This window comes from Acidithiobacillus sp. 'AMD consortium', from assembly GCF_008926505.1.
GTDB classification, from domain to species: domain Bacteria; phylum Pseudomonadota; class Gammaproteobacteria; order Acidithiobacillales; family Acidithiobacillaceae; genus Acidithiobacillus; species Acidithiobacillus ferridurans.
In genome coordinates, this window is sequence record NZ_CP044411.1 from 746,740 (window position 1) to 1,666,075 (window position 919,336).

A 919,336-nucleotide genomic window follows, 5' to 3' on the forward strand; every position below is an offset into this window, starting at 1 on the left:
TACCCAGCGGGAGACGGCCCGCTTCCTCGTCGAAGACAAAAAAGCTGATTATCTCTATCCGGGATGATTACGCCTTCGGACCCACCAGCCTGACCCCAGATCGTGCCACTCCCAAAAATCTGTTGGGCTTGGTCCGTGGCCATTGGGAAATTGAAAACCGAAACCATCATGTCCGCGACGCCACTTTCCACGAGGACCTCTCCCAAGTTCGCACCCAGAACGGACCCTGTAGGATGGCGATCTTGCGCGAACTGGCCATGAGCATCCTGCGCCTCACCGGCGTCAAGAACATCGCCAAAGCGTGTCGGGATTTCGCCGCCAGCGCATCTAACACTCTCCGTCGACTCGGATACTGAGCCGCCACCACGGGGTTTACCTATCCGGAAATGCCTCCGGAGGGCAAGCCGCGTCCGCCAGCCACCCCATCCACGATTCCGCACCAAAAACAGCCTGAAAATGCCGCATTTCCACCAACACAGTTCCTCAAGCCACCACTAAAATCAGCGGCAGCAAGCCTCTGCTACTATATCTGGCGAGCTTGACGGAGCCCTGTGTGCGAGCTATAAACTGCATAACGGTATTTCGTGTGGATGAATACGATTTCACCCTTGAATTAAGGATGCTGTGTAATAGCGCCGATAAAAGGAGGTGTCAATATGAATTCACAAGCATCAATCCATCCAGCCCGCCTGACCCTGTTCTCCTGGCCTTTACTCGCCTCTCGGGGTGTTGCCGCATTATTGTTTGTAATTGCATCACTGATTGCTTTTGGCGAAACCATTACTTTGCTGGTTTGGTTTTTTGCCATTTACGTGTTTTTTGATAGCGGTTATTCCGCAATGCGTCTTGCCCAGAAAGGGAGTGGCGCCTGTCCAAAAGTTTTGATTGCCATTAAAGCCGTCATCGGGATCGCGGCTGGTATCGCGGTCATTGTTCTTTCACAGGGTGTCAGTATGTTGCCTACATTACTGACCATTTTTGCCTGGGTGGCGATTGTTGGTGTGATTGAAGGCATTTGGGTGCTGCGTAATGTGCGCAATAAAGAAGCGGTGTTGATTATTGGTTCTACTGCTTATCTGGCCCTGGCTGTTGCCCTGCAATTCATCTTTGCTTTGGCGCCGGATGCCGGTCCTTCCGTATATAACTGGATCATTATCGGCTTTTCTGCCGCATTTGCTGCAGCTATGTTCGGTATGGTCTGGGCCATGCGTCGTAACCTTCTAAAGATGGATGATGGTACATCGGCCTCCGCCCAGGCACATTCTGCCTGAATTAACCAACACTGTGCAGGAAGCAATCGGTTATTTCTGCAGTGGTCTGATGATCATCATTATCAGGAGTTGCACGGTAAGGAGTGTGGCTCTTGTTATATGTAAAAAATAGGGGAAGACCCATGGTATTGAGCAAAGCCACCAAACAAGCCCTGCGCGGCCTGATATATATTGTCGCATAGCAGCGCGGCGAGCCGGTACTTAGTCGTGAAATTGCCGATTATCTCGGGGTTCCCGTTCAGTGTATCACCAAAATTATGCGGAGGCTCGCCAAGTGTGGATTTCTTGAGGCCGCTTTGAATATCGCAAAATCATCGTTGCTACCTGGGCAACCGGCATCCATTTTCCGCATGTCGGACAAGCTTTCCTGATCCAACGGTCCACCGTAAACAGCAAAGATGGCCTCATCCGGGATGATTACGCCTTCGGACCCACCAGCCTGACCCCAGATCGTGCCACTCCCAAAAATCTGTTGGGCTTGGTCCGTGGCCATTGGGAAATTGAAAACCGAAACCATCATGTCCGCGACGCCACTTTCCACGAGGACCTCTCCCAAGTTCGCACCCAGAACGGACCCTGTAGGATGGCGATCTTGCGCGAACTGGCCATGAGCATCCTGCGCCTCACCGGCGTCAAGAACATCGCCAAAGCGTGTCGGGATTTCGCCGCCAGCGCATCTAACACTCTCCGTCGACTCGGATACTGAGCCGCCACCACGGGGTTTACCTATCCGGAAATGCCTCCGGAGGGCAAGCCGCGTCCGCCAGCCACCCCATCCACGATTCCGCACCAAAAACAGCCTGAAAATGCCGCATTTCCACCAACACAGTTCCTCAAGCCACCACTAAAATCAGCGGCAGCAAGCCTCTGCTACTATATCTGGCGAGCTTGACAGAGCCCTGCTATCCGTACGGTGCCTGGTCATCATCGGATTTTCGATTGCAGGAGGCCGGGGTGGATATTTTCGGGGAAACAAACGCCGTTCTTGCAGACATCTGAAACATGGTTTTTTACGTTAAAAATACCCACAGATGGTTTTATATTTTTTAAAAATCAGCCAGGGAAACTTCCTTGTGAGCTTCCAGGCATGAACATTAAATTATGCTAATAATCAAATATACAGTTTGTGGTGGTGTTATATTTCATGAGTGAATATTAACCAACTGTCTGTTCCACCGGATAGTTTACAGTTGCACATCTATAAGATAACGGTAATATTATGATTTATCTTTTGGGCGCGCGCGTATCACTAATACTATTTACATAAGCCCAAAAATATTTGAGGCAAATCTCTATTGCTTTGCGCCCCCGCCTGCACTAGTTTTACTGCCAGGTAATCAATAGGCAGTAATAGTATAAATTTATATGATTTATGGAAGTGGTGAAAACTGGTGCCAATGGCGGCCTGCCGCGGAATCGCCGGAGCCCGGGCGCCGTGGTTCGGTGGCCGCTGTGCCGTGGAAGCCCATGGAAATCCTGATCTGCATGCAGTGTCGGAAAAGGTAATCGGATAGTGATCGCTATCCTGTCATATCGCGGATGGTCTGAAATCCGTCAGGGAGAAATGTCAATGCAAGTGAAGTGGAGGAATAACCTTAAAAACGGGTGCCGCCATGCCGCCCTCGCGCCGATTCTGTTGCTCAGTGGCTGCGCGGGTAGTCCCTTTTGGATATTCGATCCCAAAGGGTTGATGGCTGATACCAACCTGTTTTATCTGCTGGTGGATGTCGGGATCATGGCCAGCATCGTCGGCGTGACGGCGCTCCTGGTGATCTGGTTCATGTGGCGCTACCAGAAGGGCAAAAACCGGGGGAAATATGACCCCACCTGGTCCCATTCCAACACCATTGAAGTGGTTGTCTGGGGGATCCCCATCATTGCTGTCGGCTTTTTGTCCTATTTTGCGGTAACCGGCACTTTCGAGATAAATCCATATAATCCGACGGTGATTACCAACCATCTGAAACCCGTCAGTGATCCGGTCGAGGTGGATGTCATCGCGACCGACTGGCAGTGGCTTTTTGTATACCCGCAGTATCATATGGCCGTGGCCAACGAACTGGTGCTGCCGGCGCATACCCCGGTATTTTTCCGTCTGACCTCCTCTGCGGTGACCACGACATTCTTCATTCCACAACTGGTGGGCATGATCGACGTAATGCCCGGCATGCGTACGAAAAACGCCCTGGAAAGCAACCATGTCGGGGAATACCAGGGCATCGCTTCGGACTATGCCGGCGCGGGCACCTCCTGGATGACCTTCAAGACCAGAATAGTGAAGTCGGCCGACTTCCGCGAGTGGGTGCGGAAGGTGCAGCAATCTCCGACATCCATGACCTACGCCAGCTTCAATGACTACGCCGACCCTTATATCAATGTGCATCATAAGGTGGCCTATTTCTCGTCGGTGCCGGACGGTTTGTTCGACCATGTCGTCGACGAGGTCATGAAGGGTAAAACCTGGCCCATCCCGCCGATGATGACGGAAAACATGGTGGCGTATATGCAGAAGCAGAACGCCGAACACCGCGACTAACAACAGGAGAATTGACAGATGCTCGTAGATTTAGCCGGGGGCTGGAACCCCATGCTGGGGCGCCTTGCCTGGTCTCAGATTCCTTACGACAACCCCATCCTGGCGCCGCTGTTTGTCGCGGTGGTCATCGGGGCCGTTCTGGTGCTGGGCCTGATCACGTACTACGGGAAATGGACCTACCTGTGGAAGGAATGGCTGACCACCGTGGATCACAAAAAACTGGGGGTGATGTACATCCTCATTGGTCTGGTGATGCTGTTCCGGGGTTTCATCGATGGTCTGATGATCCGGACGCAGCAGGCCTGGGCGGTAGGCCCGCATTCCTCGGGAGTGTTCGGTGCGACGCACGGTTACCTGACTCCGTTCCATTTCGGGCAGGTCTACAGTGCCCATGGGGTGATCATGATCCTGCTGGCAGCCACGCCGTTGCTCGTCGGCTTCATGAACATCATCGTGCCCATTCAGATCGGTGCCCGGGACATGGCCTACCCCTACCTGAATGCGTTGGGGCTATGGCTCACCGCCGCGGGCGGGGCGTTGATCATGATTTCCCTGTTCGTGGGCGATTTCGCGCACAACGGCTGGTTTGGTTATGCGCCGATCTTCGAGCTGCAATACAGCCCGGGCGTGGGCGTTGATTACTGGATATGGACCATGGAGTTGTTGGCGCTGGGGACCACCTTGGGCGGCATCAACATTCTGGCGACCATCGTCAAGATGCGCGCGCCGGGCATGACCTGGGGTCGTTTGCCGATCTTTGTCTGGGCTTCGCTTGCGTCGAACGTGATTGCCCTGACTTCTTTCCCGGCACTGCAGGTGGCACTTGCATTGGTTGCTGCAGACCGGTATCTGGGCGCGCATTTCTTCACGGCTGGTCTGGGTGGCAATCTGATGCTCTATACCAATCTATTCTGGATATGGGGCCACCCGGAAGTCTATTTCGTGATTCTTCCGGCCTTCGGCATGATGTCGGAAATCTTTCCGACCTTTTCCGAAAAACCATTGTTTGGCTACATGACCATGGTGCTCGCCAGTATGGCCATTGCCGGCTTGTCCTGGATGGTCTGGCTGCATCACTTCTTCACCATGGGCGCCGGACCCTACGTCAACAGCGCCTTCAGTGTGGCCACCATGCTGGTCGGCATTCCTACGGGTGTGAAGGTGTTCAACTGGGCATTCACCATGTATCGCGGGCGCCTGACTTTCACCGCCGCCATGCTGTGGGCCATCGGCGCGCTTTTCCTGCTGCTGGTAGGCGGATTGACGGGTATGATGCTGGCGGTTCCGGCCATCAATTACATGGTCCACAACAGCGTTTTTGTGGTCGCGCATTTCCATTCCATGCTGCTGACGATTGTGTACGCCATTTTTGCTTCGGTGATCTACTGGTTTCCCAAGGTCTTTGGCTTCAAGCTGAATGAGTTCTGGGCAAAGACCATGTTCTGGCTCTTTTCTGCCGGTACGGCGCTGGTGTTCGTGCCAATGTACATGCTCGGTTTCATGGGGATGACCCGGCGTCTGGATTATGTGTTCAACACCGCTTGGCATCCTTATCTGCTGGTGATGGAATTCGGCATCGTGGTGTATACGCTTTCCGTCCTCGCATTTTTTGCGCTGCTTTATGTCAGTGTCCGCGATCATGCGAGCAACCAGGTTGGCGCGGATGCCTGGGGTACCTCCCGCTCGCTGGAATGGCTTACCCATTCTCCTGTGCCATTTTATAACTTTGCCGTACTGCCGCACATCAATGCGCGTGACGAAGTGGCCTGGCGGCGTGACAACGGCATCGACCATGTCCAGCCCGATCACTATGAGGATATCCATATGCCCAATAATACCGGTGTGGCCATTGCCCTCGGCGGCCTGACCTTTGTACTGGGTTTCGCCCTGGTATGGCGTATCTGGTGGCTTTGTGCCTTCTCCCTGCTGGCAATCGTTGCACTCGTAATCTACCGCTCCTTCAAGGGCGATCCGGGTTACATCATTACCGCGGCGGAACTGGAACAGATGGAAAAAGCAGCCATGCGCCGTGAAGCACGGATAGGTAAACAGCGGCATCAGGTAGGCGGCGGCGTATTGGGTGAGGCTATAGCCTATGAGCGTTCTGACCTGCCGCCGCTGGCTTCGCAGCCGAGCTCATCCGTGGGGCTGGATCATCATCGCAGTTGATGGCCCTGACAGGTGGTAGCCGAGGTATCGGCTACCCGTTAATGAACGGTAGATTGAGGAGTTTTTATGAGTTCTCATTCCAGTAATGTAGATCCGAAAGCAGCAGAATTATGGGATAAAAGTCACTATCAGCATGATGTGATCTCCACCCGCACCTTTGGTTATTTCATGTATCTCCTGAGCGACGGCATGCTGTTTGCGACACTTTTTGCCGCTTATGGCGTGCTGAGTTACCAGCACAGTTATTTTGGTGGCCCTACCCCGGCCGACTTTGTAAAGCCCTGGTATACTTTTGCTCAGACTATGGCGCTGTTTGTCAGCGTGCTGGCTTATGGTTTTGGCATGAATGCACTCAAGCACAAAAACAAAAGCGGGTTGATCAATGGTTTGCTCGCGGCTTTCGTGTTTGGTGTATTGTTTCTGGCACTGGACATTCATGACATGACGCATCTGGCGTCATTGGGTATCACGGTTGCAACCAGTGGCGGGATATCTGCGTTTATTATCCTGACCCAGGTACATGCCGCCCATATTTTCTTTGGGTTGATCTGGATTCTGGTGATGATGGCCCAGGTGCTGACCAAGGGCTTTACCACTGAGGTGGTGGGCCGGTTGTTGACACTGCGTATGTTTTGGCATTTGCAGGCGATTATTTGGGTGTTTGTGTTTGTGTTCGTTTATTTATGGGGATATATGTCATGAGTCACGGTCACGATGATCCGACATTGCATCCGGAAGTACAGATGTCCACTTCCCGGGGATATTTTGCAGGGTTCGCGGTTTCCAGCATCCTGATGTTCGTCGCTACCTTATTGGTGGCATCGCGTGCCGTGCCGCCATTCGGTTTGCTGATGGTCATCTCGGTCTGCGCGGGCATAGCGATTATTGCGCAGATCTACTTCCTGCTGCATATCGATGTTTCCGAACACAACATCTGGAATACTGTGGCGCTGGTGATGTTCATGCCGCTTTTTCTGGTTACCATCGGGCTGACCTGGTGGATGTTCTCGCAATTGTATCTGCGCACGATGATTATGCCTGGCATGATGCACTGACCGCACGAATTCCGGAGGTCCTAACGTCATGTTAAAAGAAGGAGTCCACAGCGGCGGCATTGGCGATCTTTCTGGTCCCCGGGTTCGGCCGTCTTTTGTTCGCGATCTCTGGGTGTTGGCCAAGGCGCGGGTGGTATCGCTGCTGGTATTTACCGCCGCAGTGGGCGAGATCCTCGCCCCCGACGCCGGGTTGCACTGGGAGTCGGGGCTGGCGGGTTTGGCGGGTATTGCGCTGGCCGGAGGGGCAGGAGGGGTACTCAACCAGATTGTCGAGCCCGGCCTTGACCAGCACATGCGACGCACCCTCCACCGGCCGCTGGCCGAAGGACGCATCAGCCGTGGTGGTGCCATTGCCTATGCCATGACACTGATGTGCGCCGCCATTGCCGTACTGGCCTGGGGCACCAACCCGCTGACCCTGGTACTGACCCTGGTAGGCACCGTCGGCTACGGTGTCGTCTACACCCTCTACCTCAAACCCAGCACGCCCTGGAACATCGTCTGGGGCGGTCTTGCCGGAGCCCTGCCGCCACTGATCGGCTGGACCGCCATCACCGGCAGTCTCGCCGCGCTGCCGCTGGTGCTGGTCCTGCTGGTATTCGTCTGGACCCCGGCGCACTTCTGGCCCCTGGCCATCTGTTGTCGGGAAGACTACGCCAAGGCCTGCATTCCCATGCTGCCGGTGACCCATGGCGTCGATCGCACGCGCCGGGAAGTGCGGAACTACGCCCTGCTCACCTGGATCGTCAGCATGGTGCCAGCGCTACTCACCGGTGACTGGTTATATGGTGCCATCGCCGGGCTCTCCGGCGCATGGTTCGTGGGCATGGCCCTGCGTCTCAAAGGCCTGCCCGAAGGCCCGGAGATGAACCGCTACGCGCGGCGGATGTTCGCCTACTCCATCTCCTACCTGTTTTTACTCTTTACCGCCCTGATCCTGGGCAAACTGGTGATGGGCTATGGCTTCTTCTGAGGCCGCCAAAGGCCCGCCCATGAGCCCGTTTGAAAAGCGGGCGGTAGCGGGACTGAGCTTCATCTATGTCGCGCGCATGCTCGGTCTGTTCATGCTCATGCCGGTACTGGCCCTGGACAACGACCAGCTTCGTGGCAGCACCCCGGTGCTGTTGGGCCTGGCCATTGGTATTTACGGACTGGCCCAGGCCGCCCTGCAGTTTCCCTTCGGGGTGGCCTCCGACCGTTTCGGGCGCAAGCGGGTACTGGTCTTTGGTCTGCTGATCTTCGTCCTGGGCTCCCTGCTAGGGGCGGTCAGCCATAACATCTGGGGCATCATTCTCGCCCGTCTGCTGCAGGGTGCGGGCGCCGTCTCCTCGGTGCTGCTGGCCACCGCCGGGGATCTCACCGGGGAACAGCACCGCACCAAGGCCATGGCCGCCATCGGCGGCAGCATCGCCATCGCCTATGTGCTGGGGATGGCGCTGGGACCCGTTTTTTACGGTCTCTCCGGGCTGACCGGGGTATTTCTAGTGGCCGCCGCACTCGGTGTCCTCGCGCTGTTACCGCTGTGGAAAGGGATTCCCCCCATCCCCCACAATCTACAGCAACGCATGGGGACCTGGCGTGACGCCCTGAGGATATTCCGATACCCCCCGGTTCTGACCGCCAGTGTCGGCATCTTCATCCTGCAGATGGTGCTGGGGGCCAGTTTCGTGGTGCTCTCCCCGGAACTGGTCAAGGCCATGCACATTCCGGGCAGTGCCGTCTGGGAAGTGTATCTGCCGGTGATGCTGCTCTCGGTGGCGGGCATGCTCTACCCGGTGATCCACGCCGAAAGGCACAAACAGCACGGACAGATGCTGGTCTTCAGTGGTCTTGCCATCGCTGCGGGGGCGCTGTGCATGGGTTTGCTCGCGGGTCACTTCTGGCCGGTGGCGGTGGGAGCGGTGATTTTCTTCACGGGTTACAACGTGGCCTCGGCGATTCTGCCCTCGATGATGAGTCGCAGCACCACCCAGGCACAGCGGGGAGCGGCCAGTGGTGTGTACTCGCTGATGCAGTTTCTGGGGATATTCGCAGGCGGTGTGGTTGGTGGCTGGGGGCTGGGCATGGCCGGCGAGCAGGGTGTTTTTTATCTCCTTGCCGCCGTCGGATTGCTCCTCGCCCTGCAAAGCTGGAACGGAAAACGCGTGGCACTATTGCTGGAACCCGACGCCCGGGAAGCAGGGGACGGTCAGTAGCCGCCGATAATCAGTGCCAGCGCACCAAAGGCGATGCAATAAATGCCAAAGGGCCGCAGCGCCTTGATCTCATGCTTGTGAAAATAGTGCATCAGAAACCAGACGGATGCCCAAGCGCAGATTCCGGAGAGAAGCCCCGCAAGAAAGATGGTGCCGAGCAACCCGGACGGCATCTGTGCGTGAAAGAGCTTGGGCACTTCCAGTATGCCGGCCGCCGCGATGATCGGCGTGGCGAGCAGAAAGGAAAATTTTGCGGAATTTTCATAGTCCAGCCCTACACCGATACCCGCCACCAGGGTCGCGCCGGAACGGGAAAATCCGGGAATCAACGCAAGGGACTGGGCAAACCCTATACCGATGGCACGCGGCCAACTCAGATTGTCCAGCGAATGGCTAGGTTGCCGCGCGCGCAGGCGATCCCCCAGGATGAGCATGGCGCCGTTGATCATCAGCGCCACTGCGGCAAAGGTGAAGCCGCCAAATAGGGCCTTGATCTTGTGGGCAAGGGCCAGGCCCAGCAAACCGGCGGGAATGGACGCAATGAAGAGAATCCATAATAGCCGGGAGTCGGGATTGTCGGGGCGTCCCCGTGCCCGAATGAAACCGCCGAGCAGCGCCGCCCAGTCGCGCCAGAAGAACAGGAGTAACGCCGTGGCCGTGGCAAGGTGGAGCACGACCACAAAGGGCAGAAACCACCCTGCGTCCCGGTTGATGGGCCAATGCAGGAGCGCTGGCACCAAAATGATATGCCCCAGGCTGGAGATGGGAAACAACTCCGTAACGCCCTGAAGTACGGCCAGGAACAGCAGGTAAATATGCTGTGTCATGCGATCATGACCTATATGTAACGCACGGCAAGAATGGTGTATTCCCGTGTCCCGCCGGGGGCGCGCACTTCAACAGGATCACCTTCGTGTTTACCGATGAGCGCGCGGGCAATGGGGGAACTGATGGATATCTTGTTTTCCTTGAGGTCGGCTTCGGCATCACCCACGATCTGGTAGGTCACCTCGTTGCCTTCCGCATCTTCCAGCTCCACAGTGGCCGCAAAAACGATTTTACCGCCGGTATTCAGTTGCTTGGGGTCAATGACCTGGGCACGGGCCAGATAATCCTCCACCTCACGGATACGTCCCTCGATAAAAGCCTGCTGCTCCTTGGCGGCGTCATATTCGGCATTTTCCGACAGGTCACCCTTGGCGCGCGCCTCGGCAATGGCTTCAATCACGGTAGGGCGGTCAACGGTTTTGAGGCGATGCAACTCGTCGCGCAGCCGCTGGGCACCAACAACAGTCATGGGAATTTTATCATTCATATCTGCCTCGTGCTGGTATTTTTCTGGTTCAGATCCTGGAGCCGGAGTACGCTGCATTCTTCCGTCATCAGAGCGTGAATGGCAGCGGCGCCCGCGGTGGCGCCAGCCAGGGTAGTGTAATAGGTCAATCCCATCTGCAGAGCAGCGCGGCGGATACTGAAAGAATCCCGCACCGACTGGCGTTCGTCCACGGTGTTGATGATGATCTGCACCTTGCCGTTCTTGATGGCATCGACGATATGGGGACGGCCTTCGGTCACCTTGTTAACCGGGGCGACTTCCAGACCTTCCTTCCGCAGGAAGGCGGCGGTGCCCCCGGTGGCGATCAGTTTGAACCCGAGTTCGGACAGGATCCGAGCGGTCGGAGTGAGTCCCTTTTTATCGGCATCGCGAACACTGAGGAAAACCGTGCCGGAGCTCGGAAAGTGCTCGCCAGCACCAACCTGCGCCTTTAGAAAAGCCTCACCAAAACTGGCGCCTATACCCATCACTTCGCCCGTAGACTTCATTTCCGGCCCCAGCAGTATATCCACGCCGGGAAATTTGATAAAGGGGAAGACCGCTTCCTTGACGCTGAAATGGGGCGGGTTGGGAATCTGTGGAATGCCCTGCGCGGCCAGAGACTTTCCGGTCATGCAGCGGGAGGCGATTTTGGCCAGGGGCCATCCCGTAGCCTTGGAGACGAAAGGTACCGTCCGTGAGGCGCGCGGGTTGACCTCCAGCACATAGATGCGCTCGTTCTGGACGGCGAACTGACAGTTCATCAGGCCCACCACCCCGAGCGCCAGGGCCAGTTCCACCGTCTGCCGCCGGATTTCATCTTGAATAGCCGGGGACAGAGAGTAGGGCGGCAGACAGCAGGCCGAGTCGCCGCTGTGGACTCCCGCCTGCTCGATGTGCTCCATGATCCCGGCCACGATCACCTGTTGCCCGCTGTCGGCGACGGCATCGACGTCCACTTCCAGTGCGTCGTTCAGGAAACGGTCCAGGAGGATGGGCTGGTCATTGGAGATGCGCACCGCTTCCACCATGTAGCGTTGCAGGTCGTCTTCCCCATAGACGATGCGCATGGCGCGACCGCCCAGCACATAAGAGGGGCGTACCACCAGCGGGTAGCCCAGCGCTCGCGCCTTGCTCAGGGCTTCCGGAGCGCTCCGGGCAATGGCGTTTTCTGGTTGCCGCAGGTCGAGGCGTTGCAAAAGCTGCTGGAAGCGCTCGCGATCCTCCGCCAGATCGATGGAATCCGGCGTGGTGCCGATGATGGGCACACCGGCGGCCTCCAGATCATTGGCGAGCTTCAGCGGTGTCTGGCCGCCAAACTGGACGATCACGCCATGCGGCTTTTCGACGGCGACGATTTCCAGGACGTCTTCCAGGGTGAGCGGCTCAAAATACAGGCGATCGGAAGTGTCATAGTCGGTGGAAACCGTTTCCGGGTTGCAGTTGACCATGATGGTCTCAAAGCCGTCCTCATGCAGGGCCATGGCCGCATGTACGCAACAGTAGTCAAACTCGATGCCCTGTCCGATCCGGTTGGGACCGCCGCCCAGGATCATGATCTTGGGTTTATCACTCGGGTCCGCCTCGCACTCCGTCTCATAGGTGGAGTAGAGATACGGAGTCGGTGAGCGGAACTCGGCGGCACAGGTGTCCACCCGTTTATAGACGGGGCGGACACCCAGCTTCTGGCGCTGTTCACGCAACTGCTGCTCGTGGCAACCCAACAGGCGGGACAGCCGCCGGTCCGAGAAACCCATGCCTTTGAGGGTGCGGAGCCGGGTACCATCGAGGCCCGCCAGGGAGAGACCGCGCAGGCTTTCCTCGGTCTGAATGATTTCGAAAATCTGCTCCAGAAACCAGGGGTCGATGCGGGTGATGCGTTGCAGGCTGTCCTGATCCCAGCCGCGCCGTATGGCGTCCGCCAGGTACCAGAGGCGATCGGCACCGGGAACCCGTAACTCCTGTTCCAGTTTTTGCAGGGTGTCCGGATCATTACCGATGAGTTTCTCATCCAGGCCATCCACACCCGTCTCCAGGCCACGCAGCGCCTTTTGCAGTGACTCCTGGAAGCTGCGGCCAATCGCCATCACTTCACCCACCGACTTCATCTGGGTAGTCAGGTGGGCATCGGCCTCGGGAAATTTCTCGAAGGCGAAGCGGGGGATTTTGGTGACCACATAATCGATGGTCGGCTCGAAACTCGCCGGTGTCGCCTGGGTGATGTCATTGCGCAGCTCATCCAGGGTGTAGCCCAGCGCGAGCTTGGCGGCAATTTTGGCGATGGGAAAGCCTGTGGCCTTGGAGGCCAGCGCCGAAGAACGCGACACCCGCGGGTTCATCTCGATGACGATCAGTCGCCCATCTTCGGGATTGACCGCGAACTGTACATTGGAGCCGCCGGTATCCACCCCGATACGCCGCAACACGGCGATGGACGCATCCCGCATGCGCTGGTATTCACGATCGGTAAGGGTCTGGGCGGGGGCCACGGTGATGGAGTCCCCGGTATGGATGCCCATGGGATCGAAGTTCTCGATAGAGCAAACGATGATACAGTTATCCGCCCGGTCGCGGACCACTTCCATCTCGAATTCCTTCCAGCCGATGATGGACTCTTCGATGAGGATTTCGTGGGTAGGACTGGCCTCCAGGCCGCGCGCCGCGATGTCCTCAAATTCCTCACGGTTGTAGGCAATGCCGCCGCCGGTGCCGCCCAGGGTGAAGGACGGCCGGACGATGACCGGAAAACCGATATCCTCCGCGATCTGGCGCGCGCCTCCCATGTCATGGCCGAAAGCAGAACGGGCCACTTCCAGGCCGATTTCTTCCATGGCCTTTTTGAAGAGACCGCGATCTTCGGCCTCACGGATGGCTTCCACGGAGGCGCCGATCAGTTTGACACCGTACTGCTCCAACACCCCCTCCCGGTGTAGGTCCAGGGCACAGTTCAGTGCGGTCTGACCGCCCATGGTGGGGAGAATGGCATCGGGGCGTTCCATGGCGATGATGCGCGCCACGGTTTGCCACTCGACGGGTTCGATATAGGTGGCGTCCGCAGTCTGCGCATCGGTCATGATGGTGGCAGGGTTGGAGTTGACCAGAATGACCCGGCAACCCTCTTCCCGCAGCGCCTTGCAGGCCTGTACGCCGGAATAATCGAATTCACAGGCCTGGCCGATGATGATGGGTCCGGCGCCGATGAGGAGGACGCTTTTGATGTCCTGATGTTTAGGCATGGTGACGGCCTCCGTACTGGTTCATGGCGTGAACGAAGTCGTCAAAAATTACACGGGCGTCATGGGGCCCGGGTCCGGCCTCAGGGTGGCCCTGAAAGGAAAATACGGGCAGCTCCCGATGCGCCATGCCCTGCAGGCTGCCGTCGAACAGTGAGGCATGGGTCGCCACCAGGCACTCTGGCAGGGTGTCCGCGTCCACCGCGAAACCGTGGTTCTGACTGGTGACCAACACCCGACCGCTGCGCAGATCTTTGACCGGATGGTTGGCACCGTGGTGTCCGAACTTCATCTTGACGGTTTTGGCGCCCAGGGCCAGTCCCAGCAACTGATGCCCCAGACAGAGTCCGAAGGTGGGAATACCCGTGGCGATGATCTGGCGCATGGCCTCTTCCGCATAGCCAAGGGCCGCCGGGTCACCGGGACCATTGGAGAAGAGTACGCCGTCCGGGCGCAGGGCGATCACCTCGGCGGCCGCGGTGCGGGCCGGCACCACCGTGATTCGACAGGCCCGATCCGCCAGCAGGCGCAGGATATTCCGTTTGGTGCCAAAGTCGTAAACCACCACATGGCGCTGTGTCCGGGTGACGGCCTGTGCGTGATAGCCCTGTTCGGGGGTGCCGCTGGCGAGATCCCAGGTGTATGCCTCCCGGCAGCCCACATCCTGCACCAGATCACGGCCGATGAGGCCTGGGAAAGCGCGCGCCGCGGCCAGGGCCTTCTCCTCGCTGGCGGTTTCTCCGACGAGGACGGCAGCGTTCTGAGCGCCGTTATCCCGCAGTCTGCGGGTGAGAGCGCGGGTGTCGATTCCCGCGATGCCCGGAATTCGATGGGTCTGCAGGAAGGCGGACAGGTCCTGGGTGCTGCGCCAACTGCTGGGTTGCCGTGGCAGATTGCGCACGACGAGAGCGGAGCAGAATACCCGGGTACCCTCCATGTCCTCCGGGTTGACTCCGGTATTGCCGATATGGGGGTAAGTGAGCGTAACGATCTGCCCCTGATACGAGGGATCGGAGAGGATCTCCTGGTAACCACTCATGGCGGTGTTAAAACAGATTTCGCCTGCTGCCAATCCGGTGGCACCAAAGCCTATACCGCGATAGATGCTGCCGTCTGCCAATGCCAAGACCGCCTGCATGCCCCACCTCGCCAACAAGAGGATGCAAAAAAAGGGAGGGGGTCCCCTCCCACGTAGATATCGCCTATTCTAAGGACCGGAACGGGTATGGTCAACGCACGGCGGCCAGACCGAGCGTGGTGGCGGCCTTCCGACGCGGGTTTCCGGGGGCATGCCATGATTAGGCTCTTGAGCAGGCATGTCCTGATGTTAGACTCGAACGCTACTTTATGATTTGACGAAGAGGTGCTTTATGGGTTGGATGCAATGGTCCGTGCTCGCCATGGGTGGCATGCTGGTACTGGCGGGGTGTGCGACGACTACGACAAACGGGATGGCGCCGCAGTCGCAAGGCATGGTGGGTAACTATCCGGCCCTTGCCGCAGCTCCATTGCCGCCTGCCCGCGTCACATCGGCACCGGTGCGCAGTGCGCCGGCCGTTGTTCCCCGCCCGGCCGCGCCTTCCGTAACACCACCCCCGGTTCGTTATTCGTCCGCAGCGCTGCCCTTGACCACCACAGCGCCAGCCCTTCCCGCCGCACCGGCTATTCCGGCAGCGCCCTCCGCGGCGCAGACCCTGAGCGGCGCCGGCACATCCTTTTCCGCTGCGTGGCAGGGGGATATGACCAAAGCACGTCAGGACAGTGCCCGGTGTGCGGCGATGTCGTCCGTCGCGCGGACGTCGTGCTGGCAGGACGTCTCCGCTTGGGCGGAGAAGCGCGCGGCACATTATCAGGCACTCAGCACCCGGGCCACAGGCGCTCAGTCCCAGCAAATGCAATCCGCAGCAAAGTTTTTCGGGGTAACCGGGGAGTGGGCCAGTGCCTGCGGTTCGATTACTTCACAGCAATGCGCCGAATCGCCACTCATCGGCAAGATGCAGCAATGGAAGGCCTCTGTAGGGCTACCGGGGGCGGCGGTGACTATACCTACGCCCTGAACACGGGGTTATTTTGTCATTGCCGCGATCGTTCGGAATATCTGCGCCACCTGGGCGGGCGCATTCGCTTGACGCTCTTCCGGTGAGGTTCTAGCATCGCTATCATGCAGATTCTGGTGAATGGTGTGGCCCGCGAGGTGCCTGAGCAGATGACGGTGCGGGCGCTGCTGGCCGAGCTGGGCTGGGCGGAGCGCCGTGTGGCCGTTGAATGCAATGGTGAAATCGTACCGCGCAGTACCCACGCCACGGCGACGCTGGCGGCCGGTGACCGCCTGGAGATCATCCAGGCGGTAGGCGGCGGCTGAGTACTCCGCACTAAATCCCTTTTTTGAGGCGAAAGACAAACACAATGCGTAAGGATCCTTTGGTGATTGCAGGGCGGGAGTACCAGTCCCGTCTGCTGGTGGGTACGGGAAAATATAAGGATTTTGCCGAGACCAGGGCGGCCATCGACGCGGCTGGCGCGGAGATCGTCACCGTGGCACTGCGCCGGATGAATCTGGGGCAGAGTAAAGACGCACCTAATCTGTTGGAGTTTCTCCCGGCGGACCGCTTTACCATCCTGCCGAACACGGCAGGATGCTACACGGCGGAGGATGCGGTGCGCACCTGCCGTTTGGCTCGGGAGCTGGGTGACTGGAAACTGGTCAAGCTGGAAGTCATCGGTGACCCTCAGACTCTATACCCGGATATGCGACAGACCTACGATGCGGCCAAAATCCTCATCGCCGAGGGCTTCGAGGTGATGGTCTACAGTGTGGATGATCCGGTGGCCTGCAAGACCTTTGCGGAGATGGGCTGTGTGGCGGTGATGCCGCTGGCGGCACCCATCGGTTCCGGTCTGGGCATTCGTAATCCTTACAATCTGCGCATCATTCTGGAGCAGGCGACAGTACCGATTCTGGTGGATGCGGGCGTGGGCACGGCGTCTGACGTGGCGGTGGCGCTGGAGCTGGGTTGTGATGGCGTTTTATTGAACACCGCCATTGCCGCAGCCAAAGACCCCATTCTCATGGCCGAGGCGATGCGGCAGGGAGTGGAGGCCGGGCGTAAGGCCTTTTTGGCGGGGCGCATGCCACGCAAGCTGTATGCCAGCGCCAGCAGCCCTGTGGATGGCCTCTTTTTTGAGTAGCAATGATGCCTTGGAATACGCGCGTACCGCCCCCCTTGACGAGGAATTTGTCGAGGCAGTGGAGCGCCTGGTCATGGGCGCAGTGCCCGGTGGCGCAGTGCCAGACTATGCGGAAGACTGGGACGAGGCGGAGCGGCTGATTGCCCGGCTGGGCGATCAGGGGGTGGGCGTACGCTTCGAATTCGTGGCGGATGAGAACGGCCAGCGCTGGCACAGCTATCTGGATTGGCAGGAGCCGGTCAGCCACGAATGGCAGTTGACCGAGGCGGAGGAGATGACGGCGGCGCAGGCGGTGACGCGGGCGGCTCTGGTCTGGTATTACCAGCAGGAGATCGCGGCGGCCAGCGCCCAGCCACCGGACGGCTGGGCCTATTTTGAGGTGGTGGAACGTCTGGGTATGGCCCGGGATATGCTGGCGCGCTCCCTGGACGATCATCCGGTGCTGGTGGAAGAGGCGGAGATGATGGCCCGTTATCAGGAGCTTCTGGAAAAATTCAACGCGCTCTATGAACTCGCCAATCAGGCGCTGGATCAACGCCTCGGCGCACCGGCGCGCAGTACCATGCACTAGGCCCGCCCTACCATGCATATCCACGTCCTCGGCGTCTGCGGGACTTTCATGGGAGGTATCGCGTTGCTGGCGCGGGCGGCGGGGCACCAAGTAACGGGTTCGGATGCACACACCTATCCCCCCATGAGTGATCTGCTGGCCCGTGAAGGGGTTATGGTCCATGAAGGCTATGATCCCGCTCAACTGGATCCTGTCCCCGACCTGGTGCTCATCGGCAACGCCCTGTCGCGAGGCAACCTCTGTGTGGAGGCCGTTCTGGACCGGCAGATACCCTATGATTCCGGTCCCGCCTGGCTGTCCCGGGAGATACTGCAAAGCCGCTGGGTACTGGCCGTGGCGGGTACCCACGGCAAGACCACGACGACCTCCATCCTGACCTGGATATTGCAGGAGGCAGGACTCGATCCGGGGTTTCTCATCGGTGGGGAGGCGCGCAATTTCGGTGTGTCGGCGCGGCTGACGGATAGCCCTTTTTTTGTGATCGAGGCGGATGAGTATGACACCGCCTTTTTCGATAAACGTTCCAAGTTCGTGCACTATCACCCGCGGACGCTGATACTCAACAATCTGGAATACGACCATGCCGATATATTTCCGGATGTAGAGGCGATCATCACCGAGTTTCACCACCTGCTGCGCACCGTACCCGGCGCGGGCGCGGTTATCGTGAATGATGGAGTACCAGCGCTGAAACGGGTGCTGGAGCGCGGTTGTTGGACGCCACTGCAACGCTTTGCCGGTACGGGTGAGTGGCAGGTGCGGCTGGACGCTGTGGATGGCAGCCGTTTTACCGTGCTGGAGCAGGACGTCGAGCGCGGGCAAGTCAGTTGGGAGATGGCCGGGTCCTTCAACGCCGATAATGCATTAGCGGCCTTGCTGGCGGCGCGGCATGCCGGGGTACCGCTAGCGGTCGGATGTGTGGCATTGCGCAACTTTCAGGGGGTGCGGCGGCGCCTGGAGCTGTGTGGACGGGCTGGTGGCGTGGCGGTGTATGACGACTTTGCCCACCACCCCACGGCCATCGCTGCCACCATCACGGCCCTGCGCGGGCGGATGGCGGGGACGGGGCGTCTGATTGCCGTGCTGGAACCACGCTCCAATACCATGAAGATGGGGGTGCACCGGCAGACGCTGGGACCAAGTTTGCAAGGCGCGGATCGAGCGTTTGTCTATGCTCCGGCAGATCTGGGTTGGGATGTGGCGGCAGCCCTGGATTCCGCCGCGCAAGTTTATGTCGATATGGACGCGCTCTTGCGGGCGCTGGACGCAGAATTGCGCCCGGGGGATCACATACTCATCATGAGCAACGGTGCCTTCGGCGGGATTCACGGACGCCTGCTCGAACGTCTCGCCCGCCGGGATGTACCGGCAGGGTCGTAATCCCGGGTTCCATCCGGGTCAAGGAGCGCTAATGGAAGATCGGCGACGGCAGGATCGGGTTTGTGTGGCGATAAGCGGCGCTTCCGGTGCCGCTTATGGATTGCGGCTGGTGGAGGTGCTCCTGACCGCCGGGGTGCGGGTCTATCTGCTGATATCGGACGCGGCGCGGGTGGTTTGCCGTGAGGAGTTGAGTCTGGATCTCCCGGATACGGCTGAGGCGGTGACCCGTTTCCTCAATGAACGGTTCGGCGCCGACCCGGACCTGTTATCGGTTTATGCCCAGGATGACTGGCTGTCTCCCGTGGCCTCCGGCTCCAATGCGGCTCAGGCCATGGTGGTCTGTCCCTGTTCCGGGGGGACACTGGCCGCCATTGCCCACGGGCTGTCCGAGAATCTGATCGAGCGCGCCGCCGATGTGATGCTGAAAGAAGGCCTGAAACTCATTCTGGTGCCCCGCGAAAGCCCCGTCTCGACGATCCATCTGGAAAATATGCTGAAGCTGGCACAGATGGGGGTATGCATTCTGCCGGCGAGCCCCGGTTTTTACCACCACCCCCAAAAAATCGAAGATTTGGTGGATTTCATCGTGGCGCGGATTCTGGACCAACTGGGGTTGCCGAACCGGATTGTGCGGCGCTGGGGAGAGTAGGGCGTTTTTCTGCGGCGCGGAGGCTGGTCAGCAGGCGTTCGCCACGTTCCCCATGGAAGAACGCACGGATGTAGGGGGAATGCACCTGTTGAACCTCTATCAGTGAACCGACCGTCAGCACCTTGCCGTCGGCCAGCACGGCGACACGATCAGCGATGGCGGCGAGGCTGTCCAGGTCGTGACTGACCATGACCACGGTAAAGCCGATATCGCCGTGGATCTGCCGGAGCAGGGCGTCAAATTCCGCGGCCGCGATAGGGTCGAGTCCGGAAGTGGGTTCGTCGAGAAAGAGAATCTCCGCTTCCATGGCCAGGGCGCGGGCGAGGGCAACCCGTTTGACCATTCCTCCCGACAACTCCGCCGGCAGTTTCCAGGCGTCGCTGGGCTTCAGGCCTACCATTTGCAACTTCAGAGCCACCAGATCGCTGATTTCGGAACGGCTGAGATATCCCCACTCCAGTAGCGGAAAGGCGATATTTTCATAAACCGTCAGGGCGCTGAACAGGGCTCCCTGTTGAAAGAGCACTCCCCAGCGCTGGCGCAGGGCAATTAGTTCGCGCAGATTGAGCGCTTGCGGATTTTCGCCAAGGATGGTCATCCGTCCTTCAGCGATGGGGACGAGGCCCATCATGGCGCGCAGCAGCGTGGTCTTACCGGTGCCACTGCCGCCGACGATGGCGAGTATCTCTCCGCAGCGAACGGTCAGATCGAGGTGCCGCTGAATCCAGTGAGTTCCGAACCGGGTGGCGATATCGGTCAGGACGATGGCGTCGGGGCGGCCCATCAGTTGGCGATTCCCGTATTGGCAAAAACCAGGGCAAGAATGGCATCGATAAGGATCACCACGGTGATGGACATGACTACGGAGTTGGTGGTTTCCCGGCTCAGGCTGGTGGTATTGGGCTTCACCTTGAGGCCATGAAAGCCCGCGATCCATGCAATGAGGACGCCGAAGAGGGCTCCTTTGACAACGCCCAGCCACAAATTGAAGCTGGGAACTACGGCGGGCATTTGTTCGATAAAGAAACGGTTGCTGATGCCGAGATCCACTTTGGCCACGAGCATGGCTCCATACAGGCCGACCATGTCGGTCCAGAGAACGAGTAGTGGCATTACCAGCGCCAGACCAATGACCTTGGGCAGAATCAGACGGCGGATCGGGGGAATACCGAAAGTGCGCAGGGCGTCCAGTTCTTCGGTTACGCACATGCCGCCGATTTGCGCGGTGAACGCCGAGCCGGAACGCCCCGAGAGAATGATCGCGGTGATCAGCGGGCCAAACTCACGCAGTATGCTCAGGCCGGCAATATTGATGATGTAAATGTTAGCGCCATATTGGGCAAGCGTCGAGGCCGACTGAAAGGAAATCACCACGCCGATGAGGAAGCCGATCAGGGTGAGGATGGGCAATGAGTTCGGCCCGGTATTGACGATGGTGGCGGAGATTTCGCGCCAGGGAAAACTTCGGGGGTGGCGCAGGCCACGCCCGAACTCCAGCAGCAGAGCGCCCATGAGCAGAAAAAGTCCCCAGAGGTCGCGTCCGGTTTCGATCAGGAAGGCGCCGAGCTGGTCGAGAAAATGCCAGGGATGCCGGGGCCGTGCCGTGATGGGCTGGATGTCCGCCAGACGGGCGAAGATGTTGTGATGCTGGTCGGCCATCCGGATGTTTTTGGGCAGATGATTGCCCCATGCCTGCCAAAGCAGGAGGGCCCCGGCGCTGTCGAGGACCTCGACCGCCGAGAGATCCCAGCATATTTCCGGGGCGATGTTCCGCAGCGCCGCTTCCTGTGCCGCGAATCTCCCGCCGAGGCGCCGCAATGTCCAGCGCCCGCTGAGGCGCAGCGTTCGATCATCGCACTCCCATCGCGGTTGGTGCGCGCTGATTTTAGCGGTGTGTGGGTCTGGGCTTTTCTCGGTCATTCCCTGGGTTATACTCGACGACTGACGTTTGCAGGAGTGCTCGGATGGCCATTGTCGCACGAAGTTCCCGCATCACCCAACGGTTTCGCTGCTGGGCCGCACTGCTGGTCGCGCTGCCGCTCAGCGCCTGCGGTGCCTTCCCTGCCTACCAGCCGGAGGTGCAGTTGCTGAGTATTCAGCCCGAAACGGTAGGTCTGGTCGCGCAGACTTTTATGCTGTCGCTCAAGGTCAGCAACCCCAATGACAGTGCGCTCCGTGCCAAGGCGGGAGAGGCGCGTCTGTATGTGCAGGATCGGCAGGTGGCTTACGGATTGCTGGACAAGCCGATCGTTGTACCCGCCTATGGTAGCGCCACGGTGAGTATCCCGGTCACAGGCAATTTTCTGCCATTGCTGGGGGATCTCGGCAGTGTCAGCGCCGGGGCGGGACTCCCCTATACCGTCAAAGGTTATCTGGTGACCGGCATGTTCGATATGCGGGTACCTTTTACCGTCACTGGTGCTTTGCATCTGCCGCTGTCGCCGAGCCCCAGCGCAGTTTTGCCTTGAGGGGGAGGTGATCGGAGAGCGGTTCGGTGACGGTTTCAATCATCGTGAATTCCAGGTCAGGGCTACAGAGGATGTGATCGAAGGAAAAGCGCGGTGACCAGCTGGGAAAGGTAGGTGGGCTCCAGGGCGGCGCCTGCAGGCCACTTTCATTGAGGAGTATGCGCATTTCCGGGGAACGCGCCGTGCAGTTCAGGTCGCCCATGAGAATGAGATTTGGGCGTCCGCGCAGGCGTTGGGCGAGATCGCGTATCTGACCGAGGCGCGCATGACGGCTGAGGCCGAGGTGGGTGATGATCACTGTCAGGGATCTTCCACCGGCGTTGATCCGGTTTTCCAGCATGCCGCGCCCTTTCATGAAGCTGGGCAGGGAATGCGCGATGGTCTCTTCGATCGGCCAGCGGGAGAGAATGCCGTTGCTATGCTGGGCAAAGTCGCCAAAGTCGCGGGTACGTTGTTGCGCCCAGTAAGGGAAATGGGCTCGGTCAGCGAGAAAACCCGCCTGATTGACATACTGGCTGCGAAAAGAGCCGGCATCGACCTCGTTGAGTCCGGCGATGTCGGTTCCCTCCAGAACCGCGGCGATCCGCTCCAGGTTGCGCAGACTCTGGCCATGCGGCATCACGTACTTCCAGCCGTGCAGAAACATGTGCCGGGCGCGGTGGGAGCCGATACCCACCTGGATGTTGAAGGACGTCACAGAAAACTCTGAGGTCTCAGTCATGGTCGAGTTCGATATCGAGTTCCTGCCAGGGGGCGCCATCCCCCGTGCGGGTGAAGGCGCGCAGGAGGATCACCCCTTTGGTATCCGCTGCGAGTAATATCTGATAGGGCGTGTCGATGGGGACGATATCCGCGATCGGCGCGGCGGCATGGGCGTAATGTGCGAAAGATGTTTCGCCACGGGACTGGATCAACGCGGACGCTGCGGCAAAGTCCGCCGGTGGGCAGGGATAGACGGAGACGGGCATGTCGGCGGTAGCGCCGATAAGTCCTTCGCCAACACCGGATTGCAGGTCGGCGAGCAAGGCGTTGGCCAGGGTGCGTGGCAGTTTCAGGCGCCTCATGCGCAGACGCCGCAGGCCGGGTCGCGGCGCAGGGCGATCTGCCGCCACTGCCAGCTTTGCGCATCCACCAGCAGGAGTTGTCCGGCCAGCGGGGAATGGCCGGTGCATAGCAGGCGGATGGCTTCTGCCGCCTGCATGCTGCCAAGTACCCCGAGGAGTGGGCCAAGGACGCCGCTGCGTGAGCAGGTATCTTCGGTATCCTCTACGCCGTCCGGGTAGAGACAGGCATAGCAGGCGCTTTCCGATACACGAAAATCAAAGACGGCGAGTTGCCCTTCCCAACGGATGGCCGCGGCACTGACCAAAGGTTTACCAGCATTACGGCAGGCGCGGTTGATGGCGTGCCTGCTGCCGAAGTTGTCGGTGCAATCCAGTACCACATCGTGGGTGTCCAGTGCCGCGGCAAGAGACTCGGGTTGCGCTGATTCCACCCAGGCGCTGACCCGAATCTGCTGGTTCATGGCGCGCAGTCGATCGCGTGCGGCCAACGCTTTGAGGCGTCCCAGGTCGGCCTCGCCATAGAGAATCTGGCGTTGCAGATTGCTGAGATCGACCTGATCTCCATCGCAGAGGGTCAGGTTGCCGACGCCCGCGGCCGCGAGATACTGGGCGGCCGGGCAGCCCAGGCCGCCCATGCCGATGATCAGCACCCGGCTGGCCGCCAGCGCCTGTTGTCCGGCAATGTCGATTTCCGGCAAAAGAATCTGGCGCGCATAACGCAGCAGTGCAGCGTCGTCGAGGGTATCAGTCATGGTTCGGGATGATGCGCATCCAGTGTGGCGCTCCGGAAACGGTTGTTGCGGCGGCAGGGCGCTTTCATTGAGCATGCATTCAGTGTAGCAACGCGGAAGAATTTGCTCCAGTTACGCAATGCTTCGCCGATGGCCTCATTGACCCAGCGCCAGACGGCCGCCATAGCCGGTGAGTTCCAGATATCCCCTCCCTACGGTCTGTCGGCCGGTCACGGCGCGCACGGCCCCTTCCCAGTAGACGGTGCCGCTGCTGCGGCTGGCGTCGAATTCCTGATTGTCCATGAGCGGGACGATAGCGAAATGCAGGTTTCCCACCTGCATCTGCCAGCGCACGGGGTAGCGTATACCGGTTTGCGGCGACCGCCACCAATCGGAGGGCTGCATGCGGATGTCTTTGGCCGGAATGTAGTGTACCTGGCCCTGCGCATTGCGCTCTGTACCTGCCAGCCAGAAGGGCGCACCGTCGGCGCGGCGCATCATGAAGACCATGAGGGCACCGCCATTCTTCAGATTGACCCCCAGCCAATCCCAACCGACAGCCTGTTTGGGCAGGTACGCCGCCGACCATTCGTGATCCAGCCACGCCTCCCCGCTGACGGGCTCACGCCGTCCTTTAATGTCCACCGTCCCGCTGACCTTCAGATGTGGAAGACTGTAGTAGTAGCTGGCATTCTTCGGGTCTGGACCCTTCCGGCTGATGCCCTGGAGACCTTCGAGCAGCACGGGTTGGGTTGGCGTGAATCGCAGTCGATAACGGATTTTTCTGCCGTTGATATGTGTTTCGTAAGCCTGCCCCTGCTGGCGCAGATACCAATGGCGAATCCAGACATCGGTATGGTCTCGATCCGCCCCTGCCAACCCGAGACCCGCGCGCGCCGTCCGTTGCGCGGTGAGCAGATGCCCGATGCGCGGATCGCTCAGCGCCGCTTCGGCAAAAAGCAGTTCACCGGGATTGAAGGCGCTGGGGTTCGCCCAGACTTCAGCGGGCCGGACCCGGAAAAAGGTGATCTGAAATCCCAGCTGTTTTCCCGATGCGTTATGCAGCCAGCCCGTTACATACCACCATTCAATGGGGAAATTCGGGTGACTGCCCAGGGCGTTGGGGAATTGCATGGGGTACTGCGGGGTGACCTTCACATCCGGGGTGGGCTGTAAAGGCAGGGGTGTCCCCGGCAGACCGGATTCGGCCTGCACTGGTCCACAGAGCCCGCAGCACAGTACCAGAAGACCAGAATATATCCCTTTACGCGGTAATCCAGACCAGAAATGACTAATCATCGCGCAGCACTGCGGAGGTATGCCGGACCGCCCGCCGTCCAGCCAGCACCATGGTGGCCGTGCTCGCCAGCCAGAGGATAGCGCTCAGGGTCAGTAATAGGCGCCAGGATGGATGAAAGCCCATGTGCCAATGGAAAGACTGGGGATTGACTACCTCGATCAGGATGATGCTGATGGCCATCCCCAGTGCGCCGCCGATGAATATTCCGAGTAGCGAAAGGACGCTGCCCTCGGCAAAAAGCAAGGTGAGCAGGTCCCGCCGCCGCAGACCCAGATGCCGGAGCATGGCAAATTCGCTGCGGCGCATGAGCGTCTGCGCCCCGAAGCCGCTGCTCACCCCCAGTAGCCCAATCACCATGGCGACAGCCTCCAGTGCATAGGTGGCGATAAAGCTCTGGTTGAATATCTGTAGGCTCTTGCTGCGAATTTCTTTGGGAGTCGCGATCAGTAATTGACCACCATCGGGCAATGTCTGCCGCAACTTGCGGATGGCAGCCGGTATCGCAGTGCCGGGACGCAGCCAAAGGGCGACGCCATTGACCGCATCGTCTCCGGACCATGTACGGTATTGCTGAATGGGTATAGACACTGAACCCTCCTGATAGGCGTAATCCCGATAGATGCCGGCGATGATCACCGTCCGCTCCTGCCCACCCAGCGGCAGATGGATCACCTGTCCTGTCCGCCAGCCACTGATACCTGCCAGAATCTCCGAAATCCACACCGGCGGTGGCTGTTGTGGCCCGACCTTGATCGCATGGAGCATCTGCAATTCCCGCTCCGGATCGCTGATGTTCATGCCCCGCGCGAGAAGCGTCACCGGCGGGTGCCCCGGCAACAAATTCAGAGTGACCCGCCGCAGAGGCGAGCAGGCGCGGACGTCGGGCAGTGCGCAAAGCTGGTGCGCCGCGCCATGGGGGAGGAGTGAGTCTCTATTCATCCCGGCCTGCACATAGAGATCCGCGCGTAAAATGTCGGTCAACCAGTTGGCGACGGAGTCACGGAATGAACCTACCATCACCGCCATGGCCACGACCAGACTAAAGGCCACTACCACTGCAGCCAGGCTTTGCGCCGCCCGCCCCGGTGCGCCCCGCAGTTGTGCCAGGGCCAGACGCCAGACCGGTGCATGGGGCAGGGGAAAGAGCCTGGTCAGTGCGCGCAGGAGCGGTGCCAGTAAAAAGAGCAGGGCAAAGAGCAGGCAGGCTACCGCGCCGTAAGCTAGATAGGGAATGCCGTGGATGGCCGGCGCCAACGACCCGGCCAAGGCCAGTCCCAAGAGCAGCAGACCTACCCAGGGATGCTGGTGCTGCTGATGGGCCTGCTCTTCAGAGCCGGCTCGCAACGCCAGGGCGGGGATCGCCCGGCTGGTTTCCCAAGCCGGTAATAAGGCGCCGGTCAGCGCCGCTCCCAGGCCCGCCACGAAAAAGATCAGCAGGAGTCCCGGATGCCATTGCAAGTGCAAAGCCGTGGCACGGAAATATCCTGCTCCGAGGTCGCCACCCATGTGTGCCAGGGCCAGCCAAGCCGCCAGCACGCCCAGCGGCAGACCCAGCAGCGCGCCCGGCAGACCCAACGTCGCACCCTGCAACAATACGGCCAGTACGACTTCCCGACGGCGCAGGCCCAGGACCCGCAACAGGGCCAGTTGCTGCCGTTGCCGCACTACCCCCATGGCCAGGGTGGAATAGACGAGAAAAGCTCCGGTAAACAGCGCTACCAGCGATAGTACCAGCAGGTTCACGCGATAGGCGCGCGAAGCATCCGCAGCCACGTGTCCCTGCTGCTCCGGGCTTTGTAACACAGCGCCGACCGGCAAATGCCCCTGCCATCGCGCGAGAAAATGCGCGACGGGTATTCCGGGGTCCAGACGCAGGTCGACCTGATTGAGGGTGCCGATCCTTCCCCACAGCCACTGTACTGCCGCAATATCCATGACGCCGAATGCTTCGCTGCTGCCCACACCCGGCAGTTCGCCGATGATTCGCAGTGTGCGTGGCTGTCCGTCCGCGTCGAGCGTCAGCGTATCCCCTACCCGCAGGCCGAGATTCGTCAGTGCCGCCGGGCTCAGGGCAATGTGGTCGGGGGTCAGCAGGGCAAGCGGGCTATGCAGATGGAAAGGTAGCAGCGGTTGTCCCATGCGCGCCGCCTGGAAGGCGTCAATGCCGAGAATGGGGAGCATGCCCTTCCGGGCAGGATGCAGTACCTGCGCCTGCAAGCGGATTTCCGGAGTAGCCACGGCTACATCTCTGGCCATACTCAGGCGCACATACCATTGTTCGGAAAAACCCTGTCCCGGCGCCGTCAGGGTCAGATCGGCCTGCCCCGACAGACGTCGCAGCCCGGCAGAAAAATCGCTTACGGCCTGGATGTTGATGAGGGCAATGGCCAGTCCCAGCGCGACCCCCAGCGCAATGCCGATGATCGCCAGCACGCTCGCCCCCGGCCTCTGGCGGAGGGGGCGCCATACGGCCGCTTGCCATGGAATCCGGGTGATCACAGGGGATGGAAGCCCTGCGCGTCGAAACGCAGTCGGCGTTGCGCCCAGTCTGCCGCAGTCGCCGAATGGGTCACCAGCACAATAGCCGCCGCCTCTGCTTCTCCCACCTCACGCAGGAGGCTGAGCACGGTTTCCGCAGATTCGGCATCGAGGCTCCCCGTCGGTTCGTCCGCCAGGATCAGCGACGGGCGATGTACTACCGCACGCGCTACCGCAACCCGCTGCATCTCGCCGCCAGAAAGCTCCCGTGGCCAGGCATTCAGGTGACTGCCGATGCCGAGCCGTTCTACCAGAGTTTTAACCCGCCGATTCATGTCGCGCCGGGGCAGGCCGTTCAGTCGCCAGGGCAGGGCGATGTTTTCCTCTACGGTCAATTGCGGGATCAGATGGAAGGCCTGAAACACAAAACCCATGTACCGCCGCCGCAGGAGCGTACGTGCATCGTCATCCAGGGTGTCGAGCGATTGCCCCTTGAAAGTCATGTGTCCCGCATCGGGGCGATCCAGGCCGGCAATAATATGGAGCAGGGTGCTTTTGCCAACGCCGCTTTCCCCCATGACGGCTACAAAGTCTGCTGGTGCTAGGTGGAGGCTCGCATTGCGGAATAACCAGCGCTGCGGGTCTCCGGGAAGTCGTTTTGCCAGATTGTTCAGAACCAGAAGTGCCGTCACGCCATCCTTTCCAAGTTTTGCCCAACGCAGATGGTTTACCATACGCCAAGCCCGCAACGGCGACTATACCGGTCTTCAGGACAAGGGCGGTGCATCGGGTTTTGACCTGAGCCCGCGCGACAGGTTAGAATCCCACTACCGGAGAGATGGCCGAGCGGCTGAAGGCGCTCCCCTGCTAAGGGAGTATGGGGCTAAACACTCCATCGAGGGTTCGAATCCCTCTCTCTCCGCCACCCTTACTGGCTTAAATCCTAACGAAAGTGACCATCCATCGCTCTTGCATCCCTGTTGTATCGTGCTATCCTTCAATCATCTTATGGACTGAAAGAAGTACTTATCTGCGGGCGCCATCCGGCGCATGTGGTCTCGGGTTAAATCCCTCGAATGATAAAAATCTCATGAATATCCACCGAAGCGCTGTACCCAACTGACTGAGGAGCTCTCTCCAATGAGTGACGCCATTCTTTATGTGTCTGATGACAGCTTTGAAACGGATGTATTGAAGTCCCCCAAACCGGTATTGGTCGATTTCTGGGCCGAATGGTGCGGACCTTGCAAAATGATTGCCCCCATTCTGGAAGAGGTCGCTGATGAATATGCCGACCGCCTGCAGGTTGCCAAATTCAATATCGACGAAAATCCCAATACCCCCCCTCAGTACGGTATTCGCGGTATTCCCACACTGCTCCTTTTCAAGGCTGGCAAGCTTGAAGCGACCAAAGTGGGTGCCCTGAGCAAAGCCCAACTGACCACATTCCTGGATAGCCAACTTTGAATATGCCACGTCCCCGCCGTAAACCTCCCCGGACGCCCAAGTCCTTTCCCAACGAAGATATTCTGGTAGACGACGAAGACGAGAACGCGCTTTGTCCGCCACCTGGCGCTGCGGCGATGAATCTGACCGACCTCAAACGCAAAACGGCCGCTGATCTGGCGGTGATCTGCCAGGACATGGGGTTGGAGGGTACCGCCCGTCAGAAGAAACAGGAAATCATTTTCAATATCCTCAAGGCGCACGCCCGCAATGGCGACGCCATTTACGGCGAGGGTGTGCTGGAAATTCTGCAGGATGGTTTTGGCTTTCTGCGTGCCGCTTCCGGGTCTTATATGGCGGGGCCGGATGACATCTATGTCTCGCCCTCGCAGGTACGGCGCTTTCACCTGCAGACCGGAGACACGGTTTCCGGCCAGATTCGCCCTCCCAAAGAGGGTGAACGCTATTTCGCGCTGCTCAAGGTGGAGAGCATCAATTTCGAAGCGCCGGAAGCAACCCGCAACAAAGTCAATTTTGACGATTTGACGCCTTTGTTCCCGGACGAGCGTTTGCGCCTGGAATACGACGCGGTACCTTACGGCGAAATGGCACCGCGGATCATCGATCTGGTCTCGCCCATCGGCAAGGGCCAGCGCGGTCTGATCGTCGCTCCGCCCAAAACCGGCAAGACGGTGTTGTTGCAGCAGATTGCCCACGCCATCACCGCCAACCATCCGGAATGCTATCTGATCGTGCTGCTGATCGACGAGCGTCCAGAAGAAGTGACAGAGATGCAGCGCTCGGTGAAGGGAGAGGTGGTCTCTTCCACCTTTGACGAACCGGCGACGCGCCACACTCAGGTTGCGGAAATCGTCCTGGAAAAGGCCAAACGCCTGGTGGAGCACAAGCACGATGTGGTCATCCTGCTCGACTCCATCACCCGCCTGGCGCGCGCCTTCAACACTGTAGTGCCGTCTTCCGGCAAGGTGCTGACCGGCGGTGTGGATGCCAATGCGCTGCAGAAGCCCAAGCGCTTCTTTGGCGCCGCACGCAACATCGAAGAGGGTGGCAGCCTCACCATCATCGCCACGGCGCTGGTGGAAACCGGTTCCAAGATGGACGAAGTCATCTTCGAGGAGTTCAAGGGCACGGGCAATATGGAAGTACATCTCGACCGGCGTCTAGCCGAGAAACGTACTTACCCGGCCATCAACCTGAACAAATCCGGCACCCGTCGTGAAGAACTGCTGGTCCCTGCCGAGATGCTCAGCAAAATGTGGGTATTGCGCAAATTGCTCGCGCCCATGGACCCGGTGGAATCCATGGAGTTTCTGCTCGACAAGGTGCGCAGCACCAAAAATAACGCAGAGTTCTTTGACTCCATGAACCGTTGAGCGGGCCTGCTGGACGCCCGCCCCCTCCATCCCTATAATTCGCCTCTTTGTATCAAGGCCCGAGAGTAGCTAACATGAAAAGCAATATTCACCCCAAGTACGAAGAGATCACCGTCACCTGTAGTTGCGGCAACGTTTTCAAGACGCGCTCGACGGCGAACCGCGACCTGCATATTGATCTCTGCTCCGAATGCCATCCTTTTTACACGGGTAAACAGCGTGCGGTTTCCGCTGCGGGCCAGGTAGAGAAATTCCGCAAGCGTTACGGCGGCGGGCAGTAAATCGGGATGGTGGAGGCCGATCCTCAGGCGGATTTGCGGCGCCGGTCGCTGGACTATCACGCCCGTATGCCGGCAGGTAAGCTTTCCGTCGAGCCAAGCAAACCCTGCGCCAGTCCCGAAGACCTGTCTCTGGCGTACACGCCAGGAGTGGCGGCCCCGGTGCGGGAGATCGTCGCCGACCCGGATAAGGCTTACGACTATACGGCCAAGGGTAACCTGGTGGCCGTTATCAGCAACGGTACGGCAGTGCTCGGCCTGGGTAATGTCGGGCCGTTGGCGGGTAAGCCCGTCATGGAAGGCAAGGCGCTGCTTTTCAAGCGCTTCGCGGATATTGACGCGTTTGATATCGAAGTGCAGGCGCGCGACGCCGAACATCTCATCGACGTGGTGGCGGCCATCGCCCCAGGTTTTGGGGGTATCAACCTGGAGGATATCGGTGCGCCCGTATGTTTTCAGGTGGAAGAAGCCTTGCAGGCCATGCTGGATATTCCCGTATTTCACGATGATCAGCATGGTACGGCAGTGATCGTGGCTGCGGCGTTGCAAAATGCACTGGAATTGCAGGGTAAGGAGTTGGGTCGCGCCAAGGTCGCTATTGTGGGTGCTGGTGCCGCCGGAATTGCCATTGCGCATATGTTGCGGGCACTGGGGGTGGCGGATATCTTCCTGAGCGATTTGCATGGAGTGCTGCACAGCAAACGTACGGATCTCACCCAATGGCATAAACCTTTTGCTGTGGCACCCCAGGACTGGGATCTGGTGGCGATGTTGCGTGGCGCCGATGTAGTCATCGGCGTCTCTGCGCGCGGCGCCATTCCGGAAGCCGCGTTGCTAGCGCTGGCGCCCAAGCCGGTAATTTTTGCGCTCGCCAATCCCGATCCTGAGGTGGACCCCGCCCTGGCGCGGCGCCTGCGTCCCGACGCCATCATCGCCACGGGTCGATCGGATATGCCCAATCAGGTCAACAACGTGTTGGGCTTTCCCTTCCTCTTCCGCGGCGCACTGGATTGCCGGGCTCGGCAGATCAACCAGCCCATGTTGCTGGCGGCCGTGGATGCTTTGGCGAAGCTAGCGCGGGAGCCGGTGCCGGACGCTGTGCAGGCCGTTTACGGGCTGACTGCACCGCAAGGTCTGACCTTTGGTCCCGAGTACATTATCCCTAAAGCTCTGGACCCCCGCCTACGGCCGTGGGTCTCTGGCGCGGTAACCACTGCCGCCCGGGAAAGCGGCGTCGCGCGGCGCTGAGTCACGATGCGTCTCGCGGATCTGACGGTTCGCGATCTGCGATTCGCCTTCGGCCAACTGCTTGCCGCCATTTTGTTTTTTGCCCTTGTCTGGAAAATTCTTTCTCCCTTTTTGCCAGCCCTGGGCTGGGCCGCCATTCTTGTTTATGCGACCTGGCCGCTGGCTGGTCCCATGCGCCGACATTGGCCGCCCGTGCCGGCAGCAGTAGGCGCCACGCTCCTGTTGGCGCTGATTTTTATTCTTCCCGTAATTTTCCTGAGCATCAGCCTGGGGGCGGAGTTGCACCATGTACTGACCGATCTCGGTAGAGTGGATGCACACACGACCCTGGAATCAAGTCTGAATCGAATACCCTGGCTGCATGATCTGTTCGCGCAGATTCCTGCAGCCTGGAAGACGAAACTGATGCCCGGTGCCCTGACCCCCGACCTTTCCGCCTGGGCGGGGCGGCTGGGCAGCGTTGCGGGTGGGATCGGTCGTTTCGGTACTTTGCTTATACTTGTTCTCATCACCGCCTTTTTCTTCTACCGGCATGGTGAAGTGCTGGTGGACCAGTTGCGCCGTTTTGTCGGTCAGGTGCTGGGACAGCGGGGCGATGCTTATCTGCGGACGGTGGCCAGCACCATCCGTGCGGTGATTTATGGCATTCTGGCGACTGCAGTGGCGCAGGGGACGCTGTCGGGATTGGGTTACTGGGTGGCGGGGCTGCCCGCACCCGTACTGCTGGCTGCCGTCACCCTGCTGTTTTCCTTTATCCCCTTCGGTACCCCGCTGGTCTGGGGGGCTGCGAGCATCTGGTTGCTATCTCAGGGCGAGATTTGGGCGGGAGTGGGCCTGGCCCTGTGGGGTGCGCTGGTGGTGAGCTGGATCGATAACCTGATCCGCCCGCTGGTGATTTCCAACGCGGTACGGATTCCATTTCTGCTGGTTCTATTCGGGGTGCTGGGCGGCATTCTCGCCTTCGGCTTCCTCGGTCTGTTTCTGGGGCCGGTGCTGCTGGCCGTGCTGTTGGCGATCTGGAATGAGTGGTTGCGGCCAGCGCCTGCTGCGCCACAAGGTTGAATGTCCGCTCCATGCAGGCAGGCAGTTGTCAGCACAGATAAATGTATATGAGCATGTGTCCCAAAGCCCTTTGATCTGTCCTCAGAGGAAATACTCAGCGGATTTGCAGCCCGGCGAGCGTCTACTTCTTGGCCTGTCTCACGCCAGGCCCTATACTGCGGATACTAACCAGACGGTCAGTGTGCTTTTACTCGGCACCCTGCCATCCACGCCGCCATCGGGGTGGCATCCACGCGATGCATCCCGTTGCTGAACTTGCCACGAGGACCTCATGCGCTCCGATATGATCAAAAAAGGTTTTGAACACACTCCTCACCGCGCCCTGCTCAAGGCCTGCGGTGTCACCGACCAGGATATGGATAAGCCCTTCATCGGAGTGGCCAACTCGTTCATCGACATTATTCCCGGCCACGTGCATTTGCAGGAGTTCGGACGCATCGTCAAGGAGAACATCCGTGCGGCGGGGGGCGTGCCCTTCGAGTTCAATACCATCGGTGTGGATGACGGCATCATCATGGGTCACGACGGTATGCGTTACTCGCTCCCGAGCCGTGAGCTGATTGCGGACTCCATCGAGACGGTGGTGCAGGCCCATCATCTGGACGCGCTCATCTGTATCCCCAACTGCGATAAGATCGTGCCCGGTATGATCATGGGTGCGCTGCGCTGTGACGTCCCCACGGTATTCGTCTCCGGCGGCCCTATGGAGGCCGGTCATCTGTCTGACGGAACGGCGGTCGATCTGGTAACGGCGTTTGAGGCGGTCGGTCAGTTCAAGCGCGGGCAGATCACCCAAATCCGTCTCAAAGAGATCGAGGACAAGGCCTGTCCGACTTGCGGCTCCTGCTCCGGCATGTTCACGGCCAACAGCATGAACTGCCTGATGGAGGTTCTCGGTATCGCGCTGCCCGGCAACGGCACCATTCTGGCGACGGCGGCGGCGCGCCGCGACCTGGTGCGGCAGGCTGCGGATCGTGTGGTGGCGCTGGCCATGGCGGGCGGGCCGACCATGCGGCAACTGGTGGATTTCGATGCCATCGATAACGCATTTATACTGGACATGGCCATGGGCGGTTCCACCAACACGGTATTGCACACCCTGGCCATCGCCCGGGAGGCCGGTCTGGATTATCCCCTGGCGCGGCTGAACGATCTGGCGCAGAAGGTGGCCTACCTTGCCAAGATATCGCCCGCCCTGTCTACGGTGCATGTCGAGGACATCGGCCGCGCCGGTGGTATCCCAGCCATCCTCCATGAAGTCCACAAGCGCACTCCCGATGTGCTGCATCTGGATAAGCCGACAGTGAGCGGCCAAAGCCTGCGCGAGATCGTCTTGGCGGCGGCGGTCAAGGACAGCAAAATCATCCATTTGGCCAGCGATCCCATTTCCCCCACTGGCGGCTTGCGGGTGGTCTTTGGCAATCTCGCGCCGGAAGGCGGTATCGTCAAAATCGGTGCGGTATTGCCCGCGATGCGCAAGTTCTCTGGACCTGCGAAGATTTTTGAGAGTATGGAAACGGCGGCGGACGGTATTCTTGCCGGTGAAGTCGAGGCCGGTAATGTGGTGGTGATCCGTTATGAAGGCCCGAAGGGCGGCCCCGGAATGCCGGAGATGCTGACGCCTACCGCCAACATCATGGGTATGGGTCTGGGCGAAAGTGTGGCATTGATTACCGACGGCCGTTTCAGTGGAGCAACCCGCGGGGCCTGTATCGGCCACATCTCCCCGGAGGCGGCGGAGGGAGGCCCCATCGGTCTGTTGAAAGATGGGGACATGATTTCTCTTGACCTCGACAATGGCAAAATCCATGTCGACCTGAGTGACGAGGAATTGGCCGAACGCCGCAAACATTGGGCGCCGATAGAAAAGCCCCTGAAGTCACCGTGGTTGCGCCGGTATCGTAAGCTGGTGACTAACGCCGCCAACGGCGCGGTCCTGGAGTCCTGAGCATTCATGAGTAATGGTGAGCTGCATATCGGTGTCTATGTGGATGCCGAAAATATTCGTTATAACGGTGGTTATGCCATGCGTTATGATGTGCTGCGTCGCTTCGCCGGGCGGGAAGCGGAAGCGCGATTACTGCGCCTGAATACCTATATGGCGGTGGATGGCGAGCGCATGAAGCGTGATCGTGAGTACCGGGAACGGATTCGCGGTTATCAGCAGGCGGTGCGCGATCTTGGTTGGAAGATCATCGAAAAGCCGGTGCGCTGGTTCGTGGACGAAGAAGGCAACAGCATGTCCAAAGCCAATGCCGATCTGGATCTGGCGGTGGATGTGATGCTGCAATCCGAGCGCCTGGATCAGGTGCTGCTGGTCACGGGTGACGGGGATTTCCTGCAGGTGGTCCGCGCGTTGCAGAATAAGGGATGTCGGGTCGAGGTGCTGGCGTTCAGGAATGTCTCCAGAGAGTTGCAGTATGAAGCGGACGCTTTCTACCCCGGTTATCTGGTGCCCGGGCTGATTCCCACCCGTGGCGACGTGCGGGTGCCGTGGGGGGAAATAGGCTCACGCATTCGCGGTATCTGCATCCGCTGGGAGGCCGATCGCGGCTTCGGCTTCATCCGTTTTTTGACCGGTATTTCCGCCCGTTTGTGGGTGACCGATACCCGGCAGGAGGATTCTCCTTACGAGTCGGCCTTTGTCCACATTTCTGACCTGCCGCGCGAATTGGATATGGATGACCTCCCGAGTCGGGATATCATTCTGGAGTTTGATCTCGAGTCCAGTGAGACGGAAAAGGGCGGTTTCGTCGCCCGCCGCTGCACCGTGGTCAATCGCTATGATGGCCGCACCGGGGGCTTGTTGAAGCAGCCCGAGCGCATCTCCAGCACGGAACGGGGGGAGGATGCGGGGTTCGCCCGGCAGGACGAAGCCGAGGAGCATGAGGCGGTCGCCGAACCCTCCTGACGCCGCTTCGGTCTCTACAGGTTGCGAAAAAATACCTGACTGCGGCGCTGGAAGTTATAGAGCTGCTGCCGCGGCACCGGTAAATCCTCCAGGGCGCCGTGGTGGAAATTGCGTTCCAGAAACCAGTGGGTCGTCTGGGTGCTGAGCACGAAGATCCGTTCCAGTTTCTGCTCCCGCGCGCGTTCCTGACAGTAGTCGAGCAGCCGCTCACCGCGCCCCTGGCGACGATAGCGGCTGTCCACGGCGAGGCAGGCGACTTCGGCCATTCCCTGTTCAGGGAAGGGATACATGGCCGCGCAGCCGATGATCTTGCCGTCCCGTTCCATGACCACGAAGTGACCCGCTTCCATTTCGAGGCGTTCCCGGCTGCGCCGCACCAGCACCCCGCGCTCTTCCATGGGGCGAATCAGATCGAGGATGCCGGGGATATCGGCGACGGTGGCGGTCCGCAGATGCTCGAAAGGGTCCCGGGAAATGAGGGTACCGAGGCCATCGCGGGTGAAGAGTTCGCGCAGCAGGGCGCCATCCACATGCCGGGATATGAGATGGACACGATCCACCGTTCCGGCGCAGGCAATCGCGGCGCTGTGCAGATGCTCGCGCAGGCCGCCCTGAATATCATCCCGCTCCAGTAATTGCGGTAGTTCGGAAAGGGTGATCTGGCGTATCAGTTGCCCCTGTGCATCGGTCACACCATCCTCATCCATGAAAAATACCAGCTTGGCGGCGTGCAAGGCCAAGGCCGCCGCTACCGCCACTTCCTCTGCGCGGATGTTGAACAGGGTACCCGTCGGCGAGACGCCAATGGGGGAGAGCAGGATGATTTCGTCGGCGGCAAGATGGCGTTGGATGGCCTCTGTCGCTACCCTGCGTACCTGTCCGGTATACTGGTAATCCACCCCCTCCAGCACCCCAAGGGGCTGGGCGATGATGAAGTTGCCGCTGACCACCTGCAATCCCGCATGGGCCATGGGCGAGCCCATTTGTCCTTCAGACAATGCCGACTCCACCACCAGACGGGCACCGCCCACCGCTTCACGGAGTACCTGCATGGCCGCCAGGTCGGTGATGCGCTTGCCGTTGACCCGTTCGGTGCGGAGTTGGTGGGCCAGCAGTGCCGCGTCGATCTGCGGCCCGGCCCCGTGTACCAGGACGACATTGATGCCCAGACTGTTGAGCAGGGCGATGTCATGAGCGAGGCTGCGGATGCTGCCATCCGCCAGCGCGTCGCCACCGAAATTGATGACGAAAGTCTGTCCGCGAAAGCGATGAATGTAAGGCGAAGACTCGCGGAAACTGCGGACGAAGCTATCGGCTGGCATCTGAGCACGCCACCCCTAAAGGACATTCAGGGCGATGGCTGGGCGCTGTGTTTTGGGCTGGGTTTGAGCGGAAAACTCCTCCGGGCTATAGGCCTTGATCGACAGCGCGTGTATCTCCTGACGCACCGGGTCGGTGGCCGTATTGACCAGACGGTGACGTGCCAATGGGGGCAAGCCCGCGAACCGACCGCTGACAATGCGCACCTCGTAATGCCCGCCACCGCCGGACGACGCATGACCGCTGTGGGATTCCGTCCGGTCATTGATTTCCAGGAATTCCGGATTCAGGGCGTCACGCAATAAATTGCCGAGGATTTCTTTATTCATGGCAAAAATACTCCTTTATAAGGGCGAACACTGACATCTGTGTAAACACCGGCACTGAGATAAGGTTCGGCGGCAGCCCAGGCATGGGCATCTTCCAGCGAGTCAAAACGGGCAATGATCAGGCTGCCGGTAAACCCTGCTTCGCCCGGTTCTTCACTGTCTATGGCGGGGAATGGCCCCGCAGTCAGTAAGCGCCCCTCAGATTGCAACTGATGCAGGCGCGCCAGATGATCGCCCCGCGCCGTCTGGCGTTTGCCTAGGGAGTCGGCATTGTCCGTGCCAATGATGCAGTAATACATGAACCTTTTCCTGTTGGTGAGATGCATGCCCTAAAGCTGCCCCATTTGCGGCAAGTTGGCAACTGTCTCCGCTGATCAGAGGCTATGCCGACGAATCGCCATCCTTGGCCTCTTGCGGCAAAGCACGTGAGATCACCACCGCTTGAAAGAGTACGAAAATGACGGTGATGGCGAGCATGCCGAAAAGCTTGAAATCCACCCAGATACCCGTTGAAAACGCATAGGCCACGATCAGGTTCAGGACAGCACCGAAGAGAAAGAAGGCAATCCAGTAGCCATTGAGGCGCCGCCAGAAAGACAGGGGCAGCGCGGCTGGCAGTTGTCCGCCCATCAAGCGTTGGAGGAGCGGTTCCTCCCGCCAGTGGGTAAAGAGCAGTGCCGCCGCGAACAGCATATAGAGGATGCTGGGTTTGATCTTGATGAAGGTGTCGTTATGAAAATACAGGGTCAGGCCACCGAAGGCCAGGATCAGCAGGGTGGAGACCCAGGTCATGGTCTCCACCCGGCCCCGCCGCCACCACTGCCAGGCCATCAGTAGGATAGCGGCAACGATGAGCACTTCGGTGGCCATGTAGATCCCGTGAATCCGGTAGGCCACGAAAAAGAGGATAATGGGGAGGAAATCGGTAAGCAGTTTCATGACGCGCCACGGTAAATGGGGTTAAGCTTGCTCTATCTAATCACAGAAAGGAGTTCGTGGACAGTGGAACGTCAACAGGTGATTCAGGGTTTGGCCGCGCTTTTGGGGGATAACAGCAGTCATCCTCTGCCCGATTTTGCTGGGGTAAAGGCGGCGCGCTGGCGCCATCTGCCCCTCGGTGGCCGTCTGGAAGGGGTGGCGCGCGTGGATTTGCCGGAGATGGACGAACTGCTCGGTATCGAAGACACCAAGGCCGCACTGGACCTGAACACCCGCCAGTTTGTCGCCGGTTTGCCCGCCAATGACGCCTTGCTCTGGGGCGGGCGGGGCACAGGCAAGTCTTCGCTGGTCAAGGCGCTCTTGCGTCGCTATGCGGATCAGGGGCTGCGGGTGATTGAAATCGACCAGGACGGCATCCTCGACCTGCCGGAGATACTGGCGGCGCTGCAGGCGGCCGATCCGCGGCAGGCGTATCACTTTGTGCTTTTCTGCGATGACCTGTCTTTTGGTGCCGATGACCCCGGCTACAAGGCCCTCAAGTCGCTGCTCGACGGCGGTGTGGAGGCGCGTCCGGACAACGTGCTGCTCTACGCCACCAGCAACCGGCGGCATTTGATGCCGCGCCATTTCGCCGACAACGAGGAATATCACCGCCACGGGGAGGAAATCATTCCCGGCGAGACGGCGGAAGAAAAAATCAGCCTCTCCGAGCGCTTCGGCTTATGGCTGGGCTTTTATCCCTTCGATCAGGCTATGTATCTGGATATTTGCATTATCCATCTGCAGCGTCTGGGGGTGCAGACGCCGCAGGCGGAATGGCGGGAGGAAGCCCTGCGCTGGGCCTTGCAGCGCGGCTCGCGCAGTGGCCGGGTGGCACGGCAGTTCGCCCGTCACTGGGCCGGATCCAGGGCGCTGGCGGCACGATAGTGGTTCATCCTTCCGAACGTGGGCCTGGTTCACATAGAGCCCGGCCATAACGGAACTCCTCGTTTCAACGGGCGGATTGCGGCTGGTTGATCTCCTGGCTGATGATATGCAGCATCTGGGCATGAATCCGCAGGTTGCCGGCAACGATATCGCCGTTTTGCAGATAACCCTGATCACCCTGGAAGTCGGTGGCGACGCCGCCCGCCTCCTGCACCAGTAGCGCGCCGGCAGCGAGATCCCAGGGCTTGAGGTTGAACTCCCAGAAGCCGTCATAGCGGCCCGCCGCGACATAGGCCAGGTCCAGTGCCGCGGAGCCGGGCCGGCGGACACCCGCAGTCTTCAGCATGAAAGCCTTGAGGGTGGCGAGGTAGGTGTCCAGGTGGGAAAAGTCGCGGAAGGGAAAGCCGGTGCCGAGCAGGGCACCGTCCAGATCCTTGCGCTGGGCAATGCGCAGGCGGCGATCGTTGAGGTGTGCGCCACTGCCGCGGCTGGCGGTAAACAGCTCGTTATGCACCGGATCATAGATGACTGCATGCTCCAGGCGGTCAAAGTGGCGAACGGCGATGGAGACGCCGACCTGCGGCATGCCGTGGATGAAGTTGGTGGTGCCATCGAGGGGGTCAATGATCCACTCGAAGTCTTTATCGGAGATGCGGCTGCCTTCTTCGGCGAGGATGCCGTGCTCGGGGTAGGCGCGGCGGATAATCTCCACGATGGCGGCCTCGGCGCGCTGATCGACGTCCGTGACAAAGTCATTGTGCGCCTTGCTGGTGATGCTGATTTCATTGACCCGGTCGAAGCTGCGGTTGATGATATCGCCAGCTTTGCGGGCCGCACGAATGGCGGTAACGAGAATAGGATGCTGCATGGGAACCTTGTGCGAGGATGAGTCGGAATTGGGGGAGTATAAAGGAGAATGGCGGTGGCCGCACGGGCGAGGGCTGCGGGCATGATCGGGACTTCTTTGCACGGTTTGCGTATTGTCCTTGTTGAACCCAGTCACCCCGGCAATATCGGGGCGGCGGCACGGGCCATGAAGGTGATGGGGTTGCGCCATCTGGTGCTGGTCAATCCGCGCTTTTTCCCCGATCCGGAGGCCACGGCTCTTGCCTCCGGTGCCGAAGATATTCTGGAATCGGCGCAGGTCTGTACCAATCTGGACACGGCCCTGCAGGGTTGCCACAAAGTCTATGGCACCAGTGCCCGCGATCGTCGTATCCAGTGGCCCGTCGGCAATGCCCGGGAGGCGGCGGGAGAGATTCTCACGGATCTGATCACGGGGGATTGTGCTCTGCTCTTTGGCCGGGAGCGGACGGGGCTGACCAATGCGGAGATGGATCGTTGTCAGGTGTTGGTGCATATCCCCACGGCGGATGAATACCACTCCCTGAATCTGGGGCAGGCGGTGCAGGTGCTCGCCTATGAGCTCCACATGGCCGCCCTGATGGCCCTACCAGCGCAGGACGTACCCACAGAAGCAGTGCTGGAGCCGCCCGCCCCCATCGAGGATATGGAAGGCTTTTATGGGCACTTGCAGCATGTGCTGCGCTGTAGTGGTTTTCTGCAGGAGATTCGCGCTACCCGCATGATGCGTCGCTTGCGCCGTCTTTTTGACCGCGCCAGGCCGAGCCAGAACGAGGTGAACATCCTGCGCGGTATCCTTACCGAAATCGAGCGCTGGGCGTCTAAAGTGGACAGAAAGGATCAGGATAGTCTTTAATGCGGGGCTTGGTAGTGTGGCCGAGGCAAATACGGGGGAGTGTGGCTATGGGTGGACGCTGGCGGAGTGACCTCGACGCGGTTTTTGCGCGCGATCCCGCGGCGCGGACCCGTCTGGAAGTGTTGCTCACCTATCCCGGCGTTCACGCCCTGTTCCTGCATCGGATCGCTCATGCCCTGTGGCGTCACCGCTGGCGCCTGTCGGCGCGCAGTCTGGCGGCCTTTTCGCGTTTCTGGACCGGTATCGAGATTCATCCGGGGGCGCAGATCGGTAAGGGTTTCTTCATCGATCATGGAATGGGGGTGGTGATCGGTGAGACGGCGGAGATCGGCGACGATTGTACCCTCTATCACGGCGTGACCCTGGGCGGAACCTCCTGGACGCCGGGTAAACGCCATCCGACTCTGGGGCGTGGCGTCATCGTCGGCGCTGGTGCCAAGGTGCTGGGACCGGTCATTATCGGAGATGATGCGCGGATCGGCTCCAATGCGGTGGTGGTCAAGTCGGTGCCGGAGGGTGCCACCGTGGTGGGTATCCCTGGGCGGGTGATCAGCAAAGGGGAGCATACGGATAACTTCGAGGCCTATGGCCTGACCGGACAGATGCCCGATCCGGTGGCGCGGGCCGTGGAATGCATGCTGGAGCACATGCATCGCCAGGATGCGGAAATTGCGCAACTGCGGGATGGCTTGCAGCACCTGCAGCCGCAGGAGGGCATGATGCCTGTGGAGGAGATCGTCTGCGCCATCGAGGACGACGATGACGTGCCGGAAAACAAGGGAACGCGCGCGGGTAATACTTGACTAATTTGGTATAGATAGTAGGATGTCGTACAGGAGGGCACTGGACATGAAACTGACGACAAAAGGACGCTACGCGGTGACCGCCATGCTGGATCTGGCGCTCAATCAGCGTGGTGGCGTGGTGACCGTGGCCGATATCTCGCAGCGTCAGCGGATTTCTGTGGCCTATTTGGAGCAGCTCTTTGGGCGGCTGCGTCGTTATGGTCTGGTGGAAAGTGTACGTGGTCCGGGTGGTGGTTACCGGCTGGCCATGCCGGACGCGGAGATTTCGTTGACGCAGATTGTGGAGGCCGTCAATGAGTCCATCAGCACGACCCAGTGCGGTGGTGATCCGCAGCAGGGTTGTAAGGGGGACGGGCAGCAGTGCCTTACTCACGACCTGTGGGAAGAATTGGGAGATCGTATCGCCGAGTTTCTCGGGGGGATTACCCTTGGTCAACTAGTACAGAAGCAGCTGACCAAGGAGTTGATGCAGGCAGCTCCGATCGCGATGAGGGATAAAACACCACTGCGCCAGACGCATAACACCGCTTAAAACCGAGAGGTACAGGAAATGAACCAACCCAAAATCATTGAACTGAATATCGAGCAGCCTTTGCGGATCGATCCCAATCGTCCCATTTACCTGGACTATCAGGCGACGACCCCCGTCGATCCGATCGTTCTGGAACAGATGCTGCCCTTTCTGACCCATGACTTTGGTAATGCGGCCAGCCGTTCCCATCCCTACGGCTGGACGGCGGAGAAGGCGGTGGAGAAGGCGCGTCAGCAGGTTGCCGATGCCGTCCACGCCGACCCCCGTGAAATCGTCTGGACGTCGGGCGCGACGGAAGCGACCAATCTGGCTCTCAAGGGCGCGGCGCATTTCTACTCCGGCAAAGGCAGGCATCTCGTCACCCTGCGTACCGAGCACAAGGCGACTCTGGACACTTGTCGCCAACTGGAGCGCGAAGGCTTTGAAGTTACCTATCTGGAAGTACAGGAAGACGGTCTGGTCGACCTCCAGGCCTTTGAAGCGGCCCTCCGTCCAGATACCATCATGGCTTCCGTGCTGTATGTGAACAACGAAATCGGCGTCATCCAGCCCATGGAAGAAATCGGCAGGATACTGCGCGCCCACAAAATATTGTTCCATGTGGATGCGGTGCAGGCTCTGGGCAAGATCCCGGTGGATGTGGAGGCCGTCCAGGCGGACATGATGAGCCTATCCGGGCATAAGATTTACGGACCCAAGGGCATTGGTGCCCTCTATGTGCGGCGTAAGCCCCGGGTGCGGGTGGAGGCACAGGTGCATGGTGGAGGCCACGAGCGCGGCATGCGTTCCGGGACTTTGCCTACGCACCAGATCGTCGGTATGGGCGCGGCAGCCGAACTGGCCGTGCAGTCGATGGAGAGCGATGGCAAGCGTATCCGCCAGTTGCGTGACCGTCTGCTCAAGGGCATTCAGGAACGGGTGGAAGAAACCTATATCAATGGCAACATGGAACACCGGGTGCCGCACAACCTCAATATCAGCTTTGCCTTTGTGGAAGGCGAGTCGCTGATCATGGCGCTGAAGGAAATCGCCGTATCCAGCGGATCGGCCTGTACCTCGGCCAGCCTGGAGCCTTCTTATGTGCTCCGCGCCTTGGGCAAGTCCGATGAACTGGCGCACAGTTCCATCCGCTTTGGCATTGGTCGCTACACGACGGAAGAGGAAATTGACGCTACTATCGGACTGATTGCTGCGAAGGTGGACAAGTTACGGGAGTTGTCTCCCCTCTGGGAGATGCATCAGGAAGGCATTGATATCCACAGCATTCAGTGGGCCGCGCACTAAGGTCCTTACAAGAGGAGAACCATCATGGCATACAGTGAAAAGGTGATCGATCATTATGAACATCCCCGCAATGTGGGGGCACTGGACAAGGATGACAGCGGCGTCGGCACCGGTATGGTGGGTGCACCGGCCTGCGGCGACGTGATGCGTTTGCAGATCAGGGTGAACGGGCAGGGCATTATCGAAGACGCCAAGTTCAAGACCTATGGCTGCGGTTCGGCCATTGCGTCCAGCTCGCTGGTGACGGAGTGGGTCAAGGGCAAAACCCTCGATGAAGCGATGGCCATCAAGAACAGCCAGATCGCCGAAGAGCTGGAGCTGCCTCCGGTCAAGATTCACTGCTCCGTGCTGGCCGAAGACGCCATCAAGGCGGCGGTGGAGGATTACCGCAAAAAGCAGGGTGGCGCGCCGGTGGCTGCGCAACCGGAAATGGCCGGTGCCCAGGCGGCACACTAGGATACCGTCATGGCTTTGACCTTATCGGAAAGTGCGGCGCGGCAGGTACGCAAGAGTATTGCCAAACGCGGCAAGGGTGTGGGTATCCGCATCGGTGTGAAAACCAGCGGCTGCTCGGGGTTGTCGTATGTCATGGAGTTTGTGGATGTCCCCAACCCGGAAGATCTGGTGTTTCCCCATGATGACGTGAGTCTTTTCGTGGACCCCAAAAGTCTCATTTATCTGGATGGCACCGAACTGGACTTCACCCGCGAAGGCTTGAACGAGGGATTCCGTTTTAATAATCCCAACGTGAAAGATGCCTGCGGCTGCGGTGAGAGCTTTACGACCTGATGGTGGACTCCTGTTTCCGGTGCGGGGCGGAGTTGGGTGCTCCGCCCGCGCTTTGCGCTTCTTGCGGGGCGGTGCAGCCCTTCCGCGCGGACCTGTCCTTGTATGCGGTGGCGGGCTTGCCCGAAACGTATGACCTGGACGTGCAGACGCTGCGCACGCAAGTGTTGGCGCTGCAAAAAGGCCTGCATCCGGACCGCTTCGCCAATGCGGAACCGGCGGCAAGACGCTATTCCCTGGAGTGGAGTACCCGCCTTAATGAGGCCTTGGCCATATTGCGGGACCCCCTGCGGCGTGCCGATTATCTCCTGCAACGGCAAGGCGTGGACGCGTTGGGTGAGCAGGTGAAGGTCGCTGACCCGGAACTGCTGATGACCCAGATGATCTATCGCGAACGTCTGGAAGATCTGGTGGCGGCACGCGACCTGTCGGGCATGGAGGCTTTGCGTCAGGAAGTGGATACGGCAGCGACCGGGGTGGTGCAACGTCTCCGGAGATTATTGGGTGTTTTACCCTGTGTTGAGCCGGAAGCGGCGGGCGCGGCGCTGCGCGAGTTACAATTTCTCGATAAGCTTCTCGGCGAGATAGACCGCCGCGAAGAGCATTTGCAGAATGCCTGAGCGGCGGAACCTCCACAATCAGGGCGATATATCATGGCGTTAATGCAAATTGCAGAACCGGGCACGGCCGCTGATCCCCATCGGCGGCGGCTGGCTATCGGTATCGACCTGGGAACCACCCATTCGCTGGTGGCCTCCGTATTGTCGGCGGTGCCCACCGTCATGCGCGATCATGACGGTAAATATCTGCTGCCTTCGGTGGTGCGTTACCTCGGTGGCGGCGGTATTCACGTCGGCTATCCCGCGGTCGCCGCCGCCGGGCAGGACCCGCACAATACCATCGCCTCGGTGAAACGCCTGATGGGGCGCGGCCACGGCGATGTGCAGACTCTTGCCGGGCACTTACCTTACGACCTTGTTCCTGGAGAGGGTATGGTGCGCCTGCGCACGGTGGCGGGTGAAAAATCCCCCGTAGAGGTGTCTGCCGAAATATTGCGGGTACTCAAAGAGCGGGCAGTGGAAACCCTGGGTGGCGAACCGGAGGGCGCGGTGATCACGGTGCCCGCTTATTTCGACGAGGCCCAGCGTCAGGCCACCAAAGATGCGGCCCGTCTGGCGGGGCTGAACGTGCTGCGCCTGCTGGCCGAGCCGACCGCGGCGGCGGTGGCCTATGGCTTGGACAAGGGCAGTGAAGGCATTTTTGCCATCTACGATCTGGGCGGCGGAACCTTCGATATTTCCATATTGCGCCTACAGGCCGGAGTCTTTGAGGTGCTGGCGACCGCCGGTGATTCCGCACTTGGCGGTGACGATATGGATCATGCGGTGGCCGAATGGCTGATGCAGGAGGAGGGCGGTGATGCGTCCGATCCCCTCTGGCGGCGGCAGGTGCTGCAGCAGGCGCGTACCGCCAAAGAGGCGCTCAGTGCCGTAGACGAAACGATGATAGCGCTGACGCCTTCCGGTCGCGCGGCCCGCGAGATAAAGCTGTCGCGTGGCCAGTTGGAATCACTGATTCAGCCGGTGATCCAACGGTCCCTCCCGGCTTGTCGGCGGGCGCTGCGGGATGCCGGGTTAAAACTGACTGATATTGACGGTGTGGTGCTGGTGGGCGGCGCCACCCGTGTCCCCGCCGTGCGCGCGATGGTGGAGGCGTTCTTTCAGCAGAAGCCGCTGACGGACATCGACCCCGATCAGGTGGTGGCCCTGGGTGCCGCCATTCAGGCCGATGCCCTGATAGGCAATCAGCGTGAAGATTTGTTGCTCATGGACGTGCTGCCACTGTCCCTTGGTCTGGAGACCATGGGCGGACTGGTGGAGAAAATCATTCCCCGCAACACCCCCATTCCGGTGGCACGGGCGCAGGAGTTCACCACCTTCAAGGATGGTCAGACGGCCATGAGCGTCCACGTCGTGCAGGGGGAACGCGATCTGGTGCAGGACTGTCGTTCGCTGGCGCGCTTCAGTCTGCGCGGCATTCCCCCCATGGTGGCCGGTGCCGCAAGGATTCGCGTGACTTTTCAGGTGGACGCCGATGGCCTGCTGGCGGTGCGTGCAGAGGAAACCAGTACGGGGGTGCGTTCGGAAGTTGTCGTCAAACCGTCTTATGGTCTGAATGATGAAGAAATCGCCAGGATGTTGCAGGACTCGTTCACCCATGGCGCCGAAGATGTGGTCAGACGACGCCTGTCAGAAGCCAAAGTGGAGGGTGAGCGCGTGCGCGAAGCCTTGCGTACGGCTTTGGCCGCCGATGCCGACCTGCTGGATCCGGCGGAGCGGGAAGCCCTGGACAAGGCCAGTGCCGCGTTGATCAATGCCTTGTCGGGTGACGACGCCGGCGTGATCACCGCCGCCGCGGAGGCGGTGGAAACCGCCGCGGAACCGCTGGTGCAGCGGCGTATGGACAGTGCCCTGCGCCGCGCCATCACCGGCCGTTCCATTGACGATCTGGGAGATTGAATGACAAAAATACGCGTCCTGCCGAACCCGGAAGTCTGTCCCGAGGGGGCGGAGTTCGACGCTGAGCCGGGGGAGACCATCATCACCGCGGCGCTGCGCAATGATATTCACATTGAGCATGCCTGCGAGATGTCCTGCGCCTGCACTACCTGTCATGTGATTCTGCGCGCGGGTTTTGACAGTCTCGTCCCTGCGGAAGAAAAAGAAGAGGATTTGCTCGATAAGGCCTGGGGCCTGGAGCCGACCTCCCGCCTCAGTTGCCAGGCGAAAGTGACGGATACCGAACTGGTCATCGAAATCCCCAAATACACCATCAATCTGGAAAAGGAGCGGCACTGATGCGCTGGACCGACACCTCGGAGCTTGCCATTGCCCTGGATGAAGCCCACCCGGACGCCGATGTGGCCCATCTGCGTTTCACCGACCTGCACCGCTGGATATTGGAACTCCCTGATTTTGAAGGCGAGCCCGAAAAGTCCAGCGAAGGCATCCTCGAAGCCATCCAGATGGCCTGGTTGGCGGAGAAGGACTGAGTCAGGCCGCACACTATGGCCGAAAAAAAAGCCCTCATCGCCCTCTCGGGAGGAGTGGATTCTGCCGTAGCGGCCCTGCTTATGCAGGAGCAGGGCTACGAACTCACCGGTGTGACCATGCGCCTGTGGCCCAGGAGCCGCTGCTGCGATGAAAAAGATATCGAAGACGCCGCCGAGATCTGCGCCCGTCTAGGGATTCCCTACACGGTGCTGGATTATCGCGAGGCGTTCCGGCGTCAGGTGGTCGACGTGTTTGTCGCCGAATATCAGGCGGGGCGCACGCCCAATCCTTGTGCGCGCTGCAATCAGTTCCTCAAGTTCGATGCCCTGCTGGCGGAGGGCGAAAAGTTGGGCGCCACGATGCTGGCGACGGGCCATTATGCGCGGCTGGCGGAAACCTCCTCGGGTACTGCTCTGCTGCGTGGCCGTGACGATGCCAAAGATCAATCCTATTTTCTTTTCGCCATTGCTGCGGGGATATTGCCCCGCCTGCGCTTTCCCGTGGGTGGCATGAACAAGGACGAGGTGCGCGCCGTGGCCCGAAAGCATGGCCTGCCCGTGGCCGCCAAGCAGGACTCACAGGATATCTGCTTTGTCCCGGACGGCGACTACCGCCGCTTTCTGGAGGATTACGCCGGGCTGGACATGGCGCAGGAAGGAGAGATGGTTGACAGCAGCGGGCAGGTGCTGGGCCAGCATCCGGGTACGCTCAACTTCACCGTAGGGCAGCGCAAAGGACTGGGTGGCGGCAGTGACCAGCCGCGCTATGTCCTTGCGCTGGACTCAACCAGGAACCGGGTAATCGTCGGCAGAGAGGATGAGCTCTACCGCAATGTGGTCAGCCTGGCCGAGTGCAACTGGCTGGCGGATTTATCCCCCAACGAAACCCATGCCGTGACCGCAAAACTGCGTTACCGCTCCCGCGCCGAGTCGGCCACGCTGCACCTGCTCTCCGATGCCCGGGCCGAACTCCGCTTTCCCGAGCCGCAACGCGCCGTTACCCCCGGTCAGGCTGCCGTCTGCTACCTAGGTGAGCGCCTGCTGGGCGGAGGCTGGATTCAGGGCACGGAATAGTCCGCTGGCGCGCCGGGGTCAGGATATACCCAACAGGTGCTGTATTTCCGGTAACATGCTCTGTACGCATTTTTTCCCCTCCGTGATGGCTTCGCCGGCGCGATAAAACTCCAGTAAGCCAATGTGGGACAGCTTCGGAGAAAGCAGGATATCCGGAGGATCTCCGGCCATGCGGCTTCTGGTGATTCTGTCCTGCATGATATTCACCGAGCCGGCGATGGCATCAAAGAGGCTGGGTGGTTGCTCCTCATCGCCTGTCGCCGGAAATATCGAGGCTGTATATGCAGTGATCAGGTCTGATATTTTTCCGGTAACGCCGGTATCCTGTGTTTTTATGACTTTGTTATTTTGAAGGTGTTTTCCAACGATATCATCGTTCAACGTTACGGCAATAACGACATCGGCGCCAAGAGCCCGACAGACCGAAACGGGGACGGGATTCACCAATCCGCCATCTATGAGCCACCTGCCGTTGTTCTTGACTGCCGGAAAGAGGCCGGGCATGGATATGGACGAAAAGACGGCATCCAAAATGGAACCATCCGTCAACCAGATCTCGCTTCCGGTTTGCAATTCGGTTGCTACCGATGCATATTTTTTGTTAACTATGTCCTCTATTTTTGAGTCATCATCTGCCACATATTTATTGAGGAAATAATGTAGCCGCTCTTTATTGACAAAACCATTCAACGACATGTTGATGGCAAAAAATTTGGCTGTTTCAAGCTTGGTCAGTGAACAAACCCATTTCTCCAGCTTCTCAAGATTGTTGGAAACATAGGATGCGCCGACCAGCGCGCCTATGGACGTACCACAAACGATATCCGGTACGATTCCTTGATCACTCAGCGCGCTTATCACCCCTATATGCGCCCACCCGCGGGCCGCGCCGCTGCCAAGAGCCAGGCCAATAGTCATGCTGATCTTCACCTCCCATGCGTTTTTGACGCCACAACGTAAGCGGTAACTGAGCGGCGTATCTTGCGGCTTAGTACGAGATATTATAGAGATGTAACAGATGCCTCCCTCTACAGGACCGGCTGCGGGGCGCTCCAGAAGGGAGTCCCCGCTTGAACCGGACGGCATCAAGGTGCCAAGGTGGAAATTTATCCACGATAAGGACAAGGAGGACTCGACATGCAGGTTACAACTTATGGACTGGTTTGGCAAAAAAGGTCATGCAACTGCATTGGGTAGACATGGAGACGGGTGAGATTCACCGCAAACGAGGGTGTTCTGAATTTTGTGTAAACGGCGTTTTCATTTAACGTTGTGGCATCCCCCCGGTGTCAGCCTAGTTGTCGCCTTCCTGAAATGGCGTATCACGAAATGAGGGGGGCCGAGATTTGGGGCAACAGTTTAAGCGTGTTTTCTTGGTAAGGAGGAGGCGAAGAGCGCAAAATTGGAAGTTTCGTGAGGACTACACCAGACAGAACGCCTCCTTCTGTCTGGTGAGCGCCGTGCCCTGAGCTGCGGACGGCCCGGTTTTGCGGGGTTCATGGTCCACCTGCTTGGTGTCATTATAAGACAAAACGGTGAGGTTGCTTATTCAGGCCACCAGTCAGCCAAAATCTGAGCGTTTATATTCCAAGGGCAAGTGTCAGGGAACGTCGACAATGGAAGTCCTGTCTCTTCCGCTGCTTCGTCTGTCGCGCTTGTCCATGTTTCGGGTAATGAGTAGCGCAGAAAGTTATCGAGACTTGGAGAGTCCTTGAGGATGAGGGCTATCTGCTTTCGTTGCTCTTTGATGGTCTGGGACCAGCTCTGCGAGCGTTTTTCCGGCTGCCATTGCCATTTGGCGATGTGCACAAGCAGTTTCTCCAGGCGACTGATGATTTCGCGGCGATCCCTCTTACCCATGGATTCCAATTCCTCTGCGACGTTGTTCCAGTCCATCCAGTCCGGCTTGCGACGGCGCAAAAGGTCTGCCTGCTCCATAGTCCATACATAGAAGTCCTGATCGTACAGATTGACGGGCGTTTCGAGCTTTATTGCTGTTCCCATGGTCACGCCTCCTGTTGGGCATGCTTGATGCTGTAAAGCATCAAGCATGGCTCCAGCGTCTGTCAAGGTAGATACCGACTTGGTCCCGGCCCAGTCCTCTGATATTGACGGCGCCAACCATACGCATTTAGACTGGTCTAAGACTGGTTGAAAGATGAAGTGTCTGATATGTCCGAGATTGGCGCCTATGAGGCGAAGACGCATTTGTCCGAGATTTTAGAGCGGGTGCGCAAAGGGGAATGTTTCACCATCACCAAGCATGGGCAGGCGGTGGCCGAGTTGCGGCCGCCCATGGGCCAGGGATTGGAGGAACGGCGGGCCGCCGTGGCGCGCATGAAGGTGTTCCAGGCCAGCCATGACTTGGGGGGTGTTTCGTTGCGCGAGTTGATCGATGCGGGACGCAAATACTGATGGCTTTTGTCGCGGATGCTTCCATGACCCTCGCTTGGTATCTTCGGGATGAAAATGCCGAAGTCGCCAACCGGGTGCGGGAGCGGCTGTTGGGGGAGGGCATTTGCGTTCCCGCGCATTGGGCGTTGGAAATCTGCAATGCACTGTTGGCCGCCGCGCGGCGCGGTCGCATCACCATGCAGGAGCTGCGCGAACTGGTGCCCGACCTGCGCCTGCTGCCGGAGACCATTGACCATCAGACGGATGCCGCGGCGTGGTCTGCCACCTTGGATCTCGCCGAGGAGCACCGCCTGACGATCTACGACGCCGCTTATCTGGAACTGGCCTTACGGCGGAAGCTGCCACTTGCGACACTGGATAAGCAGCTTCATGGAGCTGCTCTCGCCCTGGGCATTGCGCTCGTGCCAGAGATAAAAAATGGCGACCGCTAGACCGGGAAAACCATGAACACCGCCACCATCGTCCAGAAACTCTGGAACTACTGCAATATCCTGTGGCACCAGCGGCTTTCTGTCGGCGGCGCACGATCGACTACGAAGATCTGGTCAGCCGCGACAAGGCGAGCCTGGACATTGTCTGGCTCAGGGACGAATCCCTGGAGGATGCAGAGAATCTGCCTGCCCCCGTACTGATCCTGCAGGAAATCATGGAGGATCTGGAAGGGGCCTTGGCGCAGTTGCAGGAAATGGCGGGAGATTTGGGGGCCACTTCAGGCACTACCCGTTTTCACGGAGCAGGTCGTAGATTGCTGCGGCATTCCCGCGAAAGCGCTCGCCGTGGGCGTAGATGGTCAGGCGCTGATCCCGCGCGTAACCGACAAGGGTAAGATTGTGGGTCTGTGCAATCTGGATCGCCAGACTGCTGACTCCGGAGATCGCCGCTACGATGGGAATCTGAAAGCTCAAGGCCTTGAGGGCAATCTCAAAAGTCAGCCGCGAAGACACGCCCAGCAGGATATTTCCGGAAGGCGGCCATCCCTGCCGGAGCGCCGCGCCGATGGTCTTGTCTACGGCGTTGTGGCGGCCGATGTCTTCCCGCACCAGGGTCATGCCGTTGGTGGCGGCCAGGACGGCGGCGTGAGCGGTCCCGGTATGCCGGTTCAATCGCTGATGAGCGCGCATCTCCTGGAGCAGGTCGTGCACCAGTGCGGGTTCCACACAGACATCGTGGTCTATGGGTGCGAAGGGGACGAGGTCCTCGAAGTTCGGGGTGCCACAGAGACCGCAGGCGCTGCCGCCGATCACCAGACGCCTTTTTCGGGCGGCTCTGGCTTCGGCCTCCGCCGAAACCTGCAGGTAGAGGGTCAACCCTTCCGGAATACAGACAGACTCCCAGGTGATGATATCGGCGATCGACCGGATCACCCCCTCACCGTAAAGGAACCCCATAAAGAAATCTTCCAGATGATCGGGGGTGATCATCATCACCGCATAGGGCTTGCCATTGAGGATCAACGAAACCGCCATTTCCTCCAGGATGGCTTCCTCGCATTTCACTGAACGGTACGCGCCGTCCATGCGCCTGGCCGGAGACCATACTATTCCGTTGCCGCCTGCATCTGTGCGCACAGGGTCCTCCCTTCTGGTGTCAGCGTGATGACGGTTCTGCCCCGTTGTTCTTCCGGGCGAACATAATGGAGCCCACCCCATTGTTCCGAGTTTCCCAAGAGCAGAAGCAGGCGCTCCATCTGGCTGCGGGGAAGGCCGAAAGACTTGCAGGCTCTGGCCACCGATACCGGCCCTTCCGTGCAAAGCATCCGGAGCAAGGCAATGGCCAAATCCTCCGGAGCGGCTTCTGGTGTATGCCGGTCGTTCCCCGCCTTGCGGTCAGGCGACATGGTGTTGGTCTCCCTTTGCCCGTGCCAGGGTCACCGGGATCGATTTGGATGTCGGCGTGCGGGCGCGATCGGCGTAACTGGACAGGGGCACCAATATGTTCAATTCCGGGTAATAGCCCGCAAGCATTCCTTTGGGAATATCGAACGCAACCAGCAGGAAGTCCCGCGCCACACGTTCACCGTCTGTCCAGTGCGAGGTGATGTCCACCCGGTCGTCGGCCTGAAAACCCATGTCCCGAATATCCTCCGGATGCATGAAACACACGTTGCGCAGGCCGGATACGCCGCGATAGCGGTCATCGTAACCGTAGATCGTGGTGTTGTACTGATCGTGGCTGCGAATCGTCATCAGGGTGAAGAGCTTTTCGGAGGTCTGCGGCACAAAATGGTCATCGGCGATGGTGGACAGCGCCTTGGCCAGAAAATTCGCCTTGCCGCTGGCAGTGGGCCATACCCGTGAACGGGGAGGCAGATCCAAATGAAATCCCCGTGGTTTATGGACTCGGGCGTTGAAATCCTCGAAACCCGGCACTACGCGCGAAATGCGGTCGCGAATGAGGTCATAGTCTCCCATGAGTTGCAGCCACGGGGTGGGGCTGAGCGGCAGGGTCGCCCGCGCCAGACGCGCCACGATGGCACATTCCGACAGCAGGGAAGGGGAGGCCGGTTCGTTCATCCCCTGGGAGATGTGCACCATGCAGAAGGTGTCCTCCACGGTTACCCCTTGGGGACCGGTTTTCTGGATGTCGATCTCCGTGCGTCCCAGGCAGGGTAAAATCAAGGCCTGTTCGCCGTGGACGATGTGGGACCGGTTGAGTTTGGTGGTCACATGCACCGTCATCGCGCAGCGCCGGAGCGCGGCGTGGGCGCGCGCCGTGTCGGGTGTAGCATTGGCAAAATTGCCACCCAGCCCGAAAAAGAACCTGGCTCGCCCATCCTCCATCGCTTCGATGCTGGCTACCGTATCGTAGCCGTGCTCCTGCGGCGGCGTAAAATGGAACTCCGCCCCGAGGCGTTGCAGAAACGCCGGGGAAGGTTTCTCATATATCCCCATGGTCCGGTCACCCTGCACATTGCTGTGACCGCGAATCGGCGAGGGGCCGGCGCCCGGTTTGCCGATGTTGCCCTTGAGCAGCAGCACGTTCAGGAACATCTGGATGGTGGCCACCGCATGCTTTTGCTGGGTAACGCCCATTCCCCACGTAAATATGGCGGCCTGTCCCTGATCATAGATGTGCCCGATCTCCTCCAGATCGTGGCGGCTGAGGCCGCTCTGTTCCTCGATCTCTGTCCAGGGCGTGTTCATGACCAGATCGCGGAAATCGTCAAACCCCTGGGTATGCTCTTCGATAAACGCCTGATCCGGGTTCCCGGACTCCAGGACGGTGCGGGCGATTCCCATGGCAAGGGCGTAGTCACCGCCGCTTCGGGGCTGATAGTAGTGGCTGGCGATGGGGGTGGCGTGATTGGTGAGCATCTCTACCGGATGCTGGGGATGCAGAAATCGCTCCAATCCGCGTTCATGCAAGGGGTTGAAGACCAGGATCTGCGCACCCCGCTTGGATGCCTCACTCAGCGTAGCCAACATACGTGGCGCACAGGTCCCGGGATTATGACCGAACATCAGTATGGTATCGGTCAGTTCAAAATCATCCAGGGTTACCATGGCCTTGCCCACTCCGATGGATTCGGGCATGGCCAGGCTGGTGGGCTCATGGCACATGTTGGAACAGTCGGGGAGATTATTGGTACCGAATTCCCGCACAAAGAGCTGATATAAAAATGCCGCTTCATTGGAGGTGCGCCCAGACGTGTAAAATATGGCCTCGTCAGGGGATGCCAGGGCATTGAGTTGCGCGGCGATCCGCGCAAAAGCGGTATCCCAGCTAACGGGCACGTAGCGGTCACTCTGCGGATCGTAAGCCATGGGCTCGGTCAGACGCCCCTGCTCTTCCAGAAAATAGTCCGTTTGCTCCGCCAGCCAGGACAGGGTGTGCGCTGCAAAAAAATCTGCGGTCACCCGTTTTCCGGTAGCTTCGGCGGCGACGGCCTTGACCCCGTTCTCACAGAACTCGAAGCTGGAATGCGCCTCGGGATCTCCCCAGGCGCAACCCGGACAATCAAAACCTTCCGCCTGATTCATTTTGAGGAGCAGGGCGGCACCATCCGCCAGCGCGTGTTCCTGACGCAAGCTGCGCAGCGAGGCACGCAGGGATCCCCAGCCTCCCGCCGGTTGTTGGTAATGGGTGATCTTGAACGAAGACATAATCCCTCCCGAATGATCGAAATATACAGGACAGCACCACCGTCCATTGCGACTCATGGTATAATGACAATCCACTAGCAGTTTCCGCGCCAGGGCTGCACGATCTGGTTGATTGTTATATCTCCAAACACTTATTTGACTCGGTATTCCCCCAGAACCAGACTGTTGGTAAACCGGATGAAGGTGGATAGACGATAATGTCTCATTATGATACGGATCCATCAATGGATAATGACTATATAACCCATGCCTGGGATCGTTGCACCGGACAATATCGGTTGGACGCGCATGATGCCCCAGAACTGCAAAGACTGGATGCGGGCAACCTCGGGCGACTTCTTGAGGAACAGCATCTTTTTGTAGAGATCGGATCTGCGGAAATGGCCCGTCTGATTCAGCAGATGTTGCGATTTTCCGAGGATGCCCTGCTACCGTCACCAGACTGTACATTGCTGTTGCTGGATGCCGGCGGCATCGCGCTGCATGCTGTCGGGACGGAAATCGGGGGCGGATGTGATGCCCGCTATTCGGGTATGGACGCCGGATTCATATGGCGGGAAGAGTATGTCGGGGTAACCGGACCGAGCCTTTGTCTGCATGACATGAAGCCCCGCATGGTCCACCGGGAAGAGCATTTATTCAAGAACTTTGTGGAGATGGCGTGCTGCGCGATGCCCATTTGGGCGCCATCTGGCGCACTGCTGGGGGTGATCGATTCAACCTATTCCCGCAGCGGTTATGTGAAGTCGGCGTATGTCTCGGTCATGCCGCTGTTGGCACAACTGGCACGGCGGATCGAAATGAAATATTTCGCCCGGAGTTATCAGGACCATATCATACTGTCGGTGAGCAGGATGAACGATTATACCGACCATGATGACGAAGCATTGTTTGCAATTAACGAGAATGGCGTCATTATCGCGGCGGAATTCGCGCTGACAAAAGGCACCATCGCTGACGCCAATGGCCGTCTTGTCGGTGCGAACGTGCGGGATGTGTTCGATGTCTCGCTGGACAAGATGCTGGACGATCACCATCGTGCGGAAAAGTCGCTCTTCAGACCCCAGCTTCGAAATGCCGGAGGGGGTGATAGTCTGCGGGTATTTTCGCTGCCGGACAAAGTGCCGTTCAGGGCTGTCGTGAACGGCATTCTCGGAAATGCACCGCATTCCAGGGACGCAGCATCGGTTCAGGTGCACGATTCCCTGCGGGCGTTATCGAGTGGCGATGCCGTGGTATCGGAAAATATTGGTCGTATCCAAAAGGTATTGAACAAAAATATCAGCATTCTGCTGCTGGGCGAAACCGGTACTGGCAAAGATACGTTTGCGCGCGCCATACACTGCGCCAGCGATAGAAGAGATAAACCTTTTGTGGCGATCAATTGCGCAGCCATACCCGAATCGCTCATTGAGAGCGAACTATTCGGGTATGAGCCCGGCTCCTTTACCGGGGCGAGCCGGGTGGGCAAGCAGGGTAAGGTGATGGCCGCCAATGGTGGCACGTTGTTCCTCGATGAAATCGGAGACATGCCCGCCGCGCTTCAGGGACGCCTGCTGCGAGTTCTCGAAGAACGGGAGGTCACCCCTCTTGGGACCACCAAAGCCAGCCCCGTGGATATTCGGGTGATCAGTGCAACCAATAAGTCGATCGATGGTCTGGTGCAGCAGGGAAGCTTTCGGACGGACCTGCTTTATCGGATCAACGATGTCGTGCTAAGCCTGCCGCCACTGCGGGAGCGGAGCGATAAAATCCGGCTTATGGAAACCATTTACCAACAGGAATGTGGCGTATCTGAAATGGAGATATCAGCGGAAGCACGGAATATTTTTCTGGGTTATTCCTGGCCGGGTAACATCCGCGAACTTCGCAGTGTGATGCGTACTGCCCTGGCACTGAGTGATGGCAAGCTCATCCGGTGTGAAGACCTGCCAGACCGGTTGGTGACCGGCGAATGGGCCGCTGGCCGCGTAACGACACCGGCGAACACACCACTATGGAGTGATTGCGATGCGCTGGAGCGAAACCGAATTCTCGCGGAGCTGGAGCGTCACCACTGGCGCGTGATCGATACCGCGAAATTCCTCAAGGTCAGTCGTAATACCTTGTACCGTAAAATGCGCCGGTATGGCATTATGGACGCTAACGCATAAAATTGGTGTCCATTGCATCCATGCGGTCTTATGGAAGGTGCGCCAAGCAGGACAGCCTGCTTTTCCATGCGTCATTTCATCGGAACATTCTTGCATCGTTTTTCCCTGGTGCCGGTTATGATGTAACTGCGGCAGAGCCGGGCCAGATGCGCGGCCCGTGTGACATTATGTCATCTTCATATGAACATTATGTGCAGCATCGGGCCGGATAACAGGATCATGGCGACATGATGGACCATGCCTCTTCCCCCTAAAACCACATGTAAATCCGTTGGTACATAATGGCACAATAATTGCTAATAATTTGTGGATCCGGATTCCATGTCTTGAAAAGTTTTTTGCCACACCATGGTCCTTGGGCGTCGGTTGGTGCTCAAGCATATAACCGTTGAATTCTGCTTAGGAGGTATTGGATATGCCAAGCTCGGTTACCATTCATCCGTCTGTTGATCATGGGGTCACGGCGGGATCGTCCCATTTTCATGGCGGTACCTTACGTTGCCATTGCACCCATAACCCGGTGCTGGTGGAGGTGAAGTCGCAACTGGCCCACAATCATGCATGTGGCTGCACCAAATGCTGGAAGCCCAAAGGCGCCAAGTTTTCGGTGGTTGGGGTCGTGCCCAGGGATTCGGTCACGGTGCTGGAGAACGGCGATAAACTCCATGTGGTCGATCCGAGTGCGGTGATTCAGCGCCACGCGTGCAAGGCCTGCGGCGTTCACCTGTTTGGCCGCATTGAAAATAAAGACCACGCGTTTTATGGTCTGGACTTCGTTCACTCCGAACTGTCGCCGGAGAAGGGCTGGGCGGCCCCCGAATTCGCGGCTTTCGTCTCGTCGGTCATTGAAGGCGGTATGGCGGCACCGTCGGAAATGGCGGGAATCCGCGCGCGGCTGACGGAACTGGGACTGGCGCCCTATGACTGCCTGTCGCCACCGCTGATGGATGCGTTGGCTACCCACGCCGCCAAGCAAAAAGGTGTGCTCAAGGAAGCCTGATGATATCGCGGATCCGCCCCATGGTGCGCCCGACCGAAAATGCGGTGGCACCGAAGGCGGGGTTTCAGCAAAAATTCTTACCAGGAGTCTACAGTCATGGATGTTCGCGCAGCAGTCGCCTTTGAGGTGGGTAAACCACTGGTCATCGAAACCGTGCAACTGGACGGTCCCAAGGAGGGTGAGGTACTGGTGGAGCTCAAGGCCACCGGCATCTGTCACACCGACCATTTCACCCTTTCCGGTGCAGATCCCGAGGGTCTGTTCCCGTGTATCCTCGGTCATGAAGGCGCCGGGATCGTCGTCGACGTTGGCCCGGGCGTGAAGAGCGTCAAAAAGGGCGACCACGTCATTCCCTTGTATACCCCGGAATGTCGCGAATGCGAGTATTGTCTCTCGCGGAAGACCAATCTCTGTCAGAAGATTCGGACGACCCAGGGGAAGGGCCTGATGCCCGACGGGACCACGCGCTTTTCATTCAAAGGCAGGCCGTTGTTCCATTACATGGGTTGTTCGACCTTCGCCAATTATACCGTGATGCCGGAAATCGCCCTGGCCAAAATCCGGGAGGATGCCCCCTTTGACACCAGCTGCTATATCGGCTGCGGGGTAACCACGGGCATTGGTGCCGTGGTGTTTACGGCGAAGGTGGAACCGGGTGCCAATGTAGTGGTTTTTGGGCTGGGCGGCATCGGCCTGAATGTGATTCAGGGCGCCAAACTGGTGGGCGCCAACATGATCATCGGGGTGGATATCAATCCGGCCCGGGAGGCCATAGCTCGGAAGTTCGGCATGACGCATTTCGTCAATCCGAAGGAGGTGGAAGGCGACCTCGTATCGCATCTGGTCGAACTGACCCATGGCGGTGCGGATTACAGCTTCGAATGCATCGGCAACGTAAAAGTCATGCGCCAGGCGCTGGAGTGCTGTCATAAAGGCTGGGGTGTTTCCTGTATCATCGGTGTTGCCGGCGCTGGCCAGGAGATATCGACGCGCCCCTTCCAGTTGGTTACCGGGAGGCGGTGGATCGGCAGTGCGTTCGGCGGCGCCCGGGGGCGTACCGACGTTCCGAAAATTGTCGACTGGTACATGGAGAAGAAGATCAATATCGACGACCTGATCACCCATCGTCTCAAACTGGAAGATATCAACGAAGGGTTCCATCTTCTGGAAACGGGGCAATCCATTCGCAGCGTGGTGGTGTATTGATGGCTCCGCTAGAAATACGGGAAGAGCATCGCTGCTTTGGTGGACGCATGGGTTATTATACCCATGCGTCCAGTGCCACGGGGGTATCCATGAATTTCGCGGTGTACCAGCCGCCCCAGGCGTTGGGCGGTGTCCTGGTCCCGGCCCTGTATTACCTGGCGGGGTTAACCTGCACCGAAGAAACGTTCATGATAAAGGCTGGCGCGCCGCGCTTGGCCGCTGATCTGGGGTTGATGCTGGTCGCCTGCGATACCAGTCCCCGCGGACTGAACATCCCCGGCGATTCTGATACCTGGGACTTCGGCGTGGGGGCAGGGTTTTATCTCAACGCAAGAATGCTGCCCTGGACGCGGAATTACCGGATGGGCAGTTATGTCGATCATGAGCTGCCAACCTTCATCGAAGAACATTTCCCGGCCTCTCCGGAACGCCGGGGCATTTTCGGGCACTCCATGGGCGGTCACGGGGCGCTGGTGCTCGCTTTGCGCAATCCGCAACACTGGCACTCGGTATCGGCATTCTCGCCCGTCTGTCACCCCAGCACGGTGCCCTGGGGAGAAAAAGCCTTTGGGAATTATCTGGGACCTGATCGTGAGCAATGGCGGGAATGGGATGCCAGCATGCTGATGCGCCAGCGTCCCTATCCTGGCGAGATACTGGTGGACCAGGGGGAAGCGGATCCTTTTCTTGCGGCGCAATTGATACCGGAGGCCCTGGAGGCCGCCGCGGAGGCCTCCGGGCAACGACTCCGTCTGCGACGGCATCCGGGCTATGATCATTCCTACTGGTTCATCCAGACCTTTGTGGAGGATCACCTCCGGCACCACGCCCTGCAACTGGGCCGTGTCGCCTGAGATTTCTGTCTTGCGGAGTTCGGGGTTGAATCACGAACCGGAGGGTAACGGCAATAACGCCCTGGAAGCCATTGTGGAATCCAGAGCCTGATCCACCGTGTTGCGATCGAGGTGTGGCGCGTATAACGCTATGAAGGTGTATAGATACCCGCGTAAATAGGTTCCCTGCCTCAAGGCCAGGTAGGTGGTGCTGGGATCGAACAGGTGACTCGCATCGATCACCTCCAGTTTTTTGTCCCGTATGGGGTCATACGCCATTTGGGCGACGATGCCTATCCCTAACCCCAGTTCCACATACGCCTTGATGACATCGGAGTCTATGGCGGAGAGTACGATGTTGGGGGACAGGCTGTGATTGGCGAAAGTCCTGTCGATCAGGGAGCGCCCGGCAAAGGCCTGGTCGTAGGTTACTATGGGATAGGCGGCAACTGCTTCCAGCGTCAGTGGCTGGCTTTGCAGCAGCGGATGGCCGGTGGGGGTGATCACGACGCGATTCCACTGATAGCAGGGCAGGGCGACAAGGCCCGCGTAGGAATTCAACGACTCCGTTGCGATCGCCACGTCTGCCTCCCCCGCCGCAAGCATCTCCGCGACCTGGGTAGGGTTGCCCTGGCGCAGGCGCAACTGAACCCCTGGGTAGCGTTCCATAAAGGTCTTTATCGCCTTGGGCAAGCTGTATCGGGCTTGGGTATGGGTGGTGGCGATCACCAATTCCCCACGATCGCCCTGAGAAAACTCCTGACCTACTTTTCGGATATTCTCGATGTCGCCGACTACCCGTTGTGCAAAAGTGAATATCTGCTCACCCGCCGGGGTCATGCCGATGATGCGCTTCCCTTTGCGCACGAAAAGCGCCACATGGATCTCCTCTTCCAGGAGCTGGATCTGTTTGCTTACCCCCGGTTGTGAGGTATACAGGCTGTCGGCGGCGGCCGATGCATTGAAGTTCTGGCGTACCACCGCGCAGATGAAACGAAGCTGTTGCAGGTTCATGGTCTGCTGCTCACCCAAGCCGGTTGGCCTGCACTGCGATAGGTCGGCAGTTGCATCAGGCGATCTCTATATCAATGGCGTAGCGCTTGATTTTGTTGGCCAGGCCTACCCGGGAAAGGCCGAGCGCCTCGGCGGCACGACTTTGATTGCCGTGGAAACGTTTCAGCGCGGAGATGACCATGCTACGTTCCAGACTTTCTGTATGTTCCTTTAATGTGCCGCCTTCCGTTGCCGATATGAATTGTTCCGGCTCTTTCCTCCGGTAGTTGATGATCGTATCGGAAAGGCGATCCGCGGTGATCGGTTGCCCGGATGGGGCGAGCGCTACGGTCCGGCGAATTTCATTTTCCAGCTCTCGCACGTTTCCCGGGAATGGATACTGGCGCAATATGTTCAATGCCTCGTGATCGATACCGGCATAGGATTTACCCAGACTCATGGAGAATTGTCTGGCAAAATGTTCCGCAAGCAACCGAATGTCCTCCGGTCGTTCACGCAGTGGCGGAATGCTGATTTCGAGGCCCTTCAAACGATAATACAAATCCTGCCGAAAGTTGCCCTGCTCCACCAGTTGGTCGAGCGGTACGTTGGTGACGGCGATGATCCGTACATCGGAATAATGCGTTTTATCGCTGCCGAGCGGTTTTACTTCGCCGGATTGCAGAAAGCGGAGCAAATTGGCCTGTAAGGGAGCGGACATATCTTCTATTTCGTCCAGCAAGACCGTGCCGCCATCCGCCGCGGAGAACAGGCCGAGACGATCACTCAGCGCCCCGGTATAGGCGCCGCGGCGATGTCCAAACAATTCCGACTGGAGCAATTCTGCAGGCACGCCGCCGCAGTTTTGCGCGAGAAATATCTGTTCACGGCGATGACTGTGGTAATGGATGCCGCGCGCCAGTAATTCTTTCCCGGTGCCCGTCTCACCATAGATCAGTATGGGTAAATCCGTGGTTGCGGCATGTTTCGCCAGATTGCATATTTTGTTCATGGCCTGACTACAGAAGAATAATTCGTCGAACTGGTGCGGTGATTGATTTGGATTCGCGTCGGCGGCTGCCGCCTTGGATTTTATCTGTCTGGATAAATCATGGGTGAGTTGGCGATGTTCGCGGGAAATTTCACGGTATTCCAGAGCCCGCTTCAAGCTCAGGGACACCAGTTCCGGGAACAGGGGCTTGCGCAGGTATTCGTAAACAGCGGCCACATGCAGGGCGTCGGCAAACTCGCTGGAATCCGTACCCGGGCCACACAGAAATCTTATCGCCGTCGGTTGCCGGGTGCGGAAGTCGAAGAGACACTGGGTGCCCGACATATCCTCCAGTTTTGCGTCGCAGATGATGGCATCCACAGGATGTGCGCCAGCGAGGTCCAGCGCCGCGGCGCCGCTGGAGACGATGATGCATTCATAGTGCGTGGACAGTGCCCAGCTCAGGTTGCGGGCTTCCTGCTCGTCCGTCAGGACCAACAAAATGACTGGAACCGCACGCGGGCTTGCTTCCATCGGTACCTCTGCATGAAAAGGAAGTATGCACATAGTATATTAACTTTCTTTGCAATGACGCAAGCCGTTCCGGCGGTTTTTATATATCAACTTGTTTAATAACAATATTATTTGTTGGCATCCATTCTGCTTAATGACTCATGTGGTACCCATATGACCATTTCAGAGGAGGTTACGACGATGGCGAACGTGCTTTGGCTCCAAGGAGGAGCCTGTTCTGGAAATACTATGTCTTTTCTTAATGCGGAGGAGCCGAGTGCTTGCGATCTGGTGACGGATTTTGGCATCAAGGTGCTCTGGCAGCCCTCTCTCGGAGTGGAACTGGGGGACAATGTTCAGAAGTTGCTTCGGGATTGTGTGTCTGGGGCAATTCCCCTGGATATATTCGTTTTCGAGGGTACCGTGGTTAACGCCCCCAATGGTACGGGGACCTGGAATCGCTTTGCCGGTCGTCCGATGAAAGACTGGGTGAAGGAGTTAACAGGTGCTGCCCAGTACGTGGTGGCGTTGGGAGATTGTGCGACATGGGGGGGTATCCCGGCGACCGCCCCGAACCCCAGTGATTCTCAGGGACTTCAGTTCCTCAAAAAGCAACATGGCGGTTTCCTGGGAGCGGGCTTCAAAAGCAAAGCTGGGCTTCCTGTCATCAATATCCCCGGTTGTCCTGCCCATCCGGATTGGATCACCCAGGTACTGGTGGCAGTGGCGACAGGACGCGCCGGAGAACTGGAACTGGATGATCTGCAGCGTCCAAAGACGTTTTTCAAGAGCTTCACCCAGACGGGATGTACCCGCAACATGCACTTTGCTTACAAGGTTTCCGCCACGGAATTTGGGCAGAGAAAAGGCTGTCTCTTTTATGACCTGGGCTGCCGTGGCCCGATGACGCATTCACCCTGTAACCGCATTCTGTGGAACCGGCAGTCCTCGAAAACTCGTGCGGGGATGCCCTGTTTGGGTTGTACCGAGCCGGAGTTCCCTTTCTTCGATCTGGCACCAGGCAGTGTATTCAAAACCCAGACTGTGATGGGGGTGCCGAAAGACCTGCCAGAGGGTGTGGACAAGTCCGCTTATATCAAACTGACGTCAGCCGCCAAGAGTGCTTCGCCGGCCTGGGCCGAAAAAGACATCTTTGTGGTCTGAGGCGCTGAGCGACCCATTTCTGTTTATTGCATATTCGAGGAGATATTGACATGGCAACAGCCGTACAGACACTGGATATCAGCCCGGTTGGCCGGGTGGAGGGGGATCTGGATGTACGCGTGGACATTCGGGACGGCGTTGTGGTCGAGGCCTACACGCAAGCTGAATTGTTCCGTGGCTTCGAGGTCATCTTAAGAGACAAGGACCCGCAGGCGGGGCTGGTGGTGACGCCGCGTGCCTGTGGTATTTGCGGCGCTTCGCACCTGACCTGTGCCGCCTGGGCGCTGGATACGGCATGGCAGACGGAAGTCCCGCGCAACGCCATCCTGGCCAGAAATATCGGTCAGCTTGCGGAAAGTCTGCAAAGCTTGCCGCGTCATCATTATGGATTGTTCATGATCGATATGGTGAATGAGAACTACCGGCATGGTAAGTTCTACGATGAGGCGGTCAGGCGGTACGCTCCGTTTACGGGTACCAATTACGAAATCGGCGTGACGATTTCCGGCAAGCCTGTGGAAATCTATGCGCTCTTCGGTGGGCAGTGGCCGCATTCCAGCTACATGGTTCCCGGCGGCGTTATGTGCGCACCCACCTTGGCCGATGTTACCCGTTCCTGGTCCATACTGGAGTATTACCGTACCAACTGGCTGGAACCGGTATGGTTGGGGTGTTCAATGGAGCGTTATGAGCAGATCAAGTCCTATGATGATTTCATGGCGTGGCTGGACGAGCGCCCGGAACACGCTAATTCCGACCTGGGAATGTATTATCGGATCGGCGAGGATATTGGGCTGATGAAGTTTGGTGAGGGGTTGGGCAAGTACGTTTCGTGGGGCTATCTTCCCCATGAGGACCGTTACCAGCATCCGACCATTGACACACGGCAACAGTCAGTCTTCATGAAGGGCGGGGTTTACGATGCGAGGGCCGACAAGTTTCATCCCATGGATCAGTCCTTCACCCGAGAATCGACGACCCACGGCTGGTATGACGAAGGAAACAGTCCTGTCCATCCCTTCAACCGGAACACGAGGCCGATGCAGTCCAACGATCGGGACTTCAATGGGGCCTATACCTGGTGTACCGAAGTTGCCCATGAGCAGTTAGGGCGCATGGAAGCCGGTCCCCTATCCCGGCAATTGATCGCCGGCGGCAATCATGGCGAATCCTGGCAGCATTCTGACCCCTTCATTCTGGATGTCTACAAGAAAATGGGCCCCAGTCTGTGGTTGCGGCATTTTGCGCGGATGCATGAGGCGGTGAAGCTATATCGCCAGGCCGAACATTGTCTGCGTGAGTTCCGCCTGAACGAGCCATTCTATATCAAGCCCCGCGAACGGGATGGGCAAGGATGGGGTGCCACGGAGGCCATACGTGGCGCACTGGCACACTGGATTGAAGTAAAGGGTGGCAAGATCAGTAATTACCAGATCATTGCACCTACCACCTGGAATGTGGGTCCCCACGATGCGCAGGGTGGTCGTGGTCCCATCGAAGAGGCTTTGATTGGAACGCCTATCGCGAATCCAGCGGACCCGGTGGAGGTCGGGCATGTGGCCCGTTCGTTCGATTCCTGCCTGGTTTGTACGGTGCATGCCCATGATGCCAAGTCCGGAAAGGAGCTCGCCCGTTTCCGCACTGCCTGAGTCGTATAATCTAAAAAATGGGGTCGGATACCGGAGTGCAGGGTCCGGCCCCAAAAATTCAGCCACTTGAATCCAGAAAGGCAGGGGCATTATGAATCACATGGCACATGAAGAGGACGCATTAAGGGCGCAAATTGCCAGCATGCTTAAAGCAGGACTGAAGACAGAGATCACCCCATTTCCCGAAGACAGCAATGCTTTCGCGCAACTACTGCAGCGTATCCGCGAAGAGGCGGGGTCGGATCTGGAGAAGAAACTGGTGATCGGCGGTTTTACGGATTACCCCATGGGGGAAGATCAGCAGCGCTGTCAGGAGTGCATGTATTATCTCAACCACCGCCGCTGGTGCGACCTGCCGGAACTGGACGTTCCGGTAGAGCCGGACTGGTGGTGCCGCCTGTGGCGTATCTAGGCAAGGAGGTATCTGGACATGCAGACCATGGAAGAATTCCCGGAGGACGCGCCGATACGTGCGCGGCTGGAAAAATTGCTGCTCGCTGGCCTGCCTACCGAAGCGGAACCGCGTGCGTACGACCTGGAAATGCAACAGTCGGTGCTGACGCGTTTGCAAAAGATACCGGCGGAAGATATCGCAGAACGTATCGCGATAGCCGGGTTCACGCTGCATCCTTATGCATCTGAGGGGATTGAGGAAGCGTGCGAAACGTGCATGTATTTTCTATCGCACCGGCAGTTCTGTGCGCTTCCTGAATTAATGTTACCGGTCAGGCCCGAATGGTCCTGTCGGTTGTGGAGAATTTAGTCATGCGTGTGGTGCTGGGATGCGGTAACTTGTACCGACGCGATGACGGAGTGGGTATCACGGTTATTCAGCGACTGCGGGGCGCGCTGGATCCCCTGCCCGCAGATATCGCCCTCCATGATGCGGGCACTTCCGGCATGGACGTGATTTTTAAGGCCCGCGATTGTCGGCAACTTATCATTGTGGATGCGTGCCGGACGGGCAGCGATCCGGGAGCGGTGTTCAGGTTGCCTGGCAGCGAGCTGGAATTGCCTCATACCCCGACCCTCACATTGCACGACTTTCGCTGGGAACATGCGCTTTATGCCGGAAAGCGCATGTTTGGGGAGCGATTTCCCGAGCGAGTAACCGTCTTTTTGGTAGAGGGTACTGATTTCGGTTTTGGCGACGGGCTCACACCACCCGTGGAGAGAGCGATCCCCGCAGTGTTAGCCCAGGTGAAAGCAGCGCTGGTCGAGCTGGAAACAGTCTCATGACTGAGAATGTTGTCAATCTTCTGTTGAAGGATGGGTACCTTTTTATTCCCGCGCCCGTTTATCGCGATGCCATGGCTGATCTCCGGGCGGTTGCCGTGCTCTGGCGATCGGCATGTTTGCATTTGATCCCCTTACATCCTGGTAGTGTCGGTGGCTTTTTGTTGAAACGTCGCAATCTTGCCGGCGATCGGGTGGTCGATCTTCGCCTCTTCCTGCGGGAGCATGAACTGCAGGAGAACTACGAGGGGGTTCTCTCCTTTCTGTGGATGCCGGAACAGGGAGCGTGGCAGACGATGCAGCTGTGTCCAGAGTTGTCTTGATAAGTAACTTATCATATATGTAATTGTGCTTGACAGCTCTGCTTTCTACGCTATACTACGGTTGTAAATAAACATTACAGTGTGCGTTCCATTCGGAGGTCTTTCATGTCCAGTACTTTGGCAGAAACGGAATATCAGGTCGCCTTGAGAACCGCTCGGGATGACAACATTCCGGCTGGAGAACGTGCGGAAATGCTCATGGAAATCGCGCTGGGTCTGCAGCGGCACCCGCGCCGACCGGAGGATCTCGAGCAGGTCAACGATCTATACAAAGAAGGTTTACAGGTTTGCCCGGATGGGGACGCCTTGCTACGGGCACGGCTATTGGCCGGACAGGCAACTGCCTTGCTGGCAACGCCCGGCGATACCCGGGTGCTTGAAGAAGCTGTCGCTTGTCTGCGCAGTGCGTTACCAGTACTGCAGACCTTGGGGAACGCCGAGGAGGTTGCCGAAACCGAGATGAACGAGGGACTGGCCCTACAAGGACTCGCTGTGGCGGGGAAGGTCCCGTTTCCAGATGCCGTAACGAAGTATCACAGCGCCTTACGCGTTTTTACTGCGGATAAATTCCCGCGCGAATATGCGATCATCCATAACAATCTGGCTACCGCCTATCTGTCCATGACTATGGGTGATGAGGCTTCCAAAATGCGTGAGGCACTGGCCGTCCAATCCTATGAGTCTGCGTTGCGTGCTGTCACCCTTGACGCTCATCCGACGGAATACGCCATGCTGCAAAACAACCTCGGTAATGCGCTGCAGTACAGCAGCAGTGCGCATCCGGTCGAAAATAATCTGCGTGCCCTGGAAGCCTATCGGGAGGCCTTGCGGGTACGGACCCCCAAAGAGCGACCGGAGGAATATGCAAACACCATCAGCAATATGGCCAATGCGCTGAGGAACCTGCCCGACGACCCAGAGCACCCGGAGCTCGGCAAGATTCGTAATCTGGGTGAGGCGGTCAGGTTATATGAGACCGCAGAAAAGATCTTCATGGAAATGGGGGAAATGGATAAGTCAAGGTTAGTCCGTGTGGCTCTGGACGAAACCCTGGCACTGGTACGCGAACATGGATCTGTACATTAACTGGGAAAATATCGGAGAGCACCTATGTCGGCACTGAACGCGTTCGACGGTCAACAGGTACAGGCGATCGTCATTCTATGGATTTTGCTGGGTGGATTGGTCGGAGTGTTGGCGGGGGCTGTGTCGGGGATGCTGATCGGCGGCAAAAAGCTGGGCGATTACAAATTGGCGGCAATGATGGGGGGCATGTATGCGGTGATGCCCGTCATTCCCGGCGTGGTCTTGGGTACGATTATCCTTGTACTGATCTGAAGTCGGGGGAGACCCAAAGGAGGAGGACATTATGTGGGACATGATATGGAACTCGGCAGGATTGTTCCTGCGCGGAAAGCTGTTCAAAGATACCCGGCTGGTTCTGATGCTGCTGGCGGCCAACATCATCTTGGCTGCTGTGGTCGTCGTTGCCGGACATTTAGCCGGCATTCCGTATCTGGTGGATTGTCTGGTTGCTGGCCTCCTGTGTGGCGCCCTGCAACCCATCCTTTTTTTGAATTTGAAGTACGCATGACATGGCGACGTCACCCGTGCCTGAGGACATTGAAAGCAGGGAAGCAGATACCCTGACGGAAGATATCGCCCGATTGGGCAGCCTCGAAAAAATCATACAGGGATGGGATGAAACACAGCAAAGAACGGTGCTGGCACTGCGCAATGGCTGGGAGGCGATTTACAGGGAATGTTTGCGGCGTCTTATTCGTACCGTGCAGAATGCCCCACAGGGGGCCACCGGCTTGCGGGAAGCTGCAGCAGATCCGTATGTCTATGCGGTGCTGCGGACCCTGAGTCTGGTTCGGCCCTCCCTGCAGGAACGCATCGAAGCGGCGCTGGATAGTGTGCGGCCAGGTCTGGAAGGCCATGGCGGCAATGTCGAACTGGTCGAACTGCGTCCGCCCGATACTGTAGTTTTGCGCTTGCTGGGGTCTTGTCACGGTTGCCCATCTTCCTCACTGACCCTGTCGGAAGGGGTGGAGAAAGCAATCCGCGAGGCCTGCCCGGAAATATGTCATATTGAAACGGTAGGTCGTCAACATGCCGCCACCGCGCCGATCGGCGAAGGAACTGAACAGCGTATCAGCCCCTTCGCCATTGGCGGGCGTCATCCCTGGCTGCCGGCCCTGCGGCTGGAGGACCTGCCGCGAAATAGCCTGCTCGCTCGGGAGGTCCTTTCCGACGCCCTGCTGTTCTGGCGCGATCCCGAAGGAGATGTGCACTGTTACCGCAATGCCTGCGCCCATCTGGGTATGCCTCTTGATGAGGGAGAGATAGATCCAGTCGGTGTTCTGACTTGTCCGCATCACGGATTCCAGTTTGCGTTGGAGAGCGGAGAATGTCTGACGATACCCGAAATCCAGTTGGAGCCCTGGGCGGTGCGGATGGTCGATGGTGAGATCCAGGTGAGGAGGAATCATGACTGAATATACCCTACCCCTGAGTGCCGCTATCCGGAACCGGCCAACCGCCATCTCTTCGGAGCAGTTGCTGGTGGGGGCGGGGGCGAGGGTCATCCTGGGGGAGCAGGTACAGCCCAGGGGGGTCGTCGTTCCTGTCGTTCCTTCCGCGCGGACGCTTTTCGGCCCGCGCGGTGCCAGCCTCATGGCTGACGGATCTCTTTGGGTGGCTGATACCGGCCATCATCGCTTGCTGGGGTGGCCCACGCTACCCGCAGCCGATGGCCAACCTGCCACTTGGCTCATTGGTCAGCCAGACTTTGAACGGGACGGGGGGCGCAACGCCCACGGTCCCGTCGGCGCGGCATCGCTGAATGTTCCCACCGGGATCTGTCCGGTTGGCAACGGGATGGCGGTGGCGGACGTCTGGAACCATCGGGTGCTGATCTGGAATGAAGTGCCTCATGAAAGCCATGCTCCGGCGGATCTGGTTCTCGGCCAAAGCGATTTTGTGTCGGCGGAAATCAATCGCGGTGCGCCCCAACCATCCGCGTCTAGCTTATACTGGCCCTATGGGGTCTTTTGGGATGGTGCTAGGCTTTATGTCGCGGATTCTGGTAACCGCCGCGTCCTCTGGTGGGAGGGCATTCCCACGGAAAAAGGACAACCCGCGGACGGTGTCCTGGGCCAGGCGGATTTTCATTGCCGGGACGAGAACGGAGGTCACGAAGCGGACGCCATGAGCATGCGCTGGCCCCATGCGGTAACCCATTTCGGGGATTGGCTGGCCATGGGGGATGCGGGGAACAACCGGGTGCTGCTCTGGCGTGGGGCACCACAGCGCAATGGCCAGGTGGCCGATATGGTCCTCGGTCAGCCTGACTTTGCTCAGAACGCCCACAATCGCGGTAATTACTTCCCCAATGCGGCCTGTTTCAATATGCCCTATGGCGTGACCGCCACGGGAAACTGGCTGATCGTGGCGGATACGGCCAACAGCCGACTGCTGGGCTGGCAGGCGGACGATCTGGTGACGGGCGCTCCGGCACGTACCCTCGCCGGTCAGGATGATTTCCAGCACAAGGGGGACAACCGCTGGGGTGTGGTGGGGCGCAATACGCTATGCTGGCCTTATGGGATTTCTGCTGCGGGAAGGAGTGTGATCATCGCCGATTCGGGTAACAACCGCGTACTGCTTTGGGACAGGCGGTCATGAATTCCCCCGCGGACCGGGTCGCAACCCTGGGTGAGGAAGTCCGAGTGCGCGGACTGGTTCAGGGCGTTGGGTTCCGTCCTGCGGTTTGGCGCATTGCCCGCGACTGCGGGTTGTCGGGCGATGTGTGCAACGATGGGGAAGGGGTGCTGATCCGGATCTGGGGGCCGGCAACCGAGCGGGATCGATTTCTGACCCGCCTGCGCGACGAACACCCACCCCTCGCGCGCATTGACGAGGTGGTCCGCGGATATTTGCGCGAAGATCCTCCTGAGGGGCCTTTCGGGATCAGCACCAGCCGCTCTGGGCACGTACATACGGGAGCGGTGCCGGATGCCGCTACCTGTCCCGCCTGCCTGGGGGAGATATTCGACCCCTTCCATCGGCGTTATCGTTACCCTTTCACCAATTGCACGCACTGTGGTCCGCGTTTTTCGATCCTCGAAGACATCCCCTATGACCGTGCCCATACCTCCATGGGCGTCTTTCCGCTCTGCAGGGATTGCCGTGCGGAATACGAAAATCCGGAAGACCGGCGCTTCCACGCGCAACCGGTGGCCTGCCATGCCTGCGGCCCGAAGGCCCGGCTCGTCCGGCTCGATGGCCACGCGGTCAGTGCCGACCGGTATACCCAACTGGACGCGGTGGACGCGGCGACCAACCTCCTCAAGCGCGGGGAAATCGTGCTCATCAAAGGGCTTGGCGGTTTTCATCTCGCCTGCGATGCCACGAATGACCGTGCGGTGTCCACCTTGCGCCTGCGCAAACACCGTCCCCATAAACCCCTGGCGTTGATGGCCAGGGATCTGGAGGTCGTGCGCCGCTATGCGCACGTGAGCCGCGCAGAGGAGAAGTTGCTGCGGTCTCATCAGGCGCCCATCGTGCTGCTGAACCGTCTGGACAACGACTCCCTGGCGCCTGGCATTGCGCCGGGGATGCGGCGGCTCGGATTTATGCTGCCTTATACCCCCCTGCACCATCTCCTGATGCGCCGGATGGACCGCCCGATCGTCCTGACGAGCGGCAATCTCTCGGATGCTCCGCAGGTTATTGACGACGCGACTGCCGTCCGGGCGCTGCGGGGGGTGACCGACTGGATGCTGACCCATGACCGGGCGATCATCAACCGCGTCGATGATTCTGTGGTGCAGATGGCGGGAGACGACACCATGATCCTGCGCCGGGGGCGTGGCTATGCGCCGGAGTCGTTGCCGCTGCCCGAGGGTTTCAGGGCAGCGCCGGACCTGCTGGCGCTGGGTGGGGAGCTCAAGAACACTTTCTGCCTGATCAAGGACGGACAAGCCATCCTTTCCCAGCACATGGGCGATCTCGAACAGGCAGCGGTCTGGGACGACACTGTCCGGAATCTCGCCCTCTACGCCCGGCTCTTCCAGCATGTGCCCAAGGCCGTCGTGGTGGACCGTCACCCCGAATATCTGTCGCACAAGTGGGGGGTGGAGATGGCGGAGGAGGGCGATCTCCCCCTGATTTCCGTGCAACACCATCACGCCCATATTGCCGCGGTCCTGGTAGAACACGGCCTGCCGCTGGAGCATCCGCCGGTCATCGCCCTGGCTCTGGACGGTATGGGTCTGGGCGAGGGGGGCGCTTTGTGGGGTTGTGAGTGTTTGCAGGTGAGTTACCGCGAAATCCGTCACCTGGGCGGGTTGCGGCCTTCCGCCCTGCCGGGGGGTAGTCGCGCGATGCGTGAACCGTGGCGCAACGCCTTCGTGCAGCTTGCGGACGCCTTCGGCTGGTCCGTGGCGGGGCAACGATTCGCCGATCTGGCCATCATGCAGTACCTGTCCGAAAAGCCGGTGGCGCAGTTGTTGCACATGCTGGACAGGAACGTCGGCACGCCGCTCTGCAGTTCCGCCGGGCGGCTGTTTGACGCCGTCAGCGCGGTCTGTGGCCTGTGCACGGACCGGGTGAGTTATGAAGGGCAGGCGGCCATGCTGCTGGAGGCCTGTGTCGATCCGTCTATCATGGGGGATGCCTCAGAGCCGGGCTATCCTTTCGGCATCGTCGAAAGCGAAAAGAACTTCATTCAGATGGATCCGCGGACCCTGTGGCCGCCGCTGCTGGGCGATCTCCAGGGTGGGGTTCCGCTGGCGGCGATTGCTGCGCGCTTCCACAAAGGCTTCGCCGCCGGCCTGGCGCAATTGCTCAGCCGGGCACTGGGCGCCACACCCTGGACTTCCACCGTCGCCTTGTCCGGGGGTGTTTTTCAGAATCTGACCCTGCTGCGGGCAACCCGGGAGGCTCTGGAATCCCAGGGGCTGGAGGTTCTGGTTCCGCATCTGATCCCCGCCAATGACGGCGGCCTGGCTTTTGGGCAGGCGGTGGTGGCGGCCGCGCAAATCGTCGCTGGTCAACATCCTATTGCAGGAGGGCATGAGCCATGTGTCTAGGTATTCCGGGTCAGATCACGAGAATCATCAATGCGCGTGAACGACGGGCGGAGGTGGCAATCAACGGGGTACGGCGGGAGGTCAATATCGCCTGCATTGCCGATGTGGAGCACCCCGCGGAGTCCTGTGTCGGTGACTGGGTGCTGGTGCATGTGGGTTTTGCCATGAGCCGCATCAGCGCGGAGGAGGCAGCCCTGACGCTGGATGTGCTGACGCAACTGGGCGAAGCTCAACTGGAAATGGATCGTATGCGCGAGTCCGCGCCAACAGGTCCCATGGCGTAATCGCCAGGAGGTGCAATGATGGATCCTCTGCAGGATCTTTATCCTTTTCTGCACGGTCAGGCCAAAAATCCGCAGCGGGAAAAGACGGCGCTGCTGGAGTCCGTGCGGCAGAAATCTGCCGAAAGCCGGAATGTCAAGGCGCAGTTTTTTGCGGCGCACGCGGAGGCGCTGGTTTCCATGGCGGCGGCCCTGGCGGCGGTTTATCAGAGCGGCGGTATGCTCTATACCATGGGTAACGGCGGCTCCTCCTGTGATGCGGACCACTTGGCGGTGGAGTTCATGCACCCCGTTACCACGGGCCGTCCGGCTCTGGCGGCGCACAGTCTGGTGAGTGACCGGGCCATGCTGACCGCCGTCGGTAATGACGTGGGTTATCAGCATGTGTTTTTACGGCAACTGACGGCCTTGGCAAGACCGGGGGATGCGCTGTTCGGCTTTTCGACCAGTGGCAACTCCGCCAATCTCATGGCCGCCTACCGCAAGGCCCGGGAAACCGGCATGGTGACCTTCGGCCTTGCCGGCATGGAGGGGGGTGAGATGCAGGCAAGCGGCCTGGTGGACCACCTCTTGGTGGTGGCGACGGACAGCATTCACCGTATCCAGGAATGCCACGTCACGACCTTTCACATACTCTGGGACCTGGTGCATACCATCCTGGCAGACCGGCGCGGAGACTTGCGGGCGGAGGTAACCGAAGATGCGTTACGTGGATGAGTTCCGGGATCCCGAAAAGGCCCGCTATCTGGTCAAGGATATTCAAAGGCTGGCGGCGCTGATCCCGGCCACCGCGAACCGGCCGTTACAACTCATGGAGTTTTGCGGTGGCCACACCCATACCATTTTCAAATACGGTATCGAGCAGATGCTGCCGCCCTCGGTGGAATTGGTGCATGGGCCGGGTTGCCCGGTCTGCGTGCTGCCCATGGGCCGGGTGGATGATTGCGTGACCATTGCCGAGTGTCCGGAGGTGATATTCACCACGTTCGGTGACGCCATGCGGGTTCCCGGCTCGCGCAAGAGCCTGCTGCAGGCCAAGGCCACGGGCGCTGATGTGCGGATGGTCTATTCGCCGCTGGATGCGCTGGCCATCGCCAGAGATAACCCGGACCGGGAAGTGGTGTTTTTCGGTCTTGGTTTTGAAACGACCATGCCGGCGACGGCGCTGACCATTCTCGCCGCAGAACGCCAGCGGGTGGCCAATTTTTCCGTATTCTGCAATCACATCACGACGCTGCCCACCATCAAGGCCATTCTCGACTCCTCCGATATGGAGCTGGACGGTTTCCTGGGCCCCGGCCATGTCAGCATGGTGATCGGTACCCATCCCTATCACTTTATCGCCGGGCATTACCACAAACCCGTGGTGATCGCGGGGTTCGAGCCTCTGGATATCCTGCAGTCCCTGTGGATGCTGCTGAAACAACTGGTCGAGCGTCGCTGTGCGGTGGAAAACCAGTACGCGCGGGTGGTTCCCGAAGAGGGCAATATTCAAGCGCTGGAAGCCATCCAGCAAGTGTTCGAGATTCGCGAGTACTTCGAGTGGCGGGGGCTCGGCTCCATCGACCACTCCGGGGTCGGGATCCGCAATCGCTTTGCAGCCTTCGACGCCGAGCGCCGCTTTACCATACCCAATCTGTCCATTGCCGACCCCAAGGCGTGTCAGTGCGGAGAGGTGCTCAAAGGGGTCATAAAGCCTTGGGAATGCAAGGTCTTTGGTATGGCATGCACCCCGGAAACGCCGCTGGGCTCCTTGATGGTTTCTTCGGAAGGGGCATGTGCCGCCTACTTCAATTATGGAAAGATGCCGGGAGAGGTTCCCGCTACGGCAGAGGAGGTGTCCTGATGGCTGCAAATCCGCAACCGCGTGTCAAAAGACCCCATGGTGATGTGGTCAATCTTTCCCATGGCAGTGGTGGCAAGGCCATGCGGGATCTGATCGAAGGATTGATTCTGCCCGCCCTGGGCGCCTCCAGTGCCACGCCGCTGGAGGATCAGGCCCGCATCGATGTACCGGAAATCCTTGGGAACGGTGACCGGATCGCCTTTACTACGGATTCCTACGTCGTCGACCCCCTCAGCTTTCCGGGCGGCGACATCGGCACGCTGGCCATCAACGGTACCGTAAACGATCTGGCGGTGGGCGGCGCACGGCCCATCGTGCTGAGTTGCTCCCTGATCCTCGAAGAGGGCCTGCCCTTCACCATTCTGGAGAAGATGATGTGCAGCATGGCGCGGGCGGCACAGGCGGCGCGGGTCAGGATCGTCACGGGGGATACCAAAGTGGTGCCCCGGGGCAGCGCGGACAAGCTGTTCATCAACACCGCCGGCATCGGAATCATCCCGAAGGGCGTCCATCTGGAGATCGCCCGGATCCGACCGGGTGACCAACTGCTGTTGAATGGCTACCTGGGGGATCATGGCGCCGCCATTTTGAAGGCGCGCGGCGATCTGGCCCTGGACGCCGATGTGGAGAGCGATTGCCAGCCTCTGCACGGGATTATCGCCGCCCTGCTGGCGGCGGCGCCGGGCACCCGATGCATCCGCGACGTGACCCGCGGCGGGCTGGCCACGGTGCTCAACGAATTTGCCGGGGGGGCTGGCGTGGGTATGCGCATCGTGGAGGATAGCATTCCCGTCCGCCCCGTGGTCAGAGGCATCTGCGAAGTGCTCGGCCTGGATCCCCTCTATCTGGCCAACGAAGGCAAACTCCTTGCAGTGGTGCCAAAGGAAGAGGCTGGGGCTGCGCTGGATGCGCTACGTTCCTGCCCGGAAGGCACCTACGCCGGGGTGATCGGCGAGGTGCTCGCGGGGCCTCCCGGAAGGGTCGTGCTGAGCAGCCATTTCGGCGGAGAACGCATCGTCGACATGCTGGTGGGCGAACAGTTGCCGCGAATCTGTTAGACGGGGAACGGCGATGCACGAACTCGGGATCACCCGCAACATTGTCTCCATCTGCAGCGAGCAGGCCCGTGGTCGCAAGGTGACCCGGGTGCGGCTGGAAGTGGGGTTGTTATCGGGGGTGGTGCCGGACTCCATTCGCTTTTGCTTCGACGTGTGCAGTCAGGGCACGCCGCTGGAGGGCGCGGAACTGGAAGTGCTGGAGATTCCCGGTGAGGGCGAATGCCGGTCCTGTGGCAAACGTATCCCTCTCCGGCAGGTATTCGGGCATTGTCCGTGTGGTGCGGGCGACCTGATCTGTGTGGCCGGTAAGGAACTCAACATCAAGGATATGGAGGTGCAGTGATGTGTAAAACCTGTGGATGTTCCGATGGGGCACAAACGCGGATAACGCACCTGGGTATTGCGCGGGGTGATGCTCCGGATACCCTGGAATCATCGGGCGATGTGCCCGGACATGCCCATGAGCACCGGCATGGCGATGCAGCGGTGCATAACCATGGCCTGCATTCGCATGCCCACGGTGGTGCGAGCTCCCATCTCCATCCCCACCCCCATGTACCGGCGGACGGGAATGCCCACCTGGTGTCTTTGGAGGCGCGGATTCTGGACAAAAATGATCGCCTCGCGGAACGCAATCGCGGCTGGCTGGCGGGACGGGGCGTGTTTTCCCTGAATCTTATGAGTTCACCGGGAGCCGGGAAGACGACCCTGCTGGAAAAAACCCTGGCAGAACTGGCGGGCGAGTTCCCCCTGGCGGTAGTGGAGGGCGATCAGGAAACCACCCACGATGCGGAACGCATACGCCAGGCGGGTTGCAACGTGGTGCAGATCAATACCGGCCAGGGCTGTCATCTGGAGGCGGATATGGTGGCGCAGGGACTGCAGGAGATCGACCCGGCCGCCGGTTCCGTCGTCTTCATCGAGAACGTGGGAAACCTGGTATGCCCGGCCCTCTTTGATCTCGGTGAAGCGGCGCGGGTGGTCATCCTGGCGGTCACCGAGGGCGAAGACAAGCCGGCAAAGTACCCCCACATGTTTCACGGCGCGGACCTGATTCTGATCAACAAGATCGATCTGCTGCCCTACCTCTCCTTCGACCTGGAACGTTGCCTCGGTTACTTGCACGAAGTCGCGCATCATGCCGAGGTGCTGCAGATCTCCGCCGCCACGGGAGCGGGTCTGGAGCCGTGGTTTGCCTGGTTGCGCGAGCATCGAAACAAGGCGTTGTCGGAGGCCGGAAAAGTGTTGGCCGGTTCCTGAGCTTCCTCGTGCCCAGGAGGCGGTCATGCCCACGGACGCCCATCAGACGCTGCACAAGACATTTCAGCTCGTTGATTTGTCCAGTCTGTCCATCTCCAGCGTGGGTCCCATCTTCAGCGTGGCGGCGGCAGGGTCGGCCATGGTCCAGGCAGCAGGAGCAGAGGTGCCCCTGGCGATCGTACTGATTGCCATTCCCTTCATTCTGTGTTCCTGGATATTTCTGTCGCTGAATCAGTATTTTCCCAACGCCGGTGCCTCCTATCACTGGTCCCGGCGGATCATGGGCATCGATTACTCGAATTTTCAGGCATGGATCGTGATCATGGCCTATTTCTGGTCGATCCCGCCGATCCTGATCCCGGCGGCGCGGTTCACTCTAGAGGCGCTGGGAGTACCGCACCCCGGCGCCGGATTGCAGATCGTGGTGGCCACGTTCTGGGCACTGTTCGCGGCGGGTGTTTTGTTGTTCGGGGCGCGTATCACCGCCAGGGTCACCCAGATATTTCTACTCATCGAGATGGTATCCGTCGCCTTCATGGCCATCGTCGGCTATTCCCATTGGGGGCCGCCGGCGGTGGGGGCGGGGTCCTTCTCCCTCAGCCATATTCACTGGGCCGGCGTCATCGTCTGCATGGTGGTGGGCGCCACCATCGTGGACGGCTGGGAAATCGACTCCTACGCCTCGGAAGAATCCAGAAAACCGCGCATCACCCCGGGATGGGGAGGAATCATCGGGGCTGTGAGCGTGGTGCTCTACTACCTGCTGATCTGGCCCCTGCTTCTGCATCAGGTACCCCTCGACCAGTTGCAAAACACCAATGATACCCTGAGTCTCTGGGCGGCAACGGTATCCCCGCAATTACTCCCGTGGATGCGCATAGCGATTATCGCGTCGACCGCCGGTGGTCTCTGGCTCACCACCTTCATCCTGTCCCGCGCCCTTTTCGCCATGTCCCGGGATAGGGTGATGCCGGGGTGGCTGGGCCGACTGAATGGCGAACACGTGCCGTACTGGTCCGTCATCCTGCCCATCCTGCTGGCCATGGCGGTTGTCCTCATGCAGGTTTTCTTCCACAGTATGCGGGACCTCTTCAACCTGGTGCTGAGCGCGGCGGGGTTCTTTCTGGTGGCGGAGTTTTTATTGGATGGGGTCAACATGATGCGTTTTTTATTGCTTCAGCACCGCTCCGTCCGGCACCATTTCAGTGCGCATCATCACGCCGGTCTCCTGCTCGGATCGCTGGTCGTGATCATCAGCCTTTCCGCCGTGGAGGTGCTGTTCCTCATCTATGGCCCGCAATATATTGCGGCCGGCATCGATCAGACCGTTGGGGTGTTTTTGCTGTTGGGCATCTTTTATGTGCTCTGGCTGCGCCGGCGGAAGGCGGGGCAAGACATTTACGTCTTCGATGAGCTGGAGTTGCAGGAAGATTGACCAGGACTGCGGCCTCTGCTATATCGGGCGGACGCTAACCTTCTCAACTTTCCCCGGGGTTTTTATGGCAGTACATGGTGAAGTGGTGGTTCTGGGAGCAGGCATCGTCGGGGTTTCCATTGCCCTGCAGTTGCAGTTACGGGGCCGTCCCACCATTCTTCTGGACCAGCAAGGGGCCGGAGAGGGGACGTCCTTCGGCAATGCCGGCCTGATTCAGCGCGAGGCGGTCATGCCGCACCCCTTCCCCCGTGCCCTGGTGACGCTGCTCAGCTACGCCCGCAATCAGTCGACCGAGGCCTACTACCGGGGGACGATGCTGCCGCGTCTGGCCATTCCCTTCCTGCGGTACTGGTATAACTCCCGTGAAGACCGTCACCGGATGATTGCCCGGCATTATGCGGCATTGATCGCGCACTGCCTGGATGATCATCTGGCTCTGGCCGGTGCGGCGGGGGCGATCGACCTGCTCCGTCCCGGTGGCTGGTTGCAGGTACACCAAAATCCCGAGTCTCTGGACCATGCCCTGAAAGAGGCGGCGTATAACGCCGGGAATTTCGAGGTGGCTTACGACGCACTTGATAGCGCGCAGGTGGCGGCGATGGAGTGCAGTCTGCGTCCCGGACTGGCCGGCGGTATCCACTGGACCCAGCCCCTGGCCGTTGTCGATCCCCACGCGCTCACTCTCGCGTACCTGAACTATTTTACCCGGATGGGCGGCGAGTTTCGCACCAGCGCCGTGCGGAGCATAGAGCGTGGTTCGACGGGGTGGCGCATCGCTACGGTGCATGAGCCGGTGGAGGCCGCCGAGGTAGTGGTGGCTTTGGGCGCCTGGTCGCCGGATGTGACTGGACCTCTGGGTTACCACCCGCCGCTTTTCGTGAAAAGGGGCTATCACATGCACTACGCCCAACCGGACGCCACACCACTCGGTCACCCGGTGCTCGATGCCGATCAGGGTTATATGCTGGTGCCCATGCAGCGTGGTATCCGGCTGACGACCGGTGCGGAGTTTGCGCATCGGGACGCCCCTCCTTCCGCTATTCCGCTTGCTCGGGCGGAAGCGCAGGCACGGCGGTTATTGCCTGCCCTCGGCGGGCGTCTGGACGCCGACCCCTGGATGGGGGTGCGCCCCTGCACCCCCGACATGCTGCCGATCATTGGTCGGGCGCCGGGGCATCCGGGTGTGTGGTATGCCTTCGGCCATTGTCACCAGGGTCTGACCTTGGGGCCGACCACCGGGCGTTTGCTGGCCGAGATGATGTTGGGTGAAACGCCGTTTACGGACCCTGCTCCCTACCGACCGGAGCGGTTCTGAACGTGGGATTTTTGGATATTGAAACGCAGTCTGCGAACGCCTGGAGCCAATCATGGAACAGGTAAGCCCTCCCAAACGCCGTCTCGAACCCCTGTGCGAAAAGATTACGCTGCCAGTGATCCGTGCCGTGGTGGATGATTTCTACAATCGTATCCAGCATCACCCGACCCTGGCGGAGCCTTTCTCCGTCGTTCAGGACTGGGAGTTGCACAAGGATCGTCTCGTTCACTACTGGTGGACCGTGTCTGGCGGACTTCCCTACAAAGATTACCGCTATGCGCTGGGCGACAAGCATGCTCCGGTCGGAATAACCCATCCGCTGGTGGATGACTGGCTCGCGCTTTTTCACGAAACCATGCTGGACCACATGGATGCGGATATGGCCCGTCGCTGGCATGGTATGGCCACCGGCATTGGCGAGTCTCTGCGCCTGATGTTCGCCCCGCGCGGGGATTAAGCAAAGGGTCGGTGCTGACCCTGATCCAAAAAAAACCGGTAGGCGGGGTTGGCGGTTTCCGCCACATGCGGGTAGTCGAGTCCGGCAAGCAGTGACTCGAATCGTGCCATCTCGCTGTCCGGCACCTCAAAGCCCGCCAGCACCCGGCCCAGGTCGACGCCATTATTGCGATAGTGGAAGAGGCTGATATTCCAGTGCCCGCCCAGTTTGTCGAGAAACTCCATCAGTGCCCCCGGCCGTTCGGGAAACTCAAAACGGTAAATCCGCTCATTCTGTGCGGCCGCCGCATGCCCGCCCACCATATGGCGGATGTGCAGTTTGGCCATTTCGTCGTCACTCAGGTCCAGCGCTTCGTGACCCGTGACTCGTAAGCTCTCCAGCAATGCATTGGCGTCTTCCCGGTCGCGGATGGCCACTCCGACGAAAATATGCGCCCGATCCCGGTGGTGCAGGCGGTAATTGAATTCCGTCACGACTCGTTGACCAATCGCCGCGCAGAAGGCGCGAAAGGCTCCCGGTCGCTCCGGGATGGTGACCGCAAACAGCGCCTCGCGTGCCTCGCCCAGTTCCGCCCGCTCGGCGATGAAGCGCAGGCGGTCAAAGTTCATATTGGCGCCGGAGAGGAGGGCGACCCAGGCCCCGCCCCGACCGGGGTCGGTTGCCGCCATCCGCTTGAGACCCGCCAAGGCCAGCGCACCGGCCGGCTCCATGACGGAACGGGTTTCGTCAAATACATCCTTGATGGCCGCACAGATCTCATCATTGGTCACCCGCACGATTTCATCCACATATTTGCGGCAGAGGGCAAAGGTGTGTTCTCCCACCTGGCGCACAGCCACGCCATCGGCGAAAATACCGACCTGGGGCAGAGTAATGCGTTCCCCCGCCTGCAAAGACCGATACATGGCGTCGGCCTCAAAGGGCTCTACGCCGATGATGCGAATCTCGGGCACGATGGATTTCAGGTAAGCCGCCACCCCGGCAATGAGGCCACCGCCGCCCACCGGAACAAAAATCGCTTCCAGGCCGGCGCCCCGCTGACGGAGTATCTCTGCGCCTATGGTCCCCTGTCCCGCAATCACCAGCGGATCGTCAAAGGGCGGAATGAAGACCATGCCCGATTCGGCGATCAGGGCGTCGCAATGCGCCTGCGCGTCGGAGTAGCTGTCACCATGAAGAATGACCTCCGCACCTCGCGCCCGTACCGCGTTGACCTTGATTTCCGGAGTGGTGCCGGGCATGACGATCACCGCACGGATACCCAGCTTCTGGGCAGCATAGGCGACGCCCTGCGCATGATTGCCGGCGCTGGCGGTGATGACGCCGCGTGCCTTTTCCGTATCCGAAAGCTGGGCGATCTTGTTGTAGGCGCCGCGCAGTTTGAAGCTGAACACCGGTTGCAGGTCTTCACGCTTGAACAGCACCTCGCGCTGCAGGCGTGCGCTCAATTTGGGCGCGGCTTCCAGGGGCGTTTCCCGAGCCACATCGTAGACCCTGCTGCATAGCACTTCGCGCAGAAGATTTTTCACGAAGCGTTTTCTTCCGGTTTGTGGAGCTGCATGAGTTTGCGGAATTCAGCGATATCAGGCGCCAGGGTCAGGTTTGCCTTGGCTTCCATGGCCTCGTAACGGGTGAGTATTTCTTCGCCCATTTCGGTCAGATGCGCACCGCCGCCGTGGCTGCCCCCGGTGGCGGTGCTCACCACCGGTGCCAGAAAACAGTGATTCATGGTGTCCACCAGCAACCAGGCGCGCCGGTAACTCATATTCATCGCCCGCGCCGCCGCAGAGATGGAGCCTTCTTCGCGAATATGGCGAAGCAGTTCGGCCTTGCCAGGGCCGATGGCGATGGCTTCCGCCAGCAAGACGCGAAGACGGGGTTGCAGGTGGTCTGTCATGGGATCCTCCTCTCAAAATAGTCGAGCAGCGTGTTTGGCAACCAACGCAGATGACCCGGAAAGGCGCCATCGATAAAGCCAACATGACCGCCTTGCTCGGTGATGCAACGTGTCACGGTCAGGCTTATCTGAACATTGCGCAGGCTGTCGACGGGTACGATAGGGTCATCCGCGCTGTTCAGAAGCAAAGTGGGTACCTGTATCCACGGCAACAACGGCGCCGCCGAGCCCTCTTCCCAGAGCTGCCGGGCGCCCGAGAAACCATGTACTGGCGCCGTAAAATATTCATCGAAATCATACACGCTTTTTGCCGAAAAGACCCGTGACCAGTCCGCCATGTCCGGGTATTTGGCTTCGTAACGGCGGACAGAAGCCTTCATTTTCTGGAGAAAATACCGGTTGTAGAAGCGAAGATGACTGGATTGCAGATACTCTGCCGTCGCGACCAGATCAACCGGGGCGCAGACCGCAGCCGCAGATTCCAGGTTTTTATGCGCCTCGTCTCCTGCCTCGCCCAGATATTTGAGCAAGGCGTTGCCGCCGAGGGAAACGCCGACGGCGTAGCGAGGGCGACATGGAAGCAGTGCCGTCGCGCGCTCCAGCATCCAGCGAATCTCGGCACTATCCCCCGCGTGGTAGCTACGGGGCAGTAAGTTGTCCATTCCTCCGCAGCCGCGGAAATTGATAAAACAGCCTGCCCAGCCCCTCCGCCGCAGGCCTGCCGCGAGGGCGCGGGCATAATGTCCCTGTGAACTACTTGCCAGGCCATGAAAGAGCATGACCACCGGCGCAGCGGCTGACGCGTCCACCCAGTCTACGGCGACCCGGTCGCCATCGGGGGTTTCCCAGATTTCCCGGCGAAAATCGACAGGATCCGAGCGCGCAAAAAAGGGCGCCCAGATGGTCTGAAAGTCACCACCCCGCGACCACCAGGGCGGATGAAAAGCGCAGAAAGGATTCAATCCTCTAGGTAGGCGTCATGGCTGCGCAAGTAGGCTTCGAGATCGCCGATGCAACTGCCGCAACCAGCGCCACAGCCGGCGTGGACCATCAACAGCTCCATAAAGGGCAGGGGGTTGGCGCGCTGGCGCTCAAGAATTTCCTGAAAAGTGGCGGCCGAACAGCAGCAATAGGGGCTGTCATCGACTTCCTCGGGGACGGCGGACATGGCGGAACTTTCACCTCTGATACAGCGCAAAAAGCAAAGCCATACAGTAGCCATTGAGGGCGTGCGGTGCAAGAGGGAGGCTACCACGATCCGTTCTGAAAACACCGTGGCCGAAGGCACGGGGCTGCTATTATCCTGGTCATGATATAAAATGTCTGTATCGGCGTTGGCGCCCGATGCAACCGCCCGATGCAACGGCCACCACAGAGAAGCCAACGCCCTTTTTGGGAAGAGGTTCCCATGTCTGTGAGCGTCAGCAGGTCATTGTCACAAAAAGTTCATCACAGTGCCGCACTATTGTCATATTTATGAGTCATAATGGGTGGAGATTTGCTATCGTTTTTGCACGGAGAACTCTGCATGCTCAGCACTCAGTCTCACGGCAGTACCAGTCACGCCGCCACCAGGAAAGAGCGCTCATTGCGCCTCTATCTGGCGCGTCACCAGGATGACGTAGAAGCAGCGCAGCGCCTGCGCTATGACGTGTTCAGCGCCGAGTACGGCGCGCAGCTCAGCGGTCGCCCCGGGCTGGATCAGGATGAATACGATCCATTTTGTGAGCATCTGATCGTCGAAGATGAGGTCCGTCAGGAGGTGGTCGGTACCTATCGGCTCTTTCTTCCAGAGAAGGTCGCCCGGGTGGGTCGCTATTATGCCGAGACCGAGTTTGACCTCTCCCGTCTGCTGACCATGAATGCGCGGATTATGGAGTTGGGACGATCCTGCGTACATCCCGAATACCGTCAGGGCGCGGTGATCGCGCTGCTCTGGTCGGGGCTCGCCGAGGCAATGACGATGTGGCAGATCGATTACCTCATGGGATGCGCCAGTGTCCACAGTACGGATGGTCAGGCGGTCGGCGCCCTGTATCAGAGTCTTGGCACCCATCTTACGCCGCTGGAACAACGTGTATTCCCCTTGCGGGCCCTGCCCCATTTTGACGCGCAGGCGCAGGTCGAACCGGCGCCACTGCCGAGCTTGCTCAAGGGGTATTTGCGGGCCGGGGTGCGCCTCGGCGGTGAGCCCTTCTGGGATCCGCAATTCCATTGCGCGGATTTTTTCGTCTGGTGCGAATCGACGTTGATCTCCCCACGCTACCAGCAGCGCTTCCTGGAACCGGCGGATGCGCGTAAATGATGCGTCGTAGAAAGCCCGCCCCGGTATTGGTGCCATACCCGGGGCGGCGCTGGCGCCGTTCGCGGCCCAAGGCTGTGCGGCGCATCTGGCGGCTGCCGGTGCTGGTATTTTATCTGCTTCTGGCCTTTCCGTTAGCGGTGTGGACCTGCGCCCGAAAGCCCGCACCGGACGCCGGTAGCTATCGGGCTTTTGCCTGGTGGAGTCGGCAGGCCCTGCGCATTTTTGGGATTCATCTGCGCGTGGATGGGGTCATCCCGGAAGCGCCGGTGCTGGTCGCCGCCAACCACGTTTCCTACCTCGACATTCTTGCGTTGGCGACCTTGATTCCCAGCCGTTTCGTAGCGAAGAAGGAAATGCGCGCATGGCCCTTTTTCGGGATTATGGGTGCGTGGTTGGGCACGCTTTTTATCGATCGCAGCGATGCCCGCGCCAGCCAGCGCATCCTGCGTCAGGCCGGTGAGATTCTGGCAGCCGGTACCAGCGTAACCGTCTTTCCGGAGGGGACTACCAGCGACGGCAGGGAAGTCGGCGATTTTTTTGCAGCGCCTTTTGAGGCCGCCTGCTGGGCAGGGACGCCCACCATACCAGTTGCACTGCGTTATGAAGACGTGCTCCGTCCCGGCCAGCCCGACGCACTTTGCCCCTTTGTCGGTGACGACAGCCTATTCGGCCATCTCTGGCGACTGGCGGCGGCCGCACCCCTGACGCTGCGGCTGGAATTCCTGCCCGCACTGGCCCCCGGATTGGGACGCCGCGAGTTGGCGACGGCCGCCCGGCAGGCCATCACCGAGGCCCTGCAGCGGATGGAACAGGGGGCGTCTGTCACCTATCTGCGCGACCCTCGCCGTCACTCCCTACGGGATGCCTGGGTGGCGTGGCGGCGGGGACATGGCGGCTGAGGAGGTATCCACAGGAGAACTAGGCGGTCTTCGGTCGCCAGCTCTGCACGCTTTCGACAAGAATGGCAACATGTTCAACGGGGGTCTGCGGGGTGATGCCGTGGCCGAGGTTGAAGATATGACCGGTCCCCGACCCGTGACTTTCCAGAATGCGCGTCGCTTCCCTGACAATCCCTTCGGGGCTGCCGTAGAGGGCGATGGGGTCCATATTACCCTGTAGCGCAACGCTGTTACCCAGACGCTGGCGGGCGACGCCCAGTTCCGTCGTCCAATCGAGGCTCAGTGCATCGGCGCCGCTCGCGGCCATGGCCTCGAGCCAGTTGCCTCCGCCCTTGGTAAAGAGTATGACCGGCACTCGGCGGCCTTCGGCTTCGCGCCGCAAAGCGGCGACGATCTCGCTCATATAGGCGAGGGAGAACTCCGCATACGCAGGAGTACTGAGGCTGCCGCCCCAGGTATCAAAAATCATGACCGCCTGGGCACCCGCGGCAATCTGAGCGTTGAGGTAGCTGGCCACCGACTGCGCCAGGTGGCGCAGCAGCCGATGCAGCAGCGCCGGATCGCTGTACAGCAGCCCTTTGATGTGGGTGAAATCGCGGCTGCCACGCCCTTCGATCATATAGCAGGCGAGGGTCCACGGACTGCCTGCAAAACCGATGAGGGGCACACGTCCGTCGATCTCACGGCGGATGAGCCGCACGGCGTCCATCACAAAGCGCAACTCCGTTTCCGGGTCGGGCTGGCGGAGTGCGGAGATATCGGCAGCGCTGCGCAAGGGGCGTGCAAAAACCGGACCTTCTCCTTCCTGAAATTCCAGCCCGAGTCCCATGACATAGGGGATGGTCAGGATATCCGAAAAAAGGATGGCGGCATCCAGGGGGAAGCGGTTGATGGGCTGTAAAGTGACCTCGCAGGCCAGTTCCGGCGTGGTGCAGAGGCTGAGAAAATCGCCGGCCCGGGCGCGGGTGGCGCGGTACTCAGGCAGGTACCGCCCGGCCTGACGCATCAGCCAGACGGGTACGTGATCCACCGGCTGACGCAGGCAGGCGCGCAGGAAATTATCGTTCTGCAATGTGGGTTTCACCGTCTATACCCCCAGATAGTCGAGGATACCCTGCGCCGCGCGGCGCCCTTCGTCCACCGCAGTGACCACCAGGTCGGAGCCTCGTCGCATGTCTCCCCCGGCAAAAATGCGCGGGTTGCTGGTCTGGAACTGCGCGTTGGTGCTGATCCGCCCCCGGCTGTCCGTAGTGATGTGGTGTTCCGCAAACCAGGGAGCAGGGGAGGGATCAAAACCAAAAGCGATGATCACGACATCGGCATCCAGCACTTGTTCCGAGCCGGGAATGATTTCCGGGTGACGCCGGCCCCTGGCATCGGGCTCGCCCAGACGGGTCTCCACCAGACGCACGCCCTGGGCTCCCGATGCAGCATCTCCGACCACTTCGACGGGCTGACGATGGAAAAGAAAGTGGACGCCTTCCTCGCGGGCATTGGCGACTTCCCGGCGTGAGCCGGGCATGTTCTCTTCATCGCGGCGATAGACACAGGTCACCTGGCGGGCACCCTGGCGGATGGCCGTACGCAGACAGTCCATGGCGGTATCACCGCCACCCAGCACCACAACCCGCTTGCCGGAAAGGCTGATATAGGGGAGTGTCGGGTCCGGCAACTGCATCAGGTGACGGGTGTTCGCGATCAGGTAGGACAGCGCCTTGAGGACGCCTGGCAGTTTCTCGCCGGGGAAGTCGCCGGTCTTGGCGGTATAGGTGCCCATCCCCAGGAACACGGCGTCAAAATCTTCCAGGAGCTTACCCAGGGAAATATCTCTGCCAACCTCCGTGTCGAGCTGAAAACGGATACCCATTTCCTGGAGCAGGTTGGCGCGGCGTGCAACCACTGCCTTCTCCAGTTTGAAGGACGGGATGCCGAAGGTGAGCAGACCACCAACCGCCGGATAGCGGTCAAAGACGACCACTTCGGTGCCTGCGCGGTTGAGGATGTCCGCACAGCCGAGGCCTGCCGGACCGGCACCCACTACGGCGACCCGTTTGCCATTGGGGAGGATGTCGGGCATCCGCGGCTGCCAGCCACGGGCCAGCGCTTCTTCGGTGACGAACCTTTCCAGATTGCCGATGGTGACGGCGCCGAAGCCGTCATTGAGGGTACAGGCACCTTCACACAGGCGATCCTGAGGGCAGATGCGGCCGCAGATTTCCGGCAGGGTATTGGTCTGATGGGACAGCGTGGCCGCTTCTTCCAGACGATTCTCGACAATGAGTTGCAGCCAGTTGGGAATATAGTTGTGCACCGGGCACTTCCATTCACAATACGGGTTGCCGCAATGCAGGCAGCGGTCGGCCTGAAGCTGGGCACTGCCCAGGTCAAAGCTCTGGTAGATTTCCCTAAAGGCTTCGCGGCGTTCTTCTACGTCCAGCTTTTTGGGGTCCTGCCGCGGGTCTTCGATGAATGAAAAATGACTCATGGTTTTTCCTCAGGGTGACGCGGTCAGCTCGCTTCTTCGAGCAGGACATCCAGTTTGGCGGCCTTGGGCACCACCAGCCAGACATCGCGGATAAAGTGGGTCCAGTCCTTGAGTAGCCCCGCGGCATAATCGCTGCCGGTGGCGGCCACATGGGCCTCGATATGGCGCCGCAGGAGGGCCTCGTAGCCGCGCATGGATTCGGTTTCGATCCCGTGGTAATTCACCAGCTCACCATTCACTTGATCAGGGAACTGGCGGGCCTGATCGCGGACGAAGGCGAGGCCGCCGGTCATGCCCGCCCCGAAATTCACGCCGACCGGGCCGAGGATGACGATCTGGCCCCCGGTCATGTATTCGCAGGCGTGATCTCCGGCGCCTTCGATCACGGCGATGGCTCCTGAATTGCGCACTGCAAAGCGCTCACCGGCGCGTCCCGCGGCGTAGAGGTGTCCCCCGGTGGCTCCGTACAGGCAGGTGTTGCCGACGATGGCCGAGTCCCAACTCGCATAAGTGACACCTGCCGGCGGCGCGATGATGATCGTACCGCCATTCATGGCTTTGCCCACATAATCGTTGGCATCGCCATGCAGATGCAGGGTCATCCCCTGTACGCAGAAGGCACCAAAGGATTGGCCCGCGGTGCCCTGTAAGTCGACTTGTACCGCATCTTCCCGCAACCCGGAATTCCCATAGCGGCGGGCGATCTCTCCGGCAAGGCGGGCGCCGATGGAGCGGTTCACGTTACGGATCGGGTAGTGCAGGCGGGTGGGGATTTGTTCTTCCAGCGCGGGCCGGGCGTCCTTCACCATGGTTTCCGCCAGATCACCCTTGTCGAAAGGCGGGTTGCGGTCCTGGGTCTGAATGTTGGTGCCGGCATGGTGCAGGTCGGTATTGCCCAGCAGCGGACGCAGATCCAGATGTGCCTGTTTTTCCGTCTGCGCCCCACCGATTTCCAGCATCTGGCTGGCGCCGACGAGGTCATCGAAGCGACGGATACCGAGTTGCGCCATGATTTCGCGGGCTTCCTCGGCGACGAAACGGAAGTAGTTGATGACCATTTCCGGCAGGCCGGTGAAATGTTTGCGCAGGGTCTCATCCTGGGTGGCGATGCCCGTGGCGCAGTTGTTGAGATGACAGATGCGCAGATATTTGCAGCCCAGCGCGATCATCGGCGCGGTACCAAAACCGAAGCTCTCCGCACCCAGCAGAGCGCCTTTGATCACGTCCAGCCCGGTTTTGAAGCCGCCGTCGGCCTGCAAACGCACCCGATGCCGCAAGTGGTTGCGGCGTAGGGTGACCTGGGTTTCTGCCAGCCCCAGTTCCCACGGCGAGCCGGCATATTTGACCGAACTCAGCGGACTGGCGCCGGTGCCACCGTCGTAACCGGCGATGGTGATACGGTCGGCATAGGCCTTGGCCACGCCGGCGGCGATGGTGCCGACACCAGCTTCCGAGACCAGCTTCACGGAGACGTAGGCCTGTGGATTGACCTGCTTCAGGTCAAAAATGAGCTGTGCCAGATCCTCGATGGAATAGATGTCATGGTGCGGCGGCGGGCTGATGAGGGCGACGCCTTCCTTGGCGTAGCGCAGGCGGGCAATGATGCCGCTGACCTTGTGCCCCGGCAACTGACCGCCCTCTCCAGGCTTGGCGCCCTGTGCCACCTTGATCTGCAACTCTTCGGCGTTGACCGCATACTCCGGCGTCACACCAAAACGACCTGAGGCGATCTGCTTGATCTTGCTGACTTTATTGTTGTGGTAACGGGCCGGATCCTCACCGCCTTCGCCGGAGTTGGAACGCCCGCCTATGGTATTCATGGCGATGGCCAGGGCCTCGTGGGCTTCCGGCGACAGGGCACCCAAAGACATGGCCGCCGTGTCGAAACGGCGGGTAATCGCCTCGATGGGCTCCACTTCGCTGAGTGGGATGGGCTGTGCGGCCGGGCGCAACTGCAGCAGATCGCGCAGGTTGGTGACCGGGCGATCGTTCACCAGCCCGGCAAAAACCCGGTAGTCGGCGTAGCGCCCTGAACGGACCGCCGTTTGCAGGCTCTGGACGACATCCGGGTGGTAGGCGTGATATTCACCGCCGTTGACATATTTGAGCAGACCGCCCAGTGACAGCGCCTTTCGGGGCATGTACGCATCGCGAACTTGCTGGCGGATATCGTTTTCGAGATGGCTGAACGACGCCCCGCCGATGCGGTTGACCGTCCCCTTGAAACAGCGCTCCACCACCATCTGATCCAGGCCGAGTGCCTCGAAGAGCTGGGTGCTGCGGTACGATGCCAGGGTGGAAATCCCCATTTTTGAGAGGATCTTATAGAGGCCTTTGTCGATGCCCTTGCGATAATTTTCCAGTGCCTTGAGAACCGTCACCGGCTGGCTGAAGGCGTGCCGTTCGGCCAGGCTGCGGATGATGGCATAGCTCAGGTAGGGGTAGACGGCAGTGGCGCCATAACCGATCAGGGTGGCGAACTGGTGGGAATCGCGGGCATGGGCCGTGGCTGCCACGATGTTACAGCGGGTGCGCAGGCCGGCATCGATGAGGGCATGGTGGACGGCACCTACCGCCATCAGCGCCGGGATGTAGAGCCGGTCACGCTCCAGGGCGTGATCCGAGAGCACCAGGATGACGGCCCCGTGCCGCACCGCCTCGATGACCGCCTCGCAGAGGGCCTCGATGGCCCCTCCCAGATTATTGTCCGCAGCGGAATAGCAGAGATCGAAGGTCTGGCTGCGGAAGGCGGGTTCCGTGTGGCTGGTGAGGGCGCTGAAAATGGCATCGGAGAGCACCGGGGAGTGCACCTCGATGCGCCGGGCATACTGGGGTCGCTCGGCAAACAGATTGCTTTCGCTGCCGATGACCGTGTTGAGGGACATTACCAGCGCTTCGCGCAGGGGGTCTATGGGGGGGTTGGTGACCTGGGCGAACTGCTGTCGGAAATAATCGGCGATGTGCCGGGTCTGCCGCGACAGGACCGCCATGGGGGTATCGTCACCCATGGAACCGACGGCTTCCTGGGCACCTTCGGCGAGGACGCGGATCACCTGGTCTTCTTCCTCAAAGCTGACGCCAAAGGCCTTTTCACTGACCAGCAGGTCGTTCACCGGTAACGCGGGGGTGGCAGTCCGGTCGTCGCTGTCGAGATGTTCGGCATACAGATCCAGCCATTCCCGGTAGGGGTGGCTGTTCTGGATTTGCGCGTCGATGTCCGCCGACTCCAGAAATTTTCCCGTGGCCATATCCACCGCCACCAGTTGTCCCGGCCCGACTCGGCCCTGCACGACGATGTCGCGGTGATCGTAGTCGAAGACGCCCACTTCGGAGGAGATGTTGATGATCCGGTCTTTGGTGATGACATAGCGGGCCGGACGCAGACCGTTGCGATCCAGTGCGCAGGCCGCGATGCGTCCGGTGTTGAGCACCAGTCCGGCGGGGCCGTCCCAGGCCTCCATGCGCATGGAGTGATATTCGTAGAAGGCACGCAGGGCGGGTTCAATGCGCGGGACGTTATGCCAGGCGGGCGGCACCAGCAGACGGATGGCCTTGAAAAAGTCCATGCCGCCCTGCACCAGCAGTTCCAGCATGTTGTCGAGACTAAAGGAATCACTGCCGCCGCCCACCGCCGGAAGCACTTCCGCCATGGGTAACAGCTCGCATTGGAGCTGCGCCTCGCGGGCCTTGGCCCACAGACGGTTGCCCTGCACGGTATTCAACTCGCCATTGTGGGCGAGGATGCGGAAGGGCTGGCACAGCCGCCATTCCGGCCAGGTATTGGTGGAAAAACGCTGGTGGTAGGTGACGAGGGCGGAGGCGAAGCGCGGGTCGCGGAGGTCGGGGTAAAAAACCGGGAGATTTTCCGGCAATACCATGCCTTTGTAGCCGATGACCTGAGAGGAGCAGGTCACCGCAAAAAAACTGCCCTCGTCGGCAAAGCGTTTCTCTACCCGCCGCCGCATGCGGTAGAGAAGGCGCTCCCGGTTGTCCGTATCCATACCGTCGGGGAGGCCCACAAAAGCCTGCCAGATTCCCGGCAGACTCTGCAGGGCTTCTTCACCACAGGCGCCAAGGTCGGCAGGTACCTCGCGCCAACCCAGGCAGCGCAGTCCGAGATCTTCCGCTTCAGCACCCAGCGCTGTTCGAATAGTCGTTGCAACCGTTTCGTCCCGAGGCAGGAAAAACTGACCGATACCAAAGTGCGTACCGAGAGTGATGCCCTGTTCGGCAGCGATGGCGCGGAAAAAGGCCTCCGGCATCTGCAACAGCAGGCCGCAACCGTCGCCGCTTTTGCCGTCGGCGGCTATGGCGCCGCGGTGGGTGAGCCGCGCCAATGAGACGATGGCCGTCGCGACGATGGCGTGACTGGCCTGGTTGTCCATCTGGGCAATCAGCCCGAAGCCACAGGAGTCCCGTTCAAAATCGGAGGAGTATAAGCTTTGCGTCATATCGTCACCTGGTCGTCACATCACCCTGTCGCCGGACTGCAAAGCAGGGCCGGGCATTATAACGCGCTCATGGGTACCATCCAAGGGTGCGAATGGATCATTCCCGGAATAACGGGGCAGGATGGGCAAGAGAAGGTTCAGGCCTCGCCGTGCGGGTCAAACAGACGGTCATACTCGGCGATGGCAAAGCGGTCGGTCATGCCCGCCACATAGTCGGCAACGACACGCGCCCGACGCTTTGCTGCACCGTCACACTCGTTGATGCGCACCTGGTATTTCAGTGGCAGCAGCCGCGGATCTTCGAGCAGGGTATGGAACAGCTTGCGTACCAGGCGCTTGGCTTTTTCCGCCTGACGGTGCACCCGGGGGTGGCGGTACATGCGCTGAAAGAGAAAGCGTTTGAGGGTGGCGACTTCGTGGGCGATGGCCGGACTGTGGGCGGCGAGCGGCTGCGACGCGGCCCGCACTTCCGCTATGGTGGTGACGCCTTCGGCCGCGATGCGGCGCCGGGTCTCACGGACCAGATCGTGGATGAGCAGATTGATGAGGCGGCGGCCCGTCTCGTGACGCAATATGGTCGCGGAAGCGTCGGGAAAGCGTTGCTGCACCTCGGCGAAAATCGTCCCGTATAAAGTATTGGCGCAGAGTTCTTCGCGGCTCAGCAGGCCGGCGCGCAGACCGTCATCGATATCATGGTTGTTATAGGCGATCTCGTCGGCGAGATTGGTGATCTGCGCCTCCAGGCTGGGCTGGGAGCCCCGCAGAAAGCGTTCACCCACGTCGCCTAGGTCGGGGGCTTTATTTTTGGCGCAATGCTTGAGAATACCCTCGCGGGTTTCGAAGGTCAGGTTCAGGCCTGGAAAGTCGCCGTAGCGCTTTTCCAGATGGTCCACGATTCGCAGGGACTGGATGTTGTGCTCGAAACCGCCGAGGTCGGCCATGCATTCCTGCAGGGCATCCTGTCCGGCATGGCCGAAAGGGGTATGACCCAGATCGTGGGCCAGGGCGATGGCTTCGACCAGATCCTCGTTCAAGGCCAACTGGCGGGCGATGGCGCGCCCCACCTGTCCGACTTCCAGGCTGTGGGTGAGGCGAGTGCGGTAGAGATCCCCCTCGTGATTCACGAAGACCTGGGTCTTGTATTCCAGACGGCGGAACGCGCCGGAGTGAATGACCCGGTCGCGGTCGCGCTGAAAGGCGCTGCGACCGGCGGGCGGCTCCTCTGCGTGTTTGCGGCCACGGCTCTGCGCGGGGTCGGCGGCGTATGGCGCCAAGCCCCCGGGCTGTCCCGGAGAGGCCAGGTCAGGCATGCCCGGACGATTCCTGCAGTGTGGCACCGGCGGCCGCGGATTCGTCCAGCACCCGCTGCATGGTTTCGGCGAGTAGCGGCAGGCGGGCGGCGAACAGCGCGAAGGCCGCATCGGCATACTCGCGAATTTCATACTGGGCGTCCTGCTTGCGCCGTAGTTTGAAAAAATTCATCAAACTGCGGAAGTTGACCGTCCAGTAGACGTCCGAGTAGGTCGCGACCGGCATCACATTGCGCAGCAGTTCGCGGACCCGGCCACGGTAAGGGTCGCGCCCACCTTCTTTGGGAGCCAGTTCACCGCGTTCGCGCGCACCGTCAATGCGGCTGCATGCCGCGCTATATTGTTTCTCATACCAGGCGAAGAGTTGCGCCATCAGCGCTTCATATTCGTCTATGGCGGCCTCATCCAAAACCGCAAAGCCATCCACCGTGCGCGCGGCGACATCGGGCACATAGGCGACGGAGATGGGCTTGCGATAGCGCATGGAAAACTCGTTCCAACTGGAAACGCGGTGTTTGACCCACTGGCGCAGCACGAAAATCGGCGCGATGAAGCGGAAACGAAAATAGACGGTCTCGAAGGGGGTGCCATGCTGATCGCGCAGCAACTGGTAAAGCAGGGCGCGGTCGCGATCCGTAAATTCGTGCCCGTTGGCGAGGCGCTGGTTGGTGGTGCTGATGCGCGCGGTGTTGATGATGGTGGCCTCATCACCCCAGGTTTCCTCCAGTTCGATGAAACCGAAGTTGCCAATGCGGCGGGTACCGCCGGGATTGAGTGCGCTACGCCGCGCCATTTCCTCCCGCAATTCCGCGGTCGCCTTGTTGATCTCATGCATGTCCGTGCTCCATGAACGCCTGAAGGGTTTGAGTGATGGCGGCCGGGGGAACTTCTCCGGTGATGACCGCACTCCCGATGCCGCGCAGCAGGATGAAGCGCACCCGCCCCCCCTCCGCTTTCTTGTCGACGCGCATGAAGCCGAAATAGTCGGCGACGGGGAGGGCCGGGGCCAGGGTGGGCAATCCGGTGGCTTCGATCAGGGCGTAGATGCGATCCTGCTCACTTTCCCGGATCAGATCCAGGCGACGCGACAGATCCGCCGCCATGACCATGCCGATGGCCACCGCCTCACCGTGCAGGTACTGGCCGTAGCCCGTCGCCGCCTCGATGGCATGACCAAAGGTGTGTCCAAGGTTGAGAATGGCCCGCAGCCCGCCTTCCAGCTCGTCGCGCGCCACGATATCCGCCTTGTCCTTGCAGGAGTGCCGGATCACTTTGGTCAGTGCGTCCGGCTCCCGGGCCAGTACGGCATCCATGTGATCTTCGAGCCAGGAGAAAAAGCCCTGATCGTTGATGAGACCATATTTGATCACTTCTGCCAGGCCCGAACGGAATTCCCGTTCGGGCAGGCTGTCCAGGGTGTCGGTGTCGGCGATCACTGCCTGCGGTTGGTAAAAAGCGCCGATCATGTTCTTGCCGAGCGGGTGGTTGACCCCGGTCTTGCCGCCAACCGAGGAGTCCACCATCGCGAGCAGGGTGGTCGGCACCTGAATGTAGGCCACCCCCCGCTGATAGACCGCCGCGGCAAAACCGGTGATGTCCCCCACGACCCCGCCGCCGAGGGCGCACAGGGTACAGTCGCGGCCGTACCCTGCGCTCAACAGGCGCCCGGCGATTTCCTGAATGTTGTCCAGGGATTTGCTCTCTTCGCCGGCGGGCAGGATGATGCTCAGCGACGGCTTGTCCAGGGCCTTGAGGGTGTTTTGCAGGGTCTCCAGATAGAGGGGCGCGACATTGCTGTCCGTGACGACCGCCACAGGACCTTTGCTCAGAGCAGGCGCAAAGAGCGCGGAGTCGGCGAGAATGCCTGTGCCGGTGTGAATAGGGTAACTGCGCTGACCCAGATCGACGCAAAGACTACGCATGGTATGTTTTCTCTTATGGACCGGTTATGCCCCATTGTTGTGGTTCTTTTGCGTTGAGGCAAGTGCGCCGCGCCATTGTGGTCGTTTGGCGCCGGTTTGACCCCTCTATCTCCGGCCGGGGGCGTGCCCTGCGCGCTGCTGGAGGTGGCGCAGTATTCGGCGCAGAACCTGATCCGAGCGCAGGCCGTCTCCCACCACCCGCCAGTGTGCAGCCTCCCGGTACAGGGTGTTGCGTTGCTCCGCCAGTGTTTTCAGACGGCAACCGAGGTCCGTATTTTGCAGCAGTGGGCGGTTGCGGTCATGGCGAATACGTCTGAGTTGCTCGTCGACGCTGATATCCAGATGAATGACCTGGCCCATCTGCCGCAGATGATGTCGATTGGCCGGGTCGAGTATGGCACCGCCGCCGGTGGCGAGTACCATCGGTTCGCTCCGGGTGGAGAGGTCGGCGATGATTTTGCGTTCCCGTTCGCGGAAGCCCGATTCCCCCTCGATCTCAAAAATAGTGGGAATATCCACCCCCGTATGATGGACGATGAGCGCGTCGCTATCCACATAAGGAAGACGCAAGCGGGCGGCCAGAAGCCGCCCGATGGTCGATTTGCCCGATCCCATGGGACCGATGAGGATGATGCTGCCGGTCATGTTCCCGGATTGCTGCCGGCGGAAGCGACGCCGAGTCCCCCTGGAGACTCGCCACCGACGACCTTGGGGGTCAGGAAGACCAGCAGTTCGGTCTTGGCCACACTGTTGATGTGGCTTTTGAAGAGCCAGCCCAGCACGGGAATATCCCGGAGCAGCGGAACGCCGGTTTCATTCCGGGTGGTCGAATCGGTGTAAATGCCGCCAATCACCACGGTCTGGCCATTATTGACCAGCAGCTTGGTTTTGACCTGTTGGGTATTGATGGGGATACCGGAAGGCATGGCCTGAGCATAGTTGGGTTGGTCGTTGCGCGCATCCACATCCAGGGTGATCTTGCCGTTGGGCGAGATGTGCGGGGTGACGTCCAGGCTCAGCACCGCTTTTTTGAAAGACACGGCCGTCGCACCACTGCTGGTGGCCTGCTGATAGGGGATTTCCTGGCCCTGTTCGATAACCGCTTTTTCGTTGTCCTGAGTGAGGACTTTGGGGCTGGAGATGATCTTGGCGCGGTTATCGGCCTGCAGAGCCTGTAGCTGCAGATTCAGGATCCGATTGCCGGCGGCGGTGCCCAGGGCAAAACCCAGCGATGCCGGATTCATGCTGGCGAGGGCGGTGCCGGCAGTGGAGGGTACCAGATTTACCAGTGCCGGGGTGGTGAAGCCGGTTCCGGTGGTAGTGGTTGTTCCAGACATCGGGTAGGCGCCGCCCTGTGTCGAGGTAACCCCCGTAGCACCGGTGCCCGATAGGTTGACGACGCCACCGCCACCGCCGCTGGTATAGGTGCCGCCCCAGTTTACGCCCAGGGACTGGGCCGCACTGGTGGTGACCTGCACGATGCGCGCTTCGATCAATACCTGGGGGACCGGGCGATCGATCTTGGCGATCAGGTGCTTGATGTTGGCGATATCCTGGGGGGTGTCCCGGACCAGCAAACTGTTGGTGCGAGTCACTACCGCCACGGAGCCGCGTGGGCCGAGCAGGGAATTACCGATGAGGCTGGAGTTGGGAATGCCCAGCGCACTGGCCAGTGCGGCATTCTGCGCCGGATTCATTTCGTTGCCGGTATCTCCGCCGCCGGGTTCCTTGTTCTGGTCGAAACCCTGCAACAGCGAGGCGATCTCTGAGGCTTTGGCATATCTGATCCGGATCAATTCCGTCTCCAGCGGTTCCAGCTTGCGCTTGCTGGCGTCGGCCTTCAGTTGTGCCTCTTCCTGGCTGGTGATCTGGTTGGCGGGTGCCACCCAGAGAATGTTGCCGATGTGTTTTACCGCCAGCCCCTGAGATTGCAGGATCACCTGGAAGGCCTGTTCCCACGGTTCATTCTTGAGGCGGATGGAAAGGCTGCCGGTCACATTGTTGGAGACGACGATGTTCTGATGGGTGAAGTCGGCGATGACCTGCAGGGCATCGCGCACGCTGATATTCTGGAAATCCATGCTCAGGCGCGCGCCGGCGTTGGCATTGTCGCCCGCCTCAGCGGCTTTGGGATGTACATCGATCAAGGTGCGCTGCCCCAGTTGATAAGCCGAATACTCGTAAGGACCATGAATGGCGAATACCAGGCGGGTACTTCGCCCCAGGGGATAGCTATCCACATACTGAACCGGGGTGCCGAACTGACTGACGCCGAAGCGGTGAGTATAGCTGGACGGAATGCCCGTGTCTTTGAGCTGGACGACGAGAGCGCCGTCCTCGCGGGTGACGTTCATCTGCGGTTGTGGACCGGAGATGGAAAGATCGAGAATGCCGCCGCCGTTTTTGCCACGCTTGAAACTCAGGCCGTTGATTTGGGTGCCTGAAGCGATGGCCGGTGCGGGAGCCGGCGGCGCCGAGTCTGCCGGTGCGGGGGCCGCGCTGCCGGTGGCGGGTACCGCCGAAGTACCCGCTGCGGAAGTCGCCGCGTTACCTTTGTCGGCGACGAGCGCGAGCCGATAACCCTCGGGGGCGGGCTCCATCATGATCGCTTGCGGAGACTTCAGCAGCAGATCAAGGCGGGCGTGATGACCGGATATTCTCCGTGAGTACATTTTGCACCGCGCCGCTGCCCGCGACGGTGCCCACGGAGTTCAGGAAGTGGGCATCACTGAAATCGATGCGTACGCGGTAGCCACCGTTGAGCGTATTCACATCATAGGCGGGGCGACTGTCACTACGGATGAGAAAGGCTGTGCCATGCTGATCCTGTACCGGCGTAATGCTGCTGATGAGGCTCTCCGCCCACGCCGCACCGGAACTCAGGCAGAGGGTCGCCGCCAGAATGGCAAGGTGTGCAGGCCTTGGCAGCGGAAGCCGTGGGTGCGAACTTGCGCTGACACGGCGGGTGTGGCGGGAGGTACTGGATGCAGTGCTCATCTTTTCGCTATCCTCTGTATTCTTTGGGGTTAGGCAAGTCGTGTTCAGTGGCTGTTCTGCATCTGCAGGACAGTCTGCTCTTTTTGGAATCCACCGAAGGCGTTGGGCATGAATTGTTCGACGGTAACCGACCGCTTCGTCATGCCGTCGTCAATATGGACGATGCGACCGTCATGGGTACCGATGTAACTGCCGACCGTAGCGCGATACACCTTATGATCCGGCGTGAGGAACACGGCCCAGAGCTTGCCCTGGCTGTCGCGAACGATGCCGGTCACGCTCAGGCTGGAAAGCGCGTACTTCTCCAGGGGTTGGAGTGGTCCATGACTGGCGGGACGTGGACCCGTGCTGGCGGCGGCGGCCTCCTTGCGAAGCAGCAGTTCCGAAAAGCTCGTGAAGGGGTCGCGATTTGTCGGATTTTCATAAGCCTTCGGCTGGTAAGCAGGGGTCTTGGGCAGCGGCGTGACATGCGCGCTGATTTTCGGTCCGTTGGCCACAAAAGCCTGAAGATGACTGAGGTTGTCGCTCTCCGAGCAGCCGCCCAGCAACGCCATGCCGGTAAGCACCATCATGAACCGGAAAGAACGCTTCATGACTTGCCCCCATTCTTGTTCCGGCCACCGGCATTGTCCCGGCTATCCAGGTAACGATAGGTGGTTGCCGTGCATTGCATGACCAGTTTCTGGGAGGCCTGCGCCTTGGCGAGGCTGGTCGCACCCGCATCAGGCATCCGCGCAATGTCGATATCGTTGATGGTGACGATACGGGGCATGGCGGCCACCGCAGCGGCGAAGCGACCGATATCATTGTAGGTACCGACCACTTTGAGCTTTACCGGAATTTTCGCGTAGAAATTTTTGTTGACCTCGCTGGTCGGCTGGAAAAGTTCGAAATCCAGCCCACGGCTGCGTCCCGCCAGGGTTACGTCATCCAGCAAGGATGGGATCTGGGTGCGGTTGGGCAACTGCTGCAGAAAGTCCTGAAAACGCCGGTTCATTTCTTTGATCTGGGCTTGGTAGGCGGGCAGGGAGGCGGCCAGCAACTGTTTTTGACGCACCTGGGTCTTCAGGCTGTCCTCCTGGGTTTTTAGCTGATGGTATTGGTTGTTCTCGGGTGAGATGAACTCCAACCAGGCCACGATACCGAGTATGAGGACGATGATAACGATGGCGACGAGTTTGGTTTTGGCGGGCCAGCGGACGATGTCGTCGATTTGCAGATTGCGGAGTTCGTCAAAGGTCATGGCCGGATCTCCTTATTCTGCGCAGGCGCGCCACTTTTATCCGCGGCAGTTGGCGTGCGGATGCTCATCTGCAGCGTGAATTGCCCTACTTCTTCATTACCCAGTTTGGATTTACTGATGATGTTGAGTTCCGGCTTCGCAAAAATCCTGGAGGCCTCGATGTTGCGCATGAATGCCGCGACCTGATCGTTTGCCTGGGAATAGCCGTCGACGGTAATGCTGTCGCCTACCTGCTTGAGGTGGGTCAGAAATACGCCATCGGGTGTAACCCTGGCGAGGGTATTGAAGAGACGCACCACCATATCCCGCTGGTCCTGCAGGTCAGTGATGATGCTCTCGCGGGCGAGCAGTTGGTCGCGTTTCTTGCGCAGGTCGGCAACGGACGCGATTTTTTGATCCAGTTGGGTGGTGACGTTTTGCAGATACTGCACTTTTTGCTGTTCGGCGGAAACGCGTGCGCTGAAAATGCTGTAGATGCCGTAGTAGAAAAGCGCGGTGAGCAGCAGGATACCGACGAGAGCTAGCGCCAAAAGCTGGCTGCGCTGAACCCGCCGGGCCTCCCGATAAGGCAGCAGATTGATGCGGATCATGCAGAAATCCTCCTTAACGCCAACCCGCAGGCCACCGCCAGGGATGACCGGTCTGCATCCATGAAACGACGACTGATCTGAGGGGCCATTTCCATGCCCGCAAAAGGATCTGGCACGTGGACCGGAAAGTTCACGAGCTGGCGCAGTTGTTCGGCAAGTTGCGGAATCCGGGCTCCGACACCAAAGAGATGCACCGATCCCGCCGGAATATCCGGCATACTGGCCTGAAAGAAATCCAGAGAGCGAAATAGTTCCTGGGCCGTGCTCCGGGTAAAGGGGCCGAGCACATCACGCCCGTAGTCCGGTGGTAGACCGCCGAAGCGCTCCATGCGTTGCGCATCGTTGAGGGCGAGGTCGTAGCGGCGCTGGATTTCTTCGATCAGACGACTGAGACCGAAATGATGTTCTCGGGAGTAAACCGGGTGGCCTCCCTGAAAAGCGTAAATGGTGGTGGTGATGCTACCCATCTCCACCAGAATGACTGCGCTGCCCGGAATACTGCGCTGGGGTGGGGACAGACTGGCAAGGTGCTCATACAACAACCAGAGCGCAAAGGGCTTGACGTCGACAATTCTGGGCTTGAGGCCGGCCTCTTCCAGCACCGCCGCGCGGTCTTCGACGGCTTCTTTTTTGCACGCCACCAATAATATATGGTTATACCCTTTTCTGTCGGCGTCTGGTCCGAGCACCGCGAAATCGAAATGGACGGCATCCATGCTATAGGGAATGTACTGGCCACCATCGAAGCGGATCTGCTCCTCCATACCCACCTCATCGAGGCCTTCCGGAAGTGCTATGACCTTGACGATGGCGGCATTGGCGGGCAGAGCGGTCGCCACGGCCTTGGTGCGGATGCGGGATCGTTCCAGAATGGCGCGCAGCGCGCGCCTGACCGCCTCGGTGTCGAGGATGTCGCGATCATTGACGGCGCCTGGCGGAAGCGCTTCGGAGTCGGCGTGTTCGACGCGAATTCCCCCCCGGGACTTCGAGAGTTCCACGAGTTTTACCGCGTCCGGACTGATATCCAGGCCGAGCAAAGGAGGACTTGGTAGACGCAGCACGTTTACTCCCTTTTTATAGTCTGACAGATACTACAACCAATGCGATTTGCAAAAAGCCAACAACGCTTGCGCAAGTTGTGAGGCTTTTGCGCAACTGGTAGAGGAGATTAGCCGCATTCCCGATTCTGTCAAGGCGGGCGGCGGCGGAAATTGTTACCATGCACCCAAACACCGGCGGTGCTGCGTGGCCGTCCGGTCTTCAGTGACGTGATCTGAGGAGTTTCATGATGGTAACGGACGAAGACTCCGATTCCCGGGATGCCGCGTGGATGGCGCTGGCGCTGGACTATGCAGCGCGTGCGGCAGGGCAGGGTGAGGTGCCCGTGGGCGCCGTCCTGGTGGATGTCGGCGGGCATCTGCTGGCGGCCGCGCACAATACGCCGGTGCGGGACCACGACCCCAGCGCCCACGCGGAAATGCGCGTACTGCGCCAGGCGGCACGGTCCCGGCAAAACTATCGGTTGACCGGCACCACCCTCTACGTCACTCTGGAGCCGTGTGTGATGTGTGTGGGGGCGCTGCTGCACGCGCGGGTCGCGCGTCTCGTCTATGGCGCGCCAGACCCCAAAGCCGGTGCAGTGGAAAGTCTCTACCAACTGTTGAAAGATGACCGCTTTAATCACCGCGTCATGGCGCAGGGTGGCTTGTTGGCGGAGCCATCCGCAACTCTGCTGAGGGATTTTTTCCAGGCGCGGCGCCGTGGCAAGCGATCCGGGATTGCAGGCATTGCCGGGGCTGAGGAGCGGGGGGAAGAGGAATGAAGCAGCACAGTAGTGTATGGCAGATGGACAATGGTGGTCGCGGACTCTACGATCTCACCCCGAAATTGCAGGAGTGGTTGGAGGAGGTGTGTGCTGGAGAGGGGTGGGTGAACCTCTTCGTCCCCCACACGTCGGCCAGTCTGTTGTTGCAGGAAAACGCTGATCCGGATGTGCAAAGGGATATCCTTGATTATTTTGCACGCATGGTCCCGGATGGTGATCCCGGCTTTCGTCATCGCAATGAAGGGCCGGATGATATGTCGGCACATCTGCGCAGCGCGCTGACCCAGAATAGTCTGATCATTCCGGTGCGGGAGGGGCGGGCGGGGCTGGGGGTCTGGCAGGGGGTTTTTCTGTTTGAACACCGGGTGCGACCAGTCAGCCGCCGGGTGCTGGTCAGCTTCCAGGGTGTTGTAAAGGAGGTGTAATGTCTGAGTTCATGAAATTATACAATGGCATGCTACGCGGCATCCGGGACTGGGCGCGCTGGGATACATTTCAGAAAACGCTGGTGGAACAGGCGGATGGCGGATGGTATGTGTATTTCGTCGGGGTGGATTTTCCGCAGGCGCCGCTGGACGCGGTGACCTTCTGCAAGGCGCTGGGTGCGATCGATATATTGTTGCATCACGACCACAAAGAAAGATATCTCGGCATCGTCTATGTGGATGATTTTGAACATCCGCAACTGGTCAAGATTTATGATCCCAACAATCTGGGTGCGTCCTGTGGCAGCAGCGGCAAAGTGGTTCCGGCCGGCTGGATACTCTCCCGGGTTCCTCCCGAGCCTTTGGGGGAGTTCGTGGTGCCCGAAGGACGCAAGCGCTGGTGGCGGGAGATTTTTCAGGACTGAGCGGGTTGGCATTGCCGCCCCGCCTTTTGCCCCCTTTTTGTCAACCAATCGCCAGGAGTACACATGGAAGCTGACCTCAAGCCCCTGGAATTCGAGGGTATCCGCCGGCTGCTCGAAAGGCTCTGCGCAACGCCTTTCGGGGCCGAAGCCGCGCGCAATATTGCCCCCGCCCCAACGCTGACGGCCGCTCGCCAGTTGCAGGCGGCCATCACCGCCGCCCGCCTGGGCCTGGAATCCGGTGAAGGCCCAGTCCTCCCGGAGCTGCCGGATGTACGGGCTGCCATCCGCCAGGTGGCCTCGCCCGGGGCGGCGCTGGCCGGCACCGCCTTTCGCAAGCTCGCACTGTTGTTGCGCGTCGGCGTGCAGTTGCGGCCTTATGTGGAAAACCGGCCGGCGCTTCTGCCTGCCGGACCCGAGCGCCTGGATGCGGCGGCGGACCTGTTGCCCCGGATGGACGCCGTACTCCTGCCCAACGGCAACGTACGCGAGGATGGTAATGAGGCGCTGCGCCGACTGCATGGTGAACTGAGGACGGAGCGCGAACAGATTCAGAAAACCCTGCAGGGGCACCTGCGGGTAGCGGGAGCGAAGATCCACTGGGCCGGTCAACGTGCTTGCGTGCATTTGCCCGATGGGGCGGCGGACAATATTCGTGGTGTGCGGCGCGGCACAGGTCCGGGCGGGCATGGTATCCTGATAGAGCCGATGGAGATGGTGGCGGGCAACAACCGGCTGGAGAAGCTCGCCGGCCATATCGAGCAGGAAAACCAGGCTATCCTCCGTGCCCTTAGTGACGCGGCACGTGACCGTCTGAGCGGCCTGCAGCACTTGGTGGAGTCACTCACCTGGCTGGATCTCGCCATCGCCGGCGCGCAACTGTCCATCCATCTCCATGGCAAAGCGGCGGAGATGGTGGATGAGCCGGTGCTGGTGCTGGAAGGGGCTTATCATCCACAACTGATCCTCGCCTATGCGGAGAAGCGTGGCCCCCAGCCCCGGCCGCTATCGGTGCATATCGATGCGGAGTGTCCGATTCTGGTGGTGACCGGACCCAATACGGGCGGCAAGAGCGTTTCGCTGAAGACGGTCGGATTGCTCACGGTGATGGCCCACTGCGGTTTGCACGTTCCGGTAAGCGGGCGCGCTGTGGTCGGAAATTTCACCCGCATTTTTGTGGATATGGGCGATCCGCAGAGCGTCGCTTTTGCGTTGTCTACTTATTCCGGCCATGTAGAAGTTCTCAAGAGACTGCTGGCGGATGCGAATGACCATACCCTTATCCTGCTCGACGAACTGGGCACTGGTACGGACCCGGAGGAGGGGGCCGCACTGGCGATGGCGGTGCTCGACGACCTGGCGGGACGCGGAGTGCGCGGAATGGTGACGACCCATCTCACGCCACTCAAGGCCTTTGCCGATGGCCACTCTTGTCTGCGTAACGCCTCCATGCGCTTTGATCAGGAGCGCCTGGAGCCCACCTATGATCTGCAGATCGGCGTGCCGGGGTCTTCCATGGGGCTGGCCATCGCGGCTCGGCGCGGGCTACCTGAGGCGTTGGTCAGCAAGGCACGCGCTTATCTGGAGTCTCTGCACCACCGGTAAAACAAAGCACTGACGACGGGCTATGATGCCATAACTGGCAAGCCGAGGGTGTAAAGGCTTTTTTATTTGACCTCACCGCAAAAAATGTCTAGCTTTTGCTGACACTTTGTTCCCAGAGGAGTATGACGATGACGTCCCCGACGACCACGCAGGAACGCCCCGGTCCCGGACAGCAGACAGAAGAGCTGACGGGAGCGGAGATTGTGGTCCGTGCCTTGCGTGACGAAGGCGTGGAATATGTTTTCGGCTATCCGGGCGGCGCCGTGCTGTATATCTATGACAAACTGGCCCAGGAAGATGCCGTCAAGCATGTTCTGGTGCGCCACGAGCAGGCGGCGGTACATGCGGCGGATGCGTATTCCCGGGTGACCGGCAAGGTTGGCGTGGTGCTGGTCACCAGCGGCCCGGGTGCCACCAATGCGGTTACCGGCATTGCCACGGCGTATATGGATTCCGTGCCCCTGGTGGTGATCACCGGGCAGGTGCCCGTTGCGCTCATCGGTAATGACGCCTTCCAGGAAGTGGATACGGTGGGTATCACGCGGCCCTGCACCAAGCATAATTTTTTGGTGAAGGACGTTCGTGATCTGGCGAGCACCCTGAAGACCGCGTTTTATCTGGCGGCGACGGGACGACCTGGGCCAGTGCTGGTGGACATCCCCAAAGATGTCACCAGCCATAAGGCCGCCTATCACTATCCCGAAAAAATCACTCTGCGTTCCTACAAACCGACGGTGAAAGGTCACTCGGGGCAGGTGCGTAAGGCGTTGCAGACCATTACCAGCGCGCAGCGGCCGATGTTCTATACCGGCGGTGGCATTATCCTTGGTAACGCCTCTGAGGCGCTTCGCAAGCTGGTCCGTACCCTGGGCGCACCCATTACCCATACCCTCATGGGGTTGGGCGCTTATCCGGCGTCAGATCGCCAGTTCCTCGGGATGCTGGGCATGCATGGCACCTATGAGGCCAACATGGCGGTGCAGCATTGCGATGTGCTGGTGGCCCTGGGTGCGCGTTTTGATGACCGTGTCACGGGTAACCTCGCCAAATTCGCGCCGCACGCACGGATTGTACATGTGGATGTCGACCCTTCCTCCATCTCCAAGAATGTACGGGTGGATGTGCCCGTCGTCGGCGATTTGCAGCAGGTGCTGCTGGAGATGAATCATATGCTGGAGGAGAACGATCAACGCAACGACCCCCAAGCCATGCAGGCCTGGTGGGCACAGATCGAGGAGTGGAGGGGGCGTGACTGTCTGCACTATAACCAGGATGATCGCGTCATCAAACCGCAGTTTGTGGTGCAGAAACTCTTTGAACTGACGGAAGGTAACGCCATCATCACCTCGGATGTGGGGCAGCACCAGATGTGGGCGGCACAGTTTTATGGTTTTGACCGGCCACGGCGCTGGGTCAACAGTGGCGGGCTGGGCACCATGGGCTTCGGGCTTCCGGCGGCCATGGGCGCACAGGTTGCCGAGCCGGATTCGACGGTGGTCTGCATTACGGGTGACGGCAGTATCCAGATGAATATTCAGGAGTTGTCCACCTGTCTACAACATCGTTTGCCCGTCAAGGTGGCGTGTCTCAACAATCATTATCTGGGGATGGTGCGCCAGTGGCAGGAGTTCTTCTATGAGAACCGTTATGCGATGAGTTATGTGGATGCCTTACCGGATTTCGTCAAGTTGGCCGAAGCCTATGGGCACGTCGGTCTGCGCGCCCACACGCCTGCCGATGTGGAACCGGTGATCCGCGAGGCACTGCGTCTGAAAGACCGGATGGTGTTCATGGACTTCCAGGTGGACCCGACCGAGAACGTCTACCCCATGGTGCCTGCGGGTGCAGCCCTCTCCGAAATGATTCTGGTATAACCATGCGCCATATCATTTCCATTTTACTGGAAAACGAGGCGGGGGCCCTGTCGCGGGTGGCGGGGCTGTTCTCGGCGCGTGGCTATAACATCGAGGCGATGACGGTCGCGCCGACCCATGACCCGAGTATCTCGCGGATGACCGTGGCTACCCGCGGCTCCGACGAGATCATGGAACAGGTCCTCAAGCAGTTGAACAAGCTGGTGGAAGTGGTCCGCGTCCATGACCTGACCGAAGGACCGCATATCGAGCGTGAGTTGATGCTCGTCAAGGTCCATGCCATGGGGCCGGATCGCGAGGAAGTCAAAAGGCTGTCGGATATTTTCCGGGGGCGCATCATCGACGTGACGGATCGTTCCTATACCATGGAGCTGACTGGTACCGGCGAGAAGCTGGACGCCTTTATTCAGTCTCTTGATCCCGGCATGGTCATCGAGGTGGTGCGCAGCGGGGCCAGTGCCATCAGTCGCGGTGCCAAGGCCATATAGGATCGGAACAAATCCGTTTATCATCCCTTAACCGATATTTAAGAGGCTCAACATGAAGGTTTTTTACGATAACGATGCCGATCTCGCCCTGATCCAGAAGAAAAAAGTGGCTATCATCGGCTATGGTTCCCAGGGCCATGCCCATGCGTTGAATCTCAAGGATTCCGGCGTGAGCGTAGTGGTCGGCCTGCGCAAGGACTCTTCCTCCTGGGAGAAGGCCAGCAAGGCGGGGCTGGAAGTCAAGGAAGTGGCTGCAGCCGTGGCCGCAGCCGATGTGGTGATGATCCTGACCCCCGATGAAGGCCAGGGCGCACTGTACCGCGATGAGATCGCACCGAATATCCGGCAGGGCGCGGCACTGGTATTCGCCCACGGCTTCAACATCCATTTTGGCCAGATTCATCCTCGTGCCGATCTGGACTGCTTCCTGGTGGCGCCCAAGGGTCCGGGGCATCTGGTGCGTTCCACCTACACCCAGGGCGGCGGTGTACCCAGTCTGATCGCGGTGCATCAGGATGCCAGCGGCAATGCCACCAATATCGCCCTGTCTTACGCCAAGGCCAACGGCGGCACCCGTGCCGGCGTGATCGAGACCAGTTTCCGGGAAGAGACCGAAACTGACCTCTTTGGCGAACAGGCGGTGCTTTGCGGTGGTGCCACGGCGCTGGTGCAGGCGGGTTTTGAAACGCTGGTGGAAGCCGGCTATGCGCCGGAAATGGCCTACTTCGAGTGTATGCATGAGTTGAAACTGATTGTCGACCTCATGTACGAAGGCGGCATCAGCAACATGCGCTACTCCATTTCCAACACCGCCGAATACGGCGACCTGACCCGCGGCCCGCGCGTCGTCAATGCGGATACCAAGGCGGAAATGAAGAAGATTCTCACAGAAATTCAGAATGGCCAGTTCGCCAGGGAATTTATCCTGGAGAATCAGTCTGGTAGGCCGACCATGCAGGCCATGCGCCGGATAGGTGCCGAGCATCCCATCGAGGTGGTGGGCAGCAAGTTGCGTTCCATGATGACCTGGATTGGTCAGAGCCGGATCGTGGACCGCTCGCGTAACTGAGTTCGCAACCAGGATCGGCGGCGATCTGCACGGGGTGAAATAGCTGTGGGCAAAAACGCAATTTGCCTGTGGTGATTCCGCCCTTTTATCGTTGCCCGGCTCCTGATACGCTCCGCGCATGAAAACAGACTATCCATATCCGTTGCTGGCGCGCGAGGGTTGGCCTTTTATCGCACTCTTTCTGGGTGTGGCCATCGTGCTCCAGGTGCTCACCAACAGTTGGTGGGCATTGCCCTTCTATCTGCTTTTTCTCTTCAGTCTTCAGTTTTTCCGCGACCCGCGGCGACCGTTGCCCACTTTGTCGGAGCGATCAGTGCTGTGTCCGGCAGACGGCAAGGTAATCGCCATCGAGCAGGTCGAAGACCCCTATCTTTCCCGTCCCGCGCTCAAGATCAGCATTTTTATGAACGTGTTCGATGTGCACGTCAATCGCATGCCGGTCAGCGGACAGGTGCAGAAAGTCTGGTATTTCCCCGGTAAGTTCTTCAATGCTGCCCTTGACAAGGCATCTCTGGAGAATGAACGCAACGCCCTCTGGGTCAGGACGGGCGACGGCAGCGATGTGACCGTCGTGCAGGTGGCAGGCCTGGTCGCACGACGTATCGTCTGTTATATCGGTGCCGATGCGGCAGTGGTGTCGGGGCAGCGCTTCGGCTTTATCCGCTTCGGTTCGCGGGTGGACACCTACTTGCCGCTGGGTGCCCAGCCTTTGGTGGCCATAGGGGAGCGGGTGCGTTCCGGCGCCCAGTGTATTGCGACCTTGGGTGTGCGGCAGGCATGAATCCCAGATATCCGCGCCGTGGCGTTTATGTCCTGCCCAATCTCTTTACCACGGCCAGCCTTTTTGCGGGTTTCTACTCCATCATCGCTTCCATCAATGGCCACTACCGAGTGGCGGCCATGGTCATCTTCATCGCGATGATGCTCGATGGGCTGGACGGGCGTGTGGCACGGATGACCCATACGGAAAGCGCATTCGGCGCGGAATATGATTCATTGGCGGATGTGATCGCTTTTGGTATGGCACCGGCCATTCTGGTTTTTCTGTGGGGGCTGCGGGATTTCGGCAATTTTGGCTGGCTGGGGGCCTTTGTTTATACGGCCTGTGGCGCCCTGCGCCTGGCTCGCTTCAATACCCAGATACATAGCGCATCCAAGCGCTACTTCCAGGGTTTGCCCATACCTACGGCAGCGGCCGTGCTGGCCAGTCTGGTTTGGGTGGCGGTAGGGGAGGGATACCCCTGGCTGACGCAGATCAGCGAATATCTGGCGCTGGGACTGGTCTACGCGCTGGGTTTGCTGATGGTCAGCAATGTTCGCTTCCGCAGTTTCAAGGATTTCGACCTGCACGGGCGGGTGCCCTTTGCGTTGGCGATTCTGGTGGTGCTGGCGGTCGCCCTGGTGGCCGTGCATCCGCCGCTGGTCCTGTTTATCGCCGTGATTTCCTATGTAGCGATAGGTCTGTTGCAGACCCTGTGGCAAATTCGCAGCCGCCGTATTCAGCGTCAGCGCGGTGGTTCCGGCCACTGATCCGGCGGTTCTTCCGTCGCGCCCCAGTGCAGGGCACGTAACTGGCTGAATTTTTTGTGTTGGTGTGCCTGCATACGGGTGAGAATGTCGTTCAGGGTATGCACCGCCTCCACGGCGTACGGGCCTTTGTTGAGCATCACGCACTCGGCGCGTACCCCCATGGCCGCGTCAGTGAATTCGGGCCGGGAGATGACGCCTTTTTTGGTGAGTTGTTCCAACACCTGAGTGGCCCAGATGACGGGCAGATGTGCCGCCTCCGCCAGCCAGAGTATCTCTTCCTGGACTTCTGCCAGCCGTTCCGGACCCACTTCGACAGCCAGATCACCGCGCGCGATCATTACGCCCATCGGTTGGCGCCCGAGCGCGGCAAGCAGGATCTCCGGCAAGTGGTGAAAGGCGCTGGCCGTTTCTATTTTCGCGATGACACCCAAGTGTTCGCCTTGCCGCTGACGCAGGGCCTCCAGCATGCTGCGCATGTTCCCGGCGTTCTCCACAAAAGAAAAACCGACGAGATCCGCCAGGGGAATAATCGTGCCCAGATCGTCCAGGTCTTTGGCGCTAAGAGCCGGAAGTTCCAGGGCGAGGCCGGGAAAATTGAGACCCCGGTCCGGCAGCAGGCGGGCGCCTCCTGGTTTGGTTTTGGTGATGCGCAGTAGCGCTCCTTCGGAGGTCTGTTCCAAGACTACGGCGGCGATCTTGCCATCGTCCACCCACACCTGCTGACCGATGGGCAACTGGGGAATGACCTCGGGGACGGTGCAGGAAATCCTGGCCGGCCGCCCGTTCAGGGCGGGTCCGCCGGGTCCGCCCTGACTTTGCAGCAGGAGCGAATCGCCGATTTCCAGATGCAGGGGGACGACGCTTTGGGGAATGCCGGCGAAGTATCCCTGCACATGGCGGCGGCGCCGGCTCTGGCAACGGTTCCCGGCAGTGAAATAACAGCCTTGCGTGGCTTGCAGCGTGATCACCTCGTTTTCAACCCGTTCCACCACCAGCACACGCTCCTTGCCGCGGGCGTCGTGGCAGAGCAGGTCTTCGCCCTGCTGGGGCATCGCGCTGCCGGATACCAGGAGGAGCAGGCAGTCCACTCCCGAGGGCAGCGAGGATGACGCCTGATGGCAGGCCATCGCGGTCATGCGCGCCGGTTCCAGCAGACGGCCGAGGCGGTCCCGTTCGGGACGCAGATGGATCACTCCCGGTGCATCGGGAAGGGGGCCGGTGCGGATCTTATGCCCGGCGAGGTCGGCGAGAATTCGGCAGGGCTGGCCCGTATCCCGACTCGCGGTACGAACCTGTTCAGCGAGCCTCCGCCATATGCCTGGGCTATCATGGGCGCAGTTGATCCGCGCGATGTTCATGCCGGCAGTGAAGAGTCTGCGGAAAAAATCGGCATCGTCGGCGCGATCGCCGGACAGGGTCACCATGATGTGGGTGCTGCGCTGGTGCGGCGGACTGCCGAGTAGGGCCAGGGTGTTGTCCGTAAGAGCCCGCTGACCCTGCTCCCGAGTGATGGCCGTGGCGTCGCTGAAATCGGCGGGTGGCATTTGCAGGGCAGCATACAATATCTGCAGGGTACACTGCACGCTGTCGAGCACGTGACTTTCGGCGCGGCCGAGGGAAGAGAGTCCAGCGTCTGACAGGGCCCCCTGCAGGGGGCGCAAATCGACGCTGCGCAGAGCCAGGTAGTGCAGCATGTTACGGATGCCGGGATGCCACGGCAGGCTGGGGTCCTGCTGCTCCAAAAGAGGAAGTTGGGCCGCTTCACTCTGGACAATCCGCGTGCGAAGCCCTTCAAGGGCTTCCCGAAGGTCCTGCCATGCCTTGTTCAAGCGTTTCGGCCGCTGCGTCATAGCCGAAGTATATCCGATGAATATTGCAGTATGATGACAGTATGGCTTCGTCTGGAAAGAGGATATGCTGAACCCTCCATAGGGGGGCAGTCCTACCTGGCGGGTGCCAGTGATCGCGGTTGATCGTGAACCCGTGGGGGCCGAAGGAGAAGGGAGGTTTGGCAGATGTTTAACCAGATATTACTGGCGGCAGACGGGAGCGATGCCTCCGCAGCCGCAGTGGCGACCGCCATTGGACTGGCGCGGGAGCAGCGGGCCCAGTTGCTGGTCGTGCATGTCGTCGATGTCTACGCCATGTATTTCGCAACGCCTGAGTCCATCGACTTTCTGGTGGCTGCCGGCGAAGGCATCCTCAAGGCGGTACAGGACCAGGCGCTCCAGTCGGGCGTGGTGGCCCACACCAAACTGCTGCAGTCGGATGTGGGCGGGCGTCATATCAGCGAATTGATCATCGATGAAAGTAACGCCTGGCCGGCCGACCTGGTTATCATCGGCAGTCATGGCCGACGCGGCCTGAACCATTTTTTGCTCGGGAGTGTTGCGGAGGGGGTTTGTCAGCGCGCCAGGACGCCGGTGCTTTTGTCGCGATAGCGAAGCCCTGCGCGGCGGTAGTCCGGTAGGAAGGGTTTTTTCCGTTGGCGGCATTTATTGGGACAGCGGGCAGCGCATGGGCGGCGCGTCAGTGACCCGGCTGGTGTTGTGCCCAGCGCACGGTTGGTAATTGACTGAGTATGTCGGGATTCTGCCAGCCGGGCTGACGATGTTCGATGAGCACATCGGTGGTGATGCCGCCGCGCACATACCAGCGTCCCAGCAGGCGCAGATAGCGCGGGTTGATCAAGCAGATCAGATCGTCGGCGATACGGTTGGTCATCGCTTCGTGAAAGGCGCCCTCGTCGCGGAAGCTCCAGAGGTAGAGCTTGAGGGATTTCAGTTCGACATTGTGCTGATCCGGGATAAAATCCAGCATGAAATGCGCAAAGTCGGGTTGTCCCGTTAGCGGGCAGAGGCAGGTAAATTCGGGCAGATCCATGTGTACCACATAGTCCCGCTCGGGGTGGGGATTGGGGAAACGCTCTAATTCCCTGCTGGGTTGACTGGGCATTCGCAACTCCTCATCATCGGTGCTTCATCCATTCGGCACACTATAGCAAAACACCCTTTCATGCGCCTCTCGGCCATCATCCTTCAGGGCTTTAAATCTTTTCGCGAAAGTACGCGCATCCAGTTCGACGCCAATCCGGTGGTGATCATCGGCCCCAATGGCTGCGGCAAATCCAATACCGTTGATGCGGTGCGCTGGGTACTCGGTGAATCCTCGGCACGCCAACTGCGCGGTGGCTCCCTCAGTGACGTGATCTCCAATGGCGGCGGCAGTCGGCCGGCCGCATCGGTGGCGACAGTCGAACTGCGCTTCGATAACAGTGACGGGGCGGCACCGGGTGCCTTTGCCGGAGCGGCTGAAATCAGCGTCCGGCGCAGTCTGGACCGCAAGGGCGATGGCCATTACCGGATCAACGGCGCCCGCTGCCGGCGACGCGATGTGGGGGATCTGTTTCTCGGTACGGGACTCGGCGGCAATGCCTACGCCATCGTTGAGCAGGGGACCGTCGGGCGCATCGTCGATGCGCGGCCGGACGATCTGCGCGCCATTCTCGAAGAGGCGGGGGGCATCAGCCGATATAAGGAGCGTCGGCGGGAGACCACACAACGCATCGCCGAAACGCGGGAGCACCTTCAGCGCTTGTATGATATCCACGGCGAGATGGACGGCCAGTGGCAGCGCCTGCAGCGGCAGGCCGAGTCTGCGCAAAGGTTGCGCGCCCTGCGGATGGAGGAGCGTCAATGGCAGTGGTGGGGTCTGACCCTGCGCGTGGATGCCCTGGAAGCAGAGCGTCGGCAGAGCCTGGAGCAGCGCTCCCGGCTGCAGGCGAAATACCGAAGGGAGGAGCACCTTCTTGACGCGGTGACCCAGTCCCTGGACCAACTCCGTGCGGAGGACCGGCGCATGCAGGAAAACATCGCCGCGGCGCAGGGCGAACTGTATGCGGTGCAAGCCCAGCAGAGCGATATGGAACATCAGCTGCGAGAGCACCAAGCTGCCCTTCAGCGCGTGCAGACCAGTCTGGACCAGGGCCAGGCACAGCAGCAGAAAGTCCGGTCTGAGCAGACATGCCAGGCGGAAGACGAAAACCAGCGGCAGCGGCGTTTGCAGGATTTGGCTGCGCGACGGCAGGCACTGAGCGGCGAGGAGGACAGTGCCCGACGCCTGCGGCGGGAAGCGGAGCGGGAACTCGAAAAACAGGATGAGGAACGTCAGAACCAACAACAGGCTCTGGCCGAAATGCGTCGCAAACGGGATGTGACGACGGCGCAAATCCGCGAACTGGAGCCTCGCCTGGAGGATATCGAACGCCGCCTGCAGCAGCAGTCCGCGAACATACCCTCGGAACGCGCCGCCATGGAAGCCCTGGCAGCGCTTTGCGATGCCGCAGAAACCGTGTTGGCGGAAGCCGCATCGGACCTTCGGACACATCGGGAAGCGCTGGAAACCCTCCAGACCCGGATCGTCGTTTTGCGAAATGCCCGCGATGACACTCTGGCCAAGGCGCAGGAATATGGTGCCCGGCAGAAGGCGCTGGAGGGCCTGCTGCAGCGGCTGCAAAAACCGCAGGCGCGAAATGACCCCGCTGGCTCGCGGCTGGTGGACCAGATGCGCGTGCAGCCCCGCTGGGAGCGTGCGCTGGAGGAGGTCTTGGGCGATCGCCTGAACGCTCTGGTGATGGAGGGCAACAACATGGTCACCCAGGGCAGCATGTTGTGGGTGAGCACGGTCATGCCGGTCGATCTGCCGCCGGATGCGTTGCTGCAGGTCTTGGAAATGCCTGAGACTTTAACTTTGGGATTGAGTGACTGGCTGTGGGGGCTGCGCATGGCGCCGGACTTGGCCTCCGCCCTTGATCAACGTCACCAGCTACGGGCGGGAGAGGCCTGGATTACGCCGCAGGGGGTGCTGGTGCATCGTTCCGGGGTCGCGTATCCGGAGCATGAAGACGGCGCCAGCCTGCTCCAGTGCCGCCGTGAATTGGCGGAAAATGGGGAGTGTTTCCAGCGGGCGCAGGCGGATGCAGCCGCCGCCCATGCCGCGTTGATCGCGGCGGAACAACAGGCGCGCACCCTGCAGGAGCAGGTCAGAAGGGCAGATGCCCGCTGGCAGGAGATGGGCCGGCAAAGCGCCCGGGAGCGGGAGTCTCTGGTTCGTCTGCGCAGCCGGGTAGAGACAGAAGAACGGCAGCGTGCGGAAAGGGCGGCCGAGTCCCAGCGCCTCGACGTCGAACGCAACGCCTTGGAAACTCGTTTGTATGGACTTCGTCAGGAACTGGCGGCTGACGACCGCGGATGGCAGGACCTCGAGCAGGCGGTGCTGGACTCTCGACGGATGACGGATACGTTGCGTCGCCGGGTGGACGAACTGCGCGGAATTCATGGACGCGTGCGGGGGGAATATCAGGCGCTGGAACTCCGGCAGCAGCGCCTGCAGGCCGAATCGGAAGCCGCCATCGCCCGCGCCAAAGACCTGCAACAGCAGTGGGACCAGCTTGCTGCCACTGTCGCCGAGAATGAAGGGGAACTGCTTCGGCTACAGGCTGCCCTTCCGGAAATGCTCGAGGCACGAGATGCGGTGGGAGCATTGCGGGCGGATCGTAGTGTGCATCTGGAGGCCTTGCAGTCAGCGGCACAGACTGCAGAGCAGCAGATTCGCGAACAGGAAAGCCATCTCCATGCCCTGGACAATGGGTTGCGCGCCTTGCAGAAGTCCGAGGCTGCCGTCGATCAGCAACTCGCGGGCCTACAGGCGCGTCTGGATGAACTGCAGCAGCGTGCCGCAGTGCTTGCGCAGGATTTAGGCGACGATCCGGGGCCTTGCCCGGATGCGACACGCTGCGAAGAGAGTCTTACCCGAATCGGCGCGGCCATCGCCAGCCTCGGCAACGTGAATCTAGCCGCGGAAGACGAGTTGCGGGAACTGGAAGGGCGCCGCGATAACCTGCAGGCTCAGGTGGAAGATGTGGAATCTGCTCTGCACGGCCTGGCGGAGGCTATGGCGGCCATGGATCTGGAGACGACGGTTCGCTTTCGAGACACCCTGGATAAGGTCAATCAGGCCTTGCAGGAACTCTTTGCCGTTCTTTTTGGCGGCGGACAGGCGCAACTCAGTCTGGTGGGCGAGGATGTGCTGGACGCGGGACTGGTGCTGCGCGCCCAGCCTCCGGGCAAGCGTAACGCCACTCTGCAGCAGCTTTCCGGTGGCGAAAAGGCCCTCACCGCCATCGCGCTGGTGTTTGCGCTGTTCCACCTGAACCCCGCGCCCTTCTGCATATTGGATGAAGTGGATGCGCCACTGGACGACGCAAATGTGGGGCGATTCTGTCATCTGGTGCAGAAAATGGCGGCGCAGACCCAGTTTTTGATTGTGACCCACCGCAGCCTGACCATGCAGGTCGCAGAGCAACTGGTGGGTGTTACCATGACCGAACCGGGTGTCTCCCGCGTCGTACGGGTGGATGTGGCGGATACCCTGGCGCAGACAGCCTCCCGTGAGGGAACTGCGCCCTAGTGCGGATTCCGGCTGGAATCGATGTTTCCGGATATTAGTACAACGCCATATCAACATGTTATAGTATCGCTTCTATGTTCCCCGGACGCCAAGCAAAAATGTCGAGCGCAAAATTTACCGTATCTCGATGTAGATGTTCCGGTTCGCGGCGTGGAGCAGGTACGGCAGATCAAGGTGTTTCGTGTTTCACATGGGCGAACGATATCTTATTTATATGTTGGCATGATATACATATACTGCCACAGTATGGAGCGTGATATGGATACGGATTTGCTACCATATGCTGCATATAATAATCGGGCTATAGAGTTGTTGTCCCGTATGCAGGCCATAATCTCTGAACAAGCGAACGATGCTGTCGAGTCGTTTTATCGTTCTTTAAATGATATTCCCGAAGCGCAAAGCATCATATCCATACTCTCGGAAGATGATTTTTATTTTCTCAAACGTAAACAGGTTCAGCATCTTTTGCTGTTGTTGTCGCCTGGCACCGCAATGACGGATCAGGCTCTTTTATCGCGGTCAGCGGGATATAGGCATGCATCCATAGGCGTTGATCAGATCGTTTTAAAGAAGGCAAGCGAGCACTATTTGAAGTACTTGTTGAATTCTATAGAGAGACGTGATTTTTCTATGTTCTATCAATTGGTAACCATGCGTCTCGCATTTGATATCAAATCTCAAATAGATGGATACAAGGATTATGAGTTGTATTATATAAATGCTATAGATGGACTTGGTGTTGATTCAGAATGTATCGGTCCTGCCGCAGACGTTAATTCTTGCGCACGTAATATGGCAAGAAAAATAATGCAGATTCAGTTTGTTGAAGGAGTTGTAATCGGTAATGTCGATGGTGAGGTTGTGGATGTATTTTACCGCCTAGGGATAACCCCAGGAGTTGATCGCCATACAAGAAGAATGCGTCTGGAATTGTTAAAAATTGTTACCTCTGTTTGGGAGGACAGGAATCCTGTATATATTCAAAATGTAGAGAATTGTCCATTATTGGAGGGGCATGATATGCGTCGGTGTTTATCCGCCGGCATCCGGTCAATCGGGGTCTGGCCGTGTCAGGGGGCGGGTGGGCACGTTGAAGGTTATTTGATGATATTTTTTAAGTACCCAGGTGCCATGCATGGCGAGCAGAACATTATGTACTGGTCTACCATTTCCCAAAAAGTTGGTTCGGCGTTGGAGGCTGTAATGGCCAGGCGTATCACCTGACAGGTTCACAAAGCCAACTTCGCAGACGCCGGACGCAGAGAGAGAATCGGCCAGCCCCGCTCTTCGGCCAAGGTGCGCAGACGCGGATCAGGATCCACGGCTACTGGCCGGGTGACATATTCGAGCAGGGGCAGATCGTTATATGAGTCGCTGTAAAAGCTGCTGTCCCCGATGCTTTGATTCCAGTCCAGGCCCTGTGTCTCCAGCCAGTCGCGCAGACGTTGCACCTTGCCGGCCTGGAAACAGGGAAGGCCGATACTGCGGCCGGTAAAGTCTCCGGAGGCCGTTTCCTCAGCCTCTGTCGCCAGCAGGTGGGCGATGCCCAGTTCCCGGGCGATGGGTGCCGTCACAAAGCGATTGGTCGCAGTGATGATGACCAGGGTGTCGCCCTGCCGGCGATGATCCTCGATCAGGGCGCGGGCTTGGTCGGAGATCATGGGCAGCACCCGCTCCTGCAGATATTCCCGGTGCCAGGCATCGAGCAGCGCTCGGGGATGCGCCGCCAGAGGGGCCAACTGAAACTCCAGGAAGGCGTGAATATCCAATTCGCCCGCCAGGTATTCTGCATAGAACTGATCATTCATGCGGTGGAAGCGCTCTGTATCGACAATGCCGCGACTGGCGAGAAACTCCATCCAGGCATGGTCGGAGTCGCCGGAAAGCAGGGTGTTGTCGAGATCAAAAAGGGTGAGGGCCATGGGTTCTTCGTCCAGTCGAGGGGGCCGTAGCGAATACTCGCGAATTATACCAGAAAGTGTATTTGCGATATGCTGGCGCAGCAAATATTTCCAGTTTTTTACAGAAGGAGCCGGCGGTGGAGCGGGTCAACCATACTGACTTCGAGCGTATTCAGCAATTGCGTGCGGAATTGGTGGCGGCCAATAACGCCTACTATCGGGAAGATTCGCCGACCCTGAGTGATGCCGAGTACGATGCGCGCCTGCGCGAACTGCGCTCCCTGGAAGACCGTAACCCCCAATGGCAAAGCGCCGACTCTCCGACCCGTAGGGTCGGGGCGGCTCCGGTGGAGGTCTTTGGGGAAGTGCATTATGCCATACCCCTGACCTCTCTCGACAATGTTTTCGATCAAGACGGTTTTGGCGACTGGCTGGCGCGCGTGCAGAAGGGGCTCGGCCGCGAGGATGTTCCGCTCAGTGCTGAACCCAAGTTTGATGGCCTCTCGGTCAACATTCGTTACATCGGCGGTAAGCTGGTACAGGCTGGTACCCGCGGAGATGGCCAGACCGGTGAAGATGTCACCGCCAACGTCCGCACCATTCGCAACGTCCCCCTGCAACTGACCGGCAAGGATTGGCCGGAACTGCTGGAAGTCCGTGGAGAAGTGGTCATCCCCGTGGCCGCTTTCCGGCGTCTGAATGGCGAGCGCCTGCGCGCCGGGGATAACCCCTTCGCCAACCCCCGCAATGCGGCGGCAGGCAGTCTGCGACAACTGGATTCCAGGGTAACGGCAAAGCGCCCCCTCGCATACTTCCCCTGGGGATGGGGAGAAAGCAGCGTGCCACTGGGGACAAGCCACATCGCGGTTATGGAACGCCTTTCCGCCTGGGGCTTCGAGGTGACCTCCTACCTGCGCGGTGTTCACGAACTTACGGAATGCCAACGCTATTTCAGCGAGATGCAGAAAATACGCGAAGGCATGCCTTTTGAAATAGACGGCCTCGTGTTCAAAGTTGACGATCTGCCCGCCCGGGAACAGTTGGGCTTCACCGCCCGCGCACCGCGTTGGGCCATTGCCTATAAATTTCCGGCGCACGAAGAGCGTACCGTGGTCGAAGATATCCTGGCTTCCGTAGGGCGCACGGGCGTGATTACTCCTGTGGCTGTCTTGAAGTCCGTGCAGGTGGGCGGCGTGACCGTGAGCCGCGCCAGTTTGCATAATCAGGATGAAGTGGATCGTAAAGATATTCGCGTGGGCGACACGGTGCTGGTACGCCGCGCCGGCGACGTAATCCCGGAAGTGGTCATGGTGATCAAGGAGGAACGGCCGCCTGCGACACCACCCTGGCACATGCCGCAGCGTTGTCCGGTCTGCGACTCGGAGGTCTTGCGCCTGGCCAATGAATCGGCGCATCGTTGCATGGGCGGGCTATATTGTCCGGCACAGCGGATGGGCGCCATCCGGCACTTTGCGTCGCGTCGGGCCATGGACATCCGGGGGCTGGGCGAAAAGCTCGTACAGCAACTGGTCGGGCATGGTCTGGTGCACACCGTGGCCGATATCTACCATCTGGATGAAGCGGCTCTGTGCGGCTTGGAGCGCATGGCCAGCCGTTCGGCGCAAAAGCTCCTCGCCGAAATCGATCGCTCCCGCCATACCGCCTTGCCCCGTTTTCTCTACGCCCTGGGTATCCGTCAGGTTGGGGAGGGTACGGCCAAATCCCTGGCCATCTATTTCGGGGATCTGGACCCCCTGATGGCCGCAACGCCGGAGCTTTTGCAGAACATTCCCGATGTAGGGCCTATCGTGGCGGAATCCGTTGCCCATTTTTTCGCCCAGCCCCATAACCGCGACGTCATTGCTGCCCTGCGCACCGCGGGAGTACAGTGGGCTGTGGTCCAGCCGCAAAAAGGCGGGCGTTTTCAGGGTATGACCCTTGTGCTCACTGGAACCCTGGACAGCATGACCCGGGAAGAGGCCAAAATCGCCATAGAAAATGCGGGCGGGAAAGTCAGCAGTTCCGTGTCGGCCAAAACAAGCTATGTGGTAGTCGGCAAGGACCCAGGCAGTAAGGCCGAAAAAGCCACAAAGCTGGGTGTGAAACAGCTTACCGAGGCGCAATTTTTGGCGATGTTTTCAGAAAAGGAATGACCATGCAGCAGAACAGAACATTCCGCTTGAATGTTGTCGATGTCCATGGAGAAGTCTACACCGGTATGGCGCGTTTTGTGGCGGTACCGGCGGAACTGGGTGAGATCGGTATTCTGCCGGGGCATGCGCCCCTGCTGTCCGGGCTGCGGCCCGGCGAGTTACGCATTACCCAGCCAGACGGCCAGACGCAGATTCTTTTTCTGGAGGGTGGAATGCTGGAGATTCAACCCGATATCGTAACCATCCTCGCCGATGCCAGCCTGCGGATTGCGGATATCGATATTCACGAAAGCAGGGAACGCATCAAGGACGCACAAAGTACGCTGGCGAAACGTGCGGTTCCGGCGATGGATTTTGCCCGCGCCGAACTGGAATTGCAGCGGGAAGTGGCAAAATTGCATGCGTACCAGCGCTACCAGATACAGGAGCAACGGGGTGGCGGTACGGGCAATTATCATTGGGAGCGCCCGGCTTTGCAGAATGTGCCGAAGGTGAACGTGCAGGAACTGGAGGATTGACGGCTCCGGGCCGGGTATGGGGCCGATGGACGCCGCCGCCTATGACGCCTGGTATGATACCCCTCGCGGGCGCTGGATCGGCATGGCGGAGTTCCGCCTGCTTTCCAGGCTCCTGCAGACGCAGCCGGGGAACACACTTCTGGACGTGGGGTGTGGTACCGGCTGGTTCACCCGCCGCTTTGCCGAAGAGGGCCTCCTCGTCACTGGCCTGGATCCCAACCCGGACTGGCTTGCCTTCGCCCGCGCCAAGGGCCCCCCTGAGATCCGCTGGATAGCCGGAGATGCTCGCGCACTGTCTTTTCCCGACCGCAGTTTCGACCAGGTGGTTTCGGTTGCGGCACTGTGTTTTGTGGAAGATGAGCGGCGGGCCGTGGCCGAGATCGTGCGGGTGGCGCGCCGGCGTTTCGTCATCGGCTGGCTCAACCGGGCAAGCCTGCTTTATCGACAGAAAGGGCAGGGCGGCGGGAGCGGGGCCTACCATGGGGCGCACTGGCATCGTCCCAACGAGTTGCTCGACTTTTTCTCCGGTTTGCCGGTACGCCGACTGGCGGTGCATTCCGCCATATTTCTTCCTGCCGGGGACGGGATGGCGCGAACGCTGGAACATCTGCTGCCCCACACGCTGCCCTGGGGCGGCCTGGTAGTCATTTCGGGGGAGGCGGAATAGCCACGCCATGGGAATGGTGGCCATCGATTGGATCGCCGGCGTCTACGGGGCCGTCTGGGGGCTCTCACAACCCAGGACCGGCTATCTGACCGATCGTATCGGGCGCAAGATCCCCATTTGTCAGCGGCATTTTCCTTATGCGTCATTTCAGCCGCCCAATGGTTCAGGGGTTGTCAACGGTACGCCTTTTTTCAGAACCGCCCGCACGGCCCGCCAATCCGGCATTACCTGATCCAGAATGCGCTTGAAGCGGTCATTGTGCAGGCGCTCCAGCAGGTGCGCCATTTCGTGGACTACCAGGTATTCCAGGCATTCCTCGTCGTAATGCACCAGTTCCAGATTCAGCCAGATTCGGCGTGCCCGGATATTGCAGGTGCCCCAACGGGTTCGCATGCGCTTGATACCCCACTCAGCGACTCTGACACCCATGATGGGCTCATAATGGGCAATGAGCGCCGGGATGCGCTCTTTCAGCGTCTGCCGGTGCCAGGCTTCGATAACCCGTGCCTTGTGGTCGCGGCTCGCCCCTTCCCGCACATGGAGATCCAGGTAATGGGCCTGCTGGCAGGCGACATGGGCGGCCTGCGTCGTAGGATATACCCGCAACCGGTAACATCTGCCCAGATAATAATGGCTTTCTCCGGAGACATACTCCCGGGGCGAGAGCCGGTCCTGCTGGGCGAAGTTCTGCTGATGTTTTTTAATCCACTGCAAGCGAATCAGTACGGCGGCACGGATGGCTTCTTCACTGAGATGCCAAGGCGCCGTTACCCGGACTCTGCCCTCCGGCGGATACACCCCCAGATGCAGATTTTTGATTCGTTTCCGGACCACCTGCACGGTCAGGTCGCTGACTTCCAGCGTGTAGGCCTCAGGAATCACGCTGTTCCTTGACCAAGGCGATATTGAATCTGTAGGTATGAATACCACCCCCGAAGATCAGTAGTCATGTCGTGGCGTGTTCACCTAGTGTGCCTGAACTCATCCTGGTGATTGAGGGCTACATCCCCCATCACCATACCAACGTGCTAACGGCCATTTAAGCAGCAAACAGAATTCAACGCTACACTAGCACCATATTATTCCATGATATTCATATTATTTAGCTCCTCGGCTAGGTAATTGGAAAAACGGGCGGCAGAGACCGAAATCCCTCGGTTTTTGAGTTGCGCACATACTAATGGTACGGGGCGTATGTCCACGGCAGAAAACGGTCGATACACGATATTTTCGTTAATGCGATTTTTGGGTATCCCCGTTGAAATGACAAAGCCAATATTTTGCGTGCCGTACAGCAGGCCACGCATCACCTCATAGGAGTTGCTCTCGGCGGCGATATGAGTTTCTGATCGTCGACCGTGGAGCACGGACTCCAGCATTTCGCGTGAGGTAAGCCCCGGTGTCGGCAACACCAAAGGATACTGGATGCAATCACTCAAGCGAAGTGTACCTTGACTGGCAAGAGGGTGTGCGCGATCCATCGCCGCTACCAGAGGCTGCTCGGATATAGCAAGGTCGATGACGTCTGGGTGTCTGGGCGGTGCCACGATGACCACCAGATCGGCTTCAAATGCTAACAACGCACGAATCGCATCGCTATGTTTCGCTACGGTCACCGAGAAGGAAACCCCAGGATACTGCTCTCTGAATGTATTAATAATTCGTGGGATGAAATCGGCCGCCAATGCGGGGCTGACGGCGAGGGCAACATGGCCGCGGCGAAGTCCCTTGAGGCTATCAATTTCTGAGCGTAGGCGCTGCATGTCGGAAAGGTGCTGGCGTATATAACCCAGAAAAACTTCGCCTGCGGCCGAGAGACGCATCCCGCGCGGGTGCCGCTCGAAAATGCCAGTACCCAGTTCTTCTTCCAGATCCTGAACGCGGCGATCCAGTGCCGATGCCGTGATATGCAGCTTTTCGGCAGCGCGGCGAACCGAGCCTTCCCTGACAATCATGTCAATGTAGTTAAACAAGCGCAGGTGTTTCATGGCCAACCCCTCAAAGCGTTGCGTTTTATGTAACGCATTCACAACAAAATAACACTTTAATCATACATTGTATATGGTCAGTATGTCTTAACAGACAAGATGCACAGAATCATAAGGCGATAGCTGGTGCATCGTTTTTGGGCAGAGAATATCGGTATGCACCATTATGGTGCGGATAGAGAAAGGATACCTTACGTATCGTATAAATATACTGGTAGATCGGCATGGTATGGATATTGCGTATCTGGTAAGCAGTATAACCTCTGGAGTCTACAATGAAGAAATCAAATAAACACCCTTTAAGGCAGAGCCTATTGGTAGCAACAGGACTACTGGGCAGCTCACTTCTACCGGTCTATGCAGAAGTGGCCACCCCTACATCGCCTCCGGCCAAAAAAGTATATAAAATTAAGTCGGTTTCTAAGAATTTGTTGAGAATCGTCGAGAAGGCGGCGCTTACCCAGGTCAAACCAGTCTATGGTGCAGAAACTGCACTCATCCCCCAAAAGTTTTTGGAGGGCCAGGAGTCTACGCAGAATGCCTCGACCATTCTGAGTTTTGTGCCTGGGGTCAATGCCACCAGCACGAACCCCATTGGCGTCAAGACCCATATTTCTGTACGTGGTTTCTCTCAGACACAAGTAGGCTACACCTTTGATAATTTGCCCATAGCTGATTTGTTCAATGGCGGTTTATCCGGAGGTAATAACAATTATGCGGATTTGACGAATCTCATCCCGGTTACGCTGGGCGAAACCTCCGGCATCCGGGTGACCTATGGCACACCATCGCCAGATATCAACGCTGTCGGCGCTATTGGTGGGAATATTGATTATCTGCCAAAGATTCCGTCGGCAAAACGTTACGAGTCAGTATTTGCCGGTTATGGTTCTTTCGACACACGCAGCTATGGTGCCGAGATCAATACCGGCGCAAACCCTGGTTATGGCAACCTCCTGTTGAGATTCTCTTCGCGCCAGACTGCAGGCTACCTGGACCACAGCCCTGATCGCGAATATTCCTACTATGCGGCCTATGATTTACCGCAGATATCGCCGACCTCCAAGTGGTCAGTCATATTTTTGCTGAACAAAAACAAGGGCGCGACCGCGGCGCGAATGCCGGTTGCGCTGTTGCAGCAATATGGACCCTATTACCAGTGGCCGCTGTCCGTCACTTATGCGAATGGCACGGCGGAACATATGATGGCTATTGTGCAAAATAAAACGCTTATCTCATCTCACGCCGTTTTTGGTTTCAAGGGATTTTATGCCTTTACCAACTCCAATCGTTTGGAGTATGTGAATCCCAGTGTCAATATGCCTTATAACAGCTTTGTTACTTTTTATCTCAATCCGGCACAAACTGTCTGTCAGTATTCTGGAAATGATTTTGCAGGTAATAATTCTGCGGCATGTCAGGCGCAAACAATTAACGGGGATAATTATCACAGTTACAGCTATACCACAAATACTTTCGGGTTTAATCCTTCTGTCGAGTGGCTCAGTCATTATGTGGACTTAAAAGCCGGAGGATTAGGCGCGTTCTCTCTGTATCATTCGCGGGACTATGTTTACGGAACCCCGAATGTTCCCGAAGTGGCTGGTTACAATAACCTCTGGGATGAGCACGCATGGCGTCTGTACGGTAAGCTCTATGCGCAAGCAAAAATCAAGCTGGCGCACTCTTTGGCGATTACCCCTGGTCTGAAATATGAGACGGTGAGCACGCATATCAATGATGTGCCGGGGTACTACTACACCGTAGGTGCGAGCAGTGGCCGCTCTTACAGTGAGGTGAGTCCATACGCTGGTATCCAGTATAAGCCGATAAAAGCGGTAACTCTGTATGCCAACTATGCGGTTGGCTACAAGTATCCGAATATCACCGCATTCTATGCGGCTGACAGCAATGCTACATCGACATCGCCATCGACGCCAGTGACGATAAAACCGGAGCAAGTCAACACCTACCAGTTTGGGGCGGCTTACAAGCATGATGGCCTTGATGCGAGTATTTCTTTCTATCGCTCAGACTTCACACATACGTTCAGCTCTTACTATGATACAACAACAGGGTTGACTTATGAGTACAATATCGGTTCTTCATCGTATCAAGGTATAAACATTGCCACTGCTTACGCATTAGATAATTATATATCGATTTATGGTAACTACTCACTTCAGTCGGCACATTACACCTCAAACTCGTCAAGCGCTTATGGAGTTGCCACCAGCATTGGAGAGCCGCGGGCCAATACCCCGACTTATCTTGCGGGTGTGGGGATAGAAGGGCATTACATGGGTACGCGCGCCCGATTGTACGGCAATCTGGTCGGCCCGCAATATATTGAGGCCAGTACGGGTGCACCAACTTCTATCAGTATGCCCGCCTATGCGACCATGAACTTCAACCTTGCGCATACCTTTCGAATACATCAGTACGGGTTTAAAAATGTGACGTTCAGCTTGAGCGGGGTGAATCTCCTGAACTCCGAAGCCTCGGTGCTGGAAAAGCAGTTTCCTTATATCAATCAGCCCGGCAATTATTTAGAAGCGGAGCCGATGATGCCGCGCTCCTTCTTTGGGACGGTGAAATTAGTATTTTAAACCATGCCACCACCGGTCTATGGCTGATCCCGTGAATAGCGGCGCCGCGTTGGAGATTCACCATCTGGAAACCTTCTGGGTAGCGCCAGTCCCCGACCGGGATCGGTGCATGCATCCCGGTATGCCCTTCGTGATCTGGGTGTTGGGATCCCGCCTTGGCAGCGACGCCCGTGATCGGTGTGCCCCTTTATGGGATGGGATTGTGGAATTTTACCCTGTTCGTGTGTCGTCGGGCACGCTGATCTAGCTAGCTCCAGCCATGCTGCTATCGCTCATGGTCCGCCAGGTGCCATCATCTTCCTGGGATAGCGCGATGTACTTTAGGAAGTTAAATAACTATGGGTACGAGCATGAACATCGTCTGGCTTTATGCGTTTTCTGGGGCGATCGCGGGCATAATTTCAGGAATGCTAGGAGTTGGCGGCGGGATCGTCCTGGTCCCTATCCTGATTTTTATCTTTGGTGTTCTCGCCATACCCGAAGGCATAGCAGCGCATATGGCAATCGGAACGTCCCTGGCAACAATTATATTTACCTCAATGTCGGCAATATATGCTCAGCACAGGCGAAAAGCAATTGACTGGAATCTGGTCAGAAAGCTTGCTCCGGCGACCATTCTTGGAAGCCTCATCAGCGGTTATCTGGCAGGGCTGATTCCCGGGCTGGCATTGAAAGCAATATTTGGCGTATTTTTAGTGGCGGCGGCGGTGCAAATGTTTTTTGAATGGCGACCGGCACCTCATCGTACCCTGCCAAGCCCCTTAGCCCTTTTGGGCATCGGTACGGGTATTGGCGCGCTCTCCGCAATGTTGGGGATTGGCGGTGGCACGCTCACGGTTCCATTCTTCAATTGGTGTAATGTGGATTTGCGTCGGGCCATAGCTACATCAACGACTTTGGGGTTTGGACTGGCGATCTTTGGCACCATTGGTTTCATTGCATCCGGATTTCAACGGCCCGGGTTGCCGTCGGCCAGTTTTGGTTATGTTTCCTTGCCAGCTATGCTAGGAATAGCAAGTACTGCAGTGCTATTCGCGCCGTTTGGCGTTCATTTATCATATCGTCTTCCCGTGCGCCGACTCAAACGTATATTCGCTTTACTCCTCCTCTGCCTTGCGTTTAATATACTCCTGAATTTCATATAACTATGGCATATATGATTTGCCCATCAGCCGGAAGTAGCCTTCCCTACCACCTGAATTGTGATCTGGTAACCTGGTGGCCACTAAAGTCGACCAGGAAGAACTTACGGGTTACCTTAAACATGCTGACTAATGCGGAGAAATCCGTCTACAAGCAGATGGTGTATGACTCCGTCACGAACTGTACGCCAAACTCCCCAGCTGGTTCAAGGTACTTGCGTCCCTAGCAGCAATACTGTTTAGTTGGAAACAATCCCGGGGCATCGGTCACACGTCAATCGCAATGGATTGCCCCTATCCCTGATTAGGTATGCGCTCATTTCTCCGCGTACGCCGAGTGGCTTACGTTTGTCACGACCGGTAACGGCCGACCGGAAGCGATTGACGAGCGATCAATAGTGAACCCAACAGGTCTTTAACAGCGGCAAACCGTTGCGTTTTTTGAATACGTATCGCACCAAAAAAGAACTTTACCGAATCCAAAAATATGTCCATCATCATTATGAAAGAATTTTTTGGATGGAGGCGAAGCCTGCACTATTGTAGTGCAGTACAGCATTTCCTGCACCAAAAAAGAAGTTGCCAACTTGTGTTAGTGCGGTAACTATATGATCGTACGTGTGATATAGTCAATTGGTGCAAATGGCATGTTCTATGCTTAGTCTATGCCGGAGAGTTTTATCAATCACCTTGTGATGGAGTTTATATGACCTCGTTCAGTTATCTCGTACACCTTGCCAATTACTCAGATGGTGTTCTGTACCTGTTGATGATTCTTTTCGTGGTTGAGCTTGCCGTGATTTTCGATCGGGGCTGGTATCTTCGTAACGCCATCAGCAAAGGTAAGAAAATTCTTTGGGGAATATCCGTCCGCGGCAAGTTGAGGCGCCCCGACCTGGAAGATCTGGTGGCTTTGTCCAAGGGTCTTCCCGAAGAATCTCTGCTGGGCGTGGCGCTCCGGCATTTCAATTTGATTCATCATTACGGTAGCGCGCGTGGAGAAGCCTTCGCGAATCGTTTGGATGAAGCTATTTTTCTAATGACGCCCAATCTGGATAAGCGCCTTTGGATTTTGGACACCATCGTCACTCTGGCGCCCCTGCTGGGCCTGTTCGGAACCATACTGGGTATGTTCCACGCGTTCTCCATTCTTGCGGTGCCTGGTCATAATCCCACTTCTGTTACTGGCGGTGTTGCGGATGCGCTGATTGCCACCGCGTCTGGACTCTTTATTGCCATGATCGGCTTACTGAGTTTTAACGCATTCAACAATGCTATCGAGAAAACCATTTTCCAGCTTGAGTCGCTGAAAGTGGTGCTCATGAATCGCTTGGATGGGGCGCCCGTGGTGCTAGAGGAGACAGCAGTCAACGCCACGTCATCAATTACCGCATCTGAAATGGCCGTATGACGTTTCGGAAGATCTTTTTACTTTGGCAGGCAACGCAAGGAGTAAAGCATGTTACCCCAACGCCGGCCCCGCAAAAAAGGGCGTGTAGAAATCATCCCGATGATTGACGTTATGCTGTTTCTGTTGGTTTTTTTCATCATGATTACTTTGCAGATGATTACGGATAAGGGGTTAAAGCTAGACTTGCCCACATCCAGTGATACAAAAGTACTGCCGCATCCGCATTTCGTGCTCAATATACTGAAGGATGGCGGTGTTGTGGCGAAGGGCAAAAAAATGAGTCTGGATCAACTGCAGAGTTTCCTCGCTGGCGATGGCGATGCTAAACACACACAGGTGACGATTGCTGCCGATAAAATGGTGCCCTTCAAGGATTTTGTGCAGGTGATGGATGCATGTCAAAAAGCGGGTGTAACCAACATTGGTATTGCGGCGAAGCCAGCATGAGTATCCGTGTCTGTGCTCTGGGTGACGTGAGCGGATACCAAACGTACAGTTGGCGAGTGAGACAGTATTTGAAGATTGGGAATAGATTTGTATGACTACCACGATGCCTAGGATTGCGAATAATGCACTCATGCCGGAGCCGAAGGAACGCCATTTCAAGTATGCCGTGGGCGGTGCAGTGGTGGTTGAGGCTCTGCTCGTGCTCGGCTTGATCTGGTATGGACACAGCACGCCTCCGGTAAAGGCCGTTAAGCCCAAGGAGCACGTCATTGCGGTACAAATGGTGACTTTGCCGCAACCATCGCCGAAGGTGGTACCCAAGCCTTTACCGAAACCGGTTCCACCCAAACCAGTGGTGCATCATGTGCCTCCGCCACCGCCCCGTCCGCACCCGAAGGTGGTGATTCCGCCGAAACAACCGGCGCCAACGCCACCCGCGCCGCCGGTAAAACAGGTTACTCCTCCGAAGCCGGTGCCAATGCCGGCCCCTAAGCCGGTGGTGACTCCGCCGCCTGCGCCACCACCGATGTCAGCTCAGCAGACGGCGTCAATGATGGGGCGTTATGTTGGTATGGTACGGCCGATAATTCAGCAGAGCCTGCGTGTTCCCGCTGAGTTGCGGGCGATGGGGCTGAGTGGCAAAGCTACTGTGGAGTTCGAAATTTCTCCATCGGGTCAATTGCTTTGGGCGAAAATTATCAAGCCGAGTCCGTTAGGCGCGGTAAATCGTGCGGCACTTGCCGCGATTCAAAAGGGTGGCTTTCCACCATTTTTGAAAAAGATGCCTAAGCAGAATACGGTTTTTCAAATTGATGTAAAAGTAGGTGCTGGATCAAATTAGCGCTCTTACGAGTTAGTAGTGCTTCGGTCCAACGGGTTGTAACACTGAGGGAGAAGGGTGATGGGTGACAGACATTCAATAAGCGCCACGACAGAGGCAGAACGTACCAGCTCGGCGCCTCATGTCGCTCTGATCTGGCTCGCCGCGACCATGACCGCCTCCAGCCTGCCGGTCGGCGTCCTCATCGCCCAGTTGTTTCCTTTGGCGCCATTTCTGTGGGTTGTGCTGCTGGCGTCCACACTATTTGCCGCCGTGGGCATCCTCAGCATCCCGGGATTCCTGTATGGGATTCCGACCATGGCGGTTTCCGCACGCGTTTTTGGAAAGCCAGTCAATAAGCTGATTTCTCTAAGTAACTGGTTGTCTCAGTTGGGTTGGCAGGCCGTGGTGTTGGTACTTGTGGTGTATATCCTCCGCAGTGTTTTTGACAGCTATGGATTAGCACCTGCGAATAGCAGTATTTATTATGCCTTGGTATTGGCTATACTGGGCAATTTTGTGGTGCCCATTATCGGATATAAGGCCATCGTGACGGCGCAGACGGTGGGGGCGCTATTCCTCGCCCTGTTTGCGATAGCCATACTGGTATATCTGCATGGTGGACAGGCGCTTCCGATGCTGTCTGCCGTAGGCAACATTGACGGAATTCAAACCCTGGGTGGAATTTCATTGGCGCTCATGGGCGGCGCGTTCTCATGGACGATGTTTGCTTCGGATTATTCGCGGTATGTGCGGTGTGACACGAGCCTGGCTAAAATGGCGCTATGGCCGAGCCTCGGCGGATTTGCGGGGGGTAGCCTCATCCTCGCATTAGCCATCACGCTGTATGTGCATGGCGGTATCCAGGTAGGACCTGCAGGAATAAGTCTCACGGCGGCCGGACTGGGCACTTCGGTACTGTATTTAGGTTTTTGCACTTTTGCGATATTGGGATTGTTGGCATCCAATTTCCTGAACTCTTACAGTTCCGCTTTCAGCCTCGCGGTGGTAGTGGGTAAAGATTTGGATCGCAAGAAAGTTACGGTACTGGATGCCCTGCTGGCAACATTGGTCGGTATCTATATGCTTTTTGTAGCGCCGTCATTCTGGGAATCTTTTCAAACTTTCCTGGATTTGCTGATTATTGTTGCGGCACCGTGGACCGGTGTGATGATCATCTACGTGCTGTGGGACGTGCTCCCGGAAGCACGCGGAGGGTGGAGCAGAATGCTATATAGGCCTGCCAATGTCTGGGTGCTCGCTATAGGGATCGCAGTTACCATATTGTTCTCCAATAATCCGATTTGGGAGGGATACGGAGCGCATCTATTGCATGGTACAGATATATCTCCATTGGCGGGTGTCGCGACGACAATTGTGGCATCAATACTCTATCGGATTTTGTTTTGTCACCATACGGCTACTGACGAGATGTGGCAGGTGAGAACGTTATCCAAACCGATTGTCAGTGAGATTACCGATGAAGGCGCCAACGGGTAAAGATGATGGAAAAAATATTTAGGGCGTCGATACTTAATCCGATAGATGCCAATACCTGGAGATTTTTCCAGGATGGTGCTTTAGGTGTCGATCAGGGCATCATTATGCGTATGGGTGATTTCACTACGATGCTGAGTCAGATCGACGCTGATACGGAAGTAGAAGATCTGGATGGGGTTATCGTTCCAGGCTTTGTCGATGTCCATTTGCATTGGGTGCAACATCGTGTCAGGGGACGTTTCTCTGGCGAACTCCTGACCTGGCTGCGAGAGTATATCTGGCCAGAAGAGGCGCGCTATGTGGATACCGATTTCGCCAGGGCTGCGGCGGCGCAATTCTATGGCGATGTATTGCGTGCGGGGACCGTGATGGGCATGAGCTATTCCAGCCCGCATGCCGAGGCCACGCAGATTGCACTGACGTCGATGCGTGGCGATTGGGTCATTGGTAACGTCCTGATGGCGATTAATGCGCCCCGTACATTGACTGACTACAGCCTGCATGATCCTGACGCGTTGCGTGCGTTTATGCGCCAAACGGATATTACACACTATGCACTGACACCCCGTTTTGCACCCAATCTGACGGCAGCATCGCTGAAGGCATTGGGACAGATCGCCGCCGAGAGTCCATGTTTAATCCAGACGCATCTCGCGGAATCGGTCGCGGAGCTGCAATGGGTTAAAGAGCTGTTTCCCGACGCTGCTCACTATACTGAGGTGTATGACCGCGCGGGTCTTCTGACGCCCCGAACGATATTGGGCCACTGTATTGAGATGCGTGACGAGGAATGGCGCTGTCTTCGGGCACGCGGCTCCTGGGTGGCGCATTGTCCTACCAGTAATGAGGCGCTGGGAAACCGACGCATGCCCTTGGAGCAAGTACGTGCTTACAACATCCCCTTTGCGCTGGCGAGTGACATAGGCGGTGGTCCCAGCCATAGCATGCTACATGTTATGCAGCGATTTCTGGGCGTACATCGGGAAGCTGGCGTTTCTGTTGTGCCGCAGGAGGCCTTGTATCGTTCTACCAAGGCGGGGGCCGAATGTATGGGCAGAGGATCCATCGGCGGTGATTTGACGGTGGGGAAACGTGCCGATTTTGTGCTCCTGCCGCAAAAGCCCGCAGTGGATTCTATAGAGCACTGGTTTGAGGAATGCTTAAGTGGTAACCCCACTGATCTGGAACAGCGTCCGCTGGGGACCTGGCTCAGCGGTGCACGGGTGGCCTAGGAGATGTATATGCATAGCCTTATAAAACATACGGAGCAACACCTTTTATGGAAGCTATAACAAACACTAAGGAAATACTGACAGATTTTGTGGGGAATCTGCCCAAGATAGAGCTGCATTTGCATATTGAGGGCACTCTGGAGCCTGAATTACTTATTGCGCTGGCTCAGCGTAACGGCGTGGATATTCCCTATAAGACGATAGAGGCGGCACGGGCCGCGTATCAATTTGAGGATCTGCAAAGTTTTCTGAATATCTATTATCTGGGGGCGTCAGTATTGCGGGAAGAGCGGGACTTTTATGAACTGACCCTGGCCTATATGTCCCGCTGTAAAGCCCAGCAAATTCGTCATGTGGAACTGTTTTTTGATCCGCAGACGCATCTTGCCAATGGTGTGGCATTGGCGGCGGTGATGGGTGGCATCACCGCCGCCTTACGAGACGCCGAGCGTGACTGGCATATATCCAGCGCATTGATTCTTTGCTTTGAGCGGGATCGCGATCCGCAACCCGCGGTGGCGCTGTTGGAGCGTGCTTGTGCTTTGGGGCGCATCGCCGGCATCGGTCTCGACTCCGCTGAGTTGGGCAATCCCCCAGAAAAGTTTCAGGAAGTGTTTAAGGTGGCCAAGTCCATGGGTCTGCATCGTGTTGCCCATGCGGGGGAGGAAGGGCCGCCCTCCTATATCTGGCAGGCACTGGATGTGCTCGATGTCGAGCGCATAGATCACGGGGTTCGCTGTTTGGAGGATCCGGCACTGGTGCGTCGCTTGGTGGATGACCGAATCCCGTTGACGGTCTGTCCATTCTCCAATGTCGCGCTTAAAGTGTTTAGCCGGTTATCTGAACATAATCTGGGCCGAATGTTGAAAGCAGGTTTGTTGGCGACGATTCATTCGGACGACCCGGCGTACTTCGGCGGTTACCTAAGCGAGAACATCATCGGGACACTTTCCGATCTGGATTTAACTGCGAAAGACGCATTACTTCTTGAGCGTAACGCCGTTGAAGCGGCTTTTTGTACGGACCAACGAAAGCAATCCCTGTTCATGGATCTAGATCAGTACAGAGCATCATATCAGAACCTATTATGAAAAACTCATCAGGGAGAAATCTTGTGAAGAAATACACGGTTTGGAAGCATATAATGTTGTGTGGTGCAGCCGGCTTCTCATTGACGGTGCCGCTGGCATACGCTCAGGCTATACCGGCGGCTGCAAAAATGCGTCCGCAAGTGATCGTGCTGACAGCATTCCCGCCCGAATGGCAAGCATGGACGGTGCAAAAATCTTTTCAGCATCAAGTGTTGCATGTGCCAGGTCTCATCACGCCCTTGATTTGCGATAGTAAAGGCGTCTGTGTTACGGAAACCGGGGAAGGGGAAATCAATGCCGCAGTCACCGTCACCAGTCTGGTGAAAGACACGGCTCTGGATGTGAAGAAGACCATTTTTATTCGTAGCGGCATTGCCGGAGGTGTGGACGAAGAAAACTCTGCATTGGGCAGTGTGTACATCAATAATTGGATAATTTCTTGGGCTTTTGGACATCATTACCTGAGTGATAAAAAGCAGTTGGCATGGTCCCCTCCGGGCTGCACAGATTATGCCGTGCCAGGCCACTGCGAGAATTATACTCGGAATATCATGGAAAATCTAGCATATAAAATAAATCCGGCACTGCTGAACATGGCGGTAAATGCCTCTGCCCATGTCGCGTTGGATAACTCAGTAGAAGCCAAGAAACTGGATAAAATATTTGGTATCTCTGCGGCGCCGAAAGTGATGGTGGGAGCCACTATCACGGGCAATGATTTTTGGATAGGCAAAGAGAATCAGGCTATAGCCGAGCAAATTGTGCATCTCTATACCCATGGAAAGACGACGTATACCAATACCGCCATGGAGGATCTTGGGGATGTGGCGGCGCTCTCGCGTTTCGGTTTGGCGGATCATTATCTGTCCATACGAGGGATCTCTGACGTGGATGTCCCGCCCCCCGGTAAGACCGAAGAGGAAATTTGGAAAACAGGCGATTTATATGCCAGCGCTCTCGCCGAGCGTAATGCGGTGATCGTCACCGAGGCCGTTATCGCGCGCGTGTTACAGGATGCTGCATGAACATACGGGTCACCGAAATATCCGTTGGTGCGTTTCTGGCCCCGGAGCAAGGAGTGTCACCGTGTCTTTGACCTTGATGAAGCAGCGACCTGACCAGCAGGCGGCGACCCCCAGCCGTGTCGACGGTGTTGCCAAAGTCAGGGGAGTGGCTCTCTATGTCGATGATCTGCCCTGCGCAGATGTGATCTATGGAGCGACGGTGCGCACTACTGAGGCTGGTGGAACGCTGCAGGAGGTGGCTTTTGATCCCGCCATAGACTGGTCGGAATTTGTGGTGGTGACGGCGCGGGATATTCCGGGTAGGAATGCCGTAAGGCTCCTGGAGGATGACCAGGTAGTGCTTGTTGACCACGCGTTTCGGCACGCTGGGGAGGCCGTGGTATTACTGGCTCACGCAGACCAGGAAAAACTCAGAAAAGCGCTGAAAGGTGTTTCTCTGGTGGAATTACCCAACCCATCTCCGATTTTTGACATCGATGCGGCACTCGCTGCGCAGCAAGAAATCATACCCGGCAATATTTATACGGATTATCTTCTGGATCGGGGTAATGTTGCGGAGGGAGAGCATCTTGCCGGTGTCGTCATCGAAGAGCGCTTTCTCACCCCATCCCAGGAGCAACTCTATATTGAGCCGCAAGGTATGCTGGCGCATTTGCAGAAAGACGGCAGCATTCTGGTAGAAGGTTCCATGCAGTGTCCCTACTACGTGTTGGACGCATTGGTTCAGTGTCTGGGGATGGATAAGGATCATCTGCGGGTGGTGCAAAGTACCACCGGTGGGGCCTTTGGCGGCAAGGAAGATTATCCCTCGGTGATTGCCTGTCATGCGGCGTTACTGGCGCTCAAAGCGGGTGGCCGTCCGGTAAAACTCGTTTATGAGCGGGGTGAGGATTTGCGGGTAACGCCTAAGCGTCATCCTTCCCGCACCCTGATTCGTTTGGGGGCCAATAAGGCCGGAGAATTGCAGTTTATCGATATGGATTTCGCCATTGATGGCGGGGCTTATCGTACCCTCAGTCCGGTAGTGCTCTCCCGTGGTGTTATTCATGCACCGGGACCATATAAGTGCCCCCATATCCGGGTCAGGGGGCGCGCCGTGGCGACCAACCATCCGCCCTTTGGCGCATTTCGCGGATTTGGTGCGCCGCAAAGTATTTTTGCCATGGAAGTGGCCATGGACCGGCTGGCGGGAAAACTGGCTATGGACCCTGCCGAATTGCGCCGGATAAATTTGTTGCGTACCGGCGATGTGAATCCCACGGGTGATGTGATGGGAGCTGACTGCTTTGCCCATGCCGCGCTCGATGCGGCATTGGAGCACACGCATTACTACCATCGGCTGGCGGAGTATAGGGCCTGGAATGCGGCCGGACACCAGACCCGCAAAGGTATTGGCCTGGCGACTTTTGCCCATGGCGCTGGTTTTACCGGCAATGGCGAATTGTATCTGGCGTCCCGGGTTTCTCTGCAAGCTCTGGCCAATGGCCATGTCGAAATTCTCTGTTCCAACACTGAAATGGGGCAGGGCGCGGCGACCACGCTGGTCCAAATTGCGGCTGACGCGCTGGGCCTGCCCATGGATTGCGTACATCTGGCGCAGGCGGATACCTCCAGGGTGCCAAATTCCGGACCGACGGTCGCCTCCCGCACCTGTATGGTGGTCGGGGATCTCATCCAGAAGGCGGCGGGACAATTATTGCAACGGCTGCGGGAAACGGCGGCGTTAGCGGCGTCCCATGACGCACAAAGTTTTGCCGCAGCCTGTGCCCGGCTTTGCGCAGCCGCCGGGGATACGCTGGTGACCGCACAATACCAACCGCCGGCGGACATGCGTTGGGATGAGCAGGCCTTTTTGGGGCGGGCTTACGCCAGTTATGCCTGGGCGGCTTACATTGCCGAAGTGGAAGTGGATGTGTTGACGCTCGCAACGCGGGTGCGTGATTTTACTGCGGTACAGGAAATCGGCAATGCGGTGCATCCGGTGATTGTGCAGGGCCAGATTGAGGGGGGCGTCGCCCAGGGTATTGGTTATGCCCTCTATGAGGATGTGCTCTGGAATGAGCGCGGGGTCATGGCCAATGACCGTCTGACCAATTACATCATCCCCACTAGCGCGGATTTAGGATTTATTCACGTGGTGTTGCTGGAAGGCGGGTTGGGAGCTGGTCCCAAAGGAGCAAAGGGCGTCGGTGAATTGCCCATGGATGGTCCGGCGCCCGCTATCGTCAACGCGATTCAGCAGGCCTTGGATATCGATATTCGCCAGATCCCGGTCAGGCCTGAAATGCTGCTGGAGCTGACGGTGAGCGGAGGGAATTGATCATGACGACGATGCGCATCAACGGTAGGGCATTTCAGAGCAGCTCAGCGCCGAACACCCGTTTACTGGATGTATTGCGTAATGAATGCGACCTCAAGGGGGCCAAAGAAGGCTGCGGTGAAGGAGAGTGTGGCGCCTGCGCGGTACTGGTGAATGGCAAGCTGGTGAATAGCTGTCTGGTTCCTCTCGGGCAGATGGAGCAGGCGGAGATTACCACGGTGGAGGGCCTTCCCGAAGATAGTGCCCTGGCACGGGCCTTTGTTCACTGCGGCGCCACCCAATGCGGGATTTGTACGCCGGGTATGATGCTCGCGGCGACCGCCCTGTTGGCGGAGCATGCGAATCCGACACTGGAGGAGATTCGCTGGGGCCTGAGCGGCAATCTCTGTCGCTGTACCGGGTATGGGCGCATTTATGCGGCCATCGCCCAGGCCGCCGGAGGGGTCTGCTGATGTCTGATTGGATAAGGCCGCGACATTTGCCGGAAGCCCTGGAGCTATTGGCGGCAGCCCCCCGCCCATATCGGGTGATTTCGGGCGGAACCGATCTTATGGTGGAGAGTCACCTCGCCCCGGAACGGCGCCCGGAGTCCTGGCTGGACATCAGCGGACTGCAGGAGTTGCAGGGGCTGCAGATTACGGAAGATGGTATCCGGATTGGCGCGGCTACTTCCCTGGAAGCGATTCGCCGGCATGCGGAAGTGGTCGCCCACTGGCCGATGCTGGCAGCCTCGGCGGCGGTGACCGGGGCGCCGCCCATTCAAAATCGCGCCACGCTGGGTGGCAACGTTTGCAATGCCTCACCTGCGGCGGATAACGCGCCGGTATTGCTGGCTTATGGCGCACGTCTGGAGATCGCCCATCATCACGGTTCGCGCTGGTTGCCTTATGGAGATTTCCATCAGGGGTATCGTAAGACGGCCTTGCAAGCTGGAGAGTTACTCAGCGCTCTGTGGATTCCTTACCCCCCCAAACACAGTCGCAGCTATTTTCGGAAAGTCGGAACACGGGCAGCGCAAGCTATTGCCAAGGTGAGTATCGCGGCGCTCATCGAAGAAGATAGTGATGGAATTATTCGGAGCGCGCGTTTTGGCATGGCGAGTGTGGCGGCGACTCCCTGTACCTTGCCATCCGTGAGCCACTATCTGCTGGGACGTGCGTTGCGTGATATTTCCGAAACTGATGTGCGCCATGGGGTAAGGCAGGATATTGCACCGATTCAGGATATTCGCTCGACGGCAGAATACCGTTTGGAGATAGTCTCCCGGTTGGTACTGGAGGCCATACATAGACGTAGTAAATCGAAAAAGGAGGATTAGAATATGGGTACCTATGCAAAGCAGACAGAGGCGGTTTATGTAGATGTTCCATTGCTGGATGCGACCCCGGAGAATCTCGCGGAATACGGTGTGATGATTGGCGAGGCGGTACACCGGCCTGGACTTTCGATTCCCTTTTATAAGGGGAGTGTGGAAGAGGGGCAAAATCTCGATTTTGAATATACCGGTCGCGCGGTGGTCCGCACGGCGCGGATATCCCACCGCAACCCCGAGATTACCTGGCTGGAACGGCACCTCAATATGACGCAGATTTTTGTCGGGCTGGGCAGCATTCCCTTCGCCATGGTGTTGGGTAAACCCAATCAGGGCAGCGGGGAAAATGTCCCCCGCCTGGACGACGTCCGCGCTTTTCGCATTCCAGCGGGGCAGGGGGTGATGATTTATGCGGGTACCTGGCACGATTTCCCCATGTCCATTGGCGATCCGGTGACGGTGATGACCATGAATTCTGACGAGGTGGTCACTGCTTTGGCGAACGCTCAGGCAGCAGATGAGATGGATGACGGTGATGTGTACAAGATCGACATCCAACGTCGCACCGGGCGGGTACTCCGGGTTCCCTTTTAGTCGCAGAAGGCGAAGACCATGCGTACCTCCGTCTACCGGTTTTTTACGACAGACCCTGCCGACGTTTCCGGGCTGGCCCGGGCGATTGCCGAGGGGATGATAGATCCCCAGAGCATCGTCGCGATTATTGGCAAAACCGAGGGTAACGGCGGCATAAACGACTTTACCCGGACTTTGGCGATGATGGCTGTGAGCCAAGTGCTGGCAACGCATTTGGATTGCAGTCCAGAGTTGGTGGAAGAACGCGTGGTGTTGTCCTTTTCGGGAGGTAGTGAAGGGGTTGCGGCGCCGCATATTCTGGTGTTTACGGTATCAGGCCGGGCGGCGGAGCAAGCCTATCCGATAAAACGTCTGGCGCTTGCATCCGCCCATACCCGCCCTTTCAGCGCGCAGGAAGTGGGGCGGATGGTGATGGTGCGGGAGACCGCCCGCGCGGTGACCCGGCTCATGCATACCTTGCAGGTCGAGCCTGCGGATGTGCATCTGGTACAGATCAAAGGGGCGATTCCAGCGCTGGACTCTACAACGACCGGAAATGTCCGTGGCGAGCACCTGCGCTGTGACATGGCCTGGTCGCGCGGCGCTTCTGCCTTGGGGGTGGCCCTCGCTCTGGGTGAGGTCACCGAATCCGAACTGTCGGATGACGTCATCAACCAGGATTGGTCTTTGTACTCCAGTCGGGCCAGCGTTTCTGCCAAACCCTTATTGCGGCGCTCCGAAATAGTGCTCTTCGCCAATTCGTGCTGGTGGGAGGGTGATCTGGTCATCGCCCATGAGGTGATGCGGGACATCATCGATGTGGCGGCGATTCATGCCGTGCTGAATCAGCTGGGACTGCAGCCCGTCAACGGGCAGTTGGCGGCGGTCGATGCGGAGAAGGTGCTGGCGGTCTTTGCCAAATCCGATGCCGACCCGCGGGGCCATATCCGCCATCGTCGTCATACCATGTGGACAGACGCGGATATCTCCGATATGCGCTATTCCCGCTGTGTAGTCTCAGCCTTGTTGGCCGGAATCACCGGGGAAACCGGCGTTTATGTCTCGACGCGCGCGGAGCATCAGGGTCCCCAGGGGGGCGGGCCGGTGGCCGTGATCGGGTACGCATCATGAATGCCCTCGCCAGTCGTCAGCGGCCCTTGCTTCCGGTCCGGGAAGCCGTCGTGACCAGGGTGCAGGGGTCTGCGCCCACGGTGATCGGGGCCAGCATGTGTCTCTTGGCAGACGGCTCGCTGCTGGGCACGGTAGGTGGTGGCCGTATGGAATATCAGATCTGTCAGGTGTTGCGCTCTCCCCGTTCTGAAGCACCCCCGGCATTGCTGACTTTTACCCTGGGCACGGCGGATGATCAGTGCTGCGGTGGGCAGGTGGAAATCTGTGTGTTGGATGTGCCCCTATTTTTTTCCGAGCTGTACCAGTCCGGCGCCTCCCGTCTCTATCAAAGGGATTCGGCAGGCCGGTTGCAGCTCGTGGCCGGGATTACCCGTCTGGGACGGCAAATCGGTTCCTTTGATGCCTTGACTGTGCTTTTGCGCGCTGACGCTCCGGGTATGGATGTCGAGGAGCGGCACTTCGCGCTGCCTGCTCCCCATCATCAGCCGCTATGGATTTTTGGTGCGGGGCATGTGGGGCGGGCGGTTGCCAGGATGGCGCACGAATTGGATTTTGCTTTATCGGTATTTGATGAGCGGGTCGAATGGGCCGATCCTGCGGCCTTCCCGCCAGAGGTCGCCGTGGTAGACCAATGGTCCTGGGTGGACCTGCAGGCCCCGGCAATCGATGCCGTAGTGCTCATCATGACCTACAGCCACGCTATGGATTACGCGTTGCTGGAGCATTTTATCGGGGAACCATTGGCTTATCTCGGAGTAATTGCCAGCCGGTCTAAAGCGGCGCGTTTCAGTCACGCTCTGGCCCGCTCCGGACATGATATTCCGGACTATTTGCACATGCCTATGGGTTTACCAGGACTGGGTAAAAAGCCCCCAGAAATCGCGATCAGCGTGTTGGCGGAGTTATTGCGATTACGGCAGCAAAAAACCCGATTTTTAATAAAAGGAAAAGCAGAATGAATCCACCCGGAACAGATGCCGAAACGCCCGAGGATACGTATATGAACTATCTCTTCGATTCTTTGGGGCTCAGTGTGCGCGAAGAATGGCGTGCAGACGTGAAGCATTATTTCATGCTGAGTACCCGGATGGCCAAGGTGCTGGAAGCGCATCCGCTGGACATGACGGAAGATTTGGCCCCGGTATTCCGCTCATGAAGCCAGAGGACGACTCATTTCCGCAGGCGCAGGAAATTGCGCAGCGGGTCCGTAGCGGCGAGTGGCGCGCAACGGAGGTGGTGCAGGATACGCTCCGGCATATCCACGCCAGGAACGGCGAGATCAATGCCTTCACCAGCGTCACGGAAGCGCGTGCGCTACGGGAAGCGGAGGCAGTGGACCAGAAGGTGGCGCGGGGCGAAGACCCTGGGCCTCTGGCGGGGGTGCCCTTTGCGGTCAAAAATCTTTTTGATTTGCAGGGCGAGATTACCCTCGCCGGTTCCAAGATCAATCGAAAAGATGCCCCCGCCGTAGCGGACGCCACCGCCGTAAGGCGGCTCACGGCAGCGGGCGCCGTCATGGTGGGCGCTCTCAATATGGGCGAGTACGCCTATGATTTTACAGGAGAAAACATTCACTATGGGCCTTCCCGCAATCCCCATGACCGTTTGCGGATGACAGGCGGGTCCAGTGGTGGCAGTGGTGGCGCCGTAGCGGCAGGCATGGTGCCCATCGCCCTGGGTTCTGACACCAACGGTTCCATTCGGGTGCCGTCTTCCCTCTGTGGTATTTTTGGACTGAAGCCGACCTATGGCCGCTTGTCCCGGGCTGGAGCCTTCCCTTTCTGTCCCAGTCTCGATCATATCGGTCCACTGGCACGCAGCGTGGTGGATCTCGCTCTCGCCTATGATGCCATGCAAGGGGCGGATGCTGCGGACCCCGTTTGTGCGGATAGGGCGATTGAGCCGGTCAGTGGAAGTCTGGCAGACGGTGTCGCCGGCCTGAAAATCGCCATTGCCGCCGGCTATTTCATGCAACAGGCGACGTCAGCAGCGGAGCAGGCGCTGGCGCGGGTCGCGGCGGCGCTGAATGTGACGGATCTCGTCGAAATTCCCGGCACCGCGCAGGCGCGTGCCGCCGCCTATCTCATCACCAATGCCGAAAGCAGCAATCTGCATCTGGATCGTTTGCGTCATCACGCCGCCGACTATGACCCGGATGTGCGGGATCGCATGCTGGCCGGTACGCTATTGCCCGCGTCCTGGAATATTCAGGCTCAGCGTTTCCGGCGCTGGTATCGGGCGGAAGTACTCAAGGTTTTCGCGCGCTATGACCTGTTGCTGGCACCGGCTACCCCCATGTCGGCGCCCGCCATCGGGCAGCGATATATGGAACTGGATGGGGAGCAAATGATGGTGCGACCGCATTTGGGGTTGTACACCCAACCCCTCTCTTTCATTGGCCTCCCGGTGGTGGTGGTGCCCGTAGCCAGCGCAGGGGAGATGCCTATCGGGGTCCAGATTATCGCCGCACCCTGGCAGGAGGCGCGAATATTTAAAGTCGCAAGAGAGCTTGAGTTGCACGGATTTACCAGTCCAATCCCCGCTCGCTAAGAGGAAAAATCCCATGGTTCACACCGAAATCAATGCGCCCGAAGTCTTACAAGAAATGCAGGCAGCTTTTTTTCGTTATGAAAAAGCATTGGTGGAAAACGACGTTCATGTATTGGACGAGTTATTTTGGAATAGTGTATACACGTTGCGCTATGGAGTGGCAGAAAATCTCTATGGCTATGCGGCCATTGCCGAGTTCCGGGCATCCCGTCCAGCCCCGGCGCTAAATCGGGAGTTGGTCAATACGACGATCACCACCTATGGACAGAGTTTTGCGACTGCCAACACGGAGTTCCGGCGCGAACAGGTGCATGGGCGACAAAGTCAGACCTGGATACGCACGCCAGATGGTTGGCGTATCGTCGCGGCGCATGTGAGCCTGATGCCGATGGCAACTTAGGCCGTAGCATGGATGCAGCCATCATTCTGGCGGGTGGCCGGTCCCGGCGCTCGGGGCGACAGCACAAAGCGTGCAGGCGTGTGCCCGGTGATGGCCGGAACTGGGTTGATCGGCAGGTGGATATCCTGCGGCAGGCGGGGTTCGCGCCGGTGTATCTGGTGACAGGGTACCGGCCACGGCGGATTTTGGCTTGCCTGCATCGTCGTGCCATGAAACGGCATAACTTTCGGGCAAGGCGTGGGCCTTTCTCGACGCTTCAGATGGGGCTGCATAAACTATCCGGCTCTGCGTTGGTGGTGCAGGTAGATACGACTTTGCCGCCCGTACCATGGCTCAGGCGGCTGCGGCGCATCGCACATGCTCGGAATATTGCGGCGGTAAGTCCGATAGATCGATGGTGTAGCGGCGGGCATCCGCTGATGGTGTCGCAGGGTTGGCTACAGTCGCTCTGCGCAGTACCTGTGGATGCAGCCGATGCAAGGTTAGATCGACAACTGGGTTATTTGTCGGCGGCAGAGCATATTCGCTTGCCGTGGAATCATTTTTTACGTTATTCCCGGCTGAACACCCGCCGGGAATGGTGTTCAGCGCGTCGCAAACTGAGGTCCATTCTGTGAAACGCGGTCAAGTCTCCTTGTCGGCGAGCTCGGAGGGGGGTGCCGTGAGTGCTCCGCACGCGCTGGCGGCCGAGGCCGGGGCCGCTATTTTGCGCAGCGGTGGTAATGCCATAGAGGCGGGTATCGCGGTGGCATCGACCCTCTCCGTGGTCTATCCCCACATGAACGGGCTGGGGGGCGATGGGTTCTGGCTGATCTCGGACGGCGATGCGCATACGGTACGCGGACTGGCCGCCGCGGGTCCATCAGGACGACACTATTCGGCAGCGCTGTTTCATGAACGTGGGCTGCGCGAGATTCCGTTCCGTGGCGGCTTGTCCGCTTTGACAGTGCCGGGTGCGGTGGGCGGCTGGGGAGCAGCATTTGGGTTCTCCAAGGATCGCTGGCGGGGCTGTAAATCCTGGTCCGATTTGCTGGAGAGCGCCTACTGCTACGCCGCCACCGGTTTTCGGCTCAGCCCTAACCAGAGCCATACCCTCACCAGATTTGGCAATGAACTCCGTCAGCAGCCGGGTTTCGCGGCACAATATATGCCGGGGGGGGAGATAATGCCAACCGGGCGACTGTGGAGTCAACGGGCGCTGGCACAAACGCTCGGGACTCTGGCGGAGAATGGTGCAGAGGCTTTTTATCACGGTCCGCTAGCCTGGCAAATGGCGAAGGGTCTCAAAGCCGCCGGCAGTCTGCTGACAGAAGCGGATTTGCGGGCCTTCGAGCCCCGCTGGGTGGAGCCGGTGCGCACCGCCTTCGGCATCGGCGAGGCTATCAATATGCCGCCGCCCACCCAAGGGGTAGCCTCGCTCATGATCCTCGCCCTGCTCAATCGTGTTGGACTCAACAGCGGGGACCATCTGGGCGCGGAACTGATTCATAACACGGTAGAAATTACCAAACTGGCCTTCAAGTATCGGGACCAGCTAATAGCTGATCCTGACTTTGGCGATGTGGATATTGCGTCATTGCTGAATCCGGATTTTCTGGATGACTGCGCCAGAGAGATACATCCCCTTATGGCGATGCCATTGCCACCCATTGGACTCGCCAAAGGCGATACGGTCTGGTTCGGGGTGGTGGATGGGCAAGGGCGAATGGTGAGTGTGATTCAGAGTCTCTACCATGAGTTTGGTACTGGCGTGGTGGCCGGTAATACTGGGGTACTGTGGAACAATCGCGGCTGTGCTTTTTCTCTGGAGCCGGGGCATATCAATATGCTGGAGCCCGGAAAACGCCCTTTTCATACTCTGAATCCCGCGCTTTATGCCGAGCAGGGGCGGGTGCAACTCGCCTACGGCAGTATGGGGGGGGATGGCCAGCCCCAAACCCAGGCGGCACTACTCATGCGCGTCAAGCACTATGGGCTTTCCCTCGCCGAGTCAGTAGCCAGTCCGCGCTGGCTGTATGGGCGGACCTGGGGAGAGATCTCTGCTGGGTTGCGTCTGGAGCAGCGCTATTCCAGGACTGTTTTTGAGGATTTGCAGCGCTGGGGGCATCAAGTGTCATGGGTTCCTGGTTACAGTGATTTTATGGGTCATGCTGGCATGGTCGCGCGTGACCTGGAGGGTCGATTCGCCGGTGCTGCTGATCCCCGCAGTGATGGGAGCGTGGCAATGCCGTAAGATGCCTATTTAAATAGTAGCTATTCACCAATGGCGCAGCCACCCCATGGCGGGCTGCGGGGTTATGCCGATCAGACTAGAGCGGGATTTTTCCAGTTCCACGGCAAGAGGTTGTGGAGAGGCTTATTGGGCAGGGGGGAGCTTTTCGAGCACATCGCAGAGTTTAGCGAAGGGCTCAATGCCGTTGAGGTTGCAGTTTCGATGATGCTGTAGAAGGACGCGGCCCGTTCACCACCCGCGTCATTGCCCACGAAGAGGTAATTTCCCCGGCCAATGACTACACCTCGCAGCGCCCGTTCTACCGGATTACCGATGCTGAGTTGTCCTGCTTCGAGGTAGAGGGTGAGTGCCTTCCAGTGCTTCAGGGCGTACCTACGTCTGGCAGGGCGGTGGCTATGGCGCCTGTTCCAGTCCGGGCCCCTTACGGAGATTGTCCGGTCCAATCGGGGTGATGGAATCACCCTTTAAGAGATAGGCGCCCCCGAAGCCCGCGATATAACGCCCGGATAAGGGATTCAGGCCGAACAGGCGAAAGTCCGGTAATTGGAATAACAGTTCCATGATGCCGCCGAACTTGGCCTTGAACTGCTCGTAGAGTATATGGCAAAGTTCGGTTTCCCTGAAGATTTCATGGACGTCACAGGTATAGCTCACGCGCTTTCTGGCAAGCACCTGAGGGGCACCCTGTTCATCCGTGATGATCATTATCCCGACGGGTTTTTTGGCCGCCAGATAGGCCGTATGGGGGGAAAGTCCACTCACGGCAGTATAAAATTGGTGGGTTGCCGCATCATGAATAAATGGTGCCATAGACGCCTCTGGGACACCTGCTGAATCGAGTGTGGCCAGAGTCATGGTTTGTGCATTGGCTATCAGATAGTTTATTTCAGCGGCTACGATCTCTATTTTTTCCATCATATGTTCACCTCGTTCGGCGGATTGTTCAGCGAAATCAGTACGCGGCGAAATGGATTATCACTGCCGCATCTTCACGGTTGGCGTGGTTCTGTCCGAAACCGATCTGTGTCTCGCTATGGGCAAACGAATCCTGTCTGTCCGAAGTCCCTGCATCATATCTTGTTTGAGGGCATGGGTTTTGTCGCGACAGGATTCGGGGGCGGTGATTTCGGCGTTCATGTTTGTCCGACACGTATTTGACGAAGATCAGAGCCGGCAGGTAGTCCCTGTACTGGGAGGCGTCCAGGTCTCCGCAGGGTTCATCACAGCTTTTCCAGAGGGAGGCGTAGAGTTCGGACTTCTTGAGGGGCATGGGATGGAGGCTTACCTAAGGTGATGGGTTGATGTACGGCATTCTATAACAAATACATAAAAGATGAAGCGCCCCCGGAACTTGCGCCCCTCCCTGTGCCACCAGTAGTCCGGTGGGTGTATATGCGTTCCGACTTGCTGGGCGGCATCTATCATGCCACACTTTGCACTAATCGGCAGCGGACCGATCGGGTACCACATCGAACACGCCAACAGCAGCGAAACGATATACCTTTGGAGGTTGTTTCTGTGGAGTATGGTCTGCCCGAGATGGCTTGAAACCGGAGGGTTCTGGAAATATGCTGCTGACGCCGACGTTATGGGTCTTGGCTGGTGCAGGAGCCTTGGGAAATGCCGTGTTGGGATCTCTGGTCATGTGTCCACGCTGCAAAATAATCAGCACCAACCTGGTACGCCTGCCAAAAGCGGCCATAGGGCGCGGTGAGATAGCATTAACTTTTGATGACGGGCCGGATGCTCACGTAACCCCCCTGGTGCTGGATCAACTGGATCTCTATGGCGCGAAAGCCAGCTTCTTTTGTATTGGCGAGAAGGTGGCCGCACAGCCAGATTTGGTTGCGGAAATCGTGCGGCGCGGACATAGCATAGAAAACCATAGCTATAATCACAGAAATCTATTTGCATTCAGTGGGATAAGGAAACTAAAAATGGAAGTCGTTGCCACGCAACAGGCCATCCATTCCGCGAATAACGGCATCAGTTCCAGGTTTTTTCGTGCCCCGTTTGGCTTTCGCAGTCCATGGTTGGGTGGTGTCTTGCGCCAGACCCATATGCAGCATGTGGCCTGGACCCGGCGCGGCTATGACGCTGTTTGTCGTAATCCCGATGTGGTGCTCCGTCGCCTCGTCCACAATCTTTCTGCCGGTGATATTTTGTTGATGCACGACGGAGGATCGGCACGTACACCTAATGGCCAGCCGGTTGTACTGGAGGTGCTGCCCAGGCTATTGGAACGGTGCGTGAGCCACGGACTGCGCAGTGTATCTTTGCCAATGGCGCTCAGTAATGCGCAATTATAAAAATCCGGTTCTTGCTTGCCGATAGGGTTGTCGATGCACACGCCATGGGCGCAAATGTTTTTGTGAAAAAATTAAAATGGAGCAGATCCTGATGGGAAAAGATGAAATGTCCACTTTGGCTCCGGCAACGCAAATCTGTGACGTCCTGGTGATCGGCGGAGGGCCAGCGGGCTCCACGATCAGTGCGCTACTGGCAGGCCGGGGCTACCAGGTGACCGTTCTGGAAAAGGCGCGTCACCCCCGCTTCCATATCGGCGAATCGCTACTTCCGGCCAACTTACCCTTATTGCAGGAATTGGGTGTTGCAGAGGAAATCCGGCGCATCGGCATGGCGAAGTGGGGCGCAGAGTTCAACTCGCATTACCATGTAGAGAAGAAACAGACCTTCTTCTTCGCCGACGCATGGGATAAATCCATGCCCATGGCCTATCAGGTGCGGCGTTCCGAATTCGACGAGATCCTCATTCGCAATGCCGAGCGAAAGGGCGCCAAGGTCACGGAAGGCTGTCGCGCGAACGCTGTGGAGTTTCTGCGCGATAACGCCGGGGTGCTGGTCCATGCGCAGCACGGGGATGGCCGCCAGGAAACCTGGCAGGCCCGTTTCCTGGTGGATGCATCCGGCCGCGATACCTTCCTGGGTAATCGTCTCAAATCCAAACGCCGCAACCCCAAGCATAACGGCTCCGCCCTCTATGCGCATTTTCGCGGTGCCCAGCGCCTTGACGGCAGGGAAGAAGGGAATATTTCGTTATTCTGGTTTGAGCACGGGTGGTTCTGGTTCATTCCCCTCGCGGACGGGACGACCAGCGTAGGGGCGGTGGTGTGGCCGCACTACCTCAAATCCAGAAGCAAACCCGTAAACGAGTTTTTTCAGGAAACCATCGACATGTGCCCCGCCCTCGCGGCACGGCTGGTGAATGCCCAGCGCACTACCGATGTCGAGGCTACCGGCAACTACTCCTACGCTTGCGATCAAACCCATGGGCCCAACTATCTTTTGTTGGGTGACGCATTCGCTTTCATCGACCCGGTTTTTTCTTCGGGGGTCATGCTGGCCATGCAAAGCGCATTCATCGGCGCCGAGACCATCGACACGTGCCTGCGGGAGCCGCAGCGCGCCGCAGGGGCGCTCAGGGATTTCGACCGCCGGGTGCGCCACGGCGGTAAGGTCTTTTCCTGGTATATTTATCACATCAGCCAACCCGCCATGCGCGATATGTTTATGCGCTCGAGCAACGTGCTGAGGGCCAGAGAGGCGGTACTCTCGGTCCTTGCCGGAGATATTTTCCGGAAGACGCCGATTTGGCCCTCTCTTGCCGTCTTTAAGGGTATTTATTACTTGTCTTCCCTGCGTCATGCACGTCGTTCATGGGCAGCCTGGAAGCAGCGTAAAGAAGATATACGAGTATAGGATGACGCCAAGAGCGAACGCCTTGCTGACTGATGCGGGAGAGCTTTTTTTTTCTTATGCCCGTCCTGCCGATGACGCGTTGTCGTCACTATCCAGGCAGGAAGGTTTGCTGGGAATCATCACATTCCAAACCGGTTTTTTTGGAGAAGGGGATGGTGCCAAGCCCGAGGGAATATTGCAGATACCGTTATCCGGCCGGGGAGATGATCGATGTGAAATATGGAAGACCACGCAACCGGTGCATGCCGGGACGTTTGGTGATATTACCTACCGCTGCAGCCGCGACTTTTTGTTTGGCAGCATCGCCCTGGCCGTAGCCGACCTTCCAGCCGGCAATCATGGCCTGATTCACCTCCCTTTACAGAACGCGGCCGAACTCGCGTATCAGCAGATATTCAGCCTGCTGGATCGCCACGGGTACCCGGGCCTGCTGCGTATTTGGAATTTTGTGCCGGACATCAATGGTGTTAGCCATGGTCTTGAACACTATCGCCAATTCAATATAGGTCGCCAGGATGCGTTCCTTGCCCACAGTCGCCTCCCGTCGAGGCAAAACATCCCCGCAGCCAGCGCACTGGGCTCCGTAGATGGACCGCTGGTCGTATACTTTCTTGCGGCACGGCGTAACTCGGTAGCCGTTGAAAATCCCAGACAGATCAGCGCCTACCATTACCCGCAAGAATACGGGCCAAGCAGCCCGACCTTTTCCCGTGCCGGCTGGGTTGATCTAGGGCAACAAAAAATTCTCTTTATTTCCGGAACGGCCAGCATCATCGGGCATCAAACCCGGCATGAGGGGGATGTCGCGGCGCAAACACGCGAAAGCATGGCGAATATCGCCGCCGTCGTCGCAGAGACAAATCGCGTCGCGGCTGGACCCCCATATGACCTCAACGACCTTTCCTACAAGGTTTATTTGCGGCGGTTCACGGATCTGCCGATCATTCGGGCCGAACTGGATCGTCTTGTTACACCAAAGGCTCCGGTATTTTATCTTCAGGCCGATATCTGCCGAGCAGATCTTCTGGTAGAAATTGAGGCAACCGCAGGTGTACTCCATGGCGGTATGGCATGAGTCAAGCCCAGGGATCGGGCATTCCTGCTATGTTACGTACGCTGCGGGAATATCTCGCCTTCTATTGCGGATTGGGACTGTTGGCGAGCGCCAGTCTCCTGTGGTCCGTGCTGGCCCTGCCATTGAGCCTCGTACTGCCCAGGAAATGGAAAAAACGAACGGGACGACTGGTTATTACCACGGGGTTCAGAATGTACCTGCGGGCCTTGTCCATTATGGGGGCCTGCCGTTTTGACCTGAAGGCGCTGGATACGCTCCAGGGCGAATCGCCCATGATCATCGCGCCCAATCACCCTTCGCTGCTGGATGCGCTGATGGTGATTTCCCGCATGCCCAACCTGGCGTGCATCATGAAGGCAGAGTTGGTGGATAACGTATTTTTTGGCGCAGGCGCCCGTTTGGCTGGTTATATCCGCAATGATTCGTTACGCGGCATGATCTACCTTGCCGTGGAAGACCTACGCAGCGGCAGTCATTTGCTGCTCTTCCCGGAAGGCACCCGGAGCAACCGTCTCCCCATCGGAACCGTACGCGGTAGCATTGCCCTGATTGCCAAGGAGGCGGGGGTGCCCGTCCAAACCGTTTTGATCGAAACCGACTCGGCGTTCCTAGCCAAGGGCTGGCCTTTTTTCCGCAAACCGGCCATGCCTATTCACTATCGAATACATCTCGGCCAACGCTTTGACCCGCCGACCGATGTGCGCGGCTTTACCGCGGAGTTGGAAAGCTACTTCCAATCGGCATTGGTGGATGCCAAATTGCCGCACCTTCCCGCAACAACGGATGTCCATTCTTCATGAGCGAGGCGTCGGCTACTCATCTATTGCTGATCCCTAGCTATAATCCCGGTCCAAGAGTATATGAAACCGTGGCATTGGCGCGGCGGCAATGGAATCCCGTATGGGTAGTGGTGGATGGCAGCACCGACGGAACGGCTGCGGGGCTGGAGGCGCTGGCTGCCAAAGACAGCGGGTTACACATTTTTCAATGCACCAGCAATCAGGGTAAGGGCGCGGCCGTGCTTTTCGGTCTGGATCAGGCCGCCTCGCAGGGTTACACCCATGTGCTGACGATGGATTCCGACGGGCAGCACCCCATGGATGCCATTCGCTCGTTTATGGCAGCATCCCGGCAAAATCCGGACGCGATGATCCTCGGCGTCCCGGTCTTCGATGCCAGCGCCCCGGTCCTACGGGTAAAAGGCCGCAGGGTGTCCAACTGGTGGGCCAACCTGGAGACGCTGGGAGGGGGCATTGGTGATTCCCTGTTTGGTTTTCGCGTCTATCCCATCGCGCCGTTGCGGCAACTGATGCACGCACAACGCTGGATGCGACGCTTCGATTTCGATCCGGAGGCGGCGGTGCGTATGTCCTGGCGTGGTGTCAGAATTATCAACATGCCAGCAACGGTCCGCTATTTCCGCGCCGATGAGGGGGGAGTATCCCATTTCCGCTATCTGCGGGACAACGTGTTGCTTACCTGGATGCACACTCGCCTGTTCTTCGGTTTTCTGGTTCGTTTGCCCGTATTGTTGTTGCGTTACTGGTCTGGGCGGTAATCTGTGGTCAAACGGTTTTGCGATCGCTCGGGCATGGGAGCGGGGGCGGTCAGTTGTACCCCGGCCCGGGGTAACCATGCACGGAGAAAAGGTGTCGTGATGATGGTGCTGAAGATGGCCATGATCACCAGCATGGTGAAAACCTGCTGAGATATGGCACCCAGATCGTATCCTACATTGATGACGATCAACTCCATTAATGCGCGGGTATTCATCATGATGCCCATAACCTTGGCCTGGTGGTGGTTCAAGCCGGCGATCCGTGCCGCCCCATACGCACCGCCGAACTTGCCCACCGTCGCAAGAAGTAAGATCAGTCCGCACCAACCCCAGAGTGACGCGCTATCCAATCCGCCAATATTGGTACGCAGGCCCGTATAAGTGAAAAAAATCGGGAGAAAGAAGACCAGCACAAAGGGGGAGACCCGCTCATTCCACGCCTCCACGAATTCATTCGCGTCATGGAGGATGACACCCATGATGAAGCCGCCAAAGATCGTAAAAATGCCCAACGAAGAGGTGATCAATCCGGAAACGAATATGCTGATCAGGATGATACCCAATAAATGTGGGGTGAGTTTTCCTCCCGCGCTGAAACGACGGATCACCCATTTCATCAGCGGCCGAATGCCAAATATCCAGATGATGATGAAAGCGAATACTAAAAAAACCTTGATGGCGAAGGCAATCGCCTCAAAATGGGACAGCGCCAGAGTCGTCACCAGCGCGAGCAACAACCAGCCGACGACGTCGTTGATCGCCGCAGCACTGATGGCGATGACTCCGAGTCGGGATCTGGTCATGCCGAATTCCATCATGATACGGCCGAGGATAGGTACGGCTGTAATGGAAAACGCGGTAGCGATAAATAGTGCCGATGCCCACGGTTCGGCTTGGGGAGAGAGTAGGGGCGCGCTGACCATGGCGAACCCCAGACCAAGAACGAAGGGTACCAGCATACTGGCTGCGGCCACCCATAACACCGCATTCCGGTTTGCTTTTTCTTCCAGGTGGGAAAAATCGAATTCCAGACCGATCTGAAACATCAACAGGATAAGACCCAGTTGGGAAAGGGCATCCAGGGGGCCAGCGGGGATCGAATGAAAAATGTAGTGGAAGGTGCCCGGCATCAGCAGGCCGAACAGCGACGGACCCAGCACGATTCCGGCGATGATTTCGCCAACCACCGCCGCCTGGCCGATCCTGGTGGCGATTTCTCCACCCATGCGCGCGGCGAGTATGATGATGCTGAGTTGCAGCAATGTGAAAAAGATCAGCAGTTCGGATTTCTGCGCGGGCAGATCAAAAACATGACTAAGCGTGCTCATGGAAAGCTCCAGGGTTCATGCCATGGCGCCATTGATGGAAATGATCTGTCCACTGATGTAGGCCGCTTGTTCCGAGGCAAGAAACCCAACCAGATCGGCCACTTCCTCGGGGCGCCCGGCACGCTTCATCGGCACCATTTGCGCGATGGCGTCAATAGGGAAGGCATTCGCGCTCATTTCAGTCGCGATGATGCCAGGCGCCACGGCGTTGACCGTAATCCCGCGGCTGGCGACCTCCAGCGCCAGGGATCTGGTGGCCGCATGCAGCGCACCTTTGGCCGCCGAATAGTTGACCTGGCCGCGATTGCCCGTTAGTGCGGCCACCGAGGTGATATTGATGATGCGCCCCCAACGCGTGCGGATCATGGGCATGAGTACGGCCTGCGTTACATGGAAGAAACCATTCAGTGATACGTCTATCACGCCCTGCCACTGCCGCGCGCTGAGGGCCGGGAAGACCGCATCGTCATGAATGCCGGCATTGTTGACCAGGACCTGGATGGGCCCGGCTTCGAGTTCATCCCGCAAGGCGGCAGCGGTGGCCTGTGCATCGGTGACGTCGAAAGCCAATACCGCCGCATCGCCACCCGCAGCGATGATGGAATCTGCGAGAGCCTGGGCTTTCTCTGGGTTGCGATGGGTATGGATAATGACCTGGAGACCATCTGCGGCGAGTTTTTTGCAGATGGCAGCACCAATGCCGCCGCTACCCCCAGTGACCAGGGCCCGCTTAGGCATGCGGCTCCCCCCGGATCTCCGCAAGGGCGACAGGGGTATACATCGCTGCAGACGAATTGGTGTCTAATAAAAGTGCTGCGCGGCCATCCAGCAGTACGCGGCCCTGGCCTAGAACAGCGAAGCGGTATAATAGATTGTGCTGGCCGGCCAGCTTTTCTGCCGTAATCGTGAGGTCGCCGTCGATATCATCAAGGCGCGATACGCGCAGGACAACATCGCGCACGCTGATGAGATAGCCTACCTTAGCTGCGTCCCCCCTTTCCGTTGCGGGACACAATAATGCGCCATGTACGGCCATGGCCTGTGCCGCATATTCAATACCGCAGGCGGCACCGAGCCGCCCGTGGGCGCGTAGCGGCAATGTTTCCCATCGGTGGCTGGTGGCCGTGCAGGTAATGGTGCTTTCATCCCATCGCTCTACAGCATCGAGCAAATGCATGCTTCCCTGGTGCGGTATTTGTCCGGCAATCCACTGGCGGTCTAGCTGCATGGTGCTACATCCACTGCCAAATGCGGAGGATTCACGTAATCCAAGACGATGCGCCTGGCCTCGCTTCTCGCTATGGCCTGAAGCAGAGGGAGGCAGCGTGCGGCAGGAATGGATTGGCGCAAGGCTTCCAGGGCGATGTCATCCATGGCTTGCACTGCAGAGTCCGTAAATAAGTCATCTCCGCAAAAACGGAGTTGCGCGATCGTTTTCCCGGGATGAGGGGTAGCCGTCAGTAACAGCGCCACGGCAAAAGTATCCGGAACGGGGCGGGCGTCGTACAGAGGTTGGGGATAGTCGCTATCGCAGGCGATCAATAAGACGGGACGCTGCTCGCTCACCAGCAGCGTCATCGCTTCCAATAACCCGGCGGAGAAGCTCCCATCATAGGCGCTGACCACGGAGGAGGGCGTCATGGCGCCTGCCGCAATGCCCCAATACCCGGAAATGGCGTTGTGTACGGAATTATGAAACTGAGTGGGAGAAATCATGGTATCTCCTGACGCCAGTGCCGAACAGATGGCGTGGCAGATGCGGCCATCCCCTCCCGAGGAGGCAAATACCGATGCCGGATCTGCGGGGTGAACACCGGCCATGGCGCAGGCTTCAAGGCCCACCTGAAGGGCCGCCATGACTCCCGGACTGGCACGGCGCCGCTCCGCGGGTGGCAACGACGCAGGCGGCGATAATACGGTTTTCTGCTGTTGGTAGGGTGCTTGCCCGGCAAGTATGGCTAAGCCTTGCGGCCAGTTGGTGACGCCAGGGCCGAGCAGCCCCACACCTTCAAGGTATGCATTTAGCAAAGTCATGGCCTCGATTCGCTAGGTGGAACGGCCAAAGACCAGACTGCAGTTGCTGCCACCAAAGCCGAAGGAATTGCTTAATATATGGGAAACCCTTTGCCGTTGGTTTGACATGAGATATTGAATGCCAGTCGTGGTATCTCTCTGGCCGGCTTCCGGACCTGCCGGCATCAGGTCATGTTGGATGGCGATGGCACAAATGACGGCCTCCAGCGCTCCGGCGGCACCCAAGGTGTGGCCGGTAGCACCTTTGGTAGAGCTGCACGGTGTTGTGGCACCGAAGACTCCGACTACTGCTTTGGCCTCGGACGAATCATTGTTGAGAGTGGCGGTGCCGTGCAGATTGATATAGTCAATACTTGCAGGGCTCAACCCGGCCGAGGACAGCGCCTGCTCCATGGCTATACGCGCTCCCAGTCCCTCGGGATGGGGCGATGACATATGATAGGCATCGCTGGATTCACCCACACCCAACAAAAGCACCGCATCGCCGTCGGGACTGTCCGGCATGCGCTCTAGCAGCAGATAGGCGGCGGCCTCACCGAGGGAGATACCCTTACGATCGTCGCTGAACGGTCGACAGGGGCCGTCGGCCAGCAGCCCCAGCGAATGAAAACCGTAGAGGGTGGTAGCGCATAAGGAATCTACCCCACCGACCACAGCGGCATCAATCAGCCCGGCGTCCAGCATACGTTTTGCCGAAGCGAGGGCCTTGGCGCTGGAGGAGCAGGCGGAAGACACCGACATGGCGGGACCTTCGAGCCGCAATTTGCGGCGGATGAAGTCGCTTAGAGAGTATGGACTATGGGTTGCGGCATAGACAAAATCCGCTGGCAGGCATCCACTAACGGGGTCGCGGCGCCGAAACGCCCACTCGGTCTGCAGAATGCCCGCGGTGCTGGTCCCCAGAAAAACGCCGATCCGCTTCCGGCCCCATCTGCTGGCGGCAGCATCCACTGCCTCGGCAAATCCGTCCTGGCGCAGGGCTAACTGCGCCAACCTATTGTTACGACAGTTGAAATCTTGCAGACCCGGTTCCATTTCCTCATCGTCAACCGCATCCACTTCGCCGACCCAGGTGTTGATGTCGATTCCCTGGAAGGCGCACTGCTTCAGCCCGCTTTGGCGATCAAGCAGTGCAGCAAAGGTTTGGTCCAGACCGCGTCCGATACAGCTTGTCGCGGTGAAACGTGATACGAGCACCGGTGGCATGTGTCTTATAAATCATAATAATAGATGATATGAACATTGTGATTGGGCGACCGATGAATGTCAAACCGAGCTCAACGGCTGCCTATAGGGATGGTAGGGAGGCACAGCAGCGCGGATGGATGGGCTGCCTCGCTTGGGGGCAGTATCCACCGATTGTGAACCAAGTAGCAATCTGGGGTAGAATTATAAATAAAAGTGGAACCGAGCGGGCACCTCTGTCCTCCTGCCGGAGGCGCTGGATCGTATCGCCCGGGGCGTATCGTTACCTGGTGCGCTGTTAAACATAACGCAATGGAGACTATCAAATATGTACAGCCTTACTCCCCAGGAACTGGAATTAAGTGCTTTAATAATAGCGGCACTGAATCTTCCCGTGGATCCGCAGGACATTGATCCTGAAGCGCCATTATATGGTGGAGCATTGGGGCTTGATTCCATTGATATTCTGGAGATATCCATGGTCATAGGAAAAAAATACGGATTAATGATATCAAGCGACAACGACAACAAGGTGGAAATATTTAGTTGTTTGCGCAACCTCTGCACTTATGTGCAGGCGCATAGGTCCAACTAGAAAATCCTTTCCGCGCCCGCCGTAAGCGGGGAGCATCTGGCGTTTGGTCCGGAGCGCTTTGGGAAGCTAGGGATCAAACGGTCGTGTGTTGGGAAAAACTGGCAGAGAATAACAACGCTAGAACGACACCGGGTGCAACGGTGGCACCGATGGCCTGTAGTACAGGAACCCCGGAAAAAGCGAGCGGCCCAAATCCCATGACGGTGGCAATATTGGCGATGACCAGGGAGGCCAGCGTACGCGGGGCGATCTCCCCATGGACCTGCCTGTCACCTTGATCAAAAAAGAGTGCATAGTTTGATCCGACAGCGACGATCAGCATAAGCCCAATCAGGTTCATAATATTTAGCTCATATCCAAGCAAGACAAGCCCGGCGGCCACCGTCAGGACGGCTGCAATTAAAGGTAGCAGTATCCTCGTGACCCGCATCGGGGAGCGCAATACGAGCAATAATAGTAAGGCAATGGAAACGACTCCCGCCAATGATAGCTTAATCCCATTTATCAGATAACTTTTATACAATTGATTCGATGCGCCGGACAAGTCGACGAGCATGGCACCTGTGATATGGTGCCGGGCAAGGCTGGCACGCACGCGCTGCGCGTCCACTATGCCCGAAGCGGGTGCTTTGAGTGGTAGAATGGCGTCCCACCCGTGGCCGTGGCGGATAAGCATGCTGTTTACCACCATCCCGATACTGGTGCCGCGCAGGTCGGCAAGGGTTAGGGGCGTGAGTGTGCGCTGCACCTCGGATTCCTTGATGAACGGCGTGAACAGCGAAGCTTTTACTGGTAGACCAAGCAGGGCTTTACGCAAACGCCTTTCCAGCACGTCTTTTGGTGGGATCGCCGCTTGCCGCTCCTGTTGCAATGTGACGCTCGGCAGGTACCGGGCGGGACTCTCATAGCCGGCAATGACGTGATTTTCTACCAACCCCTGTAGCGCATTGCCGGTCTTTTCGGCCACAGCCAGCGTAGCGTTGACGGTGGGTGCAGAAACGACGACCAGATAACCGCCCTCGGATACGCCCAGGTCAGCGCGCATTTGCGTATAGAGTCGTTGCGCTGCCGCCGGGACGGGGCTCAGCGCAGACAGGTTGTAGTTCCAAATCTTGTCGCGATGGCTGACGAGGACAGCGCTCGCCGCGATCAGTAGCAACACGACGCCAGACCGCAGGGTGAAAAGGGTTCGTGTCAAGCGCAGCAGATGTTCGCCAATACTGCTTAAATCCCGTGATTTAAAATTGCCGGGTAGCAGAGTTGGTAGTACCAGCCGGGTAACAATTGCCGCAGTGAGAAGCCCGGCAATTGCGTAAAGGCCGAGTTGTGCCAGTCCCGGTAAATTTGAAAACAGCAGACTGGCAAATCCGATGATCGAGGTAAGTACCCCTAATCTGATGGTCGGCCAGTACTTGCGTATCCATTCGTCATTTCCTGTTGCAGATTGTCCGGACTGCACAAAAAAATAAATGGAATAATCTACCGCTTCGCCAATTAACGCCGTTCCAAAACCCAGAGTGATATCGTAGACAACAGAGAAACCAAGCGCTACTGCGGAAATTCCGACGATTATTCCGGAAAATACTGGTAAGAGACCCAGAATAAGCACTATTCCGGAGCGGTATACGAGCAATAGCAGTATAATTATAAGCGTTATACTGATGGTGGACATCCACTCGGCTGCATGGACGATGGCGTCGCGAGAGGCTACCGAAATCACCCCGACGCCGGTCATCATCAAGGTGGTGTTCGCGGCTACGGACCCCGCTTCCGACTTCGCGACGGCGAATGCCGTCTGTATGTCGTTGATTGCTGCCTGCTGGGCATTCATAGCGGAACCGGAAGCTCGGGTTTGTGCCAATATCAAGACACTTTTGCCGGAACGCGAGGACCACACTCCGTCGCGGGTCACTGGTCTCACCCCGCTTCCCATGGACCGGATCATCTGCACAGTGGCCCCGGTAGGATCACTAGGGAGCAACGACTGAACCATCTCTCCGCCTGGAGTGGCCAACATGTCAATGGAATCGGCAATGGCATTGTGTAGTCCGGCAACTGTAAAAAGTGTCGGGTTGACGGTGGGGCTCAACAAGTAACGATGAGAAAAAATATAATGAAATATTTTGGTATCACCATTGCTGCTGCCGTTGTTGAGGGACAAAAAGGCGGTGTTACCCTGAAGCTTCCGGACCATCTCATTGGAGAGCTTGGCGCGTATGGCAGCATCACCGCCATCAATGCGGATCATGATTTGGCGTGATAGGATGCCCTGACGTAATTGTTCGTTCAGGACCGCTTGCTGCGTGGTGGGCGACCGAGGCAGAAATTCCGAAAGATTTGCTGTGAATTTGGTGGTGCTGATCAATAAGCCACCGGCAAGCAAAATAGCCAGCCATGTTGCAATGATGAAAACGCGGTTTTTCCTCACGGCGAAGGTGACTTGGTGATGGTGATCAGGGAACGATCGCGATTCGTTTTCAATGTTTCGATGCTGGTTACCGAATTGTTGCTACCGTTGACCTGAATATATTGAACCAGATCCGCCAACTTTTTTTGTCTGGGCAGCATCGTCAGAGTCCAGTTTCCCTCGCTGCCGCTCAAAGAAAGACGAAAGAATTGCTTCAGCATCTGCTGGTTCCCGGTCAACGTGCCACGTATGCTATCGATAAATGCCAATAATTCCGGATGATCCTGCAGATGGATATCCTGGTGGTCGATGGTGAGCACGTCGCCTTGTATGAGCATAAGCTCATTTTTTGGCTTGAGGGTGTGCATCTCCAAGCTGTCCGGGGCTATGAAACGTAGCCTACCAGATGATTCTATGGGTTTCTCCAGCATGGTCAGGAATTTTTTCTCGACGAATGTGGCGCGGCCGGGTTTGGTATGTGCCAAGGACTGCATCAGATGATCGATATTCCATTCCGATGCCTGAGCTGCAGCCGTCGTCAGCATCGTACTTAGGCCCAGGAGCATCAGCAGGGTCACCGCCCCGAAATGGAAGGAGGTCCGGCCAGAAGCTGCCGCGAGTGGGGGTGTACTGCGTAACGTCTCCTGGTCCTTGAGAACGCCCTTTCCCAGGTGCGCCACGAGTATTCCTAGCCGGGTGTCCGGCAGTTGCCGGAGCACTTTAGATATGGCCATCAGACTGCTCCCTAATCTTATTGCCAGAAGTCAAAAAAATTAAACCAGTTATAAGGTGCCATATGACAGTACTTCTCCAACAGGCTGACGTACTTTTCCATCGCGCGATGCACGACTGCTTCCCGTTCGTCTCGTTCGACCTCAGTGAAATCAGCCAATTGTTCAAGAAAAATTTCATATTTCCCCGGTCCGGTATGCAGCCCGACCATAAAGAAAATCGGTCTGCGCAAGATCACCGCCATCCGGAAGGGCCCGCTGGGCCAAAGGGCGGGCTTGCCCAGGAAGGTGATGGACTGCACCTTCTCCTTACCAAAAGAGCGATCACCCAGCAGACCAACCAATGCGCCGTTTTCCAGTTCTTCTTGAACGCGGATCATCGAATCCATACGGCCAGGGGGTATGATATTTTGTTCGGCCATCGGATTGATGGCTGAAAGCATCGCATTTAAACGCTGGGCGTTTTGCTCATACATCACCATGACCACGCGGGGACCAGGAGGGTGCCGCTGGCCAACCCCCCTTAGCACCTCAAAACTGCCGAGATGTGCCCCAAGAAGCAATACCCCTTGTCCGGCGGCAACGGCCGTGTCGATAGCCTCTAGCTGATGTACATGTATGTCAAAGAGATCGAAACGATTGTTGAGCAAATCAACGCGATCATGGATCGTTGCAGAGAATGTTAGAAAATGGCGATATATTTGCCAGATATGTGCGGGTCGGCCGAGCACCCGCGTGAGGTACGCTCGAGATGATCGCCTGGCCGTTGGCGCAAACAAGAGAAAGTATCCGGCGATCAGATGCAATATGACGCGGGCCTGGCGGCGGCCCAGCTTCATGGAAATCCAGGTGATTACCCGTAACATGGCCGTGCTTCCGCGCTCCGGATACTGTGCCCAGGATGGCTGGTTCGGGGGTATGGACGCCTGGTCTGTGGGGAGCATCAGCAGGTTGAGGTCTTTGCGGCAGGAGATAGATCACCAGCGGCTATCCTGCGGTTGTTCGCGCGGATCTCAAAGGCGATGGACGCATCTGCTCCCGTATCGAAACATAGTGTCAGCACCTCCCCGGGAGATGCAGGGCTGTAAAATTTGGCCATGGTAATATGGCCCCCTGTCATCATCGCTTGCCCAGTCGTAGACTCCACCGTATGAATGACCTCGTCAATAAGCATTACGCCGGGAACGATGGGATGCCCCGGGAAATGACCAGCAAAGACCGGATGTTGCGCGGGGATGCTGAATAAAACTTCATGGTGTGCCAGGATTGTTCTCCTCTTTATGATGGAGCGCAGTGACCAGCAACTGAAGCGCTTCGTGCGGTAATTTTCCGGTATTGTTACGCGGTAGCGCATCTACAATCTGTAGTGGCCGGGGAAGAAATGCCGGATCGATGCGCTCACGCAGCCTGGCGTAAATCGAATGAGCATCTACTCCCGGTGCCACAACAAATGCAATCAAGCGCTTTACGCTGCCCGCAGCGCCGTCGTCGGGCATAAAAAATACACCATCTTGCACCTCTGGGATGGAATTAAGCTGATGGTTTAGATAAGCCAGAGAGCTGCGTTTGCCCGCTATATTGACAAGGTCAGCGGTTCGACCATGAAGAAGAAAACGCTCATCGTTAATAATCTCCAGTCTGTCGCTGAGTTCCGTTGCTTGTTCCACATGCCCACCGCTTGCCCACACGCGCCCAAGTTGCGACGTCAAGCGCAGTTCTGGCAATAACGACCATTCATCGGTTTCCGCACTGCGCCGGGTGGCAATCTGGCCCGTTTCAGTGGATCCGTAGATTTCCTGCAGAGGGGCATCGAAGCGGGTTTCCGCCTCTCTGGCCAGGTCTTGAGTCAATGGAGCCGTAGCGGAAATCAGCAAGTCGGCAGGTGGCAAAGGAGAATCCATACCCAATAAAGCGCGGAGGTGAATTGGTGTGCTCACCAGTAATCGTGGTCGTGGCAGCAATGAAAGTTCAGCGCAAATATCCGCAGGGTAAAAATATTGCGGCGCACTGAGCGCACCTCCGCATTGTAAAACGATCAGTATGGTTGATTCGAAGCCGTACATATGTTGTGGTGGAACGGTACCAAGCACCGCATGTGTACGGCCATCAAGTAAGCCCAGACGCTGGGCTTCGGCGCGGACGCTTCCTACCAGTGCGCCCCAGGTTTTCAGATGGGGAACCGGGCTTCCGGTGGATCCGGAAGTGAATACATAACTTACCGGTAGGGTTTCCGGAAGGAGGGGGATCGGCAGATTGTGATTTGCCGCCGATACGGGCGGGTCTTCAGGTAAGGAAAGTTGAGGTAGATCTATATCGTTATCACCATCGCTGAGGCAAAACACATCCGGAGCGAAGCGGACCATCTGACGGATGGTTTCGTCTGTATATGTAGACGGCAACAGGCTTATTTTGTTGGCAGTCATGGCCGCAGCAAGACCTACCATGAAGCGGTAACGGTCACGGCAAACGTTAAGAACATGTTTCCCCGGAAGAAGTATGGCACGAAGCTGTGCTACGTCCGCTAAGAATTGATGTACGGTAATTGCTTCGCCATGACGAAATGCTACGACATCGCTCGCGGATTGATGGGTCATCAAGGGGAGGCGGTTCATGGCCGGAGGTTGCCCATTGACTGAATATTACCGTAGTGGACTGGGTTTGTTATTGCGCGATTGCTGTTTGCTCATCGCGCTCTTGCTGGAATAATGGAAATAGGCACGAAGTCCTTCCACCATTCCGGAACGCTCCCCTGCAGGGATGGTGCAACAGCGAACGATGTACTCAACCAACAACATGGATACCACCAGCGTCAGGGAAATGGTATTAGTCAATATGAATAATAATTGATGTGGCGAAAATATAAAAATAATCGGGGGCAGGGCTGTCATCGTGGCGAAGAGAAATGTCCAGGCCATGGTCACATGTCGAGTATAGCGCGCCACCTGTTCACTCAGGGGTCCATGAACCAGGTCGGCAATTCGCGATATCATGGGGGTGCGCCCGGGAAGCAAAGTGACACCGAATACCATAGCGAATAGTGCGAAAATGCCACTCCTTTGAATCAGGTACGTCCAGTTTAAGTAGTGCACAAGAATGGTTTGGTAATGCCACAATGCCATACATCCAGCAATGACAGAGATGAGGCCGATAACTCTGTAACGCATGCGCCACGATATAAATAAAAAAACAATAATGACGGGTGCGAAGGTGGACACCACTACCAATCCACCCGGGTGGGCCGAAGAGATCCCCCGGTAAGTGAGTATTTGGTAGCCGACAAAAACAAATAAGGAGAGCGCTACGCTCCCGTACTTTGCCAACCTGCTGGTTGTCAAATTCCGACAAAATAGTTTAACGGTTTGGTTGCGCAGAGGTTTCACCTATCTTGATTTCTCGATCGTAAAAATAAATGTCCGCTACCAGAATCTACCGTTATTGGTTTTTTGAATTTGGTTGTTGGCTGCTCAATGGATGTATCCCCAGGGAAATGGATGAAGCGCAACCCGGAGCCGGATCTATCTTGAAGCTGTTATTTTTGACTCTGTGTACTTCCTGTAACGGATGGCTTACCCCCCTTGGCTGCTTCCCAAAATCCGATGGCTCCTGCCTTCACCGCGTGACCGATATCAACCGCCTCATGGGCGATGCCAAGCCCCACCGCCTTTCCCGCCTGGCCGATCTTGTGGACGGTTGAACCAACTGTCTGGCCCGCCTGCTCAGCTCCTTGTTTGAGACCTGTATTTTCTGCATATGCTGTGTCCGGCGCCAGGAGCGAAACCAGAAATACGCAGGCGTACGCCGGAATCACTGCGTTTACCATCTTTGCCTTGAGGCTGTTGTCCGTCACCTTGTGTCCATGCATCGCATGCACCTCCTTACCACCCCCGTAATCCTACCCTAGAATTAGAGTCGCTTCCAACCGAAGTGGTTCAGAAACTTACCAGCTTAACGGCCAGCTATTCACAGGAAATTACGAATACCTCCAAAATCACTCCTTCTGGGCTGCCAACGCATGGCGTTTCAAATCCGCAAGCGCCTGGTCATTGATCACCCGCGGCACCTTGTTCTGATCGCCCAGTCTGCCGCGGGTGCGCAGCCAATTCGCAAAGGTCCCAGGGTCGACGAGGATGATCCGTGGGGCATCCAGTTGCACATCGTTTCGCCGATGTTCCCGGTAGTCGGCATTCCGTCCCCATGCTGAAATCGGTGACCTGCATTTTCAGGTTCCATGCCGCTTCAGCGACCGCTCCCTCGATTTCCTCGCCGATCAGATGTTCGTCAAAGGCGGACATCATGTTGGAAAGACGCCCGGTGATCAGGAGGCGGGGCGAAGGCCATCCCGCCGTGAGCGGGTTTTATGGGGGTTTCCCGGGAACCGTCCGCGGGGAATCAGGCCAAGCGGAAGGCCTTGCCCAGAAAGGAAGTCCCCCCAGCCAATGAGCCGCACCCAGGCGGTGCATATCACCCCAGACCGCATAACGCCCCGCCCGTCTTGCCGTTTTACGCAACACCTGGCGGAAAAGCCTTGCCCGCCGCGTCGGCGACAACGCCTCCAGATCAGGGATCAGGTATTTCGTGAGGAAACCCCACTGACCGAGCAGGGCGCTCGCCTGCCGCCGTTCGTCGGTGTATAGGGCAGGGACGAGATAATACAGCAGGATCTCGAAGGTGGCCGCGGCAGCGGAATCCGGCCGGTAGTCATCGTCCCAGGTGTCGAGGCGTCCGGATGATCCCCATCCAGTGGGTGCGCGGGTCCGCGGGATCGCGCAGTTGGTCGTGATAGCTCGTCTCCTCCCGCGCCGGGATGGCCGTAGCGAGAATCTGGAGGATGTCCCCCGGCTACCGGCGCAGAGCAGATTTTGCCCGGGAACGCCGAATTCGGTGAAACTCGCGCGGAATTCTCCGTAATGGCGGGCGCGGGCCGCCGCCAAAAGGGCGCTGATTTCGTCGCTGGGATGATGCCCTACCGCAGGAGAGGGAATTAGACGAGCCAATTCACGTCGGCCCCCATGAGGCGGCGATGGTGAGCACGTCCGCCACCGTCCAGGATTCATGCCGCAGCCCGTTTGGGTCTGCTATCGGCCATTTCATTATCCTTGGTATTCATGGGTAAGATTGTAAGCGAAATGCCACTTGACCCAGATCGCCGAATAGCTCAATAATCGACCTATTTGCGAGATCTTCAGTCCTATTGGCTGCTAGGAAACTGCTGGGATTTCGTAGCACCAGCAGGAGTGGTGACCCCGCTAACCGTAGGGAATCGGCAACGGAACTGCCCGCTGCGGCATTTGGTTCCACGATTCAACCAGACAGCTTCCGCCATTGATTGAGGAACCCATGGCATTTTTATCCAAGAATTTTTTTGTGTGCAGCATTCTGGCGGCTTTTTTCGGAGTTTCTTTGTCTGCCATGGCGGATGAGCCCAATATTGCTCCTGCGGTGATCTCGCTGGATAAGTTCGCTAAAAAACCCGAATGGTCGGGGACCGTCGGATTGGGTTTCAGCAGCAGTACCGGCACCAGTCAGGCGCTGAACCTCAATACCGATGATACCTTGCTTTGGCATCGTGGACCCTGGTTGAATCAAAGCCTGTTACTATACAACTATGCGACATCTCAGGGTACAGTCAATGCGGATCGCCTGGATGTCAGTAATCAAACCCGTTACGATATTGCCATTCAGCAATATCTATTTGGCCATTTGAGTTATCATCGCAATCACTTTGACGGCTACTATTTTCGTGCGGACGAAACTGTAGGTTATGGCCATTATTTTAATCTGAGCCGAGCTTCATTGCTGACCTTGGAAGCCGGTGTCGGTGCGCGGCAATCTCATCCGATTGGCGGTGACTATTCCACCCGTCCTATTGCTCGTCTTTATGGAAAGTACCTCTGGAAATTTTCTCCACATGCGCATTTGTCGGAAGCAATAGCGGCTATCCTCGCGAATAATGGGGCCAACACCTACAACTCAATTCTTTCTGTGGTAAGTCCATTATATGGTGCATTCAACTTGCATCTTGCCTTTATCGCCACCTATAATACGAAAGTTCAGTACGGTTATCAGCCATTGAATACATTAACTACGATCAATCTGGATTACGACTTTTAGATCATCACGCGGGAAAAGTGGTATGTAAATTCCATGATTGAAAAGAGCTTCCGCTTCCCGGACGCGGTTGGCGACGCGGATCAGACCAGCGCCCACAACTTATATGGAAATCAGCCTTCTTTAGCCTTTTTAAGGACGGTGATAACTACTCCGCCAACAATAATCTTCACAAAGAGAATCAATATCAACAAATATATAATGTATTTAAAAGCGATATCTATCCCAAAAAATTTAAATGAAAAGTATACGAGTATTCCGACTGCTGGCGTGATGCTAAAAAATAAAAAATACTTTATTGCCTTTATCATGGATTTTGACATTTTCAAGTTTCCCCCAATTATCTGCTGAGTGACAACGCTCATATGGTCATTGGTGGCACTCATTTAACGACCGCAACAAAACTTCTAATGTCTATCATCTGGGTGACCTGATTGCTCCAAAAAAATCGGGCGACAGCCAGGATCACCTCGTACCTGATGTAGGATGGCAGCTGAAACGTGAGTGACCAATCCAATAAACCCATGCTCCGTCTTTCGTTATTCGTCTCATCTATGTTTGGCTTGCATATCCAATAATGGATCGCACCCGCTCGTCATCGTATATTTTGCTCTCTACCTTGCAATACACTGCATTCTCATCCGGAAAAATCGCCACTTCCACCACTCCAGGCAATTGCAGAAGTTGCCGGGTGAGTTGACTGTTGTCCTGGCTATCGGCAGGAAGAGGAAATATCCTGGTGGCGACATAGCGTGGCTGCTGCATCGTGAGTGCCACTATCAACCAGACCAAATAGATGGCCGCTACGGCCCAAAAGACATCACTGTAGTTGTGTTGACCGGGCAGATAAAGTAATCCTCCCAACAAACCGCCACTAAATGCCCCTAGAAACTCCGCCGTGGTATATACGCCAGTGGCCGTTCCCTTGGCGCCAGGATGGCAGAACTTGGCCACCAGAGAAGGTAAGCTTGCCTCCAGCACGTTGAAACCCACAAAAAACAGAAACAGCGCGATGGCAATGGACCAGATGCTGTGATTGGAGAGCGCCATCCAGACGACAGCAGCCAACAGAATCGCGATCGCCAGCACAAAGACTTCTCGGAGGCGATGCTTGGCCTCACCGACGATGATAAAGGGGATCATTGCCACGAAAGAAAGCAGCATGACGGGGAGGTACAACATCCACTGATCCGCCTCAGAGAGGAGCGGATGCTGCGGATCAATAAGTACCAAGGGTAGCACTACGAAGAGCGCCGTTAGCCCTGTATGGAGTGAAAATATACCAAAGTCCAAACGGAGCAGGTTGGGATTCCTCAGTACGTCCTTCAGCGCCGCAGGATTCATTTCGGCATCGCGATGAAAGCGTGCTGGGACCGCCGGGATCACCTTGTAGAGCACGCCGATGGCGAGGATGGACAGCGCCGCCGTCAACCAAAAGATCCCTTGCACCCCGATCCATTGTGCTAACGGCGCGGATAACACCAGCGACACGCTAAAGCTGATGCCAATGGTAATGCCAATAGTGGCCATAGCCTTGGTCCAGCGTTCTTCGCGCACCAGATCCGCGGTGAGCGCGATAATGGCGGCGGCCACGGCACCTGCACCTTGTATGATTCGCCCTACCAGCAACCATTCGATGCTGGTGGCCTGTGCGGCGATAACGCTGCCAATGGCAAAAATGAGGAGCCCCACCGCAATGACGGGTTTCCTGCCCCACTTATCTGACAGTCTGCCGAAGGGGATTTGAAAAATGGCCTGAGTCAGACCGTAAGCACCCAGAGCAATGCCAATGAGTACTGGATGGCGCATTGCCCCATGCAATCCGTGGGCATAGACGGAAAACACCGGTAATACCAGAAACAACCCGAGCAGGCGTAAACCAAATATTCCGGCCAAGGCAATAATGGATCGGCGTTCGCGTCCGTCCAGGGCGTTTTGTGAGGTAGTCATACTCATCCTTATCTAGGGTTATTTAGGCCATTATTAATAAATTATCGGTTACTTATTGATTGAATTTAAAACATTATCATGGTTCCCATCCCAATCTATGGACAAGATATGAGGTTGTTGGTTCCATTGTCATCTCAATGCGGTAATTTATTTCACCAAATGAAGCTTGGATGTATGGGATGTGCGGATTATTTGTCATCCATTTTCTCTTCGACGATATAATGGTTCTCAGGAACGGGAAGCCCCTCGCGATGCAATGGCAGGGTATAAATGCTGTCCTGCAAAAACACACGGCGTACGGCAAAAGCAGTCAGGGCCGTCACCATGGCCGGCAGCAGAACATGGTAGTTTCCAGTTAACTCCACCACCATCACGGGCGCACTGAGCAAAGCCCCGGTGGTGGCCGCCACCATGCCGGCCATTCCACACAGGGCGAACAAGGCCGCCAGATGCGGAACACCGATAACAGGTTCCAGAAGCATTCCTAAACAACTGCCAAGTGCGGCCCCCATAAACAGGGAAGGCGAGAAAATCCCCCCGGAACCACCGGTACCGATCGTCAAACTGGTAGCCACCGCCTTCAGGACCAGCAAAATCAGCAGAAGCAGTGGCCATTGAATCTGCTGGACCAGCACATCGGATATCCCCGCATAACTGCCGCCGATCAAATAGTAATGACCCGTAAGACGATCGGTCAGATAAATCAGAATACCGACCAGCAGCATGCCGGACATGTGCCGTGTGTAAGGATTTTGCAGTAGTTGCCGACTATAGGCGTCAACACCATCCATCAGCCGGATAAAACCGATACTCATCAGCGCCATGAAGCTGCCCAGCACGGCGAAGGTCGGCAACATGAGGCTGCCATTCCAATGGCTGATGTCGGCGTGGGCAAAGAGATGACCGTTCCCGAACACCTCCTGTGTCACCCAACTGGCAGAGGCTGTTGCCACGAGTGTGGATAGAACGGTCCAGGGCCGCCAGTCGGGCACGATCACTTCCATAGCCAGAAACCATCCACCCAGAGGTGCATTGAAGACGGCAGCGATACCGGCACCGACACCACAACCCAACAAATGGATGCGCCGGTGATCCGGCACCCGAAAAAGATGCCCTACCATGGCACCGATAGCGGCACCGAACTGCATGGCCGGGCCCTCGCGGCCAGCAGAACCGCCCGTGCCAATGGTGATGGCTGTCGCCACCGGCCGCATGATCGCAATCACCGGCCGCATCTGGCCCCGATCGGCATGCACCGCACGTAGTACCTGGCTGACACCGGCACCCTGTGCTTCCGGTGCGAAGTTGCGCACCAGCACCGTTACCAGCAGGGCGCCGACCACCGGCACAAGAATAATCCATGCGCCCCACGGGGAGACGGGAGTATGTTCCCGTGCGTTTTGCACGATACCGTAACTGCCTAAAATCGCTGCATTATGAATGCCCGCAATTAAATAATGGAAAAGTACGGCACCCAGCCCGGCCAATAAACCCACTCCGGCGCCCAGCAAAATCAAACCAGGACCTTCGTGATGCGGCCCAAAACTGCGATGAAACCATGCGGAAGGTTTCAATCAACACGCTCCATCATTGCGCCGCATGAGGGCGTAGCAAGCGCATGGGCAGGGAGGTGTAGGCCAGCACATCCTCAATCGTCACAATAGCGATAACATCTTCGTGATGTAGCGGGGGATCGATCCGGCAGAGTAGCGCACATTCCTGATGGGTGGCACGGAATCTGGCGACCAAGTCATATATTTGGCAATCCACAGGAACACTAAACCAATCCTCGCTGGCAAAATTCTCTATGGGGGTGGAGGTTTGTCGGTGTCGCAGCAGCTCACGCACGCGCGGGGCGGTCAGTACCGCACGGGGTTGTGTCCCTTCGAGGACCAGGATATGTGGTATTTCACGGCCGCGATGGAGCAGTACCGCGATATCTGCCAGCGTTCGGTTACCTTTTACCCGGATCAGCGGAGTCTCCATAAACTCTCCGGCCGGACGCATCAGGTAGAGGTTGCTGTGCCGCGCCTCAGGGATAAAATGACCGCGGCGGATCAGTTTGCGCGTGTAAATCGTCTCCCTGGTGATCAATCGACGGACTCCAAAGGCCAGAGAGGCAACGATAATCAAGGGGATGATAATGTGGTAGTCGCTGGTCATTTCAAAAATCATCACGGCACCAGTGACGGCGGCACCGGTAGATGCGGCGACCATCCCGGCCATCCCCAAGGCGGCCGCGATGGTCATGCTGATCCCGATTCCCGGCAGTAAATGATTGGCGATGACGGCATATAGCCCGCCCAGGACTGCCCCGACATACAGTGAGGGAGAGAATACACCACCCGACCCTCCGGAACCCAGTGTAACGGAAAAAGTCAGGATCTTCAGTAAAAGCAGGAGCAGGAGAAAACCGGGCTGTGTAATGACGCCGTCGAGAATATCCTGAACCGTCGCATAACCCACGCCTTCAACGTAGTAATGACCGGTAAAGGTGATCATGAAATAAATGACCAGGCCTACGCCCAGCATGCCCGCGGCGTGTCGTGCGTAGGGATTTTTGATCCAGCGCTCGAAGCGAGCCTCCGTCCAATATAGACTGCTTGTAAACAGCAAACCGGCCCCGCCCGCCAAAAGACCGAGCAGAACATAGGCGGCATAGGCACCGGCGCTTTGGTGCATGGTCCGGTTGATGATGTGCTGAGAGATGATAAACGACGGATAATCACCCAGAAACAGGCGTGATACGAAGGCGGCGGTGCCTGTGGCGATCATGACCGGAACAAGGGTTCGCGCACTGACTTCCACCAGCATGAGCTCGATCGCAAACAATATGCCGCCCACCGGTGTGTTGAACGTCGCGGCAATACCGGCGCCCGCTCCCGCCGCAATCAGCCCCAGTCTCTGCCATTCTTGCAACCGCAGCCACTGGGCCAGGCTGGAGCCGAAGGCGGCTCCAATCTGAATAATCGGCCCCTCCCGTCCTACCGATCCGCCACTGCCGATACTGATGGAAGACGCGAGCGCCTTCACCAGAACCACCACGGGCCGAATAACGCCGCTCCCATAATAAATGGCATCCATAACTTCGGGTACGCCGTGCCCTTTGGCTTCTGGCGCAAAAGTCCGGACGAGCCAGACCACCACCAGTCCGCCGAGAACAGGGACCAGCACTACCCCTAAACCCCAGAAGCTGGCTGCGGAATGCTGCAAGTCATCAAAGCTTGAGGAAATCTGACCGAAGAAGAAGGCATTATGCATCAGACCGATCAGGCGCCGGAAAGCGACCGCACCCAAGCCCGCGACAATCCCCACAAAGAACGCCAGCACCAGATGAAAGGCCGGGTTCGTCCGAAACACCCCCTGCCATCCCTGGACGTTGCGTTCCATAACGAGGGTATCCATGTTGGCAGGCAGGGAAGCATCGTTGACCATCACTACACTCCGGGGACTCTTTTTTTGAAACTATGCTATTCTTGTTGCCAAAGCAAATCGAGTTAATCGAAAACAATATCGGAGGACCCGATGAAGATAGATGCCGAGCAGTTGCTCACCCTCCTCGCGGTTGCAGAAACAGGCAGTGTCAGCGAAGCCGCACTATGAACCGCCGTTTTGGTATGGTGCGCCCGGCAGGGCGCACGCAACCGCAAAGAGCCGGGCGTGGCGAAGGACTCGGACGTCGAGACATTCTGCGCCTTGCGGCTGTTCATCGACTCGTGGCGCTGGCAAGGGGTGCCGTGGTACCTGCGTTCCGGCAAATGTCTGGCAGCAACAGCGGCGGAGGTTCTGGTGGAACTGAAACCGCCACCGCAAAGACTGTTCGACGATTCGGCGCCGGTGGACGGCCGGGCCAATTATCTGCGCTTCCGGCTCTCTCCTAACTCAGCCGTTGCCCTCGCCGTGCGCGTCAAGCGCGCAGGCAAGGAGTTCGTCGGCGAGCAGCGCGAACTCTACCTACTGAATGAACAGCCAGGAGAGGAAGCCCCCTATGAGCGACTGTTGAGTGACGCCATGGCAGGCAATGGAGCACTGTTCACCAGTGAGGAGGCGGTTGAGGCCGCTTGGGTGGTGGTCGATCCTGTGCCCGGCTAGTCCGGGAGGAAGCGACCTAAGCACAAAAAATCGCTCTTGACATTACCCTTGGCTTCAATGTTTATCATGGACATATGGTCGGTTATAGCTAGGCTGTCAGCAGCCTCCGTAAACGTGACCTATAGCTGGCTGTGCCGCGAAGAGGTGCATTTAATGGACGACAAAACCGGTGGACACCTAGAGATTGGCATAGACGGGATGACCTGCGCCTCTTGTAGCACGCGGGTGGAGCGGGCGCTGGGCAAACTGCCCGGCGTGACCTCGGCCAATGTGAACCTGGCGACCGAGCGCGCCGAGGTGCTTTTCGACCCACAGCAACTCGATGCCGCACGCATCGCCGAGGCGATCCGCGAGTCTGGCTACACACCGGCCGAGGTGCTGCCCCAGGATAAGGCGAAAGTCGTCACCCAATTGCAGGAACAGTGCCGCCGGGTCGCCTTCATCGGCGATGGCATCAATGACGCTCCAGCGCTCGCACAGGCTAATGTCGGCATTGCACTCGCTTCAGGCACGGACATCGTCATCGAAGCAGCAGAGGTGACCCTCTCACGCAGACAACTCGGCGAGGTGGTCACGGCACTGACGGCGGCACGGCGCACCCTGAGCAATATCCGCGGCAATCTGTTCTGGGCCTTTTTCTACAATATTCTACTGATCCCTGTTGCGGCTGGCGTGGCCGCGCCTATCGGCATCCATCTGAATCCGATGGTGGCTGGCGTAGCCATGGGGCTGTCCTCCGTCTTCGTGCTCAGCAACAGTTTGCCCCTTAAACGGCTCAAGGCTTATGTACCAACGGTAACGCCGGGTGCTGTACAGAATACCGCACTCGAACCTGCTCATTCCTGAGCGATCGTTCAAACGAGGAGAATCCTAATGAGTCAGTTCGTTTTCAGCGTACCCGCCAAGGGCGATTTTGAAACCACCGTGGCGCAGGTCACTGCGGCCCTCAAGGTGGAAGGCTTCGGTGTGCTCACCACGATTGACGTGGCCGCGACGCTCAAGGCCAAACTGGGCATTGAGGGACAGCCCTATGTCATTCTCGGGGCTTGCAACCCGCACTACGCTCATCAGGCGTTGGAGGCCGATCCCGACATCGGTGCCTTGCTGCCCTGCAACGTGGTGGTGCGCACCGAGGCCGATGGCAGCGTGAGCGTGGTGTTCATGGATCCCGCAGCTGTACTCGGCATGGTGGACAGGCCGCAAATTACCGCCCTCGGCATCGAGGTGCGCGACAAACTCCAGCGTGTGGCTGATGCCGTGCGCGGTTGAATAATACCTATACGAGCGTATTGAATATCCCTTTTACTTCATTCCCAACAGGAGAAAACCCATGAGCGAGACCCATCTGAAGATCACCGGCATGACCTGTGGGCATTGCGTGCGGGCCGTGACGAAGGCGCTGGAAGGCGTATCTTGCGTTGAAAAGGCCGATGTCGCCCTCACGCCAGGAGAAGCTGTAGTGCATGGTCAGGCGAGCGCTGCCGCATTGATCGCAGCGGTCAAGGAAGAAGGCTACGACGCGGCTGTGCAGGACTGAAGCCATGGCGAAGGTGCTACTCTACACCAGTCCCGGCTGTCCGGACTGCGCCGCTGTCAAGCGCTACCTCGAAATGCACGGTGTCGCTTTTGACGAACGCGACGTCACCGCGCCGGGCGTGGCCGAAGAAGCGAAATCCCGCTACGGCGTGCGCGTCGCGCCGATCACCGTGATCGACGGCGGGGCGCTGTACGGTACTTTTGCCGAACAGAAATCGCGGCTCGATGCTGCATTCGGTGGTTGAATGCAGTGTATCAGGAGGCTTGAAATGGACCGGAAAACCATCAGGCGTTTGGGTCTTGCCGCAGCGTGCGCGGCATTTATTGTTTCGCCCGCCTTCGCACAGGGCATGATGGGCGGCCCCGGCATGATGCCACACATGCCGATGGTGGCGGTTCAGCATAGTCTTCCACGCCAAGCACCCGCAGCGATTTCCCGCTACGGCTGCATGAGTTGTCATGCGGTGGGGCATGGTGTCGTCGGACCTGCCTTCGAATGGGTGGCCTGGAAATATCAAAAGCAGCCCGATGCCCTGGCGCGGGTTTCCTCCTTCATAGAGCACGGCGGAACATCCACATGGGGCGGCATGATGCCTGATCTAAACGTACCCGATGCAACCGCCCGGGATATTGCGCAATGGATCCTTAAACTCAAACCCGTACAGCCGCCGCAGACGCAGGGAGAGCACTGAACTGGGTTGACGTGAAGGTTCGCATGTATTTTTCGGCGCCTTGGGTTGGTGGCCAGCCGTGGTATTCCTGGTTATGCTGGCGGTGCTGCCCGCCGTGACACGCTCGGCCTGGGGATAACGCACCATGCAACCTCCGGGGCGGGCTCAGTAATGGGGCGGTTAGAATTCTCGAAAACCATTCTCAAAGACTAACGGTTTACAGCCATAATAACGAATTTCGAGGACATGGTGGCCAAACTGCCGAACGGTCGCTTACGCTGTCCTGCCGCTGTTTGAGCCCAGATGGCTGGTAGCAGTAGAGGATTGTTTGATGCCTGACTGTGCCCTGGTATGCAACTGCCGACGTGCTCCGTTCCGGGCGATTGCCGCTTCAGCCCTGAAAACCCGATTTTAACTCCAGGAAAAACCATGGGGCTCCCACCAACAGATACCAGTAATAGGTAAAAAAACGCCAGCCCAAGAGGCTGAATCCCACGTCGCCCCTTGCCATGGTGCTGCCAAACAAAAGTGCGTAAGCTGCGCCTACAGTTCCGGCACCGCCCGGCAGGATGCTAAGTTGTACGGTTAGGTTGAGCAGGGTTTGGCTTACAATCAGGTAAGGGACGCTCACTACGACACCGGCGTAGGCCATGAGTATCCATAAGATCAGATACCGGGGGAGCCAATAGCCTGCGGTGCTGCCAAAGATCAACCAGCGGTGGCGCCAATTCATGGTTTTGATCAGCCCCGCCGCTCGGGCGAAACGATGAACGGAACGTGCAACGGAAAACCGGTGACGACGATACCAGCGTACCTGCCGCAGCAGATAGTCGATCCATAACAATAAGCGCCGATGCTCGATGTGCCAGGCCAAGATCGCGATGATGAAAGTAGATAATACCGTAATAAGCAGCGTGACAAAGGCGCTCAGATTGGGAACATGGCGTGACGCAGAAACCATGATGAGGGTGGCGCCGGAGAATAATAGGATAATGAACAATAGGTCGAAAATGATGATGAGCACCAACAATCCGCCGGAATGGCCTATATCCACTCCCCGGCGGCGCAAAAACAGGATATAGGCGACGCCCATACCGGATGCCGCCGGTGTGGCCGCTCCGGCAAATTCCGCAGCCATGACGATACCCATGGACCTGTGCAAGGCCAGACCGATATGTAAAAGGCTGCAGAGAATGCGCAGTCGCGCTCCCTCAAAAATCCAGCTGATCAACATCAGTGTCACCATTACTAACAAAATCAGTGGTGGAATATTCAACAAGAGCTGCAGGGTCTGTCTGTTGATGAAGAGGAACAAGGGTATCAGAGATACCCCAAGCGCAATGACGAGAATTATCCAGAATTACCGGTGCATGGAGGTAGGTCCTGTTGGTGAGGTGCTTGGGGGCTGCGCTATGCAATCAACACTCTCTATTTCAATCATCGGTTCGGCAGTGGGCGATTTCGGTCAACGGAGATCCTTGGCGACGCAGATATTGAATACCTCTTCGCTAACGCTACCTGCAAATATCGTTGTCTTTATCCGATCATGGACCCCCAGACCGTAGCGTTGGTATGCGTGTTCCGGATGATGGTTTTTGCAGGAGAACAATTTGCCATAATAGCGCGGATGATCTGTTTTTCTCAGGCGCTCTTCGAAAGCCCGCCACAGGCAGCGGACAAGGCCATAACCGCGAAACCCGGGTAATACATTAAAATGCTGTCACGGATCGGCAATATGGAGCCAAACCGTAGTCGGCGTAATGGCGCCACCTTGGGATCGGCGTAATGGCGCCACTTCCGGATCGGCATAAAGGAGCCAGTTCGGAGTCGGCGTAATGGCGCCACCCACATAGTGCTTCAGTAGGGTCTTGAACTTCCCTTGGATCGGTTACCCTCCCAGCTTTTGGGGGGTGACCATGAGTAATCGGAGGTTTGAGATGTTTACGATTCGCCAAATCCTGGTGCGGATGCGCCAAGGGGATCGGGACCGAGAGATCGCCCGTTCCGGACTCATGGGGCGCAAGAAACTGGGTGCCCTACGTAATCAGGCTGCGCAGCACGGCTGGCTCGATCCCCAGCAGCCTTTACCCGACGACTGCGCGCTCGCCATCCTGCAGCAGCACCGCCAGCAGGCCGTGCCTGCCCAGTGTGTGTCCACCCTCAAAGACCATGAGGAGCAAATCGCCAAGTGGGCTGCTGAAGGCATACAGGGCACTACCATTCACGCTGCCCTGGTGCGCAATCACGGGTACACCGGAAGCTACTCTGCAGTGCGTCGCGTGCTGCTGCGTGTCGCACCGGTGAAGGTGCCCGATGCCACTATGCGCCTCATTTTTGCACCCGGCGAGGCCGCGCAGGTGGACTTCGGCGCTGGCCCCGCCATGATCGATCCGGTGACCGGAGAGATCCGCAAGACCTGGTTCTTCGTCATAACCCTCTGCTGGTCCCGGCATCAGTATGCCGAGATTGTCTGGAATCAGACGACGATGACCTGGCTGGCCTGTCACCGCCATGCCTTCCAATGGTTTGGTGGTGTTCCGGGTCGAATCATCATTGATAACGCCAAGTGCGCCATCACCAAGGCCTGCATCAACGACCCCACGGTCCAGCGTTCTTATGCTGAATGCGCCGAAGGATACCTGTTCAAGATCGATGCTTGCCCTCCACATGATCCTGCCAAAAAAGGAATCGTGGAGTCAGGGGTCAAATTTATCAAAAAAGCCTTCCTGCCCCTGCGCGATTTCCGTGACCGCGACGATGCCAATCGCCAGCTTCAGGAGTGGATCCGAACAGAGGCGGGCCATCGAATTCACGGCACTACCCGTCAGGCGCCTCTCACCCAGTTCGTCGAGGTGGAGAAACCCCTCTTGCAGCGCCTACCGGAGACGCCTCCCGAGATCTCCGAGTGGAAGCAACCCAAGGTGCACCGGGATGCTCACGTCCAATATGCCTATTGCTTCTACTCCGTTCCCTTCCGTCTGATAGGACAACAGCTCTGGTTGCGGGCTACCGATACCACCATCCGGATTTACCAGGAACATGAATTAGTCGCCACCCATCCCCGGCTGTTCCAGCACGGCACCGCCTCCACCGTGGCCGACCACATGCCGCCAGAAGCACAGGCCTGGCAGAGTCAGGATATCCAGTGGTGCCTGCGGATGGCGGAGGCTATCGGACCGCACTGTTACGGCGTCGTTCACCAGCTCTTTGCCGATCGCGTGCTGGTCAATCTGCGCACCGTACAGAACATCCTGCGACTCCGGGACAAGCACACCCCTCAACGGCTGGAGGCGGCCTGCGCACGGGCTTTGCGCTTCAGTAATCCGCGTTATGGGGCGATCGCTCAGATCCTCAAGAAAGGCTTGGATCAAGAGCCGTTGTCGCCCGTAACTCCCGAATCCGGAAGCACCTATACCAGTGGCGGTCGCTTTCTGCGCGACAGCGCTACGCTATTTCATTGAAAGGAATTCTGATGCAAACCCAAGAGTTGAGCAGTAATCTTCGCGCCCTGCGCCTGTCCGGTATCCTGGATTCCCTGGAAGCTCGTAATCGGCAAGCGGTGGATGGTCAAATGGCCTATACCGAGTTCCTCGCCATGCTCCTGCAGGATGAAGTGGCCCGCCGGGACCAACGGAAATTCGACACCCTCCTGCGTCAGGCCCACTTCCGGAATCACAAAACCCTGGAAGACTTCGCCTTTGACCGGTTACCGAACCTGAACCGCTCTCTGGTGCATGATCTGGCTACGGGTCGCTACCTGCAGGAGCAGGCACCTATCCTGATCGTCGGGCCCTGTGGCACCGGCAAGAGCCATCTCGCCCAGGCGCTGGGGCATTGTGCCATCCGCCAGGGGGTGGACGTGCTCTTTATCACCCAAGGTGATCTGGTGGGCTCCCTGCATGCGGCGCGGGCCACCGGTGGCTTTGACCGGCGCTTCCGCCAACTCGCCAAGGTAACCCTGCTTATCATCGATGACTTCGGACTCAAACCCATGCGCCCGCCCCATGATGAGGACTTCCACGACCTCATCGCCGAACGTTACGAACGGGTTTCTACCATGCTGACCAGTAATCTCGACTTCGCCGAGTGGGGGGACGTCTTCCCGGCCAACCGCATGCTCGGGGTAGCCACACTGGATCGGCTACGCCACGGCGCCTATCGACTGATCCTGGAAGGCGATAGTTTTCGCGCCCCACGACCGCTCCCGGAATCCCCCAAAAACACCATTGCGAAAGGAGCCAAAAACACCCATTCTTAACACCGTTCGAGACCCCATTTCAGGCACTTTGAAATGGCGCCATTACGCCGCACATCGGTGGCGCCATATTGCCGGTCAGTGACAAATGCATGTGGGCGGCCTGCCGGGGGCGGCGGGGCCGTTCGCGAAAGCTGTGGGTAAGTAGCCATTCCACGAATTGCGAACTGCGCGGGTGATGCGCATAGGCCCCGGATACGGATTTGAGCAGCATGCGCAATGTGGCTGCCGAACCCGCATAGACCAGATAGCGATCAAAAGAAGGCGGCGCTCCCAGCAAATAACCGACAACCCGGCCGTTATGCGTGGCCACATAGGCCCAATCCTCGGCATAATCCAGATAGGGATTGACCATAAGATCGGCGAAAAGCTCGCGATCGCAGAATATGGCATCTATTGGGTTGCCGAGGAATCCCGTTTCGCAACAGATATGTCTGATTTTCGCTCTGTCGGCATTCCGATAGGGGCGGATGCTGAACCCGGCAGATTTCCCTAACCAAAAGCCGTTCGTAATGATCGAATCTTCGGGCATGTCGGCATAAGCGGGGTGAGATCCTGCCATAATTGCTTTTTCCTCAGAGAATGCAGCGAATATCTCTCCCTGTCATCGGCTGGAAATCGGCCCCATCAGAGGTTGGTTTAGGCGATCCACGAAATCGCGATGTCTCGGTGTATCGAACTCCAAGTGCTTATAGACCCTGATCTTGGCCCAATCCTCAATGAATATCCAAAGAATGCAATAGATCCATACTGCACCGGCCTCCCCCCAGGTGATAGAGGGCACCAGCCCCATGGGATAGACTACAAACAATGTCGCCGCGGCTTTGGTCAGAATGGCAGACCAAAGGAGTATCGCTGAGGGATAGGGTTTCTTCAAAAAAGAGCTACGCGTCCGCGCAATGAACAACGTCAAATGCCCGGCAACGGCAAGCTTGAGGAAAATCAGGGTTTGCAGATGCGGGATGCCCATGTGAAAGTAATCTTTGGCGATGAGCAGCATGCCAAAGGTTTCCACGACGCCGATGAGCCCCAGTACGGTGGACACCGTTAGGACGCGGTGCATGTCCCAGCGCACTGGTTTGGGATCCAGCCAGGTGTTATCGGTGGCGATAGCCATGATCGGCACATCATTAAAGAACGCCAGCAGGATGATCATGATGGCGGTGATCGGATAAAAGTCGAAAATCAGCATGGCCAGCACGACGAAGACCATGATTCGGATGGTTTCTACGATACGGTAAATCGCGTAGCTGTTCATGCGCTCGAAGATGCGGCGAGCCTCCTCCACAGCCCTGATGATGACATTCAGGCCTGGTGCCATCAGTACCAGAGCGGCGGCAGCCCTGGCGGCATCCGTGGCACCGGACACTGCGATACCCACGTCCGCTTGCTTGAGTGCCGGGGCATCGTTGACGCCGTCTCCGGTCATGGCCACCAAATAACCGTCGCTTTGCAACGCCTTGACGATGTCATACTTGTGTTCCGGAAAGACCTGGGCAAAGCCATCGGCGTCGGCGATTCTCTGCCGCAGTTGCGGTGGAAGATGGCCCCCATCCATCCTTTTGCCAAAAACCTCGTCGGCCGGAAGGATGTTCGTACCTAACCCCAATTGTCCGGCGATCTCCTTGGCAATGGCTCCGTTATCACCGGTAACCATCTTGACGTGAATGCCGTGGGCCTCGGCTTGGGCGATGGTGTCCCGGGAGTCCTCCCGGGGTGGATCGAAGAGCGGAACGATACCGAGGAACTGCCAGTCCTCCGACCCTGATTTGCGGGCCACACCCAAGGTGCGGTAACCCTTCCCGGCCAGGGCCTGCACACGCCCTTGCGTTTGCTGGAGCAAAGGTTTGGACAGATGGCAGAGGCCTAGGATCACCTGGGGCGCCCCCTTGGTCACGGTCCACTCCTGGCCGGAGGAGTCCTTCACCTGAGCTTCGGTGCGTTTGCCTACTGGATCAAAGGGGGTGAAGTGCGTTTGTTCCCAGCCCGCGAGAAGTTGGGGATCCTGGACCGCGCCGAGCACCGCCAGATCGATAGTGTCCTGATCTTCCGCCTTGGAGGCCAGTGCCGCCGCGCGCAAGACGTCTTCTTCTCCAATACCGGCGGTCGGCTCCAGGGGGCCGAGGGTGAGTTTATTCTGTGTAAGGGTCCCGGTTTTGTCCGAGCATAGTATCTGCGCCCCGGCCATTTCCTCGATGGACTGTAGACGGGTGACGATGGCTTTCATGCGTGAGAGCCTTAAGGCGCCCAGGGCCATGGTCACGGACAGTACCGCAGGCATGGCCACCGGGATGGAGGCTACCGTCAAAATGAGGGCGAATTGCAGCAAGGTGAGGAAGGCTTGACCGCGGAACATCTCCACAGTAATGAGCACGGCTACCAAGCCCAGAGCGATATAAATAAGGTAATCGCCGATCCGCAAGACGGCCTTCTGGAAATGGGATACGGCGCCGGCTTTTTGGACAAGGCCCGCCGTCTTGCCAAAAAAGGTATTCATCCCGGTGGCGGTGATCACGGCCACCATCTCGCCTTGCTTGACGATGGTGCCGGAATACGCCACGTCGGCCACCTTCTTGCTCACTGGCAGGGATTCTCCGGTCAGCGCCGACTGGTCTGCGCTGAGATAATCTCCTTCCAGCAATTGTACATCCGCAGGGATGATGTCTCCCAGGCGGATACGGATGACGTCGCCAGGTACCAGATCCGCTGCCAGAATCTCTTGCCATTGGTTGTCCCGTAACACACGGGCTTTGAGGGCCAACTGACTCTTGAGCGCCTCCAGGGCGCTACTGGCCTTGTATTCCTGCCAAAAGCCAATGCCTGCGTTAAAGAGTAGCAGCAATGAAATAATAGTCAGGTCGGCCCAGTGGCCCACCGCGGCGGACAGAATGGCCGCCACCTCGATCATCCAGGGTATCGGGCCCCAGAAGTAATGCAGAAAGCGCATGAGAGGACTGACTTTCTTTTCCTGGAGGGCGTTTGGTCCGTATTGCTGCAAACGCTGTTGTGCTTCGTTGCTTGTCAGCCCGGCTGGACTGGCGTGCAAATCGGCCAGAGTCTTTTCGATAGGCGGGGTCTTATCCGGATCGGTCACGGCGTTCTCCTGTGAAGATGGTGCAGATACATTCGGCAAATTTTAAATTGTCCGAAAAATTTTCATCGTTCTGTGATGCCTCGGTTAGCCCATCGCGGCAATGACTTGGAAGGAGGCCACTGAGCCGTGTCGGGGAAAATGATCTCCTCGTATAGCACAAGGGAACCTTGGGGCGGATGCTTCCGCCACTGCGTCCCAGTCGACTAACGCTATGGAAATAATGGCCATTATGTGCCTTCCGGTCGATGGATATCGATGTTCTTCCCCTGGACGCGCGCCAGATCATCAGCTGATATGATGTGGTTGGCCAGTACAATAAAAAACTTGCGCAGGAACCGGATGGACATCGAATTAATTGCCCAGGCTGCAAACCAAGAAGGATTGTGTGGTCTGATCTGGTCCGGGTCTGGGGTCTGGGGTCTGGGCGATGAGAAAACTACGATTATCTAGAGCCTGCGAGGCACATGCCATGTAAGGGTTCGCAGAGTCCGGGGCCGGGTGATGTGCTAGTCTGTTTATGACAGACGCGTCGATGGTTTCCATAAAAATTCTCCCGGAGGATTTACTGCAACTCAGCATATTGGCGCAACAGCTCCAATGCCTCCTCCTGAAGCTGTCTGACCCGTTCGTGACTTACGCCCAACTCTTTGCTGATTGCGGATAATGTCTCCCCTTCTTCGCCGTCCATACCAAAACGGCGGATCAGGACGGTACGATGTCGCATGTCCAAACGCAGGAGGGCTCGCTGAATCTGTCTCTGGACGTCCTGTTCCTCCAGGGAGGTCTCCAGGCCCGACTGATCGGCATCCACCAATGTCTGAGCCAAAGATGGGCTACCCTCCCATCGGGAGGGCGCATCCAGACTGACCATATGGCGGTCCTGCTGGAGACAGTCTTTTACATGGGCGACGGACTTGCCCATGACCTGCGCCACTTCCTCTACGCGAGGTTCGCCCTGCATCGTTTGTGCGATTTGCCGGGAACTGCGCAGCACCGCGCTGAGATTTTTGATGATATGGATCGGCAAACGTACCACCCGCGACTGGTTCATGATGCCGCGCTCGATTCCCTCGCGAATCCACCAGGCGGCATAGGTGGAAAACCGAAATCCCCGCGCCGGATCAAATAATTCCGCAGCACGGATCAGTCCGAGATTCCCCTCTTCAATGAGATCGAGGAGCGGAAGGGTGTGCTGCCGTTGGTAGCGGCGCGCAATGCGGACGACGAGACGGAGGTTGCATTCCACCAGGCGATTGCGTGCCGCGAGATCGCCTTGTTGTATCTTGAGGCCCAGGGAGACCTCCTCCTCCGCCGTGAGCAGGGGGTTGTGGCCGATTTCCTGCAGATAGAGTCTTATGGCGTCAACATGATCGGGAGGTCCGGCTTCCCAGGCAAGGTCGGCTGTTGAGTCGAATTCCGGTGTTTCAGGCCTGAGGCAGGCTTCGCCCTGTCCAACCTCGGTTATTTCTTCTTCAAGAGTGTCCGGAATGTCCCAGTCGGTATCCCCTGTCAACATGGCCAATCCTTTGCGCTGGATTCAGGCCGTCGTTGAGGAAGACACCGTGATGCGCGCGATATTCGACCCGCGCTCCAGACCGAAGAGGAAATCTGACCGAAGAAGAAGGCATTATGCATCAGACCGATCAGGCGCCGGAAAGCGACCGCACCCAAGCCCGCGACAATCCCCACAAAGAACGCCAGCACCAGATGAAAGGCCGGGTTCGTCCGAAACACCCCCTGCCATCCCTGGACGTTGCGTTCCATAACGAGGGTATCCATGTTGGCAGGCAGGGAAGCATCGTTGACCATCACTACACTCCCGGGACTTGTTTTTTGAAACTATGCTATTCTTGTTGCCAAAGCAAATCGAGTTAATCGAAAACAATATCGGAGGACCCGATGAAGATAGATGCCGAGCAGTTGCTCACCCTCCTCGCGGTTGCAGAAACCGGCAGTGTCAGCGAAGCCGCGCTACGCCTGGAGCGAGGACAACCGGCCATCTCGGAACGCCTGCATAAACTGACGCGGGAAATTGGCGAGCCTTTATATGTCCGTGAGGGCGGTGGCATTCAGCTGACGCCCGTCGGCCAAGCATTGATTCCCGATATCCGGCAGTTGCGCGCCAAGTTACAAGATATTGAGAATCTGCTCCTGCGCCAAAAATCCTTGCAAGCGGGAGAACTTCACATCGCTTCTACCAGCCTGATTGCTAATTATTTACTACCGCAATATTTGCAAAGTTTTCAAAGCCAGAATCCAGGAGTCAATCTCTACATAAAGAGCGGCGTGACCTATTGGGGAGACATCAATCTTTCCAAACTGGACGTCTTCTTTTTTGAAGGAGAGATGGATATACCGCATCTACCCGATAGTTATGAAATACAACCGTGGTTGACCGGAGAAATCGTTGCGGTCATGCCCAAAACCCATCCGCTGGCGTCAGTGTCGGTGCTGAGCTTGGAAGACATACAACCTTTTCCTGTGGTATGGAGAGAACCTTCTTCCGGAGTTCGAAGGAGACTGGAGAAGGCGTTCAGACAAAAGAACATTGTGCCCGCGCACTTCATTGAGGTGGCCGATGTGGAATCCGTGGGGGCCATGGTAAAGGCTGGCTTGGGAATAGGCTTTATGACCCATACGGTTTTTGAACAGAGACCGGACTGGGATCTGCTGTATAAACCCCTCTCATCCTCCCAACTGATCTGGAGGAGTTTCATGGCTATTCCCAACCCGGCAAGGCGTTCCCGCGCCTTGTCGGTTTTTTTGGACCTTATGGGTTCTATACCGTTCTGATAAGCCTTAATACGGTAGACGCCGTGAGAACATGATGCATGTCCCAATGTACACAGTACAGGTTGGGGATCCAGCCAGGTGTTGTCGGTGGTGATGGTCATGATCGGCACATCATTGGCGCCGTCTCCGGTCATACTCAGCAGTTAGCCATCTGTTTCAATGTGTTGGCGACTTGCGATAGGCCTCCAGTGTCCGGTAAGCGATGATCTTGGCCCCGCTATTGACGAAGAACCATGCCAGGGAGTAGGCCCATACCAGCAGGGCATAGCCCCAGCCGATGGGGGGAATGAGCCAGCCGTAGACGGCGGCGAAGGTACCGATGATCTTCGTAGCAATCGTGACGTTGAAGAAACTCCAGCTCGGCCAGGGCCGCTGCCAGATGGCGCCGGTGTTGCGGGTCAGGAAGATGGTCAGGTGGCCGGCCACCAGCAGCTTCAGGAAAATCAGGGTGCGGATGACGCCCGCCGGTAAATGCAGGTAGGTTTCGGCAATCCAGAACAGGAAAAATGAGGCGACGACGCCCAGTACGCCGAGAAGGATGGAGATGATCAGCACCCGTGTCATATCCCAGCGTACCGGCTGGGGCGCCGTGGGGGCGTTGTCGTAAGCGATCATCATGATGGGAAAATCATTGAGCAGGGCGATCATGACGATCATCACGGCGGTGACTGGATAGAAGTCGAACACCAGGATCGACAGGGTCATGAAGAGCAGGACCCGGATCGTCTCGGCGATCCGGTAGATGGCGTAGCTGTTCATCCGGGCGAAGATCCGGCGCGCCTCCTGGACGGCGCCGACGATGACCGTCAGGCCGGGTGCGGTGAGCACCAGATCGGCCGCAGCGCGGGCGGCGTCGGTGGCGCCGCTGACGGCGATGCCGACATCGGCCTGCTTCAATGCGGGGGCGTCGTTGACGCCGTCTCCGGTCATGCCGACGATATGGCCCCTGGCCTGTAACGCCTTGACGATGGCGAACTTATGCTCCGGAAAGACCTGGGCGAAACCGTCGGCCTTTTCGGCCTGGACCTGTGCGGCGTTGGCATCCGTAGAGAGGGCTTCAGCCGGAACGATGCTTTGCCCCAGATGCAGCAGCATGGAGACCTGTTTGGCGATGGCCAGATGATCGCCGGTGACCATCTTGATTTCGATCCCCATCCGCTGGCCCGCGGCGATGGTTTGCGCCGAATCTTCCCGCGGTGGGTCGAACAAGGGCAAGAGGCCGAGGAAGCGCCAGGCACCATCCTCATCCTTTCGGGCCACTCCCAGGGTGCGGTAGCCCTTTCCCGCCAGGGCATCGATCTGGCGGGTGACTGTCTGCCTGATGCCGACATCCGGCTGCGCCAGATCCAGGATGACCTGCGGAGCGCCCTTGGCTACGCGAAAGCGCTCGACGCCTGCCGCCACCTCCGCCTCACTGCGCTTGCTTACCGGATCAAAGGGTTGATATTTCAGGACGGAATAGGAAGCCAACGGGGCGGAGACGGGCAAGCCGCCCAGCACAGCGGTGTCGATGGGGTCGCCGGTATCCCGCTCGGAGGCTAAAGCGGCGGCGAGGATCAGTTCCTCCGCATCGCGGGCCCCGATCACTACGGGTTCACCGAGGGTGAGGCGGTTCTGGGTGAGGGTGCCGGTCTTGTCGGCGCAGAGCACATCCATGCCGGCCATCTCCTCGATGGCCACCAGACGCGAGACGATGGCCTTCAGCCGCGCCAACCGCTCCGCCCCGACGGCCATGGTCACCGACAAGACGGCGGGAAGGGCGACGGGGATGGCGGCCACGGTCAGGACCAGGGCAAAGAGGATCGTCCGGATCATGGGTTCATGACGGATCGCCAGAGCCACGAAGAGGATCACCGCGATCAGAACCAGCGCCGAAACGATCAGGAAGTTTCCGATGGCGAGCACTGCCTTGCGGAAATGGGAGACGCTCTCCGCCCGCTCCACCAGTTGCGCGGTCTTGCCGAAAAAGGTCTGCAGACCCGTCGCGGTCACCAAGCCCTGCATCTCGCCCTTGCCGACGATGGAACCGGAATAGGCGCTATCTCCCCGGCCCTTGTCCACCGGCAGGGATTCCCCCGTCAGGACCGATTGATCGACACTGAGGTAATCGCCGCTCAGCAGCAGCACATCGGCCGGAACGATGTTTCCCAGCTTCAGCAGGATGATGTCGCCCGGCACCAGGTCCTGCGCGGCGATCTCCTGCCACAGGCCGTCGCGCAGGACCCGCGCCCGCAACGCCAGCTTCCGTTGGAGCATGGCGATGGCGTTGCCGGCCTTGTGTTCCTGCCAGAAGCCCACGCCAGCGTTTACCAGCAGGAGGGTCATGATGATGGCGAAGTCCGCCCAATGTGCCACCACGGCGGAAAGCACCGCGGCGATTTCGATCATCCAGGGAATGGGACCCCAGAAATAGCCCAGAAACTGGCAGATCGGGCTGAGGCGCTTTTCGGGGATGGCGTTTGCCCCATATTGGGCCAGGCGACGGGAGGCCTCCGCTGCTGACAAACCGCGCCGGGTATCGCTCTGCAATTGCCGGACGACCGCCGGAATGTCGGGAGCACTTGTCGGGTCAGGATTGATTGTCATAAGGACCGCCTCCTGGTCGGCTCTGGCATTTGCACCACCTTCCAGGTAGTCGTTGTGCCGCAAGTATTAAATATACGGCATGCCTGTCCTTAAGTATCTTTCGACGTCTCACGTGGTCGAGCCGCATCAAACGTATCATGGCGCCACCGTCACCGGCGTACCTCAATGATCTGATCCAAGTTTACTTTCTTCCATTACCCAGCGGTGCGAGAAGCCCTGCCTGAAATCCTGTTTGTTCACCTGAAATAGCTATTACAATGGACGCACTCATCAACCCAAGGCTGAGGGAGTTGGGCCAAGGCCATGCGCGTTGGCCTTTTCGTTTTCGGGCAGCTATAACTGTCTATCGTATTTTTGTGCGCTCGGGTTGTCGGTCAGGCGGCTTGCTCGGGCTTGTGAATGGCCGCCAGTTCTTCGGCCAACCGACGTTCCGCAATGGTCAAATCGTAAGCCTGTTGCATGCGTAGCCATATCCCCGGCCCGTTACCCAGATACTTGCCGATACGCAAGGCCATCTCTGGGGTAATGCCTTTGCGCTCGGACAGGATGCCGTGAACGGTCTGGCGCGAGACCCGCAGGCCACGGGCAAACTCTGCTACAGAGATATCCAGTGCAGGCAGTACCTCCTCCCGCAATATCTCGCCCGGATGCGTCGGTGTCCGGTCCACCTGCTCAACGGTCATTTCGTCCATCGGACACCCCCTGTCCTTAATGGTAATTCTCCAGATCAACGCGCCAGGCATCTCCTTCACGCCACTCGAAGGTGATGCAATAGGGTCCATTCACATAAACCGTGTACCGCTTCGGTTTCCCCTCCAAAGCATGGAAGTCGAAACCTGGCACGTTCAACTCCTCCGGGGATACTGCAGCGTTTATGGCATCGAGTCTGCGCTTGCAGCGGGTCACCAAATCCGCACCGACTTTCGCCGATTGACCCGTCTCGAAAACCTGCTTGAGGCCCTTATGCACAAAACTTCGTATCAAGTGGAACCCTCGGAGAGGTTGTTACCGCCCTGTTGAAAATTACACCGCAGTGTCATAGGTGTCAATCATCTGTTGACAGTCGCTGGCGCACGCCTTGCCCACAAACTTCATCGCCTTGGCTCAGCCAGGGGAAATGCGGGGAGTGAGGGAAGCGGAAGACGTCGGTCATGATGGTATGGAAACAGTGAATTTTATCCCTATTCCCGCGATTGGATGGGGACGAAAACAGTTGAAGGCCCCTATCTGTAAGGGTTTCCGTATAATGGTCTCGACGAAAAGACTCACCTACAGGGAGATTTACAGGAGGGCCGATGCAGAAAATGGCACGAACCGTGCTGCCTTTCCAGCTTGCCGCGACGGAAGAATCCATGACGGCATAATCGGGGCTGGTGTTATTGGGCGAGTTTGCCCAAGGTGCGGGTCTGCATCGCTGGCTGGAGCGGGAGATGCCCAAACCCGGCCTGAGTCTGATCATTGCCGCTGTTATTATTGGGTCATCCCTGAACATGGCCGTTCACTCCGGTCCCCATTATCTGGGGATTCCTCTTCAGGGGCTCATCGGCTACTCGGTGGCCAGCGCACTCGGCCTGTGGTGGGTGACAGCGATCCTACGTTCGGGAAGTTCTGAACAAGCGACATGCTGGCTGCTTGTCGATCCATGCGCTAGGTGGTGAGCCGAACCCTCTGGAGGAGCTTGGCGTTGATGGCGACGATCACGGTGGAAATGGACATCAGGGCCGCCCCCACCGCCGGGGAAAGCACCAGACCAACGCTGTAAGCCACCCCGGCAGCAAGGGGGATCGCCACGATGTTGTAGCCGGCACCCCACCACAGGTTCTGGATCATCTTGCGATAGGTCGCCCGGGAAAGTTCCAGGATAGCCGCCACATCCCGGGGATCGGAGCGGACCAGCACAATGTCCGCCGACTCGATGGCGACGTCCGTGCCCGCTCCGATGGCGATCCCGACATCCGCCTCCACCAGGGCAGGCGCATCGTTGACACCGTCGCCGACCATGGCCACGCGCAATCCCCGCGCCTTTACCTCCTTGATCTTCTCCGCCTTTTGTCCAGGGAGCACTTCGGCGAAATAGTCGTCCAGCCCCATTTCCTGGGCCACCCAACGGGCCACCGCTGCGGAGTCGCCGGTCAACATCATCACCTGTACGCCCATCCCCTTCAGCCGCGCGAGGGCTTCCCGCGACTCCGCTCGAATGATGTCGGCCAGCGCGACAGCCCCCTCCGGTTTCTCGTCGACGAGCAGGTATATCACCGTTTTGCCCTGGGATGCCAAGGCCGCGATCCGCTTATCGCTGACATCGAGACCGCTCTCCTTGAGATAGCCGGGGCTTACGACCTTCACATTGCGCCCATTTACAACGGCTTGCGCGCCCTTACCGGGGATGGCCTTGAATTCCTTGGGAGGCTCGAAGCCGATGCCCTTCGCTTTGGCATATGCCACGATGCCAGCGGCGATGGGGTGCTCCGACTGGCTTTCGAGGGCCGCGGCGAGCCGTACGACCTCATCTTCGGCGTATCCGCCGAGCACGACTACATCCGTGACGCCGAACCGTCCCTCCGTCAAGGTCCCGGTCTTGTCAAACACCACCGCCTGCAGTTGGCGCGCCCGCTCAAAAGCAGACCGGTCCCGGATAAGCAGCCCATGCTGCGCCGCCATGGCGGTGGACACGGCGACGACCAGTGGAATCGCCAGGCCTAGGGCATGGGGACAGGCAATCACCATGACGGTGACCATGCGGGCCAGGGCAAACTCGAAGTGCTGGCCAAGGACCAGCCAAATGGCAAGGGTAAGTCCGCCGACGCTCAACGCGGTAAGGGTCAGCACCAGGGCCGCGCGGTCGGCAAGATCCTGGGTCCGGGAGCGGGACTCCTGCGCCCGGCGCACCATCTCGATGACCTGTGAAAGATAGGTTTCACTGCCGGTCTTGTGGACCTCGACGGTGATACTCGACTCCCCGTTAACCGAACCACCGATCACTTCGTCGCCGTCCCCCTTCTCCACGGGCTGGCTTTCGCCAGTGAGCATGGCCTGGTTGATGGTGGTCTGTCCCTCGATGACACGTCCGTCCGTAGGGATTTTTTCGCCAGGCTTCACCAACACCCGGTCACCGCGCTGCAGATTGGCGACCGGCACGTCTTTCATGCCCTCCGGGGTTACGAGATGGGCCTCGGATGGCATCATTTGCACCAGTTTTTCCAGTGCGCCAGAAGCCCCCAGGACTGATTTCATCTCGATCCAGTGGCCGAGCAGCATCACATCGATCAGCGTGGCGAGCTCCCAGAAGAACACTTCCCCCTGCACCCCGAACACGACAGCGCTCGAGTAAAAATAGGCCACGCTGATGGCCAGAGCGATCAGCGTCATCATGGCTGGCTTGCGGGTCTCAAGCTCGGCAAACAATCCCTTCAGGAAGGGCCAGCCACCGTAGAAATACACTCCACTCGACAACGCGAAAAGCACATAGGATGACCCTGTGAAGGCGAGCGCCGCCTCCAGCCCCAGCAGCCGCTGGATAAGCGGCGACAAAAGGAGGATAGGGATCGTCAGGGCCAGCGAGACCCAAAACCGTCGCCGGAAATCGGCGATCATGGCACCATGGTTGTGACCGCCGTGCGCGCCGGGATGAGCGTTACCCATCCCATGTTCCTGATGTCCCGAATGGTCCATAGAATCCTCTCTATTTTACCGCAGCAGGAACCTCAGCGCCGGTTGCCGACATTGGCTCTTAACCAACGAGACCAGATGTCTACCACAGTTCCACCTGTTGGTGGCGCATCCGGACCCGCTTTGGTGGATGGAGACACGTTATTGTTCCAGGTCGCGACGTCTTTCCAGGTATTCATCCCTTCCTATTTCCCCGCGGGCATAGCGTTCATGGAGCACATCCAGCGCGGTGTTTTTCTTGCCACCCCGAATCCCGCGACCCGTGAAGGCCTGCATCAGCAACATGACGCCAGCAACGATGGCAAAAATCAGCAAAAGGCAAAGCAAACCCCAAAACAGGACCATGAATACCGACCCTGTCCAATCATAACCGTTGCCAAAACCACCCATCATGTAAGGCCACATTTTCTGTTCCTCGTCGTTCACTCGCTACGCCACGGACCCAGAACAAACGCTCGTTGATGACCATTCAACGCCACTTCAGTGTAGTAGGCGGTGTCCACTTGTTCCATCTTCTTTCAGACTATCCCATGGATGGGGACCACCTCAGCCATCAGTGTCCTGGCGACTGAGGATATGGTCCATGGTCCCCCCGTTGGCCAAAGCGGACAGCCACGATAAATCACCTAGCAAGTGGTGAAGAAGGGCTTCTCGCCCTCAGGGTAGGGGTTTCGCCAGCCGGAAAGTACTCACCCTCCCTGGAAGGATGGGTCGCAAAGACGGCGAAGCGTTTCTGGAATGTCCTCCGGACATTGCCCGCAGGCAAGATTGGCAGGGACGGCGTATGCCATCTTTTGCGGATGGGCCAGTTTCAGATCAGCCATGATGGCCTGGAACTCCGCCGAGCTTTTGCCGGCCAGGCGCGGGTTCCGCTCCTTTTCCTGGGCAATGGACGAGACATGCCGGTGCTGATAATCATGGGCCGGATAAACCAGTGTGGCGTCGGGCAGAACAAACAGCTTTTCCTGAACGGAGCGGTATAGGGTGGCGGCGTCGCCATTCTGGAAATCGGTGCGCCCGCAGCCATCAATGAGCAGGGCATCTCCGGTGAAGACCCGCCAAGTGTCGCCGTCCACCACCAGATAAGCGTGGTGGGTATCCGTATGTCCAGGGGTAAAAAGGGCTTGAAAATGGAGCGAACCCAGGCTCAGGGGCCGTTCTTCGGCCACCCCGAAATCGGTGCAGGGCAGATCGTCCATGGCCGGCCCTGCAATCCGGCTGCCGACGCGGGCCTTGAGCTTGCAGGCGCTACTCACATGGTCGGCATGGATATGCGTTTCCAGCGTATAGCTCAGGCGCAGCCCGAGATCATGCAGGACTTGCAGGTCCCGCTCCATGGTCTCCAGCACCGGATCGAGGAGCACTGCCTGCCCTGTCTGGGTACAGCCGAAGAGATAGGTATAGGTAGCGGATTCTGCTTCAAAGAGCTGACGGAAGATCATCGGATTGCACTCCTTCGTGATGGCAGGTGAATCGGCGGCGCACAGGCGATACTTCAGAAACAGACGACCTCATCCGCGGCGCTGATCCAGTCGGACAGGCCCTTCATGGAACTTTTTGTAACACCGTCTGGTAAAGACCCTGCCCATCCCTGGCTTTTGAGGGAAGTGCTACAACACTGCACGGTCAAACCCAGATCCAGCAGTTCCAGAAAGAGCGCATGGGTAGACTTCGCGAATTCCCTTGCGGGCGCCAGCAGCCCAATCCCCTGTCCAGCCAGAAAAAGGCGCACCTCCTTGCCCTCGGCCAGCATGGCGCCGGCAAGACGCACCGCCGTATCGGCGCGGGGATTATCCGCCTCGGGAGCGGCATGCAAAACAATCAACGCGATGGTCATACATTACCCTTTTTTTGAACAGGACGAGGATGGGTTTCTTTCACGGCCAGGGCCACCCACAGCCCCGACAGGGCGACAATACCGGCCGTAGCCCAGATGGCGGGGAGAATTTCGTTACTCCATTGCGCCACCAGGCCCAGCAGCAATCCGCCGATGGCATAACCCGTATCGCGCCAGTACCGATAGACACCGAGGATACGCCCTCGCTCCAGCGGTGGGGCCGTATCGGACATGGCGGCGACCAGGTTCGGGTACAGGAGCGCCATGCCCAGACCCATGATGAGCGCCGTCGACATCCACAAAACAAAGCCTTGCACCAAGGCAGTGGCCGCCAAGCCCGCAGACAACAGAAAAAAGCCGCTGACAATGGGGATCTTGCGGCCGATGCGATCGGCCAGATAGCCGGTCCAGAGTTGCGAAAGCCCCCAGACGGCACCGTAAACGCCGGTGATCCAACCGATAGCCACCACTCCCATGGCGTGCTCCAGGAAGTAGAGCGGAAAGAGCACCCAGACGAGGGTATCGGCCACCTTGTTGGCCACCCCCGCCTGGCAAAAGGCGCGGTAGCGCGGATTCTGGAAAGAGACTTCGAGAAAGCTCTGCATCCAGCTCCGCTTTGACGGGGGGGAGGATACGGGGTGGGCGCCATGCTCGGCGTGAACCCAGGCGATGGTATCGCGCACGCGTAACAGCAGCACCAGGGCCAGCAGGACTACCCCCAGGCCGAAGAGCAGCAACGTCCAACGGGGGCCATAGAGCACGGCCAGATAGCCCGTGGCCAGCCCCGCCACGCCCATGCCCAAATAACCCACCGCCTCATTGATCCCCACTGCCAGCCCGCGCTGTCGGCTGCCTGCCAGGTCGATCTGACTGGTCACCGTCATGGTCCAGGTGAAGGCCTGGTTGATGCCGAGAAAGACGTTGGCAGCGATGATCCACCACCAGTTGGGGGCAAAGAAAATCAGCAATGGAATGGGAATGCCGGCAATCCAGCCGATCAACAAGACCCGCTTACGCCCGACACGATCGGAAAGGGAGCCCGCCACCAGGTTGAGGGCCCCTTTCACCAGACCGAAGGAAATGACAAAGGAGGCTAGGAAGAGAAAAGCCCCCTTGGCCACCCCAAAGTCCTGGGCGAGGGATGGCAAGACCGTGCGCTCCATGCCGATGACCAAACCGACAAAAAAGACCTGCGAGGTTTGCAGCAGAAACTGGCCACTATTGCGGGCAATTCCCCGCTGATACGCCCCGGCGGCTGCCTGCACCGGGCTCATGAAGTCGTCTTGCGTAGCGGTACGACTTCCGCCAGTTGCTGACGGCAGGCGGTGGTGATATCCATCTGGTCAAGAATCAACTTCCGCACGATCTCGCAGGTCTCCAGCACCGCAGGGCTGGTGAGACGGTAATGGCAGAAGGTGCCGCACTTGTCGCAATGGACCAAGCCACGTGCCTTGAGCACGTTGAGGTGTTGCGAGACATTGGCCTTGGACAGTCCGGTCAGCTCAGTCAACTCCCCCGCCGTATGCTGCCGTTCTCCCAGGTAGTGGATCATCTCCAGGCGCTTGGGATGGGCCAGCGCCGCAAAGACCTCGGCGAAGAGGGCGAAGCGCACCGTCTCCGCGCTCATGCCGCCGCCCCCAGATTGGCCGCCACCATGCGCGCCATCTCCGCCGGCCGCTCCGGGATGTTGGCCGTGAGTTCGCGGATAAAGGCGTCCCGGTCGGTCATAGACAGATAGGGATCCCAGCGCTTCTCGAAGCCGATGGTGGAAGAGGGCTTGCCGGACAACCCCGCACCACAGACACTGCCCGCCGCATGGCCGGGGAAGATCTCAAGGTCGTCGGGCAGGGTGAGGAGTTTGGCGTGGATGCTGTCGAAGATCCGGCCCGCCATCTCCTCCGGAGTTCCCCCCAAATCGGGCCTGCCGACGCCGCTGACGAAGAGGGTGTCGCCAGTGAGCACGAACCAGGGATCGGCGCTGCGCCGCAGGTCGCTGACCAGGAGACAGATGCTGTCGGAGGTATGGCCGGGGGTATGCAGGACTTTGGTGGTGACATTACCCGTTTCCAGCACCTCGCCGTCCTGTAGGCCGCGGATCGGGAAATGCACCTTGCCCACATCGCTTTCGTGCAGGCAGTAGGGTGCATCCGCCAGCTCCGCCAGTTTCCGGCCGCCGGAAAAATGATCGGCATGGATGTGGGTGTCGATGACAAAGGCGATGCGCACCGCCGCCTTTTGCGCCTCCTCCACGAACCACGCTTCGTCGCCAGCCACGACATCCACTGCCACCGCCGAACCCTTGCTGCCGCATCCATAGAAGTAGGACAAGGTCCCGTCGGCGCTACTCCGTTGTTTGAAAAACATAGACCATCCCACTAATCGTTAGTTAAGAAATAAATTAACTATAAAATATCGGGACCTTTCCTGCTTGTCAATAAGATCCAATTGCTTTTCTCTCCAGGAGGGACGCATGGTCGATGCCTACCGAGGCTAGGCTGCCCCCTCCGCAACGAGCCGTAGGGCATCGCTTTCCCGGATGTCCGTGACACCCGGGGCAAGCTTCTGGTCGTGCTCGTGGGTCAGAAAAAGGCTGCGGCCATGGCGGCGCGGAATGGATCCGGGGAACGGCGATGGTCAAAACTGCGGGAATGGATGCAGTAGCTTGGGACGTGTGGGACCAACGGTCGCAGTATCTGGAAGCAGACGTAGGACTCGGATAAAACGGCTGGATTCGCATACGATCTAAAAGTTAAGAAATTCATTATGTTTCCTGATTTCTGGTCACAAATGGAAACTAATCAAAAACAATATTATGGATTATTTTGTCAGCACGAATGTGAGACATGCATGGTCTACTTTTTTGTCTTAACGACGCAACCCTAAAGGCATCGTTCTGGGACGCCCCACTCAATCTGATGACGAACCAAATTCCAAGCGAACCTTCTTGATGGCCGTCCTACGCGCAATCGTCTCCGCCAAACCTCCTATAATTCGTAACTCTCATATTTTATCCGATCAGACTATATCTGCGGAGTTTTTCGAGGAGAACTATTGTTTCATTAAAATTACAGTTTCTGTATAGTAATTGTTACACATTAGAAAATTATAAGCATATAAGTATATAAACATAATTTATGTTGCATTGGAAAACTATTTATAGGGTCAATAAAAATAATCTTGCTTGACAAGAAAGCAAGTTTTTAATTAACCTATGTTAGGTGCCAATTACATGGGAGCTAACCATAACATGGATACATCATACAATGATGTTGACACACATCTCTCCGCATTGTGACATTACCATGGATTTCACCACTACTTCGGGTAAACACCTGCGTATTCGTGTGCCCCTCACCCTCTTCGATGATCTAAGCCTGAAAATCGGTAACGGCTACAAGGCTGGTTGTTGGGTAGTGGCACGCTGCAACGAAGTAGAAAGGCTTTCGCACGAAACTATTGAGCAATATGTCAATATCATGGCGCGTCAGATATGCCAGCAGGTCACTATGCCACGCATTGAGGTACAAGCCGCCTAGCTGTAGCAGTTTTCGTTCAAAACGGCATGCTTATACTAACTGAGTCAGTGACTTGGTAACCGGGCGGCCACCAAATGGCCTGAGTGGGCCGTGAGGCCAAGGGAAGAGGTCATTCCGAGAAAGGAAAAGAAAGGACGAACTCCTTTGGTTATGATGTTGCGAGTATTTTGAGGAGGTTTTTTCATCGGGAAAACGATAGTCCGCCCCCCTCCGTGGCTGGGCTCTGGAAAAGGCGGGTGTGAGGAATCCATACCGGATTTCAGGGCGCCCACCCAGGCCGCATAGAGGTGTTGGAAAGGAGCAAAGGCCAGGGTATGAACCGGAAAAGACAGAATCTGCCGGCGGGCAAGATGTAGTCAGTGAGCCGCCAGGGTCATGATTTCCTGGATGACGGTTTTTACCCGGCGGCGCTTGGCGCTATGGCGCGGTGCGTATTGTCTCAATATCGGCCAGTTATGTTGTGATGTTGCGTTTCAATATTGAAACCCGCTGTAAATCTATGGTATTCCGTTTCAGCGCATTTCCGGCTGTTTCCGGACCTTTGATTGGGGCAACCGCCTTTCTGCACGATCCGATCCTGTTTGGAAACCCAGCGCAAGCAGGGCGTTGATCTGCTGCACGCCTTGGTTTAACCTGTTCAGGGAGAACCCCCACAACCCGCCATGGGATAACTTACCCTTGGTGAATAGTCACATGGACAAAGTTCTACCACGTATGGCTTACCTAATCCTGGGCAAGCTTAATCTCAGGCTACTTGTCTAAAATGACGCGGAACCTATATTCTAATCTGAAAAATTTATTTTTTACTGTTAGCTTGGATAACGCTTTATGATTACATTGACTTTTAGTCAAGATATCGATTGCATTCTGGCTGGTGTAATAGTAGGATTTTCCTTGGGACTGATTGGCGGCGGTGGCTCCATTCTTGCGGTTCCATTGTTGCTCTATTGGGTCGGCGTACACGATCCTCATCTGGTTATCGGCACGACAGCGCTAGCTGTGGGTATCAATGCTTTCATAAATCTGATTCCGCATGCGCGTGCCGGTAATGTACGCTGGGCAGTCGCTATACATTTTACTATCGCTGGTGTTATTGGAGCTTTTGCCGGTGCTGAGTTGGGGAAAGTGATCAATGGAAAATATCTACTCATTCTCTTTGCACTGCTCATGTTTTGGATTGCCGTAAGTATGTACCAGACACGAGAAAATCAGCCAGTTGTTCATAGAACATGCAAACGGCATGCTTGTGTATATTTTTATGGCGGCGGTACTGGTATTTTATCAGGATTTTTTGGCATTGGTGGTGGTTTCCTCATTGTTCCTGCACTGATGCGTTCTGGGCGGTTGCCTATTTTGAATGCCGTCGCTTCCTCATTATTAGCTGTGGGAGCCCTAGGCACAGCCACTGCCATCAGCTATTCACTGGAGGGCCTCGTAGACTGGCGTATTGCTGCAGAATACATAGCTGGTGGAATCTTGGGAGGATGGTTGGGGGCATTTAGTGCCAACAAACTGGGACAGCGCAAAGCGGCGTTGAATGATATCTTTATCGGCGTCATAGTTTTGGTCGCTATTTATATGTTATACAAAGAAATTGGATATTTTATATAGGGCAGTTCAAAAAATTAGCCATTTCCAGTAAAATGTAGCGGGCCGATTGGAAGGGAGAACGCTTCCGCCCCATTCTGGAAGGTGTGCAGAAGGCCAAGCCCAAAGGGCCGGGAGGGAGAAAGCCCTACCGTTTTTTGCAGGACCTGAAAGCAAAAGGAGATAGCCATGGACCAAGATCTTCAACATGCGCATTGCGTACCCTGTGAGGGTGGGGTTGCGCCCCTGGACGCGGAACGGGTAGGACTTCTATTACGCTCCCTACCCCAATGGCAAGTGGTCGGGCAGGCGATCCGCCGGGAGTTTCGTTTCAAAAACTTTTACGAGACTATGGCCTTTGTGAATGCCGTGGCATGGATCTCGCACCGGGAGGACCATCACCCGGACCTGGAGCTGGGTTATAACCGCTGTGTCGTCCATTACAGTACCCACGCCATTAGCGGCCTTTCAGAAAATGACTTCATCTGCGCCGCCCGGGTGGATGCGCTGCTGACATGACGGGGGCGGAAAAGCGCGTCCGTGCGGTGGGCTGGTTGCGGGATGACTTGATCGCCTGGATGGAAGCCCGTAAAAAATGACACTGCTGAATGATCCAGCGTCAGTCTTCTCGCCGGAGCGTGTCCCAACTGTCGATGGTGACCGCCTAGGGCTAGGAGATTGTAGGGTTCGCGCAATGGATACCATATGGATACCAGTCACCGAAAATGCGAGAATCGCCCACATGAAAATGTTATAACGCCATGTTTTATATGGTACGCCTGGAGGGACTCGAACCCCCGACCTACGGCTTAGAAGGCCGTTGCTCTATCCAGTTGAGCTACAGGCGCATAGGGATGATCGGACAATAAATCGATGGCGCCATTGTAGAGGACCTGTGGCGGTCAGGGAAGCAGGAGCGTGCCTCTTTTCGCTGATGGCTGCCAGCGTGTATGGTTGGTGGTATCAGCCGATCGGAGCAGGGCATGGACAAGCGCTTTATCCTGGAGAGCAGTTTTTCGCCGCAGGGCGACCAGCCGGAGGCTATTCGTCTGTTGGTGAACGGCCTTGCCGCTGGTGAATATTTCCAAACCCTGTTGGGGGTGACTGGTTCGGGCAAGACCTTCACCATGGCCAACGTCATCGCCATCACTCACCGTCCCGCCGTCATCATGGCGCCCAACAAGACCCTTGCAGCGCAACTCTATGCGGAAATGCGCGCGTTCTTTCCCCACAATGCCGTGGAGTATTTTGTCAGTTATTACGATTACTACCAGCCGGAGGCCTACGTTCCTTCCTCCGACACCTTCATCGAAAAAGACGCCGCCATCAATGACCACATCGAGCAGATGCGCCTCTCCGCTACCAAGGCCCTGCTGGAACGGCCGGATGTCATCATCGTGGCCACCGTTTCGGCTATCTACGGTCTGGGTGATCCGGCCTCCTACCATGGCATGATTCTGCATCTGCGCGAGTCCTCCACCATGGATCAGCGCGCCATCCTCAAGCGTCTGGCGGAGATGCAATACAGCCGCAATCCTTTGGAAATGAAGCGCGGCACCTTTCGCGTCAACGGCGATGTCATCGATATATGGCCCGCGGAAAGCGAAGACGAAGCCGTTCGGATCGAGCTTTTTGGCGACGAACTGGAGCGCATCTCGCTCTTCGATCCCCTGACCGGCAAGACCATCACCCGTTTACCGCGCTACACCATCTACCCCAAAAGCCACTATGTCACCCCGCGCGAGACCATTCTCGCGGCGCTGGATGCTATCAAAGATGAGCTTCGCTCGCGTCTGGAGGACCTGCGCCGCGCCAACAAGCTGGTCGAAGCGCAACGGTTGGAGCAACGCACCCGCTTTGATCTGGAGATGATGGCTGAGCTGGGGTACTGCTCTGGGATCGAGAACTACTCCCGCTACCTCTCGGGACGGGTGCCCGGTCAGGCACCGCCGACCCTGATGGACTACCTCCCCAAGGATGCCCTGCTATTCATGGACGAATCCCATGTAACGGTCCCGCAGTTCGGGGGGATGTACAAGGGCGACCGTTCGCGCAAGGAAACGCTGGTGGAATATGGTTTTCGTCTGCCCTCGGCGCTGGACAACCGGCCCCTGATGTTTCCCGAGTTCGAGTCACTGATGCCGCAGACCGTGTTTATTTCCGCCACGCCCGGTCCCTACGAACTGGAGCACTCCGGGCAGGTGGTGGAGCAGGTGGTACGGCCCACCGGCCTGGTCGATCCCGCTGTGGATATTCGTCCGGCGAAAGGGCAGGTCGACGATCTGATCAGCGAAATCAACATCGTTGTACGTAACGGTTGGCGCATTCTGGTGACGACGTTGACCAAGCGGATGGCCGAAGATCTGACCGATTATCTCCACGAACTGGGTATCAAATGCCGCTATCTCCATTCAGATATCGAGACGGTGGAGCGGGTGGAGATCATTCGCGATCTGCGCGCCGGGGTGTTCGACGTGCTGATCGGGATTAACCTGTTGCGGGAGGGCCTGGATATGCCGGAGGTGGCATTGGTCGCCATTCTGGATGCGGATAAGGAGGGCTTCCTGCGCTCGGAGCGGTCGCTGATTCAGACCATCGGGCGCGCGGCGCGCAACCTGCACGGGCGGGCCATTCTCTATGCCGACGGCATCACCAAATCCATGGCCCGCGCCATAGCCGAAACCGACCGCCGCCGGGAGAAGCAGTTGCAGTTCAACGCCCAGCATGGCGTCACCCCGCGCGGCATCGTCAAGCCGGTATCCGACATGATTGAGGGAGTCTATCGCCGCAATGCACAACCTGCCGCGCATGCTGCGGAAAAAAATGCGGATTATCGCGTGCTCAGTGATCCCCAAGCCGTTGCCAAGAAAATCAAGGAACTGGAGGAAGCCATGTACCGACACGCCCGCAACCTGGAGTTTGAGCAGGCAGCGGCGCTGCGGGACGATATCAAAAAACTGGAAAACCGCCTTCTGGGGACCGACCTGCCGGTATCTCTGGAGGAGGACTGAAGGGGCAATCCTTGGGAAGTTGCGGGCGGCGCCTTGACGCCAACTTGAGCATTGCCTATCCTGTAAACCAACCGGACGGTATGTAATGACAGGAGAACATGATGATCAAGGCTAAAGCCTATGCTGCGCAGACTGCCCGCAGCCCGTTGGCGCCCTACGAAGTACTGCGCCGCGAGCCGGGTCCCGATGATGTCCAGATAGATATACTCTTTTGCGGTGTCTGCCATTCCGATTTGCACACCGCCCGCAATGAGTGGAAAAACACGCTGTATCCCACTGTTCCTGGCCACGAAATCGTGGGTCGTGTCGTTGCCGTCGGTAAGGATGTCAAAAATTTTAATGTTGGTGATTTTGCCGGTGTCGGTTGCATGGTGGACAGTTGTGGGCACTGTCCGTCCTGTGATGAGGGTGAGGAGCAGTACTGCGATAACGGATTTACCGGAACCTACAACGGCCCGGTATTTGGCGGCGAAAATACCTACGGTGGCTATTCCCAGAGCGTGGTGGTCAAAGAATCCTTTGTGTTGAAGATTCGGCATGATGAAAAAGATCTGGCGAGTGTGGCGCCGCTGCTCTGCGCCGGTATCACCACGTACTCGCCCTTACGCCACTGGGGTGCCGGACCGGGTAAAAAGGTCGGCATTGTGGGTCTGGGCGGCCTTGGTCATATGGGCGTCAAATTGGCGCACGCCATGGGCGCCCATGTGGTGCTGTTCACCACCTCCCCCGGCAAAGTGGAGGATGGTAAGCGGCTGGGGGCGGATGAGGTCTGCATCTCCAGAGATGACGCGCAAATGGCCTCCCATGCCAACAGCTTCGATTTTATCCTCAATACGGTGGCCGCGTCCCATGATCTGGACGCCTTCCTGAATCTGCTCAAGCGGGACGGTACGATGACACTGGTGGGTGCGCCGGCTGAGCCCCATCCGTCACCAGAAGTCTTCAACCTGATTTTTAAGCGTCGGCAGCTCGCAGGCTCCCTTATCGGTGGTATTCGGGAAACGCAGGAGATGCTGGATTTCTGCGCACAGCGCGGGATCGGTTCGGATATCGAGATGATCCCCATGGACTACATCAATACCGCCTACGAAAGAATGCTGAAGAGCGATGTGAAGTATCGCTTTGTGATTGACATGGCGACACTGAAGTAGGCCCTCTGGGGCGGAGGTTTACAGCCCCCCACCCGCTCTTTGGTTTCAAGGCAAAATGTCAAGGCAGCAGGAAGCCCGTCCGGGCTGCCGCAGAAAGGTGATTTTGCGTTGTGCCGCACGTCTGAATTGGCTACCATGCGCAGGTTAAACGCGCGCTGCGAGTCCTATGAGCAAATACATTTTCGTAACAGGTGGGGTGGTTTCTTCTCTGGGCAAGGGCGCCGCTGGCGCAGCTCTTGGTGCACTGCTGGAGGCCCGTGGGCTGAAGGTCACCATGCTCAAGCTGGACCCCTATATCAACGTCGATCCGGGCACCATGAGCCCCTTTCAGCACGGTGAGGTTTTCGTCACCGCCGATGGCGCGGAAACGGATCTGGATTTGGGGCATTACGAACGATTCCTCGCGACGCGGATGGGTAAGCGTAACAATTTCACCACCGGCCTGGTTTATCAGACCGTTATTGAAAAAGAACGGCGCGGCGACTATCTGGGACGTACGGTGCAGGTCATTCCCCATGTCACCGATGAGATCAAGCGGCGCATCCGGTTGGGTGCGGCGGACGCGGATGTGGCGCTGGTGGAGATCGGTGGCACCGTCGGCGACATCGAATCGCAGCCCTTTCTGGAGGCGATCCGCCAGATGGCGGTAGAGGAGGAACGGGGTGACACCCTCTTCATGCATCTGACGCTGGTACCCTATCTGGCGTCCGCCGGGGAGATGAAGACCAAACCGACCCAGCACTCGGTGCGTGAACTGCGTGCCATCGGTATCCAGCCGGATGTGTTGCTTTGTCGTGCTGACCGGCCCATACCTGCCGACCACCGGGCCAAAATCGGGCTTTTTTCCAATCTGCCGGAAAAGGCGGTCATTTCGGCGATCGACACCGACAGTATCTATCGCATTCCGTTGCTGTTCCATGCTCAGGGTCTGGATGATCTGGTGGTGCAGAATCTCGGGCTACATCTGCCAGCCCCGGACCTTTCCGTTTGGAAGGGTATCATAAACGCCCTCGAACACCCGGAAGGCGAGGTGGTGGTTGCCTTGGTGGGCAAATATGTGGGGCTTACCGAATCTTACAAGTCTCTGGCGGAGGCATTGCTTCACGCGGGATTGCGGGCGCGACGGAGTGTGCGCTTCCTGTATGTGGATGCGGAAGAAGTCGAAACGCAGGGAACGGAGATACTCGCGGAAGCGGATGCCATTCTGGTACCGGGTGGTTTCGGCGGGCGGGGCACCGAGGGTAAAATTGCCAGCATCCGCCACGCACGGGAGCGGAAGGTGCCTTATCTCGGCATTTGCCTCGGCATGCAACTCGCGGTTGTCGAGTTTGCGCGGCATTGTGCTGGTCTGATGAACGCCAACAGTACCGAACTGGACCCTCAGACTCCGGCCCCAGTCATTACGCTGATGACCGAGTGGTCCGACCCGGAAGGCCACAAGGCGTACCGGGAGGAGGGGGGAAATCTCGGCGGTACCATGCGGCTGGGAGAGCAGGAATGTCGCCTTGAACCCGACAGTCTGGCAATGCAAGCTTACGGGCAGGAGCGGATTCACGAGCGCCATCGCCATCGCTTCGAGTTCAACAACCGTTACCGTGAACCGTTGGCTGTGGCAGGGTTGCGTTACACGGGGTTCTCCGCGGACAGTGAACTGGTGGAAGTGGTGGAGTTGCCGGACCATCCCTGGTTTCTGGGCTGCCAGTTTCACCCGGAGTTCACCAGTAACCCGCGTGAGGGGCATCCATTATTTGACGCCTTTATGCGCGCCGCCATCGCCCAGCGGGAACGGGACGGTTCGGCATGAAGCTCTGTGGCTTTGAAGCAGGTCTGCAGCATCCATTCTTTCTGATGGCAGGCCCCTGTGCGATCGAGAGTGAATCCCTGGCGTTGCGCACGGCGGAAGATCTGCGCGATATCTGCGCACGCCTCGGCATACCTTTTATTTATAAAAGTTCCTACGATAAAGCGAACCGTTCTTCGGGACAGAGTTTCCGTGGGCCGGGTATGGACGAGGGACTGCGTATTCTCGAAAAGGTCCGCCGGGAAGTCGGGGTGCCGATCATTACGGATGTTCATGAAAAAGAAGACGTGTCTGCCGTGGCGGAGGTGGTCGATGTGCTGCAGACGCCCGCCTTCCTCTGCCGACAGACCGATTTCATTCAGGCTGTCGCTGCTGCCGGAAAGCCGGTCAACATCAAAAAAGGCCAGTTTCTTGCGCCCTGGGATATGCTGCACGTCGCCAGCAAGGCCAAGGCTACCGGCAATGAGCAGATCATGGTCTGCGAGCGCGGCGCCTCCTTCGGATACAACAACCTGGTATCGGATATGCGCTCCCTTGCGGTGATGCGTCAGACAGGATGCCCGGTGGTCTTTGATGCGACCCATTCCGTACAGCTCCCCGGTGGTCAGGGCGACCGATCCGGAGGCCAGCGCGAATTTATCCCGGTGCTGGCGCGGGCCGCCGTGGCGGCGGGCGTGTCCGGGCTCTTCATGGAGACTCATCCGAATCCTGCGGATGCTTTGTCTGATGGTCCCAACGCCTGGCCGCTGGGACGTATGGAGAACCTGTTGCGCATTCTCCAGCATATTGATCATCTTGTAAAAAACCAGGATTTCCCTGAAAACCACCCTGAGGAGTTAGTATGAGTGCCATTGTCCGCATCCAAGCCCATGAAGTTCTCGATTCGCGTGGCAATCCCACCGTGGAGGCCGAGGTCTATCTGGATAACGGCGGCATGGGCCGTGCGATCGTCCCTAGTGGCGCTTCCACCGGAGAGCGCGAGGCCGTGGAGTTGCGCGATGGTGGCCAGCGCTACGGCGGCAAAGGAGTGCGCAAGGCCGTTGAACACGTCAACGGCGAGATTCAGGATGCGCTTCTTGGCATGGAGGCCGAAGAGCAGGAGCATATTGATGCGGCTCTTTGTGCCTTGGATGGCACCGAAAATAAGGCACGCCTCGGCGCCAACGCGATCCTGAGCGTCTCATTGGCGACGGCCCATGCGGCTGCCCACGCGGCTGGCCAGCCCTTGTACCGCTACATCGGAGGCTTGGGTCCGCTGCAGTTGCCCGTTCCCATGATGAATGTCATCAATGGCGGTGCCCATGCCGATAACGACGTGGACATGCAGGAATTCATGCTGATCCCGGCGGGCGCGGAGTCGTTTTCTGAGGCGTTGCAGATGGGGGTGGAGGTGTTCCACAGCCTGAAAGCCGTGCTGCAATCGCGCGGACTGGCAACGACAGTCGGCGACGAGGGCGGCTTCGCCCCGAATCTGCCCTCCAACGAGGCTGCCCTGGAGCTGCTCATGGACGCCATCAACAAGGCGGGTTATCAGCCGGGCAAAGATATCTGGCTGGGCATGGACGTCGCTTCCAGTGAATTTTATCGGGATGGACGTTATCACCTGGCGAGCGAAAGGCGTGAACTCGATAGTGCCCAGTTCGTGGATTATCTGGCGGCGCTGGCTGATCGTTATCCACTGATCAGCATTGAAGATGGCATGGATCAGAATGACTGGGAAGGCTGGATCACCCTCACCGACCGCCTTGGTGACCGTTTGCAGTTGGTGGGTGATGATATTTTCGTAACGAATACGACGATCCTGCGTGAGGGCATCGAGCGCGGTGTCGCCAATAGCATCCTTATTAAACTGAATCAGATCGGTACGTTATCCGAAACCCTGGCGGCCATCGAGATGGCAAAAGTCCATAGTTATACGGCTATCGTGTCGCACCGATCCGGAGAAACCGAGGATACCACACTGGCCGATGTAGCCGTGGCTACGGGTTGCGGCCAGATTAAAACAGGTTCTTTGTCGCGTACCGATCGGGTGGCGAAATACAACCGCCTATTGCGTATCGAGGAAGATTTGGGGGATGCTGCCCGTTATCCCGGCCTTGCAACTTTTTACAATCTCGACTAAAAAGATATTTAATGGAATATTTGCTGGGCCATTAAATTTTCGAGGATTTTGCGGCATGGGTTACCGGGCGCGCGTAAAAAACTGGATGGATACTGCCAAGGCAGAGATGCGCCTTGTGGATTTCATGCTTTTTGCCGTGTTATGTGCCCTGCAATATCCGCTTTGGTTCGGTGCGGGTAGCTGGTGGAATATGGCGAACCTGCACCGGAAACTGGAAGTCAAGCAGGTGATTTTGAAGCAATTGGAAGCCCGCAATGACCTTCTGGCAGCGCAGGTGACGAGCCTGCAAACGGGAAGCCGTGCCGTCGAAGAACTGGCCCGCCGTCATCTCGGAATGGTTAGCAAGGGAGAGGTGTTTGTCTGGGTGATACCCGCCAAAGGTGCCTTCGACGGCGCACGGACCAGCACTCAGGCGTCGTGAACTGCGCCGGGCGTCTTGCAGGTCGGTGGTATAGCCGTCCAGTTATGCTCCGTCAGGCGCGGTCAATGTAACTGCCATCCACCGTATTCACCCGAATTTTTTCACCCGCGTTCACAAACTGCGGCACCATAACCGTAATGCCGGTCTCCATCTGTGCGGATTTGTAGGAACCGGTAGCGGTTTGCCCCTTGATGGAAGGCTCGGCTTCACGCACCTCTAAAATAACCACAGGCGGCAATTCAACGCCGATAGGTCGTTCATTGTGGAGGTTGACCTGAATCTCAGTGTTGGGAAGGAGATAACCTGTCTGTCCTTCGAGCAGGTCCTCACTGAGGATGAGTTGCTCGAAGTTCTCATTGTCCATGAAGACATACCCGGTGGCATCGGTATAGAGATACTGCATGGTACGGGGTTCGACGACGGCTTTCTCCATGGTTTCTCCCGAGCGGAAGCGCGTATTGGACTTGGTGCCTGTCTCGATATTTTTCATCTCGACCTGCACGAAGGCGCCGCCTTTGCCAGGCTTGACGAAATCGGTTTTGAGTACGCGCCAGAGCCCCTTTTCATATTCGAGAATATTGCCGGGGCGGATATCAAAGGCGGAAATCTTCATACTATAGTCCTTCTGGGCATTCCCTTTAGAGGGCGTGGATTGTACCCTAGAGGCATATTTCTGACCAGCCCGGTCCCTTGAGAGGTAATCATGTCCGATCCCCGTACCCAGCCCCTGGAGATTCGCCCCCTCATGATCAGCCGCGTCATGGAAGTCGACTGGGCCGACGGACATACCAGCCGCCTGACCTTCGAACACCTGCGGGTAGAGTGTCCCTGCGCGGAGTGCAAAGGGCACACGCCCGATCAGGCGCAGATCATCACCGGCAAGGAGCATGTGAGTGTTGTGGAGGTGGTGCCGGTAGGCCATTACGCGGTGCAGTTGCATTTCAGTGATGGCCACAATACCGGGATTTTCACATGGGAGTATCTGCGCAGGCTGGACGCTGAATGAGTACCGCGGGGATTGAGCAGCCCTGAGATTTTATGGATTCTGAACAGGTAGAGCAATTTGAGAACACTGACGGTGCCGTGGACACACCCTTCGTTCCCGGAGAGTTTCTGCGGACGTTGACCAGCCAGCCCGGTATTTATCAGATGTTCGGCCAGGGCAGTCGCCTGCTCTATGTGGGTAAAGCCCGCAATCTCCGGCGCCGCGTGAGTTCCTATTTTCAGAAGCAGCGCCATACGCCAAAAACGCTGGCGATGTTGGCGCAGGTAACACGGGTGGAGGTGGTGGTCACCCACACAGAGACGGAAGCGCTGGTGCTGGAGGCCAATCTCATCAAGCGCCACCACCCGCCATACAATATCCTGCTGCGCGATGACAAGAGTTACCCCTATCTGTTCATAGAAACCGGTCACGACACGCCGCGCATGAGTTTGCACCGGGGTGCGCAGAAGGGCAAAGGGCACTACTTCGGTCCGTATCCGGCCGTTACTGCGTTACGTGAGAGTATGGTGCTGCTACAGAAAGCCTTTCGATTGCGGACCTGCGAGGATCATACTTTTCATCACCGCAGCCGGGCTTGTTTGCAGTACCAGATTCGTCGTTGCAGCGGCCCCTGTGTTGGGCATATCAGCGGCGAGGACTACGCGCGGGATGTGGCGGACACGATTCGCTTTCTGGAAGGAAAGAGCGACGAAGCGATTCGCAGTCTGGGGGCGCGTATGCAAGCGGCGGCTGAGCGACTGGATTTCGAGGAGGCAGCGCGACGCCGTGACCAGATCGCCGCGTTGTCCAAGATTCAGGAGCGTCAGTATGTGGCGCAGGCGGGTGGCGGCGATTTTGATGTGCTGGCGGCAGCACAAGAGAATGGGCAGTGGGTGGTGTACGTCAGTTTTATCCGCAATGGACGGCAGTTGGGCGGGCGCTCCGTTTTTCCGCGGCATACCGAAGAAGTGCGCGCGCCGGACGTACTCGCAGCCTTTCTCATGCAGTTCTACAGCGATAAAGAGGTGCCGGGGAATCTGCTGGTCAATGTGCTGCCGCGTTCACCAGCCTCCCTGGCGGAGGCGCTGGGCAGCGAAGCCGGGCACAGGGTCATGATCGATCAGCCCCAGCGCGGTCCACGCAAGCGCTGGATGGCGTTAGCGCTGACCAACGCCATGGGGGCGTTGCGCCAGAGGGCGCAGACGGCCAGCGCGGGACGGCGGCGCATGCTCCTGTTGCAGAAGCTCCTTGAACTCCCGGAGACGCCGCAGCGAGTAGAGTGTTTTGACATCAGTCATACCCGGGGCGAGGTGGCTGTGGCATCTTGTGTGGTTTTCGGTGAAGATGGGGCACTGAAGAACGAATATCGCCGCTTCAATATTCGCGATATCCGGGGCGGTGACGATTACGCGGCTATGGAGCAGGCCGTCCACCGCCGCTATGGGCGACTGCAGAAAGAGGGCCTGGTCTTGCCGGAGATCGTCTTCATTGACGGTGGTGCTGGACAGGTGGCTCGTGCGCAGGCGGCTCTGGACGCATTGGAGATCGGTTGCATCCAGTTGTGCGGGGTGGCGAAGGGGACGGCGCGGCGTCCAGGGCTGGAGATGCTGCATATCCCCGGATGGGCGGTCCCGCGACAATTGGACGATGATGATCCGGCACTGCTGGTCATTCAGGAAATCCGCGACGAAGCCCATCGTTTTGCTATTACTGGTCACCGCGCGCGCCGCGGCAAAGCACGGCAGGAATCCGATCTGGACGGCATCTCCGGGATCGGGCCGAAACGGCGGGTGGCGTTGTTACGCGCATTTGGCGGCTTACGCGGTATTCGTGACGCCGGTATGGAGGATTTGCAGCGCGTAGAGGGTATCCATCTGGAGCTCGCGCAGCGGATATATGATTTCTTTCACGTAGGACGTGCCTGATTGTGATAAAACGGCTGCCCAATTTCCTGACCATTCTGCGCATCGGGCTGGTGCCTATTTTCGTGGCGCTCTTCTACTGGGGGGGCGACATGCGCACTTTCGGTGCCACCGGAGTTTTTGCGGTGGCGGCGATTACCGATTGGGCCGATGGCTACCTCGCCCGGCGTTATCAGGGGGTATCGCCTTTCGGTACCTTTCTCGACCCGGTTGCAGATAAGGTCATGGTGGCTACCGCACTGGTGCTCATTGCCTCCTCCGGAGAGATACCGGCACTCCTGGCTGGTATCCTGATCAGCATCATCGTCGGCCGGGAAATTACCGTGTCAGCGTTGCGTGAGTGGATGGCCGAGGTGGGTGAGCGCAAAAAGGTGGCCGTCTCCTGGCTGGGTAAGGCGAAGGCAGCCACGCAGATGATTTCGATCCTGCTGCTGGTCTACGAGCGCCCGGTGCGGGGATTGTCCGCACGCACTCTGGGGACCGCTCTCCTGATCGTCGCGGCGGCGATGACACTCTGGAGTATGGTGGGCTACTTGCGCGCCGCCTGGCCCAGCCTACAGGGCAGTAGCGGGGCTCATCTTGACAGGGAGCGGTGACCCCGGTAACCTCTGTGGCCATGCGGGAATAGCTCAGTGGTAGAGCACAACCTTGCCAAGGTTGGGGTCGCGAGTTCGAGCCTCGTTTCCCGCTCCATAATCGAGGGAAAGCGTTCGGTCTTTCCCTTTTCTTTTAAGGCTGGGTGGCAGAATGGTCATGCAGCGGCCTGCAAAGCCGTGGAAGCCGGTTCGATTCCGGCCCCAGCCTCCAAACAAAAACAACAAACGGATTCGGCATTGAGCAGCAAGGAGGCATTGGATGCCGCCGCGCCTTGCAGTCCGAACATGAGCAGCACCGGAGCGATGACACCTCCGGCCAGTACGGAGGCCCCAAACCAGAGGGTGTCTGCACGCGATAAATGGGCGCGCGGACTGCGGCGCAGTAGTCGATATAAACTCAGTCACAGACCTGACCCCAAATAAAGAAGGGCCGCGAGCATCCAGGGACTGACTGAGGTTAGAAGAATTTTGACCAGAGGGGTGCTGGCACCAAAAAGGAGGCGGAGAAAATAGCTGCCGGGATTCCGGGACGCAGCAACTTTTGGAGAAAATTCATGGGATTATGCACGTGTCATGACCCAGTGTGAAATGAAAAGGAATCATAAAGAGCATTGTTATTGCAGGCAAGATCAATAATGCTGGCCAACTGTCTATTTGATCCTGAAAACGGCAGTCACTGTGGATGATTTGTCGTGATTAAGGGCGGATTGGGGTGAAATGTGATCCAGTGGATCTCTGCTAAGAGATCAAGAACTGCCTGCTTCGCCCACCGTAATTACCATTTCTGCAATTTCTCCTAGTTTTTTACCCTTGTCCATGGCGAGCCGCCGCATGCGCCGATAGGCTTCGGCTTCGTCAATCTGCAAGTCGCGCATGAGGATGCCCTTGGCTTTTTCAATTTGCTTGCGCTCGGCGAGGGCATTTTGGGTGTCTTTGAGTTCTTTGCGTAATTGCCGATATTCGGCATAGCGGAGCGCCGCCACCTTGAGAATAGGGGCAATATCCTGGGCGGAAATGCCGTGGGCAACATAGGCGGCAACACCAGCACGAATAGCCCGGCGCATGGTGTCTTCATCTTCAGGGGCGCCCAGCACGACGACCGGTAGTTCCAGGGTTTCGCTGAGGAACACGATGTGTTCGAGCACGTCTCGTTCGGGGCTGCCCGCTTCGGCGATGATGACATCGGGCTGCAGATTTTCCAGACGTTGCCAGGAAAGCGCTGACCAGCCAAAAATATCCACGACAATCTGCCCCTCACTGGCGAGGGCATCCCGGAGGATTTCTGCACGCTCCACATTATTGTCGATCAGGACGATGCGACGCATGGGCTCATTGTAGCGCTTGCAAGGCGGCCTGGATGATGATTTCTGATTCGCCGATGGGCCCCTCTACCTGGAAGAAGCAATTGGGTAAAACTTTCTGAACCTGTTCAATAAGTGTTGGTAGATCTTCCTGTAAATGACGACCGCTACTCCAGAACAAGGGGGAAATGCGAAAGTGGCGGAAGCCCAATACATAGGCCTCCCGTATGGCCTGATCCAGAGACGGTTCCCACATTTCCAGATAGCACAATACGATCCGTCGTTCTGGATGGGCGAGCTGTAGTCTTTCGGCGATCTGCTCAAAAGGTTTTCGCCACTGGGGATTACGGGAACCGTGTGCCAGCAGAAATTGCACGTCTGTCATGCGCGCTCCCTTAAGGTTGTTGCAGGCGCTGTGAGGATAAAGTCGGTTCTCCGGGAAACCACGCACAAATATCTGCTAATCCCACAACAGCGCCAATAATTAGAATTGCCGGGCTGCCCAGCTCCGCTGCCTGGATCGCTACACTGAATTGCTGCAAGGGCGCCTGTACCTGTTTTTGCGTGATGGTCGCCCATTGTACCGCAAGACAGGGGGTTTCGGCAGCCAAACCGCCCGCTATTAATCCCTGACAGATATCGGATATTCGTTCGATGCCCATGTAAATGACCAAGGTATCTGCCGCCCTGGCATAGCGTGACCAGTCTGGAGGGTGGCTGCCTCTAGCCTCGTGTCCCGTCAGGAAAATGACGGACTGACTACGATGGCGATGGGTGAGCGGTACGCCAGCATAAGCTGCTGCCGCCATTCCGCTGCTAATGCCGGGGATGATTTCGTAATCGATATGGGCGGCGCGCAGAGCCAGACATTCTTCACCTCCGCGCCCAAAGAGAAATGGATCTCCTCCCTTCAGACGGACAACCTTCAAGCCTTGTTGGGCAGAGCGGATCAAATGCTCATGAATACGCATCTGTGAGGTAGAGTCCTGCCCGCCCCGTTTACCCACTTCCACTTTTTTACACCCTGCTGACGCCATGTTGAGCAGACAGGGATTGGCGAGGGCATCATAAAAAATGATATCGGCAGCTGCAATGCGCCGTGCTGCTTTGAGGGTGAGGAGTTCCGGATCGCCGGGACCGGCACCCACGATGGAAACTGGGAATAGGGAGGTGATGAATGACATGGCAAGGCTCCGGCTCAGGCTGCGTAATGGGAAAAGTGGTGAGCAAGATGGTGATGGGCACTGTCCATATCTGTGCAGCGGCCACTAAGGCAAAGCAGGCACAATGCTTGATCGACCAAAGGAGAAGGAAGCGGCAATTGTCCGTCCAGTACGGCTTCCATATAGCGACAGGTAGACGAGATACCAGAGTTTTCGGGCAGCGCTGGAATTTGTTGCAAGGGCTGCGTGTCTTTTTCTATCCAGAGAACAGATTCGCCCTGCCGACAAACTTGCAAATCCGGGCGGCGCTTGGGATTGGCAAAACATTCCCCCTCGCTTCCCCGCAAAATGAGTGCCGTATTTTGTTCCTGCTGGAAGTATTCCTGCAGACGCAGCAGATAAGGCGGGTGGGTCACGCCGGCACAATGTACGGCGTGATCCTGGAAGGGGTTAAACAGCTTGACGATAGTGTGTACGCTGGATCGCACACCGAGCTGCTGTCGCAAGGCCAGCATCTTGCCCAGACCTGGATGGAGGGTGTCCACCGGCAGGTAACTGAGACCCTGAAGATGCAGAAGGCTGTTGGCCTGGTGGCTATTTTCCGCGCTGGCCAGTCCAAATTCACGGAGAATGTCGGCACTGTGTACTCGCCCGGATGGATCATGGTCAGTCCATGAGTACTTATTGGCATTATGGTCAACAGGGAACCCATGCATCAGTACCGGTACGCCGCAGCGGGTCAGGGTCATCGCCAGCAGCGGCAAGAGATTGGCCCCACGCAGGGTACCATTGTAACTGGGGAAAATGACCGGCTGGCAGTTGTGCTGGAAAGCGATGGGTTCAATATCTGCTTCCAGAGCATGTACAAAAGCGCGTAATTCTTCGACGCTCTCGCCCTTGATACGGTAGGCCGTCCATAGGGCGCCCATGGCCAGTTCCGGTAAGTCGCCGTGCAGCCAGTCCGTAAACAGGTTTTTGGCTTCTGCGTAGCTCAGGTCCTCCGCATGTTCACTCCCTCGGGCGACGCGGCCGATGATGCTGGTCATATTCAACTTCGCAGTCATGATGCCTCCTGATGGACCATGCGAATCATCGACATGATTTCCGGTTTGCAGGAACCACATTCACCGCCGGCGCCGCAATCCTGGGCGATCTGCTTCAAGGTGATATTGCCAGCCGCAATGCTTTGCCGCAGCTGTTCTTCATTCACCCCCGTGCAGGCGCAAATGCCGCGTGAACGCGACCAGGCCGCCACATCTGGGGGTACTTTGGGTGCCAAGAGGGCATGACGGAAAGCATCGACATTGGTACCACTGAGCAGCAGTTCGCGCAGCCAGTCGCGCGTGCCATCTTCACCAAAAAGACGTGCAGCCAGCAGTTGTTTGCCCTGCATACACAGGCGTTTGCGGACATGGCGACGGGCATCGTCATAATCCAGCACCTCCAGACCGTCCATTCCCAGGGCCCGGTCCCAGGCATGAATATCCCGAATGGCTGGAGCTTCTTCTCCGGCAAGGCGCAAAATGAAGCCTTCCCGTCGGTCCTGGCGTATTCGGCTAAGGCTAGCATAGGGAAAGTGTCTGGCAATACGCTGTGCGGCCTGGAAATGTGCTTCGTCGCTGTTTAGGCGCAGGAGCGTGCCCTGCCAGGGGAAAATTGCCGGTTCTATGCGAACCGCAGTGTGTTTGAACTCGGGCTCCCCGGAAACGGGATCAATGGCGGGCAAAGTGAGCTGGTTGCAAAGAGCAGCAGGCGCAAAGCGCCGACCAAAATGCATGGGGGCAAAAACCAGCCCTGGCTGCAGATTATGTTGAATACGGACCCGGAACACGTTATGACCACGCCGACTGATAACCCGGGCCAGATCCTCGTTTTTGAGTTGCAGCCGTTGCGCATCTTCCGGATGTATTTCCAGAAAAGCCTCCTCGTCACTGGCAAACAGTGCAGCAACCTTACCGGTACGACTCATGGAGTGCCATTGATCGCGCAAACGGCCGGTCGTGAGCCGGAGAGGGTAGCGGGCATCAATTTCTTCGGCAACTCCCTGAAACTCCGGAGCGTGAAAACGGGCGCGACCACTGGGAGTAGGAAAAATACCATCACTATAAAGGCGCTCTTGCCCACTCCTGGCCCCAGTCGGGAAGGGCCATTGCTGCGGCCCCTGGCTATCCAGAAGCGCAAAGTCCAGACCGCTGATGTCCAGATCCCGTCCTTGGGTACAGCGCTGATATTCGCGGAAAATACTGGCAGAGTCTGGAAAATCGAACAGACGCTGTGCCCGGTCATGCCAACTGCTATCCCGATGATCGGGGAGGGGATGCTGGAGTTGATCCAACGCTTCTCCCAGGGCAAAAGCGAAATCCCGATAAATCATCCAGTCGGGGCGCGCTTCTCCAGGAGCGGGTACGGCTGCGTGAAGATGACTGATGCGCCGTTCGGAATTGGTGATCAACGCTTCCCGTTCTCCCCAGCTGGCTGCGGGCAGGAGCAGATCACTATAGTCGGCGGTTTCGGTGCCCAGGTAACTATCTTGCAAAATGACTAGCCGGGCACGGTTCAGGGCCCTCTGAACTTGCTGTTGATCGGACATGGACAATACCGGATTGGTGCAACTGATCCAGATACTCTCAATTTCGCCCCGCTCCATAGCCTGAAACAGGGGGACTGCGGTGTAGCCTGGTTGGGGATGAATGCTGGAAATCTCCCAGAGGGCGGTCATTTCGGAACGGTGCTCGGGATTGGCAACTTCCCGATGACCGGGAAGCAGCGCGGGCATGCCGCCTGTTTCCCGGCCACCCATGGCATTGGGCTGTCCGGTGAGGCTGAAAGGCCCGGCTCCGGGACGACCAATTTGCCCGGTCGCCAGATGCAAATTGATGAGACTGACATTTTTGTCCGTACCATGACTGGATTGATTGAGTCCCTGACACCAAAGAGAGAGGACGCTGGAAGCTTTTCCAAAGGCCTGGGCAGCAGCGCGGAGCTCCGCTTCGGGAATATGGCAGGTTTCGGCGACCCGTTGCGGGGTATAATTCTGAACGCGGGCCTTGAGTTCTTCCCAGCCTTCGGTATGGGTTGTGATATAATCCCGGTCAATGTGATCCTCCCAAATCAGGATATGGAGCATGCCGTGGAACAGTGCGACATCCGTACCTGGTTGCAGGGGTAAAAAAATGTCAGCGATGGATGCCGTGGGGGTGCGACGTGGATCCGCGACGATAATTTTGAGTTCCGGGCGACGCAATTTGGCTGCTTCAATCCGCCGAAACAGAATGGGGTGAGCATAGGCTACATTGGCACCGACGATAAACAGACAATCGGTTTCCTCCAGATCTTCATAAGCACAGGGAACGGAATCCATCCCAAGGCTGAGTTTGTAACCTGTGACAGCGGAAGCCATACACAACCGGGAATTGGTATCAATATGATTGGTGCCAATAAATCCTTTGGCCAGTTTGTTGGCAACATAATAGTCTTCCGTGGGGAGTTGCCCCGAAACATAAAGGGCGACGGCCTGGGGTCCCTGCCGGTGAATGATTTCTGCCCAACTGCTCGCCATTTGTGCGAGCGCGTCCGACCAGGTAAGTGCTGTCCAGTCTCCGCTGAGACGGTCACGCCGAAGCGGCTCACCGGCTCGATCATTACCCTGACAGCTGAGATGCAGGGTGCTGCCCTTACTGCAGAGCTGGCCAAAATTGGCAGGATGATCGGGATCGCCGCGTACGCCGGTAATTTGCTGACCATCATGTTCTATGATGACGCCGCAGCCAGTCCCACAGTAAGGGCAAACAGATTTGCTTTCCAGGCGCTGCAGGGAGGTTGATTGTTGCGCGCGCAATAGGCTCATGGCGCTATTTCCTGCAAGCCCAGCCAAATCTGCTCGCCTTCCATCCGGATGGGAAATCTTTTGACGCAGCCGGAATCCGGTGCCACAGCTTCGCCTTTTTCCAGATCAATTTGCCAGTTGTGCAAGGGGCAAAAAACCAGTTTTCCAGATACGAAGCCTTCGGACAGAGGACCGCCGCGATGGGGACATTGGTTGCTGACCGCGAAAACTTCATCATTTTCATTGCGCAGAATCGCTATCTGACCTTCCGGGGTTTCTACATAACGACCACCCCAAGCGGGAATTTCTTCAAGAGTGCCTAATGCCATCCATTCCATGTTGTTCTCCTCAGGCCGGGATACGGCGCAGGGGTGCCGCGTGAATATCCAGACGACCGGATACGGCCTCTTTCCAGGGATCTTTTTCCTGAGACAGGGCAAAATCCATGCGTTCTGCCAGGGTTTTGCGGGCATGGGTGTCGTCGACTATCGTGGCTTTGATCTGCTCCAGTCCGACCCGTTCTACCCAGGGCGCGGTGCGTTCCAGGTATTGGGCATTCTCTCGATACATCTGCAAAAAAGCCTTGGCCATTTCCAGAACCTCCTCGTGGGTTTTTACCTTGCAGAGCAGATCAGCAGCGCGCACTTTCATGCCGCCATTCCCACCCACATAGATTTCCCAGCCCGAATCCACGCCGATGATCCCCATGTCCTTGATGGTACTTTCGGCGCAATTGCGTGGACAACCAGATGCTGCGAGCTTGACCTTGTGGGGTGCCCACATGCGTTCGAGATTTTTTTCCAGTTCAATGGCAAGGCGGGTACTATCCTGCACTCCAAAACGGCAAAACTCGCTGCCCACACAGGATTTGACGGTACGTAAAGTCTTACCGTAGGCATGGCCAGAAGGCATATCCAGATCGGCCCAGATTTTGGGCAGATCCTCTTTTTTTACCCCAAGCAGATCCAGACGCTGTCCGCCGGTAAATTTCACCATGGGGACGTGATGGCGCTCAGCAACTTCCGCAATACGTTTCAGTTCCGCAGGACTGGTGACTCCCCCGTAAATGCGCGGAATGACAGAATAGGTACCGTCTTTCTGAATATTGGCATGGGCCCGCTCATTGATGAAGCGGGATTGGGGATCGTCCAGACCATCCATGGGCCAGGCTGTCCGCACATAGTAATTGACGGCTGGACGGCAGGTGGCGCAGCCGGCAGGATGGCGCCATTCCAGATAATCAAAGACCTGGCGAACCGAGAGGAGCTTTTCCTTGATGATGGCGTCGCGCAGTTCCTGATGACTGAGTTCTGTACAGCCACACAGAGCCTTTTTCTTCGGGGTGCTGTCATAAAAACCGCCGAGGGTACTGGCTAGTAGCTGTTCCACAAGGCCAGTACATGAACCACAGGAAGCACTGGCCTTGGTGCATGTACGTACATCGTCGAGAGTAAATAAACCCTGTTCACGGATAGCTTTGACAATGCTGCTCTTGGCTACCCCATTACAGCCACAAATTTCGGCGGTGTCCGGCAGGCGTGTCGCCTGGTTTTCTCCGGCATGACCGGCATCCCCCAGATGGGTTTCACCAAAAACAATATTGTCCCGAAAGGCCGATACATCAGTGCCATCTCGCATGAGTTGAAACAGCCAGGGACCGATGCTGGTATCTCCGTAGAGCAAGCTACCAACCACCTTGTTTTCCTGGAGAATGACCTTTTTGTATACGCCCTGACTGCCATCCAGCAAGGTAACTTCTTCGCAATCTTCGCCGCCCATGAAATTCCCTGCGGAAAACAGTTCGATGCCGGTAACCTTGAGCTTGGTGCTGGTGACAGAGCCCTGATAACGCATCCGTCCGTACTCTGCCAAATGATTGGCCGCCACTTTGGCCTGTTCAAAAAGGGGGGCTACCAGTCCATAGGTCTGACCGCGATGCTGGACACATTCTCCCACCGCATAAATGCGTGGATCGTAGGTTTGCAGGGTGTCATTGACCAAAATGCCGGTTTCACACTGTAAGCCTGCAGCCTGGGCCAGTTCGATGCGCGGTTTGATGCCGATGGTCATGACCAGCACATCCGCCTGCATTTCCGAGCCATCGGTAAAACTCAGCCCTGTGACATGTGTCGATCCCAGAATTTCTGCCGTTTCCTTACCCAGTAAAAACTGGACGCCCCTGGCTTCCATGGCTTTTTGCAAAAGAACGCCACCCCGTTGATCCAGTTGTTTGTCCAAAGGCCAAGCCCGACGATGAATGACGGTGACTTCCATTCCCCTTGTCCGCAGACCATGGGCTACCTCCAGCCCCAACAGGCCGCCACCGATGACCACGGCCTGCCCGCCGAGCGCGCTGCTTTTCGTTAGTGCCTCCACATCGGCCATATCCCGATAACTCAGTACGCCCGGCAAATGATTTCCAGGTACGGGAGCCATGGCGGCGGCTGCACCGGTTGCCAGTAGCAAGCGGTCATAGGGCGTGGCTTTGCCGTCGGCGCTGATAACCAGACGTTTGACCCGATCAATGCTGGTCACCGGATTGCCAGTATGCAGCGAAATATGATGCTCGGCGTACCAGTCCAGAGGATTGAGAATGGTCTCTTCCAGGGCCATTTCCCCTGCCAGCACCGGAGTCAGGAGAATCCGGTTGTAGTTGGGATGGGGTTCGGCACCGAACACGCTGATGTCATAAAGATCAGGTGCCATTTTCAAGAGTTCTTCGACCGCACGGATGCCGGCCATGCCATTGCCAACAACGACCAGGCGAGGTTTCTGTGAAACTGTAGTCAGACTGTGCATTGCTGGGCTCCCAAAATAGAAAAAAGGCGTCAGTCAGCTGAATTGCTGACGACGCCTTTGCCGTTTTGCATGGTGACGACTCTCGCGAATCGTTTTGCAATCTGTTAAGCAATAGACATGCCTGGAATTGATCGTAATAAAAACAGTTTGTTAAGTTTTAGAACTTTAATCGGGTTGATAAATATCAGTGCAAGGTATGGTGCAGCTGCACCATATTGGTGCGGCGGATCGGGCTGCCCGACTAGAATTTCGCATCGACAAACACCCAGGCCCCTTCGGTATTGACCCCATAGGTACTCCGCCGATAGTCAGCATATTGCACCCCGGCACTCCAATGTCTGGAGAAGCCATGGGTTACGGATAGATCCAACTCATTTCCGTAATGGGCAGTACCATGATCGGCCTGAAAATCGTAATAGATGGCCATCAGTTGGGTTTTCATGATTTTTCCGGCGACGCTAAAGTAGAGGCTACGCAGCCCCTTTGGGGGAGTGGTAAGGAATACCTCTGCCCAACCATTGAAGGCGTGCTTGGTGGCCAATGGGGTCTGAAAGCCGTAGGTACCCTGAGGATTGGCGCCCATCACCATGTAATTGGCATGGACTGCAACTGATGGCAGGACCAATCCGGTACCCAGGTGATAGTAGGAGGCATGGACGTCGGCACTACCCCTATCATAGGGCAACTGGCGGGCATAGCTCAGATCGTAGGGAAGTTTTAAGCCATGGGCGAGAGGAATGGCGCCTTCGACCCGCAACCCCAGCGTTTGGCTGTTGCACACCTGAGCATTTCCAGACAAAAAACAGGCGGCGGCACCGGGTATGGCACTATGGGCCTGATTGCCATACCAATAGCCAAAAGCCTGTGTGTGAATCAACGAAGAGGGTGACCAGCTGATTTCGCTGAGCATGGTTTGTGATGGCACATTTTCATTCAGTATATTCTTGATGCGCCATATATAGGCGCCGTAAATCGCTAGGTCCTCCAAGGGTTTTCCAGAGATGGATACTGAATCAAAAGTTTGCGGAGTCTGGCGGAAACCCACAGCACCAACAAAACGTTCATCATCCAGATTGATTTCCTGCCGACCTGCACGCAGTTTCCATGCAGGAATACCGGCAAATTGCAGATAGGCCTGATTGATGTTGCTTTCACTCGGATCGGGAATGACAGAATACGCCGTTTTGTCATTGCGTAAGCTATTGTACTGATTGATGATGCCCGCTACGTTGATGAACTGCAAATCAGCACTGAAACCGGCAATGGGTTTGCTGCTGAGGCCCAGTAGCGTCTGTACGGTAAAGGCATTTGCATCTTTTTTCTCGGTTTGTGACATGAATTCATAACGAGGACGAAAATCCAGATGAACCTGACCTTGGGTAATGGCATCGCTCAGAGTGTCTGCGCCGGCCCAACTTCCTGCCAAAGTGATCAGTAGAGCGTTCATAACGGCGAGATGCACAGCAGTTTTTTTTAGAGAAGGCATGATCTGGTCTCCAGAATAAATTTAGCCATGAAATCATGGATAAAGAGCGCAGAACTCCCGATGCGTCAGCAAACGCATCTGGAAAAACCGCAAGTTGTGATGAGGGACTTTAGTGAAAACTCAGTCAGTAACGGCGTTAGCTTCGGATAAAGCTGAGGGCGTTTCCTCCATGGCTACAGCCATCGTTCCATGATGAGACCAGCTTAACCACTGCTGGCGCAGAACGAATACCAGCCCCAGTGCAATGCTCGTCAGCACGGCGAAGAAGGCAAAGCCCAGATGATAAGTGCCGGTTTCCTGCTTGGTGATACCCAGAATAACGGGCAGATAAAAGCCCCCCACTCCACCCGCAGCACCAATAATGCCGGTCATGATGCCCGTTTTTTCAGGCCAGCGCAGGGGAACCAGTTGAAACGTGGCACCATTTCCCAGACCGAAGCAGGCATATAGGATCAGTAAAAAAAAGATGGCCAGATTCAGAGGGGGTGTCCAGGTTGCAAACAGGATATCCATCAGGGCGATACCGCCTAAAAACCAGCGTAGCGCAGCTGCGCCCGAGATCCGGTCAGCAACCATGCCGCCCAGAGGCCGCAACATAGCTCCGGTAAAAGCAAATAATGCCATCAACATACCGGCATCAATTTTAGGCAAAAGGTAAAGAGCAACCAAAAGCAGGCTGACATAAGCAGACATACCGACAAATCCACCGAAGGTGATGGCGTATATGAGGATAATTACCCAGGTATCTCGTTCGCGGAGGGCCAGTCGATAGCGTCGCGGGAGAAAAATCCCCGTCAGCAGTACGCCATATACGGGTAGCATCAGGAGGGCGGATTTACCCTGCAATCCCAGCCATCCCATAGGTGTTGCTACGGCCAGAAGAGACAAGCCCGCTAGAGTAACCACAAAGCCCAACAATGCGGGTCCTGCCCGACCACTTTTGGCGGCGCTATCCTTACCCCAGAAAAACAGGCTCACACCGGCCAGAGCCAGCAAGGGCAGGGCAGCAGCCGTTGCGTGTGCCCAGCCAAAATGCGCGGCCAAAGGCGGAAACAGAAATCCATCCAGAACCGCTCCAATGTTTCCAGCAGCAGCTATGCCCAATACGGTTCCCTGCACTTTAGCGGGATAATTGCTTCCGGCCATGGGCAGGGCAACTGCAAAACTGGCTCCGCCGACGCCCAGTAATACACCAAGCACTATGAGCAACGAGTAGCTGGGTACTCCAGGATGGATCAGCAGGAAGAGAGGCGGAATAGCAGATAGCGCGACACCACCCATCGCCAGCCAGCGGCCATCCATACTTTGGTAAAGATTGCCCATACCCACCCGCAAAATCGCTGCAGAGAGGATGGGTACCGCGACTAAAAAGCCTTGTTCCGCATCGGTCAGATGCAAGGAATGAATCATGTAGGGGGCCAGTGGGCCATACAACAACCAGACGGTAAAACCCGTATCGAAATACAGAAAGCTGGCGACCAAGGCGCGCCAGTTTCCACTACGGAGCATAGTCAAAAGTTCTTTCATGGTGCATCCCTCGAGCGCTGATAAAATTCAAAGAAAAAGGCGCTCCCGGCTCATCTGAGCCAGGAACGCCTTCGTCCCAAAACGCTGTTCATCGGTGAACAGTGCTTAATTGTGTTCAGCATTTTTCATGCCAGAATTTATTGGCTACCATGAATCAGTATGTTAAGGTCTTGGACAGGGTCTTTTTGCAATGGTCCTGCTGGCAATGAATGGGCGAATCTGGTGCATATTCCCTGAAACGGGGCACAATGATGGTGCGCCCCAGCTCAGGGTGTGACGGTGCTCCCATCAAAAATCAGGTTGGGGCCCATGGTAATAGGATGCCCTTCCTCACTCTGGACCTGCCAGGATTTGGCGTGGTTTCCCCAGTCGATAAAATCCGTTTTTGGAACAGGAATCTGCAGCACTTTTGCTGCTTGCCGATAGATATCGCAACGATATACCTGTGGAATCAATGTCTCGCTATCCACACCTTGAGGCCATTGACCAGCCGTCTGCATTTGTCGAGCCAGCCACATCGCATGGGAATGCCAGGGAAAATTGGCCGAGTAACGCGCAAATACATGAAAATCCTCCTGCTGAGTCAGGCCTGGTACGTTACCACTTAATGCCATGGCCACAACTTCCCGAGGAACCCCAATGGCTGCGGCAACCCAGGGTACCGCTTCTAAACGGTGTTGAGGGTTATCCAGCCAATGACTGGCGGTCAGGATGGCTCGAATCATTGCCAGATATAAGTCGGGCTCGCGCTGTGACCAGTCATTCCGTACGGCTAATACCTTTTCCATCAGGTTATTCCAGAGTGCGTAACTGCTGACAATCGGAATACCCACGTTTTCTGCAGCTGCCAGACTTCCCCAAGGCTCCCCCACGCAATAACCATCTATTTCTCCAGCGCGCAACGCGGCGACCATATAGCGAGGCGGAACCACGGTGATTTGAATATCCTGGTCCGGATCGATACCAGCTGCACGTAGCCAGTGCCGCAGTTGATAATGATGGTTGGACACCGGAGAAACGACGGCAACACGCAATTTTTTCGCAGGCTCTGTCTGAATAATGCGGCGCAACGCCCGGGCAGCGGCGAGGACATGCTCCTCTCCCGTATATCCCGTATCGCGGAGCCGTTGGTGCAAAGCATGACTGACGGTAATGGCATTTCCATTCAGGGAGAGCGTCAGCGCCGTACTCACCGGTATTCTGGGGGAAGCAATTCCCAGCGTTGCCGCCATAGGCAATGGCGCCAGAGCGTGGGCAGCAACCAGATCTCCAAAGAGCAGATGGTCACGTAAACTGGCCCAGGAAGGCTCCTGTTGCAAACTCACTGCGAGTCCTTCAGCCGCAAAAAAACCCAACTCACGAGCCACAATCAAGGGTGCGCTATCCGTCAGTGCGACAAAACCTATGTTGAGATTCTCACCGCTCATTTTTCCTCCCAGTACCCGACGTTATTACAAAAAAACCTCGCGCCCCATAGTGGGTGCGCGAGGACTTCATTGTCCAGACTGCAGGGTTATGAAGCAATTCTTGGGCCAGCCTTGTTGAGGTCGGAAGTGCCTGATCGGTGATTCTTGCACTTGCGGTGCCGCCAAGTGATGACTATCCTGCATTTTTTCCGATGAGAACACATTTTGATGGAAGCAATCGCAGACAATGCATCATCACTCCTGCGTGAAACTTCGCTTTTTTCGGCCTGGCCCGAAGCGTTGCTGAATACCTTACTGACACAAAGCAAAAAGGTCACTTTGGGCTCGGGCGATATTCTCTTTGTCGAAAAGGCGACCGCAAACGCGTTTTATCTGGTCCTTTCTGGTCGTATCCACCTGATTGCCGCCGCCGCCACCGGACAGGAAAAAATCGTCGAAATCATTCAGATAAACGATCTGTTTGCCGAAGCAGTTGCTTTTCTAGGCGGGTGTTATCCGGTCACTGCTGCAGCAGATGGGCCGACGACAGTTCTGGAAATTCCGCTCGCATTGTTTCTAGAAATTCTGGAGCAAAAGCCCCAGTTGATGCGGCAGATGCTGGCGCGGCTCAGTATGCGCCTGCATTTTTTGGTCAAGGAGCTGCGTCATCTGAGTGTGGAGTCGGCAGAGCAGCGCTTGGCCAGCTATCTGCTGGAGTTGTGTCCGGTAGTCAATAACCCCGCGGTCATTGAACTCCCCGCCAAGAAAGCGGCGGTCGCGGCGCGTTTGGGCTTGACGCCGGAGACGCTGTCGCGGGTGTTGTCCCGAATGCGTAAGGCAGGACTCATAGAAGTGGAACAACGGACGATCAGCATTCCCGATCCTCTTGCCTTACGGCGCTGGGCCGGCGGGCACTGAGACGATGGCATTCGTGTCCTTTCACTGCCCAAGCCGCATCGGGGGCGATTTCACCAAAGACTGTAAAAAATCGCGGAGCACCAACGCGCCGTTGTGTTCCTGGTCGTGGGCTGCATACAGCAGAATCAGGGGCGAACCAGCGGCCTGAGTCAGGAGCGCGCGGGCAGTCTCCTGTTGTTCCGCCAGTTCCGCCAGATAACGTTTGCGGAACTCATCCCAGCGTACCGGATCATGGGCGAACCACTGACGCAGGGCGGTGCTGGGAGTGAGATCTTTGGGCCAGGCGTCCAGCGGGAGGTCGGCCTTGCGCAAGCCACGGGGCCAGAGGCGTTCCGCCAGGACGTGATAGCCTGCGGGGAGGGGATGCGCGTAAACGCGCCAGGTGGTGATGGCAATGCGCTGAGCGTGGTCCGGAGTCATTTTATGTCCCTGCCCGTTCATTCGGGCTGCCTTCCTTCTGCTTTCACCAGTCTCCTATTCGCCCGCGCAATTCCTGGAGATGCACCACGGCCTTTTGCGCGATCAAGCTGCGGGCTGTCTTTACCTGGTCCCAGACGTTCCAGAGGAGTATGCCGTGGATCTGGTCGTCCCGCAGATAATACACTACGGCCTTGTCTCTGCCCGGCGAAATATCCGTATAGCAGTCCATGTCACTGCGGCATTCCCCGACGGCCTCGAAGCCGAATTCATAGATATCGCTGTAGAACATGGATTGATGCTGAAAATGCACCTCTTTTCCGGCCATGCCAGAACCTGCGGCACGCCCGGTGGCTTCGGCATTATCCCAATGCTCCAGACGCAGAGGTGTGCCCCATACCGGATCGGGATAGGTGGCGAGGTCACCGGAAACCCATATCCGAGGGTCGCTGCTGCGCATCCCGTCGTCCACGCGGGCCCCGCCGGGCGCCATCACCAGACCGGCGGCCTCCGCCAGGGCGGTCAGGGATAGCATACCGATGCCATAGGCGATCCAGTCGCAGGGAATTTCCGCGCCGTCCGCGAAGCGGGCTATGAGCTTGTCGGATTCGCTACGCAAGTCCTTGAAATGATGCTCTACATGGAGATGGACGCCAGCCTCGCGATAGCGGGTGCTGACCTGCTCCACCAAAGGGGGTGGCAGGACGTGCGCCAACGGGCCTTTCCCGGACACGCAGTACTGTACCGCAAGTCCGGGCTGCGAAGAGAGCGCCACGGCCAGCTCCGCGCCGAGAAAACCACCGCCAATCACCAACACGGTTCCGCCCTCGTTCGCCCGAGCGCGCAAGCGCCGGTAATCCGCCAGTGAGCGTAAGGAAAACACCCTGTTTTCCAGGCCTGGCGGGGTGGGCAGCGGGCGGGGCTGCCCACCGGTGGCGAGCAGCAGTTTCTCATAGAAGAAGGTTTTCCCCGCCTTGGTTCCCACTACGCATCTCTCCGCATCGAGATCAATGACCGGATCTCCCAAAGCCAATGTGACACCCATGGTTTCCCAATCAGCCGGGCGCTTCAGGGGAATATCTTCCTCTTTGTCTTTACCTAGCCACAAACCCTTGGAGAGAGGGGGGCGCTGATAGGGCGGGTCGCTTTCTGCGCCCAGCATCAGCAGACTGCCCTGGGGGTCTTGCTTGCGGATGGCACTCGCCGCACTGGCGGCTGCGGCCCCCGCACCGACTATCAGGTAGTTATAACGTTTCATGCGACTCCCCTTGAGGTGGCTCAGAAGGATGCGTTACATGATTATAGCCGGTATGCTAAAAAGTTTTCTGTTTAGGGTCATCATCCATTAGGCGCAAAAGCATCGAAGTGAATATGGTCATGCCGCACGTCATGGGAGAGCAGCAGGTCGATGGCGGCTTCTATCATGCCGGGGCTACCGCACAGATACACTTCATGACCCTTCCAGTGGCCGCTGGCGGCAACCGTGGGCAGGAGGCGGTGGGCGCCGGTCCAAGAGGCATCCTGCATGTCGGAAAGCGTCAATGTGATGGTGATGTGCGGATACTGTTGTGACCATCTGGCCAGTTCTTCCAGATGATAAAAGTCGGCCTGTTTCCTGGCGCCGTAAAAAAGATGGATAGGCCGGGTCCGTCCCAAGGCGATACTTTCCTGAATCATCGCCTCGATGGGGGCCAGACCGGTTCCGGCGGCAATACAGAGCATATCACGGTCATTGTCCGGGCTTAGTGCGAATTCGCCCTGTGCAGCGCCCAGGATTAATGCATCGCCCCTTTGTGCGGTGTGAAAAAGCCACTGGCTGAATACGCCGCCGGGTAATTCACGGATATGAAAAACCAGTTCTCCGGTGGCACCCGGCGGCGTCGCCATGGAATAGGAACGCCACTGGTTCGGACGCCCCGGTATCGCGATGCGAGCGTATTGCCCGGTCCGGTAGGGATAAGGCCGTTCCGGCCGCAGCCGTAACTCCAGCACATTCCAGGCCAGTGGTGTGAGTTGGGTAATCTCGGTCGTCCAGGTGTCTTTCGGAACCACCTCGGCGCGCAAACGCAAGTCACTACGTGGATACAGTTTACAAAGAATGGCCATGCCGGCAGCACGTTCCGTGGGTAAGAGCAGCAGTGGCATAAAAGGCCCCTGTTCGCTGGCACCGGACATAATGGTGCCCTTGCAATCCCCGCAGGAACCACTGGCACAGCCATGTTTGATGGAAATTCCGTGTTGTTTCGCCGCTTCGACAATATTTTGGCGCTCATCCGCCATAAAACGAATGCCGGATGGCTCCAGACAGATTTCATATTCCATAATGGGCATACCCCAAAATAATGGCGTACCTGAACAACCGGTACGCCAATGGCAAGGTGCCAATCAGACGGCGGGAGGTACGTCGTCAATGGTCACCGGGACGAAGCGAGAAGGGGCCATGGCCTCGTAGGCTGCCTCGATGCAAACGGTGGAGGCCAGGTTATAAGCCTCGATCCAGGATTCCGCCATTTCCTGCGTCCAGGCCGCACCCAGGAAATGCTTCAGGGTGTTGAGCAGGCTTTTTCCGACGATGGGGTAATGTTCCGGACGGGTATCGTATTTGATGTGCCCGATACCGAGTTCTTTCAAATAAGGAACCAGCACTTCCATGGTGTCTATATTGGTGGCGATAAGAATGACGGAATTGAAGAGGCGCACCCGCTGCTCAGACATGTCCCCTGGAAACATTTTCCGCACTTCAGGGAAATGGGTGAACATATAGTTATAAAAATGCTCAGCAACCTGAACGCCTAAGTCCTTAACAGCGGCGCCGCTGGATTGGATGAGTTGGATATTGATAGCCATCTGTTGTTGCTCCTTCCGGTTGAACCATGGGTTTTAACTTCAGTAAAACGCCCTACGTTTTGCAGTTTATCGGGTTGCCGGTGGGCATTCCTTGATTTCGGTCAAGTTTGGCTGGGTCATGCCGCTCTACGCGTTATCGCGGATAATGGCGGCGGCTCGTTGCCGGGCATGTCGCAACTCTCCATGGTATATATGGGTTTGGTATCCTCGTATCGGTGTGGTAGTGAGAGCTTTGAGCACAGAATGCTTTTGTGAGCGCGTCCAGTGAATCTCTGCAACCATGGAGAGTCCGGGCCGCAGGGGATGCTGGGCGAGTTCTGCGGCGGGTAATGCGATACGTACCGGCACCCGTTCGACGATATGGATGTAATTTCCGGTGGCATTCTCCGGCGGCAGGATGCTGAAGGCACTGCCGGCACCCGGCAACAGTCCCAGAACTTTGCCATGATAATGAACATCGCCGCCATAGTAATAACTGGTCAACTGAACGTTTTGTCCGGGGCGGACATGCCGCATGGCGGTTTCTTTCACGTTGGCTACGACCCACAAATCATTGAGGGGCACCACGGAAAACAGGTGCTGATCGGGGTGCACCATCAGTCCGGGGTAGGCGGTGCGCTCCGCGACATAACCTGATACCGGTGCGCGGACAACTCGGCGTTGCCATTGAATATCGGCCTGTTCAAACTGTGCCGCGGCCTGGCGCACGAGGGGGTTCGTTTGCAGGGTGGTGCCCGCTATGATGGCTTGCGTGCCTTTTAGCGCCGCTTGGGCCGCCGCTACCTGTGCTGTCGCAGCAGCAATTTCGTTTTGTGTGTCTTCCAGGCGGATGGCGGAAACAGCGCCACTCGGCAGGGACTGCTTATAGCGGATAAAATCGGCGTTCAATTTGCGGAGTTCGGCGTTTTTGGCACTGACGGTCTGTTGCAGCGCGGTGACCTTGGCGAAATCCCTGCGTACCTGCCTGACCGTCGCCGCCAGATGTGCCGCGGCTTGCTGTAGTGCGATCCGCGAGCGATGGGCCTGAAGGGTAGCCATTACCTGTCCGGCGTGGACGAATTCGGTATTTTCTACGAGTACCCTGCTGATGGTGCCGGCCGTCTGGCTATCCACCGGCGTAATATTGCCGGAGACGTAGGCATCGTTGGTTTCTATCCAGTACTGCCCCCGCAAAAACCACCACGCGGCCCAGATCAATCCGGCAAGCACGAAAATAAGGGTAACGAGCACCAGCATCCGGGTGCGTTTTTCCGGCTGGATGGGAGCACTCGAATGTTCGGCCTTCTGCATGCTCATGCGGGATTCTTCCGCGGGGTATATCCGCCACCTAGCGCTGAATGCAGCAATACCCAGGATTGCGCATTTTGCATCTTTAAGGCCAGCAGTTGATTGTTTATTTCTGTTTCCTGAATCTGTGCGCTATAGACTTCCGCTTTGTCCGTAATTCCGGAATGAAAGGCAGATTCAGCCAGCGCCGTGGTATGCTCGGCGGCGAAAATCATCTGCCGTTGTGCGCGAAGTTTTTGGCGTATCTGTCGCCAGGTGGCCAGCCGACCGGCAATCTCGCGCACCGCGCCGAGGATGGTGGCGCGATAATGGTCTTCCGTGGCTAGATATAATGCATTTTTCTCTTTCAGTTGGGCGCGTAATCTCCCCCCTTCGAAAATCGGCAGAGATATGACCGGGCCAAGGGCATGTGCAAGATTGCCGGGGCTGAACAGATCTCCCAGATGAATACTATTCCATCCCGCAAACAGGGCGATATTCACGTCGGGATAAAAGGCCGCGCGTGCCGCGCCCACCTGTTGCGCCGCGACTTCTGTTTCCCAGCGCGCAGCGACTATATCCGGACGGTGAGCAATGAGGCGTAGGGGCAAATTCCGCGGCATGGTGATCGTGGATAGCGTGGGCAACGGCTCTACCGGAATATCCCGCCCCCAATCGGGTCCGTGTCCGACCAGTGCCGCCAATATGTAGCGCTGCTGAGCAATGGCTGCCTGCATGTCGGCTACCGACTGGCGTGCCCCTGCGCGCGCCTCTTCCTGAAGATAAACAGCGCGGGCATCGCTCAGGCCGTCGTGCCAGCGCTGTTGTTCCAGGCGGAGTAAGGAGGTGTGCAGAACTTCCGCGCGATCCAATTGCCGGAGGCGTTGTACATCACCTGCCAGCAAAAGGTAGTGCCACGCCAACTGGGTGGAAAGCAATATTTTTGCCTCGGCGTAATCCGCCTGGTGTACGCGTACTTCCCCCAGGGCGGCGCGTACGCGGTCGCTGTCCCGTCCCCACAAATCCAGGTGATAGCGCATTTCCAGAGGATTGAGAGCACCATAGGTGATGGTTTTGCCGTTCAACGGGGCGTGCAAGCCTTGCCGGGAAAAGTGCTCCTGAGTCACCGATGCACCCGCGGAAAAATGCGGGAGAAGGGCGGCATGCTGGTCTGCCGCAGCCGCTTTGGCTTGCAGAATGCGCGCACTGGCGACCTGCAGCGAAGGATTGTTGCGCAACGCTTCGCTAATCAACGTATTCAGCGCTGGTAGCTGTGCCGAAGTCCACCAGTTTGACACGGGCCAGGTACCCGTAAGCACACCATTATGGCCGTCAACGTATGCCAGGGTTCCGCTGAGTTGCGTATCCTGCGCCATTTTGCCGCCGGGGAGATGCGGCGGTAGGCGTGCGCAGGCGCCGAGCAACAACAACGGTAGGATAAGGGCGATGCGGCGTTTCATCAGGGTTCCACCAGTTCTTCCAGCGCCTGGCGCACCCGGACATCCGGTTCGGCGAAAACCACCCGTTTAGCCAACAATAACAGACTGGCCACGATCAGAAACCCCCATGCGGCGATGTAAAATATTTCATTGAAAGCGAGCATTGCAGCATGGTGGTTTATGTAGTCAGATGTCCTCGCACTTTTCACGGAGGCGTTGAACATGGATGTTATCGTGCCGCTATTTTCAGTGAGAAAATGCGCGTGAAGAATCGTCCTTCTGTCAAATAGAGTGGCTATTATCGGAATGCCCATGGCCTGTCCAGACACCCGCAGCAGATTTAAGAAGGCGGTGCCACGCATTTCGGCGGCTCCACGCAATCCGGAAAGCGCGATGGCGATCAATGGCGGGAATAGACCGCCCAGAAACATGCCCACAAGTATCTGCGGCCAGATCAGTTCATCAAATGAAGCCGTCCGATTGTAGGAGGAAACCCAGAAACTGCCTGCCGAAAATCCCAGCAGGGAAATCATCCCGAGTATGCGCGCATCAATGTGATTCAAAAAACGCTGGGTGAGCGTGGCACTAAGTTTTGAGAAAATAGCCATGGGCAATAATAAAAGGCCGACCATCCATGCGGAATAGCCCATGGTCAACTGAAACCCAACAATATAGAGAGCCATTGTGCCCTGAAAAAAGAGAGCAGTAAAAAATAGGCCGATTGCGCCGATCAGAAAATTACGGCGCCGCAGAAAGCGCAGTTCCAGCAAGGGGTGGATGCTGTGCCATTCCCAGAGCGCGAAGAAAACAAGCGCGGCAGCACCGATAATCGTCAGAAAAATGATGGTATTGGAACGCCACCAACTGATGATTTCTCCGGAATTGAGTGCAGACTCCAGCGCTGCCAAGGCAATCAGCAGGAAAATCAGCCCCGGCCAGTCTAATGGCGGATGGCGATGTTCCGCTTCACGCCCGACCAGAAGAATCGCGCTGATCAAGGCCACCGCGACGGCAATGGGCATGTTGAGGTAAAACAGCCAACGCCAACCCAGGGTGTCGGTGATCCAGCCCCCGATGGTCGGCCCCAAGGTGAACGGTGTAATGGCCGCAACACCCCAAAGAGTGAGGCCGATATTGCGCCGCTGCGGCGTGTAGTGACGCAGGATGACACCAAGTGAGATGGGAATGGTCAATCCGCCCGCATAACCCTGGACGATGCGCGCGGCCAAAAACCAGTGGTAATTGCTGGTCTGGGCGCATACGGCGGAAGCCAGGGCAAAGGCGAGGAAGGCGGCGACCAGGCTACGCATCTCCCCCCAGCGGTTCAGAAACCACGTCGCGGTGGGAAAAGCCAGTGCCATGGCCAGGAAAAAATTCGCCTGGGTCCAGTCTGCATAAGCGGGATTGACGCCCAGACTTCCGGCAACACGGGGGATCATGGGCAGATAGGCCCCGGTGTTGAAGAGTACGAGGAAGTGACCGAGCCCGATCACCAGGTTGAGGAGTACCACCATGGACGCGCTGAGCGTTGGTATCGGGGCGGCAACACGGAGGGAGGATGTCACGGGCGCGGCGTTTGCTATTTATCGGAAGACGCGGCGATAATGCGGCCCGTGTATATATAGGTCAAATTGGAAATTTATAACTAATATATAGGTGATGGCGATATATGGATACCGAGCTTTTGCTGACTTTTCTAACCGTGGCACGGTCCGGGGGCATCAGTGCGGCGGCCAGGATGCTGCACCGCAGTCAACCGGCGGTGACGGAGCGTTTGCAGAAACTCACCCAGCAAGTGGGAGAACCACTCACCATGCGCAGCGGCCGGGGTATTCGCCTCACGCCGGCCGGGGAGGCGCTGCTCTCCACCGCACAGCGGATGCGCGATGTGGTCGACGAATTTGACGACATCGTGTTGCGCCGGCAGCGCCTGCAAAACGGCGTGCTGCGCATCGCCGCGACCAATACGGTGGCCAATTATTTTCTGCCGCAACGTCTGGTGGCCTTTCGGCGCCAGTTCCCCGATGTGGAGCTCCAACTGCGTGGTGGCATCATCGACTGGTCGGACATCTCGTTGTCCGACTGGGATTTGTTCTTTCTGGAAGGCGGGCTGGACCTGGAAGGATTGCCTTCCTACTATACGGTAACGCCATGGTTACGCGATGAAATCATGACGATTTTCCCAGAGGGACACCCGCTGCTGGCGCAAGACGAGCTCACCCTGGAAAGCCTCATGTCCTACCCCATGATCTGGCGGGAACGCGCCTCGGGCATTCGCCGCTCCGTGGAGCAGGTGTTTCATAACGCGCACTTGACGCCCAAACCATCCATCGAAGTGACCGGTGTCGAGGCGGTGGGTGCCGCCGTGGATGCAGGACTGGGTATCGGATTTGTGACTGCCGCAGCCTTGCGCTTCCGAAAAGACTGGCGCGTCCATGTGCGCCGCTTACCGTCGCCTAACGGCATTCAATGGACCCTGTATATGGCCAGACCGCAGCCGATTTATCAGTCCCATACCATCCGGGCATTTCTGCAATTTCTGGATGCGGACGCGGTGCATGCTTCAGACACCGCAGCCGCATCGCCGCGTTAAGCGTCTTGCACTTCTGCCGACGCCATTACGGGGATCATGGACTCCGCCGCGTCGATCACCCCACGCTCGGCTTCCAATACATCCCCCTTGGCACGTTCCCGCTCCACCAGGCTGATGATCCGGGCCACCTGCGCGGGTTTTACCGCAAGGTACTCGGCTATCGCCTTGATGTCTTCCTTCAGTTGCGCCTGTATGGAGTTGATGCCCTCCCGGCGGTTGATGATGTCTTCTATGGCCTCGCGGGCCTTGTGATCCAGTTCCAAAGTAACTCCCTGATTTGCCATGTGTGGTCGGCTCTAAAGCCATTTTTGCCCGGCGCAGTTTATCACGGCCGCACGGTAAAAGGCTCCGTGGCGGGTTGGTCTTGTGCGGTGCTCTGGAAAGTGGCCGTATGCGTATGCTGAGTCCGCTGAAGAACCACAGACTCCATAGAGGACGTCGAACCGGGCTGATAATCTTTGTCCTGATGTCCCAGCCAGAGGCCAATCAGCGCGCCAAAGACCAGAATACTCGCCGTCTTGGGCCGGAACTGCGATGCGGAATGATGGGGTGCCATGTGATGCCTCCTTCGGTGGTAACTGTATAAAAGTACAGTACACGCTGAAGGGGCTCATGGCAAGTGCGATGGTGGTGGGTGTTACCGTTGGACAGCGGTTATCGGGGGAGTGGGAAAACCCTGTCCCAGCAATAAAGACTCCACCTCCGCAGCCCCCATCTCCCAGGGATGCCGTTTGCGGTGAAACAGCACGAACCGTTTGACCCAATAGGCATAAGCCTGCTCGGTACGCAGGCTGTAATGACGCAGTCGCAGCGCTTCCCGTACTTACTCCAGCAGCCGTGGTTGGCGAGTAGGGGTATTTGTGGTGCCCGTTGTAGCCATGTATGTTCCCTCATGTTAGTCTGCACTTATCAATGTTACACAGCACTATGGTGCAGCCCAATTTACGTTAGGCTCTTCAGGAGAAGATACTTTGATTACCTGCTATCTTCGCTATACTGTTGACCCCTTTAAACTCAAAGAATTTGAGGTTTACGGAAAAATGTGGATTCTACTTGTGGAGAAATTTGGCGGCAAACATCATGGTTACTTTATGCCTCACGAAGGCACAAACAATGTCGCGATTGCCTTGTTTTCGTTCCCTTCGCTTGCGGCCTACGAGATATACCGCACTAAAGCTGCCAGTGACCCAGAATGCCAAGCGGCTATGGGTTACTACGAAGAAACAAAGTGTTTTTTTAGTTATGAGCGTTCTTTTATGCGCCCAGTATTCGAATAGACATGTTTAGCCTAACATTACGCTCAAGTTGGCCTGAGCAGCTCACTTCGGTTGCTCCTTGTGTGTCACTGCTATCGGAGCGATGACAACGTCATTCGCATCATTTCCGCTCGCAAAGCCACGGCCAAGGAATCCAAGTTCTATCCGTAGAGGTGTCATATGCGCAATGAGTACGACTTCTCCGCTGCCAAGAAGAACCCTTACGCAGCACAGCTCAAGAAGCAAATCACGATTCGGCTCGACGAAGAGTCCATCATGTACTTCAAGGCAATCTCTGAAGACGTTGGAATTCCGTACCAGAGCCTCATCAACCTGTATTTGCGAGACTGCGCAGCTTCTCATCGAAAGCTCAATCTCAACTGGAAGTGAGTACCTCTGTTTTCCCGAGGGCTAACCCTTCCATCGAAGGGGCGTCCACAAGCGGGCTTCGCCCACTTGCGGCCGCCCCTCATGTCAAACGTGTGCGCCGGGCATGGCGCGTTACTTTATAGGTGAAAGTCCTATGGCTAGGTCTGCAGAGCCGAAGGCAAGGAGAAGGGCAAGGGCGTCGTCGCGAGGCGGGGTCTGAAGGAAGCGCAATCCGAAACGGCGGGGCGATGAACAAACAAAAACCGGATAGGAGGCGTGATGCATTCGGGACGAGCGAGCACGTGACCGCAAAGTCCACCATCTGCGATTGGGTGCATTTTGTAAATCCGGGATCCAGCAAGCCATTGCGCAAGTGCTGTCCGTGCAATGGGAATCCCACTTCCACCCGCACAGCTACGGCTTCCGCCCCAACCGCTCGGCGCACCAGGCGATCCGCCAAAAGATCTGGTGCGGGAACTGACCCGTCGTACAAGAGGCAAACACATGGGCGTCATCATCACCAAGCTGGGAGGTGTGGCCGCAAAAATACGCTACAATATTGGGACGTCATGGACGCCGATGAGGGGGAGTCGGGGATGCGCGATCTGGAAGATCTCATGTGGATGCAGGCCGTGGACATGCTGGAGCGTGCGGAACGCCTGCAGCGGCGTTTCTTTCAGCCGGCCCCGTCGGGTGGCCAGCCGGCTTGGCAGCCACCCGTGGATGTCTTTGAGACCACTGGGGGACTGCGGATTGTCGTGGCTTTGCCCGGCGTGAGCCCGGAGGCCGTACGGGTGGTCTTCAGCGGCAACGTCCTTGTGGTCAGCGGACAGCGTCGTCTCTCCCTGGAGGTGCAAAGCGGGCGTATCCATCGTCTGGAGATTCCCTACGGCGTTTTCGACCGGCGCCTGCAGATTCCCGATGGCTTGACCTTGCAGGGCTGGGAAATGCGCGATGGCTGTCTCCATTTGTCCTTTCGCCAGCAGAGGGGTATGAAATGAACGATACGCACACGGAGGCGAGCGAAAGCAGCAAGCTGGTATTACCGGAAGATGTTCTGCCGGTGCTGCCCATGCGCAATATTGTCCTCTTCCCAGGGGTGGTTCTGCCCCTCGGTATTGGTCGTGCGCAGTCGGTGGCGGCGGCCCAGGAGGCCATCCGCCAGGAGCGCCCCATTGCCTTGCTCTTGCAAAAGGATCCGGAAAATGATGCACCGGGTCCCGATGATCTTTACCCGGTGGGTACGGTGGCCACTGTCCTGCGCTATGTGACCACTGGGGATGGCGGCCACCACCTCATTGCCCAGGGGGAAGGACGTTTCCGGGTGCGCGAATTTTTGCCGGATTATCCCTTTCTGGCGGCCCGTATCGAACGTCTGGAGGAAAGCACTGCCACCGGTTCGGAGCTGGACGCCCGCGTCCTGCACCTGCGTCAGCAGGCCGCCGAAGCGCTGTCCCTCCTGCCGCAGGTACCCCAGGAACTGGCCCAGGCCATTGCCCATGTGGAGCAGCCCGGGGCACTGGCGGATCTGATTGCCAACTTTCTGGATCTCAAGGCCGATGAGCGCCAGCAAATCCTGGAAAACATCGACGTGCGCAGCCGCCTGGAGCAGGTCTCGCAGTTTTTGAGCTATCGCATCGAGGTCATGAAGCTCTCCCAGAAGATCGGCGAGCAGACCAAGGAGGTCATGGATCGCCGCCAACGTGAATACCTCCTGCGTGAGCAGCTCAAGGCCATCCAGCAGGAATTGGGGGAGGGGGAGGAGGGCAACGGCGAGCTGGAGGCCCTGGGCCATGCCATTGACGAGGCGCACCTGCCCGCCGAGGTGGAGGCGGTGGCCCGCAAGGAACTGCGTCGCCTGCAACGGATGCCTGAAGGGGCTGGCGAGTATGGCATGGTGCGTAGTTATATCGACGCCATCCTGGCCCTCCCTTGGGCCAAGGAAACCCCGGAGCGTGTCGACATCGGTGAAGCACGAAGCATTCTCGACGAGGATCACTACGACCTCGACAAGATCAAGCGGCGCATCCTGGAGCATCTGGCAGTACATCGCCTGAATCCCAACGGCAAAAGCCCCATTCTTTGCTTTGTCGGGCCACCGGGGGTGGGCAAAACCTCTCTGGGCCAGAGCATCGCCCGCGCCATGGGGCGCAAGTTTGTGCGCGTGAGCCTGGGCGGCGTCCATGACGAGGCGGAGATCCGCGGCCATCGACGCACCTATATCGGCGCCTTGCCCGGCAATATCCTCCAGGCTCTGGGCAAGGTGGAGGTGCGCAATCCGGTGATGCTCCTGGACGAGATCGACAAGCTCGGCGCCGGCGGTTTCCACGGCGATCCCGCCGCCGCCCTGCTGGAGGTGCTGGATCCGGAGCAGAATCGCACTTTTCGCGACACCTATCTGGCCATGCCCTTTGACCTCAGCCACGTCTTTTTCATCGCCACCGCCAATGTCCTGGATACCATCCCCGGCCCTCTGCGGGACCGTATGGAGATCATCCCGCTCTCGGGCTATACGGAGGAGGACAAGATGCATATCGCCAGTCGCTACCTCGTGCCCCGGCAGCGGGAGGCGGCGGGCCTGACGGCGGAGCAACTGGTCCTGGAAGAGGATACGCTGCTGGCCCTTATCCGCGGCTATACCCGCGAGGCCGGTTGCCGCAGTCTGGAGCGCGAACTGGGGGCCATCTGCCGCTGGGTGGCGGTGCGCATTGCCGAGGGCGGCAGCAGCGGGATGCAGATTCATCCCGACGATCTGGCGACGATCCTCGGTCCCCAACGCTTTGAAAACGAAGTCGCCTCGCGGGTGGCCCTGCCCGGCGTGGCCACCGGGCTGGCCTGGACGCCGGTGGGCGGGGATATCCTCTTCATCGAGGCCAGCAAGAGCCCCGGCAATGGTCGCCTCATCCTGACCGGGCAACTCGGTGATGTCATGAAGGAGAGCGCCCAGGCGGCGATGAGCCTGGTCAAGGCGCGGGCGGCGGACTGGCAGATCGCCCAGGAGAGCATCGACAAGAGCGATATTCATATCCACATCCCCGCGGGTGCCATCCCCAAGGACGGACCCAGCGCGGGGGTGACCCTTGCCGTGGCGTTGATCTCCTTGCTCACCGGCCGCAAGGTGCGGCCGGATGTGGCCATGACCGGCGAGATCAGTCTGCGCGGCCTGGTACTGCCCGTCGGGGGGATCAAGGAGAAGGTCCTGGCGGCCCTGCGTGCCGGTATCCACACGGTCCTATTGCCGGCGCGCAACCGCCGGGATTACGAAGACATCCCCGAGAACGCCCGTCAACAACTTACCTTCATCTGGATAGAACGGGTGGAAGATGCAGTGGCGCAGGCGCTGGAAATGGGTCAGGAAGGGTAAGATATCTGAGTCGTGTTACAGGTCTTGCCATCCGGATGCGGATGGCCCTGAAAGTCCGTCGGGCACAAATAAAGCACCTGGATGTTAAGCCAGGTGCTTGTTTTTAATGGTGCCGGCAAGAGGAGTCGAACCTCCGACCTACCGATTACGAATCGGTTGCTCTACCAACTGAGCTACGCCGGCGTGGGCGCGATTGTACCTGTCACCGGGCATGGCGACAAGAATCCACCGCGCTTGGTGATCAGGCGGTCTTTTCCGCCTCTTCGGGTAACTCTTCCCGACGGTGGATGAAGAAGCCCTTGAGGTAGTTGCTTTCCGGCACCGCCGGGTGAACGGGGTGATCCATATCCTGACTGCCTTCGCCGATGATCTGGTAGTCCCCACGCTGGGCGGCAAAAGCGATCTGGCTGAGCAGCGTTTCCCGGCTCAGGTGATGCGAGCAGGATGCCGAGAACAGGATGCCGCCGGGGGTCAGCAGGCGCATGGCCATGTCGTTGAAACGGCGATAGGCGATGCTGCCTTCCTTGAAATCCTTCTTCGATTTGATCAGGGCCGGGGGATCCAGGACGATGAGATCGAACTGCTCACCACGGTCGCGCAAATTATGCAGCGTCTCCATGGCATCGCCGTGAATGCTGCGCAAGCCCTCAACCTCGTTGCGTCGGGCGTTTTCTTCGAGGATCGCCAGGGCCGGTGCCGAACTGTCTACAGCGGTGACGGCACTTGCCCCGGCCTTGGCCAAGGGGATGGCAAAGCCGCCGAGATAGGCAAAGCAGTCCAGCACCCGGCGCCCCTGGGCAAAGTCCCGCAAGCGGCGTCGATTGGCGCGATGGTCATAAAACCAGCCGGTTTTTTGCCCGCCGCGCGGGTCAACCTGGAACAGGCAGTCGTTTTCCCAAACCTCCAGCCGCTCCGGGATATGCCCGAAAAGGACTTCGATGCGGTCTTCCAACCCTTCCAGTCGCCGCGCCGCGCCGCTGGCCTTCAGCAAAATGCCCGCCGGGCGCAGCAGACCCTGCAACGCCGCCGTGATCAAGGGCAAATCGCGATCCATGCCGAGACTACCCGCCTGCAGCACCAGATGGTCCTCATAGCGGTCGATAATCAGGCCCGGCAAACCATCGCCTTCACCATGCACCAGGCGGTAAAAAGGCGCAGTGAACAGACGCTCCCGCATCAGCAAAGCCTGCTGCAAGCGGGTGCGATAAAAGTCCTCGTCGATGCTGACATGCGGGTCACGGCTCAACAGGCGCGCACAGAGCAGGGTATGAGGATTGACGTGGGCGAGCCCCAGGGCCTTGCCCTGGGCGTCTTCCATCCGGCAGACGCTGCCTGGAGTGACGGCGGTGAGGGGAGTTTTCTGGACGTCGATTTCGTTGCTGTAGACCCATAGATGACCGGCGCGGAGGCGGCGATCCTCCTTGGCACGCAGGCGAAGAATGGGGTATGGGCTGGCAGAAGACATGAGTGGACCTGATGGTGAAAGCGGGAGTGCCCCGGAAGCATGGGGTCGGACGTTCCGGCGCATTTTACAGGCTTTTCAACTGCCCGTATATTGAGCACACCATACCGCGGTGTTCCGCTCCCGACTGACCTGGTATCTTGCCGAGGAGGATGTGTGTCCAGTGCCGACCAAATTCGTGCCATCCGTTGGGAGGAGGGTCAGCTCTGCCTTCTCGATCAAAGGCTGTTGCCGCAGCAGGAAACCTGGTTGAAGCTCAGTGATTATCGCGCGGTGGCGGTAGCGATTCGGCGGATGGTGGTGCGCGGCGCCCCGGCAATCGGCATTACCGCCGCTTATGCCATGGCGCTGGCCGTGCGCGAGGCGAGCACACATGCGGACTGGCAGGCACGCCTGCTGAGTGCCGCCGACGAGATCAAGGCGGCACGACCGACCGCGGTGAATCTCGCCTGGGCGACAGACCGACAACTGGCATTGGCGCAATCGGCGTCTACCGCGGGGCAGGCCGTTGCCGCGCTTTTACAGGCCGCTCATGACCTGCTCCGCGATGACATCGCCGATAACCAGCGTATGGGCCGTTATGGTGCGGAGCTCTTGCCGGCGGAGGGCGGTATCCTCACCCATTGCAATACGGGCAGTCTGGCGACCGGCGGATACGGCACGGCACTGGGCGTGATTCGTGCAGGGATTTCCGCGGGTAAGCAGCTCCATATCTATGCTGATGAGACCAGGCCCTGGCTGCAGGGCGCGCGCCTCACCGCCTGGGAGTTGCAGAAGGACGGTATTCCCTTCCATCTCCATGCCGACAGCGCCGCGGCCTATCTGATGCAGCAGGGTCTGATCCATGCGGTGATCGTTGGTGCCGACCGCATTGCCGCCAATGGCGACGCGGCAAACAAAATTGGCACCTACAGCCTCGCCGTACTGGCGCAATATCATCAGATTCCTTTTTATGTCGCGGCGCCTTTGAGTACGGTGGATTTCGCCATGCCCGATGGCGGCGGCATCGTCATCGAAGAGCGCCCCGCCGCCGAGGTACGGCAGTGTGCGGGCCATGCGGTGGCACCCGAAGGCGTCGAAGTGCGCAATCCGGCTTTTGATGTCACCCCCGCCAGCCTGATCACCGCCATTATCACCGAGCGCGGCGTGGCGCGCCCGGGGTTTCCGGTGGCGCTCCAGGCGCTGGCCGCTGGCCACATGCAGGCTTAGCCCCGCTGTGGCATAATGCCGTGTTGAAAAAATAATCAGGGGTACTCAGTCTCCACATGATCGAATTCGCCAAAGAAACCATTCCTGTCAGTCTCGAAAAGGAGATGCGCCAGTCCTACCTCGATTACGCCATGAGCGTGATCGTCGGTCGTGCCCTGCCGGACGCCCGCGACGGCCTCAAGCCAGTGCATCGTCGTGTGCTCTTCGCCATGCACGAGATGAGCAACGACTGGAACAAACCCTATAAGAAGTCGGCGCGTGTCGTCGGTGATGTCATCGGTAAATACCATCCCCACGGCGACACCGCCGTCTATGACACGATGGTGCGGATGGCGCAGGACTTTTCCATGCGCTACCCGCTCATCGACGGGCAGGGTAACTTTGGTTCGGTGGATGGCGACAGCCCCGCCGCCATGCGCTACACCGAAGTGCGCATGTCCCGCATTGCCCACGAGATGCTGGCGGATCTGGAAAAGGAGACCGTTGATTTCGGCCCCAACTACGATGAAAAGGAGATGGAACCGCTGGTCATGCCAGCGCGTATCCCCAATCTGCTGATCAATGGCTCGGCGGGCATCGCGGTCGGTATGGCGACCAATATCCCGCCCCACAATCTGACGGAAGTGATCAATGCCTGTCTGGCGCTGGTGGATGATCCAGAGACTCCGGATGAAGACCTGTTTACCTTGGTCCCGGCGCCGGATTTCCCGACGGCGGGCTTCATTCATGGCCGTGCCGGCAGTATCGAAGCCTACCGCACTGGTCGGGGCCGCGTGGTCATGCGCGCGCGCTGTGAGTTCGAGACGGACAAAAAATCCAACCGGCAGAGCATCATCGTCACCGAATTGCCCTATCAGGTGAACAAGGCCAAACTCATCGAGCGCATCGCCGAGATGGTCAAGGAAAAGCGTCTGGAAGGCATCAGTGACCTGCGCGACGAGTCCGACAAATCGGGTATGCGTATCGCCATTGAACTCAAGCGGGATGCCAATGCCGACGTGGTGCTGAATAATCTTTACCAGCACACGGTTATGCAGAGCGTGTTCAATATCAATATGGTGGCGCTGCTGGACGGGGCACCGCGGACCCTCGGTCTGCGCGATCTGCTGCAGGCCTTCATCCAGCATCGCCGCGAGGTGGTCACTCGGCGCACCGTCTTCGAGCTGAAGAAGGCACGCGATCGCGCCCATATCCTGGAAGGCTTGGCGGTGGCTCTGGTCAATCTGGACCCGCTCATCAGCCTGATCCGGGCGGCGGCCAGCCCGGCGGAAGCCAAGGCGCAGATGCTGGCGAAGTCCTGGGAGCCGGGCATGGTCGCGGCGCTGCTGGTCGAACGTGGCGAACCCTCGGAGGGGATGCACGCGGACGGATATCACCTGTCCGAATTGCAGGCCCAGGCCATTCTCGATTTGCGTTTGCACCGTCTGACGGGGCTGGAGCAGGACAAAATCCGCGATGAATATCTGGCCTTGCTAGATCGCATCCGCGAGCTGCTGGAGATTCTCGGCTCGAAGACCCGGCTCATGGAGGTCATCCGCGAAGAGCTGGTGGCCATCCGCGATCAGTACGGGGATGCCCGGCGCAGCGAGATCGTGGCGGATACCGGTGATATTTCGACGGAAGATCTGATTACCGAAGAGGAAATGGTGGTGACCTTCACCCACGCCGGTTATATCAAGGCGCAGCCGGTGACGGTCTTCAATGCCCAGAGACGGGGCGGCAAGGGCAAGATGGCCACTACCACCAAAGAAGAAGACTTTGTCGAACGTATGTTCTGCGCTTCGACCCATGCCTATTGTTTGTTCTTCAGCAATCTCGGTAAAGTCTTCTGGCAAAAGGTGTATCAGTTGCCGCAGGCAGGCCGTGGCGCCAAGGGCAAGCCCATCGTCAACCTGCTGTCGCTGGCGCCCACGGAGCGCATCACCGCCGTGTTGCCGGTGCGTGACTTTACCGAGGGCCAGTTTGTCTGCATGGTTACCTCCCTGGGTGTTGTCAAAAAGACACCGGTCATGGAGTATTCCCGCCCGCGCAGCCAGGGGATCAATGCCATCAACCTTGATCCCGGTGATCGTCTGGTCGCCGTTGGCCTCTCCGACGGGCAGCGCGAGTTCATGCTCTTTACTCGGCATGGCATGGCGGTGCGCTTCCCCGAGGCGAAGGTTCGGGCCATGGGTCGCAATGCCCGGGGCGTGCGCGGCATCAGTCTGGAAGAGAATGACCGGGTGATTTCGGCACAGTGGGTGGACTCCAGTCAGGTGATCCTTACCACTACGGCCAATGGTTACGGTAAATTGACGAAAGTGGACGAATACCGCCGCACCAACCGGGGCGGGAAGGGCGTCATTGCCATCCAGACCAACGAGCGTAATGGCGACGTGGTCGGCGCGCTGGCGGTAACGGAGCGGGATGAGTTGATGCTGGTCTCCGACCACGGCACCCTGATTCGTATCGCGGTGAACAGCATCCGCCGTACCGGCCGGAATGCGCAGGGGGTGCGTTTGATTAATCTGGGCGAGGGTGAACAACTCGCGGGACTGGCATTGATTGCCGATACGGACGAAGAGGAGGGGGAGCAGACCGATCTGCCCCAGTAAATGTACTATGAATCAAACCATTTTCAATTTTAGCGCTGGTCCCGCGGTTTTGCCCCACGTGGTTCTGGAACAGGTTCAGGCAGAGCTCCTGGATTGGCATGGCAGCGGCATGTCGGTCATGGAAATGAGCCATCGTGGTCCTGAATTCATGAAGATCGCCGCCGAGGCTGAGCAGGATCTTCGCGATCTCCTGGACATTCCGGCCAATTACAAGATTTTGTTTTTGCAGGGCGGAGCGACGCTGCAATTCGCCATGGTTCCGCTGAACCTGCTGCGCGGTCATGGCAAGGCCAGCTATGTACAGACGGGAATCTGGTCCAAGAAAGCGATTGCGGAAGCTCGGCGCTTTACTGCGGTGGAGATTGCCGCCAGCAACGAGGGTCGTCACGCCAGCTACGTGCCCATGCAGGCGGACTGGCAGGTCAGCCCGGATACTGCATATGTGCACATTACCGGGAATGAAACCATCGGCGGCGTGGAGTTCGACTTCATTCCGGATCTGGGCGATATCCCGCTGGTCAGCGATGCCTCTTCCCATATTCTTTCCAAGCCCATGGATGTCAGCCGTTTCGGTCTGATATACGCCGGCGCGCAGAAAAATATCGGCCCCGCCGGACTGACCCTGGTCATCGTCCGTGATGACCTCATCGGCCATGCACCGGCAAACACAGCCACCATGCTGGATTACGCCGTCTATGCCAAAGAGGAATCCATGCATAATACGCCGCCGACCTTCGCCATCTATGTCGCCGGTCTGGTTTTCAAGTGGCTCAAACAGCTCGGCGGCCTGGAAAAGATGGCGGAGATCAACGCGCGAAAGGCCCGGTTGCTCTATGACGCCATCGATGAATCCCGTGGGTTTTATGCCAACCCGGTGGAACCCCGCAATCGCTCACGCATGAATGTGCCTTTTACGCTGGCGGATGCGGCCATGGATGAAGCCTTTCTCAAGGGCGCCAGGAGTCATGGCTTGATCCAGCTCAAGGGACACCGCTCGGTGGGCGGTATGCGCGCCTCCATTTACAACGCGATGCCGGAGGCTGGCGTGCAGATCTTGGCGGACTACCTGCGGGACTTTGCCCGCCAGCACGGTTGAGGAGCGCCACCATGCCGACCGTTTTGATCGCCGATAAAATGTCAGCACGCGCGGTAGAAATATTTCACGAACGTGGTATCGCCGTGGAGGTGAAAACCGGACTGGGCAAAGAGGCACTTTGCGCGATCATCGGTCAGTACGATGGTCTGGCGATACGCTCGGCGACCAACGTGGATGCCGACGTGCTCGCCGCTGCCAGTCGCCTGAAGGTGGTGGGGCGGGCTGGTATCGGTGTGGACAATGTCGATATCCACGCGGCCAGCAAACGCGGCGTGATCGTCATGAATACCCCCTATGGCAACACGGTGACGACCGCAGAGCATGCCATCGCCTTGATGATGGCGGCGGCACGGATGATCCCCCAGGCCACCATGAGCCTGAAGGCGGGGCAGTGGGAAAAATCCCGTTTCCAGGGGGTCGAACTCTACCAGAAGACCCTGGGCGTCATTGGCACGGGTAATATCGGTTCGCTGGTGATTGCCCGTGCCCAAGGTCTGGGGATGCGGGTCATCGCCTACGATCCCTATCTCTCCAAAATCCGTGCGGCCGATCTCGGTGTGGAACTGGTGGAGATGGATACGCTGCTGGCCCGCGCCGATTTTTTAACGGTCCATACGCCGCTGACGGATGCTACCCGGAACCTTTTCCGTGCCGAGACCTTTGCCAAAATGAAGCCGGGCGCCATTCTGGTGAATGCCGCACGTGGCTGCATCGTGGATGAGGCAGCCCTATACGATGCCTTGAAATCCCGGCACTTGCGCGCCGCAGCTCTGGATGTTTTCTGTAAGGAGCCGGTGCATGGCGACAATCCTTTGCTGGAACTGGACAACTTCATCTGTACGCCGCACCTCGGGGCTTCCACTGAAGAGGCACAGGTCAATGTCGCCATCCAGGTAGCCGAGCAGATCAGTGCCTATCTGTTGCGCGGCGTGGTCCAGAATGCGGTCAATCTGCCGTCCGTCAGAGAGGAGGAATTGCCGCTGTTGCAGCCCTACCTCAATCTCGGAGAGCGGCTCGGACTGGTTCTGGGGCAACTGGCAGGGTCCGGGCTGCGCGAAGTGGTGATCGAATATGCCGGCGAAGTTGCCGAGCTCAATACGGCGGCCCTCACCACCGCCATTCTCAAGGGCATTCTGCAAAGTTCCCTGCCGGAAACCATCAACGCCGTCAACGCCCCGGTGCTCGCCAAGGAGCGCGGCATAGGCATCGAAACCCGCAAACGCGAATCAGCCGACGAACTGCGCGCCCGGATCGCGGTGACGCTGCGTATGGATCAGGGTGAGCGGGTGGCGGTGGGAACCCTGGTTCATGAGCATCAGGCCCGTCTGGTTCAACTGGATGGTATCGACGTGGAAATGCCTCTGGCGGGGGATCTGCTCTATATCCAGAATCGCGACGAGCCCGGTCTGATCGGGCGCATCGGTGGGTTGCTGGGCGCGGCGGGCATCAATATTGCGCAATTTCACTTGGGCCGCGAAAAACCGGCGGGGGCAGCGCTCTCCTTCATTGCCGTCGACCAGCCGCTGACGGCAGTGTTGCTGGAGCAGGTTGCCGCCCTCCCGGGAGTTTTGGCTGCGCGCATGTTGCGGTTATGAAAAACCCGGAACTGGCGGCCCTGCGTAAGGCCATCGATCAGGTCGATCAGCAGTTTCTGCAACTGCTCGGCGAGCGGGGCCGGCTTGCGCAGCAGGTCGGTGCTGTCAAACAGGCTGCGGGCGAAGTGAATTTTTACCATCCTGACCGTGAGTCGGAGATTCTCCGTCGGGTCATGGCCGACAACCCGGGGCCCTTTTCCAGTGAACAGGTTGCCATCATTTTTCGGGAGATCATCTCTGCAGGTCTGGCCCTGGAGCAACCCCTGCAAGTGGCCTATCTTGGACCCGCCGGCACGTTTTCGCAGATCGCGGCGCAGAAGCATTTCGGGCGCGCCGCCGTCCTGCAGCCCACCGCGGGGATCGCCGAAATTTTCCGCCTGGTGGACAGTGACCAGGCCCGGTTCGGTGTGGTGCCGGTGGAGAACAGCACTGAAGGTTCCGTCAATCTCAGTCTGGATCTGCTCCTGGACTACCCTTTGCAGATCTGCGGCGAGGTCCAGTTACGCATCGTCCATAATCTGGTGGCCAAGGTGCCCATCTCCACCGTTCGCCGTGTCTACGTTCATTATCAGACCAGGGCCCAGTGCCGTCAGTGGCTCGCGACCCACTTGCCGCAGGCGGAATTGGTGGATGTGGCCAGCAACGCGGTTGCCGCGGAACGGGCTGCGGCAGATGCCGATGGCAGCGCCATTTCCACGACCCTCGCCGCGGAAGCGTACGGCCTCGACATTCTGGTCGCGGGGATCGAAGACAACCCGGAGAACACCACCCGTTTTCTGATCATTGGCAAAATCCATACGCGACCTACGGGGAATGACAAGACCAGCCTGGTGGTAGCCGCCGCCAATCATCCGGGGAGTCTGCATGCGCTGCTGTCGCCGCTGGCCGACGCGGGCATCAGCCTGACGCGCATCGAGTCACGGCCGGCACGCTCGGCCATCTGGGAGTACGTCTTTTATCTCGACTTGCTGGGCCATTGTCAGGATGTCGCCATCGCGCCGGTGCTGGATGTTCTCGCGCAACAGGCGTCCTTTTGTCGTTGTCTCGGCAGTTATCCCCGGGCGGTATTTTGAAATGTGCAATAGCTATCTGGAATATGCGGCGGCGGGTGTATCCGACCTGCGTCCTTATCAGCCGGGCAAGCCCCTGGCGGAACTGGAACGGGAACTGGGTATCCGTGACGCCATCAAGCTGGCCTCCAATGAAAATCCGTTAGGTCCGAGCCCTCTGGCGCTGGCGGCCATCCGCGAGGTGTTGCCCGCCCTGGCGCAGTACCCCGAAGGGTCGGCTCCGGAGTTGCGCGCGTTGCTGGCCCGTCAGCTCGATCTGGACCCTGGGCAATTTATTTTCGGCAACGGTTCCGATCAGGTAATGGAGCTTGCGGTGCGTGCCTTTGCCGGGCCGGGTACGGAGGTGATTGTCTCCCAGTATGCCTTTGCCGCTTATGCCATTGCCGCGCAGGCCAGTGGTGCGACTGTACGGGTTGCCCCGGCGCGGGACTACGGTCATGACCTGGATGCCATGGCCAGCCTGATCAACGCCAATACCCGGCTGGTTTTTATCGCCAATCCCAATAATCCCACGGGTACGTATCTTACGGCGGAAGCCCTGGAGACCTTTATCGACAGCGTGCCTTCCCATGCGCTGGTGGTGCTGGACGAAGCCTATCTGGAACTGATGGACGCGGCGGACTATCCGGATGGCAGACGGTGGCTGCGGCGTTTCAGCAATCTGATGCTTACCCGTACTTTTTCCAAGGCCTATGGGCTGGCGGGTCTGCGTTGCGGTTACGGCATCGGCCACCCCGACCTGATGGCGGCACTGGAGCGGGTTCGTCAGCCCTTCAACGTCAATACGTTGGCGCAGGTGGCGGCGCATGCCGCGCTTACGGATCACGCCCATCTGCAGGCCACCCTGGCCAATAATCGTCAGGGAATCGTGGCCCTCCGCGATGGATTGTGCAATCTTGGATTGACAATCCTGCCGCCTGCAGGCAACTTTACCGCCTTTGCCGTGCCGGGAGGTGGACAGCGCGTCTATGAGGCCCTGCTGCTTCGGGGGGTGATCGTCCGGCCGCTTACCCCTTACGGCATGCCGGATCATCTGCGGGTCAGTGTCGGCCTGCCGGTGGAAAACCAACGTTTTCTTACAATGCTGGGCGAGGTCCTGTAACCCTATGATCGTTATTGTCAAACCGCAAGCCACTGCAGAGCAGATGGAGCATCTGCTGGAGCGTATCCGTCAGTACGGTCTGCAGCCCATGGTCAGTACCGGCTCTGAGCGCACCGTGGTGGGTCTGTTGGGAGACGAGCGCTTGCTGCCTGACGGCGCACTGGAATCCTTGCCCGCCGTGGAACAGGTCATGCCCATTCTCAAGCCCTACAAGCTCGTCAGCCGTGAGTTCAAATCCACCGATACGGTCATTGAGGTGCGGGGGATCCCCATCGGTGGCAGGCAGATTCAGGTGATCGCAGGCCCCTGCTCGGTTGAAACGCCAGAGCAGATGCGCAGTTCTGCAGAAGCGGTCAAGGCGGCGGGATGCCGTCTGATGCGCGGCGGGGCATTCAAACCCCGTACCAGTCCCTACACGTTTCAGGGCGTGGGCGACGAGGGCCTGGATTATTTCCGGACCGCCGCGGATGCAGTCGGTCTGCCCATCGTCACCGAATTGATGGATGTCCGCAAGATTGATCTATTTCTCGAAAAAGGAGTGGACGTCATCCAGATCGGTACGCGCAATATGCAGAATTTTGATCTCCTCAAGGAAGTCGGTCGCCTGGACGTGCCGGTCATCCTCAAGCGTGGCCTGAGCGCGACCATAAAGGAATGGCTCATGGCGGCAGAATATATCGCCGCCCACGGCAACCACAGGATTATTTTTGCCGAACGTGGCATCCGTACCTTTGAAACGGCCTATCGCAACGTCCTCGACGTCACGGCCATACCGGTTCTCAAGCGAGAGACCCACCTGCCGGTCATCGTCGATCCCAGTCACGCGGGTGGCAAGGCCTGGCTCGTGCCGCAATTATCCAAGGCAGCCATTGCGGCGGGTGCAGATGGTTTGCTGGTGGAGTCGCATCCCTGTCCCGAAGAAGCCTGGTGTGATGCCGATCAGGCTCTGAGTCCGGAGCAACTCACCACGCTGATGGGCGATCTGCGCAGGATTGCCGAGGCCATTGGCCGCGAACTCTAGCATGCCGGGCATCCCCTTCCAGCGAATCGTCATCGTCGGCCTGGGTCTGATGGGCGGCAGTATCGCCAAGGCCCTGCGCAGCGGGGGCTTCGCCGGATCGCTGGTGGGTGTGGTCGTCGATGCGCAAGCGGTTCGACGACTGCGTTCTGCTGCAAAGTATTGGCGGATCAGCCTGACCTGCGAACCGGAACCGGCGTTGCAAAATGCCGACCTGGTGCTGCTCGCCACCCCTCCGCAGATCGCCCTGCGGCAGTTGCCGGAACTGGCACGCTATATATCTGCTACGGGGATGGTCAGCGATGTCGCCAGCATCAAGGCGCCGGTGGCGCAACTGGGTCGTCAGTTGCTGGGGGATCGCTTTATCCCGGGGCACCCCGTGGTGGGTGGGGAAAAAACCGGATTTGCGGCAGCGCGGAAAAATCTTTATCAGGGCGCGCGCGTCATCCTGACGCCCCTGCCGGAACAGGCCCCCGCAGCGCTGGACGCAGTGCGCGGTTTCTGGCAATACCTCGGTGCGACCGTTTCGCAAATGACGCCGGAGGCGCATGACCAGGCTCTTGCCGCGACCAGCCATTTGCCTCATCTGCTGGCCTTTGCCTACATGGCGGGCCTGGCGGATCAGGTCCCCGCTCTGCGGGATCTCGCCGGCGGCGGTCTGCGTGATTTTTCTCGGATAGCGGCCTCTGACCCCGATCTCTGGACCGCCATTCTCGCGGAGAATCGATCGGCCGTCGTACAGCATCTGAAGGTGTTGCAGGAAAATCTCGACTCTGTCCGGCAGATGCTCGCAGGGGACGACACACGCACCCTGAAAGCTTTTCTGGAACAGGGCCGCGCCTGCCGCCAACAGTTTCAATTTCCTCCGCTAACCTACTAATCATGACTCGATACCTCATTCGTCCAGGCAGTCGGCTTGTCGGCCGTTTCCCGGTCCCGGGAGACAAGTCCATTTCCCACCGTGCGGTCATTCTTGGGGCGCTTGCTGAAGGTGTCACGGAAGTGGAGGGGCTGCTGGAGGGCGCCGATGTGCTGGCCACCATCGCCGCTTTTCGCAGCATGGGGGTGCAGATGGAAGGCCCGGATAAAGGGCATCTGCGCATTCATGGGGCTGGCCTGCAGGGGCTGCGCGCGCCGGTTGTTCCTCTGGATTGCGGGAATTCCGGTACCGCCATGCGTCTGTTGGCGGGAGTGCTGGCCGGACAGTCTTTTCCCAGCACTCTGGTTGGCGACGCCAGTTTGCAGAAGCGGCCCATGGGCCGCATTTTGAACCCGTTGCGTGCCATGGGCGCGGAAATCACCGCCCAGGAGGATGGCAGGGCACCTTTACATATTCATGGGCGACCCCTGCACGGCATCGACTATGCCCTGCCAGTGGCGAGCGCCCAGGTCAAATCCGCCGTGTTGTTGGCGGGACTGTATGCCGACGGACAAACCTGCGTGACCGAGCCCGCACCTACGCGCGATCACAGCGAGCGGATGTTGCAAGGTTTCGGCCAACCGGTGGAGCGTCAGGGCCCGCGCGCCTGCCTGCGCGGCGGTGGTCGGTTGCGCGGGCAGGCGCTGCAGGTGCCGGGCGATATTTCGTCGGCCGCGTTCTTCCTGCTCGGCGCCACCATCGCGCCGGGCTCCGATCTCACCCTGGAAGGAATTGGCATCAATCCGACCCGGACCGGTATCATCGAAATCCTCACCCGCATGGGTGCCCGGATCGATCTGACGGCCTTGCGTGAAGTGGGCGGTGAGCCCGTCGCTGATATCCGCGTTCGCCATGCACCATTGCAAGGCATCGCTATCCCGCCCCGTCTGGTACCCCTGGCGATTGATGAGTTCCCCGCGCTGTTCATAGCGGCGGCGTGTGCGAAGGGGCAGACGGTGATTACCGGTGCCGAGGAACTCCGTGTCAAGGAAAGTGACCGCATCGCGGTAATGGCTGGTGGGCTGCGCGCGCTGGGTGTTACGGTAGAAGAGCGTGTGGATGGCGCCATGATCAGCGGATCAGCGCTGCTGGGCGGTCGGGTGGACAGTCATGGGGATCATCGTATTGCGATGGCCTTTGCTATGGCCGCACTGGTGGCGCAGGGGGATGTGGAAATTCTGGACTGCGCCAATGTGGCGACGTCTTTTCCGAGTTTTCCCGCGCTGGCGCAGCAGGCGGGGCTGCTGCTGGAGGTGGTAAGCGCATGAACATCGTCCCCGTCATCACCCTGGATGGTCCCGGCGGGGTCGGTAAGGGCACGCTGGGTCGTCTCTTGGCCCATGATCTGGGTTGGCATCTGCTGGACAGCGGCGCTATATACCGCGCACTGGCGCTGGCGGCGCAACGTGCCGGACTGGATGCAGATAACGAAGCAGCCCTGTCCGGGCTGGCGCGCACCTTGCCGCTGGGTTTTCGGGGCGTCGCCGACGAAACCCATGTGCTACTCGGAGGGGAAGTTGTGGATGCGGAAATCCGCACCCCTGAAGTCAGCGCGCTGACCTCACGGATTGCGGCAATTCCTGCGGTTCGTGCGGCCTTGTTGCAACGCCAGCGGGATTTTCGCCGGGCACCGGGACTGGTGGCCGATGGCCGCGATATGGGGACGGTGGTTTTTCCGGACGCACCGCTCAAGGTGTTTCTTACCGCCAGCGCCGAAGAACGCGGTAAGCGCCGTCTGAATCAGTTGATGGAACAGGGTATTAGTGCTAGTCTCGCCACAGTTGTGGCGGAAATTGCGGAACGCGATGCCCGGGACCAGCAGCGCAGCGTGGCACCGCTCCGGCCCGCGCCCGATGCAAAGATCCTGGATACCAGCGAACAAAGCGTTTCCGACACATACAGGGTCCTGCAAAGCTGGGTTCGATCTGCTTTTCAGGAAAATTAAAACCGCCATTTATGGCATCGAGCAGTGATTCAAGGGGCGCCCATGGCGTGCCCGGTAAATGAGGCCTACTGAAATTTATGACCACCCCTAACGCTGAAACGCTTGTTGAACCCAGTTTTGCCGAAATGTTTGAAGAAAGCCAGAGCACCCAGGGCCTCAAGCCCGGCGAGTTGCTCACCGGCATCGTGACCCGCGTCGATAACGACTTTGTCGTCGTCGACGTGGGCCTCAAGTCGGAAGGACCGATTCCCGCCGAGCAGTTCCGCAATGCGGAAGGCGAAATAGAGGTGAAAGTCGGGGACTCCGTAGAGGTCTGTCTGGAGCTGGTGGAAGACGGTATGGGCGAAACCCGTCTCTCCCGTGAAAAAGCTCGCCGCGCCAAGACCTGGGTCGACCTGGAGAAGTCCTTCAACGACAACGCCGTGGTGCATGGCTTCCTCACCGGCAAGGTGAAAGGTGGTTTCACTGTCAGTATCGACGGTGTGCGTGCCTTCCTGCCCGGCTCTCTGGTCGACGTGCGCCCGGTACGGGATGTGGCGTATCTCGAAGGCAAAGACCTCGAGATGAAGATCATCAAGCTGGACCGCAAGCGTAACAATGTGGTGGTCTCCCGCCGTGCGGTGGTCGAGCAGGAACAGAGCGTGGAACGCGGCGCGCTGCTGGAAAGCATTCAGGAAGGCGCGATTCTCGAAGGCGTGGTCAAGAACCTCACCGATTACGGCGCGTTTATCGACCTCGGTGGTATCGACGGCCTGCTGCATATCACCGATATGGGCTGGCGCCGGGTCAAGCATCCCAGCGAAGTGGTCACCGTGGGCGGTGAAGTGCGTGTCCTGGTCCTGAAGTTCGACCGCGAGCGTGGCCGTATCTCTCTCGGTATGAAGCAGCTGGGTGAAGACCCCTGGCGTGATATTGCCCGCCGTTATCCGGAGGCCACCCGAATTTTCGGTAAGGTCACCAACGTTACGGATTACGGCGCGTTCGTCGAGATCGAGGAAGGCGTCGAAGGTTTGGTGCATGTCTCCGAAATCGACTGGACCAACAAGAACATCAATCCGGCCAAGGCCCTGCATGTCGGCCAGGAAGTCGAAGTGATGATCCTCGATATCGACGAAGAGCGTCGCCGCATTTCGCTGGGTATCAAGCAGTGCCTGCCCAATCCGTGGGACGACTTCGCGCAGAACTTCCAGAAGGGCGATCGTGTCTCCGGTCAGATCAAGAGTATTACCGACTTCGGTGTGTTCGTCGGTCTGGATGGTGGTATCGACGGCCTGATCCATCTTTCCGATCTTGCCTGGGATCGTGCCGGCGAAGAAGCGGTACGGGACTTCAAGAAGGGTGATACTCTGGATGCGGTGGTCCTCAGCATTGATCCGGAGCGGGAGCGTATCAGTCTCGGCGTCAAGCAGATGGAAACCGATCCGTTCATTCAGTTTGTGGTGGCCAATGAAAAGGGTGCCCTGGTGGAGGGTGAGGTGATTTCAGTGGACAGCCGTGGTGCCGAGATTCGGCTTGGCGAGGGCGTGGAAGGATTCCTGCCCCATCGTGAACTGGCGCGTGGCGTGACCTTGTCAGCCGGGGATAAGATCGAAGTCAGCATTGCAATGGTGGACCGCAAGAACCGTACTCTGACGCTCAGCACCAAGGCTCGGGAAGCCGCCGTTTCCCAGGAAGAGCAAACAGCAGCGGTACAGCAATATGCGCGTAGTGCGGCGACGGGCACCACCAGTCTGGGCGACCTGATCAAAGAACAGCTCAAGCGTAAGCAGGAAGAGGAAAGTTAAGCACAAATCTTCTCTTCCGATCATGTGCTGATCGGGAATATGGGGTAATTGAGGTGGCGTCAGGGAAAGGCTTTTCTGAAGCGTTAACCTGCCGCTTGCCTTTTTGATTTTATGATGTCCTGTCAATTCACCATTCTTTGTAAGAAGCTAATAAACCATGACTAAATCAGAATTGATCAAAAACATCAGCGCACAATATCCGCACTTGAGTGTTCGTGATATTGAAATGGCCACCCGCCAGATGCTCGATTATCTGAGTGATGCGCTGGCTGAAGGGGAACGTATTGAAATTCGTGGTTTTGGAAGTTTTTCCATGCATGTGCGCCCTGCCAAGCAGGGGCGTAATCCGAAAACGGGAGAGCCGGTTCTGGTGCCTGAAAAGCGGGTTCCGCATTTCAAACCTGGCAAGGAGCTCCGTGAGCAGGTTGATTACCCGGAAGCGGTTGCGGGTGGCAAGGCTTAATTGACGGTTCGGCGTGGTGGATACCATCGTCGTCCTCGTCCTGCTGTTGGCGATCGCGCTGGGCGTCTGGATCGGCCGGGTTACTTCTCCGCGAAAACCTGCGCCGGGTGTCCCCGACACGATTCCCGAAATTTATATTCAGGGACTCAACCATCTCCTCAGTGAGCGCAATGACGAGGCGGTGGAGGTTTTTTTGGATGCGCTGCGGCAACACCCCGAAAGCGTTGACATCCTACTCGCCTTGGGGCGACTCTTCCGGCGTCGCGGAGAGTTGGAGCGCGCCTTGCGGGTGCATCAGTACCTTCTGGATCAGCCGGCGCTGGCATCTGACTTGCGGCAGAGTGTGCTGTTCGAGATTGCACAGGATTACCTCAAGGCCGGGATTCTCGATCGGGCCGAGTCCATCCTCAAAGAACTACTGGATCGTCAACCTGATCATTTGGAGGGCCTTGCCACGCTTGCCGAGTTGTACGAACTGGGCAGCGAGTGGGCCAAGTCTATCGCCGTGCGTCAGCAGTTGCACAAAACGGGTACGCACGGTCAGCGTCCGGTGATTGCCATGCTCTACGGTGAGCTTGCCGAGCAGTCTTTGCTCGCGGGAGAAACGGAGCAGGCGGGGGTCTTTTTAGGGATGGCGCGCAAGGAGGACCCGGAGAATCCACGGGCGTTGGTGGTCGGCGGGCGTATCGCCTTTGACCGGCGGAACTGGGACGATGCCTTCGACCTCTGGAGAAAACTGCTGGATTCCCGGGTGGAGTCCGTAATCCTGCTGGTTCTGGAACCATTTTTGAGCGTTTTACCACATGTTGCGAATGGCGTGGATGCGCAAAAGGCACGGGAACGCCTGTTGGATATGTGTCGTTCGCCGCTGGCGGTAAAACTTCTGGCGCATGCCCTGCAGGGCGTTGAAGGAACCTTGGCGGCGACAACGTATTTAAGGCATCTGCTATTGCGGCAGCCGGACATGCGGGTGATGCAGGTTCTGTTGGAACTGGACCCCGAGGCGCCAGATCCAACATTGTATCCCGTTATGGCGATGACAGTCAGAGGGCTTTCGGTAGAACCGGTGGTTTTTCATTGTCAGACCTGTGGATATCAGAGTCCTCAGTATTATTGGCGTTGCCCTAGTTGCCGTCAGTGGGGCACTTTTTCCGGAGGGTGCAGCTTGTGATTTCGCCGCTCATCATTGCGTTGGATTATGCGGATGAACGCGATGCCCTGGCTTTGGCGGATCAACTTGATCCCGCCCAGTGCCGGGTCAAAGTAGGCAAGGAACTTTTCACTGCAAGTGGCCCCGTCATTGTGAAGCGTCTGCAGGACCGGGGTTTCGACGTATTCCTGGACCTCAAGTTTCACGATATCCCGCAGACTGTTGCCAAAGCCTGCAGGGCGGCATCCCGGCTCGGCGTATGGATGCTCAATGTTCACGCCAGCGGTGGTAGCGCCATGCTGCGCGCAGCGCGTGAAGCCGTGGAAGACGGCGCCGGAACCCGGCGCCCGCTTCTGATCGCGGTGACGGTGCTCACCAGTATGGATGATGACGCGCTGCACGAAGTAGGGGTGAACAGTTCGGTGGTGAAGCAGGTTGGGCGTCTGGCGACACTGGCTGCGGCATGTGCACTGGATGGCCTCGTCTGTTCTGCGCTGGAGGCGGGCCACCTGCGGGATGTATTACCTGAGCTTCTGCGGGTGACTCCGGGGATTCGACCCGCGCAGTACGCGGAGGACGATCAGCGACGTATCATGACGCCTGCGGCGGCACTGGCAGCGGGTTCGGACTTTCTGGTGGTAGGCCGGCCGGTCACGGCTGCGGTGGACCCGGCACGGGCTCTCGGCCAGATATTGAATGAGTTGGTGGCTAAACCCGGCGATGCGCGGGAGCCACGCTGATATGCCGGATTGCGGCGGTGCTGCGGCTGTCCCCCGCATCATACTAGACCATGGAGAAGAAATACTGTGACTGCAGACGAAGTGGTGGCGCTGTACAAAGAAGACGGGGCGCTGCTCCATGGACATTTTCTGTTATCCTCCGGGCGACATAGCGATACCTACCTGCAGTCGGCCAGGGTGCTGCAATATCCGGGGCACGCTGCGCGACTGTGTGCGGCGATGGTGGCGGGTATTCCTGATGATCTGCGGCGGCGCATCTCTTGTGTCGTGGGGCCAGCCATGGGTGCGGTTCTGGTATCCTACGAATGCGGGCGTGCGCTGGGAGTACGCAGCCTGTTTACCGAACGGGAGGCCGGGCAGATGGTGCTGCGCCGGGGCTTTGCGCTGGCGCCGGGTGAGGGCGTCCTGGTGGTCGAAGATATTACGACGACAGGGGGCTCGACACGGGAATGTATGGCGGCTGTTACCGCAGCCGGTGGGCAGGTATTGGCGGCGTCAGCGATCATTGACCGTAGTTCGGGATTCAGCGATTTTGACGGTGCACCATTTTTTCCCCTATTGAAGCTCCCCGTGCTTACCTGGGAAGCTGCCGCCTGCCCGCTCTGCGCGGCAGGTGGAACGCCCGTCAAACCAGGGAGCCGTGGTCTGTCCTGACCTTGAGGGGCGAGCGGCTTGTGTTTACTATCGACGTATAGGCTTAGACAAAATGCAAAAGAAGGATCAGTTCATGCAAATTTCGACACCGGAGGCTGCGCCTCTGGAAAGACACATCCATGTGACCATTCCCGCCAGTGAAGTGGAGAGTGGGGTTTCCCAGCGTCTGCGTAACAAGGCGCGCTCCGCACGTTTGCCGGGTTTCCGGCCCGGCAAGGCGCCCATGACACTCATCGAACGCCATTATGGTTCCGATGCCCTCATGGAGACCTTCGACCATCTTATCAACGAACGCTATTCTCAGGTGGTGCGTGACGAATCTTTACGTCCGGTTGGAAGACCGGAAGTGCAGGTTGAGAAAGGTGGCCGCGGCGAGGACCTCGTGTTTACGGCCGTGGTAGAGGTATACCCCGAATTTGATCCGCAGGTGCCGGACGCCACCGTTATCCGCAAGACGGCTGAAATGACGGATGCGGACGTGGATGCCACCATAGATATCATGCGTCAGCAGCGGCGTTTTTATGTGCCCGCTGAGCGTCCTGCCCAGAACGAAGACCGGGTCACCGTGGATTTTCAGGGAGAGATTGATGGTGTCCCCATGGCGGGTGGCGACGTGACCGATTATTCCGTGGTGCTGGGCTCCGGCCGCTTGCTGCCGGATATCGAACAGGGATTGCTGGGGATGTCCGCGGGAGAAGACCGGACTGTCGCGGTGCAGTTTCCGGCAGAATATCATGTGGCGGAGCTCGCCGGCCAAGCCGCCCAGTTCCATCTGCAGGTCCGGGAAGTGGCAGCGCCACAGTTGCCCGAAGTGGATGCGGCTTTTGCCTTGGCGCTGGGTATCGAGGATGGAGACGTTGCCGTATTGCGGCAGGAAGTGCGGGAAAATCTCGAACGCGAAGCGCAGCGGATCAGCCGGGGCCAGGTAAAAGCGCAGATGCTGGACTTGGTAGTGGCCAGCAACCATCCCGATTTGCCCAGGCAAATGATCGGGCAGGAGCTGGAGCGTTTGCAAAAAGACGCCAATGCAGCGGCTGGTAGCGATCTGGACGCGCTGGCCAGGCGCCGGGTGGTGCTCGGCCTGGTGTTGTCGGAAATCGTCCGGCGCGAAAAGCTGCGGGCATCCCCGGCGGAAGTCACTCAGGTTATCCGGGATATGTCCGAACAGTATGAAGACCCGGAACAGTTCATAAGCTGGTACCGTAGTAAACCCGAGCAGATGGAGCAGGCCGAGGCCCTGGTGCTGGAAGACAAAGTGGTGGCATGGCTTCTGGAGCGTGTTAAAGTGAGTGACGAGGCCGTTAGCTTTAACCAGCTCATCGGCCGGGCGCCGACAGGTGAAACAAACGCGGAATAACCGGTGTCCGACGCTGGCCCGTGTCAACAGACAGGAGCATGGATTATGTGGAAACAGACTGAAGGCCAGATGGCACCCGCCGTACAGGGGCTGGGGTATGTGCCCATGGTGGTCGAACAGACCGGACGCGGTGAGCGATCCTATGATATTTACTCCCGTCTGCTCAAGGAGCGGGTGATTTTTCTGGTGGGCCAGGTGGAAGACATGATGGCCAACCTGGTGGTCGCCCAGTTGCTTTTTCTGGAAGCGGAGAATGACAAGGACATCTCGCTGTATATCAATAGCCCGGGTGGGTCCGTCACTGCGGGCATGGCGATTTATGACACGATGCAGTTCATCCGTCCGAAGGTCAGTACACTCTGCATCGGGCAGGCGGCGAGCATGGGCGCGGTATTGCTGGCCGCCGGTGCCGAAGGCAAGCGTTTTGCGTTGCCCAATGCGCGGATCATGTTGCATCAACCCTCCGGTGGTTTTCAGGGACAGGCGCATGATATCGAGATTCATACCAAAGAAATCCTGCGTATCCGGGAGCGGCTCAATGATATCCTGGTCCATCATACCGGGCAGAGCCGGGAACGCATCGAGCAGGATCTCGACAGGGACTTTTTCATGTCGGCCGAAGAGGCCCAAACCTACCATCTTGTGGACGCCGTGATCAGTCATCGCGGTGAAAACGAGACCGCCTGAACAGGCAGGAGAACAGCTATGGCTGGAAAGCATGAGGGAAGCGGTGAAAAGACGCTGTATTGTTCGTTCTGTGGCAAGAGCCAGCACGAGGTCCGCAAGCTGATCGCCGGTCCTTCGGTGTTCATCTGCGACGAATGCATCGAGTTGTGCAATGACATCGTCAAGGACGAGGTGCTGGATGACCACAGTGAGGCTCAGGACAAGCTGCCCAAGCCCATGGAAATCCGCAAAACGCTGGATGATTACGTGATTGGTCAGGACGTTGCCAAAAAGGTCTTGTCCGTGGCGGTTTACAATCATTACAAGCGTCTGGAACATGGCGGCAAGGACAATGAGGTGGAGCTGGACAAGAGTAATATCCTGCTCATCGGCCCCACCGGTTCGGGCAAGACCCTGCTGGCGCAGACCATGGCTCGCCTCCTGAACGTGCCCTTTGCCATGGCCGATGCCACGACACTCACGGAGGCCGGCTATGTGGGTGAGGATGTCGAAAACATCATCCAGAAACTGCTGCAGAAGTGCGACTATGATGTGGAAAAGGCGCAGACCGGCATCGTCTATATCGATGAGATCGACAAGATCACCCGCAAGTCCGAGAACCCCTCCATCACCCGCGATGTTTCCGGCGAAGGCGTGCAGCAGGCTTTGCTCAAGCTGATTGAAGGGACGGTGGCCTCGGTTCCACCACAAGGCGGCCGCAAACATCCGCAGCAGGAGTTTTTGCAGGTGGACACGCGGCATATCCTCTTTATCTGTGGTGGTGCCTTTGCGGGCCTGGAGAAGTCAGTCTCCGCGCGTCTGGAGAAGGGCGGTATGGGCTTCAATGCGCCCCTCAAGCGCCGCGACAAGGAAGCGACCGCCGCCTTGCTGATGCAGAACCTAGAGCCGGAAGACCTGGTGCGTTATGGCCTGATTCCCGAGTTCGTCGGGCGTCTGCCCATTTTGGCGCTGCTGGAAGAGCTGGACGAAGAGGCGCTCATTTCCATCCTCACTGATCCGAAAAACGCTTTGGTGAAGCAGTATCAGAAGCTTTTTGCCCTGGAAGGCGTGACCCTGGAGTTCCGTACCGAGGCACTGCGGGCCATTGCCAAAAAGGCCCTGACCCGCAAGACCGGGGCACGTGGTCTGCGTTCCATTCTTGAGCAGATTCTGCTGGATACGATGTACGAATTGCCCTCTATGAGTGGCGTGAAAAAGGTGGTGGTGGATGCCGCTGTCGTGGAAAGCGGCACGAAGCCGCTGCTGGTTTACGATGATGCTGCCAAGGTGGATATGTCTCATCCGGCCTGAAGTCGGGCGGGGATCGTCCTTGAAAAGCTCCATCGACGACCCCATCTGCGTTGCTATTGGTAGTAATCACCTGCTTTTGGAGTAGACCGTGGCCAAAATCGATAGAAGTCTTCTGGTGGAAGAAGAAGCACAGATGGTGCCGGTGTTGCCTCTGCGCGATGTCGTGGTATTCCCGTTCATGGTAATCCCTCTTTTCGTGGGGCGGGCAAAGTCGATTCGCGCCCTGGAAGATGCAATGTCCGGCGAAAAGCAGATTCTGCTGGTATCGCAAAAAAATGCCGCGGACGATGATCCTCAACCGGAGAATATTTACCGGATCGGTACGCTGGCGACGATTCTGCAGTTGCTCAAGTTGCCCGATGGTACGGTCAAGGTGCTGGTCGAAGGAACAGACCGGGCTAAAATCGTATCTTTCCTGCCGGCGGAGGAATCCCTGCGCGCTCAGGTACAGATCGTGGTCAGTGGCGCGGCAAATGATCGTGAGCTGGAAGCGCTCATGCGTTCGGTCAGCGCCCAGTTCGAGGCCTACGTCAAGCTGAACAAAAAAATTCCCCCGGAGATACTATCCACTCTGGCGAGCATGGATGATCCCGCACGACTGGCCGACACCGTCGCGGCCCATCTCGGCCTCAAACTCGAAGAAAAGCAGGAAATTCTGGAGAAGGCGGACACCCGCGCCCGGCTGGAGCATCTGCTGGGCATGATGGAGTCTGAAATCGACCTGCTGCAGGTGGAAAAGCGCATCCGCGGCCGGGTCAAGCGGCAGATGGAAAAGAGCCAGCGCGAGTATTATCTGAATGAGCAGATGAAGGCTATTCAGAAAGAGCTGGGTGATCTGTCAGAAGAGGGCGGCGGTGAGCTGGATGAACTGGCACGTAAAATCGACAAGGCCGGGATGCCGAAGGATGTACGGACCAAGGCCGACGCCGAGTTGAAAAAACTGCGGATGATGAGCCCCATGTCGGCAGAGGCAACCGTGGTGCGCAACTATATCGACTGGCTGGTGGGGGTACCGTGGCGTAAACGCAGCAAAATCACCAAGGATCTCAAGCGGGCCAAGGCCATTCTCGATGCGGATCATTACGGCCTGGAAGACGTCAAGGAGCGCATTCTCGAATATCTTGCCGTACAGGAACGGGTCGGCAACAGCCGCGGTCCCATCCTGTGTCTGGTGGGCCCCCCCGGCGTGGGCAAGACCAGCCTGGGGCGCTCCATCGCTGCCGCGACTGGACGTAAGTTCGTGCGGATGTCCTTGGGTGGCGTGCGCGACGAAGCGGAAATCCGCGGACATCGGCGTACCTACATCGGGGCCCTGCCGGGTAAAATCGTCCAGAGCCTGGCCAAGATTGCTACGCGCAATCCGCTGATGTTGCTGGATGAAGTAGATAAGATGGCGATGGATTTCCGGGGTGATCCGGCCTCCGCGCTTCTGGAAGTGCTGGATCCCGAGCAGAACACGACGTTCAGCGACCATTACCTGGAAGTGGACTTCAATCTGTCCGAGGTGATGTTCGTTACCACGGCGAACACACTCAATATCCCGGCCCCATTGATGGATCGCATGGAGGTAATCCGGATCTCCGGATACACCGAAGACGAAAAGATCCACATCGCTACCAAGTATCTTCTGCCCAAGCAGATAGAAAAGGCGGGGCTGCTGGACGGGGAAATGCAGCTTTCCCAAACCGTCATCCGGGATATCATCCGTTACTACACGCGGGAAGCGGGTGTGCGTAATCTGGAACGGGAACTCGCACGTATTTGCCGGAAGGTGGTAAAGGAACTCCTGCTCGACAAAAAGCGCACGCGTGTGCAGGTTTCGGATCGCAATCTGGACAAGTATCTCGGGGTGCGCCGCTTCGACTTTGGCAAGGCGGAAAAGGAAAACCGTATCGGTGAAGTCACCGGTCTGGCCTGGACTGAGGTGGGTGGTGAGTTGCTGAGTATCGAGGCGGTGGTCGTGCCTGGTCGCGGCAAGCTGCTGATCACCGGTAAGCTGGGGGATGTCATGCAAGAATCCATCCAGGCGGCCATGAGTGTGGTTCGTGCGCGGTCGCGGGCGCTGGGCATTCCCGCAGATTTTTACCAGAACCATGACTTCCATATCCATGTGCCGGAAGGCGCCACGCCAAAAGACGGACCCAGCGCAGGCATCGGTATGGCCACTGCCTTGGTATCGGCGCTGACCAATATTCCGGTACATGCCACGGTCGCCATGACCGGGGAGATCACGCTGCGCGGCGAGGTCCTGCCCATTGGTGGGTTAAAGGAGAAGTTGCTGGCGGCACATCGCGGCGGCATCAGTACGGTCCTGATCCCAGCGGAGAATGAAAAAGATCTGCAGGAAATCCCCAAAAACGTGCGTGATGCGCTGACCATCAAGGTGGTCCGGTGGATTGACGAAGTGCTGGCGATCGCGCTGGAGTCTTCGCCGACACCTTTGCCGCCTGAAAGCGGGGGTGACGTGCTGGTTGGTGTGGTGCCCGGCAAAGGATCTTCCGAGGACAAGGCAATGGCACATTAGAGGCGGTATGAGGACTCATTCCCGCAATTTTAATAATGGAGAATGAGTCCAGAATGCGGCGATATCCAATGTTAATGTCCCTGATGGTGATGATTCCGGAGGGAAGGTCTGGCCGTCCTTTGTGACGTTAGGCATTTTATGCACTTTCTTGACAAGCCTTTTTTTACCCTGCTATAACGTTTTCTGGATAGAGTTGATGCGCAGTTATACCTAGTAACCGAGTCCATAACAGGAGAAAGAAATATGAACAAATCGGAGTTGATCGAGAAGATTGCAGAAGAAGCTGGCGTGACCCGTGCCGCCGCCGGCCATACTCTGGATGCGCTTGTCAAGGTGGTTACTGACGCGCTCAAGGCTGGTGATCAGGTAACTCTGGTCGGTTTCGGTTCATTTCTTGTTTCCAGCCGTGAGGCGCGCAAAGGCCGTAATCCCGCTACCGGCGCGGAAATCATGATCGCCGCAAGTCGCACGCCTAAATTTAAGGCTGGTAAAGCATTGCGTGATGCAGTAAACTAGCGCGTCTGGTTTGGGCGGTTAGCTCAGTTGGTAGAGCGTCGGCTTTACACGCCGAATGTCGGGGGTTCGAGCCCCTCACCGCCCACCACAAATTTTATTGGGGTGGTAGTTCAGTTGGTTAGAATGCCGGCCTGTCACGCCGGAGGTCGCGGGTTCGAGCCCCGTCCGCCCCGCCAATGCGAGTAAGGCGACCCTTTTGGGGCGCCTTTTTTTACGTCGGTATCGCGCGGTGGCGTGAATACCGATATCCGCTAGTAGAATTGTTCAGCGTTTTCTAAAATTGGTTATTGGAGCCGTCGTTAGCCTGTTTTTTTGGCGTTCCGGTTTTCGGGGGATATGTTTATGATGGAAACATTTCGGAATTTCGGCAGATCGTGGGTGGCAAAATCACTCATGGTTTTAATCGCGTTGTCTTTTGTGCTTTGGGGCGTAAGCGGGTATTTATTCTCCGGACACTCAGCCTCATCTGTCGTGGCGACGGTGGATGGCCAGAAGATCAGCGATGCCGCATTTCAGAAACGTATGAAAGATACCCTGGCGCGTTATAGCCATATTTTTGGCGCAACGACGGCGGCGAAGATGGCGGCGGATAGGAGTTTCGGTCTGGAGGTGCTTAATGGCTTGATTGACAACATGCTTTTGGGCAGGGAGGCGGGCCGCCTGAACTTGCAGGTGCCGGATGCTGCGTTGGCGAAAAAAATCGAATCCATTCCAGCCTTTCAGGAGAAGGGTGTTTTTTCCAAAAGCCTTTACCAGAAATTGCTGGCTGCCAATGGAATGACGCCGGCACAGTTTGAAGACATGCTGCGGGAGAGTATGCGTCTGGAGCAGTTGCAAGTCGTTCCTCAGGTTGTAGCCACGGCATCGAAGGTCGAGGCTACCCGGATTTGGGCTTGGTCACAGGAGTACCGTGATGTCAGCACCGTAGATGTCCGGGATAGCGACTTTGCTGCGGCAGCGGGGCCAACGGCTGCCGAGGTGGCCGATTACTACCACGCCCACATGGATCAATTCCAGTTGCCGGCGCAGGTGCAGGTACAGTATGTGGTACTGGGGCCGAAGGATTTTGTCGCCAAGAGTGGCACTCCGACCAGCCCGGCAGTCAGTTCTCCCCCTGTGGCGACCCCACATTCCGCTGTTGCCGTTAATAGCTCTGCCGAAAACGCCTTCCAGGCCCAAGTGGAGAATTTCAAGGATCGCCTGTTCAGCAGCCCCGATGGGTTGAACGCGGTTGCCAAAGCCTATGGCCTGACGGTTCAGGAAAGTGGCGTACTTACCGCTGGAAAGGTGCTTACCCAAGGACCTTTTTCGGACGCCAAAGCGCTTGATCTAGCGTTTAGCAAGGCGGTGCTCGCCGGAAAAAATAGCACCGCGCTTACCTTGGCGAACGGGGATTTGTTGGCGGTGCATCTGCTTCACTATACACCAGGTAGTGTCCAACCCCTGAGTGCCGTCGCAGGAACCATTACGGCAAAACTAACCACGGAAAAGGCGGAGCAACTGGCCCGGAAGAAAGCGCAGGCATTGCTGACGGCGGCGCGGCAGGCGAAGGATATGAATATGTTGACAGAGCATGGCGCCTATCCGCTGCATGCGTACCGCGATGTAACCAGACGTAATGCGCTGGGGTTGGATAAGGCGGTGTTGGAGGCGGCTTTCATGGCGCCCGCACCGGTTGGCGGTGTCCCCTCCATGGATATGGTGAAGACCGCGTCGGGCTACCGGATTTTTGCCGTTACACGCGTAACTGCCCCTGCGCCAGCGGCCATAAATCCCAAAGTGACGGCGCAAATTCGTGCCTCTCTGGAAGAGCAAAGGGGCCGTCTACTGGCGACTGCCTATCTGAAGGACTTGCGGGAACATGCCAAGGTGAAGATCAACAACGCGCAGTTGGCGCAGATTGCCCGTTGATCAATGACCTGTAGGAGGGGCGGTCAGCCGCTGTAGCAGAGCGGCCAGCGCCGCGCTGAAAATGCCGATCACGGCGCCGCCAAGCACATCGGCGGGGAAATGTGCACCGACCGCCATGCGTGACCATGCCACCAGCACGGCATACACCGCAGCGGGTATCCACAGGATTTTGGAGGCCTTCCCCAGGAGCAGGCTGCCGCCGAGCAGAAAGGCCATTGCCGCATGGCCGGAGGGAAAGCTGTGCCAATATTCCGGCCTTCCCAGCACATGTACCGACAGAGACCCAAGTGCAACTACCGGGCGGGGGTAAGCGAGCCCTGATTTGAGCGCCACGACGATCAGCCACACGGCCAACTCACCGACGGCAAAATTCCAGACAACAGCAAAGGGCAGCGTCAGGGGCCTTAGCCGGAAGGTCACCACGAGCAGGGCCATCCAGACAGGAAAATATGCCGGCTGGGCAACCCACGATACCGTCTCCATGACTGCGGAAAGCGTCGGCGTATCGCTCAGGTGATTCACCAGCAGAAAGATGCGGTCATTCCACCCGTACCATGTATACCATTCCGGCTGCGGGAGCATCGTGGACAATGTCAGCTCATACCCAGGGCGACAAGCCAAAGTCCGACCCCGCCCAGAGCACTGAGCATGGCCATGCCGAAAAGCCAGACCCTTCCAGTCAAGGCCGTGACAGAGGCCAGTGAGATGGCGATTTGTAAAAAGATCATCGCAATGGCCATGTCGTTATGCGGCCTGTTCAATTGCTCCGAACGCATATTGGCCGCTGTGGAAAGTTGTTCCAGTTGCCGGGCTTCGGCCTGAACGGTCTTTTTCTGGCTCGTATATTTGATGATTTCCTTCTGGTATGGCTCTGCCTGTTTCTGCGGAGTCAGATCCACAGCCAGTTGCATGAGATGCTCTTTGGTGCTGATGGCCTGGTAGTAGTTCCACTGATCCGTCGCCTTGGCTTTCTCCAGCACCGCCTCGTTCTTGGCCAGCAACACCTCGTTCATCAGATGAGTCCCCTGATAACTGACAACCGCGCCGATGGTGGCCAGCAGCGCGGTGAAAATAGCCACCCACTGACTGAGGGAATGCTTGTGGGCGGGAGATTCGGCAGCCAAATGAGCGGCTTCTTCGTGCGGGGCATGGGTGTGCAGGGATTCGCTCATGGATTTTGTCCTTTTTACTGGAATGGTTGGCGTAGGGAACCGGAAGGCCCTGCGGCGCCGCAATTATCCTCTATCGCCGCAATTCTGCCTAGCAGTCACACGGTTGGTCCATATCTTCAGGAAACCTGCTCAGATAACGGTGCGCCGCTTGACCTGACCGGTCGGCCAGCTTATAAAACGCCCACTCAGGAGGTGATCGATGTCAGTCATGCCAGAACTTCACGGAGCCTCCAGCGAGGCGGATGTGTTGCAGCAATTGCCCGAGGACGTGCGGGAGCGCATCAAGGATCGCTGGCGGATTTATCAACTCCGCCATCACCCCTCCTGGTGGCGGAGGCTGATGCTGTTTCTGAGCCTGATCGGGCCGGGTATCCTGGTGATGATCGCCGACAACGATGCCGGAGGCGTGATTACCTATGCCCAGACCGGGGCGATGTATGGTATCGGTTTCTTCGTTCCCTTCCTGCTGCTCATGATCCCGGTGGCCTATGTGGTGCAGGAGATGACCGTGCGTCTTGGCGCGGTGACTCACCGGGGACATGCCGAGATGATCTGGGGGCGTTATGGCGCTTTCTGGGGGGTGTTTTCGCTGCTGGATCTGACTGTGGCGAATATCCTGACCCTGGTGACGGAGTTTATCGGTATTCGGGTCGGCATGAGCGTGTTTTCTGTGCCGCCGGTTCTTTCGGTCGCTGTGGCCTGGATCTTTCTCGCCGGGACCATGATCTTTCTGCATTATAACACCTGGGAGCGGCTGGCATTGTGGATTGCCGCAGGCAATATCGTATTTGTGCCCCTGGCTATCGCGGCGCACCCGGACTGGGGCCAGGTTATTGCCGCCGTGGGCAACTGGCATATTCCGGTGGGGACTGCGGTAGGCGCCTTTACCTATGTCATACTCGCCAACCTCGGAACGACGATCGCGCCGTGGATGCTCTTTTTCCAGCAATCCTCGGTGGTCGACAAGGGCCTTACGGTCAATGACATCCCCAGTGGCCAGGCCGATACCGCCTTCGGAAGCCTTTCCATGGGTATCATCGCCATTGCCATCGTCATCCTGACGGGTACTCTGGCGTATGGGCATCTCAACGCCGCCCAGTTTGACATACAGGCGATCCTCCATCTGTTACGAGAGAGCAGCCTCGGTAGTGTCGGAACCGCACTGTTCGCTCTGGGCCTCGTCGAGTCGGGGCTGATTGCGGCCATTGCCATTACCGCAAGTACTTCCTGGGCGGTGGGCGAAGCCCTCAAGCTGCCCCGGAGTCTGAACCTTCGGCCGCAACGGGCCTTGCCCTTTTATCTGTCCGGTATCCTGAGCGCCGGAATGGCTGCTCTGGTGGTGTTGATCCCGCAAATCCCACTGGGTTTTCTGAACCTGACCGTACAGGTGATCGCTTCCATATTCATGCCTGCAGCGATGTTGTTTTTGCTCATGCTGCTGAATGATCGCGAGATCATGGGGAGCTATGTGAACCGGCGCTGGCAAAATTATTCCGCATTCACCATCGTTGGTTTCCTTATTCTGGCCAATGCCGTTTATGGCTATACCGTCGTCTTCCCGTCCGCCTGAGGAGTTTCGTATGCATTCCCAAGAAGACTTTCATTCCGCGGCGACACCGGAATTTCTGGCGTTTCTGGAAGATGAAGTCCATCAGGAACCCAAACCACTGACCCGTGCGCCGATCCAGGGATGGATACAGGTGGCCTTCTGGGGACTGCGTATTTACATCGCGGTCATGCTGATCATGGTGGCCATCGGTTTTGCGCGCGGTATACATTGATCGAGGAGGGCAGGACAGTGCGGAGCACGCAATGACATCTTCATCAACGCCCGTTTCCGCATCTACTTTTCGTCTGGACTGGTCCGCAAAAGTCATTTTATTTGCCATTCTGTCATCCATTTTTTTGGCGGCGATGGACCAGACCGTGGTCTCTACCGCCTTGCCGACCATCGCCCGCGATCTCCATGGTCTGGCCAAACTACCCTGGATTGTGACCGCTTATCTGCTGACCTCCACCGTCTGTTTGCCGGTATATGGTAAACTGGGGGATCTTCTGGGGCGCAAGTATCTCCTGCAATCGGCAGTGTTGCTGTTTTTGGCAGGATCGGTGTTGTCCGGTCAGGCGCAAACCATTGACGAGCTGATGGTGTTTCGGGCCTTGCAGGGTATTGGCGGTGGCGGCTTGCTGGTGACCGCCATCGCCTCCATCTCGGACTTCATTCCCATTACCCAGCGCAGCCGCTATCAGGGGCTGGTGGGCGCCGCCTTTGGTCTCGCGACCTTGGCCGGGCCCTTTCTCGGTGGCTTCATCGTGGAGACCATGGGGTGGCGTTGGATATTCTATATCAATGTGCCCATCGGCATATTTGCCTTTTTCATCATCGGCTTCGCCTTTCCCAAACCGAAAACGGCCGAAAAGGTGCGGATGGATGTGCCGGGAACGGTCCTGCTGACCACCAGCCTGAGCGCCCTGGTGTTATTCGCCAGCGTGTCCGGGACGGTGTTGCCCTGGGATTCGGCCGGACCATGGCTTCTTCTCGCCGCGGGGCTGAGCGCGTTCGGCGGATTTATACGGTCTGAGCGGCATCATCCGGAACCTCTGTTGCCGCTCGCTTTTTTTCGTTTCAGAACGTTTTCGCTGAGCGTAATCATCTCTTTTTTTGTCGGGGTGGCGATGCTCGGCTCCGTCAGCTTTCTGCCCATTTATTTGCAGGACGTGCGTGGTTTCTCGCCGACTGCCTCCGGTCTGGAACTGCTATTTTTGCTCCTGGGCATGCTGGCCATGTCGGTGCTGACCGGGCGCCGGATCAGCCGGACTCAGCGTTATCGGGAGTTTCCCATCGCCGGCGCCCTGCTCATCACCCTGGCGCTTGGGCTGCTTTCCATGCTCGGGCAGCATATGCCCATGTGGCGCATCGACGCGGTACTGGTGCTGCTGGGACTGGGGCTGGGCACGACCATGCAGGTGCTGGTGCTCTCCGCCCAGCTTGCGGTGCCGCATCGCCACCTGGGGGTGGCGACGTCCACCGTCACCTTGTTCCGTTCCATGGGCGGCACTCTGGGGGTTGCGGCTTTCGGCGCCGTGTTTTCTGCCTTTTTGGCGGGGGGATCTCACGGTGATGTCCAGGAGGGGGCGCCTGCCCTGATCGTCCAGACGCTGCATACGGACTTTTTGATCGCAGCGCTGTTCAGCTTTGCCGCATCGGTCTGTGCGTGGTTTTTGGAGGATATGCACGTGCTCGTCAAGCGCCGGGATGCCCTCGATCGAGGGTGATCACCGAGTAAGCTGAGGATGGGTGGCGAGTAATTCTTCCGCTTCCCGGCAGAGCGCGCGCCGCTCGAGGATGGTGGCGGGCAGACGGCCGCCCGCCTGCCGCCACAGGACGGCCGCACGGACGCCGCTGAGGAGGAGGGTACGGATGCGTGCGGCATCGTCCGGGTCGCTCAGGAAACGGCTCTCTCCGCTGACGATGATGCGCGGGCGGAGAATGCCGATGGCCTCGGTGTAAGTCTGGGCGAGCCCGGCAACGATGCTGCGTTGCATCGGATCAGCAAAGTGGGCGATCTGGCGTTGGGCCTGCTCGACGCCTTCCTGAACGCGCCGGGTGGCCGAGGCGTTTTTGAGCAGGTGCTTGCCGAGGGTGGTCAGCGCCATGCTGTAGCGCAGCAGTTCGGCCTCCCGGGCGTTGCCGGGACCGCGTTGCAGCAGCGGGCAGAGCAGCGCCAGAGAGTGACGCAGGCTGTCGACATCGCCCAGGGCGCGCAGGCTGTCCTTGCTGTCCAGCGTCAGAACGCTCCTGATGCAGGTCTGCAGGAGGTCTCCGGGTTGTGCGCCATTACGCGCGATGTCTTGCACCAGCAGGGCGCTGCGCAGGACACCGGCGAGGCCCAGGGCGCGGTCACGCCGCCGCCGGGCGTCAGGGAGAAGGAATGACCACATGGGTTTACGCCTGTCGTAGGAGAAGGGGGCAATTCATCGTTTAAGCGGGTTCACCATTCAAAATGTCGCCCAAGGCATGAATCAGCGCGCCGACCTGGGTTTCGGTCAGTTTGCGCCCCCGCTCGTTGAGAATGAAAAAGGTGTCTTCCACTCGCTCACCGAAGGTGGAGACTTTGGCGCCGTGGATATTGATGTGCAATGCGCGCAGCGTCTCGCCGACCTGATAGAGCAGGCCGAGGTGATCTGCAGCGCGGACTTCCAGCAGGGTATAGCGGGGCAGGACGCCATTGTCCACGCGGATCTCGGCGGGAACGTGTGCAAAAAAACGGTGGCGCGGATCGCAATGGCGCAACCCAAAACGGGGTTTGCGCACGGCTTTCCCTTCAAGAACAGCGCGGAGTTCGGCAGCCAGGTCGGCATGGGCCTGGGCGCTGTGGGCGAAAGCGTGGCTATTGTCGATGACCAGGAAGGTGTCGATGGCGCGACCATCCTCGCTGGTATCGATCCGGGCGTCGAGGATGTTCAGGGATTGCCGGTCGAGGGCACCGGTAATCTGCTGGAAAAGTCCCGGTCGGTCCGGGCCGTAAATCAGGACCTCACTGCCCTCGGGCGCGTGGGACCGCACCGCGACCAACGCTTTCCGGCTTTTGTGGGCAAGTATCTCCCGGCAATGCCAGAGTAGTTCGTCTTCTGTGTAACGCAGAAAATACGGGCCCGAAAGCTGCTGCCAGAGGGCGTGTACACGTGGATGGTCGGTACTGATGATTTTCTGCAGAACAGCCTGCTGCTTATCGGAGATGATCTGCGGAAGGTCCCGGGTCTGGCGGTCTTTCCGCTGAAGTTCCGTGGCCGTCGCCCGGTATAGTGTACTGAGCAGCAGTCCCTTCCAGTCATTCCAGAGTTCCGGGTTGGTGGCACGCATGTCGGCGACGGTGAGGAGCAGCAGATAGGCAAGATGGCGTTCATCCCGGACCAGTTGGGCAAAGTCGCCGATGACCTGAGGGTCTTCAAGGTCGCGGCGCTGGGAGACAGCGGACATTCGCAGATGTTGTTCCACCAGCCAGACGACCAGGTCTGTATCGCAGGGCGACAATCGCAGACGCCGGGCAAAACGCCGGGCTTCCTGAGCGCCGATTTTGGAGTGATCGCCGCCGCGGCCTTTGCCGATATCGTGGAAGAGACCGGCCAGCACCAATAACTCCGGTTTTTCCACCTGCCGCCGGGCGGCTTCGGCGACGGGCAGGAGTGGTGCCTCGCCAGTCCAGATCTGACCGAGGTTGCGGAGCAGAAAAAGGGTATGCTGGTCGACGGTATACGCATGGAAGAGATCGTGCTGAATACGTCCGGTGATACGTCCGAAGGCAGGGAGTATGCGTGCCAGCAGACCACATTGCTGCATCATGGCGAGGCTGCGATAGGCGCCGTCGGGCTGGGCGAGAATGGCGAGAAGTTGCTTCTGCGCGACGGGATCTTGGTCCAGATCCCGCGGGTGAATGGCGTTCCGCAAGGCGTACAGATGGCGTTGCGTCTGTGCGTCGAGGGTGCGCCACCGGGGGTCTTCCGCCAGGCTACGGAACAGGCTCAGAATATGCCGGAGCAATTGTACATCATTGCGATGCAACGTGGGCCGGGACAGGGCCACGCGCTGGTCGGTAACCTCCAGCGCTGGGGTGCGTGCGGCCAGATGCTGCGCGATGTTTTCCTGGGCAATGGCGGCGATACGCAGAATATCGGCGAAGGCGCGATAGAGTTTCTGCATCAATTGTTCGACGGCGGTACGTCCCGGCCGATCGGTGTAGCCTAGTTGCCGCGCCAGAGGTGCCTGTAGATCGAGGCGCAGACGGTCTTCGTGGCGTCCGGTGGCGTGGTGCAGGGCGATCCGCAGGCGGGAGAGCAGGGCCTGGGCGCGCAGGAGCTGACGATATTCCTCGCCGGTAATGATGTCCTCATCGCGCAGGCGACGCAGACTGCCCTCCCCGAAAACACTGGCCGCGAGCCATTGCAGATGATGGATATTGCGTAGCGCACCGGGACCTTCCTTGAGGTTGGGTTCGAGGTGAAAGGCCGTGTCGCTGCAGCGGGCGTGTCGGTTTTCTTGCTCCGCCAGTTTGGCAGCGAAAAAAAGCGAGGGAGGCCAGGGGGGATTTTCCCGTAACGCGTCGCTCAGTTGTTGCAATAATGGGTGCGATCCGGCCAGATAACGGGATTCCAGCAGGGTGGTGGCGATACCCAGATCCTGACGCGCCTCCTGCAGGCATTCGTCCACGCTGCGGACGCTGTGCCCCACCTGCATCTGCAGGTCCCAGAGGCAGGTCAGGAAGCCTTCGATGAAGCCCTTTTGTACCGTCGTGAGCGTCGGTGGGGTCAGAATCAGGAGATCGATGTCGGAGCGGGGGAAGAGGGTGCCGCGCCCGTAACCGCCTACGGCCGCCAGGGCGAGTTCTTGCGCCGTCGCCGCATCTGCACCCGATGTGCTCTGCCAGAGCCTGCGCAGGGTACTGTCCACCGCGCGGCAGCGCTGGTGGAGCAGAGCGCTGGCACTCTGCTGTGGCGAGGGGGCGGCTGGCGAAGACCGAACTTCGCCCAACGCAGCGGGCGTCCGGGACTGCGCGGGGTGGATCGTCATTGTCAGACGGGGTCGCCGGGCAGTTGGGTCAGTATTTCATAACCATCATCGGTGACCAGAATGGTATGCTCCCACTGGGCGGAGGCACTGTGATCCTTGGTAACGATGGTCCAGCCGTCGGGCAGGGCCTTGATGTAGCGTTTGCCGGCATTGACCATGGGTTCGATGGTAAAAGTCATGCCCGGCACCAATTCAATGCCTTCACCAGGATTGCCATAATGCAGCACCTGCGGCTCATCGTGGAATTTGCGGCCGATGCCGTGCCCGCAGAACTCCCGGACGATGGAACAGTGCTGCGCCTCGGCGTAGGACTGTATGGCATGACCGATATCGCCCAGGGTTGCGCCGGGTCGCACCTGCTGAATGCCACGCACCATGGCTTCATGAGCCACTTCCATCACCCGACGCGAACGCAACGGCACCTCACCGACGGTGAACATTTTGCTGCTGTCTCCGTGATAGCCATCCTTGATGACCGTGACGTCAATGTTGAGCATGTCGCCATCCCTGATGACGCGCTCGCCGGGAATACCGTGACAGATCACATGGTTGAGGGAGATGCAGACGGATTTGGGAAAGGGTGGATATTCCGGGCTGGGCTGATAGTGGAGCGGCGCGGGAATGCCCTGCAGATCGTTGACGATATAGTCGTGGCAGATGCGGTCCAGTTCATCGGTGGTAACGCCGGCTTTGACATGGGGGCCGATCATCTTCAGCACCATGGCCGTGAGCTGGCCCGCCACCCGCATTTTTTCCACTTCTTCTGCGGTCTTGATGCTGTCCTGGGGGGACGTTTTGCTGCGTTGTAACATGCTGTTCTCCTGAAGCGGCTAAAAGAGAAGCGGTTCCGCCACACTGAGGCTTATTTTATCAGGACTGAGGTGGGTCCGGTAGGCCAGAATTTCCACACCGTCGGTGCGTGCCCGGCGCAGTGCCTTCCCATAGGCCGGATCAATGGCGTCTGCGGGCGCAAAACCCCGACCGTCTTCCCGGCCGATCAGGAAAAGCATCACCGCCCGCCCGCCGCCGCGGACCACCTCCGTCAATGCCCCCAGGTGACGCAGGGCGCGGCTGCTGACGGCGTCGGGGAAGCGGATCACACCGTCTTCCTCCAGCAGGGTGCAGGATTTTACCTCTACGTAGCAGGGCGGCCGACCCTCGGAACTGAGCAGGACATCCACCCGTTCATGGCTGCCGTAAGGCACTTCGCGGCGCAGTTGTGCGTAGTTTCGCAAGGCGGGTATATCGCCCGCAGCGATAGCCTCGGCGACCACGGCATTGGGGCGCTGGGTGTTGATGCAGACCCAGCTGGCGCCGCTCCAGTAGAGTTCCCAGGTCCAGGGAAGTTTGCGTTTAGGGTTGCCGCTCAGGGAGATCAGGATGGGCTGGCCGGGTTCGGCGCAACTGCGCATGCTCCCGGAATTGGGGCAGTGCACAGTGATGATCTCGCCGCTGGCCAATGCGCAGTCGGCAAGAAAGCGCTTGTAGCGGCGGATCAGGGTGGCAGGGGTGAGGGACGGCAGATTCATGATGCTCAGCCTAGCGCTGTTCGACGGTGGGGGCCAGTGGGGTAATGCGATAAAGGAGTTGCCCCTCGGCCATCCGGCTGAGCGCCCAGTCGCGCCATTCTGCGGCAGGGCCGCCATGCAATCCGGCTGGCGTCATCCAGCCGAGCAGTCGCAAGGTCTCCTCCCAGGCCTGGCTGGGTTCGCCCGCCCAGGCGGGGCTGCCGAGGCTTTTGGACAGCTTGCGACCGTCGGCGTTACAGAGCAGGGGCAGGTGCCCATATTGCGGGGAGGGCAGGTCCAGCGCGCTTTGCAGATAACGTTGCGTACCAGTGAGGGCACGCAGATCGCCGCCGCGGATCACTTCGCTGATGCCCTGCTCTCCGTCGTCCACGACAGAGGCCAGGATATAGGCGAAGTAGCCGTCGGCACGCAGCAGGATGGGGTCACCCTGTGCTGCGGGCGTATCTTGCCAGCCGTGGAAACGATCCTCCCAGAGGGGCAAGGTGTCCGGCACCCGCAGACGCCAGGAGCGGGCCCGCCGTCCGGATGCCAGGCCTTGCCGGCAGACGCCCGGATAGCGCTCGCCGAAGCCTCGGATGTCCCGGCGGGTGCAGGCACAGGGGTAGGCCATGCCCTTGGATTGCAAAGCTGTCAGCGCTTGCTGATAGATCGCCTTGCGCGGAGACTGGGTCAGCACCGGTCCGTCCCAGTCCAGCGCCATGGCCTCCAGTTGCCGGAGAATGGCGTCGGCGGCACCCGCTCGCACGCGGCCCTCATCCACATCCTCCAGGCGTAGCCGCCAGCACCCGCCCTGACTACGGGCGCTGAGATAACTGCCGACGGCAGCAATGAGTGATCCCGCATGGAGCGGGCCGCTGGGGGAGGGCGCAAAGCGTCCGGTGACGGCGGGGGTACTGGGCATGGCTTCCTTCAGGTGGTGACCTTGCTATAGTAGCGCAAGCAGTGGCCAAGACGGAGTGAACATGGCGGGCGGAGAGTTTGCGTTCATCGAGCGGTTGCGGTGCCGACTGGGCAAGACGGCCAGTGGTGTGCGGCTAGGTATCGGTGATGACGCCGCCTGGTTGGACCCAGCGGGTCGCCAACTGGTGGCGACCATGGATACCCTGGTCGCCGGTCGTCACTTTTTCCCCGAGGTCAGCCCGGAAGACCTCGCCTGGAAAGCCCTTGCGGTGAATCTCAGTGACTTGGCCGCCATGGGTGCGGAAGCGCGTTGGTGTCTGCTCAGCCTGGCCCTGCCGCGGCGGGAGGAAGGCTATGGGGAGTGGTTGGAAGCATTCGCAACGGGTTGGAGCGCGCTCGCCGACCGGCATGACGTTACCCTGGTCGGCGGCGATACAGTGGCTACGGATGGGCCGCTGACCGTCTCCGTAACCGCATTGGGACTTTCCGGCCATGGGGTGATGCGCCGTGACGCGGCACGACCGGGAGACGTGATCTGGGTTACCGGCACTCTTGGCGATGCGGCCGCCGCCCTGGACCTGGCTTTGCTGGAACGTGACCAGGAGAGGCAGGCAGTTCCCTGCTCAGCACCACAGCGGGACGCATTGGAGGCACGACGGCTGCGTCCCACGCCCCGTCTCGAATTCGGCGCGGCGGCGCTGGCGGGTGGTGTACTTTGTGCCGTGGATTGTTCCGACGGCTTTCTGGCCGACCTTGGCCATATTCTGAAGGCTTCGGGTGTCCATGCGCAGGTCGCCCTGGATGCGCTACCCTTGAGCCCGGATCTCGCGGATCTGGCGCGGACCGACCCGGAACGCCTGCGACGCTGGCCCCTCACCGGTGGTGATGATTATGAACTGATCCTCTGTGCCGCTCCTGCCTTATCGACGGCAATGCAGGAGGCCGCCCGGTCGCTCTCCCTGCGCTTGACGGCGGTGGGCAGCATCCTGCCAGCGACCCCCGATGCCCGTGCCGCGGTCACCCTGACCTGGCGGGATGAACCGCTGTCGCTGCCCTTTTCCTGGGGGCATGTCCATGCACTCTAGGCCCTGGTATCACTGGCTGGCGTTGGGCGGCGGCAGCGGCCTGTCGCCCATTCTGCCCGGCACCATGGGTACCATCGCTGCCATTCCCTTGTATCTGCTGCTGGCCCTCGTGGTGCAGAACAATGTGGTTTATACGTTGGTGTTGGTGGCGATCATCGCCGTAGGACCATGGCTCTGCGGGCAAACCGCGCGGGAGATGCAAAATGGCGGCGGCATGCGGGCCCTGGACCCGCCGGCCATCGTCTGGGATGAATGGGCGGGCCTGTTGCTCACCCTCTGGCTGGTGCCTTTCAGCTGGTGGACGCTACTCGCCGGGTTCCTGCTCTTCCGCTTTTTTGACATGCTCAAACCTTGGCCGATTTCCTGGCTGGATAAACATATTCATGGAGGCACGGGAATCATGCTCGATGATTTGGCTGCGGCGATCCCGGCACTGATTCTTCTGCGACTCATGCTGTGGGGAGGCTGGTTATGACGGATGACCCTACGGACCGTCTGCGGATATTCTTGCCCATGCGCCCCGCGGCCTTGCCCGATGCCCAGCGTCTGGCGGCCTGGGCCACGCGGGCCGGGATGGAGGTTCGGGTGGAACTCGTCGCCACATTGCCCGATTGTTCCGCCACGGCGCTGGCCATTGGCGAGTTTGTGAACGCCGCGGACTGGATAACATCATCATCCCGCACCCATCTGCCGGCCGGCGACTGGGCCTCGTTGCGTGATTGGGCAAGCCCGTATCTGCCCGTTTGCGACGTGCCTTTTAGCCTTTTCAACGACAACGGCACCACGCCGGAAGTTTTGCCGGGCGAGTATTGGGTCGAGGCCGGAACACCGTGCGCCATGTCGCTGCACATGGCGCCGCCGGAATGGTCCTTACTCCAGCGCGCCAGTGCGCGGGACACCCGGCTCGCCCTGGCGGAGTCTTGTACCGGCGGCGATTTGGCCGCGCGGATCACCGCCCTGCCCGGCTCCTCGGCGCTGCTGCGCCACGGGTTTGTCACCTACAGTAATGAAGCGAAAATTCGGTTGCTGAAGGTGCAGGAAGCGACCCTCGCGCGGGTCGGGGCCGTAGCGGAGGAGACCGCCCTGGAAATGCTCGCCGGTGCATTGCGCGAAGCGGACATCGCCGCGGCGATCACCGGCATCGCCGGGCCGGGAGGCGCCGTGCCCGGCAAGCCGGTGGGTACCGTCTGTATTGCCTGGGGGGCACGGGGCATGGAACTGCAGGTGCGGACCGGTCACTTTCACGGAGACCGTTGGTCGGTGCAGTATGCGGCGGGTTCGGTAGCCCTGGGCGGATTGCTGGGGTTGTTGCGGTAACCATCGGCCGTTTGCCCCGCCCGCCCGCTCAGGTAGAATGCCGGGAAAGGTTGTTCCGATGACCCAGCAGTACCGGATCATCAGGCCCTGCCGCGCGCTACTACAATAAGGTGTTTTGCAAGGACGGGTTACCCCTTGATTCTGGAGAAGGAAAATATTATGGATGAACAGCGCAGCAAGGCCCTTTCGGCGGCCCTGTCACAGATTGATAAACAGTTTGGTAAAGGCGCCGTCATGCGTCTTGGTGATCATAATGCCATCAAGGACATCGAGGTCTACTCCACCGGTTCGCTGGGTCTGGATCTGGCGCTGGGTGTTGGCGGCCTGCCCCGAGGCCGGGTGGTAGAGATCTACGGGCCGGAATCTTCCGGTAAGACGACTCTCACCCTGCATGCCATAGCCAGTTGTCAGGCTGCAGGCGGCACCGCCGCCTTTATTGATGCCGAGCACGCGCTCGACCCGGGCTATGCCCACAAGCTCGGCGTCGATCTCGAAAACCTCCTGATCTCCCAGCCCGATACCGGCGAGCAGGCTCTGGAAATCGCTGACATGCTGGTGCGTTCCGGGGCGGTGGACCTCATCGTCATCGACTCCGTGGCCGCGCTGACCCCCAAAGCGGAAATCGAAGGCGACATGGGCGATTCCCACGTCGGTCTGCAGGCGCGTCTGATGAGTCAGGCGTTGCGCAAGCTCACCGCCAATATCTCCCGGACCAACACCCTGGTCATTTTCATCAACCAGATTCGCATGAAAATCGGGGTGATGTATGGCAGTCCGGAAACCACCACCGGTGGTAACGCCCTTAAATTCTACGCCTCCGTGCGTCTGGATATCCGCCGCATCGGCGCGATCAAGAAGAGCGACGAAGTGGTGGGTAACGATACCCGCGTCAAGGTGGTCAAGAATAAGGTCGCACCACCTTTCCGCGAAGCCGAATTTGCCATCTATTACGGTGAAGGCATCTCCCGACTGTCGGAACTGGTGGACCTCGGTGTGAAGTTCGACATCGTCGAAAAAAGCGGCGCCTGGTACAGTTACCAGGGCGAGCGTATTGGTCAGGGCAAGGACAATGCCCGCCAGTACCTCAAGGAGCATCCGGAACTGGCGGCCAATATCGAGCAGCGGATACGGGCAGCGGCAGCAGGACACCCTTTGGCCTTTGCCGAAGAGGTGGCAGAGCCCGCAGCGGTCGGCTAGTTGACGGCAGAACGCGGCGATCCCACCGCGCTGGCGCTACGGTTGCTGGCGCGCCGGGAGTATGGACGCCGGGAGTTGCGTGACAAACTGCTCCGTGCGGGATATGACGCGGGGGACGTGGCGCTGGCGCTGGAGGCGCTCGTCGCTGCCGGCTATCAGGATGATGCGCGTTATGCGGAAATGCTCACCCGTACCCGCGTGCGTCAGGGGCACGGGCCGTTGCGCTTGCGTCAGGACTTGCAGCGGGCAGGGGTGGAGGCTACCGCAGCCCTGGAGATTGACTGGCTGCAGCAAGCGCAAGCCGTCTGTCAGAAGCGTTTCGGCGACACGCCGCCGACGGACGCCAGAGATTATGCCCGGCGCGCTCGCTTTCTGGCGGGACGGGGATTTACCGGAGAGACGATTCGCCGAGTGCTGGGCGCCGGTAGAGAAAGGGATTTCTCTGCCGATTGACAGCGGGTGAGGGGCGGAGAAACCCCGCCCGGAGACAAAAACATTTTATCTTTACACAACGGAAGACCGATGCAAGCGCAAGCCATTCGCCAAGCTTTTCTGGAGTATTTTGTGGAACAGGGGCATCAGATCGTGCCCTCCAGTCCCCTGATTCCCCGTAACGATCCGACCCTGCTGTTTACCAATGCCGGTATGGTGCCCTTCAAGGACGTGTTTCTTGGCCTGGAAACCCGTCCCTACCGGCGCGCCGTTTCCTCGCAGCGTTGCATGCGTGCGGGTGGCAAGCACAATGATCTGGAAAATGTCGGTTACACGGCGCGGCACCATACCTTCTTCGAGATGCTGGGCAACTTCTCCTTTGGAGACTATTTCAAGCGTGAAGTGATCGGTTTCGCCTGGCGTTTCCTCACCGAACGTCTGGGCCTGCCGCCGGAAAAGCTCTGGATTACGGTATACGAAGAGGATGATGAGGCGGCCGACATCTGGCTGAACGAGATCGGTATCGATCCTGCGCGCCTCTCCCGCTGTGGCGAGAAGGACAACTTCTGGAGCATGGGCGACACCGGTCCCTGCGGCCCCTGTTCGGAGATTTTCTATGACCACGGCCCCCATATTCCCGGAGGCCCTCCGGGTAGTCCGGAGGAGGATGGCGATCGCTATATCGAAATCTGGAATCTGGTCTTCATGCAGTTTGACCGGGACAGCAGCGGCACCCTGACCCCGCTGCCAAAACCCTCCGTCGATACCGGCATGGGTCTGGAGCGTCTCGCGGCCGTGCTCCAGGGCGTACATAACAACTATGACACCGATCTCTTCAAGCCGCTGATTGCCGCAGCAGCCGCCATCAGCGGCAAAACGTATGGGAGCGATGCGGCGACGGACATCAGTTTGCGGGTGCTGGCGGATCACATCCGCGCCTGCAGTTTTCTTATCACCGATGGCGTCCTGCCCGCCAACGAGGGCCGCGGCTATGTGCTGCGCCGCATCATCCGCCGCGCCGTGCGTCATGGCCGCAAGCTGGGCATGGAGACGGTGTTTTTCCATCAACTGGTGGCGCCGCTGGTGGCGGAGATGGGCAGCGCTTTTCCTGAACTCACGCGGGCACAGCATGAAGTCGAGCGTGCTCTGGAGCGTGAGGAAACCCGATTCCGGGAAACGCTGGAGCGCGGACTCAGTCTGCTGGAGGAGGCTATTGCGGATCTTGCAGCGGGTGCCGCCATCCCCGGCGAGATCATTTTCCGGCTCGCGGATACCTTTGGCTTCCCTGTCGATCTAACCGCTGATATCGCCCGCGAGCGCGATCTGATCATGGATATGGCGGGCTACGAGGCGGCTATGGCGGAGCAGCGCAGCCGCTCCCGTGCCGCCTGGGCGGGCAGCGGTGAGGTCAAAACCGAGCGGGTGTACCACGATCTGGCCATGCGGCTGCCGGTTACCGAGTTCACCGGCTATTCGGCCTGTGCCGATGAGGGGAAGGTTGTGGCGCTGATCCGCGATGGTGAAGAGGTGGCCTTCCTCGAAGCGGGGGATATGGGTGTGGTTATTCTCGACCGGACGCCCTTTTATGGGGAGTCCGGTGGGCAGGCGGGAGACCGTGGCGAACTCCAGTCGAATGATGCCCTGTTCGCCGTGACTGACACCCAAAAGCCCATGGGTCACCTGCATGTGCATTTGGGGCGCGTGGAATCCGGGCGCCTGCAGATCGGCGATATGGTGGTTGCCAGCGTCGACGAAGTGGCCAGACGGGCGACGGCCGCACATCACTCCGCGACCCACCTGCTCCATGCCGCCCTGCGCAACATTCTTGGCAGCCATGTGCAGCAGAAGGGTTCGCTGGTCAACCCGGAGCGGCTGCGTTTCGACTTCAGTCAGCCGGAACCGGTGACGGCCGCACAGTTGCGGGAAATCGAGCGCGTGGTCAACGCCGCTATCCGTAATAATGTCGGCGCCGAAACCCGGATCCTGCCGGTCGCCGAGGCACAGGCCCTGGGTGCCATGGCCCTCTTTGGCGAGAAGTACGGAGACGAGGTGCGGGTGGTGCGCATGGGTGACTTCTCCATGGAACTCTGTGGTGGCACCCATGTGGAGGCGCTGGGCGATATCGGTGTTTTCAAGATCCTCAGCGAAAGCGGTGTGGCAGCGGGTATCCGGCGTATCGAAGCAGTCACCGGCGCGGTAGCGCTGGAGGCCATTCAGCGTGATGAAGAACGCCTGCAAGCGGCGGCGGGACTGTTGAAAGTTGCCCCTGCAGAACTGGACCAGCGTCTGGCGCAAACCCTGGAGCGCCTGCGCCAGTTAGAAAAAGAGCTGGAAAAGGTCAAGCGGGATGAAGCCGTCAGAGCGGGTGCCGGTCTTGCCGCAGAGGCCGAGGATGTGGGCGGAGTACCGGTATTGATCAGGCGCCTGGAGGGGATGGATGGCAAAGCCTTGCGCGATGCCCTGGATCGCCTGCGCAGTCAGTTACCGGATGGCGTCATCGTCCTTGCGGGTGTGGAAGGGGAGAAAGTGGCGTTGATTGCCGGAGTCGGCAAAGGATTGACTGGACGGGTTCACGCCGGAGAACTGGTAAATATGGTGGCACAACCGTTGGGCGGCAAAGGGGGTGGGCGTCCGGAACTGGCGCAGGCCGGGGCCGGCAATCCGGCGGCCTTGGATGCCGCCCTCAATGCCGCCCGCGACTGGGTCAGAGGCAAACTCGGCTAGTTTCGACCCTGCCACGATCCTTGTCAGTGAGGACCGTGGCCTTGGTCGTGACCGTTATGTCCCCGACCCGGTCCACCACGATCCTCCGGTCGCTGCGCAGGTCCGTGGCCTTCCGGTCCCCGAAAGGTGCCGGGTGGCCGCTGCTCCGGCCCACGATACTGTGGTTGCGGACGTTCCGCCGGACGGAAATGGCGCCACTGCGGGTCGCGATAATGGCGACGGGCATCGCGCTGGACGTTTTGCCAGTCGCGATAATTCCAGTGACGGAGCGCGGGTGGCGGCGCGGCGATGGGGCGCCATGGTCCGCGATAGCCCGGCCCGGCCCACCAGCGGTTACCGTAATAGTAATAGTAGCTTGAGCCCAGATAGAAAATGGGCTGAGGCACGCCATAGGCGGCATAAACTCCGAGGTTGCTCAACCAGATCATCAGGGGTGGCGTGGCGATCGCCATCGGCGGATAGCCCGGTGCCGCATAGATGGGTGGTGCCCCGACATTCAACTGTATGTCTACGGGGGATGCGCTGGCCCCGGTGACTGCCGTTCCGGCATACAGGATGGCGCCGGATACCAACCAGGCGATGTGACGCTGTTTCCCATTCATAAGGATGCTCCTCCAGACTTTTGTTTGGACCACATTGCTAAAGGTACCACCCCGGGTTCCTTCATGCACACCCGGATATCGTCGATGATCGTCGGCCAAAGAAGGGCCGCCAGTTCGCCGGGCGGCGGAAGGGAGGCTACATGGCCCGTTTCGATCCCGTAAATAAGCACCCGGGACGGCAGATCCTCCAGGGCGCGACCCAAGGCCAGGGCCTCGGCCACACCGAAGCCATGGCTCGACAGCAGCCCGGTGCTGTCGTCCAGTTCCAGCATATCCAGGCGCCGCACTGTGCCGGGCAGCGCGCCGCTGCGCATGGTGTCCAGGAGAATGGCCAGACGCGCGCCGCGCATGGCCGTGAGCAGGAGGCTGCCGGGGCGATCGCAGAGCGTGACGTGGACCACTCCCGCGGGGAAATGCCTGGGCAGGCCCGCCTGTTCCAGGGCCTCCGCGAGCCGCCAACCCAGATCGTCGCCCGCGACGGGCGAACCGATGCCGAGGATGCGGACCGGGTTCACCGCCGTTCCACCCGAACCTTCAGGAAATGGGTGGCGCAAGAGATGCAGGGATCGTAGTTGCGGATCACCATTTCGGCATGTTGGCGCAGGGTCTCGTCGTCCCGGTCCAGACCCAGGGTCTCCAGGGAGCGACGCAGGTCCGCCTCGATACGCGCCTGGTTCTGGCTGGTGGGCGGGACGATGCGGGCATGCAGCACCTGACCTGCGGCATCCAGATCGTAGCGGTGCCAGAGTAGACCGCGGGGGGCCTCCGTGCACCCGTACCCAATGCCGGAGCGCGGCACAGCGGGGACGAAGGGCGCCTCTGGCTCGGCGTAATCTTCCAGCAGGCGGCTGGCCTCCAGAAGGGCATAATGGATCTCTGCCGCCCGCGCGACAATGCTGTGGAACATGTTGCGGCTGGGAAAAGCGATGCCGGTACGCCCCAGGGCCTCCCGGACGGGTGTATGCAGGCGATCCAGATTGAGGTTGAGCCGCGCAAGGGGACCCACCAGGTAGGGGCGTCCGTCCAGCGCCGCATAGAGGGCGGTGGAGTGGGGTTCCTGATGCTCCCGGAAATGGCTTTCGTAGTCGGCGATGGGAATGTCCAGGCCGTCACTGGAGACGATGCGCCCCTCGTTCATGGGGTACTCATCCCGGTGGCGCAGGGCGACGCTGACAAAGTCCTGAGGGTCGTCGGGCAGGTTCAACGCGGCGGTCCAGGCCACCAGGGCCTCGGCCCCCGGCAGAGCGGCCCGCACCTGCTCCCGGAGTACCGCCACCTCCGCCCGGTTAGGCGCACGGTGAAAGCCCCCCACCCGGGCGCCCACGGGATGCACCGAGCGACCGCCGAAAAAGCGGATGATCTCATTGCCCAATGCCTGGAGGGCGAGCCCCCGGCGCACGACGTCGGGATACGCGCGCGCCATCTCGGAGACGCTGCTATAACCCAGGAAATCGGGCGCTGCCAGCAGATGGATGTGCAGGCTGTGGCTCTGTATCCACTCGCCGCAGTAGAACACCCGACGCATGGCCCGCACCCAGGGACCTGGTGCCAGGCCGAAGACGCCCTCGATGGCATGCACGGCGCTCATCTGATAGGCCACTGGGCAGATGCCGCAGATGCGTGCCACCATGTCCGGGATCTCCTGGTATTCCCGGTCTTCCAGGAACTTCTCGAAGAGTCGCGGCGGCTCGAAAATGCGCAGGCGCAGGGTTTGAATGCGCCCGTCATGCACTTCCAGGTCGAGGGCACCTTCCCCTTCCACCCGTGCCAGGACGGGCACGCAGAGGCTGATCTCACGGCTTTGAGTCATGGGCCTGCTCCCGCCAATGGCGGCCCGCCTCGGCAAAGGCCGGGGCGCCGCTGTTGATGAAGAGGAAACGCCGTGCGACGGCCTCCGGCACCAGGCCGAGTCCCTCCAACCGCCGCCCCAATGCCATGGCGTTGGGGTTTTCCGCCGGTCCATAGCAGGCGTAGCAATCGCGTCCGAAACGGGGGCACAGCGCCCCGCAGCCGGTGCGCGTCACCGGCCCCATGCACGGCAGTCCCTTGGCCACCAGTACGCAGACTGCCTGATGGCGTTTACACTCCAGGCAGACCTTGTCCTTTTCGAGCGCGGGTACGACCCCGAAAAGGAGGGCGCGCACCGCCCCCAGGACTTGGCGCCCGTTCACCGGGCAGCCCCACAGTTCCATATCCACCGGGACATGGGCGGCGATGGGGGTAGAGGTGGCCAGGCTATGGATGTGTTCGGGCTGGGCGTAGATCTCCGCAATCCAGCCGGGGCCGTCGGCCAGGTTGCGCAAGGCCTGGAGGCCGCCGGCGGTGGCGCAGGCGCCGATGGTGATGAGCCACCGGCTGTTTTTGCGGATTTTCTGGATGCGCTCCTCATCCTCGGACGTGGAGATGCTTCCCTCCACGAAGGCAATATCCACGACCGCATCCGGGTCCACGGGGCCGGCCTCGGCGAAGTGGACGATCTCCACCAGTTCGGCAAGCCGCAGCAGGTCTTCCCCCAGATTCAGGAAGGCCAACTGACAACCGTCGCAGGAACTGAACTTGTGCACCGCGAGGCGCGGTTTGCCAGTGGCCATGACGTCAAAACCCTCGCTCGCCCAGCAGGGCCTGGATCTCTGGGTAGGGGAAGACCGGGCCATCCCGGCAGACGAAGTTTCTCCCCATCTGACAATGGCCGCAATGACCGACGGCGCAGTGCATGCTGCGCTCCATGCTGAGCCACAAGTCCTCCCCCGCCACGCCGCGCCGCAGCAGCTCCTGCACGGCCGCCCGCATCATGGGTTCGGGGCCGCACATCATCACCAGTGCACCGGGATCGAACTGGGCGCGGTCGAAGAGAACCGTTACCGGCCCCACCTGTCCGAACCAGCCGGGGCTGCCCACGTCCGCCGCCAGTCCCACCTGGACATCGGGTAGCCGACTCCAGGCTTCGTACTGGTCGCGCCAGATGAGGTCGTCGGTATGCTTGACCCCTTGCAGGATGGTGAGGCGCCCAAAGCGTTCCCGCCGCCGCAGGATGTAGTGGATGACCGACACCACCGGCGCGCAGCCCAGCCCCCCGGTAAGGAGCACGATGTCCCTGCCTTCGGCCGGTTTCAGGGGCCAGCCCCGGCCGTAAGGCCCACGCAGGCCCAGGCGGGCGCCTTTCCCCAGGCGTGTCAGCCCTTGGGTGACCAGGCCTACGGCACGGATGGTATGGTCGATGAGGTGCCCATCTTCTGGATCGGAGACGATGGAAATGGGCACCTCGCCCACCCCGTACAGATAAACCATGTTGAACTGGCCCGGCTGAAAGCGATAGCTGGCCTGCATTTCCGGGTCGGTGAAGGCGAGGCGCAGGGTGAAGATGGTGGGGGATTCCTGAATGCGCTCCAGGATCTCGACCTCGTGGGGAAGGTAAGGATCAGGCATGATCCCCTCCACAGACGGCCGCCGCTTCCACGCTGATGTCGATGCCCGCCGGACACCAGGCGATGCAGCGTCCGCAGCCCACGCAGCCGGAGCGGCCATACTGGTCGTGCCAGCTCCCGAGCTTGTGGGTCAGCCACTGGCGGTAGCGCTGGCGGGTGTCGGCGCGGATGACGATGCCGTGGATAGCGCTGTGGCCTTCGGTGAAACAGGAGTCCCATTGCCGGGAATGGGTACTGCTCCGACCGTCCAGGGCAGGCTCCTCCGTCTCAGCGTGGCAGAAACAGGTGGGGCAGACGGAGCTGCAGTTGGTGCAGGACAGGCAGCGTTGGGCCACATCGTCCCAGCGGGGATGGTGCAGGTTGGCAAAGAGGTCATCCCGCAGATTGCGGGACGGCAGGGCGCGTTGCTGCGCCTGGGCGGCAGCAACGATCTCCCCGTCGGCGGCGGTCTGCTGGGCGGGATCCAGGGCCTGGAGGGGCAGTTGCCCGAGCAGTGCCTCGCCCTTGGGGCTTCCCGCCGTCGCAATGAAGCCCTCGTCGAGTTCCGCCAGGGCCAGGTCGAAACCCGACTCAGCCCGCGGCCCGTCGCCGGTGGATGCGCAGAAACAGGTGGCAGCGGGATGGGTGCAATGCACCGCCACCAGAAAAAGGTTCCTGCGCCGGGCTCCGTAATGGGGATCCGGGAAAGGCCCTTCCAGGAAGTGCCGGTCCTGCAGACGCAGGGCCGCGAGATCGCAGGCGCGCACCCCGATGACGGCGGTGGGCGGGGCTTCCGGTATCTCGGGGTGAAAGGTGATACATCCGTCACTCTCCGCAGCGCTGGTCCAGAGGACCTCGCGGGGGGCGAAAAGCAGCGGCTTGAGGGCCTGGGGACCGTTGGCCCAAGCGAAACAGCGTGGGTTCTCGTCGCGGTGGAGCCGATACGCACCCGGCTGCTGATGATCGTGGACCCCCCGCGGCAGATCGTCGATGCTGCCCAACTCTTCGTAGACAATGGCGCCGTCCCGCACCTTGGGACCCAGGCAGCGGTAGCCTGCCGCAGTCAAGGCAGCCAGCAGGTGCTGTAAGCGGGGGCGAGGAAGAAAACCGGGTGCGGCCATGGTGATGCAGACTCCCTGTCGCCGGTAGATGACAACATAGTATAGACGGAGTGCGCCGCATGAACCGCCAAGCAGATTACGGGTTGGTGCCGAGGCGCCACTCGGGCCATATGGTTTGCGGCTTGCGGTCGAGAATGGCGGCGTAGACAACCGTGTTGGTCAGTACGCTTTGCACATAGTGGCGGGTTTGCCGAAAGGGGATGTTCGCGGTGAAAATCGGACCCGCCCATGGGCCTGGTGGCGGTGTCCAGCGACCTAGCCAGCGTTGCGGTGCGCCGGGTCCGGCGTTGTAGGCCGCCGCAGCCAGCAGCTCGGAGCCACCAAAATGCTGTTGCTGAAGGCTCAGATAGTGCGAACCCAGGGTCAGGTTGCCGTCGATGCTGTGCAGATCGGCGGTGGCGGCGCCGGCGACATGGGTTTGCAGCCACCGGGCGGTGGCGGGCATCACCTGCATCAGGCCTTGCGCGCCGACGTCGGAGTGGATGCCGAACGCAAAACCCGATTCCTGTCGGATCAGGCCGGCAAGAAAGGCGCGGCGCAAGCCGGTTTGGGCTGCGGCGGCGCTGATTTCCTGTGCATAGGGAAGCACATAGCCTTGTCGCCAGTCTTTTCCACTGCGAATCAGGCTGCTGGCATGGATACCCAGCAGCCACGCCTCATGCTGAAAGGCCGTCCGGGCTGCGGCCTCGATTTCCGCTGGCCCGTTCAACCCCTTCAAAAACTGGTCCCATTCGGCAAGGGCGTCGAAATAGAGTCCGAGATGATAGAGTGTGATCGCGGTCCGCCCGGGAGCATTATTCACGGGAGTAACGCTCACTTCGATGGGTGCGGGCGGGTCGCCGGACTTCAGGATCAGTGGTTTGTTGAGCGTCGCCATGGCCAGTTGCCCGTAATAAGTCCACGGGGATTCCAGAGCCGCGAGCGCGGCATAGGCGGCTTGCGTCTGCCCATGCTGGAGTTGTGCGATCGCGGACCAGAATTGCCATTGCCGCTGCTGCCGTTGAACGGCACCCATCTGCCGGGTGGCCTGCTCCACCATGTTCCAGTCACCGTTGCGCAATGCTGTACGGACCATCCAGGCCAGCAGTCGGGGCCGGGGGTGGAACTGCGGATCGGCCGCGTAGGCCTGGGCATACCAGTGTCCGGATTCGGAACGAAAGGATAGCGTGGCATGATAGGCAGCGTTGTACAGCAGCAGAGATTTATCGGCAGAATCCAGGACATCCAGGGTTTGCACAAACCGTGCGGCGTCTGCGGGATGGATGGCAGCGAGGCGCAGGAGGGCGAGCACCAGTAAATGGGCCTGACCGGCTGGCCAGTTGCCGGTACCATATTGCTGAATCTGCTGAGAGATCCACGTAGCCGGTGTCGTTACCGTCTGCGCAAGCTGGCCGGATTGCGGCGGAGGCAAAAACGATGCAAAGCGCAGCGCGGCGCTGAAGGCCGAGGCCTCGTACATTTGCTGCAGGCGATGCCACAGCTCGGACGTCGTGATTTGCCCTTGTGCCAGATAGACACGCGCCATGGCGTTGCAGGCCTGATCGTTCGCCGGAGCACTGCTCCAGAGGAAATAGGGGGCAACTACCATGCTGGTGCGCAGCAGCGGGTCGCGCGCAGCATCGCAGCGCAAGGAGATCAAATCAGGAGGGCTGCCAGCCTGATACACTTGGGTGAAGTCCGGCCAGTCCTTGCGGCGCGCGAGTTCCAGCAGCCATTGCCGGCGCAGCAGATGGTGCGCCACCCCCCCCGGATAGTGCAGGGTATAGCGCTGGTATTGGCGCTGGGTCATGATGTTGAGGCGGGGTTGCAGAGCCCAGTACCCTACCCATGGTCCCATGTAGGTATTTTCCAATTCAGGCAGTGCATCGGCGGCAGGGCGGTAATCGCCCTGAGCGAAAGCGGTTGCTGCCGAGTTCAGGAGTTGTTCCTGAGCGGCACTGAGGATGCCCGCCGTCGCTACGGATGTTCCGCAACCCATCCACAGCACCAGCGACACCAGGACCGCCGCGGGACGGGAGGAGCGTACTCTCAGGGTCGCCTTAAACGCGGCCATCGGCGCTGCTGCCTGATGAACGTCGCAGGGCGGCACCCCCGACGATGAAATGGTGCCATCGGTCCGCTGTCTGTGCTGTCTGCATACGCCTTGACCCCCCGGAGCTTGCTGAAGAACATCATGCCACCAAGTGTGCCGTTCAGGAAGCACTGCGGCTTCTACCTCAGCGCAAGACTTCCGGTAGCGGCGCGAGCAGCGAAGCCAGATCGTCGGGGCCGAAACGGAGCTTTTCTTTTTGCGTTTTCTCCAGCACGCCGGCGGCGAGAATGGCCTTTTTCTCCTGCAGGGCCAGGATTTTTTCTTCAATGCTCCCGGCAACGATCAGCTTGTAAACAAAAACCTGACGTTTCTGGCCGATGCGGTGAGCGCGATCAGTGGCCTGATTTTCGGCGGCGGGGTTCCACCACGGGTCATAGTGAATCACGGTGTCCGCTGCCGTGAGGTTGAGACCGACGCCGCCCGCCTTGAGGCTGATCAGAAAGAGTGGCACTTCACCGCGCTGAAAGCGGTCGATGGGCGTCTTGCGATCCTGGGTGCTGCCAGTGAGCAGCACGTAAGGGATATGCATCTTGTCGAGGCCTGCACTGATCAGGGCGAGCATCTCGGTGAATTGCGAAAACAGCAGAATCTGGCGACCTTCCGCCAGCAACTCCGGAATCATCCCCATGAGCAGGGCGAGCTTGGCGCTGTCCTGTACCTTTCGCGCCTTTTCACTCTTGAGCAGGCGCGGGTCACAGCAGACTTGGCGGAGTTTGAGCATCGCGTCCAGGATGACGATCTGGCTGCGCTGAAAACCCTTGGCGGCGATTTCCTGGCGGATCCGTTCGTCCATGGCGCTGCGTACCGTCTCATAAAGATCGCGCTGCGCCCCTTCGATATCCATGGGGCGGATAATGATGGTCTTCTCGGGGAGTTCCTTGGCGACATCCTCCTTGCGCCGACGCAGAATGAAGGGGCGCACCCGACGGGCCAATAAATCCAGACGCTCAGCATCTCCGTGGCGCTCGATGGGGCCGCGCCAGACCCGTTGGAAACTGCGCCGGTCGCCGAGAAAGCCCGGCAGAAAGAAGTCGAATTGTGCCCAGAGTTCGCCGAGATGATTTTCAAGGGGGGTGCCAGTGAGGGCAAGCCGATGCCGGGTTGGAATCTCACGGATGGCTTCGGCGGCGCGGCCCTGCGCGTTCTTGACCATCTGTGCCTCATCGAGAATCAGCAAATGAAAGTGCTGATTTCTGAGCGTTTCGACGTCCCGCCAGATCAGCGGGTAGGTAGTGAGAATCAGGTCATTGTCAGGTATCTGGGCGAAACGGCTGCTGCGCTCTTTGCCGTGCAGGGAGAGCACTCGCAGGTCAGGAGTGAAGCGTGCCGCCTCTTCCCGCCAGTTGTGAATCAGTGAAGTGGGCATGACGATCAGGGCGGGATCCGTCAGGCGGCCACTTTCTTTTTCCAGCAGCAGATGGGCGAGGGTCTGGGCGGTTTTGCCGAGACCCATATCGTCCGCGAGAATGCCGCCCAAATGATGCTCGCGCAGGAATTGCAGCCAGGCAAGCCCGTCCTGTTGATAGGCGCGCAGGGGGAGGGCAAAACCTGTGGGCAGTGGGACGGGGGGGATCTCTCCGTTTTGGGGCAAAGATCTAGCCAGCGCACGCACGGCATCCATCCCCTCACTGCGCCACTGGCTGTCGTCCACCAACCGGGCGAGGCGGGGCGCGTCAAAGGCGGACATCCGCAAAGGCCCCCCGGCGTCCAGGCTGAACAGATCGATAAGGGTCCCGACCAGAGGTTTCAGGCGATCCGCCGTGGTCTGGATGGGCACGCCCGCCGGGGTGTGCAGATGGATATACTCATCATCGGGAATGGTACCCAGACCGCCTGGATTCAGCCAGCGCGAATCACGGGCGAAGAGGGTGCCGAGCAGGGGGGGCAGCGCCAGCCGCTTGCCGTCCACCACGATGCCGACATCGAGGCCCAGCCACCCTTCCTCGGCACCATCCACCTGTACATCCCATTCATCCACCTGCAGGAAGTAGTGACGGAAGCCATCGGGCCAGCGCACCTCCCAACCCTGCTCGCGGAGGGTCTCGACGCCCGTTGACATGAACCCGTTCCAGTCGGCTTCGCTGTCCAGCCCGTAGATGAGATGAGGCAGCGGCGACAGACTGTGGAAAAGGCCGGCACTGGCCGCTTTCAGGCCTGTTTTTCCGAGTGCCTGCAGTGCCTGTTTTTCGGCTGTCCTGTCGCGTTTTATCCGAACCATCTCACCATTGTCGAGGGTCTGGATGGCACTGTCGTCATCCACGGCAACGCGTGCGGGACCATACACCAATGTGGGCTGCGCATAATCAAAGCGGCAGGTAGGACTCCATTGGCCGGGATAGTTGCGGTGCGCCTGAATACCGAGGAGGGCCAGAGTGTCGCACCAAAGCAGCGCTTGCAGAGGCGCTTCGATCTCCCGTAAGCCCTGTCCGGGGTCGGCCACGGGCGCGGGGAGACCAGGCACCGCTTGCTCCAGCATCTCGCGCAAAAGAATGGCTTCTTGCGCATTGAGGGGCGGGGCTTGCAGCAGATCGCGCAGGACCGTGGTCGGCAGGTCCGTCTCGATCGGGCCGATGTCCCCCGTTTCCCCATCCAGGTACCAGGTCGCATCCAGGTGCAGGAAGCTGGTAGCGGGCGGGGTGGTTTCCAGTGTCGGATATTGTTCCCCGCCCCTGCTGATCTTCCAGACCAGCATGCCAGGCCGGTTATCACCGAGTCGCAGGGACGGATTGGCTGGCGAATTGGCGAAGAGGCGTCCGGTACCGGCGAGTATGGCGAGAGCTGCGGCACCGTGGCGGGGGCCGAGATCGAATTCGCCGGTCTGGCTGGCATAGGGGTCTTCCAACAGCAGACGGCGCAGGGCACGCTGGTCCGCCTCGTCGATGAAGCTCGGCGGGCGGCGCAGGGCGCCTTCGAAATTGTACCAGGGGGTGAGACCGGTACATTCTCCGTTTTTGTTCAGGCGGGCCTTACGACAACTGAGAACTGGACCGTGATGATGTCGGCTGTTCAGTTCCAGCAGCCAGTACAGGGTATGAGTGGTAGTCGGCGGCTTGGGTTTGGGCGGATCCAGATGCGAGCGCAGCTCGCTCAGCCATTGCATCACATGCGGACGCAAAGCCGGGGCCGGCGTCGGCGCCGTGTGGCTACGACCGGCCAGCAGCGCGAGGAGCACCGCGGTGACGTGTTTGCAGCGACTGCCTACCGGGCAGGTACACAGGGTTACCAGATGCCCTTGGCTGAGGTGGATGTCTACCCGGTATGGCGTACGTGCCGTGCCCTGCACCAGGGCACTGAGGTCGGTGCTGCCACGCTGCTCCAGATGGCTGATGGACTTCTGGTAAGGTTGGGCTTTGCGAATCTCCAGATCCCCCACCCATCTGCGGATATCTTCGTAACCGTACGTCCCCAGCGTGGGCATCGCACTGGCATCGCGGTGCCAGTTCATCCAGTCATTATTGGTAGGCATGGGTGTGCTCGGTGTTTTGATGATATCGGGAAATGCACCGGGGCGATGCCGCCGTGCAAACCGCCTATGGTACACAGTCGGGGGGTAGGAGGGGAAGCGGTTCGGGGTGGTCTACCGGTATCCTCGCCAGCGCCTTGCCGTTATCATGAGCGGAACGGCACACATGGAGAGGGCAGAAGATGGTGGCTTTTGGCACGAGTGGGTTGCGGGGTCTGGTGGTGGATCTGTCGGATAAGGTCGTTTATGTGCATACCCAGGCCTTTCTGCGCTATCTTGCGGAAATCGGCGAGTTTCACGCCGGGGATGCGGTGATACTGGGCGGCGACCTGCGACCCAGCACGCCGCGGATGCTGGCCGCGGCCTGGGCCGCGGTCCTCGCGGGGGGCGGGCAGCCCCGTTTCGCCGGATACCTTCCCTCGCCGGCGTTGGCGTTTGCGGGATTGGCGGTGGGAGTACCATCCCTGATGGTCACTGGCAGTCATATTCCGTTTGATCGCAATGGCATCAAATTCAACCGCCCCCATGGGGAATTGATGAAGGCCGATGAGGCCGGGATCCTGCGTCAGGATATGACGGTGGATACGGCCCTTTTCGACGCCGCGGACGCGCTGCGCAAGCCAGCCGTTTTGCCCGCCGCCGACCCGCACTGGCTGGCGCTCTATCAGCAGCGTTACCTGGACTTTTTCGGCACGGACAGTCTTGCCGGATGGCGACTGGGCGTCTACCAGCACTCCGGCGTCGCCCGTGACCTGCTGGTGACACTGCTGGAGTCGCTGGGTGCGGAGGTGCTGCCCCTGGGCCGCTCCGCGGATTTTGTGGCCCTGGATACCGAGGCCCTGCGCCCCGAAGACACGGTTCTGGCGCAGCGCGCAGTGGCTGAGTACCATCTCGATGCGCTCCTGACCACGGACGGCGACGCCGACCGTCCCATGATTGCTGATCATGAGGGCCGCTGGTGGCGTGGCGACGTGCTGGGGATACTAACTGCCCATGCCTTGGGCGCCCATACGGTAGTCACGCCGGTAAGTAGCAACACGGCGCTGGAGTTGTCCGGCTTTTTTCCGGAAATCCTGCGCACCAGGATCGGTTCCCCTTATGTCATCGAGGCGATGCAGGCCGCGTTGCAGGAGGGATTGATGCCCGTCTGCGGGTATGAGGCCAACGGCGGTTTTCTGCTGGGCAGCCCGCTTACCCGTGATGGCCGCACCCTGGCGCCCCTTCCCACCCGCGACGCCATCCTGCCCATGCTGACGGTGCTTGCGGCGGCGCAGGATCGTGGCGTCCCCCTGGCAGCCTTGCTGGCCGATCTGCCACCCCGTCATACCGCCAGTGACCGTTTGCAGAACTTTCCATCGGCGCTGAGCCGGCGCCACCTGGATACTTTTCGCGGTGACGACAAGGCGGCCAATCTCGTGGCCTTCAATACGGCCTTTGGAGAAATTGCGGGTGCCGCGCAGCACATGGATCTGACGGACGGCATCCGGGTGACCCTCGCGCCGGGCGGCATCATTCATCTGCGACCTTCCGGCAATGCGCCGGAACTGCGCTGCTATACGGAGGCCGATAGCCCGGAGCAAGCCGAGACCATGCTGCGGAAGGCCTTAGAGGTCATGAATGGCTGGCGGGCCTGAGCGGCGGATGCGGCGCATCTTTTTTCCGCGCATCTGGTGGGTGTACATCGGCACCGGGCTGCTTATTGCGGATCTGCTGCTGATGGTGCTGCGCTATCTGGGCGTGGTGTTCAAAACCAACGCCGTGGCGGAAATGGCGGTCCACCACGGCACCGATGCCCAGGCGCAAAGTCTGCTGCGTCTGGCAGACGTGCTGAATGCGGTTCACTGGAAATGGATCGGCGAAATTTTTCTGGTCGGAATTGTTTTGCTGCTTATCGGTATATGGAAACCCTTTTACCGGAAAAAATAAACCCGCCGATCTTCACCCCATGCCCTGGCTGCGCAGATAATCCTCATAGGTGCCCTTGAAGTCCTGAATGCCCCGCGGAGTGAATTCGATGATGCGGGTGGCCAGGGAAGACACAAACTCTCGGTCATGGCTGACAAAAAGTAAGGTTCCGTCGTATTTCTCCAGGGCCGAATTGAGAGACTCGATGGATTCCATATCCAGGTGGTTGGTCGGCTCATCGAGAATCAGCACATTGGGTTTCTGCAGGGTGAGTTTGCCGAAGAGCATTCGCCCCTTTTCGCCACCGGAGAGCACCTTGACCGAACGATTGACCTGGTCCTGCCCGAAGAGTAGGCGGCCCAGCACGCCGCGGATCACCTGGTCATCATCGCGCTCACCGCGCCACTGGCACATCCAGTCGAAAAGCGTCATATCCTCCGCAAATTCGGGGGCATAATCCTGGGCGAAGTAACCGATACGCGCATTCTCCGCCCATTTTATTTCGCCGGCATCGGTGGTCAATTCGCCCACCAGGCAACGCAACAAGGTGGTTTTGCCCAGACCATTGGAGCCGATAATCGCAACCCGTTCGCCCGCTTCGACATGCAAGCGCAGTTTATGAAACAGGCGCAGATCGCCAAAGGATTTGCTCAGGTCCTTCCCATCCAGGGCATTGCGATAGAGTTTGCGTTCCTGATGAAAGACCAGATAGGGATTTTGCCGACTGGAAGGCTTCACTTCTTCAAGCTGGATTTTCTCTAACTGACGGGCGCGGGAAGTCGCCTGCTTGGCCTTGGAGGCATTGGCGGAGAAGCGACTCACAAAGCCTTGCAACTCGGCCATCTTCTCCTTTTTCTTGTCATTGTCGGCGAGCAATTGATCCCGCACCAGGGTTGAAGCCTGCATATATTCATCATAATTGCCGGGATAAATGCGTAACTCGCCATAATCCAGGTCAGCCATGTGGGTACAGACGCTATTCAGAAAATGGCGGTCATGGGAGATGATGATGACGGTGCTGTTGATGTTGCTGATGAGTTCTTCCAGCCACTGGATGGTATGAATGTCGAGGTTATTGGTCGGCTCGTCCAGCAGCAGAATATCGGGGTCGGCGAAAAGCGCCTGCGCCAGCAATACTCGCAGTTTCCAGCCGGGGGATACCGCCGACATCAATCCGCTGTGCTGCGCCAGCGGAATACCCACACCACTCAGCAACTCCCCGGCCCGGGACTCGGCCGCGTAGCCGCCCAACTCGGCAAACTCCACCTCCACATGCGCCACCGCCATCCCTTCTTCGTCGGTCATCTCCGGCAGGGCATAGAGGCGATCGCGTTCCTGCTTGATGCGCCAGAGCTCGGCGTGACCCATGATCACCGTGTCCAGTACGGTACAGTCTTCAAAGGCAAACTGATCCTGCCGCAGTTTGCCGAGACGCTCGCCGCTGCTCAGGCTGACGTGTCCGGAGCTGGGCTCCAGATCGCCGCCGAGAATCTTCATCAGCGTCGTCTTGCCGCTGCCGTTGGCACCGATAAGGCCATAGCGGTTGCCATTGCCAAACTCGACGGAGACGTTTTCAAAGAGGGCCTTGGCCCCGAATTGCATGGTGAGGTTGGCGGTGCTGAGCAAGATTGACTCCGAAAGGGCGGCAAACGAGGGCTGATAACGGGCGCGATGATAGCACTGATTCGCTTGGCGCGTCCTACCCTTCGTGGCGTAAGGTGGTGGACTAACTTGACAGATTCACTCAGCTTCCCGTACCTTGCCCAGTGAATCGTTATAAACGCTAGGGGCGTCCACGTCGTGGGCTGAGAGGTACCCTTGGAACCTGATCCGGGTCATGCCGGCGTAGGGAAGCGCGACTGCAGCATGCCTGTCCGCATCTTCCGCCCGCATCCTGATTTTGTTCCGCAGCAATCGGATAAATTTTTAGGAGGAATGACTGATGGCTACCCGTCCCACGGATATGGTGAATACTATGCAGGACGCAGCGGTAACCTGCGGCCCGATTCCCGGCTCACACAAGCGTTACCTCGGTGGCGTGCGTTTCCCGGAATTGCGCATCCCCTTGCGGGAGATTCCGCAGAACGACTCCCGGAGGCGGGACGGCAGCCTCGAAGTCAATCCCGCCATCCCGGTCTATGATTGCAGCGGTCCCTACACCGACCCCGACGTGGTCATCGATATTCATGCGGGCCTGCCCGCGATGCGCTGGCAATGGTCGCCGACGGATACCGCCATAGAAAGCCGCCCCGAGCCCAGTTCCGCCTACGGTCGCGCCCGTCTGGCGGATGTCCGCACGGCGGATCTGCGTTTTCATCATCGCCGCGAGATTCGCCGGGCGGCCAACGGCGGCAACGTCTCCCAGATGCACTATGCGCGGCGCGGTATCATTACCCCTGAGATGGAGTTCGTCGCCATCCGTGAGAATCAGGGTTTGGAGCAACTGCGTGCCAGCCATCCGGCGCTGTTCCGCGCCCATCGCGGCGAGTCCTTCGGCGCGCAGATCCCCGATACCGTTACCCCGGAATTCGTGCGCGACGAAATCGCCCGGGGCCGCGCCATCATCCCCGCCAATATCAATCACCCGGAACTGGAGCCGATGATTATCGGCCGCAATTTCCTGGTGAAGATCAATGCCAATATCGGCAACTCCGCGGTCAGCTCGTCCATTGCCGAAGAAGTGGAAAAAATGGTCTGGTCGATTCGTTGGGGCGCCGACACGGTCATGGATTTATCCACCGGTAGGCACATTCACGAAACCCGCGAATGGATTATCCGCAATAGTCCGGTACCCATCGGGACCGTGCCGATTTATCAGGCCCTGGAAAAGGTCGATGGGAAGGCCGAAGACCTCACCTGGGATTTGTTCCGGGATACGCTTGTGGAGCAGGCGGAGCAGGGCGTCGATTATTTTACCATCCATGCCGGTGTGCTGCTGCGTTATGTCCCGCTGACGGCGAATCGTCTTACCGGCATCGTGTCGCGCGGCGGTTCCATCATGGCCAAATGGTGCCTCGCGCACCATCAGGAGAGCTTTCTCTATACCCATTTTGAAGAAATCTGCGAGATCATGAAGGCCTACGACGTGAGCTTCTCCCTCGGCGATGGCCTGCGTCCCGGCGCGCTGGCCGACGCCAATGACGAGGCACAGTTCGCCGAGCTGCACACCCTGGGTGAACTCACCAGGGTCGCCTGGAAGCACGATGTGCAGGCCATGATCGAAGGCCCCGGCCACGTCCCCATGCAACTCATCAAGGCCAATATGGAGGAGGAGCTACAGCACTGTTTCGAGGCCCCGTTCTACACTCTTGGACCGCTGACCACGGATATTGCCCCCGGCTATGACCACATTACCAGCGCCATCGGCGCCGCCCAGATCGGCTGGTACGGCACCGCCATGCTCTGCTACGTCACGCCCAAGGAGCATCTTGGCCTGCCGGATAAAAATGACGTGCGGGAAGGGGCCATCACTTACAAGATTGCCGCCCATGCCGCCGACCTGGCCAAGGGGCATCCCGGCGCACAAGTGCGGGATAACGCCCTGTCCAAGGCGCGTTTTGAGTTCCGCTGGGAAGACCAGTTTCACCTTGGACTGGACCCTGAAAAAGCGCGGGAATATCACGATGAGACCTTACCCCAGGAAGGCGCCAAGGCGGCGCACTTCTGTTCCATGTGCGGTCCCCATTTCTGCTCCATGAAAATCTCCCAGGATTTGCAGGAATACGCGCAAACCAAGGGTGAAGACATCGAGACGGCCCGACTGGAAGGTCTGCAGGAAAAGGCAGAGGATTTCAAGCGGCTGGGGAAGAATGTCTACCTCAGATAACCGTGTCGGGATCCAGGACTGTCAGCCAAATATTCCCCATACCCCCGCCAGGATGGCGGGGATGGCCAGCGCCAGATTGATACCAGAAATCAGCCTGATCTGTCCGGCGGCCCGGGCGGCCAACGGCCAGTCGCCAGCGGCGATGGCCCGCCCCATGCGCAGGAATGGCACGAAGAATACAAACAGGGCTAGTATCACCATCAGGGTGCCGAGTGTCACCATGATCCGCATCGCCGTAGGGAGCGCGGTAAATCCGCCGTATACATACACCATCCAGTAGCCGGTAATCACCAGTGCCGCACCAGCCACCCATACCCAGGCAAAGAAGGGGCGAAAAATCTGGTAGAGTAATTTGCTGCGTTCTGCCTCGCTGGCTATGTTACGGCGCAGAACCGGAACGATAAAAATATCGAGCAGAAAAATTCCGCCAATCCAGGAAACCACTGCGGTGATATGGAAAAACTGCAATACCGTAAGCACGCTCATTCATTCACCCAAGTAATATGCGGCCCAAATACTTCGCCAGGGATAATACCGTCAGCGTCGGGGGTAAACCCCAGGATTCGGGGATCACCGACGCATCACAGACATGGAGATTGAGGACGCGACAGGATAGCCGCTCATCCAGCAGTTCGCCCAGACGCACGCTGCCGCCGGGGTGCGCGGCCAGCCAGGGCGAGAAGAATACCCGTCTACCGCCCGCCGCCCGGAGGATATCGGCAGCCAGTCCCACGCCGTTGTGCATGCGATTTTTATCGGCTGCGGAAAAATGTCGCCAGACGCGCCCGTCGGCGTTGATTTCACCACTGATTTCATCGCGGATTTTGACCATGATCATCATACTATGCCGGTAATGCGCAAGCATGTCGACTCTGCCGGCTGCCCACGCAAAAGCGCGATAAAAATTGGGTGGAACGGTCATATCCGTCAGCATGTAACCGGCTTCCCGATCTACAAACCCCGCCGACATGGGGAGTTCTGTCTCCCGGTGCCCGTCTTCCTGGTTCAGCGCCACACCAATGCGCAAAGGATCGCAGAAAAATCCCCGCCCCGCCTCGCGGATCCCGCTGCGCTGCAAAATTACGGGGCTTGCCACACCACCCGCCGACAGAATGACCGTCCCCCCCATGAACCGGCGTAACTGCCCGTTCTGAAGGGCCTCCACGCCCACCGCGCGCCCACCCTGAAAAAGCACCCTGTTCACCTGGATACCGGTCTCCAGTTTGCCGCCCAGTTGCTTTGCCTGCGCCAGCAGCGACGCCGCAGACCAGAAAGCTGCTGGTGGGCAGCCCCCATGGCCGCAGAGTTCCTGATAAATCATTTTCGGCAGCGCCCGCCAGGGAAGTCTCAAAGCGCGTGCCGCGCTGGCGATGTGTTGTACTGCGGGACCCAGAAGCGGCGCCTCCAGGGGCTGGTGCGGTAGTTCTGCAAGGACAGCCGCCAAATCCTGCGCCATTTCCACGCCATAGCGGGAAAACATCTCCAGGGGAGGAGAGACGGCCGTGTGGTAGAAAACGGTGGAACCACCCCCAACCCGCATGCCACGGAGCAGGGCAACCCCCGGCGCGACATATAATGCCTCCTTGCGGCGCCAGAGCTTCCATAAATTCGGCGCTGACGCCGGGGTTTCTCCGCCCCGTTCCAGAATCCGCACGCTAGCCCCGGCGCGCGCCAGGTCTCTGGCCAGCATGGCGCCGGCAGGTCCGGAGCCGGCAATGATCACATCGGATGCGGACATTTTGGTGAGTATTCTCCGAAGATGAACGTTATCCCCAGCGTGACAGCCAGGCGATGAGCAACTGCGTCCAGCGTCCGTAAGGGGGGCGCACCCATTCGCAGGCGCTCAGACGATTCTGCCTGAAGACGCCCTGGTAGTGCGAGAGGCGTTGAAACCCATAAATACCACGATACTGGCCTATACCGCTCAGCCCGATACCGCCGAAAGGAATACCGGGTTGTGCGACATGGAAAATGGTGTCGTTGATGGTGAGGCCCCCTGCGGCAATTCCCTTGCAGTGCCGCAGGGCGCGCCGCTGATCTCGGTCGAAATAATACAGCGCCAGAGGGGCGGGGTGGTCCCGCACATAATCCAGCGCCTCCTGGATGTCATCGTAGGTCAGAATCACCAGGATCGGCCCGAAGGTTTCTTCTTCCAGGATTTTCATGCCGGGCCGCACATTCCAGAGCAGTGTGGGCGGGAAGGGCCGCTGTGCGCCATCGGGCCATGCGGGTGCTGGCGAGGGCTGCCATAGTAGCGCTCCTTTCCCCCGGGCATCCTGCAGCAGGCCATCCAGACGTTCCCACAGCCGCCCGTTGGGGATGCTGGTATAGTCCGGGTTGTCTGCCCAGTGGGGATAGAGCGATAAGGTGGCCGACTGCGCCCGCGCGATAAAAGCATCACACTGATCCGTCGCCACCAGGCAATAGTCGGGGGCGATGCAGGTTTGCCCGGCATTCACCAGCTTGCCCGCCATGATGGATCGGGCCGCGGCGGCCAGGGGATAGTCACGCTGGATAATGGCCGGACTCTTGCCGCTCATGGACAGTGTCACGGGCACCAGATTCCGCGCGGCGGCACGGGCGATCACCCGCCCGGTACGGGTGGCTCCCGAAAAAATCAGGTGATCGAAAGGCAGCCCGGGGAACGCGTGATCCACATCCGGTGATCCCTGGACCAGCGCAATGGTATCCTCAGAGGTCACATCGCGCAGGGTCTGTGCCAATAACGTCATAGCCTGAGGCGCCAGACGCGGCCCTTTGAGAATCGCCCGATTCCCTGCGGCGATAGCGGAGATCAACGGCAGCAGGGTCAGGAGCAAGGGATAATTCCAGGCGCCGATAATGCCGACGACACCCACGGGTTGCGGAATGATCAGGCTGCGGGCCGGCAGGAATGGCCAGCGGGTATGCACGGCGCGTGGACGCACCCAGTTCCTGAGATGCCCGAGCACGTAGGCGATCTCCGCCTGCAGGGGATAGATTTCATAGATTTCCGTTTCGCGGAGGTGGCGTCTGCCGAAATCCCGGGCGATGGCTTCGCTGAGCGCCGTGCCGTGTTGCCGCAGCATCTGCGCCAGGGCCCGCAGCAGCGCTTGGCGTTGCCGGTAGTTGAGGGCGCCATTTTCCCGAAGCGCCGATTTTTGCGCAGCCAGCAATTCGTCCACAGTGCGCAATGGAATTCCTTATGAATAAAAAGGGGCCCGAAGGCCCCCGTGACGATACCACGTTTAGCGGAACCGTTTTCTGGTGTAAAGGTAAGCAAAACCTGCCAGACTAAAGTAAACGAACGGCAGAAAGAAGATGAAATCTTCCAGATCTACATAATGCATAGACATCTCCTTGTTTCCTAATGAGTGGAACCCTGCTTTCGCTGCTGTTCTTCATCCTGTCTGTCAAACATGATAGCACCTGCAGCAGAGATAAGGACAATCATGGTGGTACCCACCAGCCAAGCAAAGTACCAGGGGCCGTAGTCACCGGTAATCACCGCCAGAAAAAGGGACAACACCATGACGGCCGCCAACCCGATAAATGTGAGCAAATTTTTCATGTTCGCCTCCTCTTAATAAGCGTGGTCGTCTTGCGTGTCGGGCGCCGCCACCTTACCGCGCATCACCCGGAAACACCAAGTGGTGTAACTGATGATGATGGGCAGGAAAATCAGGCCGAAGATGGTCATCCAGACCAGATTGTACTCGCTGCCGGTGCCGTTCCAGACCGTGAGGCTCTGGTCCGGGTTGTCCGTGGAAGGCATCAGGAAGGGGAACATGGAAGTGCCCACCGCACCGATCACGCCGATCCATGCCACTGCACCCATCCACCAGCCGAGAACGGGCTTGTTGGCGCGCAGTGCGAGCACACCCAGGACCATGCCAGCCAAACCCAGCAAGGGCACCAGCCAGAGAATGGGGTGGGCGGCATAGTTGGCCATCCACGCCCCGTTCGCGAGGGCGACCGTCTGGCCGCTGACCGGGTTCGCGGGCATGCCCGGATCACCGCTGATCAGTTGGAAGCCCTTCATGCCGGACACCATGAAGCCACCGATAACGAAGATCACCAGCGCCGCAATACCGCCGACGCTGGCGTAATTCCGTGCCCGGTCATACAGCGCACCGCTACCGCGTATCATGAGCATGGTGCCGCCCTGATAGATGGCCAGGCTCAGCGACAGCACGCCGCAGAGAATCGCAAAAGGATTCAGCAGATACCAGATGAAAGATTCGGTCTGGTAATACTGGCCGTCCCAGCCGAAGTGAAAGCCGACGCCTTCCAGAATATTCCCCATGGCAGCCCCGTAAACAATCATGGGCAGGGCACCGGAAATGAGAAAGACCCAGTCCCAGGAATCGCGCCAGCGATGACTGGGCACCTTGGAACGGTATTCAAAGGCGACGGGACGCATGATCATGCTGAACAGCAGGAGAATCATGACGATGTAGAAGACCGAAAAAGACGTCGCATAGAGGCTTGGAAAGGCCGCGAAAATCGCGCCACCGCCAAGAATGAACCACACCTGGTTACCATCCCAGTGCGGGCCAACGATGTTCAGCGCTTCGCGGCGTTCGCCGTCGGTTTTGCCGACAAAGCGCATCAGAGCGCCAACGCCCATATCCATACCGACCATGATAGCGAGGCCCATCAACAGGATTCCCAGAATCAGGAACCAGAATATCTTTAAATATACGTAAGCATCCATCTTGTGCTCTCCATTCAGTCGGGGGGTAAATCAACCCCCCTTGATTCATCACGCTGGCGTTACTTGCGATCCATGCTGGGTTTGGCAAACACCGGCTGACCCGCCATGCCGCCACCCGCAGGCGCAGAACCGTGATCATGATGATCATCCTGCGGACCCAGACGGGCGTATTTGAACATCAGGTAGAGCTCCGCCGCGATGAAAGAGCTATACAGCAGGGTGAACCCGATAAGCGAGAACACCATGTAGCCGACGCTGTGGGTGGAGGCGGAGACGAAGGTAGGTAGCCAGCCAAATACCGTCCATGGCTGACGACCATTTTCGGCGGTGATCCAACCGAACTCACAAGCTACCCAAGGCAAGGGAATACTCCACATCGCCAGTTTCAGCAGGGTGGGGTGTTTCTCGATTTCGTTCTTCAGGCTGAAATAAGCCGCGAAAGCGAAGAGCACCAGCATGAAGAAGCCTGCAGCGACCATCAGGCGGAAGGCCCAGAACTCCACCCAGACATTGGGGATGGTATCCTTCGCCGTCTTGTCCAGAACGCTGGGCAGATTGGTGGCGTTGATCTTCTTGAGGTCCTGATCAGGCGCAAACCGCATGGCCAGGAAACCATAACCCATGTCGTTTTCGTACTGCTTGAAGGTGGCCAGTGCCTGGGTATTGCTGTGATCCAGGTTGTACTCCTTCAGTGCGATCATCGCCTTGATGCCATTGGCAATTTTTGGCTTGGCTTCCTGCTCCAGCTGGATGATGCCGGGAATGACCGTCGTCTCGGAGTGGGTCAGCAGCGGCGTAAGGATATACGGGATGGAAACCTCGAAGAGATTCTTCTGTTCGCTACGGCTGGGGATGGCGATGAGGTTCCAGGACGCGGACACCGTGTTGTAATCCGTGTTCCAGATGGCTTCCATGGCCGCCAGCTTGGTGGGTTGTTTCTGGCCATCAAGGTAGCCCAGGGCGTCACCCAGGGTAATTACGCCGATACTGGAAACCACGCCGAAGAGGGTGGCGATCCGGAAGGAGCGCAACGCCAAATCTTTCCGCTTGTTGGTCAGCATGTAATAAGCGCTGACGCCCATGACGAACATGGAGCCGGTTACAAAACCCGCGATGGAGGTATGGACAAACTTGGCCTGCGCATCCGGATTGAAGATCAGGTCGATAAAGCTGGAAAATTGCATCCGCATGGTATTGGGATCAAAGGTGCCGCCCCGCGGGTCCTGCATAAAACCGTTGGCGATGAGAATCCACAATGCAGAAAGGTTGGATCCAAGAGCCACCAGATAGGTGACCACGAGGTGCGCCTTGCGGCTTATGCGCTCCCAGCCGAAGAACATCACACCGACAAAGGTGGATTCCATGAAGAAGGCCATCAGCCCCTCGATGGCCAGCGGGGTACCGAAAATATCGCCCACGAAGTGGGAGTACATGGACCAGTTGGTCCCGAATTCAAACTCCATGGTCAGGCCGGTAGCGACGCCCAGGGCAAAGTTGATGCCGAAGAGTTTGCCCCAGAACTGCGTCATTTCTTTATATATCTGTTTGCCGGTGATGACATACACCGTTTCCATGGTGGCCAGAATAAAGGTCATACCCAGGGTGAGTGGTACAAATAAGAAGTGGTAGAGGGCGGTCAGCGCGAACTGCAGGCGCGATAGCTCCACCACCGTGGGATTGATCAACATGTCCATGAATTACCTCCTACAAAGAAGCCGGAATATTCCGACCGGGCATGTAATGGTGCACATCTTCCTCCTGTGCCCCTATTTTGTTTACATCACTTTTACGGGTTACTTCTACTGAAGACTTCTCCGGCAGCAAGAGCGCACAACTGCGTAAGAACGCGCTCTTGCCCCGTTGATTGTTGAACCAGTTGTCCTTGCGGCGGAGTTCCTCGATGCTGGTGAGGCGCCGGCCTTTGCTTTCCAGACCGGGATAGATCAGGGTTTCCCCAGGGAAACTGAGTAAACTTTGGGTGATGCTGTGATAAAGGGTTTGCGGATCGCTCTGGCTGGTACAGGGTGCCGCGCCGGTGGCCAGCAGAGTCATCCCGGTGAACAGGCGATCTTCCCACCAATAGGTGACCGCGCAGGGGCTGAGCCCCGGCGTGTGCAGTACCCGCAGACTTTCTTCTCCGAAATAGAGGACATCACCATGCCGCAGGCGCAGGTCGATGTGCTCATCGGCGATGCTCTCGTGGGCGACGATCCGGGCGCCACTGTGTTCCTTCAATACGGTAGCCGCGGCGATATGGACGGGTTCATGGTGGGTCTGCAGTATATACCGTAGATCGAGGCCACGCTCGATCATGAACGCCTCCAGCGTGTCGACGTGTGCCGGCATGGGGTCGATGATGACGGTCTCGCGGGTAACGGGGTCGCCCAGCAGATAGCTCAGGTGGCCGCCCTTGGGGGTGCATAGTTGTCTGAAGATCATATCGCCCGTCCCTGTCGAGTATTTGGACATCAGAGTATCAGCAATCTCTGTGCCATTATTTGATAATAGTCTGTTATCATCGCATCCTTTGAAAGAATAAGGATAAACAGGCCGCTGTATTTTATTTATAGGGCTGTTCATGTGCTGCACCGTCGCTGTCGTGCCCTGAATCTCCGCGCAGGTGCCAAAAATGGCAGTTGCGGATTGGCAGGCGCTGTTATAATTGACATGCGCGTGGTGAGGAGTGAGGATGTGCCCGTTGCACCGATCGCGGGTCCGTGTGCGGGGCGTGTGGAGGAGGGATATGACGGATTTGCTCAGGCAGTTGCGGGCGGAAATGACATCGTTGCTGGATTGTTTCAGCGCTCCGGCTGTGCTGCTGTGTGCAGATTACTCCGTCCTCGCCGCCAACCAGGCTTATCGGCGGGTCTTCGGCGACGGCAAGCCCCTGCAGGGGCGGCGCTGTTACGAAATCATGGAGGACGCCGGCTACTCCTGTCGTCAGGGAGGCAATCATTGCCCCCTCGACGCCTGCCAAAGCTCCGGTACCGGCCAGCATGTGGTGCATAGCAATACCTCCGGAAACGCACAGATCGATCTCTACCCTATCCGTAATGATAGCGCTAAAGTCGTCTACTTTCTTGAACTGCTGACCCTCGTGCCGCAATCGACGGCGCTGCCTGCCCCCGCCATGGTCGGCAACTCTCCCGCCTGGCGGGACGTGGCCAGGCTTATCCGCCGGGCGGCGCCCAGTGATGCCGCCGTATTGCTGCTCGGCGAGTCCGGTACGGGTAAGGAACTGGCCGCTGCGGCCGTACATCAGGCTAGTCACTGTCGGAACGGGCCTTTCGTAGCGGTGGATTGTTCCGGCTTGTCCGAAACCCTTTTTGAGAGCGAGCTCTTCGGTCATGAAAAAGGGGCATTTACGGGCGCGCATTCGCGCAAAACCGGTCTGGTGGAGGCGGCCGATGGGGGCACTCTTTTTCTCGACGAAGTCGGTGATATTCCGCTCAGTCTACAGGTGAAACTCCTGCGCCTGCTGGAAACGGGACATTTCCGGCGGGTAGGGGGCGTGGAGCCGATTCGTTCGCAGTTCCGCCTGGTCTCGGCTACTCACCGCCCGCTTGAAAAAATGGTCGCGGAGGAGCGCTTCCGGCAGGATTTGTATTACCGTCTGAATACATTTCCTGTCACGCTGCCCGCGTTGCGGGAGCGCCTGGAGGATGTGCCCTTGCTGGCGGAAGTCATCCTGCAGCGGCTGCCGGTGGCCAGGGGGCTGCACCTTCACGCCGATACGCTGGAACTGCTGCGCCGTTATAACTACCCCGGCAACATTCGTGAACTGCGCAACATTCTCGAGCGTGCGGCGCTACTGGCCGACGATGTCTGGATTCTTCCGGAACACCTGCCTGCAAACCTTCAGCATCTGCCAGTGCAGGAATCCGGCCCGGCTCCGTCTTTGACGGGACGGCAGCCCATACCCGGTGTTGGCGAAATCATTCCATTGGCGGATCTGGAAGCACAATACCTGCGCTGGGCGCGGGGAAATTACGGTGGCGATCGCCGCGGCCTGGCGCAGCGCCTGGGGGTAAGCGAGCGAACCTTGTACCGCAAGCTGGACGCACTGAGGAGTAATACCGGGCATGCCATTGAGTCCTGACATCTGGCCGGAGGGTCTGTTGACCCGCCCCGGTTGCCAAGTGGGAGCGCCTTGCATTGTGCTCCTGCACGGTCTCGGTGCCTCCATGGAAGACCTCGCCGGGGTGGCGGATATGGTGGACCCGGAGAGTCGGTTCCGCTGGCTGTTTCCTAATGCGCCGGTGCGCCCGGTGCGCGTCAACGGGAACCGGCCGATGCGGGCCTGGTATGACGTTTATGGTTTCGGCGGGCAGTCTGCCGAAGACGCCGAGGGATTACAGGACATGGCGTCGCGGCTCGGCGCACTGCTGGATCACGAGGCTGGCAGCGCACCGTCCGTCATTCTGGGTGGATTCTCCCAGGGGGGCGCCATGTCGCTCTACACCGCGCTACATGCAGGCCATGCGGCCCGCGCGGTGCTGGCCCTCAGTGCCTACCTGCCGTTGCGTGCCCGCCTGCCGGCGGCTACGCCCGAGTCGCCACCGGTATTCTGGGCGCACGGGCAGCAAGATGGCGTCCTGCCTATTTCCTATATGGAGATCGCCCGGCAGCTACTGACCGCATCGGGCTATGCGGTCAGTACCCACCGCTACCCCATGGGCCACACCCTTTGTGAAGACGAACTGCTGGATTTGCGTAACTTTCTGTATACCCTCGATTAATCAGAGGGCCCAAAAATCTGTTCTTCGAGACCCCAACGCGCCGCCAGTGTTTCGGTGGCATTTACCAGTTCTTCTGCGCGGGAAGGGTGGTTGGTGCGAGTTTCGACGATCCTGCGCAGCATCCCGTCGTGGTCGCCGCCGTTGGCAAGCAAATGAATCAATTCGCCGGCATCCCGACCGACTATTTCACCGCCAAGCAGTTCGCCGCTATCCATATCAGCCAGAAGGCGGACAAAGCCAACGCTGTCGTCCTGCCCCAGTGCGCGCGGTGAAGTCTCAAAAGCCGCAAAACCGACCGCGGGTTCAAAACCTGCATCCTCGGCCGCTTCGTCATCCATACCGATACGCGCGAGCTCCACTGCGGAATATACCAGTTCCGGCACCCAGAGCGGGTCGCGTTCCTGCTTTTCGGCGCTGAGCAGGTTGTGGATGACTATCCGAGCGTCGTTGAGGGCCTGGTTGGCATTCATGATCGGTCCGACAGCGTCGCCAATGGCATAGATGCCAGCCTCTCCGGTCTCCAGGGTGGCGTCAGTCTGCACAAATCCATGATCGTCCAGGGTGATACGGGTGTTTTCCAGACCCAATCCTTCGGTGTAGGCATGACGTCCGGTGGCGAGCAGTACCCAATCGCCATGGACCGACTTCCCCTGGTCGTCGAAGACCGTTACGCCCTCGGTCGTCGTCTCCATGCGGTGGATCCTGAACCCGGACTGGGGATGGATACCGAGTCCGGCCAGCGCTGCATGGAGTGTATCCTTAGCCTGCGGCGAATACCGGGTATGGGCGAGAGGCGTGGCGTGCACCAGCCATTCCACCTGTTTGCCGAGCTGAGTAAAAATATACGCGAACTCGGTGCCGATAACCCCTCCACCCACCAGGATCACCCGGTCTCCGTGCGGGACGCCGTTGTCATAGAGCATGTCGCTGGTCAGTACTTTGCCGGCTGCCGGAACGATCCCCCGGGGCAAGGATGGCGTCGATCCGGTGGCGATGATGCTGGTTTCCGTATGGATTTCCACCACTCCGCCGACCCCTTCAACGGCGATGCGCCGGGCATCCAGGAAGCTGCCCGTGCCATCGTAAAGATGTATCCCGAGGCGCTTGAGGTAGTCCAGATAGCTGCCACGGACAGTCTCGACCACATCGTGCTGATGCTGCCAGGCTAGCGCCATATTTCCCCTCAGCGCCAGACCCACCACCCCCCGCTTTTGGAAATGCCGACTTTGCTCTATCCATTTTGCCGTTTCATGCCAGTCCTTTTTAGGAACACAGCCCCGATTGAGACAGGTTCCTCCCCAGGTCTTTCTCTCAATAATCGCGGTTCTTTTACCGCGCAGAGCCGCCAGAACTGCCGCACGATAACCGCCGGGGCCACTGCCGATAATGGTGACATCATAGTTGTCCATACTCATAACACTTTCCTAGTCAATGTAATAGAAGTCATTCGTAAAGTTATTGATCATGTTGACGGTCGCGCGCTATTGCGTCGGTTATTCAATTCCATGGCGGAGCGAGCGCAGGTTGATGAATTATTTTGTTGTTTATCAGCGACTGTTACCCCCTAGCTATTTTATGGTCGAAAGGCATCATTTATAGAACTCGTCTATGGGTGTCTGGCGATACTATAATACTTTCAGTGCGCTATGAAGTATGTCTTGAATCCGTGCGCGAGAGATGCGATACGGTGCGGTGGATTCTCTGGTCATCTTCCCGATGACGTCGGGCACAAGCGACAAAAACAAGCCCCAAGAAATAATTAAAGTTGAAAAATTAGTATGTTGCAACTGTGGCATAGGTATTGCTTCCTGTTCTGTCATGAATATTTATCATCGTCATCATCTGTCACTGAAGCCGCTTTCCGCCGTCCTGCTTGGGCTGGCCGGGTTGGCGGCAACGCTGCCCGCATACGCCGACGAGTTCGGCATGGCTACGGTGGAGGCCAAGGCCAAATTGCTGGTGGACCGCACCTACAACCCGAAGCCCTTGCCTATCCCGGCCTTTCTCAAAGATCTCACGCCCGACCAGTATGCCCAGATTCAGGATGTTTCACCGCTCTGGAGAGGCGACAACTTGCCGTACGAGGCACAGTTTTATCTGCCTGGCTCCTGGTTCCACCGCCCAGTGGTTATCCGCAGCGTTGTGGACGGTGCGGTGCGGCCAGTTCCCTTTAAGCTGGAGCACTTCAGTTTCGGCAAACTGAACGTACCCAAAGATATACCCGGCGCACTCGGCTATGCAGGTTTCCGTCTGCTCGCGCCGCTCGACAATCCACCGCATCACAACGAGTTCATCTCCTTTCTCGGTGCGACCTATTTCCGCGCTGTTGGCAAAGGTGCCATCTACGGGACCTCGGCCCGTGGGCTCGGGATCGACACGGCTCAGCCTTCCGGCGAAATCTTCCCCTACTTCAAGGAATTCTGGCTGGAGCGTCCCAAACCCGGTGCGACCACGATGGTGGTTTATGCGTTGATGGACAGCTCCGTCGCGACGGGGGCCTATCGCTTCACTATCCAGCAGGGTGACAGCACCACGGTCCATGTGGAGGCCACCATCTACCTACGCAAGCCGGTACAGGTACTGGAACTGGCGCCCCTGACCAGCATGTACTGGCACGGGCATGGACGCGGCGTCATCGCGGGTGACTGGCACCCGGCCCAGCACGATTCCAGCGACCTGGTGATGGCCAACGGTAATGGTGAATGGACGACCAGGCCCATCAACAACCCGCTATACGTACAGACCACGACCTACACGATGGATCATCCTGTCGGGTTCGGCCTGATTCAGCAGGATCGCCGGTTCTCCGCTTACCAGGGCATCGAAACCCAGTACCAACGGCGCCCCAGCGTCTGGGTGCAGCCCGATGGTGACTGGGGCAAGGGGCAGCTTCGTCTGGTGGAACTGCCCACCAACAATCGGGATATGGATAATATTGGCGCATTCTGGGTGCCGGAACATGAACCTGCACCCAAAACGCCCCTGCACTTCGCTTATACCCTGCGCTTTTTCCTCGATAATCACGGTCTGATCCCGCTACCCCATCCGGTGGGCACCTATCTGGGCGACGATCCAAAAGTGCCCGGCGCACGGACGGTGGTAATCGATTTCGGGGGCGGTGCGCTCACCAAACTGCAGGACAATGCGCCCGTGCAGGTCCATCTTGACGCTGCCGACGGTGCGAAAATTCTCAGCCAGAAACTGGAATGGGAAAAGGATGGCCATTTCTGGCGAGTGATCGCCGTCATTCAGCCGCAACCGGATTTACCCAGTAATGTACGGTGTTTTTTAACCCTGAACCATCAGGTGATGAGCAATACCTGGACCTATCTTTTACACGCGGCAAAGGAGCAGATGTAATGTTTAAGGATGAATCAAGCTACAGTGTCAATCCCGCGGGTGATCTGCTGGCGGGTTGGACAGCGGAGGCCATGGTCGTCGCAAACAATGCCCCGGTGCTGGCCCGCGTGGAGCAGTACATGGCCCGCCTGTCATTGACGGATGCCCAGCGGCTGTGGGTTCGCGGGCAGGTAGTGGCGCAACTGCGCGGCGCGGATATGGAAGGTGAGGCGCTTTATGCCCGGGCCTTCGCCGGCCTACAGTTGGCCCTGGCGACGCTGGGGGACGGCGACGAGCTGGATGTGCGACTGGATCTTTCCCTCCATCTGCCCGTGGGCGACGCCCATGATGGCAAGCCCTGCCGCTGGTTGCAGCGTCAGGTAGGCCCGGCCATCGTGCGTTCCAGCATGGCCTCGCGACCCTTGAACCGCTCCTGGGGCGCAGCCTTGATGCGCCTCGCCCGGTCCCTGCTCAACCACCACACGATCCGCGCGCATCCGCGCGTACTGCCTGGAGAAGCCTGAATATGGGTTTTGGCGGCGCCCGGCCATGGGAAGCCATCGGCCGGTACCGGCGCTACTGGCTCAGCACTTTCATCGTTCTTCCGGCGTGCGGCGCTGGCCTGACACTGGACCAGGTATTGACAGACCGCCTGCCCTTCTGGCTGGAACTGCCGACGTTGATCATCTTTGTATTACTGTTCGCCTGGATATCCGCAGGCTTCTGGACGGCGCTGGTAGGGTTCGTTCTGCTCATGCGTGGACGTGCTGATACCACACCCGGCAGCCCCGAACTGCACCTGGCCGAGCCGCGTCTGCAGAGCCGGGTGGCGGTACTCATGCCGATTTACAATGAAGAAGTGGAGCGGGTCGCCGCAGGTCTCCAGGCCACCTATAAATCCATACAGAAGACCGGTGCACTCGCCCATTTCGAATTTTTCCTGTTGAGCGATACTCGCGACCCTGCCATCTGGCTGCGAGAAGAGCTGGTGTGGTCGGCGCTTTGCGAGTCTTTGGACGCTTTTGGGCGCATCCATTACCGGCGGCGGCCCATCAATAACAAGGCCAAGAGCGGGAATGTGGCAGATTTTTGCCGCCGCTGGGGTAAGGGTTACGAATACATGGTGGTACTCGACGCCGACAGTGTGATGAACGGCGAGACGCTGTACCGGATGCTGGAGATGATGGAGGGTAATCCTCAGGTCGGCATCATTCAAACCCAGCCGGTGGCGGTCAATCGCGAAACCCTGTATGCGCGCCTGCAACAGTTCGCGCAGCATCTATATGGCCCGATTTTCAGCGTCGGCCTGCGCTTCTGGCAGTTGGGCGACGGCCATTATATCGGCCATAACGCCATGCTTCGAATCGCTCCCTTCTCCCAATATTGCGCCCTGCCGGTGTTGCCGGGGCGGGCCCCTCTCGGCGGCCCGCTACTGAGCCACGATTTTGTCGAGGCCGCGCTCATGGCCAAAAGCGGCTGGGAAGTCTGGTTTGTGCCCAGCCTGTCCGGGAGTTATGAAGAAGTACCTCCGACCCTGATCGATGATCTCAAACGCGACCGCCGCTGGGCGCAGGGTAATCTTCAACATCTGCGCCTGCTGGCAGGGGAGGGCCTGCGCCCGGCGCATCGCTTTCTTTTTGTCAACGGCGCCATGTCTTTTTTGGCGGCGCCCTTGTGGGGCCTGTTTTTGATCCTGGGTGCGCTGGGCTCGCTCCACTGGGCCAATACCGCCAGTGACGGCAGCGTCATCACCCCGCTCGACTGGGACTGGCTGGTCAGTCCCATGCCCTTCTGGCTGTTTGGGATGACGGCGATTTTACTGCTGTCGCCAAAATTCATGGCGGTGCTCTGGGCGTTGCGTCAGCGCGGCCGAAAAGAGCAATTCGGCGGCGCATTCCATCTGGTGATCGGCATGTTTTTGGAGAGTATATTTTCGATACTCATGGCGCCGATCCGTATGGCCTTTCACAGCCAGTTCGTGATTCAGACCCTGATGGGGCGCGGCGTGGGCTGGGGCGCGCAAGTCCGTGGCGATCAGGAGACGTCCTGGCGGGATGCGCTACGTTATTTTGGCTGGTGTTCGGCGCTGGGTTTGATTCTGGCAGGAATACTCTATCCCTTTCTGGGGGCGTGGCACTTCGCCTGGCTGGTACCCATACTCGGGGGGCTGGCGTCAGCGGTGCCCCTGGCGGCCTGGACGAGTCGTCCCGCGCTGGGGCGCTGGACCCAGCGGCATCATCTTTTTGTCATCCCCGAAGAAGTACATGTCCCGCCGGAATTACAATCGCTCAGCGCGGATAGGATGGCCTATATGCCCCACATAGAGGGGGACCCCTTTGTTCAGGTGGTGGTGGACCCCCGTTTCAACGCGATACATACCGCCTTGCAGCGTAACCGCACCGCCGCCTGGCCACGTGCGGCGAAACTCTGCCACAAGGCGCTGGAAGAGGGTCCGCAAGGGCTCAGCAACCGTGAGCGCAACATACTGCTGACCGATCGCAACTCCATGCTCGCGCTGCATCGTGCGGTCTGGTCCACGGCCGATCGGACGCGTCTGGCGGCCTGGGGGTTGCAGAGCGAGGCGCAGGTGTTGTCCGACGCGTGATCGCGATTCGGCCGAGGCTCAGGAACGCCGGTTGCGGATTTCCGCCAGACGCTCCGCGCGGGCACCTTTTCCGCCCAGGTAGCCGGGTACGATACTCTCGACCGTGGTGGCCTGTATCTGGAAACGGTCGGCCAGATCATTTCTGGTACAGACGCTGTCGACGGACAGGGAGAGCAGATTATCGCGGGTGAGTACCTTGCCCGGCAGCCTTTCCATGATGCTGGCCTGAAGATTGCCGGCGAAGTCACCGAGGGGCACGATGACGCGATGGGTGCCGATCAGACTCTGGGTATAGGCCACCAGTTCACCGAGGGTATAGACTTTCGGACCACAAAGATCATAGGCCTGACCGTAGGTTTTTTCGTCATCCATGGATTGCACGTAGGCGCTGACCACATCTTCAATCCAGACCGGCTGCATTCTGGCTTTCGACCGAGCCAGCGGAATGAAAAAGGGGATGCGGCGCAATAACCCGGCGAAGCGGTTGAAAAAGCTGTCACCTTCACCAAAAATCACCGCTGGGCGAAAAGAAGTGGTTTTTAGCCCATGGCTCCAGAGCGGCATGGGCTCTTCCAGATCATCAAAGTGTCCTGTTTCCGCCCTATTCCCGCCCGACTGACGGACGACTGCCTCACCAGCCCCCTTGGAGCGCAGGTAGGCGCTGGGTCCGGTGGGACTGGCTCCCAATGCACTCATGTGGAGCAGACGGGGGATGCCCAGATCATTGCAGGCGCCAACCACCAAGCGCGGGAGTTCGACGTGGTTCCTGTCGAAATCGCCTTGATGGCGTTCATTGAGGATGCCCACGAGATTGATGACGACATCTCGTCCTGCGAACTGTTTTTTTAACGCGACAGGGTCATGGACATCGGCCTCGATCAACTCCACACCGGGGAGCACCAGCAGATTTTCACGGTGGCGTTCGCGGTTGCGCGTCAGGATGCGCACGGCGTGCCCTTTCTGGCTCAACCGCTCTGCCAAGTGCCGCCCCACGAAGCCCGTGCCCCCCAGCAGACAAATTTTGTGAAGTGTCATGACTCCTCCAGACTGATACCTGCCAGCATAGCACAGGCTTATGAACGGCGGGGCGGATGGGCCATATTTGTTCGAGGCCCTCCACATAGGCTATAAACCGGAATGGTATTCGAGGGAGGAATGACATGACGGGATGTTCGGCAGGGCGGAAACGCGGGATGCGGGCAGGAGCGTATTTTGCCATGCTCGGGGCGCTGGTGATGGCCCTGGCGGTGATCGCCGGCGCGGCAGGAGATCATCTGGTGGCGGTGCGGGTAGGTGGCCGTGCGCTGCATATTTACGACATTGCGAATCGCTTTCAGATTTATCACGGGCTTGGGCTGCTGCTCATCGGCGTGTTGATCCGCCAGTACGGCAGGCGGCGCCTGCTCTGCGCGGCGGGACTGCTGATGGTCCTGGGCGTTCTGCTGTTTTGCGGCGGACTCTATCTGCTGGTGCTGACCGGCTATTCGTTCTGGGCATTTTTCGCCCCCATAGGCGGGACGGCGCTGATTTTTTCCTGGCTCCTACTGGCGCTAGGTGTCTGGCGGGCCTCCAAAACGCAGGGGAATGGTGATGCTGATTGCAACGGGTAACGCATACGGAAAATATCTGGATTTTGCCGATGCCGAAGTGGGGGACAGGTTCTGGGTTGTGGAGCATGTGCCTTATAGTGGGACGGTAAAATCCGTGCGGGCCTATAGTGTGACGGAGATCAACTCAAAAACCGTGCTGTGCCATGCCGAAGAAGGCAAGGCGCTCAAATTGAAACGCGCTTTGCCTCAGGAAAACTGCTACCTGGATACCGATCCATATTTCCAGAATATTGCCCGCACCATGCAGATATCTACGCAGGTACAGGAGGTGAAAAAACTGGTAAAAGAACATGAAATCATGGACTTTGACCAGGAAGTCATCGACGCGGTCATGGCGTGGCAGAAAAGGGTGTCGGCGCGGAAGGGCGCAGCACAAGGATAGCCGAGCTTATGCTGACATGGATGGAACAGTCTGGTCCATTTGCAATGGGGGTTGCGCCGTGCGGACCGGCGGGACTGGAACGAGGTATTTCAGGAGATGGGTGGCTGCCAGAGTTTATCCCAGCTTTGCTGGGCGGCGAGACCGAGGCGTTGGGGGAGGGTCTTTTGGCGCTGGTAATGGAGGGCGAGCACTTTGCCCTGTCGCACCGCTTCCAGGATGATCTCGTCGCTGGTGGCGAGATCATCCACCAGTCCGAGCTGGTGGGCCTTGTTGCCCAGCCAGGCTTCGCCGGTGGCGACTTGTTCCAAATCCAGTTGCGGACGGTATTGCCGGACGAAGTCGCGGAACTGGGCGTGGGTTTCTTCCAGTTCTTCGCGCAGCTTGGCGCGGCCGGTTTCGGTATTCTCTCCGAACAGGGTGACGGTGCGCTTGAATTTGCCGGCGGTGAATTGTTCCCAGTCGATGTTGCGATCCTGCAGCCAGCGGTGGAAGTTGGGGATTTGGGCGACGACGCCGATGGAGCCGATGAGGGCGAAGGGGCTGGCGACGATACGGTCAGCGGTGACCGCCATCATGTAGCCGCCGCTGGCGGCGACGGCGTCGACCAGCACCGTGAGATGAATCTTGGCGGCGCGCAGACGTAATAACTGGGCCGAGGCGAGACCATAGGTGTTGACCATGCCGCCGCCGCTTTCCAGGCGCAGCAGGACGGTGTCGCCGGGTTTGGCGGCCTGGATGATGGCGGAGATTTCTTCGCGCAGGGCACTGACGGCGGAGGCGCGGATGTCGCCCTTGAAGTCGAGCAGATAGGTGCAGCTTTCGGCAAGGGGGTCGTTGGCCCTGTCTTTGCGGTCTTTCTTGAGGGTCTTTCGATGGATTTTCAGGGCTTTTTTGTCCAACCGGTATTGCTGGACGTTTTCGCCCGATTGTTCTAATTGCTTGCGCAGGTCGGTGACCTGCACCTGCCCGGACGCGGGGCTTTTGCGTTTGTTTAGGGCGATGGCGGCGATGCCGCCCACGACGATGAGCAGCGCGACCACGATGGTGGCGGTGTCGGCGAGGAAGAGCAGGTAATGGCTGAAGAAGGTTTCCATGGCGCCAAGATAGGCGGAAAGGCGATAGCTGTAAAGATTTGGGGTATGGTTGAACCCTGGGTGCTGGGGGCGTTATCATTTTACCTCTTGCCGAGGTGCCTCCTTTCATGATCCATGTGAAGTTTTTTGCCAGCGTGCGCGAGCGTATCGGGATCGGGGAAATATCTCTGCCGATGCCTGAAGGTGGTGCCACCGTGGCGGATGTCCTGGCGCTGGCGGAGGATGAAGCCGGCGTGGTGCTGCAGGGCGCTCATCTGCTGGCGGCGGTCAACCTACGGCACGTGCCTTTCTCCGATGTGGTTCGCGATGGCGATGAGGTGGCGTTTTTTCCTCCAGTAACAGGTGGTTAGCTGTGCTCGTTAAAGTTCAGCAGGAAGACTTTGATCCAATGGCGGAGATGGCGGCCTTTCCGGCGGATGCCATCGCCGGAGCGGGCGGCTCGGTCACCTTTATCGGGACGGTGCGCGATTATAGCGAGGCGACGGATATCCTGGCCATGGAGATCGAGCACTATCCGGGGATGACGGAGCGCGAGCTGGAACGCATCAGCGCGGAGGCCGCGCGGCGCTACGATATCCTCGACAGCCTGATCATGCATCGTTACGGGCGTCTGGCGCCACAGGACAATATCGTGATGGTGGCGGTCTGGTCGCGGCACCGGGCGGCGGCCTTTGACGCCTGTCGCTTTCTGATCGATGTATTGAAAACCAGCGCACCCTTTTGGAAAAAAGAGATCACCCCGGAGGGAGCGCGCTGGGTGACCGATTGTCCCGGCTGCCGGGCCGGGAGCCGCGAGGGGCATACCCATGCGCCCCATGTTTCCCATTCCCATACACAGTTGAAGTGAGATTTTATGCCGAGTTTTGATGTGGTATCCGAAGTGGATATGCAGGAAGTGGATAATGCCCTGCATACAACGGTGAAGGAAATCACCACCCGTTATGACTTCAAGGGCAGCAAGGCGTCGATGGAGCGGAAAGAGAAGGAGATCATCCTCGTTGCCGAGGACGAGTATAAGCTGGGGCAGATGATCGACCTGCTCTCGGCGCGCCTGGTAAAGCGCGGGGTAGATTTGAAGGCCCTGGATGTGGGTAAGGTGGTCGCTGCGGCAGGCGGGATGGAGCGGCAGGTGCTGGGCCTGAAAGTGGGTCTGGAAACCGAAGTGTCCAAGCGCATGATCAAATTTCTGAAAGACGGGAAGTTCAAGGCCCAGGGCAGTATCCAGGGGGATCAGTTGCGGGTGTCGGGCAAGAGCCGGGACGAGTTGCAGGCGGCCATTGCCGCGCTGCGCGGTCACGATTTTGGTTTGCCGGTGCAGTTTACGAACTTTCGGGATTGAGGTTTGACGGGGGTAACATGGACAAGGTGGAATTGGCGGCACTGGTTGCCGGGATGGCAGGGGTAAGTGCGGCGGCGGTGATCAGCCGTGATGGGATTCCTTTACAGGTGGAAGGGATGTCCGAAGACGTGGCGGATACGTTGGCAGCGCTCGCTTCTGGCATGTGCGCACTGGCTAAACGCATGAACGAGGAGGGTAATGGTGTGCGTCATGTCCATGTGGTGCTGGCCGACCACGATATGGTGTTGCTGCCGACCATGTCAGGAGCCGTGCTGGTGGTGATGCGGCCGGGGCGGAACGACGAGTCGGGGTTTGATATATTGCGGACTGCGGCGGCGGCTTTATGACGAAGGTGTCGGCACAGCATACGGCACTTCACGACTGGCATGTGGCCCACGGCGCACGTATGGTGGATTTCGCTGGCTGGGAGATGCCTCTGAACTACGGCTCGCAACTGGCCGAGCATGAGGCGGTGCGGCGGGCGGCGGGACTGTTTGATGTCTCGCACATGCGGCCTCTGGATTTGAGCGGGCCAGATGCGCGGGTGCTGCTTCGATACGCGTTGGCCAACGATGTGGCAAAGCTGGACGCGGTGCCGGGCAAGGCGCTGTACAGCACGATGTTGCAGGGCGATGGTGGAATTATCGACGATCTGATCGTCTACCATCGTGGCGGAGGCCGGTATCGGATCGTGCTGAATGCGGGGGGGGCGGAGGCGGATACGGCGCACCTGCACGCCCTTGCGGATGCCCATGGCTGGCGCGTGACCCTGCAGAAGCGGCCAGATCTGGGGATTCTCGCGGTACAGGGCCCGACAGCGCGGGCGCTGGCGGCGACGGTGCTGGCGATTCCGGCGTTGGCGGATCTGGGCGTTTTTCACGCATTGGAACAGGGAGATTTTTTTGTCGGGCGAACCGGCTATACCGGCGAGGATGGCGTCGAAATCGTCGCCGCTAACGGGCTGTTAACGGACCTGGCAGACCGCTTGCTGGCGGCGGGTGTGTGCCCTGCGGGTCTGGCGGCGCGGGATAGTCTGCGTCTGGAGGCGGGGCTGGATCTGTACGGTCAAGATATGACGACGGCGGTTTCGCCTTATGCCAGTAATCTGGGCTGGACCGTGGACTTGCGGGCCGCAGACCGGGATTTTCTGGGCCGGGCGGCACTGGAGGCGGAGTTGGCGGCTGGTGACGGTGCCAGGCTCGTCGGTCTGGCGATGCGCGAGGGGATTCCCCGCCATGGCTATGTCGTCGAAAATGCCGCCGGACAGCCTTGCGGGGTGGTCACCAGCGGTATTTTTTCGCCCAGTTTGCAGTGTGGTATTGCCCTGGCCCGGGTGGATGCGGTGCTGGCGCCGGGGGCGCTATCTGCGGTGCTGGTGCGTGGGGTGCGGCGTCCGGCGCTGGTGATAAAACCGCCCTTCTGGCGCAACGGGGCGGCAACCTTTTCCTTTCCTGAGGAGCATGAAATATGAGCAAAATTCCGGAGACCTTGCGTTATAGCGATACCCATGAGTGGGTGGAAGACCTGGGAGGCAGACGCTACCGGGTGGGGATTACCGATCACGCCCAGGAATTGCTGGGGGATCTGGTGTTCGTAGAGGCCCCGGAGGTAGGTAAGGCGATTCGCGGTGGTGCAGTCTGCGGTGTGCTGGAGTCGGTCAAGGCGGCGGCGGATTTGTATGCGCCACTCGACGGCACGGTGGTGGAGCGTAACGACGGGCTGGGGGATAACCCGCAGTGGCTCAATGAAGATCCTTATGGCCAGGGCTGGATCATGGTGGTGGAAGCGGATGCATCCGCTGGTAACGGGCTGATGGATGCGGCGGCCTACGCCAAGATCGCGGAGGTCTGATCGTTATGCCCTATATTCCCCACGACGCAGCGGAGACGGCGGCGATGTTGGCCGCCGTCGGCGTTGAGCGTCTCGACCAGCTTTTCGATGAAATTCCCCCAGTCCTGCAAGCGCAGGATATGGCCTTGCCGGAAGGACTGTCGGAAATGGCGCTGCAGCGTGAACTGGAGGGAAGGGCGCTGGCCAACGCGCCACTGCGCTGCTTTGCGGGGGGCGGGGCTTATGCCCATCATATCCCGGCCGTCGTCTGGGAAATTGCCGGGCGCGGCGAGTTTTATTCCGCTTATACGCCGTATCAGGCGGAAGCCAGCCAAGGTACACTGCAGCTCATTTACGAGTATCAGAGCTTCATCACCCGGCTGACCGGGCTGGAGGTGAGTAATGCCTCCCTCTATGACGGAGCCTCGGGCTTGGCCGAGGCCTGCCTGATGGCGTTACGCATTCAGGGCGGCGACAAATCCATCCTGGTGCCGGAGAACCTGCTGCCGGGCTGGCGGCGGGTGCTGGACAGCGTGCTTGGCTTGCAGAACATCCGTTTGGTGAGCGTGCCTTATGACCGTGCTACGGGCACCCTGATATTACCCGCAGATGCGGGAGATGCTGCGGCGCTGATCATTCTCCAGAGCAACGCCCTGGGTCTGCTGGAGCCGGTGGATGCGTTGACCGACTGGGCCCATGCCCATGGCCTGCTCGCCATAGCCGTGGTCAATCCGCTGGCGCTGGCGTTGCTGAAGGCGCCGGGGGTTTGGGGCACACAGGGTGCGGATATGGCGGTGGGGGAAGGGCAGCCGCTGGGGATTCCCCTGAGCGGCGGCGGACCTTACTTTGGTTTTCTGGCCTGCCGCAAGGCCCAAGTGCGCCAGTTGCCGGGACGCCTGGTGGCGAAAACCGTGGATGGCCAAGGCCGCGAGGGTTTTTGTCTGACCCTGCAGGCGCGGGAGCAGCATATTCGCCGCGGCAAGGCGACGAGCAACATCTGCACCAATCAGGGCCTGATGGTGACGGCGGCGACCATTCACATGGCGGCGCTGGGCGGGCACGGCTTGCAGCAGACGGCAGTGCGGTGCCATGAGCGTGCCGTGCGACTGCGGGAACTGTTGACGGGGGTGCCGGGGGTGAGTCTGCCTTATGGCGGGGCCTTTTTCCATGAATTTGTCGTGCGCTTGCCTCATGCTGCCGTGGCGGTACGGGATGCGCTGCTGGGCTATGGTTTGCTGGCGGGACTCCCCCTCTCGGATTGGGGAATGGGCGAAGCGGGCGATCTGCTGGTATGCACCACGGAACTGCTGGAAGAGGCGGATCTGTTGGCGTATCGCGGTGCCCTGACCGCTGTGCTGGAGACTTTATGAGCGATTCCATTTTCGATCACGATCATCATGCTCCGGCGCTGGCGTTGCCCTCCGATATTCCGGCGGCGCTACTGCGGAAGACACCCCTGAATCTGCCCAATCCGGCCGAACTGGAGGTGCTGCGCCACTACACCCAGTTGTCCCAGAAGAATTTTTCCATTGATACCCAGTTTTATCCGCTGGGTTCCTGCACCATGAAATATAATCCGCGGATTGCCCATACCATGGCCGCGCTGCCGGGCTTCGCGCGCCTGCATCCGGATACGCCGGCGCAGGGTATGCAGGGATTGTTGCAGGTGCTCTGGGAGTTGCAGGAATGGCTGGCGGCGACGACGGGCATGGCCGCGGTGAGCCTGACCCCGGCGGCGGGCGCCCAAGGCGAACTGGCCGGTGTCGCCATGATCCGCGCCTATCATGCGGCGCACGGCGACCATGGACGGCGGAAGATGCTGATTCCCACGGCGGCGCACGGCACCAATCCGGCCAGCGCCCGGATGGCAGGTTTTGACGTGGTGGAAATCCCTAATCGGGCCGACGGTGACCTGGATATGGCCTTTTTGGATCAGCATCTGGGGCCGGATATCGCAGGGATCATGTTGACCAACCCCTCCACCCTGGGGGTGTTCGAGCGTCGGATTACCGAAATTGCGGCACGCGTTCACGAGGCAGGGGGGCTGCTCTATTATGATGGCGCCAATCTCAATGCCATTCTCGGGCGGGTGCGGCCGGGGCAGATGGGTTTTGATGCGATGCATCTGAACCTGCACAAGACTTTTGCCACGCCTCATGGCGGCGGCGGGCCGGGTGCGGGTGCAGTAGCGGTACAGGAACGCCTGCGGCCTTTTCTGCCCCTGCCAGTGGTCGCGCGGGAAGCGGCAGGCGCGCTGCGCTGGCTGGATGAAGGGGATTTGCCGCAGAGCATTGGCCGGCTCAGCGCCCATGGCGGAAATATCGGCGTACTGCTGCGCGCCCACGCTTACCTGCGGCGTCTGGGGCGGTCGGGGGTGGGCCGGGTATCGGCTTATGCCGCGCTCAATGCCAATTATCTGCTCAGGGAGCTGCAGCGGGTGGGCTATCAGGCGGCCTTCCCGGAGCGGCGGGCCAGTCACGAGTTCATCCTGAGCGTCAGCGATCTGCAGAAAGCGACAGGTATACGGGCGCTGGATGTGGCCAAGCGCCTGCTGGATTTCGGGATTCACGCGCCGACCGTTTACTTTCCCCAACTGGTGCCGGAGTGCCTGCTGATCGAACCTACGGAGACCGAAAGCAAGGCGACCCTGGATCGTTTCGTGACGGTGATGGCGCAGATTCGCCGAGAGGCCCTGGAGCAGCCGGAACTCTTGCGGGAAGCACCTCACCATCTGCCGGTGGGGCGTCTGGATGAAGCCCTGGCGGCGCGGCGTCTGGATGTCGCGGAGGCTTTGTGACCGTCTGAACCCCTATGCAGCCCCTTCCCCCTGCTCATCCGCCACGATCCGGCCGCGTTCGAGGCGGATGACCTGATCGGCGAGGCGGGTGGTGCGCGGGCGGTGTGCGATGATGATGATGGTTTTGCGGCCGTGGAGAGCGCTGAGGGTCTCTGCGATGTGTTCTTCACTTTCGCTGTCGAGGTTGCTGGTGGCCTCGTCGAGGACCAGTACGGGGCGATCCAGATAGAGCGCGCGGGCGATGGCAAGCCGCTGGCGTTGTCCCCCGGAAAGATTGCCGCCATTACCCTTGATCAGCGTGTCCAGCCCGCCGGTCTTGGCCAGAAAATCCCAGGTATGGGCCTGCCGTGCGGCGGCCTCGGCGCGTTCGCGATCCGGTTGCGCGTCGGCGTAGGCGATATTGCTAAGGGCGCTGCCGGTGAAAAGTACAGGCTCCTGGGCTACAAAGGCGAAATAGCTGCGGTAATCGCCGGAAGGAAGTTCGCGGATGGATTGCCCCGCCACGGTGATGTCTCCCCCACTGGGCGGCAGAAGGCCGAGCATCACCCGCGCCAGACTGGTTTTTCCACCACCGCTAGGACCGACTATGGCGGTCGTGCTCAACGGTGGTATGGTGAACTGCAGTCCGCGCAAAATCGCTTCACCACTCATCTGCAGTTGGAGGTCGTGGCACTGCCAGGTGCCCCAGGGGCGCGGGATGGCGGAACGGGTACCGGATTCTGCGGGCTGATCCAGCCAGGCGAAAAGGCGATCTGCGGCCGAGAATCCCTGCTGCAGTTGATTGTTGGCCGAGGAAAGCTGGCGCAGCGGCTCGTAGACCATCCCGAGCGCTGTCAGGAAACTGAAAAAGGCTCCGGTCGTCATGCCGCCGTTCACCACCTGACTGCCGCCCAGATAGATGATGGCCCCGATGCCCAGTGCGGCGATCATTTCCATGATAGGGACGGTCGCCTTCTGGATACGGGCGATCTGCATCATCAGGTCGAAATAGCGTCGCGCCTGAACACCGAACCGTTGCGCCTCGAAGGCTTCACTGCCCTGACTTTTGATGACCTCGGCGCCACGCAGGCTCTGGGAGAACTGATCCATGATCTGGCCCATCTGCTCCTGCTGGCGCTCGCCGCGCTGGCGCAATTTATGCCCGAAACGAATCAGGGGATAAAATGCGATGGGCAGGGTGACGAAGCTGATGAGCGCCAGCTTCCAGCTCATGTAAAACACCACCGCCATCAGCGCGATGATCTGGAAGGTGGATAGAAAGAAGCGCGCCAGCACCGACAACCCCTGCTGCAACAAGGTCAGGTCCAGACTCATCCGGGACAGGGTGCTGCCGTGACTGTTATCGATCAGGACGCCGAGGGGCAGACGCAGGGTGTGGGCGAACAGACGTTCGCGCAGGTGTCGCAAAATGTCTTCTTCCACCCGGGCGAGGGTGATGGCCTGCAGGTAGTCGGCGCTCCCCTTGACCGCGTAGATCGCGATGACACCCAAGGGCAGCCAGATAAGCATGTCGGCGTTGCGGTCGATGAATATCCGGTCGAGGACCGGCTTGATCATGTAGGCCACTCCGCCCGTGGCCGCGCCCGAAATCACCATGAACAGCATGGCGACGGCGACGCGTCCCCGGTACGCGCGAACCAGGCTGAGCAGGCGGTAAAAGCTGGGAGAACGGAGCGCGGCGCGCGCGCCGGCGTCACTCACTCTTCGAGCAGTCCCCGTTTATCCTTGACGTTCAGCCAGGCATCGGCATCTTCCGGCGCGGCCTTTTTCTGGATGATGGCCGGCCAGATCTTGGCAAGACGGGCGTTGATTTCTTCAAATACTTTCTGACCATCCGGCAAGTCGTCATCGCGGAAAATGGCGCCCGCGGGACATTCCGGTTCGCAGAGGGTGCAATCGATGCACTCGTCGGGGTCGATGACCAGGAAATTCGGCCCTTCGCGGAAACAGTCCACCGGGCAGACGTCCACACAGTCCGTATATTTGCACTTGATACAAGATTCAGTCACCACATAAGTCATGGGGGCGGAGCTCCTCACGGTTGAGTCTGATGAATTATAGCCGGGTGTGCCGGCGGGTTGCGGGTCTATTCTAGCCTAAGGCGGCAGTGCTGCCCACTAGTTAGGGGGCGGATTCGGGAAAGGCAGACTAGCAGGAATAGCTGCCCCGGAGGTGGGTTGGAAAATAGATAAAATTAGACTAATATTACATGGCGTCGCAAGCTAAGGGCGTTTGGCAGGGTGCGAAAAACTTCTGCTATAGTGAAAACCCAGACTTTGTCCCGTCGTTTCAACAGAGGAGAAACCCAATGGCCGTATTAGTAGGAAAAGCTGCCCCCGATTTTGTAGCCCCCGCAGTCATGCCAGATAACAGCATCAATGAAAAGTTTCAGTTTTCTCAGCATATTAAGGGAAAATATGCGGTTCTGTTCTTTTATCCCCTCGATTTTACCTTTGTCTGCCCCTCGGAAATTCTGGCGTTCAATCACCGCCTGAACGAGTTCAAATCCCGCAATACGGAGGTCATCGCCTGCAGCGTGGACTCCCATTTCACCCATCTGGCCTGGAAGAACACGCCGGAAGAGAAGGGCGGTATCGGCCATATCCAGTTGCCTATGGTCGCCGATCTCTCCAAGAGCATCGCCCGCAACTACGATGTCCTGATCAACGATGAAGTTGCCCTGCGCGGTTCCTTTTTGATCGACCGTGAAGGCATCGTGCGTCACGAGGTGGTCAATGACCTGCCCCTGGGCCGCAACATCGACGAAATGATCCGGATGGTGGACGCACTGCAATTCTCGGAAGAACACGGCGAAGTTTGCCCTGCCCAGTGGCAGAAGGGTAAAGCAGGCATGAAGCCGACCAGCGAAGGTGTCGCCGACTTTCTGGCGCATCACGGCAAAGAGCTCTGACTGCCGGTCACTGTTGAGGTCCCCGGTCTGGACGGACGCGGGGATGTGCCGAAGTGAGAAGAGCCCGGACGCCAGTCGTCCGGGCTTTTTTCCGGGTCTCAGTGCAGGCCGTGTCCGGCCCCTTCCGCCGCTTCCATCATCACCGCCCTTACCGCGTCGGGAAAATCCCCCTGTGCCATCTGCTGTGTTCCCTCCTGAAAGAAGCGGGGGGCATCGGCGGGCAAGTGGTGAATGATGGCCGCAAAAGCCTTGCGCATTTCCACAGGGTCATGGGCACGCGTCGCGGTAATCCCCCAGTTCAGCAGCAGGATGCGCCAGGGGCGGTGCGGGTCTGCGCCTTCCAGATCGGCAGCGTAGTCCGCTGCGGCGGCTTCTTTCACCTCGCCCGTCAAGCGAGCGAGGGGCCGCAGTTCGGCGGGCTCGGCGCGGCCGTTGGCCAGAATGGCCAGACCGTTGACCACCGGTTCCAAGGTATGGATGAGGCCGTGTTGATGGCATACCCACGCGGCGATACTGACGGTGATCATTTCCAGGGCGGTTTTCGCCGGGCGTTCACCCAGACGGTCGGCCCAGGTGGCGAGATCCATCAGCAAACCGATGGCAAGGTCACCGACGCGCTCCGCTTCGTCGTCGGGCAGGGTAGGATCCCAGGAGGCCACATCCGTCGTCAGCACCTTGAAAAGCTGGCGCAGGGCGTCCACGATGAGCGGCGGGGTGATCTGTTCTCCGGTGGCAATGCCGCTCGCCGCAAAGGCACCGAGAACGGGTTTGGCGTATTGTTCAAAGCGCTGTTGTGCGCCCGCTATGTCCAGAATGAGAGCCACTGCTGCCTCCGATATGCCCCGATGAAGTTGAGCATGTTATGCTAGCACGGAATGTCGCCAGGTTTTGCAAAGGGCGACTCCCCATTTTATCCAGGAACTTCCTCATGGCGCAGCAATATCCTGTTTCTCCGGTCGATTTGCATATGCACTCCATGGCCTCCGATGGCACCATGACGCCTGCTGGCTTGGTGCAGCGGGTGCATGGGGCGGGAGTGCGTGTCATGGCACTGACGGACCATGACAACACGGCGGGGTTGGAGGAGGCCGCGTTAGAGGCCGAGGCACTGGATATCCGACTCATCCCCGGCGTGGAAATCTCCAGCGAATGGGAAACCCAGGGCATCCATATCGTCGGTCTCTTCGTTGATCCGAAAAACAGCGTCTTACAGGAAGGACTGAGCCGGATCATGGCGTTCCGCGACTGGCGCGCCATGGAGATCGACCGCTTGCTGGCAAATGCCGGTATTCCCGGCGCAGAAGCCGGAGCGCGGGCGATGGCGGGCAGTCGGATGGTGGGGCGCAGCCACTTTGGGCGCTGGCTGGTGCGCGAGGGGCGTTGTGCAGACGCGAATGAGGCCTTTGGCAAATATTTGGGGCGTGGTTGCAAGGCCTATGTGCCCAGTGACTGGATTCCCATGACCGAGGTGGTCGGCTGGATCCATGCAGCGGGCGGATATGCCGTTCTCGCCCACCCCGGTCGCTATAAGCTCAGCGGAACCAGATTGCGCGCTCTGCTCAGCGCATTTCGGGACGCGGGCGGCGTCGGTCTCGAGGTCTGTACCGGCAGTCAGGCAGCCGGTGATCGTGAGCATCTCGGGCGCCTGGCACAACAGTTGGGCATGGCCGGTTCCGTGGGTTCCGACTTTCATGGTCCGGACGCCGGCCACGCGGCCATCGGCCATCTGCTACCCCTGCCCGACGGTGTGGAGCCAGTCTGGGAGCGCGCCGGTATTCACCTTTACTAAGCGGCCAATCCTGCAAGGGTTTTTGGGCGCTCCGCGCATTTTCAACGGCAGGGTACTGTGGTAGCTTTGCTCTCCATTGCGGATTCACATCAGGGGAAGATGGTGCAAAACAGTCAAAAGTCAACCAGCTACGCCAATTTGGGCACGTTCGTGTTGCTGCTGGTCTACGCTGGCGCCGCATACACCCTCAGCCCCTTCGCAGGTCCCCTGCTGATGGGGGCGGTGCTGACGACGGTGGGCTGGCCCTGGCAATTGCGTCTGGAGCGTGCCTTCCACATGCCGCGCTGGCTGGGTTCCCTGGTCCATGCCCTGGTGTGGGTGGCGATCATCATCATTCCGGCGGTCATTATTGTAGATTCGGTCCTGCCCCAGTTGGCACTGCTGATTTCCCGCTGGCAGTCGGGTGGTCCCCTTGTCGTCGTGCCGCCGGAGGTGATGAAAATTCCCTATGTGGGTCACTGGTTGCTCGGCCACCTGCGCGGGCTGAACGGTGCCTACCTCTCCGCGCTGGTGAGCACGCATTCCGGCATCATCACCGATTCTCTGAGCCAACTCTGGATATTCACCCTGCACACGTTTTTTGCCGCGCTGACGGTGTTTGCGCTGGCCCTCCACGGTGAACGTCTGACGGAGGCGTTGCGCCTTGGGGCCGGACAAATATGGGGCAGTGATCGCGGCAATCGTTTTTTGGCCGCCAGTCGGGATGCGGCGCGCTCGGTGCTGATCGGCCTCATCGGTGTAGGTGTGGTAGAGGGCATGTTTATCGGTATTGCCTACGCCGTTGCCGGACTGGGTATGTGGCCCCTCTGGCTGGTTGCCACGGCGCTGATATCCCCTATCCCTTTCGGGGCGACGGCGGTAGTCGGCGCTGCCACCCTGTGGCTCGCTTTTACGGGGCATTGGTTTGCCGGTCTGCTCGTCCTGATCTGGGGGCTGATCGTGATTACCGCAGCGGACCTGGTGGTTCGCCCGCTGCTCACCGGTTCGCAGACGCAAGCCCCTTTCTTTCTGGTGTTCTTCAGCATCCTTGGCGGCGCCGAGGCGTTCGGTCTGATTGGCCTGATTATCGGACCCATTCTGGTGCTGCTGGCGCGTGGCGTGTGGCGCGCATGGGAGCGGCGCGTTCGCCTTCAGGAGTAGCTGGCCAATCTGGGTGATTGGGGAACTGTACAGGCTTCCCGTCTATCCAACCAATGGGTATTATCTTTACGACGGCTATCACTGCAGTTACATCAGGAGCGAATCATGGACTACTCAATGTTGGATCAACAATACAATCAGTTGCAGCAACAGACCCAGAATAACCTACAGGCCTTGCAGCAGGTGGCCGGACGGGTGAACGCCATGGCGCCCGATAATATCACCGGGCGCGAGATCAGTATGGAATTGCGCGGCCTGGCCATGAATTTGCAGCAACAGCAACAGAATGTAGGGATGATGCTGCAGCAGATGGCGCAGCATATCCAGCAACTGGAAATGCAGATGCAGGCGATGGGACAGGGTGGAATGAACCCCAATATGGGACAGCAGCGTCCCTGGAATGCACCAATGCAGGGGCAGCCAGGTATGGGGAGCGGTTTCCTGGGTAATGTCATGACCGGTTTGGGGTTGGGTGCCGGCTTCGCGGTGGCGGACAATATCGTTGATGATATCTTCGACAGCTTCTAGGTCGAAATGTGGATTGCTCGTTTTGACGGTTTTCTGCAGATAGCGTCCTGCCCATGACGCTACCGTTGCCGGTCTATCTGGATCTGGAATCGCGGATTCTTGCCTGGGCCGCAGGGCAGGGGTGGAGGTTGCAGCGTACCGGCCCTTTGCGGCGGGATGAATGGCCGCTGCCGCGCCTGGAGTTTCTGCGCGAGGGGAGGTTGGCCTCGGACGAGTGGGACGTTGCGTTGGCTGCCTGTCCCCTGTTCGCAAGGGCTGCCTCCGGGCAACGGGAGGCATGGAGTCCTGAAGGCATCAGGATTAAATTTTATCAGGCCCCGACTGAGTTTCTGGGGTTTGCGCAGATCGCCCACACCGGACCGGCTGGGTTTGTCGCTGCCTGTCGCCAACTGCCCGGCTGGGATGAGGCACCGGCACCCGACGAGGTAACTGCATTTGCTCGCGTCGGACTGCCTTATATACCACCCTCCCGGCGTCCTCTGGAAGGGCTTGCGATGTTGGCTGGAGCTGCGTGTGAGTAAAGAATCCCTTTATGGAATCCATGCGGTCAGCGCGGCACTGGATGCGGAAGAGTTGCTGGAACTCTGGGTTGCCGTCGAGCGGCGGGCAGATGAGCGCATTGCACTTTTGGTGCAGAAGGCTGCAGAACAGTGTCTGCCGGTGCAGGAATGGCGGAGTTCGGCGCTAGGACGGAAACTGAACACCGGCCGGCACCAGGGCGTGGGCGGTTTGCTGCGCGACTTTCCCGGACAAGATTTGGAGACGATCCTCGCGCAACTGAACGACCGTGGTTTTTTGCTGGTGCTGGATGGTGTGCTCGATCCCCATAACCTTGGGGCATGCCTGCGCAGTGCGGAGGCAGCAGGGGTCGACGCGGTGATTCTGCCCGGGGATAACGCCTGCCCGGTCAATGCTACCGTACGCAAGGCGTCCGCCGGATCGGCGTCACGCGTTCCGGTCTGTACTGTGACTAATCTGTCGCGCACTCTGTCCTCGCTGCAGGAGGCGGGATTCTGGCTGGTCGGGATGGCAGGGGAGGGTTCCCGGAGTCTTTATGCGCTGGACCTCGATATGCCGCTGGTGATGGTGATGGGGGGTGAGGAGAAGGGCTTGCGCCGCCTTACCCGGGAACATTGCGATTACTTGGCGCATATTCCCATGATGGGAGCCATCGAAAGCCTGAACGTGTCCGTAGCTACCGGGATCTGCCTCTTCGAGGCGGCCCGGCAGAGGCGGAATCTGTCCCCCGCGCGGCCTGCCGGGCAGGAAAAATCCGCTTGAACCCGCTGGAAGGCCATTCCTATATGCTGGTAGATTCGCATTGTCATCTGGATTTCGAAGATTTTGACGCAGACCGATCTGAGATCCTGGCCCGTGCCCGGGCGGCGGGCGTGGGGGAAATGCTGATCGCTGCCGTCGTCGAGGCGCACTGGCCGCGGGTGCAGGCCCTTGCCGCCGGGCACGCCGGCGTATGGGCGGCAGTGGGAGTACACCCCAACGAACCGGTTGGGGCAGGGCCGGAATGGGAGCGTCTGCTGGTCGCGCTGGCCGCCGATAAGGTGGTCGCCGTCGGGGAGACCGGGCTGGATTATTACCGCAGTGAAGGGGACTTGTCCTGGCAACGGGAACGCTTTGCCCGGCATATAGCGGCGGCCAAGGCCACAGGAAAGCCGTTGATCGTGCACACCCGAGCGGCGGCGGCAGACACCCTTGCCATGCTGCGCAGTGAAGATGCGGCGGCCGCCGGCGGCGTCATCCATTGCTTTACCGAAAACCAAGATTTTGCGCGGGCGGCCCTGGATATGGGTTTTTATATCTCCTTTTCCGGCATCGTGACGTTCAGGAAGTCCGTCGAATTGCAGGCGGTGGCCAAGATGCTGCCGGCGGATCGCCTGCTGGTGGAGACGGATGCGCCTTATCTGGCTCCCGAGCCGCGGCGCGGCAGGCGCAACGAGCCGGCTTTCGTGGCCCATGTCGCGGCCTTTCTCGCAGCGTTGCGGGGCGAGGCGCCGGAGGCCGTCGCCACGCAGACCACCGCCAATTTCCACGCCCTGTTCAGACACGCGGTGGCGTCATGAAGGTGGTCTTCCTCGGTACGGGATCCAGTGCCGGAACCCCCGTAATTGCCTGCCACTGCCCGGTTTGTCGTAGCGACGACCCGCGCAATCACCGCCTGCGGGCCAGCATCCTGGTGCGGGATGAAGGCGTTGATCTGCTGGTGGATACCGGTCCTGACCTGCGTCAGCAGATGCTGCGTGCCGGCGTGCAGTCGCTGACGGCCGTGCTCTATACCCATTTTCACGCCGATCATATCAACGGGGTGGACGATCTGCGCGCCTTCAATTTTGCACAGGAGGTGGTGATCCCCTGCTATGCGGATCAGCGCACGGCAGCGGAGCTGGAGAGCCGTTTCCGCTACTGTTTTCTGCCGCCGGATCTGGCCTGGGCGAAACCTTCCCTGTCCATGCACCGGATCGTATCGCCGCAGACCTTTGGCGGGGTTCGAGTGACGCCCATACCCGTGTTGCACGGTGATCTACCCATACTCGGGTACCGTTTTAATGATGTGGCGTATCTGACGGATCTGAAAACGATTCCAGACGCCAGCCTGGATCTGCTGCGGGGTTTGAAAGTGTTGGTCCTGGATTGTCTTCGTTATGAATATCACCCCACCCATCTGCATGTCGAAGAGGCCCGGTACTGGGCGCGCCGGATCGGCGCGGAACGAACCATTCTTACCCACATGACCCATGACGTGGATTACGCGACATTGGCGACGGAGTTGCCGGAGGGCGTCATTCCCGCCAGTGATGGTATGGTCCTGGACCTTTAGCATCGGCATCTGCAGGACCGGCGCGTGCAAAGAGACACCCAGAAAAGGTTTGACATCATCCGCATGAATCCATATATTACGCCGCATCGGGGCCATAGCTCAGCTGGGAGAGCGCTTGAATGGCATTCAAGAGGTCGGCGGTTCGATCCCGCCTGGCTCCACCAAATCAAAAGGCTGACCAGCCTTTTTTTCTCCCCGAAACGCAAAGCATGCATCTCACCTGTTCCTGACAGGACGCAATTCTTACAGGTAAAACTGATGGCGATATGGTGGCTGATTCTTTTGCTGACGAGGTTTTCCCTTGCAAGATGATCGGCTTTTTCCCTATGGCCATGCCCGCGATGTAGATTGGCGCGAGGCATTGTTCCGCGCTGTGGAGATGGCTGGTCCGCGGGTGCGGGGCGGTACGCTGGGCTTTCTCTACGTCACCGATAGCTTTGAGTCCGATTTGCCGGATATCCTGAGCGCTGTGCGGGAGCAGACCGGGGTGCCCCACTGGACGGGATGCGTGGGGAGCGGCATCTGCGCGACCGCGCAGGAATACCTGGACGAACCGGCACTGGCTTTTATGGTGACGGATTTTCCCGAAACGGAATTTCACCTCTTTGCCGGTATGGACGCTTACCGGACCGGCAAGAGTTGGCCGACCGGACCGGGTCGTCCGCCCTACTTTGCTATTGTTCATGGTGACTCTCAGACACCGGATCTGCCGGATCTGGTCCGTGATTTTGCCGGGCAGATGGGCAGCGGTTTCATTACCGGGGGAATATGCAGCAGTCGCACCGACGGCGCGCAACTGGCGGATGAAGTCGTGCATGGCGGATTGAGCGGGGTGACGTTCAGCGAAAATATCGCTGTTGCTACCCGTCTGACCCAGGGCTGCAGTCCCATCGGTCCGACTCATCACATCAACGAAGCCCGCAACAATGTAATCTCCCGTCTGGATGACCGTCCGGCGCTGGATGTGTTTAACGACGAGACCGGCGACATCCTCTCCCGGGATTTGCAGCGGGCGGCGGGCTTCATTTTTGTTGCGATGCCGGTGAAGAATGATGACTGTGGCGACTACATGGTGCGTACCCTGGTGGGCATTGACATCGAGCGCAAGCTGCTGGCGATTGGCGAATATGCAGAGGCCGGTCAGTCCCTGATGTTCTGCAAGCGGGATAGCGGCACGGCGCGCGAGGATCTCGAACGTATGCTCTCGGACATCAGCCGCCTGGCGGGCGGAAGGAGGATCCGTGGGGGTCTGTATTTCAATTGTGTGTGGCGCGGTCAGAACCTGTTTGGCCCCGATTCTGCGGAATTGCGGATGATCCGGGCCGGTCTGGGTGACTTCCCGTTGGTGGGTTTTTTTGCCAATGCCGAGATTTCTCATGATAAAATATACGGTTATACAGGAGTACTCTAGTTTAGACATTCAGCCCGGCCCCGCCGGATTTTTTATTGCCACTTTCTCCGGAAAAAATGCTTGGCACTGTGACTGTGCCGTGCGGCCGACCCTTGAAAAAAAGGGTCGGCCAATGAGAAGCGTTTTAGGCTTCTCGGAATCACTGATGCGTGATCTGTAACCTTTACATTTTTATGATGCCCTGGGCAAATCGATAAGCGGCTGTCCGTAAGCCCGTCCAGATGCCTGAGCCACAGCCGCCACCTGTCGAGTTAAGGCATGGAGCTCTTGTGGCGTGAGCGCCTGCTCTCCATCGGACCATGCCTGTGCGGGGTTCGGATGGCACTCAATCATTAGCCCATCTGCGCCAGCAGCGATAGCTGCCAAACTCAGGGCCGGCACCATCCATGCCGCACCTCCCGCATGACTTGGATCCGCAATCACTGGCAGATGTGTTTCCCGTTTCAGGTAAGGAATAGCACTTACATCCAACATGTTACGATAAGCAGGTTCGAAGCTTCGAACCCCACGCTCGGCGAGAATAATATTCAAATTTCCTTGCGCAGCGATATATTCTGCCGCCATGAGCCATTCCTTGATAGTGGCAGAGAGTCCACGCTTCAAAATTACCGGGACCTGCAGTTGCCCAACTTCTTTCAAGAGCCGAAAGTTTTGCATGTTGCGGGTACCGATCTGGATTACGTCTACACCATATTTTAAAAAAAGATCAATATCGCGAGGATCCATAAGTTCCGTTACCACCGGCATGCCATAGGGACGGGCGGCATCTACCAAATATTTTAGGCCATTTTCTTCCATGCCTTGGAAAGAATATGGACTAGTACGCGGTTTGAATGCCCCTCCGCGCAATAGACTGGCACCAGCAGCCATTGCGCCAGCAGCAGCCGCAATCATCTGCTCTGGCGTTTCCACAGAGCAAGGTCCCGCGATGACCTGGATGGCATCACCACCGATAGGAATATGCCGCACCGATACCACACGATTGTCAGGATGAAATTCTCGCGATGCGAGCTTGTATGGTTTATGAATTGGTAGAACATGCTCTACGCCAGGTAACGACTCAATGAGTCCATTAGGGGCTACGTCCTGGTCGCCTATGGCTGCAATGGCTAGCTGCCTGCGGATCCGTGACTCTATCGCCCGCAGGCCGAGGTCTTCAACACAGGACTTGATAGCCGCAACTTGCGCCTCATCGACGTTGGGTTTAATCATAATCAGCATGGCATTTCCTCCTGACCTTAAATTTGCGAATCAATTGGCAACACGGTGATCGTGATCGCCGCAGTCGATACAAATAGCACCGAATTCCTGTCTAGCTTCAGTAAGGTGGTGAATAGCCGCCTCCTTATCTGTTCTCGGCGTCAGGAAATCCTCCATGGCATAATCTCCTCCGTAGCCAATTCCCTGTAGCAACGACACGAGTTCCCACCAATCCACCATACCTTGTGTCAACCCTGTCCATTCCCATGCCCAATCCTCCTTGGTTTGTTTCCATCTCATGTTTTTGACATGCACGTTAGCGAGATACGGGCGGATAAGATTGATGCCGAACTCCCAGTCCTCCTTTCCCTCAACCATCATATTGGCAGGATCGAAGGTGATGCCGATGGACTCTGGATCGAGATCTTGCACTAAAGCATAGGCACCACTAAAGCTGCTCATCACTGTACCCCAGTGCAGTTCTAACAGGAGTTGCACCCCTGCCCGAAAGGCCTTGCGCTCCAATATTCTCAGTTTCCGCCTTAATGCGCCCATCAGAGGTTGCGGATCCTGACTTGCGTCATACGACGGAATGATCTCATTTATATGCGCACGTTTGACTACTGCCGCATGACATCCGCGTGGTAGTACAATGCGCGCCTTAGGCACCTCCATGAGCTGTGCTACGCGTATAAGGCGATCTACGGATTCATCGTCTTCCATGGGAAGGTAGGATGTAAGGACCGGGACATCAAGCCCGATATGCTGAATCCGGCGCCGAAGAAATTGGCCGCTGGTGAGCAGATCGTCCAATGCTATATGATGATCATCATTGACACGCAACTCGATGCCTTTAAATCCGGACGTTGTGGCAATTTCTAAAACCTCATCAAAGCTAAATTGAGGCAAAATTGCCGTACAAAGATTCATGCCAGTCCACATGGGTTGTCTCCCTAACGTAGCGGTACCATAAGAAATTAAAGTTAGTTACATGTGATAATACGTGTCACGACTCTGTATCCATATCCACCTCCATAAATGGTGCCCGTCGAAACCGCTCCCGTAATGCAAACGGGACAGTACAGTCGAAAATGGTCTTACAAGAAATCCCGTCTTCCAGGATAGATGGGCTGAAATCTGGTGATTGCGAAGGATCCAGGGGATGGCATCGTACCCCTTGAATAAACACGGTGCTGACGTCGCCTTGGTAGCGCGTGGTCATAGCCCATAGAACATCATTACTGTTAAAAATGTCGACGTCTTCGTCGACCAGAATTACATGCTTGAGCTCCGAGAAGGCAGCGAATGCGGTGAGCGCGGCTTGGCGCTGGCGCCCTTCGTCACGGATGGAACCCTTTTTGAATTGCAAGATGGCTAGGTACTTTCCGCCCCCAGCAGAGTGAGCGTAAACATTTAGGAGGCGTCCTGGCATACTATTTTCCACCAAACGTAAAATACTTGCTTCCGTAGGGATCCCGGCGAGATTGACGTGCTCTTCCCCAGGGCCAACGATAGTTTGCAGAATGGGGTTAAATCGGTGGGTTACCGCCGTGACCCGAATCACCGGACAGGACTGGGCCTGGCCTAGATAACCAGGAAATTCAGGCATGGCGAAACCTGTTCCCGTATTGATGTCTTCCCGCATGCGCTCTCCTGGTAGAATCTCCCCTTCGATAACGATCTCTGCACGGGCAATGGCCTTGGCGGGCACCGATACGCAATCAACCAGCTCCACAGGCCTTTGTCGTAAGCCTCCGGCTATGGTTAATTCGTCAAAACCCAAGGGCGTAGTAGGTGGCTCGAAACAAGCAGCGAGATAAATGGCCGGATCGAGCCCCATACTAATGGAGACTGGCAACGGCTTTCCCTGTCGCTCAGCCTTAATGCGGAACTGGTCGATGTGGCGGCCGGGTACGAAGTAGACGGTGAGCCGGTCAGAGCCTTGTACACATAGCCGATGAATCGTGACGTCCGCCTCTCCAGTCTCCGGATCTTCCGCACGCAAAAGCCCAAGGTTGAAATACGGTCCAGCGTCAAACAAGGTGTTGGTTGGAGCCGGCAACAAGCTTCTGATATCCAGTGGCGCACGATGCACAACTTCCTGACAAGGCGCCCCTTCTGGGAAAGAAACAGTCATTGGGGCGATACGGCGGTCCAAGGCGCGAAGCAAGGTAAATGGAAGCTGTTCTACCGTGCTGCCTAACAATAAGGCAGTCCGTTCCCTGCTGGCCAACATTCCGACCAGCACCCGAACGTCAGGGTAGCCTTTGACATTTTCAAAGAGCATGGCGGGGCCGATTCTGGTCGGCGGCGCAACCGGGGTACCAGCCCCAATGCGTTTGTAGATCCCCGCCAATTCGGCATGGGCATCGACAGCTTTAGATGTAGTGCTGAGATGGCCCGGTAGTGTTGAGAGAAATGCCAAAGCATCTCGCAGATCCCGGATATTTTGGGCCGACGATACGGTTGTTGACGACAAAGTTCGGTGCATAATCTGTCTCCTGAGCTTACTGTTTATTTGATTATATTCATTTTCCCATGCGGGCTTACCCGGACAATTTCCGCCCATCAGCGAGCGACAGGAGATTTGGATAGGCCACATCGCGTCCAAAGGGATTCGGCCATGGTCCCCACTCGGATTGGGGGACATCCACCCCCAGTTCCACAATATGGTCATCGGGATCGACAAGGTAAAAAGCCCGCATGACTGTATGGTCCACGGGCTCTAATATTCGCGCCCCGGCGGCCCGGCAGCAGGCATAAATCGCGGCCAGACTTTGTTCGTCCTCCACGTCGAGACAAAAATGCGAGAAACCGGAGACCGGGAATAGCGCCCCAGTTTCCATCAAGGCCAAATCGTGGTGGTGCAAGCCCGCAGTGTAGAATTTCATGCCGGGCCGCTCGCCGACGGCGCGTAACCCCAGGATTCCGCGATAAAAGCGGTCAGAGACATCCAGACTGCGGACCGGCAGGGCTATGTGGTTGATGCCATGTAACATTACTTCACCTCGTTTTCCTGAAAACTATCCACTAATAACCGCCGCCACTCGCCATATAGGTCTGTAGAGCCATCCACCCGGCTACGGCCATGGGCAGGGAACTGATCAATCCTGGCGCAAGCACCGTCCAGTGACCGGAATGGCCTCGGTGCTGAAGAATGCTGGCAACACCTGCTCCCGCGGCAAGCGATACGAGTAGCCATACCATGACAACCATTGAAGCACCCGCGTAGAAGCGCAAATCCACCATTAGGGTACCCAGGATCAGCACTCCCACATCGGCACTCGGCGAATCCCAACGCGAACTGCGTACCAAGAGGGAAAAAAGAAGAGCCACGGCCAACACAACGGCCAGCGCTGCCCCAAACTGAGCCAGCAGGATACTGCCCAACAATGGCGCGACGAGAGCTAGCCCGACAGCCCCGACAAGCAGCGTGATTCCTGCGGGTTTTTGATCTCGGTGGTCAGGGGTGAGGGCAAACCACAGTACGGACCACAGCACCGCTACCGTCAGCCAAGCAACGAAGGCGGCGAGCACGGTTTCCTGGCGCAGGACTGGCCACAGCAAAATGAAAGCAGCGGCTCCTGCGATCAACCCCCTCGCCCCATAGCGCCACCATTGGTGTCTACGGTGATCGGCAATAGCCGCTACTGTCCCGCCCACGAGGGCTAGCCAGGGCAACCAGGACAACACGGTACGTGGCGGGAAGGAAAAATCGCGATAGGTCAGTGCATAGCCAACTAGAAAACCAGCCAGTATGGCCGCCGCCCAAAATGTAGAACGCCAGCCGGGATATTTGCAGGTTTTGTAATACGCAGCGACCACCATGAGCATGGTGACAGCAGCGGGAAACAGGGCACTATCCAAAATCAAGGACCGAACGAAACTGGATTGCCAGAGATTCCACATAAAGATTGCCTCCCAACGGGAAGGAGGCGCCGGCCTTGCTGGTCGGCACCCCAAAAGGCCGCTCAGCCAGCCGTGCGAACACCCTCGATGTTCACATGCAGGTGCACCCGGTTGGCGATCATGCCCGCATAGGCATCCATGCCGAAGTCGCTGCGCTGGATGGTGGTGGTGGCCTCATAGCCGGAGAGATAACCACCCCAGGGCTTGGGCAACGCCGGCACCGGCCCGGCACCGATTTCCCGCACCTGGAAGGTCACCGGCCGCGTCACGCCATGAATAGTCAGTTTCCCATACAGTTGTCCGCTCTCCTTACCCGTGGGTTGATAGCGTGTACTGACGAATGTGATGTTCGGAAACTCCCGGACATTGAAAAAGTCCGGACCCCGCAAGTCGTGATCCCTTAGGGCGAAATTGGTATTGATGCTGGCTGCGGGAATGCGGATATCCGCTTTGTCCCCTGCAGGACTTGCGGGATTGAAGGTATAGCTGCCGGACAGCTTGTCGAAACGGCCTACCACCACCGCCACCCCGGCATGGCCGATGGTGAACCACGCCAGAGAATGGTCCGGATCAATCCGGTACGAGCCAGCCGGGCTGGCGTCCAGTTGGTGGTATGTCGCTGCGTCAGCGAGTGACACCAATGATGTGGACAATGCGACGGAAAGGATGGCGGTCCTCAGTGCAATGGAAACTTTGTTCTGTAACATGGCAATGCTCCTCTATCAATTCGGGAGAAACGGTCACTCAGCCGCTAGGCTTTTATGAGTGCCGTCGCAGAAGGGGCGGTTGGCGGATTGGTGACAGGCACAAATGGCCACCGTTCGCGGCTCGGCGATATCCACGGCGAAGGGCTCCACGCCGCTACCCTGGTGCGTCCCATCGCAGAAAGGCAAGTTTGCGGAGCGCCCGCAGGCGCAGAAATAGTGGCTGCCTGGTTCCAGGCTCATCACGTAAGGTGTCGGGTTCATCATGACCTCCATAAAATTAAGCATCTCATCTGATACGCATCCATATAGTTACAATGCGTACTATATAGATAGCACAACAAATGTTCGTATGCAAACTATGTGGGATTTACTCCTGAAATCGGCTTCGCAGTGCGCGTAGGGTACGGCGCACCTGTTCCAAATCACCCGCATCCACATTCGCGAAGACCCGACTGAGATAGGCGATATGGGCTGGGAATACTCGGGAAAAAATGACTTCGCCTTCGGGGGTCAGAACGGCACGGAAACTGCGTCGATCACCCACCGGGACCTCCCTACGAACCAAGCCTTTTTCATCGAGGCGATCGATGATACCAGTCAGGGTTCCCTTGGTGATTAAGGTTTTTTGGGCAAGCTGGGTGAGGGGCATTCCCTGGGTGTTGCCTAATGTTGCGATGACGTCAAACTGCGCTGGCGTGAGGCCCAGTTGCCGGACGTGGGCGGCGGAGTAGGCGGAAAAGGCATGGTAGGCTTGGGCAAGCTCTCGCAGGACGGCGAGAAAAGGCTCCTGGGTTGTGGCCTTCGGCGTAGCCGTGTAAGAAAGCAACATCGTTGATTCCCCGGTCGTTCCGTCACGCATCCTTATCCTCACCATGATGTTTCCAGTTAGAAAGTCCTATATAGAACTATTTGGGACGGACGTCAAAGGGAGCCGTAGGAGAATGTTCGGTGTCAGCAGAGGTCGTTGTCACGACTGGCCCCACTCCAGGGAGTGCCACCAGGCGTGTGACCATCTCATCCTTGAGCATGTGCATAATCATATGGTCGTACTTTGCCAAACGGTCTTCTAATGCCAGCAAGTGTCCGCGCAATTCGGCCAAGACCTCCACTGCATCCAGGGGAAATTCTCTGCTTCCACAACCTCAAGGAATCTCTTGGAAAAAGTGGAAGCGCCTTTGGCTAGAATGATACCAAACTCTTGGAGTAGTCCACGAATTTGGTTGATTAATGCGGTGCGCTCTGTATTGATAGATGCCCGCACCCGATGAACCATTAATGCACTCTGCTGCGCTTCTGTTTTGACCGCTACAAAGCGCATGTGTGGGCGGCTGACCGCTTCGCAGATAGCCTCGGCATTGTTGAGATCGTTCTTGCCGCTCTTGCGATAAGGAGCCACGAAGTGTGGAGCCATAATGCGCACATCGTGGCCCAGCTTGATCATTTCGCGTGCCCAGTTATGAGCACAACCGCAGGCTTCCATGCCAATCAAGCAGGGTGGCAAATTCACCAATGCCTCCATCAATTTGCGCCGACTAACTGCCTTGCGCAGCACAGGTTTGCCAGCGGCGTCTACGCCATGAAGCTGAAAAATATTCTTGGCAAGGTCAATACCCAATATCTTGATCTCTTTCATGATGTAAATCTCCTTTGCAGAATGAATCCCTCAGAATGGCATTGGACCACGCCTTAGGGAAGGAGAGGTTCATCCCATTATTCGACCCGGCTCCGCCGGGTTTTTTGTCGCCTTTCTTCCGGCGAAAGTGCTTGACACGGTGATGGGGCCGTGCGGCCGACCCTTGTTAAAAAGGGTCGGCCAATGAGAAGCGTTTTAGGCTTCTCGGAATCACACCCATGCCCTTTCATCGTCTCGTTGCCCTCCGCCTCTCAGAGTGGATTTCCTACTTTCTGACGGTCGTGCCGCCCCGCTCGCGGCGCAGCTTCCTCGAACTGCTCTGTGGCTGCCTGGTCTCGCCCGAAGGCTGGGTCACCCGCGCCCTCAGCAGCATCTCCCTCCGCTGCCACTGGACCACCTATTACAAACTTCTGGAGCGCGAGTCATTGCGCACCCAGGCGTTGGCCATTGCCCAGGTACGATGGATCCTGCAGTCCTTGCCCAGGCTACTGATCGTCGAGATGGTCATTGACGATACGATGGTCCTGCGACACTCTACCAAGGCCCCCGGGGCGGCCATCCGCTTCGATCACAGCCATAAACACAATCGCCCCAGTTATGTCCTCGCCCAGAATTGGGTGGGCCTGGCGTTGACCCTGCGTACCCGATCCGGCAAAGCCATTTCCTTTCCCATCCGCTTGCGCTTGGTACCCAGCACCGGCAACATCCACAAGCTGAAAATCGCTGGGGCATTACTGCGGGCTTTTATACCCCACATTCCTGTACCCGTCCGTCTGCTGACGGATGCTTGGTTCATGCGGCGGCGCCTGCTCTTGCCCCTGTTGCGTCAGCACGGCCAGTTCATTGGCCAGGTGCGCAAAGATACCGTGCTGCTCCAGGACCCGCCGCCGAAAACATCCAAACGCGGACGTCCCCGGATATATGGAGATAAGTACACACCGGAAGAGATGGCCGCACTGCCCACCGAAACCGTCTCTCTGCATGTCTATGGGAAATGGCAAAAGGTCCGTCTCCAATCCATCATCGCCAATGCACGATTCATGAAAGGCCATCCGGTCCGGGCTGTCTGGAGTGCAATCTACGACGAAAAGCATCGTCGATGGTCTCCCACCCGCCTCTATCTCGCTTCCGAGACCCACTTGACCGCCAGCGAAATCGTCTCCCTCTACAGCAACCGCTGGCAGATCGAACCAATCTTCCATAACCTCAAACGCTGGTGGGGCATCAATAATCTCTGGCAGCAAAAACGCACGGTTTTGGAACGCTGGATGCAAATCCGCTGCATCGCCTGGTCCATGGTGCAGCTCCTCGCCGAAACCCTAGCTGAGGACTTCCCCATGGCCGCCATAGCGCCCTGGCGCATCGCCACCCCCGTCACCGCAGGTCTCATGGCCCAATGGCTCCATCTGCAATTTCTGCGGGTTCCCTTCTGGAAGGGTTTCGACCCGAAGTCCGGGAAATTCCAGTGCCCCACCCCCGCCTTTTGGGCCGACGCCGATGACCCGCCCTGCAAAAAGGCCGCCTGACTCACTTCTGACCCAAATTTACCAAGCCATAACGCCACCCAGAGGGGCTGGCGAGGAGGCTGTATGTCTAAACTTCAGCAGGAGTACTTACCCTGTTTCTGGATACACCCACTTCCTGAACCGTCAGTGGACTTTCCGCCATGGTGATCAGGCGCCCGCTCTGTGCTAGAGTACACCGCTTATATTAGAGGTTGATAATGGCACAGATACCGGCGCAGCGGATGGATCAGAGGTTGATGCAGGAAGGGCGGCGCACCCGGGGCACGCTCTATTTCGGCATCGGACTGGGGCTGGCGGCTGGCCTGCTAATCATTCTCCAGGCCTTTCTGTTGGCGCACATCGTCGATGATGTCTCTTTTCATGGCTGGAATCTGGCGGCCGTGATGCCGCTGCTCTGGGTCATGCTCGCTCTTTTCGTCGTGCGTGCGGGATTTTCCTGGGCGAGCGAACTGGTTGCCTTTCGCGCCAGCGCGCGTATCAAGACCTACCTGCGCGAGCGCCTGCTTTCCCACCTTCTGAACCTGGGACCGGTGGCCGTGGCGGGTGAGCGCAGCGCCGACATCGCCAGTACCATGATGGAAGGTGTTGAGGCGCTGGAGCCTTACTTTTCGCGTTACCTGCCGCAAATGGCCTTGGTCAGCCTCATACCGCTGGCCATCCTCGTGTTCGTTTTCCCCGCAGACTGGATCAGCGGCCTGATTCTCCTCGTCGCCGGGCCGCTCGTGCCTTTCTTCATGGTGCTGGTGGGTTACAAGGCGGAGGCCATCAACCAGCGTCAGTGGCGCAAGATGCTGTTGATGAGCGCCCATTTTCTGGATATGGTGCAGGGCTTGACCACGCTGAAAATCTTCGGCCGCGCCAAGGACGAGATCGAGATCGTCGCACGTATTTCGGATGACTACCGGCGCACCACCATGGCTGGGTTGCGGGTGGCCTTCCTGACGTCGGCGGTGCTGGAATTTTTTGCGAGCGTGTCCATCGCGCTGGTGGCGGTATCATTGGGTGCGCGTCTGCTGGAAATCCCTCCCCCGGTCACCTTTTATACTGCCTTCTTTGTCCTTTTACTGGCACCGGAGTATTTCAACCCTCTGCGTGGCCTCGCCACCCATTATCATGCGCGGATGAGCGCCATTGCCGCCGCCAGACGCATCTTCGACATCCTCGACATGCCGCTGCCGGCACAGGGTACGCAGATGATGGCGTACCCAGACACCCAGTCCGTCAGTCTCTCGGTGCGCGACCTGCATTTCTCCTATGAGGAGGGCCGGGTGGCGCTGGCGGGAATCAATGCCGAGTTCCCGGCGGGCAAGGTCACCGCGCTGGTGGGCGCCAGCGGGGCGGGCAAGAGCACCCTCGCCAGTGCGTTGCTCGGCTTTGTGCAACCGGATTCGGGAGAAATCCTGATCAATGGCCGGATCCCTTTGGCCGTCCTGGATCGGGAAAGCTGGTGGCGGCAACTGGCCTGGGTACCGCAGAATCCCCGCCTGTTTCACGGTACCATCGCCGAAAATATCCGCATCGGCCGCCCTGATGCGGATATGGCCGCCCTGCGGGAGGCCGCGAAAAATGCTCACGCGCTGGAATTTATCGACGCTTTGCCGCGGGGCTTCGATACCTCGGTGGGTGATCTGGGGCAGGGCCTTTCCGGCGGGCAGATTCAGCGTGTCGCCCTGGCCCGCGCCTTTATCAAAAACCCACCGCTCTTCATTCTGGATGAGGCTACGGCGAGTCTGGACATGGAGAATGAATCGCTGGTCCTGGACGCCATGCAGCGGCTGATCCAGGGACGAACGGCGATCGTTATTGCGCACCGCCTGGCGATGGCAGAGCGCGCCGATCACATCCTGGTCATGGACGCCGGGAAAGTGGTCGAAGCCGGCACCCATGATGCACTTTTGGCGGCCGGCGGTGTCTACGCAAGGCTGGCGGCCGCCTATCGGGGGGAGCATGCGTGATCTTTACCGGCTGCTGAAGCTGTTTGGGCCCTTTAAGTTCTGGATGCTGGGGGGCGCCTTTCTGGCGCTGCTGACCATTCTTTCCAATTTCGGTCTGCTGGCCCTTTCCGGCTGGTTCCTGGCGAGTGCGGCGCTGGCCGGACTGGGTGGTTACGCCACCATGAATTTGTATAACTTCTTCCTGCCGGCTGCCGGGGTGCGCGCTTTCGCGACGATTCGGGTCATCTCGCGTTGGCTGGAGCGCATTGTCACCCATGAGGCGACGTTCCGTCTGCTGGCCCAGTTGCGCACCTGGTTCTACACCCGCCTCGAGCCGCTCGCGCCCGCCGGGCTGCAAGATTATCGTTCCGGCGATATTCTTTCGCGCCTCGTCGCCGATATCGATACCCTGAATAACTTTTACCTGCGGGTGTTTACGCCGTTTCTGGTGGCCGGGGTGGCGACGCTCACAATGGCGGGCGTCTTCGCTTTTTTCTCCTGGCGGTTGGCCATTGCACTCTTTCTTTTCCTCGCAGTTACCGGTCTGCTTCTACCGTTCCTCACGGAGCGGCTAGGTGCGCGCAGTGGCGCCGAGATGACCGGCATCCAGTCGGACTACCGGGTACAGGTGGTGGACGGCATGCAGGGCATGGCGGAACTGTTGACCTACAATGCCGGACCAGAGATTCTGCGACGCACGGGTACACTCAACGATGCGCTGCTCCGGCGGCAGGCCCGCATGGCGCAGATCGCCGGTTTCGGCAGCGCCGGCATGGGATTCATGGGCAACTTGGCGATTTGGGTTGTCGTGGTGCTGGCCATTCCTCTGGTCCATGGCAAGGTCCTGGGCGATTCGGATCTGCCCCTCCTTGCCCTCGGCGTGATGGGTTCCTTCGAGGCCATCGCCGCCTTGCCGCTGGCCTTTCAGTTTCTGGGGCAAACCCGCGCGGCCGCGCGCCGTATTTTTGAGGTGGCGGATACGCCCTTGCCTTTTCCGGATGCACCGGGACCCGCACCGCAGGTGGGTCGGCCGGATCTGGAGCTCAAGGGTCTGCACCTGCGCTATCCCGGCGCTCAACGCGACGCCCTGGCAGGCGTGGACCTCAGCGTGTCGGCGGGCACACGGGTTGCGATCCTGGGGGCGACCGGGGCTGGCAAGAGCAGCCTCGCCAACCTGCTGCTGCGTTTCTATGACTATCAGTCGGGCCACGCGTGTCTGGGCGGCCATGAGTTGCGGGATTTCCCGGCAGACAATCTGCGCGCATATTTCGCTGTCGTATCTCAGCGCTCATATCTCTTTCACAGTACGATCCGCGACAACCTGCTGGTGGCCAAGGGCGAGGCGGAGGAGGATGAGCTCTGGGCGGCGCTGGCCACGGCACAGCTTGCGGAGTTCGTGCGCAGTCAGCCCCAGGGCCTGGATACCATTGTCGGCGAAGGCGGCGTGAAACTCTCCGGTGGTCAGGGCCGAAGAGTGGCCATTGCCCGGGCTATTCTCAAGGACGCTCCGTGGCTGATTCTGGATGAGCCGACCGAAGGGCTCGATCCGGTGACCGAGATGGAGTTCCTCAAAGATCTGCGCCAGATCATGGAAGGTCGCACCGTGCTCTATATTACCCACCGTCTGGTGGGTCTGGAGCACATGGACTGCGTTCATATTCTCGACGAGGGGCGGATCGTGGAGTCGGGAACCTATGGGGAGCTTTTACAGCGGGATGGACAACTCAGCCATTTCGCCACGTTCCGGCAGGCTATTCCGGAGGTTCACTAATTCTGGCGGCCGCCGCGGAAGCCGGAGAGCAGTTTCCGTTCCGTGGCCCCAGCTTGCCGCACGCTGGACTGGCAGGCTGCGCCGGAGGGATTTCGTATGCACTTCCACTCGTCATTCAGCACCGCGGTGCCCGCTTTTTGCAACTGTGCCTGGCTGCTGCGGCTCCGAGGGGTGCTGGTTATCCACGACACCCCGTAACCGAGCGCCGAAGAGAGCAGTGTAGCCACCAGAAACACCAGCATCATACGGGTGAAACCGCGTTCTAGCCCCTGCTCGTCAAGGTAACGCCTGCTGTACCAAGCGAATAGCGGATAACTGACAGTACCCGCGACCAGCCCCCACATAGGTCATTCCTCGCTGGCGATGTCCAGAGGCAGGGTGTAGGGAAGTCTCCTCAGAGTCAGAGGCGTGCCGCCCGGCGCCCCGGCCATCAACGACTCCCCGGCGTTGGCAGCACGTAAAACGGCCAAGGCGGCAAAACCGCCGAGGGGATCCTGTGCGGCGTTGATAACGATGCCGATGCTCTGTGCACCCATGCTGGTGCAAAAGATTTCTTCGCCCGCCCGCAGTGGCGCCGACGCCGCGACCCGGTAGGTCTGGTTCTTGAGTTTGCCGAGATAGTGGGAGCGGGCGACGATCTCCTGCCCAGGATAGCAGCCCTTCTTGAAATTGATGCCCCCCAGCACCTCCAGATTCAGTTCCTGGGGAATGACTTTTTCCGTGGTGGCGCGGCTGATCATGCCGACACCCGCCTGTATAGCCCACCGGCGCCAGTCCTCCGCGGCGTCAGCCCGCGCGCCCGCTGCCCCCAGCTTAGCGCTCAGGGCCTCCAAACGGGATGCGGGCAGAATGATCAGGAAGGCCTCCGCATCCGCCCAGGGCAGGCGGGTAATGATGCTGTCGTCATGAACCACCCCGCTGTTGCCACTTTTTCCCAATGCGACACCCAGGGCGCGGCCGAGCAGTTCCCCCGCACCGTTGCCATAGACGGCCAGCAATGTGAATTCCGGCTCCCCCCGTTTGATCTCCAGCTTGGCCATCATCCGGAACTTGCGCAGACGCTCGATGACCGTATCGGCCATATCGTCGGCCAGACTCAGCCAAAAGTCGTTGCCATCGCGTTGCACGTAAAAATTGGCGATCATACGTCCTTTGGCCGTGCTGTAGCTACTCCATTGTCCGTGACCACTGGCCAGGGTCCGCAGATCGTTGGAGAATTGCCCCTGTAAAAACTTTTCGGCATCCACGCCACTGGCGTGAATCAGGCCCAGTTCCGTATGCAGGGGGACAAAGGTAATGACGGCTGAAGACATGCGGATCGACTCCCGTTTGCAGAAACAGTATGGCCCCGATCATACCCGCATGGCCGACGGCGACAAAGTCCTGCCGGATCTATTCTTCGGCAGTGCCGGGCGACAACGCTGGTTGCAAAGTATTCCCTGCATCCTGGCTTTGCTTTGCGCGGGCTTGACGATGCCGCAGGACTGGCGCTGGGGCCTGGTGCTGCTCGTCGTGCTGCTGGCATGGCTGGTCTGGCGCTGCCCCTGGAGTCTGCGCACGAATCAGGACATGCCGAAGGCCTTGTTGTCCGGCAGGGACGGCGGTCTGCAGGTACGGATGGACAGCGGCAGCGTGCTACCCGTTCATCTGCGCGCCCGGCCATTTCTGCACCCGCGCCTCGGCATGATCCCCCTGCGGAGCGGCGATGGCCGTCGCGCGGTGCTGATTGGTCTGTTTGCTGCCGGGAACGATCCCTGGCGACGCTGGCGCCTCAGGCTGCGCCAGGAATGGGACGCAAAAACGGAGACTGCTGATCCCGCTGGCTGATACTGTCCGCCGCGACGGCACGGCGTTGCGGGTGATCACTGTTGAAATGACAGCCACGGGATTCTTCGCGCAGCAGCGCGGCACAGGTGAGGATTTCCGCACATTGGTAGAGGTTGCGTAGTTCCTGATACGGCTGCGGTCCACACCGGCTGTCGCTGATACGCGTGCTCCGTTCATCCCAATACGCGCAGGCGGCGCGCAAGCCCTCGTCGTTGCGGACGATGCCGGCCGCCTGCCACATATTTGCCTGCAGGTTCTGCCGCAGGGCGCTGATGTCCGTCTGGTGTGCGGCAGTGGTTGTGCACCCCGGCGATCGCCCCGGCATTTGCCGCGGTCTGTCGGGCAGGCGCCCTTGCCCTTCCAGGTCCGCAACAATGGCCGCCGCACCCACCACACATTCCAGCAGTGAGTTGCTGGCAAGACGATTAGCGCCGTGCAGTCCGGTAGAACTGACCTCGCCCGCTGCATAAAGGCCCGGAATGGTACTGCGCCCCGCCCCATCCACGACCACGCCACCACAGGTGTAATGGGCAGCAGGAACCACTGGAATTGATTCCCGTGTAAGATCATAGCCTTGTGCGCGGCAGTGTGCAAAGATGGCGGGGAAATGTCGGCGCACCAAGGTGGCCGGCTGTGCGCTGATATCCAGAGTGACATAGTCGAGTTGATGCTGCTTCATCTCCGCATCGATGGCGCGCGCGACGATATCCCGCGGCGCCAGCTCGGCACGCGGGTCGTAACGCTCCAGAAAAGTGCTGCCATCCGGTAGACGCAGGACGGCACCCTCGCCCCGTAAGGCTTCAGACAACAGGAAAGGTTGGCTACCCGGCTGGTAAAGCGTCGTGGGATGAAACTGGATAAATTCCAGATTGGCAATTTCCGCACCCGCCCGCCAGGCCAGCGCGATGCCGTCTCCGGTAGCCACCAGCGGATTGCTGGTGTGCAGATACAACTGTCCCGCCCCGCCGCTGGCGAGCACCACTGCCCGTGCCGTCCACAACTCGGGCTGGTCGCCCTTTGGGGGGAGCACCCAGGCGCCTTGGCAACGGTCCCCGGTGAGCCAGAGATCGCTGGCATAGTGTCCCTCGGCCATGTGGATGGCGGGCTCCGCCAGCACTCGGCACAGCAGGGTGCTCTCGATAACGTGGCCCGTGGTATCGGCGCTGTGCAGTACCCGACGGGCCTGGTGTCCACCTTCACGGGTGAGATGCCAGCTTCCATCCGGCTGGCGGTCAAAGGGTACCCCCCAGTCGATTAATTGGCGCACGGCGTCCGGACCCCGACCAATGATCTGCCGGACTGCCTGCGGGTGACACAGTCCCGCTCCGGCTCCCAGGGTATCTTCGACATGCAGGGCAATGCTGTCGTGGTCCATATCCATGACCGCGGCGATGCCGCCCTGCGCCCTGTCACTGGCGGAATCTTCCGCCCGCCCTTTGCTCACGAGGCCGACACGGCCGAGTCGGCTGAGCCCCAGAGCCGTGCTGAGTCCGGCGGTGCCGGAGCCGATAACCAGAAAGTCGAAAGAAGGCATTTAGGATCCTGAGAAGGTGTCGGGTGCGGGCGTTGCGAGAATTGGAATGGGTCATGATACGATGGTCGACGGATAAGGTGAATAACGGCACCCCAAGAAGAAAGGAAACGGCCGAATGGGTAAAATCATGGGACACAGCACGGCGGGTGGTCAGGAACATGGCGCACCCAGTGACCTGCTCCTCGTCCAGCGCGTACAAAAGGGAGAAAAGGGGGCATTTGATCTCCTGGTACGCAAATACCAGCACAAGGTGATTTCCCTGGTCGGGCGTTTTGTGCGCACGCCGGAGGAGGCCGAAGATGTGGCCCAGGAAGCCTTTGTCAAAGCCTACCGCGCGCTTGCCAATTTTCGCGGCGATAGCGCGTTTTACACCTGGCTGTATCGTATCGCCGTCAATACGGCAAAAAATCACCTCGTAGCCCAAGGCCGGCAGGTTCCCATTGTGGATGTGGAAACGGAAGATGCGGAACAATTTGCCAGTGGCGATGGACTAAGGGAGTACGATACTCCGGAAGGGTTGTTACTCAGTAGGGAGTTAGCGGAATATATCAACAAGGCATTGACGGCGTTGCCGGAAGATTTGCGCATGGCGGTCACCTTGCGGGAGTTTGAAGGCTTGAGTTACGACGAAATTGCCCAGGTCATGGAGTGCCCGGTGGGGACGGTGAGGTCCAGGATTTTTCGGGCGCGTGAAGCAATTGCCAGGGTTCTGGCCCCTTTGTTGGAGCAGGAAAAGTCATGAACGATGAAACGCAAAAAGAACTGATGGCGTTCATGGAGGGCGAGCTCAGTGGGCTGCGCGCCAGCCGTCTTGCCGCACGTATACAGCGTGAAAGCGGTTTGCGTGAGGCTTGGGAGTCTCAGTACCGCGTTTCTTTTCTTCTGCAAAATGATGGGAAAGGGGTTCGCCTGGCATCGGCTGGTTTCGCCGATCGGGTAGCCTGGGCGATCGTGAACGAACCCGGCATCCTCGCGCCGCAACGCCCGCTGCGGCAGGGTAGTTCAAGAAGTTTCTGGGTGAAGACCGGTTCTGTCGCTGCGGTGCTGGTGGTATCAGTGACCCTGGTAGGTCTCCTGCCCCATCAAGGAGTGGGGCCATCCGTTGCTGGCGGCGGATCTGGTCATTATGCGCAGACCGCCGTGCTGAGGGGGTTTTCAACCCGTGGCGAAGAATTTCATCTGAGCCCCGTAGCGGATTTTGCGTCGCCGCCTGTCGGCACAAACGTGGTTATCCAGAGAGATATTCAACGGTTGTGGGTGCCCGGTGGTGGTAACTACCTCGTTTCCTCGCGGATTCCTTCCGCCTACGCTTCGGGGCAGTCTGATCTGGAAAGTGCGGCCTATACGCCCGCGGCGGGGATCAGTGCGGCTTCCATGGCTTTTCCTGCAGGTTATCCCTAGAATCAGCATTGGTCAGAACGTGTGCCGATACGTATCGGCACGGTGGCGCGATGCCTGTTGCCAAGTGCTGCAGATACCGAGATGATAGATACGGTCTTGAATTGAGCAGCAAATCGGATGGTTGGGGAGGGGTCTTGAAAAATTGTGTGCTGGGTGGACAGCGCCTTGTGGTGGCGCTTTGTATGGGTTTGGGATGGAGTATCGGGGCGATGACGCCTGCTTGGGCGGATTCCGGTGCCAGCGGCCAGGCGCTGGTGGGGCTGCCTGATTTTACGCCCATCGTCAAACAGTATGGACCTGCAGTAGTGAACATCAGCACGACGGAGACCAGGGTGGCGCGTGGTACGGCCTCCCCCTTCCCGCCGAACTCTCCCCTGAATCAGTTTTTCGCCCCCTTCTTTGGCGCACCGGGGCAACCTGGAGCGCCTGGTGGCGGAGCCGGACAGAAATATCAGGTGCAATCCCTGGGGTCCGGTTTTGTCGTCAGCTCCGACGGCTATATCGTGACTGCGGCGCATGTAGTGAAAGGGGCGCAGAAGATCATCGTCAGTCTCACCAATCACCATCAATACGCGGCTCACCTGGTGGGCCTGTCGGCGCGTATGGATGTGGCGTTGCTCAAAATTGACGCGAAGAATCTGCCGGTGGTACAGATTGGTGACTCCAGCAAACTGGAAGTCGGACAGTGGGTGCTGGCGGTGGGTTCGCCCTTCGGCTTTGAGAACAGCGTCACCCAGGGTGTGATCAGTGCGACCTCGCGGCCTTTGCCGGATGATCCCTACATCCCGTTCGTTCAAACGGATGTGCCGATCAACCCTGGTAACTCCGGTGGCCCGCTATTCAATATGCGCGGCCAGGTCATTGGTATCAACGACCAGATCTATACCAATAGCGGTGGCTACATGGGCTTGTCTTTCTCCATCCCCATCAATGTCGCCATGGATGCGGTCAAACAGTTAAAACTGCATCAGAAAGTGCATTTTGGCTGGCTCGGGGTCATGATTCAGGATGTCAGTATGGATCTCGCCAAGTCCTTCCACATGAAAGAGCCGGTAGGCGCGCTGGTGTCACAGGTTGTGCCTGGCGGCCCGGCTGCCAAGGCAGGGTTGCGTCCGGGAGATGTCATCGTCTCCTTTGACGGTCAGGCCATCTATAACTCTGGCCAACTACCGCCGCTGGTAGGGGTATTGCCCGCCGGCTTCAAGGCGAAGCTGGGGGTTATCCGTGATGGCAAGCCCATGAGCCTCAACATCGTGGTGGAGAGCCTGCCCGGCAACCTGGAGAATACGGTGGAATCCGCCGCATCCAGCGGTCCGGCGCAGGAAGGTGAAGTCAAACGACTGAATGTGCAGGTGGGTCCGCTGACCGCGGAGGCACGTAAGCAACTGCACGTGAATACTGGTGTCCTGGTCCTCGGGGTTGGTGTGGGGTCGGCGGCGGAAGCCGGTATTCGTCCCGGTGATGTGATCTTGCAGGTGGCTCAACAGCAGATTACCAGTGCCGCCGACTTGCAGAAGCTGGTGGCTGCCTTGCCGGCGGGTCAGCCGATCCCGGTGCTGGTGCGACGTGGTGAGGGGAGTTTCTATCTGGTGCTTTCGCTGCCGCATTGAAGCAGGCGATCACCGCGAAGGGCTGGGCGCTTATACCAGCCCTTTTGGTATTGCATCCGGCGGGGTGGTAGTGTCCGCCCGGCGCCCAGGGATTGACAGGCCAGATGACTGAACAGCAGCATATTCGCAATTTTTCCATTATTGCCCATGTGGATCACGGAAAATCCACTCTGGCGGATCAGTTCATCCGTCTTTGCGGGGCGTTGACCGAGCGTGAAATGTCCAGTCAGGTGCTGGATACGATGGATATCGAACGCGAACGCGGCATTACCATCAAGGCACAGAGTGTGCGCCTGCAGTTTCGCGCCGCAGATGGGCAGGAGTACCAGTTCAACCTCATCGATACGCCGGGCCATGTGGATTTTTCTTACGAAGTGAGCCGTTCCCTGGCTGCCTGTGAAGGCGCGCTGCTGGTCGTGGATGCATCGCAGGGGGTGGAGGCGCAAAGCGTCGCCAACTGTTATACGGCGCTGGAACACAACCTGGAGATCCTGCCGGTCTTGAATAAAATCGATCTGCCGGCTGCCGATCCGGAGCGGGTGCGCAGGGAGATTGAAGCAATAGTCGGGCTGCCTGCTGACGATGCCGTAGAGGCCAGTGCCAAGGAAGGTACCGGTATCCGGGAGATTCTGGAACGGGTGGTGGAACGCATCCCGCCTCCCCAGGGCGACTCGGACGCTGCGCTGCAAGCCCTCATCATCGACTCCTGGTTCGACAATTATCTGGGGACGGTGGTATTGGTGCGGGTGATGAACGGTTCCATCCGTCCCGGTCAGCGCATCCTGACGATGGTGGGTCAGAAACCTTATGTGGTAGAAAAGGTTGGTGTTTTTACCCCAAAATCGCTGATGGTCCCCGCCCTGGAAACGGGGGCGGTGGGCTTTGTCATTGCGGGCGTGCGGACCATTGAAGGCGCCCGGGTGGGAGATACCCTGACCGAGCAGGACCGCCCCGCCAGTGCGCCTCTGCCCGGTTTTCGCGAGGTGCAGCCACAGGTATTCACCGGGCTCTATCCGGTGGACTCGGCGGATTACGAAAACTTTCGCGAGGCGCTGCAAAAGTTGCGCCTGAACGACGCGGCCCTGCAGTTCGAGCCGGAGACTTCACAAGCCCTGGGTTTTGGTTTCCGGTGCGGATTTTTGGGGCTTTTGCATATGGAAATCGTGCAGGAGCGTCTCGAACGCGAGTACCAACTGGAACTGATCAGTACGGCACCCACCGTGATCTATGAGGTGCTTACCACCGACGGCCAGGTGCTGAAGATTTCCAATCCCGCCGAATTGCCTCCGGCACAGAAGATTGCGGATATTCGCGAGCCGGTGATTACGGCGAACATTCTGGTGCCGGAAACGTATCTCGGCCCGGTAATCGCTCTTTGTGAAGAGCGGCGTGGACGACAGAAGAATATGCAGTTCACCGGTGGGCAGGTAATGTTGCGCTATGAGTTGCCGCACAATGAGGTGGTCCTGGATTTTTTTGATCGCCTCAAATCAGTGAGCCGGGGTTATGCCTCCATGGACTATGAATTTGCACGTTTTGAGAGTGGGCCGCTGGTGAAAATGGACATTCTCATCAACGGGGAAAAGCTGGATGCACTGTCCTGGATCGTGCATCGTGATGTGTCCGAACGGCGCGGTAGGGAACTGGTGGTTCGTTTGCGTGATCTGATTCCCCGACAGATGTTCGAGGTGGCTATCCAGGCGGCGATCGGCGCCAGAGTCATCGCCCGGGAGTCGGTCAAGGCCCTGCGCAAGAATGTGCTGGCCAAGTGTTATGGTGGCGATATTTCGCGCAAACGTAAATTGCTGGAGAAGCAGAAGGAAGGCAAAAAACGCATGAAGCAGGTTGGTCATGTGGAGATTCCCCAGGAAGCTTTTCTGGCGGTGCTGAAAAGTGACAAGAGGTAAAACGCGCACCGCGCAACTTGTGCGGAGGCTGATTTTGGGCGCATTCACAATGAAGGACAGGTACTGATGGATTTTACCTTGGGATTGTTTCTGGCGGTTGTGCTTTCCGGCCTGATCTGGCTGGGCGATCTGCTGTTTTTGCGAAGGAAACGGCCTGCGGGAGCCAGGGAATCCGTCGTTGTCGAGTATGCCCGGAGTTTTTTTCCGGTATTGCTGATTGTTTTTTTGATCCGTGCATTTCTGTTTGAACCCTTTCAGATACCGTCCGGATCCATGATACCAACCCTGCGGGTGGGCGATTTCGTGCTGGTCAATAAATTCCAGTGGGGATTGCGGCTACCGCTGATCCACACACCCATTACCCGTGGCAGTCCGGTGGAAGCGGGTGATGTCATGGTGTTCCGTTATCCCAAAAATCCGCGTGTGGACTACATCAAGCGGGTCATCGGCCTGCCCGGCGACACGATTGAGGTCAGGGGAGATGCGCTCTACATCAACAACAAGCTAGTGCCACAAAAATTTATCGGTACTTTTAATTACCGGCCGGAAGGACAGGGCGCCGAGGGTATGGTTATCCCTACCAAAGAGTATGAGCAGGAACTCGGTGGCCATAAATTCCATATTATTGAATTTGCCACGCCCGAAGCCCAGATGAATTTCGGTCCCTACAAGGTGCCGCCTCATTCTTATTTCATGATGGGGGATGACCGGGATAATAGTAATGACAGCCGTTTCTGGGGCGTGGTGCCGGAACGCAATATCGTTGGGAAGGCAATGTTCGTGTGGTTCTCCTGGGATGCCGAGAATTGGTCCATCCGTTGGAACCAGATCGGCCGCGCACTGGATGGGGCTTCCTGAGTCCGGAGGCTGCACTTGCAAAATCCCTGTTCAGGACTAAGTAGGGAAGAGGGATGAATGCAGAGATCCGGGAGGGTTCGAAATGGGTAACCCCATATCAGAGCAACAAGCCATAAGGACTTGTTCAGGCCAGCGTAGCGGGTGGGCGCGGTCCCTGATCACGCGGCGTCCGGATGAGGCAGGGCTTTCATTGGTGGGTGCGATCTTGTGGCTGTTGATCTTGGTCTTTGTCGTCGCCTTTGTCGTGAAGGTGATGCCGTCCTACTATGATTACTGGTCTCTGAAAAATATCGTCAACCAGCAGGAGCAGCAGTCCGTGCCGGGAGAGTCCGCTGCCCAGATTCGCCGCGACCTCAATGCCCGCCTGGAGGTGGCCATGATCCATATCCCGCAGAAAGGCATCCAGATCGAAAAAGCGGGTGCCGGACCGGTGCTGATCACCGTCAGTTATGACAAGATCGTGCCATTGGTTGGCAATGTCAGTTTGTTACTGCATTTTGACGCCGCAGGGCATTGAAAACCTTTTTGGTATACCATGCAGTTTTTTCCTGTTTTTAATGACTGAGTCGATGGGTTTATGGATGCTTTAGAATCTCTGCAACAATCGGTCGGCTATCATTTCCGTGAGCAGCCCCTGCTGTTGCAGGCGCTGACACATCGAAGTGCGGGCGCTCGACACAATGAACGGCTGGAGTTTCTTGGGGATGCGGCACTGAATTTTGTGGTAGCGGCAAAGCTCTTCGCCCGCTTTCCCAAGGTGAGTGAGGGGGATCTGTCGCGGATGCGGGCACGGCTGGTTCGGGAGGAAACCCTGGCGGAGATCGCCGGAAAAATCGCTTTGGCCGACTCCCTGATCCTCGGCCCCGGAGAAATACGCAGCGGCGGCGCCCGGCGGGACTCCATCCGCGCCGATGCCTTGGAGGCGGTGATTGGCGCGGCTTTCCTGGATGGCGGCTTTAGCGCGGCGGAGCGTATCGTGGCACAACTGGTCGAGCCCTTGATGACGGATGACCTGGGTGGCGAAGAGTTGCGCGATCCCAAAACGCGCCTGCAGGAATTCCTGCAGGGACAGGGACGTCCTGTTCCTGTCTATACGTTGGTGGCGGAAAAAGGACAGGCCCATGAGCGGCGTTTCGTGGCGCGTTGCAGTGTGCCTGGCGCCGAAGCTACCGAAGCGGAGGATGGCAGCCGGCGGAAAGCCGAACAGCAGGCGGCGGCGCTGATGCTGGTACAACTGCAGGTTGCCGTGCGTGGATGAGATCAAGAGTGGCGTTCCTGACGAAGGGTACCGCAGCGGATATGCGGCGCTGCTCGGGCGTCCTAATGTGGGTAAATCCACCCTGCTGAATCATCTGGTCGGGCAAAAAATCAGCATCACGGCGCCGCGTCCGCAGACTACCAGGGATCAGATTCTCGGGATATTGACCCGCCCCGACGGACAACTGCTCTTTCTGGATACGCCGGGTGTGCATGGCGGCTATCGCAGCCTGAACCGGCACTTGCTGCGGGCCACCCGAGGGGCGCTGGAATCTGCGGATCTGGGCGTGCTGGTGGTAGAGGCGCTGCTGTGGACCCATGACGACGCGGAGGCCCTGCGCTGGTTGCAGCGGGCCGGTATTCCGCTGGTGGCCGTGGTAAACAAGGTGGATCGGATTGCGAGCAAGGGGCGTCTGTTTCCCTATCTGCAGGCATTGGCGGAGCGTGGAGAATTCGCGGCGATCATACCACTCTCGGCGCGCAGGGCGGCGGACGTGGAGCGTCTGGCTGATGCCCTGGTGCCGCTATTGCCACCGGCTCCGGCGGCTTTCCCGGAGGATCAGGTCACCGATCGCAATCTGCGGTTTATGGCGGCAGAAATCATTCGCGAGCAGATATTCCGGCAACTCGGTGCGGAACTGCCCTACGACACGGCCGTTGCCATTGAAAGCTATCAGGTGGAAGGCGGCCAGCAGCGCATAGAGGCGACCATTTATTGCCGGAAGCCGGGGCAGAAAGCCATTATTCTGGGCGACGGTGGCAGCCGTCTGCGGGTGATCGGCAGCCGGGCGCGGGAGGCACTGCAGCAATTGACCGAAGAGCGGGTCTGGCTGGGATTATGGGTCAAGCAGAAGGAACAGTGGTCGGAAGACCATCATATCCTGCGCGAGTTGGGGTATGACGACTGAACCCGGTGATCGCGCCTGGGTGCTGCATCACTACCCTTACGGAGATACCAGCCTGATAGTGGAATTGTTTACCCGGACACAAGGCCGGCTGGGGGTGCTGGCCAAAGGTGCCCGACGCGCGCGTTCTGCGCTGGCGCGGATCGAGGCGGGACGCCCCCTGTGGGTGCGCTGGCTGGGACGGGGGGAATTACCGGTACTGGCGCAGGCGGAAGAACTGGGTCCGTTTCTGCCACTCAATCCCCTACAGAATCTCAGCCTTTTTTATGTCAACGAGCTGCTGTTGCGGCTGACGCAGCGTGGAGATCCCTTCCCCGATCTCTTTCAAGTCTATGAAGAAACCATCGACGCGTTGCGCAGTGAACCGGGAGAAGGCTGGTATCTGCGGCGTTTCGAACGGCGCCTGCTGGAAAATCTGGGTTGGGCACCTGATCTAGCGCGTTGCGCGGAGTGTGGCCGGTCTCCCGATGCGGCATCTTCAGAACACTGGTTATACCAGGCCGCACGCGGTGTATTCTGTCCGGCCCATGCGCCCGATGCTGCGGTGACCATCGAGGCGGCGGCCCTGGTCTGGTTACGGGGGGCGATGCAGACACGCCATATGCCAGTCTGGAATTCCTCCCTACGGCGTTGTCTGGAACAGGAGTTGCGGATCCATCTGGGCGGACGCCCACTGGAGAGTCGCCGCCTCCTTACGGCATACTTGCGCAGAACACCGCCTGCGATGACGATACAGAAAAGGGAGGAGCACAGCGAATGATTGCCTTGGGGGTGAATATCGATCACGTCGCGACGTTGCGGCAGGCGCGCGGCACCCGTTACCCGGACCCGGTGGAGGCGGCCTTCGTCGCCGAACGCGCTGGCGCCGACGCCATTACCGCGCATCTGCGCGAGGATCGACGGCACATCGTGGAGCGGGATGTGGAGATTCTCAGCCAGACCCTGCGTACCCGCCTCAATCTCGAAATGGCCGTTGAGGAAAGTGTCTTGCGTGTGGCGGAGCGCCTATCCCCTAGCGAATGCTGTCTGGTGCCGGAACGCCGTGCGGAGCTGACCACCGAGGGTGGACTGGATGTTGCCGGACAATTGTCTCGTATCAAAGAGGCCTGCCAGCGTCTGGCCGCCGCCAAGGTCAGAGTATCGCTGTTTGTCGACCCCGATCCTTTTCAGCTGGAGGCGGCGATGGAAACCGGAGCGCCCGTGGTCGAGCTGCATACGGGCCGTTATGCCAATGCCGTTGATACGGCGACGCGCGCTGAAGAACTGGGCCAGATCACCAGCGCGGTAAGCTTTGCCGATAGCCTTGGCCTGCGGGTGAATGCCGGGCATGGGCTCGATTACCACAACGTGCAGGCAGTGGCAGCGATCCCCCATATCCGGGAGTTGAATATCGGCCATGCCATCGTCGCCCATGCCGTATTTGTCGGTATGGCGACGGCGGTGGCGGATATGAAACGACTCATGCTCGAGGCGCGTGGATGATCGTGGGAATGGGGACGGATATCGTTGCCGTCGAGCGGATGGCCCGTCTCCATGCCCGCTTCGGGGAACGTCTGGCCGAGCGTCTGCTGGGGCCTTTGGAGGTGGCGGACATGCCGACGGAAGCCGCGGCCGGCGCCGCTTTTCTGGCGCGGCGTTTCGCGGCCAAGGAGGCCACATTCAAAGCCTTGGGTAGCGGCATGACCAATGGGGTGCGCTGGATGGACGTGCAGGTGGGCCACGATTCGGGCGGACGTCCGCAATTGGTGCTGGGCGGTCGCGCGCAACAGATCCTACAGGGGCTCGGGGATGGCGTGCGCAGTTGGTTGTCCATCAGCGATGAACGTCGCTATGCCATGGCGGTCGTGGTGCTGGAACGGGGAGGGTAGGCGATGAAGGTAACGGTGGTGGGAACCGGATACGTGGGGCTGGTCACTGGCGCCTGTCTGGCGCAGGTGGGTAATCAGGTGCTGTGCGTGGACGTGGACGCCGACAAGGTGGCGCGGTTGCAGACCGGAGATGTGCCCATTCACGAACCGGATTTGCCCGCCATGGTACAGGAAGGCATTGCCGGCGGGCGCTTGCGCTTCACTACGGAGGTTGCCGAGGGCGTAACCCATGGGGATTTCCTGTTCATCGCCGTGGGGACACCGCCCGATGAAGACGGTTCTGCCGACTTGCGTCATGTGTTGGCGGTGGCCGGCGACATCGGCCGACATTTGCAACGGCCGGTCACGGTGATCAATAAATCCACGGTACCGGTAGGCACTGCAGAAAAAGTCCGCGCCCGAATTGCTGCTGTTTTGCAGGACCGGGCGGCGGATATTGTCTTCGATGTGGTCTCCAATCCCGAGTTCCTGAAGGAAGGAGCGGCGGTGGCGGATTTCATGAAGCCGGACCGGATTATCATCGGTGTGGATAACGTGGCGGCAGCGGAGCGGATGCGCGTCCTCTATGCCCCGTTCAACCGCAATCATGACCGCCTGATCATCATGGACCCGCCTTCCGCGGAACTCACCAAATATGCCGCCAATGTCATGCTCGCCACCAAAATATCGCTGATGAATGAACTGGCGGGACTGGCGGAGCGGATGGGAGCGGACATCGAACAGGTACGGCGCGGAATTGGCGCCGATCCCCGCATCGGTTATGACTTCATATACCCGGGTTGCGGCTATGGCGGATCGTGTTTCCCCAAAGATGTGCGGGCATTGGAACACAGTGCGCGGCAGTATGATTTTGATGCGCCTCTCCTGGCTGCGGTGGAGAAGGTGAACGATCGTCAGAAGGGGCTTCTGGAGCAGAAAGTGGTGAGCGCTTTGGGCGAGGATCTTACGGGCAAAACCATTGCCGTGTGGGGACTGGCTTTCAAACCCAACACCGATGACATGCGCGAGGCCCCCAGCCGGGTACTCATGGAAGCCTTATGGCGGCGCGGTGCGCAGGTGCAGGCCTATGATCCGGTGGCCATGGAGGAAGCCCGACGGATCTATGGAGGAGAACACGCCTTGCGGCTCTGCTCGGACCCCTACATGGCCTGTGAAGGGGCCGAAGCGCTGGTGATCTGTACCGAGTGGCAGCAATTCCGCAGCCCCGACTTTGTACAGATGCACAGCCTGCTCCGTCGGTCTCTCATCGTCGATGGGCGCAATATTTACGATCCGGCGGTCGTGCGTGCCGAAGGGTTTGCTTATCATGCCATTGGACGCCCCTGATATGGCCGGGGATTTGCACAGTCTGGCGCGGGCGCAGGTGGCTATCGTCGGTGACGTGATGCTCGATCGTTACTGGTTTGGCAAAGTCGAACGTATCTCGCCCGAAGCGCCGGTGCCGGTGGTGCAGGTGCGGCGAGAAGAAGAACGTCCCGGCGGCGCCGCCAACGTCGCCCTGAATGTGCTGGCGCTGGGGGCGCAGGCACGCTTGCTGGCCCTGGTAGGGGATGACGGAGCGGGTGAGCGTTTGGGAACGCTGCTGACGGAAGCCGGGATCAAGACGTTGCTGATTCCTGACAAGGCCTGTCCAACGACGGTGAAGTTGCGCGTCATTGGTCACCAGCAGCAGCTCCTGCGCATGGATTTTGAAGCGCAGCCCAGCCAGGCCCACAGCGACGCCTTGCGTGAGCAGGCGCCGGCCTTACTGATCAACGCCAAGGCGTTGCTGCTGTCCGATTACGGCAAGGGCGCCTTGCGGGAAGTGGAATATCTGGTGGCACTGGGGCGCAGTCTGGGTATTCCAGTGCTGATCGACCCCAAGGGTAGGGATTATCGCCCGTACCAGGGGGCGACCATCATCACCCCCAATCTCGGCGAATTTCAGGCAGTGGCGGGCACCTGGGCGAATGAAGCGCAGTTCCGCGCGTTGGGTGAGCAGTGGCGGGTATCTCTGCAACTGGAAGCACTGCTGGTGACGCGCGGTGAAGAAGGAATGACCCTTTTTATGGAGAATGCCATCCATCACCATCCGGCTCAGGCCCGGGAGGTTTTTGATGTAACGGGTGCTGGAGACACGGTCATCGCAACTCTGGCGACGGCCCTCGCAGCGGGCTGGGCGATGGATCGTGCGGTGGAACTGGCCAACCGCGCAGCAGGAATCGTCGTTGGCAAGCTGGGGGCGGCCGTCGTGACGGTGGAAGAGTTGGCCGCGACGGAATCCATGCGTGAAGGCTGAGATGGTGACGACTCTGCCGCGGCTACCCGTACCGAAGCTTTTACAGCGCAGGACCGGCCGGGCGGTTGCCGATTTTCGCATGATTCAGCCGGGGGATCGCGTCCTGCTTGGTCTGTCCGGTGGCAAGGACTCCCTGACCCTGCTGCACCTGTTGCGGACCATGCAACGGCAATCCCCGGTGCCATTTGACTTGGGCGTGGCCACCGTCGACCCCATGAGTCCGGATTATGATCCACAACCGCTGGTACCTTACCTGCGGGAGCTGGGTATCCCGTATTTTCTGGAGCGACAGAATATTTATGAGCGTGCACAAAAGCACCTTCTACGGCCTTCTTATTGCAGTTTTTGTGCGCGCATGCGGCGAGGCGTTTTGTATCGCTGCGCGCGGCGCGAAGGCTATCAGGTCCTGGCGTTGGGGCAACATCTCGACGATTTCGCCGAAAGCTTCTTCATGTCCATGTTTTATAATGGCGAGTTGCGCACCATGAAGGCCCATTACCGAGTGCGGGAAGGCGACTTACGGGTGATTCGCCCGCTGGTGTACTGCCGGGAAAGACAAACGCGCCAGTTCGCCACGGAGCAAGCCCTGCCGGTGATTCATGAAAATTGTCCGGCCTGTTTCGGCAAACCGACGGAGCGCCAGCACATGAAAGAACTCCTTGCCACGCAGGAAGCATACGATCCCCGGCTGTTCAAACAACTCCAGCGTGCCTTGCTGCCGCTGATGGGGCAGGGACTGGAAGGTTTGGAATTTGAGGAAACACATGACTGATTTTTCGCAGAGTTTTTATTGGGAGACCTTGCCATTGCGAGGGGCGCGCTGTCGCCTGGATGATATTTACGCGCGGGTGCTACGGGATTTCTCCGGACCAGAAGGCGTGGCTAAGCTGCTGGGCGAGGTGTTGGTGGGTCTGGCGCTAATGGCTACCACCCAGAAAAACTATGAACGCTTGATCATGCAGACGCAGAGCAAGGGGCCGTTGAAACTGCTGGTGGCGGAGATGACGGCGGCGGGTGGCATGCGGGCTTATGGTCGCTGGGAGGAGGGCGCTACGGTGGATTTCTCGAACCTGCCCGATGCCCTGCTCGCCATCACTGTGGACATGGGAATGGATCGGTATCGCTATCAGGGTTTGGTGGCATTACGGGAAACACTGACGGCATCCCTGAACGCCTATTTTACAGAGTCGGTGCAGTCGCCCGCCTATTTCCGATTGGCGGTGGACGTGGCGGCGCAGCAGGCCGGAGGTTATTTCCTGCAACGGCTACCAGGTGTACTCCGTGTCGAGGATTGGCGGGTGGCTACCCAGTTTATCGCCATCGGATCGGACCAGTCTCTGCTGAAGGCGCAGCCTGAGCAGTTTCTTCCGGAGATTTTCCCGGAGGAATCGGTGCGTTTGCATACGGAGCAGCCTTTGACCTTTTCCTGTTCCTGTTCCCGTAAGCGGGTGGAGCGGATGCTGGTGTCGTTGGGGCAGGCGGAAGCGGAAGAAACGTTGGCCACAGAAGGTGCGGTCATCGTCACCTGTGAATACTGCCATGAGGTCTATCGTTTTGCGGATACGGATATCGCGCTGCTGTTTGCTGCGGGCAAACCGCTGCATTAGCACAGTTTGTAGCATAGTCAGGCGGATGGTTCTCCTGTAGTATCGGGGGCGGACGAGAGATTTGGCTTGCGCAACTTTTAGGTCGTATTCTTGTCCAACGAAGTGAATAGGGGGCGACCGGCTTCGACGCAGGTCGCGAAGCCTTCGGTGCATGCAGAGCTGCGGTTCGCTCTTAAAACTGGTCGCAGATTCATAATTGCCAACGACAGCAATTACGCTCTCGCTGCTTAAGCAGTGAGCCCTCTGCCCGGATTTGTCTGTGGATCCGGAGCTGAAAGGCGCGCGGAGGGTCATGAAACACGGAATCGTGCGCATTCTAGTCTGTGGGGTGCGTGCTAAATTAAAGCAGAATCGCCATGTCGTCATCCTGTCTGTCGGAGGGCGGTGCGGTTAAAGCCAAAAGACAAACTACGCATGTAGATCCGGTGGTCTAGGTACTGCGGACGCGGGTTCAATTCCCGCCGCCTCCACCAATCACGGTAAGTAAGCCCCTGATATTTAGGGGCTTTATTTTTTTACTCTTGGCCGCGTCTTACTTTTCGTCTTACCCTTGGTTCTCGGTAGGTATCACCCCCACCCAAAGAAAAACCCCTGCATCCGAAGATCCGGCATGACGCGGCACGGGGCGATATGGTCGGCGGTTTTCGGGTCCAGGTGTCACGGTGGCCGGAGATACGCGATATTCAGCGGCCAGCCCGTCAGCCCGTCAGCCCGTTTCGCGCCGCATTCCACTCTCTCCTGGCTATTTCTCGCTCCGACCTCGCTCCCTGGAACTGGCCCGAAGACCGCAAAGACCGCAACTCATCACCATACAGATCAATGGCTTACGAGCTTACGAATCAAGCGGTTGGATCGCAGCATCGGGTGGCAAAGGAAACGCCGTCGTTGCGTTTTGTCGGTAGTTATCGATCGCTACCGACAGATTGCAACACGGATGTATGTGCCTGGATGAGGACCAAGGGGAGAAACACCTTGTCGGGACAGTGTCCGGACGACTACAGTAAGGGCATCCAAGATCAGTCCGGAGGGGCACCGTGAGCACCCTGAATCTTTCCAAGACCGAACGCATTGACGTTCGTGCCAGCACGCCGGTCAAGCAATTGCTGCAAGAAGCCGCACGCGCCTGCCATAAGAACGTCAGCGAGTTCCTGCTCGACGCAGGCGTGACGGCGGCCGCGCAGACGCTGGCAGATCGTCGTCAATTCGTGCTGGACGACACGCGGTGGCAGGCGTTCCAGGAAGCGCTGGACCGTCCGGTGCAAAGCAAACCGCGCCTGAAAAAATTGCTGCGTGAGCCCGGGGTTCTGGATTGAGCGGTGTGAATGGGTGTAATTGGGCGTCTAAATGGATGCACCTCAGAAAATGGGTGTAAATGGGTGTGTTTTTGGTGTAAAGTGTGGTTCATGCTGAAAACCGTCACCCTCCAGATTACCCCCGAAATCCTCAGCCTCATCGCCAGGATCGACGAGTTCAAGGGCGCCTGGCGCGCCCTGGGCACGCTCGCGCCCGATCGACTGTCGGCCCTGCGCCGGGTGGCCACCATCGAGAGCATCGGCTCCTCCACCCGCATCGAAGGCAGCAGGCTGTCCGACCGGGAAGTGGAGCAGTTGCTGTCGAACCTGGAAATCAAGTCCTTCGCCACCCGCGACGAGCAGGAGGTAGCTGGTTATGCCGAGCTGATGGACTTGGTATTTTCGTCCTGGCAGGGCATCCCCTTCACCGAGAACCACATCAAGCAGTTGCACCAAATCCTGCTGCGCCACAGCGAGAAGGACGCCTGGCATCGCGGCAACTACAAGACCAACTCGAACAGTGTCGCCGCCTTCGACGAAACCGGCGCGCGGATCGGTATCGTGTTCCAGACAGCCTCGCCCTTCGATACGCCCCGCCTCATGACGGAGTTGGTGGCCTGGGTGAACCAGGAGCGCGAAACGGCCCGGCTACATCCCCTGTTGATCATCGCCCTGTGCGTCGTCGTGTTCCTGGAGATCCATCCCTTTCAGGACGGCAACGGACGGCTCTCCCGGGTGCTGACCACGCTCCTGCTCCTACAGACCGGGTACGCTTACGTGCCGTACAGCTCGCTGGAGAGCGTGGTCGAACAGAGCAAGGAAGCCTATTACTTGGCGCTGCGGCAGACGCAGGGCACGATCCGCACGGAGTCGCCGAACTGGCAGCCGTGGCTGGTTTTCTTCCTGCGCTCGCTGGCTGAACAGGTTCGGTGCCTGGAGAAGAAGGTCGAGCGCGAGAAGATCGTGCTGGCGGCCATGCCGGAACTGCAGCTACAGATCGTCGAGTTCGCCCGGGAGCACGGCCGCGTCACCATCGGCGAGGCCATCAAGCTGACTGGGGCTAGTCGCAACACGCTGAAGCAGCATTTCCGTGCGTTGGTCGAGCGCGGCACGATGAACCAGCGCGGCAGTGGCCGAGGGGTCTGGTACGCCCTGCGCTGACAGTAACGGACGCGGGTTCAATTGCGCGTTTGGAACTGAACCTGGATCGACGCTGAGCGCAGCAAGGCCTTCGATGCACTGGCGGTCAGCACCTTGGTCTATGCCCCCGCTAGCGCCTGACCCACCTGCCTGAGGTTACCCATATGGCCCCAACGGATCGCGTCCGGATCGTGGCCGATCAAGCTCGACCAAGCAATCGCGGGTATCTCAAGGTGGTCGCCAATACGGCCGTCTGGTAGACTGATAACGATTTAAAACGACTTTGAGATATCCTTGAACGTCAATGCCATGAGTACTGAACCTTGGGTTACCGCAATCGGTGTTGCTCGGTATTGGGAGGGCGGTAACTCATGACCAAATCCGAGGCGCAAACCCGGTCAGAGATCATTGACCAACAACTCTCACAAGCTGGCTGGAATGTCAAAGACCCCACGCAGGTCGTCGAGGAATTCGACATCCTCACCGCCTTGCCCGAAGGTGTTGCCGAAGCACGTACCCCCTATGAGGGCCACCAATTTAGCGACTATGTCCTGCTGGGCAAAGACCGCAAGCCACTGGCAGTGATCGAAGCCAAAAAAACCAGCCGCGATGCCGCCATCGGCCGCGAGCAAGCCAAGCAGTACTGCTACAACATCCAGAGGCAGTTGGGCGGTGAGTTGCCGTTCTGCTTCTACACCAATGGCCACGAAACCTATTTCTGGGATCTGGAGAATGCCCCGCCGCGCAAGGTCGTCGGCTTTCCCACTCGCGACGATCTGGAACGCTTCGCCTACATCCGTCGTAATCGCAAGCCACTGACGCAGGAGCTCATCAACACCTCGATTGCCGGCCGTGATTACCAGATCCGCGCCATTCGCTCGGTACTCGAAGGCATCGAACAGAAAAAGCGCGATTTCCTGCTGGTGATGGCCACCGGCACCGGTAAGACCCGCACCTGCATTGCCATGGTCGATGCACTGATGCGCGCAGGTCATGTCGAAAAGGTGCTGTTTCTGGTCGACCGCATTGCACTGCGCGAGCAGGCGCTGGCGGCCTTCAAGGAGCACATGCCCAACGAGCCGCGCTGGCCGAATGTGGGTGAAAAGCTGATTGCCACAGATCGCCGCATCTACGTTGCCACCTACCCGACGATGCTCAACATCATTCGGGACGAGGCGCAGAGCCTGTCCTCGCACTTCTTCGATTTCATCGTCGTCGATGAAAGCCACCGCTCCATCTACAACACCTTCGGCGAGGTGCTCGACTATTTCAAAACCATCACCCTGGGTTTGACGGCCACACCGACCGACATCATCGATCACAACACCTTCCGGCTTTTCCACTGTGAAGATGGCCTGCCGACCTTTGCCTACACCTATGAAGAAGCCGTGAACAACGTGCCGCCTTACCTCTGCAATTTCCAGGTCATGAAAATTCAGACCAAGTTTCAGATGGAAGGCATCAGCAAGCGCACCATTTCGCTGGAAGACCAGAAAAAGCTGATCCTGCAGGGTAAAGAAATCGAGGAGATCAACTTTGAGGGCACCCAGCTCGAAAAGCAGGTGATCAACAAGGGCACCAACACCCTGATCGTCCGCGAATTCATGGAAGAAGCCATCAAGGACGCCAACGGCGTGCTGCCGGGCAAGACCATTTTCTTCTGCGCCACAAAGGCCCACGCCAGGCGCATGGAAGAAATCTTCGACAAGCTCTACCCGCAATACCACGGCGAGCTGGCCAAGGTGCTGGTGTCCGACGATCCACGCGTCTACGGCAAAGGCGGCCTGCTCGATCAATTCACCAACAACGACCTGCCGCGCGTCGCCATCAGCGTGGACATGCTCGACACCGGCATCGACGTGCGCGAGATCGTCAACCTCGTGTTCGCCAAGCCAGTCTATTCCTATACCAAGTTCTGGCAGATGGTCGGACGCGGCACGCGTTTGCTGGAAGCCAGCAAACCCAAGCCCTGGTGCTTGGAAAAAGACGTGTTCCTGATCCTCGACTGCTGGGACAACTTCGAATACTTCAAGCTCAACCCCAAGGGCAAGGAACTCAAGCCACAGTTGCCGTTGCCGGTGCGGCTGGTGGGCCTGCGACTGGACAAGATCGAAAAGGCCAATGACAGCGGCCATGCCGAAGTCGCTGCGCGGGAAATTGCCAAGCTCCGCCAGCAGATTGCCGCACTACCGAAAGAATCGGTGGTGATCCAGGAAGCCGCCGCCGCGCTGGCGCGGCTGGACGATGACAACTTCTGGATCAGCCTCAGCCACGAACGGTTGGAGTTCCTGCGCGCTGAAATCAAGCCGCTGTTCCGTACTATGTCCGAGACCGACTTCAAGGCCATGCGTTTCGAGCGTGACCTGCTGGAATATTCGCTGGCCGTTCTGAATCAAGACATGGAACAAGCCGAAACTCTCAAGGAAGGCATCGTCGAACAGATCAGCGAACTGCCGCTTACGGTCAGTTTCGTGAAGCAGGAAGAAACCCTGATCCGCGCCGCTCAGAGCAACCACTACTGGGGTAAAACGGATACTGGCGAGATGGAAGATGCCCTTGACGAGCTGAACATGCGCCTTGGTCCGTTGATGAAATTCCGTGAGCAGCAGACCGGCCCCGGACCAACGCACCTCGACCTGAAAGATGAAATCCACCGCAAAGAAATGGTCGAGTTCGGCCCCCAGCACGAAGCGGTCAGCATCAGCCGCTACCGCGAGATGGTCGAAACCATGATCGCGGAACTGACCGCGCACAGTCCCATCCTGCAAAAGCTCAAGAATGGTCAGGATGTCTCGGCTGACGAGGCCCTTGAACTGGCTGAACTGCTCCATGCTGAACACCCCCACATCACCGAAGATCTGCTGCGCCAGGTCTACAAGAACCGCAAGGCCTGCTTCATCCAGTTCATCCTCCACATCCTCGGCATCAAGACCCTGAAGAGCTTCCCCGAAACGGTCAGCGAAGCCTTCGACCAGTTCATCGGGCAGCACACGCACCTTTCCAGCCGTCAACTGGAGTTCCTGAACCTGCTCAAAGGCTTCATCATCGAGCGCGAGAAGGTCGAGAAGAAAGACCTTATCAATGCGCCGTTCACGGTCATCCACCCACAGGGGATTCGTGGCGTCTTTAGCCCGGCCGAAATCAACGAAATCTTACAGCTTACGGAACAGTTGGCGGCTTGATGAATTGGCACCAAAACGAAACCGCAGATGGTCGCAGATTATATCCGTGTCGACTTCGAGACGGTTGAATGGAGAGGCCATGAAGCAGAACTCTAAAATATCGGTAAAAGGCACAGAGATAACGGTCTATTCGGATGGCGACCTTGATTTCATTTCCCTGACCGACATGCTCCGTGCCAAGGACGGAGATTTCTTTATCTCGGACTGGCTGCGGAACCGGAACACCGTCGAGTTCCTCGGAATTTGGGAACAGGTGCATAACCCTGCGTTTAATTATGGCGAATTCGCCACAATTAAAAGTCAATCCGGTCAGACCGCCATTCACCAGATGAAACTCCTGCTTGCCGATAGAAACGTCAAGCAGTTGGAGGAAAAATAACCATGCTACAGAACAACCCCGAACTCAAAAGCAAGATCGGCCAGCTCTGGGACAAATTCTGGAGTGGCGGCATCAGCAATCCGCTCACCGCCATCGAGCAGATCACCTACCTGTTGTTCATGAAGCGGCTCGACGAGCTGGACCAGAAGCGTCAGGCCGATGCCGACTGGACGGGCGAGAAGTACGTCTCCAAATTCGAAGGCAACTGGATTCCGCCCGAATACCGCAATCAGCCGGAGCCGGAAAAATTCGCTATCGACAAGCGCAGCCTGCGCTGGAGCGAATTCAAGCGCATGCAGGCCGAAGGGATGCTGCAGCACGTGCAGACCAAGGTCTTCCCCTTCCTCAAGGACCTGAACGGCACCGAATCCAATTTCACCCACCACATGAAGAACGCCGTGTTCATCATCCCCAAGCCGGCCCTGCTGGTGGAAGCGGTGAAAACCATCGACGACATCTTCGAGATCATGGAGAAGGACTCACAGGAAAAAGGCCAGGCTTTTCAGGACATCCAGGGCGATGTCTATGAGATGCTGCTGTCCGAGATCGCCACCGCCGGCAAGAACGGCCAGTTCCGCACCCCGCGCCACATCATCAAGCTGATGGCCGATCTGGTGCAGCCGCAAATGGGCCACCGCATTGCCGATCCGGCCTGCGGCTCTGGCGGCTTTTTGCTCGGTGCCTACCAGTACATCGTCACGCAACTGGCCATCAAGGCCGGTACCAAAGGCCTCACACCTGATGAAGACGGCTTCGTGCGCACTTCGGTCGCTGCCTCCCTGACCAAAAAAGCCCAGGCGATTCTATCCAGCTCACTCTGGGGCTACGACATCGACGCCACCATGGTGCGCCTGGGGCTGATGAATCTGATGATGCACGGCATTGACGAGCCGCACATCGACTACAAGGACACCCTCAGCAAGAGCTACACCGAGGAATCCGAATACGACATCGTAATGGCCAATCCGCCCTTTACCGGCAGCATCGACAAGGGCGACATCAACGAAAACCTGCGACTGGGCACCACCAAGACCGAACTGCTGTTCGTCGAGAACATCTACCGCCTGCTCAAAAAAGGCGGCACCGCCTGCGTGATCGTCCCGCAGGGTGTGCTGTTCGGTTCCGGCGGAGCGTTCAAAAGCCTGCGCCAGTTGCTGGTGGAACGTTGCGACCTCAAGGCCGTCATCACCCTGCCCAGCGGCGTGTTCAAGCCTTATGCCGGGGTCAGTACCGCCATCCTGCTGTTCACCAAGGTCTGGGGGCCAAAGGACAAAGTCACCCAACCCGCCACCGAACACGTCTGGTTTTATGAAATGGCCGCCGACGGCTATTCGCTGGACGACAAGCGCAGCAAGCAGGAAGGCTTTGGCGACCTGCAGGACATCATCGCCAGCTACCACGCCCGCAACCCCGCCACCGACACCGACCGCACGGCGAAATGCTTTATGGTGCCACGCGCCGAGATCGAGGCCGAGAGCTACGACCTTTCGCTCTCCCGCTACAAGGAAGACGTGTTCGAGGAGGTGCACTACGACGCGCCGGGCGTGATTCTGGAGCGACTGATTCAGGCGGAGGTGGGTGATGTGGACGAAGCGGAACTCGCCAAGGTGCAGAGCGGCATCGTGCGCGAGTTGCTGGAGTTGAAGAGGATGGTGGGATGACCCCAATGAAGCAAACCCCGCTGAGTCAACTTGCTATCGTTTCAGCAGGGCAGGCAGCACCTAAGGACGATGAATTTTCTGACCACGGAATACCGTTTGTTCGTGCCGGCAGCTTGGATAGCCTGCTATCGGGGAAAAGCGAGTCTGATCTTGAGCTTGTCAGCGACGAAACAGCAAAGCTGCGGAAGCTGAAAACTTACCCAAAGGGCACAATTCTGTTTGCAAAGAGTGGCATGTCTGCCACCAAGGACAGAATTTACGTACTTGATAATCCTGCTTATGTCGTCAGCCATTTGGCAACGCTGATCCCGAACGGTAGTGCTCACGCGGACTACCTTCGTTTGGCCCTAAAGCGCTTCCCGCCTTCGGTGCTGATTAAAGACCCTGCCTATCCGGCAATCAGTCTCGGTGACATTCAGAGCTACGAAATTCCTGTGCCTGAACAGCGCGACGACCAAATCCGCATTGCCCATCTGCTCGGCAAAGTGGAAGAACTGATCGCCCAGCGCAAACAATACCTGCAACAACTCGACAACCTGCTCAAGAGCGTGTTTCTGGAGATGTTTGGCGATCCAGTGCGGAATGAGAAGGGGTGGGATATTCATCCCTGCGAAAAAGCAGTTTTTGATATTTCTTCAGGTACGAGCTACGGGGGTGAAGACAGGGCCTTCGCGAGCCCTGACGAAGTCGGAGTGCTAAAAATTAGCGCAGTAACGAAGGGCACGTTTGATCCGACTGAGTTTAAAGTTGTTAATCCAGCACAGATAACGAAGGCAGTTCGGTTTGTTAAGCGTGGGGATTTCCTGTTTAGTCGCGCAAACACAGTCGAGCTGGTGGCTGCATGTTGCATTGTTCCTCATGATTACAACCAGCTATTCCTACCAGATAAGTTATGGGTTCTGACGCTCAATACAGAATTTATTAACGCACAGTTTTTCAATTACTTGCTGAAAAATGAGCGATATAGAGATGTGGTAAGAAGTCTGGCAAGTGGCGGACATGATTCGATGCTGAATATTTCTATGAAGAAGTTCATGACGATTGATGTGCCATGCCCGCCGGTTCGCATTCAGAAAAATTTCTCTGCCGTCGTCGAAAAAATCGACGGCATCAAATCCCGCTACCAGCAGAGCCTCACCGATCTCGAAGCCCTCTACGGCGCACTGAGCCAGCAGGCATTCAAGGGCGAGCTGGATCTGTCGCGCGTGCCCATGCCAGGCATACAAACTGAGGAAGAGAAAAGCGTGGCAGCAGAACCCTTACACACCCCCGCCGAACAGGGCCTGGCCATCAACTTGCCCGACACCGACAACTTGCTGGCGGTGCTGGAGAGCGCTGAGGCGCGCGAGGGTTTAATCTCGCAGTGGCTCGAGGCCTACTGCGGCCAACTGGGCAACGCACCGTTTTCGGTGCAGCACCTCATGGCGGCGGCGCAAACCCGGCTGGCGGAACTGCACCCGGATAACGATTTCGTACTGGGCGCCCACGACTACGAGCACATCAAGGCCTGGGTGTTCGAGGCACTTGCCGCTGGCACGCTGTCGCAGGCGTTTGATGACGCAGGCAACCGCATCCAGCTCAAGGCCGTGCAGGCATGAAACTGTTGCGCCTCAAGATCACCGACCCGGCGGGCTTTCGCAGCCTGCCCTGTGGTTTTGAGCATCACTTTCGCACTGAATGGAGCTTGCAGGACGAACTGGCCCAGCCCGACGGCTTTGCGCCCTTCGTCTGCGCCGGCCCCAATGGCAGCGGCAAGTCCAATCTACTCGAAGCGCTGGCGGCAATCTTCTTTCAGATAGAAATTCTGCGGGGGCGCCGCAGTTTTCTACCCGAGGAGTTGCAGAACGCCGATCAGGAGTTTTCGCCGGTGGCGTTTGAGCTGGATTACCTGATTCAGCTCCCCGCAGACTATGTGCAACCGGGCAGCCCCGACTGGGCCAAAGTGTGCCTGAGAAAGAAAACGGGTAAACGGTTCGCATTTTATTGGGAGGAGGGCTGGACCGATTTCAATACAGATATATACCGAGATCCAAGTGTTGATCCTCTTGCTCTCTTGACGCCCCAGTATGTGCTGGGTTATTCGTCGGGCGAGAACGAAATCCTCAGTTTGCCCTTCTTCAAGTTGCGTTTCGTGCAGTTCGACGAATACTGGAATGTGCTGACCCAGCAACTGCCGTACCCCGGCCACCCGGAAACACGGATGGCTTACCTCGACAATGGTTTCAGCCAAGCCATATTGCTGTGCAATCTGCTGTTTCAAGACGAGGCCACGCTTCAGCCCTTCCACGAGGATGTGGGCATCGAGGTATTGCGGGAGTTCCGCATCATCATCCGCCGCAGCGTTCTGCTTGCGCCCGAGCAATTGGCCGCCTTCGCCAGCGAGGACCAGAATCAGCGCCAGTCGCTTGATGACATCGTCAAGAGCAACCCCGCCTTGCGCGCAGAAACGGACGACGCAGGCAGCACCCGTTACCGCCTGAACCTGATGTATGTGCTGGAAGGCGACGAGAAATCCTCTCTGGTGGTGAGCGCCCTCAAGCGCTGCGCGAGCCTGCATTACCTTGATGAGGCCACGGATACGCTGGTGCTCGACTACTGGGTGAATGACGACACCCGGCAGGCGTTCCGCGAGAACTTCGATGGTTCGCCGCTGGCGCTGTTCCAGGCCTTTCAGGTGTTGTTGACACTCAATCTATATTCCGTGAGCGATGCGCTCAAGGCCGATCTGTATCAATCCACCAGCCACTACGTCAGCGAAACGGTGCCGACGCTGGCTTCCGATGAACGCATCATGTGTTTCGAGTTTGTGCGCTTCAGCAAGCAGGGTGTTGAGCAGTCGATGATGTTGAAAGATTTGTCAGACGGTGAGCACCAGTTGCTGCACAGCCTCGGCTTGTGCCTGCTGTTTCGAGAGACCAACAGCCTGTTCCTGCTCGACGAGCCAGAAACTCATTTCAATCCCGATTGGCGCTCCAATTTCATCACCCGCCTGCGCCAGTGCCTGCCTGGTACGGGCAATGTGGGGCAGGAAATGCTGATCACCACCCATTCGCCGTTCCTGATCTCCGACAGTAAGCCGGACAAGGTGCTGGTGTTTGCCAAGGACAAAACAAGCGGCGCGGTCAGCATCAGCCGCCCGGATTACAACACGCTGGGCGCCTCGATCAACAAGATCACCATGAACACCTTCGGCAAGCGCGAAACCATCGGTGGCCATGCGCAGATCGAGTTGGAGAAGTTCCGAGCCCGCTTTGAACAGGGCTCCGAAGACAAGGAAGCGTTGATCACGGCGATTCACCAGCAACTCGGCGACTCGGTGGAAAAAGTGCTGCTGATCAATACCATCCTTGGCAGCGATCAGTCGGGCACTGGGGAGGCGCAGGACTGATGCTGTTTCCGTACACCTATGTGCCACACAAAATGGAAAAGATGCAGGCGTTCATCGACTTCATCTTTTACGAGGTGTGGTGCAAGGCCCCGGCAAGGGTCCCCTTTGGCCTGCACCTGTTCGACGCCAACGCAGAGTTGCGCGAAGTGATGGAAGCGTTCTATTACTCCGACGCGCAAGGTGCCGATTTCTTTTATGGCCATGTGGAACGAATCTACGGTCTGTTTTCGGCACTGTCCCCCTCCCAGATCAACCAGTTTCAGCAGTGGTATCAGGGCAATAACGATCTAGAAAAAGTGTGCGCCAATGATCCGGCTACACACCTCGTCCGGTACGCCGACATCGCTGTTCCCCACAAAGACCTTGCCGAGCAACTTGCCGTCTTTTTCAAGGGCTTGTACTCACAGTCGCTGCTGGACCTCGCTGCACTGCGCGCCAAGATCGGTGACATTGACGATCACTATCAAACCTTTGTGTCCACCAATAAGGAAGGAAAATGCCCGTTTTGCGGCATCGGCGATATCAGAGGCACGCATCACAGCAAACGGGAGGCCTACGACCATTACTTGCCCAAGGCGCTGTACCCATTCAACTCGATCAACTTTCGCAATCTGGCCCCGGCCTGCCATGAATGCAACAGTACTTACAAGTTAAGCAAGGATCCCGCGCGCAACGATGCCGGGCGGCGCAAAGTCTTCTACCCGTACGCTGCTGCGGGCCAAGCCATTGATATCCAGGTGACCTTGCGGCACTCAGATATCGACAATCTGACGCCGGCGGACATCATGCTGCAATTCGGCCCTGCTGACATTAGTCAGGAAATCGACACCTGGAAGGACGTGTACGGCATTGACGAGCGCTACAAAGCCAAACTCTGCGGAGAAAATGACGGCAAGTACTGGCTGACCCAGGTGCTCGATGAATGCCAGGCTTACGATAAACAACCCGACGACATCTTGAACATGCGCGCCCAGCAGGCGCAAAGCCGACCGTACGCCGACTGCAATTTCCTTAGACAGCCTTTTCTCGAGGCGTGCCGGCAGATCGGCGTTCTTTGAGAATTTCTGCAGTAATCGGCACCAGTGCTCATAATCTCGGGAGGCCAGTTGGCACATGGTCAACGGTCCGCCACCAACGACATGGCGTAATAAAATGATATTTATGGACTTTATTTTTCGTCCCAGCCTTTGTCTATCTTCTGGTCTTACTCTGGGATTTTGCCAGTCTGGCTGGTGCAGCCTATCTCCAATCGGCCGGTGACAGGTGTAGGCGGTTCGTGAAAGTCGCGTTATTGACGTGGCGGGTCGGACAAGGTCATCGTCGCTCAGCACCGGATTTTTCAGATATCACGGGATGGCGGCGTTCGCCTCCAGCCTCGATGAGCTCGACAGCCTCACCGTGAGTTGGCGAAGTACGTCGTGTCACGTGATTACCTAACTGTGGCCGATGTGCTCCGGCTGGTTCCGAGACATATGGGTACCTCAATGCCGGGGGACCTGGGATTCCCCATCCCAATGCACCAGTTCCAGGCGCCCCGTTGCGTGTTCCACGAGCGCCGTGCAACTCTCCACCCAGTCGCCGTCGTTGTGATACAGGATGCCCTCGATTTCCTTGATCTCCGCATGATGAATATGGCCGCAGATGACCCCTTCGTAGCCCTCCCGGCGGCATGCCTGCGCCAAGACCTGTTCATAGTCGCCAATGAACTGCACCGCCTGTTTGACGCGGCGTTTGATGGTCGCGCTCAGGGACCAGCGGCTATGCAGACCGATGCGGCGTACTGCCCATTGATACCGGCGATTGATGAAAAGGAGCAGCGTATAGCCGTGATCCCCGAGCCGGGTAAGCCAGGGGGCGTACCGCATCGTCACATCGAATTGATCCCCATGGATCACCCATAGGCGGCGGCCGTCGACTGTCTCGTGAACGCATCTGTCCACGATCTGGATATCTCCCAGCAGGATACGCTCCCCCTCTACGGGGACGAGATCGGAAAGCATTTCAAAAACCGGGTCATGGTTGCCCCGTACATAGCGCACCTGCACCCCATGCCGGGCGAGACGAAGGATCTTTTGTACCACCGTATTGTGCGTGGGCGGCCAGTACCAGCGGCGCTTGAGTTGCCAGAGGTCGAGTATGTCTCCCACCAGATACAGGTATTCGCAGTGATAATGACGCAGAAAGGAGAGCAACGCCTCCGCCTGGCAGCCTCGAGTGCCCAAATGAACATCGGAAATAAAAATGGCGCGGCAGGAGACACCGAGCGGCTCCTCAGCATTCTTCGGCGGAGTGTGCGACGGCATGAGACCCCCTGGTCAGGTCGAGGTTGAGGATTTTTGCCCCGGTAGTATAGCCGCAAACCTGGGAAGAGATGCACTAGGTCGACATCAGACCGAGCGCAGGTCAGGTATTCCGCAGACGTTCACGAAACTGTCACATTCGCTCGGTATGATTCACGATGACACTTTGCTGTCGCCCATCTACGGATATTCAGGAGAATGCCATGACCTCCATGCACGAAACACCGGATAGCCATGAACAAGCCCCGTTCAGTCCCGTTCCGCTCCCCGAAACGCCTGCTTCCGTAGTCGCACCGATGGTGAGTGACCCCGAGCTTCGGCATCGCCGGATCGCCGAGGCCGCCTATTTTCTGGCGGAACAGCAAGGATTTCCGGCCGACCAGACGGAAGCCTGTTGGTTCGCCGCCGAACAGGACATAGACCGGGAAGGGCTTGCCGCTGGCCAGTAGGGTGGTGACGCTCAACAGCACCCGTCCGTGGGTAAGAAACCTTTCTCACAGTAGCTTGGAGGGCACGCCTTGCGCTGGTATGGGCAGGTACTGAATATGGCCGTAGCGCATGGAATGGCGGGAGCAGCTCTGATGGAGATGCTGGTATGCACGCCGATCACGGCTGTCCGGTTCTCGCCCGAGACCAGCGGCGCATGACGGAAACCGCGATGCGGATCACCCTGGTTACGGAGACCTACCCGCCCGAGATCAATGGGGTGGCCATTACCCTGGGGCGCGCCGTCGAGGCCTTGCAGGCCCGAGGTCATGAGGTCACCCTCATCCGTCCACGGCAGGCGGGGGAATCCCCGAGTCCGGGCCTCATGCCCGCGCTGCCCCTCTTTTTTTACCGCCAGGTGCGCATCGGGTGTGCCACCCCTATCATCCTGCAGCGCTGCTTGCGGGATTGGGGCAGCGAGATCGTCCATATTGCTACGGAAGGTCCTTTGGGCCTCGCCGCCCTCATCGCCGCACGGCGTCTGCACATTCCCGCGGTAACCAGCTTCCATACCAATTTTGATCAGTACGCCGCACATTACGGGTTATCCCTGCTGGGCCACGGGGCGAGAATTTATCTTCGCGCCTTTCATAATGCGGGCAAACTCACGCTGGTGCCCAGCCAGAGCACCTTGGATCGTCTGCAGGCCCAAGGATTTCAGCAAGTACGCCGTTGGGGTAGAGGCGTGGATACCGTGCGTTTTCATCCCCAATGGCGGGACGATGCGCTGCGGGAAAGCTTGGGCCTGGGGCCGGAGGGCCGACTCTTGCTGTATGTGGGGCGACTGGCTCCCGAAAAGAATCTCACGCCGCTCATCACCGCCTTTCGCACGCTGCGCAGGAACGGTCTTAGAGCGGTGCTCGTGCTGGTGGGCGACGGTCCCTTGCGCCCAGGGTTCAGCCGCCTCTCCGAGGAAGGCATTCTCTGTATCGGCATGCAGCGGGGCATGGATCTGGCGCGCTGGTATGCCAGCGCCGATCTGTTCTGCTTCCCCTCCTGCAGTGAAACCTTCGGGAATGTGGTGCTCGAAGCCGAAGCCAGCGGCTTGCCGATCCTCGCTTATGATTGCCCTGGGGTAAACGAACAGGTGAGTGATGCTGTTCATGGATTGCTCCTGCCCCCGGGCAGTGACTGGGCCCCCATGTTACAACTCCTCAGCAAAGATTCCGGTCTCCGCCAAAAGTTCGGTGCGGCCGGTCGTCTGCGGGCCGAATCCCAGAGCTGGATGCACAGTTTCGACGTGCTCGAAGCCGCCTATCGCGAACAACTAGGATCCGAACTCGCTCCGCCGTGATGACACTTGAATCACTTTCGCAAGGATACTCCGATGCGCATACTGATGCTCTCCGATACCTATATCCCCCGCATCAGCGGGGTCGCCACCTCGATTCGCAGCTTTCGTAGCGGGCTGCAGGGACTTGGACACACGGTGGATCTGCTGGTCCCCGATTATGGGTCTTCCGTGCCGAGCGATGATTCCGGCATCATGCGTGTGCCGGCTTGGAAAACGGGTTTTTATCCCGAAGAGCGATTGATGCGGCCTTGGGCACTCCTGCGCATGACCCGTGAGCTGGCATCCCGTGGCTATGACCTGCTGCATGTCCAAACCCCCTTTGCCGCCCATTATATGGGTACCCATCTGGCCCGTAGGCTGGAGATACCGGTCCTGAGCTCCTACCACACCTATTTTGAGGCCTACATCGGTCACTATTATGCAGGCATACCCAAAATCCTGCGTCTCGCCCTGGCCCGGATCCCCTCACGTCAGCAGTGCCAGGCGGTGGATGGTGTGATCGTGCCCTCCATGGCCATGGCGACTGTGCTCTGGGGCTACGGCGTCAATACCCCGATCCGGGTCATCCCCACCGGCATTGATCTGACTGCCCAGACAACGGGGGACCGGTCCGCCTTTCGCGATCGCCACGGCATCGCGGCAGACCGTTTGGTGCTGCTTTATGCCGGGCGGATCGCTCCCGAAAAGAACATCGCCCTGCTGGTGGAAGTGGTCGGGCACCTGCGCGCGATTTTTCCGGGTATCCTCTTGCTGCTGGCGGGCGACGGCCCTTTCAGGGAATCCCTGGAACAGCAGGTCGTCGAAAAGGATTTGACGGAGCAGGTTCGTTTTCTCGGCTATCTGGACCACGACACGGCCCTGCGGGATGCCTATGCCGCCGCCGATCTTCTGGTGTTCGCCTCGGAAACCGAGACGCAGGGCATGGTATTGCTTGAAGCCCTGGCGGCGGGGCTACCCCTCGTCGCCATTGCGGCCATGGGTGCTGCGGACTTTGTGACCAGTGGCCGCGGCACACGAGCCGCACCGGCCCAAGCGTCCGGTTTTGCCGAGGTCTGCGCCGGCATTTTGTCCAATGACGTGCTGCGCGCGCGGATGGCGCAGGAAGCCAGAGAACTGGCCACCCAATGGGCCGAGCCGGCCATGGCTGAACGCCTGCAGGCGTTTTACGCTGTTGCCGTCGCGGGCGGCAAGTCTGCTTCGAACCCCGCGGGTACATCATCCGTCCCTCATCGCACCAGCTCCAGATGATCATCCAGATATGCAACGGATACCGCGCGGTCCTCCTCCCGGTCCTCATGATTAGTTAGCGGTTTTTCGAGTTGGTGCCCAAGCACGAATCCCAATATTAAATGATGTGTCCATAGAATAATTTATTAATCATTTATCTAATTGATTATTATCCTATTTAATAGCATGGCGAATCTGTTGCGGATCAATCCTGTCGATTGGTTGACATTCGGCTGAAAAAGAATTACATCTGCAGCATACAAAACGATAAACGCATGTTAACATATTCGTTACATGCATCTGTTCGGCATCGAGTACTGATGGAGATGGGTTTTCCATACGCTCTGGTCCCAATCAGGCGGAGTGCCTGTGCGGTGGTCGCAGGACTGCGTATTGCGGTCAAAGGCGAGCAGCGCGATGGCCGTAGTTCTTTTGTGAATATGTATCAGTTAGTTACCATGTTTGTGAATGCTAACAAGGCAAGTCGCAGTTCGTAATATTTGGGATATTTCGATGTCGGGGGATTTATCTTTCGGCGCGAATTGCTAACGAAGTGGCAACAAAGGCAGAAACATCAAAAAGGGAGATCAAATATGAAAATTCAGTCGCGGAGCAGCATGCAGTGGAAGCACAAAATTCGTTGGGCTACATGCGCTACATTTATGGTTGGGGCGGCCGCATGTTCGGGCAATGCGCTGGCATTGCCGACATTCGCCCGTCAGACTGGCTGGTCGTGCGCAACGTGCCATACATCCTATCCTCAACTCACCCCCATGGGTCGTATGTTCAAGCTGCTGGGATATACCAGTAATAATGTTCAGCGGCAGCAGAAGCTGGAAGCAAAGTTTGGAAAAAGCACCGCACTTCTGCTGATGCGTGTGTCACAGTTTTCGATTTTTTTTCAGGCGAGCTATGCCAATGTGGCCGGGGGCCAGGAGGCCTTTAATGGGGCGGGGGTATCCAACCCGCCGGGTAACCAGAATGACATTCAATTTCCGCAACAGGTGAGTTTATTCTATGCGGGGGAAATCACCCCCCATATCGGTGCATTCCTGCATCTGACATACAGCGGCCGAGGCGGTTTCGGTATGGATGACAGCGACATCCGTTGGGCGCACCCATGGAACCTGGGTCCCGATCAACTGCTGATCACCGGTGTCGAAGTGAATAATACACCGACCGAGCCGGACATCTACAACACGGTACCAGACTGGTATGCGCCATTCTCGAGTTCCAAATATAGTGCCATCCGGCAGATACCCACCACCTTTATCGAAGGGGCGCATGGCGCCGGTTATCCTCTTGCGGGTATCGGCACTTACGAAGCCTATATTTTTGGGCAGGATAAGGCCAACTGGCTCTACTTCGAGGCGGACGGATACACCAACGCGGACGGTATTGGTGTACAGCCGAACTCCGGAGGAGCATTCGGATATGCTAATGACGGCAGAATGCAGGGTGTCGCCCCCTATGTTCGTCTGGCCTATCAGCGCGACTGGGGTAACTGGAACTGGGAAGTCGGTACCTATGGGATGTGGAGTCGCCTGTACGATAGTCCCAACACCAAAGGCGGTCCGGTAGACAGTTTCGATGATTATGATCTGGATAGCCAATTGCAATGGCTGGATACGGCGGACAACAGCAATGTCACGCTGCACGCGGACTGGATACACGAGGACCAGACATTTGGTCCAGGTACTACTCTTTCAAGTTCTACAACTGGAAATCTCAATTCCCTCAATATAAATGGTTCCTACTGGTACCATGATCATTATGGTGTATCTGGTGGATATCTGGACACCTGGGGTTCTGCCAACCCTGATCTCTGGGGAACGAGCTATTCCGATAACGGATCTCCGGATACCAACGGAGAATGGATCGAGGCGTCTTATTTGCCCTGGTGGAACACCAGATTCTCGTTGCGGTATACCATGTTTAACCAATTTCGCGGGCTGACGAACAGTACGGCCACGAGTTTCGGCGCTTCGGCATACAATACGCTTGAGCTGCTGACCTGGATATCATTTTAAGGAGGGGGTGGGCTATGTATCTTGTATTATCATCGAATCGTTTCGCTCCTTCCAAAAAGAAGGGTGTCATTCGCAGTGCCGCCGTAGCGTTGGCGATATGGAGCGCCGGTCCAGCACTGGCGCAGGTGCCACAATCTGTCCATCAGTCATGTATGATCTGCCACGGCCAGACCGGCGAAAATACCATCTATCCGATGGTTCCGCGCCTGAGTGGTCAGCAGGTGCAATATCTGGCATGGCAACTGAAGCAGTTCAAGGCGCATACCCGTGCGGATCAAAATGCGCAGATTTACATGTGGCCTGTCGCGCAGGCCATGAGTCAGAAGGAAATCCAGTCAGTTGCGAAGTATTATGCGGCGCAATCGCCCATGCACAGCGCATCCTCGCCACGTCCCGGAGTCTCCGCGGGTAAGCAGATATTCCTGCAGGGCATCGCTGCGCAGGGTGTTCCCGCGTGTATGGCCTGCCACGCCGTGAACGCGACAGGTCGAGGGATATTTCCGCGATTGGCCGGGCAGCGATACGCATATATCGTTCAGCAGCTAAGCTATCTGCATGATGGAAACCGGGTGAATCCCATCATGCAGCCAGTGGCAGAAAAGCTGACAAACCGGCAAATGCAGGATGTGGCGGCTTATCTGTCCGGTCTGCATTGAGATCAATGAGATGCGGTGGAGGCGCAGATTCTGGCACGCCCGGTGTGGGCCATGTCAGGTCTGCCGCCATCTTATACCAGATGCTCCCCGGCCAGCTTGCAGGGATGGCCCGGATCGCCTGTTTCCACTTGCAAGGTAGGATGGACGATCTGAAAATGCGCGCGCAATTCCTCACCGATTTCATGGAGCAGCGCATCGCCGGGATAGCAGTCGGGCATGACCAGATGCGCAGTCAGCGCAGTTTCGGTGGTGCTCATGGCCCAGATATGCAGGTCGTGCACGGCCGTGACGTTGGGTATCCCAAGCAAATAAACCCGTACTGCGTCGATGTCGATACCCGGGGGGACGCCGTGCAGCGCCAGATGGGCGGAGTCACGCAATAAACCCCAGGTAGCCATCACAATCAACGCGCTGATCAGCAGACTAGCTGCAGAGTCCAGCCAGAACCAGTGGGTGAACAGCATCACGATCCCCGCCACCACTACGCCCAAAGAGATCGCTGCGTCGCCTGCCATGTGCAAAAACGCCGCACGGATATTCAAGTCGCCTTTTCGTCCCGACATGAAGAGCAGGGCCGTCCCCGTGTTGATCACTACCCCGAAGGCCGCCACACCGATTACGACGACACTTGCTACGGAGGCCGGGTGCAGCAGCCGCTCAATGGCTTCCCAGGCGATGCCGCCGGTGACCACCAACAGAAAGACGGCGTTCGCCAGCGCCGCGAGAATGGACGAACTGCGTAGTCCATAGGTAAATCGCCCCGAAGGGGGGCGGTTGGCGAGGGCACTCGCTCCCCAGGCCATGAGCAGCCCCAGAACGTCACTGAGGTTATGGCCGGCATCTGCCAGCAGCGCGAGGGAATGCCCAAGCACCCCGAACACCGCCTCGGTCAATACGAAGCTCAGATTGAGTCCAATGCCGATCGCAAAAGCACGGCCATTCACGGGGGCATGACCATGTGCTCCATGGCGGTGCCCGTGATCATGAGGGGGCGCATGGGTATGCGGGGATTCTGCATGATCGGTGTGGTTGTGTGCCATATGGCATTCCTCCGCGTTTTGGTTGAATATGACTCATTAAAAGCCCTGGCGCCACTGCCGGGATCTGGATATGCCTCTGGCCGATAGTCAGCGCCTTTTGCATCTGCTGGATCATCCTATGGAGGGAGACGTATGAAAAAATCAGGTTTCGTGGTCATGGTCGGCTTGCTTCTCGGGGCGGGCGCGGGTTGCGCCGTATACCCCACCGGCTATGATTATTATGCTTATGGGGGCCAAGGGTATTACAGCGGTTACCCTGCGGTTGGCTACTGGTATCCACCTGGTGCTTACGCTCGGTACTACACCCCGCAATTATATTTTCAGACCCAACTGTGGAACTACTATCCACGGTCCTATTATTACCGTTATTTTGCGGCGCCGCCGCCCCTGCGCCGCGGCATACCGCTGCCGCCCAGACCGCCCGTGGGTGTACCTTTGCCGCCGCCACCGCGCGTACCCATGGGTGCGCCGGGGGGATTCGTTTCACCTCCTCCGCAGGCTTTCCCAGGGTACAGGGCGCCGGGCCCGGAAGGGCAGCGGCCACGCTTCGCGCCACCTCCACAGCGCCCCGGGCAGCATTCAGATCGGGGGCCTCCGGACAAGTCGCGGCGGCCACAAGGCGGTCCCTGATGTCCTTCTGGATAGCCCAGTGCTTTGTCTGGACATGGCCGTCACCATTTGTCACTCGTAATGGGTAATCTGTTCTGTTAGAGTGCGCTTGCCGTCATGCCTCAGTCTGCATGACGCGCGTCGCACTGGTCCCTACCTTTATGAAGCGTCTGCCATAGACTGGCGCCCTTGTGGCGAGGCCGGTGTTTTCGGAGTAAAACTTATGTCGTCTTTTGAATCTCTGGGTCTTTCTGAGCCTATCTGGCGTGCGGCTGCCGAACGTGGCTACACCAGTCCCACCCCTATTCAGGAACAGGCCATCCCGGTAGTCATGTCCGGTGTCGACCTGCTGGCGGGCGCACAGACGGGTACCGGCAAGACTGCCGCGTTTGCCATGCCCATCCTGCACAAACTGGCGGCTACTTCAGGTAGCGCGTCATGCGCTCCTTCCAGTGTGCGTGCGCTGATTCTGGTTCCCACCCGCGAACTGGCGGCGCAGGTGGAGGCGAGCGTGCAATTGTACGGGCGCTATCTTCCCCTGCGCTCCCTGGTGCTCATCGGTGGGGTCAAGATCAATCCCCAGATGCAGAAACTGCGCCGCAGCGTGGATGTCCTGGTAGCCACCCCCGGTCGCCTGCTGGATCATATCCAGCAGCGCAGTGTCGACCTCTCTCACGTCGAAATTCTGGTGCTTGACGAAGCCGATCGCATGCTCGACATGGGCTTTATTCGTGATATCCGGCGCATCCTTGCGGTATTGCCGAAAAAACGCCAGAACCTGCTGTTCTCGGCGACGTTCTCGCCGGAAATCCGTGGGCTGGCCGATGGCCTGCTGAACAACCCGACCAGTGTTGAGGTCGCGGCGCGCAATGCTACTGCCGATAATGTCGCCCAGCGGGTTTTTGCCGTCGATCAGGACCGCAAACGCGAGCTTCTTTCCCATCTGATCGAAGAACATCAATGGGGGCAGGTGCTGGTTTTCACTCGCACCAAGCATGGTGCCGACCGCCTTGCCAGGCACTTATCGCAGGATGGCATGCAGGCTATGGCAATCCATGGCGATAAGAGCCAGGGCGCCCGTACCCGCGCCCTGGCGGAGTTCAAGGAAGGCAAAGTGCAGGTCCTGGTGGCGACGGATATCGCTGCCCGCGGTATCGACATCAGCGAGCTGCCCCACGTGGTGAACTTTGAACTTCCCCATGTGCCGGAAGATTATGTCCATCGTATCGGGCGGACCGGTCGCGCCGGTAACAACGGCCAGGCCGTATCGCTGGTGAGCAGCGAGGAGCGTAAGCAGTTACAGGATGTGGAGAAGCTCCTGCGTCGCTCCTTTGACCGGGAGATCGTCGTCGGTTTCGAGCCGCGACAGTCTTTCTCCGGTCATGCACCGTCAGGGGTGCCGCGTCGTCCGGCTCAGGCCGCAGGGCGGGGTCGGCCCGGTTCAGGAGCGGTGCCTTCGGGTCGTGCCCGCCGCACCTGAGAACATGATTCTTCCCATCCTGTACTGACGGGGTTATTTTGGTGTGCAACGCCTTGGCATTCCGCCAGGGCTTGCGCCACAATAAGCGGACGATGGGCGTGTCCGGGCAAAAGGCAGGTATGGACGAAGACAAGGTATCCTCCCGTGTCCTGGTAGTGGAGGATGAGGAAGGCATTCAGGAACTTCTGCGCGTTACCTTGGAGCGTAATGGCTTTGACGTTCGCTGTGAGGGCAGCGTCGAATCGGCGGAAGCGGTACTCCAGACCTGGGGGCCGCAGTTGCTGGTGCTCGACTGGATGCTTCCCGGCAAAAATGGCTTGGTATGGTGCCGTATGCTGCGCCGTCGTGAAGAGACCCGGAAGCTGCCCATCATCCTCCTTACCGCACGCGGTGAAGAGGGTGACAGGGTGCATGGTCTGGAGTCAGGTGCGGATGATTATCTGGCCAAACCCTTTTCTCCGCGGGAACTGGTGGCGCGGGTCAATGCCCTGCTGCGGCGCAGTTACGGTGGCACGGCGGCGGGCCGGGTACGGCTTGGCGATCTGCAGGTGGATCTGCGCGCGCATCGGGTCTACGCCGGTGAGGTACAGGTTCATCTCGGGCCTACCGAGTTTCGTCTTTTGCGTCTTTTTGTGACCAACCCGGAACGGGTCTTTTCGCGGGATATGCTACTCGATCAGATCTGGGGGCGGCAGAGTTTTGTCGAAGAGCGTACGGTCGACGTCCACATTCGCCGCTTGCGTCGGGGGCTGGAGCACCACGGTTACGCCCAGATCATCGAAACTGTCAGGGGCGAAGGCTATCGCTGTAGCGCCTTGGGTTTTCAGCGAGAAGTGGTGGACGAGCGATGACTGGTGTGGCGGCTTTCGCGCATTCAGCAGGCCGCAGCACACCCCGGCATATCTTTCCGGCGTGAAGTACCTCCGTGCCTGGTTTTACCCCTTGGCGCTCTGGGCGTTGATTCCGATTTTTCTGGCCGCCGATGATCTGCACGCCTGGTCCTACCTCCCACTGGTGATCATCGCTTTCTTGCTAGCGCTCTGGGTCGGCTGGCATCGCCAGCAATCCCTGAATTTCAGCGCTTGGTTCCGTAACCCGTATACCTCGTTGCCACCGCTGGCGGGGGGGATATGGGAGGAGACCTTTGCCGAGGGCTACCACTGGCGGCGTGATCAGGAGGCGCAGCACCGCCAGCTCAGTGCCCAGATCGTACAGTTGCGTGACGCCTTGCAGGCGATGCCCGACGTTGTGGTATTGATGGACGAGCGTGGCCAATTGCTCTGGGTGAATCCTTCGGGTATCCGCTTGCTGCAACTGCAATGGCCCGATGACGCGGGTAAGCCGCTGGCTTTCTGGCTGCGAACTCCGCATCTGCGCGCCTTTCTCGCCGGCGAAGGGCCACCCAGCCTGCAGCTCCCGGCCCCGGCAGATGCACAACAGATTTTGGAGGGCATGCGCTATCCCCTCGCCGATGCGGGTGCTTTGGTTATCTTCCGGGATGTGACCCGTATCCGTCAGCTTGAACAGGTCCGTCAGGACTTCGTAGCCAATGTCTCCCATGAGTTGCGCAGCCCGCTGACGGTAGTGCGCGGTTTCCTGGAAAACATGCTGGACAGTCCTATCGCTGCCGACGATGAGGTGAGTAGTCAACTCCGTCTCATGGAACAGCAGACGCTGCGCATGCAGTCTTTGGTCGAAGACTTGCTGTCTCTGGCACGTATGGAGGCCGCCGAGGCGAATCCGGAACACTGCGAAACGCTCATGATCGCGACTATGATACACAACACGCTGGATACCCTGGCGCCCGCCATAGTGCAAAAACGGTTGCAGATCGACACGGCGCTGGATGGCGACTTGGGCATTTTCGCAGAAACCATCGATCTGACCAGTATCATCCGAAACTTGTTGGAAAACGCCATCAAATATACCCCGGCAGACCGCGCCGTCAACGTGCGCTGGGAGCGTCGCTCGGGCGATCTGCGTTTGGTGGTGCAGGATACCGGTGATGGTATCGCTGCCGAGCACTTGCAGCGTATCACCGAGCGTTTTTATCGGGTGGACAAAGGTCGCTCCCGACGCATGGGAGGTACGGGGCTGGGATTGGCCATTGTCCGTCACGCTGTCGAGCGTTATCAGGGGCATCTGGAAGTGACTAGTGAAGTGGGTAAGGGAACCACTTTTACTGCGCATTTTCCGCCCCATCTCGCCCGCAGTTTTCCCTCCGACTCCGCAGTGTCATAAAACGGTAATAAAACCTTGCTATAGTCCCTATGCAGCTTTTAACTAAACCTGTATAGGGGGCGTGATATGATGAAGACCAAGGGTGTGGCTTTTGTGTTGGGCGTGATGAGCCTGGGTGTAGCAGGGCTGGCGCAGGCGGAGACCATTTCCGCCGCAGGTGGCACGGCCATTTATCCCGTCCTGTCCAAATGGGCGGAAACTTACAAACAGAAAACCGGCATCATGGTGAATTATCAGGCCATCGGTTCTGGTGGCGGGATTGCCCAAATCAAGGCAAAAACCGTCGCTTTCGCCAACAGCGACATGCCTCTCCAGCCTGAATACCTCAACAAAGACCATCTCGTCCAGTTTCCGGCTGTGATTATTGGCATTACCCCCGTCGTGAATGTCCCCGGTATAAAGCCCGGTGAACTGACCTTCAACGGCACCGTGCTCACCGGTATTTACCTGGGCAAGATCAAGAAATGGAACGACGCAGCCATTGCCGACCTCAATAAGGGCGTTAAGCTGCCGGATATGAATATCACGGTGGTCCATCGTTCTGACGGTTCCGGCACCACCTTCAACTTTACCAATTATCTAGCCAAGGTCAGCCCGGAATGGAAGCAACGTGTAGGTGATAACACGGCTGTTTCCTGGCCCGTCGGTGTGGGTGGCAAGGGTAATGCGGGCGTCGCTGCATATGTACAACGGATTCCTGGTGCCATCGGCTACGTGGAATATGCCTACGCCAAGGAAAACCACCTGGCTTACGGCAAAATGATCAATGCCGCGGGCAAAGTGGTGGCCCCTGATCTGGCTACTTTCCAGGCCGCTGCGGCGAATGCGGACTTTACCAAGGTGGAGGATTTCTACATGATTCTCACCAACCAGGCGGGTGCCCAGAGTTGGCCCATTTCCGCTGCGACTTACATCCTGATGCGCCAGGATGCCGATAAGGCGGTCAATGCCGGAGTCCTGGCGTTTTCGCGCTGGTTCCTGACAGCCCCGCAGGCGCAAGCGGAAGCCAGGAGCCTGGATTATGTGCCATTACCAAAAACTACGGTGACGCAGATTGAGACGTACTGGAAAAGGAATCTGGGCCAGTGAGCTGAGATATGGAAGATACCCGCGACGCAGAGTTGGGAGTGCGGATGGTGGTGCCGTCCCCCGCTGTGCCACCTCGCCATAGTCCTGCGCGACCGCGACGCTTGCATGCCATGGATCGGAGCTTCCGCGGACTGACGGCCGGACTCGCCTTTTTGGTCCTGCTCCTGCTGGTCGGGGTGGCATTGTCCCTTTTTTTGCGCGGGTGGGAAGCTTTTCATCGGTTTGGCTTCGCTTTTTTCTGGAGTGACACCTGGGATCCGGTTACCGAGAACTTCGGCGCTCTGGTACCGATTTATGGAACTTTGGTCAGCTCCGTGATCGCCCTGCTGATCGCCGTGCCCATCAGTTTCGGCATCGCGTTATTTATCAGTGAACTCGCACCCGAATGGTTACGCCAACCGGTCGGCAGCGCCATTGAACTGCTGGCGGGTATCCCCAGTATCATCTTCGGCATGTGGGGTCTTTTCGTCTTTGCACCGGTTTTGGGCAGTGCAGAGCCTTGGCTCAATGACCATCTGGGTGCTCTGCCCGGTATCGGGACACTGTTTCGCGGTCCGCCGATGGGCATTGGTATGCTGACTGCCGGTATTATTCTGGCCATCATGGTGATCCCCTTTATTTCCGCGATCATGCGCGATGTTTTTCTGGTTGTGCCAGAGATGCTCAAAGAGTCGGCCTATGGCCTGGGTGCCACGACTTGGGAAGTGGCACGCCATGTGGTTCTCCCTTATACCCGTACGGCGGTAGTCGGCGGGGTGTTCCTTGGTCTGGGTCGTGCCCTTGGTGAAACTATGGCGGTAACCTTTGTGATCGGTAATGCCCACGACCTCCATATCTCTTTGCTCGACGCCGGAAACTCCATCGCCGCCGCGCTGGCAAACGAGTTTGCGGAGGCCTTTTCACCCATGTACAAGTCGGCGCTCATGGCCTTGGGTTTCATTCTCTTCATCATTACCTTCGTGGTGCTGGTGCTGGCCAAACTGATGCTCTGGCGTCTCGGTCGGGGACAAGGGAAGGTGGGTTTATGAATACGGCCAGGAGCGCCCATTATCTGCGCCGTCGCTTCTGGAATATCTTCAATCTGGGTATGGCCATGGCAACGACGCTGTTTGGCCTCTTCTGGCTGGTCTGGATTCTTTGGACCACTCTCGCTTATGGTGCTGGCGCCCTCAACCTGGAACTGTTTACAGGTGACACGCCGGCGCCTGGCAGTATCGGGGGCTTGCGCAATGCCTTCGTGGGCAGCCTGCTAATGATCGGCGTGGCGGTGATGATTGGCACCCCTGTGGGAATCCTGGCCGGCACCTATCTCGCGGAGTTTGCGCAAGGCAGCCGACTTGCGGCAGTCATCCGTTTTTTTAATGACATTCTGCTCAGTGCACCATCCATCGTGATCGGTCTGTTTATTTACGCAGTGGTGGTGGTGCCCATGGGGAGTTTCTCGGGTCTTGCCGGGGCCTTGTCGCTGGCTATTTTGCTTTTACCGGTCGTCCTGCGCACTACGGATGAGATGCTGGGCATGGTCCCCGGCACCATGCGCGAGGCGGCTCTGGCCCTGGGGGCGCCTCACTGGAAGATGATCGTTCAGGTGAGTTATCGGGCCGCACGTTCTGGTATACTCACCGGGGTTCTGCTGGCGGTGGCGAGAATCAGTGGCGAGACCGCACCACTGCTGTTCACGGCGCTTAGTAATCAGTTTTTCAGCACGAATCTGGACAAGCCGATCGCCAATGTCCCGGTAGTCATTTTTCAATTTGCCATGAGTCCCTATCCAGAATGGCAGCATCTGGCCTGGGCGGGCGCGTTGATAGCTGCCATGGCTGTGCTAGTCTTGAGCCTTGTGTCCCGCTTCCTTATCAAAGACAGGAGCCCGCGTTGATGTCGGAACCCCAGAAAACCAAAATATCCGTCCGCCACCTGGACTTTTTTTATGGGAGCAACAAGGCCCTCATAGATATCAATCTGGAAATACCCGAGAATCAGGTGACCGCGTTCATCGGGCCGTCGGGCTGCGGCAAGTCGACGCTTCTGCGGGTATTTAATCGCATGTATTCTCTATACCCTGGGCAACGGGCGACCGGCGAAGTACTGCTGGATGGTGAGAATATTCTCGCTCCCGGCATGGATGTGAACATGCTGCGCGCTAAAATCGGCATGGTATTTCAGAAACCAACGCCTTTCCCCATGTCCATCTATGACAATATCGCCTTTGGCATCAAACTTTATGAAAAATTACGCAAGGTGGAGATGGACGAGCGGGTGGAGCAGGCGTTGCGTCAGGCCGCTCTCTGGGAAGAGGTGAAGGACAAACTCAAGACGAGCGGGCTGGGGTTGTCCGGTGGGCAGCAGCAACGCCTGTGTATCGCGCGCGCGGTGGCGGTGAAACCGGAGGTGATCCTGCTCGATGAACCGACCTCCGCACTGGACCCCATCGCCACCCTCAAGATTGAAGAACTGGTGAGCGAACTGCAGAAACAGTTTACCATCCTGATCGTCACCCACAACATGCAACAGGCAGGGCGAGTATCTGATTATACAGCATTTATGTATATGGGCGAGATGGTGGAATTTGATTCCACCCATCAGTTATTCACTAATCCCGGCAAGAAGCAGACCGAAGACTACATCACGGGTCGCTACGGTTAAGGAGCGCAGCTATGGACAAAGAACCACATATTTCCCAGCGTTTTGAAGAAGAACTCCATGAGGTCCACGCCCTGGTGCTCGCCATGGGTGGGGTGGTGGAGGAGCAGATCACGAATGCCATCAAGGCACTGCAGGAGTCAGATGCCGAACTGGCCCGTGAAGTGATCGGGCGTGACCACGAGGTGAATGGTTACGAGGTGCGTATTGAAGAGGAGTGCATCAATATTCTGGCTACGCGTCAGCCTGCCGCCAGCGATCTGCGTCTGGTGATGACCCTGATCAAGACTATCGCGGATCTGGAGCGTATGGGCGACAAGGCCAGCAAGATTGCCGATATGGCCTTGGCTATGGGACATGGCGCGCGTAACGACAATCCGGCCTTTCTCAGAGACGTGGGCGTGATGGCCGACTATGCCTTGAATATGTTGCGCCGCGCCATGGATGCCCTGGCCCGTGCGGATGCGGAGGAAGCCATTGCCGTCGCCAAAGGCGATGAGGTGCTCAATCAGGAATACCGCTCTGCCTTGCGCCGTCTGATTACCTACATGATGGAAGATCCGCGCACCATCACCCCGGCCATCGATGCGCTCTTTATCGCCAAAGCCATCGAGCGTATTGGAGATCATGCTCGGAACATTTGCGAATACGTCATTTATCTTGCCAAAGGGAAAAGTGTCCGGCATCTTCCGTTGGACGAGGTAGAACAAAGCATCCAGGGGAAATAGCGGTGGCAGAATCCGCAGCCACAGCAGGGCTCGAAAATTTTCTGGCGGCGGTGGACCTGGGTTCCAACTCTTTTCATATGGTGGTAGCAGAAGAAGTCGGCTCTGATATCCGTCTGCATGATCGTTTGCGCGAAGGCGTTCGGCTGGCGGAGGGCTTACGCGACGACGGCAGTCTCGATCCGGAAGTCGAAAAACGCGCGCTGGATTGTCTGGCCCGCTTCGGGCAGCGTCTACGGGGCATTCGTCCGGAGCGGGTACGGGTAATCGGCACCAATACCCTGCGTCAGGCGAGCGCTACGGAAGGCTTCATCCGTGCTATTGAAAACACCCTCGGCTATCCGCTGGAAATCGTGGCCGGCCGTGAAGAAGCCCGTCTGGTCTATCTGGGCGTTGCGCACAGTCTTGCGGTGGACGCCCGTGAACGACGTCTGGTAGTGGATATTGGAGGGGGCAGCACCGAGTTGATCGCGGGCCAAGGGTTTATCCCTGACCTGCGGGAGAGTCTGCATTTCGGCTGCGTGGCCTCCACCCGAGCCTATTTCCCCGATGAGCAGATTACGGCGCCTGCCTGTGAGCGCCTGGAAAAGCGGGTACGCATGGCGGTGGAACCCATGCTGGAGGATTTTGCCAGCCACGGCTGGGATCAGGCGGTGGGTTCATCAGGCACGATCAAGTCGATTGGCCGTATCCTTGCCGAGGGCGGTCAGGGCCCGCGCATCACCCGCGCAGGCCTACATTGGCTGCGTGAACAGATGATGCGTCTTGGTTCGGTGCGTGCGCTGACCCGGTTGAAAGGCCTGAAGCCCGATCGTGCTGCAGTCTTCCCAGGCGGCTTCATCATCCTTTTTGCGCTCTTCGAGTCATTGGGCCTGCAGGAAATGCGCTTTTCCGAGGGGGCATTGCGCGAGGGGGCCATTTACGATCTGCTTGGCCGCATCCATCAGGAAGATACCCGAGAGATGAGCATCTGCAGCCTGCAGGAACGTTTTCACAGCCAGGTATTGCGTAATCAGAGCGTGGCGCGGTGGGCGGAACGCTTTTTTACCTCTGCGACCCGGACCTGGCCGCTCCACGGAGGGCATCAGCAATGGCTGCACTGGGCGGCCTTAACCCACGATATCGGTCTGGACATCGCCCATTCAGGATTTCACAAGCATGGTGAATATGTCTGGCGGAACGCGGATATCGCGGGTTTTTCGCGTCGTGAGCAGGGTGTCGTTGCGGCGTTGCTCCGTGCCCAGCGTAAACGCTTGCCTGGTCTTGCCCAGTTGCGTTCTTTGGGAGTCGCTGCCGAGGATGTGGCGCCTCTTCAGCAGTTAGCGATCCTGCTCCGCATGGCCATCCTTTTTCATCGGGGCGCGCTCCCGCTGGCGGTTCCGCCGGAGTTGACGGTGACTGGTCGGCATGTCGTTCTGCACCTGCCAGCGCGCTGGCTGACGGATATGCCGCTACTGGCCGCTGATCTCGAACAGGAGCAGGAATGGATCACGCCGGATTTCCACCTGCAGTGGTAACCGCTGGCGGCAAGTCCGACCTGGCGGCAATTGGCGAGTTTTTCGCTGGAGGCCATGGCCAGCACCTTGCCGGTACCGGCCTACGATACCGCTGGAGTCAATGAACATTCTAGCGGATGGCGACGCAGTCTTGATGGCGTTGATTGATCGGCCCCCGAACCAATTTGCGTCTGTCGGCACCTTTGTTATTGTTGCCCATGCCGGAGACGCTCCCGGCCGATCGGGGAGGATGCAACCATCGATGTGATCAACGAGATGCTGAGCTGGCTGCGTCTTCAACCCATTACCCTGGAGATGATCGTCACCTTTCTGCGCCAGTATGGTTACTGGATTCTCTTCATTGGTACGCTGCTCGAGGGGGAGGCGGTCGTGATTATCGCTGGTGCCCTGGCCCATGCCGGAGTGCTGGATCTCCCCCTGGTGATATTTGTCTCCTGGTTGGGCAGTACTCTCAATGATCAGGTGCTTTATCAGCTTGGTTACCGGTATGGCGGACGCCTGCTGAATATGTTGCCGCGCTTTCTGCGCCGCCACGTGGATCAGGCCGAGGGTTTGATCCGCCGCTTTGGTGACTGGGTGACGCTGTTTTTCCGTTTTATCTATGGCACCCGCACCATTACCCCCATCCTGCTGGGGGTGCATCGCTATCCAGCGCAGCGCTATCTGTGGATGAACCCGGCTGCCGCAGCGGTGTGGGCGGCCGCCATCGCCGGGATCGGGTATGCCCTTGGTGCCTCGCTGCGGAGTCTGCTGAAAAGTGTTCAACATGTGCAGATTGTGCTCCTGCTGCTGTTGATCGCGGTAGCGTTGGCGTACTGGTGGTGGCATCGGCGCCATGGTGAATGAAGCGCCGCGGTCGTACCAGCGGGGCAGGGCAGATGCTTGATTCGCATACCTCGGATGATTTGCCAGAGCCCCCGGTTTTATGCTAAAAAGCGCTGGGCTTAGGCCTAATACTCACACGTGCCAATACAGGGCAGCCGGGTGTCCGTAAGGATGGCTGCATGGGGCGCGTGGCGGATCATAACCCTGAATACTGGAGAAAACCTATGAGCAGCAATGTTACCATGCGCGCCCTGTTGGAAGCCGGCGTCCACTTTGGTCACCAATCCCGTTACTGGCACCCGAAAATGGCACCGTACCTTTTCGGTGAGCGTAATCGCATTCACATCATCAATCTCGAACACACTTTGCCCATGCTGCGCACGGCGCTCAGCTTTGTCGAACAGATTTCCCGCAAGCACGGCCGCATCCTTTTTGTCGGTACCAAACGCCAGGCGCGCGAGGCCGTCGAGCAGGAAGCTCGACGCAGCGGCGCCTTCTTTGTGAATCAGCGCTGGCTGGGTGGTACCCTGACCAATTTCAAGACCATCCGCCAGTCCATTCGCCGTCTTGATGAACTGGATCAGATGACGGCTGATGGCACTATGGAAAAACTCACCAAAAAAGAGGGGCTCACCCTGACCCGCGAGCGCGACAAGCTGGAGCGCAGCCTCGGTGGCATCAAGGATATGAATGGTCTGCCGGATGCCATCTTCGTCATCGATGTTGGTCATGAAAATATCGCAGTTCTGGAAGCTCGAAAGCTGGGTATCCCGGTGATCGGTGTGGTGGATAGCAACTGTGATCCGTTGCTCATCGACTTCCCCATCCCCGGTAATGATGATGCCACCCGCGCCATTCGCCTGTACGCCTCGCTGGTAGCCGATGCCATTCTCGATGGTCGTCAGGGTGGAGAGTCCGGGCTGCTTGACGAGTTTGTCGAGGTGGACGAAGAAACCATCGAAATCGACGCAGACTAACCCATTCATCATAACCAAGGAGCATTCATGGCTATCAGTGCACAACAAGTCAAGGAACTGCGTGAGCGCAGCGGCGCCGGCATGATGGAATGTAAAACGGTGCTGACCGAAGCCAATGGCGATATGGAGGTGGCTATCGACCTTTTGCGCGCACGCGGTCTGGCCAAGGCCGATAAAAAGGCGAACCGGGTGGCCGCAGAGGGCGTCATCGTCACCGCCCTCAGCGAGGATCAAAAGCGGGGTGTCGTTCTCGAGGTCAACTGCGAAACGGATTTTGTCGCCAAAAATGAAGATTTCCTGGCGCTGGCGAAGGACTGCGTCGGGCAGGCCTTGGCGCAGGGGCTCAAAGATGCCGAAGCCCTGCTCGCGGATGCCGGAGTGGAAGAGCGGCGTAAAAGTCTGGTCAGCAAACTGGGCGAGAATATCAGTCTGCGTCGCCTGCAGCACCTACAGGTCATGGATGGTGTGATCGGTGCCTATGTTCACGGCAGTCGCATCGGTGTGCTCGTGGCCCTGGAGGGCCGGGCGGCCACCAGTGAACTTGGCCGCGATGTGGCCATGCATGTGGCTGCGGCGCGCCCCGAAGTGATTCATCCCGGCGAAGTATCCCCGGAACGTCTGAATCGTGAAAAGGAAATTTTGATCACCCAGGCGGCAGCCAGCGGCAAGCCGGCAGACATCATTGAAAAGATGATCTCCGGACGTCTGAACAAACTGCTCAACGAAATCGCCCTTACCGGACAGCCGTTTGTCAAAGACCCTGACCGCAGTGTCGGCCAGTTGATACAGAGCTTTCCTGGCGTCGAGGTGCTGGAGTTCGTCCGCTTTGAAGTGGGGGAGGGGATAGAAAAGGCCCCCACCGCAGATTTTGCGACCGAGGTCATGGCGCAGGTCCGGGGGTCCTGAGTGGCGGCGCCCTTGTATTCCCGCATTCTCCTCAAGCTTAGCGGCGAGGCGCTCATGGGCGATGGTCAGTACGGTGTGGACCGTGAGGTCGTACAGCGCATAGCCAGGGAAGTCAAGGATGTCTCCGACACCGGAGTACAGATCGCCATCGTGATCGGTGGCGGTAATATTTTCCGGGGTATGGCCAAGGCGGCCGAAGGTATGGACCGCGCCACCGCCGACTACATGGGTATGCTGGCGACGGTCATGAATGCCCTCGCCGTGCAGGATGCCCTGGAGCACCTCGGTCTGCCGACCCGGGTGCTGTCGGCGCTGCATATCGAACAGGTCGCGGAGCCTTATATCCGGCGGCGTGCTATCCGCCATCTGGAAAAGGGACGGGTAGTCATCTTCGGCGCTGGTACCGGGAATCCCTTTTTTACCACCGATACGGCGGCCAGCCTGCGCGCGGTGGAAATCAATGCCGAACTAGTGCTCAAGGGGACCAAGGTAGACGGTGTTTACACCGACGATCCCGTCAGCCACCCCGAGGCCATGCGCTACCGGGAACTGTCCTATAGCCAGGTGTTGGAGCAAAACTTACAGGTTATGGATGCGACGGCTATCACCCTCTGCCGCGATAATGACATGCCGATCATCGTTTTTTCCATCAACAAATCCGGCGCATTGATGCGGGTGATGCTGGGTGAAGAGGAAGGCACTTCCGTGCGCAGAGAGATTGCATGACTATTCAAGGGATCAAGAAAGATTCAGAAGCCCGGATGAAGAAGAGCATTGAGTCGCTGAAGGGCGAGCTTACCCGGCTGCGTACTGGCCGGGCCAGTGCCGGTCTGCTGGATCACGTACAATTGGACTACTACGGGGCGCCGACGCCACTGGCGCAGGTCGCCTCGGTTTCGGTGGCGGATGCTCGTTCACTGCTGGTGACTCCGTGGGAAAAGAACCTGATTCCCAAAATTGACAAGGCCATTCGTGACGCCGGTCTGGGGCTCAATCCGGTGGCGGGTTCGGATAATGTTCGCGTGCCCTTGCCAGCGCTTTCAGAGGAACGTCGTAAGGAAATGGTAAAGGTGGTCCGGCAGGAAGGGGAGGGCGCACGCGTGGCGATTCGGAACATCCGTCGCGACAGCATTTCTCAGGTCAAGGAACTCCATAAGCAGAAGACCATCTCCGAAGATGAAGAGCGACGGGCTGAGGAAGAGTTTCAGAAGCTGACGGACCGTTATATTGACGAGGTGGATGCTGTGGTGGAGGCCAAGGAAGCTGACCTCATGGAGGTCTGAGCCATGCCTTCCGCCGACCTGACCCCGCCTGCCATGCCCCGCCACATTGCCGTCATCATGGATGGCAATGGTCGGTGGGCGTACCGTCGGCACTTGCCACGGGTGGCCGGTCATCGCCGCGGTGCCGAGGTGGTCCGGGAGATGGTGCAGTCCTGCGCGGATCTCGGTATTCCCTACCTGACGCTTTTCGCTTTCAGCACCGAGAACTGGCGACGTCCAGCCATTGAGGTTCGTTTGCTGATGAATCTGTTCCGTCTTTTGCTGCGGCGGGAAGCACGCAAGTTGCATGAGAATGGCGTTCGTCTGCATATCATCGGTGATCGCAGCGCACTGGATCCGGAGATATGCCAGCTCATCGATGAGGCGGAGACGCTCACCCGCAACAATCAGCGACTCCAGCTCAATCTGGCGGTGAATTATGGCGGACGTTGGGATATTGCACAGGCAGCACGAGCGGCGATGGCGGCGGTACAGGCGGGGGATCTCTCCCTTGAAGATTTCTCCGCCGCACATATTGCCCGGCATCTTTGTCTGGCAGACATCCCCGAGCCCGACCTGCTGATCCGTACCGGTGGCGAGGAGCGTATCAGTAACTTTCTGCTTTGGCAGTTGGCTTATACCGAGTTTTACTTCAGCGATACGCTGTGGCCGGATTTCAACCGCGCAGCTCTGGAGCATGCGCTGCATTCTTTCGCGCATCGGCAACGGCGCTTCGGACGGACGGGCGATCAGGTGCTGGAGGGCGATTGCTCCGTCAGCGACTGATTACCGCTTCTTTGTTATTCCTGCTGGTTCTTGTGCTGATCTTTTGGGCACCTTTCCTCGTTTTCCTCGTTTTCCTCATGTTGCTGGCGTTCCTGGCAGGACAGGAGTGGGGTCATCTCAGTCTGATAGCCTGGCCAAACGGGCTGGCGCTGGTATTGGCAGCACTGCCTGCGATGCTCATCTTCTCGCAGCATCTTCCCTGGTACACCCTGGCACAGGGCAGCGTGATCTGGTGGGTGTTACTCGCGGTGTTGCTGATGCTGATGCCGCCCTCTCTGTTACGCGGGGCCGCGGCCTGGCAGCGTCCGGTGAGCGCTATGGCGGTCTTTCCTGTGCTTTTGCCTGCTTTGTTATTCAGTCTGTCCTTGCAGCAGCGTGCTCCACAGTTTTTGTTATGGGTGATTCTGGTCATCAGTGCGGATGATGTAGGTGCGATGACATTTGGTAAAATCTGGGGGCGTCACCGATTAGTGCCACGTATCAGCCCTGGCAAGACTTGGGAGGGCTTACTGGGCGGCTTGCTTGGCAGCGCCATTATGGGCACACTGGGCGCGTGGATATGGGTAGGTGCGGCCACGCCGATACTCCTTTCCGGCACCTTCTTGGGTTTGATTACGGGTGCTTTCGCGATCTTGGGAGATCTTTCCGAGAGTTTTTTGAAACGCCGCGCCGATTGCAAGGATAGTGGCCAGTTGTTGCCGGGGCATGGCGGCCTGCTGGATCGCTTGGACAGCATGAGCGCAGGCATCCCGGTGTTTGTCGCCGGGCTTTATTATCTGGATTGGTGGAAATGACACGAGGCATCTGCATACTCGGGGCTACGGGCTCCATTGGCAAAAGCACCCTGGATGTGGTGTCGCGCCACCCGGACCAATTCCGGATCGTCGCGCTTACCGGCAATCACCGTGTGGCAGAGATGCAGTTGCTTTGTCAGCAACATCATCCCGAGTTGGTGGTTATGGCTGCCCCGGAAGCGGCGCAGCAGTTGCGGATGGGGCTAGGCGATGCTGGCCTCAAGAACATCCAGGTGGAGAGTGGCCCGGAGGCGCTTGCCGAAGCGGCGCGCATGTCCGGCGTCGATGAGGTGATGGCAGCCATTGTGGGCGCTGCCGGTCTGTTACCGACCCTGGCCGCCGTAGAAGCCGGGAAAAAGGTCTATTTGGCTAACAAGGAATGTCTGGTGATGGCGGGCAACCTCTTCATGGAGCGCGTGCGACAGCATCAGGTGACGTTGCTTCCCATCGATAGTGAGCATAATGCTGTATTCCAGTGCTTTGCAGATGGCAAAGGCGTGCGCCGTATTCTGCTGACGGCTTCCGGAGGACCGTTCAGGACCTGGTCGGCGGAGCATCTGGCGGTGGTGACGCCGGACCAGGCCTGTGCCCATCCCAACTGGGTCATGGGCCGAAAAATCTCCGTAGACTCTGCAACCATGATGAATAAGGGGCTGGAGGTCATCGAGGCGCATTGGCTCTTTGACCTCCCCGCCTCCCGGATCGACGTGCTGATTCATCCTCAGAGCATTATCCATTCCATGGTGGAATATGTGGATGGTTCCGTGCTGGCGCAATTGGGCAACCCCGATATGCGCACTCCCATTGCCCATGCTCTGGCTTTTCCAGAGCGCATGGAAAGTGGGGTTTCGTCTCTGGATCTGGCGCATGGGCCGGACCTTCAGTTCGAGACACCAGACTTACAGCGGTTCCCTTGCCTGGCCCTCGCCTTTGATGCCCTGCAGGCAGGGGGAGCCGCAGCGACGGTGCTGAACGCGGCGAATGAGATTGCCGTACACGCCTTTCTGGAAGGATACCTGCCGTTTCTGCGAATTGCGGCCGTCGTTGAAGATACCCTTGGTGAATTGCAGCCCGCCGCCCCGAACTGTCTGGACGATGTGCTGGCTATCGACCAACTGGCACGGGAGGTGGCGCTCCGCCACCTGGCCCGGCATGGATCGGGTATGCAGTGATTCCTCTGACCGCGCATGCAGATTCTTGAGACCATAGGGGCCTTTATTCTGGCTATCGGCACCCTTGTGCTGATTCATGAGTCGGGCCATTTCATCGTCGCCAAAACAATGGGCGTCAAGGTGCTCAGGTTCAGCATCGGTTTTGGACCGGCCCTGATTAGCCATCGCTGGGGAAGGGATCAGACGGAGTATGTGATTGCCGCGCTTCCCCTCGGTGGCTACGTCAAAATGCTCGGTGAGCAGGAGCAGGAAGGTGAACCGGTTTCGGCGGAGGACAGCAAACGGGCCTTTGTCAACCTTGCTCCCGGCAAACGTTTTCTGATTGCGCTGGCGGGACCGTTGGCCAATCTGCTTTTTGCCGTGGTTGCTTATGCGGGTGTGGCGTGGCTCGGCATTCCGGGTTTGGCGCCCATTGTCGGTCTGGTACAGGATCATTCTCCGGCGGCCCACGCGCAGTTGCAGCCCGGCGAACGCATCGCGACGCTCAACGGACAGGCCGTACATACCTGGGAGGATGTGCGTCTGGGACTGCTGTCTGCGGCTATTGCGCGTACCCCGGTGACCCTGCAGACGATAGGTGGCAACGGCGCCCGGCTCAACCATGTGCTGCGCCTGCAGACCCTTACCGCAGATAGTGTCGGACCGGATTTTGTCAGTAAAGTCATTGGCATGGAGCCATACCTGCCGGCCGTCATCGGCGCCGTGCAGCCCCATAGTCCGGCGCAGCAGGCCGGGTTGGCGGCGGGAGATCGCATCCTTGCGGTCGATGCGCAGGAGATTTTCAGTTGGGAGGGGTTGGCGCGGCAGGTCGAGTCCCATCCTGGCAAGGCCATCCAGTTGCGTTATCTGACCGCGCAGGGTCTCGCGAAAACGGTGCATCTCACTCCACAGATGTTTCTCGACAAGTCCGGAAAGCCCGTTGGTCGTATTGGTATCCTCATGGCGCCGTTGCCCGAAAACCTGATCGTTCTGCGGCAACGCGGCCCTCTGGAGGGGTTCATCTACGGGGCGCGAACGACCTGGCAAATGTCGCTGATGACTGTCGTGATGATCGTGCGAATGGTGCAGGGCTTTGTTTCTCCGTCCAATATCAGTGGACCCATCACCATCGCGGAGTATGCCGGGCAGTCGGCGCATGCCGGTCTCGCGCCGTTTTTATCCTTTCTCGGGTTGGTCAGTATCAGTCTGGGGGTGCTCAACCTTCTCCCTATTCCGATTCTGGATGGCGGGCATCTGATGTTTTACGCCGTGGAGATGGTGCGCGGCAAGGCGCTCCCTGCGGTAGTGGTGCAAAAAGCGCAGCAGATCGGTATAGTGCTGCTTCTGATGCTCATGTCCTTCGCCTTCTACAATGATATTATGAGATTGCTGACACCGTGAAAAAATTCAGCCTCAGCTCCGCCCCCGTCATCCTCCTTTCCGCCGGAGTGGCTTGTGTCACCGCCGCATGGGCAGCACCGGCCTGGGCATTTACGCCCTTTACGGTCAGGAATATAGAAATTCGTGGTCTGGAGCATATCGCACCGGGCACGGTCTACAACTACCTGCCCATTCACATCGGCGAGCAGGTGGATGATCAGAAGGCGCAGCAGGCCATCAAGGATCTCTATTCCACGGGATTCTTCAAGGATGTGACCATCGCCCGTTCTGACAACAATCTGCTGGTCATCGTGCAGGAGCGACCCATCATCTCCAGCATCAAGATGACGGGCATCAAGGCTTTTTCCAAAAGCGAAGTGAACGGCACGCTCAAGGGCGTCGGTCTGGTGGATAGACACATCTTCAATCATTCGATCCTGGATCAGGTGATTCATGGTCTGCAGGAACAATATGAGGGCATGGGCTATTACAACGCCCGGATTCATGCGCGGGTGGAAAAATTGCCGCGCAATCGGGTGGCCATCCATATCGACGCTAAGGAAGGCGAGCAGGCGACCATTAAGCAAGTGACCATTGTTGGTAATCATGCCTTCAGTGAAAGCCGTTTGCGTGGCCTTTTTAGTATCGGTGCGCCGGATGCTTTTTCCTTCTTCACCAAAAATGATCGTTATTCGCGTGAAAAACTCATGAAGGGTCTGGAGAAACTGCATAATTTTTATCTGGACCGGGGCTATCTCAACTTCGATGTTGAATCCACTCAGGTGCAGGTGACGCCGGATCGCCGCTTTGTGTATATCACCGTTAACGTGCATGAGGGTAGTCTCTATCATATCCAGTCGGTGGGCCTGACGGGTAACCTGATCGTGCCGAGGCCGGAACTGGAAAAACTGGTGGAGATCAAACCTGGCGAAGTGTTTTCCCGGGCTAAAATCAACGACACCAATAATGCCATTGCAGATAAGCTTGGAAACCTGGGTTACGCGTTCGCCAATACCACACCGGTGCCCAAGGTGAATGAAAAAACGCATGAGGTGGCGCTGAACTTCGAGGTGGATCCCGGTCGCAAGGTCTATATCCGCCGCATCGAGATCACCGGCAATGACAAAAGCCGGGACTATGTGGTCAGGCGCCAATTCCGGCAGATGGAGGGTGCGCTTTATGACGGCTCGCTGATCCGGCGTTCCAAGATGCGTCTGCAGCAGACGGGTTTTTACGACAAGATCGATACAAAAACCGTACCGGTCCCGGGGCATCCTGACCAACTGGACCTGGATGTTCACGTGAGCGAAAGGCCTACAGGCAGTTTCAGCATCGGTGTCGGCTATTCCAATGCCCAGGGTATCCTATTCAACGGCTCGATCAGCCAGAACAACTTTATGGGTACGGGTAACGCCCTGGCGTTCTCGGCTAACGTAGGCGGTCTGGGGACGGCGTATAACCTGTCTTTTACCGATCCGTATTTTACGCCGGACGGCATCAGTCTGGGCGTTAATCTGTATCGCAACGATACCAACCTCTCTACCCTGATGGTGGCACCATATCAGGAGATCGATTACGGCGCGACCGTTACCCTGGGTATTCCGGTGATGCAGTATGTCTATGATTACATGTCGTTGGGGTTCAGTAATACGAATATCAATCTGACTTCTGGAAGTCCACAAATATATACTGACTATGTAAACACGTTTGGCAATACCGCCACTGCGGTGACGGTTGGCAACGATCTTACCTATGACAGCCGTAACTCACCGATTTTTCCCACCAAAGGGGTTTATGGGACTTTATCGCTGAGGGCTGCAGTACCTCCTGCAAAGCTCCGCTGGTATAAGGCGGAGATCAAAGGGGAATATTATCATCCCATTACCTCCTGGCTGACGGGCGGATTGAGCGGGCGTTATGGTTTTATCAACGGTTATGGCGGGCTAAAGGTGCCATTCTTTAATAACTTCTATCTGGGTGGTCCGACCACCTTGCCGGGTTATCAGACCTACTCGTTGGGCCCACAGATAGGTGGTTATCCAGTGGGTGGCACGCGCGAGCTACTTTTTAACGCCAATCTGTATTTCCCGCTGCCGGGTCTGGCGGATAATAACAACTTCCGGATGTCGGTATTTCTCGCAAGTGGTTGGGTCTATGGCGTGAATTCCAACACGAGTGGTTCAATATATAATTATAGCAATAATTACTTCCCGAATTTAAGCGAAATGCGGACCACAGCGGGCATCGGCTTCATGTGGATCAGCCCGATGGGGCCGCTGCGCCTGTCTTTGGCCGTCCCGCTGGACAAGAAGCCGGGTGACCTGACCCAGCCCTTGCAGTTTACTGTGGGTAACAACTTTTGACGGTGTGGTGTCGGGGTATGGGTATGAAATGGCGACTGCGTCTCGGGGTGGTTCTCCTGTTTACGCTGACGTCTGTTGCAGCGTGGGCGGACCCGCTGAAGATCGGTTTTGTGGATCTCGACCGCGCGTTGCGCGAATTGCCTGAGGCACAGGCTGGCGCAGCCAGCCTCAACAAGCAGGTAGAGGCGAAGCAGAAAGAGATGGAGGCCAGGCGCCAGCAGATCGACGCATTGCAAAAGACCCTGGAAAAAGATTTTCCACATTTGACGAATGCACAGCGGCAGGAAAGGGAGGCGCAATTGCAGGGCATGATTCTCCATTTGCAGCAGTTCCAGCGCCAAGCCCAGGATAGCCTCAATTATCAGCGTAATCAGATTCTGAAAAGCATTCAGGACCGGTTGGTCAAAGTGGTGAGCAGGATCGGGCGCGCCGGGCATTATACGGTGATCCTCAATGACAAGTCTGTGCTTTATGTCAATGGCGCCATCGATATCACTCCGCAGGTGGTGGCAGCGATGGAGAACAAACTTGCCACCGGTAAAATGAACGGTGGTAAATAGGGTGGCGCGCGGGGTGTATCTCCTAGGTGATCTTGCGCAGGTGGCGGGCGCTGAATTGCGCGGCGACGCCGGGTATCAGATCAGCGCTGTGGCGCCGCTCGATACAGCCGGCAGTGGAGATCTCACTTTTTATCACGACATGCATTTGCGAGGTCTGTTAAAATCGAGCAAAGCAGGCGCCATACTGATTGCTCCCCAGGATGCGGAGCAGTTTTCCGGAAACTGCCTTTTGACGGACAATCCCTACGCGGCATTTGCGCGAGTCATGCAGCACATCTATCCGCAGGTCGCCCCTCGGCCCGGATTGCATCATACGGCACAACTGGCGCGTGACGCCCAGGTGGATCCGGACGCGCGCATCGATGCGTATGTACAGATCGGAGCCGGGGCGGTGATAGCGAAAGGTGTCTGGCTGGAGGCTGGTACCTTTGTTGGCGCGGGTGCGGAGGTGGGGCAGGGGTCGCATCTTTATCCCGGCGTGAAGATTTATGGGGGCTGCAAAGTGGGCGCCGACTGCGTCCTGCATGCGGGTGTGGTGATTGGCGCCGATGGTTTTGGTTTTGCGGAGGCAGACGGCCGCTTTTTGAAGATTCCCCAGGTGGGTCGGGTACTTATTGGAAATAACGTGGAGGTTGGCGCCAACTCCTGTATCGACCGCGGTGCGCTGGCAGATACGGTGATCGAAGACGGGGTGAAAATAGACAATCTGGTGCAGATCGGACACAACGTCCAGATCGGCGCCCATACGGTGGTCGCCGGACAGACAGGAATTGCGGGGAGCGCGCGGATTGGCCGGCACTGCCGTATCGGCGGCCAGGTGGGTATTGCCGGTCACCTGGAAATCGCCGATGGCTGTGTGATCGCCGGGCAGAGCGCGGTGACCCATTCCTTGCGTCGCGCTGGTGTCTATTCGGGGGTGATCCCGGTACAGGAGGCAAGCCACTGGAGACGTATCGCCGCGCGTCTCGACGGACTGGACACCCTGTTCCGCCGAATGAAGCGCGTCGAGCATACACTTGAACAGGATTTATCTACCAACGGAGAGCCCCCTGACCGTGAATGAGCTGAATATTCAGGATATTCTTAAACGCTTGCCACATCGCTACCCATTTCTGCTGGTGGATCGTGTCGTTGAAATGGAGATAGGAAAACGTTTGCGCGCACTGAAAAACGTCACCATGAACGAACCGCATTTTCAGGGGCATTTTCCGGGATTTCCGGTGATGCCGGGCGTACTCATCATTGAAGCGCTTGCCCAGGCGGCGGCGATCCTTGCCTTTGTTTCCGAGGATAAGTACGGAGACAATGCGGCTGTTTATTTTGCCGGGATCGACAAGGCCCGCTTCCGCAGACCGGTGACGCCGGGTGATCAACTGGAGCTCATCGCCAACGTGAGCCGCCGGCGTTCCGGCATGTGGCAGATGGAAACGGCGGCGCTGGTCGACGGGGAGGAAGTCGCCTCTGCATTGCTGATGGCCACCTTGCGCGAGCATGTCCAATGACGGTGCAGATTCATCCACAGGCCATCGTCGACCCCTCGGTTCAGATTGGAGAAGGATGCGCCATCGGACCTTTTGCCGTCATTGGGGCTGGAGTGGAAATCGGCGATCACTGCAGGATCGGCGCGAATACGGTCATCGAAGGCCCTTGCCGCATCGGTGCCCATAACCAAATTTTTCAGTTTGCGTCCGTCGGCACGGCTCCACAGGATCTGGGCTACGCGGGTGAACCTACGATACTCGAAATTGGATCGCATAATACGATACGCGAGTTTGTGACCATCAATCGCGGCACTGTGAAGGGTGGCGGGATAACACGGATCGGTCATCACAACCTCCTCATGGCTTACTGCCATGTGGCGCACGACTGTTCTATTGGCGATCAGGTGGTAATGGCCAATGCCGCAACGCTTGCTGGTCATGTCCGTGTCGAAGATCACGCCATCCTCGGCGGCCTGTCGGCGGTACATCAGTATGCTCGGGTGGGGGCGCACGCGATATTGGGCGGCGGGACCATGGCACCTTTGGATATTCCACCTTTTATGATGGCAGCAGGCAACCATGCCAGCCTGCATGGGATCAATGTACGCGGCCTCGCACGTCGCGGTATTCCCCGGGAGACCATCTTGCAGATCAAACGGGCGTATCGCCTGCTTTTCCGTTCCGGGCTGAGACTGGAGGATGCCATGGATGAGGTGTCGCAACGTGGTCTGAATGCGCCGGAAGTCGCCTATCTCCTGGACTTTATTCGTAATAGCCGACGCGGGATTACCCGGCCATGATCCATATGAGAACCGGAGTCATCGGTGTGGGCCATCTGGGGCGCTTTCACGCGCAGAAATATGCCGCAATCTCACAACTCGCAGGGGTTTTTGACGAGAACGCGGAACGGGCCACAGAGGTTGCCGCCGAATTGAGGTGCCGTGCTTTCCCGAGCGTTGATGCGTTACTGGCTGAAGTGGATGCGGTGTCCATTGTCACCCCCACCTCCACCCACTTCGCGGTAGCGGAAGTGGCGATGCAGGCAGGGGTGCATTGTCTGATCGAAAAACCCTTTACCCTGGATACCGAAGAAGCAGATGCCCTGATTGGTATGGCGCAGGAGCGCCATCTGGTGCTGGCGATTGGTCATATCAAGCGGGTACACCCAGCCATTCAGTACTTGCGGCAGGCGAGCTTTGGTGCGCCCCGCTACCTGGAGGCGGAGCGCCTGGCGCCTTTCAAGCCACGCTCGCTGGATATCGACGTAATCATGGATCTGATGATTCATGATCTGGACCTGACATTGCTGCTGACCGGTGCCGAACCCGTGGACGTGCGTGCCGTGGGGGTCGCGGCGGTAACGGACAAGGCGGACATGGCCAACACCTGGATGACCCTGAACAACGGTACCGTGGCCAACCTGGCGGCCTCTCGGGTAGTGCGGGAGCCTGCGCGGCGCATGCGTATCTTTTGGCAGGATCGTTATGCTTCGGTGGATTTCCTCAACAATACCCTGCATATCTACCATCGCGGTGCGGGAACCGTGCCGGGAATTCCCGGCGTACGTGATGAGGCTGTGGACCTGCCCAAACGCGATGCCCTGGCGGCGGAGATCGAGGATTTCCTGAACGCCATCGTAGCGCACCGGCCGGTGTTTTGCGATGGCGTCGCGGGTCGGCGGGTGCTGGCCGCGGCGCTGCAGGTGCGGGTAGCCGTGGAGGCCTTTCTGCAGCATTGAGCGTATGCCGGTGCGGGTTTTGACGTTTCTTTCGGACGGTGATGCATGACTCAAAATACAGCAATTCCCATGGTCGATTTGCGTGCGCATTTTGCGCCGCTGCGGGATGAAATATTGACGGGGATAGGGAAAATTCTCGACGATGCTAGTTTTATCCTGGGAAATCAGGGGCGTGCGCTGGAGGCGGAGGTGGCGGGTCTTTCCGGTGTTGCCCACGGTGTGGGCTGTGCTTCCGGTACGGACGCCCTGACGCTGGCCCTGCGTGCCCTGGAAATCGGTCCCGGCGACGAGGTGATCGTCCCCACCTTCACCTTCATTGCGACTGCGGAAGCGGTTCTTTATGTGGGTGCCACGCCGGTTTTTGTGGATGTGGATGATCGTTTTTACGCCATGACAGTGGCCGGTATCGAGGCCGCCATTACGCCGCGGACCAAAGCGATCATCCCTGTACATCTCTACGGATTACCGGCAGATATGCCCGGCATCATGGCGCTTGCTCACAAGCATGGCTTGCGGGTGATTGAGGATTGTGCCCAGGCTATTGGTGCCCAAATTAACGGACAAGGGGTGGGCAGCTTTGGCGACATCGGTTGTTTTTCTTTTTTCCCCAGCAAAAATCTTGGCGCTGCCGGAGACGGCGGCATGGTGGTAACGGCGGATGCGGAGCTGGAACGCAAATTGCGCGGGCTGCGCAACCATGGTTCCTGGCAGACCTACCATCATGACGTATTGGGCTATAACAGTCGTCTCGACGAAATGCAGGCGATGATTCTTCGGGCGGAGTTTCCACATCTCGCAGCCTATAACGACGGACGGCGGCAGGCGGCAGGGTGGTACGCCGAGCATCTGGTGGGTCTCGACCTGCAATTGCCGGAAGCTCCAGCAGGTTATCACCACGTATTCCATCAGTTCACCATTCAGTTGAATGCGCGGGATGCGGTGAAGACCGCCCTCCATGCCGAAGGCATTGCCAGCGCCATTTACTATCCGATTCCAGGACACCAGCAAAAGATGTTTGCACACCAGGCCCAAACCCATTGTCCGGTGGCAGAGCATCTGGCGGAGCGGGTGCTCTCCCTGCCCATGTTCCCGGAACTGCGTGAGGAGCAGATAGCCAGGATCGCTACCGTGATCCGTCGCACCCTGCACGGCTAGGGCCTTGAGCAAGGCCTTTATCCTCGCGGTAGAGCGTTCCGGCGAAAATCTCGGGCTGGAAATCATGGCGAATGCCGCGCAGGCGGGACTTGATCTGCAATGGTCCGGGGTGGTCGGGTCCCGTCTACAGGCGGCGGGCGTGCAAAATATTGCCAATGGTGAAGTGCTGGCGATGATCGGGTTGGTCGAAGTCTTGCGGCACTACGGTCGCTTGCGCAGGCTTTATGGGCAAATTCGGCAGCATCTGCAGGCGGAGCGGCCGGCTTGCGTGGTGCTGATTGACCATCCTGCTTTCAATCTGCACGTTGCCAAGATGGCTAAGCAGATGGGCATTCGAGTGCTCTATGTGGTGGGTCCACAGATCTGGGCCTGGCGCTCGCAGCGAATTCATCAGATCAAGCGCGTCGTGGACCACATGCTGGTGCTTTTTCCTTTTGAGGTGCCCATTTATGCACAGGCGGGGGTGCCGGTGCATGTGCTGGCCCATCCCTTGCTGGCGCAGACTGCGACGGCGCAGTATGGGATGGATGCGCGGGCAGCACTGGGACTGACGGCAGGGGGGCCGGTGCTGGCGCTCCTGCCGGGCAGTCGCCGCGGCGAGCTGGAACGTCTGACTCTACGCTATGCGGAAACGGCGCGACGTTTGCGCAACCAAATGCCGGAACTGCGGATTCTGGTGGCCTTGGCGAGGGAGGAGTTGCGCCCCCTCTGGGAGCGACTCTGGAAACAGGGTGCGGGGCCGGAAGATGCGCAGTTGGTGGTCGCTCAGACGCAAACCGTGCTGGCAGCCGCTGATGTGGTGCTGGTCGCCTCCGGTACCGCCACACTGGAAACGGCACTCATGCGGCGCCCGGCGGTTGTCGTTTATATTTTGAACGCACTCACCTTTGCTGTCGTCCGAAGACTGGTGAAAACTCCCTTCGTGGCCATGCCCAATATTTTGCTCAAAGAGGCCGTATATCCGGAATTCCTCCAGGACGCCTTCGAGCCCGCCCAAGTGGCTGGTGCACTGGCGGCGCTTTTGGGGCCGGCGGGTTCCGAGCAGGTGGCGAAATTGCAGAAACTGCGTGGCCTGCTGGAAGGCAATCCCCCCGAGCAGTTGCAGCAGGTGCTCCGAGAGATGCTGGCATGAAAACGGTAACGCCATGAAAAGCGCCCCCATCCTGGAACACTATGGACCCTGGTGCGCGGGTGTGGATGAGGTGGGGCGAGGGCCCTTGGCGGGTCCGGTGGTGGCAGCGGCGGTGATTCTGCGCGTACCTCTTCACGGTCTGGACGATTCCAAGAAAATGACGGCAGCCGCACGGACATATTGGGCCGCACGTATCCGCCATGAGGCCCTGGCCTGGTCGGTAGCCCGGGCTGCAGTCTGGGAGATCGAGCGCTACAATATTCTCCAGGCGTCGTTGCGTGCCATGGCGAGGGCTATCGTCGGCCTGCCCAGGCAGCCTCGGCGGATTCTCGTCGATGGCAATCAATCGCCTCCCGGTTGGCAGGTAGAGACGCTGGTGGGCGGCGATGGCCGGGTGGACGCCATCGCTGCCGCAGGTATTCTGGCCAAAGTGACACGGGATGAGGAGATGCAGTTGCTCGACCGATATTATCCTCAATATGGGCTGGCGCGGCATATGGGTTACGGCACGGCGGTGCATCTCCAGGCATTGTGGCGCTGGGGTCCCTGTGCCCTGCATCGGCGCGGCTTCAGACCTGTCGACCAGGCCTGGGAGGCGCAATGATGGGTGCGCCGCAGTTTGTCCATCTGCACGTACACTCCGAATATTCCCTGGAAGACGGAATCATTCCGGTCAAGGCACTGGCCAGACGCTGCGCGGAGCGGGGCATGCCAGCCGTGGCGATCACGGATCACGGCAACCTTTTTGCCCTGGTGAAATTTTATAATGCGGCCCGGGCACAGGGCGTCAAGCCATTGATTGGCAGTGAAGTCTGGGTGCATGACGGGGCAGAACCGGAACAGCCGGTCGGCCTTATCCTGCTGTGCATGGACAAAACCGGCTATCGTAATCTCAGCCGCCTGCTCAGCCGGGCTTACCTGGAGGGCAGTCGCCACGGCCGTCCGCAGATCGACGCGGCATGGCTGGAAGGGGCGAGCGACGGTCTCATTGCCCTGTCTGCGGCTGGGCAAGGGGAGATCGGGCGTGCCCTGCAGCGCCATCCGCAACAGGCGGAAAGCCGGGCGCGATACTACGCAAGGCTTTTCCCGGAACGTTTTTATCTGGAAGTGCAGCGCAACGGTGAGGCGGGGCAGGAGGCCCTGGTCCAGGCCACGGTGGCGTTGGCGGAAAAACTGGATTTACCGTTGGTGGCCACCAACAATGCCCACTTTCTCGATGCGGCGGACTTTGCGGCCTTCGATGCGCGACAGTGTATTTCTGCAGGTGTTACCCTGGACGACCCGCGCCGTCCACGGCGTTTTACGCCGGAGCACCGCCTGCCGGACCCCGAAGAAATGCGAGAGCGTTTTGCGGACCTGCCGGAAGCTTGCGACAACACCGTCGAAATTGCGCGACGCTGTAATATGGAGCTGGTGCTCGGGCGTTATGCGCTACCAGACTATCCCATTCCCGCCAGCCAGTCCGTGGATGAATATTTGCACGACGCGGCGCAAAATGGTCTGCAGGAACGCTTGCGGGAGCTGCGTATCAGTGGCGACGCCACGCTGCCTTATCACGAGCGCCTGTTGCGTGAGGTCGGCGTCATTCAGCAGATGGGCTTCCCCGGTTATTTTCTCATCGTCGCGGATTTCATCCAGTGGGCAAAAAATAATGGCGTGCCGGTGGGACCTGGGCGTGGTTCCGGCGCCGGATCGCTGGTGGCCTACGCCCTGCGGATCACCGATCTCGATCCCATCGGCAATGGCCTGTTGTTCGAGCGCTTTCTCAACCCCGAACGCGTTTCCATGCCTGACTTTGACGTGGATTTCTGCATGGATCAGCGTGACCGTGTCATTCAGTATGTGGCCGACAAATATGGTCGTGACCGGGTCGGCCAGATCATCACCTTCGGGACGATGAAGGCGCGGGCGGTAGTGCGTGATGTCGGCCGGGTGCTGGGTCTACCTTATGGCTTTGTCGACCAGTTGGCCAAGCTGGTGCCGGGTGATCTGGGAATGACCCTGGCGAAGGCCCTGGAGGAATCGGAGGAGCTGCGGCGACGCCAGGCTGAGGAAGACGACGTCCGCGACCTGCTGGACATCGCCCTGCGCCTGGAGGGTTTGCCACGTCACGCCTCGACCCATGCGGGTGGCGTAGTGATCTCTCCGGAGCCGCTGGCCGACCGTCTGCCGCTCTTTAACGACGGCTCTGAAGGGGGTGGTAATGTCACCCAGCTCGATAAGGACGATGTCGAAAAGATGGGGTTGGTGAAGTTCGATTTTCTCGGTCTGCGTACCTTGACCATCATCGATATGGCGGTCAAGCTCATCAACGCCGATGCGGCAGCGGCGGGTCGTGAAGCCGTGAATATTCAGCAATTGCCTTTGGACGATGCGGCGACTTTTGCCCTGCTCAAGTCCACCGAGACGGCGGCGGTCTTCCAACTGGAATCATCGGGTATGCGCGATCTGGTGCGGCGCCTGCAGCCGGATACCTTTGAAGATATTGTTGCCCTCGTCGCCTTGTTTCGGCCGGGACCGCTACAGTCGGGTATGGTGGATGATTTCATCGCCCGCAAACACGGCAAGGCGCAGGTAACCTATCTGCATCCGGATCTGGCACCGATTCTCCGGGAAACCTATGGGGTGATTGTCTATCAGGAACAGGTCATGCAGTCCGCCCAGGTGCTGGCGGGTTATTCCCTCGGCGGTGCCGATTTACTGCGGCGGGCCATGGGCAAGAAAAAGCCGGAGGAAATGGCCAAACAGCGCAGCATTTTTCTGGAGGGAGCCCACAAGAACGGTTTGGTCGCGGACCAGGCCGGGGCCATCTTCGACCTCATGGAAAAGTTTGCCGAATATGGCTTTAACAAATCCCACTCGGCAGCCTATGCCCTGGTGTCCTACCAAACCGCTTATCTGAAGGCCCACTATCCACAATTTTTTATGTCTGCCGTGCTGACCGCAGATATGGACCACACCGACAAAGTGGTGGCGATGATTGCCGAGTGCGCGCGCATGGGCCTGCGCATCGCTCCACCGAGCGTTCAGCACAGTGTGCTGGAGTTTCGTCCGGAGGGGGATGGTGACATCCGCTTTGGTCTGGGTGCCATCAAGGGCTTGGGACGGGCGGCCATTCAGGCGATTCTCGACGCCCGTAAGGGGGGCGCCTTCCTGAATCTTTTCGATCTGCTCTGCCGGGTGGATACCCAGAAAATCAATCGTCGTGCCCTGGAGGCATTGATTCGCGCCGGAGCCATGGATGACTGGGGCGTGTCGCGGGCCAGCCTGATCGCGTCCGTGGACCGTTGTATGGAAGCAGCAGCGCAGTTTCAGAGCAGTCAGGCGAGCCTGCAGGAATCATTGTTTAGCGGACAGGAGGCGTTGCGGGTAGCGCCGCCGCTGGTGTCGGCCGAGGCATGGAGTCTCACTGAAACCCTGCGTCAGGAACGGGAAACTCTGGGTTTTTATCTCAGTGGTCACCCCATGGACAGTCTGCGGGATGATCTGGCGGCGCTGGGAACGATGCCTCTTGGAGACGTCTGTGTCGGGGCCACGGTATTGGTGGCGGGGTTGGTGGTAGCGCGGCGCAGCACCCGGACCAAGCGCGGTGATCGTATCTATTTCCTGACCCTCGATGATGGTCGGGGGCGGCTGGAGGTCGTCGTCTTTGGCGAAGTCTGGGCGCAGGCCGGCAAGATCCGAGAGGGCGAGGAGCCGGTGCTGGTTCTGGGTGAGGTGGGCGAGGACAGCTATTCCGGTGGCCTGCGGCTCAGTGCCATGCGTCTGCTGGATATGGCACAGGCGCGGGAGGAATTGGCTGCACAATTGACCTTGGAACTGGGACTTACGGCAGATATGGCTCCGCAAGATCTGCTTGCCGTGCTCCGTAAATACCCCGGCCAAACAGCCTTGCGCCTGCGTTTGCGGGTCGCAGACGACATTATCGCGCAATTGCGGGTGACGGAAAACCTGAGCTTTGCGGCGAGTCCCGCCGCCATTGCCGCCCTGACGGCGTTAGCACCCACGGCACACTGGCACTGGAGCTATCGGCCGGTGACCCTTCTCGTCAATAATGTCGTCCCCCTGGAGCGTGCGCGGCACGCGGCGCGACGCCCGGCCTGAGCGCCGGCCCTGTTCGGAATGGTAAGGAGTGAACATGAAGATCAGTTATCTGGACTTTGAACAATCGGTGGCGGAGCTGGATGCCAAGGTGGAGGAACTCCATGCCCTGAATCAGCCGGGTATCGCCGATGACATCAGTCGTCTGGAAGTCAAGGCGCGCAAGGAGTTGCAGCGTATTTACAGCAAGCTAGGTGCCTGGCAGACGGTACAGGTGGCCCGTCATCCACAGCGGCCCTACACCCTGGATTACGTGCAGGCCCTGTTCACGGAAGTACAGGTGCTGGCAGGCGACCGTGCCTTCGCTGATGATCAGGCTATTATCGGCGGCCTGGCCCGCTTCAACGGACAGCCTATCGTCTGGATGGGACATCAGAAGGGCCGCGACACCAAGGAAAAGATTCAGCGCAACTTTGGGATGCCGCGTCCGGAAGGTTATCGTAAGGCCTTGCGTCTGCTTCGCCTTGCCGAGCGTTTTGCCTTGCCGGTATTTACGTTCATCGATACGCCCGGAGCCTACCCGGGTATTGGTGCCGAAGAGCGCGGCCAGAGTGAGGCCATAGCCCGTAATCTCGCAGTGATGTCTGACCTGGCGGTACCCATTATCTGCACGGTCATTGGTGAAGGTGGCTCCGGCGGGGCCCTGGCGATTGGCGTGGGTGACCGGATGCTGATGCTGGAGTATGGAGTGTACTCCGTCATTTCGCCGGAAGGCTGCGCCTCCATCCTCTGGAAGAACGCGGCTATGGCCGCCGAGGCAGCGGAAACTCTGGGTATCACCGCACGTCGTTTGCAAGGAATGGGTCTGGTCGATGAAGTGCTGGCCGAACCCCTCGGTGGCGCGCATCGAGATCCGGAAGCGGTCTTTGCGCTGGCACGCGAGCGTTTCGCCCATCACCTGCAGGAGTTGCAGGCGATGGATATCAGCAAGTTGCTGACCACCCGTTACGAACGTCTGATGCACTATGGAGTCGTCGGCGCTGCCTGAACTGGAGCGGCGTCTCCAGGCACGTCTGCAGGGGGATCTGCGCCCACCGTGGGGACGCACCCTCTATGTGGCTTACAGTGGCGGCGGGGACTCCACGGCGCTGCTCGTGGCACTGCTTTCTTTAGGGTACGAGATCCAGGCCTTGCATGTGGATCACGGCTGGCACCCGGACAGCGCTCAATGGGCCCGGTTCTGTCAGCAGCGGGCCAAGGCTCTGGGGGTTCCTTTCACCCTGCTGCATCTGGCTGCAGATACACCGGGCGAGGGGCCGGAGGATCAGGCCCGGCGTGCCCGCTATGCCCTCATGGCGGCGCAGCTGCGGCAGGGGGACTGGCTGTTCACGGCGCAGCACCTCGAAGATCAGGCGGAAACCGTGCTTTTGCAACTGTTGCGCGGTACCGGCGTGGCGGGGCTGGCGGCCATGCCCCGGCAGCGCCCGCTGGGAGCCGGGCTTCTGGTTCGGCCCCTGCTGGACGTACCCCGGCAGGTGTTGCGGGATTATCTGGAACAGCGGCACTTACTCTTTCTGAATGATCCGGCCAATGCCGATATGCGCTACGACAGGGTGCGGATACGTCGCATCCTGCTCCCGCAACTGCAGGAACTGGGTTGGCCCCACGCGGCGATCAGTATCGCCCGCGCTGCGGACAATCTCGCCGACATGGGGGAAATTGCGGCGGACTGGTTTGACCTGCGTTGGCAACAGTATCGGGTAGACCATCCGGATCTCTCTGCCGAGGTGCTCCCTCTGGGGTATCTCCATACGCTTTCTGTTGCGGCACAGCGGGTTTTTTTGCGCGGCTGGCTTCAGCATCTGCGGATACCCGTGCCGGGCCGGGAGCGTCTGGAGGTGCTGCGGAACGCGGTGACGCAGGGACGCGGGGGCACGAGGATTCAGTGGGAAGGGGGACAGGCTTGGCTGCAGGGTGGAATACTGCGCGCCTGGCCACAACCGCGCGCTACGGCGGAAAGGGAATGGCAAGCAGGCCCCTGGTGTGCCGCTCCGGGAAAACCGCTGCCGATCCCCGGCTGGGAGTGTGCCATCCGGGCCACGCCACCGGCCGACCTGCATCACCCATTGGCTGAGCGTTTTACAGGGACGACGCTGTACTGGCGCCGTCGCCGCCAGGGGGAACTCACCCTGAACGGACAGGGGCAGCATCGGTCGCTGAAGAAACTGCTGCTGGAGGCGGGGGTCCCACCGGATCTGCGTGCGGATGTACCCCTGCTCTGGGACGAAACGGGGCATTTGCTAGTTATTCTGGGCTACTATACCGCACCCTGGGCGAGTGCCCCCCGCGGAGAGCCGGCACTCTGCCTCTGGAATACCGGCAGTCAGTCTACCGCCGGCAGTGGCGTCGGCTCGATATAGCGCAGCGGCTGCCCGTGGGCATTGGGGAGAATTTCACCTTTGTCGAAAACCACCCGGCCGCCGACAATGGTGGTAACGGGCCAACCCGTCAGGACCCAGCCATTGAAGGGACTCCAGCCCACTCTGGTAAACATCTCCTCATTGCGGACGGGCCTTTCATGGACCATATCGACCAGGGTGAGATCGGCATCCCAGCCGATGGCAATACGCCCCTTGTTTGCCACGCCATAGAGGCGCGCCGGGTTATAGCACATCCAGCGCTGCAATTCGGCGAGACTGCAATGACCGTCGCGCATGGCGGTGAGCATCAGGGGTAGGCTGGTTTCCACGCCGGGCATACCGGAGGGTGCGCGGGGATACCCCAAGGCCTTGTCCGTCAGCAGATGCGGGGCGTGATCCGTAGCGATACAATCGATTACACCGCTGCGCAGCCCTTCCCAGAGGACCAGACGATCCTGCTCACTGCGGATGGGGGGATTCATCTGCGCCAGGGGACCCATTTTGGCATAGGCATCGGTCGTCAGGAAAAGATGGTTGGGAATCGCCTCACAACTGATGTAAGGCGTCTTCTCCTGCCGTAAGAATTCGGTCTCCACGCCTGTGGAGAGATGCAGGATGTGTAGACGGCGCTGATATTTTTTGGACAACCGGACGGCTCGCCGGGTAGCCATCAGTGCCGATTCTTCGTCGCGGATACGGGAATGATCTGCGGGTTCGCAACTGCCGCTGAACTGGGCGCGCCGCTCGCGGATGCGAGCCTCGTCTTCCGCATGGACCGCTATCAGTTTGCGGCCATGCGCGAAAATACGGTCCAGGTCCTTTTCCTGGTCCACCAGCAGGTTGCCGGTACTGGCGCCCATAAAAATCTTGATGCCGCAGGCGGCGTCGGCCGCCAGAAGACTGTCGAGGTTATCCGGGGTGGCCCCGATAAAAAACCCGTAGTTGACCACGGATTTTTCGGCTCCGCGCGCCAGTTTGTCCGCCAGAGCGGCGGGGCTGGTGGTGGACGGATTGGTGTTGGGCATTTCCAGAAAACTGGTGACGCCGCCCTTGGCCGCTGCCCGCGAGCCACTGGAAATATCTTCCTTTTGTTCATTGCCGGGTTCGCGGAAATGTACCTGCGGGTCCATAACGCCAGGCATCAGCATATGGCCTTTGGCGTCAATCACCGTATCGGCAGTGCGGTCTATATCCCGACCGATGGCAACGATACGGCCATCTTCGGAAAAAAGATCCCCGTGATACAGTTCACCGGAGGGCAGTGCGATGCGCGCGTTACGGATCAGCAGGCGCATGGCATCAGTCTTGCGCCATCTGCTTCTCGCGTTTTTCTTCCAGCGTTTTGCAATCGATGCACAGGGTGGCGGTAGGGCGGGCTTCGAGGCGGCGCAGACCAATCTCCACACCACAGCTTTCGCAGTAGCCATATTCGCCGGCCTTGATGCGGTCGAGAGCCTGGGTGATCTTGCGGATCAGCTTGCGTTCCCTGTCGCGGGCGCGCAACTCCAGACCCATATCGGTCTCCAGGCTGGCCCGGTCGTTGGGGTCGGAATAGTTGACGTTTTCCATCTGCATGTGCTGCACGGTACGGTCGACTTCCGCCATCAGTTCACCGCGCCAGTCTTCCAGAATCTTCTGGAAATGGGCGATCTGCGCCGGGCTCATGTATTCTTCGCCGGGAACGGGCTCGTAGGGAGTGAACGCGGTGAACTGCTGGGCGGCGCCGGGCGCTACTGGCGTTGGCGGGAGCATGCTTTGGTCCATGGAAGCTTCCTGTCTTTGCGATAAATCCGGTTACGTTTAACAGAGAAAAGCCGTTTTGGCAATCCATGACATGCTGGGTACAATGGTCCGGCCAGACTGCGGGGATTTTGCGGATTGCGGATGGTTTTGGTGGTTTTCCTTATAAACTCAGGGGATAACGATTTATGCCTTTGCGCGCGCTGATCTTTGATGTGGATGGTACCCTCGCCGATACCGAGAGGGATGCCCATCGGGTGGCCTTCAACCGGGCTTTTGCAGAAATGAGCCTTCCTTTTCGCTGGGATGTGCCGACCTACGGACACTATCTGAAGGTTACCGGCGGCAAGGAGCGCCTCAGGGCTTTCCTGAACGATCATCCCCAGTTGCCGCAACTGAGCGATGCTGATATTGCCTCTATCCACCGTCAAAAGACGGGGCATTACGTGGAGATGATGAATGCCGGGCTATTACCGCTACGCCCCGGGGTGGAGCGTTTGCTGAACGCGGCGCGGGATCATGGTCTGCTTCTGGCCATCGCCACGACCACCACGCCAGCCAATGTCGAGTCGCTGTTAAAGAGCACCCTGGGCGCGGAGGCGCCGCAGCGCTTTCATACCATCGGTGCCGGAGATATCGTTCCCCACAAAAAGCCGGCACCGGACATTTATACCCATGTGCTGGGTCAATTGGGTTTGTCTGCCGCAGACTGCCTCGCGATCGAAGATTCGGCGAACGGGCTGCAATCAGCCTGCGGCGCGGGGCTCGCCACCGTTATTACCCAGACAGAATATACCCAAGGACAGGACTTCAGCGCAGCGCTGAGGGTGCTGGATCATCTGGGAGAAAAGGCATCCCCTGCGCAGGTCTTGCAGGGTCGTTCCGCCGGGGAACGGGTGATCGTGGATATTCCCACCCTGCGAGAGTGGTGGGCAGAGAGCCGTGAACATTGAGTATGTGGGAACAATGACGGGCCTCCGACCGGACTTTTGGGTACCGTCAGGGAAGGCGCACCGGGTATCTGTCGGGTACCCGTCAGTTTTTGGGGGGCGGTGCCTTGCCGCAGTGGGCGCAGACCCCGTTGACCACCAGTTCCATTTCAATCATGGAATAGTCGGCTGGCAAGCGGGGCGCCGGGACACTGCTCTCAGGCAGGCAGAACACCCGACCGCAGGAGACACAATGAAAATGCGGGTGTTGGGTGGCCATCTCTTCACGGCGGGCGCTGAAACGCCATACCCGGTCGTCTGCCGTGATCCGGTGGGCCAGCCCGATCTGTACCAGCCATTCCAGATTACGGTAGAGACTGACGCGATCCACCCCCCCTGTTTCCGAGGCTTCCAGGCGCTGCTGGAGCTCGGGGTGACTGAGGGGTTGCTCGGCTTCCAGAAGCGTCTTGAACACCACCACCCGTAAACGCGTGACACGTTGTCCGGCAGCGCGGAGACGCTGCGCCGCGTCAGTATCGGAAACTGTTGCAGCGAGGGGGTAAGGGACTGATGAATGCGCCATGGAGTCATGCTAGAGCAGAAGATGGGAAGCGCGCAAGCAAGGGTTCTACCGGGCTTCTCTGGACAGCGCCCCACCCGCCGCGCTAGATTTTCAGTCAGGCCCACTCAGGAGTTCCCCATGTCTTCAGAAACCATTACCGTCGGTCAACCTGCACCCCGGTTTCATGCCGCCGCCTATGGTAAGGCGGCTTCCATCAGCCTCGATGACCTGCGCGGAAAGGTTGTGGTGCTCTATTTTTACCCCAAGGATGACACACCGGGTTGTACGACAGAGGGCCAGGAGTTCACGGCGCTCTACCCGGAATTCCAGGACGCTGGCGCGGAAATTCTGGGGGTTTCCCGAGATACCCTCGCCAGCCATGAAAAGTTTTCCTGCAAGTTCAATTTCCCGTTCCCGCTCTTGGCAGATACCGACGAAGCACTTTGCAACGCCTTTGATGTGCTCAAAAAAAAGAACAATTACGGCAAAGTCAGTATCGGTGTCGAACGCAGCACTTTCGTGATCGACCGGGAGGGCAAGATTGCCTACATCGGGCGCAAGGTAAAGGCCGCCGGACATGCGGCCGCCATTCTGCAAATCGTCAAGCAGCTACCATGAGTCCCCGGGAAGTGGCAGCCTCACAGGAGGTAAAGGCACGCCTTTATATTCTGGACACCAACGTGCTGATGCACGACCCCTCAGCACTGTTCCGTTTCCAGGAACATGACATCCTGCTGCCGATGGTCGTGCTGGAGGAATTGGATCAGCACAAAAAGGGCCTGAGTGAACAGGCGCGCAACGTGCGCCAGGTCAGCCGTTATCTGGATGAGATGCTGACAGATACCGCTGATCTGGATCGAGGTTTGGTGCTGCCTTATGCTCAGGGACGACTTTATTTCCAGACGGCTGCGCATCAGCAGGCGCTGCCGGAAGACCTGGCCAGCGGCAAGGCGGATAATGAAATCCTCGCGGTGACTCTGGCCTTACAGAATCGCCATCCCGAAAAGGATGTGATTCTGGTCAGCAAAGACATCAATTTACGCATCAAGGGGCGCACCCTTGGCATCCGGGTGGAGGATTATCAGAACGATCGCGCCCTGGACGACGTGGATCTGCTCTACACCGGCGCAGAGACCCTGAGCGCGGATTTCTGGGACTTGCACAGCCGCGATCTGGATGCCTGGCAGGAAAGCGGGCGCAGCTACTACAAGATCAGCGGGCCGGCCATTCAGCGCTGGCATTCCAACCAGTTTATCGCCATCAATATGGAGGAGGAGGCCACCGAGGACTTCGCGGCGATCGTCCGGGAAGTACATCCGGAACACGCCATCATCGAACGCATTACCGACTATCGGAGCGACCGGCACGCCGTATGGGGCATCCTGGCGCGTAATCCGGAGCAGAATTTTGCCTTGAATCTGCTCATGGATCCGGACATCGATTTTGTCACCCTGCTGGGTCATGCGGGCACGGGCAAGACGCTGCTGACGCTGGCGGCGGCGCTGCATCAGATTTTCGAACAGAAGCGCTACTCGGAGGTCATCATCACCCGTGCGACGGTGCCTGTGGGTGACGAGATCGGTTTTCTGCCTGGTACGGAAGAAGAGAAAATGCTGCCGTGGATGGGGGCGCTGGAGGACAACCTGGAAATTCTGGCGCGTGGCAGCGATGAGGGCGGCAGTTGGGGGCGCAGCGCGACGCAGGACCTGATCAACAAGCGGATTCGCATCAAATCCATGAGTTTTATGCGTGGGCGTACCTTTCTGGAGAAATTCGTCATCATTGACGAGGCGCAGAATCTGACTTCCAAGGAAATGAAGACCCTGATCACCCGTGCCGGTCCGGGGACCAAAATCGTCTGCCTGGGTAATATTGCCCAGATCGACACGCCCTATCTGACCGAAACCACCTCCGGTCTGACCTATGTGGTGGATCGCTTCAAGGACTGGGCCTACAGCGGACATATCACCCTGCGTCGTGGGGAGCGTTCGCGTCTGGCGGATTTTGCCAATGATGCCTTGTGATCCCCTTGTCTCCTGACCCGCTGAGCCCGTAGACTGCGCGCAGGGCATCGGGGGGAGTGAGCGCATGACATGGTCGGTCGCGGATAGTCGCCATCTGTATAACCTGCCGCATTGGGGTGAAGGGTATTTCGACGTGGGGGCGGACGGGCAGATCATCGTCCGTCCCGACGCCAACCCGCAGGGTGCGGCCATCGGGCTGGCCGATGTTGCGGCGGTACTGGGTGAGCATTCCCTCGGTTTGCCCTGCCTCCTGCGTTTCCCGCAGATTCTTGGGGATCGGGTTGCGCGTTTGCACGGCGCCTTTGGTGATGCCATCCGCGCCCTCGATTACAAGGGCAGCTACACCCCCGTTTATCCGATCAAGGTCAATCAGCAGCGGCGCGTCGTGGAGGAGATTTTGCGGACCGGTGCGGGCAGCGTCGGTCTGGAGGCAGGTAGCAAACCGGAGCTGTTGGCGGTCATCGGGCTGATGCCGGTAGGCGGTACCATCATCTGCAATGGTTACAAAGACAACGAGTATATTCGTCTGGCTCTGACGGGTGAGAAGTTGGGCATGCAGGTCTACCTGGTGGTGGAAAAACCATCGGAATTGCCCCTGATCCTGAATGAGGCCCGCAAGCTTGGCGTCAAACCCCGGATCGGGGTGCGCGCGCGGCTGGCATCCGCCGGTTCCGGAAAGTGGCAGAATACCGGTGGCGAAAAGTCCAAATTTGGCCTGTCTACGGCGGACATCCTGGAACTCGTCCACCGCCTGCGGGCAGAAAATGCGCTGGATAGCCTGCAATTACTGCACTTCCATCTCGGCTCCCAGATTCCCAATATTCAGTTCATCAAGGGCGGTATGCGCGAATGCGCTCGCCTCTATGCCGAACTGCGGCGCCTGGGCGCGGCCCTGGAGGTGGTGGATGTGGGCGGCGGGCTCGGTGTGGACTATGAAGGGACGCACTCCCGCGCCTACTGCTCCACGAACTATCATGTCTCGGACTATGCCCATGCCATCGTCGCCACGCTGGCCGATGTATCACGCCAGGAAGGTCTGCCGGAGCCGCGTATCATCTCTGAATCGGGACGGGCGCTGACGGCTCATCACGCCGTCTTGCTGGCGAATGTCAGCGATGTGGAGATGGCGGCGGGAGAGCATCCGCCGTCAACCCCTTCCGCCGACTTGATGGAGGGCGAATGGGGCCGTCTGCTCACCCGGCTGGATCATGGTAACGCCGCTGCCGCGCTGGAAGTCTATCAGGAGGCCCTCTATCTGCTGGCGGAGATTCACCAGCAATTCAACCTCGGTATCATTCACATTGAAGGGCGGGCCGAAGCCGAAGGCGTTTACGCCCAACTGCTCTGGCGGGTGCGCGGCTTTCTTGACCCGCACAATCGCGCGCATCGTGACATCCTTGACGAACTCGACGAAAAGTTGGTGGACAAATATTTCGTTAACTTTTCCCTGTTTCAGTCGCTGCCCGATGTTTGGGCCATTGATCAGATTTTCCCGATATTGCCCATACAGCGGCTGAATGAAGAGCCGACCCGGCGGGCTCGTCTCGAAGATATCACTTGTGACTCCGATGGCAGAATCGATGCGTACGTCACGGCCGAAGGCCTGACGCCGGCGCTGCCGGTACATGCGCTACAGGAGGGGAGGCCTTATCTCCTCGGGATTTTTCTGGTGGGCGCTTATCAGGAAATCCTCGGGGATATGCATAATCTGTTCGGCGACACGGACTCGGTGAATGTGCTCTGTGATGCCTCGGGCGCCATGCGTCTGGAGCAGCCGCTGGCGGGGGATACGGTGGAATCCGTCCTGCAATACGTACAATTTTCCGCCATCGACCTGCTGGCCCGTTATCAGAAAAAAGTGGAAGCCTGCAGCCATCTCGACGATGTGGAGCGTCGTGAGTTTCTACAGCAGTTTGCGGATGGGCTGCATGGTTATACCTATTTAACCGCCCAGAATCAGATCGAAGACCTGACGTAGCAGCGCCAACTCCGTCGTCGGCAGGCGCCGCAGCTCACTGATGGGCTTGAAAACGCCATCGTGGGGAGCGATGGCCTCGTGTGGGGCTTCAAATGTCGTGAAGCGCGCGAGGTGGATCTGAATTGGACCGGTGTCGGTAGACAGCCAAGCCTCGAAACCGTCGTCCAGATCTATCTGGCTGGGATTTATGTTCAATTTCTCCAATACCGCATGCAGTACGTCAGTGGGCGTATCGCCGATCTCCGTGGGTGTCGCAACCATACTGGTGTTCTCCGGCAGTGGCGCTGGCAGCATCACACTGTCGTTGATGCGAACAAAACGCAGGGCAGCACTGTAGCTGTCGAAGTGACAGAAGATCAGGCGATTGCGTTCGAGGAGATCGGATGTGGGCATTGGGTTATTCCTGTTTCGGTTGGGGGGTGATCGGCTTAGCCGATGGTGATGGTCAGCGGTTCAAGCCCGGCAACAGCAGCCTCGATTACGTCGCCTTTCACCACGGGACCCACGCCGGCGGGGGTGCCGGTGAAGATGATGTCTCCGGGAAAGAGTTCGATCTGATTAGACAGGAAATGGACGATCTGCGGAATTTTCCAGAGCATGTCACCGACATCGGCGCTCTGGCGGATTTGACCATTCACCTTGAGTTCGATCTTACCGCGGGCGATGGTTCCCGAATAAAACTCGGGCGTGATGGCCGTGCAGGGCGCCGAATGGTCGAATGCTTTGGCCATCTCCCAGGGCTGGCCCTTTTCGCGGGCCACGCGTTGCAGGTCGCGGCGGGTCATGTCCAGACCCACGGCATAGCCGAACACATAGTCATAATCGACCTTGTCCATGGGGATATTTTTGCCACCCTTATGTAGCGCCACCACCAGTTCTACCTCGGGCTGCAGGTCGGTAGTGCCGGGCGGGTAGGGCAGCACTGAATTATTCTGCAGGATGGCGCTGGCCGGTTTCATGAAAAAGAGGGGTTCGGTATCGGGCGCGCTGCCCATTTCCCGGACGTGATCAGCGTAGTTCTGCCCGACGCAAAAAATACGGCGCACCGGGAAAGGGTTGCTGGACATGGCGTCCAGAGTCACGACAGGGGCGGGCGGGAAGGCGTAGTTCATGGACGGACTCCTGTGCCGGGTGAAATGGAGGGATAACAGGTATCTGCTCCCATTTCTTGATAACTGATCCTGAAGCGGAATTCAATGTGCTTTTCATCGAGGATTCGGTCGCGGCACTCGGGGTAACGTTGTACCAGACGGTTTCGGTGCACCTGCCAAGCGTGGAGCAGGGCGCGGCGGGCCGCCTCCCGATCCTCGCCGGTGCCCTGAAAGGTGAAATGATGGGTGCGCATTTCCGCCAGAACAAAGCAGTTTGCGCTTTCCGTTGTCATCGATAGCCTTCCTCGCGCAGTACGCGCTGCACGGCAGGCCTGGTCCGCAGGCGTTGGTAGTGGGCGTCGCAATGTTCAGGTAGCGGGATGCCCAGCCGGTCTGCCCAGAACTCCACGTAAAACAGTGCCGCATCGGCGATGGAGAAGCCGCCGGTGACATAATCCAAGCCGGCAAGGGCGTCATTCAGGATGGCGAATCCTTGATTGACGATTTCCCGTCCGCGCGCCTGCACGGCTGCGTGATCGGCGACGTTGGGGGTGAAGGTGTCCGTAATGAAAATGCGGGCGAAGCCCTGGCCGTGCAGGGTGCCGACAACATAGTCCATGACTTCCAGCACGCGCGCCTCGCCGTCGGGATACTCTGGCAGCAGTTTCGCCTTGGGGTGGGCGCGTGCCAGCCACCAGGCGATGGCCTGGAATTCAGTCAGCGCCGTGCCGTCCTGACGCACCAGGGTGGGGATGGTGGACTTCGGATTGATGGCGCGGTACTCGGGCTTGTGGTGCTCGCCGGCTGGCAGATTGACGATCCAGGCCTCGAAGGGGAGATCCAGTTCTTCCAGCAGAATATGGATGCCGGTGGAGCACGATCCGGGGGTCATATAGAAGCGCATTGCCATCAGTTGTCCTCTTTAAACCATTCCGGCTGGTTTTTGCGGTATACCCGCAGCCACATCAAGGTATCTGGTGCCAGCGCGCGCACCGCGAGCCAAAGCAGGGTGTCCTCTGCTTTATCACTGGTTGCGAGGCGCTGGTCGAGGGCGCGCCAGCCTTCCCAGTCTATTTCCACCAACAGGGCGTGGATCTCTGGCGACAGGAGCAGGGCGGACTTGCTCATGAGGCGAAGCTGGCGTCGAGTTTCTGCGCGGGTGAGGCGCGACGCGAGAAACTCTTCCTCCTCCAGCCCTTCAGTCAGCGTGAGTACGGCAATCCCCGCCTCTTCAATCGCGTTAAAGAGCGAGATGCTCAGCATGGGGGTGTCCCGGGAGGGTATTCCATCTTGTATGCCACACCGCCAGACTCAATGCGCCGTCAGACCATCGGCATAGGCGCGGATGACGGAGGCCCCTATCAGATCGTGGGGGTCCAGTTCGCCGATCTTTTCCAGAACCTCGCGGCATTCGTCCAGTCGCTTGCGGCGTAACAGGATGAAACTCAGGGCCTTCAGGGTGAAGAGATAAAAATGGGCAGGGCTGTGAATCATGGACCAGTCTGCCGTATTTGGAGCGAGGTGCTGCCAGTTGGGCGGGAAGCCGCCCAGTCGCGCTCCTCTATCCATGGCGTTGCGCGCTATCTCTTCGGCTTCTGCCAATCGGGACTGACGAAACAATAACTTGTATAGGGCAAAATAAGCAGGTAGATAATCCGGTTCATTCAGGAGATGATGCCTCAGCAGTTTTTCCACCTCGGTCGGGTGTGTGCTACTGGCCAGTGCGGCCTCCAGCAGCGAAGCCGCCTGCCCGGCAGGGTCGGCAAAGGGCAGGATGATCTCGCCGAGGGTACCGTCAGGGCTCATTGGACCAAGCCTCCGGTGTCGGGTAGAGGCGGGTGACGGGGGTGCCGCCGATCAGATGTTCGTCGATAATGACGTCGATATCATCCTGACGTACTCCCGCGTAAAGGATGCCTTCGGGATAAACCAGCACATTGGGACCCTCGCCGCAGGGTCCCAGACAACCGCACTGCGTCAGGGCGAAACGCCCCCAGAGTTTGCGTGCTTCAAAGGTGTCTTGAAAAGCACGGAGTAGATCCGCAGAGCCTTGGGCGCCGCAGGAGCCCTTGGGATGGCTCGGCGGCCTGGACTGGACGCAGACAAAGACGTGGCGTTCTGGTTTGCTCATGAAATGCCCCCACTTAACCGAACTTGAAGAGGATGCCGTGACCGCCCCGTGGATAAGACCAGTCCACGTTGTGATGTTCGGTACAAATGATCCGACAGGTGCCGCACTCCAGACAGCCGTCCGTGGTCAGGACCACACCACCGCCCTCGTCTTTGGCGTAACAGGCCGCAGGACAGGCGAAAGTGCAGGACTGTGTTTTACAATCATCGGCGCAGACCTGAGGGTCGCTGATCCGGATATGCGGCCGACCTTCATCGACCCGGTAGCGGTTTTGAAACAGTTTCTCTTCGATCTTGATCATCGTGTTGCCCTCCACATGCGGTAAGCGTCTCCCACCAAACCCCACAACGAGCGTTGCTGTATAAAGCTGCCACGAATGGTCTTCTCCTTGCTGTGCTTATCCTGACCATCGACCATCAGCATGGTATGCGCGGCGCGGTTGAGGAGTTGCGGATACACCGAAAAGAAATGCGGATTGCCGTGCAGGATATCGGGCAACTCCTTGTACTTCCGCAAGTCTTTCATGACGAAACTGTCGTCCAGCGCGGTTTTGTAACGGGCAAGATGGGAGGCCGTACAGGGGAGCTTCATTTCTTTCAGCGCAATAACCGTTTCTGCGGCCAACCGGCCACTGGTCATCGCCAGGTTGGAGCCTTCACGGTGGACTGCATTTACCAGTCCGGCGCTGTCCCCCGCAATCATCCAGCCCTCGCCGTAGAGGGTCGGAACCGCCTTGTAGCCCCCTTCGGGAATCAGGTGGGCGGCATATTCCTTCATTTCGCCCCCCTCGATCAACGGGGCAATGGCCGGATGTGTCTTGAGTTCTTCGAGGAGGGTATAGGGCGCGATGCCCCCTTTTTTGAAGTCGGACAAGAGGCAACCGATGCCCAGCGTGATGGATTCCTTGTTGGTATAGAGGAAGGCGGTGCCGACCATGCCGTGGGTGACGGCACCGGCGATCTCAATGACCACCCCTTCGTTGCCCTTGATGTTGAAACGGCTTTGCACGACCTCCTCGGGCAGAAAGTGAATTTCCTTGACCGCAAGCGCGACGTTTTTGGCGTCGAGTTCGCCATGGAACCCGGCTTTTTTGGCTAACAGCGAATTGACGCCATCCGCCAGGATCACCACATCGGCATAAATGTCGCCTCCCTCACGGTCGGTACGGACGCCGATGACCTTTTTGCCTTCCTGGATGAGCTCGGTGACCGTCGTCTCGCAGATGACCAATGCCCCCGCCTCCTTGACCTTCCCGGAGAACCACTTGTCGAAAGGCGCCCGGAGGATGGTATAACGATTGGGCTGGTCGCTGTTAAAGGCATCCGAGCGATAGTTGGTACCGATGAAGGATTTGTCATCCAGCACCCACATGCGCTGTTCGATGATATGGCGTTCCAACGGGGCATCGTCGCGGAAATCGGGAATGATGCGCTCCAGCGCGTCGGCGTAGAGAATGGCCCCCTGGACATTTTTGGTACCAGGGGTTTCACCGCGTTCCAGTTGCAATACGCTCAGACCTGCCTTGGCCATGGTATACGCGGCTGCATTACCGGCGGGGCCGGCACCTACCACAATGGCATCAAATTTTTCGGCCATGTCATGACTCCTGTAATTAACCGGCCCGGCGGTTCACAGCCAGACGGCTGCGAAAGGCGTCGGTGAGGACGGGAAGGATCTGCACGGCGTCGCCGACAATGCCATAAGTGGCAAAATCGAAGATGGGCGCATGGGGATCGTTGTTGATGGCGATGATGACGTCGGAGGCTTCCATGCCGACGCGGTGCTGAATCGCCCCGGAGATGCCCGCGGCAATATAAAGCTTGGGACGCACGGTCTTGCCCGATTGCCCGACCTGACGATCTGCGGGCAGCCAGCCGGCATGAGTCACTGGACGCGATCCGCCCACTTCGGCGCCGAGCACGGCCGCCAGGTCCCAGATCAGACGAAAGTTTTCGGCTTTGCCCATGCCCCGGCCGCCCGCCACGATAACGTCGGCATAGGCGAGTTGCGCCTGCTCCTGGGCCTCGTCGGGGATGAACTCCAGGACTTTGGCGATAATGTCATCTTCCTGCATCTGCAGGTTTTCAGAAATGATACGACCACTGCGTTCTGGCAGGGGGTCGGGCATGGCCATGACCCGGGGGCGAATGGTCGCCATCTGCGGGCGGTAGTTCAGGGTCTGGATGGTGCAGAGCAGGCTGCCGCCAAAGGTCGGACGGGTGGCGAGGAGTCCGCGGTTGTCCGGATCAATGGCGAGTTCGGTACAGTCTGCGGTCAAACCCGTGAGCAGAGTGGTCGCCACACTGCCGGCGAGATCGCGGCCCAGGGTGGTGGCGCCCAGCAGCAGAATCTCCGGCTGGTACTTATTGACCAGGTCCGTCATGGCCTTGGTGTAGGGCTCGTTGCGATAGTCTGTGAGAATGGGATCGGCCACGATATAGGCCACATCCGCGCCATAGGTGAAAGCGCTGCGGGCAGCGGCGGCAAGTTCATCGCTGCTGCCGCCGAGGATGACGGCGCTCAGTTCGACCTTCAGAATATCGGCCAGCTTGCGCCCTTCGCCCAGTAGCTCCCAGGATACCTGGTGTACCTGGCCCCGTTCCATTTCGACAAACACCCAGATTCCCTTGTAGGCCGCCAGGCGGGGGTCCAGCTCCAGGCGCTTTTTGCCTTTGGGCTTTGCGGGTGCGGTAGTGTTCTCGCTCATGCGGATGCTCCTTGTGCGTTTATACGGTGATCAGGCCGAGTTCCTGCGCCAGGCGCGGGTGCTGGCTGCTGAGAATATCCAGGATGGCGTTGGCGGTGCCACCGGCGTCCAGATCGGCGCCGATCATCTGTGCCTTCACGGCCCTGGGCTTGGGGGTGAATATCTTGCTGACCACTGTAGGCGAGCCCTTGAGGCCGATTTTGCTCACATCCTCAATACCGGCGCGCTCTTTATTCCATTTCGGCACCTCAAAGCGGGCCGAGCGGAACATATCACCCATGCTCGCAAAACGAATCTGGTTGCTGCCTTCCAGCATGGTGATCAGGGCGGGCAGGCGGGTCTGGATCACCTGTACACCACCTTCAGAACGGCGTTGTACGGTGATGCTGCGCTGCGCAAGGTCCAGAGAGTCGATAGCCGATACGTAGGTGAGGAGTTGCAGGCCCAGGCGCTTGGCAATGCCCGGCCCGACCTGCGCGGTATCGCCGTCAATGGTCTGCTTGCCAGTAAACACCAGATCAACGGGATGTTCCTCACCAATTTTACGGATGGTCTGTGCCAGGGCGAAGGAGGTCGCCAGGGTGTCGGCGCCGGCGAAGGCGCGGTCGGTCAGGAGTATCACGTCGTCGGCACCATAGGCGACGGCCTTGCGCAGTGCGTCTTCCGCTTGGGGCGGCCCCATGGTCAGCACGGTGACGCGCCCGCCGAAACGGTCTTTGAGGCGCAAGGCTTCTTCGATGGCGAAAACGTCGAAGGGATTGATGATGGCGGGTACGCCCTGCCGCATGATGGTATTGGTGACTGGATGCACCCGGATCTGGGCGCTGTCGGGAACCTGTTTGATACAGACGACAATGTGCATGGTGTACTCCTGTTACCGACCTGTCGGTGATCTGAAGAAGCTGTTGCAGTGATCTAAGCAATCTTCATTCCAGATACGCAGGTCTTGTTAATCTCAAGATAAACAGTCTGTTGGATAAAATGCACCAGAAAAGCAACGCAAGCAGCGGATGTAGGCTTTGCGACAAAATGCATGCTTTATCACGGTAAACTCCATGCATCCGCTGGCGCTCTGCGGCGGGATTGGGGAGTGCGCAGGAACTACGGTGGAAGACGAGGGCCTCACTGACCAGCGTCTGATGAACGGTTGCGAAAGGTGCATGGTTGGAGAGGTTCTTGTTGATGGGACCAGGTCCACAAGAAGGTAACAAAGCGTACAAGATGTTCAATCTCTTACGGGACGATAAAAAATAACCATATGATAATATTGCGGTTACATTTTGGCGCGGATATTGCCTGCCAAAATGTTGTTGCTGTCCCTATCGAACAACGCTATATTCCGATAAACATATCATATTCGGGGCAGGCTTCTGCGGGTCTCGGTTCGGTTTCGCTGGGGAGGTGCGCGTCGTGCGTCATATCCGGCCATATATGGAGAGGGAGAAAATGAATATGGAACAGGAAAGATCTGTCGTCCTGAAGTTGTCCGTTCACAATGACGCTGTCCTCTCGGTACAGGGTCCGCACTGCCCCGGTTCGGAGACGCTGGATATCCGCCGTTTTGGCGATGAGGATTCCATAGTGCGTCCTGCCATCACCGATATGCATTTCCCCGAAGTGATTTTTCCCACCCGCCGGGTAGGCCGGGTAGCCGGGGTGGAAAAGGTCCGGGAACTGGTCGTGGAGCACCATCGCCTCATCTGGCATAGCCCGCTACAACCCATCTTCGGCAACAACGAAAAGCATTTCTGGAAGGCCGTGGAATTGACGGCGGATTTTCATGCAGAAGTCTGCGGCGGCCCCAAGCTCTATACGGAGCGGCGGGGGCGTCCCCATCTGCGCGAACGGCACTTTCCCTTCACCATCCGGGAGAAGGATCGTGAACTCTGGCTGGATCTCTATGTGCAGGCCCTGCGCAACGTCGCCTTCCCGCTGGAAGTGGCGGAGGAGTACTGGCGCTGGGTGGAATCTCTGTCCATCCGCATGATCAACCGCCGCACCACCTTCGCGGAACCGGTGCGGGTGCCTTACAGCCAAATCGCCGCACAGTTGGCCTGAGGAGAGAGTCATGCAACATTTAGCGCGCACTGCATTATATATGTCCATAGCCAGCGTGTTGGCCTGCATCCCGTCTACCGATGCCGACGCCGATGGCGCCCTGCCAAAACTCGGTACCGTAACCGTGGAGGGGCATCAGAAAAATACCCTGGAAAGCCCTGCCAGCGGCGCTGAGCAGGGGGCCACCATCAGCGGCCATGCATTGGACATTCTCGGTGGAGCAGGGCAGACCAATCCTTACGCCGCCATCTCCCTTCTGCCGTCGGTCATGGCCCAGAACCCGGATCCCTATGGTCTGGCCAACGTACCCGGCGGCAACAAGGGTGTGCGCATCCGGGGCGAGCGCAATCCCCACGGAGGGATTGGCACGGTAGAGGGATTACCCTTGTCCGCCGTCAACCCCGGCCCCGGCGAGCAGTTTCTGTTCGACATGGAAAACATCCGCAGTATCACGCTGTTGGCACCGCCCTTTTCGCCGGACAAACTGGCCGTATTCACCACCCAGGGCTATCTCAACAGCCATGTGCTGTGGCCCCGGGCCAAGTTTGGCGGCGAAGTGGATCAGAGCTTTGGATCCTATGATTTTCATCGCAGCTTCATCCGCCTGGACTCCGGCACCTTACCCACCGGCACCCGCGTCTTCATCTCCGGGTCGTATACCCATGCGGATCAGTGGCGCGGCCCGGGCGCATCGCCGGACTATCGCTATAACGGCGAGATCGGGATCAGCCAGGATTTAGGCCGCACCCTGAGCGCCAAGGTTTATGCAGCCTATGGTTCCATGAAGGAGAACAATTATCTGCCTCTGACCTATACCCAGGCCAGTAATCTGGGGCAGTACTACAATCTCGGCTATAACAGCACACTCACCGGGAATGTCGCCAACGACGTGAATTATTACGGATATAACCGGCAGAAATTCCAGGATTACGCGGTATTCGGGGAACTCAACTGGCATCCCGATGATCAGAACACACTCGTTATCAAGCCCTTCTACAGTCAGGAAAACGGCTATTACCTGCAGGGATTGAGTAATCTGGGAGGAAAGCCGGGCATACGGGACTGGATCATCGACCATTCCCTCTATGGCGTGGTGGCCCAATACGACACCCAATGGCATGGTAATCACTTTTCAGTCGGTTACTGGTTTGAAAATCTAACCCCTCCCGGCCCCCCTACGGATTTCAAGATTTATCGCATGGTCAACGGCCAGCTCGTTTTTGGTGGTTATGGCCTATTGGCCCGCGCTACGGCGAACCACGTCTTCAACAGTCCCTATTTCCAATGGCGGCGGAAGGTCGGTCCGGTAACGTTTACGGCAGGCGCTCGTTATCTGATGGAGCAAACGCCATCCTTCAGCGTCTACAATACCGCGGGGATTCCTGACGCATCCTATGCCAATGCCTTGAATCTGGCCACCTCCATCAATTCAGCCCGCAGTGTGGAAGGTAGAACCTTCTATCAGTGGCTACCTTATTTTTCGGCGGTTTATGCCGTCAACCCAGATCTGGACACGGTCTTTGCCTATGGTCGCAATAATGGTGCTCCTGCCTTCAATAGTTGGCCCTCCGTACAAATGAACTTTGCCGCTTTTCAAAAGGCTGGGGTGACCGCGCAGCGTGCCTGGGATCAACTGGCGCCGGAAACCTCCAACAGTTTCAGTCTGGGGCTCAAATGGCACGAAGCGGCGTGGTATGTGAATCCCACCTTCTTTTACGCCACCTATCGCAATAAATATGTGAATGCCTACGACCCGTTGGTGGGTATCAGTTACGATCAGAACGCAGGCATGGGTCGCGCCTGGGGCTTTGAACTGGCGGCCGGAGCCAAGCTCTGGCATCGGCTATCCGTGTTCAGCAACCTGGCCTATGACCGCGCCTATTTCACTCAGGATCTGCGTACCGGCAGCGGCGCGTTCTTGCCTGTTACCGGCTTGCAGTTTCCTGATACCCCACGCTTCATTGGTAGTCTGGGTGCATTATACGAATATGGCCGGTTCAGTATTGCGCCCACGTTGCAGTATATGGGCAGCCGCTATGCGGATACCCTGCATACCCAACCCGTGCCGGGCTATCTGCTGGCGAACCTGAACATGGGTTATCACTGGCGGATTACCCATGTGGGCGAGCTGACGGTGAATCTGAGTATCCTGAACCTCTTCAACCGCCACTATATCGGCCTCATCGACAGTAGTTATTTGAGCACTGCGGCATCTGGCGGTGCCAGTTTCTATCCCGGCGCGCCCATCACCGTCGCAGGGACGATAGGGCTACGTTTTTAGAAGCGCGTTATGGTTCAACTATACCAACCGCGTGGCTCTACAAAAACCGTCCCTTTCATAGATATCCAGGATAGATGCAGCAGGAGGCATTATGAAAATTAAGGCCGTCATGCGTTACACCGTGTACACGCTCATAATGGCCGCAACGGTGAAGTCGAGCCTCGCGTGGGCGGAAGATGGCGCAAACGCCCCAAAGCTCCAAGCCATTACCGTAACGGGGAGTGGTCAGACGCCCCTCGTGCTGCCGTCCCTGGGTGCAGGCACAGGTGCCACCATCCCCAACTCCAGCTTCGATCTCTTTCAAAGCCCCGGTGGGACCAATGCCTATAGCATCGTCAGTGGACTACCCTCGGTCATGGTGCAGACCACGGACCCATACGGCTTGTCCAGTAGCGGCCCTGTAGGCATCAGCATCCGTGGTGAAACGAGCATCAAAGGGGCCATCGGCACCGTGGAAGGCATTCCCATCTCCGCCATCGATCCGGGAGCGGGCCAACAATTTTTATTCGATAGCGAAAACTTGCGGAGCGTCAGCCTCCTGACTCCTCCTTTCGCGCCAGAGCATATTTCCGTATTCACGCAGGAAGGATATCTCAACCGGAACATTCGCTGGGCTGCGGATCATTTCGGCGGCGAAGTCTCCCAAAGCGCCGGTTCCTTCGGTTTTCACAAGACCTTTCTGCGTTTGGACTCTGGGCTGCTGGCCACCGGCACCAAGTTTTTCATTTCATCCTCCTATGCCCATGCCGACGCCTGGCGCGGGAATGGAGCCGCTCCGGATTATCGGTATAACGGGACATTTGGGGTCACCCAGCGGATCACCCGTCGGCTCACGGCAAAACTCTTTGCCGTCTACGACGACATGAAGGGCGCCAGCTACCTTCCCCTCAGCTATGCTCAGGCATCCAATCTTGGTGCCAATTATAACCTGGGGTACAACGCGAACCCGCAAAGCCTCAATTATTCCGGATACAACCAGCAAAAATTTCAGGACTATGCCTTGATGGGTGAAATTCGCTGGCGCACGAGTTCCCATGGCACATTGCTCATAAAGCCTTTTTACATTCAGGAAAACGGTTACACCATGGGTACGGGACTTCCGGGAGTAAAACCCAATCAAATTGGTTATTGGAGTATCAATCACCATCTGTATGGCGTTCTGGCCAAATATGATTTTCATTATGCCCAGACGAAATTTTCCCTGGGGTACTGGTACGAAAACATTCAGCCGCCAGGGCCCCCCACTGCGGTCAAGGCGTTCAATATTGCTCCTGACGGCTTGCAATTTAGCAACTGGACGCCGTTGCTGGTTAATCCTGTATCCAACAATGTTTTCAACAGCCCATATTTTCAGGCGAAGCGAGCATTCGGTCCGGTGACGGTCACCGCAGGTGTCCGCTATTTAACGGAACAAATCCCCACGCTCAGTGTTTATAACGGCAGCGGGGTGGGAGATGTGTCACCCAGCCAGGCGATCCGTGATGCGGCATTTAAATACACCATCAATGGCCATACGGATTATCAATGGCTCCCCTATATCGGTGCACTCTACCGATTCACGCCGCATGTCAGCCTTACCGCTGCGTATGGCCGGGACAATGGGGGCCCTGCTCTGGAGATGTGGCCGAAACTGGTGCTGTCCGGAATGCCGGCAGCGGCTGCCCAAAACGCCTGGAACACCACGCGGCCAGGTACGTCCAACGCTTTTTCCCTGGGTCTGGCCATTACTCATACGCGCTGGTATCTGCGCCCGGATGTGTTTTACACCACCTACAATCATAAGGACATCCCCATCAATGTACCGGGAACGTCCGCATTTTATAATCAGAACCTCGGCGTAGGGAAGGCTTGGGGTCTGGAAATCCAGGGCGCCGTCCAGCCGTTGGATGATCTTCAGGTTTTCGGCTCTGCCGCTTACGATCGCGCCTACTTCACTCAAAATATCCCCGACGGCCAAACCATCCTTCCAGTCAGCGGATTGCAATTCCCCGATGTTCCAAAATTCCTGGCCACCCTGGGACTTCGTTATCGTTATCACCGATTCACGGTCAGCCCGGTTATTCAATACACGGGCCTGCGTTATGCAGATTCATTGCACACTCAGCCGGTGCCGGCCTATTGCATTACCAATCTGAATTTCGCCTATCATCAGCCGCTACGGCATGTCGGCGAACTAACCGCAAGGCTGCAGTTCCTGAATCTATTCAATCGTCATTATATTGGCCTCATCAGCCAAAACTATGTGCAAACCGGAGCCAGTGCGGCGACTTTCTATCCCGGCGCGCCACTGACCGTGGTCGGTTCCTTGGCATTACGATTCTAAAGGGAGCATGTCATGGAGGTTTTATTCCACCTTGCCGCCGTATCCGGGGGTATTCTTTATCTGATGCCGCTTCTGTTGCTGGCGGTACTTTTCGTGGCCTTGGAGCGAGGCTGGGCGTTGGCCATGATCCGGCGCAAGGGCGACGATCTGTTACGCGATCTGCAAAACAGAAAAGGCCGAGAATCCCTGGAAACGGAACTGGCCAAGACGCCGTTCTGCCCGCAACAGGCCGTATTCGCAGCGGTTCTCGCATCCCATGATCTGGCAAGTGGCGAAGCCTACGCCGAGGAGGCGATGCTGGCCCAGGCGACCTTGCTGGACCGGGGCTTATGGATTCTGGATACGGCAGTCACCCTGGCACCTCTACTCGGCCTGCTAGGTACCATCATCGGGATGTTCAATGCCTTTCAGATATTGGGTAATCCGGATACCGCGCCAACGGCCATTACCGGTCATGTGGCGGAAGCCCTGGTGGCCACGGCAACGGGTTTGGCCATTGCCATTGTGGGCCTGGTGTTTTTTAACGGACTTCAGCAACGGGTCCGTCTGGTGCTGCATCAGATGGAAAGGATCGAGGTGAGCACCCTGAATCGTCTCTACCGACAGCCTGTCAGGACCCATGGAGATGCCTCTGTCAGCCTGCTGGCACGGCGAGGGGAGGTCTGAGATGCGTTATTTCGAGGCCCGCAAGGGGCGTATCGAGATCATTCCCATGATCGACATCATGCTTTTTCTGCTGGTGTTCTTCATCATGATCACCTTGCGCATGATTCCCGCGACAGGGATCAGCACCCGCTTGCCGACCAGCAGCAACGCCCAGGTTTTGCCCAAAACGCCTCTGGTGGTGGAGTTGCGCAGCGACGGCCGTCTGCTTTTTCACGATAAAGCGGTGACGCTGACCCAACTGGAGCAGCAGTTGGCCCAAAACTACGCCAATCACCCGCAGGTCATCCTGGCGGGCGCGAAAAATGTGACTCTGCAGCAGTTGGTGACCGTCATGGACGCCTGCCGCCACGCCGGCATCAGCCAGATGGGCATCGCTACCCGTGCGGGGCGGCCGTGAGCACTCTGGCGCTCCCCTCCAGCCCGCAGCCGCCCAGGGCCGTGGTTTTTCTGCTGGCCCTGATCCTGGAGTCGGGCATTCTGGCGGTTCTGGCCGTCTGGATGCGGGCATCTCCTCTACCCACGCCGGTGATCACCCCGCCCATGGCGGTCCAACTGGTTTCCTGGCCGCAGCCCAGCGCCACCCCACAACCCACCCCTCACCCGCCAGCACCCCGGACCGCCGCGTCGATACCGCGAAAACCCGTTCCCACCCCGCCCAAGCTGTCGCCAAGACCGCCGCGAGAGGCCAAAGTGCCGGTCCGCACCCCGCTCTCGGCACCGAGTGCGCTGGCGGCAACTGCAGCCCCATCCACAATCTCCCGGATGCCCGCACCGGTGACATCTGCCGCAGCCACGCCTGCCACACCCGCTTTACCTCCATCCGCTCCCGCTCCGGCGGCGGAAACCCGCCCCAGCATCCCTGCCTATGTCCACAACCCCGCACCGGAGTATCCCCAGTCGGCGCGTTGGGATGGGGAAGAGGGCACCGTACTGCTGCGGGTGCTGGTCAACGTGTCCGGCCTGCCGGAAAAAATAACGGTAGCCCACAGTTCCGGCTATACCAGCCTGGATCGCGCGGCCGAAAAGGCCGTGCGGCACTGGCGCTTCACCCCCGGCACCCGCGACGGGAAACCAGTGGCCATGCAGGTGGAAGTCCCGATTCGTTTTCGTCTGACGGACGCCAACCCATGATGCTGCGTGCTGCGCATTTGGCCTATGCCCATGGCCATCGCATGGTCCTGGAAGATGTCTCCCTGCAGTTGAATGCCGGAGAGTCGGTGGCCCTGCTTGGGGCAAACGGCAGCGGCAAAAGCACCCTCATTCGTCTGCTTCTCGGCATCCTGAAACCGCTGAGGGGCGAGATTCGCCTTCGCGATAGCGACTTGCATGCCCTATCGGCCAAAGAGCGGGCGCAACGACTGGCTTATGTACCCCAGGACCATGGCGTGGTCTTTCCCTTCCTGGTGCGAGACGTGGTGCTCATGGGCCGCCTGCCCCACCAATCCTGGCTGGGGGTTGCCAGTGCCCATGATCGGGAGCAGGCGGAAGCGGCGCTCGCCCGGCTGGGTATCAGCGGTCTTGCGGAGCGCTCCTACATGGAACTGAGCGGGGGTCAGCGGCAACTGGTCATCATCGCCCGCGCATTGGCCCAGGAGACACCGATACTGATTCTCGATGAGCCGGTAACCGGGCTGGATTATGGCAATCAACATCGCCTGATGGCGCAGATCCAGGACTTGGCGGACAGCGGTTATGCCATCCTTCAGAGCAGTCATTATCCGGAACACGCTCTTTCCACGGCAAACCGGGTCATTCTGCTGAAGGATGGGCGGGTGCTGGCTGACGGTCCTCCGATAGAGGTGCTTCATCCGCAACACCTACGCGCACTTTACGATATAGACACGGAGTGCCTCGAAACCAGCGACGGTCGCCGCGTTATCTTGCCTAAAGCGCTTTCTTCCGCCCTGTCCCAGAGCAGACGCGGAGCCTGTTTGAACCTGTCTTCTGAGGAATATCCCATGACCCATACTTTACACATTTTTGCCTCCCTCACATTGGCGGAACCTTTTCAGGAAATCATCCAGGGCTTTACCAGCGCCCACCCGGATGTCTCTGTGAAACCCACCTATGGTTTTTGCGGTGCGTTGATGGAACAAATGGCGGCGGGTGCGTCCGTCGATGTGTTTGCCCCCTCTTCGGAGCCCATGCTGGCAAAGGCTGCGGCGCAGGGGTTCGTGCAGACCGATACGGCGGTGAACTATGCACGGAATCGGCTCGTACTCGTCAGTTTGATGAGGGATTATCCGCTGGCGCCCAAGCTCGAAGCGCTCATGGAAGAGCGCTATGCGCGCATTGCCATTGGTGATCCAGAATCGGTTCCGCCCGGACGTTATGCGCGCATGGCGCTGGAAAAGGCTGGGTTGTGGCAAGACCTGGAAGCGCGCATGCAGAAATACCCCGATGGTCTCCAACCCCTGCAAGCGGTGCTGGAGGGAAATGCGGATGCGGCCTTTGTTTTTGCCTCGACGGCCAACAGCGCATCGGGAAAAGTCCATATCGTGGATATTCCAGTCGGCGTTTCCATGCATTATCCCGTGGCGGTGACGACCAAGAGCGCAGAACCAGAACTGGCCCGCGCTTTTGTCGTCTATCTGCAGACGGACGCTGCACAGAAAGTCCTGGAAATTACGGGTTTCGCGCCCGCCCTCAGCGCTCAGCCGCTGCTGAACGCTTTCTGAAAGTCAAGGAGAACACGACATGTTGAATACTTTGCCAGGCAAATGGCGTTTATCTATTGCGGCGTTGGGCGCCAGCCTCTTGCTCTCATTGCCCTCGTGGGCGGCCACGGCCCCTACCCAACTCCCGCCCCACAGTGTTTACGGCACCGCGCCGCCAGTGACCCTGCTGATTTACAGTCTCGCCCCGGATTTGCTGGCCGGGTGGAATTTCCCGCTGAATAAAATGGCGGGCCTGGGCATGAGTACGAATTCCAAGTACCTCTTGCCGGCTACGCGCAATCTGCCGGTACTGGGTGGCTGGGACCCCGGCGACAAACCGGAGCTGGAACGTGTGCTCGCCATTCATCCCAAGCTGGCCTTGCTCTGGGCGCCTTACCTGGATGATGCCCGCCTGCGTAGCGAGTTACAGCGCATCGATGTGCCCACGCTGACCGTCAATCTGCAAAGTCTGAACGACTATCCGGCCGCATACCGTCTGCTGGGAGATCAGTTGGGGCAAGGCGCGCGCGGTGAGGAACTGGCCACGGCCTTTCAAAATATTTTGAGTCGCCTTAAGGACTTGCGCAGCACCATTCCACAGGCACAGCGCCAGACAGTCTATTACGCGGAAGGCGTGGATGGCCTGATGACCGACACGGCGAATTCTCCCCATACCGAAGTGATCCGTGCCGCAGGCGGTGATAACGTCTTTACCGGCAAGGCGACGGCACTGAAGGGGATGGAACGGGTGAGTATGGGGCAGGTGCTGGCCTGGAATCCCGACGTGATTCTGGTGCAGGACCCGGTGTTTTACCGGCGCGTGTATAGCCTTCCGGCCTGGCAGGGCCTCCAGGCGGTAAAAGCACATCGGGTTTACCTGGTGCCCCGGCAGCCTTTTAACTGGATGGATCGTCCACCTTCCTTCATGCAGGGCTTGGGGGCTCTCTGGCTCGCGCACGTGTTGTATCCGCAGGCATTCAAAATCCATCTGAATCAGGAGATACAGGACTTCTTCAAGACATTTCTGCAGGTCAACGTGAGCAAGGCGCAGGCGCAGGCGCAGGCGATGTGGCGCCCGTGAGGATAACGGCACTACCAGAGTCGGCCAGGAGGCTGACTTTACCACTGTTGCTCTTGCTTCTGGCCGCCATGGCGGTGCTGGAGATGTCCTGGGGGCACTACCCGCTGTCCTGGCTGCAATTCTGGCAATGGCTGCGGGGCAGCCCTTTGTTGGCGCCGGACAAAGCCATGCAGATCCATTTGTTGATGGTGGAGATCCGCCTGCCGCGCCTCTCCGTGGCGATCCTCGTGGGTGCGGCGCTGGCGGCCAGTGGTACCGTCTTTCAGGCGGTGTTCCGCAACCCGCTGGCGGCCCCAGATATTCTGGGCGTCATGGCAGGAGCCGCCTTCGGGGGCGCCTTGGGCATCATCCTGGGCGGTCCCTGGTGGACGATACAGATGGCGGCCTTTGTTTTTGGGCTGATCGCCGTGGCGATGGCTTACCTGATCGCCCGCCATTTTCCGGGGCAGCCCACTCTGATGCTGGTGATTGGCGGCATCCTGGCCGGAGCCTTGTTTACCGCACTGCTTTCCCTGGTGAAATATGCCGCCGATCCGTACCAGCAGCTACCCAGTATCGTTTTCTGGTTGATGGGCAGTCTTTCCAACGTGCCCCTGCGCCAGATACCCTACTTCGCCCTGCCGGTTTTTGCCGGGATCGCGCTGTTGATGTTGCAAGGGCATCGCCTCGATGCCCTCAGTCTGGGGGACGAGGAAGCACACAGTCTTGGTCTGCCAGTGCGCCAGATCCGTTTGCTGGTCATCGTGCTCGCAACGTTGTTGGCGGCCATGGCGGTGATGATGGCGGGGATGATCGGCTGGATCGGGCTCATCATCCCCCATCTGGGACGTCTGCTGCTCGGGCCGGGCAACCGCCGTCTGTTGCTGGGAAGCAGTATTCTCGGTGCCGCGTACCTTTTGCTCGCAGACGCCCTGGCCCGCAATCTGTTCTCCGTGGATGTTCCGGTGGGCGTATTTGCGGAACTTCTGGGGGTGCCAGCGTTTTTGCTGGTGCTCCGGCAGATACGGAAGGCGTGGGTCTGAGTTTGCCCCGTTGCGTGGCACCGGGATTGGGGTTCCTGTGGCCAATGACTCCCGCATGGCTTTCACTCGGCGTGCGCTGGGAGAGGGAGGGGCTCGTCAATCACCAGTGTCACTCCCGCCGCCGAGAGCAATGCCTCCAGGGCCGGTTCCAACTGCCCGGCGCGCATGTGAATTTCGTCCGCCCCCTGGGCGATGAGCCATGCCGCCAGCCGTATGCCGCGCCCTTTTTCGGCGCCGGGTACGGGGTTGTTCAGGGTTTGGGTATTCACCAGGACACCTTCGTGGTTTTCGTCCTCAAAACGAATACGCTGCGCCATGCCAAAGCGCGTGGCCAGCGCCGATCCCTCCTCGGTCAGAAGGAATGCCCGCCTTTTATAGGGCTTGAAGGGCGGCTCATAATGAAGCGTGATGTTTTCCAGCTCGGGGAACGCCTCTTGCAGACGTTGCTGGGCGCGGTCGGCTACTTCATGGGCGTGCGCGAAGTTCGCCGCGGCGATACCGATGGTGGCGTCCGCGAACAGGACACTCCCGGCATGGCGCAGACGCAGTCCCTCCACGGTTTCCACTTCCGGCGTGGTCAGCAGCAGATTTTTCGCCTTCGCGTACAGTTCGGATTCCACCGAGGCGTCCAGCAGGGAGAGGATGGCGTTTTTCAGCACCCCCCAGGTGCCCTCCAGAATCAGGAAGAGGATGATGAGGACGGCAATCTCCTGGGCAAAGGGTATCCGCAAGAGATGCCCGCCGATTCCGGCGATGACCACGACACCGGCGCCGATATCGCCCAGCCAGTTGACCACATCGCTTTGTAGTCCGGGGGAGTGGAGGCGGGCGGCGGCGCGTCGTTCGAAAACATAAAAAATCCCCTCGGCCACCAGAACGACCGTCATGAACCCCATGGTGGCCAAGGGATTGTCAGGTGGCCGCGCACCGCCGGAGAAAAACACCGCGCGGGCGATCTCATAGGCGGCAATGACGACCAGCAAGGCACCGCCCAGGGCAGCCATGTCCTCCACCTTATGGAGACCGTACGGAAACCGCAAGGAGCGGTGGCGGGAAAAGCGGATGGCCGCAAGGATGAGCAGGGCGCCCAATACATCGGAAATGCTATGCACGGCGTCGGCGATGACGACGGTGCTGCCGGAATAAACGCCCCAGCCGATTTTTGCTATGGAAAGCAGGCCATTGAGCCCCGTCGATGCCATCATCCAACGGGATTTCTGCCGTTCCGCCAGGTCAGAGGGGGTGGTTTTTTTCGGTGTATCCATCGCCTCCATGGTCCCCGTCTGCCCAGCCTCCGGCAATGATACCTTAATGCAGTCCATCTTCCACGCATCATCTATGATCGGCGCTAAAACTTGTACGTCATCATCACTCGGTTGTACACAAAGGAGTGTTGTCCTGAGCCCGGAAACAGTCCGACCGCACCACCATTCCCCACCTCCACCTGATCCCGTAAACACAGTCCCTTAAACATGCCTTGGGGGAAATAGCTCACGTTAAAGTGGGTCCAGTTGCTGTTCCCCGAAAAATAGGTAGTGAATTGTGAGTAGCCTGCAGTCAGTTGGACTTGCTCAGGCAGCACCCAGTAAGCGGCCCGCACCCGCCAGCCATGACCCGGACCCACGCCGACCAGGCCCTGCATCATGCTATTCACATACAGCGGGTCTGCTGTATAGCCGATGGTATAGGGAGAAATAATGGCGCCGCCGCCCAAGGCGTGAGCATGCAATTCTGTAGCATCATAACCCCACCACAGACTTCCGTGAGGAAATGCGATGCCGGTCTTGATACCCCAGTTGGTACTGTTGACGCCCTGGCCCGGTTGCCCGAAAAGCGTAGTGGCGGTATTGGCAAAGGTCTCTCCGGCACCCCATTCCCGGGTGAATTGCGCATCCACAAAGGGCTTGAGGACGAAGGATGTCGGCAGGGCGTAGTGACCGTTCCAGTAGAACATGTTGGCGAATTGATCAAACTGATAAAACCAGGCGGCGGTTTCTGCGTGATATGCGTGATATTGGGCGCCAAAGGCGAGCGCTCCGTTGGTGGGTGGGGTACCGGCGGGTAGCACGTTGGGTCCGCCATAGAGGGAGTCACCCTCATAGTGGCCGGGATAATAGAGGTTATCCCGGTAGAACTGGTCGGTGGTGCGGTCTTTCCAGCGGAAAATCCGCAGCGCGCTGAGTTGCACGCCGCGGAAGGGATGGGCCTCCAGGGTTACTCCCTGATAGGTGACGGGGATCACCCGCCCACCGACCCGGTTTAGCCAGGGGGTATCTACCAACTGATTGCCTGCCTTGGCGGTGATCCATTTGTCCTGATATTCCAGATAGGCCTGACCCAGTGCATTGACGGAAGGACTGGTACCCATGAGGGTCTTGTCGATCCGGGCCGGATTGCTGGGCTGTGTGCCGAGAGCATTGGCGGTGTAAAAACTGACGCCGATACGGAAGCCCGAGAGAAAGGGCGCGGTGACGACGTTGATGCGTCCGGCCAGGGAGTAGGCATACGCATTGACGGTGTTGGGGGTGCCATAGAGGCGACTGAAGTAATAGGAACGGATTTGTCCATCAATATGACTTTTCGCAAAAAACTGGGACAGGGTTTCGGCGTGGGCACTGGCGTTGAAGGCACCCATCAGGCTGGCTGCTGTCATCAGATGAAGGATGTTTTTCTGCATGGGAATAGCTCCTGCGAATCAAGTATGGTGGTTTTCATTGCGGTAATTTAAATATAACGCGGCATGATTAGCCGGGTCGTGGAGGAATACCTCACCCCAACGGACCGGCAAACTGTCTGCTGAACTATTTGCGCCAGGCGCGGAACGCGCCGGCGCGGAGCCGCTTTATTTCAGTACGTCACCCTTGGGTGGGTTGTAGCCGGTCTCTTTGAACATGGTCTGTCCCTGGGGACTGGTCATGAAGTGGATAAAGGCCATGCCCAGTTGGGGATCGGGCGCGTCCACAGGTACTGCCGCATAAAAGACCAGCGGCTGGGTGTGGACGGTTTTGGGTTTGCCATCCACATTCAGGGTGAAGTGGACTTTGCTGTACCAGTCTTTGACCATGGCCGGATTGCTGAGATTGATCTGATCGGGCAGAGTGATATAAGGCAGATGCAGGGATTTTACCGCGCTGAGATAACCCGATGAGGCGGCCATCTGCCCACTCTTGAGGCGGGAAAGCAACGACGCCTCCGTGAATATCTGCCGGGGGTTCTCGACCGCTCCGAGGACTTTGTTCACTAGATCCGGTTGGTGGTAATACCTTTCCGCCAGCATGAAGGTGAAGACGATATTTTGCCCTTGGGGGTCGGTTTTGGGATCGGTGCGGCCGAAGACCACCCCCGGCTTCTGCAGGATTTTATACCACGGCACCTTGCCCTCCGCAGCTTCCTTGAAATCTTTGGCGTAGGGGCTGCTGGGACTATAAGCGATGCACATGGCTGTACTGGCGACCGGGAAGGCCTCCTTGACCAGGCCGGCCTTGATCAGCACCTCGATGGGGCCGGGGGTGATGGAGACAAAAACGTCAGTGCGCAGTTTGTGGGCGGCGATGAGCCGGGCGAGGCCATAAGCGCCCTGGCCCTCCCCCTGATATTGCACATTATGGGCTTTGGCGAAGGCCGGTCCAAGATGCAGGTCCATGACGGTACCCATGGAGCCTGCGTAAGCGACATGCAGGTCTTTGGCCATGGCCTGGAGCGATAAACCCAGCAGGCTGGCGGCGACGATCAGCGCAAGGGAACTTTGATGGTGACGGTGTTTCACGTGCTCTACTCCTGTGGTTTGCGAAATATATGGATGAATATACCGGCAACTATTTTTTGCTGTCAACAGGTTTTTTAAGCTGGTTATACCCCGATGTGTCATGAATATGGCATCTTTTTTGCTGCATCTTCCACGCGGTCCCATTACCCACTTATTTGTTCGATTTATGACAATAATGTGTATTTATTGACATTTTAAGGAGAGGCTTTGTGAACCTGCGGATACGGCGGGCGCATGTCGAGGCGATGGTGCAGGAGTTCCCGCATCTGGCGAGCTTGCGGGAACAGCTTCGTTTCGGGGATGTTGCCGAATTGTCTTTTCAGCAATTGGCATATTCTGAACTTGGTTTTCTCGCCACGCTGTATCAGGCAGCGGGACCAGAGTTGCATGCACAGTCCGCCATATTACTTGCCCTGCAAAAATCCAGGCAGGGTAATGATCTGCGTTTTGGACCGGATGATGACCTCGAACTGTTATTGCCAGCGCTGGCTAGCCTGCTGATTGAAGACGCCATCCGGGGCTGGCTGTTCAGTATCAATGTGGATGGTAAAGCCCTGGCTTACGTCATCACCAGACTGGACTTTGTGGCACCGGGAAATGACGAAACTGGCAAGATCGTCGTAGAACTGAAAGCGAACGCTAAAGGCGTCATTGCAAGCCCGACCATTCGTATTTCCGCGGGCGATATGGCCAATCGTTCAGTAAGGGAAATACTCGCTGCAAAGGGATTTTTGAAAGAAACTCCGGAGCTGATTGCTGCCTATGACGCAGAAGTCTCCCGTTATTTTGAATGGCGGGGACATTATGGCGCACAGTATTCGGCGCTCGGGGTCGGCTTCTATGCCGAAGATCCCAGTGCGACACATCGGGATACCGACTGGTCACGAAAAGACGTGATCATTTTGTCGGCGGGAGAGGGCAGGGCACGTCTGGTCAATGATGAGGGTATTCTGACCGCCAGGGTCACAGCACTGGAAGTGACGGGGGATATTCTCGGCCCCTATTTGCGCAAAGCGGCAAAAAGCAATCGCTATAGCGCCGAAGAAGAGATGGGGCAATTCCAGTCTGTTATCGAGAATGGGTTGTTCACGAAAATCCCCGTGCATCCCTATTTATTCATGTTTCACCTGGAGCTTCATCATTACCTCTGGGTGCATGTCAGCGATATCGCGCCTTACGCTTACCAGCCCACATTGAAGCAAAAGCTGATTTTACCCGCTGAACAGACAGATCTTATTGATATTTTGACGGCCGAGATGGATGTCCTGATGGACGATATCATTACCGGGAAGTCCGGCGGGACCACAGTGCTCTGCGCCGGACCCGCCGGTGTAGGAAAAACGCTCACCGCCGAGGTGTATTCTGAAATTATTCAGCGACCGCTGTATCGGGTGCATTCAGGACAACTCGGACTGAATGTGGCCAGTATGGAGACCGCGCTGAAGGAGATACTGACCCGCGCCCAACGCTGGGGCGCCGTTATGCTGATTGATGAAGCGGATGTCTATATCAAGCGCCGGGACGACAATATGACGATGAACGCGGTGGTGGGCGTTTTTCTGCGGGTGCTGGAGTATTTTAATGGTTTGTTGTTTTTGACCACGAACCGGGTGGATGACATTGATGAAGCCATTATCTCCCGTTGCATCGCCCTGATTAAATACAATCCCCCGGATGGCAATGGACGCCGACAAATCTGGCAGGTGATGTGCGATCAGTTTTGTCTCGATATCTCCATGTCGGCCATTGACGAATTGGTGGATATTTTTCCTGTAGCCACTGGCAGGGATATTAAGGGACTGGCCAAACTGGTGGCCAAATACTGTAAACAGAAACAGGTGCTGCCGACTGTGGAGGTCTTTAAACGCTGTTCGGTATTTCGCGGGCTGGAACCAGTCGCTGCGTGACCTTGGAGATACCAGTCCAGGATGTGGGATTGGTGAGTGAAAACGATATGGCCCTCGCCATACAGGCGGCTGAGGAAGTTTTTACACAGCATGGGATTGACCCTATGGCTTGCGAAGTGGCCAATCAGAGCAGTGTGCTACAGCAGATGGCATGGATGTCCTAACAGCATAATCTTCTGATGGTTTTCTGGATTGAAAAGGAGTTTTCACCATGTTTGGTAAAGCCTGTGATTTTAATGAGCTGCGACAAGGAAAATATGAAGTAGCGGTGGTTAACCGGATACTGCACATGATTGTGTGGCCCACCCGGGGTGAACCCCGGGCTTTTCATGGGATGTGTCCCCACGCCAATGAACCACTGGCCGATGCCCGTTTCGATGGGGAGACTCTGACCTGTGCACACCATGACTGGGCGTTCAGCAGTGAAACCGGCGCGTGCATCAAGGGCCAGCCCTGTACCCTCAGGGAGTTTCCGCTGAAGATTGAAAACGATGAAGTGTTGGTGGATATCGGCGATTTTGCACCCAATGGACCCTGCTAAAGCCATTGGCAAATAGAGGCTAACTAAAACCCGTCCCTCTTGCTTCCCCAGGGATGAGAGCCGGGAACCACTTCCGCTTTGATTCCGGCTTTTTCAACATCGGTGAGGGTTTTATAGAGGGTCGCTTCATGGGCTAATATACTGCCCTGCATTACTGCGACATAGCGTGCTGGCAGGTCGACATCGCAAACGTAACCGCCTCCCGGATCCTCAACGCTGCGTAAATTGCCATCCCAATCCATGAAAAAACCACTCATGATAAATCCTCGCTGCTGTTGTTCCAAAAGTCGGTGGGGGTGAAACGATGCCTCTCGAGTCAGCGTGATTTGCGCTCGGCGGGCGAAAAATTGCTCAGGTGTCCCTCTTTCGCCGCTTGCGCACGAGTACGCGCCATCAGTCCGGCGCTGCGACCAGGTGCGGCCACCCGCGAAAGCTGCTTTTCCAGGTGTTGGCTGCCACATTGCGGGCAGTTTGGGATGGTTGAGCCCATGACCAGTAATTCAAAGTCGGCGTCGCAATCGCAACAATGGTAATCGAAAATAGGCATTTTTGTTCCTTTGTCAGGTTATGGCCAAAACCGCATCTGTTACCCGGTACAGCAATAATGATGCCTGTTCAGGTGACGGCTTTTATCCGCCTCGGTGTTTCGCGCAACAAATTCAGACATTCCAGATTGGCCGCCATATCCAGTGCGGTGAAATCATCGAGCGAAAGGAGGCTCCGGTGCGCACCGAATGCCAGCAAACGCGCCACTACCGACGTCTTGCCAGCGGATGCAGCATACATCAGGCAAGTGGCGCCATTGTCATTCTGGTGGTTGAGGTTGGCGCCAACCGCGACCAGCAGGTCCAGTATGTCCAGATTCTCACTGACACATGCGAACCAGAGGGCCTGATTGCCGTCGTTATTGCGTTGGTGCGGGTCGGCACCGGCGGCGAGCAATTCAGCCACCCGTTCAGGATTGCCTTCGCCGGCAGCACGCATCAAGGGCGTCACCCCGTCGCGGGTACCGGCATGGATGTCTGCAGTAGGGAAGCCCTGCTCCGTCAGCCAGCGTTGCAGCGCTTCGGTGAGCTGCGGATTTTGGGGTGCATGCACCCTGCGCCAGGCTTCGTAACCGCCATCCAGGCTGTATACCTCCGCAAAACCAAAATCGGCAAAGAGTTGGGCACGCATCTGGCTGGCGTTGCCATGGTAGCAATAGATCAGCACGGGACGATGTTTGGCCATGTTCAATACATAGTCATCGGCGTTGTAATCGCCCAGGGGAGAAGCTCCGGCAATATGTCCGGCCTGGAAGTCGCTGGGATGGCGGCAGTCCAGTAACATGGTGTCCTGCCTTTGCAGGAGTTCGCGGGCCCTGTGCACATCAATACGCTGAAAGGAACGGGTATTCATGAGGTTTCTCCGGTGTGGATGTCCAGTTCCCGGTGGGCATAGGGCGGGAGGGTGCTGATCCGAGTGTCCGTCAGGGCATGACCCACGGTGAAGTGGTAGAGGGATTGCAGGCGGTTATCCTTGATCCCCAATATTTCATGCACGGCATCATCAAAAAAACAGCCGATGCCGGTGCCGTTCAGACCCAGGGATTCGGCTTCCAGGTACAATATTTGCCCGAGCAGCCCGGCTTCCTGGTAGAGCAAGCGATAATGCCAGGCACCGTTCTTCAGGGGGTCGGCATACTCCGCCAGAAAGGCCACGGCAAAGCAGCTATCGGCGGCAATGGCCTGATGACAGGACAGGGTCCGGGCGACGCTACGCACGTCGCCACTATAGAGTCGCCGCAGGGGCAGGTGTGCGGGTGCGCCGGCTACGGTTTCCCAGGAGAAGTCGGGATGGAGGGTCATGCGTAGCACTTGTTCGCCCTCCCCGGTGCGCGGCAGGGCGTAGAGACCGCTGTGCAGCCCTTCGACGCGATGCACAAAAAGTATCGGATGGATGTGCGGGGTAAAGGGCCAGGCATCCCAGGGCAGGTCGGAACGGGGCAGCAACGCATCCAGGAGGGTAAAGAAATCATCAGCCGCCATGACCGTCTTCGGGTCGAAGCGCTGGGCGCTGCGCCGACGGCGGATCAGGGTGCTGGCGGCTACCTGACCGGATTTTTTGCGTGCCGGCCAGGGATCAGGCGGAAGCGGGCCGGGAGCGAGTACCGGCATCCTGCTGGCGATGGTCGTTTCGGCGATGACCGGCCACTGGTACAGGGGGTGGGGGTCCAGGCGGTTGGCCTGACCTCGCCATTGTCCCGGCAGCGCAGCGGGACTAGCGATGGCGGAGGACATTGTATTGGCTGGGAGGATTTCCAGTAGTAGCTCCGCATCCTCGCCTTCGGCATGCGCGAAATCGCCGCAACGGTCCAGGCCCAGGAGGCTGCGCAGTCGGGTATCATCCACATCCCCGCGCAGGCGAAGGTGCCAACCCAGGGTACCCGCAGCGTAGCGCAGGGCACCCAGCGCATGGCCAATATCCAGTTGGCAATAGCGTAGTGCCCGTTCGCCGTATTTCCATGCTTCGCGCCACGCTATGGACGTCAGCCCAACATATATTCCTGAGTCGTGCTGTTCGGTATCGGGAGACCAGCGCTGTTCGAGCAGGTGATCTCTGCTCAGGTAGTGATACAGTCCGTCCTCCAGATCCGGTACCCTGAAGGCGAGAAGATAGGCCTCGGTAGGATGCAGGTTGCCGCTGGAGGGATTGCAACGCAACGCCCAGCGATCCGGGCCATATTCCTTCCAGGCCGCCAGCCCGAAGGAAAGCTCCAAAAACTGGGCGACCGCCTGGAGCGTGAAGGGTTGGGGTGTGGCGGCGGACAACCCGGCGAAAGTGGCGGCAGTTTCTTCCGCCAGCAACGGCAAGATGCGCCTTGGGCTTCCGGTGAACTCGCGGAAGGGGTTGGGTTGTGCATCCCAGTCCAGCGCTTCCGGCCCGGCGGCATAGCGATTCAGGTGATGCTTGGACCGTTCATGGTAGGCCATCACCACTTGCACCGCTTCGCTGTCATTGCCTGTCGCCATGATGTGCGCCGTTCCGTTAGTCAGCCTTGGTCGTGGCATTTTATTCCGGCGCGGCAACCGCCTGTCAACGTGCTTTCGGCGCGCTGACCGCCACCTTTTCGAGAGAGACATGACTCACGCCCATGGCCTGATGAAAGACTTTGAACACCTTTTCGGAGACCGCATCAGATACCACAAAATCCTGATACGATTGGCTGAGCAATTTCACATAAAGCGTTTGCAGCGCCTGATCATCCAGGGCGTCCGTATTCCCCTCTCTTTTCAGATAGTCATGAAAACGTTTGAGGATATGGAGACGATTGATATGGACCACCGTCTCATCATAGTCGATGTTCAGAAACTTCAGGAAATCCTCAGCGGAGGACAAACTCGCCAGTGTTTTACGCAGGTCACTCATGGTGTCATCCTTGGAAGTCGTCAGAAGGGAGGGGGCTAAAGTGCCGGGTTGCTGTTTGGCCCACACAGATTGGGATCGGAATCCGGACAGCTGTTGCAGTCTTTTTCCGTCAGTTGCGCAGTACGCCCGACGGACTGGGCCTGCAATTCCAGTTGGGAAATCCGTTCCATCAGGCACTGAATGGCCTTGCCCACCGGGTCCGGCATGAGATGGTGATCCAGATCGATACCGTGGGCGTTGATGCGGCGGCGTTCCGCAGGCAGCACGACGCGGCCGGGGATGCCCACGACCGTCATACCCGGCGCCACATCGTTAATGACCACTGCATTGGCACCCACCTGACCGTCATGACCGATAGTGACGGGTCCGAGGATCTTCGCACCCGCACCCACCATGACCCGATCCTGCAATGTCGGGTGACGCTTGCCCGGATTCCAGCTTGTTCCCCCCAAGGTTACGCCGTGGTAGATGGTGCAATCGTCGCCGATCTCGGCCGTTTCGCCAATCACCACGCCCATGCCGTGGTCAATAAAAAAACGCCGCCCGATCTGCGCCCCCGGGTGAATGTCGATACCGGTCGAGAATCGCGCCACGGCGCTCAATACCCGGGCTGGATATCTCCATCCCCGCTGCCAGCAGCGATGGGCCACGCGATGCGCCAGCAGCGCATGCACCCCAGGATAGGTGGTGAGAACTTCCAGGGTGTTGCGCGCCGCCGGATCACGTTCAAAAACGCAGTGAATATCGTCGCGCAGGTTGCGCCACAGACCGGACTTGCGGGATTCTTCCTTGCCGAGCAGCGTGGCAGCCATGGTTTTCTCCTTTATTCAGGAATGGACGTGCGGGGATTCCATGCTTTCCAGAAGAAAGCGATGCATATCTTCGACCGGCGGCGTTACTTTATGCTGAAGTACATAGACGCGAATCTGTCTGAGGATGCTTTGTGCCTGTGATTCGGTAATAATGCTCCCCAGTTCAGCATAGGCGCGCATGATAGCCTTGGTGCCGGAATGCTTACCCAGTACCAGGTGATGCTGGCGCCCCAGCTCCTCCGGGTCGAAGCTTTGGTAATTCCGGGGATTTTTGAGTAATCCATCGACATGGATACCGGACTCGTGGCTGAAAATGGCATCTCCGACGATGCTTTTCCCGGCGGGGACGGGTCGGGCGGATGCCAGCGCCACCAGTTGCGAAATCGCTTTGAACTGCCGCACGTCGATACCTGTCTCGATGCCATGCAGATGGTGCAGGCACATCACGACTTCCTCCAGCGCGGCATTGCCGGCGCGCTCGCCCAGGCCGTTCACCGTCGTGTTTACATGGGTGGCACCAAAACGCAGGGCAGCGATGGAGTTGGCAGTGGCCAGACCCAGATCGTTATGGGCATGGATTTCAATTTCCATGTCCGTGACCGCCCTTAAGCGCCGCATGATATGGGCGGTATTAAAGGGTTCCAGAATGCCCAGGGTGTCGGCATAACGAAAGCGGCGGGCCCCGGCTCGTTGCGCGACTTCCATGACCCGCAGAACAAAGTCCAACGGTGCCCGGGAGGCGTCTTCGCCGCCTACCGCCACGTCCATGCCGCTGTCCAGTACCTGCTTTACCCGGCGATCCACCTGCTGCAGGACCCACTGACGATCTTTGCCCAGCTTGCCCCGAATCTGGATATCTGACACCGGCACTGAGGCATTGACCATGTCCACGGCACAACGCTTTGCCGCGGCAAGATCCGTATCGTGCATCCGGCACCAGACCACCAGGCGGGCGGACAGACCCATCTGAGCAATGCCCCGGATGGTTTCCTCCTCTTCGCTCCCCATGGCCGGGATGCCGATCTCCAGTTCCGGAATCCCGGCATTGGCCAGATTCTCGGCGATGGTGAGTTTTTCGTCCGGGCGGAACGCGACCCCGGCGGTCTGTTCGCCATCGCGCAGGGTGGTGTCGTGAATTACCGCAAAGTCGCGGGAGAGGGGGCTGAGCTCATGCATATACGGGTGCAAAGGCGTTATCGGTGAGAATAGGGCCATTGGTGCCCCAGTAAGGGGACAAACGCCGCAGTTGTTCGACGATGGGTGGTGTCTGCGCAATCACCCAGTCCACCTCCGTTTCCGTAGTCTCCCGGGACAGGGAGAAACGAATGGTGCCGTGCGCAGCGGTATAGGGAATATCCATGGCGCGCAACACGTGGGACGGCTCCAGTGACCCGGAGGTGCAGGCGGAACCCGAGGAGGCGGCGATGCCGACCCGGCTCAGGAGCATCAGAATGGCTTCGCCCTCGATGTATTCAAAAGAGATGCTGGACGTATTGGGCAGGCGGTGTTCCGGATCGCCATTGGCGAAAGCATAGGGCACCTGCGCCAGTATCCCGGCCTCCAGACGATCCCTTAAAGCGCGCACCACAGTGTTTTCATACTCCATATGCTCCAGCGCCATGTCTGCCGCCAGCCCCAGGGCGATAATGCCCGTGGTGTTTTCCGTTCCGGCCCGGCGTCCACGTTCCTGGTGACCACCGCGCAGCATGGGTCGGTAGCGGGTGCCCCGGCGCACATAGAGCGCACCGACGCCTTTCGGGGCATGCAGCTTATGGCCGGAGAGGGAGAGCATGTCGATGGCCGATTCCTGCATGTTCAGGGCAATTTTGCCCACCGCCTGCACGGCGTCCGTATGAAAGAGTACGCCCTTCTCCTTGGCCATCCGTGCCATGCTTTCGACGGGAAAGATCGTTCCCGTCTCGTTGTTGGCATACATTATGGAGACGACGGCGACCTGCTCGCTGAGCGCTGCGGCATACGCCTCCATGGAGATGCGCCCAAGCCGGTCCACGGGAATGTAGTGGACTTTATAGCCTTCATGACGTTCGAGATGGTCACAGAGAGACAGAATGGCCGGGTGTTCCACCACGCTGGTGATGATTTCCCGGCGGCTGGGCTGAATGGCCAGGGCCGAGAGGATGGCGGTGTTATCGGACTCCGTACCGCAGGAGGTAAAAATGATTTCCGAGTCGTGTTCCGCCCCCAGCAGCGCCCGTACGGAGGCGCGCGCTTCTTCCAGACGTTTGCCCACATCGCCGCCGAAGCTGTGCATGGAGGAGGGGTTGCCGTAATACTCGCTGAAATAGGGAAGAATAGTCTCCAGCACCCGCGGATCTACCCGAGTGGTGGCATTGTTGTCCATATAGGCGCTGCTCATGGCTATGCCCCCACGGCTTGCGGCATGCCGGCCGGAACTACCCGTACCGGACGGCCCAGAGTCAGCATCAGGCGTTCCTGGATGCCGGAAATGGTGATCCCGGAAGACTGGCAGTTCATGCACGAGCCACTCATGGCCACCATGACCGTATCACCATCCACATCGACCAGTTCGATATTGCCGCCATCCATTTGGAATTGTGGGCGCATTTCATCGATCACGGCAGATATTTTCTGGATTTTCTGCACCATGGTCATGGGTGCCGGGGCGGCTTTGGCGGCGGGTTTTGCTGCCACCACCGGTAGCGGTGCGCTGCCGTTTACTGCCGCGAGGATATCTTCGATCTGCTCATGGCAACTCTGGCAACCGCCGCCCGCCTTGGTATAGAAAGTGATCTCTTCGACCGTCGACAAATGGTTTTCCCTGGCCACCTTCTCAATGAGGGCCGAGTCGATGGCGAAGCATTTACATACCAGCGCACCTTCTTCGTGATCATCTGCCCATTCTTCGCCGCGGTAATTGGCGATGGCGGCGTGTAGCGCCTCGGCGCCCATGACGGAACAATGCATTTTCTCCGGAGGAAGGCCGCCCAAAAACTCGGCGATGTCCTGATTGGTGATTTTGAGCGCTTCATCGAGCGTCTTGCCCTTGATCAATTCGGTCAACGCCGATGACGAGGCGATGGCGGAGCCGCAGCCAAACGTCTGGAAGCGAGCATCCAGAATGACATCCGTATCCGGGTCTACCTTGAGCATCAGGCGCAGGGCATCCCCGCAACTGATGGAGCCTACCTCGCCGACCGCATTGGCCTCTTCGAGGACCCCGGTATTCTTGGGGTTGAAAAAGTAATCCTTGACTTTATCGGTATAATCCCACATGGCGTCAGCTCCGATGTCCGCAGGAGGAGGCTGAGGAAGCGGAGGCTTCGTCTCCCGTGGTGAATGACGACCCGCAGCCGCAGGTCCCCGTAGCATTGGGGTTTTCGAAACGGAAGCCGCTGCCGCTGAGTTCATCCACATAGTCGATGACGACCCCGTTCAGCAGTGCGGCGCTGGCGTTGTCCACGTAAACCGCCACGCCCTCTATCGCCACGACAGTGTCTTCTGCGCTTGCCCCGGCCTCCAGCCCCATTCCATATTGATAACCGGAACAACCGCCTCCGGTTACCGCAACCCGTAATCCGCTCGCTTCAGGATTCTCGGCAAGCAGATTCTTTACGACATCAATGGCCTTTTCCGTCAACATCAGCATGGCATACTCCTTACGCGACAAGGGTTCCTGTATGCTTCTTTGCAAGACTCGGGCCAGCTTTGGGTTTTGTTATTAACTTATTGTTATTTTGATGATTTACAATGGATGTGAAGGTGTCATTCGTGCGGTTTTGTTGGTTTCTAGACATCTCCCAGGATGGTTTTGCAAGAAAACGAACATCACAGGGCGGGGCAGAATGGCAAAAACCCGGAGATCGCTGGTGTCCGGGTTTTCGCTAAATCAATGGCAAAAGCGTCTATACGGGCCGGTTTTCGCCGGGATCACGTACCGGACCCATGCCCGCCAGGCAGTCTGCATAGCTGATCTCGGGGAATACGGCATTGTATTGCAACGCGCTCTCGGCGATGCGGTTGATCTTGCCTGCCGTGGCGAGCTTTTTGAGATCGTTGCGTTCCAGCCCGAACAACTCCAGCAATTCATTGTAGACCGTCGCCTCATCCAGCGGCAGGATATAAAATGGGATACCTTTATATTCCAGATGGTAACGCTTGCTGAAATCAATATTATTGCAGTAAATAAAATATTTACCAGAGGGCTCCAGGTACTCGGCCAGTACCGTTACGAGTGCATCCAGATAACCAAAAGACAGAAGATAGCAGGATAAAAAAGAAATTTTTTGGGCGCCAGGTTCTGCCGAACTGATGACTTGCTGCGCAACGAGCTCGGGTGGGCGTGCTTCATCGGCCACTGCGGTGGCGAATTTGATAGCCAGTTCGCCGCGAAAACCGAAGCGCCCCTGCGCATTCAATTCTCCCTTGAATACCTGATTCACCAGTCTTTTCTGAGTGTCGAGCCCTGCGAATGCGCTTTGTTCGATGCTGATGGACATAAATGACTCCATATTGAGTAGAGGTAAAATATTGCATCCTGATCGGATTGGGGATGCTTATAGGTTTTCAGCCCTGAGCAGCCAGCAGGTTCCAACCACTGTCTTCTTCCGGGCCGAAGCACTGGGCATAGTCATTACAAACATTGCAACTGGGTGCCTGGCAGAGGTGGACTTCAGCCTGTTCACACAACTGCTTATAAAAGAACTTCTTCCATTTCATGTTGCCGGTATTTTTGAGGTACAGTGCCGGAAAATGGCGTTTGATAATGTCACTGAGGTCCTCACGATTCGTCAGGCCCAGGTCCTGCCACAAGTGATCATCGCCCCGGCAGCCCGCGGCGAGAATGGCCGCTACCCACTCTGTGGCCTGATTCACGCTGGCGCGGTGATCCAGCAAGAGCTTGACCAGATCGCCAGTTTCCTCATCGCGCGCGGGCGCTTTGTTTTCTTTGCCCAGGCATTGGCACAGAAAGGTCCCGCCTGCAGCGTTATGGAGATAGACCTTCGTGCATTGCGCGGTCGAACGCGATTCCGCTATCCGCGGGAAATAACGAGCAAACAGATGGCTCAGTTGCCTGATTTCCAGGCCAAGCGCCATGCTGATGTTGCCCTTGCGTTCCGTGGCGCGAAGGCTGATACATAGCGCAAAAAAACGCGCGTCAGGGAATGCCTCATCGGGGTTGCGACCGGACATCAGAATGTCATATATGGCAGTCTTCATGGATGCACTCCCTCTTGAGGCACTATGCAGAGACGCTGGCCGCTAGGGACATGGATGCATGGGTATAGCAGTTTTTGGGGCAAACCCGGGAGCAGGCCTCGCAGCCGATGCATTTTTCCGGATGCGCAATCGTCATGAATTTGCGCTCTGCCTCGTCATCGTCCGCCGCCACCCGTTCCCCCTCTTCGGTAATACCAATAAGGTTCAGCACATCCCGACCGCAGGCGCGGAAACAGCGCCCGCAGCCGATGCACTTTTCTTCATTGATATATTCGACAAACTGGGGTGTCCAGCCGAGCCCGCCCTTGGTGATGCCGGTGATGTCGCGCATGCCGTCATCCCCCGGGGAAGGATGCGAGCCGTGCCCTGGCGGCCGTCAGATCGCGGTAGGCGGCGTAGGTACGATTCGCCAGTTCCAGAATATTCTCCCAGCCGATGGGTAAATCTTCAGCCAGATCGTGAAGATCCATTTTGGCCTGGGTGGCCTGGGCATTGAGCCGTTTGATTTCTGTTTTCAATGCGTCCTTTTCGTCCACAATCGACTCCCAGTGATTGGTCTGTTCCTCTACTACCGGTAACATCTCCATGAATACAGACATGACGTCATACTCCTATGCGCTGATGAACCATAAGCGTGAGCTACGCTGAGTTCAAGGGTCAAAAGCGGGCCACCTCCGGAAATTTTTCGATCATTTCCAGGGCACCTGCCACCAGTTTGTCACCTTCTTCGGCCAGTTTTTCCATGCTGGGGAAGCCAAAACGATGCACATCGCGCAACTGTTTGTTGACCACGATCAGCCGTCCGGCAATCAGCACCATGCGGCCAAAGCCTTCATGACTCATTTTCATCATGGGCGACACCATGACTCCGGAAGCACGCTCCGTAGCCAGCCCCACGGCGTTATAAAAAAGTTCCAGCCGCCACAATATTTCGGGATCAGGATCGCCGATGATGGGAATCGCCCGACGCTGCTCCTTATCCAGCACGTAGGGCGCCAGCAGCTCCATGTCGGACTTTTTTTCCCAGGCACCATAGCTATCCTGTGCCCGCCACTGCTTGACCAGTTCGCGGAAAAACGCGGATTCATCCGGTAACACCACCGCCACTGCAGTATTGTCAGGCATGACTTAATTCCTCTTCGTCATCAAAATTAAACGCTTTTTCTGCACCCTTGTTCATGACTTTGCGGAGCCAGGGGGGTGGAGTTCCCTGTAACACGACCTGCAGCTTGTCGAGTATTCCATGGATGGATTCCGGTTCATTCACTTTGATGGGGTGAATTTTCATGGCCACCACCCGCGCCGCACCGGAGCCGCCAATGGCGGCCACATACAAAATGGCGCAGTCCCTGATGGCTTCCAGCTTGGGAGCCAGCTTGTCTTCGTTGCCGTCCTCGGCAAGTTCTCCGTCAAATTGCACGGCCTCCAGAAAATGGTGACCTTCTGGACTGAGTTCATAAATGGCGATGTTTTTTGCCCAGCCAAAATGGGCATCCACTCTCTGCATATCCTGAGTTGCAAATGCGACTTTCATGGTGCCTCCTGGGCGTTGACCAGATAACAAGTGACTACTACGTTCTGCATCCTTAACCAACCGCAAACGACGCATGTGCATCGTGATCCTCCATAGGTAGTGGCCAACTATCCGGGCGATTTTCTTCCTCCCGTGCCATTAACAGGTTGCCGATCTCGAAGGTCAGATCGCGAGCACCGCGATAGCCAAGAGACAGGCGATGGGCGGCGCCGAGCCGGTCAAAAATAGGCAGTCCCATGCGCAGGAAAGCGATATCCAGCCGCGCCGCCGCCTGCCGTCCATGGGAGTGGGTGATGAGCAAGTCACAGCCGGCAGCCCGCGCCTCGAGATCCTCCAGATCACCGATAAGCACCTCTTCACAAGGCATCTGTTCGAGTAGCGGCGAGTGGGTGGAGGTCACCGCAGTAGTAACTGTCGCCCCCATTTCGGTGAGCCACGATCCGATATTCCAGAGCAGGTCAGGTTCAGCGCCGATGGCGATTTTCTTGCCTCCGAAAAAGAAGTGTCCATCCAGCATGGCATCCATGAGCTGGCTGCGTTGGCGGCGATATTTGTTGGCCACGGGTTGTCCGCTCAACTGGCTCAGACAGTCCAATAATTGGTCATTGGCCTCCAGGCCGGTGACCCGGTCGAACAAGACGTAAGGCTGACCCGTCTTGGCCATTAAAGCTTCGGCGGCGGGACGCATCTGTTCGCCCAAGGCAATGGTCAGTTCCGCTTCGCCCATGGCGCGGATCTCCTCCAAACCGGTTCCACCCAGCGTAGTGGAGGAAAAATCTTCCGGCACGTGGCCGTCCAAAGATCCGGACAGGTCGGGCAGGAAGGTCGGCTGTAAGCCGAAAGACTCGCTGATCTCGCGCAGCTCTTCGATATCGGCGACGGTCAGGTGGGAACCCACCAGGAAATTGACGGCGCCGTCTAGCCGTACACTGGTCGGCTCCACCAAGGTGTCGACAATATTCCTGACCGCTTTGCCCCACCCGTCCTGAAAGGCATCCTTGAAATCGGGCGTGGAGACGTAGACTACGGCGAGGTCTCCCAGCTCCGGATGATCTGCCAGAAAGGTCTTGAGATAGCCGTCCACGTCATCTCCCTTGGTTTCGGTGACTCCGGTGGAGCAGATGCCGACGATGCGGGGATGGGTACGCTGGTAAATGCTGATGAGGGCGCTGCCGATGTTATCCAGACCGCCCATGACCGTGGCCACCTCGTTCATGGCGGTGGTCTGCATGGGGATGGTCTCCCGGAAATGGCGCTGGAAGAGCACCACGCCAAAGGCCGTGCAACCCTGGGAACCATGCAGCAGGGGCATGGATTGGGCGAGCCCCAGAAAGGCCAGGGCACCGCCGATGGGCTGGCTCATCTTGAGGGGATTGACCGCGCAGGACTTGTGGCTGACGGTTACGGTAGCCATGATGCGGCCTCCTGTGCTTCCCAGGGTGCCGGCTTGCGCAATTGCGACCAGATGGGGTTGTAGAGGGCGCGGTCGATCTGCTCCACCAATCCCACCATGCCTTCGTAGCCGGCATAGGCGTGGTGGCGCTCCTGATTGATGTCCAGCCACGGCATCTTGGCCTTGAGGGCGGCGAACTGGGAACGGGGCCCGGAGAGCATGATGTCGGCCTGGGAGGCCCGCAGCATCTGGTACATCTCTCCTTGTGTCAGATTCTCGATCATGTGGGCGTCCTCCCCCATGATCTCCTTGATGCGTTCCTTATCTTCCCTGGTGGACTTTTTGACGCTGGTGCCCACAATATCCATCCCGACTTCCTGCAGGGCGGCGAGAACGGACCACGACTTGACGCCGCCGGTGATCAGCAGCACCCGCTTGCCGCGCAGACGCGGCTTATAGGCCTCCAGGCGCTCCCAGGCGCGCGCCTCCTCCCGTTGAATGAGGGCTTCGGTGCGCTCCAGTAGTTCGGCGGGGGCACCCCTTACCACCAGCAGTCGGGAGATCTCCCGCAGGGAGTCGCTGGTATCGGAGATGCCGTAGAAGGAGCCCTCGAAAAACGGAATCTGATAGCGCTCTTCCATCTTGCGGGCAATGTTGATCATCGCCTTGGAACACACCATCATGTTGGCGCGGGCGCGATGGGACTGGGCGATCTCATGATATTTTGCGTCACCGCTGATGCACGAGATGACACGTATTCCCAAATGATCGAGGAGCGGTTTGACCTGCCATAGTTCGCCGTTGAGGTTGTACTCACCGATGATGTTGATGTCATAGGGCGTAGTGCATTCCGGTTCTTCTGTGCCGATGACGTAATCCAGCAGGGCTTCGCCGGCCAGTTTGTTGCCGAGGTTCTTTACCCCGACAAAACCGGGGGCGTTAATCGGGATAACGGGCTTGGCGAATTTGGCGCTGGCGGCCTTGCAGACGACCTCGATATCGTCACCGATCATCGCCGGGACGCAGGTCTGGTACACGAAAACAGCGGGGGGATCGTATTTGTCGATGATCTCCTTGATGGATTTGAAGAGGTGCTTTTCCCCGCCGTACACCACATCCATTTCGTTGATGTCGGTGGTGAATCCGGTACGAAAAAGTTGCGATCCAGAGGATTTGGCACTGCGGTTGTCCCAGGAGTTGCCCTCGCAGGCAATGGGGCCATGGACCAGATGGGCGACGTCGGTGATGGGCTGCAGCGCGATCTTGGCGCCGTCGAAGGCGCAGCCTCCGGCGGCTCCACCAGGCTGCAACTGCTTGGTGCAGCCCTTTTTACGCTCCTTGTCAGACTTCGTCTGGTTCTTGGCGCAACCCGGTTCGTTGAAGACTTCCTGGATCTTGTTCTGCAACATGGAACACCTCCCGGTACGTCAAAATGCCACAAAGAATTGATCGCTGGTTTCCATTATGCACTGGCACGCCAGCCGCCAGCGCGGCCCTTTCCAGGCCGCCGTGTCCTCGTCCCCATCGGCGAGCGGAATCTTCCCCACAGCGCGCAGCGTCCGCTTTTCAAAGGAGCCGAGACGGCGATACGGCGCTCCGCGGCGGAGAACCACCTGCACCGCGCAGGTCCCGCACAGTCCCTGCGCGCAATCGACCGGCAAAGGCACATGGCAGAGGCGCGCAATGGTTAACAGGGAGACTGGCTGGTTGCTGCGACAAGAGATCGACCAGTCGCCACCGATACGCGGTGAGATGAATTGCACCTCTCCCATCTCTCGCTCCTTATGCAGTGGGAAACTTACAGTTTCACCAGAATATCTTCATCACGGACGATGTACTGGCACGCCAGCCGCCATGGCGGTGGGATATCCCGCAGTTCCGTGTCCTCGATCTGTCCCTTGCTGATCTTTCCGGACAGGAGCAGAACGATTTTCTCCTTTTCCGTCAGATGCTGGCCCAAAGGCTCTTTCCTTTCCAAAATAGTTACCTGCACTGCGCAGGAACCGCACTCACCGTTTTCGCATTCGAATTGAATGGGTATCCTGTTTGCCTTGGCCAGTCCCAGCAGGGTTTGCCGGGCACCGGCGGTGGCGTATACCGTGATATCCTTGGCCATCGCGGGGGAAGTGAAGGTGATATCAGCCATGTTTCTCTCTCCAGCCAGACGGGCAGCGAAGCTCGGCAGCGCCGCCCGTGAGGATTAGCGCACCAGGTCGTAGCTGAAATCGGTCGTGCCGATACCCATGCTGTTGCGGTCCAGTTCCAGGTGGATACGGTCCAGTATCCAGACCAGCACATTCAGCGCCCCCTGGTAGCCCCAGATGGGGTAGCGGTGATGGTGGTGCCGGTCATGGATGGGAAAGCCGATATGAATCATGGGCGTCCCGGTATCGCGCTCCAGGTATTTGCTGTAGCTGTTGCCGATCAGGAAATCCACCGGCTCCGTGAACAGCAGGCTGCGCATATGCCACAGATCCTTGCCGGGATAGGCATGGCAGCCGCTGCCGAAGGGCGAGCTGGCAAATAGGGCATTCATCTTCTCCGCCCAGTCCTTGTTGCCGTTGGTGCAGACCACATGCACCGGCTCGGCGCCCAGTTCCAGCAAAAATCCTGCCATTCCGAGGCAGAAATCCGGATCGCCGTTGATCGCGAATTTCTTGCCGTGCAGGTAGGAGATCGAGTCGCCGATGGCGTCCACCAAACGGCCGCGCTCTTTTTTCAGCTCTTCAGAGATGGGCTTGCCACTGATGCGAGAAACCTCCTGGAGGAAGTGATCGGTGCCGCTCACGCCGATGGGGCAGTGGAGCGCCACCACTTCCTGGCCCTTCTCCTGGATATAGGCCATGGTCTTTTCGGTGCTGATCCCCTGCATACACACCGTCGCCTTGGCATTCAGCGCAGCTTCGGCTTCGGCGAAGGTGGTGCCGCCGTCGTACATGCGAAATTCGCCGTCGGCGGGCGTATCCCACACATCGCTGCCATCGCCCAGAATCGTGTAATCGACATTCATCAGGCTGAACAGGCGCTTGATCTCGCGCATGTTGCCGACGGTATAGCCGTCGAAGCCGCCAATGAAATTGATCTTCTCATCCGGCTTGCGCTCCAGGGCGGGCACAGTGCCGGCCTTGCCGTCCCAGAAGTGGGTCAGGATGCCCTTCATCATGTTGTCATAGCCGGTGATGTGGCTGCCGACGAAGGAGGGTGTGTGTGCGAAGGGCACATCGAACGACTCAGGAACACTGCCCTTTTCCTTGGCGGTCTTGATGAAGGCGTTCAGGTCGTCGCCGATCACTTCCGCCATACAGGTGGTCGAGACCGCGATCATCTTCGGCTTATACAGGCTATAGGAATTGGCCAGGCCGTCGATCATGTTGTTGAGACCACCGAACACCGCCGCATCCTCGGTCATGGATGACGACACGCAGGAACTGGGTTCCTTGAAGTGACGGTTGAAGTGGGAGCGGAAATACGCCACGCAGCCCTGCGAACCGTGCACGAAGGGCAGGGTGCCGTCAAAGCCCACGGCGGCGAAAATCGCCCCCAAGGGCTGACAGGCCTTGTCGGGATTGACCGACAGCGCCTCACGGGCGAAGTTCTTTTCGCGGTACTCCCAGGTCTTGGTCCATTCCTGGCCGCGTGCAACCTCGTCTGCGGGCAGTCGGTTTTCGAACGTTTTCTGCTTGTTCTTGAACATCTCCTGATAATCAGGCTGTTTGAACAGGTTGAAGTGGTCGACGATTTTATCTGCATTCTGACTCATGATGTTTCTCCTTTGATTCAGTGAGGAGTACGGATTCGGAGCGGGGAAGGGAAAACGGATAAAAGCATGTTTCGCCCCTCCTCGCTCCTCTTCCTTACTTCCAGGGCGCCTGGGTCAGGCCCCATACCGGGTTGTTGACCGCCATGTCCATGTCGCGGGCGAAGATGGCGAACCCGTCCGGACCGTGATAGGGACCGGAATAGTCCCACGAGTGCATCTGGCGGAAGGGAAAGCCCATCTTCTGGAAGATGTATTTTTCCTTGACCCCAGAGGCGACCAGGTCGGGACGCAGCTTCTCGGCGAATTTTTCGAACTCGTAGCCGGTCACGTCGTCATAGATCAAGGTGCTGCCCTTGATTTCATGAGTGGTGCGCTGGTAGTCGTCGTTGTGGCCAAACTCATAGCCTGTGCCGATGACCTCCATGCCGAGATCCTCGAAGGCGCCGATGGTGTGGCGCGGACGCAGGCCACCGACAAACAGCATGACCTTCTTGCCTTCGAGCCGGGGCCGGAATTTCTCCACCACGGCGTCCCACTGCGGCTGATACTTGGCGATCGCCTTCTCAGCTTTTTCCTGGATGGACTCGTCGAAGAACGCGGCAATCTCGCGCAGCGATTCCTTGATCTTGGTGGGGCCGAAGAAGTTGAACTCGATATACGGGATGCCGTATTTCTCCTCCATGTGCCGGGTGATGTAGTTCACCGAGCGATAGCAGTGCAGCAGGTTGAGCTTGCTCTTGGAACTCGCCTCGAACTCCTTGAGGGTGCCGTCGCCGGACCACTGGGCGATCACGCGCAGGCCCATCTCTTCGAGGATGATGCGCGAGCCCCAGGCGTCGCCGCCGATGTTGTAGTCGCCCAGCAGGGTGACGTCGTAAGGCGTGCTTTCGAAATCCGGGTGCTTGTCTGCGGCGGGGTCCAGCACCCAGTCGCGGATACTATCGTTGGCGATGTGGTGGCCAAGCGACTGCGACACACCACGGAAACCCTCACAGCGATTGGGTACCACCGGCTTGCCGAATTCCGCGGCCTTTTTCTTGGAAACCGCCTCGATATCGTCGCCGATCAGCCCGATCGGACATTCTGATTGCACCGTGATGCCCTTGGACATTGGAAACAGATCTTCCAACTCGTCCATCAGCTTGGCGAGTTTCTTGTCGCCGCCGAAAACGATGTCCTTCTCCTGGAAGTCCGAGGTGAAGTGCATGGTCGTGTAGGTGTCCACCCCGGTGGTGCCGATGTAGTAGGCGCGCCGTCCAGCGCGCGCGTAGTGGCCGCAGCCGACCGGACCATGGCTGATATGGATCATGTCCTTGACTGGGCTCCAGACCACGCCGTAAGAACCGGCGTAGGCGCAGCCGCGGATGGTCATCACGCCGGGAACGGATTTGATGTTGGACTTGACGTCGCACTCGCTCTTGCCCTCTTCATAGACATTGAGGTGCTTGGCGCGCCGCTTGGCGAACTTCTCTGGATAGGCCTTGAGCGTCTCATCGATCAGTTCGCGATTTCTGGCAGTTTTCTCCGCTGTGCGCTGTGTGCTGAGATCTTCCGCTGATATACTCATTTTGGTGTACTCCTTGCTTCAATTAGGTGCCACATCCTGGTGGGCACGGTGAACAACCCGCGCCCACCCGTTCCATTACATTCCCGCAGCCGCCAATTCGGCAGCAGTCTTGCCGATGATGCTGGTGTCTTCCTTCTGCATGATGCCGAAGTCCATAAGCAGATCTTCCAACTCGTCCATGGTGATCGGGGTGGGGATAGCGCCGTTGCCGGCATTGGCATGAATTTTTTCCGCCAGAGTCCGGTATTCTTGCGCCTGCTTGGATTCCGGTGCGTATTCCAGCACCGTCATGCGCCGCAATTCGGCATGCTGCACGATGTTGTCGCGGGGTACGAAATGAATGAGCTTGGTGCCCAGTTTGCCGGCCAATGCCTCGGCCAGTTCCAGTTCCTTGTCGGTCTGACGCTCGTTACAGATGAGGCCGCCCAGACGTACGCCGCCGGAGTTGGCATACTTGAGCACGCCCTTGGAGATGTTGTTGGCCGCGTACATGGCCATCATTTCGCCGGACATGACGATGTAGATCTCCTGCGCCTTGTTTTCCCGGATGGGCATGGCAAAGCCGCCGCAGACCACGTCTCCCAACACGTCGTAGGAGACATAGTTGGCGCCATCATAGGCCCCGTTTTCTTCCAGGAAGTTGATGGAGGTGATCACACCACGACCTGCGCAACCCACGCCCGGCTCAGGGCCACCGGACTCGACGCAGCGGATGTCGCGATACCCCACCTTCATGACATCTTCAAGCTCGAGATCCTCCACACTGCCGGCTTCGGCCGCCAGACTAAGCACGGTGTCTTGCGCCTTGGAATGCAGGATCAGTCGGGTGGAGTCGGCCTTGGGATCGCAGCCGACGATGAGAATTTTCTGTCCCATTTCCGCCAGTGCCGCCAGGGTGTTCTGCGAGGTCGTGGACTTGCCAATGCCCCCTTTACCATAAAAGGCGATTTGTCTTAGTTTGTCACTCATTGCCATGTCTCCTATTTAAAAATGACTAGCTTGCCAGATGGAAGCCCCCGAAAAGGGGACGAGTCGCGTTCCGTCCTCGCTGTTGCAAGGGCCGTGCCAAGTTCATCATGGCCTATTTAACACTATGAAAATCATGAAGAATGCCGCCTTATGAGTGAACTTCGGCAGACTGTTTGAAAGCCTACAAAATGCAGTTTCCATGTCAGGAACCCCACAGCGCAGACCTACAACGGCAAAGGACCGCACCCGCTCATAGGCGGTGGAGACGAATTGGCGGAATCCAAACAAAGCCAGTTTCATTTGAACGGGTTAGCGCCGTTATTCGAAAGGGGAATGGTGAAAGGGGAATCGTTTTGGGGGCTCCGGTTAGCACCCGTGCCGGGCGTGAACAAGGGGCTGGAACCTCATGGCATAAAACCTGCTTTAGTTATGTCATCCAAACGGGAAGTCTTGCTCAGTTTTGGGAGGATGATATGCAGATTGGTGTGGATTGTAATCTCGCGGTGGGTAATTGGCGCATTTTTGTGCTCGATACGGACGAAATCGGGCGCATGGCCGTGCAATTCATGCTTCATGATGAATATGAAACTCACGAAATCGCCAGTCTCCAGGCCGCTGTCGCCAAGGCTCGGGATTGGCCGCCGGACCTGATCATTCTCGGGGAGGCGCTGCTGGATGACGGCACATTGACCGTGAAGATGTTGAGCGAACAATTTCCCAATGCACGACTGATGCTCGTGGTGGGGGAAGCGCGTTCCGCTCTGAGCCAGCCTGTAATCGGTAAAGGATTCGTGTTCCTCCATAAGCCTCTGCGGCTCGAAGAGGTTCGCGCCAAGGTGGCTGCCGTGTTGCAGAACTAGTCACCGCAAGGACGTTTTTTGTCAGCAGCGAATCTACCGGAGGAGCAGCGCCCGGCCCGTCCACCATCCGCCAATCCCGGTAGCAATCTGACCGGAGTCCCGTCCGGGCTGTTGATCAGTGCGGAATTCCATGCGTTCCCGATGCCGCTACATATCGCCGGGGTGCGTGATGGGCACCCGGCACTTTTCCAGAGATTGTCTCTGGTACGGGAACAGTGCGAGGCGGGGCAGGTCTTCCAGACGTACATGGACGAGATTTTTGCTGGCGGGTCTGACCAGACGAAGGGTCGACGCTTCAGGGCCAGCTATTTACGCTTGCTCAAGGGTTGGGGATATGACAGCAACTCACCGGAAGGTGCGGTCATGAAGGGCTGGGTGGAGAGCCGGTTCGGAATCGCACCAAATTTTCACCGGCAGGTGATCGGCCGTGTGGGTGACGCCGCCTGGATTCAGTATATGACCGACAAAATGTCAGGGCGATTTGATAATAATGCGATCTGGTTGCAGCTTGACCTTTTGTTTGAATTTGCACAATGGTCAGCGCGGCGTTTTCTGGCCTCTGGACAACGGCACTTGCGCTTATTCCGGGGGACCAATGATTTTGCCGAACATCCCATTCTCTGGAAAGCCGGAGCGCGGCAGGGGGTGATCCGGCTGAACAACCTGGTGTCTTTCAGCAGTGATCGGGACGTGGCCAGCGTATTCGGCGATTGCATACTGGAGGTGAATGTGCCCTTGGTAAAGCTGCTCTTCTTCAAGGGGCTGCTGCCATGTCGCGCCCTCCAGGCGGAGAGTGAGTATCTGGTGATCGGCGGTGAATACGCGGCACATATGCACTATTACTGAGGACGAGAAATGGGCTATGACTTGCGGGAAAGAGCGTTAGGTGCCTACCTGGGATTGGCGGTCGGTGATGCCCTGGGCGCGACGGTGGAGTTCATGAGTCCCAGCGAAATCCGGGAGGAATATGGTGTTCACCGCAATATGACCGGCGGCGGCTGGCTGCATTTACGCCCCGGACAAGTGACCGACGATACCCAGATGTGTCTGGTGTTGGGGCGGAGCATCCTTGCCGATGAACAATGGTCCATCACCCGCTTTGGCGAGGGGATGGTGCAGTGGTTGCGCAGTCATCCCGTGGATGTGGGCAATACCTGCCGCCGGGGAATCCGGCGCTTTATGCTCAACGGCAGTACCGCCGCGGAACCGGCGGAATGGGATGCGGGCAATGGCGCATGTGTGCGCAACCTCCCCGTGGTGCTGGCCACCCTGAACGCCCCCGCGGCCTTCCGGCGGATGAGTGTGGAACAGGCGCACCTGACCCACCATCACCCGCTGTCGGATGTCGCGACCCTGACGTTGGGAGAGATGTTGCGCTGCGCGCTGCGCGGTGAAGGTGTTTCATCGGTGCGCCGTCTGGCGGATGCACTGCTGGCACGGTATCCGGAATTCAAATTCAAAAAAATTCCCCAGGCGCCTACGCCCTATATTGTGGATACGGTGCGTGCCGTCCTGTATGCGCTGCTTCATACCGATAATTTTAAAGACTGCCTGATTACGGTGGTCAACCAGGGTGGGGATGCCGACACCACGGGCGCCCTCGCGGGCATGCTGGCGGGAGGTCTGTACGGGACTTACGGGCTTCCCGGCACTTGGCTGCAGCGTCTGGATCCCGCGGTTCAGAAAGAAATCGCAGCGCAGGTGGATCAGCTTCTGACCCGGGGTGAGCGAACGGATCATGAGCAGTTGCCGGCCAGCATGCCGCCGCGTATCTTGTTTTACGGAAAACCAGGCTGCACCAATAATGCGCGGCAGATTGCACTGTTGACGGCTGCCGGCTGTGCCGTGGAGGTGCATGACTTATTGCAGACCGCCTGGACGGCGGCAACCCTGCGTCCATTTTTTGCGGATCGGCCCGTCGCCGAGTGGTTCAACCCGGCCTCGCCGCGGGTAAAGTCGGGTGAGATCGTTCCGGAGGCGTTTACAGAAGCCGAGGCACTCGCCGCGATGCTGTTGGACCCGCTTCTCATTCGTCGCCCGCTCATGGAAGCGGGAGGCGCCAAAATCGCCGGCTTTTCCGAGGATCAATTACGCCTGTGGACGTCCGTATCTCTTGACGTGTATGCTGAAGGCACCGGCGCCGCTACAGACAATTGTCGACGGTCGGTCCCTTGCCCAAGCGTCAGGCAGGGCCGCAGTCTCACCAAAACTCCAGCCGCCTCGTCCCACGCCAACGCCTCCTGAGCGCTGTAGAGAAGAGGACCCTATCATGAAAGATCGCGTAACACCCAACCATTTTCAGGAGCTGACGACCATCTATGAGGTGAGTAAGGTGCTCAGCTCTTCCATGGATCTTGAACACACCCTGAACGATGTGCTGAAGACGCTGGAAAGTCATCTGCATATCTCGCCGTCCATGATCGTATTGCGCATGAACGAGGAAATAGTGGGGGTAATCGCGGCCACAGGGTTGTCCGTTGCCGAAATAGAACGGGGGCGTTATCGGTTAGGGGAGGGGATGATCGGCAAGATCATGCGTGCCGGTATGCCGGTGGTGATCCCGGATGTCTCTCAGGAACCGGCTTTTCTGCACCGCGCCTTTGAACCGGAGATCAGCCAGCGCTTGCATGCTTTTGTAGGGGTGCCGATCAAGGTGGGCTACGAGTGTATCGGTGTGCTCGCCATCTATCGCAGTGAGCGGCACAAGGGCGTGAGTTTCCGTTCCGATGTCCGCTTGTTACAGATGATCGCCAATCTGGTGGGACAGACCGTCAATTTGCATCAGGGTATCTCGGCGGAAAGAAATCGCCTCCTGCAGGAAAAGCATCGTCTGCAGAAGGAACTCCAGAAACGTTACAGCATCAAGAATGTCATCGGCAACAGCCGGGCCATGCAGGCGGTATTCGCCGATGTGCATCAGGCGGCACCGGGCAAGGCGACCATATTGCTGCGCGGCGAATCGGGCACCGGCAAGGAAGTTATCGCCCGCGCCATTCACTACCTCAGCCCCCGTCGCGACAAGGCCTTTGTTTCGCTCAATTGCGCGGCGCTCCCGGAAAGCATTCTCGAATCGGAACTCTTCGGACATGAGCGCGGTGCGTTTACCGGCGCTACCCAGGAGCGCAAAGGACGTTTTGAACTGGCAGATGGCGGCACGTTGTTTCTCGATGAGATCGGCGATATCTCTCCGGCTTTTCAGGCCAAGCTCTTACGGGTGTTACAGGAGCGCGAATTCGAGCGGGTGGGTGGCAGCCAGACCCGGCGCGTTAATGTGCGCATCATCACTGCCACCAACCGCAATCTCGAAGAGGCGGTGAGCAAGGGCGAGTTCCGTGCCGATCTCTACTACCGGATCAACGTCGTCAGTATCTTCCTGCCTCCACTGCGGGAACGTCGTGAGGATATCCCCGCCCTGATCGAATATTTCCTCGCCCGTTATAACGCCGAGAATCAGCGCAAACTGACCCTTACCCCGGAAGCCTTGCAAACCATGGTGTCCTGCTACTGGCCGGGCAACGTGCGGGAACTGGAAAACTGCGTCGAACGTACCGCCACCATGATGCGCGGAGATATCATCCGCAGTCTCGATGTGCCCTGTCAGCGTAATCAGTGCCTCTCCATGGCCTTGCGACCGCTGGAAGGGAGCCATCCCATCGTCACCATGAAGGTTTCAGGCAATAGTAGTATGCCGCTGCCCGTAATGCCCGAACCAGCGGAGCAAGTAGCGGATGGGGCGGCGGCAAGTGATGTGGAGGGTTCTACTCCCTTGTCAGAACGGGATCGTCTGATTCAGGCTATGGATCGTTGTGGTTGGGTACAAGCCAAAGCGGCTCGTTTGTTAGGGACGACTACCCGCAAACTCGGCTATGCCCTCAATAAACATGGCATAGAAGTTAAAAAGCTCTAATCGGAAACGTGCCAACGGGGGTGGCGAACGCCCCACTCATCCTCACTGTGCCCAGCCTTTCGTGCTTGCTCTGCGATTTTTTGATCCCACCCCATTTGTCCGGTTTTCGACAATTTTCGCCGCAGTGCGGGAAACACATGTAACGTTACCGACAAAGCACGGAATGGCTTGTCCCAACATCCTGAAAAACAAAGGGCGCATATGCTGGCATCACTTTTGCTAAAGAACATACAAGCGTCAGCTTCTTAGGAGCAAGCCGATACATCCACGAGGCGCGCGGTTTTCCATCGTTTACTGAAGACCCGTATGGAGGATTACGCCCATGGCATCCCAAATAATTTCTCTTTCCAGTATTGCCACACCCAATAACGGGGTGGATCTGGAGGAGATCATGCAGCAAAAGGCAGAACACCAAGGTTGTGGTACGAGCGGCGGTTCCGGCAAGGCCAGTTGCGGCAGCGGAGCGGGGCAGGGAGATCTGGCACCAGAGATCTGGGAAAAGGTCAAGAATCACCCCTGCTATAGTGAAGAAGCGCATCATCATTACGCCCGTATGCACGTTGCGGTGGCGCCCGCCTGCAATATCCAGTGCAATTACTGTAACCGCAAATATGACTGCGCCAACGAAAGTCGTCCCGGTGTCGTCAGTGAAAAACTGACGCCGGAGCAAGCGGCTAAAAAGGTGCTGGCCGTGGCCTCCACCATTCCGCAAATGACGGTGTTGGGTATTGCTGGTCCGGGTGATCCTCTGGCCAATCCCGAAAAAACTTTCAAGACCTTTGAACTGATCTCGAAAACAGCGCCGGATATCAAACTCTGCCTGTCTACCAATGGGCTGACCCTCCCCGACCATGTCGATACCATTGCCAGCTTTAATGTGGATCATGTCACCATTACCATCAATATGGTGGATGCGGATATAGGCGCCCAGATCTATCCCTGGATTTATTACAAGAACAAGCGGTACAAGGGGCGTGAAGCGGCGCAGATACTCACCGACCGGCAAATGCTGGGACTGGAAATGCTGACCGAGCGCGGCATTCTCTGTAAGGTGAATTCGGTCATGATCCCTGGCATCAATGATCATCATCTGGTGGAAGTCAACCGGGCCGTCAAAAGCCGCGGAGCTTTTCTTCACAACATCATGCCCCTGATTTCCGCCCCTGAACATGGCACCGTTTTCGGCTTGAACGGCCAGCGCGGCCCGACCGCACAGGAACTCAAAGCCTTGCAGGACAGTTGCGAAGGCGAAATGAACATGATGCGCCACTGTCGGCAATGCCGGGCGGACGCGGTGGGTCTGCTGGGCGAGGACCGTTCGGCGGAGTTCACGACCGAAGCCGTCATGGCGATGGATGTGGAATATGACCTCGAATCGCGCAAGGCCTACCAGTCGCTGGTGGAGCAGGAACGGCAGGCGAAAGCGGATGCCAAGCAGGCGGAACTGGAAACCCTGGCCGGCGAGCAATCCGATATCAAAATCCTCATCGCGGTGGCGACGAAAGGCAGCGGGCGGGTCAACGAGCACTTCGGCCATGCCACCGAGTTTCAGATTTATGAGGCGAGTGCGTCCGGGGCAAAATTTGTCGGCCACCGTCGCGTGGACCTCTATTGCCAAGGCGGTTATGGCGAAGAGGAAGCCCTGGAAACCACCGTCATCCGCGCGATCAACGATTGTACGGCAGTTTTTGTGGCCAAGATCGGTGGCTGTCCGAAAGCCTCGCTGGAGGCGGCCGGAATCGATGCGGTGGATCGTTACGCTTTTGAATATATCGAGCAGTCCATCATTGCCTATTATCGGGATTATCTCGATAACATCCGTAGTGGGGCCATTGTCCATGGCCAGCGTGGAGATGCGGAGATCCGGCAAGGGGCGTATGTAGCTGCATAAGGTTATCGGGGGAGATATCCTCCCCCCTTTTTGAAAAAGGAGAAGCCTCATGGCTTATAAAATCGTCAGTTCCCAATGCACCAGTTGTTCGGCCTGTGAACCGGAATGTCCGAATATGGCCATTTCCGAAAAGAATGGCACGTTTGTGATCAATGCAGCCAAGTGTACGGAATGCATAAATTATTTCGATGAACCTCAGTGTGTGGCGGTATGCCCGGTGGATGACACCTGCATCATTGACAACAACTATCCCCGTTATGTCGCTTAGGAGTCTGTCATGGAACTCACCTTTACGCCGAAAGCGGAACGCTTTATCCAGCGGATGATCACCTTTGGCGGTGGAAATGCCTCCAGTGCTTTCCGCCTTGCGGTAAAGCCGGGCGGATGCTCCGGCCTTTCTTACGATTTTCACATTGTCGACGCTGCGGAACCCGGCGATGTGGCCATCAACAGTCATGGCATCCCGGTGCTGCTGGAACAGAAGAGTATCCCTTTTCTCAACGGAGTCGTCGTCGATTGCGAGGACAGTCTGATGAATACCGGGTTGGTCTTTACCAATCCCAATGCGGCGGCCAGTTGTGGCTGCGGAACGTCATTTACACCCAAGGAATAAAGGCGGGTCCCGGAAACGGTGAGATGGGAGGGAGGAAAACATGGAAACCTGGATTGTTCATCATACGAATACGACCATCCATCGTTGCGCAGCGAATACGGCGGCACTTCCCCCGCATCTCGACGATATCGATTTCCGCGGTGCGGAGATCTTTACGCGCATACCTGCGAAGGAGCAGCGTCATCTCGCACAGGCTTACAGCAGTTATGCCTGTTGTGAGGAATGCGAGGCGGCTCTGCTCCATCCCCTGAAGCGTAAAGGTGCGGCATGAACAATATATGGGACGATGAATGGTTGAAACGCCGTTACTATGAGGGCCTCCTGCCAGAGGCGGCGGAACGGCATCTGCATCTTGCTGCGCGCTCTTATGCGGACGAAGTCTGTGCCGAAGATCACTTGATGGATGCCATCGCCATCGCGCCCGAACACATGGTCGTTTACCTGGGTTTATACAAGTTTTATTTCTATAAAGGCCGACTGCGCGAGGCGCTGGCTACGGCCCGCATCTGTCTGCAGCTCAGCGCTACGGAGTTGGGCATTGATCGGGACTGGCGCAAGGTAATGAGGCGACAGGCGGAATTCGGCAACTTTGATGCGCCGCGGGCACGCTTTTATATGTTCGTGTTGAAAGCCTATGGTTACCTGCATTTACGCCTCGGTTATCTGGCTACGGGCAGAAAAATCATGGACAAACTCATTGACCTGGATCCGACGGATAAAATTCAGGCCCGGGTGTTGCTGGAAGTCCTGCTAAAAAAAGAGGAAGGCGAAGATGAGTGATCCCGATGAGGCCATTGACTGGCAGGGGAATGCTGTCGTCTGTGAGGCTTGTTCCGAGCGCGGAATTTCTGGTCTGCGCTGTGAACCGCTGCATGCCTGCATGCATGATCGCTACGCTAAAAGGGTGGACCGCTTTTTTCGCTGGAATCCGCAGATCGCCAAGGATTATCTGCAACACGGTTACTTTGAGGTGCGGGCTTGTGCCGCACGTTATGCGGATATTTTTCATCTGCCCGCGCTCATGAACGATCCCGACGAAACGGTACGCTGGGCGGTAGCGCAACGGCTTCCGCAACGCTATCTGCTGCGGATGATCCACGACCCGCATCGGGAGGTGCGTATCCGCGTAGCCGCGCGGCTGGAGGAACGTAACCTGCCTGCCATGATGCACGATGCGGATTATTACGTGCGTCTGGAGGTGGCGCGTCGCCTGCCCAAAGGCCTGTTGCCACTCATGATGCATGATGCCGACGTCGAGGTCCGGCGGGTTGTGGCCAAACGTATCGGCGTGGATGCCCTGGTCAAAATGCTGCAGGACGATGATCCCGGAGTCCGTTTGGATGCTATTCAGCGCGTACCGGTGTCCATCTTGTCCGTATTGGTTGATGATTCGGATTGGCGAATTCGCTATGAGGTGGCCGCACGGGGAGACAAGGAAGCGGTAATCCGCTTGTTGGCGGATGAAGATGATGAGGTGCGCCGTTGCGCTGCGGCGCGTTTGGGGAAGGGTGAACTGGTTTCCAGACAACGATTACCAGCGGAGGGTGGAATATGGCCGGAATAAGCAGGGACAGCGAAACGGTAGAGTTGACCGCAGAGCCAAGTTTCAATTATGGCGATAAAGTGCGTTCACGTAAGTACGTGCGTAACGATGGCACCTTTCCCGGCAAGGAAGTCGGTGAGGTACTTATTGACAAGGGCGATATAGGCTATGTCGCCAGTATCGGTACGTATCTTCAACAGTTTTATATTTACGGGGTTGATTTTTACGAAAGAGGTTACAAGGTCGGCATGAAGGGCCGTGAGTTGGATCTTGTGGACGACGGTCAGGCTACGGAGGAGGAAATCTCATGATGGATTTGCGTCCCCCCCGATTTGATTGGGGCCTCAGTGTATTGGCTCGAGATGATATCTTAAATGATGGAACTTATCCGGGAGAAGCAGAACAGGCCGTGTTGGTGCCCAAAGATAGTCCGGGGGAAATCGTTCGGGTAGGTCATCACGAGGAGAGCAATATGCCACTCTACCTGGTAGAGTTTGCCAACGGCAAGGTGGTAGGTTGCCTGGAAGAGGAAATCGTACCTTCAGGGAAGCCGAGGGCATGAGTATGATGCGCAGCATTTATCTCGATAATAATGCGACTACGGCCTTGGCGCCGGTGGTGCTGGATGCCATGCTGCCTTATTTGTTCTCGGAGCATGCTAATCCTTCCAGCGCTTCTGAAGCGGGTGTACGCGTCAAGAAGGCGTTGGGTGATGCGCGGATCGCTGTCGCCCATTTTATGGGCGCCACCCCTGCAGAGTTGATTTTTACCAGTGGCGCGACGGAGAGTAATCAGACGGCAATTATGGGTGCGCTTTCTCTGAGCAAAGGTAAACGTCATCTCATCACCAGTCAGGTAGAACATCCTTCAGTATTACTCATGTGTCAGCATTTGGAGCGCTTAGGGATTGAAGTGACTTACCTGCCGGTGGATGAAGAGGGGCGTCTAAGCCTGGAGGACCTGCACGCTGCTTTACGTTCAGATACGGCTCTGGTTTCCCTGATGTGGGCCAATAATGAAACGGGTGTGGTCTTTCCCATTGCTGAAGCTACGGCTATTGCGCATGCTGCAGGGGCTCTTTTTCATACGGATGCAACTCAGGCGATCGGCAAGGTATCGGTGAACGCAGTTGCCTCGGGTGTCGATTTTTTGTCCTGCTCGGCACATAAGATTCACGGTCCCAAGGGCGTGGGGGCATTGTTCGTCCGCAAAGGCATTGCCTTACCACCCTTGTTTCATGGTCATCAGGAACGGGGACGGCGGGGCGGAACCGAGAATGTTCCTGCCATTATCGGTTTTGGGGCTGCCATTCGTTTGGTCACCGATGTCGAAAGCGACGCGTGTTACTTGCGGGGATTGCGTGATCATTTTGAACAAGGTCTATTGGCTTTCATGCCCTGTGCACGCATCCACGGACAGGAAGCCGAACGGTTACCCAATACCAGTAATATCGGATTTATTGCTATCGACGCGGAAGAGTTGCTCTATCGCCTGGAACAGAAAGGGATTACGGCTGCCGCCGGTGCCGCCTGTGCGGCCGGTCGGCAGGAGCCTTCTCATGTGCTCACGGCAATGGGCATCTCCAAAACGGCGGTACTGTCCTCGCTTCGGTTCTCCTTCGGGCGTATGAACCAGTTGGAGGATGTGGAACAGCTGCTTCGCGTATTACCGTCCCTCCTGCTGGATATGATGGATATGCCGCCCATCACGGCCGCACCATTGATTTCCTGTGCACACTCACAATAAGGAACAATCCCATGAAGCTGATGATTCGTAAAAATAACAACGGCGCGTTGATGGCGTATGTGCCCAAGAAAGATCTTGAAGTAGCCATTACGGAGTCCGAAAAGCCGGAGCTGTGGGGCGGAGTGGTGACGCTGGCGAACGGCTGGCGCCTGGAATTACCGGAGATGCCCGGTGATACCCGCCTACCTATTACCATAGAAGCGCGTCGTCTGGAGGGCTGAGAGGATGAATCTCACCGACGAAGATCTCGCGGGGCTTTTTGATCTGGGCCGGGAAGTCTGCCGGTCTGGTGAAGGCATCCTGCCTGTTTTGCGTACCCGCTTCCCCGGACTCCCCATTACCCAATGTCCCGCCGGCGATATCAGCGACGAGCCTTTTCGTGCCGGTGAATATTTTGACCTGCATCTGCTCGATACCCGCGACCACTGCTGGAAAGTCACGTCTGATCCCCTGGCAGCGACGGGTCTGTTGCTCGCCATACATCGGGGTACGAGATGACCGCGCTCGAAATCCCGCTCTCAGACCCGGACATCAGCACCGGCGAACTGGAAGCCGTAGAGGCGGTGTTGCGTTCCACCCGCATCAGCGCGGGGGAACAAGTGGAGGCCTTCGAAGCGGCGTTTGCTGCCTATCACGGGCGGCGCTACGCCATCGCCGTCGCCAGTCCGACCCTGGCGTTGATGCTCTGTCTGCGTGCCTACGAACTCAGGGCGGGCGACGAAGTCATCCTCTCCCCCTATAGCTGGTGGCAGATCGGGCATGCCCTGGCATGGTACGGGGTGCAGCCGGTGTTCGCCGATATCGACTACTACTCCGGCACGATCTCCCCCAAAGGGGCTGAGGCTCTGATCACGGAGAAAACCCGGGCGATCCTCGCCGGTAATACCAAGGGGCATCCCGCCTTCTGGCAGGAGCTGCGCGCGATGGCCAACGAAAATGGCCTGATTCTGTTGGAAGATTCGACGGAGGCCATCGGCTCCCGTTATCAGGACAAATTGGTCGGCAGCTTCGGGGATAGCGCTATTTTCGCCTTTGCCCAGCCCTCCGCCCTAGTCTGCGGTGAAGGAGCCATGATCGTCACGGACGATACCGGAACCCTCAGCCGTCTGCGCCAGTACCGCGCGCGGGGCATCAGTGAGCGGGGCTCGGTGGTGGCGGCTACCCGTCCACCTCTGCAGGCAGAAATGAGCGATATTCAAGCAGCAATAGGATTGGTCCAGCTCAACCGCCTGGACGGTATTTTGCAACGCCGACAGCAGGTGGAAGCGCTTTACTTTGAGTATATGAAGTCCTTTGAAGGGATCAAGGATCCTTACCACGGGCCGGATGCCACCGCCGTGCACTGGTTTGTGTATGAAGTACACCTTGGTACGCGCTTTAGCCGCAGCAGTCGGGACGCCATCGTCACCGATCTCCGCGCCCAAGGTATCGAGGCGGCCTCTTACTGCCTGCCCATGCATACCCAATCCTATTATCGCGAGAGGGGTGGCGGTCACTGTCCGACCGCCGTGCGGGTGTCCGACCGCACCCTGGTCCTGCCTTTTCACCCCCGTCTGGGCGAAGAGGAAATCGCATTTATCGTTGAAACCCTGAAGGATGCATCCGTCAATGTGGGTGCTGGCGCCGCCATTTATTAGTATGTTGTGTTTTATGTCTATTTTTATATAGGAGAAGCTTGAATGCCCATTATCACCATCCAACCCAGCGGTAAGACTGTCGAAATGCCTGTGGGTGCCAGTCTCGCCGCCGCAGTGATCGCCGCCGGTGAACCCATGGTCCTGAAGTGCGAAGGCAAAGGCGAATGCGATAGCTGCCATATTTTCGTCCAGGAAGGGCGGAAGAGTATTTCGAAAATCCAGCGCCTGGAAAATGAACGCCTGGATAGCATCGTTGGGGTTGGCAGCAAATCCCGTCTGGCCTGTCAGGCTATGATCGGCGAGGAAGATGTCGTTATAGAACTTTTGGGTTTTTCTTCCGGCCTATAAGGAGATAGTTATGGAGCAAACGCTCGTCGTGATCCATGTACGTTTTGCCAGCGATGGCAGTGTGCGAGAAATTGGCGAGCTTCCCAGCGGGACCAGTCCTCAGGACTGGTTCAATGCGCTGAGCAGACACTCTGCCAATAGTTATGAATCTTTCGCCGGGGGAAGGGGCATTTTTCGCCTCGAACCAGCGATCATCGAACAGATCAAGGCTGCAGTTCTTTCCCTCGCTACATAAGGAAGCATGACTATGGACAAGGATCTTTCGGAAATCTTCAATGGCCTTGCGGAAGGGCGCATCATTCCGTATCTCGGTCCCGGCCTGTTGCCGGAGGCCGGGGCCACCCTGCCCAGCGGGTTGTCGGCATTGGCGGAAGTGCTCAGCGGCCAGGTGACAGTGCCTCACAAGGTCCGGCGCAACCTTACCGGGGCCGCGCAGTATATTGAGAACTTCAAGCACCGCAAGACCCTCGTGGGCATGATGGACAAGACCTTTGCCGGGGATCCGCCGATTCATCCCTTGCAGCGCGACCTGGCCGCGCGAAAACTCCCGTTGATCGTCCACCTCTGGTACGACAACGGTATGGCCAAAGCGTTGGCCGAACAGGGTACACGCTGGGGCCGTATCCAGGGGCTCAGTCAGACCGAGCATTACGGCCACTGGACGGGATATATGGATGCCGAGGGCCAGTCGGTTGAAGCCGCAGTAGCTGCCCAATGGGACACGATCCTGTATGAGCCTTGGGGTTCACAAAGCCCGGCCAACAATTACCTCGTTTCTGATACGGATTTTGTCGAAGTGCTGACGGAAATTGACATTCAGACGCCTATTCCGGAGATCGTCCAACAAATCCGCACGGGGCGTCATTTTCTGTTTGTCGGATGCCGTTTCAATGACCAGTTGCAGCGCAATTTCGCCCGCCAGATCATGAAGCGTTCATCGGATCGTCATTGGGCGCTGATAGAGGCGCCGCTGACTCGGAACGAAGCGCGCTTTGTTCGCGAGCAGGGGATTCGGGTACTCCAGCTACCCACTGGCGTCTTGTCTGGTAGTGGGGCCGCCGTGGCCAAGGCAGGTTAGGAGGGCGCCCCACGTTCGTCACCATCCTGTGACACAGGGGGCACGGTCTTATACGGGGCGAATCTCCACACCGATATCGGTCGGTGCGGCGTGATAGACGGCGCTGGTCACGAGGGCATCCATACCGGTTGCCGCATAGGCCTGAATATTCGCAAGGGTAATCCCGCCCGCCGCAAACAATGTTACCTCCGGCGCCACGGCACGCAGCTTCGCAGCGATTTCCGCCAGGGGTCCGGGCGTCATTTTGTCAAACTGAATCCCGGCGACTCCGGCCTGTGCCAGTGCCAGTGCGTCCGTCAGGGTGTGATCCGTCTTTTGCACTTCCACCACGATCTTGCTGGAGGGGACTCGTCTCCGGTATTGCGCCAACTGTTGCAAGAAAGGCGATATACCACCTAAAAAGGCCAGGTGCTGGTCGAATACCAGAACACTTTCTGAAATGCCCAGCCGGTGCGGCATGACTCCCCCTGCGAGAGCTGCCATGACGGCAAAGCGCCGTATTCCGGGAATATTCTTACGCGTCGCAACCACGGATACTCGGGGATTGATCTGACGTGCCTGGTGTACCAATTGCGCGGAGTAGGTCGCGATGCCACACGCGTACTCCAACACGTTTTGCGCTACTTTCCAGGCAGAATGGGCAGCGCTTGCGGAACCTTCCGCCGCCAGCAGGGTGGTTCCTGTTGCGACCAATGCGCCCGACGGTTGACTTTCGGTCACGGTAAGGCCGCAGGCGTCCAATATCTTCATGGCGAGTTCCGTACCGGCGACAGTAATATCCTGACGGCAGCGAAAACGCATGTTGGCAGCTTGGTCACCAATGCCCAGCATCCGGGTGGTGAGGTCCAGGAAAGGCTGATCTTCCTGGATGAGTGCGGCAATTTCCTGCGGAGAGAAGAACATGGCGTAGCCCGTAATAACAATGGACCACCCGCAATGGCAGATGGTCCGTGACAGCGGTTGCAGAACAACCGGGCAGCGATGCGTTCTGTTCCGCCGAACGGTTGATCACCTGGAACAGCCGCTTCAGGGTTTTTCGATACTAACTTCGCTGGCCTTGATTGCCGCGAAAACCTCGTCACCTACCTTCAGCCCGAGTCGTTCCACGCTCCGTGTGGTAATCACGGAGGTGATTATACCGGCGGAAGTTTCCACCTCGACTTCCGAAACCGCCCCACCTTTGATGATCTCAATCACTTTACCCTTCAGATGATTACGCAGACTGGATTCCATGACCGCCCCCTGATTAACTGAATTAGAGTATGGCAGTATATCCTACCTGGATGGCCAGGGACTAGAGAATTGTTATGGCAATTGGATGGAAACGTAGTGCAATTGTAAATATTCCTCCAACCCCCATTTGCCACCCTCGGCGCCCAGTCCGGAGAGCTTACTGCCGCCGAAGGGCGCCTGTGGAGTGGCGGGAGCCCCGTCATTGACGCCGACGATGCCGCATTGCAGCGCTTCCGCGATGCGGTATGCGCGCCCGAGATCGCGGGTCCATAGATAAGCAGCCAAGCCATAGGGGGTGTCATTGGCACGGGCGACAGCTTCCGCTTCGCTACGAAACCCCTGTATGGGCAGCAGAGGGCTGAAGCTTTCTTCGTGGAAGATACGGCTCTGCGGATCGAGGTCGGCGAGGAGGGTCGGGGAGCACCACAGGCCTTGTGCATCCCCTCCGCATAGGAGTCTTGCACCCCGGGCCATGGCATCCTGCAATTGTGCTTTGAACTTCTGGACAGCGACTTCGGAAATCAGCGGCCCGATGTCGGTGTCCTCGGCAAAAGGGTCTCCGACCTTGAGGTGACTCATAGCTTCAAGGTAGTGTGCCGTAAATTCCGGCAGGATCGCCTCATCCACATACAAACGGTTGGCTGCGACGCAGGACTGGCCGGCATAGCGGAATTTGGCATGGATGGTCATGGCCACCGCCGCATCGATGTCCGCATCGGCAAAAATCAGTACAGGGGCATGCCCGCCCAGTTCCAGAGAAAGCCGTTTGATGGTCGACGATCCCTGCGCATAAAGCTTCTGCCCGACCACCGTAGAGCCGGTAAAACTCAACTTGGCTATGCGCGGGTCGGCCATCAATCGCTCCGCCAGTGGCGCAGGATCAGAACTGGGGAGTACCTGCAGGGTGCCAGCGGGTCCCTCCGCTTCCGCCCAGAGTTCGGCAAGCCTTAATGCGGAGAGCGGCGTTTGCTCATCGGGCTTGAGGATGACCGTACAGCCGGCTGCCAGAGCCGGCGCTATCTTGCGAACGACCATGGAGATTGGACTGTTCCACGGCGTAATGGCGAATACCGGTCCAACCGGCACTTTCCAGATCTGCAAGCGCTTGTTTGGAAACTGGGAAGGGATACTTTCGCCGGTGATGCGCTTGCATTCTTCGGCGTACCAGCGCGCCAGGGCGACTGCGGTTTTGATTTCCGCACGGCTCTGGCGTATGGGTTTGCCCATCTCCCAGGTGATGAGATGGGCGAGGTCTTCTGCGTGAACCTGGATGAGCTCCGCCCAACGGCTGAGGATGGCCGCGCGCTGGTAGACGGTGTTTTGCCGCCAGGTTGCAAAAGCGACCGTTGCCGCCTGCACCGCGGCTTCAGCCTCCCGAGTTCCACAATCGGACACTTCGGCGAGCGTCTGTTGATTGACCGGGCTCCGTACCACAAAGCGTGTATTGAGGTCTGTCCAGCATCCATCGATGAATGCGGCTGTCGGTGCAAGGGGCATGAAGTTTTCCTGTATGCGGTGGGCGGTAGCCGGGACGTTGCCGAACAACATCCAAAGAAGGTACTCTTGCGGGGCGGGTTGTATCGGGCTGACTGTAGCGCATGCATGGATAAAGCGCAAAAGGGCCATATCCGCGCGGCATGCATTATAAACAAAGCGGCCGCCAATACACCTAAACCTGGAGCGAGACCATTAATGTCTGAACCTGAAAACACGCCCTACGCCCGTCTTGGTGGTGAGGAGGCCGTTCGCAATCTCGTCAACCGGTTTTATGACCTTATGGACGGCGAGACGCAATGGCAAACTCCGTTGCGGGATATCCACCCGACAGACCTTTCCGAGTCCAGAGAGAAGCTCTTTCTGTTTCTTTCCGGCTGGCTGGGGGGGCCTGATCTATATGTGCAGCGTTATGGACACCCCCGCTTGCGCGCACGGCATGCTTCTGTCCCGGTGGATGACCAGGCACGGGATCAGTGGATGGCCTGTATGCTGCAGGCCATGCACGAGGTAGGGATAGAGCCCGAACTCTATACCCACCTGCAGGGAGCCTTTCAACGCACGGCTGATTTCATGCGGAATCGCTAGGCCTGCGCTTTCTGCACTGCAGAATCATCGTGGATGGCCGCCGGCGCAGCGTCGGGGGTTTGTAATCCATGCCCCGTCAGCCAGCCGAGCAGGATGCCGACCAGAGCTATGGCGGACAGGGATGAGTAGCCGATGAACTGTACCAGCGGACCGCCCAGAAAGGTACCCACTACCGTGGCTACTGCGCCGCTGGCGTTAAAAAGTCCCATCGCCTCGCCCTGACTGAATGGCGTGAGCCGCGCTGTCAGACTGGTTCCGGAAATGCTCTGCAGGGGCCAGGCGATAACAATCAGGACGAAGCCAGCCAAGGCAATCAGCGCCCGGGATACGGGCAGGAAAAATACCAGTAGTAGCAGGGCAAATCCCAAAAAGCGAAGCATCAAAGACCAGCGATATACCCTTCCGGCGCCAAAACGCCCGGATAGCTGCCCACCCACGGAGTACAGCACCAACGCTATGGCGGCGGTCATGGCGTAGACGCTGGAGGTCAATGCCGGGGCCACGTTATAAGCCTTTTGCATCGCTACCGGGAAATAGGCGAAAAATGCCGCTACGCCAAAGGCCACCGCAAACCAGGAAAATAGAAAGCGGCCAAAACGCGTATGTAGCATATCGCCAAACCGGCGCGCGCCCTGCAGAGAAAGGTGATGCGAAAACCGGAGCAGGCCACCCCCCAGCAGTTCCGGGCGCCCGAAATTGGCGAGGAAGCGCCAGTCCAGATCGCGCCGCATATGATTGCCGATCTCCACCGTCCAGTCATAACTTTTGGCGCCGGCAGGCAAGCCTTTGGCACCCAACCAGATGGCGGGAATCAATGCCAAGGCTGAGCAGATCAGGCCGAGTTTAAAATTGCTGACGAAAATGCCGGCCAAAAAAAGTCCGCCGACCTGCCCGCCGCCGTTAAAAGTTTGCAGCCAGCCCAGCCGAGGTTCCCATTCATTTTGGGGGTCGAACTCGACGATGAACAGGCTGGCCATGGTCGCCACGGCAGAGGTTCCCGCGCCGGCGAGCAGCGAGAGCCCGCTCCAGGTGAGAATGCCCGGCAGAAATGGCATGGCGGCCAGCGCCATCAGCAATACCAGAAAGCCACAGAAAAAAATGGGGCGATGCAGATGTTTGCTGTCGGCCAGGTTTCCCCACAAGGGAGAGGTCAGCAGTCCGAGGTTGAATCCGCCCATGACGTAGGCAACCCAACTGAGATGATGGGTGAGGGCGACAATCATCAAGGGCAGGAGAATAGGCAACAGCCCGGAGGAGACTGCCCCCAGCAGGGCATAGGCCAAAAACCAGACGGACACCCAGCGGTCGGGTTCCTTCAGGATGGCGCGCAAGCGATCGAGGTGTTCGCGGGCCAGATGCATGCGGGCGGCGATCGCTTTCTCGCCCATGATGGTGCCGGGATTCCTAGTGTCTGCCATGATCTCTCCTCTGTCGCCTATCGGGCCGCTCTTTACGGTATCGCGCGGGGCATACCCTTATCTGATAAGCCTTTTCTCTGTTGGTTCCCTGACAAATGGATTGCCTTACGCCCGTAAAGCGCGGATTTGCCCGTCTGCGTTCGCTACGTTATGGTAAAACCAACAGCAGAGGGAGTGATGTATGGGCACAATTTTCCATGGGCTGACGACAGACCCCGAATGGTTGTTACACCGGTCGATGTATACCCTGCTGATCGTGGCGGGTAGCTATCTGATATTACGTTGGTATGGCAATGTAGTTGTGCATCTCATGGACTTTCTCGGCCGACGACGGGCCTTGTCACGCGGCTATGGTGTGATGTTCCAGAGAATCACCACATGGTTTCTCTGGCTCATTGTCTGGGTTGTCGTATTGCGGGTCTGGGGTGTCGATGTCACAGCCGTCTGGACCACCTTCGTCAGCTTGTTGGCGGTGATTGGCGTCGGTATGCTGGCGGTATGGGCCATGGTCAGCAATATTACGGCACGCTTCTTTATCTGGTTCTGGCAGCCATTACAGTTAGGGCAACGTGTCGAGATATTGCCGGAATCCCTGACTGGTGAGGTGATCGAAGAGAATCTCATGTTTACCGAGTTGCGCCAGGACGATGGCCAGATTGTGGTGATACCCAACAATCTCTTTTTCCAGCGCGTTATTCGTCGCTTGCCCGATGTCGAAAAAAAAGCCCGCCCGGATGAGAAGGCTGCACCATGAATGCTGACGTACCCCCCGGCGTAATTTTCGGCGAATGTCTGGTCGACGATTTTGGAGAGGTGCAACGACTCGGCGGCGCACCCTTCAATGTTGCGCAACACCTCCATGCGCTGGGGGTGGCATCCGTCTTTGTCAGCAGGGTAGGGCGGGATGCCTCGGGGCAACACATTTTGCAGCACATGCGGGACTGGGGGATGTCCACGAATGAAGTGACAGTGGACGCGTCGCTTCCCACCGGCCGGGTACTGGTGACGGCGGATGTCCGACAGGGGCACCACTTCGAGATTCTGCCGCATCAGGCCTACGACGCCATTGGTATGCCCTCCAGTGTGATCGCCCCCATTCCCTGGCTCTATCACGGTAGCCTCGCCTTGCGGGAAGACGGGCCATCACGGGCGACCTGGCGCCAGTTGCGCGCCCGTGCCCGGTGGCGCTTGGTGGACATCAATCTGCGCGATCCCTGGTGGAATCCGGAATTGCTGGCCGAGGTCATACGGGGTTCGTCTATACTAAAATGCAATGAGGAGGAGCTGGAGCAGATTATTCGCACTTACGAACTTCCCCCAGCCTCGACCCTGCGGGAAGCGATGCAGATGGTGGCAGGATATTTTCATGTGCAAGCCGTCTTGCTGACCCGCGGTACTGCGGGTGCCGCTTATGGGGACGGGACCAATTTTTATGAGGCGGAAGCTACCCCTACGGTAGTCCTGGATACCGTAGGAGCTGGGGATGCTTTCGTCGCAGGCTGGTTCTGGAGCCTGTTTCGCGGTGATGCCATTGCGCGGCGATTGCAAAGGGCAGGAGAATTGGCAGCGGCCATTTGTGCGATATCCGGCGCCATCCCGGATCAACCCGAGTTTTACCGGACCATAATGGCGCGATGGGCTAGGGAGGATTGACTTGGCGGATCACCAAGGTCTTTACGTTCTGATGCTGAGTATCCATGGCCGCATTTGCGGTACTCCGGAGCTCGGGATCGATGCAGATACCGGCGGCCAGATTGGCTATGTACTCGACGAAATCCAGGCGCTGGCACGGGACCCGCGCGTTTCTCGGATCGACCTTCTCACCCGTCGCTTTGATGATCCCGATACAAATCCCATTTATGGAACGCCGCGCGAGCTATTGGAATCCGGCGCGCGGATTATCCGTCTGCCTGCCGGTCCAGCGCACAAATATCTGCAAAAAGAGCGGCTCTGGGATTACCTGGATACCTTCGTGGACGGCGCGCTGCAGTTTATCCGCAGTGAAGACTGTATTCCCGATGTCATCCACAGCCACTATGCGGATGCCGGTTACGTAGGGGTGCGCCTCTCCCGCCTGCTGGGTATTCCGCTCATGCACACCGGCCATTCCCTGGGGCGGGATAAGCGGGAAAGACTGATTGCTGCCGGCCGTAAGGCGGAAAGTATCGACCGGCAATTTCATTTCCCGCGACGTATTGCCGCCGAAGAGTCCGTACTCAGTGAAGCGTCCGTGATCCTGGCCAGCACCCGTCAGGAAGTGGACGAGCAGTATGGCCTGTACGAGAACGCCGCGCGGGCGCATTTCAAGATCCTGCCGCCCGGTGTGGACTTGCGACGATTTTCCCGACCAGGGCGGCAGCGTTCTTCACCGCTGCTGTCCGGCTTACACCGCTTTTTGGAGGCACCGCGCAGGCCTCCCATTCTGGCCATTGCCCGCCCCGATGAGCGTAAAAATTTTCAGCGTCTGGTGGAAGCCTATGCCACGGACCCGGTTTTGCGGGAGCAGGCTAACCTGGTTCTGGTCATGGGCCAGCGTGACCGCCTTGGGCAGCTCCCGCACGGGGCGAAAAGGGTGATTCAGAGCATCCTGCATACCGTTGATGATTACGACCTGTATGGACGAGTCGCCCTTCCCAAGCACCACGAGCCCGAAGACATTCCCGAATATTATCGCTATGCGGCCATCTATAAGGGTGTTTTCGTCAATCCGGCGCTCACCGAACCCTTTGGTTTGACCCTGCTGGAAGCAGCGGCTTCAGGTTTGCCGGTCGTTGCCACCCGGCATGGTGGCCCGCAGGACATCATCCGCTACTGCCGCAATGGCATTCTGGTGGATCCGCTGGATATCGGAGAGATGCAAGACGCCCTCAGACAAATGCTGTTTGATCGCCAACGCTGGCAGCGTGCGAGCCGGGCAGGCTTGCTAGGGGTGCGCCGGGTCTATAGCTGGGAGGCCCATGCACGCCGTTATCTGGCAGAAGTGGAACGCATTCTCCGGCGTCAGCGCAAACAGTTGCGGCGGGAATCCGCCGCCCGCCAGGGGGTACGCCGCGCCTTACCGACGGCGGATCATCTGCTCATATCCGACATCGACAATACCTTGATTGGCGACCCGGCGGGGCTTGCCACGCTGATGGAATGGCTGAGGGAACACCCCCGGGTGGCATTTGGTGTGGCCACCGGCCGGAATCTCAAACAAACCATGGAGATACTGGCGGAAAACCAGGTCCCTCGCCCGGATATCTGCATCACCGACGTGGGTACGCGTATCATCTATGGCAGCAAGCTGCGCGAGGATCAGGACTGGGCCGCTCACCTGCACTATCGCTGGTGGCGTGAAGGGGTATTACAGGCACTGGCCAAGATACCCGGCCTGCGCCTGCAGGAAAAATTCACCCAGAGCGCATTCAAGGTAAGCTACTACGTAGACCCCAAGCGCCCGCCAACGGCGAAGGATCTGCAGCATCGCTTGCGTGAGCGGCAGATCGCCGCCCATGTGGTGCTTTCCCATAACCGCTTTCTGGATGTGTTGCCCATCCGGGCGTCCAAAGGCCACGCTATTCGTTTCCTGGCCTTTCGCTGGGGATTGCCCTTGCGTGCAGTGCTGACCGCGGGAGACTCCGGCAATGACGCCGATATGATGGGTGGCGAAATTTGTGGAGTTATTGTCGGCAACCACAGCCCGGAACTACACGGGCTAAGGGATAAGCATCACATCTATTTTGCCAGTGCTCACCATGCCTGGGGCATTCTCGAAGGCATCCAGCACTACCGTTTTCCAGGACAAGCCCATGCCTGACCATCTGCGTCGCTGTATCAACCAAAATCCCCATTGCGTTGCCGGGCTGTTGCGACATCTGTTCAATCTGCAACGCCCATTTCTGCTTTTTACCGACTTGCAAGAGACCATCGACGACTTTGCTGCAGATTACGGCAGTGATGTAGACCTCGCGGTATTGCAGGCGTTTTTCTCCAGACTACAAGAGGCGGTGCTGGCGGAGCCTTGGATTTATCTGGCCTGGCGTCCCGGCCCTGGGCGCTGGACTTATCTGCGCCTGCATCGGGAGCAGCTTCAACTGGAGACACTCACGCCGGGTGATTATCTGGCTTTTAAAGAAAGACAGGTGCTCCCCGCAAATGATCAGGAGCCGATACTCACCGTGGATTTTGAGGATTTCCGCGCTGCCCCCTATCACCTACAAGATGAGGACACCATCGGACAAGGACTCATCTATATGAACCGCCGCCTGGCTGGGCAACTGTTCGGGAACATCAAGACGGGGCGCCAGAGCATTCTCGACTTTTTGGCCGTGCACAAGCTCAACGGGCAATCGCTGATGGTGCATGGGCAGCCGCCGGATTTTGAAGATCTACGCCAGACCGTGCAGTATCTGGCGACGCTCCCCAAGACCAAACCTTGGATGGAGTTTGCGGCGGAGATGACCCGTCGCGGCTTCGCCCCCGGCTGGGGAGATACCGCCGGACGAGTGCGCGAGACCATGCGTCTGCTGATGGATGTCTTGGATGCCCCCTCGGGAGAGAGTCTGCAAGCATTCATCGACCGTATCCCCATGATCTCCAAGATACTGATCGTGTCCATTCATGGCTGGTTCGCGCAGGACAAGGTGCTTGGACGTCCGGACACCGGCGGGCAGGTCGTTTACATTCTCGATCAGGCGCGGGCGCTGGAACAGGAAATGCGCCAGCGCCTGACCCGCCAGGGGGTGGATATCGTACCCCGTATTCTGATCGCCACTCGCCTGATTCCCAATGCCGATGGCACCTCCTGCGATCAGCGTCTGGAGCCCGTCCAGGGCGCCGATAACGTGCAGATTCTCCGCGTGCCGTTCCGGTACCCCAATGGCGAAATACTGCCCCAGTGGATCTCCCGCTTCAATGTCTGGCCCTGGTTGGAACGCTATGCCGATGACCTCGAACGGGAAACCCTGGCGGAATTTGGCCGTCGTCCCGACCTGATTATCGGCAATTACTCCGATGGTAATCTGGTGGCCACTATCCTTAGTGCGCGGCTGAATGTCACCCAATGCAACATCGCCCACGCGTTGGAGAAGAGCAAATACCTCTATAGTGACCTCTATTGGCGCGATCACGACGCCAGCCATCATTTTGCGTGCCAGTTCACCGCGGACCTCATCGCCATGAATTCTTCCGACATTATCGTTACCAGCACCTATCAGGAAATCGCTGGAAACGACCGCGAGGTGGGCCAGTACGAAGGATATCAGAATTACAGCCTCCCCGGACTGTATCGGGTGGAAAACGGGGTTGACGTCTTCGATACCAAATTCAATATCGTCTCTCCGGGGGCCGACGCCCGCTATTATTTTCCCTACTCCGCCAGCGAAGCACGTCTGCGTTATCTGCACGACGATATTGATGCACTGCTCTTTGACCAGGAGCCCGCCGCGGACCGGCGCGGCGTACTCAAGGAGCGGGATAAACCCATCATTTTCAGTATGGCGCGCATGGACCACATCAAAAATCTCAGCGGACTGGCGGAGATTTTTGGTGCTTCGCAGCGCCTGCGCAAACTGGCCAATCTGGTGATCATCGGCGGTCATATTGATCCGCGGAATTCTCAGGACGAGGAAGAGGGGGTGCAGATCCAACGGATGCACGATGTTATGGATGCGTATCAACTCGATGGCCAGATGCGCTGGATAGGCACTTTACTCGACAAAAATGTGGCGGGAGAGCTCTATCGAGTTATTGGTGATTCCCGTGGATGCTTCGTCCAGCCCGCACTCTTTGAAGCCTTCGGACTGACGGTGATTGAAGCCATGAGTTCGGGGCTGCCGGTTTTTGCCACCCGCTTCGGTGGGCCCTTGGAAATCATCGAAGACGGTGTTTCCGGCTTTCATATCAACCCCAATAACCAACAGGAGACGGCGGAAAAACTGGCGGATTTCCTGGAAGCGGCTGCTGCTGATATCCGTGTCTGGGAGACCATTTCCGACGGCGCGTTGGCACGGGTCAGCGCGCATTATACCTGGAGCAATTACGCCATGCAGATGATGACGCTCGCGCGAATTTTCGGCTTCTGGCGCTTCATGCTCAAAACCGATCGTCACGCCGCCCGTCGCTATTTGCAGATGTTTCAGCACTTGCAATGGCGGCCTCTGGCCCATGCGGTGCCGTTGGGGGAATCATGAGGTACAACAGTGCCAACGCTGAGATGCCCGGTGGGCACGCGGTTACTGTCCTTCTCGATCCGTGTCCTCCGTCACATGCGCTGGCCACCCGTCAGGCGCCAACCCCTGATGATGTGGATTTGCTTTTGCACTACGGACGTTACCCTAGAAATCGCCGCCCTCATGCCGCAACAACCAGCGTTTGCGCTCTATTCCGCCCGCGTATCCGGTCAAAGCGCCATCGGCGCCAATCACGCGATGGCAGGGAATGACAATACCAATGGGATTCGCGCCGTTGGCACGCCCCACGGCACGTACCGCCGATACCCGGCCCATACCCCTCGCCTGTTCCCGGTAGCTGCGGGTTTCTCCGGCGGGAATGCTGCGCAACCAAGCCCAGGCCTTCCGCTGAAACTCGGTGCCTGCGGTTTCTACGGAAATGGCGGAGACGGCGTTGAGATCCCCCGCCCAGTAGGCTTCCAGACCGTTGCGAACCGGCTGCGGAGCAGTCCCCGATGTTAGCGTTACCCTGTCGGAGCCGTAGAGCAGGCGGAGTCGATCCAGCATGCGGGCCTCGCTGTCCGCCCAGTCCAGTGCACGTAGGGAGTTTTGCGCGTCGGTGACCAGCAGCATGACACCCAACGGTGTAGTGACACGATCCAACTGCCATCGAAGCGCTTGGTTCAGCATGAAAATCTCCCCAATATGAACTCTGGAATGATGTTCTACCTAGGCGCTGGAGAAATGGCAGGAAGGGATTCGCCAACTATTCGTTTCCTGCCTGCCATTGGGCTTATGATGACCACCTGACGCCTGTACAGATGCTTTAGCAATTGCGTGCTCAGGGCGACACATGGATGATCATGGCAGCCAGCACGATAGTGATACTCAGCAGAATAACTCCGTAGAGGCCGTAGAGAAATTTGTGGACATGATAAGTGCCCTCGTCCACTTTTTTGACCGTGCGAATGAAGTTGATGCCACCGATGACCAGGTTGGTGACCCCGAGAAGAATGAAAACGATGCCCATCCCGGAAAAGCCTGCGCCCATCACGAGTCTAGTATGGAGCATGATGGAGAGCTGCTCCAGGAAAAAGTCGAATTTTTCGATCACGAAACCAAAGGCAATCAGGCCTATGCCGGTGCGTACCCAGGCGAGGAAGGTACGCTCGGCGGCCATGTAAACGCGCGGATCAATGATTTCTTTCTCAGCCACGGGAGATCCTTCTTGGATATATTCCAGGTCCGACATAAAACGAAATGTTACCACAAAAATCAGGGCGATGGCGGGCCAGCTCAGCCAGTAGAAAAGCTCGGTGAAAAAGTGGCCCAGGGCGGCGTAGTGGAGAGCCTTGAAGAGAATGGCCAGGCGTGCGGAAATCAGGCCGGTGCCGATCGACAGGAAGAGGAGTTTGAAATAACCCAGGTAGGTGCGTTCCAACGCCATGTAAAGCCGGGGTTCCTGTACCGTCGGCAGGTATTTCAGAAACATCATGGATGGGGGTGACCGTCCGCGCTTGAGCGTCTGCTGGTATGGAGTTGCGAGAGCTGGCAGTTTAACGGGAAACAAACCATGTGAGAAGGTGGGAAAATGGTTGACCCTGATGCCGTTGATTGGTATTTTGTCCCCTCTCTAGGTGAGCCCGCTCACCTTGGGGCGGTTAGCTCAGCGGTAGAGCACTGCCTTCACACGGCAGGGGTCGCAGGTTCAAACCCTGCACCGCCCACCAAATAAATCAAGTAGTTATATCACCTGCCCAGGGCCGGTTTTTTGTTGAGTGCATTGTTGAGTGCATTTTCTGAAAAAGCACGTTCCAAGGCGATGGATTGCGCGTCGGTTTGCAGGTGCGCGTAACGTTCTGTCATCTTGGTGGATGAGTGACCTAGGATACGGCTGATGGTGTACAGGTCTGCTCCTGATGCTAGCAAAATTGATGCGCAAGAGTGCCGTAGATCGTGAAAGTGCAAGTGTGGCAATCCGGCCTTCTCGCGGGCGCGACGAAATCCAGACTTAAGCCCTTCGGCGTTGATGGGGAGAGGGATGAATGGTAGCCAGAGGCGCATCGGTCCGATGATGGGTACGGTACGCGTTTTAAGCGTTTTAGTGTTCCCAGCGCGGATGGTGATCGTCGTTTCCCCTACGTCCTCGGCCTTGAGCTTCGTGATTTCGCCGCGACGGCAGCCGGTAAATAGAGCAATCCAAATCGCGGCAGCGACCGGATCGGATGCGTGGCTGGCGAGTTCGTTGACCTGCTCCAGCGTTAGGTAGATATGCCGCTCGTTGTGCTCCGGCAGGCGCTTGATCCTGGCACCGTAGTTCTCTGGGGTCAGTTCCTGTTCCCAGGCCAGCGTGAGGGCCTTCTTGAGCGCGCCCAGACTGCGGTTGATCGTCGCGGGCGCATAGGCTCCGGTCATGTCGCGGATAATCATCGCGGCGCATTTTGGGGCCTCTGAGGCGGTGTATTGGGCGAGCCAGGGGGTGATGCGGGCAGCATGGAATCGGGCGGTCTCCGGGCTACGCAGGTGCTCCAGATGCTTGAGGTACAAGGGCATGACAGCGGCAAGCGGTGGGTCGCCGGCACGCTCCGGCAGGGGGCTTGCCGATGTCAGTTCGGCTCGAAGTCTGGCTTCGACTTGCTTGGCGTCACGCGCAGACGACCCGGCTGGCAGGATGCGATGTAGGCGTCTGCCGTCAACTTGAACTTGGACATTTCGACGATCTTTGTTGTCGATCCAGATGGACACTGCCTATTCCTTTTTGACCACTCAAGCACTTCTGCCAAATTGTACCTTTTACCACGCTTGCCTACCGGGATAAATGGCATTCCGTCATGCTCCATCCGGCGAATCGTGGACTCACTAGTCTGTAGTTTGGCGCAAAGCTGCTGTCTAGTTAGGTGCATTGATCATCCACCGTCTAGTCCATGCCGTAGCGTTATCCCATGCGTCGATCAGCGCTGGTATAGCATCTTCCAGGGAGTACCCGTAGGCGATGGTGGCACCGATGGTCGTCTCGAGATCCACGTAAACGCTCCTTACGGACGTTTCCCCATTGGGCTGAAGCCCGGTTATGGGCAGCCTGGTGCCATTAAGCCGGATGAGTGTGCCAAGGCGCGAGGCATCCTTCTTTGCTGCCGCGATCATGACGGAACCTCATCCCAGAGTTGAACAGAGCGCCGCCAAGAGGGGGTATCACCACGCGCAGCTATGCTGACGCGGCCCGGCTCCCGAAACAGAAATGACCCTCTCGGCGCCCACAAGAGTATCCGGCAAAGCAGCAACTCAGAACGGCTCCGTTGCTCTGGGTCCTCCCTCGTGGTTATGAACAGGAGGGTGCGCTTCATCGGAGCACCACCTTCCGCACCGTGCCCGCGCGGGAGACCATGGCCATGAGGTCCACGATGGGTGTGGAGCGATCGAAGAGAAAGGCCAGCACGACGCCGTCGCAGTAGAGGACAAAGACCTTGGATTGACCTTGCGTAGCAGCCCGCGCATTGTGCGCCGCAACTGCAAATGCCCGCGAATGCGGATGATATGCAATGGATTCTTGCGAGAGTGATGGTGCCATAGCTGACGGTCCCCCATGTCGCCGCGCTGGGTGTGGGCGGCTGATGAGCCAAGTAAAGCACGCTTCACAACATAAGTCAAGCATGCTTTCCGATGACCGCGTTCTGCCGCGGGGACGGTGATTCTTGATAGAGGGGGTTGCCGACGGGGTCTGATTGTATATGCTGATGAGCAGGGTTTGTTATGAGCGCGGTGGGCGCATGGCCATTATATCCAATAAAATCAGAGGGAAATTAAAAGAGAAGCACGGTGTCCGCGAAGAAAAGTAATAGATATCAAGACTCATTTGCATGGTTGGTTTTTCGTCTGGTAAGCTCCTCAATTATTTCTTCATTTTTCCGTTTAGTTTCTTCAAGCTCTCGCATGACTTCATCCTGTTGACTGGACGTCAGGCGGTCGAAGATCCCCAGCATCGCCCGCTGCATAGGCGTTAGTCCCCGTCCGTCAAACGGCAAACCATCCGCGCCAGATTCTATTAACGTTGCCGCGTTAGGTGTCCCTAGCTCCTGGAGCATCGCACCCTCTCCCTGCATTACCCAGTCGGGATTGATGCCCAAATTCTTTCGGAGGGCAGTTAAGGCATCCCATGCCGGCTTCGTTCCACCGTTCTCCCACTGGTGGACAGCGGATTTACTCAATCCGCCCGCATGCTTCCCCAGTTCTGCCTGAGTCAGTCCCAGTCGCTTTCTGATTTCCTTGATGCGATCGCCGATGTCGTCCATGTGGTCAAGCATACTGACCGCCAGGGAAAGTGTCCTTGACTGAAATGGTGAAGACTGCTTTACTATTCATCATGAGCACCATCCGAACAAAACAGGAAGCGATACGGATCTTCGGCGGCACTATGAAAGCCGTTGGCGATGCGCTTGGGATCAGTCGCCAAGCCGTTTACCAGTGGCCCGAAGAGTTGCCCCAAGACACCTCCGATAGATTGGTCGGTGCGGCAATCCGTCTAAAGCTCTTGCCGCCGGGACTCCCTGACTCCCGGAGACGACATAATGGTGCCGCCTCCTCCCAGGCCCCAAAGCCTGAAAGGGAATCCGCATGAGCACATGCGGCACAATCACCCGCGCCGAACTCCGGCCCGACATCTTCGATCCCCCAGGCGAGAGCAGCGAGCAGGGGGCCGCATGAATACTTCATCATATGCTTCTTCTATGCCAGGAAACGAGGGCACCCGGATTGCGTTTTCAGCCGCGCGATCATTCCTGGCGCCCATTCGCAGGGCTGAGAAGGCTGGAAGAGACCATGCCGATTCCAATTGACGCACAAGAACTGGATTGTTCAGCACTTTCGTCCCCACCTGTACCGGCAGACATTGATCTGCGCTCCTATTGCTGGATGAAGCTGGACCTGAGCCGACTCCATTCCAGCGACTTCATTCACCTGGCCAGCAATGAGGAGTTCGGCGCAGCGGTAAAGCTATGGACCGAATCCATGCGACAGGTACCTGCTGGCAGTCTTCCCAACGATGACAAGATCCTGGCGTGCCTCGCTGGATATCGAGGTTCTCCCCGACGGTGGATGAAAGTCAAGACTATTGCACTGCATGGCTTCTCCCTTTGCTCCGATGGCCGCCTGTACCATCCCGTGCTTTCGGAAATGGTACTGGATGCCTGGGGCAACAAGACCCAACAGCCGACATCAAGCCCCTCGGACCCGCGCGCCAAGGATCGCGAGCGCCTTCGTCGCTGGCGGGCGGCACAGAAGGCCAGGCAGGAAAACGCTCAGTCTAACAGAACTGAGGAAGCACACTCTACCCAAGCCGATGAAACGATTGAAACGTTTCAAGGGCGTTTCACTGAAACGTTTCCTGAAACGGCTGAAACGTTTCATAGAAAAGAAGGAGAGGGAGAAAAGAGAGAGAGAAGAAACGTTGATAACGTTTCCGAAACGGCGGGTGAAACGTTTCAGGAAACGCCGCTCACAGAGCCCTCTCCACTGCCGACTGCAACCCGCGAAGGCACGTTGTGCAAGAAACTACGGGGGCTTGGCGTCCGTGCGGCCCCTCACATGGTTGTTGTGCAGGAGATGTGCGCACGCCATTCCGACGAACACATCCTGGCGGCGGCGGAGATCGCCCTGGAGAAAAAAGGCAGCGGCATCCACGTCGGTTACATCGCCGCGATGCTGAAAGACGCTGGGAAATCTTCAGGGAAAGGAGGAAAGAACCAGCCGGCAGCGGGGCCGCCCAACCGCTCGCTCCTGCCGCCCGTCGCTGTTGCCGAATCTCATTATGTCAGACTGTAGGAGAGCCGCCATGGAAAAGAAGTCCGATATCCACCATCAGCCATCCGTCCATGCGGGCGATGCTGCCAGGGATCTCCTTGCCAAATGGGGATTCGACCCTACCAATGAGGCGATCCTGCCCGACCGTCATCCCCAGTACCGCGAGTGCGCGCGCCACGGCCGCTATCCGATCTCCATGGTGGATGAGCGGGACGTCATCCGCTACCTGTCGCCGGTCTGTCCGGTGTGCGCGGCGGAGCATGCCTCCCGCCGGCTCATGGAGAGCGCGGCCATCCCCAGTCGCTACATCGACTGCGGCTTCGACAACTACGTGATCGAGGTCCCGGGTCAGCAGATAGCTCTCGATGTCTGCCGGGACTACGCAGATCATTTCGAAGAGCGCGCCCAAAAGGGATCCTGTCTCATCCTCTGCGGGAATCCCGGCACGGGCAAGAACCACCTGGCGTCTGCCATCGCCCACGTGGTGCTGGCCAAAGGGCACAGCGTGCTCCAGGTCACCGCCTACGACATCATTGCCCGGATCCGCCAGACCTGGCAGCGGGGAATCGGCAACAGCACGGAGCTGGAGGTCATCCGCGGGTTTGCGGAAGTGGGCCTGCTCATCATCGACGAGGTTGGGAAAACCTTCGGCAGCGATGGAGAGCGGGTGCATCTCTTCGAGGTGATCGATCACCGATATCGCGATCTAAAGCCGACCCTCATCCTGTCCAACGAGAATATGGAGGGCGTGGAGAAATGCCTGGGTCCGGCCGCCTTCGACCGGCTGTGTCAAAATGGCGGCCTGCTGCTCTTTGACTGGCAGAGCCATCGCCGGGGGAGGGGGTGCACATCCGACACGGCTCTCTGTCTGCGGGGTGAATCATGAACAGAAATCATGAGCAGCAACTGCTGATAGAGCCCCTCTCAGAAGGCCACCCGATGCTGAGCACGCATCCCGTCCGCTCCGCTTGCGCCCGAAGCGCGACCAGAGACATGGCATCCTACCTGATCGACCTTGGTCCATTCTTTTCAGAGCCAAAGCAGTTCCTGGAAGACCTGCGCGCGAGTGACTTCGCGCCGAAGGGATACGACTGCAGCGCACAGGTGGCCATCCGCCTCATGCGCTGGTCGCAAAGCATCCAGTTGACCCCCCGCCAAAATCACGTGATGAACCAGATCATCTCTGAGGCCATTCGGCGCGGAGCCACGATCATCGAATCCAAAATCAGGACGGCTGAATGGTCTATACCAGATCATCGCGACGATCATCACGATCTTGCCGTCACGGCGGCCACCAAGGCATTGCAACACTTTACGGAGAAGCACGACCTGGCCACGGTGCCGCACCCCAATATTGCGACATTCGTTGATGTGCATACCCGGTTTGCTTCCCGTGATGCCATGGAAGATTTCATTTATCGAAAACGGCTCGATGCGGAATCCGTGTTGCCCCACGAGCCGACGTTCTCAAAAGCATCGCTGGAAAGAGTCATTCGGCAGAGGCGATCGGAACTCAAGCATCTCTCCGGAGAAAAACGGCAGAAGAAAATGCGGGAGCTGGAAAGAATGGAAGCCACGCTGCATGGAGCGCGAACAGAGGTTCGCCTGGAATATGCGCTGGAAGAAAGGGGAGACCATGAGGCACGAGGCAGTAGCGAGCGACTTTCGCTGGAGGACCAGGTGTCCATCGCAGTCGGAGGTATCGACCTGGAAGAGGAAGACGCCAGTTATGAGATGCCCGCCGACCAGCGGGAGTTCCTGGATCTTCTGATTCAGGTGGGCAAGCAGCAAATCGCTGCAAGGCAGCTCATCCCTTACCTGGCCGAGGCCAGGGAATACCGCGCCATTCTCGGTCTTCTTCAGGTGCTGAAGAAAACTGACGAAATCAGCCTTGAAGCAGCATCGCTGCGTGAACTGCTGGGCAATCGAAACCTGGCCGATATTCGAAAGAAGGTCCTGCGCGTTGGCCGGGCCGACAACCGTGAAGTGGTCTCCCTTTTCGAGTCCTGCAAGGCATACCTTCGTGGGGAGAATGGTGAATGTGAGGTGCTGGCTGCACTGCAGGTGGCTTCCGTATGAGCGTACATCCGCCATTCCCCTGGCTGGGCGGCAAGGGGAAACTGGCTGACCAGATTCTTGCCCGGCTTCCCGAGCCGTCGCGGGAGCTGACCTATGTTGAACCGTTCTTTGGTGGCGGGGCGGTATTCTTTGCCCGTCGTCCCTCGGGCATCGAGGTCATCAACGACGCCAATGGTGAGATCGTGACCTTCTTCCGTGTGCTCCGAGACCGCACGGACGAACTGATCCGGTACCTGCAGAATACCCCCTACTCGCGCCAACTGTTTTATGAGTGGCGGGCCATTCCGGACCCGGCAAGCCTGTCAGACCTCGAACGCGCCGCCCGGTTTTTCTATATCGCCAGATCCGCGTTCGCCGCCGAGTCCACCCGCAAAAATCCGGCGTGGGCCTTTGCCAAGGTTTTTGACAATAAGGCTCGGTCCATGGCCGCCGTCATCGATTCGGAATTGCGATTGGTTCGGGATCGGCTGCGGTATGCGCTGATCGAGAACGATGATGCCATTGCGGTGGTCCGGAGATTCGACAGCCCATCGGCTGTCATCTACTGTGATCCGCCTTATCTCCAGGCTACGCGCAGAGACGGGCAGTATGCCGATGAGATGAGTGACCAGGACCATGAGAACCTGCTTCGGGTGCTCTGTGCATGTGATGCCTATGTCGCGATTTCTGGCTATCCCAGTGATTTATATTCGGATCATTTGGAGTCCGGGCAAGGATGGTCCTTTGTGGATTTTGCCCACTCCTGTCACGCGAACCGGTCAGGGCGAGCCGGTGAAGATATTGATCGAGATCGGACAGAAAGGATCTGGATGAATCCACGCCTTACGCAGTGGTATGAGCGGCACGCCCCGCGCCAGTGTTCCTTGTTGGATCTGTGTGCAGTGTGACCCACTCCCGATCTATACCGAGCGTCACCACAATCCAGGAGAAAAAACCATGGCAGGCGTGAATAAAGTGATCTTGTTGGGCCATCTGGGGCGAGATCCTGAGATGCGGTATATGCCCGATGGGACGGCGGTCGCCAATATGACCATCGCCACGTCGGAGTCCTACAAGGATCGGGACGGCAATCGCCAGGAGCGTACCGAGTGGCACCGCGTTGCACTCTTCGCGAGGACGGCGGAAGTCGCCGGCGAATACTTGCGTAAGGGAAGCCGGGCGTACATCGAGGGGCGTATCCGCACCAGAAAATGGACCGATAAGGACGGTCAGGAGCGGTATTCCACGGAGATCGTGGGCGACCGGCTTCAGTTGATCGGTGGGCGCCGCGACGGGGCCGACGGCGGCAATCCAGCGCCACAGCATGGTGGTGGGGGTGGCGGCGACATGGGTGCAGCGCCGATGGAGGAATTTGACGACGATATTCCCTTTATCACCAAGGCGGAAACCATCTGTCAACCACGCTGGCGGCTTCCGCGAGTGCGGTTCTGAGGGGGCGGAACTTGCTCAGACTCTGGCATTCAGGTGGTCCCGCCTGCGTAACCCCTGATCTGCCGGTCTTCAAGGAAGACCATTTCTATAGAGCCGATTCTTGCCCAGCACGGCGTAGGTATTACCGCTCGGATCTACCCTGAATCCCTCGCAGTGCCAGTACCGGTGGAGCAGGCCATCAAGACGCTGCTCCCGGAGGGTGGAAGTTCGTCAGGATGGCGCTAATCGCATTTTATATCTGCCGGAGAATCCCATACCGGCCCACTCATTCTGGCGGCGGCCGGCGAGATGTTTTATAAAGGTAGTACCAACAACAACTAACCAGGGGGCGCAATTTGAATCACTCGCACCTGCGATCGCCTAGGCACAATCCCTATATCTCGCGTTGGCTACGCGGGATTGTGGCTGAGTTTTATGGTGGTCGTGCTGGTGGTGGGGGCATGGCTCGCCTGGTCCGACTGGCAGTAAATTACTTCATAGTTGCGAGTCCTATGGCCAGATTTGCGCAGCACTGAAGGCAAGGAGAAAGGCAGGGGCGCTGTTGTGAGGCAGGGTCTAAAAAACTTGCGGAAATGAATTTCCACAAGCAGTTTGTTTGTCGACAACCATAAGGCTCAACGGTTGCAGTGCAGCGTTTGCAGTCATTCGAATTGCTGGGTCCGCAATTAAAGTTGCACATCATGGTAAGGAATAGACCTCATGATCGTCCAGTTAACTTGACACCATTGCAGTTCCTTGACTCAACAATTGTTATAACTAGGCGTCTTCGCCATCCGGATTCCACTTGCCTTTGTTGTGCTACAAGTACAACCGCCCCCTCAGCTGCATAAAAGCTTGCATCAGGGCATATTATAGCATAATCTTGTACGTATACGTTAATTGAAAAACTACTAACAAGGCGCAACGATATTTGGTTTTATTATTAGATTCGCCATTTCTTTGTCTACATAGAAGCCTTATTAAACGCTTAAGAAAAACAAGAATCCGATCGCAATTTACCAAAAAAGGTGCTTTCATGTCTACAACACGCAGATCAAGTGCTCACATAATTACTGGTGACGAGCCAAGCAATGCGCAAGTATTAAAAAGACTCACCTTGTTTTTTGATCGAATATATATTTCAGACATAAAAGATGAGGCCATCATAAATACAGATGAAGTGATCGAAAAATTCTCAACATCAACAGTACACTGGCAATCCAGAGGCCATTATCCGAGGGTGCAAGGATATGAAGAACTTTACAATAATTATTTAGATGGAGCAGAGAATGCCATAAGTCGTCAAATTATAAATAAAATTGAATCAAAGAACGTAAAAACAATAGATCCAGGAACGCATTGGTTATGCTACAGCTCTGCACTATCAAATCTTGATCTAATTAAATCAGCAGCAATCGATGCATCAGAATTAAAACCAGAGATTTCTATTAGAGATACAGTGGTGCAAGGGCTTGAGTTTTCAATGAATGGAGAAACATCAAAATATGCCATTCCCCATAAAGATCCTGTTGACATTCCAAATGTGCATGAGGACTGGAATTGGATCTCACGCCTACGTGTTGGAAGAGCACTAAAGGATATAAGAATAGCGCAAGCTATTAACGCAGCTCCGATTGCAACTGATAGAATAAATTCACGCATTGTTCTTGAATTAGCAAAAAATCAATCTTCATGCATCTACCCAGAATCATCAATGATTGATTTTGCTATAAACGCTGAGATTGTTGACAATGAAAAATTAGAGTCAATATTATTAAACGCATCATGGAAAGAGGTTTTGGCAATCAGAAAGCACATTCTTCCGCACGTCGATAAAACAAAAAAATACATAAGCAAAAAGACAAATATAATTTCTAACAACGCATATGCTAATATTGAAGATTATATAGAAGCATTGAAAACATTAAAAGAAGGCCTATCACAACTGCATGAGCAGGAAGCGGAGGCATGGGAAAGCCTAAGAATTGGCTCTATTTTGAAAGCCGGGGGTGTAGTTGGATCTGGCACCATCGGAACCATTGCAATCCCTTCAATCGTCACATTGCCAAACTTACTTGTTGGTTTGGTTTCACTAGGATTAGTCAGTGTTGGAGCCCTAACAACGGAAATACAAAGACTAATACCTGCAAGAAGGAAGGTTAGAGAACACCCCTTATTTTTTCTAGAAAAACTAAGCGCCCTTTAATACACTTTATCAAGGCATCTAGATTCTGCCATCTACCGCCGATCGTCAACGGCGGCAGAGCAGCGGAAGCGGTCATTCAATTGAGCCGACGCCACCGGCGGCAAGGGCCGAATTGCACGCGTAGGCTGTAGGGCGGGTTTTAGAGTCCTGCAGCCGCTCAAATGACTGATGTACCGATCCCACGAACGGCAACTCCCGGCCGTCAGGAAACCTTGGGTTCTGATTCCTTATTGATGGAAGCGAGAAGAGCTGCACAACAGCATTGCACCACCTGAAGTGAAACCGTAATTACTTTATGCGATGCTTCCAAGCTCTTTATTGTTGCGGCACAAAACGAAAAGTATTATCGCATTTGAAAGCCTATTAAATGATGTTATATAAGCAATAAATAGCATGCTGTATACAAATAAATCAAAGAAGAAGGCAATTTTGTAATTCAAATCAAAAGATATGTGATTTATTGAAGACGTTTGCGAGAGAATATTACCAGTAAGCACGGATGCTACCAACAATGCCAGAATAATAACTATTGTAGTTAATGAATACAGCCTAAGCATCCTAATAGATGATTCATATAAACTTTTTTTTGGGGATTTTATCTTTGCTGAAAAATAAGATAGATAAGGTCTAGAAGTTAACGACAAGACCTGATTATAGATATTTATATTTTCATTTGTTAGCTTGTATCCGGTCATCAAATTTATCAACGAGTCATCAATTATTTTCGAACACATTTCTTTTTGCTTGTCCGTAATAGTTATATTTTTTGTCTCTAATAACTTTTCTATAATATTTAAGTTTGTGTCAGATTTTGATATTTTTGCCCTATAGAATTTTCCAGAAGCGAGCATGTTTATTGTTGTAAATATTCCCACAATAAGAGTTAATGATATCAAAATGTAAATGTTTTTGACATTTATCAGATCAAGAATGCTGTTTACATCCATACGTTCTATTCCTCCTGGTTATCCTCATCGATGTTCTGCAACCCACCGCTGCACTGGTTTGCTTTAAATTCTGAAATAAGTTATATACAAAACGTCCGGAAGTAAACCTATCCCACGGTAACCAGCACTTAATTTTCCTCATCATAACTTCAACTCAAGATCGGCCCAACGACAGCTTCCTGAAGCCGATCAGGCCGCAATAACGATAGGGCAACGTTTGCTGCCGCTCGCATCTGTCATGCAGATATCTGGATAACGTCAGCGCATAATCGTTCCTGCAAATAAACAACATATAATTTTCACAATACCACCATACTCAAATCGACTTCACTTCCAATAAAGTAACCGATCTAAAGACATTTGTTTCCCAAAACTATAGATGATGCCCGGTACAATCTATTCCAAATATCCTGAGGTTCTCGATAGTGGGAGTAACAGCCAATATCTCTTTGGCGTTGTTTTCCATGAATTCGAGAAGCTCTGGGTAGCTGGCTCGCCCTTTTCCGGGCAGTTGCCATGTGCGCTCCTTCAGTAGGAAAAGGACAAGGATTCCATGTCGACTATTGAGCCCACCCAAGTATTGGCCAACAAGCTGGTCCCGGAGAGCCTCTATGAGCTCGTTTGCAGTATAACGACGTGCATCAAGTGGCTTGATTTCAATGCAGACTTTTCCTACATGGTGATGCAGATGAATGTCAGGTTCCTTCTGCATATCGACCTCGTCCTCGCGCGAAACTCCAAACCGCCTTCCTGGAGTATCCAGTAGCCTCGCCGCCAGCCAAATCTGTAACTTGCGCTCCTCCATTCCCTCGAGGAAAAGCTCCCTCTCACTGTATGGGCCGCATTCGACGCCCTGTCTTATGGTTTCCAGTCGGCCCAGAGCCAACTGAAATAGATCGGCTTCTGAATGCGGGTCGTGACAATAAATGTCACCCAGTGCAGGAATGTTTTTCGGGAGCAGCGTGGCGGCCTTTTCCGCGTTATCCACGTCGTGCTCCTCCATCAAAGTGTGGAGCGATCGGCCCAAAGGAGTGCCTCGGTATTCTGTTGTCAGCCGGGCAAGCGAATCGTGGGCGGCCGCGCCCGGAATCGCTCGGATACGGTGTGGGATGCCATCTCGAATCCCTTGGGCGAACTCCCGCACCCCGGGCGTGTAAGCCACCCCAGATGGGCGTTGCAAGTCATTCTTCCGCAAGATATGGGACTCGAAAAATTCATACATCTCAGTTAACAAGAGAACAGATTCATCTGTAGGTGCTATTAATTCATAATGCAGGAAGGCTGGCATAAATGGCCAAGGATTCTCGGAGTGCAATCCGCTACCCACTTCAACTGCGGCATCTTCCGATTTGTTCCCAAACAACTGCCAAAGCTCTTTGAACGATGCCCACGCCCCCTTGGGGTCGAACTTTAACCAGAAAGAGAGCCACGCGCCGACTTGCCCCCAACGTCCCGCCTGCGCAGCAGGCCGTAGAATGGCCTCAATTTTGCGGGTCAGATAATCAGAGTCAAGCTCCCCCACGGAGAAAAGGATTTCCAGAACTGTGCGAAGGTGTGGCCACATCGCCCCCAGATTTGTCTGTTTTTCAAGGGGCTCACGCAAGTAAGAGGCAACTCTACTTTTCAGAACGGTCGGTCCGTGGACAAGAATGTTCACTCCCTTAGCGTAATACTCATCACCCAATGGAGCTGAGAGGTCCATCTCAATGGCAGGCCAGATGGTATCAGCCACTTCCTGGGGGAAAGCATTGGCCAGTTCCTCGAACCAGAGCGGTGCTCCGTTCTCCCAGAGGGCATAGCGTGCTAGATGTTTGATTTCGAGTGGGGAGGCACTATGTACCTCGAACCCTGCCACCACATCCAAGGCGATGCCGCTGAGTCCGGCTATCACCGCATTGGGTATGGCATTTGGTTTCCCGTCCCGTGGCAAGGGCGGTTCCACGAGCCGCCAATACTGCTTCAGCCCAGTCGCGGTCGCTTCGGCAATCTCAGGGCCAAACTCGTCGGCTACCACTCCGAGATTGGTGATGCCCAGCTTACCACCGGACGAATGGTCGAGCATGCGGTGCACTACAAACCATAGAGTTCTGCTGTCTCTGCCGCTACGAATAGCTTCCAGACTTCTCTCCATCTGGAGCCGCGCATCAGCGCTTTCTCGCTGTTTTGCCGTATCTCTAGCAACGTTCGAGACATGAATTTCCCTCTCGATACGGGAATTCTGACGATGGCTACGGACAACCTGAAACCAAGTTTCGGACCGTAGTTCTGTATCGCAAGAACGAATAGCTGCCCGCAGTAGGGCTCGCCGCTCTGGTGGACTAAGGGGGATAGTAATGGCTATAAGGAGACTGAAAGCAACCTGTCGCCTGTGCTCCGTTGCATTGGAATCAGCGGCGAGTTCCTGAACCCAGGAGAGGTTATTTGAGCTTAGTCTTGCGATGGCCTTTGGCCATCTTCCAGCCACCCGGTAAGGGGCTGATTGTGGATCAGTCTCCGCAATAGTTAAGGCTAAGGCGCGGCGGAATCTGGTTTTATCGGCCAAGGCATCGGCGGCCCGGTCTATTGCGTCGGCGTCCAACATACCAGAGCGCTGGATACGCTCCATGTATACCGCAGCACGGTGAAAAACTTCAGGAGGCTCCTCATCCCCGGAAGGGAGGGCCGCCAGAAAGACCTCCGGCAGCAGAATGGCCAGCCAACTCTGCTCTCCGCCTTGTTGGGCAACATTGTGAGTTGGGACGGCTTGCGCTTCCCCGGTGGAAATATCGTTATGTCCCTCCAGGAGCGCCAGTAGGCTATCCAGAATCCTGATTGCAATTGGTTGGCTGCATACGGGCAGCAGTTTTTCCTTAACACATTGGGTAAGGGTACCCTTCAGATGGCTTGGTTCTGGGGCTGCAGCGCCCAGAATCTCTACCAGCTCTTCTGGCGTGAGATACTTGGGGAAACACGCTATGCAGGCAGTGGCCCGCATCCTGTTGCTGACGAGCCTGCTTTCCAGAAGGTCCCGACGTACGGCCGCCAGTTGTTCAGGGGTTGAAACATCCACAAGCGCCGCAAGTGCTATTTCCCGGACTTCGCGCGGCATGCCCTCGTCAGCGTACAGCCGGTAGACTGAATCTGCGGAACCAGTCAGCCCGGCAGACCGGACGATGGCCAAGAGATGGAGGAGAACCTCATGGGAATCTTCATTATTCTGCAGGAGCTGGTTGATGACGGCGGAGCCAGCACGCCTTCCTATCCGCCCAAAGACTCCGGGGTCATTGGGCCAGCCGAAAACGGCTCCATGCCGTACCTTGTGGAAGTATTTCTCCAGAGCGGCGGCAACATCTTCTTCGCTCCAAGCTTCGGCGTCGCCCGATTGGAAAAGAATCTCGGGGCATTCCCGAATGACGAACTCTCTCACCTCATGGCGCATGCTCGCAAGCCAGCCGAGCACCGACCTCCTGGATCGGACGCACACTGGATAACCGTAGAGCTCCTGGATAAATAGCCGCTTGATAATCTCGAACGGCAGGCCTCTAACCATACGCTGACAAAGCCAGTTTGCAGTCAAATATTCCCGAACCGATCGGTGATGAAATCGCACACGACCGTAACTGGCCTCGTCAAAGACCGCCGTGCTGAGGAGGGTGTTTACCGCGCCCGATCTCCAATCTGCCAACATTTCGGTGGCGATCACCCAATTGGTGGAGGCGCCCGCAGCACCCCCGCTCCCTGCAGTGGCAATGAATGGTCGGCCTGACAGCGTACAGACGGCCGCCAGCAATTCGGCGCCATTGAGCAGGCTGGCAGGCGATAAATCCCAGTCCGACCTCTCATGATTCGGATTGGTTTCGTGCAGCCTCTGCCAGATGGACGTTTCCATCATTTCGGTCAGGCTCCCAAACCGGCCGTAGGGTTTCCAAAAATCCGTCATCCATTTCAGATCCAGGGGCCGACTGGCCATGAACTCGTAACCACCGATTTCTACGCTCTGCCAGAAGGTATCGACATCTCCGACCCCGAAATCCATGGCCAGTCGCTTGGCTTCGGCAGAAGAAAGGGGGTCGAGAGTAAATTCAGCGGGGCGGATTTCCTCACTGCCATCGATTTGTCGCTGAATAGTGTCGCAAACAACCTGTTGGACGATGCTCTTTACGCCCGGCGTATACCAGTCAGTAATACGGCTCGACAGAATAAAACGGGCTCTTCCAAGCCCCGACCTCAGTTGGCGAACAATGTTACGGAGAGCCGAATCCAGGTCCTTATGTGCCTGAAGGCGCGCTTCATCAACAGCATCGAGAAAGAAGTACCCCGGCTCATTGCTCGCGAGCCAGGTTTCTAAGTTGGATGGGCTCTCGGCCAATAGCTCATTAAGTAAGGCCTTGTCCAAGGCGGCATTGAGAGGTACAAAGAAAGCTGCCTGCCCCTCCTGCGTAAGGCGGTTGGCACGGTCTCGGAACTCCGTGGTCTTGCCGATGCCAGCCTCGCCCAGTACGACTACAACCTGGTGTTCAAGCAGATCTTCCCACATCCTGTGCTCGTTAGAGAGGTTACGGAATGCCTGGTAAATCTCGTAATCATAGTCCACCGCATCATCCGATATTTCCTTTGCCACGGAGAAGGTACGGTGTAATTGAAGATACGACTGAGACATTGGGAATCAACGCGAAAGAGGCAAAATGGCACACTGCCTATGCTATTGCTTTTTGATTCCATGAGATAGTGCTAAGTCTGTTTTTCTAGCCGAGCACCTTCAGAGATACCCCAGCCCCACTCTTCTGGCACCCTCTCAGCGTGAATGACCGCAATCAGTCTATTGCTGCCGATCAGCCTATAGAACGCTGAGTCACTTTTGAGTCTCGCCTACCAGCCGTGCACTCTTCAGGTCGTAGACCACATCAGTAATGGATCCATCCCGAATGCGCTGAACCGCTTCGTCAATCACGTGGAGTGGCACCAAAAACCACTCCCTTGGTTTGACCGGATGTCCGAAGCGATCTTCGATGGTCAAATCAATCTGTGCTGCGCCGAATAAGCGATGGAAGATGTTTTCTAGCCTTGTGCGATTCAGGTTGTGGAGCTTGTAGGTGGCAACCACCTCTACGTCGGCTAGCAGATATGTGGCATCCTTTTCTGCGCCTGCGATACGAGTCTCCACCTTGCCGCCGGTCACGCCGATTTTGTGAATCAACTCGCGGTGCTCGACAACGAATGGATGACTGGACAGGCTGCGCAGCACGTAGATGGTTCCGGTTTCGATGTCGTCTGGCTCAGGCGCATCGCCAAACAGCGGCCCTATGCCTGAGTCGCTCAGGCGACGGCCGGTGTCATCCTTGTAGAGTGCCCTTTGTAGCGAGCGGCGCAGTAAGTTGCTTTCTGTGCTATTGGCATAGATGACGCGAAGACGTGCGTCGCTTTCGCCGTTCGGCGCCTTGATGGTTTCGCCAATTTCTGCCACGTAGGCAAGCTGCCCGCCGAGAATGAAGTAGTCCCCGCTGGTAATGCTGGCATTTCGTCCAAAGCGCTGCGCCATGCGATAACCTGACTTCAAATCTCGTTCTGCCTGCTCGAACAGCGGTTGGAACTGATCAAAATCCGGGCACGACGTGCGTTCGGCCACTTCCTCCGCCGCACGCTTTTCAACATGAGAACGCACATGGCGCAGCACGGTGACGTCATTCTGATCCGTGAGACCATCACCGATGCCCAGCTCCGCCAGCAAGGTGTCTTCGTCCATCGCATCCACATCGACCGAAGCCGCTGCTGCGCCAGACAATAGCCCCGGTGTATCCAACCCGGCCAGGAGCGTTTGCGCTTCCGGCAACTTGCGTATCTGGTCCAAACGCACGGCATACAGGCGTTCAAAGATGTCACGACCCTCGCCATGCAGCGGGGCGCGGCCATGCGCTTGATGGAAGCGCAGGATGTCCTCGAAGCCCGCGATGATGCGTTCCTCGCGCGGGGTTCGGCTGGAGGCCTTCATTGGGGCGACTTCTACCCCCAGCGCATCCAGCAGCTCATCATCGTTCATGTCAGCCATTGCTGGATTCCCCCTGCGCTTGCGCCGCCTTGGCCTGTGCACGGTAACGTGCCAGCGCAGCCACGCCTTCGGCCATGCGCTTTTCCCATGCATCGGCGGAGTGGATGTTCGGCAGGCGGCCGCGTTCATTCTTGAACAGCAGGGCGCGTTTTGCCAGCTCGCGAGCTTCATCTTCGGGAATGCTGAGCTTCTTGGCGGCAATGCTGGCCTGAACCTGGCGCAGCGATTTCTCATCCATCGCTTTTGCCAGCACCGCGTAGGCGGCGTCGAAGGGGTTGATGCGGTCGATCAGGTCAATGTCCAGGTCGCGCACGTTGACGAACTTGCGCACTCCATCCAGCAAGGCCGTATTGCCTTGAGTTGCACCTTCGGCATCGGCCTGGGCCAACGCCAACTTGGCCTGTTGGGTGATGTTCATGGCAGCGATGGCATGTTGACGAATGGCCTCCTGATCGGCCTCGTTCAATTCCGGGTAACGCTCGCGCACGATTTTGCCCATATGCAACAGGGTGAGTTCTTCAGGCAAGGTGTTTTCCTGGTCGAACAGGCCGCGCTCCAGCACCGTCTTGTCCTGCAGGAAACTGGTGACGACTTCGTTCAAGTCTTCTTTACAGATGCGGGTGGCTTCAGGGGTTTCCGGCGTGGCCAGTCCGTTGATCTCGACGTGGTACTGACCGGTGCCTTCATTCACCCCCACGTTGGTGCGGCCTGGCTGATAGCCGTCGGGCCCATAGTCAAAGCCCTCCTTCGGCCCCATGTCCTTCGGGGTGAACTCGTAGCGTGGTGCAAGAACCTGTTCCATCAGCAGACTGGCGGAAATGGCCTTGAGCAGATCGTTCACCGCCTCGGCCACAGCGGCTTGTTCGGCTGCGGGTTCGGCAATCAGATTGGTGAAGCGCGCCCGTTCCTTGCCCTCGGCATCGCGGGTGGCGCGGCCAATGATCTGCACGATTTCGGTCAGGCTGCTGCGGTAGCCGATGGTCAGTGCATGTTCACACCAGATCCAGTCGAACCCTTCTTTCGCCATGCCCAGCGCGATGATGACGTCCACATGGTCGCGGTTGTCCTTCTGCGCCGGGTCTTTCAGTGCCGCCAGCACGCGGGAACGCCTGGCCGGGTCGCTGTCGTCCACAAGGTCCGCCACCTTCAGCGTGCTGCCGTTCGTGGTTTGTATCTGGTGGAAGCCGGTGGCCGGGTCGATGCCCTTCCATTCGCCCAGCGCCTGCATGATCTCATTCACTTCGCGCTCTTTGTCTTGCAGGCTCTCGCGCGAGTTGACGTTGGGGATATGAACGATGGTTTTTAGTGCCGGGTCCAGCACCTTCGCAACGGCGTCCACGTACCGGCCCGTATAGAAGAAGTAGCCGATGTCCAGCGACTTGAGCCAGCTGTAGCCATTGAGCTGCTCGTAGTAGGTGTAGGTGATCGTTTCGAACCGGGCTTCATCCGCCGGGGTCAGCACCGCTTCGCTGTCGCCACGAAAGTAGGAGCCGGTCATAGCCACCAGATGCACCTTATCGCGGGCGATGAAGGCACCGAGCTGACTGCCCAGCTTGTTGTCCGGGTTGCTGGAAACGTGATGGAACTCGTCGATGGCAATCAGGCGGTTGTCGAATGCATCAATGCCCAACTCTTCCACCGCGAAGCGGAAGGTGGCGTGGGTGCAGACCAGCGTCTGGTCGGAGCTTGCCAGGAACTTCCGCACCGCGTCCACCTTGGACTTGGCCGCGCGTGGCTCGTCCACGCCGGGCGCGTTGCACAGGTTCCACTGTGGGGCCACCCGCCAATCCCAAGAGAAGCCGTACTGGCTCAGGGGTTCATCGGCAAAGCTGCCGCCGATGGAGCGCTCGGGCACCACGATGATGGCCTGCTGCAAACCCTGGTTGTTGAGCTTGTCCAGGGCAATGAACATCAGCGCGCGGGATTTGCCCGATGCCGGGGGCGATTTGATCAGCAGGTATTGCTCGCCGCGCTTGGCGTAAGCGCGCTCCTGCATGGCGCGCATGCCCAGCACGTTGGCCTTGCTGGAGGCACCCGTACGCGCCGTGGTGATGGATACCGATGGCACGGTGTAGGTGTTGGTGGGGTTGGTCGTTGCGTTCATGGCTTCCGTCGTCGTGGTGCAAAGTGTGTGGATCTGGCGATCAAAACTGGATCAAAACTTTCCAGGGTCACCGTTTTCTCATAACTTATTGTCATATAGTTGTTTTTATGCTTCGCACCCGGTTACAGCCGCGTTTCCGGCGGGCGAAATCAAAACCTGATCAAAACTTTCCAAGCCCCTTCTCCTCCTATGCCCAGAACGGGACATAGCCCGCCCACATCACCCTGCACCAGATGTCGGCTGTAAGCTTGTCGAAAATGCCCTTGCGGTTGTCCGGCAACGGTTGGCCAGTCAGGTCAAAGTAGGTGGCGTAATCCAGCCGCGCCAGCACCTCATCGCCGCTCAGAAATTGCGCCGCGATGCCCGTTTCCCAGGCATAGGGCTGCAATTTCGCCCACAGGGCTTTCAAGCGTTCCGGGTGATCCGAAAGCCGGGGGGTGGCACTGCCGATGCGGATAAAAGCCTGCCGCTCAAATTCCACCGGGCTGCCGGCGGCTGCCGGAATCTCCAGCATGCCCAGCCGTATGCCGTGGTAATCGACAAGCTTGAAGTTGAAAGCAATGGCCGGTTGCAGGCGCTGCGCCAACCACATATCCAGCGGCTGGCCTTGCTGCAACTGACCGGAAGGCTCGAATGTGGTGCTGATGGCCGCGTGATCGCCATCACGCACGCACCACAACACATAGGCAAACGGCTGATCAGCGAGCCGCGCCGCATTGGACAGAGCCGAGATCAACTTGCCGATCATCTGCGCATCAGCATTGTTCTTTTTGAACTCCACCCACGAGGTCTCTGCCGGACGCTGAAGCAGGTCGTCGATCAGGGCCAGCGTGCGTTGCTCGCTCAACTAGCTTTCCCCTTGGTTGCTTTGGCAGCAGGCTTGGCTTTGGCCGCTGCCGCCGTCATTTTCGTATACAGCTCAAACAGTCTTTCCAGCCGCTCGGTGTCGTTCTTGAAGCGGCGGCCGATGTAGATGCGCTCCAGCACCTCGTCGTTGCGCTCGTGGGCGTGGCGCAGATTCTCCGGCATGTTATTAGGGTCGTACAGGTCGGCGATGGTGGCGGGGAAATGGACTTCGCGTGCGAGCAGGATGTTTTCCGCGCAGGTGGTCAGGTCGGCTTTGTTTTGCTCGGTGAGCAGTGGCACGGGGAAGGTATTCCAGCCGAGGGTGTTGGAATAAGAAAAACGCATTTCAAGACGCACACAGACTGTGCCAATCCAGACCCAGTGCAGACGCGAGGCGATGAGGGCGAGGTTCCAGAGAGGGGCATCGTAAATAGCGTAACATTTGTTGGAGATGATCGTATTGCTCGGCAGCAAGCCACAAGGCAAATAATCGCGATTTTCGGAACTGATTGCTCCGAGGACCAACGTATGAACCTTCGCAGTTGACTGGATTTGCCGAAAGCGATGAGGGAAGGCGGCGGCTGGTCGAGTCTCGGCCGCCTTGCTATCGGACCGCATCTTGGCTACAGCCTCAATGCGTCGCTTTAACTCTGGAATAGCTTCAGCGTCTTCACGTTCTTCGTCCTCTATCCACAGGCAATAACGCTGCTCACCCTGAATAAACTCTTGAGCACCAACAAAACGCTTAACAAAGCGGTCAGCACTTGGGGATTCCCGCAATAATTTCTCGCGTTCGTCGGACGAAAGAAGCAGATTGCCGCCATCAGTCGGTTTGTTTCCCCACTCCATTAAGCCTCGGATATCGTATGACTTAGATATTGGCGAAACAATGACATCAACCCCACTAACGAGGTAGGCATTGATGAAATCAGTTTGCTTTTCGATAGTTGCGCCATCTTCAGACATGGAAAACAAGCGCTTCGCCTTCCCATTCTGTTTAGCAATCGCAACAATCACTACCGTTACCCCCGCGTTGTGATTTGCCAAATTCGCCCACTTGAACGAGGTGTGCGCAAACGTAATCTGGTTGCCGGTGCCAAAAATCAACGGCCAAAGAATCGGCACCTGTGAACCCTGACAAATGGAATTGGTGGACACGAATGCGGCGGCGGCATTGGTCTTGGTGCCGTAATCGGCGGCCTTCATGAACCAACCCGCCACATAATCCAGCGATTTCCAGTTCTTGGTGCGCTTGGCGAAGATGGCCTGCAAATCCGCCTTCTGCTCGTCCGTCTGCCAAGTGGAGCCGAGATACGGCGGATTTCCACAGATATAGGTCTCCCCGCCTTCGTTTGCAAAGTCCATTTCTGTCTGGTCCAGCGGCGTGCTAAACAAATCATTTGCGACCAGCTTCACTCCCGTCCAGGTAGGCGGGCAGACACTCAACCAGTCCAGCCGCAGCGCATTGCCGCAGACGATCCAGTTCTGCGCATCCAGCGGTAGAAACTCCGCCAGCGCATCCTTCTGTCCGCGATACAGCACATCGCACTGGAACTCGGCGATGATGAGCGCCAGACGGGCAATCTCCGCCGGAAAATCGCGTAACTCAATGCCCCGGAAGTTGGTCAACGGAATTTCACTGCCAAGTTGCGTTTTACCCAGGCGGCGATTGATTTCCGCCTCGATTCCGCGCATTTGCTTGTAGGCGATAACCAGAAAGTTGCCGGAACCGCAGGCCGGGTCGAACACGCGGATGCGCGCCATGCGTTTGCGCAGGTTCAGCAACTTACGCTCGTTATCGCCCGCTTCGGTCAACTGGGCGCGCAAATCATCCAGAAACAGCGGATTCAGCACCTTGAGGATATTGGGCACGCTGGTGTAGTGCATGCCCAACGCGCCGCGCTCTTCGTCATCGGCCACGGCCTGGATCATGCTGCCGAAGATATCGGGGTTGATTTGTTTCCAGTTCAGGCCACCGGCATGCAGCAGGTAGGTACGTGCCATGTGGGTGAAGCGCGGCACCTCGGTACTGCCGGAAAAGAGGCCACCATTCACGTAGGGAAACTGATTTGCCCAAACCGGCAAGCGAGGCCGGGCGTTTACGCGCTCGTCGGTTTTAATGTTCATGGCACGGAAGATGGTTTCCATCACCTCATGGGTATTGGCACCATCTCTCTCGCTCATTTGTTCTACCGTGCGCGTGAAAAGCCCCTCGTCATTGAAGATGTCGGTGTCTTCGGCAAAAAAACAGAACACCAGCCTGGCCATGAAGTGGTTCATGTCGTGGCGGCGCTCGCTCGAGGCCCAGTCCGGGTTTTCGCTCAGTAGCTCGACGTACAGTTTGTTCAGTTTGCTGGTGGCACGCACATCAATGGGGTTGTCCTTGATCTCCTTGATAGTGGAGATTCCAGCCAGCGGCAGTAAGAAGCCGAAGTGGTTGGGGAGGTCCGAATAGGCGCAGGCGATGGTTTCGCCACTCAGCAGTTCTTCGGCCTCCAGGGTCAGCCCGTCGGTGGCGAGGATGAACTTGGCTTTGGCCTTGGCGGTGGCCGGGCTGGCGCGTAATGCCTTGAGGGTTTGGCCCACGTTGCCTTCTACGCATACGGCGATATGGATGTTGTTGCGCTGGAGTACGCCGCCGGGCACGTCCGAGGAGTTATTGTTGCCCGTACGCAGGCGCTTGAGGGCCGTGTCCTTATTGCCGAAAGCGGCCAGGAACGCGAACGGGAACTCCGCCGCATCGAATGGCTGAAAGGCGAGGTCTGATATGGCTGCTTCGATTTCTACTGCATTCATGGGGTATCTTGCCTATTGGAGTTTTCTTTTCCCATGGGCCTCAGACCCTGCTACCTAATAACATACTGAATCGCCCCACATCACGCAGCAAGCACCAGAACAGACCGCCAAGAGACCTTCCAGTAGCAGCTTGCGCAAACTGACCGAGGCATTGTCCGTATTGCTCAGGAAGGTGTTTTTAATGACCACTCCGCCCCGGCCACCAGCCTTCAGCATGCGGATAAAGTGCTGCAGAAATAGAAACGCCATCTCGCCGGTTTTGTGGAGGATGTCATCGATATTCTTGAAGGCCTGCTCGAACATGCGTCTCTCTTGCGGTCGGTAGTTGTTATATATCTGGCTTGAATATAAGGCATTGGAGGCACGGCGGGAAGGAGCGCGGCGTGGGACTGAACTGCCTTCTATTCGGATGACGTCGGCGAGTACGCGCAGCCAAGTTCGGTAGCCAGAGCCATGAGACGTCTGTCGCGGGACCATAAATTGGCCTGCACGAGCATGGCGGAGGCTAGGATGCTCGCGTCAATATAGCCTATACCGCGTCCCATCAGGCTATGACGCCCAATAAAAAACAGGGTTTCTTCTGGAGAGGTGGCGGTGCATCGGGGTAAGCCTGAGAGCAGATATAAGGTCTGCTGCCGATTTTTGAGATTCCCGCAAGCGATTTCTCCGATGATGAAATCGTGCGTTTGCACCATGGCATGATCAAGCAGAGTAGAGAGGTGTGCATCTCCAGAGCGGAAATGGTCGATCCAGACGGAGGTATCGACCAGAATCAAGCGGCAGGCTCTCGTCTGCGAGGAATGTTCTGTAATTGCGGTTCTGTTCCACCCAAGCGAGCGAGGCGACGGGCACTTTCCCGTTCAATCAAAGCACGCAGGGCCTCTTTTAAGAGGGCGCCACGGTCTTCTACGCCACAGAGCGTTTTGGCTTGGGCCAGGAGCTCATCATCCAGGTTGATTGTCGTTCGCATAAGATGGACCTCACCATGGCATCATATGATGTTATTTTAGATGTTTGGTGTTGGTTTGTCATGGGCTCGGTGCGCATATTCGGACGATGCTTTCTATGTTGTGTAGCGACAGCCGTTGGTCGCAGCGCCGACCGATCCGGCTTTCAGCCGTAACCTGAGGCCGCCGTCTTTTAGCCAATGGAGTATTCACTAGAGAGGGGAGGGGAGTGGAACGGAACGCAAGATAAAGAAGGGGGTAACGTGCAGGCATCCTGCGCAATATCAACGCGTTGGCAACGCTCCTCGCTGGATCAAAGCACTGACCAAGTTCGGCTTCATCACCTCCGCCACCACCGGGAGCGTTCTTTACAGCAGTAAGAGCACCGCCACCGCCGGGTGCACCGCCACCTCCGCCACCACCAGGAGGGCCTCCTGAATTTTTTGGCGGACCCCCTCCAGGGCCTCCGGGTGGACCACCTCCGCCACCATGAACTCTGCCGCTCCGATTCCCCCGATGAGTCGGAGCATTCTGTTAAGCCGCGCACGAAACGGCGTCGGCTTGGACGGATTGTTAATGTGAAAGAGACGGGGTTACGGGCACATAAGCTCCTGGCCTGTGAGGGCCATTTTACGGGATCTGAAAACGGCTATGCAGGATCGGGCAGGATCCGAACTTGACCAGCTTAGGATGACGAAGCCATTCTAACAGATACAGGTGGAAAGCGTCTGGGGCACGCAGTTCCCAGATGAACCCTGCGGGAAGCTATGCATTCCTCTCTGCTGCGTATTTCCGTCTGCCCCGGTGAAAGGCCGCACACCCCGCCAAGGGGCTGTCTGTAAGATTTGCCAGTCCCCGCCAACATGCTAAATTGCAGCCATGACTAATGTTCACCCATTTCCCAAAGACCGCAGCGGCAAATCTACAAAAGCCAATCGCAAGGAACGCGGCCTTGCAGGCGGCTACCCCGCATTTCATCTGCCGGATATACATAACGAGCCTGTGGATGTACTCATGGCGGTTATTCAGGCTGGTGGCCTGTATCTTACCCCCACGGCGGAACGCCCTGCCGATGACCTGCCAACGACCCACCTGCTGCGCACTATCGACGGCCTCAATGCGCTGACGGACGCGGCCAACGTGCTCATTGATTACGCCATGCGTCATCCAGCGGAATTTCCCCAGGAAGATGTGGACAGTCTGGCCCGGCGAGGCGAACAGGCCCACAAAGTGATGCACAAGCTCGATGAGATGCTGCCGTCGGACGATTTCATCATGACCATAGACAGCTACGGTCCTGACCTGATGGCGGAGTACGCCACCAACGCGGCCATCATTGTTGTCAGTGCCTTTGCCCTGGATATCATGGCGCACTACGACGAATCGTTCATCCAGACCGGCAAGGACAAGCGCAAAGCCATGTTCAGAGATTTTCAGGGGGCCTATCAGGAAGCCCAGGATGAATGCCTGTCCCGTTCAGAAGGGCATGAATTTCTGATCAAAGAATTGACATCGGCGCAACGTGCCCTAAAAAAGCTACTGAAGGAACCATGACTATTACCAAGAAAGATCTGGCAAATCATTTGTGGGAAGTGGGCGGTTGGACCCATCCGCAAGCCGAGCAATTTGTGGATGCCTTCTTTGAACACATGCGTGCCGCTATCATCACAGAGTCGGAACTCAAGTTATCGGGATTCGGTAGATTTACCGTGCGGGCTAAATCGTCGCGCCCTGGCCGCAATCCCAAAACCGGACAACCATACGAAATCAAAGCCCGTCGAGTGGTGACATTCAGCGCAAGTGCTCTGTTGCGCGCGAAATCTAATCAGATTTTTCCGTATTCTCGGCGTCTACGCCATAAAACCCCTCAGTAGCCGCTTGCGGATTGGAATGGCATTCCTTAAAGTAAGGCGCACCCTTTCCTTTTGTTGAGGTCAATCATGAATAAATTAGAATTCGTCGCTGCCCTGGCGCAACATGGGGCCATGTCCAAGGTCGACGCCGAAAAAATGTTTCAGGTCTTCCGGCATACGCTGGAAACAGAGTTGCCGACAGCCGGGAAGATCGTCTTTCCGGGTTTCTGCACGTTTGAGGTTGCAGAAAAGCCAGCCCGTAAGGGTCGTAATCCGGCGACAGGCCAGGAAATCGACATTCCCGCGAAGAAGAGCATCAAGTTCAAGGCGGGGAAAGAATTTGCGGATAAAGTGAATAGCTAAAGGATCTCATCATGGAAGCAACCAAAAAGTATGTTCGTCGTACTGCCGAGCAACGTCTGGCGGATTTGGAAAAGCAGCAAGCCGAAATTCTGGACCGTCAGCGTGCCGCGCTTGCCAAGATTGAGGAAGAAAAGAAAAAACTGATGCAATCCCCGTCCAGCCGCAAGAAAAATCTGGAACAAGAAAAACGCTTTGCGCGCGCTGCATCGACTCTCGCACCAGATTGGGATTTCCGGCATTACATAGCGGCCATTGAGAAGGTGCTGGCAGATTCCGCTGATGCAGCCGACCTCTCGGTGCGTGGTGAAGCTTTGCTGGCAGAGCATGGTAAGGGTAAGCGTGGACGGCGGCCCAAGAACGGATAGGTCCGACTATGACGGTTACCAGACAGGAATTGATGGATTACCTGGTGGATACCTTCGGTTTCAGCCATAAGGGATGCGCGGAATTGGTTGCCAGTTTTTTCTCAAGACCGGGGCGCAACCCCGGAACTGGCGTGCCATGTGAAATTACTGCGTGTCGCGTGGTCACTTTCAAGGCCCGCCCCAAATTGCGGCAACGATGTAACCCACACGTTCAGGATGCGGAAGCATAGGTGGACCATGGGTCAAAAGTCATTATACCGGACATCAACGGCTGTCCCAGTAGACAGATCGTTCGTGTGATTGGCCCCGTGTATGGCCGGGTGTCCGATCCCACAACATTGTCGGCAATTTCCTTAGCGGCGTCCGCGCCATCTTTGCCGGCAAGCAATGTCACGGGTCGGCAATATGGCGCCATTACGCCGACTACGGTGTGGCGCCATATTGCCGATCCGTGACAGCCGCCCCCTATCGTCAACGATCCGCCGTTCTGATCTGAGAAATCGCTCTCTCCGAGCCATGCCGCCCCGTTCACAAAATTGGGCTGCATGGCCTTTTTATGCCGCCGTTTGCCCCTCATGTAACTTGACCAGAGAACCATCAATTTGGCTGACCACATTCAAGTTTGGCGTTATAACTCACACAGCTTCGAATCATGCGCGATCGCAAATACCTATTTTCTGGTGCCGACTGGTTCTCAGTCGAGCGCAACCAACTACAAAAGATGTCCGTGGAAATTGCGGGTGTAAACGGCGAGCGCCTGCTCAATACGCGGTTGATGATCTAGCACGGTTCTTCGAGTCAAAGTTCCAAGTAGAAGTACCTACGCTCGTCATGCATCGAGGGGCTGATCAGTCGCCAGTGCCACCAATACCGGCCTGAGCGTGTCATCGAGCGTGGCCCGGTGTTGGCCCTTGGCCTCGCGCTTGTAGTCGCGTTTGAACGCGGAGGAACGGTCAATCGTCCGCATGCAAATCCGCCATCAGATCGTCCACGCTAGTGAACTTCTTGCCTTTGCCCGCTTCCAGCTCGGCAATGGCCTTCTTGGTGGTGGCGTTGGGCACCTTCACGTGGAAAGGCATGCGTTGTTCGTCGGCGATGCGCAGCATCAGCAGACGGATGGCGTCGGAAACCGACAGCCCCATTGCTTCAAGCGCGCTGGCGGCCCGCTCCTTGGTGTTGGTGTCAATGCGGGCGCGGACGTAGGTGTCGGTGGTAGTGCTCATGGTAATTTTCCAGGAATGCTCAGGCTACACCGTGGGCAATTTTAGCTGTGTGGCATGAGTTTTGTGTTCCAGAACTTTTAATACGGCATAGTCCGTTTTTACCCCGGCATCTGTTTGCCATTGCGTGACCCGGACGCGGCAAATCAAAACGTCCGATTTTGCAAAAGATTCCTTATCGGAGTTCACTCGAAGAAGGAATTCTGTATCCTCAATAGACACAAATACGGTCGCCTGCCCATCATACAGTCTCCACTTGTTGCCTTCTTGAAACGCCAGATTAGCGATAGAGAAAGCCTGTGTTCGCTCTTCAGAGAACAAAATCTCATCCGTGGCTGGTGGAGTAACAAAGTATCCACGCTCCTTTTTGCTAACAGTGACATCGACAGATTCATCCCGGCCTAACGCTATAGTCTCAATGCCATCACAGTTCAGGGGATCCAATGCTTTTTCGAGCTTTTCCCGAAATTCGCGGTGCTGAAGCAAAATAAGAGTATATTCTTCGATTTCAAGCTGATCCTCATCTTCCGTGATGAGAATTCGTTTGTTCCCGTGAATATCTATCCTGTGAATTTTTCGTCCGCGCAACCATTTCAGAGCAGCGATGGCGCCACCGCCAAAAGCCCCCAACCCCAGGAGTACTGCTGTCGCGTTGGCCAGCCCTTGCCCGTCCTTACCGGCAAACCAGCCTATCGTTGACTGGAGCACACCGGATGTCAAAGTAAGGTCTACACCAAAACTGCCGGTCTTGAACGATGCCTTGACGTTTACCACCATTTTGCTCTTCGGGCCAAATAGTGCCTGACTGGCAGCATCACAAGCGTCTGCCAGAGAGAGCAGCGCGGGAGCCAGATCCCGCACATCCATTTCGTGCGTATCCAAGGCTGGACCATCGTAGGTAATCCGAAAATGTTCAGTGCTCATCGAAATTTTTGTCCGATCTGAAGCTGCTCCTAGGGTAGCACCATCTGCTCAGATTTTCTTCCGCCAGGTCGTGCGCTTCTTGGCAAATTTGTTCTCAGTCCCAACTATGCTTTGCGGGTGCTGAATTTTTCGCCATGCGCAGAGCACGAAGCCCCGACTACAGCCCTGGCTTAGTCGCGGGAGGATTCACTGTCCGCATGCTCCGATACCCGCCCTGTGCATGATCTATACCCTCCCATCAGCCTTCACGGGAGTATCGCCATGCCGGGTCACCTGATCCTTGTCCGTCCTCATGCGTCCTTACTGGACGGCCCTGTCATTGCCCGTTACCTGCATCAGATGGGTGGACGTTGCGGCTACCTGTTCGCCGTCGATCCCGATTATGCCCGCCACCCTTTCTGGCGAAGGGCTCTGACTTGGTATGGCCGGGTCCACGGCCACCAGCACATGATCGCCCTTGACCAACGATCACCCATGGCGCTTCGGGTGATTCTGCGCACCCTGGAGGCGGGCTACGGAGTGGTGCTGTTCCCGCAGGGAACGGGCATTTCCAGGCCGGGCAGACCAGACATGCCTGGAGCCTCCTGGCTGGCCCGAAAATCCCGATGCCTGATCACGGAGATTTGCCTGGTTCACACCCTCGGGATCCCTCAAGTGGCGTATCAGGGGCGTGAGCGCCGCGCCACTCCTGAGCCATGCCCAGTCACTGGTCTGCCCTGTGCGCACGGGGATCAGCCTGAAGGCGGGTCTTGATAGACAAGCGACATGGCAGATTCTATTATGTGTATAGAAACCCTACACAACTGTCTGGTTCGCGTGCACATGAAACGACTGGATCTGCTGAATCGCCTATCCGCCCTGGAACAGAAGGGGCTTGTCGTCTATTCCAGACGAGACCTGGAGAAGATTTTTCCGGAAGAGGATGAGAAAGCGCTGGAGAAGAGCTTGCAACGCATGTGCCAGGACAACCTTCTGGTTCGCGCCGCTCGCGGCATCTACGTTTTTGGTCCAGCTGTGCCGCGTCACCGGGGCTGGCTGATCGAGCGGATCGCGCAGGCCCTGCGCCCGGGAGATTTCAATTACGTTTCTCTGGAAAGTATTCTCTCGGAATATGGTGTGATCTCACAGATTCCTGTGGATCGCTTGACGGTAATGACCACAGGCGCGAAAGGACTCCACAAGACCCCCTTTGGGGCTATTGAATTCACGCACACCAAGCGCACTATTCCGGATCTTCTGGAAAGAACATTAGTCGTCAAGGGGCGTCCATTGCGTATTGCCAGAAAGCAGGCTGCCATCCAGGATCTCCATCGTGTAGGACGGAACATAGACTTGATTGATCGGGACGAGGTGGATGATGAATAAAGAAGATTTTGCGCAATATGTAGATGTGGCCATGCGGGGTGACGGGCTGGGTTTTTTGCGTCCTGTGGTGGAGAAGGAATTGCTGCACTATGAGATTTTTAGCGCATTGGACGAAGAGGGGCTGTTAAAGGATCTGGTGTTTCAGGGGGGAACCTCTCTGCGTCTATGTTATGGCTCTGAGCGATTCAGTGAAGACCTTGACTTTGCGGGTGGAAAGAATTTTTCCGCCCGGAGTATGGCCGCCGTCAAAGGCTGCATTGTCGGGAAGATTGGCAAGCGCTTTGACCTGGATATCACGGTCCGGGAGCCCAGGGATGCTCCATTTGATGGGACAGTGCGGGTAGATAAATGGATGGTCACGATCCAGACCAGTCCGGATCGTCCGGACGTACCACGGCAAAAGATCAAACTGGAAATTGCCAACGTACCGGCCTATTCCAGGGATATTCTTCCATTGCGGATTAACTATTCCGTTCTGGAGGGGCGTAGTCAACCTTTGGTGGCGGTCGAGTCCAGGGATGAGATTCTGGCGGACAAGCTGATTGCACTTCCTGCTTCCATTTCCAGAATGATTGGCCAGGAGATGGAGTTGACCCCATCGCGGATCAGGCATCGGGATATTTGGGATATCGCGTGGTTATCTGGTCAGGGAGCGCAGTTGGATACCCAACTGGTCAGAAGGAAAATCTCGGATTATGGATTGGATGAATTCCCCCAGTTTTTGGATCGCGCCATTGCTGCGATTCCCGTGATTGCTGGTGGAGAGGGGTTCCGTGCGCAGATGGCGCGATTCCTGCCGCAAACACAACATGACAGGGTGTTTGGCAAGGAGGGGTATGAGAAATATTTCGAGAATACGGTCAGCGGATTGCTATCCAGTCTGCGGAAGGATCTGGAATTTGATCTCAAAAAAGTCCAGCAGGTGCTGCCAGGGAAGAAAAAACGTGGGCCGAAGTTATAAGGCATCCTGATTTTAAGGCACAGCAGAGCAACTGCGTCTCTATGCCGGGCAGGACGCTGCTCGGCCCGATAAAGCTATACCACGATCGCCCGATCTATACCCTCCAGTCGAAGATTGACTGCGCTGGAGAGTACGATGCCCGTCCCCGCCTCACCCCGTTCTGGGAACAACACTGAAAAGAAAGACCATCGTCTTGAGCTTGCCGACAGACTGATTGAACAGATCGAACAGGGCACGGCGCGATGGCAGCGCCCCTGGAAGGCTGGAGAGATCCTTGCGCCCGTGAATGCGGTGACCGGAAAGCCCTACCGTGGGGTGAATTACGAAAACCTGATGGCCTTGTCGCCGGACCCCTCTGATCCCCGCTGGTGTACCTACAAACAGGCCCAGGAGCAGGGCTGGCAGGTGCGCCAGGGTGCTTCCGGCTTGCCGCTGGAAGTCTGGAAGGAATACGAGCACAAGCGCACAGAGGAAGAAATCCAGCGATTGGAGAAACAGGGCGTGACAGATCCCGAGCCGACGGAGCGCCGGTTGGGTGTCCGGTATTACACCGTGTTTCACGCCTCGCAGATGGACGGCATCCCGCCTCTGGAGCGCCAGGAGCCGGACCTGAAACTGGAGGGCAAGCCGGATGTGCGGTTGCCGAAGCTGGCCGAGCGCCTGGGCGTGGAATTGCGGTACGGCGGCGGCCGGGCGTTTTATCGTCCGTCGGAGGACCGGGTGCAGATGCCTCCCGTGGAATCTTTCGAGCAGGCTGTGGGGCATGACACCACCCTCCTGCACGAGCTGTCCCATGCCACAGGTCATGAGAGACGACTGAACCGCGATCTGAAAAACTCCTTCGGCAGTGAGAAGTACGCCATCGAAGAGCTGCGGGCCGAAATGTCGGCGGCCATGACCGCGGCGAGTTTGGGGATCGGCTTTGATCCCGCATCCCAGGACCTGGAAGAAGGCCGCGAGATGGGTAATTCCGCAGCCTACCTCGCTTCATGGCTCAAAGCCCTGCCGGAGAAAGAGCGCAAGCAGATCCTGATGCAGGCCATCAAAGATGCCCAGGGGATCAGCGACTATCTGATCGAACGGACGCCGGAATTGCAGGTGGAGCAGGAGCGACCAGCCCTCTCCCGTGGCGATTACGTCCGATACAGGAATGAGATTGGGCAAGAGGTTGAGGGCGTGGTGCTTGACGCCGCCCAGGCCGGTGAAGCGACGCGACTGAGGCGCATCTACCGGTGGCCCAACGGCACCCCCGGCCTGGACGGGGCGGACCACATCGTGCCCACGGTACTGCCTAACGACCTGGTGGAACACATCCCGGGCGCTGGCACCCCCGGTCCGGATCTGGACGCCATCGATCCGCAGACCGATGCGTACCAACGCACCATGGGCATGGACGATTCGCGCGATCGGGCGGGCCGCGCCGTGCTCATGGCGGTCGAAACCGCGCGCGGGCAGTCGGAGCGGGCGGCGGCCCTGCAGGCGGCGGCCCTACAGGCGGCAGCCTTGCCGGAACGCGCCCTGGACCCGGAGCTGATTGCGTTTCTTGAAAACCGCACCCGCGTCCGGCAAGGCGAACACCCGAATTTTGCCGGACTGAGCGATCCCGTCGCCAATGCCGAAGCCTTCGTGGAGCGGCAAGGCAGTACCGATCCCCAGCGTTCCGCGCAATGGGCCAGAGCGCTTCAGGAAAGCCCGGTGGCTTATGGCGAGGCTGTGGGCGTCAGTCCGGCCACGGCGGGTCTCGTTGCTACTCAGCTGAATGCGGGGGTGCAGCGCATGGAACGACCCCAGGTCGGCGATCTCGTGCGTTTTGAACCGCATGAACCGGGCGTGACATCCAGTCCCTTCTCAGGACGGATCATCGCGGCCCTGGATACCTCTGGCGGCGATATCCGCTATCACCTGCGGGCGGAGACGGGGCCAGATCAGGGTATGGAGGCCCGTGTCTATGGTCGAGACGGAGAGTTCCGCGAGATCGCTCTGGAGCAGGCCGTGGGATTCGACCGGGCTCTCGCTCCAGAGGCAGAGAAAGCCCCCCAGATGAAGGAACAGGCGCTTCAGGAATACCAGGCGTTTTACGCCCAGTTGCCACAGCGGGAAGAGAAACTGGTGACGGCGGTCCGCGAGCGCTCCGAGCGCCTGGCTCCGGCGGATTTTCGGGGCTTCTCCGACATGATGCGGGATTTTCGCACAGGCGTGGACGATACCTTTGGGATCCTCCGGGAGGGAGAAAACCGGGGAGCGTCGGCCCCGGAGTTGCGCCTGGCGCAGGCATTTACTCCGGAAGAGATCCCCGATCTGCCTGCCGTCCAAACCGCCCGTGACCAGGCAAGACGGCTTGGCGAGCGATTTCACGATCTGGACCGGGAAATCCGGGACGTTTTCAAGGCACGGCTCAGGGAGCATGGCAAGGCACTGCTGGAGTCCGGCAGCCTGCGCGATCCCCGGGAAATCGCGCAGGCGACCTACTGGAAGCACGGGATTGAGGCAAGTCCGGACAGCCCGATGATCGGAAAAGTGGTCGGGGCGATTCAGGACAAGGATCTCAAAACCCTGCTGGGAATGATTGGCCACAACAGCCAAAACCCGGGATCGGAAGAGGTGTTTACGCACATTACGGGTGTAAAACTGGGCAAGACCCAAAAAGAACGGGTCGCACAGTTGCTGGAGTGGGCCGGTCCTGAAAAGGCGCAGGCCCTGCGGGAAAGCAATGCGCTGGCGGAGCGGGAACGGGAAGCTCGGGGCTTGCGAGATGGCGTGGTCGGCGCCTGGGCGGATCTGAAGGGCCTGCGCGTGGATGTTGGTGGCCAGGTGGTGAATGGACAGGAGTATGTGACGCTGAAAGTCGCGGGCGGCCAGGATCGCATTGCTTCTGGCAAGGAGGGTGCGGCAACCACGTACCATCTGGTCAATGACCGGGGCGAGTATTCCCGCGTCAAGGACGTGCGGTTCACAGCCTTTGCCAAGCGGGTTTTGGCCATGGACGCCGATGGTATGGTGCGTAACGCCCTGGAGAAGGCAGGCATTGTGCAAGGGATTGCACCGGAAGGGGTTACTCCGAAACCGGCTGCCGATCTTCAGAAAGAGCAAAAAGCACCGGAAGCTCCCAGGAAGAACGCCTACGAGCAAAAAATCGAGGCGCGCAAGGAACGGTATCTTGCCCTTTCCGAAAAGACCCGGGCGCGGGCGAAAGCCCGCATGGAGCAGGCCAGGCGCATGGCGGACGCCATCCCTTTTGGTCAGCCGATCCTGGTTGGCCACCACAGCGAAAAACGCGATCGAAAGTTTCGTGAGCGTATCCACCAGAACTTTGGCAAAGGCTTCGACCTGCTGGAGAAGGCAGCGTATTACGAGCGCCGCGCCAAAGGCGTCAACGACTACGCCATCAGCGCGGACGATCCGGATGCCGTGAAAAAACTCAGGGAACGGGTGGAGAATCTGAAGTCTTCCCAGGAGCGCATGAAGGCGGCGAACGCCGCCATCCGCAAACATCAGAAGGATGGCCCCGAGGCGCAGCAGGCGGCCCTGGAGCATCTGGGGTTCCAGCCGGACCGGGCAAAAGCCATTTTGACCCCGGATGTCATGGGGACCGTGGGTTTTGCGTCGTACTCCCTCAGCAACAATAACGCCAACATCCGGCGGCTGGAAGAGCGTATTCAGATCCTGGAAAAGGCCCAGGCCCTGGAGGACCGTGAGACACCGTATGCCTGGGGAACGGTTCGGGAGAACAGGGAGATCAACCGCATCCAGTTCCGGTTCGAGGACAAGCCTGACGAAGAGGTCCGCAATCTCATGAAGTCGAGCGGCTTTCGGTGGGCGCCTTCCGAGGGCGCCTGGCAACGCCAGTGGACGGGCAATGCCGTATATGCCGCGCGGGATGTCATCAAAAAGCTGGACGCGCTGATGCCGCCCGAGCAGGTGGCAACCTTGCAGGCGGCCGCCGCGCCGGATTCCGCCCCCAGGCTCGACAATGCCCCCGCCCCAAAAGGTCATGCGGTGAATCCATCTGATGCTATCCGCGACCCCGGTGCCGCGCTGGTTGCGGCCATCAAGGACCGCGACGGCGACTGGTACCACCTTTCCGTGCAGGAAAACGATGGCCGTCTGGTGGGGACCTTGCAGCGGCGCGATGCGGAAACGGGTCTGGTGGAGACGATGCCAGCCGGTGTTTTTCAGCCTGACGTGAATTATCGGGTGGTGGCCAGGTTTGAGCGGGAGTCTGGGGAACTCCTGGCGGTTGGCCTTTCCCGTGGTCGGGATGGCGGTGTGGAACTGAAGGTCTTTTCCGAGTCGAGGGACGCCGCAGTCTTCGCCTGGCAGCGAATTCATGAGTACCCGGGACATCTGAGGGCCAATGAAGCGCTCCAGAAAATCCCGGACCACCGGGAGGGCAAGGTCATCGAACAGGCTTTGGGCGTGGACCCGAAGATGCTCAACCCGGCACGGGAAGCCCACAGGGTTCCAGCCCGACGGCCGGAGAAGCGGAAGCAGCAGGGTGTGGAGATATAGAAACAGCAGGTATCGGAGTTTTTGTGAGTAATTTTTGCTGGAGACGGAAAGGAGAAAGTGATGGCTACTCGAATGATGCAACGGAACAACCTGGCGGATGCCTTTGTGCTGGTCAATGACGAACAGACCAACGCAGCACTGAAAGCCGCGCGGGAACAGATTGGGGACGCGGAATGGAAGAAGGGGTACTCCCCGGAGAACAAGGCGATGGTCCGCGACGCTCTGAAGGAACATGGGGCACGGTACGAACAGGCGCTGAAAGGCAATCTGGTGGGTGTGCAGGTCGCGGAAACGCAGGCCAATGGGGAGACCTTCAGGAAGCTGCGCGTCACGCTGGAGAACGAAGCCGGCAGGACCATCCTGTCGGCGGACATGGGCTCCGAGTTTGCTCAGCGGCTGATCACCAAGCTCGACACAGCGACGCGGGAACATGCCGGAGGCGAAATCAGCATTGGCGCCTTTGCCAAGCAGACGGAGCGGGATGATCGGACTTTCGTGGATCATGTGGCCACCATGAAGGGCCCTGACGGGCAGGAAGTTCCGGCTACTCCCGGGCACTTCGAGAAGGCCAGGGAGCGGGTGGAGGCGGCACAAAAGCCGATGCTGGATGCCGGTATGAAGGACAGGAAGATCCTGAACCAGATCGCCGCCAGCACCCGGGAGAGCTACTTCGCCGAGGTTGCCGCTGGTCTGTCTGAGCGGCTGGTGGAGCAAGGGATTGCGCCCAAGGCCGTGGCGAACGAGCGGGGAGCCTTGCAGGCGGCAGCCTTCCCGGCGCTGGAGTCCGGCATCAAGGACCGTGACGGAGTCTGGCACAACCTGTCCATCTATGAAAAAGATGGGCAGTTGACGGGGACCTTGCAGCGGCGCGATGTCCAGACGGGGGACTACGAAAAAGCGCCTGTCGTGTTTGAGCCGGATGGTAAGGGCGGACTCGCGGCGTTGGCAGCGTATGACGGCGGCGAGAAATTGACCGTCAGCCTCTCCCGTTCGGAACCGACCCTGGGTGGCCATGAAAAGGTGGATTTGCGGGTCTCTTCCGGAGGCCAGCAGATTCACGAGCACCCAGGGCGTCTGCGGGCCAACGACGCGCTTCAGAAGATCCCGGATCATCGGGAGGGCAAGGCCATCGAGCAGGCTTTGGGCGTGGACCCGAAGATGCTCAACCCGGTACCGGCGCGTGAGGCCCAAAGAGCTCCCGCTAAAGCACAGGAGAAGCAGCATTCCCAAGGGGTGCAGCTATGAGTCTGGCCGAAGAACTACTGGAGTGGGCCGAGGAAGAGCTGGAGCGCGGCGACGCCGCGCATCGGGAGCGGGTTGCGCTGATCCTCGCGCAACTCCGTGAACTGCCCGACCCCGAATCGCTGCCGGTCGGGTCCACCCAGAGATTTCTCGCACAACGGCGCGTGGACAAACTGGCCGAGAGCGCCGAAGGGCTGGGTTTTGAAACACCCGGGAAGGCGCTGAAAAAGGAGATCGGCAAACAGATTGCCGGTCATGCCCTGGGCATAGAACTGTAAGGAGGCGGTGATGTTCGGATTTTTCAAGGTGCTGACGGGGTTCCGTCAAACCCTTGCAGGGTGCGAACCCCTGGCGGGGAGCAAACCCCTTTCAGGGTGCGAATCCAGGAAGGGGAAAGGCCAGTGCAACCTGTGGATTGGCGCACTCAACCCGGCCTTGGTGCGCTCGCGGATCAAGTCGCGCTCGAACTGGCTCAGCGCGCCGAACACGTGGAAGATGAGCCGTCCGCCCGGCGTAGTGGTGTCGATGCTTTCGGTCAGCGACCGGAAACCGACACCACGCGCTTCCAGCGCGCCGATTGTCTCGATCAGGTGCGGCAGGGAGCGGCCAAGCCGGGCCGGTCTAACTTGGCCCTGGAAGCCGTGTCCTCGAAAACGCGCACGCATCCCGCCTTGCGTAGCGCATCCGTCTGTAAGGCGGTGTCCTGTTCCGCCGTCGATACCCGCGCATAGCCGATCAGTGCCATGACCGCCCCTTTTGTCGGTCATTCCGTCCATCTATCTTGATGTCCGATAACCCGTTAAACAAGCACGTTCCCGGACATTGTCCGGCATGGCCGACTAAAGATCGTTTGACGGAATCTACCCGGACAGAACGGGAGGAGGATCTGGATGCTTTTGGTGGCTGGGGATTTTCCCGATGTTCTCCGCTGGGTTGCTGGTTCCATCCACAGGGTGGCGCACAGAATTTGTGGATGGTTTCCTGCAAACCCAGAAACCGTCTAGTATATGCTTTAAGGGCCGCATGATTGGCCAAGTGGGGGCTTAAACCCGCACTAATGATCGGTAATCAGAGGAGCACCAAAATGAGTAGCCTCATCGTAATGTCGAAAAAGGCCCCGCACGGAGAGATGAAGAGCCCAGCAAATCAGGCTATCCGCCCCGGCCCGCCTAGCGCCCACGAGACAGAATGATGCATTAGGTCTCAACCTGTGGGAGGATCGTCCCATGTTGTGCGGCATAGCCCCTTGTTACCCAGCACCGGCAATGTCGTCTAATTTACGTTAGCTGCTCGAAACGGGGGTTTATCGATGATCACAAAGTCATGCTCCAAGTGCCAAGACCTTTTGAATGGCAAGGTCTCCTCTAGGCACGACCAACTCGAACGATCCGACCTGTCAAAGAGTGTCGGGTATCACGGCAACCATGACGACGAATATTTTTATATATGCCGCGAATGCGGCACGAAATTTATTGGCGATAGCTGTGGGACTTGGCCTGCCAATGAGTAGCCATCAAGCTGTCAGCTAACAGTCTGATCCTGTAGGCATCATAAAGACCATTTTTACAGGAATATTCTTCATGGTTGAATTGATAAAGCATCTTGGTAGAAACATGAAGATTCCTAAGTGGCTTATCTTTGGATCTTTATGCGTGTATCCATATTTTTCAGACGCTGCCATCTATCAGTGTGGGAACTCTTTTCAGGGGACACCATGCAACGGTGAAAAAATCATTAGCGGTGCACCTACCACTGATGATGATCAGTCTGATAATAGATTTCAGACACAGGAAGCGCAGCAAAGAGATGCTGAAGCCGCTAGAGCAAAGGAGCGGGCTATTCAATTAGAATCTGATAGATCTATAGCTAGAGCAATTAGAAATTCAACAGTTGTAACCAGTCCACCTTTACAAAATTACGGTGGAATGAGTGACCGTGAGGCAGATGATGAAGCGGAGCAGGAAAACCAATCTGAGCAAAATAGTATGAACGTACAGCAACAACATCTTGATGACCAAAACAACGCTCAAATACTGCATATAGAACATAATTTGAATCCCGATGTCAGCACCAATCCTGACAACTGGTGAATACAAAAATATTCCTATTTATAACGATAATAACAGCATAAGTTGCGGGTTAAATAATTTTTTATAATCAGTACATTTCCCCCAGCCTCCAGCGCCCCGACATCAATACAAACAGAACTGTACTTGGCCTCTGAGGTCCAGTGGAACGGAAAACTGTGTTAAGGGACCAAGATAAGTGGTCAATTGAAAATTTTACCTGAAAATACAGCGCCCCAGTGTTTTCAGCCTCTGGCCACGCAAAATCATCAGCGGTCTGGCTGGTGATCGTCTGTGTCGGGTCAAGGCGGGCGGCCTAGACTGAGCGCCAAGCGCCGCTCACGGACATGGGAAGAGAGGTGGTATGATAAACGCTGACGGTAGTTGACCAATGATTGGCGAGGCCATAGAAGCATGATGTGCGATCTCCATTCCACCCAGTCAAAACAGCGAATAGATAAATATTGTTTCATTAAAAAAGGGTTAAAGTGACGCATGGATATAGAAATAAAAATTAAAGTTCTAATTATTTCTAGAAGATTAGAATGTTATGATAACGGTAAAATTGATAAGGTTTTTCTAAATTTAAAAGATATTAAGTATTCTGTTGTATATTTCCATAATCGTGATTTAAAGAATATTTTACCGTACATTAAGTACAGAGGAAAACTCTACCCTATCCATAAAAATAATGAGCTTCAAATCATTATTGAAAATAAAATATTTACTTTTGAGGCTGAAAGCGACTTATTAAGATATCCATTTATACTTTTGGATGAAGCAATTCCAGAGGAATACGGATTCGAGCAAGCAAGCACAACTTCCAGTTATATATCAAAATTTCTTTGTGATACACCATCTCCGATTAAACGTACAGTTTTAAATCGGTATACTTTTTTTATTATGACTGTGAGTTTTGGAGAAAAAACTTATTATACAATAAACGGAACAGCACAAAGAGACGCTATTTGGAGACGCCATGAAAGCAGCCTTAACTACATAAAATATAACAATTCTATCTATCCGGTGCACGATGGTTATGAACTATTTATTATTCAATCACTAAGCAGATATTACGATTCTCGCTATCCATTGTATAGCAGGTTTATAAAGAAAGTATTGTTATTAGAAGGAAACATTTTTAAGAACAGCTTCGATGTTGAAAACACAATTTTTATCATCGATGAGTACAAATAATTTACCAATCGCAAAAAACGGCCATACTTGAGAGTTCAGAATCAATCGTTTCGATAAGGTTATTTCATTGACCAGCGGGTTGCCAATCCGATGGTATGGGAATGCACTGTTACCGTAACAATTTCAGCGGGTGCTTTCCGTGTCCGCCAAGTCTTCGGCGCTATGCTAAAAGCCGATATTTTTTAATAAGCCACAAAAACTGACGTTTTCTATCTGTCGCGTAAACCATCATTTTTTGGGGGCACTGCGGGAAAATTAGTGATGGCTACTTTTGCCCGTGAACAGTTCAAAAAAACGCCTGCCGCCGGTGAATACTGGCGGTCAGGACATTATCTTACGACTTTTATCGAGGGGTCCTTGAGTTATTTGGTTAAACTGACCGCTCCTGCAGAAGCACTTGCGCCAGTAACTGCCCCAGCCCCCGCAATTACTGCAGTACCAGCAGCCATTCCACCACCTCCAGCTGCTAAAGCGCCACCGCCGACTGCAGCCAGAGAAGCATTTGTAAGGGCCGCACCAGAGAGTGAGCTTATAGCTGTCCCTGTGCTAGCTGCTCCAAGTAAACCTGCTCCTCCAGCAGCAGCAGCAACCGCTGGGGCAGCAACGAAGGCTACTCCTCCAGTTGCAACAGCAGCGCCTACTATGAGAGCTGTTTTTCCTGGATTTTCGCTCACGTTATCAATAGCTCCACCCAATTTTTCTACTGCACTATCCCCGACTCTTTCAATTGATCTTCCTAAACTTTCAACTGATGTAAAAACCTTGTTTTCAACAAAATCTTCAAATGCCGAACGGAATTCAAACCAACCCATGATTTTTTACTCCTTATTTCGTAAAAAGTAATATTTCAAATGCTGCTATACCGTAGTAAAAAAATAAAAATAATTGATATTTACAACTATCTGCATTTAAAAACGATCCTACCAAAGCCGATAAAGGAGATGACGCCTCCTAAGGCTCAAACGCGAGGTGAGTATAGAACATTTTGCGTTGTAATGCCTAATGTTGGACTTTAGTCTTATCCAGACACCCGGATTACTAATCCTCTGGTCCGACCATCACAAAGCCAGCGAATACAGGCATTGCAGCGGTCGATGCGGCGTGAATTTGGGCACTTCGCCCAAAATACGCCCAAGTGAACCGCTCATCCCCGACGCTTCTGCGTGGCCACTTTCGCTTTCCGCACCGCCCGTTCCCTGGGCTTGCGCGCCCCAGACTGGGCAAGCGCCGCAGATACCTGATTCTTTCAGGAATCGCGGGCATGGCCTCTTCCTGGCCCCGGCTGCGCTTCCATTCCTGATGCAGGAGCTTCGCCAGCTTCTTGACCTGATCCCGTATCCCGGAGAACCCCGGCACTCGCCAGACGCTCTCGATGATCTGCTCCAACTGCGCGTCTCGCTTCTGCCGGATCAACAGCATCAGGGTGTCCCGCAACACCCGCTCTCGCGCTTTCTCCTGCGCACTTCCGCAGGCCTCCATGGCAACGACGCCGGGTTGGCGGTTGGCGAAGAATTCCAAGAGCCTACGGCGCTTCAACTGTTTGCGGTGGATTTCACCAGTCTCCATATCTACCCAGTGCAACTGCATGACCGACTTTGCCAAATCCAGTCCATAGGCTGTAATCTCCATGATGAGTCCTCCTTGTCCTTCGCGTGGGTAAATTTCCACTTTGGCACCTTGATGCCGTCCGGTTCAAGCGAGGACTCCCTTCTAAAACTCCCCGCTGCCGGTCCTGTGTAGGGGGAGGCATCCATGCCATCTGTAACACCGTAACGTGACTGGTCACGCAATCCTGAACCCATCATAAATCCTAACGTGAAGGTAAGGCGCGCCGCTTTTTTGGCGTCCCGCTTGACCGTCATGTTAAGTGCTGCCACTACGCAAGCCTCTTGCCTTGCCGATAATGCGAAGGCGATAGACGCTTGATTGAATAAAATGCTGCGATATACGCAGAGACCTCCCAAAGCCATGCCTCTTGGATTTCGTATTGTGTGTTGTAGAGCACCCATACCAAAAAATCCCAATCGTAGTTTTTTGCTTTTGGCACAAGAGTAACAAAGCTACCAGGTTTGCCACTTGGTCGATTGCCCTTGACTTGATAACGCGAACCCTTGAACTCAAAATCGAACCCTTTTTGCACCGATGTTTTGCCCTGCATTGACGCTGAGTATTCCTCCGCAGTGCAACCAACCAAGGCGGCGGCATCAAATTCAGAAAGTGCCGAAGTAATTGAAGGGGCGTTACCGAAGGCGCGCTCCCAAGCCAAAGCAGTTTCCACAAGTTTCTGGCGTAGTTCGTTCATGAGCACCTAACGTAAATTTGATGGCACTGCCGGTGCCGTGTAACAAAGAGGTGAGTCGGCTAACGTGGGACGATCTTCCCGCTGATTCACGAGACAGAATGCACCATTTCTTTTACAGGCAGTTTGCAGGTCATAGAAAACCTTACAAGTTATGTGAACAGATTTTTCCCAATTTGTCCCGAATACAGGCCATATCCCCATTGTCCAAAAAGCATTATAGATATAAAAATATTATATTTATTTTGGAAAAAAACGTTTCTTTGCATTGTTGTCAAGTAATCCTTTGCATTGTACTAGCATGTCTCTCACTCCTTCAGCAGCTTGTACAAAATTACAATTGTCAACCAGATTATTAATTATAGCCCCATTGTCACCCTGTGAATTTTTTACCGCATTCTCCCATCTTACGGACATATGTTCAAAGTAGTTCTTGCAGTGTATTCTTATTTCTCTTGGTGGAAAGCCTTTTTTTGTGATGTTCATACTAACTGCAATGATGCGCAGTAATACGTCGTTTGATACTGTTTTAACGCCGTACCAGCTTTTTACTGGTAAAAGAGTACGTTGTCTATTCTTCATGATAGTTATACCGTGATTCACTTCTTCGAGCAGACTTTCCATGATCGCTACACCCAGTATGCTGTATCGTCGCCTTCTGGTGTTCTCATCGCTCTTCTTGAGCAACCAGTAAGCAACGAAAGAAACGGTGATTGGAACAACAAATTTCCAAATAATGTTATGCAAAATTAATATCACATAATTACACATTATCATCACCATGTGCAGTATGTAAGGGATTATACCGCTTATTATATAAGGCATTTTGCATCATTCTGTCTGGCGGCCGCTAGGCGGGCCGAGGAGGATGGCCTGATTGTGCTGGGTCCTCCGCCTGCCGGTTGAGGGCTATTTTGAGACATTACGATCACGCCAGCATTTCTTTACGGATCACCCGCCGCAACACTCGTTCCAGTGCCCCATCCTGCGCGGACATCTGTTCCCGTAAGGCGGCGTTGATCGCGGTCTGATAATTGCCGCCATGTTCCTGCGCCTGCTTTCTGTACCAGTCCAACACGTCGTTATCCAAGCGGATGGTCACGCGGGTCTTTCCCGGCTCTACGGCGACGGCACCCCGCCGGGCCTGGCTGAAATCATACTCTGCTTTCATGGGTTCGCACCTCCTGCATATGCTTTGCGTTCTCCTGGGCTGGCTTTACGGGCGGATATGAGGCGTATTTCATCTTCACCGCGCTCGGTGTACACCACGAGCAGTACTCGATCCAAGAAGTCCCGCCCCATCGTCACCAGACGCTGCTCACCTTCGGCATCCACATCCTCCGTGGTCAGGGCGCAGTCATCAAAAAAGACCCCGACGGCATCGGCAAAGTCCACGCGATGATTGCACAGGTTGGTCTGCCGCTTTTTGTCGTCCCAAGTGAACTTCATAGCCCACTATTGCACAAATGTACACTAAAAAAGCCGTTATTACGACCGTTGCAACCGGTACTAGCGTGCTTTATTTTCCGTTTTCTGAAGCGACCACCTCGACCGTCTGGAACGCGAAGTGCAGGAATTGCGGAAAGCCTAACGTCCGTGCAACACCTGGCGCGCTTGCGCCAAGGCGGCATTCATCACGGATTCATCAGCGGGCACGAATAGCGGCGGCAATTTTTCCTCTGGCGGCAAAGCCACGCCCAGAGCGCGCGCTACATTCAGCGGATAGGGTCGCCGGTTGCCGGGCAGGGCGGCAATCGTGGCCCGCGCCACCGTCTCGCCAACCTCCCGACACAACCATTGCCATTCGCGTCGGGCGCGGTCATTCGTGAGTTCGGGTTCCGTGTTTCGTCCGCCCGTCATAAATGGTTACGTCCGCCGGTGCGCCATCCAAGCCTTCACCAGCTACCCGAACGCGGCCGCCGCACTAGTGAGCCAGCCGGGTCAATGTTACGAGAAGATCCTCACTGTCCCCCGGACGGACTTCCGGCACAACAGAGACTTCTACCCGCGCCCCGCGATCCGCCATCATCAGATAATATTCAATATCGTAATCTGGCGTATGTTCCACCAGGAATCGGGTCAGCTCGAAGTCCGACATAGTTGCAGCCGGTGTACCTGGCGTCCGGACCAACTGACCACTTTGGACCGCCCGAAAAACCCGCTGCTATAAGCTGGGTGCTCTCTGCTTTCTCTGCGCCATGGCAACCTCCGTACACGTCACACAAGAAACCGCGCCGCGTGAGCGCGGCTGCGGGCTGACTCGTGAGCGGGCCAGCATTCTTTCTTATCCTTTCCAGAAACCAAGGGGAAGCTGCTCCCCGCCAGGGGCGAGACTCTGGCCCAGGGGACTGCAGGGCCAGAGATTGTGGAACCCGCACAGCCGGCGCCTGAAAAATCGGTTGAAGCGGAAATCGCGGACGCGACCGGGAAAAAGCCCGATCAGGAACCGCAGCAAAAGACGATAACGGAACCCGACCCCCTTGCGGATTGGCCAGGGACATCCCAGAAGTCTCCGGAGCCGCTCATGCCGCCGGAGAAGCCACGATTCGAGCGCAAGAATCCGCCGGAAGTCCTCTTCGCCAATCCCAAAGGCAAGCCCTATGTGCTGGATCATGGCGACAAGGTGACGGTGACGAACCGCGCGATGCTGGGCCTGGGGCATGAAGCAGCGGAGAAGCGGCAAAAAGCGGTCGAGATTGGCCTGAAGGCCGCCGTGGACCGATTTGGGGAGCCGGTGCGCTTCCAGGGCAATCGTGCCTTCCTGGAAGAGACGGTGAAGGTTGCCCTGGAGCCCGGCAGTCCTATGGCCCGGGACATCTACGAACGGGCGATCAAGGAGCATGGGAATCAGCTTGGACCGTCGAAGGACTGCACCCTGCCAAGGGCTGCCCCATATCGGGCGCCGGGGAAGAAGCCGGAAATGGAAAACGGCAAAGGCATCGGGCTCTGAGGCCGGTTATCCCTCCGTGCGCTGATCTATACCCTGTCGATGTTCTGGATGACTGGGTGTGGCCATGGATGAACTGGACGAAATCGCACAACTGGAGGCGGCAGGTCAGAAGCTGATGGCCGAACCCATCTCCGCGCTGCGAAAACGGGAGGCGGCAGAGGCAAAGCAGGCGTCCATCGTGGACTCCGTCCATGTCGAAGCCCTGCTCGCCGAGATCCGTGATCGCCTGGATCTCCTGTTGCAGGCGAATGGCTCCTCGCAGGGTGCCAACGCGTCGCAGGGTGCCAACGCGTCGCAGGGTGCCAACGCGTCGCAGGGTGCCAACGCGTCGCAGGGGAGCCTTCCTGAAACCCCGCTGGTTCCCGACACGTCGGTTCCCACAGCCGAGGAAACCGATGAACTCCGGAAAGCGTTTCCGCATGAGGACGCAGGCCCGCCAGTGGCAGCCCTGCCGGGTGCAGCCCTGCCGGGCGCAGCCCCCGCGAACATCATGATTTCCGACCCGGATATGACACGGTTGTTGGCCACCGTGGAGGACCGGGTGACCCGTCATGCGTTGACGCACCATTCTTCGGTCGTCGTTCTGCTGGGGTGGGCAATGGCCCTGCTGGCGGCGGGTCTGGGCATGGGGTATGGCGCCATCGTCGCGTCGGGTCGGTATCCATTCTGGGCTACGGCCAGCCAAGCCAGTGTTCTGTCCAGGATTTCCGCCGCAGTTCTCGGTGCCCCGGTTGGGGTGGTCCTGCTTCCCCTGGCTGGGGCAATCCTCTGGGAAGCAAGCAAGGAAGCCAGCAGTGAGAAGCAGCAAGCGATATGGAGACTGGCGGCGATCGGGGTATTGCTCGCGGGCATTCTGCTTCCCCTGTTTTCGCTGTTCTGATGAATCCCAAAACATCACCCAGCCAAACCCGGAAGGGGCGATTTCTCTCCTCTACCGAAACGCTGGATGATCAGCTTTCTCCGGACGGTTCTCCACGTGGACACCATCGCGCAGTCGCATCTCGTGTTCACAACAAGGTGCATCGAGTAAGGGGGAAACAGGGATCCGGGGCTGTACGCTCCCTGATCAGGCGTCTGCTTCCCCATGCCGGGAGCAATTTCTACAAGGCCCCGTCGTCCCGAGGGCCGGCGTTGCAGCATGCCGGGCGTCGCTGCACGGTAAAGGTGTCCTATGTGCGGAGCAAGGGGCCGGATCAGTGGCAGGCCCACGGCAAGTACCTAAGCCGCGAGGGCGCGCAGCAGGACGGCGAGAAAGGCGAGGGCTTTGACCGGGATTCCGATAGCGTCAATTTGTCGTCGCTTCTGTCTTCCTGGCAGGAGGAAAACGATCCACACCTGTTCAAGGTCATTCTGGCACCCGAAGATCCACTGCGGCCAGAGGCCCTGCGGGATATGACGCGCCGATTCAATGCGCGCATCCAGCGGCAGATCGGGCGGGATTATGAGTGGGCGGCCATCGACCACCACAACACCAGCCACCCCCATGTTCACCTGCTGATTCGTGGCAAGGGCAAGCTCGAACTGGAGCCGGATATGATTCGCCGGGGGATGCGCGCCGCCGCCCAGGAGATTGTCACGGAAAGCCTGGGATATCGCAGCGAACGGGAAATTCAGGCGGCGCGGGAGCGGGAACTGGATCAGCGGCGTTTCACCGCCCTGGATCGGGGGATTCTCGACAAGGCGACACCAGCGCCGCAAGGCGGCCGCCTGCAAGGCTATTCACTGGTCGATGAGTCGCCCCCCAACTTATTGAATGACAAAGATCGCGAAAACCGCCGACTCCGGCTCGCCCGACTGGAAAAGCTCGTGGAAATTGGTGTGGCCGACAAGATCGGGCCGAATCTCTGGCGCCTGGAGCCCGGTTGGGACAAGGCGCTCAAGGAGCTCCAGATATTGCAGACCCGGACGAAAATGCTGGCCGAATCCCGGGCGCTGATGACGGAGCCTCGCTGCCCGCCACAGGTCACGAAGATCCGGGCAGGCGACCGTCTGGTGGGACGTGTGCTGGGTACGGGGCTGGATGAGCAATATGACCGCAGCTTCGTGCTCATCGAGGGCGTCGATAACCGGGCGCATATCGTCTACCAGACGGGATCGATAGAGAAAGCCAGAGGAAGGCAGGATCTGGGCCTTCGGCATCTCGTCGCCCTCACCGGCTTCGACCATGGCGTTGCCGTCAAGGACTATGGCATCGAGATCCCGGACCAGGGTTGGAAACGGACGGAGATTCCCGAAGCGGCACTGGATGACCAACTGGCGCATGAACGACGGAATCCGCCCAAGGAAATGATGGACCCGACTACCGGCTTTGCGGCAGAATGGCATAGACGGCTCCTGGAGCGGCGCAAGCAAAAAGAGAAAGAACGGGCACTACAGAAAAAACAGGCCCGGGAACAGGCAAAGCCGCAGCGGGGATCGGAGATCGAGTAGCGATTTGGGAGCGGGAATGGACAAAATTGGGGATTTTGCGTTCAGTTGTGTTGGTATACTCTTGCTGCTGGATCATATTCAGGAAGCGAAAGACGGTGGATTTTTTCGTGCGGTGAGCTACTGGATCAGCCTTGGTGTGGAAAGCCGTGAAGGCAGTGCCGAAGATCGTGTTTTGTGATACCTGTCCGAAGTATATGACCCCGGTATCTCTTTGCCCTGGGTGAACCACCTGCTGGCGGGCTTGGGGTTAGTCGGTTGCGTGGCGGCGCTAATCATACTGGTCAATGGGCTCCGCTCCCTCTATCTCATGTCAGCTCCACTCTCGCGGTATTGGATCGGTTGGTTTGAAATGGCCATGCTCATCGGTGTCCTTCTGCCTATTTGGGTGATATTTTCTGGAAAATGGCGGGACACGCCCAATCAGCGGCGACTCGGTGCTGATTGCAGGATTTTTGGCAATCTTGATCGAGCGGCCGCAGTAGCCTATGGGTTGCGAAACAAATATCCAGACGCATCCGATGTACCTACCACCTGGGTCTGCTTCCGCCGACGGCAAAGCTCTTGATGGCGCCGCTCAGGTAAGGCGAGAATGAATCGCAGAGCCTGTCCGTTTGCTCAAGGCTAGTCGCCTAGTCAGGCCACCGGGATCACGACACGCCGGCCGGTGGACGACGAAATATATGCTATACTTCAAGGTGATATTTATAAGGACTTGTTGTGGTATGGTATTGATAGTTTAAATTGTTCTTCTGCTTGGTAGATTATAAGTTTTGCTTCATTAATAAACATAACCAATACGATGCTGTGCGGGTGTTAGAGATAGAACCAAATATTGCTACAATACAGACCAAGGAGATATGAGATGACACCTTTGATTCACATAGTGCTGGTCCTGATCGTGGTTGGCGTCCTTCTCTGGCTCGTCAATAACTATATACCCATGGCATCTTCCATTAAGTCAATACTGAATCTGGTCGTGGTCGTTGTTGTGATTTTATGGCTGCTAAGCGTCTTTGGGATTTTTAGTCTTCCCTCCAGATAAAGCCAGCGAGGTGCTACTGTGGATGATCTCATCATAAGCATGAACTAAGGGCGTGCGGTGGACATCATGCGCGCAAATAGCCCATTGGATTTGTTAACTCGCTTGGGGACAAGTCTGCAGGACAAAGCTCAGGACATGGTGATGTTCTGCCGTAAAAAACTTTTCAGGAAGGATATCGTGGGGGTATTAATGGGGCTATATTGTGCTGTTATGGGTCTGGTTTATTCCCAGTTCGCTGCAGCGCAAATCATCAGTGATCCTGCAGACGCCTGTAGCTTTCTGGCACGTAATGTCTTGCCAGTGAACACCTCAGAGCAACAAGCCGTACAGAATACCGAGGCGTTGGAGCCCGTTCCCACACCTGTGCCGGTATATCTGGATCCTCCCGAGATCATCGCGCGTGTTGCGCACATACCAGGCGCGCCTTATCTTACGGCCGTTAGCGGTAACACCATACGCTGTGTCGCGGTAGCGCCGCAGTGGCTATTACCCCTGTCTACGCCAGAACGCACCTGGCTCATTCTCGTGGGTATCGCTAACAGTCAGGATCCGCACACTTACCATCTGTTGGTGCTCGCGGCCGGTAATCAACTGCCCGGATGGCTCTCCGGACTTACCGACTGGTTTGGCAAGCGCGCAGCCCACCAAGCCATCCTGCGCTCAGAGACGCAGGCCACGATCTGGTTGGCGCAGGATCATGGGGGTGCCATGGGCATCGCCAGCCATGCGATACTCATGTTGGGCAGGGTGCCAACTTTTGCCACGAACCCCTGGTTGCCATCGCTCGTGGAACAACTTGCGGCCATCGGGAAAGCGTTCACAGCTCCAGGTTAAGAGGTGGCAAGTATCGAAACTTTCAGTGGTCAGTGACCGTTTCCGCTGTAATGTGCTGCACGACCGGTTGGGCGAAAGAACCAGCCCGCACAGCCTGCGCGAGCTCCACAGTCTTGCCCACCCGAGTTCGACAGTTCATCGGCAAAAATCGTCAATTTCGTAACGCCGCCCCAGCATTCATAGGGGTTTCAGCGCCTATTTTCTAAAACTTCTGTGGTGGCACGTTTTATTACTTAGTCTCTTTTATTGACATGCCTATGAACGCCGATAAAGCTGCGGCATGCATGTGAAGATAACCACCTCCGGCAGTCGCCGCTATGTCCAGCTTGTGGAGTCCTACCGGGATAATGCCGGAAAGGTCAAAAAGCGCAAAAATTCAGCCTAAACCCTGGTCAAAATTGGACGCTGTTAGGTGGTCAATTTTCGACGCTGATTGACAGGGATTGATAAAGAAAGCCCGTGGACGGCAGGATCTGGGTCTTCGGCATCTCGTCGCCCTCACCGGCCTCGACCGCGGCGTTGCCGTCAAGGACTATGGCATCGAGATCCCGGACCAGGGCTGGAAACGGACGGAGATTCCCGAAGCGGCACTGGATGATCAACTGGCGCATGAACGTAAGCGTTTAGCGAACCCACCCTTGCGGGTTGGCGCCAATCAAGCTAATGCAGTTTTTTTCCAGTTCCACGGCAAGAGTTCGTGGAGTTTTTTGTTGGGCCAGGTCGGGAGCTTTTCGAGCACGTCACAGAGGTACGCGAAGGGCTCGATGCCGTTGAGCTTGCACGTTTCGATGATGCTGTAGAAGGACGCGGCACGCTCGCCACCGGCATCATTTCCAACAAATAAAAAATTCTTGCGACCAATGGCCACGCCCCGCAGCGCCCGCTCTACCGGATTATTATCGATGCTGAGTTGTCCTTCTTCGAGGTAGAGCGTCAGTGCTTTCCAACGGTTGAGGGCATAGGCCATCGCTTTGGCAATACCACTTTTCGGCGCCACCTGCATCTGGGTTTCCGTGAGCCAGGTATGGAAGGCTTCCAGCAGCGGGCCGGCACGCTGCTGCCGGGCGGCGACTTTCTGATCCGGTGGAGATTCCTTGATCTCCGCCTCAATGGCATAGAGTTTGGCAATCCAGGCCAGGGCCTTCTGGGCTACCGGACTGGGACCGCGCTGTTCCACGTCATAGAAGTGGCGGCGTACATGCGCCCAACATCCGGCTTCTGTGACTTGTTCCTTGCGGTAGAGGGCATCATAGCCCCCATAGTCATCGGTCTGGAGGATGCCTTGCCAGTCGCCCAGGAAGTGTTGCGCGTGGATCCCCTTACGGTCCGGGGCATAATCAAAGACCACGACGGGATGCGGGGCATCCGCCTGGCTGCGATACACCCAGAGATAGGCTTTGTCCGTCTTGCCGCTGCCGGGGTTGAGGACCGGCAAGGGCGTCTCGTCGGCGTGCAGAATCTTTCCTTCCAGCAAGGCCATTTTGCAGGCTTCGGCGAGCAGACTGATCCAGTATTCGCCCTGACCCAGCCAGCTGCAGAGGGTGGCGCGAGAGATCGGTACGCCCGCTCGCTGGTACTGGGTTTCCTGCCGGTACAAAGGCAGGTGATCCACGTGTTTCGCCGTCATCACATGGGCCACCAGGCGCGCCGTGGGCAAGCCCTTGTCAATCACCTGTGCCGGTAATGCCGGACTTTCGAGGGTACCGCAGGGGCGGCAGACCAGTTTGGGGCGGATATGGCGAATCACCTGGAAGCGTCCGGGGATATAATCCAGTTTTTCGCTGATCTCTTCCCCGACCGTTTCGAGTGGACCCCCACATTGCGCGCAAGTGCAAGTCTTGGGATCGTGACGTACTTCTACCCGGGGCAGATGGGCGGGGATCGCCATGCGGCCGGGGTGCCGGCGTACGGGACGGGCGGGGACCGCTACGGTCTGCGCGTCGGTGGCTGCTCCCTCTGCACGGCCAGCGGTCACGGCCGCACTGTCTTCCAGAACGGTTTCGAGGAGGCTTTCCATCGCCGCGATTTCGGTATCCAGCGCTTCTTCCCAAAGACTGATCTGGTCGGGAGAGAGCTTTTCCGAACGGCGTCCGAATCGCCAGCGCTGCAGTTTGGCGATGGTGCTTTCCAGGCGGGCGATGGTTTCATCGCGCAGGGCAATGGCCGCTTGCTGTTGGGCGATGATCCGGGTGCGTTCCGCTTCCTGTTCCTCCTGCTGTTGCAGCAGGCTCAGCACCAGATCGCGCAGGGCGTCCGGGCTGGTGGGAAGAGGCGTTTGCGGCGCTGAAATCATCAGAAAATAGTATCGGAACTGGGCTATTTATACAAGCAATTCCAGCTAGTTACAGCAGTGTTGGTGTGCATTTTTCCAGGCTCGGTAACGGCGTCCACGGGCGCCCCTCTACCAGCATCGCCCACTGCGCAGCGGAGAGTTCTATGGCACCGGCATCGGCGCGGGGCCAATGGAGTCGTCCCTGATCCAGACGGCGATACACCAGCCAGAAGCCCAGTCCATCCCACAGTAACAATTTCAGACGATCCCCTCGGCGGTTGCGAAAGACAAAAGCATGACCGCAAAAAGGATCGGCAGCCAATACCCCCTGTACCTTGGCCGCCAGGCCATCAAAGCCTAACCGCATATCTACGGGCGCTGCCGCGAGCCAGATCCGGCTGCTCGAATTTAGCCACATGGTCTTTCCAGAATCTGCACCAAGGTCTGGAGCCAGCTGGTATCTACCGGCGCCGCAAGCTTCAGGCTACGACCGGATAACAGGTGAATTTCCACCGGTGAAACAGGCGTCCTGACCGGCGCGGCCAGAGTTACCGGCAAAAACCCTTCGGGCACGGCGGACAGCAACGGCGTTTGTACAGAATCGGCAAAGCGTTTGCGCCAGTAATGCAGCGTGGCTACGGCGATCCCCGCCTGCGCACAATAATTCTTGACCGACTGTCCGCTCGCCTGAAATCCCTCTACCTGCTGCCGCCAATAAGCGACTTTCTCTTCTTTCTTCATCACCATCCCTCCGCGCTGAATGCAGATCAGGATCGGTCAGGTCAGGAAATTTGGGAAGGTGGGTTGCTTGGACGGTTACGCATGAACGACGGAACCCGCCCAAGGAAATGCTGGACCCCACTACCGGTTTCGCGGCGGCGTGGCACAGACGGCTCCTGGAGCGGCGCAAGCAAAAAGAGAAAGAACGGGCACTACAGAAAAAACGGGCCCGGGAACAGGCAAAGCCGCAGCGGGGATCGGAGATCGAGTAGAGATTTGGGAGCGGGAATGGACAAAATTGGGGACTTCGCGTTCAGTGTGTTGGTATACACTTGCTACTGGATCAGCCTTGGCGTGGAAAAGCGTCAAGGCAGTGCCGAAGATCGTGTTTTGTGATACCTGTCCGAAGTATATGGCTCCGTGATTTCGATACCCTGGGTGAACTACCTGCTGGCGGGCTTCGGGATGGTTGTACGGTAACTGAGCGGCGTACTCCTCACAACCGGACCCAGCGGCTTGACAGGTGTATAATTTGGGATACACTCCTCCACATGATCAGCATCAAAAACGACGGCGACTTTTGATCGCTGGCTCCATGGCCTGCGGGATCGCAGGGCGAGGGCGCGCGTTCGGGTGCGAATCGATCGCATGGAGTTGGCCCATTTTTGGCGACTGCGAACCCGTCGGAGAGGGCGTATCCGAGATGCGTATCCATTACGGTCCCGGCTATCGGGTGTACTTCAAGCGGTTTGGCCTGGAACTCGTCGTGCTTCTGGCCGGAGGCGACAAATCCACGCAATCGGCCGACATTGCCCTAGCATTGAAGTTGGCACGACAACTGGAGGGGTGAATCATGGAAAAATTGGAATTGCACACATGGGACAGTGCCGAGCACCTGAAAACCGAAGAGGACATTGCGGCTTATCTCGACGCCTGTTTTGAAGAGGCGGGGGATGACGCGGCCTTCATCGCCAGGGCGCTGGGTACCGTTGCCCGCGCGCGCGGCATGACCCGGCTGGCCCATGACGCCGGCATGGGCAGGGAAAGCCTCTACAAAGCCCTTTCCGGAGAAGGCAACCCCAGTTTTGCCACCATTCTCAAGGTAGCCAAAGCCTTGGGTGTGCGCATTCGCGCCGAAGCTCTGCACGTCTGACCGGATCATTGCTGGGGTCATTCCGGCATCCTGTCAGCGGCTTATCGCATCCAATCCTCTGCCACAGGTGGTTTTTGCAGTCATAGTGTCACCACCACGTCGTCGGCGTTGATCTCGCTGGGCCTTTCGATCCGCCCGGACTACGCCGCATTTGAAGCTGGAAAATCGTTTTTGTTTGCCTACGGATTTCTGGTGCTCTCTTCCCTGTATGCTGCGCATACTGCGCCTCGCTTTTGGGAGACGGTAATTTTGGCGTTATCACTCTATTTCGTGCCAGTCGTATTTCAAGGGGTACTTGCCGCCTTTAGCGAATGGAGTCAGAAACGAGACGATCTCATGGCCTACCCGATGTCTGTTTTTTTGCGGGATATCCGAATCCTCGAAAATCAAAGAAAACTATTTTCCTTTGATTGAGGGGCGGGCTTTCGTTCGTTTAGGATCCCCGCGCAGATCCCTTTGCGCATGGCCCCAGTATCCGTCCCGCCGAATCTGCTGCTCCGTGGGGTAGCTATCGTCTCCGCGCCCGATCTATACCCAAATGGAATAATAGCGATAGGGATAGATTCATGGCACTGCCCATCACGGTAAAAATCAAACTCACGGGTACCTACGCCGACAAGGTGCGGGTTGAAGCGGCATCCCGGCGCATGTCTTTGGCGGCCCTGACCGCCGAGTATGCCATGCGCGGGCTCGATGCAGAGGCGCAAGATGGCAGCGAACTGGCCGGTTTTGAGCGCCGGATTGTTGCAACCATACTGGCGTCCAGAAGTGACCTCGAAGCCGTACAGGCCGAGCTCGACACGGTGGCCGCGATGCTCGACACCTTCGTCAAACTCATGCTGGTTCACCTGCCGGAACCGGGCACGGAGAAGGAGGCAACCCAGGCTTCCGCCCTGGCCCGGTATGAACGATTCATCCAGCAGGTCGGCACGGCCTTCGAAGGTGACCGTCCGCAGGCCCTGAAAAAGATCGGAGAACTGATTCAGCAGCGGATCGGGACGGCGGAGGAAAATCAGTGAATATCCACGCGCACGATCAGCAGGAACAGCAGGCCCATGCCCGCCGGATCGAGCAGATGCGGCGCATTCTGGGGCCGGAGATCGCCGCCCTCTTCGATGACACTGGCGTCGTCGAGATCATGGCCAACCCCGACGGACGGGTCTTTGTCGAGCGTCTGGGGTCGGGAATATCCCCCCTGGGCGAGATCGATGCGAGCCGTGTCCAGTCGCTGTTAGGGCTCATGGCCGACTACCTGCATACCACGGTGAGCCGTGACCGGCCCATCGTCGAGGGGGCCATGCCCATCGAGTTCCTGCGCAGCCGCTTTGCCGGCGCGATTCCGCCCATGGTGGAGGGCGCGTCTTTCAGTATCCGCCTCCCGGCCCGTTCGGTGTACACACTCGATCAGTACGTTGAGGCGGGCATCATCACGGCGGCGCAGATGGACACCCTCTCCGATGCCGTGCTCTCCCGCAAGAATATCCTGGTGAGCGGTGGCACAGGATCCGGCAAGACCACCCTGGCCAACGCCCTCATCGACCGGATCTCCAAACTATCCGATATCGGCACCCGCATCGTGATTATCGAAGATACCCGGGAGCTCCAATGCACCGCTCCCAATGTGATCCAGTTCCTGACCGACGATGATGCGGGCATCGACATGACGCGCCTCTTAAAGCTCACGTTGCGCTATCGGCCCGACCGCATACTGGTGGGCGAGGTCCGCGACAAGGCGGCCCTGGCGCTGCTCAAAGCCTGGAATACGGGGCACCCGGGCGGCATCGCCACCCTGCACGCCAACAACCCCGAAGCGGCCTTGTTGCGTTTGGACCAGCTCTGCCAGGAAGCGGGTGTTCCCGCGCAGCAGACGCTGATCCATGAGGCGGTGGATATCGTTTTGCAGATTGCCCGTGACCCGAATCATCCTGCTGGTCGCAGGATTTCGGCCATCCTCAATGTGAAAGACGGCGTGCTGATCTCGTGATTCCTCAAACGAAGTGACGTTTTTCTCGCCAATCGGAGGTGGTAAGTAATGAATAGGCAAACAAAGACGTCTATGAGTCGGTTCATGATGTTGTGGCTCATAATTACATGGGCGATTCCGACGGTTTTGGAAATATACCGACCAGGAGGTCCTCTTTGGATAGGCATAGTAGCGGCTGGTTCACTTTTACTCTTCGTATTTTTTATCGTCTTGATAAACAAATCGCTGATTGTCAAATACTATACGCAAAGAGCATATGCCATCACCATGTTGATCACTGCTACCATAGCTATAATCACCAGAATGGTACTCGTTATAGGAGCTTACTGGATAAACGTGTCTATCCTAGTATATCTTGTATCTGTGATAGGATTTATTGCCAGTCTCACCTCGTTATTACTTTTTAACTACGAGGCTTTTGAAGATTGACATCTGCTGATCTGTCGGAACAGTTGCAAATATAGCAATATTCCTCCTTTGCAGGATCACATAGTCTCCAGAAACATTACCATTGGAAAGATAAGGTGAAACGACAAGATGCTCAGCTCCGATGAATCGTATATCAACTTTGTTAAAGTCCTTAGTTTGCGATGAATAAATATAGGCTCCGGGCTTGGCTATGCCCGTGAGATCTATCAGGAACCTCGGGTATACTGGTATTATGACTGCCAATATCATAATCAGGTAAGTCGCTTTTATCAGCGACAACAGCTTCTTTTCGTTGAAATGGCGTCCTGCAATTTTATAGCTCACCAAGCTAATTAATAAGGTTATCGCCGTAACGGCCAGATTGCTAATAAGCCTGCTTAAAGATCCCTCGTTATCAACCCACAAGAATACTACAAACATCACTGTACAAATAGATATACCAAACGGTAGGACCCACCCATCCGCCTGTCTCAGATCTCTAGAGGTCATTAAATATTTTGCAAAAAGGCCAGGAGCAGAAGCAATAAAATAAACGTATAAAACAACAGCAGGCCCTACGACAAATATATAAGGAGCAAGTATTATCACTCCAGACAATGTTGATGGAGCGTAATGTATTTGAAAAAGATATGCGAATACAACGATAACGCCATAAAGTGAAGCCGCCCTTATCACCACCGTAACTATAGGCGCATAAACATGTTTGTGACGTCTGATCATGTCGTCGATCAGCATCATTATGGATTTTGTATTGATCATTTGTTTTTCCTAATGCAACTCAACTTGAGTACCATCAAGCCTCCCAGCCGTGAATCGTGATTCACCCGCCTTGAGACTGGCGGAATCAGAGGCGCGCGATCGGGCCTTTACGCCTGATCCTCTTGCCCCCTAAGGTATACCAAAACCCGCCGATCTATACCCGCGCAAGGACAAATGCGTGTCCGTCCACGAAAGGGTGTTCACATGAAAAAGCGGTTGAAGGCAATATTCTCCGGGGTTCGCAAGGTCAGCGCCGCGGGCCTCATGGTCCTGGCCCCCGGCATGGCGTTCGCGTCCACATCCGGCGGTGTGTTTTCTCCCATTGCGGGGCCGCTGAATACGGTCCTGACGGGTATGCAGGATTTGGGCGGGCTGGTCGCCGCTGGCGGCTTCGTCGCGACGGGACTTTCCTGGTGGCATGGCGGCGAACACAAAAAGGCCATGATGATTGGCATGGGTGCGACGGTCGGGGGCATTGCCATGGCCAATGCGAAATCGCTCGCCACCAGCATCACCGGCGGCGCCACGATGGGCCATGTGGGCATCCTGGGCCTCGCCGCATCACACGCGCTGCACGTCGTGGGGCTCTAGGCCATGGCGGCGGAGCATACCCGCCGTCTCCCGCTCCACCCCTCCCTGACCAAGCCCATGCTCGTCGCGGGGGGTGAGCGGGAGGCCACATTTGCCCTTTGGTTCGTCTGTCTCTCTATACCGGTTCTGGTCTCTCTCTGGTTCATCCCGGTGGGTCTCATCGTCGGCGGAGTGGGGCAGTCGTTTCTGCGAACACTCGCAAAACACGACCCGCAATCCTTTGGCGTCGTGCGTCGCCACTGGAGCCAGCAATCCGTCTACCTGGGCGGGGCCAGCGCTTATGCGCCAGTCCAATACAAGGCCCCTAAAGAACAGACGCAAAGTGCCGCGTCCGGTGGCGTGCTCAAGGCCTTGGCAAACCTCATGAGGAAGAAGAAATAATGCGCTCCCTGAAACAGTACCGCGATAAGGCCCTGGGCCTTCCCGATCTCTTGAACATCGCTTTTCTGGTGGATGGCTGGCAGACGGATGCCGGGGAAATGGCCATCGCGCTGCAAAAAGACGGGAGCTTTCTGGCGGGGTTCCGCTATGACGGGCCTGATCTCGAGAGCCAGTCCACGCAGGATCTGGAGGCGCTCTCGGCCACCTGGAACAACGCCATCGCTCGATTGGGCACAGACTGGGGTGTGCATGTCACGGCGATTCGCGAGCCGGCCGACGGCTATATCGACGAATCGGAGTGCGCCTTTCGCGACCCGGTGTCGCGCCTCATCGAGGCCGAGAGGCGGGCGCAGTTTGGATCGGAAACCCATCACTATGTCAGCCGCTATTACCTTACAGTTGCCTGGCGAACGCCCATTGATGCGGAAGTGCAGTTGGTACAGTCCATGATCCAAAAGAAAGCCGGTAAACAACCCGGGCAGCTGGCCGATGCGGCATTCCGGGACACGCTGGCCCGCTACCGGCAGGTGATTGAAGTTATCCTGGGCATTTTCAGGCACGGATACCGGGTGAAGGCCATGGATGCCGACGCCCTGCTGACCCATATCCATGAGTGCCTGACCGGCGCCACGCATCGCGTCAATGCGCCCCGGATTCCGGCGTATCTGGATGCCCTCATCGGGCACCATGATTTTGTGGGCGGTCTGGAGCCGTCCATGGACGGGGAAGAGATTCGCGTCGTAACGGTTCTGGGCTATCCCAGCATGACCTTCCCCGAGATGCTGGAGAACCTGCATAGCCTGCCCATTCCCCTACGCTACACGCTCCGCTTCCTGCCCCTTGATCCGCCGGATGCGGTGGCGGACATGGCGAAGATCCGGGATCGCTGGTTTGGCTCCCGGGCCAACATGAAATCCCTGCTTACGGAGAAGATGACGGGCGAAGCCCAGGGACAGTTGTCCGCCGACGATACGGTGGTGAACCTCGCCTATGACGCCAAGCAGGCCGTCAATGAGGCGCGGGAGGGCGCTGTGAAGTTTGGCAACTTCACGCTATCCGTCGTGCTGCGTTCCGCCGATGAAAAAGTGCTCGCGGACCGGATCAAGGCGATCAAGACCTTCTTGGACAATGCGGGCTATGTCGCCCACCTGGAAACGACCAATACGGTGGAAGCGTTCCTGGGCAGCCTCCCGGGTCATCTCTATGAGAACATCCGCCGGCCACTGATGCACTCGCTGAATGTTGCGGATTTCGCGCCCAAGACGGAAATCTGGGCCGGTGAAGCGCGTTGCCCGAGTCCGCTGATGAATTTGTCTGACGGCCGCAAAGCTCCGCCCCTGCTGTACGCGGCGACCACGGGAAATACGCCCTTCCGACTGAATCTCCATGTCGGCGATCTGGGGCACAGCCTGATTGCCGGCATGACCGGGGGCGGAAAGAGTACGCTCCTGGCCCTGTTGGCCGCGCAATGGCAACGTTATCCCGACAGCCGGGTGATTGCCTTCGACAAGGGCATGAGTCTCTACGCCCTCACGGAAGCCATGGGTGGGCAGCATTATGATCTGAACGGCCCGACCTCCGATCTGTTTTTTGCACCCCTGCAGCACGTCGATGATCCGGCCGAGGCGGCTTTTGCGGCCGACTGGGTGGAAGCGTTGGCCACCTTGCAGGGCATGACGATCACCTCTACGGAGCGTTCGGCCATTCGTGACGCTGTGCATGGCCTGGCCCGGGAATCCGGGCGCTCGCTCACGGCGCTGCTTCAGATGATCCAGAACCGGGGGATCAAGGATGCCCTGCAGTATTACACCCTGACCGGGCAAACGGGGAAGCTGCTTGATGCCGAGAGTGACGGGCTGTCGATGGCCGATGCGAGCATGATCACTTTCGAGATGAGTCACCTGATGAACGGCGGCCCGGCGGAGCACCGGGTAACGGTTCCGGTACTGCTGTATCTGTTCCACCGGATCGAACAGATGCTGGATGGGCGACCCACCCTCATTCTGCTCGATGAGGCCTGGACCTTTCTGGACAACGAGCTGTTTCTGGCGAAGTTGCGTCAATGGCTGAAGGAACTGCGGAAGAAAAACGCCGCCGTCGTTTTTGCCACACAGTCCCTGAATGATCTCAAGAACAGCTCCTTGCTCCCGGTCCTGAAGGAGTCCTGCCCGACGAAAATCTTCCTGCCCAACCGGGCTGCCACCAGTCCGGACCTCAAGCCCCTGTACATCGACATGGGGCTGAATGATCGGCAAATCGAGCTGGTGGTGGCGTCCACGCCGAAGCAGGACTACTACCTGTCCACCCCAGAGGGGCAGCGCCGGATTCAGTTTGGCATGGGTCCGGTCACCCTGGCTTTTTGCGGTGTCTCCGATCCGCGTGAGGTCAAGAGGGTAGCGGAGCTCAAGACGCAGCACGGCGATCGCTGGCCGATCGCCTGGCTGAAAGAGCGGCTGTCACCCAGCATCCGGGATGGGTGGGTGAGCTATGCGGAGTCCCTTTACCAGGGAGAACGGGCATGAAAAAGCAGATCGGTGTGGCGGTTCTTGGGTCCCTGTTTGCGGCCTTGCCAGTTTTTGCGCTGGGCGGCGATTCCGCGACAATGGCGCAGTTGCAGGCGGAGAACGCCGCGATCACCGCAGGAAACCTTTCGGTGAACCCGCAGGCGTCCTTGCAGGCCATTACCCCAGTGGGGCAGGGGGGTGGAACCGTATCCTCCGAATGGCAGGCCGTCCAGGCGGACAATGCGCTGACGCAATCGCTATCGCAGTAAGCGACAGGCATCTCCACCCAGCCCTGATCTATACCCATGGAGTCCAGATGATTGCGCCGGGATCGGCGCAGGGAGGTTTTCGATGAGCATCCAAAGCAAGGCAGTCATTCTGAGCGTGAGCCTGGCTCTATTGCCGGCGCCCGCCTTTGCCGTCAGTGAAGTGGCCGGTGCCACTTTCCCTGAACAGATTGTCCAGGAAGCGACGTCTGTTCAGCAGTTGGCGAAGCAGGCGCAGGAGGTAACGACACAGATCAGCATGTACGCCAACGATATCGAGCGCTATCAGAACATGGTGACCAACACCCTGAACATGCCGGCGGCCATGTACGCCCAGATCTGGAATCCGCTGGTGGGATCCATTCAGAAACTGACCAGCATTTATAGCCAGGCACAGGCGCTGGGCTACGCCGGGCAGAATATCGGCGCTGAACTCGCGCAGGAGTATCAGGGGGCTGGCAGCTCCATCCAGAATCTGTCCTCCGTCTATGCCAACTGGAACCAGACGACCAACACCGACATGGAAGACGCTCTGGAGTCCCAGCACCTGGCGGCGCAGAACTTCGCGACACAGGATGCATCCATGCAGACGATCCAGAATGAAGCGCAGACAGCTCAAGGCCGGGAGCAGGTGGCCGCTGCCGCAGTGGCTGCGGCCAACGTCACCACCAAGTCGATCCAGCAACTGGAGCAGATCACCATGGCTGGACAGGATGCCGTACTGGCGTATCAGCGGCAGAAGAAGGCGGAAAAGAACGTGACTGCGCAGGAGGCATCAGACGGACTCTTTTCTGGTGGCACGAACAACCCAAGCCTTTTGCCTTGAAGGAGATGATGATGAAAAAAGCGCTATTACTTGCAGTGCTGGGCGCCATGCTGGCCGGTTGCGCACACCAACCTGTGTACACCGCGCAGTATTACCGGACCCACAAGGCAGCGCTCAAAAAGGAAATCGCCTTCTGCGCGAAGGCGAAAAAGGTTTCCGATAGCGAGGCGAAGAACTGCCGGACGGCGCAGGCGGTACAGTCGGAGGAAGAGGCGGCAAATGGGCTCTTCTCCGGCGGTACGAACAACCCCGCATTGCTGCCGTAAGGAGCGACCAGGCTTATGCGTGGACACCGCAGGTTTCCGTGGATCATGGGCATGCTTCTGGGTGCCGTCCCCGGCATTTCGTTCGCAGCGGGTTCGGGGTCGTTGAGTCAGGTACAAAGCCTTTTGCGAGGCAAAATTCTTCCCTGGCAAAGTGTCATGCAAACGGCGGCCACGGATCTGTTCTACGTCCTGGCGGCGGTCGAGTTCTCCGTCCTGTTTCTGAACCATGTTCTGCAAAAGCGCGGGCATGAGGATCTCTTTGCCGGTATCATCAAGAAGGTGGTGACGCTGGGGTTTTTTCTGACCCTGCTCGACAACTCCGGGACCTGGATTCCCGACATCATCAATGGTCTGGCCGGTGGAGCGCACGCGCTCGGAGTGACGGCCGTGACACCCGGGCAGATCGCGACGGAGGCTCTTCAGGCATTTCTCGGGATCGTGCTGTCTCCAATAGCTGCCGCCACCCACAACCTGGGCAATACCTTCAGCGACATTTTCAGTGGTAACTTCTCCGCGGCTTTTTCTTCTGCGGGCAAAGCGGTCGCCAGCAGCAATCCGGCATCGCTCCTGGTAGAGACCCTCCTGGCGGGGATCATTGGCCTGCTGGCAGGCGTGGGCATTCTGGTCATGGCCCTGGAGTTCCTGATGGTCCAGATCGAGAGTTACCTGGTGATTGCCCTGGGCGTGATCATGCTGGCCGGCGGCGGGCTGCGCTGGACGGCAAAGTATGTCGGCAGTTATTTCGATTACGCCATCAACGTGGGTGTCCGTCTTTTTATCCTGACCGCGCTGGCGTATCTGGTGACCTACAGCATCGTGCCGCTGATCCAGACGATCCTGGAGAATGTCACGAATCCTTTGCAGGCTGGATTCGAGGTGCTTATTCTGGGTGCCCTCATCGCCCTGTTGCCCCGCAAGGCCTCCAGCATTGCCAGTAGCCTCCTGTCCGGTAACTCATCCTTCTCCGGCGGAGAACTGGCCAAGGAAGGCGGGATGATCGCTGGTGGTACGGTAGCACTGGGAGCGGCTGGCGTGGGCCTGGCCGCCGCTGCGGGCGGGGGGCTTGCCGCTGGTGGACTCTCCGCGGCGGCGGGTGCTGGAGGCGGTGCTGCCGGAGGGGCTGGCAGTCTTGCAGGCGGCCTTACCGGGGCGGCGGGCGCGGGAGAAACCGGCGCGGCGGCTGGTGTGGCGGCACCGGAAGCTGGGGCGATGTCCGCAAGCGGTGGCGCGAGTTCCGGCGCGGGCGCAGGGAACGCCGTACTGGCCCCCGGCATGGGTGGTTCGGCGGGTAGTGAGGCTCCACAGGCAGCCAGGGCTGTGCAGGCTCCAGCGCCCATTACGCAATCCACTGGCCAGCAAAACCCATCCAAGGGTGTCGAGGCGCCGAGCCAGGAAACTGTAAAGGAAGCGGGCCAGGATAAGCGGAACGATCAGGAAATGAGTGCAAGCGAACCCTTCGCAGGGGGCGAACCCCAGCCCGACGCGCCGCCCGTCCCGGTCAATGCGGTTCCGGCGCCAGAACCCGTCAGCGCGCCTTCCGGCGGTGGCGGTCAGGGAAGCACGGCGGCTCCGGCTCCGGGTGCGGCCGTGAGTGGCGGTGCCACGATGGACGATGTGGTCGAGCAGCTGAAACAGATGCAGGGGCAGCCCAAGGGAGTGGCGGATAGGATCAAAAAAGGTTTTGCCGGTAGATTTCTAAAACATGTGGAGGAAATAACTACGGCAAAATCAAATCAAGTCCAGAAGAACGCCATAGATTCCAGTCACCCAAGAGATTTTGATTGATGGCCTGCTCTTGACATGGCGGGATATCCGTGACGGTATACCACAAACAACGGGATTGGCAGGGCCACGGGCCAGGATATCTGAAATGACCGCAACGATTTTTCGTTATAAACCTAATGGCGAGCGGGACTATTACCTTGAGCAGATAGAACGCGAGGCGGCGGAGCTTCGCGCCCGGCCTGTGGACGGCGAGCTTTGGGCGTATATTTTTTGTCTTCCCATCAGGGCCCTCGCTTTTGTCCTGTTCCTACCCGTCCGCTACGGCTACGGCAAGCAATATCTGTGGGCGCTGCTTTTCCTGTTTTTCGTGGCTCCCGTCACCCTTTTCGTTGGGGCGTTTGTCTTGGGAGTCCACGCACACCCCCAGGCATTCCTTGCGTTCTGGCAGACGTATGTCATCCGGCACCCGGGAGCAGCCTCGTGGACTTGGGCGATTCGGGGATTCACGGATCTCTGCCGTTGGTAAGGGATATCCGGTGGGACCAAGGCCAGTCCCACGATAGCCAGGAGTTCTTCTGGTGGGAGGGGGACACGTTGGTGGTCAACATTCTGGGCAAACCCAGCGCGGGCCGGGATCAAGACATAAGTTGTCGCCTTTCTGAAAATAGAGTCAGACGTAGGGTAGGGGCGGAAAGTGGATTATCGAAATGACGAATTACTGCTCTCCCTGATATCAAGAACATAGTAAACTATTCCCAGGCACAATATAGAAATTCCATAGCCAACGATGATGGCGGCGTGCAGTGGTTTTGCGTCTAGCAGAATGTACTCTCTCGAAATGCCTAATATCGCAATGAGGACAACGGTTTTCACGCGGACTATTTGTCCACGGTGTTGAATGGAATGGAAAATCGTATGGTTAAATTCCAGGGCCATCAATAAACTCATGATGGATCCAAAGACGACTGGAAACTGGTCTTCCTGCACTACAGCGCCTGGCGTGTTGATTAGATGCGCGACGCTGGAAATCAGGTTCCAAAGAGCAGCCATGATGAGAATCGAAAGCAATAGCGAAATCACTAATGAGACGATCTGCTCGAAACGTTCGTAAATCGTAAGAACCGTCCAGTTTGTGCGGAGTCTTTCAAGAAACCATCTGTTCCTCATCGCGTGATCTCCAGTCTCTATTTCGCATTATTTATTCTTTCTTTTTTGAAATACGTAAATATTCATCACCTGATACGTAAATATTCATCACCTGAAATGCTATTAATAACAGAAAGACAGTGGATGTTGTCGTGTAGCATATCGGCCATGATATGCCAGAAATGAAGAAATCAACACCTGTCATGACGGATGTCCATAGAATTATGCTTTTTATATGATTTATATACATATGAATCAGATCCTTGCACAGCGCCATTGTTTATCTGGATGATTTTCTTGCCATTGCCTGACCGCTGCTTGTGGAATCTGCTCTGTCAAGCAGCGGTGAATGGGCACCATGGAGACACCAACAAATGGATAATCACATCCCGAACAATCTCCACTTCGACTATCGTGTGGGCAGCGTAATCACGACGAAAATACTCCCATGGTGATTGCGAATACGCATGGAAATGGGTGTATTCGCAGGGAGAGATTTCACCAGTTGAGCCAATTGTTCAGGGCTGGTTACCCGCAGTTGGTTGATGGACAAAATCGCCATTCCACTCCGTAGGCCAATAAAAGATGCTGGCCCCGGATAGACGGACTGAATCAATACGCCGTGATCCACCCCGAGTTTCTGCTGCTCCTTTGGTCCCAAGGTGCCAACGCGTACCCCTAGACGACGAATGTCGATGCTCTGTTGATCGGCAGCCACCAGCATCTTTTGCGGCATCTCGCCGACCTGAACCTGCAATGTCCTGGGCTTCCCGTGATCGAGGATGCCGATGGGCACAATCCTGCCTGGTGGTGTGTCACCTACTAATGGAGGGAGCGTGCTAACGTTGTAAATAGGACGGTGATCATAAGCCACGATCACTTCCCCGGACTTAATGCCCGCTTTTGCCGCAGGACTCGAGGGCATAACCTGCGCGATCAATGCGCCTACTGGTTCCGGAAGGTGCATCGCCTGCGCCATTTGTGGCGTCACCGACTGAATTTCGACACCCAGCCAACCAAATTTTACTTTCTGATGGCGCTCGAATGCATGAACGGCACGCATTGCGGTATCAATCGGGATGCTGAAGGATAACCCCATGTAGCCGCCATCGTTAGTATAAATCTGATCATTGATCCCGACGACCTGTCCACGCATGTTGAAAAGCGGACCGCCAGAATTTCCAGGATTGATGGGCACATCGCTTTGAATGAATGGTATGTACTGATTATCATGAGGTAGTGATCTATTCATGGCGCTGACCACGCCTTGGGTTACGGTGTTATAGAGTCCAAACGGCATACCAATAGCCAGCAGCCACTGACCGACCTGAAGGTTCTTTGAGTTCCCCAGTTGTACGATAGGCAGATCGTGGGCATGAATCTTCAGCAACGCGGTATCATAATGGACGGATAATCCGACCACTTTGGCTCGATACGCGTGATGATTATTCAGGGTCACCATAATATGGTGCATGCCTCTCACGACATGTCCCGCCGTGACGATGTAACCGTTGTGAGAGATGATGAATCCAGACCCGAGAGCCTTGGTCACCTCCTTTTCCGGGGGCGTGTAATTTGGTAGCCCACGAAAGAAACCAAAAAACGGCGAGTCTTTCGGAAATGGATTAAAAAACCCCTGATGTTCATGAACTATTTTTGTGTCAGAATCGCTGATTCTAACGATTGCGTTGCCATATTTTTTTACGATTGGGCTAAAGTCCGGTATCTTGACCAATCTTGGCCTTGTTTCTGCCTCACTTGGTGAGGGCAGAGGCGTAATGGTATGACCTGATTCCCCAAAAACCCATCCCGTTGCTCCCAGTCCGAAACCCAACGCAACGGCAACAGCAAGGGATACTATATAGCGTGGTCTTTTCCATTGGATTTTTCTCATGACGCACCTCTATCGTATGCTTCTTAACACTTAACTCTCTATCAAGGGAGCTATCCACGGCCTGTTTCCGCTTCCCGGTGGTGGTTAGTCTTTGTCGTCCACAAATCCGATATGTCTGGTGAAGGTTTGTAAATTCGGCAGCCCGGGACGAGATAATCCGGATTGATATGCTGCATCCTGGCCTGCTCTGATGTCTTACATGCGTATATATCACCGGCCACCTGCGTCAAATGGTTTGACAACTGGGCGAATGCCGGAACAGAGAAGGACAACGGCAGGATGATGGCAGGTAACACCATTTTTGGGTGTTCATTTGAAGTCCTCCAGACAATTGGCAGGGTTGTACCTGTGCCGTTTCTGCTAAATCGGATCAGACACCGATCATCTGGATCAGTTCCACTATGAAGTTATCAATTTCCAATATGTTATCACCCGTTCCAGGCGATATCATGGAGGAAGTGAGACCTCATGAAAATACACGAGGCCTCACCCCTATCGCTCAGGAAATCGCAATCTTTTTGCGTTTGGCAGATTCTGTTTTAGGCAGAGTCAACTCTAAAACACCATCTTTGTATATGGCCTTGGTTTGATCGCCATTCACATCTGCAGGGAGCTGCACGGTGCGAGAAAACTCTCCATATCGACGCTCTCGGTAGATATAATTCCCTTCTTCCCGAGAGCTATCTTCTTCCTTGACGCCACTGATATAGACCTGGTTACCGTGTACCTGGACATCCAGCTTATCCTTATCTACGCCGGCAATCTCCGCCTTCAATACAAAAGCGTCATCGTGATCAAGGACATCAATATGCGCGATTTGGGGTTGCGTGGCCTGTCGGGTAATGAAAGGAGAAAATACTCCAGGCCACACTGTTTCTATTAAGTTTTCCAAAGGTTCTACCTGACGAACACTCTTGACCACCGGACGTGAAACTTCATTTGCCATTTTACACCTCCTTCACGGGCATCAATAGGACGCCAGCCAAGCGACTGTACGCCTGGACTCTGGCATGCAACGTTATGGGTACGAGTTCAGATGATTTCAAGGGGGGCTTTAGGCCTTTTGGAGGAAACTGAACCGCCCCGGGTTTCAAATAGCCTTCTGCCTGGGGCAGTGACTTGAGCTTGTCATAGGGCGTCATCATGTTTTCGTAGCGGTAGAGCTTGCGTTGTTTGCCTTTGGTATCGGTGCGGGTTTCCGGGAAGAAGCAGAGGCGGTGGAAGTTGATATAGGGGTTGAGGTGTTGCTGGTTGAAGGTGTTGATCAGCGCCGCCCAGCGTTATGGAATATGGCTGTAACCGAATAGCTTTCTCACCACGGCGCCGTTTTTGCTTTCGGCCCGGGCGTTGTCATTGGAATGACGTGAGCGGGACTTGGTGAACTCGATGCGCAGTTTCTCCAGCAGCTCTGCGACCCGTTTGTTGATGTATTCCAAGCCGTTGTCGGAGTGGAAGCCGAGCACGCTAAAGGGGAAGCTGTCCAACAGCTGTTCCAGGGCCGGAATGAGGTGCTGCTCGCTGATTTTCTCGACGCTCACGACGATCTCAAACTGTGTCTGTTCATCCACCGCGTTGATGTGATACACGCCTTTCTGTTTGTCCAAGTCGCCTTGATGAACCGTATCGATGCGGATATAGCCGGGTCGACCGTTGGGCTGGGGTTGGCGCCGCTCGCCGAGCGTTGACGGCTTGGGTCGGGTCTTTGCAAAGTGGCGCCGCTGGCGAGTGTAGATGGTGGATTTTCTCAGGTTATAGAGGTGGTTCACGGAGATCGAGGCCAGCCGCTCATACTCGGCCTGACCGAAGACCGCGCAGGCGCGCTCACACAGCTTCTTGATGGCCTGACCGCAGGACGTGTCGTGGCGCTCATCCATCGCCGCCAGCAGGCGGATATCTTTGGCGGTGTACTGGTGCTGGAAACCAGCCACGGTGCGCTGGCGGCGCTGTAACCGACCGTGTTGGCGATACTGGGCAATCAGCCGGGTGATCTGCTGACGGAAGTAACCACTGATTTTCATCAGATAGCGGATCACCATCCCTCCATCATGAACGGAGCCCGATTCCGTTGCAGCTCACTCCAGACTCATTTCATGTTGGAAACACGATCCACCCTTCAGACTCATTTCATATTGGACAAGGCCCATTGTTGACGGAAACAGTAACTCTAACTAAGATCTATGCCGACCGGTCGGTATGTAACGGATACAAGTGAAGGAGGTCATCATGCAAGTAGGTTTCATTGGATTGGGGCAGATGGGTTCGGGAATGGCGGCCAGACTGCTAACTTCCGGAGAGAATATCAAGGTGTTCAACCGCACTCCCGAAAAAATGCAGGCTCTTGCGGACCAAGGTGCACAAGCCGCCAGCAATCTTCAGGACTTTGCAGATGCCGATGTGGTATTCACCATGCTCGCCGATGATCCTGCCGTGACATCCCTGGTTCTGGAAGAAAACGGCCTGATAACGCAGTTGCGGCCGGGGGCCGTGCATGTGTCCTGCAGTACCATCAGTGTTGCCCTTTCAGCGCAACTGGCCGCAGCCCATGCCAAAGCCGGACAGGAGTATCTGGCCGCACCGGTTTTCGGAAGACCCGATGCTGCGGCTGCTGGCAAGCTGTTCCTGGTCTTGGCGGGAAAACCGGAACTCATTACCCGTCTGCAAACACTTTTTGACGTGATAGGTCAACGCAGCTTTGTGGTGGCAGAGGCACCGGAAAAGGCCAATCTGGTCAAACTCAGTGGTAATTTTTTGATTGCTTCGGTCATTGAATCGCTGGGTGAGGCCATGGCGCTGGTGGAAAAAGGGGGGGTAGACCGCCATGCCTATCTGGATCTGCTGACCTCTAGCCTGTTCAATGTGCCCCTCTACAAAAACTATGGTGCACTGCTTGCCGACCGGAAATTTACGCCTCCAGGCTTTGCCGCGCCCTTGGGCCAGAAAGATATGCGTCTGGTTCTGGCAGCAGCGGAAAATCTGGATGTCCCTCTGCCTCTTGCAAGCCTCTTGCGTGATCGCTTTATTCGCCTTGCTGCTGAGGGCGGTGCCACCCGTGACTGGTCTGCCGTAGGCGCATTGGCCGCGCAGGATGCCGGTCTTCTGCCCTGAAAGTCGGTGATACTTCACAAGGAGAAACCATGTCTGAGCTGAAATTCCATCCATATCGTCAACCAGCGGGAGGCTGGGGGGCGCTTCGCGCTTCCATGCAGAGCCTGCGCCAGCAAGGCATTCTCTCGGCAGGAACTGCCCTGCTGCTGAAGTCCAATCAGGCCGAAGGTTTTGATTGCCCGGGCTGCGCCTGGCCCGACCCCGATGCCCACTCCACCTTTGAATTTTGTGAAAACGGGGTGAAGGCCGTTGCTGCCGAAGCCACCAGCAAACGCGTAACGGCCGATTTTTTTGCCCGGCATTCCGTGCGCTGGCTTGCCCAGCAAAGTGATTATGATCTGGAAGAATTCGGCCGTCTGACGGAACCGATGATGTATGATGCAGCCAGCGACCATTATCAACCCGTTTCCTGGGAGCAGGCATTTGCCCAAATAGCCCGTCACCTGCACGCGCTCGAATCCCCCAACCAGGCTATTTTTTATACGTCCGGCAGAACTTCTAACGAAGCAGCTTTTCTCTATCAGCTTTTTGTCCGTGAGTTTGGTACCAACAACATGCCGGACTGCTCCAACATGTGTCACGAACCTACCAGTCTCGGAATGCCTGAATCTATTGGTATTGGCAAAGGTACTGTCACCCTGGAAGACTTTGACCATGCCGACACACTGCTCCTCTTTGGTCATAATCCTGGCACCAATCACCCGCGTATGCTGGGCACCTTGCGGGATGCGGCCAAGCGCGGCTGCCTGATTCTGGTTTTCAACCCGCTTCGGGAACGCGGCCTGCAGCGGTTTGTGAACCCTCAGGATCCCGGCGAGATGCTCACCAATCATGGGACCGAAATCGCCACCCATTATTATCAGCCCCGCATTGGCGGCGACTATGCCATTGCCCTCGGCATAGCGCGTTATCTGTTGGAGCAGGGCTCTCTGGATCAGGATTTTATTGACATCCATACCGAAGGTTTTAATGCTCTGAAAAAAATTGCCCTGGATACCCCTTGGGCAGAAATTGAGTCAGAAAGCGGTCTCAGCCATGCCGAGCTTATGGAAATCGGTAAAATTTATGATTCGGGCAAAGCCAGCATCATCACCTGGGGAATGGGCATCACCCAACACAAGCATGCCGTCGCTACCATTCAAATGCTGGTCAATGTGCTCCTATTGAAAGGGAATATGGGTAAGCCAGGAGCCGGAGCTTGCCCCATTCGCGGGCATAGTAATGTTCAGGGCGATCGCACCATGGGGATATGGGAACGTCCCGCTGCCGATTTTCTGGATCGTCTGGGTAAGGAGTTTGGTTTTGAGCCGCCCCGAGAACCCGGCCATGACGTCATTGGCAGTATTGCCGCCCTGGAAAAAGGCGAGGCCAAGGTGTTTTTCGGGATGGGAGGCAATTTTGCCAACGCTACCCCGGATACCCAGCGCGTACATGAAGCATTGCGCCATTGTGAACTCACCGTACATGTGACCACCAAACTCAATCGTTCTCATGTGGTTCACGGGAAAAATGCCCTGATTCTCCCTTGTCTGGGTCGGACGGAAATAGATATTCAAAATGGTCAGCCCCAGGGCATCACCGTTGAGGATTCCATGAGCATGGTGCACATTTCCCAGGGAATTCGGGTGCCGGCTTCCCCACAACTGAAATCCGAATGTGCCATCATTGCCGAATTGGCTGAAGCCACTTTGCCCAACAGCAAAACTCCATGGCGCGCCCTGGTAGAGGATTACGACCGGATTCGCGACCGCATCTCAAGAGTGGTTGCGGGGTTTGAGGACTTCAATGCCCGGGTCCATCAACCCAGAGGGTTTCATCTCGATCTGCCGCCTCGCTCCCGACGCTGGACAACGCCATCCGGCAAGGCTCAGTTTATTGCCCAGCCATTGCATCACATCACTGAAGGCCGCTTTGTTCCCAAAAGTACGGCGCGGATTTTCAATCTGATGACGATTCGTAGTCACGATCAGTACAACACCACTATTTATGGGTATGAAGATCGCTACCGGGGGGTATCAGGTGCCCGCAATATTTGCTTCATGCATCCGGAAGACATGGCTGAATTGGGTTTTGCAGAAAATTCGCTGGTGGATATTATTTCGCACTGGACTGACGGCGAGCGCGTTGCCCGGAGTTTTCGCCTGCTGCCTTATGATATTCCCCGCTCCTGTGTGGCGGGTTACTATCCCGAACTGAATGTGCTGGTTCCTCTGTCCAGCCATGCAGACCGAGCCAACACCCCGACTTCCAAATCCATTCGGGTGACCTTTCACGCGGTGACCAAGCGTGACGACTGAGTCTGTTCCAGAATCGGCCACGGAGGATTGGGTCATCGCTCTGCTGCAAGCACTGTGTAATGAACCGGTCATTTCTCTGGCAAAAATAGGGAAACAGATGAATTTGCGGCGTAGTCAACTGGAACGTCTGTTGTTACTGCTTGGTGAAAATGAAAGCTGGGGTGGTATGGGTTATCTGACCCAAAGCGAACAACGTGGTCGTGCTGTGATCCTTCTTACCCAGAAAGGAAAGGATTTATGCGCATCCATGGCGAATTAGATAGTTGCATCGGCTGGTCAGCAGCGACTTTGCTGACCGGAAAAGGGTTATCGGTTGCCCACCAGGAAGCTGTCCTTGAAGAACGGGCAGTATCCATTGTCATCAACGGTCAGGCTTATGCGGTGATGATGGTGACGCCGGAGCATCTGGATGATTTCTTTATGGGTTTTCTGTGGAGCGAAGCCATTATTCACGGCCCCGAGGAAATTATCGCCTGGGAACGGATGACCGAAAATGGCGCCTGGGCCATCTACCTCCAGCTCACGGCAGCAGCTGCAGAACGCGCGCAACACAAGCGTCGTCACGTCCTTGGCGGAAGTGCCTGCGGCTTGTGCGGGACACCACTCCTGGCCGGGCTCATTCCCTTTGCGCCACTGGAAAGCAGTTTTTGCTGCAATCCGGCCTCCATCCGCACTCTCATGGTCCAGATGCAGGAGCGACAGGCGCTCAACCACAGTACCGGGACAGCCCATGCAGCCATTCTCGGCTATCAACGGGATTATCTGGTGCGCGAAGATATTGGTCGCCACAATGCGGTGGATAAAAGTATTGGTGCAGCCATTCAGCATGGGCTGAGGCCCGGCGAAGTCAATGTGCTGGGGATTTCCTCGCGCCTGAGTTTTGAAATCGTCCTCAAAGCCATTGGCTTTGGTATTCCGGTGATTGCGGCTATTTCCGGGGTCAGCAGTCTCGCTATCAAGCTGGCTGAAAGCCATGGTGTTACCCTGATTGGTTTCGCCCGGAATGATCGCATGACTTTGTATGCCCACCCCGAACGCATCCAGAAAGACTGGGTGCCCGCACTTTCCCCGGTTTGTGATTATTAACCAGGCACTTAAATATCCGACATAGCATAGTGGGCAGAAGGGTGGCGAAAATAGCTGGTGACCTGGTGCGGCATTTGGCGCAGACGCTCCATGAAGGCTGTTGCCTTGGCTATCAGCGAGTTTTTCTCAGTGCTGACCGTGCCGACACGTAGAGCCGTTTTGAAGTCCCGATTCAGGTATTCGTCGGGGTTGGATTCCGGCGCATAGGGCGGCAGAAAGGCCAGTTCAATACGGTCTTTTTTATCCGCGAGCCAAGTCGTTACCATCTTGGCATGATGCACACGCAGATTATCGACTACCAGATAGATTTTCTTGGGCGCATTCTGAATCAAGGCCGTGAGAAAAGCGATGAAACGCTCCGCATCCATGCTGCCTTCGACAATCTGGAAAGCGACTTTGCCCTGCGGAGAAATCGCCGAGATCATGGATAGCGTGGTCCATCGGGCGGGAACAGCCAATACCGGCGTTTGTCCCCGAGGAGCATACCCGCGCACCCAATGGGCATCTTCCTTGACGGCCGTCTCGTCCCCCCAATAAATCACCGCTCCCTCTTGGGCCGCTTGCGCGCGTAGGCGGGGATAATCCTGCTCCAACCACTGACGGACCGCTTCTGGATTCTGCTCCAACGCCCTTTTGACAGGACGTTGCGGAGTGAAGCTCCAACGCTTGAAATACTTACCCACCAGACGCTCCTGGACCATCCGTACAGCAGAAAACTCTTCCAGCAATACGGCCACCTCTGTCTCTATGGCCTGTTCGATCAGGGAACGTGCCGCTCGCCGAAGTACGCCTTCGATGCCCAGGCCCAACTCTCCCATACCACCCTCAAATACGGTATTCTTTTCCACGGCGTACTCCTTACGTTGCTCACTTGGCCTGCAAACCCTTTGTAGCAACAGTACGCCACCTTGCTCAAGTCACTTGTAACCCGTCTATACACCAGTTTCGATCATAGCTCCTATGCGGACAAAAACCGTTCGAACTGCAAACAGGAGTCCGGCAACCCTTGGCTCAGAGCTAATTCCGTCACCCCCTGGACCAATCGCGTTGATCCGCAAACATACAGATCCGGTAAAGTGGCAAGACTTCCCAGATCGTCGCGCAAGGCATCCACCACGCTGCCTCGATAATCCACCCAGTGATTGCCAGGACGTGAAAGGCATATCTTCACCTGCAGTTGGGGAAGTTTATCCTGGATCTGACGGATTTCCTCCTGACAGAAGAGTTCGTCTTCATATCTTGCGCCGAAGTACAGACGTGCCGGAAGCATTTCTCCCCAATCTGCCATGCGTCGCAGCATCGACAGTAGCGGCACGAGACCTGTCCCGCCACCAATGAACCAACGTGGCCGCAGGCCGTTTTCTCTCAGGGTAAAGGTTCCCAGTGGTCCACGTATGTTCAGGCGATCGCCCACCAAGGCGGATTCCAGATAGGTAGAGAAGGCACCACCTGGTCGTAGCGTGATGAAAAATTCCAGGTCGCCATTCCAGTTGGTGTTGTTGGCTAGAGAATAGGCGCGACGCGCATCGCTGCCAGGTACCTGGATTTCCATAAATTGCCCAGCTTCGAATTCCGCAGCTCCCCCTTGCTCATCAGGTTGCAGGCGTAATAACAGTCGTCGCGTACCCGTAGCCACCATAGTGACGTCCACTACTTCTGCCTCGCGCTCCGGGATGCGCTCAAAGCGGATGTAGTTGTAGTCATAAGGCGCCTCCAGAATCAGATCCGCTCGCGGATAGGTACGGCACAGAAGTACATCGCCTCGTGCCTGCGCTTTCTCTGGCAGGGCTTCCATACTGACTTCACCCAGGTGATAAGTGCCTGCGGTAACGGTGGCCACGCAGGCTCCGCAAGTTCCCTTCCGGCATTGGGAAGGAAGCAGGATACTTTCCCGGTCCGCAGCAGAGAGTAAATCTTCCGCCTCAGAACAGACGAAGGACACCTGTTGCTTATCACGGGTATGGATAGTGATATCGTAGTTGATCATGATGTGCTCATCCTTATGCCGCTTCGTCCGTTGCAGAACGAAGCGGCGTTCCATTGTGCTATGCCGTATGCGCCAGAGCCGTCTGCAAATCCGCTTGCGCCTCGCCAATAAGATCGAGATCAAGATCGAAACGTGATTGGAGCTTCTGCACCAAAGTTGGTGTGAGATAGGCAGGCAGGGTGGGCCCCAGCTTGATTCCCTTGATACCCAGAGCCAGCAGGGAAAGGTGAATGGCGGTAGCCTTTTGTTCAAACCAGGAGAGCATGATCGACAACGGCAGGTCATTGACCCCACAATTGAATGCCTCGGCCAGGGCACCCGCTACCCGGATGGCGGAGTGGGCATCATTGCACTGGCCTATATCCAGCAGGCGGGGGATGCCTCCAATATCTCCGAATTCATGCTTGTTGAATCGATACTTACCGCATCCCAGGGTCATCACTACCGAATCGGCGGGGGCATTATCCGCCACCTCCGTGAAGTAGTTGCGCGCCGGAGAAACACCATCGCACCCACCGACGAGGAAGAAGTGGCGAATATCTCCGTGTTTCACCGCATCGACGATTTTATCCGCCACACCCAGGAGAGTGTGATGCCCAAAACCGATGGTGATACGCTGCTCTTTTGCATCGGCAGTAAATCCCGGTAATGCCTTGGCGGCCTGGATCACCGGGGTGAAATCCCCATTGTCGATATGGCGGACGCCGGGCCACCCCACTGGGCCAAGGGTAAAAATTCGATTTTTATAACTTCTGCCCGGCTCAATGATACAGTTGGAAGTCATGACAATGGGCCCAGGGAAATCTGCAAATTCACGCTGCTGATCTTGCCATGCTCCCCCTAGATTCCCGGCCAGATGAGGGTATGCCTTGAGCAAGGGATAGGCGTTGGCTGGCAACATCTCCCCATGGGTGTAAACATTGATCCCCTGATCCTTGGTCTGCTCCAGGATTTGTTTGAGATCATGGAGATCGTGACCGCTGACCAGGATTGCCTTGCCCTGGATCGGGGAGATGCGCACAGAGGTAATTTCCTGCGCTCCAAAACTGTCCGTATTGGCAACGTCAAGCAACTCCATCACCTTCAGGTTCAAACGGCCGACTTCCAATGATTCTTCCAACATTTCATCGAGGTCCGTTGGATTACTTGCCAAGTAGTCCAGGATTTCCTCTGCCTGCGCATCGACTTCGTCGCTCTGATAACCCAGGACGCGGGCATGTTGAGCATAAGCGGCTACGCCTTTCATGCCGTAGAGGATGAGGGCACGAGCACCGATCACATCGGATCCGAGATGTTCTACGTCGGCGTTTATGGCGACGCTAGGGGCTTGACGCAGCAGTTGTTCCAGACTATCGGCAGGTTGGAAGAGGGCCGGACCGGACAGGATTTCGGGAGTCTTGCCCTGCTCTCGCGCCGCTTCCTCGTACAATAATTTGATCCGTTCACGCCTTTTGCTGGCCTCCTGGATCAGGTGGACAAAACGTGTGGCAGTGAAGTTCACATTGGTGAGCGTGGTGAAAAGCCCATAAAAAATGAAGTCGTCCGTACGTCTGTCGGCAACACCCATCGCCCGCGCCCGGCGCGCATACTGGGCAATGCCCTTCATAAGGTGCGTGAGAATGTCCTGCAGACCGGCAGTGGCCTCATCCTTGCCGCACGTTCCCGGCTCACTGGTACAGCCTATTCCGGCGGGGCTGCGGGTGGTTTGTTCGCATTGATAGCAAAACATCATGGTGTCTCCTGAGGTTGTGGTGCTTGTTTGTCAACAATATCTGCTGTGATCAGGACCATCCTTGATTTCAATCAAGTGGCTGCGCCACTTCCTCATGATCGTCGACGGGAAACCCTAAGCAAAAGACAGGCGATTGACCCTGCCCGGAGATTCGGCGTAACGTATTTAACGTCACACTACGCTCCGCCTATCCCGATCAATTGTCTGGAATCCGGCGGCTGAATCCGCCTGCGAGACGCCACCCGCAGGCACATAACAGGCTGAGTTATGGTCCGTAAAAGCCGCATCATGGGGTAAAGATGGTTTTAGACACGGTTTTGTTCGCCCAAAAGCCAGATTGATGACAATCGGCCAAGTAGAGTTAACAGAAATGGAGCGATTGCGCCGAACAGAAATATTCTCTGTCTGGTCGGATGAGGACCTTTCGCATTTGTTTAAGGGCGCACGTGTTCTGGAGATGAGTGTCGGGCAAATCCTTTTCCTCGAAGGCGATGCAGCTACCGCTTTCTATTTTCTTCTGGATGGACAAGTGAAGCTGGTGACGTCGGCTGCTGACGGCCACGAGAAAATAGTTGATATTTTGCAAGGCGGAGACCTTTTTGCAGAAGCTGTAGCCTTTTTGGGATATCGTTATCCTGTGCAGGCAATAGCGGCCATGCCGAGCCGGGTTCTGGAAATTCCCCTTACGATATTTCTCGTCACCCTACAGCAGCATCAGGAGCTGATGCTGCAAATGTTGGGCAGACTGAGTCTGCGTTTACGTCATTTAATAATGGAGTTGCGACATCTTACTGTGGAATCCGCTGACCAACGGGTTGTAGGATATCTGCTGGAACTTTGCCCATCGGGAAATTCTCCCGTGAGTTTGCTTCTACCTGCCAAAAAGGCCATGATCGCGGCGCGACTAGGTTTAACCCCGGAAACATTTTCTCGTGTGTTGAAGCGATTGCGAGAGGAGCATTTGATCACGGTTGAAAAACTCAAGATATACATTCACCGCCCTTCTGCGTTACGGCAATGGGCGAAGGAAGACCGCTGAAGAGACACGAACCATGGGGCCTCCAACCGGTTTGTGGCCTGGCAATACCAGGCGATATCAGGCGACCCGGCGGCTTTGCGCTCTCTGCATGGCGCGCAAAGGCGCCGATTCGGTGATTTTGATCTGTTCCGGTCGCAGGCAGGGCTGCTTGGCCAACACCTCCAGGAATCTAGCATCCAGCAGAGATGGGGCAAAGCTCCCGGTTTTGCCGGGAGATATTTACCTATTTATGCTGTGCTATTGCTTGGTGACCGTCTTTTGGCCATCAACCATTATTCCATAACGTATGATCTCTTTTGAGAAAGTCGTCATGCGAAATATAATGAGAGCAATCGGAGGAAAATGTCAACCCTACGGTGCCGTTAAAGATGTTGACAGATCCTGAGCGCAAATAAAATATTCCTTGCATAAATCTCAATGTTCGTAAATTGCTCAATATTTTCCGGACCTCTTGCTGGGGTACCACAGCTTCATCCGGATATGGACGCTTGGGATACGCCAAGCAAATATTGGGGTCTATCAGTTCGTCTATAGTCAGCAGACGGTACCGATACGGATCATCCATCACCCAGAGTATGGCTTGGCTGCTAGAGAAATGGAGAATTATATGGTATACACCATGTACGAGTATCAATTCTTCCACGACACTAAGCACGGTATCCAGATGTCTATCCATTTTGCTTTCGGAACGCATCTTCGTATCGGCCGTATCCGATATGAATGGGTCTCCTTCAAACCGCCGGGGATACCGGGGCTCTTCGTATATTTCGCCTGCCTGAGGCAAGTCCCTCAAGGCAAAATCCGCACCGATGAAACCGAGAAGTGTGCCGTCGGTGTCACGCACAAATTGGACGGCGGTCAACGAAGGCCGTAGCGCATGCAGACTGATATAGGCTTCGCACAACAGAAAGTCGACAGCTTGGACCCCTTCTCGTATGTAGGGCCACTGCTGATACTGCGCTTCACGATATTTGTTAGAATACTCGGCAGCCAGCAAGGCTTCTCTGACATATGGCCGGTCCGATCGATCCCGGCCAAAGTGCTCGGCGAGCAGACCTTCACGGCTGATGTTGGACGTTATCTGCACTCCGCGGGTGTCCAACACATATAAAAACTTACAGTACGGTACGTTGGAGAATGCCTCGCTCAATGCAGTCTCCATTTTTGGACGGTCACCCCACACACGACTGCATGCATCTGCCAGGCGCCGCATTGGCTCGTACAGCAACCCGGTAAGCAACGCGCGTTGCTGAAAAACCCGTCTTGGCAGGGAAGAGTCTTCTAGCGCTGTCATAAAAAAGAAATCTCCATTGTGGCTTGCGTCTCCTGCCGGCGTTGGACGGCTCTCTTACACATATCTTGCATCTTCCCTCCAATGGCTGTCTCTAGCAAGACCAGGTTTGCAATGCGGCAGAAATTTTCACGTCATCCGTGGCCACTGCTTGTCGCATACGCGACGGTAAACACTGCCATCATCATCAATTTGGAAGAGATAAAGCCAACCATTATCCACCAGTTCTCGGACGAGAATGTGGCGGGAAATGATGCTCTCCATCTCTGCCTGCGGAGCCTCAATCACCACGTTGAGACGGACCGGCTCATGGATCCAACGCTTACCGTCGTGCAGGGACTGCAAGGCAAAACCGACACGCAAATCCCCTCCATTCCCCTCTAAAACGCCGATAGATCCCCCAACGACATTATGTAGCACTTTATTGCCGCTGCCGAAACGCAGATTGTCTACCATGGAGCCGTAGTATTGCATGTTGATCCAGTTTGCCACCACCATGGGTGCGGTCATAATCAACTCCAATGTGGAGAAGCCCGCGTCCTTATGCCAGTCATAGTCATGCAAAAAAGCCCGACCTTCCAAGTCAACACCCCTTGTCCTCTGGCGGGGGGCTGCGATAAAAGCGGCGTTGCCTGCTAGTGCCCATTCGGGTCTGACTTCGGCCCAGTCCCGAGTGCGTCGCCGCATATCGCGCGTGACCACCTCAGGAGCTTGAGAGGCCGTACCCAGCAGGGTGGCGCGCTCCAACCGCGTAAGCTCACCCGCATCCGCCAGCCATTGGCGGAGTTGCGCCAGATCTTTGGCGTGTGTTGTCGGCAAATCTTCCGTATCAAAGATCGTCACTTCATCGGTTGTGGTGTCATGCAATCCGGCGATAAAATAGGTGTCTTTCGGAATTTTAAGCCCTTTTTCCTCAAGACCCCGGCGGGTCGCCGGATCGTTTAGCAAGGTTACCGCAATCCTGGCACTGGCTTCTCCCGTCTGCCCGGCACAAGCACCGCAATCGAGTCCAGTCCCCTGTGGATTATTGACCGTAGTGCTGCCATGGCCTGCCAACAAGATCAGGCGTGCGAATGTCTGCGTCAGCCCCATGTTTTTAAGGATGAATTCTCCGACACCCGCCCGCTCAGTTTCTGGTATTCCGGTACTTTTCGCACTGGATTTACCGTTACCGCTAGCGATCAAGCGTGGGCGCAATCTCTGTTTCGTCCCACTATCAAGGCCCCTTTCGTCCGGATGGGGTACGGTGCGAGTCCAACCCATGCTGTCACCGAAAAGCTTCGGGGCATATAGCAACCCGGTGGCTTCCACAAAGGTGAAAGTCGACACTGCTGATGTTTTGAAACTCTTCCAGGCGGTGGCTACCCGTAGGCGTAATTGCCTTTTTGCGGCATGCCGTTGCGTTTCATCCTCGCTTGCATGACTCAGGTCCTCGCACACCCGATAAGGCGGATTGAAAATGACTGGGAGATGCCCCTTAGGCGCATTCGAACCGAATGGGACGTATTCCATGAGTACGCCAAAGAAACCCGCAAAGCCCAAGGTTTGAATGCCTGGAGCCACTGTTTCCAGTGCCCGGCGGATGATTTCGGAGCGCACGTCTATGCAAAACGCAGCCTGCGCCACGGGTCGCTCAATGACTGTATTGCTTGGCCTCGATGCTTCTTTTAGTGATTTGATTAATGACCGCTGATAGCCGATCTCCAGCGCGGTTTGCAAAATGGCATCAACATGCTCCGACGGTTTTTCTATCGCCCTATTTTGTTGGGTGTGCAACATCAGGTGCCATTGTTTTCGTACGGCGATATCTGCGCAGGTCTTGTGAAGAATGGCATCCCAACACACGCGGATGGCGAGAAGATCACGCAAGGATTGATCGGTCTCACCCTTCAATTCGGCCTGCCAACGCAAATATCTAGCCCAACCCGCCCAGCCGCCGATACTCAGGAGTGCTGCAAAGAGATAATCATCGATCAGATCGAACGGGACGGAGAGTTCCTTCAGAGCCAAGGCAATGGCCGTTTCAGCGGCTGCCGGGAGTGCGGCGGCCGCTTCTCCAATCCCGCGCAAACCGACCATTCGCGGGCTCTTGTCGAAATGCATGAACTTTAACCAAGCCTGATACATCGGGTCATCGCGCCACGGCATGCTCCATGTGGCCTGCCCCTCGTCAAAGTACGCCGCGCAATATTGGCTAATCCTTTCCACAACGAAGCCTGGCCAATCCCGACGATCATCGGCAAACATGGCATCCGCGAAGACCGGAAAGGGCACGTTCCGGCTTGCCGATCGTTGTTTCATCGCCTGCTTGAGCTGGGTAACACTCCAATTGCTGTGCATTTCCTTCAGTGCTTCGTCTAAATCCTCTTGGGTGATCCGTCCGTTGGCGATCTGTTCTTCATAATAGGGCCGCGGCATAGTCAGTCCCTCGCCGGTGATCTTACGAAGCATCTGATCCGCTTGCCAGAACGGTTGATCGCGCAAGCCAAAGTATGGATTTACCGCAACAAAGTGCTTGAGCGGCCAGAGGGGAGCAATTCTCTGGCATGCGCCTTCAATGTTCGCTTTGATGTCCTGATATGGGTTTGATGTCGCTGGTGCTTTCATGTCTACTCCTCCGGGAACTGAACTTGTGGATTTGCCGCATCCAGTGTTTTTCCTATCTTCGATGCGTGAAGAAAGGCCATCTGACTAAAAACAAGATCAACATACAGTCCATTGTATAGGTTCACATACACGGCCTGCCAAAAAGGTGACTTCTGCAACCGGGGCAAAAGTTGCTGAATGTGCAACAAGGAAAGAAAAGCCACGACGATAAGCGCCAGTAACCAGATTGGAATATGATCAGCCTGCACGGTATCACTGGGAATGCTGGTTCCCAGCAAGTAGGTGGACAGATCATGCAGCCCAAAATAGGCTGAACAAACAATGATGCTTAACAGAGCCACTCGGGAAAGCAAGGTGCCGGCTCCGACTCCAGACCTATTGAGGGCTTGCAGCAGGAGCTGGCCCATCGCAATGGCGACGATGGCGCCGATCGTCAGCAAAGTGGGTTGCTTTTGCAAATCGATGCCAAATGCCATGGCAACTCCAAAGGTGACTAGCCCTGATATAAGAATTGCCAATTCCGCTCGTCCGAGCGTTTGCTTTGTATTGAGCTTCTGGATCATCGGTCCACGGAAATTGTCTACCACACTTCCGGAAGAAAGGAACGCATGCGCCTTATAGACGGAGTGAGCGACAATATGGAGTACGGCGATACTGTACAAACCCAAACCACATTCCATCAGCATAAAACCCAGTTGCGCAGAAGTGGAATATGCCAGCGATTCTTTGATATTGGTTTCCGTCATCATCATGAGAGATGCCACTGTTACAGATAAAAGTCCCGCGAGAATGAGTACGGTCCAGGCCCAGCTTACGTGGGTAATCATGGGGCTGACACGCAAGAGCAGGAATGCGCCGGTATAAATGAGTCCCGCATGTAATAGTGCCGAAACCTGCGTGGGGGCCTCCATAACCTGAATAAGCCAACCATGCAGGGGAAATATCCCGCTCTTTAAAATAGCACAGAGTACAATCAGGCCTGTTGCGATCTGCAAGCTGGCAGGAAGACTTCCGTGCCACGTGTGCATCCACTGTGCGATTCCTGAAAACTCTGCTCTTCCTGTGGTCCGTGCTATCAGCAGAAAAGCGGTGAAAAGGCTCACGTCGGCGATACGCGAAAACAAATATTTTTTGCGTGCCGCAATCACAGCGAGCGGACGTTCGCGATAGAATATCAATAACTGATGTAAAAACAGGCTGGCGGCGATAAATGAAATCCAGAATCCCCAGATATTATCTGTCACAATCAGCACTAGAAATGCGCCAACGGTCAGACTCAGCCACCGGTGGAACCGTCCCTCATGGGCGTCCCCTACCATATACGAAGCGGAGTATCGAGAGACAATCATTCCCATGAAGGAGACCAACACGAACATGACGAGAGTCAATGGATTAACCAATATTCGGATGGCAAATGAGCCTAATTCCCATGGTAGATGGATCGACAGATAGGTCTGTGAATGCTGTATTATCGCCACATACATTGCTGTGGCAGCAATGCTACAAAGCAGCGCAAACCAATTGGCACCGTTGCTCAGCGTCTTGACCCAGCGCGCATGATGGTCCGCGCGGATTCCTACAAGTAAACCCACCAATAGCAATGGCCATGGTGCAACCAACATAAGAAGAGAGGATGCAATCATTCACAACTCCTGCGTGAAGTCAGAAATGTAGCTCGGTGACCATTTGCTACAGTCTTGCGAAGTGAACAGTAACCTGTATATCGATAAATAATAAGTTAAGATATTTAACCATGATGTTTTACTTATATAAATGGGTTATGGATCGGCACTCTAGTTGCTATTACGTAGATGGCAGTAGTGACGGTAGGATTGGATATTGTGGAGGTGCTGATGATGGCCGGGGTGTTTTAACCGCACGGGGGCGTTACGGTGGGGTTGAGGGCGCCATCTTCACGATGGCGGCGACTTCATCGCCACCGGTGGATCAGTCGCTACAATCCTCCAACAGAGGAGCCAGGGCATCGGCACACAGATCCAGCCAATGGCAAACCGGTGTCTCACTGCCGCTTTGAAGGTGTATCTGGCAGCCGACGTTGGCCGTGGAGATGTAGTCCGGCTGCCCTGCCTGCAAAGCCTCCAGTTTCTGATTGCGTAGCTGCTGGGACAGGGTAGGCTGCAAAATAGAGTAACTGCCTGCCGAACCACAACAAAGATGGCTATCTCGAACACTGGTCAATTGGTAGCCGGCTTGTTGTAAGAGCGTTTCGACCCCGCCTTGCAAGCGCTGGGCATGTTGCAGGGAGCAGGGCGCGTGGAAGGCGACTGTGCCGCGATTAGCGGCCACGAAAGGAATTTCCCCGGTGCGTTCCAGGAGCCATTCACTGGGATCGCAGGCCAGAGCGGCGACACGCGCAGCCTTTTCAGCATAGTGCGGGTCGTTTTGTAACGCTTCCCCATATTCCTTGACCATGCTGCCACAGCCGCTGGCGCTGACCAGAATGGCTTCAGCGCCAGCTTCGATCAGCGGCCACCAGGCGTCGATATTGCGACGCATATAGTTGTGCGCTTCATTGTGTGCGTTGAGGTGCAGGCTGAGGGCACCACAGCAACCGGCGCTGGCAGGCACATCGACAGCCACACCGAGGGAGCCGAGTATTTGCTCCAGGGCCACCCCGGTCGAGGGGGTCATGACGCTTTGCACGCATCCGGCGAGGGCAATGACCCGGTGCGTCGCATGGAACGTGGCCCGGGGCGCCTTCAGTCGGGGCTTGGGCAGGGTCGGAACCATGCGCGCCAAAGCATCCGGCAACAGGGGCTTAAAGATGTCACCGAGTCGTACCAGCAGATGGAAGCGCTCGGGATGGGGAACAATGGCGCGCAGCAGGCGGCGCTTCAGCCGCTCCAGTGTCGAGCGGCCCACTTCTGCCTCAATATGCGCGCGGCCGATTTCCGCCAGCCGCGCGTAGCGCACGCCGGAAGGACAGGTGGTTTCGCAGGCGCGGCAGGTGAGACAGCGGTCCAGATGTTCCAGGGTATGTTCCGTGGCCGGGGCACCGGCGAGGAATTCCTTGATGAGGTAGATGCGACCACGCGGACCATCCAGTTCATCGCCGAGAATCTGGTAGGTGGGGCAGGTGGCGGTACAGAAGCCGCAGTGGACGCAGCTGCGCAGTATGGCATCGGCTTCGGTTACGCTGGGATCATTTTGGAAGCGGGGGGCGATATGGGTTTGCATGGGCAGACCTCAGAGGGTGGCGTAAAGACGGCCCGAATTGAGGATGCCGCGCGGATCGAAGGCCGCTTTGAGCCGTTGTTGTATCGCCAGCAGCGGTGGTGCGAGGGGATGAAAGACCTCGCCACGGCGATTTCCACCACGAAACAGGGTGGCGTGACCACCGTGCTCCGCTGCCAACTGCCGCAAGGCAGTCGCATCAAGGGCACCACGCAGCCAGCGTTGACCGCCGCCCCATTCGATAAGGGTCTGATCCCCGAGCGGCAAGGGGGGGGTGGCCGGGGCCACGGCCAGACGCCATAAGGGTGCGTCCCCCTGAAAAAAATCGTTCCGCTGTTCGCGCAGTGCCACCCAGAAGGCCGCCGCCTCGGCATCGGGCAACCTTTCGCCGCCCAGCCGGGTCTGTGCCGCCCGCACGGCGCTTCCGGTGCCGGAAAGACGTATATACAGGTGCTCACCATCATACGCCGTAGAGGAGAGCGGCAGTGGCTGTCCAGCCCAGTCATTCATGCGTTGGACGGCGGTAACGGGGTCCATCGGCCATACCAGAGTCACGGTACTATCGGGACGCGGCAGCACCTTGAGGCTCACCTCGAGCAGAACGCCCAGGGTGCCGAGGGCACCTACCATCAAACGGGAGACATCATAACCGGCGACATTTTTCATGACCTGCCCGCCGAAGCGCAGGATTTCGCCTTGTCCATTGAGGATGCGCATGCCCAGCACCATATCGCGAGCCGACCCTGCGTAGGGACGGCGCGGACCGGAAAACCCACAGGCCAGCGTCCCGCCAATGGTCGCGGCGGGTCCGAAATGCGGGGGCTCGAACGGGAGCATCTGCCCGGCTTCCGCCAGTTGTGCCTCCAGTGCTTGCAAGGAAGTACCCGCGCGCAGAGTGATGAAAAGCTCGTTGGGCGCGTAGTCGATGATGCCCCGGTGGCCACCGAGATCGAGCAGATCGCATGCCGGCGTTTGGCGGCCATAAAACGTCTTGCTCCCGCCACCACGAATAGCGAGCGGTTGGGATCTGGCGTGGGCCTCTTGTACGGCCACCTGCAAGGTCTGGCTCTGATCTATGTCAAAAACGCTCCAGTTCGGGGAAAGGCAACTGGCCATGATGCACATGCATGGCCCCCAACTCGGCGCAGCGATGCAGGCTGGGTACGGCCTTTCCGGGGTTGAGGCGACCTTCGGGGTCGAAGGCGTGTTTGATGCGATGCAACTGCGCCAGTTCGGCGGCGTTGAACTGGACGCACATGCTGTCCAGTTTCTCGACGCCGACGCCGTGTTCGCCGGTGACGCTGCCACCGACGGACACGCAGAGTTCAAGGATGCGGTGCCCAAATTCCTCAGCGGCGTGCAGCTGTCCCTCGGCATTCGCGTCGTAAAGGATCAGCGGGTGCAGATTACCATCGCCCGCGTGGAAGACATTGGCGACCCGCAATCCATATTCTGCGGACCAGGCGGTGATTTGCTCCAGCACTTCCGCCAGGCGCTGGCGCGGAATGGTCCCGTCCATGCAGTAATAATCCGGAGCCAGACGCCCCACCGCCGGAAAGGCCGCCTTGCGGCCTTTCCAAAGCAGCAGACGGGTTGCTGCGTCCTCGGCTATGCGGATAGCGCGAGCACCGTGGCGTTGGAGCATGGTTTCGACCTCTCGCAGCTGTTCCTCCAGTTCCACGGCCGGGCCATCCAACTCACAAAGGAGGATGGCTGCGGCATCGCGGGGATAACCGGCATGGACAAAATCCTCCGCGGCTTCGATGGCGAGCCGATCCATCATCTCCAGGCCGGCGGGAATGATGCCCGAGGCAATGATGGCGCTGACCGACTCCGCTGCCGCCTCGACGCTGGAAAAGGCCGCCAGCAGGACGAGGACATGCTCCGGCATCGGCAACAAACGCACCGTGCATTCCGTCACCACACCCAGCAATCCTTCGGAACCGGTCATTAGCGCCAGCAGATCGTAGCCGGGGCTGTCGAGAGCCTGACTGCCGATCCGCAGGGTTTCACCCGTGGCGGTCAGCACATCCAGCTCCAGAATGTTGTGGACGGTAAGCCCGTATTTCAGGCAATGCACACCGCCGGAGTTCTCCGCTACATTGCCGCCAATACTGCAGGCGATCTGCGAGGAGGGGTCGGGCGCGTAATACAAACCCAAAGGGCGGGCCGCTTCGCTGATGGCCAGATTGCGCACGCCCGGCTGAACCCGAGCGGTTCGGTTTTCCCGGTCGATGGCGACAATATGATGTAAGCGGGCCAGACTGAGAAGCACCGCATCACGGAGTGGGCGCGCGCCCCCGGAAAGGCCCGTACCCGCGCCACGCGGCACCACCGCCACGCCGTGGCGCTGACAGATTTGCAAGACCGCCTGTACGCCCTCCCGGTCCGTGGGCAATGCCACACAAAGCGGCAACTCGCGCAGTGCCGCGAGGCCGTCGCATTCATATGGCCGTAAATCTTCCGCACCATGCAAGACCGCATCCGCGGACAAGGCCGCCTGCAATTCCGCAAGGAGAGCGGTAGGGTAGGGGAACGCTGGCATGCTGGGTCGGCACCTCACGCAGGGGCGTCGCCGCGTAAGCGGCGGCGGGCGAGGGCGAGGCTCCCTGCATCCCCCACATTGCCGGGGAAAATCACCACCGGCAGTTGGGGGGTGCGAGGGTGATCGGCGGGGCAGACCACCACAGAGCAGCCCGGCAGTATCTGCCCCATGACCCGCGCCATGCGCAGGGCGAGGCCGTCGCTGAGGACATCGTTGGAAGTGATGCCGCCCTTGCTGATGAGGAAACCGAGATCCTCCGGCAAGCTTCGGACCACCTCCATCAAGAAGGCCGACACGGCCTCCCCAAAGGCCAGACGGGCAGCTTGATCGGCAAAACGGCGCTCACCACGGCTCGTGTAGATGACGACATCCAGCCCTTTGCCGTGAGCCGCCGCCGCTCGCCGCACAATGGCCTCCAACTGTGCAGGGCGCTGCGCGCCCGCACAACGGTCCACATCGACCTCTATAGCCTCCAAGCCGGGTTCCAGGAGCAGACAGTCCAGTTGCTCCGTGGTTTTGCGCACGTGCGAGCCGACGACGATGGCACCGGCCCGGCTACCGCGCACCAGTTGCGCCATATCCTTGGCCGCCACAGGTTGCGGCGGTAAGTCCGCCAGCGCCGTCAACAGGCTAGCGGCACTACGGAAGAGAAAGCGCCTGCCTTGTGCCGCGGCAGCCCGTAAATCCCGGGCAAAGGCGGCGAGGTCCGCAGGTTCCACCGCATCCACCACGGCGCAAACGTTGTCCCTCAGGGCCAGAAGGTGCCCCAGGCAGCCCGCGCGCAACTCCGCCAGTGTGAAGCGCTCCACCGCCGCCGCCGGAATCCGTCCCTGAGTCTTCTCCTCCACGTAGTCCGGCAGAAAGCCGTGATGAAAGGCAAACACCGAATCCTTCGCAAATTCGGTCTTATGGGCGGGCGTCTCCACACCGTTCTGGCGCACGTAATGCACGCCGTCCCGCGTGATGCGTTCGCCCTCAAAAAAGGCGGGAATAAGAAAATGGGCGTCGAAGGGCCCCAACTCTTCGGCCATCACGTCGGTTTCCACCGGATAATGGCCGCGCAAGGTGGAGTCGGAACGACTCACCAGAATAGGCCGCACCGCCCGCCCCGCCGCTGCTGCTCGATCCAGTGCCACCCGCAGATTCCGGCAGATGTCGCGGGTGACCGCCGCCGCTCGCTCCCCCACCATGCCCCGGGTGTTGCTGAGGATGAAAAAGAGCGGAGCCGCATCGCGCAGAGCGATGGCCAGCGTTTCCACATCCCAGCGCGTGAGCAGCAGGCACGAATGCACCGTCTGCGAACCCGTGGGGTCGTCATCGATGACGATGATTTTATTGTCGGCGTCGACCATCCGCTACCATCCTTATCCGGCGTCGAGGCCGTGGATTTTATTGACGATGCTCTCGACGGTAATCCCGTTGAAGGCCATGAGTTCGGCCGGGGTGGCCGTGGTCTCACCGCGCAACCAGGCCAGCACATCGCGCTGCCATGCCCGGCTGCGCAGCAGCACCGGCTCCAGCGCCCCGGAAGTACCGCCGCTGATACCTAGCAGCACCTCCCCGATGAAGAGGTCGTGGAAGTCGGTGTCGCACATGAAGCCCTTATCCGCCTCGGAAACCGTGTGCGCGGCCACATCTGCCGGGCGGTAAAGCTGGCGGGGGTTGATCACCGACAGGATTCGCACCCGGTATCCCTCCTTCTCCAGCACCTGACTGGCCGCGAAAACCGGTAGCAGGACCATATCGCCGGTCACTGCCAGGGTCACGGTGCCACGGTTGCCCGTACCCGCATCATGCAGGAGCGCCGCTCCCTTGCGCACCGCCTCCCGCGCCTGTGTCATGGTCAGCCGTACCGGCATCGGACTTTTGGAAGCGATAATGACCATCGACTTGTTGACGCTGTTCACTGCGTACTCGTAGGCGGCCTGAATGGCGTTGGCATCCGTGGGATAAAGCAGAAAGACATTGCCGTTGCGCATCTGAGCGGCAAAGTAGTTCTCGATCTCCGGGCGCTGGTGGGTCCAACCGTTGCGGCCCTGCTCCAGAGCTCCGGCGGTGAACATGCAGACCGTGGATGGGGTCTTGCGCCGCAATTCCGCCATCGCCTGTGCGACTGTCTGCATGATGGGCCAGCCATTGATGGCAAAGGATTCATAAGACAGCCACAAGGAACGGCTGCCCAAAAGGGCCAGTCCCGCCGCCAAACCCGCGCAGGCATCCTCGTTCAGGGGTTCATAGACCTGCCCGCTGGGTTGCTGGTTATAGAGCGGATCTTCCGTGGGGTGGCGGATTTTCAGGGCGTCATTGATGTTCTTCATGGCCGAGGCTTCGTTGCCGTCGGCATTGGTCACCACAAAGCGCGGATCCTGCTGTCCCACCCAGGCCACCAATGCGCCCATGGCTGTGGCGGGTACGACCGGTTCGCCTAAGGCAAAATCCTCCAGGGGGAACTCGCCCAGCTTGGCGATTTCCAGCACTTGCTCGGTTACCGCCGTCTTGGCGGCGGGGCCACCCCCGGCACGCAGGAAGTTTTCGCGCACCAGCGCCCAGGATTCGGGACTGAGGGCGCGGCACTCCAGGGCAGCCTTGATTTCCGGGGAATCCGGAGTGTCTTTGGGATACAGGTTATGGGATTTGGCCCCCAGCACATGCACGCCCGCACCTTTCATCTGCTTGAGGATGAAGGCTGTGTGGCGGCCCCCCAAGGCGCCGTCCGCCGCCTTGGCCATGCCGGTCAGCACCGCTTCCATAAAGGCCAACCGCTGGCCAAAGGAAAAGCGCGTGGAGTCGACATAGGCACCTTCCTGACCGGCATCGTCAAAGTTCTTGGCATCCACCAGGATGACTTCGTCGAAGTCATGGGCGCGCCAATAGGCGATCATCTCGTCATTCGTCATCAGGGAAACCATGGAGTGATGTTCCTGACTAAAGCCATTCCAGACCAGCACCGGCAGATAATTGGTAACCCTCGGATAAGCGAAGTGAAAGTGCTTCATGGCGCTCAGCACATAAGGCTCCCCAAAACCGCCGTCACCGATGGTCACCGGGAAGAGGGTGCCAGGGTGCAGCAATGCGCCCGCCATGGCAAAGTGCTGTCCCTGCCCCAATGGGCCCGCGGGAGCCAGCAGGCCAGGGATTGCGCCGGAGAGATGACCGAGCAGTCCATGCTGTTCGCGGAAACGCGCCATCATGTCGTTCATGTCGCGGATACCCATTTCCTCCAGGGAACAGTCAAGGAACATAGCGCTGTAGAAACCCGGGGCGTGGTGACCTACTTCGGTGACGATGTTGGTGTGGCCGAGCATCACCAATGCGGCATACGCCTCCGTACTAGAGGCAAAACCGCCAGGATGTCCTGAGGACTTGGCGGCGCAGATCTGTAAAGTGCAGTAACGCAGGGCATCAGCCATGAGCAGGGTCTGGTAGACGGCTTCCATGGCCGCAGGATTGGGAATGGCCTTGCGTCCGGTCGCTATGGCGGCACTGCGGCCATACTCCTGGAAATTCGGCCAGGATTCACCAAAGTGGAACATGCCGGCGCAAAAGGCAGGGGCGTTGGCGGGCAGGGCGGTATGGGCGGTCATAGTGCGATCATCCTGTGACAAAAAGAAATTGCATCCACTCTAAGCAAGACGATATGATTCCGCAATGGGTAATCGTTTCCATAATACGGAATAATTTATGTCAACATCTAACACCGATAAAAACTCCTCCATCCAGGTGATCACCCGCTTGCGTGCTCTGCTGGATGCCCTCGCGGCGGAAGGGGGGAGCGCACCACTCAAAATACTCGCCGCCGTCACCGGACTCGCACCCTCCACCGCCTTCCGCATTCTGGCCTCAGCACAGGACAACCAACTGATCGCTCGCGATGCTGGCGGCCATTACCGCTTCGGCCAGCGCTTGCAAGACTGGGCGCAGCTCGCCCATGGCCGCAGCGACCTACGCGCCGTCGCCCGGCCCATCATGGCCTGGCTGCGCGATCAGGTGCAGGAGACGGTGAATCTTACCATCCAGGAGGGCGACGAAGTGATCTATGTAGAGCGCGCCACCTCGTCGCGGATGATGCGGGTGGAGCAGGTGATCGGCAGTCGCGCGCCGCTACATACCACCGCCGTCGGCAAGCTCATGCTGGCGCTGAATGGCGAAGCTGCTGTCCAAAGTTACGCTACCCGCACCGGCTTGCCGGCGCTTACTGTTCATACCCTGCGCCAGGCCGATGCCCTCTGGGAAAACGCCAGAAGCGGACTTGAACGTGGCTATGCACTGGACAATGAGGAAGCCGAGATTGGCGTCGGTTGTCTCGGCGTGCTGCTCCACAGCCGATTGCCCTGGAATGCCGGCCTCAGTATCTCCGCGCCTATTGAGCGGCTCCAGGAAAGCTGGGTACCGATGCTACAGGAGGCTGCGCGGCGGATAGATAGGGGCCACCAGAAAAATGATGTACCGTCCATAAGTTGAAGGGCCTGTAGGTGCATAGCGTGATGGGCAACGAGTAACCCCCATTTGATGGAAATGCTTGCTGATCGGTACTCTCAATTAGAGTTAATATTTATTAACTCTAATAATAAATATAATTAACTTTTATCAATTGTACGCTTCTCCCATACTGCACTCCAGTCAACGTCCTCTATGCGCGCTGACGGACCCGATGACGAGTATTTCCCCCGCGTGATATCGGGTGCGAGCCATGAGGTCCCGTGACCAACGCAATGAGTGTTCCGGATGATCCGCTTTTGAATGGAGCAATGGGAGGTTTTATGTCGCTTTTCAGGCAGATGGTAAGACCCGCAGAAGACTTGAGGCTTTTGGCTTTCGAACTCGCTCAGGACATTGATGCCATTTCGTCAAAGGGGGCGCAGTCCCCTGAAAAATTCAACGGCGCCCACGCACGGGCGGCAGGGCATTATGTCTGCGTACGTTATCACCACAATCAAGAGCCGTCTCTGCTTAGTATCTATGAAGCGCGCCGTTACTTGGCATGGCTCCGTGCCGGTCACGTTGGAACCCACTGGAATGTGGCGGATTGACCAAATGAAGTCGGGGTTGCCATGGCAACCCCATGGCCTGTGCTTTTTTGGGAGTCATGCCATCAAATGCGTGAGATAGAGCATGCAAAATATTCGCGTTTGAAAAACGCCATCTACAAAGATACAAGTGTGGCCCTACTTACCCAGCACGGCAAGGAGAAAGTCGTTACTCCTATATTGGCTTCCGCCATTGGCTGCGAAGTTACACTGGTGACGGGCTTTGACACGGACCAACTGGGTACCTTTACCAGAGACATCCCCCGTGCTGGCACCCAGATCGAGGCGGCGCGGAAAAAGGCGCGCATCGGTATGGAGCTAGCGCATTTGCCCTTGGGGCTCGCTAGCGAAGGCAGCTTCGGACCGGACCCGTTTACCGGGCTGTTTTCCTTGAACGTAGAAATGGTTGTCTGGATCGACGATACGCTCGGGATCGAAGTGGTGGGTGTTGCCTCGGGTAGGACCAACTTCTCTCATCTGCTCGCTGCCAACTGGGAGCAGGCCGAGGCATTCGCCCGTGCGATAGATTTTCCTGAACATGGGATCGTAGTGCGCCCGCGTCATGAGGACGACTCCCGCATCCGCAAAGGGATTGCCGACTGGGAATCGCTACGTGAGGCCTTTTTCTGGGCCTGTGGCGAGGCGGATAACGGCTGCGTCTTCCTGGAAACCGACGTGCGTGCGCATATGAACCCCATGCGCATGGAGATCATAGCTTCGGCTACACGAGATCTCGCAGACAAGCTTGCTACCCCATGCCCGGTCTGCAACACGCCCGGCTTCGAGATCGTGGAGCGCGTCCCAGGCCTGCCTTGCGAAGGTTGCGGCGCCCCGACCCGGGATACCCGGGCGGACATCCACCGTTGTGGCAGGTGTGGCCACCAGGTCGCGCTGGAACGTCTGGAGAAGGCCGCTCCAGCGGGTCACTGCGACTGGTGCAATCCATGATCCGAAGCGGCATGGCAGCCATGTGACGACAGCCCGAATGGAGGTGTATCGCGTTATGATGACTACGATTACCGAAGCAGGGCGGGATATTTCAGTAACACGTCTGTTTCTTTTCGTTCGGAGAACAGACGACCTTGCCAGTGCCTGCCAGCAGGTCGAGGAGTTTCTTGCATTTTGTCGCAGTCGCCAAAGCGATCCCTTTGCCAATGAACGTTTCTTGGGAGTCTGGGTGGAGGAGCACATAGTCACCAGTCTCCCTCAAGAGTGGGTACAGCCATTGTCAGCCACTCAGACCCTTCTTCTAACGATGCGGGAGATTTTTGCATTATGGGGTATCTGGTCAGTCGCCTCGATGGATGCGGTATGCCTGGAGACCAATGAGGGGATGGCCCTTTCCCACAATCTAGTGCTCGATGCGCTGATTGCACTTACGCAGGGGGACGCCGGAACAGTTGGCGCTTATTCACCGGTCTTCGCGCGTGGCACGCCAATGGAACAAGTGCATGCAGAGATCAAACAACTGAATTTTCTGTATCCGCTTCGGATCGCAGGCCCGGTTTATTGCGACCCGGATACGGGTGCTTTGTCCTTACAGGACGAATTGTCATGCCATTGAAAAAATGAACACGGTAAAACCCGACGCGGATGGTTATACTCCGACTTTGTGCGCCAGGAGGGTACCCATGGTGAAGCGATTCACTCTCATACGCCCCGACGATTGGCATCTCCATCTTCGGGATGGCGCGATGATGGCCGCGGCACTCCCCGACACGGCGAGGCATTTTGCGCGCGCCATTGTTATGCCCAATCTTCAAACTCCCATCACGACAGTCGATCTGGCGCAGGCCTACCGCGACCGCATCCTCGCGGCACTCCCAGCGGATATGCGCTTCGAGCCGCTCATGACCCTTTATCTCACGGACAATATGCCGGTGTCCGAGATCGCGAAGGCAAAAAACAGTGGCTTTGTGCAGGCGATCAAGTACTACCCGACCGGCGCGACCACCCATTCCGAGCATGGTGTGACCGATCTGAAGCGTGCCTATTCAGTGCTCGCGGCGATGGAAAAACTGGATCTGCCGCTGCTGCTGCACGGCGAAGTGACCGATTCGGCGGTGGACATGTTTGACCGTGAGGCGGTGTTCATCGACCGGCACCTCATGCCGTTGACGCGCGATTTTCCCGGCCTGCGCATGGTGCTCGAGCACATCACCACACGCGCGGCGGTCGACTTCGTTCGGCAGGCCCCCAACAACGTCGCCGCGACGATTACCGCGCACCATCTGCTGCTCAACCGCAACGCGCTATTCGAGGGTGGGTTACAACCACATCATTACTGCCTGCCGCTCCTAAAGCGGGAGACGCAGCGCGCAGCGCTTGTCGACGCAGCCACGAGCGGCAACCCGAAGTTTTTTCTCGGCACCGACAGTGCGCCGCATTCGCGTCAAGCCAAGGAGTCCGCCTGCGGCTGCGCTGGCATCTATACCGGGCACGCTGCAATGGAACTGTATACCGAGATTTTCGAGCGCGCCGGTGCGCTTGACCGGCTGGAGGCCTTCGCAAGCTTCCACGGGTCCGATTTCTACCGGCTGCCGCGCAACCGGGACACCCTCACCCTGGAGCAACGGAGCTGGACGGTGCCTGAAGAACTGTATTTCGGGAAGGACACGGTCGTGCCGCTACGCGCCGGAAAAACGATGGCGTGGACGGTGCTGACATGAGCAGGCAGCGTGCTGGCCCGCAGGATTCGGTAAATTTCCGCTGCATTTTGCTGCAGCTTACGCATACTTAGGAGGGTAATGATGTCTGACAACCGCAGAAGCAAGACCATCACGCAGGGCGTGCAGCGCTCGCCCAACCGGGCCCTGCTGCGTGCGGTGGGGTTTGGTGATTGGGACTTCGACAAGCCTATCGTCGGCGTGGCGAACGCGCACAGCAGCATCACGCCTTGCAATATCGGTATCGGCGCGCTTGCCGCCCGTGCGGAAGCGGCGCTCAAATCGGCTGGTGCCATGCCGCAAACGTTTGGCACCATCACCATTTCCGATGGTATTTCGATGGGTACCGCCGGCATGAAATATTCGCTGGTGTCACGCGAAGTGATTGCCGACTCCATTGAAACGGTGTGTCAGGGCCAGAGCATGGACGGCGTGCTCGCCCTCGGCGGCTGCGATAAGAACATGCCGGGCGCAATGATCGCCATCGCCCGCATGAACATTCCGGCCATTTTCGTTTATGGCGGCACCATCAAGCCGGGCCACTACCGGGGCCAAGATCTGACCATCATGAGCGCCTTTGAGGCGGTGGGGCAACACACCGTCCATAAAATTGACGACGAAGAACTGCTGGAAATCGAGCGTCGCGCCTGCCCTGGCGCGGGCTCCTGCGGCGGCATGTATACCGCCAACACCATGTCTTCCATCTTCGAAGCCATGGGCATGAGCTTGCCGTACTCCTCCACCATGGCGGCGGAGGATGCAGAAAAGGCGGAGAGTGCGGCACAGTCCGCAGAGGTATTGGTAAGCGCCATCCGAAAACAAATCCTGCCGCGCCAGATATTGACGCGGCAGGCGTTTGAAAACGCCATTGCGGTGGCCATGGCCGTGGGCGGCTCCACCAACGCGGTATTACACCTGTTGGCCATTGCGCATGCGGCACAGGTACCACTCACCCTTGATGATTTCGAGGCCATGCGCGGGCGTGTGCCGGTACTCTGCGACCTGAAACCATCGGGCCGTTACGTCGCTACCGATCTGCATCGGGCGGGCGGCATTCCCCAGGTGATGAAAATATTGCTCGCCCACGGCGTGTTACACGGCGATGCGCTGACCATCAGCGGTCAGACGCTTGCGGAAGTTTTACAGGATGTGCCGAGCGAAGCGCGTACGGATCAGGAGGTGATACGTCCGTGGAATAATCCCATTTATGCCCAAGGGCACCTTGCCATCCTGAAGGGCAATCTTGCGCCCGAGGGCGCGGTGGCGAAAACCACCGGCTTCATGGCGCACAAAATCACCGGTCCGGCACGGGTTTTTGAATCCGAGGAGTCGTGCATGGAAGCGATCCTGGCGCAGAAAATCAAGCCCGGCGATGTCGTGGTCATCCGCTACGAAGGGCCCAAGGGCGGACCCGGTATGCGCGAAATGTTATCCCCCACCTCGGCGATCATCGGCGAAGGATTGGGCGATTCGGTTGGCCTTATTACTGACGGCCGCTTTTCCGGCGCCACATACGGCATGGTAGTCGGTCATGTCGCGCCGGAAGCCGCAGTGGGGGGCACGATCGCACTAGTCATCGAGGGAGACTTGGTGACTATAGACGCCGGACAGCGTGTGCTGCAACTCAACGTGTCTGATGAAGAAATCGGACGCCGCCGCGCCGTCTGGCAAGCACCCGCACCGCGCCACACGCGCGGCGTTTTGGCGAAGTACGCCAAATTGGTTTCCTCGGCCAGTAAGGGGGCCGTAACAGATTGAACGTTAGAAACGAAAGGTCGTATGCGCTGATGCGGCGCGCGCCAGTCGGTCGCTTACTGCCTGCCAGTCGGCACCGCTGGGTGGTGCCTCAATCAGCAGACCATCGAGCCCTTGCTGATCCAGAGCGCGCAACTGCGCGTAGAGTTCGCGGGCCCACCCTGCCGGATGCGGCGGCATATGGTGCCGGAGGCAGGATTCGGGCAACTGCGTGGCGGGCATCGCCAGCACCCCGACGCGTTGCCCCTGCCTGAGGCGCCGGCATATTTCCGCTTTCAGATGCCCCGTCGGCACCAAGTAGAGAGGGGTTCTTGGGGCGTAATGGGAGCGCAACATCCCCGGCGCCCGCAGCGCATCATTTCCCTGCGGAATGACGGGCTGCTCCAGGACCGCTTCGATCTCGGCAAGCGTAATCGCGCCGGGACGCAGCAGCCGGGGCTGATGCCCGCTCAGGTCGAGAATGGTGGACTCGATGCCCACCCGGCAGGGCCCGCCGTCCAGGATGAAGTCCATGGCATCGCCCAGTTCCTCGCGCACATGTGCTACGGTGGTGGGGCTTACCTGGCCAAAGCGGTTGGCCGAAGGGGCGGCGATGCCGCCGCTGAAAGCTTCGAGCAGCATCAGGGCGAGGGGATGATCGGGAACCCGCAGTCCTACCGTATCCTGACCACCGGTGACCCTATCGGGCACGCGGCAGGCACGGTGCAGAATCAAGGTAAGTGGACCTGGCCAATAACGCCGCGCGAGGACGAAGGCCGCTGGCGGGATATCCCTGGACCATTGACTAAGGTGATCGCGCCGTGCCATATGCACGATCAGCGGGTGATCAGCCGGTCTACCCTTCGCCGCGAAAATGCGGGCCACGGCGGCGGGGTTTTCCGCATCGGCCCCGAGGCCGTAGACGGTCTCCGTGGGGAAGACGACGAGGCCGCCGCTGCGCAGGATCTCCGCAGCCCGCTGCATGGCGGCGAGCAATTTCTTACTCGAAGGCATGGTTTAGTTGCTCCCCGCCGCGGCTGGCAGCGCCGAACGCGGGTCATAAGAGGACCACTCCAACCGCTGCCGGTGGAGTCTCAGCCAGACAGTGTTCCGGCCAATAAAGACCAAATTTGGGTTGTAGGCGAGCGGGTGTATCTCTTTGTCTTCAGCCAGAGCCCTGTTCACATCGCATAGAATGGCCCTCTGATTCATTTCTGCGCCGCACAGTTTGCGGTGATGGGAGGGGTTGCTTTTGGCGCGGTATGGGCGGCTGCAAGCCGGCTGGCAAGGCCATGAAGAAACGGACCAATGCCCATCCACGTGGTGGCGTGGTGCCCCGACCGATGCGGTATTCGCTCTACCGGACAGTCCAGCCAGCATGCCAAATCTGCGGCATTATCCAAGAGCGGATCAATCACCGGCCCTGTCTGGTTCAGCACCACGCCAACCAGTGGTAATGCCCGGTGCTGTAATACCTCCACAGTGAGCAGGGTGTGGTTGATGACGCCGAGGCGATCGGCGGCTACTACCAGCACAGGCAGCCGCAGTGCGGCGGCCAAGTCGGCGTTGGTGGTTCCCGCCGCCAGCGGGGAGAGCAGGCCGCCAGCCCCTTCCACTAGCAAGAAGTCGTCTGCGCCAATGCCCGACTGGCAAGCGGTTACCAGTTGATCCAGAGTCAGCGTCCGACCTTCCAGGGCAGCAGCCCGCTCCGGTGAGAGCGCCGCCCGCAGTGGATAAGCACAAACCTGTTGCAGCGATTCGGTACTGTCCGCAGCCTTCCAGAGCGCGGCCGCGTCCTGGGGCAGCAGGCCATCCTCGCCCGAGGCACACCCCGATTCCACCGGTTTGCGCGGGCGCACCGATAGGCCCCGCTGCACCAGGAGACGGGTCAGTGCCACCGCCACCCAGGTTTTGCCGACGCCCGTGTCAGTACCAGTGACAAATAGTCCGGTGAGGCCCGCCAGATCCAGCTCAACGGCGTGCTGAATGCTTTTCATAAGCTTTCCATGGCGTAGTCGATGCTGATTTCTCTGTCGGCCACAGGTAGGAAACGCCGGTTGGTGAAGGCTGTATAGTCAGGATGCCTGTGGTAGGAATCAATCACTTCCGGTGCCGCAAAACGTACCCGCCAGCAGTAGCGGTATTGAGCGTGTTCTTTCATCGCCTTACCCGTAATCACTGACCGCACTCCAGGAATGGTGCTCAGCGCTTGCTGCCCCTCGCTCATCATCGCAGCCACTTCCTTTTCAGAAATGCCAATAACATTGTGGATGATCAGGTGTTCCACGGGTGCCCACGGACGACAGCATGCCAATACCTCAGCAGCCCGCCCGGCAGCACCCCACACGCGCATACATCGTTCAGCCTTAGCACTGATTGCCGCACCAACGCTCTGAACCAAATCCAGGTAACCAGCACCCGGCGCTGACCTTGCCCGTGCGCGGATCGCCGCATTCGCAGCTTCAGCCAACGCTGTAAAACAGTTGATCTTGGCCACGCCGTGGACAATGAGTCGCCGAAATTGGTCATCGTCGAGCCGGGTCCTGCAGTGGATTGCCAGCGGAATACCAAGTGCCTGGTTGATGCTGCGAAGGCGCTGAATATCCAGCTTGGCTTTACCCTTTGGACAGCTCTGTTCCGCCCGAATGGACACCACGAGGAAGTCTATTCCCGTGCGCTCGACAAAGCCTTTCGCCTCGGCCACAGTGGTGTAGGGTAACGTGGCAGAACGCCCTTGGGCGTTCATATCCGTTGCGTCAGGGATGTAACCCAAATCCCCTTCGACAGGCACACCGCAGGCATGGGCCATCTCGACTACGGTCTTCGTATGCGCCAGGTTATCGGAGAAGGTCGACTGGGAGGCATCCACCATCACGCCGTTGCAGCCCAGGCGGATGGCCCGCACCGCCGCCTCCAGGTTTGCTCCACGGTCAAGATGAAGGGCCACCGGTACCGAGCTACGGCGTGCCGCTGCCTCCACCCCTGACATCAGCAGTTCGAAGTCGTAGTGCTCCAGTTGCGATTCGGCCAGAGAGAGGATTACGGGTGCGCGAGACCGCTCGGCGGCGGCCATGACGCCCTCAACGAATTCCAGACTCACGACGTCGAAAGCACCTACCGCGTATCCATGCGTATAGGCATGGTTCAGCAGATCTTTCATGTGCACCAAAGGCATAGTGCTATCCCCCGAATGAATCCTGTACGGAAAGATTTCCGTTCTGATCGCCGCATCACAGGATCCACCTCCTGTAATGCCTGACCCTGAACAAAGCGCTCACCCATCATCGTACGGCAGGTTTTTCATCGGGTGAGGCCCATGTAGAGGATCGGCAACTTTTCGGGCAGCCTCTGCACGTGATCCAGAACCACATAGTTCTTCGCGCCAAAAATGCGGGATACATACTGGTCGGCTCTGGGATCGAGGCTCAGGCAGTAGGGAGCGATGCCGGCTTGAGTCAGCTCTTCCACCGCTTTCCTGGCGTCATATCGCAGGTATTGGGGATCGCGCACATCGTTATCCGCCGGCTCACCGTCGGTGATCACCAGCAACAGTTTTTTGTTGCTGGGCTGACGTTTCAAAATCGAGCCGGCATGACGGATCGCCGCGCCCATGCGCGTGGATAACTGTCCGCTCATACCTGCCAGGCGGGATTTGGCCTGATCGTTGTAAGACGCACCGAAATCCTTGTAGCGAAAATATTCCACATCGTGGCGGCCGTTTGAATCGAATCCATGAATGGCGAAGGGATCGCCGATCTTGTCGAGGGCATCGGCGAGCAGCACCGTGGCCTCACGTGCCAGTTGTAACACGGTGCTGTCCGAACCCAGCACCGGGTCATTGGTAGATTCGGATAAGTCGATCAGCAGCAGCACCGAGAGATCACGCACCTTGCGCACATTGCGCATCATGATGCGCGGATCGGGCTGCTCGCCCATACGCATCTCGATCATGGCGCGCACAGCGGCGTTCAGGTCGATTTCGTCGCCATCCTCCTGCTTGCGCAGGCGCTGCACACCTTGCGGCTGCAATGCTTCGATCAGAAACTTGAGTCGGCCGATGATAGGTTTGTGCTTGGCCACAATTTCATTGATGGTCTCCAACGTGCCACTCTTGGCACGCTTTTCCAGTACGGTGCACCACTCTGGGCGCTCCATCTGCATCTGGTAGTCCCACTCCGGGTAATGGTAGGGATCCGGCGGTGGCTCGCGCCCCTCTTGCTGGTTCAGACTGGTGGGTTCCTCGTCGCGGAAAAATTCGCTGGATAGCACCCATATTTCGTTCGCGTCGTCGCCTGCGCCGGGCACGTCGATGGCGTTGACCATTTCCATCACGCTAACGTACTTGCGGATTTGCTGCGTGGTGACGCCGGCGATCACCTGCCCGTCTGCGCGGATATCCTCGAACTCCCACATATAACGGTTGTCGTCGCGGTAGGGGATGTCCGGCAGGTCAGCAGTGGCTGAATAGGCCACACCGAGCTGCAGCATTTCCGCGGCAAGGCGCAGCCCGACCTCACGCGACCATTCGGTGGAGGCCAGCCGTTCCTGTTGCTCGCTGAATATCTGGCGACCCATCGCCACCCAAGGGTGGTCATCGCGGTAATCCGGGTCCAGTAATGCATGCGCCAGACGCGCCATCAAGGACGCGGCTTCATTGCCAGACGCTGGCGTTGCCGTGTGCAGCGGCAACCAAATTTGCCTGAGGCCAGGAAATTGCTTGAGGGCAATGGTTTCCACGCGCGCATCTTCGATCAGGCCAATGAGCGCACTCTGCAATGCACTCAGCCCGGTGCTGTCGAATTGGTCTGTGGTGTATACCTGATGGCAGGCCGCGTGGGCGGCGCTGGCGCGGTACAGCTCGATGCCGGGAATGTGCATTTCTTCACCCGCAGATGCATGCCACACCAGATCATCATACGCATCGGGGAGATGTATAATGTACCCCTCGATCGAGGGGCGGTAGCCTTCGCGCTGCTCGAAGTCGCCGCTGGTGGGACGCATGAAGAAATCGCGGCCCCACAAGGCGCGCAAATACATGCCGATGCGGCGCTGCACATCGATGAACAGCGTGCCCTTGCGTTCCTTTTGCAGTACGCCGATGGATTCCGGGCTTTCCAGCGCGAAATATTTTGCCTGGCCATCGAAGTCGGTCTTGTGCGCCTGCGCGCCCCACAGCGCCCAGCGCCGCAGCCCGCCCAGGGTGAGCTGGCCCAGGAGTGTGCTGAGGTGATCCAGCATCGGACGCACCCCGCGCGGCGCTTGCGCGAGCAGGGTGTCGAGCAAGTGCAAATAGCCGCGGAACAGCTCCGGATCACCCAGTCGCGCAGCCGCCACGGGACTGGTGGAAAACATCGCGGCAATGACGGTAGCGCTGGTCTTGGAATACATCTTGATGGCGGCGGCCAGCATTTCGTGGACGGCATCTTCGCCCAGCTCGCGCGCCACCGCCGGTGCGCTCTGAATGAACGACACCACTAGATCGGTGCCGCGTCCCAGGGACTTCAGGCTGGTCGCGCCATTCAAATAGTAATTTTCCAGTCCACGCGGGGTGAACACCCGCGCTGCCTCATCCCAGGAGGCACGCAGCACTTCGCCGGCGTGCTCCCCGAGTTCGGCCAATATGTCCTGGTACTTTTCGAGTTCGACCGCCATTTTCGGCTCCGGATATCAGAAAAATGTACTCACCGCCGCGTCAAGCGCATCGCGCATGTCGGGGTCATCGGTGATCGGGCGCACCAACGTCACGCGGCACGCCGCCAGGGGTTCCACACCTTTGGTAATGAGACTGCCGGCGTAGATCAGCATGCGCGTGGAGATACCCTCGTCGAGACCATGTCCCTTGAGGTTGCGCGCGCGTTCGGCGATGGACACCAGCTTGCCGGCGATTTCAACGCTGACGCCGGTTTCGTGGGCGACGATCTCGGTTTCTATGTCGTGTGCAGGATAGTTGAAATCCAGTGCACCGAAACGCTGTTTGGTAGACTGTTTCAGGTCTTTCATCAGACTCTGATAGCCAGGGTTGTAGGAAATCACCATCTGGAAATCGGGATGGGCCTGCACCAGTTCGCCCTTCTTCTCCAGCGGCAGCACACGCCGCGCGTCGGTGAGCGGGTGGATCACCACCGTGGTGTCCTGGCGGGCTTCCACCACTTCGTCGAGATAACAGATGGCCCCAAAACGCGCGGCAATGGCCAGCGGGCCGTCCTGCCAGCGGGTGCCGGAAGCGTCGAGCAAGAAACGGCCGATCAGGTCGGATGCCGTCATATCTTCGTTACACGCCACAGTGATCAGTGGCTTACCCAGTTTCCACGCCATGTATTCAATAAAGCGCGTCTTCCCGCAGCCGGTGGGTCCTTTCAGCATCATCGGCATGCGTACCGAATAGGCGGCTTCGTACAGGTCGACTTCGTCGGCTACGGTGCGGTAATAAGGCATATTACGAACGAGATATTGATCAATTTCTGGTGACATTTTTCACTCCTGAAGCCAAAAATGAGGCGTTTAATCTGGCCAAACCCGACGCGGGTGCAGCCTCTGGTGATGTTCTGAGCGAGGTGCAGAGGGCCGTTTTTCCTCAGTTGAGTTCGATAATGGCGGAGGCTTCTCGCCCGGACGGACCGTGCTCAGGGCATTCGGTTGGGCGTCTGGTGCCGCAGCAGCACACGCGTCTACTATCGGTGCCGACTCCTCGACTTGCTGCGCTTGAACCTGGCGTACCCCTTGCGCCAGTTTGGATCCCAATTTCTTCACAGGCATAAGACCTCCTCAATGATCGCTTCCATATCCGCTACGGCTGTTTGGGCGCGTTTGCCCAGTCCGTAGACGCTTATCCCTTCGACCGCAGCGCTGCGGTAAGCCGCACGCCGCTGCATGCCGGCCTGCAATATCGGTACGTCGAACTCCGCCAGGGCCTCGCGCATGGCGCGGGACAGGGCATTACGCGATTCCAGTTGATTCAGCACCAGTCCTGCGCGCAAGTCTGGATTCAACCGCCGGGCCTCGCCTACTGCCGCCGCCATCCCCACGCTGGCCCACAGATCAATCGGGGAGGGCAACACCGGAATTAATATCACCTGAACCGAGCGCATCACCGCTGCGACCACGTCACCCTGAATGGCAGGCGGGCAGTCCACCACCACGTAGCGGTAGGTGCATGCCAGTTGCGCAATGGTAGCGAAGGGATCACGACCAGCCTGCGCCACCGGCGGCAGTCCGGCGTTACCATCTGCCATGGCGACCCACTGACTGATCGAACCCTGAGGATCGGCATCTACCAGGTGAGTAGAACCCCGCCGAGCCAAGCCCGCCGCGAGATTCAGCGCCAGGGTAGTCTTGCCGGTACCGCCCTTTTGGTTGATTACCGCGATGATGCTGTCCGCCATGCTTGCCCCTGGTGCCGATTCTATCGGTCCGCCGGTTTAGGTTCTTTCCGTAGCGGCCAGCGCTTCCATCTCACCAGTGAAGCTGGAGTTGCGCTCGGCCAGCTCAGCCCGACCTTCGGCATCAATACTGATGTTGACGTAGGTTTTGCCGAAGCTCACATTCGGATAGTAGCCCTCGCGTTTGGACAGATCAGCCATTTGATCCAGAAAATGGCGTGTCTGAACGTAACTTCCAAACTCAAATCGCCAGTTCAGCGTGGGCAGACGTTCCTGTGGAACTGATGAGGCCGCATTCAGATCCTTTACAGCGTTCATGATGTTGCTCCTTGATGCATCTCGATCAACAGGTGATCCAGGTCGCGCAAGTGACCCAATTCCTCTTGCAGCAGACCGGCGAACAAGGCTTGTAACTCTTCTGCGCGCATGCGGGCGCAGTAGTGGGCCGCTTCTTCGTACAGGCGGATCACGTCGATCTCCAGCCCGCGATCGATCAGTAGCATCTCCTCCAGGGATCGACCCGGACGAATGGGCGGCAGTTGCGTGCCATTGGAAGCAATACCCAATATCAACATGCGCTCAATCAACTGCTGTGCATGTCCGAGCTCTTCTTCCGCATCACTGCGGAAACGGCTACTGTATTCCTTCAACTGCCACATCGCGGTCAGGCTGGCCTGGGTGAGATACTGTTGCACGGCGGCCATCTCGGCACTGAGCGCGCGCATCAGGTAGCCCGTCATTCGCGGATCGTTCGCCATGGCCACGCCGGCGCTAGCTGGGTGACTGGCTGACCACGCCATCCAGGCCGCTGTCACCGGCATCGGGCGTCTTCGGTAGTATGTTTTCTACCTCTGAGTGCACGCGGGCGATGATATGGGCGGCCACCAGTCCGTCGCCAACACGCTCACACGCATCCGCCCCTGCCCGTACCGCCGCATTCACCGCACCGGTCTCACCGCGCACCAGCACGGTGACATAGCCGCCGCCCACGAACTGGCGGCCCACCAGGCGCACTTCTGCCGCCTTGGTCATCGCGTCCGCCGCCTCAATCGCCGGCACCAGGCCGCGCGTCTCGATCATACCCAGTGCCACTCCGCTGACATTTATCATTCCCATCACTCCATGTTCCGGTTCGGTTGATTCGAATAATACGGTTCATTCCACCGGGCTGCTGGGCAGAATATTCTCCACTTCACTGTGTACGCGGGCGATGATATGGGCGGCTACCAGTCCGTCACCGACACGCTCACACGCATCTGCTCCGGCGCGTACCGCCGCATTTACCGCACCGGTCTCACCGCGCACCAGTACGGTGACATACCCACCGCCCACGAACTGGCGGCCCACCAGACGCACTTCCGCCGCCTTGGTCATCGCGTCTGCCGCTTCAATCGCTGGCACCAGGCCGCGCGTCTCGATCATACCCAGTGCCACTCCGCTGACGTTTGCCATTTTCATTACTCCTTCTCTGGTTCAGTTGACTCAAGTAATACTGCTCATTCCACCGGGCTGCTGGGCAGAATATTCTCCACTTCACTGTGTACGCGGGCGATGATGTGGGCGGCTACCAGTCCGTCACCGACACGCTCACACGCATCTGCTCCGGCGCGTACTGCCGCATTTACCGCACCGGTCTCACCGCGCACCAGCACGGTGACGTAGCCGCCGCCCACGAACTGGCGACCCACCAGACGCACTTCTGCCGCCTTGGTCATCGCGTCTGCCGCTTCAACCGCCGGCACCAGGCCGCGCGTCTCGATCATACCCAGTGCCACTCCGCTTACGTTTGCCATGTCCACTACTCCTTTTCGGTTAAAAAAATGGTTAGTTTCCTGTCTGGCTACCGCTGGGGTCCCAATGATCAATGATCCCGGCGATGGTCAGGTCTGTCAGTATCCGGTAATCTCCCGCAGCGTAACGGGCTGCCGAACCGCTCACGGCAATCACCCATTTGCCTGGTGGCACACCTACTGGGTCGGCGGCCACGCTGATCCGACCTTTCGCATCGGTGAGTACCCGGAGCGATGCATTCTGCAGCCCGGGTATTCTCCGGGTGGCCACGAGATCAGAGACGACGCGCATAATGTCCATATCGGATATCCTAATCTTCCGACCAGTGGTCGATGATGCCGACGATGGTAAGATCGCTCGGAAAGTCTTTGCTGCCCGCCGCTTCGCGCGCTGCGGATGAACCCACGCAAATCACCCAGTCGCCAGAAACACATCCCACCGCATCCACGGCGATGCTTCTTGCACCGCCTTTTTCCTTTACCACCAACAGTGGGCGATGCCCCATTTCCTTGATCCGGTTGGTCGAAACCAGGGTTTTTTCCACCTGACAAATCTTCATCGTGCGCTCCGTAATGCTGAGGCACCATTCGCCTCGACCGGTTCGATCGGGCTGCCCGGGGGCTTGTCCTGCACGGTCATGCCGCAGACCAGCAAACCCTGCCGATGCAATTCCGCATAGCGCGCCTCGATCGCGGCTTTGACCCGCTGACAGCGTTCTACAGTGCGTTCGCGACTGCCGGGCACGCGACGGTCATAGCGGAAATGAATCGCCACAGGCACGGGTAATCCATGCAGGACATTAAGCGTGCTAAAAATCTGAAGGCCCACGTCCAGATCCGGCCCTCCTTCTTCCACCGTGTGCAAGTAAACGAAATACGCCAGGTTGCGTACCTGGAATTCCTCAAATCCATCCCCCACGCTGATGAATCGCTCGTTATGGCCGATGTCCGGGTAGCGCCCACCCCAGTTGCCGCATACATACTCAATCTGCGACAGGTTGTTGATCAGAAGCGTGGCAATGAGTCGGCGCATACCCTCGTGTGGTTCGCCGTTGCCCTTGCCCCATCCGTCCGTAGCGCTGGCGGCTTGAATTGCCTGATACACCTTGAGTCGTGCATTGCTGGCATCATCGTTAACCGTTTCTTTATATAACGTCAGATTGCTGACGCAGCGATATAAACTCATTTCGCCATCCGCGTCGGGCACATGCACTTTAATGCCGTCGGTATCCGTATCGACACCAATCAGTAAGGTGTCGACCGAGGCACCGCAACAAAAACTGTTTTCGATGGCCTGACGAAATTCACGCAACCGCCCCAGGCCTGCTTCTGCAGCATCCCTCTCGCTGCTGTGATGCGCCGCACAACCCTCGTGGGCGGGGTCGGAACTGCTCCAGTGGTAGACCGCTATTTTTAGGTACCGCGTACCTGCATCGGCAGACACCGGACGGCCTTCGCGATAGCGCATCAGTTCGGTTTCGATCCAGCGTTTGACATTGGCCTCAACGTCGAACATGGCCCCGGCGTAAGCCTTGCGGCTGCGCACCGCGTCATCGGGCAAGCGCAGAATGTAGCGCACCAAGCCCTTCAGCCGCCCGTCCGAGCACGGTGTGATATCCACCGCGTGGTAGCCACAGTCGAGCAAGAACGAAGTCACCTCGTCTGAATTCTGCGGCACGGCCTGCGTTTGCTCCGCCATCAGGCGAATGGTGTGCATGACGCACGCCCCATACAGCGCGCGCATATCCAGGTTAGCTATCCAGGCATCCTCCAGAATTCCTGCCGGTAACAGGAAGCCAAGATCCGTGTGGGCAACGCGCTGTGCGCGTTCGAGAAAATCGGCCTCATGCTGCTGGGCGGCAAGGTGCTTTAGCGCCGGAATGATGGCTGCGAAGTGCCCCTTCACCGCCTGTTCGTGGGCCAGCAGGCGGTGGTTCTCCAACTCGTTGGTGAGCGGGTGCCGACAAGGCCGTGCCGGATCCGACGAGCAGGCCGGGTTGGGTGCACTCTTCGGGCTGAGTACAAGGTCCCGCGCCGCAAATACCGGTTTCTGCAGCCGCGCTTGCAGCGTGCTGGCCGGCGTACCCAGACCGTAAGGTGGTCGGTTTACTCCTGGCTGAGGGCTCACATGCCGCCCGGGACGGTTTCTCGTATTCATCGCAATCTCTGGTCCATGCTGCGTGTGTGGGCGTACAGTCGCCGTCGGTATCACATCAACCTCGTGCACCGCCGGAATAGGTGATCGGAGAGCCTTTGGCATCGTTGCCGCTGCTGCCGGTCACTCGGCTGGTCGGCAACGCCGGCCGCTCGCGGTCTTTCATCTGGGAAGCCCCAAGCACCTTACCGCGTTGATCTCCACGCAAGGTCTGGTTGCGGCGCGTGGATGTGCCTTCGGTGCCGGTAATGCTTTCATTGCGCCTCCATGCCGCCCCCGTGATGGCAAAACCGCCCTCGTGCCCGTCTCCGGTGAGGCGACTGCGCGGCACTTCTGTTGCGGCGGTCGTTGGCACGGCACCATAGGCCTCATCGCGATAACGGAACTCAGGTGTGCCGGAAACCAGACCAGCCGCCAGATTCACCGGACCGGTAATACGTCCCACTGCGCCATAGGCGGTACCAGTAACTCGGTTGAGCGGTCTCTCCTGCGCGCTGCGCGCGGGAGTCGTGACGCTAAAATTTCCGCGGACTGCTGCCACCTCCGGGGCAGCGACTGCCGTATGCGGCGCATCGGCTGGGCCACGGGTGAGTGGATGCATCCGCGTCCCATTTCCACTCTTGTGCAGTGCCCGTTGATCAGTGCCCGCATAAGGGGTGCCACTCAAAACCTGCCCTTCACCACGAGCAGATCCGGTCACTTTGTTGTCCGGTCCCAGCCGGATGCCGGTCATCATCGCATCGGCGACGCCACTTTGTTTTGCCATCAGTGCTTGTGCTGTGGCCTGGTGGTCCGAGGCACAAAATGCCGCGTACTGATCGGGACCCGCGTATTCCGTGCCCGTGACAGGCTGGCAACCGCCATATTCATCCCCGGTGACCTTGGGGCTGCGTTCCACCGACGTGCCGGATACCGGCTGTTCGTGCCAGGTGTGCGTCACGCCGACTTTTTCCGGTGTAGGAACGGGTTTGCGGTTGCAGGCCTGATACTGAGCCAGTCCAGCAGATTCGGTGCCCGTCACACTGGCGCAAACTCCACGTTCCGTACCCGTCACGCGGTTTCCAGGGGCGGTCTCCGTACCCGTCAAAGCATGCTCGCGCAGCGTACTCATCACGCTCACCTTGTGTGGAGCGCTGCCGCCGTCGCGACACAGGCTGCCAAACGACTCCGGCTGGTAATATTGGCTGCCGGTAAGCTTGCGGCAGGATCCGGGCTCATCCCCGGTCACTCTGGCGCTGCGCCCGACTTCGGTTCCACTCACGCGCTGACCAGCCTCGGTGGCCGCTACGCTGACCTTGGCCGGAGTCAGCGCTGGCCGGGTTGCGCAAAAGGATTCAAATTTGTCGGCGCTGAGATATTCGGTGCCGGTCACGGCCTTACAGGTGCCATGTTCATCTCCGGTGACCTTCACGCTGTGCCCAAGCTCGACGCCGCTCACACGCTGGCCTCGGGTGGTCCGGCCTACATTCACCTTAGCGGGAGCCGGCTCCGGGGTGGCGGTGCACAATGCGCCGTATTGCTCGGTGCCAATATATTCAGTGCCGGTGATGGCCAGGCAACTGCCCGGCTCGGCACCCGTGACCTTGGCGCTGCGTTCCACCTGGGTGCCGGTCACGGATGTGCCACTCAGGGTAGTCCCTTGCTCCACTTTGGCAGGTGCTGCAGGCTTCTGACGGGTCCGGCCGCTGGGTCGATATGCGGACTGATCGCTGCGCCCTTTTTGGCACATGGCTTCACGGCGTGCCTGGGCGGCGTCGCGCCCGCTCAATCCTGCCAAGGCGTCGGGCTGACCGCTGTTGTGCGATATACGTGAAACACGGCTACAAGACGACGCTACCTTTCCCTGAGTGGAAAGCGCGCGGCGACGCTCCTGGCAGAGTTTGCGCACCGCGGAGGCGCTCGGCCCGGCCACTGATGCCGGGTCTTCGTCTACCAGCGCGCATACCGCTTCGAGCAACTGTTCCCGCTCGGCGATTTCAGTTGCGTCCTTACCTTTGCAGCCACAGCCATTCGGGGGGGGTAAGTCTTGCGCGGCAGCTGCCGCTTCTACAGGCGCAGCGGTGACAGTCGGTGTATCCGAGGCAATGACACGAATCCCCGTATGCGCAGTAGAGTTGGCTTGCGCAAGCCCTATGGCGCCACCCTGCGACAATGCCTCACGGCGCGCACGGGAAAGCGACTTGCCGGTAGCCCCTGTCGCCTCCATGGCGGCCATATTGCCCACTGTCCGCGCCGCCGATGCGGATGGTTTTGCCCCCAGCGCGGCGGCACCATTGTGCGACAGTGCCCGCCGCCGCTCCAGCGCAGCGGCACGTGTCGAGCGTGGGGACGCCATATTGTTTGCCATAGAGTCACTCATGACTTGATCCTTCCGTATCCATCAAACCCCTGCGCGGGCCACCCGCTGGATAGCCCCGCACCGATCTTGCTTATCGCCCGCGGAACACCACAAAAGCGCTGCCCTGGCTCTGCGAGTAGTTGTCATACCCGATCAGGCGCACGTGATGGTTGGAGTGGGCGCGATGGCATGCCTCCAGTTCGGCAATAACGGTGTCCACTGACTGCTCGCCGAACATGGGCAGTTTCCACATGTACCAGTAGTATGTTGATGCGCGTTCAGGCTCCACATGCTCGATGCCGGGGTTCCAGCCCTGGTTCACGAGATAGGCGATCTGACGACGCATTTTTTCCGGTCCCATTGCCGGCAAATAGGAGAAGGTTTCGTACTTGGGTGTTGAGTCGTAGTCTTGAATGTCAGCCATTTTCTATTCCTTTCTTTGGCGCGCGGAGCGAGCCGTCAAGCCTCGCGCCACGCGGGTTTTCGTTTGCGCCTTTGCGATTACTGTCACAGAATCAGCGATTCACCACGTCCAATTTGTCCACGGTATCAAATTCAAACTTGATCTCTTTCCAGGTTTCCAGAGCAATTTTTAACTCTGGACTGTCTTTCGCTGCGTTGGTGAGAATGTCCTTGCCCTCGCGCTCGAGATCGCGACCTTCATTGCGCGCTTCCACACACGCCTCTAGCGCGACACGATTGGCAGCTGCTCCGGCAGCGTTGCCCCATGGGTGCCCTAGCGTCCCGCCACCAAACTGGAATACCGCATCATCACCAAAGATTGCTAACAACGACGGCATGTGCCAGACGTGGATACCGCCAGAGGCTACTGCGAACACACCTGGCATGGATCCCCAGTCCTGGTCGAAGAAGATGCCTCGACTGCGATCCTCAGGGACGAACGATTCGCGTAGCAGGTCGACCCACCCTTGAGTGGAGGCGCGGTCACCTTCCAGTTTGCCAACCACCGTGCCTGTATGCAGGTGATCACCACCCGACAGACGAAGCGCCTTGACGAGCACCCGAAAGTGAATGCCGTGGTGCGGATTACGGTCCACAACCGCATGCATGGCACGGTGGATGTGTAGCAGGGTGCCGGTTTTCCGGCACCAACGCGCCAGACCGGTATTGGCACAGAAACCACCCGTAAGGAAGTCGTGCATGATGATGGGCATATTGAGTTCCTTGGCGAACTCTGCCCGCTCATACATTTCCTCGGGCGAGGGTGCTGTAACATTTAAATAGTGTCCTTTGCGCTCACCAGTTTCAGCTTCGGCCGTGTGGATCGCATCAGCCACGAACAGAAACCGATCGCGCCAGCGCATGAAGGGTTGCGAGTTGACGTTCTCATCGTCCTTGGTGAAATCCAGACCGCCGCGCAGACACTCGTAGACTGCACGACCATAATTCTTTGCAGATAGACCAAGCTTGGGCTTGATGGTGCAGCCGAGCATTGGTCGGCCATATTTATTCATCTTGTCGCGCTCGACCTGGATGCCGTGGGGCGGTCCGTTGCAGGTTTTGACGTAGGCGAGTGGGAAGCGTACATCTTCCAGGCGTAGTGCACGCACTGCCTTGAAGCCGAAGACATTACCCACCAAAGAGGTGAATACGTTAACCACGGACCCTTCTTCGAACAAATCTATGGGATAGGCGATAAATGCGTAAAAGCTGGTGTCATCGCCCGGCACATCTTCGATGCGATAAGCACGGCCTTTGTAGTAATCCATGTCAGTCAGCAAATCGGTCCACACCGTGGTCCAGGTGCCGGTAGAAGACTCGGCGGCTACCGCGGCGGCGGCTTCTTCACGATCCACCCCTGGTTGTGGCGTAATTTTGAAACAGGCTAAGATATCAGAGTCCAAAGGCACGTACTCGGGGGCCCAATAGGTCTGCCGGTATTCCTTTACTCCGGCCTCATACTTTTTTACGGCCATGCTTGCTCTCCTTGTGTCATGGTAGACGATGGTGATTGGAGCCACCTGCCAGGTTCCAATGCTTGGGTAGCATTGTGGACGATCTGTAACTATATAAAAGTAAAATATATTTACTATTATAATTTAGTATGGTTTACTATTGGCATGTCTATCCGTCATGCAACCTTGCACCAACTCAAGATCTTCGCTGCCGTAGCTCGGCACATGAGCTTCGCCCGTGCCGCTGAAGAGCTACATTTGACACCTCCTGCTCTGTCCATTCAGGTCCGGCAACTCGCCGAGGCAGTCGGCCAGCCGCTTTTTAATCAGATTGGCAAGAAAATCTACCTGACCCCGGCGGGGGAGGCGCTGACATCGGCGTGCCACGATGTGCTGGATCGACTGGAATATTTCACTCAAGAGATAGCCGCTCTTCAAGGACTGGAGAAGGGCAGCTTGAAGGTCGCCACGCTCTCTACCGCTAAATACTTTATTCCACGTATTATCGGAGGGTTCTGTACGGAGCATCCTGGTGTTGCTACTGCTTTGTTTATTGGTAATCGGGAAGCACTGCTGGAGCGGCTTGCGCGTAACCAGGACGACCTCTACATCCTGGGTCAGCCGCCGGAACACATAAACGTCGTCGCGGAAGCTTTCGCCGATAATCCCTTAGTGGTGGTATCCCGATCGGATCATCCCCTGGCGTCGGAAAAAGACCTTGAGCCATCACGTCTACGAGACGCACCATTTATTTTGCGCGAACCCGGTTCGGGAACACGTCTGGCTGCAGAGAAGTTTTTCGAGCAACACGGCGTTGTTCTCAGAACACGTATGGAATTTGGAAGTAATGAGGCTGTCAAGCAGACTGTGGCTGGCGGTTTAGGCATTGCCGTGCTGTCGGCAAGTACGATACACGCGGAACTTGCCAGCGGCGAACTGGTGATTCTCGACGTGCGTGGGTTTCCTCTAGAGCGCAAGTGGTATGCGGTTTATCCGGCGGGAAAACTGCTTTCTCCAATCGTCAGGGCCTTTATGGGGTGCCTGTTTGCGGTATCTGCACATGGTGAAAAGGAATGGCGCGCTCAAGAATGAAGTAATGGGATGAACGTCCCCTTCCCCCCAGCCGCGGTCCGATGCCACGATGGGGGCCCATTGAACAAGGAGGTTCATCCCATGAAAGCGTAGTAATCGGCCCTGGGTGCCGCAAATCGCGCCGAAGAAACACGCTGCGACTCCGTTTATGGCAAAGTAAGGGTGTGGCACTGCAGAAGGCCGATAAATCACGGGAGTATGTATCGTGTCTTCCTTTATCCTGCCGGTATTTGGATGCTATTCTGCTTGATAGTCTGACTCATGTGTTAGAAGTAAACAAGCGGACCATTGTTGGATCAGTGAATTCTTCATTGTACTTTACCCGTCTCCTGTCATGGTAGGATAATGTAGCTCCATAGATTTCTGATTCTCTACAAGACATGAAGCGCTCATAAGGCGCGCATAGGATAACCGATGCCTTCCAAGCTTTTTGTAAATCATCCATGACTACGGCGTATGATCGTGAAATTCTCCAGTTAGATCCGGTCAAGGATCACTGCCGAATCACCTTTCTGATGGCAACTTGTGTGTATCCTTTTGATATCGCGCGTGCGCTTGAACTAGCCCTGTTTCGCACGTATGCGGTACCTCGTATTTCTGCTCTCCTTCGCCATACAGGAGAACTCACTGAACGGACCCGCAAACGTTACGATGATACGGACCTGCTCCTCAGTGAATTGATTGAACACGGCTACGATAGTCCACAAGGGCAGGCTGCCATTGAAAACATCAACCGCCAGCACGCCAAATATACGATTCGCAATAAGGACTATCTATATGTATTGTCGACGTTTATTTTTGAACCGATACAATGGATAGCGCGTTTCGGGCATCGCCCCCTATCAGAAAAAGAACGCTTGGCCTGGTTCCACTTCTGGCGGGCCATAGGCGTGCGCATGAACATCCAAGATATTCATGATGAATATGCTGAGCTGGAGCAGTTTAATCGTTCCTATGAGGCAGAGTGTTTTCATTATTCCAATTCAAACCGATGTGTCGCAGAAAAAACGATAGACTTGCTACTGGGCTTTTATATGCCGCCCGTACTGTTTCGACTGGGAAGGCCTGCCGTTTATGCTCTACTGGATCGACCCCTACTAAACGCTTTAGGCTTATCTGGACAATCAATCTGGTTGAGCCGAGTGCTCACCCGTGCATTACGTTTACGCGGACGAATAGCCAGTGCGCTACCGATCAAAAACAAACCAGTGATGCGTACGCAATTGCGTCGGCCAACCTACCCAGAGGGCTATCGCATTGAAGATCTTGGCCCAGAAAAACCTACGCAGCAGCGGGATTGAAGGTCTACTTTAAAGACAAGCTCTTGGCCTTTCCTATCTACCAGTCGCGATTCTCAAAATTCATGCTCATAAGACTGCCACGTTTTACAGCATTAGTGACGAGTTGCGAGAACATGCTGGTCAGTCCGCCGAATGACTGCTTCCGCTGCCCTGCCGCCGTTGAGCTTTGGTAGTCGCCAGTAGATGGATTGCAGTCATCCAGCAGAGGGAATCATTTGTAGGCTGGCATAAGGCGACGCCGCCTCATGCCGGTTATCCCCCCAACCCTCGATCTATACCCTTTCAGGAATCATCTGAGAGGGTTATTTCATGTCGAGCAATCCCGATTATCTGGCTGCCCGCCAGGAATGGCTTGAGCGCTACGGCTCCTACATCGCGCAGGCGAGAAACTGGCGCATCGCTGCCCTGTCGGCTATCGGCATTGCCGCCCTGTTTGGGGCGGGCATGGTGTACGAGGCAGACCGTGTCCATATCGTGCCCTATGTCGTCGAAGTGGACAAACTGGGCAAGGCTGTGGAACTGGCGCAGGCCGTGCGGGCCGGTTCTTTCGCCCAGCCGGTAGTGCAGCACATCGTTTCCCGCTTCACCTGGCTCGCTTTCACGCGCAGCCCGGACAAGCATGTGCAGAAGCACTTCATCGATGAATCCTATCATTACATCGCATCGAGCGCGGAATCCTCGCTGGACGCCTTCTACGCGCAGCACAATCCCTACGCGGCCTATTCCAACAAGACGCAGGGCAACACGGTCACGATCCAGAGCGCCGTTCCCGTTGGGCAGGTGACGGGCAAGGGTGGCTCGTACATCGTCGATTTCCTGGTAAAGCACTATGGCCCGCATGGCGGCGTGGATGGCGAGCAGAACTGGCAAGGCACGGTCACTTACGCGACGGTCCCGCCATCGAACAACCCCAATGTCCTGAAAGGCAATCCATTCGGCATCTACATCACGCACTTTGCATTCAGTCCGCAGGTGTAAGGAGAAGATGACATGAAAACCAAGACATGGCTTTCTTTGGGGCTCGCCGTCCTTCCTGGATTGGCGTTGGCCGGCGTGGATGCTGGACTCCCTGCGGTGAAGCCGATCGGTTCGCTGCAGGGAAAACCACCAATACAGCCTGCAGGGACGAAAACCGGTTCCGCCCATCCGTCCACGACACCATCCGCATCTGGCGGCACCACATCTGCGCGCCAGAAGGTCCCGGCCATCTCCCCGCAGGCCGCCGAGCGGATAGCGGCGGTGCAGGTGTGGCAACAGTCCATCGCCACCCCGCCCGAAGGCCCAGAAAGTGCTGCAACCAGAGCGTTGGCACGTCAGTCGCTGACGGCGTCCCAGGCAATGGATAACACTCTTCCGGTAATCAGTGGCGCGAACGGAACCGTCGACAGCTTGGCCGGTCGGCCCGTGCTGGTTTGCTCGCCGCTGCACACCTGCATCATCGAGCTGCCCGACGGTGTCAGGCCCGTGACGACCGTCGGCGTCAGCAAGTCGGAATGGAATGTGCAGCAGGCGCTGGTGGGGAAACAGCCGGAAATCTTCCTGAGCCCGAAATTCCAGGGTCTCCACCAAAACATCGTGGTAGCCGCAACCGACCAGGGCAGGCCCATCAACTATGAAATCCGTCTGGTCAGTGACGCGGTACGCTACATTCCCGCCCTGAAGATCGAGGATAGCGGGGGCGAGGTCCGTTCCTGGAAAACAGACTTGCAGTCAGCAGACTCGCGGACGGCAGACAACGCACCAACGGATCAGTCGGCTGCCGACCATAAAGGCAATGTACTGCCTCTGCCCAATATCCGTCTCAACCACGTCAATCTTCGCTGGTCCATTCATTGCGGTGGCGGCGGATGGTTCCGTTCCAGCGACTGCAAACCGATCCGTCCATTGCGCGTGTATGACGATGGGACCCATACCTTCATCGACATGCCCCAGGGGCTGGCGAGCCATGGGGGCTTTCCCATCCTGCAAGCCCGCAATGCCAGCGGACACCTGATCGGAGTCGATACCCAGATCCGGGGCAACACCTATGTCGTCGATTCAGTTCCTGCCGAGATCCTGTTACGGCTGGGTTCTGAGGTGGTCACCATCCATCAGGAGGGGAAGTAACATGCGCTACGGGGCAAAAACGATGAAAAAACGGTCTGTATTGATGATGGCCACGATTGCCATGGCAGCAAGCGTACCCGCTTCCATGGCATCCACGGTGAAGGTGCCAGGAGTTGCCGGACAGTCCGCGCCAATTGCCGGAACGGTGAACACCGCCCAGATTTTTCGGCACAGTCTGAACATCCGTTATGGCGAACCCATCCGGGCGGTGGAGCAACAATCGGTGCGGGCCTTTGCCCTGGGCACGCTCTCGCAGCTCCCCGTATTCACGCGCCCTGGCGGAGAGGTCATCGTGCCACTGGGGCAAGTCCTGCCGGTGCTTCAGACCGCCCCTGGCAACTTCTCCGTGGTCATTCTGGGGAAGGGCGTCAAGCCGGTCTCTCTGGTCGGCGCCCCACGTGCCGAGTGGGTTGTGAAGGAGACCGCCGCCGGCGGGCTTGCGGCCGGCAGGCTTGCAGCCGGCAGACATCCCATTCTGGAAATCATGCCCCGCTTTGCCGGACTCAAAGGCAGTATCCAGATCGTGGCGACCAGCCCTCATGGCTATCCGTTGACGTACACCGTGGGCCTGGTCAGCGGTACCTCCCGGTTTACGCCGGTTCTGTCCTTCTATCGCGTCCCTCACGATTTCCCCCAATCCAGGGAAGTGGGTACACGCGACCAGGACAGGCAGGCCACGGCCCCCATCGCCCATGCTTCGCATGCCAATACTCCACCTGTGAATGCCACACATGCCGATCTCGACTGGAAAATGCAGTGTTTCACGGGCGACTGCAAGCCTGTCCAGCCGATCAGCGTGGTCAGCGACATCAAGGACAGGATGACCTATATCCGCCTGCCCACAGGGAAAACCCCGATGGTTCTGGTGCGCAACCAGGCAGGCAAATCCTTGCTGGTGGGCTACCGCATGGAAGGGCACACGCTGGCCGTGGGGGCCGTCCCTTACCGCATCGATCTGCTCACGGGCAACTGGAATCACCTGGCCGAAATTCGCCTCACGAACGAGGCAGGAGCGTAGCCATGAAAAGCGGCAAAGACTTTTTCTCCGATTTGCTCCAGAAAAAGAAAGGGCTGCTCCCGGCAGGGCAACAGCCCGCCGGGGATAGCCGCAAAGGCCCTGGCGGGCAGCAAGACCCTTGCGGGCAGCCAGGCCCTAGCAGGCCGCAAGGCCCACAAGTCAGTCAGCCCGGGATCGAGGTCAAGCCGGACAGGGACCGGATGGCGACGCGCATCAAGCGGACGCCGCTCTATATTGCGGCTGCGGTGGTCGGACTGGGCGCCTATGGCGGCTATGAGTATCTGCAAAGTCACCCGATGTTCGGGAACGCCAAGCCGCAGGTGCAGGCCAAAACTATCCAGCCGGCGAGCGGGACTGGCGCACCGGTCGCCCCTGCGCACCGGAAGCAGGTCCACAAGCCCACCGTGCCTGGAGGGGCGTCGGACACGTCGGCAACCGCGGCCACGAACAGTGATGCTGACCAGTCTCATCCAGCGAAGGCTCCAGCGTCCACAGTGCCCAAAAAGAATCCCTACGCAACGCAGGACGCCGCCTTCGCGTCCGCCCTGGGTACGGGAAGCGCCGGGAGCGGGGCCGGTGAGGGCCTTGCCTGGAAAACGCCGGAGTCAACGCCATCCGCACAGACTCCGACAGTTCTCCCTACGGCCCTGCCGGGTGCATCCCTGCCGGGAGCATCCCTGCCGGACGCGGAACCGTCGGCAGCGAAGAAAACAAAGAAGAAGACCCCGCCGTCCCTGGTGACCCGGGAGACGAGCCCCTACGAGATTCTTTCCGGGTCGGTCATTCCCGCCGTTTTGCAGACGGGCATCAAGAGCTATCTGCCGGGAGAGATCACGGCGGTGGTCAGCCAGAACGTCTATTCGTCCGTGAACGGGGCAACGCTCCTGATCCCTGCCGGCGCCAAATTGGTGGGCACCTATGACACACAGACGGCCCTGGGCATCAACCGGCTGGCCGTTGCCTGGACGCGCATCGAGTTTCCGAACGGCACCACCATGAACCTGCCGGGATACGAAGGGGCAGGTGGTGCTGGATACGCCGGCTTCGCCGGGGAGGTCAATGACCACACCTGGCTGATCTTCAAGAATGCGTTATTGATGTCGATCGTGGATGCCGGGATGGCGATTGCTTCTCCGTCCACATCGACCAGTGTGACAGGCCAGATGTCCGGGAATGTGGCGCTTCAGGACAGCGAGCAAGCCCTGGCACAGACCTTTGGGGAAGCCGAATCCCAGCTGCTGGAAAAGTACATCGACATCGCACCCACGATCACCATTCCCACCGGCTATCTGTTCTCGGTGGTGGTGGCGCATGACATGGTCTTCCCCGGCCCCTACGACCCGGCCATGCAGACGGGATCGGCCATGGTCGACCAGGCGCTTGGGCCGAATCTCAATCCCTATGGGTTACGCCCTGCCAAGGGGCTGCGCCCTGCCAAGGGGTTGCACCCTGCGAAGGGGTAAGGAGCGAAAAATGCGCGGAAGCATCATTATTCGGACAGAGCACGATTGCGCAGGGCTTCCGCCGGCAAGGCGAACGGCGATTGTGACACAGAAAGTGCGCTCCCTGTCCGATGAGGGCCTGCAGGATCTGGCCCGGCGCCGGGAGAAACAGCACCCGGGGCGCCACCTTCGCCCCATGTCGATCACCCTGCCTGCCGACGTGCTGGAACGACTGCAATGCTTTCAGGGAAGCAGATGGAGCGTCTCCGCGCTGATCGATCGGATTCTGGAATCGGAAGATGCCCGCCCAGCATCGTCACGGAGTTCGCGATGATTTTACTCTCCCAGATTAACGCGGAATGCGCCCCCATGGTCGCACCCTCGACGATGGCCGCCATTGTGCGGGTGGAGTCCGGGGGCAATCCGTTGGCGATGTGGAACAACAGCACGCAGAGCATGGTCATTCCCGGCAGCCGGGCTCAGGCCATCCGGTATTTGCGGCACGCCATGGCCGCAGGTCAGCGGGTCGACGTGGGGCTGGCCCAGGTGGATACCGGGAACTTCGCCGCCTTCGGACTCAGGCCCCGGAACGCCTTCAATGCCTGCGCCAACCTTCGGGCTGGCGGCGAGATCCTGCACATGGATTGGCAACAGGCGCTGTCCAGCGGCTACCGGGGTCAACAAGCGCTCTATCACGCCTTTGAAGCGTACAACTCCGGGCGGCTCCGGGGCGATGCCCAATATGCCAACCGGATACTGGGTGCCGCTGGAGTACCCACGTCCGCCGGCTGCAAGCTTGCCGGCTGCAAGCCTGCCGGCCGCAAGCCTGTCGCTTACGGCCGATTGCGCACCGTCTCCTGGGGCAACCAGGGTAACGCGGCACTGCCGAGCAATCCCTTTCCCCAATTTCGGTGGCAGGCAAAATCGCCTCAGGCGGTAACCAGCGGACCATCAGATGACTCCCACTCCTGGCCGGTTCTCCCATAAGGATGCCGAGATGACAGAAAAGATCCACGCCCCTGACAGATCCGTCTCCGACTACAAGGTCCAGCGCCTCGCCCGGGGCGGCAGGCTCAAGACGACGCTCGCCGGCGTTGCGGCGGGCGTTCTCGGTTACACGTTGGGCATATCCTATGTGGCCAGGGACGTGTTTCCCGGCTACCAGTGGACCGATGATTTCATCCAGAAGGCGCATGCCTACATCGCATTGCCCTACGGCTGGCGGCTATATGATCCCCTGCCGTTCCTGCGGCCGATGATCCTGAACATCCACTATCCAGTGATTCATCAGGCGTTCTATGACGCCGGTCTGCCGGCCGTGGTGCTGGGCATACTCACGGCGGGGATACTTGGGAAAAAGCACAAGGACGCGCAAAAAGCCGTCCTGGACAATCCTGTGCATGGCTCAGCGCATTGGGCGGGTAAAAGTGATGCGATCCGGGCGGCGCTCCTGCCTTCTCCACCGCCAAAGACGGTAATGGACTCCCTGCGCCCCTGGCTTGGCATGCACCCTGCGAAGGGCATGCACCCTGCAAAGGGCTTACACCCTGCAAAGGGGCTCAAGGGAGGTTCCGACTGGGCCCGCTGGAACGACCGGCAGGAAAAGCGGAAAAAGGAGGCCGCCGAGTGGCGGAAGAGGAGGGCGGAGAGGGAGAAGAAACGCCTGTCGGAGATCCCGGAGCCGACGGTTTTCGACCGGTTCGACTCCCCCCATGTCTGCTATGTGGGGGCCTTCGTCGAGAACGGCGCGGCCACTCCACTCCAGCACACTGGAGCGGAACACATCCTGGTCTTTGCCCCGACCCGGTCGGGCAAGGGCGTGGGCCTGGTGCTGCCCACGTTGCTGGACGGCTGGATGGACTCGGTGGTCGTGCATGACATCAAGGGGGAAAACTTCAACCTGACGGCGGGCTATCGCAAGGCCATGGGCCACCACATCCTGAAGTTTTCACCGGGATCGGTATCCGAAGAAGGTTGCCACTTCAACCCGCTGGACGCGGTGCGTGTCGGAACCCAATACGAAGTCAAGGACGTGATGAACATTGCCACGATGATCGTGGACCCGGATGGCAAGGGCCTGAACGATCACTGGCAGAAAACCGGTTTTGCCCTGCTCACGTCCATCATCCTGCATGTGCTCTACGCCATGCCGGACAAGACCCTGCGGGGCGTCGCCGCCTACCTCAACGATCCCACGCTGGAAAGCGTGGACGTAGCCTTTGAGCGCATGATGCAGACGGAGCATGACCCGGATGAGCAATATGGCTGGAGGGACGGCAACGGCCAGTGCTCCAGGGTCCATCCGGTCATCGCGCAATCCGCGCGGGAGATGCTGAACAAGGCCGAGAATGAAAAATCGGGCGTCATTTCGACCATGATGAGCTTCCTGTCCCTCTACCGCGATCCCATCGTCGCGAAGTGGACCGAGTATTCGGACTTTCGCATCGCCGACCTTCAGGACGCCGAACAACCCGTCTCCCTGTACCTGGTCACCAGTCCGGAAGACAAGAACCGGCTCAAGCCCCTCATTCGTCTGGTGCTCAACCAGATTGCCTCCCAGTTCACCGCGGAAGAACGCCTGGAAGCGAAAGACGGGCGAATCGTCGCCAAGGGAAAGCATCGGCTGCTCTTGCTGCTCGACGAATTCCCGAGCCTGGGCAAACTCGATGTGTTCCTGGACAGCATCGCCTTCCTCGCAGGCTACAACGTCAAGCTGTACCTCATCACCCAGGATATCGCCCAGCTGGAAGATGAAGGCCACGGCTACGGCAAGGCCGGGGCCAAGACCATCATCGGCAACTGCCACATCCGGGCGGCCTACGCGCCCAACCAGGTCGAGACGGCCAAGTGGATCTCCGACATGCTGGGCACCCGTACGGTGACCATGGAAAACGACAACCAGAGTTTTGACGGCTCCCTGTTCGGTCAGAACAAGGGCTATTCGACGAGCCTCAGCTACCAGTCCCGCCCCCTGCTGACGGCGGATGAGGTCATGACCTTGCGGGGACCGGAAAAGGAAGGTGCCAATATCCAGACCCCGGGCGATATGCTGGTATTCGCGGCGGGCTTTCATCCCATCTATGGACAGCAGCTGCTCTATTTCAAGAACCCGGAATGGCTCGAGCGTGCATCCATTCGGTGGCCAGAGAAGAGCGATTCCATCCCCGGAGCCAGGAAAGACTACAAGGCCATACTGGGTGAGTCGGGTGGAACGCTACCCATCCCCCATATCGAGAAAAAACCGGAAGGGCAGGATCCTGTCGAGGAAGTAAGCGAGGCTGAAAGGGCGGCATTGGCCGCGGCGGCTGGCGATCTGGACGCCGTGGCAGGAGAGTGCAAGCCCCTCGCGGGGTGCAAGCCCTTTGCTGAGTGCAAGCCACTCGCGGGGCGCAAGCCCACGGGGGACGGGAAATATGACACGTCCGAGCGGGACGCGGAGAGAGGCGTTATCGGGGGGTTGATGGGGGATGACGGCGACGGATGATGGTGGATGGTTCCTGCAAGAGGGAAAACCGCCTAATATAGATATCAGGGACCGCATGAGGGCTTTCTTTAACCCCTCGCTGATGATCGATACCAGAGGAGCGTCCAGAATGAATGCCGTTTTACCTTCTATCATCTCCGAGTTTGAGACCGCCGAGCAGGAGGCCAGCTATACTGCGTGGCTGCGTACAAAGGTCGCGTCGAGCTTGGCTGATCAGCGACCCAGTATTCCGCATGACGAGGTGATGGCCGAAATGGACGCGATCATCGCGGAAGCGGAAACCTCTGCTCAAAGGAAATTCTGAGTTGTTACCCATTATCTGGCGGGCCTCGGCCCGCGATGACTTGGCGAATATCATTCGCTACATCGCCAACGAGAATCCGCCAACGGCGCGGCGTATGAAATGCCTGCTGGAAGAGTCTGTCTTGCCTACTGCCGAACATCCCTACCTGTACCGCATCAGCGATCGCGTGCCGGGCTTGCGTGAGATCGTCGCGCACCAAACTACATAGTGCTCTATCGTGTCACGGCCACCTGCATTGAGATCGTGAACGTGGTGCATGCCCGCCGTGAGTTCCCGGTTTCCACCCAAAATGAGTAGCCTCATTGTAATGTCCCATAACAGCCCCTCACAGGCAGGCGGAGAACCCCGCAAAACCGGGCCATCCGTCGCTCATGATGCCGATCCAACGAGGCAGAAGGGCGAATTCTGTCTGGTATAGAAAAACCAGGTCTGGGTCTGCCCCGGAATATTCGTTGATAAATTCCTCAGGACGCTCCATATTCATAGATGATAAAAATGCGGAGGAATATGTCATGCCTATTTCAACTGGAAGAATCGCTGTGATTGCCTTGGGTATTTTGGCTTTGTCAGGCTGTGCTGTTGGCCCCTACGGTCGATATGGATATCAGGGGTACAACCAGCCGCCCCCACCCCCTCCTGGTCAGTACAACAACGGCTACGGCAATCCACCACCGCCGCCACCTCCTCCTCCCGGTCAGGGGCCTGGTCAGTACAACAATGGCTACGGTAATCCGCCGCCCCCACCCCCTCCTGCGCCATAAGCAACATTCTGGGACAAGTTCAGCTTTATCCAGTAAAACAATAAAAGAGGATTTGCTATGCCGCGTAAACCGATTGTACTCAGTATCGCCATGGGCCTCGCCGGATTAGGGGTTTTATCACTCTCTATACCGGCGTCTGCTGCGCCGTTTGATCTCAGTGTCATGCTGGGCGATCTCGGGATCAATCTCGGTAACACGGGCTTGCCCCTGCAATATGGCTATTTTGAGCCACCCTCCGCGTATACCAACTATTACAGTCAGCCACTCTATGCGCAGTACATGATGTGGTACTACTACCCGCAGACATACTACCAGTATTATCCGGCACCGCCCCCGCCTATGCCGGCGGGGGCACCGCCTCCACCGCCTCCACCACCTGGTGCGCCGCCGCCGCCACCACCTGGCACTTATTTTAATTATCTGGGGGTGCAACCACCGCCACCGGCTCCACCTGGCGCACCACAACCACCCCCGCCTGGTCCTCCCGGTGGACCAGGCTTTGGGCCCCCAGGGGGACCACCACAGGGTCTCCAACCGGGTGGACCTGGATTCGGCCCACAACAAGGTCCGCCTCCCGGAGGACCACCTGGAGGAGCTCAGTTCCAGCAAGGACCAGCAGGAGGGCCTCCGCAGGGACCACAATTTGGTCCGAGAAGGGGGCCACCACAGGGTGGACCAGGAGGGCCGGGACCTCAACAGTTTCCCCAAGGACCTATGGGTGGACCTGGATTCGGCCCACAACAAGGACCGCCTCCCGGAGGACCAGGACTTGGAGGACCTCTACAGGGACCACAATTTGGTCCGAGAAGGGGGCCACCACAGGGTGGACCGGGAGGGCCTGGACCTCAACAGCCACCCCACCAAGGACCTATAGGTGGTCCGCCTCCACCGGGAGGACCAGGTGGACCGCCCCCTGGAAGTCCCGGCGCGCCTTAACGGCCAAAACAAAACGAGCCGCTCATCATGGGGCTCGTTGTTTGGTACTCTTTACGCCCTCAATAAACGAGAAAACAGCATCCACAAGACCGAATGATGCATCCTGTCCTGTAGACCAAGAACAAACCAATTGAACCGCCATCGACTTCAAAAGATCCCCCATGACAGCACCAGATACCGCTAATTTTCTCACCCTGGACGCCCTGCTAACCAAGATTAATCAGATGATTTCTGGCGCTGAAGATGAGTCAGTACTTCTGCAACACATATGCGAAATCGCTGTGCAGCAAAGCGGTCTGAAGCTGGCCGTTGTTTCCCGACCAGATACACAAGGGCGATTTCAGTTTCTTGCCGCTGCCGGACAAGTGGACTACCTCAAAGATCTGTTCATCTCCAGTGATGCGCAGATTCCGGAAGGGCAAGGTCCCGCAGCTCGCGCTTGGCGCGAGGCGCGCGTTTATTTTGGCACTAATTTTACGAAGGAGCCGTTCCTGGCCCCCTGGAAAAAGCGTGCGCAGGCCTATGGCCTGGCCGACAGCGCAACACTGCCCATCTTCCGCGACGGAAAGGTCTGGGCAATTTTATCGGTATATCGCGGCGACGAAGCCCAATTCGACGACGCCCTGCAGACCATACTGCAACAATTGTCCCTCCAGATCAGTCAGGGCCTGGAGCGACTGCAGGATGTGCAGAGGTTGCGATTTTTGCGCGCATCGGTGGAGGCGCTGGAAGACGGCGTCACCATTGCTGACCCGCAAAGACACCTTATCTATGTCAACCAGGCTTTCCTGAAGCTCACCGGCTACGCCATGAAAGAAGTGCTTGGCCGCGACTGCAAGTTCCTGCAAGCCCCGCAGACCGATGCGCAGACAGTCCGGCAGATTGCTATTGCTTTGGCGCAGGAACAGTCCTACACCGGAGACATTCTCAACCAGCGCAAAGACGGCACCCTGTTCTGGAATCGGTTGCACATTGACCCGGTTCTCAATGACCAGGGCGCATTGACCGGATTCATCGGCCTGCAACGGGACATCACACAAGAGCGCGAAAACAGGAACCTCATCCAGACACTGCTGGACAACGCGGCGGTGGGGATCACGGTAGTACGCCAACGCCAAATCGTGCAGTGCAACCAGCATCTAGCAGGCATGATAGGTCTGTCGCCAGAGCGCGTGATCGGGCAAAGCAGTCGGTTGTTTTACCCCGACGAGGCAACCTGGGAACGGATCGGACAGGCCTATGCCGAACTCCTCCAAACGGGATCGACCATTATCCGCCATGTAATGCTTGCGCACTACCACAATCAAAACCCACCAGTCGTCGACGCCTTTGTTAAATTGCTGGACGATCAGGAGACCTCCATCTGGACCGTGGTGGATGTGACGGAGTCGGTACAGCAGGCACAACAGCTAAAGAAACTGCAAAATATCTATCAGGCGTTGACGGTAGAAGCGGATATTCTTCTGCAGGGGCGTAATGTGCAGGACATGCTGGAAACCACCTGCACCCGGCTCGGGGAAATGGGTATCTTTCACACGGTCGGCGTTGTGCGTCCCGATGCGCAGGGAAGGGTGCGGGTGTTAGCTGGAGCGGGTCCCGGGATCGAGATGATGCAACCGTTTCAAATCCACGTGGACGATCCCTCTAGCATGTCTGCGCGCGCATGGCGCGAGCAGAGAACCATCGTACATTCCGATTTCTCCTCCTCACAGGCAGATCGTCCGTGGGGGCAGGTACTCGCTACATCCGGATGGGTTTCGGCATTGGCGACTCCCGTATGGCGAGATGGGACGCCCTTTGCCGTTATAAAATTTATTTCCACGGAGCAGGTGTTTGATGCCGATACCACCACCGCCTGTGAGCGCTTGGCCTCCTTGCTCGGCCATAGTCTCGACGAGCATGACCTCAAGGAGCACTTGCGTTTACTGCAGGAACAGGAGGCGAAGATCGCCAGGACCGACCTGCTCACGGGATTGCCCAACCGGCGCTTCCTGGAAATCCAGATGGAACAGGCCATGGCTCGTGCCGAACGCCACAACCAGCTCCTGGCGGTCTGCATGCTGGATCTGGACGGCTTCAAGCCTGTCAACGATACCTATGGCCATGGGGCCGGAGATGAAGTGCTGGTGGCCTTGGGAAAACGCCTGTCCGAAGCCTTGCGCAAATCGGACTTCGTCGCCCGCCTGGGAGGGGATGAATTCGTCCTGCTGGTGGAAGATCTCGAGGATCTGGACGATCTTGCCAACATCATGAAAAAGATCGAGGACACCATCACCGCCCCCATTCCGCTGAGCAATGGCAAAAGCGTTCAGATCGGGGCGAGCATGGGGGTCGCCCTTTACCCCTTTGGGGATACAGACACGGGGGACAAACTCCTGCGCCTGGCGGATCAGGCCATGTACGAGAGCAAGGCAAATAAGGCGGCCCGGGAGCGCTTCTGGGTGCTTTTTGGCGAGGAAGTACAAAAAGAAAAATGCACCCCCGGGCAACAGCTTTTGGATGCTGGGGCTCTGGAGGTCTGGTATCAACCTGTCCTGGATAGCCGGACACGCAGGGTGGTCGGTGTCGAGGCCTTGGCACGTCTACGGGATACGGATGGTACCCTCTGGACGCCGGCGGAGTTCCTGCCGCAATTGCAGATTGGAAATCTTTCTTGATCTGACCGGGAAAGTCTTGGCGCAGTCCTTGGCCGATCTGTCTCTTCTGGATGCACATGGATGGTCCCTATGGGTCTCTGTCAATCTGGATCCACGCTCCGTCTCGGAAGGCTGCGTCACCTGCCTGGAGGAAATGATCGCCCAAAGCACCGTGGATCCCTCCCGCATCACTCTGGAGATTCTGGAGGGAGATAATTTCCTGGAACAGCAGAAGGCGTTGGACCATCTCCGGGAAATAAAAGCATTAGGCGTCCGGCTGGCCCTGGACGATGTGGGCAGCGCCTATAGTTCCCTGCTACGCCTGAAGGACCTTCCCATCGATGAGATCAAACTGGACCAAGGCTTTATCCGCTTCTTGGAGCAGCGACCTCAGGATCTGCATTTTGTGGGTGCCATTCAGGACCTCGCTGCGGGCATGGGCGTGGATCTGGTGGTGGAGGGGGTGGAAACGGAGGATATTCTGGATGCGATCATCGTCACGGGTGCGCAGTTCCTACAGGGCTACGCCATCGCCAAACCTATGCCGCTATCAGAATTGCAGGCATTTCTCCAACGCCCCCCCTGCCATGGTCGACCGCATCCAACCAGTCTGCTGGGATTTTATGCCAAGCAAATCGCAGCCCATAATGCCCTAAAAAAAGCGATGCTCCATACCCCCCATCTAATAGACTATGTGGCAGTGGCCGACGCTACCATCTGTCCTGGCCATAACCATATCCGCAGATTAGGAATTGGTGACCACAAACGACTGGAGCGACTCCATCAGGAGTACCACCAATCCATTGCGGCCATGGGCGAACGGTCGATTTCCTCTCCGAACAATGGTGACTGGAGCGACGTAGATTCAGCGGAGAATGCGTTCGAACAGGCCATTATAGGTGCTTACTGGTACAAGAAAATGGAAGACGGAAATCCGGCTTGTGAAGCAGAGAAGCCAACATGATCTACGCCGCCTTGGCGGTGGAAGAACCGAGCAAAACCGGCCACTCTGCCACCCATGGCACCGATGCGATAAGAAAGAATGGTACAAATTATCTTGCTAGGCGATGGATTAAACCGTTATCTCAAATTCAGGGTCAACTATACCGTTTCTGGGGGTGCCCAGCGATGTCGCTCAGGGGCGGACAGTTGCCGGATGGCCTCCGCCTTCTTGCACAAATACAGTTGTTCTGCCTTTTGCAGTTGTGCTTTTGTCAGGTGAAAATAAATACCGACCAGATATCCATAGTGAGAATGAGAGAGAGTTTCTACCCGGACAATGGTGGCCGTGGTTTCGCAGCTGCCACAACCAGAGATCTCAAATTCCGCCAACAACATTTCTCCAGAGCGGAAATCTGCGGCATCGGTATAAAAACTTGCACCACTGGGACCAAAGTCATATAGCTTGGAGAGCAGTGTGCTCCCATTTCGGCGACGCACGATAATGTCTCCGTCCAGGCGCAGACGTTGTTTTTGGCGGGCGCGTCGAGTCAACACCAGGTTCGGCCTACGAAAATGATGCGCACCTTTCTGAAAAGATTTCCAGTCCGCAAAAAAACCAAGAAGATTAGGTTTGGCGAAGAGAAATATAAGCGCTTTGTTATAGCTGGGGATTTCTCCGTTGGCCGGCGTCGTCGGCTCCAGGACCAAGTCCCCCATATCCCACCCCTGCGCATGGCAGAGAAGACCGTCATCATCCTCTTCTGGACCGTAAACAATGGCGCTCCGCCCCTCTACGGCACCCAGAGCCTCCGGTTCTGGCAGTGGGAGTTCATCTGCCCCGCTGAGGAAGACCAGTGGTAGATATTCCACGAGTGGAAGTCCAGACCGATGCGGCAAAATTAAGGCTAGCTCGGTATCGCTTTCGGTAAGGCTCATATCCGATCATCCTATTTGTTTTGGTTTATCCAGCGGAAGCAATCCACACCATCAAAAACATGTTTTAATAATCTAATTTTATTAACAGTACGATTGTTTCACCTCTAGATATTATCCCGGCTTTCACCCGCCATGGCCAGCAATTCGGCCAGCAGCAAGCCATTTTCCATATCCAGCAGCTTTCCCTGTTCCATGGCTCCATCTGCATCCCCAGCATCAAAGTGCAACTTGGCCACACGGGCGACCTGATGAAGGCGTTCGTGGCGAGTGAGGAGACGCATAAATTGGGGGGTCGCACCAAAACGTTGTTTTCCCTCCCCACGCAACCACAGACCCAGATGACAATACTCCTCGGCATCCTTTTCAATAACATGGGCGGGAAACGGGTTTTCCTGGCGCAGTGCGCCGATGAATTTCTGTACGCGCAGGATGTGCCCCTCCAGGATGGGCGACAGGATATTCAGGGGATGCAAGGAATCTTTCGTCCGTGGAGCCGGGCGAAAATGGGCTACCCAAGCAGGAACGTCCTCTGCCGGAATCGGTTTGGAGAAAAAATACCCTTGCAGGTGGTTACAGCCCGTCTTCACCAACAAGTCGACATGATCTGCCGTTTCTACCCCTTCCGCGATCACGTTCATACCCAGCATGCGGCTGGCCGTGATGACCGCTGTAACGATAGCGAGATCCTTGGGGTCATCGATCACATCTCGCACGAAACTCTGGTCGATCTTGATGGAATCGGCAGGGAGCCGCTGGAGGTAGGTCAGAGAGGCATTGCCCGTGCCGAAGTCGTCGAGGGCAACGCGTACTCCCAAGCGATGGCAGGCGACCAAGAGTCTTTGCGCTTCTAGCATATCTCGCAAAGGAGCCGACTCGGTGATTTCGATCTCGACCAGCTCCGGCCGCAGGCCAGGGTACTTGGCCAACATCTCCTGGAGATCCTCCAGGAACCGGGCATCCAGCAGGTGACGGGTGCTGATATTGACCGACACACGCAGTGGATGGCCCGCTTCTTGCCAGAGGGCTGCCTGATGCAACGCCACGTTCAGGACAAAGCGACCGATGGGCCGCGCGAGGCGGACATGATCCAGGGCGGAGAAAAAGGCTGCGGGTGGAATCAAGCCTCTCTCCGGGTGTTGCAGGCGGATGAGGGCTTCCACCCCTATCACCGCTCCGGCGCTGGACACGACCGGTTGGTAGTACAGCACCAGACGGTTTTCCTGCAACGCTTGTTCGAGCAGGGCACGCGTCCCTGCTTCAGTCCGCATGGCCTCATCCAGGGCTAAGCTATGCAGTTGAAACTGATCCCGGCCCGCGTCCTTGGCGGCATAGAGCGCCATATCGGCGTGCCGGATTAGGGTGCTGGCATCACTGTCATCCAGTGGGAAAAGGGTGATACCCAGGCTGCCGGTAACGCTGGCCGCTTCACCATCGATTTCCAGCGGCTCACGGAGGGCGGCGAGTAATCGTTCGCTGACACCGTCTAGATCGTCGAGGCGCTCCAGGTCTGGCAATATCAGGCCGAACTCGTCGCCACCCAGACGAGCAAGGATGTCTCCTGCCCGTAACTGCACCTGCAGCCTTTGCACCACGGCTTGCAGCACCTGATCTCCAGCACCATGCCCCAAGCGGTCATTCACCTGCTTGAAGCCGTCCAAATCCAGAATCGCTACCCCCAGAAGCCGCTCGTGCCGCAGTGTTTGGTTTCTGGCGTTCTCCAGGAAGTCCATGAAGAGGAAGCGGTTGGGCAGGGCGGTAAGGGGATCGCGCAAAAATTGATTGCGTAGCAGAAATACCAGTTCCCCAAGATGGGCAAAGGCATTGAAGTATGCCGATCCAACCCGTTGGAAATAACCCTTTTCGCGCACGCCGATCAGGCCTGCGCCACGCAAATCCTCTGTCCCGAAAGGAAAGATGCCGATTTCCTCTACTTGGTTGCGCAAGGCCTTGATCCATTCCGGCGCTTGCGGATCATCCACGGCTTGGATGATGCTCTGCCCACTTCCCAACGCTTTCCAGCAGGGATCTCCGGTGCTCTTCTGGAGCTGTAGCCCTGGCGACAGAAGCCCGGCCTGGTGCTCCAAGGTTAAGGTCTCTCCCATGACGTCGCTCACCATGTAACCGGCCAGACGTACGCTGCCGCTCTTGGCCGGCAAGTCGTCGCAGATTTGCTGCAGCAAGTCTTCCGGCCGCAAAGACACCTTGCCGCGAGGGGCGGCAAGGACGCTCATCAGCACATTAGACAAGGCCAACCTCTCGGAATCGGTCTCGCGGGAGGCGTGGGCGTAGCCCTCGAGCTGAACCATGAGGTCACCGACCAGCAGACGGAACAGGGCGTCCCGCAGCAAATCCCGGTCACTCTCGGGAACCTGCACCTGAAGTATTTTTTGCCAATGGCGCCAGTAGAGAATATAGGCGCCGGCGATCCAGGAGGGTCCGATGCCGAGGTGGTGGTGCAGAGCCCCGATTTTGCGCATGGACTCCCGCCACGGCCTATCCAGGCGGCTGACCAGAAGGCCTTTAGCGTGTTCCGTTTGCTTCTGGATCAGAGCGTCCAGACGCGCGCTGGAGAAATCCCGGAATACGGCGGCGGTGGCGGGATGACTGAGCAGATAATCGTAAAAAGCGTGGGCAAGCGCCGATGCTTCTTTATCCAAGGCATCGCGATAACGGTCGATGACCTGAAAGTCAGAATCCTGCAGGCCAAGAAACGCGGGTAGAGTGCCACTATTGTCAATAATCATTCATGTACTCTTATATAATGTTTATTAGGGGCTGATGTTCCTCTGCTTTTTTCAATCGATCAAGATCACTTCAACGTCATGCGGACAAGAAAAATATAGTATGGACTGGCCCGCCCTGTGAAAAAACTCGAAACCGGCCTTTTTGAGAGGGCAACCAGCCACGGGCGCCATGACTAACAATCAACAGGTTGCCGTTTTCGAAAATCACTCTTGATTGAGATTCTCGATTTTACCTGCCTGATGACGGGTTTTGAGAGGACGTGACCATTCGCGCTTTTTCGTTACGCTGTAACAGCTTTTTACAGAACACCTGATTGCCCATCCAATTGTCCATCATGCAATAATATCAAAATAATCAATTGTTTAGCGAATTAATGAATGCCGCAAACTGGCAAATGCCCACATGTTGCCCAAGTGGCCTCTTCTAGGCGTCAGTTTCCGTAACTAACTGCATCCTTCCGGCCTCATACAGGGCCTGCAACTTGGCGCGCACCACGTTGAGTTCCATATCAATCGAGGCAATAGGGGCGCCGCGCTGTTCGCGCCGCTGAAGCAGGATGTGGCGATGGTTCTGGAGTTGGGCAATTCGGGTTTGGCGGTAGCTTTCGTTCATGATGCTTCTCCTGTGGTGGCGGTCATGATCTGTAAGGTGCCGGTGATTTTTATCGGGCATGCTGACGCCTGGATAACCTGAGCCCGCTTGAGGAAAGGCATATTCCGAAGAATTGCGCTTTCATTCAGCTTACGGTCAGTAAACAGGTCAAAATCGACGGATTGCCTGTGCCCAAGCTGTAACGCGATGGCGGGTCCGCTGAATATTAATACCACCCCCCTTTCGCGCATCAGAGGGTCAACCGGCCCGCGCCCAATCCTTATCGAACTGCGTTTGCAGCTTGCCGATGTCTGACCCGTTGAGCAGCAGGCCCATTTCCCGGTTATTGTCCAGGCTGGTCTGGGTGAAATTTTCGGAGCCGATGAAGGCCAGCGACTTGCCCGCGATCATCTTGGCGTGCATGTACAAGGGCTTTTTCGATAGCAAACGTACGCGACAGCCATGCTCCCGCAAGAAAGCCACAGCCCGCTTATCCTTCGCATTGATGCTGGCCGGCAGGATCATCCGGAGATTCCGGCCCTTCGCCGCCAGGGCATCCAGAATGGGTGCGTATGGCCCTAATTCCTCGCTCTCTACGTCGATGGGACCGGGCTGGTCGATCACTTGCAGCAGTTGCGCCGCAGACGTCCCCGGAGAAAGAACCAGCACCCGATGCGCGTAAGCCGGTGCGCGTTGATTGCCGCCCTGCGCCGCAGTCCAGTCCGCATTGAACACCGCGTTGACCGCCTGAACCACGGTCGCGTTGCGTGTGACATCGACATACTCCCGGTTCCGGTGGAAAGCCGACCAGTCGAAATTTGCCGTGCCGATCTCGACCTCATGCCCATTGGCACAATACTTACAGTGGAAAAACGAGTAGTCATTGCCGTGGCTGGTGAAGCGCGGCGGGGCCACCTTCCACCGTGCGCCGGTCGCGGCAATGGTCCGTTCCTCCCGGCGCACCTGCCAGGGCTTCATGCCGTAGGGCTTGCCCTCGATGATGACGCGCACATCCACCCCACGACGGTGAGCCGCAGCGAGGGCGCGAAGGATTTTGCGGTCGGACAGATAATACACGCCTACGTCCAGTTCACGGCGGGACGAATGGATGACCTGGATAATGGGTGCTGGACCTGCCTGTGGTTCGATAGAAAGCATATTTTTCCTTCTCAGGCCAGACTTGGTGTCTGGGTTGGTATTTTCCGGGATTTCCGAACCTCTATTTTGACCTGTGGCTTACTGGGCACCCTGCATTCCGGAACAGGGTCTTCTGGCAATGCCAGGTCGCGCGGATAATGAAACCCACTTCCGCCCGTTCCGGCTGCCATGGACGTCTCGGCACCACCACAGGATTTTACGATGTTCTGTTTAATTTCCTGGATATCCCCATCGGGTTGCGTGGTGTCCTGAATCGGTGCCTGTTCTTTTTTTGGCTGCCGCCGCACCCCATACTGGGGAGCATGGAAAATTTTGCTGATACCCAATTTACAGCCCTTTGCGGTATTTCAACCGCACGTCCTGGCACTGGGGACAAACGTAAATGTCGACTTCCAGCTTTTTCTCAAAGGCTTCTTCGCCGTCGGTAGCCACCTGACCGCCCAGGAAAGCAGCGCCCGCCCCCAACATGCCGGTCAGCCCACCCATACGCAGGCCGTGTGGGCCCTGGTAGGCCATATTGGTTCCGCAGGTGCAGATGACCTGCTGGACGTTTGCGTGATCGTTGTGTTCGCCAAATCCAAACATGACTATTCTCCTTTAGGGTTGGGCCAATATGAGACCGCAAAACAACCTCAAGCGTTCACGCTCCTTCATGTCGCGGTTTGCGGTCACTCGTTTAACACCAATTCCAACACCTCAACGATCTCCACCGTTCCCATCGTCCCGGGCAATGCGCGCCCGGCCTTTGCAAAAGCCCTCTCCAACAAAGGGCGGGGGAGGGTCACCGTCACCTGATTCGGCAGGGATGCCCCCGGCAGGGATGCTCCATCCGCCGGATCTCCGACGACCACTCCGTTCTCATCCACGGCGCCCCCATCCTCGATGTCCTCATCGCTATCAACTTCGGACAGGTCAATCGTGGACAAATCTACTTCTTCCCCATTGGCATCAAAAGCCCTTGCAGGGTGCGAACCCATCACGGCCCCATTTTCCTGCTGCATGTCTACCTCCTGCGGTTTTCCGCTCAAACCTTGTTCGTACCGGTCTTCCTCTCTATCCACCAGCACGCGGGAGAGGGTTTCCCCGGCCTGCAGGCTGGCACGGATGGCGTCCAGCACGATGCGCTTGTCCTCGTCCTTCATCCATCCTTTCATGCGACTGATGTCCGTTTGCCCGATGGACTCCAGCGGCACGCCCAGATACTCCGCCACCGCCTGCGCATCTTCGCTCCCCAGAGAGAGCATCTGATGTACCCATGCCTTGGATCGACCCAGCCGCTTGCCCAGATCCGCCAGGCTCGGCTTGGGATCCAGGCTATCCATCAACTGCTTTACGGCCTTCGCCGTATCCACGGGCGTCATATCCGCCCGCGCCAGGTTTTCGACCAGCTGCATTTCCAGCCGATCAGCGTCTGTGTCGGGCTCCAGGATCACGGCGGGAATCCGGGATAGGTCATAGCCCTTACGACGGCATGGCTGACCACTGTCCCGGGCAGCCATGGATGCCCTCCAGCGCCGCTCGCCCGCTATGATCCGATACCTTCCCGACGCGACAGGATGTACCGCGATGGGCTGCAATACCCCATGCTGCAGGATGCTTTCCCTCAGCAGTTCCAGATCGTTGTCGATGGCGTCCTGCGCCCCGGATGCCACAAACGTCTTGCGCGGCTGCTCTGGGTCCGGCTCGATCTCCGACAACTCCAGAAAGAGCGCCGAAGCGGCTCCGCGGCCTATCGTTCCGCCCGCGACGTCATTCCGTTCATCCGCACGGGCCGCTTCCTGTCCCGGAAGTCGTCTACCGGGTAGACGATCGGCTTTGGTATCGGTCTCGCCGGAATCTCCCGCCATCTCGGCCAGCGTGCGCTTCATCTCATCAAAGAGATTCTCTGAAAGATCTACCTTGGCCATTTTATCCCTCCTTCACCGTTTCTTCCGTCGGCACCCGGTCTGTTTCCAGAATCATCTTGCAGGCCATGGCCCATTTCGCCGCCGCCGCGTCTTTCGGGTCCAGCTTCCAGACGGGCATCCCCTGTTTCATGGCGTTGGAAACAATCTGCCGATTGGTCAGATGCACCGGAAGCACATGCTGACCGAAACCCGACTCGGTGATCGCATCCACGACCATCTGCTGATTCGTGGAGTTCAAAACCCGCTTGTTGATGACCAGGGACAATCCCAGATCGACCTGCGAGGCAATCTCCCGCCAAACCTTAAGCAGCGAAGTGAGCCCCTGCAACGCCAACAGGTCGGGCTCCACGGGCGCCACCAACAACCCGCCCAGATAGAGCGGGGCCAGCTGCTGTACGCCGGCGGCTGGTGGCGTGTCGATGACCACCACATCGAAATCGATGTCGAGCAAACGGCTCATCGCCTCCTGTCCGGACTTCAATCCCTGCTTTTCCACCAGATGGACATGCTGGTGGCCTGGCAGGATTTGGAGATCCCCAAACCGGGTATCCTGGAACTCCAGGCGGGTGTCCCCATCCCACAGTTCCAATACCGATTTGCCGCGGCCATACTGCTCCCCCGTAGTGATGAAAGTGGCGTTGCGTTGGCCGTCCATATCCACGAGCAGGGTCTTTTTCTTCGCCGCCATGCTGGCGTAAGCCGCAATGTGAACGGCAAGAGCGGTCTTTCCTACTCCGCCCTTCTGATTGGTCACGGTAATGATCTGTGGCATCTCTCCCTCTCTTCTCGCGCTTTGCTAGCGCGAAACTTCGTTTTCCGCCGCTCCTGCTCCTGCAGTGGCGGATACAGAATCCAGGAATACCAATACAACATCGTATAGAGCACATCGGGCAGGCCTACTCCGTTGCGGCGGCTGACCTCTGCCAGGTTGTCCGCCAGATGCGCCGGAATCCGCACGTGCACTTCCACCCATTCCGGGCCGGACACGGCCGGAGGGTGCCCATCCCGCCATCGAAGTCCTTTCTCCCAGGCTTTTTCGGCCAGAAACCGGGAAGCGCAGTCCTCATGGACGGCCCGCAGCGTCATCCCCTGAACGAAGGCCAGAGCCTGAATGTACAGGTGCATCTTCAGCGGGATGACTGTCGATTCCCCCGCATAGGGCATACCGTTAAAGAGAGATGGTGTCAGCATGATTTTCCCGGATTGACCCTTTCACGAATGGGTATAGATCAGCGCCGGGCCAGATCGTCTACCGGGTAGACGATTTACGAAGGCTTTTCCAGGGTCCACAAGAGCAGCAACCAGCCGGCCAATGAAGCCATGGCCAAGACCGGAGGTATTCTCAAGGTTCATCGCTATCCCGGCGGCGCATTGGTGGTCAAGGAGAACTTCGCGAAGGATAAGAAGCCGACCGGGGTCACGGCAATGCTCAAACTCAAGGGATATGATTCGGCGGATAGGGATTGGGTGATGGCCGCCTACGATCCTCGGGGGAAGATATTGGCCTACGGCAAGATGGGATCCTGCATCGCCTGCCATGTGATGGGCCGCAAGCAGGATCTGGTTTTTGCTCCCCCGCCGACCCAACTCCTGCCGGTTTCTACCTGGAAGGCGTTTTTCCGAAAACAAGAGATTTCTCCGGTCTACGCCCACCTCTTGAAAACGCATGCCGCGAATGTCATGCAGTGATGGAGTGCGCTCAGACCATTCCCGGGCGCTTGGCTGGGGGCGCCATGAATTCCGGCCCCACCGGGTTCGGTACACAGCGCGCAAGGATGGCTTCGATCTCTGTCTTGCAGTCGGCATCCAACTTCCAACCCTCCACCTCGTTCACCGGATCGATTTGGCCGGGATGGCGCGCGCCCCAAAGCGCAATGGTTGGCCCCTGATCCAGTACCCAGCGCACGGCCAAAGCTAGTACAGATTTGCCATAGCGTCGCTGCGCAAGTTCGCGCAGTTCATCCACCGCGCGGAGGTAATGGGGGAAGCGTTCGCCTTGGAATTTCGGGTCGATACGGCGGAGATCATCACCCTCGAATTTCGTATCTGCCTGTATTCGTCCGCTCAGGAGGCCGCGGCACAGCGCACCGTAACCGAGCACAGTGAGGCCGGTTTTCTCGGCGTAAGGCAGTTCGGCCGCCTCGATGCCGCGCTCGAATAGGTTATAAGGAGACTGTAGCGCATCCAGCCGGGCAGCGGAGCGGAAAGCGTCCATCTGCGTTGGTGTGAAACTGCTGACTCCGATGGCGAGGATCTTGCCTTCACGGCAAAGATCCTCCAGCACTCGGGCGGTTTCCTCAAGCGGCGTCTCCAAGTCCGGCCAGTGCACCTGGTAGAGATCGATCCGATCTGTGCGCAGGCGGTGCAGCGAATCCTCGATTTCCTGACGGATGCGAGTCGGACGGCTGTCGCGAAATACCTTGCCGTCCTTCCAGGCAAGACCGAGCTTGGTGGCAAGCTGTACTTTGTCCCGCAGTTTGCCTTCCTGAATCGCCCGGCCGACGATTTCCTCCGACCGTCCGAAACCGTAAACCGGGGCGGTATCGATCAGCGTGATGCCGCGCTCTACGGCGCGTTGGATGGTTTGAATGGACTCCTTCTCATCTGTGCCGCCCCACATCCAGCCGCCGATAGCCCAAGTGCCGAGGCCGATACGTGAGGTGACAACGGCGCTATGGCCGATGGTAATGGTTTCCATGTACTGCTCCTGTATGGTCCAGTCAATACAAGCCTACCATGAAGGCAGGTCCGCACAAGGAGGATTGATCAGAGTCCACACGAATCCACAGAGATCCGGTATGGTTTCCACTCTCATGCAGGCGGTGACCCGATCGGTTCACCGATGCTGCTTCCGGAGGGGTGGAAGTTCGCCAGGAAGCTCGCATGGCAATAGTCGCCTTTCATATCGGCTGGAGAATCCCATACCGGCCCGCTCTGGTGGCGGTCGTTTAGATGTTTTATAAATATAGTACCGACAACGTCCAGGGACGCAGTTTGAATCACTCGCACCAGCAATCGCCCCGACACAACTCCTATGTCCCGCGCTGGCTGCACCGGCTTTGGCTGGGTTTCATGGCGGTCGTGTTGGTGGCAGGGGCATGGCTGGCCTGGTCCGACTGGCAGCAAACCCGGTCTTGGGAGATATCCGGCCTTCGGACGCTGGTGGCATCGGTGGCGGAGGGGACGCGGGTGATGCTGGATGGCACCCGGATCTCGCTGGTGTTGCTGGGGCGGCAATTGGAGTCGGGTTCGCCGGTCCTGGGCCCCGGCGCAGGAAAAATGCTGCGGGACTATCTCGCGCTGCAGCCGGATCTGGCCGCTGTGGGGACCCGCATACCCGATGGGCAGGTGCTAACGGCAGGCGGAGGCCGGCATTTCCTCGCCGATCTCCTGTTTGCCCTCGATAACCCGGTGAATGCCCGGCGGCTGGGGCTAAATCCGGTGCAGCGGAGCGCGCTGGCCCAATGCCTGCATTCCCCGGGCTTCTGCCTTGGCCCTCCGGTACGCGATGTTTTCGCCGGGGCCGGTCATGGCCTCTGGATGATCCCCCTCTTTCAAGTAGTTCCGATCAAGGGCGGCAGCCGGCAATTGGTCGCCTTGCTGCCGCTCGTGGACGGTCGCATGCCGTCCTGGCGGGGGCTGCCGCTGCCATCCCGGGTGTCCATCTTCCTGCTGCGGGACGACGGCTTCCTGGAAAGCCGTTCTCCGCCGCCCACCCAGACCACTTACGCCGTCCGCCAGCACGGCATTGCCGCGCGCTATGTCCTTGCCCATCCGGAACTGCCGTCGGGCGTCTATTATGGCCTGTCCACGGCGGTGGACCAGTGGCGCCTGGGTGCCGTGCAGCGGATCAAAGGCTATCCCCTGGTGGCAGGGGTGGGCATTCCGCGTTCCGTTTTGTGGGCGGACTGGTGGAATAGCGTCGAGGGGCCAGCCGCCGGTGCGTTCGGTCTGCTGCTGTTGTCCATCTTCGGCTACGGCTACCTGCGGCGGGTCGGCCGAGAGCGGGAGGGGGAACGGCAAAGCGCGGAGCAGACCCTGTGGGAGGAGAAGGAGCGGGCGGAAGTCACCCTGCATTCCATCGGGGATGCGGTGATCACCACCGATACCGAAGGCCGGGTGATGGACATGAACGTCGTCGCCGAAGCGTTGATGGGCTATGCCCGGACGGAAGCCGTGGGCAGGCCCCTGGAAGACGTCTTCCGCATTGTCCAGGAAGGCAGCCATGCTCATTTGGACAATCCCGTCCGGCGAGTTCTGGAAGAGGGCCAGGTGGTGAGGCTGGCCAACCACACCATGCTCCTCACCAAGGACGGCCAGGAACGCGCCATCGAGGACAGCGCGGCGCCCATCCGAGACCGGCAGGGCGTACTGTTGGGCGTGGTCCTGGTCTTCCACGACGTCACCGAGAAGCGCCGGCTGATCGCCGAACTGGCCCATCAGGCCACCCACGACGCCCTCACGGGCCTCCCCAACCGGGTGCTCTTCATGGACCGGCTGGGCCATGATCGAGCCCAGACCCTGCGCCATGAGCACCTGCTGGCGGTGGGTATCCTGGACCTGGACGGCTTCAAGCAGGTCAATGACCACTTCGGACATGCCGCTGGCGACGCCCTGCTGCAGGAAATGGCACAAAGGTTGCGTAGGGAAATGCGTTCCGGGGACACCTTGGCACGCATGGGCGGCGACGAGTTTGGGCTGCTCCTCTCGGATGTCGGGAGCCTGGAACAGGTGGAAGACGCCTGCACGCGCCTGCTGGAAGTGCTCCGCGCTCCCTTCTATCTGGGAGACGAGGAGATCCCGCTGTCCTCCAGCATCGGCCTGACCAGCTATCCGCTGGATGACAGCCTGCCGGAGGACCTCCTGCGCCATGCGGATCTGGCCCTCTATGCGGCCAAGGCCGCCGGGCGGGATCGCTATCATTGGTTCGACTGGCCGATGGACAAGCTGCAGCAAGAGGCCATGGAGGTGCGGAAGATGACGGAAAATGCGCTCGATCGGGGCCGCCTGCTGCTCCACTATCAGCCCGTGGTGGAGATCGGCAATGGTCCCGTGGGCGTGGAGGCCCTGATCCGCCTCGACCACCCCGAGCGCGGCCTGCTGCCTCCCGCCGCCTTCGCCGCCGCCCTCGACGCACCGCGCCTGACCCGGCACATCGGCTGCTTCGTGCTTGCCACGGCTCTGACCCAGACCCAGACTTGGCATCGGCAGGGCATGCCCTTGCGCGTCTCGGTGAATATCAGCGCCCACCATCTCCTGGACCAGCGCTTTCTGTCCGACCTGCGGGCCGCCCTCGACGCCCATCCGGATCTGCCCCCATCCGCCGTCGAGATCGAGATCACTGAAACGGCCCCGCTGCTGGATTTCGCCGGGGCGCGGGAAACCCTGCTGGCCTGCAACCGCCTGGGAGTGCGCATCGCCCTCGACGACTTCGGCACCGGCAACGCCTCGCTGACCTATCTGCAGAAGCTGCCCGCGCAGACCATCAAGATCGATCAGAGCTTCGTGCGCGACATCATCAACGATCCCAAGGATTACGCCATCGTCTCCGGCGTGGTCACCAGCGCCCGACTCTTGGGCCTGGAAGTGATTGCCGAAGGGGTGGAAACGGCCGAACACGCCGCCATGCTTGGCCACTTGCAGTGCCACTGCCTGCAAGGCTATGCCATCGCCCGGCCCATGGCACCGGAAGCGATCCCGGGTTGGATCAGACAGTATAAGCCTTTGCTTTATCATGGTTTTTCTGCAACGCCTACCCCAACTAGCATGATTTCAATTCATAATCAACGTGTTAAAAGATTTATTGGAGCGCTGCGCCACCAGGCTCCCTTTCCCTCCTTGGTCATCGAACCCGAGGCGGAGCAGCAATGCCATTTGGGACTATGGTTGCAAGGGGAAGGAAGGCTCCAATATGGGGACGACGCGGCCTTCTACCAGCAATTGCTGGCACGGCACGCCCATCTGCACGCCCTAGCCCGGGAAGCCAAGGCCCTGTACGACGCGGGGGACGGGGAAGGGGCGGAGCAGAAAGGGGCGGAGTTGGAACGGGAAAACCAAGCGCTGAACTCGCTCATCATCACAACTCATTGACCAAAATACGCGACAAGCTCCGCCCTCCAGGGTGGGGTAGTTGACGACCCACACCGGTATCTGCACGGTCGCCATATTCCGCGACTTTTCGAAGCATCTTTTGGCCTCCAGCTTTAGTTCCCAAGGTTAGTCACCGTTCCGAAGCCAGAACTGACTCCCGGGAATCGTCCACCAGGGAACCGCCCGTTGCAGGATGCTGGTTTCCGGGATCGGGCCATAATAGCTGGAGTCAAAGGCATAGTTGCCTGGGGCGTAGAGCCAGATCTGCCCACGCTTCAGGTGATAGATGCCGAAAGGGTAATGGACAATCCGGTGATGGTGGCCGGGCGTCCAGCGATCCACATGGGAGTTGGGCAGAGTGTGCCCATCTACTCGGACCCCGGATCTCGTAAGCCGCACGGTCTGCCCAGGGATGGCGGCGATCTCTTTGATCCACGGCTGTCCAGCGGGAAACCAGTGGTACTTCAGGCCTTCCGCAACGGCGGCGTGATGGGCGGGGCCAGGAATCTCGACTTCGACCAGTTCTCCGTTGTGCAACGGATAGGGCGAGCCGAGAAGCTGGTAGAGGCCCACCGGCTCGCAGGTGGAGTCGTTGAAGACCAGATGCTGGTACTGCATCCAAAGACCAACATCCGCGACCAGGGTGATCAGCCCGGTCCAGATCCAGAACATCCACCAGAATCCGCGTTTAGCGATGGTGATGAGTCGTGTGTTCAACCCGATGTCCCTCCGGAAGATTTGCGTTGGTGTATTTGCCAACAACCAGGCGGGCGACTATGCTTCGTCCATGAAAGCGGAAAAACTGTTTCAACGGCGGGTAATCCTCTCGGAGACGGCTTTCGCGGAAATCGTGATTTGGCGCGTCCCTGCGCCGATATCTGGCAGCATACACTCGTACAAATACCGGCTTGCCTACGTGATTCGTGGGGAATGTGTGCTGCGATACGACAATGAGGCCGGAAAAGGCGATCATCGCCATATAAATGGTCGGGAGGAGGCGTATCGCTTCTCCAGCCCCCGTCAACTGATGACTGACTTCTTTGAAGAGATAAGGAGGTGGAGTGATGAGCACGCTGACGATTGATATTCGATCCCTCCGGGACACCCTGGACGATGCCGTGCAGGCGATGGAAAGATTGGAATGTTCACAGCCGCATATCAGCTTTGAATCGCCGGAACTCCTATGGAAAATCCTGACTGGCAAGCGCTGGGAGATCCTGAGGGTCATGACGGCTGCGGGCCCCTTGGCGCTACGCGAGATCGCCCGGCGGGTCGGGCGCGACGTAAAGTCCGTACATCTGGATGTCCATGCGTTGCTGGACGCAGGACTCATCGAACGGCAGGACAATGGCTTTGTGTTTCCATACGATGCCGTGCATGTGAATTTTCTGCTCAAGGCAGGTTGAGTTATATTCATCGGCTTTTTCCGCCATGCGCTTTGGCGCGCCGGTCCAGAAAGAAACGCGCAGGCGCCGTGAATGGCCGAAAGGGGAAGAAGAATAGCCGCTCGAACTGGGTGGCCCCCCAAAGCAGGGCTTCGGCCACCTTGCGCGGGCCTGACCGCTCGAAGAAGGCGATGAGCCTCTGGTCAAGCCGAGCGATGACTTGTCGAAGAGGATTGCTCACGCACCCGCTCCTTCAGGACAATGATCGCCTTTTCCAGAGAGGCTTTCAGGGTAGCAATGTGCTGTTCAGCCGGAATCCGCGAATAATCCGCAGAGAGCACCTTTTCCCATTTGGCAATCCACTGTTGCGCGGTGAGGGGACGGGACAGGTGCGTCTTGAGCAGATCCTTGAGTCGTTCACGACTCTTAGCCTCCAGGGAATCCAGAACGGACTTCCAGGCCAGCATTGGATCGCAGGGATCAGTTGGGTTTCCCATGGAAACTCCTGCCTTCATATGATCAGGCTTCTTCATCCGTTCCCCCCATCATTGATTCACCGCGAACAATACCGGCACCCTGAAGAACGCAGCCCAGGCCTTTGCCGACACTCTCTGGATGGCCGGGATATCCGTCCCCCGCGCCCACCAGTCATTGGCCGGTGCCAACAGGATTTGTATCCCATGCGGGTATAGATCGAGGGCCGGCCACATCAGCAATTGCTCGTAGCAGATGAGATAGCCGACCTTTTTGCCGTCCATCTCCGTGGTTTCCGGTTTTCGGGAAAACGGGGTCATCCGGAAACTGCCCTGGGGGCGCCACGGGTGCCACATCGAGAACGGCACAGGGATATGATCCGGCAGTACCGTCTGGTGGCCATCCTGAATCTTCACCAGAGCATCCAGATAACCCTTGGCAAGGGGCACATCGGCCCCGAGCAACACGATTTGTTCTGGATGTCGCGCCGTCCAGCGGATGACCGGGCGCCAAATGGCCCGGGTGCCCGGCAGCCAGGGGCCCGCCACGGTTTCCGGGAGTAACACCACCTTGTCGCCAGAGCGCAGATCCGCCAGGACCTTCGGAGCCAGTTCCATGGATGCATCGACATAGGAAAGATTGGAACGCAGGCGGCCCAGGTGGGTATCGATGCCCACCCAGCCAGTGGGTGCCGTGGGCAGCGGGTGCCCCATCATGGCATTCAGGGAAGGGAAAGCAAAAGGCAAAAGCCAAAGAGCGACGATAACAAATCCAACCCCCAGCAGACGGGCCAAGATCTCTTGATTCTTCTGCGTCAAGCGCCCCAGCGCGAAGATCCCGAGAATGGTCAGCAGGATGCCGGTTGGGCCTGCGGCGACGGCGCCGAGCCAGGGGGAAGTCCAGCCGATGATTCCCAAAGGCGGGAAGATCGTGGATGTAGCGGATGTGATGACGGTGGCCGTGACCGCGCCAAAACCGCCGCCAGCAAGGCTGCCGCCAGCAGGGCTGCCGGCACGGAAATACAGAGTAATGTACGGGTACGCCAGATAGGGCAGGGCAAAGGCCAGAGATGACAGCGACCAGAACCCAATACCGAGAAACAGCCCGGCGTGTAGGAAGAAAACCGACGTGCCTTTGATGAGGCCATAGGTCGTCGCCAGGTGGTAACCCAGCATCAGCAGAAACGGGTGCAACCAGTGCCGCTTATTCACGATGGGCAGAAGCAGCAACGCCAGTGGGGCAAGCCAGATGGCATGAGGCCAGGCCAGGGTGCCAACCATGGCACCCAGGAGTGCCGGAATGGCGAATCCGGAGACGGGAGCGGACTTCCTCCGCGAATCGTCTACCGGGTAGACGGAAACGGGTACGTATTTGCTCTGCATGAGCAGGTATAGATCGGAGATGGGGCAGATCGTCTACCGGGTAGACGACAGGAAACCGTGCCCCCCTCCTGGCCTACGGCCTAGGAAGGGGAATGCGCGGGCATATGTTCAAAGCGGCAGGTCTTGTCCAAGCGAGGCGCCAAAATCCACGGCACTTGTCCTATCGCGGTGACAGAACCTGTCTGCAAGGCGGCGGGGTTTTAGACAAGGCGGACACTTGCTGGTCGTACATATCCGTACGATAATGAACACATCGTGATGGAATGGATGTGCTCGATGACCGGGTCGGAGTTTGAAAAGCGTGTGAAGCGGTTAGGTCAGAAAACCGGACAACCGGTGCGGTTCGATAGGCGCCACGGCCATGGTAGCCATGGACGCCTCTATTACGGCACCAGGTTCACCACGCTCAAAGACCGCAAGAAAGAGATCGGCATAGGTTTGCTAAAAGCAATGTGTCTGCAACTGGGCATTAGTCCGGATGACCTATAAAGGAGTTTAATATGCGATATGTTTACCCTGTAACGCTGGTAAAGGACGAGGATGGTGAGTTCCTCGCTACCTCTCGTGATGTTCCCGAAGCCATCACCAGCGGCGCCACCGAAAGCGAGGCGTTGCAAGCCATGAGCGATGCGCTGGGCGCGGCACTGGCAGGTTACGTGCTGGACCAGCAAGATGTTCCCTCACCCTCCACCCCCGCACAAGGCGAATACCTGGTGCCAGTAGCGGCGCTGGTAGCGGCCAAGTTGGCATTGAGATCAGCGATGCAATCAGAAGGCGTCAACAATACGGAACTGGCGCGACGCCTTCACCTATCTGAAGGCGCCATCCGTCGTCTGGTGGATATGGACCACGCATCGCGCATGGATAGGGTTATCGCGGCGCTGGCCGTCCTGGGCGCGGGCATCATCATCGAGGATCAGCGGCAAACGATGGTTGCGGCTTAACGCAGCGCCAAGAAGCAGCCCGCCATGTCTACCGGGTAGACAGCGCACGCAAGAGAAGGACATCAAGGCGGCGAAGCGCCTGGCTGCTGAATGGAGTGAATGACCATGAGTGAAAAATTGCCTACTTTTGACCCTGCCGAAGGGCTGACATCAGACGCCGCCATCGCAGCCTTCATCGCCGGTACGTTTGAATCTGCAGACGCCGGCTACATTGCGCACGCGCTGGGCGTCGTGGCCCGCGCCAAGGGAATGGCCCAGATCGCTGGGGAAACTGGTCTTTCGCGTGAATGGTTGTACCGCTCATTCAGCGAACGCGGCAATCCGACGCTCAAGACCACGCTAGCAGTCATGAAGGTCCTGGGGATTGAACTTACGGCAAAACCGGGCCCTCAGGGCCGATGATGGCCAAGCATATCGGTAAAGCCACCGACTATTAGACTATGCTCGCCCGAACTGACCGTTTTCTGAGCCTGGATAGCTCCGGTGTGCTATCACCGCACGACAACCAGGACTGCTACAACAGGGATCGAGCGAAGAGATCTTCCTGACAAGCATCGTTCCACGCATTGTGCGCTTCAGTTGTTTTTTGGGGGACAGGGCAGGGCAGGGCAGCGGGGCGGGCGATCGTCTACCGGGTAGACGGTCACGCGGGCCACGTTTTCCCGGAAAACGGTTCCGTCTTCCCGGAAAACGCCCACATGACCCCTTCTTTATCTTGCGTTCCGCTTTTCTTTCGGTAGACGCTTTTTTGGCGTTTTCGTCTACCGGGTAGACGATTTTTTAGAGCAGCGTTCAGCGGGAATACGCTTTTATTTACCGATTCTGGGTCCAGCGTCTACCGGGTAGACGATTTTTTGGAGCGTTATCCCCGCGATCCACGGTCCGAAGCCCAGACAACGAAGCGGGGTCCAACTGGACCCCCGGCGGCCCTCTGGGTTGTGGTCGGCAAGCCGGAACGTGTACCGGCTGGTCGTTACACGGTAACGAGCCGTCCACAAGGCGGTGGAGCTGCGGGGATAACGCGACCAGATGTCCTGCGGCAGGAAAAGCGGGGTTCGTCTACCGGGTAGACGATCTCAGGAAGCAACAAATTGTCTCGCTCATGTTTTTTTCTCGCTCCACTTCGTTCCGACCTTCTTGGCATCCTGCTTGTCCGGCCACCAGCAGGACTGGCAGCCCTCGCACTTGAAAAAGGCGTCGCCTTTCTTGGTCTTCAGGGTAATGGTCGGTTTTTTGCAGTCCGGGCAGGCGGGGCCAGCCTTTTGTCCGCCGCCCCGCGTTTTTCTGGTAGACGCCTTACCCCGCGCGCTCGTGGCGGACCGCGCTTGCCCAACGGCGATGGTCGCTGCCTTGGCTGCTTCGATCATGCGAGAAACGAATTTGCGCTGGGCTTCCTCGAACTGCTGTAGCGTCACGCGGCCCTCAGACACGGATGACAGGGCATCTTCGCAGCGTGCCGTCAGGACGGGATCCGTGAGGTCTTTGGGCAGCGCGTGAACCAGCGCCCGCCCTGCCTGGGTGGAGAGGATCTGCTTGCCTTTGCGCTCCATGAATCCCCGGGTGAGCAGTGTTTCGATGATGCTAGCCCTGGTGGCCTCAGTCCCCAGGCCAGAGGTTTCCTTGAGTTTGGCCTTGGCGGCCTCATCCTCCACCACCTTATGGATGTTGCTCATGGCCTCGATGAGCGACCCATCCGTAAATCGTGCCGGCGGCTTGGTCTGTTTTGCCTGGACATCTGCATCCTGGACGGTCAGAACCTGGCCTTTTTTGAGCGCCGGGATCGGCTGGGCGGGGGTGTCATCATTATCGTCATCGGTCATCCCATACACGGCTTTCCAGCCTGCGGAGACCGGGATGTTGGCAGTCGCCTTCCAGTCCTCGCCGGTGCAAGTCAGTAGGGCCTTGATCGCCCGGTACACATAGGGCGGATAGAACTGCGCGAGATAGGAGCGGACGATGATCTCGTAGACTTTGGCCACTGCGGGGCTCATAGTGCCCTGCATGGAGCCGGTCGGAATGATGGCGTGGTGCGCCGTCACTTTGCCCGTATTCCAGATGGCCGACTTTCGGTTAGAATCGGCGGCTTTCACCAGATTCGCAAATCCGGCTTTTGCTAGGCCGGACAGTATCTGTCCGGCATCCCCATGCTGTTCTTCCGGTAGATAGCGGCAATCGGTCCGGGGATAGGTCGCCGCCTTGTGCTCCTCGTACAGCGCCTGGGCCGCATCAAGGACATTTTGTGCCGACATGCCGAGCTTGGCGGAGCAGACCTTTTGTAACTCTGCAAGGGAGAAGCCTAATGGGGCCTGCTGCTGCTTTTCCACGCTGGTGAAGTCCTTCACCGTCGCCTTGCCTTCCGCCTTGGCCCGGGATACCAGCCGGTCAGCGGCTTTCCCGTCGGTGAGATACCCTTCGGCATCGACCCCCTCGAAATCCTCCCGCAACTCCCAGGTGGCCCAGAAGCCCGCGTTGATGCGCGGAACGTAGTAGTCCTTCGGCTTGAAGTGCTCGATCTTCTCATCACGGGCCACGACCAGAGCCAAGGTCGGCGTCTGCACCCGACCCACGGAGACGACCCCAGCGCCGCTGTTGCGCAGGGTGAAAGCACGGGTGAGATTCATGCCCATGAGCCAGTCCGCGCGGGCACGGGCTTCGGCTGAGTTTCGGAGATTCTGGTAGTCCTGGTTATCCTTGAGCGATGCCAGCGCCTTACGCACGGACTGCTCATCGAGGGCGGCCAGCCAGATCCTCAGGGTTGGTCCTTTCCAGCGGAGTTCCTCCAGGACCTCATCCACCAGCAGCTGACCCTCTCGGTCCGGGTCGCCGGCATTGACGACAGACGAGGCTTTCTTGAGCAGGTCCCGGATCACCTTGATCTGGGCCTTGGCGTCATCCTTCGCCCGCTTCTTCCATTGCTCAGGAAATATGGGCAGTTCCTCAAATCGCCATTTCTTCTTGCCCTTTGGCGTGGTGGGAACATCATCAGGCGTATAGAAGTCCGGCTCTTCCTGCTCGAATATATGGCCGAAACACCAGGTCACGGCGATATCCACTCCGCACTGGATGAAGCCATTCCCTTTGCTCTTCGATCCGGGCAAATACTCGGCGATCCCTTTGCCCAGGCTGGGCTTCTCGGCGATGTATAGTTTCATCAGGCACCCTCAATCGTCTACCGGGTAGACGCTCTGCGTCACCCCAACGCGAGGGTATAGATCGTTGTTGGGTCGGTTACTGTCTGGTTGGCAGACGTTATATCCGAGCGACCAAGATGCAGCGGGAGCGGTCGTTCAAATTCGGGCGGATTGACGTAGAATCAAAAAAGTAGGACGGTTGTAGCCGAGGAGATCCAGAAATGTTATAGGGCAATGTCGGGTGTTATGCTGCAAACCCGGCGCAGTACAATTTACGTTAGGTCCGCAGGAAGCCACCATGAAATTCACTGCATCCGAGTTCCTCGCCTTTGCCAGAGTCGTTCAGTCTGAGGAATGGCGCACGCTGTCGCAAAAGAAGGCGTATCGATTCACGGTCGAGGATCGGGGGCTCAGGGTCGTTCCTTCAACTGGTGACGAACGCTTGGTTTCAAACTGGGAGATTGCTCGCTTCTGTGAGACATACAGCCAATCAAACTCCGTCAAGACCAAGGACTACTCCAAACTCTTCAACAAATCGTACCTTCTGCCCGTCGCTCACTCCTTCGATCCGAAGCGGGTTGAGTTTTCGCTCGCGGATGAGGTTGTGGACACTTCCGATCTGCACGAGGGGGCAGTGCGGTTGGTCTCCGTAAACGCCTATGAACGAAATGCTGAGGCGAGGCGACGGTGTGTGGAAGCTCACGGTTCAAGTTGCGTCGTCTGTGGGTTTTCTTTCGCGCAGGTTTACGGCGATGTTGCAGCAGGCTTCATTCACGTCGATCATTTGTCGCCCATTGCGCTCAAGGGTGGCAATTACAAGGTCGACCCTGTGTCAGATTTGCTTCCTGTGTGTCCCAACTGCCATGCAGTCATTCATCTGCGGGGCGGGTGCATGTCGATCGAAGAACTGAGGGGCCATCTCCGTGCGCGTACCTAACCTGGCGGTCAAGCAGACAAACATCGGCGAGGCACGCCCGCTTGCTTCGTTGGTGCCGAGCGCGCCGCTGTTTGCCACTTACCTTTTGCGTTGGGCATCAATTCAGGTCACCGCTAAAAGGGAAAGTCTATGAATGCCAAAGTAGTATCTTGTCGTTGTGGTGCCGTGGAATTACGTATTACCGGCGAACCTATCGCGCAACTCTATTGCCATTGCGATGACTGTCAGGCAGCTCATGCGGCAGCGTATGTTCCTGTCGCAATCTACCCGGCACAGGCTGTGGAAGTCGTCAAAGGAAATCCTATTCCGATGGCAGTCAATACACTTCCAAGAATGCGCTGTGCAGAATGTGGCACACACCTGTTCAATGACGTTGTAAGTCATGGTTTGCGAAATGTGAATGGGTACCTTCTCCCAAAAGAGGAGTTCAAACCCCAATGCCATGTTCAGTGCCAATACGCAGTTCTTCCCGTTGTCGATGATTTGCCACATTACAAGGCGCTTCCTGCTGCATTCGGCGGTTCCGATGAGGTCGTTCCCTGGTGAGCGCGTGATGCCCAACAATCGCTTCGAGAGGGACGCTCCGCCAGCAAGCTTCGCTTGCTGGCGGAGCGTCCCTCAAGCTGCACGTTGGGCATCTGACTTGGTTTGAAGCCTATGGGTTCTTACACAGACCTATCAATCGACGATTACCCGATATTGGTGACGAAGAGCTTTGTCATTCCGGAAGTAATGACGGTGTTCCAGGAATCCGATAAGCAAGTCATTACTAGGAAAGTGTCCGAGAGAAATGAACTGGTATGGGGAAAGGTAAGTCCAGATGAAGACCATGATGAGGTTGCAGTCACTTATAACTGCGAAGTCTGGAAGGCAATCGAGCGACTCGACGTTATGGGTTTTACGATGCGTCGAGTACGCAAAGATTATGAGGATGTACGAATATCGGAAGTAGAAAAATACACATCTTGGCTTGGCGACAATGACGATGGTTCGTGCTGCGATGATCTTAACTATTTCACCAACCTCACATTTGACCGCTATGTGGAAGCACTTCGCACCGTGCTGACGCAGCGCATCCGGCCTCGCCAATTTGGCGACACGGACATCGATCTTGACCCCGTCGTGAAAAGAATTGTTGGTGATCATGAACGCTATGCTTTTGGCTTTCTTGGCACAGACATTCGCTCCTTCATTCGAGTAGCTTGTGAGCTTGTTCCGAATAATAGCCAATTAGTACAGGACATTACCGGGGTGGCGCACGCTGGATACTACGAGGAGGACGAACCGGTTTGCGCCAATTCAACCCGAGCACTTACCGCAGGGCACCCAGAAAATTCAGCTCGGATCATCCTCACAGAAGGTTCAACCGACGTTGAGATTCTACGAGAGGCACTTGCACTGCTCTATCCACATCTTTTCGGCTACTACACCTTTCTGGATTTTGCGTCTGCTCGGCCCCAAGGCGGAGCGGGAAGTCTTATCACAACAGTCAAGGCATTTGTGGCGGCGGGCATTTCAAATAGAATAATTGCCGTCTTCGACAATGACACTGCAGCATGCGATGCAAGGCGTTCGCTTGCTTCACTCCAACTTCCGCAAAACATTGCTGTGTGCAGCTACCCCAATCTAAGTTCGTTGGAGGCCTATCCCACCTTAGGTCCTAGCGGTCTTGTCCCGCTCAATGTCAATGGCCTGGCGGCCAGCATCGAGCTTTATCTCGGAAAGGACATACTCACCAACGGCGAAGACTTTCCCGTTCAATGGAAAGGCTATGTCGAATCACTCGGAAAGTATCAAGGTGAAGTGATGTACAAGGGGCGCCTCCAAGAACGATTCCGCGAAAAAAGTGCACGATGCAAATCATCTACAGATGAGATCAACCGCTACGACTGGTCTGGCCTGAAAGCAATTCTCGAAGTAATTTTCCATGCCTTCGATTAACCGATGCCCAACCGATTATTTCACCAGACCTGCACGAAAAGCCGCGCAGGTCTGTTAATTCAGACGTGTGTGCCTAGGAGCCTCTCACGACCGGTTTGATTATCGGGTTCCCAACTCCAATGACCGCTTCCAGTCTACTGCCGACCATCAGGGCTCAAGGCGACAGGGCAGCGGAAGCTGTCATTCACAGGTCTGTAGGGCAGTACTGCAATCGTTGCTCACATAAGGTCACCTCACAGGTTGTAATGAAACCATCCCTCACGAGAGGGCTGAGGCTCTATGTTGAATTCAGATGCTCACACTTGCCACCACATCCTCCGCGCATCGGCTTCGTCCAACAGTGTTTTTTCCTTGACTGAGGAGTCCACTATAACCTACGGTTAACTTGTTGGTGGAGTTGGTATAATTATTATCCGCTAACATTAAAATATCGTGATTTATTTTTGCCACTTACCCAGTGAGGTGTAATGTCATGAGCAAGATCAGAGACGAAGTATTATCAGCGAATAGTAAGTATACTAAAGATTTTGGAGACAAGGCCAAGCTTCCTATGCCTCCTGGTCGTAGATTTGCCATCTTAACCTGTATGGATGCTCGCTTGGATCCGGCAAGGTATGCCGGACTGGCTGAAGGAGACGCTCACGTCATCCGTAATGCCGGTGGCAGGGCAAGTGATGATGCCATCCGTTCTTTAGTGATTTCCTATAAACTATTAGGCACACGAGAATGGTTTGTCATCCATCATACGGACTGTGGTATGCAGACATTCACAGATGAGATTATGTGCAATCTTTTGCGCAGCAGTCTTAAAGGAGCAAGCATTGATGCGAGTGGTTGGCACGATGCGGGTGGCGGTGGTGGCTCTACAGAAGGCGATTATATTAAATGGCTTACTATTGGTAAACAGGAACCAAGCGTTCTGGAAGACGTGCAACGCATTCGTAATCATCCACTAGTACCCTCAGATATTCCAATCTATGGCTACATCTATGACGTGCATAGTGGGAAGTTGGTTGAGGTTCCAGAAGCGTGTGCAGCCGGGCGTGCAAAAAATTAACCCTCTTTCGGTTCAGTTAAATCTCTTCGAGTCTAATTCCCCAATGCTTGCAGAAAAATCTAACAAATACTACCTGAAATAAGACCCGCGGCTTGCTGTTGGGTCTTTTATTTGTTTGGAATGCAAAATGTCCAGCATTCGATCAACGCCTTGGACCTAATGACCGCTTTCAGTCTGCAGCAACCATCCACTTCTCCGCAATCTACCGCTTTCCTTCGCCCATCGGCAAACATCTTCATCGCTCCTTGTCCCTCTGCCCAAGGAGATACCCAAGGTGTCGTCTCCCCTTCAGGCCGATTCCTGATAGAATCTGATCAGTCCAGGGGGTTGTCCATTGCCGGATCCAAATTCAGAGCACGGTGCCGAACTCCGCAAGATCATCCATGTGGACATGGATGCCTTCTTTGCGGCGGTGGAGCAAAGGGACTATCCCGAGCTGCGGGGTCAGCCCGTCATCGTCGGCGGCGATCCTGCCGGCCGGGGCGTTGTGGCCACTTGCAGCTATGAAGCCCGCCGCTTTGGCATTCACTCCGCCATGACGGCGGCACGGGCCCGCTCCCTCTGCCCGCAGGCAATCTTTGTCCGTCCCCGCATGGAAGCCTATCGAGAGGCCTCCCGTCAGGTTATGGCTATCCTGCGCAGTTACACACCGCTCGTGGAGCCACTGTCGCTGGATGAGGCCTTTCTGGACGTCACTGCTGCCACCGCCGATGGTATCCTGGCGGTCGAAATCGCCCGCGAGATACTGGACCGCATTCATCGGGAAACGAGGCTGACCGCTTCGGCAGGGGTCTCCTATAATAAGTTGCTCGCCAAGCTCGCCTCCGACTGGCGTAAGCCCCAGGGGCTTTTCGTTATCCCGCCCAAACGTGGTCTCGACTTCTTGGCGCCGCTGCCCGTTGGCAAACTGCATGGTGTGGGCCCGGCCACTGTAAAAAAACTATCCGCTATGGGTATCGACACCGTCTCGGATCTGCGGGCGATGGCGCAGGAGAGGTTGATTAGGTGTTTCGGTAAGGCTGGAGCTTGGTTTTACGAAGTGGCGCGGGGGATCGATAGGCGGCCCGTGCAGCCGACCCGCCAACGGAAATCGGTGGGTACCGAGCGGACCTTCTCGGAAAACCTGGAGGATCGAGGGACCATGCTGGCCACGTTACAGCAGATGGCCGAGCAGGTTGCGGCCCGTCTCCAGGCACTCGCCTTGGCGGGCTACACGGTGAACATCAAGGCACGTTTTCCCGATTTTGCCACGGTCACCCGAGCGCATACAGCGACCGAGGTCACCGGGAACACGGAAGCCATCGCGGCGTTGCTAACAGAACTACTGGATAGAGCAGTTCCCCAGGGTGCGTCCGTGCGCCTGCTAGGAATCACAGTGAGCGGCCTCGTCCAAATCCAGGCGGCGAGCCGAGGCGCCCGCCAGCTGAACTTGCTGGACGGAATCCCCGATCTGCGGTAAGAACATGGCAAGAGAATGGGCGGTGATGCAGCGTTTGCAGTCATTCAGAAATTGGTGGGCAGCACGTAAAATCGCCCGGTGACGTTTGCTGCGCATAGAACAATCGACAAGTTGATAGACAGAATCAGGGTCAGAAATGGCCCCGAAAGTGTCCAGAAACGAAGTGTTGATTAAACGTTTTTTTACATTTTTCCTGAGAAAGGTCAGATGCGGCTACTGCATCATTTTCGCCACGATAATAAACGTATCGCTTATCATGTATTTTATGCACGCAAAGATTTTGCGATATGGCCTTCTCGAAGAAAAAGTAATCCTCCCAGAAACGCAAGTTGGGAAAACCACCCAAAGCATGAAAAATCTCTGCACGCACTACCGAAGTAGCGCCCTGACACGTATCCATTATATGAATGGTTCTACTATTATCTCGTGCATCCATCACCGTATAAAGATTTCCATCGACAACCAAGCCGCCAAATAGCATATCCACCTCGTGATGCTCCTGAATATACTGAAGACAGGATTGTAGATAATCAAGTAAATATGCATCATCAGAATCCAATCGTGCTATTCACCGAGTATTCAAGTGCCACGCACCATGTCTTCCATAATAGAACGCACCTTATTTAGTGAATGATCTGTACTGCCGTCATCTGCAATGACACATGAAACATTCGTAACCGTTTTAGTCTTTAATTAAAGAAAATATCTTTTAAGAAATTGTTCTCTATTAAACACAGCTATTATCACACCACAAAATGGTTTTATATCATCAGACATTACAGCCATAAAGCAGAATCCCCCTTGTTTCGCTCTTGCTTGGATGCTTGACCTTGCCCCGTCGGGTTCTCGTTGCCATTTTCTCCGGTGAGAGTGCTTGACACCGTAATGGTGCTGTGCGACCGACCCTTGGTAAAAAGTCAGAATCACTACCATACCCTTTATTGTCTCGTTTCTCTCCGCCTCTTGGAGCGGTTTTCCTGCTTTTTGGAGGTCGTGCCGACCCGCTCGCGGCGCAGCTTCCTCGAAATCCTCTGCCGGACTCCAATTTCGCAGATTAAAGCCAGTTCGCGAACAGGCGCGCGAACGATTCCTTGAATCTTTCAAAGATCGACCGCTTCCGCCATTGCTTCAGAGTTATCTTCTTTGAATTCCGCAAGTCGTTTTCGAACATCGCCTCCATTTTGCCTGCAAAGTCCTTCCCTACTATGACGGCGTTAACCTCCTTGTTGTTTGCGAAGCTCCACATGTCCAGATTCGTGGAACCTACAGTTGACCATATACCGTCTATCACTGCGGTTTTCGCATGGAGGATACGCCCTTTCAGCTGGTAGATTCTGACTCCGGACTTAAGGAGATGGGTATAGTAAGATTGCCCGGCATATACTGCGATCGGGACGTCGTCCTCGGTCGCAAGTATTAATTGGACGTCCACCCCCCGCATTGCTGCGCCGGTTAGTGCGTTTATAATTGCCCTATTCGGCACGAAATAAGCCGCTGTAACGTGGATGTAATTTTTGGCATTTGAGAAAGCGGTATAATACATCAAATAAGTCAGGCGATTCCGCTCCCCGGGTCTGCTCCCTATGGCCATGACGTAGTCATCGCCTTCTTTCTTGAGAGGAGGAAAGTAGTCCTGTTCTGGTAATATGGGGCCCTTGTGCCGTTTCCAGGTATCATAAAACAGTCTCTGGAATGCGGCGACCGCCGGGCCTTGGATCATGACGTCCGCGTCCTTCCAAGGTTTTGCCGCGTTTTTTTCGTCCCCGCTGCTAGCCTCATCGCTGGTGATGTTGACTCCACCCGTGAATGCCGTCTTTCCGTCAACCACCAATATCTTGCGGTGATCGCGGTGGAAAGGATCTGTTAGGTTGTATTTGATGACGTTGACACCACCCGCCCGCAAGCGTCGGAAGAAGGCGGCGGGCGTATCTATACTGCCGATGCTGTCGTATATAAGGTTTACCTGCACACCCTCAGCCTGCTTTTGAAGTAGAAGACCAGCGAATTTCCGGCCAGTTTTATCGTTGCTGAATACGTACGTCTCAAGATTTATGTTGTCCTTTGCGCCGCGAATGGCCTCCAGCATCATTGCAATGGCCTCGGGTCCAGTCAGAAGCGTCGCTTCGTTGCCCGCGATAATCGGCTTGCCGGTTATCTCCTCCATCAGCTTTAACTGCCGCGTCAGGATACTCGTGGCGCCTGATTCCTTCTCGAGATTGTCCATAAGCGCCTTGCTCTTGGCCGGAGGCAGTTCCCTTCCGTTGCTTTGGATCTCGGGTGGCCCGGTCACCGGCAATGCCGCCAAGCGTTCAGCGTTAGGCAGGTTTGAAGCACAGCCAGACATGAGCATGCTCAGCGTGAGAAGCGCGTAGAGGAATTTATTTTTTGCCATAAATGCCTCTAGTTTAGACCGGAAAATTACAATGCAGTATAGATCAAAGAATCTGGAGATGCCTGAGGAGGCGCACCCGAGTCCGATCTATACCTGGCCAGGAATCAGACTCAGAGCGAGGGTGAGAGGGATGAACTACGAGGAAATCGAGATCCCAGACGAGCTGCTTTGTGGGGGAGCTTTTATCGAGGCGGGGGCGCCAGACCTGCTCATCGCCGCAGCTTGGGCCATAAATGGGCATCGGTGCCCTGTTGACCATTTGCAGCAAGCAGAACCAGAGGAAGACATTGATGATGCGGAGTGAATCAACTCTCAACGCGATCCCGCAAGACCTGCGTAAAGAGCTTTCCTTGCTTGCTGACTTGCTTCCGGAGCAAAGCCCTTTGCCATATGCAAAGGCCAAACTCCTGGTCCTGTCTTGGAGCAGACTCGGCCAGGATGCCCTGGCCTGGGCCGGAGCAAACCTGATCATCAAGATTGATCCAGCCCCCTACGAATCCGGAGATCCGGCATACGGCCCCACTCCCATGCAGACGGTGAACCGATCGGTTGACCTTTGGAAGCCGTTCTCACCTGAGCACTGGCGAGAGCATGTGCGAGGAATGAGCCTGTTCGACCTGGCTGTTTACCTGAAACTAAAGGTAGGAACGTGGGGAACGACACCGATAGCCCGCCGGCGGCATGTCACAAAAGATCGGCTTGATGGTATTGGACTTGGGTGTCAGATTCATCCTGCCAACTCGACTACCTCGCTCTTCATATGTGGCGAGCGATCGCTGCTTGAGATTGTTGAATTAGACCTTGCGGACCAGATCAAGTGATGTTTTGCGCACCACTTTGGAGCTGGCTGGCTATGTCGGATTTGTACCGCGCGGAGGGACATTGGTGGTGTGGGCCGGAGCGCAGATCTGCTTAGTAGTGACGGCAGAGGTTGAGTGCATTCTGAGTGCAATTTGTTGCACTCTACTGGCTGTCAACGCCTTTCAGTTCCTTTTTAAATAAGTATCCACAAGCATGCAAATGCCTTCACACGGCAGGGGTCGCAGGTTCGAACCCTGCACCGCCCACCAGATAAAACAAAATGTTAGGCGCTACCACGAGCGCCTTTATTTTTCTCTGTGTAATTTCTGGCGTAAATCCGCTAAAAGCCGCGTCCATAGCCTTTCTCTGGGCTGGAGCCCTACGCCCAAGGCGGGTACGGTCTTCGCCTTGGTTTATACCTTAGCTACAAGTCGCGACGACGGCTCGACCGGCGGGATCGGGGTTTCCATGTGAGTTGGTTGGCACTCATAACCCGTCTTGCCTCGCCAGTTCTTTGAGTGCGTAAATCAGGTCTAGGGCCTGTCTGGGGCTGAGTTGGTCCGGTTCCACCTGGCTCAATCGGTGTACCGCCGGATGGGGAGCGGCCTGGAAGAGGGAGAGTTGGGCGGGCGCCGGTTGGCTGAGCGACGGCCTGGAACTTTCTTCCAGTTGACGGAGGCGTTGGCGGGCGCGCTGCACAACCGGGTCAGGAACCCCGGCAAGCCGGGCGACCGCCAGTCCATAACTCTGCGCGGCTGGACCACTCTCTACCCGATGTAGAAACACGACCTGATCGCCTTGTGTCAGAGCGTCGAGATGGGCATTGCGCAAACCGGGCATATCCAGCTCCGTCAATTCAAAATAGTGAGTGGCAAAAAGTGTGCGGGCGCCCCGTTCCGCCAGGGCTTCCGCTGTGGCCCAGGCGATGGACAGGCCGTCGTGGGTGGCCGTACCCCGACCGATTTCATCCAGAATCACCAAGCTTTGTGCCGTGGCGAGATGGAGGATACGCGCCGTTTCGCTCATTTCCACCATGAAGGTGGAACGACCTCCGGCGAGATCGTCGGCGGCGCCGATACGGGTGAAAATCTGGTCGATGGGGCCGATGATCGCTTCGCGGGCAGGCACCCAACTGCCGATGTGGGCGAGCAGGACGATGAGCGCCGTTTGCCGCATGTAGGTGGATTTGCCGCCCATATTGGGACCGGTAATGAGCAACATACGCCGTTCTTCGTCAAAATCGAGATCGTTCGGGACAAAATTGCTGCCAATCTGAGCTTCGACGACCGGATGACGGCCGTCATGGATGTGTAACACCGGTTCCGCGACGAAATGCGGGGCGCTCCAGTGCAGGGTGACGGCGCGCTCGGCCAGTGTGCTGAGCGCGTCCAGTTCGGCGACTGCGGCCATGGCGTCCTGTAAGGCCGGCACCTCGGGTGATAGGGTTTCCAGCAGTTGCGTGAAGAGCAGACGTTCCCGGCTCAGGGCCAGACTTTCCGCCGAGAGGGCCTGGTCTTCAATCGCTTTCAATGCATCATTGATGTAACGTTCGGCGTTCTTGGTGGTCTGGCGGCGGCGATAGTCGTCGGGAATGGGGCCCTGGTAACTGCGGGCGATTTCGATATAAAAACCATGTACCCGGTTGAACTGGATTTTGAGCTGAGCGATGCCGGTGCGCTGGCGCTCCTGCTGCTCCAGGTCACGCAGCACCTCCTGCAGATTCCGGCTGAGTTGCTGCAGGCGATCCAGCTCCGCATCGTGGCCGGCACGGATGTAGCCTCCATCCCGCTGGGTCATGGGTGGAGTGTCCACCAGGGCCTTTTCCAGCAGGATGCGGAGGCTGACGAAAAGCGCTATGCGCTCATGAAAGACGTCCAGGGCGGGATGCCCTGTTTCCTGGAGGACGAGCCGCAGTCCGGGGAGTGCCTGGAGGGTGCTGCGGAGCTGGGCGAGATCGCGGGGGCTGGCGTTGTTCAGGGCTATGCGGGTGAGAATGCGTTCGGCGTCCGCGATACCGTGCAAGGCTTTCTGAATGGCAACCGGTCCGCTGCCTGGGGTGAGTGCGGCGACGACTTCCTGGCGGGCCGCCACCACGGGTCCTTGCCGCAGCGGCCGCAAGAGCCAGCGGCGGAGCAGGCGCGCACCCATGGTGGTCTGGGTTTTTTGCAGCAAGGCGAGCAGCGTAGGGCCATTCCCATGCATGCTTTCCACCACCTCCAGCGCCCGTAAAGCGGTTGCGTCGAGATGGAGCTCCTCCTCGGCGCGCTCCGGATGAATCCGCTGGATTTGGCTCAGACTGCTGCGCAACCGAGTCTCGGCATAGTTCAGGAGTGCGGCGGCAGCGCGCAGGGCGAGGGGCCAGTCATTACACCCGAAACCCACCAGCCGTTCTCCGAAATAGCGTTCAAGTACTGCATCGCAGCGTCGCGTCTGAAAGCCGGTTTTCTCCAGAAATTGCAAGTTTTTCGGGTCGATTCCAGGGGGGACCGACGTATCTTCCGGGGCGATGATTTCGGCGGCAGGGCGGCGCGCGAGCATATCCGCGACAGCCGTGTCGGCCACTTCACGCACCATGAGGCGGCCGCCGGCGGCGTCCAGCCAGGCCATGCCGCAATGTGTGCCTTCCGGACACAGGGCGAGCAGCAGGGGCTCCTGTCCGCCATCCAGCAGGGCACCGTCAATGATGGTGCCGGGGGTGATGATCCGCACTATGGCGCGTTCCACCGGACCCTTGGCAGTAGCGGGGTCGCCGATCTGCTCACCGATGGCCACTCGTTCGCCCAGACGCACCAGTTTGGCGAGATAGCCATCTACGCTCTGGACGGGTACCCCGGCCATGGGGATGGCCCGTCCCGCGCTCTGCCCGCGGCTGGTGAGAGTGATGCCGAGGAGCGGGGCGGCCTTTTCGGCGTCGTCAAAAAATAGTTCGTAGAAATCCCCCATGCGGTAGAACAGCAGGGCATCCGGGCACTGTTCCTTGAGCTCGAAGTACTGGCGCATCATGGGGGTGTGCCGAAGGGCGCCGGGATCATTCACCGGGCCGGCGCCCCGTTCCCGCTCCGCAAGCGGCGGGGCGGGTGTGCTGCGCTGTTCCATCGCGACGGGTTGCTTGTTTTTCGGCTCAGGCCGATGCCATCCGATAGATCTCGTCCTTGAGGGCGAGGCGGCGTTTTTTCATTTGTTCCAGCACGCTCTCGCCGGCGGTAGCATCGTTGCGCTCGATATGTTCGATTTCCGCGGTGAGGGCGTTGAACTCGTCAAGGGCCTTGGCAAAGTGCACATTACTTTGTTGCAGGACATCCATGTGGGCCGCGAGTTGGGGAAATTCCTTTTTCAGATCCTGGTGTTCCGTTTGCATCTTGCGCTCCTTCCGGTTGCCTGGGCCCGAGATCAGGCCTAGGGTGCTAGCCTACGAACTGCAAATTAGCATTGTGCCCGTTGGCTGGGCAAGCGTCTGCGTCCTTGTGGTTGAAGGAAACGGGAGTGGGCGTTACCATGAATAACAGCAAATATGACTTCAAGGGCTCCAAGACGATCAGGAAACGGGAGGTGCAAGCCAGCATCCAGGGGATCAACTGCGGGTGTCGGGCAAGCGCAGGGACAAGTTGCAGACGATCATTGCCGCTTGCGCGGGCAGGGTTTTCGGTTCCGCCCCTACGGTTCAGTAATTTTCGGGATTGACCATGAAAGACGCTGTCCTGCGGGCTAGGCACTCCTTGATGCCCACAGATCGTCCTTCGACCGGGCCGACGCTGCGGGCCAGTAAGGGGCGGTTTCGGCTTCTGCAGGTCTTGGGCGGCGATGGCCGTGGCGGGGCGGACCAGGTTGCCCTGGCGTTGGCCGATGGCCTGCACGAGCAGGGTTTTGCGGTGGCGTTCTTCGTGCCTGAGGGCTTCGTGCGCCATCAGCGGGAGCGCCTGCGCGGGCGGGCGGTCACCGTTGCCCAGTCATTTTCCCCCTTCAGCGTAGCGACCCTGGGGGCCCTGCGCCGGGCGGCGCAAGGGACTGATCTGGTGCTTACCCATGATTCCCCGGCCCGGCATCTGACCCTGACGGCCAAGGCCCTGGGTGACCTGCAAGCCCCTTTGTGGTTCATGCGTCATTGCATCGTGCGCCCGCCGGCCCTGCCCTGGGCGCCTTGGCAGCGGCTCTGGGTGGCGCATCAACTGGCCGCCAGCGAAGTGATCGCCGAGAGTCTCGTCGCCAGTGGCTATCCTGCCCAGCGGGTCACCCGTCTTTATGCGGGCCGCGATCTCTCGTCTTTTTTCACGGCAGACTCTCCGACCATCGGCGTGCTGCGGGGCCGTCTCGGCCTTGATCTCCATCCGGCGCCTTTTTGCATCGGCATGGTGGCCCGTTTCGATCGCTGGTCGGGCTGGCATCCCGAGGTGGCGCATCCCAAAGGCTTTGATGTGCTTTTCGCAGCCCTGTCGCGGCTGGATTTTCCCTATCGCGTCCTGCTGCTGGGTCCGCCTCATCCAGAAGACCACGAAGCCCTGCGCGCCATGGCCCAGATCCACGGCGCGCGTCCCGACTGGCTGATTTTTCTCGGCTTTCAGAATGACATCTCGGCCTATTATGGGCTGATGGATGTGAATGTCCTACCCTCGCGGCGCGAGGGGCTGGGTCTGGCGCTGGTGGAAGGACTGGCCGCCGGGGTGCCGGTGTTGGGTAGTGGCAGCGGCGGTATTCGCGAAGTGATCCGGGATGGGCACAATGGTTTTTTCTTTCCGGAGGGTGACGCTGTCGCCCTGGCAGGTCTGTTGATCCGGCTGGCGCAGGATCCGGAGTTGCGGCGGCGCCTGGGTGAGGAGGGCAGACGACAACTGCAGGAGGCCGCCTTTGATGAAGGCCACCTCGTGGATGGTTTTATGGACTGTTTGGCACGGGAGCATCCGGTCTCTGTGCAAGGCGAGAGGATGCCGTAACGCGGTGGGGGAAAGGGCAGTGGGGTGTAGGCGCGGTATCATCACAGGAGCGCAACGGGTGGAAGCAGTGGAACAGCAATTGCAGGCATTGGTGGGGCGGCCGCCCTGTTCAACCGCGAGGTAGTGTTTCCCTGGCGACGATGGTGGGATGCCAAGGCGGATGCGGCCCCAAGGATGACCGCAGGGCGGATGGTGTGTGCCATGCTTGCGGAAGCATCGTCCTTCCCGCCGCGCGCAGGAAGGACGCCGGGATCAATTGCGGTTGCCGCCGAAAATTTCGAGCAGCGCCATGAAGAGGTTGATGATATCCAGATAGAGACCGACGACCAGCAGGACTGGCTCCTGAATGCCGCCGCGAATCATCCGCTGGGTGTCAAAAAGGATCAGGCCGCTGAAGACCAGCACCAGGACGCCCGCAATGGCGAGTTGCAACGCGGGGATGTGCAGTAAGAAGATGTTCAGCAGAGAGACCACGATGGCCAGCACCAGACCGGTGATCAGGAAACCGCCGATGTTGCTGAAATCCCGTCGTGTGGTGACTGCATAGGCGGAAAGTCCGACAAACATGGCTGCGGTAGTACCCAGGGCTTCGGCGATGATGGAGGCGCCGCCCGGCATCCGCAGATACATCTCGATGGCGGGACCCATCATCATGCCCATGCCACCCGCAAACAGAAAGACCAGGGGGACGGCGAAGGGGCTGCGATGCGCGCCGGTGTACTGCACCGCAAAGAGCAGGGCAAAGGAACCGATCATCAGGATGAAGGGATGTTCATAGGCAAACGGCGAATGCATGCCGTAAATGGACGCTATGGTTGAAACGACAAGCGTGGCCGCAAGCAGTGCATAGGTCTTACCCATCAGCGTGCCGATGGCTGTGCCGCTGCCCGACCCGGGCGGATTCATGCTGTCCGGAAATTGGTAAGGGTTCTGGTCCTGATTCATGTCTGACTCCTGTGAATGATCACGCCGCTAGCATAACGTAAATTACGTTTTCTCGCCTCTTTCCGAGGAATGGGGACGCCGGAGGAAAAAAGCAATACCTGGGCAAAGCGGCCGGGCAAACAATGAGATGCTGCGTTTTCAGCAAAGTTCCCCAGGCACGGGCGCTTGCCCTAGGCGAGACAGGCATTTACCCTGCATCTTTTCGCCGGGTCCCGGACGAGGTTTTGCATGCGCGCATTGATTTTTGATACAGAAACGACGGGTCGGGTGGAGCCTGAGCTGATCGAGGCCGCCTGGCTGGCGGTAAGCGATCTGCGGACGCTGGAGGTCGAGGAGCAGTTCGTGCAGCGTTATCGGCCGGCCAAGCCCATCGAGATGGGAGCCTTGGCGGTGCACCATATTCTTGAGGAGGACCTCCTCGAGAGCCCGCCCGCCAGCAGTTTTCGCCTGCCCGAGGACACCGGGTACCTGGTCGGTCACAGTATAGATTACGACTGGGGTGTGATCGGCAAGCCCGACGTTAAACGCATCTGCACCTATGCCATGACCCGCAAACTCTGGCCCGAGGTGGACAGCCATTCCCAGTCGGCATTGATGTACCACTTCAGCAAGGATAAGAGAAAGACCCGGGACAACCTCAAAAATGCCCACTCGGCACTGGCCGACGTGAAGTTCTGCCGGATTCTGCTGAACAAGGTCATCCTCTCGGTACGGCCCAATTCCTGGGAAGATTTATGGGAGTTCAGCGAGCGCGCCAGGATTCCCGAAACCATGCCCTTCGGCAAGCACAAGGGTGTGAAGATAGCCGACCTGCCCGATGATTACCGGCGCTGGGCTCTGAACAACCTTACCGATATGGATATCTACCTGCGCAAGGCGCTGGAAGCCTGAGCTTCGGCAACCTTGTTCAACAGCAGGGTGCCGGTTTCCCAGCCGCTGTGACCGGCGGCGATGAGCCCGTCTTCGTGGCCGGCCATCCGGATGAGCAGCGGTAAGTGTGTCTTTCCGGCAAGATCGGATACGGCCAGGGCCATGGCGGGGGTGCCGTATTCCGCATCCGGGGGAGTGGCCGCCAATCCCAGAGCTGCCGCCTGTCGCCAGAGCTGCGGATGGTGGATATGAAAAACCCAGCAAATATCAGGATGGGCGTCATAACAGGCGGCATGGCTGAGGGCCTCCGAGGAGGGCGGCTGTGGTCCTTCGGCACAGATTCGGTTATGGACGATGTCCCAGTGGGTGACCTGACAGAAATGTTCCGGCGCCAGCGCCCTGAGGTGAGCAGTCTGGGTGGCGGTGATCAGAAAGCCGCTGCGGCAACGACAGCTCACGTTGCCAAAACCGATACCGCCGTAACGGGCGGGGTCTGCGCCGATCAGTCCATGGGCGTGCAGGACATCGCGCCAATGGCTGAGGGTGGCCCGGAGTGCGCAGGCGATGACCGGCCCCGCCTGCCAGTCCAGTTGAAATTTGATCACGCCTTCCTGAGTCATATCCCGCCTCAATGCCTGACGAAAATGCGGTGTAACAGCCGGTACCAGCCCGGCACCCTCCTTGGCCGGTGTGCTTTTGCCTCCGGGGGACGGCGCGGGGGCAGGGGGACATTCAGTGGATAGATATCCACCAGTGTTGCGCCCCAACTGCTGCGATCGTTGGCGAGATGAAAACCCCGGACCACCGGCTCGCGCCGGAGAATGGCATGTACCGTTTCGCGCAGCACGCCTTTGCCTTTACCGTGGATGATACGGATTTTCGTGATATGCCTGGTCCGACAGGCATGAAGATATTCGCGGATCAGGTCGGGCACTTCCTGGGGGCGAAAGGAATGCAGGTCGAGGACTCCGTCGATGGGTGCCTGTACGGGATGCGTATTCGGCTCGGGGGTTGTCACCGGTTCGCACCTTCAGCGCGCGGTATCTGGGCCGGGATGCCAGCCATCAGAGTAAAACCCGCTCGATACCCCCCTGGTGCGCGGCATCGATAAAACCTTGCTGCCACTGGGGGCCAAGTATCTTGCGCGCAAGTTCCACGACGATGTAGTCGGTGTCGAGACCCGTATCTTCACGGTAGCGTTCCAGACCCTGCTGGCAGGCTGGGCAACTGGTGAGCAGTCTGACGTTGCCGTCCTTGGCCCGTGCGCCTCCGGTGAGTTGCAGGATGCCCTCCTTGAGGATCTCTTCCTTGCGGAAACGGAGCTGGGTGGCGATGTCCGGGCGACTGCTGGCCAGAGTGCCCGCCTCACCACAGCAACGCGCGGAGTCCAGCACCTGCTGCCCGAGTAATTGCGACGCCACGGCCTGGGGTTTGTGGGTTTTCATGGGACTGTGGCAGGGATCGTGGTAGAGATACTGGACGCCCTCCACACCATCGAGGGCGACGCCCTTTTCCATCAGGTACTCGTGAATGTCCAGCAGGCGGCAGCCGGGGAAAATCTGCTGAAACTGATACTGCAGAAGTTGATCCATGCAGGTGCCACAGGACAGAATCACGGTCTTGATATCCAGGTAGTTCAGCGTGTTCGCTACACGATGAAAGAGCACCTGATTGCGCACGGAGACTTCCTGGCCTTTGTCTTCCTGGCCACCGGCCGTCTGCGGATAGCCACAGCAGAGATAGCCGGGTGGCAATACGGTCTGCGCACCGACGTGGTGCAACATGGCCAGCGTAGCCAGGCCGATATCGCTGAAGAGCCTCTCGCTGCCACAACCAGGAAAGTAGAATACCGCATCGCTGTCCTCCGTCACTTTGGTGCTGTCCCGGATGATGGGGACGGTTTTATCGTCGACGATGGCGAGGAGCTGGCGCATGGTCCGCGCGCCCATGTCCGCAGGCAGTGGTTTGCGCAGGAAGTGGATGACTTCGGCGCGCAACGGGGCCTTGCCGGTGGTGGCCGGCGGTGGTCCCTTGGGTAGCAGTGGCTTGAAGATTCTGTGGGCGAGTGCCTGCGCTTTATAGGCGGTTTGCAGCACACCTTGCCGTATCAAATGAACCCTGCGTGGTTCCGTGGAGTTGAGGTAGAGCATGGCCAGACGTGTGCCCATATTGAACGATTTTTCTCCGCGAGCACGGAGAATGTTGCGCATCTGAATGGAGACCTTGCCAAAATCGATATCCACTGGGCAGGGGGTCTCACATTTGTGGCAGGTGGTACAGTGGTCTGCCACGTCGTTGAGGGCTGCAAAATGCTGCTGGGATACTCCCCGCCGGGTCTGTTCCTCGTAAAGGAAGGCCTCGATGAGCAGACCGGTCGCGAGGATTTTGTTGCGTGGCGAATAAAGCAGGTTGGCGCGGGGGATATGGGTCATGCAGACCGGCTTGCACTTGCCGCAGCGCAGGCAGTCCTTGATCTCACGATTCAGGGCGCCCAGCGCGCTGGCTTCCAGTAACAAGGCTTCCTGCTCCACCAGTTGTAGTGAAGGCGTGTAAGCGGTTTCCAGCCCGGAACCGGCCAGCAGTTTACCCGGATTGAAGAGATTGTCCGGATCGACCTGTGCTTTGTAGCGGGCAAAGGCTGCAATTTTATCCGGCTCCATCCAGCGCATTTTGGTGATACCGATGCCGTGCTCGCCGGAGATTACGCCGCCCAGGCCCAGGGCGATGGCCATGATCCGGTCCACTACCCGGTCGGCTTCCTGGAGCATGGCGTAATCACTGGAAAGCACCGGAATATTGGTGTGAATGTTACCATCGCCGGCATGCATGTGCAGCGCGACAAACAGGCGGGTCCGGCGTACCTCCTCGTGGATTTCGCGGATACGTCCGCGCACTGCGGCAAACGCATCACCCGCAAACAGGGCCTCCAACGGTTTGCCCACATGTTCCCGGTAGCTCACCCGCAGGACACCGCGTAGCAAGAGGCTGGCCAGTGTGTCGCCTTGATGCACGGCAGACAGCATATGGACATCCAGCAATTCGGGATGCTCCATGGCCGGCATGTCCAGCTTCTCCAGCAGGGATTGCCAGCGCCCGCGTGTGTTGCTGATCAGTGCCCTGGCAGCGGACTTCTTGGCGTCGACGATGGCCTGATCCTCGCTGCTGTCTTCATAGTCCTTGGCCTTGCGGACTTCGGCCAGATCGCCGGCGACATATTCCTCCAGTGCGCTCAGGCTCGCCAGCTTACTGTGGATGGCCTGCTCAATGTTGATTCGCTCGATTGCGCGGCTGTACTGCGCCAGATTTTCCAGAGGAATGACCACATCTTCATTGATTTTGAAGGCGTTGGTGTGGGCGGAAATGGCTGCGGTACGGCTGCGGTCGGCCCAGAAGCGGCGTCGCGACTCGGGTGTGGTAGCGACAAAGCCTTCGCCGCCCCGGGCGTTGGCAATACGCACCACCGCCGCTGCTGCCGCGCCGGCCGCACCGGGGTCGTCACTGGCGATATCGGCGAGCAGCAGCATTTTCGGGCGTTCGTGGCGGGGAGCCTTGTTACTGTACTTGATGGCTTTGAGATAGCGCTCATCCAGATGCTCCAGACCGGTGAGCAAGACGTGCTCCAATCCCTCCACATAGGATTTTACTTCGACGATAGCGGGTACGGCGGCATCCAGATCGCTGCCATAAAATTCCAGACAGACCGTGCGTATATGGGCAGGCATCCGATGCAGCAGGAAACGTCCGGAAGTGATGATCCCGTCGCAGCCTTCCTTCTGGATGCCAGGGAGACCGCCGAGAAACTTGTCGGTGACATCCTTGCCCAGCCCCGCCTTGCGGAAGGCGGTACCAGGCAGGATTAGTGTTTCCGGCTCTCCCAGCGCCGTGTGCCCATCGGCGGCAAAGCGGTTCAGGCGAAACCGGACTTCCGGCTGATCGTGAATCCGGCCAAGATTATGATTCAGGCGCTCCACTTCCAGCCAGTTGCCGTCGGGGGTCACCATGCGCCAGGAGAGCAGGTTGTCCAGGGCCGTGCCCCAGAGTACCGCCTTCTTGCCCCCCGCATTCATGGCGATATTGCCGCCGATGGTGGAGGCATCCAGGGATGTCGGGTCGACGGCGAAGACCAGTCCTGCCGCGTCGGCCGCGTCGGCCACGACCTTGGTGACCACGCCCGCACCAGCGAAGATGCTGTGGACGGCGCCGTTCAGGCCGGGTGGTATGACCTTTTCCACCGCTGAAATCTGCTCCAGCTTTTCGGTGTTGATGACCGCACAGTGGCGGCGCAGAGGAATGGCACCGCCGGTATATCCGGTACCACCACCACGCGGGATGATGGACAATCCGAGTTCCCGGCATGCGGAGACCATGCGCTGGACCTCTTGCTCGTCCACGGGGTAGAGGACGACAAAGGGCAATTCCACACGCCAGTCGGAGGCATCGGTGACGTGAGAGACGCGCGCGTAGGCGCTGAAGTCCACGTTGTCCTTTGCGGTGATCCGGAGCAGGCGGCGCTCCGCTTTCCTGCGCAGCATCAGATCTTCATCAAATTGCCGCGTAAAGCCGCTCACCGCCGCGCGGGCGCTGTTCAGTAGACGGAGTACCAGCGGATTCCCGTCGGCGCGACCGGCAATGTCGTTCAGGCGATAAGCCAGGGCATCCCATAGGGCCTGGCGGCGGCGCCGATTCTGCGCCAGGTCATCCTGAATATAGGGGTTGCGCTGCACCACCCAGAGGTCGCCCAGCACTTCAAAAAGCATTCGTGCCGAGCGTCCGGTAACCCGCCGCTCCCGTAGGTCTTCCAGCAGTCGCCAGGCATCCGCTCCAAGCAGGCGATGCACGATCTCTGCGTCAGAATACGAGGTGTAATTGTAAGGAATTTCGCGGAGGCGATGATTCATCAGGAAATGATGACGTTATCAATGAGCCGGACCTGGCCAAGCCGGGCAGCCGCAAACCAGCGTGCTCCAGGCTGTGGTAAGGCAAGGGACTGCAAGGTCTGCGCGTTGCGCAGTTCCAGATATTCCGGCAGGAAACCCGCCCGTTCAAGGCGTTCCCAACCCGTCGCGGCAAGATCAGACACCTTTGCGTCGCCGGTACTGCGCCGGGCGAGGTCGAAAAGTGTTTCCGCGAGGAGCGGGGCTACCTGCCGTTCCGCCAAGTTCAGATAAGTGTTACGGGAACTGTAGGCGAGCCCGTCTGCCTCTCTTTGCAGCGGCCCCGGCAGGAGCTGCACGTTGAGGTTCAAATCGGCCACCATCTGCTGAACGATGCGCAGTTGTTGATAGTCTTTCTCTCCGAGAATGAGTATTTCCGGCGCGACCATGTGCAACAGTTTGCTGAGCACCGTGCAGACTCCGGCAAAATGACCGGGGCGGCTGGCGCCGCAAAGCACCTTGCTGAGGCTGCGCGGCGGCATGACGATACTGATATCCTGGCGTCCCCGCGGATACATCAGCCCGTCATCCGGGGTAAATATGGTCTGGCAACCGGCCTCATGCAGGCGTTGCAGATCCTGGTCCAGGGTGCGCGGATAGTTCGCGAAGTCTTCCCCGGGTCCAAACTGCAACGGATTCACGTAGATGCTGACCAACACATGTTCGGCACGGTTGGTGGCCAGCCGCACCAGCGCGAGGTGGCCTTCGTGCAGGTTGCCCATGGTGGGTACCAGGGCCAAAGTGCCATGCAGACTCTGACGCCACTGGCGCAACCCGGCTATATCCTTGAATATCGCCATATTAACGTTTTCGGCGCGGCGGGAACTGGCTGTTACCCACTTCCCGCACATATTCGGCCAAGGCGTCCCTCACGATCCTTCCGCCCTCGATGTAGCGCCGCGCAAAGGGCGGGCTTTCGGTTCCCAGTCCTAGCAGGTCGTGTATTACCAGCACCTGGGCATCCGTATCCGGCCCCGCGCCGATGCCGATCGTGGGTATGGTGATATCGCGGGTAATATTTGCCGCCAGCGCATCGGGAACCGCTTCCAAAACCAGGAAGCGGGCACCCGCATCCGCCAGTGCCCCGGCGTCGGCCTGCAAGCGACGTGCACTGTCCGCATCGGTGCCCTGTCGCTGAAAACTGCCCCACTGCCGTACTCGTTGGGGAGTCAGGCCGATATGGGCGCAGATGTTGATGCCACGTTCGGCACAGAAGGCCACGGTGGAGGCCATTTCCGCACCTCCCTCCAGCTTGACCACATCGGCGCCGGCGCGGAGCAGAGTTACGGCTGTAGCCCAGGCCTGCTCCGGTCCTTTTTCATAGCTTCCAAAGGGCAGGTCGGCAAATACCAGACAGTCACCCGCTCCTCGCACCACCATCCCGGTGTGATAAGCCATCTGCTCCAGAGTAACACCGAGGGTATCACCGCCGCCGCCGACCACCATGCCGAGAGAGTCGCCCACCAATATGCCATGTACCCCGGCCTCGGCGGCAAGGCGGGCAAGGGGATAGTCATAGGCGGTCACCACGGCGCGTTTGATGCCGCTTTTTTTGTCCTGCACCCAGCGGGCGATTTTCTTATGCATCTTGCTCCTCAGCGTCTTTCAGGCGATGCCTGACGGCGTCGATCAGTCGTTCAGTGTGCCGCGGATCGTGGACAAAATCTACCTGCGCCGAATCGACATTCATGCGGGGCAGGGCATAGTCGGCCTGCCACGCACGGTAAGCCGCCTGCACCCGCGCCAGATAATCAGGCGCCAATGCCTGTTCGTAGGCATCTCCACGGGCCCGGATGCGTTTCATCAGGACCGGCAGCGGCGCATCCAGGAATATCATCAGATCCGCGGGTGCAGGGTGAAAATCCAGCGCCATGCGCAACGCATTAAAAAGATGGCGCTCTTCCGCATCCAGAGTGAGAGGGGTAAAAATTTCGTCTTTACGGGCGCTGTGGTCGCTGATGATCCAGGGGCTGTCATCTCTATGCCGCCACCGCTCACGGCGTTGCATGAAAAACTGCAACTCGGTCGCCAGCGCGGCGCCCGGACCCTGGTAGAACCGGGAGAGAAAAGGGTTTTGGGCTGGTTCTTCGAGGATCATCCGTCCGCCCAAGGATTGGGCCAACAGCCGGGCAAGGCTGGTTTTACCGGCGCCCATGGGGCCTTCGATGCTGATGATGCGGGGGCTGGTCATGCCTGGACGGAACGACTCTGGTACATATCCATCTCAGGGGCATGATCCGGGATGCAAATCACGGATTGATCGGCCACTGCGGACAGGTGTCGGGCGATGCACCCGCAGCCGGGAATGATCAGTTCCGGATCAAACTCGGCAAGAGGCACAAGCACGAAGGCCCTTTCGTGCAGGCGGGGGTGGGGCAGGGTGAGTTTCGGATCAGTCGAGTGTGTGCTTCCGTAACTTAGCAGGTCGAGGTCCAGCACCCGCGGACCCCAGTAAATTTCCACGGCGCGGCGGCGCCCCGCCGCTGCCTCCAGCATTTGCAGATGACTGAGGAGATCGCGATCCGGTAACGCCGTCTGCAACCGGGCGACTGCATTGATAAATGCAGGCTGTGGAACACCACCCACTGGTGCTGTCTGGTAAAGATGGGAATGCCACAGCAAGGTGCTTTCGGGTACGGTGGCCAGGGATTCCAGCGCCTGTCGCACCTGCGCCACGGGCAAGTCCAGGTTGCTGCCGATGCTGATCCAGGCGATCACGGTTGGATGGACGGCAGGATGCCTTGTCTGATAAGCCATTGTCGCGCGGTTTCCTTATCTTCGATCTCGCCATCCAGGTGGGCTTCGTACAGGCGGCGCAGTACCTTACCAAGTTGAGGGCCGGGCGCCAAGCCCATGGCTTGCAGATCCCGACCGCTGAGCGGCGATTTCAGACCACGCTGCTTCAGCAGATAGTGGCGGCCACTTTCGGCAACGACGCCGCTTTCCGGATGCTCTGCAAGCAGCGCGAGTATGCCGGGTAGCGATAGCGCCGCCCATAATTGCGCCGCCGCACTGGGGCGAGTGGCCTTCGCCAGGGCCGCTGATACTTCGGACAGGAATTGCAGATCCCTCAGAATATGGTGACCGTCGGCCACAGGCCAACAGTGTATGCGTTTCTCCGCCTCTGCCCAAGGGATATGCCGCCAGAGCAGGGTCAGCAATACGGCGGTATCGAAAAGTTTCTCGTCAGGGAAGTGGTGGTGAAACCAGGTGATCTCCTGTCGACCGCGCTGCATGCTGGCAAGGAGCGTCTCCGGTTCCGGTGGTGCCGGGCGCAACAGAGGCCATAACTGCCAGGCATCCAGCCTTTCGAAAACCCCGGCGAGATCGTCCAGTTCAAGCACATACTTCAGCTCACGCCATAAACGTGCGCCGCTGAGCCGGGCGAAAACATCCCGGGCCAGTGCCGTCTTGAGCAGAATATGGGTACCAGGTTCCAGTCGAAGGTGAAAACGCACGGCAAAACGCAGTCCGCGCAGCATGCGGGTGGGGTCATCCACAAAGGAAAGGGGGTGCAGCACCCGCAGCAGGCCGAGTTGCAGATCCATGCGTCCGCCATGGGGGTCCAGGAAGCTGCCAAAACTGCTCGGATCCAGGGAGATAGCCATGGCATTGATAGTGAAATCGCGGCGGGCGAGATCCGCGACGATATCGCCGGGCCGTACTTCCGGCAGAGCGGCAGGTGCAGGGTAGTGCTCGACGCGGCAACGCGCCAGATCCAGCCGGAATCCGTCGGGGTACTCGAGGATGGCGGTACCAAATTGTGGATGATAGGTACATTGCATGCCGGACAACTGGGCGGTGCAAGCTTTAGCGACGGCGCGGACATCTCCCTCTATGGCCAGATCCGTGTCCGGTGCAGGATGGTTTTGTAGAAGGTCGCGAACGCACCCACCTACCAGATAGGCCGGTGTGCCGAGCCGTGCAGCGGTTCTGCCGATATCCTGCAGACGCTGCAGGCGCGCCTCGCCCCAATGCTGCCGCAGCAACTGGTGGATCTGTGCTGCGGATGGGGGGTTGTCGGTGCCGGATACGGTCTGGTGAGAGTTCAGCGCGGTTCGCCCCATAGTGGAGACGCGGGCCCGGGATCAATCGTTGCCGGCTGGTCCGTCGTCATGGCCGTCGTCCGAGCTGCCCGGCTGGGAGGCTTCACCCTGTTTCGCAGGATTGCTGCGCCGTCGCCGCCGAGGACGGCGCCGCGAAGTGACCGGAAGTGGTCCCAGCGCGGGCTCCTGTTCCGTTTCTTCGAGGCGGGCGCGTTCGATAAGGGCGCGCCGGCCGTCATGATCTGCGATCTGGAATTGTTCCCACCATTCTACCAAAGTAGCTGGTATTTCTCCGCTCTGGCTGCGCAGGTTCAGGAAATCGAAGGCGGCGCGGAAACGCGGATGGGCTAGCAGCGCATGGGGGCGGCGCCCGCCACGGCGCAGGAAACGCGCCTGTAAGTCCCAGATTTCACGCATGGGTAGGGCGAAGCGGCGGGGGACCGAGACCCGCCCTGCGCACTCGTGCAGCACGTTGGTGGCGGCCTGCTGCAGGGCGACGGTCTCGGGCTTCCCCTGTTGTTCCAGCAACTGTCGTTCCTGCTGCAGGGCAGGCCAGAGCAACGCCGCAAAGAGAAACGCGGGGGTCACCGATTTGCCGTCGAGCAGCCGCGCATCGGTGCCCTGCAAGGCACCTTGCAGGAGGATGCGGGCGGAGTCGTATCGTGCGTCGTCCAGAAGCGCATCCACCTGTGGAAACAGGGCCACAAACAATCCCATCTGGCGCAGGTGCTCAAAGCTGGTCTGCGCATTGCCGGTCAGGAAAAGCTTCAGCGTTTCCTCAAACAATCGCGCCGAGGGCACTTCCTGCAGGAGTTCCCGGCAGGAAGCTATGGGTGCCTGGGCAGAGGCATCCAGAGTGAACCCGAGCTTCGCGGCGAAACGGACGGCCCGCAGCATCCGCACAGGGTCTTCCCGGTAGCGCTGCTCCGGATCACCGATGACGCGCAATCGGCCGGCTCGCAAATCTTCCATGCCGGTGGAGAAATCCAGAATGCTGCGGTCGGCGATATTATAATAGAGCGCGTTGGCGGTGAAATCCCTGCGTCGGGCGTCCTCTTCCAGAGAGCCGTAGACGTTGTCTGCCAATATGCGTCCCGTTTCGCTGTGTTCGCTGGATTCGTCTTTCTTGCCGTTCGCACTGCCGCGGAAGGTGGCTACTTCTATGATCTCGTTGCCAAACTGTACATGGACCAGAATGAACCGTCGGCCGATCAGCCGGGCATTGCGGCGGAATAACTTGCGGACCTGTTCCGGGTGCGCATCTGTTGCGACGTCGAAATCCTTGGGCTCCCGTCCGAGCAGCAGATCGCGGACGCTGCCGCCTACCAGATAAGCCTGAAAACCGGCACGATGCAGGCCATTGAGCACTTGCAGCGCACTGTCGCTGATCTGCAGCCGGGATACGTTGTGCTGACTGCGCGGTGTGACTCGCGCACCGGGGATACCAGGCGATAACGATGAGGGCGCCGCCGCCATTTCGACGGCACCGTCGGGCAGGTTCAACTGCTTGGTAATAAATGATTTTATGGATACCAAGGGCGATCTCTGGGTTGGTAGGCGGTAATCTGGGCGACAGTGTACCTGAAAAGTTAGGGAAAAGCAGTGGTTGCTGAAAAGCGGGTACCTTGAATGCCGGAACGCATATTGGACGTGGCGCCCTGAAAACCCATTCAGGGATGCTCCTGCGGCTGAACCGCCTGGGTGGGATGCTCCCCGCCCCACACTTGTCTGACCAGGTAAATCGGTCTGTGCTTGCTTTCCTCATAGATCCGACCGAGGTACTCGCCGATCACCCCCAGGGCCATGAGCTGTACGCCACCCAGGAACAGTAGGGTAACCATGATGGACGGATAACCCTTTACCGGGTTTCCATACACCAGGGTGCTGATTACCAGCCAGACGGCATAAAGAAAGGCCAACAGCGATACCGCAAAACCCAGATAAGCGGCAAGTTGTAATGGTACCTGGCTAAAGGAAGTAATACCTTCCAGGGCGAGATTCCATAGCCGCCAATAGCTCCAGGTGGTTTTCCCCGCATGGCGGGGCGCACGATGGTAGTACACATTCGTGCTGCGAAAGCCGACCCAGGCAAACAAACCCTTCATGAATCGTCTGCGTTCGGGAAGCGCCTGCAGGGCCTCCAGAACCGGACGAGACAACAGCCGGAAATCACCCGTGTCCGGCGGTATCTCCACGTCGCTCATGCGATTGATGATCCGGTAAAAGACATGCGCAGAGGCGCGTTTGAGCCACGATTCTCCTTCGCGGGAGAGGCGAACGGCGTTCACCACATCAAATCCATCCCGCCATCGGGCAAGAAGCTCGGGAATCAGTTCGGGCGGGTCTTGCAGGTCAGCATCCAGCGGAATGGCGGCTTCTCCCTGTGCGGCATCGAGTCCGGCGGTGAGCGCCGCTTCCTTGCCAAAATTCCTGGACAAATCAATAACTCTGACCCGACGATCCTGGCGATGCAGGGCAATCAACTGCAACAGCGTATCATCTCCGCTGCCGTCATTGATGCAAATCATCTCCCACGGTTCGCCCGATTCGTCCATGACGGCACGGACACGGGTGTAGAGGGCCTGGAGACTCCCGGATTCGTTGTGGCATGGGACGATGATGGAAGCCGTCACGCTGCTGCGTTGCGGGTCTGGTCGTGGAGATGATTGAGTCATCGCAGAAAATTACAAGAGTGCGTCCGCCACGTCAAACGAGACTGGAAAATTCATATCCGCTTCGGTATAGTGCGGAATGCCTTGAACCATGGGGCTGGGACGCAACGGCCCGGCCCCTTTCTTGTTAGGTGAATCACTATGCAACTGATCGGCGAAGCCCTCACCTTTGACGATGTGCTCCTCGTTCCCGCCCATTCGGCGGTGCTCCCCCGTGATGTGCAGATCGCGACCGAACTCAGCCGACGCATCCGACTGAACATTCCGCTGCTCTCGGCCGCGATGGATACGGTAACCGAGGCTGCCATGGCCATCGGACTTGCACAAGAGGGCGGGATCGGCATCATTCATAAGAATATGTCTCCGGACCAGCAGGCCGCTTTGGTGCGGCGAGTCAAAAAGTTCGAGTCTGGCGTTATCAAAGACCCCATTACCACCAGCGCCGATGTGAGCATTCGCGAAGTGTTGCAGGTGATGGCCGTGCATGGAATTTCCGGGGTGCCCGTCGTGGATGGCGAACATCTGGAGGGGATTGTGACGCACCGCGATCTGCGCTTTGAAACACGCATGGATGCCCCGGTGAGCAGTGTCATGACGCCCAGGGAACGACTGGTCACGGTGCCGGAAGGAACCAGTCTGGATGTCACCAAGGCATTGCTGCACCAGCATCGCATTGAAAAAATCCTGGTGGTGAATGACCGCTTTGAATTGCGCGGGCTGATTACGGTCAAGGATATCCGAAAAGCTACTGAACACCCGCTGGCCTGTCGTGATGCGCAAGGCCGCCTGCTGGTGGGCGCGGCGGTGGGCGTCGGCGAAGGTACTGACGCGCGGGTACAGGCGCTGGCGGAGGCCGGGGTCGATGTCATTATCGTCGATACGGCCCATGGTCACAGCCAGGGTGTGCTTGACCGGGTGCGCTGGGTGAAGAATCACTTTCCGGATGTGGACGTGATCGGCGGCAACATCGCTACTGGAGAGGCCGCCTTGGCGCTGGTGGACGCGGGCGCTGATGCCGTCAAGGTGGGTATCGGACCGGGCTCCATCTGTACGACGCGTATTGTTGCCGGGGTCGGTGTACCACAGGTCACGGCCATCAGTAATGTGGCGAACGCGCTGGCGGGTACCGGCGTATCGCTCATTGCCGATGGCGGCATCCGCTATTCCGGGGACTTCGCCAAGGCCTTGGCGGCGGGGGCGCATGCGGTCATGGTCGGTGGCCTGCTCGCGGGCACCGACGAAGCGCCGGGCGAAATCGAACTCTATCAGGGCCGTTCCTACAAGGCGTATCGTGGCATGGGCTCGCTGGGGGCCATGCAGCAGGGGTCTGCCGACCGCTATTTTCAGGATGCCAGTCCGGAGGCCCCCAAGCTGGTACCCGAAGGCGTGGAAGGCCGGGTACCCTATAAGGGGCCGGCCGGGCAGGTGATTCACCAGCTCCTCGGTGGCTTGCGCTCCAGCATGGGCTACCTGGGGGCAGAAGATTTGTCGGCCCTGCGCAGCCGTGCCCGCTTCATCAAGATTACCCAGGCGGGCGTGCGTGAGAGCCATGTCCACGACGTGAATATCACCAAGGAAGCGCCCAATTACCGGGTGGAGTGAACCATGCAAGAACGTATCCTGATTCTCGATTTTGGTTCGCAGTTCACTCAGCTTATTGCGCGGCGGGTGCGCGAAGCTCACGTCTATTGCGAAATTCACCCCTACCATATGGCGCTGGCGGAGATACGGGCTTGGCGGCCCAAAGGGATCATTCTGTCCGGAGGGCCATCATCGGTGCACGATATCGATGCCCCATCTGTTGATCCTGCCCTGTTTGCCATGGGCTTGCCAGTCCTCGGTATTTGCTACGGCCTGCAGTTGATGGCCCAGTTATTGGGCGGGCGGGTAGGCAAAGCGGAGCATCGGGAATACGGCCGCGCGCACCTTCAGATAAAGGAAGCGATCGGCCCGTTGTTACCCTTTGGGGCTGCAGGTGCTGCCGAAGAAGTCTGGATGAGTCACGGCGACCGGATAGAATCCATGCCCGATGGTTTCCGGGTGCTGGCCAGCAGTGCCAATTCACCGCTGGCAGCCATTGGCGACCCGGCGCGAAACTTTTATGGTGTACAGTTCCATCTGGAGGTCGCCCATACCCCCCGCGGCGCGGAGATGCTCACGGCCTTCGTGCGCGGCGTATGCGGCTGCACCGGCGACTGGACCATGCACTCTTATGTGGACACGGCAGTGGCGACGATCCGTGCCCAGGTGGGTAAGGGTCGGGTCATCGCCGCGCTTTCCGGCGGGGTGGATTCGGCCGTGGCAGCGGTGCTCATTCATCGCGCCATCGGCGACCAGCTCACCTGTATTTTTGTCGATAACGGGCTGTTGCGCTTTGGGGAAGCGGAGAAGGTGGCGACGGTTTTTCGCAATTACTTTCAGATTCCCCTGCAGGTGGTGGATGCCCGGCAGCGTTTTCTGGAGGTGCTGGCGGATGTCGCTGATCCCGAAAGGAAGCGCAAGGCCATCGGTAAACTGTTCATCGAGATTTTTGAGGAAGAGTCGAAGCATCTGGAAGGCGCCGACTTCCTGGCGCAAGGCACCCTTTATCCTGACGTGATCGAGTCCATTTCGTTCAAGGGGCCCAGTGCGACCATCAAGTCTCACCATAACGTGGGTGGCTTGCCGGAACGCATGCACCTGCAACTGGTCGAGCCTTTGCGGGAACTGTTCAAGGACGAAGTACGGGAACTCGGTCGTGAGCTGGGCATGCCCGAAGAAGTGATCCGGCGTCAGCCCTTCCCGGGGCCTGGTTTGGCCATCCGCTGTCTGGGGTCGGTTGATGAACATCGCCTGGGAGTCCTGCGCCGTGCCGACCGTATCGTCATGGAAGAGATCCATGACGCCGGATTGTATGACCGCCTCTGGCAAGCTTTTGCGGTATTGCTGCCGGTGCGCAGTGTCGGCGTGATGGGCGATGCGCGGACCTATGATGAAACCGTCGCCTTACGCGCGGTGGAGTCGGCGGATGGCATGACCGCAGATTGGGCGCACCTACCCTATGAAGTGCTGGGACGCATCTCCACCCGAATCATCAACGAGGTCGCCGGGATCAATCGCGTGGTTTACGATATATCATCCAAGCCCCCGGCCACCATCGAGTGGGAATGACCAGACGGTAAGTAAGTATATATGGCGGCAATTGGGTGTTTCTCTGCGGCCTGAGTTGCCGTTATGTTTTATGAAAAATCCGCCGTTGCCGACTTTCGACCATGTGCGTCTTCCCTAGCGCTTTTCCGCATCATTTATCGCTTTACGCCATACCGTCTTATGGTTTTCTCGCATTAATTGTTATGCTGACATACGCTAATTATTTTGTACATTAAATAGACAGCGTTGACATTTTTTGTAAGAAATGTAATAATAAAAAATATAAATATTCATCAGTAATACATATTAAAAATATTCGGTGTGGCTGTAACGCGCAATTCCTTGGTCATTCTGCACCGTGATATTCACCACATGTCGGGAGAAATCATGGCATCCATAACGCTCCAGAATATAAAAAACAGGCTGCGGCGAGAGGGTTCTCTGCAAGGCCTTATACTCGCCTGTGTGGGCGCTTCAATTGGCTCTGGATGGTTGTTTGGACCACTGTATACGGCTCAGCAAGCAGGCCCATACGCGGTCGGTTCATGGATGATCGGCGCCTTCGCCATTCTTTTGCTGGCATTGGTTTTTGCGGAACTTGGTCCGCTGGTTCCCCGGGCTGGAGCAGTGGTTCATCTGGCCCACGTGGGCAACGGCCCGATCATTGGCCATATGTGGAGCTGGATTCTCTTTCTCTCTTACGCCACCATCGCGCCTATTGAAGTTACGGCCATACTGACCTACGCCAATAATTACCTGCCGGGATTGCTGCAGCAGCATTCTGACCTGCTCAGCGTCACAGGTTTCGCCGTCGCGCTGGTGTTGCTGGCCTTCTTTGTTGCCATCAATTTTCTGGTGGTGCACTGGGTGTTGAAGATCAACAATGGCGCCACCTGGTGGAAAATTTCGATTCCTGTGCTGACGGTTGGCGTGTTGCTCGCCACATCGTGGCACCCCGGTAATTTCGTGGTGCATACCCAGAATGCCACGGCCGATTTTCACGGGATGTTCGTTGCCGTAGCCACCAGCGGTGTGATTTTCAGCCTGCTGGGCTTTCGTCATGCTGTCGACCTGGCTGGGGAAAGTAAAAACCCGAAACGGGATATACCGATCGCCGTTATCGCATCTGTCTTGATTGCATCGGGAATTTATGTCGCCTTACAGATAGCTTTTATCGGTGGGATACATCCTGCCGATTTGGCGGCAGGAGGCTGGCGACATCTACGTTTTTCTGGAATCAACGGTCCTTTTGCCGCCCTTGCTGCCGCGGTGGGAGCTGGCTGGCTGGCCGTGCTGCTGTACGTCGATGCGTTTGTATCACCGGGCGGGACCGCATTGATTTATACCACCACCGCAGCCCGGGTTACCCTCGCGACCGCCGATACCGGAGCAGCACCCAAGTGGGTGGCACACATCAATCGGCATGGGGTTCCCTGGGCCAGCCTGATTTTGCTGTACGCTGTCGGTGGGCTGTTCTTTTTTCCGTTTCCCTCCTGGCAGAAAATGGTGGGTTACATCGCTTCTATGACGGTACTGTCCTATGTCATCGGTCCTGTTGCGCTGATTCAGCTGCGTCGTGCAATGCCTGATCTGGAGCGCCCTTTTCGCTTGTGGGCAGCACCGGTCATCGCCCCGCTCACCTTCGTCGTAGCCAGCTGGATCGTATTCTGGTCGGGTCTGGATACCCTGAATTTTATTTTCGGCACCTTGTTTGCCCTGCTCATCTTTTATGCCATTACCGGCATCTGGCGGAAAGGCAGATGGTCCGCAATGGGGTGGCAGTATATGTGGTGGATTATTCCGTATTTTTTGGGTTTGTGGGGAATCAGTTGGCTGAGCCCGGCGGTTCTGGGCGGAACGGGGGTGCTTGGATTTTTTCCCGGCATGGCGGCAGTGGCCGTTTTGAGCCTGCTGATATTTTATGTGGCCATTCATCAGGCGGTGGCGGACAGTACCATGAGAGCGTACATGCAGCATTTTAGAAAGCGGGAGGCGGATGCGCCGTGAGCAGCATGTAAGTGAGTGACGGTACTACCGGCATGGACTTACCTTTTTCAATAACGAATCTATTTGGTAAACAGGAGAGATGCATGACGGACCGCATCGGGAAAAAACGGGCAAAAGAACCTAACCGATGGTCAAATCGTTCAAATCTGCAAACGGATGCGAAGCGTTGGGTGATTAAAATTGGCAGCAGTCTGCTGACGAATGACGGCCAGCATCTGGACACCACCGCGATACGCGCCTGGGTGCAGCAAATTCTGCAGTTGCATCAGCGTGGTGTAGAAGTGGTACTGGTGTCCTCCGGATCAGTAAGCGCTGGAATGCAACGTCTGGGCTGGACAGATCGGCCGGTTTCACTCAAAACCCGACAAGCCGCGGCCAGCGTCGGTCAATCCGCTTTGATACATACCTATGAGAAGATGCTGCAGGAATGCGCGCAGCCCGAAAATGACCGTTTATACTGCGGTCAGGTGTTGTTGACCCACGATGATCTTCGTACCCGTCGGCGCTACCTGAATGCACGCTCCACGTTACGTACGCTGCTGGACATGAACGTGCTGCCCATCATCAACGAAAATGACGTGGTTTCTTACAGTGCGATCAATCTGGGCGACAACGATACCTTGGCGGCATTGGTGAGCAATCTGCTGGATGCCGATATCCTGGTCATTCTTACCGATCAGGCGGGACTGTATGACGCTGATCCGCGCAGTCATCCCGAAGCAACGCTCCTGACGGAGGTCGGTGCGGGTGATCCGATGCTGGAGCGCATTGCCGGGGGAGGAGGTTCCCGGGTGGGAACGGGCGGTATGCTGGCAAAGGTGCGTGCTGCTGCACGTGCCGCGCGTTCTGGTACGTCGACGATCATTGCAGATGGACGCGGTCCGGAAGTCTTGCCACGCTTGCAGCAGGGGGAAGCGATCGGCACCTTCATTCATGCCCGCTTACCTAAACTGGCTGCGCGCAAGCGCTGGCTGGCCGGGCATCTGCGCAGCCACGGAGTGCTGCATCTGGATCAGGGAGCGGCCCAGGCGATTCTGGAGGAGGGAAGCAGCTTACTGCCGGTGGGCGTTATCGCGGTAGAAGGCACATTCCGGCGGGGCGATTTGGTCCTTTGCAAAGATCCGTTGGGGCGGGACATCGCCCGCGGTTTGATCAATCTCGACGCGCCGGTCGCTGCCCGCTGCTGCCGGAAGCAGAGTCATGAACTGGCGGATGATCCTGAGGTGCTGGAAGATGTGTTGATTCATCGTGACAACTTGGTAATCAACGACTTGTTACTCTAAAAAGCGGTGAGTCGGCGGACAATCCCGAAACGATAGGGCATATACCGATGCGGACCCATCGCGATAACCCGATGGCTAATGCGCCCTTGTTGGCTGAGCCACGTTCTCATCCGCAGGTAAAGTCTGGTCGGGGATAATGTGGACGTCCTGCTGCTGGTGTGCCAGTGTTACGTTATGGCGGAGCAGACTTTCCACCACGGAAGCACGCAGGTCGGTCTGCACGTTATAACTCTTGTTACAGTCGTCCAGATACACCCGCAGATAGAATTGCAGTGCATTTTCGCTGACATCCAGCAACAGCGCGGTGGGCGGAATGCCGCGCGGATCATCTTGCAGGACGTCGGGATGATTTTGACCTTCCGCTACCAGCAACTGCTTTACCAGCGGAATATCGGCATCATGGGCAATGCTGAAGGGGATCATGAGGCGCAACACGCTATTTGTGTACATCCAATTGGTCACCTGGCCAGAGATCAGTTCAGAATTAGGAACGAAGACTTCAGTGCGGTCAAAAGTAAGGATCAGGGTATAACGGATGCTCATCTTCTGCACATATCCCTGAGTGGTACCCACCTGAATCCAGTCACCAACACGAATGGGACGCTCCAATAGCAGAATCAGACCAGACACAAAATTATTGACGATATTTTGCAGGCCAAAGCCAATGCCTACCGATAGGGCGCCGGCGACGATGGCAAGGTTACCGAGTGCGACGCCGGCCGTGGAGAGCGCAATCAACACCGCGATAATGAATCCAGTATAACGGAGGATGGATAATACGGAGTGGCGAGCTCCGCTTTCCATGTGGCTGATAATCCGCGAGTTATCAGACAGGTATTTCTGGACCAGGGCGTTGATGTTGAACAGGATGGCGAGCAGTATCGCGGCGATCACCCAGCGGAAGGGCTGGATGTGAAAACCGGCAATGGTGAATCCGGTAATAAAATATTTCCAGATCAATGTAAATCCTGTATGGGTCAGGCCCCAGGCATGCAGGACGAAGGCGGCAACCCCCAACCATACGGCGGTGTAACTGATTGTGCTGAACCAGGTTATCCACGGCAGCTGCTGATCTTCCTTCAGGCGTAGGCGGCGGCGCAGGAAATGTTGCCAGAGACCGGATTTTTGTGCCGCCCGCATCCAGAATTCGGCAAGCCCCCAGGACAACAGGAACCCCAGGCTGAGGGCCAGCAGGGACGTCAGCAGGCCGAAGAACAGATAATCGGAAAGGTTGCGATAACCGGACAGCGTACATATGGCGGTACCGATCAAGGCCAGAAGTAGGGCCATCCTGGGCAGCGGATAAGCTCGGAAAGGTTTTTGCACGCCAGTTCGCCAGACCAGCCATAACACCGCGCCGAGGAGGACTAGATGGTATGCGGACACGAAAAAGGCTCGGTCTGCTGCTGACAGGGGATCCTGAGGGGAAATGCCTATCCACACGAGCCCGAACAGGGAGAAGAGGGCAATGAACCGCAGGGTTCGCAGTGCGGAGCGCAGCGTTTGCTGCTCCCAGGAAAAATGGCGACCGACGATGCCGGACGACCGCAGGGCCCATGCCAGCAGCATGGAGATAGCGGCATAGGTGCCCCAGGTGCCGAATATGAGGGCAATGAGGGGCGAAAAAGTGTCTGTAATATAGCTTGAGGCGGCAACTGCGGCGACGCCTCCCAGCAAGGGCGCATAGTGGTAGAAAATACGCTGCGCATCGGACAAATCCAGCGTGCGGTGTATGGCCTTGGCCAAAGGCACCCGCAGAAACGACAGCAGGGCGAACAGGAAGATGCCGATCCCGGCGGAGAGTTGCAGGCCCTTCTGGGCAAAAATGGGATGTTCATTCCAGGTAAGCCAGAAATGCTGCTCGTCCACCCAGGTGGTGGCAGAAATAGACAGAAGGGCCATGGCCTGCTGCCAGATATTGTGATCATGGCGCAACAGCATTTGGGCCAGTAGCGCATCCCGTTTTTTGCGGATCTGTTGGCTCAGATCCGCGCTCGCAATGGCGAAAATCTTACAGGTGGCGAGTTCTCCGCTGAGTGTTTTCTGCTCGTTCTGCAGCTTCTGGCGCAAAACCGTCAGATTTTCCGGTTCGCCGGCGACGGCGGGTCCAAGAATGCCCAGGGCCTTGTCTGTCTGGCTTAGATTGCTGTTTTTTTCGGTCATGCAGGCGTCTGCATCATGGCCAATAGCGGTTACGCTTTTCTGCCAGTTCTGAAGCTGTCGCGTATCGGCATGCTGTGACAGCCCGCGGTGGATGGCCTGCAGCGTTGCGTTGGCCGTCGAAAGCTGCAGGCTGGATGCCTGGGCCAGCAGCGGAACCGTCCAGATTGCAAGAAGCATCCCCAGCAGAAAATAGCCTGAACATGAACATCGCCCGTTGTCAGGCGTGCCATTGTCGATCGGCCCAATGCTTATCCGGTAGATCACGCGCATCTCCTTCCTTGAACTCTTCCCCACCTGCCAGTAGCTGGGCTTGGGTAAAAAATCGTTTGTTACGTTATCACAAGGTACGGTGATGTGCTCCCACCGCATGTAGTTCTGTGGAAACGCTCCAACTATTTATTTATTCACTAAAAATAAATCGGAGAGGATTTTGTGTCGGGGGCTGACGACAGGATTGCAGGTATTTGGCGCATATGGCAGAAGTTTTGCGTTGCGCGCTGTTTGGTCCGTTGTCCGCAAAAATGCGCATGACCTTGTATATGCATGCGATCTTCGCCGCTGGCTGCTGTACATTCTGCGCGATGGCACGGTACTTGCTTAATTCACTACGCATCCGACGATCCAAAAGGAACAGCCATGAAAAAGTCCATCTATAATACCCTGTTAACGATGCTGATCGCCGCACCTTTTGTGGCCTTGGGGAGTTTTGTGAATACGGTGACCCCCGTTGCCAGCCCCACGCATAGCGCATCTGCCCAACCGGTGTTGCAATCCGGTTTGCAGGCAATCAGTGCCGCGGGCCAGGTGGTGGGCCATGTGGAACAGGCTCAGTGGCTGAAGCTGACGCCCGCGTCACCGGAGGAAGGGACGCCGGTAGGCGAAACTGCCGGCGTGGTGCGGACCTGGTCCGTATGAGTCATACCCGACCGGCGTGTGCCATGCTCAGCCGAGTATGGCGCGGCGTGCGCCGTGGCTGAGCAGGGGGAGTGCCGCCCTTTGCAGCAGGGGGGGCAAGGCGACGGGTTTGAGCAGCATCTTGATGGCCATATCGAAAGGGTAATAGCGATCTATCCAGCCGCCTATGCGTTTCCGGAACGCGGCAAAGTCCTCTACGAAAAACTTCTCTCCCGGATTTTTCACTTCAAATGCATTTTTGATCGCCAGATAACTGTCTTCCTGGTCTGCTTCCACTACTCGTTTCCATAGTTCGCGGCCGATACGCCAGCGCGAATTTTTTTCGGCGGCCTGATATTGCCTGAAAATTCTATAAAAATATTTGTAGTGGCGAACTTCGTCAGCGCGGATATGTGCGGCGATCTGGCGCAGTACCGGCTCCGGGCTCGCCGCCTGAATCATCGTGTAGAAGCTGGCTGTACCCGTCTCGACGACACAACGCGAAGCCATCTCCAGCGCGTGAGTGGGTCCGAGCAACTCCGTGCGGCAGTAGGGCGCATACGCTTCCACGAAGCCCTGATACGCACGTTCCCAGTCGAAATCCGGCCAGACAAAGAGCACGTACTGGCGCAGCGCGCGCCCATGCTGTACCTCTTCCATCTCCCACTCCTGGTGCAACCAAATGGTGGCACCGACATTTTCCTGGTAATACTCCACCAGGTTGCGGGTATAGAGATCGGAGAGCGTTTCTACAAAAGAGGCGCCGGCTAACAGGTAAAACCAGTCGGCGTTGCCGATGATCTTTTCTTTTTCAACGGTGGCATAGGGAATGTCGGTCAGGGACCAGGTCGGACGAACGCTATCTGCGGGCATTGTGTTGGCCGCCTCCTTGATCTGCGGTTGATAAGACCTGTAACTATAGCGCAGATCTGGCGGGACCGCGCGTGGCTGACGTATTATTCCCCCGATACCTGCCCAGGGCAGGTAATGTCGCATTTTCAGGAGGTCGTCATGGCGTTGTGTGTGGAGTTGCATCCCGTGAACCCGCAACCGCGATTGCTGGCGCAAGCGGCTGAAGTGTTGCGCGGCGGGGGCTTGCTGGTTTATCCAACAGATACTTGCTATGCCTTGGGCTGTACGGTGGCGGCACGGGAATCCCAGGACCGGCTGCGGCGCATCCGGCAACTGGATTTGCAGCATGACCTTTCGCTACTGTTTTCCAGTATTTCTCAGTTGACCGACTATGCCCAACTGGACGATCGCGCCTACGCACTGCTGCGGAGAATCCTGCCCGGACCTTATACCTTCATCCTGCCGGCGACCCGGGATGTGCCGCGTCGCCTCGCCGACCCGAAAAAGCGCAGTATCGGTGTACGCATACCCGCCAGCCCCCTCTGTGAGGGGCTGATTGCGGAGTTGGGAGAACCCTTGATGAGCTCCACCCTGCAGCTCCCCGGTGCATCTGCACCGCTGACGGATCCCGATGAAATCTGTAAAACGATGGGCAATCAGGTGGATATGGTGCTGCTGTCCGGCCTTGGCGGGGTGCGCTGTTCAACGGTGGTGGATTTGCTGCAGTGGCCACCCCGGTTACTTCGCGAAGGTGCCGGTGATCCGGCCGCGCTGGGTCTGGGTGCTGTCGTTTGAGATGTCGGTGTATTAGGCGGGTGGGTCATTACACTGATATACTCCGGCCATGTCTGATGCCGCGCAATTTATCAAAACCTTGGCCATTTGGGCCATTCCTGTACTGTTCGCCATTACCGTGCATGAGGTGGCCCATGGCTGGATCGCCTGGAAGCGGGGCGACCCGACGGCCATGCTCATGGGGCGGCTAACCCTGAACCCCATTAAACACATCGATCCCTTCGGAACGATCCTTCTGCCGGGCATACTGCTCCTGTTTCATTCGCCCTTTCTCTTCGGCTATGCCAAACCGGTGCCGGTCAATTTTGGCGGTCTGAAAGACCCCAAGCGCGATATGGTGCTCGTCGCTATCGCCGGGCCGGCCGCCAACCTGCTGATGGCCTTCCTCTGGACGTTGGTGCTGTGGCTCGGCGGGCATCTTCCCGGTGCCCTGGCCTATCTGGATGAACCCATGCAGTTGATGGGCAAAGCGGGCATCCTGATCAACGTGATCCTGATCATTTTCAATCTGATTCCTATCCCGCCGCTGGACGGCGGTCGGGTGGCTGTGGGGCTTTTGCCGCCGTCCGCCAGCATTGCCCTGAGCCGGATTGAACCTTACGGATTCATCATCCTGATCGTGCTGCTGTTCACCGGCGTGCTCTGGTCTGTGCTGGGTCCCCTTTTTCTGATGATGAGCAACTTTTTTCTGACGATGGGTGGTTGGTGATGAGAGAAATCATCGTTTCCGGCATGCGTCCGACGGGCCGCCTGCATCTGGGCCATTATCATGGCGTACTGAAAAACTGGCTGCGTCTGCAGGATGAAGCGGAGTGCTATTTCTTCGTCGCCGACTGGCATGCGCTGACCACCCATTACGAGACGACCCACGGGATCAGTGATGCGGTTTGGGATCTGCTCATTGAATGGCTGGCCGTGGGTGTGGACCCGGACAAAGCCGTGCTCTTTATCCAGTCCCATGTGCCAGAGCATGCCGAACTTGCGCTACTGCTGGGAATGCTGACGCCGCTGTCGTGGCTGGAGCGTGTCCCGACCTTCAAAGATCAGCAGGAAAAATTGCGCGAACGTGATCTTGCCACCTTCGGTTTTCTGGGCTACCCGCTGTTGATGACGGCAGACATTCTGGTTTATGACGCTCACAAGGTACCTGTGGGCGCCGATCAGGTCGCGCATCTGGAGATCAGCCGGGAGTTGGCGCGGCGTTTCAACAGTTTTTACGGGCGCAGTGCGGACGCTGCGGCTCAGGTGGAAAAGAGTCTGCAGATCATGGGCAAGCGTGCTGCGAAGACTTTCTTGTCCTTACAGCAGCGCTTCCAGCAGGATGGCGATGCGCTGGCAGTGAGCGAGGCAGTGGTATTCCTGGGGGCGCAGGCGGGACTGAGCACTGAGATGCGCGAGCAACTCCTGGCCCATCTGGAAGGCAAAGGCCGCGAAATCCTACGCGAACCACAGGCGCTTTTGACGGCGGCCTCCAAAATGCCGGGGCTTGACGGGCAGAAGATGAGCAAGTCCTATGGGAATACCATCCTGTTACGCGAAGCGCCTGAGGTGGTTCAGAAAAAAATCCGTACCATGCCCACCGATCCGGCGCGGGTGGCACGCACGGATCCTGGCACGCCGGAAAAGTGCCCGGTCTGGGCCTTGCATCAGGTATATTCCGGGCCTGAGACGCAGGCATGGGTCCGCAACGGCTGTACGACGGCGGGTATCGGCTGCCTGGATTGTAAACAGCCGGTAATCGAAGCCGTGCTCGCCGAACAGGCCCCGATCCGTGAACGCGCGGAGTACTGGGCCGCACGTCCAGAACAACTCACGGAAATCGCTCATGCGGGCGCTCAGCGTGCCCGCCAGCGTGCCGCACAGACGCTGGAGCGGGTCCGTGCAGCCATGGGACTGGCCCATGAGCGGCACGACTGCTGAATCCGGCGCTTCGGCTGCGCCTGTAGGGGTTCACGGGCAATCACGGGCAGACCTGCCGGACGGCCTCTTCGTTCCGCCGGATGCCCTGGAACTGTTGCTGGAAAGCTTCTCCGGCCCGCTGGAGCTGCTGCTCTGGCTGATCCGCCGCAACCGCATGGATATCCGCGATATTCCCGTAGCCGAAGTGACCCGCCAGTACCTGCATTATCTGCACGAGGCGCGTCGCCGCAATCTGGAACTCGCAGCGGAATATCTGGTGATGGCCGCCTGGCTGGCGGAGATCAAGGCGCGCATGCTGTTGCCGGTGCGTCCGCTTGGGGACGATGCGGATTTTGATCCCCGGCAGGATCTGGCGCGCCGCCTGGAAGCCCTGGCTATGGTGCAGGCCCAGGCTGCGGCGCTCCGCGCCCTGCCCCAGGCCGGTCGGGATTTCTGGCCGGTCTGCCCTGCGGTACATCCCGATCCGTTTCCCGCACCTCCTCCAGTGTCCCTCACCGATCTGATGAATGCCTGGCGGGCGTTGCTGCTGCGCCCGCTCCGCAGACTATCCCCCGCCCATACCCTGGTGCACCCGCATATGGGACTACGGCAGCGGATGGTGGAGGTACTGTTGCTTTGTCGGCGGGAGTCGCGTCCCTGGTATCTCAATGAGCTTCTGCCGTTTCGGGCGGATCGCCTGGCTCTGGCAGTGTCCCTGTTGGCGGTGCTGGAATTGCTCCGGCAACGGGCATTGGCCCTGGTTGAAAATGAAGATGGGGGCTGGCAGATCGTTGTGCCGGCGGCGCAGGTCTGCGGTGGCTGATGCGTGAAGCGCTCCTGGCATTGTTTTTATCCAGCGCCGAGCCGCTTACTCGTACGCGCCTGGCCGGTATTTTCGACGGCGACCCCGACTGCGTGGGATGGGAGGCGGCGCTGAACACGCTGTTGGCTACCGGCGAGGGACCTTTGCAACTCGTCTGTGTAGCGGATGGCTATCGTCTGCAGATTCATCCGCGTCACAACGCCCTCGTGACGCGCCTCCATGTGGAGCCACCTCGGCCTTTGTCCCGGGCCACGTTGGAAACGCTGGCGGTGATTGCCTATCAGCAGCCGGTGACCCGCCCGGAAATAGAGCACTGGCGTGGGGTTGCGGTCAGCGTGCAGATTCTGCAGCAGCTTCAGGAGCGGGGCTGGATTACCATCAGCGGGCACCGGGATACACCGGGTCGCCCTGCGCTTTGGGTGACAACACCCGGTTTTCTGGAACATTTTTCATTGCCGTCGCTGGCCGCATTGCCGGAGATCGTGACGGTAGACGAGGGACAAATGGATATGCAGGCATAACCGACGGAAACCTTATTAAAAATATATTTGGAAAGTAACAACAATCTAATTTGACGAATTGGGAATGTACCATAATACTCCGGCTAGAATATTCAATTGGACTTGGTAAGCGAGATCTGGTGTTGCGGCTTACCTTGAATCTGGCGCGGTAAGGTACGAGAGGAGCAGGCAATAATGGCACATGTGGTAATTTTGGGTGCGGGCACAGGCGGAATGCCGGCGGCTTACGAAATGAAGGAAGCTCTGGGTACCGGGCATGAGGTGACGCTGATCAGCGCCACTGATTATTTCCAGTTCGTTCCATCCAACCCGTGGGTGGGCGTGGGCTGGAAGGAGCGCGATGATATCGCTTTTCCAATCCGGCCCTATGTGGAACGCAAAGGAATACATTTCATCGCACAGTCCGCCGAACAGATCGATGCCGAAGCGCAGAATATCACCCTTGCCGACGGCAGCACGGTACATTACGACTACCTGATGATCGCCACAGGTCCGAAGCTTGCTTTCGAGAATGTACCGGGTTCCGATCCCCATGAAGGCCCGGTGCAGTCCATTTGTACGGTGGACCATGCGGAACGGGCCTTTGCCGAATATCAGGCGTTGTTGCGCGAGCCCGGCCCCATCGTCATCGGCGCCATGGCCGGCGCAAGTTGCTTCGGACCGGCTTACGAATATGCCATGATCGTCGCTTCCGACCTCAAAAAGCGGGGCATGCGCGACAAGATTCCGTCCTTCACCTTTATCACCAGTGAGCCTTACATCGGTCATCTGGGCATTCAGGGCGTGGGCGATTCCACGGGCATTCTGACGAAGGGCCTCAAGGAAGAAGGTATCGAAGCGTATACCAACTGCAAGGTCACCAAGGTCGAAGACAACAAGATGTATGTAACCCAGGTGGACGAGAAGGGTGAAACCATCAAGGAGATGGTCCTGCCAGTCAAGTTCGGTATGATGATCCCGGCTTTCAAGGGCGTGCCAGCGGTGGCGGGTGTCGAAGGATTGTGCAACCCCGGTGGTTTCGTGCTGGTGGATGAGCACCAGCGCAGCAAGAAATACGCAAATATCTTTGCGGCGGGTATCGCCATCGCCATTCCGCCGGTAGAGACGACCCCGGTGCCGACCGGCGCGCCCAAGACCGGTTATATGATCGAATCCATGGTGTCGGCGGCGGTGCACAACATCAAGGCGGATCTGGAAGGCCGCAAGGGCGAGCAGACCATGGGCACCTGGAATGCGGTGTGTTTTGCCGATATGGGTGATCGCGGCGCGGCATTCATCGCCTTGCCCCAGTTGAAGCCCCGTAAAGTGGATGTCTTTGCCTACGGTCGCTGGGTGCATCTGGCGAAGGTGGCCTTTGAAAAATACTTTATCCGCAAGATGAAGATGGGTGTCTCCGAGCCCTTCTATGAGAAGGTGCTGTTCAAGATGATGGGTATTACCCGTCTGAAGGAAGAAGATAGCCATCGTAAGGCCTCCTGATCGTTCCGTTGGTCAGTGAAAATACCCCCGCCTGGTGCGGGGGTTGTTTTTTTATAGGTGCCGGGGCGCGGACAGGATATGATCCCGGAAGTATTTGCCGCAGATGGACAGGTTCCGGGGAAACATGGACGAAAAATTGCAGAAAGTGCTCGCCCGCTTTGGGCTGGGGTCGCGCCGCCTCATGGAGGAATGGATCGCGGCGGGGCGTGTGGTGGTAAATGGCCAGCCCGCCAAACTGGGTGATCGGGTGACAGCACAGGACAAAATTGCCGTGGACGGGGAGGTGTTGCGGGTTCCTTCCTGGGTACGCCCGCGCCTGCGCGTGCTGCGCTACCACAAGCCCGCGGGGGAACTCACCACCCGCAACGACCCGGCAGGGCGTCCCACGGTTTTTGACCGGCTACCGCGATTGCGCGGTAGCCGGTGGATTGCGGTAGGTCGCCTCGACTACAACACCGAAGGCCTGCTGCTACTCACCAATGACGGTGATCTGGCCAACGCGCTGATGCATCCCCGTGCTGGCATCGAACGGGAATACGCTGTCCGGGTGCTGGGGGAGGTAAGTCCGGAGCGGCAGGCCCGCCTGTTACAGGGCGTAGTGCTGGAGGACGGCGAAGCGCATTTTGTGACCTTGCAGGAAGCCGGTGGTGAAGGCGCTAATCGCTGGTATCATGTCACTTTGGCGGAAGGGCGCAATCGTGAGGTAAGGCGACTTTTTGAGGCGGTGGGCCTGACCGTGAGCCGCCTGATTCGGGTGCGTTACGGAGTGGTGGAGATGCCGCGCCTGCTCAAGACCGGTTACTTTGACGAATTGTCCGATGAAGAACGTGACGCCCTGCTCGCCAGTGTACAGTGGGTCAATCCCGCTACACCACCTTCCGACAGCGTGGAACGCGTCACCGCGCCGCTGCCGGAAGCGCGAAAAAATAACCGTCGCAGGGAAGCTCTGCAAACGCCATCGCGTGGCTGGACGGGACAGGGACGGCGAAAGGTCCGGGATTAGAGGTCGCCAATGCGGAAACATGGGGGCTGGTCAGCCGTATTCGGAATTCTGGAGGAGGCCTTCGGCCCCCAGGACTGGTGGCCCGCGCAGTCCCCCTTTGAGGTCATGGTGGGTGCGGTCCTGACTCAGAATACCGCCTGGCGCAATGTCGAAAAGGCGATTGCCAATCTACGGGCGGTCGACGCGCTGAGCGTGCGGGCCCTTCTCGCTCTGCCCGAAGGGGATCTGGAGGAGCTGCTCCGGCCGTCCGGATTTTACCGGATAAAGACCAGACGCCTGCTGGCCTTGTGCCGGTTTCTGGAGGCTCGGGGTGTGGGCGCTGCGCCGGAACAGCTTGCGCGGCAGGGGACCGTTCCGACGCTGCGGAAAGACTTGCTGGCGGTCCACGGTATCGGCGCAGAGACGGCGGATTCCATCCTGCTCTATGCCCTGGGTCTGCCGGTCATGGTGGTAGACGCCTATACCCGCAGGATCGGCGGTCGCCTGGGTCTGCTGGAAGGTGATCTTTCCTACGGCGCAGTGCAGTCCGGGATGGAGGCTGAACTGAAGTGCGACGATGTGCAGACACGCAATGCGCTGCATGCGTTGCTGGTCTCGCTCGGCAAGGATTACTGTCGGCCCCGCCCGCGCTGTGGCATCTGTCCTCTCCATGGGTGCTGCGCCTATGCCGCAGGATCATGAGGGGCGCGCCGCGCCCCAGAGAGACTCCTCCCGGAGTCAGATTTTTTTGATGAGTTTGATGACGCTGAGAAGGATGACCGCGCCGATGAACGCCACGATGACGGCGCCGATGATGCCCGCCCCGAAAAGGCCGGCCAGACCGAAAAAGAGGAGGACGAAGCCGCCGATGAACGCGCCGATGATACCCACGATGATATCCCCGACAATTCCGAAGCCGCGTCCCGTGATCAGCAGTCCGGCCAGCCAGCCGGAGATGCCGCCGACGAGGAGGAAGATGATGATGCTCAAGAGCGTCATCAGCGGTTACTCAACGATGACTTCCAGCGCGCCGACATCCAGCAACGCGGCTTCCGCCATCGCAGATTCCTTTTCATCAAAGCCATAGAATTCACAGGAGACGACGTCTTTTTCTGCAAAAACTGCATGCTTCAGATGGGTCTGCTGCTGCAGAATCTTGCGCAATACGTCATAGTAATCCGCGCGATCCGGATGGTTTTCCAGCAACGCCTTGCGAATGCTGGAAAATCCCTCCCTGACCGCAATTTCATCATTGAATAGCGCTTTTATAGCAAACATAAGGCTCCTAGGATTTATTCTTCATCAGTAGCGCGATGAGCATCACGACCAAAAAGCTCCAGAACAGGAACATGAACGCGTCCAGTATACCACGCATTGCCGCATGCTGCGCCAGAATCTGGCCCAGCACCTGCCAGTTCAGATTTCCCTGACGTAAACCGGCGCCATCCAGATAACGCGGCAATGCCGCATTGAAGGGACTGATATGCCCTCCCATCTGGTTCCATGCCTCCTGAGCCTCTTCGGTCATGATGGTGGAGATGATGGCAATGCCCACAGAACCGCCCAGATTGCGCATGAGATTGAATATCCCCGATCCCTCCGGCGTCTGCTCCTTGCTGAGGGTCGCAAAAGCCAGCGTAAATAGGGGGATGGATACCAGACCGAGACCGAGGCCCCGGATCACTCCGGGCCAGATGATCCAGGCAGGGCTTACCTGCAGGTTGTAAGAGAGGCTGATCCAGGTGCCCGTGGCACCCAAAAAAACCCCGGCCATGATCATCCAGCGGGGGTTGACCCCGCGATTGAGCAGGCGTCCCGCCATCCACATGGAAATCCAGGAGCCCAGGCCCTGGGGAGCCATGGCAAGGCCTGCGGTTTGCGGTTCGTACCCCATATAATCCTGCAGATAGATGGGCAGAATCACCATGGTCCCATAGAGCGCCAGGCCGAATAATCCTATACCCGCACTGCCTAGCGTCAGGGAGCGATCCTTGAGCAGGCGCAAGTCGACCAGCGGATGGGCGACGCTGAGCGAACGCAGTACAAAGAGAAAAATACCCGTGCCAGCCAACAACATCAGGATGATGATGAAGTCGGAGCTCCACCAGCCGTCCTGATCGCCGAGGCTGAGCATCATCTGCAACGCACCCAGCCCGATGGCCATCCATACGAATCCAAGCCAATCAATCGGTCGGGGATGTTCGCTTTTGCCAAAGCGGGGGATGTAAAAAAGCAGCATGGTAAAGGCGATGATGCCAATGGGTATATTGACGTAGAAACACCAGCGCCAGGAGAGGTCTTCGGTGAGATAGCCGCCGAGCACCGGACCGACAATGGGACCGAGCATGGTGCCCATGCCCAGGGTCGCCATGGCTACCCCGCGTTTCTCCCGGGGATACGCCTGAACCAGAACGGCCTGCCCGACAGGTACCAGAGAAGCGCCCAGTGCTCCCTGCATGAAACGCCAAAAAACGATTTCCGTGAGGCTGTGGGATTGTCCGCTCATGACCGAGCAGACCAGGAAGCCAGCCACGCTCCACAGGATGAGCCGCCGTTGTCCGTAACGCTCGACCAGCAAGCCGGTCAAGGGAGTGACGATGACCATGGCCAGCATGTAGGTGGTGAGTGCCCAGGTGATCTGATCGCTGTTGGCGTGAAGCGATCCCTCCATGTGTGGCAACGCCACGTTGACTATCGTGATGTCCAGAACATTCATGATGATGCAGGCCATTACAGCGACAGTAATGGCGAGAAGATGCGGGCTACCCGTTTGATCGAAATTCCCGCTTGCGAGCGTTGGCGCGTGAACGCCATCCATCGCTATTTATGGTCTCCGGAGACGGCATTACGGAGTATCAGCAGAATGACGCCATCAAAAATCAGATTTACGCCGACAAAGATACCGACCAGGATGAGCGAGCCCTGTGGCCAGGTGACAAAAAACAGAATGGCTATGACGACATCGATTACCCCGCTGAAAATAAACCAACCCCGTCCGTGGCCAGCGTGGACATTGGACTGGGTGAAGTTGCGGTAGGCATCCATGACGAAATACAGGATGAACATCAGGCCGATGGCGGCGATGCCGGCGTTGGGCAGTGCAATCATCACTCCGCCGGTGGCCAACAGCAGGACCGGCTTGAGCCAGTCCGCCAAATGATGCTGATGCATCTGATAGCTGTGGATGAACCAAGTGAACCCGGCAATGATCAACAGCGCCGCCAACACGCCATCGGTTGCGGCAGACAGAATGACCGGGCTCAGCAGTCCGAAAATACCGATGATGATCAGGACGACGGCGATGGGCAGCACATACTTGCCGAACATTTTCCGTTCGGCCTCGACGACCGTGGAAAGATCGGGTATCTGGTTGTTCATGGAACTCTCCTTTCAGCGATACCAGAGTATCTCTGTACTTTCCAGGGGGACCAGGCATCCCTCGCGATATGGGATGATCCTGGGCGTAAAACCCTCCACCGAGTGGCGGGCCGGCACTGCACAGTGGTAATTGTGGCTGTTGATGGCGCCGCTCAGGGCTTCTCCGCGCGTCATGGTATAGAGGGTCGGGCACTGTCCCCCCTCGCCGTTGGCGAAGAGCTGTACCGCAACGGCGTCTGGGTTAAGGTCATCCAGATATACGGGTACCTGAAAATGGTGGGTATCGGTGTCGCTTTGCACATTCAGTTCGCCAAAATGCACGCTTTGCCAGTGCTGGTGAATTTCATGCTGCCATCTGCAGATGCCTTCAACGGTGTCGCGGTCGCTGCGCGCGGCCAGAAGTCGTGCGGCCGGCACGTAGAGGGTGGATACATATTCCTGCAACATGCGATTGGTGCTGAATTGCGGGGTCAGGCGGCCCATGCTTTCGCGGATTTTGTCGACCCAGCCGCACGGACAGCCGTTGGCATCGCGTTGGTGGTAAAAGAGCGGCACGACTTCGTCTTCCAGCAGGCGATAGAGCTGCTGTGCTTCCTGTTGGTCCCATGCCAGATCGGTATCATGTTCCTGCCCATCGCCCAGCGCCCACCCGACCTCCGGGCAATAGGCCTCGGCCCACCAGCCGTCCAGTTCCGAGAGATTGAGGCCACCATTGACCAATACCTTCATGCCGCTGGTACCGCTCGCTTCCCAGGGGCGGCGCGGCGTATTGATCCACAGATCGACACCCTGCACCAGATGTTCGGCGACCAGCATGTCATAGTCGGTGATGAAGACGACGCGCCCGGCCAGGTCGGGATACTGGTGGATGAACTGGGTCCACTGCTGGATCATGGCCTTACCGGCGCCGTCCTGGGGATGCGCCTTGCCCGCGATCAGCAGTTGTACGGGATAGTGCGGATTGTTCAGCAGACGGTACAGACGATCCGGGTCGCTCAGGAGCATGTTGGGGCGCTTGTAGGCAGCAAATCGGCGTGCGAAACCGATGGTGAGGGTGTTGGGGTCGAGCGCCGTTTTCGCTTGTTCACATTCCCTTTCGGGCGCATAGGTCGCTGCCAGTTGCTGTTGCAGGCGCTGGCGGGCGAATTGGATCACCTCCTGCCGCGCGACGCTGCGCAGGTGCCAGATATCGGCATCAGCGGCCTGGCGAAAGTCCGTTTCGATATCCTTCAGGTCCCCAAGCCAGCGGGATTTGCCGCAGTATGTGGTCCACAGGGCGTCGGCTTCGGCGGAATCCCAGGAGGGCATGTGCACGCCGTTGGTGACGTGGGTGACGGGAACTTCGTCTTCGGGCCAGCGTGGGAACAGAGGCTGGAATAAGCGACGGCTGACGGCTCCATGCAGACGGCTGACGCCATTGACGGTCAGGCTGCCGTGAATGGCGAGCCACGCCATGTTGAAGGGTTCACGGCGGTCTTCGGGATGCTCACGGCCCAAGGCAAGGACGGTCTCTATGTCAATCCCGAAAGCCTCGGAGGCACCGGCAACGTAGCGCGTCATCAGTTCCGGCGGAAAGCGGTCGAAACCGGCGGAGACCGGGGTGTGAGTAGTGAAGATATTGCCTGCGCGGGTGGCGGTGAGGGCGCAGGGGAAGTCGGTACCGTGATCCCGCATATGGCTGTAGGCCCGGGCGAGAATGGCGAAGGCTGCATGCCCTTCGTTGAGATGACAGATGTCCGGCTGGATACCCAGGCGGCGCAGCAGCATCCAGCCGCCGACGCCCAAGCAGATTTCCTGCTGCAGGCGGGTCTCCGGGCCGCCGCCATAGAGCTCGGCGGTAATGCCACGATCGGCGGGGGCGTTGAGGGGATCGTTGCTGTCGAGCAGATACAGGGTCACCCGGCCGACCTGTGCCTGCCAGGCACGGAGGATGACGGTGCGACCGGGGAATGGCATTTCCAAACGCAGCCATTCGCCCGCCGCGTCCCGCACCGGGGTGACGGGTATCTGGGTGGGGTCGTTGTACGGATAGAGTTCGATCTGACGACCACACTCATCCAGACTCTGACGAAAATAGCCCTGCTGCCAGAGCAGGCCGACACCGAGCAGTGGAACACCAAGATCGCTGGCGGTTTTCAGGCAGTCGCCAGCCAAGATGCCAAGGCCGCCCGAGTAGATGGGCAGGGACTCGGACAGACCGAACTCCATGCTGAAATAGGCCACCTGACGGAAGGGAGGGTGAGGATAGGTTTTGCCGAACCAGCACGTTTGCGCGAGGCGGTTGCGGTGCTCGGCGACGAAGGCGTCCAGCTTAGCGATGAAATCTTTATCCTGGGCCAATTGCTGGAGCGTCTCACTGCCGGCGTTCTGCAGAATCAGCCATGGATTGTGGGTCTGCTCCCAGAGTTTGGGGGCAATATGCTGCCAGAGGGTGTCGGAGACGTGGCTCCAGGACCAGCGCAGGTCGAGGGCAAGTTCAGCCAGGCCGGCCAGTGATTCGGGTAGTTGCGGGAGCAGGTAGCAAGGGGCGATGGTCACGAAGTCCTCCGGTTCGATGGGGTGCGTGATAGGCAGGGTCGGGTAAAGCCCCCCCAGCCGTGATACGGCGCCCGCCGCGTCGCGGTGATGGTTTCGGTGACCGTATCAATCTGATCGAGTTTGATGAGGGTGGCATTGGCGATGAGTTCTTGGCTACGGCTGTCCATAAATGCTCCTGTCATTGGATGGCGGGTTGTTCCAGGCGGATGATTTCCAGTCGGTTGGTACCACCGGGGTGGCCCCTGCTTGGACCCTGGGTAAGGAGAATGAGGCCCTTCTCGACGCCGTGGGTCACCAGCCAGCGGCGGACGGCCTGTTCCCAGCCCTGGTCGGGGCTGGGCATGGCTACCGCATGCACGCCGTAATGAAAGCACAGGCGCTGGCAAGTGCGGTCCTGCGGGCTGATCGCCAGTATCCAGGGGACCAGCCGGAAGCGTGCGATGCGGGCCGCGGTGGTGCCCGTTTCGGTGGGGGTGACGATAAACAATGGATTCAAATGCTCGGCGGCGGTGCGTACATCCCAGGCGATGACCGATTCCACACTGGGCGCGTCGTGCAGGGTATCTGCACTGAGCGGGCTCAGCTCGGATCGGGATTTTTCGGTGATGCGGGCGATTTCGGCCAGCATTTTGACCGCTTCGACGGGGAAATCGCCCATGGCGGATTCTTCGGAGAGCATGACACAGTCGGTACCGTCGAGGATGGCGTTGGCGACGTCAGTGACCTCCGCGCGGGTGGGGCGACGATTGTGCACCATGGATTCCAGCATCTGGGTGGCGGTGATGACCGGCTTGCCTGCCGCACGGGCCTTGCGGATGAGGCGTTTCTGAATCAGCGCGATCTGCCCGATGGGCACTTCCACACCAAGGTCACCGCGCGCTACCATGATGCCATCGGCGGCGGCGATGATGGCATCCATGTGTTTCCAGGCCCGGGCCCTTTCGATTTTGGCGATTAGAAAGGGCTCATAACCCAAGGCCTGCGCCTCCCGGCGGGCGGCATGCAAATCCTCCGGCGTTTCCACGAAAGAGACACTTAGCGCGTCGACGCCGGCCTCCAGCGCGAAGGCCAGCAACTCGCGGTCGGCGGGGGTGAGGGCACCGCCTTCCAGTGTCACCCCGGGCAGATTCACGCCCTTATGGGAGAGGAGCACGCCGCCCACCACCACCCGGCAATGGATACCGGCATGATCATGCTGCTCCACCCGCAACTCGATGAAGCCGTCATTCAGAAATATCGTGTCCCCCTTGACCAGAGGATGAGGAAGGCGGGGCAGATCCAGGGGAATCTGCTCCGGGGTTCCGGGTGCATCGGGGGCGAGGAGTACCCGGCTGCCGCGCTTGAGGGTGACCGGAGCAGGCAAGGTGCCAATGCGGATTTTCGGGCCGGGCAGATCGGCGAGGATGGCTACCCGCTGTCCCGCCCTTTCCGCCGCTGCCCGGATACGGACAATGCGGGCGCGGTGTTCATCCGGCGTGCCATGAGCGAGGTTCAGGCGCGCCACGTTCATACCGGCGCGGACCATCTGCTCCAGTGTTTTCGGTGCATCGGACGCTGGGCCGATGGTACAGACGATTTTGCTGCGCTGCGCCGGTAGTTTCATCATGCGTTGGGATTCAGCAGCTTGACAGCCTCATCGACGCCCTGATTGCGGACGACAATGGCGTGGATGGCCTTGCAGAAGTTGACCGCGTCGGGCTGACTGCGCTGATGGACATTCCGGCCGGTGGCGCAGCCTTGCGTGCCACCCACATGAATCTGTTCGTAGAGGCGTTGCAGAAACTCCGGCGCATCGGTTTCGGCCCCCCCCGCGCAGACGACCTGGGTGCGCCCGGCAGCGGCGACGGCTTCACCCAAGAGCGTGCCGTCCATGGCACCCGCCGCGTCGAGTGGTGGGTTGATCTTGACGAAATCCGCCCCGAGACAGGCCGCCAGACCCGTGGCACCGGCAATGAGATGCGGGTCCTGCTCGCGTTCACCTACTGCCTTGCCGCGCGGATAGGCCCAGATGACGGCCAGCAATCCCATGGCATGGGCATCCTGAATGATGCGTGCGGCTTCGCTGAGCATGGTCGGCTCGAACTCGGAGCCAGGGTAAATGGTGTAACCCACCCCAACCACCCGAAGACCGGAATGGCGCACAAAATCATGAATCTGCGCCATGCTCTGCCACTGCAGGCTGATCGGATCGCGTTGCGCCGTTTTGATCAGGTGGGTCTTGCTGTTGAGCTTGAGCAAGTAGGGCGTGTCGCGGTAATCCATGCCATAGCGGGCAATGAGGCCCATCTGTGCGGCAAAGCAGCCTACGGGCGCTTCACTGGCGATGCGGAACAGATGTTCCGGGTCGGAATCGTCCGTCGCCACGTGACCCCCGATAAAATCATCGTTGAGATGTTCGACCTTCTGATCGCCCGCCATCAGAAACAGGCGTCCGCTGTCCTGGGTGGCGAGACGATAGTTTTCCGTCCAGCGGTGAGTGCTTTCGGCGGACATGCCGAGTGGTGCTTGGGCGATTTTAGGCATGAGGATCTCCTGTAACGCAGGGATGAAGTGGTTCGTAATGGCGCCGCAGGGCGTCGCCCGCAGCAGCTACCAAGGGGTGCAGGGAGGGTGTCAGGCGGGGCTGGCTGCCGAATTGCATACTGGCGAGATCGGGTGCGGAGGCATGCATCTGAATGGCCAGGCCGATGGTGTTGACCAGTTCGCCGGTGGTGGCGCCGCCGAGAATTTGGCCGCCAAGAATCTGCAGGGAGTCGGCGGCGAAGATGATCCGGCAGTAAATCTCCGTGGTGTTGGGCATCGAGGCGGGGTGATGATCAGGCAGACGGGTTTCGCCGACCAGAATGGGGAAGCCTTCCAGTTCGGCCTGACGCTGGGTAAGCCCCGCGACGCCGAAGGCCAGACCATCGATTTCGCTGGCGTAGATGCTCACCGATCCGGCGTTGTAACGGAGTTGACGCAAGCCATAGAGGTTCATACCGGCAATCCGCCCCTCGGCCGCAGCCTGGGAGGCGATCATGGCGTGATTGGCCTTGCGGGTGAAAAAATCCTGCTTATGGGCGCAATCCCCAACGGCAAATATATTGGGATCTTCGCGGGAACGCTGGAAGGCGTCGACCCAGATCCCGCCGGAACGACTGAGGGTCAGGCCCATATCCCTGGCCAGGGCGACCTGGGGGCGGGTACCGATGGCGATGAGCACCGCGTCCACCGTCAGCGCCTCCTGTCCGGCGATCTGTATTTGTCCGACGCGCTTGCCGCCGGAATCGGGCAGCAGCGCCTCTACCCTGGCTCCAGTATGGATATGAACCCCATGGGCCCGCAACTGCTTCTCCACCGCCGCGCAGGCATCCGGGTCAAAGGCCGCCTGCATCAGGTGCGGCAGCATTTCGACGATGTGCACTTCGATGCCGCGTTTACGGATTTCGTCGGCAAACTCCACTCCGATGAAGCCACCACCGATAATGGCCAGTTTTTTTATCTGCGGGATGAGAGTACTGAAGAGCGTGTCCAGATAGTCGTAATCTTTACGGATACTGAAGACCCCTTCCAGACCGGTGCCGGGAATAGGTGGGATGAAGTTCTCGGCGCCAGTGGCCAGCACCAGACGTTCCCAGCGAATGACATCGCCATTGGCCAGGGTGGCCGTGTGTGCGACGCGATCTATCTGTTGGGCCGCCCCGATCTGAAGCCGTCCGCCGGCCGCCAGCAGAGGCGCGCGCCCGGCCATATCCTCGTCGGTGCCGCCCAGAGTGCCAAAAATGTAGGGGATACCGCAGGGAATCACCGCATCCGTCTCCGGGCGGATCACCAGCACTTTCTTGTGCGGCGAGAACTGGGCGGCGGTGATACCCGTCATCATGCCGGCGGGGCCGCCGCCAACAATCAGGATATCCGTTACTATCTCAGCCATCTGTTACTCCTCGTCGGTTGCGGTTGGAAAGGGGTACTGCGGCCGGCACAGGTTCGCCATCCGGACCTCCCTGGTCGCCTTCGTCCATCAGTATAGAACAGTCGGGGATTTTGAGTGCTCCTGGGAACGTGGTGAGTCGTCTTCCGGGCATGCTGCGGCGGATAATCTTGTAGCGCCCAAGGAGGGCTGAGCGGTTTCAGCAGAACTGATGTCATGCTAGGTAGATTAGTGTAGACAATTGGCCACAATAATAACCTATTGTTTGCTATAATATATTGTTATGTTTCCTTAGGATGGTTGTCGTGCTATAGCGACAAACTTTCGGGGGGATCTCCTTGATCATCCCGGCCAAGCCCAGCATAAAACCGGAAAATCCAAATTCTTATCAGCGCTTATTGATTATGGCACGAATACTGCTTACATATTATCGGTGGGAAAATTTCCCACTTACTAGAGCGACAAGGGAGGGTTCCCCTCGCTCGTTACTGAACTCCCGGCCGGGACGCGAACATGCTGGCGAAAACCTTTTTGGAACCTTTTTTGGAAAAGGAGCACGTTATGTACAAAGGCAAGTTTACAGCATCGATCCTGTTGGCACTCGGTCTCACGGTTCCGGTCCTGTCCTGGGCCGGAGGGACCCTGCTGAACCTCAGAAACCAGGCAGAAGATTCTCCTGCGGCCTTGCGGCAACTACAGCACCAGGCCGACAGCGGAAACAGGACTGCCGGATATTATCTGGGGACGCTCTATGACCCCGGCTTGAAATTGGGGCATATCGAAAAGCCCGACTGGGTCCGTGCGACCTACTGGTACCAAAGGTCTGCACTGGCCAAAAGGGACCCGGTGACCTGCTATCCCAACAAGGCGGTGGCCAAGACGGCGTCCGGAATCGGGGCCTGGTGGCGCGTCGAAGCGGAAGAGAATATGAACGGTGGCGATAACGACAACGGGCATTGCTAAAGGCCCGTTCTCCTGATGCGCCGGGAGGGTGCGCGCCAATCACCCCTACTTGATTCGCAGGATGAATGATTTATCTCCCATACCTCCCTTTGGCCCTCCTCGCGAGGGCTTTTTTTTGGGGTACCCTCAGATGTCGAGCACACGCGCTTCCGTTGTCTGTAGCAGTTCGTCCAGATCATTATGGGAGAATATCTCGGTGCCCGGCCGGGCAGCCGTGCCGCTGCCGCAGGCGACGGCGAGGCGCAGGGCCTCTGCCGGACTTTGGCCGTGGGCCAGCGCGGCGACAAGGCCAGCGACCATGGAGTCGCCAGAGCCGACCGTCGACTTCACCTGAATGGGGGGTGCCTTGGCAAAGTAGCTGCCATCGGGTCCGGCCAGCAGTGCTCCGTCGCCCCCCAGGGATACGCAGACATATTGCACCCCTTCCCGCTGTATGGCGCGCGCCTCCTTCGCCACATCCTCCAGCGTGGGGAGCTCGCGCCGACGCAGGAGGGACAGCTCATAGCGGTTGGGCTTGATCAGGAAGGGGTGATGGGGAAGGGCGTGTTGCAGGAGGGCGCCATGGGCATCGACAATGGATTGTCCGCCTCCGGCGCGGACACGATCGACCATGTCTCCATAGAAATCATCATCCACGCCAGGGGGGATGGAGCCGGTGAGTACCGCAAAACCGTCTTTGCACAGGCCCAGAAAGGTTTCCCGGACTTCGGCGAGGATAGGTTCTGAAACCCGCGGCCCGATGCCGGTGATTTCAAACTGGGTGGCGGGGTCACCCTGCAAAATGGTGGCGTTGACGCGGGTTTCCCCCTCCACATGCACGCAATGCGGATCATCCAGTTGATGCCGCAGCAGTTTCTGTAGCAATTCGCCGATATTGCCGGCCACGACACAGCAACTATGGGCGTAGACCAGCAGCTCCTTGAGGGCGCGGGCGACATTGATGCCGTTACCGCCGGGATCGTAACGGGTGGATGTGGCATGGCTTTTCTGGTCCGGGATCAGGTGCGGCACTTCGTAGGCGATGTCTACGGCCGGGTTGAGGGTGAGGGTGGCGATGGAAGGGGAGCGGGTGCTGATTTCGGTCATGACGAGGTCTCCAGCCGGCGATAATGGACGAGGGCGGCCAGGGCGGCGGAAACCAGACGGGCACGGGCAGGGTCGGCACGGGAGGTGAGGATGACCGGTACCTTGGCCCCCATCACGATCCCCGCCAGAGTCGCGCCGGCCAGATATTCCAGGTCCTTGGCGAGGATATTGCCGGACACCAGATCGGGCACCAGCAGAATATCGGCATCTCCGGCCACGGTACTCCGTATCCCCTTGATCTCCGCCGACTCTTTGGAGATGGCGTTGTCGAAGGCGAGGGGGCCGTCCACCAGTGCGCCGGTGATCTGCCCGCGTTCTGCCATTTTCGAGAGACAGGCGGCATCCACTGTTGAGACGATGGCGGGGTTGACCACTTCCACCGCGGAGAGGATGGCGGCTTTGGGTTGGGCGACCTCCAGAATGTGCGCCAGATCGATGGCATTTTGCAGGATAGCTGCCTTGGTGCCGAGGTCGGGCGCGATATTGATGGCGGCATCGGTGATGAGCAGGAGTTTCGGGTACGTCTGGATATCCGCAACAAAGACATGGGAAAGACGGCGATCCGTGCGTAGTTTGGCGAGAATGGGGTGGAGGAAGGCGTCGCTATGCAGGTGTCCTTTCATCAGTGCCTTGGCCTCTCCGGCAAGCACCATTTCGACACCTTTTTTCGCCGCAGCTTCCGCGCTGTCGGCGTGAATGATATGGAAGTTTGGGCAACTGCCGGAATCGTGCCCCATTTTGAGCAGCAGACTGCGAATCTGTTGTGCGTCGCCGATGAGGATGGGTTCGATGATGCTCTGACTCTTGGCTTCGCAGGCGCCGCGCAATACATGCTCCTCGGCGGCATCCACTACCGCTACGGGGATGTCGTCCAGGGGCGCGACATCGGCCAGCAACGCGTCAAAATGGGCATAGGGCATGTCTGATCTCCTTCTCGCGATGCTTCATTGGGGCAGGGCCGGTCCGTGGTGTTCTTCCAGCGTCAGGCCGCGGCCCTGCACCCGGAAGTGGTAAGTGAGCACCAGACCCAACAGGCTGACCGTGCCCATCAGCAGCAGGATCACGGTAACGCCCAGCGCAGACTGAATCACCGGCAGCAGAAAGACGCTGATGGTGGCGCCGATCTTGGCTACGGCGGCAGCGAACCCGGCGCTGAAGGCGCGCACCTGGGTGGGATACATTTCCGTTGGCAGGATGAAGGTCGTCGCGTTGGGACCCGCGGTCATGAACAGATTAAACACCATGAAGCCGCTCAGAATGAGCTGCGGATGCGCAGCGGTGCCTCCTGCCAGCTCCGTCGCAACATAGAGCAGCCCCATCCCCAGCGTCATGCCGCCAAATCCGATCATCTGCATATGAATCCGTCCCAGCCAGGGTACCATCCAGAGGGAGAGTAGCGAACCGAGGAGGAGGAAGATATCCACCTTGCCGCTGTCCAAGGCATTGGCAAGGCCTCTGCCGACACCATTGATGATACCGACGTTTTCGCTATTGCGCATGGTGCCGAGCAGGATGGTGGTGAACAGGCCGACACCATAGGTGGCCACATCCATGAAAAACCAGGGCAAGGTTACCAGAAGGGTGCGGCGCCGATATTCCGGCGAGAACAGGGTCCAAAAGCCCATGTGTCGGCCGGGACGGGTCTTGGCCACATGGTGGATTTTTTTACCCAGACGCTGGGCCATGGCGGCGAGCATCGCTTTCTGTCGGGGCGCGATGCGTTCAAGGATGCGCGCGGCTTCGGCATTATGACCGCGTCCCATACACCAACGCGCGCTTTCGGGCAGGGTGAGGCGGCCCAGTAGGTAAGGGAGCACCAGCAGCGCTTCCGCGGCCAGCAACCAGCGCCAGGTGTTGTCCCCGGGATGAGCGCCTTGCAAAAGAACCAGAGCAAAACCGGCACCCGCCAGCATGCCGATGGATTGCACGGCAATGGAGGCCGCCATCATGCGTCCGCGCCGTCCCTGGGGCATGAACTCCGCCAGATAACTGCTGCCCACCGGGAAATCCATACCGATACCCACACCGACCAGTAATTCGGCACCGATGAGTATCCTGGCGTCCGGGGCGAGAGCGGTCAGCAGGGTGGCGATCATGAGCAGGATCATATCCATGATCATGATCGGCTTGCGCCCCAGGCGATCAGCCAGATGCCCACCGATCAGTGCGCCTACCACCGTGCCACCCATGAGCATGGCGGCCGCGAGGCCGATACTGGTGGCGGGCATGGCAAAAATGGGGATGATGAGTGGTAAGGTCACACCCAGCAGAAACATGGAGACGCCGCTGAGCAGGGTGCCGCCGGTGGATAATGCCCAGATGCGGTAATGAATGGGTAGCAGAGGACTTTCGTCGAGTATCCGGGTCATGCTGGCGTGGTCTGGGTGTACCGGGTGTGGAAGTGCATGCTGCGTCTGGCGGTGGCGCGTTTTGCCGGATTTCAACGATGCTGCTCCTGTGCGGGCAGAAGCCGGTGGCAATGCCGGGCGATCATCAGGTCTTCATTGGTGGGTATGACGAGAATTTCCACTGGACTATGGGCCACTGATATGCGCGGTTCGGGGCCTTCGTTGGCGACCGGATCGATCTCCAGGCCAAGTCCCGTCAGGGGGCGGCAGATGGCCCAGCGGATCGCGGCGGCGTGTTCGCCGATGCCCCCCGTAAAGACGAGGCGGTCCAGTCCGCCCAGCACCGCCATCAGTCCCCCGATGGCCTTGCGCGCACTATAGGCGAAAATCTCGATGGCCTGCGCCGCGTGGGCATCGTCGTTGCGCAGCCCAAGCAGGGTCTGCATGTCGCCGCTGCAGGCCGAGATGCCCAGCAACCCGGACAAATGGTTGAGGAGCCGCTCCAGTTGTGCGGCATTATAGCCTTTTTCTTCAATGAGATAGAGCAGAACGCCGGGGTCGAGATCGCCGCTCCGCGTGCCCATCACCAGCCCCCCCGTGGGGGTGAGACCCATGGTGGTGTCGCGGCACTGGCCGTTATGCACCGCCGCCATGCTGGCGCCGTTGCCCAGGTGAGCGATGATGGTCTTGCCGGTGGCGTGATTGGGGAGTCGGCTGACGATATATTCGTAAGAGAGGCCGTGAAAGCCGTACTTACGGACACCTTCATGCCAGAGATTGCGCGGCAGAGGCAGGCGTGCGGCCACTTCCGGGATGCTCTGGTGAAAGGCCGTATCGAAGCAGGCGGCCTGCGGAATCCCGGGCCACACCGCCTGTACGGCCTCGATGGCGGCGATTTCTGCGGGCAGGTGCAGTGGGGCAAAGCGCAGAGAGGCGCGCAGGTCACCGAGCACCTGGGTATCCACCAGGCAGTGCGCCTGATGATGGGGTCCACCGGAGACGATGCGATGGCCAACACCGTCCGGCGTTGCGTATTGCGCCTCGGTCAGGGCTGCGAAAACCGCTTCCAGGGCATCCTGGTGATGGGAAAGGACCAGTTGCCGGTCGATGATCGGATCTTGTCCCCGTTGCAGCCACAAGCGTCCGATGCTCTGCCCGATGCGTTCCGCGGCGCCCTCCGCGAGCTTCTCTTCTCCTGCAGCGCCCAGCGCAAAAACGGCGAATTTGATGGAGGACGAACCGCTGTTGACGCAGAGAATATGGCGTATTGCCGCCACGCTCACGGTTGTCCCTCGCCACCGGCCAGCCAGGACGGATCCTCCATCCGCTTGCCCAGGCGTTGCAGGAAGCGCGCGGCATCCGCGCCGAAAATCACCCGGTGATCGCAACTCAGAGTGAAGTCGGTCAGTCCGTCACTACCCGCCGCCGCAACGGCAAGGATGGCGGAGGCGCCCACCGGCACGATGGCATTGAATCGTTCTATTTGCGGGAAAACCCCAAGATTGGAGAGATAAAAACTCGCACCCTGGTAGTCTTCCGGATAAATCCTGCCTTTTTTGACTTTGCCCAGCAGAATACGCCAGTCCTCTGCGAGTTCCTTGAGCGGCCGTTTGGCCGCGTCGCGCAGCACGGGGGTAATCAGCCCGTTCCCGGTGTCTACGGCGACACCCATATCCACCCGACTACGCTTGGCCAGCCCCTCCTGGGTCCAGGCGTGGTTAAACCAGGGATCTTCCGCGACGGTCAGGGCGCAGGCACGGCTCAGAGCAAGGGTCAGGCTCAGTCCGGCCGCCTTGGCGGCGGCATGCAGGGGCGCCAAGGCGAAGCGACTGCTGATGAGGAAAGCGGGCGTATTCAGCGTGGCTGACATGTTGCGAGCGACGGCGGCGCGCAGGATGTTGGGACGTTCGATGGTATAAGGCGGTCCCATACGCAGATCGGCATCCTGAGGTGCGAGGGCTGCGGCCAGCACCTGGGCAGCGTGAATGGTGCCATCGGGGCCCGCTTTGACCTGGAGGATGTCGAGTTCTAGGTCCCGGGCCAGGGCGCGGGCATAGGGAGAAGCCGGTAAACCATGGACACTGGGGGTTTGCGCTGCAACGACGTGCGGCTGGGGGAGCGGAGCGGGCTTCTCCAGGAAACCGGAATCTGCTGGTGTTGCAGCGGCCGTAGAGATGGCTGGTGGCAGTTTATCCGGTGGTGTGGTCTTTTTCTCTGCAACCGCTCCGGGTGGAACCGAAGGCGGGGCGGGCGGTGTACCTGGAGTGGCGGTTTCGGCCGAGCCCGTATCCGTCTGTGCCGCTTCCGGCGCGTCGGCGATGTAACCGATCACCTGCCGCACCGGGATATCCGTATCCACTGCGGCCAGAGGGCCGGTGAGATAGCCATCGGAAAAGGCTTCCACGTCCAGAATCGCCTTGTCGGTCTCGACCTCGGCAACGGCCTCGCCTTTTTTTACCGCGTCACCCACCGACTTGTTCCAGCGCGTCAGGCGACCGGTCTGCATGGTGTCGGACAATACCGGCATGGTGATTTCGGTTTTCATCGTACTGCTCCATTTCGTGCCATCATCTGCCGGGCCGCCTGTACTATGTCATCTGCCTGCGGGATACTAGCGGCCTCCAGTGTGCCATTGAAGGGGGTGGGGATGTCCATCCCCGCCACCCGCCGGATGGGGGCATCCAGCAGATAAAAACAGTGCTCCTGCAGGGTGGCGGCGAGCTCCGCCCCGGCTCCGGCAAAGCGGCAGTCCTCCTCGACGATCAGGCAGCGGTGGGTTTGCTCCACTGCCGCGATGCAGGTATCCCAATCGATGGGTGAAAGGCTGCGCAGGTCGATCACTGTGAGTTCAATGCCTTCCGCGGCGAGCGCCTCCGCCGCCTGCAGGGCGAGGGGCAGCATCCGCGAGTAGGCGACACAGGTGATATCCCGCCCCTGTCGCCGTACCAGCGCCTGATGGATGGGCGGTGCCGATATCATTTCGTCTACTCCTCCCTTGCTGAAATAGAGCAACTCATGCTCCAGAACAATCACGGGATCATCGCTGCGGATGGCTTGGCGCAACTGCCAGTAGGCATCCTGTGGAGTGGCGGGAACCGCCATGCGTAGGCCGGGCACGTTCATCAGCATATGCTCCAGCCTTTGCGAATGCTGGGCACCTAACTGTTTGGCGACGCCGCCGGGCATGCGGATGGTCAGCGGCATGGGAAACTGGCCGCCGGACATGAAAGGAATCTTTGCCGCCATGTTGACGATGGCGTCCATGGCGAAGAGGGCGAAGTTGATGGTCATGATCTCCACCACCGGGCGCAAGCCCAGCATCGCCGCGCCCACCCCGAGGCCGGTAAAGCTGTTCTCGGAAATGGGGGTGTCACGCACCCGCCATTCGCCGTATTTGGCCATGAGGCCCTCGGTCACCCGGTAGGTGCCCCCATAGAGGCCCACATCCTCGCCCAGGGTCAGCACGGTCTCATCGGCAGCCATCTCGGCATCCATGGCGCGGTTCAACGCCTGCCAGTAAAACATCTCGCTCATCGCGCGACCTCCATGAGGGTTTCGAAACGGCGGTTGGAACGGAAGGCCTTCCAGGCATCCTCCATATCCGGTGCGGCGCTCTGTTCGGCAAAAGTCACCGCATCTGCCACCTCCTCCTGAACCTCTCGGCGCATACGCTCGACCGTCGCATCGTCGAGGTGCCCCTCCTGGCAGCAATGGTCGGCAAAGCGGGTTACGCTATTTGCACTGGCTGCGGCAACGGCCTCGATACCGGGATACGGATACTCCGCCTCATGGACTGCCGCCGCGATGGGATCGTTGGCCTGATAGGCATTGAGCTCGACATTCGGGCGATAACTGCCGGAGTCCGCCATGGAGTGCCCCCGGTAACGGTAGGTTTCCAGTTCCAGGAACTGCGGCCCCTCTCCGGCGCGGATACGCACCAGCGCCCTCGCTGCGGCTTCATGTACGGCGATGACGTCCATGCCATCCGCCTTTTCCGCGGGGATACCATAGGCGCAGGCGCGCTTGTAGACCTCGGTGATGGCGGAGTGCCGGTGAATCTCGGTGCCGATCTGATAATGGTTGTTCTCGCAGATGAAGAAAATGGGCAGCTTCCACAGGGCGGCCATGTTCAGGGACTCATGAAAAGTGCCCTGGTTCACCGCGCCATCCCCGAAGAAGCAGAGCACTGCCTCGGGCAGTTTGCGGTAGGCCACGGCGTAGCCCGCGCCCAAGGCGATGGGAAAGGTTTCGCCGACGATGGCGTAACCACCCAGAAAGCGCCGGTCCTGATCGAAAAGATGCATGGACCCGCCCATACCGCCGCTGATCCCGGTTTTTTTGCCGTGCAGTTCGGCCATGATCTGCCGTGCCGGAATCCCGCGCACCAGGGCATGGACATGCTCGCGATAGGTGCTGACCACGTAATCGCCCGGCTCGGCCGCATGCAGCACACCCACGGCCACCGCCTCTTCACCCGGATACAGGTGCAGGAAACCAGCGATATGACCCTGCGCATAGGCCTGGGCCGCCGCCTCTTCAAAGGCCCTCGCGCGCAACATGTCGCGGAGCATGGCCGCCATTTGTGTCTTATCCATGGCTTTCTTCCGGCAAAAACGCATCGACGGCCTCGGTCAGGCGCACCAGATACATGAGCGCCGGGCCACCATGCATGAGCACTGCCAAAAAACCTGCACTCATGATTTCATCGCGGGTGGCTCCGGCGGTTACGGCGCCTTTGACATGGAGCGCGATACACCATTCACATTGGGCGGCAACGGACAGTGCGACGTTGATCAGTTCCTTCTGCGCCTTGCCCAGGGCCGGATTACCCTCGGTCTTCCCCATAAAACCGAGGAACGCATCGATTTCGGCGGGATACTTGTCTTTGAGGCGTTCGGTGAGCTGAGCGATTTCGTTGACGCGATCGTTGGCACTCATGACGTGTTCTTCTCCTTTTCCTGATAGGAAGGTGTTTTCAGACGGGCCGGTTTTTGAGGAGGATGCTATGTCCCGTCATTTCCTTGGGCTGCGGCAGGCCCATGAGCTCCAGGATGGTGGGGGCGATGTCGGCAGTGCCGCGGCCTATACCCAGATGTACGCCCGGTTCGCCAATCAGCAGCATGGGCACCGGATACACCGTATGCTGGGTGTGTGGCTCGCCCGTCACCGGGTCCACCATTTCGTCGCAGTTACCATGATCGGCGGTGAGAATGACCTTGAAGCCTTGCCGCTGCGCCGTCTGCAGCACCCGGTGAAACTGCAGGTCGAGGGTTTCCACCGCGCGCAGGATGGCGGGAATTTTGGCGGTATGTCCGACCATGTCGCCATTGGCGAAGTTTACCAGTACAAAGGCATACCTACCGCTCTCCAGTGCCGCAATGATGCGGTCCGCCACCTGAGGGGCGCTCATTTCTGGCTTCAGGTCGTAGGTGGCCACCTGCGGCGAGGGGATGATCTCGCGATCCTCGCCGGGAAAGGGGTCTTCGCGTCCGCCGTTGAAAAAATAGGTCACATGGGCGTATTTCTCGGTCTCGGCACAGTGGAACTGTTGCTGTCCCGCGTCGCTAATCACTTCGGCCAGGACATTGACGGGGATTTCCGGGGGAAACAATACCGGAAACGGGTACTCGTCGTCGTAGGAAGCCATGCACAGGGCACGGCGGGCAGACTCGCCGCAGCGGTCGAAGTGGGTGAAGGCCGGCATGGCGATGGCGGCGCTGAGCTGGCGCATGCGATCCGAACGGAAGTTAAAGAAGAAGACCGGCTCATCGGCGGCTATGCGGTTCTGCTGCGGATTGCCGATGACGGTGGGCGAAATGAACTCGTCTCCCTCACCGCGTTTCCAGGCGCCGTGAATGGCCGCCTCAGCACTGTCCGCAGTGAGTCCTTCGCCGCGCAGCAGGGCGGCCCAGGCCTTTTCCGTCCGATCCCAGTAGCCGGCACGGTCCATGGCCGTATAACGCCCGCAGACGGTGGCAATGCGGCCCTTGCCCAGCTTATGCAGGGTTTCTTCCACCTGACGGGCGTAGAGATCGGCGCACTGCGGCGCCGTATCTCGGCCGTCCGTAATCATGTGGATCACCGGTTCCACACCCGCAGCCACGGTCAGCGGCAAAATGCCCAGCAGATGGTCGATATGGGAGTGCACGCCGCCATCGGAGACCATGCCCACCAGATGTAGGCGTTTGGCGTCCCTGAGCATATCCTGCCAAGCCGGAATCCGTGCAAAACTGCCGTCCTCCAGACTATCGGAAATGCGCACCAGATCCTGCAGAAGAACCCGTCCCGAACCCAGGGTGAGGTGACCCACCTCCGAATTGCCGAATTGTCCGTCCGGCAGGCCCACCGCCCGCCCCGAAGCCTGCAGGGCGGTATGGGGAAAGCTGGCAAAGTAGTGATCGAGATGCGGCGTGTGCGCCAGTGCCCAGCCACTGAAAGCGCGATTAGGGTTGAGGCCGAAGCCGTCAAAAATCACCAGTAATACCGGGTTGACCTTCATTCCCCTCCGCTCCGCTTTTTTTCCACGTCGAGCACATGCAAGGTCGTCGCCAGCACCGTATCCGGATTCAGGCTCATGGACTGAATGCCGATTTGCACCAGAAACTCAGCCATTTCCGGATAGTCCGAAGGGGCTTGTCCGCAAAGCCCGGAGTGGATGCCGTTACGGGCACAGCCCTCCACCGCGAGGCGGATCATCTCCTTGACGCCGTCGTCCCGTTCATCATAGTCGTAAGCAACGATGGCCGAGTCGCGGTCGACGCCCAGGGTGAGCTGGGTCAGGTCATTGCTGCCAATGGAAAAACCGTCAAAGCGTTGGGCGAACTGATCGATCAGAATGATATTATTGGGAATTTCGCACATGGCATAGACCTGCAAGCCATTTTCGCCGCGGCGCAGGCCGAACTCCGCCATCTTCGCCAGCACGTCGTCCGCTTCCTTCACCCGGCGCACAAAGGGCAGCATGAGGATGACATTATCCAGCCCCATCTCTTCACGGACCCGCTTCATGGCCAGGCATTCCAGATGAAATCCCTCGGTATAGGCCGGATGCGCGTAGCGCGAGGCGCCGCGGAAGCCGAGCATCGGATTATCCTCCTCCGGCTCAAACCAGCGTCCTCCCAACAGTGCGGCATATTCGTTGGTTTTGAAGTCGGACATACGCACGACCACCGGCTTTGGATAAAACGCGGCCGCGATGGTGCCGATGCCTTCCGACAAGCGTTCCACAAAGAAATCGGCGGGTTGGGCGTAGCCCTGGGTCAGCGTGGCCAAGGCAGTGCGTTCATGGGCATCCTCGACCTTCTCCGGATGCAGCAGCGCCATGGGATGCGCCTTGATGGCGCTGTTGATGATGAACTCCATGCGTGCCAGGCCGATACCGTCATTGGGCAGCATGCACGTCTGAAAAGCGATTTCCGGATTGCCGAGATTGATCATGATCTGCGTCTGCGGGCGGGGCAGGGTGGCGAGATCGGTATGGCGGACCGTGAAGGGCAGGGCGCCGGCATAGACGCTGCCTACATCGCCACCGGCACAGGATACGGTCACGCTGTCACCATCCTTGAGCGTGGTGGTCGCAAGATCGGTGCCGACGACAGCGGGAATGCCCAGTTCCCGGGCGATGATGGCGGCATGGCAGGTGCGTCCGCCGCGATTGGTGATGATGGCCGCCGCCTCTTTCATGATGGGCTCCCAGTCCGGGGTGGTGATGTCCGCCACCAGAATCTCACCGGGTCTGAAGTCCGCCAGATGTTTCACATCCCGGATGATGCGCACCGGGCCGGATGCGATTTTGCCGCCGATGGCGCGCCCCTGTACCAGGGCAGGGCCCTGACCATCCAGGATGTACTCTTCCAGTACCTGCCCCTTTTTCTGCGACGCGACGGTCTCCGGCCGCGCCTGGACCATGTAAAGCTGCCCGTCGATGCCATCTTTTGCCCACTCCATGTCCATGGGCCGGCTTTCCTGCATCTTGCGGCTGTAATGCTGTTCGACCTTGATGGCGTAATCGGCGAGGGTCAGCACATCCGCGTCGCTGAGGCAGAATGTGTCCTGCTCACTGCGATGGGTGGCGATATTGCGGGTGCTGTGACGGGTATCTCCTTCCGTATAGATCATCTTGATTTTCTTGCTGCCCAATACCCGCCGCAGCACCGCCTTTTTACCGCGCAGAAACGCTGGCTTGAAGACGTAGAATTCGTCCGGGTCCACGGCGCCCTGCACCACGTTTTCACCCAGTCCCCAGGATGCGGTGATGAAGACCACATCACGGAAGCCCGTTTCGGTGTCCAGAGAAAACATCACCCCGCTGGTCGCTTTATCTGAACGCACCATTTTCATGATGCCGATGGACAGGGCGACCTTGAAGTGATCGAAGCCCTGATCGATCCGATAGTGAATGGCACGATCGGTAAACAGGCTCGCAAAGCAGCGGCGGCAGGCGTCCAGCAGGGCGGCTTCGCCGGAAATATTGAGGTAGGTATCCTGCTGACCAGCGAAACTGGCGGTGGGCAAGTCTTCGGCGGTGGCAGAAGAACGAACGGCTACGGACAGCGCTTCGCCATATTCCCTGCGCAGTTCGGCGTAGCCCGCGAGCACCTCCGCCTGCAGATCTGCCGGCAGCGGCGCGCCGTAGACAATTTCGCGTGCCCGCGCGCCGCGCCGCGCCAGGTCGGTGACGTTGGCCGGGTCCAAGCCGTCCAGCGCATCATGGAGCGCCGGCCAGGCGCCAGCCTGATCCAGCAGGTAACGATAGGCTTCGCTGGTGATGGCGAAACCATTGGGAACCTTCACCCCCTGGGGACTCAGTTCCCGGTACATTTCCCCCAAAGAGGCATTTTTACCGCCTACCAGAGGCACGTCTTCTATGCGGATATCGTTGAAAAACCGAATATAACGATCAGACATGACGCTCTCCTCCGCAGTAAAAACCGATCTCCGACTCCAGACTAAAGATAGTAGAGGGGGGGTGGTTCAGCAAGCGGGCGCGCTAGCGGACGGGTGTCAGCGGTTGGCGGAGGGCTTTGGAGACCGGGCGGTGGAGGGCGACTGACCCGCTGGCTCCGAAAATTTCCAGGATATCCGCAATTCCGGCAGCGGGCGGCCCAACAACTGCTCCAGGCGCTCTATTTCCGGGGTGTATATGGCCTGAAGAAAGCTGCGCGCTTCAGCATCCATGGGCGGCTTGCGCCCTTCGCGCAGGAAAACGTTGCGCCAGACGAATTCACCCCAGGTGCGCGGAAAAAGATGCTCGCCAATATACCGGCTGATGTGTCCGCTGGCCAGTTGCCGGGCCCAGTTTCCCCGCGGCAGGCGATGGACGTTATGGACGGTTTCCAGATCCATGTCGCGCAATGGTCCGCGGTCGATCTCCAGAAAATCGGCGATGTCCTCCAGCACGGCCAACGGGTTTTTCTTGAGGTCCTCGAGGAGACAGACATGCACCTGGCCGGCACCGAATTGCTGCTGGTAACGCATGATCTGTGCGGTATAGTGCCCCAACTCCACATAAAGCTGGGAGATCCCCCAGCCCTTGTCGGGGCGCGTCCAGTCGCGTTGTAACGCCTCCACGAAGGGTAAGTCGAGTACTCCTTCGTTGAAGTCCATGAGGTACTGGGCATGGGCCCGCTGCACTGGATCACGCAGGATGACGATGATCCGTGCAGCCGGTTGCACGGCGTGGATACGCGCCGGCGCTTCTTCGCACCAGAGATAGGAGGGACTGGCGTCGCCTATCCGCGGGAATCGCTCCGCGCCGCGATAAAGCTGCTGATACTGTTCGATATTGCCCACATATTGAATCCAATGCCTTTGTTCCGGAGACGGATGGGGCTGGGTAAAAAAGTGCGGTTCCTTCATCGCCGGCAAAAAAACCTGGGGATGTTGCCGCAGGTAGGCGTAAAGCGAAGTCGTGCCGCTTTTTACCGCACCGATGATATAGAAGTTGGGCCACACCGGTTGGGACATCTCGCGGTTCCTTACTGTTCTACGCTGTAAAAATCATGAAAGCCCATCTGCCTGAGTTCGGCGATGACCTGGACCGCAGCGACACCACCCGGCAGCGGACCAATCTGCACCTTGTAGTATTGCTGCCCGTTCACCAGTCCGGGCACGATGAGCACGCCGCGAATGCCGGCATGGAGCAGACGGTTGCGTTCACGGGTGGCATTGTTGACCCGGCTGAACGCCCCGGTTTGCAGAAAGGTTTGGGGTGGCGCCGGTATTTCCGGGGCCATGGGCAATGCTGCCGCTGTAACCGTGCCCCTGGATGCGCCTGCCGGAGGCGCGGCTACCGGTGCCAGAGCCACGATCTCCACTGGGGCGATGCCTTGCCCCGCCATCCCCAGGGCGTTGGCCGCTCCGTAGGAGAGATCCATCGCGCGGCCATCCACAAAGGGGCCGCGATCATTGACCAGCACGATAACACTTCGGCCGTTGCTGAGGTTGGTGACCCGGGCGCAGGTCGGCAGCGGCAGATCCCGGCTGGCGGCACTGAAGGCGCGTGGCCGGAAAGGGGTGCCCATAGCGGTGGTGGAGCCGGACTCCCAGCCATACCAGGAGGCCATGCCGCGCACGGCGTACCCGGCGGAGCTGTTCAGCGGCGCATAGATACGGCCGTGAACCTGATAAGGACGGTTATAAGCGGCGTGCAGATCAGGAGCGGGGGTGGCGCAGGCCGCAGAGGCGGACGGCGACGTATTGTTGGCAGTGGGTGATGTCGAGACTCCTGCACAGCCGCTCAGTGCCAGCATCCACAATCCCAGCATGGTATAGAAGACAGTACGGCGTGCGCCACTAACGGTCATTCGCGGCCTCCAGCAGATACACCATGATCTCCGTATAGATCTGCGCCAGATGTTCCAGATCGGCGACGGCGACGCATTCGTTGATCTTGTGGATGGTGGCATTGACGGGTCCGAGTTCTACGACTTGCCCACCCAACTGGGCGATGAAGCGCCCGTCCGAGGTACCGCCGCCGGTGGACAGTTGGGCCACGCGCCGTGCTACGGCTTGTAAGGCCTTTTGGGTAGCAGCTACCAAGGCACCCGGTGCCGTAAAGAAAGGCGGACCGGACAATTGCCAGTCGATGGCGTAGCGCATGGCGGCGGCGTCAAGGATTTTGTGGACCCCTGCCTGCAAAGATTCCGGCGTGGACTCCGTGGAAAAACGGAAATTAAAATCCGCCTGCAACTGGCCGGGGATGACGTTGTTGGCCCCGGTACCCGCGTGGATATTGGAGAATTGCAGGCGGGTAGGCGGGAAAAAATCATTCCCCGCATCCCAGGAGTGATCCACGAGATCCGCGAGTGGGCGGAAGGCGCGGTGGATGGGATTATCGGCCTTGTCAGGGTAGGCCACATGGCCCTGTATGCCGTGTACCGTCAGGCGCCCGTTCAGCGAACCGCGCCGGCCATTTTTGATGACGTCCCCCAGTACCTTTTCGGAGGAGGGCTCGCCGACCACGCACCAGTCGATGGTCTCCCCATGCTCCCGCAGCCAGTCCACCACATGGCGGGTGCCGTGGGTGGCGATGCCTTCTTCATCGGAAGTGATCAGAAAGGCCAGACGACCGGAATGCGCCGGATGCAGGGCGACAAAACGCTCTGCGGCGACCACCATGGCGGCGAGACTGCCCTTCATGTCGGCAGCACCACGCCCATAGAGCATGCCGTCGCGGATGACCGGCTGAAAGGGGTCGTTTTGCCATTCCGCGAGCGGGCCGCTGGGGACAACATCCGTGTGCCCCGCAAAACAAAGTCGTGGACCGGCGCCACCCCGTTCCGCCCAGAAATTCTCCACCCCGTTGGCAGGCAGACGCGTCACCCGAAAACCCACAGCCTTCAGCCGGGCGATCATCAGATCCTGACAGCCTGCATCCTCAGGGGTCACCGAAGGGCGGGAAATCAGGTCTTCAGCCAGTTCCAGTACGGCGCTCTTGCCCACGGGGCGCTCCCTCAGATATCGCGGAGAATGGCGTTGATGCCCACTTTGCCAAGAGTCTTGGCATCCACCTGCTTGACGATGACCGCGCAGTAGAGGCTATAGCTGCCGTCCTTGGAGGGCAGGCTGCCGGACACCACCACCGAACCGGCGGGCACCCGTCCGTAGGTGATTTCACCGCTTGCGCGATCATAAATGCGCGTGCTGGAGCCGATGAAGACGCCCATGGAGATGACCGAGCCCTCTTCAACGATCACGCCTTCCACCACTTCCGAGCGGGCACCGATGAAACAGTTGTCCTCGATGATGGTGGGGTTGGCCTGTAAGGGCTCCAGCACGCCACCGATGCCGACACCGCCGGACAGATGCACATGTTTGCCGATCTGGGCGCAGGAGCCGACCGTCGCCCAGGTGTCCACCATGGTACCCTCATCCACATAGGCGCCGATATTGACAAAAGACGGCATCAGCACGCAGTTGCGACCGATAAAGGCCCCGCGCCGCGCCGTGGCCGGCGGCACCACCCGAAAACCGCCGGTGCGGAAATCGTTGCTGTTATAATCGGCAAACTTGCCCGGCACCTTGTCGTAAAAATTGGTCTCGCCCCCCGGAATCCGGGCATTATCCTGCAAACGGAAGGAGAGCAGCACCGCCTTCTTGATCCACTGATGGGTGATCCATTGGCCATCACGCTTTTCGGCGACCCGCAGGACGCCCTTGTCCAGTCCTTCGATGGTCTGATGCACGGCTTCCCGAAGCTCTGCGGGGGCCTGCTTGGGGGAAATCTCCGCACGATTTTCCCACGCGGCGTCGATTATGGTGGCAAGATTCTGGCTCACACGAACTCCTTGATTAATGGTTTAGTTGTTAATAGTGGAAAGGGGATGCTGTTCCATAAAGCGACGTATGCGCTGCAGACCCTCGACGCAATCTTCCAGGCTGCCGACCAGCGCGATGCGGACCCTATCCTGGCCGGGGTGGACGCCGTGGGCATTTCTTGCGAGATAAGCGCCAGGCAGGCAGCGCACATGTTCTGCTCCATAGAGGGCGCGCACGAAGGCTTCGCCATCGCCGACCCGCGGCCAGAGATAAAAGCCGCCGGCGGGTGTCTCGATGGGTAATAGCGCACCGAGAACGTCATGGGCGGCCGCGAATTTGCGGGCATAATCGGCGCGAGTAAGCTGCACGTGCTGCTCGTCCTGCCAGGCGGCGACGGCTGCGGCCTGGATGAAGGGTGGGGTGGCCGCACCCAGATAGGTGCGGTAACGAACAAAGGCCTTGAGAATATCGGCGTCACCCGCCACAAAGCCGCTGCGCGCACCGGGAATGCTGGAGCGCTTGGAGAGACTGTGAAAAGCCAGTACCTGCGCCAGGCTGCCCGTCGCTGCCGCCGCTTCCAGAATACCGGCGGGTGCCTGTCCTTCAGGATACAGTTCGCTATAGCACTCATCGGCGGCGAGCACGAAGCGATGTTGCCGGGCTTTGCGGATCAGCCAGCCCAGGGTTTCCAGTGACAGGGTCGCCCCCGTGGGATTATGGGGCGAGTTGATGTAGAGCAACGCGCAACGTGCCCAGACCGATTCCTCTATCGCGAGAAAGTTCGGCTGCCCGCTGGCATCGCAGTTCAGATAATAGGGTTCCGCCCCCGCCAGTAGGGCGGCTCCTTCATAGATCTGATAGAAGGGATTGGGTAACAGGACCAGGGGTTTGGAGGCCTGACAAGGCGGCAGCACCGCCTGTGCGATACTGAACAGGGCCTCGCGGCTGCCGTTGGCGGAGATGATGTGCCGCTCCGGATCCAGAAAACCAATGGGCAAGGCAAAGCGCCGGGTTGACCAATCCGCGATGGCCCGGCGTAAACGCAGGTCGCCCAGCACCTTGGGATACTCGGCGAGACCATGCAGGTGCTCGATGATCGCCTCACTGACTATGGCTGGCGCCGGGTGGCGTGGTTCACCGATGGAGAAGTCGATGGGCTCCTTTGCTGGCGGTGTTGTTCCTGTCAGCAGCGTGCGCAAGCGCTCGAAAGGATAGGCCTGCAAGGTCTCCAGCAGGGGATTCATGGAATCTGTCGTCATAGAATGCGATTCTGGGGCAAGGACGGCGGTGATGACAAGCCCCAAACTTTCCCGGGGCGACCGCCGGATTCCGCATGACGCTAAGGGGCTGGGATTTTGCCGGGTTATGCAGGACAATGCGGCAGGATTGAAATAACCTTTTTCCAGATGGGACCACCGATATTCACCAGCACCGCCAGCCAGCCTTTGCGCTCCGCCAGAGCCTTCCCGCCATTGCCCTGCTGCTGGGTTCCAGCCTGTGGGGCGTGCTCTGGTGGCCGCTCCGCTATTTTCATGGAGCGGGCCTGCATGGCGCGTGGCTGATTTTTATCGTTTACCTATTGCTGGCGCTTCCAGCCGGATTGTGGTCCTGGCGCCGTCGTCATGAGCTGCAGCAGCACGGACGCACTCTGGTCGGGCTGCTCCTGCTTGGTGGCTGGACCAATGTGGCCTTCATGCTGGCGCTGGTGCATGGCGAGGTCATCCGTATTTTGCTGCTCTTTTATCTTTCACCGGTTTGGGCCATTTTTTCCGCACGGATTTTTTTGAAGGAGGCGATCGGCTGGCGCGGCGTCCTTGCGGCGCTGCTGGCGGTAGGCGGATCGGCTCTGGTGGTCAGCAATGGCCGGGGGGTTTCTTTTGCGGACCTCGATATGAATGACTTGCTTGCCATATCTTCGGGCCTCGCCTTCGCCCTGAGCAATGTCATTCTGCGTGCGGACACGGCACTCGGCGATGTGCATCGTGCCACTGCAGTATGGTGGGGCTGTGTGCTGCTTGCCTTGCCTTTTGCGCTTTTTCAGCCGTTACCGGCCCTGTCCCTGCCGGACTATGGTTCTCTGCTGGCCTTTTCCTGGCTGTGGATTGCCGGGGCGACGGTGGCGGTGCAATTCGGTGTCGCGCGGATGCCGGTGAGCGTTTCCGCGGTGATCATGCCTTTTGAGGTCGTCGTAGGTGCACTATCGGCCTGGTGGCTGGCCGGGGAAGCACCGACGCTCCTCGAATCGTTCGGGGGTACCCTGATACTGACTGCGGCGCTTCTGCAGATTACCCGCAGCCAGGGGCATCCGGTTTTACTCGGGGGCGTCGAAATGGAGAAGGGCGAACTCTAGCTGTTCACTGCGCTGGATGATTTGATCGGCGCCCCAGTGCTGCGGGTCATTACCGGCCTCGAAGTAGCCCCAGGCCGCTGCCCAGCAGCGGGTTCCCGCGCCCCTGCCTGCTGCCATGTCGCGCGGATCGTCGCCGATCATGAGGCTGCGGGCCGCGCTGGCCCCCATCTCGGCGAGGGCGCGGGTGACCGGTAGCGGATCAGGCTTGGCGTGCGTCGTTGTATCGCCGCTGACGATGGCGGCGGGGGCAACGGGCAGTTTGAGCGCGCTCAGCAAAGGCAGGGTCAGAAACCCCGGTTTATTGGTCACGACACCCCATGCCATGCCGCGCTCCGACAGGGTCATCAGTGCTTTTGCCATACCCGGGAAAAGGGTGCTTCGTTCGCAGATATGGGCGGCATAAATCTCCAGAAACTCCGCTCGCAGGGACGCAAAATCCGGGTCCTCCGGCTGCACCTGAAAAGCCACCCGCAAAAGGCCGCGGGCGCCCTGGGAAGCGACCGGGCGGAGCATTTCCAGGGGCATGGCCGGCAACCCGCGTTCGATACGCATCCGATTGGCTGTGGCTCCGAGATCGGGAGCCGTATCCACCAGGGTGCCATCGAGATCGAAAAGTACGGCCGCCTGTTCAGACATCCGGGACTGCTTTGCGCGCCTGACTCAGGTAGTTGACGCTGACATCATCGCTCAGACGCGCGCGGTGGCGGATCGGATCAAAGTGCATGCCCTTGAGGGCCATGGTCTGCAGATGACTTTGGCGGGTCATGGCCAGTAACTCGCTGGGCCGGATGAACTTCCGATAGTCGTGGGTTCCGCGCGGGAGCAGCCCAAGCAGGTATTCGGCACCGACTATGGCCATCAGATAGCTTTGGGGGCCGCGATTGAGCGTGGCAAAAAAGGCATCTCCGCCGGGACGCAGCATGCGGGCGCAGGCATCCACGACGGCGGCAGGATCCGGCACATGCTCCAGCATTTCCATGCAGGTCACCACGTCGTAATACTCCGGTTTTTCCGTGGCCAGATCTTCGACGGCGATCTGCCGGTAGTCGATGTGGAGATGGTTGGCTTCCGCATGGGCGCGCGCCATGTCCAGGCCGTCCCCAGCAAGATCGATCCCGGTAACCTCCGCCCCCTGACGCGCCATGGCTTCGGCGAGGAGCCCGCCCCCGGTACCCACGTCCAGCACCTTTTTGGCCGCCAGCCCGCCACAGCCTCTGGCGATAAAATCCAGGCGCAACGGGTTGATTTCATGCAGAGTACGAAATGGCCCATCGGTATCCCACCACTGACCGGAGAGGGCGTCGAATTTGTTGACTTCAGCCTGATCACTATTCATCTGTCACTATCCTTTTCACGAATGCGCTCTACCCAGCCCCGGACGCGTGCGAACAGTTCCTGCGTGTCCCAATCCACGGCTCGGCCTTCGACGACACGCGGATTACCGTTTACCCAGACATGGCTGACCTGATCGCGGCCCGCACAATACACCACCTGCGAGACCGGGTCGTACACTGGATAAGTCGCCGGGTGATCCAGGTCAATGGCGATGCAGTCGGCGGCTTTGCCAGGTTCCAGACTGCCCGTTTCCCCGCCCCAGCCGATGGCTTCCGCGCCCCCCAGGGTTGCAGCCTCCAATGCCTCCCAGGCGGGGAAAGCGGTGGGGTCCCCGCTCACGCCTTTCGCCAACAAGGCTGCGGTGCGCAATTCACCCAGCATGTCGAGGTCGTTGTTGCTGGCCGCGCCATCGGTGCCGATCGCCAACGGGGTGCCCTGTTTGCGCAGGGTGGCCACCGGTGCCATTCCCGAGGCCAGCTTCAGATTGGATTCGGGGCAGTGGGCTATCCGCAGGCCGCTATTCCGGCTGATCGCCAGGTCCTCTTCATTCAACTGGGTCATGTGAACGGCAAGAAAGTGCTGATTCAATAGCCCCAGTCGGGCCAGCCGCGCCAGCGGTCGCATGCCGTCTCGGGCGATGGCCTCATCGATTTCATGCGCTGTCTCGTGGACGTGCATATGCAGGGGCAGTTTTTCGCTGGCGGCCAGATCGCGCGCGCCGCAGAGCCCCGCATCGCCCACCGTGTACGGCGCGTGCGGCGCAATGCTCTGGTGGATGAGCGGCATCCGGCGCAGGCGCGGCAACAAGTCTGCGGCCAATTGCAGACAGGCGTCGGCGTTCGCCGCGTAAGCCGTGGGGAAGTCGATGACGACATGTCCGATGGTGGCCCGCATGCCCATGCGCTGGGCGACTTCCGCCGCGGCTTTCGGGAAGAAATACATGTCATTGAAGGTGGTGGTGCCGCCGCGCAGCATCTCTGCGACAGCCAGTTCGGTGCCTATGGCCACAAATTCGGGGCTGACAAAACGACCTTCCACAGGCCAGATATGTGCGTTCAGCCACGTCATCAGCGGAAGGTCATCCGCGAGTCCGCGCATCAGGGTCATGGCCGCATGAGTATGGGCATTGACCAGTCCGGGCATCAGGACATGTTGGTCGAGGTGAGTCGTGCTGGCCGCGGTGTAGCGCGTGAGTATGTCTGCGGCGGGACCGATGGCGATGATACGCCCATCCTGCACCGCCAGCGCGTGATCGTGAAGCACGATGCACGGGCGAACCGGTACTACCCAACGCGCGCGAATGACCTGATCAACCGACTGCATTCCCGATTTCTCCAAACCCACACCGGACCTCTGCCTACTGGAAACGGAAGGCATTATATTAGCACAGGGGTGGCCCCGGATCAGCCGTTGATAATCCGCCTGATCGCCTCGGCATAGGCCCATACCGTTGCCGAGTAATAGGTATTCGGGTTGTAGCCCATGATGGCGTAGAAATTCGGGTAGGCGATGAACAGGGTCGGACCATGCTCAGTCTGCAGACGCAGCAGGCCTACGGGCGTGGATCCCGGCAGTCCGGAAGGCAGCTCCGGACGGATGTCGGCGGCGCGTAGTTGCGCCAGCGGATGCCTGCCTTGCAGAAATGGCGCTACATTCGTTCCCCGATTGCCGGATACTTGGCTCAGCACCGGCTGCCCCGGCTGCCAGCCGTGGCCACGGAAGAAGTTGGCAGTGGAAGCGAGGACGTCGGCCGGTGAACGCCACAGGTTGGGCATCGGCCCGCCGGGAGGATCATTCCAGGTGACCCCGTAGCGCAGGTAACTGCTGGCGAGAAACTGGGACATGCCCATGGCACCCGCCGGTGAACCCTGGAGTGTCCCCGGAGGGACGCCCAACCGCTGCGCGAGCTTCAGAGTTTCCGCGGTTTGATGCAGAAAAAACCGGCGCCGCCCCGGTAATGCCAATGCCAGGCTCAAATTGCTGTTGAGCACGGAAAAATTGCCCAAAAAAGTCCCGAAACCGGTTTCGATATTCAGGATACCCATCAGAATCGGTCCGGGGACCCCGTATTTTTGACTGACGGCTTGCAGTAATGCGGCGTGACCGCGCCAGAACTGTACTCCCCGGTCCAGACGGTCCTGCTGCACAAAACGATCCCGATAACGCCACCATGGATAAGGTATCGCGGGAGCGGCAGAAGGAGGTGAGGGCGTCATTATTTCCACTGCGCGGGCATTGAAACGGGCGTTTTGCAGGGCAGAAATCACATAGCCGGCGGGCAGGCCATCCCGCTCCTGCAGGTGGCAGGCGATTTCCTGCATGCGTTGCTGATAGCGGAGCGGGAAATTCTGGAATGCCACATTGCTGACACAGGTGCTGCCGGCCTTCTGGGCGGGCGTGGCGCTGGGCTGCTCGGGCACGGGTGCCGCAGGCAGCGGCAGCGGGGCTGGTGCCATGACTGCTGGTGCAGCCGGTGGATTCACCGGGCCGACGTTGGTCGCGCAGGCCGACGAGGCTGCGGCTATACAGGTCGCCAGTATCGTCATCGGAAGTAAAGCCCATTTTTTATGCATGATATTTTCACCAACGAAGATTCCGGAAATATTCGATGGCAATCGCCGGGTCAAGGGGCCCGCATCGCCAACAGTTCAGGGGGCATGGGACGCCGCACACCATCCAGACGCTCCGCCCAGTAAGGAATTCGCAAGCTTTGTACCGCCACCCCCTGACGGGGGTTCAGAGCGCTGACGAACTGATCTCCGCCGATATAGATGCCGACGTGGGAAAAGGGTTGGCCCATGGTGTTGAAAAATACCAGATCACCTGGACGAATGCGCCTGGGGTTTACCGCAGGCAGGGCGGCAGCCTGGGAAAAAGAGGTTCGGGGAATGTCAATGCCGGCGCGGCGCAATACATACTGAATGAATCCGCTGCAATCGAACCCCGTCCGAGGACTGTCTCCACCCCATTGATAAGGTTTGCCAATTTCTGCGATCGTATGCACGAGCACGGCATCGAGTATGGTGGTTTCCGCGCGATTGTGGTAAGCGGATGATGCGTTATCGGAAGATCGGTCTGCGGGCGGCGGCGTCATGGTGGCACAGCCGCTGAGGGTCATGGTCAGCAACAGCAGAAGTCCGCCCCCACGCTTCACGGAGCCCCCAGGTGACATAACGCGTTGCTTTCGCATCGTCCTCTTCCCCCTTCTTTTCTCTATGAAAAGTAGATAGCCCAAATGTGCCAGTTTGGCAAGGGGAAGTTCCGATTCTGCAGTGGTTCTTGACGCACGTTGCACAGAAGACTAGGATACGCGCACTTTTCCCCGGTAGCTCAGTCGGTAGAGCGGGTGACTGTTAATCACTAGGTCGGCAGTTCGAGCCTGTCCCGGGGAGCCAAGTAAAAACAAATGGTTGCGACGAAAAATCGCAACCCTTTTTGTTTCCTCCGGGAACATTCCTGGAACATTCAGATTATTTTGAGGGCAGCGGACTCCCTGCGAAGCTCCGGGCGAAGTCGGAATGTCCCCTTGTGCCGGTCAACGACTCCGCCCAAAAGGGGGAGCTTAGTGGGGTTGGGCTGAAGCGGCGAAGCTGCGGATGGGGTGCCTTGTAATTCCGAAGCAGGGCACAGGCAGCGTATCCGGCGGAAAGCATCCGCCAAGCGCACGGGTATGCCCGGGAGTGGGGCGCTCGCGGGTAGTGCCCCCGGCGTTCCGTTTACAGGGGCCGCTGCCTGTGCGGTGGTTCCACCGGGTGCAGGGCGGGGACTTCGTGCCTTCAACCCAGGCGGGAAATGCTGCCCGGGTCCAGGTGCAGATGCTCCCCAAAACGCAGCCCCAGCCCCAGCCCGAGCAACGGGTGGCCAGCGCCCGCAAAATATCGCCTGGGCAAAGCACAGCACATGCCTGTGGCTCTTTTCGTCCCATTCCCGGAGCAGTTCATCGCAACGCGCGCTGACGGCTTCCGGGCTTTCGCCACCTGGGGCGCCACACCGGAAAACGCTCCATGTCGGAATTCTTCGGCGAATCTCCGCCGTCGTCAGCCCCTCATAGCGGCCATAGCCCCACTCACCGAGTCCGGGGCTCAGTTCAGGAACGGCGTAACCCGCAAGAAGGGCGGTGCGGAGGGCGCGCAGCATCGGGCTGGAATAAACCCCGTCGAAAGGACCCATCTCCATAAGGGGGTTCGGAGCGCCTGCGCGTCTTTTCGCCCCTCCGCCGTCAACTCCACGTCGGTTACGGACGTGTGCCTGCCGCTACTCGCCCACTCGGTCATGCCGTGCCGCACCAGGGTGATGGATTCCAGGTTCATGCGCACCTCCTCGATTCCGCGCAGAATGCTGGATGTGGCGGTTTCGTACAAGGTGCTCCGTCTTGAGCGCTGCCCACGAATACTCCTCGCACCCACCACCGGGTATCCAGAAGAACTCCGGAGGCGAGGACCATAATCCCCGGCCAGAATCCAAGCCCCATTCTCGTGTATGCGGTGACTACCGCGGGCGTCGCGGCGGTAGCGTGTAGCGCCCGCAGCCCTTGCTGTGCCGCCATCAACGTGAGCGCGGCCACGAGCACCCACGCGGTGAGACTATGCCGGCGGCCGTTCAGAAGAAACAGGGACAGCCCGGCAGTCACGCTAAACAGGAAGCTGAGGAAAAATGACCAGAAAATCATGGTTACAACATTTCTGCAATCTTTGCGGCTGGGGAATCCTCACTGCGTCTTTTCCCGCGCGTATTGAGCCAAAGCGCCATCCGGGGTTTTCGCCTCGACGGTGGCGACGCTCACGTATCCCCGATTTCGGAGATTGGATTCACGCCAGCCGTTGCCATAGGCGCCGACGATGATTCCCAACACCAGCCCCACCAAGGCGAAACCCAGGTTCGCTGCCGAGGCGGGAGGCTGTCCGTGGGTGATGGACATCTGAAAAAGCCCTCGCACGATGTCGATGGCTAGAAAGAGCAGCGCCCATCCCCACATTTTCTTTACCAGCATCCAAAAGAAACCGAAAAAGAATCCCGGCCAGGAGACGCCCACCTTAACCGCTTCCAGTCCGCGCGTGGGATGTTCGAACACGTGATATGTTTTCATGCGGGGATTCCTTATGGTGGGGCGGCTTCAGGAACAAGTTAGCCCATCGCCCCGTATTTGCAAGGCCGGAGCTTCCCCAGGCCTTCAGGCATGGTCCGCTACTGGAATGTTTTGGAAAAGCCGTCGCTTCGCTTATAGTTTCAGCAATTGCTCTGGCCTGGTGTCTGTACATTCCGCTTCGGGATGGGCTCCAGTTTGTGTTAAATGGGGTTTTCCGTGTCGGCTTGGCCGACAACCCGGAGGTTATACGGAGTTTGGGGAATGGTAACGATTACCGCAATGAAAATAGGGCTATTTTCCGCAACTCTGTTTGTTCTTCTCATTGTTTTCGTCTTTTTTGGTTATCATCTCGGCCGACGACAGAGAAGACGGCGCGCCGGCGCCCAGGGCGACAACGATAATGGCGGGGGCAGCCATGTCGGCGGAACCGTATTTACCCTGATTGGGCTGCTTTTGGGATTTACGCTTTCCGCTGCCGCCACAGGCTTCCAGCAGCGGCAGGTCCTGATTGCTCAAGAAGCCAACGCCATTGGCACCGCCTATCTGCGCCTGGACCTGCTGCCCAAGCCTGACCAAGCGCCGTTGCGGTCCTTATTCCGGGAGTATTTACAGGCACGGCTGGATACCTATAAGGCCGCCGTGGGGTCCCCAGCCGCACATACGGCTTATCTGCGGAGCCTCAAACTGCAGGCCGCCCTTTGGCAACAGGGCACTACCGCCGCCCTTACCACGAATAACACGGCCATCATCAGTCTGACGGCATCGGCGCTCAATGCGACATTCGACATCACCACAACGCGACTGGTCGCCGCGCGTACCCACCCGCCCCTGGTCCTTTTTATCCTGTTATTCGGCGTGGCGCTGATGGCCGCCCTACTTGTGGGCTACGGCATGGCCTCCAGCCCCAGGATATCCTGGCTGCAGACCATTCTCTTTGCTGCGGCGCTCTCCATCACCCTGTTTACCATCATAGATATGGAATATCCACGGCTGGGTTTTGTTCGTGTGGATTTGGCGGATAGGGTCCTCATGGATACTCTGCAGGGGATGCGGCAATGAACGGGTCCCCTTTGCAAGCGGGCGTGACACGAGGGCACCGCTTCAAACCGCTCGTGGCCACATCCGCAGCTCTCGGCTGGATGGCCCTCGCGCTGCAGTTCGCCCTGTCCCTGCAATTGTCCATCGCGCACGGTAAGGGCGTGCTTGGCGGGCTGGTCATCTATTTCAGCTTCTTCACCATCCTGACGAACTTGCTGGTGGCGTTGGCGCTGACCGCCTCTCTGTTGCCGGTACGGTCCGGCGTTATCGAATTCTTGACGCGGCCGGGGGTGAATACAGGTATTGCGGCAAGCATCGCCCTGGTGGGTATCGCCTACGCCCTGCTTCTGCAACATCTATGGCATCCGGAAGGGCTCCAACTCGTGGCCGATATGCTGCTCCATTATGTCATGCCGTCGCTCTTCCTGGTCTACTGGTGGGTTGCCGTCCCGAGAGGGGATGTGCGCTGGACGAGTGTTTTCGCCTGGATGCTCTACCCGGTCCTCTATTTTTTGTACGCCATGACGCGCGGCGCCCTGTCCGGTGTTTACCCCTATCCATTCATCAATGCGGCGGAACTGGGCTACGAGCAAGCCCTGGCGAACGCTTTTGGGGTTTTGGCAGGTTTTATCGTGCTCGCGCTGCTTCTGGTTGTCATGGGGCGCTTCAAGGGACGTGCTGCATCCAGTCTTGCGGTGCGGAAGCCCCTTCCTTCCCTCGTCCCGGAACGGCGGTCGCGGACTGATGGCGAGAGTGATGTCCAGTGACACGGCATAACTGGCCCATAAACGTCCGCTCCGCTAGACTCGGGCCGAGCATTGCCGCCGAAAACGAGAAGAAATAACCGTGAACCAGCAAAACATCTCCGCACTCATCTGGGCCGTGGCCGACTTGCTCCGGGGCGACTTCAAGCAATCCGAATATGGGCGGGTGATTCTGCCCTTCACCGTCCTGCGGCGACTGGATTGCGTGCTCGCCCCCACGCGGGCGGCGGCCCTCGCCGAATACCGCGCAAAATCCGCAGCCAAGCTGCCCTTCGTGGAATTCGTCCGGCGTGCGGCCGGGCAGTCCTTTTTCAATCTCTTCCCCCAGGACCTGCCGGGACTACTGGGTGACGCCGACAATCTGCGCAATAACCTGCAAGCCTATGTGCGGGCCTTTTCCACGGACGTGCAAGACATCTTCACCCGCTTCGATTTTCCCGCCACCATCGAGCGGCTGCACAAGGCGGGGCTGCTGTATCTCGTCACCGAGAAATTCACCAGCCTCAACCTGCATCCCGACGCCCTCAGCAATTACCAGATGGGCCTGCTGTTCGAGGAACTCCTGCGGCGTTTCGCGGAGATGTCCAACGAAACGGCCGGAGAGCACTTTACGCCGCGGGAAGTCATTCACCTGATGGTGGAACTCCTGTTTACGGAAGATGACGCGGCGCTGGCCCGGGGTGGCATCGTCCGCACCTTGTACGACCCGGCGGCAGGCACCGGCGGGATGCTTTCGGTGGCGGCGGAGCATCTGCACAGTCTCAATCCCGACGCCCGCCTGACCATGTTCGGCCAGGAACTCAATGACGAATCCTACGCCACCTGCAAAGCGGATATGCTCATTCGCGGCCAGGATGTGGCCAATATCGTTCCGGGGAACACCCTGTCCGACGACGGCCATCGCGGCAAGCACTTCGATTACATGCTGTCCAACCCGCCCTTCGGCGTCGAGTGGAAGAAAGTCGAGGCCACTGTCCGCGAAGAACACGAGGACATGGGCTACCGGGGACGCTTCGGCCCCGGACTGCCGCGCATCTCCGATGGCTCCCTGCTGTTTCTCCTGCACCTGCTATCCAAAATGCGCCCAGAGAAGGAGGGCGGCAGCCGTATCGGCATCGTCCTCAACGGCTCGCCGCTGTTCACCGGCAGCGCCGGCAGCGGGGAGTCGGAGATTCGCCGCTACGTGCTGGAACAGGATTATGTGGAAGCCATCGTGGCGTTACCCACGGATATGTTCTTCAACACCGGTATCGCCACTTATGTGTGGATACTCACCAACCGCAAGCCGGAGGAGAAACGCGGGAAAGTACAACTCAATCGACGGTTCCGGTTTCTGGCGCAAGATGCGCAAGAGTCTGGGCTCCAAGCGCCGGGAACTCGCCCCGGAACACATCAAGGCGATTTCGCAAATGCTGGGCGTCGGGGAGGCACTGGACCAGGCGGTACTCCTCGATGCCGAGGGCAAGGAGCGCACGCGGGTGGTGCTGTTCGAGGGCACTCCGGTACCGGAACCCGTAGACGGGGGTACCGTGAAAGTCCGTCCCGTCTCCAGGATATTTCGCATGACGGACTTCGGTTATCGCACCGTCACCGTGGAAAGGCCCCTGCGGCTGCGATTCCAGATGACTCCGGAACGTCTGCAGGAATACGAAGGAAAACTGCGGGAGAAACTGGACGGGAATGGGCGTGGACCGAGACGGGTCCGCAGCGTCGAGGCCCAGGCACAGGCCCTCCGTGAGATGGATGGGTTACTGGATGACGCCGAAGCCGTGTTCCAGGCGTTTGGAGACACCCCTGATGACAACTGGAACACCCTGTGGCCGCGCATCGAGGGGATTCTGGAAGCCCGAGGCAGCCGCTATACCCCGGCAAGCCGCAAGGCGTTCCGGGACGCGTTCACGGAATCCTGCCCGGATGCGGCACCCGTGGAAAGCGGGAAGCGTAACGGCCCGAAGTATGAGCCGGATTCCGGGCTGCGGGACACGGAGAACGTGCCCCTGGGCGAGGACGTGTACGCGTATTTCCAGCGGGAAGTCCTGCCCCATGTCCCGGATGCGTGGATTGACGAATCCAAACGGGACGCAAAGGACGGCAAAGTGGGCGTAGTCGGGTATGAGATACCCTTCAACCGGCATTTCTACGTGTTCGAGCCGCCCCGGAGTCTGGCGGAGATTGATGCGGATTTGAAGGCGTGCACCGGGCGGATACTCCGAATGCTGGGGGAGATGTCGGCATAAACGATGAGGGCAACTTGCCGCCACCCAGCAAAATGGTAAGCTGGTTTCATGGATGGCGTTGGCTAGTACCCCACGAGCAAGGAGGCATCATGAAAACCACCCTGGACTTACCGGATGAACTCATTCGCGAAGCGAAATTGCGGGCCGTCCTGCAAGGGCGCACGCTGCGCGATTTGGTGGCCGAGTACCTGCGACAGGGGATGGGAATGGCGGCGCCGAAACTGCCGACGTCACCCCCACGGGGTTCCGTGGTGGAGCTGGATGAGGGCGGTTTACCGTTCATCCGCGGACATGCCGACGCACCGGCGCTCCATATGAGCCTTGCTGAGTTGATTGCACTGGAACAAACCGCTCAAGCTGAGGAGGATGCGCGTCGTGCCGGGTTCCCTGTTTGATACCAGCGTGTGGCTGGCGGTGGTATTCACCCGACATCCTTTCCACGAAAGCGCTCGGAAAGCGCTGCAGGAGGCGACGGCATCCTACCCTGCCGTATTTTGTCGGGCAACCCAGCAAAGTTTTCTGCGGCTGGCTTCTACGCCGACGCTGTTCAAAGCCTATGGAGTAGACAGCATGAGCAACAGGGATGCTTTAGTCGCGTTGGATGCCCTGCAGTCTTCTCCGCGTGTTTGCGTTCGCGAAGAGGCTCCTGACGTTTTCTCCCTCTGGCGGATACTGGCCACCCGCGACACCGCCTCTCCCAAGGTGTGGATGGACGCCTATCTTGCCGCCTTCGCACTGGCCGGAGGGTTACGCCTCGCCACTCTGGACGGTGATTTCAAGAACTTCACCGCACACGGCCTGGATTGGGTTTTGGTGAACGCGTGAGGCTACGGTTACGGGTCCTCGACAGATGGAAAGACGTAACCAAGGGCAGCAAGGTGGGCATCATGGGGTGTGAGATATCGGGTATCCGGCCTTTCTACGTGTTCGAGCCGCCCGGGAGTCTGGCGGAGGTGGCGATATGACATATCCACGTTATCCAAAATACAGGGAATCGGGTGTCGAGTGGTTGGGGGATGTGCCTGAGGGGTGGGGAGTAGTCAGAACAAGGTGGCTGTTTTCCATAAAGAAGAATATCTCTGGAGAGTTGGGTTATGACATTCTATCTGTAACGCAACAAGGAATTCGAATAAAAGACATTGAAGGAAATAATGGTCAGTTTTCTATGGATTACGCTAAATACCAGATAGTTGACGTTGGTGATTTTGTAATGAATCATATGGATTTATTGACAGGATACGTCGATATATCCAAATTTCTCGGGGTTACGAGCCCAGACTACAGAGTATTTACGATAAGAAAGCCAACAGACTGTCACTATAAGTATTTCCTATATGTATTTCAAATGGGTTACAAAAATAAGATTTTCTATGCGTTTGGTCAGGGCAGTTCTCATTTAGGAAGGTGGAGGCTTCCCGCGGAGCAATTTAATAATCTTTCCTTGCCATTTCCTCCTCTCTCTGAACAAAAAACTATCGCCGCATTCCTCGATGCCGAAACCGCCCGCATAGATACCCTCATTACTGAATACGAAACCCTCATCGACTTGCTGAAAGAGAAACGGCAGGCCCTCATCAGCCAAGCGGTGACGAAGGGGCTGAACCCAGATGCTCCGATGAAGGATTCCGGGGTGGAGTGGCTGGGGGATGTACCGGAGCATTGGAGCGTGAGGCAGCTTCGCTTTATCGCAAATCTGAATCCATCCAAAAGCGAATGCTCAAACATTGGTGAAGATGAGGAGGTCTCATTTTTACCAATGGAGGCTATTGGGGATGACGGCTCGCTAAATCTTGAGCATGTGAAACCAATCAACGAGGTTAATTCTGGTTACACATATTTCCGCAATGGAGATGTGACTATCGCTAAGATTACGCCCTGCTTTGAGAATGGAAAAGGCGCAGTAATGAGTGGACTTAAAGGGCACATAGGGTTTGGCACAACTGAGTTAATTGTTGTGAGGCCGGAGCAGAATATATCCATTAGCGAATATATCCACTTGATTTTTGTTTCTGCATATTTTCGTAAATTAGGTGAATCATGGATGTATGGTGCTGGCGGGCAAAAAAGAGTACCCGACGAATTCGTGCGTAATTTCAAGATAGGGGTTCCACCTGTCGATGAACAACACGCCATCGCCGCATTTCTCGATACAGAAACTTCCCGCATGGACATCCTCGTTCAGGAAGCGGAAAACGGCATCAATCTACTCCGGGAGCGCCGGATGACGCTCATTTCAGATGCGGTGACAGGAAAAATTGATGTGCGTGACTGGAAAGGAGTTGCGTAATGGAATATTTGGCAAAAAAGCACGGCTTGTGGCTGGAAGGGGCGTATTCTCACTTACGCCTCATAACTCCACCGCCTGTTGTGCTCCCTTTTAGCTTGAATAGTGGCGTGAACGGTAATGTTTATGTTTTCTGTGAGGACTATTTTGATTCTGCGACTCGTGTTCGTAGAGGTCGGCTTTACCAATCTTCTGGTAGAGATGGAGACCGCTTCGAAAATGTGAGCCTTTTCCCATATCCCAGTCCATCCAAAGGTTGTCCAATAGATGAAATATATGAGACTGCAAACCTGAATATCAAAGCAGGACAAGAAGTAATTCTCGGCGACAATCTGGCGCAAACATGTTGGACCGTTGTTCTGGCTGAACGCAGAGGGCGTGACGCCTATTACATCACACTTAAGTCGAAAACCTTCCTTGGCGTATTACCGGAATTATTATCCGAAGAGATTCCACCAAACAACCGCGAGGATATCCACAGAGCCATGAATGCCGTCGTGGAGGCCGCATCCGTGCAAGCCCCCCAGCCAGTTATCGATGCCTGCCGGGTTGCCGCTACACATATGCTGCTTGCTATGTATCCGCAAATCACTAAAAAACGAGCTGGGGCAAATAGTCGGGAAGCTGGACAATGGGTCGTGTATCCAGTCTGCCGCTAATCTCATTAACAAGCTGCACTCTCGCGCAAAGCCATCGGGAGCCGCTAATAACGATACCCGCCCCGTGTCGCAGCGCGACGCCGATTTGGCCGTGAGCGCAATCGCGTTTCTCTTGCAAGACTTCGGATGGGCGGAGCAAGCATTATGAAGCCGCTAGCTACAACATGGTGTACCTATTATGCAGGATTTGCCGAGCAGCCTCCCGATGAACTGCTAGACATCGGTTTTCTCAACGAAAAATACCGTTCTCGACCATTTTACTACCCCATGGCGAAAGGGAATATTCGGGAGTTTCCCACCGTTGAACAGTGGTATAACTATGTACAAAGTCTCCGCATTCCACCCCATCAGATACCCCTTCCTTATCTTGATGCCTTCGATGAGGCCTTAAGGGCATTATTCATGACCTACCTTCTCCCGGAGTTTTGTAAAATGGCGGAGATGAAGGCGTTATCGACCCTGGAAGCCGCCCTGAAAGACGCGTATCATCATCAAATGTGTAAGCAAACGGCCCGGAAAACGAAGCCCAAAGCCGGCGAAAGTTCTACAGGGTCCGTACACCGATGTGCCGCGTTGGCAGATTGTTTGGAGTGGGCTGAACAACACGACGGTCTAGAGCCAAACCTGTTTGATAAGTCAATTGGCCAGAGAAGGCCAGAAGCATTGAATGTCATCCGGGATAAACAGATGCATGGTAAACTTGAGGAGATGTTTCCGTGGGGTGGGTTATTTGAAGTTATCAAAAGTACCGTTGGCTACGCCTTCCGAAATTGGACCATCTATGACATTCATCAGTTGAGGGCCGTAAATATGGCCACCCGTGCGGGATTCCCCGACTCTTCCTTTGGGCAGTGGCAAGATTTTCCTATAACAGCGTGAGCGTTCGTTTATATGGAATCGTCCGTGGTAGACGCAAGCGGCTTACACAGTCCGGCCTGCTTGACGCCTAAATTATGTGACCTCATGACAGGGGCATGCGATGAATGAAAAGTTCTCTAAGAGACACGGATACCAGCAAGCGCACGAAACAGAGATTATTGTGCGGCAAGACGCTCCGCATGAACTGCGTGGAATTGTTGTTCAGCTTGCTTACGATTGCGGATTTCAACCGAAAAGCCTTCGCTCACTTGTATGCCGCATACTAAGAAAACGGTCGGATTCAAACAATTGGTCTGAGTACCCAAACATGGACGATGAAGTACATGACCTCGTTGATGGCTGTGACTGGTATCGGGTCTACGACATCATAGAGGATATCTCCGGTGCCATGCGCGAGACCCCTTACTCTTATGAACCCCAAAAGTTCGAGAACGAAATAAACGACTACTTCCTCGAAAATGGTATTGGCTGGAAATTATCGAACGGCAAGGTTAAGATGCGCGGCCCCGAAGTATTCGAGGGAATTATAGACACTGCGGAGTGGCAGCTTGAAGCAAAAAACTTCAGTAACGCCAGGAATGAACTCCATGAGGCGCGCCGTGATTTGTCTCGGCGTCCTGCCCCTGATATCACTGGTGGAATTCAGCATTCAATGGCGGCGCTCGAATGTGTGGCTCGTGAGGCTTGTGGTGACGCCAAGGCCACTCTCGGCGATATCATGAAACGTTACCCGGATATCGTTCCTCGGCCTCTTGATGAGGCCATCGCAAAAGCCTGGGGTTACGCTTCGGAAAATGCACGCCATATCCGCGAAGGGAGGGAGCCAACATTCGAGGAAGCGGAGTTGGCTGTCGGCATGGTTGCTGCCCTCGCAACATATTTGGGCGAAAACATGGGGTATAACTATGCGCTCAGGCATGACAAACCAAAAGCGGCGTGACCATTAGCTTTATGTTAGTTTTATCAAAGAGGGAACGCCATGCAATTTGAAGAACAAGTCGTAATCGCAGCCTCTGTTGAAAAGGTCTTTTCCCTGTACGCAGACGTAAAAGGTTGGTCTTTCTGGGACTCTGACGTAAAGACTTCCTCCATTGATGGGGAATTCGTTTCCGGAGCCGGTGGCACCCTTCAACCGTCAAGCGGTCCAAAGGCTAAAATTGCTTTCACAGAAGTTGTTCCCAATCGTTCGTTCACGGTTGAAAGCAAGCTGCCTTTGTGTGTCATGCGCTTTGAACATGAGTTGTCAAGTCATTTGGGCGAAACCATAGCAGTGCATCGGATAGCCTTCGAGGGGATGCTTTCGCCGTTGTTTGGTCGACTTATCGGGTCGCAAATTAAAAAGGGCTTGCCTCATACGCTCCAAGGATTGAAACGTGCTGCTGAACACCAAAGTTGATATGGCGGTCAAGCGGAACGCTCCGCTTTTGACGCGTCACGTACCCTTACGCTAGGTAGGCAGGCAACCTATGGGATTTACGCTGGATAAAGTTGTACCGTGGGGACGTTCGTATGACGAAACGGGCGCAAAAAAACAGCGCGCCGCTTATCGTTACGTTAGGGATACATCGGATGTTACTTGCTGACGTGCCAGAACACCTGATTTGAAGGAGGGCTATACGAGATGACCGTGAACATAACCATACAGAGAGCAACCATAAACGATGCACCTGAAGTGGCCGTCATGGTTGGCGAGTTGCTAAATGAAATTATGAGCACTATTGGAATACATGCCTTCAAGTTCAGTCTTGATGAAACAATGGCCAGGCTCAAAGATTTCATCTACCGAGAGAAATATTTCGTTTTTGTTGCCCAAAGCGAGAATCAGTCTTTGGTTGGCTTCATTGCGCTTTATGAAAGCTACGCGTTATATGCCGAAGGCGCCTTCGGCACCATCCCAGAGCTCTTTGTTCGTCCGGGGTATCGTTCACAAAACGTGGGGCAGCGCCTTATGGAACAGGCAAAGAAATTCGGCAATTCGCGTGGCTGGAAGCGCCTAGAAGTTACCACCACTCCACTCCCACAGTTCGATAAAACAATAGCATTTTACGAGCGGGAGGGGTTCGCAATTACAGGTGGTCGCAAGTTGAAGGTGGCACTATGAGCAACCAGTCTGACATTGCTGTCGAGAGGGGTGCGCCAAAAAAACGACGTGCCGCTGACCTCGAGCGCTATGTTGCATCCATAGTGATTAACCTGGAAGGTGTGATTTCGGCGAATTGGCGAGACCTTCCCACGAAGGAAATCTTTCCGGGGATTCGTGCGCGTATCCTCTGGCAAGGCACGAACGGCGCCAAGGCCCAAATTCTTGAAATCGACCCTGGTGCCAAGTTCACAAAGCTCGATACGCATTTCCCGGGTCCTGAAGAAGTATTCGTGGTATCTGGCGTATTTAACGACGGTGTCCACGATTATCCGGCAGGTACTTTCATCCACAATCCGGCTGGCTCGGCGCACGTTCCTCAGTCAAAGCAGGGGTGCGTAATCTTCGTGTTCTTCCCCCGGGGTTGAGCTCATGCAACATAACACTGCGCTCAGTCATGGCGAGCAAAAATCGCACAAACCCTTAGCTACACGTTGGTCAGATTAGGATTAGTAGTAACACTCGCGAGGAAAAGGGGATGACCCATACACGCATGACAAGAAGTCAATTTCACCACGACGACCTGATGTTGTCATACCTCGATACGGGTGGGGAGGGCCAGACACTGATTGCCCTCCACGCGCTTTGGATGGAGGCCGCCACCTATGCCCGTCTTGCAGATGCACTATCACCCGAGTGGCGCGTCATCGCCATGGACCAGCGCGGACACGGTTATTCTGACCATGCGCTCAGTTATACACGCAAAGACTATATAGGCGATGTGGCCGCGCTGGTTGAACATCTTGAGGTGGACAAAGTCGTCCTGCTTGGTAACTCGCTGGGCGGCGTAAACGCCTACCAGTTCGCTGCGTGGCATCCCGAGCGTGTAAAGGCCGTCGTCATTGAAGACATCGGCGCCGCTCCGGATGCTAATGCGTCGTTTGTGTTAGCCTGGGAGGGTATCTTTCCAAGCCGTGAAACGCTCGAAGAACGCATCGGGCAACGGCTGGCGCCCTACCTCCTGGATTCCTTTCGCTCTACCCCAAACGGCTGGCGGCTTGCGTTCGAGCCTCGTGAGATGCTTGAATCGCAGCTTCAGCTCAATAGCGACCACTGGGCCGACTGGCTCGCGACTAGATGCCCGGCTCTCTTGGTCCGGGGTAAGGAGAGCCGGATTACGACGCAAGACCACTGCGAGCAAATGGCGGCGCGACGGCCCAATACTCGTCTCGTTACGCTTGATGGAGGGCACGTAGTCCATCAGGACAATCCGAATGGCTTTGCGGAGATTGTGCGGGAGTTCTTGCATGACCTTTGAGTTTATACGTTTGTTCACTAATCGTGCGCGGCTTCGCCCAACATTTCCATCGAGAGGGACGCGTAAAAAACGGCACGCTCCTTATCCTTACGGAGTTAACTAGAAATATGCACTGGTTATATCTGGCAATAGCAATCGTGTCCGAGGTTGTTGCAACTTCTGCACTCAAGGCAGCAAATGGCTTTACTCGCTGGGAGCCATCGCTTCTTGTTGTGGCCGGATATGCGTCAGCGTTCTATTTTCTTTCGCTTGCGCTACGCACCATCCAGCTTGGTGTGGCCTACGCTATCTGGTCTGGTGTCGGTGTTGCCTTGATTATACTGGTTGGTTGGGTTGTTTACCGTCAGCCTCTTAATGTGGCCTCATTCGTCGGTATCGCGCTCATTGTCGCTGGCGTGATAGTGCTCCACATTTTTTCCAAATAGGTTATATGCCCTCAGAAAACGCGCTTGCTATTTATCTCCAGGAGATGGAGGAGTCCTTGCTCCAGTCCAGTGTTCGCAAGTCCGAGCGCGTTTCGCAATTGCTGGCCGAGAGGTTCTTCGAGTTCGGTAGCTCTGGGCGTACGCTCAGCAAGGAGCAAATTATTGCCTCGCTGCATGCCGAGTCGCCAGTCAACTGCACTGCTACAGAGTTCAAGGTCCAACTTCTGGACCCACAAACCGCGCTCGTCACATATCGTGCGTGTCGCCACAGCGAGCCACCGGTGTTCACGGTACGTAGTTTCATCTGGCAACAACGGGAAGGGCTGTGGCAAATGGTCTTTCATCAAGGTACCATTACGACTGCGCCCACATGAGAACAATCATCCACCCTGCGCTCAAGCGTGACAGCGCAAAAGCACGCGGCCCCTTAGCTACACGTTGGGCGTCAATACAACATTATTGACTTGGTTATGGAATTCAATCTCTCAACTGATATTGAAAGCATTTCATGGAAAGAGCTAGCTTGTCTTTTCGAGCAGGCACCTTTGGGTAAAAGGCGTGAGCCTGAAATACTAGAAGTCGCTTTCCGTAACAGCCTGCTAAGAGTTTTTGCCTTTCACGGTGCAAAGCTCGTCGGTGCGGGTCGCGCGCTATCTGACGGTGTGTGGCGCGCGGCAATTTATGATGTGGCGGTCTTGCCGGAGTATCAGGGCAAAGGAATCGGACATAAGATTGTTCGCCATCTCATTGATGCTGCGAAAGTTGATGTCATCATGCTGTATGCGGTGCCGGGCAAGTCTAAATATTACGAGCGCTTTGGGTTCCGAAAAATGGCCACTGCCATGGCAATCATGCCCAATGAAGAAGAAGCAAGAAAACGGGGCCTACTCGAATGATGCCCAACAACACGTTAGGTATCCTGCGATTTCTCTTTGAGCCCGAGCGCCTGCCCGCGGATGTCGTCGAGCGAATAGCCGACGGCAGAAATCGGGTATGGTTCCGCATCCTGAGCCTCTGGGAAATCGCCATCAAACAGGCCCTTCGGCGCGATGCGTTCGATTTCGCTCGTGAAAACGTCAATGGCCTAAAGACGCACGTTGAACAGAAGACCTTTGCTGCGGGTACCAAGAAATGATATTGGTTTGACAGCATGTTACCATAATGGTTTGCAAGGTGAATATTGGGCAGTATCCATGTGAACCTCCCGACAACAACTCCTCTCTACGGACGGAAACACTTTTTTGGCTGAAATAATTATTCCTATAGATACTGCTTGCCCTATTTGCGGGGAAGGAACTCTTATTCTTCACATCGAGGGTGACACGATGGAATATAAGGGAATAACTCGAACTATACCGTCCCAATATAAGGTCTGTACCGCATGCGGCAGTGAGCAGGCGGACATTGATGACCTGCGAGTCAACAAAAGAGCCATGCAAGCATTCAAGAAAAAAGTGGATGAGTTATTGACGGGGCAAGAAGTAAAAACTCTTCGCGAAAATTCGCATAAAAAACCTAGTGATGAGTCCCTGCTCTAGCTATGAAATTGGGTCTTTAGATCAGGAACGTACTCATGATTACGGTGATCTCCTTAGAAGCCCAGAACAAGTTTGGACAGTTGTTGAAAAGGTACAACGGGAACCGGTGGTTATCACTCGTCACGGACGGGCGACTGCCTACATGGTGTCGCCACAAAACATGCCGGGACATCAGAATTTGCAGGCTGCACGGCGCAAGCACAGTCAAGCGGTTGCCGAATTCGCGTGCACGGGTAGAAAACATGGCCACGAATCCCCATTCTAGCTATAATAGCCAGAATGGATGTTTGTATTAGGAGAGAACCCATGATTACGGTGACTTCGGTTGAAGCCCAGAACAAGTTCGGACAGTTGCTGGATACCGTGCAGCGCGAGCCGGTGGTCATCACCCGGCACGGGCGTGCCACGGCGTTTATGGTGTCCCCGCAGGACATGCAGGACCTCCAGGACTTGCAGGCTGCTCGGCGCAAGCGCAGTGAAGCGGTTGCCGAATTCGAGGCACACTTCGCCAGAACCGATGCCCATCTTACACCGGCTGCGCGGGAGCTGACGGATGAGGATGTGGTGCGCCTGGTGAAAGAATCCCGTTGAGTCGGCCGCAACGGATTGTCATAGATACCAGCACCCTGGTGGGGGCGATGTTACATCCAGATTCCGTGCCGCGCCGCGCTTTCCTGACCGCAGTCCGGATAGGTGAGCTCTGTGTCACTGAAGCCACCTTGCAGGAAGTGCAGGAAGTGCTACAGAGGCCGAAATTCGACCGATTTATTCCGCTACAAGACCGGCTGGATTTTCTCACCTTGGTATCCGGCCACGTCAGCATGTGGGAGATTCACGTCTCCAGCGAGCAGGCTGCGACAGGCGTATGCCGGGATGAGAAAGATACGAAATTCCTCTCTCTGGCGTTGTCTTGCCGGGCGGACGTTCTCATTTCCAGCGATGGGGATTTGCTGGTCCTGCACCCTTGGCAAGGTGTGCCCATTCTGACGCCATCAGCATTTCTGGAAAAAGTGAACTCATGAGTCTGCACCAGGAAATCCACTTCGAGTCCGAAATCTGCGCCGACATGGCGGCTTCCGGCTGGCTCTACACGCCACCTGAAGGCACCACCCTGAGCCCGGATGCCTCGGGCTACAACGCCGAATTCGCCATTTTTCCCGATGACTTGCGCGACTGGATGGCCGCTTCTCAACCGGAAACCTGGGAGAAGCTGGTTCAGGGGCACGGCGACAGGGCACTTACCGAAGTGATGGCCCGCCTGCGCAAGGCGCTGGACACCCCAGGGCACTCTTTACGTCCTGCGCCACGGCATCGAAATGCTGGGCTTGCGGCATCCCATTGCGCTGGCCCAGTTCAAACCCGCCTCGGGCATGAACCAGGAACTTGCGGCCCGCTACCAGGCCAACCGGCTCAGGGTGGTGCGGCAAGTCCATTACTCGGCGCACGACACGGGCCGCAGCCTGGACCTCGTACTGTTCCTGAACGGTCTGCCCGTCGCCACGGCGGAACTCAAGACGGATTACACCCAGGCGGTAGAGAACGCGGTCTATCAATACAAGCGGGACAGGCATCCCCGGCCGCCGGAGCGGAACACGCCCGAGCCCCTGCTGAGCTTTCCCGGTGGCGCGCTGGTACATTTTGCCGTCAGCAACTCCGAAGTGCGGATGACCACGAAGCTCGCGGGCATGGACACCCGTTTCCTGCCCTTCAACCAGGGGAATCAGGGCGGTGCCGGGAATCCCGCCAATCCGAGCGGCATCGCCACCGACTATCTCTGGAAATCCGTCTGGGCACCGACGTCCTGGCTGCAGATTCTGGGCCGCTATCTGGTACCAGTGCGGGACAAGAAGAAGCAACTGAAAGGCGTCGTTTTTCCCCGCTACCACCAACTGGATTCCACGCGGAAAATCGTTTCCGCCGTACTCCGGGACGGGGCGGGCGACAAATACCTCATCCAACACTCGGCGGGCTCCGGCAAAACCCACAGCATTGCCTGGACCGCGCACATGCTGGCGGAATTGCATGACGAGACGGACCGCAAGATATTCGACAGCGTGATTGTCGTCTCGGACCGGACGGTACTCGATGAACAGCTCCAGGAAGCCCTCATGGCCCATCAGCGGACGGCGGGCGTCGTGGCCGTCGTCAAAGGGGAGGGGGCTTCCAAAAGCCGGGAACTCTCCGAAGCCCTGGCCGCCAACAAGCAGATTATTGCCTGTACCCTGCAAACCTTCCCATTCACGCTGCAATACATCCAGGAACTCGCCGCCACGCGGGGGAAGCGTTTCGCCGTAGTGGCCGATGAGGCCCATTCCTCCCAGACGAACGAAACCGCGGCACGTCTCAAAGTTATACTCTCCGGAAGCATTCCCTTGCAGGGCGCCGCCACCGCCAGAGACGGGGCCGCACTCGAGATGGACGAGGTGGAGGACGTCTCCGTCGAAGACATGCTCGCCGCCGAGATGGAAGCCCGGGCCGCCGGTAAGGAAACCGGGATTACCTATGTGGCGTTCACCGCCACCCCCAAGGACAAGACCCTGCAACTGTTCGGCACCCGGCCATACCCGGAACGGTCGCCCAGTGACGAAGACAACAAGCCGGAACCTTTTCATGTGTATTCCATGCGCCAGGCCATCGAAGAGGAATTTATCCTCGACGTGCTGAAAAACTACACGCCTTACCAGTTGGCCTTCCAGTTGGCCCACGAGACCAGTGGTCAGCAGGAGGGCAAAAAACCCCCCGTCGTGGATGCCGGTACCGCCACGGCGGGCATCATGGGCTGGGTGCAGCTGCACAGCTATAACATCGCCCAGCACGTCCAGATTGTGGTGGAGCACTTTCGCAAATTCGTGATGCCGCTCTTAGATGGACAAGCCAAGGCCATGGTGGTGACCAGCTCCCGCCTGGAAGCGGTACGCTGGCATCTGGCCATGCGCAAGTACATCGCCTCCCGTGGCTACGCCCTCAATACCCTTGTCGCCTTCTCCGGGGAGGTGGAAGATACGGAATCCTTCGACAAGCCGGTATCGGAAACCAGCCGGGACCTGAACCCCGGCCTGAAAGCACGCAGCATCCGCAAGGCGTTCAGTTCCGAAAATGGTCATCGCGGCGAGTACGCCATTCTCCTCGTCGCCAACAAGTTCCAGACGGGCTTTGATGAACCCCTGCTCTGCGGGATGTACGTCCACAAACGCCTGGATGGCATTCAGGCGGTGCAGACCCTCTCCCGCCTGAACCGGGCTTATCCCGGCAAGGACACCACCTATGTCGTGGATTTTGTGAACAAGGGAGAGGACATCCTCAAGGCGTTCCAGCCCTACTATGAAACGGCGGAACTGGCCGGCGTCAGCAATCCGGACAGCATTTATGATTTGCGCGCCAAACTCGACGCCCAGGAGTTTTATACCGCAGAGGACGTGGAGGCCGTGGTAAGCGCGGTGCTCCAGGGTGGCAAGCAGGCCCGCGTGGATGCGGTGTTGCGCCCCGTGGCGGATGCCCTCCTGCAGCGCTTTGCCAAGGCTCGCGTCCTCTGGCAGCAGCATCAGCCCGATGACGGGGACAGCGCTCCGGCACAGGCCGCCAAAGCCGAAATGGACGCCCTGTGGCTATTCAAGAAGGACATCGGCACCTATGTCCGCAGTTACAGCTTTCTCTCGCAGATTTTCGACTACGGCAACACCGACATCGAAAAACGGGCGATTTTCTTCAAGCTCCTGCAGCGCTTGCTGACCTTTGGTCGGGATATCGAGGAGGTGGACCTCTCCGAACTGGCCCTGACTCACCACACCCTGAAGGAGCTGGCGACGGAGAAGCTCTACCTCATCGGCGGAGAAAAGCTGACCCCTTCGGAGGCCGGGGGCGGCATGGTGCGGGACAAGCACCGGGAGAGCCTCGACGCCATCATTCAGCGCGTCAACGAGATTTTTGTGGGACACATCAGCGATAATGACAAGCTGGTGTATGTGAATGACGTCATCATGGGCAAGCTCATAGACTGCGAACTCCTCATCGAACAGGCCGCCAACAACACCAAGGAACAGTTCGCCAATTCCCCGGACCTGGACCGGCTGATTCTTGACGCCATCATGGAGGCCATGGCCTCGTTTACGTCCATGAGCACCCAGGCCCTCGAATCCGCCCGCATCCGGGCCGAGTTGAAGGATATCCTGCTGGGGCCGGCAGGATTGTATGAAAGGTTGCGGGAGGGGAGGGAGGGGCGGTAGTGCTTTATTAGGGTGCGAAATATCTTTGAGCTAAACGGTTTAACTCTACAAGAGGAAACAGCGGTTCATTTTTGAGGAGCGGAGGTATTGGGTAGTATTGCTACGTCGCGAGCGTTTTGCAATTGCTCTTGTATCTTGCCGTCAGCCGCGAGTTGACAAGCAATTTCTAGTACCCCGTGATTGGCTTTGAGGCTTTCTGCCCGAGTGGTTTTCTTTTCACCATATCGTCCATTTGTCGGCCAATAAACGGAGGTTAGGAGAGATTCTTCGATGGTATTTTCCATGTACTGGGAAAGCTTTTCCGCTGGGGTTGATAATTTATGAGTCTTTTCAAATTTCCCTGAGACGACATTCAGCAAGCCCTTAATCAGCTTTTCTACAGCTTGGGTGGAATCCCATCGAGATTGAGAGTATCGCCCCTGAAGCAGGTTAGCGCAAGAGGATTGATAATCGCCAAAAGCCGTATAGAACAATTGCTCGTCATTATAACTCACTCGCCAGAACAAATCTACAAACCAGGATAGTCCGATTATGGTAATGCGACACCATTCGAGGAAAGCATTCAGCTGCGCATCGCTCAGCCTGTTCGCCATCCCTTGCGTAAGCCCGTCTATACATGCAAGACAGTTTATCTTTGGCGGGATTTCTATTGAATAAATCATATCCCCCTTTTTAATTGGATTACCGTCACTATCAACTCCGCAGTTCTCCAGATTCCTGTCCAGCATGTACTCACATTTGCCGCCGTAGGTTTGCGGTACAGAAAAGCGCCAAATACTATTACCCAGCTCCACGGGTGCAAAACCCAACTCATATGGGTGATTGAGCCGGTTTCCATAGACGTCCCGATACCAGCGATGCCCTCTGGCCACGAGCTGATTGCCACTGAATCCTGGTTCATCGGCAAGAGCATCGTCAGGGTATATATGCGTCACGTCTCCGAAGGCTTCGCCGAATCGTAGAGGAAAAATATGCGGCCTTTGAGCGGGTATGAAACCCGATTCATTGAGATGTGCGTCCACGTATTCCATCTCACATTCGAATTCATCTTCGCTTTCCGGTCGCTTTCGTGGCCAGGTGTAAGTCATATAGGTAATTCCTCGGGTGAGCGGACAGTGTAACCTTCTGAAAGAATAGTGCAAGAATGACGAATGCTCGTTATCCAGGACCCTTGGGGAAACGTGTTTATTGCTATTACAGCGTTGGCGCGAGAGGGCCGGATGATGCCTTGCCTGCTGGATGGGGGGATGATGCCAATTCCCGGAAGTACCCCACCGGGGGCCGCCATCTCGTTAACCGGGAAACCCTGAGCCCCGCTTTCAGGCGGGGGTGGTATCGATGCACGTTGGTGCAGCTACGAAGGGAAGCGCTCGCAGATCTGTCAGTGCGGGGGCATCGTGAAAAAAACCGCTCGACGAGGGCAACGGCAGCGCTGGCGAGGGCACTTCTGTTCAGTTGCAGCAACCAACTGCCTATGGGCAATAAAAAAGCGCCCCCGAAGGACGCTTGTGTGCTGAAAGATGCTGACAGTCAGAAGTGGTAAGCCATCCCCACGATGCCACGAATATCGTTGATCGTGGTGCTCGCATTCAGGGCATAGGGTGTGTAGCTGTACCGCATTGTTCTGGTACCGGGCCGTGATGCCATCCAGACCCAGCTTAAAATCGGCATACTGATAGGCCAGATATGGGCCAACCGCTGCGTCTTCACCAATGGCAAACAGCTTACCGATGCGCGCATTAAAAGCCATCGAGTGACCAGACACGTGGGCGGAGCCGGTACCACTACCACCAGCTAATGTCCCCGTAATACCACCCCCATTGATCGGCGAACCAAATGCGTAATCCGCGCTCAAATGGGTGTACCACAATTCCTGATTGACGCCGGTCATGGTAATGCCGACGCCGCCGTTCGTGTTGCCGCCATTCGCAGACACACTGCCAGACGGGACGCTTGCGCTCGCGCTGGATGGAGTGGCGGCGACTTCGCCATAGACCCCAATCGTATCCAAGGCCTGACTAAGGGTATCGGCTGCGGCAACTGGCGCAATGGCGCAATGGCCAGCGCTGTCATAATTCTGAGATTCATCACTTCTTCCTCTGATGGTTGGTAACCATCAGGTTAGGCGGATTTCTGGGAAAGGCAACCCGGCTCCCGGCCCTCTACTTACCTGCGTCGCGGCCCAGCGCCTCCAGATCCTCCAAGGACCATCTGGATGATCCGCGCGAGAAAGGCCATCCCTAAAAACGATGAAGGCGCCCAAGAATATTTCATCCGCCGTGTTGCACACCCGATCATTCCCAGTTCATGAGCCTTCATGCGTAAGCGTCTAAGCAACCCACCTTCCCAAATTTCCTGACCTGACCGATCCTGATCTGCATTCAGCGCGGAGGGATGGTGATGAAGAAAGAAGAGAAAGTCGCTTATTGGCGGCAGCAGGTAGAGGGATTTCAGGCGAGCGGACAGTCGGTCAAGAATTATTGTGCGCAGGCGGGGATCGCCGTAGCCACGCTGCATTACTGGCGCAAACGCTTTGCCGATTCTGTACAAACGCCGTTGCTGTCCGCCGTGCCCGAAGGGTTTTTGCCGGTAACTCTGGCCGCGCCGGTCAGGACGCCTGTTTCACCGGTGGAAATTCACCTGTTATCCGGTCGTAGCCTGAAGCTTGCGGCGCCGGTAGATACCAGCTGGCTCCAGACCTTGGTGCAGATTCTGGAAAGACCATGTGGCTAAATTCGAGCAGCCGGATCTGGCTCGCGGCAGCGCCCGTAGATATGCGGTTAGGCTTTGATGGCCTGGCGGCCAAGGTACAGGGGGTATTGGCTGCCGATCCTTTTTGCGGTCATGCTTTTGTCTTTCGCAACCGCCGAGGGGATCGTCTGAAATTGTTACTGTGGGATGGACTGGGCTTCTGGCTGGTGTATCGCCGTCTGGATCAGGGACGACTCCATTGGCCCCGCGCCGATGCCGGTGCCATAGAACTCTCCGCTGCGCAGTGGGCGATGCTGGTAGAGGGGCGCCCGTGGACGCCGTTACCGAGCCTGGAAAAATGCACACCAACACTGCTGTAACTAGCGGGAATTTCTTGTATAAATAGCCCAGTTCCGATACTATTTTCTGATGATTTCAGCGCCGCAAACGCCTCTTCCCACCAGCCCGGACGCCCTGCGCGATCTGGTGCTGAGCCTGCTGCAACAGCAGGAGGAACAGGAAGCGGAACGCACCCGGATCATCGCCCAACAGCAAGCGGCCATTGCCCTGCGCGATGAAACCATCGCCCGCCTGGAAAGCACCATCGCCAAACTGCAGCGCTGGCGATTCGGACGCCGTTCGGAAAAGCTCTCTCCCGACCAGATCAGTCTTTGGGAAGAAGCGCTGGATACCGAAATCGCGGCGATGGAAAGCCTCCTCGAAACCGTTCTGGAAGACAGTGCGGCCGTGACCGCTGGCCGTGCAGAGGGAGCAGCCGCCGACGCGCAGACCGTAGCGGTCCCCGCCCGTCCCGTACGCCGGCACCCCGGCCGCATGGCGATCCCCGCCCATCTGCCCCGGGTAGAAGTACGTCACGATCCCAAGACTTGCACTTGCGCGCAATGTGGGGGTCCACTCGAAACGGTCGGGGAAGAGATCAGCGAAAAACTGGATTATATCCCCGGACGCTTCCAGGTGATTCGCCATATCCGCCCCAAACTGGTCTGCCGCCCCTGCGGTACCCTCGAAAGTCCGGCATTACCGGCACAGGTGATTGACAAGGGCTTGCCCACGGCGCGCCTGGTGGCCCATGTGATGACGGCGAAACACGTGGATCACCTGCCTTTGTACCGGCAGGAAACCCAGTACCAGCGAGCGGGCGTACCGATCTCTCGCGCCACCCTCTGCAGCTGGCTGGGTCAGGGCGAATACTGGATCAGCCTGCTCGCCGAAGCCTGCAAAAGGGCCTTGCTGGAAGGAAAGATTCTGCACGCCGACGAGACGCCCTTGCCCGTCCTCAACCCCGGCAGCGGCAAGACGGACAAAGCCTATCTCTGGGTGTATCGCAGCCAGGCGGATGCCCCGCATCCCGTCGTGGTCTTTGATTATGCCCCGGACCGTAAGGGGATCCACGCGCAACACTTCCTGGGCGACTGGAAAGGCATTCTCCAGACCGATGACTATGGGGGGTATGATGCCCTCTACCGCAAGGAACAGATCATCGAAGCGGGATGCTGGGCGCATGTCCGCCGCCACTTCTATGACGTGGAACAGCGGGGTCCCAGTCCGGTAGCCCAGAAGGCCCTGGCCTGGATCGTCAAACTCTACGCCATCGAAGCGGAGATCAAGGAATCTCTACCAGATCAGAAAGTCGCCGCCCGGCAGCAGCGTGCCGGTCCCCTGCTGGAAGCCTTCCATGCCTGGCTCACGGAAACCCAGATGCAGGTGGCGCCGAAAAGTGGCATCGCTAAAGCCATCGGCTATGCCCTCAACCGTTGGAAAGCACTGACGCTCTACCTCGAAGAAGGACAACTCAGCATCGATAATAATCCGGTGGAGCGAGCGCTGCGGGGCGTGGCCATTGGTCGCAAGAATTTTTTATTTGTTGGAAATGATGCCGGTGGCGAGCGTGCCGCGTCCTTCTACAGCATCATCGAAACGTGCAAACTCAACGGCATCGAGCCCTTCGCGTACCTCTGTGACGTGCTCGAAAAGCTCCCGACCTGGCCCAACAAAAAACTCCACGAACTCTTGCCGTGGAACTGGAAAAAATCTGCATTAGCCTGATTGGCGCCAACCCGCAAGGGTGGGTTGGCTGAACGTTTACCTTCATGCGGAGCCTGCGCCAAATACCGCGCAAGGTCGCCAGCTACTTTCGGCATCCCGCTGCTCGCTACGCCATGTCGGATATTTAAGGGTCGGATGAATATTACTGGCAGACGCTTTTGAGGCTGCCAGCCAGGCATCGTTTGGTCCGAAGAGCAAAGTGCTAGTCAACGTCAAAGCATCGTTCAAAACCGGCAGCTTTGGTGTAGACTTTACTTTGGCATCCGGGATGCTCCAGTCAACAATGCACCGGATCCATAGGTTCCCCATCGTGACATTGGTCCGTGACGGAGGGAAGGGGGTGTTCATCCGATTACCTGAAAATCGAAACCACCATTATTTGTTGCTAACTTGATCAACCATAAGGAGAAACGCAATGCATAGTAAAAATAATCCTATTGTTTGGTTTGAAATTTACGTTCAAGACATGGAGCGTGCCAAAAGCTTCTACGAAGCAGTTCTCGCAATCAAGCTGTGTGAAATGCCCGCTCCGACAGCGGAAATGACTATGGAAATGTGGTCTTTCCCCATGGACAGAGAAGCCGGGATGAACACCTACGGTGCTGGCGGCATGCTAGTAAAAATGGAAGGCAAATCCTCTGGGGTTGGTGGCACCCTAGTATATTTTGGTTGCGAAGACTGTGCTGTTGAAGCGGCACGTGCCGTTGCGCATGGCGGTATTTTGATCAAAGAAAAAACATCTATCGGTGAACATGGTTTCATCGCTCTTGTTCAGGATACGGAAGGCAATATGATTGGCTTTCATTCAATGGTATGTAAACCTAGCGAATAAGGTCAGATTATGCTTAGCTCCGGTGTCAGGATTTGAACCGTTTGTTGGTCAAATTCTGACCGCCCCCCGGTCTCGAAACTGGTCTGCTCTATAATGGGTACGGGGCATGGGCTCTTGACATTACACCAAGCTTCAATGTTTACCATGGTCCAGTGGTGGGCTATACGCAGAGTATCAGTGATTATCCGTGGCCGAGGTTCCACTCCGGCACATGGCTGATGCCCTGTGCAATCGAATGTCAGTTCATACGGGCGGTTTTATTCATTCCTTTACACCTAATTTTCAACAGGAGAGAACCCATGAGCGATATCAGGCTGAAGATCACCGGCATGACCTGCGGACACTGCGTGCGGGCCGTGACCAAGGCGCTGGAAGGCGTACCTGGTGTAGAAAAAGCGGACGTTACGTTGGAGCCGGGAGAAGCCGTGGTGCATGGCCTAGCGGATACCGCCACGCTGATCGCCGTGGTCAGGGAGGAGGGCTATGAGGCGGAAGAGTGCAAAAAGTCACAGAGCGGATCGTAGCTGCAAATGGCTTGGGACAAGCCGGCGCACCGGAAACAGGCGTATGGCGGATCCGCGACAAGGCAACTATATGATTTTCCATTATTATAAGAGGGATGGACAGTTTTCTGTCGCTGACACCGGACACTTTTATGGCAGAAAATGTCACCAGAATTCCGCAAAACTCATATAAAAACAAGGGGTATTTCAATTGGCATGAATATTGATATTGCTGGTTCGCAGTTTCAACCTTGAGGAGTAAGTAACATGTCCATGAAAACTTCTGCTATTGCTATTGTCATGATGTCTGCCTTCGCAGTTTCCACCGCCTTTGCGGCGACGCCAGCCAAGGCTCCGGCGAAACACCCAGCCAAAGTGGCCACGCACAAGGCCGTCGCGCATAAGGCCGTTGCGCACAAGGCTCCTGTGAAAAAAGCCACAGCCAAGAAAGGTTACTAAGGGGAACTTCCCTAAGTAGGAAAAAGGGGCCTTCTGGCCCCCTTTTTTATTTGGGGGAGCGGGTATCGGGCCCATTCCAGGGGTGCCAATCTGCTCAAATTCGCTATATGATTGGTGCGTAAACGGAAAGGAACCCCCATGTTGCACTGGATCACCGACAGCCGCGCCGGTTTTGTGGCGTTACTGATGGTCGCCTTCATCGTGGCGATAGGCGTGTATGTGTTACCTGCTCTGATGGCCTGGAGCATGGATAGCCCGCACCGGATACCCATCACCCTGCTGGATCTATTGCTCGGCTGGACCGTCCTCGGCTGGGTTGCCGCGCTGATCTGGGCAGTCATGAGTGGCAATGGCGATAATTTTGACGACGACCGTCCACCCCGCCGCCAGGAGCCCTGGATGTGATAGAGTCTAGGTCGGAACGGCGATGCTTGCGGCATGGATGCTCTGCACACTCATCCCGGAATCATCAGCGACAGGAAATGATATGAACACCGCAGTAACTATGGGCCTTACCGCAACCGGGCGGATTTTTGGGCAGTCCGGACCATTCCGGATTTGGGTGGATGCCTGATTTGAAAACATCTCCATTGGTCATTTTCACCGTGGGCACCGCGGCCTCTGGTAAAAGCACCTGGGCTCGATCGGTGCAGTCCCGTTATACGGGGTTGCGTATCGCTATTATCGAAAGAGACGGGATTCGGGTTTCCCTGCACGAGGGGAAGATCGAGGGGGTGTTTTCCTGGTCGGCGTGGAACCCTGCCCTGGAAGGTAAGGTCCAGCAGCTTTGGGAACGGCAGGTGCGGAGTGCCATCGGTACGCACGATGTCCTTGTCCTTGCCGACACCCATCTGGATGTCGACGATCTGGCAAAAAAAGCACAATGGTTGCGGGATCAGGGGGTCACGGAGATGTCTGTGCATTACTTCCCGGCCTTGCCGCTGATGGAGCTCATCCGCCGCGATCGGGGAAGGGGCCACCCGGTAGGTGGCGAAGTGCTCAGGGAGCACATCAAAAAGCTGGAGCCGGAGGACCGCTACTGGGAGGCTGTGGAGGGCCTTTAACTACCGCGATTCAGATGGAACCTTGGTCCAGATGGTATTGCCGCCGAGCCACGAAAAGCCGACATAACCGTACACCTTGAGTTTGCGGGAATCCAGAGTCGTCAGTGTGCCATGATAGTAGGTTTTGCTGTTGGGGTCGTAAATGCGGCCCTTTGCCCATTCCCCCGGACGTCTGGGCACGAAGTCCGCCAGAATTTGCGGCTGCCCCTTGGCGCGGGCCTGCTGCACAGTGTCCTGCATATGTCTCACGCTCTGTCCGAAAATCATACCATTTTTTGCGTAAATGCGGATGTATCCATTGCCCCCCGCAGTTTGCCACAAGCCGGTAATGCTCTCGCGCCCTGAGCCTGCAAAAGCGATACCGATACTCCCCAAAAGTAGCCCGGTGAGGACGAGACAACGAGCTAAAAGATGTTTCATTCCTTGACCTTCCCAGCCTTGTGTCCCTACATACACAAATTTATGTTGCAAAATTTTAACAATATGAGCAACGGCTGGCAACTGCGGCCGGATGGCGGCGCTGTCCTGTATCGGGCCTTGCATTCTGCAGTGATACTGTATAAAAATATAGCCATCGCCAGCAGGTGGATCCGCTGGCCCTCAGGAGATATTGCATGGATGAACTTACCCCCCGGCAGTCCGAAATTCTCGGCTGGATTCGTACCCGTATGGCGGAAGACAGTCTGCCGCCTACCCGTGCGGAGTTGATGCGGGCCTTTGGCTTCCGTTCACCCAATGCTGCCGAAAGTCACCTGCGGGTACTGGCGCGCAAGGGCTATATCCTGCTGCAGAATGGTACGGCCAGGGGCATCCGCCTCTGTGCAAGCGAAGAAGAAACCGGTTTGCCGCTGATCGGGCGCGTGGCCGCCGGGCAACCCATGCTGGCCGAAGAGTTCCGGGAAGGGCAGTTGCCCGTCGACCCAAAGCTCTTTTCGCCAGGCGCCGATTACCTGTTGCGCGTGCAGGGCATGAGTATGCGTGATGCCGGCATTCTCGATGGCGATATTCTCGCCGTCCGTCACGATGCCTCGCTCACTCCCCAGGATGGTCAAATGGTAGTGGCCCGGGTCAACGGTGAGGTGACGGTCAAACGCTGGAAGCGGGATGGCAAGCAGGTCTGGCTGCTGCCGGAAAACCCGGATTTCTCCCCTATTTCTGTGGATTTGCAACGCGACAGTCTGACAATCGAAGGCGTGGTGGTCGGACTGCTGCGTATCGGAGGCAACTTATGAATCCATCCGCACATAAAACCGCCGTCGACACCCTGTTGAGCAACCATCCCCAGCACTTGTGGCGGGGTCTGAATAATCAGCGGACGCCGGGCGTGGCGGCGCACTGGCCGGATCTGGAGCGGTTGGTAGGTGACTGGCCACGTGGCGCCATCACTGAAGTGGTCAGCGCTCTGGACGGTATCGGAGAACTGCGTCTGGTGCTGCCCGCCGTGGCGGAACTGAGTCAGCGCGAGGCGCGCTGGATACTCTGGGTCGCGCCTCCACATATCCCCTATCCGGCAGCACTGGCGGCTGCCGGTGTCGATCTTGCACGGATGCTGGTGCTGCATCCACGCAAGGGCCAGAATACGCTCTGGGCGCTGGAACTGGCTCTGCGTTCCGGCAGTTGCAGCGCGGTGCTGGCCTGGCCGCCGACTCTACAAGATATCCAGTGGCGTCGCCTGCAATTGGCGGCCGAGGCGGGCAACAGTCTGGCCTTCTTCTTTTTCCGCCAAAGCAACGTCGCTACGGTGCCCGTTGCCTTGCGTCTGGGTCTGCACCCTGCCCCACAAGGAATCGACGTGAACGTCCGTAAACGTCGTGGTGCCATGCCGACGCGGGGTATGGTGGCGCTCAGCGACCAACTGGCGCTGGCGTTCTGAAACCCAATGTACTGGCTGGCGATACAGTTTCCGCGTTTGGGCGTGGAGCTTCGGGAACGGGTGCAGGCAGAAGCGGCCGCGCTGGCGCTGGTGGACGCGCAGGGCAGTGCTGGAACCTTGTTGCAGGTCAACGCGACAGCGTTTCAGGCGGGACTACGAACGGGCATGACGACGGCGCGGGCTTTGGCTATGCTCCCGGAACTGCAACTCTGTACTCGCGACCCGGCTGCCGAAGTGCAGGCGCTCAGCCACTGGGCCAGGCTGCTTTATAGTCTGGCACCACGGGTAGTGCTGCTGGAGGAGATGTCCCCCGCCCTGGCGGTGGATATCTCCGGTAACACCCGCCTGCAGCAGGACGACACATTGTTGCAGGTCGTGGCGGCATGGGCTGCTGCGACGCGACTGAGTGTGCATGCCGGGGTGGCTCCGACACCCCTGGGTGCCGCCTTACTGGCGCAATGGCAAGGAACCAGTTCCGGTCCTGGCTCCAGCTTTTGCCCAGGGGCCGTCGACTGGGCGCTGCTCTGGCCGCGAATCCCCATAACTCTGCTGCCTTGTGCCGCCACCACCCGTGCGGCCCTGCTGGCCTTGGGGGTTCGTCATTGCGCCCAGCTTCAGGCCCTGGACCGTGCCGATCTGGTCAGGCGCCTTGGTCCCGAATCCTTGCATGTGCTGGATCGTCTGAGCGGTAGGATAGATGATCCGCGTCCCGCATTGTCTTTCCCGATGAATCCGGAAGTTTCCATCCCGCTGTACAGTGAAATCCGCCACTGGGAAGGCCTGCGCTTTGCCCTGCACCGTGCTTTACAGGATCTTCAGCTTCTTCTCCGGACGCAGGCGCAGGCCAGCCGCTCCTGGCTGCTGCAGTTGCAGGGTCGTGAGCGGCAATGGTCTTCCACGCTGGAGGTACGCGATCCTTCCACGAAGGTGGAAACATTGTTGACGCTCTGGCAATGGCGGTTACAACAACAGCCTCTGGATTTTGCCGTGCATACCCTGCACCTGCAGGCACTGGCGCCGCATCACTGGTCCGGGCGTCAGGCCACCTGGTGGCAGGACGAGGCGGAGGAGGCGCGCTGGCAGTTGGTGGAGCAATTGCGTCAGCGTCTGGGTGACGTTGCGGTATATGCCGTCGCCGGGGTGGCGGATCATCGCCCGGATTATGCCTGGCAGAGGGTACCGCCGGGAGCTGGGCAGGGAGAGGCCAATGCCGCTCGTCCCCTCTGGTTGCTGGCGCAGGCACTGCCGCTCCATGCCCCACCGCTCCTTCCGCCGGCGCAGGTAGAACGTATCGAAGGCGGCTGGTGGGATGGCCGCGATCAGAGCCGGGATTACTTCCGCTGGCGACATCCTGGCGGGGCTCTGTGCTGGGTGTATCGGGACCGGCGTCAGGGGCGTTTCTATGTGCAGGGCTATTTTGCCTGAGTATGCCGAGCTTCACTGTCTCAGCGCACTGAGTTTTTTACGGGGTGCCAGTGCCGTGGAAGACCTGCTGGACCGTGCCCAGGCTCTGGGATACCGCGCCCTCGCCATTACCGAGGAGTGTTCCCTGGGCAGCGCGGCGCGAGCCCACAGCCATGCCCACAATATCGGTTTTCCGCTGATACTGGGCAGTGAAATCGCCCTGACCGATGGTCCGCGCATCGTCCTGCTGGTGCAGGAGCGTGACGGTTATGTCGCGCTATCCCGCTTCATCACCCGCGCCCGGGGACGAGCGGAAAAAGGCAGGTATCAGGCCCTGCTGGCGGACTTGCAAGGACTTGCGGGTTGTCTGGCCATCATTCTACCCGATTCACAAAGCCTACGCTTTGATGCTGCCGACGCCATCGCCGTAAGGGATTGTCTTGGCGCCGAAAATGTCTGGCTTGGCGCGGAGCTCCTGCGTGGCTGCGACGACGCGGCGCAACTTCGGGAGGTGTTGGAGCAGGGCAGGGCGTTGAAGATTCCTTGTCTGGCTTGCGGGGATGTCCACATGGACCGGCGCAGCCGTCGTTTTTTGCAGGATGTGCTCACTGCCATCCGCCTGCGGCGTCCGCTGGCGGATCTGGGCTGGGCACTGGCCCGTAATGGCGAGCGCCACCTGCGCCCGCGCCCCGTACTGGCGGAACTCTATCCTCCGGAGCTGCTGGCCGAAACCCTGCGGGTGGCAGAGCGCTGTCAATTTTCTCTAGATAGTCTCGTTTATCGCTACCCCGATGGAGCCTGTCCCGCAGGCCAGCAGCGGAATGATTATCTCGCCGAACTGGCCAGGCAAGGCCTGCAACGGCGTTATCCCCAAGGTGTCGCCACGGTGGTAACCACGCAACTGGAGGCGGAACTGGCACTGGTGCGGGAACTGGATTACGCCGGCTATTTCCTGACCGTCCACGATATCGTCCGATTCGCCAAGGGGCGCGGTATCCTCTGCCAGGGCCGGGGCTCGGCGGCCAATTCAGTCATTTGCTATGCCCTCGGCATTACGGAAGTAGACCCTAACCGAATGCAACTGCTTTTCGCGCGATTCATTTCTCGCGATCGCCGGGAGCCGCCGGATATTGACGTGGATTTCGAGCATGAGCGCCGCGAAGAAGTCATTCAGTACGTGTTTCAGCATTACGGGCGGGACCACGCCGCACTGACCGCTACCATCATCCATTATCGGCCGCGCAGTGCCATGCGCGATGCCGCCCGTGCCCTTGGTTTTGCGCCGGCCGAGATTCAGCGCCTCACCCAGGGCCTGGCCTGGTGGGATGGCCGCCAGATTCGCCCGGAGCGTTTGCAGGAGCAGGGCTTCGACCCCACCAGCCCGACCATCCAACGCCTGATCACCGTAGTCAATGCACTGGTCGGTTTCCCGCGTCATCTCTCCCAGCATGTCGGTGGCATGGTGCTTTCTGCGACCCCCCTCGATGCCCTGGTTCCCATCGAACCCGCCGCCATGGCGGAGCGCACGGTGATTCAGTGGGACAAGGACGATCTCGACGTCCTTGGTATTCTCAAGGTCGATATACTCGCGCTGGGGATGCTGAGCGTGTTGCGCCGTGCCCTCGATGATCTGGGCATGACCCTCGCCGACATCCCTGCCGAAGACTCCACCACCTACGCCATGCTCCAGCGAGGTGAGAGCTTGGGCGTCTTTCAGGTGGAGTCGCGGGCGCAGATGGGCATGTTGCCGCGCCTCAAACCCCGTTGTTTTTACGACCTGGTGATCGAAGTGGCCATCATCCGCCCAGGTCCCATTCAAGGGGATATGGTGCATCCCTATCTGCGTCGCCGCCAGGGGCTGGAGCCGGTGCGCTATCCTGGACCGGAAGTCAAAAAGGTGCTGGAACGGACCCTGGGTGTGCCGATTTTTCAGGAGCAGGTGATGCAGATTGCCATCGATGCCGCCGGTTTCAGTGGTGACGAGGCGGATGGTCTGCGCCGGGCCATGGCCGCCTGGCGGCGCAAGGGGCATCTCGGCCCTTACACCGACCGCCTCATCCGCGGTCTCCGTCTGCGTGGCTATTCCGAAGCATTCGCCCAGCGCCTTTGCCAGCAGATTCAGGGCTTCGCCGAATATGGTTTTCCCGAATCCCATGCCGCCAGTTTCGCCCTGCTGGTTTATGCCTCCGCCTGGATCAAGTGCCACCATCCGGCCATATTCACTGCCGCGCTACTGAATAGTCAGCCCATGGGTTTTTATGCCCCCGCCCAGATCGTGCAGGAGGCCTACCGCTGTGGCGTTGAGGTATTGTCCGTGGACATCTGCCATAGTGACTGGGATTGTAAAGTACAGGATAGGGTGCTGCGTCTGGGGCTTTGCCTGATCAAGGGCCTGTCACCCAAAGAGGCGGAAAGGCTTCTGCACTGGCGGGCGCAGGGCGGTGCGCTGCACAGCGAGGCGCTTCGCCACGGCCTTGGTCTGTCCGCTGCCGCACTGCACCAACTGGCATATGCAGGGGCTCTATCCAGCCTGCACGGGGACCGACATCAGGCCCTGTGGGCGGTGCAGGGCAGTCTGCCCCTGCCCACCGCATTGCCCATGCCGGTGGTACCGGAGCAGGCTCCCGCCCTTCCTGCCGAAACGCCCGCTGCCGCCTGTATTGCCGATTATCAGCAACTGGGCCTGAGCCTTGGTCCCCATCCCCTGCATTTTCTGCGCAAGCGGATCGCCCAAAGTGGCTATCGCCGTATCGCCGAGGTGCGCATGCAGCACCACGGCCGCCCGGATCGTCTCGCCGGTCTGGTCACCCACCGGCAGCGTCCCGGTACAGCTCATGGTACGGTATTCCTGACACTGGAAGATGAGTCCGGCATGATCAATGTCATCGTCTGGCCGCAAAGGGTCGAAGGCTGGCGCCGGGCACTGCTGCAGGGCCGCCTGCTGGGTATCGGCGGTCGGCTGGAGCGTCAGGGCGCCAGTCTTCATTTTATCGCCGACGCCATGGAGGATCTCAGCCCCTGGCTGGGTACACTGAGTACACGCTCCCGGGATTTTCATTAGTCCCGCTACCGAGGAAGTCCCTGCCCAGACAGCGGGCTCCTCTGGTCCGTCCCGCCTTACCTGGATGGGGCCGTCTGGCTTTTACCACGGCCACAGGTTTAGAATCAAAGCGCATCTTCGTTACCTCTCGCAAAAACATAAGGACCGTATTCACTCATGGAGAAAAAATCCATCGCGTTGGCCGTAGGCCTTTTCATTATCGGGGGACTCACCGGCGCCGTCGTGGAACGTTTTGCGGTAATGCCCGGCACAGGATCGGGAGTCAGTCTCGGCACAGCGGCTAGCTTGCTGGAATCCGTGACCCATGGAGAAGCCAAGGCCGAGAAGGTGTTTCCCGGTCCCGGCGGATTGACCGGAATCGAGGTGACTTTGCAGGGCCATCCAACGGTCGCCTTTGCCACTGCGGATGGCCGATACCTGATTGCCGGTCCGGTCCTGAACAAGCAGGGTGAGGATGAAGCGCACACGGCGATGGTAAAACTTGGCCTGATTCCCAAACCGGCGAGCGCAGGGACTTTGGCAGCGAAGGCGGTTGGTGCCGATAGCTTTGTGCTGGGTACAGGCGGACCGGAAATCACTGCTTTCGTCGATCCAAACTGCATTTTCTGCCACAAGTTTTATGAAGAGGCCAAACCGCTGATCGAGGCCGGCAAACTCAGGGTGCGTTATGTGGTGGTGGCTTTTCTCAAGCCGAACAGCATGCCGAAGGCCGCAGCCATTCTTGGTGCCGCAGACCCCGCTGCCGCCATGGCGAAGAACGAAAAGGGCTTTGATACGGTGACGGAAGAGGGGGGGATTGCACCGGCGCAAAATCCTGCCGCCGCCACCCTCAGTGCGGTAGAAAACAATACCAAGCTACTGAGCGAAAGTGGTGAAATGGCTACCCCCACCCTGATTTACTGTAATTCAAAGGGTGAGCCGACCCTGGTACACGGCTTGGGCAAAGAAAGCTTCATGGATTTTGCTGCGCATATCGGTAATCTGCAAAATGGGGTGTGCCAGAAGTGAATATCTCAGGATCGACAGCGGCGGTAATCCGGCGTGGAGACTACCAGGTTCCCAGCTATCAAGTTTCTGAAATCGCCTTGGATGTGCGCCTGGATCCAGACAATACCGAAGTACATACCCGCCTTCAGTTGCATCGCATCGCACCGGAGCCGGTCGCGGAATTGTATCTGGATGGCGAGTCCTTGGAACTGTTGGATATCCAGCGGGACGGCCAGGCGCTGGCAGAAAGCGCATATCGGCTGACCGAGGGTGGTTTGCTGTTGCTGAATCCCCCGGAAGCCTTCATTCTGGAAAGCAGGGTACGTATCCATCCTCGGGCCAACACCGCGCTTTCCGGTCTCTATCATGCGGGCGGGCAGTTCCTGACCCAATGCGAAGCGGAGGGATTCCGGCGTATTACCTATTACCTGGATCGCCCCGACTGCCTCGCCCGCTTCACGGTGACCCTGCACGCCCCGCAGGACGGTTGCCCGGTATTGCTTGCCAATGGCAACTGTATGGCCACGGGTGTTGAAGAGGGTGGCTGGCACTGGGCGCGCTGGGAAGACCCCTATCCCAAGCCGGCCTACCTCTTCGCCATGGTGGCCGGTGATCTGGCGGTCGTCCGCGACCGGTACCGTACCGCTTCCGGCCGGGAAGTAGCCCTGGAAATCTATGTGGCCGAACGCGATACCGGTGCCTGCGCCCAGGCCATGGACAGCCTCAAACACGCCATGCGCTGGGACGAAGAGGTTTATGGCCGGGAATACGACCTAAACCGCTATATGATCGTCGCTACCGACAGCTTCAATATGGGCGCGATGGAGAATAAAGGCCTCAATATTTTTAATGCCAAGTATGTGCTCGCTAGCCCGGAAACGGCTACGGACAGCGATTATCAGGGTATCGAGTCGGTTATCGCCCACGAATACTTCCACAACTGGACCGGCAATCGGGTGACCTTGCGCGACTGGTTCCAGCTCAGTCTCAAAGAAGGCCTGACGGTGTTTCGCGATCAGGAATTCAGCGCCGATCAAAATTCCCGCGGCGTCCAGCGCATCGGCGATGTACGCCGTCTGCGTGCCGCCCAGTTCCCGGAAGACGCAGGCCCGCTCGCCCATCCGGTGCGGCCCGATGCCTACTCCGAGATCAATAATTTCTACACCGCCACGGTCTATGAAAAAGGCGCCGAATTGGTGCGGATGATGCACACCCTGCTCGGCAAGGTGCCATTTCGGAAGGGTATGGATCTGTATTTCGAGCGTCACGACGGCCATGCGGTAACCATCGAGGACTTTATCGCCGCCATGGAAGACGCCAACCAGCGTGACCTCTCCGGGTTTCGGCGTTGGTATGGCCAGGCGGGAACACCCGTTTTGCGGGCCACCGGCAGCTACGATCCTGCCCGGCACAGCTATACCCTTACCCTGCATCAGGAAACCCCGGCAACCCCCGGTCAACCCGTTAAAGAGGCGGTGCCGATCCCGGTTCGTATGGCGCTGCTCAACACCCAAGGGCAACGTGTGCCTCTGGAGCTTGCCGGGGGTGCCTCCGAAACGGTATTGCTGCTGGAGCAATCGGAGCAGTCCTGGAACTTTGCGAACTTGCCGGGTCCGGTGATTCCTTCCCTTCTGCGCGGCTTTTCCGCCCCGGTGCGGCTGCAGGACCCACTGGATGACGACGCCCATGGTTTTCTGGCACGCCACGATGATGATCCCTTCAATCGCTGGGAAAGCATGCAGGACCTTGCTGTAAAGGCCTTGCTCGCCGCTGTGGCGGATTCGTCGGTCGCGCCGTTGCCCGTCACATTGCGGAACGCCGTTGCAGCGACGCTGGCGGACCGTCAGGTGGATCCTGCCTTCTGTGCCGAACTGTTGACGCTCCCCGGCGAGGATTATATTGGCGAACAGATGCCTGTAGTCGCCGTCGAGGCCATCCACCGTGCCCGGGAGGGGATGATGCGCGCCATCGGCAGCCATTTCGCAAAGGAATGGACCGATCTGTATCACGATCTTGCTGCCGCCTATCAGCGCGACGGTCTGTCCATCGGTCGCCGGCGTCTACGCAACCTCGCTCTGGGTTATCTCATCGCCGGTGAGGGCAGCAGGCGCGAAGGGACGATCCTGTACGCCCGTCAGCAATATATGCAGGCCGACAACATGACGGACCGGCTGGCGGCTTTCCAGTTGCTGGTGCAACATCAGCATCACGATGCCGAAGACGTCATCCTCGACTTTTACCAAAGGTGGCACGACTACCCGCTGGTGATCGACAAATGGTTTGCCATACAGGCGGCTGCGCCACATCCGAAAACCTTGCGGCAGGTGGAACATCTGCTGGTGCATCCAGCCTTTGACTGGCGGGTGCCCAATCGGGTGCGTGCGGTACTCGGCGCATTTGCCGCCAATCCCACGGTTTTCCATGCGGCGGATGGTTCCGGTTATACTTTTTTTGCCGAGCAGATCCGCCGTCTGGATGACATCAATCCGCAGACGGCGGCGCGCCTGGCGACACCCCTCAGTCGCTGGCAGCGCTACGATGCCCCGCGTCAGCAAGCGATGGTGGCAGCCTTGAAAATGTTGGCCGGTAAGCCTGGGCTTTCCCGCGATCTGGCAGAAGTCATACAGCGTTCTCATCCAGATAAAAAGTAGACAGCGGCGTCATGCAAAGAGCTTGAAGGGGTGTCGAAGCATCAGCTCCACGGCCGGGAGATACTCTCCAGCCGTTTCCAGTGCCGGGAGAATTTTTTGTGTTGCCGGACCTCCCGGGCATGGAGATAGCCCATCAGCATCCCCGCATGGAAGGCGAGCCCGTGCCTGCGGCTTGTAGCCAGTCCTGCAAGATGCTGTCCTGCCATATCTGCGTCATGCATTGCGCCGGAGATTTTTTGCAGAGCGGAGAGGGTCTTGAGCAGCGCCTTGCTATCTTTGCTGGGCCACATATCTCCTAGTGCGAGAATAACATAGCGCCAATTCTTGATGTGAATGCGCAGAGCATGAAACTCGATGGGGGTTTGGGCCGCAGCACCCGCCGCCGTCAATTTGCGGTCCTGACGCCGCAAATGCATTTCCGCGTAGTGCTGGAGGTCTTCGTCACTGTGCAACGCTGCACGCAGCAGTAGCGCCCAGAACTGCAGTATCGTAGCGGCGAGGTGACCCAGTCCGGCAGCGGTGGCCTCGGCCTCCGCGCTCAACCATGTGTACAGGGGCGCGGCCTCTGTGCCTGTCTCGGCAGCCAAAGTTGCCCAGTATGTGGCCAGGACTTCATGATCACGCCGTATACTTTGCTGGTGAAACCAGTCCGCCAATTCCTGACGGACACCCTCCAGACGCTTGTCGGTATCCAGCGTCCGGCAGAATCGCAGCAATGCGCGCAGGCTGCGGACGGCTTTGCGCAAGTGATGAAAGGTCTCCGGGCTGTTACCGGTCGCATGCTGCCTAGCTGCGGTGAGAGACTGCTGACATTGCTCGATCAACAGGCGGCTGAGTGCCTTTCCGGCATTTTCGTGTCGGCGTAGCGGTGCTGCTTTGTCCCCCAGTGCAACGGCATCGGCGGGTATCAGTCCGGCCAGACGCAACCCCCGGAACATCTTACTCTCCCCATCAGGCAGCAACGGCAGATGGGCGCATAGCTCCGCGCCCATCTCCAATATCGCAGCAGGCCCCCCGGTTGCCAACTCCAACTCCATTTCGAGAATCGGTTCGCATAGGCCGCTGGCAAGGATTTCTCCACGATCCAGGGCGACCACTATCTGGCTGCCATCGGCACAATCCACCCGGCTTTCCAGCCGCTCAAAACGGGTTTCGAGGATGGCCTGCAGAGCCAAATCCAGAAACGGTGCCAACAATGCCGCAGCGTCCGGGTCGGTAAACACCCGGAGGTCCGCTGCGGAGGAGGAAACGGTGACATTCCATTCGGGGCGCTGATGTAATCCGCCCATGGACTGTCCATCGGCCTTGAGGGTGGCGACCCACTCCTTACCTTCTCGACGCACCCGATACGCGAGTTTCGCGCGCCGTAAGGCGCCGTCCCGGCTGTCATAATAGACCGCATGCAGTTTCAGGGCGGGGGCTTCCCCCAGCGCGAGCAAAGGGAACTTGCAAATCTTTTCCCAGGTGACAGGGGAGGGGTCCAGTATTTGCAGTTTAAGCTCCTGTTCCATATTTCCCTTCCATCACGAAACGCAGAATCTGCGCCCATTGCGGCAGATCGGCCCGGGTTTCGGCGGCGCGCAGGTCTGCCACTCCCGCGCCCAGTTGTGCCGCTCGCACGTAAAGTTCGCTGTCGCGCAGGGTGGCCACTACCGGCAATTGCAAATCCGCAAGAAAGGTCTGCAAATGCTGTCCGCCCCTGGTACGCGCATTCACCCGGTTGGCGATCACGCCCATGCGCACTTTTCCCTTACGAAAGCGTTTTATTTCCTTTAGTTGTTCCAGGAAGACGCGGCTGGCGTCCATATCGAAGGAAGATGGTCCGATGGGCACCAGCAGTGCTTCCACCTCGCCCAGCATGTCTTCCAGACGCCCTTTCTTAAGGCCGGCAGGGGCGTCAAAGACCACGAAATCCGTGGGTGGATAATCGCGGAAATCCCGGTCTGCATCTGTAATGACGGACAGCTTGGGCAGGTGTTCCGATCGCCGCCCAGCCCAGGTACTGGACGAACGCTGTGGGTCCAGGTCGGCGAGGAGCACCGAACCACGCAGTGCCAGCAGGCTGGCGAGGTTGGTAGCGACGGTTGTTTTTCCGGCGCCTCCTTTACTGTTGAGCACCAGCACCCGGATCAATGCTCGCGCCTCTCACCCATAATGACTGCTCCTGTTGTAGTGTTCCAGCAGGCGGTCCTGTGCGGATTTACAGTTGGCATCCAGGGGATTGCGCAAAAAATCATAATCACCATCCGCACGCATCGCCCAAGCGTTACAATCGTCTTCCAAGTATAGCTGAAGGGTTTCCGTGAGTATGCGGGCGCGCAAGTCGGGGTCGGTAATGGGTACCGCGACTTCCAGACGGCGGAAAAGATTGCGCCCCATCCAGTCGGCACTTGATATCCAGAGGCGGGGATCCCCGTTGTTTCCGAAGTAATAGACGCGACTGTGTTCGAGGAAACGGCCGACAATGGAACGTACCCGGATATGATCGGAGACACCTGGTATGCCAGGGCGCAGGGCACAGGCGCCGCGCACCACCAGGTCGACTTCCACCCCGGCCTGGGAGGCCCGGTACAGGGCGCGAATCAGATCGGGGTCGACCAGCGCGTTCACCCGTACGATGATGCGGCCTTTGCTTCCATGCCGGATCTCCGTATCGATGGCTTCCTGTATTCCCTGGAACATCGTAAAAGGACTCTGCAGCAGACAGCGCAATTGCGGCGCCTTGCCCATGCCGGTGATATGCATGAACAGGTCATTCATATCCGCCGTGATATCAGGATTTGCGGTGAGCAGGCTGAGATCGGTGTAAATCCGCGCATTGCGGGGATGATAATTGCCCGTACCCAGGTGCCCGTAGAGGCGGATCCCGTCCTCCTCCCGGCGCAGGATGAGAATCATCTTGGCATGCACCTTGTGATTGACCACGCCGTATACCACTTGCACACCCACTTCTTCCAGACGCTCGGCCATCCGGATGTTATTGGCTTCGTCAAAGCGAGCCTTGAGTTCGACCACTGCCGTGACCTGTTTCCCGGCCATGGCCGCTTCTATCAACGCGTCGATGATCGGGGAGTCAGGGGTGGTGCGGTACAGCGTCTGCTTGATGCCGATGACTTTTGGATCGCTGACCGCCTGGCGGAGGAAATCCAGAACCGGGTTGAAGCTCTGGTAGGGGTGGTGCAGCAGGATGGGCGCCTCCCGCAGTTGCGCGAATATGTTCTCGGGGTGTGAACAAACCGGTGGCAGCCCCGGTACGAAGGGTGGATAAAGCAAGTCGGGACGGCGGACCATTTCAATGATGGCCGCCAGGCGTGACAGATTCACGGGACCCTGCAATGAATACAGGTTGCTCTCACTTAGTTCAAAATGTTTCAGAAGATATTCCACCACTTCCCGCGGACAGTTGTTAGCGACCTCCAGCCGTACTGCCTCGCCAAAGGGGCGTAGTGGTAATTCATCGGCCAGCGCGTCGAGGAGATTGTCCACCTCCTCCTCATCCACAAAGAGTTCACTGTTGCGCGTCACCCGAAACTGATAAAAACCCTGGATGGTCAGGCCCGGAAAGAGCGCCTGCACATGTTCGTGGATGACGGAGGAGAGAAACACGAAATCATTCGGACCCGCGAGATGTTCCGGAATCTGGATGATGCGGGGGAGAATGCGTGGCGCCTGTACGATGGCGATGGGGCTGTGTCGCCCGTAAGCATCCTGGCCTTCCAGAACGATAGCGAAATTCAGCCCTTTGTTCTGTACCTTGGGAAAGGGGTGGGCGGGGTCGAGACTCAGGGGAGTGAGTAGAGGTAGCACATCGGTTTGGAAATAATTGCCGATCCAGCGCTTCTGCGCCGCCCGCCATTCGCGGCGGCGCAGCAAGCGAATACCTTCTCTAGCCAAAGCGGGCAGCAGGCGCTGATTCAGGCATCGGTATTGTTCGGAAATGATTTCATGGGCCTTTTTCGCGACCGCCTCGATTTCACGATGGGGCCCAAGCATATCCGGCCCCAAGGGGCCGGCGCCGAATTTAAGCCGCTGCAACAGTCCGGCCATGCGCACTTCAAAAAATTCGTCCAGATTGATGGAAACGATGGTCAGGTAACGTAAACGTTCCAGCAGCGGTACGCGCTGGTCGTCGGCTAGAGCCAGCACCCGCTGGTTGAAAGCGAGGATGCTGAGGTCTCGGTTGAAGTACAGCTCAGGGCTGTCGAGAGGCGGCGCGGAACGGGCGTTTTCCGGCGCAGGCACCTCAGACATGCGGTGCCCCCATGCGATGCTCCGCAGCGATCAGGGTGTTCTGCAGAAGGGTGGCCACAGTCATGGGTCCGACCCCGCCGGGGACCGGGGTGATCCACGCTGCACGCTGCTCCGCGCCGGCAAAGTCCACGTCGCCGGTCACACGCCCATCCGGAAGACGGTTGATTCCTACGTCGATCACCACCGCGCCCTCACGAATCCACGCACCAGGGATCAATCCCGGTTTGCCGGCCGCCGCAACCAGCAGTTCGGCGCGCCTTACATGAGCCGCCAGGTCCCGGGTAAAGCGATGACAGACGGTCACCGTTGCGCCGGCGAGGAGGAGTTCCAACGCCATAGGGCGCCCGACGATGTTGGAGGCACCAACGATTACCGCCTCTTTTCCCTTGATATCGATGCCCGATTCCTGAAGGAGAGTCATGATGCCCGCAGGTGTGCAGGAGCGAAGCAATGGCGCGCGCAAGGCGAGACGGCCGATATTGTAAGGGTGGAAACCATCCACGTCTTTCTCCACCGCGATGGCTTCGATGATCTCTTCCGGGTCAAAAGGGGGGGGAAGTGGCAGTTGCACCAGGATGCCGTCGACCGCGTCATTGGCATTCAGCTCCGCAATGTGGGCCAGAAGCTGTTGTGGATTAGTGTCTGCTGGCAAGTTGGCGGAGAATGAGGCAATTCCCACGGAAGCACAGGTCTCCCGTTTTTTCTGTACATAAATCCGGGAGGCCGGATCAGCGCCGACCAGCACTACCGCAAGGCCGGGGGAGCGCCCCCATTGGCGGAGAAAGGCATGGCTGCGAAGGGAAATATCGGCATGTATTTTTTTCGCGATGGCTTTGCCATCAATGCGTCGCGCAGTCACTTGGGCCTCTTTGGCGAGGTCTCGCTACTCAGGAAAAAATGCTCACCCATGAAAAAGTTACCTATGTGAAAAGCGGGCGCGTCAACCGGAGAGGTGGCGGCAAAACGGAGCATCCCCGGAAACGAGAGCTATGTTCGCCGGTTATTCTTCTGGCAGCCCCTTCTTTTGTCAAGCGAAAACGGGGCACTGAAGGGTACCCCGATCCATGATGTCCAACAAGATGAAACCGTCTTATCAAGCTTCCCGGGAATTTTGAGGTTCCCGTAAATCCTTGGCGAGTATCATATACATGGCAGGCACAACGAAAAGCGAGAAAAAAGAGCCGATCGCCAGCCCGGTAAAGATGACCAGACCCATGTCGAAGCGGCTGACCGCCCCGGCTCCACTCGCCAGCAAGAGGGGCAATACGCCCAGCACCATCGCACCGGTGGTCATGAGAATGGGCCGCAGACGGATGCTGGAGGCTTTTTCCACGGCGGAACGCTTGTCCAGCCCTTCGTGTCGCTGGATCTGGTTGGCGAACTGGACGATGAGGATGCCTTGCTTGGCGATCAGACCGATGAGGGTGATCAGGCCCACCTCGGTGTAGATGTTGATGGTGGCCAGCCCCAGACTGATGAAGATCAACGCCCCGCTGATGGACATAGGCACCGTGATGAGCACGATGAGCGGATCGCGAAAGCTCTCGAACTGCGCCGCCAAGAGCAGATAAATGAGGAGGACGGCCAAGGCAAAGGTGACCAGCAGCCCGCTTTTCTCCTGCATATACTGCCGCGACTGGCTGGAGTAGTCGATGGAGAAGCCCTTGGGCATGACGTTCTGGGCCTGGGTTTTCAGATAAGTCAAAGCTTGGCCGAGGGTCACGCCGGGGGCGGGTACCGCCTGAATGGTGGCGGAATTGAGCTGCTGGAACTGCGGCAGGAACTGCGGCTGCACTTTGGTTTCCACAGACACCAGGGTGGACAGTGGCACCATCTGCCCCGTTGCGGTGGCGACGTAGTAGGTCTTGAGAAGGCCCGGATCGGCGCGGAAGCGGTCCGGTACCTGCGGGATCACTTCATAACTCCGGCCTTTCAGGTCAAATCGATTGACATAATTGCCGCCCAGCAGCGGCTGCAAATCCTGGGCGATGTTTGCCATGGTCAAACCCAGGTTCGCCGCCATGTTGCGGTGGATATGGAGGACGATCTCCGGGTTGTCGATGCGCAGGTCCTTGGTCACGTAGATGAACAGGCCGCTTTTTTGGGCGCGGCCGATGACCTCGTTGGCCACCTGATCCAGCTTGTCGTAACCTCCGCTCGACTGCAGCACGAATTGAACCGGCAGACCACCAGCGGACCCGGGCAGGGACGGCCGTTGGAACGACGCCACCTGCAGACCGGTGATCCCATTCATTTGTTTTTGTACCTGGGGCGCCAGCTGCATGGCGGTTACCGATCGCTTATCCCAATTTTTTAGCCGCATGCCGGCGATGAGACTGTTGGTCCCGCCACCACTCCCCACGGAAATGCCGGTGACCATGAAGGTGGCTTTGGTTTCCGGATATTTACTCAGGTCATGGACAATCTCCATGCCGTACTTGCTCAACAGTTCAGGGGTGACGTTAGGCGCGCCGGTGCCCATGTTGAAAATGATGCCTTGATCTTCCTGCGGCGCCAGTTCCTGTTTACTCGTGGTGAAGAGGAAATAAATACTCACAAAAATCACGGCGGCAAAAAGCATGGTCACCGGCACGAAGTTGAGGCTACCCCGGAGCAGCCGATCGTACAGACGGCGTAATTCCTCGTAGCGGGTATCGATGAAGTGGGCGAATCCATGTGCGCTGCTGGCTCGGAGTATCTTGCTGCTGAGCATAGGCGACAGGGTCAGCGCCACCACCATGGAAACCAGCACGGTAGCCACCAGCGTAAAGGCGAACTCGCTGAAAAGACTGCCAGTCAGGCCGCTCATGAAGCCGATGGGGGCAAAGACGGCGATCAGCGTGGTGGACATCACCACGATGGCAGTGCCCAGTTCCCGGCCGGTCATCAAGGCCGCCTGCATGGGGCTTTTACCCTCGTCGATGTGGCGATGAACATTTTCCACCACAATAATGGCGTCATCCACCACCAGGCCGATGGCCAAAACGATGGCGAGCAGGGTGAGCAGGTTGATGGTGAAGCCCATGGCCCACATGATGAAACCAGCACCGATGATGGACAGGGGAATGGCCACTGCCGGGATGAGCACCGAACGGAAGGAGCCCAGGAAGAGGAAGATCACCAGGACCACCACCGCCAGCGTGATGCCGATGGTCAGCAAGACTTCGTCGATGGAGGCCTTGATGTAGTCCGTGGCGTCGTAGGGGATGGCCATGTGCATGTCTGGCGGAAGGGCAGTGCCGAGTTCGGCCAGTGCCGCCTTGACCCCCGCCGCGACATTCAGCGAGTTGGCCGACGGTGACTCCTGAATACCGACGAAAGCCGCCGGCTTGCCGTCAAAATAAGCGCTGGAATCATAATTCTGCGCCCCGAGTTCTACCTGGGCGACATCCTTGAGGCGGATGATGGTATTACCCACGTTTTTAACCACGAGGTTGCGGAACTGCGCCGCATCATGGAGGTTGGTGGTGGCAACGATGGTGTCCCCCGTCTCGGTCCCCCGGGTGCTCCCTACTGCTGAGATGAAGTCGTTGGCTGCCAGAACCTGGGACACCTGGGACGCGCTAATCCCGAGGGCGGCCATCTTCCGGGGGTTGAGCCAGACGCGCATGGAGTACGTATTGCCGTTCCCGGAGCCGGGCGGCAGGATCTGCGCTTCGCCCACGCCGCTGACGGCCGCGAGCTTGGGCTGAACCACCCGCAGGAGATAGTCGGTAATCTGCTGCTGGTTCAGGTGGTTGCTGTAAAAGGCGATGTACATGAGGTCAGTGGTGTTGCCCACCGTGACGTTGATCACCGGCAACTGGCTGCCGGCGGGCAGTTCGTTGGTCACCTGCTGGACCTTCGACTGGATATTGGCCACCGCCGCGTCGGGGCTGTAATTCAGTTTCATGTACACGGTAATGGTGGACATGCCCTCGGAACTGTTGGAGGTCATATAGTCGATGCCGGGAGCGCTGGCGATCACCCGCTCCAGGCGGGTGGTGATGAAGCCCTGGATGGTGTTGGGATTGGCGCCGGGGTACGCCGTGGTTACCGTAACCACGGTGTTGGTGAGGGCCGGGTACTCGCGCACCGTCATTTCCGTATAGGCGCGCAACCCGAGGAGGAGGATCACCAGACTCAAGGCCGTAGCCAGAACCGGTCGATGAATGAAGATATCCGTAAATTTCATCGCCGCCGTCCTCAGGCTTTGCCGCTGGCGGGGATTTCGACAGGACTACCCTCGTGGAGCTTGATCTGCCCCCCGGTGACCACCAGTTCTCCCGCCTGCAGTCCCGACAGAATCTGAACCTCATTGCCTCGCTGAATGCCGGTCTTGACGATGCGCTGGAGGGCAATCTGGCTTACCTTGCCATGGACGGTTTTTTTCTCCACCACATAGACAAAGTCACCGAAGGTATTATAGGTGATGGCGCTGGCGGGTACGGTCAACACTTTCTCCAGCCTTTTCTCGATTACCGTGACATTCCCGAACATACCCGGCCGCAGGATGGTCTTGGGGTTGGGTACCGTGGCCTGGACGTCAATCTGGCGCGTAGCGGTATTGATGGCCGCACCCGTGGCGGTGATCTTGCCGCTGAAGGTCTGGCCGGGATAGCTGTCCACCTCCACCTGAACGGGTGTGCCCACATGAATGCGGGCGAAATCACTCTGAGGCACCGTAAAGTTCACAAAAAGGGGATCCCAGGACTGAAGATCGACCATGGCGGTCCCGGGGATGATGTATTGCCCCAGATCTACCTGGCGAACTCCGAGATAGCCGCTGAAGGGCGCGCGGATGGCGAGCTTTGCGAGAGTGGCGTGGTCATTTTTTACGGCGGCGACCGCGCTTTGGTAACTGGCCACCGCGGAATCGAGCTGAGACTGGCTGGCGGCCTTGGTGGCGATCAGCGTCCGCGTCCGGCGGAGATTGATCTGGGCCAATCGCTGCTGAGCCTCGTCGCTGGCCAGTTGCGCTAACTGGTTACTGTTGTCGATCTGGATCAAAGGGGTACCGGCCTTCACGTATTCTCCGGAATGAAAATAGATACCGGTAATGGCACCGCCCAACTGGGGCGTCACCTCCACGCCCTGGATGGCGGCAAACGATCCCACGGCGGTTACTTCCGGGTGCCACTCCCGCTCTACCACCTTGCTGGCGCTGACGCTGACGACTGGTACAGGCATATGCGCCAAGGCCTGGTGCATCATATAGTTGCCGTAGAGCTTGAAGCCGAAAATACTGCCGAAAAGGATCAGCAATATAAGAATGACAATGACAAATGCTTTCTTCATGACCAGTCTCCTCGGCGGATGGCTGTGTTGAATGCGGAATGGCTCATGGCTTTACCTGTGTTACCGGCAACGCGCCAGCAGAGGGATGAGGCTTGCCCTGTGTATTTGCGGGCGGTGATTTCCTGTCGGTTTTGTTCCACCAACCGCCGCCTAATGCGACCAGCAGCGCGGCCGTATCCTGATAGCGCTGCGATCTGGCGGTTATTTCAGCGATTTTGGCGTTGTCATACTGCACTTCTGCAGTGAGGAGAGTGAGATAGTCAGATGCACCCGCACGATAACTCGCCTGCGCCAGCCGCAGTGCTTCCGCGGAGGCCCGTAGCGCCGCGCGTTGCGCAGCAAGGGTCTGCGCGTCATGTTCCACGGCGCGCAAGGCGTTGGCCACCTGGTCAAAGGCGTTCAGCACCGTACTGCGGTAGGCGGCATAAACCACATCGTAGGCAGCATGGGCCTCGGCTTTCTGAGCTTCCAGTTTGCCGCCCTCGAAAATCGGCTGGGACACGGCACCTACCAGGCTCCATATGCTGCTGACAGGGTTGAAAAACAGCGCGGGATGACTCGCCGTATCGCCAAACGCAGCAGTAAGCTGAACGGTTGGGTAGAATTGCGCCCTCGCCTCACCGATGACCGCATTTGCGGCCTTCATTTGCGAAAGCGCAGCGCGGATATCCGGACGCTGTTTGAGCAATTGCGAGGGGAGACTCACCGGCAATTCTTCGGGTAGTTGCAACTCGGTCAGGGTAAAGGGCTGCCGTCTGGCATCTGCAGGAAAAGCGCCCACGAGAATGGCCAGTTCATGACGATAGACGGCGAGTTGCTGCTTCAGCGGAGGCAACGTCGCCATTTCGCTGGCCAGTTGGCTGCGCTGGGTGACGACGCTGAGATAGTCCACGGCGCCCGCCTTGTACTGGTTCTCGGTGAGTTCCAGAAGCTGCCGCTCCTGGGCCACGATGGCCCGGGTAGCGCGAATTTGCCCCTCTGTCGCCGCCTCGCTGACGGCAGTGGTGACGATGTTACCGGTCAGGGTCAATCGCGCCGCTTCCAGTTCCCACCGCTGATATTTTACCAAAGCCTCGCTGTTGCGATAGACCAGACGGTTGACGCCGAAAATGTCCGGGTAATAGGAAACTCCGACGCTTCCGGTAATCAGGGAATAGTGAAATCCGCTGCTGCCACCGAAGGCCGCCCCGCTGGCTTTGCTCCGATTGGCCTGCAGATTGCCGGTGACTTGTGGATAGAAGATGCTGGCGTTCGCGCGCGCGGTGGCCTCGGCCTGTTTCAACTGGGCCTGAGCCTGGGCGATGGTCGGGCTGTTTTTCAGGCCTACCGCGATTAATTCGTCGAGTGCCTTGGAGTGAAAGAGTTTCCACCACTCTTCGTGCAGCTCTTTGCCATATGCGATCTCCTGGGAGTGACCGGAAGGGCCGCCCGGAGCCACGGTTTTTTTGGGGCTGATGCCCGCCGTGTAAGGTGTTTTGTCGGCTGGTGCCCGGGGAACGCGCAGCGGCGGCTCAAAGCTGCAGGCCGCCAGACTTCCCGCAAGTACCGTTGCCAGCGCCGCAGCGACGGGTCTTGGTAGTAGTTTTTGCAAAACAACACCTCTCAACGGCCTGTACCGACTGGTCAGTATAATGGCGAGAATCCTCCCTTTCTGTCAAACCGACCTCACCTCTTTCCGTCGGCGCACGTTGGACGCCCGCAAAGGTACATCCGAGCCAGAATGATCTGTCCTAGAGAAGTATATATCACCTCTTGAATTAGAGAGAGTTTCACCGCATATTGGAAGCGGAGTATTTTGATTGGAGGAGCGTATGAAGACAAAATTTTTTGGAGCCGTCGCCATGCTTTGCCTGCTGGCAGCGCCTGCTGCATGGGCCGAGCCCAGCGTAGCCCAGGTTGCCCAGGCCGTGCAGGCGGGTCACCTGAGCCAGGCGCAAGGCATGATGCAGGAGGTGTTGGCTGCGCATCCGCAATCTGCGGAAGCACAGTATGTGGAAGCGCGAATTCTGGCGCGCCAGGGTGACTGGGCCGGGGCCCGCACGGCTTTGCGGAAAGCGGAACAGCTCGCGCCTGCCATGCCCTTTGTCAAACCGCAGGTGCTGGCAGCTTTTAAGCAGTCTCTGCAGCGCCATGTTGACAAACCGGTCGGCAAAGCCGGTCACTGGGGCGCTGTGCTGGCCTTTTTCCTCGGATTGGTAGCCCTGATCGCGCTGATCTCCATGCTCCGGCGGCGGCGCCAACAGCCCGGGATGTTGTACCGCGGACAGCCTTCCGGACCCTTCGGTGGTACGAATGGGTACGGGCCCAATGGGCCGATGTATCCCGGCGGGGGTACCATGGGCGGCGCACCGCAGCAAGGCGGTGGGTTGGGGTCGAGTCTGGCATCCGGCATTGCCACCGGCATAGGGGTGGGGGCAGGCCTGGCGGCCGGGCAGGCGCTGGCGGGAAGCCTTTTCGGACATGGCAGCGAGTCGGGCAATGTGGGCAGTGAGGGCGGCAATAATGCTCTCGGCCTGACGGATGACTCCTGGGGCAACGATCAACTAGCGTCCAATGATGATTTCGGTATGGATGATGGCGGAGACGGCTGGGGCTAAGCCACTTGTTTTTGCAAACTCGGAGGGGCGTCGCTGGATGCCCCTTTTTTAATTCGTTTCTGAGTATTATGGCAACAGATAACCGAGATTGCGCAATGCCCGACAGACGGCGATCAGCGGTAAGCCCATCAGGGCATTGGGATCCTCGCCTTCCATGTGTTCCACCAGGCTGATTCCCAGCCCTTCGGAGCGAAAACTCCCGGCACAGTCCAAAGGCATGTCCCGTTCCACGTAGCGATGGATTTCCGCATGGGTCAGAGCGTACAGGACGACGCGATAGGGTACCAGAAACGCTTCCGTACCAGACGGGGCGACCACCGTCACACCAGTCAAAAAGTCCACCGCCTGGCCCTGCATCCAGGTCAGTTGCGCAACCGCCTGTTCGATATTTCCTGGTTTGCCGAGAACGCGGCCGGCACAGACGGCCGTCTGATCGGCACCAATCACCACCGCCTGCGGGAAGCGTTGGGCAATGGCCAGCGCCTTGGCGTCCGCCAGACGGCACACCAGTGTTTCAGGGGCTTCGTCCGGGAAGGGCGTTTCATCCACCGCTGCGATTTCCACCCGAAACGGGATCTGCAACCGGCGCAGGAGGTCCCGCCGGTAAGGGCTGGTGGAGGCCAGAATCAGTTCGGGCAAGGCCATGCGTAGGCGTCCTTAACCGGTATTGCGCTGACCGGCAGATATGGCGTTGATGGTGCGCAGCAAGGGATCCAGCCATATCTCCCGGAATTCCGGGGGGGTCTCGTCGTTGCGATAGCGCCGCAGCAACGCGAGTTGAATATGATTCAGAGGTTCCATATACACATTGCGTCGTTGCAGGGAGAATGCCAGGGTTGGGTTGTCGGCAAGCAAATGGTCAGCCCCGACGATGGCGAGCATCTCCGCCTGGCTGCTTTCAAATTCCGCCTGAATTTTACGGTAGATGGCGGTAGCGGCATCCCGATCGTTGGGTAAACCTGCGTATTCTCCGGCAATCGCCATGTCGGTCTTGGCCATCGCCATACCGATATTCCCCATGAGCGCCCGAAAGAACGGCCAGTGTCGGTACATGTCCCGTAGTGCCTGCAAACGTTCCGGCTTGTCCTCCCGCCAGCGGGCGAGGGCGGAACCAAGACCGTACCATGCCGGAAGAACATGCCGTGACTGAGCCCAGGCGAATATCCACGGAATGGCACGGATGGAGGACATGGAGCGATCGCCGCGCTGGCGATGGGAGGGGCGCGAGCCGATGTTCATGTGGGCGATTTCGTTGAGGGGGGTGGCCTCGTAGAAATAATCCATGAACCCTGGGGTGCTTTCCGTGAGATCGCGGTATACAGCCTCCCCGGTCTGGGTGAGTTCCGCCATGATTTTCAGATGGTCCGGGTTGTCGCCCGACGCCGAGCGAACCAGTCCTATGCTCGCCTTGATGAGGCCTGCCGTACCTACGGTCAGTTCATACACCGCCGTCTCCAGATTGGCGTACTTGAAGGAAAGCACCTCTCCCTGTTCGGTAATTTTGATCTGCCCGCGTACCGTATCCGGTGGCTGTGCCAGAATGGCTTCATAGGTGGGGCCACCGCCGCGGCCCACACTGCCGCCGCGACCGTGAAAAACTCGAATCCGTATTTTCCGTTTGTCTGCCAGAGCTGCCAGCCGTAGCTGGGCCTGATACAGGGACCAACTGGAAGAAAGTATGCCGCCATCTTTGCAGGAGTCGGAATAGCCCAGCATCACCTCCTGGATGTCATCCTGACTGCTGAGAATCTTGGTGTAAACGGGGTTGTCCAGCAGGGTGGACATCACCGTATCCATACGCTCCAGATCGTGAATTGTTTCAAACAGCGGGGTAATGGCGATCTCGCTGTAGAGGCCCTGCCGTGACCATCCGGCCAGACCGAATTCCTTGGCAAGCACCAGTACCTCCATAATGTGGCTTGCCTCATGGGTCATGGAGATGACGTAGTTGCCAAAACCGGCGGTGCTGACTTCACGCCGTAGCTGGGCGATGCAGCGGAACATCGCGCAGGTTTCCGCCGCCATCGGGGACAGGTCAGGCGTTTGCTCCACCAGCGGACCGGGGCGGCGCAGCGCGTCGGAAAGCGCCAGTATGCGCGCTTCTTCGGAAAGTTCCAGATAGTTGGCGAAGCCCGGAATTCCGGCGAAAAGCTCGGCGATGGTGCGGGAGTGTACGGAAGATTCCTGGCGGATATCCAGGTTGGCCAGGTGAAAGCCGAAGGTCTGGACCAGCCATATGATCTCCTGGACCTCATTGTCGGCGATATACCCGTCATTGTGGCCACGCAGTGAGTCGCGTACCAGCAAAAGGTCATCAAGGAAATCCTCCGCTGCGGCATAGGCGGGACCCGCCGACTCATTCAAGACCTGACCGTTTTCCAGTTGGCGCAGACGCAAGTCGAGACGGGTCATCATGTAACGCAGCTTGCGACGATAGGGCTCACTGGGGAAACGTTGGTCCACCCACTCGGCAAGCTCTGGAAAGTCGTCTGCGTCACGCTCCAATGAAGCAAGTAGAACGGGAGAGATGGCACAGAATCGGCTGGAATGTCCGAGCAACTGATAGAGGTCACTCAGACGCTGCTGATATTCTTTCAATACTTCAATGCTCTGGGTGCGCAAAGCCCAGCCGGTAATGGCCGCGGTAACATTGGGGTTGCCGTCCCTATCCCCCCCGATCCAGGAACCGAAGCGGATGAACGCGGGAATATCGATATCGGCATTTGCAAAAACCCGGCGCGCGGCCCGGCGCGCGGCCCGATAGGTGAGAGGTACCGCCTCGAACAGGCTATCGCGGAAGTAGAACAGGCCGTTTTCCACCTCATCCTGTACCTGTGGCTTGTTGGTGCGCACCTCTTCCGTTTCCCAGAGTATCTGGATCTGCGCCCGCAGGTTGTCCATCACTTCCTGTTGTTCTTCGTCATTGAGCGCAGAATCGTCGAGCATCTTGCTGGTCACGAAAATGCGGCGCAGGCCATGGAGGACCGTCCGGCGCTTGGACTCCGTAGGGTGTGCCGTGAATACCGGCAGATAACGGATCTGATCCAGGAGAAATTGCAACTGTCCGGGGTTGATACCCTGGCCTTGCAGCTCGCGGAAGGTTTCCTCGAAGGACCCTGTCCACAGCATGCTGCCCTTTTGGAGCAGACGGCGGCGGTGCAGGTGCTGGAACTCCTCTTCGGCGATGTTGACCAAGCTGAAATAGGTGTTAAACGCACGGATGACCAGGACCAGATCGTCTTGGGGAAGGGCGTCGATAAAGCGAGCAAGTCGCTCCCGGAGACGAAGATCCTCCCGCTTGTGGAGGCGGATGTATCCCTGACGCAGTTGCTCCACAGCGTTGAATACGCGATGCCCGGCCTGTTCGCGCAGAACCTCTCCCAGCAGGTTGCCGAGCAACTTGACGCGGCTACGGAGCGCTTTACCGTTGAGGGCCTTTTTTTCCACGTATTTCGTCTCCTTTGAAGCTGATCCGCCCGGAAACCGCTTGGCAACCCCCCTGTTGCCGCTTTCGGCTCCGGGCAGGCGGAGCCGAACGACACACGAGATCACTTTTGACGGCTGGCTTTGCATCTAACGTAATGGCAAGTGTGCGACAGGTCAATTCACCGTGAGGCTGGTCTCCGCAACCCTCGCCCCGAGGGCGCGTCCCGATGTCGCGCAATGCATGGTATTCGGATTGTTTTTGCGGTAGGCTGATGGCCTCGCAGTGGAAGGAGGCCCGCAGGCTTTTTCACTACATCTAAAAGCGCCATAAAGCGACAGTCTTAAGGAGATAAAAATGGCCGGACAACAAAAAGGACAGGTCCTTCAGGATCCTTTTCTCAATCTTTTGCGTAAAGAACATGTTCCTGTCGCCATCTATCTGGTGAACGGCATCAAGCTGCAAGGTTTCGTGGAGTCCTTTGACCAGTTTGTCGTGCTACTGCGCAACAACGTCAGTCAGATGATTTATAAACACGCCATTTCCACGGTGGTTCCTGGTCGCGATGTGCGTTTGCCCTTGCCGGAAGCTGAAGGTGAGAGCAGCACCGAAGAAGAGGCTTGATTCTGGCGAATACCGCAGTCGCTGTGGCCGCACCCCGGGAGAGGATTCTGCTCGTCCATGTGGTATTACGTGGTGAGGTGGATCCCGATGCCGGGGCGGAGTTTTTTCATCTGGCCACCGACAGTGGCGCGGATGTGTTGGAACTGCTTTCCGTTCAGCGCGGACGTCCTGATCCTGCGACCTTTCTGGGGCGTGGCAAGGTGGCGGAACTGGCGGGGCGAGTTGCAGCATTATCCGTGGACCTCGTTCTTTTCGACAGGGTTTTGAGTCCTGTTCAGGAGCGCAATCTGGAGGGCGCCCTCCACTGCCGGGTTGTCGACCGGGTAGGTCTCATCCTCGATATTTTTGCGCGGCGGGCGCGGACCCATGAAGGCAAACTGCAGGTGGAACTGGCGCAACTGACGCGTCTCCGTACCCGCCTTATCCGCGGCTGGACCCATCTGGAACGCCAGCGCGGCGGCATCGGATTGCGGGGTCCGGGTGAAACGCAACTGGAAACGGACCGTCGTCTCATCGGCGAGCGCATTCTTTCCCTGCGCGGGCGCCTGATCAAAGTGGCCGCACATCGGGCAACACAGCGGCGGGCACGGCAGCGGGCACCCCTGCCGACGGTCGCCTTAGTCGGTTATACCAATGCCGGCAAATCCTCCCTCTTCAATACCCTCACCAAAAGTTCCAGCTACGCCGCGGACCGTCTTTTCGCGACCCTCGATCCCGCCATCCGGCGTTTGCAGATAGGAGGGCATGAAGCCATTCTCCTGGCCGATACCGTGGGTTTTTTGCGCGACTTGCCCACCGACTTGATTGCCGCTTTTCGCGCGACGCTGGAAGAGGTAAATCAGGCGCAATTACTTCTTCATGTGGTGGACAGCAGCGCGCCTGATCGCGATGCCCAGATTGCCGCGGTAGATACGGTGTTGAGGGAAATTGGCGCGGAGGGTATTCCCCGCCTGCTGGTACTGAACAAGGTGGAGCTCACCGGAGAGGTGCCGGGAAACGTGTATGAGAGCTCTGGCAAACTGGCAGCGGTGCATGTCAGCGCGCACTCGGGTGTCGGCATACCCGAGTTGCTGCAGGCCGTGACACAGCGTGTGGGGCGCTCCATGTTGCGCGCTGATCTGACTCTGATGCCTGAAGAAGGAGCCCTGCGTGCGCGGATACATCGTCTGGCCAGCGTTATCGATGAGCGTTTCGATGAGCAGGGCAGGACGCATCTGACTTTTGACATTGATGGTCTCAACTGGCGGCGCCTGCATACGCAGATGCGCGATAGCGGTTGTCAGGCGATGGACGCGCCCCCTACAATACCGGCTGATGGCTGAGGAAGGAGAGCAGTATGCCGTGGAGTGATCCGGGCGGGAACGGAAACAAAAACGATAACAACCCCTGGGGACGGCGTCCCGGTGCGCAAAAGCCGGTTTTCGATATTCAGAAAATTACCCGTGAGTTGAAAAAGCTGGGCGGTATTTTCGGCTCGGGCGGCGGGCGCAGCGGTGGGCCGAAGATGGGTTACAAATGGCTGCACCTCCTGCCTTTCCTGGTGATCGGCGTGCTGATCCTGTTCTGGGTTGCTTCCGGCGTTTATGTCGTGAGACCGGGTGAAGAAGGCGTGGTATTGCGTTTTGGCAGAGAGGTCGGTATCAGCCAATCCGGTTTACACTACCGCCTCCCTTTTCCCTTCGAGAGGGTATACTTGCTCAATGTAGCGCAGAGCCGGCGTCTGGTTCTGGGCTATAGCGGTGCTGCCGATACCCAGAATCCCGGCATGATGCTGACCGCGGACGAGAGTGTGGTGGATGTCCGTTTCGCTGTGCAGTATCGCATCACCAATGCGGGACATTACCTATTTGCTACCGCAAATCCGGATCAGTTGATTTCCTTTTGTGCGGAATCCGCCATGCGGGAGGTCGTGGGACGCAGCAAAATCGACAGCCTGATCACTTCCGGCAAAGGCGCCATTCAGCAACAGGTGCAGCAAATCACCCAAAACCTGCTGAGCCGTTACCACGCGGGCGTCAGCGTTGATTCGATACAGCTGTTGGAGGTGACGCCTCCCAAGGTCGTCCAGCCGGCGTTTGCGGATGTGGTAAAGGCGCGTGAAGACATGGAGCGGGCGCGCGACGAAGCGCGGGCCTATGCGAACTCGGTCGTTCCCAAAGCCACGGGAGAGGCCGCAGCGATGGTGACTAACGCCGAAGGTTATAAACAGCAGGTGGTCGACCGGGCCAAGGGGGACAGCGCACGCTTCACCGACATTCTCCAGGCCTATCAGAAAAATCCGAAAGTAGTGAGTGAGCGCATGTACTTGCGCACCATGCAGGACATTCTGAGCCATACCCCGAAAGTGATTGTCGAGAGCAAGGGACAGCCCGTGATATATCTCCATATGCCCGCCAGGACTCCCGCGGCGGTCAGCAGCCCGACGCGCTCTGCGGTAGAAACCGCGCCGACCGTATCCGTGGCCCCGCCGGTCGCACCGACGGTCAGTCCGGTGGCTCTGCCGGCCGCTGTGTCAGGAGCCAGCTCATGAAGAACTGGGCCTGGAGTGTGATTATTGTGGTATTGGCGCTGGTGCTGCTGGCGTCGGCCAGCTTTTATTCCGTATCCATGACCCAGACGGCCGTGGTGCTGCAATTTGGTAAAGCTGTGCGCGTGGTGGAATCCCCCGGACTCTATATGAAGTGGCCCATCGCGCAGAATGTGGCTTTTATCAATAAGAGTCTGTCCAGTTACAGCACGCAGCCGGAATCCTTCTTGACGGTGGGGAAAAAGCCGGTGCTTATCAGCCTTTTTGCCGAATGGCGAGTGGCCGATCCACTGCTTTTCTACGCCCGCCTGCATAACGACGGGACCGCAGAGAGCCGGATTGGCGATGTGGTGCGTTCTGCGTTGCGGAGTGAGGTCGGCAACATGACGCTGAAGTCGGTGATACAGGGCCAACGCAGCAAAATGATGGACCCGGTGCTGGCGGAGGCCAATAAACGTCTTCAGCCACTGGGTGTGCATCTGGCCGATCTGCGTATTCTGCAGGTGGGCTTGCCCACGGATGTGCTGCAAGCCGTCTATAAACGGATGGAGGCTGAGCGTGCGGAGGAAGCCAATGCCTACCGCTCCGAGGGGGCGGCGGATGCCGCCAAAATCCGCGCTGAGGCGAATAAGGACCAAACCCGGATTATGGCGGATGCCTACCGGCAGCAGGAAGAGCTGAAGGGGCAGGGAGACGCCGAGGCGGCATCTATTTATGGTGCCGCATATGGCAAGGATCCGGCATTTTACTCGTTTTATCGCAGTCTGGAGGCGTACCGCCACAGCCTGAGTGACAAAGACGTGCTGGTGCTCAGTCCGGATGCGCCATTCTTCCGGTATTTCCGCCACTCATTGGAGCCAGCAGGCAAATGACGCGTACCGAAAGCCACCCGGCTTGGTTGCTGCCCAGCGGATTTGAGGACGTTCTTCCTGCACGAACGGAGGCACTGGAGCGCTGCCGCCGCGCGTTGCTCGATCTATACGCGCGATGGGGTTACCGTCAGGTCATTCCCCCCCTCGTCGAACATCTGGAAAGTTTGCTGACCGGGAGTGCCGCAGACCTCGACTTACAGACCTGGAAACTGTTGGATCAGGATAGTGGCCGGTTGGTGGGGTTGCGCTCGGATATGACACCGCAAATGGCTCGCATAGACGCCCAGACATCTTCTGCAAAAGAGGTTCGGCGTCTGTCTTATGCGGGTACGGTGCTGCGCGCCCGCCCCGATCTGCTCGGTGGGAGCCGTGCCCCTTTTCAGATGGGCGCCGAGCTCTTCGGAGTGGAGGGGGCGGAGGGAGATCTGGAGGTCCTTTCCCTGATGGTGGAGAGCCTCGTCCACTGTGCCGTACCGGATTTGTTGCTGGATATAGGCCACGTGGGTATTTCCCAGACATTGGCCGATGCGGCAGGTCTGGAAGGCGCTTTGCGCGCTGAACTGCTGCGGCATGTCGAGCGCAAGGCATGGTCGGATGTACGGACATGGCTGCGGGAGCATCATTGCGGTATGGAACTGACCGCCGACTTTCATGCCCTGTCCGGCTTGCAGGGGGATTTCGACGTATTGGAGCAGGCACGCCGGTATCTGGGGCATTACCCAGCCGTTCGTGCCGCCCTGGATGACCTGCAATGCGTATGGTTGGTATTACGGGCACGTTATCCAGACCTGGAGATTCAATGCGACCTCTCGGAGATTCACGGACATCGCTATCATACCGGTCTGCTGTTTTCACTGTTCGGCCCGCAGCGCGGCGAGGCGTTGGCCAGCGGCGGGCGCTATGATGACATCGGTGCCGCTTTTGGGCGGCGACGGGCGGCGACGGGCTTTAGTCTGGATATCAAACCGCTGCTGCCGGGATTCCCGGATTCTGGGAGAATGGGGCGGGTTTGGGCCCCGGCTGGCATGGATGATCTGTTATGGCAGTCGATACAGGAACACCGCCGGGCTGGTTTTGTGGTTTTACAGGATCTGCAGCGTCAGGATGTGCCGAGTCCGCAGGATTTACAGGCACAGGGATTTGACGCCGTCCTGATCCAGGAAGCAACGGGTTGGAAAGTACAGCGTCTCGACTCGTGAAGTTTGATTTCATTTTCCAATGACCCATTTGTGGAGTCGTTCGTGGCTATAAATTCAAATGTTGTAATCATCGGCACCCAGTGGGGTGACGAGGGCAAGGGTAAGGTTGTCGACTGGCTGACGGAGCGTTGCCAGGCCGTGGTACGTTTCCAGGGAGGGCACAATGCTGGCCATACCCTCGTGATTGGAGCGCGGAAAACGGTGCTGCACCTGATTCCATCGGGTATTCTTCGGCCCGGGGTGTCTTGTTTCATTGGTAACGGTGTGGTGCTCGATCCCCTCGCTCTGTTTTCCGAATTGGACGAGTTGTGGCCGGTGGTGTCCGATGCCCATGAGCGCCTGTTCGTTTCCGACGCCTGCCCACTCATTCTGCCTTACCACAAGAGTCTTGACCTGGCGCGCGAGCGGGCGATGGGTGCGGCAAAGATCGGTACTACCGGTCGCGGCATCGGGCCGGCCTATGAGGACAAGGTGGCACGGCGCGCGCTGCGTGTCGCGGACTTGTTTCATCGCGAACGGTTTGCGGCAAAGCTGGGCGAGGCTCTGGACTACCATAACTTTGTGCTCCAACACTATTTTAAACAGGAGCCGCAAGACTTTCATGCCATCCTGGAACAGTATCTGGGGCTTGCGGAGCGTCTGGCGCCTATGGTGGTGGACGTTTCCGTGCGTCTGGCGCGTTTGCAGGCGGAAGGCGCGAGGATTCTCTTCGAGGGCGCCCAAGGTACGCTGCTGGACGTGGATCATGGCACGTACCCCTTTGTGACTTCCTCCAATACGGTAGCGGGTGGCGCTTCCGCCGGAAGCGGGGTAGGGCCGGCGGAACTAGGCTATGTACTGGGCATTACCAAGGCCTACACGACGCGGGTAGGAGCCGGGCCATTTCCTACGGAGCTCTTTGACGAGACGGGCGTCTTCCTGGCGGAGCGGGGCGCGGAAGTAGGTGCAACCACCGGTCGGGCGCGGCGCTGCGGCTGGTTTGATGCGGTGGCTTTACGGGCCGCCTGCCGGGTCAACGGGGTAACGGGACTGTGCATCACCAAGCTGGATGTGCTGGACGGCCTCAGCGAAATTCGCGTCGCCGTCGGTTACCGTGTGAACGGAGTGGTTCAGGAGGAGCTGCCCGGTGGAGCGGAGGCAGTGGCGGCCTGTGAACCCATCTACGAGAGTTTCCCAGGCTGGTCAGAGCCCACGGCAGGCGTGCGGCACTGGGACGACCTTCCCGAGGCCGCTCGTCGCTATCTGGAGGCCATTGCAGAACGCGCCGGACGACCTCTGGCGATTATCTCCACTGGGCCGGATCGGGATGACACCATTTTACGTACTGAGGCCCTGTGACGCAGCAACGCAATAAAAAAGGGAAGACCGTTTGGTCTACCCTTTGCTTTTGGTACCGGGGACTGGATTCGAACCAGCACAAGCTTTCGCTCACTAGGACCTGAACCTAGCGCGTCTACCAATTCCGCCACCTCGGCGTGGATGGAATCATCATTTATTAAGGAGCATTTGTCAATGCCGGAGACACAAGAATCCTCGTCGCTGAGGGACCGCGATCCCATGTTCGACCGGGAAAAAGAAAAATATGAGCGACCCATCGTCAGCCGGGAGTACATTCTCAGCTATCTGGAAAGCACCGGTCAGCCATCGACTCTGGAGGATATCATCGCCGATCTGGAGGTATCTGAAGAGGACCAGGAAGCCCTGCGGCGGCGTCTGCGGGCCATGGAACGGGATGGGCAATTGGTTCGTAACCGTCGTGGCGCTTACGGAATCGTGGAGGCGATGGAGTTGGTGCGCGGTACGGTCAGCGCTCACCCCGATGGCTTTGGTTTTCTGATCCCAGAGGGAGGCGGGAAGGACCTTTTCCTTTCACCGCGGGAAATGCGCAAGGTATTTCACGGTGATATGGTTCTGGGCCGGGCGGTCGGAGAGGATCGGCGCGGCCGTATCGAAGGCGCGATCGTGCGTATTTTGGAACGCGCGCTCAAACAGGTTGTGGGACGTTACTACGCGGAAGGCGGGGTGCGCTACGTCGTCCCCGAAGATCGTCGCACTCCTCAGGAATTTGCCGTGGTGGAAGGAGGCGAGCTGGCACCCGTACACGGACAGATCGTGACGCTGGAAATCACTCAGTACCCGGATGGGCGCAATATGCCCCAGGGCCGCGTGGTCGAGATTCTGGGTGAGCACATGGCCCCGGGCATGGAAGTGGAAATCGCGATCCGTAACTATGGGTTACCCCATCAGTGGCCGGACGAAGTGCTTGCAGAAATTTCGCATTTCTCCGAGACGGTCCCGGAAGCGATCAAAGTAGGGCGCCGCGATCTGCGGGCGCTTCCCCTGGTGACCATCGATGGCGCCGACGCCAAAGATTTCGATGACGCCGTCTATGCTGAAGAGATCGAAGACGGCTTCCGACTGATCGTTGCGATCGCTGACGTGGCCACTTATGTACGACCGGACTCCGCGCTGGACAAAGAGGCCACGACCCGTGGTAATTCTGTCTATTTCCCGCGGCGGGTGATCCCCATGCTGCCCGAGATACTGTCCAACGGACTTTGCTCCCTCAATCCCCACGTGGACCGCCTCTGCATGCTCTGTGAGATGGAGACGGATATGGCGGGCGAGGTACAGCGTTTCCGCTTTGCCCGGGGCGTCATGCGCTCCCAGCGCCGCTTCACCTATGACGAAGTGGCCGCCATATTGGCCGGTGACGAGGATTTGCGTACACAGGATGCAGCCATGGTTCCGCATCTGGAGGTGCTGCACCGACTTTATGAAAGTTTTGCCAAGGCCCGTGAGCGGCGGGGCACCATCGAATTCGATTCGCAGGAGAGCCGCATTATCTACAATGAACAGGCGCGCATTGAAAGGATCGTCGCAGTGACGCGCAACGTAGCCCACCGGATCATCGAAGAGTGTATGCTCGCGGCCAACGTGTGCGCGGCGCAATATTTCCGTATCCACGAGCTGCCCATGCTATATCGGGTGCATCCGGAGCCATCCGGCGACAAGCTGGAAGATTTGCGGCGCTTTCTTGGGGAGCTCGGTGTGCCGGTGCGTCTGCCTACCCACCCCCGCAGCGCCGATCTGGCCCGCATCATTGAGGACACCCGTGAGCGCGGTGATTCCAGTCTGATCCAAACAGTTATTCTGCGCAGCCTTTCGCAGGCCTATTACACCGTGGATACTGGTATGCATTTTGGTCTGGCCTTCCCGGCCTACACGCACTTTACCTCTCCCATCCGTCGTTATCCGGACCTCGTCGTGCATCGTGGCATTCAGGCTTTGCTGGACGCAGCCGGCGCGGAACCGCAGTGGTTCCCCCAAAAGGCATTACAGGAACTGGGTCAGCACTGCTCCATGACCGAGCGGCGGGCTGACGAGGCCAGTCGCGAGGCGGTGAATTGGCTCAAGTGCGAATTCATGATGGATAAGGTAGGCGAGACCTATACTGGCATCATTACGGGCGTTACCGGGTTTGGTCTCTTTGTGGCACTGCGGGAGATCTACGTAGAGGGCCTGATCCATATCAGCACCCTCGGTGAAGACTACTTTCACTTCGATGCCCAGCATTACCGGATTATTGGTGACCGGACCAAGGAAACATTCCAACTGGGGGATGGAATCCAGATCAGGGTTGCGAACGTCAATCTGGATGATCGTAAGATTGATTTCGAGCGGGTGATACCGGAGGGGCAAAGTGGCACGGCGAAGAACCGGCGGGCCCGGCGCAGCAGGAAAGATGCATAAAAGCACATGTATCCGGCTTATGCCTTGATCATCCCGTTGTCCAGGCAGAGCGGGTCATAGCCGAAGATGATGGTTTGATCGGGTAAGGTCAGGCTGACATCCTTGTCTGCATAATCCAGGTGACTCAACAGCCATTTGATGATCTGCAGGCGCGCGGCTTTCTTGTCGTCTGCAGTTACAACGGTCCAGGGCGTGAAGCTGGTGTGGGTACGCGCAAACATGGCATTGCGCGCGCTGCTGTAATCCTTCCAGTGTTTCACCGCCTGCTCATCGATAGGACTGGTTTTCCACTGCTTGAGCGGATCGTCTTTGCGTGCCTCCAGGCGCTTTTTTTGCTCGTTCCGGGAAATATCCAGGTAAATTTTAAAAAAATGGATACCCGAGCGCACCAGCATACCTTCATAATCTGTTACTTCAGAAAAAAATTCCTCGTATTGCGCATCGGTGCAAAATCCCATGACCTTTTCCACGCCCGCGCGGTTATACCAGCTCCGGTTGAAAAACACGATTTCGGCAGCGGAAGGCAAATAATGGGTGTAGCGCTGGAAATACCACTGACTTTCTTCACGGTCAGAGGGCTTGTTTAGTGCAACGATACGGGTTTCGCGAGGGCTGAGATGCTGCGTAATGCGCTTGATGGTGCCATCCTTGCCAGCCGTGTCGCGGCCTTCCAGAATAATCAGGATTTTTTCATTCTTGCTGATGATGTGCCGCTGCAGTTTGACCAGCTCGATTTGCAGTTGGTGTAACTCTTCTTTGTAGCGTTGTTTTTCCGTGATCTTCTCTTCTTTGTGCTTGGTCATGACGCGTACCTTTTAATGGTGAATAACGTGGTATTAAAAAAGGCTGCGCGCAGCCTTGCCGATGCCTTCGGCGCTCATTGGGTGCTGGTCCGCAAAGCGGGCCAGATCGTAGGCGGTGAGGCCGTGGGCGGCGGCCGTGCCGATCTGGCCGATAAGAGCACCGGCATCGATCCCCACCACCCAACCGCCTAGCAGGCGCAGGCTGTCCGCAGCGAAAAACAGTTGAATGCCACCTTCCATGCGTTCCAGAATCTGCGCCCGGGAATCTTCCTCAAAGTCATAGCGGCCGATCTGCAACGGTATACCCTGCGCTTCCGCCAGGGCAGGGGTAATGCCTACATAGGCGGCCGCCGGCAGGGTGAAGATGGTGGTGGGTATATGACGGAAATCCGCATAATCCATGGGAATATTGCCACCGAGAATATTGTGTGCAGCCACCATGGACTGGCGCACGGCGGCGTGGAATAAAGGTACGCGGCCGTTTACATCACCACAGGCATAAATATGGGGATGGGCCGTCTGCAGGTCCGCTCCCACAGCCACACCCTTTCGTGTCACGGTAATACCGATTTCGGCGGCGCCCGCAGGAATGACGGGACGCCTGCCCACGGCCATCAGCACTACGTCGCCATCGATGGTGTCGTCCTCTTCTCCACGGGTGTAATGTACGCGCCGCCCTCCCTCAGGGGTTACCTCGACTGCCGTCACGTCTATACCGGTGAGAATGTGAATAGACGGATCCAGCAACGGCGTTAGCACTGCCACCATACCCGGATCCATACCGTTGAGAAGTTGCCCACCTCTCTGAAGCAGCGTGACCCTGGTGCCCAGGGCAGCGAAGAACGTGGCCGTTTCCAGACCGATATAACCGCCACCGATGACGATCATCCGCTCCGGCAGGGTTTTGAGGATGGGGTCAGGTTTATACAGATCATGGCTGGTAAGGCAGAACTCGGATCCCGGAACCGGGGGGACGAATACATCGGAGCCGCTGGCAATGATCACCTGGGCACACCGGAGTCGCCGTTCGCCGTCCGCCGTATCGACGGCCACTTCGTGAGGGGTGATAAACCGTGCTTCTCCCTGAATCATCTGAATATTCGGTGTGGCGGCCAAGTCTGCGGCGTGTTGCTGATAGCGCCGCGACTGGATGCTGTCCTTGTGCGCCATGATTTTTGCGAAGTCGACGGTAATGGTCCCGGGCAGACCTCGTTCGGCAAAGCGTCGCTGCGACTGGTAGATTTCGGCGGTTTCCCGAATGGCTTTAGAAGGTACGCAACCCTCGTAAAGGCAGTTTCCGCTCATTACCCCCTTGGGATCCACCATAACTACAGAACGTCCCGCCCTGGCCAGCCGAAATGCGGCAGGATAAGCGCCGCCTCCAGCACCGATGGTCAACAGATCAGCGTATTGAATGATCACTGGACACCTCCATATGGGAAAGTCTAGTTCATTATGACGGTGGCCTCCCCAGTTTGCAGGTACCTGTCAGCAAAACCACCAGTAGGCCCTCGTCTGTTTGATTACGATTCCGGGAGGCCCAGATCCCGGACTTCGAGGCCCATCCGTTCCAGACGGGCCTTCAGGTCGTAGGTGGCGGCCTGAACATCGTACTCCCGTCCTGCCACACCGAGCTCGATTTGCGGACCATCCGTCTTGAAACTGGGCAGGCTGGAGAAACGAACTTCCGGATGGGCAACGCAGAAACTCTCCATGAGGGGGACCAGATCGCCCTCCCGCGCATGGGGTAACAGAATTCGGGCCTCCACGTCAGCCACTATGGGCGGAAAATACTGCTCGATCACCCAATCGCTCATAGGTTCTGCCATCTGCGGAAATCCCGGAAAGAAATGCCCGTTACCCACGGAAAATCCAGGCACATTATTGACGGGGTTGGGAATCAGCTTGGCCCCGGCGGGCAGATCGGCCATTCGGATCCGTACCGGCTCTGCCTTTTCGCCATACTGCCGACGAATCCATTCCTCCGCTTCGGGGTGCCGGGACAAGGCAACGTCGGCCGCCGCCGCGGCGCAATCGCGGGTCAGGTCATCGGGTGTCGCCCCCAAGCCGCCGAAGGAGAAAAACGGCAGGGGCTGTGCCATGGCCCAGCGCAGCTGGCTCAGCAGGATATTCCGGATATCGGGTATGATCAGGCACCACGCTATGCCATAGCCGCGTCGTGCCAATTGCTGGCGGCTGCGGACAACATGACGGTCTTCCCGTTTGCCGGAGAGTATCTCTGTGCCGATGATCACCAAGCCAACATCTTTGCTCATGAGAAACTCTCCAGAGAGGGGGCAATGGCCTCGCGCATGGCCGTCTCTGGCGGATCTCGCCACTGGGCGCGCCCTGCGGCGTAGGCCACGCGGCCGGTCAGCAACCACGCCAGCGCCTGCGGATAAATACGATGTTCCGCATCAAGCACGCGGGCAGCAAGAGATTGCTCGTCGTCTTCCGGCAGCACTGCTACCGCTGCCTGAATGATGGCCGGACCGGCATCCAGCGCTGATGTCACGAAATGGACGCTGGCACCATGCCATAACACACCCTGCTCCAGCGCCCGGGCATGGGTATGCAGGCCGGGAAAGGCAGGAAGCAGGGAAGGATGAACATTCAGCATCCTGCCCTCATAATGCTGAACGAAAGCGGGCGTGAGCTGACGCATGAACCCCGCCAATGCCACTACATCCGGGGCGTAGTCGTCAATCTGCCTTTGCAGTGCGGCCTCGAAATCCACTCGGGTCCCATAATCGCGATGGTCGACCGTAAGGGCAGGAATGCCCGCCAGCACCGCCAACTCCAGCGCGCCGGCGGCTGGACGGTTACTGACGACGGCTACGACACGGGTGTCCGGTATCTGCCCGCTACGGCAAGCTGCAAGGATGCTCTGCAGATTGCTTCCCCGGCCGGAAACCAGAATCACCAGCCTTTTAGTCAAGAAAACGTACTCCCTCACCGTCCCGGCGTGGCACCAGCTGCCCAGCAACGAAGGCCTGCTCGCCATGCGCTGCCAAAGACTCTACTGCCGCCTGCCTGGAGTCCCAGGGTACGATCGCTACCATGCCGATACCAATGTTGAAGACCCGTCGCATCTCCTCCGTGGAGACCTGCCCCTGTTCCTGCAGCCATTGAAAAATGGGCGGCAGTTGCCAGGCTTTGGGGTCGATATGGGCGGCAAGCGCTGCAGGCAGTGAACGGGGCAGATTTTCCACCAGTCCGCCGCCGGTGATGTGGGAGAGGGCGCGTATGGTAACCGCCTGATGCAACGCCTGAATGGCCTTGACGTAGATCCGGGTTGGCTGTAGCAGCAGATCCACCAGCGGTTCACCATTGATCTGGACATGGGCGTGGGCACCACTGTGCACCAGTATTTCCCGAATCAGCGAATAACCGTTGCTGTGTGGCCCGGACGAGGCGATGCCGATTACCGCATCGCCTTCCTCGCAAGCGGCACCCGTCAGGATGGCGGACTTCTCCACGACACCCACCGCAAAGCCGGCAAGATCATAATGTCCGGCCGGGTACATGCCGGGCATTTCCGCCGTTTCGCCACCCAGCAAAGCACAGCCAGCCTGGCGGCAGCCTTCAGCCACCCCGGAAATGACCGCTTCCGCCACGACATTGTCCAACTGCCCGCAGGCATAGTAATCGAGAAACCACAGGGGTTCGGCACCGGAAACGAGGATATCGTTGACACACATGGCGACCAGGTCGATACCGATATGGTCATGTCGGTTGGCTTCCAAGGCCAGCAACAGCTTGGTACCTACCCCATCGGTGCCCGACACCAGTACCGGTTCACGATAGCCGCCGGGTAGGGCGAATAATCCGCCGAAACCACCGATACCGCCCAGTACACCGGGGCGGTGGGTACTTCTGGCAAGAGGTTTGATACGGTCCACCAATGCGTTGCCAGCGTCGATATTCACGCCAGCACTGCGATAGGTCAAAGGCTTTGGGGTGTCCACGGTGACTTCCTCAATGGGGTTTGGCTCATGGTATGAGGGCATCTGGCGCCTGTCAAAGGTGGAATCGGGGATCCTCACCCAGGCGCGACCCAATAAAAAAGAGCGGCGAACCGCTCTTTTCGGACCGGATTCCTACCGGTGGTCAGAAGCGCTTGAAAATCTGACCACTCCGGGCGGCCTGGAAGCGCGCTTCCACCACGCCCCAGTTCATGTTTTTGTGAACGGCTGCCAGGTAATCCGCGCGGCCAAGTGCCTTCCAGTCCACCATGTAGGCGTGCTCGAAGACATCGACGATAACCAGCGGCACGAAACCACTCACGTTACCGTCCTCGTGGAGCTGAACGAAGTGGTTGTTGATCTGACCGGTAGTGCCATCATAATAGGCGATGGCCCAACCAACGCTCCGGCTCTTGGCGGCAGACACCAGATCTTCGTGCCATACCTCAGCACTGCCAAACTGTTCCGTGACCGCTGCCTTGAAGCCGGGGGCCTGATCGATGCTGCTGCCCGGCTTCAGTTGCGCAAAATAATACTCATGTAAAACCATGCCGTTATACTCAAAGCCAAAGCGCCTACGGCGATCTGCATAGGCGAGGGAACCGGTTTTACCCGCCGCCCGCATTTCTGCCAGCTCTTTGTGCAACGCATTGCTCTGGTTGACATAACCGACATAAAGGCCCCAGTGATCCGTAATTTGGGCATCGGAGATGCCATCCAAGCCGCCGGGCTTCAATTCTTCGCGCACGCTATATTCGGACATTCGTCATTCTCCTGATTTCAAGTTTAGAACTGAACCAATACTGCCTTGATTGTAGTCAGTGGGCATTCCGTCTGCAAACGACCTGCCGGTCGTTTGAACCTGTATTGCCCCCGATTGTTCTTGACAGCCGCCGCGCCCTTGCCTAGCTTCACGGTCATGAACCTGCCGAACCTGTTGACCTTGCTGCGGCTCTTTCTGGTGCCGGTAATTTTCTATGCACTGGCGAGGGGTTTTTTCGCCGTGGCATTGGTCATTTTTTTTGCGGCAGCGGTTACCGACGCGTTGGATGGCTGGATAGCCCGTCATTACCATCTCCAGACCCGTCTGGGTGCCGTTCTCGACCCGGTGGCGGACAAATTGCTTGTAGTCACGACGGTTATCACGCTGACCTGGTTGCAGCGCATTCCACTGTGGCTGACAGTCGCCGTTATCTCTCGGGACCTGTTGATCGTGGGTGGCGGTCTGCTCTACCTGCTGCTGATCGGAAAATTCACTATCCACCCGACGCTGCTGTCGAAATGGAACACCGCGTTACAATTTGTCGTCATTGTGCTAGTGCTGTTCGAGGCGTCCAGCCGCTGGCGGATGCCGCTACTGCCGGTCTTTGTCCTGGTATTCGTTACGGCCGTTGCGTCGGGGGGGCAATATGTCTGGGTATGGAGTCGCAAGGCCATTGCCCAGGACAGGGCTTCCGGCCAATCATGATGGGGACCCGACAGCGCATTCTCCCCTTGGGCGTGCAGGCGCCCGCAACCCTAGAGGGGTATTACCCCTGTCCCAACGCGGCGGCACTGCGTGCAGTGTTGAACCTCGTGGCTGAACCACAAAGCCTATGTCTTTACCTTTATGGCCCGGGCGGGGTCGGTAAAAGTCATTTGCTGCTGGGGGCGGCCGCGGCGCTTGCCGGCTGGACACCGTATATGGATTGTGGAGATGTCCCCCACCTATTCAACAGGATAAAGGATTTTGAGGGGTTCTCCAGCCTCGTGGCAGCCCCCCTGTTGTGTCTGGATAATATCGAGGCCTGGGCCGGTCAGCGCGATAAGGAAACTTTTTTATTCGACCTGTACAATGAGCGCATGAGTAATGGGCGGCCGATGCTCCTTGCCGGTCGCGCGGCACCCCGCTTCCTGGACTGGGCACTTCCCGACTGGGCCAGCAGGGCGAGCGCCTGCCTGCAAGTCGCACTGCGCCTGCCCGATGACACGGAAAGAGTGGCTATTCTGCAGGAAATGGCGCAGCGCCGGGGCCTGCAGATAGGTGTTGAGGCCGCACATTATCTGTTACGTCATCATGCTCGCGATCCCTCTACACTGGAGGGCTTGTTAACTGTGCTGGACGCCGGAAGCTGGGAGCATCAGCGAGAAGTGACCATTCCTTTCATACGCCTTTGCCTGGGTGCAGAGAAGCCATGACGTCGGGGTCGGGGAAAATGCCCGTGCGCCGGTGCTTTCGTCAGAAGAATAAAGCGCTGCGCCCGGCCCCTGCAGAGCAAAACGGTTGCTGGCAGCGTATGTTCTACCGGGTATTCAGAGCATGGCATGGTTTCTGGAACGATGACTGTATCGACCGCGCGGGGTTGCTGGCTTATACCACGCTCTTTGGCCTGATACCATTGGCGGTTCTCGGATTCAGCCTGTGGAACCTGGTAGGATTCAGTCTGCTCCACCGTGCTCAGGTGGATGATCTGGTTTTACGCAGTTTTGTCCCCCAGGCTGGAGGGGCGATTCTGCGTCAGGTAAACAGCCTCGCGGCGCGTGGCGCGCAAATGGGTTTGTTTGGGGTGCTGGGATTGGGCATCACCGCGATTTTTCTGCTGCATGCGGTGGAGCGGCATTTTAACGCCATCTGGGGGGTCACGCCGACCTGCCTGTGGTGCCGTATTTTGCGTTACATGGCGATGCTTGTGGCTGGTCCGCTCAGTATTGCGCTCATTCTGCCTCTCTTGGGCCCCCTGCAACCCCTGCTGCTCTACCTGGCGCATATTCCCCTGCTGCCCCCGGTTCTGGGCCATGTACTCACCTTTCTAGTGGTTACAGTGATGATGGGGCTACTCTACAAAATCCTGCCATCAGCGCCCACGCGCTGGCAGGATGTTTTTCTCGGCGGTGTGTCCACAGCCATTCTGTTTGAGATTTCAAAGATGGTGCTGGCTGGTTACCTGCAATTTTCAACCTTCGAAACCCTATATGGCGCACTCGGCGCTTTTCCCGTTTTTCTCCTCTGGTTGTACATGGCCTGGGCCAGTGTGCTGTTTGGCGCCGAAGTGGCAGCGGCGGGGATCACGCATGATGACCATTAGGGAGGATGCGCTCTATACATTAAAATCAGGAAGGGGCGCCGGGGGGCCGACAAGGTCTTTACTTGCAACGCTGTGATCGCTAATATCCCGCGCTTATGTTTTCCGCCAAAGCGTCCAGCCTGCCAATTGCCCGGGTATCTGTCCATGGTGACCGGCTGGATGGCGATGTCGATCTTCGCGTCTGGTTGCGCCTGGGTGAGGCGCTAGCTAGTGTGCAGGCTGTGCATGTATGCCTTGATCTGGTCCGCAGGGGGCAGGTGGTTACCGCCGATGGCCGTATAGAGTTGCGCGGTGAAATCCGCTGCGAACGCTGCATGGGTGCTATGCCCTTGCAACTTTCCGTGGTGGTACACAGCGGATTGGCAGAGCAAGAGTCTGCGGTGACCGCGCTGGACCCTGATCTGGAATTGGTACTTGCGGAAGACGGGGTTGTCGCTCAGCAAAGCTGGCTGGAGGACGAAGTGCTGCTAGCTCTGCCTATGATTCCGCGCTGCGAGGATTGGAAGTCGGGTGTTTGTCCGGTTACCGGGCTTGAGCCGTCAATGGTTGTAAAGTGAAGCACAGTACATCTTGATACAGATTGGAGAATTGAGTCATGGCCGTTCCACAAAGTAAAACTTCCCGTTCACGTCGTGATATGCGGCGCGCCCACGATTTTTTAGTAACGGTAAACCGTTCCGTATGCGCCAACTGCGGAGCAGCCAAACTGCCCCATCATGTATGCCCCGAATGTGGTTTCTATAAAGGTCGCGAGATCGTGAAGAAGGCGGTCGAAGCCTGACCAGGTTGCCGCGCCAGAGCGTCTCGGAGATTTCGCGATGCCGCATATTGCGGTAGATGCCATGAGTGGCGATTCCGGCCCGTCGACAGTGGTGCTTGCCATCCGTGATCTGCTCGAGGATCACCCCGATGTCATATTTCACCTAGTCGGTGATACGGTTTCCCTTCAGACGGAGTTGGAGAAAGCACACCTCCACCGATCGGATCAGGTCGTCGTGCACCACGCCAGCCAGGTGGTGGCAATGGATGAGACGCCGTCCCAGGCCCTGAGGAGCAAAAGGGATTCGTCTATGCATGTCGCCATCAGTCTGGTGCGGGAAGGGCACGCCGATGCTGTAGTCAGTGCAGGCAACACCGGTGCCCTTATGGCACTTGGGAAAGTGTTCCTTCGCACCATTCCCGGAATTGACCGGCCGGCCATTGCCGCTTTTCTGCCGACGACCACAGGGCGTTTCCTCGCACTGGATCTGGGTGCAAATGTGGATTGTCGCCCGGAACATCTCCTGCAGTTCGCGGTAATGGGCTCGATACTCGCTGAGCGGGTCATGGGTGTGACCAGGCCGCGCGTCGCCCTGCTCAACATCGGCTCTGAAGAGATCAAGGGCAATGAGCAGGTCAAAGAGGCGGCACTTCTGTTGCGTGCCGCCAGGCTGAATTTCATCGGCAATGTAGAGGGTTCCGATATTTACAAGGGAGTCGCGGATGTGGTGGTTTGTGACGGCTTCGTGGGTAATGTGGCGCTCAAGACCTCAGAGGGACTGGCAACGATGATCAGTCACGAACTGCGCGCCAGCTATACCCATGGCTGGTATGGGCGTATTGCTTATCTAACCAATCGTCCCATTCTGCAACGCCTGCGCCGCCGCCTGGATTCCCGTCAATACAACGGCGCCACGCTGCTGGGGTTGAACGGGATCGTCATCAAGAGCCACGGGAATGCGGATCGTTTTGCCTTTGCCTGCGCGGTGAAAGTAGCGATCGCCGAGGCCAAACATCGCCTGACCCTGCATATTGCCGAAGTGATCCAGGAGAATCTCGATCCGACGGTGCGAAACAGCGCGTGAAACCTATTTACAGCCGTATTGTCGCCACTGGCGGCTATCTGCCGGAACGTATTCTCAGCAACCGCGATCTGGAGCAGATGGTAGAGACCAGCGACGCCTGGATATTCGCCCGTACCGGCATCCGCTCCCGGCATATCGCAGCTCCCGGCGAAAAGACCGTAGACATGGCGGAAGCGGCAGCGCGCCAGGCACTGGCCGACGCAGGTCTGAAGGCGGCAGATCTGGACCTGATTATCGTGGCGACGACCACTCCAGATCAGATATTCCCCAGTACCGCCTGCCTGCTGCAAGCCCGCCTGGGCAACCGGGGTGCGCCGGCCTTCGACATCCAGGCGGTTTGCACCGGTTTCATCTATGCGCTGGCGACTGCCGATCGCTTCATTCGCAGCGGTGGGGCTAGACATGCGCTGGTGGTTGGTGTGGAGAGCATGTCCCATATCGTTGACTGGACGGATCGCGGGACCTGTATTCTTTTTGGGGATGGCGCCGGGGCTGTGGTACTCAGTGCTAGTGATCAACCCGGTATTATCTCCACACACATCCATGCCGACGGTGCCTATGCCGACTTGCTGCAGGTCCCCGACGGGGAGGCACGGATCACCATGCAGGGTAACGCAGTATTCCGCGTGGCGGTGCGTACCCTGGGTGAGATTGTACAGGAAACGCTCGCGGCAAATGCCCTGACACCCGCAGAAATCGACTGGCTGGTTCCACATCAGGCCAATATCCGCATTATCCAGGCGACGGCCGATAAGCTGGGCCTGCCTATGGAGCGGGTGGTGACGACGGTGGAACATCATGGTAATACTTCTGCGGCTTCGGTACCTTTAGCCTTGGATGAAGCCGCGCGACGCGGTTGTTTTCAGCCGCGGCAACGGCTTCTGCTGGAAGCATTCGGGGGTGGTTTTACCTGGGGATCAGCGCTCCTGCGTTGGGGCTGAAAGCCCTGCATACCAATTTGTATCGAGAGGAGGTTCGCTTGCACGGCTCTATCGCCTTTGTTTTTCCGGGTCAGGGTTCGCAGTCTTTGAATATGCTGGCCGACCTGGCCAACGGTCATCCGTTGGTCAAAGAGGTTTTTGAAGAAGCTTCTGCGCAGTTGGGCGAGGACCTATGGCTGCTTACGCAGGAGGGGCCCTCCGAAAAACTGAGCCAGACCCGCTGGACGCAGCCGGTGATGCTAACCGCCGGATATGCCGTATATCGGGTATGGGAAGAGGAAGGTGGCATCTTTCCCGATTTTGTCGCCGGGCATTCCCTGGGAGAATACACCGCTCTGGTGGTTGCGGATGCGGTGGATTTTGTGGACGCTGTACGTCTGGTCGCGGAACGGGGCCGCCTGATGCAGGAAGCGGTGCCGGAGGGGGTGGGTGCCATGGCAGCCATCATCGGTCTCGGCGACGATGAAGTGAAACAGCTGTGTGCTCAGGAAGCAAGGGGTGAAGTGCTGGCTGCGGCCAATTTCAACGCGCCGGGACAGGTGGTGGCCGCAGGTCATCAGGCGGCCGTCGAGCGGCTGGTGGAGTCGGCACGTGCGGCCGGGGCCAAACGCGTTGTCCTGCTTCCGGTCAGTGTGCCCAGTCATTGCAGCCTGATGGAGCCGGCCGCCGAACGTTTCCAGTCTGTGCTGGAATCCGTGCAGTTCCGTAGCCCCAAGGCGATGGTGGTACATAACGCCGATGTGCAAAGCCACAACACGCCGGACTCCATCCGTGCCATACTCGCCAGGCAGTTATATTCGCCGGTGCGCTGGACAGACACGATTCGCCACCTCGCCCGGCAGGGGGCCATGACCTTTGTGGAAATGGGTCCGGGGCGCGTACTGTCGGGCCTGGGGAAACGCATAGAGCCCAGCCTGACCATGCTCCACGTCGAAGATGGCAAAAGCCTCAAGGCCGCCCTGGAGGTGATCTGATGGCAGGATCTTTGGAGGGCCAGCTAGCCCTGGTCACAGGTGGCAGCCGCGGCATCGGACAGGAGATCGCGCACGTACTCGGCAGGCAGGGTGCGCGGGTCGTTGCCACAGCAACGACCTCTGCCGGTGCGGAACGGATCAGTGCCGATCTGGCGGCGCAGGGTATCCACGGCGCCGGGATGGCACTGGATGTGACCGATGACGCGGCCATGTCCGCAACGCTCGCGCAGATACAGGCATCCCATGGCGCGCCGGCCATTCTGGTGAACAATGCGGGAATTACCCGGGATCAGTTGCTCCTGCGGATGAAAGATGAGGATTGGGATGCTGTCATGGCGACCAATCTGCGCGCGGTATACCGCTTGAGCAAGCTATGCGTGCGCGATATGCTCAAAGCCCGTTTTGGCCGGATCATCAACATTACTTCGATAGTCGGGGTGATGGGGAATGCCGGACAGACAAATTATGCAGCCGCCAAGGCGGGAGTCGCGGGTTTTACCCGGGCCATGGCGAGAGAGGTGGCGGCGCGGCAGGTGACCGTCAATTGTGTGGCACCAGGCTTTATCAGCACCGACATGACCGAAGGGCTGAATGAAGCGCAGCGCGATACTCTGCTGCAGCAGATTCCTGCGGGAAGGCTGGGGACGGTGGCCGATGTGGCTGCTGCAGTCGCTTATTTGGCGAGCCCGGAAGCAGGTTACGTAACCGGACAAATTCTGCATGTCAATGGCGGCATGTGGATGGGGTAATGCATTCGTGGCTTTACAGGACTGTATGCCCTGTGGTCCAATCTCGCCGACAATAATTTTTCACCAACAGAGGAGCTTCTCCTAATGGACAATGTGGCAGATCGTGTAAAGAAGGTCGTGGTAGAGCAGTTGGGCGTTAATGAAGACGAAGTCACCAATGAGGCGTCCTTTGTTGATGATCTGGGTGCCGACTCGCTGGATACCGTGGAGCTGGTGATGGCTCTGGAAGAAGAATTCGACTGTGAAATCCCCGACGAAGAAGCGGAAAAGATCGCGACCGTGCAACAGGCCATCGACTATGTGTCTGCGCATATTCCAGCCAAAGATGCCTGAGCATTTCCTGACCGAGACGATGAGGAGATCGGGCGTTTGAAGAGACGTGTAGTGATTACGGGGTTGGGGATTGTGTCGCCCGTCGGTGTGGGTATCCCCGCGGCGTGGGATTCGATAACCCAGGGACGCAGTGGTATCGGTCGGGTTACCCGCCTGGATCCTGCCGCCTACAGTTCCCAGATTGCAGGAGAAGTCCGTGGCTTCGATATTGGTCAGTACATTCCGACCAAGGAAGCCCGCAAGATGGATTTATTTATCCATTACGGCCTCGCGGCGGCCATGGAAGCGGTGGCAGACTCTGGTTTACAGATTGGAGCGGATATTGCAGATCGGGTGGGCGTATCCATCGGCAGTGGTATTGGCGGTCTGCCGGGCATCGAGTCCGAGCATCAGGTCGTCACGGAAAGCGGCCCCCGCCGGATCTCGCCGTTCTTTATTCCTCGTTGCATCGTCAATATGGTGTCGGGGCACGTTTCCATCATGTATGGCGCCAAAGGGCCCAACATCGCCATGGCGACGGCATGTTCCACTGGCACACATTCCATCGGCGAGGCGGCGCGGCTCATCGAGTATGGCGACGCCGATGTCATGATTGCCGGCGGAGCTGAGGCGGCTGTCAGCCCTTTGGGGTTGGGTGGGTTTTGTGCGGCGCGGGCGCTCTCTACGCGCAACGCCGATCCTGAGAGAGCGAGCCGCCCCTGGGATAAGGATCGGGATGGTTTCGTGCTGGGCGAGGGCGCGGGCGTTCTCATTCTCGAAGAATATGAATTTGCCCGGCGTCGTGGCGCACGGATCTACGCAGAGTTGGCCGGCTACGGCATGAGCTCCGATGCTTACCATATGACCCAACCCGCCCCGGGTGGGGAAGGTGCCGCCCGTTGCATGCGGGTTGCACTGCGTAACGCCTCGGTGTCGCCCGAAATGGTGGGGTATATCAACGCGCACGGGACATCCACCCCGCTGGGAGATCGGTCGGAGACCGATGCGGTACATACCGTATTCGGCGAACACGCGCAGCGATTGGCCATGAGTTCCACCAAGTCGATGACAGGCCATCTTCTGGGTGCCGCGGGGGGGGTGGAAGCCATTTTTACGGCGCTCGCGCTTTATCACGGCATTTTGCCGCCCACGATCAATCTGGATCAGGCCGGCGAGGGCTGTGACCTGGATTATGTGCCCCTCAAAGCGCGAAAAGCATCCGTAAAAGTTGCTTTAAGCAACTCCTTTGGATTCGGCGGCACCAATAGTTCGCTGGTTTTCCGCCGTATCGACGACTGATTCGCCGCGTGGGGGTGATTGTCGCCACCATGGATGGAAATCCCCTCGTGGCGGCGGGGGCGTGCGATGCCGCCCTGGACCGTGCGTTACATTACGGCGACGGGCTTTTTGAAACCATTGCGGTGATCAAGAGCGTTCCCCTGTTTTGGGAGGCGCATCTGGCGCGACTCGGGCGTGGCGCGGCTATTCTGAATATTCCGGCACCTCCTCCAGAAGTCTGGCGCAAAGATTTACGGACGGCGCTGGATGCTATCCCGGCACAGCCGCGCCTTCTCCTTAAACTGACCCTCGGTCGTGGACCAGGGCCGGGGTACGGCAGCGCTGGCGCTGGCCCTCCCCGACGCTATCTGTGGTTATCCCAGTGGCCGGAGCGAAACCCGCACTACTGGAACCCGGGCATCTCCGCCGCAACCTGCGAGGTCGCCTTGCTCACCGGCGCACCGTATCTCGGCGTCAAATCCCTCAATCGTCTGAACCAGGTTATGGCCCGGGATGCGCTAGCCCCTGAATATGCCGAAGGGGTCATGCTGGATCAGTCGGGACTGTTGCGCGAGGGCATCATGTCCAATCTGTTTTGGGTAACGGCTGGTGTTGTCCATACTCCGGAACTGGAAAACGGCGGCATTGCTGGTGTTCAGCGGGCCGCTATTCTGGCATGGTTGCAGGCGCATGGTGTGCCGACCCGCTTGGGCTACTGGCCACTGACGATGCTTCAGGATGCTGACGAAATATTTTTCAGCAACAGCCTTATCGGTGTCTGGCCGGTGCGCTACTTCATGGGGCGAGAATTACCCGGACATGACGGGCCTATAACATCCGTCCTCCTCACATGGACTCGGGAAATGGGTCTGGGGCTACAACCGTGACCCGCAGACGTATGGCGGTTCTGCTCGTTCTTCTGACCGTATTATTTTCTGTCGGATTTTACGGCATCGGCATGTATTGGCCGGAAACTCTACCGGCGAAGGGGGTGACGGTCCCTATCCCCCTTGGTGCCAGTGATGCGCAGAGTATCACCAGTCTGGCGCGTTCCGGGGTGTTGCCATATCCGCGACTGTTTCATCTGGCTTGGGCTCTAGCCGGGCGTCCGGCCATGCAGGCCGGACTGTATGAGTTCAGGGGCAGCGTTAACCAGGAACAGGTGCTGCACCGCTTGATTGCCGGTCAGTCCACGCCCCTTAATCTGCTGATTGTGCCGGGCTGGCGTTTGCAGGACGTGGTCCGGGAAATACGGGACAGTGCCCCCTACCTCAACCGGCGTGATCTGCCTCAGGAGGAAGGGGTGGCAACGCGCCTGGCGCACCTGGGCATCGGCGCAGAGGGCAGCGCAGAGGGCTGGCTTTTCCCGGATAGCTACCGTTACGTGCCGGGCACCACGGCGCTGAGTGTACTGCGGCGCGCCTACGTGCGCATGCAGCACGAATTGCAGGCCCTGTGGGCCGGGCGCGCTCCCGGACTGCCGCTTCATGATCCCTACCAGGCGCTGATTCTGGCTTCCATCGTACAAAAGGAGGGGGCGCCCCCCGCAGAGCAGGCGCATATTGCGGCCGTGTTTCTCAATCGCTTGCGGCACGGGATGCCTTTACAATCCGATCCTACCGTGATTTATGCTTTGGGCGGGCGCTATGCCGGGCTTTTGACGGCACAGGAGATGCGTGTGGACAGCCCTTATAACACCTATCTGCATGCCGGGTTGCCGCCTACACCCATTGCGATGCCGGGATTCACCAGTCTGATGGCCGTGCTGCATCCGGCGGACAGTACCGACCTCTATTTCATTGCTCAGGGAGATGAGTACCATTATTCTGAGAGTTACGCGCAACACCTCAAGCAGATACGACGTTATCTCCAGCATGCCGGAGGAGCGGTTCAGTGAAGGCGACCACACGGAAGAGCGGATTTTTTCTTACCCTGGAGGGTATTGAAGGTGCGGGGAAGAGCTCAGCCCTGCCGGTGCTGGCGGAACTTTGCCGCCAGCAGGGTTACGCCGTTGAAGTTACCCGGGAACCGGGCGGAGGCCCACTTGGCGAGGCGTTGCGCACCATTTTTCTGGACGATAGCCTGCATCTGGATGCGGACGAGGAACTGCTTCTGCTCTATGCCGGACGTCGGGATCACTGGCGGACACGTATCGCGCCTGCGCTGGCCGCCGGAAAGGTGGTCATCAGTGATCGCTATGAAGACTCCACTTATGCTTATCAGAGTGGCGGAAGGGGGGTCCCTGCCGCGCACATCGCGGCGCTGGCGCGCTGGGCGGGGATCACCCGCCGTCCAGACCTGACGTTTTGGTTCGATATAGCGCCGGAGTTGGGTGCAGCACGTATCTGCGGGCGCCGTCCGGATCGGCTGGAACAGGAAGATCAGGCCTTTTTCAGCCGCGCCAGGGCGGTCTTTGCGGAGCGTTGCGCGGCCGAACCACAAAGAATCTGGCGCGTCGATGCGAGCCTGCCTCTGCCGATGGTGCATGATGCTGTGCGGGCAAGGCTCGCCGCCTGCCTGGCGGCCTTTTATTCATGAACATGCCTCGCCCGACGCCTGCGGAGTGGTCGCCGATATGGAGCCTGGTGCAAATCGGTTTGCCCCAGGCGATGCTTGCCGCAGGCGAATCGGGAACGTTGGTCGAGCAGTACTGCGATGATTTGCAACAGGTGGCGCTGTGTTTTGCGCCAACTGCGCAGGGGCTACCCTGCGGAACCTGCCGCTCCTGCCGTTTGTTGGCGGAGGGCAACCATCCCGATCTGCTGGTGATCACTCCGGAAACCGGAAAACGCATCACCATTGAGGCGGTGCGCCATGCCAACGAGTTCCTCGCCTTCACCCCGCAGGTCAGCGCGTGTCGCTGGCTGCGCATCGCGCCGGCCGAGGCGATGACTGCGGCGGCCGCCAATGCCCTGCTGAAAACCCTGGAGGAACCTGCGGCGCGTGCCCATATTCTTCTGCTCAGTGAACACCCGTCGCAGCTTATTCCCACCATCCGATCCCGTTTGCAGAGATTGCCGTTCCCGACGATGCTGCCGGGGCAGTGCGTGAACTGGCTTGAAGGTCTCGGCATACCGCCTGCGGAGGCGCTCTCGTTAAGCCGGCAGTTTGCGAACCGGCCACTGCGCGCCTGGCAACTTTGGGAATCCGGGTGGGTCACGCTACGCCGAACCTGGATCGAGACGCTGTTGAACCTTCCTCGGCAAGGGCCTGTCGCGGCTTTGCGGCTGGCGGACAACTGGGCCAAAGACACCGACTTGCTGCTGCTGCGCGAACTGGTTCTAAGCCTGTTGGGGGATTTGCTGCGTCTTCAAGGCCGCCGCCTGGACAACGTCGTGCATTTAGACTATCTGCAATCGCTGGAGGTTATGGCGCAATCGGCCCGGGTTGCGTGCCTCTGGGCAGCCTTGGAGGGATGGGCGCGGCTGCCTGAGTCGCTTGCGCAAAATCGCAATGTGGGGATGACCATGGAAACGTTATTGTTGAGTTGGGTAGGCATTTGGTCAGGGCAGGTGGCGCATGGAATTACAGGCTGAAGCGGGTGGCGCGGCGAAAGCGCTGTCTGTCGTGTTACGGGATGCTACCGCAGTGCAGCGTTACTACATGCCCAACATCAAAGGGGGAGGGGTGCTGGTAGAGACATCGAACCTCCTGCCCATAGGTACCGAGGTGCTGCTCATGATCACCCTCCCCGATGGTCAACCACGTGCGCCCGTCATGGGAAAGGTGGTGTGGGTGACGCCACCCGACAACCGTGAGGGTCGCCCTCCCGCCATCGGTGTCCAGTTTGTAAATGACCGCTCCGGTGTCCTGATCCGGATTCAGAACGCACTGTCCGGCCTGCCAAGGAACGATGGTGAGGTGCTGAGCTTTTAAAATGCCGTTTGGACGCAGGCTCAGCATCGGTCACTCCGCACGGGTCATTGCCCTGACGCTGGCGTCTGAGGTACACTCCGTCCCCTCAGGAGAGGTGACCGAGCGGCCGAAGGTGCAGCACTGGAAATGCTGTGTACTCCAAAAGGGTACCGTGGGTTCGAATCCCACCCTCTCCGCCAATCATCGTCCGTCAGTGGACAATCTCAGGTTTTCTATGGCGACAAAGATCGGTCCCCTCGCAGTGGTAACTGGTGAACCCCGTCAGGCCCGGAAGGGAGCAGCGGCAGCCGGTGATCCAGGTGCCGGGGTGCGGCTGGTCGGCGTCGCCACCCTATATTTCAGACCCGCATGAGCGCCTATCTCGCGCTGGCCCGCCGCTGGCGACCCCAACATTTTGATGATTTTGTCGGGCAGGACGCCGTCGTCTCCGCCTTGCGCCATGCCCTGGATTCCGGCCGCATTCATCATGCTTTTCTGTTCACCGGCACGCGGGGCGTCGGTAAGACGACTCTGGCGCGGCTGCTCGCCAAGTGCCTGAACTGTGAGCGAGGCGTGAGCAGCAACCCCTGCGGAGAGTGTAGTGCCTGTCGCAGTATTGCCGCGGGGAACTTCGTGGATCTGCTGGAAGTGGATGCGGCAAGTCGTACCCGGGTCGATGAGACCCGCGACCTTTTGGACAATGTCCAGTATGCGCCTACGGCTGGCCGCTACAAGGTGTACCTCATTGACGAGGTGCATATGTTGTCTGCGCACAGCTTCAATGCGCTGCTGAAGACCTTGGAAGAACCGCCGGAGCACGTCAAATTTCTGCTGGCGACTACGGACCCGCAGAAGCTGCCGATAACCGTGCTCTCCCGCTGCCTGCAGTTTAATTTACGCCGGCTGGATATTCCCCAGATCCAGGGAAGGTTGCGACAGATCATGCTGTTGGAACAGGTGCCGGCGGAGGACACCGCCCTGCAGCTACTGGCGCGTGCGGCCGACGGGAGTCTGCGTGACGCCTTGAGTCTGCTGGATCAGGCTATTGTCCACGGTGGCGGCGCGGTGCAGCGCAACGGCGTGCTCGCGATGCTCGGACGCAGCGGCGATGACGCGGTGCTGGGTCTGATCGCTGCGTTGGTGGACCGGGATGCCGCACAGGTATTCGCCATACTGGGTGATCATCTGGCGCGGGGCATGGACGGACCTGGCCTGCTGGACCTGGTCATAGAAGGCTTGCATCGCATCGCTCTGGCGCAATTTCTTCCAGCTGATCCGGATGCCGATGGCGCCGAGGCGGTCGGGCATCTGCGCGGGAGAATCAGCCCGCTTACCCTGCAGTCCTGGTATTTTTTGCTCCTTTCGGCACGACGTGACTATGCGCTTTATCCAGACGAGCGCATGGCGCTGGAGATGGCCTTTCTGCGGGTGTTGAGTTTTTCCGGTTCAGCAACGCCCGACTCGCCGCCAGCGGCGCTCCCGAGCGGAGAAAACCGGCATTCTGGCGAGTCCACCCCCCCGACGCGCGAGTTCGTTGTGCCCAAGGCAACTTCGCCGCTATCACACCATTCGGCCCCCTTGCTCTCCACCCGTTCACGGGATGAAGTCCGGGAGCCGTCGCCGGCAGCGACGTCCGGTCAGCATGATGCGGATGCCGGGATCGCGCCAGCAACAGACTGGCGTCGCGTACTGGCGTCGCTGGCGGTGTCGCCGATGATTGCCGAATACCTGCGCTATGGACAAGCCTTGCGCTGCGATTCAGAGGCGGTGGAATTGGCCGTGGAGCCCAATTATTTGCCGTTCCTTCTCAAGACCGAGGCCCGCCGGGCGTTACATCAGGCGCTTACGGCATATTACGGCCGGGAGCCCAGGCTGAGCATTGTTGCTCTCACCATAGAGACCGGAGTGGGCAGCCTGGTGCAGGAAGACCGGGCGCAGCTGGCATCCAGGCAAGCTGCAGCAGAGGCACGGGTGGCTGCGGATCCGCGCATCGGCGCGTTCCTCGAAGCCCTGGATGCCCGCGTAGAATCCATTGAAATCGTGGCGGCATCCTCAAACGGCATGCCGTCAGCTCACAATGAAGCGTAAACAGGGAGGTAAGGAAAGATGAAAGGTGGACTGGGAAATATCATGAAGCAGGCGCAGCAACTCCAGGAGCGTTTGCAAAAGACGCAGGAAGAACTTGCCCAGGTAGAGGTGCAGGGCCACGCGGGTGGCAATCTGGTGGAAGTCACCATGACCTGCCGGCATGACGTGCGCGGGGTGCGCATCGACCCCTCCCTGCTGACCGACGGCGATCAGGAGATGCTCGAAGATCTTGTGGCAGCGGCCATCAATGACGCCGTGCGCAATGCTGAGAAGGTCAGCGCGGAGCGGATGTCGGAAGTGACCGGCGGCATGAATATTCCGGGCATGAACCTGCCTTTCTAGGCGCTTATGGCAGACGTTCCGAGTATGGATGCCCTGGTGGCACTGCTACGCCGCCTACCGGGTATTGGCCCGCGTTCGGCGCAACGGATCAGCTATGAGTTGCTGGTGCGCAAGCGCGATCTCATGCCGCAACTCGCCGCAGCCTTTCAGCAAGCCCACGCGGTGGTCCGTTTTTGTGAACGCTGCAACAACCTGAGCGAAACGCCATTGTGTGCCGTCTGTCGTTCCGAACACCGGGACCGTTCCATTTTGTGCGTGGTGGAATCACCCGCTGATCTGCGTGCGATCGAAGATACAGGGGTATTCGTCGGCGAATTTTTCGTATTGATGGGGCATTTGTCACCCCTGGATGGCATCGGTCCCGAAGCCCTGCATATCGACCGCCTCAGCGCGCGGCTGGGTGAAACAGACTTGCGGGAAGTAATTTTTGCGACCAATCCTACCCTGGAAGGTGAGGCTACAGCCCAGTTTCTCGCCGGGCTGGTTCCGGACGGCATCACCATCAGTCGTATCGCGCGGGGGGTGCCGGTGGGTGGTGAACTGGAATATGTCGATCGCAGCACCCTCGGACGCGCCCTGCACGGTCGTCGTCTGCTAGACGAGTAAGCACTGACCCATCGTTTCGTAAAGATAAAAGCAATCCATTTCGAGAGGAAACAGCCATCATGATCCCCACAGGAGTCACGCCTCCAGGCGGAAATGTATTTTTTTTGCTGATGGGCGCCATTCTGGTGTTTGCCATGCACGGCGGATTCGCCTTTCTGGAACTGGGTACGGTACGACGGCGCAGCCAGGTAAATGCACTGGTGAAGATTCTCAGTGATTTTGGTATATCCACCATCGTCTATTTTTTTGTGGGTTATCATATCGCCTATGGCATCAGCTTTTTTGCCGACGTAAAGACTCTGACCGCGAGCAATCACGGTTTTCAGATGGTGCGGTTTTTTTTCCTGCTGACCTTCGCTGCTGCGGTGCCCGCCATTATCTCCGGTGGTATTGCCGAGCGGGCGCGTTTTTATCCTCAATTGCTGGCGACCGCCTTTCTGGTGGGACTGGTTTATCCTTTTTACGAAGGGATCGTCTGGAATGGCCATTATGGTATTCAAGCTTGGTTTACCCGCGCTTTTGGCGCACCTTTTCACGATTTCGCAGGCTCGGTGGTAGTGCATGCCATGGGTGGATGGATGGCGCTGATGGCGGTCTGGCTGCTGGGTTCGCGCAAGGGGCGTTACGGGAAAGATGGTGCGGTACACGCCATGCCGCCGTCCAACATTCCCTTTCTGGCGCTGGGCTCCTGGATTCTGATCATCGGCTGGTTTGGTTTTAATGTGATGAGTGCACAGCAAATTGCTGCTGTGCAGGGTCTGGTGGCGCTCAACTCGCTTATGGCATTGGTGGGCGGCATGCTGGCAGCGCTGGCGGTAGGGAAGGGCGATCCGGGCTTCGTTCATAATGGCGCTCTGGCAGGTCTCGTGGCCATCTGCGCCGGTTCCGATGTGGTGCAACCCATTGGGGCTTTGGCCATCGGCGTCATTGCCGGCGTTATTTTTGTCTACCTGTTCACCTTTGTGCAGCATCGCCTGCGTCTGGATGACGTGCTGGGCGTCTGGCCGCTCCATGGTGTTTGCGGTGTGTGGGGTGGACTGGCCGTCGGCATTTTTGGACATCAGTTCCTCGGCGGCGCAGGTGGGGTCAGTTTCTGGTCTCAGTTGCTGGGCACCTCACTAGGCGTCCTGATCGCCCTGGCGGGCAGTGGTATCGTCTACGGCAGCATCAAGTACTTTATCGGGATTCGTCTGGATCCCGAGGCGGAGTATGCGGGGGCGGATTTGAGCCTGCACCATGTCAGCGCGTATCCTGAAGAGGATATCGAGAGGGCGTGACCATGACAGAACCTTTTGCTGCCCTGAACTGGCAGGCCATGCCAGGCCTGCCGGTGCGCAACCCGCAGGCGCACAAAGGAAGTTTCGGCCACGTTTTCGCCGTAGGCGGAGGGCCGGGCATGGGCGGGGCATTGGCGCTGACCTCTGCCGCCGCCTATCGGGTGGGCACCGGATTGGTGACGGCAGTGGGGCATCCCTCCGCGATCCCTTACTTGGCGGCACACCTGCCAGAAGCAACTTGGCGAGACTGGCCTGCGACTTTTGGAGATTTGCCGGACCATGCCGTCCTGGCCGTTGGCCCTGGCTTGGGTCAGGGCCTGGCCGCCCATGATCTTTTGCTGGAGATCGGTACACTGTCCTGTCCCCAGGTATGGGACGCCGATGCCCTGAACATTCTTGCGCGTTTTGGTCCGAAACTGCTGACCACCGATGCACTTCGTCTGTTTACCCCACATCCGGGCGAAGCGGCCCGTCTGCTCGGGATAACAGTCGCCGATGTACAGGCAGACCGTATCGCGGCGATTGTTCGGTTACGCGCCCGCTATGGCGGCTACTGGGTCCTCAAGGGCCACCATAGTCTCCTGCTGGGATGCGCTGTCCGGAATCTCTGTATTTTGGGCAATCCGGGCATGGCCACGGGCGGCAGCGGGGACGTGCTGACCGGCCTGTTGGCCGGTCTGCTGGCGGTCGGCCTGGACGCCGACCGGTCTCTGTCCCTCGGCGTGTGCCTGCACGCCCGCGCGGGCGATATCGCGGCCGCGGAGATGGGCGAGGCCAGCCTACTGGCGGGGGATATCCTGGCGGCAGTGCCCCGCGCTTTGCAGGAGTTGACGCAACATCATGACGGAAACTGAAGTATTGCGGGAATGGGATCGCCGTTATTTCTGGCATCCCTTCACCCAGATGCAGTGTTACGGGGATGACGACCCGTGGATCATCGACCGTGCAGAAGGCAACTACGTGTACGATACCCAAGGTCATCGCTGTCTGGATGCGATCGCCAGCCTGTGGTGCAACGTTCACGGTCACCGTCATCCCCGACTGGATGCCGCCCTGATCGGACAGTTGGGCAAAGTCGCACACAGCACGGCACTGGGTGCTGGCAATGCTCCGGCCATTCGTCTCGCCAAGGCACTGGTGGAAATTACCCCAGCCTCCCTGCAACATTGTTTTTTTTCGGAGGACGGCGCCGAGGCGGTCGAGGTCGCCATCAAAATGGCGGCCCAGTACTGGTGTAATCTGGGCCGCCCCGAAAAACGCCTCTTCCTGACTCTGGACAATGCCTATCATGGGGACACCGTTGGCGCCGTTTCGGTGGGCGGCTTCCCCCTGTTTCACGAGGTATACGGGCACCTCCTGTTCCCGACTTTACGGTTGCCGAGCCCTTATGTATTGCAGCGGGAAGACTGCGATGGAGATCCGGAGCAGGCAACAGCCGTATGGCTGGCGGCGCTGGAAACGACGCTCCAGGAGCAGAGCCGCGAGATTGCGGCCGTGATCCTCGAGGGCGGGGTGCAGGGCGCCGCGGGCATATTGCCTTTCCCGCCCGGTATTCTGGCCGGTGCGCAACGTCTGTGTCGGGCCTACGAGGTCTTGCTGATCATTGATGAGGTCGCCACCGGCTTCGGCCGCAGCGGCAAGCTTTTTTCCTGTGAGTGGGAGGCTGTCGAACCAGACCTATTGGCCTTGGGTAAGGGGCTGAGTGGTGGTTACTTGCCGGTGGCCGCGACCCTCGCCGCAGAACACGTTTATGCTGCCTTTCTTGCGCCTTTCGGGGAAACCCGGCAGTTTTACTACGGGCATACCTACACCGCCAATCCTTTGGCCTGTGCGGTAGCGCTGGAGAACCTGGCACTTTTTGCGGAAGGCGGTGTGCTGGCTGCTTTGCCCGAGAAAATCGCCCAGTTGCGAACCGGGCTGCAGCGTTTTCACGGTCAGTCGTGGGCAGGGGAGGTCCGCCAGTTCGGTTTGATGGCCGCCATCGCGTTGCGCGACCCCAGGACGAATGCGCCTTATCCCTACGGAGACCGCGTCGAATACGCAGTGTGCCGGCGAGCACGGGAAATGGGCGTTTACAGCCGCCCCCTCGGTGATCTCCTCACCATAGTCCCGCCGCTGTCGGTGACAGCAGCGGAAATAGACACTATCCTCAACGTATTATATGACGCCATGGCGGAAGGACGATCCTGATGAAAACGGCCCAAGATATCATGAACCGCGAAGTTGTTACGGTGCTGGCCGATGATCCGGTCGATAAAGTGGGGGATGTGCTCCTCAGTTCCGGGCACCACAGCCTGCCCGTGGTGAACAGCGAGGATCATCTGGTCGGGATGATCGGTGAGCGGGATATGATTGACGCCCACCGCAAGGTGCATCTGCCGACCATGCTGACTATTCTGGATGGTCTGATCCCTCTGGGCGGCATGCATGAATACGACGAAGACCTGCGCAAAGTCACGGCGGTGACCGCCAGCCAGTTGGCCAGCTCCCACGTCGTTACCGTAGCCCCCGATGAGGATACGGACGCGGTAGCCGAGAAGTTGCTGCGTAAGGATGTGCATGCGGTGCCTGTGGTCGATAACAGCGGTTTGTTGCTGGGTATCATCAGTCGTTCGGATATTCTTCAGCATCTGCTGAAACCCTGAACCGGGTATCGGATGCACTGGGATTTCGCAGATGCCGAAGCCTGCCGGGACTGGGGGCGACAGTTTGCCCAGCGCATTCATATCCCTGCGGTTATTTATCTGGAGGGCGATCTGGGGGTCGGTAAAACCACTTTGGCGCAGGCTATCTTAAAGGCGCTAGGCGTTACCCAGAACATCAAAAGCCCGACCTATACCCTCATGGAACAGTATTCGACCCGGATCGGACCGGCTCTGCATCTTGATTTGTATCGTCTGCAAGAGCCGGAGGAGCTGGAATTTATCGGTATCCGTGATTGTCTGACGGAACCCTCCCTGTGGCTGGTGGAATGGCCGGAGCGGGGTGCGGGTTTCCTGCCCCCTGCCGATTTGTCACTCAGCCTCCGTATTCTGGACAACGGCAGTCACCGTCTGGAGTGGCTGGGGCATCAGCCCCATGTTCAGGACTGGACCATTTTCTTGACGCCCGCATCCACCCGGAAAATCCGCCATGAGGGATGAACAGGCACCCCGCGTTCATCGCCTGGATACAACATTGGCCAATCAGATTGCCGCCGGCGAGGTGGTGGAACGTCCTGCCTCCATCCTGAAAGAGCTTCTGGAAAACAGCCTGGATGCCGGAGCCACGCGGATTACCATCCATCTGGAGGGTGGTGGGATGGATTTGCTCGGTGTGGAAGATGATGGTGTCGGCATCCTGGCCGAGGATCTGCCCCTCGCCCTGGAGCGCCATGCCACCAGTAAAGTGGCCACCTGGGAAGACCTTCAGGCGATCCAGACCATGGGTTTTCGCGGTGAGGCCTTGCCAGCGATCGCTTCCGTCTCGCGCCTGGAACTCCTCTCGCGGGCGCGCAGCCAGAATCAGGCGGCGCGCCTGCAGGTAACGGGGGGCATGGCTGCCGCTCCGGAGCCCGCAGCCAGGGCACCAGGAACCACAGTGCGTGTGGCCGATCTCTTTTTTAACGTGCCCGCACGGCGTAAGTTTCTGCGTAGTCCGGCCGCCGAGTTGTCGCGCAACCAAAAGGTGTTGCGCCAGATTGCGCTGGCCAACTTCCCGGTGGCTTTTCAGCTTATCCAGAACGGCCGCTCTCTTGCGCAATTTCCAGCTACGGATGCAGAAAGCCGGGCAGCGCGAGTAGCCGCCATAATGGGGGAAGGCTTTCTGGCCAATGCACTGTATATCGAACAGGAAGATCAGGGCTTGTCTCTCAGCGGCTGGCTGGGCCTGCCCACCTACAACCGCGCCCGCGGAGATGAACAGTATTTTTATGTTAACGGTCGTCCGGTGCGTGATCCGGTGGTTACCCATGCCCTGCGTGCGGCTTATAACGATGTGCTCTTTCAGGATCGTCACCCCCTTTATGCGCTTTACCTGAAGCTGCCGCCCGAGCGGGTGGATGTTAATGTACATCCCGCCAAGGCGGAGGTACGCTTTCGGGACAGCCGCGAGATACACGATTTTCTTTTTCACACTCTGCGACGGGTGATTGCGGAGCAGGGCGGGGCACAACCACGGATGACCGTTCCGGTCCAGCCTTTCTCCCAAAGCCCGACCGCTACCAAAAGTCCTGCTTACGTCCCGACTCAGCGATCGCTGAACGCTGCTGCGCAGGAGAGTGCCGGGGCCTATTGGGAACATCTAGTGGCGCCGGTGATGGCGTCCGTACCATCCCCTGATTTGCCGGCGGCACCAGCCCAGGAACTGGCCCCGAACTACACCCTCGGACAGGCCATCGGGCAGATTCACGCACGTTTCATCCTCGCTCAGAACAGCGAGGGGATGATTCTCATCGATCAGCACGCAGCTCATGAACGCATCCTCTACGAGAAGATGAAGAACATGTCTCAACAGAATGAGAAGCAGGCGTTTATTATTCCTGAATACGTGCATGTAACTGCGGCGCAAATGGCGCACTTCGACAAACGACAGCGCGATTTGCAAGCTGCCGGGCTGGACATCAGTGTTGCCGGTCCCGGTACCTTGGCCATTCATGCGGCCCCCAAAGCTATCGCCGCCGTCACCTATGGGCAGATTATCGCTGATATTCTTGCGGAAGAGCCTGCCTGGGCCGAGGGAGATGGGGACGCCGTCCTCGCCGACATGGCCTGCCGTGCCGCTATCAAGACAAACCACCGCCTCAGCCTCGAAGAGATGAACAGCCTGTTGCGCCAACTGGAGGCCACTCCGCGTTTCGGGCAGTGCAATCACGGGCGACCGACGGTAGTGTATTTTTCTTTGGCCGATCTCGACCGCCTCTTTCTCCGCGGGCGATGATTCCTGCTATTTTTCTGATGGGTCCGACGGCCAGCGGCAAGACCGAACTGGCCGTAAGGCTTGCCGATGCGTTGCCCATAGACATTATCAGCGTCGATTCGTTACTGGCATATCGTCATTTCGATATCGGCAGCGCCAAACCCAGTCTGGCCCTGCGCCGGCGATATCCCCACGCGCTGGTCGATATCCGGGAGCCCGACGAGCCCTATTCGGCGGGCCTGTTTCGGGAAGATGCCCTGCGCTGTATTGCACTGGCGCGGGAACGCGGTCGCATCCCGTTGCTGGTCGGCGGCACGGGCCTGTATTTTCGTGCGCTGGAGCGTGGCATTGATACCTTACCCCCCGCCAATCCCGCCTTGCGCCAGAGTCTGATGGCGTTAGCAGAGGAGGCGGGATGGTCCGCACTACACCAGCGCCTCGCGACCCTGGATCCGGAGACCGCCGCGGGTATCGCTCCCCATGACCGGCAACGCATTCAACGCGCCCTGGAAATCATCCTCGGTTCGGGGCAGGCGATCAGCGGGGCACGTCACTGGCAAGGTACATTCCCCGGCCCGCTCTACAAAATCATCCTGCGCCCGCCTAGAGGCTGGTTACATCAGCGTATCATGCAGCGCTTTGACGTCATGCTGAACGAGGGATTTCTGGACGAAATTGCCGACCTGAGCACGCGTCACTACGCGCCGGAGTTACCCGCCATGCGCGCCGTGGGTTACCGCCAATACTTCGCCTGGCATGACGGGCTCTGCAGCTCCGCAGAAGCTTACCAGGCGGCGCTGGCGGCGACCCGCCAACTGGCCAAGCGCCAGGATACCTGGTTCAAGAGGGAATCGGCGCATTATTATCTCGATCCATCCCGCGACGATGCATCCTCTCTGCTATTGCAGATGGCCACCCGACCCGTGCAGGGCGAGGTGCATTCCATCGGCGGGGACAACGGAGGTGAAATGGATGAAACTGGATGAACGCCATCCATGAACGGGGAGCCCGACTGATGGGCTGGAATCTCGAGGATGTCGACAAACCTTTCGTCGCCCGGTTGCAGGCTTAAAGTTGGCGCAGTCCAGGCATCAACGCCGGCGCGCCGGATTGCCAGCGAATACGCAGAATGCTAGCCTATGGCCACTCTGACTTTTACCCCCATTGAGGATCTTATGGCTGTTGAGCGCACCCTTTCCATCATCAAACCCGATGCCGTGCAGAAAAATGCCATCGGTGCCATTCTTGGTCGCTTCGAGAAGGCGGGGCTGCGCATCGCAGCCGCCAAGATGTTGCATCTCAGCCGCGATGACGCGGGTGGGTTTTATGCGGTGCACCAGGCCCGGCCTTTTTACGGCGAGTTGTGCGACTTCATGAGCAGCGGTCCGGTATTGGTTACGGTACTGGAAGGTGAGGGTGCCATCGCCAAAAACCGTGATTTGATGGGCGCCACCAATCCCAAGGATGCCGCTGCAGGAACGATTCGTGCGGACTTTGCCGACAGCATTGATGCCAACGCCGTGCATGGTTCAGACAGTGCCGAGACTGCGGCATGGGAAATCAGTTACTTTTTTGGTCAACGGGAGATTTTTGCGCACTGAATGATGGGCGATTCTTTGGTGGTTGCTCCGGCCGAAAGGCCACACCTGCTGGGACTGGGTCGCCAGTCCCTCGCTAGGTTGCTGCGTATCTGGGGAGAGTCCCCCTTTCGGGCCAACCAGATTTTGCAATGGCTGCATACCCGCCAGGTGACGGATTTTGCGGCCATGACCAACATCAGTAAAACCCTTCGCGCTCGCCTCGCCGCAGAAACCCGCATCGACCTGCCGGAAATCATCGCCGATCAGACAGCGGCGGACCACACTCGCAAATGGCTGCTGCGGTTGCCCGATGGCAATGCCATAGAAACTGTTTTTATTCCCGGAGAAGATCGGGGTACGCTGTGCATCTCTTCGCAGGTAGGCTGTTCTCTGGCCTGCAGTTTCTGTGCTACTGGTGCACAGGGGCTCAGCCGCAACCTCGAAACCCATGAAATTATCGCGCAGGTGTGGGTGGCGCGCGATTTTTTGGGCCTGGACGCGATCACCAATATCGTTTTCATGGGCATGGGCGAACCGATGCTTAATTTGCGCGAGGTATTGCCGGCGCTGGATTTATTGCGCGACGAATATGCTTACGGCTTTGGCGCGCGGCGCATTACCGTCAGCACCGCAGGTGTGGTGCCTGGTATGGATCGACTGGGTGCGGAAAGCCCGGTCAATCTCGCGATCAGCCTGCACGCCAGTCGTGATGAAATCCGCGACGTGCTCGTGCCGGTAAACCGCCACTACCCGCTGGCAGAGCTGCTCGCCGGCTGCCGCCGCTATCCTTTGCCGCCCCGGCGCCGCATCACCTTCGAATATGTAATGCTGGAGGGTGTCAATGACGCCGATTCCCATGCGCGGGAACTCCTCCGCCTGTTACGAGACATCCCGGCCATGGTGAATTTGATTCCCTTCAATCCCTTTCCCGGCTCAAATTATAAACGGTCGCCACAGGTACGCATCGATGCTTTTCGCGATATCATTCTGCGCGGTAACATAATGACGGTTACACGCCGGCCGCGTGGTGACGACATCGCCGCCGCCTGTGGTCAGTTGGCCGGGCAGGTACACGCCGGCCGTCGCAGTATTCCCTTGGCAGTGCATTCATGAAAAGACTTCTGGGACTGGGGGCGGGTGTGCTTCTGCTGAGTGGCTGTGGGCTTTTTGGTGGCAAAAGAGCAGAGTTGACGCCCGATCAGCAAATGGCTGCGTATATTGCCCATGAACACAAGGCCAACGCCTCCGCTTCGGGCTTCAGGCCGACACCCGCCAACAGCGAACAAGCCAAGGCCGGCATCTACACGTCTCTCGGGGCCGCTTATTTGCAGGATGGCCATCCCCGACAGGCGATCCGGGAACTGCAATTGGCAATTGCCGCTAACAGCCGTTATGCCAATGCATACAATGTCATGGGTCTGGCCTACGAACAGTTGCAGCAGCATAATCTGGCCCGCAGCGCCTTTCGCCGGGCACTCTCCATAGATGCAAAAAACCCTGAGTACCTCAATAACTACGGCGCATTTCTCATCAACTCCCGCAACTATGCCGAGGCGGTTGTCGAGCTGAAACGGGCCACCTCCGATCCGCTGTACAGCACGCCGCAGTTCGCCTGGACCAACCTCGCACAGGCCTACGCAGGGCTCAAGGACTTGTCGGCGGCACGCGATGCGCTGAACCGGGCACTTTATCTGGTGCCCAACTATCCGCCAGCCCTGCTGATGCTTGCCGAACTGGATTACAAGGACGGTAAAGCAGATGCCGCTTTCGCCCATTTGCAGGTGGTTCTGGCGCAGGAGCCGGATAACGCTGATGCGCTCTTGCTGGCGGGGCGGATTGCCGCCCTGCAGGGGCGGCCAACACAGGCACGGTTCCTCTGGCAGCGTTGTGTGACGGCTTCACCCTATTCCGCAGCAGGCAAGCAGGCGCAGCGACTGCTGCTGCAAAACGGTTGAGACGGTACGCCATGGATATGACACCAGAAAACGAAATTTCTCAGGACTTGCGGGCGGCAAGGGAGGCACATGGCTGGAGTTTTCGCCAAGTCGCAGAGCGGTTGCATATCACCGAAGCTCAGGTAAAGGGTCTGGAAGACGGTGATTATACCGCTCTGCCCGGGGCCGCTTTCGCGCGTGGTTTCCTGAAGAATTACGCGCGGCTGCTAGGCCTGGATCCGGAACCGCTGCTGAGGACGTATGACGCCTCCAACGAGGGGTCTGGGTTGCACCCGTCGGAAACGGTGTTGCCCGCCAGCGAAGGACCGCTGTTGGATTACAGCCGACGCGTACTGATTTTTTCCGTATTGATCGTGATCGGCATTATTGCGGTCGCATGGTGGGTCTGGAGTCATCAGCAGGTGCAGGGCCTGCCTGCCACGGCGGTTTCGCCTATGGTGGCCAAACATCCGGCGGTTCCCGCTAAGGCAGTTATCATGGCGCCCAACGTGTCAGCCGCTGCTCCGGTGTCAGCAATCGGGAACCCGCAGGCGGCACCCGGCCTGCCCGTCGCACCGGTCGCGGCAACCCGGTCTGCAGCCGTGGCGACGGGTCCTGGGCTGACGTTTCAGTTCAGTGCGGACTGCTGGGTGCAGGTCAAAGACTCCTCGGGGAAAACTCTGCTCGCAGTTTTGGGACATCGCGGCGATGTCCTACGCGTCGATTCCGGTATTCCGCCATACAGTGTTCTGGTAGGCAAGGCCAGCGCCGTCACCATCAGTTATGATGACAAGCCTGTGCCGTTGCCCGCCAACGCCTTGGGCGTAGCCAGACTGCAGGTCGGCACCACGCCGACCGTCGCTGGTGTACCCCCCCACGGTGTCACCCACGCGGTAGCTGCCGCTCGTAGCCAGGTGCCCCCCCCTGCGCTTCCAGTAGCCAGCATGACTTCACCACCTGTTGCGGTATCTGGTACTGCAGCCGTTTCCAGCGAGGCTTTCCATGCACCATGAATCTCCCATTCGGCGTCGTAAGACCCGGCAAATTCACGTAGGCAAGGTAGCGATCGGCGGCGATGCACCGATCAGTGTACAAAGCATGACCAATACCGAGACCCGCGATATCGCGGCCACCGTCGCGCAAATCCGGCGCCTGGAGGCGGTAGGTGCCGACATCGTCCGGATCTCCGTACCCAGCATGGATGCTGCGGAGGCATTCAAGACGATCCGCGCTCAGGTGGAAACCCCGCTAGTCGCCGACATCCACTTCGATCACCGTATCGCTTTGCGGGTGATGGAAGATGGTGTCGATGGCCTGCGTATCAATCCCGGAAATATCGGCTCTCTGGATAAAACACGGTTGGTGGTGGAAATGGCCAAGGACAAGGGCATCCCCATCCGTATCGGCGTCAACGCAGGGTCGCTGGAGAAGGATATCCAGGAGAAATATGGGGAACCGACACCCGAGGCACTGGTGGAGTCGGCCTTGCGTCATGTGAGCATTCTGGACGAGTTGAACTTTCATGACGTGAAGATCAGCGTCAAGGCCTCCGACATTTTTCTCGCTGTGAGCGCTTACCGCCTGCTTTCGGAAAAGGTGGATTACCCGCTGCATCTCGGTATCACCGAAGCCGGCGGCCTGCGCTCCGGCACTGTCAAATCCGCTATCGGGCTGGGCCTGCTCCTGCGGGACGGGATCGGCGATACCATCCGGGTTTCGCTCGCAGCGGATCCCGTCGAGGAGATTCGTGTCGGCTTCGATATCCTGAAAAGCCTGCACCTGCGTCAGAAGGGGATCAATCTGATCGCCTGCCCGTCCTGCTCCCGTCAGGAGTTTGATGTCATCACCACCATCAATGCCCTGGAAGCGCGTCTGGAAGACATTCTCGAGCCTATGGACGTTTCGGTGATCGGCTGCGTGGTGAATGGCATCGGCGAGGCGAAGGAGGCCGATATCGGCCTGGCGGGCGGTGACAAGCGCAGCATTCTCTACTACCGCGGCAAACAGGTCGATCGGGTGGAGAACAACGATATCGTCGACGTGCTCGAAAAGCGGATTCGTGCGGAAATCGCTGAACGGCAGGCGACACGCCATGAGGGTTGAGCACCACCTTCCCATGCTGCAAAAAGGGAGCGGGCATGGCGAGTAAGGAGTTGCAGGCGGTACGTGGTATGAATGACATTTTCCCGGAGGAGAGCGCGGGGTGGCAGGCGTTGGAAGATGACCTGCGGATGTTGCTGGCGCTCTACGACTACGGTGAAGTGCGTCTGCCTCTTCTGGAATCGACGGAACTCTTCGCCCGTGCCATTGGCGATGCCACCGATATCGTCCAGAAGGAGATGTATACTTTCGCCGATCGCAATGGAGACAGTCTTACCCTGCGGCCGGAGGGTACGGCGGGATGCGTGCGTGCGGCGATTCAGGCCCGGAGCATTCGGGGCCAGACCCCACGCTATTATTATATGGGGCCGATGTTTCGGCACGAACGTCCGCAAAAGGGTCGTTACCGGCAGTTTCACCAACTGGGTGTGGAGGTTTTCGGGCTGCCTGCGGCGGGTACCGATGCCGAGGTCATCGCCCTGTCGGCGCGGATTCTACGGGCGGCTGGGGTTACCGCTTCGCTGCAGATCAACTCACTGGGGAGCCCGGCGGCGCGTATCCACTATCGAACCCTGCTGCTGGACTATCTGCGTCCGCGGCGTGGGGTGCTCTGTGCCGACTGTCGGGAACGGATGGAGCGCAACCCGCTGCGCGTACTCGATTGCAAGGTGCCTGCCTGTCAGGAGATTGCCCGCATGGCTCCGCATTTGGTGGATCATCTGGACGAAGACTCCGCCGCCCATTTTGCCAGTCTGCAATCATTGCTGACCGCGCTCGATATCCCATATCTGGTCAATCACAGCCTTGTACGCGGTCTGGATTATTACAACCGTACGGTTTTTGAATGGGTGACGGACGCGCTTGGCGCCCAGGGCACGGTGCTGGCGGGTGGTCGTTATGACGGTTTGGTCGCACAGTTGGGTGGTGCTGATACACCGGCGATCGGCTTTGCCGTGGGCCTTGAAAGGCTACTGGCGTTGCAGGCGCTGCAGGGGAGGGGGGTAGAGGCACCTCATCCTTTACTGTTTATCGGCGCTCTGGATGATGTTGCGGTGGCCCGCGCGTGGCGAATCGCCGAGCAGCTACGGGATGCAGGTATTTCCGTGGTGACCGGGGGCCCCGCCACTTTCAAGAACGTCATGAAGCAGGCGGAACGTTCCCGGGCCAGATTCCAGGCCCTGATTGGTGCGGAGCAAATCGCCGGTGAGCCGCTGATCCTCAAGGAACAGGCCGGAGAAGGCCGCTGGCAGGGAGATCCCGAGGCGTTGTACGAGGGTTTGCGCAGCCTTGGCGTTGATTTCCCGCAGCATGCACCCCATACTGTCCGCAATTTTGCCACAGCCAGAACCTCATCGTGACCGGTCCAGAACTCTCCGAATTCCTTTATCGCCATCGAGTTTCCGTTATCGCGGGCATCATCATGGTCCTGCTCGCGGCAATGGGCTTTTTCGGCTACGAAAAATACCAGCGCCATCAGGTGGAGCGCGCCGCCGTGCTATATAACGAACTGGTGGATACCCTCGTCGCGGGGCAGACCAGTACGGCACGCGCCAGCGCGGATACGCTGGTGCATCAATATGGACACACGCCCTACGCCATTTTCGCCCGGTTTTTTCTCGCGCGCATGGACAGCGAAAGCAACCAGATCCCGGCGACAGAAGCGGAGCTCAACAGCGTCATCCAGGCCAAGACCGCGCCGAGGGGGCTAAAGGGCATCGCCACCCTCAGCCTGGCCCGACTCTACCTGGACCAGAAGCAGCCGCAGAAGGCCCTGGATATGCTGAAAGTGCCGGATGCGGCCTTCGCCACCCTGCAGGAGGAAATTCAGGGAGACGCCTATGTGGCACTTCATCAGGACGGCAAAGCCATGCGGGCTTACCAGGCAGCCATTGCCGACCTTCCGGCCGCCGATCCTTACCGCAGCTACCTGCAGATGAAGATGGCCAATATCGGAGTGGCGCCATGAAGCTGCGACCTTTTTCCCGCGCTCTCGGGCGCATGGTAGCGCTGGGTGCCGTGGCCACTCTGCTGAATGGTTGTGGTATCCTATCCTGGTTTCATTCCACTCCTGCCCCCAAGACTCCGCCGCCCCTCGCCAAGGGGATGGATAAAGTATCCTTCTCCACCGAATGGCAGGCCCGTCTATATGGTATCTGGCAGGTCAACCCCTATCAGAATACGTTGATTGCCCATGACAAAGGGCAGATTGTGGTCGTCGATGCGTCCGGGCGTCTGGTCAGCATGACCGACGGTGGTCGCCAGATGTGGACGCGCAGCCTGGATGGCCGGACAGCGCGCGGCCCGACACTGGCAAACGGTGTGGTTTATACCGGCACAGACACTGGAAAAGTCTATGCGTTTACGGCAAAGGACGGCCACCCGCTCTGGACCATACAGTTGAGTTCCGAAGTGCTTACCCCGGTAGTGGCGGCGGGTGACCATCTTCTGGTGCAGACGGTGGATGGGCATCTCTGGGCTCTCGACCCGAATAATGGCAAGGTGCAATGGACATTCTCCATGAATCAGCCGACCCTCATCCTGCGTGCGGTGGCTACGCCTGCGGTGCATGACGGAGTGGTGTATGCCGGTTTCGCGGATGGGACGGTGGCGGCTCTTAGTCTGGGGTCCGGTGCGGAGCTCTGGCGGGCGCAGGTCGCCTTACCCCATGGCAGCAATGAATTGGCGCGTATGGTGGATGTGGCCGCAAGCCCGGTGGTTGGGGAGGGGCAGGTCATCACTGCAGCCTATCAGGGGAATCTGGCTGCTTACGCGTTGCAGGGCGGCACCCAGAACTGGAGTGTACCGATGTCCGTCTATATGACGCCGGTACTGGAGGATGGCCATCTGCTCGTCGCGGACGCCGATGGGCGGATATCCTCCGTAGACCCGGCATCCGGCAATGTGCTCTGGCGCAATGACCGTCTTAGCGGGCACGATTTGACCGGGTTTGGCCTCTGTGGCGGGAGTCTGCTGGCCACGGACAATGCGGGTTATCTCTATGTCATCGATCCACAGACCGGGCACCGCATAGGTCAGACGCGGCTGTCTGATAGCGGTATTCAGAGTACTCCCGTTTGTCTGGGAAGTGGCCAGATCCTTGCCCTCAGTGATGCGGGCACCTTGTATCGAATCCACCTGGCAAAGCGCTAAGGCTCTATTTCATGACTGCTGTTATCGCCCTGGTGGGGCGCCCCAACGTGGGTAAATCCACCTTCTTCAATCGCCTGACGCGCACCCGCGAGGCACTGGTGGCAGACCTCCCGGGCCTTACCCGGGATCGCCACTATGGTACCGCGCAGTTTGAAGGGCGCCAGTATCTGGTGGTCGATACCGGTGGTTTTGAACCGGAAGAGCGGGAAGGTCTGGTAGCGGCCATGGCGGCGCAGACCCGCCTCGCCATCACCGAGGCGGATGCCATTTGTTTCCTCGTGGATGCCAAGGAAGGACTTTCCACTCAGGATGCGGAAATCGCTCAGGAGTTGCGTCGCGGGGGTAAACCCATCTATCTGGTCGTAAACAAGATGGACGCGAAAGGCGCTGTGAGCGAACTGCCTGAGTTTTATCGCCTTGGTCTGGGTACGCCTTATACCATTTCCGCTGCTCATGGGCACGGCGTCGAACCGTTGCTGGAGGCAATTTTTTCCGATTTGCCGACCCCTGAGGATGACATCGCAGACGCGACGAGAAAGGGGCCGCGTATCGCCATGCTTGGTCGACCCAACGTAGGGAAGTCGACGCTAGTCAACACCATGCTGGGTGAAAAGCGCGTTCTCGTTTTTGACGAACCCGGAACCACACGGGACAGCATCCGTATTCCTTACGAGCGCCAGGGAAAACCCTATGTCATGATCGATACTGCTGGCATGCGGCGCCGCGCGCGGGTCGGCGAGGGGCTCGAAAAACTGAGCGTATTGAAGACCCTGAGTGCGCTGCGCGAGGCAGATGTGGTGCTGCTGGTGCTGGATGCGCGTCTGGGCATTGCCGAGCAGGATGCCCACTTGGTGGGTGTCGCGGTCGAACTGGGGCGTCCCATTGTGGTGGTGGTCAACAAATGGGATGGCATGAACCCCGAAGAGCGCAAGGCCGTAAAGCAGGAACTGGAAAGACGGCTGGACTTTATTCGCTACGCGCCGGTCTATACCATATCCGCTTTGCATGGTACGGGTGTGGGTGATCTCTATAAGAGTATCGATCAGCTATGGATTGATTCCCGTCGTCATTTCTCCACAGCCGAACTGAACCGTGCCCTGGCCGATGTGATCGAGACCCATCAACCACCCATGGTGGGTGGGCGACGCATCAAACTGCGTTACTGTCATCAGGGGGGGGAGAACCCCATCACCCTGGTGTTTCATGGGAACCAATTGACGCGCCTGCCCGGCACCTACAAACGTTATCTGGAAAGCGCCTTCCGCAGAGCCCTTCATTTGGAGGCTGTGCCCCTGCGTCTGGTCTTCCGACAGGGAGAAAATCCCTACGACCCGCAACCAAAGAATGGGAGACAACATTAAATGAGGGAACGCATCCCGGGCTGGTGGCGCTGGGCGTTCGCTGCAGTGTGCATTTATACGGCGATCCTGGTGGGCAACCGTTATCTGCCTGTTAGTCCGCAGATGCTCTGGATACGCGCCGGTGAGTATGCGCTGTGGGCCGCCATAACGCTGGGGGCCATCGCCCGATTTTTTCCTGCCTTGACGCCTTACGGCTGGCGGCCGGTCACCATCTTCCTGGGCGCGGTACTTTCAGGACTGGAAATCTTTATCGGGACGGGGCCTGACACGAAGGTGCGGGTGGATGAATGGATGACGGCGCTGATTGGCATTGCAATCATCACCATTCTGGCGCGTGTTTTACCCGTTGCTTTTACGCGTTTCTGGTTTGGTCAGGAGGTAGCTCGTCATGGACCTATTGTTCCTCCGCCACGCTGAGGCGGAAGACGCAGATAATGGTGGATCTGACTTTGAACGTCAGTTAACTGCGCACGGTCGGGCGAGTGCGGAGGAAACGGCAGACGGGCTAGCACTCTGCATCTGTAACCAGATCGCATTGCGGCGTAGCCCTCTGGTACGGACCAGGGAAATGGGTGCATATCTGGCTGCCGCTTTGCTACCGTCCCTGGCCTGGCGGTAATGGCGGCATGTTGTTGTTAACGTTTAATCCTGCAGACGCCAGTCCGTTGACAGACTCTCCTGCTGTCGCCAAGGTTTCCGGGCCGAATCATGATACAATGGTCTTTGTTGTCATAAAAGTGACATAAATCTTTCATCAAAGTGTCATATTACTATGTTAGATTGCCCTTCGAGTTTCGCTGAAGATGGCACTATCGTGCTGTCTGGATGCGGGATGTTCTGTGGATAAGTCGTAAATCAACGTATCTGCCATCTTTGGAGGCCTTATGCTGCATCGCTTGAAAGAAGAAGTAACACGTAGTGTCAAAGGTGCCGTAATTCTGTCCGCGTTGGGCCTTTCTGCCCTGTATGCCCTGCCTGCTTCGGCAGCTCCGACCATCTCGCTGTTGGAAACCGGCTCCACCCTGCTGTACCCACTCTTCAATCTGTGGGTTCCTGTGTACACCAAGATGAACCCTGGCATTCAGATCACCACCCAGGGCACGGGCAGCGGTACCGGCATCGCTGAGGCGATCTCTGGGGTGGCCCAGATCGGCGCTTCTGATGCCTACATGAGTGACGCTCAGATCAAGCAGCATCCCAATATCCTGAACATCCCGCTGGCCATCTCCATTCAAATGATCAATTACAACGTTCCCGGTCTGAATAACGTGCATCTGAAGCTGTCCGGTCCGGTGCTCGCAGGCATCTACTCCGGCAAGATCACCAACTGGGATGATGTGGCCATTGCTAAGCTGAATCCCGGCATAAAGCTGCCCAAGCACAAGATTATTCCGGTGCATCGTACCGATGGATCCGGTGATACCTTCATTTTCACCACCTATCTGTCTGATACGACCCCTGCATGGAGCAATAGCGTGGGTTACAGCACAACGGTGAGCTGGCCAGCAGTCCCTGGTGGCATTGGTGCGGAAGGTAACCCCGGCATGGTGCAGGCCCTGAAAACGACACCTTACGGTATCGCCTATATTGGCATTAGTTGGAAGAAGCCAGTGGAAGAGGCCCATCTGGGAATGGCCATGCTGGAAAACCGCGCCGGCAAGTTCGTACTGCCGACGGTGGCGAATGCCAAGGCTGCAGCGGGTGAGATGGTACAAAAGACCCCGGCTGACGAGCGGATTAGTCTGGTCTATGCACCAGGTGCCAATTCCTATCCCATCATCAACTACGAATATGCGATCGTCAGCAAGACGCAGCCCAATACCGAAGTGGCTATGTCCATGCGTAAGTTCCTGAACTGGGCTATTGATCCGAAGGGTGGTAATGCGCCACACTTCATCACTGCAGTGAACTTTGTGCCGCTGCCCGATAGCGCTGCGAAGCTTTCCCGCAAGCAGATCGCGGAAATTCAGTAAGGGTTGTGCCGGAGCCGGGGCTGTGTACCCTGGCTCTTCCCATCTCCCATGCAGGACTCCTCTGTATATTTTTATGATTATTGATGCCGACTATCCAGATGCTCCAAGTGCCGGGAGATTTGTGGGATGAAAACTCCTGTATTTAGAGTAGGGCTGATCGTTACGGCTAGCTTTTTACCGCTTTCATTAATTGCATTGATTGTATTTTTGGTCATTTATTCATGGCCGGCTATTCAGTTTAATCAGCTTCATTTTTTGTGGACGAACGACTGGAATCTGGGGAATCTATATGGTAACCCGGTTGATGTACACGGCGCGCAGATCATGCCCGGGGCAAAATATGGGATCTGGTTTCTTGTCGTTGGCACCATTGTCAGTTCGATACTGGCCATGTTGATGGCGATGCCTATAGCGATCGGGGCGGCATATTTCCTGAGTGAAGGGGTGCGCAAATCCTGGGCCGGCCCGTTGTCTCTTTTCGTTGATTTGCTGGCGGCCATTCCCAGCGTCGTTTATGGACTATGGGGATACGCCCTGCTGGTACCGCTTTTTGGCCAGACTATTTTCCCCTTTATGGCCAAGACGTTTTCTTTGATTCCGTTCCTCGGCGGTGATCCGGGGAGTGGCTATGGGCTGCTTACTTCGGCCTTTGTGCTGGCGGTAATGATCATTCCACTGATTTCTGCCACCCTGCGAGAGTCCATCCAGATGACGGAACCTGCTTTGAAGGAAGCGGGTCTGAGTCTGGGCCTGAACCGCCTGGAGGTTTTCTGGCATATCACCCTGCCCAAGTTGAAGACCGTGTTGATCGGAGTGGGTATTCTCGCCCTGGGCCGAGCCCTGGGAGAAACCATGGCGGTTCTGATGGTCAGTGGCAATGCGCTGAATTATCTGCCCAACAACATTTATGCGCCGATCTCCACCATGGCCGCATTTATTGCTTCACAACTGGATAGCGCACTACAGGATCCGACGAATATGGCCGTTGAGGCGCTTTCGGAAATTGCCCTGGTGCTCCTGGTCATTACGGTGGTAGTGAACTTTGCAGCGCGTTTACTACTGTGGATGGCGAGGGTACGCTGATGGCCAGCAAGACAGTTGAAAGCAGCATTACCACCATATCCCGCGCGAAGGGCTTCAAGGTATCTTTATACAGGCGCATAATGTCCGCATTCGCTTGGTTGTTCGTGGTGTTCTCGTTTCTTTTTCTTGCGGCGATGTTTATTTCCATTGTTGGGGACGTGGTCATTCACGCATGGCCGGCGTTGACGCCAAAATTGTTAACGGACATTACCAATGGTATCGGTGGTGGTCTCAAAAATGCTATCGAGGGCTCCGTTGTCATGTCCGTCGGGGCGTTGCTGCTGGCGGCACCAATCGGCATTTCTGCCGGAATATACCTGAGCGAGCATGGATACGGCGGAGCCGGAAAAATGCTGCGTTTTCTTTCCGATGTGCTGGTCGGCATCCCGTCCATCGTGCTGGGCTATGTCGGCTATATCACCATGGTCATTTATCTGGGTTGGCAGTTCTCGGTAGCGGCTGGAATCATCACCCTGACAGTGATGTTGCTGCCCTACGTCGCCCGCTCCACCGAACTGGCGATGGCCAATATTCCGCTGGCGGTACGTGAGGCGGGTTACGGCCTGGGCGCGGGCGAAGGGCGTGTAGTGCTACAGATACTCCTGCCAGGCGCGGCACCGGCGATCATGACGGGGCTTTTTTATGCCGTCGCGCTGTCCATGGGAGAAACAGCGCCGCTCCTGTATACGGCGGGTTGGTCCAACTACATGTGGAATGGACAGTTTACCAAAGAGCCCATCGGCTACCTGACCTACGTCATATGGACGTTTATCAACGAACCTTTTACTGAATCTCATATGCTCGCATTTGCAGCGGCTTTTCTGATTACCGGGGGCGTGCTGATCCTGATCCTGGCCGGTCGCTGGTTACTGATACGCGGACAACGTCGCATGGGCGTTTATCAGGGATAAGAAGGCCGGTGTGCTGCCCCTTATTTCCGCGCGCAACCGGGGAAGATCCCGTTGACTTGCTGATCCTCTGCGCCCGCCAGCACCTCTTTGGAGCGGGCCAGGAACTCGGCAGCGCGGCCCCGGTCGCTATTGTCGGTGGTTTGCCAGATAGGGAAGAGGGTGTTTTCTTCGCGGTTTTCATGTTTGGCCAGGGATCCGGAAAGCACTGCGCAAATAGCGGGCAACATACCATAATCCTTTTCCATCAACGTCTCTTCCACCAGTTTGGACTGGACGATGATGCTGTCGTGTTCAAGGAGCATGTCCGCAAGTGGACCTTTTATCTCTCCGCCACCCAATATCGGACCGAGGATATTGTTCTCCAGATGGACGTGGCGGCGGAGACCGATCCAGTAATCGCTGAAGAGGGTTTCTGCATCGGTGATCCGATTTTGGTTGGCGGCAGCCAGAATGTCAGCAAACTGGCAGTCCAGGCGGTAGTGATCCCAGGTCAGTAGGTCTACCACATCCTTGGCTTCCGCTTCGGCGCGAGGTCGTATGTCTATCTGCCAGAGTTTGCCATCCGTTTCAAAACGCCAAGAGATGGCATCGCGCAACTGAAAAGCCACTGCCCGCATCATGGCGCTAGGATCCGTGTCCGCCAATACCCGTACCTGCTGCCCTATTGCCAGGCGGATCGTAGCGGCGTAAATCAGGGGTTGCGCCACCGCGTAAGGCATGCCACACACGTCGATCACGTTCTGGGCCGAGACTCTGGGTGCGGGCGATATTGCTGATTGAATTGACATGGTGTGAAGTCCTTGATAGCAAGTTCGGCGGTGCCTGGGACGGCAACAGACCCTAACTTATGGTGCGTCTGCAGAGAAAAGCACGCCGGTCCATCATGATGAAGTCTGGAGACCGGGATTGCAATACGGGTAAGCCCGTCCGTCACCGGACCGCTTTCCCTGGGCGTCAGGAGTGCGATATCTCGCCTCATATGATAGATTACAGCTTAGCAGTTGGCGCATGCCGAGATCCGTAGAAGAGCTCCGCAAAGGCGAGTGCCAGAAAGGCGCTAGCTCAAATTTATTTCGCTTATCTTACCTGAAATTAGGCAGAAACTAATGTTTAAAAAGTCACTGGTGATCATGGCTCGTACATTATTGGCAGCGTGGTTGGTATCGTCTATTTCGGCTTGTGCAAAAAAAACACCTCCTTCGTCAACCTCCACAGGAAGCGCGGCGACCGCTACTGCAACGTCCAGCATGACTGCCACACCCTCTAAAATGACTCCGAGCGATTTCTGGCAACTGATGGGGAAAAAACTTACCTATATCCAAGAGGGCCACCAGGGGCCTGTCGTTTACGATTTTACGGATACAAATTGCCCATTCTGTCATCTTTTATATGTGACCGAAGCCCGTCTCATTCGAGAAGGAAAATTGACCGTCCGCTATGTCCCTGTCGCTATAATAAAGCCCAGCAGCATGCCGGAGGCTGCCGCCATATTACAGGCTGATAACCCTGTAGCGGCCTTACAAAAGGCCGAAGATGCCATTGCTAAGGGCATGAAGACAGGCAAGCCAGCCAACCTCGCACGAGCTACGGACGCAATCGGCAAGGCGTCACCAAAAACCATCGCAGCGATCAAAAAGATAGAGGCAAACAATGTATTCTTGCAGGAAATAGGCGTCGACGATCTCCCGGATATTATTTATCTGCCCAAAAAAGGCAAGCTTGGTCTGATAACGGGATTGATAAGCGAGAAGAAGCTCACGGAACTGCTACCGCAAATTCAATGATCTGAATAAAAATGCTGCCATCAGGCTGCCGTCTCCAGATCAAACGCAGTGAGCCGGTGCGTATCGACGTCCGTATAGTGGACTTTGGAATTTGGCGGAATTTCTTACGCCATTTTAACCAGAGTTGATATAACCTCACGATGCAATCACTCAGCACAGTATGGTGGGTCCTTCCTGGTTTGTTCCTTGCCGGTATAGGTGCCGGGTTCGTCAATGTTCTGGCGGGTGCGGGGTCCATGCTGACCCTGCCTGCGCTCATTTTCGTGGGCCTTGATCCAATCGCCGCAAACGGCACCAACCGCATCGGCATCCTTTTGGAAAATCTCACCGCAGCGCGCACCTTTTACCACCATAACCTGGTGGATCTGAAAATGGGAATAAAGCTGGCGCTGTGGACGCTGCCGGGCGCCATGCTGGGCGCCATTGCAGGTATCCATATCGGCAATCTCTGGTTTCAGCGTATATTGGTGATTGTACTGGCAGTTAGCACTGCCACAATGTTTCTTCCAAAATTTGCTACCGGAGAATCCACACGTCCAGATGGCGATGCGTCGCCCTGGCTCTACCCAACGCTGCTCGCTCTAGGGTTTTACGGTGGCTTTATGCAGCTCGGTATCGGTTTTCTCTTTATCTTCGCACTGCGCCATTTCCTCACCAGAGATCTCGCCCAGGTAGCCGCTTATAAAACCCTAATTATCGCATTGTACACCTTACCGACTCTCGTTATCTTTGCCTGGATGGGGCAGGTTCACTGGGGTGCGGGCATCGTCATCGGTATGGGTGGTATGATTGGTGCGAGACTGGCCACGAGGCTTACCATGAGTCGCCGCGGAAAACTGTGGGTCAAGGTAATAATGGCGATAGTCATACTTGCGATGGCTGTCAGGCTTTGGGTTTGACAGCGAAAGCGCAGTTCGCATCGCATAAATCGCATCGCGTATTCGTGTAACCAATTGGTTTATAAGATGGTGCCCAGGGCCGGACTCGAACCGGCACGGCATAAGCCGAGGGATTTTAAGTGATTATTGTAGGCGTCCCACCTAATCCCATGCGGTTTGTTGATAAGAACGGCATCGATAAAAAACAGTAGCTTAGTTGTTGTTCTTTTCCTGATTTATCCCTTGCAATCCCGCCCAAGCCCGCTATAATTCCTATCAAAGACTTATCAAAGGATTCAGGCTATGGCGACCAAGACAGCACTCACCGACCGCGAAGTCAAAGCGGCTATCGCATCCGGGAAATCCGGCTGGTTGAATCAGAACATGGGCGCAGGCGAAGGCAGTCTATCGCTTCGATACTGGCCGACAGGGGCGACGTGGTATTACAGCTATAACGTGCGTGGCAAAACCCGCCGTATCGTCATCAAGCCCGATTCAGGAACCGCACAGTTGCTGACCTTGGCGCAGGCCAGAGCAAAGGCTCTTGAGCTCATCAAAGAGCGCCGCGATGCCCCAGGCGGCGACTTACTCTTGCACCAGAAAATGCAGACCGAGGCCGCGCTACGTTCCAAGGCCGCTCACGAAGCAGAAGAACGTGCCCGCAGTCTCAGGACCGTTGAAAAGCTCCTGAACAATTACCTGGATAACATGCGGGCGCGAGGAAAAATCAGCACAGGTTCCGTAGCCAATGAGTTCAATAACCTTCTGCGGGACTACCCGGCGCTTGCCGACCGCGATGCAGCCAGTGTAACGCCGCTTGAGTGGGTGGGCATCCTGCGGCGATATGGAAAAACGGACGGACACACCGATAAAATGCGGAAGCTACGTTCCTACCTTAGAAGTGCATACAGCACCGCGCTCCGTGCCGACCTGGACCCGCTACAGGACGCCAGTGCAGGCATGATGCTTACCACAAACCCGATTGACGGCATCCCGGCAGGCACGTCCAGGGCGAGGGATCGCAACCTGAGCGAGCAGGAATTCAGGGCGCTGTGGGCACGGTTGAGGGCAGACAGCCACCCGTTATCTCTGGCCTTGCAAGCTCTGATTTTACTTGGCGGCCAGCGGTACACGCAGCTTATTCGGGCCACCGTGCGAGATTATCAAGATGGCGAGCTCACCTTGTACGATCCCAAAGGGAGACGCGCCACGCCAAGGAAGCATGTATTACCCGTTCAGGGTATGGCTAAGGGGCTGCTGGATGAATTCGCCAACCGCTCTGCGCTTCTCGGTACGGACCTGCTGTTCACCATCACTGGTGCCGGCCCGGCGCTTCTCGATAGTGCCAGTCGCTACATCACGGATCTGAGCAAGGCAATGGTTGAGCGTGGCGAAGCGACCGATACGTTCCGTCTGAGCGATATACGCCGGAGCCTTGAAACCATCATGAGCGGCAAGCTCCGTATCAGCAAGGACGACCGGGCGCAGTTGATGAGTCATGGCGTATCTGGGGTGCAAGACAAGCATTATGACAAAAGTGCCCACATGGACGCCAAGGCGGAAGCTCTTGCCAAGCTGGAAAGGTGGCTGGTGCAAGATACTGCAATAGTCGTACCGCTCCGGGCTGGGGGTGCGGGATGACCGTCCAGGCGATGAATACCCGGCAATTCATTGATGTGGCCACAGATACCTACGTCAGAGGGCCAGAGCACCGGGCCTACGTGAACCGACGCGCAGACGTGTCAGCGCCCTTGGATGATTATCTGGACCAGCTCTGGGGACCGAGCTTTACGCCGCAAGAGGCCGATCTTTACAAGGCCGTACAGCAACAGCTTATTGACAACATCCTGTCAGGGGCCATCAAAACGTATGCGTGGCCTATGCTGGTGCCGGATATGCGCCCGACCATCGAAACCATTGAAACGGATTCCAGCGTTATCCTTTTGGCGGACTTTCAGAAGTGGGTAAAGAAGAATAACCCCGCAGCGCGTGCGGATTGGCTAGACCTGATTATGGACGCCACGCAACCTACCGGAGATCCGGTTCAGCCGGACAGCCCCGGCATGCCGGTGGTGCAGGTTCGCACGAAGAAGCCGCGCGGACCCGTTCCAAACGCAACAAAGAGCGCGGCTTATTTGGAAGGCGGCGAGAGGCTGGTGGCCGTGGCGCAGGAACTGGTGGACAGCGGCCAGAAGTTGACAGCCGAAACGCTAGGCAAAGCTCTTGAAAAAAAATACAGAGGCACAAAAGCGTCAATATGGAAGAGAGACTACGTAGCAGAAGCTACGATGGCATCAATAAAAAGCCAGACCACCCATGACTAATTGTTACTGGTAATAGCTCAGCAACAATAGGTAACAGCTTTTCCATTCGCAGTGAAAACACGAAACCGGCCTAACCGCCGGATTTTTATTGTCTTTAGTCCGGCATCAATAGAGCACGGAAGGGACATAACCGGACATTGTTGCACGACACAAAATAGGGGATAGATTGGGTATCGGTATTCATTTAGAGGACCGATACACATGAAAACAATTACCGAACAACGCGGGTTACGCGCCCAGGCAGCGGCGAAGTATTGCGGGCTGGGAAGATCAACTTTCTTGCGGTATGTCAGCGAGGGCAAAGCCCCGCAGCCCCGGAAGTTATCACCCGGCGCAGTTGTGTGGTTAAGGGATGAGCTTGATAAATGGCTGGAGGCGGCGGCATGAGCGCCGCCCAAAAGAAAACCGGGGCGGGCACCCCGGCGGCACACAGCAACACACTCGCACAGAAGCATACCAGCCCACGCGGTCGCCGTGCAATTTTCCATCTCTGGACAGCGAGCAGGGCAGTCCAACACGCTGCACTCACCGCCGACGACCTGGCGCTGATCCGGGAAGCCCTGGCCGAAATTGCGGGGGTGCTGGGATGACCCCTACCAACGAAGTGTTAAGCGATATGGCCGCATGTGGCCTGACGCCAAGCAAGCCGGACACAATCGAGTTCGATACTCCCGGCATCGTTCGCTACCACGTCCAGGGCGATAAACCCGGAACCCGCAACGGTTATTGGCGTGGGTTCAGCGATGGCCGACCTGCTGGCATTTTCGGAAGCTGGAAAACCGGCCAGACGCATCACTGGGTACATGGCGCGTCCACTGCCACCGATGCCGACCGCGAGCGCATACGGGCCATTCAGCGCGAACGTGAACAGGAACAGGAAGCCCGCCATGCGGCAGCCTCAGCCAAGGCTATCAGTATATGGGCCGATGCAGCGCCAGCGGACCCAGCGCATCCGTATTTGCAGCGCAAGGGCGTTGCGCCCGGTATTGCCCGCCAGCGTGGAGACATGCTGATTCTGCCTATCGTGGATTTTCCGGGGCCCTTACGCGGGATCCAGACCATAAGTCCTACAGGTGAAAAACGCTTTACCAAAGGGATGCACAAGCAAGGCGGTTTTATTCCAGTAAATGGGAAGAAGCCGGAGCCGGGAAAGCGGCTGCTGATATGTGAAGGCTGGGCCACTGGTCAGAGCTTGGCAGCACTCTCGCCGGAGGCCGTGGTCCTCGCTGCGCTGGACTGCGGAAACCTTCAGGCCGTGGCAGTCGAAGCCCGCCGCCGATTCCCCCAGATTGATTTGGTTGTCGCTGCGGACGCTGACGAAATCGGGATGGCGAAGGCAAAAGCCGCCGCCGTTGCCAGCCATGCGAAATGGATCTGGCCGAGGTTCCCGAAGGATGCACCAGAAGGACTCAGCGACTTCAACGACTGGTCGGTATGGCGGAAATCTCAGGGGGTGGCGCATGTTTGACGATTCCGAAGATTGGACGCAAAACATACCGCCCTATGGCGATGACTTCGAGCCGCCGGCGCCGCACCGGTCAGTTGTCCCTGATCCTGTCGCTGGTGCTGAAGACCTGCCGGAGCCGGAGGCGCCAGTGGATTCAACGACGGTTGCAATGGCCGAGCTTCTAGCCATCGCCCAAGCGGGAGACGCGCCAGCATTCTGGAGATCGCTCAAGCCCCATGCCGCGACGTTGAAATCGCTCATGGATAACGATCCCGGCGAATACCAGGCTTGGCGCGCAGAGATTAAATCAGCGTGCAGCAAGATCAATGTGGGGACACTGGACAAATTTATTAGCCCCTCCGGTGGCGACGGCGACGGCAGCCAAGCCACTGAGCTGGCGGATTTGGCCGCATCCCGTTGTGAACTCTGGCATGATGGAGATGGTAACGGTTTTGCCAGTTTGGAACGCGACGGGCACCGCGAACATTGGCGCGTTGACTCCACCGGCTTCCGGGATTGGTTGTCCTGGCTGGCTCATTCTGAGATGGGCACGGCACCATCAGCGGAGACCGTAAAAAGCGCCTGCAATGCTCTCGCCGGTCAAGCCAAGTTTGACGGTGACGAGCACGAACCTCGGCGGCGGGTCGGCAAAGACTCCTCCGGGTACTGGCTGGATGTTGGAGATGACCAATGGCGGGCGATTCTGATAACCGCGACCGGCTGGCGCATCATGAACGATCCGCCCGTACGATTCATCCGAACCAAGGCCACCAGGGCGCTTCCCGAGCCGGTATCTGGTGGCAGCGTTGACGTGCTCTGGAATCTGGTGAACGTGCCGAAGCAGGAAAGACTGCTGGTGCTGACGTGGATCCTCGAGTGCTTCCGGCCAGATACCCCCTACGCCCTGCTGGAACTCACCGGGGAACAAGGCGCGGCGAAGTCCACAGCACAGCGCACATTCCGGCGCTTCGTTGACCCTAACCAAGTGGAGCTACGCGGGAAACCAAAAACAGTTGAGGATATCTACGTCAGCGCCAGCAACTCCCACTTGCTCAGTTACGAAAATCTCAGCGGATTGTCGAACGACCAGTCCGACGCGCTTTGCACCTGCTGCACGGGTGGAGGTTACGCGGCGAGACAGCTTTATACGAATGGGGAAGAATCTACGCTCACGGCGCATTGCCCTGTGGCGCTGAACGGCATTTCCCCGGTCGTGCTCCGCCCCGATCTGCTGGATCGCGCAGTCTCTATAACCCTGCCCGAGATCATGGTACGAAGAACTGACGACGAGATCAGTACGGCCACCGAAGCGGCGGCACCTGGAATCATGGGTGCTCTGTTGACGCTGTTCAGCGAAGCCTTAGCCATCCTGCCTTCGGTAAACATCCCCCCTGAACAGCGGCCACGCATGGCGGATTTTGCAACGTTGGGTGAAGCCATCGCCCGAGTGCAGGGATACACGGAAGGCCACTTCCTCGCTCTCTACACCGATCACCGACGCACCGCGATAGGCCGGACGATTGATGCAAGCCCCGTAGCGGCGGCGATGGTGGCCTATGTGGATCGCGGCAATCGGTACGTGGGCACCGTCAAGGGATTGCTGGAAATACTCACCGAGCACAAGCCGGATCACGAACGAGACGAATACTGGCCGCGCAGCCCAAAAGGGCTTGCGGATGCCATGCGGCGATATGCCCCGGCGCTTCGTCAAATGGGGATCATCGCCCGCGTGGACAACACCCGGCGGAAGGATGGGGTTCATTGTGTACTTCACGTACAGGCACCGGACTATTCTCCCCAGCCCCAAGTACCGGGAAATGAAGTTCACCAAGTTCACCAAGTTCACCCATCCCAGAAACCGGAACCCCAAACAGTGGAAACCTGCCCCCAATGCGGCGGCTCAGGTTGCCCGTTGTGCTGGGATACAGATGATGATCCCGCTGCCGGCGCTGATGATTTAGTGGACGGTGAAATATGAGCGCGAAAAAGCTGCTGATCGAGATCACGAAGGCGGGCGGCACCATCGCCGCCGAGGGGGACAAGCTCAAGTTTCAGGGCATCCCCGCCCGGCTGGTCCACATTATCAAGCAAAACAAGGCTGAATTACTGGCTGAACTGCAAAAGGTGAACGTGGTGAACATGGTGAACATTGATTCCGGCTACTTGCCCCCGGCAAGAATAGTCTGTGACGCGGAACCGATGTTCACCCCGCTTCCGTCTGATCAATGCGTGGACGATTACGCAATGGCCGAACGCCTGGCGATTCAGGCCGAGTCATCCCTTGGCGAAGATCCCGGCGATGTTCCCGGCTTCGCTGACATGACTGAACTCACCCCGGAACAACATGGCGCCATCCTCCACCGTCTCATGAATGCGGCACCGGCCATGAGCACCACTGATACCACCCCAGCCGATACGATGCAGCCAACGCCAGCTATGGCCCCTCAGCGGGTATCCTGTGGGCAATGCTGCCGCTTCCAACCTGGACCGCAACCGCTATCCATTGGCCGATGTTTGGCGACCGTGGACGGGCAACCGCCAGCCGGGAATCGTGGAGACTACCGAGCGGCTTTTCCAACGGCACCGCGTCAGTGCCCTGAGTTTTCGGGGGTGCAATCATGATTTGTGAGGCCAGCCACCTTTTCAGGAGAACGAATGCCGTTGTCCACTCGCTGAGGCGCGCGCTGGACGTACTGGGCTGCCGCCTGCCCAGAGAGGCCGTTATCCATCTGCCGTACTGCTGGCATAACGTCCCAAACACCACCGACATGGTACTGCTGAATCGGGAATACCGGCCCATTGGCGTTGCTGGCGATTGGGTGAATTATGCCGATCATCCCGAACTCATGGCCCCGCGCCACATGGTTCATTCCGACTACCTGACCGCCGCAGTGCCCAGCCACACATTAAAGGATGTGGCCTTGCGTACCATGTTCTGCAACCCCGGCCCCGATCCGCGCCGCTGGTTTTTCAACGATGCCACCGACCCACGACGCGGCAAGAAATATCGGCAACGGCTGGCGGATTTGATAGAGAACAATCTCAACGCTCTGGAGGAGCTGCAATGAACGCCCAGCAAGCCCCCATACAGCCCCTACAGCGCACGCAATCAGCCGAGGTGCTACCCAAATGCAACGCAAAGGAGAAAACAGCCATGAATGACGACGACGAGCACAGCAAAATAGTGCCGATTGCTGGAAATCGGAAGCCACCAAACGCCGGCATGGGTAGGCGCAAGGGTGTCCCGAACCGAACTACGGCCAGTCTGAAGAATATGATTACGGGTGCGCTTGATGAGCTTGGCGGGCAAGCGTGGCTTGTCGAGCAGGCGCGTCAAGATCCGCGTGCATTTATGGCGTTACTGTCACGCCTTATCCCTTCCGAAATTAAAGCAGAGGTAAGTGTAAATGAACTCAGTGAATCCGAACGACTACAGCGCTTTAATGCCTTACTTGAGCGAGCCAGAACGCGCAGAGATGGAGGCTCTACTGGCGGCTGAGCCTGAACCGGTAGAGATTGTCTTTAGCGTTATTCGCCCCGACCTGAGCGTCCAGGCGCACCTGCTGAGAGAGCCGGGCGGGGGGCTACGGGAACTCAGCACCGACGAGATCGCTACTCGTGGCCTGCCCGCGCCGACGCCGGAAGTGAACGGCGGTTTTCGACGTGGTGACTTTTGCGAAACAATCCCATGAAGCCGACATATTGCGGCGCTAAAACTCGCGCAGGCACCCCATGCCGCCGTTACCCGATAACAGGCCGGAAACGCTGCAAGTTGCATGGCGGTACTAATCCCGGCCCCGGTTACGGCAATCAAAACGCCAAGACCCACGGTATTTACGCATCACGCTGGACGCCAGAGGATCATGAGCGTGCCGGTGAATCCCAGAAGCTGATCGGCACCCTGGATACTGAAATAGAACTGGTACGGGTGCGGATTGCCCGCATCCTGGATACCGAGGCGTCTGGCGGATACCCAGATGCTGCTTTTCATACGCTGCTGGATCGTTACGTGGGACGGCTCTGCACACTGGAAACGCAACGCAACGCCTTGAATGACGGCGGCCCAACTGAACAAATCATCACCATTCGCGGCGGCTTTCCCGGAACCTGACACCATATTACCGCACTGAACTAGGGCTTGAATTACGTGAAATGCTCGCAGCCCAGGCGAAGGCGCGACAGGCAACCAGCACAGGAGGAGCCGCACCCCAGCATAAGGCAAATTTGCCGGAAGCTGCTAAGGGAGAAACCCGCGATGCCATTGCCGAACCACCGGAACGCCTGGACCCGCACACCGCCGACCCTATCGCCCCCGGCCGCACCATGCCGGATCTTCAGATGCAGGGGTTATTCTTTGGGTGGGGCTGTCTATAAGCGCACCCTAATACCTATCAAAATCCTATCAAAACCGACTTATCAAGGATTTCGTCATGATGGGGAAAATGCCTAACCAATTGGTTTATAAGATGGTGCCCAGGGCCGGACTCGAACCGGCACGGCATAAGCCGAGGGATTTTAAGTCCCTTGCGTCTACCGATTTCGCCACCTGGGCATGACTGCGGCAACAGAAAGCAGAATTTGCCTGCTCCCCGTCCCCCTCCGTCCGGGAACCGGAAGGATAGCACAGCCCCAGCGGCTTGGGCAGAGTTTAGTGCTGACATTTGGCGCGTAACCGATTGGCAGTTTAACGGGTTCTGCATTCTGGGCGGATGAGTTACCTCATCCTCACCGCAGGCCCAATCGCCGTTTCTGCCACAGGGTGTAGAGGGTCGGGATCACCAGCAGTGCCTGCAACGCGGCGCTGAACGTGCCACCCACCATGGGGGCGGCGACGCGCTTCATCACATCGGCACCGGCACCATTGCTTACGTTACGGGAGCAGGTAATGGTGTCGTAAACATTGTCTACCCCTGTCCACAAGACGTTGCGGCCTTTGGTCTGACGCTTTGTTTGGCGTAATGGCTACGCCTGGGGGTGGTGGAGACCGTGAACCAGTCTCTCTCTTGCTCAGATGGCGAAAGACGTAACAACCAGACACCTTACGAGAGGTCTTTTACGCTTCAGGTTTCCTGGGCGCAGAGGGAGGGTGGTTGTTATTTGAATTCGCCGGCCCAAAAAACCCCACAAGAAAAGAGGGGTAGGCGGCGGCATCGTGCGCCATGTACCATTTCACGGTATGGCTATCATCCAGGCCATCGGAACGCGAGCACCCTGCAACGGCGGTTATTACGAACAGCATGACGAGGAGCTTATTCATGATGGCGTCCTTTTCAATGAGCATGCGATCAGTCGCTCTCACCCTTGGCCCAAGCACTATCATGTGCAGTGATGGATAGTTTAACTACCTCGATGGAGCTAACTATCGAGGTGGACTGCGATGACGCAAGCTGGCGTATGAAGGAGTTCGGCATATTTGGTCACAGTGGCAAGACCGTTCACCTCCCCGATTGGACCTGGAATTTAACCTTCACCCCGGCACGACACCAAAGGCACCGTTAAAGCGAGGTCGCACTGATTATCGCTGACAGACACCAGATTCCTCGTCCCAGGGTAAGTTATCTTACAGATGATACGGATACGGTTACATGCGGCAAATTGTCGCACCCCCATCGCTTTGCAATGCCTGGTTACGACGAGGGAGGGGCGGTTGCATTATCAGGACATCTGAATACTCTTTTGTTTGAGGACCCTAACGGATCAGAACAGGAAACCCATCCCTGCCCCGAAGTAATGGGTAAATCCACCCAGGTTTCCGCTCAAGCGCACACCTTCTTCGAGGTCCACCTCACAGTAGGGAGTAAGCAGATACTGCACACCGCCATCCGCATCAAAACCGGACCCCAGGCCCGGCCCAGTGCGGCTTTGTCCGTAGACCTCGCCGTAGAACTGTAGATTCCACAAAGGCAACCAGGTAAAGGTGATATCCGGATTAACGCTCGTGAAGCGACCACCTCCTGCGAGTGCGGGATTGGTCTGAGATGTGACGCCCAATTGCAAGGATATCCCAGTGTCGTTACTGGGGGCATAGTCAACGATACCGTTAAAAGCTACCCCTGTCCCCCGGCTGCCAAACGCCGGGCTTCCGGAGGGCAGGGTAAACAAGCTTTCCACGGCGCCCAGCCAGTGCTTGGTATAGCCCAGTTCGTGCTTGATACCGACCGTAGTGGACGAGAATCCCTGGAGATGTGGGCTACCTGGGACCTGCTGCAGATTGTCGTTGGGCGGCAGCAGGACGAATTCGTTGTGGCCCGGTAGGCCAAAGCGCAATTCCGCCTCGGGAAAATTATCGGCAGTGCCGCCTCCGGTTCCTGTAAGGTTGGCATGTTGGTAACCCGCTTCCAGTACGGCTTGGCCATATTGCACCACGCAGGCACTGTCAGACACCGTGGGCCGATCTAGCAGGGCGAACAATGCGGACGGCCCGGTACAGGGATTTTGGATGGCATCATCTGCACATACGGCTTGGATGCTCATGATAAGCGTTGCCAGCAAGGCGGTAACAGAAAAAATTTTTAGTTCGTTCATGTTGCTGGCATATTCCTTAAGAAGCGCTTTTCAACATATTGATTATATTGTCATTACCACCTGTCACTGATGGGCGGAATGGCGCCATTTCAAAGTGCCTGAAATGATGGCCTCGAACGGTGTTAAGGATGGGTGTTTTTGGCTCCTTTCGCAACAGTGATTTTCGGAGATTCCGGGAGCAGTTGGGGCGTGCGGTAACATCTCACCCTTTGAGATATTTACAATTTACCAAATTCTGGTGCGGATGCGCCAAGGAGATGTGGTGATTACCCGTTCTTGACTCATGGGGCGCAGGAGCTTAGGCGCCTTATAACAACACGCGGCAACACACGGCTGACTGGATCCTCAGCAGCCTTTGCCGGATGACAGCGAACTTGCGGTTCTGTAGTAGTGCGCAGGCAGTCCGTGCCCATCCAGTATGTTTCCGCCCACCGTCCCTTCCCCGCAAAAGTGGGGTCCGTTACTCCAAGCCATCCAGCCGGCAGATGCAGCGTTCTTGCCCGTCATAAAGGTCTGCTGGCGCCAGCAGTCACATCAATAAGCGTTTATTGCCTGTATTCGTTTACCGATCTCGGCAACCTCACGGGCATCCTTAATGACTTCCTCCCAGTGACCATCCTTGATCTGTACAATCATGGTGTACGTTAAATATTCTGCTTTATCTTTCAGTATTTTTGTCTCATACCTTGGATTAGTTGGCGCATGATCTTCGCGTGCATAGGCAGATAATGGCGCGGTCAAAAGGATCATCATCATAAACCCCCGTAGGGCAGCATGACGAAATCTGACAGTCGTGATCTGACTTTCTTTACCTATCTCCTGGTGGAATGTTCTCGGTGTCATGGCGAACTCTCCTGTATTGATTCAGATAAATTTAGTAGAAATCCAGTGGATGATATAATTCGATTCTGCTCGTCTATCCATCACTCATTCCTGGGTTTCGTGTCATCTCCGTTATTTGAAGTAATGTCGTCCAGCCCTTCCGTCCCGCTGCTCAGGTCCGCCTGGACACTGAACGCAACGTCCCAATCGGCATGAAGGGCTTGGTGTTCCGACTCGGTGAATCCCTTGTGGCCGTGGATCATGGCCGATACCAAGCCGTGGCGGCCCGCGATCTCGTGCGCGATCACCAGCGCCACATGGACCATGACGAAGGCAAGCAGCAGAAAGAAACCCCATTCATGTACCGTCATGAGGGGGGAGGTCATTGCCTCACTATCGCTCATGAGCGAGAGGGTGATCCCCAAGATCACCTGCGCCGCGGCAATGACAAAAAAGGCGAGATAGGCGGGGCCGGCGAAAGCGTTATGCCCCCGATAGGGGGAAATCGGGCGGCGGAAGCCGCTCAGATAGCAGGCGAGGGTTTCCCGCCAGATGCGGCGCTGGGCTGACGTCAGGGGCAGGAGGTCGCGCCAACGCGCCGTCGGCGGGCCGACAAAGAGCCAGATGATGCGCAGCGCTAGCCCAGCGGCAAAAGCATAGCCGCCGTAATCGTGGACGATGTCGATCTTTTCCATCAGAGCGGCGGACATGTCATCACCCAGGGTCAGGAGAGTCGCCCCGGAGGTGAATTGCGCCATGATGGTAAGCGCCAGCCACCAATGCAGGGTCCGCAGCAGCGGGTCCCAGACGGGGTGCAGGATATAACGTGTGTCCGTTGTTGATGCCATTGCCTTCTCCTGGTCTGTACCGTCTTCACCGCAGGCCCAATCGCCGTTTCTGCCACAGGGCGTAGAGGGCGGGGATCACCAGCAGTGCAAGCAACGCGGCGCTGAACATGCCGCCCACCATGGGGGCGGCGATGCGCTTCATCACATCAGCACCGGCACCATGGCTGAACATAATGGGCAAGAGTCCGCCTACCACCAGGGTAAAGGTCATGGCCAACGGCCGCAGGCGCAGCATGGTCCCCTCGATGACGGCAAGCTGAAGGTCATGCCAACTCTGCAAGGTGTCGCGGGCCTGCCGCCGGAGAAGGGCCTGATCCAGGTAGAGGAGCATCACCACCCCGAATTCCACCGCCACCCCCGCGAGGGCGATGAAGCCCACGGCCACGGCCACCGAGAGCTTGTAGCCGAGCCAGTAGATGAGCCAGAAGCCGCCCACCAGGGACAAGGGCAAGGTAAGCAGGATGATGGCCACCTCCACCCAGTTCTTGAAGTTGAAGTAGAGGAGCAGGGCGATCAGCAGAATGACGGCGGGGATCACCAACTCCAGGCGTTTGGCGGCCTGCTCCATGACCTGATACTGGCCTACCCAGGAGAGGGTATAACCTCCTGGAAGGTCGACGGCCTTCGCAATCGCAGCTTTGGCGCGGGGCACATAAGCACCGATGTTGGTGCCGGGCTGTAGGTCAATGTAGATCCAACTGTTCAGCCGACTGTTGTCGCTAGTGAGCATGGCTGGCCCTCCCTCGATGCGGAGGTCGGCCACCTGGGCCAAAGGGATCTGGGCGCCGTCGGGAGCGGCGATGCGGCTTTCCATCAGGGTGGCCAGGGACTGGCGCAGTTCCCGGGGGTAACGGAGATCCACCGGGAAGCGCTCCAGCCCTTGCACCGCAGTGGTCAGGATCTCGCCACCGATCGCCGTCTCCACCAGACGGTTCACATCCGCCACCGAAAGACCGTAGCGGGCGGCCTTGGCGCGGTCGGTGTGAATGACGATGTAGCGGCCGCCGGTGACCCGGGCCGCATAGGCGCTTTGGGTGCCGGGGACCTTCCGCAAAACCGTTTGGAGCTCCTGCCCCAGGCGGTTCAGGGTGTCGAGATCCGTTCCGGCCACCTTGATGCCTAACGGCGTCTGGAGACCGGTGGTCAGCATATCCACCCGCCCCTTGAGCGGCTGTGTCCAGATATTCGACAGGCCGGGGATATTCAGGGCTTCAGTCATCTTGCTTTGCAGCCTGTGCAAGGTCATCCCGGCTGGCCACTGGTCGGGATTCTTCAAATTCACCACCGTATCGAACATGGACAGGGGCGATTGATCCGTCGCTGTCTGGGCCCTTCCCGCCTCACCGAAGACCGTTTCCACCTCGGGGAAGGTCTTGAGGATGCGGTCCGTCTGCTGCAGGAGCATGGCCGCCTGGCCGATGGAGACCGCCGGGTCCTGGGTGACGGGCATGTAAAGCAGCGTCCCCTCGTCCAGGGGCGGCATGAACTCCGAGCCCAGGCGATTCCAGGGATAATAAAGGGTGGCCGTGAGCAGCAGAGCGATGATCAGCATGAACCAGGGAGCGCGCAAAACACCGCGGATCACGGGTCGGTAAAGGAAAGCCAAGGCCCGGTTCAGGGGATTTTTGTTTTCGGGGAGGATGCGTCCGCGGATGAACCAGGCCATGAGGATGGGCACCAGGGTTACCGAGAGTATGGCGGCGGCGGCCACGGAAAATGTCTTGGTGAAGGCGAGTGGTGCGAAGAGCTTGCCTTCCTCGCCGCCCAGGGCGAAGACCGGCAGGAAGGAAACGGCGATAATGATCAGCGAGAAGAACAGGGCCGGACCGACCTCCTCCGCCGCCGCCATGGCCACCGCCCAGGGGTCGGCGCCGGACTCCCTTTCGAGATGCTTGTGCATATTCTCGATCATGACCACGGGGGCATCCATCATCACGCCGATGGCGATGGCGATACCACCCAGGGACATGATGTTGGCGGGGATCCCCAGAGACCACATGATGAAAAAGGCGGCCAGTATCCCCAGCGGCAGGGCGATGAGCGCCACCAGCGCCGAACGTGCACGCAGCAGAAAGAGCAGGGAGATGAGCGCCACCGCCAGGGATTCTTCCAGCAACTTGCCGGTCAGGGTATGGATACTGCGCTGGATGAGCGGAGCCTGGCTATAGGTCGTGACGACCTGCACCCCCTTGGGTAGGGAAGGCTGGATTTCCTTCAGCTTGCGCTCGATCTGGTGGATGAGGGCGTAGGCGTTGCCGCCCTGGTTCATCATGACGATCCCGCCCACCACCTGTCCGTGGCCGTTGAGCTCGGCGATCCCGTTGGGCAACTGCGGCCCCAACTGCACACGGGCTACCTCCCGCAGTGTAATGGGCACGCCGTTGCGCACCCCCAGCGAAGCATCCTCCAGGTCTTTCAGGGAATGGATGTAACCCGAGGTACGGACGATATAACTCGCTTCCCCCATATCCACCACCGAGCCGCTGGTCTCCCCGTTCGCGGCGCGGATGGCGGCCTCCACCTCCGGCAGGGTCAGGTTGTAGGCGAGGAGTTTCTGGGGGTTCACCACCACTTGGTATTCCTGCACCATCCCCCCCACCGTAGCTACCTCCGCGACGCCGGAGATGCCTTGCAGTTCGTACTTGAGGAACCAGTTCTGCAAGGTGGTGAGTTGGGCTAGATTCAAAGTTCCGCTGGGATCGGTGAGGGCATACTCGAAGATCCAGTCCACCCCTGAACTGTTGGGGCCAAGGGCCGGCGTGATCCCCGGCGGCAGCTTGGACTGCACCTGGCTCAGGTATTGGAGTACCAGATTACGGGCCTGATAGATGCTGGTGCCACCCTTGAAGAGGACGTAGACATAGGAGTCCCCGAACATCGAGTAGCCGCGCACGGCCTGGGCACCGGGCACCTCCTGCAGGGTGGTCTCCAGGGGATAGGTCACCTGATCCTGAACGATCTGCGGAGCCTGGCCCGGATAGGAGGTCTTGATGATGACCTGGGTGGGCGAGATGTCGGGGATGGCCTCCAGGGGAATATTGATCACCGCCAGCGTACCGGCGACGCTCAACACCAAGACAGCGATCATGACCAGCAAGCGGTTTTCCATACACCAACGCATGATCGCCCTAATCATGGGATTGACCTCCCTGGCCCCTTGTTCATTCCGGGCGTGGTACCCGGGCCGGACGAGGTCGGGGGCGTCGGTGGGGCGCCTGCATCCCCGTCGGGAGCGGCCGGCGCCGGGGATTCCCGGCCCTGAGTCAGACCACTGTTCTGCGACCGGGAACGTCCACTGCCCGGCATGGCACTCGTGGTGGGCGCCGTGTTGCCACCCAGCATGCGGGCCTTGACCGACTGGAACTGGGATTCGGAATAGAGCAGGAACTGGGCGCTCTCCACCACCCGGTCGCCCACCTTGAGTCCCTTGTCGATGGCTACCCAGCCGTCGGTTTCCGGCCCTAGGGCGACCTGTACCGGCAGGAAGTGCCCTTGGCCCTCACCCATCATCACGTAATCTCCCTGAGCAGTACGCAGTACGGCGCTGCTGGGCACCGCCAGGGTCTCCTTGGGGCTGGCTAAAATAGTGGCGGTGGCGTAGGTGCCGGGGCGCAACTCTCCGCCAGGATTGGGAAAGCTCAGCCGTGCCGTCACCGTCCGGTTTTTGGCGTCGAGGGTCGGATAGAGAAAGTTCAGACGTCCTTCCCAGGCCTTGCCGGGATAAGCCGGTAGATGCAGGCGCACGGGGTTGCCGATCCGTATCCAGGGCAATTGGTAGGAGTAGAGCGCTACATTGACCCATACCCGGTCGAGATTGGCGATTGCATAGATATTCGTCTGGGGCGAGACGTAACCACCTTGGCGCACGTCGAGGCTCTCGACCACCCCGGAAGCAGGCGCCAGGAGTGGCACGTCCCGTTGCGCCGTCCCGCGCTGGGCCAGGGCCGCGATCTCGCCTTCCGGCATGCCCAGCAGTCGCAATTTCGCCTTGGCTGCCGCCAGCAGAGCCGAGTCTTCCGTCGTTCCGCCCTGGCGGCGGGCAATGAGATATTCCTGTTGGGCGCTATACAGCTCGGGAGAATAAATCTCGGCGAGTACCTGTCCGCGCCGCACGGGGTCACCGACGGCGCGGACATTCAAGCGTGTCACCCAGCCGGAGAAGCGCGGATTGACGGAATAGACGCGGTTCTCGTCCACTGCCACGGTGCCCACGGTGTGGATGGCCTGACCCATCGGACGGCGCTGGACATCCACGAGACGCACTCCCAGGTTTTGGGCTAGGCGCGGATCGATGCTGAGGCCGGACGCCTTGGGCGCGTTCGGACTGGAGGCATAGACCGGGAGATACGCCATCCCCATGCTGTCCTTCATTGGGTGATCCGAATGAATCTTGGGGTTCATGGGGGCGGCCCAGTAGAGGATATGCCGTCCCTTTGGCGTGCCTTCCTGAGAATGGGTTGCGGTGGAGTTGGCACTCGGTGCCGCGGCAGGGACTCGCAGCCACCACACCGCGCCAGCCCCCAGACCTACACCAATGCCCAGCAGGCCCATGCCGATGATCCAGTTGCGTGCCTTCATGGTTGCGTTGCTCCTTGGGTGGTGAGGAAATCCAGCTCTGCGGCGCTGAGGTCCAGGTCGCGGCGGTATTGCAGGCGGGTCAGAGCATAGTCCAGCACTTCTTTCTGGGTGCGCAGCACCGCGCTCAGTTCGGCACGTCCCGCCGCGTAGGCGGCGAGCGTCGCGGAAAAGGCATTCCGGGCGGTGGGAAGCAGTTGCCGCTCGGTGCGCTCCAACTGGGCCTTGAGGGCTTCATAACGGGCAAAGGTGGCGCGCGCCTGCTGGGTCAAGGCAAGGTGCTGATCGTCATAGCGATATTGCGCCTGCAAGGCCTTGGCCCGGGCGGCGGCGACGTCCTGGTCCTGGCGATCGCCCGGGAATATGGGCAGGCTCAGGTTGACCCCCGCTGACAGCCAGTTGGGGCTGCCGGGGTAGAAATCCTGGCCATAATCGACGCTGACCGTGACTTCCGGCCAATAGCCACGCTTGGCCACCTGCACGCCAATTTGCGCGGCTCGCGTTTGCGCCTGGGCGGAACGCAGGAGGGGTTGGCCGGAAAGCCGGGCTTCCGCTTGGGCAAGAGTGGGCGGGGGTGGCAGGTTCGGCCATTGCTTTTCTATGGACGGCGGTTCCGGCAGATCCAGGATCTGCGCGATTTGTGCCAGATCGCTTGCCCGCTCTGCCTGCAATTTGCTGATATCATTGGCCAAGCTGTCACGCGCCAGTTGGGCGCGGAGTACATCGGCCTGAGATCCCTGCGCGGAGCGATAGAGTGCCAGCGCCGCTTGCACGCTTTCTGCCTGCAACTGCTCCTGATGCCGGACCGTTGCTACCGCATCTTCGGCATAGAGGGCTTGCAGCCAGGCGCGGCGCAGCAATAACACCAACTCGGCAGACTGGCCGCGCAGGGTGTCGGCGGCCGCCTGCGCCTCCACCCCCGCCTGCTGCCCTTCCAGCCCCAGTTTGCCAAAGGAGGGAAAAGTCTGGCTCAGGCCCACGCTCAACATGCTCATCTGCTGTTGGTTCATGGAGAAGTTGTTGAGGGGTGCGTTGACCACACCGAGGGCGAGGTGCGGATCGGGGAGTTGGGCTACCGCCACCGCTTGGTGCTGCAATTCCGCGATCTTTTGGGTCAGGGCGCCGAGACCGGGATTTTGCCGCAGGGCGATCGCCTCTGCGCTCTGCAGGCTCAATGGGGCGGCCCCGGCAGTCGTTGCCGACAGGAGCAACAGCACCCCAGCCAAGAGGCGGCTACTGCCCGGTGCCGGTGGGGTAAAACGACCAAGAATATTGGTATCCATAAAAAATCTCCATGGCAAAACAGTGACATATCTCCCCAGTTGAGAGGGAAGTGCCAGCTTGCTCAGGAGAAATTAAATGACCAACCGCACGTGCTGGAGGGGGGGAGGGTGATGGGGCGGGTGGGGGAAAAAAACCTGCACTGGTGCCGGGCGGAACATTGCCAAGCGGGAAAATGTCACGGAGCCCGTCATTACCTGGGCTGGGAAAGCCATTTCAGAAAGCTTTAGTCCGCCTGATGTATGAGCCCTGGCGCAGATCAACATGCACTGACCATGGGTCGCCCTAGAATGCGTGTTTATATCGGCGGCGCGATCGTCCCGGCAACAAGCCGGGCCTGTTGCCGGCATGCCTGTCACAGCAGCACATGAAAGGCAAGACGACATGCCCGCTGCAGCATTGCTCATCCATGCTCCCAGCAGGAACAAAGCCAGCAACGCAACCAGGGGGAAAGATCGGCTGATTCTCGGCATTTCGGTGTTCGACGCTTCCTTCCAGAATCCTTTAAAGATGGTAAACCCTGAAGTACGCTACAGAGTCAAGGAGCAAAATTGTCCTGTCTGGCATACCATCGGAACCATGACGCGGACAAACAACCGCCCCTGAAAAATATCCAAGAAGCTAGTTCATTGGCTTTTCTAAATGTCGATATGGCGGCGCGGCCGCTCCCCCACCACGTGAAGAGGATTACCGCTTTCGATCGCCCGATCGGAACATCTCTCCGTACTGCGACTTAACGATCGCCCTTGGCATAACGTCCCATGAGCGTGGCTTCGGCCAGCACATGTCCGTGCATGGCCGCCTGGAGGTTATCCTTGTCGGGACTTGGCAACACAGGCAGGGTCGTATCCAGGGCATAGAGCCGGAAAAAGTACCGGTGTCTACCGATGGGCGGGCAAGGGCCGCCGTATCCTCTGCGTAACCAGTCGTTGATGCCTTCCCGAACGCCGGGAGGGAACCTTTGTACCCCTGCAGAGAGTTCCTGAACACGGGGCGGAATGTCATACAGTACCCAATGTACCCAGATGCGCTGGGGAGCTGCGGGGTCTGGAGCGTCTGGGTCTTCCACAATAAGGGCCAGACTTTGAGTCCCGGCGGGAATATCCTCCCAGCGCAGGGGAGGCGAAAGGTCTTCCCCCTCGCAGGTATACTGGCGCGGAATAATGCCACCGCTGGCAAAGGCACTGGAATAGATTTGCATGGCTGCCTCCGGGGCGGAAGGTGCATGGGACGGCTCCGCCAATGCCGGACCCGCAGGAAGGCTGCCAATAACGATCAGCAGTACAGCCCACCACCCCATTCGGCACATGTCGGGTTTGGTCCCATCCCTGAAATTCGTGATCAGCAGGATCATCCGAATGATAGCTCATAAGTGACGACCAGAGCACATTTGGGAGAATGTCCCCATCCACCTCATCCAGGAAATTTCCGCCATCTGGGATTCACCGTGGAAAATGTGGTACAGGAAGCCCAACGGCTACTATAACGCGGGCGAGTCGCGGGATAGGTATAAAATCTATCCGTTTATCGACATGAAGCTCTGATTGAGGCATCTTTTATACGCCGTGATGATCAGTTTTGACGGATTTTCGGAAATGGGGCGAGCGCAATCCCGCCGATCTGGCGTAGAAGGCATTTCCGGGGCATACGTTAAGGGGGATATCCAATGACCCATGTGGTTACAGAAGCCTGTATTCGCTGTAAGTATACCGATTGCGTCACAGTATGCCCGGTGGATTGCTTCCACGAGGGCCCCAACTTTTTGGCCATCGATCCGGACGAATGCATCGATTGCACCCTCTGTGTGTCCGAGTGTCCGGTAGACGCCATCTTCCGCGACGTGGATTTGCCGGACGGCATGGAAAAATATCCGGAACTCAACGCGCGCCTGGCACGCCGCTGGCCCGTCATCATTCAAAAAAAGCCTGCCCTGCCCGATGCCGAGCAGTGGCGGCATGTGCGGGATAAACGCCAATATCTGGACACCGGGGAAGATGGGGCGGAATTGCCCCTGCCCGAGCCGCCCGTGCCCTTGAAGGAATACCAACGCACACCGGAGTTCACCGACGACGACGCCCCCGCCGGCCTGCTCCATGATCATCGCACCAAAGCCGGGGTCTGGGGGCGCATCGTGCTCCTGGAAGGGAACTTGCGATATTGCCTGGAAGACGGCAGCGCCCGCGCGTGGATCCTGAGTCCGGCACGGCCTGCATGGATACCGCCCGATCTGCCGCACCGGGTGGAGTTCCTGGGCCCAGCACGTTTCTACGTAAGCTTTTGGCGCTGAGGACACCTCATGAAAAAGCCGCCGGCACCGCGCTTTGCCGTGGGCGATCACGTTACCTGGAATTCGGAGGCAGGCAGGGTAACGGGGCGGATCGTGGCCATCCACGAGCAGGATTTTCCGGTCCACGGCTATACCCACCATGCGAGCCCGGAAGACCCGCAATACGCCATCCAAAGCGACAAAAGCCGCCATGTGGCCTACCATAAGGGTGGCATCCTGTGTCTCGCTGAGGAAGGATCGCAGGACTGATCATCCAGGCCTTACGGAGGGGGCAGCGATATGGAAAGGAATCGGACGGGTCTGCCCCGTCTGGTAGACTCCGCCGCCGAGAACTTGGCTCCTGCCTATTTCGCTTTGGTGATGGCCACAGGTGCTGTCTCCTTGGCGGCTCAGGCGGTGGGCGATTCTTTCCTCGCCCGGTTACTCTTCTGGCTCAACGGAATATTCTACGTAGTGTTATGGTTCCTGACTATTTGGCGCATGCTGCGCTTCGGTCGGCGGATGGGCGTGGATTTCAAGGATTACCAGAGCGGCCCAGGTTTTTTTTCCGTGGTAGCCGGATCCGCCATTCTCGGCAGCCAGTTCGTCCTTTTGGCGAACGAGGAAAAAAAGGGGATGCTGCTCTGGGGGCTTGCCATGGCCCTTTGGCTGATACTGAACTATGGCATCTTTACGGCCTTCACCATCCAGAAACATAAGCCTTCTCTGGAGGAGGGCATCACCGGCATCTGGCTGCTGGCAGTGGTCGCCGCCCAGTCCCTCGCCGTGCTCGCTGCCGTTCTGGATGCGCACTGGGACCCTGTGCATCGGCTGGAATTCAACTTCATTGCCCTCTCCCTGTGGCTTTGGGGCGGCATGCTCTACATCTGGATCGTGGTGCTTATCTTTTATCGTTACACTTTCTTCCGTTTTTCGGCGGAGGATCTGGTGCCGCCGTACTGGATCAACATGGGAGCCATGGCCATCTCCACTCTGGCGGGTTCCCTGCTCATCGCCAACGGCGGCAAGGCACCATATCTGCACTCCCTTCTACCATTCCTTAAGGGTTTCACCGTGTTTTACTGGGCCACCGGAAGCTGGTGGATTCCGCTGTTGATCGCCTTGGAGTTCTGGCGCCACGGAGTCAAGAGGCTTCCGATGCGTTACGATCCTCTCTACTGGGGCGTCGTCTTCCCCCTCGGCATGTACAGCCTCTGCACGCTCCATATGGCGCAAAGCATGGATCTGCCCTTTTTACTCCCTCTCGGGCATGTCTTCCTCTATCTGGCTCTGCTCGCTTGGGTGATCACCCTGGCCGGAATGATCCATCATTTGGGGCTGGGTCTACGCGCCGGGACGAAGACCAGGATCCCCCGCCCTTTGCCATGAGGCCAAAAGCGGACAATCCTTGCATCTCAGGGCATCCATATTAATATGACGGGGTTGGCGATGTACCCGCTCCCAGAGCATTGGCCTCGGGACGGAAACCAGTGGGATCCAACCGGAAAGTTTCCGTCGCCTGTAAACCTGGAAAACGTCATCATGGAGGGGTAATGGTGCACACGAAACGCCTGCTCAATTTGGAATGGGATGCCATCGCAGGCGTTATCGCGGCGGTCACGGCCATCGTCATGGAACTCCTGCACCTGATTCAGGGTGAGGTATTGCTTACCCTGACTGTTGCGCTCATCGCTCTGCTCTTTCTACGCGACATGCGCCGGGAAAGGGCCATGGAGCGTTTGGAGGGCCGACTTGCGGCCGTCCAGGTAAGCCTGCGTGAAATCGAAGTGGGCCTCCTGCCTCCCGATGCCGTACTCATCGGGCCGAACCGGATCCGCAAGGTCAGCACGGAGTTCTTGACCCACGCCAGCGGCGAAATGATCTGGTTCAATGTCTGCCTTTCCATGTACAAGCCCCCGGCCTTGTTTGACGCCTTGCTCCGGCCGGCCCTGGAGAATCCACGCATCACGACCATGCGCTTCATTCTGGACAAAGATCAGCGCCGTCCCTGGGAAGAAATCCTGCCCACCATCCGCGCCTGCCCGGGCGCCCATAAAGTTCAGGAACCCACCTGGATCGATAATCAAGAAAGCATCTCCCTGATTGTGGCGGATTCGGCGGCGACGGGGCGGACGGAGGCCCTCCTGAGCTTTTGGGGAGAGCCCTTCATGGCTCGCAGCACCGAACGGAGCGTGCCGCGTTATATCTTCCACATTCAGGGGCATTCGGAGCTGATCAGCCGCTTTCTGGAAATCCTACGCAATTACCGCCTGTCCGCCTGATCCGAATGGGACAGCGGCAGTTCATCGCTGGGGCTCAACATATGTCCCTCTCCTTCCAGTCGCCGCATCAACAACAGAAAATATACCATGCCGGCGTAGGGCTGCCATGACCGGAGCCGATGGGCGACCTGGGCATAATCCAAGCTGCCGTTTTCCTCCAGCCAGCGGGCCAGGGCCTTGCGCGCCCCCACGTCGTCACCGGGGAAAATGTCCAGACGCCCCAAGGCGCGCAGCAGGACGTACTCTGCCGACCAGCGGCCGATGCCGCGCAAACGCAGCAGACGCTGTACGGCTGCGGCGTTGGGCAGGTCCTGCCAGTCTTCACGCTCTAGTCTGCCGGCCGCCGCTTCTTCCGCCAGAGCGCGCAAGGCGGTCACCTTCTGGCGGCTGAAGCCTAGACCACGCAGGGCCGTCACCTCCTGCCGCAGCAGAGAGCGGGGATCCGGGAAAGGATACACCCGGTCCATTTCTTCCACCCCCTCCCTGCAGAGCTCCGAGAGGCGATTGAGGAGGGTGATACCCAGATGCAGACTCAGTTGCTGGCAGGCGACGGCATTGACCAGTCCTTCGAAGAGGGAGGGGAAACGGGGTGGCCGGAGACCCCGGTAGCGCGCCGCCAGGGACGCAAGACGAGGATCGGCAGCGGCCACCGCGTAAAAGGGGCCGAGATCCCGATCCAGGCTCAGCATCCAGGTGAGTTGCGCACGGACCCAAGAGACAGTCCGCTCGTCCTGGGGGCCTTCGTAGATTTCTCCTTCCAGAAACGGATCGGGATCACCCTTCGTCTGCCAGAGCCGGACTTTCAGCCATCCGTCCCCATAGCGCCAGACCCGCCGATAGGTTTCGCTCTCCCAGCCATCCATCCTGTTATGGGCTTGACGGCGCAGCGCCCAGACCGTGAGATCCAGGCGAAAGGGCGGTCTCGGGCTGAGGCGGAAGTAGTATCCCATCTATCGGTCCAGATCCGGCCGATAGCTGCCGGCGGGGGTACGGAAGGCAATGGCTAGGCGGTTCCAGGCGTTGAATTCCTCCAGGGAACGCGCGCCGTGGCCGATGGTCAAGATTCGCGGCGCCGGCCCTTCAGCCGGAACAGCGCATGCCCTACACTTCATAGCGCTTGATTCATGGGCACAATGTCTCCCGGGCCTGGGCTCCGGTGTGAAGGCGACACGGCAGGGTCGTCGGGACGGATGCGGGTGATCGACCGTATCGAAAACACGAAGAGGGCACAAACGGCTTTCTGCCATATTATCGTCCAAAAAATCCTCATGCTCGGTTGCAGCGCACGTTGGCGGGATGGATGCTAACCGGTTAGCGCATTCAGCGTATCTCGGTAATAGTAATAGTCTCCGAAGTCCAGCTTACGGATTGAGCGTCCTGCCATACGGGCTTTCTCCAGAAAGGCATGATCTTCTCCGTAGCGCAGGTCGTCAAAGCACCCCAATCGCTCAAAAACTTCAGCCTTAACCACTATGGTCGCCCCTTGGGAGGTTTCTGATATGGCAATGCGCCGTTTCCTATTTCTTGCGTCAGGAACCGTCTCAGGGCCATTGATGACCCGGATTCCACCATGAAACAAATCCACCTCTGGATACGTACGGATGACCCGTAGTCGGTTTTCCAGATAATCCGATGCATACACGTCATCGGAGTCCAGCCGCGTTATCCAAGGTACGCTTTTGCTGCGGCTCACCTCCGCCCCGATATTCAGCGCGGTTCCAACACCGATATTTTCAGGCAGCCGGATCAAAACCGATGGATGTGCCAACTTTTTGGTGAGATCCATCGCGCGTTGCAGACTGTTATCGTTGCTGCCATCATCGATCACCACCAAACAGAAATCCTGAAAGGTCTGCCGATAGAGAGAACCAATAGCCCTTTCCAATAGGTTCATACGGTTAAATACAGGCATTAACACCATGAAAACTGGTGACTTACTGTCCAACATGAAATTAGTTCCTCACCTGTGTTGGTAATGATACACCATGCATCTGACCATATCTCAAAAGCGGCCACGATCCATCGTGCAAAACAACACCGCCCGTCATCAATGTAAGCGGTTTGCGTTTTCTCAAATTCCCCAGCTAATGCATGGCATGCGTCGGCTAGATCGGCTGTATTCATATGCCTTCTCCCATCTCCTTGTACGCTGATTCGGAGGGAGCCCGTGTCACATCAAATTTTACGGATGCGGTAGAAAATTCAGCTCCGTGAGAAACGAATGGCAAATAAGGCAGTGGCAGTCATGTGCCAAGCATTTTCAACGACAATGCCGGGTGATGGCTGCTAGCCGGGGGTGGGCAAATCGTCAGGGCCTGCCCATTCGTAACGTGGTTCACCCTCTGTATCTGGGATATACCCCTGCTCCCGGAGCAAGTTGGCGAGGGCCAAGGCAGCATTCCCCGCCTTGGCACCATTCTCGATAATATCGGCAGAAATAGCTCCGGCCTCGCGGGCGCTCAGATGGATGGTTACCGTTTTTTCCTGTTCGTCCTTGATGAGCATGGTAGCTCCTTATTGTCCGAAGGGATGGGGCGGTTGACGGAAATGATCGTCTATCCGGTAATCCTGCTCGGCCAGCAGATAAACCAGATCCAGGGTTTCCTTGCCGAATTGCTCGGCATTCTGGATGATCGGCTCAACCAAGCTGCCGAGATCTTTCTTCTCGAAACGCAGAGTGATGCCCGATGAATCTTTCGCTAAAACTTCCATGGCGTCTCCTCATGCTAGGAAAATAAATAATACATACCGAGTAGTTCAAGAAGCAGAACTTGTCAAATTGCCGGCCTGCATTTTATGCCGGGATGGCTGGGTATGGACGCACGGATCCGAAGGATCGGTAGGAGAGCGAATGATTTCCACGGCGGCGCCGTGGCGCAGGTAATCCGTTCCCCAGTCGAGCAGGGTGAGCAGGCGGTTGCGGGTGCCGATGATGCGGTAGAGGTGCAGGCCTAGCCAGAGCAGCCAGGCGCTCCAGCCATGCCAGCGCAGATGCCAGCGTTCGATCTGGCAGACGGCATCGAAACGGCCGAGGACGGCCATGCTGCCAGGGTCCCGGTAGGCGAAAGGGGGAGGGAGGGGACGCCCGTGCCGTTGGGATTGCAGCACCAGGGCGGCGTGGCGGGCACTCTGCAGGGCGAAGGGCGCAACCTGGGGCCAAAACGCACCATCGCTGCCATAGGCCAGGTCGCCGAGGATGAAGACCTCGGGGTGTCCCGGCAGGCGCAGGTGGGGATCGACGATGATTCGCCCGCCGGGCCCCTTGGCGCCGGGCATGGTGGCCGCCAGTGGATGGGCCGTTACGCCGGCGGTCCAGACGACGGTATGGGCAGGAATGTCCGGGTCCGGCTGGCATTGCACCGTTTGCCCGTCAAATCCCAGGACATGGGTGTGAAAGCGCAGTTGGGCACCGAGTTTTTGCAGCTTGCCTGCAGCTTGGGCCTGGAGGGGGGCGGCAAAGCCGGGAAGTAGGGCTGCGCCGCCCTCCACCAAGGTGAGTTGCAACTCTTCCAGGCGCAATTCCGGGTAGTCGCGGGGGAGCACGACGCGCAGGAGCTCCAGCAGGGCGCCGCAAAACTCCACCCCAGTGGGACCGCCTCCGGCAATGACGAAGCTGAGCCAGCTCCGCCGTTCGGCGGAGTCGGTGCAATGGCTGGCCGCTTCCAGGGCGCTGAAGATGCGCGAACGGACTGCTTCCGCCGCTTCCATGCCTTTGAGCTGCAGGGCATGGCTGGCGATGGCGGCATTGCCGAAAAAATTGGTGACGGTGCCGAGAGCGATGAAGAGGTAGTCATAGGGAAGGACGTCGCCGTCATCAAGAAAGATCGAACGCTGGGAAAGGTCCAATCGGGCGACCCGTCCCAGGCGAAAATGCAGGTCGCCGCGCAGGAGGCGCCGTTGCGGCGTGGCGATGGCCTCCGCCTGGAGATCGCCGGCAGCCACCTGGTAGAGGAGGGGTTGGAAGAGGTGGTAATTGCGCTGGTCGATGAGGGTCACCTCCAGCCCTTGACCCCGGAGCGCACGGGCGGCGGCGTTGCCGGCGAAGCCGCCGCCGAGGATGAGGACGCGTTCAGCCATGGGCTCAGGTCCTCGGCGTACGGGCAGGCCGGCTGTTGCGCCAAGCCAGCCAGAAGAGGGGGATGGCCCAGAGGGCCGATAGGGTATAGATGTGGCCGAGGCGGAGCAGATCCTGCAGGGGACCAAGCCCGAAGGAGCCGATGCCTTCGCCCACCATGAGGGCCCCGACCAGGAGTCCGGCCATCTGGGTGCCTTCCTGGGGGTGGGCAGCAATGCCGTAGGCCATACTGTAGGGATAGTAGATGCCGCAGGCGACCCCGGCGGCGGTGAAGGCCATGAGCAGGGCGCCGGCGGTGATGAGTTGGGGGATGAGGAGGAAGCACGCGGCCATGCCCAGGGGGGCGAGCAGATAGACGATCCGGCGGTGCAGCAAGCGGTTGGGGATGAAGCCCAGGGCAAAACGCGCGGCGGTCATGCCGCCCCAGAAAAGGGCCAGGGCGAGGGCGCCGCTGGCGGCGGGCAGGCTGCGATTGACGCTGACCAAGACATTGGCCCAACTGCCGAAGCTGCCTTCGCAGATGGCGTAGATCAGCACGGCGCCGGCAAAGGGGAGCATGGAACGGCGCCAGGCGCGCAGGCCACCCAGCTCCGCCGGACCATCGGCGGCAATGGGCAGCAGGAGCAGAGCCAGCCAAGCAATGGCGAGGAGGGCCGGCCAGCCCGCCCAGCCGATGCCGCTGCGAAAGCCTTCGAGGATCAGGGGCGAGATGGCGGTGGCGCCGCCGATGACGGCGTTGAGAATGGTCACCGCCGCTGCTGCGGCTCCGGCAAAGAGGAGGGAGGCCGAGCGGTTGATGGCGGCGTTGGTGAGGCCGAAGCCGATACCGAGGAGGAAGGTTTCGGCGAGGATCAGCCCATAGGCTGGATTACCACCCGTAAAGGCGGCGGCTACCAGCAGGAACATGGCGGCGGCGTTACTCAGCGCCCCCAGGCGAAAGACGCCGGAGCCGCCGAGGCGGCTGTGGATGCTGCCGGCGGCCAGGGCGCTAAGGATGGCGCCGATGATCTCGGGGAAATACAGGAATCCATAGGCGCTGCTGCCGAAAGCGTAGGGGGCTTGGTGCAGGATGTGGCCCAGGGCGGGGACCAGGACGAAGGCCGCCCCCTGCAAAAAGCCCGCAGTGTAGACGGCGGTGACGCCGCGTTTCACGCCCAGACCCCTGTTTTGAAGCGCTCGGCCAGATGCGCGGCGACGCGGATGGCGTTGGCCATGATGGTGAGGGAGGGGTTGACCGCGCTGATGGAGGGCATGAAGGAGGCGTCCACGACGTAGAGGTTGTCGATGTCATGGGTCTTGCACCAGGGATTCAGGACGCTGTCTTTGGGGTCTTCGCCAAAACGGCAGGTGCCCACCTGATGCGCAGTGGCGGAGATGTCCATGGCCTGAAAGAAGACCAGGGGAAAGCCCGCCTGGTGGAGGATCCTGCGCCATTGAGCACAGAGGCGCTGGTGGCTTTCGCGGTTTTTGGGCTGCCAGGCGAGGCGAATCTGGCCGTCGCTGTCGAGGGTGACCCGGTTGTCGGCGTCGGGCAGGTCTTCGGTGGTGAGCCACCAGTCCACGGAGTGGCTGGCGGTCCAGGCGCTGACGGGGATGGGGAGCAGGGGCTGTTGGGCATGGAGCAGCGCCGGCGTGACCTTGCCGAGATTCTGGATGTGGCCGAGGGGATAGGGATAATCGGGGTCGCCCGAGTCGTCGTAAAAATCGTTGATGGCCAAGGTCTTCTGGAAGACGGTGGTGTTTTCCTGGGCGGCTTTGAGGGCCATGCAGGCACTGTTGAGATGACACATGTAGTTGCGCCCGACCTGATCGCTGCTGTTGGCGAGGCCTCGGGGCGCGGTGGCATCGGCGGAGGCGAGGAGGAGGGCGGCGGAGTGTACGGCGCCGGCGGCGAGGACGACGACGCGGGCGCGCAGGGCGCCCTGATCGGTTTCCACACCTTCCACTCCCTTGCCGTCGGCGCCGCGCAGCAGGCGCAGGACGCGATGCCGGGTGAGCAGGCGGACGTTGGCGTGGGCCAGGGCGGGAGTGACGCCGCAGACTTCGGCATCGCCCTTGGCGCGCAGCAGGCAGGGGAAGCCGTCACAGGTGGGGCAACGCACGCAGGGGCTATGGGCGGGGTCTTCATCCTGGCGCTGGAGGGCGAGGGGGAGGGGAAAGGGGTGCAACCCCATATTCCGCAATTTTTGCTCCAGGGCCGCGAGGATGGGCTCATGGGGGAATGGGGGAAAGGCGAAGGGGCCGCGGGGCGGTTCCAGGGGATCGGCACCGGCCTTGCCATGGGCAAAGTACCAGGCCTCGGCCTGCTCATAGTGGGGCGCGAGATCGGCGTAGCTGATGGGCCAGGCGGGGGTGAGGCCGTCGCGATGGCGGCGGGGGAGGAAGTCTTTTTCGCGCCGGCGCAAAACGGCCGCCCCGTAGAACTTGGTGTTGCCCCCCACATGATAGCCGGTAACAGGGGTGAAGGGCTGGCCGCCGCCATCGTGCCATTGTTCGTGGGTGTGGTAGCGGTGTTCGGCAAAGACGGTGTGTGGGTCCCAGTTGCCCCATTCGCGGGGGAGGTAATCGCCGCGTTCCAGGATGAGGATGGATAGTCCCGAGGGGGCGAGGGCTCGGGCCAGGGTGCCGCCACCGGCGCCGCTGCCGATGATGATCACGTCAGCGTCGAGGCTAGCCGCCATGGCGGAAATCCGGATAGATGAGCATGCCGCCGTCGACGGCGATGGTGGTGCCGGTGATGTAGCTGGCGAGGTCGCTGGCGAGGAAGGCCACGACATGGCCGATCTCCTCCGGCGCGCCAAGGCGTTCCATGGCGATTTTGTCGTCGAGGTCCTTGAGGGTATCCGGGTTGCCCCAGACGGCTTCGTTGATGGGGGTCTTGATGGCGCCGGGGGCGATGGCGACCACGCGGATGCCCTTGTCGGCCGTTTCCTGGGCGAGGGTCTTGGTGAACATGGAGAGTCCCGCCTTGGCGCTGGTATAGGCGCTGTAGCCTTCCCAGGGGATGAACTCGTGTACCGAGGTGATGTTGATGATGACGCCGCAAGCGCATTTTTCCATGCGCGGGATGGCGGCGCGGGCGCAGTAGTAGGGGCCCATGAGATCGACGGCGAGGATTTTTTCCCAGACCTGGGGATCGTCATCGCCGACGACGGCGCGGGGACCATCCATGCCAGCATTGTTGACGAGGAGATCGAGGCCGCCAAAGGCGCCATCGATCTCCTGCAGCAGCTTTTCGACGGCGGCCGGATCGGAGATGTCGGCCTGGAAGGCCTGCGCCTTGCCGCCTTTGCCCTGGATGGCAGCGACGACCTGTTCGGCCTCGGCCTGCCCCTTGCGGTAATGAACGGCGACCTGGGCGCCGGCGGTCGCCAGAATTTCGGCGATGGCCTGGCCCAAACCACCGCTCGCGCCGGTGACCAGGGCACGGCGTCCGGTGAGATCGATGGCAATCATGAGTTTTCTCCTTGCAGGGTGATGCTGAAGTCCTCGCCCTGCCACTGGCCGGTATCCCGCCAGTAGAAGGTGAATTGGAGCGTGGTTCCGGGCGCCATTTTCTGCGTGGGCAAAATGGCGACATGGCCGAGATCCCAATCCTCCGACGGGGTGTCCATGGGGTCTTGCCAGCCATCGACTCCCCAATGCACCGTAAAGGGCGCCGGGAGCAGGAAGCGCAACTCATTGCCGGCCGGCATTTGCCGGGAGCGCTGGCGAAAACGCCAGAGCGTATACGCAATCTGCGGCGCCTTGCCCTGATAGCGTTTCCAGGTGGCCTGGGGGCGATCGACGGGGTAGCCGCGTTGCCAACTGTGGCAGAGCTTGACGAACTCACCATGGGTCCAGACCAGGGGCATGGCGGAACCGCTGGGCCGTCCGGGGAAGAGGTCACGATTGGGAATGGCGGCGCTGTCCCAGACCTGTTCGGGCAAGAGCCCTCCGTGGCCGGTCATCTTGGTCATGGCTTCCATGTAGGGCAGGGCGTCGTCGCCCCCCAGGAGGGCGAAATGGCCGCGCTCTCCCACCAAGAGTGGCCAAGCACGGCCGCGGCCGCTGCCATCGAAGGGGCTACCATCGGGGTGCTCGCCATAACCATCGCCGTTGTAGCGGTGCCAGACGGGGCCGCTGGGGGTGTCGGTTTTGAGCAAGGCATCCATCACCTTGACGGAGTCCTGCATGTGCGGATCGTCGGCGCGGCGCAGACCATAACGGCAGAGTTGCAGGAAGTCGGTGGCGACCTGCTCCGCGGCGGGCAGATGCGGGTCGTTGGCGCGATTCTTGATCATCATCCATTCCTCCTTGGCGCCCGCATGGATGAGCACGTCCTGGGGGGCAATGCGCAGATAATAGCCGGCGACGCCGTATTTCCGGGCGAGATCCGTGCCGGATACGAAGGTCCAGTCCTCCAGGCGCGCATTCCAGTAATCGGCCAGCAGCAGCGCGCAATCCCGTGCCTTGCCGCCGAGCAGTTCGCCGCCTTCCACCAGCGCGGCAATGGCCACCGCCAAGGTGAAGGGATTGACGCCGCCGTCCTCTTCCCAGCGATCCTGGCCGGTGACCGGCCCTTCGCGGAGGATGAAGCCCAGAGCGCGGCGCAGCATGTCGCCAACGGCGATCCCTTCCAGTGCCTGCTCCGCCTGGAGGGCAGCGGCAAGGAGGATCGGAAAGCCGGTTTCATCCAGTTGCACTCCCTGCCAGAATGGCTTGCCGCCCAGCCATTGATTTTGCAGCCAGTGGCCGTCGGTCTGCTGGGTGCTGATGAGATAGGTCAGCACCTGGCGCGCTTCGGCAGCGGCGCCCATGGCGAGGAGGGCGCCGGCGCTTTCCACCAGATCCCGGGACCAGACCAGATGGTATCCGCCCCGGCTGTCGCTGGCCTCGCCCCAGGGTACGGAGAGGCTGGCCACCAGGGCGCCGGGAAAGGTACGGTCTTCGTGGACCTTGAGGACGGTGGCTGAACGGGTATAGAGGGCTTGGACGGCGGCGGGGAGCTTGCGTTTCCACTCGGGAGGCATGGGGTATCGGCTATGCCAGGCATCCCAGGCAGATTGATAACCCGCTTCGGCGGCGGCGAAGCCCTCGGCCAGGGAAGACCAGGCCAGAGTGGCGGCCGCCTCCTTGCTGGTGCCCAGACCCAGGGCCAACGTGCCTTGACGGGGCAGGCGGGCGGACAGGGAAACCTCGCCGGGGCCGGCTTCTTGATACTGCCACAGCATCCGTCCGTTGGCGTGGAAATCCTGCCAGAGGTCGCTGGCGCCTACTTCGCCCACGGAGGGGGCCTCCAATCCGGGCAAGCCCTCTGGACTCCGGCAGGATATGGCCAGGCCGAAGGGTCCCTGCTGGGCCCAGAGCACGGGTCGGCCCTCCCATTGGCCAACCCAGGCCTGATTGTTCTCGGCGTCTTCGCCCAATCGCGCCGCACAGAGCAGATAAGGGCGCAGATCGGCGTCCCCCTCCAGTTGGAAGTCCATCAGCAGGACGTCCCGTAGCGGATCGGCGCAGATCCGGAGGGTACAGGTAAAGCGCTCATGACGATGGATAATGATGGGCAGGGGGATGGCCGGATCGTCGATCTGCAATTGCGGTTCGGGCAAGGCCTTGAGTTCCTGCCAGAAACCCTTGCCATCGGCAATGATCAAACCCATGTCCCGGACCTGGGGAATGTCGATGCGCGGATAAAAGACCTCCGTGATGATGCCCTTGCCGACGGTGAACCAGAGTCTAGCCGGTCCGGGGGCCGTGCCGACGAAGTCTTTTTTGGCGGTGGACCAGACCGCATGCCGGCAGGCGGGGCCGGGGGCTTTGCTCGTTGCTGCCATGGCGTGCTTTCCTTCCAATACGCGCGGGGGAGGGGGACTCCGTAACCTATAGCAGAGTATAGGAGATGTTGATCAGGCAGAACGGCGGCGGTGCGGGAATCCATCGCTGCTGCCATGGGCGAGAAAGGGAGCGTTGCCGTACCAACCAGCGGACTTCCCTTTCATGCCGGCGCAATATCCGACCGCTTTTTGCGCTGGAAAGTTCCATCTGATCCGGGAAACGATTTTTCAACAAATAACGCCGATGCGGGCCCAATGTTTGCTTTTAGCGGAATGCAAGGGACCGGTTGTTCATGCGCCGGATCCGCCGCTGGCAATTGCCTGGCGATGCGGGGAAAGCAGCCTGATGTCTTGCAAAGCAGCGCATCGGCCAAGGCTCGCATCAAGGATCGAGAGAAAGAAAAACAGCCATCACCGTTTGAGGAAACGCAGCCTTCTGACGATCAGCATTCGCTGAAAAAAAAGGTTAACACCGTCTCAGTCTGGTCGAGTGATCCACAGCCGTGTTGGTACGCTGCTCCGCTATAACACCTGTTCGAAATTCAACGCGCACAGGTGGCCAGTTTTACATGCACGCCAACAGATAACAAAAAAGGCCTAGGAAGAATCCTAAACCCTTGTGTTATTTGGTGGGTTGTGAGGGGATCGAACCCACGACCCGCTGATTAAGAGTCAGCTGCTCTACCAACTGAGCTAACAACCCGAAGCGCCACATTATAGGAATTTCCGCCAAGAAGGCAAGGGCGGGCGACACAGTGATTTAGTGCGTCGCGCGCTGCCGAAGCCGTATCACCACCTCGACTTTCTCCACTTCTGTCTCCGGCGGCAGGTCAGGGAGCGTGCCGATTTGCAGGGAGGATGCCGGAATATCCACCAGATCTCCCGAATCTACGTAGTAGAAATGATGGTGAGGAGACACGTTGGGGTCATAGAATACCTTACCCGGCTCCACAATCACTTCCCGCACCAGCGCATGTCCGGCGAAGAGGCCCAAGGTGTTGTAAACCGTCGCCTTGGATACTACGGGATAATCTGCATTGACGCGTTGCATGATCTCTTCGGCGGACAAGTGCGCGCAAGAGGAGAACAACGCGTAACCAATCTCCACACGCTGGCTTGTCGGATTGACTCCGGCGTCACGGAGCACTTCCAGCACACGTTGTTTGTTCCAGTCATTGTTATTCATGGATAGTCTCACTTTACTTCTAAACTGGTTATAGTTATAACGCTTCTCTAGCGACAAGAAAAGGCCTTAATGTGCTGACCTCGGTGTCAGGGCTGCATAGGGGGCAATATCCAACGGCAGCGGTGTCCCCGTCAACAGGGAGACCAGGATATCGGCTGTCGCGGGCGCGTTGGTGAGTCCATAGCGAAAATGGCCGGCAGCGACAAAGAGCCCCTCCCATTCGGGAATGGGGCCGATATACGGGACGCAATCCTGACTTCCCGGCCGCAATCCGGACCACTGCCTGAGGACCTGGGCCTGCTCCAAATCGGGAAGTGTCTTGATAGTAAAGTCCAATAGTTCTTCTCGTGCCTTGTTTGTAGTCGACTTATCAAAACCGACAAATTCGCTCGTGCTGCCAGCCAGAATCAGTCCATCCCGCCGCGGCACCAAGTAATGATTATCGCGCATCAATATCGTATCGAGGACTCCGGGTTTGCCCTGAAACAGGAGGATTTGCCCGCGCACGGGAATGATATCCAGATGACTACCCGTTTCCGCAAGGATTTTTTCGCTCCAGGCACCGGCCGTCACGATGACCCGCTCTACCGGCATAAATCCGGCGGTGGTTTCTACGCCCTCCAGTCGTTCACCCCGTCTACGGAAATGGGTGACCGCAGTATTTTCATGGAATACGACGCCCAGCTGGCGGCAACGTACGGACATTGCCGCCAGCAGGCGAGGATTCCGTACCTGGGCGACCTCCGGACACCAGAGTGTTCGCGTTTTTTCTACAGGCCCCAGGTGCCAATCCAGCCCCAACGACGCCCCCCAAGCCAACACATCATTGGGGATTTTCTCGTGTTCGCCCTCCAGAATAAGCAAACCGGAGGGTGTCCATTCAGGATCAATGCCAGTTTGCTGTACCAACCTGGAAGTCAGGGAGAAATAGCGCTGCATACTATACAGCGCGAGACTCAATAGGGCAGGTGGGTAATGCCACGGATACAACGGGCTCAGGATGCCCCCGCCAGCCCATGATGCCTCCTGACCGATATGACCTTGATCAAGCACCGTAACCCGCAGACCGGACTCCGCAAGCCTGATCGCACTGAGTAAGCCAATCGCGCCGCCGCCAATCAGCAGAACATCCGTATGTGCAGAGATTTCAGTCGGCATGTGAGCTTACCACCATCTTAAAAGTCGATACGGTAAAATATGTTGGCGCCGTTCTGGGTCCCGCTCTCCGTCTGAATTTCAATATGGCGGGAAATCCGGTAACGCAGTCGTGCTACAGTCCCGCTACTCAGTACGGATTGTCCGACACTGAGATAAAGATCGGGAGTAAGATAATGACCCATGGTAACCATGGCGCCTGCCAGACCCGAATTACCTTCGGAGCTTACACCTACATCAATGCCACTGCTATCCAGGCTGTTGCCGAACAATGCGGCGCGGCTTGCAGAAAAAAGTGTTCCCGCAGCGGCGGAAAGCAGCGCGTTCTGACTGGTGAGACCACTGCTCGGCGTACCCAGCACGAGATAGGAGAGGATATCCGTCTGCGACATGGAAGGTTTGGAGTAGAGCGCTACCTGGGGCACTTGCAGTGTACCGGTGACTTGTACACCAGCCTCTACGGGGGTGTTGTCCACGGCGAAGCTAGAGGAGCCTTTGATAGTGCGTACCGCCAGCACGTCCAGGTTGGCTTGGTTCGCCGCACCGTGGAAAAGGATGGAACCACGCTGGAAGGTGAGGGTGTGCCCATAAATCGCATAACGGCCATCCACCATGCGCAGAGTGCCATTAACCTGCGGACTTTGGCCGTCATGCATGTCTACTGCAAGGTCACCGACCAACCGGGCACGCAGCCCGCTGATGATGACTCTCGCATCGTCCCCAAGGGTTACATGCAGATTGACATCCAAGGCAGGGCCGCTGCTTTTGTGTACATTTTTCACAAAAACGACGTCGCCTGAGGGCTTGGGTCCGCTGAAATCCGTACCCAATATACGCAGACGATCGGTGTGTATATTTCCCTGCACGTCGATTTTCTTTAGGTTTCCGGAAATGCTCAGGTCGGGGCTGACCGCAGCTTGTACCTGCGGCAGATTGAGCGCGGTGAAGTTCTTCCCAGTGACGTGGAGCGTAAAGTCATTCGCCTGCTGAAATTGGACGATGCCTGTCCCGGATATTTGGCCAGCGCCGGAGCTGGCTTGTAATTGATTGATTCGCACTTCTTTTCCATCTCCCACGAGTTTGGCGCCCACGTCACGAACATCCAAACCCGCCTGCGGGACGAAAAAGCCCAGACCCTGGAGTTGTGCTGTACCAGTCCACTGCGGATGCGCCCAGGTACCCAGAACCTGTGCATCTATACTCCCTTGACCTTGCGGGCGAATCCGCAAATTCCCGACGGGGATGGCAGCAAAAAGTGGTGCACCTACATGCGCCTTAATAGCCCCTTGTATTGGGGCATTGGCGTCCCAGTGCCAGGGCAGAACGAGTGTCGCGGGGCTGTGCATGGTCAGCTGGGCATTACCCCAGTCATTGGCAAGACCAAGGTCAGCAGCAAGCGAGAGGTCTTTGGGCAACCATCGGAGTTGACCGGTAAACCGCTGCAGAGAGAGCGTATGCGGCGTGCCTGCCTGCCGCCATTGCAATTGGGTTTTCTGAAAATTCCAATGTCCTTCCGCTTGGCAAACTCCGTGACACTGCGCTTGCAGATGCGCATTTAAAAAACCATGGAGCGATGCATCCTCCGCCTGCGCAAAAAAATCCAGAGGTAGAGATTGCAAATCGAGTCCCAAATCGGCCTGGTTGGTGGCGGGATTGTAGTGACCTTGCGCGGTAATCCGGGCAGCATGCGCATCGGCGAAAGCCATTTTGCTGAGCGATGCAGCACCATTGACCCATTGCAGAGTGGCTGGGTGGAGTAACCGCCAGTTTCCCAGAGGGATGCTGGTCAGTGTGGTCTTCTCCAATCGCAGTCCCCACGCATTGGCCTGATGAGACACCAACCCCATGACAGAGAGGCGGCTTTGCGGCCACTGTGCGTCCAGTCCCAGCGTAAAACGTGTTAATGGTCCTTGCGCATGGGCCTGCAAATCAATGCGGTGGCCAGCGTATGCCAGTCCCTTTACATTGATCATCGCCTGCAAGGCGTTCGTGGCGCGGAATTCGGCCCGTGTTTTCAGTGTATTGATCTTTACTTCATGATAGGCAAGCCCTTGGCCGGTGCCTTGGATTTCTCCAGTCCACCGCGCCTGAGGCCGCGCCACCCAACCCTGAAGCAAACTTTTCCCTTGGGCACCGGGAAGCAAGCCCTGCCACTGCGCCACGTTGAGGATGAAATGCAGACGTTGTTGTAAATTACCTTGCGCGCTCAGGCTTACACCCGGACCAAAAAACTGTGCCTTTTGCAGATCCCACGCACTCCCTGCGAAGTGCACCAACGCCTCGCCCTGCAAGGTTTGGCGGTAAAGCTCGCTAGGCAGCAATTGCAGCCGCACATCACCCGTGATTACCTTGGAAATTTGGGTGGCGTTGACGCTGAGTTCTCCGGAAAAATTGCCTGGTACCTGAGCCATAATGTGCTGTGTTTGCAGGCCCCTGACCCGAACCTGCCCGGTGACGGTGAGTTGTGGCCGCCACCGGACGGCCAGCACCGAAGGCAGCAGATCTGCGCCCAACAGCTTGCCGGCATAATGGTATTGCAGGTTTTGGCGATTGCCGTTCACATGGCCCTGAATACCGCCGAATTTGGGATCACCGTGCAGCGCCAGTTGTCCTTGATAACGCTCAGTGTTCCCCCGCAAAGTCAAACTGACGGCCAATGCGCCCACCGGTAACGTGCTGGGCAGCGCTTTTGCCAGGATCTGCTCGAAGCCGCCACTGATCTGGTAATTCCCTGCGGTATTGTTGGGCAAATCAAGGCGCCAATGCCCCTGTGCGGGTTTCTGGAGCGCAGGATTACTAAGCTGTAGTGACTGAAGCAAAATCTGCTGTGGGGAGATCTGCGTCATACCGCTCAAAGTCGTCAGTCGCTTGTTTTCTTGTATCTGAATCTTCAGGGGGCCGCCAAATGTCTGGGCCGAAATGCCATGCCAGTGTGTTTCCCAACTTACGGTCAACGCGTTGATGGCACTACCTTGTCTCCATACACCCAGGCTTCGCAGTCCGCGCTCTCCCATTTGCAGGTCTGCCGTAAGCTGGAGTCTGCCCTGGGGTATCTGCGCCGACAGGTTTTGGATGTGCAGATTGCCACGCTGCCAGGCCAGATCGGAAAATGTCGCCAGGGAGAGGACGAAGGGCTTCTGCGTTCCTTGCCATATGCGCAGGTTCGTACAAGTAACCGGGCTCAGTTTCAGGTCGATGAGACGGGTCCACAGAGGCAATGCGGGCCAGCGCAAATGAATAGGGCTGGGTTTGTCAGAGGGCACCGGCAGGTGCAAATCGGCCTGGTGAAGCTGGAGGTCGGCAAAGTCGATTTCTCCCCAGAGCAAATGGGCAGGATGCAAGTGCCACTGCAAAGATTGCGCACGAAAGCGCATGTCCGCATTATGCCAGGAAATACCGGAAAGCCGCATCTTGCCGGTAAGCGAGCCTTTTACCTGTTTGACCTGTAAGTTTGGGACCTGCGCTAACGCCCACTGTGCACCGTAACTGGTAGTGAGCAGCCAGATCAGGACGGTGGCCAGCGTAATCAGGACCAGCAGCACACCGGCAATAATGCCGTGGCGGACGCGAATCATAGGCTGAAACCTACCGAGAAGGCGACACGGACAGCCGGTGTTTGCGGAGCAACCAGTGGGTGTGCCAAGTCAAAGCGTATGGGTCCAACGGGGGAATACCAGCGCACGCCTAGCCCAACATCTTGAAGCGCATGGAAACTGGACCAACTGTTGAATGCATTACCCACATCATAAAATGCGACGACAGCCCAGTTTTTAGCGACAAAGCGCTGAATATCGAAGCCACCAACGGCAAGAAGACGCCCACCTTCCACTGCACCGTTCGCAGCCAATGGACCCTGCGATTGATAGGCATAACCGGGCAGGCTATTTTGCCCACCTGCGAAAAATCGTAGATTAGGTGGCAATTCGCCAATGGACCCGTTTAACCACATTGCCCCCAGCTTGGCACGGGTACCGAGGACCCAGTTCTGACCCAAGCGCTTGCGCCATTCTCCCTGGGTGCTAAAGCGGATAAAATTTGCATCACTACCCCATACCTTGCTGGCACCCTCAATCCTCGCCGTCAGTGTATAGCCGGCTATGGGGCGCAAAATATTGCGGAAGTTTTGTATGCTATACTGTACCGACGGATAGATATACAAGCTCGTGTTAAACTGCCCAGCCACATTGTAGTTGGCGTCCTCAAAATTAACCAAGGCCTCTATGGTTTCACCTTTACCCAGACTGTTATCGCTGCGCAATGACCACTGCCGACCAGCGCTGGCAAGGATCTCGTTAGCGTTATAGGCGGTCAGATTTTGATTCTGATAGCTGCCTTGCGCAATATATTCAGACCCCAGGCGCGCACCGACCGGCCAGCTATAGGTAATACTGGCATTGCGATTCAGTTGCGCCGCCAAAATGGAAACGCGAACATGCTGAGCCTGTTCAAAAGCATTATAATTATCGTATATAATTGCTGCATTAGGGCCGATATCAGTACTGTAACCGGCGCCTATTTTCAGGTGTTGCCCCGGCATACTTTTCAAGTTGACTGAAACAGGTATGGCATTATTTTTCGATTTCCCCAAATCGCCATGCACGGAAATATCAGAGAACCGGTCGGCATTGCGCAAATTGCTTTGAGTAACTGCCAGCGCTTTTGGTGAATACCAGTCTCCTGTCTTGAAAGAAATATAGCGCTGAATGAACCATCGCGGATAGTGCCTCGCACCGGTGATATTAATATCTCCAACTCGGAAGCGTGGCCCGGTATTGAGCCACAAATAAATATCTGCCCAGAACTGGTCACGATCTATAAGAATCTCATGGCGCGAATAACTGGCCTGCGCATAACCGCGCGCAGTGAGGAGTGAGAGGAGATTACCCTTCCAGTCCTCGTAAATGACCTGATTGAGAACCTCTTTTTTATGAAGTGGAAACCGAGCGAACAGCTTTTGTAAAGCCGGTAGTTTGGATCCATCGCCGGTGGATTTTAGGTCGATTTTGCGGACCAGAATAGGCCGCCCGGGGGTGACGGAGAAGGTTACGAGGACTTTCCCCGCTGCGATGTGTTTACTGCTCTTCGTCCAGGTAGCGCCGTAGTAACCATAGGCTTCGAGCGCATCCTTAAGGCGCAAACCGGCCGCCATCTCTGCTTCTTCCAAACGGTCCGCCTGGGATCCGATCACTGCAGGGGGGAGGGCACGTACGAGATTTACTTCCAGGGGCTTGGAGACCCCTTTCACGATGAAAGTTACATCATCAGCGTTAGCCATTCCGCCATACAGCAACGAAACCGCCAAGCCCGCCAGCCATAGGCCACGGAGCAGGTCACGCGGACGACCTTGTTTCGCGCTTCTATCCCCCCTGACCGAACCCAGAAAACCTCCTGCCGTTTCACTTGTGGTCCAGAATAACAATAACGCCACAGGGAATGCCTTGGGTCAACGCACCCAAGATTGTGCTCATCGCGTGACGATTTGCCGAGTTTAGCACGATTTATGGGGCTAGGATGCGGCGCGCGGAAGGGGAGAAGCGTACACACAAATTGCAGTGCATGCCTTACTAATCTTCGACTTGGCCAGACTGTCTCAGGATGCCTGAAAAGATAATCAACGATGGAGATTATCGAAAGGCGGACGTGGGCGGTGAATCTCCCGATAGTCCGTAACCACGATATCCGTATGCATTCCCTTGCGCATTTTTCGTCGCTGCCACCAGAGGAAAAGCATCCCACTGCCCGCGAGCATCGCCACCGCAATGACAGCGAAGATGGCAAAAAAGAATAGACCGACCAGCAGGACCATGCCCACCATCACCGCGAGCAGACGCACCCACCAAGGCCCCCGACTGCTGAATGATTGATAATAAGCCATTACGCTCCCTTTAAGCATTTCGGAATAACACCGTATCTTCAGACTTCAAAACGGCCCAAGAAGTTCACTTTACATAATAAGTATTATGCGAATTTGAACATGTGGAAACTTTCTACATAGTGTGGCCGCCCAGAGCAACACGCTGCACCAGGGCGTCCATTCGTCTGCGGATACGCTCTTCGGGCCCTCTGAAATGTTCCACCAAAATGGCAAACGCATATTGCCGGTGGCCGAGGTTATTCCGAATAAAACCAGCGAGGGACAACGCATCGCGCAGAGTACCCGTTTTGGCTTGCACCGTACCCGCAGGCAAAGCGCCCAGACGATGCCGGAGCGTTCCATCCTCGGCGCTGACCGGCAGCGAATCGCGCCAGGATTCCCCCCAGGGTTCCCGATAAGAGTGCATCAACATACGCACCAGATCTGCGGCGCTGAGGCGATTCTCACGAGATAATCCGCAGCCATCTATCAGTCGAGATTGGGTGTCCAGTATACCGTTCACAGAAAGCCAACGGTGCAAGCCCTGCATTGTCGATGCACGGCTTCCATCACCGCCGCGAGCCAGATCCGCATCCCGGAGCAGTACTTCTACATGGGTGTTTTCACTCACCTTGTTGGCCACCGCGATCTCCTCCACCAATGGCGGTGACTCGTGTTTAGCCAATAAGACATAGTGCGCATATTCCCCGGACTGCTTTGCACCGCGTTTGTTGTTCAATACTTGGATAGCATTACCTACAAGAATGCCCTTTTCCTCCAAAGCCTGTCGCAATGCTGCGGCGGCAAAATAGGCTGGATCTGGCTGCGCCAGCATGGCGGCGAAAATACCGCCATTGGCGGAAATCGCGCCAGTCAATAGATATCCGCTTCCAGATTTTTCCAAACGTACCAGACGAATGGGATCCTTCGCCGAAACTGTGATCACCGTGTTCCGAATGAGTCCTCCTGGGTTGGGGATAATCTCGGCGTTGGTGCGTACCCCCGCGGCCCGCCCCGGTTTGATTTGTACCGCGATCATGGCGTCGTTGAACATGAGTGCATGGATCGGTGCGCCATACCAATAGCGCTGATCCTGTTCCATCCAACCCGGCAGCGTGCCATCTGCGGGAAAGTACGTGGCATCCGCCAGAATACCCTCCGGAATTTGGCGAACACCCGCCGCCCATACTTGAGCGGCAAGCATGCGCATAGGGTACATGGGGTCATCTCGTACTGTTCTTCTGACAAACGGGAAGCGACGACTGGAAAGATCGGGGTCGCCACCACCCAGAAAAATCAAGGGCCCCTGCACTACGCCATCATCGATAGTCTGGGCTAGTATCCGAGTTTTCTGGCGAGATTCAGGCCCCAGTTCGTGCAGAATATACGCTGTGGTCAGCAGCTTTGCTGCGGACGCAGGCAGTTGTCCATGATCTGCCTGCACGCTCAGAGTGGGCCTGCCCTTTTGCATATCCTGAATCAGGATACTCCATTGGCCGTCGCCAAACTGGGGGTTTGCGTCCTTGTGGCCGGTAGCGGCGACAGCGGGTATAAGCCAGAAAAACGGCAACATCCCGACAAAAAAACGCCGCCATAGCCGACCTCCATCCCCTTTCCACTGCCGCCCATCCGAACGCATCGTACGCTCCAATTTCTACTTATATGAAACTATTAGACTTGTCCCTACATAGGGTCCGATCCCGACATGGACTCCTGACGATCTGTAAACAGGACCGCTGGCATGCGCAGCGCCAGCCACAAACTAGGTAGTGCCGCAGCAAACGCCAGTAGAAAGAATTCCACAAATCCCACTTGTGCTGCAAGAAAACCGCTGAATCCGCCGACAACCGTGGCTGCCACGGACATCAGGGCGGAGCCAATAGCAAAATGCGTTGCCTGGTAATCCCCCTGACAACGCTGCATAAGGAAGACCATCAAAACGGCAGTGCCGAGACCCGCCGCAGCCTGCTCAAAGGCCACTGTGACACCTACCCACCACACAGAGGGTGTCACCCAGGCCAGCCACGCATAGGCCGGAATCGCCAGGGATTGGATCAAAGTCAACGGCAGCAATGCATGGCGCAACCCCCAGCGGGATATGATGATACCGCCCAGCAAAGCGCCTCCGATAGTCGTCACCGTCCCTACTGTTCCGGTGAGAATGCCGCGCGCCACGAGGCCGTAGCCCAAATGACTGAGAAACGGAGTCACCATCGCCGCCATCATGGCGTCGCCCGCGCGAAAAAGCAGGATAAAGGCCAGTGCCCAAAGAATCCCTGGTTGCTGCATGTAGGTGGTGAAAGCTTCGCGCGCGGCGTGCCAATGGCGTCCTTTGTGGCTTGTGGACGGGGGCGATGGCGGCAGTGCGCGCTGATGAAAAGCCGCCAATCCCCATATCATCGCCGCCGCAGTTAAAAAACAGGCGATCCAGGATATCCACCCGGCGATAATAACCAGCACGCCGTTTCCAACCAGCATGGCAACCCGATAGGCTGCAACCCGCAATCCGGAAAAAGCCGCCTGATCGGATGGGCTAAGTGTCTGGATATAATACCCGTCTACGGACATATCATGGGTGGCCGACAGGAAGGCCATTAACATAAAAATTTTGGCGGCGAGGTCCAGATTCAGGTGCTGTGCCGGCCAGATCAGCAAAGCGGCCACGCCACCCAAGACGATTTCCATCACCACAAGCCAACGCTTTTTGTCCGCGAAAAGATCGATCAAGGGGCTCCAGAACAGTTTTAAATTCCAGGGAAGCCCGAAAAACGAGAGCAATCCGATAACCTGCAAGCTGGCGCCTGCATAGGTAAAAAACTGTACGGACACCTGTTGCACCAGCGAATAGGGCAACCCTTCCGCGTAATAGGTGCTGGAAATCCATCTGAATGTCTTAAATTTTTTCCGCAATGTTCATCCAGATATAAAAAACCCCCGCAAAGCGGGGGGTTAGACGACCAAAAGAAGTCCACTAATTAGATTTTGGGGGAGCGACAGGCCTTTGCGCTAACACCCATGAAACCAATTCCTCGGCTTCCACGGGAGTCACGCTCTGCGCCGGCATAGGCATGGAACCCCATACTCCGGACACGCCGTGCTCAATAGCGTACTTTAACGTTGCTACCGCCTTGGGATCGCGCTGATAGCGGTAGGCGACCCAAGCAAAAGCGGGCCCGAGGACTTTGGTATCTACCTGATGACAGGAGAAACAGCCCTTGGCTTCCGCCAGCGACCGCGCCGTGGTCAACACCTCAACAAGGTGCTTATCTCCTTTTCGCTCGTCAAGCCCAGGCGGCGCCACACTTCCACCATGCCCATCAGTCCGGGCAGTTCCAGAACTCTGCCTGCTGTCCGCCACCGGACTGCCCGTAGAACTACCAACCTGCGCAGTAGCAGATCCGTCCTTCCTGGCACAAGCGGTGGCGAGACTGATGACGCCGACTAGCATCAGAAAACGCACAACTGGCTTCATACCAAACTCACCAATGTAGCGCGCTCCCGATGTCCAGCTTTGAACGAGCCCGTATAGACCTGTGGAGTGCCGAATCAGCTCGCGGAAGAAGTGTCGCTGCTGGTAGCGCTGGCACTAGGTGCTGCGGATTCCATTGGTGCCATGGCGCTGCTGCCGGTATTGTCGGTGGCCGCAGGAGCGGCAGACTCGGTGGTGGTGGTCGCCGGGGCAGCAGACTCAGTGGCGCTGCTGCTAGATGCAGTAGTGGACTCTTCCTTCTTGGCGCAAGCTGAGGCAAGCGCGATGGCGCCTGCAACAAGAATGATCCGGGCAACAGGCTTGATCTTGGCAATATCCAACATGTTTTAACTCTCCTTACGTAGGTTTTACAGGATGACCGCGTCAGTAGCTAAATGGTATAGCGCAAATGACTTCATAATGGTAGCACTAATTTCCCTTGTGCCAAACAGTTCCCAGCACCCTACCGGCAGAGGAGAAGATCAGCATCGTACACCCTCGACGGTACCCGGCAGGTACGGCATGGTTTGCTTCGCCCCCGGATTCTATAATCCGGTTGTATAACAGGATATGCGGGTATACTATAATGCGGTGAACATGGATTTGCCAAGGAGTACATTGCTATGCCACTTACCTCTTCCCATGCTGACTTCGAGGCATTGCGCCCCGTCAAGCTGCAAACCATCCGGGACGTGATTCGGCCGGAACGCTACCAGCGATCAACAGGCATCGCCCTCGCGTGGTACATGTTTGACGCAATTTTCTACCTCTCCGCCATCACCGGCGCCCTTCTCGCTGGGCCTTGGTGGCTCAAGCTGTTATTTGGACTCCTTGCGGGGTCGGCGGTGGCATCCATGTTCGTCTGGGCACACGACGCAGCGCACGGCGCCCTCTTCCAGAGCAAGCGCACTGCCGAAATCCTGGGCACCATTTTCATGCTGCCGTCGCTGAACATGTACCGCCTCTGGGCCTTTGGGCACAATCGGGTGCATCATGGCTTTACCAGCCTGAGCACCATCGACTGGGTATGGCGCCCCTGGACTCCGCAGGAGTACAGAAGCAAAACGGTCTGGCAGAAGATGATCTATCGGTTGGAACGCAGCCCTTATACTTGCGCGCTGCACTACTTGTTGCGGATCTGGTGGCCGGGCATGGTCCGTTTCAAAGTAGACGCCAAAAACAAAGATCGTTGGCCATTTTTCTATAGCAAGATGATAACGCTGGTGTTTTTTATAAGTTTTTCCGCGTTGGCATACTGGATATCCGGTCCAATGGGCATCATAGCCGCCGTTATACTGCCTTTCCTGGTATTCAACTATTACATCGCGCTGTTTGTCTTTCTCCACCACACGCACCCCAACGTGCCATTTTTCTCGGAAAAAGAGGAATGGAGCCAGAGTATTGGCCAGCTTTATTGCAGCATAATCGTCCGTTGCTCCAAGGTCAGCGAGTACCTGATCCATAACATCCTGATCCACACACCGCACCACGTTGACCCACGGATACCCTTCTATCGCCTGAAGGGGGCTTACGAAGATTTACGTGCGGAGTACGGCCAGTACATTCATGAAACGCGTTTCGGCTTTTTTGAGATTCGGCGTATCTTCAAGGAATGCAAGTTATATGACTACGAGGGAAAATCCTGGTTGAGTTTCCGGTCCAGCCGTAGCTGGATCGAAGAGAAGGCCGCTGACATCGCCGCCTCCGCGACCTCCTCCGTATATCAGCCTGGAAAAACCGCACACTGAATAGGACGCCCTTGATGGCGTGTCTTGGTTCTGTGTGCTGGTCGACACCTCCCGGTTATAGCTCGTCTTCCGAGCGTTCCGGGAGGTGTTTTTCCTGTACCGGAGACGGTGTATGAAGTGCCTGGAGGTGCAGGATTTTCATAAGTCGTTCCACCAATGGGTATAAAAGCACTGCAGATACCGCCAGGTAGACCACCCCTGAGTATAAGGCATAGGCGCTGGCGAAGAGTTTCGCGCCGGTACCATGCAAACTGGCAACGGGCCCCATACCGCTCAGAATCATGCTCGCATTGAGCAGGCTATTGATCCAGTCGATATGCGCCAACAGATGATAGCCCAGCATGCCCATTCCCAGTGAAAGCAGCATAAAACCCAGGGCAGCACCGGCATAGCGTAATTGTCGCCACAAAAACTCCGTCCGGCTAAGCAGGTGCAGTGGTTGATGCGCGCGTCTATTCATGGAGCTACCCCGGTTTCTAAAAATGTCGGGCTGTCAGCCGTAGTACTGGCGATACCAGGTTACAAAGCGCTGGAGGCCTGCCCGTAAAGGGGTGTCCGGGGCAAATCCCACGCTCTCCTGTAACGCGGTAACGTCGGCATAGGTAGCCACCACGTCACCATCCTGCATGGGAAGCCATTCAATTTGCGCGGACTTACCGAGGCACTCCTCCAGAATGTGGATAAAGTCCGTGAGTGCAACGGGTGTGTGGTTGCCGATATTCTGAATGCAGAAGGGGGCGGCACTGCTTGCAGGGTCTTCCGGCCAGATATCCTGCGCTTCTGGCGCATGTGGAATGAGCCGCGCCACCCCTTCGATGACGTCATCAATATAAGTGTAATCGCGCTGCATCTGGCCGTGGTTGAATACGGGGATGGGCTGCCCGGCCAGGATTTTCTGCGTAAAACTGAAATAGGCCATATCGGGACGCCCCCAAGGGCCATAGACTGTAAAAAACCGCAATCCAGTACTGGGAATACCATAAAGATGAGCGTAGCTGTGCGCCATGAGCTCACCCGCTCGCTTGGTGGCCGCATAAAGGCTGACCGGATGATCTACCGGGTCGTGGACACTGTAAGGCAAACGATTGTTGGCACCGTACACCGAACTGGAAGAAGCGAAAAGCAGATGACCGACACCTTGCGCCCGGCAGCCCTCCAGCACATTCAGAAAACCAACGACATTACTGTCCACGTAACTGTGCGGTGCTTTCAGGGAGTGCCGCACCCCTGCCTGAGCCGCGAGGTTGACGACGGCATCAAAGTGGGGGCCTGCGAAAAGCGTCTGCATACCCTCGCGATCGGCCAGATCCAGAGGTTGAAACTGGAAGGCTGGGTGTCCCTCCAGTTGCGCCAGACGGCCGCGTTTCAGGCCGGGATCGTAGTAATCATTGAGGTTGTCTATCGCGCTGACAACCCATCCATCGGCCAACAGACGACGCGCCAGATGAAAACCCACAAAACCCGCAGCGCCGGTAATTAGTATTCTGCCTTCCATCAGGTCGCCCGTTCCGTGAGCCATTGCACATAGCGATCCACCCCCTGTCCCACAGTCAGAAAGGGTTTGTCATATCCTGCATCACGCAGTTTGCTGATTTCCGCCTGGGTGAAGCTCTGGTACTTACCATTCAGGGCTTCGGGCATGTTGACATAACGAATGGTCTGCGTTTTCTGCAGTGCGGGCAAGGTTAGTGTCGCGCGGTTTGCACGGCGCTCCAGGCTATTGATGACGGCGACCGCCATCTCGTTGAAACTCTGCGCCTGTCCTGTGCCTACATTGTAAATTCCGCTGTGCGGGTGATCCAGGAAATGCATATTGACGGAAACCACATCGTCTATATATATGAAATCACGCCGTTGTTCACCATCGGCATAGCTGCCAGACCCGGCAAACAGGCGAACATGGTTGTCCAGCCGATATTGGTTATAAAAATGCAGCGCTACTGAGGCCATGCGGTTTTTGTGAAACTCGCGTGGACCGTAGACGTTAAAGTAACGAAAGCCATGTACCGGCGCCCGCAAATCCGTCCAGATCTGCCGGAGATACTGGTCGAACTGAAATTTGCTGAATCCGTAGATGTTGAGGGGCGATTCGGCGTAGCGCTCCTCGACAAAGATACCAGTCATACCGTAGACCGAGGCACTGGAGGCGTATAGGAACGGAACGTCATGATGTTGGCACCAATGCAGCAGTATTTTGCTGAAAGTGAAGTTGTTTTCCATAACATAACGGCCATCCGTCGCCATCGTATCGGAGCATGCGCCTTCATGGAAAACGGCGTCGACACCCTTCAGATGCTTGTTCTCTATCAGCCGAAGAAAAGCCTCTGCCTCCATGTAGTCGGCAATTTCCAGATCGGTGAGATTGAGAAACTTGTCGGCGCGGCTCAGATGGTCGACGACGAGAATATCCGTAATGCCCCGTTGATTGAGGGCCTGCACGAGATTGGCGCCGATAAAACCGGCCCCGCCAGTGACGATATACATGCGTACTCCTCCTTTTGCGGCTATGATAACAGAAAGCAGGCACCTTCCTATAAGGTGCCATCACCCTGCTCTTTCCCCAGGCTCACACCTGCCCTATTCCTGCTGCAAAAATCAGATAGTGCCCTATAGACGGGCACTGCCATGTCCGAGGAGGAACATGCAAGACCATGGCCTGTTGACGATCATCCTGCTTTTGGCTACCGGAGTGCTGCTGGTTGGCTTTCTGCGCCACCTGCGTCTGCCGGCAGTCTTTGCATATCTTTTGACAGGTGTCATTCTGGGTCCGCACGCCCTGGCCGTAGTGCCCGATCTTGCCAGCACCCGACAGCTTGCCGCCTTCGGGGTGGTTTTTCTGATGTTTACCATCGGCTTGGAATTCAGTCTAGCGCAGTTCCTGAGTATGCGCCGTCTGGTATTTGGCATGGGACTGGCGCAGGTCGTTCTGACCAGTCTGGTCTTTGTCGGCATCGCGTTGCTCATCCCGCTTTCCTGGAAGACGGGGGTAATCCTCGGTGGAATTTTGGCCATGTCGTCCACTGCCATGGTGGTGCGGGCGCTAGCCGAAAAAATGGAAATACAGACCCGGCATGGACGTATCGCCGTAAGTGTGCTGCTGTTCCAGGATCTCGCCGTAGTCCCGTTACTGATTCTGATCCCCGCGCTTGCCGGTTCGACCGACGATCTGGCAGATGACCTCGCCATGGCCGGACTGAAGGCGGTGCTGGTACTGTTGGTCCTGCTGGTGGTCGGGCGGCCGGTGATGCGACCCTGGTTTCAGCTCGTGGCCAATCGAAAGTCGACAGAGCTGTTCATGCTCAACGTGTTACTGGTGACCCTCGGGCTCGCGTGGATTACCGAACAGGCGGGGCTATCGCTGGCACTGGGTGCTTTTGTAGCGGGGATGCTGATTTCCGAGACGGCTTACCGCTACCAGGTGGAAGCGGATATCGCGCCTTTTCGCGATATTTTGCTGGGTCTTTTTTTCGTTACCATTGGCATGCTCGTGGATTTGCCGGCGTGGTGGGCGAATCTGGGCTGGGTCATCGTCGTGCTGGCCATGATTCTACTGCTCAAGGGCGCGCTGGTCTGGGGGCTCGCACGTCTTTTCGGTTATGAGTCGGGCGTGGCGTTGCGCTCAGCCATTGTACTGGCTCAGGCGGGTGAGTTTGGTTTCGTGTTGCTGGCGTTAGCCAACCAGTACCAATTGTTACCTGCCCATGTGCTGCAACCGGTTCTCGGCGGCATGCTCCTGTCCATGATGCTCGCACCTGTTCTGGTGGAGCGTAATGGATGGTTGACCCGTCAAATGGTGGGCAGCTATCGCCACCATCGTGATCAGCAACTGGCGGATATCCGTTCGGCAAATTTGCAGGCTCATGTTGTGCTCTGCGGCTATGGGCGGGTAGGACAGAGTGTGGGGCGGGTTCTGGAAGAAGAGGGTATCCCCTTTGTGGCGCTCGATCTGGACCCGGTACGGGTGCGCCAGGCGCAGTCGGCGGGCGAGTCCATTTTTTATGGCGACGCCAGTCGTCGCGATGTGTTGCAGGCGGCAGGCATTTTTTCTGCACGGGCTGTAGTCATTACGTATGCGAACGTTACCTCTAGCCAGAGGGTCCTGTCCATTATCAAGGAACTACGCCCGGACTTGCCAGTCGTCGTGCGGGCCCACGACGACAGCCAGTTGGAGAGACTGGAGGCCGCCGGCGCTGATGAGGTCGTGCCGGAAGTAACCGAAGGCGCTCTGATGCTGGCCTCACAGGCCTTGTTGCTGATCGGTTTCCCAATCAGCACGGTGCTGCGTCGAGTGCGACGTTTCCGGCAAGAGCGTTATCAGTTCTTCCGGGGAGCGTTCTGGGGGAGTTCCGAACCCGGTGAAGACCAGGGTTCGGCGCGGCTGGCTTCCATTGCGCTAGGTGAAACCGCTTTTGCCCTCCATCTCAGCCTGCGCGAGCTGAACCTCACCAGTTTTGGAGTGGTCGTAGTGGCCGTACGACGCCACGGAATCCGCGGACGTGAACCGTCTCCCGATACGGTGCTGCAACCTGGGGACGTGCTGGTGTTATTTGGGACGCCTGCGGCACTTACCCAAGCTGAACTCTACGTGCTGGAAGGCAATATAGTACAGGAAGCAGCGGCGGTGTAAGGTTTTGGGCACGGTGGAGTGGCAACAATGTGTGTGCGGTGCTATGTTTGCGAACGCCTGTTCAACCGTATAAACCACTTCACCAGGTACTTTTTATGCCGACATCTATAGACTCTGCCTTATCCGAAACACGATCCTTCCCTGTTCCCGCCCATTTTGCCGATCAGGCCAATATGGATGCCGAAACCTTCGCTCGCCTAACCCGGCAAGCGACAGAAAACCCCGAGAGTTTTTGGGGGGATCTAGCGCGTCAACATCTGGACTGGGATGTCCCGTTTCAGCGTGTGCTGGAAGTGGATCAGGCACCCTTCTATCGCTGGTTCGGCGATGGTCAACTCAATGTAGCGTACAACTGCGTGGATCGGCACTTGCAGGGTGCCACACGCCATAAAGCAGCATTGATATGGGAGGGCGAGGATGGCAGTGTGCGGACCGTGACCTACGCACAACTGCATCGGGAAATCAGCCTTTTTGCCAATGCGCTCAAACATCAGGGGGTGCAAAAGGGGGATCGGGTCGCGATCTACATGCCCATGGTGCCGGAAGCGATCGTCGCCATGCTTGCCTGCGCGCGGATTGGGGCAATCCATACCGTGGTATTTGGCGGATTCTCGGCGGAGGCCCTCAAGGACCGTCTGGAGGACACGGATGCCAAGGTGCTGATCACCGCCGATGGAGCCTGGCGTGCAGGAAAGGTGGTGCCACTCAAACGCCATGCGGATCAGGCTCTGCTGCGCGAGCATGAACATTCCGTACGGCACGTCATTGTCCTGCGCCGTACCGGGGCGGATATCGACATGCAGGAGGGCCGCGATATCTGGTGGGAGGATGCTGTCGCCGACGTGAGTGCCGACTGCCCTGCCCTGCCCATACAGGCTGAGGATACGCTCTTCATTCTTTACACCTCGGGTAGTACTGGCAAACCCAAGGGCGTATTCCACAGCAGTGCAGGCTATCTGCTCTGGGCTATGCTCACCACTCGCTGGGTATTCGATATCAAGCCGGAAGATGTGTATTGGTGCACCGCCGACATCGGCTGGATCACCGGCCACAGCTACGTCGTCTACGGTCCGCTGGCCAACGGTGCCACCGTCTTCCTTTACGAAGGGGCGCCCATGCATCCGCAACCGGATCGGTTCTGGAAAATGATCGCACGGCATGGCGTGAGTATTCTCTATACCGCCCCTACGGCGGTACGTGCCTTCATGAAAATGGGCGATGAATGGCCGCAGCGCCATGACCTCTCCAGTCTGCGGCTTCTGGGTTCGGTGGGTGAACCCATGAATCCGGAGGCCTGGATGTGGTATTACAAACATATTGGCGGTGAGCGCTGCCCGGTAGCCGATACTTGGTGGCAAACGGAAACCGGGGGGCACATGATCGCGCCGTTGCCTGGCGTGACAGCCAATAAACCAGGTTCTTGCGCCCTACCCCTCCCCGGCATCAGCGCGCGCATTGTGAATGACCATGGTGCTCCCATCACCGCCCCCAATGCCGGTGGCTATCTGGTCATTGATCGGCCGTGGCCAGGCATGCTGCGCGGCGTCTGGGGTAATCCGGAGCGCTATGTGGAGAGTTACTGGGCCAGGTTTGATAATCGCTACTACATTGCCGGAGATAGTGCGCGCCGCGACGCGGATGGTTATTTCTGGGTGATGGGGCGTATCGATGACGTGCTCAATGTTTCCGGGCACCGTCTGGGTACGGCGGAGGTGGAATCCGCATTGGTGGCGCACCCTGCGGTCTCGGAAGCAGCGATCGTTGGAATTCCGCACGAAATCAAAGGAGAGGCTATTTGTGCTTTTGTTGTACTGAAACATCAGCATCAGGGTGACGATCGTGATGAACTGGGTGCGGCGCTACGCGCGCAGGTGACCGAACTGATCGGTGCGATCGCCCGACCCGACGATATCCGTTTCACCGACGCTCTGCCCAAAACCCGTTCCGGCAAAATCATGCGCCGCCTGTTGCGCTCCATTGCCCGTGGTGAAGAGGTCACCCAAGACATGAGCACGCTGGAAGACGAGGACACCTTGCAGAACCTGGGTACCGTAAAGCGATAATAAGCACTTCTGCGCACTGCGTGCGCTGTGTCATTAGGGTGCCATCTTGCTCCGGCAGAGCCCACCTTGCGTATCCTGGTAACCACAGGGAAGTCTGGCGCGCCGGCTGACGTATCCCTGTGGCGCAGAACCTGTCACAGTTCTACGCCGGTATCATCGGCCACACCACCACTATTTCGCGGCACACGCTCAGTGTACCCGTTGCCCGACAAAGGTAAAACTCTCTCCTTCAAGAACTACTTCAATAATCTCACCGGGTCCGAAGTCACCTCGCAGGAGTTTCTGGGCAAGGGGATTTTCGATCTCCCGCTGAATCACCCTTTTCAGGGGGCGGGCGCCATAGACGGGGTCATAGCCGACCTCGGCCAGACGATCCAGTGCGCCATCACTAAGTATCAGATCCATATCCCGCTCGCGCAGGCGTGACCGCAGGAAGCCCATCTGAATCTCGGTAATCTCACGGAGCTGCACTGCGGTGAGAGGATGGAAGATGACCAGATCATCAATGCGGTTGAGGAACTCCGGGCGGAAGTGGTCCTGCACCACGTCCTGTACTGCCACGCGCATACCGTCATAGTCCCCTTTGCGACTGAATTCCTGAATTCGGTCGGAGCCGAGGTTGGAAGTCATGACGATGACGGTATTGCGGAAATCTACCGTGCGCCCCTGGCCATCGGTGAGCCGACCGTCATCCAGTACCTGCAGAAGGATATTGAAAACTTCCGGGTGGGCCTTCTCCACCTCGTCCAGCAATACGACCGAGTATGGTTTGCGCCGCACCGCTTCAGTGAGATAGCCGCCTTCTTCATAACCCACATATCCCGGAGGCGCGCCAATGAGCCGTGCTACCGAATGCTTCTCCATGAATTCGCTCATGTCGATGCGCACTAGATGGTCTTCACTGTCGAAGAGGAATTCGGCTAGGGCCTTGGTCAACTCTGTTTTACCGACGCCCGTGGGGCCGAGGAAGAGAAAAGAGCCGTTGGGGCGCTTGGGGTCAGACAGCCCTGCCCGGGAGCGACGAATGGCGTTGGATACCGCGGCCACCGCCTCGCTCTGGCCCACTACCCGCGCCTGCAGACGCTCCTCCATCTTGAGGAGTTTTTCTTTTTCGCCCTCCAACATTTTGGAGACAGGAATGCCGGTCCAGCGGGCCACCACTTCGGCGATTTCCTCCTCACCCACCTCGGTACGCAACAAGGTAGGTTTAGCGCCTGAACCTGCTGATTGCGCACGAGTTTCCGCAGCATGGAGCTGAGCTTCCAATGCCGGAATAGAGCTGTATTGCAGTTCCGCCATACGCTCCAAGTCGTTGGCACGACGCGCCGTATCGAGCTCGACGCGCTTTCGGTCCAGTTCTTTCTGAATCAGAGAAGTGCCTTCGATAGCCAGCTTTTCGCCTTTCCAAATTTCTTCCAGCTCCTGATATTTGCGATCTGACTCGTTGATTTGGGCCTGCAGGATATCCAGGCGCTTACGGCTGGCTTCATCCTTCTCCTTCTCCAGTGCCACGCGCTCGATGTTCAACTGAATGATGCGGCGCTCTAGTTCATCCAGTTCCTGAGGTTTGGAATCGATTTCCATCTTAATGCGGGAGGCTGCTTCGTCCATCAAATCTATGGCTTTGTCAGGCAGATTACGGTCGGTGATATAGCGGTGTGAAAGCTGTACTGCAGCGACCAGTGCCGGATCGGTAATGCGTACCCCGTGATGAGCTTCATAGCGTTCTTTCAGGCCGCGCAAAATAGCGATGGCGTCTTCCACACTGGGTTCATCCACCAGCACCCGCTGAAAACGTCGTTCCAGCGCCGCATCTTTTTCAATATATTTACGATATTCATCCAGTGTGGTGGCACCGATGCAATGTAACTCGCCGCGCGCCAGCGCCGGCTTGAGCATATTGCCTGCGTCCATGGAGCCCTCGGCTTTGCCAGCTCCCACCAATGTATGAATTTCATCAATAAAAAGAATGATTTTACCCTCACTCTTCTCCAGATCGTTCAATAAAGACTTCAGACGTTCCTCGAACTCACCGCGAAACTTGGCACCCGCAATCAGTGCCCCCAAGTCCAAACCCAGAAGGCGCTTATCGCGCAAAGATTCCGGCACTTCGCCATTAATCAGGCGCAGCGCCAAGCCTTCGACAATAGCGGTTTTGCCCACACCTGGTTCACCGATCAACACCGGATTATTTTTGCTGCGCCGCAGCAATACCTGAATGGTCCGACGGATTTCATCGTCACGTCCGATCACCGGGTCCAGCTTGCCTTGACTGGCCCGCTCGGTGTAGTCGATGGTATATTTCTCCAGCGCCTGCCGTTGCTCTTCGGCATTGGCATCATTGATTTTTTCCCCGCCGTGCAGATCGTGGACAGCCTGTTCCAGATCCTTGGTGGTGGCGCCCGCCTCTTTCAGGAGGCGCCCGGCCTCACCCTTTTCGTCCATCAAGGCCAGCAGGAAGTGTTCGGTGGAAATATACGTGTCACCGCGCTTCTGGCCTATCTTGTCGGCCAGATTGAGCATGTTGGTGAGATCGCGGCCTACCTGCACCTCGCCTGGGTTCCCTTGCACTTTCGGCATGGACTCCAGCGCGCGATTCAACTGATTACGCAGGGCATCGACCCGCACGCCGGCTTTTGACAGGAGCGGCCGAGCGATACCTCCTTCCTGATCAAGAAAAGCAGCAAGCAAGTGGACGGGCTCCATCTGCTGATGATCCTGCGCCAACGCAAGACTCTGGGCATCCTGAAAAGCCTGTTGGAATTTGGTAGTTAGTTTATCGGTACGCATGGAGTGGCTCCCGTGGGTTGTGTTGCTCAGGAAATGGGATTAATCGGCCTCTTTTTCAAGAGTGGGTGCCGGCCGTAATGCCTGGATCAGGAATACTCCCCCAAAGAGCGCCAGCGCCGACGCTGCGGCAAAGGTATTCTGCCCGCCCCAGTGAGCCCAGGTCCAGCCCGCCCCCAGGGCTCCCAGCCCTCCGCCCAATCCGTAAACGACGCTGGCATAGAGCGCCATACCCCGGGCGCGCAAAGCGCCGGGGAAGCGCCCCGATACCCAGTGTACCGCCGCCAGATGGAAGGCTGCATAGCTGGCCGCATGGAGGCTTTGCACGAGTATGATCCACACCAACCCCGGCCACCAGGCGATCACGCCCCAGCGCAGAGCGGTCAGCACGAAGGCGCCAGTGAAAACCAGTGGTACGCCGAGGCGCCGGACAAGACGATCGCCCCACCAGAAAAAGGCCACCTCGCAGAGTACGGCAAAACCCCACAGCATCCCGATTGCGGCACTGCCCAGGCCATGCTGTTCCGCATAGATAGAATAAAAGGCGTAATAGGCCCCGTGACTGGCCTGTTCCAGTAGACCCGCCAGCAGGAAAAACCAGAGACTGATATGGCGTAGTGTGCTGCTGAGGCGGGGGCGCGGCGCATTGGCGTCTGGCAGCGTACCATAGGGCAGATAACGGCTCGCTCCCCATGCCGCCACCAGAAAAATGGCGATACCCGGCAAAAACGCGGTCATTCCCCAGTGGGCAAGCAGCCCGCCCATGCCCAGTGACAAGGCGATAAACCCAAGGGAACCCCAGAGTCGAATACGCCCATAGGCGGTACCGCAGCGTTGCGCCCAGTCCATGGTGGTAGCATCCACCAGGGGTAGCGTTGCTGCCCAGAAGAAGGAAAAAGTCAGCGTGATCAGCAGCAAGGCCGAAAAGTTACCGTGGGCCAACCCCAGGGCAAGGAAGCCCGCTGCGGTAATCAGCGCCGCGTAGGGGACGATCCGCCGGCTTCCCCAGAAATGCGCCAGCCAGCCCCAGAGGTTGGGCGCCAGCACCTTACTGAACTGCACGGCCGCGGTGAGAATTCCGATCGCCAGAGGGCCCTGGCCCTGGGCATGCAGCCATGGACCCCAGTAGGGCATAAACGCCCCCAGCGCGCAAAAATACAGGAAATAGAAGGCGGCAAGCCAGCCCCCTTCCCGGTCTGCCTGCATACCTTAGGTAGGGATGGGGGGCAGTGGCGTCTGCACGTCGGCGTTCTGGGCGCGGTGGCGCATCCAATGGTCCATAATCACCAGCGCCAGCATGGCTTCGACGATGGGGACGGCACGAATGCCGACACAGGGATCATGGCGACCGGTGGTGATCACCTCGGCCGGGCGACCATGTACATCAATACTTTGTCGCGGGATACGAATACTGGAGGTCGGCTTGATGGCCACGGACAGCGTAAGATCCTGCCCGGAAGAAATACCGCCGAGAACACCACCGGCATGATTGCTCTGGAACCCCGTGGCGGCCATGGCATCTCCATGATAGCTGCCCCGCTGCTCTACCACTGCGAAACCGTCACCCACGGCTATCGCCTTGACCGCGTTGATGCTCATCATCGCCTTGGCGACATCCGCTTCCAGGCGATCAAATACCGGTTCACCGAGCCCAACCGGCATGCCGGAAACCCGCGCATCCACTCGCGCGCCAATAGAATCCCCCTCTTTACGCAGGGCATCCAGAAAGTCGGCCATCCGGATCGCAGCCCTGGCATCTGGACAAAAGAAATCATTGTGGGAGATTTCCGCCGCATCAAAGTCCTCGGCGTGGATAGGGCCCATCTGCGCCATCCACGCCTGGATGTTCACGCCAAGACGCTCGCGCAGAAACTTGCGGGCGATGGCCCCGGCGGCGACCCGCATCGCCGTTTCCCGCGCCGAGGAGCGCCCTCCCCCTCTATAGTCGCGCAAGCCGTATTTCTGCAAGTAGGTATAATCCGCATGACCAGGACGAAACAGCTCCTTGATTTTGCTATAATCCTGCGAGCGTTGGTCCGTGTTGCGAATCAGCAGTCCAATGGGCGTGCCGGTGGTCAGGCCCGCAAAGACACCGGAGAGAATCTCGACCTGATCCGCTTCCTGACGCTGGGTGGTATGGCGCGACTGACCGGGACGACGGCGATCCAGTTCGGTTTGAATATCGGCTGCGCTGAGCGTCATGCCCGGTGGGCAGCCATCGACGATGCAACCGATAGCCGGGCCGTGACTCTCGCCAAAGGTGCTGACTCGGAAACACTCGCCGATGCTGCTTCCGGCCATGAGCTATTTTTCCATTTCAATCATGGCATAAGCAGAATGATTGTGAATCGACTCGAAGTTTTCGGAAGAAACCGAAAACCACTGCACGCGCGAGTCTTCCTGCAGCCGCAGCGCGACATCTCGCACCATATCTTCCACAAATTTGGGGTGGTCATACGCATATTCCGTAACATATTTTTCATCGGGACGTTTCAGCAGGCCGTAAAGCTCGCAGGAGGCCTCCGCCTCGATCAGGTCAATGATATCCCTGATCCAGACGGTTTCACAGGTACGCACATGGACCCAAACATGGGCCCGCTGGTTGTGGGCGCCATATTCCGAGATACTTTTGGAGCAGGGGCAAAGACTGGTAACCGGCACCATGACTCCTATGGTCAGACGATAACCTGCCGGAGTAATTTCTCCCGCTAGTTTCACCTCATAGTCCAGCATGCTCCTGACCCCGGAGACGGGGGCGGTCTTTTCGATAAAGAACGGAAAGTGCATCTCCAGCCGCGCCGAATCCGCCTCCAGACGTTGCCGCATCTCCTCGACCACAGCGCCGAAGCCTTCGACACTAAAGGAGCCTTCCTGGGCATTGAGGATCTCGATGAAGCGAGACATGTGGGTACCCTTTAGATGGGCAGGCAGGCTCACATACATGTTGCATCGGGCGATCGTAGGCTGCGTGATTCCGTCACGATCCTGGATCTGCATAGGATGGCGCACGGCGCGGATACCCACCTGCTGGATGGCGATGGCACGTGGGTCGGCACGACCCTGTACGTCTTCCAAGATTTCTACCGCGCAATCTCTCACCGGACCCTCGCTTGGGAATAGTGGATCGAATTAGTCAAATACTACGCCCGGACTGGTGACGGGGCAAGCAATGCCAGCAATTCTCTGCCGGACTTTTCGATTCCTGCGGCACCCAGGCCCAGATCTGCCAACCATTGGCTGGCGTCGCCCTGTTCGATGAAGATGTCGGGTAAACCGAGTAGACGCATAGGTATGACGACGCCCTCGTTGAGCAGGAATTCTGCCACGGCACTACCGGCACCGCCCATACGTGAGCCTTCCTCCACCGTCAAAAATGCGCGATGACTCTGGGCCAGGCTGATCAGCAATTCCGTATCCAGCGGCTTGACGAAGCGCATGTTGACGACGGTGGCGCCGAGGGTTTCGCCCGCCGCCATGGCCGCTGCTGCCCGGGTACCGAAGGCGAGAATCGCCAGATCCTTGCCTTTCCGAAGGATCTCGGCCTTGCCGATAGGGATCTGCCGGGATAAATCTCTGTCCAGGGCTACGCCCAGTCCGTTACCGCGCGGATATCGCACCAGGGCAGGGCCCTGCCAGGCAAAGCCTGTATTGAGCATGTCGCGCATTTCCTGCTCATCTTTTGGTGCCATGATGACCAGATTCGGTATGCAACGGGCATACGCGATGTCGAAGGCGCCCTGATGGGTGGCGCCGTCGGCCCCCACCAGTCCGGCACGGTCGATGGCAAAAAGTACCGGCAGATTCTGGATGGCGACATCATGCAGGAGCTGGTCATAGGCCCGCTGCAAAAAGGTGGAGTAGATGGCGACCACCGGATGTATCCCATCACAGGCCAGCCCTGCCGCAAAAGTCACCGCATGCTGCTCGGCGATACCCACATCAAAATAACGCTCGGGAAACAGTTGCTCAAAGCGCACCAGTCCGGAGCCCTCCCGCATGGCCGGTGTAATGGCGACCAGGTGTTTTTCCGCCGCGCCTTTTTCGCAGAGCCAGTCCCCAAACACCTGGGTGTAGCTGGGTGCACCGGCGGATTTCTTCGCCATCCTGCCATCACTGCGGTTAAAGGGCGTTACTCCGTGATAGCCGCAGGGATCCTGCTCGGCAGGACCATAGCCCTTGCCCTTTTTAGTGATCACATGAAGCAAACGTGGTCCTCTGATTTTTTTCAGGTTCTCGAGAGTCGGGATCAACGCATCCAGATCGTGGCCATCAATGGGACCAAAATAATGAAATCCCATTTCCTCGAACAGCACCCCCGGCGTCACCAACCCCTTCACGCCCTCTTCCGCCTTTTTGGCCAGTTCTCGCAATGGCGGTACGAAGCTCAACGCCTGTCCCGCCCCCTCGCGTACGGTGTTATAGAGGCGCCCGGAAAGAATGCCCGTCAGGTATCGGGATACCGCACCAACATTGGGTGAAATAGACATTTCGTTGTCATTGAGAACAACCAGCAGGTCGGCATCCAAAACCCCGCCGTTATTCAGCGCTTCATAGGCGAGACCTGCCGTCATGGCACCATCACCAATGACCGCCACCACCTGCCGTGATTTATGCTCCAGCCTGGCCGCCACCGCCATCCCCAGACCAGCGCTGATGGAGGTACTGGAGTGTCCGGCGCCGAAGCTGTCATAGGGGCTCTCATCTCGTTTGAGGAAGCCGGAAAGACCATCCCTGATGCGCAACTGCGGAAAACGTGCGCTACGCCCGGTGAGAATTTTGTGGGGGTATGCCTGGTGTCCGACGTCCCAGATCAGACGATCGTCCGGCGTATTGAATACGGCGTGCAGCGCCACGGTCAGCTCCACAGCTCCGAGACAGGAAGAGAGATGCCCACCCGTCTGGCTGACCGTTTCCAAGAGGAAGTGACGCACCGCCTTGGCCACGTTCTTCTGCTCACCGCGCGACATCTGGCGCAGTTCGGCAGGCATGGGGAAACCCTTCAACAAATCACTCATTTGCTCCGCTCTATAATGAGGCGCGCCAGGGCGCGAAGATGATCTGCTTCTGCTTGCCAGGATTGCAAGGCATCCAAAGCCTCGTCGAGCAGGCGTTGGGCATAGCTCCGCGCCTCTGCAAGGCCAAGCAGGGTGATGAAACTGGGTTTATTGCGGCTGCGGTCCGCGCCCTGCTGCGCTTTCCCGGTCTGTTGCAGATCCCCGATTTCGTCAAGGATATCGTCCTGCACCTGAAAGGCGAGCCCGACACGATCGGCGTAACGCAGCAGCGCGGCACCCCGAGCCTCCTGCGCATCAATGCCTGCCGCACAGAGCGCCAACTGGATGGCGCAGCGCATGAGCATGCCCGTTTTGTGCAGGTGCATTTGCTCCAACGCCGGCAAGGCCAATTCACGCCCCACCGCGGCAAGATCAATGGCCTGTCCTCCCACCATACCCCGCGAACCAGCGGCCTGCGCGAGGGTTGCCAGCATCTGCACCTGCCGTTCCGCCGCCATGCCCCAACCTGGTTCCGCGAGCACCAGAAAGGCCTGCGCCTGCAAACCGTCGCCGACAAGAATGGCCGTGGCCTCGTCATAGGCGCGATGACAGGTGGGCAGGCCGCGACGCAGATCATCATTGTCCATGGCGGGGAGATCATCATGCACTAGCGAATAGGCATGGATCATTTCCAATGCCGCTGCAGGGCGGTCCAGACGCTCCAGCGGCACCCCCAAGCAGGCCCCTGCTGCGTATACCAGCAGAGGACGGACGCGCTTGCCGCCACCCAGCGTGCTGTAACGCATGGCGTCATGCAGCCGCGCCGGCAGGAGATGCGCCGGGGGCAGCAGTGTTTCCAGAACGTCCTCAATGCGTCGTACCGAGCGTGACCGGAACTGCGCAAAAGTTTCGTTGTTCACCGCAACATCCAGGGTCATCCGTCTTCTTCCTGAGTAAGCGGAGCAGGAACCGCGTCCTCTCCGAGCAATGTTTCCACGATCTGCCGCGCGTTCTGCAACTGCGCCTCGGCACGCCTGGACAATTCGATGCCGCGCTGGAAAAGGGCGACAGAGTCTTCCAGACCCAACTGCCCCCCTTCCAGGCGGCGAACGGTCTCTTCCAAGGCATCCAGGGTGCTTGCGAAGTCGGCGGGGGCTTCCACGGGGGACGATTCGTCGTTCATATGCTTTTCCATGTTCGCCAATTAAACACTAGGCCCAGTCCTCTGGGCAAGGGAAAAAACGAAGATTCAGACTGGACGGTACGTTCGTCAACCCCTAAAATCCTGCCGCACATCATCTTTAAGGCTTTCGCCATGTCTCTGCAAAAGATTGGGAATGTCCCCAACACGGCCACCAACGTCACCCGCTTTGAGGTTTTGGGCGCTATCAGCGCGTCACATTTTCTCAATGATAGCATCCAGTCGCTGATGCTGGCGGTGTACCCGCTGTTTAAAAGCCATTTCGACCTGAGTTTTGGGCAGATCGGGTTGATTACGCTCGCCTATCAGGTGACCGCATCCATCATTCAACCGTTGGTCGGGCGTTTCACCGATGGCCACCCCATGCCCTATTCATTGCCCTTCGGCATGCTGTTTACCTTTGGTGGGCTACTGTTGCTATCCGTGGCCCCGAATTATGAGGTGCTCTTGTTGGCAGCAGCGTTAGTGGGCCTGGGTTCTTCGGTATTCCACCCAGAGTCGTCGCGGGTGGCGCGGATGGCCTCTGGCGGACGCCACGGACTGGCGCAATCCATCTTTCAGGTGGGTGGAAATGTGGGCGCAGCGGCGGGTCCGTTGCTGGCCGCCTTTGTCGTCATGCCCAACGGTCAGCACAGCCTGTCATGGTTCTCACTGGCGGCGTTGCTAGCCATCGTGATTCTTTCTTTCGTGGGGCGCTGGTATCAGCACCAGCACCATCAGCCCAGAAGGCCAGCGGCAAAGGCCGTGGCGCCCCTGCTACCTGCCAAACTGGTGCGACGCAGCATGATCATACTGGTCGCACTGATGTTCTCCAAGTTTCTGTATCTGACCAGCATCAGCAGTTACCTGATTTTTTACCTGATGCAGCGCTTTCATATCGGAACCCGGGAAGCGCAGATGCACCTCTTCGTGTTCCTGGCGGCAGTGGCAGCGGGGACATTGGCGGGCGGACCGATTGGCGACCGGATCGGCCGCAAGAAGGTGATCTGGGTCTCTCTGCTGGGGATCGCGCCCTTCACCATGGCTCTACCCTATGTGGGCCTGACCCTGAGTGCCATATTGACCATAGTCATCGGTTTTCTGCTGGCTTCGGCCTTTCCGGCCATCGTGGTGTATGCACAGGAATTGGTACCCGGCAAGATCGGAACCGTTTCCGGTCTGTTTTACGGGCTGGCTTTTGGTCTGGGCGGGGTCGGTGCCGCATTGCTGGGGGAACTGGCAGACGTCTGGAGTATTCAGGTGGTATATCAGATATGCGCTTTCCTGCCCTTGCTCGGTATACTGGCCGGATTTTTGCCCCACATTCCCAGCGAGCGGAAGCATTAGGCTTGGGTACGGCGCGCCACCTTTACTCGGGGCTGTCGATGATTCAAGCTTACGCCCAGTGCCCGCCCAGCGGGGGCGGCTTGAATTGCGTGGGGCGGCGTTGCCGCGAGGTTAGGACGATTGGCCATCGCTGAACACAAGTTTTATTTTCTGGTTCCCGAGGAAAAGCCCCACTGGAGCGAGAGCCTGCCGCCCTGGTTGTTGCTTTCCGCTCTGCTTATAGCGCTGGGTATTTTTTTTCTGGTACACGTCCAGAAGCCGAAAATGGTGTCATTGCGCAGTCAAACAACCGTCCACAAGACCTTTGAAATCATGCCCAAACCTATCCGGCCCCAGGCGCCCAGCCCAACCATGCCGCGGGCCCTGGCCCCCAGCAAGCCGTTTGCCACGCCGCATCGGATCGTACCCGCCGCACGTCCGCAGCCTAAACCCAGAGCCGTGCCGCAACCTCGTCGTGCGCCGACACCAGCGCATCGTCTGTCGCAACGGGTGGCGCCGGAGATGACACAGGAGGCCTCCCCCAGTACGCAGATTCAACCCTTGCCTCATATCAGCATTGGCAGATTGGAAGAACAGATGGACCAAGTGGCCCGCGCCGCGACTGCAAGTCCGCCGTTACCCAAGTTTGAAAATCCGAAAGGACCAGTGGCAGATTTTTATATTGCCGGATGGATACAAAAACTGGAGCGAATCGGCGATCTCAATTACCCGGGCGAAATGGTCGGGCAACTCAAGGTAAAGGTCGTGCTGAATCCGCAGGGAGACCTTCAACGCATCATCATGGTGCAGTCATCGGGGAACAAAGCCCTGGATGCGGCGGCGGAACGGATCATCCGCCTCTCCTTCCCGTATACGCCGTTCTCAAAGCAACTCGCAGAGCAAACCCGTAAAATAGAAATTCCGCTGAATATGCATTTCCTGGGGGTGCGGCATGTATCGGCCTGGCATTGATCTCATCGGTGATGACCATGAAGCGCCCGCTCCTGACCAGACACCGATGTGTTGATCAGTGCGTTGTACCCGGCTGAGCGGAGATTTCTTCGCGGACTTTGTCCATATCCAGTGCCCGGGCCTGTTGGATCACTTCTTCCAGCGCGCTGGCCGGGAGTGAGCCCGCCTGAGAGAAAATACCGATCTGCTGGCGGAAGACGGTCAGGGTGGGAATGGAACGGATCTGGAAAGAGTTTGCAAGTTCCTGCTCGGTGTCCGTATTCACCTTGGCGAACACCACATCCGGATGCTTCTCAGCAGCGGCCTCGAAAATGGGCGCGAAGGCGCGGCAGGGTGCACACCAGGGCGCCCAGAAATCAACCAGTACCATGTCGTTTCCAGCCACGACGGCGTCGAAATTATCTTGCGTGAGTTCTACTATGGCCATGAGGAATTCCTTTGATGCGGATGTTTGCGCGGCGATGCGCCCGGTCATTCGGGACCATCCCGAATGACAGTAAAATGTATTATGCTGACCTTAGAACGCGAAGGGCGACAGGGTCAAGAGTCTTCAGTACACCCCCTCAACCATGAGAGCCTGCCATGACCAGCAATGATTCGCAGATCCCCATACTCACCGTCAGCGCACTGAACGCTGCCGCCCGCGAGATCATTGAAGGGAATTTTCCGCTGTTAAGGGTGGAGGGTGAACTGTCCAATTTCAGCAGCCCCGCATCGGGGCACTGGTATTTTTCGCTGAAAGATGCGCGGGCGCAGGTGCGCTGCGCCATGTTCCGGCAGCGCAATACCTATACCCGGATACAGCCCCGCAACGGCATGCAGGTGCAGGTATTGGCGCAGCCCACCCTGTATGAAGGACGGGGCGATTTTCAGTTGATTGTCGAACAATTACTGGATGCCGGGGTGGGCGATTTACAGGCACGTTTTGCCGCCCTCAGGGATAAGCTTGCGGCCGAAGGGCTTTTTGCGCCGGAGATCAAACGGCCCCTCCCCCGCTGGCCGCAGCGGGTCGCCGTGGTCACTTCCGCAAGCGGTGCGGCGCTGCATGACATTCAGGTGACGCTGGCGCGACGCTGGCCAATGCTCGCGGTCATGATTTATCCGGTGCCGGTGCAGGGCGATCAGGCGGCAGCACAGATTTGCACCGCGCTGGCCCGCATTGCCAGTCGGCGGCAGGAGGATGTGGTGATCTTGGCGCGTGGCGGCGGCAGCGCGGAGGATCTGTGGTGTTTTAATGAAGAAAGCGTGGCGCGCGCCATTCGTGCCTGCCCGGTGCCGGTGGTGACGGGTATTGGTCATGAAATTGATTTCACCATTGCTGATTTTGCGGGCGATTTGCGTGCGGCGACTCCCACGGCGGCGGCGGAAGCGGTTAGCCCCGACCGCGCTGAGTGGTTGCCACGGGTGCAGACACAACGGCGACAACTGGAACAGTCCATGCAGCGCACGCTACGGGACGCGACTCAGCGCCTCGACTATTTGCGGCTGCGCCTTCGTCATCCTGGCGAGCGGGTGCGGGATGCTGAGCGCCGTTTGCGTCTGGCGCGTGAGGCCTTGCGGCGGGTCACGCAGCGTCAGCAAGCCGTATGGGGCGGACGACTGCAGGTTCTCCAGGCCCGACGTTTGCGGCAAGACCCGCGCCAGCGCTTGCAAAGTCTGAATGAGATGCTGGAAGCCCGACGCGCCGCCCTGACTCTGGCGATAGATAAGCGATTGGCCAGCGCTGCGGTTCAACAGCAACAGCAGGTAGCGGCCTTACGCCTGCTGGACCCCTTGGCCGTGCTGCAGCGCGGTTTTGCCGTCCTTCGCGACGAATCCGGCAAGGTCATTTTTGGCAGCGCCTCTGTCGCGGTGCATGCACAGGTTACCGCGACCCTGGCACAGGGCGCCCTGCTCTGCGAGGTTCTCGAAAAAAGTGATTAGCGCGGCATGCCATGTGCCTCAACATCACATCGGTTCGGTAAAGCCACAGAAAGTCCTACCCATCATGCGCCTTTGTCAGGATTTCGACGTGCTGCACGAATGCCGGATCAGTTTGCGTCTTTTTCATCGATGGGGTACGTGCGTTAGCACGCATACTCTAAAGTGCAAGAATTTTCCGGGGCGCCAGCGCTTCCATACAAATAGCCGTACCCGCTGTGTATTGCTGGGGACCGCGTCGCTGACGTTCAGCGGGCATTTTCATCGACGCCATCAACCGTTTTCATATGCCCGATAGGCAGGGAGACCAGATTCCCGGAGGCGCCTCCCACAACAAAGGCATGCGGACTGAGCAGCCCATCGGATGGGCCCACCGTGCCGGTTGCGAGTCTTTCGGTATGTATCAGTTTGCCCGTTCGCGCATTCAACACATATAATATTCCCTTGGCATTCACCGTATAGAGGGCTCCATGGTATATATTGGGGTTACTGACATCCGTCCCTGTCCGGAAGGTCCAGAGGATTCTTTCTGTACGCGCATCCAACGCATATAAACGTTTGGTCAAGCGCGGTTCGACATAAATGATACGGTGCCACGCGGTGAGGGGAGGGTCGTAGATTCCGGGGTGCGTCGGATCGTGCCTGCGCATATGGGAAAACAGGGCTGGTAGATGGATGGCGTGGCTCATTTTCCGTAGTGCTGCTATTACCCAGTTCTTCCAATATATTTCACTGCTGATGATACGCCCTTGAATCCATGCGCGCGGCGATAGGTAACGGGTATAGATGCTTTTTCGATGGATCAGACGCCCGGTCGCTGCGTCTAGGCTCACCACTTCGAAGGTAAAGTGGCGCATCGGGGTGTGCTTCCAGAGATGTACCAGAATGTCCCACAGGTCGTAGGAATCCTTACGCATGAACGCCGTGAACACGGCGTTCCCACACACCACCGGGGATGCTTCCGCAAGATTGACCGTATGCGCGAAATTTCGCGACCACCGAATTTTGTGAGTTCGCCAGTCGATATCGTAAAAATCGTTGTGGCGAGTAAAAAGATTGTCCGTTCCGAAATACAGATTCGAACCCACTCTGGCGGGAGAAGACATCGCCGACCATCCACCGATGCGTGTCTGCCAAAGCAGCTTCCCTGTGCGGGCGTCCAGGGCGACGAAACGCCCGCCCCCGGTAGGAGTTAGAACTTCATGGTGGACATAGTCAGGCGTCGGCATATCCTGACAGTGCGTGGCGTATTCCCAGACCGGCTTGCCGGTAGCCGCCTGGAGTGCCACGATGGCATGGGGAAATCGGGAACGGCAGGAATAGCCCGCGTTGACCGCAAACATACGCTTCCCCCCAAGCCCTACTATCACGTCATGGTCCGCCATGATCGCTTGCGTCATGGTCATGTTGCCCAACGAGGTTCGCCATATAATGGCGCCTGTCCGTGCATCGATGCGCAGCACCTGCCCCTCTTGGCGGCGTCCCGCCTTCCCCGTCGTTACCAACAGGGTTTCTCCGTCGACTGATGGTGGAGCAATGATGTGCTGACCGATGAAGGTATCGAAGTCACCGATCTTGTTCGGGGTAAACGCCAAATGTCGCGCATTCCCCTCGAACTGAGATATGGTGGTGGAAGCTGCGGATACGGTTACGCTCGCCATCCCCAAAAGAACCCAGGCGAAAGCCGGCAAAATGAGGCTTCCGCCAAACGCGTTTTTTAAAATCAATAACTAACCCATGGTTTTCATGACAGCTTCCGTACGTTGAGCAAACGCCGGGTCTGTCTGCGCCTTTTTCAACAACATTTCATATTTCACTGGCGTGAGATGATTCTGCACCAAAATATGCTTTATTTGCGTTCCGTATTTCACGAGTATCTGATGATGTTGCGCAACGGTCATTTTTTTCGTCGACATCTCCTGATGCACCTTCTTGTCGATCGGACGAATAGCCACAACGGCCGATGCAAAGCGATGCAATTCCTTGTGACCCACGTGAGGACCCTGAGCCGGTTGTGCCGGCATCATTGGCGCGGTGGTGCCTTGGCCGGGTTGAGCCGTGGTGCCGGCAGGCTGTGAAACAGGCCCCACGGACGACCCCATGTCGGCCAAGGCCAAGGTACTGCCGAAGATAAAAACACCTAATCCTAACAACATATTGCGTAACATATGATACATGATTGGCTACTCTCCCTATAACTTTCGGACCTCGCTTAGCGATCCCAAGTGATACAGATATGGACGACAGATCAAACCCCGTTGGAAGCCGGGGCGGCATTCCCATTCAGGAAATGGGAAGTATTAAATGCTTTTTATTTCTCATAATTTTGTTTCTCCTAATCTTTTGATTTGTGAATAACTATTAACCACAGCCAGCTAACAGAAGCAAATATAACCACGTGGTTACATTTCATGCCGACCTTCATATGAAAAGTATCGTAACATATTTTTGTTGTGGCGCCAACCATGTGCGCATCAGGATAAATAGTTGCACTTATGACAATTTGTTGTTGCTCCATTTCCACGTTGTGGCGCAAATCCATAGCACACACCTAATAACTTATAAAATCAATAATGTTACAGATTGGTTTTACATGTTTTTAGCGGAACATAGAATAACAACAATAATCTTTGTTTATCAAGTAGTTATTATAGAATCATAGATCTATACTGAACGATTATATTTTTATTGTGTCGCATGCTGGAGTGGCGGATGCACAACACTTATAATGGTGGCACTATCACTGAGGCATCAAAATAACCGCTTGGTTGACGTGAGCACAGATCTCTGTATTTTATGCCATTAACGGCACTTGGCGGAAACGAATATGGTCCGTACCAGGTGGCAGTATATGTGGTGGTTTATTCCCTATTTTCTGGGCTAGCGGGGAATCAGTTGGCTGAGCCCGACGGCTCCGGGCGGAACGGGCGTGCTCGGATTTATCCCCGGCATGGCGGCGGTGGCCGTTTTAAATCTGCTGATATTTTATGTGGCCATTCTTCAGGCGTGACGGACAGCACCACGAGAGTCTACATGCTTCATTTTAGCAAACGAGGTTCCAGGGCACCGCGAACAGGGCATTTTTCGCAGTTGCCGCGGTGGTGCAGGCCTAGTCTTCTCTCAACGACAGGGCTAGCCGTTGAACAGGGGCCCGGGTATCGACAAGGCCTGCTCTATCGCTTTACTCTTGGCCTTCGTCGCCACTGGCGTGAGTGGTGAATTTTTCTAGCAGGGCGCTGGTGCCCTGAATTCTGAGGAGTGTTCATGGCAAATCCGCAAGTAGTGCTGCACAGCAACAAGGGTGATATCGTCATTGAGCTGGACGTCGACAAGGCGCCCAACACCGTCGAGAATTTTCTGAAGTATGTCGATGAGGGCTTTTTTGACGGTACCATCTTTCATCGCGTGATACCTGGCTTCATGATTCAGGGCGGGGGTTTTACGGCGGACATGCAGCAGAAAGCCGTCCATGCGCCCATCGCCAACGAGGCGGGGAATGGTCTGAAGAATGCGCGCGGCACTCTCGCCATGGCGAGGACCAATGATCCCCACTCCGCCACCGCGCAGTTTTTCATCAATCTGACAGACAATGATTTCCTGAACTTCAAGTCAGCCTCAGGATCGGGCTGGGGCTATGCCGTTTTTGGTACGGTCATCAGCGGGATGGATGTGGTGGACGATATCGCCAAGACCCCGACCGGTAATAAGGGCATGCACCAGGACGTGCCCAAGGAAACCATCTCCATCGACAAGGGTGAGCGTCTGCCTGCGGCCTGAGTCTATGACGGTGCAGGGTGCAAACCTTGGTAATGGCCCCGTGCTGTTTATCTCTGACCTGCATCTGTGTTCCGCACAGCCCGCGCTGACCGCCCTGTTCCGCCAATTTTGTTGGCACGAGGGCCGGGCTGCACGGGCGGTTTTCATTCTGGGCGATCTGTTTGACTACTGGGTGCATCGGGATCAGGCGGCGGAAGCTCCTTATGCGGAAATCCTTGCCCTGCTCCATGGGTTGCATAAGCAGGGGACCGCGGTGTATCTCATGGTCGGTAACCGGGACTTTGCCCTGGAAGCCGACTTTCTGGCGCAGTTCGGGATTATCGCTCTGCCCGACCCGGCGCTGCTGCAACTGGGCGATCAGCGTGTCCTTCTGACCCATGGTGACTTGCTGTGCAGCGACGATCATCGTTACCAGCGCTTTCGCCGGGTGATTCGCCATCCGATGACTCGACTGACGCTGGGGCGCCTGCCTTATGCCTGGCTCCAGCGTATCGCTCGCGGATTGCGTCGCGGCAGCAGCCGGGAAGTGCGGGCCAAGGCACCAGCCATAACCGACGCCAATCCGCAGACCATCGTCGCCGCCCTCCAGGGGGAGGGTGCTTTTGCGCTGGATGGGGCCACTTATGACATTTTGATTCACGGCCATACCCATCGCCCCCTTTGGGAGCAGGGTCCGGAGGGACGGCGCATGGTGTTGGGTGCCTGGGATGCTGATGGCGCACAAATCGGGCGCTGGGAAAACGGCCAATGGTCCTTGCAGCTACTGAGTCCACCGTAATTTCGGCTTTGCGCGACCGGAGGGATCAACATGGACGCCACGGAGCATGATCCGGTGGCATGCGGTCTGAGCAGCGCTGCTGCCTCGGCGTTGCTGCAACAGTACGGGCTCAATCGCTTGCCCACGGCGCATACGCCGCGCTGGTGGCAACAACTGCTGGCGCAGTTTCGTAACACCCTCATCGCGATTCTGCTGGCCGCTGCGCTCATATCGCTGGTGCTCGGGCATCTGGTAGACGGCGCAGTCATCGGCGCGGTGATCCTGATCAACACCATGCTCGGTTTTGTTCAGGAGAACCGCGCGGAGAAAGCCGTGCAGGCACTGCAGTCTTTTCTCGCTCCGCAGGTGTTGGTCTGTCGCGATGGCGACTGGCAACACCTGCCCGCTGAGGCACTGGTGCCTGGCGACTGGGTGCGGGTGGAAAATGGCGCGCGCATCAGCGCGGACATGCGGTTGCGGGAGGCGCATGCCCTGCGGGTGGACGAATCCCTGCTGACGGGGGAGTCCGTCCCGGTGGATAAAACCACTTCTAGCGACGCGGGCGAGTTACTGCTGTGGGCCGGAACGCTGGTGACCGGGGGAGATGGTGTTGGTCAGGTGACCGCCACCGGCAGCGCCACCGAAATAGGCCGTATCCACCAACTCATGGGAACCACCCTGACCATGCGCTCGCCTCTGCTGGAGCGCATCAGCCGTTTGTCCCGGACTCTCGCCTTCACCGTCGTTCTTCTGGCAGCTATCGCGACGGGTATCGCCTGGTGGCGGGGCGAGGCGCTGGAGTTCGCCCTGCTCGCCGCCATCAGTCTGGCGGTAGCCATTATTCCCGAAGGATTACCCGCGGTAATCAGTGTGACCCTGGCGCTGGGCGTGCAGCGTATGGCGCAACGGGGCGCCATCATCCGCCAGTTACCGGCAGTGGAAACCCTGGGCACGGTTACCGTCATTTGCACTGACAAAACGGGCACCCTGACAGAAAATCGTATGACCGTGCAGGATCTGGCCCTCGCCGATGACTCCCCCGCCCTGCTGCAACGTGCCCTGCGGGTCATGATTTTGTGTAACGACGCTCAACTGCGCAACGACAAGAGCGGTATAGGCGATCCTCTGGAGCAAGCTCTGCTCCGCTATGCGGGCACGCATGGTGCGGACGTCGATGTGTTGCGGATGGGATCTCCGCGGGTGGATGCCCGGCCTTTTAGCCACGAGCAGCCCTTCATGGCAACACGCCACAACGACGGCATCGCCATTAAAGGTGCCCCGGAATGGGTCCTGCAGCGTTGTCAGCGGATGGCAACCGCGAACGGGGTGGCGGAAGTCATTCCGGCCTATTGGCACAAAGTCATTGCGGATATGGCGACTGCCGGCATGCGTACCATTGCCCTGGCCAGCGCAGCGGATGGGCAGTGGGAGACTCTGGACGATGGTGGCTGGACCTGGTTGGGCGTTGTCGCGCTGCTGGATCCACCGCGTGCCGCCGTACCGGCCGCCATTGCTGCCTGCCGCAGTGCCGGTATCCGGGTGATCATGGTTACCGGCGATCATCCGCAGACGGCCGCCACTATCGCCCGTCAGGTCGGTATTCTGGAGGATGGTCCGGCGGCGGTGGTCGATCATGCCCAGTGGACCAGCGCGGGCACGGAGGAACGGCAGACTCTGGCCCGCGACGCAGTGGTTTTCGCCAGGGTGCAGCCCGCCGATAAGCTGGAACTGGTGCAGACTCTGCAGGCCAGCGGCGAGGTGGTCGCCATGACCGGTGATGGTGTCAACGATGCACCCGCCTTGCGCCGGGCGCAGATTGGCGTGGCGATGGGGCAATCGGGGAGCGACGTGGCCCGTGAGGCTGCGGCGATGGTGCTGAGTGATGACAACTTTGCCCATATCGCCACCGCCGTAGCGGAGGGGCGCCACATCTATGACAATATCCGGCGCACGACTTTCTTTATGCTGCCGGCCAATTTTGCGGAAGGGCTGGTGATTTTTTTCGCGGTGCTGTCGGGAATGACCCTGCCTGTTACGCCACTGCAAATACTTTGGGTAAACACGATTACCGCCAGTACGCTGACCCTGGCCTTTGCGTTCATGGGGGCGGATCACGGCGTGATGGAGCGCAAACCGCGTCCGGCCTGGGAGGCGCTCATTCCGCGAGCGTTATGGTGGCGCATCGCCGGGTTGAGTACCTTTCTGGTCGTAACCGTCTTTGCGGTGTTTTTTGGCGATGCGACACTGCACAGCGACAGCCATGCGCATACCCTGGCGGTGAATGCCCTGGTAGGCATGGAGGCCGGAATACTGCTGGCCATGTATGGGCGCCGGCGTCATGACTGGGGAGATGTCGTCCTGGTGACTGCGATGTCAGCTGCGCTGGTTGCCCAGGGACTTTTCTCCTGTCTGCCATTTTTTCAGCGGGTATTCGCGACAACGGCCATGGGGGGCGCGGATATGGGGATCATTGCCTTCTGTACGGCGTTGGCGTGGCTGGCTGGCAAGCTTGCGGTGCCGCCGCAGCCAACCTGAGGCGCACCGCCACGCTCGTGTTCATGCCAGGATAGAAACGTATCGTCATCGACTGAGAGGCGAAGTCCTGCGCGGGCAGAACACGGTAATTAACGTACTCGCCGTTCTACCGATGTGCTCCATGCGTTATTTTTTTCGGCGGACCGGCCAATAGCGTTGAGTACCGCCTGTAAAGCGGCCTCAGTGGTATCCTCGCCAAAGGCCACCGCAGACGTCGCACGGCCGTGATCCACACTGACCCGAACGCAGGCCATGGCGCGGGCGCTGGTACCACTACCGAGGGCATGCTGGTCGAACTGCTCCACCTCGGCACGCACGCCCCAACTCTGGATCAGGGCATCGACCAAGGCACCTACGGCGCCACTTCCCTTGCCCTGCAGAATATGCGGCCGTGGCTCCGGACCAACCACTACGGTCGCTGCGACCTGCTCCCCTTCCCGGCTGAGACGGTAGCGCCGCAGGTGCCAATCCTCCGAGGTATGGCAGTAATGGCTCTCGAACAGGTCGAAAATCTGGGCTGAGCTGACTTCACCCGTCTCCTGTTCGGAAGTCGCCTGTACTACGGCGCTGAAGTCCTGCGCCAACCAGCGCGGCAAGGAAATACCGTAGTCGCGCTCCAGCACATGGGCGACACCGCCTTTCCCGGACTGGCTGTTGATGCGCACCACCTCCTCGTACCTACGCCCCAAATCCGCAGGATCGATGGGCAGATAGGGCACCTCCCAGACAGCATCTTCCCGTCCCCGCCGATGGTGCATGCCCTTGCGAATGGCGTCCTGATGACTGCCGGAAAACGCCGTGTAGACCAGCCCGCCAAACCAGGGATGGCGCGGCGGCACAGCCATACCCGTACACGTGGTATAGATGTCTGCGATTTCCGTACCCATGGACATATCCAGTTGCGGATCAATGCCCTGAGAGTAAAGATTCATGGCCATGGTAAGGACATCCATGTTGCCGGTCCGCTCGCCGTTTCCGAAGAGGGTGCCCTCTACCCGGTCGGCGCCGGCCAATACCGCAAGTTCCGCCGCCGCCACCGCGCAGCCGCGGTCATTGTGGTTGTGCACACTGATTTTCACGTGCTCTCGTCCGCGCAAGTGGTCGCAGAACCATTCAATCTGATCCGCGAAGACGTTGGGCATGGACGATTCGACGGTGGCGGGCAGGTTGAGGATCACCGCCTGCCCCTGGTCGGGCCGCCAGACCGCGTTGACCGCCTCGCAGATCTCCACTGCGTAGTCCGGCTCGGTGGCACTGAAGCTCTCCGGCGAATATTGAAAGACCCATTCCGTCTCTGGATAGCGTACCGCTCCGGCCTTCACCCACTCCGCGCCACGTACGGCAATGGCTTTGATGCCCTCCCGATCCAGGCCAAACACCTGTTCGCGCTGGGCCGGGTTGGTGGAGTTGTAGACATGGACAATCGCCCGCCGCACCCCTTTCAAGGCCTCGTATGTGCGGTCAATCAGGGCTTCCCGCGCCTGGGTAAGCACCTGGATGGTCACTTGCTCGGGGATACGATCTTCTTCAATGATGCGCCGCACAAAGTCGAAATCAGGATGGGAGGCGGCGGGAAAACCTACCTCGATCTCCCGAAAACCCATACGTACGAGCAAATCGAACATCCGGAGCTTTTGCTCGACGCTCATGGGGGAGACCAGCGCCTGATTGCCATCGCGCAGATCGACACTGGTCCAAACGGGCGCGTGGTGCATACGGCGGTTAGGCCAGCGCCGGTCCGGTTTGTGAACGGGCGCGAAGGCGCGGTAACGGCGGCGGTTGAAGGTTCCCATGGTGTTCCATCTCCTGCGGCAAGTGACGATGGACGCAGTATAGGGAAGAAGTCGCCACAGGTGCTTGCGAATTGGGGCCGCAAAAGCGATTATGTCGCATGATTATTGCGCATTAACGCCCATTAGCGGAGTAATATTGTGCTATGAAGTCGAAAGCCCCTACCATCGAATTAGATCGCTACGACCGCCGCATTCTCGAGGAACTCCAGCGCGACGGCGGACTCAGCAATCAGCGTCTCGCTGAGCGTATCGCTTTGTCCCCCTCCCCTTGCCTGCGCCGGGTGCAGGCGTTGGAAGAAGCCGGGATCATCCGCAGGCGTGTGGCTCTGCTTGACCCGCAGCATCTGGGCCTGGCGCTGATGGTGCTGATGCACATCAGCATGGACCGCCATACCCCCGAGCGCCTTGAGCATTTTGAGGCGGAAATCAGTCGCTCGCCGGAAGTGCTGGAGTGCTACCTCATCACCGGCCATGACGCGGATTACCAGATCAAGGTCGCGGTGCGCGATATGGAGCATTTTCAGGATTTTCTGCTTCATCGCCTGACGCGCATCGAGGGGGTGACCGGTGTGCATTCCAGCTTTGTGCTGCGCAAGGTGGTGGATACGACGGAATTGCCGGTGTATTGATCACCGCAGCTGGGGCAATGGCCAGGACAGGCCCCATCCCCTTCCTTATCCGTCTTTTGCGGCCACCCAAACCCTGTCTGGACAAGGCCTGGCAAGATGCCATCGACAGCTTTGCAGCCACCGAAGCGGCCAAACCGGCGGGTGCCCTTCGATGCTGCCGCTGCATTCCTTTCTCTCATTAAAAGCTATATTGCAGCATCAAGCGATCATCGATAAAGGTACCACGATAGCCCCCATAGGGATTGCTGTGAACGAGGGCGAGGCGATTACGCAGGGATACGCCTTTCCAGAAGCCGCCCGGGCTGTAGGTCACATCCAGGTAATTGGCGTCCACATTGGGCAGATAGGGCGCGGTATCATAGATGCTGTACGAATATTTGATGCGCACCTGGCGGAGGGGATGCAGCAAGAAACCGAATTTCCAGGCGTGGCCCGAGGCGGACGCGTCCACCAGGCCGTAATCCATGATGCTGGTGTACAGAGGGTCGGCGCTGTATTGCTGGGTATAGGGTGAGATGAAGCCCCCGTTGTACAAGGTCTGGCCGTTGGCCAGGGTCACGGCGCGGGAGGGAATCTGGTCATATGCAGCGAATATCTGCCCCGTCACACCGTCGAAATCTCCCTGAATCCCCGCCATACCACCGTAGACCGTGGCATTCACCGGCCCCGCCAGTTGCGCGCCGTTAGCCCATTCCCGGGCATACTGAAAATCGGCGAAGGGCCGAAAATGCCCCATCAGGGTTGGAGTGGTGTAACCCAGAGTGCCGTAGAACATGTTCGTGAGACTGTAAAAGCGGTAGAACCAGGCGGACGCGTGGACGCCCATGAGGTGCCCTTTGAGACCAAAGGCCAGGGTGCCGATGCTATTGTCGGGTAGATAGCTGTAATGATCGTTGAAATTCAGCAGGGTCTGGCGTTGATAGTCGGCCTGAATGCGGTTTTTGAAGCGGAATTCACGGATACCGATGATCTGGAGATTTTTGATGGGGGTCACCCGTATCGCTACCGCCTGAAAGGTGCTGGGGATCATGAAGGCGTCCGAGGGGTTCATCCACGGGGTATCGAGAAGCAGATTCCCCACCCGCAACTGCACCCACGGGTCTTGATACTGTAGATAAGCCTGACCCAGAACGTTGAGGGAGGTGCGGTCACCCATAAGCAGAGGGTCCAGATGACTCTGCCCGCCGCCGGTGTCGTTGGCCCCCAGATCGTTGGCCGTGTAGAAAGCCACTGCCGCGCTAATCCCGTAGACGGGAGCCGTCTGCACCCGGAGCATGCCGCCCAGGGAATAGGCATACTTATCGGGCAGCGGCGAGCCGCCATAGAGCTGATTGAAATAATAGGATCGAATGTCGCCGCTCACTTGGCTCTGCATGAGCCAATCCTTGATGGTTTCAGCATGGGATAAAACGGGAACCGCCAGAGTAGCGGAAAGAATCGCGGCCAAAATCGGTTTTTTCATGACTATCTCCTTTTTCTGTGCCTCGTTGATAAAGAGGTCGACACCCTGAGCACTGTCGGTGGCCCGGCGGCGCGTTTTTTAGCTTCTCAAGCGGTCCATGAGCGTTTTCTTACTGGAGTCAGAAGGACTGCGCGGGTCGGTCTCCGACGAGCATTCCGGTTCCAGCATCCCCGTCTCTTCCGACAAACAAGGGGCGCGGAACAAGGAACCGGTCCACATGCCCACCAAACTACGCTGGGTCACCACCCCCCAGAAGGCAGCCAGCATTACCGTGAACACGGCGCCCAGCACCAGGAAAGGCAGATAATGGGTGTCTTTGAACAACAGATAGGTAGACGAATCGTAGACGCCCAGCGGGAACGTGAAGCCCCACCAACCCATGTTGTAGGGTAGCCCCTCACCGAGATAGCGCAGGGTAAAAAAGGCCGCCATGCACAGCCACCAGATACCGAAACCCCAGAGCAGCAGCGCTACCATGAGTCCGGCCATGTGGTCAAACTGGGCCATGGGTACCAAGGAGGTCCCCGTGAACACATGACCATCTGCGTCGCCCAGGGTGATCATGGCCATGGCGCCGGTGCCGATTGGTCCCAGTGGCAACCAGGAGGACACGGCCATGTCCCTGTGTGGCAGACGATGCAGGGTTAGACGCAGGAACAAGATGGTCAAAATTCCCAGAGACAGCAGTACCGAAACGGCCCAGAACACATAACTCACATAGATGACAGACACCCCCAGCCAGGGCGCCACGTGCTGGGCCACCAAGCCACCGCTGGCCGCAGCCACCTCCGGCGGCACGATGGGCAGCAGCCAAGCGGCGGTCATCCGTTCCAGGCTGTGAACTTGGCTGGTAAACATGAAAAATGGCACCAGAAGGACCGAGAGGATGGCCAGGACGGCATCCACCCACCACCAGCCATAGGCCCAGAGAGCAGAGTTGGCGGTCACCGGCCATATCAGGATCATGCCGTTGACGATGGTAGCAAAGCCCATGGGGATGCAACCGATGAACAAAGACTGTATCGGATGGTCGAATAAACGGCGAAAGCTGTCAGGGAAAACCAGCGCCCGGCCCAGGAAGAGAGCCGAAAACAGCACGAAAAAGAAAACGTTGACGCACCATAGGGCCTGTGCCGCCGGGTGGAGTAGGCCATGGGCCATAGGAAAATCTTCCAGCATCAGCGCCAGGATGCCCGTTCCCATGGTGGCGGCAAACCAGTTGGGCGTGAAATGGCGGATGATTTCACCCGGATCGTTGTTGGGCACATCAGAAAACAAATTCATGAGAATATTCATCCAGACTAAAATCTTCAGTTGCAGTTTGTAGTTGGATCAAATTGGCGTCCAATGCTATTTCCTAACTAAAGAAATAAGCACAGATAATTTCTTGAAAGGATGTAAAACGGATGACTTCCGAAAAACCAGACCCGGTCCTGCTGTTGATCTGGGCGCAAGCGGCCCGCTCAGGAAATCTGCACGCCGCCGCAGATCTGCTTTTCATGACCCAACCGGCCGTGTCTCATCGCCTCAAACAGTTGCAGGAATGGGTAGGGGAACCATTGTATCGACGCAATCGTCGCGGTATCGAGCCGAGCGAGACCGGGCTATGGCTCTTGCGGATCGCAGAGCAGATCGAAGCGGCTTTGGCAGAAGCTCGGGCGTTGCGAGGGGATACACAGGAGTTGCTGCGGGGATCTCTTGCCCTGGTGGCTAGCCACAGCAATGCCGAGACCCTCCTGCCACGGGCCATCACCGATTTTCGTGCCCGCTATCCTGGGGTTGCCTTGCGCCTAGTCACCACCAACAGTCGTCGGGCCATATCCATGCGTGACCAAGCGGATCTGGTTTTTGTGGAAGACGACGCAGCATTATCCGGCGCCACCGATTGGACGCAGGAAACGCTAGTGGAAACGGAGATCGTGGCGCTGGTCCCCGATCGACACCCATGGCTAGGACGGTCCGAACCTCTTTCCCTTTCATCCCTTGCCGAGGAAACCCTGGTTTGGCGGGAGGAAGGTTCGGGCGTTCGTAATCATGTGATGCAAGCTTTTCAGAAGCAGGGGATTTATCCTGAAATCCGGTATGAATTGAGCGGTCTTGCTGCCGTCCGCGATGCGGTGCGCTGCGGGCTGGGGGTCGGTTTTGTCTCCGCACTCAACGGCGCCGGCCAACGGCCTGGCATTGCGGCGCTGACTACTACGCCCGTTATCCGCCACAAACTTTCGGTACTGCACCGGCGTGCGCCAAGTCATAGCGCCAAGGCGTTCCTGGCGCTACTACAGCATATGGTGACGAGAGAAAAAGCCGGGTAAACAGAGCGTTCGGCAGATACTCTACCATCCTGTTTTTACCTACTCCTACACCATCGGCCTGCCGTCGCTGTCATCTCTACGCCGTTGCTTGGCCCCATGCCTTTACCAGACTGATGGTCGTCTTTATGGCCACCCAAAACCCTGCCTGGATAAGGCACGGCAAGATGCCACCGGCGGCGTAGTCGTCACCCCCTATGCACTCACCCCAAAATCGGCGGTTTTCCCTCTCGCCGCCGCAATGCCACTATATCCTCTATGGTGATGACCGGCAGATCGTGCCGGGCTGCGAAACGGACGATATCGTCCCCTTTGGCCATGCTACCGTCCGGATTCATCAACTCGCAGAGCACCGCTGCAGGTTCCAGGCCCGCCAATCGCGCCAGATCAACGGAACCTTCCGTATGCCCGCGCCTGCCTAATACCCCCTCCGGATGCGCGCACAACGGAAAGATATGGCCGGGACGGGCGATATCGCCGGGCCTGGCGCCAGACGTGATAGCCGCCCGAATGGTAGTCACACGATCCGCTGCCGATACCCCGGTGGTCACCCCTTCCCGAGCCTCTATGGAAACGGTGAAAGCAGTACCGAAGCGGCTTTCGTTCTGTTGCACCATGGGCGGCAAATCCAAGCGGGCCACATGCTCCGGGGTAAGGCACAAGCACACGATTCCGCTGCACTCACGGATCAACATCGCCATGGTCGCCACGGTCAGACGTTCGGCAGCGACAATAAGGTCACCTTCGTTTTCCCGATCGGAATCATCCAGGAGAATAACCGGGCGGCCGGCACGCATGGCCTCGAGTGCCCGCTGCCATTCCGGGCTGGCTACAGCAACATCACTCTTCAACAACATGGTAGTTTGAACAGACATGAAACGCTCCTCGCAGGTAGAAAAGGCGAAAAACATTTCAGGGCAAACGCGGACACACGGCGCTATGTCGCGTGAAAACGCAACAAGCGTGCCGTGCATCAACATCTTCTTCCATCCGGACTGTGACCGTCGGCCCTGGAATTACACCAGATCTGCTGACCTCGCGTGAACGCGAGCGCTCGCGGGCTTGCCTGACAACAAACAGGCTTACCGCCGGTGGGGAGTTTCGCCCCGCCCTGAAGATGAGCCCAGAATCTAACACGACAAGGGCCCGATGGCCAATGGCCGATCACGCTACCTGAAAACGATCCTCCATCTGAATGTTTGGAACTATCAGGAAAACCACGGTAATCTTCATCCGGCATCGGGAAAATGCGTCAAGCCAGCGTGTAGACAAGTCCCAGGTCATTGGCTATCTCACGGCGAGTGCACTGGTCGTCACCATTGGCGACGCGAAGAACTTTTCAAGGCTAGGGGAAACTTCGCTGCTAGGTAATCATGACAGCAGCCCGAGCATCGCCGCCTGCAATACGGCAGCGGTCTTGTTGACGGCATTCAGCTTGGCCATGGCCTTGCTGATGTGAAAATTGACCGTGCGCTCCGTGATGTTGAGGATACCGGCAATTTCGCCCGAGGTCTTGCCCTCACCGGTCCAGCGCAGCGCTTCCACCTCCCGGCGGGATAACTGTACGGCGATCTCCGGTTGGAGCTTGAGCGCGACAACGCGGATCATGCTGAGATGGACGGCTTGGACCAACCACAGGATATGGCAGGCCTTTGCTTGCCATTCTGCCGTGGTGACGCTTTCTCCAGCGCGCGCCAGGGTCAACATGCCACCCATCCCGCCGGCGTCGCGGCAAGTGTAAGCCAACCCGGCCTGCAGCCCAAATGAGCGGGCCTCTTCCCACAGTTCGCGTGCAGGCGCAAACAGGTCATCGGACCAGACAACGGGGGACGGCGAACGCATGGCGTGCCGTACCGTGGGATCGATGGCTTGGTACTCCTGCGCCTGATATCTGGCCTGCCAGACCGCAGGGTAGTTGCTGAACATGGCGGTTTTGGGACGCGCAAGCGGAAGCGGCATGCGTAAGCCATAGGCGCAGTAATCGAATTCCAGCTTGCGCGCCATTTCGGACGCCATCGCCAGCACCTGCCGTTCGCATTCGATGGACTGGAATGTCTGCAGGAGGTCTTCCTTCCAAGGATCCAAATGTCCCTCCTTCCCGGGCGGGGCGAGATCGTGGGGAGAAAGCATCGCCAACCAAGTCTCGCCGTGGATATCGCTTCATCGACCTGTCAGGGTTGACACTACCGCATCACGGGGTGATTCGGTAGTCTGTTCTGATCCGAATTTTCCGAGCAGGTGATCTCATGACAGTGCAAAACGGAATCGCGGTAAAAGCGCAAGGATATGGATTCATGAGGTTGTCTCCCGATGGTTATGTGCGCCTGACGCTAGAACAGTTTCAGTGGATTCCTCTGGTGCATCTTTTGTCCGGCCTGGACCACGATGAATACCCCCCTCTTCACGAAGGGGCCAGTCAGACCCACATTTCCGGTTATACCGAATGGATCAGCGAGACGGCGCCCGTCATCACCCTGGGGTGGGACTGGCGGATGGAAGGGGCGTCAGGACGGACCCATTATCTCCGGACGGGATTTCCACGAAGCAACATCATGCTGGTGGATGACCAGCGACGAGATCTGGGTCCCACCAACACGACCAAACTGCTGGAAGTGGCCATTGACAAGACGGCCTGGCCGGCCGTGATTCAGCGCCATATCATGGATAGATATGTTTGACAAGCTGTCAACCTTGACAGCTTGTCAGAAACAGCGGAGCTGGTAGATTCGCCTCCATAGACAAACTCTATGAGGGTGACGAGATGCAGGTTATAACCGGGCCAGCTGAAGTTTTACCGAATAATCTGTATGCGAAGGTGGCCAGCTACCGCCATCGAGTCTTTGTCGAGCAGCTTGGGTGGGCGTTGCATACGGAGAACGGAATGGAGTCGGATCAGTTCGACCGGCCGGACACCGTGTACGTAGTGACGCAAGATGACAACGGCCATATATCCGGTTGTGCCCGCCTCCTCCCCACCACGCGCCCCTATCTGTTGGGCGAAGTCTTTCCCCATTTGCTCAACGGACTGGTACCGCCATGTTCTCCCGATGTTTGGGAGCTGTCGCGCTTTGCGGCCGTGGACTTGAACGACCGCGCCAGGACGCCAGGGCAGTTTTCCTCTACGGTTGCGCGAAAGCTGCTGGAGGAATCCATCGCCTGTGCAATTTCACACGGGGCTAAGCGGCTGATTACGGTGTCGCCGATTGGTGTAGAGCGGTTGTTGTCTCGATCCGAATTTCACGCACATCGCGCGGGACCGCCGATGATCATCGATGGGCATCCGATATTTGCGTGCTGGATAGATCTGGACTAAGCGAAACTTTCGAATTCTGAAGAGACCCATAACAGCCAATGTTTTCTGGCTCTAAAAAAGCGTAACGTACAGTTTCTCCGCTTTCTAAAGGGACCTTAAGATCTGGGTAACCTGCCCAGTGACGCTGTTTAAGTCAGGACAGCAAAGCCCATTTGAAGGGCTGCGCGCAGTAAACCACGTTATAAATTTATCATAACGATAGGTTTATAATATTTAAATATGTTAGTTATACCTTATCTACTTATGGAGAAAACGTCATGGATGCGGACATGGATATTGAGATTGAGATGGTTGCATTGGTACATAAACTGGAAGAAGCCGGATATTGCTTTGCTGAAGTTTCGGATGAAGACATCCGCAGCGCTTTTCTAAACAAGCAGGACCTGAGGGATCTGGCGGTTATCCGTTTTGCCCGAACAACTGCTAATTGACAACCCTCTTGTCCAACGCATTGCCTCACTGTTTTTATTACCCAGAGGAGAGTCGTTGCCTCAAGAAAAATATTACCCAGAATATCTGGTGGATACTTGCTAGGGCAATTGCAATGGCTACCCTGTAATTGCTCACTGATCAGAGGCATTGTGCCCGGCGATCCTCGGCCTTTGTGCGCGTAGTTCTCCACCCAATCCATAAGCTGTTGACCGATACCGACACCCCGATACTGCGGGTCGACGATCACGTTGTCGACATCCAGATAGCGTCCACACCAAAAACGCGTGCCCAGCCAAATGCCCGCCACACCGATACAGCAATCATCCGCTCACGTTCGGCGCGCAATGTTTCGGTGTGGCGCCGGACAACCTTCACGATATCCTTGGGAGCATCCTCCGGCCTACCGGCCTGGAAAGGCGGCTCCGGCGCATATTCCAGGGCAAGCTGATTCTTCCGCTGCGGCCCTTCTCCGGGTGCGAGGTACAAGGGAATATGATTCGCCTCCAGACCATTACCGCTCATACTGACCAGTGTCGCGAGGGGATAACGCTGAATCAGCGCCCGCAGAATTTCCGGGCTGGTTTCTGCAAATGACTCAGGACAATACATGGTCGGCCTCCGCGCTATGTATGTTCATTCCCGTGTTCCATCAGGAAGTGCGGTGACGGCTGGGTATTGAATTTTGCGAGTTTCATAGATTTCCTGTCATTTCTGCGTGGATTCGCGCAACACACGGATATCTCCCATATCCACCAGATTCCATTCCTCACTCCCCATTCGCCTCCGCGCGCTTCTTCAAGGCCTGGTTCATCGCATGAAAACCCGCTAATGGATTCCATTGCGGATAGGCGGGAAAATCCATGAGGATGGACCACACACGCTCCGGTGATGTCGCAATATCAATCTGTGTCACGATCTGATGCATGGTCATCCTTCGTCGTTGTGAAATGATCCATTACGTTCACCGCGATGCGCCATAGAGTGCAAAATTACAATTCATTTGTTCTGCGTACGATAATTACGTGGAATCACTCTGTAATTGACTTCCCATAGGGACGTATATACATACTCCATCTGCTTTCAGACGATGAGCAGGATCTGGTAGACTGCCGGAAATCGCCACCCAACGTTCCATTGGCGTCCGATCAAGTCCTGTTGCCCATAGACGCAGCACTTGAAAACCAAGCGCTCTTAATGCGTCACCGCTTTCATTGCTAATTAACAATCGCTGATCATTTGTGACATCTGGGAACCGTTCGACCCCTCCATAAATATTCCTGTGCCAGTTTGTAATCATGGGTTGCCATTTCGCAAAATTTCCGCCACCATTTTGGTGATAATCAGCGCTTTCAAGAACCCCCTCATTGGCAATAGTGTGAATAGCGAGATAAGTTGGCGTAGAAGGTATTCCACCGGACAATTTAAATCGTTGGGATGTGAGAAACCCACTAACAGAAATTAATGCAGGCAATTTTTCATCGCTGTAAAAGGCATTCCATTCATTCTCTGCGGCCGGGTCGGTAAAGCTGCATTCAACTGTGTAAATCATACGCACCTCGTTTAGCCGCGTTTTCCACCACAAATTCATTTCCCGTCAGAAAAACCGATTACTTCAGCGTGGGGGCTCCCGGCGACACCGCTATTTACAAGCGATTCCGTGCCTAATGGCCACTGGATATTCCAGATATCCCAGTGCTGCACGGCATACCCGATCAACGAGTACGCGCTGGTCCGATTCACCAGCAATACCTGCGGCGTCAATCATGCCCTTTGCAAGAGCGACCAAATCATGCGCCCCCTCCATAGCCTTTGAAACACCATGTCGTTCCAGTAACGCCGCCGTATACTGCACAAGCTCATTCGTCAGTTTGGCTGTTGCAGGTCCCAGGGGCAGTGTGGCTTCCCCATACTCCAGCGCCCGAGCCAACGCTGGCCGGAGCAACTGGTGAGCTACTGCGATCCGGATGAGTGAACATACGTCGTCTTTTAGCGAGTCGCCGGGGGCATGCGCTATGCGGCCAATACCCGCCAGCAATATAAGGCGTTCCCGCCGAATCAGCTCGGCCAGAATCGCTGCCTTGCCTGGAAAGTATTGATAGAGCGATCCGATGCTAACACCCGCGAGTTCTGCGACCGCATTGGTGGTCAGCACATCCAGCCCCTTGCGCTCCAAAATACGAGCCGCCGCCTCCAGGATGGCATCCACCGTGGCGGCAGAGCGTTGTTGATGAGGGCGCTTGCGGGGTTCGAGTAGCATAGTTCAAACACGAGTAGAAAGTGTGAGTATCTGCTCGCAAAATATTTCCTGTCAATTCAACCTGGAGATTTCCCATGACGACGCAAACCTACACCCTATTTATGCTGCTCAAAACCACCCGCCGATGGTTAGACCTGGAACCAAAAGACCGCTTTGCATTTATCAAAGAGAACGTTAACCCCATCCTCGAAGCCCATCCGACCGTCAGCATGCGTTTTTTCGACACGGAATCCTACACCGCGCCCATCAGCGATATCGTGGTGTGGAAAACCTCTGATCTTGTTGCCTATCACGGCGTCATAAAGGGATTGCGCGATACCATTTTCTGGGACCACTATTTTGAGGTGCTGGAGATCATTCCAGCAGTGGAAGATGGCTATGCCGCCTATTATGCGATGAATCCGCTGACTGGCAGTGCGCAAGCGGGGTAGGCAACTACCGTGGCGCTGATGTGGCGACTCGAACCAGCCATTTTCGAAGTGCCGATTCCTGTTCTCGGGAAAGCCCATCAGCCAGATGGCGCTCAATACCCTGCATCCGCTCACGGCAGGCCGCCAATAACGACTTGCCCGTCTCGCTGAGATCAATCCGCTGGATACGGCCATGGTAATGATGCGGCTGGCGCACGATGGCCCCGGCCCGCTCCAGGTTGGCGACAATGGTGCTGACCGTTTGCGGGGTGAGGAGAGCCAGCCGCGCCAGATCGGCATTGGAAATGCCGGGATAGGCGGCCAGCATGGTGAGTACGGAAAATTGTGGAGGCGTTACTCGCAGGTCGGCGAGCGCCCGTTCCACCCGGTGCCGGTACGCGCCCGCAGCCTGCCGCAGCAAGTAGCCCAGATAACCATTTTCCCCGCGTTTACCCTCTCCCACTTGAGGGATGAGGGGTTTTGGCGCTGCGTCGTCCATATTGTAAGCACCCTGATATGTTGTTAGAGTCCTTATACTACCTGAGTCACTTCATAAGGAACAAGCCATGTCCACAGAGCATGCCCGTATTGCCTACCTCTCCTTCACCAAGACCGCGCCCGAGGTGTACGCAGCACTCCTGGCGATGGGGAAAGCGGTCGATGATTCCGGCCTCGAAAAAACCCTGACGGAACTGATCAAGGTGCGGGTATCGCAAATCAACAGCTGTGCGTTCTGTATCCAGTACCACCTGAACGTCGCCCGTCAAATCGGTGTGGAACCGGTCAAGCTGGATCTGGTCGCGGGCTGGAGGGATGCCGGTATTTTTTCTGCACGGGAGCAGGCCGCTTTGGCATGGGCGGAATGTCTGACGGTGCTCGCGACCCAGGGGGCGCCCGACGCTATCTATGCGACACTGCAGTCTCTGTTCACGGAAACAGAAGTAATATTCCTGACGGTGGCCATCGGTGCCATCAACCACTGGAATCGACTGGGTGTTGGTCTGCGATTTTCGCCGCCGCCACCATGCACAGGGGATCACGTATGATTCCAGTCGAGAGCGGCCCGGAGAACAGCGGGGACGTCTCCGCAGCGGTCGAGTTCCATTATATCGATCAGGAAGACGATGTCCTGGTCTGCTATCCCCTGATCCGGCAACTGCGGCCGCACCTGGATTCTGAACAGGAGTTTTTGCAGCGCTGGCAACAATTGAGTGTCCAGGGTTACCGCCTGCTAGCCCTGTGGCACGGGATACAGCCCGTGGGTCTCGCCGGATTCCGCGTGCAAGACAACTTGATACATGGCCGGTTTGTCTATGTGGATGATCTTGTCATTGATGAGTCCTGCCGCAGTCGGGGGTACGGGAAGATTCTCATCGAGCAACTAAAAGTAGAGGCCGAGCTTCTGGGCTGTTCCCGACTGCTGTTGGACGCAGCGATGAGTAATCCGCTCGGACACCGTTTTTATTACCGCCAAGGGTTGTTGGCTACGGCTTTACGCTTCAGTATGACGCTGCCGGATGAATCATCATGATTCATCCGGCAGAGATACACTGCCGGTTAGCTCTGGGTTAGCCAGAAAAAAGAAGGCACCTAGCAAGTTTCGCTAAGTGCCTGTTTTTACTGGTGCGCTCGGACGGAGTCGAACCGCCGACCTACTGGTTCGTAGCCAGTTGCTCTATCCAGCTGAGCTACGAGCGCGTGGAGGGCGTAATATACTCATAGAAGAGAGTTTGGTCAATCCTTCGCCACATCCGCTCCATCCCATTTCAAGCGCCGCCAGCGCCGCTTCCCGGTGTGCCTTTATCCTTCGCCATTTCCGCTTTGAGACGGGCGAGGTCGTCATCCACACCACTCGTAGCGCGCACCTCATCCAGCTCTTTTTCGGTCTGGCTGCGGCTGTCCAAGGGGTCACTCAACGCACCGGACGCCATCAGGCCATCCATGGCCACTGCCTTGGCCTCCATTTGCCGGGTGCGATCCTGGGCGCGGCGCATGGCATCGCCGGCGTCATTCATGCCTTTGCCAATGCCCGTGAGTGACTCGCTGACCTTGACTTCTGCCTGCGCCGCGGCCATCTCGCTCTTGGTCACTTCCTTTTGGGTTCTGAACTGCTCTATGTGGTCCTGCAGCTTGCTCTCGTAGTCCGTCAGCTTCTGCGCCTGGGCCGCGACGGTATCATGGGCTTCCTTGAGAGAGGCGATCTTTTGCAACTCCGATTGCTTCTGGGCCAGCTCCGCACGCGCCAGGTCTTCGCGGTTGGCGCTCAGTGCCATTCGGGCGTCGGCGTCGGCTTTATCCGCCGCCTTTTGGGCCTGAGCCATCTGGTTTTCCAGAGAAACCTGTTCCGTCACCACATCGGCAAGATGCCTTTTGGTATCCTGCAAATTGGCAATCATTTTCTCATAGGACAAATCCAGGGTTTCTGCCGGGTCCTCCGCATTATTAAGAAAATGGTTTACCTTGCTTTCCAGTATTTCTGCGGCATGTTTGAATATCGACATCAGTTCACTCCTTGGGACGGCATCGTGCCGTTCGTTGCATCAATCATTCACCGGAATCACCAGTTGCGGACTCAGGGCATCAACCAGCGCATCGGCATTTTCCATGGCCTTCACCGCTGTGCCCACCGCAAAAAACTCGATGATATGCGGCTTCCAGTTATGACTGCCTTCATGCAGTTGTACGCCGGTAATACCGTCCGCCTGCGCCTCCTGGGCCTCATGCTGCATCCGTTCCATCGCCAATTCACGGGCGTCATACATGGCCTGGGTAAATTGCTCCATTTCCGTATTGCGTCCGACATTGCCCAGGGATTTCAACATCCCCTGATGGGCGACATGGTACACACAGGAACCCATCACCATTTCCATCGGCCGGTAACCCGCCTGCAGCAGCATCCAGAAGTCCTGCCCGCTGAGATCGCTGGTAAAGGGTTTGCCCCCCACCCCCTTGAAACCGGAGGCGCCGCTGCGATGCGCGATAGCCGTACCAATCGCCATGAATTCGAGAATTTCCTGATCCCATTCCATGCGTTTGACTTCCAGGCGCACACCGACGATACCATCCGCCTGGAGCAGGATGGCTTCCTGTTCCATGCGGCTCATGGCCAGTTCACGCGCCTGATACATCGCCTGAGAAAGAACGTCCATCTCCATGTTCTGGTTCCAGTTTCCATACTGGATACCCATGTGGTAAATACACGAGCCTACTACCAGCCCCAATGGCTCAAAATTGGCCTTGCGGACCATGACGAACTCATTGACGGAGAGATCAGAGGTAAAAATGCCCTCATGGCTGCCCTGCGAGCGTAAACCCTTCAGACGTTCGACGGCATGAGGAGCCAGTTGTTCGGCGGTATCGGTCATATGAGATCCTTTCGTGCAGTGGCAGCACTTTTCAATGGGTGATCAACAAGAGAAATCATGGGAATCAATTCGTGCTGGGGGGCGTTTTGCGGCAGATAGCTGATGGCCGTGCCGATACTGATGTGACGGCAGAGAAAGCGTTCCGGATTGTCCTGATCTCCGGCCACATGAAACATCTGGGTATAACTGGTGTGGGCCAGTACCGCAGCCGCCATCCGCCGCCCGTCTTCACGTAAATCGTAGAGGGCGCGACGCCGGACATTTTCCTGGAATGCCGACAGGTCAGTGATTTCCATATTCCAGTAACGTGCGGCGAAAGGGGCGGACTGGGCAGCCTGCGCAGCAACGGTCCCCATCCACGGGCTGTACCAGTCAAAATTGGCACCAATGGCAATGCCCACGGGCACCACTCCGTCTTCCAGCAATCGTACGAACTCCAGTGCCGAAACCGTGGCTACGACGGGCTCCGCGGACGGCGGCAAGCCGCGAATGCGGATGGCCGTACCGGTAACACCATAGTCCATGTCTTCGTGTTCGCCGCGGTGTACCTGCATCCGCACGTCGACGACTGCATTGGCACCCAGCGCCAAGGCCTCCAGGCGCATGCGCTCCACTGCCGTGTGCCAGCCGTCATAGTGTCCCTGGGTCCAGGAATAACCGAAATGGTACCAGCAGTTGCCGGTCACCATGCCGATGGGCTGCACGCCGTGACTGCGCTGCAGCAGCAGTTCGGACGCCTTCGCCGTACTGATCCAGGGCAATCGCCCCTGGCTGGTCTGGAACATACGGCTTTGAACGAAGGGAGGAAGGCGGCGCTGGCGCAGCGCCTGCTCCCATTCGGAGTAGCGCTGCATTTCTTCAGGGGTTTGTGAGCGGATGCCTTTGCTGGCATTCTGACCGATATTTTCTGCGGCGTGCCGGGCATCGAGAGCAACCTCTTCGATACCCTGTTTGATTTTGTCCCAAATGGACATAGGCCCTCCTTGAGATTACCCCATGAGAAAGTCGTGCAGGGTATCACTCGCACCCCGCATTGCGCCGGAAAGATCCGCCAGATCGGCGACCAGACTTTCCAGCCAGACGGACAGCGGCAGGTCCTCATGCTTGAGGACGACCCCGCGCACCGTTTTTGCGCGCACCGTGCTGACGTGCACGCCGTTCTGCTTCAGGAAATAATCGTTGTTGTCCGTATGAATCGTGATGGCTTCGATGTGGCTGGTTTTGGCAAAAAGTCCGTCCCTCTTGCGCTCCACTTCGACAAACCCCGGCATATCGCCTTCAAGACGCGACGCCAACCCCTCCACAAAAGCCTTCATATCGGTTTGTGCCCGCCTGATCCAGGCGGTATTTTGGTCGAAATCCGTGCTCATACAGGGCCTCCCACCCTCAATCACCGAGAACATACGGGCATACGACGACTCGCTAGCGGATGAAAATCCTTTCCACCGCCCATGTTGAGACCCCGCTTGCCAACTATAGTTCGCCACTCCGGCTCACGCGCGAATTTTTAACACTCCGGCGCCTTGGCCGTGGCCCTCATCATGCAAGCGTTGCAAGAGCGCGAACCGACGATAAACCGAACAGGATTCCAGAAGCTCCTGGTGGCTCCCCACCGCGATCAGTCTACCCTTATCCAGCACCGCAATGCGCGATGCGTGGATGATCGTCGCCAGCCGGTGGGCGGCAACGAGGGTGGTACGTTCTGCGATGAGATTATCCAGCGCTTCCTGAATGATGCGCTCGTTTTCCGCATCCAGGGCACTCGTTGCCTCATCCAGGATCAGTACGCGCGGATTGCGCAGTATGGCCCGGGCAATGGCGATACGCTGGCGTTGCCCGCCCGAAAGCGTAACGCCCTTCTCTCCTACATGGGTCTGCAGCCGATGCTCCAAGCGATCGGAAAATTCATCCACCCGTGCGGCACGCACCGCCTCGTGAAGTTCAGCCTCGCTGGCGCCGGGGCGGGCCATCATGATGTTTTCCGCAATGCTCGTGGAAAAAATCACTGGATGCTGGGGCACCACCGCCAACTGTTGACGCAGGGAGCGGAGCGGCAAGATGTTGATATCGACGCCATCCAGAAAAATGCGGCCCTGATCCGGCTGGTAGTGGCGCAGCAGCAAAGAAAATATCGTGCTCTTTCCCGCTCCGGAAGCCCCCACAAAAGCCACCGTTTCGCCTGCGGCGATATCTATGGAGATATTCTCAATCGCATGAGAATCGCTGCGTGAGGGGTAACTGAATGAGACGTTAGCCAGATGCAGGGCGGCGGCCCGTATTGCTCGCTGCGCCGGCAATCCGCCGTTTACGTAGGTCGGCTCTGAATCCTGTGCGGAGGAGATGGCACCTACTTCCGGCGTTTCGTCCAGCAGGGCCAACAGCCGCTCCGTCGCGCCGGCCAAACGTGCCATACTGCCCCACAATTCGCCGAGGGAGGCCAGGGAAGTCGCCGCCATCAGCGCATAGAGCAGAAAAGCCACAAGCACGCCAATCCCCGCCTGATGGCGCAATACGGCCAACCCACCCCAGTAGAGCATGACGCTGAGTGCCAGAAATACCAGTCCGCCCGTCAGAAAGGTGGACCACGACTGCACTACCACCCGGGACCAGACCTGCCCAAGCAACAAACGGATATCACGCCGGTAGCGCTCTTCCGTCTGCGGCTCCAGAGTCAGCGCCTGAATCACCCGAATACCGTTGATCGACTCTTCGGTGTGCGCGCTCAGATCGGCCAGATAGTCCTGCTCTTTGCGGCTATAGCGGCGCTGCAGGCGACCGGATTTCAGATTGATGAGCACCAGCAGGGGCAAGGCGACCAGACCGGGGATCATCAATTGCGGCAGAGTGGCGGCCATCAGTGCCAACGCCCCGATCAGGGTAACACTGCTTTGCAAGCTGCGCCCCAGCACCCCGGTCAATCCAAAACGCAGGATGGTCACATCGCTGCTGAGCCGGGAAATGACCTCTCCGGAACGAAAAACCTCATAAAAAACCGCGGGCAGATGCAAGGCATGGCGGAACACCGCAGTACGGAGGTCCGCCACCACGCCTTGTCCGATCCAGGTCGCCAGGGCATCGCGCAGGGCCCGCATGGTGACGGTGAAGAGTCCCAGTCCCAGTAGGGCGGCACTGATCCAGACCAGCGCCGAATAGCTGTGAAACCCCTGATCAAGTATCCAGCGCGCGCCCTGCGGCAGTACCAGCGCACTGGCGGCGCTGAGCAACAGGGCCAGCGCATAGAACAGCAGATACACGCCACGGGTCAGCAAAAAGGGCTTGAGCTTCCATAACACCCAGACATTTCTGTTGACCGGACGTTGCCACGGATTTTGCGCCACAGTTCACCTGACATTGCCCAGACCATGCTTCAGCATACTCCATTTACCCGACCGGCGCTCACGGTGAGGCCACCCAGGGCTGTAAACGTTTCAGCCGCAAACTGTTGCTGAGGACGAAAACCGAAGACAGGCCCATAGCCACGCCGGCGAGCATCGGATTGAGCTGAATCCCCAGAGGGATAGCCACGCCGGCCGCCACCGGTATCAGCAGTATGTTGTAAAAAAAGGCCCAGAACAGATTCCCGCGAATGGTCCGCATGCTTTGACGTGCCGCCTGAATGGCAGTAATCACTCCGCCCAGATCGCCATGGGTGAGGGTGATATCCGCCGCTTCCATCGCGATATCCGTGCCCGAGGCCAGAGCCATACCTACATCCGCCTGCGCCAGCGCCGGTGAATCGTTGATGCCCTCGCCGACAAAAACCACCTTGCGGCCCTCTGCCTGCAGTCGACGTACGATCTCCGCCTTATCCTGCGGCAATACCTGCGCATAAATGTCGTCAATTCCCAATCGGCCGGCGATCACCCTGGCTGCGGCCTCCGCATCGCCCGTCACCATCGCCACCCGCAAGCCCAGTGTCCGGAGCGCCCGTACCACTTGAGCGGACTCCGGCCGAGCCACATCACTGATCTCCAGCAGCCCCAGTAGGCGGCCGTCCCTTGCCACCCAGACGATGGTCTGGCCGGTCTGCTGTAAATCGCCAGTGGAGAACCCCGCCATAACGACCCCCTGCTCATCCATCCACGCCAGCGTGCCGGCCAGCACCGTCACCCCGTCGACCCTGCCCTGCACACCCTTCCCTGGAACTGCCGTAAAATCACCCACTGCCGGGATATCCAGATGACGCTCCCCGGCGGCCGCCAGCACCGCTTGGGCCAAGGGATGTTCGGAGGCGCTCTCCACGGCGGCGGCCATCTGCAACAAATACGCTGGGTCCGCGGCATCGATCCGGGTCACCGCAGGACGCCCGTAAGTCAGGGTCCCGGTCTTGTCCAGACAAACCGTATCCACCGTCGCCAGAGACTCCAGTGCTGCCCCCTTGCGAAACAGCACGCCCAGCTCCGCGGCACGCCCCGTACCGACCATCACTGCTGCCGGAGTAGCCAGCCCCATCGCACAGGGACAGGCCACCACCAGCACCGCGACTGCCGAGAGCATGGCAAGGGTGATCGCAGGCGGTGGCCCGAACAACAGCCAGAAGAAGAAACTCAGCAAGGCGATCAGGATCACCAGTGGTGTGAAAATCCGCACCACCCGGTCTGCCAGACCCTGGATCGGCAGCTTGCCCGTTTGTGCCTGCTCCACCAGCCGGATGATCTGCGCCAGCACCGTACCCTGGCCCACCGAGGTCGCCCTGATCAGCAGGCGCCCTTCGCGGTTCACCGTGCCGCCCACCACCGGATCACCCTGTTTTTTGCGCTCCGGCAGTGGCTCACCGGTGAGCATGGCCGTATCCACATGGGAGTCGCCATCCACGACCACGCCATCCACGGGCAGACGTTCCCCTGGCCTGACCACCACCTGATCGCCCGGCACGACGGCGCCGATCGCGACCTGCAGCTCGGCACCGTCGCGCAGTACATGAGCTTCCTTCGCCTGCAGACCCAGCAACTGTTTGATCGCTGCGGAAGTCCTCCCCTTCGCCAGTTCTTCCAGATATTTACCGAAGAGCACTGCGGCAATCACTACCGCCGCAGAGTCGAAATAGATATGCCGGGCGCTGGCGGGAAACCAGGCCGGCGCGACAAGGACCAGCATGCTATACAGCCAGGCCGTACCGGTCCCCGTCGCCACCAGGGAATTCATGTCCGGGGACAGGTGGCGGTAGGCGAGGAATCCAGGGCGGAAAAATCGTCGGCCGGGGCCAGCCAGCACGATCGTCGCCAATACCGCCTGCACCCAGGCCCAGAACTGCGGGAAAGGCTCCAGGCCACTCAGCAGCCGATCCACTGCTGGAACCAGAGCCATGCCCATGGAGAGCAGTAGAATGGGGATCGCCAAGACCACCGCGAGGATCACGTCCCGGCGCATGGTGCGGATGGCCTGCGCTTTGCGGTCAGCGACGGCCACATCCCCCTGCACCGGGCGCGCCCCATATCCAGCCGCGGTCACTGCGGCGACCAGGGTGTTTTGGTCCACGGTATCCGGCAGATAACGCAGCGCCGCCCGCTCCGTGGCAAGATTGACCGTCGCCTCCAGCACCCCCGGCAGACGGCGCAGACTGCGCTCCACCCGCCCCACGCAGGACGCACAGGTCATCCCCTCGATCACCAGCTCCGTCTCTGCGATCACCGGCGTGTAACCGCTTTCTGCGATGGCGGTGATCAGCGCATCGGGGCTGATTTGCGCCGGATCGTACTGTACTGCGGCATGTTCCGTGCTTAGATTCACCACCGCCGCCCGTACCCCCGGCAAGCGGCTCAGGGTGCGCTCCACCCGGCTGCTGCAGGAGGCACAGGTCATGCCTTCTATCCCTATCTCCACGTCCACCATGAGTGCGCCCCCTGCCTTCCGGTCACCCGGCGGAGCCGGGCGGATACCTGATGAGGATCGTATCCCTCAAGTTACTTGTAATGTCAATCCCGCATACGCAGATACCATCCCATACCCGCCCTGCGCAAAACAGTTGATTTTAGCCGAAGGATGCTTATCATTTGCGCTCTTGCGCGCATTTCCCGGCGCCCGATGAGATTGCCCCTGGAGTGAACGATCGTGGATATCCGTCTTTCCCGCCGCGTGAATGCGGTGCGCCCATCCCCTACCCTTGCGGTCACCGCCCGTGCCCAGCAACTGCGTCGCGAAGGGAAGGATATCGTCAGCCTTGGTGCTGG

897 protein-coding genes, 15 tRNA genes, 2 other RNA genes, 15 pseudogenes and 2 riboswitches (2 of these 931 running past the window's edge) are annotated in these 919,336 nt (G+C 58.2%); of the genes and pseudogenes, 526 read left to right on the forward strand and 403 right to left on the reverse strand.

Annotated features, from left to right (window positions below):
• The 3 genes from F6A13_RS03970 to F6A13_RS03975 all read left to right on the forward strand — a co-directional run.
• Positions 1–67, forward strand: the 3' portion of a protein-coding gene (locus F6A13_RS03970; protein ID WP_172959361.1) for an ISAs1 family transposase. Its footprint begins 203 nt before the window's first position; only the last 67 of its 270 coding nucleotides appear in the window; its start codon lies beyond the left edge, outside the window; it ends in the stop codon at positions 65–67.
• Between the two features lie 166 nt (positions 68–233).
• Positions 234–356 (forward strand): hypothetical protein, encoded by a 123-nt coding sequence (locus tag F6A13_RS15760; RefSeq protein WP_264158138.1) that lies wholly within the window; start codon positions 234–236, stop codon positions 354–356.
• Positions 357–656: 300 nt separating this feature from the next.
• Positions 657–1,271, forward strand: coding sequence for a hypothetical protein (locus F6A13_RS03975; RefSeq protein WP_113527709.1), 615 nt, complete (start codon positions 657–659; stop codon positions 1,269–1,271).
• Positions 1,272–1,509: 238 nt separating this feature from the next.
• Here the strand turns inward: F6A13_RS03975 and F6A13_RS15325 are convergent, their stop codons facing one another.
• Complete coding sequence (locus F6A13_RS15325) at positions 1,510–1,812, reverse strand: hypothetical protein (protein WP_172959362.1); 303 nt, start codon at positions 1,810–1,812, stop codon at positions 1,510–1,512.
• Between the two features lie 42 nt (positions 1,813–1,854).
• Between F6A13_RS15325 and F6A13_RS15765 the strand changes: the two genes are divergently transcribed.
• The 7 genes from F6A13_RS15765 (at position 1,855) to F6A13_RS04010 (ending at position 9,226) form a co-directional block, all read left to right on the forward strand.
• Positions 1,855–1,977, forward strand: coding sequence for a hypothetical protein (locus F6A13_RS15765; RefSeq protein WP_264158138.1), 123 nt, complete (start codon positions 1,855–1,857; stop codon positions 1,975–1,977).
• A gap of 864 nt (positions 1,978–2,841) precedes the next feature.
• Complete coding sequence (locus F6A13_RS03985; protein WP_126605009.1) at positions 2,842–3,807, forward strand: COX aromatic rich motif-containing protein; 966 nt, start codon at positions 2,842–2,844, stop codon at positions 3,805–3,807.
• A gap of 18 nt (positions 3,808–3,825) precedes the next feature.
• Positions 3,826–5,976 carry a cbb3-type cytochrome c oxidase subunit I gene (locus F6A13_RS03990; protein WP_126605010.1) on the forward strand — a complete coding sequence of 717 codons (2,151 nt, stop codon included), beginning with the start codon at positions 3,826–3,828 and terminating at the stop codon, positions 5,974–5,976.
• Positions 5,977–6,042: 66 nt separating this feature from the next.
• Entirely contained in the window at positions 6,043–6,678 is a 636-nt protein-coding gene (locus F6A13_RS03995; RefSeq protein WP_126605012.1) for a cytochrome c oxidase subunit 3, read from the forward strand.
• A complete protein-coding gene (locus F6A13_RS04000; protein ID WP_126605013.1) occupies positions 6,675–7,031 on the forward strand; it encodes a cytochrome o ubiquinol/quinol oxidase subunit IV in 357 nt (118 codons plus the stop codon). The genes F6A13_RS03995 and F6A13_RS04000 overlap by 4 nt, the downstream gene beginning before the upstream one ends.
• A 28-nt stretch (positions 7,032–7,059) precedes the next feature.
• Entirely contained in the window at positions 7,060–8,004 is a 945-nt protein-coding gene (locus tag F6A13_RS04005; protein WP_126605015.1) for a heme o synthase, read from the forward strand.
• A 19-nt stretch (positions 8,005–8,023) separates the two neighbouring features.
• Complete coding sequence (locus tag F6A13_RS04010; protein WP_126605703.1) at positions 8,024–9,226, forward strand: MFS transporter; 1,203 nt, start codon at positions 8,024–8,026, stop codon at positions 9,224–9,226.
• On the opposite strand, the gene F6A13_RS04015 is transcribed toward F6A13_RS04010, so the two are convergent.
• From F6A13_RS04015 to carA, 4 genes are read right to left on the reverse strand one after another with little or no spacing between them, the layout of a single operon-like run.
• The gene (locus tag F6A13_RS04015) at positions 9,220–10,053 is read right to left on the reverse strand and encodes an undecaprenyl-diphosphate phosphatase (protein ID WP_113527119.1); all 834 of its coding nucleotides are present in this window, start codon (positions 10,051–10,053) and stop codon (positions 9,220–9,222) included. The two genes, F6A13_RS04010 and F6A13_RS04015, sit on opposite strands and share 7 nt — an antisense overlap.
• Positions 10,054–10,064: 11 nt before the next feature.
• The gene (gene greA / locus F6A13_RS04020; protein ID WP_113527118.1) at positions 10,065–10,541 is read right to left on the reverse strand and encodes a transcription elongation factor GreA; all 477 of its coding nucleotides are present in this window, start codon (positions 10,539–10,541) and stop codon (positions 10,065–10,067) included.
• Entirely contained in the window at positions 10,538–13,777 is a 3,240-nt protein-coding gene (gene carB, locus F6A13_RS04025) for a carbamoyl-phosphate synthase large subunit (RefSeq protein ID WP_126605017.1), read from the reverse strand. Before carB ends, greA begins: the two co-directional genes overlap by 4 nt.
• Positions 13,770–14,912 (reverse strand): glutamine-hydrolyzing carbamoyl-phosphate synthase small subunit, encoded by a 1,143-nt coding sequence (carA, locus tag F6A13_RS04030; RefSeq protein ID WP_113527116.1) that lies wholly within the window; start codon positions 14,910–14,912, stop codon positions 13,770–13,772. The genes carB and carA overlap by 8 nt, the downstream gene beginning before the upstream one ends.
• 232 nt (positions 14,913–15,144) lie before the next feature.
• Between carA and F6A13_RS04035 the strand changes: the two genes are divergently transcribed.
• From F6A13_RS04035 to F6A13_RS04060, 6 genes are all read left to right on the forward strand, one after another.
• Positions 15,145–15,831, forward strand: coding sequence for a hypothetical protein (locus F6A13_RS04035; protein ID WP_126605018.1), 687 nt, complete (start codon positions 15,145–15,147; stop codon positions 15,829–15,831).
• 104 nt (positions 15,832–15,935) lie between these two features.
• Positions 15,936–16,136, forward strand: a complete 201-nt coding sequence (gene thiS, locus F6A13_RS04040) for a sulfur carrier protein ThiS (RefSeq protein ID WP_126605020.1) — start codon at positions 15,936–15,938, stop codon at positions 16,134–16,136.
• Positions 16,137–16,180: 44 nt separating this feature from the next.
• A complete protein-coding gene (locus tag F6A13_RS04045) occupies positions 16,181–16,963 on the forward strand; it encodes a thiazole synthase (protein WP_113527113.1) in 783 nt (260 codons plus the stop codon).
• A complete protein-coding gene (locus tag F6A13_RS04050) occupies positions 16,956–17,534 on the forward strand; it encodes a hypothetical protein (RefSeq protein WP_225981948.1) in 579 nt (192 codons plus the stop codon). Before F6A13_RS04045 ends, F6A13_RS04050 begins: the two co-directional genes overlap by 8 nt.
• Before the next feature lie 12 nt (positions 17,535–17,546).
• Positions 17,547–18,914: a UDP-N-acetylmuramate:L-alanyl-gamma-D-glutamyl-meso-diaminopimelate ligase gene (mpl, locus tag F6A13_RS04055; protein WP_126605022.1), complete on the forward strand. Its 1,368-nt coding sequence runs from the start codon at positions 17,547–17,549 to the stop codon at positions 18,912–18,914.
• A 31-nt stretch (positions 18,915–18,945) separates the two neighbouring features.
• The gene (locus tag F6A13_RS04060) at positions 18,946–19,563 is read left to right on the forward strand and encodes a flavin prenyltransferase UbiX (RefSeq protein ID WP_113527110.1); all 618 of its coding nucleotides are present in this window, start codon (positions 18,946–18,948) and stop codon (positions 19,561–19,563) included.
• On the opposite strand, the gene F6A13_RS04065 is transcribed toward F6A13_RS04060, so the two are convergent.
• Together F6A13_RS04065 and F6A13_RS04070 are read right to left on the reverse strand one after the other, a co-directional pair.
• On the reverse strand, positions 19,496–20,347 hold the full coding sequence (locus tag F6A13_RS04065) for an ABC transporter ATP-binding protein (RefSeq protein ID WP_126605024.1): 852 nt from the start codon (positions 20,345–20,347) through the stop codon (positions 19,496–19,498). The genes F6A13_RS04060 and F6A13_RS04065 overlap by 68 nt on opposite strands.
• Complete coding sequence (locus F6A13_RS04070) at positions 20,347–21,483, reverse strand: ABC transporter permease (protein ID WP_113527108.1); 1,137 nt, start codon at positions 21,481–21,483, stop codon at positions 20,347–20,349. Before F6A13_RS04070 ends, F6A13_RS04065 begins: the two co-directional genes overlap by 1 nt.
• 44 nt (positions 21,484–21,527) lie before the next feature.
• Between F6A13_RS04070 and F6A13_RS04075 the strand changes: the two genes are divergently transcribed.
• A complete protein-coding gene (locus tag F6A13_RS04075) occupies positions 21,528–22,031 on the forward strand; it encodes an LEA type 2 family protein (RefSeq protein WP_126605026.1) in 504 nt (167 codons plus the stop codon).
• Here the strand turns inward: F6A13_RS04075 and F6A13_RS04080 are convergent.
• The 6 genes from F6A13_RS04080 to F6A13_RS04105 form a co-directional block, all read right to left on the reverse strand.
• On the reverse strand, positions 21,976–22,752 hold the full coding sequence (locus F6A13_RS04080; RefSeq protein WP_113527106.1) for an endonuclease/exonuclease/phosphatase family protein: 777 nt from the start codon (positions 22,750–22,752) through the stop codon (positions 21,976–21,978). The genes F6A13_RS04075 and F6A13_RS04080 overlap by 56 nt on opposite strands.
• Complete coding sequence (locus F6A13_RS04085; RefSeq protein ID WP_126605028.1) at positions 22,745–23,095, reverse strand: hypothetical protein; 351 nt, start codon at positions 23,093–23,095, stop codon at positions 22,745–22,747. The genes F6A13_RS04080 and F6A13_RS04085 overlap by 8 nt, the downstream gene beginning before the upstream one ends.
• Positions 23,092–23,847 (reverse strand): HesA/MoeB/ThiF family protein, encoded by a 756-nt coding sequence (locus F6A13_RS04090; RefSeq protein WP_126605030.1) that lies wholly within the window; start codon positions 23,845–23,847, stop codon positions 23,092–23,094. Before F6A13_RS04090 ends, F6A13_RS04085 begins: the two co-directional genes overlap by 4 nt.
• Positions 23,848–23,982: 135 nt before the next feature.
• A complete protein-coding gene (locus F6A13_RS04095) occupies positions 23,983–25,125 on the reverse strand; it encodes a lipocalin-like domain-containing protein (protein WP_126605032.1) in 1,143 nt (380 codons plus the stop codon).
• Complete coding sequence (locus F6A13_RS04100) at positions 25,118–27,559, reverse strand: ABC transporter permease (protein WP_264158139.1); 2,442 nt, start codon at positions 27,557–27,559, stop codon at positions 25,118–25,120. The genes F6A13_RS04095 and F6A13_RS04100 overlap by 8 nt, the downstream gene beginning before the upstream one ends.
• A 62-nt stretch (positions 27,560–27,621) precedes the next feature.
• Positions 27,622–28,338: an ABC transporter ATP-binding protein gene (locus F6A13_RS04105; protein WP_113527101.1), complete on the reverse strand. Its 717-nt coding sequence runs from the start codon at positions 28,336–28,338 to the stop codon at positions 27,622–27,624.
• Positions 28,339–28,436: 98 nt separating this feature from the next.
• Between F6A13_RS04105 and F6A13_RS04110 the strand changes: the two genes are divergently transcribed.
• The 8 genes from F6A13_RS04110 (at position 28,437) to F6A13_RS04145 (ending at position 35,943) form a co-directional block, all read left to right on the forward strand.
• Positions 28,437–28,529, forward strand: a tRNA-Ser gene (locus F6A13_RS04110).
• Between the two features lie 215 nt (positions 28,530–28,744).
• Positions 28,745–29,071 carry a thioredoxin TrxA gene (trxA, locus tag F6A13_RS04115; RefSeq protein ID WP_113527100.1) on the forward strand — a complete coding sequence of 109 codons (327 nt, stop codon included), beginning with the start codon at positions 28,745–28,747 and terminating at the stop codon, positions 29,069–29,071.
• Between the two features lie 116 nt (positions 29,072–29,187).
• Positions 29,188–30,444, forward strand: coding sequence for a transcription termination factor Rho (rho, locus tag F6A13_RS04120; protein ID WP_012536268.1), 1,257 nt, complete (start codon positions 29,188–29,190; stop codon positions 30,442–30,444).
• A gap of 74 nt (positions 30,445–30,518) precedes the next feature.
• Positions 30,519–30,725 (forward strand): 50S ribosomal protein L31, encoded by a 207-nt coding sequence (rpmE, locus tag F6A13_RS04125; RefSeq protein WP_012536269.1) that lies wholly within the window; start codon positions 30,519–30,521, stop codon positions 30,723–30,725.
• Positions 30,726–30,731: 6 nt separating this feature from the next.
• A complete protein-coding gene (locus F6A13_RS04130) occupies positions 30,732–31,970 on the forward strand; it encodes a malic enzyme-like NAD(P)-binding protein (protein WP_126605035.1) in 1,239 nt (412 codons plus the stop codon).
• A gap of 6 nt (positions 31,971–31,976) precedes the next feature.
• Positions 31,977–33,032: an AI-2E family transporter gene (locus tag F6A13_RS04135; RefSeq protein WP_126605037.1), complete on the forward strand. Its 1,056-nt coding sequence runs from the start codon at positions 31,977–31,979 to the stop codon at positions 33,030–33,032.
• A gap of 271 nt (positions 33,033–33,303) precedes the next feature.
• A complete protein-coding gene (gene ilvD / locus F6A13_RS04140; protein WP_113527097.1) occupies positions 33,304–34,980 on the forward strand; it encodes a dihydroxy-acid dehydratase in 1,677 nt (558 codons plus the stop codon).
• A 6-nt stretch (positions 34,981–34,986) separates the two neighbouring features.
• Positions 34,987–35,943: an NYN domain-containing protein gene (locus F6A13_RS04145; RefSeq protein ID WP_113527096.1), complete on the forward strand. Its 957-nt coding sequence runs from the start codon at positions 34,987–34,989 to the stop codon at positions 35,941–35,943.
• Between the two features lie 14 nt (positions 35,944–35,957).
• On the opposite strand, the gene argA is transcribed toward F6A13_RS04145, so the two are convergent.
• The 4 genes from argA to F6A13_RS04165 form a co-directional block, all read right to left on the reverse strand.
• Positions 35,958–37,265 (reverse strand): amino-acid N-acetyltransferase, encoded by a 1,308-nt coding sequence (argA, locus tag F6A13_RS04150; protein ID WP_126605039.1) that lies wholly within the window; start codon positions 37,263–37,265, stop codon positions 35,958–35,960.
• A gap of 15 nt (positions 37,266–37,280) precedes the next feature.
• Positions 37,281–37,592 carry a BolA family protein gene (locus F6A13_RS04155; RefSeq protein ID WP_126605041.1) on the reverse strand — a complete coding sequence of 104 codons (312 nt, stop codon included), beginning with the start codon at positions 37,590–37,592 and terminating at the stop codon, positions 37,281–37,283.
• Positions 37,589–37,891 carry a YciI family protein gene (locus F6A13_RS04160; RefSeq protein WP_113527093.1) on the reverse strand — a complete coding sequence of 101 codons (303 nt, stop codon included), beginning with the start codon at positions 37,889–37,891 and terminating at the stop codon, positions 37,589–37,591. The genes F6A13_RS04155 and F6A13_RS04160 overlap by 4 nt, the downstream gene beginning before the upstream one ends.
• An 82-nt stretch (positions 37,892–37,973) precedes the next feature.
• Positions 37,974–38,531 carry a septation protein A gene (locus F6A13_RS04165; protein ID WP_126605042.1) on the reverse strand — a complete coding sequence of 186 codons (558 nt, stop codon included), beginning with the start codon at positions 38,529–38,531 and terminating at the stop codon, positions 37,974–37,976.
• 63 nt (positions 38,532–38,594) lie between these two features.
• On the opposite strand from F6A13_RS04165, the gene F6A13_RS04170 reads away from it, so the two are divergent.
• Complete coding sequence (locus F6A13_RS04170) at positions 38,595–39,458, forward strand: ATP-binding protein (RefSeq protein ID WP_113527091.1); 864 nt, start codon at positions 38,595–38,597, stop codon at positions 39,456–39,458.
• A gap of 64 nt (positions 39,459–39,522) precedes the next feature.
• Here the strand turns inward: F6A13_RS04170 and F6A13_RS04175 are convergent, their stop codons facing one another.
• Positions 39,523–40,326, reverse strand: coding sequence for an inositol monophosphatase family protein (locus F6A13_RS04175; protein ID WP_113527090.1), 804 nt, complete (start codon positions 40,324–40,326; stop codon positions 39,523–39,525).
• A gap of 48 nt (positions 40,327–40,374) precedes the next feature.
• Between F6A13_RS04175 and F6A13_RS04180 the strand changes: the two genes are divergently transcribed.
• The 11 genes from F6A13_RS04180 (at position 40,375) to mnmA (ending at position 48,712) form a co-directional block, all read left to right on the forward strand.
• Complete coding sequence (locus tag F6A13_RS04180; protein ID WP_225981949.1) at positions 40,375–41,178, forward strand: RNA methyltransferase; 804 nt, start codon at positions 40,375–40,377, stop codon at positions 41,176–41,178.
• 47 nt (positions 41,179–41,225) lie between these two features.
• The gene (gene cysE / locus F6A13_RS04185; protein ID WP_126605044.1) at positions 41,226–41,981 is read left to right on the forward strand and encodes a serine O-acetyltransferase; all 756 of its coding nucleotides are present in this window, start codon (positions 41,226–41,228) and stop codon (positions 41,979–41,981) included.
• A gap of 46 nt (positions 41,982–42,027) precedes the next feature.
• Positions 42,028–42,516, forward strand: a complete 489-nt coding sequence (locus F6A13_RS04190; protein WP_113527089.1) for an Rrf2 family transcriptional regulator — start codon at positions 42,028–42,030, stop codon at positions 42,514–42,516.
• An 18-nt stretch (positions 42,517–42,534) separates the two neighbouring features.
• On the forward strand, positions 42,535–43,800 hold the full coding sequence (locus F6A13_RS04195) for an IscS subfamily cysteine desulfurase (RefSeq protein ID WP_113527088.1): 1,266 nt from the start codon (positions 42,535–42,537) through the stop codon (positions 43,798–43,800).
• Positions 43,801–43,824: 24 nt separating this feature from the next.
• Positions 43,825–44,256, forward strand: a complete 432-nt coding sequence (gene iscU, locus F6A13_RS04200; RefSeq protein WP_113527087.1) for a Fe-S cluster assembly scaffold IscU — start codon at positions 43,825–43,827, stop codon at positions 44,254–44,256.
• 9 nt (positions 44,257–44,265) lie between these two features.
• On the forward strand, positions 44,266–44,589 hold the full coding sequence (gene iscA / locus F6A13_RS04205; RefSeq protein WP_113527086.1) for an iron-sulfur cluster assembly protein IscA: 324 nt from the start codon (positions 44,266–44,268) through the stop codon (positions 44,587–44,589).
• 107 nt (positions 44,590–44,696) lie between these two features.
• Positions 44,697–45,206: a Fe-S protein assembly co-chaperone HscB gene (gene hscB, locus F6A13_RS04210; protein ID WP_225982008.1), complete on the forward strand. Its 510-nt coding sequence runs from the start codon at positions 44,697–44,699 to the stop codon at positions 45,204–45,206.
• A 33-nt stretch (positions 45,207–45,239) separates the two neighbouring features.
• Entirely contained in the window at positions 45,240–47,105 is a 1,866-nt protein-coding gene (gene hscA / locus F6A13_RS04215; protein WP_113527084.1) for a Fe-S protein assembly chaperone HscA, read from the forward strand.
• On the forward strand, positions 47,106–47,444 hold the full coding sequence (fdx, locus tag F6A13_RS04220) for an ISC system 2Fe-2S type ferredoxin (RefSeq protein WP_113527083.1): 339 nt from the start codon (positions 47,106–47,108) through the stop codon (positions 47,442–47,444).
• Complete coding sequence (gene iscX / locus F6A13_RS04225; RefSeq protein ID WP_009566452.1) at positions 47,444–47,638, forward strand: Fe-S cluster assembly protein IscX; 195 nt, start codon at positions 47,444–47,446, stop codon at positions 47,636–47,638. Before fdx ends, iscX begins: the two co-directional genes overlap by 1 nt.
• A gap of 15 nt (positions 47,639–47,653) precedes the next feature.
• Positions 47,654–48,712, forward strand: a complete 1,059-nt coding sequence (mnmA, locus tag F6A13_RS04230) for a tRNA 2-thiouridine(34) synthase MnmA (RefSeq protein WP_126605048.1) — start codon at positions 47,654–47,656, stop codon at positions 48,710–48,712.
• A gap of 18 nt (positions 48,713–48,730) precedes the next feature.
• Here mnmA and F6A13_RS04235 read toward each other — a convergent pair whose 3' ends face one another.
• Complete coding sequence (locus F6A13_RS04235; RefSeq protein WP_113527080.1) at positions 48,731–49,630, reverse strand: patatin-like phospholipase family protein; 900 nt, start codon at positions 49,628–49,630, stop codon at positions 48,731–48,733.
• Between the two features lie 219 nt (positions 49,631–49,849).
• Here F6A13_RS04235 and F6A13_RS15955 point away from each other — a divergent pair.
• Positions 49,850–49,965 (forward strand): annotated as a pseudogene (locus F6A13_RS15955) (IS110 family transposase); the annotation flags it as partial.
• A 292-nt stretch (positions 49,966–50,257) separates the two neighbouring features.
• Here F6A13_RS15955 and F6A13_RS04240 read toward each other — a convergent pair.
• Positions 50,258–50,716, reverse strand: coding sequence for a DUF29 domain-containing protein (locus tag F6A13_RS04240; protein WP_126605050.1), 459 nt, complete (start codon positions 50,714–50,716; stop codon positions 50,258–50,260).
• A 168-nt stretch (positions 50,717–50,884) separates the two neighbouring features.
• Here F6A13_RS04240 and F6A13_RS04245 point away from each other — a divergent pair, with 168 nt between their 5' ends.
• Complete coding sequence (locus F6A13_RS04245; protein WP_126605052.1) at positions 50,885–51,127, forward strand: type II toxin-antitoxin system Phd/YefM family antitoxin; 243 nt, start codon at positions 50,885–50,887, stop codon at positions 51,125–51,127.
• Positions 51,127–51,558 carry a type II toxin-antitoxin system VapC family toxin gene (locus F6A13_RS04250; RefSeq protein ID WP_126605053.1) on the forward strand — a complete coding sequence of 144 codons (432 nt, stop codon included), beginning with the start codon at positions 51,127–51,129 and terminating at the stop codon, positions 51,556–51,558. The genes F6A13_RS04245 and F6A13_RS04250 overlap by 1 nt, the downstream gene beginning before the upstream one ends.
• A 285-nt stretch (positions 51,559–51,843) precedes the next feature.
• Here F6A13_RS04250 and fdhD (F6A13_RS04260) read toward each other — a convergent pair whose 3' ends face one another.
• The 3 genes from fdhD (F6A13_RS04260) to F6A13_RS04270 are packed head-to-tail and all read right to left on the reverse strand — an operon-like array spanning position 51,844 to position 55,230.
• Positions 51,844–52,695 (reverse strand): formate dehydrogenase accessory sulfurtransferase FdhD, encoded by an 852-nt coding sequence (fdhD, locus tag F6A13_RS04260; RefSeq protein WP_126605055.1) that lies wholly within the window; start codon positions 52,693–52,695, stop codon positions 51,844–51,846.
• Positions 52,665–52,964: a hypothetical protein gene (locus F6A13_RS04265; protein ID WP_151528109.1), complete on the reverse strand. Its 300-nt coding sequence runs from the start codon at positions 52,962–52,964 to the stop codon at positions 52,665–52,667. The genes fdhD (F6A13_RS04260) and F6A13_RS04265 overlap by 31 nt, the downstream gene beginning before the upstream one ends.
• Complete coding sequence (locus F6A13_RS04270; protein WP_126605058.1) at positions 52,954–55,230, reverse strand: FdhF/YdeP family oxidoreductase; 2,277 nt, start codon at positions 55,228–55,230, stop codon at positions 52,954–52,956. Before F6A13_RS04270 ends, F6A13_RS04265 begins: the two co-directional genes overlap by 11 nt.
• A 224-nt stretch (positions 55,231–55,454) precedes the next feature.
• Here F6A13_RS04270 and F6A13_RS04275 point away from each other — a divergent pair, with 224 nt between their 5' ends.
• From F6A13_RS04275 to fghA, 4 genes are all read left to right on the forward strand, one after another.
• On the forward strand, positions 55,455–57,383 hold the full coding sequence (locus F6A13_RS04275; protein WP_225981950.1) for a sigma-54-dependent Fis family transcriptional regulator: 1,929 nt from the start codon (positions 55,455–55,457) through the stop codon (positions 57,381–57,383).
• Positions 57,384–57,798: 415 nt separating this feature from the next.
• Positions 57,799–58,383 carry an S-(hydroxymethyl)glutathione synthase gene (gfa, locus tag F6A13_RS04285; protein WP_126605060.1) on the forward strand — a complete coding sequence of 195 codons (585 nt, stop codon included), beginning with the start codon at positions 57,799–57,801 and terminating at the stop codon, positions 58,381–58,383.
• Between the two features lie 96 nt (positions 58,384–58,479).
• Positions 58,480–59,589 carry an S-(hydroxymethyl)glutathione dehydrogenase/class III alcohol dehydrogenase gene (locus F6A13_RS04290; RefSeq protein ID WP_113527072.1) on the forward strand — a complete coding sequence of 370 codons (1,110 nt, stop codon included), beginning with the start codon at positions 58,480–58,482 and terminating at the stop codon, positions 59,587–59,589.
• Entirely contained in the window at positions 59,589–60,443 is an 855-nt protein-coding gene (fghA, locus tag F6A13_RS04295; protein WP_126605061.1) for an S-formylglutathione hydrolase, read from the forward strand. The genes F6A13_RS04290 and fghA overlap by 1 nt, the downstream gene beginning before the upstream one ends.
• 30 nt (positions 60,444–60,473) lie before the next feature.
• On the opposite strand, the gene F6A13_RS04300 is transcribed toward fghA, so the two are convergent.
• Together F6A13_RS04300 and F6A13_RS04305 are read right to left on the reverse strand one after the other, a co-directional pair.
• On the reverse strand, positions 60,474–61,436 hold the full coding sequence (locus F6A13_RS04300; protein WP_113527070.1) for a CysB family HTH-type transcriptional regulator: 963 nt from the start codon (positions 61,434–61,436) through the stop codon (positions 60,474–60,476).
• Positions 61,437–61,491: 55 nt separating this feature from the next.
• Entirely contained in the window at positions 61,492–62,940 is a 1,449-nt protein-coding gene (locus F6A13_RS04305; RefSeq protein ID WP_126605063.1) for a sigma-54 dependent transcriptional regulator, read from the reverse strand.
• A 180-nt stretch (positions 62,941–63,120) separates the two neighbouring features.
• On the opposite strand from F6A13_RS04305, the gene F6A13_RS04310 reads away from it, so the two are divergent.
• From F6A13_RS04310 to F6A13_RS04410, 21 genes are all read left to right on the forward strand, one after another.
• Positions 63,121–64,083, forward strand: a complete 963-nt coding sequence (locus F6A13_RS04310; RefSeq protein WP_126605065.1) for a hydrogenase — start codon at positions 63,121–63,123, stop codon at positions 64,081–64,083.
• A gap of 50 nt (positions 64,084–64,133) precedes the next feature.
• Positions 64,134–65,732 (forward strand): nickel-dependent hydrogenase large subunit, encoded by a 1,599-nt coding sequence (locus F6A13_RS04315; protein ID WP_126605067.1) that lies wholly within the window; start codon positions 64,134–64,136, stop codon positions 65,730–65,732.
• Positions 65,733–65,832: 100 nt separating this feature from the next.
• Positions 65,833–66,144, forward strand: a complete 312-nt coding sequence (locus F6A13_RS04320; protein WP_225981952.1) for a hypothetical protein — start codon at positions 65,833–65,835, stop codon at positions 66,142–66,144.
• Between the two features lie 18 nt (positions 66,145–66,162).
• On the forward strand, positions 66,163–66,495 hold the full coding sequence (locus F6A13_RS04325) for a hypothetical protein (protein ID WP_126605071.1): 333 nt from the start codon (positions 66,163–66,165) through the stop codon (positions 66,493–66,495).
• Positions 66,496–66,497: 2 nt separating this feature from the next.
• Positions 66,498–66,971, forward strand: coding sequence for a hydrogenase maturation protease (locus F6A13_RS04330; protein WP_126605072.1), 474 nt, complete (start codon positions 66,498–66,500; stop codon positions 66,969–66,971).
• Complete coding sequence (locus F6A13_RS04335; protein WP_126605074.1) at positions 66,968–67,291, forward strand: hypothetical protein; 324 nt, start codon at positions 66,968–66,970, stop codon at positions 67,289–67,291. Before F6A13_RS04330 ends, F6A13_RS04335 begins: the two co-directional genes overlap by 4 nt.
• Before the next feature lie 105 nt (positions 67,292–67,396).
• Positions 67,397–68,377 carry a hypothetical protein gene (locus F6A13_RS04340; protein WP_126605075.1) on the forward strand — a complete coding sequence of 327 codons (981 nt, stop codon included), beginning with the start codon at positions 67,397–67,399 and terminating at the stop codon, positions 68,375–68,377.
• A gap of 24 nt (positions 68,378–68,401) precedes the next feature.
• The gene (locus F6A13_RS04345) at positions 68,402–68,629 is read left to right on the forward strand and encodes a hypothetical protein (RefSeq protein WP_126605077.1); all 228 of its coding nucleotides are present in this window, start codon (positions 68,402–68,404) and stop codon (positions 68,627–68,629) included.
• A 31-nt stretch (positions 68,630–68,660) separates the two neighbouring features.
• The gene (locus F6A13_RS04350; RefSeq protein ID WP_081577129.1) at positions 68,661–68,885 is read left to right on the forward strand and encodes a hypothetical protein; all 225 of its coding nucleotides are present in this window, start codon (positions 68,661–68,663) and stop codon (positions 68,883–68,885) included.
• A gap of 16 nt (positions 68,886–68,901) precedes the next feature.
• Entirely contained in the window at positions 68,902–69,792 is an 891-nt protein-coding gene (locus tag F6A13_RS04355; RefSeq protein ID WP_225981953.1) for a NifU family protein, read from the forward strand.
• A complete protein-coding gene (locus F6A13_RS04360; RefSeq protein ID WP_151528110.1) occupies positions 69,785–70,981 on the forward strand; it encodes a hypothetical protein in 1,197 nt (398 codons plus the stop codon). The genes F6A13_RS04355 and F6A13_RS04360 overlap by 8 nt, the downstream gene beginning before the upstream one ends.
• Complete coding sequence (gene hypF / locus F6A13_RS04365) at positions 70,978–73,389, forward strand: carbamoyltransferase HypF (protein WP_126605081.1); 2,412 nt, start codon at positions 70,978–70,980, stop codon at positions 73,387–73,389. The genes F6A13_RS04360 and hypF overlap by 4 nt, the downstream gene beginning before the upstream one ends.
• Positions 73,380–73,673, forward strand: coding sequence for a HypC/HybG/HupF family hydrogenase formation chaperone (locus tag F6A13_RS04370; RefSeq protein ID WP_126605082.1), 294 nt, complete (start codon positions 73,380–73,382; stop codon positions 73,671–73,673). Before hypF ends, F6A13_RS04370 begins: the two co-directional genes overlap by 10 nt.
• Before the next feature lie 15 nt (positions 73,674–73,688).
• Entirely contained in the window at positions 73,689–74,387 is a 699-nt protein-coding gene (locus F6A13_RS04375; protein ID WP_126605083.1) for an SIS domain-containing protein, read from the forward strand.
• Positions 74,371–75,516, forward strand: coding sequence for a hydrogenase formation protein HypD (gene hypD, locus F6A13_RS04380; protein WP_113527056.1), 1,146 nt, complete (start codon positions 74,371–74,373; stop codon positions 75,514–75,516). The genes F6A13_RS04375 and hypD overlap by 17 nt, the downstream gene beginning before the upstream one ends.
• Positions 75,516–76,574 (forward strand): hydrogenase expression/formation protein HypE, encoded by a 1,059-nt coding sequence (gene hypE / locus F6A13_RS04385; protein ID WP_126605084.1) that lies wholly within the window; start codon positions 75,516–75,518, stop codon positions 76,572–76,574. Before hypD ends, hypE begins: the two co-directional genes overlap by 1 nt.
• A gap of 13 nt (positions 76,575–76,587) precedes the next feature.
• Positions 76,588–76,917, forward strand: coding sequence for a hydrogenase maturation nickel metallochaperone HypA (locus tag F6A13_RS04390; RefSeq protein WP_126605085.1), 330 nt, complete (start codon positions 76,588–76,590; stop codon positions 76,915–76,917).
• The gene (gene hypB, locus F6A13_RS04395; protein ID WP_126605086.1) at positions 76,917–77,834 is read left to right on the forward strand and encodes a hydrogenase nickel incorporation protein HypB; all 918 of its coding nucleotides are present in this window, start codon (positions 76,917–76,919) and stop codon (positions 77,832–77,834) included. Before F6A13_RS04390 ends, hypB begins: the two co-directional genes overlap by 1 nt.
• A 25-nt stretch (positions 77,835–77,859) precedes the next feature.
• Positions 77,860–79,269 (forward strand): APC family permease, encoded by a 1,410-nt coding sequence (locus F6A13_RS04400; protein ID WP_126605088.1) that lies wholly within the window; start codon positions 77,860–77,862, stop codon positions 79,267–79,269.
• A 64-nt stretch (positions 79,270–79,333) separates the two neighbouring features.
• Positions 79,334–80,584 carry an NAD(P)/FAD-dependent oxidoreductase gene (locus F6A13_RS04405; RefSeq protein ID WP_126605095.1) on the forward strand — a complete coding sequence of 417 codons (1,251 nt, stop codon included), beginning with the start codon at positions 79,334–79,336 and terminating at the stop codon, positions 80,582–80,584.
• A gap of 52 nt (positions 80,585–80,636) precedes the next feature.
• A complete protein-coding gene (locus tag F6A13_RS04410; RefSeq protein WP_126605096.1) occupies positions 80,637–81,041 on the forward strand; it encodes a group III truncated hemoglobin in 405 nt (134 codons plus the stop codon).
• Here F6A13_RS04410 and ilvA read toward each other — a convergent pair.
• Genes ilvA through F6A13_RS04430 form a run of 4 tightly spaced genes read right to left on the reverse strand, consistent with a single transcriptional unit; the run spans position 81,038 to position 84,106 of the window.
• On the reverse strand, positions 81,038–82,570 hold the full coding sequence (ilvA, locus tag F6A13_RS04415) for a threonine ammonia-lyase, biosynthetic (protein WP_232027482.1): 1,533 nt from the start codon (positions 82,568–82,570) through the stop codon (positions 81,038–81,040). The genes F6A13_RS04410 and ilvA overlap by 4 nt on opposite strands.
• Positions 82,567–82,938, reverse strand: coding sequence for a winged helix-turn-helix domain-containing protein (locus F6A13_RS04420; RefSeq protein WP_009567572.1), 372 nt, complete (start codon positions 82,936–82,938; stop codon positions 82,567–82,569). Before F6A13_RS04420 ends, ilvA begins: the two co-directional genes overlap by 4 nt.
• Positions 82,935–83,900, reverse strand: a complete 966-nt coding sequence (locus F6A13_RS04425; RefSeq protein ID WP_126605100.1) for a YheT family hydrolase — start codon at positions 83,898–83,900, stop codon at positions 82,935–82,937. The genes F6A13_RS04420 and F6A13_RS04425 overlap by 4 nt, the downstream gene beginning before the upstream one ends.
• On the reverse strand, positions 83,897–84,106 hold the full coding sequence (locus tag F6A13_RS04430) for a (2Fe-2S)-binding protein (RefSeq protein ID WP_012536311.1): 210 nt from the start codon (positions 84,104–84,106) through the stop codon (positions 83,897–83,899). Before F6A13_RS04430 ends, F6A13_RS04425 begins: the two co-directional genes overlap by 4 nt.
• Positions 84,107–84,466: 360 nt before the next feature.
• Between F6A13_RS04430 and F6A13_RS04435 the strand changes: the two genes are divergently transcribed.
• Complete coding sequence (locus tag F6A13_RS04435; RefSeq protein WP_126605101.1) at positions 84,467–85,243, forward strand: GNAT family N-acetyltransferase; 777 nt, start codon at positions 84,467–84,469, stop codon at positions 85,241–85,243.
• The gene (locus F6A13_RS04440) at positions 85,240–86,142 is read left to right on the forward strand and encodes a lysophospholipid acyltransferase family protein (protein WP_172959364.1); all 903 of its coding nucleotides are present in this window, start codon (positions 85,240–85,242) and stop codon (positions 86,140–86,142) included. The genes F6A13_RS04435 and F6A13_RS04440 overlap by 4 nt, the downstream gene beginning before the upstream one ends.
• Positions 86,143–86,161: 19 nt before the next feature.
• Here the strand turns inward: F6A13_RS04440 and hemE are convergent, their stop codons facing one another.
• The 13 genes from hemE to pilM all read right to left on the reverse strand — a co-directional run bounded on the left by hemE (position 86,162) and on the right by pilM (position 102,201).
• Entirely contained in the window at positions 86,162–87,226 is a 1,065-nt protein-coding gene (gene hemE / locus F6A13_RS04445) for a uroporphyrinogen decarboxylase (RefSeq protein ID WP_126605103.1), read from the reverse strand.
• Positions 87,227–87,229: 3 nt separating this feature from the next.
• Complete coding sequence (locus F6A13_RS04450; protein WP_126605104.1) at positions 87,230–88,627, reverse strand: glutamate synthase small subunit; 1,398 nt, start codon at positions 88,625–88,627, stop codon at positions 87,230–87,232.
• Positions 88,628–88,650: 23 nt separating this feature from the next.
• Entirely contained in the window at positions 88,651–93,078 is a 4,428-nt protein-coding gene (gene gltB / locus F6A13_RS04455) for a glutamate synthase large subunit (RefSeq protein WP_151528111.1), read from the reverse strand.
• Positions 93,079–93,215: 137 nt separating this feature from the next.
• Positions 93,216–94,388 carry a deoxyguanosinetriphosphate triphosphohydrolase gene (locus F6A13_RS04460; RefSeq protein ID WP_113527043.1) on the reverse strand — a complete coding sequence of 391 codons (1,173 nt, stop codon included), beginning with the start codon at positions 94,386–94,388 and terminating at the stop codon, positions 93,216–93,218.
• Positions 94,381–95,223 (reverse strand): FAD-dependent thymidylate synthase, encoded by an 843-nt coding sequence (gene thyX, locus F6A13_RS04465; protein WP_113527042.1) that lies wholly within the window; start codon positions 95,221–95,223, stop codon positions 94,381–94,383. Before thyX ends, F6A13_RS04460 begins: the two co-directional genes overlap by 8 nt.
• Positions 95,216–96,310 (reverse strand): 3-dehydroquinate synthase, encoded by a 1,095-nt coding sequence (gene aroB / locus F6A13_RS04470; protein WP_113527041.1) that lies wholly within the window; start codon positions 96,308–96,310, stop codon positions 95,216–95,218. Before aroB ends, thyX begins: the two co-directional genes overlap by 8 nt.
• 105 nt (positions 96,311–96,415) lie before the next feature.
• Positions 96,416–96,925, reverse strand: coding sequence for a shikimate kinase (locus tag F6A13_RS04475; protein ID WP_404813018.1), 510 nt, complete (start codon positions 96,923–96,925; stop codon positions 96,416–96,418).
• A gap of 26 nt (positions 96,926–96,951) precedes the next feature.
• A complete protein-coding gene (locus tag F6A13_RS04480; protein ID WP_225981954.1) occupies positions 96,952–98,913 on the reverse strand; it encodes a type IV pilus secretin PilQ in 1,962 nt (653 codons plus the stop codon).
• Between the two features lie 28 nt (positions 98,914–98,941).
• Positions 98,942–99,307, reverse strand: a complete 366-nt coding sequence (locus F6A13_RS15555; protein WP_225981955.1) for a hypothetical protein — start codon at positions 99,305–99,307, stop codon at positions 98,942–98,944.
• A gap of 44 nt (positions 99,308–99,351) precedes the next feature.
• Positions 99,352–99,900: a pilus assembly protein PilP gene (locus F6A13_RS04485; RefSeq protein ID WP_126605108.1), complete on the reverse strand. Its 549-nt coding sequence runs from the start codon at positions 99,898–99,900 to the stop codon at positions 99,352–99,354.
• Positions 99,897–100,550, reverse strand: a complete 654-nt coding sequence (locus tag F6A13_RS04490) for a type 4a pilus biogenesis protein PilO (RefSeq protein ID WP_113527037.1) — start codon at positions 100,548–100,550, stop codon at positions 99,897–99,899. Before F6A13_RS04490 ends, F6A13_RS04485 begins: the two co-directional genes overlap by 4 nt.
• The gene (locus F6A13_RS04495) at positions 100,547–101,140 is read right to left on the reverse strand and encodes a PilN domain-containing protein (protein WP_113527036.1); all 594 of its coding nucleotides are present in this window, start codon (positions 101,138–101,140) and stop codon (positions 100,547–100,549) included. The genes F6A13_RS04490 and F6A13_RS04495 overlap by 4 nt, the downstream gene beginning before the upstream one ends.
• Positions 101,137–102,201 (reverse strand): type IV pilus assembly protein PilM, encoded by a 1,065-nt coding sequence (gene pilM / locus F6A13_RS04500; RefSeq protein WP_113527035.1) that lies wholly within the window; start codon positions 102,199–102,201, stop codon positions 101,137–101,139. Before pilM ends, F6A13_RS04495 begins: the two co-directional genes overlap by 4 nt.
• Before the next feature lie 227 nt (positions 102,202–102,428).
• Between pilM and tadA the strand changes: the two genes are divergently transcribed.
• The 9 genes from tadA (at position 102,429) to pssA (ending at position 110,378) form a co-directional block, all read left to right on the forward strand.
• Positions 102,429–102,962: a tRNA adenosine(34) deaminase TadA gene (gene tadA, locus F6A13_RS04505; RefSeq protein ID WP_113527034.1), complete on the forward strand. Its 534-nt coding sequence runs from the start codon at positions 102,429–102,431 to the stop codon at positions 102,960–102,962.
• Complete coding sequence (locus F6A13_RS04510) at positions 102,959–103,390, forward strand: secondary thiamine-phosphate synthase enzyme YjbQ (RefSeq protein ID WP_113527033.1); 432 nt, start codon at positions 102,959–102,961, stop codon at positions 103,388–103,390. Before tadA ends, F6A13_RS04510 begins: the two co-directional genes overlap by 4 nt.
• On the forward strand, positions 103,390–103,815 hold the full coding sequence (locus F6A13_RS04515; RefSeq protein WP_113527032.1) for a hypothetical protein: 426 nt from the start codon (positions 103,390–103,392) through the stop codon (positions 103,813–103,815). The genes F6A13_RS04510 and F6A13_RS04515 overlap by 1 nt, the downstream gene beginning before the upstream one ends.
• A 63-nt stretch (positions 103,816–103,878) precedes the next feature.
• Positions 103,879–105,417 carry an endonuclease MutS2 gene (locus F6A13_RS04520; protein WP_113527031.1) on the forward strand — a complete coding sequence of 513 codons (1,539 nt, stop codon included), beginning with the start codon at positions 103,879–103,881 and terminating at the stop codon, positions 105,415–105,417.
• Between the two features lie 128 nt (positions 105,418–105,545).
• Positions 105,546–107,291, forward strand: coding sequence for a biosynthetic-type acetolactate synthase large subunit (gene ilvB, locus F6A13_RS04525; RefSeq protein ID WP_113527030.1), 1,746 nt, complete (start codon positions 105,546–105,548; stop codon positions 107,289–107,291).
• A gap of 2 nt (positions 107,292–107,293) precedes the next feature.
• Complete coding sequence (gene ilvN, locus F6A13_RS04530; protein ID WP_012606634.1) at positions 107,294–107,779, forward strand: acetolactate synthase small subunit; 486 nt, start codon at positions 107,294–107,296, stop codon at positions 107,777–107,779.
• Between the two features lie 52 nt (positions 107,780–107,831).
• Entirely contained in the window at positions 107,832–108,848 is a 1,017-nt protein-coding gene (ilvC, locus tag F6A13_RS04535) for a ketol-acid reductoisomerase (protein ID WP_113527029.1), read from the forward strand.
• A gap of 118 nt (positions 108,849–108,966) precedes the next feature.
• Complete coding sequence (locus F6A13_RS04540) at positions 108,967–109,629, forward strand: phosphatidylserine decarboxylase (RefSeq protein WP_113527028.1); 663 nt, start codon at positions 108,967–108,969, stop codon at positions 109,627–109,629.
• Positions 109,626–110,378 (forward strand): CDP-diacylglycerol--serine O-phosphatidyltransferase, encoded by a 753-nt coding sequence (gene pssA, locus F6A13_RS04545; protein ID WP_012536330.1) that lies wholly within the window; start codon positions 109,626–109,628, stop codon positions 110,376–110,378. Before F6A13_RS04540 ends, pssA begins: the two co-directional genes overlap by 4 nt.
• Here the strand turns inward: pssA and F6A13_RS04550 are convergent.
• A complete protein-coding gene (locus F6A13_RS04550) occupies positions 110,354–112,228 on the reverse strand; it encodes a pyruvate kinase (RefSeq protein ID WP_126605115.1) in 1,875 nt (624 codons plus the stop codon). The genes pssA and F6A13_RS04550 overlap by 25 nt on opposite strands.
• 165 nt (positions 112,229–112,393) lie before the next feature.
• On the opposite strand from F6A13_RS04550, the gene F6A13_RS04555 reads away from it, so the two are divergent.
• Positions 112,394–112,819 (forward strand): universal stress protein, encoded by a 426-nt coding sequence (locus F6A13_RS04555; protein ID WP_113527026.1) that lies wholly within the window; start codon positions 112,394–112,396, stop codon positions 112,817–112,819.
• Positions 112,820–112,907: 88 nt separating this feature from the next.
• On the opposite strand, the gene queF is transcribed toward F6A13_RS04555, so the two are convergent.
• Positions 112,908–113,333 (reverse strand): preQ(1) synthase, encoded by a 426-nt coding sequence (queF, locus tag F6A13_RS04560; RefSeq protein ID WP_126605116.1) that lies wholly within the window; start codon positions 113,331–113,333, stop codon positions 112,908–112,910.
• Between the two features lie 60 nt (positions 113,334–113,393).
• Here queF and smc point away from each other — a divergent pair, with 60 nt between their 5' ends.
• The gene (smc, locus tag F6A13_RS04565; protein ID WP_151528112.1) at positions 113,394–116,846 is read left to right on the forward strand and encodes a chromosome segregation protein SMC; all 3,453 of its coding nucleotides are present in this window, start codon (positions 113,394–113,396) and stop codon (positions 116,844–116,846) included.
• Between the two features lie 258 nt (positions 116,847–117,104).
• Positions 117,105–118,073, forward strand: coding sequence for a protoglobin domain-containing protein (locus tag F6A13_RS04570; protein WP_126605118.1), 969 nt, complete (start codon positions 117,105–117,107; stop codon positions 118,071–118,073).
• Between the two features lie 5 nt (positions 118,074–118,078).
• Here F6A13_RS04570 and F6A13_RS04575 read toward each other — a convergent pair whose 3' ends face one another.
• Positions 118,079–118,771 carry an HAD family hydrolase gene (locus F6A13_RS04575; protein ID WP_113527022.1) on the reverse strand — a complete coding sequence of 231 codons (693 nt, stop codon included), beginning with the start codon at positions 118,769–118,771 and terminating at the stop codon, positions 118,079–118,081.
• A gap of 116 nt (positions 118,772–118,887) precedes the next feature.
• Between F6A13_RS04575 and ligA the strand changes: the two genes are divergently transcribed.
• The 3 genes from ligA to F6A13_RS04590 are packed head-to-tail and all read left to right on the forward strand — an operon-like array spanning position 118,888 to position 122,088.
• Positions 118,888–120,903 carry an NAD-dependent DNA ligase LigA gene (gene ligA / locus F6A13_RS04580; protein WP_126605119.1) on the forward strand — a complete coding sequence of 672 codons (2,016 nt, stop codon included), beginning with the start codon at positions 118,888–118,890 and terminating at the stop codon, positions 120,901–120,903.
• A 2-nt stretch (positions 120,904–120,905) separates the two neighbouring features.
• Positions 120,906–121,421: an ATP synthase F1 subunit epsilon gene (gene atpC / locus F6A13_RS04585; RefSeq protein ID WP_012606638.1), complete on the forward strand. Its 516-nt coding sequence runs from the start codon at positions 120,906–120,908 to the stop codon at positions 121,419–121,421.
• A 16-nt stretch (positions 121,422–121,437) separates the two neighbouring features.
• A complete protein-coding gene (locus F6A13_RS04590; RefSeq protein ID WP_126605120.1) occupies positions 121,438–122,088 on the forward strand; it encodes a class I SAM-dependent methyltransferase in 651 nt (216 codons plus the stop codon).
• Between the two features lie 147 nt (positions 122,089–122,235).
• On the opposite strand, the gene F6A13_RS04600 is transcribed toward F6A13_RS04590, so the two are convergent.
• Both F6A13_RS04600 and F6A13_RS04605 read right to left on the reverse strand, forming a co-directional pair.
• The gene (locus tag F6A13_RS04600; protein ID WP_126605121.1) at positions 122,236–122,970 is read right to left on the reverse strand and encodes a M48 family metallopeptidase; all 735 of its coding nucleotides are present in this window, start codon (positions 122,968–122,970) and stop codon (positions 122,236–122,238) included.
• Between the two features lie 197 nt (positions 122,971–123,167).
• A complete protein-coding gene (locus tag F6A13_RS04605; RefSeq protein ID WP_126605122.1) occupies positions 123,168–124,076 on the reverse strand; it encodes a LysR family transcriptional regulator in 909 nt (302 codons plus the stop codon).
• A gap of 275 nt (positions 124,077–124,351) precedes the next feature.
• On the opposite strand from F6A13_RS04605, the gene F6A13_RS04610 reads away from it, so the two are divergent.
• The 20 genes from F6A13_RS04610 (at position 124,352) to ggt (ending at position 145,872) form a co-directional block, all read left to right on the forward strand.
• Positions 124,352–126,685, forward strand: a complete 2,334-nt coding sequence (locus F6A13_RS04610; RefSeq protein WP_126605123.1) for a TonB-dependent receptor — start codon at positions 124,352–124,354, stop codon at positions 126,683–126,685.
• A gap of 350 nt (positions 126,686–127,035) precedes the next feature.
• The gene (locus tag F6A13_RS04615) at positions 127,036–127,830 is read left to right on the forward strand and encodes a sulfite exporter TauE/SafE family protein (protein ID WP_113527123.1); all 795 of its coding nucleotides are present in this window, start codon (positions 127,036–127,038) and stop codon (positions 127,828–127,830) included.
• A 703-nt stretch (positions 127,831–128,533) separates the two neighbouring features.
• The gene (locus tag F6A13_RS04620; protein WP_113527015.1) at positions 128,534–129,238 is read left to right on the forward strand and encodes a MotA/TolQ/ExbB proton channel family protein; all 705 of its coding nucleotides are present in this window, start codon (positions 128,534–128,536) and stop codon (positions 129,236–129,238) included.
• Positions 129,239–129,286: 48 nt separating this feature from the next.
• On the forward strand, positions 129,287–129,685 hold the full coding sequence (locus F6A13_RS04625) for an ExbD/TolR family protein (RefSeq protein WP_126605125.1): 399 nt from the start codon (positions 129,287–129,289) through the stop codon (positions 129,683–129,685).
• 91 nt (positions 129,686–129,776) lie between these two features.
• Positions 129,777–130,526 (forward strand): energy transducer TonB, encoded by a 750-nt coding sequence (locus F6A13_RS04630; RefSeq protein WP_126605126.1) that lies wholly within the window; start codon positions 129,777–129,779, stop codon positions 130,524–130,526.
• 60 nt (positions 130,527–130,586) lie between these two features.
• A complete protein-coding gene (locus tag F6A13_RS04635) occupies positions 130,587–132,005 on the forward strand; it encodes a purine-cytosine permease family protein (protein WP_151528113.1) in 1,419 nt (472 codons plus the stop codon).
• 2 nt (positions 132,006–132,007) lie between these two features.
• Positions 132,008–133,237, forward strand: a complete 1,230-nt coding sequence (locus tag F6A13_RS04640) for an amidohydrolase family protein (protein ID WP_126605127.1) — start codon at positions 132,008–132,010, stop codon at positions 133,235–133,237.
• Between the two features lie 47 nt (positions 133,238–133,284).
• Positions 133,285–134,328, forward strand: a complete 1,044-nt coding sequence (locus F6A13_RS04645; protein WP_113527010.1) for an adenosine deaminase — start codon at positions 133,285–133,287, stop codon at positions 134,326–134,328.
• A 23-nt stretch (positions 134,329–134,351) separates the two neighbouring features.
• Positions 134,352–135,353: a purine nucleoside permease gene (locus F6A13_RS04650; protein WP_225981957.1), complete on the forward strand. Its 1,002-nt coding sequence runs from the start codon at positions 134,352–134,354 to the stop codon at positions 135,351–135,353.
• 61 nt (positions 135,354–135,414) lie between these two features.
• The gene (locus F6A13_RS04655; protein WP_126605128.1) at positions 135,415–137,673 is read left to right on the forward strand and encodes a xanthine dehydrogenase family protein molybdopterin-binding subunit; all 2,259 of its coding nucleotides are present in this window, start codon (positions 135,415–135,417) and stop codon (positions 137,671–137,673) included.
• Between the two features lie 2 nt (positions 137,674–137,675).
• Positions 137,676–138,125 carry a (2Fe-2S)-binding protein gene (locus F6A13_RS04660; RefSeq protein WP_126605129.1) on the forward strand — a complete coding sequence of 150 codons (450 nt, stop codon included), beginning with the start codon at positions 137,676–137,678 and terminating at the stop codon, positions 138,123–138,125.
• Positions 138,125–138,991, forward strand: a complete 867-nt coding sequence (locus tag F6A13_RS04665; protein WP_126605130.1) for an FAD binding domain-containing protein — start codon at positions 138,125–138,127, stop codon at positions 138,989–138,991. The genes F6A13_RS04660 and F6A13_RS04665 overlap by 1 nt, the downstream gene beginning before the upstream one ends.
• A gap of 3 nt (positions 138,992–138,994) precedes the next feature.
• A complete protein-coding gene (locus tag F6A13_RS04670) occupies positions 138,995–139,579 on the forward strand; it encodes an ureidoglycolate lyase (RefSeq protein WP_126605131.1) in 585 nt (194 codons plus the stop codon).
• Between the two features lie 18 nt (positions 139,580–139,597).
• Positions 139,598–140,689 (forward strand): ring-opening amidohydrolase, encoded by a 1,092-nt coding sequence (locus F6A13_RS04675; protein ID WP_126605132.1) that lies wholly within the window; start codon positions 139,598–139,600, stop codon positions 140,687–140,689.
• Positions 140,686–141,648 carry an XdhC family protein gene (locus F6A13_RS04680; RefSeq protein ID WP_126605133.1) on the forward strand — a complete coding sequence of 321 codons (963 nt, stop codon included), beginning with the start codon at positions 140,686–140,688 and terminating at the stop codon, positions 141,646–141,648. The genes F6A13_RS04675 and F6A13_RS04680 overlap by 4 nt, the downstream gene beginning before the upstream one ends.
• Positions 141,645–141,845 (forward strand): DUF4089 domain-containing protein, encoded by a 201-nt coding sequence (locus F6A13_RS04685; RefSeq protein WP_126605134.1) that lies wholly within the window; start codon positions 141,645–141,647, stop codon positions 141,843–141,845. The genes F6A13_RS04680 and F6A13_RS04685 overlap by 4 nt, the downstream gene beginning before the upstream one ends.
• A complete protein-coding gene (locus tag F6A13_RS04690; RefSeq protein ID WP_126605135.1) occupies positions 141,842–143,239 on the forward strand; it encodes an AtzE family amidohydrolase in 1,398 nt (465 codons plus the stop codon). Before F6A13_RS04685 ends, F6A13_RS04690 begins: the two co-directional genes overlap by 4 nt.
• 13 nt (positions 143,240–143,252) lie before the next feature.
• Complete coding sequence (hpxZ, locus tag F6A13_RS04695) at positions 143,253–143,639, forward strand: oxalurate catabolism protein HpxZ (protein ID WP_113527000.1); 387 nt, start codon at positions 143,253–143,255, stop codon at positions 143,637–143,639.
• A gap of 8 nt (positions 143,640–143,647) precedes the next feature.
• Positions 143,648–144,256, forward strand: a complete 609-nt coding sequence (locus F6A13_RS04700) for an NTP transferase domain-containing protein (RefSeq protein WP_126605136.1) — start codon at positions 143,648–143,650, stop codon at positions 144,254–144,256.
• Between the two features lie 44 nt (positions 144,257–144,300).
• Positions 144,301–145,872, forward strand: a complete 1,572-nt coding sequence (ggt, locus tag F6A13_RS04705; protein ID WP_225981958.1) for a gamma-glutamyltransferase — start codon at positions 144,301–144,303, stop codon at positions 145,870–145,872.
• Positions 145,873–145,943: 71 nt separating this feature from the next.
• On the opposite strand, the pseudogene F6A13_RS04710 reads toward ggt, so the two are convergent.
• The 3 genes and pseudogenes from F6A13_RS04710 to F6A13_RS15560 all read right to left on the reverse strand — a co-directional run.
• A pseudogene (locus F6A13_RS04710) lies at positions 145,944–146,243 on the reverse strand (IS66 family transposase); the annotation flags it as partial.
• 22 nt (positions 146,244–146,265) lie between these two features.
• Positions 146,266–146,790, reverse strand: a complete 525-nt coding sequence (locus F6A13_RS04715; protein WP_113526997.1) for a HugZ family protein — start codon at positions 146,788–146,790, stop codon at positions 146,266–146,268.
• A 34-nt stretch (positions 146,791–146,824) separates the two neighbouring features.
• A complete protein-coding gene (locus F6A13_RS15560; RefSeq protein ID WP_113526996.1) occupies positions 146,825–147,142 on the reverse strand; it encodes a type I restriction-modification system subunit M N-terminal domain-containing protein in 318 nt (105 codons plus the stop codon).
• 298 nt (positions 147,143–147,440) lie between these two features.
• Here F6A13_RS15560 and F6A13_RS04725 point away from each other — a divergent pair, with 298 nt between their 5' ends.
• The 5 genes from F6A13_RS04725 to F6A13_RS04745 all read left to right on the forward strand — a co-directional run bounded on the left by F6A13_RS04725 (position 147,441) and on the right by F6A13_RS04745 (position 152,225).
• On the forward strand, positions 147,441–148,181 hold the full coding sequence (locus F6A13_RS04725) for a polysaccharide deacetylase family protein (protein WP_126605137.1): 741 nt from the start codon (positions 147,441–147,443) through the stop codon (positions 148,179–148,181).
• A gap of 91 nt (positions 148,182–148,272) precedes the next feature.
• Complete coding sequence (locus F6A13_RS04730; protein WP_126605138.1) at positions 148,273–149,592, forward strand: NAD(P)/FAD-dependent oxidoreductase; 1,320 nt, start codon at positions 148,273–148,275, stop codon at positions 149,590–149,592.
• Position 149,593: 1 nt separating this feature from the next.
• Positions 149,594–150,667 (forward strand): hypothetical protein, encoded by a 1,074-nt coding sequence (locus F6A13_RS04735; RefSeq protein WP_113526993.1) that lies wholly within the window; start codon positions 149,594–149,596, stop codon positions 150,665–150,667.
• Positions 150,664–151,467 carry a lysophospholipid acyltransferase family protein gene (locus F6A13_RS04740; protein ID WP_113526992.1) on the forward strand — a complete coding sequence of 268 codons (804 nt, stop codon included), beginning with the start codon at positions 150,664–150,666 and terminating at the stop codon, positions 151,465–151,467. The genes F6A13_RS04735 and F6A13_RS04740 overlap by 4 nt, the downstream gene beginning before the upstream one ends.
• A complete protein-coding gene (locus F6A13_RS04745; protein ID WP_126605139.1) occupies positions 151,464–152,225 on the forward strand; it encodes a glycosyltransferase family 2 protein in 762 nt (253 codons plus the stop codon). Before F6A13_RS04740 ends, F6A13_RS04745 begins: the two co-directional genes overlap by 4 nt.
• On the opposite strand, the gene F6A13_RS04750 is transcribed toward F6A13_RS04745, so the two are convergent.
• Genes F6A13_RS04750 through F6A13_RS04770 form a run of 5 tightly spaced genes read right to left on the reverse strand, consistent with a single transcriptional unit; the run spans position 152,207 to position 156,793 of the window.
• Complete coding sequence (locus tag F6A13_RS04750; RefSeq protein ID WP_113526990.1) at positions 152,207–153,553, reverse strand: cation:proton antiporter; 1,347 nt, start codon at positions 153,551–153,553, stop codon at positions 152,207–152,209. The two genes, F6A13_RS04745 and F6A13_RS04750, sit on opposite strands and share 19 nt — an antisense overlap.
• 15 nt (positions 153,554–153,568) lie before the next feature.
• Complete coding sequence (fabG, locus tag F6A13_RS04755) at positions 153,569–154,291, reverse strand: 3-oxoacyl-ACP reductase FabG (protein ID WP_113526989.1); 723 nt, start codon at positions 154,289–154,291, stop codon at positions 153,569–153,571.
• Positions 154,284–154,781, reverse strand: coding sequence for a 3-hydroxylacyl-ACP dehydratase (locus F6A13_RS04760; protein WP_113526988.1), 498 nt, complete (start codon positions 154,779–154,781; stop codon positions 154,284–154,286). The genes fabG (F6A13_RS04755) and F6A13_RS04760 overlap by 8 nt, the downstream gene beginning before the upstream one ends.
• The gene (locus F6A13_RS04765; protein ID WP_126605140.1) at positions 154,772–155,587 is read right to left on the reverse strand and encodes a beta-ketoacyl synthase chain length factor; all 816 of its coding nucleotides are present in this window, start codon (positions 155,585–155,587) and stop codon (positions 154,772–154,774) included. The genes F6A13_RS04760 and F6A13_RS04765 overlap by 10 nt, the downstream gene beginning before the upstream one ends.
• A 12-nt stretch (positions 155,588–155,599) precedes the next feature.
• Entirely contained in the window at positions 155,600–156,793 is a 1,194-nt protein-coding gene (locus F6A13_RS04770) for a beta-ketoacyl-[acyl-carrier-protein] synthase family protein (protein ID WP_126605141.1), read from the reverse strand.
• Positions 156,794–157,100: 307 nt separating this feature from the next.
• On the opposite strand from F6A13_RS04770, the gene F6A13_RS04775 reads away from it, so the two are divergent.
• Positions 157,101–157,367: a phosphopantetheine-binding protein gene (locus F6A13_RS04775; RefSeq protein WP_113526985.1), complete on the forward strand. Its 267-nt coding sequence runs from the start codon at positions 157,101–157,103 to the stop codon at positions 157,365–157,367.
• Between the two features lie 73 nt (positions 157,368–157,440).
• Here the strand turns inward: F6A13_RS04775 and F6A13_RS04780 are convergent, their stop codons facing one another.
• The 9 genes from F6A13_RS04780 to F6A13_RS04820 form a co-directional block, all read right to left on the reverse strand.
• On the reverse strand, positions 157,441–159,795 hold the full coding sequence (locus F6A13_RS04780) for an MMPL family transporter (protein WP_113526984.1): 2,355 nt from the start codon (positions 159,793–159,795) through the stop codon (positions 157,441–157,443).
• Positions 159,792–160,508, reverse strand: a complete 717-nt coding sequence (locus F6A13_RS04785; protein ID WP_225981959.1) for a LolA-related protein — start codon at positions 160,506–160,508, stop codon at positions 159,792–159,794. The genes F6A13_RS04780 and F6A13_RS04785 overlap by 4 nt, the downstream gene beginning before the upstream one ends.
• 17 nt (positions 160,509–160,525) lie before the next feature.
• Positions 160,526–161,371 (reverse strand): acyl-CoA synthetase, encoded by an 846-nt coding sequence (locus F6A13_RS04790; protein ID WP_225981960.1) that lies wholly within the window; start codon positions 161,369–161,371, stop codon positions 160,526–160,528.
• A gap of 77 nt (positions 161,372–161,448) precedes the next feature.
• The gene (locus F6A13_RS15960) at positions 161,449–161,859 is read right to left on the reverse strand and encodes a 3-hydroxyacyl-ACP dehydratase FabZ family protein (protein ID WP_113526982.1); all 411 of its coding nucleotides are present in this window, start codon (positions 161,857–161,859) and stop codon (positions 161,449–161,451) included.
• Positions 161,756–163,117 (reverse strand): AMP-binding protein, encoded by a 1,362-nt coding sequence (locus tag F6A13_RS04800; RefSeq protein ID WP_126605142.1) that lies wholly within the window; start codon positions 163,115–163,117, stop codon positions 161,756–161,758. The genes F6A13_RS15960 and F6A13_RS04800 overlap by 104 nt, the downstream gene beginning before the upstream one ends.
• Before the next feature lie 27 nt (positions 163,118–163,144).
• Complete coding sequence (locus F6A13_RS04805) at positions 163,145–163,720, reverse strand: hypothetical protein (protein ID WP_225981961.1); 576 nt, start codon at positions 163,718–163,720, stop codon at positions 163,145–163,147.
• A gap of 314 nt (positions 163,721–164,034) precedes the next feature.
• Complete coding sequence (locus F6A13_RS04810) at positions 164,035–164,367, reverse strand: hypothetical protein (protein WP_126605144.1); 333 nt, start codon at positions 164,365–164,367, stop codon at positions 164,035–164,037.
• 126 nt (positions 164,368–164,493) lie between these two features.
• Positions 164,494–164,658, reverse strand: a complete 165-nt coding sequence (locus tag F6A13_RS15565; RefSeq protein ID WP_232027517.1) for a GH3 auxin-responsive promoter family protein — start codon at positions 164,656–164,658, stop codon at positions 164,494–164,496.
• A gap of 202 nt (positions 164,659–164,860) precedes the next feature.
• Positions 164,861–165,499, reverse strand: a complete 639-nt coding sequence (locus F6A13_RS04820; protein ID WP_225981962.1) for a penicillin acylase family protein — start codon at positions 165,497–165,499, stop codon at positions 164,861–164,863.
• A 343-nt stretch (positions 165,500–165,842) separates the two neighbouring features.
• On the opposite strand from F6A13_RS04820, the gene F6A13_RS04825 reads away from it, so the two are divergent.
• On the forward strand, positions 165,843–166,616 hold the full coding sequence (locus F6A13_RS04825; RefSeq protein ID WP_113526978.1) for a YdiY family protein: 774 nt from the start codon (positions 165,843–165,845) through the stop codon (positions 166,614–166,616).
• A gap of 33 nt (positions 166,617–166,649) precedes the next feature.
• Positions 166,650–166,964, forward strand: a complete 315-nt coding sequence (locus tag F6A13_RS15330) for a hypothetical protein (protein ID WP_172959365.1) — start codon at positions 166,650–166,652, stop codon at positions 166,962–166,964.
• A 201-nt stretch (positions 166,965–167,165) separates the two neighbouring features.
• Here F6A13_RS15330 and F6A13_RS04835 read toward each other — a convergent pair whose 3' ends face one another.
• From F6A13_RS04835 to F6A13_RS04845, 3 genes are all read right to left on the reverse strand, one after another.
• Positions 167,166–168,563 (reverse strand): MFS transporter, encoded by a 1,398-nt coding sequence (locus F6A13_RS04835; protein ID WP_126605145.1) that lies wholly within the window; start codon positions 168,561–168,563, stop codon positions 167,166–167,168.
• Positions 168,564–168,751: 188 nt separating this feature from the next.
• Positions 168,752–170,137, reverse strand: a complete 1,386-nt coding sequence (locus F6A13_RS04840; RefSeq protein ID WP_126605146.1) for a chloride channel protein — start codon at positions 170,135–170,137, stop codon at positions 168,752–168,754.
• Between the two features lie 13 nt (positions 170,138–170,150).
• On the reverse strand, positions 170,151–171,998 hold the full coding sequence (locus F6A13_RS04845; RefSeq protein WP_113526975.1) for a chloride channel protein: 1,848 nt from the start codon (positions 171,996–171,998) through the stop codon (positions 170,151–170,153).
• A gap of 177 nt (positions 171,999–172,175) precedes the next feature.
• On the opposite strand from F6A13_RS04845, the gene F6A13_RS04850 reads away from it, so the two are divergent.
• From F6A13_RS04850 to F6A13_RS04875, 6 genes are all read left to right on the forward strand, one after another.
• Positions 172,176–172,655: a hypothetical protein gene (locus F6A13_RS04850; RefSeq protein ID WP_226858166.1), complete on the forward strand. Its 480-nt coding sequence runs from the start codon at positions 172,176–172,178 to the stop codon at positions 172,653–172,655.
• Positions 172,656–172,808: 153 nt separating this feature from the next.
• On the forward strand, positions 172,809–173,501 hold the full coding sequence (locus F6A13_RS04855; protein ID WP_172959366.1) for a heavy metal translocating P-type ATPase: 693 nt from the start codon (positions 172,809–172,811) through the stop codon (positions 173,499–173,501).
• Positions 173,502–173,528: 27 nt separating this feature from the next.
• On the forward strand, positions 173,529–173,924 hold the full coding sequence (locus F6A13_RS04860) for a DUF302 domain-containing protein (protein WP_126605148.1): 396 nt from the start codon (positions 173,529–173,531) through the stop codon (positions 173,922–173,924).
• Between the two features lie 61 nt (positions 173,925–173,985).
• The gene (locus tag F6A13_RS04865; protein ID WP_126605149.1) at positions 173,986–174,192 is read left to right on the forward strand and encodes a CopZ family metallochaperone; all 207 of its coding nucleotides are present in this window, start codon (positions 173,986–173,988) and stop codon (positions 174,190–174,192) included.
• A 4-nt stretch (positions 174,193–174,196) separates the two neighbouring features.
• A complete protein-coding gene (locus tag F6A13_RS04870; RefSeq protein WP_113526971.1) occupies positions 174,197–174,436 on the forward strand; it encodes a glutaredoxin family protein in 240 nt (79 codons plus the stop codon).
• A gap of 24 nt (positions 174,437–174,460) precedes the next feature.
• Positions 174,461–174,883 carry a c-type cytochrome gene (locus F6A13_RS04875; RefSeq protein ID WP_225981964.1) on the forward strand — a complete coding sequence of 141 codons (423 nt, stop codon included), beginning with the start codon at positions 174,461–174,463 and terminating at the stop codon, positions 174,881–174,883.
• A gap of 370 nt (positions 174,884–175,253) precedes the next feature.
• Here F6A13_RS04875 and F6A13_RS04880 read toward each other — a convergent pair whose 3' ends face one another.
• Positions 175,254–176,216 carry a lysylphosphatidylglycerol synthase transmembrane domain-containing protein gene (locus tag F6A13_RS04880; RefSeq protein WP_126605150.1) on the reverse strand — a complete coding sequence of 321 codons (963 nt, stop codon included), beginning with the start codon at positions 176,214–176,216 and terminating at the stop codon, positions 175,254–175,256.
• A 583-nt stretch (positions 176,217–176,799) separates the two neighbouring features.
• Here F6A13_RS04880 and istA point away from each other — a divergent pair.
• Positions 176,800–178,323, forward strand: a complete 1,524-nt coding sequence (gene istA, locus F6A13_RS04885; protein WP_215886354.1) for an IS21 family transposase — start codon at positions 176,800–176,802, stop codon at positions 178,321–178,323.
• Positions 178,324–178,334: 11 nt separating this feature from the next.
• A complete protein-coding gene (gene istB / locus F6A13_RS04890; RefSeq protein WP_172959310.1) occupies positions 178,335–179,120 on the forward strand; it encodes an IS21-like element helper ATPase IstB in 786 nt (261 codons plus the stop codon).
• A 19-nt stretch (positions 179,121–179,139) separates the two neighbouring features.
• Here istB and F6A13_RS04895 read toward each other — a convergent pair whose 3' ends face one another.
• The 4 genes from F6A13_RS04895 to F6A13_RS04910 all read right to left on the reverse strand — a co-directional run bounded on the left by F6A13_RS04895 (position 179,140) and on the right by F6A13_RS04910 (position 184,020).
• Positions 179,140–179,679: a hypothetical protein gene (locus F6A13_RS04895; protein WP_151528116.1), complete on the reverse strand. Its 540-nt coding sequence runs from the start codon at positions 179,677–179,679 to the stop codon at positions 179,140–179,142.
• Positions 179,680–179,721: 42 nt separating this feature from the next.
• Positions 179,722–182,211: a plasma-membrane proton-efflux P-type ATPase gene (locus tag F6A13_RS04900; RefSeq protein WP_126605152.1), complete on the reverse strand. Its 2,490-nt coding sequence runs from the start codon at positions 182,209–182,211 to the stop codon at positions 179,722–179,724.
• Positions 182,212–182,773: 562 nt separating this feature from the next.
• Complete coding sequence (locus F6A13_RS04905) at positions 182,774–183,727, reverse strand: RNA polymerase sigma factor RpoD/SigA (protein WP_126605153.1); 954 nt, start codon at positions 183,725–183,727, stop codon at positions 182,774–182,776.
• Positions 183,721–184,020 carry a hypothetical protein gene (locus tag F6A13_RS04910; protein ID WP_225981965.1) on the reverse strand — a complete coding sequence of 100 codons (300 nt, stop codon included), beginning with the start codon at positions 184,018–184,020 and terminating at the stop codon, positions 183,721–183,723. The genes F6A13_RS04905 and F6A13_RS04910 overlap by 7 nt, the downstream gene beginning before the upstream one ends.
• Before the next feature lie 90 nt (positions 184,021–184,110).
• Here F6A13_RS04910 and F6A13_RS04915 point away from each other — a divergent pair, with 90 nt between their 5' ends.
• Positions 184,111–185,004 carry a LysR family transcriptional regulator gene (locus F6A13_RS04915; protein WP_126605154.1) on the forward strand — a complete coding sequence of 298 codons (894 nt, stop codon included), beginning with the start codon at positions 184,111–184,113 and terminating at the stop codon, positions 185,002–185,004.
• Between the two features lie 156 nt (positions 185,005–185,160).
• On the opposite strand, the gene F6A13_RS04920 is transcribed toward F6A13_RS04915, so the two are convergent.
• From F6A13_RS04920 to F6A13_RS04930, 3 genes are all read right to left on the reverse strand, one after another.
• Positions 185,161–187,590, reverse strand: a complete 2,430-nt coding sequence (locus F6A13_RS04920) for a plasma-membrane proton-efflux P-type ATPase (RefSeq protein ID WP_126605155.1) — start codon at positions 187,588–187,590, stop codon at positions 185,161–185,163.
• A gap of 374 nt (positions 187,591–187,964) precedes the next feature.
• A complete protein-coding gene (locus tag F6A13_RS04925) occupies positions 187,965–188,282 on the reverse strand; it encodes a HigA family addiction module antitoxin (protein ID WP_126605156.1) in 318 nt (105 codons plus the stop codon).
• A gap of 16 nt (positions 188,283–188,298) precedes the next feature.
• Complete coding sequence (locus tag F6A13_RS04930) at positions 188,299–188,574, reverse strand: type II toxin-antitoxin system RelE/ParE family toxin (RefSeq protein WP_113526787.1); 276 nt, start codon at positions 188,572–188,574, stop codon at positions 188,299–188,301.
• A 389-nt stretch (positions 188,575–188,963) separates the two neighbouring features.
• Here F6A13_RS04930 and F6A13_RS04935 point away from each other — a divergent pair, with 389 nt between their 5' ends.
• Positions 188,964–189,248: a hypothetical protein gene (locus F6A13_RS04935; RefSeq protein ID WP_126605157.1), complete on the forward strand. Its 285-nt coding sequence runs from the start codon at positions 188,964–188,966 to the stop codon at positions 189,246–189,248.
• Here the strand turns inward: F6A13_RS04935 and F6A13_RS04940 are convergent.
• The 7 genes from F6A13_RS04940 to F6A13_RS04970 all read right to left on the reverse strand — a co-directional run bounded on the left by F6A13_RS04940 (position 189,238) and on the right by F6A13_RS04970 (position 195,460).
• Positions 189,238–191,232 (reverse strand): copper-translocating P-type ATPase, encoded by a 1,995-nt coding sequence (locus tag F6A13_RS04940; protein ID WP_225981966.1) that lies wholly within the window; start codon positions 191,230–191,232, stop codon positions 189,238–189,240. The two genes, F6A13_RS04935 and F6A13_RS04940, sit on opposite strands and share 11 nt — an antisense overlap.
• A 168-nt stretch (positions 191,233–191,400) precedes the next feature.
• Positions 191,401–191,664, reverse strand: a complete 264-nt coding sequence (locus tag F6A13_RS04945; RefSeq protein WP_126605158.1) for an SHOCT domain-containing protein — start codon at positions 191,662–191,664, stop codon at positions 191,401–191,403.
• Positions 191,665–191,948: 284 nt separating this feature from the next.
• Positions 191,949–192,701: an MBL fold metallo-hydrolase gene (locus tag F6A13_RS04950; protein ID WP_126605159.1), complete on the reverse strand. Its 753-nt coding sequence runs from the start codon at positions 192,699–192,701 to the stop codon at positions 191,949–191,951.
• A gap of 53 nt (positions 192,702–192,754) precedes the next feature.
• Complete coding sequence (locus tag F6A13_RS04955; protein ID WP_113526783.1) at positions 192,755–193,096, reverse strand: DsrE family protein; 342 nt, start codon at positions 193,094–193,096, stop codon at positions 192,755–192,757.
• Entirely contained in the window at positions 193,093–194,370 is a 1,278-nt protein-coding gene (locus F6A13_RS04960; protein WP_113526782.1) for an MFS transporter, read from the reverse strand. Before F6A13_RS04960 ends, F6A13_RS04955 begins: the two co-directional genes overlap by 4 nt.
• Complete coding sequence (locus tag F6A13_RS04965; RefSeq protein WP_113526781.1) at positions 194,367–194,723, reverse strand: ArsR/SmtB family transcription factor; 357 nt, start codon at positions 194,721–194,723, stop codon at positions 194,367–194,369. The genes F6A13_RS04960 and F6A13_RS04965 overlap by 4 nt, the downstream gene beginning before the upstream one ends.
• Positions 194,720–195,460 (reverse strand): MBL fold metallo-hydrolase, encoded by a 741-nt coding sequence (locus F6A13_RS04970; RefSeq protein ID WP_113526780.1) that lies wholly within the window; start codon positions 195,458–195,460, stop codon positions 194,720–194,722. The genes F6A13_RS04965 and F6A13_RS04970 overlap by 4 nt, the downstream gene beginning before the upstream one ends.
• Before the next feature lie 899 nt (positions 195,461–196,359).
• Here F6A13_RS04970 and F6A13_RS04975 point away from each other — a divergent pair.
• The 3 genes from F6A13_RS04975 (at position 196,360) to F6A13_RS04985 (ending at position 198,738) form a co-directional block, all read left to right on the forward strand.
• Positions 196,360–196,632, forward strand: a complete 273-nt coding sequence (locus F6A13_RS04975; protein ID WP_126605160.1) for a hypothetical protein — start codon at positions 196,360–196,362, stop codon at positions 196,630–196,632.
• Between the two features lie 828 nt (positions 196,633–197,460).
• Positions 197,461–198,243, forward strand: coding sequence for a sulfite exporter TauE/SafE family protein (locus F6A13_RS04980; protein ID WP_113526779.1), 783 nt, complete (start codon positions 197,461–197,463; stop codon positions 198,241–198,243).
• 165 nt (positions 198,244–198,408) lie between these two features.
• On the forward strand, positions 198,409–198,738 hold the full coding sequence (locus F6A13_RS04985; protein WP_113526778.1) for a 4a-hydroxytetrahydrobiopterin dehydratase: 330 nt from the start codon (positions 198,409–198,411) through the stop codon (positions 198,736–198,738).
• Positions 198,739–198,990: 252 nt separating this feature from the next.
• Here F6A13_RS04985 and F6A13_RS04990 read toward each other — a convergent pair.
• Positions 198,991–199,067: transfer RNA gene (locus F6A13_RS04990), tRNA-Arg, on the reverse strand.
• A gap of 135 nt (positions 199,068–199,202) precedes the next feature.
• Between F6A13_RS04990 and uvrB the strand changes: the two genes are divergently transcribed.
• The 6 genes from uvrB to F6A13_RS05020 all read left to right on the forward strand — a co-directional run bounded on the left by uvrB (position 199,203) and on the right by F6A13_RS05020 (position 206,725).
• The gene (gene uvrB / locus F6A13_RS04995; protein WP_151528118.1) at positions 199,203–201,230 is read left to right on the forward strand and encodes an excinuclease ABC subunit UvrB; all 2,028 of its coding nucleotides are present in this window, start codon (positions 199,203–199,205) and stop codon (positions 201,228–201,230) included.
• 98 nt (positions 201,231–201,328) lie between these two features.
• The gene (locus tag F6A13_RS05000) at positions 201,329–202,381 is read left to right on the forward strand and encodes an NAD(P)-dependent alcohol dehydrogenase (RefSeq protein ID WP_318833319.1); all 1,053 of its coding nucleotides are present in this window, start codon (positions 201,329–201,331) and stop codon (positions 202,379–202,381) included.
• Between the two features lie 166 nt (positions 202,382–202,547).
• The gene (locus F6A13_RS05005) at positions 202,548–204,185 is read left to right on the forward strand and encodes a CTP synthase (RefSeq protein ID WP_113526775.1); all 1,638 of its coding nucleotides are present in this window, start codon (positions 202,548–202,550) and stop codon (positions 204,183–204,185) included.
• Positions 204,182–205,027, forward strand: coding sequence for a 3-deoxy-8-phosphooctulonate synthase (gene kdsA, locus F6A13_RS05010; protein ID WP_113526774.1), 846 nt, complete (start codon positions 204,182–204,184; stop codon positions 205,025–205,027). The genes F6A13_RS05005 and kdsA overlap by 4 nt, the downstream gene beginning before the upstream one ends.
• On the forward strand, positions 205,024–206,304 hold the full coding sequence (eno, locus tag F6A13_RS05015; RefSeq protein WP_126605161.1) for a phosphopyruvate hydratase: 1,281 nt from the start codon (positions 205,024–205,026) through the stop codon (positions 206,302–206,304). Before kdsA ends, eno begins: the two co-directional genes overlap by 4 nt.
• The gene (locus tag F6A13_RS05020; RefSeq protein ID WP_225981967.1) at positions 206,258–206,725 is read left to right on the forward strand and encodes an FtsB family cell division protein; all 468 of its coding nucleotides are present in this window, start codon (positions 206,258–206,260) and stop codon (positions 206,723–206,725) included. The genes eno and F6A13_RS05020 overlap by 47 nt, the downstream gene beginning before the upstream one ends.
• A gap of 52 nt (positions 206,726–206,777) precedes the next feature.
• Here the strand turns inward: F6A13_RS05020 and efp are convergent, their stop codons facing one another.
• Positions 206,778–207,338 carry an elongation factor P gene (efp, locus tag F6A13_RS05025; protein ID WP_113526773.1) on the reverse strand — a complete coding sequence of 187 codons (561 nt, stop codon included), beginning with the start codon at positions 207,336–207,338 and terminating at the stop codon, positions 206,778–206,780.
• Positions 207,339–207,428: 90 nt separating this feature from the next.
• Here efp and F6A13_RS05030 point away from each other — a divergent pair, with 90 nt between their 5' ends.
• The 5 genes from F6A13_RS05030 to F6A13_RS05050 all read left to right on the forward strand — a co-directional run bounded on the left by F6A13_RS05030 (position 207,429) and on the right by F6A13_RS05050 (position 210,439).
• Positions 207,429–207,731 carry a gamma-butyrobetaine hydroxylase-like domain-containing protein gene (locus F6A13_RS05030; RefSeq protein WP_113526772.1) on the forward strand — a complete coding sequence of 101 codons (303 nt, stop codon included), beginning with the start codon at positions 207,429–207,431 and terminating at the stop codon, positions 207,729–207,731.
• A 32-nt stretch (positions 207,732–207,763) separates the two neighbouring features.
• Positions 207,764–209,635, forward strand: a complete 1,872-nt coding sequence (gene uvrC, locus F6A13_RS05035; protein ID WP_113526771.1) for an excinuclease ABC subunit UvrC — start codon at positions 207,764–207,766, stop codon at positions 209,633–209,635.
• A 2-nt stretch (positions 209,636–209,637) separates the two neighbouring features.
• A complete protein-coding gene (pgsA, locus tag F6A13_RS05040; protein WP_113526770.1) occupies positions 209,638–210,228 on the forward strand; it encodes a CDP-diacylglycerol--glycerol-3-phosphate 3-phosphatidyltransferase in 591 nt (196 codons plus the stop codon).
• Between the two features lie 22 nt (positions 210,229–210,250).
• Positions 210,251–210,325 (forward strand) — tRNA-Gly (locus tag F6A13_RS05045).
• 40 nt (positions 210,326–210,365) lie between these two features.
• Positions 210,366–210,439 (forward strand) — tRNA-Cys (locus F6A13_RS05050).
• A gap of 535 nt (positions 210,440–210,974) precedes the next feature.
• Here the strand turns inward: F6A13_RS05050 and F6A13_RS05060 are convergent.
• From F6A13_RS05060 to F6A13_RS05105, 10 genes are all read right to left on the reverse strand, one after another.
• Positions 210,975–211,553: an ANTAR domain-containing response regulator gene (locus F6A13_RS05060; RefSeq protein WP_113526769.1), complete on the reverse strand. Its 579-nt coding sequence runs from the start codon at positions 211,551–211,553 to the stop codon at positions 210,975–210,977.
• Positions 211,554–211,557: 4 nt separating this feature from the next.
• Positions 211,558–211,914, reverse strand: coding sequence for a sirohydrochlorin chelatase (locus F6A13_RS05065; RefSeq protein ID WP_113526768.1), 357 nt, complete (start codon positions 211,912–211,914; stop codon positions 211,558–211,560).
• A 10-nt stretch (positions 211,915–211,924) separates the two neighbouring features.
• Complete coding sequence (gene cobA, locus F6A13_RS05070) at positions 211,925–212,713, reverse strand: uroporphyrinogen-III C-methyltransferase (protein WP_113526767.1); 789 nt, start codon at positions 212,711–212,713, stop codon at positions 211,925–211,927.
• 14 nt (positions 212,714–212,727) lie between these two features.
• Positions 212,728–213,756 (reverse strand): DNA-binding protein YbiB, encoded by a 1,029-nt coding sequence (gene ybiB, locus F6A13_RS05075; RefSeq protein ID WP_172959368.1) that lies wholly within the window; start codon positions 213,754–213,756, stop codon positions 212,728–212,730.
• A complete protein-coding gene (locus F6A13_RS05080; protein ID WP_126605163.1) occupies positions 213,753–216,539 on the reverse strand; it encodes a nitrate reductase in 2,787 nt (928 codons plus the stop codon). Before F6A13_RS05080 ends, ybiB begins: the two co-directional genes overlap by 4 nt.
• Positions 216,536–216,856, reverse strand: a complete 321-nt coding sequence (gene nirD / locus F6A13_RS05085; protein ID WP_113526764.1) for a nitrite reductase small subunit NirD — start codon at positions 216,854–216,856, stop codon at positions 216,536–216,538. The genes F6A13_RS05080 and nirD overlap by 4 nt, the downstream gene beginning before the upstream one ends.
• A 10-nt stretch (positions 216,857–216,866) precedes the next feature.
• Complete coding sequence (gene nirB / locus F6A13_RS05090; RefSeq protein ID WP_113526763.1) at positions 216,867–219,317, reverse strand: nitrite reductase large subunit NirB; 2,451 nt, start codon at positions 219,315–219,317, stop codon at positions 216,867–216,869.
• Positions 219,318–219,558: 241 nt separating this feature from the next.
• Positions 219,559–220,803: an alginate export family protein gene (locus tag F6A13_RS05095; protein ID WP_225981968.1), complete on the reverse strand. Its 1,245-nt coding sequence runs from the start codon at positions 220,801–220,803 to the stop codon at positions 219,559–219,561.
• Positions 220,804–220,923: 120 nt separating this feature from the next.
• On the reverse strand, positions 220,924–222,330 hold the full coding sequence (locus tag F6A13_RS05100) for an MFS transporter (protein ID WP_126605164.1): 1,407 nt from the start codon (positions 222,328–222,330) through the stop codon (positions 220,924–220,926).
• A 266-nt stretch (positions 222,331–222,596) separates the two neighbouring features.
• Positions 222,597–223,757, reverse strand: coding sequence for a CmpA/NrtA family ABC transporter substrate-binding protein (locus F6A13_RS05105; protein ID WP_113526761.1), 1,161 nt, complete (start codon positions 223,755–223,757; stop codon positions 222,597–222,599).
• Between the two features lie 207 nt (positions 223,758–223,964).
• Here F6A13_RS05105 and F6A13_RS05110 point away from each other — a divergent pair, with 207 nt between their 5' ends.
• Positions 223,965–224,654 (forward strand): Crp/Fnr family transcriptional regulator, encoded by a 690-nt coding sequence (locus F6A13_RS05110; protein WP_113526760.1) that lies wholly within the window; start codon positions 223,965–223,967, stop codon positions 224,652–224,654.
• Between the two features lie 21 nt (positions 224,655–224,675).
• On the opposite strand, the gene F6A13_RS05115 is transcribed toward F6A13_RS05110, so the two are convergent.
• The 7 genes from F6A13_RS05115 to F6A13_RS05145 all read right to left on the reverse strand — a co-directional run bounded on the left by F6A13_RS05115 (position 224,676) and on the right by F6A13_RS05145 (position 232,188).
• Entirely contained in the window at positions 224,676–225,074 is a 399-nt protein-coding gene (locus F6A13_RS05115) for a DUF488 domain-containing protein (protein ID WP_225981969.1), read from the reverse strand.
• A gap of 43 nt (positions 225,075–225,117) precedes the next feature.
• Positions 225,118–226,329, reverse strand: coding sequence for an NAD(P)/FAD-dependent oxidoreductase (locus tag F6A13_RS05120; RefSeq protein ID WP_126605165.1), 1,212 nt, complete (start codon positions 226,327–226,329; stop codon positions 225,118–225,120).
• Between the two features lie 80 nt (positions 226,330–226,409).
• Positions 226,410–227,393: a 2Fe-2S iron-sulfur cluster-binding protein gene (locus F6A13_RS05125; protein ID WP_113526797.1), complete on the reverse strand. Its 984-nt coding sequence runs from the start codon at positions 227,391–227,393 to the stop codon at positions 226,410–226,412.
• 63 nt (positions 227,394–227,456) lie between these two features.
• Positions 227,457–227,918: a globin domain-containing protein gene (locus tag F6A13_RS05130; RefSeq protein WP_009564313.1), complete on the reverse strand. Its 462-nt coding sequence runs from the start codon at positions 227,916–227,918 to the stop codon at positions 227,457–227,459.
• A gap of 126 nt (positions 227,919–228,044) precedes the next feature.
• Positions 228,045–229,214 carry an efflux RND transporter periplasmic adaptor subunit gene (locus F6A13_RS05135; protein ID WP_126605166.1) on the reverse strand — a complete coding sequence of 390 codons (1,170 nt, stop codon included), beginning with the start codon at positions 229,212–229,214 and terminating at the stop codon, positions 228,045–228,047.
• Positions 229,211–230,644 (reverse strand): efflux transporter outer membrane subunit, encoded by a 1,434-nt coding sequence (locus tag F6A13_RS05140; RefSeq protein ID WP_126605167.1) that lies wholly within the window; start codon positions 230,642–230,644, stop codon positions 229,211–229,213. The genes F6A13_RS05135 and F6A13_RS05140 overlap by 4 nt, the downstream gene beginning before the upstream one ends.
• Positions 230,644–232,188: a DHA2 family efflux MFS transporter permease subunit gene (locus F6A13_RS05145; protein ID WP_225981970.1), complete on the reverse strand. Its 1,545-nt coding sequence runs from the start codon at positions 232,186–232,188 to the stop codon at positions 230,644–230,646. The genes F6A13_RS05140 and F6A13_RS05145 overlap by 1 nt, the downstream gene beginning before the upstream one ends.
• 104 nt (positions 232,189–232,292) lie before the next feature.
• Here F6A13_RS05145 and F6A13_RS05150 point away from each other — a divergent pair, with 104 nt between their 5' ends.
• Complete coding sequence (locus tag F6A13_RS05150; RefSeq protein ID WP_126605168.1) at positions 232,293–233,216, forward strand: LysR family transcriptional regulator; 924 nt, start codon at positions 232,293–232,295, stop codon at positions 233,214–233,216.
• Here F6A13_RS05150 and F6A13_RS05155 read toward each other — a convergent pair.
• The 3 genes from F6A13_RS05155 to F6A13_RS05165 form a co-directional block, all read right to left on the reverse strand.
• The gene (locus F6A13_RS05155; RefSeq protein ID WP_113526753.1) at positions 233,213–233,479 is read right to left on the reverse strand and encodes a hypothetical protein; all 267 of its coding nucleotides are present in this window, start codon (positions 233,477–233,479) and stop codon (positions 233,213–233,215) included. The genes F6A13_RS05150 and F6A13_RS05155 overlap by 4 nt on opposite strands.
• Before the next feature lie 62 nt (positions 233,480–233,541).
• Positions 233,542–233,772 (reverse strand): hypothetical protein, encoded by a 231-nt coding sequence (locus F6A13_RS05160; RefSeq protein WP_126605169.1) that lies wholly within the window; start codon positions 233,770–233,772, stop codon positions 233,542–233,544.
• An 81-nt stretch (positions 233,773–233,853) separates the two neighbouring features.
• On the reverse strand, positions 233,854–234,027 hold the full coding sequence (locus F6A13_RS05165) for a phage integrase N-terminal SAM-like domain-containing protein (protein ID WP_225982011.1): 174 nt from the start codon (positions 234,025–234,027) through the stop codon (positions 233,854–233,856).
• Between the two features lie 160 nt (positions 234,028–234,187).
• Here F6A13_RS05165 and F6A13_RS05170 point away from each other — a divergent pair, with 160 nt between their 5' ends.
• The 5 genes and pseudogenes from F6A13_RS05170 (at position 234,188) to lon (F6A13_RS05200) (ending at position 238,205) form a co-directional block, all read left to right on the forward strand.
• Positions 234,188–234,493: an NIPSNAP family protein gene (locus F6A13_RS05170; RefSeq protein ID WP_113526751.1), complete on the forward strand. Its 306-nt coding sequence runs from the start codon at positions 234,188–234,190 to the stop codon at positions 234,491–234,493.
• A 30-nt stretch (positions 234,494–234,523) separates the two neighbouring features.
• Positions 234,524–234,643: pseudogene (locus F6A13_RS15965) on the forward strand (BrnT family toxin); the annotation flags it as partial.
• Positions 234,644–234,652: 9 nt separating this feature from the next.
• Positions 234,653–234,862 (forward strand): BrnA antitoxin family protein, encoded by a 210-nt coding sequence (locus F6A13_RS05180; RefSeq protein WP_113526749.1) that lies wholly within the window; start codon positions 234,653–234,655, stop codon positions 234,860–234,862.
• Positions 234,863–235,437: 575 nt separating this feature from the next.
• Positions 235,438–235,842: an Hsp20/alpha crystallin family protein gene (locus F6A13_RS05195; protein WP_113526747.1), complete on the forward strand. Its 405-nt coding sequence runs from the start codon at positions 235,438–235,440 to the stop codon at positions 235,840–235,842.
• On the forward strand, positions 235,839–238,205 hold the full coding sequence (gene lon / locus F6A13_RS05200) for an endopeptidase La (protein ID WP_126605170.1): 2,367 nt from the start codon (positions 235,839–235,841) through the stop codon (positions 238,203–238,205). Before F6A13_RS05195 ends, lon (F6A13_RS05200) begins: the two co-directional genes overlap by 4 nt.
• Before the next feature lie 107 nt (positions 238,206–238,312).
• Here the strand turns inward: lon (F6A13_RS05200) and F6A13_RS05205 are convergent.
• Together F6A13_RS05205 and F6A13_RS05210 are read right to left on the reverse strand one after the other, a co-directional pair.
• Positions 238,313–238,388, reverse strand: a tRNA-Thr gene (locus F6A13_RS05205).
• Between the two features lie 58 nt (positions 238,389–238,446).
• Complete coding sequence (locus tag F6A13_RS05210; protein ID WP_113526730.1) at positions 238,447–239,670, reverse strand: class I SAM-dependent rRNA methyltransferase; 1,224 nt, start codon at positions 239,668–239,670, stop codon at positions 238,447–238,449.
• Between the two features lie 153 nt (positions 239,671–239,823).
• On the opposite strand from F6A13_RS05210, the gene mtnA reads away from it, so the two are divergent.
• The 23 genes from mtnA (at position 239,824) to F6A13_RS05325 (ending at position 265,291) form a co-directional block, all read left to right on the forward strand.
• Positions 239,824–240,876, forward strand: coding sequence for an S-methyl-5-thioribose-1-phosphate isomerase (mtnA, locus tag F6A13_RS05215; protein WP_113526729.1), 1,053 nt, complete (start codon positions 239,824–239,826; stop codon positions 240,874–240,876).
• Positions 240,877–240,932: 56 nt separating this feature from the next.
• Positions 240,933–243,470, forward strand: a complete 2,538-nt coding sequence (gene gyrA / locus F6A13_RS05220; RefSeq protein ID WP_113526728.1) for a DNA gyrase subunit A — start codon at positions 240,933–240,935, stop codon at positions 243,468–243,470.
• Positions 243,471–243,477: 7 nt separating this feature from the next.
• Positions 243,478–244,566 carry a 3-phosphoserine/phosphohydroxythreonine transaminase gene (gene serC, locus F6A13_RS05225; protein WP_113526727.1) on the forward strand — a complete coding sequence of 363 codons (1,089 nt, stop codon included), beginning with the start codon at positions 243,478–243,480 and terminating at the stop codon, positions 244,564–244,566.
• Between the two features lie 11 nt (positions 244,567–244,577).
• Complete coding sequence (gene serA / locus F6A13_RS05230) at positions 244,578–246,161, forward strand: phosphoglycerate dehydrogenase (protein WP_113526726.1); 1,584 nt, start codon at positions 244,578–244,580, stop codon at positions 246,159–246,161.
• Positions 246,158–247,234, forward strand: coding sequence for a prephenate dehydratase (pheA, locus tag F6A13_RS05235; protein WP_151528119.1), 1,077 nt, complete (start codon positions 246,158–246,160; stop codon positions 247,232–247,234). Before serA ends, pheA begins: the two co-directional genes overlap by 4 nt.
• A 1-nt stretch (position 247,235) precedes the next feature.
• The gene (gene hisC, locus F6A13_RS05240; RefSeq protein ID WP_113526724.1) at positions 247,236–248,333 is read left to right on the forward strand and encodes a histidinol-phosphate transaminase; all 1,098 of its coding nucleotides are present in this window, start codon (positions 247,236–247,238) and stop codon (positions 248,331–248,333) included.
• 4 nt (positions 248,334–248,337) lie between these two features.
• Positions 248,338–249,354 (forward strand): 3-deoxy-7-phosphoheptulonate synthase, encoded by a 1,017-nt coding sequence (gene aroF / locus F6A13_RS05245; protein ID WP_113526723.1) that lies wholly within the window; start codon positions 248,338–248,340, stop codon positions 249,352–249,354.
• On the forward strand, positions 249,338–250,231 hold the full coding sequence (locus F6A13_RS05250) for a prephenate dehydrogenase (RefSeq protein WP_225981971.1): 894 nt from the start codon (positions 249,338–249,340) through the stop codon (positions 250,229–250,231). The genes aroF (F6A13_RS05245) and F6A13_RS05250 overlap by 17 nt, the downstream gene beginning before the upstream one ends.
• A 2-nt stretch (positions 250,232–250,233) precedes the next feature.
• Positions 250,234–251,538, forward strand: coding sequence for a 3-phosphoshikimate 1-carboxyvinyltransferase (aroA, locus tag F6A13_RS05255; protein WP_113526721.1), 1,305 nt, complete (start codon positions 250,234–250,236; stop codon positions 251,536–251,538).
• On the forward strand, positions 251,535–252,215 hold the full coding sequence (gene cmk / locus F6A13_RS05260) for a (d)CMP kinase (RefSeq protein ID WP_113526720.1): 681 nt from the start codon (positions 251,535–251,537) through the stop codon (positions 252,213–252,215). Before aroA ends, cmk begins: the two co-directional genes overlap by 4 nt.
• A gap of 77 nt (positions 252,216–252,292) precedes the next feature.
• Positions 252,293–253,999: a 30S ribosomal protein S1 gene (gene rpsA, locus F6A13_RS05265; RefSeq protein WP_113526719.1), complete on the forward strand. Its 1,707-nt coding sequence runs from the start codon at positions 252,293–252,295 to the stop codon at positions 253,997–253,999.
• A 157-nt stretch (positions 254,000–254,156) separates the two neighbouring features.
• A complete protein-coding gene (locus F6A13_RS05270; RefSeq protein ID WP_009567461.1) occupies positions 254,157–254,462 on the forward strand; it encodes an integration host factor subunit beta in 306 nt (101 codons plus the stop codon).
• 16 nt (positions 254,463–254,478) lie between these two features.
• Positions 254,479–255,633, forward strand: coding sequence for a tetratricopeptide repeat protein (locus tag F6A13_RS05275; protein ID WP_225981972.1), 1,155 nt, complete (start codon positions 254,479–254,481; stop codon positions 255,631–255,633).
• Positions 255,630–256,352 (forward strand): orotidine-5'-phosphate decarboxylase, encoded by a 723-nt coding sequence (pyrF, locus tag F6A13_RS05280; protein ID WP_172959369.1) that lies wholly within the window; start codon positions 255,630–255,632, stop codon positions 256,350–256,352. Before F6A13_RS05275 ends, pyrF begins: the two co-directional genes overlap by 4 nt.
• 66 nt (positions 256,353–256,418) lie before the next feature.
• Positions 256,419–257,006 (forward strand): orotate phosphoribosyltransferase, encoded by a 588-nt coding sequence (pyrE, locus tag F6A13_RS05285; protein WP_113526717.1) that lies wholly within the window; start codon positions 256,419–256,421, stop codon positions 257,004–257,006.
• Between the two features lie 73 nt (positions 257,007–257,079).
• Positions 257,080–258,363 carry a trigger factor gene (gene tig, locus F6A13_RS05290; RefSeq protein WP_225981973.1) on the forward strand — a complete coding sequence of 428 codons (1,284 nt, stop codon included), beginning with the start codon at positions 257,080–257,082 and terminating at the stop codon, positions 258,361–258,363.
• A 45-nt stretch (positions 258,364–258,408) separates the two neighbouring features.
• Complete coding sequence (gene clpP, locus F6A13_RS05295) at positions 258,409–259,050, forward strand: ATP-dependent Clp endopeptidase proteolytic subunit ClpP (protein WP_113526715.1); 642 nt, start codon at positions 258,409–258,411, stop codon at positions 259,048–259,050.
• An 18-nt stretch (positions 259,051–259,068) separates the two neighbouring features.
• Complete coding sequence (gene clpX / locus F6A13_RS05300) at positions 259,069–260,340, forward strand: ATP-dependent Clp protease ATP-binding subunit ClpX (protein ID WP_113526714.1); 1,272 nt, start codon at positions 259,069–259,071, stop codon at positions 260,338–260,340.
• 133 nt (positions 260,341–260,473) lie between these two features.
• On the forward strand, positions 260,474–262,864 hold the full coding sequence (gene lon / locus F6A13_RS05305) for an endopeptidase La (RefSeq protein WP_226829216.1): 2,391 nt from the start codon (positions 260,474–260,476) through the stop codon (positions 262,862–262,864).
• Positions 262,865–263,107: 243 nt separating this feature from the next.
• Complete coding sequence (locus tag F6A13_RS05310; RefSeq protein WP_012536433.1) at positions 263,108–263,380, forward strand: HU family DNA-binding protein; 273 nt, start codon at positions 263,108–263,110, stop codon at positions 263,378–263,380.
• Positions 263,381–263,392: 12 nt separating this feature from the next.
• Positions 263,393–263,468: transfer RNA gene (locus F6A13_RS05315), tRNA-Val, on the forward strand.
• Positions 263,469–263,479: 11 nt separating this feature from the next.
• Positions 263,480–263,556: transfer RNA gene (locus F6A13_RS05320), tRNA-Asp, on the forward strand.
• Between the two features lie 166 nt (positions 263,557–263,722).
• Positions 263,723–265,291 (forward strand): peptidylprolyl isomerase, encoded by a 1,569-nt coding sequence (locus tag F6A13_RS05325; RefSeq protein ID WP_126605174.1) that lies wholly within the window; start codon positions 263,723–263,725, stop codon positions 265,289–265,291.
• Here F6A13_RS05325 and F6A13_RS05330 read toward each other — a convergent pair whose 3' ends face one another.
• Positions 265,292–265,873, reverse strand: coding sequence for a phosphatase PAP2 family protein (locus F6A13_RS05330; RefSeq protein ID WP_113526795.1), 582 nt, complete (start codon positions 265,871–265,873; stop codon positions 265,292–265,294).
• 11 nt (positions 265,874–265,884) lie between these two features.
• Positions 265,885–266,463, reverse strand: coding sequence for a DUF4337 domain-containing protein (locus F6A13_RS05335; protein WP_113526711.1), 579 nt, complete (start codon positions 266,461–266,463; stop codon positions 265,885–265,887).
• A gap of 199 nt (positions 266,464–266,662) precedes the next feature.
• Here F6A13_RS05335 and F6A13_RS05340 point away from each other — a divergent pair, with 199 nt between their 5' ends.
• The 3 genes from F6A13_RS05340 to F6A13_RS05350 are packed head-to-tail and all read left to right on the forward strand — an operon-like array spanning position 266,663 to position 269,739.
• The gene (locus F6A13_RS05340) at positions 266,663–268,033 is read left to right on the forward strand and encodes an NRAMP family divalent metal transporter (protein ID WP_113526710.1); all 1,371 of its coding nucleotides are present in this window, start codon (positions 266,663–266,665) and stop codon (positions 268,031–268,033) included.
• Between the two features lie 10 nt (positions 268,034–268,043).
• Positions 268,044–268,244 (forward strand): hypothetical protein, encoded by a 201-nt coding sequence (locus tag F6A13_RS05345; protein WP_113526709.1) that lies wholly within the window; start codon positions 268,044–268,046, stop codon positions 268,242–268,244.
• 31 nt (positions 268,245–268,275) lie between these two features.
• Positions 268,276–269,739, forward strand: coding sequence for an MDR family MFS transporter (locus F6A13_RS05350; RefSeq protein WP_151528120.1), 1,464 nt, complete (start codon positions 268,276–268,278; stop codon positions 269,737–269,739).
• On the opposite strand, the gene hflD is transcribed toward F6A13_RS05350, so the two are convergent.
• The 5 genes from hflD to gluQRS are packed head-to-tail and all read right to left on the reverse strand — an operon-like array spanning position 269,740 to position 275,461.
• Complete coding sequence (hflD, locus tag F6A13_RS05355; protein ID WP_113526707.1) at positions 269,740–270,405, reverse strand: high frequency lysogenization protein HflD; 666 nt, start codon at positions 270,403–270,405, stop codon at positions 269,740–269,742.
• A gap of 40 nt (positions 270,406–270,445) precedes the next feature.
• On the reverse strand, positions 270,446–273,031 hold the full coding sequence (glnD, locus tag F6A13_RS05360; RefSeq protein ID WP_126605175.1) for a [protein-PII] uridylyltransferase: 2,586 nt from the start codon (positions 273,029–273,031) through the stop codon (positions 270,446–270,448).
• A gap of 2 nt (positions 273,032–273,033) precedes the next feature.
• Positions 273,034–273,843: a type I methionyl aminopeptidase gene (gene map / locus F6A13_RS05365; RefSeq protein ID WP_126605176.1), complete on the reverse strand. Its 810-nt coding sequence runs from the start codon at positions 273,841–273,843 to the stop codon at positions 273,034–273,036.
• Between the two features lie 18 nt (positions 273,844–273,861).
• Complete coding sequence (gene sfsA / locus F6A13_RS05370; protein ID WP_113526704.1) at positions 273,862–274,560, reverse strand: DNA/RNA nuclease SfsA; 699 nt, start codon at positions 274,558–274,560, stop codon at positions 273,862–273,864.
• A 10-nt stretch (positions 274,561–274,570) separates the two neighbouring features.
• On the reverse strand, positions 274,571–275,461 hold the full coding sequence (gene gluQRS / locus F6A13_RS05375) for a tRNA glutamyl-Q(34) synthetase GluQRS (protein ID WP_113526703.1): 891 nt from the start codon (positions 275,459–275,461) through the stop codon (positions 274,571–274,573).
• Between the two features lie 61 nt (positions 275,462–275,522).
• On the opposite strand from gluQRS, the gene thiL reads away from it, so the two are divergent.
• From thiL to alaS, 6 genes are all read left to right on the forward strand, one after another.
• Complete coding sequence (gene thiL / locus F6A13_RS05380) at positions 275,523–276,545, forward strand: thiamine-phosphate kinase (protein ID WP_126605177.1); 1,023 nt, start codon at positions 275,523–275,525, stop codon at positions 276,543–276,545.
• Positions 276,535–277,020 (forward strand): phosphatidylglycerophosphatase A, encoded by a 486-nt coding sequence (locus F6A13_RS05385; protein ID WP_113526701.1) that lies wholly within the window; start codon positions 276,535–276,537, stop codon positions 277,018–277,020. Before thiL ends, F6A13_RS05385 begins: the two co-directional genes overlap by 11 nt.
• Entirely contained in the window at positions 277,017–277,862 is an 846-nt protein-coding gene (locus tag F6A13_RS05390) for a CinA family protein (protein ID WP_126605178.1), read from the forward strand. Before F6A13_RS05385 ends, F6A13_RS05390 begins: the two co-directional genes overlap by 4 nt.
• A gap of 159 nt (positions 277,863–278,021) precedes the next feature.
• A complete protein-coding gene (gene recA, locus F6A13_RS05395; protein ID WP_012536446.1) occupies positions 278,022–279,059 on the forward strand; it encodes a recombinase RecA in 1,038 nt (345 codons plus the stop codon).
• Positions 279,060–279,512, forward strand: a complete 453-nt coding sequence (locus F6A13_RS05400) for a regulatory protein RecX (RefSeq protein ID WP_113526699.1) — start codon at positions 279,060–279,062, stop codon at positions 279,510–279,512. It abuts the gene before it with no gap.
• Between the two features lie 69 nt (positions 279,513–279,581).
• The gene (gene alaS, locus F6A13_RS05405) at positions 279,582–282,215 is read left to right on the forward strand and encodes an alanine--tRNA ligase (protein WP_126605179.1); all 2,634 of its coding nucleotides are present in this window, start codon (positions 279,582–279,584) and stop codon (positions 282,213–282,215) included.
• Positions 282,216–282,238: 23 nt separating this feature from the next.
• Here alaS and F6A13_RS05410 read toward each other — a convergent pair whose 3' ends face one another.
• The 8 genes from F6A13_RS05410 to F6A13_RS05445 form a co-directional block, all read right to left on the reverse strand.
• Positions 282,239–282,817 carry a hypothetical protein gene (locus F6A13_RS05410; protein WP_126605180.1) on the reverse strand — a complete coding sequence of 193 codons (579 nt, stop codon included), beginning with the start codon at positions 282,815–282,817 and terminating at the stop codon, positions 282,239–282,241.
• On the reverse strand, positions 282,814–283,332 hold the full coding sequence (locus tag F6A13_RS05415; protein WP_113526696.1) for a hydrogenase maturation protease: 519 nt from the start codon (positions 283,330–283,332) through the stop codon (positions 282,814–282,816). Before F6A13_RS05415 ends, F6A13_RS05410 begins: the two co-directional genes overlap by 4 nt.
• Entirely contained in the window at positions 283,329–284,627 is a 1,299-nt protein-coding gene (locus tag F6A13_RS05420; protein ID WP_113526695.1) for a Ni/Fe hydrogenase subunit alpha, read from the reverse strand. The genes F6A13_RS05415 and F6A13_RS05420 overlap by 4 nt, the downstream gene beginning before the upstream one ends.
• Positions 284,611–285,408, reverse strand: coding sequence for a sulfhydrogenase subunit delta (locus F6A13_RS05425; protein WP_126605181.1), 798 nt, complete (start codon positions 285,406–285,408; stop codon positions 284,611–284,613). Before F6A13_RS05425 ends, F6A13_RS05420 begins: the two co-directional genes overlap by 17 nt.
• Positions 285,409–285,412: 4 nt before the next feature.
• On the reverse strand, positions 285,413–286,243 hold the full coding sequence (locus F6A13_RS05430) for an FAD/NAD(P)-binding protein (RefSeq protein ID WP_113526693.1): 831 nt from the start codon (positions 286,241–286,243) through the stop codon (positions 285,413–285,415).
• Positions 286,236–287,342 carry a 4Fe-4S dicluster domain-containing protein gene (locus F6A13_RS05435; RefSeq protein ID WP_126605182.1) on the reverse strand — a complete coding sequence of 369 codons (1,107 nt, stop codon included), beginning with the start codon at positions 287,340–287,342 and terminating at the stop codon, positions 286,236–286,238. Before F6A13_RS05435 ends, F6A13_RS05430 begins: the two co-directional genes overlap by 8 nt.
• Before the next feature lie 76 nt (positions 287,343–287,418).
• On the reverse strand, positions 287,419–289,395 hold the full coding sequence (locus tag F6A13_RS05440; protein ID WP_151528121.1) for a lytic transglycosylase domain-containing protein: 1,977 nt from the start codon (positions 289,393–289,395) through the stop codon (positions 287,419–287,421).
• 163 nt (positions 289,396–289,558) lie between these two features.
• A complete protein-coding gene (locus F6A13_RS05445; RefSeq protein WP_151528122.1) occupies positions 289,559–292,900 on the reverse strand; it encodes a DEAD/DEAH box helicase in 3,342 nt (1,113 codons plus the stop codon).
• A gap of 179 nt (positions 292,901–293,079) precedes the next feature.
• On the opposite strand from F6A13_RS05445, the gene F6A13_RS05450 reads away from it, so the two are divergent.
• The gene (locus F6A13_RS05450; RefSeq protein ID WP_113526689.1) at positions 293,080–294,531 is read left to right on the forward strand and encodes a phosphomannomutase; all 1,452 of its coding nucleotides are present in this window, start codon (positions 293,080–293,082) and stop codon (positions 294,529–294,531) included.
• A complete protein-coding gene (locus tag F6A13_RS05455) occupies positions 294,515–294,823 on the forward strand; it encodes a hypothetical protein (RefSeq protein ID WP_113526688.1) in 309 nt (102 codons plus the stop codon). The genes F6A13_RS05450 and F6A13_RS05455 overlap by 17 nt, the downstream gene beginning before the upstream one ends.
• A gap of 12 nt (positions 294,824–294,835) precedes the next feature.
• Here the strand turns inward: F6A13_RS05455 and F6A13_RS05460 are convergent, their stop codons facing one another.
• Complete coding sequence (locus tag F6A13_RS05460) at positions 294,836–296,428, reverse strand: ABC-F family ATPase (RefSeq protein ID WP_113526687.1); 1,593 nt, start codon at positions 296,426–296,428, stop codon at positions 294,836–294,838.
• A 149-nt stretch (positions 296,429–296,577) separates the two neighbouring features.
• Positions 296,578–296,671, forward strand: a riboswitch (TPP riboswitch).
• Between the two features lie 73 nt (positions 296,672–296,744).
• Between F6A13_RS05460 and thiC the strand changes: the two genes are divergently transcribed.
• A complete protein-coding gene (gene thiC, locus F6A13_RS05465) occupies positions 296,745–298,628 on the forward strand; it encodes a phosphomethylpyrimidine synthase ThiC (RefSeq protein WP_113526686.1) in 1,884 nt (627 codons plus the stop codon).
• Between the two features lie 21 nt (positions 298,629–298,649).
• Here the strand turns inward: thiC and F6A13_RS05470 are convergent, their stop codons facing one another.
• The 7 genes from F6A13_RS05470 to F6A13_RS05500 form a co-directional block, all read right to left on the reverse strand.
• On the reverse strand, positions 298,650–299,114 hold the full coding sequence (locus F6A13_RS05470; RefSeq protein WP_113526685.1) for a hypothetical protein: 465 nt from the start codon (positions 299,112–299,114) through the stop codon (positions 298,650–298,652).
• Between the two features lie 4 nt (positions 299,115–299,118).
• Positions 299,119–300,366, reverse strand: a complete 1,248-nt coding sequence (locus F6A13_RS05475) for an FAD-dependent oxidoreductase (protein WP_126605183.1) — start codon at positions 300,364–300,366, stop codon at positions 299,119–299,121.
• Positions 300,367–300,394: 28 nt separating this feature from the next.
• Positions 300,395–301,792 (reverse strand): aldehyde dehydrogenase family protein, encoded by a 1,398-nt coding sequence (locus tag F6A13_RS05480; protein WP_225982013.1) that lies wholly within the window; start codon positions 301,790–301,792, stop codon positions 300,395–300,397.
• Between the two features lie 182 nt (positions 301,793–301,974).
• Entirely contained in the window at positions 301,975–302,178 is a 204-nt protein-coding gene (locus F6A13_RS05485) for a hypothetical protein (RefSeq protein ID WP_009563880.1), read from the reverse strand.
• A 12-nt stretch (positions 302,179–302,190) separates the two neighbouring features.
• Positions 302,191–303,324 carry a cytochrome d ubiquinol oxidase subunit II gene (gene cydB, locus F6A13_RS05490; RefSeq protein WP_113526682.1) on the reverse strand — a complete coding sequence of 378 codons (1,134 nt, stop codon included), beginning with the start codon at positions 303,322–303,324 and terminating at the stop codon, positions 302,191–302,193.
• 59 nt (positions 303,325–303,383) lie between these two features.
• Positions 303,384–305,018, reverse strand: coding sequence for a cytochrome ubiquinol oxidase subunit I (locus F6A13_RS05495; RefSeq protein WP_113526681.1), 1,635 nt, complete (start codon positions 305,016–305,018; stop codon positions 303,384–303,386).
• A gap of 10 nt (positions 305,019–305,028) precedes the next feature.
• Positions 305,029–305,763 (reverse strand): MBL fold metallo-hydrolase, encoded by a 735-nt coding sequence (locus tag F6A13_RS05500; RefSeq protein ID WP_113526680.1) that lies wholly within the window; start codon positions 305,761–305,763, stop codon positions 305,029–305,031.
• A 304-nt stretch (positions 305,764–306,067) separates the two neighbouring features.
• Here F6A13_RS05500 and F6A13_RS05505 point away from each other — a divergent pair, with 304 nt between their 5' ends.
• A complete protein-coding gene (locus F6A13_RS05505; RefSeq protein WP_126605184.1) occupies positions 306,068–307,423 on the forward strand; it encodes a sigma-54 interaction domain-containing protein in 1,356 nt (451 codons plus the stop codon).
• On the forward strand, positions 307,407–308,063 hold the full coding sequence (locus F6A13_RS05510; RefSeq protein ID WP_126605185.1) for an alpha/beta hydrolase: 657 nt from the start codon (positions 307,407–307,409) through the stop codon (positions 308,061–308,063). The genes F6A13_RS05505 and F6A13_RS05510 overlap by 17 nt, the downstream gene beginning before the upstream one ends.
• Here the strand turns inward: F6A13_RS05510 and F6A13_RS05515 are convergent.
• Positions 308,060–309,478: a dihydrolipoyl dehydrogenase family protein gene (locus tag F6A13_RS05515; RefSeq protein ID WP_113526677.1), complete on the reverse strand. Its 1,419-nt coding sequence runs from the start codon at positions 309,476–309,478 to the stop codon at positions 308,060–308,062. The two genes, F6A13_RS05510 and F6A13_RS05515, sit on opposite strands and share 4 nt — an antisense overlap.
• Before the next feature lie 403 nt (positions 309,479–309,881).
• Here F6A13_RS05515 and F6A13_RS05520 point away from each other — a divergent pair, with 403 nt between their 5' ends.
• Genes F6A13_RS05520 through mdoH form a run of 3 tightly spaced genes read left to right on the forward strand, consistent with a single transcriptional unit; the run spans position 309,882 to position 314,007 of the window.
• Entirely contained in the window at positions 309,882–311,423 is a 1,542-nt protein-coding gene (locus F6A13_RS05520; RefSeq protein WP_113526676.1) for a glucan biosynthesis protein, read from the forward strand.
• On the forward strand, positions 311,423–311,926 hold the full coding sequence (locus tag F6A13_RS05525; protein WP_113526675.1) for a hypothetical protein: 504 nt from the start codon (positions 311,423–311,425) through the stop codon (positions 311,924–311,926). The genes F6A13_RS05520 and F6A13_RS05525 overlap by 1 nt, the downstream gene beginning before the upstream one ends.
• A gap of 2 nt (positions 311,927–311,928) precedes the next feature.
• Complete coding sequence (gene mdoH, locus F6A13_RS05530) at positions 311,929–314,007, forward strand: glucans biosynthesis glucosyltransferase MdoH (RefSeq protein ID WP_113526674.1); 2,079 nt, start codon at positions 311,929–311,931, stop codon at positions 314,005–314,007.
• 18 nt (positions 314,008–314,025) lie between these two features.
• On the opposite strand, the gene F6A13_RS05535 is transcribed toward mdoH, so the two are convergent.
• Complete coding sequence (locus tag F6A13_RS05535; RefSeq protein WP_113526673.1) at positions 314,026–315,042, reverse strand: complex I NDUFA9 subunit family protein; 1,017 nt, start codon at positions 315,040–315,042, stop codon at positions 314,026–314,028.
• A gap of 125 nt (positions 315,043–315,167) precedes the next feature.
• Here F6A13_RS05535 and F6A13_RS05540 point away from each other — a divergent pair, with 125 nt between their 5' ends.
• Both F6A13_RS05540 and F6A13_RS05545 read left to right on the forward strand, forming a co-directional pair.
• Positions 315,168–315,617 carry a DUF423 domain-containing protein gene (locus tag F6A13_RS05540; protein ID WP_113526672.1) on the forward strand — a complete coding sequence of 150 codons (450 nt, stop codon included), beginning with the start codon at positions 315,168–315,170 and terminating at the stop codon, positions 315,615–315,617.
• On the forward strand, positions 315,598–315,999 hold the full coding sequence (locus F6A13_RS05545) for a hypothetical protein (RefSeq protein WP_126605186.1): 402 nt from the start codon (positions 315,598–315,600) through the stop codon (positions 315,997–315,999). Before F6A13_RS05540 ends, F6A13_RS05545 begins: the two co-directional genes overlap by 20 nt.
• 89 nt (positions 316,000–316,088) lie before the next feature.
• Here F6A13_RS05545 and sohB read toward each other — a convergent pair whose 3' ends face one another.
• Entirely contained in the window at positions 316,089–317,093 is a 1,005-nt protein-coding gene (gene sohB / locus F6A13_RS05550; protein WP_113526670.1) for a protease SohB, read from the reverse strand.
• Positions 317,094–317,200: 107 nt separating this feature from the next.
• Between sohB and F6A13_RS05555 the strand changes: the two genes are divergently transcribed.
• Genes F6A13_RS05555 through gcvPB form a run of 8 tightly spaced genes read left to right on the forward strand, consistent with a single transcriptional unit; the run spans position 317,201 to position 323,059 of the window.
• Complete coding sequence (locus tag F6A13_RS05555) at positions 317,201–317,443, forward strand: MoaD/ThiS family protein (RefSeq protein WP_113526669.1); 243 nt, start codon at positions 317,201–317,203, stop codon at positions 317,441–317,443.
• A gap of 2 nt (positions 317,444–317,445) precedes the next feature.
• Positions 317,446–317,940, forward strand: coding sequence for a molybdenum cofactor biosynthesis protein MoaE (locus F6A13_RS05560; protein WP_113526668.1), 495 nt, complete (start codon positions 317,446–317,448; stop codon positions 317,938–317,940).
• Between the two features lie 6 nt (positions 317,941–317,946).
• The gene (locus F6A13_RS05565) at positions 317,947–318,432 is read left to right on the forward strand and encodes a YajQ family cyclic di-GMP-binding protein (protein ID WP_113526667.1); all 486 of its coding nucleotides are present in this window, start codon (positions 317,947–317,949) and stop codon (positions 318,430–318,432) included.
• A gap of 17 nt (positions 318,433–318,449) precedes the next feature.
• The gene (locus F6A13_RS05570) at positions 318,450–318,779 is read left to right on the forward strand and encodes a roadblock/LC7 domain-containing protein (protein ID WP_113526666.1); all 330 of its coding nucleotides are present in this window, start codon (positions 318,450–318,452) and stop codon (positions 318,777–318,779) included.
• Entirely contained in the window at positions 318,776–319,903 is a 1,128-nt protein-coding gene (gene gcvT / locus F6A13_RS05575) for a glycine cleavage system aminomethyltransferase GcvT (protein ID WP_126605187.1), read from the forward strand. Before F6A13_RS05570 ends, gcvT begins: the two co-directional genes overlap by 4 nt.
• Positions 319,900–320,283 (forward strand): glycine cleavage system protein GcvH, encoded by a 384-nt coding sequence (gcvH, locus tag F6A13_RS05580; protein ID WP_126605188.1) that lies wholly within the window; start codon positions 319,900–319,902, stop codon positions 320,281–320,283. The genes gcvT and gcvH overlap by 4 nt, the downstream gene beginning before the upstream one ends.
• Positions 320,284–320,288: 5 nt before the next feature.
• Entirely contained in the window at positions 320,289–321,632 is a 1,344-nt protein-coding gene (gcvPA, locus tag F6A13_RS05585) for an aminomethyl-transferring glycine dehydrogenase subunit GcvPA (protein ID WP_113526663.1), read from the forward strand.
• Entirely contained in the window at positions 321,629–323,059 is a 1,431-nt protein-coding gene (gene gcvPB, locus F6A13_RS05590; RefSeq protein WP_126605189.1) for an aminomethyl-transferring glycine dehydrogenase subunit GcvPB, read from the forward strand. The genes gcvPA and gcvPB overlap by 4 nt, the downstream gene beginning before the upstream one ends.
• A 12-nt stretch (positions 323,060–323,071) precedes the next feature.
• Here gcvPB and F6A13_RS05595 read toward each other — a convergent pair whose 3' ends face one another.
• Together F6A13_RS05595 and fdxA (F6A13_RS05600) are read right to left on the reverse strand one after the other, a co-directional pair.
• Entirely contained in the window at positions 323,072–324,760 is a 1,689-nt protein-coding gene (locus F6A13_RS05595; RefSeq protein ID WP_126605190.1) for an ABC transporter ATP-binding protein, read from the reverse strand.
• Positions 324,757–325,080 carry a ferredoxin FdxA gene (gene fdxA, locus F6A13_RS05600; RefSeq protein ID WP_113526660.1) on the reverse strand — a complete coding sequence of 108 codons (324 nt, stop codon included), beginning with the start codon at positions 325,078–325,080 and terminating at the stop codon, positions 324,757–324,759. The genes F6A13_RS05595 and fdxA (F6A13_RS05600) overlap by 4 nt, the downstream gene beginning before the upstream one ends.
• A gap of 287 nt (positions 325,081–325,367) precedes the next feature.
• Between fdxA (F6A13_RS05600) and F6A13_RS05605 the strand changes: the two genes are divergently transcribed.
• Positions 325,368–325,970: a peroxiredoxin gene (locus F6A13_RS05605; RefSeq protein ID WP_113526659.1), complete on the forward strand. Its 603-nt coding sequence runs from the start codon at positions 325,368–325,370 to the stop codon at positions 325,968–325,970.
• A gap of 98 nt (positions 325,971–326,068) precedes the next feature.
• Here F6A13_RS05605 and F6A13_RS05610 read toward each other — a convergent pair whose 3' ends face one another.
• Positions 326,069–326,794 (reverse strand): hypothetical protein, encoded by a 726-nt coding sequence (locus tag F6A13_RS05610; protein ID WP_113526658.1) that lies wholly within the window; start codon positions 326,792–326,794, stop codon positions 326,069–326,071.
• A gap of 104 nt (positions 326,795–326,898) precedes the next feature.
• On the opposite strand from F6A13_RS05610, the gene F6A13_RS05615 reads away from it, so the two are divergent.
• From F6A13_RS05615 to F6A13_RS05655, 9 genes are all read left to right on the forward strand, one after another.
• On the forward strand, positions 326,899–327,759 hold the full coding sequence (locus tag F6A13_RS05615) for a PHP domain-containing protein (RefSeq protein WP_113526657.1): 861 nt from the start codon (positions 326,899–326,901) through the stop codon (positions 327,757–327,759).
• Positions 327,760–327,858: 99 nt separating this feature from the next.
• Complete coding sequence (locus F6A13_RS05620) at positions 327,859–328,899, forward strand: AI-2E family transporter (protein ID WP_126605191.1); 1,041 nt, start codon at positions 327,859–327,861, stop codon at positions 328,897–328,899.
• Positions 328,900–329,004: 105 nt separating this feature from the next.
• Complete coding sequence (locus F6A13_RS05625) at positions 329,005–329,427, forward strand: hypothetical protein (protein ID WP_172959370.1); 423 nt, start codon at positions 329,005–329,007, stop codon at positions 329,425–329,427.
• 53 nt (positions 329,428–329,480) lie between these two features.
• On the forward strand, positions 329,481–329,948 hold the full coding sequence (locus F6A13_RS05630; protein WP_126605192.1) for a hypothetical protein: 468 nt from the start codon (positions 329,481–329,483) through the stop codon (positions 329,946–329,948).
• Positions 329,941–330,708 (forward strand): 23S rRNA (guanosine(2251)-2'-O)-methyltransferase RlmB, encoded by a 768-nt coding sequence (rlmB, locus tag F6A13_RS05635; RefSeq protein WP_126605193.1) that lies wholly within the window; start codon positions 329,941–329,943, stop codon positions 330,706–330,708. Before F6A13_RS05630 ends, rlmB begins: the two co-directional genes overlap by 8 nt.
• Positions 330,705–331,505 carry a TatD family hydrolase gene (locus F6A13_RS05640; protein WP_225981974.1) on the forward strand — a complete coding sequence of 267 codons (801 nt, stop codon included), beginning with the start codon at positions 330,705–330,707 and terminating at the stop codon, positions 331,503–331,505. The genes rlmB and F6A13_RS05640 overlap by 4 nt, the downstream gene beginning before the upstream one ends.
• Complete coding sequence (locus F6A13_RS05645; RefSeq protein WP_126605194.1) at positions 331,502–332,260, forward strand: MBL fold metallo-hydrolase; 759 nt, start codon at positions 331,502–331,504, stop codon at positions 332,258–332,260. Before F6A13_RS05640 ends, F6A13_RS05645 begins: the two co-directional genes overlap by 4 nt.
• A gap of 88 nt (positions 332,261–332,348) precedes the next feature.
• Positions 332,349–332,424 (forward strand) — tRNA-Ala (locus F6A13_RS05650).
• 137 nt (positions 332,425–332,561) lie between these two features.
• Positions 332,562–333,671: an FIST N-terminal domain-containing protein gene (locus tag F6A13_RS05655; RefSeq protein WP_126605195.1), complete on the forward strand. Its 1,110-nt coding sequence runs from the start codon at positions 332,562–332,564 to the stop codon at positions 333,669–333,671.
• A gap of 171 nt (positions 333,672–333,842) precedes the next feature.
• Here F6A13_RS05655 and aroF (F6A13_RS05660) read toward each other — a convergent pair whose 3' ends face one another.
• The 9 genes and pseudogenes from aroF (F6A13_RS05660) to F6A13_RS05700 form a co-directional block, all read right to left on the reverse strand.
• The gene (aroF, locus tag F6A13_RS05660) at positions 333,843–334,892 is read right to left on the reverse strand and encodes a 3-deoxy-7-phosphoheptulonate synthase (RefSeq protein ID WP_126605196.1); all 1,050 of its coding nucleotides are present in this window, start codon (positions 334,890–334,892) and stop codon (positions 333,843–333,845) included.
• A 30-nt stretch (positions 334,893–334,922) separates the two neighbouring features.
• Positions 334,923–335,813 (reverse strand): sugar phosphate isomerase/epimerase family protein, encoded by an 891-nt coding sequence (locus F6A13_RS05665; protein ID WP_126605197.1) that lies wholly within the window; start codon positions 335,811–335,813, stop codon positions 334,923–334,925.
• Positions 335,814–335,877: 64 nt separating this feature from the next.
• Positions 335,878–337,362 carry a UbiD family decarboxylase gene (locus F6A13_RS05670; RefSeq protein ID WP_126605198.1) on the reverse strand — a complete coding sequence of 495 codons (1,485 nt, stop codon included), beginning with the start codon at positions 337,360–337,362 and terminating at the stop codon, positions 335,878–335,880.
• Positions 337,363–337,417: 55 nt separating this feature from the next.
• The gene (locus F6A13_RS05675) at positions 337,418–337,870 is read right to left on the reverse strand and encodes a VOC family protein (protein ID WP_126605199.1); all 453 of its coding nucleotides are present in this window, start codon (positions 337,868–337,870) and stop codon (positions 337,418–337,420) included.
• 31 nt (positions 337,871–337,901) lie between these two features.
• The gene (locus tag F6A13_RS05680; protein WP_126605200.1) at positions 337,902–338,780 is read right to left on the reverse strand and encodes a hypothetical protein; all 879 of its coding nucleotides are present in this window, start codon (positions 338,778–338,780) and stop codon (positions 337,902–337,904) included.
• Positions 338,781–338,842: 62 nt separating this feature from the next.
• Positions 338,843–339,487: a YceI family protein gene (locus F6A13_RS05685; protein WP_126605201.1), complete on the reverse strand. Its 645-nt coding sequence runs from the start codon at positions 339,485–339,487 to the stop codon at positions 338,843–338,845.
• 33 nt (positions 339,488–339,520) lie between these two features.
• Complete coding sequence (locus F6A13_RS05690; RefSeq protein ID WP_225981975.1) at positions 339,521–339,751, reverse strand: CDGSH iron-sulfur domain-containing protein; 231 nt, start codon at positions 339,749–339,751, stop codon at positions 339,521–339,523.
• A 103-nt stretch (positions 339,752–339,854) separates the two neighbouring features.
• A complete protein-coding gene (locus F6A13_RS05695) occupies positions 339,855–340,346 on the reverse strand; it encodes a MarR family winged helix-turn-helix transcriptional regulator (RefSeq protein WP_126605202.1) in 492 nt (163 codons plus the stop codon).
• A 103-nt stretch (positions 340,347–340,449) separates the two neighbouring features.
• A pseudogene (locus F6A13_RS05700) lies at positions 340,450–341,120 on the reverse strand (IS110 family transposase); the annotation flags it as partial.
• A 218-nt stretch (positions 341,121–341,338) separates the two neighbouring features.
• Between F6A13_RS05700 and F6A13_RS05705 the strand changes: the two are divergent.
• The 3 genes from F6A13_RS05705 (at position 341,339) to cydC (ending at position 346,351) form a co-directional block, all read left to right on the forward strand.
• Positions 341,339–342,646, forward strand: a complete 1,308-nt coding sequence (locus tag F6A13_RS05705; RefSeq protein WP_126605204.1) for a transposase — start codon at positions 341,339–341,341, stop codon at positions 342,644–342,646.
• Positions 342,647–342,843: 197 nt separating this feature from the next.
• Entirely contained in the window at positions 342,844–344,601 is a 1,758-nt protein-coding gene (cydD, locus tag F6A13_RS05710) for a thiol reductant ABC exporter subunit CydD (RefSeq protein ID WP_151528123.1), read from the forward strand.
• The gene (gene cydC, locus F6A13_RS05715; RefSeq protein WP_126605711.1) at positions 344,594–346,351 is read left to right on the forward strand and encodes a thiol reductant ABC exporter subunit CydC; all 1,758 of its coding nucleotides are present in this window, start codon (positions 344,594–344,596) and stop codon (positions 346,349–346,351) included. The genes cydD and cydC overlap by 8 nt, the downstream gene beginning before the upstream one ends.
• Here cydC and F6A13_RS05720 read toward each other — a convergent pair.
• Positions 346,348–346,695, reverse strand: a complete 348-nt coding sequence (locus F6A13_RS05720) for a hypothetical protein (RefSeq protein ID WP_126605205.1) — start codon at positions 346,693–346,695, stop codon at positions 346,348–346,350. The two genes, cydC and F6A13_RS05720, sit on opposite strands and share 4 nt — an antisense overlap.
• Before the next feature lie 3 nt (positions 346,696–346,698).
• Positions 346,699–347,664 (reverse strand): YgfZ/GcvT domain-containing protein, encoded by a 966-nt coding sequence (locus F6A13_RS05725; protein WP_126605206.1) that lies wholly within the window; start codon positions 347,662–347,664, stop codon positions 346,699–346,701.
• On the opposite strand from F6A13_RS05725, the gene F6A13_RS05730 reads away from it, so the two are divergent.
• Positions 347,648–348,178, forward strand: a complete 531-nt coding sequence (locus F6A13_RS05730) for a hypothetical protein (protein ID WP_113526791.1) — start codon at positions 347,648–347,650, stop codon at positions 348,176–348,178. The genes F6A13_RS05725 and F6A13_RS05730 overlap by 17 nt on opposite strands.
• On the opposite strand, the gene nadB is transcribed toward F6A13_RS05730, so the two are convergent.
• Complete coding sequence (gene nadB, locus F6A13_RS05735; protein ID WP_113526648.1) at positions 348,123–349,712, reverse strand: L-aspartate oxidase; 1,590 nt, start codon at positions 349,710–349,712, stop codon at positions 348,123–348,125. The genes F6A13_RS05730 and nadB overlap by 56 nt on opposite strands.
• A 115-nt stretch (positions 349,713–349,827) precedes the next feature.
• Here nadB and rpoE point away from each other — a divergent pair, with 115 nt between their 5' ends.
• The 24 genes from rpoE (at position 349,828) to F6A13_RS05855 (ending at position 375,503) form a co-directional block, all read left to right on the forward strand.
• Positions 349,828–350,454: an RNA polymerase sigma factor RpoE gene (gene rpoE / locus F6A13_RS05740; protein WP_113526647.1), complete on the forward strand. Its 627-nt coding sequence runs from the start codon at positions 349,828–349,830 to the stop codon at positions 350,452–350,454.
• Positions 350,451–351,113 (forward strand): sigma-E factor negative regulatory protein, encoded by a 663-nt coding sequence (locus tag F6A13_RS05745; RefSeq protein ID WP_113526646.1) that lies wholly within the window; start codon positions 350,451–350,453, stop codon positions 351,111–351,113. The genes rpoE and F6A13_RS05745 overlap by 4 nt, the downstream gene beginning before the upstream one ends.
• A gap of 182 nt (positions 351,114–351,295) precedes the next feature.
• Positions 351,296–352,723 (forward strand): Do family serine endopeptidase, encoded by a 1,428-nt coding sequence (locus F6A13_RS05750; protein ID WP_192796488.1) that lies wholly within the window; start codon positions 351,296–351,298, stop codon positions 352,721–352,723.
• Positions 352,724–352,827: 104 nt separating this feature from the next.
• Positions 352,828–354,630, forward strand: coding sequence for a translation elongation factor 4 (lepA, locus tag F6A13_RS05755; protein ID WP_126605207.1), 1,803 nt, complete (start codon positions 352,828–352,830; stop codon positions 354,628–354,630).
• Between the two features lie 66 nt (positions 354,631–354,696).
• Positions 354,697–355,488 carry a signal peptidase I gene (gene lepB, locus F6A13_RS05760; protein WP_113526643.1) on the forward strand — a complete coding sequence of 264 codons (792 nt, stop codon included), beginning with the start codon at positions 354,697–354,699 and terminating at the stop codon, positions 355,486–355,488.
• A gap of 205 nt (positions 355,489–355,693) precedes the next feature.
• The gene (locus F6A13_RS05765; RefSeq protein ID WP_225981976.1) at positions 355,694–356,005 is read left to right on the forward strand and encodes a DUF4845 domain-containing protein; all 312 of its coding nucleotides are present in this window, start codon (positions 355,694–355,696) and stop codon (positions 356,003–356,005) included.
• 60 nt (positions 356,006–356,065) lie between these two features.
• Positions 356,066–356,746 (forward strand): ribonuclease III, encoded by a 681-nt coding sequence (rnc, locus tag F6A13_RS05770; protein ID WP_113526641.1) that lies wholly within the window; start codon positions 356,066–356,068, stop codon positions 356,744–356,746.
• Positions 356,739–357,653 carry a GTPase Era gene (gene era / locus F6A13_RS05775; protein ID WP_126605209.1) on the forward strand — a complete coding sequence of 305 codons (915 nt, stop codon included), beginning with the start codon at positions 356,739–356,741 and terminating at the stop codon, positions 357,651–357,653. The genes rnc and era overlap by 8 nt, the downstream gene beginning before the upstream one ends.
• A complete protein-coding gene (gene recO, locus F6A13_RS05780; RefSeq protein ID WP_113526639.1) occupies positions 357,643–358,410 on the forward strand; it encodes a DNA repair protein RecO in 768 nt (255 codons plus the stop codon). Before era ends, recO begins: the two co-directional genes overlap by 11 nt.
• A complete protein-coding gene (pdxJ, locus tag F6A13_RS05785) occupies positions 358,407–359,132 on the forward strand; it encodes a pyridoxine 5'-phosphate synthase (RefSeq protein ID WP_113526638.1) in 726 nt (241 codons plus the stop codon). Before recO ends, pdxJ begins: the two co-directional genes overlap by 4 nt.
• Positions 359,129–359,518: a holo-ACP synthase gene (gene acpS, locus F6A13_RS05790; RefSeq protein ID WP_113526637.1), complete on the forward strand. Its 390-nt coding sequence runs from the start codon at positions 359,129–359,131 to the stop codon at positions 359,516–359,518. The genes pdxJ and acpS overlap by 4 nt, the downstream gene beginning before the upstream one ends.
• Positions 359,519–359,521: 3 nt before the next feature.
• Positions 359,522–360,844 (forward strand): UDP-glucose dehydrogenase family protein, encoded by a 1,323-nt coding sequence (locus tag F6A13_RS05795; protein ID WP_113526636.1) that lies wholly within the window; start codon positions 359,522–359,524, stop codon positions 360,842–360,844.
• Positions 360,825–361,796: a D-glycero-beta-D-manno-heptose-7-phosphate kinase gene (gene rfaE1 / locus F6A13_RS05800; protein WP_225981977.1), complete on the forward strand. Its 972-nt coding sequence runs from the start codon at positions 360,825–360,827 to the stop codon at positions 361,794–361,796. The genes F6A13_RS05795 and rfaE1 overlap by 20 nt, the downstream gene beginning before the upstream one ends.
• Complete coding sequence (locus F6A13_RS05805) at positions 361,786–362,568, forward strand: ATP-binding protein (RefSeq protein WP_225981978.1); 783 nt, start codon at positions 361,786–361,788, stop codon at positions 362,566–362,568. Before rfaE1 ends, F6A13_RS05805 begins: the two co-directional genes overlap by 11 nt.
• Positions 362,561–363,403: an Hsp33 family molecular chaperone HslO gene (locus tag F6A13_RS05810; protein ID WP_126605210.1), complete on the forward strand. Its 843-nt coding sequence runs from the start codon at positions 362,561–362,563 to the stop codon at positions 363,401–363,403. The genes F6A13_RS05805 and F6A13_RS05810 overlap by 8 nt, the downstream gene beginning before the upstream one ends.
• Positions 363,404–363,512: 109 nt before the next feature.
• Positions 363,513–363,876: a transfer-messenger RNA gene (gene ssrA, locus F6A13_RS05815) on the forward strand.
• Positions 363,877–364,437: 561 nt separating this feature from the next.
• Positions 364,438–364,716 carry a DUF1778 domain-containing protein gene (locus F6A13_RS05820; protein ID WP_126605211.1) on the forward strand — a complete coding sequence of 93 codons (279 nt, stop codon included), beginning with the start codon at positions 364,438–364,440 and terminating at the stop codon, positions 364,714–364,716.
• 90 nt (positions 364,717–364,806) lie between these two features.
• Complete coding sequence (locus F6A13_RS05825) at positions 364,807–365,856, forward strand: Fic family protein (RefSeq protein ID WP_113526633.1); 1,050 nt, start codon at positions 364,807–364,809, stop codon at positions 365,854–365,856.
• 350 nt (positions 365,857–366,206) lie between these two features.
• Positions 366,207–369,017 carry a DEAD/DEAH box helicase family protein gene (locus tag F6A13_RS05830; RefSeq protein WP_113526632.1) on the forward strand — a complete coding sequence of 937 codons (2,811 nt, stop codon included), beginning with the start codon at positions 366,207–366,209 and terminating at the stop codon, positions 369,015–369,017.
• A 79-nt stretch (positions 369,018–369,096) separates the two neighbouring features.
• A complete protein-coding gene (locus tag F6A13_RS05835) occupies positions 369,097–369,396 on the forward strand; it encodes a KilA-N domain-containing protein (protein ID WP_113526631.1) in 300 nt (99 codons plus the stop codon).
• Between the two features lie 2 nt (positions 369,397–369,398).
• Positions 369,399–371,057: a type I restriction-modification system subunit M gene (locus F6A13_RS05840; RefSeq protein ID WP_126605212.1), complete on the forward strand. Its 1,659-nt coding sequence runs from the start codon at positions 369,399–369,401 to the stop codon at positions 371,055–371,057.
• A gap of 5 nt (positions 371,058–371,062) precedes the next feature.
• Positions 371,063–372,655: a restriction endonuclease subunit S gene (locus F6A13_RS05845; protein WP_126605712.1), complete on the forward strand. Its 1,593-nt coding sequence runs from the start codon at positions 371,063–371,065 to the stop codon at positions 372,653–372,655.
• Entirely contained in the window at positions 372,652–374,445 is a 1,794-nt protein-coding gene (locus F6A13_RS05850; RefSeq protein WP_151528125.1) for a restriction system-associated AAA family ATPase, read from the forward strand. Before F6A13_RS05845 ends, F6A13_RS05850 begins: the two co-directional genes overlap by 4 nt.
• Positions 374,445–375,503, forward strand: coding sequence for an HNH endonuclease (locus F6A13_RS05855; RefSeq protein ID WP_126605214.1), 1,059 nt, complete (start codon positions 374,445–374,447; stop codon positions 375,501–375,503). The genes F6A13_RS05850 and F6A13_RS05855 overlap by 1 nt, the downstream gene beginning before the upstream one ends.
• A 423-nt stretch (positions 375,504–375,926) precedes the next feature.
• Here F6A13_RS05855 and F6A13_RS05860 read toward each other — a convergent pair whose 3' ends face one another.
• The gene (locus tag F6A13_RS05860; protein WP_113525719.1) at positions 375,927–376,748 is read right to left on the reverse strand and encodes a UDP-2,3-diacylglucosamine diphosphatase; all 822 of its coding nucleotides are present in this window, start codon (positions 376,746–376,748) and stop codon (positions 375,927–375,929) included.
• A 200-nt stretch (positions 376,749–376,948) separates the two neighbouring features.
• Between F6A13_RS05860 and F6A13_RS05865 the strand changes: the two genes are divergently transcribed.
• The 5 genes from F6A13_RS05865 to F6A13_RS05885 all read left to right on the forward strand — a co-directional run bounded on the left by F6A13_RS05865 (position 376,949) and on the right by F6A13_RS05885 (position 382,438).
• Complete coding sequence (locus F6A13_RS05865; RefSeq protein ID WP_172959371.1) at positions 376,949–377,194, forward strand: DUF2934 domain-containing protein; 246 nt, start codon at positions 376,949–376,951, stop codon at positions 377,192–377,194.
• 146 nt (positions 377,195–377,340) lie between these two features.
• A complete protein-coding gene (locus F6A13_RS05870) occupies positions 377,341–378,525 on the forward strand; it encodes a glycosyltransferase family 4 protein (RefSeq protein WP_225981979.1) in 1,185 nt (394 codons plus the stop codon).
• A 33-nt stretch (positions 378,526–378,558) separates the two neighbouring features.
• Entirely contained in the window at positions 378,559–379,773 is a 1,215-nt protein-coding gene (locus F6A13_RS05875) for a glycosyltransferase (protein ID WP_126605215.1), read from the forward strand.
• 572 nt (positions 379,774–380,345) lie between these two features.
• Complete coding sequence (locus F6A13_RS05880; RefSeq protein ID WP_151528126.1) at positions 380,346–381,782, forward strand: cytochrome C; 1,437 nt, start codon at positions 380,346–380,348, stop codon at positions 381,780–381,782.
• A gap of 14 nt (positions 381,783–381,796) precedes the next feature.
• Positions 381,797–382,438 carry a c-type cytochrome gene (locus tag F6A13_RS05885; RefSeq protein WP_126605216.1) on the forward strand — a complete coding sequence of 214 codons (642 nt, stop codon included), beginning with the start codon at positions 381,797–381,799 and terminating at the stop codon, positions 382,436–382,438.
• A 71-nt stretch (positions 382,439–382,509) separates the two neighbouring features.
• On the opposite strand, the gene F6A13_RS05890 is transcribed toward F6A13_RS05885, so the two are convergent.
• Positions 382,510–383,478, reverse strand: coding sequence for a cation diffusion facilitator family transporter (locus F6A13_RS05890; RefSeq protein ID WP_113525724.1), 969 nt, complete (start codon positions 383,476–383,478; stop codon positions 382,510–382,512).
• A gap of 132 nt (positions 383,479–383,610) precedes the next feature.
• Here F6A13_RS05890 and F6A13_RS05900 point away from each other — a divergent pair, with 132 nt between their 5' ends.
• The 31 genes from F6A13_RS05900 to tilS all read left to right on the forward strand — a co-directional run bounded on the left by F6A13_RS05900 (position 383,611) and on the right by tilS (position 416,753).
• On the forward strand, positions 383,611–384,108 hold the full coding sequence (locus F6A13_RS05900; protein WP_126605217.1) for a hypothetical protein: 498 nt from the start codon (positions 383,611–383,613) through the stop codon (positions 384,106–384,108).
• A 202-nt stretch (positions 384,109–384,310) separates the two neighbouring features.
• Positions 384,311–385,567, forward strand: a complete 1,257-nt coding sequence (locus tag F6A13_RS05905; RefSeq protein ID WP_126605218.1) for a DEAD/DEAH box helicase — start codon at positions 384,311–384,313, stop codon at positions 385,565–385,567.
• A gap of 41 nt (positions 385,568–385,608) precedes the next feature.
• Complete coding sequence (gene phoB / locus F6A13_RS05910) at positions 385,609–386,418, forward strand: phosphate regulon transcriptional regulator PhoB (RefSeq protein WP_225981980.1); 810 nt, start codon at positions 385,609–385,611, stop codon at positions 386,416–386,418.
• Positions 386,419–386,479: 61 nt separating this feature from the next.
• Entirely contained in the window at positions 386,480–387,808 is a 1,329-nt protein-coding gene (gene phoR / locus F6A13_RS05915) for a phosphate regulon sensor histidine kinase PhoR (RefSeq protein ID WP_113525726.1), read from the forward strand.
• Positions 387,809–387,874: 66 nt separating this feature from the next.
• On the forward strand, positions 387,875–388,897 hold the full coding sequence (gene pstS / locus F6A13_RS05920; RefSeq protein WP_225981981.1) for a phosphate ABC transporter substrate-binding protein PstS: 1,023 nt from the start codon (positions 387,875–387,877) through the stop codon (positions 388,895–388,897).
• Positions 388,898–388,905: 8 nt separating this feature from the next.
• Positions 388,906–389,925 (forward strand): phosphate ABC transporter permease subunit PstC, encoded by a 1,020-nt coding sequence (pstC, locus tag F6A13_RS05925; protein ID WP_172959372.1) that lies wholly within the window; start codon positions 388,906–388,908, stop codon positions 389,923–389,925.
• Positions 389,922–390,776: a phosphate ABC transporter permease PstA gene (gene pstA / locus F6A13_RS05930; protein ID WP_126605219.1), complete on the forward strand. Its 855-nt coding sequence runs from the start codon at positions 389,922–389,924 to the stop codon at positions 390,774–390,776. The genes pstC (F6A13_RS05925) and pstA (F6A13_RS05930) overlap by 4 nt, the downstream gene beginning before the upstream one ends.
• Positions 390,776–391,543, forward strand: a complete 768-nt coding sequence (gene pstB, locus F6A13_RS05935) for a phosphate ABC transporter ATP-binding protein PstB (protein WP_113525728.1) — start codon at positions 390,776–390,778, stop codon at positions 391,541–391,543. The genes pstA (F6A13_RS05930) and pstB overlap by 1 nt, the downstream gene beginning before the upstream one ends.
• Positions 391,544–391,554: 11 nt before the next feature.
• On the forward strand, positions 391,555–392,268 hold the full coding sequence (gene phoU, locus F6A13_RS05940) for a phosphate signaling complex protein PhoU (RefSeq protein ID WP_113525729.1): 714 nt from the start codon (positions 391,555–391,557) through the stop codon (positions 392,266–392,268).
• Positions 392,269–392,270: 2 nt separating this feature from the next.
• Complete coding sequence (locus F6A13_RS05945; protein ID WP_113525730.1) at positions 392,271–393,782, forward strand: Ppx/GppA phosphatase family protein; 1,512 nt, start codon at positions 392,271–392,273, stop codon at positions 393,780–393,782.
• Positions 393,783–394,025: 243 nt separating this feature from the next.
• On the forward strand, positions 394,026–394,628 hold the full coding sequence (locus F6A13_RS05950; protein WP_225981982.1) for a DedA family protein: 603 nt from the start codon (positions 394,026–394,028) through the stop codon (positions 394,626–394,628).
• A 203-nt stretch (positions 394,629–394,831) separates the two neighbouring features.
• Entirely contained in the window at positions 394,832–395,584 is a 753-nt protein-coding gene (rpsB, locus tag F6A13_RS05955) for a 30S ribosomal protein S2 (RefSeq protein WP_009564727.1), read from the forward strand.
• Positions 395,585–395,611: 27 nt separating this feature from the next.
• Positions 395,612–396,490, forward strand: a complete 879-nt coding sequence (gene tsf, locus F6A13_RS05960) for a translation elongation factor Ts (RefSeq protein ID WP_113525731.1) — start codon at positions 395,612–395,614, stop codon at positions 396,488–396,490.
• Positions 396,491–397,216 (forward strand): UMP kinase, encoded by a 726-nt coding sequence (gene pyrH, locus F6A13_RS05965; protein WP_113525732.1) that lies wholly within the window; start codon positions 396,491–396,493, stop codon positions 397,214–397,216.
• Positions 397,213–397,773, forward strand: coding sequence for a ribosome recycling factor (gene frr, locus F6A13_RS05970; protein ID WP_126605220.1), 561 nt, complete (start codon positions 397,213–397,215; stop codon positions 397,771–397,773). The genes pyrH and frr overlap by 4 nt, the downstream gene beginning before the upstream one ends.
• A 3-nt stretch (positions 397,774–397,776) precedes the next feature.
• Complete coding sequence (locus F6A13_RS05975) at positions 397,777–398,538, forward strand: isoprenyl transferase (RefSeq protein WP_113525734.1); 762 nt, start codon at positions 397,777–397,779, stop codon at positions 398,536–398,538.
• Positions 398,520–399,332, forward strand: a complete 813-nt coding sequence (locus F6A13_RS05980) for a phosphatidate cytidylyltransferase (protein WP_113525735.1) — start codon at positions 398,520–398,522, stop codon at positions 399,330–399,332. The genes F6A13_RS05975 and F6A13_RS05980 overlap by 19 nt, the downstream gene beginning before the upstream one ends.
• Positions 399,329–400,504 carry a 1-deoxy-D-xylulose-5-phosphate reductoisomerase gene (gene ispC / locus F6A13_RS05985; protein ID WP_113525736.1) on the forward strand — a complete coding sequence of 392 codons (1,176 nt, stop codon included), beginning with the start codon at positions 399,329–399,331 and terminating at the stop codon, positions 400,502–400,504. The genes F6A13_RS05980 and ispC overlap by 4 nt, the downstream gene beginning before the upstream one ends.
• A 15-nt stretch (positions 400,505–400,519) precedes the next feature.
• Complete coding sequence (rseP, locus tag F6A13_RS05990) at positions 400,520–401,884, forward strand: RIP metalloprotease RseP (RefSeq protein ID WP_113525737.1); 1,365 nt, start codon at positions 400,520–400,522, stop codon at positions 401,882–401,884.
• Entirely contained in the window at positions 401,881–404,226 is a 2,346-nt protein-coding gene (gene bamA / locus F6A13_RS05995; RefSeq protein ID WP_113525738.1) for an outer membrane protein assembly factor BamA, read from the forward strand. The genes rseP and bamA overlap by 4 nt, the downstream gene beginning before the upstream one ends.
• A 17-nt stretch (positions 404,227–404,243) precedes the next feature.
• On the forward strand, positions 404,244–404,786 hold the full coding sequence (locus F6A13_RS06000; protein ID WP_225981983.1) for an OmpH family outer membrane protein: 543 nt from the start codon (positions 404,244–404,246) through the stop codon (positions 404,784–404,786).
• 13 nt (positions 404,787–404,799) lie between these two features.
• Positions 404,800–405,849 (forward strand): UDP-3-O-(3-hydroxymyristoyl)glucosamine N-acyltransferase, encoded by a 1,050-nt coding sequence (gene lpxD / locus F6A13_RS06005; RefSeq protein ID WP_225981984.1) that lies wholly within the window; start codon positions 404,800–404,802, stop codon positions 405,847–405,849.
• Positions 405,842–406,288: a 3-hydroxyacyl-ACP dehydratase FabZ gene (gene fabZ, locus F6A13_RS06010; RefSeq protein ID WP_113525740.1), complete on the forward strand. Its 447-nt coding sequence runs from the start codon at positions 405,842–405,844 to the stop codon at positions 406,286–406,288. The genes lpxD and fabZ overlap by 8 nt, the downstream gene beginning before the upstream one ends.
• Positions 406,285–407,067, forward strand: coding sequence for an acyl-ACP--UDP-N-acetylglucosamine O-acyltransferase (gene lpxA, locus F6A13_RS06015; RefSeq protein ID WP_113525741.1), 783 nt, complete (start codon positions 406,285–406,287; stop codon positions 407,065–407,067). The genes fabZ and lpxA overlap by 4 nt, the downstream gene beginning before the upstream one ends.
• A complete protein-coding gene (locus tag F6A13_RS06020; RefSeq protein ID WP_113525742.1) occupies positions 407,064–408,005 on the forward strand; it encodes a Gfo/Idh/MocA family protein in 942 nt (313 codons plus the stop codon). Before lpxA ends, F6A13_RS06020 begins: the two co-directional genes overlap by 4 nt.
• 45 nt (positions 408,006–408,050) lie before the next feature.
• Entirely contained in the window at positions 408,051–409,160 is a 1,110-nt protein-coding gene (locus F6A13_RS06025) for a DegT/DnrJ/EryC1/StrS family aminotransferase (RefSeq protein WP_113525743.1), read from the forward strand.
• Between the two features lie 4 nt (positions 409,161–409,164).
• Entirely contained in the window at positions 409,165–410,292 is a 1,128-nt protein-coding gene (gene lpxB, locus F6A13_RS06030; RefSeq protein ID WP_113525744.1) for a lipid-A-disaccharide synthase, read from the forward strand.
• A gap of 13 nt (positions 410,293–410,305) precedes the next feature.
• The gene (locus F6A13_RS06035; protein ID WP_126605221.1) at positions 410,306–410,896 is read left to right on the forward strand and encodes a ribonuclease HII; all 591 of its coding nucleotides are present in this window, start codon (positions 410,306–410,308) and stop codon (positions 410,894–410,896) included.
• Positions 410,896–414,396 carry a DNA polymerase III subunit alpha gene (gene dnaE, locus F6A13_RS06040; RefSeq protein ID WP_126605716.1) on the forward strand — a complete coding sequence of 1,167 codons (3,501 nt, stop codon included), beginning with the start codon at positions 410,896–410,898 and terminating at the stop codon, positions 414,394–414,396. The genes F6A13_RS06035 and dnaE overlap by 1 nt, the downstream gene beginning before the upstream one ends.
• Before the next feature lie 34 nt (positions 414,397–414,430).
• Positions 414,431–415,381 (forward strand): acetyl-CoA carboxylase carboxyltransferase subunit alpha, encoded by a 951-nt coding sequence (locus tag F6A13_RS06045; RefSeq protein WP_126605222.1) that lies wholly within the window; start codon positions 414,431–414,433, stop codon positions 415,379–415,381.
• Positions 415,359–416,753: a tRNA lysidine(34) synthetase TilS gene (gene tilS, locus F6A13_RS06050; protein ID WP_126605223.1), complete on the forward strand. Its 1,395-nt coding sequence runs from the start codon at positions 415,359–415,361 to the stop codon at positions 416,751–416,753. The genes F6A13_RS06045 and tilS overlap by 23 nt, the downstream gene beginning before the upstream one ends.
• Here the strand turns inward: tilS and F6A13_RS06055 are convergent.
• Positions 416,717–418,048, reverse strand: a complete 1,332-nt coding sequence (locus F6A13_RS06055; RefSeq protein WP_126605224.1) for a dihydroorotase — start codon at positions 418,046–418,048, stop codon at positions 416,717–416,719. The genes tilS and F6A13_RS06055 overlap by 37 nt on opposite strands.
• A gap of 4 nt (positions 418,049–418,052) precedes the next feature.
• Entirely contained in the window at positions 418,053–418,517 is a 465-nt protein-coding gene (dksA, locus tag F6A13_RS06060) for an RNA polymerase-binding protein DksA (RefSeq protein ID WP_113525749.1), read from the reverse strand.
• Between the two features lie 164 nt (positions 418,518–418,681).
• Here dksA and F6A13_RS06065 point away from each other — a divergent pair, with 164 nt between their 5' ends.
• Positions 418,682–419,446, forward strand: coding sequence for an HAD family hydrolase (locus F6A13_RS06065; RefSeq protein WP_113525750.1), 765 nt, complete (start codon positions 418,682–418,684; stop codon positions 419,444–419,446).
• 82 nt (positions 419,447–419,528) lie between these two features.
• Here F6A13_RS06065 and F6A13_RS06070 read toward each other — a convergent pair whose 3' ends face one another.
• Positions 419,529–420,005: a Fur family transcriptional regulator gene (locus F6A13_RS06070; RefSeq protein WP_126605225.1), complete on the reverse strand. Its 477-nt coding sequence runs from the start codon at positions 420,003–420,005 to the stop codon at positions 419,529–419,531.
• A gap of 117 nt (positions 420,006–420,122) precedes the next feature.
• Between F6A13_RS06070 and F6A13_RS06075 the strand changes: the two genes are divergently transcribed.
• The 3 genes from F6A13_RS06075 (at position 420,123) to speA (ending at position 423,986) form a co-directional block, all read left to right on the forward strand.
• Complete coding sequence (locus F6A13_RS06075; RefSeq protein WP_113525752.1) at positions 420,123–420,602, forward strand: peroxiredoxin; 480 nt, start codon at positions 420,123–420,125, stop codon at positions 420,600–420,602.
• Complete coding sequence (locus tag F6A13_RS06080) at positions 420,599–422,008, forward strand: PhoH family protein (RefSeq protein WP_126605226.1); 1,410 nt, start codon at positions 420,599–420,601, stop codon at positions 422,006–422,008. The genes F6A13_RS06075 and F6A13_RS06080 overlap by 4 nt, the downstream gene beginning before the upstream one ends.
• A gap of 64 nt (positions 422,009–422,072) precedes the next feature.
• The gene (speA, locus tag F6A13_RS06085; protein ID WP_126605227.1) at positions 422,073–423,986 is read left to right on the forward strand and encodes a biosynthetic arginine decarboxylase; all 1,914 of its coding nucleotides are present in this window, start codon (positions 422,073–422,075) and stop codon (positions 423,984–423,986) included.
• Here the strand turns inward: speA and F6A13_RS06090 are convergent.
• From F6A13_RS06090 to F6A13_RS06140, 11 genes are read right to left on the reverse strand one after another with little or no spacing between them, the layout of a single operon-like run.
• Positions 423,951–424,379, reverse strand: a complete 429-nt coding sequence (locus F6A13_RS06090; protein ID WP_113525755.1) for a hypothetical protein — start codon at positions 424,377–424,379, stop codon at positions 423,951–423,953. The genes speA and F6A13_RS06090 overlap by 36 nt on opposite strands.
• A gap of 35 nt (positions 424,380–424,414) precedes the next feature.
• The gene (locus F6A13_RS06095; RefSeq protein ID WP_113525756.1) at positions 424,415–425,098 is read right to left on the reverse strand and encodes a fumarylacetoacetate hydrolase family protein; all 684 of its coding nucleotides are present in this window, start codon (positions 425,096–425,098) and stop codon (positions 424,415–424,417) included.
• A complete protein-coding gene (locus F6A13_RS06100; protein WP_126605228.1) occupies positions 425,095–425,370 on the reverse strand; it encodes a hypothetical protein in 276 nt (91 codons plus the stop codon). Before F6A13_RS06100 ends, F6A13_RS06095 begins: the two co-directional genes overlap by 4 nt.
• Positions 425,367–425,987 (reverse strand): glutathione S-transferase family protein, encoded by a 621-nt coding sequence (locus tag F6A13_RS06105; protein WP_113525758.1) that lies wholly within the window; start codon positions 425,985–425,987, stop codon positions 425,367–425,369. The genes F6A13_RS06100 and F6A13_RS06105 overlap by 4 nt, the downstream gene beginning before the upstream one ends.
• Complete coding sequence (locus tag F6A13_RS06110; RefSeq protein ID WP_113525759.1) at positions 425,987–426,340, reverse strand: hypothetical protein; 354 nt, start codon at positions 426,338–426,340, stop codon at positions 425,987–425,989. Before F6A13_RS06110 ends, F6A13_RS06105 begins: the two co-directional genes overlap by 1 nt.
• Positions 426,341–426,388: 48 nt before the next feature.
• Positions 426,389–426,883 carry a hypothetical protein gene (locus F6A13_RS06115; protein WP_113525760.1) on the reverse strand — a complete coding sequence of 165 codons (495 nt, stop codon included), beginning with the start codon at positions 426,881–426,883 and terminating at the stop codon, positions 426,389–426,391.
• A complete protein-coding gene (locus tag F6A13_RS06120; RefSeq protein WP_014029006.1) occupies positions 426,873–427,208 on the reverse strand; it encodes a (2Fe-2S) ferredoxin domain-containing protein in 336 nt (111 codons plus the stop codon). Before F6A13_RS06120 ends, F6A13_RS06115 begins: the two co-directional genes overlap by 11 nt.
• Before the next feature lie 13 nt (positions 427,209–427,221).
• Positions 427,222–427,509: a ferredoxin family protein gene (locus F6A13_RS06125; protein WP_113525761.1), complete on the reverse strand. Its 288-nt coding sequence runs from the start codon at positions 427,507–427,509 to the stop codon at positions 427,222–427,224.
• On the reverse strand, positions 427,506–428,804 hold the full coding sequence (locus F6A13_RS06130) for an FAD-dependent monooxygenase (protein ID WP_113525762.1): 1,299 nt from the start codon (positions 428,802–428,804) through the stop codon (positions 427,506–427,508). The genes F6A13_RS06125 and F6A13_RS06130 overlap by 4 nt, the downstream gene beginning before the upstream one ends.
• Positions 428,805–428,820: 16 nt before the next feature.
• A complete protein-coding gene (locus F6A13_RS06135) occupies positions 428,821–429,915 on the reverse strand; it encodes an electron transfer flavoprotein subunit alpha/FixB family protein (RefSeq protein ID WP_113525763.1) in 1,095 nt (364 codons plus the stop codon).
• Positions 429,916–429,934: 19 nt separating this feature from the next.
• The gene (locus tag F6A13_RS06140) at positions 429,935–430,777 is read right to left on the reverse strand and encodes an electron transfer flavoprotein subunit beta/FixA family protein (protein ID WP_126605229.1); all 843 of its coding nucleotides are present in this window, start codon (positions 430,775–430,777) and stop codon (positions 429,935–429,937) included.
• Positions 430,778–431,361: 584 nt separating this feature from the next.
• On the opposite strand from F6A13_RS06140, the gene F6A13_RS06150 reads away from it, so the two are divergent.
• From F6A13_RS06150 to F6A13_RS06195, 9 genes are all read left to right on the forward strand, one after another.
• Entirely contained in the window at positions 431,362–431,973 is a 612-nt protein-coding gene (locus F6A13_RS06150) for a globin (protein ID WP_126605230.1), read from the forward strand.
• A gap of 10 nt (positions 431,974–431,983) precedes the next feature.
• Complete coding sequence (locus F6A13_RS06155) at positions 431,984–434,254, forward strand: TonB-dependent receptor (protein ID WP_113525767.1); 2,271 nt, start codon at positions 431,984–431,986, stop codon at positions 434,252–434,254.
• Positions 434,255–434,345: 91 nt separating this feature from the next.
• On the forward strand, positions 434,346–436,577 hold the full coding sequence (locus F6A13_RS06160) for a TonB-dependent receptor (RefSeq protein WP_126605231.1): 2,232 nt from the start codon (positions 434,346–434,348) through the stop codon (positions 436,575–436,577).
• 12 nt (positions 436,578–436,589) lie between these two features.
• A complete protein-coding gene (locus tag F6A13_RS06165) occupies positions 436,590–437,243 on the forward strand; it encodes a MotA/TolQ/ExbB proton channel family protein (protein WP_126605232.1) in 654 nt (217 codons plus the stop codon).
• A 1-nt stretch (position 437,244) separates the two neighbouring features.
• Entirely contained in the window at positions 437,245–437,640 is a 396-nt protein-coding gene (locus tag F6A13_RS06170; protein ID WP_113525770.1) for an ExbD/TolR family protein, read from the forward strand.
• Positions 437,637–438,374, forward strand: coding sequence for an energy transducer TonB (locus F6A13_RS06175; protein WP_113525771.1), 738 nt, complete (start codon positions 437,637–437,639; stop codon positions 438,372–438,374). Before F6A13_RS06170 ends, F6A13_RS06175 begins: the two co-directional genes overlap by 4 nt.
• The gene (gene modA, locus F6A13_RS15570; RefSeq protein ID WP_225981986.1) at positions 438,371–439,921 is read left to right on the forward strand and encodes a molybdate ABC transporter substrate-binding protein; all 1,551 of its coding nucleotides are present in this window, start codon (positions 438,371–438,373) and stop codon (positions 439,919–439,921) included. Before F6A13_RS06175 ends, modA begins: the two co-directional genes overlap by 4 nt.
• A gap of 19 nt (positions 439,922–439,940) precedes the next feature.
• Positions 439,941–440,981, forward strand: a complete 1,041-nt coding sequence (locus F6A13_RS06190) for an ABC transporter substrate-binding protein (protein WP_126605233.1) — start codon at positions 439,941–439,943, stop codon at positions 440,979–440,981.
• Positions 440,978–442,003 (forward strand): FecCD family ABC transporter permease, encoded by a 1,026-nt coding sequence (locus F6A13_RS06195; protein WP_113525896.1) that lies wholly within the window; start codon positions 440,978–440,980, stop codon positions 442,001–442,003. Before F6A13_RS06190 ends, F6A13_RS06195 begins: the two co-directional genes overlap by 4 nt.
• Positions 442,004–442,065: 62 nt before the next feature.
• Here F6A13_RS06195 and F6A13_RS06200 read toward each other — a convergent pair whose 3' ends face one another.
• The 3 genes from F6A13_RS06200 to F6A13_RS06210 form a co-directional block, all read right to left on the reverse strand.
• Positions 442,066–443,325, reverse strand: a complete 1,260-nt coding sequence (locus F6A13_RS06200) for a cation diffusion facilitator family transporter (protein WP_225981987.1) — start codon at positions 443,323–443,325, stop codon at positions 442,066–442,068.
• Positions 443,326–443,351: 26 nt separating this feature from the next.
• A complete protein-coding gene (locus tag F6A13_RS06205; RefSeq protein WP_126605234.1) occupies positions 443,352–444,680 on the reverse strand; it encodes an OprD family outer membrane porin in 1,329 nt (442 codons plus the stop codon).
• Between the two features lie 165 nt (positions 444,681–444,845).
• Complete coding sequence (locus tag F6A13_RS06210; protein ID WP_126605235.1) at positions 444,846–445,769, reverse strand: extracellular solute-binding protein; 924 nt, start codon at positions 445,767–445,769, stop codon at positions 444,846–444,848.
• A 209-nt stretch (positions 445,770–445,978) separates the two neighbouring features.
• Between F6A13_RS06210 and F6A13_RS06215 the strand changes: the two genes are divergently transcribed.
• Genes F6A13_RS06215 through F6A13_RS06220 form a run of 3 tightly spaced genes read left to right on the forward strand, consistent with a single transcriptional unit; the run spans position 445,979 to position 448,217 of the window.
• Positions 445,979–447,676: an AAA family ATPase gene (locus F6A13_RS06215; RefSeq protein WP_197722435.1), complete on the forward strand. Its 1,698-nt coding sequence runs from the start codon at positions 445,979–445,981 to the stop codon at positions 447,674–447,676.
• 32 nt (positions 447,677–447,708) lie between these two features.
• Entirely contained in the window at positions 447,709–447,840 is a 132-nt protein-coding gene (locus F6A13_RS15770) for a hypothetical protein (RefSeq protein ID WP_264158143.1), read from the forward strand.
• 47 nt (positions 447,841–447,887) lie between these two features.
• Positions 447,888–448,217, forward strand: a complete 330-nt coding sequence (locus F6A13_RS06220; RefSeq protein WP_126605236.1) for a Rieske 2Fe-2S domain-containing protein — start codon at positions 447,888–447,890, stop codon at positions 448,215–448,217.
• Positions 448,218–448,240: 23 nt separating this feature from the next.
• On the opposite strand, the gene F6A13_RS06225 is transcribed toward F6A13_RS06220, so the two are convergent.
• The 23 genes from F6A13_RS06225 to nifH all read right to left on the reverse strand — a co-directional run bounded on the left by F6A13_RS06225 (position 448,241) and on the right by nifH (position 466,859).
• Entirely contained in the window at positions 448,241–448,474 is a 234-nt protein-coding gene (locus F6A13_RS06225) for a hypothetical protein (protein WP_126605237.1), read from the reverse strand.
• A 59-nt stretch (positions 448,475–448,533) separates the two neighbouring features.
• On the reverse strand, positions 448,534–448,764 hold the full coding sequence (locus F6A13_RS06230; protein ID WP_126605238.1) for an FmdB family zinc ribbon protein: 231 nt from the start codon (positions 448,762–448,764) through the stop codon (positions 448,534–448,536).
• 68 nt (positions 448,765–448,832) lie between these two features.
• A complete protein-coding gene (locus F6A13_RS06235; protein ID WP_126605239.1) occupies positions 448,833–449,615 on the reverse strand; it encodes an ankyrin repeat domain-containing protein in 783 nt (260 codons plus the stop codon).
• Positions 449,612–451,228, reverse strand: a complete 1,617-nt coding sequence (locus F6A13_RS06240; protein WP_126605240.1) for a SagB/ThcOx family dehydrogenase — start codon at positions 451,226–451,228, stop codon at positions 449,612–449,614. The genes F6A13_RS06235 and F6A13_RS06240 overlap by 4 nt, the downstream gene beginning before the upstream one ends.
• 64 nt (positions 451,229–451,292) lie before the next feature.
• The gene (gene nifW / locus F6A13_RS06245) at positions 451,293–451,625 is read right to left on the reverse strand and encodes a nitrogenase-stabilizing/protective protein NifW (protein WP_126605241.1); all 333 of its coding nucleotides are present in this window, start codon (positions 451,623–451,625) and stop codon (positions 451,293–451,295) included.
• Positions 451,626–451,660: 35 nt separating this feature from the next.
• Entirely contained in the window at positions 451,661–452,437 is a 777-nt protein-coding gene (gene cysE, locus F6A13_RS06250) for a serine O-acetyltransferase (protein WP_113525782.1), read from the reverse strand.
• A 15-nt stretch (positions 452,438–452,452) separates the two neighbouring features.
• A complete protein-coding gene (gene nifV / locus F6A13_RS06255; RefSeq protein WP_113525783.1) occupies positions 452,453–453,613 on the reverse strand; it encodes a homocitrate synthase in 1,161 nt (386 codons plus the stop codon).
• Positions 453,606–454,814: a cysteine desulfurase NifS gene (gene nifS / locus F6A13_RS06260; protein WP_126605242.1), complete on the reverse strand. Its 1,209-nt coding sequence runs from the start codon at positions 454,812–454,814 to the stop codon at positions 453,606–453,608. The genes nifV and nifS overlap by 8 nt, the downstream gene beginning before the upstream one ends.
• 2 nt (positions 454,815–454,816) lie before the next feature.
• Entirely contained in the window at positions 454,817–455,692 is an 876-nt protein-coding gene (gene nifU, locus F6A13_RS06265; protein ID WP_126605243.1) for a Fe-S cluster assembly protein NifU, read from the reverse strand.
• A gap of 4 nt (positions 455,693–455,696) precedes the next feature.
• Entirely contained in the window at positions 455,697–456,065 is a 369-nt protein-coding gene (locus tag F6A13_RS06270) for a HesB/IscA family protein (protein ID WP_113525786.1), read from the reverse strand.
• A gap of 256 nt (positions 456,066–456,321) precedes the next feature.
• Positions 456,322–456,915, reverse strand: coding sequence for a hypothetical protein (locus F6A13_RS06275; protein ID WP_113525787.1), 594 nt, complete (start codon positions 456,913–456,915; stop codon positions 456,322–456,324).
• Positions 456,916–456,982: 67 nt separating this feature from the next.
• Positions 456,983–457,636 carry a nitrogen fixation protein NifQ gene (locus F6A13_RS06280; RefSeq protein ID WP_113525788.1) on the reverse strand — a complete coding sequence of 218 codons (654 nt, stop codon included), beginning with the start codon at positions 457,634–457,636 and terminating at the stop codon, positions 456,983–456,985.
• Positions 457,637–457,658: 22 nt separating this feature from the next.
• The gene (gene fdxB / locus F6A13_RS06285; protein WP_113525789.1) at positions 457,659–457,967 is read right to left on the reverse strand and encodes a ferredoxin III, nif-specific; all 309 of its coding nucleotides are present in this window, start codon (positions 457,965–457,967) and stop codon (positions 457,659–457,661) included.
• 4 nt (positions 457,968–457,971) lie between these two features.
• Positions 457,972–458,235 carry a CCE_0567 family metalloprotein gene (locus F6A13_RS06290; protein WP_126605244.1) on the reverse strand — a complete coding sequence of 88 codons (264 nt, stop codon included), beginning with the start codon at positions 458,233–458,235 and terminating at the stop codon, positions 457,972–457,974.
• 58 nt (positions 458,236–458,293) lie between these two features.
• Positions 458,294–458,761 (reverse strand): NifX-associated nitrogen fixation protein, encoded by a 468-nt coding sequence (locus F6A13_RS06295; protein ID WP_113525791.1) that lies wholly within the window; start codon positions 458,759–458,761, stop codon positions 458,294–458,296.
• Positions 458,754–459,170, reverse strand: a complete 417-nt coding sequence (gene nifX, locus F6A13_RS06300) for a nitrogen fixation protein NifX (RefSeq protein WP_126605245.1) — start codon at positions 459,168–459,170, stop codon at positions 458,754–458,756. Before nifX ends, F6A13_RS06295 begins: the two co-directional genes overlap by 8 nt.
• Positions 459,171–459,222: 52 nt before the next feature.
• Positions 459,223–460,584 (reverse strand): nitrogenase iron-molybdenum cofactor biosynthesis protein NifN, encoded by a 1,362-nt coding sequence (gene nifN / locus F6A13_RS06305; RefSeq protein ID WP_126605246.1) that lies wholly within the window; start codon positions 460,582–460,584, stop codon positions 459,223–459,225.
• Positions 460,572–461,972 carry a nitrogenase iron-molybdenum cofactor biosynthesis protein NifE gene (gene nifE / locus F6A13_RS06310; protein ID WP_113525794.1) on the reverse strand — a complete coding sequence of 467 codons (1,401 nt, stop codon included), beginning with the start codon at positions 461,970–461,972 and terminating at the stop codon, positions 460,572–460,574. The genes nifN and nifE overlap by 13 nt, the downstream gene beginning before the upstream one ends.
• 18 nt (positions 461,973–461,990) lie before the next feature.
• Entirely contained in the window at positions 461,991–462,335 is a 345-nt protein-coding gene (locus tag F6A13_RS06315) for a 2Fe-2S iron-sulfur cluster-binding protein (RefSeq protein WP_113525795.1), read from the reverse strand.
• 26 nt (positions 462,336–462,361) lie between these two features.
• The gene (locus F6A13_RS06320; RefSeq protein ID WP_126605247.1) at positions 462,362–462,709 is read right to left on the reverse strand and encodes a 2Fe-2S iron-sulfur cluster-binding protein; all 348 of its coding nucleotides are present in this window, start codon (positions 462,707–462,709) and stop codon (positions 462,362–462,364) included.
• A 54-nt stretch (positions 462,710–462,763) separates the two neighbouring features.
• A complete protein-coding gene (nifK, locus tag F6A13_RS06325; RefSeq protein WP_126605248.1) occupies positions 462,764–464,323 on the reverse strand; it encodes a nitrogenase molybdenum-iron protein subunit beta in 1,560 nt (519 codons plus the stop codon).
• A 94-nt stretch (positions 464,324–464,417) separates the two neighbouring features.
• Positions 464,418–465,890: a nitrogenase molybdenum-iron protein alpha chain gene (nifD, locus tag F6A13_RS06330; protein WP_126605249.1), complete on the reverse strand. Its 1,473-nt coding sequence runs from the start codon at positions 465,888–465,890 to the stop codon at positions 464,418–464,420.
• Between the two features lie 75 nt (positions 465,891–465,965).
• Positions 465,966–466,859 (reverse strand): nitrogenase iron protein, encoded by an 894-nt coding sequence (gene nifH, locus F6A13_RS06335; protein WP_113525799.1) that lies wholly within the window; start codon positions 466,857–466,859, stop codon positions 465,966–465,968.
• 473 nt (positions 466,860–467,332) lie between these two features.
• Here nifH and F6A13_RS06340 point away from each other — a divergent pair, with 473 nt between their 5' ends.
• From F6A13_RS06340 to F6A13_RS06430, 19 genes are all read left to right on the forward strand, one after another.
• Positions 467,333–467,719 (forward strand): response regulator, encoded by a 387-nt coding sequence (locus F6A13_RS06340; RefSeq protein WP_113525800.1) that lies wholly within the window; start codon positions 467,333–467,335, stop codon positions 467,717–467,719.
• 18 nt (positions 467,720–467,737) lie between these two features.
• A complete protein-coding gene (locus F6A13_RS06345) occupies positions 467,738–468,565 on the forward strand; it encodes an NAD(+)--dinitrogen-reductase ADP-D-ribosyltransferase (RefSeq protein ID WP_113525801.1) in 828 nt (275 codons plus the stop codon).
• A 9-nt stretch (positions 468,566–468,574) separates the two neighbouring features.
• A complete protein-coding gene (gene draG, locus F6A13_RS06350; protein ID WP_126605250.1) occupies positions 468,575–469,963 on the forward strand; it encodes an ADP-ribosyl-[dinitrogen reductase] hydrolase in 1,389 nt (462 codons plus the stop codon).
• A gap of 25 nt (positions 469,964–469,988) precedes the next feature.
• Complete coding sequence (nifA, locus tag F6A13_RS06355) at positions 469,989–471,626, forward strand: nif-specific transcriptional activator NifA (protein WP_113525803.1); 1,638 nt, start codon at positions 469,989–469,991, stop codon at positions 471,624–471,626.
• A 322-nt stretch (positions 471,627–471,948) separates the two neighbouring features.
• Positions 471,949–473,517, forward strand: coding sequence for a nitrogenase cofactor biosynthesis protein NifB (nifB, locus tag F6A13_RS06360; protein ID WP_113525804.1), 1,569 nt, complete (start codon positions 471,949–471,951; stop codon positions 473,515–473,517).
• Positions 473,518–473,566: 49 nt separating this feature from the next.
• Positions 473,567–473,785, forward strand: coding sequence for a 4Fe-4S binding protein (locus tag F6A13_RS06365; RefSeq protein ID WP_113525805.1), 219 nt, complete (start codon positions 473,567–473,569; stop codon positions 473,783–473,785).
• Between the two features lie 9 nt (positions 473,786–473,794).
• Complete coding sequence (locus F6A13_RS06370; protein ID WP_113525806.1) at positions 473,795–474,130, forward strand: HesB/IscA family protein; 336 nt, start codon at positions 473,795–473,797, stop codon at positions 474,128–474,130.
• Between the two features lie 40 nt (positions 474,131–474,170).
• Positions 474,171–474,401 (forward strand): hypothetical protein, encoded by a 231-nt coding sequence (locus F6A13_RS06375; protein WP_113525807.1) that lies wholly within the window; start codon positions 474,171–474,173, stop codon positions 474,399–474,401.
• Positions 474,398–474,910 (forward strand): hypothetical protein, encoded by a 513-nt coding sequence (locus F6A13_RS06380; protein WP_113525808.1) that lies wholly within the window; start codon positions 474,398–474,400, stop codon positions 474,908–474,910. Before F6A13_RS06375 ends, F6A13_RS06380 begins: the two co-directional genes overlap by 4 nt.
• Entirely contained in the window at positions 474,903–475,694 is a 792-nt protein-coding gene (locus F6A13_RS06385; protein ID WP_126605251.1) for a 4Fe4S-binding leucine-rich repeat protein, read from the forward strand. The genes F6A13_RS06380 and F6A13_RS06385 overlap by 8 nt, the downstream gene beginning before the upstream one ends.
• On the forward strand, positions 475,682–475,984 hold the full coding sequence (locus tag F6A13_RS06390; RefSeq protein ID WP_113525810.1) for a nitrogen fixation protein NifZ: 303 nt from the start codon (positions 475,682–475,684) through the stop codon (positions 475,982–475,984). The genes F6A13_RS06385 and F6A13_RS06390 overlap by 13 nt, the downstream gene beginning before the upstream one ends.
• A complete protein-coding gene (locus F6A13_RS06395; RefSeq protein WP_113525811.1) occupies positions 475,981–476,235 on the forward strand; it encodes a nitrogen fixation protein NifZ in 255 nt (84 codons plus the stop codon). The genes F6A13_RS06390 and F6A13_RS06395 overlap by 4 nt, the downstream gene beginning before the upstream one ends.
• On the forward strand, positions 476,232–477,419 hold the full coding sequence (locus F6A13_RS06400; RefSeq protein WP_126605252.1) for a cysteine desulfurase family protein: 1,188 nt from the start codon (positions 476,232–476,234) through the stop codon (positions 477,417–477,419). The genes F6A13_RS06395 and F6A13_RS06400 overlap by 4 nt, the downstream gene beginning before the upstream one ends.
• Positions 477,420–477,430: 11 nt before the next feature.
• Positions 477,431–477,640 (forward strand): putative nitrogen fixation protein NifT, encoded by a 210-nt coding sequence (gene nifT, locus F6A13_RS06405; RefSeq protein ID WP_113525813.1) that lies wholly within the window; start codon positions 477,431–477,433, stop codon positions 477,638–477,640.
• A gap of 4 nt (positions 477,641–477,644) precedes the next feature.
• Complete coding sequence (locus tag F6A13_RS06410; protein WP_126605253.1) at positions 477,645–477,917, forward strand: hypothetical protein; 273 nt, start codon at positions 477,645–477,647, stop codon at positions 477,915–477,917.
• Complete coding sequence (locus F6A13_RS06415; protein WP_113525815.1) at positions 477,914–479,056, forward strand: DegT/DnrJ/EryC1/StrS family aminotransferase; 1,143 nt, start codon at positions 477,914–477,916, stop codon at positions 479,054–479,056. The genes F6A13_RS06410 and F6A13_RS06415 overlap by 4 nt, the downstream gene beginning before the upstream one ends.
• Before the next feature lie 42 nt (positions 479,057–479,098).
• On the forward strand, positions 479,099–479,404 hold the full coding sequence (locus tag F6A13_RS06420) for a 2Fe-2S iron-sulfur cluster-binding protein (RefSeq protein WP_126605254.1): 306 nt from the start codon (positions 479,099–479,101) through the stop codon (positions 479,402–479,404).
• Positions 479,405–479,414: 10 nt separating this feature from the next.
• On the forward strand, positions 479,415–479,639 hold the full coding sequence (locus F6A13_RS06425) for a hypothetical protein (protein ID WP_126605255.1): 225 nt from the start codon (positions 479,415–479,417) through the stop codon (positions 479,637–479,639).
• Between the two features lie 6 nt (positions 479,640–479,645).
• Positions 479,646–480,482, forward strand: a complete 837-nt coding sequence (locus tag F6A13_RS06430; RefSeq protein ID WP_225981988.1) for an SIR2 family NAD-dependent protein deacylase — start codon at positions 479,646–479,648, stop codon at positions 480,480–480,482.
• Between the two features lie 48 nt (positions 480,483–480,530).
• Here the strand turns inward: F6A13_RS06430 and modD are convergent, their stop codons facing one another.
• The 3 genes from modD to F6A13_RS06445 form a co-directional block, all read right to left on the reverse strand.
• A complete protein-coding gene (gene modD, locus F6A13_RS06435; protein ID WP_126605256.1) occupies positions 480,531–481,385 on the reverse strand; it encodes a ModD protein in 855 nt (284 codons plus the stop codon).
• Positions 481,386–481,508: 123 nt separating this feature from the next.
• Positions 481,509–481,715 carry a TOBE domain-containing protein gene (locus F6A13_RS06440; protein WP_009560719.1) on the reverse strand — a complete coding sequence of 69 codons (207 nt, stop codon included), beginning with the start codon at positions 481,713–481,715 and terminating at the stop codon, positions 481,509–481,511.
• Between the two features lie 72 nt (positions 481,716–481,787).
• Complete coding sequence (locus tag F6A13_RS06445) at positions 481,788–483,212, reverse strand: NAD-dependent succinate-semialdehyde dehydrogenase (RefSeq protein WP_113525898.1); 1,425 nt, start codon at positions 483,210–483,212, stop codon at positions 481,788–481,790.
• A 195-nt stretch (positions 483,213–483,407) separates the two neighbouring features.
• On the opposite strand from F6A13_RS06445, the gene F6A13_RS06450 reads away from it, so the two are divergent.
• On the forward strand, positions 483,408–483,797 hold the full coding sequence (locus tag F6A13_RS06450; protein WP_113525820.1) for a group II truncated hemoglobin: 390 nt from the start codon (positions 483,408–483,410) through the stop codon (positions 483,795–483,797).
• Here F6A13_RS06450 and F6A13_RS06455 read toward each other — a convergent pair.
• On the reverse strand, positions 483,794–485,215 hold the full coding sequence (locus F6A13_RS06455; RefSeq protein ID WP_126605257.1) for an MFS transporter: 1,422 nt from the start codon (positions 485,213–485,215) through the stop codon (positions 483,794–483,796). The two genes, F6A13_RS06450 and F6A13_RS06455, sit on opposite strands and share 4 nt — an antisense overlap.
• Before the next feature lie 181 nt (positions 485,216–485,396).
• Here F6A13_RS06455 and F6A13_RS06460 point away from each other — a divergent pair, with 181 nt between their 5' ends.
• From F6A13_RS06460 to F6A13_RS06475, 4 genes are read left to right on the forward strand one after another with little or no spacing between them, the layout of a single operon-like run.
• Positions 485,397–485,969 carry a mechanosensitive ion channel family protein gene (locus F6A13_RS06460; protein WP_113525822.1) on the forward strand — a complete coding sequence of 191 codons (573 nt, stop codon included), beginning with the start codon at positions 485,397–485,399 and terminating at the stop codon, positions 485,967–485,969.
• Positions 485,966–486,868 (forward strand): PfkB family carbohydrate kinase, encoded by a 903-nt coding sequence (locus F6A13_RS06465; RefSeq protein ID WP_126605258.1) that lies wholly within the window; start codon positions 485,966–485,968, stop codon positions 486,866–486,868. The genes F6A13_RS06460 and F6A13_RS06465 overlap by 4 nt, the downstream gene beginning before the upstream one ends.
• Before the next feature lies 1 nt (position 486,869).
• A complete protein-coding gene (locus tag F6A13_RS06470) occupies positions 486,870–489,014 on the forward strand; it encodes an HAD-IIB family hydrolase (RefSeq protein ID WP_126605259.1) in 2,145 nt (714 codons plus the stop codon).
• Positions 489,007–491,388, forward strand: a complete 2,382-nt coding sequence (locus F6A13_RS06475) for a sucrose synthase (protein WP_126605260.1) — start codon at positions 489,007–489,009, stop codon at positions 491,386–491,388. Before F6A13_RS06470 ends, F6A13_RS06475 begins: the two co-directional genes overlap by 8 nt.
• A gap of 144 nt (positions 491,389–491,532) precedes the next feature.
• Here the strand turns inward: F6A13_RS06475 and F6A13_RS06480 are convergent, their stop codons facing one another.
• Together F6A13_RS06480 and F6A13_RS06485 are read right to left on the reverse strand one after the other, a co-directional pair.
• Positions 491,533–492,057, reverse strand: coding sequence for a methylated-DNA--[protein]-cysteine S-methyltransferase (locus tag F6A13_RS06480; RefSeq protein WP_126605261.1), 525 nt, complete (start codon positions 492,055–492,057; stop codon positions 491,533–491,535).
• A 151-nt stretch (positions 492,058–492,208) separates the two neighbouring features.
• Positions 492,209–492,862 carry a YidH family protein gene (locus F6A13_RS06485; protein ID WP_126605262.1) on the reverse strand — a complete coding sequence of 218 codons (654 nt, stop codon included), beginning with the start codon at positions 492,860–492,862 and terminating at the stop codon, positions 492,209–492,211.
• A 160-nt stretch (positions 492,863–493,022) separates the two neighbouring features.
• Here F6A13_RS06485 and F6A13_RS06490 point away from each other — a divergent pair.
• Positions 493,023–493,097 (forward strand) — tRNA-Val (locus F6A13_RS06490).
• Between the two features lie 19 nt (positions 493,098–493,116).
• Here F6A13_RS06490 and F6A13_RS06495 read toward each other — a convergent pair.
• The 4 genes from F6A13_RS06495 to F6A13_RS06515 all read right to left on the reverse strand — a co-directional run bounded on the left by F6A13_RS06495 (position 493,117) and on the right by F6A13_RS06515 (position 495,656).
• Entirely contained in the window at positions 493,117–494,112 is a 996-nt protein-coding gene (locus F6A13_RS06495; RefSeq protein ID WP_012536603.1) for a tyrosine-type recombinase/integrase, read from the reverse strand.
• 144 nt (positions 494,113–494,256) lie between these two features.
• Entirely contained in the window at positions 494,257–494,391 is a 135-nt protein-coding gene (locus F6A13_RS15775; RefSeq protein WP_257248164.1) for a hypothetical protein, read from the reverse strand.
• A 316-nt stretch (positions 494,392–494,707) separates the two neighbouring features.
• Positions 494,708–494,935 carry a hypothetical protein gene (locus F6A13_RS06505; RefSeq protein ID WP_012536605.1) on the reverse strand — a complete coding sequence of 76 codons (228 nt, stop codon included), beginning with the start codon at positions 494,933–494,935 and terminating at the stop codon, positions 494,708–494,710.
• A 274-nt stretch (positions 494,936–495,209) separates the two neighbouring features.
• Positions 495,210–495,656, reverse strand: a complete 447-nt coding sequence (locus F6A13_RS06515; protein ID WP_225981989.1) for a helix-turn-helix domain-containing protein — start codon at positions 495,654–495,656, stop codon at positions 495,210–495,212.
• A 122-nt stretch (positions 495,657–495,778) separates the two neighbouring features.
• Here F6A13_RS06515 and F6A13_RS15970 point away from each other — a divergent pair, with 122 nt between their 5' ends.
• From F6A13_RS15970 to F6A13_RS06550, 7 genes are all read left to right on the forward strand, one after another.
• Complete coding sequence (locus tag F6A13_RS15970; RefSeq protein ID WP_413227728.1) at positions 495,779–495,982, forward strand: hypothetical protein; 204 nt, start codon at positions 495,779–495,781, stop codon at positions 495,980–495,982.
• Between the two features lie 200 nt (positions 495,983–496,182).
• On the forward strand, positions 496,183–497,184 hold the full coding sequence (locus tag F6A13_RS06525; RefSeq protein ID WP_225981990.1) for a YdaU family protein: 1,002 nt from the start codon (positions 496,183–496,185) through the stop codon (positions 497,182–497,184).
• 10 nt (positions 497,185–497,194) lie between these two features.
• A complete protein-coding gene (locus F6A13_RS06530; protein ID WP_151528129.1) occupies positions 497,195–498,049 on the forward strand; it encodes an ATP-binding protein in 855 nt (284 codons plus the stop codon).
• Positions 498,046–499,242: a hypothetical protein gene (locus F6A13_RS06535; protein WP_012536609.1), complete on the forward strand. Its 1,197-nt coding sequence runs from the start codon at positions 498,046–498,048 to the stop codon at positions 499,240–499,242. Before F6A13_RS06530 ends, F6A13_RS06535 begins: the two co-directional genes overlap by 4 nt.
• Positions 499,239–500,129, forward strand: a complete 891-nt coding sequence (locus F6A13_RS06540) for a DNA adenine methylase (protein WP_012535816.1) — start codon at positions 499,239–499,241, stop codon at positions 500,127–500,129. Before F6A13_RS06535 ends, F6A13_RS06540 begins: the two co-directional genes overlap by 4 nt.
• A gap of 49 nt (positions 500,130–500,178) precedes the next feature.
• Complete coding sequence (gene ssb, locus F6A13_RS06545) at positions 500,179–500,673, forward strand: single-stranded DNA-binding protein (RefSeq protein ID WP_012536610.1); 495 nt, start codon at positions 500,179–500,181, stop codon at positions 500,671–500,673.
• A gap of 1,015 nt (positions 500,674–501,688) precedes the next feature.
• Positions 501,689–502,858, forward strand: coding sequence for a hypothetical protein (locus F6A13_RS06550; RefSeq protein ID WP_012536611.1), 1,170 nt, complete (start codon positions 501,689–501,691; stop codon positions 502,856–502,858).
• A 293-nt stretch (positions 502,859–503,151) separates the two neighbouring features.
• Here F6A13_RS06550 and F6A13_RS06555 read toward each other — a convergent pair whose 3' ends face one another.
• The 10 genes from F6A13_RS06555 to F6A13_RS15335 all read right to left on the reverse strand — a co-directional run bounded on the left by F6A13_RS06555 (position 503,152) and on the right by F6A13_RS15335 (position 517,053).
• Positions 503,152–503,805, reverse strand: a complete 654-nt coding sequence (locus F6A13_RS06555) for a hypothetical protein (protein ID WP_012536612.1) — start codon at positions 503,803–503,805, stop codon at positions 503,152–503,154.
• 373 nt (positions 503,806–504,178) lie between these two features.
• On the reverse strand, positions 504,179–508,321 hold the full coding sequence (locus F6A13_RS06560; protein WP_196219042.1) for a hypothetical protein: 4,143 nt from the start codon (positions 508,319–508,321) through the stop codon (positions 504,179–504,181).
• Between the two features lie 315 nt (positions 508,322–508,636).
• Positions 508,637–509,830: a GIY-YIG nuclease family protein gene (locus tag F6A13_RS06565; protein ID WP_012536614.1), complete on the reverse strand. Its 1,194-nt coding sequence runs from the start codon at positions 509,828–509,830 to the stop codon at positions 508,637–508,639.
• Entirely contained in the window at positions 509,823–511,934 is a 2,112-nt protein-coding gene (locus tag F6A13_RS06570) for a DEAD/DEAH box helicase (RefSeq protein WP_012536615.1), read from the reverse strand. Before F6A13_RS06570 ends, F6A13_RS06565 begins: the two co-directional genes overlap by 8 nt.
• A 187-nt stretch (positions 511,935–512,121) precedes the next feature.
• Positions 512,122–512,781 carry a helix-turn-helix domain-containing protein gene (locus F6A13_RS06575; protein WP_012536616.1) on the reverse strand — a complete coding sequence of 220 codons (660 nt, stop codon included), beginning with the start codon at positions 512,779–512,781 and terminating at the stop codon, positions 512,122–512,124.
• Positions 512,778–515,576, reverse strand: a complete 2,799-nt coding sequence (locus F6A13_RS06580) for a class I SAM-dependent DNA methyltransferase (protein WP_012536617.1) — start codon at positions 515,574–515,576, stop codon at positions 512,778–512,780. Before F6A13_RS06580 ends, F6A13_RS06575 begins: the two co-directional genes overlap by 4 nt.
• A 54-nt stretch (positions 515,577–515,630) precedes the next feature.
• Entirely contained in the window at positions 515,631–516,053 is a 423-nt protein-coding gene (locus F6A13_RS15575; protein ID WP_225981991.1) for an N-6 DNA methylase, read from the reverse strand.
• Positions 515,978–516,352: a type II toxin-antitoxin system VapC family toxin gene (locus tag F6A13_RS06590; protein ID WP_012536619.1), complete on the reverse strand. Its 375-nt coding sequence runs from the start codon at positions 516,350–516,352 to the stop codon at positions 515,978–515,980. Before F6A13_RS06590 ends, F6A13_RS15575 begins: the two co-directional genes overlap by 76 nt.
• The gene (locus F6A13_RS06595) at positions 516,349–516,546 is read right to left on the reverse strand and encodes a type II toxin-antitoxin system VapB family antitoxin (protein WP_012536620.1); all 198 of its coding nucleotides are present in this window, start codon (positions 516,544–516,546) and stop codon (positions 516,349–516,351) included. Before F6A13_RS06595 ends, F6A13_RS06590 begins: the two co-directional genes overlap by 4 nt.
• Positions 516,547–516,891: 345 nt before the next feature.
• Positions 516,892–517,053 (reverse strand): hypothetical protein, encoded by a 162-nt coding sequence (locus F6A13_RS15335; RefSeq protein WP_012536621.1) that lies wholly within the window; start codon positions 517,051–517,053, stop codon positions 516,892–516,894.
• 349 nt (positions 517,054–517,402) lie between these two features.
• On the opposite strand from F6A13_RS15335, the gene F6A13_RS06600 reads away from it, so the two are divergent.
• The 6 genes from F6A13_RS06600 to F6A13_RS15785 all read left to right on the forward strand — a co-directional run bounded on the left by F6A13_RS06600 (position 517,403) and on the right by F6A13_RS15785 (position 519,888).
• Positions 517,403–518,077, forward strand: coding sequence for a hypothetical protein (locus F6A13_RS06600; RefSeq protein WP_012536622.1), 675 nt, complete (start codon positions 517,403–517,405; stop codon positions 518,075–518,077).
• Entirely contained in the window at positions 518,074–518,397 is a 324-nt protein-coding gene (locus F6A13_RS06605; protein WP_012536623.1) for an integration host factor subunit alpha, read from the forward strand. The genes F6A13_RS06600 and F6A13_RS06605 overlap by 4 nt, the downstream gene beginning before the upstream one ends.
• Positions 518,398–518,463: 66 nt before the next feature.
• Entirely contained in the window at positions 518,464–518,739 is a 276-nt protein-coding gene (locus tag F6A13_RS06610) for an HU family DNA-binding protein (RefSeq protein ID WP_012536624.1), read from the forward strand.
• An 11-nt stretch (positions 518,740–518,750) separates the two neighbouring features.
• Positions 518,751–519,104: a hypothetical protein gene (locus F6A13_RS06615; protein ID WP_009560827.1), complete on the forward strand. Its 354-nt coding sequence runs from the start codon at positions 518,751–518,753 to the stop codon at positions 519,102–519,104.
• A 32-nt stretch (positions 519,105–519,136) separates the two neighbouring features.
• Positions 519,137–519,334, forward strand: a complete 198-nt coding sequence (locus F6A13_RS06620; RefSeq protein WP_329394548.1) for an HU family DNA-binding protein — start codon at positions 519,137–519,139, stop codon at positions 519,332–519,334.
• Positions 519,335–519,756: 422 nt separating this feature from the next.
• Entirely contained in the window at positions 519,757–519,888 is a 132-nt protein-coding gene (locus F6A13_RS15785; RefSeq protein WP_012607115.1) for a hypothetical protein, read from the forward strand.
• 48 nt (positions 519,889–519,936) lie between these two features.
• Here the strand turns inward: F6A13_RS15785 and F6A13_RS06630 are convergent.
• The 3 genes and pseudogenes from F6A13_RS06630 to F6A13_RS06640 form a co-directional block, all read right to left on the reverse strand.
• Positions 519,937–520,071 (reverse strand): annotated as a pseudogene (locus tag F6A13_RS06630) (type II toxin-antitoxin system mRNA interferase toxin, RelE/StbE family); the annotation flags it as partial.
• Positions 520,058–520,327 (reverse strand): type II toxin-antitoxin system RelB/DinJ family antitoxin, encoded by a 270-nt coding sequence (locus F6A13_RS06635; RefSeq protein WP_012536625.1) that lies wholly within the window; start codon positions 520,325–520,327, stop codon positions 520,058–520,060. The pseudogene F6A13_RS06630 and the gene F6A13_RS06635, both read right to left, overlap by 14 nt.
• Positions 520,328–520,351: 24 nt before the next feature.
• On the reverse strand, positions 520,352–521,248 hold the full coding sequence (locus tag F6A13_RS06640; protein ID WP_012536626.1) for a hypothetical protein: 897 nt from the start codon (positions 521,246–521,248) through the stop codon (positions 520,352–520,354).
• Positions 521,249–521,509: 261 nt separating this feature from the next.
• Between F6A13_RS06640 and F6A13_RS06645 the strand changes: the two genes are divergently transcribed.
• The 6 genes from F6A13_RS06645 to F6A13_RS06670 all read left to right on the forward strand — a co-directional run bounded on the left by F6A13_RS06645 (position 521,510) and on the right by F6A13_RS06670 (position 529,603).
• Positions 521,510–522,001, forward strand: coding sequence for a 1-acyl-sn-glycerol-3-phosphate acyltransferase (locus tag F6A13_RS06645; protein WP_012536627.1), 492 nt, complete (start codon positions 521,510–521,512; stop codon positions 521,999–522,001).
• A 69-nt stretch (positions 522,002–522,070) separates the two neighbouring features.
• Positions 522,071–522,613 carry a type IV toxin-antitoxin system AbiEi family antitoxin gene (abiEi, locus tag F6A13_RS06650; RefSeq protein ID WP_041838684.1) on the forward strand — a complete coding sequence of 181 codons (543 nt, stop codon included), beginning with the start codon at positions 522,071–522,073 and terminating at the stop codon, positions 522,611–522,613.
• Positions 522,603–523,574: a nucleotidyl transferase AbiEii/AbiGii toxin family protein gene (locus F6A13_RS06655; protein ID WP_070807698.1), complete on the forward strand. Its 972-nt coding sequence runs from the start codon at positions 522,603–522,605 to the stop codon at positions 523,572–523,574. Before abiEi ends, F6A13_RS06655 begins: the two co-directional genes overlap by 11 nt.
• Before the next feature lie 135 nt (positions 523,575–523,709).
• Entirely contained in the window at positions 523,710–528,083 is a 4,374-nt protein-coding gene (locus F6A13_RS06660) for a DUF3560 domain-containing protein (RefSeq protein WP_012536630.1), read from the forward strand.
• A gap of 60 nt (positions 528,084–528,143) precedes the next feature.
• The gene (locus F6A13_RS06665) at positions 528,144–529,328 is read left to right on the forward strand and encodes a hypothetical protein (RefSeq protein WP_012536631.1); all 1,185 of its coding nucleotides are present in this window, start codon (positions 528,144–528,146) and stop codon (positions 529,326–529,328) included.
• The gene (locus F6A13_RS06670) at positions 529,325–529,603 is read left to right on the forward strand and encodes a hypothetical protein (RefSeq protein WP_012536632.1); all 279 of its coding nucleotides are present in this window, start codon (positions 529,325–529,327) and stop codon (positions 529,601–529,603) included. Before F6A13_RS06665 ends, F6A13_RS06670 begins: the two co-directional genes overlap by 4 nt.
• A 129-nt stretch (positions 529,604–529,732) precedes the next feature.
• Here the strand turns inward: F6A13_RS06670 and F6A13_RS06675 are convergent.
• Positions 529,733–530,070, reverse strand: a pseudogene (locus tag F6A13_RS06675) (recombinase family protein); the annotation flags it as partial.
• A gap of 835 nt (positions 530,071–530,905) precedes the next feature.
• On the opposite strand from F6A13_RS06675, the gene F6A13_RS06680 reads away from it, so the two are divergent.
• Both F6A13_RS06680 and F6A13_RS06685 read left to right on the forward strand, forming a co-directional pair.
• Complete coding sequence (locus F6A13_RS06680) at positions 530,906–531,415, forward strand: hypothetical protein (protein WP_012536633.1); 510 nt, start codon at positions 530,906–530,908, stop codon at positions 531,413–531,415.
• Positions 531,416–531,886: 471 nt separating this feature from the next.
• Positions 531,887–532,588: a hypothetical protein gene (locus F6A13_RS06685; protein ID WP_012536634.1), complete on the forward strand. Its 702-nt coding sequence runs from the start codon at positions 531,887–531,889 to the stop codon at positions 532,586–532,588.
• A 362-nt stretch (positions 532,589–532,950) separates the two neighbouring features.
• Here F6A13_RS06685 and F6A13_RS06690 read toward each other — a convergent pair whose 3' ends face one another.
• The 8 genes and pseudogenes from F6A13_RS06690 to F6A13_RS15340 all read right to left on the reverse strand — a co-directional run bounded on the left by F6A13_RS06690 (position 532,951) and on the right by F6A13_RS15340 (position 536,985).
• Positions 532,951–533,400, reverse strand: coding sequence for a hypothetical protein (locus tag F6A13_RS06690; RefSeq protein WP_088775928.1), 450 nt, complete (start codon positions 533,398–533,400; stop codon positions 532,951–532,953).
• Positions 533,401–534,028: 628 nt separating this feature from the next.
• Positions 534,029–534,217 (reverse strand): annotated as a pseudogene (locus tag F6A13_RS06695) (IS110 family transposase); the annotation flags it as partial.
• Positions 534,218–534,464: 247 nt separating this feature from the next.
• Positions 534,465–534,890, reverse strand: a complete 426-nt coding sequence (locus F6A13_RS06700; RefSeq protein WP_012536637.1) for a hypothetical protein — start codon at positions 534,888–534,890, stop codon at positions 534,465–534,467.
• A 237-nt stretch (positions 534,891–535,127) separates the two neighbouring features.
• Positions 535,128–535,511 carry a hypothetical protein gene (locus tag F6A13_RS06705; protein ID WP_146235839.1) on the reverse strand — a complete coding sequence of 128 codons (384 nt, stop codon included), beginning with the start codon at positions 535,509–535,511 and terminating at the stop codon, positions 535,128–535,130.
• Between the two features lie 304 nt (positions 535,512–535,815).
• Positions 535,816–536,058, reverse strand: a complete 243-nt coding sequence (locus F6A13_RS06710) for a BrnA antitoxin family protein (RefSeq protein WP_012536639.1) — start codon at positions 536,056–536,058, stop codon at positions 535,816–535,818.
• Positions 536,055–536,336, reverse strand: a complete 282-nt coding sequence (locus F6A13_RS06715; protein WP_012536640.1) for a BrnT family toxin — start codon at positions 536,334–536,336, stop codon at positions 536,055–536,057. The genes F6A13_RS06710 and F6A13_RS06715 overlap by 4 nt, the downstream gene beginning before the upstream one ends.
• A gap of 138 nt (positions 536,337–536,474) precedes the next feature.
• Entirely contained in the window at positions 536,475–536,747 is a 273-nt protein-coding gene (locus F6A13_RS06720; RefSeq protein WP_012536641.1) for a hypothetical protein, read from the reverse strand.
• A gap of 64 nt (positions 536,748–536,811) precedes the next feature.
• Positions 536,812–536,985 carry a hypothetical protein gene (locus F6A13_RS15340; protein ID WP_012536642.1) on the reverse strand — a complete coding sequence of 58 codons (174 nt, stop codon included), beginning with the start codon at positions 536,983–536,985 and terminating at the stop codon, positions 536,812–536,814.
• 426 nt (positions 536,986–537,411) lie between these two features.
• Here F6A13_RS15340 and F6A13_RS06725 point away from each other — a divergent pair, with 426 nt between their 5' ends.
• The 6 genes from F6A13_RS06725 (at position 537,412) to F6A13_RS06745 (ending at position 542,143) form a co-directional block, all read left to right on the forward strand.
• The gene (locus tag F6A13_RS06725; protein WP_225981992.1) at positions 537,412–537,837 is read left to right on the forward strand and encodes an LPD7 domain-containing protein; all 426 of its coding nucleotides are present in this window, start codon (positions 537,412–537,414) and stop codon (positions 537,835–537,837) included.
• Positions 537,838–537,901: 64 nt separating this feature from the next.
• A complete protein-coding gene (locus F6A13_RS06730; RefSeq protein WP_012536644.1) occupies positions 537,902–538,717 on the forward strand; it encodes a hypothetical protein in 816 nt (271 codons plus the stop codon).
• On the forward strand, positions 538,717–540,267 hold the full coding sequence (locus F6A13_RS06735) for a DUF3363 domain-containing protein (protein WP_012536645.1): 1,551 nt from the start codon (positions 538,717–538,719) through the stop codon (positions 540,265–540,267). The genes F6A13_RS06730 and F6A13_RS06735 overlap by 1 nt, the downstream gene beginning before the upstream one ends.
• 16 nt (positions 540,268–540,283) lie before the next feature.
• Positions 540,284–540,445: a hypothetical protein gene (locus F6A13_RS15345; RefSeq protein ID WP_012536646.1), complete on the forward strand. Its 162-nt coding sequence runs from the start codon at positions 540,284–540,286 to the stop codon at positions 540,443–540,445.
• 684 nt (positions 540,446–541,129) lie between these two features.
• Positions 541,130–541,309 (forward strand): Thivi_2564 family membrane protein, encoded by a 180-nt coding sequence (locus F6A13_RS15905; protein WP_009569006.1) that lies wholly within the window; start codon positions 541,130–541,132, stop codon positions 541,307–541,309.
• A gap of 66 nt (positions 541,310–541,375) precedes the next feature.
• Positions 541,376–542,143 carry a hypothetical protein gene (locus F6A13_RS06745; RefSeq protein WP_012536647.1) on the forward strand — a complete coding sequence of 256 codons (768 nt, stop codon included), beginning with the start codon at positions 541,376–541,378 and terminating at the stop codon, positions 542,141–542,143.
• Positions 542,144–542,559: 416 nt separating this feature from the next.
• On the opposite strand, the gene F6A13_RS15350 is transcribed toward F6A13_RS06745, so the two are convergent.
• The 4 genes from F6A13_RS15350 to tnpA (F6A13_RS06770) are packed head-to-tail and all read right to left on the reverse strand — an operon-like array spanning position 542,560 to position 545,156.
• Positions 542,560–542,754, reverse strand: coding sequence for a hypothetical protein (locus F6A13_RS15350; RefSeq protein ID WP_012536648.1), 195 nt, complete (start codon positions 542,752–542,754; stop codon positions 542,560–542,562).
• A gap of 44 nt (positions 542,755–542,798) precedes the next feature.
• Positions 542,799–544,436: an IS66 family transposase gene (tnpC, locus tag F6A13_RS06760; RefSeq protein WP_012536649.1), complete on the reverse strand. Its 1,638-nt coding sequence runs from the start codon at positions 544,434–544,436 to the stop codon at positions 542,799–542,801.
• 49 nt (positions 544,437–544,485) lie between these two features.
• The gene (gene tnpB / locus F6A13_RS06765; protein ID WP_012536650.1) at positions 544,486–544,833 is read right to left on the reverse strand and encodes an IS66 family insertion sequence element accessory protein TnpB; all 348 of its coding nucleotides are present in this window, start codon (positions 544,831–544,833) and stop codon (positions 544,486–544,488) included.
• On the reverse strand, positions 544,824–545,156 hold the full coding sequence (tnpA, locus tag F6A13_RS06770; protein WP_012536651.1) for an IS66 family insertion sequence element accessory protein TnpA: 333 nt from the start codon (positions 545,154–545,156) through the stop codon (positions 544,824–544,826). The genes tnpB (F6A13_RS06765) and tnpA (F6A13_RS06770) overlap by 10 nt, the downstream gene beginning before the upstream one ends.
• Before the next feature lie 579 nt (positions 545,157–545,735).
• On the opposite strand from tnpA (F6A13_RS06770), the pseudogene F6A13_RS15975 reads away from it, so the two are divergent.
• The 5 genes and pseudogenes from F6A13_RS15975 to trbB all read left to right on the forward strand — a co-directional run bounded on the left by F6A13_RS15975 (position 545,736) and on the right by trbB (position 548,272).
• Positions 545,736–545,985, forward strand: a pseudogene (locus F6A13_RS15975) (type II toxin-antitoxin system RelE/ParE family toxin).
• Positions 545,986–545,988: 3 nt separating this feature from the next.
• Entirely contained in the window at positions 545,989–546,288 is a 300-nt protein-coding gene (locus F6A13_RS06780; protein ID WP_012536655.1) for an addiction module antidote protein, read from the forward strand.
• 108 nt (positions 546,289–546,396) lie between these two features.
• Positions 546,397–546,702 carry a hypothetical protein gene (locus F6A13_RS06785; RefSeq protein WP_146235838.1) on the forward strand — a complete coding sequence of 102 codons (306 nt, stop codon included), beginning with the start codon at positions 546,397–546,399 and terminating at the stop codon, positions 546,700–546,702.
• Positions 546,703–546,854: 152 nt separating this feature from the next.
• Positions 546,855–547,307: a hypothetical protein gene (locus F6A13_RS06790; RefSeq protein ID WP_012536656.1), complete on the forward strand. Its 453-nt coding sequence runs from the start codon at positions 546,855–546,857 to the stop codon at positions 547,305–547,307.
• Positions 547,304–548,272 carry a P-type conjugative transfer ATPase TrbB gene (trbB, locus tag F6A13_RS06795; RefSeq protein WP_012536657.1) on the forward strand — a complete coding sequence of 323 codons (969 nt, stop codon included), beginning with the start codon at positions 547,304–547,306 and terminating at the stop codon, positions 548,270–548,272. The genes F6A13_RS06790 and trbB overlap by 4 nt, the downstream gene beginning before the upstream one ends.
• Before the next feature lie 396 nt (positions 548,273–548,668).
• On the opposite strand, the gene F6A13_RS06800 is transcribed toward trbB, so the two are convergent.
• Complete coding sequence (locus F6A13_RS06800) at positions 548,669–549,460, reverse strand: hypothetical protein (RefSeq protein WP_012536659.1); 792 nt, start codon at positions 549,458–549,460, stop codon at positions 548,669–548,671.
• Positions 549,461–549,664: 204 nt separating this feature from the next.
• Between F6A13_RS06800 and F6A13_RS06805 the strand changes: the two genes are divergently transcribed.
• From F6A13_RS06805 to F6A13_RS06840, 8 genes are all read left to right on the forward strand, one after another.
• A complete protein-coding gene (locus F6A13_RS06805; RefSeq protein ID WP_012536660.1) occupies positions 549,665–550,051 on the forward strand; it encodes a TrbC/VirB2 family protein in 387 nt (128 codons plus the stop codon).
• A 3-nt stretch (positions 550,052–550,054) separates the two neighbouring features.
• Positions 550,055–550,432, forward strand: a complete 378-nt coding sequence (locus tag F6A13_RS06810) for a VirB3 family type IV secretion system protein (RefSeq protein WP_012536661.1) — start codon at positions 550,055–550,057, stop codon at positions 550,430–550,432.
• Complete coding sequence (locus F6A13_RS06815) at positions 550,432–552,954, forward strand: conjugal transfer protein TrbE (protein WP_012535917.1); 2,523 nt, start codon at positions 550,432–550,434, stop codon at positions 552,952–552,954. The genes F6A13_RS06810 and F6A13_RS06815 overlap by 1 nt, the downstream gene beginning before the upstream one ends.
• Positions 552,951–553,205 (forward strand): hypothetical protein, encoded by a 255-nt coding sequence (locus tag F6A13_RS06820; RefSeq protein ID WP_012536662.1) that lies wholly within the window; start codon positions 552,951–552,953, stop codon positions 553,203–553,205. The genes F6A13_RS06815 and F6A13_RS06820 overlap by 4 nt, the downstream gene beginning before the upstream one ends.
• 82 nt (positions 553,206–553,287) lie before the next feature.
• Complete coding sequence (gene trbJ, locus F6A13_RS06825) at positions 553,288–554,028, forward strand: P-type conjugative transfer protein TrbJ (protein WP_012536663.1); 741 nt, start codon at positions 553,288–553,290, stop codon at positions 554,026–554,028.
• Positions 554,029–554,039: 11 nt separating this feature from the next.
• Positions 554,040–554,294: an EexN family lipoprotein gene (locus tag F6A13_RS06830; RefSeq protein ID WP_012536664.1), complete on the forward strand. Its 255-nt coding sequence runs from the start codon at positions 554,040–554,042 to the stop codon at positions 554,292–554,294.
• Positions 554,295–554,309: 15 nt separating this feature from the next.
• A complete protein-coding gene (gene trbL, locus F6A13_RS15790; RefSeq protein ID WP_012536665.1) occupies positions 554,310–556,079 on the forward strand; it encodes a P-type conjugative transfer protein TrbL in 1,770 nt (589 codons plus the stop codon).
• An 85-nt stretch (positions 556,080–556,164) separates the two neighbouring features.
• The gene (locus F6A13_RS06840; RefSeq protein ID WP_012536666.1) at positions 556,165–556,545 is read left to right on the forward strand and encodes a hypothetical protein; all 381 of its coding nucleotides are present in this window, start codon (positions 556,165–556,167) and stop codon (positions 556,543–556,545) included.
• Between the two features lie 173 nt (positions 556,546–556,718).
• On the opposite strand, the gene F6A13_RS06850 is transcribed toward F6A13_RS06840, so the two are convergent.
• The 4 genes from F6A13_RS06850 to F6A13_RS06865 form a co-directional block, all read right to left on the reverse strand.
• Positions 556,719–557,186, reverse strand: a complete 468-nt coding sequence (locus tag F6A13_RS06850; protein ID WP_012536667.1) for a phosphate-starvation-inducible PsiE family protein — start codon at positions 557,184–557,186, stop codon at positions 556,719–556,721.
• A 388-nt stretch (positions 557,187–557,574) separates the two neighbouring features.
• Complete coding sequence (locus F6A13_RS06855) at positions 557,575–559,059, reverse strand: trypsin-like peptidase domain-containing protein (RefSeq protein ID WP_012536668.1); 1,485 nt, start codon at positions 559,057–559,059, stop codon at positions 557,575–557,577.
• A 499-nt stretch (positions 559,060–559,558) separates the two neighbouring features.
• Positions 559,559–560,005: an Hsp20/alpha crystallin family protein gene (locus tag F6A13_RS06860; RefSeq protein WP_009569199.1), complete on the reverse strand. Its 447-nt coding sequence runs from the start codon at positions 560,003–560,005 to the stop codon at positions 559,559–559,561.
• Positions 560,006–560,339: 334 nt separating this feature from the next.
• Positions 560,340–561,095 (reverse strand): integrase catalytic domain-containing protein, encoded by a 756-nt coding sequence (locus F6A13_RS06865; protein WP_049756717.1) that lies wholly within the window; start codon positions 561,093–561,095, stop codon positions 560,340–560,342.
• A 187-nt stretch (positions 561,096–561,282) separates the two neighbouring features.
• Here F6A13_RS06865 and F6A13_RS06870 point away from each other — a divergent pair, with 187 nt between their 5' ends.
• Genes F6A13_RS06870 through fdhD (F6A13_RS06885) form a run of 4 tightly spaced genes read left to right on the forward strand, consistent with a single transcriptional unit; the run spans position 561,283 to position 565,547 of the window.
• Positions 561,283–562,164: an NAD(P)-dependent oxidoreductase gene (locus tag F6A13_RS06870; RefSeq protein ID WP_012536669.1), complete on the forward strand. Its 882-nt coding sequence runs from the start codon at positions 561,283–561,285 to the stop codon at positions 562,162–562,164.
• A 29-nt stretch (positions 562,165–562,193) separates the two neighbouring features.
• Entirely contained in the window at positions 562,194–564,461 is a 2,268-nt protein-coding gene (locus tag F6A13_RS06875; RefSeq protein WP_012536670.1) for an FdhF/YdeP family oxidoreductase, read from the forward strand.
• Positions 564,451–564,720: a hypothetical protein gene (locus F6A13_RS06880; protein WP_009569193.1), complete on the forward strand. Its 270-nt coding sequence runs from the start codon at positions 564,451–564,453 to the stop codon at positions 564,718–564,720. Before F6A13_RS06875 ends, F6A13_RS06880 begins: the two co-directional genes overlap by 11 nt.
• Positions 564,699–565,547, forward strand: coding sequence for a formate dehydrogenase accessory sulfurtransferase FdhD (gene fdhD, locus F6A13_RS06885; protein ID WP_009569191.1), 849 nt, complete (start codon positions 564,699–564,701; stop codon positions 565,545–565,547). Before F6A13_RS06880 ends, fdhD (F6A13_RS06885) begins: the two co-directional genes overlap by 22 nt.
• A gap of 8 nt (positions 565,548–565,555) precedes the next feature.
• On the opposite strand, the gene F6A13_RS06890 is transcribed toward fdhD (F6A13_RS06885), so the two are convergent.
• From F6A13_RS06890 to hcp, 4 genes and pseudogenes are all read right to left on the reverse strand, one after another.
• A complete protein-coding gene (locus tag F6A13_RS06890; protein ID WP_012607157.1) occupies positions 565,556–566,248 on the reverse strand; it encodes an IS630 family transposase in 693 nt (230 codons plus the stop codon).
• Positions 566,234–566,395: pseudogene (locus F6A13_RS15795) on the reverse strand (IS256 family transposase); the annotation flags it as partial. The gene F6A13_RS06890 and the pseudogene F6A13_RS15795, both read right to left, overlap by 15 nt.
• A 110-nt stretch (positions 566,396–566,505) precedes the next feature.
• Positions 566,506–567,534, reverse strand: coding sequence for an FAD-binding oxidoreductase (locus F6A13_RS06895; protein ID WP_041838742.1), 1,029 nt, complete (start codon positions 567,532–567,534; stop codon positions 566,506–566,508).
• Positions 567,535–567,592: 58 nt separating this feature from the next.
• Positions 567,593–569,266 (reverse strand): hydroxylamine reductase, encoded by a 1,674-nt coding sequence (gene hcp, locus F6A13_RS06900; RefSeq protein WP_012536673.1) that lies wholly within the window; start codon positions 569,264–569,266, stop codon positions 567,593–567,595.
• A 340-nt stretch (positions 569,267–569,606) separates the two neighbouring features.
• Here hcp and F6A13_RS06905 point away from each other — a divergent pair, with 340 nt between their 5' ends.
• Positions 569,607–570,305 carry a Crp/Fnr family transcriptional regulator gene (locus tag F6A13_RS06905; RefSeq protein ID WP_009566370.1) on the forward strand — a complete coding sequence of 233 codons (699 nt, stop codon included), beginning with the start codon at positions 569,607–569,609 and terminating at the stop codon, positions 570,303–570,305.
• A gap of 265 nt (positions 570,306–570,570) precedes the next feature.
• Here the strand turns inward: F6A13_RS06905 and F6A13_RS06910 are convergent, their stop codons facing one another.
• The 8 genes from F6A13_RS06910 to F6A13_RS06945 form a co-directional block, all read right to left on the reverse strand.
• Positions 570,571–571,599, reverse strand: a complete 1,029-nt coding sequence (locus tag F6A13_RS06910; RefSeq protein ID WP_012536675.1) for a hypothetical protein — start codon at positions 571,597–571,599, stop codon at positions 570,571–570,573.
• Between the two features lie 126 nt (positions 571,600–571,725).
• Complete coding sequence (locus tag F6A13_RS06915) at positions 571,726–574,203, reverse strand: YbcC family protein (protein WP_151528131.1); 2,478 nt, start codon at positions 574,201–574,203, stop codon at positions 571,726–571,728.
• Positions 574,204–574,205: 2 nt separating this feature from the next.
• Positions 574,206–575,846, reverse strand: coding sequence for a proton-conducting transporter membrane subunit (locus tag F6A13_RS06920; RefSeq protein ID WP_151528132.1), 1,641 nt, complete (start codon positions 575,844–575,846; stop codon positions 574,206–574,208).
• 304 nt (positions 575,847–576,150) lie between these two features.
• The gene (gene glcF / locus F6A13_RS06925) at positions 576,151–577,401 is read right to left on the reverse strand and encodes a glycolate oxidase subunit GlcF (protein ID WP_012536678.1); all 1,251 of its coding nucleotides are present in this window, start codon (positions 577,399–577,401) and stop codon (positions 576,151–576,153) included.
• Positions 577,402–577,410: 9 nt separating this feature from the next.
• Positions 577,411–578,523 carry a glycolate oxidase subunit GlcE gene (gene glcE / locus F6A13_RS06930; protein WP_012536679.1) on the reverse strand — a complete coding sequence of 371 codons (1,113 nt, stop codon included), beginning with the start codon at positions 578,521–578,523 and terminating at the stop codon, positions 577,411–577,413.
• Positions 578,477–579,943, reverse strand: a complete 1,467-nt coding sequence (locus tag F6A13_RS06935) for an FAD-linked oxidase C-terminal domain-containing protein (protein WP_012536680.1) — start codon at positions 579,941–579,943, stop codon at positions 578,477–578,479. The genes glcE and F6A13_RS06935 overlap by 47 nt, the downstream gene beginning before the upstream one ends.
• A gap of 14 nt (positions 579,944–579,957) precedes the next feature.
• Positions 579,958–581,295 carry a four-carbon acid sugar kinase family protein gene (locus tag F6A13_RS06940; protein WP_012536681.1) on the reverse strand — a complete coding sequence of 446 codons (1,338 nt, stop codon included), beginning with the start codon at positions 581,293–581,295 and terminating at the stop codon, positions 579,958–579,960.
• 12 nt (positions 581,296–581,307) lie between these two features.
• Positions 581,308–583,527 carry a transketolase gene (locus F6A13_RS06945; RefSeq protein WP_012536682.1) on the reverse strand — a complete coding sequence of 740 codons (2,220 nt, stop codon included), beginning with the start codon at positions 583,525–583,527 and terminating at the stop codon, positions 581,308–581,310.
• Between the two features lie 97 nt (positions 583,528–583,624).
• On the opposite strand from F6A13_RS06945, the gene F6A13_RS06950 reads away from it, so the two are divergent.
• The 6 genes from F6A13_RS06950 to ilvD (F6A13_RS06975) all read left to right on the forward strand — a co-directional run bounded on the left by F6A13_RS06950 (position 583,625) and on the right by ilvD (F6A13_RS06975) (position 589,394).
• The gene (locus tag F6A13_RS06950) at positions 583,625–584,404 is read left to right on the forward strand and encodes an IclR family transcriptional regulator (protein ID WP_012536683.1); all 780 of its coding nucleotides are present in this window, start codon (positions 583,625–583,627) and stop codon (positions 584,402–584,404) included.
• 239 nt (positions 584,405–584,643) lie between these two features.
• The gene (locus F6A13_RS06955; RefSeq protein ID WP_225981993.1) at positions 584,644–584,973 is read left to right on the forward strand and encodes a hypothetical protein; all 330 of its coding nucleotides are present in this window, start codon (positions 584,644–584,646) and stop codon (positions 584,971–584,973) included.
• Positions 584,974–585,102: 129 nt separating this feature from the next.
• Positions 585,103–585,918, forward strand: coding sequence for a DUF6671 family protein (locus F6A13_RS06960; protein WP_225981994.1), 816 nt, complete (start codon positions 585,103–585,105; stop codon positions 585,916–585,918).
• A gap of 55 nt (positions 585,919–585,973) precedes the next feature.
• Positions 585,974–586,534 carry a hypothetical protein gene (locus tag F6A13_RS06965; protein ID WP_012536686.1) on the forward strand — a complete coding sequence of 187 codons (561 nt, stop codon included), beginning with the start codon at positions 585,974–585,976 and terminating at the stop codon, positions 586,532–586,534.
• 67 nt (positions 586,535–586,601) lie between these two features.
• Positions 586,602–587,639 (forward strand): dihydroorotase, encoded by a 1,038-nt coding sequence (gene pyrC / locus F6A13_RS06970; RefSeq protein ID WP_012536687.1) that lies wholly within the window; start codon positions 586,602–586,604, stop codon positions 587,637–587,639.
• A gap of 78 nt (positions 587,640–587,717) precedes the next feature.
• Positions 587,718–589,394: a dihydroxy-acid dehydratase gene (gene ilvD, locus F6A13_RS06975; protein WP_225981995.1), complete on the forward strand. Its 1,677-nt coding sequence runs from the start codon at positions 587,718–587,720 to the stop codon at positions 589,392–589,394.
• 3 nt (positions 589,395–589,397) lie between these two features.
• Here ilvD (F6A13_RS06975) and F6A13_RS06980 read toward each other — a convergent pair whose 3' ends face one another.
• The 17 genes from F6A13_RS06980 to F6A13_RS07065 form a co-directional block, all read right to left on the reverse strand.
• The gene (locus F6A13_RS06980; RefSeq protein ID WP_012536689.1) at positions 589,398–590,384 is read right to left on the reverse strand and encodes an L-threonylcarbamoyladenylate synthase; all 987 of its coding nucleotides are present in this window, start codon (positions 590,382–590,384) and stop codon (positions 589,398–589,400) included.
• Positions 590,385–590,578: 194 nt separating this feature from the next.
• Positions 590,579–591,367 (reverse strand): dethiobiotin synthase, encoded by a 789-nt coding sequence (gene bioD, locus F6A13_RS06985; RefSeq protein WP_012536691.1) that lies wholly within the window; start codon positions 591,365–591,367, stop codon positions 590,579–590,581.
• Positions 591,364–592,545 (reverse strand): class II fructose-bisphosphate aldolase, encoded by a 1,182-nt coding sequence (locus F6A13_RS06990; protein WP_151528133.1) that lies wholly within the window; start codon positions 592,543–592,545, stop codon positions 591,364–591,366. Before F6A13_RS06990 ends, bioD begins: the two co-directional genes overlap by 4 nt.
• Positions 592,546–592,670: 125 nt before the next feature.
• The gene (locus F6A13_RS06995) at positions 592,671–595,022 is read right to left on the reverse strand and encodes a nitric oxide reductase activation protein NorD (protein WP_151528134.1); all 2,352 of its coding nucleotides are present in this window, start codon (positions 595,020–595,022) and stop codon (positions 592,671–592,673) included.
• Between the two features lie 15 nt (positions 595,023–595,037).
• A complete protein-coding gene (locus F6A13_RS07000) occupies positions 595,038–595,841 on the reverse strand; it encodes a CbbQ/NirQ/NorQ/GpvN family protein (RefSeq protein WP_151528135.1) in 804 nt (267 codons plus the stop codon).
• 275 nt (positions 595,842–596,116) lie between these two features.
• Positions 596,117–596,752, reverse strand: coding sequence for a ParA family partition ATPase (gene parA, locus F6A13_RS07010; RefSeq protein WP_151528034.1), 636 nt, complete (start codon positions 596,750–596,752; stop codon positions 596,117–596,119).
• Positions 596,753–596,788: 36 nt separating this feature from the next.
• Entirely contained in the window at positions 596,789–597,067 is a 279-nt protein-coding gene (locus F6A13_RS07015; RefSeq protein ID WP_151528033.1) for a hypothetical protein, read from the reverse strand.
• Positions 597,064–597,507, reverse strand: a complete 444-nt coding sequence (locus tag F6A13_RS07020; protein WP_151528137.1) for a ferritin-like domain-containing protein — start codon at positions 597,505–597,507, stop codon at positions 597,064–597,066. The genes F6A13_RS07015 and F6A13_RS07020 overlap by 4 nt, the downstream gene beginning before the upstream one ends.
• 13 nt (positions 597,508–597,520) lie before the next feature.
• Positions 597,521–597,859: a BMC domain-containing protein gene (locus tag F6A13_RS07025; protein WP_151528138.1), complete on the reverse strand. Its 339-nt coding sequence runs from the start codon at positions 597,857–597,859 to the stop codon at positions 597,521–597,523.
• 45 nt (positions 597,860–597,904) lie between these two features.
• Positions 597,905–598,201: a BMC domain-containing protein gene (locus tag F6A13_RS07030; protein ID WP_012536699.1), complete on the reverse strand. Its 297-nt coding sequence runs from the start codon at positions 598,199–598,201 to the stop codon at positions 597,905–597,907.
• A gap of 44 nt (positions 598,202–598,245) precedes the next feature.
• A complete protein-coding gene (locus F6A13_RS07035; protein WP_012536700.1) occupies positions 598,246–598,542 on the reverse strand; it encodes a BMC domain-containing protein in 297 nt (98 codons plus the stop codon).
• A 31-nt stretch (positions 598,543–598,573) separates the two neighbouring features.
• A complete protein-coding gene (locus F6A13_RS07040; protein ID WP_009567525.1) occupies positions 598,574–598,840 on the reverse strand; it encodes a carboxysome peptide B in 267 nt (88 codons plus the stop codon).
• 10 nt (positions 598,841–598,850) lie between these two features.
• Complete coding sequence (locus F6A13_RS07045) at positions 598,851–599,099, reverse strand: carboxysome peptide A (RefSeq protein ID WP_009567526.1); 249 nt, start codon at positions 599,097–599,099, stop codon at positions 598,851–598,853.
• A complete protein-coding gene (locus tag F6A13_RS07050) occupies positions 599,096–600,697 on the reverse strand; it encodes a carboxysome shell carbonic anhydrase (RefSeq protein ID WP_012536701.1) in 1,602 nt (533 codons plus the stop codon). The genes F6A13_RS07045 and F6A13_RS07050 overlap by 4 nt, the downstream gene beginning before the upstream one ends.
• Before the next feature lie 55 nt (positions 600,698–600,752).
• Complete coding sequence (locus F6A13_RS07055; protein ID WP_012536702.1) at positions 600,753–603,053, reverse strand: CsoS2 family carboxysome shell protein; 2,301 nt, start codon at positions 603,051–603,053, stop codon at positions 600,753–600,755.
• Between the two features lie 70 nt (positions 603,054–603,123).
• A complete protein-coding gene (locus tag F6A13_RS07060; protein ID WP_012536703.1) occupies positions 603,124–603,456 on the reverse strand; it encodes a ribulose bisphosphate carboxylase small subunit in 333 nt (110 codons plus the stop codon).
• A gap of 91 nt (positions 603,457–603,547) precedes the next feature.
• Positions 603,548–604,969: a form I ribulose bisphosphate carboxylase large subunit gene (locus F6A13_RS07065; RefSeq protein WP_012536704.1), complete on the reverse strand. Its 1,422-nt coding sequence runs from the start codon at positions 604,967–604,969 to the stop codon at positions 603,548–603,550.
• Between the two features lie 144 nt (positions 604,970–605,113).
• On the opposite strand from F6A13_RS07065, the gene F6A13_RS07070 reads away from it, so the two are divergent.
• From F6A13_RS07070 to F6A13_RS15800, 13 genes are all read left to right on the forward strand, one after another.
• Complete coding sequence (locus F6A13_RS07070) at positions 605,114–606,040, forward strand: LysR family transcriptional regulator (RefSeq protein WP_012536705.1); 927 nt, start codon at positions 605,114–605,116, stop codon at positions 606,038–606,040.
• Positions 606,041–606,483: 443 nt separating this feature from the next.
• Positions 606,484–607,341 (forward strand): oxygenase MpaB family protein, encoded by an 858-nt coding sequence (locus tag F6A13_RS07075; protein ID WP_009564689.1) that lies wholly within the window; start codon positions 606,484–606,486, stop codon positions 607,339–607,341.
• 309 nt (positions 607,342–607,650) lie between these two features.
• Complete coding sequence (locus F6A13_RS07080) at positions 607,651–608,319, forward strand: VirB8/TrbF family protein (protein WP_009564688.1); 669 nt, start codon at positions 607,651–607,653, stop codon at positions 608,317–608,319.
• 12 nt (positions 608,320–608,331) lie between these two features.
• Complete coding sequence (locus F6A13_RS07085) at positions 608,332–609,447, forward strand: TrbG/VirB9 family P-type conjugative transfer protein (protein ID WP_054609015.1); 1,116 nt, start codon at positions 608,332–608,334, stop codon at positions 609,445–609,447.
• 22 nt (positions 609,448–609,469) lie between these two features.
• Positions 609,470–610,465: a TrbG/VirB9 family P-type conjugative transfer protein gene (locus tag F6A13_RS07090; protein WP_225981996.1), complete on the forward strand. Its 996-nt coding sequence runs from the start codon at positions 609,470–609,472 to the stop codon at positions 610,463–610,465.
• Positions 610,466–610,467: 2 nt separating this feature from the next.
• Positions 610,468–611,928 (forward strand): TrbI/VirB10 family protein, encoded by a 1,461-nt coding sequence (locus tag F6A13_RS07095; protein ID WP_012536708.1) that lies wholly within the window; start codon positions 610,468–610,470, stop codon positions 611,926–611,928.
• Between the two features lie 10 nt (positions 611,929–611,938).
• On the forward strand, positions 611,939–612,241 hold the full coding sequence (locus tag F6A13_RS07100) for a hypothetical protein (protein ID WP_012536709.1): 303 nt from the start codon (positions 611,939–611,941) through the stop codon (positions 612,239–612,241).
• Entirely contained in the window at positions 612,238–612,894 is a 657-nt protein-coding gene (locus F6A13_RS07105; protein WP_012536710.1) for a lytic transglycosylase domain-containing protein, read from the forward strand. The genes F6A13_RS07100 and F6A13_RS07105 overlap by 4 nt, the downstream gene beginning before the upstream one ends.
• A 10-nt stretch (positions 612,895–612,904) precedes the next feature.
• Positions 612,905–615,391, forward strand: a complete 2,487-nt coding sequence (locus F6A13_RS07110) for a type IV secretory system conjugative DNA transfer family protein (RefSeq protein WP_012536711.1) — start codon at positions 612,905–612,907, stop codon at positions 615,389–615,391.
• Entirely contained in the window at positions 615,375–615,695 is a 321-nt protein-coding gene (locus F6A13_RS15585; RefSeq protein WP_225981997.1) for a hypothetical protein, read from the forward strand. The genes F6A13_RS07110 and F6A13_RS15585 overlap by 17 nt, the downstream gene beginning before the upstream one ends.
• 1 nt (position 615,696) lies before the next feature.
• On the forward strand, positions 615,697–615,903 hold the full coding sequence (locus tag F6A13_RS07120; RefSeq protein ID WP_012536712.1) for a type II toxin-antitoxin system RelE/ParE family toxin: 207 nt from the start codon (positions 615,697–615,699) through the stop codon (positions 615,901–615,903).
• A gap of 1,650 nt (positions 615,904–617,553) precedes the next feature.
• Positions 617,554–620,049 (forward strand): diguanylate cyclase domain-containing protein, encoded by a 2,496-nt coding sequence (locus F6A13_RS07135; RefSeq protein ID WP_049756718.1) that lies wholly within the window; start codon positions 617,554–617,556, stop codon positions 620,047–620,049.
• Between the two features lie 16 nt (positions 620,050–620,065).
• Entirely contained in the window at positions 620,066–620,992 is a 927-nt protein-coding gene (locus F6A13_RS15800) for an EAL domain-containing protein (RefSeq protein WP_157293209.1), read from the forward strand.
• A 137-nt stretch (positions 620,993–621,129) separates the two neighbouring features.
• Here the strand turns inward: F6A13_RS15800 and F6A13_RS07145 are convergent, their stop codons facing one another.
• The 8 genes from F6A13_RS07145 to F6A13_RS07180 all read right to left on the reverse strand — a co-directional run bounded on the left by F6A13_RS07145 (position 621,130) and on the right by F6A13_RS07180 (position 629,498).
• Positions 621,130–621,906 carry a PilZ domain-containing protein gene (locus tag F6A13_RS07145; protein ID WP_012536715.1) on the reverse strand — a complete coding sequence of 259 codons (777 nt, stop codon included), beginning with the start codon at positions 621,904–621,906 and terminating at the stop codon, positions 621,130–621,132.
• A gap of 104 nt (positions 621,907–622,010) precedes the next feature.
• Positions 622,011–624,650, reverse strand: a complete 2,640-nt coding sequence (locus tag F6A13_RS07150) for an EAL domain-containing protein (RefSeq protein ID WP_012536716.1) — start codon at positions 624,648–624,650, stop codon at positions 622,011–622,013.
• A gap of 424 nt (positions 624,651–625,074) precedes the next feature.
• Positions 625,075–625,263, reverse strand: a complete 189-nt coding sequence (locus F6A13_RS07155; protein WP_009562011.1) for a hypothetical protein — start codon at positions 625,261–625,263, stop codon at positions 625,075–625,077.
• A 237-nt stretch (positions 625,264–625,500) separates the two neighbouring features.
• Positions 625,501–626,400: a phospholipase D-like domain-containing protein gene (locus tag F6A13_RS07160; RefSeq protein WP_009562016.1), complete on the reverse strand. Its 900-nt coding sequence runs from the start codon at positions 626,398–626,400 to the stop codon at positions 625,501–625,503.
• A gap of 327 nt (positions 626,401–626,727) precedes the next feature.
• Positions 626,728–626,985: a hypothetical protein gene (locus tag F6A13_RS07165; RefSeq protein WP_012607192.1), complete on the reverse strand. Its 258-nt coding sequence runs from the start codon at positions 626,983–626,985 to the stop codon at positions 626,728–626,730.
• A gap of 83 nt (positions 626,986–627,068) precedes the next feature.
• The gene (locus F6A13_RS07170; protein WP_054609017.1) at positions 627,069–628,307 is read right to left on the reverse strand and encodes a ParB/RepB/Spo0J family partition protein; all 1,239 of its coding nucleotides are present in this window, start codon (positions 628,305–628,307) and stop codon (positions 627,069–627,071) included.
• Between the two features lies 1 nt (position 628,308).
• A complete protein-coding gene (locus tag F6A13_RS07175; protein ID WP_012536720.1) occupies positions 628,309–629,079 on the reverse strand; it encodes a ParA family protein in 771 nt (256 codons plus the stop codon).
• The gene (locus F6A13_RS07180; RefSeq protein ID WP_009563488.1) at positions 629,058–629,498 is read right to left on the reverse strand and encodes a hypothetical protein; all 441 of its coding nucleotides are present in this window, start codon (positions 629,496–629,498) and stop codon (positions 629,058–629,060) included. The genes F6A13_RS07175 and F6A13_RS07180 overlap by 22 nt, the downstream gene beginning before the upstream one ends.
• 129 nt (positions 629,499–629,627) lie before the next feature.
• Here F6A13_RS07180 and F6A13_RS07185 point away from each other — a divergent pair, with 129 nt between their 5' ends.
• Positions 629,628–629,996, forward strand: coding sequence for a cytochrome P460 family protein (locus F6A13_RS07185; protein WP_009563487.1), 369 nt, complete (start codon positions 629,628–629,630; stop codon positions 629,994–629,996).
• Positions 629,997–630,006: 10 nt separating this feature from the next.
• On the opposite strand, the gene F6A13_RS07190 is transcribed toward F6A13_RS07185, so the two are convergent.
• A complete protein-coding gene (locus tag F6A13_RS07190) occupies positions 630,007–631,005 on the reverse strand; it encodes an aldo/keto reductase (RefSeq protein ID WP_012536721.1) in 999 nt (332 codons plus the stop codon).
• Between the two features lie 254 nt (positions 631,006–631,259).
• Here F6A13_RS07190 and F6A13_RS07195 point away from each other — a divergent pair, with 254 nt between their 5' ends.
• The gene (locus tag F6A13_RS07195; protein WP_012536722.1) at positions 631,260–634,397 is read left to right on the forward strand and encodes an EAL domain-containing protein; all 3,138 of its coding nucleotides are present in this window, start codon (positions 631,260–631,262) and stop codon (positions 634,395–634,397) included.
• 126 nt (positions 634,398–634,523) lie between these two features.
• On the opposite strand, the gene F6A13_RS07200 is transcribed toward F6A13_RS07195, so the two are convergent.
• Positions 634,524–635,114, reverse strand: a complete 591-nt coding sequence (locus tag F6A13_RS07200; RefSeq protein WP_225981998.1) for a S26 family signal peptidase — start codon at positions 635,112–635,114, stop codon at positions 634,524–634,526.
• Between F6A13_RS07200 and F6A13_RS07205 the strand changes: the two genes are divergently transcribed.
• Positions 635,098–635,481 carry a DUF6516 family protein gene (locus tag F6A13_RS07205; RefSeq protein ID WP_225981999.1) on the forward strand — a complete coding sequence of 128 codons (384 nt, stop codon included), beginning with the start codon at positions 635,098–635,100 and terminating at the stop codon, positions 635,479–635,481. The two genes, F6A13_RS07200 and F6A13_RS07205, sit on opposite strands and share 17 nt — an antisense overlap.
• Positions 635,462–635,803, forward strand: coding sequence for a transcriptional regulator (locus tag F6A13_RS07210; protein ID WP_012536725.1), 342 nt, complete (start codon positions 635,462–635,464; stop codon positions 635,801–635,803). Before F6A13_RS07205 ends, F6A13_RS07210 begins: the two co-directional genes overlap by 20 nt.
• A gap of 7 nt (positions 635,804–635,810) precedes the next feature.
• On the opposite strand, the gene F6A13_RS07215 is transcribed toward F6A13_RS07210, so the two are convergent.
• From F6A13_RS07215 to F6A13_RS07225, 3 genes are read right to left on the reverse strand one after another with little or no spacing between them, the layout of a single operon-like run.
• Entirely contained in the window at positions 635,811–636,023 is a 213-nt protein-coding gene (locus F6A13_RS07215; protein ID WP_012536726.1) for a hypothetical protein, read from the reverse strand.
• Positions 635,986–636,279, reverse strand: a complete 294-nt coding sequence (locus F6A13_RS07220; RefSeq protein WP_012536727.1) for a hypothetical protein — start codon at positions 636,277–636,279, stop codon at positions 635,986–635,988. Before F6A13_RS07220 ends, F6A13_RS07215 begins: the two co-directional genes overlap by 38 nt.
• Positions 636,280–636,327: 48 nt before the next feature.
• The gene (locus F6A13_RS07225; protein WP_012536728.1) at positions 636,328–637,638 is read right to left on the reverse strand and encodes a conjugal transfer protein TraB; all 1,311 of its coding nucleotides are present in this window, start codon (positions 637,636–637,638) and stop codon (positions 636,328–636,330) included.
• A 276-nt stretch (positions 637,639–637,914) separates the two neighbouring features.
• Here F6A13_RS07225 and F6A13_RS07230 point away from each other — a divergent pair, with 276 nt between their 5' ends.
• The 3 genes from F6A13_RS07230 to F6A13_RS07240 all read left to right on the forward strand — a co-directional run bounded on the left by F6A13_RS07230 (position 637,915) and on the right by F6A13_RS07240 (position 638,984).
• The gene (locus F6A13_RS07230; RefSeq protein WP_012536729.1) at positions 637,915–638,127 is read left to right on the forward strand and encodes a type II toxin-antitoxin system HicA family toxin; all 213 of its coding nucleotides are present in this window, start codon (positions 637,915–637,917) and stop codon (positions 638,125–638,127) included.
• A gap of 11 nt (positions 638,128–638,138) precedes the next feature.
• A complete protein-coding gene (locus tag F6A13_RS07235; protein ID WP_009567290.1) occupies positions 638,139–638,582 on the forward strand; it encodes a type II toxin-antitoxin system HicB family antitoxin in 444 nt (147 codons plus the stop codon).
• Positions 638,583–638,687: 105 nt separating this feature from the next.
• Entirely contained in the window at positions 638,688–638,984 is a 297-nt protein-coding gene (locus F6A13_RS07240; RefSeq protein ID WP_012536730.1) for an addiction module antidote protein, read from the forward strand.
• 698 nt (positions 638,985–639,682) lie between these two features.
• Here F6A13_RS07240 and F6A13_RS07245 read toward each other — a convergent pair.
• Complete coding sequence (locus tag F6A13_RS07245; RefSeq protein ID WP_012536731.1) at positions 639,683–641,734, reverse strand: DNA topoisomerase 3; 2,052 nt, start codon at positions 641,732–641,734, stop codon at positions 639,683–639,685.
• Between the two features lie 277 nt (positions 641,735–642,011).
• On the opposite strand from F6A13_RS07245, the gene F6A13_RS07250 reads away from it, so the two are divergent.
• From F6A13_RS07250 to dinB, 5 genes are all read left to right on the forward strand, one after another.
• The gene (locus tag F6A13_RS07250; RefSeq protein ID WP_012536732.1) at positions 642,012–642,650 is read left to right on the forward strand and encodes an HNH endonuclease; all 639 of its coding nucleotides are present in this window, start codon (positions 642,012–642,014) and stop codon (positions 642,648–642,650) included.
• A gap of 129 nt (positions 642,651–642,779) precedes the next feature.
• Entirely contained in the window at positions 642,780–643,196 is a 417-nt protein-coding gene (locus F6A13_RS07255; RefSeq protein ID WP_012536733.1) for a GFA family protein, read from the forward strand.
• Between the two features lie 111 nt (positions 643,197–643,307).
• Positions 643,308–644,591 carry a HEPN/Toprim-associated domain-containing protein gene (locus F6A13_RS07260; RefSeq protein ID WP_012536734.1) on the forward strand — a complete coding sequence of 428 codons (1,284 nt, stop codon included), beginning with the start codon at positions 643,308–643,310 and terminating at the stop codon, positions 644,589–644,591.
• Positions 644,592–645,063: 472 nt separating this feature from the next.
• Positions 645,064–645,648: a beta-class carbonic anhydrase gene (locus F6A13_RS07265; RefSeq protein WP_012536735.1), complete on the forward strand. Its 585-nt coding sequence runs from the start codon at positions 645,064–645,066 to the stop codon at positions 645,646–645,648.
• 334 nt (positions 645,649–645,982) lie between these two features.
• Positions 645,983–647,107, forward strand: a complete 1,125-nt coding sequence (gene dinB, locus F6A13_RS07270; RefSeq protein ID WP_012536736.1) for a DNA polymerase IV — start codon at positions 645,983–645,985, stop codon at positions 647,105–647,107.
• A 130-nt stretch (positions 647,108–647,237) separates the two neighbouring features.
• On the opposite strand, the gene F6A13_RS07275 is transcribed toward dinB, so the two are convergent.
• Together F6A13_RS07275 and F6A13_RS07280 are read right to left on the reverse strand one after the other, a co-directional pair.
• Complete coding sequence (locus F6A13_RS07275) at positions 647,238–647,594, reverse strand: hypothetical protein (protein WP_151528139.1); 357 nt, start codon at positions 647,592–647,594, stop codon at positions 647,238–647,240.
• A gap of 567 nt (positions 647,595–648,161) precedes the next feature.
• Positions 648,162–649,499, reverse strand: a complete 1,338-nt coding sequence (locus F6A13_RS07280) for a phospholipase D-like domain-containing protein (RefSeq protein ID WP_012536737.1) — start codon at positions 649,497–649,499, stop codon at positions 648,162–648,164.
• A 130-nt stretch (positions 649,500–649,629) separates the two neighbouring features.
• On the opposite strand from F6A13_RS07280, the gene F6A13_RS15355 reads away from it, so the two are divergent.
• Both F6A13_RS15355 and F6A13_RS07285 read left to right on the forward strand, forming a co-directional pair.
• Positions 649,630–649,803 carry a hypothetical protein gene (locus F6A13_RS15355; protein ID WP_012536738.1) on the forward strand — a complete coding sequence of 58 codons (174 nt, stop codon included), beginning with the start codon at positions 649,630–649,632 and terminating at the stop codon, positions 649,801–649,803.
• A complete protein-coding gene (locus tag F6A13_RS07285; RefSeq protein WP_012536739.1) occupies positions 649,790–650,320 on the forward strand; it encodes a hypothetical protein in 531 nt (176 codons plus the stop codon). Before F6A13_RS15355 ends, F6A13_RS07285 begins: the two co-directional genes overlap by 14 nt.
• 466 nt (positions 650,321–650,786) lie before the next feature.
• Here F6A13_RS07285 and mutS read toward each other — a convergent pair whose 3' ends face one another.
• Together mutS and F6A13_RS07295 are read right to left on the reverse strand one after the other, a co-directional pair.
• Positions 650,787–653,396 carry a DNA mismatch repair protein MutS gene (gene mutS, locus F6A13_RS07290; protein ID WP_113525716.1) on the reverse strand — a complete coding sequence of 870 codons (2,610 nt, stop codon included), beginning with the start codon at positions 653,394–653,396 and terminating at the stop codon, positions 650,787–650,789.
• A gap of 25 nt (positions 653,397–653,421) precedes the next feature.
• The gene (locus F6A13_RS07295) at positions 653,422–653,658 is read right to left on the reverse strand and encodes a YdcH family protein (RefSeq protein ID WP_113525715.1); all 237 of its coding nucleotides are present in this window, start codon (positions 653,656–653,658) and stop codon (positions 653,422–653,424) included.
• A gap of 205 nt (positions 653,659–653,863) precedes the next feature.
• On the opposite strand from F6A13_RS07295, the pseudogene F6A13_RS15980 reads away from it, so the two are divergent.
• Positions 653,864–653,968, forward strand: a pseudogene (locus tag F6A13_RS15980) (DUF520 family protein); the annotation flags it as partial.
• A 15-nt stretch (positions 653,969–653,983) separates the two neighbouring features.
• Complete coding sequence (locus F6A13_RS07305; protein WP_113525713.1) at positions 653,984–655,228, forward strand: glycosyltransferase; 1,245 nt, start codon at positions 653,984–653,986, stop codon at positions 655,226–655,228.
• 252 nt (positions 655,229–655,480) lie between these two features.
• On the opposite strand, the gene F6A13_RS07310 is transcribed toward F6A13_RS07305, so the two are convergent.
• The gene (locus tag F6A13_RS07310; RefSeq protein ID WP_009563706.1) at positions 655,481–656,173 is read right to left on the reverse strand and encodes a Bax inhibitor-1 family protein; all 693 of its coding nucleotides are present in this window, start codon (positions 656,171–656,173) and stop codon (positions 655,481–655,483) included.
• Positions 656,174–656,401: 228 nt separating this feature from the next.
• Between F6A13_RS07310 and F6A13_RS07315 the strand changes: the two genes are divergently transcribed.
• Positions 656,402–657,064 carry a putative quorum-sensing-regulated virulence factor gene (locus F6A13_RS07315; RefSeq protein WP_126605361.1) on the forward strand — a complete coding sequence of 221 codons (663 nt, stop codon included), beginning with the start codon at positions 656,402–656,404 and terminating at the stop codon, positions 657,062–657,064.
• On the opposite strand, the gene F6A13_RS07320 is transcribed toward F6A13_RS07315, so the two are convergent.
• The 10 genes from F6A13_RS07320 to F6A13_RS07365 form a co-directional block, all read right to left on the reverse strand.
• The gene (locus F6A13_RS07320) at positions 657,037–657,663 is read right to left on the reverse strand and encodes a class II aldolase/adducin family protein (protein WP_126605362.1); all 627 of its coding nucleotides are present in this window, start codon (positions 657,661–657,663) and stop codon (positions 657,037–657,039) included. The two genes, F6A13_RS07315 and F6A13_RS07320, sit on opposite strands and share 28 nt — an antisense overlap.
• An 8-nt stretch (positions 657,664–657,671) precedes the next feature.
• Entirely contained in the window at positions 657,672–658,061 is a 390-nt protein-coding gene (locus F6A13_RS07325; protein WP_113525711.1) for a Smr/MutS family protein, read from the reverse strand.
• Positions 658,062–658,107: 46 nt separating this feature from the next.
• Positions 658,108–661,941 carry a DUF3683 domain-containing protein gene (locus tag F6A13_RS07330; RefSeq protein WP_113525710.1) on the reverse strand — a complete coding sequence of 1,278 codons (3,834 nt, stop codon included), beginning with the start codon at positions 661,939–661,941 and terminating at the stop codon, positions 658,108–658,110.
• Entirely contained in the window at positions 661,941–662,777 is an 837-nt protein-coding gene (gene panC / locus F6A13_RS07335) for a pantoate--beta-alanine ligase (protein WP_126605363.1), read from the reverse strand. The genes F6A13_RS07330 and panC overlap by 1 nt, the downstream gene beginning before the upstream one ends.
• A gap of 1 nt (position 662,778) precedes the next feature.
• Positions 662,779–663,564 carry a 3-methyl-2-oxobutanoate hydroxymethyltransferase gene (panB, locus tag F6A13_RS07340; RefSeq protein WP_113525708.1) on the reverse strand — a complete coding sequence of 262 codons (786 nt, stop codon included), beginning with the start codon at positions 663,562–663,564 and terminating at the stop codon, positions 662,779–662,781.
• A complete protein-coding gene (locus F6A13_RS07345) occupies positions 663,557–664,168 on the reverse strand; it encodes a deoxynucleoside kinase (protein WP_126605364.1) in 612 nt (203 codons plus the stop codon). The genes panB and F6A13_RS07345 overlap by 8 nt, the downstream gene beginning before the upstream one ends.
• Positions 664,165–664,734 (reverse strand): 2-amino-4-hydroxy-6-hydroxymethyldihydropteridine diphosphokinase, encoded by a 570-nt coding sequence (gene folK / locus F6A13_RS07350; protein WP_113525706.1) that lies wholly within the window; start codon positions 664,732–664,734, stop codon positions 664,165–664,167. The genes F6A13_RS07345 and folK overlap by 4 nt, the downstream gene beginning before the upstream one ends.
• Entirely contained in the window at positions 664,692–666,044 is a 1,353-nt protein-coding gene (locus tag F6A13_RS07355) for a CCA tRNA nucleotidyltransferase (protein WP_126605365.1), read from the reverse strand. Before F6A13_RS07355 ends, folK begins: the two co-directional genes overlap by 43 nt.
• A 21-nt stretch (positions 666,045–666,065) precedes the next feature.
• Positions 666,066–667,559, reverse strand: coding sequence for a polynucleotide adenylyltransferase PcnB (gene pcnB / locus F6A13_RS07360; protein WP_126605366.1), 1,494 nt, complete (start codon positions 667,557–667,559; stop codon positions 666,066–666,068).
• Positions 667,560–667,693: 134 nt separating this feature from the next.
• The gene (locus F6A13_RS07365) at positions 667,694–668,656 is read right to left on the reverse strand and encodes a glycosyltransferase family 2 protein (RefSeq protein WP_269149204.1); all 963 of its coding nucleotides are present in this window, start codon (positions 668,654–668,656) and stop codon (positions 667,694–667,696) included.
• Between the two features lie 180 nt (positions 668,657–668,836).
• On the opposite strand from F6A13_RS07365, the gene guaB reads away from it, so the two are divergent.
• The 4 genes from guaB (at position 668,837) to proB (ending at position 675,114) form a co-directional block, all read left to right on the forward strand.
• The gene (gene guaB / locus F6A13_RS07370; protein ID WP_126605367.1) at positions 668,837–670,297 is read left to right on the forward strand and encodes an IMP dehydrogenase; all 1,461 of its coding nucleotides are present in this window, start codon (positions 668,837–668,839) and stop codon (positions 670,295–670,297) included.
• A 3-nt stretch (positions 670,298–670,300) separates the two neighbouring features.
• The gene (guaA, locus tag F6A13_RS07375) at positions 670,301–671,845 is read left to right on the forward strand and encodes a glutamine-hydrolyzing GMP synthase (RefSeq protein ID WP_126605368.1); all 1,545 of its coding nucleotides are present in this window, start codon (positions 670,301–670,303) and stop codon (positions 671,843–671,845) included.
• Positions 671,846–672,211: 366 nt separating this feature from the next.
• A complete protein-coding gene (locus F6A13_RS07380) occupies positions 672,212–673,831 on the forward strand; it encodes an APC family permease (RefSeq protein WP_126605507.1) in 1,620 nt (539 codons plus the stop codon).
• An 83-nt stretch (positions 673,832–673,914) separates the two neighbouring features.
• Positions 673,915–675,114 (forward strand): glutamate 5-kinase, encoded by a 1,200-nt coding sequence (gene proB / locus F6A13_RS07385; RefSeq protein ID WP_113525699.1) that lies wholly within the window; start codon positions 673,915–673,917, stop codon positions 675,112–675,114.
• Between the two features lie 75 nt (positions 675,115–675,189).
• On the opposite strand, the gene F6A13_RS07390 is transcribed toward proB, so the two are convergent.
• A complete protein-coding gene (locus F6A13_RS07390) occupies positions 675,190–677,547 on the reverse strand; it encodes a mechanosensitive ion channel family protein (protein WP_126605508.1) in 2,358 nt (785 codons plus the stop codon).
• A 366-nt stretch (positions 677,548–677,913) separates the two neighbouring features.
• Between F6A13_RS07390 and F6A13_RS07395 the strand changes: the two genes are divergently transcribed.
• Complete coding sequence (locus F6A13_RS07395; RefSeq protein WP_113525696.1) at positions 677,914–678,192, forward strand: hypothetical protein; 279 nt, start codon at positions 677,914–677,916, stop codon at positions 678,190–678,192.
• A 27-nt stretch (positions 678,193–678,219) separates the two neighbouring features.
• Here the strand turns inward: F6A13_RS07395 and F6A13_RS07400 are convergent, their stop codons facing one another.
• Complete coding sequence (locus F6A13_RS07400; RefSeq protein ID WP_126605509.1) at positions 678,220–679,044, reverse strand: ferritin-like domain-containing protein; 825 nt, start codon at positions 679,042–679,044, stop codon at positions 678,220–678,222.
• Positions 679,045–679,182: 138 nt separating this feature from the next.
• On the opposite strand from F6A13_RS07400, the gene F6A13_RS07405 reads away from it, so the two are divergent.
• The 8 genes from F6A13_RS07405 (at position 679,183) to F6A13_RS07440 (ending at position 686,224) form a co-directional block, all read left to right on the forward strand.
• Positions 679,183–679,818 (forward strand): L-threonylcarbamoyladenylate synthase, encoded by a 636-nt coding sequence (locus F6A13_RS07405; RefSeq protein WP_113525694.1) that lies wholly within the window; start codon positions 679,183–679,185, stop codon positions 679,816–679,818.
• A gap of 49 nt (positions 679,819–679,867) precedes the next feature.
• Positions 679,868–680,527: a site-2 protease family protein gene (locus F6A13_RS07410; RefSeq protein ID WP_126605510.1), complete on the forward strand. Its 660-nt coding sequence runs from the start codon at positions 679,868–679,870 to the stop codon at positions 680,525–680,527.
• Positions 680,527–681,738, forward strand: coding sequence for a tryptophan--tRNA ligase (locus tag F6A13_RS07415; RefSeq protein ID WP_113525692.1), 1,212 nt, complete (start codon positions 680,527–680,529; stop codon positions 681,736–681,738). The genes F6A13_RS07410 and F6A13_RS07415 overlap by 1 nt, the downstream gene beginning before the upstream one ends.
• Positions 681,719–682,540 carry a segregation and condensation protein A gene (locus F6A13_RS07420; protein WP_126605511.1) on the forward strand — a complete coding sequence of 274 codons (822 nt, stop codon included), beginning with the start codon at positions 681,719–681,721 and terminating at the stop codon, positions 682,538–682,540. The genes F6A13_RS07415 and F6A13_RS07420 overlap by 20 nt, the downstream gene beginning before the upstream one ends.
• Positions 682,540–683,061, forward strand: a complete 522-nt coding sequence (scpB, locus tag F6A13_RS07425) for an SMC-Scp complex subunit ScpB (protein WP_113525690.1) — start codon at positions 682,540–682,542, stop codon at positions 683,059–683,061. The genes F6A13_RS07420 and scpB overlap by 1 nt, the downstream gene beginning before the upstream one ends.
• Before the next feature lie 174 nt (positions 683,062–683,235).
• Entirely contained in the window at positions 683,236–684,540 is a 1,305-nt protein-coding gene (locus F6A13_RS07430; protein ID WP_113525689.1) for a sulfide:quinone oxidoreductase, read from the forward strand.
• Between the two features lie 124 nt (positions 684,541–684,664).
• Complete coding sequence (gene rluB / locus F6A13_RS07435; protein ID WP_113525887.1) at positions 684,665–685,543, forward strand: 23S rRNA pseudouridine(2605) synthase RluB; 879 nt, start codon at positions 684,665–684,667, stop codon at positions 685,541–685,543.
• Positions 685,544–685,552: 9 nt separating this feature from the next.
• Complete coding sequence (locus tag F6A13_RS07440) at positions 685,553–686,224, forward strand: endonuclease III domain-containing protein (protein ID WP_126605512.1); 672 nt, start codon at positions 685,553–685,555, stop codon at positions 686,222–686,224.
• 36 nt (positions 686,225–686,260) lie between these two features.
• Here the strand turns inward: F6A13_RS07440 and F6A13_RS07445 are convergent, their stop codons facing one another.
• The 9 genes from F6A13_RS07445 to F6A13_RS07485 are packed head-to-tail and all read right to left on the reverse strand — an operon-like array spanning position 686,261 to position 695,351.
• Entirely contained in the window at positions 686,261–686,521 is a 261-nt protein-coding gene (locus F6A13_RS07445) for a GlsB/YeaQ/YmgE family stress response membrane protein (RefSeq protein WP_126605513.1), read from the reverse strand.
• Positions 686,522–686,527: 6 nt separating this feature from the next.
• A complete protein-coding gene (locus tag F6A13_RS07450; protein ID WP_113525686.1) occupies positions 686,528–686,800 on the reverse strand; it encodes a hypothetical protein in 273 nt (90 codons plus the stop codon).
• A 7-nt stretch (positions 686,801–686,807) separates the two neighbouring features.
• The gene (locus tag F6A13_RS07455; RefSeq protein ID WP_126605514.1) at positions 686,808–688,340 is read right to left on the reverse strand and encodes a DHA2 family efflux MFS transporter permease subunit; all 1,533 of its coding nucleotides are present in this window, start codon (positions 688,338–688,340) and stop codon (positions 686,808–686,810) included.
• Between the two features lie 2 nt (positions 688,341–688,342).
• Positions 688,343–688,900: an HdeD family acid-resistance protein gene (locus F6A13_RS07460; protein ID WP_113525684.1), complete on the reverse strand. Its 558-nt coding sequence runs from the start codon at positions 688,898–688,900 to the stop codon at positions 688,343–688,345.
• Between the two features lie 12 nt (positions 688,901–688,912).
• Complete coding sequence (glgP, locus tag F6A13_RS07465) at positions 688,913–691,438, reverse strand: alpha-glucan family phosphorylase (RefSeq protein ID WP_126605515.1); 2,526 nt, start codon at positions 691,436–691,438, stop codon at positions 688,913–688,915.
• Entirely contained in the window at positions 691,435–691,605 is a 171-nt protein-coding gene (locus F6A13_RS07470) for a hypothetical protein (protein ID WP_192796486.1), read from the reverse strand. The genes glgP and F6A13_RS07470 overlap by 4 nt, the downstream gene beginning before the upstream one ends.
• An 11-nt stretch (positions 691,606–691,616) precedes the next feature.
• Complete coding sequence (gene pyk / locus F6A13_RS07475; protein WP_126605516.1) at positions 691,617–693,044, reverse strand: pyruvate kinase; 1,428 nt, start codon at positions 693,042–693,044, stop codon at positions 691,617–691,619.
• The gene (locus tag F6A13_RS07480; RefSeq protein WP_126605517.1) at positions 693,041–693,961 is read right to left on the reverse strand and encodes an aldolase; all 921 of its coding nucleotides are present in this window, start codon (positions 693,959–693,961) and stop codon (positions 693,041–693,043) included. Before F6A13_RS07480 ends, pyk begins: the two co-directional genes overlap by 4 nt.
• Complete coding sequence (locus F6A13_RS07485) at positions 693,954–695,351, reverse strand: NAD(P)/FAD-dependent oxidoreductase (RefSeq protein WP_126605518.1); 1,398 nt, start codon at positions 695,349–695,351, stop codon at positions 693,954–693,956. The genes F6A13_RS07480 and F6A13_RS07485 overlap by 8 nt, the downstream gene beginning before the upstream one ends.
• Positions 695,352–695,909: 558 nt before the next feature.
• Between F6A13_RS07485 and F6A13_RS07490 the strand changes: the two genes are divergently transcribed.
• The gene (locus F6A13_RS07490) at positions 695,910–696,311 is read left to right on the forward strand and encodes a hypothetical protein (protein ID WP_225982000.1); all 402 of its coding nucleotides are present in this window, start codon (positions 695,910–695,912) and stop codon (positions 696,309–696,311) included.
• 126 nt (positions 696,312–696,437) lie between these two features.
• On the opposite strand, the gene F6A13_RS07495 is transcribed toward F6A13_RS07490, so the two are convergent.
• The 15 genes from F6A13_RS07495 to dapC all read right to left on the reverse strand — a co-directional run bounded on the left by F6A13_RS07495 (position 696,438) and on the right by dapC (position 713,763).
• Entirely contained in the window at positions 696,438–697,397 is a 960-nt protein-coding gene (locus tag F6A13_RS07495; RefSeq protein WP_113525677.1) for a 1-phosphofructokinase family hexose kinase, read from the reverse strand.
• Positions 697,394–698,317, reverse strand: a complete 924-nt coding sequence (locus F6A13_RS07500; RefSeq protein WP_126605520.1) for a bifunctional enoyl-CoA hydratase/phosphate acetyltransferase — start codon at positions 698,315–698,317, stop codon at positions 697,394–697,396. The genes F6A13_RS07495 and F6A13_RS07500 overlap by 4 nt, the downstream gene beginning before the upstream one ends.
• Before the next feature lie 24 nt (positions 698,318–698,341).
• Entirely contained in the window at positions 698,342–699,841 is a 1,500-nt protein-coding gene (locus F6A13_RS07505; RefSeq protein WP_126605521.1) for an MFS transporter, read from the reverse strand.
• Positions 699,838–701,028 (reverse strand): acetate/propionate family kinase, encoded by a 1,191-nt coding sequence (locus F6A13_RS07510; RefSeq protein WP_225982001.1) that lies wholly within the window; start codon positions 701,026–701,028, stop codon positions 699,838–699,840. The genes F6A13_RS07505 and F6A13_RS07510 overlap by 4 nt, the downstream gene beginning before the upstream one ends.
• Positions 701,025–702,290: a 2-oxo acid dehydrogenase subunit E2 gene (locus F6A13_RS07515; RefSeq protein ID WP_126605522.1), complete on the reverse strand. Its 1,266-nt coding sequence runs from the start codon at positions 702,288–702,290 to the stop codon at positions 701,025–701,027. The genes F6A13_RS07510 and F6A13_RS07515 overlap by 4 nt, the downstream gene beginning before the upstream one ends.
• A complete protein-coding gene (locus tag F6A13_RS07520) occupies positions 702,287–703,279 on the reverse strand; it encodes an alpha-ketoacid dehydrogenase subunit beta (protein WP_126605523.1) in 993 nt (330 codons plus the stop codon). Before F6A13_RS07520 ends, F6A13_RS07515 begins: the two co-directional genes overlap by 4 nt.
• Positions 703,276–704,340: a thiamine pyrophosphate-dependent enzyme gene (locus F6A13_RS07525; protein WP_113525672.1), complete on the reverse strand. Its 1,065-nt coding sequence runs from the start codon at positions 704,338–704,340 to the stop codon at positions 703,276–703,278. The genes F6A13_RS07520 and F6A13_RS07525 overlap by 4 nt, the downstream gene beginning before the upstream one ends.
• Positions 704,333–704,683, reverse strand: a complete 351-nt coding sequence (locus F6A13_RS07530; RefSeq protein ID WP_113525671.1) for a carboxymuconolactone decarboxylase family protein — start codon at positions 704,681–704,683, stop codon at positions 704,333–704,335. The genes F6A13_RS07525 and F6A13_RS07530 overlap by 8 nt, the downstream gene beginning before the upstream one ends.
• A gap of 37 nt (positions 704,684–704,720) precedes the next feature.
• The gene (gene gpmI, locus F6A13_RS07535; protein WP_113525670.1) at positions 704,721–706,244 is read right to left on the reverse strand and encodes a 2,3-bisphosphoglycerate-independent phosphoglycerate mutase; all 1,524 of its coding nucleotides are present in this window, start codon (positions 706,242–706,244) and stop codon (positions 704,721–704,723) included.
• Complete coding sequence (gene ppsA / locus F6A13_RS07540; RefSeq protein WP_113525669.1) at positions 706,241–708,652, reverse strand: phosphoenolpyruvate synthase; 2,412 nt, start codon at positions 708,650–708,652, stop codon at positions 706,241–706,243. The genes gpmI and ppsA overlap by 4 nt, the downstream gene beginning before the upstream one ends.
• 96 nt (positions 708,653–708,748) lie before the next feature.
• Complete coding sequence (locus F6A13_RS07545) at positions 708,749–709,711, reverse strand: sulfotransferase family protein (RefSeq protein ID WP_126605524.1); 963 nt, start codon at positions 709,709–709,711, stop codon at positions 708,749–708,751.
• Between the two features lie 11 nt (positions 709,712–709,722).
• A complete protein-coding gene (locus tag F6A13_RS07550) occupies positions 709,723–710,550 on the reverse strand; it encodes an SPOR domain-containing protein (protein WP_113525667.1) in 828 nt (275 codons plus the stop codon).
• Positions 710,540–711,688: a succinyl-diaminopimelate desuccinylase gene (gene dapE, locus F6A13_RS07555; protein ID WP_126605525.1), complete on the reverse strand. Its 1,149-nt coding sequence runs from the start codon at positions 711,686–711,688 to the stop codon at positions 710,540–710,542. Before dapE ends, F6A13_RS07550 begins: the two co-directional genes overlap by 11 nt.
• 11 nt (positions 711,689–711,699) lie before the next feature.
• Positions 711,700–712,524 (reverse strand): 2,3,4,5-tetrahydropyridine-2,6-dicarboxylate N-succinyltransferase, encoded by an 825-nt coding sequence (gene dapD, locus F6A13_RS07560; RefSeq protein WP_113525665.1) that lies wholly within the window; start codon positions 712,522–712,524, stop codon positions 711,700–711,702.
• Between the two features lie 21 nt (positions 712,525–712,545).
• Entirely contained in the window at positions 712,546–713,763 is a 1,218-nt protein-coding gene (dapC, locus tag F6A13_RS07565) for a succinyldiaminopimelate transaminase (protein WP_225982002.1), read from the reverse strand.
• 221 nt (positions 713,764–713,984) lie between these two features.
• Between dapC and F6A13_RS07570 the strand changes: the two genes are divergently transcribed.
• Positions 713,985–714,854 carry a DMT family transporter gene (locus tag F6A13_RS07570; protein ID WP_113525664.1) on the forward strand — a complete coding sequence of 290 codons (870 nt, stop codon included), beginning with the start codon at positions 713,985–713,987 and terminating at the stop codon, positions 714,852–714,854.
• On the opposite strand, the gene F6A13_RS07575 is transcribed toward F6A13_RS07570, so the two are convergent.
• From F6A13_RS07575 to F6A13_RS07595, 5 genes are all read right to left on the reverse strand, one after another.
• Positions 714,816–715,490, reverse strand: coding sequence for an HAD family hydrolase (locus tag F6A13_RS07575; RefSeq protein WP_126605526.1), 675 nt, complete (start codon positions 715,488–715,490; stop codon positions 714,816–714,818). The genes F6A13_RS07570 and F6A13_RS07575 overlap by 39 nt on opposite strands.
• A complete protein-coding gene (ubiG, locus tag F6A13_RS07580; protein ID WP_126605527.1) occupies positions 715,483–716,190 on the reverse strand; it encodes a bifunctional 2-polyprenyl-6-hydroxyphenol methylase/3-demethylubiquinol 3-O-methyltransferase UbiG in 708 nt (235 codons plus the stop codon). The genes F6A13_RS07575 and ubiG overlap by 8 nt, the downstream gene beginning before the upstream one ends.
• The gene (locus tag F6A13_RS07585; RefSeq protein WP_126605528.1) at positions 716,187–717,512 is read right to left on the reverse strand and encodes a TRZ/ATZ family hydrolase; all 1,326 of its coding nucleotides are present in this window, start codon (positions 717,510–717,512) and stop codon (positions 716,187–716,189) included. Before F6A13_RS07585 ends, ubiG begins: the two co-directional genes overlap by 4 nt.
• Positions 717,513–717,592: 80 nt before the next feature.
• Positions 717,593–718,762, reverse strand: coding sequence for a lytic transglycosylase domain-containing protein (locus tag F6A13_RS07590; RefSeq protein ID WP_225982004.1), 1,170 nt, complete (start codon positions 718,760–718,762; stop codon positions 717,593–717,595).
• Between the two features lie 50 nt (positions 718,763–718,812).
• Positions 718,813–719,343 (reverse strand): C40 family peptidase, encoded by a 531-nt coding sequence (locus F6A13_RS07595; protein ID WP_225982005.1) that lies wholly within the window; start codon positions 719,341–719,343, stop codon positions 718,813–718,815.
• A gap of 165 nt (positions 719,344–719,508) precedes the next feature.
• Here F6A13_RS07595 and F6A13_RS07600 point away from each other — a divergent pair.
• Positions 719,509–719,584: transfer RNA gene (locus F6A13_RS07600), tRNA-Asn, on the forward strand.
• A 381-nt stretch (positions 719,585–719,965) separates the two neighbouring features.
• Here F6A13_RS07600 and F6A13_RS15805 read toward each other — a convergent pair.
• The 4 genes and pseudogenes from F6A13_RS15805 to F6A13_RS07610 form a co-directional block, all read right to left on the reverse strand.
• Positions 719,966–720,091: a hypothetical protein gene (locus F6A13_RS15805; protein WP_264158150.1), complete on the reverse strand. Its 126-nt coding sequence runs from the start codon at positions 720,089–720,091 to the stop codon at positions 719,966–719,968.
• A 43-nt stretch (positions 720,092–720,134) separates the two neighbouring features.
• Positions 720,135–720,365: pseudogene (locus F6A13_RS15810) on the reverse strand (histidine phosphatase family protein); the annotation flags it as partial.
• Positions 720,272–720,499, reverse strand: coding sequence for a phosphoglycerate mutase family protein (locus F6A13_RS15815; protein ID WP_264158121.1), 228 nt, complete (start codon positions 720,497–720,499; stop codon positions 720,272–720,274). The pseudogene F6A13_RS15810 and the gene F6A13_RS15815, both read right to left, overlap by 94 nt.
• A gap of 398 nt (positions 720,500–720,897) precedes the next feature.
• Positions 720,898–721,275, reverse strand: a complete 378-nt coding sequence (locus F6A13_RS07610; RefSeq protein ID WP_126605530.1) for a DUF2628 domain-containing protein — start codon at positions 721,273–721,275, stop codon at positions 720,898–720,900.
• Positions 721,276–721,536: 261 nt separating this feature from the next.
• Here F6A13_RS07610 and F6A13_RS07615 point away from each other — a divergent pair, with 261 nt between their 5' ends.
• The 22 genes from F6A13_RS07615 (at position 721,537) to F6A13_RS07720 (ending at position 738,720) form a co-directional block, all read left to right on the forward strand.
• Positions 721,537–722,334 (forward strand): DUF4239 domain-containing protein, encoded by a 798-nt coding sequence (locus F6A13_RS07615; protein WP_172959383.1) that lies wholly within the window; start codon positions 721,537–721,539, stop codon positions 722,332–722,334.
• Positions 722,331–723,080 carry a Pr6Pr family membrane protein gene (locus F6A13_RS07620; RefSeq protein WP_172959384.1) on the forward strand — a complete coding sequence of 250 codons (750 nt, stop codon included), beginning with the start codon at positions 722,331–722,333 and terminating at the stop codon, positions 723,078–723,080. The genes F6A13_RS07615 and F6A13_RS07620 overlap by 4 nt, the downstream gene beginning before the upstream one ends.
• 79 nt (positions 723,081–723,159) lie before the next feature.
• Entirely contained in the window at positions 723,160–724,815 is a 1,656-nt protein-coding gene (locus tag F6A13_RS07625) for a type I restriction-modification system subunit M (protein WP_215886367.1), read from the forward strand.
• 1 nt (position 724,816) lies between these two features.
• Positions 724,817–725,314 (forward strand): hypothetical protein, encoded by a 498-nt coding sequence (locus tag F6A13_RS15590; RefSeq protein WP_197722451.1) that lies wholly within the window; start codon positions 724,817–724,819, stop codon positions 725,312–725,314.
• Between the two features lie 89 nt (positions 725,315–725,403).
• The gene (locus F6A13_RS07630; protein WP_126605532.1) at positions 725,404–725,709 is read left to right on the forward strand and encodes a hypothetical protein; all 306 of its coding nucleotides are present in this window, start codon (positions 725,404–725,406) and stop codon (positions 725,707–725,709) included.
• On the forward strand, positions 725,681–726,139 hold the full coding sequence (locus tag F6A13_RS07635) for a TA system VapC family ribonuclease toxin (protein WP_225981762.1): 459 nt from the start codon (positions 725,681–725,683) through the stop codon (positions 726,137–726,139). Before F6A13_RS07630 ends, F6A13_RS07635 begins: the two co-directional genes overlap by 29 nt.
• A 136-nt stretch (positions 726,140–726,275) precedes the next feature.
• On the forward strand, positions 726,276–727,601 hold the full coding sequence (locus F6A13_RS07640; RefSeq protein ID WP_126605534.1) for a restriction endonuclease subunit S: 1,326 nt from the start codon (positions 726,276–726,278) through the stop codon (positions 727,599–727,601).
• Positions 727,601–728,257: a hypothetical protein gene (locus tag F6A13_RS07645; RefSeq protein WP_126605535.1), complete on the forward strand. Its 657-nt coding sequence runs from the start codon at positions 727,601–727,603 to the stop codon at positions 728,255–728,257. Before F6A13_RS07640 ends, F6A13_RS07645 begins: the two co-directional genes overlap by 1 nt.
• Positions 728,258–728,401: 144 nt before the next feature.
• On the forward strand, positions 728,402–729,136 hold the full coding sequence (locus tag F6A13_RS07650; protein WP_126605536.1) for a hypothetical protein: 735 nt from the start codon (positions 728,402–728,404) through the stop codon (positions 729,134–729,136).
• A 100-nt stretch (positions 729,137–729,236) separates the two neighbouring features.
• Positions 729,237–730,076, forward strand: coding sequence for an AbiJ-NTD4 domain-containing protein (locus tag F6A13_RS07655; protein WP_126605537.1), 840 nt, complete (start codon positions 729,237–729,239; stop codon positions 730,074–730,076).
• A 39-nt stretch (positions 730,077–730,115) separates the two neighbouring features.
• The gene (locus F6A13_RS07660; RefSeq protein WP_126605538.1) at positions 730,116–730,532 is read left to right on the forward strand and encodes an SRPBCC family protein; all 417 of its coding nucleotides are present in this window, start codon (positions 730,116–730,118) and stop codon (positions 730,530–730,532) included.
• Between the two features lie 225 nt (positions 730,533–730,757).
• Positions 730,758–731,237 (forward strand): GNAT family N-acetyltransferase, encoded by a 480-nt coding sequence (locus F6A13_RS07665; RefSeq protein WP_126605539.1) that lies wholly within the window; start codon positions 730,758–730,760, stop codon positions 731,235–731,237.
• Positions 731,234–731,644 carry a cupin domain-containing protein gene (locus tag F6A13_RS07670; protein ID WP_126605540.1) on the forward strand — a complete coding sequence of 137 codons (411 nt, stop codon included), beginning with the start codon at positions 731,234–731,236 and terminating at the stop codon, positions 731,642–731,644. The genes F6A13_RS07665 and F6A13_RS07670 overlap by 4 nt, the downstream gene beginning before the upstream one ends.
• A gap of 110 nt (positions 731,645–731,754) precedes the next feature.
• Positions 731,755–732,534, forward strand: a complete 780-nt coding sequence (locus F6A13_RS07675) for an alpha/beta fold hydrolase (protein ID WP_197722452.1) — start codon at positions 731,755–731,757, stop codon at positions 732,532–732,534.
• Positions 732,535–732,641: 107 nt separating this feature from the next.
• Positions 732,642–732,959: a DMT family transporter gene (locus tag F6A13_RS07680; RefSeq protein WP_126605541.1), complete on the forward strand. Its 318-nt coding sequence runs from the start codon at positions 732,642–732,644 to the stop codon at positions 732,957–732,959.
• A 5-nt stretch (positions 732,960–732,964) separates the two neighbouring features.
• Positions 732,965–733,333: a DUF4440 domain-containing protein gene (locus tag F6A13_RS07685; protein WP_126605542.1), complete on the forward strand. Its 369-nt coding sequence runs from the start codon at positions 732,965–732,967 to the stop codon at positions 733,331–733,333.
• A 96-nt stretch (positions 733,334–733,429) separates the two neighbouring features.
• Positions 733,430–733,855 carry a GNAT family N-acetyltransferase gene (locus F6A13_RS07690; RefSeq protein ID WP_197722453.1) on the forward strand — a complete coding sequence of 142 codons (426 nt, stop codon included), beginning with the start codon at positions 733,430–733,432 and terminating at the stop codon, positions 733,853–733,855.
• Positions 733,852–734,094, forward strand: a complete 243-nt coding sequence (locus tag F6A13_RS07695; RefSeq protein ID WP_192796451.1) for a hypothetical protein — start codon at positions 733,852–733,854, stop codon at positions 734,092–734,094. The genes F6A13_RS07690 and F6A13_RS07695 overlap by 4 nt, the downstream gene beginning before the upstream one ends.
• A gap of 106 nt (positions 734,095–734,200) precedes the next feature.
• The gene (locus F6A13_RS07700; protein ID WP_126605544.1) at positions 734,201–734,497 is read left to right on the forward strand and encodes a type II TA system antitoxin MqsA family protein; all 297 of its coding nucleotides are present in this window, start codon (positions 734,201–734,203) and stop codon (positions 734,495–734,497) included.
• 306 nt (positions 734,498–734,803) lie between these two features.
• The gene (locus F6A13_RS07710) at positions 734,804–735,088 is read left to right on the forward strand and encodes a type II toxin-antitoxin system Phd/YefM family antitoxin (protein WP_126605546.1); all 285 of its coding nucleotides are present in this window, start codon (positions 734,804–734,806) and stop codon (positions 735,086–735,088) included.
• Entirely contained in the window at positions 735,085–735,519 is a 435-nt protein-coding gene (locus F6A13_RS07715) for a putative toxin-antitoxin system toxin component, PIN family (RefSeq protein ID WP_126605547.1), read from the forward strand. Before F6A13_RS07710 ends, F6A13_RS07715 begins: the two co-directional genes overlap by 4 nt.
• A gap of 294 nt (positions 735,520–735,813) precedes the next feature.
• Entirely contained in the window at positions 735,814–738,720 is a 2,907-nt protein-coding gene (locus tag F6A13_RS07720; RefSeq protein WP_215886369.1) for a type I restriction endonuclease subunit R, read from the forward strand.
• 65 nt (positions 738,721–738,785) lie between these two features.
• Here F6A13_RS07720 and F6A13_RS07725 read toward each other — a convergent pair whose 3' ends face one another.
• Together F6A13_RS07725 and F6A13_RS07730 are read right to left on the reverse strand one after the other, a co-directional pair.
• Positions 738,786–739,808 carry a HEPN domain-containing protein gene (locus F6A13_RS07725; protein ID WP_126605548.1) on the reverse strand — a complete coding sequence of 341 codons (1,023 nt, stop codon included), beginning with the start codon at positions 739,806–739,808 and terminating at the stop codon, positions 738,786–738,788.
• 293 nt (positions 739,809–740,101) lie between these two features.
• Positions 740,102–740,611: a hypothetical protein gene (locus F6A13_RS07730; protein WP_215879349.1), complete on the reverse strand. Its 510-nt coding sequence runs from the start codon at positions 740,609–740,611 to the stop codon at positions 740,102–740,104.
• A gap of 509 nt (positions 740,612–741,120) precedes the next feature.
• Between F6A13_RS07730 and tnpA (F6A13_RS07735) the strand changes: the two genes are divergently transcribed.
• The 8 genes from tnpA (F6A13_RS07735) (at position 741,121) to F6A13_RS07770 (ending at position 746,336) form a co-directional block, all read left to right on the forward strand.
• Positions 741,121–741,453 carry an IS66 family insertion sequence element accessory protein TnpA gene (tnpA, locus tag F6A13_RS07735; RefSeq protein WP_012536651.1) on the forward strand — a complete coding sequence of 111 codons (333 nt, stop codon included), beginning with the start codon at positions 741,121–741,123 and terminating at the stop codon, positions 741,451–741,453.
• On the forward strand, positions 741,444–741,791 hold the full coding sequence (gene tnpB / locus F6A13_RS07740) for an IS66 family insertion sequence element accessory protein TnpB (RefSeq protein ID WP_012536650.1): 348 nt from the start codon (positions 741,444–741,446) through the stop codon (positions 741,789–741,791). The genes tnpA (F6A13_RS07735) and tnpB (F6A13_RS07740) overlap by 10 nt, the downstream gene beginning before the upstream one ends.
• Positions 741,792–741,840: 49 nt before the next feature.
• Positions 741,841–743,478 (forward strand): IS66 family transposase, encoded by a 1,638-nt coding sequence (gene tnpC, locus F6A13_RS07745; protein ID WP_126605549.1) that lies wholly within the window; start codon positions 741,841–741,843, stop codon positions 743,476–743,478.
• A 415-nt stretch (positions 743,479–743,893) separates the two neighbouring features.
• On the forward strand, positions 743,894–744,310 hold the full coding sequence (locus tag F6A13_RS07750; protein ID WP_126605550.1) for a VOC family protein: 417 nt from the start codon (positions 743,894–743,896) through the stop codon (positions 744,308–744,310).
• Positions 744,311–744,609: 299 nt separating this feature from the next.
• Positions 744,610–744,834, forward strand: a complete 225-nt coding sequence (locus tag F6A13_RS07755; protein WP_113525654.1) for a CopZ family metallochaperone — start codon at positions 744,610–744,612, stop codon at positions 744,832–744,834.
• 246 nt (positions 744,835–745,080) lie between these two features.
• Positions 745,081–745,272, forward strand: a complete 192-nt coding sequence (locus F6A13_RS07760) for a hypothetical protein (protein ID WP_009568881.1) — start codon at positions 745,081–745,083, stop codon at positions 745,270–745,272.
• A gap of 138 nt (positions 745,273–745,410) precedes the next feature.
• A complete protein-coding gene (locus F6A13_RS07765; RefSeq protein ID WP_113525653.1) occupies positions 745,411–745,677 on the forward strand; it encodes a superinfection immunity protein in 267 nt (88 codons plus the stop codon).
• Between the two features lie 161 nt (positions 745,678–745,838).
• A complete protein-coding gene (locus F6A13_RS07770) occupies positions 745,839–746,336 on the forward strand; it encodes an AAA family ATPase (protein WP_126605551.1) in 498 nt (165 codons plus the stop codon).
• Here F6A13_RS07770 and F6A13_RS07775 read toward each other — a convergent pair whose 3' ends face one another.
• A complete protein-coding gene (locus F6A13_RS07775) occupies positions 746,337–746,879 on the reverse strand; it encodes a DUF2147 domain-containing protein (protein WP_225981763.1) in 543 nt (180 codons plus the stop codon). It abuts the gene before it with no gap.
• Between the two features lie 71 nt (positions 746,880–746,950).
• Between F6A13_RS07775 and lexA the strand changes: the two genes are divergently transcribed.
• The 6 genes from lexA (at position 746,951) to pepN (ending at position 756,312) form a co-directional block, all read left to right on the forward strand.
• On the forward strand, positions 746,951–747,568 hold the full coding sequence (gene lexA, locus F6A13_RS07780; protein ID WP_113525651.1) for a transcriptional repressor LexA: 618 nt from the start codon (positions 746,951–746,953) through the stop codon (positions 747,566–747,568).
• Positions 747,565–748,209, forward strand: coding sequence for a translesion DNA synthesis-associated protein ImuA (gene imuA, locus F6A13_RS07785; protein ID WP_113525650.1), 645 nt, complete (start codon positions 747,565–747,567; stop codon positions 748,207–748,209). The genes lexA and imuA overlap by 4 nt, the downstream gene beginning before the upstream one ends.
• Positions 748,210–748,215: 6 nt before the next feature.
• Positions 748,216–749,634, forward strand: coding sequence for a Y-family DNA polymerase (locus F6A13_RS07790; protein WP_126605552.1), 1,419 nt, complete (start codon positions 748,216–748,218; stop codon positions 749,632–749,634).
• The gene (locus tag F6A13_RS07795; protein ID WP_126605553.1) at positions 749,612–752,674 is read left to right on the forward strand and encodes an error-prone DNA polymerase; all 3,063 of its coding nucleotides are present in this window, start codon (positions 749,612–749,614) and stop codon (positions 752,672–752,674) included. The genes F6A13_RS07790 and F6A13_RS07795 overlap by 23 nt, the downstream gene beginning before the upstream one ends.
• Positions 752,675–752,830: 156 nt before the next feature.
• The gene (gene dsbG / locus F6A13_RS07800; protein ID WP_113525647.1) at positions 752,831–753,682 is read left to right on the forward strand and encodes a thiol:disulfide interchange protein DsbG; all 852 of its coding nucleotides are present in this window, start codon (positions 752,831–752,833) and stop codon (positions 753,680–753,682) included.
• Positions 753,679–756,312: an aminopeptidase N gene (gene pepN / locus F6A13_RS07805; RefSeq protein ID WP_126605554.1), complete on the forward strand. Its 2,634-nt coding sequence runs from the start codon at positions 753,679–753,681 to the stop codon at positions 756,310–756,312. The genes dsbG and pepN overlap by 4 nt, the downstream gene beginning before the upstream one ends.
• Before the next feature lie 41 nt (positions 756,313–756,353).
• On the opposite strand, the gene F6A13_RS07810 is transcribed toward pepN, so the two are convergent.
• From F6A13_RS07810 to F6A13_RS07840, 7 genes are all read right to left on the reverse strand, one after another.
• On the reverse strand, positions 756,354–757,823 hold the full coding sequence (locus F6A13_RS07810; RefSeq protein WP_126605555.1) for a CYTH and CHAD domain-containing protein: 1,470 nt from the start codon (positions 757,821–757,823) through the stop codon (positions 756,354–756,356).
• Positions 757,807–758,436: a ParA family protein gene (locus F6A13_RS07815; protein WP_225982020.1), complete on the reverse strand. Its 630-nt coding sequence runs from the start codon at positions 758,434–758,436 to the stop codon at positions 757,807–757,809. The genes F6A13_RS07810 and F6A13_RS07815 overlap by 17 nt, the downstream gene beginning before the upstream one ends.
• 21 nt (positions 758,437–758,457) lie before the next feature.
• Complete coding sequence (ppk1, locus tag F6A13_RS07820) at positions 758,458–760,563, reverse strand: polyphosphate kinase 1 (protein ID WP_113525643.1); 2,106 nt, start codon at positions 760,561–760,563, stop codon at positions 758,458–758,460.
• Positions 760,556–761,422 (reverse strand): bifunctional methylenetetrahydrofolate dehydrogenase/methenyltetrahydrofolate cyclohydrolase FolD, encoded by an 867-nt coding sequence (gene folD, locus F6A13_RS07825; RefSeq protein WP_113525642.1) that lies wholly within the window; start codon positions 761,420–761,422, stop codon positions 760,556–760,558. Before folD ends, ppk1 begins: the two co-directional genes overlap by 8 nt.
• Positions 761,423–761,656: 234 nt before the next feature.
• A complete protein-coding gene (locus tag F6A13_RS07830) occupies positions 761,657–764,737 on the reverse strand; it encodes an efflux RND transporter permease subunit (protein ID WP_113525641.1) in 3,081 nt (1,026 codons plus the stop codon).
• A gap of 11 nt (positions 764,738–764,748) precedes the next feature.
• Positions 764,749–765,840, reverse strand: coding sequence for an efflux RND transporter periplasmic adaptor subunit (locus F6A13_RS07835; protein WP_113525640.1), 1,092 nt, complete (start codon positions 765,838–765,840; stop codon positions 764,749–764,751).
• Between the two features lie 43 nt (positions 765,841–765,883).
• Entirely contained in the window at positions 765,884–767,431 is a 1,548-nt protein-coding gene (locus F6A13_RS07840) for an efflux transporter outer membrane subunit (RefSeq protein ID WP_113525639.1), read from the reverse strand.
• A 220-nt stretch (positions 767,432–767,651) separates the two neighbouring features.
• Here F6A13_RS07840 and F6A13_RS07845 point away from each other — a divergent pair, with 220 nt between their 5' ends.
• On the forward strand, positions 767,652–768,437 hold the full coding sequence (locus tag F6A13_RS07845) for a tetratricopeptide repeat protein (RefSeq protein ID WP_126605556.1): 786 nt from the start codon (positions 767,652–767,654) through the stop codon (positions 768,435–768,437).
• 66 nt (positions 768,438–768,503) lie between these two features.
• On the opposite strand, the gene F6A13_RS07850 is transcribed toward F6A13_RS07845, so the two are convergent.
• Both F6A13_RS07850 and ppc read right to left on the reverse strand, forming a co-directional pair.
• Positions 768,504–769,082 carry a Maf family protein gene (locus F6A13_RS07850; RefSeq protein ID WP_113525637.1) on the reverse strand — a complete coding sequence of 193 codons (579 nt, stop codon included), beginning with the start codon at positions 769,080–769,082 and terminating at the stop codon, positions 768,504–768,506.
• Between the two features lie 12 nt (positions 769,083–769,094).
• The gene (gene ppc / locus F6A13_RS07855) at positions 769,095–771,884 is read right to left on the reverse strand and encodes a phosphoenolpyruvate carboxylase (RefSeq protein ID WP_113525636.1); all 2,790 of its coding nucleotides are present in this window, start codon (positions 771,882–771,884) and stop codon (positions 769,095–769,097) included.
• A 334-nt stretch (positions 771,885–772,218) separates the two neighbouring features.
• Here ppc and hfq point away from each other — a divergent pair, with 334 nt between their 5' ends.
• From hfq to F6A13_RS07885, 6 genes are read left to right on the forward strand one after another with little or no spacing between them, the layout of a single operon-like run.
• Positions 772,219–772,485 carry an RNA chaperone Hfq gene (hfq, locus tag F6A13_RS07860; RefSeq protein WP_009561005.1) on the forward strand — a complete coding sequence of 89 codons (267 nt, stop codon included), beginning with the start codon at positions 772,219–772,221 and terminating at the stop codon, positions 772,483–772,485.
• A complete protein-coding gene (hflX, locus tag F6A13_RS07865) occupies positions 772,482–773,807 on the forward strand; it encodes a ribosome rescue GTPase HflX (RefSeq protein ID WP_225981764.1) in 1,326 nt (441 codons plus the stop codon). Before hfq ends, hflX begins: the two co-directional genes overlap by 4 nt.
• 14 nt (positions 773,808–773,821) lie before the next feature.
• Entirely contained in the window at positions 773,822–775,015 is a 1,194-nt protein-coding gene (hflK, locus tag F6A13_RS07870; protein ID WP_113525635.1) for an FtsH protease activity modulator HflK, read from the forward strand.
• Positions 775,012–775,884, forward strand: a complete 873-nt coding sequence (gene hflC / locus F6A13_RS07875) for a protease modulator HflC (RefSeq protein WP_113525634.1) — start codon at positions 775,012–775,014, stop codon at positions 775,882–775,884. Before hflK ends, hflC begins: the two co-directional genes overlap by 4 nt.
• Complete coding sequence (locus F6A13_RS07880; protein WP_113525633.1) at positions 775,881–777,083, forward strand: ATP phosphoribosyltransferase regulatory subunit; 1,203 nt, start codon at positions 775,881–775,883, stop codon at positions 777,081–777,083. Before hflC ends, F6A13_RS07880 begins: the two co-directional genes overlap by 4 nt.
• 42 nt (positions 777,084–777,125) lie before the next feature.
• On the forward strand, positions 777,126–778,421 hold the full coding sequence (locus F6A13_RS07885; RefSeq protein WP_113525632.1) for an adenylosuccinate synthase: 1,296 nt from the start codon (positions 777,126–777,128) through the stop codon (positions 778,419–778,421).
• A gap of 50 nt (positions 778,422–778,471) precedes the next feature.
• On the opposite strand, the gene F6A13_RS07890 is transcribed toward F6A13_RS07885, so the two are convergent.
• Positions 778,472–778,558: transfer RNA gene (locus tag F6A13_RS07890), tRNA-Leu, on the reverse strand.
• A gap of 37 nt (positions 778,559–778,595) precedes the next feature.
• Here F6A13_RS07890 and rnr point away from each other — a divergent pair.
• On the forward strand, positions 778,596–780,836 hold the full coding sequence (gene rnr / locus F6A13_RS07895) for a ribonuclease R (protein WP_113525631.1): 2,241 nt from the start codon (positions 778,596–778,598) through the stop codon (positions 780,834–780,836).
• Between the two features lie 17 nt (positions 780,837–780,853).
• Here rnr and ppk2 read toward each other — a convergent pair whose 3' ends face one another.
• From ppk2 to F6A13_RS07925, 6 genes are all read right to left on the reverse strand, one after another.
• Positions 780,854–781,639, reverse strand: coding sequence for a polyphosphate kinase 2 (gene ppk2 / locus F6A13_RS07900; protein ID WP_113525630.1), 786 nt, complete (start codon positions 781,637–781,639; stop codon positions 780,854–780,856).
• A 33-nt stretch (positions 781,640–781,672) separates the two neighbouring features.
• Positions 781,673–783,061 carry a dihydrolipoyl dehydrogenase gene (locus tag F6A13_RS07905; protein WP_151528141.1) on the reverse strand — a complete coding sequence of 463 codons (1,389 nt, stop codon included), beginning with the start codon at positions 783,059–783,061 and terminating at the stop codon, positions 781,673–781,675.
• A 101-nt stretch (positions 783,062–783,162) separates the two neighbouring features.
• Positions 783,163–783,915 carry a competence/damage-inducible protein A gene (locus tag F6A13_RS07910; protein WP_126605557.1) on the reverse strand — a complete coding sequence of 251 codons (753 nt, stop codon included), beginning with the start codon at positions 783,913–783,915 and terminating at the stop codon, positions 783,163–783,165.
• Positions 783,912–784,577 carry a phosphoribosylglycinamide formyltransferase gene (purN, locus tag F6A13_RS07915; RefSeq protein WP_113525627.1) on the reverse strand — a complete coding sequence of 222 codons (666 nt, stop codon included), beginning with the start codon at positions 784,575–784,577 and terminating at the stop codon, positions 783,912–783,914. The genes F6A13_RS07910 and purN overlap by 4 nt, the downstream gene beginning before the upstream one ends.
• Positions 784,570–785,607, reverse strand: a complete 1,038-nt coding sequence (purM, locus tag F6A13_RS07920) for a phosphoribosylformylglycinamidine cyclo-ligase (protein ID WP_126605558.1) — start codon at positions 785,605–785,607, stop codon at positions 784,570–784,572. The genes purN and purM overlap by 8 nt, the downstream gene beginning before the upstream one ends.
• A gap of 142 nt (positions 785,608–785,749) precedes the next feature.
• Positions 785,750–786,367 carry a superoxide dismutase gene (locus F6A13_RS07925; RefSeq protein WP_113525626.1) on the reverse strand — a complete coding sequence of 206 codons (618 nt, stop codon included), beginning with the start codon at positions 786,365–786,367 and terminating at the stop codon, positions 785,750–785,752.
• A 156-nt stretch (positions 786,368–786,523) separates the two neighbouring features.
• Here F6A13_RS07925 and F6A13_RS07930 point away from each other — a divergent pair, with 156 nt between their 5' ends.
• From F6A13_RS07930 to pstA (F6A13_RS08135), 42 genes are all read left to right on the forward strand, one after another.
• Positions 786,524–787,072 carry a CDP-alcohol phosphatidyltransferase family protein gene (locus F6A13_RS07930; RefSeq protein ID WP_113525625.1) on the forward strand — a complete coding sequence of 183 codons (549 nt, stop codon included), beginning with the start codon at positions 786,524–786,526 and terminating at the stop codon, positions 787,070–787,072.
• A complete protein-coding gene (gene hda / locus F6A13_RS07935) occupies positions 787,069–787,782 on the forward strand; it encodes a DnaA regulatory inactivator Hda (protein ID WP_113525624.1) in 714 nt (237 codons plus the stop codon). Before F6A13_RS07930 ends, hda begins: the two co-directional genes overlap by 4 nt.
• A complete protein-coding gene (locus tag F6A13_RS07940) occupies positions 787,779–788,669 on the forward strand; it encodes a YihY/virulence factor BrkB family protein (RefSeq protein WP_113525623.1) in 891 nt (296 codons plus the stop codon). Before hda ends, F6A13_RS07940 begins: the two co-directional genes overlap by 4 nt.
• A 95-nt stretch (positions 788,670–788,764) precedes the next feature.
• The gene (locus F6A13_RS07945; RefSeq protein ID WP_113525622.1) at positions 788,765–789,226 is read left to right on the forward strand and encodes a YceD family protein; all 462 of its coding nucleotides are present in this window, start codon (positions 788,765–788,767) and stop codon (positions 789,224–789,226) included.
• 38 nt (positions 789,227–789,264) lie between these two features.
• On the forward strand, positions 789,265–789,450 hold the full coding sequence (rpmF, locus tag F6A13_RS07950; protein WP_012536832.1) for a 50S ribosomal protein L32: 186 nt from the start codon (positions 789,265–789,267) through the stop codon (positions 789,448–789,450).
• Positions 789,451–789,487: 37 nt separating this feature from the next.
• On the forward strand, positions 789,488–790,513 hold the full coding sequence (plsX, locus tag F6A13_RS07955) for a phosphate acyltransferase PlsX (RefSeq protein WP_126605559.1): 1,026 nt from the start codon (positions 789,488–789,490) through the stop codon (positions 790,511–790,513).
• On the forward strand, positions 790,510–791,454 hold the full coding sequence (locus F6A13_RS07960; RefSeq protein ID WP_126605560.1) for a beta-ketoacyl-ACP synthase III: 945 nt from the start codon (positions 790,510–790,512) through the stop codon (positions 791,452–791,454). The genes plsX and F6A13_RS07960 overlap by 4 nt, the downstream gene beginning before the upstream one ends.
• Before the next feature lie 38 nt (positions 791,455–791,492).
• Positions 791,493–792,428 (forward strand): ACP S-malonyltransferase, encoded by a 936-nt coding sequence (gene fabD, locus F6A13_RS07965; RefSeq protein ID WP_151528142.1) that lies wholly within the window; start codon positions 791,493–791,495, stop codon positions 792,426–792,428.
• A complete protein-coding gene (gene fabG, locus F6A13_RS07970; RefSeq protein ID WP_126605561.1) occupies positions 792,428–793,177 on the forward strand; it encodes a 3-oxoacyl-ACP reductase FabG in 750 nt (249 codons plus the stop codon). Before fabD ends, fabG (F6A13_RS07970) begins: the two co-directional genes overlap by 1 nt.
• A gap of 84 nt (positions 793,178–793,261) precedes the next feature.
• Entirely contained in the window at positions 793,262–793,510 is a 249-nt protein-coding gene (acpP, locus tag F6A13_RS07975; protein WP_009561355.1) for an acyl carrier protein, read from the forward strand.
• Positions 793,511–793,546: 36 nt separating this feature from the next.
• On the forward strand, positions 793,547–794,788 hold the full coding sequence (gene fabF / locus F6A13_RS07980; protein ID WP_113525617.1) for a beta-ketoacyl-ACP synthase II: 1,242 nt from the start codon (positions 793,547–793,549) through the stop codon (positions 794,786–794,788).
• A 29-nt stretch (positions 794,789–794,817) separates the two neighbouring features.
• A complete protein-coding gene (gene pabC, locus F6A13_RS07985; RefSeq protein ID WP_126605562.1) occupies positions 794,818–795,654 on the forward strand; it encodes an aminodeoxychorismate lyase in 837 nt (278 codons plus the stop codon).
• Positions 795,651–796,664, forward strand: a complete 1,014-nt coding sequence (gene mltG, locus F6A13_RS07990) for an endolytic transglycosylase MltG (protein WP_225981765.1) — start codon at positions 795,651–795,653, stop codon at positions 796,662–796,664. Before pabC ends, mltG begins: the two co-directional genes overlap by 4 nt.
• On the forward strand, positions 796,661–797,305 hold the full coding sequence (gene tmk / locus F6A13_RS07995) for a dTMP kinase (RefSeq protein WP_126605563.1): 645 nt from the start codon (positions 796,661–796,663) through the stop codon (positions 797,303–797,305). Before mltG ends, tmk begins: the two co-directional genes overlap by 4 nt.
• Positions 797,302–798,303, forward strand: coding sequence for a DNA polymerase III subunit delta' C-terminal domain-containing protein (locus F6A13_RS08000; protein ID WP_126605564.1), 1,002 nt, complete (start codon positions 797,302–797,304; stop codon positions 798,301–798,303). Before tmk ends, F6A13_RS08000 begins: the two co-directional genes overlap by 4 nt.
• The gene (locus tag F6A13_RS08005) at positions 798,287–798,643 is read left to right on the forward strand and encodes a PilZ domain-containing protein (RefSeq protein WP_126605565.1); all 357 of its coding nucleotides are present in this window, start codon (positions 798,287–798,289) and stop codon (positions 798,641–798,643) included. Before F6A13_RS08000 ends, F6A13_RS08005 begins: the two co-directional genes overlap by 17 nt.
• An 88-nt stretch (positions 798,644–798,731) precedes the next feature.
• A tRNA-Ser gene (locus F6A13_RS08010) sits at positions 798,732–798,822 on the forward strand.
• Between the two features lie 46 nt (positions 798,823–798,868).
• An RNA gene (ffs, locus tag F6A13_RS08015) (signal recognition particle sRNA small type) lies at positions 798,869–798,965 on the forward strand.
• A 26-nt stretch (positions 798,966–798,991) separates the two neighbouring features.
• Positions 798,992–800,710, forward strand: coding sequence for a DNA polymerase III subunit gamma/tau (dnaX, locus tag F6A13_RS08020; RefSeq protein ID WP_126605566.1), 1,719 nt, complete (start codon positions 798,992–798,994; stop codon positions 800,708–800,710).
• Positions 800,711–800,728: 18 nt separating this feature from the next.
• Entirely contained in the window at positions 800,729–801,052 is a 324-nt protein-coding gene (locus tag F6A13_RS08025; protein WP_126605567.1) for a YbaB/EbfC family nucleoid-associated protein, read from the forward strand.
• A gap of 6 nt (positions 801,053–801,058) precedes the next feature.
• Positions 801,059–801,658: a recombination mediator RecR gene (gene recR, locus F6A13_RS08030; protein ID WP_126605568.1), complete on the forward strand. Its 600-nt coding sequence runs from the start codon at positions 801,059–801,061 to the stop codon at positions 801,656–801,658.
• Between the two features lie 59 nt (positions 801,659–801,717).
• Positions 801,718–802,935 (forward strand): ammonium transporter, encoded by a 1,218-nt coding sequence (locus F6A13_RS08035; RefSeq protein ID WP_126605569.1) that lies wholly within the window; start codon positions 801,718–801,720, stop codon positions 802,933–802,935.
• 2 nt (positions 802,936–802,937) lie between these two features.
• On the forward strand, positions 802,938–803,789 hold the full coding sequence (locus F6A13_RS08040) for an NAD(P)H-hydrate dehydratase (protein ID WP_126605570.1): 852 nt from the start codon (positions 802,938–802,940) through the stop codon (positions 803,787–803,789).
• Positions 803,776–805,125, forward strand: coding sequence for an adenosylmethionine--8-amino-7-oxononanoate transaminase (gene bioA / locus F6A13_RS08045; RefSeq protein WP_113525608.1), 1,350 nt, complete (start codon positions 803,776–803,778; stop codon positions 805,123–805,125). Before F6A13_RS08040 ends, bioA begins: the two co-directional genes overlap by 14 nt.
• Positions 805,125–805,580, forward strand: a complete 456-nt coding sequence (locus F6A13_RS08050) for a CBS domain-containing protein (RefSeq protein ID WP_113525607.1) — start codon at positions 805,125–805,127, stop codon at positions 805,578–805,580. The genes bioA and F6A13_RS08050 overlap by 1 nt, the downstream gene beginning before the upstream one ends.
• Before the next feature lie 12 nt (positions 805,581–805,592).
• Positions 805,593–806,078, forward strand: coding sequence for a tRNA (adenosine(37)-N6)-threonylcarbamoyltransferase complex ATPase subunit type 1 TsaE (gene tsaE, locus F6A13_RS08055; protein ID WP_126605571.1), 486 nt, complete (start codon positions 805,593–805,595; stop codon positions 806,076–806,078).
• Positions 806,068–807,852 carry a DNA mismatch repair endonuclease MutL gene (mutL, locus tag F6A13_RS08060; RefSeq protein WP_126605572.1) on the forward strand — a complete coding sequence of 595 codons (1,785 nt, stop codon included), beginning with the start codon at positions 806,068–806,070 and terminating at the stop codon, positions 807,850–807,852. Before tsaE ends, mutL begins: the two co-directional genes overlap by 11 nt.
• Positions 807,849–808,817 (forward strand): tRNA (adenosine(37)-N6)-dimethylallyltransferase MiaA, encoded by a 969-nt coding sequence (gene miaA / locus F6A13_RS08065; protein WP_126605573.1) that lies wholly within the window; start codon positions 807,849–807,851, stop codon positions 808,815–808,817. The genes mutL and miaA overlap by 4 nt, the downstream gene beginning before the upstream one ends.
• A gap of 189 nt (positions 808,818–809,006) precedes the next feature.
• Entirely contained in the window at positions 809,007–809,432 is a 426-nt protein-coding gene (ndk, locus tag F6A13_RS08070; RefSeq protein ID WP_009562412.1) for a nucleoside-diphosphate kinase, read from the forward strand.
• Positions 809,433–810,524, forward strand: a complete 1,092-nt coding sequence (rlmN, locus tag F6A13_RS08075; protein WP_126605574.1) for a 23S rRNA (adenine(2503)-C(2))-methyltransferase RlmN — start codon at positions 809,433–809,435, stop codon at positions 810,522–810,524. It begins immediately after the preceding gene.
• On the forward strand, positions 810,521–811,366 hold the full coding sequence (gene pilW / locus F6A13_RS08080; RefSeq protein ID WP_225981766.1) for a type IV pilus biogenesis/stability protein PilW: 846 nt from the start codon (positions 810,521–810,523) through the stop codon (positions 811,364–811,366). The genes rlmN and pilW overlap by 4 nt, the downstream gene beginning before the upstream one ends.
• 11 nt (positions 811,367–811,377) lie before the next feature.
• The gene (locus F6A13_RS08085; protein WP_126605575.1) at positions 811,378–812,358 is read left to right on the forward strand and encodes a RodZ domain-containing protein; all 981 of its coding nucleotides are present in this window, start codon (positions 811,378–811,380) and stop codon (positions 812,356–812,358) included.
• The gene (ispG, locus tag F6A13_RS08090) at positions 812,348–813,448 is read left to right on the forward strand and encodes a flavodoxin-dependent (E)-4-hydroxy-3-methylbut-2-enyl-diphosphate synthase (RefSeq protein WP_126605576.1); all 1,101 of its coding nucleotides are present in this window, start codon (positions 812,348–812,350) and stop codon (positions 813,446–813,448) included. Before F6A13_RS08085 ends, ispG begins: the two co-directional genes overlap by 11 nt.
• Positions 813,449–813,483: 35 nt before the next feature.
• A complete protein-coding gene (gene hisS, locus F6A13_RS08095; protein ID WP_126605577.1) occupies positions 813,484–814,803 on the forward strand; it encodes a histidine--tRNA ligase in 1,320 nt (439 codons plus the stop codon).
• Positions 814,800–815,411: a YfgM family protein gene (locus tag F6A13_RS08100; protein ID WP_126605578.1), complete on the forward strand. Its 612-nt coding sequence runs from the start codon at positions 814,800–814,802 to the stop codon at positions 815,409–815,411. Before hisS ends, F6A13_RS08100 begins: the two co-directional genes overlap by 4 nt.
• Positions 815,408–816,595: an outer membrane protein assembly factor BamB gene (bamB, locus tag F6A13_RS08105; RefSeq protein ID WP_126605579.1), complete on the forward strand. Its 1,188-nt coding sequence runs from the start codon at positions 815,408–815,410 to the stop codon at positions 816,593–816,595. Before F6A13_RS08100 ends, bamB begins: the two co-directional genes overlap by 4 nt.
• A gap of 11 nt (positions 816,596–816,606) precedes the next feature.
• Positions 816,607–817,956, forward strand: coding sequence for a ribosome biogenesis GTPase Der (der, locus tag F6A13_RS08110; protein WP_151528143.1), 1,350 nt, complete (start codon positions 816,607–816,609; stop codon positions 817,954–817,956).
• Entirely contained in the window at positions 817,957–818,373 is a 417-nt protein-coding gene (locus F6A13_RS08115; RefSeq protein WP_126605580.1) for a hypothetical protein, read from the forward strand.
• Positions 818,345–818,575 (forward strand): histidine phosphatase family protein, encoded by a 231-nt coding sequence (locus F6A13_RS08120; protein ID WP_126605581.1) that lies wholly within the window; start codon positions 818,345–818,347, stop codon positions 818,573–818,575. Before F6A13_RS08115 ends, F6A13_RS08120 begins: the two co-directional genes overlap by 29 nt.
• Positions 818,576–818,840: 265 nt before the next feature.
• Positions 818,841–819,929: a phosphate ABC transporter substrate-binding protein PstS gene (pstS, locus tag F6A13_RS08125; protein ID WP_126605582.1), complete on the forward strand. Its 1,089-nt coding sequence runs from the start codon at positions 818,841–818,843 to the stop codon at positions 819,927–819,929.
• A 126-nt stretch (positions 819,930–820,055) separates the two neighbouring features.
• The gene (gene pstC / locus F6A13_RS08130) at positions 820,056–821,012 is read left to right on the forward strand and encodes a phosphate ABC transporter permease subunit PstC (RefSeq protein WP_126605583.1); all 957 of its coding nucleotides are present in this window, start codon (positions 820,056–820,058) and stop codon (positions 821,010–821,012) included.
• Between the two features lie 80 nt (positions 821,013–821,092).
• Positions 821,093–821,923, forward strand: a complete 831-nt coding sequence (gene pstA / locus F6A13_RS08135) for a phosphate ABC transporter permease PstA (protein WP_225981767.1) — start codon at positions 821,093–821,095, stop codon at positions 821,921–821,923.
• A 20-nt stretch (positions 821,924–821,943) separates the two neighbouring features.
• Here pstA (F6A13_RS08135) and F6A13_RS08140 read toward each other — a convergent pair whose 3' ends face one another.
• Complete coding sequence (locus F6A13_RS08140; protein WP_126605585.1) at positions 821,944–822,711, reverse strand: DUF2249 domain-containing protein; 768 nt, start codon at positions 822,709–822,711, stop codon at positions 821,944–821,946.
• 318 nt (positions 822,712–823,029) lie between these two features.
• Between F6A13_RS08140 and F6A13_RS08145 the strand changes: the two genes are divergently transcribed.
• The 13 genes from F6A13_RS08145 to F6A13_RS15595 all read left to right on the forward strand — a co-directional run bounded on the left by F6A13_RS08145 (position 823,030) and on the right by F6A13_RS15595 (position 832,730).
• Positions 823,030–823,707: a thioredoxin fold domain-containing protein gene (locus F6A13_RS08145; RefSeq protein ID WP_113525591.1), complete on the forward strand. Its 678-nt coding sequence runs from the start codon at positions 823,030–823,032 to the stop codon at positions 823,705–823,707.
• 140 nt (positions 823,708–823,847) lie between these two features.
• Positions 823,848–824,606, forward strand: coding sequence for a sulfite exporter TauE/SafE family protein (locus F6A13_RS08150; protein WP_113525590.1), 759 nt, complete (start codon positions 823,848–823,850; stop codon positions 824,604–824,606).
• Positions 824,607–824,888: 282 nt separating this feature from the next.
• On the forward strand, positions 824,889–826,226 hold the full coding sequence (locus tag F6A13_RS08155) for an integrase family protein (protein ID WP_126605586.1): 1,338 nt from the start codon (positions 824,889–824,891) through the stop codon (positions 826,224–826,226).
• Complete coding sequence (locus tag F6A13_RS08160) at positions 826,223–826,909, forward strand: hypothetical protein (RefSeq protein ID WP_126605587.1); 687 nt, start codon at positions 826,223–826,225, stop codon at positions 826,907–826,909. The genes F6A13_RS08155 and F6A13_RS08160 overlap by 4 nt, the downstream gene beginning before the upstream one ends.
• Positions 826,910–827,110: 201 nt before the next feature.
• Complete coding sequence (locus tag F6A13_RS15985) at positions 827,111–827,296, forward strand: helix-turn-helix transcriptional regulator (RefSeq protein WP_126605588.1); 186 nt, start codon at positions 827,111–827,113, stop codon at positions 827,294–827,296.
• Complete coding sequence (locus tag F6A13_RS15360) at positions 827,293–827,499, forward strand: hypothetical protein (RefSeq protein WP_172959385.1); 207 nt, start codon at positions 827,293–827,295, stop codon at positions 827,497–827,499. Before F6A13_RS15985 ends, F6A13_RS15360 begins: the two co-directional genes overlap by 4 nt.
• Positions 827,496–828,377, forward strand: a complete 882-nt coding sequence (locus F6A13_RS08170) for a toprim domain-containing protein (RefSeq protein ID WP_172959386.1) — start codon at positions 827,496–827,498, stop codon at positions 828,375–828,377. Before F6A13_RS15360 ends, F6A13_RS08170 begins: the two co-directional genes overlap by 4 nt.
• Positions 828,370–830,334 (forward strand): hypothetical protein, encoded by a 1,965-nt coding sequence (locus F6A13_RS08175; protein WP_126605590.1) that lies wholly within the window; start codon positions 828,370–828,372, stop codon positions 830,332–830,334. Before F6A13_RS08170 ends, F6A13_RS08175 begins: the two co-directional genes overlap by 8 nt.
• Complete coding sequence (locus F6A13_RS08180) at positions 830,331–830,978, forward strand: hypothetical protein (RefSeq protein ID WP_126605591.1); 648 nt, start codon at positions 830,331–830,333, stop codon at positions 830,976–830,978. Before F6A13_RS08175 ends, F6A13_RS08180 begins: the two co-directional genes overlap by 4 nt.
• Positions 830,975–831,424: a hypothetical protein gene (locus F6A13_RS08185; RefSeq protein WP_126605592.1), complete on the forward strand. Its 450-nt coding sequence runs from the start codon at positions 830,975–830,977 to the stop codon at positions 831,422–831,424. The genes F6A13_RS08180 and F6A13_RS08185 overlap by 4 nt, the downstream gene beginning before the upstream one ends.
• Before the next feature lie 86 nt (positions 831,425–831,510).
• Complete coding sequence (locus F6A13_RS08190; protein WP_126605593.1) at positions 831,511–831,855, forward strand: hypothetical protein; 345 nt, start codon at positions 831,511–831,513, stop codon at positions 831,853–831,855.
• Positions 831,856–832,044: 189 nt separating this feature from the next.
• Complete coding sequence (locus F6A13_RS08200) at positions 832,045–832,467, forward strand: HGGxSTG domain-containing protein (RefSeq protein WP_151528144.1); 423 nt, start codon at positions 832,045–832,047, stop codon at positions 832,465–832,467.
• Positions 832,468–832,580: 113 nt separating this feature from the next.
• Positions 832,581–832,730, forward strand: coding sequence for a hypothetical protein (locus F6A13_RS15595; RefSeq protein WP_225981768.1), 150 nt, complete (start codon positions 832,581–832,583; stop codon positions 832,728–832,730).
• Positions 832,731–832,823: 93 nt separating this feature from the next.
• Here F6A13_RS15595 and F6A13_RS08205 read toward each other — a convergent pair.
• From F6A13_RS08205 to F6A13_RS08250, 10 genes and pseudogenes are all read right to left on the reverse strand, one after another.
• Positions 832,824–832,908, reverse strand: a tRNA-Leu gene (locus F6A13_RS08205).
• Between the two features lie 173 nt (positions 832,909–833,081).
• Positions 833,082–833,276, reverse strand: coding sequence for a hypothetical protein (locus F6A13_RS08210; RefSeq protein WP_126605597.1), 195 nt, complete (start codon positions 833,274–833,276; stop codon positions 833,082–833,084).
• 133 nt (positions 833,277–833,409) lie between these two features.
• Positions 833,410–833,613 (reverse strand): hypothetical protein, encoded by a 204-nt coding sequence (locus tag F6A13_RS08215; protein ID WP_113525876.1) that lies wholly within the window; start codon positions 833,611–833,613, stop codon positions 833,410–833,412.
• A 440-nt stretch (positions 833,614–834,053) separates the two neighbouring features.
• On the reverse strand, positions 834,054–834,881 hold the full coding sequence (locus F6A13_RS08220; RefSeq protein ID WP_113525589.1) for a hypothetical protein: 828 nt from the start codon (positions 834,879–834,881) through the stop codon (positions 834,054–834,056).
• 534 nt (positions 834,882–835,415) lie between these two features.
• Positions 835,416–835,724: a hypothetical protein gene (locus tag F6A13_RS08225; protein WP_113525588.1), complete on the reverse strand. Its 309-nt coding sequence runs from the start codon at positions 835,722–835,724 to the stop codon at positions 835,416–835,418.
• A gap of 80 nt (positions 835,725–835,804) precedes the next feature.
• Complete coding sequence (locus F6A13_RS08230; RefSeq protein ID WP_113525587.1) at positions 835,805–836,551, reverse strand: cytochrome b/b6 domain-containing protein; 747 nt, start codon at positions 836,549–836,551, stop codon at positions 835,805–835,807.
• Between the two features lie 25 nt (positions 836,552–836,576).
• Positions 836,577–839,687, reverse strand: coding sequence for an efflux RND transporter permease subunit (locus F6A13_RS08235; protein ID WP_126605598.1), 3,111 nt, complete (start codon positions 839,685–839,687; stop codon positions 836,577–836,579).
• A pseudogene (locus F6A13_RS08240) lies at positions 839,680–841,129 on the reverse strand (efflux RND transporter periplasmic adaptor subunit). Before F6A13_RS08240 ends, F6A13_RS08235 begins: the two are co-directional and overlap by 8 nt.
• Positions 841,126–842,409: a TolC family protein gene (locus tag F6A13_RS08245; RefSeq protein ID WP_126605600.1), complete on the reverse strand. Its 1,284-nt coding sequence runs from the start codon at positions 842,407–842,409 to the stop codon at positions 841,126–841,128. Before F6A13_RS08245 ends, F6A13_RS08240 begins: the two are co-directional and overlap by 4 nt.
• Before the next feature lie 731 nt (positions 842,410–843,140).
• On the reverse strand, positions 843,141–843,761 hold the full coding sequence (locus tag F6A13_RS08250; RefSeq protein WP_225981769.1) for a YbhB/YbcL family Raf kinase inhibitor-like protein: 621 nt from the start codon (positions 843,759–843,761) through the stop codon (positions 843,141–843,143).
• A gap of 312 nt (positions 843,762–844,073) precedes the next feature.
• Here F6A13_RS08250 and fdxA (F6A13_RS15600) point away from each other — a divergent pair.
• The 5 genes and pseudogenes from fdxA (F6A13_RS15600) to F6A13_RS08270 form a co-directional block, all read left to right on the forward strand.
• Positions 844,074–844,388 (forward strand): annotated as a pseudogene (gene fdxA / locus F6A13_RS15600) (ferredoxin FdxA); the annotation flags it as partial.
• 45 nt (positions 844,389–844,433) lie between these two features.
• Positions 844,434–844,694, forward strand: coding sequence for a DUF1971 domain-containing protein (locus F6A13_RS15605; RefSeq protein WP_225982021.1), 261 nt, complete (start codon positions 844,434–844,436; stop codon positions 844,692–844,694).
• A 9-nt stretch (positions 844,695–844,703) separates the two neighbouring features.
• Positions 844,704–844,943, forward strand: coding sequence for a DUF2945 domain-containing protein (locus tag F6A13_RS08260; RefSeq protein ID WP_113525581.1), 240 nt, complete (start codon positions 844,704–844,706; stop codon positions 844,941–844,943).
• Positions 844,944–844,973: 30 nt separating this feature from the next.
• On the forward strand, positions 844,974–846,062 hold the full coding sequence (locus F6A13_RS08265; RefSeq protein ID WP_113525580.1) for a tellurite resistance/C4-dicarboxylate transporter family protein: 1,089 nt from the start codon (positions 844,974–844,976) through the stop codon (positions 846,060–846,062).
• A gap of 164 nt (positions 846,063–846,226) precedes the next feature.
• The gene (locus tag F6A13_RS08270) at positions 846,227–846,955 is read left to right on the forward strand and encodes a hypothetical protein (RefSeq protein ID WP_197722457.1); all 729 of its coding nucleotides are present in this window, start codon (positions 846,227–846,229) and stop codon (positions 846,953–846,955) included.
• Here F6A13_RS08270 and F6A13_RS08275 read toward each other — a convergent pair.
• The 9 genes from F6A13_RS08275 to F6A13_RS08315 form a co-directional block, all read right to left on the reverse strand.
• Complete coding sequence (locus F6A13_RS08275) at positions 846,937–847,905, reverse strand: DNA-3-methyladenine glycosylase family protein (protein ID WP_151528145.1); 969 nt, start codon at positions 847,903–847,905, stop codon at positions 846,937–846,939. The genes F6A13_RS08270 and F6A13_RS08275 overlap by 19 nt on opposite strands.
• Before the next feature lie 353 nt (positions 847,906–848,258).
• Complete coding sequence (locus tag F6A13_RS08280) at positions 848,259–848,903, reverse strand: glycosyltransferase family 2 protein (protein WP_113525578.1); 645 nt, start codon at positions 848,901–848,903, stop codon at positions 848,259–848,261.
• Positions 848,904–849,241: 338 nt separating this feature from the next.
• Entirely contained in the window at positions 849,242–849,460 is a 219-nt protein-coding gene (locus tag F6A13_RS08285; RefSeq protein WP_113525577.1) for a hypothetical protein, read from the reverse strand.
• 9 nt (positions 849,461–849,469) lie between these two features.
• A complete protein-coding gene (locus F6A13_RS08290) occupies positions 849,470–849,667 on the reverse strand; it encodes a hypothetical protein (protein ID WP_113525576.1) in 198 nt (65 codons plus the stop codon).
• Between the two features lie 45 nt (positions 849,668–849,712).
• Entirely contained in the window at positions 849,713–851,032 is a 1,320-nt protein-coding gene (locus F6A13_RS08295) for an NAD(P)/FAD-dependent oxidoreductase (protein WP_126605601.1), read from the reverse strand.
• A gap of 4 nt (positions 851,033–851,036) precedes the next feature.
• Positions 851,037–852,182, reverse strand: a complete 1,146-nt coding sequence (locus tag F6A13_RS08300; RefSeq protein ID WP_126605602.1) for an MFS transporter — start codon at positions 852,180–852,182, stop codon at positions 851,037–851,039.
• Positions 852,179–853,711 (reverse strand): GMC oxidoreductase, encoded by a 1,533-nt coding sequence (locus tag F6A13_RS08305; protein WP_126605603.1) that lies wholly within the window; start codon positions 853,709–853,711, stop codon positions 852,179–852,181. Before F6A13_RS08305 ends, F6A13_RS08300 begins: the two co-directional genes overlap by 4 nt.
• Positions 853,701–854,486, reverse strand: a complete 786-nt coding sequence (locus tag F6A13_RS08310; RefSeq protein ID WP_126605604.1) for a glucose 1-dehydrogenase — start codon at positions 854,484–854,486, stop codon at positions 853,701–853,703. The genes F6A13_RS08305 and F6A13_RS08310 overlap by 11 nt, the downstream gene beginning before the upstream one ends.
• Positions 854,483–856,846 carry a glycoside hydrolase family 15 protein gene (locus tag F6A13_RS08315; protein ID WP_126605605.1) on the reverse strand — a complete coding sequence of 788 codons (2,364 nt, stop codon included), beginning with the start codon at positions 856,844–856,846 and terminating at the stop codon, positions 854,483–854,485. The genes F6A13_RS08310 and F6A13_RS08315 overlap by 4 nt, the downstream gene beginning before the upstream one ends.
• 90 nt (positions 856,847–856,936) lie before the next feature.
• Between F6A13_RS08315 and F6A13_RS08320 the strand changes: the two genes are divergently transcribed.
• Positions 856,937–857,374: a hypothetical protein gene (locus tag F6A13_RS08320; protein ID WP_126605606.1), complete on the forward strand. Its 438-nt coding sequence runs from the start codon at positions 856,937–856,939 to the stop codon at positions 857,372–857,374.
• Between the two features lie 99 nt (positions 857,375–857,473).
• On the opposite strand, the gene F6A13_RS08325 is transcribed toward F6A13_RS08320, so the two are convergent.
• From F6A13_RS08325 to F6A13_RS08370, 10 genes are all read right to left on the reverse strand, one after another.
• Positions 857,474–857,549: transfer RNA gene (locus tag F6A13_RS08325), tRNA-Lys, on the reverse strand.
• Positions 857,550–857,606: 57 nt separating this feature from the next.
• Positions 857,607–858,032: a Fur family transcriptional regulator gene (locus F6A13_RS08330; RefSeq protein ID WP_009567370.1), complete on the reverse strand. Its 426-nt coding sequence runs from the start codon at positions 858,030–858,032 to the stop codon at positions 857,607–857,609.
• Positions 858,033–858,098: 66 nt separating this feature from the next.
• A complete protein-coding gene (locus F6A13_RS08335) occupies positions 858,099–859,190 on the reverse strand; it encodes an NAD(P)/FAD-dependent oxidoreductase (RefSeq protein WP_126605607.1) in 1,092 nt (363 codons plus the stop codon).
• 17 nt (positions 859,191–859,207) lie between these two features.
• On the reverse strand, positions 859,208–862,762 hold the full coding sequence (locus F6A13_RS08340; RefSeq protein WP_126605608.1) for a translocation/assembly module TamB domain-containing protein: 3,555 nt from the start codon (positions 862,760–862,762) through the stop codon (positions 859,208–859,210).
• Positions 862,759–864,615, reverse strand: a complete 1,857-nt coding sequence (locus F6A13_RS08345) for an autotransporter assembly complex protein TamA (protein WP_126605609.1) — start codon at positions 864,613–864,615, stop codon at positions 862,759–862,761. The genes F6A13_RS08340 and F6A13_RS08345 overlap by 4 nt, the downstream gene beginning before the upstream one ends.
• 183 nt (positions 864,616–864,798) lie before the next feature.
• Positions 864,799–865,062, reverse strand: a complete 264-nt coding sequence (locus F6A13_RS08350) for a hypothetical protein (RefSeq protein ID WP_113525567.1) — start codon at positions 865,060–865,062, stop codon at positions 864,799–864,801.
• Positions 865,063–865,174: 112 nt separating this feature from the next.
• A complete protein-coding gene (dacB, locus tag F6A13_RS08355) occupies positions 865,175–866,680 on the reverse strand; it encodes a D-alanyl-D-alanine carboxypeptidase/D-alanyl-D-alanine-endopeptidase (protein ID WP_126605610.1) in 1,506 nt (501 codons plus the stop codon).
• A 44-nt stretch (positions 866,681–866,724) separates the two neighbouring features.
• Positions 866,725–867,951: an MFS transporter gene (locus tag F6A13_RS08360; protein WP_113525565.1), complete on the reverse strand. Its 1,227-nt coding sequence runs from the start codon at positions 867,949–867,951 to the stop codon at positions 866,725–866,727.
• 61 nt (positions 867,952–868,012) lie between these two features.
• On the reverse strand, positions 868,013–868,513 hold the full coding sequence (locus F6A13_RS15990; protein WP_226828971.1) for a c-type cytochrome: 501 nt from the start codon (positions 868,511–868,513) through the stop codon (positions 868,013–868,015).
• Between the two features lie 74 nt (positions 868,514–868,587).
• Positions 868,588–868,854 (reverse strand): hypothetical protein, encoded by a 267-nt coding sequence (locus F6A13_RS08370; protein WP_113525564.1) that lies wholly within the window; start codon positions 868,852–868,854, stop codon positions 868,588–868,590.
• 279 nt (positions 868,855–869,133) lie between these two features.
• Between F6A13_RS08370 and F6A13_RS08375 the strand changes: the two genes are divergently transcribed.
• Positions 869,134–870,258: a fatty acid desaturase gene (locus F6A13_RS08375; RefSeq protein WP_113525563.1), complete on the forward strand. Its 1,125-nt coding sequence runs from the start codon at positions 869,134–869,136 to the stop codon at positions 870,256–870,258.
• Positions 870,259–870,313: 55 nt separating this feature from the next.
• Here the strand turns inward: F6A13_RS08375 and F6A13_RS08380 are convergent, their stop codons facing one another.
• From F6A13_RS08380 to rfaD, 3 genes are read right to left on the reverse strand one after another with little or no spacing between them, the layout of a single operon-like run.
• The gene (locus F6A13_RS08380) at positions 870,314–870,718 is read right to left on the reverse strand and encodes a hypothetical protein (RefSeq protein WP_113525562.1); all 405 of its coding nucleotides are present in this window, start codon (positions 870,716–870,718) and stop codon (positions 870,314–870,316) included.
• Between the two features lie 33 nt (positions 870,719–870,751).
• Positions 870,752–871,753, reverse strand: coding sequence for an NAD-dependent epimerase (locus F6A13_RS08385; protein ID WP_113525561.1), 1,002 nt, complete (start codon positions 871,751–871,753; stop codon positions 870,752–870,754).
• A complete protein-coding gene (gene rfaD / locus F6A13_RS08390; RefSeq protein ID WP_113525560.1) occupies positions 871,753–872,742 on the reverse strand; it encodes an ADP-glyceromanno-heptose 6-epimerase in 990 nt (329 codons plus the stop codon). Before rfaD ends, F6A13_RS08385 begins: the two co-directional genes overlap by 1 nt.
• Positions 872,743–872,899: 157 nt before the next feature.
• On the opposite strand from rfaD, the gene F6A13_RS08395 reads away from it, so the two are divergent.
• Both F6A13_RS08395 and acs read left to right on the forward strand, forming a co-directional pair.
• The gene (locus tag F6A13_RS08395) at positions 872,900–874,885 is read left to right on the forward strand and encodes a monovalent cation:proton antiporter family protein (RefSeq protein ID WP_113525559.1); all 1,986 of its coding nucleotides are present in this window, start codon (positions 872,900–872,902) and stop codon (positions 874,883–874,885) included.
• A 95-nt stretch (positions 874,886–874,980) separates the two neighbouring features.
• The gene (gene acs, locus F6A13_RS08400) at positions 874,981–876,948 is read left to right on the forward strand and encodes an acetate--CoA ligase (RefSeq protein WP_126605611.1); all 1,968 of its coding nucleotides are present in this window, start codon (positions 874,981–874,983) and stop codon (positions 876,946–876,948) included.
• A 189-nt stretch (positions 876,949–877,137) separates the two neighbouring features.
• On the opposite strand, the gene clpB is transcribed toward acs, so the two are convergent.
• The 7 genes from clpB to xseB form a co-directional block, all read right to left on the reverse strand.
• The gene (gene clpB, locus F6A13_RS08405) at positions 877,138–879,738 is read right to left on the reverse strand and encodes an ATP-dependent chaperone ClpB (protein ID WP_126605612.1); all 2,601 of its coding nucleotides are present in this window, start codon (positions 879,736–879,738) and stop codon (positions 877,138–877,140) included.
• A gap of 39 nt (positions 879,739–879,777) precedes the next feature.
• Entirely contained in the window at positions 879,778–880,941 is a 1,164-nt protein-coding gene (locus F6A13_RS08410; RefSeq protein ID WP_113525556.1) for an MFS transporter, read from the reverse strand.
• A 3-nt stretch (positions 880,942–880,944) separates the two neighbouring features.
• Positions 880,945–882,036 (reverse strand): chorismate synthase, encoded by a 1,092-nt coding sequence (gene aroC / locus F6A13_RS08415; protein ID WP_126605613.1) that lies wholly within the window; start codon positions 882,034–882,036, stop codon positions 880,945–880,947.
• Positions 882,037–882,039: 3 nt separating this feature from the next.
• On the reverse strand, positions 882,040–882,810 hold the full coding sequence (gene folE2, locus F6A13_RS08420; protein ID WP_225981770.1) for a GTP cyclohydrolase FolE2: 771 nt from the start codon (positions 882,808–882,810) through the stop codon (positions 882,040–882,042).
• A 65-nt stretch (positions 882,811–882,875) separates the two neighbouring features.
• The gene (gene dxs / locus F6A13_RS08425) at positions 882,876–884,750 is read right to left on the reverse strand and encodes a 1-deoxy-D-xylulose-5-phosphate synthase (protein ID WP_126605615.1); all 1,875 of its coding nucleotides are present in this window, start codon (positions 884,748–884,750) and stop codon (positions 882,876–882,878) included.
• Complete coding sequence (locus F6A13_RS08430) at positions 884,747–885,667, reverse strand: polyprenyl synthetase family protein (protein ID WP_126605616.1); 921 nt, start codon at positions 885,665–885,667, stop codon at positions 884,747–884,749. Before F6A13_RS08430 ends, dxs begins: the two co-directional genes overlap by 4 nt.
• On the reverse strand, positions 885,664–885,912 hold the full coding sequence (gene xseB, locus F6A13_RS08435; protein WP_009567229.1) for an exodeoxyribonuclease VII small subunit: 249 nt from the start codon (positions 885,910–885,912) through the stop codon (positions 885,664–885,666). The genes F6A13_RS08430 and xseB overlap by 4 nt, the downstream gene beginning before the upstream one ends.
• A 132-nt stretch (positions 885,913–886,044) precedes the next feature.
• On the opposite strand from xseB, the gene F6A13_RS08440 reads away from it, so the two are divergent.
• Positions 886,045–887,256: an MFS transporter gene (locus F6A13_RS08440; protein WP_126605617.1), complete on the forward strand. Its 1,212-nt coding sequence runs from the start codon at positions 886,045–886,047 to the stop codon at positions 887,254–887,256.
• Between the two features lie 120 nt (positions 887,257–887,376).
• Positions 887,377–888,207 (forward strand): energy transducer TonB, encoded by an 831-nt coding sequence (locus F6A13_RS08445; RefSeq protein WP_113525550.1) that lies wholly within the window; start codon positions 887,377–887,379, stop codon positions 888,205–888,207.
• Positions 888,208–888,262: 55 nt separating this feature from the next.
• Here the strand turns inward: F6A13_RS08445 and trxA (F6A13_RS08450) are convergent, their stop codons facing one another.
• Positions 888,263–888,634, reverse strand: coding sequence for a thioredoxin (gene trxA, locus F6A13_RS08450; RefSeq protein ID WP_126605618.1), 372 nt, complete (start codon positions 888,632–888,634; stop codon positions 888,263–888,265).
• Between the two features lie 155 nt (positions 888,635–888,789).
• On the opposite strand from trxA (F6A13_RS08450), the gene xseA reads away from it, so the two are divergent.
• A complete protein-coding gene (gene xseA, locus F6A13_RS08455) occupies positions 888,790–890,130 on the forward strand; it encodes an exodeoxyribonuclease VII large subunit (RefSeq protein ID WP_113525548.1) in 1,341 nt (446 codons plus the stop codon).
• Positions 890,131–890,375: 245 nt separating this feature from the next.
• Here the strand turns inward: xseA and F6A13_RS08460 are convergent, their stop codons facing one another.
• Both F6A13_RS08460 and F6A13_RS08465 read right to left on the reverse strand, forming a co-directional pair.
• Positions 890,376–891,788 carry a PQQ-binding-like beta-propeller repeat protein gene (locus tag F6A13_RS08460; RefSeq protein ID WP_113525872.1) on the reverse strand — a complete coding sequence of 471 codons (1,413 nt, stop codon included), beginning with the start codon at positions 891,786–891,788 and terminating at the stop codon, positions 890,376–890,378.
• Between the two features lie 69 nt (positions 891,789–891,857).
• Positions 891,858–892,304 carry a DUF4168 domain-containing protein gene (locus tag F6A13_RS08465; RefSeq protein WP_113525547.1) on the reverse strand — a complete coding sequence of 149 codons (447 nt, stop codon included), beginning with the start codon at positions 892,302–892,304 and terminating at the stop codon, positions 891,858–891,860.
• A gap of 1,087 nt (positions 892,305–893,391) precedes the next feature.
• Here F6A13_RS08465 and F6A13_RS08470 point away from each other — a divergent pair.
• From F6A13_RS08470 to F6A13_RS08480, 3 genes are read left to right on the forward strand one after another with little or no spacing between them, the layout of a single operon-like run.
• Positions 893,392–893,904 (forward strand): peptidylprolyl isomerase, encoded by a 513-nt coding sequence (locus F6A13_RS08470; protein ID WP_113525545.1) that lies wholly within the window; start codon positions 893,392–893,394, stop codon positions 893,902–893,904.
• 4 nt (positions 893,905–893,908) lie between these two features.
• Positions 893,909–894,682, forward strand: coding sequence for a UDP-2,3-diacylglucosamine diphosphatase (locus F6A13_RS08475; protein ID WP_126605619.1), 774 nt, complete (start codon positions 893,909–893,911; stop codon positions 894,680–894,682).
• Between the two features lie 30 nt (positions 894,683–894,712).
• On the forward strand, positions 894,713–897,196 hold the full coding sequence (locus tag F6A13_RS08480; RefSeq protein WP_126605620.1) for a cation-translocating P-type ATPase: 2,484 nt from the start codon (positions 894,713–894,715) through the stop codon (positions 897,194–897,196).
• Positions 897,197–897,285: 89 nt separating this feature from the next.
• On the opposite strand, the gene F6A13_RS08485 is transcribed toward F6A13_RS08480, so the two are convergent.
• On the reverse strand, positions 897,286–898,989 hold the full coding sequence (locus tag F6A13_RS08485) for a 2-isopropylmalate synthase (RefSeq protein ID WP_126605621.1): 1,704 nt from the start codon (positions 898,987–898,989) through the stop codon (positions 897,286–897,288).
• Between the two features lie 143 nt (positions 898,990–899,132).
• Between F6A13_RS08485 and F6A13_RS08490 the strand changes: the two genes are divergently transcribed.
• Entirely contained in the window at positions 899,133–899,618 is a 486-nt protein-coding gene (locus F6A13_RS08490; RefSeq protein ID WP_151528146.1) for an Lrp/AsnC family transcriptional regulator, read from the forward strand.
• Positions 899,619–899,796: 178 nt separating this feature from the next.
• Here the strand turns inward: F6A13_RS08490 and F6A13_RS08495 are convergent, their stop codons facing one another.
• The gene (locus F6A13_RS08495) at positions 899,797–901,080 is read right to left on the reverse strand and encodes a hypothetical protein (RefSeq protein ID WP_126605622.1); all 1,284 of its coding nucleotides are present in this window, start codon (positions 901,078–901,080) and stop codon (positions 899,797–899,799) included.
• 78 nt (positions 901,081–901,158) lie between these two features.
• Positions 901,159–902,364 carry a TDT family transporter gene (locus F6A13_RS08500; RefSeq protein ID WP_151528147.1) on the reverse strand — a complete coding sequence of 402 codons (1,206 nt, stop codon included), beginning with the start codon at positions 902,362–902,364 and terminating at the stop codon, positions 901,159–901,161.
• Positions 902,365–902,486: 122 nt separating this feature from the next.
• Here F6A13_RS08500 and F6A13_RS08505 point away from each other — a divergent pair, with 122 nt between their 5' ends.
• Positions 902,487–903,392 carry a LysR family transcriptional regulator gene (locus tag F6A13_RS08505; protein ID WP_113525538.1) on the forward strand — a complete coding sequence of 302 codons (906 nt, stop codon included), beginning with the start codon at positions 902,487–902,489 and terminating at the stop codon, positions 903,390–903,392.
• A 200-nt stretch (positions 903,393–903,592) separates the two neighbouring features.
• Here the strand turns inward: F6A13_RS08505 and ribB are convergent, their stop codons facing one another.
• Positions 903,593–904,264 (reverse strand): 3,4-dihydroxy-2-butanone-4-phosphate synthase, encoded by a 672-nt coding sequence (gene ribB / locus F6A13_RS08510; RefSeq protein WP_126605623.1) that lies wholly within the window; start codon positions 904,262–904,264, stop codon positions 903,593–903,595.
• 99 nt (positions 904,265–904,363) lie between these two features.
• Positions 904,364–904,512: riboswitch (FMN riboswitch) on the reverse strand.
• A gap of 248 nt (positions 904,513–904,760) precedes the next feature.
• On the reverse strand, positions 904,761–905,474 hold the full coding sequence (locus tag F6A13_RS08520) for an autoinducer binding domain-containing protein (protein WP_113525536.1): 714 nt from the start codon (positions 905,472–905,474) through the stop codon (positions 904,761–904,763).
• A gap of 209 nt (positions 905,475–905,683) precedes the next feature.
• Between F6A13_RS08520 and F6A13_RS08525 the strand changes: the two genes are divergently transcribed.
• The 3 genes from F6A13_RS08525 to F6A13_RS15365 all read left to right on the forward strand — a co-directional run bounded on the left by F6A13_RS08525 (position 905,684) and on the right by F6A13_RS15365 (position 907,133).
• A complete protein-coding gene (locus tag F6A13_RS08525; RefSeq protein WP_225981771.1) occupies positions 905,684–906,067 on the forward strand; it encodes a DUF4902 domain-containing protein in 384 nt (127 codons plus the stop codon).
• 83 nt (positions 906,068–906,150) lie between these two features.
• Positions 906,151–906,702, forward strand: coding sequence for an acyl-homoserine-lactone synthase (locus F6A13_RS08530; RefSeq protein WP_113525534.1), 552 nt, complete (start codon positions 906,151–906,153; stop codon positions 906,700–906,702).
• 257 nt (positions 906,703–906,959) lie between these two features.
• Positions 906,960–907,133, forward strand: a complete 174-nt coding sequence (locus F6A13_RS15365) for a hypothetical protein (protein WP_172959387.1) — start codon at positions 906,960–906,962, stop codon at positions 907,131–907,133.
• Positions 907,134–907,354: 221 nt separating this feature from the next.
• Here the strand turns inward: F6A13_RS15365 and F6A13_RS15820 are convergent.
• The 5 genes and pseudogenes from F6A13_RS15820 to F6A13_RS08565 all read right to left on the reverse strand — a co-directional run.
• Positions 907,355–907,441, reverse strand: a pseudogene (locus F6A13_RS15820) (GNAT family N-acetyltransferase); the annotation flags it as partial.
• A gap of 212 nt (positions 907,442–907,653) precedes the next feature.
• A pseudogene (locus F6A13_RS15825) lies at positions 907,654–907,743 on the reverse strand (FMN-binding negative transcriptional regulator); the annotation flags it as partial.
• Between the two features lie 157 nt (positions 907,744–907,900).
• Complete coding sequence (locus F6A13_RS08555; protein ID WP_225981773.1) at positions 907,901–908,059, reverse strand: SRPBCC family protein; 159 nt, start codon at positions 908,057–908,059, stop codon at positions 907,901–907,903.
• A 93-nt stretch (positions 908,060–908,152) separates the two neighbouring features.
• Entirely contained in the window at positions 908,153–908,683 is a 531-nt protein-coding gene (locus F6A13_RS08560; protein WP_126605624.1) for a hypothetical protein, read from the reverse strand.
• Between the two features lie 90 nt (positions 908,684–908,773).
• Positions 908,774–909,391, reverse strand: coding sequence for a TetR/AcrR family transcriptional regulator (locus F6A13_RS08565; RefSeq protein WP_113525533.1), 618 nt, complete (start codon positions 909,389–909,391; stop codon positions 908,774–908,776).
• Positions 909,392–909,432: 41 nt separating this feature from the next.
• On the opposite strand from F6A13_RS08565, the gene F6A13_RS08570 reads away from it, so the two are divergent.
• A complete protein-coding gene (locus tag F6A13_RS08570; RefSeq protein ID WP_264158147.1) occupies positions 909,433–909,822 on the forward strand; it encodes a darcynin family protein in 390 nt (129 codons plus the stop codon).
• Positions 909,823–909,826: 4 nt separating this feature from the next.
• Here the strand turns inward: F6A13_RS08570 and F6A13_RS08575 are convergent, their stop codons facing one another.
• The gene (locus F6A13_RS08575) at positions 909,827–910,300 is read right to left on the reverse strand and encodes a MarR family winged helix-turn-helix transcriptional regulator (protein ID WP_126605626.1); all 474 of its coding nucleotides are present in this window, start codon (positions 910,298–910,300) and stop codon (positions 909,827–909,829) included.
• Between the two features lie 67 nt (positions 910,301–910,367).
• On the opposite strand from F6A13_RS08575, the gene F6A13_RS08580 reads away from it, so the two are divergent.
• The gene (locus F6A13_RS08580) at positions 910,368–910,847 is read left to right on the forward strand and encodes a carboxymuconolactone decarboxylase family protein (protein WP_126605627.1); all 480 of its coding nucleotides are present in this window, start codon (positions 910,368–910,370) and stop codon (positions 910,845–910,847) included.
• Positions 910,844–911,332 (forward strand): GNAT family N-acetyltransferase, encoded by a 489-nt coding sequence (locus F6A13_RS08585; RefSeq protein WP_151528148.1) that lies wholly within the window; start codon positions 910,844–910,846, stop codon positions 911,330–911,332. The genes F6A13_RS08580 and F6A13_RS08585 overlap by 4 nt, the downstream gene beginning before the upstream one ends.
• A 90-nt stretch (positions 911,333–911,422) precedes the next feature.
• Here F6A13_RS08585 and F6A13_RS08590 read toward each other — a convergent pair.
• The 7 genes from F6A13_RS08590 to F6A13_RS08620 form a co-directional block, all read right to left on the reverse strand.
• Positions 911,423–911,499: transfer RNA gene (locus tag F6A13_RS08590), tRNA-Arg, on the reverse strand.
• 68 nt (positions 911,500–911,567) lie between these two features.
• Positions 911,568–912,302: a PspA/IM30 family protein gene (locus F6A13_RS08595; protein ID WP_126605628.1), complete on the reverse strand. Its 735-nt coding sequence runs from the start codon at positions 912,300–912,302 to the stop codon at positions 911,568–911,570.
• A 39-nt stretch (positions 912,303–912,341) separates the two neighbouring features.
• On the reverse strand, positions 912,342–913,166 hold the full coding sequence (locus F6A13_RS08600) for a heavy metal-binding domain-containing protein (RefSeq protein ID WP_009565650.1): 825 nt from the start codon (positions 913,164–913,166) through the stop codon (positions 912,342–912,344).
• Entirely contained in the window at positions 913,163–914,140 is a 978-nt protein-coding gene (locus F6A13_RS08605; RefSeq protein WP_126605629.1) for a heavy metal-binding domain-containing protein, read from the reverse strand. Before F6A13_RS08605 ends, F6A13_RS08600 begins: the two co-directional genes overlap by 4 nt.
• Positions 914,141–914,155: 15 nt before the next feature.
• Positions 914,156–914,536: a hypothetical protein gene (locus F6A13_RS08610; protein WP_113525525.1), complete on the reverse strand. Its 381-nt coding sequence runs from the start codon at positions 914,534–914,536 to the stop codon at positions 914,156–914,158.
• Positions 914,537–914,659: 123 nt separating this feature from the next.
• A complete protein-coding gene (locus F6A13_RS08615) occupies positions 914,660–916,504 on the reverse strand; it encodes an ABC transporter ATP-binding protein (RefSeq protein WP_151528149.1) in 1,845 nt (614 codons plus the stop codon).
• 58 nt (positions 916,505–916,562) lie between these two features.
• Positions 916,563–918,998, reverse strand: a complete 2,436-nt coding sequence (locus F6A13_RS08620) for a copper-translocating P-type ATPase (RefSeq protein WP_113525523.1) — start codon at positions 918,996–918,998, stop codon at positions 916,563–916,565.
• A gap of 219 nt (positions 918,999–919,217) precedes the next feature.
• On the opposite strand from F6A13_RS08620, the gene F6A13_RS08625 reads away from it, so the two are divergent.
• A protein-coding gene (locus F6A13_RS08625) for a pyridoxal phosphate-dependent aminotransferase (protein WP_113525522.1) crosses the window boundary here: on the forward strand, positions 919,218–919,336 show its 5' portion. The gene runs 1,063 nt beyond the window's last position; 119 of the gene's 1,182 nt are visible here — the first part of the coding sequence; it begins with the start codon at positions 919,218–919,220; its stop codon lies off the right edge, out of view.

Bases quoted from the DNA above. Each gene is read 5' to 3' on its own strand.
- F6A13_RS15760 (WP_264158138.1), top strand. From the start codon at position 234: ATGGCGATCTTGCGCGAACTGGCCATGAGCATCCTGCGCCTCACCGGC.
- F6A13_RS03975 (WP_113527709.1), top strand. From the start codon at position 657: ATGAATTCACAAGCATCAATCCATCCAGCCCGCCTGACCCTGTTCTCC.
- F6A13_RS15765 (WP_264158138.1), top strand. From the start codon at position 1,855: ATGGCGATCTTGCGCGAACTGGCCATGAGCATCCTGCGCCTCACCGGC.
- F6A13_RS03985 (WP_126605009.1), top strand. From the start codon at position 2,842: ATGCAAGTGAAGTGGAGGAATAACCTTAAAAACGGGTGCCGCCATGCC.
- F6A13_RS03990 (WP_126605010.1), top strand. From the start codon at position 3,826: ATGCTCGTAGATTTAGCCGGGGGCTGGAACCCCATGCTGGGGCGCCTT.
- F6A13_RS03995 (WP_126605012.1), top strand. From the start codon at position 6,043: ATGAGTTCTCATTCCAGTAATGTAGATCCGAAAGCAGCAGAATTATGG.
- F6A13_RS04000 (WP_126605013.1), top strand. From the start codon at position 6,675: ATGAGTCACGGTCACGATGATCCGACATTGCATCCGGAAGTACAGATG.
- F6A13_RS04005 (WP_126605015.1), top strand. From the start codon at position 7,060: ATGTTAAAAGAAGGAGTCCACAGCGGCGGCATTGGCGATCTTTCTGGT.
- F6A13_RS04010 (WP_126605703.1), top strand. From the start codon at position 8,024: ATGAGCCCGTTTGAAAAGCGGGCGGTAGCGGGACTGAGCTTCATCTAT.
- F6A13_RS04015 (WP_113527119.1), bottom strand. From the start codon at position 10,053: ATGACACAGCATATTTACCTGCTGTTCCTGGCCGTACTTCAGGGCGTT.
- greA (WP_113527118.1), bottom strand. From the start codon at position 10,541: ATGAATGATAAAATTCCCATGACTGTTGTTGGTGCCCAGCGGCTGCGC.
- carB (WP_126605017.1), bottom strand. From the start codon at position 13,777: ATGCCTAAACATCAGGACATCAAAAGCGTCCTCCTCATCGGCGCCGGA.
- carA (WP_113527116.1), bottom strand. From the start codon at position 14,912: ATGCAGGCGGTCTTGGCATTGGCAGACGGCAGCATCTATCGCGGTATA.
- F6A13_RS04035 (WP_126605018.1), top strand. From the start codon at position 15,145: ATGGGTTGGATGCAATGGTCCGTGCTCGCCATGGGTGGCATGCTGGTA.
- thiS (WP_126605020.1), top strand. From the start codon at position 15,936: ATGCAGATTCTGGTGAATGGTGTGGCCCGCGAGGTGCCTGAGCAGATG.
- F6A13_RS04045 (WP_113527113.1), top strand. From the start codon at position 16,181: ATGCGTAAGGATCCTTTGGTGATTGCAGGGCGGGAGTACCAGTCCCGT.
- mpl (WP_126605022.1), top strand. From the start codon at position 17,547: ATGCATATCCACGTCCTCGGCGTCTGCGGGACTTTCATGGGAGGTATC.
- F6A13_RS04060 (WP_113527110.1), top strand. From the start codon at position 18,946: ATGGAAGATCGGCGACGGCAGGATCGGGTTTGTGTGGCGATAAGCGGC.
- F6A13_RS04065 (WP_126605024.1), bottom strand. From the start codon at position 20,347: ATGGGCCGCCCCGACGCCATCGTCCTGACCGATATCGCCACCCGGTTC.
- F6A13_RS04070 (WP_113527108.1), bottom strand. From the start codon at position 21,483: ATGACCGAGAAAAGCCCAGACCCACACACCGCTAAAATCAGCGCGCAC.
- F6A13_RS04075 (WP_126605026.1), top strand. From the start codon at position 21,528: ATGGCCATTGTCGCACGAAGTTCCCGCATCACCCAACGGTTTCGCTGC.
- F6A13_RS04080 (WP_113527106.1), bottom strand. From the start codon at position 22,752: ATGACTGAGACCTCAGAGTTTTCTGTGACGTCCTTCAACATCCAGGTG.
- F6A13_RS04085 (WP_126605028.1), bottom strand. From the start codon at position 23,095: ATGAGGCGCCTGAAACTGCCACGCACCCTGGCCAACGCCTTGCTCGCC.
- F6A13_RS04090 (WP_126605030.1), bottom strand. From the start codon at position 23,847: ATGACTGATACCCTCGACGACGCTGCACTGCTGCGTTATGCGCGCCAG.
- F6A13_RS04095 (WP_126605032.1), bottom strand. From the start codon at position 25,125: ATGATTAGTCATTTCTGGTCTGGATTACCGCGTAAAGGGATATATTCT.
- F6A13_RS04105 (WP_113527101.1), bottom strand. From the start codon at position 28,338: ATGGTAAACCATCTGCGTTGGGCAAAACTTGGAAAGGATGGCGTGACG.
- trxA (WP_113527100.1), top strand. From the start codon at position 28,745: ATGAGTGACGCCATTCTTTATGTGTCTGATGACAGCTTTGAAACGGAT.
- rho (WP_012536268.1), top strand. From the start codon at position 29,188: ATGAATCTGACCGACCTCAAACGCAAAACGGCCGCTGATCTGGCGGTG.
- rpmE (WP_012536269.1), top strand. From the start codon at position 30,519: ATGAAAAGCAATATTCACCCCAAGTACGAAGAGATCACCGTCACCTGT.
- F6A13_RS04130 (WP_126605035.1), top strand. From the start codon at position 30,732: ATGGTGGAGGCCGATCCTCAGGCGGATTTGCGGCGCCGGTCGCTGGAC.
- F6A13_RS04135 (WP_126605037.1), top strand. From the start codon at position 31,977: ATGCGTCTCGCGGATCTGACGGTTCGCGATCTGCGATTCGCCTTCGGC.
- ilvD (WP_113527097.1), top strand. From the start codon at position 33,304: ATGCGCTCCGATATGATCAAAAAAGGTTTTGAACACACTCCTCACCGC.
- F6A13_RS04145 (WP_113527096.1), top strand. From the start codon at position 34,987: ATGAGTAATGGTGAGCTGCATATCGGTGTCTATGTGGATGCCGAAAAT.
- argA (WP_126605039.1), bottom strand. From the start codon at position 37,265: ATGCCAGCCGATAGCTTCGTCCGCAGTTTCCGCGAGTCTTCGCCTTAC.
- F6A13_RS04155 (WP_126605041.1), bottom strand. From the start codon at position 37,592: ATGAATAAAGAAATCCTCGGCAATTTATTGCGTGACGCCCTGAATCCG.
- F6A13_RS04160 (WP_113527093.1), bottom strand. From the start codon at position 37,891: ATGTATTACTGCATCATTGGCACGGACAATGCCGACTCCCTAGGCAAA.
- F6A13_RS04165 (WP_126605042.1), bottom strand. From the start codon at position 38,531: ATGAAACTGCTTACCGATTTCCTCCCCATTATCCTCTTTTTCGTGGCC.
- F6A13_RS04175 (WP_113527090.1), bottom strand. From the start codon at position 40,326: ATGCAGCATCCTATTCTCGTTACCGCCATTCGTGCGGCCCGCAAAGCT.
- F6A13_RS04180 (WP_225981949.1), top strand. From the start codon at position 40,375: ATGGCGGTGGCCGCACGGGCGAGGGCTGCGGGCATGATCGGGACTTCT.
- cysE (WP_126605044.1), top strand. From the start codon at position 41,226: ATGGGTGGACGCTGGCGGAGTGACCTCGACGCGGTTTTTGCGCGCGAT.
- F6A13_RS04190 (WP_113527089.1), top strand. From the start codon at position 42,028: ATGAAACTGACGACAAAAGGACGCTACGCGGTGACCGCCATGCTGGAT.
- F6A13_RS04195 (WP_113527088.1), top strand. From the start codon at position 42,535: ATGAACCAACCCAAAATCATTGAACTGAATATCGAGCAGCCTTTGCGG.
- iscU (WP_113527087.1), top strand. From the start codon at position 43,825: ATGGCATACAGTGAAAAGGTGATCGATCATTATGAACATCCCCGCAAT.
- iscA (WP_113527086.1), top strand. From the start codon at position 44,266: ATGGCTTTGACCTTATCGGAAAGTGCGGCGCGGCAGGTACGCAAGAGT.
- hscA (WP_113527084.1), top strand. From the start codon at position 45,240: ATGGCGTTAATGCAAATTGCAGAACCGGGCACGGCCGCTGATCCCCAT.
- fdx (WP_113527083.1), top strand. From the start codon at position 47,106: ATGACAAAAATACGCGTCCTGCCGAACCCGGAAGTCTGTCCCGAGGGG.
- iscX (WP_009566452.1), top strand. From the start codon at position 47,444: ATGCGCTGGACCGACACCTCGGAGCTTGCCATTGCCCTGGATGAAGCC.
- mnmA (WP_126605048.1), top strand. From the start codon at position 47,654: ATGGCCGAAAAAAAAGCCCTCATCGCCCTCTCGGGAGGAGTGGATTCT.
- F6A13_RS04235 (WP_113527080.1), bottom strand. From the start codon at position 49,630: ATGACTATTGGCCTGGCTCTTGGCAGCGGCGCGGCCCGCGGGTGGGCG.
- F6A13_RS04240 (WP_126605050.1), bottom strand. From the start codon at position 50,716: ATGGGAACAGCAATAAAGCTCGAAACGCCCGTCAATCTGTACGATCAG.
- F6A13_RS04245 (WP_126605052.1), top strand. From the start codon at position 50,885: ATGTCCGAGATTGGCGCCTATGAGGCGAAGACGCATTTGTCCGAGATT.
- F6A13_RS04250 (WP_126605053.1), top strand. From the start codon at position 51,127: ATGGCTTTTGTCGCGGATGCTTCCATGACCCTCGCTTGGTATCTTCGG.
- F6A13_RS04265 (WP_151528109.1), bottom strand. From the start codon at position 52,964: ATGTCGCCTGACCGCAAGGCGGGGAACGACCGGCATACACCAGAAGCC.
- F6A13_RS04270 (WP_126605058.1), bottom strand. From the start codon at position 55,230: ATGTCTTCGTTCAAGATCACCCATTACCAACAACCGGCGGGAGGCTGG.
- F6A13_RS04275 (WP_225981950.1), top strand. From the start codon at position 55,455: ATGGATAATGACTATATAACCCATGCCTGGGATCGTTGCACCGGACAA.
- gfa (WP_126605060.1), top strand. From the start codon at position 57,799: ATGCCAAGCTCGGTTACCATTCATCCGTCTGTTGATCATGGGGTCACG.
- F6A13_RS04290 (WP_113527072.1), top strand. From the start codon at position 58,480: ATGGATGTTCGCGCAGCAGTCGCCTTTGAGGTGGGTAAACCACTGGTC.
- fghA (WP_126605061.1), top strand. From the start codon at position 59,589: ATGGCTCCGCTAGAAATACGGGAAGAGCATCGCTGCTTTGGTGGACGC.
- F6A13_RS04300 (WP_113527070.1), bottom strand. From the start codon at position 61,436: ATGAACCTGCAACAGCTTCGTTTCATCTGCGCGGTGGTACGCCAGAAC.
- F6A13_RS04305 (WP_126605063.1), bottom strand. From the start codon at position 62,940: ATGGAAGCAAGCCCGCGTGCGGTTCCAGTCATTTTGTTGGTCCTGACG.
- F6A13_RS04310 (WP_126605065.1), top strand. From the start codon at position 63,121: ATGGCGAACGTGCTTTGGCTCCAAGGAGGAGCCTGTTCTGGAAATACT.
- F6A13_RS04315 (WP_126605067.1), top strand. From the start codon at position 64,134: ATGGCAACAGCCGTACAGACACTGGATATCAGCCCGGTTGGCCGGGTG.
- F6A13_RS04320 (WP_225981952.1), top strand. From the start codon at position 65,833: ATGGCACATGAAGAGGACGCATTAAGGGCGCAAATTGCCAGCATGCTT.
- F6A13_RS04325 (WP_126605071.1), top strand. From the start codon at position 66,163: ATGCAGACCATGGAAGAATTCCCGGAGGACGCGCCGATACGTGCGCGG.
- F6A13_RS04330 (WP_126605072.1), top strand. From the start codon at position 66,498: ATGCGTGTGGTGCTGGGATGCGGTAACTTGTACCGACGCGATGACGGA.
- F6A13_RS04335 (WP_126605074.1), top strand. From the start codon at position 66,968: ATGACTGAGAATGTTGTCAATCTTCTGTTGAAGGATGGGTACCTTTTT.
- F6A13_RS04340 (WP_126605075.1), top strand. From the start codon at position 67,397: ATGTCCAGTACTTTGGCAGAAACGGAATATCAGGTCGCCTTGAGAACC.
- F6A13_RS04345 (WP_126605077.1), top strand. From the start codon at position 68,402: ATGTCGGCACTGAACGCGTTCGACGGTCAACAGGTACAGGCGATCGTC.
- F6A13_RS04350 (WP_081577129.1), top strand. From the start codon at position 68,661: ATGTGGGACATGATATGGAACTCGGCAGGATTGTTCCTGCGCGGAAAG.
- F6A13_RS04360 (WP_151528110.1), top strand. From the start codon at position 69,785: ATGACTGAATATACCCTACCCCTGAGTGCCGCTATCCGGAACCGGCCA.
- hypF (WP_126605081.1), top strand. From the start codon at position 70,978: ATGAATTCCCCCGCGGACCGGGTCGCAACCCTGGGTGAGGAAGTCCGA.
- F6A13_RS04370 (WP_126605082.1), top strand. From the start codon at position 73,380: ATGTGTCTAGGTATTCCGGGTCAGATCACGAGAATCATCAATGCGCGT.
- F6A13_RS04375 (WP_126605083.1), top strand. From the start codon at position 73,689: ATGATGGATCCTCTGCAGGATCTTTATCCTTTTCTGCACGGTCAGGCC.
- hypD (WP_113527056.1), top strand. From the start codon at position 74,371: ATGCGTTACGTGGATGAGTTCCGGGATCCCGAAAAGGCCCGCTATCTG.
- hypE (WP_126605084.1), top strand. From the start codon at position 75,516: ATGGCTGCAAATCCGCAACCGCGTGTCAAAAGACCCCATGGTGATGTG.
- F6A13_RS04390 (WP_126605085.1), top strand. From the start codon at position 76,588: ATGCACGAACTCGGGATCACCCGCAACATTGTCTCCATCTGCAGCGAG.
- hypB (WP_126605086.1), top strand. From the start codon at position 76,917: ATGTGTAAAACCTGTGGATGTTCCGATGGGGCACAAACGCGGATAACG.
- F6A13_RS04400 (WP_126605088.1), top strand. From the start codon at position 77,860: ATGCCCACGGACGCCCATCAGACGCTGCACAAGACATTTCAGCTCGTT.
- F6A13_RS04405 (WP_126605095.1), top strand. From the start codon at position 79,334: ATGGCAGTACATGGTGAAGTGGTGGTTCTGGGAGCAGGCATCGTCGGG.
- F6A13_RS04410 (WP_126605096.1), top strand. From the start codon at position 80,637: ATGGAACAGGTAAGCCCTCCCAAACGCCGTCTCGAACCCCTGTGCGAA.
- F6A13_RS04420 (WP_009567572.1), bottom strand. From the start codon at position 82,938: ATGACAGACCACCTGCAACCCCGTCTTCGCGTCTTGCTGGCGGAAGCC.
- F6A13_RS04430 (WP_012536311.1), bottom strand. From the start codon at position 84,106: ATGTCCGCCGTCCCCGAGGAAGTCGATGACAGCCCCTATTGCTGCTGT.
- F6A13_RS04435 (WP_126605101.1), top strand. From the start codon at position 84,467: ATGCTCAGCACTCAGTCTCACGGCAGTACCAGTCACGCCGCCACCAGG.
- F6A13_RS04440 (WP_172959364.1), top strand. From the start codon at position 85,240: ATGATGCGTCGTAGAAAGCCCGCCCCGGTATTGGTGCCATACCCGGGG.
- F6A13_RS04450 (WP_126605104.1), bottom strand. From the start codon at position 88,627: ATGAGTCATTTTTCATTCATCGAAGACCCGCGGCAGGACCCCAAAAAG.
- gltB (WP_151528111.1), bottom strand. From the start codon at position 93,078: ATGACGCAAAGCTTATACTCCTCCGATTTTGAACGGGACTCCTGTGGC.
- F6A13_RS04460 (WP_113527043.1), bottom strand. From the start codon at position 94,388: ATGCCTGACCTGGCCTCTCCGGGACAGCCCGGGGGCTTGGCGCCATAC.
- thyX (WP_113527042.1), bottom strand. From the start codon at position 95,223: ATGCATGAGATCAACAAGGCGACCGCGGAATTGCGGGAGGAAATGGCG.
- aroB (WP_113527041.1), bottom strand. From the start codon at position 96,310: ATGCGTAGTCTTTGCGTCGATCTGGGTCAGCGCAGTTACCCTATTCAC.
- F6A13_RS04475 (WP_404813018.1), bottom strand. From the start codon at position 96,925: ATGGGATCGGGCAAATCGACCATCGGGCGGCTTCTGGCCGCCCGCTTG.
- F6A13_RS04480 (WP_225981954.1), bottom strand. From the start codon at position 98,913: ATGATGGAGCCCGCCCCCGAGGGTTATCGGCTCGCGCTCGTCGCCGAC.
- F6A13_RS15555 (WP_225981955.1), bottom strand. From the start codon at position 99,307: ATGAGCACTGCATCCAGTACCTCCCGCCACACCCGCCGTGTCAGCGCA.
- F6A13_RS04485 (WP_126605108.1), bottom strand. From the start codon at position 99,900: ATGAAGCGTTCTTTCCGGTTCATGATGGTGCTTACCGGCATGGCGTTG.
- F6A13_RS04490 (WP_113527037.1), bottom strand. From the start codon at position 100,550: ATGACCTTTGACGAACTCCGCAATCTGCAAATCGACGACATCGTCCGC.
- F6A13_RS04495 (WP_113527036.1), bottom strand. From the start codon at position 101,140: ATGATCCGCATCAATCTGCTGCCTTATCGGGAGGCCCGGCGGGTTCAG.
- tadA (WP_113527034.1), top strand. From the start codon at position 102,429: ATGGTAACGGACGAAGACTCCGATTCCCGGGATGCCGCGTGGATGGCG.
- F6A13_RS04510 (WP_113527033.1), top strand. From the start codon at position 102,959: ATGAAGCAGCACAGTAGTGTATGGCAGATGGACAATGGTGGTCGCGGA.
- F6A13_RS04515 (WP_113527032.1), top strand. From the start codon at position 103,390: ATGTCTGAGTTCATGAAATTATACAATGGCATGCTACGCGGCATCCGG.
- F6A13_RS04520 (WP_113527031.1), top strand. From the start codon at position 103,879: ATGGAAGCTGACCTCAAGCCCCTGGAATTCGAGGGTATCCGCCGGCTG.
- ilvB (WP_113527030.1), top strand. From the start codon at position 105,546: ATGACGTCCCCGACGACCACGCAGGAACGCCCCGGTCCCGGACAGCAG.
- ilvN (WP_012606634.1), top strand. From the start codon at position 107,294: ATGCGCCATATCATTTCCATTTTACTGGAAAACGAGGCGGGGGCCCTG.
- ilvC (WP_113527029.1), top strand. From the start codon at position 107,832: ATGAAGGTTTTTTACGATAACGATGCCGATCTCGCCCTGATCCAGAAG.
- F6A13_RS04540 (WP_113527028.1), top strand. From the start codon at position 108,967: ATGAAAACAGACTATCCATATCCGTTGCTGGCGCGCGAGGGTTGGCCT.
- pssA (WP_012536330.1), top strand. From the start codon at position 109,626: ATGAATCCCAGATATCCGCGCCGTGGCGTTTATGTCCTGCCCAATCTC.
- F6A13_RS04550 (WP_126605115.1), bottom strand. From the start codon at position 112,228: ATGACGCAGCGGCCGAAACGCTTGAACAAGGCATGGCAGGACCTTCGG.
- F6A13_RS04555 (WP_113527026.1), top strand. From the start codon at position 112,394: ATGTTTAACCAGATATTACTGGCGGCAGACGGGAGCGATGCCTCCGCA.
- queF (WP_126605116.1), bottom strand. From the start codon at position 113,333: ATGCCCAGTCAACCCAGCAGGGAATTAGAGCGTTTCCCCAATCCCCAC.
- smc (WP_151528112.1), top strand. From the start codon at position 113,394: ATGCGCCTCTCGGCCATCATCCTTCAGGGCTTTAAATCTTTTCGCGAA.
- F6A13_RS04570 (WP_126605118.1), top strand. From the start codon at position 117,105: ATGGATACGGATTTGCTACCATATGCTGCATATAATAATCGGGCTATA.
- F6A13_RS04575 (WP_113527022.1), bottom strand. From the start codon at position 118,771: ATGGCCCTCACCCTTTTTGATCTCGACAACACCCTGCTTTCCGGCGAC.
- atpC (WP_012606638.1), top strand. From the start codon at position 120,906: ATGCAGCAGAACAGAACATTCCGCTTGAATGTTGTCGATGTCCATGGA.
- F6A13_RS04590 (WP_126605120.1), top strand. From the start codon at position 121,438: ATGGGGCCGATGGACGCCGCCGCCTATGACGCCTGGTATGATACCCCT.
- F6A13_RS04605 (WP_126605122.1), bottom strand. From the start codon at position 124,076: ATGAAACACCTGCGCTTGTTTAACTACATTGACATGATTGTCAGGGAA.
- F6A13_RS04610 (WP_126605123.1), top strand. From the start codon at position 124,352: ATGAAGAAATCAAATAAACACCCTTTAAGGCAGAGCCTATTGGTAGCA.
- F6A13_RS04615 (WP_113527123.1), top strand. From the start codon at position 127,036: ATGAACATCGTCTGGCTTTATGCGTTTTCTGGGGCGATCGCGGGCATA.
- F6A13_RS04620 (WP_113527015.1), top strand. From the start codon at position 128,534: ATGACCTCGTTCAGTTATCTCGTACACCTTGCCAATTACTCAGATGGT.
- F6A13_RS04625 (WP_126605125.1), top strand. From the start codon at position 129,287: ATGTTACCCCAACGCCGGCCCCGCAAAAAAGGGCGTGTAGAAATCATC.
- F6A13_RS04630 (WP_126605126.1), top strand. From the start codon at position 129,777: ATGACTACCACGATGCCTAGGATTGCGAATAATGCACTCATGCCGGAG.
- F6A13_RS04635 (WP_151528113.1), top strand. From the start codon at position 130,587: ATGGGTGACAGACATTCAATAAGCGCCACGACAGAGGCAGAACGTACC.
- F6A13_RS04640 (WP_126605127.1), top strand. From the start codon at position 132,008: ATGATGGAAAAAATATTTAGGGCGTCGATACTTAATCCGATAGATGCC.
- F6A13_RS04645 (WP_113527010.1), top strand. From the start codon at position 133,285: ATGGAAGCTATAACAAACACTAAGGAAATACTGACAGATTTTGTGGGG.
- F6A13_RS04660 (WP_126605129.1), top strand. From the start codon at position 137,676: ATGACGACGATGCGCATCAACGGTAGGGCATTTCAGAGCAGCTCAGCG.
- F6A13_RS04665 (WP_126605130.1), top strand. From the start codon at position 138,125: ATGTCTGATTGGATAAGGCCGCGACATTTGCCGGAAGCCCTGGAGCTA.
- F6A13_RS04670 (WP_126605131.1), top strand. From the start codon at position 138,995: ATGGGTACCTATGCAAAGCAGACAGAGGCGGTTTATGTAGATGTTCCA.
- F6A13_RS04675 (WP_126605132.1), top strand. From the start codon at position 139,598: ATGCGTACCTCCGTCTACCGGTTTTTTACGACAGACCCTGCCGACGTT.
- F6A13_RS04680 (WP_126605133.1), top strand. From the start codon at position 140,686: ATGAATGCCCTCGCCAGTCGTCAGCGGCCCTTGCTTCCGGTCCGGGAA.
- F6A13_RS04685 (WP_126605134.1), top strand. From the start codon at position 141,645: ATGAATCCACCCGGAACAGATGCCGAAACGCCCGAGGATACGTATATG.
- F6A13_RS04690 (WP_126605135.1), top strand. From the start codon at position 141,842: ATGAAGCCAGAGGACGACTCATTTCCGCAGGCGCAGGAAATTGCGCAG.
- hpxZ (WP_113527000.1), top strand. From the start codon at position 143,253: ATGGTTCACACCGAAATCAATGCGCCCGAAGTCTTACAAGAAATGCAG.
- F6A13_RS04700 (WP_126605136.1), top strand. From the start codon at position 143,648: ATGGATGCAGCCATCATTCTGGCGGGTGGCCGGTCCCGGCGCTCGGGG.
- F6A13_RS04715 (WP_113526997.1), bottom strand. From the start codon at position 146,790: ATGATGGAAAAAATAGAGATCGTAGCCGCTGAAATAAACTATCTGATA.
- F6A13_RS15560 (WP_113526996.1), bottom strand. From the start codon at position 147,142: ATGCCCCTCAAGAAGTCCGAACTCTACGCCTCCCTCTGGAAAAGCTGT.
- F6A13_RS04725 (WP_126605137.1), top strand. From the start codon at position 147,441: ATGCTGCTGACGCCGACGTTATGGGTCTTGGCTGGTGCAGGAGCCTTG.
- F6A13_RS04730 (WP_126605138.1), top strand. From the start codon at position 148,273: ATGGGAAAAGATGAAATGTCCACTTTGGCTCCGGCAACGCAAATCTGT.
- F6A13_RS04735 (WP_113526993.1), top strand. From the start codon at position 149,594: ATGACGCCAAGAGCGAACGCCTTGCTGACTGATGCGGGAGAGCTTTTT.
- F6A13_RS04740 (WP_113526992.1), top strand. From the start codon at position 150,664: ATGAGTCAAGCCCAGGGATCGGGCATTCCTGCTATGTTACGTACGCTG.
- F6A13_RS04745 (WP_126605139.1), top strand. From the start codon at position 151,464: ATGAGCGAGGCGTCGGCTACTCATCTATTGCTGATCCCTAGCTATAAT.
- F6A13_RS04750 (WP_113526990.1), bottom strand. From the start codon at position 153,553: ATGAGCACGCTTAGTCATGTTTTTGATCTGCCCGCGCAGAAATCCGAA.
- fabG (WP_113526989.1), bottom strand. From the start codon at position 154,291: ATGCCTAAGCGGGCCCTGGTCACTGGGGGTAGCGGCGGCATTGGTGCT.
- F6A13_RS04760 (WP_113526988.1), bottom strand. From the start codon at position 154,781: ATGCAGCTAGACCGCCAGTGGATTGCCGGACAAATACCGCACCAGGGA.
- F6A13_RS04765 (WP_126605140.1), bottom strand. From the start codon at position 155,587: ATGACTTTGCTAAATGCATACCTTGAAGGTGTGGGGCTGCTCGGCCCT.
- F6A13_RS04770 (WP_126605141.1), bottom strand. From the start codon at position 156,793: ATGCCACCGGTGCTCGTATCACGTTTCACCGCGACAAGCTGTATCGGA.
- F6A13_RS04775 (WP_113526985.1), top strand. From the start codon at position 157,101: ATGTACAGCCTTACTCCCCAGGAACTGGAATTAAGTGCTTTAATAATA.
- F6A13_RS04785 (WP_225981959.1), bottom strand. From the start codon at position 160,508: ATGGCCATATCTAAAGTGCTCCGGCAACTGCCGGACACCCGGCTAGGA.
- F6A13_RS04790 (WP_225981960.1), bottom strand. From the start codon at position 161,371: ATGTTACGGGTAATCACCTGGATTTCCATGAAGCTGGGCCGCCGCCAG.
- F6A13_RS15960 (WP_113526982.1), bottom strand. From the start codon at position 161,859: ATGCGCTACCGCGTAACAATACCGGAAAATTACCGCACGAAGCGCTTC.
- F6A13_RS04800 (WP_126605142.1), bottom strand. From the start codon at position 163,117: ATGAACCGCCTCCCCTTGATGACCCATCAATCCGCGAGCGATGTCGTA.
- F6A13_RS04810 (WP_126605144.1), bottom strand. From the start codon at position 164,367: ATGCATGGACACAAGGTGACGGACAACAGCCTCAAGGCAAAGATGGTA.
- F6A13_RS04825 (WP_113526978.1), top strand. From the start codon at position 165,843: ATGGCATTTTTATCCAAGAATTTTTTTGTGTGCAGCATTCTGGCGGCT.
- F6A13_RS15330 (WP_172959365.1), top strand. From the start codon at position 166,650: ATGATTGAAAAGAGCTTCCGCTTCCCGGACGCGGTTGGCGACGCGGAT.
- F6A13_RS04835 (WP_126605145.1), bottom strand. From the start codon at position 168,563: ATGACTACCTCACAAAACGCCCTGGACGGACGCGAACGCCGATCCATT.
- F6A13_RS04845 (WP_113526975.1), bottom strand. From the start codon at position 171,998: ATGGTCAACGATGCTTCCCTGCCTGCCAACATGGATACCCTCGTTATG.
- F6A13_RS04855 (WP_172959366.1), top strand. From the start codon at position 172,809: ATGGACGACAAAACCGGTGGACACCTAGAGATTGGCATAGACGGGATG.
- F6A13_RS04860 (WP_126605148.1), top strand. From the start codon at position 173,529: ATGAGTCAGTTCGTTTTCAGCGTACCCGCCAAGGGCGATTTTGAAACC.
- F6A13_RS04865 (WP_126605149.1), top strand. From the start codon at position 173,986: ATGAGCGAGACCCATCTGAAGATCACCGGCATGACCTGTGGGCATTGC.
- F6A13_RS04870 (WP_113526971.1), top strand. From the start codon at position 174,197: ATGGCGAAGGTGCTACTCTACACCAGTCCCGGCTGTCCGGACTGCGCC.
- F6A13_RS04875 (WP_225981964.1), top strand. From the start codon at position 174,461: ATGGACCGGAAAACCATCAGGCGTTTGGGTCTTGCCGCAGCGTGCGCG.
- istA (WP_215886354.1), top strand. From the start codon at position 176,800: ATGTTTACGATTCGCCAAATCCTGGTGCGGATGCGCCAAGGGGATCGG.
- istB (WP_172959310.1), top strand. From the start codon at position 178,335: ATGCAAACCCAAGAGTTGAGCAGTAATCTTCGCGCCCTGCGCCTGTCC.
- F6A13_RS04895 (WP_151528116.1), bottom strand. From the start codon at position 179,679: ATGGCAGGATCTCACCCCGCTTATGCCGACATGCCCGAAGATTCGATC.
- F6A13_RS04905 (WP_126605153.1), bottom strand. From the start codon at position 183,727: ATGTTGACAGGGGATACCGACTGGGACATTCCGGACACTCTTGAAGAA.
- F6A13_RS04910 (WP_225981965.1), bottom strand. From the start codon at position 184,020: ATGGTCAACGATGCTTCCCTGCCTGCCAACATGGATACCCTCGTTATG.
- F6A13_RS04915 (WP_126605154.1), top strand. From the start codon at position 184,111: ATGAAGATAGATGCCGAGCAGTTGCTCACCCTCCTCGCGGTTGCAGAA.
- F6A13_RS04920 (WP_126605155.1), bottom strand. From the start codon at position 187,590: ATGACAATCAATCCTGACCCGACAAGTGCTCCCGACATTCCGGCGGTC.
- F6A13_RS04925 (WP_126605156.1), bottom strand. From the start codon at position 188,282: ATGGACGAAATGACCGTTGAGCAGGTGGACCGGACACCGACGCATCCG.
- F6A13_RS04940 (WP_225981966.1), bottom strand. From the start codon at position 191,232: ATGGGTAACGCTCATCCCGGCGCGCACGGCGGTCACAACCATGGTGCC.
- F6A13_RS04945 (WP_126605158.1), bottom strand. From the start codon at position 191,664: ATGTGGCCTTACATGATGGGTGGTTTTGGCAACGGTTATGATTGGACA.
- F6A13_RS04950 (WP_126605159.1), bottom strand. From the start codon at position 192,701: ATGATCTTCCGTCAGCTCTTTGAAGCAGAATCCGCTACCTATACCTAT.
- F6A13_RS04955 (WP_113526783.1), bottom strand. From the start codon at position 193,096: ATGACCATCGCGTTGATTGTTTTGCATGCCGCTCCCGAGGCGGATAAT.
- F6A13_RS04960 (WP_113526782.1), bottom strand. From the start codon at position 194,370: ATGAGCCCGGTGCAGGCAGCCGCCGGGGCGTATCAGCGGGGAATTGCC.
- F6A13_RS04965 (WP_113526781.1), bottom strand. From the start codon at position 194,723: ATGAGCGCGGAGACGGTGCGCTTCGCCCTCTTCGCCGAGGTCTTTGCG.
- F6A13_RS04970 (WP_113526780.1), bottom strand. From the start codon at position 195,460: ATGTTTTTCAAACAACGGAGTAGCGCCGACGGGACCTTGTCCTACTTC.
- F6A13_RS04975 (WP_126605160.1), top strand. From the start codon at position 196,360: ATGATGTTGACACACATCTCTCCGCATTGTGACATTACCATGGATTTC.
- F6A13_RS04980 (WP_113526779.1), top strand. From the start codon at position 197,461: ATGATTACATTGACTTTTAGTCAAGATATCGATTGCATTCTGGCTGGT.
- F6A13_RS04985 (WP_113526778.1), top strand. From the start codon at position 198,409: ATGGACCAAGATCTTCAACATGCGCATTGCGTACCCTGTGAGGGTGGG.
- uvrB (WP_151528118.1), top strand. From the start codon at position 199,203: ATGGACAAGCGCTTTATCCTGGAGAGCAGTTTTTCGCCGCAGGGCGAC.
- F6A13_RS05000 (WP_318833319.1), top strand. From the start codon at position 201,329: ATGATGATCAAGGCTAAAGCCTATGCTGCGCAGACTGCCCGCAGCCCG.
- F6A13_RS05005 (WP_113526775.1), top strand. From the start codon at position 202,548: ATGAGCAAATACATTTTCGTAACAGGTGGGGTGGTTTCTTCTCTGGGC.
- kdsA (WP_113526774.1), top strand. From the start codon at position 204,182: ATGAAGCTCTGTGGCTTTGAAGCAGGTCTGCAGCATCCATTCTTTCTG.
- eno (WP_126605161.1), top strand. From the start codon at position 205,024: ATGAGTGCCATTGTCCGCATCCAAGCCCATGAAGTTCTCGATTCGCGT.
- F6A13_RS05020 (WP_225981967.1), top strand. From the start codon at position 206,258: ATGCTGCCCGTTATCCCGGCCTTGCAACTTTTTACAATCTCGACTAAA.
- efp (WP_113526773.1), bottom strand. From the start codon at position 207,338: ATGAAGATTTCCGCCTTTGATATCCGCCCCGGCAATATTCTCGAATAT.
- F6A13_RS05030 (WP_113526772.1), top strand. From the start codon at position 207,429: ATGTCCGATCCCCGTACCCAGCCCCTGGAGATTCGCCCCCTCATGATC.
- uvrC (WP_113526771.1), top strand. From the start codon at position 207,764: ATGGATTCTGAACAGGTAGAGCAATTTGAGAACACTGACGGTGCCGTG.
- F6A13_RS05060 (WP_113526769.1), bottom strand. From the start codon at position 211,553: ATGCGTCGCATCGTCCTGATCGACAATAATGTGGAGCGTGCAGAAATC.
- F6A13_RS05065 (WP_113526768.1), bottom strand. From the start codon at position 211,914: ATGACAGACGTGCAATTTCTGCTGGCACACGGTTCCCGTAATCCCCAG.
- cobA (WP_113526767.1), bottom strand. From the start codon at position 212,713: ATGTCATTCATCACCTCCCTATTCCCAGTTTCCATCGTGGGTGCCGGT.
- ybiB (WP_172959368.1), bottom strand. From the start codon at position 213,756: ATGACTGCGAAGTTGAATATGACCAGCATCATCGGCCGCGTCGCCCGA.
- F6A13_RS05080 (WP_126605163.1), bottom strand. From the start codon at position 216,539: ATGAGCCTATTGCGCGCGCAACAATCAACCTCCCTGCAGCGCCTGGAA.
- nirD (WP_113526764.1), bottom strand. From the start codon at position 216,856: ATGGAATGGATGGCATTAGGCACTCTTGAAGAAATTCCCGCTTGGGGT.
- nirB (WP_113526763.1), bottom strand. From the start codon at position 219,317: ATGCACAGTCTGACTACAGTTTCACAGAAACCTCGCCTGGTCGTTGTT.
- F6A13_RS05095 (WP_225981968.1), bottom strand. From the start codon at position 220,803: ATGCCTTCTCTAAAAAAAACTGCTGTGCATCTCGCCGTTATGAACGCT.
- F6A13_RS05100 (WP_126605164.1), bottom strand. From the start codon at position 222,330: ATGAAAGAACTTTTGACTATGCTCCGTAGTGGAAACTGGCGCGCCTTG.
- F6A13_RS05105 (WP_113526761.1), bottom strand. From the start codon at position 223,757: ATGAGCGGTGAGAATCTCAACATAGGTTTTGTCGCACTGACGGATAGC.
- F6A13_RS05110 (WP_113526760.1), top strand. From the start codon at position 223,965: ATGGAAGCAATCGCAGACAATGCATCATCACTCCTGCGTGAAACTTCG.
- F6A13_RS05115 (WP_225981969.1), bottom strand. From the start codon at position 225,074: ATGACTCCGGACCACGCTCAGCGCATTGCCATCACCACCTGGCGCGTT.
- F6A13_RS05120 (WP_126605165.1), bottom strand. From the start codon at position 226,329: ATGAAACGTTATAACTACCTGATAGTCGGTGCGGGGGCCGCAGCCGCC.
- F6A13_RS05125 (WP_113526797.1), bottom strand. From the start codon at position 227,393: ATGGAATATGAAATCTGTCTGGAGCCATCCGGCATTCGTTTTATGGCG.
- F6A13_RS05130 (WP_009564313.1), bottom strand. From the start codon at position 227,918: ATGGCTATCAATATCCAACTCATCCAATCCAGCGGCGCCGCTGTTAAG.
- F6A13_RS05135 (WP_126605166.1), bottom strand. From the start codon at position 229,214: ATGAGCATGCAGAAGGCCGAACATTCGAGTGCTCCCATCCAGCCGGAA.
- F6A13_RS05140 (WP_126605167.1), bottom strand. From the start codon at position 230,644: ATGAAACGCCGCATCGCCCTTATCCTACCGTTGTTGTTGCTCGGCGCC.
- F6A13_RS05150 (WP_126605168.1), top strand. From the start codon at position 232,293: ATGGATACCGAGCTTTTGCTGACTTTTCTAACCGTGGCACGGTCCGGG.
- F6A13_RS05160 (WP_126605169.1), bottom strand. From the start codon at position 233,772: ATGGCACCCCATCATTCCGCATCGCAGTTCCGGCCCAAGACGGCGAGT.
- F6A13_RS05180 (WP_113526749.1), top strand. From the start codon at position 234,653: ATGCGCAATGAGTACGACTTCTCCGCTGCCAAGAAGAACCCTTACGCA.
- F6A13_RS05195 (WP_113526747.1), top strand. From the start codon at position 235,438: ATGCGCGATCTGGAAGATCTCATGTGGATGCAGGCCGTGGACATGCTG.
- lon (WP_126605170.1), top strand. From the start codon at position 235,839: ATGAACGATACGCACACGGAGGCGAGCGAAAGCAGCAAGCTGGTATTA.
- F6A13_RS05210 (WP_113526730.1), bottom strand. From the start codon at position 239,670: ATGTCTTCTGCCAGCCCATACCCCATTCTTCGCCTGCGTGCCAAGGAG.
- gyrA (WP_113526728.1), top strand. From the start codon at position 240,933: ATGATCGAATTCGCCAAAGAAACCATTCCTGTCAGTCTCGAAAAGGAG.
- serC (WP_113526727.1), top strand. From the start codon at position 243,478: ATGAATCAAACCATTTTCAATTTTAGCGCTGGTCCCGCGGTTTTGCCC.
- serA (WP_113526726.1), top strand. From the start codon at position 244,578: ATGCCGACCGTTTTGATCGCCGATAAAATGTCAGCACGCGCGGTAGAA.
- pheA (WP_151528119.1), top strand. From the start codon at position 246,158: ATGAAAAACCCGGAACTGGCGGCCCTGCGTAAGGCCATCGATCAGGTC.
- hisC (WP_113526724.1), top strand. From the start codon at position 247,236: ATGTGCAATAGCTATCTGGAATATGCGGCGGCGGGTGTATCCGACCTG.
- aroF (WP_113526723.1), top strand. From the start codon at position 248,338: ATGATCGTTATTGTCAAACCGCAAGCCACTGCAGAGCAGATGGAGCAT.
- aroA (WP_113526721.1), top strand. From the start codon at position 250,234: ATGACTCGATACCTCATTCGTCCAGGCAGTCGGCTTGTCGGCCGTTTC.
- cmk (WP_113526720.1), top strand. From the start codon at position 251,535: ATGAACATCGTCCCCGTCATCACCCTGGATGGTCCCGGCGGGGTCGGT.
- rpsA (WP_113526719.1), top strand. From the start codon at position 252,293: ATGACCACCCCTAACGCTGAAACGCTTGTTGAACCCAGTTTTGCCGAA.
- F6A13_RS05270 (WP_009567461.1), top strand. From the start codon at position 254,157: ATGACTAAATCAGAATTGATCAAAAACATCAGCGCACAATATCCGCAC.
- tig (WP_225981973.1), top strand. From the start codon at position 257,080: ATGCAAATTTCGACACCGGAGGCTGCGCCTCTGGAAAGACACATCCAT.
- clpP (WP_113526715.1), top strand. From the start codon at position 258,409: ATGTGGAAACAGACTGAAGGCCAGATGGCACCCGCCGTACAGGGGCTG.
- clpX (WP_113526714.1), top strand. From the start codon at position 259,069: ATGGCTGGAAAGCATGAGGGAAGCGGTGAAAAGACGCTGTATTGTTCG.
- lon (WP_226829216.1), top strand. From the start codon at position 260,474: ATGGTGCCGGTGTTGCCTCTGCGCGATGTCGTGGTATTCCCGTTCATG.
- F6A13_RS05310 (WP_012536433.1), top strand. From the start codon at position 263,108: ATGAACAAATCGGAGTTGATCGAGAAGATTGCAGAAGAAGCTGGCGTG.
- F6A13_RS05325 (WP_126605174.1), top strand. From the start codon at position 263,723: ATGATGGAAACATTTCGGAATTTCGGCAGATCGTGGGTGGCAAAATCA.
- F6A13_RS05330 (WP_113526795.1), bottom strand. From the start codon at position 265,873: ATGCTCCCGCAGCCGGAATGGTATACATGGTACGGGTGGAATGACCGC.
- F6A13_RS05335 (WP_113526711.1), bottom strand. From the start codon at position 266,463: ATGAGCGAATCCCTGCACACCCATGCCCCGCACGAAGAAGCCGCTCAT.
- F6A13_RS05340 (WP_113526710.1), top strand. From the start codon at position 266,663: ATGTCAGTCATGCCAGAACTTCACGGAGCCTCCAGCGAGGCGGATGTG.
- F6A13_RS05345 (WP_113526709.1), top strand. From the start codon at position 268,044: ATGCATTCCCAAGAAGACTTTCATTCCGCGGCGACACCGGAATTTCTG.
- F6A13_RS05350 (WP_151528120.1), top strand. From the start codon at position 268,276: ATGACATCTTCATCAACGCCCGTTTCCGCATCTACTTTTCGTCTGGAC.
- hflD (WP_113526707.1), bottom strand. From the start codon at position 270,405: ATGTGGTCATTCCTTCTCCCTGACGCCCGGCGGCGGCGTGACCGCGCC.
- glnD (WP_126605175.1), bottom strand. From the start codon at position 273,031: ATGACGATCCACCCCGCGCAGTCCCGGACGCCCGCTGCGTTGGGCGAA.
- map (WP_126605176.1), bottom strand. From the start codon at position 273,843: ATGTTACAACGCAGCAAAACGTCCCCCCAGGACAGCATCAAGACCGCA.
- sfsA (WP_113526704.1), bottom strand. From the start codon at position 274,560: ATGAATCTGCCGTCCCTCACCCCTGCCACCCTGATCCGCCGCTACAAG.
- gluQRS (WP_113526703.1), bottom strand. From the start codon at position 275,461: ATGCCCAGTACCCCCGCCGTCACCGGACGCTTTGCGCCCTCCCCCAGC.
- thiL (WP_126605177.1), top strand. From the start codon at position 275,523: ATGGCGGGCGGAGAGTTTGCGTTCATCGAGCGGTTGCGGTGCCGACTG.
- F6A13_RS05385 (WP_113526701.1), top strand. From the start codon at position 276,535: ATGCACTCTAGGCCCTGGTATCACTGGCTGGCGTTGGGCGGCGGCAGC.
- F6A13_RS05390 (WP_126605178.1), top strand. From the start codon at position 277,017: ATGACGGATGACCCTACGGACCGTCTGCGGATATTCTTGCCCATGCGC.
- recA (WP_012536446.1), top strand. From the start codon at position 278,022: ATGGATGAACAGCGCAGCAAGGCCCTTTCGGCGGCCCTGTCACAGATT.
- alaS (WP_126605179.1), top strand. From the start codon at position 279,582: ATGCAAGCGCAAGCCATTCGCCAAGCTTTTCTGGAGTATTTTGTGGAA.
- F6A13_RS05410 (WP_126605180.1), bottom strand. From the start codon at position 282,817: ATGAATGGGAAACAGCGTCACATCGCCTGGTTGGTATCCGGCGCCATC.
- F6A13_RS05420 (WP_113526695.1), bottom strand. From the start codon at position 284,627: ATGACTCAAAGCCGTGAGATCAGCCTCTGCGTGCCCGTCCTGGCACGG.
- F6A13_RS05425 (WP_126605181.1), bottom strand. From the start codon at position 285,408: ATGGCCACTGGCAAACCGCGCCTCGCGGTGCACAAGTTCAGTTCCTGC.
- F6A13_RS05430 (WP_113526693.1), bottom strand. From the start codon at position 286,243: ATGCCTGATCCTTACCTTCCCCACGAGGTCGAGATCCTGGAGCGCATT.
- F6A13_RS05435 (WP_126605182.1), bottom strand. From the start codon at position 287,342: ATGGCCGCACCCGGTTTTCTTCCTCGCCCCCGCTTACAGCACCTGCTG.
- F6A13_RS05440 (WP_151528121.1), bottom strand. From the start codon at position 289,395: ATGGCCGCGTTTAAGGCGACCCTGAGAGTACGCTCCTCCCGTCCCGCG.
- F6A13_RS05445 (WP_151528122.1), bottom strand. From the start codon at position 292,900: ATGCCTACCAATAATGACTGGATGAACTGGCACCGCGATGCCAGTGCG.
- F6A13_RS05450 (WP_113526689.1), top strand. From the start codon at position 293,080: ATGGTGGCTTTTGGCACGAGTGGGTTGCGGGGTCTGGTGGTGGATCTG.
- F6A13_RS05455 (WP_113526688.1), top strand. From the start codon at position 294,515: ATGGCTGGCGGGCCTGAGCGGCGGATGCGGCGCATCTTTTTTCCGCGC.
- thiC (WP_113526686.1), top strand. From the start codon at position 296,745: ATGGCTACCCGTCCCACGGATATGGTGAATACTATGCAGGACGCAGCG.
- F6A13_RS05470 (WP_113526685.1), bottom strand. From the start codon at position 299,114: ATGAGCGTGCTTACGGTATTGCAGTTTTTCCATATCACCGCAGTGGTT.
- F6A13_RS05475 (WP_126605183.1), bottom strand. From the start codon at position 300,366: ATGTCCGCATCCGATGTGATCATTGCCGGCTCCGGACCTGCCGGCGCC.
- F6A13_RS05485 (WP_009563880.1), bottom strand. From the start codon at position 302,178: ATGAAAAATTTGCTCACATTTATCGGGTTGGCGGCCGTCATGGTGTTG.
- cydB (WP_113526682.1), bottom strand. From the start codon at position 303,324: ATGGATGCTTACGTATATTTAAAGATATTCTGGTTCCTGATTCTGGGA.
- F6A13_RS05495 (WP_113526681.1), bottom strand. From the start codon at position 305,018: ATGGACATGTTGATCAATCCCACGGTGGTGGAGCTATCGCGCCTGCAG.
- F6A13_RS05500 (WP_113526680.1), bottom strand. From the start codon at position 305,763: ATGATCTTCAGACAACTATGCACCCCCAAGGGCGGCCACCTGAGCTAT.
- F6A13_RS05505 (WP_126605184.1), top strand. From the start codon at position 306,068: ATGACGGATTTGCTCAGGCAGTTGCGGGCGGAAATGACATCGTTGCTG.
- F6A13_RS05510 (WP_126605185.1), top strand. From the start codon at position 307,407: ATGCCATTGAGTCCTGACATCTGGCCGGAGGGTCTGTTGACCCGCCCC.
- F6A13_RS05515 (WP_113526677.1), bottom strand. From the start codon at position 309,478: ATGAGTATGGACAACTATGATGTCACCATTATCGGCAGTGGCCCCGGC.
- F6A13_RS05520 (WP_113526676.1), top strand. From the start codon at position 309,882: ATGAATATTTATCATCGTCATCATCTGTCACTGAAGCCGCTTTCCGCC.
- F6A13_RS05525 (WP_113526675.1), top strand. From the start codon at position 311,423: ATGTTTAAGGATGAATCAAGCTACAGTGTCAATCCCGCGGGTGATCTG.
- mdoH (WP_113526674.1), top strand. From the start codon at position 311,929: ATGGGTTTTGGCGGCGCCCGGCCATGGGAAGCCATCGGCCGGTACCGG.
- F6A13_RS05535 (WP_113526673.1), bottom strand. From the start codon at position 315,042: ATGACACTTCACAAAATTTGTCTGCTGGGGGGCACGGGCTTCGTGGGG.
- F6A13_RS05540 (WP_113526672.1), top strand. From the start codon at position 315,168: ATGACGGGATGTTCGGCAGGGCGGAAACGCGGGATGCGGGCAGGAGCG.
- F6A13_RS05545 (WP_126605186.1), top strand. From the start codon at position 315,598: ATGCTGATTGCAACGGGTAACGCATACGGAAAATATCTGGATTTTGCC.
- sohB (WP_113526670.1), bottom strand. From the start codon at position 317,093: ATGGAAACCTTCTTCAGCCATTACCTGCTCTTCCTCGCCGACACCGCC.
- F6A13_RS05555 (WP_113526669.1), top strand. From the start codon at position 317,201: ATGATCCATGTGAAGTTTTTTGCCAGCGTGCGCGAGCGTATCGGGATC.
- F6A13_RS05565 (WP_113526667.1), top strand. From the start codon at position 317,947: ATGCCGAGTTTTGATGTGGTATCCGAAGTGGATATGCAGGAAGTGGAT.
- F6A13_RS05570 (WP_113526666.1), top strand. From the start codon at position 318,450: ATGGACAAGGTGGAATTGGCGGCACTGGTTGCCGGGATGGCAGGGGTA.
- gcvT (WP_126605187.1), top strand. From the start codon at position 318,776: ATGACGAAGGTGTCGGCACAGCATACGGCACTTCACGACTGGCATGTG.
- gcvH (WP_126605188.1), top strand. From the start codon at position 319,900: ATGAGCAAAATTCCGGAGACCTTGCGTTATAGCGATACCCATGAGTGG.
- gcvPA (WP_113526663.1), top strand. From the start codon at position 320,289: ATGCCCTATATTCCCCACGACGCAGCGGAGACGGCGGCGATGTTGGCC.
- gcvPB (WP_126605189.1), top strand. From the start codon at position 321,629: ATGAGCGATTCCATTTTCGATCACGATCATCATGCTCCGGCGCTGGCG.
- fdxA (WP_113526660.1), bottom strand. From the start codon at position 325,080: ATGACTTATGTGGTGACTGAATCTTGTATCAAGTGCAAATATACGGAC.
- F6A13_RS05605 (WP_113526659.1), top strand. From the start codon at position 325,368: ATGGCCGTATTAGTAGGAAAAGCTGCCCCCGATTTTGTAGCCCCCGCA.
- F6A13_RS05615 (WP_113526657.1), top strand. From the start codon at position 326,899: ATGGCGCAGCAATATCCTGTTTCTCCGGTCGATTTGCATATGCACTCC.
- F6A13_RS05620 (WP_126605191.1), top strand. From the start codon at position 327,859: ATGGTGCAAAACAGTCAAAAGTCAACCAGCTACGCCAATTTGGGCACG.
- F6A13_RS05625 (WP_172959370.1), top strand. From the start codon at position 329,005: ATGGACTACTCAATGTTGGATCAACAATACAATCAGTTGCAGCAACAG.
- F6A13_RS05630 (WP_126605192.1), top strand. From the start codon at position 329,481: ATGACGCTACCGTTGCCGGTCTATCTGGATCTGGAATCGCGGATTCTT.
- F6A13_RS05645 (WP_126605194.1), top strand. From the start codon at position 331,502: ATGAAGGTGGTCTTCCTCGGTACGGGATCCAGTGCCGGAACCCCCGTA.
- aroF (WP_126605196.1), bottom strand. From the start codon at position 334,892: ATGCTGATTATGATTAAACCCAACGTCGATGAGGCGCAAGTTGCGGCT.
- F6A13_RS05665 (WP_126605197.1), bottom strand. From the start codon at position 335,813: ATGTGGACTGGCATGAATCTTTGTACGGCAATTTTGCCTCAATTTAGC.
- F6A13_RS05670 (WP_126605198.1), bottom strand. From the start codon at position 337,362: ATGCACCGAACTTTGTCGTCAACAACCGTATCGTCGGCCCAAAATATC.
- F6A13_RS05675 (WP_126605199.1), bottom strand. From the start codon at position 337,870: ATGTTACATGGCATCAACCACATAGCCCTGCCGGTCCGCAGTCTGGAT.
- F6A13_RS05680 (WP_126605200.1), bottom strand. From the start codon at position 338,780: ATGTGGAATCTCTGGCAATCCAGTTTCGTTCGGTCCTTGATTTTGGAT.
- F6A13_RS05685 (WP_126605201.1), bottom strand. From the start codon at position 339,487: ATGTTACAGAACAAAGTTTCCATTGCACTGAGGACCGCCATCCTTTCC.
- F6A13_RS05690 (WP_225981975.1), bottom strand. From the start codon at position 339,751: ATGATGAACCCGACACCTTACGTGATGAGCCTGGAACCAGGCAGCCAC.
- F6A13_RS05695 (WP_126605202.1), bottom strand. From the start codon at position 340,346: ATGCGTGACGGAACGACCGGGGAATCAACGATGTTGCTTTCTTACACG.
- F6A13_RS05705 (WP_126605204.1), top strand. From the start codon at position 341,339: ATGCCCTTTCATCGTCTCGTTGCCCTCCGCCTCTCAGAGTGGATTTCC.
- cydD (WP_151528123.1), top strand. From the start codon at position 342,844: ATGGCACAGATACCGGCGCAGCGGATGGATCAGAGGTTGATGCAGGAA.
- cydC (WP_126605711.1), top strand. From the start codon at position 344,594: ATGCGTGATCTTTACCGGCTGCTGAAGCTGTTTGGGCCCTTTAAGTTC.
- F6A13_RS05720 (WP_126605205.1), bottom strand. From the start codon at position 346,695: ATGTGGGGGCTGGTCGCGGGTACTGTCAGTTATCCGCTATTCGCTTGG.
- F6A13_RS05730 (WP_113526791.1), top strand. From the start codon at position 347,648: ATGACGGCTGAAGACATGCGGATCGACTCCCGTTTGCAGAAACAGTAT.
- F6A13_RS05725 (WP_126605206.1), bottom strand. From the start codon at position 347,664: ATGTCTTCAGCCGTCATTACCTTTGTCCCCCTGCATACGGAACTGGGC.
- nadB (WP_113526648.1), bottom strand. From the start codon at position 349,712: ATGCCTTCTTTCGACTTTCTGGTTATCGGCTCCGGCACCGCCGGACTC.
- rpoE (WP_113526647.1), top strand. From the start codon at position 349,828: ATGGGTAAAATCATGGGACACAGCACGGCGGGTGGTCAGGAACATGGC.
- F6A13_RS05745 (WP_113526646.1), top strand. From the start codon at position 350,451: ATGAACGATGAAACGCAAAAAGAACTGATGGCGTTCATGGAGGGCGAG.
- F6A13_RS05750 (WP_192796488.1), top strand. From the start codon at position 351,296: ATGGGTTTGGGATGGAGTATCGGGGCGATGACGCCTGCTTGGGCGGAT.
- lepA (WP_126605207.1), top strand. From the start codon at position 352,828: ATGACTGAACAGCAGCATATTCGCAATTTTTCCATTATTGCCCATGTG.
- lepB (WP_113526643.1), top strand. From the start codon at position 354,697: ATGGATTTTACCTTGGGATTGTTTCTGGCGGTTGTGCTTTCCGGCCTG.
- rnc (WP_113526641.1), top strand. From the start codon at position 356,066: ATGGATGCTTTAGAATCTCTGCAACAATCGGTCGGCTATCATTTCCGT.
- recO (WP_113526639.1), top strand. From the start codon at position 357,643: ATGACGACTGAACCCGGTGATCGCGCCTGGGTGCTGCATCACTACCCT.
- pdxJ (WP_113526638.1), top strand. From the start codon at position 358,407: ATGATTGCCTTGGGGGTGAATATCGATCACGTCGCGACGTTGCGGCAG.
- acpS (WP_113526637.1), top strand. From the start codon at position 359,129: ATGATCGTGGGAATGGGGACGGATATCGTTGCCGTCGAGCGGATGGCC.
- F6A13_RS05795 (WP_113526636.1), top strand. From the start codon at position 359,522: ATGAAGGTAACGGTGGTGGGAACCGGATACGTGGGGCTGGTCACTGGC.
- rfaE1 (WP_225981977.1), top strand. From the start codon at position 360,825: ATGCCATTGGACGCCCCTGATATGGCCGGGGATTTGCACAGTCTGGCG.
- F6A13_RS05810 (WP_126605210.1), top strand. From the start codon at position 362,561: ATGACTGATTTTTCGCAGAGTTTTTATTGGGAGACCTTGCCATTGCGA.
- F6A13_RS05825 (WP_113526633.1), top strand. From the start codon at position 364,807: ATGCTGAAAACCGTCACCCTCCAGATTACCCCCGAAATCCTCAGCCTC.
- F6A13_RS05830 (WP_113526632.1), top strand. From the start codon at position 366,207: ATGACCAAATCCGAGGCGCAAACCCGGTCAGAGATCATTGACCAACAA.
- F6A13_RS05835 (WP_113526631.1), top strand. From the start codon at position 369,097: ATGAAGCAGAACTCTAAAATATCGGTAAAAGGCACAGAGATAACGGTC.
- F6A13_RS05840 (WP_126605212.1), top strand. From the start codon at position 369,399: ATGCTACAGAACAACCCCGAACTCAAAAGCAAGATCGGCCAGCTCTGG.
- F6A13_RS05845 (WP_126605712.1), top strand. From the start codon at position 371,063: ATGAAGCAAACCCCGCTGAGTCAACTTGCTATCGTTTCAGCAGGGCAG.
- F6A13_RS05850 (WP_151528125.1), top strand. From the start codon at position 372,652: ATGAAACTGTTGCGCCTCAAGATCACCGACCCGGCGGGCTTTCGCAGC.
- F6A13_RS05855 (WP_126605214.1), top strand. From the start codon at position 374,445: ATGCTGTTTCCGTACACCTATGTGCCACACAAAATGGAAAAGATGCAG.
- F6A13_RS05860 (WP_113525719.1), bottom strand. From the start codon at position 376,748: ATGCCGTCGCACACTCCGCCGAAGAATGCTGAGGAGCCGCTCGGTGTC.
- F6A13_RS05865 (WP_172959371.1), top strand. From the start codon at position 376,949: ATGACCTCCATGCACGAAACACCGGATAGCCATGAACAAGCCCCGTTC.
- F6A13_RS05870 (WP_225981979.1), top strand. From the start codon at position 377,341: ATGCACGCCGATCACGGCTGTCCGGTTCTCGCCCGAGACCAGCGGCGC.
- F6A13_RS05875 (WP_126605215.1), top strand. From the start codon at position 378,559: ATGCGCATACTGATGCTCTCCGATACCTATATCCCCCGCATCAGCGGG.
- F6A13_RS05880 (WP_151528126.1), top strand. From the start codon at position 380,346: ATGAAAATTCAGTCGCGGAGCAGCATGCAGTGGAAGCACAAAATTCGT.
- F6A13_RS05885 (WP_126605216.1), top strand. From the start codon at position 381,797: ATGTATCTTGTATTATCATCGAATCGTTTCGCTCCTTCCAAAAAGAAG.
- F6A13_RS05890 (WP_113525724.1), bottom strand. From the start codon at position 383,478: ATGGCACACAACCACACCGATCATGCAGAATCCCCGCATACCCATGCG.
- F6A13_RS05900 (WP_126605217.1), top strand. From the start codon at position 383,611: ATGAAAAAATCAGGTTTCGTGGTCATGGTCGGCTTGCTTCTCGGGGCG.
- F6A13_RS05905 (WP_126605218.1), top strand. From the start codon at position 384,311: ATGTCGTCTTTTGAATCTCTGGGTCTTTCTGAGCCTATCTGGCGTGCG.
- pstS (WP_225981981.1), top strand. From the start codon at position 387,875: ATGATGAAGACCAAGGGTGTGGCTTTTGTGTTGGGCGTGATGAGCCTG.
- pstC (WP_172959372.1), top strand. From the start codon at position 388,906: ATGGAAGATACCCGCGACGCAGAGTTGGGAGTGCGGATGGTGGTGCCG.
- pstA (WP_126605219.1), top strand. From the start codon at position 389,922: ATGAATACGGCCAGGAGCGCCCATTATCTGCGCCGTCGCTTCTGGAAT.
- pstB (WP_113525728.1), top strand. From the start codon at position 390,776: ATGTCGGAACCCCAGAAAACCAAAATATCCGTCCGCCACCTGGACTTT.
- phoU (WP_113525729.1), top strand. From the start codon at position 391,555: ATGGACAAAGAACCACATATTTCCCAGCGTTTTGAAGAAGAACTCCAT.
- rpsB (WP_009564727.1), top strand. From the start codon at position 394,832: ATGAGCAGCAATGTTACCATGCGCGCCCTGTTGGAAGCCGGCGTCCAC.
- tsf (WP_113525731.1), top strand. From the start codon at position 395,612: ATGGCTATCAGTGCACAACAAGTCAAGGAACTGCGTGAGCGCAGCGGC.
- frr (WP_126605220.1), top strand. From the start codon at position 397,213: ATGACTATTCAAGGGATCAAGAAAGATTCAGAAGCCCGGATGAAGAAG.
- F6A13_RS05975 (WP_113525734.1), top strand. From the start codon at position 397,777: ATGCCTTCCGCCGACCTGACCCCGCCTGCCATGCCCCGCCACATTGCC.
- ispC (WP_113525736.1), top strand. From the start codon at position 399,329: ATGACACGAGGCATCTGCATACTCGGGGCTACGGGCTCCATTGGCAAA.
- rseP (WP_113525737.1), top strand. From the start codon at position 400,520: ATGCAGATTCTTGAGACCATAGGGGCCTTTATTCTGGCTATCGGCACC.
- F6A13_RS06000 (WP_225981983.1), top strand. From the start codon at position 404,244: ATGGGTATGAAATGGCGACTGCGTCTCGGGGTGGTTCTCCTGTTTACG.
- lpxA (WP_113525741.1), top strand. From the start codon at position 406,285: ATGACGGTGCAGATTCATCCACAGGCCATCGTCGACCCCTCGGTTCAG.
- F6A13_RS06020 (WP_113525742.1), top strand. From the start codon at position 407,064: ATGATCCATATGAGAACCGGAGTCATCGGTGTGGGCCATCTGGGGCGC.
- F6A13_RS06025 (WP_113525743.1), top strand. From the start codon at position 408,051: ATGACTCAAAATACAGCAATTCCCATGGTCGATTTGCGTGCGCATTTT.
- F6A13_RS06035 (WP_126605221.1), top strand. From the start codon at position 410,306: ATGAAAAGCGCCCCCATCCTGGAACACTATGGACCCTGGTGCGCGGGT.
- dnaE (WP_126605716.1), top strand. From the start codon at position 410,896: ATGGGTGCGCCGCAGTTTGTCCATCTGCACGTACACTCCGAATATTCC.
- F6A13_RS06045 (WP_126605222.1), top strand. From the start codon at position 414,431: ATGAAGATCAGTTATCTGGACTTTGAACAATCGGTGGCGGAGCTGGAT.
- tilS (WP_126605223.1), top strand. From the start codon at position 415,359: ATGGAGTCGTCGGCGCTGCCTGAACTGGAGCGGCGTCTCCAGGCACGT.
- F6A13_RS06055 (WP_126605224.1), bottom strand. From the start codon at position 418,048: ATGCGCCTGCTGATCCGTAACGCGCGCATCGCACTGCCCTCCGGTGAA.
- dksA (WP_113525749.1), bottom strand. From the start codon at position 418,517: ATGGACCAAAGCATGCTCCCGCCAACGCCAGTAGCGCCCGGCGCCGCC.
- F6A13_RS06065 (WP_113525750.1), top strand. From the start codon at position 418,682: ATGCCTTTGCGCGCGCTGATCTTTGATGTGGATGGTACCCTCGCCGAT.
- F6A13_RS06070 (WP_126605225.1), bottom strand. From the start codon at position 420,005: ATGGCGCATTCATCAGTCCCTTACCCCCTCGCTGCAACAGTTTCCGAT.
- F6A13_RS06075 (WP_113525752.1), top strand. From the start codon at position 420,123: ATGTCTTCAGAAACCATTACCGTCGGTCAACCTGCACCCCGGTTTCAT.
- F6A13_RS06080 (WP_126605226.1), top strand. From the start codon at position 420,599: ATGAGTCCCCGGGAAGTGGCAGCCTCACAGGAGGTAAAGGCACGCCTT.
- speA (WP_126605227.1), top strand. From the start codon at position 422,073: ATGACATGGTCGGTCGCGGATAGTCGCCATCTGTATAACCTGCCGCAT.
- F6A13_RS06090 (WP_113525755.1), bottom strand. From the start codon at position 424,379: ATGCCCACATCCGATCTCCTCGAACGCAATCGCCTGATCTTCTGTCAC.
- F6A13_RS06095 (WP_113525756.1), bottom strand. From the start codon at position 425,098: ATGAACTACGCCTTCCCGCCCGCCCCTGTCGTGACTCTGGACGCCATG.
- F6A13_RS06100 (WP_126605228.1), bottom strand. From the start codon at position 425,370: ATGACAACGGAAAGCGCAAACTGCTTTGTTCTGGCGGAAATGCGCACC.
- F6A13_RS06105 (WP_113525758.1), bottom strand. From the start codon at position 425,987: ATGGCAATGCGCTTCTATATGACCCCCGGATCGTGCTCCACCGGCATC.
- F6A13_RS06110 (WP_113525759.1), bottom strand. From the start codon at position 426,340: ATGCTGAGCATCTCGCTCTTTAACGCGATTGAAGAGGCGGGGATTGCC.
- F6A13_RS06115 (WP_113525760.1), bottom strand. From the start codon at position 426,883: ATGAGCCCTGACGGTACCCTCGGCGAGATCATCCTGCCCTTTGCCGAC.
- F6A13_RS06120 (WP_014029006.1), bottom strand. From the start codon at position 427,208: ATGAGCAAACCAGAACGCCACGTCTTTGTCTGCGTCCAGTCCAGGCCG.
- F6A13_RS06125 (WP_113525761.1), bottom strand. From the start codon at position 427,509: ATGATCAAGATCGAAGAGAAACTGTTTCAAAACCGCTACCGGGTCGAT.
- F6A13_RS06130 (WP_113525762.1), bottom strand. From the start codon at position 428,804: ATGGCCGAAAAATTTGATGCCATTGTGGTAGGTGCCGGCCCCGCCGGT.
- F6A13_RS06135 (WP_113525763.1), bottom strand. From the start codon at position 429,915: ATGAGCGAGAACACTACCGCACCCGCAAAGCCCAAAGGCAAAAAGCGC.
- F6A13_RS06140 (WP_126605229.1), bottom strand. From the start codon at position 430,777: ATGCACATTGTCGTCTGTATCAAACAGGTTCCCGACAGCGCCCAGATC.
- F6A13_RS06150 (WP_126605230.1), top strand. From the start codon at position 431,362: ATGAATATGGAACAGGAAAGATCTGTCGTCCTGAAGTTGTCCGTTCAC.
- F6A13_RS06155 (WP_113525767.1), top strand. From the start codon at position 431,984: ATGCAACATTTAGCGCGCACTGCATTATATATGTCCATAGCCAGCGTG.
- F6A13_RS06160 (WP_126605231.1), top strand. From the start codon at position 434,346: ATGAAAATTAAGGCCGTCATGCGTTACACCGTGTACACGCTCATAATG.
- F6A13_RS06165 (WP_126605232.1), top strand. From the start codon at position 436,590: ATGGAGGTTTTATTCCACCTTGCCGCCGTATCCGGGGGTATTCTTTAT.
- F6A13_RS06170 (WP_113525770.1), top strand. From the start codon at position 437,245: ATGCGTTATTTCGAGGCCCGCAAGGGGCGTATCGAGATCATTCCCATG.
- modA (WP_225981986.1), top strand. From the start codon at position 438,371: ATGATGCTGCGTGCTGCGCATTTGGCCTATGCCCATGGCCATCGCATG.
- F6A13_RS06190 (WP_126605233.1), top strand. From the start codon at position 439,941: ATGTTGAATACTTTGCCAGGCAAATGGCGTTTATCTATTGCGGCGTTG.
- F6A13_RS06200 (WP_225981987.1), bottom strand. From the start codon at position 443,325: ATGGACTGCATTAAGGTATCATTGCCGGAGGCTGGGCAGACGGGGACC.
- F6A13_RS06205 (WP_126605234.1), bottom strand. From the start codon at position 444,680: ATGCAGAAAAACATCCTTCATCTGATGACAGCAGCCAGCCTGATGGGT.
- F6A13_RS06220 (WP_126605236.1), top strand. From the start codon at position 447,888: ATGTTTGGTAAAGCCTGTGATTTTAATGAGCTGCGACAAGGAAAATAT.
- F6A13_RS06225 (WP_126605237.1), bottom strand. From the start codon at position 448,474: ATGAGTGGTTTTTTCATGGATTGGGATGGCAATTTACGCAGCGTTGAG.
- F6A13_RS06230 (WP_126605238.1), bottom strand. From the start codon at position 448,764: ATGCCTATTTTCGATTACCATTGTTGCGATTGCGACGCCGACTTTGAA.
- F6A13_RS06235 (WP_126605239.1), bottom strand. From the start codon at position 449,615: ATGAATACCCGTTCCTTTCAGCGTATTGATGTGCACAGGGCCCGCGAA.
- F6A13_RS06240 (WP_126605240.1), bottom strand. From the start codon at position 451,228: ATGGCGACAGGCAATGACAGCGAAGCGGTGCAAGTGGTGATGGCCTAC.
- nifW (WP_126605241.1), bottom strand. From the start codon at position 451,625: ATGAGTGACCTGCGTAAAACACTGGCGAGTTTGTCCTCCGCTGAGGAT.
- cysE (WP_113525782.1), bottom strand. From the start codon at position 452,437: ATGGCTGCCACGCTGCTCGGCAAGGAAGAATCCCGCAAGTCCGGTCTG.
- nifV (WP_113525783.1), bottom strand. From the start codon at position 453,613: ATGCATGAGCTCAGCCCCCTCTCCCGCGACTTTGCGGTAATTCACGAC.
- nifS (WP_126605242.1), bottom strand. From the start codon at position 454,814: ATGAGCAGCGCCTATATGGACAACAATGCCACCACTCGGGTAGATCCG.
- nifU (WP_126605243.1), bottom strand. From the start codon at position 455,692: ATGTGGGATTATACCGATAAAGTCAAGGATTACTTTTTCAACCCCAAG.
- F6A13_RS06270 (WP_113525786.1), bottom strand. From the start codon at position 456,065: ATGCTGATGTTGACGGAAAAGGCCATTGATGTCGTAAAGAATCTGCTT.
- F6A13_RS06275 (WP_113525787.1), bottom strand. From the start codon at position 456,915: ATGTCCATCAGCATCGAACAAAGCGCATTCGCAGGGCTCGACACTCAG.
- F6A13_RS06280 (WP_113525788.1), bottom strand. From the start codon at position 457,636: ATGAAGACTGCCATATATGACATTCTGATGTCCGGTCGCAACCCCGAT.
- fdxB (WP_113525789.1), bottom strand. From the start codon at position 457,967: ATGCGCGACATCACCGGCATCACCAAGGGCGGGCTCGGCTGGACACCC.
- F6A13_RS06290 (WP_126605244.1), bottom strand. From the start codon at position 458,235: ATGTCTGTATTCATGGAGATGTTACCGGTAGTAGAGGAACAGACCAAT.
- F6A13_RS06295 (WP_113525791.1), bottom strand. From the start codon at position 458,761: ATGCCTGACAATACTGCAGTGGCGGTGGTGTTACCGGATGAATCCGCG.
- nifX (WP_126605245.1), bottom strand. From the start codon at position 459,170: ATGAAAGTCGCATTTGCAACTCAGGATATGCAGAGAGTGGATGCCCAT.
- nifN (WP_126605246.1), bottom strand. From the start codon at position 460,584: ATGGCTACCGTAACCGTCAGCCACAAGTCCTGCGCGGTCAATCCCCTC.
- nifE (WP_113525794.1), bottom strand. From the start codon at position 461,972: ATGTTGCAGAACAAGATCCAGGAAGTCTTCAACGAACCGGGTTGCGCC.
- F6A13_RS06315 (WP_113525795.1), bottom strand. From the start codon at position 462,335: ATGGGAGAGGTGCAATTCATCTCACCGCGTATCGGTGGCGACTGGTCG.
- F6A13_RS06320 (WP_126605247.1), bottom strand. From the start codon at position 462,709: ATGGCTGATATCACCTTCACTTCCCCCGCGATGGCCAAGGATATCACG.
- nifK (WP_126605248.1), bottom strand. From the start codon at position 464,323: ATGAGTCAGAATGCAGATAAAATCGTCGACCACTTCAACCTGTTCAAA.
- nifD (WP_126605249.1), bottom strand. From the start codon at position 465,890: ATGAGTATATCAGCGGAAGATCTCAGCACACAGCGCACAGCGGAGAAA.
- nifH (WP_113525799.1), bottom strand. From the start codon at position 466,859: ATGAGTGACAAACTAAGACAAATCGCCTTTTATGGTAAAGGGGGCATT.
- F6A13_RS06340 (WP_113525800.1), top strand. From the start codon at position 467,333: ATGCAGATTGGTGTGGATTGTAATCTCGCGGTGGGTAATTGGCGCATT.
- draG (WP_126605250.1), top strand. From the start codon at position 468,575: ATGGGCTATGACTTGCGGGAAAGAGCGTTAGGTGCCTACCTGGGATTG.
- nifA (WP_113525803.1), top strand. From the start codon at position 469,989: ATGAAAGATCGCGTAACACCCAACCATTTTCAGGAGCTGACGACCATC.
- nifB (WP_113525804.1), top strand. From the start codon at position 471,949: ATGGCATCCCAAATAATTTCTCTTTCCAGTATTGCCACACCCAATAAC.
- F6A13_RS06365 (WP_113525805.1), top strand. From the start codon at position 473,567: ATGGCTTATAAAATCGTCAGTTCCCAATGCACCAGTTGTTCGGCCTGT.
- F6A13_RS06370 (WP_113525806.1), top strand. From the start codon at position 473,795: ATGGAACTCACCTTTACGCCGAAAGCGGAACGCTTTATCCAGCGGATG.
- F6A13_RS06375 (WP_113525807.1), top strand. From the start codon at position 474,171: ATGGAAACCTGGATTGTTCATCATACGAATACGACCATCCATCGTTGC.
- F6A13_RS06380 (WP_113525808.1), top strand. From the start codon at position 474,398: ATGAACAATATATGGGACGATGAATGGTTGAAACGCCGTTACTATGAG.
- F6A13_RS06385 (WP_126605251.1), top strand. From the start codon at position 474,903: ATGAGTGATCCCGATGAGGCCATTGACTGGCAGGGGAATGCTGTCGTC.
- F6A13_RS06390 (WP_113525810.1), top strand. From the start codon at position 475,682: ATGGCCGGAATAAGCAGGGACAGCGAAACGGTAGAGTTGACCGCAGAG.
- F6A13_RS06395 (WP_113525811.1), top strand. From the start codon at position 475,981: ATGATGGATTTGCGTCCCCCCCGATTTGATTGGGGCCTCAGTGTATTG.
- F6A13_RS06400 (WP_126605252.1), top strand. From the start codon at position 476,232: ATGAGTATGATGCGCAGCATTTATCTCGATAATAATGCGACTACGGCC.
- nifT (WP_113525813.1), top strand. From the start codon at position 477,431: ATGAAGCTGATGATTCGTAAAAATAACAACGGCGCGTTGATGGCGTAT.
- F6A13_RS06410 (WP_126605253.1), top strand. From the start codon at position 477,645: ATGAATCTCACCGACGAAGATCTCGCGGGGCTTTTTGATCTGGGCCGG.
- F6A13_RS06415 (WP_113525815.1), top strand. From the start codon at position 477,914: ATGACCGCGCTCGAAATCCCGCTCTCAGACCCGGACATCAGCACCGGC.
- F6A13_RS06420 (WP_126605254.1), top strand. From the start codon at position 479,099: ATGCCCATTATCACCATCCAACCCAGCGGTAAGACTGTCGAAATGCCT.
- F6A13_RS06425 (WP_126605255.1), top strand. From the start codon at position 479,415: ATGGAGCAAACGCTCGTCGTGATCCATGTACGTTTTGCCAGCGATGGC.
- F6A13_RS06430 (WP_225981988.1), top strand. From the start codon at position 479,646: ATGACTATGGACAAGGATCTTTCGGAAATCTTCAATGGCCTTGCGGAA.
- modD (WP_126605256.1), bottom strand. From the start codon at position 481,385: ATGTTCTTCTCTCCGCAGGAAATTGCCGCACTCATCCAGGAAGATCAG.
- F6A13_RS06440 (WP_009560719.1), bottom strand. From the start codon at position 481,715: ATGGAATCCAGTCTGCGTAATCATCTGAAGGGTAAAGTGATTGAGATC.
- F6A13_RS06445 (WP_113525898.1), bottom strand. From the start codon at position 483,212: ATGCCCCTTGCACCGACAGCCGCATTCATCGATGGATGCTGGACAGAC.
- F6A13_RS06450 (WP_113525820.1), top strand. From the start codon at position 483,408: ATGTCTGAACCTGAAAACACGCCCTACGCCCGTCTTGGTGGTGAGGAG.
- F6A13_RS06455 (WP_126605257.1), bottom strand. From the start codon at position 485,215: ATGGCAGACACTAGGAATCCCGGCACCATCATGGGCGAGAAAGCGATC.
- F6A13_RS06460 (WP_113525822.1), top strand. From the start codon at position 485,397: ATGGGCACAATTTTCCATGGGCTGACGACAGACCCCGAATGGTTGTTA.
- F6A13_RS06465 (WP_126605258.1), top strand. From the start codon at position 485,966: ATGAATGCTGACGTACCCCCCGGCGTAATTTTCGGCGAATGTCTGGTC.
- F6A13_RS06475 (WP_126605260.1), top strand. From the start codon at position 489,007: ATGCCTGACCATCTGCGTCGCTGTATCAACCAAAATCCCCATTGCGTT.
- F6A13_RS06480 (WP_126605261.1), bottom strand. From the start codon at position 492,057: ATGCTGAACCAAGCGCTTCGATGGCAGTTGGATCGTGTCACTACACCG.
- F6A13_RS06485 (WP_126605262.1), bottom strand. From the start codon at position 492,862: ATGATGTTTCTGAAATACCTGCCGACGGTACAGGAACCCCGGCTTTAC.
- F6A13_RS06505 (WP_012536605.1), bottom strand. From the start codon at position 494,935: ATGGCACCATCACTCTCGCAAGAATCCATTGCATATCATCCGCATTCG.
- F6A13_RS06515 (WP_225981989.1), bottom strand. From the start codon at position 495,656: ATGGACGACATCGGCGATCGCATCAAGGAAATCAGAAAGCGACTGGGA.
- F6A13_RS15970 (WP_413227728.1), top strand. From the start codon at position 495,779: ATGAAAGCCGTTGGCGATGCGCTTGGGATCAGTCGCCAAGCCGTTTAC.
- F6A13_RS06525 (WP_225981990.1), top strand. From the start codon at position 496,183: ATGCCGATTCCAATTGACGCACAAGAACTGGATTGTTCAGCACTTTCG.
- F6A13_RS06530 (WP_151528129.1), top strand. From the start codon at position 497,195: ATGGAAAAGAAGTCCGATATCCACCATCAGCCATCCGTCCATGCGGGC.
- F6A13_RS06535 (WP_012536609.1), top strand. From the start codon at position 498,046: ATGAACAGAAATCATGAGCAGCAACTGCTGATAGAGCCCCTCTCAGAA.
- F6A13_RS06540 (WP_012535816.1), top strand. From the start codon at position 499,239: ATGAGCGTACATCCGCCATTCCCCTGGCTGGGCGGCAAGGGGAAACTG.
- ssb (WP_012536610.1), top strand. From the start codon at position 500,179: ATGGCAGGCGTGAATAAAGTGATCTTGTTGGGCCATCTGGGGCGAGAT.
- F6A13_RS06550 (WP_012536611.1), top strand. From the start codon at position 501,689: ATGTCTACAACACGCAGATCAAGTGCTCACATAATTACTGGTGACGAG.
- F6A13_RS06555 (WP_012536612.1), bottom strand. From the start codon at position 503,805: ATGGATGTAAACAGCATTCTTGATCTGATAAATGTCAAAAACATTTAC.
- F6A13_RS06560 (WP_196219042.1), bottom strand. From the start codon at position 508,321: ATGTGGGAAGATCTGCTTGAACACCAGGTTGTAGTCGTACTGGGCGAG.
- F6A13_RS06565 (WP_012536614.1), bottom strand. From the start codon at position 509,830: ATGGCTGACATGAACGATGATGAGCTGCTGGATGCGCTGGGGGTAGAA.
- F6A13_RS06570 (WP_012536615.1), bottom strand. From the start codon at position 511,934: ATGAACGCAACGACCAACCCCACCAACACCTACACCGTGCCATCGGTA.
- F6A13_RS06580 (WP_012536617.1), bottom strand. From the start codon at position 515,576: ATGAATGCAGTAGAAATCGAAGCAGCCATATCAGACCTCGCCTTTCAG.
- F6A13_RS15575 (WP_225981991.1), bottom strand. From the start codon at position 516,053: ATGGTCCCGCGACAGACGTCTCATGGCTCTGGCTACCGAACTTGGCTG.
- F6A13_RS06595 (WP_012536620.1), bottom strand. From the start codon at position 516,546: ATGCGAACGACAATCAACCTGGATGATGAGCTCCTGGCCCAAGCCAAA.
- F6A13_RS15335 (WP_012536621.1), bottom strand. From the start codon at position 517,053: ATGCTCCGACTCATCGGGGGAATCGGAGCGGCAGAGTTCATGGTGGCG.
- F6A13_RS06600 (WP_012536622.1), top strand. From the start codon at position 517,403: ATGACTAATGTTCACCCATTTCCCAAAGACCGCAGCGGCAAATCTACA.
- F6A13_RS06605 (WP_012536623.1), top strand. From the start codon at position 518,074: ATGACTATTACCAAGAAAGATCTGGCAAATCATTTGTGGGAAGTGGGC.
- F6A13_RS06610 (WP_012536624.1), top strand. From the start codon at position 518,464: ATGAATAAATTAGAATTCGTCGCTGCCCTGGCGCAACATGGGGCCATG.
- F6A13_RS06615 (WP_009560827.1), top strand. From the start codon at position 518,751: ATGGAAGCAACCAAAAAGTATGTTCGTCGTACTGCCGAGCAACGTCTG.
- F6A13_RS06620 (WP_329394548.1), top strand. From the start codon at position 519,137: ATGGATTACCTGGTGGATACCTTCGGTTTCAGCCATAAGGGATGCGCG.
- F6A13_RS15785 (WP_012607115.1), top strand. From the start codon at position 519,757: ATGCGCGATCGCAAATACCTATTTTCTGGTGCCGACTGGTTCTCAGTC.
- F6A13_RS06635 (WP_012536625.1), bottom strand. From the start codon at position 520,327: ATGAGCACTACCACCGACACCTACGTCCGCGCCCGCATTGACACCAAC.
- F6A13_RS06640 (WP_012536626.1), bottom strand. From the start codon at position 521,248: ATGAGCACTGAACATTTTCGGATTACCTACGATGGTCCAGCCTTGGAT.
- F6A13_RS06645 (WP_012536627.1), top strand. From the start codon at position 521,510: ATGCCGGGTCACCTGATCCTTGTCCGTCCTCATGCGTCCTTACTGGAC.
- abiEi (WP_041838684.1), top strand. From the start codon at position 522,071: ATGAAACGACTGGATCTGCTGAATCGCCTATCCGCCCTGGAACAGAAG.
- F6A13_RS06655 (WP_070807698.1), top strand. From the start codon at position 522,603: ATGATGAATAAAGAAGATTTTGCGCAATATGTAGATGTGGCCATGCGG.
- F6A13_RS06660 (WP_012536630.1), top strand. From the start codon at position 523,710: ATGCCCGTCCCCGCCTCACCCCGTTCTGGGAACAACACTGAAAAGAAA.
- F6A13_RS06665 (WP_012536631.1), top strand. From the start codon at position 528,144: ATGGCTACTCGAATGATGCAACGGAACAACCTGGCGGATGCCTTTGTG.
- F6A13_RS06670 (WP_012536632.1), top strand. From the start codon at position 529,325: ATGAGTCTGGCCGAAGAACTACTGGAGTGGGCCGAGGAAGAGCTGGAG.
- F6A13_RS06680 (WP_012536633.1), top strand. From the start codon at position 530,906: ATGGTTGAATTGATAAAGCATCTTGGTAGAAACATGAAGATTCCTAAG.
- F6A13_RS06685 (WP_012536634.1), top strand. From the start codon at position 531,887: ATGGATATAGAAATAAAAATTAAAGTTCTAATTATTTCTAGAAGATTA.
- F6A13_RS06690 (WP_088775928.1), bottom strand. From the start codon at position 533,400: ATGGGTTGGTTTGAATTCCGTTCGGCATTTGAAGATTTTGTTGAAAAC.
- F6A13_RS06700 (WP_012536637.1), bottom strand. From the start codon at position 534,890: ATGAACGAACTACGCCAGAAACTTGTGGAAACTGCTTTGGCTTGGGAG.
- F6A13_RS06705 (WP_146235839.1), bottom strand. From the start codon at position 535,511: ATGGAAAGTCTGCTCGAAGAAGTGAATCACGGTATAACTATCATGAAG.
- F6A13_RS06710 (WP_012536639.1), bottom strand. From the start codon at position 536,058: ATGAAAGCAGAGTATGATTTCAGCCAGGCCCGGCGGGGTGCCGTCGCC.
- F6A13_RS06715 (WP_012536640.1), bottom strand. From the start codon at position 536,336: ATGAAGTTCACTTGGGACGACAAAAAGCGGCAGACCAACCTGTGCAAT.
- F6A13_RS06720 (WP_012536641.1), bottom strand. From the start codon at position 536,747: ATGACGGGCGGACGAAACACGGAACCCGAACTCACGAATGACCGCGCC.
- F6A13_RS15340 (WP_012536642.1), bottom strand. From the start codon at position 536,985: ATGTCGGACTTCGAGCTGACCCGATTCCTGGTGGAACATACGCCAGAT.
- F6A13_RS06725 (WP_225981992.1), top strand. From the start codon at position 537,412: ATGCCGCCGGAGAAGCCACGATTCGAGCGCAAGAATCCGCCGGAAGTC.
- F6A13_RS06730 (WP_012536644.1), top strand. From the start codon at position 537,902: ATGGATGAACTGGACGAAATCGCACAACTGGAGGCGGCAGGTCAGAAG.
- F6A13_RS06735 (WP_012536645.1), top strand. From the start codon at position 538,717: ATGAATCCCAAAACATCACCCAGCCAAACCCGGAAGGGGCGATTTCTC.
- F6A13_RS15345 (WP_012536646.1), top strand. From the start codon at position 540,284: ATGGACAAAATTGGGGATTTTGCGTTCAGTTGTGTTGGTATACTCTTG.
- F6A13_RS15905 (WP_009569006.1), top strand. From the start codon at position 541,130: ATGACACCTTTGATTCACATAGTGCTGGTCCTGATCGTGGTTGGCGTC.
- F6A13_RS06745 (WP_012536647.1), top strand. From the start codon at position 541,376: ATGCGCGCAAATAGCCCATTGGATTTGTTAACTCGCTTGGGGACAAGT.
- F6A13_RS15350 (WP_012536648.1), bottom strand. From the start codon at position 542,754: ATGCGCCAGTTGATCATCCAGTGCCGCTTCGGGAATCTCCGTCCGTTT.
- tnpC (WP_012536649.1), bottom strand. From the start codon at position 544,436: ATGATTTCAGCGCCGCAAACGCCTCTTCCCACCAGCCCGGACGCCCTG.
- tnpB (WP_012536650.1), bottom strand. From the start codon at position 544,833: ATGTGGCTAAATTCGAGCAGCCGGATCTGGCTCGCGGCAGCGCCCGTA.
- tnpA (WP_012536651.1), bottom strand. From the start codon at position 545,156: ATGAAGAAAGAAGAGAAAGTCGCTTATTGGCGGCAGCAGGTAGAGGGA.
- F6A13_RS06780 (WP_012536655.1), top strand. From the start codon at position 545,989: ATGGAAAAATTGGAATTGCACACATGGGACAGTGCCGAGCACCTGAAA.
- F6A13_RS06790 (WP_012536656.1), top strand. From the start codon at position 546,855: ATGGCACTGCCCATCACGGTAAAAATCAAACTCACGGGTACCTACGCC.
- F6A13_RS06800 (WP_012536659.1), bottom strand. From the start codon at position 549,460: ATGATCAATACAAAATCCATAATGATGCTGATCGACGACATGATCAGA.
- F6A13_RS06805 (WP_012536660.1), top strand. From the start codon at position 549,665: ATGAAAAAGCGGTTGAAGGCAATATTCTCCGGGGTTCGCAAGGTCAGC.
- F6A13_RS06810 (WP_012536661.1), top strand. From the start codon at position 550,055: ATGGCGGCGGAGCATACCCGCCGTCTCCCGCTCCACCCCTCCCTGACC.
- F6A13_RS06815 (WP_012535917.1), top strand. From the start codon at position 550,432: ATGCGCTCCCTGAAACAGTACCGCGATAAGGCCCTGGGCCTTCCCGAT.
- F6A13_RS06820 (WP_012536662.1), top strand. From the start codon at position 552,951: ATGAAAAAGCAGATCGGTGTGGCGGTTCTTGGGTCCCTGTTTGCGGCC.
- trbJ (WP_012536663.1), top strand. From the start codon at position 553,288: ATGAGCATCCAAAGCAAGGCAGTCATTCTGAGCGTGAGCCTGGCTCTA.
- F6A13_RS06830 (WP_012536664.1), top strand. From the start codon at position 554,040: ATGAAAAAAGCGCTATTACTTGCAGTGCTGGGCGCCATGCTGGCCGGT.
- trbL (WP_012536665.1), top strand. From the start codon at position 554,310: ATGCGTGGACACCGCAGGTTTCCGTGGATCATGGGCATGCTTCTGGGT.
- F6A13_RS06840 (WP_012536666.1), top strand. From the start codon at position 556,165: ATGACCGCAACGATTTTTCGTTATAAACCTAATGGCGAGCGGGACTAT.
- F6A13_RS06850 (WP_012536667.1), bottom strand. From the start codon at position 557,186: ATGAGGAACAGATGGTTTCTTGAAAGACTCCGCACAAACTGGACGGTT.
- F6A13_RS06855 (WP_012536668.1), bottom strand. From the start codon at position 559,059: ATGAGAAAAATCCAATGGAAAAGACCACGCTATATAGTATCCCTTGCT.
- F6A13_RS06860 (WP_009569199.1), bottom strand. From the start codon at position 560,005: ATGGCAAATGAAGTTTCACGTCCGGTGGTCAAGAGTGTTCGTCAGGTA.
- F6A13_RS06865 (WP_049756717.1), bottom strand. From the start codon at position 561,095: ATGGTGATCCGCTATCTGATGAAAATCAGTGGTTACTTCCGTCAGCAG.
- F6A13_RS06870 (WP_012536669.1), top strand. From the start codon at position 561,283: ATGCAAGTAGGTTTCATTGGATTGGGGCAGATGGGTTCGGGAATGGCG.
- F6A13_RS06875 (WP_012536670.1), top strand. From the start codon at position 562,194: ATGTCTGAGCTGAAATTCCATCCATATCGTCAACCAGCGGGAGGCTGG.
- fdhD (WP_009569191.1), top strand. From the start codon at position 564,699: ATGCGCATCCATGGCGAATTAGATAGTTGCATCGGCTGGTCAGCAGCG.
- F6A13_RS06890 (WP_012607157.1), bottom strand. From the start codon at position 566,248: ATGGTCCAGGAGCGTCTGGTGGGTAAGTATTTCAAGCGTTGGAGCTTC.
- F6A13_RS06895 (WP_041838742.1), bottom strand. From the start codon at position 567,534: ATGATCAACTACGATATCACTATCCATACCCGTGATAAGCAACAGGTG.
- hcp (WP_012536673.1), bottom strand. From the start codon at position 569,266: ATGATGTTTTGCTATCAATGCGAACAAACCACCCGCAGCCCCGCCGGA.
- F6A13_RS06905 (WP_009566370.1), top strand. From the start codon at position 569,607: ATGACAATCGGCCAAGTAGAGTTAACAGAAATGGAGCGATTGCGCCGA.
- F6A13_RS06910 (WP_012536675.1), bottom strand. From the start codon at position 571,599: ATGACAGCGCTAGAAGACTCTTCCCTGCCAAGACGGGTTTTTCAGCAA.
- F6A13_RS06915 (WP_151528131.1), bottom strand. From the start codon at position 574,203: ATGAAAGCACCAGCGACATCAAACCCATATCAGGACATCAAAGCGAAC.
- F6A13_RS06920 (WP_151528132.1), bottom strand. From the start codon at position 575,846: ATGATTGCATCCTCTCTTCTTATGTTGGTTGCACCATGGCCATTGCTA.
- glcF (WP_012536678.1), bottom strand. From the start codon at position 577,401: ATGCAAACCCATATCGCCCCCCGCTTCCAAAATGATCCCAGCGTAACC.
- glcE (WP_012536679.1), bottom strand. From the start codon at position 578,523: ATGTGCATCATGGCCAGTTGCCTTTCCCCGAACTGGAGCGTTTTTGAC.
- F6A13_RS06935 (WP_012536680.1), bottom strand. From the start codon at position 579,943: ATGCCAGCGTTCCCCTACCCTACCGCTCTCCTTGCGGAATTGCAGGCG.
- F6A13_RS06940 (WP_012536681.1), bottom strand. From the start codon at position 581,295: ATGGTCGACGCCGACAATAAAATCATCGTCATCGATGACGACCCCACG.
- F6A13_RS06945 (WP_012536682.1), bottom strand. From the start codon at position 583,527: ATGACCGCCCATACCGCCCTGCCCGCCAACGCCCCTGCCTTTTGCGCC.
- F6A13_RS06950 (WP_012536683.1), top strand. From the start codon at position 583,625: ATGTCAACATCTAACACCGATAAAAACTCCTCCATCCAGGTGATCACC.
- F6A13_RS06965 (WP_012536686.1), top strand. From the start codon at position 585,974: ATGATGACTACGATTACCGAAGCAGGGCGGGATATTTCAGTAACACGT.
- pyrC (WP_012536687.1), top strand. From the start codon at position 586,602: ATGGTGAAGCGATTCACTCTCATACGCCCCGACGATTGGCATCTCCAT.
- ilvD (WP_225981995.1), top strand. From the start codon at position 587,718: ATGATGTCTGACAACCGCAGAAGCAAGACCATCACGCAGGGCGTGCAG.
- F6A13_RS06980 (WP_012536689.1), bottom strand. From the start codon at position 590,384: ATGCCTTCGAGTAAGAAATTGCTCGCCGCCATGCAGCGGGCTGCGGAG.
- bioD (WP_012536691.1), bottom strand. From the start codon at position 591,367: ATGAAAAGCATTCAGCACGCCGTTGAGCTGGATCTGGCGGGCCTCACC.
- F6A13_RS06990 (WP_151528133.1), bottom strand. From the start codon at position 592,545: ATGCCTTTGGTGCACATGAAAGATCTGCTGAACCATGCCTATACGCAT.
- F6A13_RS06995 (WP_151528134.1), bottom strand. From the start codon at position 595,022: ATGGCGGTCGAACTCGAAAAGTACCAGGACATATTGGCCGAACTCGGG.
- F6A13_RS07000 (WP_151528135.1), bottom strand. From the start codon at position 595,841: ATGTCACCAGAAATTGATCAATATCTCGTTCGTAATATGCCTTATTAC.
- parA (WP_151528034.1), bottom strand. From the start codon at position 596,752: ATGGCGGACAGCATCATCGCGGTAATCAACCAAAAGGGCGGTACCGGC.
- F6A13_RS07015 (WP_151528033.1), bottom strand. From the start codon at position 597,067: ATGAACGCTGTAAAGGATCTGAATGCGGCCTCATCAGTTCCACAGGAA.
- F6A13_RS07020 (WP_151528137.1), bottom strand. From the start codon at position 597,507: ATGGCGAACGATCCGCGAATGACGGGCTACCTGATGCGCGCGCTCAGT.
- F6A13_RS07025 (WP_151528138.1), bottom strand. From the start codon at position 597,859: ATGATAAATGTCAGCGGAGTGGCACTGGGTATGATCGAGACGCGCGGC.
- F6A13_RS07030 (WP_012536699.1), bottom strand. From the start codon at position 598,201: ATGGCAAACGTCAGCGGAGTGGCACTGGGTATGATCGAGACGCGCGGC.
- F6A13_RS07035 (WP_012536700.1), bottom strand. From the start codon at position 598,542: ATGGCAAACGTAAGCGGAGTGGCACTGGGTATGATCGAGACGCGCGGC.
- F6A13_RS07040 (WP_009567525.1), bottom strand. From the start codon at position 598,840: ATGGACATTATGCGCGTCGTCTCTGATCTCGTGGCCACCCGGAGAATA.
- F6A13_RS07045 (WP_009567526.1), bottom strand. From the start codon at position 599,099: ATGAAGATTTGTCAGGTGGAAAAAACCCTGGTTTCGACCAACCGGATC.
- F6A13_RS07050 (WP_012536701.1), bottom strand. From the start codon at position 600,697: ATGAATACGAGAAACCGTCCCGGGCGGCATGTGAGCCCTCAGCCAGGA.
- F6A13_RS07055 (WP_012536702.1), bottom strand. From the start codon at position 603,053: ATGAGTGACTCTATGGCAAACAATATGGCGTCCCCACGCTCGACACGT.
- F6A13_RS07060 (WP_012536703.1), bottom strand. From the start codon at position 603,456: ATGGCTGACATTCAAGACTACGACTCAACACCCAAGTACGAAACCTTC.
- F6A13_RS07065 (WP_012536704.1), bottom strand. From the start codon at position 604,969: ATGGCCGTAAAAAAGTATGAGGCCGGAGTAAAGGAATACCGGCAGACC.
- F6A13_RS07070 (WP_012536705.1), top strand. From the start codon at position 605,114: ATGTCTATCCGTCATGCAACCTTGCACCAACTCAAGATCTTCGCTGCC.
- F6A13_RS07075 (WP_009564689.1), top strand. From the start codon at position 606,484: ATGACTACGGCGTATGATCGTGAAATTCTCCAGTTAGATCCGGTCAAG.
- F6A13_RS07080 (WP_009564688.1), top strand. From the start codon at position 607,651: ATGTCGAGCAATCCCGATTATCTGGCTGCCCGCCAGGAATGGCTTGAG.
- F6A13_RS07085 (WP_054609015.1), top strand. From the start codon at position 608,332: ATGAAAACCAAGACATGGCTTTCTTTGGGGCTCGCCGTCCTTCCTGGA.
- F6A13_RS07090 (WP_225981996.1), top strand. From the start codon at position 609,470: ATGAAAAAACGGTCTGTATTGATGATGGCCACGATTGCCATGGCAGCA.
- F6A13_RS07095 (WP_012536708.1), top strand. From the start codon at position 610,468: ATGAAAAGCGGCAAAGACTTTTTCTCCGATTTGCTCCAGAAAAAGAAA.
- F6A13_RS07100 (WP_012536709.1), top strand. From the start codon at position 611,939: ATGCGCGGAAGCATCATTATTCGGACAGAGCACGATTGCGCAGGGCTT.
- F6A13_RS07105 (WP_012536710.1), top strand. From the start codon at position 612,238: ATGATTTTACTCTCCCAGATTAACGCGGAATGCGCCCCCATGGTCGCA.
- F6A13_RS07110 (WP_012536711.1), top strand. From the start codon at position 612,905: ATGACAGAAAAGATCCACGCCCCTGACAGATCCGTCTCCGACTACAAG.
- F6A13_RS15585 (WP_225981997.1), top strand. From the start codon at position 615,375: ATGACGGCGACGGATGATGGTGGATGGTTCCTGCAAGAGGGAAAACCG.
- F6A13_RS07135 (WP_049756718.1), top strand. From the start codon at position 617,554: ATGACAGCACCAGATACCGCTAATTTTCTCACCCTGGACGCCCTGCTA.
- F6A13_RS07145 (WP_012536715.1), bottom strand. From the start codon at position 621,906: ATGAGCCTTACCGAAAGCGATACCGAGCTAGCCTTAATTTTGCCGCAT.
- F6A13_RS07150 (WP_012536716.1), bottom strand. From the start codon at position 624,650: ATGATTATTGACAATAGTGGCACTCTACCCGCGTTTCTTGGCCTGCAG.
- F6A13_RS07155 (WP_009562011.1), bottom strand. From the start codon at position 625,263: ATGAACGAAAGCTACCGCCAAACCCGAATTGCCCAACTCCAGAACCAT.
- F6A13_RS07160 (WP_009562016.1), bottom strand. From the start codon at position 626,400: ATGCTTTCTATCGAACCACAGGCAGGTCCAGCACCCATTATCCAGGTC.
- F6A13_RS07165 (WP_012607192.1), bottom strand. From the start codon at position 626,985: ATGTTTGGATTTGGCGAACACAACGATCACGCAAACGTCCAGCAGGTC.
- F6A13_RS07170 (WP_054609017.1), bottom strand. From the start codon at position 628,307: ATGGCCAAGGTAGATCTTTCAGAGAATCTCTTTGATGAGATGAAGCGC.
- F6A13_RS07175 (WP_012536720.1), bottom strand. From the start codon at position 629,079: ATGCCACAGATCATTACCGTGACCAATCAGAAGGGCGGAGTAGGAAAG.
- F6A13_RS07180 (WP_009563488.1), bottom strand. From the start codon at position 629,498: ATGCTGACACCATCTCTCTTTAACGGTATGCCCTATGCGGGGGAATCG.
- F6A13_RS07185 (WP_009563487.1), top strand. From the start codon at position 629,628: ATGGCCAAGACCGGAGGTATTCTCAAGGTTCATCGCTATCCCGGCGGC.
- F6A13_RS07190 (WP_012536721.1), bottom strand. From the start codon at position 631,005: ATGGAAACCATTACCATCGGCCATAGCGCCGTTGTCACCTCACGTATC.
- F6A13_RS07195 (WP_012536722.1), top strand. From the start codon at position 631,260: ATGTTTTATAAATATAGTACCGACAACGTCCAGGGACGCAGTTTGAAT.
- F6A13_RS07205 (WP_225981999.1), top strand. From the start codon at position 635,098: ATGAGTCGTGTGTTCAACCCGATGTCCCTCCGGAAGATTTGCGTTGGT.
- F6A13_RS07210 (WP_012536725.1), top strand. From the start codon at position 635,462: ATGAGCACGCTGACGATTGATATTCGATCCCTCCGGGACACCCTGGAC.
- F6A13_RS07220 (WP_012536727.1), bottom strand. From the start codon at position 636,279: ATGGGAAACCCAACTGATCCCTGCGATCCAATGCTGGCCTGGAAGTCC.
- F6A13_RS07225 (WP_012536728.1), bottom strand. From the start codon at position 637,638: ATGCAGAGCAAATACGTACCCGTTTCCGTCTACCCGGTAGACGATTCG.
- F6A13_RS07230 (WP_012536729.1), top strand. From the start codon at position 637,915: ATGACCGGGTCGGAGTTTGAAAAGCGTGTGAAGCGGTTAGGTCAGAAA.
- F6A13_RS07235 (WP_009567290.1), top strand. From the start codon at position 638,139: ATGCGATATGTTTACCCTGTAACGCTGGTAAAGGACGAGGATGGTGAG.
- F6A13_RS07240 (WP_012536730.1), top strand. From the start codon at position 638,688: ATGAGTGAAAAATTGCCTACTTTTGACCCTGCCGAAGGGCTGACATCA.
- F6A13_RS07245 (WP_012536731.1), bottom strand. From the start codon at position 641,734: ATGAAACTATACATCGCCGAGAAGCCCAGCCTGGGCAAAGGGATCGCC.
- F6A13_RS07250 (WP_012536732.1), top strand. From the start codon at position 642,012: ATGAAATTCACTGCATCCGAGTTCCTCGCCTTTGCCAGAGTCGTTCAG.
- F6A13_RS07255 (WP_012536733.1), top strand. From the start codon at position 642,780: ATGAATGCCAAAGTAGTATCTTGTCGTTGTGGTGCCGTGGAATTACGT.
- F6A13_RS07260 (WP_012536734.1), top strand. From the start codon at position 643,308: ATGGGTTCTTACACAGACCTATCAATCGACGATTACCCGATATTGGTG.
- F6A13_RS07265 (WP_012536735.1), top strand. From the start codon at position 645,064: ATGAGCAAGATCAGAGACGAAGTATTATCAGCGAATAGTAAGTATACT.
- F6A13_RS07280 (WP_012536737.1), bottom strand. From the start codon at position 649,499: ATGGCAAAAAATAAATTCCTCTACGCGCTTCTCACGCTGAGCATGCTC.
- F6A13_RS15355 (WP_012536738.1), top strand. From the start codon at position 649,630: ATGAACTACGAGGAAATCGAGATCCCAGACGAGCTGCTTTGTGGGGGA.
- F6A13_RS07285 (WP_012536739.1), top strand. From the start codon at position 649,790: ATGATGCGGAGTGAATCAACTCTCAACGCGATCCCGCAAGACCTGCGT.
- mutS (WP_113525716.1), bottom strand. From the start codon at position 653,396: ATGGAACAGCGCAGCACACCCGCCCCGCCGCTTGCGGAGCGGGAACGG.
- F6A13_RS07295 (WP_113525715.1), bottom strand. From the start codon at position 653,658: ATGCAAACGGAACACCAGGATCTGAAAAAGGAATTTCCCCAACTCGCG.
- F6A13_RS07305 (WP_113525713.1), top strand. From the start codon at position 653,984: ATGAAAGACGCTGTCCTGCGGGCTAGGCACTCCTTGATGCCCACAGAT.
- F6A13_RS07310 (WP_009563706.1), bottom strand. From the start codon at position 656,173: ATGAATCAGGACCAGAACCCTTACCAATTTCCGGACAGCATGAATCCG.
- F6A13_RS07315 (WP_126605361.1), top strand. From the start codon at position 656,402: ATGCGCGCATTGATTTTTGATACAGAAACGACGGGTCGGGTGGAGCCT.
- F6A13_RS07320 (WP_126605362.1), bottom strand. From the start codon at position 657,663: ATGACTCAGGAAGGCGTGATCAAATTTCAACTGGACTGGCAGGCGGGG.
- F6A13_RS07330 (WP_113525710.1), bottom strand. From the start codon at position 661,941: ATGAATCATCGCCTCCGCGAAATTCCTTACAATTACACCTCGTATTCT.
- panC (WP_126605363.1), bottom strand. From the start codon at position 662,777: ATGGCGATATTCAAGGATATAGCCGGGTTGCGCCAGTGGCGTCAGAGT.
- panB (WP_113525708.1), bottom strand. From the start codon at position 663,564: ATGCATAAGAAAATCGCCCGCTGGGTGCAGGACAAAAAAAGCGGCATC.
- F6A13_RS07345 (WP_126605364.1), bottom strand. From the start codon at position 664,168: ATGACCAGCCCCCGCATCATCAGCATCGAAGGCCCCATGGGCGCCGGT.
- folK (WP_113525706.1), bottom strand. From the start codon at position 664,734: ATGGCTTATCAGACAAGGCATCCTGCCGTCCATCCAACCGTGATCGCC.
- F6A13_RS07355 (WP_126605365.1), bottom strand. From the start codon at position 666,044: ATGGGGCGAACCGCGCTGAACTCTCACCAGACCGTATCCGGCACCGAC.
- guaB (WP_126605367.1), top strand. From the start codon at position 668,837: ATGCAACTGATCGGCGAAGCCCTCACCTTTGACGATGTGCTCCTCGTT.
- guaA (WP_126605368.1), top strand. From the start codon at position 670,301: ATGCAAGAACGTATCCTGATTCTCGATTTTGGTTCGCAGTTCACTCAG.
- F6A13_RS07380 (WP_126605507.1), top strand. From the start codon at position 672,212: ATGGCATCCATAACGCTCCAGAATATAAAAAACAGGCTGCGGCGAGAG.
- proB (WP_113525699.1), top strand. From the start codon at position 673,915: ATGACGGACCGCATCGGGAAAAAACGGGCAAAAGAACCTAACCGATGG.
- F6A13_RS07390 (WP_126605508.1), bottom strand. From the start codon at position 677,547: ATGCGCGTGATCTACCGGATAAGCATTGGGCCGATCGACAATGGCACG.
- F6A13_RS07395 (WP_113525696.1), top strand. From the start codon at position 677,914: ATGAAAAAGTCCATCTATAATACCCTGTTAACGATGCTGATCGCCGCA.
- F6A13_RS07400 (WP_126605509.1), bottom strand. From the start codon at position 679,044: ATGCCCGCAGATAGCGTTCGTCCGACCTGGTCCCTGACCGACATTCCC.
- F6A13_RS07405 (WP_113525694.1), top strand. From the start codon at position 679,183: ATGGCGTTGTGTGTGGAGTTGCATCCCGTGAACCCGCAACCGCGATTG.
- F6A13_RS07410 (WP_126605510.1), top strand. From the start codon at position 679,868: ATGTCTGATGCCGCGCAATTTATCAAAACCTTGGCCATTTGGGCCATT.
- F6A13_RS07415 (WP_113525692.1), top strand. From the start codon at position 680,527: ATGAGAGAAATCATCGTTTCCGGCATGCGTCCGACGGGCCGCCTGCAT.
- F6A13_RS07420 (WP_126605511.1), top strand. From the start codon at position 681,719: ATGAGCGGCACGACTGCTGAATCCGGCGCTTCGGCTGCGCCTGTAGGG.
- scpB (WP_113525690.1), top strand. From the start codon at position 682,540: ATGCGTGAAGCGCTCCTGGCATTGTTTTTATCCAGCGCCGAGCCGCTT.
- F6A13_RS07430 (WP_113525689.1), top strand. From the start codon at position 683,236: ATGGCACATGTGGTAATTTTGGGTGCGGGCACAGGCGGAATGCCGGCG.
- rluB (WP_113525887.1), top strand. From the start codon at position 684,665: ATGGACGAAAAATTGCAGAAAGTGCTCGCCCGCTTTGGGCTGGGGTCG.
- F6A13_RS07440 (WP_126605512.1), top strand. From the start codon at position 685,553: ATGCGGAAACATGGGGGCTGGTCAGCCGTATTCGGAATTCTGGAGGAG.
- F6A13_RS07445 (WP_126605513.1), bottom strand. From the start codon at position 686,521: ATGACGCTCTTGAGCATCATCATCTTCCTCCTCGTCGGCGGCATCTCC.
- F6A13_RS07450 (WP_113525686.1), bottom strand. From the start codon at position 686,800: ATGTTTGCTATAAAAGCGCTATTCAATGATGAAATTGCGGTCAGGGAG.
- F6A13_RS07455 (WP_126605514.1), bottom strand. From the start codon at position 688,340: ATGGATGGCGTTCACGCGCCAACGCTCGCAAGCGGGAATTTCGATCAA.
- F6A13_RS07460 (WP_113525684.1), bottom strand. From the start codon at position 688,900: ATGAACAACCAGATACCCGATCTTTCCACGGTCGTCGAGGCCGAACGG.
- F6A13_RS07470 (WP_192796486.1), bottom strand. From the start codon at position 691,605: ATGGACAGCCGTAGCCAAGAACTCATCGCCAATGCCACCCTCATCAAA.
- pyk (WP_126605516.1), bottom strand. From the start codon at position 693,044: ATGATGAAACTACCGGCGCAGCGCAGCAAAATCGTCTGTACCATCGGC.
- F6A13_RS07480 (WP_126605517.1), bottom strand. From the start codon at position 693,961: ATGCCTAAAATCGCCCAAGCACCACTCGGCATGTCCGCCGAAAGCACT.
- F6A13_RS07485 (WP_126605518.1), bottom strand. From the start codon at position 695,351: ATGGCTGAGATAGTAACGGATATCCTGATTGTTGGCGGCGGCCCCGCC.
- F6A13_RS07490 (WP_225982000.1), top strand. From the start codon at position 695,910: ATGTACAAAGGCAAGTTTACAGCATCGATCCTGTTGGCACTCGGTCTC.
- F6A13_RS07495 (WP_113525677.1), bottom strand. From the start codon at position 697,397: ATGACCGAAATCAGCACCCGCTCCCCTTCCATCGCCACCCTCACCCTC.
- F6A13_RS07500 (WP_126605520.1), bottom strand. From the start codon at position 698,317: ATGCCCTATGCCCATTTTGACGCGTTGCTGGCCGATGTCGCGCCCCTG.
- F6A13_RS07515 (WP_126605522.1), bottom strand. From the start codon at position 702,290: ATGAAAACCGAAATCACCATGCCGGTATTGTCCGACACCATGCAGACC.
- F6A13_RS07520 (WP_126605523.1), bottom strand. From the start codon at position 703,279: ATGAGCGAGATGTTTTACTGGCAGGCGTTGAACCGCGCCATGGATGCC.
- F6A13_RS07525 (WP_113525672.1), bottom strand. From the start codon at position 704,340: ATGGATAAGACACAAATGGCGGCCATGCTCCGCGACATGTTGCGCGCG.
- F6A13_RS07530 (WP_113525671.1), bottom strand. From the start codon at position 704,683: ATGAGTGCCAACGATCGCGTCAACGAAATCGCTCAGCTCACCGAACGC.
- gpmI (WP_113525670.1), bottom strand. From the start codon at position 706,244: ATGAAGGTCAACCCGGTATTACTGGTGATTTTTGACGGCTTCGGCCTC.
- ppsA (WP_113525669.1), bottom strand. From the start codon at position 708,652: ATGTCTGATCGTTATATTCGGTTTTTCAACGATATCCGCATAGAAGAC.
- F6A13_RS07545 (WP_126605524.1), bottom strand. From the start codon at position 709,711: ATGTCCCAACCGGTGTGGCCCAACTTCTATATCATCGGTGCGGTAAAA.
- F6A13_RS07550 (WP_113525667.1), bottom strand. From the start codon at position 710,550: ATGACCGTTAGTGGCGCACGCCGTACTGTCTTCTATACCATGCTGGGA.
- dapC (WP_225982002.1), bottom strand. From the start codon at position 713,763: ATGACGACAGATTCCATGAATCCCCTGCTGGAGACCTTGCAGGCCTAT.
- F6A13_RS07575 (WP_126605526.1), bottom strand. From the start codon at position 715,490: ATGTCTGAACAGGCGGCCGTACTTTTCGATCTCGATGGCACCCTGGTG.
- ubiG (WP_126605527.1), bottom strand. From the start codon at position 716,190: ATGAATAGTGATCAGGCTGAAGTCAACAAATTCGACGCCCTCTCCGGT.
- F6A13_RS07585 (WP_126605528.1), bottom strand. From the start codon at position 717,512: ATGCAGTCGGTTGATCAGGTCATTCGCGCGCGTTGGGTAGTACCGGTT.
- F6A13_RS07590 (WP_225982004.1), bottom strand. From the start codon at position 718,762: ATGCATAAAAAATGGGCTTTACTTCCGATGACGATACTGGCGACCTGT.
- F6A13_RS15805 (WP_264158150.1), bottom strand. From the start codon at position 720,091: ATGTGCTGTGCTTTGCCCAGGCGATATTTTGCGGGCGCTGGCCACCCG.
- F6A13_RS15815 (WP_264158121.1), bottom strand. From the start codon at position 720,499: ATGAACCTGGAATCCATCACCCTGGTGCGGCACGGCATGACCGAGTGG.
- F6A13_RS07610 (WP_126605530.1), bottom strand. From the start codon at position 721,275: ATGAAAACATATCACGTGTTCGAACATCCCACGCGCGGACTGGAAGCG.
- F6A13_RS07615 (WP_172959383.1), top strand. From the start codon at position 721,537: ATGGTAACGATTACCGCAATGAAAATAGGGCTATTTTCCGCAACTCTG.
- F6A13_RS07620 (WP_172959384.1), top strand. From the start codon at position 722,331: ATGAACGGGTCCCCTTTGCAAGCGGGCGTGACACGAGGGCACCGCTTC.
- F6A13_RS15590 (WP_197722451.1), top strand. From the start codon at position 724,817: ATGGATGGGTTACTGGATGACGCCGAAGCCGTGTTCCAGGCGTTTGGA.
- F6A13_RS07630 (WP_126605532.1), top strand. From the start codon at position 725,404: ATGAAAACCACCCTGGACTTACCGGATGAACTCATTCGCGAAGCGAAA.
- F6A13_RS07635 (WP_225981762.1), top strand. From the start codon at position 725,681: ATGCGCGTCGTGCCGGGTTCCCTGTTTGATACCAGCGTGTGGCTGGCG.
- F6A13_RS07640 (WP_126605534.1), top strand. From the start codon at position 726,276: ATGACATATCCACGTTATCCAAAATACAGGGAATCGGGTGTCGAGTGG.
- F6A13_RS07645 (WP_126605535.1), top strand. From the start codon at position 727,601: ATGGAATATTTGGCAAAAAAGCACGGCTTGTGGCTGGAAGGGGCGTAT.
- F6A13_RS07650 (WP_126605536.1), top strand. From the start codon at position 728,402: ATGAAGCCGCTAGCTACAACATGGTGTACCTATTATGCAGGATTTGCC.
- F6A13_RS07655 (WP_126605537.1), top strand. From the start codon at position 729,237: ATGAATGAAAAGTTCTCTAAGAGACACGGATACCAGCAAGCGCACGAA.
- F6A13_RS07660 (WP_126605538.1), top strand. From the start codon at position 730,116: ATGCAATTTGAAGAACAAGTCGTAATCGCAGCCTCTGTTGAAAAGGTC.
- F6A13_RS07665 (WP_126605539.1), top strand. From the start codon at position 730,758: ATGACCGTGAACATAACCATACAGAGAGCAACCATAAACGATGCACCT.
- F6A13_RS07670 (WP_126605540.1), top strand. From the start codon at position 731,234: ATGAGCAACCAGTCTGACATTGCTGTCGAGAGGGGTGCGCCAAAAAAA.
- F6A13_RS07675 (WP_197722452.1), top strand. From the start codon at position 731,755: ATGACCCATACACGCATGACAAGAAGTCAATTTCACCACGACGACCTG.
- F6A13_RS07680 (WP_126605541.1), top strand. From the start codon at position 732,642: ATGCACTGGTTATATCTGGCAATAGCAATCGTGTCCGAGGTTGTTGCA.
- F6A13_RS07685 (WP_126605542.1), top strand. From the start codon at position 732,965: ATGCCCTCAGAAAACGCGCTTGCTATTTATCTCCAGGAGATGGAGGAG.
- F6A13_RS07690 (WP_197722453.1), top strand. From the start codon at position 733,430: ATGGAATTCAATCTCTCAACTGATATTGAAAGCATTTCATGGAAAGAG.
- F6A13_RS07695 (WP_192796451.1), top strand. From the start codon at position 733,852: ATGATGCCCAACAACACGTTAGGTATCCTGCGATTTCTCTTTGAGCCC.
- F6A13_RS07710 (WP_126605546.1), top strand. From the start codon at position 734,804: ATGATTACGGTGACTTCGGTTGAAGCCCAGAACAAGTTCGGACAGTTG.
- F6A13_RS07720 (WP_215886369.1), top strand. From the start codon at position 735,814: ATGCTGGGCTTGCGGCATCCCATTGCGCTGGCCCAGTTCAAACCCGCC.
- F6A13_RS07725 (WP_126605548.1), bottom strand. From the start codon at position 739,808: ATGACTTACACCTGGCCACGAAAGCGACCGGAAAGCGAAGATGAATTC.
- F6A13_RS07730 (WP_215879349.1), bottom strand. From the start codon at position 740,611: ATGACCGGCGTCAATCAGGAATTGTGGTACACCCATTTGAGCGCGGAT.
- tnpA (WP_012536651.1), top strand. From the start codon at position 741,121: ATGAAGAAAGAAGAGAAAGTCGCTTATTGGCGGCAGCAGGTAGAGGGA.
- tnpB (WP_012536650.1), top strand. From the start codon at position 741,444: ATGTGGCTAAATTCGAGCAGCCGGATCTGGCTCGCGGCAGCGCCCGTA.
- tnpC (WP_126605549.1), top strand. From the start codon at position 741,841: ATGATTTCAGCGCCGCAAACGCCTCTTCCCACCAGCCCGGACGCCCTG.
- F6A13_RS07750 (WP_126605550.1), top strand. From the start codon at position 743,894: ATGCATAGTAAAAATAATCCTATTGTTTGGTTTGAAATTTACGTTCAA.
- F6A13_RS07755 (WP_113525654.1), top strand. From the start codon at position 744,610: ATGAGCGATATCAGGCTGAAGATCACCGGCATGACCTGCGGACACTGC.
- F6A13_RS07760 (WP_009568881.1), top strand. From the start codon at position 745,081: ATGTCCATGAAAACTTCTGCTATTGCTATTGTCATGATGTCTGCCTTC.
- F6A13_RS07765 (WP_113525653.1), top strand. From the start codon at position 745,411: ATGTTGCACTGGATCACCGACAGCCGCGCCGGTTTTGTGGCGTTACTG.
- F6A13_RS07770 (WP_126605551.1), top strand. From the start codon at position 745,839: ATGCCTGATTTGAAAACATCTCCATTGGTCATTTTCACCGTGGGCACC.
- F6A13_RS07775 (WP_225981763.1), bottom strand. From the start codon at position 746,879: ATGCAAGGCCCGATACAGGACAGCGCCGCCATCCGGCCGCAGTTGCCA.
- lexA (WP_113525651.1), top strand. From the start codon at position 746,951: ATGGATGAACTTACCCCCCGGCAGTCCGAAATTCTCGGCTGGATTCGT.
- imuA (WP_113525650.1), top strand. From the start codon at position 747,565: ATGAATCCATCCGCACATAAAACCGCCGTCGACACCCTGTTGAGCAAC.
- F6A13_RS07790 (WP_126605552.1), top strand. From the start codon at position 748,216: ATGTACTGGCTGGCGATACAGTTTCCGCGTTTGGGCGTGGAGCTTCGG.
- F6A13_RS07795 (WP_126605553.1), top strand. From the start codon at position 749,612: ATGTGCAGGGCTATTTTGCCTGAGTATGCCGAGCTTCACTGTCTCAGC.
- dsbG (WP_113525647.1), top strand. From the start codon at position 752,831: ATGGAGAAAAAATCCATCGCGTTGGCCGTAGGCCTTTTCATTATCGGG.
- F6A13_RS07810 (WP_126605555.1), bottom strand. From the start codon at position 757,823: ATGGAACAGGAGCTTAAACTGCAAATACTGGACCCCTCCCCTGTCACC.
- ppk1 (WP_113525643.1), bottom strand. From the start codon at position 760,563: ATGTCTGAGGTGCCTGCGCCGGAAAACGCCCGTTCCGCGCCGCCTCTC.
- F6A13_RS07830 (WP_113525641.1), bottom strand. From the start codon at position 764,737: ATGAAATTTACGGATATCTTCATTCATCGACCGGTTCTGGCTACGGCC.
- F6A13_RS07835 (WP_113525640.1), bottom strand. From the start codon at position 765,840: ATGAAGAAAGCATTTGTCATTGTCATTCTTATATTGCTGATCCTTTTC.
- F6A13_RS07845 (WP_126605556.1), top strand. From the start codon at position 767,652: ATGAAGACAAAATTTTTTGGAGCCGTCGCCATGCTTTGCCTGCTGGCA.
- F6A13_RS07850 (WP_113525637.1), bottom strand. From the start codon at position 769,082: ATGGCCTTGCCCGAACTGATTCTGGCCTCCACCAGCCCTTACCGGCGG.
- hfq (WP_009561005.1), top strand. From the start codon at position 772,219: ATGGCCGGACAACAAAAAGGACAGGTCCTTCAGGATCCTTTTCTCAAT.
- hflK (WP_113525635.1), top strand. From the start codon at position 773,822: ATGCCGTGGAGTGATCCGGGCGGGAACGGAAACAAAAACGATAACAAC.
- hflC (WP_113525634.1), top strand. From the start codon at position 775,012: ATGAAGAACTGGGCCTGGAGTGTGATTATTGTGGTATTGGCGCTGGTG.
- F6A13_RS07880 (WP_113525633.1), top strand. From the start codon at position 775,881: ATGACGCGTACCGAAAGCCACCCGGCTTGGTTGCTGCCCAGCGGATTT.
- rnr (WP_113525631.1), top strand. From the start codon at position 778,596: ATGCCGGAGACACAAGAATCCTCGTCGCTGAGGGACCGCGATCCCATG.
- ppk2 (WP_113525630.1), bottom strand. From the start codon at position 781,639: ATGACCAAGCACAAAGAAGAGAAGATCACGGAAAAACAACGCTACAAA.
- F6A13_RS07910 (WP_126605557.1), bottom strand. From the start codon at position 783,915: ATGAGCAAAGATGTTGGCTTGGTGATCATCGGCACAGAGATACTCTCC.
- F6A13_RS07925 (WP_113525626.1), bottom strand. From the start codon at position 786,367: ATGTCCGAATATAGCGTGCGCGAAGAATTGAAGCCCGGCGGCTTGGAT.
- F6A13_RS07930 (WP_113525625.1), top strand. From the start codon at position 786,524: ATGAACCTGCCGAACCTGTTGACCTTGCTGCGGCTCTTTCTGGTGCCG.
- hda (WP_113525624.1), top strand. From the start codon at position 787,069: ATGATGGGGACCCGACAGCGCATTCTCCCCTTGGGCGTGCAGGCGCCC.
- F6A13_RS07940 (WP_113525623.1), top strand. From the start codon at position 787,779: ATGACGTCGGGGTCGGGGAAAATGCCCGTGCGCCGGTGCTTTCGTCAG.
- F6A13_RS07945 (WP_113525622.1), top strand. From the start codon at position 788,765: ATGTTTTCCGCCAAAGCGTCCAGCCTGCCAATTGCCCGGGTATCTGTC.
- rpmF (WP_012536832.1), top strand. From the start codon at position 789,265: ATGGCCGTTCCACAAAGTAAAACTTCCCGTTCACGTCGTGATATGCGG.
- plsX (WP_126605559.1), top strand. From the start codon at position 789,488: ATGCCGCATATTGCGGTAGATGCCATGAGTGGCGATTCCGGCCCGTCG.
- fabG (WP_126605561.1), top strand. From the start codon at position 792,428: ATGGCAGGATCTTTGGAGGGCCAGCTAGCCCTGGTCACAGGTGGCAGC.
- acpP (WP_009561355.1), top strand. From the start codon at position 793,262: ATGGACAATGTGGCAGATCGTGTAAAGAAGGTCGTGGTAGAGCAGTTG.
- pabC (WP_126605562.1), top strand. From the start codon at position 794,818: ATGGATGGAAATCCCCTCGTGGCGGCGGGGGCGTGCGATGCCGCCCTG.
- F6A13_RS08000 (WP_126605564.1), top strand. From the start codon at position 797,302: ATGAACATGCCTCGCCCGACGCCTGCGGAGTGGTCGCCGATATGGAGC.
- F6A13_RS08005 (WP_126605565.1), top strand. From the start codon at position 798,287: ATGGAATTACAGGCTGAAGCGGGTGGCGCGGCGAAAGCGCTGTCTGTC.
- dnaX (WP_126605566.1), top strand. From the start codon at position 798,992: ATGAGCGCCTATCTCGCGCTGGCCCGCCGCTGGCGACCCCAACATTTT.
- F6A13_RS08025 (WP_126605567.1), top strand. From the start codon at position 800,729: ATGAAAGGTGGACTGGGAAATATCATGAAGCAGGCGCAGCAACTCCAG.
- recR (WP_126605568.1), top strand. From the start codon at position 801,059: ATGGCAGACGTTCCGAGTATGGATGCCCTGGTGGCACTGCTACGCCGC.
- F6A13_RS08035 (WP_126605569.1), top strand. From the start codon at position 801,718: ATGATCCCCACAGGAGTCACGCCTCCAGGCGGAAATGTATTTTTTTTG.
- F6A13_RS08040 (WP_126605570.1), top strand. From the start codon at position 802,938: ATGACAGAACCTTTTGCTGCCCTGAACTGGCAGGCCATGCCAGGCCTG.
- bioA (WP_113525608.1), top strand. From the start codon at position 803,776: ATGACGGAAACTGAAGTATTGCGGGAATGGGATCGCCGTTATTTCTGG.
- F6A13_RS08050 (WP_113525607.1), top strand. From the start codon at position 805,125: ATGAAAACGGCCCAAGATATCATGAACCGCGAAGTTGTTACGGTGCTG.
- tsaE (WP_126605571.1), top strand. From the start codon at position 805,593: ATGCACTGGGATTTCGCAGATGCCGAAGCCTGCCGGGACTGGGGGCGA.
- mutL (WP_126605572.1), top strand. From the start codon at position 806,068: ATGAGGGATGAACAGGCACCCCGCGTTCATCGCCTGGATACAACATTG.
- miaA (WP_126605573.1), top strand. From the start codon at position 807,849: ATGATTCCTGCTATTTTTCTGATGGGTCCGACGGCCAGCGGCAAGACC.
- ndk (WP_009562412.1), top strand. From the start codon at position 809,007: ATGGCTGTTGAGCGCACCCTTTCCATCATCAAACCCGATGCCGTGCAG.
- rlmN (WP_126605574.1), top strand. From the start codon at position 809,433: ATGATGGGCGATTCTTTGGTGGTTGCTCCGGCCGAAAGGCCACACCTG.
- pilW (WP_225981766.1), top strand. From the start codon at position 810,521: ATGAAAAGACTTCTGGGACTGGGGGCGGGTGTGCTTCTGCTGAGTGGC.
- F6A13_RS08085 (WP_126605575.1), top strand. From the start codon at position 811,378: ATGGATATGACACCAGAAAACGAAATTTCTCAGGACTTGCGGGCGGCA.
- ispG (WP_126605576.1), top strand. From the start codon at position 812,348: ATGCACCATGAATCTCCCATTCGGCGTCGTAAGACCCGGCAAATTCAC.
- hisS (WP_126605577.1), top strand. From the start codon at position 813,484: ATGGCGAGTAAGGAGTTGCAGGCGGTACGTGGTATGAATGACATTTTC.
- bamB (WP_126605579.1), top strand. From the start codon at position 815,408: ATGAAGCTGCGACCTTTTTCCCGCGCTCTCGGGCGCATGGTAGCGCTG.
- der (WP_151528143.1), top strand. From the start codon at position 816,607: ATGACTGCTGTTATCGCCCTGGTGGGGCGCCCCAACGTGGGTAAATCC.
- F6A13_RS08115 (WP_126605580.1), top strand. From the start codon at position 817,957: ATGAGGGAACGCATCCCGGGCTGGTGGCGCTGGGCGTTCGCTGCAGTG.
- F6A13_RS08120 (WP_126605581.1), top strand. From the start codon at position 818,345: ATGGACCTATTGTTCCTCCGCCACGCTGAGGCGGAAGACGCAGATAAT.
- pstS (WP_126605582.1), top strand. From the start codon at position 818,841: ATGCTGCATCGCTTGAAAGAAGAAGTAACACGTAGTGTCAAAGGTGCC.
- pstC (WP_126605583.1), top strand. From the start codon at position 820,056: ATGAAAACTCCTGTATTTAGAGTAGGGCTGATCGTTACGGCTAGCTTT.
- pstA (WP_225981767.1), top strand. From the start codon at position 821,093: ATGTCCGCATTCGCTTGGTTGTTCGTGGTGTTCTCGTTTCTTTTTCTT.
- F6A13_RS08140 (WP_126605585.1), bottom strand. From the start codon at position 822,711: ATGTCAATTCAATCAGCAATATCGCCCGCACCCAGAGTCTCGGCCCAG.
- F6A13_RS08145 (WP_113525591.1), top strand. From the start codon at position 823,030: ATGTTTAAAAAGTCACTGGTGATCATGGCTCGTACATTATTGGCAGCG.
- F6A13_RS08150 (WP_113525590.1), top strand. From the start codon at position 823,848: ATGCAATCACTCAGCACAGTATGGTGGGTCCTTCCTGGTTTGTTCCTT.
- F6A13_RS08155 (WP_126605586.1), top strand. From the start codon at position 824,889: ATGGCGACCAAGACAGCACTCACCGACCGCGAAGTCAAAGCGGCTATC.
- F6A13_RS08160 (WP_126605587.1), top strand. From the start codon at position 826,223: ATGACCGTCCAGGCGATGAATACCCGGCAATTCATTGATGTGGCCACA.
- F6A13_RS15985 (WP_126605588.1), top strand. From the start codon at position 827,111: ATGAAAACAATTACCGAACAACGCGGGTTACGCGCCCAGGCAGCGGCG.
- F6A13_RS15360 (WP_172959385.1), top strand. From the start codon at position 827,293: ATGAGCGCCGCCCAAAAGAAAACCGGGGCGGGCACCCCGGCGGCACAC.
- F6A13_RS08170 (WP_172959386.1), top strand. From the start codon at position 827,496: ATGACCCCTACCAACGAAGTGTTAAGCGATATGGCCGCATGTGGCCTG.
- F6A13_RS08175 (WP_126605590.1), top strand. From the start codon at position 828,370: ATGTTTGACGATTCCGAAGATTGGACGCAAAACATACCGCCCTATGGC.
- F6A13_RS08180 (WP_126605591.1), top strand. From the start codon at position 830,331: ATGAGCGCGAAAAAGCTGCTGATCGAGATCACGAAGGCGGGCGGCACC.
- F6A13_RS08185 (WP_126605592.1), top strand. From the start codon at position 830,975: ATGATTTGTGAGGCCAGCCACCTTTTCAGGAGAACGAATGCCGTTGTC.
- F6A13_RS08190 (WP_126605593.1), top strand. From the start codon at position 831,511: ATGAATGACGACGACGAGCACAGCAAAATAGTGCCGATTGCTGGAAAT.
- F6A13_RS08200 (WP_151528144.1), top strand. From the start codon at position 832,045: ATGAAGCCGACATATTGCGGCGCTAAAACTCGCGCAGGCACCCCATGC.
- F6A13_RS08215 (WP_113525876.1), bottom strand. From the start codon at position 833,613: ATGAATAAGCTCCTCGTCATGCTGTTCGTAATAACCGCCGTTGCAGGG.
- F6A13_RS08220 (WP_113525589.1), bottom strand. From the start codon at position 834,881: ATGAACGAACTAAAAATTTTTTCTGTTACCGCCTTGCTGGCAACGCTT.
- F6A13_RS08225 (WP_113525588.1), bottom strand. From the start codon at position 835,724: ATGACACCGAGAACATTCCACCAGGAGATAGGTAAAGAAAGTCAGATC.
- F6A13_RS08230 (WP_113525587.1), bottom strand. From the start codon at position 836,551: ATGGCATCAACAACGGACACACGTTATATCCTGCACCCCGTCTGGGAC.
- F6A13_RS08235 (WP_126605598.1), bottom strand. From the start codon at position 839,687: ATGATTAGGGCGATCATGCGTTGGTGTATGGAAAACCGCTTGCTGGTC.
- F6A13_RS08245 (WP_126605600.1), bottom strand. From the start codon at position 842,409: ATGGATACCAATATTCTTGGTCGTTTTACCCCACCGGCACCGGGCAGT.
- F6A13_RS08250 (WP_225981769.1), bottom strand. From the start codon at position 843,761: ATGATCCTGCTGATCACGAATTTCAGGGATGGGACCAAACCCGACATG.
- F6A13_RS08260 (WP_113525581.1), top strand. From the start codon at position 844,704: ATGAAAAAGCCGCCGGCACCGCGCTTTGCCGTGGGCGATCACGTTACC.
- F6A13_RS08265 (WP_113525580.1), top strand. From the start codon at position 844,974: ATGGAAAGGAATCGGACGGGTCTGCCCCGTCTGGTAGACTCCGCCGCC.
- F6A13_RS08270 (WP_197722457.1), top strand. From the start codon at position 846,227: ATGGTGCACACGAAACGCCTGCTCAATTTGGAATGGGATGCCATCGCA.
- F6A13_RS08275 (WP_151528145.1), bottom strand. From the start codon at position 847,905: ATGGGATACTACTTCCGCCTCAGCCCGAGACCGCCCTTTCGCCTGGAT.
- F6A13_RS08280 (WP_113525578.1), bottom strand. From the start codon at position 848,903: ATGTTGGACAGTAAGTCACCAGTTTTCATGGTGTTAATGCCTGTATTT.
- F6A13_RS08285 (WP_113525577.1), bottom strand. From the start codon at position 849,460: ATGCTCATCAAGGACGAACAGGAAAAAACGGTAACCATCCATCTGAGC.
- F6A13_RS08290 (WP_113525576.1), bottom strand. From the start codon at position 849,667: ATGGAAGTTTTAGCGAAAGATTCATCGGGCATCACTCTGCGTTTCGAG.
- F6A13_RS08295 (WP_126605601.1), bottom strand. From the start codon at position 851,032: ATGGCTGAACGCGTCCTCATCCTCGGCGGCGGCTTCGCCGGCAACGCC.
- F6A13_RS08305 (WP_126605603.1), bottom strand. From the start codon at position 853,711: ATGGCGGCTAGCCTCGACGCTGACGTGATCATCATCGGCAGCGGCGCC.
- F6A13_RS08310 (WP_126605604.1), bottom strand. From the start codon at position 854,486: ATGATTGCCATCGATCTCACCGGACGCCGTGCCCTGGTCACCGGCGCG.
- F6A13_RS08315 (WP_126605605.1), bottom strand. From the start codon at position 856,846: ATGGCAGCAACGAGCAAAGCCCCCGGCCCCGCCTGCCGGCATGCGGTC.
- F6A13_RS08330 (WP_009567370.1), bottom strand. From the start codon at position 858,032: ATGAATAACAATGACTGGAACAAACAACGTGTGCTGGAAGTGCTCCGT.
- F6A13_RS08335 (WP_126605607.1), bottom strand. From the start codon at position 859,190: ATGCCGACTGAAATCTCTGCACATACGGATGTTCTGCTGATTGGCGGC.
- F6A13_RS08340 (WP_126605608.1), bottom strand. From the start codon at position 862,762: ATGATTCGCGTCCGCCACGGCATTATTGCCGGTGTGCTGCTGGTCCTG.
- F6A13_RS08350 (WP_113525567.1), bottom strand. From the start codon at position 865,062: ATGGCTTATTATCAATCATTCAGCAGTCGGGGGCCTTGGTGGGTGCGT.
- dacB (WP_126605610.1), bottom strand. From the start codon at position 866,680: ATGCGTTCGGATGGGCGGCAGTGGAAAGGGGATGGAGGTCGGCTATGG.
- F6A13_RS15990 (WP_226828971.1), bottom strand. From the start codon at position 868,513: ATGAAGCCAGTTGTGCGTTTTCTGATGCTAGTCGGCGTCATCAGTCTC.
- F6A13_RS08370 (WP_113525564.1), bottom strand. From the start codon at position 868,854: ATGTTGGATATTGCCAAGATCAAGCCTGTTGCCCGGATCATTCTTGTT.
- F6A13_RS08375 (WP_113525563.1), top strand. From the start codon at position 869,134: ATGCCACTTACCTCTTCCCATGCTGACTTCGAGGCATTGCGCCCCGTC.
- F6A13_RS08380 (WP_113525562.1), bottom strand. From the start codon at position 870,718: ATGAATAGACGCGCGCATCAACCACTGCACCTGCTTAGCCGGACGGAG.
- F6A13_RS08385 (WP_113525561.1), bottom strand. From the start codon at position 871,753: ATGGAAGGCAGAATACTAATTACCGGCGCTGCGGGTTTTGTGGGTTTT.
- rfaD (WP_113525560.1), bottom strand. From the start codon at position 872,742: ATGTATATCGTCACTGGCGGGGCCGGTTTTATCGGCGCCAATCTCGTG.
- F6A13_RS08395 (WP_113525559.1), top strand. From the start codon at position 872,900: ATGCAAGACCATGGCCTGTTGACGATCATCCTGCTTTTGGCTACCGGA.
- acs (WP_126605611.1), top strand. From the start codon at position 874,981: ATGCCGACATCTATAGACTCTGCCTTATCCGAAACACGATCCTTCCCT.
- clpB (WP_126605612.1), bottom strand. From the start codon at position 879,738: ATGCGTACCGATAAACTAACTACCAAATTCCAACAGGCTTTTCAGGAT.
- F6A13_RS08410 (WP_113525556.1), bottom strand. From the start codon at position 880,941: ATGCAGGCAGACCGGGAAGGGGGCTGGCTTGCCGCCTTCTATTTCCTG.
- aroC (WP_126605613.1), bottom strand. From the start codon at position 882,036: ATGGCCGGAAGCAGCATCGGCGAGTGTTTCCGAGTCAGCACCTTTGGC.
- dxs (WP_126605615.1), bottom strand. From the start codon at position 884,750: ATGAGTGATTTGTTGAAGGGTTTCCCCATGCCTGCCGAACTGCGCCAG.
- F6A13_RS08430 (WP_126605616.1), bottom strand. From the start codon at position 885,667: ATGACCCTGGATGTTGCGGTGAACAACGAAACTTTTGCGCAGTTCCGG.
- xseB (WP_009567229.1), bottom strand. From the start codon at position 885,912: ATGAACGACGAATCGTCCCCCGTGGAAGCCCCCGCCGACTTCGCAAGC.
- F6A13_RS08440 (WP_126605617.1), top strand. From the start codon at position 886,045: ATGTCTCTGCAAAAGATTGGGAATGTCCCCAACACGGCCACCAACGTC.
- trxA (WP_126605618.1), bottom strand. From the start codon at position 888,634: ATGGCCATAGTAGAACTCACGCAAGATAATTTCGACGCCGTCGTGGCT.
- xseA (WP_113525548.1), top strand. From the start codon at position 888,790: ATGACCAGCAATGATTCGCAGATCCCCATACTCACCGTCAGCGCACTG.
- F6A13_RS08460 (WP_113525872.1), bottom strand. From the start codon at position 891,788: ATGGCGAGCGTAACCGTATCCGCAGCTTCCACCACCATATCTCAGTTC.
- F6A13_RS08465 (WP_113525547.1), bottom strand. From the start codon at position 892,304: ATGTATCATATGTTACGCAATATGTTGTTAGGATTAGGTGTTTTTATC.
- F6A13_RS08470 (WP_113525545.1), top strand. From the start codon at position 893,392: ATGGCAAATCCGCAAGTAGTGCTGCACAGCAACAAGGGTGATATCGTC.
- F6A13_RS08475 (WP_126605619.1), top strand. From the start codon at position 893,909: ATGACGGTGCAGGGTGCAAACCTTGGTAATGGCCCCGTGCTGTTTATC.
- F6A13_RS08480 (WP_126605620.1), top strand. From the start codon at position 894,713: ATGGACGCCACGGAGCATGATCCGGTGGCATGCGGTCTGAGCAGCGCT.
- F6A13_RS08485 (WP_126605621.1), bottom strand. From the start codon at position 898,989: ATGGGAACCTTCAACCGCCGCCGTTACCGCGCCTTCGCGCCCGTTCAC.
- F6A13_RS08490 (WP_151528146.1), top strand. From the start codon at position 899,133: ATGAAGTCGAAAGCCCCTACCATCGAATTAGATCGCTACGACCGCCGC.
- F6A13_RS08495 (WP_126605622.1), bottom strand. From the start codon at position 901,080: ATGAAAAAACCGATTTTGGCCGCGATTCTTTCCGCTACTCTGGCGGTT.
- F6A13_RS08500 (WP_151528147.1), bottom strand. From the start codon at position 902,364: ATGAATTTGTTTTCTGATGTGCCCAACAACGATCCGGGTGAAATCATC.
- F6A13_RS08505 (WP_113525538.1), top strand. From the start codon at position 902,487: ATGACTTCCGAAAAACCAGACCCGGTCCTGCTGTTGATCTGGGCGCAA.
- ribB (WP_126605623.1), bottom strand. From the start codon at position 904,264: ATGTCTGTTCAAACTACCATGTTGTTGAAGAGTGATGTTGCTGTAGCC.
- F6A13_RS08525 (WP_225981771.1), top strand. From the start codon at position 905,684: ATGAGGTTGTCTCCCGATGGTTATGTGCGCCTGACGCTAGAACAGTTT.
- F6A13_RS08530 (WP_113525534.1), top strand. From the start codon at position 906,151: ATGCAGGTTATAACCGGGCCAGCTGAAGTTTTACCGAATAATCTGTAT.
- F6A13_RS15365 (WP_172959387.1), top strand. From the start codon at position 906,960: ATGGATGCGGACATGGATATTGAGATTGAGATGGTTGCATTGGTACAT.
- F6A13_RS08555 (WP_225981773.1), bottom strand. From the start codon at position 908,059: ATGCATCAGATCGTGACACAGATTGATATTGCGACATCACCGGAGCGT.
- F6A13_RS08560 (WP_126605624.1), bottom strand. From the start codon at position 908,683: ATGATTTACACAGTTGAATGCAGCTTTACCGACCCGGCCGCAGAGAAT.
- F6A13_RS08565 (WP_113525533.1), bottom strand. From the start codon at position 909,391: ATGCTACTCGAACCCCGCAAGCGCCCTCATCAACAACGCTCTGCCGCC.
- F6A13_RS08575 (WP_126605626.1), bottom strand. From the start codon at position 910,300: ATGGACGACGCAGCGCCAAAACCCCTCATCCCTCAAGTGGGAGAGGGT.
- F6A13_RS08580 (WP_126605627.1), top strand. From the start codon at position 910,368: ATGTCCACAGAGCATGCCCGTATTGCCTACCTCTCCTTCACCAAGACC.
- F6A13_RS08585 (WP_151528148.1), top strand. From the start codon at position 910,844: ATGATTCCAGTCGAGAGCGGCCCGGAGAACAGCGGGGACGTCTCCGCA.
- F6A13_RS08595 (WP_126605628.1), bottom strand. From the start codon at position 912,302: ATGTCGATATTCAAACATGCCGCAGAAATACTGGAAAGCAAGGTAAAC.
- F6A13_RS08600 (WP_009565650.1), bottom strand. From the start codon at position 913,166: ATGACCGATACCGCCGAACAACTGGCTCCTCATGCCGTCGAACGTCTG.
- F6A13_RS08605 (WP_126605629.1), bottom strand. From the start codon at position 914,140: ATGTCCATTTGGGACAAAATCAAACAGGGTATCGAAGAGGTTGCTCTC.
- F6A13_RS08610 (WP_113525525.1), bottom strand. From the start codon at position 914,536: ATGAGCACGGATTTCGACCAAAATACCGCCTGGATCAGGCGGGCACAA.
- F6A13_RS08620 (WP_113525523.1), bottom strand. From the start codon at position 918,998: ATGGTGGACGTGGAGATAGGGATAGAAGGCATGACCTGTGCCTCCTGC.